A 922,746-nucleotide genomic window follows, 5' to 3' on the forward strand; every position below is an offset into this window, starting at 1 on the left:
CAGGGTCAGCTTGCTTATTATTTAGCGTATCTAATCATCATCACATCAACCCAGCGCTTCTTAAAAAGCGGCTAACAATGTCCATCTGATAGCGAATGCGAAGATTACGATCAAGACTCCAGCAGGTTTCCACAGTAAATGCCTTAGCTCCTAAGATACGGGAGACAGCTGCACGTGACGAGCCGGGGCGCTCTCGTAACCGGATATTAAAATGATAGGAGGTATTAGCTATCGTACGGTTCATATCTTTTATGATTCTTCTTGCTGTCGCAGTACCTCTGCTCTCCGGTTTAATGATAATAGACTGTCCGAGTCGCTTAGGATTTCTTTGAGATAGACCGTTCGCTTCATGGAGATCAAGGTACCAGGTGGGTCGATAACGTCGTACTAATTGAAGCAAGGCTACGGATAACGGATGTTTTGCAAATCCATTGCTAGTCCGTGGAAACGTTCGGTTCAAATCTGGCACGCCTCGAATTCGTTTGCGATAAGCTTTTTGATTCATGAGGGGTACAATAATAAGCGTACCTCGGTAAATATATAGTTCACCTTGTCTTATGCGATTCACGATGTTTTTAGCAGCACGTATGCTTGCCGTTTCATTCCCGTGTATGCCGGACACCACCATAAACACTGGACCAGGGAGCCCGCCTCTGATCACATAATAAGGGGTGGCATGGGATGTGGACGATGCTAAGGTATAATTCTCAATAATCATCATGCTTCACCTCCGCATTTAGGTGTCCATATATGTGTATTCCGTAGGACCCCAGTTGTCCTAGACAGATAAGCAAAAAAAGCCTGATTTCTCAGGCTTAAGGCTTTACGCGTTATGAATCTAATTTAACCACAATTGAAATAATCCTTCGCTAACTCCTAAGTTATACATATAATAAATCCCAAAAATGAAGCTAATAGATCCTGCTAGCTGAGTTAATGAACGGTTAATCACAACATTCTTCTTACTGTAAACAAAGGGAATTCCAAGAATTGTCGTAAAGATAAGCATGCCACTAATCGTACCTAATCCAAATATCAAAATATACACGGCGCATTCCCAAATCGAGGAAACCGTCGTAAGGGTGAGTAATACCATCGCCGCACTACCAGCAAGTCCATGTATGAATCCGATGATGAATATCTTAATTAATGGAGATCTCTCATGCGAGTGAGAGCTGCTGTTTGACTTTTTTATAGACGCCATACTTTTGAACCCTAGATACACAAGCATGATGCCGACGAGGAATTCTAGAGACATTGCCCATACTTCCGGTAATTCACCTTTTAACAGCACTAATATCATTCCAACAATAAAAAGAGTACTAGTATGACCTATGCCCCAAAATACACCAGTTAATGTTGAACGCCATAACTTTTTATTAGTACCTACCATTGTAGAAACAGCAATAATATGATCTGGTTCTATGGAATGCTTGATTCCTAGAATAAAACCGAAAAACAGCACAGACAATAAGCTAATTTCCAATTCAATTTCCTCCTACAATTCAAATGCTGCTAGACTTTTGTACATGATCATAGACCTTTTTTAAAGGAATGCCATGTAACTGGGCTATGCGCTTGCACTCCTCAAACTCAGGTGCCCACTGAACCACCTCACCGGCACATATCCCTTTTTTAACAGTCACGGTTCCCCATTCGGTTTCAACGGATTCAAACGTTCTTTCTAAGCGGTGTACCGTTAAGGGATAATAACGAATGCCTAGTGTCGTGGTTTCTTTAAACAGAATCCCCTTCATGATGCTTACATTATCGGATGAACAGAGGAGCTGCAGTAATGTTCCGGGTCTGTTTTTCTTCATATAAATAGGTGTATAAAATACATCATTTGCCCCGTTCTCGAAGAGCAAGTCCATGACATAACCAAGCCATTCTCCGGGAATATCGTCTAGGTTCACTTCCATTTTCACCATGTCTGTATCTATATGTTCATGATCAGGAGGTCGTTGAGATTTCATGAGCTTACTCCTCTCTAGCTAATCCCCAATAATAACTCTTAACGCATTGGGTTGATCCGGGAAGGTCTTGGTACCCGCTCCATATCCAATAGATTGAATGTTCATGGAAGGAAGGGAACAAAACTCCTGAACGAGCACTGCAATTAACCCAGCTCCAGTGGGTGTTGTAAGTTCTGCGCTGATATTCGATTGCTCCAAAGGAATGCCTTTAAGCATTTCAAGTGTTGCGGGCGCTGGAACCGGATAAATGCCATGATCAATGCGGATCTTTCCTTTGCCTACTGGGACAGGAGATGACTTTACAGTCTCAATCTCCAATTGATGAATCAGGATGGCCGCTCCAACAATATCAATAATAGAATCTACAGCACCCACTTCATGAAAATGCACCTGTTCAAGTGGGATTCCATGAATAAGCCCTTCAGCTTCCCCGATTTTCTTGAAAATTTTTAATGCTGTATTTTTCACCTGATCCGAAAAGCCAGCAGATTCAATTAACTTAACAATATCTTTATACGACCGGTGATCATGGTGGTGGTGCGTGTGGGTGTGACTATGTTCGTGACTGTGATCATGGTGTACGTGCATATGGCTATGGTCGTGATCGTGCGAGTGATGCTCGTGTGTGTGGGCATGATCGTGCTTATCTGTGTGGCTATGTTCATGTAAAAGTGCGTTTTTTTCACCATGAGAACTTATGTTCGCTTCATTCTGCAACAGCACATCAAACTTGGTACAAGTAATGCCATTTTTAACGGTCTTACCCCACTTTAGTTCGTATTCAGCTTCAATTTGTAGCTTGCTTAGCTCTTCTCTCAAATAGATGGGATCTGCCCCTGCATCAATAAGTGCTCCAATGAACATATCTCCGCTAATGCCGGAAAAGCAATCCAGGTATAGTGTTTTCATTATTTACAGCCCCTTTTGTATCAGCTTATGAATTAATGCAGCGTTATAACCACCGCCGAACCCGTTATCAATGTTTACAACGCTTATACCTGAGGCACAAGAATTCAGCATCGTTAACAGCGCAGATAGACCCTTAAAGCTGGCTCCGTAGCCAACACTCGTTGGGACAGCAATAACTGGATGAGCAACTAATCCACCGACTACACTTGGAAGTGCCCCTTCCATACCAGCGACCACAACGGAGACAACTGCATTCTGAATCTCTTCAGCATGATGTAACAAACGATGAATACCGGCGACCCCCACATCATAAATACGATGCACAGTACTACCAAGCACCTCTGCAGTAACAGCAGCCTCTTCAGCTACCCTAATATCCGAAGTTCCCGCAGCAATAACGGCGATGTAGCCATTAGGTCTATCCTCAGTGGTTTCATTAGCTTTCCAATATAGAATTCTGGCAATTTCGTTATATATCAAATCTGGTATTACCTTTAAAATATCTTCAGCCTTATCCGAAGAAATTCTAGTGACGAGTACCTGATTATTCCGCGTACGTAAGGACTGGACAATAGCAATGATTTGTTCGGAAGTTTTACCTTCGCCATAGACAATTTCGGGGAATCCTTGACGTTTTTTCCGATGATGATCCACTTTCGCGAACCCCAACTCTTCAAAAGCAGCCAATCGTTCTTTTGCCTCTGGAACACTAAGCTTTCCATCTTGAACTTGTTGTAAAATGTCCTCGAGCATTTCGTCCACCTCTTTACATCGAATCTAGTCATCAGAACAATTCAGCTACGGTTTTTGCTACTTTTTCATAGTTACGATAAATATTTTTGTACCGATTGCTGTTCTCCTGATTGGGGATAACTGGCATACCCATAGGAATATTATCTTTAATCTCTTCAAAAGACTTCACGCGACCCGTGGCCACTAATGCAGTCCAAGCAGCGCCCCATGCAGCACTGTGATGGTTCTCTGAAACATAGATCTCAGCTTCGAAAATATCGGCCATCATTTGCAGCCATAGTGGAGATCTGGCTAAGCCGCCGTTCACATATATTTTTGAGGAGGTCCCGGCAATGTTCTCCAGCGCCCTACCTATTTGATAGAGATTGAAAGTAATTCCTTCCAGCACCGCACGTATAAAATGCTCTTTCTTATGTGTAATCGCCACACCATAGAAATTCCCTTTTGCCTGTTGATTCCACAGCGGTGCTCTTTCCCCATTTAAATAAGGTAGGAACAGCAGTCCCTCCGCACCAGGTTCAACACGTTCAGCTTCGCTCAGAAATCCTTCAAAGCTCCCTTGATCTTGAATCAAATCCTTAAACCATTGAAGGACAATCCCACCATTGTTAGTAGGCCCTCCGATAATAAAAGTATCTTCGGTAAAAGAATAGCAGAACGTTTCTTGATTCTGACTAACCTTTGCGTGGTTTGTGAATTGTCTAATGGCTCCGCTAGTCCCGACTGAAACGGCAACTTCCCCTGGAAGTAGAGCACCAATCCCTAAGTTAGCCAGCTGTCCGTCTGCTGCCCCGATAATAAAAGGAAGCTCTGCCTGAATTCCCATCTGTACTGCTATTTCCGAATTCATCCTATTGAATTGAAAAGTTGGAGGAACGATCTTAGAAAGCTGTTTATCAGATATGCCAACCAGCGTTAATAGATCCTCAACCCATGTGCGAGTTGCCGGGTTAAACAATCCCGTTGCAGAGGCCATTGAATAATCGATCATTCTTTCCCCAAACCAGCTGTAAATTAAATACTCTTTAATGGACATGAAGTAAGCAGCTTTTAGGTAGGGTTCATAATTGGTTTCCTTCATCCATAACAGCTTAATCAAAGGTGTCATCGGATGGACGGGAGTCCCTGTTTGTGAGTAAATCTGTTGTTTCATCGTTTCTGATAGCTGATGCACCTGCTCGGTTCCTCTTCCATCCGCCCAAATGAGTGCAGGGGAGAGCGGGATGCCAGCCTCGGCTACTAGAACAAGAGAATGCATAGCTGCTGAGAAGCCAATGGTAATCAATTCATCTTTTCCGATCTCTGCTTTTCTCACAGCTTCTCTAATTGCCCTTATAGCAGAGCGTTCAATCTCGATTGCATCTTGTTCAGCCCAGCCTTGCTGCGGATAATGGAAGCTATTCATTTCTTCAGCCTCTGTGATTAGTTTTCCATGAATCGTAAACACACAGGCTTTAACACTTGTCGTACCGATATCAAGTCCAATTACAAACTCTCTAGACATGCCTAACCTTCCCTTCTTACTATATAGAAAGAGCTTTATTCATACTGCCGCTCCGATATCCTAACAGATCCAACGTAACGTATTTATAGCCGTAATTCTGAAGCTCTTGCACGATAAGATGGTGATGTACTAGAACAATCTCCATATCTAGCGGTTCCACTTCAATTCTTGCAATATCCTGATGGGTACGAACTCGTACTTGACGTATTTTCAGCGATTTTAAATAAGCCTCGGCTTTTTCTACCTTTTGCAGCTTCTCGTTCGTAATGCGCTCCCCATAGGCGATTCGTGAAGACAGGCAGGCGAACGATGGTTTCTCCCATGTAGGCAAATTAAATGATTTCGAAAGCTCTCTTATTTCTGTTTTGAACAGTTCAGCCTCAAGTAGAGGACCACGGATGCCTCTCTCTTTAGCGGCTTGCATCCCTGGGCGATGCTCGTTCATATCATCTGCAATAACACCATAAATGATATTCTTAAAGCCCTTTTCCTCGAGTACAGGGATTAAGTGATCGAATAAGCTGCTTTTGCAAAAATAACAGCGGTTTTTATTGTTCTCCGCATACCCAGGAATTGCCAGTTCAGAGGTTTCGATGACCTGATGCGTAACACCTATAAGTGCAGCGAGCTCTTTTGCTTCCTCCAGTTCACTTGAAGGATAGGTTTCTGAATCCGCGGTTACCGCGAGTACATGATCCGAACCTAAGGTATCGACAGCCACTTTTAATAAGAAGGTACTATCAACCCCACCAGAGAATGCGACCACTACTGATTTCATTTCACGAAGGATGGATTGTAATTTGTTATATTTATCTGTAAGCACTTATGATCCCTCCCATTGATAGATCCATTTACAGGATGCTCTTTAAATCGTCATACTTCCAAATCCGCCATCTACACGAATTAATGTACCGGTAACGAAACTGGAGGCTTTCTCAGAGGCTAGCCATACCGCAGCACCTTGAAGCTCTTCTGGTGTTCCAAAACGTTGCATCGGCGTATGTTTCATAATGGAGTCGATTCGCTCTGGACTTAAAATTTTGCGATTCTGTTCAGCTGGGAAGAACCCAGGGATGATAGCGTTTACACGGATGCCATTTAACGCAAACTCACGCGCTAAGAACTGAGTAACACTGTTAAGCGCCGCTTTGGAAACCGAATAGGTGAATACTTTGGATAACGGTGTTGTTGAGGATACGGAAGAGATGTTAATGATGCTGCCTTTCCGATTCTGCTCAATCATTTTCTTGGCAAAGATTTGACAGGTTTGCACGATCCCTTTTAAATTCACATCCATAATATCGTCCCATTCTTCCATTTCTAGATCAAAGAAAGGTGTGGAGCTATTTTTACCTGGAGCGTTCAGTAGGATGTCCCATCCTCCAGCCCATTCCTCAATTTCAGAAGCTACCTTAAGCAGAGAGTCACGTGAACTAACATTAGCTTGAAATGCTTTTGCAGTACCACCATTCTTAACAATGCTTTTTGCCACTTCTTCCGCTTTTTCTAGATTCCGTCCGACTATTGCAACCTGAGCGCCTTGTTCGGCCAATCCTGCCGCGATAGATGAGCCTAGTACGCTGTTCCCACCAATGGCAACTGCTGTTTTTCCTGTTAGATCAAATAGATTAGTCATGTCTTCTCTCCCCAGTGTTAGTATTAAAGTAAGTTTCCATTGCTATCGAAAGTTAGGTCATAGGCTTCAGAGATCAATTCCATTTGAGGATGCTGTTTCACAACATCAATTAATGCCTCGGACACTTCTAACTCATTTAGCACCAATGTGTTTTTGATCCGAACCATTTTGACCTGAGTAAAATCTAAAATATTGCTGGTTTTGATTGCCGCTTGAATGGTTTCCCGGTCGTTAGGTAATGTGGTTGCAATTTTTGTAGGTGCTACAACAGTAGAAGTTAATCCATTGGCATAGGTTACTTCCAGATCCATCTTGTCTACTAGCCTTTGCGTCGTAAAATCAGCGGTTCCAACACCGTTTGCATTACCTTCAGTCTGTGGCGTCAAATCAAGCACAACGATCTTATTAACCTCAGGACCTCCATAAGCATAAGGCGTAGGGTAACGACCTGTAATATTAGGATCCATACCGTCTCCGCTAATGTTTTTACCAATTTGGTCGATGATAAGAACCTCTAATTGATCAAAGAATAGTTTTGGCAGCATTTCCTTTGCCTTCACTTGTAAAGCGGCTTCCTGTTCAACAATCTCTTCAGGAGTTAACGTCTCAATGCAAACTACTTTATCAAAAGCGTTTTCAATCGTTGCCACTCCAAAAAGAATAGGTTTCTTCTCCATAATCATCTTCGCCATAGCGGGAACATTCTCGGCCATGTACTTGAAGCCCAACTGATGACAGGCCTCAGCACCTTTTTGCTTGCCTAAACCAATGCTAATCATCTTCATGATTCCACTTTCAACTGGACCTCTAAATGCGGTATGAGGTTTAATGCGATTTATCACTACGATCCCATCTGCACTTGCGGCATGTTTGTCTACATAAACGGGTAGTCCATTAGGCAGCTCACCAAGCAGAACCACTTCCATTGATGAACGAATCTCGCAATTCACGCTTTCTTCCGTAACGCCCAGATGGGCCAAAACATCTCGTTGCCCCTCAGCAGTAGCCCCGCCATGACTCCCCATGCTTGGAACGATAAAAGGCTTCGCCCCGGCATCTTGCAGAAACTTCACCGTAACGGCTGTAATTTCTACTAAACGGTCTAATCCTCTACTCCCAACAGCAATAGCGATTTCCATACCAGGTTGAATGGTGTTCCGAATCTCATCTCTTTGCAGCTTCTTATTCAATTCCTTCCCAAGGTCTTCAATATGCCCACTATCAAAATTCACTCTTACTTTGGCCATTTTCGGAACCGGAATATCTTTTAGAAGCTCTTGTAAAATCCCCATGATTTCCTCCACTCCAAGTACAAATTGTTATTCATTCATGCTTGCTAATCTGCTTAAAATAGCGTTTTGATAAACCGCTTTAAATTAATTTGTTTACCATACAAACTAATTAACTGTATAATAACATCATGCCTTAGGTTCGTCAATCATTCAAGGAGGTGCTTTATGGTTACCGGCGATTCTTCACATGTCAAACAAATTAATCGTGCTCTAATCTTAGGTGAAATTATAGAGCACGGCTCTATTTCAAGAACAGATTTAGCAAAGGTAACCGGGTTGAATAAGTCTACCCTTTCCGTTCAGGCAGCTGATTTATTAGCAGAGGAATTAATTATCGAAACCCATAAGGAGCATAACAATCCAGGCCGAAAACCGATCTTCCTCTCCCTTAATGAAACTGCTGGATATGCGCTAGGGATTGATTTGGACGGAAAAAAGATGACTTTTGTGCTTACCAATTTACAAGGTGTTCCAGTCTCTTCTCAAATGATTGAATTTGAAACTCATAACTATCACGAAATCTTTAGGTTACTAGTAGAACAGATCAGGCACTATAAGAAACGTTGTGAGCTTACTCCTCACGGTCTCATAGGCGTAGCCATAGGAGTTCATGGAATTGTGGATAATTCTGAATTGATTTGTTATCTTCCCTATCATCAATGGCACAATCGAGATTTAAAACAAGATCTCAAAGACGCAACGGGACTTAACATTTATGTGGAGAATAACGCGAATCTAAACGCCTACGCAGAGATCGTCTTTATGCATCATCAGAGTGAGCATTTATTCTCATTAAGCTTCAATTCAGGAATCGGGCTGGGGATGATAGTTCATGGAGAGGTCTTAAAAGGCTATAACGGCTTTGCTGGAGAGATAGGTCATATGATTATCATTCCTGACGGAAAAGTCTGCAGTTGCGGGAATTCGGGGTGCTGGGAGCTATATGCTTCAGAAGCAAGTTTATCGAGTGCTGTAGCGCATATGAAGAACAAAGAAAAGGTAAGGTTTCAGGAAATTGAACACTGGATCCAAGTGGCTGACCCTGTAGTAGTTACTGAGCTAGAGAAATATATGAATTACATTGCAACTGGGCTCAACAATATTATTAATCTGTTTAATCCAGAAATTTTGATTCTTAATAACCGACTGCTGGCTATCTATCCGAATGCCCTTCCTCTACTTCTATCAAAACTAGTTTCGTCGATAAGTCAGCCTTGCGAGTTACTCCTTTCAGAATTAGGGGAGAAGGCCTGTGTTATGGGTGCTTGTGCGTTAGTTATAAAAAACTTTCTTGGTGTCTCAAAGCTTAGCTTGAGTAATAACAGGAGCTAGGTCGATTTTATAACAAAAAACGAATAAAGCCTATTTCAATGGCTTTATTCGTTAGATTAGATAACTAAATTTTAGAACCAGTTCTCATAACCCAACTGTTTCAGATAGCTTCCTGAAGTCTTTAGGCAATCAAACGGATCTTTTCCATACGTTTCGTCTTGCTCAATTAAGAAATACTGCACACCGCTCTCATGACCGGCTTCAATAATGGCTTGAATATCTAAGCTCCCTTCACCAAGCTCTGCAAACTCAATAATATTGGAGAACTTATACATAAACTTTGACATATCTTTAAAGTCATCTGCACTTAAATCCATGTGGCCGATTCTATAATCCTTTAGATGCAGCAAGGATACACGTCCAGCAAAGCGTTTAATAACATTTACCGGATTCTCACCACCCCGCTGAATCCAGTGAACATCCAATTCGAAACCTAGCTTCGAAGTGTTGTTCTTCATCATATCCAGAAGCGTTTCCCCATCATATTTCTCAAATTCTACGTGGTGGTTGTGATAATAGAGCTCAATACCATGCTCCTCCAAACGTATAGCCATTTCTTCCGCTTGATGAATATACTCCATGATCTTCTCTTTATTTCCCATAAGCGTTATTGGCATCATACCAATACGGACATAATTACAATTCAATGTTTTGCAATCATTGACGATTTTATCGAAATCTGTGGTTAAGGATTCCCCTGGCATACCCGGCATTGTATTCAGAGGAGCAGAGACCGACACGATTTGGATACTAAAATCCTCGCTAGCTCTTTTAAGTTCGGACACATTCTCCTTACTCATATCAATTTGAGTGACCTCAACGGCACTAAACCCTAGCTCTTTTACCGTTCGTAGTGTCTCATAAACTCCATTTTCCACAATTTTATTTTTTAAGTTGAACATTTGCACACCAATTTTACCGTTACTCATCAAGATCACCCTCCAATTGAATTTCTTGTTTTTGTGCCGAAGATTTGTGAATCGTATCTATCATTCTTATGGACTGAACAGCATCTCGGATATGAACATAATCGTGTGAATCGTTACGTATACAATCATAGAAATGATCGATTAGTGAAGCGTGGCTAGCTCCATAATAAAACTTCGTCCCTGGAAGCTTGGCATCTTCAACTAATACCTCTTTCTCCCCATGATCATCTTCTTTAATTAATAGGCTGTCTTTTATTGTGAATTTCACCTTCTCATACATCACTTCAAGCTCAACGCTAGAATTACTTGCATTGGCAACGGTTGCAAAAAACAATCCCTTAGCTCCGTTCTTAAACCGAATATACGCAGACACCGTATCCTCGACCTCAATACCGTAATTCATCAGTTGATCAACGGATCCTCGGATCGCCTCGATCGGACCACCAAGCAATTGCATATGATCCAGCGTGTGGATCGATTGATTAATCATCACCCCGCCACCGGATTCGCTTATCCGTCCCCTCCACGGTTTGATATCATAATAGACCTGTGGTCTATACCAGGCTACCAACCCCTTAATCCCAATCATGGGGCCATAGTCATTATGACGAACGATATCCTGAAGCATCTCAAAAGTCTCGTTATAACGGTTCTGTAGACAAATGCAAACTTTAATCTGCTTATGTTCTGCCTCAAGCTTCTCCATGGCTAACGCTTCTTCTATGTTTAAGGCTAACGGTTTTTCTTGAAGCACATGAACCCCATTCTCCATGCAGGCTTTGGTTACTGGATAGTGCAGATGATGTGGCAAGCAAATATGCACGCAGTCAAGGGACTCTTTCTGAAGCATGAGCAGATAATCTGTATAAAAGCTTATACCAGGCAATGCATTACTTATTGAATCATCAATATCACATACAGCCACTAACTCAATCCCTGGATTCGCCTGAATGGCTTGAATATGAATGCTAGAAATATCACCTAGTCCAATAACCGCTGCCTTTAACATATGGAAATCTCCTTTTCAAAACTAACCCATGGCTCATACCACGAGTTAGTTTTAATCTATATAATTACTTGGTTATAGGTTGCTTTTTCTCTTCTTCGATCTTCCTCTTGAGCTCGTTCAGGTATAGCTCTTCATCAATCGGGAGCTCCACCTCTTTACCTAGCCAGCTAGATAAGTGAATGGCATTGGCAAGCGCCACGCCGTGAATACCATCGCTTCCTGGTGCCAACAGCGGCTCCCCATCTAAAATATGGGATGCAAAGTTCTTCATGACTGCAGTATGCTGAGCTCCCCAGACACTTTCAAAGGTAATAACTTCTTCATTATAAATTTCATCCGAATTGCCACCCATGAATATTTTCATTACATCAACCATACTCATGGTATCGCTCATTTCACGCTCAGGCTTGATCAGACGTTTAACGGTTATCTTGTTACTGTCATCAACTACGATCTTCCCTTTATCACCCAAAATCTCAAATCGGTCCGTGCCTACAACATCATGTGTGCAAGTTACGAATACGCCAGTAGCACCGTTCCCATAGTCTAGTAATACTGTCACTTCATCTTCTACTGCTATATTTCTTTGATAACCATATTTCACATTGGAGTAGACCTTTTTAGGCATTCCGCATATCCACTGTAATAAATCCAGCTGATGTGGAGCCTGATTGACCAGAACACCACCACCTTCGCCTTCCCAAGTAGCTCTCCAAGCGCTTTGATCATAATAACCTTGAGGTCTCCACCAGGTGGTTATCATCCAATTCGTGCGGCGAACCTCACCGATTTCTCCGTTATCAATGATTTCCTTCAACTTCTGATACAGGGGATTGGTCCGCTGATTAAACATGATTCCAAAAGCCAATTCTGGTTTAGTTGCCGCAAATTCATTTAATTCTCTAACCTGCTTCGTATATACTCCGGCTGGCTTTTCCACCAGGGCGTGGATGTTTCTCTTCAGCGCTTCAATTCCCATTTCAGGATGCAAATAATGAGGCACACAAGTGACTATTGCGTCTACTTCTCCGCTTTCAATCATTTCGATGTAGTTGTCATAGAAAGGAACATCCGGATACTTTTCTGTTGCCCACTGTTTCTTTGCAGGATCGATATCACAGATTGCCCCAAGCTGCATATTCTCCACTTTTTCTTCAGTCAAAAAATTAGCATATGCACTGCCTTGAGCACCAACACCGATAATTCCCATTCTTACTTTTGTCATATCACTTTCTCCTCGCTTTCTATATGTTCAAGTATTTGTAGAAGAGCTTCGTACTGTAGCTTGTAACCTTCCGCCCCGTTAAGCCCTTTGTTATCCTTTATAATTTCTTCTGCATTCTCCAGTTCCAAATCCTTTAAGGAGTCGAATTGTACTAGATGTGGTTCAAGCGTCAAGAAACCTGTATACCCACTGTGAATTACCTGAGACAATATCGATGGGATTTGACCCTCCCCAGTCCCACATACCACATTCTGATTATCCGACGTTACGGCATCCTTAATGTGTATATAAGCGATTTCATCTTTCAATAAATCGTAGCACGCTTGAGTATCCTCACCACATTGCACGAAGTTCGCAAAATCAAAAATGGCCTTAAAATACTTGGAATTTACCGCATTCAACATTTCACTACAGCGCCGAGCAATATCACCGTAGATATCTTTTTCGTTCTCATGCAATAGAATTACATCGTATTGTTCAGCGATCGTAGTAAATTCCTTGATCTTCTCAATCACTTCGTCCCGGTATTGATCGGGATCGTCACCCTTGGGGATATAGAAGCTGAATATACGAATATACTTGCACTGCAATAAATTGCTGATCTGACAGAGTCTGTGTAGCATTTCTTTTTGCTTTATAAAAGCGCCTTCATCTTTCACGAAAATTTTCCCGATTGGCGAACCGATGGAGGATACTCGAATACCAGATTGTTCAAGTCTGGGCAGAACATTCGATCGAATCTCTTCCAGTGTAAAGTCACCGATATTTCTACCGTCGATGCCGCGCAAGGATAAGTACTGCATCCCCAATTTCGAAACTACCTCAAGCTGCTGGTCAAACTCTGCAGAAATTTCATCAGAGAAGCCTGAGATGCTAATGTTTTTATTTACCACAACCTCTTTCCCTCCTCCTAGCGATTACCAGTTGAATGTATAAGAATAACGTTACTATAAATGAAACCGATTTATTATTCTCGTAAAATCTTGTGTATAATAGTAAAATATAGAGCAGCTTGAGAAGAATAATGTTTACAAGGGGTGAGAATTTAGTGTTATCTGAGGAATGGGAACAACTACAAAAACTACTTAAATTCACATATAACTATGCGAGCATTGAGACTATCTTTTTTCAATCAGGGGTACAGATCGTATGGGAGTCTGGGCATATACAAGTGCCAGAGCCATTAAAAGGTTACTTCGAAGATCTCAGAGCAATGCTTCAGCTTCAACATTCGAATGCCGCATCACATTTACTTATTCATTCCACATCCTATAAATTGAATTTCATCTCTTCCAACCTTTACAAAGGCACCAGTTACCTAGGGAGCATAATTGTAGGTCCTTATCTACTGGAAGAGCCTTCTACACTTCTCATGCACGATATTATATTTGACAATAATTTATCCATTTGGCTGCAGCCCATCTTAGAACAATATTATCTCTCTCTGCCTTTAATCAATGAACAAAAGGTCAATAACATCTCAGAATTTCTAGCGTATCTTTCAGAGAGTGCTCAACTTTCTAACCACTCGGTTTCAACTTTTGAGCATGTCAGCTATAACTTTCGAAGCCAGAATCTGTTACTTTCTGAAGCGGTCAAAAACAAAACAGATTTATCGCCAGCGATCATAGAAGAAAGATATCGGAAAGAAAATCAATTATTGTCTATTATAGAGCGAGGAAATCAACAACAGCTGGAACAATTCTTGAAGGATGGTGCATGGGGTAAGAACGATTTTCCTGACCGTTTCCCTACTGACCCTCTAAGATCACGTAAAAATTTGACCTTTGTAAGCAATACTCTGCTGCGCAAGGCAGCAGAGAAAGGTGGCGTTCATCCAGTCTACATAGACAGTATCTCAGAGAAATTCTCTATTCAAATCGAAAGGTCAGCTTCCGTACAACAGCTATCTGAGCTTCAAATGAAAATGTATTACGAATACTGTAAGCTTGTTAACGACTTGTCTTTGAAACCTTATGGTTCTACGATAAGAAAAGCGATCGAATATATCCGCCTAAACCTGGATAAAGAATTGAGTCTTGATATAATAGCTCGTGCAATCTCATCAAGTATGTACGAGCTCTCCAGACAGTTCAAACAAGAAACTAACCAATCCATTATCGATTTCATCAATTTGCTGAGAATTAAGTCTGCTGTTGAAATGCTGGAAAACAACTATCTAACGATTACGGATATTGCTCAGATGGTTGGATATAGTGATGTGAACTATTTTATAAAGGTCTTTAAAAAAACTAACGGTATCACTCCTAATCAGTTCCGAAAAAATAGAAGAAGTGCTCAGGAGAATTAACAACTGAAATCGCTACGTTTTACAAGCTTCTCTTCTCTGTTAAGTCAGTAGCAAGCTGGAGTGTACGTTTTTTGTTCAATGGATAAAGAAATACTAGGATTAGGAAAACTATGAATACCATAACGGCAGGTAATAAAGTTGCTAAAGTATGCACTCCCTGAAGGGTGTCCTGCGATTGCGATTTAAGCCCTGCATTATATCCGACTGCACTAATCGCAAAACCACTAAGTCCACCAGCGATTGCTTGACCCACCTTACGAGCAAAGGAATACACAGAGTACACAGTACCATCTTCCCGTAAACCCGTTAAGTATTCATGATAATCAATAACATCCGTAACAAATGCCCAGATCGTCATGTTAAAGAAAGCGGTACCAAATGAGGCTACAGTCATTACTCCGATGAATTGATTAACGCTCAAGTTCGGCATGAAATATAACAGAGCATATACTATAGCCGCTAGAAGCAGACCCGCTGAGGCAGTTTCTTTTTTACCAAATCTTGCAACCAACGGTTTTATTAATGGCATGGTAATGAATATTGTTGCCGTTTGAATCAGGCCCATCATGCTTAACGCTTTTGCACTTCCGAAATAGTCTTTGAACAAATAGACATTCACAGCACCAGTAAGCATAAAGCAAGTCATAATGGCAAGTGAAGCAATTAGGATCCAGATCAGAGGTTTGTTCTTTGTAAATCCTTTTAGCGTTGCTCGAAAATTTGTTTTTACCTTTGAATTATTCGACGAAGTAATGCGTTCAGTGGAGAGACTATAGCAGGCCATATAACAGGAGAGTGAAAGAATGGCGAAGATAACAGCTGTCAAAAAAAATCGATTAGCATCGGCTTTGTTATCTACGAAAATGATCAAAGGACCAACCACATTTATAATTAGCCCCGCTAATGAAGCACCTAAGCTCCGGAAGGTAGATAGTGAGGTACGCTCCACTGGATCACTTGTGATCACTGAAGCCATTGAACCGTAAGGAATATTAACCGTACTGTATAATGTTCCCCATAGAATATAAGTTACAAAAGCATATGCCAGATAGAATCCATCAGACATTCCTGGAATATGAACGAACATTAGGACACCAGTAACGACTAGTGGAAAAGACATTCTAAAAATCCATGGTTTGAATTTCCCTTTCGGCCCTGCTTTTCTAGTATCGATAAAACGCCCCCAGGTCACATCTGCGACTGCATCCCATAAGCGAGCAATGAGAAATAGTCCGCCTACGGCTGCCGCACTGATTCCATACACATCTGTATAGAATACCATCAAGAAAGAGCTGGCAAGAATGAAGAAAAAATCATTGCCGAAATCTCCGAACAAATAACCCATCTTATCTCTGAGGCCAAACCTTCTGTTGTTTACATTTGTTACTAAACCCTTTGAAGTTTCGAGACCGGCTTGTTGATTCATATTTATCCCCCCGTAACTTTTGAATCGCTACACTTAAGCGCATCCTTCAAAAGTAAGAATTGTAAGGATATTTAATTAGTTCATTAAACTAACAAAATATCTTTACCGTAGGATAACACCATCAACTTGTACTCGTCAACAGAATTTGTAAGCGCTTTAAAATATTTTTTATGTGTATATTTTCACATCGCTTTTAAAGCAAAAATCAACAAAAAACCCCTATCCATCCTGGGGTTTCTGTTGAAAAACGACAACCGAATATAACCTTAAGAGTGGCTTCTCTCGGCTAAGTCTGCGGTAAGCTGAATCGTACGTTTTTTATTCAAAGGATATAAGAATACAAGGATTAAAAATACTAGAACTAAGATAATGGCAGGCAATAAAGTTCCAAGGGTATGGATTCCATGAAGAGTAGCTGGTGTCTGTGATTTTAGGTTAGCATTATAACCCACTGCACTAATCGCAAACCCTCCAAGTCCTCCGGCAATGGCTTGCCCTACCTTGCGAGCAAAGGAATAAATAGAATATACTGTTCCATCTTCTCGAAGACCCGTTAAGTATTCATGATAATCAATCACGTCAGTTACAAATGCCCAGATTACCATATTAAAGAAAGCGTAACCAAAAGTTGCGATAGACAATATTCCAATAAATTGATTAGTACTCACATTAGGTATAAAGTACAATACAGCGTATATTGCTGCCGCTAACAACAGACCTGCAGAGGCTGTTTCTTTTTTGCCGAATCTGGCAACTAGAGGCTTTACTAGCGGCATGGCAATGAACATTGATAAAGTCTGGACAATACCCACCACACTTAAGGCAGTTGCACTACCGAAATAGTCTTTGAACAAGTAGATATTTACTGAACCAATAAGCATAAAACAAGTCATAAAAGCGAGGGATGCAATTAGGATCCAGATGAGAGGTTTATTTTTAGAGAATCCCTTTAAAGTTACGCCCAGATTAGAATTAACCTTTTTGTTCTCTGGGGCAGTAATACGTTCAGTGGATAGTTTATAGCAAGCCATATAACAAGAGAGTGAAAGAATTGCAAAGATAATGGCCGCAAGTAAAAATCGGTTCGGATCCGCTTTGTTATCAACGAATATAATTAGGGGTCCTATTACATTAATAATCAGTCCCGCCATTGCAGAACCTAAAGTTCGGAAGGTTGATAGTGAGGTGCGTTCCACGGGATCGCTAGTAATTACAGAAGCCATTGACCCGTAAGGAATATTCACAGTGCTGTAAAACGTTCCCCAGAGAATATAAGTTACATAAGCGTAAGCCAGATAGAATCCGTCAGACATCCCAGGAAGATGAATGAACATTAATACACCTGTAATCACTAGTGGAAACGACATTCTAAAGATCCACGGTTTGAATTTTCCGTTAGGACTTGCTTTTCTAGTATCTATAAAACGCCCCCATGTTACATCAGCGATTGCGTCCCAAAGTCGGGCAATAAGGAAAAGTCCACCAACGGCAGCCGCATTAATTCCGAACACATCCGTATAGAATACCATTAAGAAAGAGCTTACAAGAATAAAGAAAAAATCATTACCGAAATCACCGAATAAATATCCCAGCTTATCCCTTAGACCAAACTTTCTGTTTGTTGCATTAGACACAATACCCTTTGAAGTTTCCAGACCAGTTTGTGAATTCAAGTTAATTCCCCCGTGACTCTTGGATGGTGTACACTTCTACTTCCTCACCTATCAAAAGTAAGATATAAGGATAATTAATTTGTTTATTAAACTAATTAATTATCCTTGCCGTAGAATACCATTATCTGATGTACTCGTCAATAACTTTTGTAAGCGCTATAATAACTATTTTTTTAGTCTATTATAACCATTTAGTATGGAATACGCCTTCTTTATCTACTCTTTGATAGGTATGGGCACCAAAATAATCTCGCTGTGCCTGTAGCAGGTTAGCAGGAAGTGTCTCCGCGCGATAACTGTCGTAGTAAGCAATCGCACTTGAAAATGCAGGTACAGGGATCCCACGTTTAATTGCAAGTGACAGAACGTCACGCAGAGCCGTCTGGTACTCTTCTACTATATCTTTAAAGTATGGATCTAGCAAAAGGTTAGCAAGCTCAGCATCTTGATCATAGGCATCTTTGATTTTTTGTAGGAATTGCGCACGAATAATACAACCGCCACGGAAGATCATGGCTATATCTCCGTAACGTAAATTCCATCCGTACTCCTCAGACGCCACACGCATCTGTGCAAAACCTTGAGCATACGAGCAAATTTTACTCATATAGAGAGCTTTACGAACAGCTTCAATGAGTTGTGCATTATCGCCTTCATAGACCGCGTTCTTTGGCCCGTGAAGTAATTTACTAGCCTTGACCCGTTCCTCCTTCATCGCCGAAATAAAGCGTGCAAATACAGATTCCGTAATGATAGGCAGCGGTACGCCGAGATCCAGCGCATTTTGACTAGTCCACTTTCCTGTACCTTTTTGGCCAGCGGTATCTAGGATGACATCGACCATAGGCTTTCCGGTTTCTTCATCTATTTTCGCAAAAATATCGGCAGTAATCTCAATCAAATAACTATCCAGCTCACCTTTATTCCACTCACTAAATACATCATGCAGCTCTGCAGCACTAAGATTCAGGACCTGCTTCAGAATAAAATAAGCCTCCGAAATTAATTGCATATCGCCATACTCAATGCCATTGTGAACCATCTTCACATAATGCCCGGCACCGTCGGGTCCAATATAGGTACAACAAGGATCGCCATCGACTTTGGCCGATATAGCCTCAAGAATGGGCTTTACAAGCTCATAAGCTTCTCTCTTCCCTCCAGGCATGATGGAAGGGCCCTTAAGGGCTCCTTCCTCCCCACCAGAAACACCAGTGCCAATAAAATGAAAGCCGGCGGATTGTAGTTCCTTGTTTCTACGAATAGTATCTTGGAAGAAAGTATTTCCTCCATCTATCAAAATATCGCCTTCTTCAAGAAAAGGCTTTAACGATTCGATTGTCGCATCCGTAGCTGAACCCGCTTTAACCATCAGTAGTATTTTTCGTGGTTTCTCGAGCGCATTCACAAACTCTTCAATGGTTTCTGATCCTATAAAATTCTTGCCATGCGCTTCGTTAATTAGGAACTCTTCTGTTTTATCATAAGAACGATTAAAGACTGCGACAGAATAACCTCTGCTCTCTATATTCAAAGCCAGATTCTTCCCCATCACAGCTAGACCTACGACACCAATCTGCTGTTTAGACATGCCTCTGCTCTCTCCTTCTATTCTTTATCCTGTTTGTAATGGAAGTCTGGAATTGCTGTCCAACGTTTACGTAATTCATGCGCTGCATATTTCGGCTTCCGATCCCGCGTAAAGATTCCCTTCTTATTTCCTTGCACACGAATGATTCCCTGACTTGTAGCGAAATCTGCAAAATTCCAAACCTGCTCACCGATAAAATGAGGGAATTCATCAAATACTTCATGATTGGCTTTGTAAAACTCTGCTTGATACTCTTCCGTGAACATAACAGGTTCTACATCATGGAAACCAGCCACAGTATCTGCACCATATTCAGTCATCATGATCGGGGTGTTAGGGCAGCGTTTAAGCCAACCATTGAATTCTGCACGCAATTTCACTTTTGCAGATTCCAGGTCTCCTCCATCCACATACCAACCATAGTAACGATTCAAAGCTAGAACATCGATTAGCTCAGCAATTTTATCTCGATCTGGAGTAGATGCGAGATGGGTAACGAGTGTAACGGGACGTTTTTGCGGATCTAATTCTCTCATCAATTCTACAAGCGGCTTAAAGTATTCATAGGCCCCTTCTTCCTCGGACGCAGGTTCATTAGCCACATTCCACATCACAACAGACGGATGGTTTTTGTCTCGTGCAATTAATTCCCGAATGTCTTGCTCATGCTGCTCTTTGGTTTGGAGTTCCTCCCATGTATTTTTATGGGCTCTGCCTCCTGATAACATGACCATAAAGTTCACATGTAGTCCTACGGCTGGGATTTCATCAATCACAACAAAACCTTCACGGTCCGCAAGACGCATTAGCTCTTCAGAGTATGGATAATGGGAAGTACGGAAGGAGTTCGCTCCCATCCACTTCATCAGATTAAAGTCTATAATATTGGCCGCTTCATCAAAACCTCTACCATGAATAGGTGAATCTTCATGTTTGCCAAAGCCCTTAAAGTAAAATGGCTTATTGTTAATCAAGAATTTTCCATCTTTAACTTCCACGGTTCTTACACCAAACGGTTGCTCATACACATCAACGGTAGTTCCATCCTGAACAAGCTCAATTTGAAGTGTATACAGATAAGCGTTCAAAGGCTGCCAGAGCTTAACATTCTCAAGTGAGATGGTGCCAGCTTCTCCCGCTTGCTCAGCAACGATGTCCCCTGCTTCGTCCAGCACCGTTACTTTTACTTCTGCTTTGTTTACGATTTTTACAGCGTATTTAACCGTACCATTCAGACCTTCTAAATCCGTTACAATTTCAACATCTTGTACATAGGTATGAGGTGTTGTGTAGATTTTAACAGGACGCTGAAGGCCAGCATAATTGAAAAAATCGAAGTTCGGCTCATTTTTCACTTTTTTACCGATACCGGGTATTTCTTTCTCGGAATAAATTCCGACAGGCAACGTGGAATAATCCACAATGTTGTTCAGCGCAACCGTTAATCTGTTTTTACCTGATTTAAGGATTTGATTTAGCTCCGTTTCAAAAGGCAGAAAGCCACCTTTATGCTCGACAGCAAGCTCACCATTAACATACACCTTGGCTTGATGTGTCGCGGAACCAAATCTCAAGACAGTACGCTCAGCGGAGAACACATCCGGCACTGTAAATTCTCTTTCATACCATACCCAGCCTACATGATCACGGATTTCTGCTTTTACCCCAATGTCGTTAAAGGATGCCGGAACAGCCATCGCTATCGTATCTGTTAGTTTGGATTCAAACCATTTTTCTTGAAAGCCTACACCTGAATCTAACTTAAAGTTCCATAATCCGTTAAGATCAATAATACTGCGAGTTTCAGTAACGATTGGATATAACATAAATAAATCCTCCTCTTATTGTATTAACAATTTATCTTTGCAAAAAAAAGTTATCCGCATTATGATAGCCGATCTTTCGAATCATCTGTTCCAGAAAATCCATATCGTTAGGAATTAGACCTTGTTCCACCCAGTTTCCAACAATGTTGCATAGAATACGCCGGAAATATTCATGACGAGCATAGGACAGAAAGCTTCGAGAATCAGTAAGCATTCCAATAAAATGACTGATCAAACCAACGTTCGCTAAATCCTTCATTTGCTTTTCCATGCCATCAATATGGTCATTAAACCACCATCCGGAACCAAACTGCACTTTCCCAGGGATACCCTCTTCATAGTAATTCCCCATCATCCCCGCTAGCACTGCATTATCCTTAGGATTGAGGTTAAATAGAACCGTTCTTGGCAGGGAGTCTTCCTGATCAAGAGCATCCAAGAATCTGGACAATCCTTGTGCAAAATTAGTTTCACCCACAGAATCAAAACCTGTGTCTGAGCCAATAAGCTTTTTCATTTTCGTATTATTATTGCGGATAGCGCCCATATGCAGCTGCATCACCCACTGTTTCTCCGCGTACATTTTTCCTAATGCTTTGAGCAGATAAGAACGGTAGTCAGTGATCTCAGCTTCGCTAAGCGTCTCTTTATTCAATCTTTTGTTAAAAATAGCTGTAGCTGCTTCCTCGGAAATCTCCGAATAATCCAGCTTCTGAATATCATGATCCGATGCACGCCCGCCATGCTCATGGAAGTAATTCACTCTTTGCTTCAACGCGTTCAGAAAATCCTCCAAAGAATCAATCGAACTTCCAGTGACCGTCTTCAAATCATCTAACCAGGATAAAAAGGAAGCGGATTCAATATTAAGCGCGCCATCCGGTCTGAACGTCGGTGCAATACGCGTCTCAAAAGTTTCATCTTGGTTTAAAAGATCGTGGTACTCAAGTGTGGATAGTGGATCATCTGTCGTTCCAATAAATTTCACATTTGATTTTGCAATATAACCTCTCGGTCTATGCGTAGGCAGTAGCAGCTTCTCATTACATTCCGTCCAAATTTCATGTGCTGTTGATGGACTAAGAATTTTCTCTATCCCGAAGAACATCTTCAATTCCAGATGTGTCCAATGATACAGAGGATTTCCTATTAAATGCGGAACCGTCTCAGCCCAAGCCTGAAACTTCTCCCAATCATCTGCATCTCCAGTGATGAACTTCTCGCCAATACCGTGCATACGCATGGTACGCCATTTGTAATGATCCCCCCCAAGCCAGAGTTGAGTAATATTAGCATACGGCTTGTTTTCCCATATTTCTTGGGGATTCAGATGACAGTGAAAGTCAAAAATAGGCAATTGGTTCGCACCATTTCCAAACAGTCGTACAGCTGTATCTGAATTTAACAGAAAGTGATGATCCAGAAAACTTCTCATACATGATCTCCTTTCAAATTCATAATCAGGTAACTCTCTTACAAGTTTAAATTATCCTTATAGTTAATTTGTTTAATAAACAAATTAACTATAAGGATAATTTATCAATTCCCTTTCATTTTGTCAAATGTATGTTACAGCAGTATAATAACTCTTGATAGGAAGAAAAAGAGCATCAGAATCACTGCTCAAATTGGAGGATAATAATGATTACCGGTGATGCTTCATACATAAAGAAGATTAATCGTTCTCTGATCATCAGAGAAATTGTTAAGAAAGGAATGATCTCCCGGGCAGATCTATCCAAAGCTGTAGCACTAACAAGAGCAACTATCTCTGTTCAAGTAGCTGATCTGTTAGAAGATGAATTGGTCGTAGAAACACAACTTGAACATAATGCTGTAGGACGAAAGCCAATTATGCTCTCTTTAAATGCTGACGCGGGTTATGCCCTCGGTATTGATCTAGATTACGGGCAAATATCCTTTGCGCTTACAGATCTTCTAGGACGCCCAGTATTTTCTAACATCGTTAAGCTTGAAACCACTGACTATTCAGAGATTCTTGCTCTGCTAATTAAACATATCATCACATACAAAAAAAATTACACAAATAGTCGATATGGCATTATTGGTATAGTGATCGCCATTCACGGCCTCGTCTCAAATCAAGAGGTGATTCATTATGTTCCTCGTTTGGGATGGAATGACGTTAATCTGAAAGCAGATCTAGAAAAAGCGCTCGACCTCGAAATTCATCTAGAGAATAACTCGAATCTCAGTTCTTTTGCCGAAAGAGTCTATGTCCATCATGATACGGATAATCTTTTATCAGCTACATTTCATTCTGGTATAGGCTTGGGAATGATTATTAACAATAAATTCTTTCGTGGACATGACGGGTTTGCAGGAGAAATTGGGCATATGATTGTGGTGCCGGGCGGAAGACCTTGTAAATGCGGAAATAAAGGGTGCTGGGAGAAGTATGCCTCTGAATCTAATATTATGGAGGTTTTGTCTGATAAAAAGAAAACTCCTAATATTACCTATGAACAAATTCAGGAGTGGATTGACCAAGGTGATGCAGAAGTCACTGAGATTATGGATGAATTTATCTATTATCTCTCCATTGGCTTGAATAATATGATCAATATTTATAATCCAGACGTTATCGTGATAGATAGTGAATTGCTCCGGATCTATCCAGACTCTATTCATAAAATCAAACAAAATTTGAATTCACAAATTAGCCATTACCGTGAATTGTTAATCTCTACACTTGGAAAAAACTCATCCATTCTAGGAGCTTGCGCTTTGGCCATTCAGTATTTCCTAGATGTACCCGTGCTGAATCTGCCAAACGCAATGGAAGCTTCAGAGTAAATCGCAGTATACTAATTTCACTGAAGTCTATACATCATAACAAATCAAAAGACTATTCATCTAAGAGTCAGTTGTAGCTACGGAGAATATTTGGACTTCCGGCCGCTGTTGTCTCCAGATTTCTTGAATTATACCGCTGTGAGCGGATGAAATCCGGAGACAAAGGCGATTGCTATCGCTCCTACAGTTCCAAATCCCCCCTTCGCTACGCTCTCCTTTAGTGCTTTTTAAATTCAAATCATGCAAGCCTTTTCGTAGAAGACCACTTAAATTAAAGAGGCCTAAATCAGTTTTTATCTTCTTGCTAGAGCTAACTATTCCACTCGTTCCAAGGTTATGGCTACCCTATTTATTCGTCACCCGCTAGCTTCAACCCTCCGCTGATCCTTACGGACCCAAATAACACTATAAGTACAATTATCGTCATTTGAGCATGGCTTCGGACCCCATCGCCGCTATTTCCTAAAAATAGGGCCATACTTAGTGTTTTACATGCCAATAGTTGCTGTGGTGTCCGTTAGAATCTCAAATGTGAGAAAAACCCGAATATAAGGTTAACTGGGTCCGATTGCGAGTGCTTTCGTTCGCGGAGCGTCCATCGAAGCGCAAAGGTTGATCATGCTCACAAAAAGGAAAACTGTCCCAAGCAGCCATTTCGTGGCTTTTTGGGACAGTCCCTTATTTTTATCTCTACCATTTAGGATTAGACCGCATTATTTATACGCTGGCAACCAGTCTCCATGAGCTGTGATCAGCTCATCACACATATTCGTAATGTCATCCATCGACAGTTCTGCGGCAGTGTGAGGATCGAGCATAGCTGCATGATAAATATGCTCCCTCTTATGCGTAATCGCTGCTTCGATCGTTAACAATTGTGTATTAATGTTCGTACGATTTAGTGCGGCACACTGCGGAGGCAGATCTCCCACGAAGGTCGGAGTGACGCCACTTCTGTCTACAAGGCACGGAACTTCTACACAAGCTTCTTTCGGAAGATTGGTGATAAGACCTGTATTCATAACATTACCACCGATTTTGAAAGGCACATTCGTTTCGATAGCTTCCATAATATATGAAGCATATTCATGCGAACGTTCATGTACAAGCTCTTTATTATTTACTAATTCTTCACGCATTAGCTGCCAGCGTTCAATTTGATCTACACAACGGCGTGGGTACTCGTCGAGTGGAATTTGAAACCGTTCGATGAGTTCAGGATAATTACGTTTGATAAAATAAGGATGATACTCTGCATTATGTTCTGAAGACTCCGTAATATAGTAACCAAATTTAAGCATCATTTCATAACGAACCATATCCCCGTGATTCTCTTTCTGCTTCTCGGCAGCGCGACGTTTGATTTCCGGATATAAGTCCTCTCCGTCCTTCGTAACCTCGAGTAGCCAAGCCATATGGTTAATCCCGGCAATCTTAGCCTGTACACCCGTCTGATCCATTCCCAGATGCTCGAATAAGCCTGGAATACAATGCTGTACGCTATGACATAATCCAACAGTCTTCACACCACCATAAGTGTTCATCACATTGGTCAATACTGCCATTGGATTCGTATAATTCATGAACAGAGCATCTGGACAAACCTCTCTCACATCTGCCGCAAAATCAAGCATGACAGGAATCGTGCGTAAGTTGCGGAAAACACCACCGATACCAACCGTGTCCGCAATCGTTTGACGCAAGCCATATTTCTTCGGAATTTCAAAGTCTGTAATGGTACAAGGATCGTAACCCCCGACCTGAATCGCATTTATCACATATTTAGCTCCGCGCAAAGCTTCCTTGCGATCCGTATAGGATTTCACGACACAAGTACTACCACTACTTGCTTTTATATTACTCAGCATATTCTCGGAATCTTTTAGGCGCTGAAGATCAATATCATATAGGGCAAGCTCAAAGCCTTGAAGGGCTGGAGTTCTCATACAATCTCCTAAAACGTTCTTTGCAAACACAGTACTACCCGCTCCGATAAATGTAATTTTGGACATATGAAATATTCCTCCTTAAGTAGTGAGTTCTACGGTCTCGACATTGCTAACCACTCAGAAAACCTAGATGGATTTTCCTTATAAACACTAGAATGTCGGAGGGTATCCGTCTCTCTCTTCACTATTCACTATAAATGAGAGCGGTCTCAATGAGTATGGAGAAATACAATTCATATATGGATGTTTGTTGCATTTAAGTGCTATCTCCTATAATCTAATTGTAATTCAAATCATGTATAGGAGGTCAAAAGCTAATGGCTTCAGAGCATTATCATTTCTCAGCAGGGTTTAATCTTGCTCCAGATGAACCCGACCTGACTGTATTGTTCAGCGGTGAAGGCAAACCGGTTCCTGGCCATAAGATGGGGCCTTCAGTTCACGATTACTACCTTATACATACCGTAATGGATGGAAAGGGTGTGTTTCAGAGTGGAAGTAACTCTCAGGTATGTGGTACAGGAGATACCTTTGTCATTTTCCCAGGGGCATTATTTAGCTATCAGGCAGACATGGAACAGCCTTGGACCTATGTTTGGGTTGCCTTGCAAGGGGATGCCGTTCAGCAGCTATTTAAAGAAGTGGGGATTACACCGGAGAAGCCGATAATACACTTAGATAACCTTAAAGAGATACATAACTTGTATGAACATATTCGTTTTTCCTTTCAGCAGTCTGCTTATCCAAGGTTGGAAAGTTTGGAAGCTTCTGGGTGGCTGCGCCTTCTAGTGCACAAATTCGGCCTTGCGAACTTAGGTTCGCTCACCCCTAAATCCGCACAATTACCAGATGTTATCGACCGCCAGATCAATCAAGCGATCCGCTGGATCTCTCTCCAATTTCCACAACAGATCAGTATCGACCACATGGCATCCTCTCTGGGTTATCATAGGGCGCATCTCTCTAAGGCCTTTAAGCAAAAGATCGGAATGTCACCCAAGCAATATTTGTTAAAGGTGCGCATGGATAAAGCAAAGGAACTGCTTGGAGGAACGCTCACCATCGACCAGGTTTCCTCTTCGGTCGGTTTCAATGATGCGTTATATTTCTCCAAGCAGTTCCGTAAGTGGAGCGGCATGTCCCCCAGTGAATATCGAAGCCATCTTCGATCTGGCACATGATTGCTTTTCGGTTATTTCATTGCTTTAGATAAAATCGAGGTGACAAACGCTGTCTTTCCTTCACAGTAAGCATCAATATCATACCGGTATTGTACCGCCAGACGCTGTTTGACTTCTGCATATGCTTGACGCGCTACCGCATTTGAACGGAGATAGTCTCTAAAAGCGATATGCTCCAAATACCCTTTTCCATCCTTAGGGCATACATACAGATGATATTTCATGAATTCATCCGCTTGACGTCTTTTGAAGGCTTCCCTGCCCTCGATTCCCAAGTTCCCTTGATGTTCATAACCATGCTGTTGTAGACGTTCTATGATTTGTGGGAGTACATCGTAGCTATCCATTACAAGATCAATATCTATGATGGGTTTAGCAGCGAGCCCTTCGATGGAAGTACTCCCCACATGCTCTATCGTAAGAATGAGATCTCCAACATAAGATAACAGCTGATCTCTTATTCTATTGAATTCTACCTTCCACTCTGGATCATACGGGACAACCTCTACGACTTTCGTCTTCTGAGCGATGCTCATGCACCTCCTGCGTTGAATGCCTTCTTCTCAATTACTCTATAGACTATCCATATGCATATAGCGGCTACAATTAACATTCCACCCATTAAGCAAACACCACTCCAGCCCCAATGCTGCCATGCAAAGCTTCCTAATGTTGATCCAATTGCGCCACCTGTAAAAGTACTGACCATAAAAACAGTATTAATTCGGCTTCGTGCCGCCGGCTCAAGTGCATAGATCCGCGTTTGGTTACTAACCTGTGACCCTTGTACTCCTAGATCCAGAATAATAACTCCGGCAATCAGGCTCCAGATTGTAAATCCAGCTAAACCGAAGAATCCATAAGCAATCAATGTAAGCAACAGTAGTATACCTACTATCTTTTTCGGTGCGATCCTGTCGGCTAACCTCCCGATAAATGGAGCACCCGCAGCACCAGCTACACCAATTAACCCAAACAAGCCTGTGATAGAGCTACTGTAGTGGTATGGTTCTCCTTCTAGAAAGAAAGCCAGTGAAGTCCAGAACACGCTGAAGCCACCAAACATACACGCCCCAATTAGTGATGCTTCACGAAGCGTCGAATATCTACGAATCAAATTCCCCATTGATTTCAGTAGATCCGTGTAGGTTGAATTATTTTCTGGTTTCGTCTTGGGGATTAGTTGGTATAAGATAAGGGATAACAATAGCATTATAACTGCGGCAATCCAGTACATCGCTCTCCAGCCAAACATATCTCCTATAATACCGGATATCGTTCTGGCCAGTAAAATACCAAAAAACAACCCGCTCATTACGGTTCCAATTACCTTACCCCGTTCTTCTGGCAAAGCAAGCTCCGCCGAGAGAGGAATGATGACCTGCGGCACCACCGTAGTTATGCCAATAGCAAAACTGGCGATATACATCCAAATAAGGTTCTGAGCTGTGGCGAAACCAACCAGTGACAGTGATACAGCAATAAGAAGCCCTGATATTAGTGTTCTTCGTTCACGAATGTCGCCTAACGGAACAAAGAATAACATCCCAAGCGCATAACCGATCTGAGTAAGCATCGATACATATCCTACTGCGTTAGAGGATGCATGGAATGTTCGTCCTATATCGGCCAAAAGGGGCTGATTGTAATACATATTTGCGACGCTTAATCCTGATGCAATGGCTAAAATAAGTATGAATTGCTTAGTTAGGCCTCCTCCTACACGAACTGCAGCGGGTGTGATAGATTGTGTCATGAAATTCTGTGCCTCCGATTACGTATGCTGCATCAAACAGCAAGCTTTATTTTCCTAATACATTATAGCAGTCACTGTCAAGCTAACGTATTTCTGCGATATAATAATCATCCAAATATATATGATCTACAGAAGTACAATTTATATTTGAATATATTGAGCGAGGAGTAAATAACATGCACCAGAATGACCCAATTATAACCAGATTGCGCAAGGAACCATTGAAGAATGTCAGTTTATTAAAAATGCTAACCCAATTCCACGAAGTCATGGAGTCTCATCTTGTAGAGCAAGGAAATCAATGGGGTGTTTTATTGCTTCTTCCTGCCTCTGCCTACGCATATGATCATAGAGTATATCCTCAAGCGGATTACATCGTATTTATGGATTACAGCAGCCCAGATGTTTTTCCGGCTCTGTTTCAACTGCTGCCTCCGCAAGCAAAATTTGTTTTTAAACTGCAAGACGTGAACTACAAAGAGGCATTAGCATCACACTTTTCAATGGAGAAAGTCCGGGGTTTCTACTCATACAGTACAACTGAGGGACAAATCTTTCCGAAGGACGAAGAAGTTGTTATCAGTCATGTGGCTGATGACAGATTAATTCCGCTGTGGGCCGCTAATCATTACACGAAAGACGAAATAGAAGAATATTTTCAAAATGGTGCTTTTTCCGTGTCCATCTTCCTAGGCGACAATCCAGTCAGTACCTGCTTAGCGTTCCGTAATGAAGAAACCATCTGGGAAATCGGTGCTGTACATACTTTAGAATCCTTCCAAAGAAACGGGTACGCTAAAAAGATAGTGCGCACAGCCATACAAGAAACGTTAGAACGTGGGTTTATTCCACGCTATCACGTGCTTGAAACAAATCAAGCTTCCATCAGACTAGCTAAATCCATTGGTCTCGTTCCTTGTGTACAGCTTGAACACTGGATTAACTACAGCCAATAACACGCTTGATAGGAGGTGATTTGAATGAGTTATGGGCCGAACGAGAATCAGAACTATTATCCTCCCCCGCCCCCACCAACACCGATGAATGGCAAGTCAATCGCTGGTTTCGTCTTAGGAGTGCTTTCCATAATTGTTCCTTATATCGGATTTTTGTTAGGGATTGTAGCGGTTATTCTGTCTGCCCTATCCCTTAAAGAAATACGGGTTCGATATGAGCAAGGAAGAGGCTTAGCTATCGCGGGTCTGGTATGCGGAATTGTCGGCACTCTACTTTACGCCATATTAATTTTATTTTTCATTTTTTTTATATACGCAGCTTCTAGTTACCCATACTGATCTACACACAAAAAAAGGATCTCTATAGCCACCCTAATGGCTACAGAGATCCTTTTTCCTATCCTATGGACAAATCAGTAGGTTCCGTTGTTAAGCTGCTGACGATACTCCGTCGGAGTTAAGAGAAACCGCTTGCGGAACATCTGTGTAAAATGCCGCATGTCCTGATATCCAATACGTTCGGCAATTTCTGCCACCTTAAGCTTCGAGTTCACAAGTAGCAGCTTCGCTTGCTCCAAACGTAAGGATGTAACGTATTCTTTATAGCCTAGACCCGTCTTTTGTTTAAATAATTGACTGAAGTAGACCGGATTCAGAAATACAACGGAAGCAATCTTTTCCAAAGTAAGGTCTTCGAAATAGTGTTCTTTTACATATTGCAATGCGATGTCGATGGCTTTTTCGCCACTACCTTTCGCTGGCGTTAAATCCAATACTTGCGAATTCACTGCCTCTCTTAAGCTCGTTACGATCTGAGGGACAGTATTGATATCATAACTAAGTCCGGATTGTATCATTTGGAAGGGTGTTTTTAAATACTGCTTCAAATAGGTCCTTCCATCTTCCAGAAAAGATTCTAATCGCGCGTCTTCTCTCAAGGTGATTAAGCCCAGCAGACTCTGGCGGTCATAGCTGACCACAAACCCACGCCCATCTCGTTCTATCAGCTCAGTTAACACATTCTCTACAATAAAATGTTCTATACGAATGTTTTTATCACCCGCATCCATTTGCAGCAAAATCAAATAGAAACATTGATGATCTTCTATTAATTGACTAATGTCTAGATTACCAAGATTAAAACCAGATGCGAGTCTCTGAAATACACCTTCTATTAAGTATTTCAGACTTGACTTTAGCCGGTCTTCATCTTTAATGAACTTATGATCCTGCTCTATTTCTAGCACTAAGTCACTGATGATTTCAAGTAGCTTGCTTTTGCCGATCGGTTTAAGTAGATAATCTCTCGCTCCAAGACGAACTGCCTCCTGCGCGTAGGCAAACTCACTGTGTGCTGAGATGACCACCCATTTGACATAAGGATACCGCCGCTTAGAGATCCTCATGAACTCCAAGCCATTCATACCCGGCATAAGAATATCTGTTAAGACGATATGAATGGACTGTTCCTCCATAATCTTGACCGCCTCTTCTGTCGACGCAGCAACATGTACACAATAATCTGGATAGATACTTCTTATAGTGCGCTTGATGCCCTCGCGGATCACACGTTCATCATCAGCTATGAGAATGTTCACGACTATGCTCTCCTTCCTGCGGAATCGGCAGCATGATAGCAACCTCGGTTCCTTCTCCAGGTAAACTTCGAATCACAAGACCATAGGATTCTCCGAACATATGCTGGAGCCGTCGATGCAGATTTTGAAGACCGATCCCCATTTTTCCATTTTCTTTCGTTGTTGGTCGGTCCAAGGATTCCACCAGCGCATTCAGCTTCTCTGCATCCATACCTTTGCCATTATCTTGAACGACGATGTTCAGTACTCCAGCTTCTTCAAGTACACTCACCTTCAGAATACCTTGACGGTCGAGCGATTCCAAGCCATGTTTTACAGCATTTTCAATGACCGGTTGTACAGTCATCTTGGGAAGGCGAACCTCAAGCCATCGGTCATCTATATTTATCTCAATCCTTAGACGACCTTCCAGTCGAATGGAAATAATATTTAGATAGTGCCCGATTTGTTCTAGTTCTTCTCGTAGCGTGACTTCTACGTCAGCTTCCCAATGACTGCTGTAACGGAACATCGAAGATAGCGAGAGAACAAGTTCACCTAGTTGCTCATTTCCTTCCTCATCCAGCATCCAATAAATCATATCCAGAGTATTGTATAGAAAATGTGGGTTCACTTGAGATTGCAAGGCATGAAGCTCAGCATTTTTCTCACTGACGGAAGAAAGTTTTACCCGCTCGATCAGTTCTTCGATTCGGCGAACCATCCGATTAAACGAAGCAACAAGAATATTAATTTCTTGATATGAAGAAACATTCACCATTCCACGAAAATTACCGATTTCTACTTGCTTCATCTCTCGGATCACCTTTTTAAGCGGCAAAGAAATCGTTCGTGAAACAATAGAAGCTATCAAAGTAGAGACGAGAACAAGAATCGAAAATACAATAAACAGATAACGTTTCATCTCTACCAATTCTACATTTAGGTCACGATTAGGAGTAATACTAAGCACCCACCAACCGGAGAAGGACAGCTTAGAAGCGACAAGCAGACGATTGGCTGTCTGTTCGACTACTACATTCTGGGAGTTCTGCAAAGACGGAAGCTGAGCTAAATCAGGCTCCTGATCTTCGGCAGAGGATACGAATCGTCCATCCTGCGACATTAAATACACCTGGCTATGCTCACCCAGCTTCACATTATCCAGCGCATCCAGAACAGGCTTCGGATTCGTCTCGTACAGAACAATGCCAATCGGTTTGTGTTCATTGAGATCGTAAATCTGACGGCCGAAGGCAAACACAGGACTATCCTCCACTTGATCGATAAGAGAATGTTCATAGACGCCGAGCCAGACCATTTTACCGGAGGAAGCTTGCAGCTGATGGTACCAATCTTCCTTCATATATTCGGGATCAACCACATTCATATAATTTCCGTAATTATAGATCTTACCTTTATCTGTAATAACATGAATACCTACGAGATCATCCCGAGAATAAAATATAGCTCCTAGAATATTGGTAATTGTCTGTTCATTGATGTAAGCTACCGCGGGCTCAGTGCTTGTCTCATTAATCAAACGTATCAATTCAAAGTTATTGCTTAGTGATTTAGAGAGACTGTCATACCCCTTGTACAGCAAGCTGAATAAATCCGCCGTCTGAGCAACATTTTTCTGCGACAAATCACTTATTTTTTCATGAAACTGTACGGTTGTCCGGTTGTAATAGAGCAGACTCACAATTAATAGAATGCTAGACATGCAAAAAAGAAACAGCAAAAACAATCGATGGTGGATGGAATGAAAGCTGTTTCTCAAAAAGGCTTCCCTCCTCAAACTCATCTGTTCTGCTGCTTCTTCATTATAATTCCATTATTGTAATTTGCAATATAGATTTATCCTTTTACTGCTCCCGCCACCATTCCTTTTGTTATTTGATTGGATAAGAAGAAATAGATTAAGATGACAGGTAGCGCACCCATAACTAGAAAAGCGCCGATATTCCCATAGTTTACAGAATACTGACTAACGAATGTGTACACGCCAAAGGGCAAGGTCTTCAATTTCTCGGAGGAAATGAAGGTGGCCGCTAAGATATACTCATTCCAAATGTTGATGAACGTTAGAATACATACTGTCATTACCGGTGGTACGGAGACAGGAAGAATGATCGTGCGGAAGATCCGATATACGCTCGCCCCATCGATAAAGGCCGATTCTTCGATTTCATGCGGAATGCTCTTCATAAACCCACTTAATATGAACACTGCTATAGGGGTTGAAAAAGCAACATAAGGCAATATGAGTGACATATGCGTATTCAATATATGCATATTTTTGAAAATGATCATCAGTGGTAGCAAAGTGGCCTGCATGGGTATCATCATCCCCATTAAGAAAATCGTCATGACCAAGTTGCCGTAACGCCAGCGGAACCGAGAGATCGCATAAGCTACCATTGAGCTAAGCAGGATGACAAAGATCATCGTTACACCGGTAACCATTACACTGTTGGATAAATACTTTAGATAGCTACCAGACTCATAAGCCTCTCTATAGTTATGCCACTGAAATACTTTAGGAAATGAGAAAAAACTTCCTCCCAAAATCTCTTCATTGGTCTTCAAGGAATAGAGCATTAGCCATAGAAGAGGATATAGCTGGGTAACGACAGGAATCGCAAAGAGAAGATACACGAATCCTTTTTTAACTTTCCGCATGATCGCGCACTCCTTTGCTAACTGAATTTTTTCTCAAGCTTATTAAAGATCGTATTAATGCTAGCAGTAAACACAAGGCACAGTATGACCAAGAACGAAGCGATAGCACTACCATAGCCATATTTAAAGGATAAGAATGAACTGTTGTACATATGTGTGGAAATAACATCTGTAGCATGAGCAGGTCCACCGGCTGTCATGACCATAACGAGATCAAAAGCCTGCAAAGACCCTATAAAGGCGAGTACGATAGATATTTTAAAGATTGGAATTATCAGTGGAAAAGTAATATATCGATCGGCTTTGAATCCGTCAGCCCCATCAATCTTTGCTGCTTCATACAGCTCATCCGGAATATTCTGAACACCAGTATATTGAATCAGCAAATGGTAGCCGAAATATTGCCAAAGAGATACTGCATAGAGCGCGAACATCGCAATTTTAGGTTCTGTGATCCAATTGTGAGTCCAGCTATCTAACCCAAGTGAGATCAGAACGCCGTTCAACATCCCTCCCATGGAGACAGGATCATAAATTGTTTTCCAGAGCTGCCCTATGATAACTACCGACAAAATAACCGGCGTAAAGTAAATAGAAACTAAAGTGTTTCCTTTTCTCACGTACCGATTAAGAAGGATAGCCATCAACAAACAAAATGGAATTTCCACCATGGAGGCCACAGCATAGAGTAAGGTTCTCTTTACAGATGGCCAAAATACTGGATCATGAAAAAACATATCTTTGAAATTAGCAAGTCCAGCAAACTTCGCAGTCGTAATTCCGTCCCATTGCAGCAATCCTGTATAAAAGGATACTAGAATAGGAGCAAACACCAAGCACACATACAAAAGCAGGCAAGGTAACACGAAGACGGCGATTGTGCGCGCTGGAACCTTTAGTACCTTCATTATTTCCGCCCCCTAGAATGTAAACACGATGCGAAGAAGCGTTTAAGCACCCTCGCATCGCGTTTTGGAAACCTTTTTATTTATTTGCTTCAAATGCGGTTTGATGTTCTTTAGCCACTTGAGCGGAATCCATTTTTTGAACAAAAAGATTTTGGATACTGCTGAGATGGACTTGTGCCGTAGCTGGGTTCATAGTATTGTCAAAGGCCAAGTCGCCACCTTTAACTTGATTGAACAATCCTGAAACGTTGATCGCCAGATCAGAGTAACCTGCAGCTTTCAGGTCTCCATCCACTTTTTGACCAATCCCTACAGCATTTTTGAGTTCAAATTGCTTTTTAGGATAGTTCAGTGTAAAGAAGTTTAAGAAGTCTTTAGTTTCTTGTAAATGCTCACTGTTCGCAGAAATTGCAAAGGCACTACCTGGTGCGAGCATGAATTCATTTGGATCCCCTTTACCATTAACGCTTGGGAATTGGAAGGCTCCTGCTTTACCAGCGACTGAGGAAGCGTCAATTGCACCTGTTTCCCATGAACCGATAACCCACATAGCAGCTTTACCGGATTTGAAGATATTACCGCCTGCGTTAGCATCAATGGAAGTTGCTCCATCTGGGAATGCACCTGCTTGCACAAGATCTTGGAAACGATCTACAGCTTCTACGAAAGCAGGATCTTCAAATGTTTTTTTGCCATCCAACACATCTTGAAGGAAACCAGGCCCTCCATTGGTGCGAAGCAGAATATTCATGAACAAGAATGAACCCGTCCAGGAATCTTTTTCACCGATCGCGATTGGCGTAATGCCCTTTGCTTTCAATGTTTTTACATCTTGGAGTAATTCATCGAATGTTTTAGGAGTGTCTTTGATGCCCGCTTGCTCGAATAGTTCTTTATTATAGTAGACTACCTCGATGTTATTACCATCTGGCAGCGCATAAACATTGCCATCGAAGCTGTAGTAATCAAGCAGACCGGATTGATAAGTGTCCTTCAGTCCATTTTGATCCAGCATGTCATTCAGGGGAGCAAACAGCTTAGCATCAACGAAAGGTTTCATTTGTGCAGCCGGGTTAACAATCGTAATATCAGGAACTTCTTTGGAAGCGGCTTGTGTTTTCAGTTTGACCTTTTGTTGGTCTGTATTCAGAGTATCTAGTTCGATGTGAATGTTAGGGTTTTCTTTTTCATATTGGTCAACTAATTCATGGAGCATCTTATAAGCAGGTGTTGCTGGATCCGGGTAAATATTTTGAAAAGTAATCGTGACCTTCTTACCGCTTTCGGTTTTTGTAGTTCCGGCATCTGGAGCATTCGTAGCTGTATTCCCTTTCGACTCTGTAGCGCCTTTACTCTCGTTGTTGTTTGAATTTCCACATGCCGCCATACTTAAAACCAAAGCTGCTGATAACGCAATTGTTGAAGTTGCCTTCATTTTTTTGCTGACCATTGTTTGACGCCCCCTATTTTCGTTATAGGCTTATTATTGTACTGTTAAGCGCTTTCAACAAGGTGTCAAATTTAAGATAAATGGTTTGTTTTTTCTAGAAAAATACAATATATGTCCGAACATAACGAAACACCCGCTAATTCGGGCGTTTCGATTAACAATATTTTCGATAATCAGTCTGTTGCAAATTTAGTTCTATAGACATTGTTCACTGCTGCCTTGGAACTCGTTCAATCAGATGTTGAACCAAAATCGGTAATCTTAAGCTTTAGATCAAAGGTTAATGGAATCCGAGTAAATTCCTCGTCCCAATGATCCTTAATCTGTTTCCAGACATGTGGTTTTTCAATGCTGAAGCAATCACCAAATCCTGCTACATCCACTTTGTAGGTGGACTGCATTTTATGGATAAGACTATTGATATGCTGGGTTAATTTTTCTTCGAATATCTTCTCAAGTTCTTTGAAATAAACAACATCCGAGGAATGCGCATCAACATCCCAATTCTCAATTAGGCGGCCAGTGGACTCGATCGCAACATGAAAGGATATCTTCTTATCTTCGGTCTCATTCAGCGTAATCTTACTCTTAACGGATTTAATCTCATAAGTTATCGAGTCGTTCGACTGATCATATGCTTTGATGCTCCCGCCTTGTATATCCCCTTTAATCCAGGCAATACTCTCCACATCATGTTGGTCAAGATTGCCGATCCAATGTCCTGTATCTCCTTTGATAATACCGGCTCCGGAAAATTCGACCTCACCTTGTGCCTCCACAACGTTCTGCAACACAAAGCTTTGTTTGGAGTACATCAGCGCATCTAGATTCGACAACGTTATCCCCTTCATAACTTTACTGGTTCTGAAGTTGTTATGGACCATCTCTGCCAGTCGAAAGGAAGGAATCTCCTCCGAGGTCGTCATAAGCGTATCGGACGCACGCCCTTGGCTAAGAAATATGAGACAGCTGGGACGGATATCGTTATCTCGCAGTACAAAGTCCATCAACCGTCTGATCTTCTCCTGTTGCACTAAATCCTCTGAGATAACTATAACCTTGAGGTGGTGGCCTATAATTGGACGGTTCTGGCGAATGGAGAATTGACGGAATACTTCAAGCAAAGAATCTCCAGTCTCTGAAATATTGTTAAAATGGGTTTTGGGTGTTTCGCCATCTTTGCCGGAGTTTCCAATTGTTCTTTCAGGCACAATTTGTACGGTTGCCGTAACTTTATTATGCTTTTGATAGCTTCCTCCACGTTCCTCGAATTCCCGTTCGAGCGTATTAGGTTCTCCCTTGTCTAGCGCCAAACCCGTATAAACACTAAGGTCTTCAATCTCTTTACTACTCCAACAGCCAGGCTGCGTAAACAGAACCATGAGTACTAATAATATGCGTAAAACTCTCTGCCTAAACATTCTGCTTGAGTCCTTTCTTCCTGATGAGTAATACAATCGACAATAACAGTGGCAACAACATAAAAATCAGCACACCCATATAGCCAATCGAATCACCAAGACTGAAGACATCATTGATGCGTTGAGGGATCATCGTGCAGATGAAGATTACGGGCATTAAGGCGAAAATTACCGGATGGATCTTTAGATTGAACACTTGCGAGATTCCAAGCGCCGCATTAAAGAAAAAGCTGCAAAAATTACAGAACATCTGCATCAGCCAGATGACTAGCAGCGGAAATTCAAATCGTTCAAAAAAGAAACCTGAAATTTCAAAGCTCCGTACCAAATCTATCGTTGGCCAGGTACTGGTGATTACAGAATTGATGGACAGACCGCCAATAACCATCACAACAGTAACCAGATATAGTACCAGCGGGATGCAGAATCCGACCACCATCCCCTTGACTGCTTCCTGCGGTTGCTCCATAAAAGCTGTCATTGTCATTACAACTTCACAACCAGTAAAGATGAGGATACTCGACTTCATGCCATGGATGACCGGCATCAGACCTTCACTCATAAAAGGACGCAAATGCTGGATATCAAAAATCCTGGTGCTTAAGATAAAACAAATGATCAGGATAAAGATACTGATCGGAAACACAATCTGAAACACACGGGCAATGGAATTAATCCCACCATACACCAAATAAGTACCAACCCAGATGAACGGCATCACAATCGCCCAAATTGGTGTCCCTTCCAGAAGAAAGAACAATGTTACTTCCGCCAGTACACGGATTTCGAATCCCGCAATCACAATAAAGTACAGAATCAACAGTGAACTCAGTACACCACCTGGAAGATTCCCAACAATTTTTTTAGAATACTGAAAGACAGTTTTACCCGGAAATTGCTGGCTAAGTTTCACCATAACCAGTATCACTATGAGCACAGCGATCCCACCTAGCACCACAGAAACCCAGGCATCTGGAGTCTTCACACCTTGGACAATATCTCTGGGCAAGGTCAGAATTCCAGCTCCTAGCATTGAATTCGTCAGTACTATGGTAGCCTGCGAGGTTGTGATCTTGTCATCCGTACGTTTGAACACTGTGGTCTCCCCTCTGCTCCTGCTAAGAATACATTCTCTAGGACCTGCGCTTTTTCTTTTGGGTCTTTAGCATCTCCGGTCTTCGCTTCATGATGGATAACGGTGCACGGACGAATAAATCCTTCCAGTCACTTACCCGGAAAGGTGAGATAGGGGTGATGTAAGGAACACCGAAGCTTGAAAGCCGAGTCAGATGACTGCAAATCAGCAGAAAGAACAGGATGGTTCCGAACATACCCAGGACTGCCGCAAATAACATGCCTGTGAATCGTAAGATTCGGAGGGTGATGCCGGCACTGTACATCGGTATGGAAAACGAAGAGATCGCTGTCACGGCAACGACAATGACTAGAAAGGGACTTACAATACCAGCCTGTACCGCGGCATCTCCAATGATCAGACCTCCGACAATTCCCATTGCCGGACCTATGGGCTTCGGCAGACGAATTCCAGCTTCACGTAAGATTTCAATGGAAATCTCCAGAATCAACACTTCAATTAAAGCAGGAAAGGGTACGCCTTGGCGTGTTTCGATAATGGAAATCGCCAGCTGTGTAGGAATTAGCCCCGGATGAAAGGAAATAAAAGAAATATACAGCGCAGGGGCTAACAGAGCCAGAAATGATGCGCAAAACCGTAGCACCCGTAATAGTGTTCCTGGTAACCAGCGTTCATAGTAATCCTCTGGAGACTGCAAAAGCATACTGAACGTCACTGGAACAATAAGTGCAAACGGTGTGCCATCAAGTAAAATGGCAATTCTCCCCTCTAATAAGGAGGCAATCACACGATCGGGTCTTTCCGTGTTCTGTGTTTGCTGAAACGGACTTAAATAATCATCCTCGATTAACTGCTCCACATAGCCAGATTCCAGAATGAAATCCATATCAATTTTGGAGATCCGGTCCTTCACTTCCTGTAGCAGATCAGGATTTACAATGTTTTTCATATAAGCGATAACCAGATTCTTCTTGATTTCGCTGCCCACTTCAACCTTTTGCATTTCTAGATTCTTATTGAGTCCTTGGCGCCGTAGCATAGAGGTATTCTCGCTGAGCACTTCGGTAAAGCCAATCCGAGGTCCCCGCAGTAATGCTTCCGAGGTCGGCTCATTAATAGCGCGCACTGCTCCATGTGGAAAGCCAACCAGCAGCATCTCACGCATTCCTTCGACAATCAGTGCAGTGTAGCCAAACAGGACAGACTCCTGCAGATAGTCCAAATCTCTGGTTTCATTAAGCTGAACCAGCGGGAGCATATTCTGTTTCATATAGGTGTATATTCCTTCCGAAGCCTGCATTTCACCAGCAAACATCAGATTTTGCAGCACCTGTTGATTGATCAGCTCTTCATCCTGCATTCCCTCTACATAAACCAACACGGCACGTGCCTGAATACTTTTTACTGAGAATTCACGGAAATGCACATCACTGTTATCCCCCAATGCCATTCTTATCGCTGTTAGGTTGGCATCATAGTCTTGAGTAAACGCTGTACACACAGGAGGCTGCTGATTTGCTTCATCGTTGTCTGCCTTCTTTAGTTCCGAATCCTGAGATTTAGCCCCTGATTCCTTGGAACGTCCGCTTCCAACATAAAAATACAAATGCTTGTAAAGATAATAAATCCCTATGGGAAAGAGCAGCGTGATCGCCGCTTGCATGAAAATTGTCCAATCCGGAATATAAGAGACTATTTTAGACCACATCGTAATCATCCTCTAATAGGAATCTTCTAGATACTATTCTCCGCTCGCTCAAATTTTATACAACTTTTGGAATAGAAGGAAAGTATAGATCGGTGCAAGGTGATAAATGTTGTTGTGCATCCAAACATAAAGAGACGCCCGCATAAGCGGGCGTCTCGATAAAAAATATTTAAAATAGTTACTGTGGTTGCCGCCATTGTTTTAGCACTTCAAGTAGCCCCGGAACATCTAATCCATCCAAAGAAAAAGCTTTGCGTAGCAGCTCATGTGGGATGAATTCGTCGTATTTCCCGAGATAAGGAGCTTCATCTGGAGATAATAAGGATAACGGATCTGTGGCAGCCATACTCTCAGCGATGATCTCCGCCTCCAGCGTTTCTGCATCTGTTTTGCCTGCAACCACCATATAATAAGGTTCCATCGGCACGATAGAACGGAGTCCCTGTGAGCTCTTCAAATTGTTTTTAAGAAGGCGCTCCAGTGTGCGGAATTGCCGACTACCCGCCCAAGGCAGAATGAACATTGAATCTCCACCTGCTGGCATAACGGAGCGTTCAAGCATTCCACTCTCCTTCGCTAAACGGCGGGCTCTCTCAAGCCGCGCAGCGGCACTTGGAGCTAGATAGGGATACAGTGCAGTTGCGCCTAAGACTTCACGTATCTTGGTCATAATGCGTGTATGTACATCTCCACCCGCTCCAAGCCACAACGTATCCACTTTACCGCGTGAGGTTTTTACATAAACAGCTTTATGGCGATTATCGACCTCTTCTACCTTCCAGAGCTTCCCTGCCAGAGTAAAACAGTAACCCGGTGGTGGTACTGTTGTGATCGATCCAATTTCCTCTGTTCCATTATAGACAACATGCTCTTCATCGTCTTTAAAGACAGCGTAGAAGCGGAAGTTGTTCACAATTTTCTCCCCTGCCATCCCGATAATCAAGCTGCCTTCATCCATCTTCTCGATTTGTCCCATACCCAGCATATAAGTCATGAAGGTATCGTAGTCCGTAGGATCAATGCTATTGAAGGAAGGTAAACTTAATACTGCTTCCTTTAAATCCTCCGGCTCCGCCTCACCCATACTCTTCAATATGCTCATCGTCTGATGGTATAACAGCCCTACTGGCAGCTGGCGCACCACCAGTGGTTCAACCCACTTCTCGCGCACATATAGCTCTATAACCGCTATCGCTCGAAGCAGCGTCCAAGGCATCCGTGCCGGAAGCTGCGCTTCCTCATCCTCTTCCTCGGGCGTGACAAAGATCATCTCGGATGCGGCGTCACCGCGCCTGCCCGAGCGACCGAGTCGCTGCACAAAGCTTGCGCAGCTATAAGGTGCGCCGACCTGGAGCACTCGCTCCAACTCTCCTAGATCAATGCCCAGCTCCAGCGTCAATGTCGCTGCCGCAACTGCAGGTCCGGAGCCTTGCCGCAGCGCGGCTTCCGTCTCTTCGCGGAGCATCGCGGAGATGCTGCCATGGTGAACGTGAAAAACATCCCGTTCCCCACGCTTCGCGGCCGTTCTCCGCAGCTCAAGGGTCGCCGTCTCCGCATCCGAGCGGCTGTTCGTGAAGATCAACGCTTTCTTAAGATGCGTGTGATCGTAAATGAAATCGTAGTAAGACTGCTTCGCGCGTTCTAAATGCTCCGCCTGCACCTCATCCCGTGCATCCGGAAAGGAGAAATGCTCCACACTTAAACGGAGCTTACGCCCGCCTTGTGGAGCGGACACCTCGACACTCTCCCGCGTGCCTGCCGCCAGCCACTCCGTCACCGAAGCATAGTCGCTAAGCGTAGCCGATAGACCGATTCTACGCGGATGGCATCCCGCCATTCGTGAGATTCTCGCCAGCTGACTCAGGACTTGAATTCCCCTATCAGCTCCCATGAAGGCATGGACCTCATCAATGACAATGTAACGAAGATCATGGAACAGCGCCGGAATAGCATTCGGGCGGTTCATCAGTAATCCCTCAAGGGATTCAGGGGTGATCTGCAGCACGCCTGAAGGATTCTGCACAAGTTTGGTTTTATCCGCTTGCGGTACATCTCCATGCCAGTGCCACACTGGAATATTGCCCTCACGCAGCAAATCATTCAAACGTGTAAATTGATCGTTGATCAATGCTTTCAGAGGAGCGATATACAGAATACCAACCGAACCTGAAGGACGCTCATACAGCTCAGTGAGCGCTGGAAAAAAAGCCGCCTCTGTCTTACCAGAAGCTGTACCCGAAGCAATCAGTAAGTGATGCGGTGTATCAAACAGCACACGACAGGCATCCACCTGCGCCTCGCGCAAGGTCTCCCAACGGTTCTTATAGATAAACTCTTTAATGAAGGGAGCCAGCCTATAAAACGGATTATCACTCATAGTTCAAACTCCGCCAGAAACCCATCCAACTCGTTTTGTTCGGTCTCAGCAGGTTTGGTGGTTCGTTCACCCACAAGCTTCTCGAAAGAGATCTCCGGATGCTGGTGCAAGGTGTGCAGTAGATCCATGAAATCACGCACCACTTCCCGCGGAGTCAAAAGCTCGTCAGCCCCTAATCTGCCCACCGCTTCTTCCATAAAATGAACCAATTGTTCTTGTGTTAACTGTGCTTCGTAACCATAATGAAGCGCATGAATATCTCTAAGCTTTTGCAAAAGGATCAGAATTTCTTCGTGTGAGAGCATGTCCAGCGCAATAATAGGTCCAGTGTAATTATTCAGACCTGCTGCGCCGTATCTTCCAGCAACTAATCTAGAACGCAACGCTTCATAACTAAATAATCCACGCCGTCCATCCTCCACAAATTGCGGAGTCCCGCCTATAAAAATCCCTAGGCTTTCTGCCTTTCCCTGCATCGTATCATTGAACATCGTAAGCAGCTTCTCATAGTTACTCTGACGTGAGATGCTGTTCGTGATTTTGTAGAGATTGACGCCTTCGTCTATGAACAGCAGCAGTCCTTTATAACCAATAGCAGAAGTGAATTCCGCCCACAGCTTCATATAATCGTACCAATTATCATCATCAATAATCACGCCAACACCAAGCGCTTTTCGTGCTTCCGTTCGTGTGGCGAATTCTCCTCTTAGCCAGCGAAGAGAATCCTGCTTCAATTCATCATCAGCGAGCTTGTGTGCATTCCAGTAAGTCGCCAGCACTTTGGCAAAATCAAACCCATGCACCAAACCACGCATTTCGGAGGCAACAGCATAAATTCGTTTCTCTACCTCGTCACCAAGCTGAGGGTGATCAGGACCGTATTCATTCTCTTGCATCACAGACTGCTGAAGTGTAATGATCCATTTTTGTAAAATAATCTCCAGCGCGCCTCCATCTGGGCGCGTCCGGGTAGACAAATGACTCATCAGCTCTCGATATGTAGCAAGACCTTGTCCTTTTGTTCCCACTAATCTTCGTTCAGGGGATAGATCCGCATCTGCCACTACAAAATCCCGATCCATTGCATAATTACGGATCATCTGCAAAAGAAAGCTTTTGCCGCTACCGAATTTGCCTGTAATTAGTTTAAAAGCAGCTCCACCCTCCGCGATGTTGTCCATATCTCTCAATATCGCTTCAATCTCTGGCCGACGGCCAACGGCTATATGTTCTAGTCCAATACGCGGAACCACACCAGCTGTCAGTGAATTGACTAGCGCTGTCGTCATGCGTTTAGGAATTTTCAAAACATTCATGCAATGTTCACCCCATTAAATATTAAGCAGATGAATTTTATATTCTTCTGCAATTTCTTCACCAACTATGATCAAATCACCTAGAATGTCCATTGCGATATCATTGATCTCATCAATCAAAAGCTCTGACATCGTGCCGTTTGCAGCCGCTAGCTTCTGTATGGCTTGTGTTCCGTCTTCGTTCATTAACGAAAGCAGAGCTTCGTGTTGGAGTGGACTTAAAACTTCAGAGAACTGCTCCCACTCCGTCCCTACGTTAGCAGATCGAACTTCTTCAATAACTATCTCAGGCTCAAGAGACTCATGAGGCACAATGATTTCATCTTCAATATCTTCAAATTCTTCTTTTTCTGGATCGGGTTCCTCATTTATAACTTCGAAATCGCTATCCTCAAATTCTTGCAGCTCATTCATCTCCTCAACCGTAAGCATGGTTCGTACAATCTCGGAATCGCTCTGCAGCCTTTCAAGCTTCTCAAGATCAATGACTACTGCTGGCCCCTTGTCTTCCTGTTTCTCTTTCTCAAATTCCCGCTTCAGAAAACGAGTGATAAGGTCTTCCATATCAGCATCCACGTTAACCCCTTTGAGCCGACCTCGATATCCCAGCAGTTCCCGTAATTTATTCTCTGTTAAACGGAATAGCCTTGTAATCAAACTGCGAAGCGGTGGAGATTTACTGATACGCACAACCGGTATAATTACAGAATAGCCATATAACGAAATATCATATACGGCACTTCGGAATAAATAACGCTCCCGCATTACTGAGGGTCCAGGTGGGAACATTTCAACCAAATTTGAGCCATGTTTTCGAGTAACATAAGCGTTGATTAACGCCACTACCTGTGGAATGTATTGTTCGAGGGCTGCTTTACCTTCTCCCATGTAGAACTTAGATTTACTAATATCGTAGTCCGACATTGCTGTTAATACCGTAAAGGTTAACTGCTCAGGAGATATAGTAAGGCATCTCTCTAACTCTAGCTCTGCCAGATCTCCAGCAAGACCGCGTGAACGAGCAACAATTAAAGATAGAGGCACATCCAAATGATGAACAAACGAGAAGTCCGCGATCCAACCACCCAAATATTGATCCAGACGTTTATAATTTTCTCGATAAGCTTCCCAGATTTGACTGAGCTGCTTATAGCCATCATAAGGATCTTGCCAGCCTATACCATTAATAAGCTCATACACATGCAGAAAAATATATGAAAGATCCGTTTTCGGATATCTACCCTGTCTAACTTCATTGCGCCAATAAAAATACCATCTACTTTGCGTGCCTGTCATATGACCATACGTTGGCCAGTAACTCTTAAATGGAACCAATAGTGCTGAATCCTCGGTTCTATGTTCCAATTCCTTTGCTCTAGTTACAAACTGACCTTCGGTAGTTGTCACAGGCTCCGGGGTGTCAGTCTCCAGATCCCAAAGCTGTAGCTGTAAAGAAGGTTCAGAAGAGGTTTTTGGCTTCCCTTTATTTTCAGAAGATAATTTAGGCAGCGCTGGTACTGATGAATTTCGCGGGGGAATCGGAACATTTTGTTCTGTACTTTCCCAGACTAATTCCGTGAAATGAGGCTGCTTCCTATCCTTACTCATGTTCGATCGCTCCGTTCTTATAAAAGAAGGACTAATGCAAGCATAAACGCCCAAATATATAGTCTCTGATATGTTAAAAAAAACGGCCCTGTTCACAACTGTGAAGGAACCGTTTTGTTCTTATTAAATTTTAGCATTGTTGGTAGATTAACATCAAGTATGTAATGAAGAATTATCCTTTACAGAAGCTCCGTTCCCTTTGTCTCTTTTCCTAGGAAGAGCACCGCTAACGCACCGATAATAATCGTTACAAAAAATAACATGAAGATCGAGCCAATCGCTATAGATTTACCTACCAGCACCCCTACTAGTAAAGGAGCGATGATGCCACCAATCCGGCCAAAGGAAGTCGCTAAACCAGCACCTGTTGAACGAATGGTTGTTGGGTACAACTCTGGTGTATAAGCGTACATACCACCCCATGCTCCGAGATTAAAGAATGATAAGCAAATCCCAGCAGCCATCAACATGCCTTCTGTAGTTGCATTTCCGAACCATGCCGCACTAACGGCAGTGAACAGCATATAGATGACGAGGACAAACTTACGTCCGAACTTCTCGATAAAGTAAGCGGCAGTAAAGTACCCCGGCAGCTGAGCTAGCGTCATGATAAGTACATACTCGAAGCTTTTAACCAAGCTAAAACCTTTAAGTACCATAACTGTAGGTAGCCATAGAAACATCCCATAATACGAAAACACTACGGTAAACCATAAAATCCACAGCATAATCGTAGAACGACGATACTCTGGTGACCATACCGTTGTGATACGTTTTTTCAAGGACACCGGCGCCTTCTTAATCTCTGCAAACTTCGGTGAATCGTCTATAGCACGTCTTAAGTATAATGCGTATAGAGCGGGAACAGCACCAATACCGAATGCTACACGCCAGCCATAATCAGGAATAACAAAGAATGCAATTAAAGCAGAAGCGATCCAACCAACCGCCCAAAAGCTCTCTAGTAGCACAACCGCGCGGCCTCTCTCACGGGCAGGCATACTTTCAGACACTAGTGTTGAAGCGACGGGCAACTCTCCACCTAGTCCAAAGCCAGCGATAAACCTAAGTACACAGAGTATTCCGAAGCCTGTAGCAAAGGCCGATAATCCACTTGCAGCCGAGAAAATTAAGAGTGTCCACAGAAGTATCGGTTTACGTCCAAAACGATCTGCTAATATCCCTGCCGCCGCAGCACCCACAGCCATGCCTACGGAGTTAATACTTGTCAATATGCCGATCTGCTCCGGTCCCAGATTCCAATCCTTGGCTAAAGCCGCAACAACAAAAGAAATCATCCCGACATCCATTGCGTCGAACATCCAGCTTAAGCCTGCACTGAAGAGTAATTTCCTTTGCTTCGGATTCCGCAGCAGTGTCATTTGATTCACTTCCAAGCCCCCTTATATCCTACATCTATCTAATGAAACTTACTTTTGATTGTTTCACTTATACATTTTAAAATTGAAGCGCTCAAAAATCAAGAAATAAAGCAGCATTAAAGTATTGTCTGGCCAGCGATTGAAAATAACAGGTCTGAACAGCTATCGTGGCTATCAGCAGTATGTTGCGTACAGATTCTCTCTGAGATCTCGTGAGATGCGTTAGGCGATTGATCACACGATCTGTGGAACTTCTAAGCAGGGAATCTTCTTTCCAAGAGAACTCCTTGTGCAAAAGCTGATCTACTTTACATTGCGTTTGTATCGTAGGATTACTCTTAATCTCTTCAAACAGTCCAGCATATGCGTAATACAGCTTTGCCGGTTCTATGAGATCATCATCGTCTCGATCTGGCTTTAAGAACATTAATCGGAATAGCTGACGAATACTTTCGAAATTTAGGGCTGATTTGAGATCATCGATCATAAACAGAAGTGCTGCCTGATTAACTGAATACTTCTTTCCTTCTCTTGGAGAACCGAGATACTCCTTAAAATCACGCTTCACCCAATTTTGCATAGTAGTCACAGTCAAAGTGGAATACTCTATTAGATGGCCTAATGAAGCAATTTCACCGAGTGAAAAGCCTTTTACATCATGGCCCTTAATGATCTTTTGAAAAATGGGTGGAACATCTGTAGATAAAAAAGCGGGTAACGAAGTCCCCTTTTCTACTTCATCAAGATGAAATTTAGTCCATGCCTCTTGGAGGATATTCAGCGGTTTCCGGTCTGATAATCCGGTCAATGAGAGCAGAAGACTGGACATCTCCACGCGAGTCAATGCAAATGATTCCATATCTGTTTCCCTCCACCATTTGATATTTCTCTGAAAAGTTCGTAGAATAGTTCATAAGAACTCATAATATGAGTATAACCTATTTTAGGAACGAAAGGGATGGTAAAGATTATATGGGTATAGGACTTAGTTTGACGTTGGTGGCTATTTTGATTATTTTAACCGCTTTTTTTGTAGCAACGGAATTTGCATTGGTGAGACTTAGAGGTAGTCAGATCAGTCAAATGGTGATCGAGGGAAAGAAGAACGCGCTAGCTGTACAACGAGTGTCTGCTAATCTTGACGGATACTTATCTGCTTGTCAGCTCGGGATTACAATCACTGCACTGGGTATTGGTGCACTGGCAGAGCCAGCGTTTGAGCAGTTGCTCCTTCCGGTATTCGACTGGGCTAATATTAGTCCAAGTGTGAGTCACCCTCTTGCGTTCTTATTCGCATTCGTCATTGCAACATTCCTACACGTCGTTGTCGGGGAACTTGCTCCGAAGACGGTAGCTATAAACATTCCGGAAAGAATCGGTCAAATTACATCACCGCTGATTATTTGGTTCTACAGAATTTTGTACCCACTCATTTGGTTCATGAACGGTTCCGCAAATTTGCTTGTTCGCCTTTTCGGGATGAAGCCTGCCAGTGAGCATGGAGACGCTCATAGTGAAGATGAGATTCGTTTGATCTTGTCTGAAAGCTATGAAAGTGGAAAAATCAATAAAGCTGAATATGGCTATGTCAACCGTATCTTTACTTTTGATGAGATGTTGGCCAAAGAAATCATGGTTCCACGAACCGATATGGTATGTCTTTTCACCAATCATTCACTGAAAGAAAATTTCGAGATTATCCGTAAGGAACAATATACTCGCTTCCCGGTTGCAGAAGGTAGCAAGGATAATATCATCGGAATGATTAATACGAAACAGCTTTATTTGCAATATGACAATAACCCTGATTTTGATTTCAAAGGCTTGATTCAGCCAGTCTTAACCGTATCTGAGGTAACACCTGTTAAGAATCTTTTAACACGTATGCAATTGGAGCGGGTGCATATTGCCCTGCTGCTTGATGAATATGGTGGTACGTCTGGACTCATCACGATTGAAGATATTTTGGAAGAAATCGTTGGTGAAATTCGAGATGAATTTGACGGTGATGAACGCAGAGAAGTGGAGAAAATAAGCGATACAAATTATCTGTTCGATGGTAAGGTATCTCTAATTGAGGTCAAGGAACTCACTGGTCTTGATGTCGAACATGAGGAAGTGACAACGATTGGAGGCTGGTTATACAGTCATATCCCAGATCCGGCCGTTGGCAAAAGCATTGTACATGACAATGTAACCTTAATCATTCGTGAGATGAACAGATACCGTGTACGCAAGGTTGAGGTCATCATTGAGACTACAGGTGACACTGAATCGTCAGAGCTTGAGAATTCATAAGCTTTTAATTATAAAAAACAGGATAGAGATATCAGATTAAATCTGATTCTCTATCCTGTTTTCTTTTATCAAGATCTTGCTCATGTAATATTCATCTACCCACTGACCATCGATCAAAAGCGATTTTCTTTTCGTCCCTTCGATCTCAAACCCATTTTTGATATATAGGGACATAGCCAGCTCATTATGTGTCATAACTGTTAGCTCTAACCGAACAATTTCAGTATTCCTAGCCCATGCATCCAGCTCTTTGAATAGCCCCGTACCGATTCCCTGACTCTGATACTGTCTTAGAATGCCAATGACTATGTACGCACTATGGCGATTGCGTCTAACACTGCCACCTCTAACCGACATAAAGCCTATCAAATGGCTATCAACCTCTGCGCCAATAAGGATTGAAGTATCTGCTGAAGCGAAGCTTTCGATCATCTCTCTGACCTGATTTAGACTGGATTGTCGTTCATCCGGCTCCATTAACATAAATTTGGATTCCTGATCCAACTGATGCTGTAGACGAAGTAATTCTTCTGCATCCTCTGAAATCAGCACTTTAAATGTTACCATCATATCATCACTTCCAATCATAAATAGCTATAAGTACTTTTTGAACAGCTTACTGGAACTGCTATTATATCCAAGATGCTCGTAAAATTGATGTGCATCCTCCCTTCTGACCGCACTCGATAGCATGATCTTAAGGGCTCCCCTAGAGGTGGCTACGTGCTCAGCGTATCTCATTAATTTCGCTCCGTATCCTTTCCCTCTCACCTCTTGTGCAGTGATAACTCTTTCAATGACTGCAAAGGGTCGATCGTCACATAAAGCATCCATACACAAATGAAGATGAAGCGTCCCAACAATAGTCCCTTCTTCTTCGTACACATAAAGAAAACTATCCGTATTCTCAGCTATCTGCCTCAGTCGTTCCGGTGATACTTGTATATCTGTTTGATTAGGCAGCAACAATCGATATAGATCTTCAATATAGAATGCGTCTTCAGGAACAGCCTCTCTTATCATTTGTTTCTTCCTTTCTTAATCGTTCTTAACAACGACAGACCATAATAACATTACCGTCAGGATCTTTGAAATTAAACCAATGGTCATGCTCGATATCCGTAAGAATCTCTCCGCCATTCGCTTTTACATAATCATAAGCAGCATCAATATCTTCGGTATTTAGATGAAAAGAGGGGATATTAAGAACGGACTCAGAAGTGTAAATTTTGCTGTCTAATACGATTTCCGGTCCTTGCATGGGAATCACGTATAGATGCCCGAATAATACTTCACCATCCAAAGGCAAACCAAGCAATTGGCAATACCATTCTTTAGATTTCTCAATATCCTTTACCGGAATAAAAACTGCACCAATCTGATTCAGAATCGGACTTATCACCATTAAGAAAGCCTCCTCTTTAAAGTTACAGAATAGGGTGTTATTCTAGAATAATTCGATAAAATATGTCAATTACCTCCCTCCACTTAGGGAAGGTCTGGCAAGTTATGTTATAATTTTGTGAGCACTACTCTAATTTCACGTATGACAGGAGAATTGAATTGGCTAATCTGAACTTCGGTGGATTTAAATTAACACCACCTAAAGTCTTATCACTAGGATTTGTAATACTTATCACTGCCGGAACTTTTTTACTTAGTTTGCCGGTCTCCTCAGTAAAAGGGCACATTTCTTTTATTGATGCATTATTCATGGCAACATCGGCAACCTGTGTTACAGGTCTGGCAGTCATTGATACGGGCACACAGTTGACTACTTTTGGACAAGTTGTTCTACTCGTATTATTTCAGTTTGGGGGATTAGGTTTTATTACGATGGCCACTTTGATTACTTTGGTCCTTAATAAACGAATATCCTTTAAAGAACGAATTCTTATGCAAGAATCTATGAACCAGAATTCCATGCAGGGTATTGTCCAGTTAATCCGCAGAGTCCTGATATATTCACTAGTTATTCAGCTCACAGGTGCCATTGTGTTTGCCGGTAGGTTTATGATGGATATGCCTTTCGGGAAAGCTGTATATTATGGGATTTTTCACAGTATATCTATTTTTAATAATGCAGGCTTTGATCTATTTGGTGACATTCATGGGCCCTTTAGTGGACTTACTCGTTTTGTAAACGATCCTATTGTGAATTTCACCTCAATGATCCTCATCTTTCTTGGAGGGGTCGGTTTTATTGTCCTGTCTGATGTTTTTGACTTTCCAAAACGTAAAAAGCTTACTCTTCATTCGAAGGTTGTTCTTTCTACCTCTGTGATATTGATTGCCATTGGGGCTGCTCTATTTTTCTTACTAGAATTTAATTCTACGCTGAAGCCCTTGAGTGCAGGTGGTAAGATCATGGCTACATTTTTACAAGCGATAACACCACGTTCAGGTGGTGTCACTACGATTGAAATTCCACTTATGCGGGAATCAACACAATTTCTAATGATCCTGCTGATGTTCATAGGGGCTGCGCCTGGATCTACTGGTGGGGGAATTAAGATTACTACGTTCGCTGTTCTAGTGGCTGCAGTTTCTGCAAGATTAAGGGGTAAAGAGGATATTGTAATGTTTCGTTACCAGATCGCTAAAGAAAATGTCTATAGAGCCGTGACGATGACATTAATGTCTCTAATGTTAGTTGTCATCGCTACGATGTTGTTATCCGTGACAGAAAAAGCTGACTTTCTTGCTGTACTCTTTGAATCCGTATCCGCATTCGGGACTTCTGGTCTCTCCATGGGACTTACTCCAGAACTGACTACTGCAGGTAAAGTGCTCATTATTATTCTAATGTTTCTCGGTCGGACGGGTCCACTTACTCTAGCTTATGCACTCAAGCCTAAAGGTAGTAAGGAACTTTACCGCTATCCTGAAGGGAAGATTACCATCGGATAAGGCGTGATGTAACCAGCGGCTATAAATATGGCCGCTGGTAATCACATCAACACTTGTATGTTTTATTCTTCAACGATTTCTTGTTTATCTAGTGCAGCATCAAGCAATTGATTGTATACATCGTCATCATTCTCAAGCAGCGCGTCAGTTTCTAAGAACTGCTCTTCGCTTCCAGGCTCACCCGCGAAGCTTAGGCTGTAATCCCATTCCGTTCCTCTTGTACTAAAGAAAGTAATCTCATATGGAGCCTTATGGTTTTCGAGAGTAAATATCGTCCTCCCTACATAGCTTTTATCCTCTTTACGGCTCATTTCAGCACTTACGATCTCTAAATTCATCCGCTAATCTTCCTTCCATTCATCAAATCATTTCCCCTTTCAGTATAGCATTGAAATGAATGTAATTCCTCAATTTACACTGTAAATTCCATGTAATTGACTTTTTTCATCCGGCGGTTAATAATTTAGTACAATACTTGTAAAGTACCAAACTATTAGTAATTGGAGGAAATATCGATGACTGATTTCGAGGCAAAGCTTAGTAAATATGCAGATTTAGCTGTGCAAATTGGGGTTAACGTTCAACCAGGGCAAATTCTGGTGGTGAATGCGCCGATTCTTGCAGCTGACTTCGTACGTATTATCACCGCCAAAGCATATGCGATTGGAGCAAGCTTAGTGAAGGTGAACTGGAGTGATGCGAGCATTACGCGCCAGCAGTTTGAACATGCTGCACCAGAGGTATTCACTGAGCCTCCTACTTGGTACGCAGGTGAAATGACTGAACTCGCCGAAAAAGGTGCGGCTATTCTTAACGTGATCGCGGAAGATCCTGATGCACTTAAGGGTATTGATCCTGTTCGCATTTCCAATTATCAAAAAGTACGGGGAGCTGCACTCACCAAATATCGTGAAATGCAAATGTCCGACAAAGTTAGCTGGAGTATTGTTGCAGTACCTTGTCAGGCTTGGGCGGATAAAGTATTCCCGGATGTTCCAGCTGAAGAACGTGTAAATAAACTTTGGGAAGCTATTTTCCACACCGTACGTCTTGATCGTGAAGATCCGGTAGCTGCATGGCAAGAACATCTCGACACTTTAGATCAAAAAGCAAATGTACTCAACGCAAAAAAATATAAGAAGCTGCATTACATAGCACCTGGTACGGACCTAAGCATCGAGCTTCCAGAAGGCCATATTTGGGCACAGGGGGACAGCATTAATGCTAAGGGTCATTCTTTTGTAGCCAATATGCCTACCGAAGAAGTATTTACCGCCCCTCTAAAGACTGGCGTGAATGGCACCGTACGAAGCACAAAACCTCTTAGCCATGGCGGCAACATTATCGATGGATTCTCTATTACTTTTGAGAATGGACGAATTGTTAGTGTTAGTGCAGAGCAAGGACAAGAAGCACTAGAACACCTCATTAGTATGGATGAAGGCGCGAAATACCTCGGTGAAGTTGCATTAGTTCCTCATAAGTCCCCTATCTCTGAGTCCAATATTCTTTATTACAATACCTTGTTTGATGAGAATGCATCCAACCACCTAGCTATAGGTATGGCTTATGCTTTCTGCTTAGAAGGTGGTAAGGATATGACTCCTGATGAACTGATTGCACATGGATTGAATAATAGCGTTACCCATGTGGATTTCATGATCGGTTCAGCGGAAATGAACATTTATGGTATATCTGCTGATGGAACCGAAGAACCTGTATTCCTGAATGGAAACTGGGCGTTCTAATTATTGCAAATATGAAATAAAAGACTAGAGATATTGGGAGGAGTTGAAACTATGTTAGATTTCAAGCAAAAACTGGAGAACTATGCGTTGCTGGCAGTGAAGATTGGGGTTAATATCCAACCTGGGCAGACCCTTGTTGTAAATGCCGACATCGTTTCGGCAGAACTAGTACGTCTTGTCGTACGCAATGCCTATGAAGCGGGTGCGAAGCTCGTCAAGGTTAATTATAGCGACGAGGTTGTTACACGTACACGTTATGACCTCGCTCCATCCGATTCCTTCTTGGAACCGCCACAATGGCAAGCAGATGAATTAGAAGATCTGGCTAAAAAAGGTGCAGCATTTCTATCGATAACTTCAACGAATCCAGATCTGTTGAACGGTGTTGAATCAGGAAGAATTGCAGATAATCAGCGGATCTCTGGACAAACGTTAGCTCCATATCGTGAATTGTTAATGGGGAATCACGTAAGCTGGAGTATTGTAGCCTTCCCATCATCATCATGGGCGGCAAAAGTATTCCCTGAAGCATCACCTGATCAGCAGATTGATTTGCTATGGGAAGCTATCTTTAAAGCAACACGTGCGGATCAGGCTGATCCTATTCAAGCATGGAGTCAACATTTAGATGGTCTAAAAGCACGTTGTACTACCTTGAATGATAATAAGTTCCGCAAGCTGCACTATACAGCACCAGGGACCGATTTGACGATTGAACTACCAGAAGGCCATATCTGGTGTCAAGCCGGAGCTGTCAATGGCAAAGGTGTCCCTTTCCTAGCCAATATCCCTACAGAAGAAGTATTTACTGCCCCACTGAAGTCTGGTGTGAATGGTAAGGTAAGCAGCACTAAGCCGCTTAGCTATGGGGGTAATCTTATTGATAATTTCACTCTTACCTTTGAGAACGGCAAAGTAACGGATTTCGCCGCTGAAAAAGGTTCAGAAACGCTTGCTTCCCTTATCGCATTAGATGAAGGCTCTGCTTATCTTGGAGAAGTCGCTTTGGTGCCTTTCCACTCCCCGATCTCCGAGAGCGGAATTCTATATTACACCACATTGTTTGATGAGAATGCTTCCTGCCATTTGGCATTAGGTGCAGCATATGCCTTTACCCTTCAAGAGGGTACAACAATGACCAAAGAACAACTGCAGGAAAAAGGAATGAATCAAAGCCATACACATGTTGATTTTATGATGGGTGCACCTGAAATGAGCATTGATGGTATTAAGGATGATGGAACAATCGTACCTATCTTCCGTGCCGGAGATTGGGCTTAAATTGTTCGCTTAAATTTTTGAATAGATAAAATAAATACCAAACAACCTGCTTTGCTCCTCTTCAGAGGACAAAAGCAGGTTGTTTTTTCATTACATTCTCGATACTAAGAAAATAAAATGTCCAAATTTGAATAAAAGTTCAAAAATTGTTCACACTATTGTTGATTTCCGTTCACAAATATGTCACAATACAGTTAAGGATCGAATTTCCAAGGAGGGGATTATCATGTTGAGAGACCCAATATCCAATGAAATTGACAGCGTTGAAGAAGAACAGCTCGAAATTCAAGCACCGGTGGATTCAAGAATTGTTGCATCTAATGCAATCAAATATACCGCCTATGTTATGCTGTTTTTCGGATTCTTGTATTTCCTGATTGCTTACTTGGCACCTATGTTGGAACAATAATGTGATGGATATGATTTTATTAGAAAACGCTTACGGTTAATCACTCTCATGGGAGTAGTGATTAACCGTTTTTATTTCCATGAGAACGCTTTGTTCGTCCAGGCTATTGCTGTAGGTGACCAAACGCCATCCATTCTGGAGTGTAACCAACCTATAGCCTCTTCTCTGTCGCCTTCAAATGCGGAAAGAGCGTTATCTTCCATCCAGTGGCTTACGGTCTCAAACGAGGTACTACTCCAGCCATTTTTCTCCCCTTCTGCATTATGACGTTCTTTTACACCTGAAATAACGATGTCTAGTGATGCCTGAAGCTCCGTAACTGCGTTATCGAATGCTGTTTTCTTTTCTTTAGCCTTCATATCAGCTTCAACACGAAGTATACGCGTATCAATCCCTTGATGTTCACGGATAATTTGTAGTAAAGTCACTGCTTCTCTGCTGGCCAATCCGTCATTATAACGTTCTTCTATAGATTTAGTACTACCTACAGCTGCCACAAATGCTGGAAACCACTCCCTAGAGACCAAGATAGCTTTTTTCTTAACAAATTTACCGTATCCAGCCAGGCCTTCACCAGGAAACCTTACGCGCCATGACCATGGATCCAGCTCTGAACCCGTATGCCAATTCTCCGCTTTCGTTAATCCGTTTAAAGATGGGTGCTCAGGAATCAGGTTGGCAAGCGGCAAAATCCCAATCTTGGCAACGATTCCTGCTGTTTCCTCAAAAGTGATAACACTACCTTCTTCATATCCTTTATAGACCACTACATCATCTCCTATGTACTCCATTATTCAGACTTCATATTTCCGATCCCAGCAATAAAAGTATTGATGAGCCGAGATAGGCTTACATTAGTATCAAGCGCCATTCCAAAACCGCCTTTTTGTTCTAAAGAGGCAAAGCCATGCAGTATGCTTCGTAACCCGCGTACTGCATGAATTTCTCCTTCCTCATCCAACTGATAACCCTTCATCACATGAATGATAAGCTTCAATATATGATCACTTGCCGCTTCCAGCTCCGTATTTGCCTGTTCAGGTGCTCGCAGCGTTGTCTCGTATAATCCAGGCCGACTTCTAGCAAAGTCTACGTACGCTCGCCCCATCGCCTGTACCGCAGCGTCTCCACTAAAGCCTTTAGCTGCGTTGTTCATTGCATCGGATAGCTCGCCTAGTCCATAAATCGCAAGTTGTGTGCGCAAATCCCCTAGCCCGTTAATGTGATTGTATAAAGATGGAGAACGAACACCAAGTTTGTTAGCCAATGCGGCTAAGGTTACAGCTTCTATTCCTTCATGATCGGCGATTTCTGCTGCTACTATAACTAGCGTACGACGATCTAATCCTGCTCTAGGTGACATTTTAATTACTCCTATCTTGAATCATTTGTGCTTTGTGTATAGCTTTCTCCATCGTTTGCACTGGGTTTCTAAGTAAGTCTCCATGTCCAGTAGCTAGTATAGTCGGAGAAGCCTCTAAAAGCTTAATCGCACTTTTTAAGGCTTGATCTTTACTCCAGGTTGCCAGAGCCGGAAATGGAAACCAAGGAATTACGGTTCCTGACACTGCCGTTCCCCGGAAGGTTTGAAAAGCATCTCCGACGATAACAGCGCCGCTTCGCAAATCAATGAAAGACATAGAGCCAGGGGTATGACCTGGGGTTAGAATGGCTGTCAATGAGCCAATGGTATCTCCATCATAGAGTAATACATCTGGCCTTGTTGTTATCTTCTTGGGTACACCACCCTTAATAGGGGTCTGAGGTTCTCCCTCACGAAGTGAACGATCCCCACTAAGCAACGCTGCATCCCTTTCTGAAATGTACACCTGAGCCTCTGGAAGCTGCTTCTTTAGCTCATCCAGTGCACCTATATGATCGTCATGAGCATGCGTTATTATAATGCGAGTGATCTTCTTATCAAGCTTCGTTGCGGTATCGATAATTCCTTTTACGCTGAACGGCATTGCCGCATCTATCAAGGTCAATTCATTCTCTTCCTCAATCATGTAACAATTCACAGGAAATACTCTTGGCATCCAAGTTAGCTGTAGTAAATGACCTTCACGTGTTACTCTCATCATTACCCCTCCATAAAACTAATGGTATTAGCTTAAATATAAACTAATCACATTAGTTTTACAAGAGTGAATTTCCCACTCAACTAACCCTCTAGACTTTTGTCCGCATTTTTATTGGATCTTTTAATAATGAACCACTGCATCCATGTAATCCCAATGAAAAATATAACGGACCCCACTAAGGTGCTCATGATACTTTTAGCAATATCCAATTCCCCTGCTTCTCTAACATCAGAAAGGAACATTAATGCAGCCCATATGAATGTACTAACTACTCCCCCAATTAAATTGATTTTCTTATACCGTCTTACATCGCCTTCTTTACTCGGTAGCAGATATATTCCATCTTTAACGGAACGAACAGTAATATACAGACACCCTGCCATCACAATCACAAACGTATCCAACCAATACTTAATGTCCCATTGCAGAATAAATACTTTTACCAAAAGACTAACCATAAAGCCCACAAGCATAATCATAAATCCATGTGTACTAAACTTCTGAATTTCACTGATAATCCGCTCATCCTTAATCCTTGTCCTGCTCACCCTTATTCCTCCCAAAAAATATCGTTTAAAGATCGATCCAATGCCTTGCAGATAGCTATGCACAACTTAAGCGTTGGGTTATAGTTCCCGGCTTCAATCAGACCAATCGTCTGTCTTGTAACCCCTACAACTTCCGCTAACTGTTCTTGGGAAAGATCTTTTTGTATACGTGCCAGTTTCATCTTGATGTTCTTGTTCTCCCCCACGCTTTTCCCTCCTAATTTAGATTCATCTACTTCACCAAATTGTAATCAATATCATTCATTATGTACATTATATATTGCAATAGACATTTTAACACTACTTTTCTGTCCGACCATGCTGAGATATCTTGCTATTTTTCTGCTGAATCGGACTCAGGAGATCTTATTTTGCCAATTCGAACGGTTTCCACAAGCTATCGGACTTAGTTGCAGCTACTTCCTTCAAAACACCCTAATTCTATGTCATATGGAAGCAATAAGAGCTATGCAGTCCAATACATCTACAAAATGACTCAAAAAGCTTAAATAGCTGCAATACGGTCCGATGCGAAAGACACTTGGCGCACAAGTCAATAAAATCAGAGGAGCCGATGCCGGTACGCAACCCATTATTCCACCTTCCTTCGACAGCTTTTATACAACAAAAAAAGCACCCTTCGGATGCTTTGGATATATATTCCTTTGATATTCACTATTCAAATACCGTATGGTCTTCTGCTTATTCCACTACCTCGTTCTCTGGATAGCTATCAATGATCTTCAATAGTTCAGAAGCATCCGTGCGTGGACGGCTGTCTGGCACAGTCTCCGGGTATCCGGCATGGATCATGGCTATGATCTTCTCTCCTGGCTTCACACCAATTTTGTTACGGAATTCAGGATTATTGATATAAGGATCGGTCTTCCAAATCGTTCCCACGCCTTGCTCCCAAGCCGCTAGCTGGAAGTTCTGCACAAGTGCTGACGCTGCTGCAAAATCCTCATCCCACTCTCTCTGCCGAGGATCCTCAGGCATCACCACAATTAACGTTAATGGAATATTTGAGATATATTCTTTTCGCTTAGCAGCCACTTCAGGATCAGAAAAAGCACGTTTCACGAAAGCAAATGCCGCTTCAGCCAAGAACTTTGTACCATCACCTTGAAAAGCAATAAATCTCCACGGCTCACGCACCCCATGGTTCGGCGCCCATACAGCAACATTTAACAATTCCTCTAAGAGACCTTGTGGCAGTGGATCTTTTTTAAAAAGCTTAATAGAGCGTCTTTCTCTTATTACTTCAGCTACGCTATTCTTTTGAGTCGGTTGAGTTTGTGTCATGAGATCCACTCCCTATAGTAATAATGATAATCATTATCATTCATGATACAGTATCTATCTACCTTTTGCAAATAATATAAACAAAAAACACCGTTCCCTAAGGAACGATGTTGAAAGGCTTCAGCCGAAACGACCCATGATATATTCTTGTGTCATTTGATTCTCTGGATTAGTAAAGACCTTATCCGTCTTATCGTATTCTATAAGGGATCCCAGATAGAAGTAAGCCGTATAATCAGAAATCCGTGCAGCTTGCTGCATGTTGTGTGTCACGATTACTATGCGTAGCTCTTCTTTTAACTCCTTGATGAGCTCCTCTACTTTACCAGTGGAAACCGGATCTAGTGCGGATGCTGGTTCGTCCAAAAGTAGAATTTGTGGGTTAACTGACAACGCTCTTGCAATACAAAGGCGCTGCTGTTGTCCACCGGACAAAGCTAATGCTGAATCTTTTAACCGGTCCTTCACTTCATCCCACAACGCTGCTTTACGAAGGCTGCTCTCTACAATCTCATCGAGTGCTTTTTTTCCTTTTACCCCATGGTACTTCGGTCCAAAGGCGATGTTATCATAAATGGATTTATAGAACGGATTGGGCTTTTGCCAAACCATACCGATCTTCTGACGCAGTTTGATAACGTCTGTGCCAGGAGCATTAATATCAACTCCATCAATCCAGATGCTTCCTTTGGTTGTTGATCCGGAGATTTCGTCATTCATACGGTTCAGTGAACGAAGAAAGGTTGATTTACCACAGCCGGATGGGCCGATCAGTGCAGTAACCGTATTTTCAGCAAAAGGAAGACTAATCCCCTTTACTGCCTCATATGTTCCATAAAAAATACTCAGGTCCTCGGTTTGAAAAGATTCACGCACTGCTGTTGCCGACGTTCCCATCGATTACTCCTCCTACATCTCTACTTTAGTTTTTAGGAATTAGTTCATTCTTTTTGAAGCTGTAAGCTTACGATAAATAAATCTACCGAAATAACGTGCTGCCAAGTTGAAGATCAACACCATAATAACAAGTACTGCTGAAGCTCCCGCAGCAATTTGCGCTGCATCAGGAGCAAGGCCTTCACTATTTACCTTCCAGATATGAACAGCCAGTGTTTCAGCTGGACGGAAAGGATTCAGTGGTGAGTTCGGACTAAGTGGATTCCAGTTAGTGAAATCTAGTCTTGGGCTACTCATTCCTGCAGTGAACATCAACGCGGCTGCTTCCCCAAAGACACGGCCAGCAGACAAAATAGTACCCGTAATAATCGTTGGTAATGCTACTGGGAACAACACGGAGGTTACGATTTTCCACTTGGACAATCCTAGTGCAAAACCAGCCTCTTTTTGTTGCTTCGGAACACTACGGAAAGCTTGCTCCGTAATCCGAACCATCAGCGGTAGATTAAAGACCGTCAATGCCAGTGCTCCAGAGATTAAGGAAAAGCCAAGATTAAAATAGTTAACAATCAGCAATAGACCAAACAAGCCGACTACGATTGAAGGGAACGAAGATAATACCTCAACAATTAAGCGAATAAAGCCGGTGATTTTTCCCGGACGAGCATATTCAGCCATGTAAATACCGGCACCCAGTCCTAGAGGTACTGTAATTATTAGCGTGAGTACCAAAAGGAATAAGGAGTTGAATAGCTGAGGGCCAATTCCTCCACCTGCTCGAATTTTTTGCGGTGCAGAGAATAGAAAATCCCAACTAATGTGACTAAGACCCCGAAAGAGGATATATCCTAATAGACCAACCAGAATAGCTACGATGAGCAATGCGAAAAACACAATAAGGCTTGTGGCAATTTTATTTACGGTTCTCGGCTTCAAATTTTATTTCTCCTTTCAAGCAGTCTCACAAAGAAGACAAATACAAAGGTCATCAGCATAAGAACCAGTGCCATACTCCACAGAGCATTATTGTGCGCAGAGCCCATGGTTGTGTTCCCCATTCCAAGCGTGATTACACTCGTCAGGGTAGAAGCTGATTCAAAGAGTGATTTTGGTACGAATGGCGCATTCCCGATAACCATCTGTACAGCAAGGGCTTCACCGAATGCACGTGCCATCCCCAGTACAATACCAGTCATAATAGCAGGAAACGTTGTCGGAATAATCACTCGAGAGATCGTCTGCCACCGGGTGGCACCAAGCGCATAGGAGGATTCCTTTAAATTTTGCGGCAATGAAGCCAGCGCGTCTGCAGCCACGCTTGTAATCGTCGGAAGAATCATGACCGAGAGCACAAGCGCGCCTGCAGCTACCCCGATGCCTTGACCAGGCAGGTTGTTGCGTAGAAACGGTACAATAACACTTAATCCGATGAAACCATAAACAACTGAAGGGATACCTGCCAACAGCTCGATTACGGGCTGAAGCAATTTTTTACCCCATCCTGGGACAATCTCAGTCATGAACAGCGCAGCGCAAAGGCTAAGTGGACTAGCAATCAATGCTGCAAGTAGAGTAACTAAGAAGGATCCCGTGATAAACGGAAAAGCACCAAAGGATGGCGTATCTGCTTCAGGTGACCACTTTGTTCCGAATAGAAAATCAGTAACGCTAACATCACCACTTGTGAAAGTTGAAATACCTTTAGACGCCACAAAATATACCATCGATACAATGATTGTTATCAATAGCAGTACACAGAAGGACATATATGTACGTCCCACAAAATCTTCAATATGATGTTTCTCGATGCGTGAGTTCTTTAGTTTCACCCTCAATTGCTCCCTCTTTCTAAAGTGAAAAGAGAGGCAGATGTATCCGCCTCTAATCACTTGAGATTCTAATCCTTACAAATTACTTAGAAGTGAATTACTTGGCTGTAACATTTCCTGCAACGTCACGAGTAACTTGCATTTTTACTGCTGGAATGTATCCAAGCTCAACGACTTCACCTGTTTGTACTTCGTCTGTCAAGAAAAAGTCAAGGAATGCTTTTACTGTTTCATTTGGTTCGCCGTTTGTGTACATGTGCTCGTAAGCCCATACTGGATATTTACCAGAAATAACATTGTCTACAGATGCTTCTACACCATCAAGGCTAAGTGTTTTGATTGAATCATCAAGGTATGAAAGAGCCAGATAACCGATAGCCCCTGGAGTTTCTCCGATCATTTTCTTAACAGTACCGGAGGAATCTTCTTGAATCGATCCTGGGATATCTTCAGTTTTGGTTCCAAGTGCAAAGCTTTCAAAGGTTGCGCGAGTACCGGAGCTGCCTGGACGGTTGATGATTTGGATTTTTTGATCCGCTCCACCAACTTCTTTCCAGTTCGTAACCTTACCTGTGAAAATATCTAGAAGCTGTTGCTTAGTCAAGCTGTCTACACCAGCATCCGGATGAGTTACTGCTGCGATCGCTACTACTGCTACTTGATGATCTACAAGAGCTGCTGCTTTTTCTGCATCGGCATCTTTTAGTTTTTCTTCTGCGAATACGTCAGAGTTACCGATATCTACTTGTTTCTCAGCTACTTGAGTAAGACCAGTACCACTGCCGCCGCCTTGAACCTGAATGTCCACACCAGCATTTTTATCCATGAAATTCTCGGCTACCAGCTCAACCAATGGTTGTAGTGCTGTTGAACCTGAAGCTAGAATCGAACCACTTATTTTAGCGCCGCTACCTTCATTTGTAGCTGCAGCGTTTCCTCCCGTGTTGTTTGCCCCACCATTACCGCAAGCTGAAAGTGCTAGTACGCTTGTTAAAGCCAAAGTCATAACCCAAGATTTTTTGAATTGCATTGTTTTGTCTCCTCCTAAATGTTTTGTTAGCACGGCTTCCTCATACAGTTCATACGGAACTGGCTTCGCAAGCTTTAACATGGTGTTGTGGAGCTTTGGCCCCCATATGCTTGTTTACTGTAAAAGTGCATTGTACGCATATGTTATTGTTGTTGTCCGGAGCTTCTTAGCCCCTCTGACTCTTCTTATTCTAGAGCTCGTTCGTTAGAGAAACTTCTTAACTTTGTAAAGCCAACGATAAAAATACCAATAGAAACTATATATATGTATAGATTTAATCTATAATGGAGATATAATTTGTTATCCAACTTATCATTGTACGGAGGAAAGTCATGAATATTATGAAGCTAAAGATCGTTATCCTACTTGAAAAATATAAGAAAGTAACCGATGTAGCTGCTGAATTAGGCCTTAAACAACCCACAGTATCTTTTCATATGAAGAATCTAGAGAATGAATTTGGAACGCCTTTATTCCAATATCGAAGTGGAAGAGTACTGCTCACAGATGCGGGCCGGGCCCTTTATCAATATGCGCTCAAGATTGTCTCACTTACAGCCGAAGCTGAACGTACTGTTAAACAGTTTTCTTCACCAACACAAGGTACTTTAAAGCTGGAAGCAAGTTATATACCTGCAACTTATATTTTACCTAAAGCGCTAATCCAATTCATGAAACAATATCCTGGGATTAATAATTCAATGACGATCCAAAGTGATACTTTGTTAAAGGAACGACTCCGAAGCCGAGAAATTCAAATGGCTATTTTACACACTTCTGATTGGCATGATGAATCCTTTAACTTTCAGCTGGTTGTCCGCGACGAGCCTGTGCTCATTTTTGCCCCTAGTCACCCTTTTGCAACTATAGAGAAGTTAACACCAGAACAGATCGCGCTTGAGCCTTGGATTCAGTATGAGGGTGGTTCTTGTTTACGGGGATTTGCGGATCAATGGGCAGAAATAAATCATATTCGCTTGTGGAACCGATCCGAGTTGAATTCACCTGAAACTCTAAAGATGTTAATTAGCGAGGGAGATGGCGTAGGCATTTGTTCTAGAGTTAGCATTGAAGCAGAACTTGCGTTAGGTCGTCTTTGTTATGCTCCTCTACCGGGAGTTTTGCCTGAAAGCGGTGGTTTTGTACTGGCTTGGCGAAAAGATCATATATTAACGCCATTGCAGCAATCTTTTGCCGATATATTAAACAACAACTAATAGGTCCTCCTATTTTATAAAAGAGAGCGCCCAAAGCCAAAATGGTTTTGAGCGCTCTTATTTGCTTATTCTATAAAGGGAAACATTAACTTTTCATTCTCACTTGTATACATATTTTCCTTCGTAATGAATTCGGAGCCTGTATCCATAACAGGAGCTACTTTGTGACCTGAAACGACTTCAAGTGCAGTTTTCACAGCCAAGTACCCCATAGTAAAAGGTTTTTGAATCACCGTTCCCAGCATCGTTTCGTTCTCCAGCAACTGAACCTCACTACTTGAATTGTCGAACCCAACCAGCTTCACTTTTGATTTTAAGCCCATAGCCATAATCGCCAGTCCCGCACCTAATGTAGAGGGCTCATTTAGGCCAATGATTCCCTTTATTTGTGGCTGATTCTTTAGAAGATCAACAGTTAATTGATATGCCTTCTTCGAAGATCCGTTACTGTAAAGGGTATCCTGCACAAGATTAACTCCATTCTGAGATAAAGCATCCCGAACCCCTTTCTCCCTCTCGATAGCTGTAGCGGAGCCTGGTACAAAATTCATAATGGCGACTTGATCGTCGCTTTGAATATTTTCAATCAACTTCTGCGCTGCTTTACGGCCTGCTTCATAATTATCTGTGGCGATAAAACTCTCCGATACACCGCCGTTCAGTCCCGAATCCACCGTAATAAGAGTGATACCAGCCGCCTTAATCTGCTCAGCAACCGGAACAAGACGATAATAGTCGGTAGCAGCTAAAATAATGGCATCGGGCTTCTCCTCAATCGCCTGTTCCAGTAATTGAATCTGCTTATCTACATCTAGCTCGGTATCTGTTCCTACCGTATGGACATCTGCACCGAATTCCTTGGCAGCAGTCGCCACTCCTTGTTTCATTACCTCCCAGAATTCAATACTGGTATCGATTGTCTTAGGAACGTAGATAATGGTTCTGACCTTTGGATCAAGATCGTTCATAAACATACGATAACCTACCCACCCAAGCGCTACAATGAAGATTACCAGTAGAGCAGACAAGCCTATTTTCGACCATAGTGAGCTCATGGATTCTCCTCCTCATAGAGCGCAGGAATTCTTAAAATGACCGTCGTCCCTTCTTCCATTTCACTCGTAAAAGACAACCCGTAATGGTCCCCGAAATATAGCTGAATGCGATGGTTCACATTTGCGACGCCAACCCCACTGCCAATCCTGTAATCTGCCTTTTGAAGCAATAACTTGTTCATCTGCTCTGGATTCATACCAACACCATTATCTATAACCTGAATGGTAATATCGTTTTGCTCTTTTTTACCTCTAATCAGGATGTGCCCTTGCTCAGGATTATGCTTTATCCCATGATAAATCGCATTTTCAACTAAGGGTTGAAGGACCAATTTCAATATACTGCATTCAAGAATGTCTTCATCCACTTCTATCGAATATGTGAATTTATGGCGATAGCGCATATTCTGAATCGTTAGATAGTGTCGAATATGTTCTAATTCTCTTGCGATCGGAATCAATTCCTCGCCCTCACCAATCGTTGAACGCATCAGCTTCGATAATGATGAGGTCATTTCGACCACCTCCTCCATCTTACCGGTCTCTGCCATCCAGATGATCGAGTCTAGCGTATTGTACAAAAAGTGGGGCTTAATCTGTGCTTGTAATGCTTTCAACTCACTCACACGTTTCATCTCTTGCTCCATCACAATCTGGCTCATTAATTCTTTAATCTTCATGATCATCAGATTAAATGTTCGGGCAAGCTTGCCAATTTCGTTCGTGCTCTCAATTTCCACACGAATGTCGAACTCTCCGCGTTCAGCCTTCTTCATGTTTATTTCTAGATTCTTAAGTGGCTTAGTTAGTGCGTACGAAAGAAGCACAGATATAGCCATGGCAAAGATGAGACTTACAGCTCCCCACAAGGCAGCTGTACCTTGCATCTGCTGTTTGTTAGCAACCAGATCATCCGGATAGGTCACCCCTACAATCTTCCAGCCAAAGCTGGTTGTATCCACCGTGTACAGCTTCTGTTCGTTCCCAGTGTTCACTGTAACCGACCCGCTTTTAATCCCAAGAACGGTTTCCAATTGCTCAAACTTAAGCTGCGAGTAGATCAGCTGCTGTTGAGGATGATAGACTAGGCTCCCTGACGGATCTACGATGAATACATAACCGCGTTTTCCCAGTTCGATTTGTTTGCACAAATTGTTAATAACGCTGTAATTAAGATCTACAAGTAGCACACCTTGTCGATCTGCTTCCATTTCTGAAAAGGTATCTGATAGCTTTCTACTGATCGACACTACCCATCGGTATTCATCCTGAAATAAGTGCTGCACATGTGAAGAGGAGACAGCCACTCCAGTCTGGTTCAAAGCTTGCTGATACCACTCTTGAGCAATCAACTCAGGAAGCGGTTTCAAAACCGCGTCCAGTCGATCTGAAACCGTTATACCCTCCGAGCTTGCATACACTATAGAAGAAATGTCGGTGCGGGATTGGACGACAGATCGAAGATATTGGCTGGCTAACTGCTTATCTTTGACTTTCCCTTCTTGTCCCGAACTCGAACCTTTTACATATCTCTCAAGATCACTACTAGTTAATACCAAAGCAGCAATACTCTCCATGTTGCTAATATAATTCTCGATGTTCAGTTTTACTTGTTCTATTAATTGTGAAGTATAGGCTACGGAATTCCCCATGACGGCAGCTGAGGAGAGTCGGTATGAAGTATAGCTCAGAACTATGGTTGTGCAGAGAATAAGAAGGGAAAAAGAAATAGCGATATTATTATGAATACTTCGACTTCGGAAGAAACGATGAGGGTTCATAGAAGGAGATTCTCCTTCTGTCGCTGTCGATACTCCTTCGGTGTGATCCCAACATTACGTTTGAAAATCACACTAAAGTACTGAGGATCAGCATAGCCAACTCTAGCAGCGATGTCATAAGTCTTCAACTGTGTGACGGTAAGGAGCTCTTTAGCTTTTTCCAAACGGAGACGAGTCAAATACTCAATAAAAGTCTCTCCAGTATGCTGTTTAAAAGTCGCACTGAAATAACTGATGCTCATAAAAATATGGCTGCACAGCTCATTAAGTGAAAAGCTGTCATTACAATAATTCTCCCGAATATAAGCTTCTGCTGCTTTCATCTGAGAGGTTCTGACGGTTGTTCTTTGTTCCGATAGCTTGAGTATCAACTCATGGCAAGTTCTCTCCAAATAATTCCTAGCTTCATCTAAAGTCTTAAGGGCTGCAACCTCAGCAAACATATTATGCGAAACAAGCTCTGTATTTGGGAATCCGATATCGACCACATAGTTCATTAGAGAGACGAGCATTTGGTAGATGCTACTGCGGCAGTCTTCTATAGAAGAGCTATTGCTCTTTAGCTCCTGAAACCATTTTGAGAGGACATCTGAGATCGCTGATGCTTTCCCTGTCTTCAACGCGGATATGAATTGCTTTTCCCATGAAGAGAAATGTGCTTGATCCAATCCTTTGCCGAACTCAAGATCCTGTATGGAGATAACCTTATCTATGCCTAAAAGATATCGATATTCTATGGATGAAATCGCTTCCTGGTATGATTGTGGAATTTGCTGTAAATCAGCGTATTTTCTACCGATGCCGATGGTAGCCGTCAGCTTCAAGTACTTGTTCAGGCTGGTTTGTACTTGATCTGCAAGAAGTTGTGTTGTGACTTCGATCTCATCGGAATCCCCTGATAATATCGCAGCGAATTTCCCATCTCTCGTCTGAAATACGACACCGCCCTGCTCCTTCTCAAGTTGCTCCTGCACAATGTTAAAAGCAGCAAAGCGCAGTAGCTCAGCATCAGAAGCAATATCCAGGCTACGATTGTCCATTTCTATATCGATTACGATTGCAAGGTTAGCCTCACCCTGCAGCTGTATATGAAAATAATTCATTTTAATCTCGATCTCGTCGTTTTTCATACGAGTAGTAACAAGATTCTCCAGAAAACGTTCGCGAAGCAAAGGAAAGCTCTGATTTAATTGCATACGAAGCTTAGCGATATTGGCCTTTTGTAAATGCTCTTCATCCAAATCCTGCTTCATCTTGCTTAGATATTCGGCAAACTCACGAGCATTAATTGGTTTTAACAAATATTCCGTCACCTTCAAGGTTATAGCCTGTTTAGCGTATTCGAAGTCTTCATAACCAGTTACGATAATGACCTTCATGTCCCGGTATCGTTCCATTACAGCTTTAGCCAATCCTAGTCCATCCATAAAGGGCATGCAAATATCTGTAATAATCACATCCGGTCGATACTGCTCGACTGCATCAAGGGCATCTCTGCCGTTATCGAAATCTCCAACGAGCTCAAAACCATGATTATTCCATGCTATCTTCTGTTTAATCCCCTCACGAACCTCGTCTTCATCATCAACTAGAATAATCTTATACATCCAACACCTCCTCAGCTATTGACTCATCGAGTACATGTAATGTAAATGTTTACCTTTTGGGATAAGCATAATAGAGGTTGCCTTCTTGAGGCAACCTCTATTATTAATCTCTTCTATTCGTACAGCAGAGGTTTGATCTCATCGGAATCTATATTGTTCTTATCGTACCAGTGAAACCCGGTATCAATATTCTTTTCTACGGTTTCCCCTTTAATCGCCTGCACAGCTGCCTTCACCGCTTGATACCCAATACCAATGGGGTCCTGTGTAACAGCGCCAGCTACAACACCACTACGAATAGCATCCATTAACTGTTTACCGGAGTCAAAGCCGATAACCACAATCTTACCACCCATCTGTAATTCATTTACTGCATTAGCTACTCCTACTGCAGATCCTTCGTTTGAGCCATAGATTCCTTTAAGGTCCGGATTGGCTTGCATCATCGCTTTTGCAAGATCCGTGGACTTCAACTGATCTCCGCCGCCATATTGCGGCTCTAACACTTCAATATCTGGATATTTCGCTTTCATTTGTTCTAAGAAGCCATCACGACGCTGTTGACCTGTGCTGCTTGTTTGATCATGTACAACTAAACCTACTTTACCCTTTTTGCCGATCAACTCAGCCATTTTATCAGCTGCCAAAGCTGCTGCCGCTTTATTGTCAGTCGCTGCGGTTGCTACAGGAATATCGCTATCTACACCAGAGTCAAAGCCAATGATTGGAATATTGTTTTCCTTTGCCTTTTCCAGATATGGAATCGCTGCTTTGCTGTCGAGAGCTGCTAACGCGATTGCTGCTGGTTTCTTATCTAGCGCCGTCTGCAGCATCTCAATTTGTTTATCTACCTGACTCTCATTTTCAGGTCCTTCAAACGTAATCTCGACATTAAACTCCTTAGCTGCCTTCTCGGCTCCTTGCTTCACCGCTTGCCAGAATTGATGCTGGAAGCCTTTTGAAATGACTGGGATATATGGTTTGTCTGAACCGGATGCACTCTTTTTGCTATCACTGTTGTTACAAGCACCAAGTAAGGTAGTTGCCAGTAATAAACTGGCAAGCATGATAATCCCTCTTCGACGTTGTTTCATTTAAATCTTCCCCCTCGTCATTTGCTTTGTATATCACTCCGTATGGAGATAATACCTCGTTCATTGCTTCCGTCTGCGAAGAATATCAGCATACACTGCTATGATGATGACAACACCGACAATGACTGTCCGCCATTCCTGAGCAACGGACATAATCTGTAAGCCATTCGTCAGTACACTCATAATCAGTGCACCAATAATTGTACCTAGAATAGAACCTACGCCCCCGCTTAAAGATGTGCCTCCAATGACGACAGCCGCTATAGCTTCAAGTTCATAACCAGTGCCAAGTGATGGCTGGGCTGAATTTAGACGTGATGCCATCAGGATACCAGCGATTCCGCTGAAAATCCCTGTGATGGTATAGATCACAATCTTCCATTTGACCGTATTCACACCTGATAAGCGAGTTGCTTCTTCATTGCTGCCAAGTGCAAAGTTATAGCGTCCAATAATGGTCTTCGATAAGATGATGCTTGCGATAACACCGAGCAATAGGAAGATTACGATGGTGTTAGGAATGCCTGGGATCATCTTGCCCATTGCAATCTTGGCAAAAATCGGATCATCATTGAAATAAATCGGCTTGGCACCCGTTATGACAAGTGATAATCCTTTAGTGACCATCATGATCGCCAGAGTAGCAATGAAAGGTGGAATATTCATTTTCGCCACCATTAAACCACTTATAAAACCGCATAGTGCACCAGCTAGAATCCCGCCTACTATTCCGAGTGGAACAGGTAGGCCCCAGAATGTAATGATGACGCCAACCATCACCGAGGAGAAGGTCATCACAGTACCCAAAGCAAGGTCGATCCCGCCCGTAATAATTACAAAGGTTGCACCCAGCGCTAATACCCCAATTACAGCTGTCGAGACGAGGATTCCAACTAGGTTAGAAAACTGAAAAAAGTTACTTGATGCTACGGAAAATACGATAACCAGAATGATCAAACTTGCGAATGCTAGTAATTTTTGTTTAAACCCTGATTGCGCCCCGGTTTGCTTCGAGCTGATAGGCTGGCTAATCCCTTTATCTGCGATCTTCATGACCTTGACACCTCCGATAAACTCTTGAACGATTATGAACGCATCGTCGCATATTTCATTATCGCTTCTTGCGATGCTTCTTCTGCGAGTAGTTCACCAGTTATACGTCCTTCACACATGACAATAATGCGATGGCTCATTCTTAGAATCTCTGGGAGATCTGAAGAGACTATAATGATCGCTTTTCCCTCACCTGCTAGCTGATCAAGCAACTTATAGATCTCACTTTTCGCTCCTACATCAATACCACGTGTTGGCTCGTCGAAGATCAACACATCGCAATCTCTCGTTAACCATTTCCCGATAACTACTTTTTGCTGATTCCCACCGGATAAGAATTTGACTTTTTGACTTACACTTGGAGTCTTGGTTGCTAGTGCTTCCGCATGCTGCTCCGCGGACTTTCGCATCTCCCGATCCCTCATCCATCCGAATGCATTACGGAATTTATAGAAGGAAGCAATCGCATTATTCATGCTAATGTCCATATCTACAAGCAGCCCGTAGCGTTTGCGATCTTCGGACAAATAGCCAATTCCATGCTGCACCGCTTGGTGAGGCTGTTTTATACGAACCGTATTTCCATGCAGCATAATCTCACCCTTATCGATAGGATCAGCCCCAAATACGGCACGAACAACCTCAGTACGTCCAGCGCCCATTAATCCAGCGAAGCCCAGAATCTCACCTTTATTCAGATGAAAGCTGATATCCTTCAACATTTGCCCACTGGATAAGTTTCGAACCTCTAGTACGACTTGCTCTGTCTGTAACGAATGTGTTGGCTTCGACGTTTGATACAGTTCACGACCAACCATCATGCTAATAATCTGATCAATGGTTATTGAATCCGTCCGAACAGTATCCACGTAACAACCATCCCGCATGACTGTAATGCGGTCTGTGATCCGTTTCAACTCATCCATGCGGTGAGAGATGTATATAATACCTACACCTTTTTCTCGTAATTGCTCGATCATACGGAATAACTCGTTAATTTCCGTATCTGTCAACGCTGCAGTTGGTTCATCCATGATCAGTACCTCCGCATTGAAGGACAAAGCTTTTGCGATTTCAACCATTTGCTGATTAGCAACTGTCAGATCTGAGACCAAAGTCTTCGGATCAAGCTTTAGATTCATCTGATCAAACAGTTCCTGCACCTTACGATTTAGCTCCAGATCATCAACGAACCATTTCAGTGCCTTGCGCGGCTCACGACCAATAAATATATTTTGGGCCACTGTAAGATGCGGCATTAGATTCAGTTCCTGATGAATGATACTAATCCCGAGTTCCTGCGCAGCGCGAGTATTGGCAATTTCCACCTCAGATCCCTTGTACCACATCTGACCCGCATCCTTGGAATAGACTCCTGTGGCAATCTTCATTAAGGTAGACTTTCCTGCGCCATTTTCACCGACTAAGGCATGCACTTCCCCACGCTTCAGCTCAAATTGACATTGATTCAATGCATGAACACCAGGAAAAAATTTATCAATCCCCGCCATTCGTAGTAATACTTCGTCCATTTCATATCCACCTCAAATCCTTTATGAATGCCTTTTTTTAAAGTAATCGCTTTCAAATGTTGAATGTAAAATTATTGTATTACCTATAAGTTTCCAATGTAATGGAATAATCTCCGTAAAAAAGTTTAAAATTTTATGTTTTGAAGCAAGCAAAAAAGACCACACCGTCCTTTTACGGACGAAGTAGCCTTTAGATCAGCTCATTTGTGTATAACAGTTGGAATCCTTACATTCGAATAGCCTACAGGTTCTGACCCTTTCCTGCCACCAAGGTGAATGTCTTTGGTATTCCTTTATCATAAACATCCGAGGATAGATTGGGTTCTTCGATCAATTGGCGGATCACAAGCCCGGAACTGGCAGCAGCTGTTACAATTTCTCCAAGCGTCCAGCGGCGCCAATATACAATGCTATGTTCCTGTTCGTCTATTGGTTTGCCTGTGGAAGGCAAATACTTAGAGTACGAGACCTTTTTTTCTTCCAATGTCGTTTCGAAATAGTCCCCGCTAACTTTGTGCTTACGAACCTTCGCTGTAGAACCCTTAGAGGATATAAGCTTAGTTGTCACAGGATGGAAATCACGTAGAACAAAAATCCCACCAGGAGAAAGTAAATGGCGGACGGTTTCCATAAACGGTGCTAGGTCGGTAAAGTAGTGTACAATTCCTAATTCAGCAAATACGATATCATATGAACCATCGAGCACGTGATCTGGCAGCTTAAGAACATCCGATACGATATAGTTAAGCTGAACACCTGCTTCTTGTGCGAGATCAGCTGCATAACGCGCATTAGCTTCTGAGAAGTCAGCAACAGTAACGTCCGCTCCAAGTAATGACAGCGCGACTGCCTTCATTCCGTTTGATCCCATGAGATTCATCATCTTTTTACCCTGTACATCTCCAAAATAAGAAGAGAGCGGGTACAGCTTTGCACTTGGTTCCTTAATTAACTTGGCTGCAGCCTCAGACGGTGTACCAAATCGAGCAACCCAAGCTGTGTACGTGTCTTCGTTCCATAGTTCCTCACTCGTTGGCGCAGTGCCTTTTCCAGGATTCAGTTCTAAATTTTGATCTTGTTCTTCCATACCTTGCGACCCCTTTATGATTAAAATATCTATTATGAAGCATTCTGAATGGCATCTGCCACCTGAATCGTTTTCTTTCTTCCAGCGTACAAATATACGCCCAGTCCTAACATAACCAAAAGTCCACCTGCCCATTGTAGCGCAGTTAATTGTTCACCCAAGAGCAGATAAGCAAGGATACTAGCCCCCACTGGTTCTCCTAAGATGTTCATAGATACCGTAGTTGCGGATACATACTGAAGCAGCCAATTAAATAAAATATGACCAAACACCGTAGGAACCACTGCTAGCAATAGGAAAATCCCCCACTCTTTCGCAGGATAATTGAAAAAGGAAATCCCCATAATCAGATTGTATATGGCAAACACACCAGCCGCTGATAAGAAGACTATCAAGCTGTACAGGTATGAGGGCATGCGCACTACAAGCTTTTGACCGATAAGCATATGCACAGCTACCGCTACTGTTCCTCCAACCGATAACAAATCACCTTTAAGATTATCTGCAGAGATACCAATATCTCCCCAGCCGATAAACACTACTCCGCCTATAGCAATACTCAGCCCCAGAATAGCAGACACAGCCGTTTTTTCCTTATACAAAAAATAAACGCCCAGCATAATAAACACTGGCTCCAGCGCCATGATCATCGTTGAACTAGCTACCGAAGTATACTTCAAAGAGCCCATCCAAAGCAAAAAATGTAGAGCTAGCATAGTGCCTGAGAGCACTAGCATGATCCAGTCCTTTTTACGAAGAGCGAACGCTGCTCCGCTGTATGGTCTTGCAAAAGGCAACATCAGCAGCGAGGTGAACAACAGCCGATACATTCCTTGTATAGACGCTGGCGCTGCAGACCACTTAATAAAAATGGCGGAAAAAGAGATGGCCACAATCCCAATCAACATTAAAATCGGAATAGGAAGTGGCGGTTTTTTAAGCTTCACATGGTACGCGTCCTTTCAATATCTTAAGTCACTTATGTTAATTTAACGCAGACCGTGCAAAAATGCATCTATTTTCATTAGATTTCACTAAAAAAAGCATAAGCAATGTCATTTCTGACGAAAGCTCATGCTTTTTAAAGGCTAAGGCTTCAGAACAACCTTGATGCAGTCCTCTTTTTTCTCACTAAAAACGTCATAGCCATGCTCCGCTTTACTGATAGGCAGGCGATGCGTAATGATATCTGTCGGGTCAAATTTATTCTCTTTAATCATCTTATAAAGCAAAGGCATATAGTGAATTACTGGGGCTTGTCCCATCTTTAAGGTAATATTGCGTTCAAATAGATGACCCAGTGGGAACATATTGTAATTAAGCCCATACACCCCTACAAGCTGAATAGTTCCGAATTTACGTACGATATCCGAGGCCATTCTAAATGCACTGAGTGAGCCTCCCTGCAGCTTCAGCGTGGTTTCCACTTTCTCCAAAGCAGATATTTTGGCATCCAAACCTACACAGTCAATAACTACATCTGCGCCCCCATGTGTTATCTCCTTCAAATGAGCTTCAATATCCTTAATCTCTTCAAAGTTGTAAATTTCGACATTATTAGTCAGCTTCGCATGCTGCAGACGGTAGCCAATATGATCAACCGCAATGACTCTTGAGGCGCCTTTGATCCAAGCAAACTTCTGAGTAAGCAGTCCCACAGGCCCGCAGCCGAGAACAATGACTGTATCCCCTGGCTTCACTCCGCCGCTTTCTACTCCCCACCAAGCTGTAGGCACGATATCTGATAAGAAAAGGATTTTCTCATCTTCCATTTCTGCATCCTCAGGAACTACAAAAGGGCCGAAATTACCATAAGGTACCCGCAGCAATTCAGCTTGCCCGCCAGCAAAGCCGCCATAAGTATCGGAATAACCTAAATAACCGCCTGTATCCTTGGCCTCGTTAGAATTATCGCATTGACTCTCCATCTCATGCTGGCAGAAGTAGCACTGACCACAGGCTACATTAAAGGGAATAATGATCCGGTCGCCTTCCTTGACTTTAGTTACGTCTGGACCGATCTCCTCAACAATCCCCATGGGCTCATGACCAATAATATAATCATCATGCATACCTGGAATTTCACCATTAAAAATGTGCAGATCTGAGCCACAAATCGCTGTAGAAGTAATTCGAACGATAATGTCATCCTTTTTCTCAATCCTCGGATCAGCAACCTCTTTAACTTTCACTTTCTTCTTTCCTTGATAGGTTAATGCTTTCATGCTGTTAATCCGCTCCTTTGAAGTATGGCATAGGGTAGAACGATAACGTGTCTCTCTATGTTATAACCCTAAGCCCTATCCTCTTATCCATGAAGAAGCGGAGAATACATCATAAGTGCGTAATTATCAGTTACAGCTTCATCTCCAACTAGCTCTCCGGTCCGTGTATATACTTTTCGACTAATCTTGTTACTGCGTATATACCCTCCCCAAGGTTCTAAACTAATCATATGATCACTTTCGTACACTTCATATTTATAAAGGGACTGCTCATCGCATCTCCATTCCCCATGCAAATGGCTGTCATCCAGCCAGAGCTTTAATTGATACGTTTGCTCCGTGTTATTCTTTACTTGAAGATCCAAATAATTATAAGAACAGGTGGCTCCGCTTCCAAATGGCTGTGTACGCTGTTCATCTGGAAATACATCATAGCTGTGCCGATGTCGTTCCGTAACGGTAAGTGGTGTATGCAGTGTCATCCAGTAGATCAGATTGGACAACTGGCATAACCCACCGCCGACTCCAGAATGAAAACCGCCATAATGAAGCACCATACCCTCCAAATATCCTTTTCGCTTACTAGGCTTACCAATGCTTCTCCAATAGGAGAAAGTCTCCCCCGGGCGCACCATGAGCCCATCCAGTTTCGTGATCGCCAGCCGTAAATTAGTTATTTTATTGTACTGCAGCACCATATCTACATTCCGAAGACTTCTTAATAAAGGTGTAGCATGGGTCATGGCTTCATAAGATAAAATTTCAATAGTACGCTGCTTCGCTACCTTGCCTCGTCCAGTAAACCATTTCAAATACCTCTTCCAAATAAAATATCGTTTACCGACGAATAATCTAAGGCGAGAACGCTGAATAGGCTTCATGGCAGCCTGAGGTGTGCTCATCTAGAACTGGACCTCACTTGCAGGCTGTAAACGAGCAAACCTACCTCCAAGCACTGCATTATGATGCTTAACGATAGCTTCACTGCTCAGCAATGCGTTATCAAAAGTACTATGTGCATCTTGAACCAGAACACTCTTATACCCCATGCTGTATGCGCGTCTTATCGTCGTATCTAAGCAGAACTCACTTTGCATCCCACAAATCACCAGATTCGTAATCCCGAGCTTTTGGAGTTCATTTTGCAGTTCTGTTCGGTGAAAAGCATCCCAGGTAGGCTTCTCCACAATAACTTCGCCTTCCTGTGGTGTGATGCGGTGACTGATCTGCCAAGTGAGTGTACCTTTTGTATATTCCTCATCTTCTGTATGTTGAACATAGACAATAGGAGTACCTGCTAAGCGTGCTTTCTGCTGAAGGGAGATAATCTTTTCCATCACACCCTCTTCATCGTAAAGCTTTTGTGGATAGGAGAACATTGCTTCTTGGACATCGATAATTAATAGTGCAGTTGAATTTTCCAATTAAATAACCTCCCAGAACTTTTATGAAAATCATACCAGAAAATAGGACATTCTATCTACCAATTTAATGATTCAAATCATCAAAAAAAGGGCATCTGCTAAGCAGACACCCGTTACCTTTCAAGACTTTTTACTTGCCGCGCTTATTATGCCAGATCAATGCATGCAGCTGTGGAAGCACACGTACTCTATTCATTTCTTGATCCACGATTACTTTATTAAACAACCATTCCAACCTTCCCAACAGTCGAGCAGAAATATCGCCCTCTTCAGTGACATCATCGTTACCAGGTTGTAGGAATAGCTGCACATTTGGATATCGGTGGTGAACGTTTTTTGCATAATCAAAATCTGTCTCATCAAACACAACGACTTTAAGACTGTGCGTAGAACGGCCTAGATTCTCCATCTTACGCATGATGTTATCTAGCATTTCCCAATTCGTCGTCATCCCTGAGCTTGGTGGCTTCGGACTGATTGTCAGCACATCCACGTCATTGAACCATTCCTGCCATTTACTGCCCTGAGTTTCTATAGCCGCTTGTATCCCTCGTTCATGAAGCAGGTTAATAAAAGTGCCCATCCCTTCACCAATCAAAGCAGGATTTCCACCTGAAATCGTAACACAATCGAAATTATCTCCAGCTATAGCTAAAAGTTCATTCATAATTTCATCCGCTTCCAGCATTCGAACCTTATCCTTAGCAGTACCATCCCAAGTAAAAGCGGAGTCACACCAGCCACAGCGATAATCACAGCCATAGGTGCGGACAAACATCGTCTTCACACCAATTACCGCACCTTCACCTTGAATGGTCGGACCGAACATTTCAATTACAGGAATCTTACTCACAATCACAGCCTCCATACAAGCGGTAAGATGGCCCATCCTCAGGGATATCCTCTGCCAGCACCTCTGCCCAGGAGGTTGGTGTCTCCCACAGCTTTACAGCGTACAGCGGCAGCCCCGCTTGCTTAAGCTTGTAGGCAATATATGAAGACATATTCTCAACTGTGGTGCGGAAAGACAGCAAGGCTACTTTGGAACCCGTATTCGTTAACGTCTCTAACACTGGCTCATTTCCCATAGCGAGAAAAGCATGATCTAGACGGTCTACAAGGCTTTGTTGCACTGTCGTCTTGATATCGCTAAAGTCAATAACAAACCCTTCGTCTGAGTGGCCTTCCGTAGCCTCTGGTTTGCCCTTAAGCACTACTTCGAGCTTATAAGTATGTCCATGCAGGTTGCTACATTTCCCTTTGTGACCAATTAATTGATGGGCCGCATCGAACGTAAATATTTTGCAGACTGAAACCTCGTTAAGCATTAAGAACCGGCCTCCGTTCTCTCCGCCTCATATTGCTCAAGACCACGTTGACGTAATAGACAAGCTGGACAAGTTCCACAGCCACTACCAATCACGCCGTTATAACAGGTCAATGTGTGCTCGCGAACGTAATCAAAATAACCCAATTCATCAGCCATCTTCCACGTTTCTTTTTTATCCAGCCACATCAGTGGAGTGTGTACCGCAAACTCATAGTCCATAGACAAATTCAGCGTAACATTCAATGATTTCACAAAAACATCACGGCAGTCCGGATATCCACTAAAGTCCGTTTGGCAGACACCAGTGACGATATGGGAGTAACCCAACTGCTTAGCTAATATTGCGGCAAAAGATAAAAACAACAAATTCCGTCCATCCACAAATGTACTAGGAAGCTCATCACCTTCGCCAGCTACAATATCAATATCCTGTCGGGTTAATGCATTTGGTGCCAGCTGATTCAGCAGCCCCAGATCAAGGATATGCTGTTTCACATTAAACTTAGCTGCTATTTCTGTTGCAACTTCAATTTCTGCTGCATGACGCTGATTATAATTGAAGGTAACTACCTGTACTTCTTCAAATTGCTTCAAAGCCCATACCAGGCAAGTGGTGCTATCTTGTCCACCGCTGAATACGACGAGTGCTTTTTTATTCATCTTAATCTCTCCTTATCAACTTGTTGGGATTAGCGGTTGTCCACTTTTTCCGGATAGAGGTCGTGATTGATTAAGCGGTGTTCCGCCATCGCCTCATACTTCGTACCCGGTCTTCCATAGTTGCAATAAGGATCAATAGATATGCCTCCACGCGGAGTGAACTTGCCCCACACCTCAATGTAACGTGGGTCCATCAGTGAGATCAGATCATTCATTATAATGTTGACACAGTCCTCATGAAAGTCACCATGGTTACGGAAGCTAAACAGATACAGCTTTAATGATTTGGATTCCACCATTTTCTGCTCAGGTATATACGAAATATACAGTGTGGCGAAATCCGGCTGGCCTGTTACAGGACATAAGCTCGTGAACTCAGGACAGTTAAATTTAACAAAATAATCACGCCCTGGATGCTTGTTATCAAATACCTCTAAAATGTCTGGATCATAACCAAACTTGTACTGCGTTCCCTGATTACCTAGCAATGTAACTTCTTGCATTTCCTCTTTCAATCTTCCTTCTGACACGACAAAAAACCCCTCTCTTTTCCTTCGGCCTTGGCCGGTAATGGAAAGAAGAACGAGATTTCGAAAACTTGGCTCCACTAAGAAGAAACGGAAGCAGCGTCCAGGTTAGGACAGCATCCGCTTATACGAATTAATATACTCTTAGTTTTTTATAGAGGGAGTTCGCGAACCTCTCCTGCACAATCCGTGCAGACTTCTCCTTAAAGCATATTGCGTCTTGAACTATACCATGGGCGACCTGCTTCTGACAAGTTCTACTCTGTCCGTCTTCCAAATCCAGACCGATAGCACCGCAATCCATAAGAGTAAAAGAAGACTTTCTACGAGTAAAAAACCTTCTCCATTAAGAATGCTGTTCAAATTCTGGGCGATTTCAATACTTGGCAGAATAGCAAAGATCGGATAAGTCCACTCTGGAAGAGCGGCGTATAAAGTAGCTACTAAGAAAAAACAACCATAAAAGCGGAGCTGATGGCTGAACCATTTTTGGAGGAACTTACTTTTAAACCTCAGCTTTTTCCTTGTCTAACTCCGCATATACAGATTGGGAAGCTCGAAAACTACACCAATTTGGGCGTAGTTTCTTTTTATGACGTGAAATATTCATGCCATTAATTAAAATTTCTCCGCTTGTAGACTGAAGAAGACCCGTCATCATGCGCATCGTTGTTGTCTTCCCACCACCATTAGGACCTAGAAATCCAAAGACCTCACCTTCCTGTGTTCTTAAACGATGAGATGTGGAAAAAATATGGATTCAAATCCTAAGAAAAGGGTAACTTAAACATAATAATCTTCGAGGTAAGGGTGGGATCATCTTATGGAACAAAGCAGCATACAGAAACTTATGGACTGGATTAACAGTCATGTGAATGAAACTATTGTTATTGAAAAGAAAGAGCTTCGAGATCTGGATAAAATTCATTTTAATCTAGAGGCCGTTGAGTTTCGGAGTGCGGACGATGTTATCGATGACTATCTAGGGAGTGCCTTAATATTAAAAGGATTTGGCAGCACTTTAAACGCCGATGGTGAGTTAGTATCACTGCCACACTCTACCTATGACTTAGCTATTGACGGGCTACGAATTGAGGACATAGGTGATCGCAAAGCGGAAATCACTACAGATAGAGCTAAATACACCCTCTCAGTAGATTAAACAATAGGTGATGACAGTAAAAGAGCCCACAGTAGGCTGCGGGCTCTTTCTATTTATAGGTTACTCTTCCCCAATAATCTCCACTTCAGTTTCCAGCTCTACTCCGAATTTATCCTTTACAGTCGCTCTTACATGGTGAATTAGCCCAATGTAATCGCTGGCAGTTGCATTATCAGCATTCACAATAAATCCTGCATGCTTCTTGGATACCTCAGCACCACCGATTCTTGTTCCCTGTAAGCCACTCTCTTGAATTAACTGACCTGCAAACCGACCTGGAGGACGTTTAAAGACACTCCCACAGGAGGGATACTCAAGCGGTTGCTTGGATTCACGCAGGTAAGTAAGTTCATCCATTTTCGCCTTGATGTCTGATGCATCACCAGAAGTCATAGCAAATTTGGCCTCAAGCACGATGTATTCACCGCTTGCGAACACGCTTTTTCTATAACCCCATTGCAGCTCATCCCCTTGCAGAGTCACCAATTGCCCGCTCTTAGTTATAGCCAGCGCACTGTGCAATACATCTTTCACTTCTCCGCCATAAGCACCTGCGTTCATGTATAACGCTCCACCAACCGTTCCTGGAATGCCACAGGCGAACTCAAGACCCGTAAGTTCCATTTCCAGTGCATATCGGGATACATCTATAATCTTGGCGCCGCACTCCGCATATAAGAGATTGTCACGAATCCCCATTTCGGTTAGTCCTGCCGTTTGCAGAACGATCCCACGCACACCGCCATCACGGATAATCACGTTTGACCCGTTCCCAAGTACCGTAAGGGTGATCCCATTCTGTTCCGCATATGTAACGATCTTTTGAATTTCATCATAAGTAGCTGGGGCTGCCAAAATATCAGCTTTACCGCCCATTTTAGTGTACACGTGATCTTTTAAGTTCTCATGACTCTTCACTATACCTGCAGTCATTAATTGTTGCAGGTCATCTTGAATTTTGTCAATATTCATGTTTCATGCTCCTTTAACCATGTATAAATGATGGTCCTTGATCTATTTTTAGTAGTAGTATCATGGAATTGTAGGCAACCACAACTGTAACAACGAACAGGCTCCCTTGTCAATGACGGGAGCCTGTTCGTTGTATGATTTCAATTATAATTACACGGCTTTGTAGGCTGCAAGCTCGTAAGGAAGACACAGCGGCACACCTGTACGTGGATCTGGAACAATATCTGCCTCAATTCCAAACACTTCCCGCAGTACATCTGGTGTCATAACTTCTGTAGGTGAGCCTTCACTAACCACAGTACCAGACTTAATAGCTACCATATGCTGCGCATAACGAGTAGCATGATTCAAGTCATGCACTACCATGATAATGGTACGACCTTCTTCCTCATTCAGCTTTTGCAGAAGCTGTAGAACTTCAAGCTGGTGGGCCATATCTAGAAATGTTGTTGGTTCGTCCAGGAATAGAATATCTGTTTCTTGCGCCAATGCCATAGCGATCCAAGCGCGCTGACGTTGTCCTCCAGATAAACGGTCAATCGGACGGTCATGGAAAGGTTCCATACCTGTAACGGTGATAGCGTTGGAGATAATGTTGCGATCCTCCGCTGTCATTGTGCCGAATCCCTTTTGATGAGGAAAACGGCCATAGCTGACAAGTTCAGAGACCGTTAGACCATCTGGAGCCGTCGGGTTTTGCGGTAAAATCGCAAGCTGACGAGCTACCTCTTTTGTTGAAAAATTATGGATCGATTTGCCGTCCAGCATTACACTGCCGCTCTTAGGCTTCATGATCCGGGCCATTGTTTTAAGAATTGTAGATTTACCAGAACCGTTAGCGCCTACTAGTGCGGTTATTTTTCCCGTAGGGATAGTTAAGTTCAACCCTTTAACAATTGTAGCCTCTGCATACCCAATACTTAACTCTTCTGTGTTCAAACGTTCTGACATGTTAACAACTCCTTAAAAGTTTTATGGAGCTATGCTCCTAGAATGAACTGCATAGTAAAACTCGCTTCGTACGCATTATGCTTTCGATTTGGCGAGTAAATATAAAAAGTAAGGTGCACCAATGATCGCAACCACGATGCCTGTTGGAACTTCTGCAGGCTGTAACACCCATCTGCCGATAGTATCAGCAGTAATCATAAGAAGCGCCCCTGTCAACGCACTAGCGGGCAATAATACCTGATGACGGGGTCCCACAAGCTTACGGGCAAGATGTGGTGCAATTAGGCCGACAAAGCCAATTCCTCCACTTACAGCAACGCAGGAGCCGGCAAGCGCAACTGCTGTCACTAGAAGGAGAATGCGCTCCTTCTCCACTCGCATTCCAAGTCCTACTGAAGTATGGTCTCCTAGATTCAATACATTAAGAATACGGGCTTTATAGAAGGCGAACGGTAACAGAATCGCTATCCAAGGTAGCAGAGCAAGGACGAATCTCCAATCGCCACCCCATATTTTCCCGGCGATCCAAGTCGCTACAAATTGATAATTATTAGGATCAAGCCGAAGTGCCAACACAAGCTGGCAAGCGTTAATTCCGGCAGCGACCGCAATCCCGATAAGGATCAACCTTGTTGGAGATAGACCATCTGCTTTCCTATAAGCAAGAATATAGATTAAAGCGGCGGTTAAGCTAGCCCCCCCAAGCGCTAAGATCGGCAAGACAAATACCGGAGCTGCTGTTGTAGCCGGAAAAAATGAGATAAAAATGATTACCGCAAAACCAGCACCCGCACTTATGCCCAGCGTAGCCGGTTCAGCAAGTGCATTTCTTGCGAGACTTTGTAAAATACAGCCTGACACTGCAAAGCCCGCTCCAACCAGCAATGAAATTACGATGCGAGGTAATCTGAAATCAAATAAAATAAGCTTTTGCTGATGTGTTCCATCACCCAGCAGTGTATGTAATACCTCCCGTGGGGATAGACGCATAAATCCTGTATTCATACTGACAATAAATACAACGACGATCAGTATAGCAAGCAGTGATAACACCGTTATGGCACGTGTCCGTCGTTCTTTTTCATCTGGAGAAAGGGTTAATCTGTGCATTACAGCTCCCCCTTCCGCTTACTCGCCAAGTAGATAAAGAAAGGTACACCGATGATGGCAATTAAGGCGCCTAACGGCGTCTCATAAGGGGCATTTATCATTCTAGCGGCGATATCCGCAAAGATAATCAGTAAGCTCCCAAGAACTGCCGAGCAAGGAATAATCCAGCGATAATCTACGCCAACGAAATAACGTGCTACATGTGGAATAATTAGTCCTATAAAGGCAATCGGGCCAACCATTGAAACTGCACTTCCAGCAAGAACTACAATAACAATCATACATGCCAACTGTACTAATCTCGTCCGCTGCCCCAGACCAACTGCAACTTCTTTTCCTAAGCTGAGCAAGGTAACAGACCGCGATAACATCATCGCTGCGATTAATGCCACGAGCACCCAAGGGAAAATAATCTTGATCTGAGTCCAGCTTGCTCCACCCATTCCACCTGCTAACCAGAAGGCTATATCTTGGGACAAGTTAAAAAGTATAGCTATACCCTGACTAATCGCAACCAGTAGTGCACTAACCGCGGAACCTGCGAGCGTCAACCGTAAAGGTGTAAGGCCATTAAATGAAAGCGACCCGATTCCGAATACGATAAGTGAGGCTATAGCGGCACCAATAAAACAAAACAACATAAGTGAAGTGAATGATAGCGAAGGTGCAAAAGCAAATACAATAGCCAGCGCTACACCTGCTCCTGCATTCAAGCCGAGCAGACCTGCATCCGCTAGCGGGTTCCTTGTCATCCCCTGCATGATTGCCCCTGCTACTGCGAAGCAAGCCCCAACCAAAGCACCTGCTAACGCGCGTGGAAATCGTAGTTCCCTTATCACCTGATGCTGCTGTAAATCTGAATTGAAATGAAATATTGCTTCCCATACCGTAGCTAGCTTAATATTTGCCGCACCCACCGAGACCGAAAGCGCCAGTCCAAAGGCAATAGCAGCAAGTCCAAAAATTAGAATACCAATTGCAGCTGCCGGTCGGGTATGTAGAGCTTTTGGTGTATCATTTTTATTACGATGTGTGAAATCTGAGGGTGAAACCATTAGTCGTCTCCTTAATCGATAGTTACAAAGGTCTATATGATAACAACAATCATTCTCATTATCGCAAAAAAAATTAGGTTGTACAATTGTAGGAGCGATTTTCCCGTAATATGGGAGTGGTTTATAAAAAAATGGTGCAGATCTTAGTATCCTAAAATACTTGATCTGCACGCCCTTCCCCACCTAAATGATCAGTCTCATTCATGGTGAATTACGACTTTTATTTCACAAGACTTTTTAACACATCGTCAATAATTTTGCCGCCAGCGTTCGCACCACTGTATAGCCAGCTGCTTGTTGAGCTCATTTCATGCACATTACCAGCTTTTACAGCCGGGATGCCTTTCCAAATTGCACTGTCCAGAATCTCGGAACCCTCAGTCTTATCACTATTTACAAGGATAATATGATCTGCTGTCAGCTCAGAAAGCTTCTCTAGCGAGATTGGATTCCAAGTAGCTCTTGTACCAACAGGAATTTCTGTTACTAAGTTAGGCAGCGTTACACCAAGGTCTGTATATAATACAGCACCACTGCTGCGAGTTTCGTCTACAATATAGAAGTTCTTTTGTACCAACCATAAAATCGCCACGGACTCTTCTCCAATAGCTCCTTTAAGCTTTTCTTTTGCAGCAGCAGCTTTATCTTCATAATCTTTGATGGCTTTCTCCGCTTCAGGAGTCTTGTTCAGAATTTCACCAATCTTGAGTAGCGATTTACGCCAATCTTGATTTAGCTTATCCCCAATCACATAAGTCGGAGCAATCTTATTCAGTTGGTCATAGATACCGTTCTGTACAGAAGACTCCGATGGGATGAGAATTAGATCCGGAGCGAAGCTGGTTACTGCCTCGAGCGGAAGATCGTAGCTGATCGTAGGAACATCCTTCAATTCAGTGGACAGATAATCCTGAACACCATTAGGCACAGACCATTGTGCTACTGGAGTCACACCTAGAGTTACCAAAGCATCCTCCAAATAAGAACCCAGTACACGTTGTGGATTAGCTGGAATCGTTACTTCATGTCCCATTGCATCCGTTAACGTCTTAGGAGCTGCAGGAGCTTCTGTAGCTTCAGCAGTAGGTGCCGTCGTTGGCTCTGTTCCTGCGTTTGAAGCGTTACCGGAATTATTATTACCGCAAGCGGATAAAAATAGCACCATCACCATTAATCCGATCATCGTTAATTTCATGCTTCCAAATCTTTTTCTGTTAAACAAAAACATTAAATACCCTCCTAGTGTGTACATCCTATGTTATTCAAAGGTGTTGACTACCTCAGTCTCACTTTTAAATGATATTGATTCTCATTCTCTATGTCAACATATAAATTTTAAATTTTGTGGATTTGCAACAATTTCCTTCTTAAAAAATACAAAAAGGCTATATTCCGAACGTTCCGGATATAGCCTCTCCTTAATGATCCATTATTTATTCAAATGATATGGGACAGTCGCAACTACAACATCTTTAGAATTCATTAGATACGAACGAATTAAAAAGCTGGTCTGATTGTGAAGTACTGCTTGCCACCAATGCTTAGTTATAAACTGTGGAATCAGAATCGTGATATGATCCGTCGCTGCGGTCTTCCACTCCACTGTATCAATAAATTTCACTAACGGACGAATAATACTGCGATATCTGGAACGAAGAACAATCAGGCGTACACCTGGATTCCATTCCTCCCACCGTTGCTCCATCTTTTGGATATCCTCTTCATCAAAGCCAACATACACTGCTACAACATTATCTGTTAGAGACTTGGCATAGCTGATGGAATGCAGTACGGCTCGTGTAACACCGGCAACAGGGACAACAACCGTGCTGCCTTTAATCAAAGGTTTATCTGTACTCGGGCATATGCGAAGCTGATCTGCAGTGTTCAAATAGTGCTTGTGAATCCGGTGGAACACGAACATTACAGCAGGTAAGAAAATGAAAGCCATCCATACGCTTGAGAACTTTGTGATGATAAAAATAAGGGTAATCGTGAGTGTAGTCAGCATACCGATGGTATTTACAACAAATCTTTTTTTCCATCCCGCTGGCTTTGTTTTAAACCAATGAACCATCATTCCTAGCTGTGACAATGTAAAAGGAATAAAGACACCTACCGCATAAAGAGGAATCAAGCTTTCAGTATTTCCGTGAAATGCAGCTACAAGCAAAGCAGACAGAACACCTAGAAAAATAATACCATTGGAGAAACCTAAACGATCACCACGGACCATAAAAGCATGTGGCATATATTTATCTTTTGCAAACATAAATGCGAGCAGCGGGAACGCTGAGTAAGCCGTATTAGCTGCCAAGAACAAAATTACTGCTGTGATACCTTGAATGAAAAAATATAAGGTTCCGCGGCCAAAGGTCGATTCAGCGATCTGAGAAACAACCGTTGCCTTTTCGTCAGGCACTATACCGTACCAATACGCCAGTAGTGTAATACCTGTAAACATAAATCCAAGTATAACCCCCATGACCATTAAGGTCTTGGCTGCGTTCTTTTCAGCTGGTGCTTTAAAGTTTGGAATGGCATTAGATACAGCCTCTACACCGGTAAGTGCCGAACAACCAGAACTGAAGGCTTTTAATAGTAGAAACAAACTAACATTAGAAACAGCCGAACCAATTTCAGGGACATTCGCATGAACGCCACCTGCCGCATATTTAATAATACCGGAGATAATCAATACTACAATCGACACCACAAACAAGTAAACTGGGATAGCGATGAATGAAGCCGATTCTGTAACTCCGCGAAGATTAATTAAAGTAAGAAGAATAATAACGGATACTGCAATAAGAACGGTGTGATTATGAAGACTTGGAAAAGCCGAAGTGATCGCATCCGTCCCTGCCGACGCACTAACAGCTACGGTCAGAATGTAATCCACTAACAAAGACCCTCCTGCTAAGAGTCCTGTCGGAACACCAAGATTACTCTTGGCAACGATGTAAGCTCCGCCTCCCTGAGGATAAGCGTAGATCGTCTGCCGATAGGATAAAATCAGGATGGCCAGCAGGCCCAATACGGCTAAAGCAATTGGCAGGGAATACCAGATGGCAGTAAACCCCGCAGCCACCAGTACAATCAAAATTTGTTCCGTTCCGTAGGCTACAGACGAGAGCGCATCAGAAGACAGGACAGCCAGTGCTTTAACCTTGGATAACTTTTCATGATCGAGTTCGTTCGACTTCATCGGACGCCCGATCAATAGTCGTTTTACCTTGCTTACCATGGTGGATACAGTTCCTTTCTTTGGGAGCTGAAACGGAATTTCCGCGCGCTGTTTTCATTGGTGGATTTCATAAATGCAGACACTAAAAATAGCATACGGAAATGATCCGCATGCTATGCATGGTCATTATCCCACCTTGCTTACGAGGTTAGCTGGCGGATTCGGGCTGTGGTTTAGCCCTACGGTATAAGTCTAATCGACCCTTTCCGATTCACCCCATTGGCACATATGCCAAGTTTGGTTCCCCCGTTTTTCCTAAGAAAATTCAGCGCATATTCAACTTCTCACAAGGTCTAATATTAGTCTACAAAGTGTATACAGTAAAGCGTTGAAAAAAATGAAAAAAGAATGAAAAAACATCCAATAAGCGCAAATATAGCGTCTCATTGGATGCTCTCTTTCATTCTCTTCAATTATCCCGCTGGACCGTGTTTTTAATCACTTTTCACATCTTTTTCAGATCCCTAAAAAGTTAAAAAATCAAAATCCTAAACTTTCCTCGTTATCTAACTCCATCACTTCTTCTTCCTTGCGTCCGTACCAAAGTAAAATGCTAATTAAAGCAAAAGCAATTAACGCAAGGAAAGGAATCGTAATGAATCCAAAAAAGTTCAAATAATCCTTATTACACGGAACACCAATTGTACAAGGAAGAACTTTACTTAACGCAGGAATCTTCTGTTCCGCATAATGATAGATCGAGATACTGCCACCAATTAAGCTTAGTGGAAGTACATAAGGGATTATCCGTTTCTCCCCGCGAAAGGTCGCAATACCCAAGAGGAATAACTGAGGATACATGAAAATTCGCTGGAACCAGCAAAGCTTACAAGGTTCATATTTCAACACTTCGCTTAAATACAAGCTACCAGCAACAGCAACTAAAGAGACGAACCAGGCCAGATACAGGCAGTTACGCTTGCAAAAAGATAGGAACTTTGTCACTTTGCCTCCACAGCTTTTGCGGCGTCGTTAATTTCAGTTGAAATCGTTTCAATGTTAAATGGATCCGCAGTCATTACTCCATTGATGTAAAGGGATGGTGTAGTCGTCACACCAGCTTCACTAGCTAACTGCATACCCTTATTCAGCTCATCTGCATACGTACGATCCTTAATATCTTTACGCAGCAGTTCATAATCGATAGCTAACTTCTCTTTCTCCGCAAGGCTTACTAAGAAATCTTCAGTCGCCCATTCTTCACTCTCATCACCTTGCTGTGCGTATACAGCATCGTAGAACTTCCAGAATTCATCATTATTCTGATGATATACAGATAAAGCAGCAAGTGAGGCAGTCTCAGAGTCTGGACCAACAAAAGCCATATTTACAAAGTAGAAAGCGGCTTTTCCCTCATTGACAAAATCTTGAACAATTTTTGGTTTAACTGTGGTTGCAAATTGGGAACACGCTGGACATTTTAAATCTCCAAATTCAACAATTTTAACAGGTGCATCCTCTTTACCGATTCTAGGCAGCTCACTGTAATTGAATGCTACTGGTTCTCCTGAAGTGGCATTTTTTGCGGCATCTTTCGAAGCTAACATAAACAATCCAACAAAAATGATGACTACTAAAGCTATTGAGCTAATAATTAAAATTCTCGTCTTCTGCTTTTGCTGCTCCTGTTCTACCCGCCGTTTCTCTTGTTTGCTTAGCTGGGGAACGCTTGTACTTTTATTAGGTTTACTCAAGGAGAGTTCCTTTCTGTCCTCTGTGGACTAATGTAGTTTTAATCATATACATTTAAAATTATATAATTTTTAATCTCTTTTTGGCAAACAATACTGTAAAAACGCTGTAAAAAAGACACAATGCTATAGCACTGTGTCTTAATAAATATAAATAAGTTCTTTATGCACCAGCTTCTTCAGTCAATAGCTGTAACTTCAGTAGCTTAATTCGAGAAATCCGCTTATTATCCGTTTCTTCCACAATAAACAGATGATCATCAAATTCTACAGACTGTCCTTTTTGAGGTGGATTAACCTCCAGTTTAGAATACAGCCACCCGCCTATCGTATCATAATCCTCTGTTTCCATATGAAGACCCAAAAGATCATTAATCTCTTCAATAAGCATCAAGCCGTCGATGGAGTGTTCATCCTCCCCCAGCTTCTCAACACCAGGACGTTCTTCATCGAATTCATCCTGAATTTCTCCTACAATTTCCTCCATGATATCTTCCAGCGTAACCATTCCTGATGTTCCACCGTACTCATCAATTAGAATGGCGATTTGTGTCTTCGCACGCTGCATGACCTTCAGCAGAGCACTAATCTGAATAGATTCTGGTACGGTTAGAATAGGGCGAATTAATTTATGATAACTTTGTGCACGATCCCTAATTAAGTCCTTGATATGAATGAAGCCTAGGATATGATCTTTGTCTCCATCACAGACTGGATAACGCGTCCTCATTCCATCAAAAGCAATCTCCAGGTTCTCTTCCGTTGAAAGATTATTATTCAGGCAGATCATCTCTGTCCTGGGAATCATGATCTCCCGAGCCATTGTATCGACAAATTCGAAAATATTGTCAACCAGCGCCATTTCGGTATTATCGATAAAGCCGCTTTTATTACTTTCTTGCATGATAATACGGATCTCTTCTTCCGTATGCGCCGTTCCCAGCTCTGAAGCTGGGGCTAAACGGAAGATCCGTAACAAACCACGTGCCAGCCCATTTACGATCCAAATCACTGGATACATGATCTTGTAAAACACATTCATCGGTCCAGATGTTAGCAGAAGGACAGATTCAGCCTTGTTAACTGCAATAGTCTTAGGTGCAAGTTCACCAAGTACGATATGCAAGATAGTGATAAACATTAGAGCAATAATCAAAGATACAACATTAACAGAAGTTACTCCAAAACCTAAACTTCCTAACAATGGCCCGACTAGGTTAGCTATAGCTGGTTGACCCAGCCACCCTAGCGCAAGCGAAGCCAATGTAATACCAAGCTGACAGGCGGATAGATAACCTTCCAAGTTGCGAACGATGCTTCTCGCTTTTAAAGCTTTTTTACTACCTTCTTCAATAAGGGTATCAATTCTACCGCTTCGTACTTTCACCATTGCGTATTCGACTGAAACAAAAAATCCATTTAATAATACCAACAGAATAATAAGACCTACGTGTAATATACCGGGTAAAGGGTCGCTCAATTTATAATCCTATCCATCATTCTCCGTACGGATGGATAGGCCCACCTCCTTCGTTTTTTCAGAGTAGCGGCAAGAAGCTTGCCAGTTGTTCCTTTCAGTATCAATTTCCCAATGGTTTCATCTCCAGTCTGGAATCACGTTTTTGAATATATACTTTATTATATTAATATATTGGGGCAAACCGCAAGCATGCGTGTCCTTTCGAAAAAAAATGGGTCTTTATTCCCCTTATTATTCCAAAATATTAGTATGTATAAAGAAAACCCCCTCACCGTTAAGTGTTGGGGTTCATCCACAACTATAAGGACTTGATTAGCGACAGTTTCTTGTTGTAGGAGGATTACCGATCACTCCAGGGTACTGGTAAGTAAGGGGCTCATCAAATGTAGCATAATCAAAATAAATCATAAGTAATACAGTACGTTGACCAGTTACTGGGTCACTAATAATAATGTGGTCACGGCCCGCAGCTTCCAGCACACCCTTGTAAACTTTGGCATTCCACTCTTTGTTATTTTCGTAAGTAAAATAAAATGTACCTACTTTGCCTAAATTCAGTCTGAAAATATTTTCGATATACGATTGTTCAAACTGTTGAGGTGGGTTTTGAACTACAACCCCTCCTGGTGTCATCGGACTTCCGCTGCTAACTTGTGGCGGCATGCTACCCATGCCTTGCATCCCTTGCATCCCTTGCATTCCTGAAGACATTGGCATTTGCATACCTGAAGAAGAAACACTACCAATAGTATAAGTGACAGGACGGTATGGTTGAACGATCATTTAATGAAACCTCCTAAATGTTTATCGGAGCTGCTGCTCCCTTTGGACACAAAAGAACCTTTACACTAGCTTACTGAGAGAATTACTCATAATAATGAGTAATTCTCTTTTACACAGTTACCCTGTTAATTACCAATAAATACAGCCGGGCAATCTTCTCCAGTCGGAGTAAAGAAGCAATGAGCTTTGAAGCGGCCTGTGTTTTGTTGGTTATACCAGGTTGGAGGGCAATCTCCTACAGGACGGAAGAACCATAAAGCATTGGTCGCTGGCCATGTTCTTTCACCTGCAATTGCACGTTTAGCAAGACGGATGTCTGCTTCTCTTGCTCGTTGATAGAAGTAGCTTTTCTGCGGGGCTTCGAATCCTCCTGGACTTTGATAGACCATGTCATTCACATTACGAATGTTCAAAAAATCAAGGCAATTGCCAAGAATCCGGTTGACACCAACATTGCCGACCATAAGCATACCGAGATCTCCATCTTCCTCAGCTTCCGCTCTCATCAACCGCGCTAGCACCTTCACATCTTCCGAGTTCGTTTTGATGACGGCCACGCTGTCTCCTCCTTGGGGTTGCTTCGTAAACAACCTCGTTCTTAACTGCATGGTGTATTGTATGTGCATTAGCCCAAGAGGTGACAGTTCCAACCTAATTTTAAAGCCATTTGCATTCCGTTTAGTTGCTAAATAGTCCGCAAATAAAAAACCATCCCTCTGCTCCGTTGAATGGAACAGAAGAATGGTTTAAGAATGAATGTATAGCTAATGACTACTCCGCTGTGGAGTATTGTGGTTGTCGCTCAAATCCGTGATATCTGGTTCCTTGATAGGTAAGCATGCCTTTATCGCCTTCTGCACTCATTCCATATTCATGGCCATCTACTTTAAATTCAATTCGACTGCCCCCATTCAATTCGTACGTTAAGTAGTAGGTTGTACTCGTACGACTTGAACCATTATCTTCTTGAACCTGCTGCTGTCTTATTTCACTCCGCTTGCTGACGATACGGGCAGGGATGGTTAGCATGGGTGAGCTATTGTTCCGGCTCCATTGAAGCAAACCCCTGCCTGCTGATACTGCAAGAATACCAACCATTACAATGAGAAATATTGGCATCACTGTTCCAGAGAAATCAAACATCCATGAAAGATCCGGGCCCATTCCCATGACATTTCCCCCTTCATACCCATGTAATTCCGACCTTTGCTTAGCTTCGGGCACTTCTGTACATGTATATGCCTCTTCTAGTCCAGAAAGCATTAAATTAGTGAGACTTCATGCAAAAAGACCACTTCGTTTTCTTAGAAATCAAGAAATCGAGTGGTCTTTAATCGTAGTCTTGAATGATCAGATTAAGCATGAACGAGGTCTAGCAATTGCTTCGTTTCGTCAGTCTCAACATCTAACATACCATTTTCTGCCCAGCAAGCTCTGCATTGTTCTTCTGTTTCACACAGGTGAGCGTCATCACAGTTGTAGCAAAGTTGCAGCAGGTTTCTTGTCATATAATCTGTTTCAAATGTTTTCATTGTAATCTCTCCTATTCGAAAGTTAAGTTTGTGAAATTTTGAACTTGTTCTATGTGTTAAATATATCACAGGATCATTTAAATGTCATGTGATTTTTTTCACATCTTTAAAGAAAATTTTAATTAAGTTTTTTCCTTATATTCATTCAATCAACAACACATTGATTTAAGATTTCATGCCTGAAAATTCACACAAATAAAGAAGCTGCCCCATAAGTAGCATCCACTACTTTTGAAACAGCTCCTCTTTACTTTACATTACACGCCAACTATTCCCACCATTTGTAGTTTGTAAGAGGAGCGAGCGTTTTTGTTCTTTTTTCTCAAGCAAAAGCCACCCCACCTCTGTGGAAATAAACTGCATCTTAATCGTCTCAGGATATTCCACAAGCTTCGACTTCAGCACACTACTCTCCTTAAGAGAGACCCAAGTTTTCCCTTGGTTAACGGTGTGGTAAAGAGTGTCACCAATAATGGCCCAGCCGACTTGTGAATTCAGAAACGTAGGAGCGCTCTGATGATTCCCTTCGGTGGGACTCTGTAATTCAAAGGGAGCGAACTTCCAGTTGTCTCCACCATTAGCGGTAAAGTAACCGTGGTAAGTAATCGTTTTATCTTTATCGTTTTGGCAGCCCACAGACATCCAGCCATTAGTTTTACTAGCATCAAAGAACTCTGGTTTGCCAGTAACTACTCTGTCACAGCTCTCCAGTTGTTCATTTACCAGAAAAGACTGACCTGGATTCCAACTCTGACCACCATCCTTAGTCATAAAGATTTTAGGAAGTGCACCAGTCTGCAGCGTTACAAATCCATCTACACGGTTCTTGAATATCATTCCAGTGCTTACTCCTGCGAACGGTATCGAATGATTTGGAAGGTTCGGATTATATTGTTCATTCTGCATCACTTCTTCCCATGTGGCTCCACCGTCTGATGTCGAGTAAAGAGCCTTGCTCTCCTTATTAGGAGTAGCGTTCGAAGAGGTCATCAACCAGCCTTGAGTGGGTGAATTGAAATAAACAGAAGATACAGCATTATCATCACCTAGGGATGAGACTTTCCAGCTCTCCCCTCCATCTGTAGTTCGTAACACTATATTCTCTGTTGTGCCAAATGCACTTCTTATAATCCAACCATGATTCGGGTCCGTAAAAAAGATACCTTTTCCATAGGCAGGCGTTGAAAGGAACTGCACATTGGGTGCAGGTGAAATATTAGCCCATGTCGCCCCGTTATCCCGGGTAATATACAATCGAAGTTCATTTTTTGTTACGCCCCAGACCAGACCCTCTGTCTCATTAAGCAGATGAAAACCTGTAATTCGAGTTTGAACCTGATATTTCGGGGCACTTTCATTGTTAGTATTGTTATTAGGTGGTGTAATCAGAGTAATCGTCTGTCCTTCTTCCGGTGCTTCTGTAGGTTGTGGCTGTGGAGAAGGCTCCGGTGGTGGTGAAGAACATGCCGAGACTATCCACGCTAAAAAAATTAGCATCAGAAACATTCTTAGTGTTTTCAATCCAGCAATCCTAGATGTCAATGCCCTCTCTCCTCTCGTGTCGAATCTTATTTATGATTTAACTTACTATTACGGTAGCCGTATAAAAAATAGATCAGAAGACCAAGACCCGTCCAAATCAGAAATCCAATCCATGTCTCACTTCCTAGATTATACATCAAAAATCCGCATGTTGCCGCACTTAGCAATGGAATGAAAGGTACCCAGGGTACTCTGAACCCTCTTTTCATATTGGGATGAATCATCCGCAAGGCAATTACACCCAAAGAAACGACAAAGAAGGCAAACAGTGTTCCAATGCTTGTTAAGTTAGCCAATCGATCTAAAGGTATGAATCCCGTTAATACAGCTATAATGATGCCAACCATCCAAGTACTACGAATAGGTGTCTGAGTTTTAGCATTGATTTTAGATAATCCTCTTGGCAAAAGTCCATCCCGTGAGATGGCAAATATCAGTCGAGTTTGACCGAACAGCATTACTAGCAGTACGGTGGTCATTCCCGCAATAGCTCCAACCGAGATTAGACCCGCTATTATATCTTGATTCACGACACGAAGCGCATAAGAAACGGGATCGCTAACATTGAGATCCTTATAGGGTATAATACCCGTTAATACGAGTGAAACTAGTATATACAATACTGAGCATATAGCAAGGGATGAAATAATCCCTATAGGCAAGTCGCGTTGAGGTCGCTTTACTTCTTCTGCAGCAGTCGATAACGCATCAAAGCCTATGTAGGCAAAAAAGACAGTTGCCGCACCGTTCACAACACCTTGAAAGCCAAACGGTAGGAATGGAGTCCAGTTCTCTGGTTTAACATAGAAGAATCCCGTTACGATAAACAAAAGTACTACAGCTATTTTGATGACAACCATAATCGCATTAAAACGAGCAGTCTCTTTAGTTCCTCGTGTCAGTAAGTAGGAAATTAGTAAAATAATAATGACTGCTGGTAAATTAATAAGGGTACCCGCTTTCGCGTTATACGCCCCCGATAGCGCTGTAGGTATATGAATCCCAAAGCCCTCCAAAAGTCCTTGTAAATAGCCTGACCACCCACTGCTTACTGCGGCTGCTGCAACGCCGTATTCTAACACAAGGTCCCAGCCTAAAATCCAAGCGAGTAGTTCTCCAAAAGCTACATAACTATAAGCATAGGCACTTCCGGAGACCGGGATGGTCGATGCAAACTCTGAATAACAAAGGGCTGACAGCACACAGGCGAAAGCGGCTAACAGGAATGAAATGACAAGCCCCGGTCCAGCGTGTTCTGCTGCGGCTACTCCTGTCATTACAAAAATACCAGTACCGATAATCGCTCCTACACCCAGCATGGTTAGATCTAGCGCACCAAGTGTTTTGTTTAACTTGATTGCACCGGAGTTTGAAGGTGCGATTAGCGGTTTTTTACGAAATAAATCCATTCTAACATTCTCTCCTGTCTAGTCATGTTGTCAAATTAATTAGAGAATTTCTATTTAGTATGCCCAAAATGGGGTAATGCATTAAATAAGACCTGCTTGAAAACAATAACGTTAGCGATTATGATGGACAAGATTAAAAGCTAAAAATTTTAATTACTGAGGAGATGGAATCATGGCCCCCCCGAAACCCAATCGTGTCGTAGTCATTGGTACTGGAGCAGTTGGTACAACAACAGCCTATACATTGCTGCTACGGAGACGTATGCCTGAGCTCGTACTTATTGACGTTAATCAAAAGAAAGCCCTTGGAGAAGCATTGGATATGAATCACGGCATGCCCTTTGTTGGTGGTGTAAAGCTATGGGCTGGTACATATGAAGATTGCCGTGAAGCGGATATCATCATTGTAACTGCCGGTGCATCACAAAAGCCGGGTGAAACCCGGATAGATCTACTCCGCAAAAACATTTCAATTTTCAAAGATATCATTCAAAAAATCACCAAATATAATCAACATGCGATCCTACTTATTGCTACTAATCCTGTAGATATTTTGTCATATGCCACTTTGAAAATAAGTGGATTTGATCGCAGAAGAGTCATCGGTTCCGGAACGGTGCTGGATAGTGCACGGTTTCGCTACTTGATCGGACGCCACAAAGAAATTGATCCACGCAGTATTCACGGTCAGATTATCGGAGAACATGGAGACTCGGAACTTCCTGTTTGGAGTCTAGCAAATGTTGCCGGAATTGATCTCGGTTTTGACGAAGCAGAACAAGAAGAAATATTCCAAGATACTAAGAATGCCGCTTATGAAATTATCGATGCCAAAGGCTCAACCTCTTACGCAATAGCTCTAGCACTAGATCGTATTGTTGTCTCCATTCTGCATAATGAAGGCTCAGTCTTAAACGTATCTACTTTATTGAATAATTATAACGGAGTTTCGGATGTTTACCTTGGCGCTCCTTGCGTCGTAGACCGGTCCGGTGTACGAGAAGTACTAGATCTTCCATTGAATGAGACAGAACGAGCTCTATTCCAGAAATCGGCCGAGAAGCTTAAAGCTGAGATAGCAAAGCTAGAACTATAAGCAAATGAATACATGGGGCTCTCTCTAACGTCATAATATATGGCCGGGGATTGCCCCTTTTTCATGAAAAGAATTGCATTTTGAATTCTATCAAATCTGGATTTGCAATTTTGACATGGCTTCTTCCTTCTCCCGGCTCGTGATATGCGTGTAAACCGTTGTAGTCTGAATGGAAGAGTGTCCGAGCAGTTCCTGAACCGTTCGCAGATCCGCCCCTTTTCGTAACAGCATAGTAGCGAAGGAATGTCGAAGCTTATGGCTCGAATATGGACGACGTTGTGCAGCAGGCACATCCCTTTGGAAACGATCGAAGGTGTCCGCAGCGATTTGCTGAATGCCACGTATGGACAGCCTGCGTCCTTTTTGGGAAATGAACATAGCCTCCTCTTTACTGCGCCAAGGACTTAATCGTTTTTCTATTGCCATATCGAGAAAAGGTACCACATCCTCTGGAATCGGTACATTACGCCATTTACGTCCCTTACCGAACACTCGAAGTGAATGTCTTTCTACATTATAATCACTTAAATTCAGCGTGTGGACCTCCCCCACACGAAGCCCCATATAGGACATAAGTAAAAAGACTGCTAAATTACGGCCTTTATATTTCCCATCTATAGAAGACAAAAATCGTCCCAGATCACCTTCATCTAAGTAGACCGGTTCACGATTGATCTCAGTTTTAGATTTCTTAATCCCAGCTGCAGGATTGGTTAAAAGCATTTCCAGTTCAATTAATGCCTTAAAAAAGCAGTTAATAGAGGCATGCTTACGGTTACGGGTAGCATCACTTACGCCACGTTCACGGACTGATGTAAGAAAGGAAATAACATGTAGCTTCTTCACAGATTCTAGCTTTTTACCATTCAGACTTTCTAAAAACTGTCTTACATCTACTAAATAGGATTTCTGCGTATAGGGAGTGTATCCGGCATCCTTCATCCAGATTAAAAAAGCCTCAAGCCCCTCTTCGTAGTCTTCACTCCACTCATTCATGACCTCAAGCCTCCCTTGATTTCGACAATCTATTGTACCATAGAATAGCTATGAGCTTTATCTTAACTGCTCCAATTTTCAGCATGCTGTTGTACAGATTTTAAAAACTCTGTCAGTACAGGCGATTTCCATTTTTTATGATGATAGGCTATTTGAGTAGCCACACGCTGTGATTCATCATTCCAATTCAACCTAGCTAGCTTCCCTTCCGCTAATTCGTTGTTAACAGTAATCATTGGAATAAAAGCGATGCCTAGACCCGCCATAACACATTGCTTGATCGCCTCGATACTCCAAAACTCTAACGTAGGGTCAGGAAATACCCCATGTCTGTTTAAATGATGTTCAAATAAAGTACGGTAGCTACAACCAGTTTCCGTATGCAATATTGTTACTCCCTTAAGATGAACCGGCTCTACCTCTGAAAGACTCATTAAGGGGTGATCCGGCGGGGCGATCAGGGTCATTTGTTCATGCACCAGTGTTTCTATATTCAGATCTTTATCTTCCGTCTCTGGCTGCAGAAGGAAGGCCAAATCCAGTTCACCGGAACGAACTAAATCCGTTAGCTCCCAGCAAGCCCCAGGCTTCAGAAGAATTTGGACCTTTGGATATTTCACACGAAATTCCTTGATAATGCCCGGTAAGCGAAAAGCAGCCAAAGATTCAGGTGCACCTATCCGTAAAGACCCTGTTAGCTCACTCTCGGAGCGAAGAGCTTCTTGCGCTAGAGAGTGCATTCTGGAGATCTCTTGAGCGAATGGGAGTAGACGGCGTCCCGCATCGGTTAGAATGATCTTTTTACTGATCCGATCGAATAACGGCTGACCTATTTCAGTCTCTAGCGTTTGGATCTGTGCGGTGATACTGGATTGTGCATAATCGAGCTTCTGTGCAGCGCGTGTAAAACTACCCGTCTCCACTACGACTAAAAAGGTAAAAAGATGACGTGATTCCATGTGAACCCCCTAAATAATAGTCAACCATCGGAATTTCGAATGGATACTATTCAAAAATTCTGTTTTTCCAATGGATCTATTATCTGCTACTCTATAACAAAAGACAATGAAAGCAGGATTAAAAATCATGAAAGATTCAAGTTCAACCACTTTACGAAGAAACATCGGCATGCCGCAAGCCATAGCTCTTTATATCGGCGCTGTATTGGGATCAGGGGTCTTAATCGTTCCTGGGCTGGCTGCAGAAATGGCTGGTCCCGCTTCATTATTAGCGTGGGGATTTATGACACTGTTGATCCTGCCCATGGCCTTATCCATGGGTCTGCTCTCTGCCAAGTTCCCTAACGCTGGTGGCGTCTCTCACTTCGTTACCCTTGCGTTCGGACCTAAAGCTGGATCATTAGTAGGCTGGTTCTTCCTGATGTCCGTTCCGATAGGTGCGCCTGTCGCTGCACTAACCGGAGCTGGTTATATGACAGCCGCTATGGGCTGGGATGAACCTGCAAAAATTACTATCGCTGCGGTGATGTTGGCCATAGGCCTGATTACAAACTGGAATGGCATGCAGGTGGCGGGAAAGGTGCAAATAGCGGTAGTGATTGCCATTGTAGCTGTTCTCGTCTTCTCCTTCGCTACTGCGCTTCCACGTATGGAGGTTGAACATTTCACTCCCTTTGCCCCACATGGCTGGATGAGCATTGGTCAAGCCGCAGCAATCTTATTTTGGTGTTTTATTGGTTGGGAAGCTGTCTCACATCTCTCTGAGGAGTTCAAAGATCCACAACGCGCTGCAGTTAAAGGTGTGACCATCGCTGCTATTATTGTTGGTGTTTTATATTTCTTATCCGCTTTAGCGACGGTTGGCACACAAAGCTACCTTAAAGGTGGGTCGAGCACATCACTTGTCTGGATCATAAGTCAGCCCCTTGGACGCTGGGGAGGATTTATCGCAGGACTTACAGGTCTCTTCATCTGTACCGCCACTATTATCGCTTATGCCGGTGCCGCCTCACGCGTGGCTTATGCGTTATCGCGTCAGGGTTATGCACCGCAATGGATGGGGAGACTATCCAAACCATATCATACCCCTATCGGTGGGATAGCTTTCCTGCTCCTCTGTTTTGTAACGGTCATATCACTGTACAGCAGCGGATTGATATCTATCACTACTTTGATCCAGTTTCCGAATGCGACATTTATCCTGACTTATATAGGAGGCTGTGCTGCAGGGATACGCCTACTTAAGGGATGCAGATTAGGCGTGACGATTAGCTGGATCTCTTTTCTAGCTACAGCTGCCGTGTTTCCTTTTACTGGCTGGGCGATAGGCTATCCGTTACTCATTACCTTGATGTTTATATTGATCTTTCGTATCAAACATAAACAAGCGGTTGCCGGAATAAAGAATTCGAATCGTGAAAGGTATGAAGGCCAACGAAAAGTGTTATAAGGCTCATAATCATCTGTTTCAATCATTTTTGGCAGTGTGATGCGGCAACTTCAGTTTATTAGATCCTTTCTTTCAGGACGAGTTTGCCATCGGACACAGCGGATCTTAAACGCAGAATTATGGCATATATTGAGCGCTAACGGACCCAAGTGCCGCTATTGGCAAGAAAAACACCAAATACTACCCATTGTTCATGTAATAGTTGTACTGGAGTCCGAAAACCTGCTCAAAAAGTAATAAATGCGCAAATAGCTGCACTTGGGTCCGTAAGCAATTCACCATCATTAATTGAGAAGCAACAAATTACATGAATGAATTATATCGTTTCAGCATTCGTCTAGATGGTTATGGAATGAAGAGGGCAAACTATACTATGACCAGAAAAAGGAGACGATACATCATGCCAAATCAACCAAAGATTATTCTTGAGCCAGCAGCGCAGAAATTTGCCGATGATAATTCCAAACCTCCGTTCCTTCCTGATCTTGGACCAGAAAAAGGCCGTGAAACGGTAGATACTGTACAATCCAGTGAGATATATAAACCTGAAGTCGATATTGAAGATCTTATGGTGCCGGGAGGACCTAACGGTAATGTTTCCATTAGAATTGTTCGGCCCCCTAGCTCCTCTTCCGCGTCGTTGCCAGTGATTCTTTACATTCATGGTGCAGGCTGGGTGTTTGGTAATGCCCATACCCATGACCGCCTGATCCGTGAACTAGCTGTTGGAGCAGAGGCTGCGATTGTTTTTCCAAATTACAGCCTCTCTCCAGAAGCTAAATATCCTACAGCAATTGAAGAAATCTATGCTGTTCTGAAATGGATTGCTGAACAGGGAAGCAATCACGCCCTTGATGTGAGCAAGTTATCCATTGGCGGTGATAGTGTCGGTGGAAATATGGCAGCCGCCATTACTCTAATGGCTAAAGAACGCAGTGGCCCGAAGATAGGGAAACAACTATTGTTTTATCCTGTAACGGATGCCTCATTTGATACCGAATCCTATCATGAGTTCGCCGAAGGTTATTTCTTGCAGCGGGATGGTATGAAATGGTTTTGGGATCAATATACCACTGACCCTGAGGAACGGAATCAGATCACAGCCTCCCCGCTTCGAGCTAGTGTCGAGCAGTTACGCGATCTTCCCGAAGCACTAGTCATAACTGGTGAAGCAGATGTTCTACGTGATGAAGGTGAAGCTTATGCCGCTAAATTACGTGAAGCTGGTGTCACTGTCACGGCCGTTCGCTTTCAAGGGATCATACATGATTTTGTGATGCTAAATCCTTTGGCTGATACCAACGCCAAAAAAGCCGCCATTAAGCTGGCGACTACCTGGCTTCGTGAAGGCTTCTAAATAACTGAATACTCTAACCCATGGCGAATTGGTTTACTCAAGAATTCTTGTGTAAACCAATTCGCTTTTTATTTGTTAACATAATAATAATTATGTTAACAAGTGTATTTTTACAATTAAGAAACAAATATCCATTCACTGCGTCAATATATTTAAATGATCTACAAGGAGCTAAAAATGTGAACTATCTACCGAGCATTCTAAAGACTGTTTTATCTTCCTCTTTGCTCGTGTCTGGAGCTGGTCTATTTTTGCCTAGTGCTCCAGCGACAGCAGCAAATGCAGCGGCTTCACCCTCTATTACAGAAGTAGTTGACTCCGTACCCACAATTAAACCGCTATGGCACGACAAAGCAGATGGTCTAGGAATTTATAGTCAAAAGGTCCCTGTTTCAAATGGATTGTTCTATTATTCGTCAGGCGGCACACTGAAGGCAGCTGATCTTACCACAGGAAAAATAAAGTGGTCCTACAAAAAAGGATCAAGTCCTGAGATTATAACGAATAATTCGGTTTTCTTTATCACTTATGAGGGTTATCTTGTAAAAGTTAATGCCCAAACAGGGAAACTGCTTTGGAAGGTTAAGGCTGCCAAAAATCCGATTGAAATTGGTGCTTTTGCGGAGTTAGTTAACGGAGTGTTATACTTCCGGAACGAGCATGGCGGAATAGCTGCTTATCGTCCGGATACTGGTAAAAAGATCTGGGAAAATAAAGACATCCCTATGTACGTAGGTAGTATCGTAGGTCTTTATGACAACGTATTTGTAGTATCTAGTACCGTAGATAATAGACGCACACAGTTTTTCGGCCTCGATCCAGCCACAGGCAAGAGGTTATGGAGAATTCAAGGTTTTTTCAACTTTGTTGCTTATCGGGATGGTGATTTAATACTCCGTGAGTATGCAGCTGCCTTATATGAAGCCCCTAATAAACCTGTTCAAGGATATCAGATGACACTAACACATGTGGATATCAAAACTGGAAAAGTGAAAAACAAGGTGAACTATAACTCCATTGAAGATGTTAGTAGACTCGGTAATTATTTCACATCACTTCAGGGCTCGTATCTCTATACAGTAGATGGAAGTTTAGATAAATGGGATGGCGCTCCGCTATATCGCTTTATGCTTGGACAAGAAACATCTAGTGAGCCCAAAAGTTATGAAGAGTACGGAAATTGGCTTGCTGGTCCAGTAAATAATATGGCTTTTTTCCAAAAAGACACACAGATCACTGGTGTTCAAGTCAATAATGGACATATCATAAGTTACAACGGACCGGACAGTCCCGCGCTTAGCGCTCAATGGATTGGTAAAGGTGTCTACACTGGCTATGAGAATGGCTACTTTTATATCATGAACGCAGAAACAGGAAAAGCACTCGGCAAAATAAAGACTGGAGCACAACAATATGGCAAACTATTCACTGCGAATGGGATTCTTTACATCCAGACGGAGCACGATCTATTCGCTATTTCTCTGCCAAAAGAATTAAAATAGCGGTTGTTACGCCTCTTCTTCTGAAGCTATTTCTCGCTTGAACTCACTGGTTCGACTCTCCAGATGAACAGAGCCACCATTTCCAATCTGGAAGGTCGTCCCAGACCCAATCGATAGAATTTTAATATATTGCATATTAATGGTTGATTCCCCGGCATCATTCAAAATCTCGAATTCGTCTTCTTCATTCACTTGGTTCGACCAGGTCGCAAAAGGGATATCTAAGCATATTGCCTCTCTATTATTGCTATAAACCTCCTGTATGTTGTGTAAGTAATTTTCTCTACTTCCCAAAAATTTGGACCGAATCCGCTCTACAGATCCACATATAAAAATAGAGCTATCCGACAGATTATTAATATAAACGTCTTGTATACGTGAAGTATGCATCGTTAACTGCCTTTTTTGACTTGATCCGGAGCACTCGGAGTATATTCTATTACGCTGTCAAACGCCGAGGAGCAAGTAATCGTCTGGGTATCCCCTACCAAAAACACTGATGAACCCGAGATCGAAAACACTTTTACTGCGTTTACATTTATCTCTCTGTTAATCACGGTCACTTTCATGCGGCTCCCGCCTTCCAGTTATGTTTATTTCCAAATGCCGTTCTACGGCCATAACAATATCTCGTTTGATTTGCTCTACTATAGAAGCACTTTCCTCTTCAGTGTATCCACGCCCTTCCTCTGCGGCAGGGAGCTGGCTTACATACTCGTTAATCCGACCATCCATCTGATTCAGCAGATCCTGGGTTACCATTTGGATGTAATTCTCATCAATACTTAAATTCTGCTCTCTTTCTAAACGTGAAAATTGTGAGGGAACTTCCTCTTGCACATATTTCAAAATCTCTGGACGAATTTTATCCGATAACGCGGTTATCCCTCCTTCCTGCTCTCCGATAGGTTTACCGTTGATCATTGCTTCATCTAGATTATTTCCCTCATTTGGTGTTATGCCTATATTTAAAGTGCCTTCCAGCTTCTCGATTTTCAATTGTTCAAAATGATAATTTATAGGACCTATACTTGCAGTTTTATTATTCTTTATGCTGTCAATGTCACCTTGTAAATCTTGGAGCTGTTTCTCTAGCAGTTGAATCTTTTCAGCTTGCACTCTTAATGCATTAAAAACTTGCTGAACATAATACGGGTGCATACAACCCCCTCCTATGGTTTATTGTATGCGAAGTATAATAACCTAATTCTAGCGTGTATATAGTTCAGTTGGTGGAGGCAACAGCACAAGCGGTGATTCACTTATCCCTGATGATGGAGCAGAAGGAAAGTCTGGAACGTCACTAGACTGATAACTATGAGACAAGGCATTAATTCGGCCGGAAGTGCCGATCTGCAAAACCGATGAATTTGAGATCGTACCAATTTTCAGATGATTGACCGATATGCACTGATACACCGTAATATTCATGTAAACCCACCTTAAGGAGGCGATACTTGATCCACCACATCCGAATCCATTGTATTAGTGCTGCTAGCCTGGTTATTCGTAATGTTTGTACCTATGGAGTCACCTATGGAGAAGGAGTTGGCGCCGGCATAGATTTTGGAGTTACTACTCAAGATAACGGATGCCGTATTTCCTACTAAGACTGTGGAACTAGGGCCCACGCTGTTGATTTTAATGTTGCCGATGATTGAAACCACCAAACCACTCCTCCTTTCGGAATGATAACCTATTCTATGTAGATATTCGCCCAGATGTCACTGAATAAGTCATAAGCCCATACAATGGATAAAAAATGAAGGAGGTTCAGCGTTCATGAGTCCGAATAAATCGAACCCTTTAGATTGGATGAACGAAGATCCCTTTTTTAAGAAAAAGTTATCCTTAAAGTCGCTTGAAGAGCAATGGAAGCTGGATCCAAGCCAGATCGATGGCTATGTTGAAAAAATAATCAGAGAAGCTACCGCGTCCACCTCTTCCTCATTGACGGAAGAAACCTCAAGTCTTCATTTTGAGCATCTGGACACACATAATTATCTGATCACAAAAATTCGTATTCCAAGTGGAATTCACCCCGAAAGTATATGGGCACAAATCAATCGAACACAAATCAAATTAAACGGTCTTGGAAAAGATCATAGCGAGATCATCCCACTCCCCATTCCAGTCAATCCGGATCAGAGCAGAGGCACTTATAAACAAGGCTCTTTGCAATTCAGAATGCCGAAAATGTCAGCAGGTAAATTTAGAGATATCGACATCCGTTATTTATAAAAAAAACCTTAAAATCCCTCCTTTTCACTCGTCCAAGTGGCGATCTACCCTCAAAAAAACGTCTTAGAATCAAAACAGCGTATAATTTAAGTTATGCGCTGTTTTTTGAGGGCATTTTCAGCCTTTTTTATCCTTTATTTTGTCTGCAATCACAATAGATTTTCTAAGCTTCTTTATTCGAACTTTAAGGTTCCCTCTCTCATAAGATAGGATATCAATCGCAAAGGTGGGCTATTTATGTCCAAAAACAAGCGCGGAAAAGCACTCTGGCGTATGCCATCCCGAGGTAGAGGAACATGTCCGATCTGCAGCAGCACTCGTATTAAGCTTTTGTATATCGGAAAAGGACTTTCGGGTGAGAAGGTTAATGTGTGTAAGAAATGCGAGGGTAAACAAGTAACTCCTTCTTAACTAGGCCAGTGGATTACTAAAAAAAGTGCAATTCTGTCATCGAGTCTCGATGAAACTGAATCACACTTTGTTTGGTAATCCCCCACCTCAAAAACTATGGGAGTTCTATACGATACCGTCTTTCCTCACTTGATAAGCTGAATCCGACAGATTCATAAAGATGTAATGCAGAATCATTATCGGTTAACACCATTAAATTAGCTTCATCAAGTTCATGTGTTCTGAAATAATTTAAAGCTTGTGAAAGCATGTACTTAGCAATTCCTGATCTTCTCCACGGCTCAAGTACAAATACATTTTCAATATACCCACTTTTCTCTTCCTGCCATACCATCAAGCTACCAACAATCCTCTCCCCTTGCCGAACAACCATCGAGTTCCAAAGAGGATTTTGCTTAAACTGAGATAGTCGCTCTTTACCTAGTGGAGTATCTGGCCAAACCTCAGCTTCCAATTCTAAATAATGATCTTCTTCTTGAGACGTCTCCATCATCCAAGTAGCGAATTCAAACTCCTTACTCAAAGTGGGGCTAGGCAAAGTGTCATTAAGTTTATGATTCATTTTAAATAAGCTATTGTATTGACTGAAGCCCTTTTCTTTTTCAAAAAATTGCGTGTTCGCGATCTCCGACGAGTTATTCCCCACACATAGAGTCGTTTTGTACTCTGCTGATAAAGTTTCCTTTAGTTCAAGTGCTCTCAAGAGGAGCGTTTGATACAAACTCTCTAATAAATCATAGTCTTCTTCTCGTTCAGTAATTGTTTTCAAATTCAAATAGATTGAATGTCTGCTTTCCTCTGAGCGCCCAGGTGGCACAATATTTATGATCTCTACTTGACCTTTAGCAACCATTTTTCCATTTTCAAAGGCGCAGTACACATTCTCCCAGTTATCCTCATCACCAACCCACCAAAAAACAGCATTTTCCCGCGCTGTAACCGAGTTATATAACTCACCCAGTAATGGCATGTCCCCTTGTTCAAAATGACGGATCGTTATTCCTTCTGATGAAAGAATCGTAGATTTTGTCAAAACAAAACCCCTTTTCATATAAATTTTGGCATACATTAAGGGTAGCACATCTCTTCCAATTTCACTTGTTAATGAATAGTTATAATTAATTCTTATATACCGTAACATTTTTCGAATGAACCCTGTCTTACTTATATAGGGGGACTAAATGATGAAGAGACGATTTTTTATAGGCATTTCTATATTTTTAGTGGGTATTGTGATAGCTATAGGGATCGGTACGATATCAAATATCCTAACTCCATTTAAGAGTTTCTCGCTCACTGTAGATAATCAGTCGGATGATGATATTAGCTCTATTGAAATAGGTTTAATCGATATGGACTCCAAGGAATTGTTTACAAGTCCCATCAAGAAAGATCATATGAAAAAGTTCAAACCCACACTAAACTTAAGTGGTGAAGGTGCTATTTATCTTAAATATACTGATGCCAAAGGACAATCCACCCAAGAAACAGTATGTGGCTATACAGAGTATCTGTCTGGTTATTCAACAATCACGATTACTAATGAGGGCGTAACTGTTGTTCAGCAATGTAATTAAATGCGTCCCCCCCCCAAAAAAAGAGGACGTAAACCCTTTAGGTTCACCTCCTCTTTTCATTTATTTAGCTTACAAGTCTTCTCTAAGATAAAAAGCCGCCATGACAATTTCACCATTTCATCTATTCCGAATTCCAGCTACCAACTTAGATCATTCTCAGCACGCTTATAATCGTTTACGCCTTCACCAGAAGACTTAATTGCCAGGTCACGCCAAATCTGTCCGCTACCCAACCGAATTTAGGACTGAATGGGTAACTTCCTAGAGGCATAAGGATCTGTCCACCTTGCGCTAATGATTCGAAGACCCGATCAATTTCAGCTTCACTCTCACAATTTACATATAAGGATATCGCTGGTGTAAAGGTGAACCCATGCTGAACATGGCTATCTATACACATAAATACTTGTCCATGTATAGAAAAGGAAGCCTGAAAAACACTCCCTTCAGGTCCTGCTTCGTTCGGTCCATAGCGCTTAATACTAATAACTTCGGAATCATCAAATAAGGAAGTATAGAAATTCATAGCTTCTTCTGCCTTCCCTTCGAACATTAGAAAAGGCATTATCTTTTGATTCGTTTCCTTCATGATTGTCCAGCTCCCTATTGTGATTTAATATAGATCAGTTCATATCATTAACGCTTTCGTATACTTTCAAACGGGCATACACGGTTTCGAGAACCGGATATGCATCTTGACCCGGTAAAGCCATAGCTAGAAGAGCACCATGTAGATGATCTGCTTCTACAGGTAGTTGCTTATGCATGTCCCGATGCATGGATGAAGTAAATTCGGGTAGCACAGAAAGCATCTTTTGCATCGTGGACGCTGCCATTTCCGGTCCCACAGGCATTCCAGCATGTTGAGCCAGACTCACAATCTCTTGCAGAAGCTGCTCATAGATAGCACGTGCTTTAGGGGATGCCAAAATAGGTCCAACTGAGCTATCCATTAAGGTTGTAATCCCACTTAGACTAGCTACAAAAATATATTTCTGCCACACTTCGCGCTGAATATCAGAACTTAATGTCACTGCGAAACCAGCATTATCCAAATGACTCAGAAGCAACTGTGTTCGTTCTGACTCACCAACTGCCCATTCACCAAACACAATACTATGGAACGAACTGCTTTGAACAATAGTACCTGCTGAATCTAGAGTTGTTTCTATATAACAGAGACCACCTAGTACATGTTCTGGGCCAAAACGCTTCTGCAAAATGCTAAATTGATCATAACCATTGAGGAGCGGGAGTATTAGTGTATGTTCACCGACGTAGGGTTCAATGTCATTCATTACCTGAGGCAAATGGTATGCCTTGACCGCTATAATAATGCAGTCGAAAGGCTTTGCCCCTTCCCTATATGTAGTTGTTCGCACTGAAGTCTGAAAATCTCCATGAACACTTTTTACGATCAAGCCGTCCGCCTCTAACTGAAGCTGTTTAGCAGTACGTACGAGAAAAGTAACATCTTCTCCTTTTTGAACTAAACGCCCCCCGAAATATCCACCTATAGCTCCTGCACCCACGATAAGAAAACGCATGATAGTCTCCCCTTCTTTTTCCTAAATTTGAACAAACAAAAAGACCTTTTAGCTATTTGCTAAACAGGTCCGAAAGGCAAAAAAAGAGTCAAGTATCGACCGTTCTTTTGTCTCGGTCCTTACGGATCAGAGCAAAATCCAACGAGTTCACCTCCATGGCTACAAGTTAATTACTATTCATTTATCAAAACCTATTAGAGCACCATTCGATGATTTATCGATACAGTCTCTCTGGTTAGTATAGCAAAAGATAACATTCCTGTATAACAGTATTTGGGGAACTCTCCTTAAAGACTTGTAGTTTTGATCCACAGTTTAGAGATATCCAGAAATCCGAATGAGCTGGTGTGAAGTCCAAACAAGCTTTGATTTAGCTGCGCTTTTTTATTCATATGACAGCCATATAACACCCAATAGTTATCTCTAAGCAAGCCTTCTGCTTGATTCAGCAACCTAATTCTTTCTTCCTTAGGGGATTGCGTGAAATCGGTGAGTACATCTGAGAATAACAAGATCTGATCGTCACTGAGCAGAGAAAATAGATAATTACGTTTATTATTAAAGTAGTTAACCATTCCCCACTGCCAATCATCTTCAAGTACCTCTTCAGCAAGGAAGATCTCTGCGGTGTTCTTTAAATCTGCTGAGTTAAACTCATTCAATAAACACAGTTCAATTTGCAGACCTACTGAAGCTGCTCGTGCTTGAAGCCACAGGGCTTCTTCTCGCTCTTCTTTTTTATCCTTTGTAGCTAAAGTTAACGTTTCCCCCTGATAGCCACTTGCCACTAGAACCTCTCTCGCGTGTTCCAAGCTAGGCTCAATAATGCTTCTCTTACTGCTCTCCCAAGGTAAAAAACTATCCGCAGGGGTACTACGGTTCCCTCCTAACTCCGTAATTAAGGCAGCACGACTGTAGAGGATTCGTATGGCTTGCCGAAATCGTTGATGTTGATGAACACCTTCCTTATGGAAATTGAACAAGAGATATCGGCATCCCAAGGCAGGGTAATCAATACTATGGTTACAGATGATATTAGGTAATAAACCTTCCTTGGCGGAGTCTGGTAGTTCATACAATCGTTCACTTGAAGCTTGTTCTGGCAAATACCAGATTTCCACACGATCTAGCAGCGGGCGTATACCGTAATAATAATCAAATGCTGCGAGGACTAGCACATCTTCATTAAGATCTAGTAAACGATAGGGTCCTGTTCCACTCACTTCATTAGCGAGATCTACGTCATGAGGAAGAATCGACATATGAATACAGCTGAACATGTGGAGAAAAAAGAGATTCGGACGAGACAGCTCAAACCTGATTCTGTGATCTCCTTCTATCTCTACTCGTTCAATATCTTTGTACAGGCTTAATGCCGGACTGTTCAAATCTATAAGGCGCTGAAAGGTCTCTTTTACATCTCTCGAAGTCATAATCCTGCCGTGATGGAACCGCACACCTTTACGGAGATAGAAAATATAACTTGTACAATCTTCATTGGCTTCCCACATATGAGCTAACCCGGGGAGAAAGGTATCGCTTGCCGCATCATAAGTAACTAGTGTGCTATAAATTTGTCCGAGTAAGTAGGATTCAAACGCGGTGTATACATAAGCTGGATCTAGCACTTCCATATGCCGATTACGTGTGATTCGCAAGACGTCCAACCCTGATGTCGACTCAGTTTCACTACGGAAGCCCATCTGCTTGTTTAACACCAATAATAACCGTTCCTTTAATGGGTCGCTAACCTGACCACGACTTAATAACTCTATAGCTTCTTTAATCTTCCCCTTATTAATCAGTTCCTGAAAGCTGTCCTCCAGCACCTCTTCAATCGTTCGTAGAAAAGTTAGCTGCGAAATATTCCCACGCCCTCTTCCCGGCTGCCAGTGTATAAACCCCTGATCTTCAAGCTTTCGCAGAATAAACTTTACATTACGAGGAGTACAGCACAGAATCGAAGCCAGTCTATCTATCGTCACAGGAATAGCTGCCCCTATATCTATTGGGGATGGGATGGCTATTGCTAAACATAAAAAATGATTATTAATATGGTCCACGAACGTTCACTCCTTTAAAGGTGAAACAATGTAACTATTTCTTACACTTTTACTTCCCCCTTTTATCATTATAATTATACATATATCAGTAATGAATATGCAGTACTAATATTATAGCTATCAGATTAGGAGACCTTTTCAATTATGAATCAGCATCTAAGGCATATTCACCCATTAGCTTGGACTATCATTGTCGGTACAATGTTCGGACGTTTGGTAACTTCAATGAGCATTCCGTTCTTATCCATCTATTTAACTCAAGTCCTTGGAGCTACCCCCACCCAAACGGGGATTACGGTAGCCGTCAGCTCGTTGGCGGGCGTAATGGCCAGCTTCTACGGAGGATATATCTCGGATATTGTAGGCCGCAAAATCGTCATGTTAATCTCCGTATTCGGCTGGGCGGCGGTATTCTTCGGATTCTCTGTTGCACAACATCTGTGGGTGTTCTTCCTGGTGAACACCCTGAACGGATTATGCAGATCCGTTTTTGAGCCCACATCACGGGCACTTTTATCCGACATTACACCAGCTGAAAGTAAGCTGCTTGTATTCAATCTTAGATACGCTGCGATAAACCTTGGTGTTGTCTTTGGTCCGATTATTGGAGTGCAGCTCGGTTCTGCCGAATCTACGTTTCCCTTTATGATCGCTGGAATTGTATATGTTGCATACGGTCTTGTGTTATTCGTGCAATTCAAATTGCATCGTTCAACCATGGAGAGTCATACTCAAGCTGAACCACCACGTTTACTTGAAGCCTTGGCAACAACCGGTAGAGACCGTGTATTCTTGCCAGTTCTGCTCGGTACAATCTTTTGTGTACTAGGATACGGACATTTTGGCTCAACTATGGCGCAATATTTAGCAATGAACACCCATTTCACAAATGGTGGGCAATTATTTTCCTATATGTTGTCACTCAATGCCATCACAGTGCTCGTAGTACAGTATCCTATCGTACGTACTGCTAGTAAATTCTCACCGATTGTTCCATTGATTCTCGGGAATATCTGCGTTGCATTCAGTCTTCTCTTAGTAGGTTTGGCTGAAGGCGTAGCCCTTCTTATGTTCAGTGTGGTTCTGTTTACAATTGGGGAAGTTCTGCTCTTTACGATGATGGATATGTTAATTGATCGGATCGCAAAGCCAGAAATGAAAGGTACGTACTTCGGAACGATTGGCTTTAACAATTTGGGAAGTGTAATCGCGCCAATCTTCGGAGGTGTATTACTAGATCATTATGGAGCTCAGAACGGTCTTACGATCTTCCTGCCACTCGCTTTAACTACAGCTATAGGTCTTCCTTTTCTATTCGTAGCGCACAAGAGGCTTACTGCCAGAGAGAAGTTAACGCATGGTGTTGAGACTAACACGGTTAATGGATGATTTAGTTTTTCTGGTCTCTAAAGTTTTTTACGGACTCAATATTTTCAGGGTAAATACCTAAATTGTCCCATAGTGTCAACACTTTGTTCGTTATGTCATCGAATACTTTTACATCATTCCAGTTACCATAGGATTCATGTATCTTATGTAAGATCGGTGAAAGGTCCTCCCATATTCCATCTAAATACGGGTATTGCCCACATATAACGGACGATGGATTTAAATCTCTTCATTGCAAAAGAACGAGAAAAAATCTAATGTAATCTCACGTGAAAACAAGCCCACTACGCCTATACGGGCATTGTGGGCTTTGCTGCTTAATCTTACTTGTAAATTGAAGTATCTAGCGGAATAATGAACCCGCCGTCAACAGCTTGTGTCACATTTATTGTGATGTTCTTTACTCCAGAAATATCTACCTCAATCGTCTGGAGATCACTATTAGGCGAAATCTTCTCTACTTTTTTAAGGAGCACATTTTTGTCATTATCCCTAATTTCAAGAGACTCCACTTCCTTGCCGACTGCAGCGAATTGCAGAACAAGCTTCTGATATCTGCCGTTAGGGCTGAGCGCGGTATATTTAATATTGGAATTAGGTGCGCTGTAAAGAACTTCCTTATAATTCTTGCCGCCGTATTTGGTCAGTGCAGGGTCCTTGGTATGCAGACTGGTGTTAAACTCCTCCTGCTTCACGGGAACGCCTGCCTGCTGTTCGCCAATAATCACCTCTTTGGCTGTCCCGTCATAATTCACCGGAACATCCAGCAGCTCAGAAACAGATCGTACCGGAAGATACGTAGTTCCTTTATAAGTAATGGGAAGCACCGCTTTGCCATTGCCATCTTTGAGAGTGGTAATCTCCCCGTTCACTCTGATTTTTAAATCTCCGTTTAACAACGCTTTAATTTCTTGGAGATGCGAGCTCGCGAAAACACCTGTGCCCATGCCCACTAAAAGTATCATAGTACCGCATAAAGTCGTAACAACCTTCTTCTTCATTTCTGTTTTCCTCCTCTTGGGATTTCTTCAAATCCAGGAACTCCGGAAACAACGGTTATTTGAGAGATAATCTCTCTGAAAGATTACGCTACATGTGGGATAGTCTCTGCGTTTTTAGAGTTGAAGATTTCACCACATTATATCACGAAACCCAATGCTTCATTTCTATTTCTCCCTTCTTCCAAACTACTGATTAACCCAGCCCATTCTAAAAGCATATAACTATATTCTCCATGCGTACTTCATTCCCATAGCAGTGCCAACTACTCGCCAGATCCACGGGCTGTCTCTTTCAATTTTTTGAATTAACTGACTCACTCGTCTCTGGGATACACCGATTAGCTTGACCAACTTTTTTTTGTGATGTGGATGTTGAGATCCTCCACTTTACTAGGTATTAAAATAAACCTTTGATTTGCATCCCATCTCTTTTGGGTCACTACAATGATGTGACCGTGCATCCAAAAGAATCAGGAGCTCGAGCTGCAGGCTCGCTGCTCAGCCGTTTGCTAATCGCCATCCAGTCTACAACTTTATTTCTCAGTCTAATACTTTATTTTCTTCTGACATTAATTATTTAGTTATTTAACCGCTATTCGAGTGCCATTTATAATTATTGCTTTAACTTTGGTAATATCTAAAGGCGCTTTCGTATCCCAACTTGAATTGAAGGTATGTTTATCAGGGTTTTGGCTTCCTCCACCACCTTCCAATGGGATAATACCGTCTACTGTTTCAATTTCAAGTAGCATATCACTGACCATGAAATTCTCACCTTTATAGGTACCGATTACTTGTAATCCTAAAGGACTGAGGGTTATATATTCAAAAAGATGACCTTCAACTGAAATATCATTTTTCCAAGTACGTAAATTGGCAGTTGACTCACTTGAATTTGCCGCCACCTTCCAGTTGCCTTCAACCCCAGAATAAACGGAACCAGTATAATAAAGAGTGTATTTACTAAGATTCTCACTGCTTACAGGAAATATAAATTCTTCATATTTATATTTAGCGTCATCATAATCGTTATTTTCAAGATCAAGAAGGTTATTTTTCTTATCACTGAGAAAGACCAAACTATAATCATTGGAGATTAAATTACCGTCTGGATCCTTTAGAGAAAGCATGGCATCACTAGGACCAAACTCTTTATTAAAAATTTTCCCTATCTGCACATGCAATTTTCCATCTATAATACCGACATTTGAAACCCATTGATCTTTTTCACCATGGGGCATGGAAGCATAATCCCCTGGCATAAGTGCCTCTGTTAATGAACTGAGGTCACTTGGTAAATTACTGCCCCCCCAAATCTGTGCTTTTTCAATAGCAATCGTTTCTACATCTTCAATTCCTGTAAGGGATACGGAAATGGGTTCGTCTTTATAGGCTTTTTCGTTAAAATAAATAAGGAAACTGCCAAGCTCCAACGGATCTGTTAATGGTGTGTCTGGATCAGCCGTTATATTAAACTCATAATAAATGGTATTCGTATCTTTATTAAAATTAAGCATTTTTTGTTTCCATGACATGCTGGCTGATAAAACTTCGTCTCCACTTTTGGCTCCCTCTTTTGTTGGTGAATGCATTTTTACATTGAATCCGTCTCTAAAATCAGTTTGTTCCGTCAATCGGTTTTGACCTGTTCTATCCTGAAGAGATAGGTATATAATCGCCCTATTATCATATTTCTGTGCACCGATAACCTCCATGCGAATTCCTTCGTCCTCACTATAGACTCCTACTGGTTCAACAATATTACCAAAATCAGGATTAAACCTCTTTATAAACCAATCAAAACTCCCAAAAGAGGAAGCAGTTGCACTAGTAACTAATACGAACGATATCGCAATAGCTGCAATTGTTGACCTTGTCCACCGTTTGCGGTGTCTAGCAGGCATGTCAGCACTACCTTCATACAATCGGCTTTTAACCTGTTCTGCAAGTTTACTTGAATCAACCGTAATTTGGGAAAACATTTCATGTATATGTTTTTCGTCCATATTAAATTTGCCCATAGTTAGACTCCTTTCTACCATATGCAATATTAAGATATTTAACTATTTTATCTTTAGCCCGTTGATATTGTTTGCGTAATGCAGCTGGAGAACTTCCTGTAAGCTGAGATAGTTCCTCGTAACTCTGCCCATCCATAATCCGCCCATATAACAAGGCACGTTCCATAGGTTTAAGCTTCTGTAACGCACGAAGCATCTCATCACTCAAACCTTTATCTTTCTCTGGTAAAACTACTTCACTACGAATATCATGAAAATAATGGATCTTACGCTTTTTTAGTTGATTTAAACAGTGATTATATGTAATTTTGTACAACCATGCGGATAGGTTATTGCCATCAAAAATATTCCGATTTTGATAGGCTGAAAGAAAGACTTCTTGTACAATATTTTCTGCTTCATGATAATCACATAGAATCGCCGTTGCATAGCGAAGGAGTTTTTCACCATAGAGATTGATTATCTCTTCCAGTTCATCTTCTCCGCCATTAACAAACCTTTTTCCAATGTCTATTTCCTCCATAAGCTCACCTCCTTTTATTTTTCAGCCGACTGTACCCTTATAACAGTTCAAAGAGCTGTTTTGTGACATAATTTTTAATTTAATCGATATTTTATTAATTAAAAATGAAAGTGGATAATACAAGTCGATTTTCACCACCAAGGTATAGCCAGCCCATGTCGGGTACACTAAAAATAGCCAACCCTTTGATAGTAAGGGGGTTAGCTGTCAATTCCAACAAGTTAGATGGAGTTTCTCTTGAAAAAGGAAAGCTGTTGCTTGCACGCTTAGAAAAAGATGTTCCAGAAGAAGCAATGAATAAAGCCCAAGCCATATTAGTGAATTTTCATCACACATGCAGAGGCAAACCCACATTACGGAACTGGAAAAGGAGCTACTATCTATCGATTTAAGAGTGATCAATTCTCTTCTTACTACACAAAAATTATTCATACTAATTCAAGGGATGCAATTCATGTTTTGGATGGTTTATTGCACCGTGAGACGGATCTAAACATAGAAGAGCATTATACAGATACGGCAGGTTACACAGACCAAATCTTCGGATTGATTCATTTATTAGGATTTAAATTTGCTCAAAGAATAAGAGATTTATCGGATACAAAATTATTTACAATAGATAAAGCAAGTGAGTATCCAAAATTAGAAGCAATTTTACGTGGACAAATAAATACAAAGGTCATTGAAGAAAAAAGAGGCATTAGTTAACATATTTTTAATTATGTAAACTTAATGACTCAGTTATTTACATTTTTAAGGAGCGGGAACGTTTCATTGCAGAATCTGCGATAAAACGTTCCCTTTTCACACGAGATTATGCTAATTATAAATCCCCTGTAGCAAATTCGCCTGTACTTTCACATATTGTCTCAGTTTCAAAGGTTCCACAATCTCGGCTTGACCAAGTATCCCCCAAACATTCGTACATGCACTATCATAGCTAAACATATTTACAGTAAGGGTTATTTGATCTCCTTCCTCTACCCTATTCATGATCTCCAGCCCGTGTATAGAAGCCTCTCGGCTCTTATTCGTTCTAATTAATACCGGGTAGATCTCTTCCTCTTTACAAGTTTGCTTAAATCCCCTCTCCTGCTGCTTCCAGTGCCCATCTAAAGAGAAGTCCTGAGGGATAGCATACTCTTCGTCTATAAGCTGCGTAGAGGCGATTCGCTCACATTTAAACGTGCGAATTTGTTCGACTTCTTCACAGTAGGCTATAAGATACCACTCTTCTTTTTTCACAACAAGACCATAGGGCTGTACTTTCCTGATCGAAATGACTCCGTTAATCTTGTGGTACTCTATCCATAGTTTATGAGTTCTCCATACGGCAGTTCGAATCACTTCCAGACAATGGATTTCTACACGTTCTGACCACCAAGGCGTATCATCGAAATAAAATCGTCTTTGTGCCTTCTGGATATCCGCCTGATAGGAAGCGGGTAATGTTTTTTCTAATTTCAACAGGGTTGACTTTAGCTTTAATCCGGACTGAGTATGACCGCCAGTATGGATCCCCATTCCCGTTAGATATAGATTGATTACATCTTCTCCATGAAGCTGATTTAGGTTAACTGTATACCCGTCCATCAAGGAGATGCCACCATTCGGTCCCGGCGTAGATAACAGTGGTATTCCAGCTTCAGCAAGTACATCAATGTCTCTATAGATAGAACGTACGGAGGTTTCCAAGGCTTGAGCTAGGTCATTAGCCTTCATCTTCCCTCTCGATTCCACTAATAATAAAATTGCAATTAAACGGTGCAAGCGCATGGCGAGCCTCCAAGATTATCTTTTTTTTATAGTTTACATCATAATTCTTGCCAAGCTGTTGTCAACAATAGAAGCTTATAATTAGTTCATTACATTAAAGGAGCTGATGCACATGAATATAGGCGTATTGGGAACTGGGTTCGGAGCTTATCACGCGCAGTTATGGACGACAATGGATCGAGTAGACAAAGTAATTATCTTGGGTAGGAACGAAGCTAAGCTGCAGGAGCTAAAACAATCTTTAGGCGTTGAGATAACTACTCATATTGACGATATTATGCTTGATTCCACCATCGAAGTGATTGACATCTGTTTACCCTCTAATTTACATAGGCAATATGCTGTTGATGCGCTTAAGCATGGAAAACATGTATTCTGTGAGACACCCGTTTGCTTCAACTTAGAAGATGCCCTTGCGATGAAAGAAGCCGAACAACTGTATGATTCGCGAATTCTCGTCAACCAGTTTATTAAATTCGATCCTGCGTACAAATATCTTTATGAAGCGACTCATAATGAGAAATACGGAAAGCTTTTATCTCTCACCTTAAAAAGAGAAACGCCTCCCTTGTGGGGTGACCTCGGTCTACACGCTATCTTTACAAAGCTGATGATTCATGAATTGGATTTTGTGACCTGGATGCTGGGGACTATGGAGCTGCACTCGGTTTGGGGAACCGATGGTAGTAAAAGTGATCAAGCCTTAGTACGTGCGATTTTTCAACAAACTAATGTATCCGTAGAGATCGTTGTATCTTCACAAATGCCGACCTCCTATCCTTTTTCGGTAGGTTTTGAGGCTTATTTTGAACAGGGGAAACTTGTCTATCTAGAGAGTGACAACATGAATGGAACTGTTGAAAGCTCATTAATTGAGTATACCAATGTAGGTAAACAAGAACTTTTGTTAGATCCAGTTAATCCCTATGAAAAAAGTTTGGAGCATGCACTCCAGTCTCTAGAGGAGGATACTTTGTCGGTCATTGAGTTAGAGGCTGCCATGCAGCCAATAGAATTAGCCATTTGGATTGGAAAAAAGCTTGTATAATTGTATGAGGAAGTGTAATAACCTTTTTCAGGGGTTTTGTTAATAGGGTGATCATTTGTTGTAGCTTTGATGTATAGTGGATAAGGTGTGATAATAATTTTGATTTTCTATTGTGAATTTTTCATATGATGAAATCGCAGAATTTATTTTTATAAGTAAGCACTCTCTGAACTTATGATGATTGCAATCAGAAATAAGAAATAGTTAACATAATAATTATTATGTTAACTAGTTTCAGAGAGTCTATTTTCCACACTCGTTCACCGCTTCTTTATCGCAAGTGCAAAACGCTCTATCGTCTCTTTCGATAATCCATTTACACTCTTATTTTTCCCTTTTACCACTCGCAGAACCATTCGATCTAATACAGTCAACTTCTCTTCGTAAATCTCATCTCCGAACACTTATTTTGTAACTGATTGGTTATACACCCCCTCTGGAAATGAAGACTTGAATTCCTATGTGGCTTGCTCCCCCTTCGCTCCTACACAAATAAATAAGCCAACACGCTTCTTACCTAGTTCATTTTGATATTTTGATCTTAGATCTTCCTACTGTGTTAAAGGCGCACGGATATCCCTGGTTGCTATTGAAACCATTGAATTCAAATAACAAGAAATCAGTGCTTCGACCTGTTCTTCAGGCAAGTCCTTTTCCACAATCAAACGCATAATTAATCCGAACGCAGCGCTCCATATCACTTGAGAAGTAAGCTCTATCGAAGATTCTTTATGTAGTTCTTTCGATTCAAACCTAGAGAGACATTGGCAGAGCATACCAATCGCTTTACGCTCCTGAGCAGCTCCCTTAAATAGAACAGCTGTGTAACTAAGGACAGCCGGTGTATCGTTCAGCATTACATTACGGTATTCTACACTTGTGGACAGGGTCATCCTGATCCATTGCTCAAGTGATTGTCTCAAAAGCATCTCTGGTGGCAGTTCATGCTCTGCCTTTCGTTGTACGGACTGAAGCCCGTCAACCATATCTGTATATTTCTGTTGCAAATATCTCACTACAATTTCATCTTTCCCCTGAAAGTAATGATAAATAATTCCCGGAGAGTACTCGATTTTCTCAGCAATTTTGCGGATGGATAGTTTCTCAATACCCTCCTCTGATATCAACGAAGCCGTAGCCTCTAATATCCTTTTCTTCATTTCCTCACGTTCACGCATTTGCCGTTGTTCTTTAGTCATCTTGCCGTCTCCTTATAATTTGAACATCGTTTAATCATTGAACACTGTAAATATATTTTGTTATAAAGTTATTTTCTATATAGTAAGTCACATGCAAATCCTCCAACCTTTAATTTCATATCCAGGCATAAAAAAATCCGCCAGTCCATTTAGACTGGCGGAACCCTTATTCATGAAGTTAAAGGATTACAGACAAAGAGTTTTTGTGATGATAACCAACAGGATAAACAGAACCAAAATAGCTCCTGTGTTAGTAAATCCACCGTATCCTCCTGCGAATTCGCCCATTTTAACTCCTCCTTTGTAATTGAGTACATCATAAGATATGCTAAATCCCCATCTCTGCTTGGGTATAATGAACAAAAATAGCCCAACTATCCCGTTGAGGTTGTTGGGTTATTCATTATCAGTTTACATAATATTGATTATGTAAACTGATAAGTGTTAATCTCTTGAACGGTAAAATAAGCATTAATTTTTGATGACTACAATATCGCTATTTCCCATTCAAATATTAACCCTATTATTATTTAATGTATTGAAGTATTGGCTCGGATTGCCTTGTGGTGGATTAAACCGCTCTTGAAATTCTCCATTTGTGTACTCACCAATCACTTTATGCCAGAAATTACGAGCTGGCGTATTCGCGCGTACCTGTGATACCTTCCAGTCGCCTGGGTACATATCAAACAATTTATGCGCAGCCCAGGTCCCAACACCGCTCCGACGATATTTTTGCATTACAAAAAACTCAGTCATATAAAATTGCCCCTCAGGGTTACGCAACAAGCGTTCTACCAAAGCAAAACCAGCAATTTGTCCGCCTACTTTGAACAAATACGCAAACTTATTGTTGCCACTACTCCAAAAAGATTCTAGTCCCGGATAGGACGGATATATTCCATCTTGGTCTACATCAAGCTCCAGGTATCGTGTGAAATCATATAGATAGAACTGCATTAGTTTACTTATCGTCTGTTTCCGCTCTCTGGGAACCAGCTCCATTCCAAGTTCCATTAGGTGCACCTCTGTCAATTATGTTTACTTCACATCATATAACTTAGTTCTTTCAGGAGCAAGTTCATCGCTTATAAATAGCTTTAATCCAAGCCCATAGGGGGACAAAACATGATAAGATAGTAGGAAGAAATTATATGCAAACTATGGAAAAGGTGAATCACATGAGCGTTCAAAAGAACGATGACCGAAAAAAACTGGATCTAAAGCTACCTCTCATGCCTTGGTTCGTTCAGCAGTTTATTGACTATAAGCGACCTGATCTATCCCCATCCACCCTCCTGGAGTACATTCGGGACTATGAGTCCTTTTTCGGATGGCTGCGTGCAGAAGGTCTCTCACAGGCCAGCTCCAACACAGAGATCACGCTACTTGAATTAGAAACCCTGCATATGGATAGTATTGTTGGATACCGCCTGCATCTTACTACCCGAGCAGAGGGAACCAATACACGTGTAACCGTGTCCCGTAAGTTGTCCGCATTACGCTCTTTGTTTCATTATTTAAGTCAAATTGCTGAGGACGAGAACTTCTATCCGTTGCTTAAACGAAATATTATGGCCAAGGTTGAAGTTAAACGAACACATAAACCTAAGGATACTGCTGCTAAATTAAAGGGCAAGATTCTAGAAGATGAGGAACTGCTGGAATTCGTGGGGTACATTTTCGAAGGATATGGAAGAGATGTTGAAGGAAACAAGCAGGCTTATTATTCCTTTCAATTAAATCGCGAACGCGATGCCTGTATTGCCAGCTTAATTCTGAATTCTGGCCTTCGTGTATCCGAAGTAGTCAATCTTAACGTGGATGATCTGGATGTTAACAACAAGCTCATTTATGTCACCCGAAAAGGGAACAATGATGAAACCTTCAAAACCCCTGTTTATTTTCGAGAACAAGCTAAGGATGATTTAGCCCTTTATTTAAGCCTACGTCAATCCCGATATAAAACGCCAAAGAGGGAAAAAGCATTGTTTATCGCTTTGCCCAACGGACGACAAGAAGGCAAACGCATGACCAAAAGAGCCATTCAAGAAATGATTATTAAATACGCAAAGCGCTTTGGTAAGCCCTATCTAACGGTACATAAGCTTCGGCACTCTTTTGCAACAGACTATTATCTGCAAAATGATATTTATAAAACGAAAGAACAGCTCGGGCATGCTTCCACAGAAACAACCGAAATCTATGCTCATCTAACGGACAAAACGATGTCTGAGGCGATTGAACGCCGTTTGGATAGTTAATTTTATTGCAAAAAGCCGGCCATACCCCATCCGATTTTTATGGAAAAGGTGTGGCCGGCTCTCTTTTTAATGGTTTAGAAAGACTGATCAAATTAGTATTAAAGTTGAATGATTGGTTTTTCTGTTGTGAATTTTTCATATGATGAAATGTTGTAAATAAAGTCGTGGCCTATCAGATGACTAGCTTGTTCCATCGTAGGTTAATGTCAAAAAGTTCATTTCTCCTATATCCTATCCGCGTATTTCTCCCGGAAGCTTGATAATAGTCACTTTCGCTCCCGCAGATATTCCTTTTTCCTCTGGTGGAACAACAATCAAACAATCGCTATCCTTGATCGTAACCATCACGGAAGATTCATCAATACCTGCTGGAAAAGCATAAAGGCTGCCGTCACGGATCTCTAATCGCGCTCGAACAAATCGAGTAAAGTTGTTCACTCTGTTATAATCTGTACCCAGTGTGGCGCTCCATTCTGGTAAGAATGGCTGTGACGCGCTCTGCATTAATCTAATAACCGGACGTGCGAACAATTGAAACCCAACGAAACAAGCACCTGGATTACCTGATAAGGCTAATAGCAGCTTACCACCTCTAACAGCAGCAGTAGTTACGCTCCCAGGACGCATCGTTACTTTATTAAACAACATATCTCCACTCTCTTCACGTACCAAATCGCCCATGATATCATAATCTCCTACCGATACTCCACCCGTTGTGATTACAAAATCATAAGTTTCTAATGCCATCTGCACTTTACTTCGAGCCAGCTCCAGATCGTCCACAATAGATCCCAGCATCACCGGGTCCCCCCCTGCCTCTTTGACTAAGGCTTCAAGCATAGGTGAGTTGCTGTTGCGAATTTTGCCAGGCTGTAGCGGTTCATGCACCTCCAGCAGCTCTGTTCCTGTCGCAAAGATAGCTACCTTAGGCCGACGATAGACTTTCACTGTATGTACCCCAAACGCTGCCAGAACAGCTATATCCCCTGCAGAGATTAATCGCCCCGCTGTCAGCACTAGCTCACCAGGGCTTAATTCCAGCCCCATCGGTGTGATATTAGACTTTGCTTCCTGCTTCTTTCGAATACCAATGTACGTCTTTCCTTCCTCCTCACGTGTCTCCGTTACTTCTAGCATAACTACAGTGTCTGCGCCTGACGGCACCTCTGCTCCAGTCATTATCCTTGCTGCTGTTCCCGAAGTTATATCTACCGATGCCACAGCGCCACATGGAATATTGTCCACCATTTCTAACCATACGACTTGTCCATTTACACAGTGATTTGTATCTGCTGCAATAATTGCATATCCATCCATGCTAGAACGGTTAAACGCGGGAAAAGGATGTGGCGCAATCACTTCCTCAGCTAAATAACGACCACAACACTCATTCAAAAAGACCTCCTGTGGCTCTAGTGGTTTAGCAAATTTGATTATTTTGGCTTGTGCCTCTTTTACTTGAAGTGCTCTGCGCTGAAATTTTTGATCCGTCATACAATGCCTCCGCTCTAAATCGTCCATTTTTGCAGTACAATAGCTACTATTTTATCATGAGCCATCCTGATGTTAAAAACGAATAGCAGAAACGACAAAATTCCTTACCGATTTCAGCTAAGAAGTTGCACAAAAAAAGATGCGATCACAAGATCACATCTCCTACAAATCATTTCTAGGATGCTCTAATTACCTTCACATCTCCAGGAATTACTTTTTCCCCTTCATAAAGCATGAATCGTCCATGTTGCCACTCTACACGCAGAAGTCGAGAATCATCTGATTGATATTGCCATACATGCTGCTCTCCGCCATTCATAAAAGGGGTTTGGCCAGCAACAGCAACATATCCTTCATACTCTTCCTCCAGAAAAAATGTATAATCATCCAGCTCAAGTGTTGTTGGAACTTCAGCAGGATTATCTAAGCGCCCATCGATGGGTTTATACAATCCATATTGTAGCTGTTCCCGCTCCTCAATATGCAAATAGGCAATTTGACTACCATCTCTTAATGTCAGTACTACCGCATTTCGTCCACGATTATGGGTCCTACCGGTTACCTCGTAGGTAACGAGCGATACTTCACAGATGTCTCCGGGAGACAAATTAAGCATACTTTTCTGAACTTCCTGAGGCACTGGTTTGGAGAAAAGATTACCTATACGCTTCCATATACTCAACTTGATCGTTCCCCCTACATAAATGCAGAAATAATTAATGCTCCCGTAATTTGCAGCGAGCCTGATAATAAGCCGTACCCGATTTTGCCAAGCTGTGTACCATGATCCAGATCCAGATTCCCCCATTTAGCTAAGAGAAAACGGACCGTTCTTTCCAATATAAGCAAAAGAAAAAAAGATACAATCGAGACCAGCAAAGCATCTGGCAGGCTGTTAGAAGCAGCTATCGATGACGATAAAATGAAAGCCTGTGCCAATAGCTTCATCACAAAACGTGTAGTAACTGCCATATTTCCAGCCTTTAACTCTTCTAAATCATTGTATCGAGTGAAAAGTGAATCTACGAACATCAGCACAAACAGCAACACCGCGCCGCTCACTGTCCACACGACCATGGACACCAGGATATGGAAATCCATTCTATAGCCCCCGCTTATTCATTTTGCATGCCTGTCATAAGCATAGATAAAGCGAAGAGGAAACGATATTCCTGTCTCCCCTTCGCCTGTGAACATCAGCCGTGAAACGGCTAAGATCAAATGTTATTGCTTCTCGTATTGTTTCATCAGAGCAGCCAATTCATCTTCCACTGCTTGATCTTTGTTCAACTTCTCGAACTCATCATCAAGTGATTTGTTGCCCGAGCTCATCTCGTTGCTAGCTTCTGCTTGAGCTTCTGCTTGCATCATTTTTTCTTCCATACGTTTCAGGCCAGCAGATGCGGAATCAGAGCTGAAACCACTCATCGCTTTATTAATTTCGGTTTGAGCTTTGGCAGCATTATAACGAGCAACCAAGGTTTCACGTTTGTTCTTCATTTGAGTAAGTTGCTTACGCATTTCTTCAAGCTTCCCACGAAGATTATCCGCAGAAGCTTTGTTCTGATCGAAGCTAGCTTTGTATTCTACCAGTTTAGCTTCAGCAGCCTTCTTCTCTTCCAGTGCACGGCGAGCCAGATCAACATTACCAGCTTGAGCTGCAGCATGTGCCTGTTGTGTACGTTTGTTAACAAGCGCTTCCTGCTCTTCATACAGCTGCTTGAATTTCTTCTCAATAGCGATTTGAGCCGCTACCGCTTTTTCTGCATCTTCCAAATCTTCGGTCATATCACGAATGTACTGATCCGTCATTTTAATCGGGTCTTCTGCTTTGTCAATAATCGCATTCACGTTAGACATCGTTAAATCGCGCAATCTTTTAAATATAGACATGGTTTCATTCCTCCAAAAGATAATTTAAAAACTCACTTGATATCTTTTACGCAGAATTGCCAATTCCGTTTCAAATTTGTTGCGCTAAATATTGATTAACTTTATTATTTACTATCTCTACGACCTTCATAATGCCTTCTTTCGAGAGATCGTCGTAATGAATCCCCATCACCACTGTGACTGTCCTATTTAGAGCCTTAGCTACCCTGATCGCAATATCTTCGCTAATTGTATGCTCTTTATGATGAGGAACGGCAGAGGTCTGCACTTCCACCCGCTCTCCATTTAGATAAGCAGTACTTGCTGCTCCAATGTGACGAACGCCTCCACTAATTACAAGCAAGAGATCACGTCCGACATGCGTCACCGTCAGCTCGATATCGTCAGGGTTAATCTTGTTAGAAGCCAATAGTATCTCCTCACTACTCCACTTTATATAATGCCTCTTATTTCATCCAAGGATTGAATATTCTCTTGCACCATGAATTGCCCAAGCTCTTCAACTAGCTGACTACCTGCTCTTAAATTCATAAAATTGTAGGTTCCCACTTGGATTACCGAAGCACCTGCCATAATAAATTCAATAATATCCGTTGCTGTGGTGATGCCTCCCATTCCGATCACAGGAATAGATATGTTCTGTGCAACTTGATGCACCATGCGCAAAGCGACTGGCTTAATCGCAGGGCCGGACAGTCCGGCATACAAGTTATTAAATACACTACTTCTCCGTCGCACATCGATTTTCATACCAGAAATGGTGTTAATTAATGAGACAGCATCTGCTCCCTCTTCCTCACACATTTGCGCCATTTCAACGATATTCTCAGCACCTGGAGACAGCTTTACAGCAAGTGGAAGCTTGGTGGCACGTCTAACAGCCTGTACTACCTTTCGCGCTTCTGAAGTCTTGATTCCAAATGCAATCCCACCCTCTTTTACATTCGGACAAGAAATATTCAATTCAATCATATCTACAGCAGTTTTACCTAAGCTTGATCTGAGGTCTGCATCACGTTGGATCATTTCTGCTCCAAGTACGTAGTCCTCAAGGGTGCCGCCCCCAAGATTCACCAAACGAGCGGTATCGAGTGTTTCCCAATAAGGGCATTCTTTTTCCAAGAACGCGGCTACCCCTGGATTCTCCAATCCAACACTATTCAGCATGCCAGAGGCTGTCTCGTATACTCGAGTGCCAGGATTACCTGCTTTGGGATGGAGAGTGAGCCCCTTCCCTGAGATTCCACCTAACATAGACATATCATACAGCTTGCCATATTCACGACCAAAGCCGAATGTTCCTGAAGCCATTACAATCGGATTCTTAAAATGAACGCCTGCAATCGTTGTGCTCATCTTAGTCATGGAAAATCACCTCCTCAGAAAGGAACACAGGTCCGTCTGCACAGGCTTTTCGCTGACCATCACGACAAGAAACACTACATACAAGACAAGCACCAATGCCGCAAGCCATTCGATTCTCTAGAGAGAGGTAAACTTTTGTTTTGCTGCCTGCCTCTTCAGCCGCTATGCCTTTAAGCTGTGCAGCTTTAAGCATAGGATGCGGACCACAGACAAAAACATGATCATATTGACTAAAATCTACACGATCCAAAATAAATCCGCCTACATCTACTGTAAGCTCGGCAGCTAATGGGCGAAAAGCTTCTGTCCGGTAAGCTTCCCGACTAAAGCCTAGAAAGATATCACAACCAGGGAGCTGCTTCGCACAATAATATAGTGGCGCTATTCCGATCCCTCCACCAATAAGTGAAACCTTGCCTTCGACCTGCGGGAATCCCGTACCAAAAGGTCCTTCTAGCTCCACTGAATCACCAGGGGTCAACCGTGAAAATATCTCAGTGCCTTCCCCCACTACGTGATATAAAAATTCAACACTATCTTCGTTCACTTCATGTATACTTAACGGTCTGGAAAGGATGGGATAAGCTCCCCATGCCCGTAACATGTAGAATTGACCCATTTTACCGCCACTATTCGTTTCAACCTTAAGGTGGTACACTCCGTCTGTTAGCCTATCGTTACTTAAAACCATCCCCACGTTATCAAGCTCCTTCAAATTTTATCTTTATTAAGATTGCATTAGAAGGAGTATAAAATCTGTGACAAACTTCACATTCAAAGCGAGCTATCCTTTTTTCCAGATCCCACGTTCATAAGGTTTGGGCACGTTTCGCACGCCTCCCAGCGCTTCTTCCGCATGTAAAGCCCAATAAGGATCGCTTAACATCCCACGACCAACAGCTACCAGTTCAGCCCGTTCTTCCGCAACGATGGAGTGTGCCTCAGTAAAGGACTCAAGCCGCCCCACTGCAATTACAGGTACCTGTAACCCACTGCGAATAAACTCTGCCAGATCCACTTGATATGCAGGTCCTGCATTAGGGCCTCCATTTGAACCTATAGGACCTTCACCCCCAGAAGAAACATGGAACATATCCACTCCAGCATTTTTATACCGTCGGCAAATATCCAGGGCGTAATCAGCATCATATCCACCCTCAACATATTCCTTCGCAGATATTCTCATAATCAATGGCATGTCCACAGGAACAACTTCTCGGACTGCTTTAACTACCTGTACTCCAAACAATGCGAGATCTTGTCCATACTCATCATCTCTGGTATTCGTCAATGGTGAATGAAACTGGTGAATTAAATAACCGTGTGCACCATGAATTTCGACCGTATCAAATCCTGCCTCCACAGCTCTGCTCGCACCTTCACGGAAAGCCTCAATCAACGCTGATATCCCTTCCTTAGAAAGAGCTTGTGGCGTTTTAGAATTAGCATCAAAAGGAATTGCTGAAGGAGCCACTGGCGGCTCAGCATCCACAGCTTTCCGTCCAGCATGCCCTAATTGAATAGCGATTTTTGATCCATACGCATGTACACCATCCGTGATTTTACGATAAGCTTCAATTTGCGAATCACTCCAGATCCCTGTATCTCGATTAGTGATTCTACCGTCTGGATGTACGCCAGTCATTTCTACAATAATAAATCCTGTACCGCCAATAGCACGGCTTACATAATGAACATAATGCCAATCATTAGGGATGCCATCCTCTTTATCCACCGAGTACTGGCACATAGGTGGCATGACAATACGATTCTTCAGCGATAACCCCTTCAATTCATACGGTGCAAACAAATCAGACATTCATGTCTCCATCCTTCCGTAATCTATAATTGGCCCGGGAATTCCCCGTTCTATTAGTATACACGCATTGGTTCCTTCAAGAAATCTTAACTCAAACTGTATTATTAGTAGCATAAATCTACCCATCTATGGAGATAACAATTAAGAATATGGCGATGATCAGGTAGTAAAGGAGGCAGATGGGGATGTATTTTCAACGGAGAGGTCAGAAACTGCTCGTAATATTAGGAACAATTATAACTATGCTATTCCCAACCTATTCTTCAGAGGTTGCGTCAGCGCCTGTACAGAGTCAGAAGACTCCGCAAGATCAAACACAAATTGTACCCACTTCAGACGAAGATACGGCAATTTCAGCAGGTAGCGCTGCTACAAATAGTTCTACGCTTAACAGCAATAAGAACACTAAAGGTCTGACGTTAAGTCAGCTGTTACACAAATACCCAGAGACTTTTAAGACTAGTGGTCCTCGGAATAAAGTCATAGCACTTACTTTTGATGATGTACCTGACCCAAGATTTACCCCCCAGTTGCTTAACATCCTGAAAAAATATAACGTCAAAGCAACCTTCTTTGTAGTGGGAAGTAGAGCAAAAAAACATCCAGCCTTGGTGAAAAGAATGATTAGAGAAGGTCATGCGATTGGAAATCACTCGTATAACCACCCTCAGTTTGTGAAGCTGGAGATGAATGATTTCCGATCACAAATCATTAAGACCGAAAATATTATACAAACCTTGGCCGGATATAAACCCCGTCTTATTCGCCCTCCCTATGGGGATATCAGTGAACAGCAGCTAAAATGGGCAAAAAGCCATGGCTACACGCTTGTGAATTGGAATGTGGACTCTTTGGACTGGAAAGGACTTTCCAAAAACCAAGTTAGAAATAACATTCTAGCTCATATTGGAAGAGGAGCAATTATTCTTCAACACGGTGGAGGCGGTCCAGGTAGTCATCTAGAAGGAACGATTCAGGCTTTACCTGAAATAATCACTATCATGCGAAAACGGGGATATACATTCGTTACCGTCCCTCAACTACTGCAGGTGTCCAAAAGTAAATAAAATATCCCCAAATATATATTTTCTGATACGTAAAAAAAACGGAGGCAGCCCCTAAGGACTCCCTCCGTTTCCTGTTTAACCTTATTTAGAACTTTTCATATCTCTTAGTTATAATTCTCTCTATTTTTATCTATCTATTTAACAATGTATAATTGTACATATTGATATCCAAATGATGATACAAAGCTTTGGCTACCAGGGATAAAGATATCGATACGATTGCCCTTTATAGCACCACCTACATCCGTTGCCGTAGCTAAGAATGCATCTTTAGGTAATCCATCATGTGAATGACCTGTTACCAATACTTTGGTACCCAGTGGAATCACACTTGGATCAACAGCAATAGTACCAATCTTTAGAGGATTTCCGAAATAATCTACGGCTCCCCATCCGCCGTTCTCACTGCTTGCGGAAGAATACGCTGAAGCTTTGACTTGAATCGTTTTGTCATAATTAAAGGACTTACCCCAGGCTTCAACTGTTTTGGACTCTGAGTTTACATTCAGACTTGGTGTAATTACTGGTGATTTGTCAGTTGTAGTTACGGACTCAGCCTGCATTTTACTAGGAATTGTAATCTCAAGCCCTTCGTAAATGTTAAGTGCTGCAACGTTTGGGTTTGCTTTCATTAACTCATTCATACCTACATTGTATTGCTTGGAAAGAGTATAAAAAGTGTTGCCATCCTTAGCGATATGAACGCTGTCTGCATGAGCTGGAACGGCATGCAACAATGCACTGATTCCCATAATTGCAGCAAGGGCTTTAATTGTTCTAAATCTGTTCTTCATAATTGCCTCCTCATAGATGGGCGTGAACGGTATGACTTCCGTATACGCTCGTGTACATTTTAAGTACTTATGTACATCCAGTTTGTGTGATGTCTTGGTGTGTTGCAGTCTTTTGTAAAACTGACAGGACTTAATATATCACAATTTTGTAACCTGTGCTTATGTAATTGTTACCATTGTGAAAAATCAAGTTTCAATATTGTCATTTTTTGTGGATGTTGGTTAACATATTTTTTATTATGTAAACTTAAATAAAAGATACCTGCACTATTTTATAAAAATAATCATATAAAATTCCCGAATATTTTACACAGCGTTAACATTTCATGCTTTATCCAATAGTAGAATGATAGAATATGATAAATAGATTAGATATAGACAACGAATCATATTTGGAGGTCCCATGAATACTGAAGAGAATAAAAACAACCAAAGCAGTCCAGCCACCGCTTACCTCAATAGAGATTTGAGCTGGATCGAATTTAACCGTCGCGTGCTTAAAGAAGCGCAAGACCCTGATAATCCGCTAATGGAACGGGCTAGATTTCTGTCTATCGTATCAAGCAATCTTGATGAATTCATAAGTGTTCGAGTGGCGGGAATTCAAGATCAAATCCGGGCAGGCTATACTAAAAAAGATTTCACTGGCTACACCCCCTCCGGGCTATACAAACGCCTCATCAAGCGAGTTACCAAAATTGTTGCCGATCAATACCGGATTTTCCGTGATATTTCACGGAGTTTGCATAAGGAAGGTATCGTTTTTGTAGATTATGAGGATCTCACTCATGCACAGGAACAATCCATAGAACAATATTACCGGGATATTATCTATCCTGTACTTACGCCAATGGCAGTAGATCAGAGTCGACCGTTTCCACTCGTTCATAGCCAATTTATCTATTTAGCAGTAGTTCTTAATCGTAAGAATGGTCTTGAAGAAGAGCCTTTTTTTGCTATTTTGCAAATTCCATCTAATCTGCCAAGATGTATCCCGTTACCACACCGTTCTAACAGTAAGAAACGGCAGTTCGTATTTATAGAGGATGTTATCCGTCATCACATTCAAACTTTATTTAGTGGATACGAGCCCGTTGCCGTTAGTGAATTTCGTTTAACTCGCAACTCTGATCTCACAATTGACGAAGAAGGAGCCGAGGATCTTCTAGAAGAGATTGAAAAAGAACTGCGCAAGCGTCGTCGCGGGGTTCCAGCAAGACTTGAAGTTCAAAAAGGAATACATCCGTATGCCTTGGAACAACTGCAAGCTGAATTTGAACTGGAAGATTTCCTATTCGAAATTGAAGGTCCGCTTGATCTAAGTTTCCTTCGTAATTTCGCCGGCAATATTAAAGGCTTTGGTTACTTAAACTATCCAAGCATTGAGCCCGTCTACCCTGCTGAATTTGAAGAAAACGAGGATTTCTTTGAGGTATTACGTGAGCGAGATGTTCTGGTCTACCACCCTTATGAATCCTTTGATGCGATGACGGACTTTATCATTCAAGCGTCAGAGGACGAACAAGTGATGGCCATTAAGATGACTCTATATCGGGTAAGCGGAAACTCTCCTCTGATCACTGCACTCGCTAATGCTGCTGAATCAGGAAAACAGGTAACAGTAGTTGTAGAGTTAAAAGCCAGATTTGATGAGGAACGTAACATCGCTTGGGCTCGCCAACTTGAAAAATCCGGATGTCATGTCGTCTATGGTCTTGTTGGACTCAAAACGCATGCCAAAGTCACCTTGATTGTCCGTCAGGAAGGTCATGAATTACGTCGCTACGTGCATGTTGGCACAGGAAACTACAATGACAGTACAGCCAAAGTCTACACGGATCTCAGTCTATTTACCGCTCAAAGCGATATCGGTCTTGATGCTTCTGAGCTGTTTAATCAAATGACTGGTTATTCCGCTGATTTTGACTGGAATGCCTTCATTGTAGCCCCAACGGACATGAGCCTTTCCTTACAAAAGCTGATGAAGCGTGAAGCGGAGCATGCTGCAGCCGGCAGACCTGCACGTATTATTGCCAAAATGAACTCACTCTCTAATCAACAGGTCATCGATGATTTATATGGTGCCGCACAAGCTGGTGTTTCTATCGATTTAATCGTTCGGGGGGTTTGTTGTCTACGACCGGGGATTGAAGGCTTAAGCGAAAACATTACGGTTCGCAGTATTGTCGACCGCTTTTTGGAGCATTCAAGAATTTACTATTTTGAGAATGGTGGTAAGCCTGAGGTGTATTTATCCAGTGCAGACTGGATGACTAGAAACCTAACTCGACGGATCGAGCTGATGTGTCCTGTCAGAGATAGCAATATACGTAAACAAATCGTTAAGATTCTTGAACTATCCCTAAAAGATAATGTGAAGGCAAGCTTCTTACAGCCTAATGGATATTACGAGCAACCAGACGACAAAAAGGCCCCTTTCCGGAGCCAGTTCGCAGCAATGGATGTTACACGTTGGAAGGGAACCCGAGTTTTACCTTCACCGCCCAAGCATTCTTAAATGCTTTTAAGGCGTTCTCAATGTCCTCTAGACCAATCAGAAGCGCTGAAGTGCCCTCAAGGTCCAGATTAAGGGTATTGCCGTGCAGATTAGCTTTCAAGCCGCTTACAATCCCGATCTCGGTGCTGTCCAGTGCAATGCTTAGCTGTACAAGCGACCCGAGCTTATGAATCCACTCTTCGTCGGAAGGCAGCAAAATGTCCTTATACATCTGGGACAATTTCTGCTTCCGGCTTTTTGTGCTATACGAGGCAATCATCGCGCATAGGATAAGCTGGCGGTGTGTTAGTCCACGAATCGGTGAATTCATCAGCCAATAAAGGGTGTGTCGTTTAGATTGATAATAGTTTATGTTAGATCCCGTTCGATGTAGCATGATGGATACATAAATTAACATCTTATGTTCAGCTTTATTCTCCTCATCCTTGAACGCATCAAACAGACTTAGCGCAAGCTTATTGATATGATCTAAATACCGTTTAGAGGTACGAATATCAAACCGAATGATCGTATTTAAACTGTATTCAAGCGCACTGTCACGCACCGGTTGCTCCGGCTTCAATAGATCATGTAGCATACCTTCCCTGAGCCCTTCCCCGCTGATTACAGCCTGACTAGCCCCAATATACTGATATACCGTATGGAAAATAATCAACCCGGATACAATGATATCTGCTCGACTCTTAGACAAACCATCTAAATCTTTACGTTTATCATAAGGCATTGAAGGTAATGTGTTCATAAAATGCTCAATCGTCTCACTGGCCATGGTGTAACCATGAGAATTAGGTAATGAGTATGCTCTAGTCTTTTGATCCAGCTTACCTAAAGAACGAACTGTCCCTCCCAGACCAAACAATGGAAGACCTGCTGTTGCGTTAAGCCAATCATGCTCTACCAATCTCCCCAGAACATAGGTCTCCAGTTTCTGAATCTGCTCTCCATTCCAGTTCCCACCTTGACCAAACATAAGATTGGTATTTACCGCTCCGAACGGAAAGGAAATGCTATGTTGATAACGACGCCCGCAAAAAAGTGTGATTTCAGTACTCCCGCCACCAATATCGATGACATAACCATCCTCAACATTAAATGCATTTATAACGCCCAAGAAGCCAAAGTAAGCTTCCTGATGACCACTGATAACCTCAATAGGTATAGTAGAAGCTTCTGACAAAAAGGCAATAATTTCACTGGAGTTAGCAGCATTTCTGATAGCCGCTGTAGCACCCGCACGAATAGTCTCTACTTCAAAAGCATTGCAGATCTCCTTAAACTGTCGCAAGACTGGGATGATCGTCTCCATATCCTTCTGCTCCAGTCGACCTTCCTTCGTAATCTTCTCACTAAGACGTGCAGAGTACTTACACTCCTTGATGATCTTATAGCCTCCCTCCGGCGTTGTATCATAGATTACAAGACGTATGGAGTTAGAACCAATATCGATAATGCCTATGCGGCGCAGATCATCTCTCATTATGTATGTACTCCTTTTCAAGTTGATTGACCATCTATTATACATGGTTTACATAAATAAATGAACTCAGTCCATTATATCCTCAAATTACGCAACTGTTAAAAAAAATAAAGCGGCGCCCGGATAACTTGTCCGAGCGCCGCTATAACTTCACTTCTTATAACACTTTACTTAAAAAATCCTGTGTACGTACATGTTGAGGATTCCCGAAGACTTGTGCAGGTGTACCCTGCTCTACAATCACGCCGCCATCCATAAATAGAATACGGTCGCCTACTTCTCTTGCAAAGCCCATCTCATGCGTAACAATGACCATTGTCATCCCGTCTTCTGCAAGCTTCTTCATAACCTCCAGCACCTCGCCGACCATTTCTGGGTCAAGTGCTGAGGTTGGCTCGTCAAAGAGCATCACATGAGGCTGCATCGCAAGCGCACGGGCAATCGCGATCCGTTGCTTCTGTCCTCCGGACAGCTGAGCTGGATAAGCGTCCTTCTTATCTTCCAGGCCTACAGTCTTGAGTAGCTCCATTGCAAATTTATCAGCTTCAGCCTGCGGCTTCTTTTTCACCTTAATTGGTGCGAGGGTAATATTTTGCAGAACTGTTTTATGAGGAAAGAGGTTAAACTGCTGAAATACCATCCCCATCTTCTCACGTGTGACATTAATATCGTGCTTTTTGGAGGTAATAGATTCACCCTCAAAAGTGATTTCGCCACCTGTTGGCTGCTCTAGCAGATTCAAACAGCGCAGGAAGGTGCTTTTACCCGATCCACTCGGTCCGATAACGACGACGACTTCACCCTTATGAATCTCCAAGTCAATTCCCTTGAGAATTTCCAGCTTCCCGTAATTTTTTTGCAAGTTCTTAACGGCGATCATCGGTATTCAGCCTCCTTTCCAATCTACCAAGGATCTTGGATAGCGTAAATGTCAGCACAAAGTACATAAATGCGATAATTACCAGTGGTGTCATACCATCATAAGAAATCGTTGTAACCGTACGTGCTTGAAACATCAAATCCGTAACGCCGATAAAAGAAATAATCGATGATTCCTTGATAATGGTAATAAATTCATTGCCGATTGCCGGAAGAACACTCTTGAGTGCCTGAGGGAGTATGATATGACGCATAGTCATCCCTTGTTTCATTCCAAGTGAACGGGCTGCCTCCATTTGTCCACGATCTACACCTTGTATCCCGGCACGGAAAATCTCCGCAAGGTAAGCAGAACTGTTAATGGATAAAGTGATTGCCCCCGACTGAATCGGTGTAAACTCAATGCCGAATGTAGCCAATCCATAATGGATCAGGAACAGTTGTACAAGCATAGGCGTGCCACGTAGGAATTCTACCCAGGCTGTTGCTAAGAAGCGAAGCACACCCCATTTGGACATACGAAGCAAGGAAACGATAATCCCTAGAATAAAACCAAAGAAGACACCCAGAACGGCAAGTAGCAAGGTATACTGCAAACCAGTCAGGAAAAAATCACGATAATCATAAGCCATTTTAAATAATGTAATGTCCATAACCTATCCTCCCATCTCCAAAAAAATAGAAAATAGCTTGTTGCCGCTATTTTCTGTATACACATACAATTTACTTTAGCAGACTTTAAAAATATCCGTTATTTCTTTACTTTGTGCTATCTGCAAGCTCACTAGCAGCCGCAACATACTCATCAATTTTACCTTCTGAGTTTAAACGTGTCAGTGTACTGTTCACTTGATCCAGAAGCTCTTTGTTGCCTTTTTTAATACCAATAGCATAGCCGTCATCTTCAACTTCTGGCTTAGCATCTGTAATTACAAGACCAGGAACATTCTTAACGAAAGATTTGGCCACAGGTCCTTCAATAATGGCAGTATCTACACGATTGGATTGCAATTGTAGAACAATTTCGGAGATTTTACCGAGAGAAGTGATCTTTGCTCCCTCAATCCCTTTAGCGATTTCTTCTTGAATGGATCCAGTTTGCACACCAATTTTAGTTCCTTTTACAGCGTCCATCGTGGCGTATTTATCTTTATCCGCTTCGCGTACAACAATCGCTTGCTCAGCTTTGTAATAAATATCTGAAAGATCAACTGCTTTTTTACGTTCTTCCGTCGGGCTAAGTCCAGAAATTACAATATCTACTCTTCCACTGGACAATTCGTTCAATAGTGAATCGAATGGCAAGTCCTTAATTACAAGCTCAGCACCCATATCAGCAGCAATTTCCTTAGCAATGTCAATATCAAAGCCTACGATAGTATCTTTACCATCTACTACTTTATGGAATTCGTACGGAGGAAAATCAGCACTTGTTCCCATAGTAAGCTTCTTAGTAACCCCACCATTAGTTGCATTTCCACTTGCAGCGGTATCATTATCATTTTTATTTTGACCGCAGCCTGACAGCAGGCCTACCGCTAATATCATACCTAAACTAAGTTTACCCCATTTGTTCATTTCTATATCTCCCCTATTCTTATGAAAAAAATCTAAGTAGTCCCTTTGACCGACTTATTATAAATCAGAACGCATGAATATGCAAAGGCATAATTGTGACAATAACTTCCTTTTATTGGGTTTCATAGCAAACAGCTCACTCTTCTGAGAACTATCACTCTACATTTATTCAATTTTTATATAATTTTATACATTTTTACTATTCCCTAACTTAACCAAATCATGCGGGTAATTGCACCGGGTTTCATCAAAAAAAGGAGTGCACCAGAAGTATGATTCATACTTTAGCGCACTCCCTTATTAACCTATTACAGAATATAATGAATCCTTATTCCGTAATTTCATTATAAATATCAATGTACTGTTGCGCTGATACATTCCAGCTATAATCGCCAGCAAACGCGTTTTTCGTGATCTTTTTCCAGTGTTCAGGCTGCTTATATAATGAGATCGCCCGGCGAAGCGCAAACATCATATCGTGGGCGTTGTAGTTACTGAACGTAAAGCCGTTACCTTCACCGGATTCTTCATTATAAGCTTGAACAGTGTCATTCAGGCCACCCGTTTCGCGCACAACCGGTATGCTACCGTAGCGTAAAGCGAGAAGTTGACTGATCCCACAAGGTTCAAACTTGGAAGGCATAAGAAAGATATCGCTGGAAGCATAAATTTTGCGTGAGAGCGCATCATTAAAGAGGATTTGTGAAGATAGCTTTGTCGGATAACGCCAAGCCGCCTCCTTAAACCATCGCTCATAGGACTCGTCCCCCGTTCCAAGCAAAACAAATTGAATGTCATCATTATACAGTAGCTCATCCAACACACGAGTAAGTAGATCCAAGCCCTTAGAATCCACTAGACGAGTAACCATGGCCACCATCGGAATATTAGCATCCACAGGGAGTCCTAATTCCTCCTGCAAGGCTAGCTTATTCTCCGTTTTCTTTGCCAGATTAGAACGATACCGTGTAACAAGACTTGTATCCGTTGCAGGGTTATAACTTTTTGTGTCAATTCCATTCACAATACCACTTAAAACATCTGCTCGCGCATTCAACAATCCATCTAGCCCGTAACCATAATAAGGGGTCCGAATTTCTTCCGAGTAGGTTGGACTAACGGTGGTGACACGATCGCTGTATACAATGCCACCTTTTAAGAAATTCACATTCCCGTAATACTCCACGCCTCCAAAATAACTACTGTCCAGACCCAAAAGCTCCCCAAGCACCTCATAAGGAAATACACCCTGATACAACAGGTTATGTATGGTAAATACACTTCGCATTTCGCTGTAAAATGGATTGTGTCGATAATGACCCTGAAGCAGCATTGGGATTACAGCCGCATGCCAATCATGGCAATGCAAGACGTCCGGCTGAAAATCAATAGCTGGCAGACACTCCAGCACCGCACGATTATAGAACGCGAAGCGTTCCCCATCGTCCATGTATCCGTAAATTCCGTCGCGTCCGAAATAATACTCATTGTCGATAAAGTAAACAGGGATACCATCATAAACCATCTGTTCGATCCCGCAGTATTGATTACGCCAGCCAATTGGCACATACACTTCCGTTAAGTGCTCCATTTTCGAAGTGAACTTTTCTGGAATCCCACGATATTTAGGCAAAATCACTCGTACATCTACCCCTGCAGCTTTTAGCGCTTTAGGTAATGCTCCAATGACATCGGCCAGACCACCCGTTTTGATAAATGGATGAGCTTCAGCTGCGGCAAATAAAACTTTCATAATTATTTCCCCCTTTAAAGTGTACGGATTCTCTATTCGTACTTTGATCTATCACTCATTTGCCTCTTTACTCTTACCCACTCGTGCCGTTTTCTTAAACACCAGGAAGCTAAGAGGCGGTAATGTGAGTTCTATACTGTTCACCTGATTATGCCATTCCAGCTTTTTGCTCTTCTGAGGTGAGTTGTGTAGACCTGAGCCTCCAAACGCTACATCTTCCGAGCTAAAGATTTCTTCATAAGTCCCTGGACGTGGAACACCTATACGATAATGCTGACGCAGGGCAGGTTGAAAATTAATGATAAACAGCAAGGTATCTCCAGGCTTCTTACCTCTACGCAAATATGAAATTACACTTTGTTCATTGTCATCTGCATCAATCCATTGATAACCCTCTTGGGAATGATCAAGCTCCCACAGGGCTTTCTCCGAGCGATACAATTTATTAAGTGCAGCAGTGTAAGCTAGCATACCGCGATGGCTGTCATAGTCCAGCAGTAGCCAATCCAGCTGCTCCTGATCCTTCCACTCGATAAATTGACCAAATTCTCCACCCATAAACAGGAGTTTCTTTCCGGGGTGGGATATTTGATAACCAAGCAACTGTCTAAGTCCTGCGAACTTTTGTTCATAAGAACCCGGCATTTTGTCCAGTAACGACTTCTTGCCATGAACAACCTCGTCATGTGATAACGGTAATGCATAATTTTCGGCATAAGCATAACATATTGGAAATGTTAATAAATTATGATGATGAGGGCGCCCCCAAAAATCATGTTCTATGTAGCCCAATGTGTCATTCATCCATCCCATATTCCATTTGTAGTTAAAACCGAGGCCACCCTCATGAGCTGGCGCTGTAACTCCCGGCCAAGCACTAGATTCTTCTGCCATCATTAGTGCCTTAGGAAAATACTGAAATATCGCTTTATTCAGGTTCTGAATAAACTTAATGGCTTCTAAATTCTCCAGACCACCATTCACATTACGTCGATATTGATGAGCTTGTTTCTCAAAATCGAGACGTAGCATACTGGTAACCGCATCTACACGCATCCCGTCAATATGATAATACTCAAACCAAAAGAGTGCGTTAGAAATGAGGAACGAAGAAATCTCAGGCTTGCTGAAGTCGAACGACAGGGTTCCCCAGCCTGGTTTTTCCGCTAACATTGGATCTGCATATTCATAAAGTGGCGAGCCATCAAACATTCTTAAACCGTGTGCATCCTTTGCAAAATGGGCCGGAACCCAATCCAGAATGACACCAATTCCAGCTTGATGCAAATGATCGATTAAATACATCAACTCATGGGGTTCACCATATCGGCTCGTAGCCGCAAAATACCCCGTTCCTTGATAGCCCCATGACAAGTCGTATGGATGCTCAGCAAGCGGCATAAATTCAACATGGGTATAGCCCATTTCCACCAAATAAGGAATTAATAATTCACTCATTTCCTGATAGCTGTAAAATTCCCCGTCTTCTTTTTGACGCCAAGTTCCAAAATGCATCTCATAAATGTTCATCGGTTGATGATATGGAGCTTTACTCTTTCTTCTCCATGCAGCATCTCCCCAACGATAACCACTGAGATCCGTAACAACGGATGCAGTCGCCGGTCGAACCTCAGCTTTGAAGGCAAAAGGATCCGCTTTTAGGAAGCTGGAGCCATCACTGGCAACAATCCTGTATTTGTAAAAAGTTCCCGGCTGTATTCCCGGAAAAAAACGACTCCAAAATCCTGAATCGGGTATCTTATATAACGAGTCCATGTCCTGCGTTCCATCCCAGCCATTATGATCACCAGCTAGTCCTACATATGTCGCATGAGGAGCCCACACGGTAAAGCGCACGCCCGTAACGCCTTCTTCAGCGGCAGTGTGCGCACCCAGCATAGAATAGCTGCGATAATTGGTGCCCTCATGGAACAAATAAATATCAGCAGCTGACGGAAGGGTATCGATTGTTGCTTTTTCAGCCAATTCTACACCACCTTTTTTGAATGCTTGTACCTATTACATTACCCGAATATTACCATTTTGAAAATGATTTGATGTGAAAACAAAAGATTTTCTGATAAAGAAATATTAATTGTAATTTTTCTTTTTACACAGCAATATACTTCACCTATGTCGTTTCAAGTGCTTGTCGTGAGTTTATATATCAAGCATTGACAAAATAAATGGGAGGGATAACAAATGAATAACAAAAAAGATTGTATCGCCATGCTCTTGGCAGGAGGGGAAGGCCGTAGATTGGCTCCCTTGACTTCCAGTATGGCTAAGCCTGCAGTCCCTTTCGGTGGACAGTATAAAATTATTGATTTCCCACTAAGTAATTGTGTAAACTCTAAAATTGATACAGTAGGTGTCCTGACACAATATGAAGCTGAATCCTTACATGAACACATCGGTGAAGGTGAGCCTTGGGGCTTACATAGTCAAAAGGATAAAGGTGTAACCCTGCTTCCTTCCGGTGTTGAAGGCAGAGACAGCTATACAGGAACTGCTGATGCAATTTATAAAAACATTGAGTATATCGATAGCCGCAATCCAGAACATGTTCTCATTCTATCCGGTGATCATATTTACCATATGGATTACCGAAAAATGCTGGATTACCATGTAGAGAAGGCTGCAAAAGCCACCATCTCCGTCATGGAGGTGCCGTGGGATGAAGCTAGTCGTTTTGGAGTGATGAACGTAAATGATGAACTAAAAATCTCTGAGTTTGCGGAAAAACCAAAAGTACCTAAAAGTAATTTAGCTTCTATGGGTATATATCTGTTTGAGTGGGCTTATCTGAAGGAGCACTTGTTGCGGGATGCAGCTAATCCGAATTCCAGTCATGACTTTGGTAAAGACGTTATACCAACGATGCTTGATCAGAATGATGATTTATTCGCTTACCGCTTCAAAGGATACTGGAGAGATGTAGGTACTGTGGGTAGTCTCTGGGAAGCACATATGGATCTTCTGCAAAAAAACAATGGCATGAAGCTCGACAAAGCTCATTGGCCGATGTATAGCCGGAGTCGCCGGACTAAGCTTGCTGTTCATAAACCACGTGTTCAGATTCCATCAACGGACTCTCTCGTGAATGAATTCTGCACGCAAGAAGGCAGCTTGCAACGTTCTGTAATCTTCAATGGTGTGGAAATTGGAAAAATGAGCCAAATTAAACAAAGCGTTATTATGCCTGGCGTTCGCATCGGACGTGGAGTACAGATCGAAAATGCCATTATTGGCGAAGGCGCCATTATTAAGGATGGTGCTGTCGTCAAGGGAAGTATTAATAATATTGTAGTTGTTGGGCCTAATGAGACCGTAGCTCCTAAGCCAGCGGTTCGAAATCAACCCTCCCGTCTGTTTCAGGATGTTTATGAGAAGACAGGACGTCTACGGGAAGTTCTCCCTTCATAAGAACCATTATATATATAAATACTTTATCAAGCAAAAACGCCTTCGGCGTCCCAAATGGACGGTAAGCGTTTATGCGAGAAATATAAGGATAATGTATAGTGTGAAACCTATATATTCTTATATTTATAAAAAGGGGCTGTTGTCCTGGTCGATCATGACCAGAGCAACAGCCCCTTCAGTTGTTAGCAGTTAACCTTTATAAATCTTGGAGCGCTGACCATTCTCTATCCAGAATGCTCAACTCTACACAATCTACAAATTGCTCCCCAAACAGCGCCGCTTCGCGCTGAACACCTTCCCGCTTAAAGCCCACGGCTTCGTAGGTTTTCAGGGCAACGGTATTGAAAGCATAAGCCCCAAGGGATAGACGATGCATTCCTAAGCTCTTAAATCCGATCCGTAGGATTTCATTCATCATCCTTGTTCCAACGCCTCTACCCTGATAGTCAGGATCTACTACAACCCTTCCAATACGTGCAGATCGATTCAAACGATCTATTGTTGAAAAGCTGATATGACCGACGACCTGCTGAGTAGCTTCGTGCACCGCACAGAAGATAAGCCGATCGGAATTTGCTGGGTGATTCGTTCCACTTAAATACCTAGTAAGCTGGTCATCATCAAGCGGAAAGGTAAATGAAGGTCCTGCCCACTGCTTCAGATACTCAGGTGAGACACTCCATCGTTTCAAATGTTCAACGTCCGATTCAGATATAAATCTAAGAATCAGACGATCAGGATCTGGCTGCTTCTCAAAATGCTCATACAGGTTCACTAAACGACCATTTCCCATATCGTTTGTGCCCATATAATGAAAGCCCATACTTTGGTAATAACGATTGAGTTTAATGTTGTGTGCCACGGTATCAAATCTAAGCCCACTGCAGCCAAGTTCTTTAGCTCGCACCACTGCAAATTTAAGCATGTGCTGACCAAGTCCCTGACTGCGGTGTGAACCCGCTACAGCCAATCTATGCAAATAAGCATAAGACTCATCATTCTTACTTCCCCAGTATTGAGGATCACTGAACTGCAGCGTGAACATTCCGACTACAATCTCGTCGTCAAGCGCAAGATAAACATGCCTGTCGGTGAAATAACCTGCGATATCATTCTCATTAAATTGTCCCGGAGTCCATTGCTTAATCCCATTAAGCTCCATCCAATTTGCTGCTTCCTGCAGCAATCTCAAGACATCACCTGTCCGTTCGGGTCCTCCGCGCACGATCCTAATTGAGTTCCCCAAGACTTCCATTTCCATACCTCCTAGACATCTGATTCAGGTAAAGTAGCTTGATTCTGTGCTACTAGATCTGAATTGACCTCGGGCAGCTTGTCAGTAAGTGGCAAAATTACGGTAACTTCAGTTCCGCTTCCAAGCTCACTTTCCATTTCGAGCTTCCCGTGGTGAAGTTCCACGATTTGTTGTGAGATGGCTAGACCTAAGCCCGTTCCCCCATTCAACGCATCCACTTGAAAGAAACGGTCTTTAACTCTGGAGATATGTGCTTCACTAATCCCAATGCCACTATCACGAACCATGATAGCAGTCTCATTAGCGGACAGTCTCTTCGCAGATAATTCTATACTGGAGTCCTCATGAGAAAACTTAACGGCATTGTCTACCAGATTCAAAAAGACTTGCTTTAGACGATTAGCATCCCCTTTTACAAAGATTCCATCTTCACATTCTAGGAGCAAGTGGATTCGTTTCTTCTCTGCCTTAGCCCAAATATTCAGTATCGTCTCTTGAAGTAACACCTTTACATCAACAATCCCAATGGACAGCTTCATTTGGTTCTGCTGCAGCTTTGAAAAGTCGAGAATCTCTTCCACGAGACCAATCAAGCGTTCACTTTCTTTGGAAATGATGCTGACTCCAAGCTTCGTCTCCTCCGGATCATAACCACCAGAGACCAAGGTCTCACTCCAGCCCTTGATACTTGTAAGGGGGGTCCGCAGCTCATGTGAAATGGACGAGATGAAATCATCCTTAATCTGATTGCTGCGCACAATTTCCTGAGCCATATAATTCAGCGTTGAAGCTAGCTCACCAATCTCAAACTTGTAGTTTCCCTTAATTCGCACATTAAACTTGCCCTTAGCCATCTGGGCTGAAACCGCCGTAATGTTATTGAGCGGTTTAACGATTGAATTGGCAAGTCCGAAGCTGAACACGATAACAACAGCCATGACAGCTGCACCTATACCAATCGACAATAATGTAAGATTAAGCAAATCGTTGTTAATGCCTTCAAGTGAAGTAAGATACCTTAGGACATACGTATCACGTCCGTGAACCTGCAGCATCTTGGACACAGCCATAACACTCTCGTTAGTACCACTCTGGCGCCCTACCCAACGGCCAATGCTGCCCCCTACCGCTTCAGGGACGTCACTAGTTGTAATCGTACGGTCAGGCTGAAAACCGGTCGAACTGGTAATCATGTCACCATTCAGGGTCAATACTTCTAGTTCTGTATTGGGCAGCTCAAATCTATCCAGCAGCACTTGCAGTTGGTACGAGTTGTTATCGCCATCTATCTCGTATTTATGAAAAAACGACTCTGCCGTGGTAATGTGATTTTTCATCTTGCTATATACACTGTCATAATAATACGTTCTAATGGCAAGCAGGAAGATAACTTCTACGAGGAGAAGCGCCAAAAAAACTACAAGAATGTAGTGTAGAACAATTTGTCTGCGCATCCCCTTCTTAATCATTGTACTTGGCCTTTCCATCTATAGCCGTGTCCCCATACGGTTTGTAAAAATTCTGGCTCTGACGGATTATTCTCTATCTTTTGACGCAGACGACGAATATTCACATCCACAATCTTGGGATCACCCATATACTCCTTGCCCCATACATGATCCAGCAGAAGATCGCGGCTGAGCGGCGTATTTTCTTTTTCGAGAAAGAATTGGATCAAAGAAAACTCCGTTGGCGTCAGTTCAATCGCTTCATTATCACGTTTAAAATGTTTGGAAATAAGATCCAAGGTAAATGGCCCTGAAACGAAAGAAACTTTCGCTGACTGTTCACGATGAACGTTCACTCGGCGCAGCAGCGATTGAATTCGAGCAATCAGCTCTGTCGGGCTGAATGGCTTGCTAACATGGTCATCTGCGCCTACAGATAAGGCATACACTTTATCTTGCTCTTGAACTTTTGCTGTCAGAAAAATAATACCCAAACGTTCATTGGTTTCTCTGACACGTCTACATACTTCAAATCCATCAATACCCGGAACCATTACATCCAATAGCGCAATATCAATATCAGGGATCGTGGTTAACTTGTGAAGAGCTTCATGCCCATCCGCAGCCTCTATCACTTCGAACCCATTACGCTTCAAGTTAATGACAATAAAACTACGAATGGACTCCTCATCTTCCAGGATCAGTACTTTACTCATCTATTCCCTTCCTTTCTATAGGGGAAGCAATTTTATTACTTCCTTCCTTTGTTGTACTTTGTTCTAACTTACCGCGGTAGGCGATGACCTTGTCTGCATCACGTGCAAGCAAATCCCAACCATCATTCTTCACTCGGTCCCATTCTGAAGGAGAGAAGAAGGAAACCTCAGCAACCGTCTCACCAGTATCTGACATGATAAACTTAAGGTTCTTATCCAAAACCGATTTCGTATCAACTGTCACCTTCCCATGCCATTCCGGTGAAAAATTAATATTGAATCGATCCGATGGATCATGATATAGCTGGGTTGCAAAGGTCAGACCTTCTTTCCCATCCCATTTATAATAGGAGGTAAAGTATGGAATTTCAGCTGGATCGAAATACTCCCATCCTTTAGGCGTCTCAAGCAATCCAATTTCAATAATGCCATCATGATCAATATCTTCGCTTGCAATCCGACGATCTTTATATGTCCGCGCATCGCCTGGTAATACCACACGCAGCTTGTTATTCTCCATAACGACTATAGAGGTATAGGCAGATTGGGAATCCACTGCAGCATCCAATACGATTCCTTCTTTATCCTCAGAGATTTTTCCTGCAACAATATTGTAATAATTATTAAAATAAGGGTCGATATTATCAAGCTTATCGAGTACCTTAAAGCCATCATTGTACTGATAGATCGAAATGGTTGCAAATTCATTTCTTTTAAAGTAAACAACGGTTATATCTTCAATTCCATCTCCATTAAGATCATCAATCATATATTTTGTATAAGGATGTGAAAGCACTTCCTCTAATGATCCGCTGGAATAACTATAGACGACAAGACCCTTCTCTTCACCCTGTGAATAGCCGGTAACAATTTCAAGCTTCCCATCACCCGTCATATCCTTCAAATCAACCGACTCCAACACAGATCCATCGCCATCGAATACTAGCTTCTTGACCCAAGTGTCGCCCTGTTTCTCCAGGATCATCCCGTGAATCTGTACGGCTTCTCCTGGGGTCTTATAGAACACTAGTGTCTCCATAATTCCATCCTTATTGAGATCCTCAGTAAAGATGGTACTATCATCGTCATTGGTTGGACGAATCAACGTGGAACCTGCTGGCTTAAGTGAATTAATAGCAGCCATAAGTGTTGCTTTGTCAGCAGACAATTGTGGGGATTTCATCTTAGAAACAGGATCACTGATGAAAGTACAACCCGACAGTACGGATAACGTCAGCGTTGCGGCTACAAAGCACCTAAGACTTCTCATATTCAACTTCATCACTCTTTCCCTTATCCGTGTCCTATATTTAAAGATTTGCACGTTCTTGGAACGTTAATCTACGCCCCTTTATATCATGCTTAATTCTGCCATCTTCTAGTACCCACAGACGTGTAGCAAAACGTTCCGCTAATTCAATCGGTAATACCGTTACAACCGTAAGACCGGTTTCTTTACACAGCTTCCGCAATGTTTCCAGGACGCTCTCCGCGGATTTAGGATCTAATCCCGTAACCGGTTCATCCGCTAAGATCACTTTAGCGCCGTGAGTCAATGCTCTTGCAATCGCTACACGCTGCCGTTCTCCACCACTAAGTTGACTAGTTTTCATCTTCGCCTTATCTAAGAGGCCAAGTGCATCCAATTCATCCATTGCACCCATATAATCATCTGAACGTACCATCCCAGTGACCATTCGCCATAACGGCGTTTGTGCGGACTGGCCGATCAGTACATTTTTCAATGCAGTACGGTTAGGATTGAGCTCTGCATTCTGCTCCAGATATGCCCACTCACGGCGGATTTTTCTTTTACCCGTAAAGGCATTCGCCATAATATCTGTACCGTCCACTCTAAAATTCCCTCTATCCCACTTCTCACGCAGCGCTAAACAACGCAGCAAAGTGGTCTTACCGCTACCGCTAGCTCCAAGTATGGCAACGAACTCACCAGGTTCTAATTGAAACCCGATATCTTGCAGAACTGGATTTTTATCTTCCCCAACTGCCTTGGCTAAGTGTTCAACTGTGATCATAGTTCAGCCTCTCCCTGTCTTTATCTATAATCTATAGTGTACTCTGAAAGCCAGATGAATTTCCATGCGAGCACTCGTTCTTATCTTACCTCAAATTTTTTGCCGTGGCGAGAAAAATAACCCAAGCAATCCGAACATGATATATAAAGCACCCATCAAGCCGAAAATCCCCCCGCCCCAGCCGACTTGCATGAGCAAACCGCCGATACCTGGACCTATAATACTGCCTATACTAAAATGGAAGGAAGCAACCACATTTGCAGCAGGCAGTAAATGTCGTGGTAAAATATCTGCAGCCAGACTAAGACCTAATGAGAAAAAGGAGCCTACAAGTCCCCCAGCAATCATCAACAGCACCATAGTCACTTTGAAATGGTCACCTGCTAGTGGCAGCAATGCGAAGGCAATTCCGCCTCCAATCCCGGTAAGAATCAATACCTTCTTTCGACCAAATCGGTCGCTCCACACCCCTAGTGGGAATTGTAACAACAGTCCCCCTATGCCTGCAAAAGGCAATAAGGCTGCAATTTGATCCGTGCTGTATCCGATCCGGAGACCATACACTGGAAAATTACTGTTTAAGCTCGCTTCCATGAAACCGTACAGGAGTGCAGGAATTAAGGCGAACCATGCTAGACTATAGCACCGGCCAAACCGGCGCACCTGACTTTCGCCACTCTCAACTTTATCCGGCCTGGAATCGGGAAGCATAGTAACTGCAAGTATTAGGACCAGCAAAAAAAGAAAAGCTAGAACAATAAAAGGTGTTGCCTGGCCAAAACGAAGCAGACTGATTCCAAGTGGCCCCAAGCTAAAACCCAGACCATAGGACATTCCGTACAGGGAAAGATTTCGTCCCCGATGCTCAGCAGGCGTCATTAGCAGTACCCAAAGCTGGGCGGCATAATTGATAGCTGCATCACCAACACCAACAAGTAGACGCAATACAAACCATATTTTGATTCCAGGAAAAAAGGGGAATAGGAGCAAGCTTACCAAGACTAGGCTTATTCCACCAGCAATCAATTTTTTAAATCCAATTGCTCCCAGAACTCTTTCAGCAATCAAGGTCATTCCGAATGATCCTATGTATAGTGCAGCTGCATTTAGTCCATTAAGCGAAGAGGAAACTCCTTTCTGCTCCAATAAAATGGATAATACGGGAAGCAGCATCCCTTGGCTGAGTCCAGCCGCTATTGTAGCGGTAATAAGAATCATGAAATTCATTTTGCTGTTACTTCGAATAGATAATTTTGGCCGGTCTGACACAGATGATATCCCCCTATGATTAATAACGCTAATTTGTTCTAACGCAATTGGCAAACACCGAACATTATAGTGGACAACCCTCTTCAAAACAAGAGATAATATGAAGATGTTACGGATTTCCTGGGGGTGCATGAGGCATGGAGTACGAATTAAAGATCGACGTATCGCCGGTTTATGAACTGCTGGACAGTTTTATGTTATATGTAACTAGAAAATGGATCTCCAATTTGGACATTGGTCCCCACTGGATAAGTGATGTGGAAGATCGCATTTCTCCTCATAAGGTAACAGCATTAATGCAAGCCGCCGAGTGGCCTTTTACGGATTATGATGTGCTTTATGCCTGGGTCTACATTCGAGGACCTGTAACTTCAGTGCAGCATTTCTTTGATGATCTGGATTCAGCTTCCATAGAAGAATGTTATCAGCAGATCGCTCCGCTCATTCAGGAGTTTACGATTGAAGATGCTTTTCGGATCCGAAACAGCTATAGTCCACTCTTGCGTCTCTGGTATGAGCAGTACTTCCGCCATGTGGAGCACAAAATTTTACCGCTATTAATTGAAGATGCTTCCGAGAAAAAAATGCTTGAAAGCAAAATGGACCCCATTTCTTTAATCGAATATGCATCTGGCGGTGTAGTTTTCGAGGAGATCTCGGATCTAAAAACGATTGTATTACTGCCAACTGTTCATAATCGTCCAATTAACACCTACTGCTTCTACAAAACCATGGTGATTGTACAGTATCCTGTAGATGTACCTTTAGAAGATGAAAATGAGCCGCCTATGGTCCTTTTGCGCATGACCAAGGCACTTTCCGACCCCACCCGACTTCGATTGCTTCGTTATGTCGCACATGAACCAAAGTCGCTTTGGGAGATGCAATCTGATCTTAATCAATCCAGAGAAATGCTGATGCATCACCTTATGATCCTACGAGTAGCCGGCTTACTCCGCATCCATCTTAGAGGTGAACAAGACGAACGTTTCAGTATTCGTCCAGATGGCGCCTCAGAGCTTCAAATGTTCCTAGAATCTTATATTTACCTATAAAACACTATACAGATACAGATCCAAGGAGTGAGAGATATGAAATACATGACACAACAGGTGATTTTCGATCTAGATGATACACTGGTCCACTGCAACAAATATTTCGATCTGATTTTAGGGCAATATTTTGAGCTAATGACAGATTGGTTTAATGAATTTGGCCCGAGCACCAGTGAACTACGCGACAAACAAATAGAGATTGACGTGCACACGGTCAACACAAGTGGTCTTGCTAGCGATAATTTCCCTAAATCACTAATCGCTACCTATCGTTATTTCTGCGCCAAATATAATCGTCCAACGGACCGTTTTCAAGAGCAGCAATTACACAAGCTCGGACTAAGCGTCTACGACCAAGAAATCGAAGCTTACCCTGGCATGGTTGAAACGCTTGATACGCTAAAGCAGGATGGCCACCATTTATTCCTGTACACAGGTGGAGATGATACGATCCAACAACGTAAAATTGAGCAAATGAAGCTGGATACTTACTTTGATGACCGGATCTATATTCGTCAACATAAAAATGTTGAGGCGCTTGAAAATATTTTGACTACACAAGGCTTTGACCGCAAACGTACCTGGATGATTGGTAACTCGTTACGGACAGATGTACTTCCGGCAGTAACCGCAGGCATTAACAGTATCTATTTGAAGCAACAGAATGAATGGAGTTACAACCTTATAGAACTAGAGCAAGAAATGCAGCAAGCTGTGAAGACGATCTCCTCCATCCATGAGGTACCGCCCGTTATTCGTACAGCTACCCTGCAAAAACTCTAAGTTCAACTTAACCTCAGACATTGTTACAAATGACATATCTACTCTACCTCAGGGATGATTATACTATTTTTGTACAATTCCCAAATGAGGTAGGAGATGAGATATGAACAAGAAAGTGAAGTCCAACCATTCTCGAACTAACAAACAAATGCTTCCCATGCTCTTAGGTGTAGTTGTTGTAATCCTTGTCGCTGTTATTGTCTTCATCCTTAATGACAAGACGGACAGTACAGAGGGATTACCTAACTACACTGATGTGAAGGGGAGCATTGTTGTTGATGGGCTAAAATACGAAAAGCAACCTCATCTTGGTAGTCCTGATGCCAAAATCAAAGTTATCGAATTCGCAGATTTCAAATGTCCTGCCTGCAAAAATTGGACGGAGAAATATCTGGATACTTTTGTTAAGGACTACGTGGATGCCGGAAAAGTAGAGCTCTTCTTCATGAACTTTGCCTTCCTGGATCGAGATTCCTATCTTGCTGCAAGTGCAGGTGAAGCCATTTATAAGCAAAGCAACGAGAAGTTCTGGGAATATCTCCATAAGCTGTATGCCAATCAAGGCGATGAGAGCAAAATATGGGCTACACAGAAGTTCATTCTAAATTTCGTCAAAAATAATATTGAAGGCATTGATTATGCTCAATTCGAGACAGATCTCAAGAATCATACCTATATGTTTGATGTCAAAGAAGACTTTAAGGTCGCGGGATCGTACGGAGTTAACGGAACACCTAAATTTATGGTGAACGGTGTCCTGCTTCCAGACTCCTCTTACGAAGGGCTAACTGCAGCGATTGAGGCACAGCTGGCTAAAGCCACTGAATAATTATAGCGAGCTAGCATAAAAAAGGTGTCTCTGCCACGTATCCAACATGGCTAAAGACACCTTTTTGTCGTACACACAATCTTTCTAATCGACTATGATTCTACCGTTAATTGGCCCGTATCCATATTCTGTAGTACTAACTTGCCCTCAAGAGGCGTACCGTCTTCACTGGTAAGCTTTAGCTTGCCTGTCCGACCTTTCTCAATCAACGCCTTCACTTGCGTATCCGTGAGTGTACGTCCATGGTTCTCTTTCCAGATCACGAATTTGCAGCCTTCCTTGTAATGAGAGCAGCCATAGCCTTTTTTCCCCATAAAAATCATTCCACCGCAACCGGGACGCGGACAGCTTCCGATGACCTTAGGACCTGAATTGGCGGATTCCTCTTCACTACTTGCCTTGCGCTTTCTCGGCGCCGCAGGCTTGTCGCTGGTTTTACGGGATGTACTTCCAGTGCTTCGCCCTTTAGCACCTGTATTAACAGAAGGCGTCTCCCCTTCAAAAGAGGTTTTGGACGCCCGAGATTGTACTCGTACTTTATCCACGATCATACAGGCAAATCTTTTTACATTCTCCATAAACTGCCCGTCCGACGCCGTTCCTCTGGAAATTTCGTTCAAGCGACGTTCCCATTGTCCGGTCATTTCCGGTGAAGTCAACAGCTCAATACCCGCTCCACGTATCAGCTCAATAGCTGTGCGTCCTTTTTGTGTGATGGCGATTTTTTTACCCTGCATTTCAATGTATCCGACATTCTTCAGCCGTTCTATGGTTGCTGCACGGGTAGCCGGCGTTCCAAGCCCTGAATCCTTCATGGCGTCACGAAGCTCTTCATCCTCAATCTGCTTTCCAGCACTTTCCATCGCTCGAAGCAGCGTTCCCTCTGTGTAGTGCTTGGGTGGCTGTGTATCTTTCTCTTTAACAATAGCCTCACTACAAACCACTTCTTCTGCCGGAGCAATAGAGAATGGCTCATTCACTTCAATCTCTTCGTCCTCTTCCTCATCCTTATTCTTTCCCTTGGACGACTTTGCTTTATCCTTCTTTTGGTCCGCGTAAATGACCTTCCAACCTAAGCTTAACAATTCCTTGACCGTAGTTTTGAACTTTTCGTCCTCCACATCTGTCATAACTGTATGCACTTTATACTCCGCAGCCGGATAGAATTGAGACAAAAAGCGCCGCACAATCAAATCATACAGCTTTCCCTCATCTGCACTAAGTCCTGATGCTTTACGATATGTAGGCAAAATGGCGTGGTGATCCTCAACCTTCGAGGGGTTACAGATGAATTTATTCCCTTTATGAACCAGATTACGATTCGCACCCTTCACCCATTCATCATAAGCCGTCCCTTGCAGCGCAGATAACGTCTTATGCATCTCAGGAATATTCTGTTCAGTAACATAGTTGGAGTTCGTCCGCGGATAAGAAATCACCTTATGCTTTTCGTATAATGCTTGAGCGATATCGAGAGTTTTTTTTGCGGAAAAAGCGTACTTTCCATTCGCCTCCCGCTGCAGCAGCGTCAAATCGTACAGCTTATTCGGATACTCTTTTGTTTCCTTAACCTCGTAAGACTCAATCCGGCCCGGTTTTCCTTTGACCTTGGCAGCCAGCGCCTCCGCCTTATCCCCGTCAGTCAGCCGATCCCCCTGCCACATCCCTTTATAGGTCATTTCATTCTGAGTAAAATGTCCCTCCACCTCAAAAAACTTAAGGGAAGAGAACGCCTCAATCGTCTTCTGACGGTCGTAAATCAGCGCAAGCACGGGAGTTTGAACTCTACCCACTGACAGCAGCACATTATGTTTTGTAGTAAATGCACGTGATCCGTTCATCCCGATGAGCCAATCCGCTTCACTGCGAGCTTTTGCTGCTTTCGTTAGATTCTCGTACTCCGATCCATCCCTCAGCTCCTGAAATCCTTTGCGAATGGTCTCTGGCGTCAGATCCGAGATCCACAACCGCTTCACAGGATGCTCCAGCTTCAAATGTCTCTGAATGAGAGAAAAGATATGCTGCCCTTCTCGCCCGGCATCGCATGAATTCACTAGAAGATCACTTCGTTTCGCAAGATCTCCGATTACCTTCAGCTGATCAATTGTCCGCGCATTAGGAACCAGTTTGAACTGGTCTGGAATAATGGGCAGATCATTAATGTTCCACTTTTTGTATTTAACATCATAAGCATCCGGCTCGGCCAAACCGATTAGATGCCCTATTGCCCATGTAATAATGTACTGCTCCCCTTCAAGATAGGAACGGTAATTTTTGGCCTTCGGTTCTATTGCGGCGGCGATATTCCGCCCCATATCCGGTTTCTCCGCAATAATGAGTGTCTTCAAAAACAATCGCTCCTTACCTTTTCGTTCTTAAGTCCAAAATGCGTCCAGTATTCTATTATAACATTAACCTCGGTTTTTTTTAATGGATTGGTTAGTAGGCTTTGGTAAAATTCAGTCTTCCCTTTGTCTTTTCTATGAATTAGAATAGTTTGGTAAACGAGTTTTATATATCGGAGGAATCAAACCGTGTCTGAAAATCACAAATTTACAGAACCTTTTACGGACAAAAACGGCCACTATCTGAAAGCAGAATGTGAGAACTGCTTCGGTTTGTGTTGTTCCGCACTGCCTTTCTCAGCTTCAGTCGATTTTGCTATGGATAAAGCAGCTGGCCAGCCGTGCCATAACCTACAATCAGACTTTCGCTGTGGTGTACATACAGATTTAAGAGCGCTTGGATTTCGTGGTTGTACTGTATACGACTGTTTTGGGGCTGGGCAAAAGCTTTCTCAGGTTACTTATACTGGTGAGGACTGGCGGAAGAATCCAAAAACTGCGAAGCAAATGTTCGAGGTATTTCCGGCCATGTGGCATTTGCACGAATTGCTATGGTACTTAAATGAATCATTGAACTTAGATATAACCCATTCAATACATGTTGAGCTGCAAACAGCACTCGATGAGACGGAACAACTCACTCTACTTAAACCTGATTCTCTACTGAAAGTGAATGTTGACGCTCATCGAGCAAAGATTAATCTGTTGCTGCTGCAAGTCAGTGAACTTGTGCGTACTGAGGCTCGTCGTAAACTAAAAAAAGCATCGAGAACTTTCAGCCGAGGTGCTGACCTTGTCGGCGCAAATCTTAAAAGTGCAGATCTCAGGGGCGCAAATCTTAGAGGAGCCTATTTGATTGCCGCAGACCTTAGAGGTGCTGATCTTAGAGGTGCCGATCTCATTGGCGCAGATTTCCGTGACACTGACCTTAGAGGCGCTAATCTATCAGAAAGCATTTTTCTAACTCAGGGTCAGATTAATGCGGCGAAAGGCGATGATCTCACTAAATTACCGCCAGCACTCACCCGCCCTGAACAATGGGTTTCGATATGAGTTGTAGGATTTAAACCTGCTGCGAAAAGAATTCTTGGATACGAGAAACTGCTGCGAACATTTCTAAGACTTCTTTACCCGCTGAGGTTCTTTCTAGATACTCCACTCTACCTTGTCCTGCTTCCTTACCGACCACTAGCGTTATGGGTATACCAACCAAGCTTGAATCCTTAAATTTAACGCCAGCACGTTCATCCCTATCATCTAGCAGCGTTTCAATACCGAGCTTAGTAAGTTGATTATAAAGCTCCTCTGCAACTGCCAGTTGCTCCGAGTCCTTTATGGACATCATCAAAATATGAACCTGATAAGGCGCTAATGCAACTGGCCACATTATTCCTTGATCATCATGATTCTGTTCTACTATCGCAGACAATAGACGTGAGATCCCAATTCCATAACAACCCATGATCATAGGCTGACTCTTGCCAGAACGATCTAAAAAGGAAGCTCCAAGCTTCTCACTGTATCTGGTCCCTAGTTTAAAGACATGCCCAACTTCTATTCCTTGTTGGAAATGCAGAACACCATTCTCACAGTGTGGACAAGCTTCTCCTTCCGCAACATTACGAAAATCGCCCACATGTTGAAGTCCAAAATCTCTTCCAGGTACAACTTTTCGGAAATGATAATCTTTTTCTCCTGCTCCCGTCGTACCTTCCGTCATCTCAGCAACTGCGGTATCAACGAGTACAGTTAGTTGCAGACCCACAGGCCCCACAAACCCACTCTCTACACCCGTTAAGGATTTCACAGCATCATAGTCAGCAAGTGCAATCTCCGCCGCACCGATATATTTACTTACTTTTATCTCATTGACTTCATGATCTCCTCGAACCACTACAGCAAAGAATTGTCCGCTACCTTCATAGATCAATGTTTTCATAATCTGTTCTGGCTGGATCTCCAGCTCCTGCTCTAATTGAATTATAGTGCGGATATCTGGAGTGTGGAATTTCTCTATTTCGGGTAATTCAAAGTTCAATTCTTTCTTTGTAGGTTGTACGGCTTCTGCCTGTTCCAGATTGGCTGCATAATCGCAAGAGGAACATACTGCAATCGTATCCTCCCCGATATTAGCCAGTGCCATAAATTCATGGCTGCCCCCTTCTCCGCCAATCGCACCAGAATCTGCATGAACTGCTCTAAACTTCAGTCCACAGCGATTAAATATCCGGTGATACGCATCGAACATTTGGAGGTATGATTTATCAAGTCCTTCAGCGCTTATGTCAAAAGAGTATGCATCCTTCATCAAGAATTCTCTACCTCTCAACAATCCAGAACGTGGTCGCCGTTCATCTCGGAACTTCGTCTGAATCTGATAAACCTTAACAGGAAGCTTACGATAAGAGCTAATCTCATTCCGCACAAGAGCGGTTACTACTTCTTCATGCGTTGGACCAAGTATGAATTCCCGCTCATGGCGATCCTTAAAGGTCATCAATTCCTTCCCATAGACATCATAGCGTTCTGATTCCTTCCAAAGTTCTGCAGGCTGCATGGATGGCATTAAAATCTCCTGAGTTCCGGAATGATCCATCTCTTCCCTTACAATCGCTTCTATCTTCCGCAGAACCCGCCGACCAAGTGGTAAATAGGTATACACTCCAGCAGCTAATTGGCGGATATACCCCGCACGCAGCAGTAACTGATGACTAATTGTCTCCGCCTCCGAAGGCACCTCACGCAGTGTTGTTAATAATAAATTGCTTTGTCGCATATCTTAATCCCCTCCCCATAAATTATCTCTTTAAATGCAAAAAGACACATTCGTCAGGGACGAATGTGTCGTGATACCACCCTTATTTAATTGCCAGCTCAACGTACGATCTATTCTGATTTGGCAATCCTCAAATCGGATAACGGTCGATTCCGGTAGCGAGTTAGTAGATACTATCGCTACAGCTACCAAGGCAGGATACCACTCACACGTATTTGAGGAACCTTTCACCCGGTGGATTCCCTCTCTGTTCTAACGCTTCTTGAATCGTAGATCCTTGGTCAAAGCCTTTGTCATTTAAAAATATTGAATTAAATCTACATGAAATTGATTTTCATGTCAAGCATGGACATATACAAAAGCCGCTTCTCCAGCAGGCTATCTGCTTTTGAAACGGCTTCTTTTATAAAACCATCTTAGACTAAGACAGTTGAACCCATCAAGTATTTATCCACTTCACGTGCAGCTTCGCGTCCTTCGTTGATGGCCCAAACCACCAAGCTCTGACCACGGCGCATATCGCCAGCAGCAAATACTTTATCTACGTTCGTATTGAATTTACCATAACGTGCTTTCACATTTGTACGACGATCGGTCTCGAGCTTAAGCTCCTCAACAATATCTTGCTCCGGTCCATCAAAACCGATAGCTACAAGAGCTAATTGAGCAGGATATACAGCTTCGGTACCTGGAACCGGTTGGTAGATCTTACGACCTGTCTCATCCACGATCCGGCGGATCTGTACGGTGTGAAGCTCTTTCAAGTTACCCTCTTCATCACCTACAAATTTAGTGGTCATGATAGAGAACTCACGCGGGTCGTCCCCAAAAATGGCTTTAGCTTCTTCTTGCGCATAATCCAGGCTGTAGACATTCGGAAATTGTGGCCAAGGATTAGCAATCGGATCACGCTGAAGAGGTGCTTTTTCATGTGTACCAAATTGAGTGATACTGCTGCAGCCATGACGAAGTGCTGTAGCAACACAGTCAGAACCCGTATCACCGCCACCCAAGACGATCACGTCTTTACCTTCAGCAGATACATAGTTTCCATCCTCAAGATTGGAATTCAAATAGCTCTTAATCGTACCATTTAAATAGTCCATGGCGTACATAACACCCTTAAGCTCACTGCCTTCAACATTAAAGCGACGTGCCTTTGTAGCTCCACCACACAGAACAACCGCATCATACTCATCCACTAGCTGTTGAGCAGCGATATCTTTGCCAATCTCTGTATTCACCACAAAATTAATACCTTCTGCAGCTAATAAATCTACACGACGTTGTACAACTCTCTTATCGAGTTTCATGGTGGGAATGCCATATGTCAGCAGTCCGCCAATGCGGTCACTGCGTTCAAATACAGTTACAGTATGTCCAGCCTTATTAAGTTGCGCTGCTGCTGCGAGTCCAGCAGGTCCAGAGCCTACGATTGCAATCTTCTTGCCTGTACGTTTCTCTGGAGGATTTGGTACAACCCAGCCTTCTTCAAAGCCCTTATCAATAATAGCTAGCTCAATGGTCTTAATGGTCACCGGCTGTCCAATTAGACCCACTGTGCAAGAGCCTTCGCAAGGAGCAGGACAAATGCTACCAGTAAACTCAGGGAAATTATTCGTCTTATGCAGACGTTCCAGAGCTTCTTTCCAGAGTCCGCGGTACACCAAATTATTCCACTCCGGAATTAGATTATGAACTGGACAACCCGAGGTTCCTCCAGCCATATCAATTCCTGTATGACAATAAGGCGTTCCGCAATCCATGCAGCGCGCTCCTTGTGTCTGTAGCTCGTCCTCGGATAAATGATGGTGGAACTCCTCCCAGTCTTTTACCCGCTGCTCAGGATCCCGATCACCTGGGAGCTGCCGTTTATACTCCATAAAACCTGTAGGTGTAGACATGTTTACGTTTCCCCCATCCGTTCTCTTCGTGTTGAAGTATAGTACATTGTAGCATATTGCGGCTTCGTATGGTCGTGAGCAGCGCAATGAAGTACCTGCACATTCTATACCTGTAGATTATCATTTCTAATTTTAATTATAGTAGCACTCATTACTTTTGCACAGTAATGGATTAATCTACTGATTTTTTGTACTATTTCACATGTTATGTCAGAGAAAACGTTTTATTACTATTCCGTACGTTCATAAATAAGAAAACGGTAATCATACGGATTCTTTTCATCACGAATTCCTTTCTTATTGGAAACCTCTTTCCACACACTCCAGTCAATATCAGGAAACCGGGTATTTCCTTCAAAATCCTGTTCAATTTGCGTTAACATCAACTTGTCAGCATATGGCAACATCAGCTTATAAATTTCCGCTCCGCCGATCACCATCAGTTCATAGTCTTTTCTACCCTCGCTGAGAGCTTCCTCAAGCGTGTGTACAACCTCTGCACCTTCAGGAGCATAATCAGTATCTCTAGTCATAATTAAGCTTGTTCTGCCCTTTAGAGGCTTCCCTCCGAGCGAATCCCACGTTTTGCGGCCCATAAGCATTCTCTTCCCCAGTGTTTCCGCTTTGAAATAAGCAAAATCAAGTGGTAAATGCCAAGGCATATCATTATCTTTTCCAATGACATGATTGCTTCCCATCGCCCATATTAAGGTAATACTCATTAAACACGCTCCTTCCCACCAATAAAGAATAAAGAATCTTGATTTATAATAATTACGTTACACTGCGATCGGCGCTTTTATCGAAGGATGTGGATTGTACCCTTCAATGACTAGGTCTTCCAGCTCGATATCAAAAAGTGATTTCTGATCTGAATGAATAACCAATGTAGGCAATGGTCTTAAGTCTCTTGATAATTGCTCTTTCACTTGATCAACATGGTTTGAATAAATATGTGCATCACTAATGCTGTATACAAACTCGCCTACTTCTAGACCACACTCATGTGCTATTAAATGTGTAAGTAATGAGTAAGACGGGATATTGAAGTTAGCTCCAAGAAAAGAGTCCGCACTGCGTTGCAGCAAGTGACAGCTTAATTTACCATTTGCAACGTAGAACTGGAACATAACGTGGCAAGGTGGTAACGCTGCTTTACTACCTTTCGCCCCAGCATTTATAACATCTTCTGGGTTCCATGCGCTTACAATTAACCGACGAGAATCAGGGTTTGTTTTGATCTGATGAATAACATCTTGTAATTGGTCAATGGATTCACCCGTAGAAGATGTCCAATTTCGCCATTGCTTACCGTAAACATTCCCTAGGTCACCATGCTTTACTGCGAACTCATCATCTTCTAAAACACGGTCACAGAATGCTTTCATCTCTGCTTGATATACCTGATTGAAATCTGCATCAACTAAACAACGATTCCCGAAGTCTGTCATATCTGGACCCGTATATTCGTCTGATTCAACCCATCTTTTGAAGGCCCATTCATCCCAAATATGATTATTATGTTTCAATAAATATCGAATGTTTGTATCGCCTTTAATAAACCATAATAACTCACTAGCAATTAAGCGGAACGGTGTACGTTTTGTTGTAAATAGTGGGAAGCCTTTTGATAAATCAAATCTCATTTGATAACCAAATACACTAATTGTACCTGTTCCGGTACGATCTTCTTTTTTCACACCATGATCTAAAATATATTGTAAAAAGTTCAAATATGTTTGTTCTAGCTCATTCGTCAATTTACTGCACCTCCGTAATATTTCACCTCATATATTATATCTGAAAAATTCGATTTTTGTAGGAGGTAAGATATTTTTTAAATTTATTTAATAATCTGAGGAGTTCACTACTCCGATATTCTTAACTCTACTCTAACTCCATAAGCACGAAGGGAGGCTTGTCCACCCACTGGGAAAGTAATCATAGGCGCTGTATGTCCAAAGTCCACGTCCGCAATGACAGGAATGTCTGATAACTCTTCTTTCGAAGTTATGATTTTGGTCAGCAGATTCTTTGTCATGCGTGATCCTTGTTGGAACCTGCCAATAACCAATCCTTTGACATGCTGAAAATCTGGTTGATGAATCAGCGATTGTAAATCCCTATCAAAGGTTGCAGGCGATGACTCATAGTCATCCTCAAGAAATAATATGGAATTCTTTAGACTAGGCATATACTCCGTTCCCTGCAAAAGATTTAATGTACAAAGGTTCCCACCGATAATCGTCCCTTTCGCTTCTCCATCATTGATAATGAACGGGCCTTCATTTCTAATAAATACACGGTTCTCCTGATCCAAATACCATTCATCGTCACTCCAATGCTTCGATGGCTTCACCAGAATTTCTTTGTTGTCCATCATCAGCTTGCGGAAATATTCTATCGTATATTCATTGTCGTGGAGCATCGCGAAGGTAGAAAAATGCGGTCCGGAGTATGTAACTAGTCCTGTTTTAGCATATATTGCGTTACTTAAAGCAGTAATATCCGAATACCCGCATAACCGTTTAGGATGCTCTGCAATGATTGAATAATCGATATAACGTAGCAGTTGGTTACTATTAAAGCCACCAATCGTCGTAAGTATCCCTTTAACATTTGGATCTAAAAAAGCTTCATGCAAATCCTCTATTCTAGATTCAATCGAAGAGGAAACAAAATCATCCTTCTCAAAGGAATTTACGGAAAATGATATCCTAAAACCTAATTTTTGTAGCTGTTCCTTAGCAATTTTTCTTTGTTCAGCAGCGATTAATGACAGACTTCTGGCAGGTGAGATGATCCGCAACTCATCACCAGGCTTTAACTTATTGGGTTTCATCATTTGTCCTCCCTATTTAAGTTTTTAAAATACGGTTGAATGATTTTATAGTGTATTCGCTCAATTTGTTTCATCTCCTCCCATTATATCTATTTTCAGAAAAGTGGAAAACTCAAAAAGGCGGAACGCAAATGCGTTCCGCCTTCCTGTGCCTGCTAGAGCAATTTGGAAAAGAAATTATTTCATTACGTGAATAGGGTGACCTTCAACCAATTCAGCGGCTTCCATGACGATTTCGCCAAGGGTTGGATGCGCATGAATAGTCAAAGCGATATCTTCAAGCGTTGCGCCCATTTCGATAGCCAAACCAAGTTCAGCGATCAAGTTGGAAGCTTCGATACCAACGATTTGTGCACCAAGCACAAGGTTGTTTTCGGAGTTAGCAACAATTTTGATGAAGCCTTCTGGGCTGTTCAAAGATACTGCGCGACCATTCCCTGCAAATGGGAACTTACCAGCTTTCACTTTGTAGCCTTTGTCTTTTGCTTCTTTCTCGGTCAAACCTACGCTAGAGCACTCAGGATCTGTGAACACAACAGCTGGGATGACTTTGTAGTCAACAACTGATGTAAGTCCTGCGATCGCTTCTGCAGCAATCTTACCTTCGTAAGAAGCCTTGTGAGCCAACGCCAGACCTGGAACAACGTCGCCGATAGCGAAGATGTTAGGAATGCTTGTGCGACCTTGGTGATCAACTTTGATCAATCCACGCTCGTCGAGCTCAAGACCGATCAGGTCTAGTCCAAGTTCACCATCAGTGTTAGGACGACGGCCTACAGTAACAAGCAAGTAATCCGCAGTAACTTCTTTGGATTCGCCACCAACAGAATATTTCACGGTAACTTCCTTGTCGTTCTGTACAGCACTTTCTGCTTTAGCGTTAGTTACGATTTCGATGCCAGTTTTGGCCATGTTCTTCGCAACAAGACGAGTCATATCTTTATCGAAGCCTGGAAGTACAGTATCCAAACCTTCGATGATTGTTACTTTAGTACCGAATTTAGAGTACATTTGACCAAGCTCAGCGCCGATGTATCCACCACCGATTACGATCATGCTCTTCGGAATTTCTGGAAGCTCAAGAGCTTCAGTCGAAGACAGAATGCGTCCACCGAATGGGAAAGGCTTAAGCTCAATCGGACGGGAACCTGTAGCAATGATACAGTGCTTGAAGCGGTAACGTGGGGATTCATGATCATTGAACACACGTGCTTCTGTGTCGCTGATAAACATGCATTCGCCGTTAAATACTTCAATTTTGTTGCCCTTCATCAAGCTAGTCACGCCGCTAGTCATTTTCTTAACTACGCCGTTTTTGAACTCTTGAGTTTTGGCAAAATCCACTTTAACGTTCTCAGCAGTAACACCGAAAACTTCACCATGCTTAGCAGATTCGAACTGATGTGCAGCAGCAATCAGTGCTTTAGAAGGAATACATCCACGGTTCAAACATACACCGCCGAGTTCCGATTTATCCACGATGAGGACCTTTTGACCGAGCTGGGCGGCACGAATTGCCGCCACATACCCACCAGGACCTGCACCAATGACCAATGTGTCAATATCTAGAGAAGCGTCTCCTACTACCATAATTATACCTCCATAACCAGCAGCTCAGGATTATTGAGCAGCGATTTAATGTAGTTCATAAAGTTTTGAGCAGTCGCACCATCGATAATACGGTGGTCAAAGCTGAGTGACAACGCCATTACAGGAGCAACTACGATTTCACCATTCTTCACTACTGCTTTTTCACTGATACGGCCAGTTCCGAGGATAGCCACTTCAGGGAAGTTGATGATTGGAGTAAAGAACATACCGCCAGCAGAACCAATGTTACTGATGGAGATCGTGCTGCCCTTCATTTCGTTAGCAGACAATTTACCGTCACGACCACGAACTGCAAGGTCAGTGATGCTGCTAGCGATCATCCAGATGCTCTTACGGTCAGCGTCTTTGATAACTGGAACGATCAAGCCGTTTGGTGTATCAGTAGCGATACCGATATTGTAGTATTTCTTGTAAACAATTTCGCCTGCTTCTTCATCAATCATAGCGTTAAGCGCAGGGAATTGACGGGAAGCTGCTACCAATGCTTTAACGATAAACGGAAGGTAAGTAACCTTAACGCCTTTTTTCTCAGCGATTGGCTTCATACGTGTACGGAATGCTACCAGTTCAGTAACATCTACTTCGTCCATAATTGTAACATGTGGTGCAGTGTAAGCCGATTTAACCATTGCATTGGCGATCGCTTTACGAATGCCCTTGTATGGTACACGTTCTTCTTCAAGACTAACATTACCGCTCGCTGCTGCAGGTGCTGCTTTAGCTTCGGTCTTAGCAGTCTTAGGAGCTTCAGAAGCTGCCGCTGCAGGTGCTGCCGCAGGTGCTGAACCACCTTTCAAGAAGGCTTCAACGTCTTCACGAGTGATTTTGCCGCCTTTTCCAGTTCCGTTCACTTTAGAGATATCCACTTTTTGCTCACGAGCAAATTTGCGAACGCTTGGTGTAGCCAATACATCACGGTCAGGCGCTGGAGCTGCACTAACAGATCCGCCTTGTTTAGCATCAGAAGGGCTAGTTGCTGCAGGGGAAGAAGTGGTATTTGCACTTCCTTTTGCTGCATCAGCTTCTGCGGAAGCATGACCTTCTTGTTCAGGAACGTCACCTTCTGCAGCAATGATAGCTACAACATCGCCAACACGGCATACTTGACCATCTTTAGTCAGAACTTCCAACACTGTACCGTTCACTGGACAAGGAACTTCAACTACTGCCTTGTCATTTTGAACTTCCATGATGATATCATCATCGGTTACTTTGTCACCGGCTTTGATATGCATTTTGATGATTTCACCTTCATGCAGACCTTCACCCAATTCTGGGAACCGATATTCAAAGTTCGCTGATTTAGCATTCGAAGATGCTGGTGCAGCTGGAGTTGGAGCCGGAGCTTCTTCAGCAGCATGACCTTCTTGCTCAGGTACGTCGCCCTCTGCTTCGATAATAGCTACAACTTCGCCAACACGGCAAACTTGGCCATCTTTAGTCAAAACTTCCAACACTGTACCGTTCACTGGACAAGGCACCTCAACTACCGCCTTATCATTTTGAACTTCCATTACGATATCATCATCCGTTACCTTGTCACCGGCTTTGATATGCATTTTGATGATTTCACCTTCATGCAAACCTTCACCTAGTTCAGGGAATCGGTATTCAAACTTTGCCACTTTGAAAACCTCCTTGTGAAATTGGGACTGACCTTATGGTTAGAATTCAGAAGAAGAAACGACGTTGCCATCCATAAAGGATGACAACCGTTTCTCATAGAAAAAATATTTTAGAAATCCAAAACTTTCTTCACGCCTGCAATAATACGCGCAGGGTTTGGAAGCCATGTATCTTCAATTTGTGCGAAAGGATATATTGTGTCTGGACCTGCGATACGAAGCACAGGTGCTTCCAAGTGCAGCAATGCTTTTTCATTGATTTGTGCAATAACCTCAGCAGCAACACCGGAGCTCTTTTGAGCTTCTTGTACTACGATAGCACGATTAGTCTTCTTCACAGACGCTACAATAGTGTCGATGTCGATTGGACTTACTGTACGAAGGTCGATAATTTCAACGTTAACGCCTTCTTTTTCGAGTTGCTCGGCTGCTTTGGTAGCTGTATGTACCATCAGACCGTAAGTGATGATCGATACATCAGTACCTTCACGAACTACGTTAGCTTTGCCAAGTTCAACAGTGTATTCACCTTCTGGCACTTCAGCACGGAATGCATGGTAAAGGTTTAAATGCTCCATGAAGAATACAGGGTCATTGTCGCGGATAGACGCGATAAGAAGTCCCTTAGCATCATATGGGTTTGAAGGAATTACTACTTTAATACCCGGGCTTTGTGCAATCAAACCTTCGAGTGAATCTGTGTGAAGCTCAGCAGCCTTAACTCCGCCACCAAAAGGAGTACGGAATACGATTGGAGCGTTATATTTACCGCCAGAACGCCAGCGCAAACGTGCGGCTTGAACAACGATCTGATCAAGTGCTTCAAAGATAAAACCAACGAATTGAATTTCTGCAATTGGGCGGAAGCCTTGTACACCAAGACCAAATGCCAGACCACCGATAGCGGACTCAGCTAGTGGAGTATCAAAAATACGATCTTCGCCAAATTCCTTTTGCAGCCCTTCCGTTACACGGAATACGCCACCTACATTACCAACATCCTCTCCGAAGATAAGAACGTTAGGGTCACGATTCAGTTCAACGCGCATCGCGTCGCGGATCGCTTCTTTCATATTCATTTGTGCCATTGCCTGATATCCCCCTTATTCAAAATCGGCTTTTTGCTCTTCCAGATGTTTAGGTGTTACTTCGAACATGCTGTCGATCAAGCCAGGTATTGTCATTTTTTCGGTTTGTTCAGCTTTTTTAATCTGCTCGTTAACAGTAGCTTTCGCTTCGTCTTTCACGCGCAGCGTATCTTCTTCAGTCCAAAGACCTTTCTTCTCCAAATACTTGGCAAGACGGTTGATTGGATCCTTTTCACTCCATTGTCCTTCTTCTTCTTTCGAACGATATTTACTTGCATCATCAGAAAGGGAGTGTGGACGGAAACGATAAGTTACAGCTTCGATCAATGTAGCACCTTCGCCATTACGTGCACGCTCAGCAGCGTCACGAACAGCACTGATTACTGCAAAGATGTCCATGCCGTCAATCTTGATCCCTGGAATACCAGCTGCAACCGCTTTGTGAGCGATCGACTTGGAAGCTGTTTGTTTTGCGAATGGAGTCGTAATCGCATAACCGTTGTTTTGAACAAAGAAGATAACAGGCAGTTTAAAGCGACCAGCAAAGTTCAAGCCTTCATAGAAGTCGCCTTCAGAAGAACCGCCATCACCAGTGTAAGTAATTGCAACACTCTTTTGTTTCTTCAATTTAAAGCCCATTGCAATTCCTGTAGCGTGCAGGATTTGCGCGCCGATGATAATTTGTGGCATCAATACATTAACGCCATCAGGAATAGCTCCACCATGTTGGTGTCCACGGGAATATAAGAATGCTTGGTACAATGGAAGTCCGTGCCATACTAGCTGCGGAATATCACGGTAGCCTGGGCATAAGAAGTCTTCTTTCTCCAAAGCGTACTCACTACCAATCATAGTAGCTTCTTGACCGGATACCGGTGCGTAGAAACCAAGACGGCCTTGACGACCAAGATTTACTGCACGATCATCCCAAGTACGGGTAAATACCATACGATACATAATTTCTTTCAGTTGATCGTCAGTTAAATCAGGCATTTTATCCTTGTTGATAATTTCTCCATCCGGGGAAAGTACCGTTAGAGCCTCGACGTCCTCTGTATACACTTCATAAGGAACTTTACTCATTATCTTCACCTCAATAAAAAAATTTGAATATCAGCTGCCTCTGTTATAATATTATTATACACCTGTTTGATTACTTTCGTCAAAGAAATACTTATAAAATTTATATTCCTTTAAATTTTGTATGTATAACAGGTGATTTATTTTTATATAACAGTTTAAAGCTTTTGGAACAAGTAAATGATTAATCACACAGTTACTCAGCTATTCATTTTAGAGCAAACCGTTGTGTATTGCAAAATTCGACAAGAAAGGTGACGTGGCAACTATGAGCGATTCTGTTTTTCTGAAACGCACAATTGTAAAAGAAACGCTTTGGAGTGAACATCTGCAGGAGGAACGTAAATTACGCATCTATCTCCCTCCCGGCTACAACGAAGTGTTGAGCTACCCGGTGGTGTACTGCCAAGACGGTGAAGAGTTCTTTAACTTTGGCCGCATCGCTACACTTGCAGGACGTCTTATTATAGAAGAAGACGTGGAGCCCTTCATCATTGTTGGTGTCGAAGTAGACGTCGCTGTTCGCACTCAAGAATATGCTCCTTTCGGCAGCAGATTCAAGCAGTACTTATCTTGCTTTTCCGAAGAGATTATTCCCTTCATTGAACAAAAATATCCTGTACGTCGTACGCCAGACGAACGAATCCTAGCCGGTGATTCTCTTGGGGGCAGCGTATCGCTCCATCTTGCACTTGCTTATCCTGCGATCTTCACACGTATCATCAGCCTTTCCGGTGCATTCTATCCTGAATCCCGCGACATGCTGGCTAAAGAAGAGGATCTCTCCTGGCTCAACATTAATATGGTCGTTGGTCTTCAGGAAACAGACTACAAAACGGATACTGGCATTTATGATTTTGTTCAGATGAATCGAGAAACAAAAACATTGCTTGAATCACGTGGAGCAACCGTATCCTACCGAGAGAAAGACGGACGTCATCTCTGGGGCTTCTGGCAGAAAGAACTACCAGAGTCTCTACTCTATTTCTTAAACGCATAACGGCCTATTCATAGAAGCAAATAGTGAACATCTAAAGAACAGTATGTAGATTACTTGATTGCGCTTACAATTTAATCCAGCAACTTCCCTCGATTTACCATATGAATCATACTAGAAAGCTGTAATCCAAGTGGGTTACAGCTTTTCTCTTATCATTCTTTCCAGCAATATGTCACAGCCCGCGTTGATCAAGTCATACACCTGTTCAAAATTACCTGTAAAATACGGATCCGGCACTTCGCGCAGCTCCTCTTCAGGCAATAAATCCATGAAGAACATTAGCTCAGCGTCTTTCCCACCTGGAACCTTTCGTACGTTCTCTCCATTAGACTTGTCCATGCAGACGATATAATCAAACTTTTGAAAATCTTCACTGCTAACTATACGAGCCATCATATTCGCATAACTAACGCCGTTCTGATCTAGAATACGTCTTGTTCCTTCATGTGGCTCTTTTCCAATATGCCAATCACCAGTTCCCGCAGAATCTACAAGAATCTTGTCTGATAATTCTCGTTCATTAATCTTGTGCCGCAGGACAGCCTCCGCCATCGGTGATCTACAAATATTACCTAGACATACAAACAATACTCTTACGATTTCGTTCACCTCCCTGTTGTTAACCTAAATATATGTGAATTTATACTCAAAAGATCGCACACTCTCATTTTAGCGTTGTCGAGGTCAATTGTGCAACCTTTCGATCTGCATTATACTGGACAGGATACTCAACAAGAGGTTTAAGAGGAGGAATGGATGTTATGTCATCCAAACGAGTTGTTATTTTTGCAGGTGGAGAACTGTCTCCAGAATATTTCGATCTATTAGATGAAGATGATTTTATTATCGGTGCAGATCAGGGAGCTTTATTTCTCATTTCACACGGATATACACCAGATATAGCTGTAGGTGATTTTGATTCTGTTTCGCCTGAGGCACTTCAAGATATTGAATCCAAAAGTAAGAAGACCATCACCTGTGATGCTGTGAACAAGGATTTGACCGATAGCGAGATGGCGCTAGACATTGCTATGGATCAGCAACCCGACTCTATTCTACTATTAGGTGTTACTGGAACGCGAATTGACCACTCCTTAGCTAGCATTCAGATGATGACAAGAGCTCAGCAACGTCAAATCAACTGCTACGTCATGGACACTCATAACTATATAACCCTTACTGGATCTCAGGCTGTTATCAATGATTTAGGCTATACCTACGTTTCTTTGCTGCCTTTAACCCCAGAAGTATCGGGTATTACATTAGAGGGTTTTCAATATCCATTGACTGACGCTACGCTGAAGCTTGGACAATCGCTTGGTGTGAGCAACAAACTGATTTCATCCTCTGGAACGGTTACCATTCGTAGTGGATTGTTGCTAATCATTCAGAGTAAAGATTAGATACATATTGATCTTGTATAACGTAAAAATACTACTTTTTTATAGTTTAGAAACATGATTGTAACTTTTATCTCAACTTCAAAGAAGCCGCAAAAACTCTTTTGTACCAAGGGTTTTTCGGCTTTTTTTATATCTTAGTAGATTAAATTATTAATTTTTTGTAACTTTTAATGAACTTTTAATAAAACGTTTACAACCCATACCCAGCCTCACTTTATTGCACCTCTTCCAATTTTTATGTAATAAATAACCTGCTATACTACGAATCAGGCAAGCAAGACAGATAAACACAACAACAAAGACTAACACCTTGGAGGTAATACAACATGAATAAACAACAATGGATTAAAAAAGCGATTGTTATAGGAATGGTTACTACAATGGGCTTAGGAACTATGATGGCAACAGGCGTAGGAGCAACAAAAGTCGAAGCAGCTTCCGTGTCTAAAGGTCAAAGCGTAGTGAATCTCGGACAGAAATATATGGGAGTGCCTTACAAGTTCGGTGCAGCCACAACTACTACTAAAGTTTTTGACTGCTCTTCTTTTACAAAATACATCTTTAAACAATATAACGTAACACTGCCACGTACGGCTGCAGCTCAATCAAAAGAAGGAACAGCCGTATCTAAAGCGAATCTTCGTGTGGGTGATCTCGTATTCTTCTCCAGCGGTAGCAGAGCAACTGGTAAAAACGTAACTCACGTAGCAGTTTATGCCGGCAATGGTAAAATTCTGCACACTTACGGTAAACCAGGTGTTACGATTTCCGATCTTAACTCCGGTACTTGGAAAAAGACATATTTAAAGGCTCGCCGCGTACTGTAAACAACAGCTCTGTAGTAGAGTTATAGCTATAATAGAGAACTAGTCTCAGGATGTGGTGCCGCCTTCGGGCGCCCTCATTACATATCCTGTTCCGCGAACGGTGTGAATTAACTTGTTCCGGTGTCCTTTATCAACTTTCAAACGGATATGTCGAATGTAAACATCTACAACATTGGTATCTGCGTGAAATTGATATCCCCATACTTCCTTAAGTATCTCGATGCGGGAACAGATCATTCCTTGATTCGCAGCGAGATAATATAATAGATCAAATTCTTTGGGCGTCATCTTTACCTCGATCCCTTCGCGACTTACAAATCTGCGACTGGGATCGAGCATTAAGCCGTCGACTCTTAGTAATTGATTTAAATTTCGGCGCCGTCCAGTAAGTGTTAATAAATTTAGAATTCTGTACTTGAATTCACCGGTATGTAAAGGCTTTGTCATATACTCATTACCCCCGGCTGAGAACGCCGAAACGGCCCCGGCTCCAGATTCAGTTTGTTCACCGGAAATCACCATGACCGGTAGTATCATCCCCTCAGCTCTTACAGCGGAAATTATATTCCAGCCTTCCCAAGTTCCCACCTCGCATAACTCAGCAAGCAGCAGTACCGGTTCTACTTTTGATATGGATAAGCGGAGATCCTCGGGATCTTCGCTTTTTGTTGCTTCAAGTCCAATATCTTGTAGCACACTTTCTATAACGACTCGATCTTCTTCTCTACTACTGCTATCAGCCATATACCATATTATTTGCTCAATCACAAAGTTCCCCCTTCTCCATATGACTTGCACCAGCATCACTGCGGTACTTATAGAATTCCCGGAAAACAAAAAGACCATTCCTAAGAAATGGTCTGAACAAATTTACAGCTTCTTTATCCAAAATATCGATGATAAAAGCTTCTAGCAGCAGCAATATCCTTAGTTCCATGAATCAACGCTCTACCATCAGCAAAAATAACCAGCCGATAAGGCCCTTCTTCGAATGATACCAGGTAAGCATTACTGTCTACGCTTCCGCTTCCTAAACGAGACAAGCGATTCGCAGTTTCCTGCAAGTTAAGCTTTTGGGGTCTCGCCGGGCGAATTTGTACCGTATCCCTTCCGCAAAGAACATCGCTTCGTTCTGTATTTGCTGCCGTAAGATATGGATAGATCGGATGATTCCCACAAGAAGGACAATTGTCTTTTTTGGCTGCTTTTACTCCAATTTCTTGATGTTCATTACGCCACACATCAAACGTTAACAGTTTGTTTCTTAATTGAGCTTTACGCTTACCTAGTAGTTTCAGCGCCTCTGCCGTAGCATTTGCCGTAACTAGTTGTACTGCTTGCGGAAGTATACCAGCCGTATCACAGGTATCACCTCCTAGGGGTACCGCGCCTAAGAGACAATGGAGACATGGGGTTTCTCCTGGCAAAATCGTATATGTTATTCCATAACTACCTACACATGCGCCATAGATCCAAGGAATACCGTGCTTTTGTGCCATATCATTAATAATAAGCCGAGTATCAAAATTGTCCGTACCATCCATGATCAGATCAACCCCTGAAATAAGCCCTTCCAACTCTTCGACACGAACATCTATCACATGGGCTTCAACAACGACCTCAGAATTAATCTGTTGGAGTCTTCTCTGCGCAGCGACAGCCTTAGGCATATGTTCTTGTGCATCCGCCTCGGTATAGAGCTGTTGCCTCTGAAGGTTACTCCACTCTACATAATCACGATCAGCTAAAATGACTCTTCCAACGCCGCAGCGTACCAACGTCTCTGCAATCCCTGTGCCAAGCGCACCCGCTCCCACTACTAACACACTAGACTGATCAAGCCCTTGTTGTCCCTCTGCACCAAATGGCGTAAACCGCACCTGACGAGAATAACGATCTTCACGCCTATCCCTATGGTTCATCCGAATTCACTCCCCATATCCAAAAACCGGAGAATAGCATATAGATTGCTATTCCCCGGAAGTATGATGATTCTATACTTGTACAGCTGACCACTGCTCAACATCCCAAATTTTCGTAACCCAATCTTCATAGAAATCAGGTTCATGGGAGACGAGCAGTACAGTGCCCTTGTATTCTTGCAATGCTCGCTTCAGCTCAGCCTTGGCAATAACATCAAGGTGATTCGTAGGTTCATCGAACAGAACCCAGTTGCTCTCACGCATCAATAGCTTACAAAGACGTACCTTGGCTTGTTCACCACCACTTAGCATGCTAAGCGGACGAGTAATATGCTCGTTTTTCAGACCACAGCGAGCTAGATGTCCACGTACTTCATTCTGAGTTAGACTAGAGAATTCATTCCAGACATCCTCAATAGGCGTAAGATTAGCTGCTTTCACTTCTTGTTGGAAGTATGCTGAATTCAGATAATCTCCTAGATAAGTTTTCCCGCTATACGTTGGGATCACTCCAAGAATAGTCTTCAGCAGCGTGGATTTACCTACACCATTACAACCAACGATTGCAATCTTCTCGCCGCGTTCAATGGTCATGTTCAGCATAGGCAGCAATGGACGGTCATAACCAATCTCGAAATCAATGCCTTCGAAGACTGTTTTACCACTGGCACGGCTCTCTTTAAACTTAAAGGTCGGCTTTGCAGCTTCTTCTGGACGATCAATTCGATCCATCCGATCTAGCTGCTTCTCACGGCTCTTCGCCCGACCAGATGTGGAGGCACGAGCTTTGTTACGCTGGATGAAATCCTCTTGTTTCTTAATAAAATCCTGTTGTTTCTCATAAGCATCTATGTGTTGGATCTTATTCATCTCGGCCATATTCAGAAATTTCTCGTAGTTCGCAGTGTATCGAGTAAGTTTACCGAACTCCAGGTGATAGACCACATTTACGACTTTATTCATGAATTCCGTATCATGGGAGATCAATATAAAAGCATATGGATATTGCTTCAAATAGTTAGTTAACCAGTCAATGTGCTCAACATCCAAATAGTTGGTAGGCTCATCCAGCAATAGTACATTCGGTTTCTCAAGCAGCAGCTTTGCTAACAGAACTTTTGTGCGCTGGCCCCCACTTAGTGAAGCGACATCACGGTCAAGTCCAATGACAGATAGACCAAGGCCATTCGCCATTTCCTCTACTTTTACATCAATTAGATAAAAATCTCCGATATCCAGCTGTTCCTGAATGTCCCCCATTTGCTCGAGTAACAATTCTAACTCTTCAGGAGAAGCATCGCCCATCTTTTCAGTTATCGTTAGCATTTCCTGTTCCAGCTCTAAAAGTGGCAAGAAAGCGTCCTTCAATACATCGCGGATGGTTTTACCTGGCGTTAGGATGGTATGCTGATCCAAATAGCCGTAACGGACACGAGGCGTCCACTCCACTCTTCCACTATCCTTCAACAGTTTTCCAGTCAAAATATTCATAAGCGTCGATTTCCCTACGCCATTTGCTCCTACAATTCCTACATGTTCTCCCGGTAACAACCGGAAAGAAACATTCTTAAACAACGTCCGATCCCCAAAATTGTGGGAAACGTCTTCTACACTTAGTAAACTCATAAATTCTCCGTAAGCTCCTATCTATACTTAAATAATGCGTAACAAGCAGAAACGTCTTCGGCGTCACTATAGGACGGTAAGCGTTTATGCGAGAAATATAAAGATAAAGTATAGTGTGAAGCTTATACTTTCTTATATTTTTCAAAACACGTATAAATATATATTTTAACACACTTTAATGCAACACTGAACTAAAAGTTAGTTGAGTGAAAAGAGGAAGCATAGAGAACCGCTTTATTCAGCCTTTCTTTTGAAAAAACTACGGCTTTTCACCTTAGTTGGTACATCAAATACTTCCTCAAACATTTCATTGAACACTTCTACCAATTTCCCCCTAGGCTTGAATGGATCTTGCTGAAAAGGCAGTCCATACACCTTATCTGTACCTATAGCGGCCTGTAGCAGTTGTGCAGACGAGTGTTCAGCTAGCGGTAACCCCACCCTCCAATTCATTTCAGGAGGTATTCGCTTTCTCTTAATCCATAGAAGTATTTCTTCAAGACGCCAATCTGCACCTGAGGCAATTAAAAACGGTATATCGCTATATTTAAACTCATCCAAAGCCCCTTCATATTCACCAGTGCCGAGATCCAACACCACATATTGATAATCCCCTCTCAATAAATCAGCCATTTCCCCGTTGACTGGACGTTTCCAATAATGAACCCCTTTCCATGAAAAAACAGATTGTTCGTCCGTATATGGGATAGTTGTAATCTGTGAATATAGCATGCTGCGAATGCGGTTATATACCAATGAATTCGGAGAAAAATCAACCCATGCAGCTGCCCCCTTCTGTGCAAGTAGGCTGCTCATCGCTAATGAAGTATGCGTTGTTCCAAGACCTGAAGCTACTCCGAGTAAGGCAATGACCATCGCTTTTCGCTTTTCCAGAGAACGTGGGACTGAAATAGGAAAATCATTTACTCTGTCCATTTCGGATTCCACACGAACTAACGCCTGAAGAACGGCTCCTGCATTCTGATAACGCTCCTCTGGGTGATGTCGTAATAAGCGTCTTATAATTGGAATAATGCTAGCTGGCATATGATTATATAGCCGATCCTCCATCCCAGACTCCCAATGACTACATTGACCTCCAGTTGCCATATTTAGAATTAATGCTCCTAGTCCATATAAATCGGATACCGGCTGACTTTGACCACTTCCATATTGCTCAGGTGCCGCGAAGCCAACCGTACCCAGCTTAACCGTATCTTCGGATATACCGCGTTTGTAGCTTCGAGCGATTCCAAAGTCAATTAACATCAGTTCTTTTTGCAGCGTCAGCATGATGTTTGAAGGCTTTAGATCACGATAGATAATCGGAGGATGATGACCATGCAGATATTGAAGGACTTCTAAAAGCTGTTTAGCCGTCTGAATGATGAAGTCACTTGGCAAAGGTCCGGGATTATCCTTCATTAGCTGGCTCAAACTCATACCTTCAATGTAGTCCATAATTAAATAGGAATACCCTTCTCGATCTGGAAGATAGAAATCGACAATACGCGGCAGACGTGGGTGATCTAGTGTAATTAACATATCAGCTTCCGCCTGGATGTCTGAATGCAGCTCATCTAAGCATAAGCTTTCTTTTACAGCCCATCGTTTTCCCTTTAGCCGCAAATCATCCGCCAGATAAACAACACTCATCCCACCTTTACCAATCAGCCCCGAAATTCTGTATCTTTCATCAATAACCTGTCCCATCTTAAGCTTCGTCTCAAAATACAATTTAACTCCCCCTTTTGGCAAAAAAAAAGAGAAAGCTTCCGCCATTAATGTTCTTACCGCAAAATACGGTTAACATTAATAACGGGATGCTTTCCCTTAGAAATTTAAAATTTGTTGATTAGTATTTAATCATATAAAGTGTAATCTCGTCACGATTATGGAACAGCTGCTTTGCACGCTGAATCTGCATGCGCTCCCCTTCAAACATCGCAATAATCTCCTTGATCATCGCCAGAGGTTTCTTATGCATCAGCTTTACAGTCACAATGGCTGTCCCACCCGGCGACAGACTGTGTAGCAGCCCGGTTACAAGCTTCGCCATCAGCTTAGGACTCCAGCTCATATCGCAAACGAGCAGATCAAATTCATTGTCCCGGAATTTCACTTCTCCGGCGTTTTTACGAAGGATTTTCAAACCAGGATAATTACGAAGGGATTCATGCATTAATGCAGGGTCAACCGCCGTAACCTTCATTCCACGTTCCAGCAAGAAAGAAGTCCACCCACCTGGAGAAGCGCCAATATCTAACGCATTACGGAAGCTGTAAAAAGGAATATCAAACTCCTTCTCGGCCTCCATTAGTTTGAACTTGGCGCGTGAGATTTGTCCATCTTCCTTACGAAAACGGATCGCACCGCCATTCCATCCAGATAAATTCGCTTCTGGTCTGGATACACCTGCATATAAGGCATTCCCGTCTGCATAGACAGAAATGACCCAGGCTGGATCTTGCACTGTAAATTCTGCGCCTAAGCTCTGCAATTGCTCTTGCAGCCATTCACGAAGTTCTCCCGGACTTTCCTGCCAGAAGGAAGGATCTCCTTTACGAACGTTCAGAGAAACTTTTTCCCCTTCAAGCTCAGTGTGACGACTTAAATACACCGCCAAACGCTGTAGGGCCTCCATGGTTCCTTCATCCTGAAACTGAACAGGCTGTATATGACGCAGGAAAATGGGAAGATTCTGTGTGAGTAGCCGCGTTACTTCCTCTGGTTCACATTGCAAGGTAGCCAGAAAGATTTCTCCCGGTAGCAACAAGGTACTCTTCACAGCACCGAATAAACGGCGAAGCTCTTCTTGCGCATAAGGCGCAAAGCCGTGATTAGCTGTACAAATATATCGGGAATACACTACTTCTTCCGGAGCAATGTTCTGCTCTTCGGTATCTTGTCTTAAATCGTTCAAATCGTTTTGCCTCCAGGTCTAATTTTAATCCAGGGACGACCGCTATCCCATTCAACATCAACAGGAATATCATAAGTGGCCAAGATCATTTCTTTCGTTAATACTTCTTCTTTCGGTCCAGATCCAGCTAGCTTACCCTCACGAATTAATGCAACATGCGTAAAAAGTGGGACAATTTCTTCCACATGGTGAGTTACGTACACTACAGAAACATTACGCTGTCTCAGCTTGTCTATTTCAGCCAGCATTTTTTCCCTTTCATATAGATCAAGGCCGGCACAAGGCTCGTCCATAATCAATAACTTAGGGTCAGCCATAAGACATCTTGCCAGCATAGCTTTTTTACGTTCTCCCTGTGACAAGGTCCCAAAAGGATGAAATGCCATATTGCCTAGATTCATATCTTCCAGCATGCTGATTGCTTTCTCTTTTACTTCGGTAGGAATCGTCTCGTAAAAACGCAAATAAGCGTAAGCCCCTGTAGCTACGACCTCCCACACTGGATCATTTAAGCTCATCTTTTCCATCAAGGAAGGACCGATATATCCGATTTCTTTACGAACCTCACGTACATCACATTGCCCATATTTATAACCCAGCACTTCTACAGTCCCTTTGCTAGGAAATAAATAACCCGTCATCATCTCTAAAATTGTGGTTTTACCGGAGCCATTCCGTCCCAAAATGACCCAGTTCTCACCTTCTTTAACTTCTAGCGACACATCGTCCAAGATTAAGCTTTCTTCCCTGCGAAGAGATAAATGTTGTAATGAAATAATTATGATATAACACTCCTTATGTATTCCAGTACTCGCTCAACTGAAACCATGGAATAATAAATATTCGGATCATCTTCTCGTTCTGCAGAAGCTACAAGTAGTGCAGGAACGCTCGTTATACGATATTGTTGTACCAAATTCGGCAGCATGTTCACATTTCCTGCAACCATCTGGAGGTCAGCAGGCAATAAGTGGGCCGCCACCTCTAACATACGTTCAGCAGCCTTACAAGTACCACACAATGGAGTGTGAAAGAATACGACAAGCGGTTCTCCCGAACGATTAAGCGCCCCCAGCAATTCCACTTCATTCATTGTCTTCATTTCAAATCCGTCTCCCCAGCGATATCACGAAGCTTATCAGAACTCAGGGGACCATTTACCAAAAGCATCCCCTCAGGTTTGGCAGCATATAAGATTTCATACATTTCCCTTCGCCCCCATAGGCTAGAGGTGTGCAAATAGATTTCTCGGGGGTATATCCCTTCCAGTACAATTCGTCTGACAACCTCACCGCCAGAATAATCATCTGGCCCCATATCATAATCCAATGATAAAATACCGACCTCGCATTCACGCAGCATCAGAAGACATTCTTCAGTGGTACGAGCCAAAGTGAAACCTTTAGGTACCTTTCTAAGGTCGTCCATATAAATATGAATCACAATTACGCCTCCGCTTCAAACCAGCCACGCACTGTAGCAATCTCTTTTCGGTGACTGCCATCCGCACCCTTCTCCGTTTCCATGACAACAGCTGAGCTTCGTAAATGCTTGGAAGTCAATAAGCTTATCAGCCCCTGCTCTCCAATATGTCCTTGTCCGATTCCAGCATGTCTGTCACGTCTTGAGTCAAAAGGAAATTTAGAATCATTAAGATGAACAGCAACAAGATGTGGCCAAAATCCAAGCTTCTTTCCTCGTTCAATGAACTCTTCCGTTCGCTCAGGATTCCAGATACCAGCTGCGTAGGCATGACAGGTGTCCAAACAAAATCCTATTTTCTCCGGAAATTGGCTAAGCTCTCGAACTTTCACGAGTTCTTCAAGCGTAATCCCTTCAGTTCCATGGTTGCCCGCTTGATTCTCAATAAGCAGCTTAGTACGACCACCCCAGGACTGTAGCACCTCATTCATACATTGTATAATATTTTGATAGCCTTGTAACGGCTCCATTCCACCAAAATGTCCAAAATGAACAACGATGCCTGATGAACCACAAGCTTCTGCAATCTCCAGATCATTTAAAAGAGATGCCACATAAATCTTGCGCGGAGTGGCATCCTCTACACCAGCCGCCATGTTAATTCCATACGGAGTGTGAGCAATCGAAGCGATCCCTTTGTCTAGACAAAAGAGAGCACAATCCCTCGTATCTCGTACATCCACCTGTTTAAGTTTCAAACTACGTGGATTTTTAGGAAAATATTGAAAACATGTTGCACCGCTCTCCCAAGCGAATCGGGCAGCTCTCCCATAACCACCGCGAATGCTAACATGTGCCCCTATTTGGGGGCTATTCGTCATGCTGACAGTTTGGGCAATAAAACACTTTGCGTCCAGACTGCTCTGTTTTGATAATCGTTCCCCCATCACGAAGACAAGACTCGCCTTCACGATCATACACTTTACATTGATTATTATATGAACCTGTAACAGTATCCCCAGTCATAAACGGCATTTCCATGTACCCACCAATTTCAGTGGCCTCAGTCAGTACTTTTTGGATGCTCTCATAAAGACGAGCTATAGATTCAGATGTTAAATTCTGGACTTGTGCAGAAGGTAAAAGCCTAGCTTCAAAGGCAATCTCATCAGCATAGCAATTCCCGACTCCTGCCATCACATGCTGATTTACTAACAGGCTTTTGAGCGCACCTCTCCGTCCCTTTAATAATCCAGTGAACCTTTCCAGCGTCATCCGACGATCCAGCAGCTCAGGCCCAAGCTTACCCATTGTGGCTTCGCTTTCCTTCACCGACAGCAAATGTAGATAGCCTAAGCGAAGTCCAATGAAGTAAAGGATATGATCTCCAAATGCTATTTCGACTTGTGTGTTACGATCCGGCCGTTCTTCCTCCGTGCCATAAAAAAGTATTCCACCAAGCATCAAATGTAAAAGTAGTCTTCGTCCATCATGAAGATGAAACAAAATATACTTGGCACGCCGCTCAACAAAAACAACACGCGCACCGATCAATGCATTTCTAAATGCTTCTGTTTCCATATTAATTGATTTTTCTCTGTTCACGATTACATCAGATATTGGCACATTTATAATATGCTGACTAAGCAGCTTTCTATAATTCTCCATTTCCGGCAATTCCGGCATAGCTCATCGTCCCCTCTAGGTTGGTGAAGTAATAAGATCCTAGCTATTATACACCGAGAAACGTTTTAAGTTCAGTTAAATCGGCACAAATTTCATCCGGTGAGATTCCGGTGAGGTTTTTATAGTGGTCAAGATTTTCTGCATTGGTTAATCCGGTAAAAACAAGAACTGTACGACAGCCCGCATTTACTCCAGCTGCTATATCTGTACGCATATTATCACCAACAACCACTGCATGTTCAGGCTCGATACCAAGAAGATCTGTCGCAAATTTGATTAGATGAGATTCTGGCTTGCCAATCACTACTGGACTCACACCACTGGCAGCCTCAATGGCTGCACCAATCGTACCTGCGCCTGGCATAATGCCATCATCTGATGGCAGCATTAAGTCTGGGTTAGTGAGTACAAACTTTGCTCCTCCCAGAATCCAGCGTGAAGCTTGCGAGAGCGAAGTGTAATTGAAGGAGCGATCGATGCCTTGCAGTACATAATCAGGGGCGTCTGTGACGATGCGGAGCCCCGCTTCGGTACAAGCCACACGCAAACCCTCTTCTCCAAGTATCGCCACTGCAGCCCCAGGTGATTCCTCAGCTATGTAACGTGCGGCCGCCATTGATGAGGTACATACCTCTTCAGCTTTCGCATCGATTCCCATTCCACATAGATGTGCAGCCACATTAGCCGCTGTACGCGATGAATTGTTGGTAACAAATAAAAAAGGAATGCCAGCTTCGCGTAGTCCTTTAATCAGTAAATCAGCACCAGGAATCATTTTATGCCCATGGTATAACGTACCATCTAGATCAATCAATAATCCTTTAATCTGTTCCATCATAAATCCCTCTATTTCCATAAGAAATTTGATTAATGTGATAAATGAATAATGGTATTAATCAACACTTAACCTAAGCCCAGCATGGATTTAGAAAGGTTAATAATACTTTTTGTTTAGTGGTATTGCCCGCTGGTTTTCGGCAAGATTTCTAGCCATTCGTACCTCTTTTACGCTGTGATTACTTTAAATCTAACACACTTCGTCGAAAGAAATCGAACGAGAGACTCAGCCAGCATTTTTTAGCATAGCACTGTCATTTCCTGCGCTTTCCCGGAAAATAATCATTTCCCCAATTACCCATTTTATCTTCGATAAATCGGATACGCACTGAATTCCTCAGCTAACAATGTCTCTGGGAATATAAGCTCAGCTTCTTCCAGTAAAGGAATCAAATCCTCAGACGAGCTGTAACGAGAGCTGAAATGAGTCAGCAACAGTTGTCCTGCCTTGGCTTCCTTTGCTAGCTCTGCAGCTTGACGTGCTGTGCTGTGATGGTATTGATACGCCATTTCCGCCAGGTCATGAGCAAAGGTTGCTTCATGAACGACTAGGTCTGCATGAAGTGAGAGCGCTAAAGCTCCCGAACAAGGTCTCGTGTCACCTAAGATCGTAACAATACGACCTTTTTTAGGTTCTCTGACAACATCAGCCGCGCTGATACGAACACCATCATCCGTGATAACATCTTCACCTTTTTTTAATTTTCCATATAACGGTCCAGGCTTTAAGCCATAACTCTTAAGTAATTCCGTATTGAGGCTACCGGGACTATCCTTTTCCGTTACCCGGTAACCATAGCTGTCAATACGATGCTCTAATAATGCGGCCTCAACTTTAAATCCATCATCCTCGAAAACCGTTCCTCCTGTATGCTCGACAATTTCAATTTTGTATGGAATCCGGGATTGGCTCACAGCTAAAGATATATCTAAGTAGGCTTTCAATCCAGGGGGGCCATAAACCGATAAAGGTGAAGTCCCTCCCTGATAACCACGACTCGATAACAGACCTGGAAGGCCAAATAGATGATCTCCGTGTAAGTGAGTAATGAATAGCTTTTCCAGCTTTCCTAGGCGAATCGGTGAGCGAAGAACTTGATGCTGAGTCCCTTCCCCGCAATCGAACATCCAAATACTACGGCGTTCTTCCAGTAGTCTTAATGCAATAGACGTTACATTGCGTTGTATAGTTGGTACCCCTGCATTCGTACCTAAAAAATATAATTCCATCCCTCTTCCTCCCTTCTTCTTATTGGCTGAACTATCTCTTATCTATTCTAAACGTCCTTCTTCCAGCAAAAAACCCCCCAGTTACGGGAGGTTCCGCTGAAAGGGATACAATCCCCCTACAGACCGGGTGTATAAATGAAAGGTTTACAGCTTCTCTACATTAAAATACTGCGCTTCTGGATGGGCGAATACCATCGCTGAAACGGAAGCCTCGGGCTCCATCATAAAGCCTTCTGTGAGGTGAACACCGATATCCTCCGGGGATAATAGCTTAAATAGCGGTCCCTGATCTTCCAGATCTGGGCATGCAGGATAACCAAAGGATACACGAATCCCTTGATATCTTGCTCCATGTCTTTGTTTCATGGTCATATCTGCAGGATCTGGGAAGCCCCAAGTATCACGCATCATGTGGTGAACGCGCTCCGCTAAGCCTTCTGCTATTTCTAGCGCTACAGATTGTAAGGCATGTGAGCGTAAATAATCTCCATTATCCTTAAGGGCTGTAGATAGCTCACGCACACCGTGTCCCGCAGTTACTACAAGAAATCCTACATAGTCCATAATTCCACTGTCGACCGACTTCAAGAAGTCCGCCAGACAGAGATAAGGCTCTACACCTTGTCTTGGGAAAGTAAAGGTATGCAGAATCTCAGCTGTATTCTGTGGATTATACACGATAATATCGTTACCACTTGATTGTGCCGGGAAGAATTGATACATCGCATGAGGTGTAATCGTGCCTTCCAGCATCGCTTGATGTAGAATGTCATCTACAGTACCTTTTAACTCAACAGTTCTTTGGTCACCAGCAGCTAACTGCGCCTCTACAGAACCACGTAGCCCTAGATGATGACCGAGCAGCATTTGCATGTTCACATAAGGGATAATATGCCCCAATGGATAATTCCGAATGACATGGCGCTCTAAATCCGGTGGAACAAATACAGGCGCATCTGGAGAAATTTTGGAGCGTACGGCTCTAGTTAGCGTAGGAAGCTCTTGCTTAGGTGCAACTGCCACTGCCGATTCTGCTTCCACTCGAATTTCCTCGGCAATTTTTTCCCGTTCAACAGGGTTCATAAGCCGATTAGCAATATCTAGTCCATCCATAGCATCCTTAGCATACAGTACTAAACCATCATATTCTGGACGTATTCGTGTTTTGGTGAATTTACGAGTCAAGGCAGCGCCACCTACCATAATTGGCACATCAATCCCAGCCGTGCGTAAGTCTTGTGCAGTCAGCACCATCTGCTGTGCCGACTTTACGAGTAGGCCAGACAATCCGATCGCATCAGCTTTTTCACGACGAAATGCTTCGATAATGGTCTCCGGTGGTACTTTTATACCCAAATTAATGATCTGATAACCATTATTCGATAAGATGATCTCCACCAAGTTCTTACCTATATCATGTACGTCGCCTTTTACAGTTGCCAGCATGATCTTGCCTTTTACCGCTGTCTCATCCTTCTTCATAAACTGCTCCAAATGACCAACAGAAGCCTTCATCACTTCAGCGCTTTGCAGTACCTCAGCTACAATCAACTCATTGTTATTAAACAGCCGTCCAACCTCTGACATCCCGGCCATTAGCGGGCCATTGATAATCTCCAAAGGTCCTGATTTGGTAAGCGCCTCATTAAGGTCTGGAATAAGCCCTTCTTTGGTGCCTTCAACCACATATGAAGCCAGACGCTCTTCTAGCGACAGGTTAGAAATTTTCTCTTTTTTCTCAATCTTCTTCCCACGGAAGGCGGCTACAAAAGCAGCAAGCGTGTCGTCATTCGTATTATAAATCAATTCCTCAGCAAGACGACGGTCTTCAGCAGGAATAGAAGCATAACGTTCTACCTTCTCGGTATTTACGATCGCATAATCCAATCCAGCCTTAGTGCACTCATAGAGGAATACTGAGTTCAGTACTTCACGCCCCGCTTCCGGTAATCCAAAGGAGACGTTACTGATTCCCAAGATCGTATGAACACCTGGCAGAGCTTCTTTGATTAGACGAATTCCATCAATGGTTTCTTTGGCAGAGCCAATATATTGCTCATCCCCGGTTCCTACAGGGAATACCAACGTATCGAAAATAAGATCTTCTCCGGCTAATCCGTATTTATTCACGAGTAAGTCGTAGGAGCGTTTGGCAACTTCCAATTTGTCCGTAGCCTTGATTGCTTGTCCTGTCTCATCTATCGTACCTACAACGATAGCTGCGCCATACTTATGAATCAAAGGAGTGACCAGCTCGAATTTTTCTTCACCATCTTCAAGGTTAATGGAGTTAATTATCGCCTTACCTTGACAGTATTGTAACGCCAGATCAATAACCTTAGGATCGGTAGTATCGATCATCAGAGGAACTTTAACCTTTTTTACAACTAATTCTAGAAACAGCTTAATATCCTCAATCTCATCACGGTCTGGATCTTGCACGCAGACGTCGATAACTTGAGCACCGCTCTTCACCTGTGCACGGGCAATTTCTGAGGCTTCCTCATATTTGCCTTCGACGATAAGACGTTTAAACTTGCGCGACCCTAATACATTCGTACGTTCACCTACCATGTAAGGACGGTTGTCGTTCTCAATGTAGATAGGTTCAATCCCTGAAAGAGCCGGTGGATGATTCCCTGCAAGCGGACGTGGTGGAAATTGTGAAAGTGCCTCCGACATAGCACGGATATGTTCCGGTGTTGTTCCGCAGCAACCCCCTGCAATATTAAGCCAGCCCTTTTCCGCAAACGCAGCAATTTTACGTGCAAGAGAATCTGGAGATTCATGATAATGTCCATTCTCATCTGGCAGCCCAGCGTTCGGATAACAACTCACAGCTGCTGAAGAGATTGCAGAAAGCGAACGAATATGATCACGCATGAACTCAGGACCCGTTGCACAGTTTAGACCAATAGAGATTGGCTTCAGATGTTCTAATGAAATATAGAATGCTTCAATATTCTGACCGGCAAGTGTTGTACCCATCGGCTCTATCGTTCCCGAAATCATCACTGGCAATTTGATGCCTGTCTTCTCAAATGCATTTCGAATACCTATACTTCCAGCTTTCACGTTCAGAGTATCCTGAGAGGTCTCTAGCAATAACGCATCTACTTGACCATCAATCAATGCCACTGCCTGTTCCTCGTAGCTATCAACGAGCTCTTGGAAAGTGACGCCTCCTGTAACAGAGAGTGTCTTTGTTGTAGGACCCATTGCACCTACGACATAACGGGGACGATCTGGTGTATCATATTTATCAACGGCATTACGAGCTAGCTTTGCTGCAACCAGATTAATTTCACGAGCCCGCTGCGGAATATCATATTCAGCAAGTACAACAGACGTTGCACCAAATGTATTCGTTTCAATGAGATCAGCACCTGCTTCAAGATACTGCTCATGAATCGTCTGAATTACTTCTGGACGAGTTAATACTAGCATTTCATTACAGCCGTCTAATTCTTCCCCACCAAAATCCTCACCTGTCAGAGGCACCTGTTGGATCATTGTGCCCATTGCACCATCTAGAATTAATATTCTTTGTTGTAAGCTTTCCTCAAGTGTATATTTAGCCAACGTATAGTCCCCCCAGTAAAACATTAGAGTAAGTTTAGCAGAATAAAGGAATTTCGGAAAGCCTTCCTTTCCACTCTGCATTATCTGTAATTACAGGTTATAATTGCTATTCTTTTTAATTATGGTTTCACAGAGAGTTCTTTATTAGGCATAGAATGCTGAGTTCTAGCAGTTACATGCGATGTAACAATATATTGTCCTTCTTTCGCAAGTGCTCCTTCTGCTTGATAGATTCCATCACCGACTAGCTTCCCTTTAAGCTCAATTTTCTGTTCCTCATCATCTTTCCTCACAATTTCAAATAAAACCTCTTTCGCATCATCCACAGCTAAGTTTTCTTGCGTCACCACAGCCTCAAAGGTCACCTTCTGATTTACAACAACCTCTTCAGGACTCCAATGTAACTCGACCTTGATAGGCTCCATAGACATGTCCATGTTCATATTCATATTATGTATTCCAGATTGTTTGGTTTGGTCTGATGAACATCCTCCCAGTACTAAAAGTGTTGCACCTAATAATAAAGGAACTATTGTTCTTGAAATCTTCATTTAGAGTCCTCCCAGCCGATTTGAATACTATGAATCTACCAATTCATGTTATACATTCTCCATCTATTATACACATTATTATTGGTTTTTCAGTATTTCGCATCAATTCAGCCTAACTCTTGTGACTTAAATCATATACTCATAAATCTCAGCAATCTTTCTAAGCATTATGTAGATACAAAAAAAGACAGCAAGCCTCCTAGTTACCCAGGAACTCACTGTCTTCATAAGGCTTAAATGAATGTAAGCCTCTACTCAACTTTATAAAGATTGGACCAATGAAAGAAGCTCTCCAAGATGTTTGATTTCATAATCCGGCTGAATTTCCGGATCTGGCTGTTTGCCTTTTCTATTAATCCAAACCGTAGTCAAACCTGTTGCCAACCCACCACGAATATCCGTTGTAAGCTTATCTCCGACCATAACCCCTTGCTCAGGTGCAATATCTAGAAGCTCCAGAGCATGCAGAAAAATATCCTTATCCGGCTTTCCTTTGCCGAAGCTTCCAGAAATCACGATGTGATCAAAGAAAGGAACGATTTCAGGTACGCCATCTAGTTTCTCTTGTTGCAATGCAGGGCATCCATTAGTCAAAAGCAATAGCTTAACTTTTCCCTTCAGCTCTTCAAGCACTTGAATCGTTTCTTCATAGATGTAAGGTCGATTTCTACGCTCCGCTGCGAATTTAGCTGCTAACGTCTCAGCAAGACCTTCGTCCTCTACACCAAGTGCTGCAAGACCACGACGCCATGCCTCTTTACGGTATCCCGGTGCAAGCTGCTCCAATTGACGGAATTCCGGCTGTTCACCTGCAGTAAAGTTCCCCCAAAGTGCTTCAAACGGATTAATCCCAATCATTTTTGTAAATGGGTTCGTTTCGTAGGATTCATATAGTCCTATGGCTTCTTTACGCACCGCAAGTTCCAGTTCTTGTGGATCAATCGTGTCCCCGGCGGCTTCACATGCAGAACGAAATGCTTCATTGACGCTCCGATCATCCCAGAGCAGTGTATCATCAAGGTCAAATAGTACGGCGGAAATTGGCATTACAGGTCTCCCTCTCCCATGGCTGGTTAATTTCTAATCGTGAACTACTTCAATTTGGTGAGCTTTTGCGAATGCTTCCAGTCTAGTCCCCATTGCATTTGTATCATAACGATTCATAAGTCTGGTAAAAATCCATTTCGTGCGTTTGCCTTTATGCTTAATGACAACAGCTCCACGCGAAAGGATGATTTTCTCAATATCAGAAGCTGGCAGATAACGTTCGCGATTGAATTTTATAGTAGATAGTCTAGCATTCTCTACCTTCAAGTACGGACGTCGAAAGAACAGAAGCGCCGCCAGTAAGTAATACAAAACGACTCCTAGCCAGTTCATAAGCATACCATTGCCTTTGGCCTGATCCACTGAACCAATCATCCAAAACATAGTACCAAGCACCAATAACACTACTGGAAATGCAATATTACGGCCTTTAAAGGTTTCACTGTTCTTACCAGGAGACTTAGATCTAGATGCGTAAATCGTTTCCTTCCCCTGCTTCTTTCTTTGCTTGTTAATTTGCTGTGTGTTGCGTTGAACCATTCTTTCCCAAGAACGGGCCATATGCGTTCCCCCTAGTCATCCAGTAATATCTATGAAAAGGAACAGGGTGTTAATGCTTAAGCCCCTTGTTACCTTGTTCATGCTCATCATTATCGACCAATTCAATCGTATTCAACTGTGCTCGGAAGTTATTGCGAATATTCCCCAAATAAATTTCACGAAGCTTGGCGCGTTCCGCCGTTTCCTCTTGATTAAGGCCTACGCTCTTCTGTTTGCGTGCCAATTCGTTAATACGCGCGACCAACTCATCAATATTCAAAAACTTTCCCTCCCCTTATAAATTAATTCTAACTCTGCCATGAGAAAAAGAGCTTGTCAAGGTTTACTCCCTGCAAGCTCTTCATGTCCTCTTATTATGTTCTTAGAATATTAATAAATAGGTAAAGTGAGGATATCTCCAGCATTAATCTGACTGCCTTTAATACCGTTGGATTTTTTAATTCCTTCTATATATACAGCCGTCTTCATATCAGAAGGTTTATTCTCAAGTGCAATACTCCAAAGTGTATCTCCACGTTCAACCACTACGCGCTTCTCATCTTTCATTAAAGTAGTAGATCCTGCAAATACATTACCTACTACTGTAAGCCCTGATAGTACAAGCACAATAATCAATGTCAGCTTAATAACAAAATCTCTCCGGAATAAACGCATCAGTCCTTGAAGCAAATGCTCTGTAAACTCTTTAATCTGAGCAGAATTTCGGGAAATAGGATTATGTCCTAAAGATTCAACCACGGGGGCTTTATCGTAGATGCTACGGTATGTACTGTATTTTAACATGAATATCATCCTCCAAACACTTGTTCTTACTTTTGAGATTATAATAACACGAACATGTGTTTTGTTCAATACTATTTCAGAACAATTGTTCTCTTTTTTTCTGAAATTAATATTTACCATATTATTCATATAAAAAAATCACTCTTATCATTTAGATGAAGGAAACGTAATCAATACGAGACTACCATTTATTAACTCTTTCGAATTAATATTTATAATAGTTAGAACTTATGTTTGTGCGAACGGTAGTTCTATGTTATAATTTTCCCAAACATTACTATATGGGGTTGATTCCAATGTCAAAGATTTCAAGTCGCCAGCTGGCGATCCTGGAATTTATACGTAGCGAAGTCCGCAGCAAGGGTTATCCTCCTTCCGTCCGGGAGATTGGTGAAGCTGTTGGACTTGCTTCCAGCTCCACAGTTCACGGTCATTTGGATCGGCTAGAGAAGAAGGGACTTATCCGTCGAGATCCAACGAAGCCTCGTGCGATAGAATTGCTTGGCCAAGAGGATTCCGAGAATGTCCATCATTTCGCACAAACCGTCGCTCGCATTCCTGTCGTAGGTAAGGTTACCGCCGGGGTTCCTATCACTGCTACTGAGAATATTGAAGACTATTTCCCGCTTCCAACTCACTATGTTGGAGATAACAAAGTATTTATGTTATCGGTTCAAGGTGACAGTATGGTAGAAGCAGGAATTATGAATGGTGACTATGTAATTGTTCGCCAACAACAAACGGCTGACAACGGAGATATCGTTGTAGCTATGACCGAAGAAGATGAAGCAACCGTGAAGACCTTTTATAAAGAACGTGATCATATCCGTCTTCAGCCGGAGAATCCGGCGTACGAGCCTCTTCGCCTTAATCGCGTGACCATTCTCGGCAGAGTTATCGGATTATTTCGAGATATCCACTAAGCATGCACTCCTACCAATCGTAAACGGATACCGCCCTCTAAGGGATGGTATCCGTTTCTGCGAGAAGTATAAGGAAAATGTGTTGTATTAAATATATATTTTCTTAGATTTTAAAAGAGCTGTTCCGCAAATGTGGAACAGCTCTTTTTCTGCTATTTTGTTCAACTAATCCTCTTTAGAACATATGTTCTCATTGATTAAAATGGCCATTTTTAATGAATAACCGTTTAGGCGTCCTGCTCATATCCTATTTAGAAAGGAGTGTTGCGCAATGCCAAATTACCGAATTATAGTGGATCTGACGCAGCGTATGCTTTATCTTCTTGATAATGATACTGTGATCAGGGGATTCCCCGTCGGAATCGGTAAAATGTTAACTCAATCACCATTAGGTGATTTCACAATCATTAACAAACAACCCGATCCAGGTGGTCCATTTGGAGTCTTTTGGATGGGTCTATCTAAGCCTCACTATGGGATACATGGAAATAATGATCCCGCATCCATAGGGCACGAGGTTTCCCACGGTTGTATTCGTATGTACAATGAGGATGTATTAGCACTAGCTGCGATTGTTCCGATTGGAACACAAGTAACGATCAGGAATTAAATCTATCCATAGATAAACACGCCTCACTCCTAGTTCCATGGATGGGGTGTGTTTGTATTTAAGTATTTTTGATGACGAACTAGGAATTATGCGGTTATATGTCGAATATTGTTAACAGGATTTCAAATTGAAAGGAAGTGTTTAGTTTTGAACAACTCAAAAATTAGAACTCTCGTCGATTTCAAAGTCGATGCACTTGTTAAACTCTCTGGCTTATTATTAAATAACGATCAGGCTAGTGGAAAAAAAGTAAATCTGCTCACCTCATTCGGCAGCATTCAAGGGACGATCTCCCCTTCCGCCTCCAATAAAGAGGATGTATTTGACTTAAAATCTCTGATGGATGATGTCATTGTAGATGAATACATATCTTATTTAGGTGCAGAACATCCCGATAAAAATTTCAGCTATAACTTTGTAGTCCTAAACGAGGTTACTGTAAGAGTCTACGCTAATTATGAATCTCCGATCGAATACAAACAGCTAATTGTTTATACCGATCAAATCACAGCCTTCAATTTCTTATAATTTCGACGTAATTATATTAAAAAGCACTCAGGCATCTGCCCCAATTTTGCACTCAGATTGCAGAATCGGCAGATCTCTGGGTGTTTTCTTTTTTCTAAAAAGAAGCCGTTCCTAAATTTCCACGATTTTCGCTTTTAACAGATACTAGTAGAGAGAATTCAGGCATATCTTTCAATAAGCAATAAATCTTGCTCTACTGAGATAACAGGAGGTGTGATTACATGCTGATTTTCTTGATGTACATGTTTGCTATTATAGGAGTAGCCTTAATTCTAAGCGCCGTTATTCTAGAATTAAAAAAGCTATCTGCTTCTTCAGAACTTTCTAGGCTGTTAAACGCAATCTCATCTTTTAACATCATATTTACCAAAACATTTATCCCCCCCAATCAGTCTCACTTAATCGCGCTCAACGAATCTTATAAGAAAATAGCCATAGGTAGCAGTGATCCGAAGACAAGCAAAAAAGCTATAGCAAAGCTATACTCCTTCGATAATGTAATGGGATCAGAGATTGTTGTTAACGCACTTACCCTTTCAAAAGTATCTAAAAGACAACAAAACAGTAAAACAACTGCTTCAAGTGCGAATATTAATGTGCTTAATAACGCTGACGAAGAGGCAGGAGTTATCGAGGAACTTACACTTAAAATATATATAAACAGCAATGGGACTTCTGTGTATAGCATCTCCTTCTTGCCAGGTTTATTACCTATTCAACAATCCGATAATCAGTATAAAGAAGCCTTCTCCCAAGTACAACAATTGCATGCATTCTTCAGGTCGATCGTATCCGAATAGACGTCCCCTCCCACCTCTTATTACTTCTCTTTACTTTTCCCAATTAGAAATTTTGAAAACCTTAAGGAATGACAAAAAAACGGTCCTTTTGAGAGGGCCGTTTTCGCTGCATCCAACATTCATTTTAAAATTGCACACTAAATCCGTTAAATTGATGAATGCCCGTACCATGAGCGACTAGATCACGTTCACGTAATTCACGAACTGCCTTCATAACCTCTTGCAAAATAGCTGGATCTAGACCCAACGTATTATGAGAGCCGAATACTTGAGATACATTTGAAATTTGCGCAATCTTTTCTAAAGAAGCCACTAAATCTGCCGGACTAGTAGAGGGATAAAAAGCATAAATTGGCGTAACATCATACAACAAATCCCCTGTAAACAGATACCCGTTGGCATGATCAAAGATGCTAATATGACCTGGTGAATGACCCGGTGTGTGGTAAATTTCTAATCTACGCCCGCCTAAATCAAGCACATCTCCCTCTTGCAATAGAGCTGTTGGTCTCCCTTGATAAGGTGTATACGTATTAGGATCAAACGTCTCAGGAACAGGAAGAGTAATATCTCGGCTCATATCTTTTCTGATCTGGGCAAGTGACAAACCTCGTATTCCATTAATCAGCCAATCCTCATCCTCTTTATGAACATAGATCGTCTCAAATTGTCCATGACTGCCTATATGGTCTGCATGCACATGCGTAGTGATGACAGCGATAGGTAAATCCGTTAACTGATCCGTTATTCTTTTTATATTATCGATGCCTAATCCCGTATCAATCAACACCGCTTGTTCTTTCCCTAACAACAAAAAAGAGTGCACCTTTTCCCAATGTCCATATTCACTGATTGCATAAGTAATTGGATCAATTTTCGTGACTGTGAACCATCGATCTTGAATCAAGTGTGATCCTCCATTCCATTCCATTTCTCCCTTACCTGCTCTTCTCCTTTATAATAATCCGCTTGCTGATCCGCCTGATAGATTTCTTGATAAGGGAGAATGTTGATTTTGCCTGAGTCTGGATATTCACAAACATCTATACCCTGATTCGTTCGGAGATCAAGATACCGGCATGGTACTTCCGTATGATTATAAAGTTGATGAGCACCTTCGAGCCCCATTTCAAAAAATAACACATCCCCCTCAGAAACCTCGGTAAAACCTTCGGGAGTTCTTAACATCGCTTTTCCCGTCAAAATTACAAATATCTCTTCAGCGCTTCTATGAAAATGATAAGGAAAAGAATATTTATCTGGATCTAGTGATCTTATGTCGAAGACTAGATGTTTGGAATTAGCGATCTCAGCTAATCTCTCACTCGTATGCCAAGCAAACTCAGGGATCGGAGATAACTTCTGTTTAAATGAAACTGTATTCTCATTAAAAATCTTCGCCAAATATAACCCCCCTCATCGTTTATGCTGTTCTTTCAATATAATTCGTTTGGTACTTTATGTAAATAAAAATCACAATAAATAAATGATCCCAGCAACCACTAATGAAAAAACGCCTCCTAAAGCAGACCAATTCGCTACTTTGTTTTTAATCTTACGGTCTTCTTTGGATTCCGAATAAAAATTCCCTCTTTGCTGAGTACCTGTCGTAAATCCGCCCACACATATACCAGAAATCACGAAAAAAGCTAATCCTATATATATGAAAATGTGCATATTATTACGCCTCCCAGGAAAGTATTCGATATATATTAGATATTTTAACATTATTCTCCTTATCTAATTGGAAAAATTTAAATAATGGATTTTTAGGATTATTGCACTTCTATGATCTCCTTAGTTTATGACCCAAACAGCAAAGAGTCCTCTTCTGCGAATTTTGGACCCAGATGACGCTATTTGCCAAATAATCACCTACTGCGCAGGGTTTCGGACTCCAGTGACGTTATTGCTTCTTAAGAGCATAACATAGGGTACTTTTCAGTCCAATAACTGCATTGGGGTCCGATAGCAAACCAAATATAGGGGGAAAGCTGCGTATAATGTCCACTGAGTCCGATAGCGGCTTCGTATGCGAACCTATAGCCTATTCAGACGACTAATCTAACGAAGTTTTCCGTTTAGCTCATGTAAATCTTCAAAAAGAAGAAGCGCCCCAACAGCCATTGCTCACGAGGCGCTCCCTTCATTAGAATCTCAGTATTTAAACCGCAATGTTACCTTCCCAGCCCTCAATCCCGAATCCCGCTCACATAACTCTCACAATCCATCACACACTGGCAAACTTCATTCGCTTAACTTGAATCATATTTGCGACGTATCTTTCAAACCACCACTATTACAGACATTCACAACAATTTCCATATGTTAATTGTGGTGTGTGACCCATCTTCACCCGATGTTTGCGTTCCATACTTGCCACTCATAAGAGACCTGGCCAGTTTTTATACACTAATATTCAAAAAGTCTACGGTATCGCTAATCTTACGCTGCGCTCGTTGAATATATTCGCTAACGCTTCCGTAGGTAATGCCGAGCATTTTGGCTAATTCTGAATGTGAGATGCACTGACCATGTGCCAGAGTATAGCATTCTCGTTCTCGTTCGCTTAATTGATTAAGTGCATATTCTAATTGGAACCGTTGTTCATCTGAAAGATTGGCTGGGCTTCCCGCCTTTTAATCACAAGCGAAAGCCTTCATTCGTATTGGATCCAGTAGTATTTCCCGTTCATAGCCAGCTCGCCGTTCAATTCCACGCTTTTTCCCTGGTCTCCGTCCTGAATTCAGCCACTCAATGACAAACTCACAGTCAGATTCCATTCCAGAAGTCACCTTTTTATCATCAGCATCAGCCTTCCTATATGCTCGCTCCGCGCCTTTGAGGGAGAATTGATAGTTAAGAGCAGTTGCAGGACCTAAGTCAGTTACCTTCAATACAGGATCCTTACTATTTGCGATGTTCATCCTCAATCCCCTTTGTGGTATTATTTTGGTAGAGGATAGAAGCTGCTATTACCCTGACGCATCAGGGCTTTTTTCTGTATAAATACCTTCCACCATCATAGAGAACATCTTCATGTTTGTGCTGATTGGATACATGTTATATGCATCCTTAAATCTCACCTAGCTCGATCCCCACTTCAGCACTTTTACAGGTTTTCCTGTGCTTGCAGTAAAAATAAATTGTCTATGCCCGTCCGACAATGCTTTTTGAGTGTCCTTGTATCTCATTCTATTGACCCCTTTATCATAAAATGGCCGCTCGTCAGCCTTACCAATAGGTTTGGGATATTTCAAATCTAGGTTTGCTCTCTCTTCCTCTGTGAGTTGTGAGCTTTTAATCTTTCCTTGCCCACCACCTGTAGATTCAATCTCCTTGCTTTTGATTCCTGAGTACCAATCGCTCATTAGGTATGACCTCCAGTTATAAAATCAATTGATGGTAAGTATTTATTAATTTATAATCAAGTTGGATGATGAGGGCTGTGCCCAATCTTTCTTTCTTGGCCTCTCCCCTACACTAAAAATTGGGAGAGGTTTTTTAAACGAATTAAGAGGTGAATTTTATGAACGGTAAAAAAGTTATCATTATTCTTTTATCCATCTCTTTACTGGGTGTGATTGCTTACTTCGGAATAGCTTATGGATTACTATGGTATATCTTTAATGGTTAAGAACTAAGAGTACCGGCTCCTGTTTCACTGCGATTTTTCGTTCTGACTCGATGGCCTGACGGCCTATGAATTACATTCTCTTTAATAGCGCCATGTCGTAACCAGATTCTATGAACTGCTCAGTCAGCTTTCGATTGATGTCATTTCCTAAACGGTCATAGATTTCATACATTTCATCCTTGTTGAAGGTTGTGCCCAGCACCTCGTTAAAGCTTTCCAGAACCTTTGGTGCCCAGTATTTATTCAATCCTTTAGAGATCAGTCTCGTTACCCACGCGAACATCTTACATTTGAAGTCCAACTCTGTATTGACTCCCTCCAGCCGGAAGTACACATTATTTCTTGGTTCAAGGATAATTTCGTTGCTGTTATTTATGAAGGACTTCGGGAATGCTTGAAGAGATTGATTTATTTATGATGTTGCTTAAGCCTGCCTTATCGGATAATTGATAGCTTGCTGTGCTCATATCCTCTTCTCCCCCTTATACCTCTATTAGTTCTGGATTCTCGAAGATGTTGCCGATGATTTCGGTGTGTAACAGCTTTCCATCTGACTCCAAATGGTGGTATTTACTCGGATTTTTGGTGAACACCATGTACGCGCAATGCTCTTGAACCCATTCTATTTCTCCTATACCAGTCGGATCACGTGGGATGTCTCCTGCGTAAATCTCCCGATCGTACTTATCCTTTAATCCGATGTATTGACCTACTGTTTCAGGATCAACCTTCCACTTATACCAACTCTCATGGTCGATGATGTGAGTGTCACCCTCGCTGCTCATTACCAAACTGCCGTACATCCACTCGCCATTTTTACGTTTCCCTCGGACTTAATCTCTCTCATGAGTAGTCTCCTTTGATCGGGGTCTCAGCCCCCTTATAAGTTCAGTACAGCCAAACTATCTCTTATATCCTCCTTTTGGGAGAGGAGGGCTATTAACCCTCTCTGTCCATGTATCTTCGTAATGTGCATTAAATCTCGGTAAACTTGTAAATATTAACATTAAATTATAAAATCAAACAAAGGTGGTGTTAACAATGAACTTAGTACAATTCATGTTGGTTGGAGTAGGAGCCATTTTCTATCTCTCATTAGGAATCATCATTGTCAAGATATTACTTACAAGAAAATTACCAAGTAATAATTACACTCCATTTGACTACATCACGGCCTATTCTCATGTTGAGTTTCACGATGAGAAAAAAGAGGTAGAAGAAAATGCGGACCATGGTGATGATAAGGACAAAAACATCATTTCGTTATCAAAACGAACTTCTCTTCCCTAATTCGCAATATGTGGGATAGGAGTGCTGTAACCTCCACTATCCCTTAATGTCATGTATCTTCGTACTGCGCAACAATTACTATAACTCTCGATGAAAAAGACTTATTAAGCTAACGGACAGAATAGCGGAGTAACGAACCATATGAAGCAGGGTAATAGTGCTTTGATTGTCGTAATAACAATGTATTGACATTGTGATTACGGTTGAGTTACAATTAGCATATTCAAGCTAAGGGGGAATCAATTAAATGGATACTAATTTACAAATACGAATATCAAAAGACATGAAAGAGAGTTTCCAACAGGTTGCTAAAGATAATAATAAAGATACCTCGTCACTAGTGCGTGACTGGATTTCGACCTATATAGCTGAACATCAGCGAGTTGATGAAGAAATAGCTGCTGAACTATATATGGCAGGGTACCAATTACAAGAAGCGCTTGGCGGGAGAGAAAACGTAAGCAATGAGTTTGCAAAACAATTGCAGGAATCTTCCTTAACGAATCAAAAAGAATTCACACAGCGGATACTTACCACCTACATGGACCTTGATCTGACAATTCCTACATGTCTATCGAAAACGTATAAAGGGTTCGCTTTTTCTCAAATGTTTTTGTTTGGCTTAATTGGGGAAAAGCCGAAAGGAAGTTTTTAGAGTTTTTAGGTGAATAACCTAATTAATGGGTCAGCTTTTCGAACTAACGGGAAACGTTAGTTCAATAAACCAACAGTAGGACTTTTTTTAGTTTAATACCACTGTTGGTTTTTATATTGGAACCCTCTAAACGAGCTCTTATGGATTTTGCTAGTGAACAGTTTGCGTCTACTGTGCCTTTGGGAGATGAGGGATACTCCTACTCCCTTAATGATCTGGTACGGCCCCCGCATTGCTGGGTTTATGCTGTCGGACGATGGCCTAACGGCCGTATAATTATCATTTTTGTTGTAGATTTGCTAATGCTACTGAGATACGTAAATCCTCTTTGCGGATTGTTGATGCCGTAACCGTGTCCGTAGCAGCCTACATCCTCTGTCCGGTATTCTACAGGTCCGCTGCAGATAACGATGTGTCCGTTATATGTAGGGAGCCTTACCTTTACTTGGTCACCTACTTTGACAGGAGATTCATTACTATATAGTCGTTATAGAAAGAAACGGAATCCTTGGTTCTGGCACACTAATCTATGAATCGCAAGTCCGTCCGGGTCCTATAGAGAGTACAGCATCCACAATCTCCATAACCGCAGGTGATTTCCCCGATATTCCTACTGTTTCAAATGGTCAAATTCGCTATTCACTTTTTTATACTCAGACTTAGAAATTGGGAGAAACGGAATATGGATGGTAAATGCTGCGTTTAATGGAATAGCATTTGCAGGCTGAATGAAATATGTCAGAAAGAATTATTATCTGATCAATTAGAAATTTCGAACTGACAGAACCATGTCTTGTTATCCGTCATTGGGGCTTATGCCCCTTATTTTTGTTTCACAGCTCAGCCTTGGCATTTATCTCAGATGCTCCTGCCTTAATTACCTGATTCATTCCTTTTCTGGTGAGCACTATGGTTCTTGGTTATGCCTCCTCTAGGACAGGAGCTTTTTGTTCTCCAAGCGCTTAATAAAACCGTGAGTTGTCGATATTGACTGGTGCCCCATGGCTACTGCAATTTCGCGTATACTGGGCGGATATTGAAATTCAAATGAGAAATTATCAATAAAGTCGATGATTGCTTGCTGCTTTTTCGAAATGAATTCCATCTTCAACCCCCCACAAATAACGTTTATTCGATGTTATAAGAATTTTATAAACTTCAAATCGGTCATTTGGATGATAAGAACCCTGGGCAGCATAGCCATTAAGAGCTTCAGTAAACATTGCAGTGGAGGTTTTTAGATCCTTGGTTTCTAATGATTCCAGAAATCTAATTTCCTTTGCTCGGAGATCCCTGCCAGCAGCCGTTATGATTAAATAAGGTAAAGGTTCTATCTCCTGCAGGCGTTCTTCTTTTGCCTTTTCCAGCTCCAGCTGCTTATTTAGCTTGTGATTGTGTTCGTCCCAATCTTGTTCATCAAACCAGAAGTATTCGCCGTATTAAATACGATATTCTTCAATAATTGCACTTTTCAACTCATCATTTGCTTCAATATTGATGTGACAGTTTCCACATGCACTATATGCATTGCTAAGTACCCCGAGACCACCTCTACCACGCCCGAAGACATGATGAGTTGTTTCACAACGTACTCTCTTACAAAATTGACAAATACCTTTAGATCGTTCTATGGCTGCTTTTACTACTGAATCAGGAAATTCATTTCGCTGACTAGAATTCTTACCAGGCTTATGGTCAGCTAGCAGATTTTCTTCCATTCTGGCACTTCTTTCTTTACCTTCTTGTGATGACCTAAACTACTAGTTTTTTTCTCCTTAGTCTTTTTCTCAGGCTTCCAAAATGTCTGATGGCCAATTATACCCGCCTCCTTGTCTTCTTTCTGTTGTAGTACTCGTTCTTCTAAATGATTAGTTTTCTTACGGTCAATCTCATGGGCTTGTCTATGGTAAAAAGGTACATACCTATAATCATCTTTAGTTTGAACGCGATAAATAAAGACAACCGATATTCTCTATCTTTCACTGGTGCGCCAAGTTCAGCGCAACGACCGTGCCGTTTCCGCAAACCGGATTTTATCTACTGCAGCCAAATAATCAAGAGGGACACGGCCTGTCCTAACTTCAAATGCGTCAATTTCAAAGTTATCCAGCGTCATAGCTTTTCCGTCCACCCTTGGAAGCCTCAACCTTGTATGCAGATAATGCTGTGAAGGGTAAAAGGTATGTTTTACGTTGTTTTCTAAACTCTACTAAGACGAAGCATAGTGCGAACCGAACTTATGACACATATCCAAGTGTTCATATTGATGATCTGCAACGTTCTTTAAATCAAATCTATCTAACTCCTGAATAGACTTCGCTTCGAAAAATACGGCTCGTTCACGATAGATGCCGTCATAGTCAACTGTTGCTTGAGCCTCGAAGTATCCCGCATGTACTTTGGATCCTTTGCTCTTAGTTACCTTTACGGGCGTGGCTCGTTTATTGATAACAGCCAATTCTCTATTCTCATAGGATTCATTCGTGGAATTGATTAAGTTTTCAAATGCTGCTCCTCTATTTCCTTGAGCATAGAAAAACTAGAGAAAAATCCGTGTAAGTGAGTCACAATAAAAGGTTACGTAAAACCTAAAGATTTAAAATTTATAGAATCCGAAAATATACCTGCGTTTCTTAGAGTTGCCCACCAATATGATTATTTTTATTGGAAATTCTATCGTGTATTAATTGAAACAGGTATGATAACCATTAACAAAACACTGGATTTTTCCGCTGATAGTGATGAGGAACTTTTCGGGGATACAAAGATTTTAATTCAGAACGAACAATACAAATAAGCACATCTCTTATTCAAGATTTGAAACAACATTTTAAACATCAGAACCAGAACAAATTAGTTTGGTATGAGTTATACAAGCACAACTTGAATCTAGTACTTTGTAGAGATGATGGTAATTTCATGCCGAACCATTCTCTTCGTCACACTCATGCTGTCCTTTTACTTGAGGCTGGTAACGATATGAAGTACGTACAAGAACGTTTAGGTCACGGTAGTATGAGAATCACAGCGGACACATACACACATATTCCAAAGAAAATAAATGAAAGCAGTATGGAGAAATTTGAAGCTAATATGAGAAATATACTCGAATGATCACTACATTTTTAGGGGGCATTACGGGGGCGCTCAAAACCACTACAATATCTCATATCCTTGCACATACACAAAAAACCCTCAACGCCAAAGGCGCCAAGGGTTTGAAAGTTCTACTAGTAAAGAGTCATGTATTGCGCTCTTTCCCACTCGTGAACTTGTGTGCGATAGATATCCCATTCGATTTCTTTTAACTCGTAGAAGTGAGCCAGAGCATGTTCGCCGAGAGCTTCGGTAATAACATGGCTGCGGATCATTTCGCTAAGAGCTTCTTTCAAATCGGATGGCAAGCTTGGAATGCCTTCTTCAATACGCTCTTCCTCAGACATCACATAGATGTTACGGTCGATTGGAGCTGGAAGATCGAGCTTACGTTTAATTCCGTCAAGACCTGCTTTCAACATAACAGCAAGTGCGAGGTAAGGGTTAGCTGCTGGGTCCGGGTTACGAACTTCAACGCGAGTGCTAAGACCTCTAGAAGCCGGAATACGAATCATTGGGCTACGGTTACTTGCAGACCAAGCTACGTAGCAAGGTGCTTCATAACCAGGAACAAGGCGTTTGTATGAGTTCACTGTTGGGTTAGTAATCGCGGCAAAAGCACGAGCGTGCTTCAAAATACCAGCCATGTAGTAACGTGCAGTTTTGCTCAGACCCAGCTTGTCGCTTTCGTCGTAGAACATGTTTTCTTTGCCTTTAAACAAGGATTGGTGAGCGTGCATACCAGATCCGTTGATACCGAACAATGGTTTAGGCATAAAAGTTGCATGCAGGCCGTGTTGACGGGCTACCGTTTTCACGACGAGCTTAAAGGTTTGAATTTGGTCAGCAGCAGTAATCGCGTCAGCATATTTAAAGTCAATTTCATGCTGGCCCGAAGCTACTTCATGGTGGGAAGCTTCGATTTCAAAGCCCATTTCTTCAAGGGTCAGTACGATTTCGCGACGACAGTTTTCCCCTAAATCCGTTGGCGCTAAGTCAAAGTATCCACCTTGGTCGTTCAATTCCGTAGTAGGATTGCCTCTTTCGTCTGTCTTGAATAGGAAGAATTCAGGTTCTGGTCCAACGTTCATAGCTGTGAAACCCATTTCTTCTGCTTCCTTCAGACAACGTTTGAGGATACCACGCGGGTCTCCAGCAAAAGGTGTACCATCTGGCATGTAGACGTCACAAATCAGACGCGCTACACGACTATCTGTCACCCAAGGGAAGATTACCCATGTATCAAGGTCAGGGAAGAGATACATATCAGATTCCTCAATCCGTACGTAACCTTCGATGGAAGAACCATCAAACATCATTTTATTATCAAGCGCTTTTTCCAATTGGCTAACTGGAATCTCTACATTCTTAATAGTACCTAATAGATCCGTAAATTGCAGACGAATAAAACGAACATTCTCTTCCTTGGCAATGCGTAAAATATCCTCTTTAGAAAAGCTCATGTGATCCTCTCCCTTTCGAACTTCTATATATTATTATTTATTAAAAAACCGGGATAACTCACCTTGAATCAGAGACACTTGTCCCGGTCTTTTACCGGAAACTAGTTCTTGCTTCAGCATTCGGTGAAGCTGGGAATCGGATAACTCTCTACGTCTTACCTCTGTATCAGGGGTAATAACAGTAGCTTCCTCGGATTCCTTAGAGACAGGATTCATTACTTGCTTAATGCCAGCAATATTAACACCCTTCTCGATCAGAGCTTTAATTTCTAATAGGCGCTCAACATCATTAAAAGAGAACAAACGCTGATTCCCCGACGTACGTGCGGGTACGATCAGACTGTGCTGCTCATAATAACGAATTTGTCTCGCGGACAAATCAGTCAGCTTCATTACAATTCCAATAGGAAATAGTGCCATATTTCTGCGGATTTCATCACCCATGACTCATCCAACCTTCCAATGATCTTTTTCTGATCTCATTGTACATTTCCTAATGTAGCGTGTCAATGGTATGTGAGATATTCTTACAGCAATTTTCTTTCACGCATACTTTGAAGTGCCATCAAAACGCCATATTTAACATGTGAATAGGTTAACCCGCCTTGCATATAGCCAATATAAGGAGCTCGTATAGGCGCATCTGCAGATAGCTCCAAGCTTCCACCTTGTATAAACGTACCTGCCGCCATAATAACTGGATGTTCATAACCAGGCATATCCCAAGGCTCTGGTACTACATGGCTGTCTACAGCCGCAGCCCGTTGTATGCCCTGAACAAAGGCAATTAAGTGATCTGGACCGTCAAAGGAAACCGCCTGAATCAGATCTGTACGAGGCTCGTTCCATGCTGGCTTTGTTTCAAACCCGCAGCGCTGAAATACGGATGCAGCAAAAATACTCCCTTTTAAAGCTTGTCCGACCGTGTGAGGAGCCATAAACAACCCTTGGTAAAGCCCACGAGTTGTTCCTAACATAGCCCCAACTTCACCACCTATGCCAGGAGCGGTTAATCGATAAGCTGCCAATTCCACAAGCTCCTGTCGGCCACAAATATAACCGCCCGTCTCAGCAATACCCCCACCTGGATTCTTAATTAACGATCCTGCTACTAGATCCGCACCAACCTGTGGAGGCTCAAGCTCTTCGGTAAACTCACCATAACAATTGTCTACGAAGACAATCACTTCCGGTTTCAACACCTTTACCCTCGAAGTCATCTCACCAATTTCAGCTACTGTGAAAGAAGCACGCCAATCATATCCTCGTGACCTTTGGATTCCAATCACTTTAGTATTTTCGTTAATAGCGAGAGCTACCTCATCCCAATCGATCTTGCCATCTGCAGTAAGATCAACCTCTCGGTAAGTAATTCCGAAATCTGCGAGAGAACCTGTCCCATCCCCTGTGTGACCAATTACCTTATGTAAGGTATCGTACGGACGTCCTGTGATGTATAGCAGCTCATCTCCTGGACGCAGTACACCAAATAGGGCTGTTGATATAGTATGTGTTCCTGAAGCGAAATGCGGGCGTACCAGAGCAGATTCCGCACCAAAAACGTCAGCATAGACAAGATCCAACACTTCACGGCCACGGTCATTATACGCATACCCCGTTGAACCGGCAAAGTGAAAATCACTGACTTGATGACGCTGAAACGCTTCTATAACCTTCCACTGATTCTTATCTACAATACGATCAAGGGCTTTGACAGCGCCTTCTATTTCAACTTCTGCGGCCTCTGCCGCGCTCAAAATATCCTCTGCAAAAACTACCATTCGTTCTTATTCTCTCCTTACATTTACTTGCCATCATAATGACAGAAAGCGGCAGTAAACTGACGCTTTCTAGATTAGCTATTATTTTATACCTATAAACGAAGCATTTCCACTTTGGGAATGACTAACAAGATTACTGCTGGTCCACAAACTCAGCAAGCATGTAACCCCATTTGTCATAGTCCTCTTTATTAAGACGAACGTTATAGAGCACATCGTTCTCATCATAAGTCGTTTCCAGAACCTCTCCCACCCTGTAGAGCAAGGAAGAAATGTCGCCACGGTCTCCGGGAATGCGGAAGTTGAGTGTGTCTCCAGCCAGTTCATCGGCGATCATTTCGGTAATCCGAGTTAAATCCTCAGGGTTAAATGCACTGATCTTCAAGTACCCTGTACCTGTAGGCAGCATTTCCAGTTGCTCAGGCTGACATAGATCAATTTTATTAAAAAGTACGATTTGCGGTGTACCAGATGCACCAAGATCCTGCAAGATGGATTGGACAATCTCCATCTGCTCCTCACGCATTGGTGAAGAGGCATCCACCACATGTAGCACCAAATTGGCCTCATTGACTTCCTCTAGCGTTGCACGGAAAGATGCGACAAGATCATGCGGAAGATTCTGAATGAAGCCTACAGTATCCGTAAGCACAACCTCTTTACCACCTGCTAGCTCAAGTACACGTGAAGTAGGGTCCAGTGTGGCAAACAACTGGTTTTCAATATAGACATCCGCATCGGTTAGTTGCTTAAGCAGCGTTGATTTCCCTGCATTCGTATACCCAACAAGTGCAACTTGCACCGCTCCCGCCTTGCGGCGACGCTCCCGATGCAGCTCACGAGTCTTAACAACCTCATCCAGCTGGCGTTTCAGCTCCGTAATCCGATCACGAATATGCCGGCGATCGGTTTCCAGTTTACTTTCACCCGGACCTCTGGTACCAATGCCTCCACCTAATCTGGATAAGTTCTTCCCTTGGCCGGATAGCCGAGGTAACAGATAGGACAATTGTGCCAGCTCTACCTGAATAATCCCTTCTCGCGTCTTCGCACGCCCCGCAAAAATATCCAGAATAAGCTGCGTCCGGTCAATAATCTTAAGATCCAGAGCCTCCTCAAGGTTCCGTACTTGGGCTCCGGACAATTCTTGATCAAAGATAGCTGTGTTAGCCCCGAGAGCATCAGCAGCCATCCGTAGCTCTTCTACCTTACCTTTACCAATAAACCATCTAGAATCAGGCGTTTCCTTGTTTTGACGCAGCACATCCAGAACTTCAACACCAGCCGTTTCGGCTAATTGCACTAATTCCTGTAGTGAAAGCTCTGGATCAATTCCCGTTCCTTTAATTTTATCTGTGACGAGACTTACCAATATCGCTCGATCTTGTACATCTGTTTCCGTATCATGCGTAGTTATTGCCATGTATGTCATGCTCCTTATGACGGTGATAGTATCCTGTAATTCATAATTTGAAATCCTCAGTTCGAAGCGTCATTAATTCCTGCTTGCCTGGGCTGGTACTTTCATACTGGTTTAACAGTCTAACAGCCTGACCCCGAACAGCTTTCTCAATGGCGTTGCGAACATACCGCGCATTACTGAAAGCATGAAGACTCTCCGTCTTCTCTACTAACAAATGCTGCTTTAACTTGAGTATCGCCTGTGGCATCAAAATATAGTCGCGATCTTTTGCCATCAGTTCAGCGATTTGCAGCAGTTGATCGATCGTATAATCAGGAAATTCCACTTGTATCGGAAACCGTGAAGGCAATCCGGGATTGCTCATCAAAAAATACTCCATTTCTCCAGAGTACCCCGCTAAGATAAGTATAAATTGACTGCGATGATCCTCCATGGCCTTGACGAGCGTATCAATCGCTTCTTTTCCAAAATCCTTTTCTCCACCACGAGCAAGGCTATAAGCCTCATCGATAAACAAAATACCGCCCAAAGCCTTTTTTACCAGATCGCGAGTCTTCTGTGCAGTATGACCGATGTATTCTCCTACAAGGTCGGCTCTCTCCACCTCAATGAGATGTCCTTTGGTCAGTACACCCATACGCTGGAACAGCTTAGCTACGATTCTAGCCACGGTTGTCTTGCCAGTTCCGGGATTCCCTTTAAAAACCATGTGATAAGCTTGCCCACCGCTTGCAAGTCCTGCCTCAGTTCGCATTTGAGCAATCTGTAACAAGGCGTAGATTTCAAAGACTAGCTCTTTGATATTGTCCAGACCCACTAAACCTTCCAATTCTTGCGTTAACTCTTGGAACAGGCTAGTGTGGCCGTGATTTTTTGGAGGTACTGGCCGACTCTCTCCAGAAGGGTTAGTTATAGCCGGAGGCTCTTGACTCCGCAATACAATATTGATTTGTCGAGACGGTCTTTCTTCCTCCCGTCCACTGGCCGCTGCTACGCGTCCGCTCATCGGTATCACCTCATTATCCAGGGCTGACTTCTCTAATCAAGTCTATTCCAGTAAATGAAGTGTTATTAGAAGATTCGGGATTTTTTGGACAAATCACAGGAATAGCTGCTGAAGCTTCCATTTCGTATAGGCTAGAATCTCACGTGTTTTATGTCTTGTCATCGATAGAACGGTGGATTCTGTAAGTCCCAGCTCAGGATTCACATATCCAAGCTCGTCAGCAATTTCATGAGCCCGCCACCCATGATAAGTATGCGTAATGATTATTGCTGAAGACAATCCTTCACGTGCCATAATCTCTTTACTATACAAAAGATTCTCGTAAGTGCTGGTAGCTTCATTCTCTACGTAAATGGCGCTATCTGGCACTCCTTTAGCAACCAAATAATTACGCATTCCTTGAGCTTCGGTGTATTGTAAATCAGGTTTATCTAAACCACCAGATACAATAAGATGCGGGAACATTCCTTCTAGATAAAGCTTCAGTCCGTAATCCAGCCGTTCCTTAAGTCCTGGGCTAGGCTCATCCCCCCACATCGACATGCCAAGAATGATCCCAACATCCGCCTTTTGCATAGGATCTGTCGTGGCAGCTTTATTAATATTGTTCAACGCATAAGCACACCACAACAATCCAGCAATCACAATAATCGATAAAGCGATAAGCAACGTTCGTTGCGTCCAGAATCTGCGTTTTTTGGAAACAATCCGAATCGGGGAAGACCCTCTTCCGTAGACGTACCATTCCATTTCTTTATTTCCTCCTGAATTCTCCATGATGAAATAATTCGGCACGATGCTTCAAAGATAGTGAGAAATAAGGGAAAGCATGAGCATCGATGCCGCGTAAAATAGTATTGGCTGTCTCCCAGGCGAGTTTATAATCACTTTCGGAAATATCTTCCCTCTCCAGCGCTTCCTCTAATTCATCCTCATCAAGCAAAAAAACCTCGCCGTTCCAAAGCACAACCACATCCAGATACAAATCATCAAACCATGGAACGCCTTGGTCTGTGACGCCTTGCACCTTGCAGGTGTCTATGTACCATTGAATGATATTTTGCCGTTCGTCGAACATAGCCGTCACAATATAGTGACTGTCTTTGGGGAAATATTGCAGCCAGGAATAACCTTTATCCGCAATACGATATGTATGCCGTCCATAGCTCTTCCACAGTGGTTCTTTCAGCCCGTAGATGGTATACAGCGTGATATATCCGCTGAATTCCCGGCTCTCCACATAGCGGCAGGCAAAATGGCGACGCGTAATCCGGCGCCAGTTGGCCCGGTCTCCGAATTTACGTTTCATAGAAATTACCCTCTCCAGTATGGTGTCTTCAGCTTAACACATTTAGCGGATACACTCAAAACATCCCGCAAAATACAGCAAATTATTATCACAGATATAATTAGAAAAATAAGGAGTTATAAAAAAGAAGCTGTCTCCTAAGTAGCATTCACTACTTTTGAGACAGCCTCGGGAAAAGAAAAGCCTAACTTCATAAATTCGAAAAGTCACTATTGAACAGAAATATCACCATTCACATTGCTAGCCTCTTGATCAGGGAGTGGCGTTGCATTACCACTATCATTCCCTGAACTTCCGCCTCCAGAAGGTACATCTGGTGGAGCGGTAGGTATCGGTGTTGCTGACGGTGGAGGCGTGGTGAATTCAGGCAATGTTCCTGTTCCACCATTATTCCCGCCTCCATTGTTACCACCACCATTATTTCCACCATTGCCGTTATCCCAGCCATTGTCTCCACCATTCTCAGGGGTTGGTGTCGGAAGATTAGGATCAATGGTTGGCTCAGGTGTTGGCATCTCATCCTGTACAGAGACCGAAACCACATTTGATGGTTCACTTTCCACTTGGGTTGCAGGATCATAGGCAGTAACATAATATTCGTAAACCAGACCAGGCATTGCACTAAAGTCTCCTGCACTAGTCGTGACCGTATTTAACAGTAAACCGAAATCAGCTTCGGATGTCTCTCTACGATAAATACGATATTCTACACCTGCAACAGGAACTGCCTGCCATCCCAGATTTACTGTCATCGTAGATGGATCATAAGCTGCTGTAAGTCCACTAACATTCTTAGCTGGTTCAGGTGTTTCTGTAGGTGCAGGAGCTATTTCATTATCTAGCTTTGGAAAGGACTTCTTAGGAACATCCCTTAACGCTTCCTCCATCACCTTACCCCAGAATGCTGCGGCAAGCCCACTGCTATTCTTAAGCAGATGTTTCTTGCTTGGCTTGTCATAACCCATCCACACCGCTGCTGTCCATTCTGGTGTGTAACCTACAAACCATACGTCTCGGTTCGATTTGATTCCAGTATATCCACTTTGAGTTGTACCGGTCTTACCAGCAACAGGACGGTCAATCCTTGCTTTTCTACCCGTACCATCTTCAACAACCTTTTTCATCATCTCGGTCATTTGATAAGCCGTCTCCTGACTCATAACACGTTCAGGCGTTGTATTGGCTTTGAAGACGGTCTCTCCGCTGCTGTCAGTGATCGATTTAATGGAATAAGATTCTCGAAGTTCACCGCCATTTGCAAAAGCACTGTAGGCCTGTGCCATTTCCAGTGTATTCGTTCCTTTGCTCATACCACCGAGAGCCAGTGAGAGGTTCTTGTCCTCGTCTTCCAGTCCAATACCCAATTTCTTGGCGAACTTAAATCCGGTATTCACTCCAATTTCATTAAGCAACCAGACCGAAGGAATATTCTCTGATTTCTGTATAGCATCACTCATACTGATACTCTTGGAATACCCGTGAAGGTTGGTCGGACAATAATTAGAGAAACACTGCTTCTCATTGCTTAACGTAGAATACATGTCGTACTTTCCAGTTTCCAGTGCTGGAGCATAAGAAACGATTGGTTTAAAGGCTGAACCTGGAGAACGTCGGCTGCCATTTACACGGCTGTAGCCTTTTTTCTCATAATTCCGTCCACCAAGAAGTGCGACAATGCCGCCATTCTCTTGATTCACGATGGTCATTGAACCTTGTACCAGCTCATCGTCTACACTCTTCTCGAAGTTATCACTGTCTGCAAAAGCATCCTCTACGGTTTCTTGAGCGTGCTTATCCATCGTGGTGTAAATCTTGTAACCACCAATATTCAGATCATCTTCGGATAGTCCAAACTTCTCTTCTGCTTCTTCCACTGCGAAGTCAATAAAAGCTTGATAACGCTGTTTCTTTTCAGGTGGCTTATAATTATAATCCACAGCTTGTGCTTCGTCTCTCTCTTGCTCCGTAATATAACCTTGTTCATACATAAGCTGAAGTACTACTGCACGACGTTCTTTTGAAAGATCCGGGTTACGGAGAGGATTGTAGCGAGACGGTCCCTTAGGCATCGCAGCCAATGTCGCAATTTCCCAAACCTTCAGATCATTCAGATCACTCTTACCAAAATATCTTTCCGATGCTGCTTTAATTCCGTAGATCGTACCCCCAAAGTTTATTCGGTTCAGGTACATCGTAATGATCTCTTCTTTAGATTTCTGGTTCTCCAATGCTACAGCAATGGATACCTCAGTCGCTTTACGGAAAAATGTTTTATCCCGTGTCAAAAAGATGTTTTTGGCCAGCTGCTGAGTAATGGTACTACCACCTTCTACCATGCTGCGTGCAGCAATATCTTTTACCGCTGCCCGGCCGATTGACCATAAATCCACACCAGAATGCTCAAAGAAGCGTTTATCTTCTGTGGCCACAAAGGCATTGATCAATAACGGTGGAATCTTCTCATACTCTACAGGATCGCTTTTCTCAAGCGATAATTCGCCGATTAAATTAGCATTGCGGTCATATACTTTTGTAGTTTCATTAACGGTCAGCTTATCTTGGTTCTCTAGGAGAAGTTTTTGCCCATTCAGCATAATGAACAGATAACCGCCAAGCGCACAGAAAATGGCCAACGCTGTAGCAAAGAACAAGCTCCACAGCACACGCTTTTTAGTCAAAAACTTCTTTTTCTTCTTACTTTTCGGTTTTGGTTTTGAATTGGAACTGGACGATCCTCTATTTCTATTGTTGTTCGTCCTTGATGTATCATCTCTAGACATGATGCCTCCTGACTCCCTTCCTTGAATAAATCATGTATGGACTTCTCTGAATGAAAAGAACAACCTTCTCAGGTTGCTCTCTCACACTCTATTCAAACGATTTATTAACAAGAAAGGTTTCACTTCAATTTTGTTAATGTTATTCTTCGTTACTATTGTCCTGCATAAGTGACACACTGCGCTGCGGTGTAAAAGTGGAAATCGCGTGCTTATACACCATTTGCTGGCGCCCATCACTGTCAATAACGATTGTAAAATTGTCAAATGCTTTAATAATTCCCCGGATTTGAAAGCCGTTGGTCAAATATACTGTAGCAGGGATATTTTCTTTGCGTAGTTGGTTCAAGAATGTATCTTGGATGTTAATGGACTTGTTCATATGACGTACCCCCAATGGTTCAATTATATTGTTCAGAAGTATATTCAAGACCTGAGAGAAACTTTCCTGCTATTATAGCACGTATTTTCGAGAAATTCTCAGAAAAGTTTTGCTCACCTTCGACATCGATCCACTCGATTTCCTTCATGTGGCGAAACCATGACAACTGTCTTTTGGCGAATCGGCGAGTATCGCGTTTGAGCAGTATCACAGCTTCCTCAAGCGTCAGTTCCCCAGCGAGGTAAGCGGCGATTTCCTTGTAGCCCAACCCCTGCATGGACACAAGGCTTCTGCTGTAGCCATTATCCAGCAGTCCCTTTACCTCAGCAACAAGACCATCCGCAAGCATGCTATCAATTCGGTCCTCAATACGTTTATATAGTATTTTCCGGTCCATTGTCAAACCGATAAGGCATAAGTCATAGGGCGACTCCTTCTTTTGAGCTGCATGAGAAGCGGAAAGAGTGGTGTTTGTCTGGTGATGAATTTCCAGTGCTCGTATAATTCTACGACGGTCATTCGGATGCAATTTCGCCGCACTAACCGGATCAACCGCTTCAAGTCTGGCATGCAGTGCAAGCGCTCCATGTTCTTCTGCAAATTGATCCTGTTCTTTCCGGAAAGCTTCGTCAGCCACAGCTTCAGAGAATTGAAAACCGTAACATAAGGACTCAATATAGAGACCCGTTCCCCCAACAATAAATGGAAGTTTTCCACGGCTGCTTATCTCCTCGATAAGTCTGCTACCTTGTTCCTGAAATTCAGCAGCAGAATAAGGGTCCTGTGGATCATGGATATCGATTAGGTGATGAGGAATTCCCTTCATCTCTGCTGGAGTGATCTTAGCTGTACCAATATCCATACCACGATAAACCTGCATCGAATCGCCAGAAATGATCTCTGCGTTATATGCAGCCGCAAGCTCCAAACTTAACCTAGTTTTACCTACAGCTGTTGGTCCTAATAAGACTAGAACCTTATGTCTCTCTTTAGTTGTCAATGTGTATCACCCCGTACGATGTTTTAGAGTTGCTACGAAGCAGCTCAGTAAAGCCAAGACGTTCGAATTCCCCGCTTAAAGCCTTCTCTTTCAAAAGAACAGTTTTACGAGCAACTCTCACTGCCTCAGCTACACTCTCTGGTGATAACGCTGCACGGTTAGCAAACTGCCGCAACGGGGAAATCGAAGCAGAACCAGTCAGTGGCACACGGAACATCGGATCGAAGTACACAATATCTATACTTCGATCCGGTTGCGCACGTAAGTAGTCCAAATGTTCACTATGCACGACATTAATTCTACGCAAGGCCTCATTCACCTTTACTTGTCCAGAGGTATAATGCCGCATCCCTTCATAGAGCAGCGCGTACAGCGGTAATGAGCTCTCCAGAGCGGTTACCACCGAGGACTCACCCCCATGCACAGCAAACAGCAAGGAATCAGCGCCTAGACCCGCTGTACAATCTAGTACGCTATCTCCGGGAAGCATACGTGCTGCAACAAGCATCGGCTCTATATCACCCTTTAAAATTCGTTTCGCGCGAACGAAACCCATGCTCGGATGAAATTCCATAGGTTCCATCCCTAATCGGTGTAAACGAACGGCTTCTTGAGAAAGAATTAGTATATCCTCATCTCCGTAGTGTTCCACCATTTTGGGTATGGAGAATTTCTCGCGTGGAGCGTATTTACAGCCCGTTCTCTCTGTGAGATTCTGAGCTCGCTCTACAATTTCCATTATCGGGCTATAACCCGTAGTTATAATCATGTTGCCTCCAGTCATACTTACAACAAATTTCTATATAAGTTGATCTTAAAAACATTCTAAAAGGAAAAGTGACGGAGGGGAAGTTTGGAACTGTAGGAGCAATAGCGACCGCCTGAAAGCTTTCCGCAGGAAAGCTCACTTCGGAAGCACAGGCTGTCCCCGGATTTCAACCGTGAAACACGGTATATAATCAAGAAATCCGGGGACAACAGCGGCCGGAAGTCCAAGCATTCACCGCAGTCACGCAATTACCTTAATAGAAAAATTTCAAGTTCAACTAATATAGACTTACAATTACATCACCCGTTTGAACAATTTCTCTAAATCATAGGATGAAAAAGAAATCACAATTGGACGCCCATGTGGGCAGGTATACGGCTGTCTACATGCTGCCAGACGAGACAACAGCGCCTCGACTTCCTGTTCTGTTAGTTTCTGGTTGGCTTTAATGGAGGCTTTACACGAACATAGAATAGACGATTTCTCACGCAGCTTCGCAAGGTCAATCAATCGTTCACTCAAGACCCACTCCGCCATTTCTTCAACGATCGCTTTCTCCTCGCCTTCAGGAAACCAATAAGGCAAAGATCGAATCAGAAAAGTCTGTCCTCCAAAATGTTCAAGGTACACTCCAGCCTGCTGAAACCAATGTAGACGTTCACTAAGTTGACGACTTTCCGAAGTCGTGAACTCAAGCGTAATTGGCAAAAGCAGATCTTGAGAAGCGTCTTCAGGCCGACCGAACTTCTCATAAAAATATTCGTAATTTATGCGTTCATGCGCCGCATGTTGATCAATGAGATACAGCCCACCGTCATTCTGAGCGATAATATAAGTCCCATGATGCTGCCCGATATAATTTAGTTCTGGGAAGGCCGGAAGTCCAGGTTCTTCATCGACTGGCGGTGCCCATATCGCTTGAGCAGAAGGAATCTGCCTCTGAGAGGTTATAGTCTCTTGCGGGCGATAGCTATTAGTATAGTTGTTGCTCACATTATTTTGACGTCCTTGCGAAGAGGAAGACTGGTAACCTGACCCATAGGATGGAGCCGCTTCACGGGTCATGGGATGATCAGTGTGCCCCTCCTGCTTGAACTCACGAGCGTTGAGGTCAACGTTTGATGGCTGTTGTCTATTAAAGGAACTCCCAGATCCCTGAGGAACTGAATCCTGGCCCACATCAGATGATGGCTGCGGCGGAACTGTGCCTTTTGAGAATGCAAACTGCTCCTGTATAAAGGAACTGCTGCCCTTCGGCCCGATGGTTTCTTTACCAGGACGTGGAATCAGACTTTGGCCTAGCAGCACTTTACGGATTTCTTGTTCGACAAACGTGTAAAGCTCATTCTCCTTACTAAATCGCACCTCAAGCTTAGCCGGATGGACATTGACATCCACAAGAGATGGATGCATGTCCAGTTCGAGAACCAGCAGTGGATACCGGTTAATCGGAAGCAAAGTATGATAAGCACGCATGATCGCTGCGTTCAGACCATTACTGCGAATATAACGTCCTCCCACAATGGTAGTCACTGCGTTTCGATTTGAACGTGTCCATTCCGGACGGCTTATATAACCAGAAATACGGTAATCCAAGTCCTCAGCCGTAATCGGCAGCATAGCCTTGGCTGCGGAGGTTCCGTACACCGCAGCGATCACTTGCAGCAGATCACCATTACCAAGCGTGTGCAGCAGCTGATTGCCATTATGATGCAAGGTAAAAGAGATTCCTGGATGAGCAAGCGCCATTCGATACATGGCATCCGATATATGACCAAGCTCTGTCTGGATACTCTTCATATATTTCAGCCTTGCCGGCGTATTAAAAAATAATTCACGCACAGCAAGATCGCTCCCGCGGCCAGAAGGGGAATCCTCATTCCGGATTAAATTACCACCTTCAATATCAATCAGGCGTCCTTTACCGTCATCGGCAGTAGCCGTTAGAAGAGAGACTTTGGATACCGCTGCAATACTGGGGAGTGCCTCCCCACGGAACCCTAAGCTAGTAATCTGGAATAGATCACGCCCATTAGCGATTTTACTTGTAGCATGGCGATAAAAAGCAGTCTCGCAATCCTCAGGCTCGATCCCTGAGCCGTTATCTTTCACTCGGATGCTCTGTAAACCGCCTTCCTCTACCGAAACCTCAATTCTTGTGCTGCCTGCGTCAATAGCATTCTCAACCAGCTCCTTCACAACAGAAGCTGGTCGCTCTACAACTTCACCCGCAGCAATCTGGTTGGCAATATGCTCGTCCAATATATGAATTTTGGCCAATTTCATTCACCTCTTATTTAGGCAATCAATAATTAAAGATCCTTCGCTTTCATCTTTAGATCGTTCAGTAGACTCATTGCCTGCAGCGGAGTCATATTCATAAGATCTGCGTTACGCACAGAAGTGATGAATTCTTTTATCGCAGAATTCTCTTGTACTTCAGTTACTACTGCCGCCTGATTTGTACTACCTTTACGATTCTTACGTGGTTCTTCCTCGCCAAAGATAGACAGTTGAACGACTTCATTTGCTAAGGAAGAATCCGCAGCAGCTTCCAACGTCTCAGCGATGAGACTACCAGAATGTTGGATAGATGATGTTGTTGTTGCGATCTCTTTTGCAGCGGCACAACTTTCAAGTTCACCGCCATAATGTATTGAGGAACCTCCCGGATGCGCTGCCTGCTCAATACTCTGAAGCAGACCGTAAGCACGATCAATAATCCCTTCAGGAAGCCCGGCAAGGCGTGCACAATAAATACCATAACTGCTGTCAGCCGCTCCCGGAACAAGCTTGCGAAGGAAGTTTACCTTATCACCACTCTCTTGAACGGCCATAGAGTAATTCTTCAACCCTTTAAGACTTTCTTCTAAGTGAGCCAATTCATGAAAATGCGTCGAAACTAAAGCTTTGCAAGAAATAGTATCGTGCACATACTCAATCACTGCTTGTGCGATTGCCATCCCCTCACTCGTCGAGGTTCCTCTACCAAGCTCATCAATAATAATTAAACTCCGAGCTGTTGCTTTCTCTGTCATGACCTGAATGTCGGCCATTTCTACCATAAATGTACTCTGACCTCCGATCAAATCATCGGCTGCCCCAATACGTGTGAAGATTCGATCAATAAGCGGTACCTCTGCACTAGATGCCGGAACGAAACAACCAATCTGAGCCATAATGCAAATGAGTGCAACCTGCCGCATATAGGTACTTTTTCCAGCCATATTCGGGCCAGTAATCAAAAGAATATTTCCATCTTCCTTACTGAGCGTACTTCCGTTTGCTATAAATGCCGAGTCCTTTAACACAGCCTCTACGACAGGATGACGACCACCTTCTAGTCGAAGATCGTACCCATCCGATAGAACAGGTTTTACAAAGCGATGCTCTGCACTGACGGCCGCCAGACATTGATACACATCGATTTCCGCTACCTTTTCTGCAAGATTCTGTAAACGTGGAATTTGGCTACTGATTCGATCACGCAGTTCAGTAAAGAGGCTGTACTCCAAATCTGTCATCTTATCTTGCGCTTCAAGAATTAGTGCCTCTTTTTCCTTAAGCTCAGGTGTAACAAAACGTTCTGCATTTGCAAGCGTCTGCTTACGTTCATAACGCCCTTCCGGCAGCGAAGCCAGGTTGGATTTGGTGATCTCGATGAAATAACCGAAGATTTTGTTATAGCCGATTTTCAGTGATTTAATGCCTGTAGCTTGCCGTTCCTTCGCTTCCAGTTCTGCGATCCAGCGTTTACCATTACTGCTAGCTTCCCGTAGCTCGTCCAACCGAGCATGATAACCAGAACGGATAATTCCTCCGTCTCGCACGGACACCGGTGCATCCTCTACGATTGCTTGATCAATATCCTCCCGGATCTCAGCGCACTCATCCATGCTAGCACCGATCTCGCGTAAGGTTGCAGACCCCGAAGTCATACATAATTCCTTCAAAGCAGGAATTTGTGCCAGCGATAGCTTCAAGGCATTCATGTCACGACCATTCGCACTGCCGAAGGCAATACGACCTACCAGCCGCTCTAAATCATAAATTTCCTTCAGCGCTAAACGAAGATCCTCTCGAACAATAAACTGATTGTACAAATAATCAACCGCCTCCAGGCGACGTTCGATCGGAGCACGCTGCAACAACGGCTTATCTATTCTACGACGTAATAAGCGCGCACCCATGGATGTCTCGGTACGGTCTAGAAGCCAAAGAAGAGATCCTTTTTTGGATCGTTCTCGAACCGTCTCTGTAAGCTCCAGATTTCGGCGAGTGAACGGATCAAGTATCATATAATTACCAGGTTCATATGGGGAAATCTGACTAAGCTGTCCCATTGAACGCCGCTGTGTCTCATTTAGATAGGAGATTAGCAGTGCTAGACATTGCCCGCGTTCTTTCTCCAGACGTACCCAGGCAGCTTCACCAAACTGACGACGTGCCAGCTCCTCCTCGCGTTTTTCCCAAGGTGTATACACTACAGGCTTCGCTAATAGAGGTGTTTCACTACGTAAAAGTTCCAATAATGCAGGGTCTCCGATAATCTCGGCCGGTTCATAAATACCAATCTCATCGCGCAGCCACTCTGCACCAGATAAAACTGAAGTAACATACAATTCACCTGTCGTTAAATCACAAGCGGCTAATGCCATCATTCCATCACTTTCGGTTACACAAACGAGATAATTGTTGCTTTTGTCGGCAATGATTTTCCCATCCATAACTGTTCCAGGTGTCACGACACGAACGATATCCCGCTTCACCATTCCCTTTGTGACGGAAGCATCCTCTAACTGCTCACAAATGGCGACTTTATATCCTTTTTCAATCAGGCGCTGAATATAACCCTCGGCGGCGTGGTAGGGTACTCCACACATAGGGATCTTCTCTTCGCCCCCACCTTCGCGACCTGTCAACGTAATTTCAAGCTCCTTGGAAGCCAAAATGGCATCTTCAAAGAACATTTCGTAGAAATCGCCCAGTCTAAAAAATAGGAAGGCATCCTTTGCCCCTTCCTTAACTTTTAAATATTGCTCAATCATCGGCGTATATTGTGCCATGGTCAACCTCCATGCCTATTTATTGCTGTCCTCCATTATAACAGAAAGTCGCCGTACAAAGTCACCCTGAAACCGCATGGAAGTTAATCCTACTCGATCCACTGACACAAAATCACGAAATCCTACACTATTCCTAAAGCACAATGGGAAGTACCTTGTGTTTATATCTCAAGCATCCATCGTTCATTAGAAAGAAGTATATTCTTCTGCATTCTAATATTGTAAAATCTTAACACAGAGCGTCAGCTTATTAGAAAATCAAAGGAGAATTTCAAATGATACGAAGACTTACGGAGGATGATCGGGAACTTCTAATGGCGTTGCTACAGAAAGAGCCTGCTCTTAATTTGTTCATCATTGGAGATGTGGAGAATTTCGGGTTTGAACAGGATTTCATGACATTGTGGGGAGAGATAGATCCATCTGATGGTCGGATAAAAGCTGTTCTATTACGTTTCTATAGAAGCTATCTACCCTATGCGGATGGGCCGTTTGATGTGGAAGGTTTCGCTGCAATCATGCGAAAAGATAACGATATTCATATGATTTCCGGTGTAACCGAAGTGGTACAAGCGTTTGACGGAGTAATTAACTTTAAACAAGGAAAGCAATTGTACTTTGCTGAGCTAAAGGAAATGAATCCCGCCATTAAAGCTTCCTATTCATCCGCTGATCACATTAATAAAGCAACCGTTCAAGATGTGGAAGCGATTTGTTCGCTTACGGATACTATAGAAGAGTTTGAAAGTAGTCGGGACGGCTCGAGAACAAGCCTTCGTAAAACATTGGCGACTGGCACTGGCCGCACGTATTATATGAAACGTGAAGATCAGGTTATAGCAACGGCCTCAACATCGGCGGAAAATTCCATGTCAGCTATGATCGTAGGAGTTGCCACTCATCAAGCATTCAGAGAGCAAGGATTAGCTACAAGTGTAGTTGCACAACTATCTACAGACTTGCTCCAGGAAGGGAAATCTTTATGCCTCTTTTATGACAACCCTCATGCTGGGGTCATTTACAAACGACTTGGATTTCAGGATATTGGCTCTTGGAGCATCATGTATATGTAGACAAGCATAAACGCCTTCGGTGTCCTTATTCCGACGGTAAGCGTTTATGCGAGAAATATTAGATATAAGAAGATATGTGAAAAACTTATACTTTCTAATCTTTTGAAATAAAAGCTCAAGCTCTAACTTTGCTGCACCAGAGCTCACGGATATCGCGAGATTCATCCCACGTTCGTTCAGCGGCGATATACTGAAATAAAGGCTCTATGTATTGGGCGGCCTTCTCGTAGCCGCCTAGAGAGCGTAGCTGCGCCAGCAGAGGGGGTACTGCGTCGCGCAGCGGAGGTTTATCGCCGCCGTAGTAGGCGATATGCAGGTCTTCCCGGTCGAGTGGGCGCAGCGTCAGGTCCTCATAATGGCTCACGATTAGGTGAGCCAGATAGACCGCGCCTTTAGCGATGACCGGAGATACAAGGAAGCTCGGCAAGGTCCGGTACTCAAAGCCGCCATGCGGCTGAATCCGGAAATCGCCGAGCACGCCGTAACGAGGACGACGCGCTCCCGCGCGGACGTCCTCAAGCAAAAGCATCGGCAGCGCGAGATAGTTGTCGAGCGCGCGCAAGAGCGGCGCCGTCAGCGTCACGCCGCTGAAGTGCAAATGGCCGCCGAGGGCCCAGCCCGTCAGCGGCATGCCTCCCGCCCGCCAGCGCAGCGTGCGGTCGGCGATGAGCCGGTCCGCCGTGGCCGCGGCGGACATCAGCTGCGCCAGCAGCGCGCGTGGTTCCCCGCGCGGCTGGGGGCGCAGCCGGCGACCGGGAACGCGCCGCGCGTTCTCGGAGGTCCGGCGTCGCAGCCTGCGACGCCGTCCGTGGGCAGGTACCGCGACGCAGGCACGACGCGGCCCGTGGACTCCCGGAGGATGATAAACTCCGGGTCCATGCCCATGAGCAGGGCGCTGCGGCCTGGCTGCTCCAGAGCAAGGCTCCGTTCCAGCGCTAATGCTGCGGAACGATATGGCTCTGGCAATGATTTGCCGGAAGTCTGTAGAAGTGGAGTAACTTCCTCCACGACATACCTCCGGTTCCCCATTGCCCTCAGTAGTACCTCACCGCTATCCAGCCCCAAGCTGTACAAAGTCCGAACAGCAATACGCTGAAGTAACTTCATTACCCCTCGCCACTCACCTGATGCTGAACCCCTTGATTCACTGCTGTCCACGCTATCCTCACCTAATACCCCTGATAGCATATCTGAGGCAGCGCGCATGCCTAGGCCTGCTCCAAGTGGAGTGATGTGCAGAACGGTCAAATTATAAACTAATATTTTATAACACTGTTTATGGCCCTTATCAGAAGACTGCGTAACATATGTATCGGCGAAGCACGATATCAGCGTCGCTTCAATACCACTCCGGAGTAATCTGGACGCTCTCTGTGCTGCTGACAATCCCGAATACACCTTAAACCCTTCATTCATTCTCCCGCCCCTCCATCCATCGCAGCCCAAGCTTGAAAGCCCTGCAGTAGCACATCTTCCCCATTCATTCGAATCGAGTTGTTCCTAATCCACTCTGGTTCCAGCTTTTAATTCTAAAAATAAATAAAAAAAAGGAGGGCATTCGCCCTCTACGCCGCCGTCCTCCCTACATATAATGGACCATAACCCATCGATACTCAGTTAACGGCGGCGTATCCTTCCTTACAGCTCATCATCCAGATTGTCAGGGTCCAGATCATCGTAATCGAAGCTATCACCGTCAAAATCATAATCCTTGTCTTCTGGATCATCACTTTGTTCAGTGACATACACACGGACTTTGGTCTCAGCCACCAACTCCACTTCGAATTCGCGCTCTACGCGAAGTGTCACACTGCCTCCGCCTGGCGATACGCCCGCTTCTACACAGTTGGGTTCCTGCGTTGCCTCCGCAGAGACCTCAACGGTAGAAGTGCGGTGTCTCGTGTCCAGGTACGAAAGCGGAATGAGCTCCACATAGGAGACCGTTTCTTTAGCTACCTCGGTCTGCTTGTTCTTGTCGTACGAGTACCAGATGTTTACATCGTAAGTACCAATTACTTCGATTCCGTTCCCGGCGGCAACCGCTTCGTACTGGTGGTTGATAATCCAAGCCCCCAGAATACTAGTCGGGTGATGTGGCGGAGTCACGGTATGGGTTGCTGTAGAGAACTTACGACCTTTGCCGCAAATTGCCTTCGTAATGATCTCCCTTGTTTGACGTTTATGGCTTAATGACATCTTTAAACCTCCTCCATACAATCATTCACTATCAAGTGTATGCAGGTTCTAGGCATTTGTTGATTGTTAGTCTATAAATAAATTTGAGTAAGCCCTCCAGAGTGTCTTATCAGGAGACTTATAGTTCATTTTATTTCAAAATTTGAACAGATATGAGTAGATTATAAAAATGGTCCGGCCTATTACATACCCCTTCCGAACGTTAAAAAAACCTTATAAAGCCTGCTATTGCGGGATTACGCGAACAATACCAATGGATCTATGTTTGCTTAAGTCGATAAAATCGTCATCAATATTCACGAGTGGACGCAGTGGATCAGTAGCAAGAATCATAATGATTTTTCCTGTCCGTCCATCTGTCAATTCCACTTCATTCCCTATCATTGACTGCATTAACTTATTAATAAAGACTCTACAAATATAAGGGTCAAGCTTGCCGAACACACTTTCCTCCATCTGCAGCAACACTTCATAAAGAGGTGATGCTTTTCGATAAAATCGGTCGGATGTCATCGCGTGGAACACGTCTGCTACTGCAACAATTTTACTGAAATCAGTAATCCGATTCCCAAGCACGCCGAAGGGATAACCACTGCCGTCCATTCTTTCATGATGCTGCAGAGCGACGAGCGCTTGCAGATGATTGGTTCCAATAGTATCCCGAATCATCTCGTAACCATAGGTCGTATGCTTTTTCATAAGCTGATACTCCTCATCGGTCAACGGACCCGGCCTGGTTAATAATTCATCCGGAATCCTCATTTTACCGATATCGTGAAGGGTCGCTGCGATCGTAAGCATACTCAAATCCTCTGGCTTTAATTTTAGCCATTTACCTATCAATGTAGATATAATCCCAACCGCTACATTATGTCTGTATGTATAATCATCCTTGGACTGCAGGGCAGCCAATACGCCGTAGAAGTCATTCTTTTCACTTACCTGCTGAATAAACGGAATGACTTCATTTCTAACTTCAAGCATAGGAATTCGTTTGTTTTTGTTATGTCGAAGCTGTTCAAAAATATTCTCTATTGCAGCTGTGCAATCATCAATTGCAAGTTGGAAAAATTCCGCGCTATCCAGCTGTACGACGTCATGAGACTCTAGGGTGATCTTATGTTGATTGATTAATCGTATATGCTCAGCACTTAATAAAGTCAATGCAGGTAAAACAAATACACCTTTGTCATTAAAAAGGTTAGCTATAAGCTGTTTTCCGATATATGATTCCATAACTTTGTCCATATGCCTCACCTGCCAATGCGGAAAATTCGACTACCGAACTTCCTGCTATTATTTGAACTCACCATAAAATCGTTAATCATATCCTGTGATCAACTTTTAGTTCATACATATCTTATCGTGATTTTGACAGAGATAGTTAATACTTCACTTTATTAAAGCCTCAATTTAAGCCTTTTTTCGAATCTTCAGACGTTTCTCTGGCTTGTAACTGACCGGTATTTTATGTCGTTTAGCGATCTTTAAATAAAGTGCCAGTTCCCTACATAACTGAAGAATAGCTGAGCGCACTTCAAACTCCTCACGTGTCTCTGGCAGATCCATTTCTTCGAATTCTCGTGTCAGCTCGTCCAGTAAATGTTCAGTTCGTCCAGTATATTCTTCCGCAAGCACATCCCCGCTAAGCTGGTCGAACAATTCGGCAACCATCTCCCCGTGTGGTAAGTGGCGATACACTTGAGAAAGCAGCTGCATCATACTTTGAATCGATTCCAGTTGCTCCTTCCGCATATAGAAATAGACATTCCATGCTTCATCAGGATGAATAACATGATTCTCCATCTCACGGGTAGCTGCCGTTAGGCCCCGCTGCACTGTATTATCTGCGTCAATTAATTCTTTGCCGTCCCAAATATACGAAGGATCACGAAGCGTACGGGCCATCTGAGTAAAAATAACCGAAAAATAGCGATCCACTTCCTTCCGGATCCCATAAATGACTCCACCAGTCTGAGGCATGTAAACCAAGTTTACCAGACCTGCTGAACCCAGCCCTATGGCCAAAAGCTCTACTTGCTGCAGCAGGACATGGAGCGATAGTTCAGCTTGTCCAAACACGCGAAACACGATAACCGAGCTGGTGACAATTCCTTCTTTGTAGCCAGATTTGACGATCATCGGGAAGCCTACGAGTACATACAGCCCGAGCACCCAGTAATGGAACCCTAGAAGCCAGAATAGGATGCAGCCAAAAAAGAGTCCCACGAGCGAGGCTAAAAAACGAGCCGTTATCGTTCGGAAACTCCTTTTCAAAGTAACCTCTACACCCAAAATTGCCAGCAAGCCTGCACTCTGCGCATTAGGTATACCCACTGCAGACGCAACTAGTACGGATAGTAACGTAGCTGCTGCTGTTTTAATCACACGAAATCCCATAGCCTTATCTCTCCTTACAAGCACTAACCAATATATAGGTAAAGATATAGACATGTTACAAGATTTTGTGTACGGACACAATGTTACATAAGGTTCATCGCCTGGATAATAATCGCTTCTCTAGATACACCACTAGTTGATACATTGCCGTAGCGACGGCCGCGATAATCAAAAGACTCGACATCACTAGCGTGAAATTAAACACCTGGAAACCATAAATAATCAGATAGCCCAGACCCGATTTAGCCACTAGAAACTCTCCTACTATAACCCCTACCCATGACATTCCCACATTCACCTTAAGGGTGGAGACCACCGTTGGGAATGAAGCTGGAAGAATTACTTTAAAGAACACCTGAACTCTGGAAGCTCCGAAGGAGCGAACCACCTTGACCAGATTCGGATCCACACTGCAAAAACTGTTGTACACAACAAGCGTCGTAATAATCACCGTTATAGATAAAGTAGTAACAACGATAGCAGTGAATCCGGCCCCGAACATGACGATAAAAATCGGTCCCAGCGCCACCTTCGGCATACTGTTAAATACGACCATATACGGATCAAGCACTGCGGATAAGAAAGGAGACCACCAAATAATCACAGCCAGCAGTGTCCCTAGCAGCGTTCCCAGTACAAAGCCTACCGCAGTCTCACCTACCGTCATCCCCAGATGCGGCCACAAGCTCCCACTAACCATATCTCCCCAGATCTGGCGGAAGATTTTTGTGGGATAGCTGAACAATAGCTCATCAATCCAGCCCATTCTTGCTCCTGCTTCCCAGAGTACAAAAAACAACAGTAGCAGGCTGCTCCTTACGACAATGACCTGATTGCGCCAGCGGTGCTTCGTTTTTTTATATTCGCCATGCATTTGCTGTAGCCACTGTTCACGGGAAGCTAATAACCCCGATTGCTCCGTATGTCTCATTAGCCTTCCCTCCCTGCAATCTCCATCTCTTTCCATATTTCATGAAAAAGCTCCGAAAAGCCTGGCTGATCACGCGCAAACAGCGGAGGTGCTGTCCGGATTTGCTCTGGCACTGAAAATACTTTACGGATCTTCCCTGGATTTCTTTGTAGAAGAATCACACTGCTGCTCACCGCAATGGCCTCGGATAGATCATGAGTGACTAAGATTGCAGTCGTTCCCCTGCTGCGTAAGGTCTCAGAGACCAAATCCTCCAGCTGTAATTTGATCTGGTAATCCAGCGCCGAGAACGGCTCGTCTAATAGAAGCAGTCCAGGATTCGTAGCCAATGTACGCACCAGAGCCACTCTCTGCCGCATACCACCTGATAGCTGTGAAGGAAAGGCATGCTCTTTCCCCTCTAAACCCATCTCCCGAAGTAGCTCTAGCGTCCGCTTTCTGCTCTCCTCATTTAAGCTTCCTGTCAGCTCCAGACCCAGAACGGCATTGTCCAGAATACTCCGCCAAGGAAAAAGATAATCCTGCTGCAGCATATACCCGACCTCTGGTGAGGGACCCGTAATGGGTTGGCCATTTATGGATACTTCACCTTGAGATGGCTGCAGCAGTCCTGCAATAATCGATAGGAGCGTCGTCTTACCGCAACCACTTGGTCCAACTAAGCTGACGAACTCTCCTTGCTCGACATTAAGGTTCAGGTCCTCAACGGCCAGTGAAGCTTCACGGTCGCCAAGATAGGCATGCGTTACTCCCTTTAATTGCACTACTGGAAGCATTGTCAGCCCCTCCTTCAATTTTACATCATCTTATTTAGGATCTTTGGTTCTCTCTTATTTTGAAGTGCTACTCTTAATGCTCTTCTCAGCTTTTTCAGCAAAACTGTTATTCACTATTTTGTCAGCAGGAACGCGTTCTTTAAGCTCACCAGCATTATCAATCACATCAAGCAGATTGTTCCATTCTTTTTGATCTATGATTGGATTAACCGCATAGGTATCCTGTTCCTTATAACGTTTGACTGCAGAAACCACGATATCTCTATCCGTCTTATCAAAATAAGTCATAATCGCATCCGCGATTTCTTCAGGACTATGTTCCTTCACCCAAAGCTGAGCACGCTGGATCGCATTCGTGAACTTCTGTACCGTGTCTCCATTTTTACTAATATAGCTGTTCTTAGACATAAACACGGTGTACGGTAAATAGCCACTTTCCACACCAAACGAAGCCACTACTGCCCCCCGGCCCTCACGTTCAAAGATTGAAGCCTGTGGTTCAAACAGCTGCACATAATCGCCTGTACCTGAAGCAAAAGCACCCGCAATATTGGCAAAATCAATATTTTGGATCAAGGTAATGTCTTTGGTAGGATCTATTCCTTTTTTAGATAAAGTAAACGCACCTGCCATTTGTGGCATTCCACCTTTTCTTTGTCCAAGGAAGGTAGACCCCTTCACTTTATCCCAGTTAAACGCTCCGTCGGCCTTGCGGGCAAACAAGAACGTTCCATCTCTCTGAGTCAGCTGGGCAAAATTAATGACCGGATCATCCGAACCCTGCTGATACACATAAATAGAGGTTTCAGAACCTACCAACGCAACATCGATAGCACCCGAGAGGAGTGCAGTCATGGTTTTGTCTCCACCGGGAATCGTCTGTAGCTCTACGTCAAGCCCTTCATCTTTAAAGAAATTTTGAGATAAGGCAACATATTCGGGTGCATAAAAGACAGAACGGGTGACTTCACCAATCTTCACCTTTACCAACTCTGACTTTCCGCCGCAACCGGCAAGCACTGAAAAGCATAAAGTAATGATCATGAGCGACAATGACAGCTTTTTCCTAATCTTCATTCTTCATTCTCCTTTCTTACCGGGTCCTTCGCCCTTGCTTAAAGCATATGCAGATGCCTACTAAAAGGTTAAAACCTCCAATAACATAGGGAAATCCAAGAATAACCATGATACTAGCGGCTTTTATTGAATTAATGGATAAATATCGTTTAATTTGCTGTTTTTGTATCTGTGCAAACGTTTTACCAAAGGGGATGCATTCGAGTACTATAGGAAATAAAGCGCTTTCCATTTCTTGTATTTATAAAAAATTGCAACAGAAGGGGTTCTCTCATATGTATAAAGGTGCTACATTCATAACCAAAAGAATCACAAGGTGCTCTCTGGTGGGCATCAGCCTAACCGCATTCCTGCTGTCCGGTTGTTCTGGAAATCAAAGCAACAAACCAACTATTGCTACGCCCTCCCCTAAAGCAGACACCGTTCAAAGCACCGCTACTCCCCAAGATGCAAAAGTATTAACTAAGACGGACGAACAACCCTCCACGGTTTATTATGAATTATTTGTTCGCTCCTTCTATGATTCAGACGGCGATGGCATTGGAGATCTCAAAGGAATCACCCAAAAGCTTGATTACTTAAATGATGGGAATCCTGAGACCACGTCTGATTTGGGAATCGGGGGGATTTGGCTCATGCCCATCAATCCCTCACCAAGCTATCATGGATACGATGTAACCGATTATCGTGCGATTAATCCTGATTATGGGACGATTGAGGATATGCAGGAGCTAATTACAGAAGCGCATAAACGAGGAATAAAAATAATTATGGATCTGGTTGTGAATCATACCTCCAAAGAACACCCATGGTTCGTAGATTCGGCTAAAAACACTGAAAGTAAATATCGTGATTGGTACGTCTGGGCTGAAGATCAAGGTCGTCCAGCAAACGGAGCTAGCGCTGCTGGCGGCGGCAATGCATGGCATTCAGTACTTGGTAGTCATTATCTGGGCGGCTTTTGGGAAGGCATGCCTGATCTGAATTTCGATAATGCTGAAGTTCGTACTGAAATGAAGAACATCGGAAAGTTTTGGCTGGAGCAAGGTGTGGATGGATTCCGACTAGATGCCGCGAAGCATATCTACGAAGATCTTTTAAGTGACAAAACTGAGGCTACTACCGCTAAAAATGTATCCTGGTGGCAGGAATTCCGCAAGGCCATGAATGAAGTAAATCCAGAGGCATATATAGTTGGCGAGGTATGGGAGAACTCTGCTGTCACTGTAGGAGCGTATCTAGATCAAGCCTTTGACTCAAGCTTTAACTTTGGCTTAGCAGAAACACTAGTGAATTCTGTAAAAACTGAAAAAGACAGCGGGACTGCCTTTACACTGGAACGCACCTATAAATTATATTCCAAAATATCCGATAACCATTTTACAGATGCTATTTTCTTGACGAATCATGATCAAAACAGAGTCATGAGTCAATTAGACAATAACCCAAATCATGCTAGAATGGCAGCAGCCCTTCTGTTAACTCTGCCTGGTAATCCTTTTATCTATTATGGTGAAGAAATTGGAATGCTGGGTGTGAAGCCTGATGAAGGACTTCGAGAGCCTATGAGATGGATGGCAGCCGATCAAGGAGAGGGGCAGACTACTTGGGAGGCAGGAAGCAATAATGCGGGTGCGATCAACGTTGATGTCGTAAGCCAGTTAAATGACAGCGACTCATTGTTAGAAAGATATCGCGAACTCATTGCGTTAAGAAATGAGGTCCCTGCGCTCCGTGATGGTGGAATACGTGATTTTGCTTCCGGCAATACCGGGGTTATGGCTTACGAACGACTAACAACACAGAATCAGGTGCTCGTCGTTCATAACCTTACTGGGAAAGAACAAGCCATTGTACTACATCCCAATGTCGAGGGTTTCTCATACTCTAAGATCCTAAAGACGATTGCTGTCAAATCAACCTTGAATTCTGATCAACTCACCCTCCCGCCTTATTCAACCACTATTGTGGAGTGAGAAATGAGGAGGCATGCAACACCCACTTAGTTACTGATCCGCATAATTGAGCTTTTGTAATTGGGAGGGCGATAAGCCAGTCTTTGGATGGATCACTGCTCATTCGTAGCAACCAGCCACTGGAATGATCGCTCATGAAGCGAGCTTTTTGGAACCTCCATCCACTATCACTGGATGTGCAGAGTCGTAGTTCTCCTTCTACCATGAAACATTTCATCACTCTTGCTAGTTGGATGGAATGTACATCATCTCCTGTCTCTGCGGCTAAACAATCTGAGAGCATTTGCAGCGTGGATGAGCATGAGCTGCTTTTCAGCTCCTCAAACTTTCTTTTTGACATTAGTAATGCCGGAATCCCATGATTGTAGAGCTCCTTTGTATTCACACATTCGAACAGCTGAAGACAAAAGCTCTCTATTTCACATTCATCCTTTAATTCATAGGGGAGGGATTCTGGCTTATTATTGCAGATTACTAGTACTCGGTCTTTATGTATTTGCAGACACAGATCCTTCATCTTCTCCTTTTCTTTATATTTCAATCTACAGATCCGTTCTGCGGTAAAACCATTATGTAACTGATCCATTATTACTTGACCCTCAGTTCCATCTGGGAATAAAAAATGCGATAAATCCGTCAATCCATTGTCATTCACTTCATTGTATCCTTCCTGTATTACATATATATGTATTTTTATATAACAATCTTTATGTTATCATAAGCTAATTTTAAGGTAAAATTAAGAAACAAAGGGTATTATCATTAACATGAAATACTTTTAGCGAGGTGTCTTCAAAATGAGAATGCTCATCACATTTCAGAACAAACTTGTACCTGTGTATTTCACAACAGAAAATAAACAGCCCACTCAAAAAGTACTTAGATTACTTAACAGTACGTTGGAGCTCAAAATTCAAAAGGGCAAGAATGCCATCCAGAAATGCCTGAATTCATTAATTAGTATCGAAATTAAAGGCTCTGAGGCTATATTGCACAGTTATAGTGAGAATGATTCATTGGCGCTATCCCTCTATTAATAGAGGGGTAGTTTTTTTGTAAAGTTTCTTCTATCTTTTGGCAGACAAAACAGCAAGTCTCTGAAAGAGACTTGCTGTTTTTAAGTTTTGCAGCTTTAGTAATGAATGATTACGCGAATATGGGGCAATTTCAGCTAATCTTATAGTGCTTATTCTCTGCTTTTTCAGCTTTCTGTATCCGAAGTTTAAAGAGTCTCACTAAATTTTGGCGCGTATGCTCTTCTTGACAGCTATCCAACTTCTTAATGATAAACCGATCAATGGACATGTCCATCGCTCCTTTTAATTCATTCAGACCCTTATGGATGTAGGGAATATTTTCCTGTTTTCTTGTAAGTTTATTAACCGGGATTTCTATTTTTCAAACTCTTGTTTCTTTAAAAAAATGCTCCATTCCCCAAAAAACAATTACAAAATAATAATTTACAAACAAAAGAATACATGCTATATTATTTATAGTTAATATTAAATTCACACATCCAAGGGAGCAATCATAATGTCTAATGTTTTATTTATTAAAGCAAACAACCGTCCAGCAGAACAATCCGTAAGTGTTAAGCTTTACAACGAATTCTTGGAGAACTACAAACTTAACAATCCAGAAGATGAAATCACTGAACTTGATCTGTTCGCAGAGCAACTTCCTTACTATGACAATACCCTGATCACTGGTATGTACAAAGCTGCTCAAGGTTACGAACTAACAGCTGAAGAAGCAGCAGGTGCAGCTGTAGTTAATAAATACTTGGATCAGTTCATCGCTGCTGATAAAGTAGTATTCGGTTTCCCACTGTGGAACATGACTGTACCAGCTGTATTGCATACTTATGTCGATTACCTTTGCCAAGCTGGCAAAACATTCTCTTACACTGCTGAAGGTCCAGTGGGTCTTTTGACAGGTAAGAAAGCAATCGTTCTGAACGCTAGAGGTGGCATTTATTCCGAAGGTCCTGCAGCAAGTGCTGAAATGGCTGTAAACTTCATCGTTGGTAACCTTAACCTTTGGGGTATCAAAGATATTACACAAGTAATCATTGAAGGTCACAACCAACTTCCTGCACAATCCGCTGAAATCATTGAGAACGGATTACAATTGGCTAAGGAAACTGCTGCATCGTTCTAATACAAGCCTATAAAAGAATTCAATATAAAAAAGGTGACCCTGAGCTCAGGGTCACCTTTTTTTAATACTCATCCAATTCTTTACGCCAACCGTACCCTCTAGTCCTAGAAGAGCTAACTTTAGAAGAAGCTGCGGTTTTTCTCTTGAGCTTCACCTCTTTGGTGCTTTGGTACAGCAGCTCACGTTGTGTCTTTCGATAGTTCAGCAGTCTCTTCTCTTCCAGCTCACCGGTTCGAACCGCTTCAAGTACCGCACAGCCCTCTTCGCGTTCATGTCTGCAGTTACTAAAGCGACACGTAGCAGCTAAGCTGCTAATATCACTGAACGCCAGATCTAATCCACCCTCATCTTCCCACAACTGCAACTCACGCATCCCTGGTGTGTCCACTATGATTCCTCCGTCAGGCAAAACAAAAAGTTCACGGTGAGTAGTGGTGTGGCGTCCGCGGCTATCTCCTTCTCTGACATCCTGTGTAAGCTGAAGGTTCTTTCCGCATAACCAGTTGACCATCGTTGATTTGCCACAGCCTGATGAGCCCGTTAGAGCCACTGTCTGTCCACTCCCGATGTAAGGCAGCAGTTTCTCAAGGCCATGATCTTGCAGTGCACTAACCGCATGAACTGGCACACCTGGTGCGGCGCTTTCCATTTCGGCGATTTTACTCTCTGCATCTGGGCAAAGATCCGCTTTGGTCAGTAGAATCACAGGATTTGCCCCACTGTTCCAAGCCATGATTAAGTATCTCTCCATCCGCCGAACATTAAAGTCATCATTCAAAGCACTGACCAGAAATAAAGTGTCTACATTCGAGGCAACAATCTGCTCCTCTTGTGTGTTTCCGGCTACCTTGCGTGAGATGACACTATGCCGAGGCAGTATCCCATGTAAAATCGCGTGCTCGCCGCCATCCTGCATGGAAAGCACCACCCAGTCGCCGATCGCTGGAAAATCACCTGAAGCAACAAACGTATGTCTCAGCTTTCCTGATAGCTCACCCCAGGTCTCTCCCAAATCAGTCATCACCCTATACTTACTGCCAAAATCACCTACAATTCTTCCGGGAACAAGCCGTTTATCCTCCGTCTGCTCCCACCTTTCATCCCATTCTGAACTCCAATTTTCATTCCAACCATATTGCTGTATGTTAGTCATTTGAATCCTCCTAAAGATCTGTTTAAGTTTTTTTTATTTCCCATATACTGCTAGCCTTTTCCGAGAACACAAAAAGCCGCCGGAATTCAAGACTCCGGCGGCGGTCTACATTTCATGAGCTCTTCTAGGGCAAAGAGGACAAAAAATGTACACACAATCAGAAAAATGTCTCATCCTAAAGACTAGAATAAGTTCATTTTCCCGTGCGATATATAGAGAAATAGACATTTAACTACACATTCTATCTGTTCTATATACGCAAAAAAGCCGCCGGACCCAATACGGTTCCCGCGGCTCTAATAAGCGTAATAGAGCTTACCTGCTAACTGCACGAATAACTTATTCGGCAGCCGCTGTTCCCGGAAGACACGTATCCACAACAGTTGAGTTCATTACATTTAAAACTGTCATAAAACATCGTCTCCTTCCGAAATAAGATGCTGTTATCATAAACGGCGCTGCCGTATAATGTCAACTATAAATTTTGATAAGATTATAAAATAGACTTAAGCTCATTCAACTCGCAGATTATCTTCCAAGGTTGTATGTCCAATTGATCGTCCCAGGCATGTTTTCTTTGCAGCCAAATGCCTTGTAGCCCTGCTTTCCCAGCACCCCAGATATCATTCACTGGGTGATCTCCAATAAATAATGTCTGATCCGCAGTAACTCCTAATCTGTCTAATGCAAGTTGATAAATCTTAGGATCTGGCTTAGCGATTCCTACTTCTCCAGAAATGACAATAGCCTCAAAGTACTCTCGCAGGGCAAGGGTATCAATTTTAGTGTTCTGGATATCTACTTTGCCGTTGGTAACCAGACCAAGTATATAACCGCGCTCTTTGCAGTACTTCAGAACGTCCACAGCATCCTTCATCGTTGTACCATGATTGATATAGCTTGCATCATAATACGCACGAATATGTTCAGCCGTAACGGGCATTTCCCAAGGAAGCACCTCGCTTAGCTCTACGAAGAAACCGTCCTTATCACGGTATCCATCAGCATCTCTGTGAATCATATCTTCTATTACCTGCTGGGCTTCTTCGGCTTCCAAATGTCCTAGAAAATCCTGAACAAACTGAGCACTAAAACTGCGAAATGTATGATCACGATCCATTAAAGTATTATCCAAATCAAATAATATGGCTTGTACTTCTTTCATCAAGCGATTCCCCTTACATGCTGTTGATTATAAGAATTAAACTTACAGAAATCTATTGTACTATGCCTTTGGAGACAATGAAAAGACCATTCAGTAAAAAGGAACAGCTGCTTCCCCATCTACCGAACAGTCTCTATATGCTTTAAATTAGATTTATTCATTTACTCAAAATGCTCCGCTCGATGTGTCAGCATCATCTCCTCTTCTGTTATATACAGTGGGAAGGGAGGGGTTTCTTTGAGATAACTTTCTGTAGCTAGCAAGCGATAATGAACCTCAGGTAACCAAGAATCTTCAACGAGTGGCAGCTGACCGGTATCGCTGATGTAATTGTCCACAGCGGACTGAACCATATCAAGATAATATGGAACTAACTTATCTTCTTCCTCGAAAACTTCATATGTCTCACGTGACATATAGAAATTCTGGTCTGGAACCCCACCTAAATATCGTTTTAGTCGGCTCAAATCTATTCTTTTGTCATCCAGGATTAAAGCTGTTCTATTTATGAGCGCAGGCATATCTTCTTCAAACTGTCTGATCGCCTGCTTGACTTGGGTTAGGGTGACGGTAATATGATCGGATTGGGGTTGTTTTTTTGTGCGTTTGAAAAACATAAGACAAGTCTCCTTTCGAAAAACTATCTTTGTTAACGCTTACAATTCTATTATATTCGAATTCCTGCCTCTTAATCAGCATAATTCCAATCGACACAAATTGTTAACAATTTTATGATCATTATTTGACATCTTCCCAACGAGTCCATATTTCTTGGGGATTAAGCTCATATTTGTCATTCTCACGATACATAAACTGATGCATAATAAATTCACGCCGAATGGTAGCAAAATCTTCATGAAACTGCTTAATGAACTCATTGATTTCCTTTTCAGTATAAACTACCCCAGGCTCTAGCTTCTCAACCATATACTGAAGTGCGATCAGCTTCTTCTTATACTGTGCCGGGATTTGCCGAAGCCGCCCATCCTTCGCGAAAAAATTTCGAAGAACAGACTCCTTAAGGCTATTCTCAGGTGATTTTTCTTCCATATTCCTCGCTCCTTTCGAAAAAATAAACTGAAGTGAAGCCTCAGCTCCACTACTAATGAACTCAGGATTTAACTTAAAATAAACCGTATTTTTGTCGCGTCGTTCCTTGATTAGAGCCGCTTCACGCAATTTCGCTGCATGATGAGTTACTGTTGGTTGCGATAAATTCAGTTTCTCAGCCAGCGCTTGTCCGTGCATTTCTCCTTGCGACAGAAGCAACAAAAAACGTAGACGTGTTGGGTCAGCCAATGCTTTATGATAGTTCACTATTTTTTCCAACTGCATTGGAATCACACTCCTTAGATTTAATAAGCAAGATACATATTAGATATATATCTAATTATATAATAATCAACATTACTGTTGCAATGGTTATTATGTTTAATCTTAAGCTTATGGCAAAATGAATGAATTTAGGGTAGGATTTAAAGAAAAGATAGTAACAATCAGGAGGTAACCCGCTGTATGAAAGATGTAATTATTATCGGTGCAGGCCCTTGCGGCCTCTCGGCAGCTATCGAATGCCAGCGCCAAGGACTCTCCAGTCTCATTATTGAAAAAAGCTTTATCGTTCACTCCATTTATTTGTATCCAACAAATATGCAATTCTTCAGTACCGCTGAGTTATTAGAAATCGGAGACGTTCCTTTCACCTCAACCAATGATAAACCATACCGCCATGAAGCTCTTGTCTATTACCGCCGGGCTGCGAAGCAGTATGGTCTAGATATCGCCGCTTACGAAGAAGCGTTATCCATTGAGCCTCTGGAAGATGGAACCTTTGCTGTACATACGTCCAATATGCGGGGTGAGCATCACACTCGTATAACCGCAAATGTCGTTATTGCTACAGGTTATTTTGATCAGCCGAATATGATCGGTATTCCAGGGGAAGAACTTCCTAAAGTTACCCACTATTTCGGCGAAGCCCATCCATATACAGGGATGAAAGTTACAGTCATTGGTGGCAGTAATTCCGCGGTTGATGCAGCACTGGAGCTTATGCGTGTTGGAGCTACAGTGGATATGGTCTATCGTGGTGAGAGCATTTCCTCGAATATTAAGCCTTGGGTTCGGCCAATCTTTGAAGGGATGGTACAAAAGGGAAAGATCACCCTCCATCTGGAATCACGCGTTACTGAAATTACGGCTAGTTCGGTTATCATTACAAGTCACAATGGAGACAAGAAATCTATAGATAATGATTTCGTCCTTGCTTTGACCGGCTTCCGGCCTAGCCGAGTGCTTCTTACTTCAGCGGGTGTAGTTATGGATGATGATTTGGATAAGCCAGCTTTTAATCCTTCAACCATGGAAAGCAATGTTCCAGGTCTTTATGTTGCAGGAGTAATCGCCTCAGGTCGGAATGCGAATGAAGTGTTTATTGAGACAGGACGTGGGCATGGTAAACTTATCGCTGATCATATTCTTTCGAAGCGCAGTTCTCACAATAAGGAGTTGAACGTTTAAGATGGACATGACCTCTTTGCTTTTACTTGGACTTGCTGCACTCGGTATTATAAGCAGTAATTCCCCTGTAACCATAGCAATGGTCGTCCTACTACTGCTAAGAGTTCTTGGCCTGCAGCAGACCTTCCCTTGGCTTGAAAAATATGGTTTAACCATCGGGATTATCATTCTTACAATCGGGGTCATGACACCTTTGGCCAGCGGAAAAATATCGCTACAGATGGTCGGTCAATCCTTCCTCCACTGGAAGTCTCTTCTTGCGATTGCGATCGGCATTCTCGTCGCTTATCTTGGTGGGCGCGGAGCCATCCTTATGACCAACCAGCCCACAGTTGTTGCCGGTCTTTTGATCGGAACAGTGATTGGCGTGGCATTGTTCAAGGGTGTCCCTGTAGGACCACTTATCGCAGCCGGTATATTGTCGCTCTTGATTGGTAAAATGTAATAATGGGGCAACCATTGAACACAAAAGTAGAGCAGCAATCTCCACTATCGAGAGAATCGCTGCTCTACTTTATTTTTATTCAGCCTGAGAAATGGACTGTGGAATTTCCTGAGATGAACGTTTTTCTACAAATAGCAAATCACCAACACCATACTCTGCTTGAATTTTTTTCAACTGATCCAAAGCTTCTGCTTCTGTATTGAAATACCCAGCTTCCACTAGGAATAATCCCTTCTGATCCTTTAATACGCGCACGTTCTCTAACCCGAACAACATCTCTTCAGCCATGCCTTGACTCTCGCCGGAAGGCTCTGAGACCGTTCTAAGTGAATAGATAGAAGTTCCTTCCCCCACGTCACCCTTCTTATCCTTCAATGTGATTGCCACCTGAGCTGGTTCCTTGTATTCCTTCACCTCATAAGCGACTGGCTCTTTGAAGGTTACATTGAAACGTATCATCGAGTCATCCAATGTAATTAAAGGATAAGCATCTTGAACATACTTGCTTTCTTTTAATGTCTCAATATCTTTAACAGCTGAGAAGTTCCTTGCCCCACTCACGGTTACGGTCATTGTATAAGGATTGTCTGTAAATTTTACGTTATAAGAGCTTGCAAGGTCTTGTGTATTATCCGAATTTGCAAAGTTCAAAATCATTTGATCACTGTTCTTCTGATGTTTCAACGAAATAAAATTCACATCTACTCCATCCTGTATCGTACCGCCGCCTGCACTTCCATCCGTAAATTTCAATACACTTACCAGCTTACCGAGAACTGGCACTTGATTCATACTATCTGCAAAAGCGGGTACTGTATTAACACCCACTGTAAAAGAAATGATAACTGCTGCTGCAACTGATCCTGTCCATTTTAATCCGCTCATTTTTATTCCTCTTTTCTGTTGTTTATAACGTCTTCCTCTTTCAATACCTTTACGAGAAGCTTGTGATAGTTCTTCAGGGATTTCAATATCGTTGTATGCATTCTGTAAACGTTCATGTTGATTATCCAAAGTACTCACTCCCCTTCATATTAATTTTTAATTTTCCTAAACCCCGATAGATAACGGTCTTCACTGTACTCTCTGGCATGTCCAATACCCCGGCAATTTCCTTTATGGGCAAGTCTTCAAAATATCTCATCACAATGATCATTCTTGATCTTTTATCAAGGACTCTTAACGCCTCCTGTAGATCAATGACGTCCTCTATAGGTTCTGAAGCGTAACTACCTTCGGGATTTTTCTCCATATAGACGATTCTTTTAGATTTCCGGATAAAGTCCAAGGCACAATTGACGGCTATTTTTGTGAGCCAGGTTTTAAAATATTGAGGTTGCTGCAGTTTATGAATAGAGATGTACGCTTTGTAGACGGTCTCCTGCACAATCTCCAGCGCATCATCCTTATTCCTCACATAGGAGTATGCCATACGGTAAAGTCGCTCCTGCATCCCATCTATCAGTGCAGTAAAGCTGTCTTCATCACCCGCTATCGCCTTTTCCTCCAGCTCTGTTGTATTCAAGTTCTCACTACCTTTCATGTTGCTTATATTTTTTAGACGCACTTGATATTCAAAAAGACTCAAATGGGTTTAAAAAAAATGGCCCTCTCTCCCGAGAAGACCACCTAAGTAATTTATTGTAATGTTATATCTTATCATGTATCCAAATGCTGTACGTTAAACAATCTCGCATAACTTCCATCTAGCCCCATCAGTTCTTCATGTGTACCACGTTCTGTAATTTCACCATTCTCAAGCACAACGATCTGATCCGCATGTGTAATGGTAGACAGCCTATGCGCAACAATAAGTGTAGTACGTTCCGACGAGAGAGATTGCAGCGCTTGTTGAATTAAATGCTCTGATTCCAGATCCAGCGCTGACGTAGCTTCGTCTAAAATAAGAACCTTAGGGTCTTTAAGAAACACCCTTGCTATGGCAACCCGTTGCTTTTGCCCGCCGGACAGCTTCACTCCACGTTCTCCCACCTCTGTGTCATAGCCTAGCGGCAGCTGCTCAATAAAATCATGTGCGTTCGCAGCTTTCGCAGCAGATAGGACTTCCTCCTCTGTAGCATTAGGATTACCGAACAAAATATTATCTCGTACAGATCCACTAAATAAGAAGTTATCTTGAAGTACCATCCCAACAGCTCTTCGTAAACTCTCTTGCGTCAAACCTTGTATATCCTGACCATCCATCTGGAGGCTACCTTTGCTGATGTCATAGAATCGCGGGATCAAGCTGATGAGAGAGGACTTTCCACCACCACTCATTCCGACAAAAGCGACCGTCTGTCCAGGTTTAATACTTAAATTGATATCCTTCAGTACCCAATCATTCTCTTCGTTGTATTTGAACCATACATTATGAAAATCAATTTCACCTCTTGCATTCGTCAGAGGTCTCGCTCCCGGTTTATCCACGATATCATAAGGCTCTTCTAGCAGCTCAAGCACCCGTTCAAGGGAAGCCGAAGCTTGTGTAAGCACTGTCGAGGAATTAATTAATCGCCGCAACGGCGCATACATCCGGTCAAGATAGCCGAAGAAAGCAACAAAGGTTCCGACTGTCAAATTGCCATGAATCACTTGATAACCACCGTATCCGATGACTAGCAGTGGTGCAATATCCGTTAATGTGTTAATAATCGCGAAGGTAATCGCGTTCCAACGGGTTTGAGCCATCGCTTTTTTGAGAAAGTTACCGTTAATATCTTCAAACTGCTTCTGATCCACTTTTTCCATGGTGAAGCTGCGAATGATCGATATGCCTTGAATCCGTTCATGAAGATAGCCTTGAATGCCTGCCAGAGCTTGTGAACGGTCTTTGGTTAACACCTTAAGTCGTTTATATAGTTTACTTACCGCAAAGGCGTAAAATGGAAGGACAGCGATAGATACTAGCGCCAGTACCGGATTTAAATAAAACATAAACCCGAGCGCAAACACTAGCGTAAATAAATCCAGCCATACATTCATCATTCCGACTTCTACTAAATTTTTAGTCTGTTCTACATCATTTATAAATCTCGAAATCGCTTCGCCCACTTTTGTATTCTGATAATACCTTAGCGACAACCGCTGTAAGTGACTGTATAGCTTGTTCCGCATATCGAACAATATCTTGCTTGTAATCAACTGGGCAAAATACTGCCGGTAATATTCTACCGGTCCCCTTACAATGACGAATAAAACAAAAGCGCCCCCGAGGATGAGCATCAATTGGGATACCCGCTCCTCAACACTCATGGCAGGGTTCATCAGCAGGTCATCAACTACGTATTTCAGAATCATAGGCAGTGTCAACGGGATGCTGAACTTGATCATGCCTATACAGAGCGTAAATACAATCCATTTCATGTAAGGACGTACAAAAGTAAAATATGATTTCCATTGCTTCACAGGAATATTCTGTCCTTTCTCTTTACTGAGTTGCTAAGTACAGTTGACTTTTGCGCTCTACAGTGTTTTTATATTTTTAAGTCCATAAGTACGATAGCAGTACCCGAACTTCAGGAGGATAACGATGTCTAGACAATTTGTGACGGAAGCCGTCATGATGGCGATTTACGGCCAGCTTCTCATATCGAGCAGCCCTGTAGAATATATAGTGCCTTATACGACTGTGATGGAATTATACGAACTGCGGGATAGTGATGATCCGTTAATGAACCGTCCAGATGATGACAAGCATGTCAAACTCAAGATTGGTGAGCTCATTGCCTATTTCGAAGAGCCACTTAATGCTAAAAAAATCAACCGCTGTCTGGCCGTTCCTTGGGCAAAAAGCTCCGGTATTCTATTAGGCGGACAATCAAAGATTACCATCATTAACAGCATGGATACCGCCGTTTACGGCGAAACGTTCGATCCTATCGAAACGGAGCTCCTATTGTCCTCTCAACGTGAGAAGGTGCCTATTCTTACCGACCAATTCGAGCTGATTCAACGCATTATTGAAGGTGGAGTCCCTGTTCAAGTATACGACATCGACGATTTCGATTTTGCTATGGAGGAAGAAACGTTTCACAATTCGCACTGATTATATCAACGTAGAAAAAGCCCCTGCCTTTTGGCAAGGGCTTTTCATCATCAGTTAAAAAAGAATTAAGACTTTTATACCTCTACTTCACCAGGTACCAACTTGGCTTCATACTTATATTCAATGTCATCCTCTGCCTCAGAATACACAATAGTTAAGCCGTAGCCTTCCATATACCATAAGTCCTGCTCCTCCATGTAGAACAAAATACCGTCTTGTTCAACCTGTATTGCCGGTCGTGCAGGAGCCTCTGTTGCGATCCCTAGTGAGAAGCCAGGGTGAAGTCCACCTCCCGAGCTATAGCGGGGAAATAAACGAATATAGTCTCCATTGTTAAGATCCAGTTCTCTTTTAAACCAAGCTGCCGCTGCTTGACTAATTTCCATGTTCATTTCTCTCAGCTCCTTTGTATAGTCTAATCATACTGAAAATGAATCGATATTCAAATACCTTTATACAATTAATGTTTTCCCAAGCCCCTCAAAAATTAGTTTGACAACTTTGCGAAGCGAGTGATAAACTCTGAACATAACTAACGGTCTACTAGTTATTACCAAAAGTTATTATTAAATCAATGAAAGGGGTGAGCGCGGTGTTTACGAAGTTACAGCCATATCATATTACTATTGTTGGAATTTCAAATCAACTGAATACCGAAGCAGCCCAAGTGGTGAAACCATCCTGAAGTTCCCTGCGAGTGTAATTGATCGTATAACTTTAGTTCTTGAAGGTCTCTCACATGCCTGGTGCTGTATAGCACCGTGCGCATGATAGCTGTAAATTACAGGCATATCGTCCGTTTCCGGATGATATGCCTTTTTTGTTTAAATATAAGAATTTATATGTTCCACGATATAGATTTTCTTATATTTCTTCGAGAAATGGTTGTCATCTTTGATGGATGACAACGTCGTTTCTTGTTGGCTGTTGAGATAACCACTTGCGCTTTTTTCCAACATCAAAGCTATTACTTTAACTCGAAAGGAAGGGATTTACTTGTTCTCCGTTCTCCGTAATCTCGGCTGGTTCTTTCGCCGAGAAAAAAGGCGTTACCTGATTGGCCTGATCTTACTTATTGGTGTAGGTGTTCTTGAATTATTCCCCCCACGTCTGCTAGGCAATGCCATTGACGACATAGTACGCGGTTCTATTACTACAGCATCATTAGCCAAATATATTGGCATGATCCTCATTTTACTGCTAGTCATTTATTGGATTACCTACATATGGATGCACAAATTATTCGGAGGCTCCAACCTCGTAGAGCGCCTGCTGCGCTCGAGATTTATGAATCATTTGATGACCATGACCCCTTCGTTTTTCGAACGCAATCGAACGGGTGACCTGATGGCTCGGGCAACCAACGATATCAGAGCTGTCTCTGCTACCGTTGGATTCGGGATGCTCACCCTGGTGGATTCTACAATCTACCTTACAGTCGTACTGTTCGCTATGGGTTTTCTCGTCAGCTGGAAGCTGACTCTTGCAGCGGTATTACCATTACCACTAATTGCGATAGCTATGATTTTTTATGGTAAAGCGATCCATGATCGTTACAGCTTAGCACAAGATGCATTCGGAGATATGAATGATCAGGTTCTCGAATCTATCTCAGGTGTGCGGGTTATCCGTGCTTATGTACAAGAGAGACTTGATGAGAAGCGTTTCTCGGACATTACAGAAGATGTATACAACAAGAACATGGCCGTCGCCCGTGTCGATGCCTTCTTCGAACCGACGATTCGGTTCTGCGTAGGACTCAGCTACATTATCGGTCTTACCTATGGGATTTATCTTGTGTTCCGTAATCAGATCACGCTAGGTGATCTTGTCTCCTTCAATATGTACCTCGGAATGATCGTATGGCCGATGTTCGCCATTGGAGAGCTAATTAACATCATGCAACGTGGTGGTGCCTCTCTCGAACGTATTGATGAGACGCTAAACTCCAAAGCGGATGTTCAGAGTGCTGCTAACCCGGTTCACGTTGCAAATCCTACCCAAATTGAACTTAACAATGTGACCTTCCGTTATCCTTCATCGACGATTGACAATCTAACTAATGTCAGCCTGAACCTGAACCAAGGGCAAACACTAGGTGTAGTCGGTCGCACGGGTAGCGGTAAATCAACGCTTCTCAAACAGCTTCTTAGAGAATATCCGACAGGCAATGGTGAAATTCTCATCTCTGGTGTTCCTATTCAACAGATTTCATTGGATCAACTGCATAGCTGGATGGGTTATGTTCCTCAAGAACAGATTCTTTTCTCCAAATCAGTACGTCAGAATATTCAATTTGGTCTAGACAACGCGGATGACGATACGATCATGAAAGCCATCACAGCTGCCGCCTTCCAAAATGACTTAGGAACATTATCCGACGGTCTAGATACGTTGGTTGGTGAACGTGGAGTATCCTTATCCGGTGGACAAAAACAACGTGTATCCTTATCCAGAGCCTTTATCGCAAATCCAGATGTACTGATTCTGGACGATGCCTTATCCGCTGTTGACGCTCGAACTGAAGCTCAGATCATTGAGAATATTCGCCAAGAGCGTGCAGGTAAGACTACATTGATCTCTACGCACCGCCTCTCTGCTGTTCAACATGCCGACATGATCGTCGTACTTGATAACGGACATATCGTTGAACGTGGTACGCATCAGGAGCTATTGGATATGAATGGCTGGTACCGCGAGCAGTATGACCGGCAGCAAGTAGAGAATAATTTATCGAATGATTAAAAGACATACTAGCTATGATAATGCAAAACTTTTAGGAGGTGTCACCGTTGACAAAGAGTACAGGCAAACGCCTGCTTGAATACGCATTGACCGCAAAAAAAACCTTTATCGCAGCCCTTATACTCCTCTCCATCGGGGTAGCGGCAGAGCTGGCAGGTCCATTTATCGCCAAAAGCATGATTGACAATCATATGTTGGCCATCGAAAAGCCTTATTTTAGTACTACATCACCAGATGAGGCGGTTCAGTATAACAACGCTTATTACAAACGCGGAGACCGATTCGAGCCCGGGGAAGCTAAGGGGCAAGAAATTCGCATTCTTCAATCGGGACGAAGTTTCTACTTTATCAATGAAGCCGTAACACAATCCGATGGTGAAAGAAAGTTCAGTAATGGTGAAATGCATATCACGCGCGGCCAGGATGAAGTCATCTATCCTGCGGTTAAGCTTTCAGCGGATGAACTGTTTGATTTTTACAAACCTGAGCTCCCTGGTATTTATCAGCTGGTCGGTTTGTACGCTATCTTCCTAGTCATCTCGATCTTTGCCGAATTCGGTAAAACCTATTGGCTGCAATCTTCGGCGAATCAGGTAATCCGAAAACTACGTACAGATGTATATGCGCATATCCAGCGACTTCCGGTTTACTTTTTTGACAACTTGCCAGCAGGTAAGGTAGTGTCACGCGTAACTAATGATACCGAGGCGATTAAGGATCTATTCATTGCCGTTCTCTCCAATTTCAGTACCGGTATTATTAATATTACTGGTGTATACATCGCCTTGTTCTTGCTCGATGTTCGGCTAGGTCTGATCAGCTTGTTCATCATCCCAATTCTTATTCTTTGGATCGTGCTCTATCGGAAAATCGCTACCAAATACAATACGATCATCCGCTCACGTCTGAGTGAGATCAACGCTATCATTAATGAATCGATTCAAGGAATGTCCATTGTTCGTATATTCCGCCGCCAGAAGCAGCTTGGTGAAGAATTTGAGCATCTGAACGATGACTACTTGAAATATCAGAATAAAATGCTAAATCTGAATGCCTTCACCTCCCACAACCTAGTGAACTCTCTACGCAGTCTCTCTTTTGTGATGGTGCTTTGGTATTTCGGACATGGCAGTATTACGGGTTCTACATTTGTATCTTTAGGTGTTCTGTACGCCTTCGTCGATGTGCTTGGACGTTTGTTCCAACCGATTACAGGTATGGTGAATCAGCTCGCAAACCTCGACACATCTATGGTATCTGCGGGTCGTGTATTTACTCTTATGGATGAGCCTGGGGAGAATGTTACCGATGGTTCCATGCCGCGCTATAAAGGAAAAGTGGAGTTTAAGAACGTATCTTTTGCTTATAAAAAAGACTTCGTCCTTCGCGATATTTCTTTTGAGGCACGTCCAGGCGAAACTGTTGCACTAGTCGGTCACACCGGTTCCGGAAAAAGCTCGATTATCAACTTGTTATTCCGGTTCTATGATCCGCAAAAAGGAGAAATCACGATTGATGGCCAGAAGGTTACAGATATTCCGAAGCAGTGGCTACGCAATCACATGGGGATTGTTCTGCAAGATCCTTACCTCTTCACTGGCACTATTGCTTCCAATGTCAGCCTGGGGGATGAACGAATCTCACGCGAACGGGTAGAACGGGCTTTACGGGAAGTCGGAGCAGATAAATTGCTAGCCCACCTTCCTCAAGGTTTTGATGAACCCGTTATTGAAAAAGGAAGCACCTTATCTGCAGGTCAGCGGCAATTGATTTCTTTTGCCAGAGCGCTCTCCTTCGACCCAGCTATTCTAATTCTTGATGAAGCTACCTCCAATATCGATACGGAGACAGAAAGCATCATTCAAGATGCACTAGAAGTTCTTAAAAAAGGACGTACCACATTTATCATCGCACACCGTCTATCCACGATTCGCAGCGCTGATCAGATTCTTGTTCTGCATCACGGAGAGATTGTAGAGCGCGGAAGCCACGATGAGCTGATGGCACTCGGCGGCAGATACTTCCGGATGTACCAGCTACAAGTAGGTGCTGGTTCTAACAGTATAGACAATAATAATGGTGCACCCTCCCGACCTTCGTTAGGCAGCTTGCAACCATCGCTAGAGAAAATGTAATCGATGCCCTGAATCACAGATGTGATTCAGGGTTTTTCTATACTTGATATTAGAACGTTTGTTCTGTAAAATGAAAAATAATACATATAGGTGAAGGAGGCATTTGATGCGTACATACAATGTTACTAAGAAGCAAGCTCGACTTTTTCTCCTGGCTCACCAAAAGTTAACTAAAGGCGCTCTTCCTGCCGGTAAACTTAGCATTTATGATTATGTTCGTCATGTAGGCTGTATCCAATATGATCCACTTAACATCGCAGGCCATAACCATGAGCTTGTCCTCCAAGCACGAGTTCCCGGGTTCACACCTGAGCAAGCTCAAGAGCTATTGTATCAAGACAGACTCCTAGTAGATGGCTGGGACAAGAACATGTCCATTTATTGTACAGAGGACTGGCCTTATTTTAAACGGAGAAGAGATGCATCAGCCACATACCATCAGGCTAATGAGCCAGTAATGACAACAGTAGAACAAGTTCGTGAAGAGCTATTAAAGCGTGGTCCCCTCTCCTCTCTGGATTTAGAAGGTAAGGACAAGGTGGATTGGGCTTGGGCTCCGGCTAGATTAACACGGGCAGCTTTGGAAAGTATGTACTTTTGGGGAGAAGTCGTCGTTCATCATCGTGTTCATACCCGCCGGTATTATGATTTCGCTGAACGTCTGCTTCCTCATAAGCTTTTAAACGGTGAAGACCCTAACCCCACGGATGAACAATTTCATGATTGGTATGTGCTGCGTAGAATAGGTAGCATCGGACTATTATGGAATAAATCTGGCGATGGATGGCTTGGGATTTCTGGTCTAAAGAGCAAGGAACGTACTGCAGCGATTCAAAGGCTGTTACAAAGCGATAGCCTCAGGGAAGTTCTAGTGGAGGGTATTAAGCTCCCACTCTACATCCGTAGCATGGACGCTCTAACTTTAGAAGCTGTAATACAGCAGGAGTCAGAAGATGCTGAGAGTCCTTCAAGTTATTCGTTTGCAGCTGTAATAGCTCCCCTGGATAACTTAATATGGGATCGAGAGCTGATCCGACAATTATTTGGATTTCATTATCGCTGGGAAGTCTATAAACCAGCCTTGGAACGGGAGTACGGTTATTATGTACTGCCTTTATTATATAATGATCGTTTTATTGCGAGATTTGAACCGGTGATGGATAAGAAGAGCCAAACATTGAACATTATGAATTGGTGGTGGGAACCGGGTGAGCGCCTAACACCAGAGATGCTTCCGGCGTTAGGCGAAGCTCTATCTGCACTATCAAGCTGCGTTAGAGCTTCTAAGATTCATTTTAGACCGGAGGTTGTAGAGGACTGCGGATTAGAAGGGTTATTAGTGTAAAGTTTCCTCTTCTAACCCCAGTTTCGTGAACATTTCTGTACAATAGCCTTGTAATTTGATCTCTAGTCTTCTAGCTTTATTTTTGAATCGTTTTAACTCCTCGATCATCTTTGCCCTTCCAGTTGGGGTGAACGTTTCTTGTATCCGTTCTTTGAAATAATCGTGAACGATATGGTTACGCTGTTTCCACACTTCTTCTAGCTGAGCGGTTTCTTGCTCTGAGAAAGGAAAGTGATGCTGTATTTCTTTGATGAGTTGACCGAGTGAATTGCTGAGTTTTCGCTGATACAGATCAGTCAGATCTGCTTCAGTGGGCGTCTTGCCTTGTGATAATTTGGTGAGCAATAACAAATTGGTCAACTGCTGTTCTAGGGCTTGACCATAATAGACTGCTAGTCCAAAATACGCAAATAACTCCTTGGATTGTTCACTCTCTGGTACTTGTGTATGCTTCATCTTTCCCCTCCACTTCTGTATCCTTGTTACTTTTATCTATACAAGTTATGTTTTGTTGTAGTCTCTCTGTCTTGATCTGTACAAATAAAAACCGATAAGCAGTGTTATATATAAGAGCGCATGTGCAAATGAACCTAGCAACTCCGCTAATGGCATAGTATCAGCTTTCATCATAACCTCCATAACTGGGGCAACAGGAGGTAACAACCAGATCAGAAAATGTAACGAACTAGGCAAACTATCGCTGATCTGAGTCCCACCTAGAGACAATATAACAATCCCTAGCATGATACCGGCAGCATGGCTGCCTTTCTTAACCCACGAAGATTGCAGATATAAGGAAATTGACACACCAAGCATCCCTAATAACCCGTGTCCTACAAGAGCTAAGCTGAACCGATACACCCCTGGTGATTCTGCGAAGTGGCCCGTTAGCCAAGGATAAATAACAAGGATTAGATCAAGCAGCAACGTAAGAACTGCAAGCGCAACAATACCCCCTACACTATGTCTAACCGCGCTTCGCAGATGAACAACAGCGATCTGTCGATGTACAGGATGCTCATGATTTAGAAAGCTGAGGCCCATCCAAGCACAACTGATAAAAAGCATTACTGCAGTAGCTGCATAGCTATTCATTACCGGATTAGGTTTATAGGAATACAAAATCTGCACCGCAATCACAATCCCTGCTAATGGGCCGAAATATCGCTGAGATCGAGTATAGCTTCGCAGCATATAAGCGATAAGCGAATTCATAAATCGACCTCCTTAGCTCTGGTCGCTGGGTTCATCCACAGTTCTATACCATCACGTCCCCCTCGGGGATCTACCGATTGAATTGAGCCACCCGCTTCTAATACAAACCGCAGAAAGGTGTCAGAATGTGAAGCCTCTACAGTCAGCCCTATACCATCACTATAAGCACTATCCTTAACTTCATCTAAAGAAATAAACCCTGTCATACCCTTCAGATGCAGCTGATTCTGAATAGACAGATTGGATACTCGGATATAAGTAGTGGGGTTAGCTCTCAACTTCTCAGACCCCACAATGGACTTAACAATCCTTCCTCCTTGAAGTACATGGACATGGTCGGCTAGCATTTCTATCCACTGAGGCTCATGTACCGAGAATACTATGGCTGTGCCCTTGTTCTTCAAATCTATTAGAAGGTCAACAAGCTTATTCATGGAAGAGAGATCCAATCCCGACATAGGCTCATCAAGAAGCAGCAATGAGGGACTTCCCATTAAGCTTTGGATCAGATTTATTTTTTGCAGCATCCCTTTGGAGAAGTTTAACATAGATTGTGTACGAAAATTCTCCAACAGAAACAGTTCGAATAACATTGTTAATTCCTGCTCGATCTGAGCTGGGGCAAGTCCGCTAATCTGACCCATGCTTCGCAAATACTGCTCTGGGGAAAGCTTCGATCCTGGAAAAATTTCAGGTGCATATCCGGTCCTCATATTATGATGAATGCGACTCAACTTACCTGAGGAAACATGGATGAGTCCAGCTAGGATAGATAGCAGCGTGCTTTTACCAGAACCATTCCTTCCGATAAGTGCAGTGACAGTTCCCATTTCAACGACCATCGAAACGTCTTCCAACACTGTTCGTCGTGCAAATTGCTTACTGATTTGTTCTAATGCTATTAGGGGAGTAGCATCTATGCCAGTGTCTGTAAAGTTAAGTTCCTCTCTGTTTGTCACTAATCGCGCTCCCTTCATATCTACTGTTAATTCTCCGGTTCCCTACGAATTTCCTCTTATAGGGACTAAATTTTAATCAAAAAAAGAAAGAACTGCTAAAGCAGCCCTTTCTTAAATTCAAAATTTTTATTATAAAATTGTTTGCTTTCCGTTAACCTTTTCCCTCTTTTAGTCTATTTGTTATGAGACAAAATATCTTCCGCTCGATGCCGGAACTGTTCTGCAGCCTTCTCTGGTGTAATCTGACTGAACATAAGCAAATCATATAACTCACGTAATACACCAGTCACCTCTGAAGAGCCCACCGGATCAGGTGGGTCCATCGGGCTGCTATTTTGCTCCACCCATTCAATATATTCAAAGACCTGTGCAAGCTCTGGCTCTATAAATGGTTTCATCTGTTCTTTGATAGCCGAGGAGACAGGAACCCCTCGTTCACCTTTAAGCACTTTATTAGCTTCTAAATTATTTATGAAAAAATCAATAAACTTTGCTGCTTCCTCCTTTTGCTTCGAGCTTTTCGAAATAGAGAAGAACATACCCGGCTTCAGAAATAGGCCACGGTCTTGGTTGGGGCCGGGCATGGTGGCTATAGCCAGAGGTTTCCCATAACTCTTTACCGTACTGATAAATTGATTGGAATATCCCCATCCAAACAGTGCTTGCCCTTTATAAAAGGGATCTTGATCAGGCTTATTAATATCCAGCGTCCATATATCCGGTCCATAAACCAGCTTATCCTGCATTAGCCGCTGCATGCGTCCAAAATATTCGATAAATAACCGGTCATCGTTATATCCCAAAGCTTTGCCATCACTTGAGAACAAGCTCGCGGTATTTTGCCGCAAATAGTAAGCAAAAAACTGCTCCGGTGTGAGATAAGTCCCTAAGTAAATCCCTTCTCCTTGTTCCTTTAACGTAACCCCTATCTGCTCAAAATCTTCCCAATTCCAATCTGGCCCCGGAGGTTTTATTCCTTGTGCCTTCAAAACTTCTGGATCATACACACTGTATAAAGCATTAATGCCCAAGTTAAAACCATAGAGCTGCTCGCCCAGTTTACCCCCTGCGAGGTTGCTGCCACTGATGTTGCTCGTATCTATGAGTCCACTTTGGATATAAGGTCTCAAGTCTTGCAGCAAATCCAGCGATCCATATTGAGACAGATAAGAAATATCCATTTGAATAATATCGGGCAATACATTGCCGGCTGCACTAGGTGCAAGCTTTTTCCAATATTCATTAAAAGCACTGTAATCATATTCAATCTTCACATGCGGATGCTGTTGTTCGTACATATGGATAACCTGAATTGTAGCATTGTTACGAAAGTCACTCCCCCACCAGGCAATACGGAGGTTAATTTCCTCGGCAACTTGCTCTGGTGGGGGAGCACTTTGTTTCCCGCAGCTTCCAAGACTTGTGAGCATGCTTAGCAGTGCCAAACTGAGTATGAATCTACGCATCACCTACACCTCCTGCGGGAACGGCAAAAGAACACTAACTTTAGTTCCAAACCCCACCGTACTCTCAACCTGTACGCCATATTCGTCACCGAAGGCGAGTCTGACACGATCGCGGATATTAAGCAGGCCGATACCTGTGCCTCTAGTCTCCACTTCCCCATTCAGTAAACGTTTGAGGAAATCCTCTTCCATACCGGGACCACGATCTTCTACAACAATCGCTAGCTTGCCATCAAGCGGTTCAGCATACAATAGAATTTGGCAGGGCTCAATCATGGTCTCAACACCGTATTGAATCGCATTCTCCAATAACGGCTGTAAGGTTAGCTTGGGAATAGAAACTGCATTAAAGACTTCCGGAATCTCCATATGAAAATCCAAGCGACTCTGAAACCGATAATTCTGAATAGTGATATAATGCTTGACGATTTCCAGCTCCTGCGCGACTGTAATTACATTTTGCTTCAAGCTGATCGATGAACGTAGCAGAAAAGCCAGCGACACTACCATACTCGAAATCTGTGCATGTTCACTTTTTTTAGCCAGCCAGTGGATCGAATCCAGTGAGTTATATAGGAAATGAGGATTAATCTGAGCTTGCAAAGCCTTAAATTCCGTCTCTTTAATAATCAGTTGATTAGCATAGTTTTCTTTGATCAATGTGTTAATTTGTGTAATCATCTGACGAAATGTCCGTTGTAATAGCCCAACCTCATCCATCTGCTGAAGGGGAGGCGCTATTAGCTTAGTATCCATACTGTCCAGATCCCCGTATTGAACCTCCTTCATCTGACTGATCAGTGAACGAATCGGTTGAGTCAGATTACGAGCAAAGCTCATGCCTAGCGCAATTATTATCACTATCACTATTCCAAATACGACGATCATCGTATTTTTTAGCCAAATGGTTTTTTCAAAAATATCATTGTAAGAAACATAGTTGTAATAAGTCCACCCAGAGTACGAGGACTGCTTCTGTGATACAAACACAGCTTCCCCATTCATCTCTTTGATCTCATAACCAGTTCCTGAATTCAGAGGCTGTAAAACCTCGGTTACACCATCTGCAACTTTCCGATAAGGGTATACCAGATCTTGACCCGCTTTCAGAATAATATCGCTGTCTTCTGCGGCTACACCGGCGTAGTCCTGTGCTAATCTCTCAATATTGATGCGTAAATAGAGCGTTCCCAGCTTATCCAGCGTCATGGGATCATAGGCTCGCACTTCGCGAACCATGACCAGCATCGGATCTGTGTCGTCAGGATACAGCCAACGTACAGCGCCATTGCCTTCCTCCGCCTCACGAATCATTCGTGCAGATTTCTCCTCCGTGTACAGAATTGACTCCCCATAACCACTGACCTTCCCCTGCGAGTCAATTAGATGTACAGATTGAATATAACGTTCATCCATATTAATGTTTTTCCATAATCGCTCCGTAATCATTTGCCGGGTTAAGTAGCCCGTAAAGTCGATATCATCCTTACGCAAATCTTTTAGCCCTTGCTGAATTTGCTTATCAGCAATCATTGTCAGTGTCATCGATTCAAGCTTTTTAAGCTCCATATCAATCGTTGTTGATGATAAATTAAGAAGCCGATAAGATTTGTCGTACAGCTGCTTGTCATAAATAGAATACGCATAATATAAGGAACCGAACGCCGTAGTTATGATTAGAACCAAGATTAGGACAATCATCAGAAAAACCTTCATTTTAATACTCAAATTCCGATAAATTTTCATCCGGGCTCTCCTTTGCACCTGTAATATAACTTGTATACCACATTATGGATAACCCGGATAGTCTACTTAATCTGCTTACTTAGCCATGTAACGGTCATAGGCGGCTTGATGAATTTTTATAGCTTCCTCAATGCCCATTCCTTTGATCGTATCCACCATTTTATCGAATTCCGAGATAGCCTTCTGACCGTTAATGATCGCTGTCATCGTTTCATTCAGATACGTGTTGACCTGGCTCATAATTGATGTGCTTTTACTTGCTTCGTCAACACTCAGGCGGAACGGAGGCAGGGTCAAATCAGAGCTCGCCTTCATCCATGAAGCATTAGCTTCCCGTTGTCCCTCGTCGAACAATAAAGCATCCAAATAACGACTGTCCTGATTGATAGGTCCATCCATGATGGAGAGCGCATAAGAAGCAAGCGCCTGATCGTAAGTTAAGCCCTGAGGATTTTTGGTAATAACATCTGTGAATTTAATCGATTCCCCTTCCTTCACATAGCTCTCACCTTCGATTCCGAAGTTAAACAATTCATGACCTTGCGGGCTGTAATTGAAATCCATCCATTGAACAATTTCCTTCAGTTTATCCTTATCGGCTCCGGAAGTAATGGCTTCACCATAGGTCAGCACTTTATTGTTCATATTAAAAGTAGCATACGCTGTTCCGTTAGGAGAGGTAGGCCAAGGCACACCTGTAAGATTAAAATTCGGATCAGTATCACGCATCAGGTTGAAAAATTTGCCCATACCGCTAAAGACACCGCCGCCATAAGAACCAGCTAAATTGTTCGTCACTTTATAGTCAAAGGCTTTACCATCATTAGTCATAATTTCCGGATCAATCAGACCTTCTTTATACCATGTGGCCATTGTTTCCAAGAAGCTCTTATACCCTGGCTGAATCGGACCGTATTCCACCTTGTCTCCATTCATCTGGAACCCGCCAATGACCCCAAATCCGGGAGAGAAGTCGTGTAGCTTCGTCAGATCACCAGGGCCCCAGTTTCCTGTGAACGGCAGTTCATCTGCCTTCCGGTTGCCATTCGGATCTTTTTCTTTAAACGCTTTCAAAACAGTATGCCATTCCTCAATGGTGGTCGGTGGCTTCAGTCCCAGCTTATCTAGCCAATCCTTGCGCATAATCAAACCTGAAGTAGCATTCAGCTTAAGCGCATCAAGCTTCAGTAGCGGGAACATGTAGATCGTTCCATCATCCAGTGTGATTTGCTTTTTAACGTCCGGGTCGGATGCAATGATCTTGAGAAGATTCGGGGCGTACTGTTCAATCAGTTCATTTAAGCGAATAATTCGTCCATCCTCGATTAATTTTTCGGGTCCCCCCACCGCATCTGCCCAGTTATAATAGATGACATCTGGAAGCTCTTTTGTAGAAATCAACAAATTGAACTGGTCCTTCTGCTGACCAAGAGGTGGGTGTGTAAACTTCACTTTGATGCCTGTTAGCTCTTCTTTCTTTTTATAGCTGGCCATATCACCAAAACTCTCCAAAGAAGCTGTGAGCTTGCCATCATTGGCTCGCCAGTAATCAATCGTCATTGCATCCTTTGTAATTGGCAGCGGAATTTCTGTTAGCTGTTCGACCGGTGCATTAGTTGCTTCAGTTTTCCCCGAATTATCTCCCGCTTTATTTCCTGTACCACTTCCTTCATTGCTGCCTGAACATCCTGCTACTAAAGTAGAAAGAAGTACTGAGCTTAACATCATGGCCCCTATTTTTCTTTTCACCCAAAATCGCCTCCATAAATGAATGTTATTTATTGTTTCACGGCACCAATTAAAGCGCCTTGAACAAAATATTTCTGGATAAACGGATACACCAGCATGATTGGCAACGTCGAGATGATGATCGTGGCGTATTTGATGTTCTCGCCGATAGCAAACCCTGTATCAACCCCTGCTCCCATCGACTCCGTACTGCTGCTGATCAGAATATCGCGCATTACAATTTGAATCGGATAAAGATCCTGACTACGCAAATACAGCATCGGGGCCACATAATCATTCCAGTGGTCAACCGCATAATAGAGTGTCATAACCGCGAGAATCGATTTGGACAGCGGCAGCACAATTCGGAATAAAATCAAGATATCGTTAGCTCCGTCAAGCTTCGCCGACTCGATTAAACTGATCGGGATCCCCTCAAAGCTAGTCTTCATGATCAAAAAATAGAAAGTACTAATCGCCCCAGGGATAATCATCGCCCAGCGGGTATCCACCATTCCAAGATTCTGAATGAGCAGAAAAGTTGGGATCATCCCGCCGCCAAAAAACATCGTGAAGGTAATTAACTTCATCAGCGTTTTTCTACCGAAAAGATCCATTCTGGACAATGAATACGCCGCAATTGATGTCATCAGCAAGTTAACAATAGTTCCTACCGTCACATAAAAAAGCGTATTCAAATATCCGCTGTAGATTTTTGAATTATGGAATACCGCTTTGTAGGCCTCCAGTTGAAAGCCCTCAGGTAGCAGCATTAGTGACCTGGAACGCAGCAACTCATTCGGGTCACTTACAGAGGAATTCAGCACATACAGCAGCGGATAGATCGATACAGCCATGATGACTACTAGCAGCACTACATTAATACAGTCAAAGATACGTTCACCTGCCGAACGTCGCATGGGTCCTCCTCCTTTTCCTCACCAAAGACTGGTAGAATTCACTTTTTTACTAATAGAGTTGGCAAGCAAAAGCAGCGAGAAATTTATAATTCCGTTAATTAATCCAATGGCTGTGGAATACGTATAATTTCCTTCCAGCACTCCTGAACGGTAGACAAAGGTTGAAATGACATCCGAGGTTTCATAGGTTGGAGCGGTTTGCATCAATAATATTTTTTGAAAATCGGAATTCATTACCGCACCCAGACGCAGGATCAGCATTACGACTACAGTGGGCATAATTCCCGGCAGAGTGATGTTCAGCAGCTGTTTCCAGCGACCTGCACCGTCTATTTTTGCCGCCTCATATAGTTGGGGATCAATTCCGCTAAGCGCCGCCAAAAAGATAATGGACGCCCAGCCCGCACCTTGCCAGATGTTAGAGAGAATATAAAGCGGCCGGAACATATCCTTCTCTGCCAGAAACATCAAAGGCTGTAGATCAAAAAAGCCGCGTACTACGTTAAATAGCCCGCCGTCCAGTGCTGAGAATGTTTTCAACATCCCTACAACCACTACAACCGAAATGAAATGCGGCATATAGCTGACGGTTTGAACCGTGCTTTTGAACCACTTATTCCGCACCTCATTTAACAGCAAAGCCAATATAATCGGTGCAGGAAATCCGAAGATGATACTGTAAAAGCTAAGAATCAGTGTGTTCTTAATGATCCGCCAAAAGTAATAGCTCTCAAAAAACATTTTAAAATTATCAAACCCGATCCAATGCCCTGCCATAATGCCTTTTATAGGACTATAGGATTTTTGAAAAGCCATTAGCAGACCGTACATCGGACCATAGCTAAAAATCAGATAAAAGAGCGCCACGGGAATTAACATGATATACACGTACTTATTCCGCTGCAGTTCTTTTTTTACAAAAGATACTTTACCAGGTTTCACTCCGGACTTTTTGGTCAGCAGCTGCTGCTTAAGCTCCATTGGTTGGCCTCCCCGTATGTAATGTGACTAGCTTCTTGATACCCATAACTTTACAGGCAATGCTCCCTTTTCCCCATGTTCATATCCGGTAATTATTTGTTCAAAACCGTGGAACCCTACTTGTCCGCACACAAAAAATACCCCAGAGTACTTATCGAGCAAGTACGCAGGGTATATGATTTGTCTCTAAGTTTAAACGATCATTGAGCTGTTTTCTTATATTCTGAAGGGGAGAACCCGGTGAATTTTTTGAAGGCTTTGCTAAAGTAAGATACATTGTCTCCAAAGCCTACTTCTTCAGCTAAAGGCCCTATCGTAAAATGCTCACAGCCTTCAATAATTCCGAGCGCTTTCTGCATGCGGTATTTCATGACATAGTTCGTAAACTTCTCCCCTGTTTGTTTCTTGAACATCTTACTAACATAATCAGGATTCATATAAATCTCCTGTGCAACAGTCTGCAAGGTTAAAGTCTCCTCACGATAACGTTTATTTACAATAGCTTGTATCTCTGCCACCATTTGCGACTGCTTGCTGCAATTTCGGTCATAACGATCAAGTGTGATCTCCTCAGCAATATTCAATACAAACTGTTGAAAGGACTGAAGCGTGCTAGTCTCGATCATTTGGGGCAGCTTGTCTATATAGCTCTGCATCTTATTCTGACCGCTCAAACGAATAATCTCCATAAAGATCTGGATCAAATAAGACTTGGTCTTGGCTATGCCGTATCTCAGGTTCAGAAGCTGCTGTAAAATTGTCTGCAACTCGCATTCGGCATCTGACCAGTGTCCCGCTTTCATAAGCATGACCAATCGCTCGAGATCTAACTGTAGCTCTAGCCCCTCTTCATCCTCAGGGATGCTGATATCTTTTTCTGTAATTAAGCTCCCTTCCCCCAGATAAAATCTATGGCTAAGACATTCAATTGTCTGTGTAAATAAACGCCTAACTTGCGTCAGCTCTCCGGGTTCACTTAATGCGGCCGTCAGATCAATATGATAATATTTCATAAATGTGGCGCGGATGCTGTCTATTTTCTCAAACAATGCAGCCTCGGACAGCTTATCTTCCATTAGTAGAAGAACCCGTCGCCCGACGGTAGAGCTTAAAATATGATGCTGAAAAATATCTCCCGAAATATTACTAATCGCGAATAAATGCTCATATTCATGTTCTCCTTCGACTTCTACCAGCAGCAGCCTTACCCGTTGACTCTGAAAATTCAGTCCAAACAGCTCGCCAAAATATTTCCATTCTTCCACACCATAGGTCTTGTTCGTCACAAGCTCCTTCAGGAATTGTTCTTTGGCATGGGGAAGTACACGTTCCAGACCATATTTTATCGACAAAATAAAGTTCTCCTCATTCTGCCGTTCCTCTCGTTTCTGAACTACCTCGCTAAGTGCCTCATTCAGGCTCTCTTCACTGCATGGCTTCAGTAGATAATGCTTAACCCCGTACTGCATCGCCATCTTGGCATAATCGAATTCAGAGAAGCCCGTGAGCATAATAAAAGAGGTCTCAGGATAAAGTGCTGTAACCGTCGCCACCAGCTCCAGACCATCCATTCCTGGCATCCGAATATCGGTAATAATAATATCAGGTATAGCTTGCTTGATTATTTCTAATGCCTCCAAGCCATTTTGTGCGGTTCCGATAAGCTCTGTGCCCAGTGCCCCCCAGTTCATTACGGATGAAATACCGTCCAAAATAATAAACTCATCATCCACCAAAAGCACCTTTTGCATGATACTCCTCCATTCTTTATTGTAAGCGCTATCATAAATATGCATGAAGTTAAATCTGTATGTAATTAGCATTTTACAGGGTCATTTCCTTTTTTACTACCATTAGCAAGTAATGTGGATATAAAAAAACCAGACTATTGCTATATTTCTATAGCAACAATCTGGTTATCGGTTCATATATGAGAATTAGGATACACGTATTTACGCATAAACCTCAACAGCATCGCTAATCAAACGACATGCCTCTGCAGCTCTACGGCAGGCATCAATGCACTTCTGACAGTGATTATGTATATGCTTGCTGCTCTCGTCCGCGCAGGCTTCACAAATTTCTGCACATAATCTTAGGATTCCGCCTACAAACGGACTTTGACGAGTCATCGCTTGTATGGCATAAGAGCAAATATCCGCACATTCACGATCTAGCCGCATGCTTTCACGCAGAGAAGCAAGATCATATTCTTTTAGGCTTGAGACATAGCTATAATTACAGGCATTCATACTTTCTAAACAAGCGTCAATGCACTCCTGATATTGAATTCGGGTCATAGCCTTAAACCTCCTGTATTTTTATAGGGTATGCGATACTATTAACCTACAAGATTAGGAATGAACCATTACAACTTCTGACAAGGAGATCTGATTATAGACTTCTCTTAATAGAGTTAGGACGAACGAAGGTACGTCCCTCCATCTCCAGCAGCCTAGTGCGCAGTTCACTAGATGAGAAATGTTCACCGATAAATACGGCTACGTCTGGCACTTCGCCCTGTGGTGTGATTTTCATAAAATCAGCTTCACGATAGGCATATTGGAAAAGAAACCGACTGGAGGTATCATTAAAGGTCACAATCCCTTTAGCTCTGTATACATCACGCGGTAGTTCCTTAACAAACTGTTCGAATTCCTCACTGTTTACCGGGCGTTTAAAATAATGTGTATACGCCATAACATGATCGTGGGTAGCATGTGTACCACTAGTAGAGTGTTCATCTTCATCATGCAAGAAGCTTTCACTCGCGTCCTCAACCTCTTCCAGTTGTGCATCCGTAAGAACTCCACCTGCATCACGCAGCAGTTCCTCCGTTTCCACCTCACAACGTACAGTTGGCAGGATAGGTGCATAAGCGTTCCATTTCCGCAGTACAGAGGTAACCTCTTCCGCTTCTTCAGCGGTTATACGATCAATTTTATTCAATAGCAAGATAGAAGCGCAGCGAATCTGCTCCTGCATCAAACGATAAGTTGCCCCCTGCTGTGCACGATACAGCTCAAGAAGATGCGCGGCATCAACGACGGTGATCAAGCTTTTCAGTTCTACTTTTTGATACAACGAAATCTCGGTTACGCCATCCACAATTTCCAGCGGGTTCGCAGCGCCTGTTGCCTCAATCACGACGACATCCGGAGACTCCTTCTTGATCAGTGTAGCAAGTTCTGTACTAAGATCACTTCGGATAGAACAGCATATGCATCCACCAAGTAGTTCTGCCATAGGGACAGTTTGCTCAACTAGTAATCCATCCAAATTCACTTCACCCAGCTCATTCATCACTACTGCAGGGCGTAAACCCTGATTTTTCCAATGATCTAGTAGGCGCTGCAGCAATGTTGTTTTGCCGCTCCCCAGAAATCCTGACAATATATACACAGGTACGACCTGTTCCATGTTTCATCGCTCCCCAGCAAATTACAGTTATGTGTAGCGAGTGTACTACATGCGCGCGAAGCACGCAAGCGGCACCCAAAATTCCAGTTGAATTCAGTGAGTTTAGTTAGCTTGTCTTTATTTCAGTCATACCCTATCATGATAACATCTCTAGTTTAGGAGTTGAGCCATTTGTCATCTGTTGAAGAACATCGGAAAGAAGCGCCACAAACCGTTTCCTGCTATATCATTACCGTCTCGGACACCAGAACTACTGAAACAAATACCGGAGGAGCTTTGATTAGATCTATGCTCGAAGAAGCCGGATATGAAGTGACAGGCAGCACCATTATTAAAGACAATTATCAGGATATTCGTGAGCTTTTGTATAAATGCGTCGACCACGCTGGAATAGAAGCCGTACTCCTGACAGGTGGAACAGGAATTTCTCCACGGGATACGACCTATGAAGCTGTTGCCTCTTTACTTGATAAAACATTACCTGGTTTCGGTGAGATTTTTCGGATGCTAAGCTTCACAGAGGACATCGGTTCGGCCGCTATTCTTAGTCGAGCCATTGCTGGCACCATGGGAAAAACCGCAATCTTTTCTATGCCCGGCTCTACAGGAGCCGTAAAACTGGCTATGGAACGGTTAATTATCCCGGAACTTCGCCATGTGATGCGTGAAATTTACAAGCGTTAAGCTAATACCCATTTTTAAATACAATAGACAAACAACCAAGCAGGCTTTTGTTCTGTGCGTATAATACGGTAAGTCCACACACAAAAGGAGCTGAAGGAAATGTCTGAATGTCCAAAATGCCCGGCCCAAACGGTTACTGACCCACCAAAGGTGGTTTATCAAGATCACTTCCACCCACAAGTAGTAAATGTGATTCATCCTGTTGAAATCGTAAGACGTCATCACTGTGTACCCGTTCCTCGCCATTGCTACACCTATTCTGTGAAAGATGTTTTTTGCGATAATAACATGATGCCTAGAGGCGGAAGATAACTCTATTTCACAACACTATTAAAAGTCCCCTATAAGTGAGAGACAGACCCGTGCTAAATGCACAGGGCTTTCTCTCATTTTTTTCACGGGACTCGGGTCTGATGTATTACAACTTTCAAGCGCCCAAGGAGTTGTTCGGCGGGGTTCGTATACCTCCAGTGGTATTTCCTGTTTGGGCAACCGGATTATCACTTCTATTTCCGGTTCCCTATAGCTTAATACTCGTGCGGGGAGCTTTGTACGATAATATAGAGTTCATACTGGAGCTAGAATAAAAAGTGGACAGCAGTTAACAGACTGGCGATAATGAGTCCACGGAGGTGTGTTCACATGGGAGAACATCGACAACGGTATAACGAAGAATTTAAAAAACAGACAGTGCAGTTCATTCAAGAGCAAACAAAGACAGTAGGCGACTTGGCGGAAGAGCTCAACATCCCAAAAAGTACCCTGCATCAATGGATGAGCCAGTATCGAGAACTAAAGAATGAACCAGCAGCTAGCGTGGATCGAGTACGGGAACTCGAGGCACAGTTGAAAGAAATGAGCCGTCAACTTCAGGAAAAAGATAACAAGATTGCCGATGTGGAAGAGGAATTAGCAATCGTAAAAAAAGCAGTGCACATCTTCAGCAAACCAAGGAACTGAGATTCCAGTTTATTGAAAAGCATCGCTCCGAGTTTCTTTTGGAGAAGATGTGCAAGGCCCTACATGTGTCACGGAGCGGGTACTACAAGTGGCGGACAGAAAAAACCAGTACGCATATGCTTCGTAAGGCTGCGATAATGAAGCGAATTCAGTATCATTTTGTAGACCATCAAAAGCGATATGGGAGTCCGAAGATCACCCGCCTGTTACATCAAGAAGGCTATACCATTACCGAACGCACGGTGAGTGTGTATATGCGACATATGAAGCTTCGCTCCATTGTGTCCAAAACGTATCGCGTACAGACCACCGACTCCAATCATGACCATCCGATTGCCCCGAATACGCTGAACCAGCAATTTAAGATACTCAAACCCAATACAGTATGGGTTACCGACATTACATACATTCCATGCCGGGGAGGTCGCTTGTACCTGGCTAGTGTGATGGATCTTTGCACGCGTGAAATCGTGGGGTGGCGCTTAGAGAACCACATGGAAACTAGTCTGGTTTTGGGAGCCTTACAAGATGCTTACGCAGCAAAACAGCCGGAAAAAGGTCTATTACATCACTCCGATCGAGGTTCTCAATATACCTCTCATGAATACACGAAACAGTTGAAAGCGTACGGCATGGAGTCTAGCATGAGTCGCAGAGCTAACTGTTATGATAACGCCTGTATCGAGTCGTGGCACAGCATTTTGAAAAAGGAGCTCATTTATTGTAATCCACGATTCAAAACTAAGGAGCAAGCCTACCAAACACTTTTTCAATATATTGAGTTTTACTATAACCGCAAGCGAATGCATGGTGCACTGGGGTATCTTTCTCCAGTTCGTTTTGCTGAGCAATTGACTAGAATGTCTGTTGCGTGACTGTCCACTTTCTTGACAGAGGTCCACCAGAGTCCCTATTCATTAGAAAAGGGATCTTTTTTGATGCTTTTTTTGCTAATAGCTGCTCTGGAGTCCGTTAACATTTGTAATACGGTAAAAAAGCTGCGTTTAAGGTCAACTGAGTCCGATAGCTACTTTTTACGCACAAGTACCCCCTAATTAGACGTAGTTTGGTGTACGACTATTTTTATAAGATCAAGGGATTTGTGGATTAAATGTCTTCAACTGATCAAACTCATATATCGTTCGAAGATAGTAGGGTTCCTTCTCATTCTCTCTTTCAAACACACCCATGTATCCAACCTCATTAAAAAAAACGTATTCCAATGTAACCTGCTGATCTGGGCGGTTAGATTGCCAATAATAATGTAATTCTAACGGAGCCTCATACCATAACCAATCTAAATCCTTAATTGCTACATTTCTATGCTGGAGAACCCATATACTGAAGGCTACATGAGGATCCTCTACAGGTATTTCTGACTTTCGATTTTTATCTTTTAAATGATTTGCTGTCGTCTGGAGTACATCGTTAATATCTGACTCAACGGAAAATTGTGAAACGGCTTTAATCTGATTGAATTGCTCAGTATATTTATTAGCCTTCGTTAGCTCATGGATTTCATTCAAACTAATCTTAGGGCCATAGAAAATAACACAGACACTAATTAACCCAAAAATAAGTGCTTTTGAAAAAAGAAACTGCTTCTTTTTATACATATAAATTAATCCAAAAATAAAGCCCACAGGAATCAGTAAGCCGAACAAATTCACGCAGAACTCACCAAGTATAAAGGCTCCAATAATTAACGCCCAATCCTTTAATCTCAATGTTTTTCGCTGATCCCAATAGGACACCAGTAAAGAAACAATAAAACAAATCCAAAAGATCCAGCTCATTAAAATCAGTCCTCCTCTCTCCTACATTCTCCATATATTAACACATCCAAGGTGGCACGAAGAGGACTCCCAGCATGTCTTACAACTCCAAATGATTACTCAGCCCTAAAAAAAGAATCTGGATAATTGGCTACAAATCGAATCATGTCATCAGAGATCTCCCATCTAAAGATGGAAGTCAAAACCGGATCTCTAAAAAAGGATTGGACTACTTTATGATTGAAATCAGCGGAGTAATTCTCGAACTTGGCTCTTTCGTGGTTTGCATGCAGCTTTTGTAGGTTAGCAGCTTGAGCAGGCCCCTTTACAGAAAAATCAAACTCATCTAAACGAATCTTAATTCGTTCTTGGTTTCGCTGAGTCATAACCTCTATCTGTAGCTGATTCAGATCGTATATCAGGCTATATACAGTATCCTCGCGCTGTGCTGTGGCAAGTACTTTAAATGCAAAATCCATGTCAGGCGTTTGCTCCGCTAATGTGCTTAATGCCTCATAAGCAATCTTAAAGCGATCCAGTGAATTCTGTTCATAAGCATCCCGATCTTCCCAGCCCATGAAAGCCACCCTCTGAATCGCCTGTACAGCATCCGCATACGCAGTATTAGCGATAATAGGAACGGAAAGCTTGCCTTTATATACAACCAACCGTCCATCTAAAAACTCCAGAATCGCTTGATCCCCCCTCCGGTCAGCCAACAGATAATGTAAACTTGAAGTGCTTTGATCGATACGAACCGTCGTAGCTGCTGCCAATGCTTCCTGAACAGTAGCACAGGTATCAAGTAAATATTGAATAAAATGCAGTTCACCTAATCCAGGGCGTTCATCCATCGCAGGATATTTAGTCTGCCAAAGTGTCGTTTGCTCCACCACCAGCCCTGCTTCATTCATCCCCCCATTAGGATTTTCTTTTCCAATTTGTGAGATGGTTAGGCTTCCATACTGAGAAATCCAAGAAGCGGGTTGAGCTGGAGGCATCATTAATGCAGTCTTCTGTAAACCTCTTTGATTCGTAAAGAGATACACTCCATCGTAGATTACATCCTGATTTTTACAGACTCTATTGATTTCATTTTTAAGCATATGGAAGGCTGTACTCATGTTCATCACCCTTTTCTTATAGCAGCTTGTTTAGAACCTCTTTATTTTCATTTTCCATATGTTCCAAAAAAGCTAAACATAACTCTTCAACCTGCTTATTCTTTTGATCTAAGAGGGTTGAGAATCTTGTAATCAAGGTCTGCTTTCTTTTTTCCCATTGCAGCTGTTGCAATTTCTGTAGATACCCTTCCTTCTCCGGATTTTCCTCTTCATTCCTTAACATCCGGGTTAAAAAAAGAATTTGCACCTCGATTTTTGCTTCTGGTGTTAGATCAAGCAAGTAATTGTTCTCATCAATCAACAGATCAGCATCCACTTTGAAAAATTCTGCCAATGCTTGCAGTCTTTCTTTGGGTACAGGACGACGTTTCTTGACCCAATCACTAAATTGTTGCGGGGTCAGCCCTACTTCTCTGCATACATTGGTGTATGTCACTTGATGAATTAATGCAAGGTATTGCAAAATTGTTAGGGCAGATACAGTAGTATTACTTTCCATGATCACCATTCCTTCTAAAAGCACTGTTATCATTGACATAAAATATGTCTACTCCAATTAATGCCATCTTACATTTTGACGTATTTTATGTCAACCACAAATCTGTTCAATACAGTTAAATACAAAATAGCCCGACAGAGAAATCTGCCGGGTTATTCATCATTATCTTTTACAAATCAGGATGCTCATGTTTTGCTTTTAGACGATTCCAGCGACGCTCCACTTCTGCCTCGAAGCTGCGTAACGCTGGCTCATTCTCAGGCTTCAGTAAATGGCGAGTTTTGCCCATTGTCTTCAACCAAGCAGAGAGCTCAACGCGTTTGCCTTTGTCTTCTGGATTGTACGTGATATTCGTAGAACCATGCTCCACTTCATATAGAGGGAAGAAGCAAGATTCAACAGCCAGCGAGACGATGTTGGTGCCTTCTTTATCTTCAGACATCCAGTTCAATGGGCATGCGATCAGGATTTTACCGTACACTAGACCTTCGTTCTGAGCGTACCACTGTGCTTTTGCCGCTTTCTTCACGAGATCCTGCGGGTAAGCTTCGGAACCTGTGAAGACATATGGAATGTTAGTAGCTGCCATGATTTGCGCAGTATCCTTATGCTGTGTAACTTTACCTTGCTGATTCTTACCAATGCTGGATGTAGAAGTACGGTGACCCAGTGGTGTGGAATAAGACTGCTGAGCACCTGTGTTCATGTAACCTTCATTATCGTACTCTACGATAATCATTTTGTGACCGCGTAGTGCAGCCCCAATCGCAGGACCCATTCCGATATCCATCCCGCCATCCCCAGTTACCATAACGAATGTGAAGTCGTCTTGAAGCCCAAGTCCATCTAATTCACCACGGCGTTTGCGTTCCCAGAACATTTCTACGACACCGGATAAGGTAGCTGCACCATTTTGGAACAGGTTATGAATAAATGTAGATTTATGAGAGGAATATGGATAGCCCGTAGTTGTTACCATCGCACAACCCGTGTGATAAAGCGCTACAATATCCCCTTCGATACCTTTGAAGAACGTCTCCAGTCCTGAGAAAATCCCACAGCCTGGACATGCGCCGTGACCTGGTGCCAGTCGTTTAGGTTTCTTTGTCAAGCTGCGCAGTGGGGGTATCCGCACACTTAATTTCCCTGTTGCTTCATCCTGTTTAACCGTAATTAATCCTGTCTTCAGTGAATCAAAGTCCATCGGCTTCAATAGACGCTGTGGCGCTTTGTCCGGTGCACCTGGATTGTGACCATAGTAGTCAAAAGGTACTTCAACACGGTCTGCAGCAACGGCATCCAATGCTAATTGGAAGAATGCATGACCATCTTCTGCGTAGAAGTCCTTACCGCCCAACCCGTAAATACGGCTAATTACCTTTGTAGTAGTGTTACCATAGGTGAACAGTGCTGCCTTGATCTCATTTACCATATTACCGCCGTGACCACCAACCGAATCCGCACGGTCGCCTACGGTGATTGCCTTAACATTCTTCAGCGCTTCCGCAATTTGCTTCTGCGGGAAAGGACGAATCATATTCGGCGAAATTGCACCTGCTTTAATCCCTTGCAAACGAAGCTGATCTACAACATCTTTAATGATCTCTGAGGCAGAGTTCATCAAGAATACGGCTACTTCCGCATCATCCATCCGATACTCTTCGATCATTGGATAGTGGCGTCCAGTCAGTTCAGCGAATTCTTTAGCGATTTCTTCGAAGACTTCACCCGCATTATACATCGCTACCGACTGCTGATAGCGGTTATTGATATAGTCAGGTTCATTCATATACGGACCTACGGTAACCGGATGATTGCGATCTAGTGTATCCGTAAAGCCTACCGGAGGTTGTGGCCCAACGAATTTATGAACATCCTCACGGTGAGTAAATGCCTGTACGCGACGTTTCTGGTGCGAGGTAAAATACCCATCCGATGCTACCATTACTGGAAGTCGCACTTTGGCGTGCTCAGCAAGCTTAAGTGCCATCAGATTCATATCATAAACAGATTGTGGATCACGGCACATCAGAATCGGCCAGCCCGTATTTAGCGCAAAATACAAATCAGAATGGTCACCGTGAATATTAAGCGGACCAGATATTGAGCGACAGATTAAATTCATAACCATAGGCATCCGTGTACCAGCTTGTACCGGCAATTGCTCTAGCATGAACATATAACCTTGGGCACTGGTAGCATTAAATACACGTCCGCCAGCTGTCGAAGCTCCATAACAGATTCCTGCAGAGCTGTGTTCACCATCTGATGGAATAAGCATAATATCATGCTGACCGTTCGCTTTCATGGTATCAAGAAATTGAGCGACTTCTGTCGATGGGGAGATCGGAAAATAACCCATCACATGATAATTAATCTGATGTGCAGCATAAGCTGCCATTTCATTGCCGGATTCATATAGGAATTTCTGCTCTACCTTCGTAGAGCTTATTTCTTTTTCATAATCGATAGCCACTTGTGTTCCACCTTTCCTCCGTAATTTAGGCTTGGGTTACGAGATCAAAAATATGCCGGACCGTATGACTCTCTGCGTAGCCATCCTCCTCGCGCTCGCCAGACAATGCCGTTGTAGGGCAAGCTTCTACGCATTTTAAACAGCCTTTGCAGTATTGATAATCAATCCCTTGCAGGAACATTTGCGGACGTCCCTTCTTATCAGGCTGCTCCTCCCAAACAAAGCATAAATCAGGACATACCGTATCGCACTGCGCACAATGAATACAATCCTCTAATTTAAAATGAGGCAATAAACCGGATCTTGAAATGCTGAGATTCTTTAAAAAGCTGCTGCCAGGATTCGTAATGGTACCACCGATAGGCTGAGTTTCATAACCTAAGGCCGAAATATCAGACCGAACGAACTCAGGCATAATCGCACCTTCTGGTAATGGGAAATGCATGAAGGTAACTTCATTAAATCCACGTTCGAAAGTAGTTATTGCTGAATGAACAGCTTGCGGATATTTTTTGCCAAGTGATTTCTCGATAACACCCTTCATAATTTCAGGATCCAAGAAATCACACATCCGGAACAACGCACCTAACATTGCCATGTTTACGCGGTTCTTCTCATCTAATGCGATTGATGTAGCATCAACAACTGCTATAGTTCCTGCCATCATATTCAGGGAGGACTTCAATTCCTCCGGCGATTTGGCCGAATTCACCAGCACCGTGCTATGATCATAAATTCCGCTTGTCACGTTAACGGTCTTTGCCAACGCTTCATGGAAGATTCCTACGACATGGGGTCGTTCTACTGGTGAAGTGTCACGAATATGCGTGTTCAAATCACAAAAACGAATATGCGCTTTTACCGCTGATCCCTTTTTCTCAGAACCATAGGAAGAAAAGCTCACTCCATTCATTCCAGCACCGACAACGCCTGCTTCTGCAAGCATTTTACCAGCTAAGTTCGCGCCTAGCCCTCCAATTGATTCCAGACGAATCTCAAAAAATCCGAGTTCGTTCACTTTTGGTAACTGTACCACCGACATAGCCCCTTTCAGAATGTCATCCGTATAATATCCTTATGACTTTTTCAACGATTGTATCTTGATTTTGCAAGTCGCGAAGTGACAAATCTTGCATTTTCCATGTGTTACCTATACTTATTTAGCTACTTTTATTTAGCAATAAAATTAAAAATTAAGATGTTAAATTCATCACATTCTTCATGATAAATATCACACTCCAGTGAAAAGTCATGCCTCTTCATAAAAATGTGTGTTTTTTTTACTTTTCAACTAGTCCATTTCAGGATAAACTGATGCTTGGTGTAATTTTTCGAAGACAGCTTAGGAGGCATTAATTGTGAGTTCAAACGAAGCATCATTACAGAAGAAATTGCTTCCTCGGCATATCAGCTTTATGGCGATGGGCGGAGTAATCGGTACGGGAATTTTTAAAGGAAGTTCTGAGACCATAAGCATTGCCGGACCTGCGGTTATTCTTACTTATGTATTAGCAGGCTTGCTACTCTTAGTGGTCATGGGGGCAATAGCCGAAATGGCTACGGTGTACCCGAATAGGAACATGAAGGACTTCATTCGTGAGGCTTTTGGAGAACGTCTCTCCTTTATCGTGGGTTGGTTATATTGCTTCATGTGGTTGACCGTCTGTGTAATTGAAGTACTGGCAGCAGGCAGCTTCTTACAATACTGGTTACCGGATGTTCCATTATGGCTGCTTAGTCTTGCAAGTGGCGCTTTAATTATCGGCATCAACATGATGAGTGTAGGTGGTTATGGAGAAACGGAGTTTTGGTTAGCCGGTATCAAAATTGCTATGATCATCATCTTCATTATTTTAGGAAGCTCATTAATTTTTGGGCTGTTGCCAATGACTGAGGCTACGCCTTACTTACACAACTTTACAGATTATGGTGGATTTCTCCCGAGAGGCTGGACCCCCATTTTCTCTGCCCTACTTGTCGTCATGTTCTCTTACGGCGGATCAGAGCTGATCGGGCTAACCTTGACGGAGACACAGGATGCAGAGAAGGTCTTACCTAAGGTTGTCAAAAGCTTCATTCTGCGCGTTATTCTGTTCTATACCTTACCGATCTTAATCATCTGTGGATTAATTCCCTGGAATCAACTGAATGAGCATACCAGTCCGTTTGTTCAGGTGTTAGCCGCTACAGGACTTAAGGGTGCCGATCACGTTATGAACTTCATTCTAATTACAGCGGTACTCTCTGCTGCCAATTCTGGTATCTATGGCGCCACCCGCATGTTGCACTCTATGGCGTCACAGGGCGAAGCACCACGCAGCTTGGCAAAAACTTCTGCAAAAGGTGTACCCATCAACAGCCTGAAGCTCTGTGCCGTTGTTCTTGTTATTGGTTCCTTGTTAGCGTACTTCGCCCAGGATGGATTGTTCCGTTTGCTAATGGCTGTTCCAGGCTTTGTGGTTATTCTCGTATGGATCAGCATTTGTATGTCACAACTTAAACTGAGAAAATCTTATCCGAAAGAACCAACCTTTAAGGTATGGGGATTCCCTTATATAACCGTTGTTACACTTGTTTGTTTAACTGTTATCGCGGTTTCTTTTCTCTTCGATGTTCAGAACCGTATCAGTATAGGAACATGTCTAGCTGTTCTGTTGATGCTTACGATTTGGTCGTTCGTAAAATTCAAGAAAAAGAATTAAAGGTTCTAGCTTGGACCGATTTATCAACAAGAGGTGTATCCCCTGTTCTTCGCATTCGCGAAGAGAGGGATACGCCTCTTTTAATTATTGCCGTTCAAAACGTGTTCGCAGCCACCACCATGAGTGGCCAACTTCTTCGCCTTCTTTGGTTATAAATCCATCAGACTTTTCGTTTTGGCAAAAAATAAAAAAACGCGGCAACATCACTCTCCCGCGCTTTTTTTGTATATCTGTTTATCTAACACTAATCATGACTCCTTTACATACAATGTCTCGTGACAAATGACTATTGTAATTAATAATGGAGGGAACAGAATGTCTATGTATAATAATTCTACTATGATTTATCCCAATGGGATGAGGAATACAACTGTTGACGAAAGAGAAATGGTGATGCCTCATCCTGTCGTAGTGGAGGCAAGACAAATTGCTTTGAATCAAATTTTAGTTACTTACGATCAACCTGCGGATTTAGCATCAGCAACAAATATTTCGAATTATTGGATAAGAAGTAATATGCCAAATCCAAATGACATAGCTAGTGTAGGAATGGGAGAGGCCCTTACTAGAGGGAATACGATTCGTGCTGATAAGGGAATGATAGCTGCAATTGATAATTCAAAAATGAGATTTGTTATGACCTTCAATACGAATGCTACTATGGGTGTTCTATATATCTTGCTCCCTTGTTTTGTTAATTTAGAGGGGAGATCAGGGTATACTGGGGCAAACTGGGGGCCGTTTAGTAGAAATATGTTTATCGGACTGTAGTTATTAGAATGGAATATGTTTAAATAATGGAGATAAAAGATCTACCAGTGTGTATTAATAATACTTAATAAAAAGAGGTGTATCCCCTATTCTTCGCATTCGTGAAGAGAGGGATACGCCTCTTTTAATTGTTGCCGTTCAAAACCGAATTTCCTTTATCACGGAAGATTAATTACTAGAGCAGGGCGCACGCCGTCACGGGCTACACTAACATTCGCATAGCTGCGAATGCTGTAGCTCGGACCGACAAAAAACGCACGCGAAGGCTTGTTTCCTTGTGTTCTCAGCCACCACCAAGAGCAGCCAACTTCTACGCCGTCTTTGATTATATAGTTATCTTTATCCGTTTTATCATATATGTATAAGCTGCATCCATCGGGCTTTTTCATTTTGGCAAATCCCGTGCCAACCGCACGCCGTAGATCTTTGCCGTGAATCTCTGAGAATGCCTTTATCTCATCAACGCTAAGCAAAAAAACGTTGTCCTCTGTATCTGGCGTACCCTCTCCGTTATCTGAGCAACGGGTCGTCTTTATTAATTCCTTCTCGGCAGCGTTGAATGCGCTGTTATAGAATTCATCGTTCACCCACTCACGCAAATCACAGTCTTGCCACGTAATATCCACGCAATCACGCCATTTAATATCTACGCTCTTGCCGTGATACCTCTTGCATTCTAAAATATACTCGCTCAAAACAAACAATTCGCCACCTGAGTTTTGGAGAACACACCATTCAATCGGCAGTACTTTACCGTCCTTTGATTGTGAATACGTGCCGAATGTAATGATTTCGCCAAGCTTTATGTTCCGGTGCGGCGTAAAAGTAAGCTTGTCATTTTCCATTGAGTTCTCCTCCTTTTTTACTCCCGAAAAAAACAAAAAAACGCGGGTACATCACTCTCCCGCGTTAACACTGTTGACAGTTTTAATCCTCTAAAATCTACTCAATATCCGGTCGGATATGCTCAGCGATTAATTGCTGCTTGCTAGTCCAGACCTTTTCACTCAAATTCACACGATACACTTCTGGATTTAGCTTACGTTGATACTCTGGCCAGAATAGGTCCTTCTGCTCCCGATGGTAACGACGCACTTCATTCAAATCCGGTAAAGTATACACCTGGAATCCATTAACGTATATAGGTTCTAGCATAGGCAGTGCCGCGTAACGCTCAACATACTTATGCATGTATGGATGTAGCGGATTAAACAGCTTCAACCGTGCACCGTTACGTGGAGCTTCCTCTTCTGGGAAACAGATATAGTCAGCAAGCGCTTTGCCATTTTTACCGATGATCCGGAATACGTCCTTCTTACCAGGCGTGGAAACTTTCTCAGGATTCGAAGAAATCTTGATCGTCGGGATCATTTCTCCAGTAGCAGACTCAATTTCCACCAGCTTATAGACACCACCCAGAGAGGGTTGATCCGAGGCAGTGATCAATTGTGTACCCACACCCCAAGTATCGATTGCTGCGCCTTGCAGCTTCAGATCCATAATTGTGTTCTCATCCAAATCATTGGAAGCGACAATCTTCACATAATCCAAGCCAGCATCATCCAGCATCTTCCTCGCTTGACGGGATAGATAAGCCAAGTCACCGCTATCTAAACGGATACCGACCATCTTTTTACCTTGTGCCTCAAGCTTCTTGGCTGTATTGATTGCATTAGGCACTCCACTACGAAGTGTATCGAAGGTGTCGACCAATAGCGTAACTTCATCCGGCATCACTTTGGCATAGGCATCAAAAGCCTCCTGCTCGCTACCAAAGCTCTGAACCCAGGAATGTGCATGTGTTCCCTTGGTCGGGATACTAAACATTTTGCCCGCTAGCATGTTAGAAGTAGCATCAAAGCCGCCAATATAGGCCGCTCTAGCCCCCCATACTGCTGCATCGGCTTCTTGCGCACGACGGGTACCAAACTCCAGCAAGATATCATTCGGAGCCACCTGCTTAATACGTGAAGCCTTAGTAGCGATCAGCGTCTGGTAATTCATGAAGTTCAGAATTGCTGTCTCCACCAGCTGAGCCTCCATAATTGTCCCTTCCACACGGATTAATGGCTCATCTGGAAAAATCAATGCGCCTTCTTTCATCGAATGAACGGTTCCCTGAAAATGAAACTGCAACAGTTCCTCCAAAAAAGCGGGCGCATAGTTCTCTTCTTGCTCAGACAAATAACGGATATCATCTTCGGTAAACCGCAAGCCGCCGATATAACCAACAATACGCTCTAACCCTGCGAACACAGCATAGCCGTTACCGAAAGGTAGCTTACGGAAATAAGCCTCAAATACAGCCTTCCGTTTATGAGTTCCATTCACCCAGTGAGCGTACATCATATTGATCTGATATTTATCCGTATGTAGCGCAAGTTCTCTTCTCAAGTCCTCATCTCCTAATATCTACGCTGCTATATGTGTATGTTCTGTACTAGTATTATGCCTTAACAACGTCTGCTCCTAAACTTCCCCGGAAATGTTCTAATGCCCAAGTATGTCCATTTGGATTAAAGCTGGCAACTGCATCTTCGTGCACAGTAATAGTAAACCCTTTGTTATATGCATCCACTGCCGTATGCAGTACACAAATATCTGTGCAGACCCCAATTAAATGAAGATCAGTAATGCCACGCTCCCGCAGCTTGATCTCCAGATCAGTACCACTAAAAGCACTATAACGCGTTTTGTCCATCCAATAGATGGAATCGCGGTTGTCCTCATACACAGACTTCAAACTTCCGAACAACTCTCGTCCTTCACTCCCGCGTATATTATGAGGAGGGAAAAGTTTGCTCTCCGGGTGGTAAGGGTCCTTCTCTTCATGCAAATCCACGGCCATAACGACATAATCGCCACTTTGGACAAACTCCGATGTTAATTGGCTGATTCTAGGCTCGATATCCACGGCTGGCTGACCAACCGGCAGATTTCCGTTAACAAAATCATTCGTAAAGTCGATCACTATTAGTGCTCTCATGAGATTAATCCCCTCTCCTGATTTAAGCCACTACGTATAGATAGATAACAAAGGCTCATGATCTGTGAACATGTAGAGCTGAGCTGGACGCTGAGAGTATTGATTTGAACTAAGCGCATTTCCCTCTTCATCTCTTACTTCTTTTAATATACCCTGACGACTACGCGTTGAAGTAATTTTGCGAATAAAATTCGGTTCCTTAAATTCCGGCACTACCGTTTGAATCACCTGATAGAGCTCACTAAGGGTAAAATGTCTAGGTAAAAACTGTCTTGCGATCGTAGTCTGAAGCATTTGTTGTTGAATACGCAAGTATGCATCCTTGATGATATCATGGTGGTCAAAAGCGAGCTCTAGCTCTTCAAGCGCTTCCTGCAACGTAAATAAACCTACCTCGCCAGCATCATCCGAAGCTTGTCTTTGCTCCAACATCCATTCTTCTACTAGGGCAAAAAAGGCATGACTGATAATCCATCCGCGAGGATCGCGACCTGGTGTACTGTAAACGCCCAGATATTCCAAATGGCCGCCATCTACACCAGTCTCTTCTTTGAGTTCACGGGTAGCCGCAGCATAAATGGACTCATCCTCCTGACAAAATCCGCCTGGGAGAGCCCACATTCCAGCACATGGCCATTTCTTTCGTCTAATTAACATTACCTTAAGCTCGCGTAAGGGAAGCGTCTTCGTGACCGTCTTACGTTCGCGTTTGGTCAGTGTAAACATTACGATGTCGGCCGGAACTCCGTCCGGTGTTCGATATTTTTTGGCGTTATAGGTTTGTTCCCCATTTTCGCTCATATTTGCCCCATCCTTTTCCGAAGCTATAATTTTACTAATTCGTATCTTTAAATGTACCAAACCTTAACTTCTAAAATCAACAACTGGACATAGAAAGATTAGGATTATGTATAGTGTGAAACTTAAAGGGGCGGATCTGCATCCGCCCCCTAAACTGAGTGTGGGTTATCCGCATGTGGTCGGAGGCGCTTCGGTGCCGGCTTCCACATTTATTTTTTCAGAAACAGTATCTCTAATCACGGAAATCACAAGCTGGAGTAAATAATTGATGTCACTCTGGCTCTGCTGGAATTCGTTAACGACTGGAATGCCGTCAATTTCATCCTGCAGCACTTCAATTTCACGCTCGATCTTAGCTACCATGTCTTTATTTTTAAAGCTTTCGAAGGCAACAATCTCCTTCTGCTTTTTCTTAATCGTTGCAATCAGGCCTTGTACCCGCTCGTGGTTCAGGATTTTTTGCTCAGCCTGCTGAAAATGTTTTACTTCTTCACTTGTCGAGATCAATGTAGCTAGTTCTTTAGCTTTGCCCATGATATCCTCGCGTACGATCAAGTCACGGGTATTATAAGTCTTCATTCCATATTTATTCAAACGTTGTTCTTCTGTACTCACAAGCCATCTCCCCATTCGTATGTGATGATTAATGAACAGCTGCGGCTTCTGCCACAATATCCCCTTTGATGTACCATGTTTTGGTATCTGTAATTCTCACTTTTACAAATGTGCCAATAAGCTCTTTCGGACCTTCAAAATGGACCAGCTTGTTCGCACGGGAACGGCCAGAAAGGACTTCCGAGTTGTTTTTACTCTCCCCTTCTACCAGCACCTCAACGACTTCACCTAGCATACGGTCATTAATGATCCGACTGTTCTCTTTAATGAGATCATTGAGTCTTTGCAGACGCTCGCTCTTCACCGACATAGGTACATTATCCTCCATAGCAGCTGCAGGGGTACCTTCACGAGGTGAATAAATGAACGTATATGCCATATCATACCCAACCTCGCGCACTAGCGAAAGAGTATCTTCGAATTGGTCATCGGTTTCTCCAGGGAATCCGACGATAATATCGGTACTTAATACCGCATTAGGCACACTTATCTTGATCTTGCGAACTAACTCCAGATAAGCTTCACGAGTATATTTGCGACTCATTTTCTTAAGTACGGCAGTGCTTCCCGATTGAACCGGTAGATGGATATGCTCCACCAGGTTGCCGCCTTTGCCGAGTACTTCAATCAATTTATCGTCAAAATCACGTGGATGCGATGTCATAAAGCGAATGCGCGGAATATCAATTAAACGCATGTCATCCATCAAATCACCGAAGGTGTAATCAATGTCTGTAAAATCCTTACCGTATGCGTTTACGTTCTGCCCCAGCAAAGTCACTTCCTTGAACCCTTGACGCGCAAGCTCTCTTACTTCAGCAATGACGTCCTCCGGACGGCGACTACGTTCTTTCCCCCGTGTAAACGGTACGATACAGTACGTACAGAACTTATCACAGCCATACATAATGTTTACCCAAGCCCGCATACCTTCGCGTTTCTTCGGTAAATTCTCAATAATATCGCCTTCCTTGGACCATACCTCAACCACTAGCTCTTTACTGAATACAGCTTCTTTAATGAGGTGTGGCAGACGGTGAATATTATGCGTACCAAAGATCATATCCACGAATCCATGCTTTGACATAATTCGATTAACTACGCCTTCCTCCTGCGACATGCAACCACACACGCCCAGCAAAAGACCTGGCTTCTCAATCTTCAAGTTCTTAAGATGACCAAGCTCTCCAAACACTTTGTCCTCAGCGTTCTCACGAATCGCGCAAGTATTCAGCAAAATGATATCCGCATCATTCCGGTCAGCGACGCTGCTGTAGCCCATCTGTTCCAACAGGCCCTTCATCGTTTCCGTATCATGCTCATTCATTTGGCAGCCATATGTCGTTATATGATAATATTTACCCACTCCGAAATTCTGCATCTCTTCAGGAATCTCGAAATCATAATGCACTTCTATTTCTTCCTTGCCACGCTGTTTTCCTTCTTTATAATCAGGCTGGCTATTTATCTGCACATTTCTTCCTTTAATCCGGTAAGTAATCTTACCTTCTTCTTCACTAATTACCTTCGCATCGCTAAAATCAAAATATTTCGAATAATCTTTCGAACCCTTGCCGGATTTTAAGTCCGGTGAGTTATGGTTCCCCTTAGTCATGCTGTTTTCACGTCCTCTATCTAAAATGTAGCTTATCGATGTTTTAACCTAATATAAAATTATAGCACATTCTATAACATTACATCCATCTTAGATGTCAATCCCAATATGCGCTGATTTAGGTTTATCAAGCAAAAACTTAACTTTCATATATTTATGAAAAATCAGGTCTATTTTACCACAGCGTGAGAGCAGAACATACTCTAAAAGAAAATTTTAATAGGTCAGGATAATAGCTCTTCTATAGACTTCCATAAAAAAATACCCTGCCGCCGAGCGACAGGGCCAAATTATATTGTATAAAGGGGGGTATGATATTTATATACGCCACAAAAACTGTAATGAAACACAGTGCTTGTCTGAATAACACTTTTTATGAAACTTGTAACAGGACGACTCCTGTTATATCCCTTTTGTACCAAGCTTCTTTGCTAATTCAGTGAGATCGTGTCCTTTTAGTGCACCTTCTACTAACTGTGGCAGCAGTGCAGGTGTACACGCAAAACAGGGTGTTCCATCGCGAGTCAAAGATCTCGCCACATGCTCATCATAGAAAGGCTTGCCTTCATCCGATAAAGCCAGCAAGCACATCGTTCTAACTCCAGATTCCTTCAGATGACGCATACGACGGATTAAGCCTGCCTGGTTCCCACCTTCATAAAGATCCGAAATAACGATAAATAATGTCTTCTTCGGTTGATCAATAAACTGTTCGCAATAAGCAACAGACTTTTGTATATCTGTACCGCCGCCTAGCTGAATCCCGAATAACATGTCAACAGGATCGTTCGCACATTGCTCTGTCAGATCAACGACCTCTGTATCAAATACAACCACTCGGGTACTTAGCGATGGGATGCTTGCAAAGATAGAACCAACTACTGAAGCCCAAATAATCGATTCTGCCATAGAACCACTCTGATCGATGTCCACAATGACTGTCCATTCCTTACTGCGTCTTGCCCGATCATAAAAGTAGAATCTCTCAGGGATAATCTGTTGTCGCTCTGCATCATAATGCTTCAGATTGCGTTTTATCGTCCGTGTCCAGTCTATACCACTTAGTGACGGTAATGGAGAATGCTCTCTGCGATTCAGTGCACCCGTCACTGCCCGACGCAGATCTTCCTCCATACGCTTTACAAGATCATCCACAACCGCCTTCACTAACAGGCGAGCCGTATCTTTTGTCTTCTCAGGAATCTTCCCTTTTAGTGAGAGTAGTGTACCTACTAGCTGTATATCAGGCTTCACTGTTGCCAGAGCTTCCGGCTCAAACAATAATTGCTTCCAGCCCTTCCGCTCCATCGCATCATGTTGAATAACCGATACGATATCCTCTGGGAAGAAATTGCGAACATCTCCTAACCATTTTGCCAACCGGGGTGCAGATTTACCTGATCCCGCTCCTCTTTGTCCCGTGGCTGAAGAGTTAGCAGCACCACTATTTACGATATCACTCGTCTCATCATAGATAGCAGCCAGTGCTTGGTCCATGATGAGTTCATCTTCAGACAAGTGAATACTTGTGTTTCCGCTAGAAACCGTCAATTGCTCTTCTGCAGACTGACCAAGAATAAGGCGCCACCGAGCTACAACACTTGATTCCACTGATGTACTCATCGTCATATATCTCCAAAGTCAAATTCATTCAATTCCTCAATCATCTTCGCTTCGGCCTCCTTCAGCTCACCCGTCAGAATCTCAGCAGCCTGCTCGGTGTTCACACCCCACAATTCACCTAGAAGTTCGGCTATCATCGTCTTTTCTCTTGGTTCAAAGGTGCTGAAAGCACGCCGTAGGAACACTAACGCACGTACAAATTGTTCATCATCTAATGAATTAATATACTCATTCAATTGCTCCCACAGACTTAAACGAGACAACAGTACATATCGATTACGCATAGACATCCCTTCAAACCAGCCTGCTCCAAGATCTGCGGGTATACCTGGTGACAGGCGCCTCGATACTTCTTCTGAACATTGCTGTGCAGTCATCGCATTACGCTCTAACAAAATGGAACACGCCACTCCAGACAAGCGCGGGTTGCAGTCATCCCTCTCCGATAAATGCTTCAGCTCTTGTATCCACAACAGCTCATCTACTTCCTCACTATGCGCAATAGCTGCCTGATTCAGTGTGTTCATAGCTTTAAGCATCTCACCTGAAGCCTCATCGTTACATTGGCTCGCATCCAGCAAGAATAGACAGGCTCGTCTGAACAGTTGTTCCAGCAAAGGAATGAGCGGCTTGGTATCGATCCGGCGAACATCGCCAAACTGAATCAGAAGGGATAACTCATGAATGGAAGCAGCAATCTGCACCACATCTCGAGTATCAACAGCTAGACGCTGAAGCGTCTGCCGTCCTGCTTCCATCTGGTGTATCATTCCACACTCATAAGCCGTTCGAATAAGTGCTGATGCTTCCGCAATTGTACTGCTGCCATCTAATTTTTGTTGCAATACATAAGCTGAAGCAATCTCAATCGTTTCCCCAAGTAGCGTAGATTCAACGACCTGGATCTCAACTTCAGGAGACCACCTCATTACCCAATGCTCTGCCCACGTTGCGCTAGTCTGACCACTTGCTCTTATGTTCACTAGATCGATCCCAAGTAATCTGAGCCTATGAAAAAGAAAGGAACGATTTAAGTCTAAATAAGCCGCTTCCTCAGAAGACACTCTTCGATTCTCTCGGAGATCTAGTTCAAGATCATTTGCTACTGGGGTTTTATATTTCTCAAGCTTCAAGCGCTTTAATTGCCGATTTAGATCATCTTGAATCGGCGTCTGACTGATCCCTTCTGCCAGCTCACCAATAGCAGTACCGATATCTGTACGAGCAAGCGCTTCAGCGATCACACTAAGCTCTCCACGCCCTAGTAAGGTCAGCGCAGCATCTCTTAGATCTCTTAACGTCGGAGCACTTCCACCGTGAAGGGCAGCTAATGATTCGGCTAAGCGCACGGCTTCGATAATTTCTGCTGTAGAACGGTGTGTTCCGGTATTACGTAAATATCTGGCTACTGTAGACAGATAATGATTCGGCAAGTCTTCAAGTGAGCCATTCATCATACGTTCCCACATCATTTGATAATAATGAGGAGCGAGGTTACCTGCTCCATAGCCAGACAAAGAAGATAACTTATAGTACGTGTAGGGCATAAGTGTTAGCTTCGTATTTAGAGAAGGAAGAGCATCTATTTCCTCATCCGACATACCAGACGCCAGATCAGCAAGCCCCGCTGCATGGTATGCTCCACATACAACAACGATCTTATTTGGCTGATGGCCAGCAGCGATTGTATCCTGAATCTGACGACGCATATAAGCTTCACGTATCGTATTGTGTGCATATTCAATTACGTTGTTATGTCTCTCATTTTCTTCAGAAATCTGCCGCATTTGGGATGAGAAAGAAATAATCGCTTCCTGATATGCACCCTTGTTAGTGTTGTGTTCGAAATTGCGCTCCCAATACATATCATAATCAAGCTCACCAGCCAGCTCAGCTACTCTATCATATAGAGATGCTTCTTCAGGAGCCTTCTCTTCTGTATTGTTAACTTCAGATTCCTCGCTCTGTTCAGCAGAATCTCTATTTTTGGTTCGTATATCCTGTAACGCGATGACCACTGATGAAGGTAAATCTATAAACGCTGTATAAGCTCCTTGCTGCTCCGCCCATCTCATTGCTTGATATTCGGGGGAATATAGCGCAAGCGGCCATAGGGCTGTACGCACAGGAACGTCCTCCGTAAAAGCTAGAATGGCAATAGGAGGTTTGGTTGTCATGTTAATGACATGGCGAATCTCAGGTGTGGCATCCGATGGACCCTCAATTAACACAGCTGTGGGCTCTATTTCATGAAGGAAGCTCAATAGATGCTGCGCACCACCAGGAGACAAATGCCGCACCCCAAAAATATGCACGCCAGCTCCAGTAGTTTCGCTCTCCACTAGTTCATCTCCTTACAAGCCGTATATAACCCCCGCCAATCTGCGCCGCGTTTCTTCATAATATTGTCGAGATACTCTCTCCAGACAAGTTGATCCTTATCATCATCTTTCACAATGGCACCTTGCAGCCCTGCGGCCAGATCTTCGTCCGTCAGTTCTCCATTACCGAAGCTTGCGGCCAGCGCCATACTATTCGTTAAGAGCGAGATCGCTTCAGCTGTGGAAATCACACCTGCTGGAGACTTCACCTTCTCCTTCTTATCCAATGTCATCCCGCTACGCAACTCACGGAAGATGGTCACGACCTTATGTAAAGCTTCGTCTGCAGGGAGCGCCGCTTGCAAATCGTAGGAAGAGGCAATTTCACGAACTCGTTTCTTCACAATCTCAACTTCAGTATACAAATCCGCAGGGGCTGGAAGGACGATAATATTAAACCGTCTCTTCAAGGCAGTTGACATGTCATTTACACCACGGTCTCTCGTATTAGCTGTTGCAATGATCGAGAAGCCTTTACGTGCACTCATCTCCTTACCTAGCTCAGGAACGGATATCGTCTTCTCCGATAAGATGGAGATCAACGCATCCTGTACCTCAGATGCACAACGAGATATCTCCTCAAAACGTGCAATGCCCCCATCCTCCATCGCTCGCATGATAGGGCTCTTCACTAACGCTTCCGGCGTAGGGCCTTGTGCAAGCAGCATTGCATAGTTCCACGAATAGCGGACCTGCTCTTCACTCGTACCCGCAGTACCTTGTACGACAAGTCCTGATTGTCCATATATGGCAGCTGATAAATTCTCAGATAACCATGACTTTGCTGTACCCGGCTCACCGATTAATAGCAGTGCACGATCAGTTACTAGCGTGGCTATCGCCATCTCTATTAAACGTTTGTTACCAATGTACTTAGGTGTAATCTCGGTACTCCCTGCTTTACCGCCAACGATAAACTTCAGTACAGATTGGGGCGACATCTGCCACCCTGCTGGAATCTTACCAGTGCCTGCTTTTCGAAGCGCTTCCAGCTCGTGCTGATACAATCTTTCTGCTGGAAGTCTCATAATATCTTGTAATAGTTCTTGACTCATCGTTAGTTACACCTCTTCTATTGGGTTTGATGATCCTTGCATGAGGCGAATAACATACTCAAGTTGATCTTCTGCAACCTCACTGAATCGAGGGAGAACAGTTATTATTCGACTCGCAGAACTTGTTGGAAGCTGACTAAGTTGCTCAAACGTATACGGTTCAATTAAACGACATTCTTTATTTCTGTCATCTTCCAAAGTCACTAGGAGAGCTTCTTGCAGGCGTTGTTTACTTATCCCTGTACGTGCTAAGCCCATCAAGAGAATATTGGCAAACCTATGGCGAAATTCAGGATTATCGGTCAATTTACGAAGCAAATACTGCATTGCTGCGGCATGTCCCGGCCTTGCAAAGGCACTTACCAGTTCGTATTGATCCAGCTCTATAAAAGCATCAAGCCAGCGTGAATCCCATTGAATTGCCAGTACCTCAGGCGGCAGCATTTCTACCTTAAACATATATTGAATCTGGTCTACAGGTGAATTCCAAACTGCATCATAAGTTCCATGATATCGTTGAACTACAACTTCAGATATGGTGCGTAGCAGTTGCTGCGCCATTGAAGAAGCATGGCTAGTTGAAGATGGCGCATAATGTTTTAGAATTTCAATATATTGTTCATACACACGCTCTGGTGATAAGTAGAGATACGCGTCTTTAAAAACATCATTCACATATCTTCTATTGTTTCTATAGTAGACAAGATCCTGCTCAAGTGTTTGTTGTAATACGCGCTTGGCTTCCGGAGAATCTATCTGTCTAAAATAAGAGTTTGCTTCCTCGATCAATGAATTCCACTTTAGCTGATTCATATATAATGGATACTGCTCGAGAACATTTAAATATAGTTTTTCTAGTTCAGGACTGCGTTTGTAAGATAAAACCCGAAGATACTGGACTACCTTAATCCATAATCCGTCTATTTTCTTCGTATCGCCCATAATCTCCGAGACAGTTTGAAGCATATCTGAGAGCTCTTCAACAAGTCGTTGTGTGAGCTCATGGGCTTGACACTGTCTCATTGCAGGTACTACAAGCTCACTGTCTTTACCAGTAAATGCCTGATGCAGCCGATTCACCGCATTTGCTGAGTCGCTCTTAGCCAGCGCATTATAGGCAGCTTCGCGAATCTTTTTCTTCTTATCTGTACTCCAAGCCAGTAATTCAACTTCATATTGTCCCTGACCTGCGAGCAGAGAAATAGCCATAGCCCGAACATCTTCCGATCCTGAATCTGCAGCTTGATAGATCAGATCCTGAACGCTTTCACCACCTAATACCGCGATCACGTACAACTTTCTCGTTTCCACTATTCCTCCAGCAGGATCAAATTGATCGATGAGGATCGGAATAATCTGAGAGCCATAAGCTGGCAGTATCTGCTTCATCACAAGCTCGGCGATCTCAACATATGGATCTTGGAGGGCTGCTAAAGCGGGATGAATCATTCGAAGATCTTGGAACAATCCTGCCTCAAAAGCTTCCTTGATAATCTCATAACGTCCTCCCCCACGAGTCTTTAATGCCGTCTGTACCGCTGACAGCTTACGATATGAGAACTGAGTAGGCAATCTCACCGGATGTACTTTCACCTCACGCAGTTCGCCATCAGGCGAAGTTACTCCCTGTGTATATAGCACCGAGCTAAGCAGCATACTCAGCTCCTGTAGGCTCTGAGCAGATGAAGATCCCTCGGAATGATCCGGTTCAATGACCGCAACGATTCCTTCACCTAATCTTTTGAATATTGGAGCACGTTCACCTAACTGTTGAAACTGTGGCAATAGCCGCTTTAAGCGGAAATCCTCAGCAGCGAGCTCACTTCCAGCTATATACAGCCGGTTTACTTCTTGATGAAGCTCTTGTAGTAATGCTGTACTCATGGATATTCCTCCCAAAGTTTATATGAAACTTAAACTTTCTTATCAATTTAATATAAGAGACGGATCAAATCCATCCCTTTGATAAGGGTTAACGGTTGTGCTTTCAATCGTCCAGTATCTAGTTGATGTTCAAACATAAGCAGCATCGTCGTATCTGATAATTCTTCGAGTGCAAAGTATTGTAACAGCGGGAGTGTATCCTGCTCGAGTGCTACTATTTGGTCTAACACCAAATGCTGGCCCGAATCGTCTGTAATGACGAACTGATCTTGCTGAGACTTGCTAATCTTATTAACATGCAGCAACATCACAGGATTCTTGTCTGCTAGCGGATTCTTTAACTGATTTTTGATCTGCTTGAAGCTGTCGGAATAAGAATGAACTGCCTTAGAGACAATCCACTCTACATCCTGATTAGTCAGAGGTCGTGTTGACATATTCTCGAAACGAACCCTCCGGTTCCAATCACCTGGATAACGATATAAGGAAGGAATGAGTGCGACATCCGTGAAGCTATCTTCTTCATGAATATACTTAGCTGCTTTATAAGGGCGATATTGGAGCGTACGATGTATATCACCTGTAGATTTTTCTATCCAGTAGCCGAGGTCTACATATTCTTGTCTAGCTTCATCATCATAGCTGAGGAATGAAAGCTGGATCAGCTCTACATCTGAGCTCATCAGACCGCATTCCTTAAGCTCCGTTAGCTGCCAAGCATGACCAAGCCATTCTTCAATCGTAGATTCATGATTCAAAGACATATCCGGATCTTCCAGCTTCATTGTTAGATGAGCGCGCCCTTTCTTAATGAACGCATGAATTCGGGTTAGCTGCTCTACTGCTAATGAATAAGTTTTCTCACGATTGTCTGAAGAAGAGAGCAATAAAGCTAATCGTCTTAATTCAATTTGTGCACCAGTTAAATAATAATTGCCCATCATCTTCACGTGCACCTGAATATCCTTTACACCTTTGGCGTCTATTGTTCCAAGTCCTGCACGTATAAGCGATTGGGTCAATTTCTCCAGTACAGCCAAGCCCTCCAGTTGAGCTCCAATCTTTTTCTTAAGTGCGGACTTGTTCACTTTCTTAGGCTTAGCATTAGCCCCTTCCGCAGCAAGCTCAGACTTTCGTTCTTCACGCTTACTTATCTTCTCTCGTTTAACAGAAAGATCTTCAGGAATCGTTGCAGATACGAAAGTCTCCTTGCCTACATAGGCATATAGCAATCCGAGGACATGCTTGCAAGGAATCTGCCTACTCGGACAAGTACAACGCATCACCGGTTTGTCAGAAACAACAAAATCAGCAGAAGGATAATAGTTGCTGCTACCGCTACCACCGCATTCACCAAACAGAACCACGCCGTCTTCCGAATGATTCAATTGGACGAATCGTTTCTTCTTAACTAGTCCTTGCCCGTTCTTAATTGCTGCACTGTTCGGTGCTAGAGTATCTATGAAGACTTCTGTGATATCTATCAACCCATATCCTCCCTACCTATTATGCTTTTTAATATCTATGATAATATTAGCCCTTAATGAAAATTATTCTAAAAATAGAACTGTCCATAACCCACTTTTCTATTCCTTTAGTATAGAGTCTTTGTCGATTCAGCCGTGAATGGAATGATCTTGTCTATAGCTCCACTTTGAACTTTGGCAGGCCAAGCTGGATCGCTAATTAATGCTCTGCCAACAGCAACCAAATCAAATTCCTCACGGTCCATTCTTTCTAATAATTCATTAATGTTATCTTCTGTCTTCTGAGCTGAGTCTTCTGCAAAAAAGTCACTGTGAAGACCGATGGAACCCACCGTAATACATGGTTTCCCCGTGATTTCCTTGGTCCACCCTGCGAGATTAAGCTCAGATCCCTCAAATTCAGGTTGGCTAAAGCGACGAGTGGAGCAGTGGAAAATATCAACGCCAGCATCGCTAAGTGGAGTAAGGAATCTTTCGAGCTCATCTGCATTTTTTGCCAGCTTCTCATCATAGGCACCCAATTTCCATTGAGAGAAACGTAGCACGATCGGAAAATCTGGCCCAACCGCTTTACGGCACGCTTCAATAACCTCTACTGCAAATGTAGTTCTACCAACCAAATCGCCACCGTAACGATCGGTACGTTTGTTCGTTCCTTCCCAGAAAAACTGGTCAATCAGATAACCATGTGCACCATGAATCTCGATACCATCAAAACCCACTTTTTTCGCGTTCGCTGCCGCTTGAGCAAATGCAGAGACTAAGCTTTCAACTTCAGCTGTAGTCAGTGGCTCTGTCACAGGTTCTCCTGCTAAATTCAGACCAGAAGGACCAATAGGAAGGGCTTCAACATTAGGACCTTCCCCTATAGTTCGCGCCATTCCCACATGCCATAATTGAGGTATGATCTTACCTCCAGCTGCGTGAACTTCTTCTACTACCTGCTTCCAGCCCTCTAAAGCTGCTTCTTCATGTATATTGGGAATATTGGCGTGGCTGACTGCCGAAGGATGATTAATAGCTGTACCCTCGGTAACGATCAATCCTACTCCACCTTCTGCCCGTCTACGGTAATATGCGGCAACATTACTTCCTGGTACACCATCTGGTGAGTACACCCGAGTCATCGGCGCCATGACGATTCGGTTTGACAGTGAAAGATTCCCCACTTGAAAAGGTGAAAATAATAGCTCTGTATTCATACATATTACCTCCAATTGATTATTTGATTACTTTAAGTAAGGCTAATTATCTACCCAGAAGATGGAAAATGCAAATTTTTAAGATCTTTATTTTTGTATAATCTAATGACTTTGTTCTGATATAACAGCAACTTAGCTTCAAATTTATCTCGATGATTTTCAAAATCCTGTGTCCATTGATACATCCTTTTTAACATCATAATATCGGATTTATAATGACATTTTTCAATTCCCGTTTTCTGCTTAAGGAATCGAACGAAAATTCTGATTTTACGCTTCCACAATGGTGTATCAAGAAAAATTATTGTATCTGCCATTTCATATAGACATTGATAGGATTCCCGATCCGTTCCTTCAAAAATCCAAGTTCCATCCTGATCAATCTCCATAATCACCCCAATCTGTTCTTCTGGTGAGCGCTTTATTCTTCCTTCCGGTGTCTGATGATGAACGATAGAATCCAATTCATACCAAGGGATATTTAATTTATTTGATAATCGCTTTGCCAATGTGGTTTTACCACTAGCTACAATTCCAATGATAAAAACTTTTTTCATATGATCTCCTTAATAATCCACGCGAGAATTTAATTTGTACTATTAAAGTAAATCTACTAAATTGTGCTAATAAGTTCAATGAATGATTTTTAGGAAAAATCATAAAAACCGGACCTCGCAAAATCTGCGAAGGCCCGGTTTTTATCCACATTATGAACTTCTTAAACCTCAAGAATACCAGCTTTAGGCGTTACTCCGAATGCTATAGCTAAATCCCACAGCTGCTGATCCGTGATCTTTTGCTTCATTTCTCTTCCACCAATCAGATTGTAGATCGTAGCAGCCTTTTCAACAGTCTCTACTAGACCAAAGGTGGCATCCATAGTGGAGCCAGTGCCAAAAATCCCGTGCTGCGGCCAGATTACTAAGCGGTGATCCTTCATTTTCTTAGCCGTTTCACGGCCGATTTCACTGCTGCCAGGAACAATCCATGGAATGACACTAACGCCATCCGGGAAAACAACAAGGCACTCCGTGCACATTTCCCAAAGCGTCTTCGTAAACTTCAATTCATCTAAATCATGTGTGAAGGTCATCGCGATAACATTCGTAGCATGTGTATGCAGCACGATACGGTGCGTTGGGTCCACCTTCAGTCGTTCAATATGGCTCATGAAATGGGAAGCCAATTCACTAGTAGGCACAGCACCGTTCCGCAATCCCCATAGCACTTCTACGCTTTCACCATTGGCACTAACACGAAGCACGCCGAGATTAGCTTCTGGGTCTTTGATCACATTTCTGAAATACTTGCCAGAGCCTGTCACGATGAAGTATTTGCCGGCTAATTCTTTTACAGGAAAGGTAAGTTTAATAGTGCGTAGTGGCTCTAGAACGTTAATATATTTAGCAACCTCATTCTCATCCAACAGATAGCTGACATTACCGCCATTCAGCTCATCCCAGCCAAGCTCCCACATATGACGGGTAATCTCCGCCATTTCCTGAATAAATGGAGCTTCACTGCTGGCAATATACCCTTTGGATTCTAATACGGATGTACTCATTGTCAATCTCTCCTTTGTATATGTTGCTCTCCACATCCACTCTAGCGCTCTATCTCACAGACAGAACCTCCTGTTCATAACGCTTCACTTCAGCCAGCCATTGCTCCCGAACGGGTGTATCTTGTGATGCACAATAGTAATCCCACACGGCTCCAAACGGATACGATTTGAATTCTTCCACCAACGCTAGTCGTGAAGTGTAATCTCCAGACAGCTCGATTCGTTTCAGTTCTTCCACCGGCTCCAGCATTGCGCGTAGTAACGCCTTAATGGTATTGCGAGTACCAATCACCCAAGCAGCGATATGATTAATACTGCCATCAAAGAAATCGAGTCCGATATTCGTACGGGAGAGTAAATCTCCTCGCACCAACTCACGGGCGATTTCTAGCAACTCGTCATCCATAGTCACAACGTGGTCACTGTCCCAACGGACGGGTCTACTTACATGCAGCAGCAGCTGCTCACTAAACATAAGAATCGAAGATAACTTATTCGAGATCATCTCAGTAGGATGGAAATGTCCGGCATCCAAACAGATGGCTTTGCCGCGAGTTAAACCATAGCCCATATAGAACTCATGTGAACCAACCACATAACTCTCAGAGCCGATTCCGAACAATTTACTTTCTAAAGCATCAATATTATAAAGAGGATCTATTTCCACACTAAAAATCTCATCCAGCGACTCCTTTAACCACACTCTTGGAGCTAAACGATCGACTGGTGTATCTTTGTATCCGTCTGGCACCCAAAAGTTAGTTACGCAAGGCTGATCCAGCTCCTTACCAAAATGCTCGGCAATCGTGCGAGAAGCCTTACAGTGCTTAATCCAAAAGTTACGAATCTCCTCATTCGAGTGACTAAGTGTAAAACCGTCTGCTGCTTTCGGATGCGAGAAGCAAGTAGGATTAAAATCAAGACCCAGCCCCTGCTCCTTCGCCCAGTCCACCCAAGATTGGAAATGGCGTGGCTCCAATTCATCTAAATCAACTTTTTCATCTGTATCTGCATAGATCGCATGTAAATTTACTTTGTGCTTACCTGGAATAAGAGATAATGCCTTTTCTAAATCTTGACGCAGTTGATCTGGTGTGCCAGCTCGGCCGGGATAACTACCCGTTACCGCTATTCCCCCGCTTAGTTCTTTATCCTTAAAAAGAAACCCTTGTACATCATCGCCCTGCCAGCAATGGATAGAAATCTTAATTTGCGCGAGCCGCTTCAGCACGTTCTCCACATCAATACCATGGGCTGCATATAGTTTTTTGGCTTCGTTATAGCTAGCGATAATACTCTGATCCATGCTGTAGTTCCTCCTAAAATCATATAGCGTATGTTTGATTAGATATGTTGCTTTACTTTGGACGACTGAAGATCTTTCCACCGACTTAGAATGTCTTCAAAATGAGCTGTCGGGCGTGGTGTATACGACTTAATCTCAAAAGACTGACCGATAATTTCTCTTGCTTCATTAATATTAATAATGCTTCCCGTGCTAATCATCTGCACCACTATATTACCAAGTGCTGTGGATTCCGTTGGGCCAGCCGTAACTTCTCTGCCTATAACATCAGCAGTCAGTTGGCATAACAGGCTGTTGTTAGCGCCTCCCCCCACAATCTGCAGAACCTCGATTCGGAATTCTATCAGCTCTTCTAGTTCTTCCAAGTAAGTTAGGTAAGATAACGCTAAGCTATCAAAAATGCAGCGGGCCAACTTGCCCGGTGTCTCGGGAACAGGCTGCCCGCTCTCTGCGCAGGCACGACGAATTTCTTCTATCATATTTACAGGATTGAGAAATCTCGGGTCATTACAAGAGATCAGGCTTCGGAAACCTTCCTCTCCATCTGCAAGCTCGGCTAGCTCCGCAAAGCTATATCGTTCGTTCATCAACCTGCGAACCTCTTGGATGAGCCATAGGCCCATAATATTTTTGAGGAATCTGTAGGTTCCGTATGCGCCCCACTCATTGGTATAGTTGGCCTCCATGGCTTTCATAGAATTAAGAGGCTGAGTTCGTTCCACACCGAGTAAAGACCATGTTCCGCTGCTAATATACGCTGAGTTCTTTTGGAGAGGAGCACCCAGCACTGCAGAAGCTGTATCATGTGTGGCTACACAGATCAGTTGGCAATCCGGAAGATCATATTCCTGAATTAGTGCTTCATCGAGGGGGCCAATAATTACTCCCGGTTCAGTCAATGTAGCGAACTGCTCTCTTTTAATATCCAGAAAATCCAACAGGTCATGGTCGAAATCTCGACTCTCTAGATTCAATAGCTGAGTAGAAGATGCGTTAGTAACCTCATTGATTTTGCGACCCGTTAATCTGTAATACAGATAATCAGGCACGAGTAAGATTTGATCCGCTTTGGCTATTTCTTCTTCACTGTGAACATAAAGCTGATACAACGTATTAAAAGATAACTGTTGAATACCAGTCTTTTCATATATGGTTTGAGGTGAAATGTGCTTAGCTACCTCATCCATAGCCAGATCGGTTCTACGATCACGATAAGCGTAAACTTCCTGGATACGATGCCCTTCCGCATCCACGAGTACATAATCTACAGCCCATGTATCTATACCCAGCGTACAAGCTTTAATCCCTTGAGCCTTGGCTTTCTGAAGCCCTATAATGATCTGATCGAATAAATAATCTATGTCCCAAAAACAAGAATCCTCTTGTGCTATAAAACGATTGCTAAACCGATGAAGCTCCTCTAAAATGAGGACGCCCTCTCGCAATATTCCGCGTACTAACCGCCCACTAGAGGCTCCAATATCAACGGCGATATGATTATTCATAAAGAATCTCCTAAAGTAAGGGATGATTTATAGTATTTTTTTGAAAAGAGTAATGACTTCTTCCTTCGTTGGAATAAAAGGGTTACCCGGCGCACAAGCATCCTTCATGGAGTTCTCCGCTAAAAGATCAAGATCGACCTTATCTACTCCAAGCTCGGATAGTTTAGATGGAATGCCTACTTCTTTAGACAACGCCTTGATAGACTCGATTACGAAGTCTGCACACTGCTTATCGGTTTGATCCTCCACGTTTAACCCAATTGCTTTAGCTATAGCTCTGAATTTCTCGGGTACGTATTTGGCATTCTCTTCTTCCACATAAGGAAGCAGCATAGCGTTACAAACGCCATGTGGCAGATCATATACACCGCCAAGCTGATGCGCCATCGCATGTACATATCCAAGCCCTGCATTATTGAAAGCCAATCCGCCTAGGAAAATCGCATACACCATTTGCTCACGCGCCTCAATGTCATGGCCATTCTTCACGGTACGAGCCAAGTTTGCGAAAATAAGCTCCACAGCTGCAAGCGCGGTAGCATCAGTTACCGGATAAGCTCCAGGCGTCACCAGTGCCTCAATCGCATGGGTCAAAGCATCCATTCCTGTTGCTGCCGTAAGCGCAGATGGTTTATCTACCATAAGCTCTGGATCGTTAACCGAGATGGTAGCAATGCTGTTCTTATCCACCATCACCATCTTCACTTTACGTTCTTCGTCTGTGATTACATAGTTAATGGTGACTTCAGCTGAAGTGCCTGCGGTGGTATTCACAGCAACGATCGGCAGCGATTTATGCCTCGACTTGTGTACGCCCTCATATTCTTTGATATGTCCGCCATTCGTAGCAATGATACCCATGGCTTTAGCTGTATCCTGTGGCGAACCACCGCCGATGGAGATCAGATAGTCACAATTCTGTGATTTGAGATAATCCACGCCATCATGAACATTTTTACAGGTTGGATTGGGCTTCACTTCATCATAAATGGCATGTTCAATACCCGCTTCATCCAAGACTGTCAGCAATTTACCGGCTATGCCGCTCTTCATAAGGAACTTGTCTGTGACTACTAGAGCCTTCTTTAAATTCAGTACTTGAATATAAGGACCAATTTCCTGCAAGCATCCCTTGCCCATAATATTGATCGAAGGAACGTAAAACACATGTGTACTCATTTCTTGACCAGCCTCCTAATGAGTTCAATAATCGTTGTATTCCGTCTGCAGCGCCTCAGGCTGGCCTCTGAATAGCAGCTGAGCCGGCTTTGGCATCTCACTAACTCGACTAACTCTAAGGGATTTATTTCCTCCTTCATCGTATGCTCCGAAATCTTTGTTGTCAACATTTTAAATATTATTTATGTTGTTTTTGTTTGTTTTACATCTGTTTTGTGAATATTTTTGGCAAATACAGATGTATATACGTTGTTTTTATTGCAAAACACAGATATTTAGCGCTATGATTGTAAAATATAGCTTCGGAAAGGTGATTCCTATGCTTGCAGCCGAAAGACGCAAAAAAATAATAGATCTCGTCCATCAAGATAAACGAGTACTAGTCTCCGATTTGAGCCGGATGTTTGAGGTCACTGAAGAGACGATACGCAGAGATTTGGAAAAGCTTGAGAAGGATGGCATCCTTAGTCGTACCTATGGCGGTGCTATGTTGAATCGTCATACGAATGAGGATCTGCCTTTTGTTACACGTAATGCCTTGAATACAGATATTAAACGGGGAATCGCCTTGAAGGCGCTCGATTTAATCAATGATGGAGATACATTAATGGTAGATCCAAGCTCTACAGCCTTTGAGTTTCTAAAATTGCTCGGCAACAAAAACAATCTAACCATCATCACAAACTCCATTAATATTTTGCATGAGTTCTCGAATTCAGGGATGGAGATCATCTCTACTGGCGGTTCACTTCGTTACCGATCGTTGTCGCTGGTGGGACCGGTAGCCCATGACACCATTCAAAGATACAATGTGGACACTGCGGTAATCAGTTGTAAAGGAATGGATATGGAACGAGGTATCACAGATTCCAACGAACCTGAGTGTGAACTCAAGAAGTACATGCTACGGCAAGCCAATAAGGTCGTGCTTCTGGCGGATCACACCAAATTCGATAAGACTGCTTTTACAAAGCTGGTTGAGCTTGGCCATATTAATTTCTTGATCACGGACCGTAAACCTTCTGAAGCTTGGCTAAAACGTCTGAACGAGGAAAATATTGAAGTTCTTTATTAACAGAGGGTATGAACATACTATGCTGAATTTAAAAAATGCCGTTCCCCAGTGAGCTATGGGTGACGGCATTTGTTGTATTTTTCATCCTCATCTTTCCGTAGAAACCTGCGAAATTGATATTACATCTAAGGAAGAATGAATAGGATCTGCCTGCTTTACTTGTGTAGAAGCCTTCTTCCTACAAATATAAACAAGCGCTGGCGGGAAATTTAACAGCACCCATTTAGCACTCACCATATCAAAATGCTGCATTAATTCCTTCTTCATTTGAGGAAAATATTCAAAAGTGATGAACCACCCGCCCTCTTTTAAAGAAGATATGATTTGTTCAATGTAAAGCGTCCGATCTGAGGCTGAGAAATTCCTAAAAGACAAGCTGCTCACGATGCAGTCTAACTTCTCCAACCTTCTATTATGAAGCGCAAGCCGTAGCCGCAAACAATCGTTATAAAAAATACGGTGAGGGAAATTAAGTCTTAGTTGATGACGAAAATCAGGATCCTTCTCAAACAGAAGCACAGTCATCCTGGTCTCTTCCCCGCTTGGAATAAATCTTGTGATGGCTCCAGTACCCGCACCCAGTTCAGCTATATTATGCATTTGTGGCCACGGAATGATATCGAGCATCGTTTTTGCCAGCCAGCGCGAACTGGGAGTCACGCTTCCTAACTGTCGGGGCGCATGCAGAAATTTATACAGAAAATGAATTCTTTCTCGAATTCCACTTCGCATGTCAACTCCCCCTTATCGTAATTTCCCCATCTAACTCTAAAATATGTTAAAAAGATTAAAGTCGTACTCGATCTATTCTCTCCATTTATTAATTTTTGCAAAACAAAAGCCCAAATTTCACCGCAGAATGAATTGCGAGGAAATTCGGGCTAATGATTAACATTAATTACTTCGTTTCAACGGCATGTCCACCAAATTCATTACGAAGTGCAGCCACTACTTTACCAGTGAAGGTATCGGTCTCAAGCGAACGGTAGCGCATTAATAACGCCATCGCGATGACCGGTGTTGCAGCTTGCAGATCAAATGCAGTTTCGAGCGTCCATCTGCCTTCTCCGGAGGAGTGCATAATCCCTTTGATCTCATCCAATTTAGCATCTTTCGAGAACGCACGTTCAACCAGTTCCATCAGCCAAGAACGGATGACAGATCCATGATTCCACACCCGAGCGACTTCCTCAAAGTTGTAATCAAACTCACTCTTCTCCAGCACCTCAAAGCCTTCACCAATGGCAGCCATCATGCCGTATTCGATACCGTTATGAACCATTTTCAGAAAATGACCACTACCAGCTTTACCGGCATATAAAAAGCCGCTTTCCACAGCCGTATCACGGAAGATGGGCTCCACAACTTCCCAAGCTTCAGGATCTCCACCAACCATGTAACAAGCGCCGTTACGCGCTCCTTCCATCCCTCCGGATGTACCTGCGTCCATGAAGCTGATTCCATGTTCCTTCAATTGCTCATATCGGCGAATGGATTCCTTATAATGTGAATTGCCCGCTTCAATTACAATATCTCCTTTAGATAACAAAGGTGTGATCTCAGCAATGACAGAGTCCACAACCTGATGTGGAACCATGATCCAAAGGATTCTAGGCGTTTCCAATTGTTGTACCAACTCAGGGAGCGTTACTGCTCCACTGGCACCTTTGGCTTTCATTTCCTCCACAGCAGGTGCATTCAAATCAAATGCAACAACCTCATGTCCATGATCCAGCAAATTCTGGCCCAAATTGAAGCCCATTTTTCCTAATCCAACTAATCCTACTTTCATGTAATTCCCTCCGATATATAGATTCTTGTGATGTAAATTAGCTATTTTTTTCAAAAAAAACAGGCAGGGGCTTACGCCCCTGGCCGTATAGATTCCTGCGTTGCTGCAACTTCTGCCTGAGCAGAGAGAACTTCTGTCTCCCGATCTGCCTCATCGAACCACCAGCGATCTTCACCCAATAGCTCCATAGCCGCATCCGGACCATAAGAACCTGAAGCATAAGTGTGAAGTGGCATAAGCCCCTCTTCCATCGCTTCCTGAATAGGTGTAACCCACTGCCAAGACAGTTCTACTTCTCTCCAGTGAGCGAAGAAGGTAGCATCTCCACGAAGTGCATCGAAGATTAGGTTCTCGTAGGCTTCCGGAACATCTGAAGTACCCGCTTCATAAGTAGCGCGGACAGGCTCAAGCTTTCCTTTTTGCAGCTGATCTTTCGTGTTAAGTTGTAGCGTTATAGCTTCATTCGGTCCAATCTCGATAATCAGCAAATTCGGTACGTCATTTCCTTTATTCAAGTTATTACTATCATTAAACGGTTCTTTAAACTCAATAACAATACGTGTGGATTTCTCCTTCATTCTCTTACCTGTACGAACATAGAAAGGTACATCATTCCAGAGCGGATCATCTATAAATAAACGCGCTGCGATAAACGTCTCATTTTGCGAGGATTGGTTAATTCCTGGCTCATTCAAATAACCTATAACAGGGTTCCCTTTGATTTCACCTTCTGTATATTGTCCACGGACAACATGTTTATTAACCTCATCTTTGCTAATTGGAATGAGATGCTCCATGACGTATATTTTCTTCCCACGGATTTCTTCAGGTGTACTGCCTTTAGGAAGCTGCATCGCCATCATCATCATCAACTGCAGCATATGGTTCTGGAACATATCACGAAGTGCGCCAGCTTTATCGTAGTAGCCTGCCCGTTCTTCAACGCCAACAGTCTCACTCGCTGTAATTTGAACATTCGCGATATATCTATTTTTCCACAGCGCTCTTAGCACTGGATTAGAATACTTCAGAACTTCCAAATTCTGCACCATCGGTTTACCCAAGAAGTGGTCAATCCGGAAGATTTCTTCTTCAGTAAATACAGCATTCAAGCTGTCATTCAGCTCTCTTGCGGATTTCAAATCTGTGCCAAAAGGCTTCTCAATAATCAGACGCTTCCAGCCTTTCGTGGCACCCAGACCACTAGAGTGAATATTAGCTGCGATTTCCTTAAAGAACTCAGGACCTACCGACAAATAGAACATCCGATTCTCGGGAATATTGAAAAACTGCTCGCGACGTTTAACGTGATCCAGTAGCTTTAAGTAATCTTCTGTATTCCCTACGTCTAGAACGCTATATTCAAAAGCTTCCAAGAACACCTGCAATTGCGGTGAGTCAACGGCTGGTTGTCTAGAAAAAGTCTGTAAGGATTGCAGTACTTGCTTACGGAAGGCTTCGTTCGAAACTTCTCTTCTTCCTAATCCAATCACGGAAAGAGGACCTGAAATTTGACCATCTAAAAAGAGGTTATATAGTGCAGGATAGATTTTACGTTTTGCCAAATCTCCTGTAGCGCCGAATAGCACAAATGTTGATGATTCCACTTTCATTCCTCCTGTTGTTATACATTATTTATATACTTACTTTTAATTACTAACATACTCAGTAGAATCAATCATACGACTGATATTTTCATACGTCAACCTCATTTCGACATTTACGAAAAGTTATTATTTTCACAAAGCTAACAATTGGTAATTATGATTAATGTCACAAAGAAAATCTTATTGGATTATTCGTATTAAATTACTCGGGTATTCTCGTTAATTAAAGGATAATCTCAATCCCAGCAAGGATTTAACGAATCTGAATCCACTCACTCCGATTTAAGAATCATCACAACAGCCAATTTGTTACCAGAATAAAATTTCCAGTCGCCACCTTTACTCGTTCTCCCTCGTATCTCCAAACTAACTTAAAGGAATTGAGCATTTTAGAATGGACGACATCGATATAACATTACAATTTGATCTCTATATTTAATCTCAACTTGAATTTTTAAGCATAAAAAAGGTCATCTTCGAGGAAGATTATCAGAGAACGTTTCGGAGGGGTTAGTGCAGACAACTTTGATGGCATATCGCAGACTACCTTCATTGTGATAATACAGACTACTTCGATGGCATGATTGTAGACTACCTCCATTGTGATAATACAGACTACTTCGATGGCATGATCATAGACGACCTTGTTGGCGTTATCACTGAATTTTCTATGGGATATCGAAGATTACGTCGTTGGCGTATCACACTTTTGGGTATCTGTAACTTGCTAAGCATATGGAATGACCTTGGAGTCTGCTATGTGTGCCGATGTGGGTGTCTTCGAAGTTTGCTTGGAGTGTGCATGGAGAATTTCTTAAAAGTCCGCTTAGAGCGCATTAAGTATTACTTGGAGTAACATTATGTTTACCCGCACAGCCAAGCCGAGATTGGATGGGACTCAGGAGACCTTACTTCGAGTGATGCATCCTCTCCTGCCGAAGATCTATGGCCTACCTTGGCTGGATCGGACTCAGGAGACCTTATTTCGGTGATTTAGGCCATTTCGTCATGCTATCGGTCTCAGATGCAGCTATTTACTCAAAACCACTCCACTTTAGAGCAAAAACATGGCAATAAGAGCTATACAGTCCGATTTTACTCAAAAATACGCCAAATAGACCAAATAGCTGCTATACAGTCCGTTTCGTCACCGCCTGCTGATCGCCTTGGCTGGATCGGACTCAGGTACTCTTATTTCGGTGATGCATACTCTCTGCCGAAGATACATGTCCTGCCATGACTGAATCGGACTCAGGAGACCTTATTTCGGTGATTTAGGCCATTTCGCCATGCTATCGGACTCAGGTGCAGCTATTTACTCAAAAGCACTCCACTTTGGAGCAAAAACTTGGCAATAAGAGCTATACAGTCCGATTTTAATCAAAAATACGCCAAATAGAGCAAATAGCTGCTATACAGTCCGTTTCGTCACCGCCTGCTGATCTTCTTAGCAGGATCGGACTCAGATGCTCTTATTTCGGTGATGCACCCTCTCCTGCCGAAGATCTATGGCCTACCTTGGTTGGATCGGACTCAGGAGACCTTATTTCGGTGATTTAGGCCATTTCGCCATGCTATCGGACTGAGGTGCAGCTATTTACTCAAAAGCACTCCACTTTAGAGCAAAAACTTGGCAATAAGAGCTATACAGTCCGATTTTACTCAAAAATACGCCAAATAGAGCAAATAGCTGCTATACAGTCCGTTTCGTCACCGCCTGCTGATCTCCTTGGTTGGATCGGACTCAGGCGCAGCTATTTACTCAAAACCACTCCACTTTGGAGCAAAAACATGGCAATAAGAGCTATACAGTCCGATTTTACTCAAAAATACGCCAAATTGAGTAAATAGCTGCAATACAGTCCGTTTCGTCACCGCCTGCTGATCTCCTTGACTGGATCGGACTCAGCAGTCCTTATTCTATGATTGTGACCCACTCATATCGGACGATTACCGCACTAGCTCACCACGCCTATTGTTTAAAGCCGGTATTTTAAGTGTTATAATTAAAGACGCATGAATTTCCATTCAGTTTACGAAAGGAAGGAGATTTTTTCATGAATATGAAACAATGGGATCGAATTCGGACGGGACAGGGTTTTATAGCTGCCTTGGACCAAAGTGGTGGAAGTACACCAAAAGCGCTGCTACAATATGGCGTTACAGAGGACAGTTATTCCAATGAAGATCAAATGTATGAGTTGGTTCACGAGATGAGAACACGCATTATCAAGAGCCCTGCATTTGATTCGAAGTATATACTGGGTGCAATCTTATTCGAAAACACAATGGACCGTCTCATTGACGGGAAATATACTGCTGATTATCTGTGGGAGGAAAAAGGCATTGTGCCATTTCTGAAAATCGATAAAGGACTTGCTGATCCAGAAGACGGGGTACAGCTCATGAAGCCAATTCCCGGCTTAAGTGATCTTCTGCAGCGGGCCAACGAACGAAATATTTTCGGGACGAAAATGCGCTCGGTGATTAAAGAGGCCAATCCTTCCGGCATCAAAAAAGTGGTTGAACAGCAGTTTGAAGTCGGTAAGCAAATTTTAGAAGCGGGACTGGTTCCGATTATCGAACCTGAGGTCGATATCCACTCTGCGGATAAAACAGCATCGGAAAAGCTATTAAAAGAAGAACTTTCAGCTCAATTGTCTAAGCTGGGCAAAGACGTGAAGGTCATGCTGAAGCTCTCCATACCCACGGAGGATAACTTCTACCTAGAATTAATGGATGATCCTCACGTTTTACGAATTGTCGCTTTGTCCGGCGGTTACACACAAGCTGAAGCCAACGATAAGCTCGCCCATAATCAGGGCTTGATCGCCAGCTTCTCGCGTGCTTTATCGCAAGGACTAAGCGCCGGGCAATCAAACGAAGAGTTTAACGCGCTCCTCTCCAAATCTGTAGTAGCGATATATGCTGCCTCTATTCAATAAGCAGCTCTTCTCTTCGTGAAGATGCCAGACACATAAAAGGGCTGTTTCCCTAACAGGTAAATACCTGTCGGGAAACAGCCCTTTTTAATTTGGTTTTACTTTTTTAAAGCTAGTGCTCTAAGAATAATAGTTGCTGCTTCAGCACGAGTAGTACTGCCTTGTGGCTTCAATGTACCATCTGTATAACCCTTAAGAATTCCCTCAGCTATAGCTGCCCCCAGTGCAGAACGAGCCCAGGTGGAGACCTTGACGCTGTCCGAGAAGTTCATGCTCATATCTGCTTCTGCGAGCTGCGCTACGCGAACGACAATTGCAGCTACCTGTTCACGAGTAACCATTTCATCTGGTCCGAAGTTGCCATCGTTATAGCCATTAACAACTCCGAGTGCTGCCGCTGTTGCAATGGCTTCATTAGCCCAATGTGTCTTAGTGTCGCCAAACACTTTGCCGACTTCAGCCTGAAGCTGGAAGGCTTTGACGATTATCGTTACGAATTCGGCTCTTGTAATCTTGCTATCTGGTTTAAAAACATTATCTGGATAGCCATTAATCGCACCGAGTTTAACCAGATCTCTGATGCTCGCTTCAGCCCAATGTCCCTTGATATCAACAAAATCCACATCCGGTAAAGAAGTCGGAGCCACTGTTTTATCAGAGACCAGAACGGCAAATTTCGTGAAATGTGTAACTGTTCCCGACACTGTTCCACTTTCCTGATCCACTTGTAGATTATCCAGCTGTACCCACTTTTTCGTCTGCTCGTTCAACCAATACAAACCTACAATGGACTTGTTAAGGTCCACTTTTGTCTTGTCAAAAGGCAGTGTAATCGTGATCGCCTTAGCAAAATCACCTTCCTTATTTTTGATGATCTCATAAATATCACCCAGCAATTTCAATTCACCTTCGGTGAAAAGACTCGAAGTATTGCTTAGTTTAGTTACATTTATGGCAATCCCGCTATCCATTGCTCCTGCCGGAACATTAATTTTGACTCCGTTCAAAGACAATACGCCACCGTTTACAGTAACTGTTCCGCGATTGATCGGAGGACTAACCTGATTCGTCCCTCCTGTCGAGGTCGATGGATTAGAAGACTCCGTTGGTTGCGTTGTAGCAGCTTCAGCTCTCGTCACAGTCACAGTGTAGGTCTTGCCAATACCGTTTGATGATGTTACTACAATCGGAATGACATTGCTGCCAACATTCAAACTAATCGTCCCACTTGTTTGCCCGTTCACTGCCGGAGTACCGTTAACGGTGAAAGAAGCAGAACTGTCATATACACTTGCTGTTACAGTAATACCCGCTACTTCATTGTTCACTTTAGAAGTATAGTCAGTTAACTCAGGGTTAAAGGCTGGGGTCAGTGTGCCGTTAGATAGCGACAAAGCACTTAATTCCGTGTCATGATTGGCTGCTTCCTCAGCACCTCTGTTAACGTCTATCGTGTAAGTTTTACTGGAACCATCGACCGCAGTCACCACAACCGGAATTTTGTTGCTTCCAACCTTCAGATTGATCATGTCGCTTGGCTGGCTGCTGATGGACAGATTACCATTCACCGTAAGTGTAGCCGAGCTATCGTATACACTTGCTGTTACGATAATTCCTGCTACTTTATTGTCCACATTTGCCGAATACTCGGTGATTTCGGACGCAAATGCAGGGTTCAGCGAGCCGCTAGACAATGTCAGAGCACTCAAATCTGTACTGCCACTCACTTCTCCTGTGGCAGATCTTGTCACGATCACAGTATAGGTCTTGGTAGAGCCGTCTCGTGCCGTCACCGTGAACGGTATTTCATTTGCTCCAACAGACAGCTCAAATGATATTCCGGTTCCGTTGGCATAGGATTGTCCTTGGGCGGTCAACTCCGCTTTGGCATCAGTAGCCCTCGCTGTGAGTTCAATAGTGTCAACGGAGTGATCTACCTTAACTGCATACTGTGTGACCTTAGCATCGAATGACGGAGTTAAAGTGCCTGTCTGAACAGTCAAATCATCTAACGTCGAGACATCAATCAGCTTTCCAGCCAGCATATCACTTTGGACTAGTGCAAAATCTGCTACCACCTGATGTGAATAATCTTCGGCAGCATTCAGAATAAAGTTCTTAAGATCACTCCATACAGGAAGTACATCCGTTACAAAACGCTCTTCAAATTTGTAGTTCAATGTTTCAGATACTTTGTCCAGACGAGAATCCGTATAAGCATAAGCTTTTGCTGCATCTATTATATATTGCTCTAACTCATCTTTATTTTTGAATGGCTTATCCGTGTAATCCCCTTTAAAAGGTGACACTTCCCGAATCAGGTAAGAACGGTTCGAAGCTTCGACTACACCCAGATAAACATCAGGGTCTACCGCTGTCTTGATATACGCATCTTTGGATATGTATGCGCTGGTGTTCTGCTCCTTCACATCAAGCAGGATATCATCCGTGTGAGCCCCACTTCGGCCTTCGATCAGCACATTGTAGCGCTCAACACCGATGCTGCCAATCCCTTGGTGAATGCGGCGCACGATATCCTTGATAGTAAAATAAGCATCAAATTGCTCGTTGCTTAGGTTCGGAAAATCCCCTCTAACCTGAGCCTTGTAATTTTCCCAATCTGCGCGCAAAGATGTCTTTTCAGCTTCCGTCGCGAGTTCAAACTTATCCGAATTGGCGGCTATGTTGAGTTTTCCATTCAACGCGCGTTTACCCAGCAATTTTTGCAGCGCCTCAGCGTAAGACACCTTCGAGACACCGTCCATTACGTTTTTGGTATAGGCCGTGACATTGTTTTTGGTCAGCTTGGTGGTTTTCTTACTATTGTCGTTATTGATTTCAATTAATGTATCTTTATACGTTTCCAAAAATTTTGCCGAGACCTCACGGAAATCAGCATCCTGCAAATTGGAGATACCTGAGCTGTCTTTATCGTATTTCACGATATAAACACTCGTAACAAAACGTAGCAAATCGTTATAGAAGCTTCCAATTCCCGCAGAGTCCACATCATTCAGACTAAATACCATTGTTTCAGTGCTGTCATTAAAAGTTCCTACATTCTGAATATGGGCATCACCTTGCGTGTAGGTTAGAATATCCTTGTCTTTCCACCCTGCGATAATCGAGTCTGGAGATGGAATGAGATGCTTCGCCTGATCGGACTTAAACAATGAATTCGTACCACGTAAAAAGGTGTAAGCATTAGCTCCCATCGCATTACTTCCATATTTATATTCCTTGGTGACAGGATCATTAAACCCGGTATTGTCCGCTATAATTCTTTGCTCAACCACTTGCCTCCGAGCTTCGTCAGAACGAATAGGTTGACTATAACGCAGTAAAGAGATTCCGATAGCATCGGATTCTACCCACCCGCCATCCTGCACAGCTTGTGGCTTCAAGGTCACATTAAGCGGCACAGTATTCATAACAGCTGATGTTGCTGTACCGGAAATGGAAATAGTGATCGTATTACTGCTGCTTTGTCCTTCAGCCGTAATCTTCCAATCTCCTGCCGGAAGTCCAGCCACGCTATAAGCATTTGCATTTAGGGTGCCATCAACAGCAACCCCCGCGTTAAGTTTCAACCGTAGAAGTGCATTCATAGCCTTTGCGCTGCTCATTTGTATCGTGGAGGAATCCGGAACGCCTATGATTTTATTGGAAGGTGTATACTTGGCCAGCGTCACTATATTCGTCTTTTGATAAACAGTCACTGGTTCGGTTGGCTTATTGACTTGATTCCACGCTCCAAGAAGAATATTAAACGTAAGATTGGCATCAGACTCTATATTTCCAGAGCCATCTCCAGTAATCGTAATTGTGATTTGATCACCACTAGCTGCTGCCGTTGCAGATAAACCTGCTGGAAGACCAACTACGTTGAAATCAGCTGAAGCCCATGCTCCTTGTTTTAGAACAGCGTTGAAGGCTTTCAATATAATAGTATTATGATCTGAATCCACGGCTGAGCCGGACTTCATCAGTAGAGTCTGATTATTTTCCAAAAAGGCATAAGCCGCTGGGCTGCTGGAATTACGAGCCTTTGCACCTTTGACTTTTTCAAAGTCTTTTCCATTATTCTTCGTATCCCAATTGTTCCCGCTATTCGGGAAGGCTGCCGAAGTCAGGTTGGTCCCGGGCTCCAATGGATCGAACACCAAGCGCTGCATTGTATTTTGCTTGCCAGCCTGCGGTGCTGGACTTCCCCAAAAGGCATCCACTGCATCATACCCGACAAAATCCACAACATGATCCTTTAGCGAATCTTTCATCGGGTCATTGTCGGTCAATTTTTGGTTCGTATTCAGTAGGGCCAGTTTACCGCTGTTATTCCCTAGTTTAAAAGAACCCTCAGCCGCATCCGCTTGCGGCAATTCTGCTCCGACACTTCCGTTGCTGCCAAGCGCAATCAAATAATAACCGTATGCAGGAATTTGGGCTGTCGGTGCACCTAAATTCGCTATCTTCCAGTTGTTTTTCTGGTTATCAGCGAATTGTATGGACCAACCGTTTAGTGAAACAGGCTTCGACGTAGGATTAAATAATTCAACAAAGTCGCTAGAGTACACGTCGAGAACATCGTCTTTTTTCCCTCCATAAAAATGGCTAATTACTATGTTCTCCGCCAGATTATCGGTGTTCGCCGAAACTGCCGCTGCATAGCCTGTCCCTACCAGAACCCATAAGGATTGCACAAGCATTACTGTCACAAGGGCGACTGAGATCGAGCGCTGAACTATTTTTTTCAAATTGATAGACCCCTCTCCCATTTCAAAATTCAGATCATTATATCAACTGAATGTCATAGGAAAGTAAACTGAACTGCAGGATTAGATCATTTTATCTCACGCAAAACAGGAGCTTTATATTCAAAAAAGTCAAAATAAGCTGGCTTCGCTTGCTGATCCATATCTTGAGCGCATATTCCAACCTAGGAGCCTGTAAATCCAAGCTTGCCACCATACTCATCCGAAAGTGTCCCAAAGTCTAAAGGCGTACAGACCACCGTCCAATTCACTCCATCTGGTGAAGCGTAAAATACAAGCTCTCGTCCATGAATTTCAACCTTCAGATAATATCGCTCCCAATGCTTCACAGAAAGCTGCATGGAGGAAATCTCATCGTATTGTATCGCGGTTTCCCGACCTAGCGGATTCATATTTGCTGTTCCTTGAATCGGACGAGTACATAAATGCGCCATATACCATTCGCCATTTTGTGTCTCCACGAGCGATCCATGCCCGGCTTGCTGGAACGGATAAGTCAGATCATGCGCCGTTGTCATAATCGGGAAATCCGGATCGGTCTCATAGGGACCTATGAGGCTTCGACTTCTAGCCAAGGTGATCATATGATTAATTCCCGTGCCCCCTTCAGCGGTCAATAAATAATAGTATCCGTCCTTTCGGTATAACTGCGGGCCTTCGGTCACTCCGATAGGTGTGCCTTTATAAATTTCATGGATAGGACCAATTAATTTACCGGATTCCAGATCAAGCTGCTGCCATTAAGTCTAATCGGCTCACTCCAAGGACCTTTTATATCAGTTGCCGTAATTAAATAGTTATGCAGATCCTTATATACACTTTTGCGGGATTTCACATCTGTAAATAGCAGATAAAACACCCCTTGATCATAAGAAAGAGCCGGTGCCCAAATGGAACCAGAGCTTACATTACCACGCAAGTCTACTTGAGAGGCTTCTGTCAGAGCATATGAAATCGTATGCCAATGCACTAAATCCTTGGAATGATGTATTTCCACACCTGGCAACCATTCAAAGGTAGATGTAGCAATATAATAGTCATCTCCGACTCTAATAAAAGAAGGATCGGGATGAAAACCCCTTAACACCGGATTAACAATTTTACGCGTCATAATATAGCCCTCCACTACCGTATTTTTCACAGTTTAACGTTTTTATTGTATCGCTTTCATAACTCTTAAAGTTATAATGGGATATATGAAAATGTTTGTATTTTGTCATCTTGGAGGGCCTATGAAGCAGCTATTCGAGCCTGTTGTTTTTGAAGAACACAAGACTTTAATTTGGGATTACAAAATATATACCGATGACTATTACAAAGGTTATTATCACTGGCATCAATGCTGTGAAATTATGTTCGTGCATGGTGGTCAGGGAAACGTAGTCGTCAATCAGCAGATGTACGATATCCGCCGGGGGATGTTATTCTTTTTCCAGCCCTATCAGCTGCACCGGATCTATTCGGAGGTCTCTCCTGAATGTCCTTTTGAACGAAGCATCTTCTACATTGATCCACATGTTGCGGAGAACCTGCTAAAGGGCTTTACGAAAAGAAAGGCTTTATTCACGGCACTTTGGCGAGGTGAAAATAGATATTGCGCCTTTGATCTTGAAGATCGTGTTGAGACTGTGGAGTGGATTCTAGAGCACTATAATCACAATAAAAAAAGCAATCCAAGCGAAAATACCGAAGACATTTCGATGTTAATTCTTCAATTATTGAGCAGTATCGGGACTGAAGGTCAGCAGATATTTCAAGCAGGAGAACGTCGAGCCTTGCGCTATTCTGAGAAAATCATGAGCTTTATCGAAGAGCATTATCATGAGGAGGTTAATCTGGATCAGCTGGCTGAGGAGATTCATTTGTCCAAATCCTATATCTCTAGAATCTTTCATCAAGAGACCGGCGGACGGCTCGTGGATTATTTGACAGCCCGGCGAATCAAACAAGCCTGCCGCTTGTTAGGAACGACAGACCTGCCTGTGGAGCAAATCGGAATCATTGTTGGTTTCCCGAATGCTTCCTATTTCAATCAATTGTTCAAAAGAGTCCTCGGAACCACTCCATTAAAATATAGAAAAAATAATTAACGCCAAATAGAAAACTGTAGTTTTCTCTGTAACGAAGTTAATATTTTTAGCAAAATGATTAATATCCATCAGCTCAGGGCGGGGTGCATCCACCAGTTCACCGTTAACCCTCAAGTTGACGAAGGTCACATTTTCAACAGCTCTCTCTTCGTCATATCCATAAATTCTTGAAGGGTTGGTCTTCCCGGTATAACTGACATTACGAAAGGTGATATCCCGGATGGATGTCCCCGGCTCTGGATTATAATCCTTATTGTAAACAACACGCACATCGAACAACTGCCCCTGCTCTATCCGCTCCACACGTATATTCTCGTAGAGAACATTACATACTTGATTTCGATCCCCGGCATTAATCGCCAATGCTCCCCAATAATTCTCTTGCGGTTCATGATGATTCAAGATATCTATATTCGCAAAAACAATAGACTCGATTATATCACCATTCCGTTCGTGGTCACCATGTGTGCCTATCATCAGCGGATGAGCGACATCCGCCCACAGCATCGAATCGGTTACGCTGATATTGCGTGTATCCCCATAAAAGTCCCATCGTGAACCATAAATAGCAATACAATCATCAGAATTACGCATAAAAACATCATTAATCCTAACCTCTGAACTAGACATAATATCTATGCCATCAGACCAGCCGCGCGTGCTAAACGATTTGAAATTATCGATTTCGATTCCTTCAGATTGCCCTATGAAAATACTATAATGTGGTGGGTCAATAACAGTGATGCCTTCCAATTTAATGGATTGTGAGAAAATGATTCTTACCCCACGAAATGCTGAATATCGTTGAAAATCCGCAAGATAGATTACTCCGCGACCACGTATAGTTACATCATGAACACCCTCGCACACCAAGGAACCTACTAGCGCTGAACCTCCAGCAAGATATACCATGGTTTCCGAAGGGACTGGGATTACAGTTTCTTCTATATAATGTGTGCCCGGAGCAAAATAAAGCACTTTCCTGTTCTCATCAGGATTAGCAGTAATACCCCCAAGCAATCTTAAAAGATCAGGCTTTCGATGAATACCTGGTTGTACAACGAGAACATTAGCATCCTCTGGTTGCGGGGCATCCTTTTCCATAGGGTTAGCGAATAAGTGCAGATTCCGAAAAATATCACCATTGATTTCAATCGATAGCTTTTGGGCGTACCTCATGCATATCTACCTTAACTTCGTAAATAAACAAGCTATGCCATTCTCCTTCAGGCTTCCGTACCCTCACCTTATAATCTTCACGTCCCGGTATATCTTTAGGTGCTTTATATACTTGTAAATCATCCATTTTACCATCCTCCTGTTCATATAAAATGTATCGTTTCCTCCATCTCAAAAGTTTTAATGTGTTATGCAAAAATGTTCATATTTTGTCTGACATCTATTTAAACAACCCTTCATCATGACAATATTCAAACATTTCCTTGTATCAAAACAAAACTATTCAGCCGCAAGGAAAGCTATACTCTTAACATCCTAACCACACTGGAGGCAGTAACAATGACATCATCTTATTGGCAAGAGCTTATGGGCAGACTCGACACAAAAGTAGAACATATGGTAGAGCAGATTGGTGACAAGTGTCCACATTTTGCAGGGAAAGATGGAAAATTTGACGATATTGGTTCAGACTGGTGGACAACAGGCTTCTGGCCTGGGCTCCTCTGGATCATGCATGATATGACTGGAAAAGACTTATACAAGGAAGCCGCTTGGCACTGGGACGGAACCTTGGAGGAATGGTTTATCAAACCAACAGTTGAGATGCATCATGATGTAGGATTTCAATTTCTTCCGACGGCTGTAATCAAACATACGATTACGGGGGACGAAGACGCGCTGCGCAGGGGGATTGAAGCGGCGAACTTCCTCGCTGCCCGCTATAATCCTGTAGGCAAGTTCATCCGCGCTTGGAATGAAGATAAATACGGCTGGGTAATTATCGACTGTATGTTGAATATCTCTCTACTGTTCTGGGCCAGCAAAGTTACTGGTGATCCACGATATAAGCATATTGCTATTAGCCATGCGGAGACGACGATGCAATATGGCATTCGCGAGGATGGATCAACCAAACATATCCTATCTTTCGATGCAGATACCGGCGCATATATTGAGAATTTTGGCGGACAAGGTTATTCGGCTGAATCCTCTTGGAGCCGTGGAACGGCTTGGGGGCTGTACGGCTTCATCAATACCTATCGCCACACTGGAGATGAACGTTTCCTGAACACCGCTAAGCGGATTGCCCATTATTTCATCTCAGCTTTACCTGAGGATCAAGTTCCTTATTGGGATTTCCGTCTAGGGGATGATAATCGGATGTTCAGAGATAGCTCCGCTGCTTCTATTGCCGCTTCAGGTTTGTTAGAGCTTACAGAGAGCGTGCCTTTAGGCGAAAAAAGTCTCTACGCTAATGCAGCAGAGCGAATACTGCGCTCACTGACCGAAAATTACGCGACATGGGATCAGCCAGAGCATGAAGCGATTTTATTGCATGGAACAGGCAGTGGCACTTCCTTTATCGATGTATCTCTGATCTATGGAGACTACTATTATATCGAAGCTGTCGCTAAATTGAATGGCTGGAAGCACCGGATCTTCTAATCGGTAAACTGTTAATTTAAAATAAACAAAAAGAAGCCTCTCTTTATTAAATGGAAGATCAATTCACCATTTAAAAAGAGAAGCTTCTTTATAAAATTACGCTTTACTCCTTCATGAGTATCGCTGCTCCCTCCAGCAGCATTAAGCCGCTGAGTTGAATACTTAGTTGAACCGGAAGCTCTGGTTTCACTTCCCAAGATGGACTACACAGCCCCCGCTGTTTATCCAGACCTTTTTCCCACAACTGCAAGGCATTGGCCATGATTACCTCACGAATCCGGATAGTCTCAGGAAAATCTCTACAAAGCTGAGCCAGATAACGAACTAGAATACCTTTGAACAATCCAGTATCATCAATGCCTTCATCAGGCAACATCAGATTATTCGGGTCGCATAGACGATCAATACATGTATTAGCCGTCCGAATCGCATCTTCCAAGTAATGAACTTCACCGGTGTTCTTATACAGCTCTAACCCCGCACCTAGAAAAACACCCTGGCAATACGTAAATTCCCAATCGAAATCGATCTGGCCATCCCCAAGTCTGTTTATTCCATCCCACACAAAACCAGTCGCTGGATCAACTAAATACGTCTTGTTCCATTCATAGATACGGATTGCCCACGCCAGGTCTTCCTGTTTTTGAAAAAGCTCATATAACCTAGCTGCTAGAATGACGGCTGGTGCATTAGCAGGTGTGTTTTTATAATCGAGCTGATCCTTCTTCCAGGCCAAACCGCCTCCAAAATGCTCATTCCAAGCCGATTTGATATCCTCCCATAGATCTAGCACAGCGTCTAAGTAGGCTTCATATCCAGTGGCCCGATAAGCTCGTAGCAGCGCCAATGCCGTCCATTCCATATCATCATAGTAATTATGCCTGAAAGTCCCACCGTTATAAGCTTGAAGATTTTCAATTAATTCCTTGATTCTCAGAGAATATGCAGGATCTCCACTACGCTCGTAACCATCCACTAGAATATCAATGACATGGGCCTGCCACCAATAATAAAAATTCTCACCTGCAGCGTTATACTCCCTGGGATACCATTGATTCATGATCCCCGTCTCCGCATTATAATAATTACGTTCTAGACATTGTTGGAACCACTCCGATCTTTCCTTCCAGTTAAGCGCTTCTAGGGCTTCTTTTACTTGTGTCATTAATCGTTCACCTCAAATCTGATCCTTAGTTAATTCTGCCATTTTATCCAATAACTTTATTGCACTAAGTTGGGAGCTGAGCTGAATTACCCCGGTGGATGACAAAGTCCAATCTGTGCCAAACAAAGCTGCGTCCTCTGACTTTCCTTGCTCCCAAAGACATTCAGCATTCGTACGCAGAAAATCGACAGCTTCAACTGCTGCGGCATCAGCTTTGGCCCATTCCGCCGTATAACGAATCAGGATTCCTTTAAACAATCCAGCATCACCATTTCCTTCGTCTGGAAGCACACCACCCTTAGCCTCAGCAAGCTCATAAGCAGCAGCACTAAAAGTTAGACGAGCATCCTCTAAATAGGATGGGTCGTTAGTGATACGATAGAGTTCTACAGCTGCGCCAATATAGACACCTTGGTTATAGGAATATTTCCAATCCTTATCGATCTGGCCATCGCCCGTACGATTCATGCCATCCCATACAAAACCCGTCGTCGGGTCTACCAGATGTTCTTTTTGCCATCTATAAATTTTTAACGCCCATTCTAGATTCTCAGCTTCTCCGAAGGCTTGATACAAACGAGCTGCCAGAATAGCTGCTGGTGCATTGGCAGGAGTATTTTTATAATCCAATTGTGTCTTCTGCCAAGCAATCCCACCTCCCATATGCTCGTTCCAGCCCGTCTGAATATCTTTCCATAAAAGAAGTGCTGTAGCTTTGTACGCTGCTTGCCCAGTTGCTTGATAGGCGCGGAGCCACGCGAGAGCCATCCATTCCATATCATCATACAACTCGTTAGGCCACACTCCGCCATTTCTTTGCAAAAGACCTTCATGAAACGCGGAAAGGCGTTCAGCATACCAATGCTCACCCGTTCGCTGTAATCCATCTACCAATACATCCACAGCATGGGCCATCCACCAATAATGAAAAATGGTATTGCATTCACCATTTGGACAAGGTGTTTCTATATTGTACATTTTGATCGCTTCATTCCAGAATAATGAATCCAGTGCAGCTTGTGCTTGATTCGCTCGTTCCTCCCAAATCCCGATCTCCAATTGGTTCATATAGACTCTCTCCCTGATTCGATTTTATAGACCCGTCATTTTGTCGAGATTCAAATAGTTATTATTCCCCTTGGCTGTATCATAGCCGATCTCAATAGAATTATAGCCAGTGTTCAAAGGCACGTTCAGCGTAACCGTATTCCAGCTGCTCCAACTGCCTGTGCTTGTAAAAATCAAATTATTACTTAAGACCGTACCGTTTACTTTGACATACCGTCCGGCATTCCCAGCTCCTGCTGCATAGCGGAAGCTAATCGTCCGCGTACTCGTACTGTTCTGATTCACATTGAATACTATCCGTGTACTATTTGTGTTCCAACCACCCGTGTAGCCTCTTCCTGTAAATCCTGGCTGTGAAGATTCATTATTGATGCCATATAATCTTGCGTTCTCAGCTTCATAAGTGCCATTCCCTGCAATGGGTCCCGTATAATTATCCGCAGGGACAAGCTGTAGAATGGAAGCGCCCGCCGCCGCAGCGATACTCTGAATGTAGCCACTCCGAGCAGGGGCAGTCCAGTCACTGTCAATAATGCCATCTGAAGCCCGGCGATGATTAAAGGCTTGTGTAGCGTTTTGCTGCAAGAAGTTTAAGTAGGATGCGTTCCCTGTGGCTATTCGCAGCTGGTTCAAATTGCGGACGAATACCATTTTAAAGCCCGGAGAATCATTCTCGCCCTCGTACATCAAGGAATAAGAGAGCGTCATTTTATCGATCACATAAGCTGCGGCGGTATGCGCGTCGACCAAGTATGAACTAGTACCTGTCGCCTGATTCATCGCTAGTGCAGCCCCAAGGAAAGTTCCATAGTTATAGGTAAAATCCCAGTCCACGACCGTGCCAGAACCACTGCCTTCCACATGATCATTCACTTTACTTCCGCTAACGAGCCTGCTTTTGATCCAGGTATACATGGTCTGTGCTTTCGTTAAATAATCAGCGTTACCTGTTGCATTCTTGAGCTTGATAGCCGTCATAATCATCGGAGCGTTTGTAGCCATATTTTTCTGAGGTGAGGTTCCATCCCTCTTCCACCAGATGCCCCCTCCATACGTTGAATCCCAATCACTCCAGATCTGGTCGAACAGAAAGGAGGCTCGGTTGCGGTATTCAGCAGTGCCTGTAATCTCATAAGCACGCATACAAGCCAAGGCCCACCAGCCCAAGTCATCATTGAAATCATTGAGCATCATATCGGGATACTTCACATTAAATCCGTTATAGATATCATCGATCATAGTTCGGTACGTGCTGCTGCCCGTTCTCTGATACGCATCCATTACCGTCTCCCAGAGCTGAGCCTCCCACCAAAAATCGGTATACAATCCACCGTTTGGGCCACTCGCATGTTCAGAATGAATAAGATGATCGCTGTTTGTGTAGAAATATTTTGCAGATGCATCATAAAAAGTATTAACAAAGCTGCTCATAGCCGTATCGGCATTGGCCGCCGTAAACGCATCCGCTCGCTGATATCCACTAAATGGTGCAATAAGTAAAACCGCCGCCAACGCGCCACGAGCGAACAACGACGTTTTTTTCAAGGCATTAAACACAAACATCATCTCCTTTGTAGGCAATGAAACCCTTAACCCTTAATACCACTGAATGCAATCCCCTGCACAAAATAACGCTGAAGCGCCAGAAAGAGCACTAATATCGGCAGGATCGCAACAAGCGCACCAGCCATCATTGGGCCGTAATCCGTTTGAAAATTATAGGAGAAGGCTTGAAGTCCCATCTGGATCGTCGCTTTATCCGGGTCATTTAGTACAATCATGGGCCATAGGAAGCTGTTCCAGCCCGCTTGAAAAGTAAAGATGCTTAAAGTTGCCAGCGCTGGTTTGGTCAGCGGCAAATAAATACGCCAAAATATCTTAAACTCTCCACAGCCTTCGATCCGGGCCATTTCCATCATGTCACTAGGTAGGGTAAGAAAGAATTGCCGCATAAAGAACACAGCAAAAGTTCCTGATGCTCCCGGAAGAATAATCCCCCAGAAGGAGTTCATCAACCCGTTCCCCCCACTGCCAAAAATATCGTTACCTCCGAAAAATGGAATATGGCGCATGACATAAACTGTAGGAATCATAGTTACAATACCGGGTATCATCATCGCCGCCAGCAACACGCGGAAGATCGGTTTATTGAGCTTGAATTTTAACTTTGCAAATGCATACCCACTGATGGATCCAAAAAACAGATTCGCCAGCACACCTGCTACCGCAAGCACAAGCGAATTCCAGAAAAAGAGGGCAAATGGAACCGTTGTAAATGCCTTACGATAATGTTCTAGGGTCAAATGGGAAGGAAACCACCGAATCGGCATAGCGAATATTTCTTCGTCCGGCTTCAGGGATGTAAGTACACTCCAATAAAAGGGTAGAAACATTACGATTGCAATGGCAATGCACACTATATAATAAATTGATTTGCTTAAGCTTCTTTTTAGTAATGAACCTCCGCTAGTATCCATAGCTCTAACCTCCTTCTCCTTAGCAAGCCCGCCTTAAACAATGGGCTCCTCCGCCTTTGTGATCCGCATGTTGATTAGTGAGAAAATGAGAATCGCCACCGCAAGCACAAATGCTTGTGCAGACGCATACCCCATTTGCAATTGATTAAAGCCCTGCTGATAAATCAGATAGACCGGAGTCTTCGTCATATTCGCTGGACCACCCTGCGTTAGCACAAAAGCTTGATCGAACAACTGTAAAGCACCAATGATTGCCATCGTGCTGACTAGAAAGGTCGTTGGACGTAGTTGCGGCCAAGTAATATACCGGAAACAATCCAGCTTATTGGCACCGTCCAGCCTTGCGGATTCATACAAATAGTCAGGCACGCCTTGCAGACCTGCCAAATAAATAATCATATTTGAACCTACCGACTGCCACAGTGTAAGCATAATTATGGACAGCATGGCCGTTCGGGTCTCGGATAACCAGGCAGGACCTGTAATCCCTACATAGGACAACAATCCGTTAACCAAACCAAATTCAGGATGCAAAAGCCAGATCCAAACGGTAGCAGCAGCAACGGCGGATGTAAGGGTTGGCAGATAATTCAGAGTGCGGAACAGCTTCACCCCACGCCAGGTTCGACTAAGTAGAATCGCTAGGAGCAGCGAAATCAGGATATTTAGCGGAACGAAAATGATCGAATAAAAAAACACATTTCGGAATGTTTTCCACAGCAGACTGTCCTCTATCAAACGGCGATAATTATCAAAACCAATCCAATCGTTTCTACTGAGTACATCGTAGTTGGTAAAGCTTAGATATAACGCCATCACTACGGGGATGACCGTGAACACTGTAAACAGCAACACCGTGGGTGTGATAAACAAATAAGCCGTCCGCGCTTGATGTTTCTCTAGCTTTCTGATGGAAGCCATTTCAGCTACCCCCTCCTAAGCAAAAGGGAGGCAAGCCTCCCCTCGCTTCTAATGTCTTACTTGCTACTTCACTACCTCATTATCCTTAAGCATTTTGTCGCCTTCTTCTTGTGATTTCTTCAAGGTTTCATCAATACTCAGCTTGTTCTGCTGGTTTAGCTGCAAATTAGGTGCCAAAGCATCGGTTTCCATCACGGAATAACCAGGGTGGTTTGGACGAACCTTAGCGAACTCCAGCGTCTCTAGAAACGGCTGCCACTTAGGATCATCTTTGAAGAATGGATCTTCCATAGATGGCTTATAGCCAGGCAGATTAAGACTGGTCTTGGCCCAGAGCAATGCGTTATCCTTGTTCGCGGTCCACCATTTGATGAACTCCCACGCCTCTTCCTTATGTTTGGAGCCTTCTGGAATCACCAGACCAAATCCGCCCATAACACTGCCTTTATCCCCGTTTGGACCAGCTGGCGGGGGAACAATTCCATAATCTAGATCTTTACCGTATTTATTATAGGTACTAAGCATCCACGGGCCGGAATACAGCATAGCAACTTTACCTGTGACAAAAGCATCTTGCCCTTCCCCAAGACCAAGCTCGAACCCTACTTTATATACCTTATCCTTGTTCATCAGGCGATCCCAGAATTCTAGCACCTGCTTGCCTTTTTCATTATTAAAATTAGTCTTTCCATCCTCCGTGAGCATGGTGCCGCCAGCCTGTTGAAGATACATATTAAAAAGCCCTAAATCCCCCATTGAAAAACCTGCAATTTCCAATTTATTGCCGTTCCATTTGGTAAGCTTCGTAGCAGATGCCTCTAGCTCATCCCATGTTGTCGGGGGCTGAAGTCCTGCATCTGCGAGCAGCTTTTTATTATAGAAAAGAGCACGAGCATCTACGGTGAGCGGCAGCCCATATAATTTGTCATCGTATGAAAGCTCACGAAGGGACTCGCTGTAGAAATCATCTTGGGAAATACCGTCACGCGTTAAGTATTCGTTAACCGGATGCAGAACGTTTTTTGGAGCATACAATGAAGTTCTCCAGCGATCCCAAAACAGCACATCAGGAGTGCCGCCATTGGTTGCGGAAGTCAGGAACTTCGTGATCATATCTTGCTGCAGCACATACTTTACATGAATCTTATCCTGTGATTTATTAAAGGCATTGACCATGGTCTCAAATTGCTTTTGTCCCTCACCGCCCCAATCTCCCCAGAAGGTAAGCTCCGTCTTTTTTCCATCACCGGCTCCAGGGTTACTTGCAGTTCCAGACTCTTTACCGGTAGACCCATTATTGCCACCACAGCCCGTAGCCAGTGAAGCTGTCATAACCAAAGTAAGTGTGGTAATCAGCCATTTTTTCATGTTCTATATCCCCTTTAGAGTCGATTAAAAAACTTGTAGACATTAACCTCGCTTAACTTGCAGCCCGCAGCGCATAAGCACCAGCTCGCAGAACATCATATTTGCCCAAGAGAACCATGGACGTGTATATTCATCCGGATGATCTACATGGAACCCTTCATGCATAAATCCGGTGCCCGCATCCGTCTTCTCCAGCAGATCAAGCAAGGATTCCTGTTCCTCATTGCTGGTAGATGTCATTCCCTGCATAGCTAAAGCTATAGGCCAGATATAACGACTAGGCGTATGTGGACTTCCAATACCCGCAGCCACCTTTCCTGCGAAGAAATAAGGATTATTGCTACTTAAAATAAGCTCACGAGTATTTTTGTAGATAGGATCATCGGCACTCACATAACCCAAATAGGGGATAGAGAGCAGACTCGGCACATTTGCATCATCCATCAAATTCACCTGTCCACGGCCATCTACTTCATATGCATAGACTGACCCGAACTCTGGGTGGTCTACGATTCCATACTGGCTTATTCCCTCATTAATCTGTTTAGAAAGTGTTTTAGCTTTCAATTCCAGTTCCTGATTCCCTAGAATGTCTCGGGCAATCTCACATACATACTCTAAAACAACTACAGCGAACATATTGGCAGGAACCAAATACCCGTATTCACAAGCATCGTCGCTAGGACGAAATCCAGACCAAGTCATTCCGGTATAAGCTGTCAACGTCCCTTTGCCTTCGCGCGCTAATGTATCCGTAGGTGGACAGTTTATCCGTTGAAAAAGATAATTCGAATCGCTCTCATGTCTCTGTTCGGTAGTCCATAATGCAATGATTCTTTCTACACCCTTAACAAACGAATCATTAAACTGACTTGTTCGGCCCGAATTCTTCCAGAGCAGATAACCCAGTTGGATCGGGTAGCATAATGAATCAATTTCATATTTTCTTTCCCATACTCCTGGGCTCATCTCCGTAAGATCCTCCTGATGACCATTCCCATTTTCTTCTTCATTGAACGCGTTCGCATAAGGGTCAAGCTGGATGCAGGCGAATTGTCTTTGCACAAGTCCCTCAATCATGTCCGCAATTTCTTCATCCTCAGAGGCAAGGACCAGGAAGGGTCTAACCTGAGCGGCCGAGTCCCGCAGCCACATCGCTGGAATATCTCCGGTAATGACAAAAGTGGTGCCATTCGCCATTCGTTTTAAGGTTGTATTCCAGGTGTTAGTCATACATTTCTCGAACATTTCAGCTAATTTTGGACGATCGTTCAGCTGTGTCTTTATACTAAATGCCAGTTTCTTCATCGACTCAGGGATTTCTCTGGTTGCTTTCAGTTATAATACCCCCTTTTTCTTTTTCCTTTGAAGCGCTTTCACAAATTAGTATATTGTCATGTAGTTAGTATGTCAATATGTTTATTTATTAATAATAATATATCAATACTTCTATAACGATAAACATCTATCTAAAATAAACAAAAAACCTATCTCAAAAGATAGGTTTTTATAGCAACTAATTTATGGATAATCCTATAAAATTAATTAGAATTGGCTGGTTTAGCAGGACCTGTGGATTCACCAGAAATCAACTTAGCTTCCAGCATTATCTTGTTCGATACAGTCTGGCCATTCATTATTTTCAATACACTTTCAACTGCGAGTCGCCCCATTTCTTCTTCGTTCTGCCGTAAATGAGTGAACGCATAACCAGAACCCAGTGGAGTTGGTGGACTATCAAAGCAAATGATCGAAATATCCTCCGGAATCCGCAGCCCAAGTCGTTCAACCGCAGTTCTAGCCAGCAGGGCAATATTATATTCCACGGCAAAAAGCGCCGTTATTGTTGGATTCTCTTGCAAATGAGAAACTAGCCGTGAGATATCGTGCTCAATATTCTCATCGTTAAAGGAATTAGGTAATGTTGAGGTTAAATCACTAACCCACAACCCCTTATCCACAGCTATCCCCCGCTCCGCATGCGCTTGTATAAATCCCTCCACCCGCTCCTCAAGAGCCGTCGTATCCGCTGGAGGTGGAGAGAGAAAGGAGATATGAGTATGTCCGAGATCAAATAAGTACTCCGTCCCTTTCAACGCTGCCTGTATATTATCAGTGCCGATCGAAGCTGCCGCTACTCCTTTCAGATGGCGATCTACCAGAACTAAAGGGAAACGCCCGATCACCAATTTTAGAATTTCAGCATTAAAAAATTCACCTTGAGCCGGAAAAACAATCAGACCATCTACACCTAAGCTGAGCAGCTTTTGAATAGACTTTTCTTCGTTCTCCGGTATGCCAAATGTTCTTCGCAGAACGAGAAAACAATCATTATCACGGGAAGCCTGTTCCATTCCATAAATCAAGCCTGTGCCATAACTGTTGCCAAAATCGGTAATAATCAGACCAATCGTTTTCTCTTCGTGGTTAAAGGAATTAAAGGGAGTATCGTCGGAAATCGTCTCAGGAGACATAGCTGATTCTATGTAATCGATTGCTGGATCAGCTACAAACGAACCTCTTCCCGGTTTTCTCACAATTAAGCGCTCGGCGGCGAGCATTTCCAGCGCTTTTTTACTCGTAATCCGACTTACATTATAAGTTTCAGCCAGCTCTTTTTCTGAAGGCACCCGCTCTCCTTGCCCATAGGATTTATTAACAATAAGCTGCTTAACTTCATCAAATATTTTTTCATACATCGGTTTGGATGACGTCGTCTCATTCATAACTTTCGTTATCTCCTGACTCTAATTTTTTCATCTTTATACATAATAATATATCATGATATATTAAGTTTGTCGACATATGTACTGAAGCAGTTGAAAAAAGAGGGAGGAAGGGTGCATAGCGTAAAGTGGAAAAATTCTAGAATTCGTATAGAAACAGATATAGACCGTATTCTGAGAATACGGTCTAATAAAGGTTAAGTAGCAACGCTTCAACCAGACTCCTTTAATTCTCAAGCTCCCACTCTGGATTCCATGCGACTTCCCACAAATGCCCATCGGGGTCCATAAAGTGACCCGAAAACCCTCCCCAAAAGGTGTCATGTGCAGGGTCAACGATCTTCGCTCCAGCCTTTTGAGCCTGCTCCATAACCTGATCTGCTTCCTCTTTACTTCCTACATTGTGACCAATCGTTATTTCTGTTGAACTGGCTTCGGATAATGGAACCTTTGCTTCATAAGCCATATCTTTCCGATTCCAAAGCGCCAGTTTTAAGCCTGCTTGCAAATCAAAAAAGGCAACCGCTCCATGTTCAAATTCTTTGCCAATGATCCCTTCGGTCGGAAATCCTAAACCATCCCTGTAAAAAATCAAAGCCCTCTCCAGATCATCCACGCCTAGTGTTATTACTGTAATTCGGGGTTTCATCTATATCGAGCCTCCTATTTTCGCTTCGTTAGATTGTACGGGTCCGCTCATTAATTGTGTTCAGTACTTCTTCCCAATGCCTCTTCATCTGCTCTCGCGTATCTGGATGGACCATTTTCTCTTGATGGAAGCTGATTGTTGTCTTGCCAGATGGATTAGAAATCAAGCGAATTTGCAGCGTAGAGGGTTGCTCCCACTCCTTTTTCCTCCATCTAAGACGGACTTGATGATGAGGTTTGACAACTATGAATTGGCCTGTGACCCCTTCTCTAGAAAGAAACGATTCTCCTTCATTAATAATCAAGGACTCCACATCCCCGATCCATAATCGGATCCCTTCATCAGATGTGAGAAATCCCCAAGCTTGCTCTAGTGAAATCGGAAATGTTCTCCGCACACCCACCTGAATCCCTGCTGCTATTGTTTGCCCCACTTTTTTATCTAATTCAGAGTGATTTTTGTTCATAATGGCACCTCGTACATATTATTTTGAAGAACCGGTCTACTATATTCATAGATAATATCAAACCACATTCCACTTAACAAGTTTTTACACTTTTGTACATTTGTTCTTTTTTCGACCATAAAAAGCTTACACAGGTCTATCGTAAATGGCTGTTCAGATTATATAATAGAGACTATCTGGTATAGAAAGGAAGTTGATTTTTTTATGAAATTTGATGATTACCGCTATGAGCGACCGGATGTAGAGAAATTCAAGCAAGACTTTAACGCCCTGCTGAAAGATCTCAACGACACATCACCATTAGAGGTACAAAAAGCTTCCGTCACTGCCATTAACAAGCTTCGCAATGAGTTTGATACTATGCAGACATTGGTTAGCGTTCGCCATTCTATCAACACGACGGATGAATTTTACAAAACCGAACAAGAATTCATGGACGAAATCGGGCCTGTCGTTCAGGAATACATAACCGACTACTACAAAGCACTCGTACATTCCAAATATAGAGCCGAGTTTGAAAAGGAATGGGGTGCGCAGTTACTCCGGCTTGCTGAAGTTTCGCTGCGGACGTTTAGTCCGGAAATCATTGAAGATTTACAATTGGAGAACAAACTTTCAACAGAATACTCTCAGCTTATCGCCTCAGCCAAAATTCTTTTTGAAGGTGAAGAGCGTACACTGCCTCAACTCGCACCTTTCGAATTGTCTACAGACCGTGATATGCGTAAAAGTGCTTCTGAAGCTCGGTTTGGTTTTATGTCCGAACACGAGGCTGAATTTGACCGCATCTATGATGAGCTCGTAAAGGTCCGTGACCGCATAGCTAAAAAGCTTGGGTACAGCAACTTTGTTCAGCTAGGTTATGACCGTATGATGCGTACCGACTATAATGCTGAAATGGTTGCTAATTTCCGCAAACAAGTTCTGGAATATATCGTACCTGTCTCCCAGCAGCTAAAGAAACGTCAGACTGAACGCCTAGGTCTCGATGAATTGAAATATTACGACGAGAATTTTAGCTTTAAGACCGGGAACGCAACCCCTAAAGGAGATTCAGACTGGATTGTAGCTAACGGTAAGAAGATGTACAAAGAGCTCTCCTCTGAAACGGATGAATTCTTTACATTCATGCTGGACAATAATCTGGTGGATTTAGTAAGCAAAAAAGGAAAACAAGGCGGCGGATATTGCACCTATTTCAGCCAATACCAAGCCCCTTTTATTTTCTCGAATTTCAACGGAACCTCTGGGGATATTGATGTCTTAACTCACGAAGTGGGTCATGCGTTCCAGGTTTATGAAAGCCGCAATATTAATGTACCAGAGTATGCTTTTCCAACCTATGAAGCCTGTGAGATTCATTCCATGAGTATGGAATTTTTCGCTTGGCCTTGGATGAATTTGTTCTTTGAGGAAGATGCAGATAAGTACCGCTTCAATCACTTATCTGACAGCCTTCAGTTTATTCCTTACGGGGTATCTGTCGATGAATTCCAACATTTTGTTTATAGCAACCCTGAAGCAACCCCTGCTGAACGCAAGCAGGCTTGGAGAGACATCGAGAAGAAATACTTACCACATCGTAATTATGAAGGTAACACTTATCTGGAACAAGGGGGCTTCTGGCATAAACAAGGCCACATCTTTGCCTCGCCGTTCTACTACATTGACTACACACTAGCACAGCTATGTGCCTTCCAGTTCTGGAAACGTTCGAACGAAGATTTCAAATCTGCTTGGAGCGATTATTTGGAGCTATGCCAAGCTGGAGGAAGCAAATCTTTTATCAAACTGGTTGAGCTTGCGGGTCTGACTTCACCTTTTGAAGATGGCTGCATTAGCTCCGTTATTGGGGATATTGAAGGTTGGTTGAACAGCATTAATGATAAAGAGCTTTAATCCATTCTCTGGTAAGCTCAACACAAAAAAGCAATCCTTGCCTTATGGCTTGGATTGCTTTTTAAAATTGAATGATCCAACTTCACCCATGTATGCTATCGATAACGAATCCATAAATCTATGGGGTAACGACCCGCATTGCGACCGTACAAGGCTAAACCTCCGCCCTCTGCTTGAAGCTCCAAACGGAAAGTACGATTGCGATCTAGTTTAGCTGCTAACTGCCCCGGTACAAACACCTTGCATAGATAGCCGTAAGAGCCAGCCTCATCCAACTTATTTGCTATTGGCTGATAGTGCCAAGACAATACGCCTCTGCTATCGGCAGGATCATCTGGCAAATAGAAGGAGCCAATCTGTTGACTTTCTACCAGAACCTTCACACGTGAAGGATGACGTTCTTCATCGGTCATGTAGTAGGTGTTCGGATTATACTCTACCCTAGCATCTGCTCCGTGCATGAGATCAAGTCCCATTTCATTTTGCTTTGCGCCTTCAACATTTCGAGCCAACACTCGCTTTGCGCTGGCTTCGAACATAATTTCGATCTCGCCAATCATCTTTTTCTCCATACCATCTGGAAGTGCTACATCGTATACATAATGGCCTTGTCCAGCTCCATTGATTTTTGCGCATTGAATAGCTTCCCATTGTTGTTCAAAGTTGTGTTCTCTATACGCACCAACAGGGATACTAATACAATCTCCATCCCCTTCAAACCTTTCGCCTTGATTACCGCTTCTTACATCAAACGTAATGAAGTTGCGAGTGATTACCTCTCCCTTATTATTTTTCAAGGAAAGTGCCAGCACTGCAACTGCATCCTGATCGGGCATAATGACATATAGTGGTGGTAAATCCGCTACTCCATATCCGTCCCAATTCACTGACATACGCTCACTTTGTGCAACAACTCGTGTTCCCAAATTGTCGTACAAAAGTTCCCACTTCATTTGCAAATGCTGTCCATGATATTTATCTGAGAAGCTGGAACGAAGGAGCGGAACTTTAACTTCATCCTTTGCGTTTACGGTCTGACACGGCGGTGCATCGATCACGATGAAGTCCGGAGAATGTAGATCAGAAATCGTCATCCCGGGAACAAAGGCATCATAACCAAAATCTTTATCGCTGCCATCTAACCGATAATAACCATTGAACTCGTTCGTAACATCGCGAAATTCGGTAAACACAAAACCACATAGCTTATCATGCCGCCGGAATTCATTCATCATATAGCGGTAATGCCACGCTAAATCACTATCCCCTGCCCCACCTTCGATTCCCCACACGTTACCACATTCACTGTTCATAAGCGGAGCATCTGATTGCACATTACCTCCGATACAGTTAAAGTCTGAACCCGGAAAAGTTTTGTCTACAACCTCATTCAAATGAGCTCTAAGCTGATCATAACCATTAATGTAGAAATGCCATGTATTGATATCAGACTCCACATGATCATAGTTACAAGGAGAGTTATCTTCTACGATTCGAGTAGGATCAAGTCGTTTTGCCCAGCGATATTGTTCCCGAACCCATTCCTGTGTTTCTTTGAGATAACTGTTCTGCTGCTGTACATCACTCGTCAGACTAGTGTCCTGAGCGTTCGTCTTCAAGCCCCAAGTCTCGTTAAACATTACCCATGAGAAAATGGATGGATGATTATAGTCTCGTTCAATAACCTCGAGTGCTTCACGTTCATACGAGGCACGTGCTTTTTCATCGGGATTTCCCCAAAAGCAAGGCATGTCTTCCATCACCAAAATACCCAGTTTATCCGCCCAATATAGCTTACGTGGTTCCTCTGGCTTGATATGAATACGCACAAAGTTCAGTCCCAAACGTTTCATTAGATAGATTTCATCCCGCATGTCTTCATCAGACGGATAAGTGAAATAGCCCGTTTTGTGATAAGACTGGTCAAGGGTACCGTTTAAATAAATCGGCTTACCATTGAGGGTAAACCAGCGATAACCACGCTCATCAAAACGCACAGTTTGGATTTCTCGGACTCCGAAATAGGTTCTGACTGTGTCTGTGCCAAAAGATCCGCTAAGTTGTAGTTCGCCTTCGTACAAATAAGGTGTATCTGGACTCCATAATTTGGGATCTGTTATATGGAAAGAGAGCTTAAATTCATTTTCCCCTGCGATGAGATCTATTTTCTCAGTATGCAATATAGAATTCTCTGCGAATTGCAGCGTGAAATCTGCCGATCCATTTTCTTGTGCAAAGATTCTTGTAGTCACGTCCACTTGCCCATCAATAGTGGTCACAAACTTAGCATCTTTCATATAAGTCTGAGGCCGAGATTCTAGCCATACGGGCTGCCAGATTCCGCGAATTTCTCCATAACCTTGTTTGCCTCGTGCTTGGTAATCACGATCGAAGTCCTCTACTCTAACGACAATTGTATTGTCTGAATCTTCAACCCAGTACTCAGTAACTTCAAACTCGAACGAACCATAACCACCTTGGTGTGAACCAACATGTACTCCGTTAATCCAAACATCACATGAATAATCTACTGCCCCGAATCGCAAAAATAGTCGTGTCTGTGAGTCGATAGGCTGCCATTTCAAGGTCCGCCGATACCATCCTACCCCTTTATGATCACTGCCAATACCGGATAATGGACTTACCCAAGAAAAAGGAACAGTAATCCTCGAACTGTAAGCGATTTCGGAATTGGAATACCAATAATTGCTAATTCCTTCATTGTTCGGATCAAAGCTAAATGACCATTCCCCATTCAAATTCATCCAATCATTGCGCTGCCAATGTGGATGCGGATGTTCAGGACGAGGAATCGGAAGACTCTCAACATTCAGTACGGAAGTTGTCATGATATGAGCACAGCCTTTCTAAATAAGAAGTTGAGCTCATTTTAGCATCAGTATATAAAATTCGCAATGTATATTATAATTTTACAATATCAATTCTTCAGTGTACAATATCCTCAACCAATCCTAATGAAAAGGAATACAACCAATGAATGATATTTCGCAAGAAACGATACGGTACCCTGCATCACGTATCTTAGATGTTGCTAAAGCACTTTCTGGAGATGTCAGAGTCCGGATTCTTGAAGCCCTTGGTGACAAGCCCATGAGTGTCAGTCAATTGGCCGAGACACTTGGCGTAGCTCAGCCTACAATTTCAATCAATGTACAGACCCTTGAGCAAGTTAACTTAATCTCATCTACACAAGGTGCAAATCGTGAGAAAATATGCGCGGTCACCTGCCGATCCATCCATCTCGATCTCCCCTCGAAGCTGGGCGATGGGCTGCATCAAACAGAAGAAATACATATGCCGATCGGGATGTTCTCCCATTGTTCTATTCAACCCTCTTGTGGTATGGCTGGAAAAGACGGCGGAGTCATCGGTTCTCAGGATGATCCACGGGTATTCTACATGCCGGAACGAGTTGAAGCGTCTCTCTTATGGTTCGCTGACTCTGGCTATGTCGAATACTATTTTGCCAACCCATTGCCCCCTGGTGTAGAGCTGGATGAGATTCGGATTTCGGCTGAGGTTTGTTCTGAAGCACCTGCATTCCGTGAAGATTGGGCAAGCGACATCACTTTAACTATAAATGACCTACATGTCGGTACTTGGACTTGTCCATCAGATTTCGGTAACCGGAAAGGAAAGCTGACACCCGAACGTTGGAAGAGTGGTACAGAATATGGAATGCTGACAGAGTGGAGTATCTCAGAACAGGGTAGCAAAATTAACGGGATTACTTCTTCCCCTACTACAATTAGCTCACTAGAACTGGCATTTAATGAACCCATTCGTGTACGCTTTGAGATTCGCGAGGATGCCCTCAATAGACGAGGACTTAATTTATTCGGAAGTGGTTTCGGAGATTACTCACAGGATATTATCCTATCGTTTGTGCGTCGTTCATTATCAAGTACATGATATCACGGAAGAATTGCACACCTGAACCCAGAGAGGATCGAAAGCTTCAGGTATGCAAGAGGACTGGAAATACACTTTTTCCTTATACATTAATTACTTGCGCTTATCTTCTGCTTTTTTGATATTTTCAGCCACTCTATATTTCACAATTTTACTAATTAGTTCATAGGGCATCTGCTGATGAAGAGGAAATTGAATGGATCCTTTCGCTCCTTTATAGACTGATAATTCTTCTTTAAAAGCATCAATCCCATTCGGCGTTGGGTAAAATCCAATATGGTTTTTGAAAGCTGCAAAATGCACTAGATTTCCGTGCAGTGCAAAAGTAGGCATCTGATAACTAATCTTTTCTTTTGCATCAGGTGCCGCTTCCTTTATCACTTTTCTTATTGTACTAAGGATTTCTTGAATCTCCGGTGGAAACTTGGAAATATAGTCATCGATCGATTCATACGTAACTTTACCCTCCATGTTAAGTCCCCTCTCCGTTTCAAGTTCACTTTTAACTTTGATGAAGTGCTGCTAAAGCCTCGTCTTCTGTACTCTTGAACAATATTTTATTCCCCTGATTGCATTCGTAAATAAAATCATTCAGACTTTTACTATTATAACCAGTGAATTCTCCTACAATAGCAACTCGCATCTGATAGTTTGTATACTTCTGAAGAATCTCTCCGGCAATTCCTGTCTTTAACTCAAAAAAATCATCCGTGATTTGTTCTTTTCTTAGAATCATTTTATCGCATTCTTGATATCTCACGTTTGCCATTAGATCGAGTGCATCATTTACATTATTAATTACAATACCTTCGCTGGAAATCAAAGCTACTGTTGAATTGTCTTTACGGTTTAATGTGACTTGCATTCTAAATTGCTCCTTTTTTAATAAGAAATTCCTTAACGGTGTGGTTTCCTTGTTGGATGGCTATAGCTAATGCTGATTCACCACCTTCAATTTTAGCATGGATGTCAGCTCCATGTTCGATTAACAAGCGTATCAGCTCCACATTATCCGTATGGTAAGCCGCAGAATGCAAGGCAGTATGTCCATCGCTATCAAAAATATTAGTCTGAGCACCCTTGTTCAGTAGCAGCTGGATAACACTCATATCCCGCTCCCCAGCAATAGCAGCATGAAGTGCAGTATTGGAAGGAATGTAACTAATCTTGGAATGGGATACTGCATCAATCTCAGCACCATAGTCTATCAATACCTGCGCCGCTGCTTCTTTACCGAAATGTGCTGCATATCCCAAAGGTGTAAGACCCTCGTTATTTTCCGTATTTGCTAGAGCTGGATGGGATTCTAGAATTTCTTTTAGCCGTGCAGCATTACCTTGCTGAGCTGCCTGAAAAACTTCATTAATGCTTTGACGCAATTCCATTAGATTTCGCCTCTTTTCGATTGATCTTATAAACGATCTAACTTATTTTTTCTGGATAGTTACTTCTATTTCCTGCTATGAAAAGAAAAGAGTATTCCTTCGAAGGTTATCGAATGAATACTCTCTCTTTTCAATGTATATTGTGAGTCACTTTTTAAATTAAATCAGACTTTTGAAGAAGCCGCTTAACGATCGCTGCAACCTCAGCTCTAGTCATATCATCCTTCGGAGCAAGCACATTGCTGCTGCGTCCCATGATTACCCCTGCCTGCAAGCAGTCAGTAATTGCGCTAAGCGCCCAGTCAGATGCTTTGCCAGCATCGGTATATGGGGTCAAGAATCCTTCAGCGGATTGATTAGAAAGTTTAGCCTTTAGCGCTGTGATTTTCATCGCTTTGGCGATAATTAGCATCGCTTGTTCACGGGTAATATGGTCATCAGGCCGGAACATACCATCTTCAAAACCATTGATTAATTGATATGCATATGCAGTATTGATCGCACTGTTATACCAATCCGTAGTTTTAACATCCGAAAATGGTGTTGCCGCTTGACTCAAACCTAGTCCGAGACCGCGAACGACAATCGCCGCAAACTCTGCGCGGGTAATCGCTTGATCAGGAGTAAATTGACCATTGCCAGTCCCTTCGATAACTAATCGGGAACCCATATCATTTACTGAATCTTTTGCCCAGTGATTAGCAACATCACTGAATTCAAGTGGATGCCAGATAACAGAGTAAGTGCCACCAGTAAGGCTATTAATTGTAGCAAAATATTTGCCATCAATTACTACCACTTTAGTAGGTACATGATGCACTGAGCCATCAGCATCAATATACACACCTGTTGTAATCTTGTTCGGGTCCATGCCTTCTGGAATAGCAATGGTACGTTTCACGTACGTATTGAATTGGGAAAGTTCAATACTCTTATCTCCGTAAATGCCTCTAGCCGTAAAATTAACTGGCGCAGAGATCAATGAAAATGATCCTTTTTGAGCAGCAGCCTCTATAGCTTTAACTTCCGCGGCTGTCGGAGTGCTAATTTCAATCTGTATCTTAATATCTTGTAAAGCTACAGACTTACCAAACTGCGCGGATAAGGCGTCAACATTAAGCTGCCCAGCAGGCAGTGTAAATGTCGCATTTCCGGTTCTGATCTCAAGCACTGCTTGATTTCCCTGCATATTTTTAACCATTTGTCCGTTTAGTTCACCAACCGTAGCATCAGATTGTCTACTAGCAGAAATAGAAACTACTGCACCTTTACCTTCAGCGGCGAGCTTGTCCTCTAGCTTCTTCTGATCTAATGAAATGGTGGTTAGCGTTTGATCCTTCCGTTTACCATTCGTCACGGTTCCCACGGTTTCCGCTTTACCATTGATAAGAACAGAAGCGTCTTTAACAGCTGGTGCCGGCGTTGCTGATGGGGTTGATTGCGATGGAACACCAGCATCACCAGATGGCGCGCTCGGGATGACTGTATTGGATTCAGCAGATGATTCGCTGATGCCAGCCTTATTGATGGCCTGTACCGTGAAGGTGTAGCTTGTACCATTCGTCAAGCCACTGATTGTAAGGGGACTTCCATTCCCCGTAACCGTCAGCCCTCCCGGATGAGCCGTTACAATATATCCTGTGATTTCACTTCCACCATCGTTTACCGGCGGTGTAAAGGTGATGATCGCTTGACCATTCTCTGCTATTGCAGTTACGGATGTTGGAATACCCGGTGCTGTAACTGGCTTAACTGGAGCCTTCACAGTAACGGTTGTTGAAGCCGTATAACTGCCATCCTTGGTCGTAACCGTAATAATGGCTTTTCCCTCACCAACCGGAATTACTACTCCATCCACAACCTTAGCTACAGTCTCATCGCTGGAGCTCCAGATCAGGTCCTTATTGGTCGCATCGGCAGGTGTTACCGTCGCTTTTAGCGTTTCCCCATCTTCACCAACTGTTAAATCAAGTGTTGACTGGTCTAAGCTTACTCCTGTTACGATAACGGTAGGTGGTGTTGCTGCTGCCACATTCACAGTCGTTGATGCACTATAACCTCCATCTTTGGTCGTAACCGTAATGATGGCTGTGCCCTTACCAACTGGAGTCACCACTCCATTCACGACTGTTGCGATCGTTTCATCACTGGAGCTCCAGATCACGTCCTTATCGGTTGCATTGGCAGGTGTTACCGTCGCTTTTAGCGTCTCCCCATCTTCACCCACCGTTAAATTAAGTGTAGACTGGTCTAAGGTTACTCCAGTTACGATAACGATAGGAGGCGTTGCTGCTTTCACATTCACTGTTGTTGAAGCTGTATAACTTCCATCTTTGGTCGTAACCGTGATAATTGCTGTCCCTACACCAACCGGAGTTACTACTCCGTAAACAACCTTGGCTACAGTCTCATCGCTGGAGCTCCAGATAACACCCTTATTCGTTGCATCAGCAGGTGCCACTGTCGCTTGTAAGGTTTCCTCTTCTTCACCCACGGTTAAATTAAGTGTTGGCTGGTCTAAGGTTACTCCAGTTACAATAACGGTAGGTGGCGTAGCTGCTGTTACATTCACTGTCGTTGAAGCCGTAAAACTTCCATCTTTGGTCGTTACAGTAATAATTGCTGTGCCCTCACCAACTGGAGTCACCACTCCATTCACGACTGTTGCGATTGTTTCATCGCTGGAGCTCCAGATCACGTCTGTGTCCGTCGCATTTGCAGGTTCTATTGTCGCCTTTAGTAAGGCATCAGCTTCACCAGCAGTTAACTCGAGAGTCTTATGATCAAGCTTCACTCCAGTTACGTTCACTACTGGTGCACTAACAGTAATGGTGGATGTAGCAGTATAACTTCCATCCGCAGTTGTTGCTGTAATAATTGCTGTTCCAGCTTTAACTGGGGTGACCACTCCATTCACAACTGTCGCTACAGTTGCATCACTAGAGCTCCAGGTCACTGTTTTGTTCGTGGCATTAGCAGGTGCAATTACAGCACTCAGTGTATCTCCCGCTTCTCCCTCCGTTAAACTAAGTGAGTCTTTACTCAAAGTGACTCCAGTTACGAGGACATCCCCCACATCGTTTACCTGTACATTGAAGGTGTATATACTACTTAAAGAGCCGTCATTTACAGTAACAGTAATTACACTGTTTCCGATGGCATTCTTCGCTGGTGTTATTTCTAACGTCCGCACCTCACCACTTCCACTTACTTTTAATCCACTATTCGGAATTAGGGAAGTATTAGAAGAAGTAGCTGTAACTTGCAGATCATCTCCATCCACATCGATGACCTTAAAGGAGCGTGATACTGGTTTGTTTTTATCCGTTGTAGTATTTCCCATGAAGCCTGTGTCCTGCTTCCAGCTCGCTCCTGTAATGGTACCGTTCTTACCTGAAGCAGCCGGTGTATTGACAGCAATAGCACCATCATTGCTATTCGCTAATTTATAGTTTAAAGCTAGATTAGGCTCCGAACCCGTCAAATTGGCGTTCATTTCGCGAACAATATCACTTTGGGTTTTGGCTTTACTCCAGAACCTTACATCTCTCATTCCACCGTTATAATCTCCGTCCTGTCTCCATGTGCTTTTGCCAAGCCAGTTGTTCGGACGCGCTGCGCTTCCAACTGCACTTAAATCCATAGCCCCTTCTGCCTTTAGAACACCATCCCAATAAATGCGTCCCTTTTTCTGACTGTGATCATAAACAATTGCAACATGAACCCATTTAGAAATCGGGAAATCTTCAGTGACGTTAATCTCACCTTTATTGGTGTACGCGACGAAGCTCATTTTTTTTCCGTTAAAGCCTACAAAAATATTGTGATCTGCCTCACCGATTGAAGATTCGAAAAATCTCATCCATGTATTAAAACCATTCACCTTCAAAAATCCTTCAACTGTAAAAGAATTCCCATAAATATGTTGATCTGGGAACGACACATAATCCCCGCTGCCGTCAAAACTAAGATAGTCCCCACCATTTAGTTCTGTCAGATAAGGTGCATCGTTCACTGGATTTACAGTAATTGTGGCAGTGCCTGGATCTGGGCTGAACGCGGCAGATACTGAGGTATTCGCATTTTTTTGATAATTTGAATAACCACCTGCAGTTGTGTCCCATAGCTTAAAGCGAATGGAAGCTTGTCCGTTCCAGTCTTTCCCTGGTACAAAACGTATTTTCTCCGACTTCAGTAGCAGAAAAGCATTAGTGTTCGACACCGGCTCGATATTATACCAGATGTTTCCCAACGTGTTGTAATATTGCCAGGCCCCATTGGTATTATCTAAAGCCACCACAGCAATCCCTGTTGTTGCTGGATCAGTTACCTTTCCTGACAAAAGACTGGACACAAGAACGCCCATGTTAGAAGTATCATCTTCATTAATGGACGGTATCACTGCTGGGCTATTCTCGAGCCAATCGAAGCTCGATTTTGCACTAACAATTTGAGTCTGGATTGGACCTACACCCTGCACCACAACTCCTGTGGCTAACGAAATACTTATGCCTATTTTCATAAATGATGGCTTCAAACTCTTTTTCCCCCTCTAGCTTAAATCATGTCATCATTTCGACAATAATCGAGAGTATTATACAAAATTATGATAAACGAAAAATAAACAAAAAAAGAACCTTCGAAATCTAATCGATTCGTCGGTTCTCTTTTACTATATACTAGTTCATCATCTTCTTAATCAACGCTTTAAGCTTAGGATCAGGTGAAGTTCCAAGCTCCTGTTGAAGGGTCTCTTCCAATTGCCCATATCGCCGATAAGCTTCATTCATTCGCCCTAGTTCAATATACAAATAGATAATTTCCTGATGGATATCTTCTCGCAAGGGATCCAATTTCAATATTCTCTCAAAATAATGCAGCGATTGTTGACGCTCGTTCTGCTCCATATGCAATCTAGCAGCTAGTTCCAGCAGTCCAATAAAATCCTGCTCAAGTCGGCGTGTCTTCCCACTAGCCCAATCGTATGCTTTTCCTTTGAGAAAGGCCCCCGTATACAATGTTTCTACTTGATTGAACCATTCTGAATGTCTTTTCGAGACTTGTCTAATTTGCTTCAGCAGTCGCTCAAACTCATACAAATCACAATAAACACTGCGTTCCTCTATACTAATTTCAGTTCTGCTGGCTTTTATAAAGCTAGTACCGATTGCTTTTCGAATATAGTACAGGGTAGAGTTCAGATTCTTCAGCGCTTTTTCAGGCTCCAGCCCGCTCCATAAGGTGTCGATGATTTCTTCTCGGCTAACCGTTCCTTTACTAATCAAAAAGGCAAACAATTCTTCGGTTTTTGGACTTCTCAGCTTGATGGGCTCTCTGTCTTGCGTACGGCGGTATATCTTTAATCCATTAAATAAGAGAACTTCTATGACAGGCTGAACCGTCACACCTCTATTCATTTTTTTGATCTTATCCAAAGTTTTAGTTAAACGCTGTGCAGTTACAGGCTTTAGGAGATAATCCACAGCGCTCAGTTCGAAGGCTTGCAGTGCGTATTCGTCATATCCTGTAACAAAAACCACATTAATCGATTCATCTAGTTCATGCAAAAGGGTAGAAAGTTTCATTCCATTCGTGTCAGGCATAGAAATGTCCAAAAAAGCTACATCAATCGAATTCCCCTTCACAAATTCATAGGCTTCCGTCGGATCCAGAAAAGTATCGTATACTTCAATCTCTCCACTCTGAGATAATATCCTTTTTAAGCGTTTTACTGATAATTCTTCATCATCCACGATAATGGCCCGCAGCATATTTCAACCTCCTATCCGCGTCATGTGCTGTTTGGGGATGTCAAAAGAAACCCGTGTACCTTTTCCTTCAACACTTTGAATTCGAATGTTCATTCCATAAAGAAGTTTGATGCGCTGACTAATATTCCAAAGCCCTACGCCTCTTTTATCTACATCTGATTTCATGATCTCCTCCAGCTTGTGCTCACTCATTCCGCATCCATTATCTTCTACCACAAAGCTGACCACAGACGGATCCGGCTCTTTCACAGATATAGTTACCTTTCCTCCCCGTAAATTGGACATCAGCCCATGTCTTATAGCATTTTCCACCAAAGGCTGTAGAATAAGTGGGGGAATCCGGCTATCCGTATTTGCGGTTATATCATATTCCACTTGTAATCTAGCACCAAAGCGCACTTTTTCAATATTAATATATGCTTTAACCAGCTCTAGCTCACCCTCCAGGGTAGTTAACGAATCCAACTGCTTGAAATCAAAGCTACTTCTCAAATACTGCGACAGCTCCAGCGTTAATTCCTCTGCCTGCTCAGGTTCTTCCACACATAATGCAGCAATTGAATTCAAGGCATTGTACAAGAAATGAGGTTTGATCTGAGAACGTAAAAAAGCAATTTCGGCATCTTTAGCTTTCTTCACAGAAGCTCTCAATCGGGTCAGACTTTTCACACGCGCCATTAATTCCTCCGCTTCAAACGGCTTCCCCACATAATCATTTGCCCCATTATCCATGGACATTTTCATATCGCTAACTCTATTCTTCGCCGTCAGCATTAACACAGGGAGCTCAAAGGGAGTGAATCTCTCTCTGATCTTTTGCAAAACTTCATAGCCAGAAATATCAGGCATTGTAATGTCCAGAACAACGAGGAAGAAGTCTGAATTCTTCGATAACTCATCAAGCGCCAGCTTCCCGCGGTTCACAACAACAATGGAATATCCCTCTAGCTTGAACAAGTTGATCATAGATTGAAGGTTGGCAAAATCATCGTCCACGACCAAAATCGGCTCATTGATTTTACCTTTGATATATAATGGATACTCCTGGCGCGGGAAGAGAACCTCTCTATAAGGAAGAGTCTTTTCCACGATTGGTCCCGAAATTTGATTTGATATTCGATCCCATCGTAGAAGAGTAAATATAAAGACCGAACCTTTACCTGCAACAGAGTCCACTCTAATGCTCCCACCATGTAACTCAACCAATTTCTTAGTTATGCTTAGTCCGAGACCTGTTCCACCATGACTATGGATTTCAGCTTCGTCCACCTGCTCATAGGCCATAAAAATACGGTTCTGCATTTCCGGTGCAATTCCGATTCCCGTGTCTGTTACACGAACTTCAACCCATTCATGAATAACTTTGGCACTAATATGTATTTCACCTTGCTCCGTAAATTTAATCGCATTATCTACCAGGTTGTGCAAGATCTGAATCAAACGGTTGCCATCTGCATGTACTGAAGGGAAATCTGGAGCGACACTGTTTATGAGTAGGATCGACTTTTCTCCGAGCAGAAATGAATGAATACCGATAACAGAATCTACAACAACTTTCAGATCTAGGGTGCTTTTATATAAAGTGATATCTCCATGCTTCATTTTGGAATAATCGAGCAATTCATTTACCATATAAGTTAATCTTCTTCCACTTCCCATTACGATCGCTAGATTCTGCGCTTGCCTTTCGGTAACTGGACCTTCGACCCCATTCAGTAGTGTAGCGGTGATGTTCACTATGGCATTTAACGGTGTTTTCAGCTCATGAGAGGTATTGGAGAGAAACTCGTCTTTAATCTTGTCCAGACCGATCAGCTGGTTTTTCATTTCATCTATCGTATGATAAGCCTCGAAAAAACGAAGAACAATCAGAACGATCATTATGATATTAAATAATACAACGTAAAATTGTCCGAGCCACAGATTTTCTTTCATCGAAAGAGCAAATAGAATTACGTCTATGGAGTACAGATTGATAGCAAGAATCGCTAAGAACAGCAGTAACGTTTTGATCCGATTTACTTCTGCGCTTCTTACATACAGGATAGCCACTCTAAACAACATCCAAATTAACATCAATTCATACACAATGATCACATACGTAGAAAAGACCGTGTAAGTACGAATAGGCAGGATTGCTACCAATATTATAAAGCTGCTTAGTATAATCGTTACGACTTGCGTAAGTTTTAAAGAGATTATGCTTTTGTGCATTTGGTAGAAAAATATAGCCAGAACAATAAAACACGATATGGAGCTAATATCCTTCACTTTATATAACACAATGAACGAAAGATTTGGGAAAAACAGTAATAGCGAACGTTCTCCAATCAAGCCATGATATATCGCGAGTAGTAGGCAAATAGTAGCAAACACAAGTAAGGAGTAATCCTTCTTACGGTATAATGCAGCCGCCACAAAGCAGATGACAAAAATAAGTGATAGTGTTCCCAATATTGCAACTGTGCTAAATTCACGAGCCGTACTCTTCTGTTGGTTCTCTAGCATCGCGGCTTCCTCTCCAAAAGTAAGAGATACCGGAATACCTGCATTTACATATTCATAGTTAGAAACTTGGATGATGATCTCAACGTCACCTTTTTCAGACGAAAAAAGCCCAATCTGCGGAATATTCCCCGACTGGTAATCGGCTGTACTCATAGTGGGGTTTCCATCCTTAATGAGTAAATGTCCATTTACATAAATCGCACTCGAAAAGCGGATATTCGTTTTTTTCAAGGCGAATACACCGTTTACAGGTAAGTTTTTCAGCACCATCCGATAGGTTGCGGAACCGAATGCTGGTAAAGGTTGTCCATCAATCATTTTGCCATTCCATCGTGAGGGGACTTCCATCCATGCTGTAGGGGCTTGTTTACCTGCGCTTGAGTCTATAAAATGCTCAGGCGTTAGCAGCTGGTTCCAGTAGAATTCCCACTCTCCGTCTAGCTTGATGATCTTTTGTTGTTGGTAGTCCCATGTGGAAAGATCCATGCTCCCCTTCTGAACCTGTGGGCGATTCACATGTTGATCGTTGTCTATAAAAAGAGAGAGTGGGATTGTTGCTAACGAGATGAAAGCAATTAAATAGATAAGTAATGTCCTTTTGAGCATCGGAGGCCCCTTTTCTATGATGAAGTAAAGCTGCAGCAAACGCTTGAGGCATCGTGCAACACTTGGATTAAATCGGATAATGAAAGAAAGATAGATAGATGACGATATGTAATGGAATACGATTAATAATCTAGATCAACTGAGTATGAAAGATAACGATAAGATAATTCTATAAAATTTTCTATTTTCCTTCATGGTTCGACAAATCAATGAAATAGCGATTAGCGTTTTCCGGAAATTGCATTCCATGGCTCGTTACAAGTAGATCGTCAGACTCAGATGATCTTATTTTCTGAAATATTTGGATTTCATCTTGTGATCGGACTCAGATGCAGCTGTACGCACTAAAACACTCCACTAATGCGCTGTTTTGGATCAATAAGAGCTATGCTGTCCGAAACCTCAGCAAATCGAGGGAAAACGGGCAAATAGCTGCATTTACTGTCCGTAAACAAACTACCGCCTATGGGTCCGGACTGTAAAGCCCTTATTTGCATAAATACTGGGTTTTCGCCTCATTATCGGACTCAGATGCAGCTAATGGCTCTAAAACACCGTAATGATGCGCAGTTTTTGATCAATAAGAGCTATGCTGTACGAAACTCGGGGAAAACGAGCGAAAAAGCCACAATAGCTGCATTACGGTCCGCAAACAATCTACCGCCTATGGGCCCGGACCGTAATGCCCTTATTTGCATAAATACTGGGTTTTCGCCTCATTATCGGACTCAGATGCAGCTATTGGCTCTAAAACACCGTAATGATGCGCTGTTTTTGATCAATAAGAGCTATACGTTCCGAAACTCAGGGAAAACGAGCGAAATAGCCACAATAGCTGCATTACGGTCCGTAAACAAACTATCGCCTATGGGTCCGGACTGTAAAGCCCTTATTTGCATAAATACTGGGTTTTCGCCTCATTATCGGACTCAGATGCAGCTATTTGCCCTAAAACACACTATTAAGGCACGGTTTTCGATCAATAAGAACTATACGGTCCCAAACTCGGGGAAAACGAGCGAAAAAGCCACAATAGCTGCATTACGGTCCGTTACTTTCGAGACTTGATAGAAAAGTCTTTTTTCACCCTTCAAGTTAATTCTTTCATTGTTGAATTTTGGGAAATTCGCTATAATAACTTCAATAGGTCGTGAAGAACACGCCGCTTGCATACAATTTCCTGAATTTTTATTTCAGCGAAGTTTATGCAGGCGGTTTTTCTTTTTAGAAGCTGAATAATTAGGGTTATAAATCTATCTAATTTTTTACTTTAGGAGGGTAAATATTATGTCACGATTCGAACAACTGTTAGAGGAATGGTTACAGACAAATTTGGAATTGGAGAGTAATCCCCGTAGACAGGAGCTGCTCAGTAAAGGTCTCGGACATGGAACTGTAGAATTCCTGCGCGCAGTTTGGTTTCCCGCTGTAGGAAATTTCAATCATTTGTTTCCCGAATGGGAAGTTCGTGATTTCAATAATGGCTATCGTTATTTGGATCTTGCTTATATGCCGGGTGGAGCTAAAGGAGGAATAGAGATTCAAGGCTATGGGCCACATGCTAGAGACCTAGATATACGGAGGTTCAAAGATTTATGTAGACGACATTCTTTATTAACTCTAGATGGTTGGACTTTTCTGTCGATAGCCTACCCCTCCATTACAGACGAGCCTAATCAATGCCAACAATTATTACTCGCATTCATCGGGAAATTTATTGCGTCTGATGTACCCTCGGAATTAACATGGTTAGAAGCTGAAACCCTACGTTTCTCCAGACGTCTACTGAGACCTTTCACACCTCTTGAGCTCACCAATCATCTTAGAATTACTAATCGGCATGCCAGACGTATTTTGCACGAATTAGTTGAGCAGCAATTACTGGATATTGTTAGTGGTCAACAGCGTATTCGCACCTATCAAATTAGAGTTTGAGGCATCGAGACTTACATAATAATGATGTTTGATTGTAATTTGCTGAGACACCTGATCAGAATTCAGCAACCAATGCGACAATGACCTAATCAAAACAAATTCACCTTACTGTTCGGACCTAATAGCTCTTATTCGCTGAATTCTTTAAATTCGGCCGCATGATCGGACTCAGATGCAGCTATTCACTCTAAAATACCCTAATAATGCGCAGTTTTCGATCAATAAGAGCTACGCTGTCCGAAAACTCAGCAAATCGAGGGAAAACGGGCAAATAGCTGCATTACGGTCCGTAAAACAAACTACTGCTATCAATTCAGACCGCATTACTCTTATTTGTGCAAATATCAGCTTTTCGTCGTATGAACGGACTCAGTTGCAGCTATTCACTTTAAAACACCCTTATAATGCGCTGCTGTTGATCAATAAGAGCTACGCTGTCCGAAAACTCAGCAAATCGAGGAAAAGCAGGCAAATAGCTGTACTACGGTCCGTAAAACAAACTTCTTCAATGGGTTCGGACCGTATTACTCTTATTTGTGCAAAAATTAGCTTTTCGTCGTATGAACGGACTCAGTTGCAGCTATTTACTCCAGAACACCCCAATATTGCGCTGTTTTTGATCAATAAGAGCTATGCTGTCCGAAAACTCAGCAAATCGAGGGAAAACGGGCAAATAGCTGCATTACGGTCCGTAAAAAAACTACTGCTATCAATTCGGACCGTATTACTCTTATTTGTGCAAAAATTAGCTTTTCGTCGTATGAACGGACTCAGTTGCAGCTATTTACTCCAGAACACCCCAATATTGCGCTGTTTTTGATCAATAAGAGCTATGCTGTCCGAAAGTCGTTGAAAACGAGCGAAATAGCCACAATAGCTGCATTACGGTCCGGAACCGTTAAATGCCAAGTGTCAGATAGTTATTTAACGGACCTGGACCAAATTGGGGGTTAGCGTTCAGCGTTCAGCGTTCAGCGTTCAGCGTTCAGCGTTCAGCGTTCAGCGTTCAGCGTTCAGCGTTCAGCGTTCAGCGTTCGGCGTTCAGCGTTCAGCGTTCAGTGTTCGGCGTTCGGCGTTCGGATTTCAGCATTCAGCGTTCAGCGTTCGGCGTTCAGCGTTCAGCGTTCGGCGTTCGGCATTCAGCGTTCAGCGTTCGGCGTTCAGCGTTCGGCGTTCGGCGTTCGGCGTTCGGCGTTCGGCGTTCGGCGTTCGGCGTTCGGCGTTCGGCGTTCGGCGTTCGGCGTTCGGCGTTCGGCGTTCGGCGTTCGGCGTTCGGCGTTCGGCGTTCGGCGTTCGCAGTTCGCAGTTCGCAGTTCGCAGTTCGCAGTTCGCAGTTCGCAGTTCGCAGTTCTCGGGTCGAAGGTTCATTCCTATACCGAGATTCGTCATATATCGCAAATAATTCTTGTTAAATCTACAGCGATCAGTGGATGGAGTTATACATTTAAGAACGCGCCTTTCGTAGGCTTTTGTCCATCATGGAATGTTAATATTATTCGCAATGAAAGTGTATCGCCTCTACACTGAGCAATTAAAGCTCAACTCTTACTACTCTTAAGACACCCCCATAATAAAAAGACCATCCCTTCGGTCATCATCACTTACGAGATGACTTTTGGGATGGTCTTTTTCCGAACACTAAGCGGAGAAATTCGCCGCTATCTAGTTATAGAAATTCACTTCACGCACAGACCACCAGCTTGAAGCTGTTCCCGTCTGCACCACTTTGATGTACCTCGCGTTCTGAGGCGCAAATGTCGCTGTCACAACTGGACCAGTGCCGTTACCGCTTGCCACGGCGTTGCCCCAATTCGTTCCGTCATTTGAAACGTATACCTCATAGCCACGGGCATAATCCAGATCGCTACCTGTAGAATCCATCACGATCTGACTAATACTCTTCACTGCCTGCATGTCTACGGTGAACGATTGCCCTGGTACCATCGCCGCCCCGGTACTCCAGCGTGTAGTCATGCTGCCATCCAGTAAGTTGGCTGGCACGTCTCCGCTAGTCGGCGAAGAACTCGCCGTCCAGCCTGATCGATCCAGTGCACCCCCTGTTCCTCCACCTCCTGCCTGAGTTGTAGCGGTAGCCGTGTTGCTCGCCGTTGACACATTTCCGGCTGCATCTTTCGCTTTCACTGTGTAGCTGTAAGCAGTTGCTGGTGTCAAGCCAGTATCACTGAAAGATGTCGTTGCCGTGTTCCCCACCTGACTGCCTCCGCGATAAATCTCGTAGCCGGTGACGCCTACGTTGTCGGTCGAAGCCGTCCAGCTGAGGTTGATACCGTTGCTTGAAACTACTGTCGCTGTCAAATTCGCTGGAGCACTCGGCGCTTGGTTATCGCCAGTTCCAGTGCTACCGAATACATTAAACTCCCTAATAGACCACCAGCTTGAAGCTGTACCTGTCTGCACCACTTTGATGTATCTCGCGTTCTGAGGCGCAAATGTCGCTGTTACGACTGGACCAGTGCCGTTACCGCTTGCCACGGCGTTGCCCCAATTCGTTCCGTCATTTGAAACGTATACCTCATAGCTACGCGCATAATCCAGATCGCTACCTGTAGAATCCATCACGATCTTGTTAATGCTTTTCACTGCTTTCATGTCCACGGTGAATGACTGCCCCGGTACCATCGCTGCTCCAGTACTCCAGCGTGTAGCCATGCTGCCATCCAGTAGATTGGCTGGCACGTCTCCGCTAGTCGGCGAAGAAGTCGCCGTCCAGCCTGAACGATCCAGTGCAACCCCTGTGCCTCCACCTCCTGCTTGAGTTGTAGCTGTAGCCGTGTTGCTCGCCGCTGACACATTTCCGGCTGCATCCTTTGCTTTCACTGTATAGCTGTAAGCAGTCGCAGCCGTCAATCCAGTGTCGCTGAAAGATGTTGTTGCCGTGTTTCCCACCAGACTTCCCCCGCGATAAATCTCGTAGCCGGTGACGCCTACGTTGTCGGTTGAAGCAGTCCAGCTGAGGTTGATGCCGCTGCTTGAAACTACTGTCGCTGTCAAATTCGCTGGAATACTCGGTGCTTGAGTATCGACAGTGCCATTCCCTGAATATTCAGAAAGGGTCTGCCTCATCGCTTCCGCAGGGGAATTAGCGTATACTTTACCCCCGATATTATTGATGATATGCGTAATTTCACTGCCCGCCGTACCTGATAGCCATATTGATGTGGCATGGTGGATCTTCACACCTGGTACGTTAGGAACCTCTATCGCACTTTCGAGCTTAACTGGTGCGTCTCTGAAGAATGAATACACACCAAGCCCCCATGCTTCATGACTAGTTACACTGTCCGCCACTTTATAGGAGGCATATCCATTTACCGTGCCGTTTTTGCTCATCCAGCTCGATTGATTCGGAACATCATAAGGAATTTCAGATTGATAGAAATACACTCGACCACCATTACCATTCCATAAAGTCTGATATTCATTATGATGTTCGTTAAACAAACCATAGATCGTCACATTGTTACCATTTACAACAAGACCGTTCTTGGAGACATTAGACGTCCAGCTTGCACCCGCCCCATGATCTGCGCGCCATATCCAGAGCTGATCTGCAATGACATCATTACTGTTGATCTTTAAACTGATATCGTTTTTCCCTGAGGAAGCCCCACCTGTTCTAAAGGTCAGATCGTGAAGTGATGTTGGATTGGCAGCATGATTCAACACGCTACCGCTGGCTCCAACTTCCAGCAGAGAAGGTGAATTTACTGGGCCTGCATCAAAAGTAAGACCTGCGATCTTCACTCCGTCCACATCACTGACTGACATGACTGCTTTACCATTGTCTGGAATCAACGTAGGGATACCAACACCGAGCACGACGGTGTTAGCATTCGTTATCCGGATCGTATCACTTAAATGGTAGATTCCTGGTGTGAATAGAAGATGTTTGCCCTGGCTTAGAGCGGAATTAATATCCGCTGCGCTCGATGTATTCGGTTTAGCGATATAGAATTGATCAATAGAGATCGATTGACCCGGTGTTTGGCCGTTTGCCCAGCTGACGCCCTGCGTATTGTTTTGTAATGATGGAACAAATACTTGGTATTGACCTGCACCGTTAATATAAAGATATGGCTTCTCTCGTATAACAGGCGTTCTATCTACAACAGTGTAAGGCGGATCTGGAAATTGACCTGTTGGTGGATTAGTCACGCCTACAAATACCATGTTCCAAACACCATTCGACCAGCTTCCCCATTGGCTATTTCGTGAGAACCACTGCTGCTGTGAAGCGGGAACAACTGTACTGTCTACGATAGAATCGGCAAGAAATCCTCCGCTGGCCCATCCGGCATTCCAATTTGAGTCAAAATCAAAAAGATCTAGTTGACCTTTGATGTGTAATCTACGAAGAGGTGCCGCCTGAGAAACGGCGATTTGTGTGGTTCCACTGGAAGGGGTGATCGAAAGGTTCTCTATGGTTCGCCAGAAATTTCGGGTGGCATTTCCGTTATCCCAATCGGCATTAATATTCAATCCTCCAGTGATGTTAACATCATTAGGATTTTGGCCGAGACCAGACACTTGAGTATAGAAACCTACGTTAAAGTTGACGTTGTATGCACCCGGCTTAAAAAGAAATGCTTTTCTATCACTGCTGAATTCATTGGATTCCAAAGTGTTAAATACGGATGACGTAATATTCTGAATGTCTGTAGCGGACATCGTTGGATCAAATACGTAGACATTTGGACCAAAAATAGACGTATTCGCCTCACTAATTGGTGCTGCTTCGGTAATGGCAGGGTTAATCGTAGATATGCTTACTGCAATCGCAAGTGCGGAGACGGTAGAGACAACTTTTTTTAACATAAAGTTAATTCCTCCTCTTAATAAGCCATAATGGACTTCGTCTCAAACCCTGTGGCAGCCTGTTCCACTAGCAAGTCATCACATATTCTTCAATCCTCCTAAATGAAATTGATAGCGCTTACTTAGAGCTAACTTCTTTACTCTAAATCCGGTTACCAATCTAGTAAATACCCTAAAATTGTTTAATATGCCAAAATTTCAACTATTTTAAAGCCATTTTAAAGTCGCTCATTTGAAACAGTAATCCATCGATACCAATATTTAGTGGTACATACTAATATTCTTGGGTATATGTTTCTTTGCGTCTGGAGTTATTGCATCATTTTCCAAGCTCAAGTACAATCATTTTCGTAAATATGTATCCGTTTACATTTTTAAAGAGAGGAACGGTGGTGTAGGCAAAAGATTTGATAAGGGCTGTGTTTTCGTTTTATGAGGATTATGAGGACCAAGAGATTCTGAAGGAGGAATACGAGTGTATAAACGAAGTAAATTCAAACGGATTATAGCTATGATGCTTTGCTTGGTAATGCTTTTCAGCTTATCAGCCTATTTCAGTGCTACTCCTGCACATGCTGCTGTTCCCGAGCTTCTATCTCTAAGAAAACAAGTCCTTGCCTCATCAATCGAAGGCGATAACTCAACGGAACGGGCCGTAGACGGTAAAATTAGTTCACGTTGGGCGAGTGTTTGGCAAATGGACCCGCAGTGGATCTATGTCGACCTCGGTTCGGTTGCAAATATTAGCCGTGTCTATTTAAGCTGGGAAGGCGCTTTTGCCAAAGCTTACAAAATCCAAGTATCCAATGATGCCAACACGTGGAATGATATTTATTCTACTGCGTCAGGTAACGGCGGAATTAATGACTTGACCAATCTTTCAGGTACTGGAAGATATGTACGTGTGTATTGCACACAACGAGCCTTAATCGATTATGGATATTCGCTATACGAATTCCAAGTTTACGGGCAATTCACTACACCTCAGCCTCCAACCCCAGTTAATATTGCTGTAAACAAGCCGGTAACAGCTTCTACGTGGGAAGTTCCATCTTGGTCAACAGACCCCGGGATTGTATCTGCAGTAAAAGCGAACGACGGGGATTATACAACCCGCTGGGCGTCAGAGGCTTGGGATCCTCAATCCATAAGCATCGATCTAGGCAGCGTGCACACCCTCGGCACCGTTATCTTGAATTGGGAATCAGCGTACGGTAAGTCCTATGACATTCAGGTATCCAATGATGGAACCAACTGGAAGACAGTGTATCGACAGTTATATGGACGTGGCGGAGTGGAGACGATAAAATTTAAAGCTGATGGGCGATATATCAGAATGGATGGTTTTGCAAGAGGATCAGCCTTCGGGTACTCTCTGTATGAATTTGAAATCTATGACTATGTGAATGGCGATCCTGTCCCAGCGCCTCATATCCCAGATAAACCCGTTCCACAAATCGTAAATGTAGGTGCTGGAAGCTACAAAACAAATGACATCACTACCTACACCCCTACCTATCCGGAATACAAAACAGCCAACGTAACAGGACCAATACCTTCGGGCGGATGGTGGCAGTCTATTCTCATCAAACGCTTAAGTGACGGACTTGTAGCTCTACCTCTGCGTACGCAATATACGGACCAAGGTCTGAGCGTCATGAATCCCGGAGCTGGATTTGTGTCAGTGGATGGAAAAACCGTCAGTACTGCTGGCGCACCTGATTTCTATCTCATGGCGAACAATATTAATCCGCTGAACATGTCTTCAAAAGTAGACGGTTACGGGGATTATTCAGTTAGAGCTGTTTTGAGTGACGACAATACATTTAAGATGAAAACCACATTAGTCAAAGGTTCTCCCTATTTTTATAATGAATTTACGGATTCAAATGCTCCCTTCCTGGTATTGAATGGCACCTCCACTCGTTTCTTTGATAATAATAATGCAACAATATTGGCCGCCGATGGTTCTTCCATTACCGCTGATCATATTGGGGTCGAAGTCGCCAACGTAGACAGCGGAGGCAACAGCAAAACTAGATCCTATGGATTGTTCGCTCCAGCTGGCACCGTATTCAATAGAGAAGCTGGTAAACTAACAATTCATTTAGGCAACCAGGAAAAATACCTCTCCATCGGCACCCTACCAGCAAATGATAAGCTTAACTACTATCACCAGCATGCTTACGCTTTCGTTACGGATACTAAGGCCAGCTACAATGTTCAAGACGAAACCGGTTCAGTCGTGACAACCTATAATTCAGCGGTGCAGCTTAAACGCAGTGGCTTCTCGTCAGACACTTTAATGGCGCTTTTGCCGAACCAATGGAAATCTATTACTCCAGCCACCTCATTGACCGCGCATACTTATCCGTCCATCCGCGGAACAATGAAGGTTCATGAAGGAAATACATTCTCCACTGACAATAAATTCACCGGCATTATCCCTCAGTTTGGTGAACCAACAGCCTCCAGTTCTTACAACAGAGCGGATGCTATCAGTTATCTTAATACCATGAATGAAATGCTTGAGAATAACTACATGTGGGATGACCCGTATTGGGAAGGTAAGAACCTGCAACCACTCGCGCAAGGTATACTTATTGCAGACCAGCTAGGGGAAACTGCTATCCGGGATAAGTCCTTATCTATTTTGAAAAACATCTTAACCAACTGGTATACCTACAGTGGAGGATGGCCGGATGACTACCCTTATTACCTTTATTACACACCAGAATGGGGTGCTATGCAGGGAGATGGCGGAGACCACGGCATGGCCAAATGGATGTCCGACCATCATTATGTCTGGGGCTATTATATCTACGCTTCCGCAATTCTGGGCACATACGATAAAGACTTCGTGAACAACTATGGTGGAATCGTCGAACATCTGATTCGAGATGTAGGAAATCCTTCACGCACAGATTCTATGTATCCATACATGAGAGCATTTGATCCTTATGAGGGTGTATCGTGGGCTGGAGGTTATGGTGACAGCTACGACGGTAACAATCAGGAAGCTACATCTGAAGCTTTGTTCGCTTATGCGGGTGAATATCTATGGGGTGTAGTTACAAATAACAAAGCCTACCGAGATGCCGGAATGTGGGTTTACGCGTTAGAAACGAATTCCGTCATGCAATACTGGTTCAATTATGACCAAGATAACTGGCTTCCTAACTATAACCATGGAGTCGTTGGGCAAGTATTTGGTAGCAAGAACTACTATGGCACTTATTTCGCTGCCGCTGCGGATAACATTTATGGCATTCAATTTTTGCCAACTGCACCGTACATGTCTTATCTAGGTCTTCGACCCGATGCGGCAGGCAGAGTCTATAGTGCGTTTAAGGTAGATAAAGGTGGTCCTGAAACCGGCTGGTATCATATCATTTGGCCATTCGAGGCACTCAGTAATGCACAAGATGCACTCTCGAAATGGGATCCTATCAAAATTGCAAACGACGATAACAATGGTAAAAAAGAATGGGCGAACACATACTGGTTCCTCCATGCTATGAATGCTTTTGGTACACGTTCATCAGATATTTGGTCTTCTAACTGGTCCACTTATCAAGTATTCAAGAAGAACGGAACCTATACGGCCAACATCTGGAATCCTACAGACGAGACTATATATGCGCTCTTCCGGAACGCAAGCGGTACAATTGTAGGTACAGTAACCGTTCCTGCCAAGAAAACAGTGGTAGCTAACCCTGCCAATGGTATCCAGCCACCAACTTCCAATGACCAAGTTGCAGCGCCAAGCTTTAGTCCAGCAGGTGGAACTTACACGTCGGTTCAATCGGTGGTGATCTCCAGCTCTACAGCAGGGGCAACCCTCCGTTATACAACGGACGGCAGTGAACCTAATGCATCATCAACGAAATATATATCTCCTATTTCCGTGACAGAGAATATGACGCTGAAGGCCAAAGCATTCAAGGAACTAATGAAAGATTCTGCAACTACGAGCTCCACCTACGTAATTAATGTGGTAACACAAGTCACTACGCCTGTTATAACACCTGCGACCGGAACCTTTACTGAAGCACAAAATGTATCGATCACTGGCAGTACACAAGGTGCCAGCATCCGTTACACGACAGATGGCTCGGCGCCTTCAGCTAATAATGGCACTCTCTATACCGGTCCATTCAATGTGCCGGTGACAACTACTATTAAGGCTATTGCCTTTAAAACAGGAATGACAGATTCTATCGTTTCATCTTCTGTAATCACAATAAGCGCGAGTTCTTTGAACCTAGCTTTGAACAAATCGGCTAGTGCCTCAAGCTCAGAAGGTGGAAATACAGCATCCGCTGCTGTCGATGGCAACGGATCCACTCGCTGGGGATCTGATTTCAGTGATCCGCAGTGGATTCAAGTTGATCTGGGATCTAGCTACAGCATTACAGGTGTTAAGCTCAACTGGGAAACCGCAGCAGGTAAAGACTACAAAATTCAAGTTTCCACCGATGGAGCAAATTGGACAGATGCCTATTCTAAGACTGGAGGAACTGGTGGAATCGAGACCATCAACTTTACAACACCGGTAACCGGACAGTATGTTCGAATGTCCGGTACGGCAAGAACAACAGGATACGGGTACTCCCTCTGGGAATTCGAGGTCTATGGATCTGATGTTGTTAATCAAGTAGCGCAACCAGAATTCAGTCCAGCAAGTGGTGTATTTACTTCAGCCCAAAACGTTACTCTGACATCAGCAACTCCGGGGGCTACGATTAAGTACACCACAGATGGCAGCACGCCAAATTCAAGCTCTACGTCATACAGTAATCCTTTTTCAGTATCCAGTACTACTGTTATCAAAGCCATAGCGATCAAAGCCGGAATGCCAGACTCCAACGTTGCGACTGCTTCTTTTACAATCAATTTACCTGCTGGAAATGCTATACCTGGTAAGATCGAAGCCGAAAGCTTCGCTGCTATGAATGGCATACAAACGGAGGAAAGTTCCGAAGGGACATTGAATGTGAGCTACACCGATAACGGGGATTGGATGGATTATACGGTAACTGTTGCGACAGCTGGAACTTATACCGTTGATTTTCGATTAGCGAGTCCTTATAACAATACACAGCTTCAGTTAATGAAGGGTACGGATGTGTTAGCAATTGTAACCGCACCTAATACGGGCAGCTTCCAAACCTGGCAAACGGTATCTGCTACCGTCACATTAAGTGCCGGAACTCAAACCCTTCGTGTTTATGCTTTAACGAATGGATGGAATTTCAACTACATGAACTTCAGATAATTTGAAGCGGAGAACGACTATTGAGTTATGCTCATTAGACGTTCTCCGTTTTTTATTGAATTCGCATAAACCGAGTGTCATTAACTCACATCCTCCCTCACCTCCCTTGTATACAGCGTTATATGGAGTATTGATTATAGCTGTACTTTTCAGCGATAACGTATAATCTCGGATGATCAAGCTTGAGTTTTGATCAAAAATCGATCAAATAAGGAGAGGTTTTAATCATTGAGAAAACAACAACGTTTATTAGCCATGCTCGTAACCTTCCTACTCTTGGTTTCATCTTTTCCACCATTCATGTATGCAGAGGAGGTCACAGATCCTTACGATGGGATGATTAACATCCATAGTGAATGGCCTTGGGCATTTAGCGCCTTCGGGGGAAATACATCGCCCGTTAAGAACCCCGAGCCTGTTGCTCAGGATCAGACCTCGGTAACAATGACTACTTACGGCGGTAAAATCTCCAGCAGCGATGAAGGATTATCTTTTTACTACAAAGAGATTCCTGTTGACGCTAACTTCGAACTAACAGCAAAAGCTACAGTCACTTCATTTAATAGCAATAGCAGCGTTAGCACACCTAACCAGAAATCCTTCGGACTTATGCTAAGAGATACCATTGGCATAAACGGCGATTCTAGTACGATAACGTCTAATTACGTAGCGGTTGGTGCGTTAGATCAGGTGATGAAAGGTTTTTATAAAAAAATAACACAAGCAAAGCTCACTCCATTTAGCGGGTTCAACGTCCCTACTGCGGGTGAAGCCTATGATCTCAGCATAAAAAAATCGGGCAATACTTATCTTCTTAGTATTGATGACCAAACCGAAATTGTGACCCTGGACGATACGTTCACTGATTCGATCTTTGCAGGGCTTTACGTAGCTAGAGATGCAACCGTAACTTTTAGCGAGGTAAACATTAAGGTCGAGTCCAAAACGGTCTCCAGCTTAGTTGCTGATGCAAGTGCGATGACCAAAACCTCCTATCTGGTCGGTGAATCTCTTGATTTGACTGGACTGGTCGTTAAAGCTATTTTTTCTGATCATAGTGAAGCTGTTTTATCCTCTTCTGATTATATTGTTACTGGCTTTGATAGCAGTAAGGTTGGGGAAAATACAGTAACAATTAATTATAACGGTGCTTCCGCAAAAATAATTGTTCAAATCGTTCCGTTAACTATGACCTCATTAACCGTTAAGTATGATCCAGCAAAAACCATCTATTATCCAGGGGATACGTTTGATCCAGAGGGTCTTGTTCTTGCTGCCAATTATAATGATGGTTTCTTAACTAAAGAACTGACTAATGACCTCTACTCCCTCTCTATTAACGGACAACCGGTATCGGATAAAGCACCGTATCTGTTTGGACAGTCAGGCTCATATGAGGTAACCATTACTTCAACAGAGGCGCCTGCAGTCACCACTAATTTTAATGTGGAAGTGAAAGCTGCTACGTTATCCAGTATAGAAATTCAAAATGAGCCTAAACAAACGGTCTATTACATCGGTGATTCCATCAAACTAGAAGGGCTTGTCCTTTATGCTCATTATTCTGATGGAACTCAGATACGACTCATGAAAAATGAATATACCGTCTCTTCGCTCGACACCTTAACTCCGGGAGATAAAAAAATCACAGTAACTCATAAAGGATTAACCGCTTTTTTCCAAGTTGAGGTTAAAAATAAGAAGCTCGTTGGTATCGAAGTAACCCGCTATCCAGCAACGACTTTCTTTTTAAACGAAGATTTTGACAGCAACCATTTGATCGTCTCTAAAGTCTATGACAATTCGGATAGAGAAGTTCTAAGTAGCTACACCCTCGACACTTCTCAGTTCGATAACAAAAAGGCTGGAGTTTATGAAATCAGCATTATCCCTACGGATTCATCTCTTAAGCCGATTACGTATTCTGTCACAGTCAGGGAAAAGGTTGTGCCCGTATGGCACAGTATCCAATTCGGACAATCCACATCAACCGCTAATAACCAGACTATTCTAAAAGAAGATGGGTCAGTAGAGCTCATCGCGTTGGAAGGTGGCGGTAAGGTCACCGAAGACCATGATGGCATTACCTTCTACTACACCGAGCTTGATGCGTCAGAGGATAATTTCATTCTATCAGCTGATATCCAAGTGTTGGCTTTTGCAAAAACTCCATATGACGGTCAAGAATCATTCGGCATGATGGCACGTGACGCGATAGGTACACCCGGAAATTCTAGTGTATTCGCCTCAAATATTGCTGCCATTGGCGCCTACAGCGGAGGTACAAGAAGTGATCTCGGTACTCAGCTGTTTGTTCGATCCGGCGTTGAAAAGTCTGATGGCACCGGGAGTAAAGGAATTCAAACGATCATGCTCAAAAAAGAACGTCCCGCACCTAACAACACAGCCCCTGTAGTCCCTTACCGACTAACGCTTTCTAAGACGAATAGCGGTTTTAAGGGTCAGCTGAATAATGGTCAGGAATCTATAATCTTTACGCCAGATATCCTTAAGGTTCAAGATTCCAAGATGTATGTCGGCTTTTATGCAGCTCGTCTAGCTACGATCAATATCAGTAATATCCAGTTAACGGTGACTTCAGCGGCTACGGACTCACCCAAAGTGGAACCACCATCAGCGCCGGATACCCCTAGCATAAGTATATTATCCCTTAACAAGACATCAGATCCAGCGTATCCAATGATTGTGCGCCCAAATGTCAATGGAACAGTAACTTTGAAGCAAGGATCTGTGATCATCGCGCAGGATATCGAAGTTGAAGCCAACAAACTACTCACTATTCCAGCAACGCTTGCGAATTTAGGAGATACGAGCTTCAGTATTACTTTTTTACCAGACGATACTCAATATTTGACCTCATATGATAAGATCGTTCTTAACTTCACAGTCACAATGAATAGCTACCGTGAGGATGAAGATATTTATGTATCTCCAACCGGAACAAGTGCTGGTGATGGAACGATAGATCTCCCGCTTGATATCGACACCGCGATTGATTTCGTCAAGGCAGGTCAACACATTATCGTGCTTGATGGTCGTTATGTGCGGAAATCACCACTCCAAATTAAAAAGTACAATGACGGTAAAGCAACCGCAAAGAAATACTTGGAGGCTGCACCAGGTGCACGTCCGGTAATTGATTTTGACAAAAAAACAGAAGGTGTCCTTCTCAGCGGGAACTATTGGCATGTGAAGGGTCTAGATATCACCCGCTCGGCTGGGAATACCAAAGGTTTTACAGTTGGTGGTAACTATAACATCGTTGAAAATAGCCGTTTCTATGCGAATGGTGACACTGGCCTACAAATCAGCCGTACAGACGGAACGGCACAAGAAATAGCTGGATGGCCTTCTTACAACTTAATTCTGAACAGTACCTCCTTTGATAACCGCGATCCATCCGACAATAATGCCGATGGTTTCGCAGCGAAATTGACTGCTGGTGTTGGTAATATTTTTAGAGGCTGCCTAGCACATAACAATATCGACGATGGCTGGGACTTGTATACAAAGGCAGGTTCAGGTGCCATCGGCCCTGTATTGATTGAGAATAGTGCAGCCTTTAACAACGGATTCTTAACGGATGGAACCATAGGCGCTGGTGACAAGAACGGATTTAAGCTGGGTGGTGAAGGCATTCATGTCACTCATACCATCCGTAATTCTATCGCCTTCGGCAATGGTGCATATGGTTTTACAAGCAACAGTAATCCAGGCGTCATTGCCATCAACAACATCGGCTTCAACAATGCGCGCGGAAATATGAGCTTTACAACTTATGACCATATTACAGCAGACTTTAAGATCGACGGCTTCTTATCCTACCGGACGAACAACATCGGGAAAGACCAATATCCTTCCTCTTTGGCTACTGACAACAACTTTATGTATGACGGGACAATCTCAGCCAATAAGTCTGGTAAGCAGCTCTCGGATTCAAACTTTGTCAGCTTAATACCGGTAGGTACTTATATGCGGGATATGGAGGGTAATGTCATCTGGGGTGGCTTCCTGAAATTCATTCCTTTTGAGGAGCCGGAGCCAAGCCCAACACCAAGTTCCACTTCTTCACCTAGTCCTACCACTTCGCCGACTCCGACTTCTTCACCTAGTCCTACAGCTTCACCAGTTCCGACCACTTCACCAAGCCCGACTTCTCCATCGAGTTCAAGCAGTTCCAGCTCATCTGTTGAGGATTCAGCCACTACTGTACTCTTGTTAGACGGTAGTGTAAGGGTTGACATTCCTATTTCTATGGATGCAGGAACAGCAAGCGCAATATTGAATGAATCCTCCTTTCAGAGGATAATTACTCTAGCAAAGCCTATTTCAACTGGTAATACAACGATCCGAATTCAGCTCTCGGTTGATCCATCCACAGACGTAAAGGAATATCAAATAACACTCCCTGCTACTGCATTTCATACAGGAACTTCTACCTTACAGCTTGAGATCAATTCATCGATAGCTACCATCTTGTTGCCAGATAGTATTTTCCCGGCGAATATGATAGACAAAGTGAAGACCGTTACTTTGCTACTGAGAACGGTCGATACCGTAGGGAAAATAAAAGCGAAGCTAGGAGAAAGTTCTCTCATCGAATATGCGCTTCGCTTGGATGGAGTAAAGATTCCTTTGAACACTCTACAATCAGCTATACAGATTGGGCTTCCTCATCCAGCAGCAGTACCTGCAACGAACAATGCTTTTATTGTCGTGTGGAACATCGACGCTAACGGAAACATTCAACCAATATTAAATGGAGATTATGATGCAGCAAGGAAGCAAGCTATTTTCTCGACAACAGCTTCTTTCGGCCAGTATGCAGCTGTCTACAATCACAAAACATTTAGGGATATATCTGATTCACATTGGGCGAAATTCGTAGTAGAAGTGCTAACATCTAAAGGCGTCATTAACGGCGTAGCAGAAACAGAATTCAAACCTGATCAGGCGATTACTCGCGCAGATTTCGCACTTTTATTAGTTAGAATTTTGGGACTCACTGCAGTAGATGGGAACGGCTTCTCTGATGTGTCACCAAGTGATTACTTTTACGAGGGACTTATGACTGCTCAGAAATCAGGAATCATTAGGGGTCAAACCGATGGACGTTATCAACCGCATGAATCCATCTCTAGACAAGAGATGTTTGTTATGGTGGCTAGAGCACTGAAGGCAGCAGGAAAGTTGAGTTCTACTCCCTCATCATCTACACCACTAGTTGACTTTACTGACCATAACCAAATCGCTCAATATGCGGTAAATGATGTAGCGGTGCTGGTAGCAGCAGGTCTCATTAAAGGAGAGGCTCAGCAGCAGCTCATGCCAACTACCCATTCCACACGTGCCGAAGCAGCCATGCTGATTTACAGAATTCTTATACAAAAATAAATACAAAATAGAGCACCCCAAAAATCATATCCATGTGGTTTTTGGGGTTCTTTGTTGGGAGACGTAACCTTAGAATGGGTACAATAGTTTGCTATTGACTTTACCCTAAGGGGAAGGTGCATAGTGGAATTGAACAAACCAGTGAAATTCAAAGTTTATATATCATTAAATATCGAAGAAATGGAGATGAGATTGTTGCTATCCATAGGAGAATTCTCGAAGATATGCGAAGTGTCAACCAAAACACTGCGGTATTATGATGAAATTGGATTAATTCATCCCGATGAGATTAATCCTGAGAACGGTTATAGGTATTACTCTATCAAACAACTATCAAACATGCTCTTTATCAACCGTTTGAAATCTTATCATTTTTCGCTTGAAGAAATTAAGGACATTATGGAATGGGAACAGGATCAATCTGAAGAGAGACTTTATACAGCCCTAAATCTCAAAAAAAGAGAAATACAGGAAAAACTACGGACTTATGAATATACCCTAAAACAAATCAGTAGTGATGTATTGAATTTAGAGAAAGGAATATCTATGATGTCCTACCTAAATAAAATAGAAGTCCAACTTGTTGAAACCAAACCAATGCATATTCTTTTTACACGTCAAATGTTGAGCAGTGATGACTATGCGCTTGGATATGGAAAGTATTTTAGCAAACTATATGAAACAATTGCTTCTGAACAGCTGACCTTACTTGGCACGCCAATAACAATTTATCACAGCCAAGAATATAATCCTGCCGGGAATGATACAGAGTTTGCCCTACCTATTAAGGAGATCGTAAAGGGAACGAGAGAATTACGTGAAGGGCTATGTGCGAAGTCGATTTATAAAGGCCTTTATTCAGAATTAACATCAGTTTATGCGAAGCTCACAGAATGGATAGAAAATGAAAGCTATGAATTGGTGAACTCACCCTATGAAAAATATCTAACAGACCCCACACAAACTACTGATCCTGAGGATCTTGTTACTGAGGTGTATTTTCCTGTGAAGAAAAGATCGTAGCCACACTGATATTCACACAAAAATTTGGATATAAGGAGTTACCTTAATGAATAGAAACTACTGGCCCACGACAGACTGGCAAACGTCAAATCCGGCTACCTTAGGAATGGATGCTGAACAGCTTCCAGCACTAGAAGCGAAGATTAAATCCGACTATAGCAACGTAAACGGAATTGTAGTAGTGAGAAATGGATCGATTGCCTATGAACAATACTTCAATGGCTATGGCCCGAATGATCTGCATCATGTGGCTTCTGTAACGAAAAGCATCTTATCCGCCCTCATCGGTATTGCCATAGATGCAGGATTTATCAAGCATGTTGATCAGAAGGTGTTGGATTTTTTCCCCGACTATGTTCCCGACGATGCTGCTGCCAATCTGCAAAAACGAGAAATCACTATACGCCATTTGCTCACCATGACAGCTCCCTATGCTTTCGAGGACTGGCACGAACCACTAGACCAACTGTGTAAATCGTCTGACTGGGTCAAATACACACTTGACAGCCTTGGCCACCAAGGGAACGTTGGAGATTTTAAATATTCCACCGCAGGGGCGCACTTGCTGTCAGCTATCATCACCCGTTGCACAGGAAAAAGTGCCCGTGAGTTTGCTAACGAGCGATTATTCAAACCTATCGGCATGAAGGAAATCCCGGATTATGAAATGAAATCATTTGGGTTTGAAGATTTGTTTGGGGTACATGTAAAGGGATGGGTTGAAGACCCCAACCATATCTCCACTGGTGGCTGGGGTCTTACATTAAATCCACGAGATATGGCACGTTTTGGATACCTATATCTGAATCGTGGTCTATGGGATAATCATCAGATCATTTCAGAGATTTGGATCGATGCATCAACAACGATGAATTCCAATCATTACGGTTATCTTTGGTGGCTACGCAATGAAGATGGAGTTTTTGCCTACTCAGCATTAGGTGATGGTGGTAATATCATTTGTTGTATTCCAGAGAAAGACCTTGTCGTAGCCATAGCATCGGAATTCATTATGCATCCTAGTGATCGGTGGACACTGATTAAAGATTGTATTATTCCTGGCCTTATTTAAAGTGACCTCGCGGCTTTTTACCGCTCCATCTTTCGTCTACCTTTTCATTTACCGATTGGTATCTCGCATCTACGCTGATTCGATACTGGTTCGACGTATTCTCGAGCGAACAATGGAGCAAATACATGCCGAAAATAAGCACATCTCCCGCTTGAAATTCCGTTGTCGCCCACTTGCCTCCATATTTTTCAGTGATGACAAGCGGATCATCTGTATAATGTCCAATGCCGTCCCGGTCCGAATCCTTCGTTCCGTAGGATTGTTTTAAATCTTCAAATCGGTGCGATCCGAGGCAAACGGAAAGACCGCCCATCTCAAACGAAACATCTCCTAAAGGAGACCAAACTGTGTAAACATGTTGTGTTCCTCTTCCCATATACACAATGTCATAGTGAGCCCCTGTGAAATCTCCCTTACCAACAGCTCTAAGCCATTTATATTGGTAAGTGAGAGATTTCTCATGAAGGAATTCATCGAAAAAGCGCATCACATGCTCCCCGTTTAATACGTTAAGCAACTCTGGTAAGTCCTCATTTGTCCCCCCCATAAAAATACTTCTGCTGCCGTCGGCCATAACGCCTTCCTCAAGCAATGTATCTCGATCTATCTTCCCGTTTCGGTCCATTTTCTCCAAAATACTTATTCTTGCCCGCAGCACCTGCTCCCGGTCATGAAACCCACGAATCAGCAAATACCCGTCTTCCTCCATCCGCTGACGTAGCGCGCCCATATCCTGAATAATATCGTTGGAACTTCTCAATTCAGTTAAATGTGGACCATTCATCTCTAATTCACGACTTCCTACCTTGACCAACATTGAACCCCACCTCCCTACTGAGTTTATAGATTGATTGTAGGTTGAATGAATGTGTTCATCCATGGATGGCAGTATTTATTTCATGTATAATTGTACAATAAATGATTTAAATACTTGGAATAACTAGCTACTTCAATGTATTTCAGAACTTATTTGAGGTGATAGATTAGTGTCCTATATGAACATCCCATATGGTTTAGAAGAACAGCCAGCTATTCCACCCTGTAATTTCACCTCGATCTGGAAAGTGCAAGCAAACGACACCTATCAGGTCAGCAAAGGAGAGGGGTTCCAAGCACCCGGCTTGTTTATCACCTATAAAGGTACAGGAACCTTAACTCAATTAACAAACCAATATGAACTACATGCCCATTCATATTTTTTCGTTCAGGAAGCTATTCCGTCTCACTATAGCTGTCAAAATGATGAATGGAATTTCTACTTTATTGACTTTAGTAGCTTGGACATGGCTCACTTTCTCCAGCTTCCGGTCAGTGAAGTTGTTCCAACAGGGAAAATGACTGAAGCTATTCAACTTTGTGAGCGGATAATCGACAATCTGATCGTACAGCCGACTGGTTACGCTTATTCTGCAAATATAATGCTACAAGAAATACTGCTCCTTTTCGCCAGAGAACAATCTTTAACCGATACATTCCGTCATACGGAGTTAAACAAGATCCTTATCTACATGCATAAAAATATTGACAAGCCCTTCCGTGTCGATGAGCTGGTGAAACAAAGCGGTTTATCCCGCACGTCCTTCTTTACCCGCTTTCGTTCCGTCACTGGGCTGTCGCCAAGCCATTATATGTTAAGGCTTAAGCTTGAGTCCGCCAAAGCCTCTCTCGATACGACAACTTTGTCGGTGAAGGAAATCGCGTCTACCCTGCATTTTTATGATGAGTTCCACTTTTCAAAATGGTTTAAAAAGAGCTACGGTTTATCTCCAACATCATATCGCCGCCTTAACAATTCAAGACAAGAAGGCTAAATCATTGTGTTCGATTAGCTTTTACATATTTAAGCTGCGCCACGATGATGACGCTAATGATTACTAGCAGGAACCATGAGCTGATCTTACTGAAACTAACCAGCTGCCAGGTTTGCTCTTGATCTGGGTATTTCCAAGCTCCAAAGAAAGTCGCGATATTCTCCGCTAACCAGATGAAAAAACCTACAAGGAGAAAAGCAACCGATAGATGCATCCGATAAGTTGTAGTTCTTACCCGATATATAATTCGTGTTTTCCGGAAGACGATAAATACTAGCGCCGTCAGCCACCAACGAAAATCTGGAATAAAATGATGAGTGAAAAAGTTTAAATAGATAGCTCCTCCAAGCAACGCCGAAGGTATTAACCCAGGCCAATCTGTCATGTCCATTCGCAATCTCCGCCATACCTGACACATAAAGCTGGCTACACTCGCATACATAAAACCACTATACAGTGGGACACCGAACATCTTCGTAAATCCAGGCTCAGGATATGCCCATGAACCCATCCAAACTTTATATAATTCTAGGCACAGACCAATAACGTGAAATATACAGATAACTTTGATTTCATCAAGTGTTTCTAAACCACTGCGGTACATAAAGTATTGCACACCAAGCAGTATTAGTAGAATGGCATCATAACGACAAAATAAAGGGATATCGATTACGCTCGTGATTGCTAAAGTTCCAAAGATCGCCACAGGAAATATACAGCTCATCGCCTGATGATAGCCAAAGTGCAGTAGTTGAATGATTGATTTCAATGATGGTTATCTCCTCTTCTTGCCCAATTCATCTTACGATTCAAGAATAAAGGTGAAATTCCTATTTAAAAAGAGAAAGTTTCTCGTTAATCTTTCTTATTTTAGGTTATTTCAAGTTCTAGGTCGTTATGTGAGAAAAAAAGCACCGAGTTAACAGTAGCTATAGGCTCTGTTGATTCGGTGCTTCTAAAAGACAATTGCACAATCAATTCGTTAGTAAAATTCACTTGGAAGATTATAGGGTACATCCACAAAAGAAACAACTGGCTTCACTACGCCATGAAGTTCGAATAAGATTAGTTCGTTTTCACCTTGGCGTAGAAGCGGAGCTGGTAAGTACAGCGTTTTAGTTGGACCCTTCTCCCAGTAGCGACCTAAATTAAACCCGTTTATAAAAGCTTGACCTTTACTCCATCCGTCCAGTCGCAAAAAAGTATCCTCCAGCTCAATGACTTGAAAGCTCCCCCGGTAGAAAGTTGGTTGATGACGTTCTTCGCAATCTATCGGTGTGAATGATAATCCTTTAAGATCGGTTAACGGCAAAGAACGAATGGTCCAATCATGTAAAAATTGATAACCGAGTCTAACGCCGCATGTTATGCCTTTCGGATCTCTAAGCAGAGGGCCATAATTTACGCGCCCCATGTTCTCCACAAGGATGTCGATTTGCAGTCCCTCCATCGGGACTTCTAATGGAATTCCTCTTGGCTCCCAGCGTTCGACTGTACCGACAAAGGTACCATTCGCAAATACAAGCGCTCGGTCGCGTACTTCTTGCAAAATGAGCTCCATACCGCAGCGCGGTCCGGTGATATTCGTTGAATATAAGATAAACCCATAATCCTGACCTAATTTCTCCATTGGCTCGGGGCATGCTCTACGTTCAGGGTGAGCCAAAGCGTCTAACTGAGTGAACAAAGGCGCTACTTCAGTCATCTCCACTTTACCGTAAGCTCGTGACTGAATTACCGGCGGTAATTCCAATGGCGGCAACGACACGTATTTCTCAATTATTGTTCGAACTGCGAAGAATTTTGCAGTTGGCTTACCTGATTCGTCCAGGAGCGTATCATAATCGTAGCTGGTTACGATGGGCTCATATTTGTCAAAAAGATTTGCCCCATTCATAAATCCAAAATTCGTCCCCCCATGGAACATATAGAAATTTACAGATGCCCCTAAAGCCAACATCTCGTCCAAAGTCTCCGCTACTTCAGACTCGGGACGGGTATGATGCGGTTTCATCCAGTGATCAAACCATCCATTCCAGAATTCCATGCACATCAACGGTCCCGTAGGTTGATATTCACGTAGTTTAGCAAAGGCTTCCTTTGCTCTTGAACCGAAATTCACTGTGGCGAACACTCCGTCGATCATACCGCCTTGGAGCATATGATCTTCAGCTCCATCTGAGGTGAACAGCAGAACATCCATGCCACGAGCGATCATTCCTTCTTTTAGATAGTTCAGGTAAGTCTTGTCACTTCCAAAGCTCCCATATTCGTTCTCTACCTGAAGGGCGAGCACGGGACCACCGTTAGTGCTTAACAAAGGTCGTAAACGTGGAAGCAATTCGTCGAAGTAAGCATCTATCTTAGACAAATAGACCTTATCATTACAGCGCAGCTGCATGTTATCGTCTGCAAGTAACCAAGCTGGCAATCCACCAAATTCCCATTCCGCACAAATATAAGGGCTTGGTCGCAAGATCACGTGCAAACCGAGCTCTCCGGCAAGCTTAACGAAAGCCTCAATGTCAGCAAAGCCTGCGAAATTGAAGTAACCTTCCTCTGGTTCGTGTATATTCCAAGGAATATAGGTTTCAACAGTATTTAAACCGCAAGCCTTCAGCTTTAGCAACCGATCCTGCCAATATTCCGGAACAATCCGGAAATAATGAAGCGCACCTGAAAGCACCCGAATGGGTTGTTCGTCCAATATAAAATGATCCCCTGATATGGATAACTTTCGCATAAAATTTCTCCTCCAACATTGAGATAGACTATTCAATTATAGGTAATAAAAACATCAACCCATATGGACGATTCTAATGAATTATATGGAGAATTCATTGGTTGCTAGAGGCTTTTGTGATGCTATACACTATATTCATAGGGGGTTTTTACGGATGTCAAAGAGAACTCATATTTGGTTAATTACCACAGATCAAATGCGTGCGGACGCACTTGGAACCGAAAATGCTTCCGTACTAACACCTGAGCTTGACAAGCTTGCTTCGGAAGGCACGCTCTTCACCAGAGCTTACTGCGCTAGTCCCGTTTGCACGCCCTCACGCTCTTCCATTTTTACGGGAAGGTACCCGCATGTTCATGGTGCTTGGAACATAGGTACCTCACTAAAAGAAGATGAACTTACCTTATGCGACTATTTAAAGAAAGCGGATTATAAAACCATCGGTATAGGAAAAATGCATTTTCGACCTCAAATGAAGCCAGACTTTTCACAAGAATATGAAGAGCCAGCTTATCGCGATCGCGGAAGAGCTTCTGATGGAACATATTACGGATTCGATGAACATCATATTACTGAAGACAATTGCATTGGTGAATACATCGAGTGGCTTAGGGAGCGCAACCCGGAAGTAGCGGAACGATTCAGCAAGGACCGTTTCAGAGCCTCCGATGCTCAACACGATGTGTGGGAGAGCGAAATTCCTCCGGAGCTGCATCAGTCATACTGGATTGCTGAACGAAGCATCGAGGCTATCCTCTCCCACAAAACCGAGCAACCGTTATTCTTATGGTCCAGTTTCGTCGATCCACATCATCCCTTTGATCCTCCAAAAGCTTATGCAGATATGTACGCGGACAATGACATTCCATCATCAGCCAGGGAAGCAGACGACGTGCATCTTCGTCCTCAGCATCTGCTGCGTCAGGGTCAGGGAGGGTATTGGCCTGGCGGCGGTGAGGAGCATTCTCTTGATGAAGACCTTATGAAACGGCTCATTCGAAATTATTATGCGATGATTAGCTTCATTGATGAGCAGATCGGACGAATTATAGAAGCTTGGCGTCAAAAAGGAGTGTACGATGATGTAGTCATTCTGTTCACCAGCGACCACGGAGAGCTGCTCGGTGACCATGGACTGATTTACAAAGGGCCGTGGTTTTATGAAGGGTTAACACGGATCCCGATGATCGTACGCGGTCCAGGAATTGCTTCTGGCCAACGAGTTTCTGCTTTGATGGAACATGTTGATATTGTCCCCACACTGCTTGAAGCCGCAGGTCTCAAATGCCCCTACGGAATTCAAGGCGTGTCACAGATGGAAGTGCTAGCTGGCAGGGAGTCCCATGTACGTAATTCTGCCCTAACCGATTATATTGCTCATGATCGAGGCATAAACGCTAAGTGTTTGCGAACTACACGTTATAAGCTAGTTATCTTTGCAGGAGAGACCTACGGTGAATTATATGATCTAAAAGAGGATCCTCATGAAAACCACAATCGTTTTGAAGATCCCGATTATAGTGAAATTCGCCATTCGATGGTAGAATTGCTCGTCCATCGAATGATTCAAGATCAGGATCCTTTGCCAGAACGCCGGAGTAGCTGGTAAATCAAAACACATGCGAAGGGCACCCCGAATGTTCAGGTTGCCCTAAGTTATGATCATTTCCCCAATTCGGATGCCTTTAGAATATGAGAAATTGGACGTCCGGCAATCAATTCGCCGTTGTTTACAAACCCTTCCTCTCGTCCCCCCAGCTCGTGAATAAGACGCTCTCTCCATTCACGTATACGCTCTAAATTATCGGTACATCCGATTGCATTAACCTTCTCTAAGGGATCGGTCACTAGGTTAAAGTACTGCTCTTCGCCTGTCTGAGAATGCCATATGAATTTCTCTCTTCCATCCGTTAAAAAGTGGTGAGACTTTTCTCCATAGGCTTGCTCCCCATGAATATAAGACCGCCACACTATCTGATCTCCCTTACACAGCGGCAACACACTTTGCCCTTCTACTGTAACTGGTATTTGGACGCCAGCAGCTTCAAGAAACGTCGGCATAATATCGCGAAGCTCTACAATGGAATCAAGCCGGGAGCCTGCAAGAAGTCCAAGCGTTTCTCCCGGATCAAACACTATGAAAGGAATCTTAGCACTTCCTTCATAAGGAAGTGATTTGCGGAAGTAATGGTGATCCCCCATCATCTCACCATGGTCAGAAGTAAATAGAATCAAAGTTTCATTTAAAACCCCATATTCCTGCAGGCCATTGATCAACCTCCCAATTTGGTCGTCAAGATGCGTAATTAGCGCATAATATGCGGCACGGGAACGATCCAATCTGCGCTTTGGCAAATGAGTGAACGGAGATGTCGGATCCTTAGCTCTGTTGAATGCTGCTTTCTCGTCCACCCAATCTCCGACTGGGGGATCTGGAAATTCCATGTCCATGTACATATCTAGATAACATTGCGGCGGATCCAATGGGGAATGTGGACGAACGAAGGAGGACCATAGAAAAAATGGTTTTCCAGGGTCTCTTCTTCGTAAAAAGTCTAGCGACTCGATTACGCACCAATTCGTTGGATGCATTGCTTCCGGCAAGTGCCAGGGGCGAGCAACCGTTGAGGCGTTGCAATCAAGTCCTAAGTCAGTGATATCCGAATTGGCATTGGTTTGTCTTCGCAGCCATTGTAAATAATCATCCACTTGATCATAGTGTTCATCATATAAAGTTTGGCTCTTGTCCCGATTGTAGTGAAGATATCCATCATGAAGCACTACATTATGGAATCCACATAGATTACGTGCAGGATATACATGCATCTTGCCAACACACTGCGTATGATAACCAGCTTGAGCAAGCTCTCCGGCAATCGTATGGGCGTAATTCCATTCAACCTTATCCTGATAACCCACCCGCCCATGTGATCTTTGGCCCATTCCTGTCATGATAGCAGCCCTTGCGGGAATACAACTCGGGGTAGCTGAGTAAGCGTGTTCAAATAATATCCCTCTTGATGCAAGAGAATCCAGGTTGGGTGTCTCAACGACGGGATGTCCCATGATGCTCAGGCAATCAAAACGCATCTGATCCACTGTGATAAGCAATAGGTTAGGCCGCTTTGAGCCATTTTGATCGTCCAGATTAGTGTCAATCATAAATTCGCTCCCTTCTAAACCCCTGCGATGACGGACGGTGTTGCGATCGTGTGCCACAAATTTGCACTTATCGCCCTTGGGCCTTTATCGTCAACGAGACCGTCGAACGTCAGTAGCTCCTCTTCTAATTCAGCTATCTGTTCCACTTTCCCTTCGACATAACTATTAATTCGATGGATAGCTGTCCTAATCCTCTGAAGCATTCCACCCATACGAAGATCAAAAACATCAAGACCAAACACCTTATTTTCCAGCTCCCATTGCACACGATAGTCATCCATAAATCGCTCGGTCAAATCTGAAAGTTCTGGCAAAGTCACATTGGCAAAGTGAGCCAATGCCTCTACATTCCCACGATGATAAGCGTCACGTATAGAAATCCCGATTTCGCTCTTTATCTCGAGTAAGCGACACAAGCTGGCTTGTACAGAGAATAAAGATTGCCAAAGCGAATTGCGAGTAATCGCCTGTTCGAGCTTTTCCGCACTTTGCTGGTAATGCTTTGAATACGCGTTAGGAACGACATGTCGATCGAACAAACCGCACAAAATATCTTGATAAAGCAAATATTTAGCCGGATTGATGGAACATCCCCCTGGTGCCGAATTGCCTGGAACCAGATTGGCCGCATCGAGCGCCATAAAGTCATCATAATTGCCTTGCACGCAGCTACTGAATCTTTCTTTGACATGCTTCTCCACGAAATATCCCGTATAGCATAGCTCCGCCCAAAGTTGAAGGGTAGGAAGAACTGAGAAGACGGAGGCTTCAGCACCATTATCTCCCCATGCAGTAATCAGAATTTCTTGAATTCCATGCTTAACACAGCTATCATGAGCCAGCAGACTGACTTGACGACTGAATTCATTGTTCGGAGCGAACCCCATCCATTTCCAAGCCCCACCTGCAAATCCGATATGATCATTCAGCTGCTTATGTTTACGTAACATTCCGTCGTATTTCTCCTGCGTTTCCGAATAGTAATCCCAATAGATCAAAATAACATCTTCAGGGATCAGCTTTACAATGTCGGGGCTAATTGGACTTTCAGCATCGTAATATTCTCCGGAACTGGCCAGACGGAAAAACATGTCGCTCCACATCATCGTACGAAAACCATATTTCCTGGCGATTTCCATTACAGTGCTAAAGTGTTTTAACATCAAGGAGGATCGATCCTGGTACCCATGCTTATCTAGATATTTACCAAGTCCCATCATATGCGCTTCATCCATCCCAATATTTATGCGGCGACTACTTGCATGAGCCGACATGAAAGCAAACATTCGATCGATTAACTCATAAGTTCTAGGATCATCAATGAGGAGAATGTCTTGGAAATCCACTAGCGGTGCATGTGCTTGCCATTTCAATGCTTGGCCGAGATGGGCCAGCGTCTGGATACAAGGAACCAATTCTATACCGAATAGCGCGGCATACTGGTCCATCTCTCGTATTTGATCCCCTGTATATCGACCTCTTAAATAACCGAAATAAGGATACCCTTCAAGTTCGTAGGTATCTTCCGTATACAGTTGAACCGTTGAGTATCCCATAAGCGCTAAGCGTCGGATCAATTCCTTATATCCTTCATTGTGAAGAACAGCATTTCGTGAGCAGTCTACCATGAAGCCTAGCTGTTCATAGACCGGCAATTCATTAATTTCAACTCTTTCTCCACGGCGTATGTTCTCTAGGAATCGGCTGAGCGCCCGGATTAATTGATGCTCCTGTTCATATTCAATGGTGACCTGAACCTCCTCGAAAGATATACGAATCCCCTTTCCTTGGTTCTTACAATTTACTGTGATCCCTGACGGTTCCATTCGAATACTCAATATTCCGGCTACCTCTGAAACAGCTGATAACTGTTTCTCGGTTAAACCTGTCAAGTGAATGCTAAGAATCATAGACTTTCCGCTCCTAATCTTATAAGTATGCGATCAATAGCGCCGCACATTCTTGGTTCCACTCCAAATCATTAAACGGAAGATCCGGGCTACTTCAGCCCGGATCTTCTCTATCAATCGATTATTCAATACCTTGTTCCTTGGCCTTCGCATTTACTTCCTCTATCATTTTATCAAGGCCTTTAGCCTTATAATCGTTCACGATGCTATTCCAGTAACTCTCAACTGGTTCTTTGGAAAGCATGATCTTAAGCAGATCATCATGGTCGAGTACAGTAAATTTATCCTTAGTTGGTGTGGACATATACGTTAACCGAATGTCGTATTCTGGAACCTTCGTATTGTTCTGAATCCAGTCAATGTAATCGACAGCTTCTTTGCGGATCCCTTCGTTAGCGATCGTCGGGTTATCCATGTTATAGCTATCCGAAGTTTCATAAGCCGCCAAATTCTTTAGAAATCTACTCGCCGGATACTTTTCATTTAACGAACCCTTTTCGATGACAACCTTCTGCCCATTTTCGATCTTGTAATCCACACCCTCGATGCCATAAGTCAACAGGTCCTTGCCTTCCGGAGACAACACATAATCATAGAGCGCCATGATCCGATCCATTTTTTTATCGTCAACCTTATTGCTGAAATAGCTTTCCGACCAGTATGTTTTAAAAATGGCATGTGAGCGTTCACCATCTGGTCCAATCAGTGGCTTGAGTGCCTTCACGCTCTCCATGATATCCTTATCCGGATAAGCTGTTTTCCAGCGTTTTTCATACATATCGCTATTTAAATTTATAAAACCGCCACCGCTAAGAAGAGCTGCTGCTTTACCTGCTACGAAATTGTCATAAGACTCTGCAGGCTTTACAAGTGCGATGTCTGGATCGATCAAACCTTTTTCGTACATATTCTTCATGTTTTTTAGCGCTGGCAGCGCATTTTTAGAAAATACAGCCGGGATAAATTTACCGTCCTCTTTGATCCATTTAAAGTCACTGCCGCTTCCATCACTCGTGGCGACCGGGTTACCGTACAACCAGAAGAATCCGCCCAGCATTTTGGTAGTTGTCGTCGTAAGACCGGTAATATGCTTACCTTCCGGATCCGACTTTACGATTGCATCAAGCATAGCTTCGAACTCTTCCCATGTTTCTGGTTCTTTGGTGATCCCAGCCTTTTGAGCAAGATCCCATCGATAGAACACCATACGATCCAGTGCGCTCCAATCGACACTTGGGAACATCCGGCGAGGAACGGTATAATACTTTCCGTCTACTCCTAAACCTTTGATGTCCGGCGATTCGAAGTATTTGGCAAGGTTAGGATACTTAGAAAGATCCGGAAGCGCTTTGACAACACCTTGTTCAACCCATTTTCGCTGATATTGCGTACCGACGGCGTCGATCGCGAAAATGTCAGGCAATTGGCCGGATGCTGCCCACATTTGAATCTTCTGGGTATAGTCATCCCAGGTCATATTGACAGGTTTTAACGTAATGTTGAATTTTTCCAATACCTGTTTAGCAATCGGGTCTTTCTCGATGTTAGCAATTTCAGCATCCGCGTCCCAAAAACCAAGAGAAATGGTCATTGGATCCTTGTAAGGATTATCCGTGGAATTAGAAGAGTCTGGAGATGCTTCACCGTTTGATGCCGCCTGCCCTTTGTCGTTATTGCCTCCACCGCAAGCCGTGAGCACCGAAGCCAATAAAGTTATGCATAATGCCAGTGTCATCATTTTCTTTCTAAGCATGCTTGAAACCTCCCTTTATACTATTTTAGGATAGAATCATTCTATTTAAAATCTTTCTTATCCTTTTATTGAACCCACCATAATGCCTTTATTAAAATGCTTCTGAAGGAACGGATACACAACAATAATCGGAATACTCGAAACTACAATTGCTGCCATTTGAAGTGCAGGGGTGTAAACCTTTCCCGTCTGCTCCTGCTCGGCCATCGTCTGTGCCATTTGACTCAGCAAGGAATTTGAAGTAATTAGTGTCTCGCGTAAATAAATCTGAAGCGGTGCTTTAGCAGCGTCACTGATAAAAATTAATGCGTACCACCATTCATTCCATCTTTCCACGGCATAGAACAAAGCAAAGGTCGCCATGAATGGAGCAGAGATCGGAATAATGATTTTGTAAAGGATGTACAGATCATTCGCCCCATCCAGCTTAGCCGATTCTTCCAGACTTTCTGGAATCGTGTTGAAATAGTTTTTCATAATGATTAGGTAAAACGTATTGAGACCGGCGGGTATGATCATGACGAGTATATTGTTTACGAATCCTAGATCCTTAACGACTAGGTAAAAAGGGATCAAACCGCCGTTGAAAAACATAGTGAACAAGATCAAGCTAAGCATTATGTTTCTGCCAGGCATCCCCCGCTTGGATAATGCGTAGGCTCCTGCCACTGAGATCGTCATGCTAAACAACACGCCAACCACCGTTACGATGACAGAATTTAAAATCGAAGACCAAAACTTCATATCCTGAAGCAACAGCTTGTAAGCTGACAGGTCAAACGAAAGCGGAAAAATATAAAAGTCGCTTTTACTAATCGCTTCGAACTTTGCAACAGAGATAATGAGAACATTATAGAAGGGAAAAAATGTTACTAGTGCTAGAAGCCCCAGAGCCACGAATGCGACGATATCGAAGACACTCCATTTTTTTCTCTTTTTAACCGTTGTGTCGGTCACTTGCTTCTCCCCTTTTCATGCAAATTAATACAGTCCTTCCTCACCCATTTTCTTAGCGAACGAGTTCGCCGCCCATAAAAGAATTAGGCTGATAATGGACTTGACGACACCCACAGCAGTCATATATCCAAAGTCGCTTCCAATCGTGAATGAAGTCCGATAAATGTATGTATCGATCGTGTCGGCAACCGAATATACCGGTGAACTATACAGATTGAATATTTGCTCGAAGCTCGAACCTTGCGTTAGTAGTTGTCCAACTTGAAGAATTAGCAGGACTGCGACGGTACTCTTCAAGCCCGGCCATGCGATGTTTAGCAGACGGCGAAAACGGTTCGCACCGTCCACTTCTGCCGCTTCAAACAACTCAGGATTGATCCCAGCAAGCGCCGCTAAGTAAATGATTGAATCCCAACCGATCTCTCGCCACACATGCGTAATATACAGAACGGGTCTGAATGCACTTTCATCCACAAGAGGAGAATTTGGATCCCCACCAAACAACATGATGATCTGGTTATAAATCCCGTCCTTGCTTAAAATATTGATGATAATTCCTGACAGCACAACCCACGAAATAAAATGTGGGAACGTCAGGATCGTCTGAAAAAAACGCTTCATTTTTGTCCTGGAAAACTCATATAAAACAATCGCCAGGATAATGGGCATTGGGAAATGAGTGACCAACTTCATCAAGCTGATAATGACCGTATTCCAAAATGCCCTGCGAAAATCAGGGTCGGTCAACAGCGTTTGAAAATTCTCCAAGCCAATCCAGGGACTTCCCAGAATCCCCTTACTGTAATTAAATGATTTGAATGCTAACGTTACACCGTACATGGGAGCATAGCTGAAGAGGGCGTACCAGATTAACACCGGTAGAACCATGAGGTAAAAATACTTGTACTGTAAAATCGTTTTTCCTAAGCTTTGCTTCGGAGCACGCGTTCTTAAGCTTCGCTTAGGCGTACGAGCGGTTACAGAATCAGCCAATCTTCTCTCCACCTTTCTGTATGAGATTGTTTATACTTGTAAGCGATTTATATGGTAAATTATATCGGGAGTGTAAATTCTCTTGTATAGAGAATACAACTCCGGTCATGTGGATTTTTCACACCTTTGTAGGTGAACTTCCCATGACGCTTAATATCGGACATAGTGAGCGTAAGATAGTCCATACCCCCCTTGGTCCACAATCGCTAGGATAAATCTAAGAGCTCCATAGAGAAAGGGGGATTCACTTATGCGTTCAGTGATTATTGCAGATGATGAGAAGTGGATTGTAGAAGGAATTAAAGCAGGAGTGAATTGGAAGAAATACGGCTTTGAAGTGATCGACGATGCCGAAAACGGGCAAGAAGCCCTGCAATTAATTCAATCGCTTCGCCCCACCCTTGTGCTAACAGATATTAAAATGCCTGTAATGAATGGACTAGAGCTCATTCAACGTGGCAAGGCCATCGCACCTGATACAATTTTTATCGTACTCAGCGGACATGCAGAGTTCGCTTATGCACAAAAAGCGATGAATTATGGGACGTTCGGATACTGCCTGAAACCTTTTGAAATCGAAGAAATCGAAGGAATGCTTAACCGAATAGCCCAACAACATGAATTGAAAGTGGTTAAAGAAAGCCCTGTCCACGACTTCGAACTATATGAAGCGGTTTGTTCCGGAGATCTTGAACGAATCAGCTTATGGTTGAATGAGAAGAGAATACCCTTGTCGAAAGATACACCTCATATCCCCATTGTTATCCAAGGGTTAAGTTCACCCGCAGAGGTCGGGCAATTCTCTTCCTTGGTCTTCCCGATGAGCCGCAGACGTTATGGTTACTTATTAGAAGAGTGCCAATACGAATTCTTCCTTCGGGGTCTTGAAAATACAGAGGTTGTACAAGAGTGCGGGGTCGGGATCGGTCCTCCTATTTCGGATATACATCAACTGGATGCGGCTTTAGAATCCGCTTCTCATGCAGCTTTCAGTATGTTCGCAACGGGGATGCCTGGATGTTATCGGGTGAATTCGCAACAGGAAATACCGATCGACGAGAAGCTCAAAGAGATTTCCCGGATTCTTCATAATAAAGACCGGCTCGGTTTCATAGCAGCTATGGAATCGATAAAGAAATTATTCAAAGAGGGAACGTTCACCATTAAAGAAGCCTATTTGCTCTACACATCGATCCTGTACTTATTTCCTCGGGAAGGGACTCGGGTTAATGGTCGTTTTTTTGAAGGATATGAACAACTCTATTATCGATACGGCACGGCTGAAGCTATGATTGATGATCTGATTCTTATGACGCTAGATATTTTTATGAACAGAAACGAAACTGATATTTCACGAATTTCAAACCACAAAGTCAAAGAAATCATGTTGTATATCCGCAACCATTTCAATCAAGAAATTTCGATTCAACATTTAGCCAATCAGTTTTTCTTAAGTCCAAATTACTTATGTCAATTATTCAAAAAAGAGGTCGGCGAGACCATCATCGAACATATCAGTCGTTTAAGAATTGAATACGCTTGTAAAATGCTGGTCGAGACCGAGCTTTCCATTTACCAAATCGGTGAGAAATGCGGTTTTCAGGATTATTTCTACTTCACACGAATTTTTAAGCGGCATCTCAAAATGACACCTACGCAATATAGGGAACAAAACAATGAAGAGATTTAAGAGACTATCCATCCGTACTCAGGTTTTGCTATTCGGGTTATTTATTGTTGCCATTATCCCAATCATCGTTTCACGAGTCTACCAACTATCAAGCGAGACTATCATTAATCAAAATACGCAATACAATACGGAGCTGGTCTCCCTCCTCAAGCAACGAATTTCTAACAACTATGCCAACGTTTCTTCCATGATGATGAATGTGGGTTACGATTCGACCGTCCAAAAGTTCCTAGTCGAGAATGATAAGTTTGGAGTCTACGATCTATCCCAAAAAGTTGAGGGGCTATTGAGTATCGCCCGAAATATGAATACGGACATCTTAGATATTATTGTTATCGGTAGCTCAAACACACGTATTTCCTTAGCGGGAAGAACAAAATATGCTGTCGATCTTATGAAAACAGCCGAGGACGATGGAATCGTTCATTATCGTGGATACAGTCCTCCAGACAAGGTCATCGACAAGAGAAAATTATTGTTCGGGATGAATATCTTTGCTTCAGGTGACACCTCCCTATATGGAGAGAAAATCGGATATATCGCAGTTATTGTGGATATGAAGGCCATTCAAACTGAAATTTCTGAGTATCCCCGATTGGTTGGAACCAGTTTTTTTATGATGGATGATAAAGGGCTGATCTACTCTAATAGCGATGAGCCGGAAGATATGCTCCAGCAGTTTCAAACCCGGGCAAGTGGAAGTGATGGAGAGTCAATCGTCCAAACCGTCAACGGAAAAAAATATGCTATTCAATCCTTTCGCCTACCTGAGATCTCAGGGAAAATCATAACCGCTGTTCCAGTCCATAATTTGATGAAGGAACTGGAGAAATTGAAGAAGGTCAGCTATATATTTCTAGCATTAATTCTGTTAGTTGTTTCTATTCCCTACTCTGTGCTCGTGATGAATCTCTTAAGACCGTTGTCAAGGCTTATGCGCTATATGAATCAATTAAAGGGCGGAAGTCTAGGGATATTGAACAACAAGGTCGATTTAAAGGGCTACGCTGAGATTGAAATCATCTCTCGCCAGTTCAACGACATGACAACACGGATTCACGATTTGACGGATCAATTAATCGATGCAAACACCCAGCTTTATCAGACCGATCTGGAAAAGCAACGTGCGGAATACTCGTATTTGCAAAGTCAAATTAATCCCCATTTCTTAAGCAATACTTTAGATACAATCAAAGGCGTTGCGATCGTAAAAGGAAATCGGGATATCTACGAGATGACAACCGCCTTAAGCACAATGCTCAAGTACAGCATCAAAGGTAAAGAGGAGGTAACTCTTGGGGAGGAACTGAAAATCGCAGAATCTTGTGTACGGATTTACCAAGGCCGTTTCCCGGACAAATTCACTTACAAGCTGTTCTGTCCACAGGATTGGTTACACATTCCCGTACCTAAAATGATCCTTCAACCAATTGTAGAAAATGCGCTTGGTCATGGGCTTGAGGCCCAAGGTCGGGGAGTTTTACTGATCACAGTAGAGAAAAGTGCAGCGGGACTGCTAGAAATTGCTGTAGAAGATAATGGTGTAGGCATCGATGCTGCGAGACTGGAACAACTAACCGAGCTTCTGGATGGTAAGAATCTAGAATCCGGCGATCATATCGGGCTCTTAAACGTCAATAATCGTCTAAATCTTAAGTATGGAGATCCTTGTGGTGTTCTGCTGTACAGTAAGGAGGGTAGTGGGACGAAGACCATTTTGAGGCTTCCCGGATCTTTAATAGATCAACAAGAATCCAGACCATAAATATGGAGGTTGCCCATTCAAGGGCAACCTCCATTTCATATGTCTCTCTTTCCGCATTCAAAGAGACAACGCTAAGCATCCTGTGAGGATGAGCTCACATACTCTTTCGCATGATAGGGTCCACCTTCCATAAGTACCGTCCATAATGGATCGATGTCACAGTCCATAGAGCTCATCATGTTGTCATGCCATTCATTCAACAGATAGACGCCTTTCATACAAATGTCTTTACATATTTCGGCGAGATTATGTTGTTCATATGGATCGTGCTTCAAATCAAACAACATTTCTTTCGGAAATCCATGATGTCCGTCATGATAGGTTCGTATATATAACCAATCCTCAAATCGGACGCTGCGTTGACACACATGCGCGCATTGTGAGATTACGAGATACTCACGCCCTTCTGAATGTCCCTCCAGAATGGTATCTGCATAACTTTTACCATCCCAAGAAGGAGCTCCTTTCAAATTCAAAAGGCTTGCTAATGTCGGTCCTAAATCAAGGTGATAATGTAGCCCATCCTCCACTATTCCATTCTTGCCGCCTGGCCAGCGAATAATCATCGGAATGCGGCAAGTCGCCTCGTCTGCCGTACCGTGCTCGGAGTAAATCCCTAGCTCGCCCAGGCTCTCTCCGTGATCCGCTGAGATCAAGATAGCCGTATCTTCCATCACACCAAGTTCTCTCAGCTTGGAGAAGACTTGCCCGAGATGCTCGTCGAGATATTTAACTCCAGCATCATAGTTATCAAAGATAACACGCAGATCGTCATGATTCTCTATCTCCTGATTATGCCTGAAATGCTGTTGGTAATGTGATTTAGCGAGCACATTCATATCTTCAATGCTGTGCTGCCCCTTCTTCTTTCGGTGAAGCTCAAACACCTCTTCAGTGATCCAATCGGGTAAAGGATCCTTCTCGAAAGGATTACCGTAGCTCTCGGGTGTACGATAAGGTGTATGAGGATCCCAGAAATTCAGGTGCAGAAACCAATTTTCGGACTCCCCATTATCCTGAAGCCATTTAAGCGCCACTGGAAGCACCTGCTCTGCCGTCTCATGCCCCCTTCCACCAACATTGAACACTTCTTGAAAACCGGCATTAAAGGTCCAGGCCGAGTGTCGTTCGGCAAAGGTGCTGATCGACGCGGTTTTCATGGCCGCTTGTCTTAATATAGCGGGAAGACTCTCCATTCCCAGCCGGTCATTAAATTCGCGTTTCGCCCCTTCTCTACGCATATCAGCAGCGGTCCCGCCATGTCCTACAATCCCATTATGAATGCCAAATCGTCCTGACATTAAAGCAGAACGGGACGGTAGACACGGCGCATCTGAACAATAGTAGTTGGTAAAGGTGACCCCTTCTTTAGCGATTGAATCGATATTCGGGGAGGTATTCCGATGATAGCCATAACATCCCAGATGATCCGGGCGAAGCGAATCCAAATCCAAATACAAGATTCTCATGAGGTGTACCCTGCCTTTCCTTTTAATCGAAATGGTTACGCATCGATTCGGGCAGTTTAGAATGATCTGCTCATGCTTATACAGTAAATGAATATGTAAAGCTCCGCTATGGAGTAGCGATGTTTGTTTTTGTATATTCGATACTTTTTCGGTACTCCGCCGGACCCTTGCCGTATTCGCCACGAAATACCTTACTGAAATGCGAAGCATCATAATATCCACATCTCTGGGAGATGTGCTCGATGGTATAATCCGTATACTCCAACATTTGTTTAGCTTGCAGCAGCCGCAATTTTCGAAGCATTTGCATAGGAGTCAGTTTATATATTTTCTGAAACGCCCGGCTAAAATAAACAGGATTCATATGATAGAGCTTGGAAAGCTCCTCTCTACTAATCTCCTGATCAAGTCTCTCCTCCATATATTGCAACGCCTCGTTAAAGCGGTCCGTGACATAGGGATCTCGTGATGAGCGGCGCCCGCCAAGCTTGGTGCTCTCCATAATTTCATAAAGGAGAAAAAATGCCAATGAACCGACCTGAACATTTCTGAAATCATCCTCCTCCTGCAACCACAGGCTTCGCAGCTCGTCAAACCTTCGCTCATATTCGCTTTGATCCCGAATCCGAATCACCTTGCCTAGCGGGAATAACTTGAAGAAGTCATCTCCGTCTCGCACCTTTGCGTTAATATTAAATAGATAATGTACGCCTTCCATTTTGGAGATCACATTAAAAGGCTGGTTAGGACGGTGGATCATCACGTCTCCGGCAGAAGCAACATATTCACCCTCGGAGGAAGTCGTCAAGACCTCACCTTTTTGAATATAAGAGACGGTATAACAAGATTGGACGTAATCGAACAGGACCCGCTTCTGATATTGAATTTTTATGACGTCTAGCACGGTGATATCAAACTGACTATGAATGATAGAGGACAAAGAAGTTCCTCCTTCTAATGTAGTAGTCTTTATGTATTCTCAACCGGTATAATCAGCCGCACATCGAAAGCCAATATTTCCTGCAGAGCTGTCTGGTGTATTTTTGCTTCTGGCTGCCACTCGATAACGGTTGCAATAAGATTTATGGCACAAATACGACCCTCCACGCATCGACCTTGCTTCACCACTTACCGGGCCTCTAGGATTCACTGATTCGGAAGATAAATGATAGGCATTAGTAAACCAATCCTCGCACCATTCCCACGCGTTTCCTGACATATTATAAAGACCATATCCGTTAGGTAGATAGGACTTCACAGGTGCCGTACCTGCATAACCGTCGCTGGCATGATTTTTATCGGGGAACTTGCCTTGCCAAATATTGCAGCGATGCTCACCTCCCGGTTTTAATTCATCCCCCCAAGGGTATCGTTTCTGAACTAGACCCCCTCGTGCGGCATACTCCCACTCCGCTTCCGTAGGAAGACGTTTGCCGGCCCAGCTGCAATATGCATCAGCATCATGCCAAGATATATGGATAACAGGATGATCAAGACGTTCGTCTACATGAGAATCCGGACCTTCAGGATGACACCAATCTGCTCCCTCTACCACCCACCACCAAGGGGTTTGAGTCGCCACTCGGGTCACTTTTTTCCCTGTCACCATGGAAACAAAAGAATGAAATACATAAGACCATCCAAAACGTTCCGCATCTGTAACGTAGTTAGTTTCCTTGATAAAAGCAGCAAACTGCTTATTCGTAACCGCCGTTGCATCAATCAAAAAGGGAGATATGGTAACATTCCTAGCAGGGCCTTCTCCGTCTGCGGGGAACCCTTCTTTGTCATCCGTCCCCATAAGAAAAGTGCCTTCAGGAATAAGGATCATGTCCGAGAAATCTTTATCCCCTTCTAGTCTTTGGTTAGTTGTGTTCTCCTTACAAACATCGATGGAACCTTGTTTCTCGACTTGATTTCGACTAGCTGAACAGCAAGCCCGTATATTCTCTGACATGTGCTTACCTCCAATCTGGGATCGTTCCAGCTCTGTCTAAAAAAAAGCTACACCAAGAATGCCAGAAGCAACGATTATGGTGAGCGGATGCAGCTTATATTTCATTAAACCATAAAGTGCAGCGAATACAATGATTAACGTGCCTATGGTCTGCCAACTAATGAAAGCGTGTTCCATGCTATTTAATCCAAACCGAATCGCAGCATAGGCAATCAAGCCTGTAATCACTGGTCGCAAACCATAGAATAACGTTTTAATCCATTGACTGTCCCTCACCCGATAAAAAAAGATGGAAATAACTAGGATGATGATTAATGAAGGCAGAATCATGCCTAATGTTGACACAATCGCTCCTTCTATTCCGGCTACACGATATCCGATCAAGGTTGCACTGTTCGTTGCAACAGGACCAGGTGACATCCCTGCGATGGAAACTACCTCCTGAAATTCCTTTTCGGATAACCAACCACCAGCCATAGCTTCATGCTGAATCATCGGAATGATGGCGTACCCTCCCCCAAAGGAGAGCAGTCCAATTTTTATAAAGGTAAAAAATAAATTCCAAATCACGTCGCTTCCCCCTAGATGTAATACTCCGGATAATTCGACTCTTCATCAGAATCATTCAAGGACTCCTTCTCGGTCTGAACTTTAAGCCCTAAGAGCTGTTTGATTGGCATATATACAAATCCGATAAATAAACCAACTGCAATCACGTATATAGGATTAATCCCGGAAACCAGTAATACGACCGGTATAACAAACGCCGTAACAGCCGTAGTCTTGTCAAATATAGCGTTCTTGGCCATTCGATATGCAGCTACTAGGATCAAAGCGATAACAGCACCATGAATCCCCTTCATTGCGGCAATGACTTTTGGTTGGTCGGCCAGTTGTGAGTAAACGGCACTAAGTACACAAACAATGATAAAGGTTGGAATCGTAATTCCTGCGATTGCAGCAATCGCCCCCTTCACACCAGCAAGACGATAACCAATGAATGCCGCCGCATTTACACCTACACCACCTGGTGCAGCGCCAGCTAAAGATAGAATTTCATCCATCTCCTCTTCAGCCAACCATTTTCGTTTAACGGAAATTTCCCGTTCAATCATAGGGATCATTGCATAACCTCCCCCGAAAGTTACGGGACCGATTCGAACAAATACCCAAAACAACTGGAGCAGTAGACTTATCCTGAGTTCTGTATTCGTCACCACATTTGTTTTCATAGTTGTTCTCATGGAATCCACCCTTATATACTCTGTCGTAATTCCATTATATCACTTTTTCCCAAAATGGAATTAAGTTTTTTGAGCGGTAAAATACAATCTATGGTTTATGCGTTATACTATATTAATGTTAATAAATACAAACTTTATAAAAAATAATCTGACTAGTTCATCCTATATATAGCTTGGAGGTATATCGTGGAAAAGCACTCAACACACATTCCATCCCCAAAGAAACTCCTATATGACCGAATCGCCGAACAAGGCACTGTTTCCAAATTGGATCTTCTACAAACATTCTCACTTACCAAAAGCACAATGACCCGAATATTGGATGAAATGACGGAAGAAGGCTTGCTTACAGAATGCGGATTTGGGGAATCTAGCGGAGGCAGAAGACCTATTTTATACCAGATCAATCCTTCCTACGGTTACATCATCGGTTTAGAGATTTCCAGGTTGTATTCTTCCCTTGGTTTATTTGATATGCAAATGAACCCAAAATCAATTGTTCATTGGAGAATGGATCAGGCATTCACACCTGAAAGATTTATGGATCATGTAAGTAGTCAAATACGTGCTTTCCTCAGGGATCATCAGTTAGTGGACAGTCAAATCATAGGGATAGGAATAGGGGCTGTAGGACCACTTGACCGGGAGAATGGCTTGATCTTAGAGCCGCTACATTTCCCTGCTTCAGGCTGGAACAATCTCCCGATTTGCACACTGGTGGAGGAACGGACGGGCTTCAAAGCTTGGTTGGACAACGGAGCAAATTCCGCACTGCTTGGGGAACGCTGGTCCATCCGTCACGCTAACATTCAACATATGCTCTATGTACATGCTGGAGCAGGGATCCGCTATGCGATGATGTCGCATGGAAGTATTGTTCATGGGACGATGGATATGGAAGATGCCATTGGTCAAATGATCATCCATACAGACGGACCCCGATTAAATAATGATGGGAACTACGGTGCTCTGGAAGCATTCGTATCTGTGCAGGCGTTAGAACAAAGTGCACGCACAGAGGCGAAAAATGACAACGACCTGATCCTCCAAAGATATAAAGTCTCGCCTGAGAAGCTAACTTATGATGTACTTGTGCAAGCCTTTAGAGAGGGTAATCCCCACGCGCGTGAATTATTTACTCAAGCCGCCATTCACTTCGGGATTGGCCTCGCCAACGTTATCAACCTGTTACATCCTGAGACCATCATTCTAGGTGGTGCGCTCATCCACTCTCACGAGTTGTTCTTCCAAACGGCGGTTGAAGTGGCACAGCGAAACACTTACCGTTATCCTGAATACCAACCTCACTTCACTCTAGGTACTTTAAAAGAAGAAGCTGTGGTGACTGGAGCCGCTATAATGGTAAGAAATCAAATGGTTCTTTAGCATAACAAAAAGGTTGTCCCACAGTCATTTGCATGAGTGTTGGAACAACCTTATTTAATTTGACCTATAGTGGTTGACAGCAACTCTTAAATTTTTTCCCACTTCCGCATAGACATGGATCATTTCGACCTGGAAGTGGTTTTGCACTTTTCCTGAACTCCAGCATCTGCTCCGATCTAAGTCGGTTCGCAAGCAACATCATCCGTTCATAAGCATACGAGTAAAACATTTTGTAGCTGCGGCAAAAATAATCAACCTCAGTACGATCATTCACATCAAGCCAATTCCGGTTACGAGGGCATCCCCCATTGCAAAATTCAAGGTACTCACACTTATGACATGCCTCATTCATATCGGGCTTCATTAACAAGAAGTCATCATATACTGGGCTGCTAAGCAGCGACTCCAGGTCGGTTTGGCCGATATTTCCTAACCTGTGCTCTTCATCAATAAAGAAATCGCAAGGATAGGCATCCCCGTTCGTTTCAAGTACCATCATCTTTGGACAGCCTGAGTTGTGAACGCATAACTCCGCCTCACGATGCATGAACACAAGAAGCATATTCTCAAAAATGCGAATGGGAAGCTCCGGATACCCCTCCTCGTTGTACCACAGGTCAAATGTACGGCATAAAAACGCTCCGTATTGTTCAGGTGTAATTCGAAAGCGGCCAGGCATATCACTCTTCTGTGAAACAAAATCCATGCAAGGGATAAACTGAATATACGGAAATTGTTGTTCCTGGTAGAATGCCATCAATTCGTCTGGTTTCCTCACGTTATCTTCATGAATCACCGTCAGGATACTATACTCCACTCCTACATTCTGTAAATGACGAATCCCACGCATAACTAGATCATAACTACCTTTCCCTGAACCCGTTAAACGATGAGCATCATGAATAAGTGCAGGACCGTCCAGACTAATCCCAACCAAAAAGTTATACCGTTTAAAAAATTCCGCCCATTTCTCATTTATTAGCGTTCCATTGGTCTGTAGTGCATTACTTATCATCGTATGAGGTGGAGCGGATTTAGCTTGGAGTGAAATCACACGTTCAAAATACGGAAGTCCAGCCAATAGTGGCTCCCCACCCTGCCAAGAGAACGTCGCTATACCTGATGATCTATTCATGTACTGAGCGATAAACCGCTCCAGAAGATCCGTATCCATCACTCGGATCGGATGATGAGGATGTCCCCCTGCTGTACTGTAATAGCAATAATCACAGGCTAGATTACAATCCTCTGAGACGGTTTTCCACATGATATGAAGAGTCTCAGGCCTCGAGGTCTGTATGCATGTTGTCATACGATTCTGCCCCTCCTATGTAAGTACACCTATTTCCTATATCTTCAATTAAATCATAGACATGTAGTTCAACGATGAGTAAAACATCATAGCTTGTCGAATATCTAGAGATAAAAAAATACACTCCCCATTGTCTGTTGAGATAATGGGGAGTGTATTTTCTTTGAAGATGAATAGAGCATTACCAGAACACTGTTACTTTAATTACGAACGTATTCCTTATTTGCTGTTTCCAGCATGGATTTCCAATCCGCAAACTTCGTCTCTCTAACTACATGACGATCAAAAAGTTCATCAGGTATGTCAGCAACATCTTCTTCTGTCTTTACTTGAAAGTTCCCTTTGATTACAAACTCATCGAAACTTTTGAAATTGGAATACTTACTCATAAACTCTTCATTAAACAACTTCTCAAAAGATACTTCATTGGGATCTTCTTGATTCATTTTCTGCCCTTGTAACTCATTCATCAATTCTTCCATGGTCATTGGTTTTTGTCTTCTCAAATTACCACTCCTAATTTTCCAATATGGTTTCTGATTATCATGTTAATCCATAAATCACACGAAACCTAAGCTTAACATAATTTTCACTATTTTACCTTTCCATTTTCACTTTAATACGTCAAAAAAAAGACTCTAGCCTCAGAATGAAAATGTCGGTCATTACAAAAAGCCTCCCTTATACATATAAGGAAGGCTAAATAATATCATTTCTTCTAGGACAATTTCACCAAGCTGTAGTTTTTCTTGCCCTTACGGATAATGATAAACCGGCCGCCGATAGCTTCGCTAGCTGTAACTTCCAGCGCTACATCGCTAACTTTCTCACCATTCATGGAGATTGCTCCTTTGGTGATATCCTCACGCGCTTGACGTTTAGATGGCTCGATTCCTAGATCAACCAACCACTCTACGATATTTTTAGATTCCAGTGTAGTTTCGTAAGTAGGCATTTCCTTGAAGCCTTGCTCGATCTCATCCGCAGTTAGGGATTTGATATCTCCACTGAACAGTGCGGCAGTAATGCGTTTAGCCTGCTCCAGCAATTCTTCACCATGTACGAATCTGGTCATTTCTTCAGCAAGTGTTATTTGTGCTTCGCGTTTATGCGGTTCGCTCTGTACTTTTTCCTCAAGCGCATCAATTTGCTCTTTAGATAGGAACGTAAAGTACTTCAAGTATTTCACAACATCACGGTCATCGGTGTTCGCCCAGAACTGATAGAACTCAAACGCAGTCGTTTTGTTCGGATCCAGCCAGATTGCTCCTCCAGCTGATTTACCGAATTTTGTTCCATCAGCTTTCAGCATAAGCGGGATCGTTAAACCGAATGCTTTTGCTTCAGATCCTTCTTTTCTACGGATCAGATCCAGACCGCTTGTAATGTTGCCCCATTGATCGGAGCCACCAATTTGTAGCTGCACATCTTCATGCTGGTACAGATGCAGGTAATCTAGGGATTGCAGGATTTGGTAGGAGAATTCTGTAAAGGAAATTCCACTGTCCAATCTGCTCGCTACAACATCTTTGGCAAGCATCGAATTGATGCTGAAGTTCTTACCATAGTCACGCAAAAATTCGATCACATTGATTTTATGCGTCCAATCGTAGTTATTCACCATACGAATTTGATTGTCGCCATCAGTAACGAACAATTTTTTCATTTGTGCGGTAAGCGCATCTACGTTAGCTTGGATTTGCTCCAGCGTCTGCAATGAACGCTCGGATTGTCGTCCACTTGGATCACCGATCGTACCCGTAGCACCGCCAATTAGCATAACCGGACGATGTCCTGCAAGCTGGAATCTTTTGAGCACCATGAACGGAATCAAGTGACCAATATGCATACTGTCACCCGTTGGATCTACGCCGCAGTACACCGAAACGGATTTCTGGTTGGTCAATTCTCTAAGCCCTTCGGCATCGGTTTGTTGATTGATGGCATCGCGCCATTCTAGTTCGTCGATAATATTCATTGCCTAACACCCCTTAAATTAGTAGAAATCCTATTGATGAATTGAAACATATAAATCCTTATATTTAAAAAACAAAAAAATCGTCCCCCTGTCTATTGTAGACATAGGGACGATTGAATAACCGTGTTACCACCCAGATTGCACCAATGAAACGCTAATGCTAAAACACAGCATTGATGCCACTCGTGACGAGATATCGTTCGCCATTCCGCTCGGTGTTAGCCGAGATACTCCAAAGTGTAATTCGTACTCTTAGTGTGTACCGGGTTTCATCAACCCCCGGCTTTCTGAAACAGGGACTAAGCTACTACTGGGCTTCTTCAACGTATATCGTATATAAGATTACAGCCAGTATAGTGAAATAATTCTTCAATGTCAACATCTTAAGCTGAGAATGCTGAGACACACTCCTGCTGTGACGCACTACTAGGCATTGCCTATTTTTTTCTGTTACAATTACGAAAAAAGAGGTGAACCATTCCGTATGCTTGATCCTATCGATAATCATATCTTAGAACGCCTAACTCAAAACAGCAGAATTTCCTACACCGATCTAGCTAAAGAAGTTAATTTATCAAGCGTTGCGGTCAAGGATCGTATTGATCGGCTCGTCAATCAAGGAATTATTGAGCAATTCTCAATCGTTATTAATGCAGAAAAATTAGGAAAGAAAATTTCGGCGTATCTGGAGCTTGAAGTGGAGCCTGCCCATTTAAATCATATTGTCGGAGTCCTAAAAGAAAATGAACGCGTAGCCGTACTTTATGAAATGACAGGGCCTTGCATTCTTCACATTCACATTCTGGTTGAGAATCTTGAAGAGATGGAACGGTTTATGCATGAATCCATCTACTGTCTGGACGGACTAGTCCGTGTAGAAAACCAAATCTTATTAAAACGCCACAAAAATCAGGACGGTCTAAATATATAAAAAAAGAACCGACTTAATAAAGACGGTTCTTCTCTGGTTTGGATCTTATTATGATTGTGAAATGATTGCTAATTCAACCTACTCCGTTTTAGATAGCTTAGCTTTATAAAAATTCGCGAAATATTCGCTGACCTCAACCTTCTCTTTTACAACCTCTAATGGAGCAACGAGCTTTACGATCTCTCCATTGTACATTCCCGTTGTCGCTCCGACCTTCATCTCCAGAACATTGTTATTATAGCTAATAGTAACCGTCTGAGTAGCCGGCTTCCAGCTCACCTTCGCACCAAAACCTTCAAAGCTGCTACGTAATCCCACTGCCTTGCGCTCCGCTTCGCCGAATTGTGCTTTGTCTATCAAGGCATGAACGCCCCAATTTCCATCCACCACCTGTGTAATTCCGAAATCCGCGGACACAGAAATCAGTGAATATGCTTCATCCTCGCTCAAATCCATTCCAGCCATCAAAAAATCTTTTGTTTTATGAGCGGCATCCTTCATCGCTTTGTCGATGGATGAGTTTTTGAAGATATCCGTATGTGCACTTGCTCCGAGTGCCTCCAAATAATTCGCGTAGCTGAAGCCATGTACAACCCATTCGTTTTCATTTTCAAGTAATGGGAAGCTTAACCCATCCAGCTTTTTGTTAAGCGTTTCCTTTTTATGAAGAATGACTTGAATATCACCAGTGACTGATGTCTCGATGGCAGTTCCGTTAATCTCAGAATCCCCTTGACCGGCATGCGGATCACCAATTGACAGTAGCGCACCCGGTACGGATACAGGATAATACATCGTTGCACCTTCAGTAATCCGCCAATCATCAACATTGCCACCATTGTATGAAGGAGGTACTGAATCTACGATATCCGCTTCTTTAGGCGCCACACCCATCGTACCGAAGTGGAGACGTACTGGAATCTTTACACCTTTCAATACATCAAAATTCTTATCAATCGTATTATGGTCTACAATAACACCTGGGTAGTCGATTGTCGGGTGCACTTGACCATCCGGATCGGTTTGCACTGTCCATTTGTAGTTATAAACAGCTGTTGCATAATCGGTACCACCCTCAGTATCCATCTCATAGATGGTGACCACTTCACGTTGTTTCGGCTCCTCAACCATATCTCCGTATAGATAACCCCAGTTCGCCGCGGCATTCACACCATAGGTTTTTCCAGCATACTTGTCATTTCCATTAGGTCTCAGCTTCATGTCCAGAATCTTCACTTCCAGAATATCCCCAGGCTCAGCACCTTCTACTGCGATTGGTCCCGTCATAATATGTACACCTGGTCCACGAAGCGCTTCGTTCTTCTCCCCTTCTATCCAATGAAAAATATCTTCGACTCCCGCATCCCCCTTAATCATTCGATCGTAATCATCACCGGAATGATGCGTAATAGCCTCGACCGTTACAATATCTCCCGAACGTACCGTTAAAGCTGGATCACCCTTACCAATATTCCCCCAGCGGACGGTCTCCGAATTTGCCTTTAGAACATGCGTTTTCGGTTTATACCCACCTTCTGAAACGTCAGCATACATAACATTAATTGACGAATTCGCTAATAAAAAGACCGATAACGTGACACCTACATTGCGAAAAATTTGTTTTTTCATAGTTCAATCCTCCTCAGCTCAATTCAATGTTATGTTTTATAACATTTTGTGTTTTTGAGTATAACAGATGGATTCCCGATTAACAATATAAATATTTATACGTATTTTGGTTTAAATAATAAATCACAATAATCAGATACCTTTAATAATCCAAGTCCACTTCTTCTCTATATAAAAAAACGCCAACACTTATTAGCTAATTAGCCCATAGTGTTTGACGTTTTAAATTCCATTCTACAGTGAAGTTTCATTTTCAATACAGATCAGTAATACTCCTTGTAGCCCGGGTTACAATCCGCTTCGTTTCCTTGGAGTCCGATGAAATCAACCACTTTTCGCTAAGCTGTAGCACCCAGTCCGGATTGCTTTTACTCGCATCGTTCAACCAATTACTTACAGAATCCTGGACATATTTTGCGGGATCTGACTTAAGTGGTTCTAATAACGGTAGTGCAATTTCTGGGTTCTCTTTGAGTGCAGTAATATGCTTCGCCCACACCCCATGTGGCCGCGTCAATTCGATCGCAAACCGCCTTATATTCGGATCTTGATCATGAACCCAGCTCTCTAAGAACTTAATGGATTCGTGTAACTCTGCAATGACCGATTCCCTTAAAGCCATCCATGAAATCTCACGCACCCCAAAATGATCATCCGCTGCAAAAGGACGGATAGCCGTTAGCTTTTGTGAAAGACTTAAAGATTGATTTAGACCAATCATATAGGCAGCCCAACAGCGGACACTATCGGAACGATGCTGTGCTAAAGCTGTAAATACTCGGGATTGCTCCACCTCTGATTTGCAGTCCAATACCAGTTGCCACTCCCGCGCGATAGCCGGTATGAGCTTCATGATTTTCTTTTCCGATAAATCGTTCAGCCTTTGTAAAATAGGTTGGGATTCCTGTCCAAAACTTAGCTCGTCCAGCACATTTTCCAACAAAACCAAATGATCCACAGCAAGCCATTCCGTTAAATTTACAGTCTGTAATTTTCCTTTATGTAGGAGTTCTATCGTCTCAGCGGGAATATCGCTAACTTTTCGAGCTCCCTTCCTATGTTCCATAGAAATCGTCCCTTCACCTATGATTTTAAAGGCTTGGATAACCTTCTTCTTATCTAGGATACGGGTATTTCTATCCATAAAGATGTAATCTCATTTACAAGTCATGATCTTTATAAGTTTCTTTCCAAGACCTTATCACGGTGGATAAGTATAGTTTTGAACCCTGTCAGAAGCACCTCAGCTTTCACCAATTCTTGCAATGCCACCGTAACTGCCTCTCTACTTGCGCCAATCAAATTAGCGATTTCTTGATGTGACAGCGGAACATTGATTTTGAAATAATTGTCCTCGTTTTTAACACCTAACTGAGCAGATAGCTTTAAAAGAACGCACAATATTTTATCATGCAGATTTCCGATGGCTAGATTTTGCGATAACTGACTCATACTTTTTATACGATCGCTCAATACTTGCATTAATGACATCAAGAATCTAGGTCGAGTTGCTACGAACTCTTCAAATCTCGCAGGATCAATTGTACAGATATGACACTCTTCCATGGCCTCAATGTAATGATCTTTAGTTCCAAACGAAATCACGTTCATTTCACCAAAAATGTTACCCTCACTCAGAATATCCGACGTAAACTGCTTCCCTTCCACATTCAATCGGTATAAGCGAATCTTTCCTTTTTTCACAAAAAATAATCCTTCAGAGAAGGTTGTCGGTGTTTGGATATATGTATTTTTCGGGACTACTGTTATTCGAGTTAACTCTTCCATTTCCATTAAATCTTCCAGCGCTAACGATTGAAGCAAATTGAATTGAGATAAATAATGTATGCTCTCCATCCCCCCTCCTGTGTCGTACAACGTTATTCATTTCTTTAGTATACCGTACAAAAAAAAAAAGCCACGTCCTAAGGACGCAGCTTATTCGTTAACGATTACTTGCTTCCCAGCGCGCTACTTCTTCACGAACACGAGGGGCTACTTCCGTTCCCAGCAGTCTAATCGCCTGCATAACATCCTCATGAGGCATTGTACCGTGGGGCATATGTAAAAAGAATCGCGTAATTCCCACATGCTTGCGAAGATGAATAATTTTGTTAGCAACGGTTTCTGGATCACCAACATAAAGAGCGCCATCAAAGCTGCATGCGTCATCATAATCGGAACGATGGTATGGAGGTGTGCCTTTTTCCTTCGCCCGCACATTGGTCCGAGCATGCGTTGAAGGGAAAAACTTCTCCAGCGCTAACTCATTAGTCTCAGCGATAAACCCGTGTGAGTGTGAGGAAATAGGCAGGTTTGAAATATCGTATCCGGCTTCAGCCGCTGCTTTTTTATATAGCTGCACATGCTTCGCATAATCAAGCGGTAGAACATTGCCGATAATTGCCAAAACAAAAGGTAGACCTAATGCCCCTGTGCGGATCGCAGACTCTGGACTTCCAGCACTCCCAATCCAAATCGGTAACGGATCTTGAACCGGTCGCGGGTAGATACCCAAATTGTTTATGGCCGCTCGATGTTTGCCGCTCCAGGTTACTTTTTCTGACTTTTGAATAGCTAATAACAATTCCAGCTTCTCATCGAACAATTCTTCATAATCTTTCAGATCATAGCCGAATAAAGGAAAAGACTCTGTAAACGAGCCGCGGCCGATCATGATCTCAGCACGTCCATTCGAAATGCCGTCTAAAGTTGCAAAATCTTGAAATACACGTACGGGATCTGCTGAAGACAGGATCATTACGGCACTGGTCAACCGAATCTTCGAAGTCAAAGATGCTGCCGCAGCTAACACAACCGCAGGTGATGAAGCTGCATAATCATGACGATGATGCTCACCCACTCCGTATACATCTAGCCCCACTTCTTCGGCAAGTACAATTTCCTCCACTACTTCACGTAGTCGTTCTGCATGACTTATTGTTTCACCCGTTTGGACATCGGGCGTTGTCTCGACAAAAGTACTTATTCCAAGTTCCACTTTTCATTTCCTCCTAATGTTCTGCAAGCCTGCATTATTCTCTGGTTGTAATTGGTTAATTATTCATAATTACATTAATCAAGACACCTATTATAATAGGATTCCCCGATAATTCCAACTTTTTCAGATCCCCTCGATTATTGATCGGACTTAGGAGCCCTTATTTTAAGAGTTCAGGGCATTTTGCTAGATTATAGGACTCAGATGCAGCTATTCACTAAAAATAACTACCAAAACGTTTGATTTTATGGAAATAAGATCCATGCGGTCCGAAACTGTCGCGAAATTGAGCAAAAATTAAAAAATAGCTGCAATACGGTCCAAAGCGTGCAGTATGCCTCATATCTAACTTTCCCCAAAAAACCACATCTTGTGGATGTGGTTTATCGGAGCATGATGTTATATTGAGATGGATAATTAAAATTAAAATTAAGGAGGAAATAGATTTGGAGACCCAAAGATGTAGCTTATTTAGGTTAAATGATAATGACTTTGAAGATTTAAAGATGATCTATATCAATGAAAACGCAAGAAAATACTTAGGTGGAGCGATACCTGAGGAGCATACCTATAGTAAGTTTTTGGACACATTACAACGTTCAGACCAAGGGGCACATTATTGGACCGTTTGGCTGAAAGACCTTAATAGCTGTATTGGATTAGTTTCTTTAGATAGCCATACGGACGGAATAAACACAGAAGTTTCATATGAATTTCTGCCAGAATGGTGGGGACATGGGTATGCTAGAGAAGTTATTCAGCAAATTTTAAATTACGCTTTCAATGAATTAAATTTATCCAAAGTAATCGCTGAGACACAAACTGCTAATCTCTCCTCCTGCAGACTATTAGAGAAATTAGGTATGCAATTGGAACAAACCGTTCTAAGATATGGTGCTGAACAGGCAATATACAGTATTGAAAATAACTTAGCTACAAAATAAGCTAGCTGATGTTTCCTATCCTCGAGCTTATGGGCTTATCCAGCGGTTTCGGGGGTTTCCTCTGATTAATCCCGATCCCGATACGACCGAATACAAAGGCTCCGCCTGGTATACGATTCGCGAGGTTCATTATGATCGCCGAGCCCACTACACACCCGATAAATTGGAGCAGCACACTGAGTAGTCCAAGGTTTTGCAGCCCGAACGAAGCAGGAAGTTTAACAAACAAAGCCAATAACAACGGGTGAAGCAAGTATATGCCAAAGGAGTATCTGCTACTCCACTCCAGCACACGCGGCACTTTTTTCAATGAAGAAGCCACTGTGAAGAGTAGTAGAATCATGCTCATGGCGAAAAGTAACATATCAATTCTCTTAGAACTATGTGCTGTAATCCAGCCTTGCCCGTTCACGAACAGCACAAGCGCCCCAGTTACAATCGGAAGAATGTAGACTGCTAATCGGAACTGTTTTAATTTTTCCCGGAACCAACTCTCATTTCGTCCCAAGTAGTACGCTACAGTAAAGTAGAAAATCCACCCCGGAGAGAATACCCAATATAATTTATCCCAGATATAATGTGCGGCTACCGTATCCACGGGCTTGGTGAAATTGAAAAAACCTAAATATACAACGTTTATAACGAATGAGGAAATCAGGATAGAACGTGGATTGAATTTTTTGGCATGCTTTTGAAATAAGAGAAACAAAGCATAAAACTGAAAAATAATGAGGATAAAATAGCCGTGAAAATCTCCTAGTAATAAATGCCGCCAGAGGAAATACCAAAAAGCCTGAAGAAGCGGAATCCCTTCACTGCTTGCCATATCCAATCCTTTTAACCCTGCGTATAAAGCCCCGAAAAAAAAGTAGGGAAGTAATATATACTTGATCCGTTTCTCCCAAAATCTCGCGGGAATTCTATCCGGGTAAGCAAAAGACAATACGAATTGGGAGATAAATACGAATACGGGCGTGCCAAATGTAAGTAGTAGACCCACTGACTCTACCCAAGGCGTATTACCATCGTCATAGACGCGATATAAAGCATGCAGCAGCGCTATACTTAAGCAGGCTATACTACGCAGAACAAACATTTCTGAATTTAATTTTCGTTCCATAGGGATAACCCCTTTCGATATTTACGATTAATGGTCCACAGTACTGCCTACGGTCAATCGGGCCGCAATCGTCTTCTCCAACCCCTGGTGAAGGTCATGGTTAGGAGACCAGGACATCAACTCATGGGCTTTCCTATTGTTCAAGTAGCTGTGAAGAATATCGCCCGGCCGAGCCTGTTCATAAGTTTTCTGGGATTCTCGACCTGTAATACCGCCTATCATCTCCACAATCGTATTAATGGAGGTAGCCACCCCGCAGCTAATATTTATGATCTGATTATCCGCAGTGTCACCTGTACAAGCCGCATCTACAAACGCTTGTGCGACATCCTCAACATACACAAAATCTCTGGTCTGTTCTCCATCCCCATAGATCACAAGCTCCTTACCTTGCTTTAAGCGATCCAGAAAAATTGAAACGACACCCGCTTCGCCATGCGAGCTTTGCCGAGGTCCATATACGTTCGCAAGACGGAGAATGGTGTACTTCAGCCCATGCATGCTGGCAAACATCCGTATATAGGACTCAGGGACGCTTTTTGATACCCCATAACAAGATTCAGGATTTAAGGGATGTTTCTCGTCAATGCTCAAATATTCAGGATTACCGTATACAGCAGCCGATGAGGCGTACACGATCTTCTCAACCTGATGCGCCTCACACATCCGCAGGACGTTTAGTGTGCCAACAATATTCACATTCGCATCAAACAAAGGATTCCGCTGTGATTCTCTTACGTCGATCTGTGCAGCCAGATGAATGACCGCATCCGGCTTCTCACGGCTAAAAACTTCGCCCACTGTCTCATCCCGAATATCGTACGGATATAAAAGTGCGGAAGGATTTCTATAGAATGAGCCGGAAGCACCCGATAAATTATCTACAATTACAGTTTCGATCCCCTCTCTTATAAGCCGATCAACAACATGTGACCCAATAAAACCAAGCCCCCCAGTTACTAACACCTTCAAATAAAAAACTCCTTTCGCCCTTTAAGAGTGCTCTTTGTACCGTGCATCTGTAGAAAAGTTCACATAAAATACTTAAGAAGAAACGATGTTGCCATCCTTTTTGGACGACAACCGTTACTCGTAGAAATATAAGGATGTTATATAACGTGAAATTTAGCCTTATATTTCAAATCAAAAAATAAAGGAGTGAAGTATATGGCAACTGCACCTATTCCAGATAATTCTGTAACAACGTCCGTTATAGCGGACGGCGCGGTCACTTCTATTAAATTAGATCCTGAAACTAACGGTTACGTGAATGTTCGATCCTATGGAGCTACAGGGAATGGCACCAAAGATGACACCGTCGCGATTCAAAATGCAATCAATGCTGGAAACGCCAAACGCAAGGTTGTTATTTTCCCGCCTGGTGTATATAAAGTCTCTTCCGGCCACATGCGTAACCCTTCAGTCCTAGACTGGTGGTGTCTTCGTATTCCAACCGGAACTAACCTAAGCTTTGAAGTCGGCTCAAAATTGGTGCTTGCCCCTAACCCACCATCGGATACTCGAGTTCTGGTCATGTTAAACGCCTCAAACATCACGATATCCGGCAGCCTCGAAATAGACGGAAGTGCTTCGACTGTTAAAACAGCCGTCAACGATCAACTTCATGGCTTGTTCATTTCTTCTTCACAAAATATAACGATCGAATCGGTGTACTCTCATGATTGCTATGGGGATAATATTTTCATTGGAGGAACAGAAGATATCCCATCTGTTAATGTGCATATCGGTTATGCGTACTGTGAAACGGCTGGTCGAAAGAACTTCGTAGTCCATTTTGTAGACCAGCTTCATGTCAACAGAGCGGTATTAAATAACAGTCGCGGTGGTGCACCTGGGTTTAATGGCGCCAATTCACTCGATGTAGAACCCGACATATTCAAGGGAACGCGGAGCTTTTATCAGCGATTCGACTCCTTGACAACTATTGGTTTCGGCAATGATATGACAACTGGACTTTCAGATGAGATAACGAGACTATGGACTCTCGACATCGGTTCACTGGATATGCGTGTAAGTGGATCAGTAAGTCCAGCATTGCTGTCCTATGGACTGACACTAAAAATCAACCATTTGTCTATTCGCTCGACGGATCATAAGGCTAATTACGGTCTACAAACGATCTATTCGCAATTTATTGATATCGCAAGCGCAAAGTTCGATGGAATTGGCGGCCCTGCGATCTACGCTGCGTTTAATGCTGCTGGAGGAAAACCAAGATTGCATATCGGCTCGTTAGGGATGTACGGCTCGGGTTCCACCTTAGCAAGCGGAGTCCGAATCGACGGAGGAGATCTTTATGTGGGGACGATAGATGCACAGGACTTAACGGGCAGTACTTTGCAATTATTCACAACAGAGTCAGACGCAATGGTTACTGTCGACAATATGATTGTCCGTAACAGCGGAACCAATCAAGTCGTGCTAGCATCTTCTTATGGTGCAGCTAAGCCCTACCTGCACCTGAACAATGTAGCAGTGTTTGATACCCGATCTGTAAAGGTAAAACGCATTCTAGAATTTGAAACGTTGGTTGCCATGCAGGGTACTTCTCTTGGCACCTTGTATAATCCGTATGCTTTAACTGAATGGTTCTCTACCTATGGCAACTTCAAACGGGCAGTCCGACTTGTTGGAGGAACAGTGCTTCCGGCAGTATTCATCGTGGAAGGTTCGCCCGAGGGAACGATAACCGCTCCGGTTGGCAGTCTGGCTATGCGAACAGATGGTGTAGCTAAAGCCACTTTATATGTGAAAGAAAGCGGAACCGGTGCTAACGGATGGATCGCTAAGTAATATTTCAGCGGTTCTGAAGGCAAGACTCTATCGCACTCATTATGCGTACCAGATCATCGTCCGATAAAGAGCTACCGGAAGGTAGACATACACCTTTTGTGAACAATTGATCAGATATACTATGACCCTCCATGTAAGGATAATAGAAGGCGTTCTCGAACAGAGGTTGCAAATGTAGTGGTTTCCATACAGGTCTGGCTTCTATATTGTTAAATTCCAGGCACTTTAAGAGTTGATTAGAGGAGAAACCGGCGATCTCATCATCAATCGTTAGCGCACTTAACCAACGTGTACTGCGGCAATTAGGCGCTTCCGGCATAAAATGAAGACCCGGAACGGATCCCAATCGCTCTAAGTACACTTGACAAATATATCTACGTCGTTCAACTCTTTCCTCTAGTAGCTCCAATTGCCCCCGGCCTATAGCTGCCAACAGATTACTGAGCCGATAGTTGTAACCCATTTCGGAATGCTGATAGTGTGGTGCCGTGTCACGTGCTTGCGTAGACCAGAAACGGGCTTGTTCTAATGCCTCGGTATCATCCGACACAAGCATGCCTCCACCTGAGGTTGTAATAATTTTATTTCCGTTAAAAGAATAGATTCCGAACCGGCCCCAAGTACCACTAGCCTTTCCGTGATAAAAAGCACCTAGTGATTCAGCAGCATCTTCTATTAAAGTAATGCCATAACGATTCGCAATTTCTACAATTGGCTCCATGTCTGCACTCTGCCCATACAAATTGACAACAACAGCTGCTTTAGGCAATAGCCCTCTGTCATTCAAATCCTGGCAGGCCCGCTGAAAGGCTAGTGGACACATATTCCATGTCTCTGGCTCTGAGTCTACGAATACAGGTGTAGCGCCCAAATATAGAATAGGATTGGCACTAGCTACAAAAGTGAGCGTCGAACAAATCACGTAATCTCCTTGAGAGACACCAGCAAGTCGAAGTGCAAGATGAATTGCCGCTGTTCCAGAGCTTAACGCAAGTGCACCCTTTGAACCTGTATAGTCGGCCATCTCACGCTCGAAAGCATCGACTTGTGGTCCAATGGGAGCGATCCAGCCAGAATGAAGTGCATCCTCCAAATACGCCTGTTCACGTCCACTTACATGCGGTGGGGATAATAAGATTCGTGGTAGAATGCTTGGTTGACGAATACTCATGCCTTGCCCCTTTCTCCATTTGGATGCTTTAATCCAGATGGAATACATATCTTATTGACTTACTTCAGAGCGTGGTCCTTGATATTTTGATTTAAGAAAGACGGATGCCGGTAGAGTGGAAAGTAATTTCCAGTAATCGCAGTGTCACAGAGCGATATCATACGTTCATACACCTCAGGAAAAAATATTCGCTTACCTAAATAATAGTCCAGTGGCTCTAGCTGAGTAGCAAATCTTAGCTTGAAATGAAACAATTCATCGTTGCCTTTATATCCCCCACCGAGATGGAATTTTTCATACCCATTCTCCATCCCCCACACAGCTGCTGAGTGAATGAGATATTTGGTGGGTGACCACTGCAGATAAGCCCGATCCCAACCACATAAGTGATAATGCATCCATGGTTGATCAAGAAGCACAATACTTGCCGCTACTGCCTTTTCCCCATCCATCGCCTCGAACAGGGCTACCCGCCCTTCTTGCAAAAGGCTTGTATCTTCTATAAATTTTTGAGGGAAATAATAAAAGGGATCTGCTTGTAAATCATTTAACGTACCATAATATAACTCGATGAAAGGTTCGATCCGCTCCTTAAGATCCGACTTTCGAATGGTGAATGGAGCTGACTTTATTTTACGGATATTTCTTTTATGATTGCTGCCATAGTTCTGGATTAGCGCTGACTCTGAGCCAACTGTGAGATCCATATAAGCTGTATTCCGATTGAGCTCTGTAGTAAGCCCGTTTTGGAATTCGGTGGCATTGCCTATGAAAGGATGAAATCTTACAAACTCGGTCAGGATCCTTTTCGCTCTGCAGTAATCTGTGAACGTTTCACTGAATTGTCGGTACAGCTCCGTTCGTTCAGCTCCAATAGACACATTAGATATCGGTCCCCCGTATCCATAAGGTGTGCTGATGTCGTACCATTCCCCTTCAAGTCCCAGTTGGATGACTGCGGGAAGATGGCTAATGGAACGAAGTAAGTAAGGATAAATGATGAGCTTCTCACCTTGCTTAAAAACAAACAGCTCTGCTTGTTGATGATCATCATCCTCGAACAGCCGAAAAAAATCTGCTGCGAAATAAATATCCTTCCTATCCATCTGATTCAAATAAGCATCCCATTCTTCAGAATGCGAGCTATTAAGCACAATGAAATCACTCATACGTCGCCTCCAAAAAGTTATCTTAGCGTATGTTTCCTTGAGGTACTTCGAAAAACTTACTTCGGAAGCATTCGCTGCTAATCCAATATCTTGATCATACGTATACTTTCAGTGCTTAAGCTTAGCGCCGGGTCTCTCTCCCGTAAGAATGCATCGGATGAAAGCAATAACAGCTTTCTCTCCCGGTCTAGGTCGAGTAACACATCGGTTAATGGATATCCACCGGCCCAATCCCCACTTTGCAGTTGGATACGAAAATACTGCTCGCCGAGCCGACCCACAACTGAAGTCTTCTGCTTCGTTCTAATCCTAAAGGAAGAAAATCCGTACTTTAGATGATGTGCCTCTGCCATTGGGTAATCATCAATAATGTAAGCCACTTCTTCATCCTCCATTTCCGCTCCAGCAGCAATAACATCTGCACTAGCCGCAAATGAACGACCCAAATCCCTTACGTACCAGTAAGTACGTCCTTCTTCTTCAAAACCAAGACGAAGATACCAAGCATGAGCTTGTTCATTCCATGAGAACACATCCAGTACCAGCTTCTTAATGTCATCCCTCTCGGCTAATTTCTCTCCATACGCCATGAGCATTCCACCAATGCCATCCTTGCGATACGCTGCATCCACGTTTAAATTATTTAGCACCAACATTTGTTCCATTCTTCGCCATTCCGCAAATCCAATGAGCACTTCTCCACTATAGGCTCCAATCAACAATGTGGCTGAATGGCCTCCACACTTACAAGCCGCTTGTAGATATGCTGGATAACCATTACAAGCAAATATCGTTTGATTGTAAACATGCTCCGGTAAGTTACTCTTCAAGAGCCGGCATGCATGATGTATATCGTCCTCATGCAGCGGTCTAAACTGCACATTCATGCCTGGCCCTCCTTTTTATTCAGCCTATACTCATCCAGAGGTAAGCTATGCCGACCTGGATTGGCTACAACATCATCTTGGCGAATCACCTTCAAGACGGTTTTACATAATATCAGTGCATCAAGTCTGAAACTTAAATTCTCAACATAGGTGACATCATACGAAAGTCGATCTTTCCACGACGAAGTATTACGTCCTGACACCTGTGCTAATCCTGTAATTCCAGGTCTTACAGAGAAGCGAAGCTTCTCCTGTTCGGAGTAATAAGGGCTATACCGTATGAGCAAAGGTCTTGGCCCAATCAGGCTCATTTCGCCTTTTACAACATTGACCAATTGCGGCAGTTCATCCAGACTTAGCTTCCGGATCATTCCGCCAAACTTGATGTATCGTCGCTCATCTGGCAACGGCTGACCCTGCGAGTCATACAGTTCAGCCATGGTCCGAAATTTGTAGATGAAGAAGGGCTTCTCTCCCCGTCCCGGTCGTTGCTGCTTGAATAAGATTGGGCTTCCAAGCTTCATTCGAATCAACAACGCAACCACAGCCATGACTGGACTAAATATACATAACATAACGATCGCTCCCACAAGATCGAAGCCTCGTTTCATATGGCGATACATGTAAGTACTCCTCCCGCCTTTCTCTTAATCCGTAAAAAGACGTTCCTTCAGTGAGTTCACCTGTTTTAAATCAGCACTCCAGTAGTACACCTTAGTTCTGACTAGCGGATCAGAACCAAAACTGTTGTTGCCTGGAATCTGTTCGTATTTAAAATCCTCGGAAGTTATTCCCTTGAATAACCAAGCTAAGCTGAGCAAATCACTGTCACTGAAGCTTGTATCGATAATGTCTTTCTTTTCATGGAGTAATAATCCCGCCAGATCTGGAAGATGCTCAGGGCTCAATAGCTTATTGGCCACAGCTCTAACGATATTGAATTGCTCCTCTTGACGACTAAAGTCACCGTTCGGAGTAGAATACCGCGCCCTAGCAAGATAGAGAGCATGCACACCATCCAGATGTTGTTCGCCTTTTTTGATGGTAATCTCAGGAGTTATGGTCACATCCTGATTGATTACCATATCGATCCCACCGATCGAATCGATGAAATCACGAATACCGGAGAAGTTCGTCTTGATATAATGATGAATGGGGATATTCATAAAGTCGCTCACCGCTTGAATTAGCGTTAGCGTTCCTTGCTCATTCCCACCTTTGGACTCCCCCACAATATGAGCATGATTTATTTTGGTATATCCGACATTTTGTACGTAAACCCTTGTATCGCGCGGTACAGAGACGATGTTCACTTTGCGCTGTTCCGGCATCACATGCACAACCATGATCGTGTCTGCACGCGAAATTTCCCCACCCCAGGTGTCTGTTCCAATTAATACAACATTGAAGGATGAAGTTTTTTTATCGGATGCAGCTGGCGACGCTGTTGGTTCAGGTGTATTTAGTGACAGCGAAAGATCATCTGTATTTGCTGGGTTATTCAGAGCTCCATCCGCCTGCGTCTTCCCTACTGCTTCCACAGAAACTTTAGAGCCTGGTATCGTCAATGGATTAAGGACTGCCTTTTGAAAGCGCTGCTCAGGATTTAACACCCCTCTAACCCAGATCCCACCAACAACAATCACAATCAGAAAACCAATCAGGGCGAATCTTCCAATTCGCCTCATGACGATTTGCTTTCTTGTATATTCCTTGTCACTCTTCCCCCGAACACGCAATCTCTTTTTCCATCTATTCATCAACGGCTTCATCACTTAGATTCCCGCATGAACTTCGGATTTGATCCGTTCAAGCTCATGAGTAGCCACCTGTGGTTCTTCCTGAAAGCCCGAATAGCTTGGAATAAGCTGCTTTAATAATTTCTTAATCTGATAACTGCTTGGCACAAATTCGTACCGTTTGCACAAATTCTCCAGCACACCAAGGACCAAATTCAATTCGGATCTGGAAACACTTTGAGGCCGACTGATCATGATGCGATAGTTATTGGTGACCATCAATCCCTCCTCTTCTGTCAGGAGTTCCTCAAATAATTTCTCTCCGGGACGAATGCCCGTGACCACGATAGGGATATCTTTATCGGGTTCTAAGCCCGACAGACGTATTAAATCTCTTGCTAGATCGTATATCCGAACCGGCTTACCCATATCAAGCACGAACACCTCGCCACCTTGTGCCAGTACGCTCGCCTGGATAACCAATTGCACTGCTTCAGGGATCGTCATGAAATACCGCACCATATCCATATGGGTAACCGTAACCGGGCCACCACTCTCGATCTGTCTTTTGAATAACGGAATAACACTTCCCCGACTACCGAGAACATTACCGAAACGGACAGCAGCAAAAACCGTCTTGCTAGATGAATTCTGATCATTAATAATCATTTCTGCCGCTCGCTTTGTAGCTCCCATGACACTTGTTGGATTAACCGCTTTGTCCGAAGAGATCAGAATGAACCGCTTAGCACCATATTTGGCACTCGCTTCCGCTACATTCCTTGTTCCGATAACGTTGTTCTTTACCGCCTCCACTGGATTCATCTCCATAAGGGGCACATGTTTATGCGCAGCGGCGTGATACACAATCGTAGGTCGGAAATTCTGAAAAACACTATCGATCCGCGACACATCCTGAATATCAGCTATGATAGGTTGAATCTTCTGATCGGGATATAACTGGCGTAGCTCTTGTTCAATCAGGTAAATGCTGTTCTCACCATGACCAAGCAGCAACATTTCCTTCGGACGATACGCAGCTAGCTGACGGCACAGTTCTGAGCCAATGGAGCCTCCTGCACCCGTGATGAGAATACACTCACTCCCTAAATTCTCACGAATCTCTTCAGTATTAATCTCAACAGGAGTTCTACCCAGCAAATCATTTACGGACACTTCACGAATTCGATTGACTGCCATTTTCCCGTCCAAAATTTCTGTCATACTAGGCATTAGCTTAATCTGTGCTTTTGTTGATTTGCAGATCTCAATAATCTCCATTAAGTCGTTATGTGGCGCTGTCGGAAGGGCAATAATAATGAATGCAATGTCCAGCTGTTTCACGGCCTCGGGAATGAAATTTCGGTTACCCACAATCGGCAGCCCCATTACTTCCAGCTTTTGTTTAGATGCATCATCATCAATGAAGGCAACGGGATGCATAAATTTGAACCTTGAATGCTTGATATCTTTCGTAACGAGGATTCCAGCTTTACCAGCCCCAACGATTAGAAGATTACCTTCGAAGGCATCCTTCACACCCGTTGTCTCAAATCCATCATTTAGAAGACGTTTAACCATTCGTAACCCCACAATGCCCAGAAACACATAACCCGCTGCAAAATAGATAGAAATCGGTAGTCGATAGGAAGGAATTACTGCATGGGTGGATACGTTGACAGCAATCACTCCAACGAGGGTTAATACACTCACTTTTAGAAGCTGCAGTAACTCTCTCATTCCGGTGTATCGCCAGATATTGTTATACACTTTGAATCCAAATGAGAAGACCGCATACACCGCAATGTGAATCAATATTGCCCACGGAAGCATCCACACGTACATCTCAGGGATTTGAAAATCAAACCGAAGTAAAAACACAAGCCACACTGAAGCCGCAATAATCCCTGCATCCAACATGACCAAACGGACGATCCGCATTTTCATCACTTCTTTCTCCCTAATTAACTAAAAATTCATTTACTCGCCTTTTAAGTGAGAGTGAGTATTCAATCCCCCGATAGGCTGGCATGCATTTCAGACGGAACCCGCTTTCTTTCCTCCTTGTTTAGCGCTTCTATATAGATCGAGTCCATTTCACGGAGCACCGCAGGCAACCCGTAACGAATGATCCTCTCCTTGTTTGCTTCTCCCATTGCCGTAGTTAATGCTGGATCATCACGTAATTGAGTAAAAGCCTTAGCGGTAGCGGTAATATCACCAACAGGAACCAACATGCCTGTTGACTCATGTTCGATCAAATCATGAATCCCCCGAATATGAGTACCTATTACGGGTTTCCCTATTGCCATCGCCTCCATAATCGCCCGAGGTAGTCCCTCGCGATAAGACACAAGTGCAGCAACATCACATGCTCTGAGTAGATCCGGAATATCTCTACGGTACCCAAGCATATGCACCCGATCGCTGACAACCAGCCGATTAGCAAGTTCCAATAGAGTCTGCTCGAACGGTCCTGTACCCGCAAAAGCCAGATGGATGTTGCCTGCTTGAGACCCCAACTGACCCAGCGCTTCGATCAACTGCTTCTGGTTCTTGTTGGCGTTCAATTCAGCAACGCATAGGATGACGAAGGGAGGTTCATCCTGGTCACTCTTCGGCAGATCAAACAGTTGGCGTCGCCTATCTGCCTTCTCCGACGCAGTTTCAGGATGACCCTGTTCACTGCCGTAAACCTGGAGATCAAGTCCTACACCACTCACATAAGTCACCTTTTTCCGTATAGAAAATTTCTGGGCACGTTCATAATCTTCTCTATTTATGGTGATTAGCACATCTGTCCAGCGGGCCATTAACCTCTCGAGCGGATAATAAAGCATCCAGTTCAGAAAAGGAGCTCCCTTGAAAAAATGAAAACCATGCGCTGTATACAATGTGCAAGGTACACCTGCTTTATGGGCCGCAATCCGTCCGAGAATCGAAGCGACTGGCGTATGTACATGGATGAACTGGAACCCCTCCTCCTTGAAGCTTTCCGTTAGTATCCCTAGCGCTGCCCAGTTCTGCATCTGTAAAGGGCTACGCTGAATGGGCACATCATGGCACACGATCCCCTTCTCTTCTAATCGCAATCTCGCTTCCCCGGGCTGCGCATAAGCATGCACTTCACAACCTTTTTGCTGCAATAACGCCATGTAAGGTAGATGGAAACTCTCAAAATGCCCAAAAATGGAGGCTACAAAAGCAACTCTTACCGGCCCACAGTCTTCAGCAGGTATGCTCCCGAACCTCTTATTATTGCGCTTGTTGCGCTTGTTGCGCTTATTGCGCTTGTTCTGTTTGTTGTCGTAGGTTACGACCCGTTGACTTTTCAGTGCCCTTGGTTCGATATCGCTTCACTCCTTTCCATCCCGTATTCGTTAATCGGATGCAAGCTGCGTTCATAGCCATCATGAACCACCAATACCGCTGGAATAAGGCTTCAATACCCATCGAAAGTCCAATCATCGCTGCGTGAGACAGCAATAATGCCATAATGATCGGTCTGTTCACCCTATCTGCCGCGCGATAAGAACGGATCCCAACGATGAAGAACCAGATCATGAATCCGCCGTACACAATCAAGCCTAACAAGCCAAATTCTGTCATAAACCAGATCGGAGTATTATGGATAATAATCCGCAGTTCATAGTTATAGCTACCGAGTCCAATCCCTAATAATGGACTTTGAGCGATCCACTCCACAGCCTTCCCAATGATGTCTAGACGCGACTGAATCTGCGAGGGTCTGCTGGCCATATTCCCAAGCACATCCAGATAAGCTGTACCTTTATACAACAGCAATGCTCCAAACGCGACGCTAAACCCCATGCCGATCTTGAGAAGTCGAGAAGGATTAGTCAGCAGTAATGTAAGCAGAACAAGGAACAAACCTATCCATGACGAACGCGAAAAAGTCATTATTATGCCCCCGGCTAAGGTGATCGTCGCTAGCGTACTCACCCATCCCCTTAGCAGCTTCACCCCGTCTCCACTCGTCATGATATGAATGGCAAAAGCCGTAACTAGTAATCCGCCGTATGCATTCGGATCAATTAGCATCCCGGAGAGGCGACCGTCTTGCACCATAAACGGAACCTTCACTCCACTAAAAAAATCGAACAAAGCGACGCCATTGAAGATCAGCACACTGATCAAAAAAGCTCGTAGCATTTTATATAACCGATCCCAGCTGTCTACAGCCTGAACAAGCATGATGTAAGTGAGCAGTAGGAGTATAAACCCAAAATCTTTTTGCAATAGAGCGTATTGCGTAATGAATCCATTGCGCCAAATGGATACAAATGAAGCAAGGACGAAAATAAACAACATCCCCCAATGCCATGAACTGAACTGCCTCGGGTCCAATTTGAGGTGTAAACCTGCTGCAAACAAACCAAGCATTAAGAAAAGGTCAGAGGGTGCGATTCGAAATGCGCCACCAAAATCTATTTGAGCTGGAAGACAGATGATGTAACCCATAACCGCAAACAAAAATAAATTACGCATGGTGTAGGGTTTCCCTACAACGGATATAGATGTCATACAAGCCCCTACTTTCCTATGAGAAATTGCTTCTATGCGGCCAATTCCTGTTGTACCTGTTTTCTTGCCTGACGGATTACCAGGAAAAGTACGATTACACTGCCAATCATCTGAACGAATAAAGCCAAACTAGCCCCTATCGCAGCACCTATCACCCCAAAAACAGGTACGAATATTAGACAAGAAAGCCCATTAGTAATCACCGAACAAAGAAACAATGGAATCTGGGTTTTGTATTTTCCGGTAGCCGTTATGGCATACCACAGGTAAGACGAAACAAATACCAACAAGGTAGAAACGAGCAACCAATGAAATAAACCTATCTCTTTAGCCACATCCGGACTAAATAATAGGGTTAGTAGCTGAGACCCAAACATCCATCCGATCAAACTAGCAACTGCACTAATTCCAATACCCATTGCAATCATTCGACTGAGTAAAGAGACAAACTCCTTATGTCGTCCAGCAGCATGCCAACGGGCAAGACGTGGTGTTATAGCTTCACCGAGTGCAGTAACAACAACATTGCAGGCAACGATCATGTATGAGAGCGTAGCGTATACACCTAAGTCATGTTCCCCTCTAAAGTAAGAGATCGCATAAAGTGGAATATTAGTATTTAGCGACATCAACGCGAGCACAATGCCAAGGGGTGAACTAATGATAAGCAAGCCCCATAAGCGTCTCTTGTTAAAAAGCGGCTTAATCGATGTATACACTCTCGCTTTGCGAGCATCGTATCCAATCGTTATCGCTAACCACCCGATGATCATGACTAATAACGCTAGAATGAGACTCTGTGTAGGGATAAATACGAGGGCGAAGACAAGTATGGAGAACAATCCTTTAGCAGTTCTTGAGAAAGAGATTTGATCCAGCCTCTCCTGTTTCTGAACGATACCTAACAAAATATCGCTGACCGACTCAACAATTCTATACAATCCGATGAAAAATATGACTAAAGCTGTATTCCAATCAAAACTACTTATGATGCAACAACCTGCTGTAATCATGAACGCAGCAGCGGTTGTCACAAGACGGAGACCAAAAAAATCTCCAAAAAGATATTTTCCCGAGGTATCAACGATCAAGACCGAACGCAGATGCAGATGCGACAGCATGAAGATGGGAGCAGTCACCGCAAGCCCTAACGAATATTGCCCAACGATTTCGGTTGAGCCAAATTTATTAAGTAGAACTACAATCACGAACTGAGCACCAGCGTAAGTGATATTTCCGAATAAATAACGAAGAGAAGCAAATGTCATAAACGTTAAACCATTCCGGAAGAGGAAGCCCAATCGGCAAAATCTTCACCGCGAATCTTGTAGCGCTTGCTACTCTTTCGATAATTCAAAACCGCTCCCAATACATGTGCCCCTTGCTGCTCAAGCATCTGCTTCGCAGAGTTCGTATGCTTCAAGAGCACTTTTCCGGATTTAACAACTAACAATACCCCCTCGGTCATTTTTGCCAAGATAAGAGCATCCGAGAAGGGCATTAACACCGAAGATGAATCGATGACAATCGTATCAAATCGCTCGCTAAGCTCTGCGAATAACCTCGTCATTCCCGTTGATCCTAGTAAGTCAGCCGGATTGGGGGAGATTGGACCAGAGGTCAGTACAGAAAGCCCTTCTGAATCCTCAATAGAAAAAATACAATCCTCAATACGGGTTTGATCCACTAGAATGCTACTTAATCCGACCCAATTAGGTAGATCGAATGCCTTATGCACAGTTGGTGTGCGCAAATCTCCATCGATCAGCAGCACGGTTCTACCCGTTTCCGCCATGGCTATAGCCAAGTTCATCGCGACTGTCGACTTGCCCTCATCTGGAAGAGAGCTTGTGACTAATAAAGAACGGATTTCTCCACCTACTCGGGTATAGCGAATATTGGAGCGTATCGTTCGGAATTGATCTCCATTAGATGACTTCGGTTGTTCCAGGCAATACAATTTTGGCGTTTTCTTCTTCATGTCTGCTGGCTCCTTCTACTGAATTGGATTTCGACTTCGCCCGCCGTTTCCGTGGCTTCAATTTCCCCACCGTTCCCAGAAGAGGAAGCTGCAAATCCAACTGAATGTTTTTGGCGCTTCTCACAGGTTTCTCTGCCAATTCCCGTAGAATGGAAAAAGCGACCCCAGCAATCAATGAAAGTCCGAAAGCAACGACCATATTAAAGACAGGCTTGGGTGAGATCGCTTCAAAAGGAACCTTCGCTCGGTCGAGAAACACAACATTTTCAACCCCCATAATCGCTTGGATGTTCTCGTTGAAGGCCTCCCCAAAGCCATTAGCAATATTCGTTGCCCGCTGAGCACTAGAATCTGTCACAATTACCGTCGTCACGAGTGACTCACTACTTGTTCTTGTCTTAACTTTTTCTAATAGTTTTTCAGGGGTCATATTTAATTGCAGCCTTCTAACGACCTCTTCAGCGATTCTGCTGCTTCGAATAATTTCCCCGTAAGTGGTTACTAGTTTTTGCCCTGCCATAATGTCATTAATTGCTTTCTGCTGCCTGTCCCCTTGAATAAGAATAGAAGCTGTCGCCTCATATTTCGGCTTCAAAACATAATAGCTTACGAAGCTAGCGAGACCGACTGCAACGATACATAACACAATGATGAACAGCAGCCTACGTTTCACTAGTTTCAAAATGCTGCCCAGTTCAAATTCCATCGTTCATTTCTCCTAACAGTTGATGTATTTTCGTCTTCTTCAACAAGAAGTATTATTGTATATTCTTATTCTCGTCCGCCCAATATATGTCCAATATAAGCTGAAAATTTATAAGTCTTCATTTTAATAGAACCACTCGAGCTCTCTATTAAATTCCAACACAAATAGGCAGCCTTCCAGCAAAATCATACTGGTAGACTGCCTTATTTATTTACTGCTTTGCTCTTTAAATATATATTTTAACGATGATTTTTGAGAAACTCTTACGAGACATTTTTGCGTTTCAGGATGTGATAGACATTGCTGAACATCCCCGACAGAATACCGGCAATCGGGAACACGGCCCAATTGACATCCCAGCGCTGATAGACAAAACCTGTGAACAAGAAGATCACTGTCCACAACACTGCCCCTACAACTCCAATAAATCGTTCCACTTCCTTCTTCAGTACAGTGACTTTAGACTCCTCCAGCAGCTTCGTAAACGCGCCTTGAATGTTTCCATAATAGATAAATAGGAACACTGCCACTGCTGCGATCAGTAGGAAGGCCGAGACTCCATAAGGAGTGAAGTCATCATTGACAAATGAAGTTGCGAAGATAAAAGCTAACGACAACACGCATATGCAAACTCCAGTATTCCAACAAGTCCTAACATCGAGCCTTTATCAGCCACAATAGCATTTTTATTTTCAAACAGTGTATCAAGACCAATCAGAAGCGCCACCCCACACGCGCAGAGAAAAACGCCGATACCGGTCCATAGCCCTGAGCTACGTCTGGCAGCCATATAAGTATACGTCTCTTCTTCCGTCAGCACAGGCAAATTCACAACCTGCTCCGATTCGACAGGATGGATACCGAGCTCAGCGGTCAGCTCCTCAATATTACCGAATTCTGAAATAACGATGCCGATCGCTTCATTCTCCGACTTACCATCATGCTTCAACTCCTGATACTTCTCCTCCATCCCGGACAGCAGCTACTGCTTCAGATGTTCAAGTTCTGGGGTTTTTGGCAGACTAGCGAACATATTATCCAGATACACTACAATCGTCTCCATGCTCTATCACCACTCCCTGATAAATTGGTTAACAACTTCCTGTGTAACCTTCCATTCCTCACATTTCTCTTTGTAATAGGCGAGACCTAGCGGAGTAATCCGGTAATACGTGCGCCGCTTGCCGAGACTCTCATCTTGAAAAAAGGATTCAGTGTAACCGTTCTTCTCTAACCGTGTAAAGGCGGAATACAATGTTGTCTCCTTCATAATGTACTTCTCCTGTGTCAGCTGCCTGATGTTTTTGGAAATTTCATACCCATAGGATTCTCCATCCATAAGCATGTAAAGGATCAGCGTATCATTGTAGCCACGTATAACATCACTGCTGATCAAAAATGATATACCTCCTCGATTACTTCATCTGTCGTAGTAGTTGCGGTATATCACAATTGCTACGACAGATGAAGTAGTTTAGGGAGAAATATACCTGCGTTTGATTTTTCACAAAAAGAAAAAACGTCCGCTTAAGGACGTCCGATTGAACATTCTATTTTTGAGGTTGTTAAATCCAATCAGATTTATCTCTATAATTACACACTGGACGTTTTTATACATATATTTACCCAACCATTTTTATGATCTTCGAATACAGTATACAAAAGAAAAAAATGCATAAAACGACGAAGTTGTGTTTACAACTTGTGGTTTAGGTAGATTCCAACCAAATGATAGAGAGGATAACGATATAAGTTAAAAAAAAGAAAGGAAAATGTTGAAATGGTACTGCTCTCAACAGGCCCCATTGAAAATAATATTTCAGAGGTAAGCGGAATTAGACCGTCTCAAACCGTGACCGTGAAGATTGATAACCCCGATTCAGTTAGTATTTTTAGCGTGCTGATTTCAGGTTATTACTTAGATGGTGTTAGAACGTTATATGTAGAAGAGCTACTGAATGTTCTCCCTAATCAGGTGATTACTAAAGATTATTACGCAAATTTCGATGGTTTTGAATTTGTTTTTTTCATATTAGATTTGGCAGCACCTGAAGCACAAATTTCGGTTTGGGGTAAGAACCTTGAGGGCGTACTTATTGCGGCCCATCGGTTGGTTTCGAATGAATTAGTAGGAGAAGGTTTTGGGGGGCATGGAGTAACTGGGGCGACGGGCGTGACGGGCTCCACTGGCGGAACCGGAGCGACTGGGGCTAATGGGGCGACTGGTGTGACAGGTGCTACTGGGGGCACCGGTGTTACTGGGGCGACGGGTTTCACTGGTGCTACGGGTGTTACTGGTGACACCGGGACTACTGGGGCGACGGGTTCCACTGGGGACACCGGAGCGACTGGGGCGACGGGCGCTACTGGAATCACCGGTGTTACTGGGGCGACGGGCGCTACTGGAATCACCGGGACTACTGGGGCTACTGGTGACACCGGGACTACTGGGGCGACGGGCGCTACTGGAATCACCGGGACTACTGGGGCGACGGGCGCTACTGGAATCACCGGGACTACTGGGGCGACGGGCACTACTGGAATCACCGGTGTTACTGGGGCTTCGGGCGCTACTGGAATCACCGGTGTTACTGGTGACACCGGAGCGACAGGAGCGACTGGGGCAACGGGTGCTACTGGTGACACCGGGACTACTGGGGCGACGGGCGCTACTGGAATCACCGGTGTTACTGGGGCTTCGGGCGCTACTGGAATCACCGGTGCTACTGGTGACACCGGAGCGACAGGAGCGACTGGGGCAACGGGTGCTACTGGTGACACCGGAGCGACTGGGGCGACGGGTTCCACTGGGGACACCGGAGCGACTGGGGCGACGGGTGCTACTGGTGACACCGGAGCGACTGGGGCGACGGGTTCCACTGGGGACACCGGAGCGACTGGGGCGACGGGTTCCACTGGGGACACCGGAGCGACTGGGGCGACGGGTGCTACTGGGGGCACCGGAGCGACGGGGGTTTCGGGCGCTACTGGTATCACCGGTGTTACTGGGGCGACGGGCGCTACTGGTATCACCGGTGTTACTGGGGCCACGGGCGCTACTGGTATCACCGGGGCTACTGGGGTGACGGGTACTACTGGTGACACCGGAGCGACTGGGGCGACGGGTGCTACTGGAATCACCGGTGTTACTGGGGCGACGGGTTCCACTGGGGACACCGGGGCTACTGGGGTGACGGGTGCTACTGGGGGCACCGGAGCGACTGGGGCGACGGGTGCTACTGGTGACACCGGTGCTACTGGGGCGACGGGTTCCACTGGGGACACCGGAGCAACTGGGGCGACGGGTTCCACTGGGGACACCGGAGCGACTGGGGCGACTGGGGCGACGGGTGCTACTGGTGACACCGGAGCGACTGGGGCGACGGGTGCTACTGGGGGCACCGGAGCGACTGGGGCGACGGGTGCTACTGGGGGCACCGGAGCGACTGGGGCGACGGGTGCTACTGGTGACACCGGTGCGACTGGGGCGACGGGTTCCACTGGGGACACCGGAGCGACTGGGGCGACGGGCGCTACTGGTATCACCGGTGTTACTGGGGCGACGGGCGCAACTGGTATCACCGGTGTTACTGGTGCTACGGGTTCCACTGGTGATACAGGGGCTACAGGAGCTACTGGTCAGGGCCTATCAGCTTATGGTTATGTTTTCAATACAGCTAGTCAGACAGTTGCAGCAGAAACGGATATAACTTTCGATAGCAATGGAAATCTTGATAACATCACCCACACTCCAGATACATCAGAAATAATGATTTCTAACGCTGGCGACTATGCCGTATTTTATATAGTAACTGCAGTAGAAGCTAACCAATTTACTTTGTATCAGAATGGAGCCCCTGTTGGTGGTAGTATTTATGGCTCTGGTGCGGGCACTCAACCTAATCCAGGCATGATTATTATTACTGCGGCCGCTAATGATGTACTGACTTTAAGAAATCATTCCAGCGCCTCAAGCGTTACTTTGCAAACTAATGCAGGAGGATCCCAAATAAATTCAAATGCCTCAATTCTTATTCTAAAAATAAGCTCTTAAAATCACAAGAAATTCACTCTAAACAAGTTTTAGTTTAAAAAGTATAAGCCGCTATCATGGGATATCCCTTAGATAACGGCTTTTTTATCATTCCTATTATCGTTATTATGACAGCAAACGGATTAATTCAACTAAAGAATTCATACTGCATAATTTTTATACATTCCCTAAATATCCACATATTAAACTAACTAACAAAACACAAAAAAACGGCAACTCTGCCGTTTTTTCATTTCTAAAATTATGTCCGGCGCATATATGCACGCACGGTAATAGGTGCAAATATCGCTACAATGACAGCAGCTCCAATAAGAGAAATTGCAAAGTCCCAACCTACGGTTCCATAGTTAGTAAGCTGTCGTACAGCAGAAACGAGATGTGAGATTGGATTGACTTTAACAAACCATTGTAACCAGTTAGGTAGCGTATCGACAGGCACGAATGCGTTAGATAGAAACGTAAGTGGGAACAACACAATCATTGATATCCCCTGCACACTAGAAGCAGTTCGCGCAATCACACCGAAGAAAGCGAAGATCCAGCTAATCGACCAAGCACAGACAATAACTAGAAGCGCAGCAAATGCGACATGTTCCAGACCACCATCAGGACGGTAACCCATAATGTAGCCCATGGTAAATGTAAGCACAGTAGCAATCGTGTATCTAATCGTGTCTGCCAACAAGGCTCCCGCTAACGGAGCTATCCGAGCAATTGGCAGTGACTTGAATCGGTCGAACACGCCTTTATCCATGTCCTCACGTAATTGGACGCCAGTAACGATGGAGGTAGTGATGACGGTCTGCACAAGAATTCCGGGGATAATAACAGGCAAATAACTTACCACATCACCTGATATAGCCCCTCCAAAGATATAGGTAAACATCAGCGTGAAAATGATTGGCTGAAGCGTAACGTCGAACAATTGCTCAGGGGTACGTCGAATTTTCAGGATCCCACGATATGCCATTGTTAAAGAATTGCGTACGGATTGACGGAAACTCGTATGGTTTTTCAATTGGCGGTTAACACCTGGATTTATTGTAGTAGTTCTCATACTCTTGCTGCCTCCTTAACCTTTGACTCTTGGGATGCTGTTGACGCATCATCCGTAGCACCATGACCAGTAATCGTTAGGAATACTTCATCAAGGGTCGGTTTCTGCACACTCATCTCAGCCAAGAGAATACCTTCCTCACGAAGCGAAATAAGCAGGTCTGTAACTAAATCGGCGTTCGCCATCGGTGCAGTTATTTTCCCGGTTTCGTACGATACCACGGACTGAACTTGGAGCACATGTTCTACGCGCTGGCGAGCTAGTTCAATATCTTTTAGATTTTGAACTTTCAGGTGTAGTGATGTGGTACCCACTGACGCTTTCAAATCATCCGCGGTACCCTCTGCGACGACTTGCCCGCGATCGATAACTGCGATCCGATCAGCCAGTTGATCTGCTTCTTCAAGGTACTGTGTAGTCAGAAGAACCGTTGATCCCGTATTCACTAACCTACGAATGGTATCCCACATTTGTGAACGAGTTCGAGGATCAAGCCCTGTAGTTGGTTCATCCAGGAAAATTAAAGGGGGTTGTGCAATAAGGCTAGCTGCCAAATCCAGACGACGACGCATACCGCCAGAGAAATTTCGAAGGGGCCGTTTAGCCGCCTCAGTCAAACCAAACTCTTCCAGCAGCTCTGTTGCTTTTTGCCGCGACTCTGCGCGCCCAAGCCCTAATAGCCGAGAGAAGATAATCAGATTCTCTGTAGCACTTAATGATTCATCGACTGAGGCATATTGCCCTGTCACACCAATTAATTGCCTAACAATCTGCGATTCCTTCACGACATCGTGCCCGAAGATTCGCGCTGAACCTGCATCGGGGCGAAGTAAGGTAGCCAGCATCCGAATGACAGTAGTCTTTCCGGCCCCATTTGGACCAAGGACACCATAAATCGTACCTGTTTTCACGTTCAAATTCACGCCATCCACCGCGCGATTGTCACCGAATGTTTTGACCAGTCCACGCGCCTCGACGGCCCACTCGTCATGGTCTGGTGTTAGAATCTTGTTCTGTACATGCACCATTGTTATTCCTCCAACGTTTCAGATTATATTGTGATGATAAACGCCATTTATAAACTGAATTTAAACTAAGGTTAAAAGCTGAGTTTATAAATGAAATCTGCTTTCCGTTGAAAGCTATCCTGTAAATGCACAAATAACGGTGTAGCTCAATGCTACACCGTTTATTCTTTCAAAAATGCTTCTGCTTTGTCCATATGTTCATCTATTACCTGACCAGCAATACGTTCGGACACCAGAATCCTTATTACTAACATTTGCGCTGTTTTGGAATGCTAACGGACTCCATGATCTGATTGACATTCTTTATAGCCTTATCCCATAGCAAAAAGACGCTATCATCGGATAACCCATAAATAGCGTCTTTAATAATTTATGTACGGGACATATAAGTTTTATTATGCGTTCAAATCCGTCATTGCTGGAATTTGAATTTCTTTGACACAGGAAGCTCTAGAAAGATTAACGACACATTTCACAATGGAGACAATATCCTGAACAGGAATTCTTGTGCTATAAGGAATTTCTGCTGCCAGCTCACCCGGATTCACACAAGTTACTGCAATGCCATCCTTACGAACATGCTCACGCAATGCATGTGTAATGCCACGCAGACCGAACTTTGAAGCTACAAATGATACCTGGTCATTATTGGTATGGTCCAGTCCTGCTGTGGAGCCAATTAGTATAATTTTCCCTGCTTCCGATTGGCGAAGATTAGGCAGTACTGCCTGTATGCAGGTAATCGTCGAAGTTATATTCACATTTATAATGTTGGCAATGTCACTCGCCTTATCCTTGTCAAAGTTATAGTGAGCTTCAAAACCTTCTTTCTCCCAAATGCCTACGTTATAAACGAGAACATCAATCTTCTCCGATTGAATGCCCTTTGATAAGACTTGCGCGGCATCTGCCTGCGATAGATCTACTGCTATCCATTTTCGTTTTATGCCATCATTAAGATCCAGACTGCCTGGTCTGCTTCTGGAAACGATCCATACTTGATCGCCAGGATCAGGCAGCCCTTTCACAAATGCATCTCCCAGACCTTTACTTGCTCCCAAAATCAGATAGTTTCTCATACCGTCTTCCTTCCATGTTTATCATTCTATTTTCATATCATATTACCATCGATGAACATGAAGAAGAAGAGTTAGAAGTCGAAATTAGGCAATTAACTTTTAAAAAAGCCACTATCATGGAGTACCCATAGACAGTGGCTTTTGTTAAATTATGTCCGGCGCATATATGCACGTACGGTAATCGGTGCAAATATCGCTACAATGACAGCAGCTCCGATCAAAGAGATAGTGAAATCCCAACCTACGGTTCCATAGTTAGTAAGTTGTCATACAGCTGAAACGAGGTTTTATGTGAAGCTGTCTCATTTGGGTCCAGTGACAAACCGTGCGTTTACTTCATCGAAGCAAAATATTGACCTATTAATGTCGCGTACGGAGCATACGTCCTACAAAATAAAGCATTTGTTTACGTGTGAAGAAACGTGACATTTGAGCTGAAATATAGTTTGTAAATCCTGGGATAGCAAATACTTTTCTAGCTTGAAGCGACCGAAGAGCGACTTGAACCACATTTTCTGGAGTGTCTCGTTTCCCTACAGAAGCTTCTTCAGCTCCCACAACATTAAAAAATTCTGTTTCCGTAGACCCCGGACATAGCGCAAGAAATTGTACGCCCCGTTTTCTATTTTCCTCCCATAGAGCCTGTGTAAATGATAATACAAAAGCTTTTGTCGCTCCATATACAGCCATATTAGGGAGAGGTTGAAATGCTGCTGTTGATGCAACGTTTATAATCACTCCGCTTTTTCTTCTTAACATCTCTGGCAAAAATAAATGGGTCAGATCTACTACCGCCAAAACATTTAGCATCACCTCTTCATGTTGTCTTGGACCAGACAGTTGTTCAAAAAGCCCATACGTAGCAAAACCTGCATTATTAATAAGAATATCAACGTTCAGACCACGTTCCATACATTGTTGATAGAGCCTGCTAGGAGAACCTTCTTGCGATAAATCAGCAACGATAACCTCCGCTTGAATATGAAATTCTCTTTGTAATTTTTCCGCTAAAGCAATCAATTTATCTTCGGAACGGGCGACTAATATCAAATGACTTCCTTTGGCTGCAAGTTCTCGAGCAAACGCTTCACCTATTCCTGAAGAAGCACCTGTAATCAACGTCCATTTATTTTGAATTGTAATCATTGCTATCATCTCTCCCTTTAATGACCATCTAGAAACAGTGTTTCAATATGAATCATTGTATCCAAGTGAGGTTGCGTTGTCAAATAAAATTCTACATTTAATTATTGGCTATTTCTCTTCTACATCAGTAAAATAAGGTTTAGAAATAACGGCTATTTGAAAAAAGCTAAAGTAAAGTTCTAAGGAAGTGAAACTACATGCAAAAATCGTCCAAAGTATCTTCTATAGATGCTCAATCCGTTACAACCTACCCAAAAGCAAAACTACAGCATGCAGAAATATTAAGACTGAATATTATCGAAGCCGCTGCGGCCATTATGCATGAATCCGGACCTGAAGGTGTAACCATTCGCAAGGTTGCTGAAAAAATGGAATGTCCCACAAAAATCATTTATAACTTGTTTGGAAACAAGGAAGGTTTAGCGAAGGAGCTTTTTCTGCAAGGGTGTAAATTGTTGGCCGCTGCCTTTCAAGCGGTTCCAAAACAAGACAATCTAAATTTATTTCTTCGCGCTCTTGGACAAGCTTATTGGGATTTCTCACGGAATCATACCAGCTATTATATGGTTATGTTCGGAGGGGCTTTTAGCGAATTCAAACCGGAGGAGGAAAGTTTACATGCTATCTTTACGGCACTACAACAAGTGATAGCCCTTATTACAGAAGCCATCGAACAAGGGCTTATTAACGAGAAAGACCCCCTGCTTGTTGTGAACCTGGTGTGGGCGTCATTGCATGGCGTCATTCATCTGCATTTGGGGGGACATATTCAAATTGAAGAAACTGCTAAAACATTGTATGATAGATCAGTATCCAATTTAATTCATTCGTTCTTTAGAAGCGATAATTAAAGTAGTCTTTTCGGCCCCATTTGGACCAAGGACACCATAAATCGTACCTGTTTTCACGTTCAAATTCACGCCATCCACCGCGCGATTGTCACCGAATGTTTTGACCAGTCCACGCGCCTCGACGGCCCACTCGTCATGGTCTGGTGTTAGAATCTTGTTCTGTACATGCATCATTGTAATTCCTCCAACGTTTCAGATTATATTGTGATGATTGATAAACGCCATTTATAAACTGAATTTAAACTAAGGTTAAAAGCTGCTTTTATAAATGAGATCTGCTTTCCGTTGAAAGTTTTCCTGTAAATGCACAAATAACGGTGTAGCTTAATGCTACGCCGTTATTTTTTTAAAAAATGCTTCTGCTCTGTCCTTATGTTCATCTATTACCTGACCAGCAGTACGTTCGGACACTATAACCCTTATTACTAACAATTGCGCTGTTCAGGAATGCTGACGGACTCCATGGACTTTATTGCACTGAAAACACACAATATTGCCCCTGATTATGATAATTAACGTCTCTCGAGTCCGCAACTCGCCCCAAAAGCCTCAAAATGAGCAAATAGCTGCATCTGAGTCCGATACACATGAGCAAGTGGTTTATTTTTTTACGTTCATAATTGCTGACTGACTAAATAATAATACAGACCTTTAGCCTGCAAAAGCTCTTCATGGGTTCCGCTTTCCACAGTTACACCTTGATCGAGCACAACGATACGATCTGCATGCTTAACTGTACTTAAACGATGCGCGATGATTAGCGTGGTTCTATTTTTAACAATAAGCTCCATATTATTCTGAATTTTCCGTTCTGACTCCGTGTCTAATGCGCTCGTTGCTTCATCAAACACCAATAACGGTGGATTACCAAGCAGCGCTCGTGCGATCGCGATTCTTTGGGCTTGCCCACCAGAGAGTCTAATTCCACCTTCACCGATCATCGTATCATAACGAAGCGGAAGTTCATTAATGAAATCATGAGCACCCGCTAACATCGCAGAGGCTTCTACTTCGCCAAAAGCGACATCCTCCTGTCCAAAAGCGATATTCTCAAGAATCGTCCCCCGAAAAATAGCTGTATCTTGCTGCACAACCCCAATCTTTTGGCGTAAAGAAAGTGCATCTATCGTTCTCAGATCATGTCCATCCACACGTATCGTTCCACTTGAAGGGGAATACAAATTCATTAGTAAATTCGCAATCGTTGTTTTCCCTGATCCACTTCGTCCTACCAATGCAACAGTTTGACCCGCCATGATCTCTAAATTAACGTTCTGCAAAATATTCTTCCCATCCCCCTCATAACGGAAGGTCACATTCTCAAAAGAGACATGTCCCTTCATGTTCACAAGTGTTCTAAGCTGGGATTGTTCTGACTGCTCTAGGCGTGATTGAAATACATCATCTAATCTTTCCATAGAAATACGTGCTTCCATCAGATCATCAAGCATGTGGATAATATAAGAGATCGACTGCGTTACCGTTGATAACAATACAAAGTAAAAGCAACCAATTCCCCTGCGGACATATCACCTTGAAGTACATAGCGGGAACCAAAATACAAAACTGTAATCGTTCCTAGCGTACGTATCCACTCTCCACCTGTTTCAGCAATAACCCAAAGAAGCGTCCCTTTTAAACGTAGCTCCATCGCATTTTTAAATTTAGCTTTCAATTGATTAAAGACGGTTCGTTCAGCAGTAAGTGCCTTAACCGATGCGATATAGTTGGCAGTCTCCACCATTGTTGATTCTGATTTGGCCTCCGCTTGAAATTGTTTTCTACTACCGCAGCCATAAAAAATAACTTTGGATTGTAGTACAGCATTAACGAGCTATAAACTAAGATTGTAATAATATCTAAAATTAAATTAGTGGCCCCTGAGGTGAGGATTTGCCTTATCTTTTCATTTTCGTTCACCCTAGTTAAGATATCGCCCACAGTACGTTCATTAAAAAAGATAGAGGTAATCCAAGCAGATGCTTATAAAACGCTTCTACCATATTCGTGTCGATTTGCAGCGCGGTTTTTGATGATATCCATTGTCTAACGAACATAAATAGACCGTTAACTAAAGATATAGCTAGCATAGTAGACATTAATATCATTAGCAGTTGCTCGTTACGATGGACCAATACATTATCCATTACCAGCTGGGTAATCATCGGTAAAGACAGCGAAATTAGCTGAATCACAATGGACAGTAGCAAAATATACCCTAGCACACGTTTATGCGGCTTCAGATAAGCGGCATATCTTTGTAATGTGGAGCCGCGGGAAGTGGACTCTTTTAATGCCATAGTTGGGGTAAGTGTCAGAAGCATCCCTTTCCAATGTTCAGCAAATTGTTCATGCGTAAGCTTCTCCACACCAATTGCAGGATCTGCCACATATACATGCTTTTTCGTTACCCGATACACGACAATATAGTGATTCCCTTTCCAATGCGCAATGGCTGGAAGCTGGATATCGGTTAGATTTGCGAGAGTACCTCTTATCCCCTCTGCTTCAAACCCTAGAGATCGAGCGCTTTCCTGCAAGTCTTGGAGTGACGTTCCCGATCTAGAGAGTTGCATATTGGATTTAATATAATTAATTGGAACAGCAGCACCGTAATATTTGCATATCATACTTATGCAAGTGGGGCCACAGTCCATTTCGCTTTGTTGCAAAATAAAGGGGAGTCTTCGCCAAGGTTTTGCAGGCTTAGATTTAATTTGTCCCTTTATAGGTGATTTGACTATCGAAATAGATTCGCTTGGTTCTAATGGTGGCTCTAAAAATTCTTCAGATTTCTGATCGAGGAGATTACTGCCACTGTAATTCGAAGAAATCCGAAGAATCGCTTCCTTGATTTTCGGATATTCACTTATGAGATGATCAAAATCTTCTTTTGAAAGACGAAAAAGCGTAGCATTCTCTAACGTTCTAACCGTAGCTATACGAGTTTCTCCCTTTAGCAGCGCTAATTCTCCGAAAAAATCACCCGCTTGCAGCTTATTTAGCAGTACCCCTGGGCTTCATTTACCACTTCTGCTTGCCCTGATCTTAATATGTAAAATGCGTCCCCTGGTTCGCCCTCTGTTACAACTGACACTCCTGCTGTGTATTCACAAACTGTAATTTTATCGAGCAGTGAACGAAGCACTTGATATTCTATGTTAGAAAAAATAGTAGAGCCTTTCAAAAAAATACGCATCGCATCAGAAGCCATATATTGATTCATATATATACTTAGATCGGGGCGAGTCTCCAGCATTTGAATAAAATCTTCTTTAGACAGCTTCAATAGCTGAAGCTCTGTCGATGCTCTAATCGTAATGTCCGTCGTTTCGTTATTTAACAAAGCACTTTCTCCGAAATGTTCCCCCGTCTGGAGTAATCCGAGATTCATCTCATTGCCGTCAGCCAGCTCTTTAATTCGTCTAGCTTGACCGGATACAATAATATAAAAAGCATTCATCTGCTCCCCGGTATGAACAATGGTCTGCCCCATTTCAAAGTTAACCACTGTAAGTCGCTGCGACAAGAGAAGCTTCTCTTGTTCATTCATTACATCAAAAAGAGATACCTGGTTTATTATGTAAAGCAGAAATAGACTGATGATTTCTAGCATAACGTAAGACTTCATTTAGGCTAATAGACTTCCCGTCTACCGTAAGTGCGACGATCGTTTCTAGGGACATATTTATAACCTCATTTAAAATTAATGAAAAATCACCCCTTATACATCATCATGGGGTGATTATAAAGATTAGCTGAAATTCGGTTGAGATAAAACTAACCATTAAAGATTGTTCTTCCATTTTTGATAGCACTTGGTGACGTAGTTTTCAATTAACGTTTTCTGACATTCAATTCACCCCCAATAATTACCTTTTAGGATAAAGGGAATTCCGAGGTTTAACAAGCAACTATAGTTGTGTTGCGTCATAAATACAAATACAGCAAGCCCACCATTCGTATGAAATGTATTTTTGTACAATGCATCAAAAAAACCGAGAAGCGCGATCTCACGCCTCCCGGTTTATCATTCATTGTTATGATCTGCTTCAACATATTCTTTAAGCGCAGACAGTTTATTAGCCCAGTATTGTTCAAAAAAGGTAAGCCAATCTTGAAGCTCTAGCAAAGGCTCTGGCTGAAGCTTGTACCTAGTCTCCCGACCGACTTTCTGACTGCTAACAAGGTGTGCATCGGACAATACTTGTAAATGCTTATTAACAGCGGTTCGGCTGATCGGGTAGCAGTCCGAGATGGATGCTATGGACATTTCCTTATTAGCAAGCAGCTTTAGCAGACTGCGGCGGGTAGGATCTGCTATCGCTTGAAATACATCATGTCCAGATTCAGCGACAGGCATGTTAAGCCTCGATATATGCAGGAAGTTTTTCTTGGACGATTTTCTCCCAGCCGCCATTCATAAAGCCACGAACGATAGGATGCGGTTGACCAAATTCAGTAACCTTTTCAGGGTCCCATCCAGAATGAATCACGGTAAACTCCGTTTTCCCATTAATCTCTTTCAATTCAAAAGCAAGATGCCAATCCTTCCCCCAATTAAAACCGACACGATTCGGTTCATCAATCTCTGTAACTTTACATGGGGAATCCCCGAATTGTCCAGCATGTAGAATGAACTCATGACCTACCACTGGCTCGAATGTACTTGGCATCCACCAGGCAGCTATTCCTTCAGCAGTGGAAACAGCTTTCCATACTTTTTCAATGGGTGCATTGAGTGTAATTGTTTGACGAATATCTTGTAGTGGTCCTTGAGTTTGCATAAATGGCCTCCAAAATTCTTTTTAATGTAACACCTTTTGGTTTCGTTATTTATTATAACACCATTTGGTGTTATGTCAATTTACAGAAACGTTATGGGAATAGTGGAGGAAAGCCTTACATTTTAAATACAGTAGAACCTTAATATCATAGTCTATACATTTAAAGTTGATAGAGTACTAGTAACAAACACTAGATCCAAGTATCATTGGCTGCTGTTAATTCGGACTCAGTACCGCCAGTGTTTAATACGCTTCTAGGCTCCACCAACATGATATGGCATTCCTTTTCAGCGGAGGGCTTCATCTCGACTCCCTTTGGGAGAATAAACATCTCACCCTTGGAGATTTTAACCTGACCATCACGGAAATCAATAATCATCTCCCCTTCGAGCGTGAAAAATACCTTATCGGTATCTTGATGAACATGCCATTCAAAATCCCCAGTGATCTTAATAAGTTTAAATTGATAGTCATTCATTTCACCAATGACTTTCGGAGACCAAAGGTCGTTAAAATTAGATAACTTATCTTTCAGATTAATAGCTTGATAATGGATTGTAATCACTCCTTATTTTCCTCAACTTATTAGTGCTTAAGCAATGCGGATAATATATTTTGTAGAGCATATTCAACTGCTAATGGTCCACCAGTAATAGCGGAATTATCCATTAAATAGACATTGCCTTTCTTTACGGCATTCATAGCATTCCACACATTACTTTGTTTTAAGTTATTCATTAATTCCTCCTTTTTTGTAATGTCACCTATAAGGAAAATATGGTCTGCTTGAACAGTTGATAATCCTTCAAACGAAGTAAATTCATTATTATTACCTGTATATGTATCATCCGGTGTAAGCCCCAGTCCCTTTTCTTTATCAAACGCAAGTTTATAGACTGGATTTCCTTCACCCAGAACATTAAAAGTTTTTCCATCCCAAGACAATATAAGCGCTACTGTCTCTCTTTCCATCGACTTTAATGCTTCACGCCCAGTTGTAATATCTTTCATCATTTTATCAATTACTTTTTCCGCTTCGTCTTCTTTTCCAATAATCTTGGCTACTGTACGGAGTCCATATTGCCAATCTTCATAGATGTCCTTGTATTTTAACGTAATGACTGGTGCAATTTTATCTAGTGAATCATACACTGCTTCATGATGCTCTGTTGCTAAAATATAATCAGGATTAATAGATAGAATTTTCTCAATGCTAGGAGACACTTTATCTCCTAATTCTTCAGTTGAATCCAGCTTTCCCTTTAAATAAGATAAAGAAGATAGATACTCTTTTTCAGTAGATGCAGCAGGTGGCTCACCTAATGCAACTAATATTTCAGGATAAAAATACCATAGCGAAGCTATTTTTTCTGGTTTTTTCTCGATAACAATTTCTTTACCTAAGGCATCCTTAAAGGTTCTTGGCCAATCAGCTGCATCTACATTAACTGCTGTTGAAGATGCGCCTTCTTTAGTTGATTCTTTATTTTCAGCAGGTGTTTCAGTACAACCCGCTAGTATACCTGCTAATAATATTATTGCGACTAGCAGTCCTCTAATCTTTTTCATACGAAATTCCTCCAACATAATAGTTTCTTTGCTTAACCATTATTATAGTAAAGTAGTTTTTAGATAAGAATGGATGCAGGTTGAATTTACCATGGATTATTGATGAACTTCGCTCGATATTCGGTAGGAGAAATGCCACATTGTTTTTTGAACACTCTACTAAAATAAAAGGGGTCAGCCATTCCAACCGTTTGCGCAATTTGTTGTACAGGCGCATCACTTGTAAATAGCATTTCTTGCGCTATATTTATACGATATTTTAATAAATATTCTGCTGGTCCCATACCGGCATGTGTTCTGAATACGTAAGAAAGTCGATTTCGATTAACGTTATTTTGTTCTGCAAGCGAAGCTATTGTAAGACTTTGATCATAGTTTTGATGAATATAATTAGATACTCGCTCGAATAAAGTATGTGATTCACAGCTGTCTTCCCTATTAATAACACATAATAAGGTCTCATTTAGCACTTCGCGAAACAACATTTCAGTCTGAAACATCGAAATGCCTCCACGCTGATTATACACATGCCAAAGACGCATAATTAATTCAATAAGACGAGGAGATTGACCAGTTAATAATTCAAAATGCTGATGAGAAAAGCTTGACTCTTTTAGTTCTGAGTTACATATCCGATATTGAACAAGAATATATTCCCAATTGGTTCTACCTAACATTTTTTGGTCTAGTTTCATTTTCGCACCCCCATGCACAACTTTTCCTGGCGAAAAAATATAGGGCGTGCCATTAAATTTAAATTTAATCTTTCCTGTAAGTGGAAACACAAATCCAGGAAAAGAATCTGTATAGTCAGCGTAAGGCACACCTGGATTTTCAGCATAGCGATATACTCCTTCTACTTGGAATGGAGTGTGTGCAAAATGCTCTGCTAACTGATTAACATCTATCTTCACAATGCCTACCTCATTTCAATAGTAGTCTCTTCTATGTATAAGCACCAAAAAATTCAATCATAGTGCACCAACTCAAAGGTATTGGCGTCAATAAGGTGAGTATAAGGATTCACGCCTGTTTACACATTAATAATAATGATTATCATTGTCAATTAATATAAGCAATAAAAATGTCACAATCTAACTAATGCTCCATCCATCGGGTATCCATAAAAAAAACGCTCGGAATCCCAAGCGTGTCAGTTTGTAAGCCAATTTAAAAGTCTATCCAATGCTCTAAACCTCAAAAGGTTTGAATCGCAATTTGAATAACATACTTATCTGGATCCCCTACAGCTAAATAACTAAGCAATTCATACTCATAAGCATTTCCCGTTATGAGTAAATCATTTTCAGCAAAATAAGACTTTAGCTTCTCATAGGACGCAGGTAAGCTTTCGTAAGATCCCTTGTGATTCATGATCAAATATTTACCTTTTGGTTTGATATAGAGTAACTCTCCATTATGCTTCTCATTGATTTTATTACAATAATAATCCGGGTTATAGTCGCCTTCCTCCACACTGCTTTTACAAATAATCGAACCTATCGGAAAGTCATATTCAAGATGATGCTCATCACAATAATCGAAGATTCGATATACTTTTCGAACATGATCCTTCTCACCTTTCTCCTTCAAAAGTCTAACCGCAACAAAATACTCTTCATCACATTCCTCGACCCATGGTTCTCCACAATTAACATGAAGTGCACGATTCGTATTATCTATAGCCCCTTGTAAAAGCCTTTGCATTCGTTCTAGCTTTCTTTGTTCTTCAACCAACTGGAGCTGTTTTTGCTTAAGCATGGATAAAAAATGCAAGGTGTTTTGATCTTTTATATATTCTTTGATCTCATTTAAAGCTGTTCCTGTCCCTTTCAATACGGCAATAATATCAAAGGTATAAAACTGTTTATAGGAATAATAACGATATCCGTTTTCCTTCACGATCTCCGGTTTTAATATACCAATGTCATCATAATGGAATAACGTATGCTTCGTTACCCCACATACCTTTGCGAATTCGCTCGTCGTAAAGTATTGATCATAATCTATAGACATTCAAATCACTCCTCTTGACTATCGGGTTACCCTATACCTCAAAGTACAATAACGGGAACACCATTACCTTGTCAAGGTAACGCTATCAGCTACTATCAACTTAGGAGGATTACCCATGGTTTCATCAAATCTATCTAAACTTCAACGCTGGATCGTGCTGGCGATTGTGTCCAGCGCACTCTTTATGATCGTCATTGACATGACCGTACTTTATTCGGTTCTACCACGGCTAACGCATGATCTTGCTGCTTCTGCATCGGAAAAACTATGGATCGTAAATATTTATCCACTCGTAATGGCAGGATTATTACTCGGTCTAGGCACACTAGGCGATCGTCTTGGGCATAAAAAGCTCTTTGTTATGGGACTTACTATCTTTGGGTTAGCTTCATTAATCGCTGCCTACGCGCCGACACCTCTCGTGCTTATTGCTGCGCGTACCCTACTAGCTATTGGTGCAGCTATGATGATGCCCGCAACACTCTCCATTATTCGAACTACCTTTTCGGATGAGCGCGAGCGTTCATTAGCCGTTGGGGTTTGGGCATCCGTCTCCTCAGTCGGTGCAGGAATGGGACCACTCATTGGAGGCTTATTATTGGAGCATTTCTGGTGGGGATCGGTGTTCCTCATCAATATTCCTATAGTTATTTTTGCACTGATCTTAGCCATCTTACTAATCCCAAATCTTAAAGGGAATAAGAATAAAAAATGGGATTTCATTGGTTCCGTTCAAATTATGATTGGTCTGGTTGCCCTTGTTTATGCAGTTAAGGAGATCAGCAGACGTGAAGGTTCAATTGCTATCGCTTTGTTATCTGCCGTGATTGGTGTCGTAGCGATGATCATATTTATGCGGCATCAACGTAAGAGCCAGAATCCATTAATCGATTTTTCGTTATTTAGAGACTCCCACTTTACTACAGGAGTGGCTACAGCTCTATTATCTTGTTTCGCGCTTATTGGAATGGAACTGATCGTCACCCAGCGGCTCCAGCTTGTTCTTGGGTATTCACCCTTGGAAGCAGGTTTGTATGTTGTATTCACTTCGATAGCGTCCTTCATCTCAGGGATACTCATCGGACTAGTGTTGCATCGTGTGGACAAGGTAAAAGTACAGTGGGTCTGTCTGTTAGTGTCAGCTATAGGAATGGGTACTCTTCTACTCTGCCATGACGGGAATATATTGTTACAATTCGTAGCCTTAATGATTCTAGGTGCAGGACTTGGAGGAGCAATGACTGCCGCCTCAAATTCAATCATGCTAAATGTCCCTGTCGAAAAAGCTGGCATGGCTGCATCTATAGAGGAGGTATCGTTCGAACTTGGAAGCACACTAAGCATTACACTTTTGGGCAGTCTTGCGTCATTCATCTATACAACATCGTTAGTTCTCCCTGATGGGTTATCAGTCCCGCCGATCGTTCGTGACAGCCTTGACGAAGCTCTTCTAGCCGCAGAAAACATGCCTACTGCAGCTGGGTCTACACTCGTTAATGCCGCACAATCGGCTTTTGATAAATCGTTTATTGTTGTTCTTGCAATTGCAACAATTATTCTTTTAGCTTCTGCGTTTATAATCCGTGCTGTGTCAAAACGTAAATCCTCAATCCTAGAACACTAATATTAGAAAAGACGAAGCTACTGCTTCACCAAACAAGGGTGTCTCAACAGCTATGCGATAGCTGCTGGGACACCCTCGTTTATACCAAGCCTATATTATGTTCCTTTTCGTTTCCTTGATGAATACTTCCTCACCCACACTGCCAATTCTAACCTATGCTTATACACAAGGATCGCAAAGCTTCCAAGCCATACCCACATGATAGGAGCAGACCACAGCCAGATGCACAAATAAACGGAAAGAAGTAGCATTCCGCTAACCACTTGCATACCATCCGATACAGGTGAATTCCCTCTGCTTTTGTACCAACTGCCGAGCACCTTCAGCACTGCTAGAATGACAGCTAACACTAAAGAGGCTTTGAATCCTGTCAATGCACTCCATACCCCAAAGGTTACGGCAATTGCCTTCCCACCTTTTCCTTTAAGAAAGGGAGAGAAGGCATGACCCGCGATGGGAGCTAAAGCTAACGGAATAATGAAATACCCCCGACTATGTTGACTTTCCATTACCCATAGAAGTGGTAGATACCCTTTTAGAAAATCCAATATAATCCCCAAAATGCCGAATTTATAACCGGACGATTTCCAAAGATTCAAAGCTCCCGGATTACCGTCACCAATCTTTTTCAAATTCTTTTTACGCGCTAGACCAAGCCAATAGGAAAACATAAGAGATCCCGACAAAAATAAACCCGCGATCCACAATATTATCATTAGTCCCTATGGCCTCCCACCTGGATCTGCCTTCCTTTCCAGCTTACATGCCTCAGAAAAACGACCTGATATATCGAATAAAGCATGATCAAGATAAAGAAAAGAGTTGCCACCACGTGAAATACAGGAATAACAATGCCAAATACGCCAACATATTTAATAAAATAAAACAGCTGGAACATATAAAGTAGATAACCAACGAGTAACGGCAATCCCCATGAAGTATTCGCAAAAATAAATACGGTTTCTGAGACGATGAGGCCGACAACCCAAAGCGCGATTGGAATAATGGTCTTCGGGCTTATCGTTGAAGTGCTTAAGACAGCCCCTTTACTGAAGCCCTCAATTTCACTTTTGATTCCCTTCGGATACATGCGAAACGATACTAAGCCATACCCGATATAATTGGTGATCGGAACACCTGCCGCAATAAATTTTTCTCCTAAAGACAAATCATCCAGCACTTCAGATCTAATGCTTTGATGGCCATTAACTTTTTCATAATCCTGCCTTAAAGCCAAAATACACGAACCGTACAGCCCTTTTTTGGCGTTATTCCTTTCAAAAACCGAGGTGAACGTAAAGATCCCCAGCATATTCATGATTAAGGCGAGCTTCTCGAACAGCTTTTCTGTATGATGAAAAGGAACTACCGAAATGACACCTTTCGATAGCTCCCTTGCTTTTAATAATGAGGCCAAGGCGTTAGGCTTCAATCGGATATCCGCATCCAGAAAAGCAAAAATATCGCCCGAGGCCTGTAAATATCCATTCCAAACTGCCCAGCTCTTTCCTGTCCAGCCTTCTGGGAGACTGCTGTTCGCAATAACCTTAACCCCATAGCTCTCGGCAATTTCTTTCGTCCGATCCTCCGAGAAGTCATCCACCACAATAATTTCATAAGGTGTAATGGTCTGAGACTGAAGTGAATCGAGCAGAAAGCGCAAATTATATTCTTCATTTCTAGCGGGAATGATGATGGACAATTTCTCCGGTCCTTGAATAGGCTCGTGATAAGTGGCCAAAGTATTTTTTCTGAACAAAATAAAACCGGAGAGACATCCAGCTCCTATAACTATTAACAACCACATACGGTTCCCCCCCTTCTACATCTATATATATGAAGGGTTAGTCCGTAATATATTCATTTCAAATTTAACCTACATTTACTTTAGCTGAGTATTTATTAAGCTTTTCTGTACAAAACAGCATGACGATAGCGAAAAAAACGATCATCGCAGGGAAAATACCCAATGTAAAATTCGAGGCCAGTAAGCCGATAAACGGCGGTACCAGCGTGGTACCCGTATAAGCTGTTGCCATCTGAAAGCCCATAATTGACTGAGCATGCTTCTTCCCGAATCGTACAGGGGTTTCATGCAGCATACATGGGAAAATAGGGGCTAAACCCAGACCGATAATCATAAACCCTACCAGCGAAACTATCGTTGGAAGCGGTAATACTAAGAGCACTGTACCGATTAAAGCAATGAGCTGGCCATATCGAATTAGCTGCTTATTACTCATTCTAAACGTAATGAAACCCGTCACCATTCTACCGAAGGTTATCCCTAAATAAAACACCGACACCCATGTCGCTGCAGTAGATGCAGGGATGTCTTTGATATTTACAAGAAAGCTGCTCCCCCATAACCCCATACTCGTCTCGATGGCAGAATAAAATAAGAAGGTTAACATCGCAAGCTTAACTCCTCTTAGTTTCCATGGTTTTGTGTTCTCTCCAGCTTGCTCTAGCTCCGGATCATTGAACTCATGCTCACTTTCAGCATTCGGGCTGCTGTTGTTTCCAGCCACTCTATCCCATAAAGGCAGCGTAACGAAGAGAATAACAACTAAGCTCAATTGTATGTAAGCAACCGTAAGATAACCTTGCCGCCACAGACCTTCACCAGAAATAAAAGATCCCATAATAATAGGACCCAGCGTAGCGCCTACTCCCCAGAAACAATGTAACCAGCTCATATGATGGGCTTTATAGTGCGTAGCAACATAACTGTTTAATCCAGCATCTACAGATCCCGCACCTAAACCGAGTGGAATTGCAGCAACAATTAGCCACACTAACGAAGGTGACCATGCAAAACCAAGTAAAGCTACAGCCGTCATAATACAGCTTATAAGGGTCACTTTTCCCGTACCAAAACGTTTAAGGATTGTACCACTCATCAAACTGGAGACAATTGTGCCTACTGCAATAACCATCGAAAGAATTCCAGCAGTACCTAATGACGCATTTAAGTCTAATCTCATTACCGGCCATGCGGATCCAAGCAATGAATCAGGCAATCCTAAACTAATAAATGCTAAATAAATAATAATAAGAAAAAAAGTAGCCATTGTTATCTCCTTAATGGTTCTAATCTATTTGTTGTGAAACTAATAAACCTAATCCAAGGCTTTGTAATCCATTCAGATAATCATGCTTCAAGTCACTTACCGCTAACTCTGGAAGATGTTCCTTTGGAACGTATGTAGCAGTTCGCTCAGCGATTTGATTAAGCATAGCTGGAGCTAATTCATCCTCACAAAAAATAATATAATGCGGATTCAAAATTGAGGTGATCGTAGCCACTAGTCGACTAATCGCATCCACTTTATGGTCCGCCTGCATGCTTGATCCACCCTGATCTCCAGTTAATGCTTCTATGAAATTTTGATTGTCATACTGGGGCATAAATTGAACCTCCCCTGAAAAAAACGTCTTTCCTCGAACAATTTCACCATTAACCGCTATCCCAGCTCCCGGTCCGTTTTTCCCTAAATACAGATACATCAGAGAAATATTCTCTTTCAAATTTCTTTGGGTCATATAACCGATTACAGCGGCATTCATATCATTTTCCACGATTGTCGGGATAGAGAGCTGATCTTCAATACATCTTTTCAGATCTAGATTCTGATATTTCGGATAACCTGGGATCAGAAAAATCTTCCCATGTTTAACCGCGCCTGGAACACCAATCGCCACAGATTGAATCTTTGGATTGGCCTTTTTTTCACCTTCAATAAACGAGACCAGTGTACTAACATCTTCCTCAAGAATACTAGGCAAATTCCCTTCTTTTATTACCTCACCAATGCAATTATAGATGGTATAGTTTGTTTCGTTTTTTTCCAAAAAAATAGCCATCCCTAATCGATAATTCGGATTATAGGCGTATCTTATTGCCCTTCTTCCGCCACTTGACTCATCAAGGCCGATAATCGTTACTTCCCCTGCCTCTTCCATCTGCATCAGAAATTTACTGACCGTTGGAAAACTGTATTGTAATCTTTGACTTAACTCCGCCTTCGTAGCTCTTCCTAATTCTAATAATGCTGTTCGAATATTTCGAATAATTTCAGATTTGAGCTGCTGTGAAGGAAGTCTTTTATCACTTGTCATGGCTCTCCCACCTATAGTCATACTGACTTATTAAATGCGTTTAATAAGTCAGTATGACTATAGCAGTAATGCTTCCTAACGACAACATAAATTTTGGATGATGACCCTTCTGAAGCTCCCAAATAAATAAGGAGGCATGAGAAGCCCCCCCAATCATTAACAAATTCAAAGCCTTTGCAGGATTCGTTCCCATCTTCCAGGATGACTATCGTCTAAGTACACCGGTTGAAATCCTAATTTCAAATAAATGCGGATGGCGGGCAGTCTGAAATCATCGGTTTCTAAACATGCCACCGTTCCCCCTGATTCTCTTATTTTGTGCAAAACAGCAAGACTCACAGCATAACCGAGACCTTTACCAGAATATTCTGGAAGCACCCCAACCATATGCAAGTACCAGTTCTTATCGTCCTCACTCCCCGCCTCCCAGGCCGTAGCTGTCGCTACAGGCTGATCCCCGCGGCAAATGAACAACAAACGATCATAATAAAACGGTACATGATCACTGATTTTATGAGCAAATTTAACTTCCCTTGTAAAAGAATGGCGTATAAGCTCTTCCCAGTTCCGTTCATCATCCGGCTCGAAATGACGCATTCGATACCCGGTTGGACAGTGAAAAACAGGCAAGTCGGACAGTATTTCTTTTTTCATTACCAGTTTGGAAAGGGCCTGATCCACCGTTAATTCCTCACTCTCGCTCTAAAATCAGGAAAGGCTATTGCTTTCCCACCATTCTCTACAGATTCCATAGACAATGTAAACACAGAGCTCCAAGTAACGGCATCATAAACGTCCACCGAAGGGGTTCGATCCTCCTGAATGGCAGAAATGAATTCCTCAAGCACCATAAAATCACCTCCGCCATGTTTCGTCCCAGCGGCGAATTCGCCCCATTTCATCCATGTTGGATGATCATAGAGTGGCTGATAGCTGCTTAACGGCTCCCACATTTCCTCTCCATCCGCTATATTTTTGGGCGAGAGATTCTTGAACCAGATCAAATCTTCTTCTTGCTGATGGCGGCCAGTAATGTACGCTCCTTCAGTTCCTTGCAGCAAATAATGGGTTTTATTATGGGGTCGTACAGAGCTCCAATCTACACGCAGCTCAATTAACACACCCTTTTCCGTTTGGATGACCGCAACCGCACTATCGCCTTGCCGCCAGAAACCTTCCCGCGCTGCTGGGTGATCTTTTCCATAATGCTCTCCGAAATAATATTGTAAGGATCTAGATTTGGAAACAAAAGACGAGACGCTTTTTAAGCGATCACCCTCAGGCTTATTGAGGTTAATCCATTGCGCAACTGGACCTATCGAATGCGTCGGATAATTGATCCCGTTATATTGCTGATGTAATTGCCCCCGCCAAGTCAGAGAGCCATCCGGATGATGAGTCAAATGACGTAAATCATGGATATATCCGCCTTCCAGATAAGTAATCTCACCGAACATGCCTTGATCCGCCATATGTTTAATCGTTAGATTTGAGCGCGAGAAGCAGTAATTTTCAGACATCATATATTTAAGTCCGGTTTGTTCAACAGTTTCGATAAGCTCCCAAGCTTCCTCTAAAGATTGGATCGAAATCACTTCGCTTAGGACATGCTTACCCGCTTTTAAAGCATCAATGGATTGTCTGGCATGCAAATGCATGGGGCTTAATATAAAAACCGCATCTATCGCTGAATCTTTTAGCATTTCATGATAATCCCGATACGTTCGGATTTCCGGAAATTTCTCTTTCCATTGATTGAGCACCCACTCATTCAAGTCACAAGTGGCGGTCAAATGTATTCGATCTGATAGAGAGTACAGTGCATTCATAAAACTGGCTCCACGATTTCCACCTACGATCGCTAATCTTACTGGCTGACGATTCATTGCTAATCCACCTGCTTTCTGTCCATTAGAAGTCGATTGATGATTAGTTCCTGATCTCTCGTCTCCCCTTCGGCCTGCGGATATTTTTCATAATCAAAAATGCTGAAGGTAAATAATGAAGACCATTTACTCAATTGCTCGCTAGCCAGATTCACCATCTCTAGCCTGATTTCATCTTCAAGCACAGTAAGGATTCGAGCAGCAGGAATATCCAGAATAGAGGCCGTTTGAATGAAATTCCAGTTTTCTTTTCTAACGATAGAATGTACATGATTATGGCCGTTGAAATAAAAACCCACACCTTGCCATTGCTTCAATATCGGCCAAATATCTAAGCTGGGATCCAGTGACATCATTGGCTCGGTGGATCTAGCCGTCGTATTATACAGAGGGTGATGGCCGAAGACGAATAAAGGCTTTTCCGATTTTCGCTTCATTTGTGCTTCGAGCCAGGCTAGCTGTTCATCATCCAGCGTTCCGCTCCAATCGTCACGATTTTCCCGTGCGGTATCCAGCAGTATTATGATCGCATTTCTCTCTTCAATAACACTGTATCGCTGCTGCCGGGTGACGGAAAGGATCTCTTCCTTAGGATAAGTGTACGTATCATGATTGCCAAGAACATGTAGAAAACGCCTAGGTTGCTTGCTGTCCTTAATCTTACCCAGGATATAATTAAACTCGCTAAATTCTCCTGCATGCACCATATCTCCCACGGAAACATGATAATCGGCTGGGATGGACAAGAATAGATTCATAAATTGCTCGTAAAAAGCATCTCGTGCCTCTTTAATCAAAACCTTGTTGTTTAACAATTCGTCCGGATAATGTAAGTCCCCGATAATCGCCAGCCTCATAAATGCCTCCTCCTAACCTTTAATACCAGAGCTCATAAAGCTACCTATCACTTGCCGCTGGAACAATAAAAATCCAATCATTAAGGGTGCTGAAACAATTAGCGTAGCCGCGCAGACATCAGACCACTGTGCACCAGATTCCGTGGCCTTTGCAAACATCGCCAATCCTACAGTTAATAAGCGATTCTCCTCCGAATTGGTTACAATGAGCGGCCACAGGAAATCATTCCAATGAAAGCTGACCGACACAATGGCAAAGGACACATAAATCGGGCGTGACAGTGGAACATAGATTCTTGAAAGAATATGCAGGCGTGAGGCGCCTTCCACCCGGGCAGCTTCATCGAGCTCAAAGGGTAATTGCTTGAAGGACTGCCTTAACAGAAACACTCCAAAGGAGGTGGCAAAGTAAGGAAGCATAATCCCCAGCTTGGTATCCAGCAGACCCATTTCGTTCAATACCTGATAGTTGGAAAAGATAAGTACATCCGGCGGCACCATAATTTGCACCAAAAATAACATGAATAACAGATCTTTCAAGGCGAATCGTACCCGTGCGAAAGCATAAGCAGCCATCGTCATCGTAACCAGTTGCACAGCTAGAACAACACCGCACACAAGCAATGTATTCATTAAAAATCGTCCAAAAGGCGCTCCATTCCAGACATGAATCAGATTCTCAAACGTCCAGCCCCAAGACCATCCCGAATCAATAGCGACATCTTTGGGCAGAAAAGCCGTTCTAACCACCCATAGGAAGGGAATGATCCAGACCGCGGCAAAAGCAAATCCAACCGCATGCCACAGGATCTGCTGGATTCGGCGCTTCGTTTTTTCTGAGTTCAACGTGCGTTCCTCTTCTAAAGCTTTACGGGTATTCTGCCTCAATACTAAGGGCAGCTTTAGTGGATTATCCTCCATGGATTCCACCTCCTATTCATAATGGATTTTCCGATCCCAGCCAAAAAACTGCAGAGAGGAAATAAGGAGCAAAAGCACGATCATGACCACCGTCATCGATGCAGCCATCCCTTGATCGTAGAAATTAAAGGTGGACTCGTAGATATAATAAAGCAGCAGATTGCTCGCATTATTCGGACCACCCTTTGTCATAATCCAGAGATGGTCCACCAGCTTAAAAGAATTGGTTATCGCCACAACGGCCACGAACAACGTAGTTGGCATCGTGAGCGGAATTGTGATTCTACGAATGGAAGTGAACGTACCGACTCCGCTTACTGCAGCCGCTTCATATAAATCCTTGGGAATCTGCTGCATTCCTGCTAAGTAAAAAATCATAAAATACCCGGCTTCTTTCCAGATCATCATGATTACTAATGCACCCATCACCGTATCAGGTGTTCCGAGCAAATTCACAGGCTGATCTGCGATCCATGAAGCCAATCTGGCAAAGAGCCCAAAATGAGGGGTATACAGAAACAACCAGATGTTCGCCACAGCGATCATCGGGATCATATTCGGATAGAAAAATGAAAGACGTGCCAGTCCCCGCCCTTTTATCGCCTTGTCGGCAAACAGTGCCATCAAGAAAGCCAAAGCCAATGAAGTGGGTACTGTGCCAATGGCGAACCATATATTGTTACTGAACACCTTCATAAAGACATTGTCGTGCAATAGATTAGCGTAATTGTCAAAACCGACAAACAAAGGCTCAGGAGTCGCCAAATTTTTCTCATAAAAGCTAAGCCAAAACGATTTAAACATAGGGTAATAAGTAAACAAGCAAAGAAAGAGCAGCGAAGGCAACACAAGTCCCCAGCCGAATCCGTTTCGTCTAAGCCTCTCACTCCATCCGGCATTCATACCATTCAATCCTTCCGTGTTTAAGGTTTCTACGATTAATGAATAAAGTAATGACGCCAGAACAAGCTACCAAGCTGTCCTGGCGTATTCCATACCTCAAAGCTTACTTATTGAAGGGAGCCAGTGCCTGTTCTGCTTCTGCTTGAGCTTTTTTAAGTGCACCTGCTGCATCAATCTCTCCGGCCAATGCCGCTTGAATCTGGTTCGTAATTGCCGTCGATACTTTACCATGATTATGAGTGGACAATTCCCGGAACGCATATTCCAATTGATCTCTCGCTACCAATGCTTGCGGGAAATCCGCCGTATACTTCTTCATAGCATCTGTATCGTATGCGGATTTTCTTACACCAACATAACCGGATGAGCTGCTAAAGAGGGCCGCCTGTTCCGAAGCCGTCATGTATTTGGCAAATTCCCAAGCTGCAGCTTGTTTTTCTGGAGATGTGTCCTTGAAAATATACAGGTTCCCCCCACCAGTGGGTGATCCAAATTGCTTTTGTGCGGGTGGGAACGCTACCCCGAATTCGAACTTCGCATTATTTTTTACATTAGTTAAGTTGCCGCTTGTATGCATCATCATGGCTGTTTTGCCTTGAATGAAATCTGTCGGAACGGTTGCCCAATCAATAACACCTTCCGGCATCGCCTTATATTTATGGGACAGATCTAACCAGAATTGCAATGCCTCCACATTCTCCGGCGTATCGAACATCGCTTTTTTGCCATCGGAAGACATTATGTTTTGCTTCGGATCAGAAGCATTTTGCCGTGCTAGCATTTGAAACATCCAATACGAATCATCATTGCCCGGAATTTCTAGCCCCACGTGACCGTCTTTGTTCAGCTTCTTAGCATAAGTTACAAGCTCATTCCAAGTAGTGGGTGGTTTCTCTGGATCAAGTCCTGCGGCTTTAAACATTTCTTTGTTGTAATACATAACAATTGTGCTCCGCTGAAAAGGCAAGCTGTACGTTTTACCTTCAGACTGTGTATCCTCTACAAAGGCGGGATAAAAATCAGCCAGCTGAATATCCGTGTCTTTCGCAATAAAATCATCCAGCGGAATGATTGCATTCATATCGAGCATACTGTACAGCTCTGTTGACATCATGACCGCGACATCCGGTGGCTGTTTGGCCTGCACACCCGCTTGGATTTTTACGGTATTGTCTCCGTAATTACCTGTGTATACGGGATTAACTTTAATCTCCGGATGTTGCTCCATGAATGTACTAGCCATCCCATCGATTACTTTGGTAAGAGGACCACCGACATTAACCGGATAATAAAATGTAATCTCCACCGGCTTAGCGGCTGGAGTCTCTGTGGATTCTGGAGTTGCAGCAATTGCTGTGGGTTGAGCGGTATTTTCTTTGGCTCCAGCCGTACTGTTATTAGATTGTCCGCAGCCCGCAACTGCCAGCATAGAAACGGATAGTAGTGTTAGAATAGTTTTGGTTTGCTTTAGCATTTCTGTTAGCCCCTTTTTTCGCTTGAATTTGAATTAAAATGCATAATGGCGAAAGTTCACACTAATGCGATTCGAGCCTACATCAAGAATATGGAGCTGTGCACCATCAGCGGTAGGCAATATAGCAATTCCTTGGGCTTCAGTACCACTAGGCAGATTGCGATCAAAGGCAACAGATACGTTTCCAGTCTCCGGATCAATCTGATAAACCGTTTGGGTTGCGTTATCCGTAGAAGCATACAGAACACCGTTGTACACTTCGGCACCTTGAATTCGATCAATACTTTGGGAAAGTGAAACGGTTGTGATCACATGCATATCGTCAAGACTTAGTACATTCAAGACGCTTGCATTACTCCACTGAGCTGTGTAGACCTGACCGCGAGCAGCATCAACGGCTACCCAAGGCACACCGCCAATATGCAGATTCAACGGTAAAGCATAGGATGTACCCGTATATTTCAAAGTGTTCACATCATAGAGAGCGATGTAAGGATGCTGATAGTTTTTGCCGTCTTCAATAGGAGCGTATATTTTACCGTTATAGTAGGAAATATCACCGATATGGTCTCCACCTTGGGAGGCAATCTCCGGTGGAATAGCCAATTCATTCCGTGCTTTTACAGATTTGCCATCAAGTCCAGTCCGTAATAGCCCATACGAGGAATTAAAGATCCATGAATTCCCGTCTGTAGCCACCCCTTGTCCCCGTTCCAGGGCATCAAGTAACCAGAAGGTTTGCTTAGATACTTCATGCCAAGTTCCAGCAGTTGTAGCTGAAGTTGACTCTGCACTGATTTCTACCTCGGTGCTTACTAGGTTATCCTGTCCGACTGGTGTGGCAGATGCTACTAAAGATAAAGAACTGGTCGTAAGTACCCCTGCGCAAATCAGACTGAATAATCTCTTTAATCTCATGTTTTCTCTCCTCCTAATAAGGTTGTAGTTCGGCATTTGTGCGCCTTACTTCAACCTTATTATAGGAGCTGGCAACAGCTCTCTAATTGAACAAAACACTTCTTTCCTTGAACAAAACTCTCATTTGCAATAATAAAATTAATAAATCATATGATTAGGTTTGGAGGAGCTTTGATTAGCATACAGCTTTGGGGTTAGGCCGGTTTCTCGTTTGAACAATCTAGTAAAATGACCTTGATCGGCAAAACCAACCTGAGATGCAATTTCCTTCAAACCAATTTTTCCGGAACGAATAAGGAATTTAGAGCGTTCGATTCTCAGCCGAATTAAATAATTATGGGGTGTATAACCTGTCTGTTGTTTAAAAATCCGAATAAAATGTGATTGGCTCATATTAGCCATGGCAGCGAGATCAGTCAGTTGAATTTCATCTTCCAAGCGCTCACGCATAAATTGAATGACCTGAAATATCTCTTGATTGGCTGGCGTTTTACTGTTTGAATGCTGGGGAATCACAGAAGAATAGTGTTGTAACAAGTGAATAATCAACATATTGGATAAAGAGTCGCTATATATTTTTCCTTTGGCACCGCCATTCTGTAATTCCTCCAGCATCCAAAGCCCTAATTGCAGCAGCTTGGAATCCTTGACATGGAATTTGCGGTCTAACTGGATATGACCTTCCTTCAGATAACCAGATTCACGAGCAATCTCTTCGAGGACCGATGGCGTAATTTCAATTTTCAAAAAATAGAGCGAGGTTCTGCCCCAAGGACAAAGAAGGCTCTCATTACAAGGGGAAATATGAATGGTGTAGTAATTTTCGTAGTAGGCCGTGCAGTGAATTCCTATTAAATATTTAGACTCCGAGGATGTGGTGAAAGCTTGCTGCGGGCTATACCATTGCGAAACCTGAAGCTTATCCCAACCATACGTATCACTTGCAAGAACAGGCTGGGTAGCTGTAAAGGATGATTCTTCCATTTGTTTCATATTCATCCCCCTTTCCCCCTCAATATAGCAAGCCTGTATACGCTCCGCGTCAATGAACTGTAAAAGCTATATTAACTTCCTTATAGGATCAGGAGGTTGTGTACGTCAAAACAGCAAAAAAGAGGGGTTATCCCCCTCTCTAGTATTTTTGCATATTCCGTTTCTGTAACGCTATGTATGAAGATCTATTCCAATTTAAATTGATTTACTAAAGTACGCATCTCATTCGAGCCTTCTTGCAGCTTGCGAGCAGATGCGGCTATTTCCTCCATAGAGGCAAGCTGTTCCAGAGCGGCAGCAGATACAGTCTGTGCAGCCGAAGCTGAGTGCAATGAAACCTGCTCGACCTCCATCACTGAAGCAGATATTTGTTCGGAGCCAGTGTACATCAGCTGTGCAGCGGTCGAGGATTGCTCCACCTGATCCACAATGGACCGGGTGGCCTGCAAAATGCGTTCAAATGCTTTACCCGTATCATCAATCGCTTGAACCCCTGCTGCGACTTCATTTTGACCTTTACTCATCGAATGATGGGCATGACCTATACTCGTAATAATTTCTTCGACCATGACTGAAACCCGCTCAGCTGCTTCACTTGTTTGTCCTGCCAGCTTACGAACTTCACTGGCTACCACTGCAAATCCCCTGCCTTGTTCTCCTGATCGAGCAGCTTCAATTGCCGCATTAAGCGCTAGCAAGTTCGTTTGCTCAGATATTCCTTTGATGGTACTAACGATTGTGCCTATTTGTTGAGACTGCTCATTTAAACTAGTAACGGTGATCCCTAAATCATCAACTGTATTGCTTACTGCGTTCATTTGCTCGGAAGAGTTAATGATAAGGCTGTTTCCTTTATCAGCCTCTTCCAGTGTTTGCATGGACAGCTGATAGGCATGGGTAGAGGCTTCGGCTACTCGCTGAATCTCTTTTACCATCTCCTCCATCGATTGAGAAGTCTCTTGCGTTGAAGTAGCTTGTTTCTCACTGTTGTTCGCCACTTCAGTCATTGAGGATGAAGTCTGAACAAGTGCTGCTGTGGTTTCACCTAACGTTGAAGACAACTGTTTGGAGGAAGAAGCTAATAACTCTGAGCTTTCGGTTAAATTCCCAACTAATTGCCGAATATTACCTGATAATAGATTGAAGCTGATTCCCAGCTGTCCGATCTCATCCCGATTGCGCACAGTAAATCCTTTACCGCTAAGGTCCCCTTGAGCGATTCGTTCAGCTTCAATGGCTATGCGGACAATTGGCTTAGAAATATGTTGCGCAAATATGTATATTACACCGATTCCGATGACAACGCATACAATCAATGTAGTGATAATTCCCTTAAGAATGGTTTGTTGACCGGTATTATAATCTTGCATATAAGAGCCTGCTGCTACGACCCAGCCCCAAGAGGGCGATAGTTTGGCGTAAGATATTTTCAGCGCTTCTTCTCCTACTGCGTTTCCAGTACCCTCCGATTTAGGCAGTGGCCATTTATAGTAGGTAGCTCCACCACCGTTCTGTGCTGCTTTAATCAAATCCTGTATGTAAAAAGTACCGTTCGAGGTTTGTTTATCCCAAATATTGTCTCCTTCTAGTTTGGGATGAGCAAGCAATTCCCCTTTGTTATCTAATATAAAGAAGTAGCCGTTTGGACCCAAATCAATCGATTGATTAATGGGCCGAGTACCATCCTCATTTTTGTTTCCAAGTAGTAAGGTCCGTACTTGCTCCTGTGCTTCCACTTCAGTCAATTGCCCCGATTGAACGGAATTTTCCAAATTCTCAATTAAGGCTACAGCCAGGTTTACACTTGAACTCAGTTTACTCTCAATGAGCTGATTCGTTTCTTTGACTGAAATCTGATAAATAACTGCTCCTAATATTCCGATGGGAAGAATTAGTAGTGTGAGTGACATCATGAGCAGTTTCTTCCGAATCGTCAATCGCAACCTTGTACGTGTAACTTTTAGCATAAACACCACTCCACATCCTATTAAAATTAATTACAAATTAATACTATAGTACTAGTTTCGGGAATATAAATCAAAAAAAGATATTATTAATTTAATAAAAAAAGCAAACGATCCTCTCATTGGAGTCTCGTTTGCCATTCATTCATTTAAACTCTAGATTCCTATTTCTCATCTAACCACAAAATCGCTGTTACTCCGCGCGGATAATACTTACTGCCTGTAATCTCACCGGAAATAATTTGGTCACTCCAGCTGAAGATCGATAATTTGGGATGAGTAAGCCAAGCCACGTGAGCGCGATCTGCTGCCGCTCCGCGTTCATCCCATTCTAGTCCCAGAATATTACGGGCGATGAACTGTGAGAGATAGATTTTACTAAGCCAGCTGTTGTTGCTAGTGGAGGAGATTTTCCAACCCCCATCTTCAAATAAGCAAACGCCCGGCTTCAACACCGCATGAAGATGCTTGTCGAGTGCGCCGATATATGCGGCGAACCGTCCATTGCGATCAAGAGCTTCCTTACAACCAGTATAGTAAGGGAATACAAGACCTTCGATAGCTGGAATGATCTTGGAGTCGTTACCTTCTCCAATCACAGCCGGGATATATCCATCTGCTGTAACGCTTGCCACCATCGTTGCGGCGCATTTCTCTGCTTGAGTCCCTGCTGTTTTGGACAGCTCCGCACGCTCATACTCTGCAAATATTTTCTCCATAGCTAAATAAGCAGCCCAACATTTTCCCGCCAGATAAATATTGTTACGAGCCTGACCTAAGGAGACATCCAGACTGTCATACGTAGTAATCTCTGCTCCACCCATTGTGCGTGAGCTATCAAGCCCCATGACACCGTTTCTTTGCTCAGGATCTGGGTGATCCCGATTTAACATACTATCCAGGCACTTCTCCAAGACACTCAGATTACGTAGCATCCAGCTCCGGTCACCTGTATGCTCAAGATAGGTTGCCGCACTCAACACCCAGTTTACCAATTGTTCATGTGTCATATGTGAGAAGCATCCATCAATGCCGTATAACTCATAAGCGGAATAGCCGGGACGTGACACCACATTGGCCACACCCATATCATGGGTGAAGCTGATTCCACCCGGATACTCTGTATCTTCCCCAGGAAAACGCACCGTATCTTCATAGCTGAATCTATCCACGAACATATCCAGCTCATTTCGTACAGTCCAAGGATTCAGACGCAGCTCATAGAATAACTGATCGACGGTAAGATCAAAGGTATTCATCATCCGGTATTCGCCTTCATTGACAACCCAAAATGGCTTATTCTTATATTCCAGCAATTGCGTGGAACCATAATAACTACGAATCGCATGCGCTAACATAAAGGTTTGATCTTCCGATAGGTCTACTTGGACAAACATTTCATTAGCTTTTTCAGCTTCTTGTTTAAGAACATCGAATTTAGCTAGTGCGTACTCGGCCACCGACTCCAAATTACTGAAATAGTGATTATAGTAATAGGAAGCATCCATACCAGAAGTAACATAACCCGAACGATGAAAACAAATAGCAAAACGATACGTTTCTTTCACTCCGGCTGGAACATCCATGATCAAAGCGCCCACGCGCCCTAGTCCAAACGTCCAATTCTCCTGTAGCTCTTCAGTTAGAATATCCTCCATCGTGAAATGCAGTGCGGACTTCGCAATTCCTTTTTCAGCAGCAATCGCAATAAATCTCCCTTGACCAACGCCTGTAATCTCAGATGACACATCATCCAGCCTTCTCATTCCGCTATATACATCTCTTCCCTGAAAACCAAAGAACGCGCGACGTGAGGTTGCTGATGAGGAGTTGTCCACTTCGAGCTCAACCAGTACTGCAGGCAGCAGTACTTCCTTCATTTCTTCCAAGGAGGTAGTTTCAGGATCTGGTACAGAACGAACGGCTGACAGAATCCGGAAGGTCAGATCCCCCGCACTCCAGCTGTCTGTAGCTACTTGAAAATCTCTAGAAATCTCACGATCTTGAAAAGGGAACAGAATATTCTCCTTATCTGGATTGGGGTCTGGATTCTCGATTTCATAGCGTTTGCTCTCGTCATCTCCGCCAATCTCGTGAAATGGTAGTGTGTCATACCCTTTCCCATCAGTGCGTTCTAATCCTATGAATATATTCTGTCTAGGAGGTTTGGCCATCTCCAAATCGAAACCACCACTAGCTCCTTTAAATCCTAAGGTAAAACTCGCAAATGCACCGATCGGTGAATGATGAGCATTAAAAAATTTATTATGGAACATAAATAAATGCACTCCCTCCAACATGATCCCGGATACCTCCGGGCTATATATCCATGTTATCGATATTTCTGGAAGTGCAACAGGGCTAAAGCCTTCTATTATTTGGGCAAATCAAACATCGATAACAACCTATGATATAATTAAGCCAAATTTTATTGTAAAAGAGGATTGAAATGATCTCGAATGATCCCGCCTTCCATAATTCTATTGACGGTCAGATGTCACCAGACATTCAAGCAGCCTTTCATATCTTCGCCGCACATTGGAGAAAAGTAAATTTGGATTGGCAATATCCTGTACACACTCATCCGATGTTTGAGATTAATATTGTCCTTCAAGGTGAGCAACAAATGACGGTAGGCAATAAGTCTTTTATACAGAAAAGCGGCGATATTTTATTCATTCGTCCCGGTGTTGAGCATAGTAGTATGGGTTCAAATGCTGACTGTGACATGACTTATTACTGCCTGCATTTTGATATTGATGATCTGATTTTGCGGCGTGCCTTACATACAGCAGATGCTGTTAGTCTCAGCGGAAACACCCCTGAACTGCTGGCCATCCGTTCCGCGCTAGATGTAATCATTAACTCTTCCATCTTGTCAGAGTCTAAGGACACACATAGAAATCGCTTGATCACACTGCATGCTTCACTGCAGCTTCTGACCGCGCTCAGCGGTTGGGTGCTTTCGGAAATGCCTCTCCCAGCAGATACAGAAGCTACCGAAAATACAGTTGCCCTGGCTAACGCTATTGAAGGACTATTGCAGGAATCCGTCTCCACCGCTGCCAGCACAGGCGAAAGAGGTGGCGGTATTGAGGACATTGCTGCCAAGCTCGGATATAGCACTACTCACTGTAATCGTGCTTTTCATCAAATCTATGGGATGTCACCAAGGCAATATTTATCCCGCTTAATCATTCGACACGCCAAACTGCTGCTGATGGATAATAGTCTATCTGTCGAATCGGTTGCTCAACGACTGGGGTACCGTGATGTGTCCCATTTCAGCAAACAATTCAAACGCTGGACAGGTCTCCCGCCAATGGGGTATCGCCGCTTAACATCAAATCCAAGCAAGGTTTAACAATCATTCCGCGTACAAAAAAGGGATGTATCCCGCGGCCCACTAAATGGTACAGGATACATCCTTTAAACGAACCCCACTCCTACCTCCACACAGAATTACCCCTTCGTCGCTCCCGACGCAATCCCCTTTACAAAATACTTCTGCAAGGCGATAAACACAATCAGTACAGGCACAACCGACATCGCTGTTCCCGCGAAAATCATATCCCAACGTGAAGAGAATTCTCCGATATAACGGTAAATTTCCACGACCATAGTCTTAGCCTGTCCAGAAGGCAATACCAGCATCGGCATCAGGAAATCATTCCAGATTCCAAGTCCGTTTAAGACAACCATACTTGCCGTAACAGGCCCTAATAGCGGGAAAACAATTCTCCAAAATATCCCGTACCGAGAACAGCCGTCAATCTCTGCCGCTTCTTCAATTTCTCTAGGTATTCCTTTGACAAAACTGGTATACAGCAGGCATCCGAAACCTACCGCACCTGCTACATAAATAAGAATAGGTCCCGCAAGGCTACCGTACAATCCTAGCATTCTAAGCTCTTTGAACAAAGGAATCATATACGCCTGAAAAGGAATCATCATTCCAGCCAAAAAATATACGAATATAAATCGAGTCCATCTAGTATTTCTGCGTTCAATGGCATACCCTGCCATGGGAATGATCAAGACCTGTGCGGCGATAGACACCGCTGTCAGAATCAGACTGTTCAGAATCGCTCGTGGAAACTCTGTTTCTGTTAACAGGTATTTAAAACTGTCCAGATAAAGGGTTTTCGGAAAAGCAATGGCATCCTTCATGATCTCTGCATTGCTCTTGAAGGCTGACATCAAATTGAAGAAAATAGGGAAGAAAAATAGAATAGCCACTAATAAGGTAACCACAAAAAGTGCGATTTGCCCAACTCTTCTGCGTGTCTGCATCGTCATATTAGAGCTGCACCTCCCGCTTCTGGAGAACCTTCACTTGGAAGACTGTAATGATCAATATAATTAAGAACAAGACCATGGCCAGCGCCGTACCAAAACCTTGCCTTAATTCACCAAAGCCTACTTTATAAATAATATAAGTTAATGTCTCCGTCTCAAAGCCCGGACCACCATCGGTCATGACCGCAATTTGATCAAAGATCTTCAAAGCGCTGATCATCGATAGTACCATACATACTGTCATTGAACCTGCAAGTAGCGGGAAGGTGATATGCCGGAACTGCTGCCAACCCCCTGCTCCATCGATGCTGGCCGCTTCATTCAATTCCTGTGGAATCCCCTGCAACCCAGCGAGATAAATGATCATATAATAACCGGCACCTTTCCAAACGGTAGATAAAATAATCGACAGCATCGCATATTTAGGATTGCCCAGCCAGTCCACAATCCAGCTTCCGAGACCGACAGACTCCAAGATCTGATTGAATACACCAAAGTTGTAATTCAGAATCATCGCCCACACAAAACCCATTACAATCCCACTAAGCAGTGTAGGGAAGTAAAATACACTTTTGAAAAAATTCCGGAACCAACGTACCTTGTCGACCATCATAGCCATTGCAATGGCTGCAATATTCTCTAGAACAACAAGTGAAATGGTCATGATCATCGTATTTTTCAGCGCATTATGCACCCTTGGACTATTCCAAATTTCCACGAAGTTAGCAAAGCCGATATATCTAACGTCATCGCTGATGCCATCCCATGAGGTGAAACTTAAATAGACACTTCCTACCGTAGGGACAATAACGAACATAGTGTATAGAATAAATGAAGGTAATATGAACAGCAGAGCGTAAGACTGCCATTTCTTCTTTTTCTTTTTCTGGTTCACAGTGGTTATGAATGACTTGTCAGCATTTAATGCGGATGTAGCCATAGTTACTCTCCCTCCCCTAAGACAGGCTTGTAAAAAAGAGAACCTCTGCAGCAGCAGAGGTAGCTCTAACAGGCGCTGCGCTTACATCTGATTAGCTTTCACTTGGTTGTCGTACTCTGTATCCGCATCTTTCATGTATTTAATTACGTCTCCATCCTTCACAACAAGATCCTGAAGCAACTTATAGTACCAGTTACGGAACTGTGGAGGGATCAAATTATCTCCCCACCAGTTGTTGATCGCTAAAGACTTAACTACATTCGGATCTGCAATAAGATCCAAAGCCACTTGCATTTGTTCGCCTGTATCATATGTTACTTTCTCTTTAGTGGATGGAATCGCGTTTATCGTTGCTAAATAATTCGAATATTGTTCTGGTGCGAAGAAGAAGCGGATAAAGTCTTTGATCGCTGCCGTCTTATCAGCATCTTTAGAAGCTTCAGTGGATAAGGACCAGCCTGCTGGTGAGGGAAGACCAATCACATTGATTTTCCCTTCACGGTCAGGAAGACCATAAAATCCGAATTCAAAGTTTGGATCAGCTTCTGCAATTTGTGTAAACATCCATGTACCGGAGTACAATTGTGCGGCTTTTCCGGAAACAAGGATCGAAGCGGTTTGATTGTCGCCTGTGCTCAGCCAGCCTTTATCTACATAATTCTTGAACAGCTCTTTGAAATCAGTTATCCCTTGAACTACATTAGCATCCGTGAAGCTGACAGTTTTAGCTGTGCGTTTGGAGTTCCAATCTGAATCTTTCGAGTAGACATCATCGATCAGGAATTTGTTTACCCAGAAGCCCATGTGGAAAATGTCTTTTCCGCCTACTACAATCGGAGTAATGCCCGAAGTCTTTAATTTTTCTTGAATGGCTATGAATTCGTCATAGGTTTTGGGAAGCTCGGTGATCCCTGCATCTGCATATGCTTTTTTGCTGTAGATAATTCCTTGAGGTGCGTTGACTTGCAGCGGTGCATTCCACACCTTGCCATCCACTTGAGGTGGGGCTTCGAACAAATCTAGTAGATCGGAAGGAAGCTCTACAATTTTACCTGCATCGGCAAAGACTTCAGTATCACGCATTTCCACCAGGTCCGGGAATTCACCCACTGCATCTTTTGTTTTGAGCCAGTCAAGATAGGCAGCGGATGAAGTTTCGCTCAAATCTTTAATGGTGACATTCGGATTAGCTTCTGTAAACTTTTTGACCGTATCGGCGATAGCTTTTTTGGTCGCCGGATCTCCGGATGCATAGCCTATCGTAAAGCTAACGTCTTTTTTCGTCTCTTGTGGTGCATTTGCTGGTGCTTCGGATGCTGGTGTATTGCCTGCACTATTGCCGGCACTATTATTATTGCCACCGCAAGCAGTCAGAGCTGTCGTTGTGGCGAGCAGCAATACGGATAATTTCATCATTGTTTTTTTATACATACCTTAGTAGCCTCCCCTTTTGTATTCACTGTGGAAACTGAAGCAAGATGTGCGCATCATCTCTCGAAAGCGTTTCCGTTGCTAATAGAATAGCATTCATTATTAATGTGTTGAATGAACTTTTTTAAGCGGGATATGCGGTGAATTTAAGATGTGTTCAGGTAATATTTCAAAAAAAGAACGAAAGACCGCAGTCTTCCGCTCATCGCCTAATCCTTTATATTCCTTCTCCCTCTATGACTGTATACGGGTTCTCTACAATTGGAAACGACAAAAGAATCGATGTCCCAATATGCTCCCGACTGCTGATGGATAGCCCATACTCGTTACCATACACCGTGCGAATCCGCTCATGTACATTTTTTAAGCCGACATTTTTGCTAGGCGAACTAGGCTCTTCTAGGGTTTCAAATAGCTGCTGAACCTTGTTCTTACTCATTCCGATGCCATCATCATAAATCGTAACGAGCAACTTATCCTCTTGCTTCTCTATGGTTAGCCCTACTGTACCTCTCCCTTGACTGCGGAGTCCATGCTGAATAGCATTTTCCACAATCGGCTGAAGAGACAATTTCAGAATGTACCAGTTCAAATCCACTTCCGGCGAGACATCCACGACAAGCTCAAATTTATTCTCATACCGTACAGAAATGATATAGAAATAATCTCGCAGATGATCCAGTTCCTCTCGAATGCTTACTTTATCCTCCCCATAATCAATCACATATTTCAACTGGTTGGATAACGATAAAATCATATCGGCGACTTCGTCATTATCTTTATCCACGGCATTCATGCGAATAACTTCCAGGGTGTTGTATAAATAATGCGGGCGAATCTGGCTCTTCAAAGCATTGAGCTCAGTTTGCTTCTGCTTGATCTGGGCAACGTAAGCTTCATCGATATAGGCCTGTAAGCGCTCGACCATTCGGTTAAAGCCATGGCTAAGTCTCCCCATTTCATCATTGCTGTTCACTACCATCTGGGTATCTAGATTACCAGATTCTACGATAGCCATTTGCTTAATTAAGTTTCGTATCGGAGCAGCCAATCGTCTAGAGAACCAGACTCCCATGAGAATCATTACAATTGCACAAATAAACATTGCTATAAACACGGTCGTACGGGCTGAAAAAAGCTGATCGAATAAATTCGCTCGATGAATTCTGGCAGTCACCTTGCCGTTAAGAAAAGAAATATCCTCACTAAGGACGATCATTTTTTCATCTTTCCGTACCTCTAGAACCTCGCCGTTCTCGGCTACGTTCTTATTTGTAAAATATATATTTCCATCGCCATCTAACAGAAACAGGTCATCCTGTTCACCAAGATTTAGCTCCCTAAAAAACTGGTTGAATAGTGAGGCATCTACGTCCATAAATAAGGTTCCTACTACCTTAGGCTCCTTGGTAACACGCCCAGAAATATCAATCAATGTACGGCCAATCGTGAACACGCTGCGCTTTGAGCCTATGAAATATTCCTCGGAATGAGTAGGGAAAATAGCCACATGAGATGGATCCGGAGCCATTTCCGTCAACCACTCTTTATAGGGCAGCAGTTCGAAGTTAATCCCTTTGTTTTCTTTTTCCTGGTAATATAGCTTATCGTCTGACTTCCTATGAAAATAAACACTAGTGATATAAGAGTCGCTGTATAGAACTGTTTTTAGAAAAGATTCAACGGGAATCGTGTTGATTTGTTCTAGCTCATTTACATTATAGGTTTGATTCTGCGAATAACTCTCGATAAAGCCTTCATAACGCCCCGTGTACATCAGTTTGGAAATCTCATTGTACTGATTAAACGCAGAATTCAAGTTATAGCTCATATATAGCACCATTTGCTGCAAGTTGCTTGTTGTGTAACGCTCGACATATCCAGAGAAAGTCTGAACAGAGATATAGCTAAGCGCAAACAACGGAATCAGACCGACTAGTAAAAAAGAAGCGGAGAACTTAACAAATAGGCTTTTGGATCTTCGGCCCCAGATAAACATAAATGAAGGCATCCCCTTTGCTATCCATCTGACGATTGGCTTTTGAAGGATTGCTTATACTCTTGTGGCAGTTTGCCGTATTTCTTCTTAAACATGTCGCTAAAATGCCGAGCATTGTTGTATCCTACACTGTCAGCAATCTCATAAACCATCATATCGCTTTGCAGCAATAGGCGGAGTGCGTGATTCATTCTTACCTCTGTTACATAGTTCTTAAAGTTCTGACCGTTATGCTTTTTAAAAAAGCTGCTGAAATAATAGGAGTTCATAAACATCATCCCTGCTATAGACTCCAGCGTTATGTTTTCTGGATAATGCTCATCAATATAAGCCTTCACTTGTGACAGTAGCTTTAGCTCCTTGTTGCCCATTCGACTGCTGATTTGCTCAGACATCTTACCCAGAATCAATCGAAACTCTTCCTCAACTTCTTGAAACGTAGTAAGACTAGCCATTCGCTGAAGCATAGGACTAGTATCCTGAACGGAAGGACCTGCCTCCACACCAAATTGCATAAGCTCCTGTTCAAGTTGGAGGATCGCATTATAAACGGTAGACACCGCTTGATTTCTATTCCCATCAGCCATGATCCGAATCGTCTGAAGTAATCGCGAGCTCTCATATGTTATTTGCTCTTTGTTTTGAGATTTCAAGGCGATGCTTAGGGTGGATTGTATTTCATGCAAAGGAGTTATGATTAACGATTCATTTTCGAAAGGATTCTTTCTATAAGATAAGACACGATTTAGCCCTGCGAAATATTTACAGTGTAGCGCTTTCAAAGCGTTGCGGTAAGAATCATCAGCTTCGTCCATTCCGTCTACGGTGTTGCCCACGCCAATGGATACCTTCAATTTGAGAAAACTATTAATCTTCGCATGCAGATCCTCTGCCAGTCTCTCTGGTTCCTCTGCATGCTCATGTTGAAGTAGAATGCAAAAACGTTCACCTTTGCGGAACATATAACTATTCTCTCTTTGCTCTACAGTTTCCTTAATAATGTTAGAGAGCGCAAAATCAATCAGCTTACGTTCACGCTCCTCCCATCTGGATGGCTGACCTGAGGATTCATCCGCCTCCACTATACAAATACTAACGTACCGACTGAGTGCAATAATCCCCATATCTTGTAGGGTATCCGCCGTCCCCTTGTTACCGTCCGTCAGCTTATCGAGCAATTCTTCGATGGTTAATCTGTGGTTTCTCTGTTCATAATGGTTCAGCTTTTCTTTGTTGCGTTCTCCTTCAGTCTCTTGACGAATAAGCGAAACAGCTTTACTAACGACCTGCTCCAGCTGGTTCTTATTCACTGGCTTCACCAAGTAATCCAGCGCACCATATTGCAGTGCTTGACGGGCATATGTAAACTCCTGATAAGCGCTAATAAAAATAACCTTTACCGACCTGCCAGCTTCATGAAGCTCGCGGATGATATCTATTCCTGTATAGCCAGGCATGCTTATATCACTAATAATCAAGTCAGGACTATGTTCTTCGATCTGTTGTTTCAATTCAAGACCGTCACTGGCTTCTCCAACGATGCTGAGTCCGAGGTTTTCCCAAGAAATCAGTTTTTTTAAGCCACGTAATATCACCGGTTCATCATCGGCAAGTAATACTCGAATTGTCTTCATTCTGCAGTCCTCCTACCCTAGAAAAATCATCTCACAGTAGCCTAATAAACTTATTCTAATGATAACAGACAAACATTCTTTGGTGCATTGTGTGGGAATGAACTTTTTTAAGGAGAAACTGCAGTTATTTAAGAATGTTAAATTTCAATTATAAAAGTGCTCATAAAGGGGGCGGTCGTAACTGCAGGGAATGTTTGGACTTTCGGCCGCTGTTGTCCCCAGATTTCTATAATTTAACCGTGATTACGGTTGAAATCCGGAGACAGCTTATGCTTACGATGCGAGCTTTCCTACGGAAAGCTTTCGGGCGGTCGCTATCGCTCCTACAGTTCCAAACTTCCCCTCCGTTACTGCTCACCTGTTATTCTTTTTAATGTCTGAAGTTAAAAAAGTCTTGCACTGCCTCAAATATAAAACCAGCGGCAGTTTCGGATTGGAATATTAAGTCCTAGACTAGCGCTGGTTTATTGAGCTAACGTTTCCCTTGAGTTTAATCTTTAGGTGTGATTTTATAGTCGACCAAATAGTAATTAGCACCAGGAGTATCATTCTTGAAGTACAGTTCAACATAGTCCTCTTTTGATCCTACATTACATAGGCTTATGGTCAATTCAAAGTATGTTCCTCCATGCATTGCATCCGCACGTATGCTTTCTTTATCCTGATTTTCAAGTGTGACAAGTGTATTAATCGATGAGATTTGTTTGCATCCAAACATAACATATTCTGTTTTGTAAATACTCTTGAGTGCTGACACTATTGAAGAATGTAGCTGTTGTAATAAGGCTTCCTCAAGCTGTTTTTCTCTAATTCCTGTATTCGATGCTAAAGTTAAATTTGAGTTTGTTAAAACTATACCGATTAAGACTAAAACGTATAAGCTTTGTTTCATTTTCAAATGGATCACCTTTGGATTTTTCATTTATTGCGCTCATTATTTTACAATTTTATCCACATATGGTGCCACATCGATTTTATAACTATCCTGCCCTTTAGCTTAATGCCCTCGACAGTCTAATACTTTATTTCCTCAGTTTATCAAGACCTAAATTTAAGAAAGTCAGATATAATAAAGGGTTTCACATATTAGTCATGACTAATATGTGAAACCCTTTATGTTCAACTATCGTGTCCCGTTAGTTTAACAAGAATCGTTATAAAGCGAATCTATTTTTTATGATTTCAGCAACTTCACGAGCGTTGATTTTCGCATTGTTTATTCTCAAATAGTTTTCTTTTTTAATTTCTCCCTCTAACGAGTTCAATCGATGTTGCTCCATTGTCTGTTTTAGATCCTGTTCAGAGAATGTGATATCTCTCTTTGTCGGTTTATGTTCAAGTCTATGGGGAGTCTTGTTACGCTCTATTCTCTCCTCAAGATCGGCTTCAAGCTCAACAAAATAGACATCTGCACCTTGATCCTCAAATATTTTACAAATTTTATCGACATAATCCCAATCGCTCTGCAAATCGAATCCCCATACATATGTGAATATCATTCCATACATTTTACTGACGGCGGTTGCTTCAAATATATCTTGACGGAATTTATCCGATAATCCCCACATTTCACTACTGAAGCCAAAATATGGAGCCAGCAATTCTATCGTCATATGGTTGTGGAACAATTTTAAATCAGATATCATTTCCAGTTCATGCCCTACTGTCATTTTACCTACTGCCTGAGGACCAAATATCAAAACAAATTTCATGATATCACCACTTTTCGAAGTCATTTTAATAATAGTACCACAATTGGTAAAGTTTTATTGCACTAAACTGCCCGTTAGCCATCCATGCAGCGCAAGCGCTGCACCACAGATGATGAAAATGGGTCGACGAATCTGTCCATACTGCTACTATGGCTGGGAGAGGAAGGTCGATCAACTATGGTGCCTTAGAGCCCATCCGTTAGTCTGACTCCAACGACCACGGTGCATCACAGATTGTCGCTCCCTTTTGGGAAGCACTCATGGGAGATTAATCCTACTCTGGTTGCTGCACCAGCCTCATTTTTAATTTTTCAGCTATGAAAGGTCTTTGGTACTTTAATTTCATAACTCTTCTCAGGCTCAGCCTATTTTTTAAAAAAATTTGGCTAGGTCTAATTTATTATTGTCTTTTTGAGGTTTTTCGCAGATTTAATTTTCATGGGAGTTGAGAAAAGGCAGCCGATAAGAATCCGGCTGCCTTCACCTTTTTATAGAGCTATCGTGTCCCGTTAGCCATCCATGCATCCTCTGCAATGCACCACAGAGCATGAAAGTTGACCCGTTCTTTCATGGTAGTTGAACAAGAAAAAACTAGTCACATCAATTGAAGTTCAAGAAGATCCAAATTATCGCGAACGAGGATCATTTTGTCCTTATAGTCCCAATGGTCGATCAAGTTAGGCAGCTTCGTCAGATTGTAGTCTTTATTCCATGCCAACAAGTTGTGGATGCCTTCAAGCGTCTCTCGCTTCTTGTTTGGGAAGATGTCCGCAATACGCTCTTCATAACGCTTCCAGATCCGTTCCTCCTGAACGGACAACGGCGTCATCAGTACGACGATCTTATCTGCAGCAGCAAAACTTGGCCCTACCCACGACCTGTATACGCCTTCTGCGATCCAAGAATCGAGACCGATGATTTCTCTGAGCCGGCGGTCACGCTCATCCTCCGGTGCCTTTACGCCATACTCGTTCGATTGATGATCCCAGAAGATATCGTCTAGATCGTAATGCGGGATATGGAGTTTATCGCTCAATAACGCCGTGATGTAGGATTTACCGCTTCCTGAGCCGCCGATGATATGGATTCGGATTGCTAACACCTCTTTCTTCCTGATTGTATTCGTGGAAGCACCTATGCTGAGTGTATTTCGTCGTATTGTTTAAACTATCCTCCCGTTAGCGTAACGAAAAGCTGCCTAGCGACAGCCTCTCTCAGTGTTGAACTATAGTGTCCCGTTAGCGTAACTTCATTTCTCCATCTACAACGGATTTTCACAACTCCACTCGCATACCAGTCTTCCGAAATCATCCAGATACTTAGCCAGATATTTCTCAAGATTTTTGATTCCTATAATATTAATTTCATGAATCGATTCGACAAGTTCGTCGTCTGTAACATCCCATTCATTTTCTAGATACGTTGTGAGTACCTCATATTTCCTTAAGTAAAACCTAGCCGATTCAGGTTCTAACTTATTTAAGTATTTCTGTTCATTAATAACCTGTACTTTTACGAAAGCTCGATTCATTTCAGTGTTAGCTTCAAGTTCACAAGCAAGGCCAACCCCAGTCATTAAATTGTTAATTTGACGTGTATCGAAGACCTGCACCTTTCACTTCCTCCTTTTCCTAATTAACTCTTCAACGTGTGTCATGGGATATAATCCCAACTCATTTTAGATCATATTGGTAGTATTCTATCCGTTAACATAACAAGAAGCAGCTGGTCCTCAAGGCAGTCTACTTCTGCCTGTATTGAGCTATCGTTCTCCGTTAGTTGAACGAGCACGCTTTCTTTTATTACACAATATCTTCGTACTGCGCAGTAAATAACTTCAAATAAGTTCTTTTTTTTAGTTTTAGTTTGTTATAATAAAACAATAACCATTAATGAGGTGTTATCTTGCAATATATTTTTTTAATACCATTGGCATTTGTTTGGGCGATTCCCTTGGTTTTACTGTTAAAAAGAGATTATCTTACTAAAAACAAGGTTTCAGATAAAAATGCTAGCATAGAGAAAAAATTAGACAGAATAATAGAATTGCTTGAAAAAGATAAGGGTGCATAATCACTTTTATCTTTTTTTTATGTCGCAATATGCGTCAAATGTGACAGAAAACCTCCACTTATTTTGTTCAACTAAACTGCCCGTTAGCCATACATGCAGCGCAAGCGCCGCACCACAGATGATGAAAATGGTTAGAATCCGTCAATACTGCTACTATGGCTGGGAGAGGAAGGTCGATCAACTATGGTGCCTTAGAGCCCATCCGTTAGTCTGACTCCAACGACCACGGTGCATCACAGATTGTCGCTCCCTTTTGGGAAGCACTCATGGGAGATTAATCCTACTCTGGTTGCTGCACCAGCCTCATTTTTTATTTTCAGCTATGAAAGGGCTTTGGTTCTTTAATTTCATAACTCTTCTCAGGCTCAGCCTTTTTTTAAAATCATTCGGCTAGGTCTAATTTATTATTGTCTTTTTGAGGTTTTTCGCGGATTTAATTTTCATGGGAGTTGAACAAATAAAAAACGGCTGCCGAAGCAACCGCTATTCCACTAACTTGTCCCGTTAGTTCAATGAGTTCATGGAGGAAAAGTTATTTCAGACCTTCATTTTTCGTTTCGGAACCCATAACCTTCCCTGTCTTGTCCATGTACAGTTTTTTCATCATACCGTACTTGTTCTGCCCAATTACTCCAAAAAACAAGGCTTGATGGTCTTTTATAACGTTGAAATGATATCCTTTAGCCCATCCTTCCCCTGGTTTGACATCGTTTTCAATCGCAATCTGCACCATATTAGGTGAGTCAAGTATGAGATCACTTTGTGGAATAATTTCAAAGTCTTGAATATCTCCTTGTACAGTTCGCGTAATCGCAATCTTACCTTTTTTTATGTTAATGATTAAAATTTGATTTCTTTGACCATTTCCAAAGAGCAAATTCCAAACTTCTCTTTTGCCATCAATACCAAGAGTAGATGGTGGTGTTGAGCTTGTGTAACCAACACTCGTGATTGAGATTAGATTCGCCTGAGCATCCCATTTTCTTGATTCTGTAAGACCGATCTGGAAAGCGTCTACTAATGTGATCCCTGAACTGGTGGATGCTGTGGCTTTACTCATTACATTAATGCCGCTTAACAAGATCAAAAAAATCAAAACGCCTCTCCGTAACATTGAACAGAATCCCCCATAAATGTTTGGGTTATTTTCCGCATAAATGATTGAATTATTCTGCCCAAAGTTTAATCACTTTCCATTGTCATTTGCAGTACGTAGATACATCGCAGTAGACTCATACTGCTTACTAGCGAATTCCAAAAGAACTCGTTTTGAGGGTTCCAATATAAAAAACTAACAGTTGCCTTAAACTAAAAAATAAGTCCTAGACTACTGTTGGTTTATTGAACTAAAGTGTCCCGTTAGCTTAATAAGCACCTCATATCCAGCCTATTGTTATTACCTCATCATGACAAAATTCAATTACATATCTTAACGATGGACTATAAATCCATTGGTCTGGTCCCATATCCATAATATCCTCAATGCTTTCTAGTATTGTAAATAAGGAGGTCTTTACCAATGGGTATTTATATATCCCAACAATAAGGTAAACAGGAACTGAAGTGTCCAAAGATTGATTAGATAGGACGGTAGGGATATTCAATATGTCTTCTTTAGTAAGAATAATTTTTTTATTTACCTTTTCCCAATCAATTCTTCCCCAAAATCCAATCGGAAAACAATCTGTCATTTTACTTTCAATCTTATCACTTTCGCTCTCATCTAATATATCCACTTTGTCCTTTTCTGGGAACAGCTCTAACATCTCCGAAATTCGTTTCTCTTTTTCCAATTTTTCTTCATGTTTCTTTCTTGAACTAGATATTCTAAACGCTTTTTTCTTTCTTCCCTATTCACAGGATAATGCTCCTTTACTAACCGACTATTTATAAAATGTACCACATTCTTAAACTAAACTGCCCGTTAGCGTAACGAAAGGCTGTCTAGCGACAGCCCCTCTCAGTGTTGAACTATAGTTTTCCGTTAGCGTAATATGCAATTATTTTAACCGACACCTTTTGCTAAAAATACATTAACCCAACAAGATGTAACAAACCCAATAAGCCCATTGGATATATAATTAATCTTGAGTATAAGTTCTTAAAATTATTATTTGGATGCTTCTCAAAGAAAAAATGAGCGATCGAGTGAAAAATTAAAAATAGATCTATTATTACGAAAGATAAAAGATGTTGACTTATAAATGAAAACAGTAAAAAAGTATATAGCGGTAGATGCAAAATTGTAAATACTTTGAATGCACGTTTATCTTCCATATCTTTTAGGATTATAAACATTCTCCATTCTTTGGCTCTTATTGCATCCATTTCGTGCAAAAGTAGGAGAGCAAAATTAATTGAAAAAATCATTAGTAAAATTGATGACAAAGTTACACCTCACTTATTGAATATACTCAGTCTTAATCACATCATAAAATAATTACGTTTCGAAACATGGAGGGTTCCATTAAACTGCCCGTTAGCTTAATAAAAAGAGCAGGATACCGAAGCACCTGCTTATCAATGTGATGTATTATTCAACTATCGTGTCCGGTTAGCCTATTCTGAGGATCTGTTATTTTTTTAATAATATTGATGCTATCATCCATTTGCCATTAGAATTTAACAGCAAGTTAATATTGTTAGTTTCGATAATTTCATTAGCTGTAATGCGCTCTTTTTAAGATACAATCTGTGAAGCTCAGTTGTTCTGCCTTACTGTAGTTTTGTCACTCCGTTCGGAAGTTCGGAAGCCGGCGGCCAGACGATCGCTCCGCTGCGGTTCATGTACCCTCTGATTTCCTCGCGCGAATTCGGAACGAGCAAGCTGATCACCGCTAATTCGCCGTTAAAAGCGTCAGCCCAATAGAATTGCGACTTGATCACAAAGCGGCCGGATGTATTGATATAGCCGTAACTCTGCCCCTGGCTGGCCGGAGCCAGGCCGCCCTTGAACAAACCTCCGGCTGTAAAGCCCTGGATGACTTTGGTGCCCTTCTTGTTGATGTAGAAGGTAACTCCATTCCGCTCGACAAAAGCCAGTCCTTCCGAGAACGGCTGCGCCATGCTGAACTGCGGTTTTATCAGGTAATTGCCGTTTTTGTCGATGTACCCGTATTTTCCGTTCACGTAAACTACTGCCGCCCCGTTTGAAAACGGTGTGGCGTAATCATACCGGGGCGTAACGCGGAGCTTGCCGGTGGTGTCGATATAGCCGTATTTGCCGCCGAACGCAAGCACTACGGTCGCCATACCTTCAGAGAAATCGGACGTCGAGCTATACCGGTACGGAATGACCAGCTCGCCCTTCGTGTTGATGTACCCCGATGCTTTGCCCACATTGACCCGAGCCAGACCTTCGGAGAAATTAAACGCCCGGGCGTAGATGGGCTGTATGCTCACCTTGCCATGGCTGTCTATATATCCGTACCGTGTCGCCGTAGCTCCGTCATCGTTCTGAACCTTCGTCATATACGGCGCACGGTCATTATAAAGAATGCCGGCATCTCTCAGCTTGTATTCGAACAGCTCGCTGCCCGCCGAACTGAAATAATATTGCTTTTTAGCCGCATGGTCCTCTACATACACCGTCCCTCCGGATACTCCTGAATACCCGTATCCGTCGTACACCGCCTCGATGACCTCCTTGCCTTTGCCGTTGATGAAACCGTATTTTCCATTAACTTCAATCGGATACAGTTGATCGCCTGTCTGCGCCTGCATAGCGGTCGCACTGGCAGCCAGCGATTGCTCCGCCACGTTTGTACTGAATACCATCGTCGTAAATAGAAGGGTAAGAGCCATCTTTTTAAGCACCTGTTGTCCACGCTCCTCAGAGACTATTTTCCATTCTTTAGTATAGACGACGCTTGTACCGGTTTTGTTGTGCGTGATTGGTAATAAATCACAAAAACATTCACTTAATCCCACATTTCGCCCGCCCACATACTGCTGATCAGAAAAATGCTGTTTCGTTCCGCAGTCATACGGACACAGGAGCTGCTATTTGGTGAAATGTGATTTTTCCCTACTTATCGGACCCAGTTCTCTTAGCTGTAATTCATGTATTCATCGAATTGCCTATCTTTCATCGCCATAATCTATTCACCAAGCTTTCGGTTATGGTAAATCAGTTAAACTTATTATAGAAAGATGTTCGCCTAATACCCACTAACATTTTTATCAATCTTAGTTTTCTAAACTATCCTGCCCGTTAACTTAATAAAAACAAGGAACACTGCCGAGGCATACTGTTCCTTGATTCGTTTAACCATAGTCCCCCATTAGCTTAATTCCGAATTCCCTCGGACAGACCGAGAGGCGATAGCCCCAATGCTTGATATGGTGTTATCTGATGAATACGCCTTCTAAGAGACATTAACATTTCTTTTACTTAATTTCTTAAATACCGAGTATTCCTTATTGGACTTAATAAAACTTAATATCTTTTCGGCACATTCTTTTGGATTCATCTCTTCAGTATTTACTTCGAGGTCATATTCATCAAAGCAATATACTTTGCTGAACTGTGAAGCTGCTAATCCAATTTTTCTATCTCCTCTTGCTTGCTCTCTTCTTATGAGTTCTTCTTTCGAGCATATTACACCTATAAATAACGTAGGCTGATCGAAAAATTGATCAAGGAACTCATTAAACCTCTTGTCATTGTCGATTACGGTATCTACTATTACATTAAAACCCAATTCTGATAACAATTTAATTGTCGAATGGAACACTGAGAATATGGAATCATCAAGTATTTGTGAGACAACTTGATGATCTATTTCTCTTGGAGGTTCATCTGGAAATTTATTATTAATAAAATCATTGTAATTATTAAAAAAATCATCAATTGATAAATGATAAAAAGGAATCTCTTTCTGATTTATCAGTTCAGTCGATATGGAGGTCTTTCCAGAACTTGAAGTTCCATTTAGATAAACTAATATCCCTTGCTTCAATTTAATCGTCCCTTCAAAAACGTATTTTTCAGATAACGTTATAATCACAAAGTTTATAAAATTATCCAACTCATAAAATATTCGAGAAACGATTAAACTATCCTGCCCGTTAGTTGAACAAATAAAAAACGGCTGCCGAAGCAACCGCTATTCCACTAACGTGTCCCGTTAAGTTAATGCACCTTTAGAAGAAGTATTGCTTCATGCTTATAATTCTCGAGATCATTTTCTTCATTCAACCAGGCAACTTCCTCCGGTCTTAGCTGATAAAAACGAGCAACAGCTTCTTTACCATCAGGTTCACAAGTAACTACAATATTAAATTTTTCCCCTGCGAAGTTACGACGGAGTGTCTTTTCCCATACGTCAATTAATTCTAATGCTATAGAAAGGTTCTCCAAGTGCAAGTGGTTTATCGATGTCTCGCACTCTGTACGGTCTGAGTAAGTTGTTTTATCGAAACTACTCGGTAAATCTCTTGCAAAACAACTAATTAAAATACAGCCATCCCATTCAACAAAATGGGCGTATTCATCGTTATTACTAGCCCCTGAAGGTTTGGTTTTAAGCAATAGTGTAGACATCGCTTCATTAGTTATCATGGTAACCTCCAAGGTAATTGAATGAATAAATGTATTGAACAAACGTTTCCCGTTAGTTGAACAGGAACGTGTATGTTTACCACACAGATAGCCTTGTTCTAAAATCATTTTCGTCGGTAATATACTCAACGTTCTCATATCCTTTTCTGACTCCATTCAGATATAAATCATTAAGTATTTTGTCGTACTTACAATAAATTGTGACGTACAAGGAGTCACCCAACAACAGAACCAACTGGCACTGACTATTTAAGAATTCCTCATATGTGAGAACATCTTTAATGATTTCACCTTTTAAATATGCCTTGAAATTCGCGAAAGTCATATAATAAACTCTTGATTTCAAAGTTTCACTGAGGTCTTGCCACTTCATTCCATATATCTCTCCATGGAACATGGGTTCAATTTTACCCTCCCCAGTATCCTGATATGCTTCCTCTCCACCAATATACCAATCAAATTGACTGATATTGAAAGGCTCCAGTTCCTCGCCAAGATGGCTACCCCATTCATTCGGTATCTCAAATTGGACTCCTCTGTTCATTTGCTCGCTTCCTCCCATCAATTCAAACGGGCTGCGTTCTCAGCCGTTTAAATATCGTACCCGTTAGGGTAATGATAATCGGAATTTATTGGTATAGCATTTCCCGCCCGCAGTTGAAGCTTTAGATGGCATCACGGAAGGGGAATGGCTTTGAAGAAAGGGGAAAGCCTGAGGTTTAAATAAAGAGTCAGGTCCTACTCGGTTCATGCAAAATTGGGGTATAGATCGAAGAGAACAAATTGTATTTTTTATTCTCTTTGAATCCTAATTTTTGTGCCATTTGAAATGAAGGCACGTTCTGAGTATCGCAAGTCCAATTCGGTATTACACCTCGATTCAAACAATCCCCAATGAAATTTCTCGCAAGTTGAAAGCCAAAACCCTGACTTCGCGCTGATTTATTCACATGGATGGAGAGCTCTGCCAATCCGCCCCCAATAAATGCAGCATGACACAATCCTATCCCTTGTCCATCTGATGAGAAAGCGACCCATCCAACATCATGCTGTAGATATTTTTCTATACTTCCCCAAAGACCTTCTATCTCTCTACGTAGTGGTTCATACGACTGAAGCATCGCTGCATCCATTCTAAACATGCCTTCGTCATTTCCGATTAGTCCTAGACTTTCGAAAACATGACGGTCAAATTCAAATTGTGTCCTACTAATACAAAAAACCCTGTAACCGAATACGCGAAAAATGATTTCATCCCATGATTCGGAGACGGTTGACCAGAATAATCTAAAGTCATTGGCAGAACCATTTACGAAAAAATGATCTTTCATCGTAGAAATAAATCCTTCGTTAAACGCTTTATTAACAGCATGACCAATCAAACGTCCCCCGATAAAATCGCTGGACATTACAGCGGCACACTGAGGATGATCTTGGTTATCTACATAGACGATTCCATCAATCGTTTCTTCTAAAATTGAGAGTGGAAAGGGCGTAAATGCCGATTCCGCCCCAGATAATAATCCCTTAACAACATGATACTGATCTCTTTCAATGCGAATAAAAGACACTTAGGCACTCCTCCGCTATGGTTATAGTGACGCATACAAGAAGGTTTGTTTCGTTTCGAACAGGGGCCGTCTGCGGCAGCCCCAGCACTATAGTGTCCCGTTAGTTGAATAATGTATTGTTATTACCTGGAAAATTTCGTTAAACTGCCAGTTACTTCAACTAACGAGAAAGGTGTTACAAGCAAGCAGCTCCTTCACTGTCATATTTTCCAGCCCAAGTTCTACTTTAACTTACTCGTGCTTTCGGCATATTCTCGCAGAATCCAACCGCATTGGCCGCAAATGAAAAGAATCCGGTCGCTAAGGTGCTGATAATCCGTACGCTCCGGTCTTTTCATTGGTGTCCGCGAATAGATGCCACCCTCGTCAAAGCTATGCGCGATCTTGATCTCGCTTTCCAGGCAATCCGGGCATGTCAAGTTTTTTCTGATTTTTTCCAAATCCATTGAGTCCTCTCCTCTAACGTCTTTTAACAGAATGTCGCTAGACCAAAAAAAAAGAACCGTTGATGCATTCACCGGTTTGTATATTCTTTTGCCTTAATGTCTCGACTCCTCTAATCAACTTATATTTCAGCTATCGTTCTCCGTTAGGTTAACCGCTTTTTGCTTACTATTGGGAACAACCCTAGATTTTATTTGAACAAGATTGAGGTATCACGAGAATCAAAAAAGTACAAACGGACGTTGATGCTAACTAAATATTAGGACTCCAAATATAATAGTCAGTACCACAATAACTGTCAATGAGGCTACTTTTGCATAACGAATTGCCCCCTCAGATACTTCAGGCTCTTCTTTATACATCCATCGTTTCCCCCATAATAAACTATCCTCAGGACAAAAATAAGTTCATATTAATACTCCATACATAGGAATCATAAAAATAAAAAACAAAAAAATTCCAGCTATCTTTTCCACTACATCACGCTCCCTCTACCATACCCCAATAATGGATTGGACAATTCTTATGGCCTCCAATAAGTAGGATTTCGTCTTATAAATATACCATATATTGGAACCATCCTGCCCGTTCAATGAAAAAAGCAGGATACCGTATCTCCTGCTCATCAATGTGTATTATTGAACTATCGTTTCCCGTTAGTTCAATCATTTTATAGTAAGAAAATACATTCAAAACGTTCGACTCCTGGGTATTTTTCCCCGAGGCTCATTATCGTGAACCCAAGTTTGTTATAGAACCCAACAGCATCTTTATCAGTTTCAGCTTTCATTTTTACTATGTTTTTGGCTTGCACATATTCATGTATCATCCTTCTCCCAATACCTTTACCGCGATAATCTTGCTTTATAGAGATATGTTTTAGTTCAACTTCGCCTATTGACCCATGTATTACGCCAATTAAACCTACTAACTCATCGTTTAAAAACCTTCCATAAAGTCCCCTTGAATTATCTTCAAGGTATGTAGTTATCTCTGCATTAACTCTTTCTTCATCAGAACACATGCATTCAGATAATAGATTGTTAACTACGCTTAAGTCATTAAAATCCTTTAGATTAATCAAGGAAGCCACCGCCCTGTTTAGTTATTCCTTAAACCATTCTCGAAGTTAGTTCCATTAACCTGCCCGTTAGTTGAACAAATAAAAAACGACTGCCGAAGCAACCGCTATTCCACTATAGTGTCTCGTAAGTTTAGTTCCTACCTCTTCGGGCGAACCGAGGAGTCGTCAGGCTTCGAAGCGTGAATGAAGTTCGTAACTTTTCAAATAGCATTCAAATAAAGTCTATCATTTCATATTAATACCACAATTTTTTAAATGATTTATTATGTCTTCATATGAATGATCGTCCCAAATAATAAGATAATATTTTTCCCTATTTAATTTCTGTAATGCACCGAGTCGATGATTACCGTCATGTAATCTAAAACTCCCATTTCCATTTTCTGCAATCAACGGAGGCATGTCCCATCCAGATTCTAATCTACTGCAAATTTGATCAATGTTATAGTTCCACCATTTAATTTCCTCTACATATTCCAAATGTTCTTCTGGTCCAACTACTCTTTCCAGATATTTTATGTCAATTTCAATAGGTCCTAGCCAATATCGTTTTTTCTTTTTTAAGTTTTCTGACATGACTATATTGTCGCCTTCTCCATTTAAAAAAAGATGAACCCACGTTTCAATGTCATTGGCCAGAGCATATTCATTAGCAGCGCTTTATGTAAAAGCATTCATCTGTCTTTCCCCCACCTTCAGTTCAAACTTCTATTGTGCTAATGATTATGCAATAGAATCCTAATAAATGGAAGGTTGGTTTTAATTTAAACCGTTCTTTACTGCTCAATATTCATGCGGAGGCATCAGTCTACCACCACGCAATCCTGCCAGTTAGTTTAATAAAATGAGCAGGATACCGAAGCACCTGCTCATCAATGTGTATTATTGAACTACTGTTTCCCGGTAGCTTAAGCGATAGGCGTACCTTGATGGAAAATCATTTGCCACTTTGTATCTTTATATTTCCATATTGAGCTACGTAACGAGTACTGCATTTTTTCTTCGTTGAATATTTTATAAGTCGTTAAAACTGTATCTTCAGACAAAGGATAAATATCAAAATCACTTAGTCGCATTCTGACAACACCAATTCCTTTCGGACTAAGCCCTTCCTTTTTACTCCACACCTTGCCTGAGCTACTAAATTCAAAAAACTCATCCGCGAGTAATTTAGAAAGCTCTATTGCTGAAGTTCGAACCTCAGGTTCTAATAATTTTTCTTCAAGTTTGAGTAGATCTTTTTTTATCGAATCGACGTTAATTTTTTATCCCTTCTCTCTTGGCTATTGGTTGAAATGTTTGCCTTTGCAATGTTCTTCAAGAATGACCAAAGGTCTTTACTGAAACACCACTTGTTTTATGCTATACATTACATGCCTTTTACTTATACGGTTCCAGTAGTTGGAAGTTGTGATATCCTGCCCGTTAGCTTAATCACTAATCGGATTCATTTACTTTAAAAGAAGTGATTCAATAAATAACTCTATGTCAAATGGTTCAGTCGTTGTTTCGTATCTACCATATATATGGCCGTTTCGATCGATTAAAAACTTTGAGAAATTCCACTTGATCCCGTCACCGGCATATATGTCCGGATACTTTTCCAGCAGAAATTCCTGCATCCATTGACCACCTGATGTCTCAGTATCAAATCCTTGAAATGGTGCTTGCTGTGTTAAATATTGAAATAAAGGATGAGCAGACGGTCCCCTAACCTCAACTTTCTCGAATAAAGGAAACTTAACTCCAAAGTTGTTCTCACAATATTCATGTACTTCCGAGTTGCTCTCTGGCTCTTTCTCGTTGAATTGGTTACAAGGAAAACCTAGTATTTCAAACCCTTGTTCATGGTGAATTTCGTAAAGCCTTTGAAGATCAGGTAATTGGCGAGAATAGCTGCATCTACTGGCAGTGTTCAGAATAAGTAGAACTTTTCCACGATAAATTGACAATTCAACAGGCTCACCATTAATTGACTTCACTTGAAAATCATAAATAGACATCAGACCATTCCTCCGCGTTCCTATTATAAATAACATAATAGCGCTATAGGCATTTATTGGTCTAATATATAAAAGAAATAATCTTTATAGAATGAGCCTATAATGAGCAAAGCTCAATCATTAATTACAAAAAGTATCTCTCCAATATTACCTTAGTATATTGCCCGTTAATTTACTAGAAAAGAGGAGCTACCATATAGGAAGCTCCTCTACTTATTTCCCCCCAACAAAATCCGTTTCTAAATTAATCATGAAAATAGTACATCATCTCAGCTCTGCGGCTCATCATAACTTGCTGGAGAACTTTTTTTATTTCCTATAACCAATTGAACGATAATCTGAAGCACGATGATAACGGCCAAACCATAGAATGCTTGAACGAAGCTGCCCATTGCATCGTGGAGCCAGCCAATGGCTAACGGACCAAGCGCACCGAGAATATAGCCACCAGATTGGGTCATAGCGGACCAGCTACTGGCTTCCTGAGCATTGTTTGTTTCATCAATGGGCAACATCAGTGCAATTGGGAACAGTCCACCCGCTCCAATACCGAGCGGAATCGCCGCCAGCCAGGGGCTAACCGATATGTTCAGCATCAGGACACCCATCAACTCCAATGACGCACACCCGACAAGCCAGAATACACGTTTTTGGTATCGGTGTACAAGCATAGGAATGAACAACGTAGAAGGCAGCGATATCAATGTGAATAAGGTTTGAATGTTGCCGGCCGTCTCTTGACTATACCCCTGGCTTTGGATTGCTGGTGCAAGCCAAGCCGTCAACGAATAGAAGATCGCTGCCATCAGCCCGAAGAATAATGTCAGCACCCAGGCACGCTTGTTGTTCACCGGAAGTGGTGCATTAAGTACACTCGAAATTTTACCGGATTGTCGATCTATGCGCGCAGACCAGGCTAATCTCAACCAGATCGGCAATGCAATGGCTGCGAGTAATGCCCATAAAGCCAACGAGCCTCTCCACGAACCACCCAGCATATGCTGAAGTGGAACCGATAGTCCCACACTAATGCTAGCCCCCATCACCATCGCTGTAGAGTAGATACCGACCATGGCTGCCACTCGGTCAGGGAAGTACTGTTTAATGAAGCTGGACAACAGCGGCCCTGCCAATGCAATCCCTACACCGGACAGAAAAGAAGTGAACATCATCAAAGGAGTTGTACCAATAAACCATCGTAATCCCGTACCTAACCCAATAAGAATTAAAGCCAGAGCAATTGCGCCCTCATTTCCCCACTTTCTACTTAATCTTACGGAGAACGGAGCAAATATGCCCATGCATAATACCGGAAGTGTGGTTAACAGACTGGCGGTAATCCCGTTTATACCCAGATCATTCTGTATGGTGCTCATTAGAGGAGAAATGGATGTAATGGGTGGTCGCAAATTCAGTGAAGCTAGGATAAGCGCCAAGACGATATAAAAAAGTTTCATTATGGATCACCTCATGGTAGTAGTATCGTTGCATTCACTCATGATCCAATTTGTTAACGACAGATCGTTGGGTGGTGCACGATTAAGTATAGAATCTTTAGAATGATTGAACAATACTATAGTTTCTATTAAAATGATTACTAAAACCAATGATTAGAGGGTATTCATATGGAGATTCGTCAGATGGAAAACTTCATTGCTGTGTGTGAGGAGCTTCATTTTACACGAGCAGCTGAGAAACTTGGCATATCTCAACCTACGTTGAGTCAACAAATACGCGCGCTCGAGGATGAACTCGGTGTTCCCTTATTTGACCGAGTCGGCAAAAAGATTGTGATGACCCAGGCAGGAAATCTGTTTCTGGAGCACTGTGTACAGATGATGCGGCATTTACAGAATACCCAGGATGCGTTAGCTGAATTCCGCAATGATCAACGAGGAAGGTTAGTAATTGGTGTTCTCCCTTCCGATCTGGACTATCGGCTCACCCCATTGCTCGTGAATTTTCATGTGCGATTCCCCAAGGTGCAACTTAAGGTTATCTCTTCGATCTACGTCTTGAATCAAGTGCTGGATAATGAAGTAGACATCGGGATCGAGATCACGTCTGCTCCTGATGATCGGCTTGTACGCATTCCTTTGTGCAGTGAAGAATATGTACTCGTCGTTTCCGAGAATCATGATTGGGCTGAACGAAGCACGATTGGAATCCAAGAACTGCGTAATATCCAAACTGTGATGTTCCCCGAAGGATTTACAGGCAGAGAACTGGTTGATGGCTATTGCCGTAAATATGGATTCAGTTTAAATACGATCATGGAGACCAGTTCGGCTACTTCCATTATTAGCTTAGTTAAAGCCAACGTCGGAGGAACATTGCTGCCTTATCGTCTGATCCAAGCGATGAATGAACCAACACTACGCTGCATCCGAATTACAGACGATCCGCCATACCGTCATTTTGAGATCATTCATCGATCCGACCGTTTTCTAACAAAATCGGCCAAGGCATTTATTGAGAAAACTATCGAGTATTTCAATTAAGGGTGAGTTGAGATGGAGAGAAGTTACTAAGGAAACCGCATAATGCATGACAGAAATGTCATTGCGGATTCTATTGTAAGATTCGCTTCTGCTGCCAGAAGTAGAGTATAGTAGGAGTGGTTAAAAATATATCCCAGGAGGCTACAGTCATGTCACAGGAGATCTGGATTAACCTTCCAGTCAAAGATGTTGAGAGATCAACTGCCTTTTTCAATGAGATTGGATTCCATGCAGTGAGCGTTGGTAACGAGAGAGCCAAGCTTGACATAGGTCAAACAACGATTCTGCTGTTCCCGGATGCGGCGTTTGAGAAATTTACAGGTTCAAAAATCGCAGAAACTTCCCATAGCGCAGAAGTAATATTTTCCATTGGCGCTGAAAGCAGAGAAGAAGTAGATACCTTTATTCAAAAAGTTGAGTCTGCTGGTGGAAATATCTTTAGCAAGCCGAGTGAAAATGACGGCTGGATGTACGGCGCAGGATTTGCCGATCTGGACGGTCACCGCTGGAACCTGCTGTACATGGATGAGAGCAAAATGCCGAAACGCTAATATGAAAATGCAGGTCACCTACTTAAGGTTACCTGCGTTTTTTTACATCCCCTGTAATCTCATATCTGTAATTCAAATCAAAATCGTTGCTTAGAAGGAAAAATTCGTGGGTTAAACTTATACAAATCACTTGGACTAGCCTATCGTATCCCATTACTTCAATAAAGATGTGCTTTAAAAGTAATCGGGGATATCAAGTACTATGGAGTCGATATCATTTTCTTTTGAGTAATACATACAAACACTGTCTTTATATTTTTGAAACTCATTAGGTAGTACAATAAAACCCAATTCTTTGTAAAATTCTATCCCAATATCACTATAAAGGAAAAAGTTGTTACACTTTTCTTCCTGTTCAAGTTTATTTATCGTTTCTTTGACCAATAAAGAAGCATATCCTTTTTTTCTTAAATATAAAGGGGTAGCAATTGAACCAATCCCTTTTACATTTTGGTCATTAGAAAGATTTAGTTCATATACGATGAGGGAGCTTAATAGTTGCTTTGTATCTGTTGCTTCAAGAACGTACCACTTTCCCTTTTTATACTTTTTGGAAGCTCGGCACATAGTTATATATTCTTCATATGGCAGATTATCTCCCCAAACATCATAGCCCATCTTATAAATTTCGATCATTTCCTCTTTTGTTGCTTCCCTAATTTTTTTCAAAGTACCTCTCCTTTTGTTTTATGCGGTTATAGATTCTTTTCGACAATAAGCTTATCTAGATATATATTTTTCTGAAGCTAAACTGCCCGTTTACTTAAAATCTAAATCGAACTGAATGCAAACATTATTTCAGATTCACATACCAATTCATTGTTAACCGTAGCTACGCCCTTTCCTTTGACGATTTGTCCCTTGGTTCGAATTACATCAAATACAAGAAGGAGTTGGTCTCCTGGTTTTACTTGTCGTTTGAAACGACAACTATCAATCCCAGTCAGTAAGCCTATTTTATGATTGTTGCTCTCAACGTTCGACATAGCGATTCCACCGACCTGTGCCAGTGCTTCTACAATTAAGACTCCAGGCATTACGGGATAGTCAGGGAAATGACCTAGAAAATAAGGTTCATTAATGGTTACATTTTTAATTCCAACAGCTCTTTTCCCCTCATTAATCTCCAATATTCTATCGACCAAGAGAAATGGATTTCGATGAGGAATAATCTCTTTAATTCTTTCAATATCAAACATGGATTTGCCTCCCTAATGAGTTTATTGACATCTATGACTCCGCTACGAACTCCTTTACTTTAATCTAGTCTATCTTCTTCATGCTTTCTCCAATCTCTTCTGAAATATCGAACACTTCTAATCTATTCTATACCTGGTGCTAGAGAGAATGATTGCGTATTTAAATGTAAAGTTCAATTCTCACCTACCCATATTCTGAGCATTCTTTTGACTTGTAATTCGGTAATCAGTTCATACTATCCTTCCAGTTTGTTGAACAAATAAAATACGACTGCTGAAGCAACCGCTATTCCAATAACATTACCTGTTAGCTCAACGAGTCATTTTAGGATATATCTCGCTAGGTGGTCTGCTCAATCGAGTGTCCAGTTTGTAATATTTTGTTACCCAGTGGTTTAATGACTTTTCTTTGAAACCAAGACTCTTATACAGTTTTACTGCAGGATTGCCTTTCACAACCCCGAGTGTCACGATTTCCCCACCCCTTCGCCCAATTTCATTTACCAGAAATGAAATAAAAGCTCTGCCGTATCCTCGTGATTGAAGATCTGGACGAACGGATACATGACTAAGTTCAAACCCGTCAATAATTCCGACTGCCGCTATTTCACCCTCGATAAGCATCACGAATCTATTGTTTCTATCCTCGGTGAATCTCATCCGCTCCGTTTCGTTAGGAGGATAATAGTAAGACGGAAGAATCCCCGCGCGTTCATGCATTTCGTAAAAAGCTATTTCGCAAATGTTATGGCATATTACATAATCATCATCTTCGTATTGCCTTACAGTAATATTAATTTCAGGAAGAGGTACACCTTCACGCTCCATGATAAAGGATGAATAACTTATGTAATAACCATGCTTATATAAAAATTGCAGAGAACAACGGTCCCCATCTTTACAGAAACCTATCGAACGTTCAACAGCTACGTTTTGAGAAAGTATTTTATCCACCTTTGCCATAAGTGCGGCACCAATGCCCATTCTTCTGTATTCTTCGTTAACAAATATCGTCGTCAACACTCTTCTCTTAAAATCATCAAAAGAGAGAAAAGCTACCGTTAAGTCGTTGTAACGAGCAACAAATATACCTTCTGAGAGCATTTTGTTACTCTGTTGAAACACATTAAACTGTTCATTTTTACACAACATGGCTATGATTGAAGCTGCGTCCCTTTCGGGTTTATAGGGTTCAATTATTAGTTCCATCGGCATTCACCTTTCAAATATAATCGACGCTCTCAAGATTATGTAATGTCGATTAAACATGTTCTTGTAATCTGACATCGGGGGACATATATCGGTATGAATGCGAAAAGCATGCTAAAACTTAGGATCACTAAAAACCCCCTCGACCTGAGGGGATTTTCTCTATTGCAACGCATTACGTCTCTCCTAACATTTTCTACAAACGCTAATGATAGATGAAGATGACGGAGAGAACGGCGTTTTATCCCATTCAGCATATTGATGTTCGACGTGAAAGCCATGACGGTTTAATAAAGAATGCAGCGTAGCATTATCCGTGAACCGACAAGCAATTCGGGAAGTCGTTCGCTTATCCCCCCAATCACGCTTCGTGACCCAATGCATGATATGCTGGCTAGCATCGTAACATTGTGTGCCTGATACCTTGACGTTATTCCCATCCTTATCAATAAAGGATCCCCATTCCGTCTCCTCTTGGTCGGATAAATCCGTTCCCTCCGGATTACGGGTCTCGAATGCAAAGATTCCATCGGGTTGTAAATGCTTGTGAACGGTAGTAAGTAAATCGATTTGATCTTGATCACTTAAGAATGCCTGAAATGCATTACCAGTCAAATAAATCATCGAAAATCGCTTGTCCAATTCAAAGGTACGGGCATCGCCTTCCATAAAAGTAACAGTCAACCCTTTCGCCTTCAATCGCGCATATGCGAGCATCGCTGAAGAGATATCTACACCGGTCATCGTTATGCCGGCTTTCGACAGGGGTATCGTTGTTAAGCCTGTACCACAAGCAAGTTCTAACACTTCCCCAGGATTCGATCTAGCAAGCTCAAGATAGAACTGATATTTATCCATTTCACCGTCAAATTCAAGATCGTAATTTACAGGATCTTGATATTCTTCTAGATTGCTATGTTCAATCAACGCCATGCCCCCTTTCAATATGGAAAAATATGTGCTTATATAGACGCTGAAAAGATAATCCAATTGTAAGCCTATCGACGACGATTGAGCTTAACAGTAATATTTTACTATTTATTTGATAATTCATTTGGTAATACATAGTTATAATCAATTTTTATCGAACCTTACATAACTACTTTTTAAGTCGTCAAGCACTATGCACCCCGTTACTTCAACGAACAAAGGCAACCAATCCTGTGGCCGGTTGCCTTTGTGACTTATTGAACTAACGCCTCCGTGTGCTCAACAGCAATAATCTGTAACTCTTTATTTCTCCCAAAGTTCAATCAGTCGACCTTCAGGATCTTCAATCCAAACAAACTTTCCAAATTCACTAATCTCTTTTTTCTTTGCAAGTGGTACACCAATGTGTTCAAGATGCTTAATAGTCTCGTCTAGATCATGTACTTGGAAATTTAACATCACTTGTTGTTCAGTTGGAAAATAATTGTCATCCTCGGTAAAGAAAGAAAAGATAGTCTCGTTTCCTAATTGGGGTTTTATCACAGTCCCATTCCAGTTATCTATTTCAATCTTCAAGACCTCACTGTACCATTTTTTTATAACCTCAAGATTCTTAGTTCTCCAAAATATTCCTCCAAAACCTTTTATCATCGTATTTATCTCCTGTCTGTTATAAATTCTTTAGCTATCCGTTCACATTAGATATTCGAGATTTAAATTTAAGTTCCTTTTCAACTATCTTGCCCATTAATAGAACAAAAAAAATCTGCTGCCGTTGCAAACACTATTCCACTATTGTTCCGTTAGTGCAATGAGTCTGCGAGATAAAACAGATGATATATGGAAGATTTTAGGTAGATTGATTCATAGAAAAATGGTACATTATTTTGGGATAAATAACGCAAGTCGGGATAAATGTTTAAACTCATATTATTTATATTGGGGGATGGTACCGGCATGGACAAGAATTCTGTTTATAGAACAAATATTATAGGTGCTGGCGAGGTTGGTAGCGCTATCTCAGTCGATATGGACAAGAATGTTATTCATGAAACTAACAGCTTATTTTGGGATACAAAAGGAAATGATATTTTAGGAGCAACCTCACTTCCTTTATATGGAGCATTTCTCTCAGAAGAAAAATGCCAACTTTTTGGCGATGTTTCAGGAAAAAAGATGCTAGAGATAGGCTGTGGAAGCGGTCAATCTTTACAGTATCACGGGGAACGCAAAGCATCTGAACTCTGGGGTATGGATCTATCAGAAAACCAAATCGAGAAGACAGGGCAATATTTGAAGTCGTGTGGACTTTCAGCAAAATTAATCTGTTCTCCCATGGAAGAAAAATGTGGCATACCAGAGGATTATTTTGACTTTGTTTATTCGATTTATGCCATAGGCTGGACAACCGACCTTGAGGGTACTTTTAGCAGGATTGCTTCTTACCTAAAAAAAGACGGCGTATTTATTTTCAGTTGGTCTCACCCTATACACAAATGTGTTGTTGCAGAAAATGATATGCTTATTTTTAAAAAATGTTATTTCGATGAATCTTGGTATACAGTAACTCTTGACGAAAGTACGCTAACCTTATCTGACCGTAAACTATCAACCTATGTGAATGCGCTCTCAAAAGCGGGGTTTGTCATTGAAGAAATGATTGAGCAATCTGATGATGAACTTATGCAATCGCGGGGCGATAACGACGATTTTGCAAAAAAAGCAAAGATGCTTCCTGTAACTTTTGTAATCAAAGCAAGAAAACTATAGTAAGTAGTTGAAGATAACTGCCCTTTAGTTAAACAAAGGCAGCCGATCATGTTGACTGAACGGCTGCCTTATCGTATTTGAGCTAACTTGTCCCGTTAGCTTAATGACAAGCTATCGTTACTTAATCTTTCGCATTGCACCTAGAACAATATTGTATCCGTCAGGATCAAGGATATGGGCATTCTTAAATTCCCAATCGCCGTGTGCTCCCGTAAACGGTTCGATTCCGATATTGCCACCATTCACACGCACTTCTTCGACAAATTGGTCTAGTTCCTCCCAACCGATGCGCAGGAAAGTATCCCAGCCGTAGTCAGGACCTATCCATTCTGTAGGATAATTCAGGCGCTTTGCAGAGACGACATTTGGTTTTACATCCTCGCTTGAAATAGCTTGCTGAAGTATGAAACACATGTCATCGCGTTCCGTATGTCCCCAATCATCCACAGAACATCCGAGGCAATCACGGTAATAGGACTGCGATTTCTGCAGGTCGGAAACTAGACGAACCTGAATTGGTTTTCCCAGTGTTACTCTGGACTTTGCTTTCTTTTCGATTACTTCTTCACTCACACAAATCCCTCCCATTTTTTTGGTAGAATCATGTAAAATCTTTCGTCCCGATTACCTGTTTTTTAGACAAGTCACTCTTTAAATCATTTATTAATTTATCTTTTTGTTTGTTAAATCAGTTCTCCACTCATCTGTCGGTGTAAGATAGCTAATAATTCTTTCATCGATTAAATCCACAAGTTGATGCTCATATGTTTTTCTATAAGGTTTAGGAAGTTCTTCTTTTAACCAACTTTCCTTTGTTCCTTTCCAGATTTCAAAAAGTGTAACCTCATTTGAATTATCAATATCCTCTGAAAGAATGGCACTTACAAAAGCTGATTCATGTTCCAAGGCTCGCATATTAGCAGATAATAATTCTTTGAATTCTTCCTTTTTCCCATTTTTAACTTTAAATCTTATATAAAGTATTACGTTTTCTTTATTATTACTCATAAATATCCTCCAACTGAATAAGTTTAGCCTTAAAATCTATGTATCATATCATCTAGTAGACGTTAATCAAAGTACGATCACCAATGCCCTTTGCACTATACTCCCCGTTAGTTTAACAATCTAATTCTCTGCACGCCATGACCGCTTATTTAATCTCCATGAGCAAGTATGTTGATAAGTTTGCCAAATGGGTCACGGACATAGAATCTCCGAACTCCCCAAGCTTCATCAACAAGTCCATATTCTATCGTATATCCAGCACTCTTCATACGTTCAAACACCGCATCAATATCATCAACTTCAATCGAAAGATCAGGAGTAGGCGTATTAGAGCCGCCCTGTGAGGCGAAGCTTATTTGAATGTTCTCCTGCCCGAGTACGCCGTATGTTTCAATCCAACCATGATCCATCAATAAATCAAGCTCGAGCACGTCCTGGTAAAAGCTTTTTGCTGCCGAAACATTCTGTGTATGAATATTGGCGACAATTCGTTTTACGCTCATTCTCAGACCTCAATCCTAATGGTATATTTTTAAAATTTGTAATATCTTCCCGTTGGTTTAATCATCTATTGGATTCATTTACTTTAAAAGAAGTGATTTGATAGGTTAGTTCAAAAACCAAGTAGCCTATAAATAATAGGCACCTTAATGTCCTCCGCTTTGTAACAGTTTACGAACTTCTCTTTAAGCAATAGACTTCGTCAGGCTACTTGAATAAACCTTTTTCTTTTCACCAGTCTGAGTTTGTTCAACCTCGACAATATAAATTACCCCACCTGCTGTACCACCATAATTTAAGTAAAATGAGCTAGCTTTATTTTTACCATCTGGTGATTCTATGGGACCTAGAAGTAAAATAATAATATATTTTTTTCATACAAACCTCCGGTGCTCACTGCTCTAAAATATTCCTCTAACTTTTACTCATATGGAACTTAATTGTTATGCTAACCTGGCCGTTAATTCAACGAAGATGGTTCCATTTTATATTTTATATTTTATATTTTATAAAATATACTTTCACCATTGAGGAAGGGGCGACAATACTCTGTGCATAATTTGGGCATTCTTTCACGCATCCAGGCATGAACATGTTCATTCTCCATCTGGAAAACGTAATATCCAATAATAGCGACCAACATAAAACCTTCCAGCTGCAGTAGATCATTCGCTGTATTTTCGTGCGCTCTGTAATATCCCTTAAGGAAAGTGTCTCTTCGATCGGATGGCAGCATCATAGCCCCCATGGCTATATCAAGCAAGGCGTAACCTTTTCCGAAAAAGCCAAAATCAATGAAGCGCACCTCTCCTTCGTTTGTGATGATGATATTACCCATACACAGGTCCCCATGAATAAGGTCAGGGCCTGCCTCTCCGCCATGGTCATCTAACCGGGAGTTGATCAATTGCAGCGTTTGTTCAATGATAGTAGCATCAGAAGACGTAAATAAATTCTTTTTCACACCCGAATGGATCACACGGATCATCCGTTCATTATAGGCTCTGCCTTGACTCGGGCGAATCTCCATATCTGAATTTTCGTACTGCCGAAAAAAAGTATGCAGCTCTGCTATTTGTGATCCCAGTTTTTTAACCAGTTCAAGATTGTTAACATCATTCTTACTCATGTCTCTTCCAGCCAGCCAGGTGAGGACGGAGCAGTTTAGTAGTTCGCCTTCGTATTCAACGATCGTAATTAGTTGACCATCTTTGTTTCTTACGGGAGTCTGTATTTCGTGGGTGCTCCAGCTTCCCAGCTTCTCAAGCATTTGTAATTCTCCAAGAATGCCGGCGTATGTATGTTGTAAACCTTTCATGTCATCTATAAAAGGGTCATGAATGCGGAGTAAATATGATTTTCCGGTCCTGTCATTAATACGATATGTTCTGTTCTCGTTGTGCCTTAAGAAAATAATCTCAGGCTGTTGAATATCGTACCTGCTTAGTAAGTCCAAAAGTTTCTCATTCGTCATAAGGGACTCCTTTAATTTTGAAATTTACCAATACACTTCTACAACATTTTTGAACTATCCTGCCCGTTAGCGTAACAACCTTATCAGTCTATAACCTTTAACTTGACAACATCTTTTTGCTCCTTAAATTTAACTGTCAATTCATATTTATCTTCTTTGTGTGTTTCAAAATTAACAGTGCCAGTTAAAAACGAGATCTTGTTTTTATCAATTTTCGTTTCCATGTTCTCCAAGGTTCCCTGTAATGAAACTATCCCTACTTTTAAATTCTATATCAATTTCATTTAAGTCGAAATCTATCTCCCCCTCTTCTTTATAGGCTATCTCAACCCAGCTTACATGCTTTTCATCATATAATTTAGCGTTATATATGTATTTAACATTCCAGTACTTTCCTTCACCAACAAAAGCTACTTCATCAGTTACAATAGTTTGTGAACTACAAGCTGCTAAAAGGATAAAAATAAACAAAAAAAGTATATTTCTTTTTTTCAATTTTCTTACCCCCAATAATAAAACATTTAGGCAATTATTATTCAATAACTTACTTATACTATCCTCCCCTATAGCTTAACGAAGCTGCCGGAATTATTTCACGGCAGCTTCATGGTGAAAGGATATTCAGCTCTCGGTCTCATTAGTCCAACAAACACTTTTATTTCTTAGTGATAGGCACCCATATTTCGCTTTTAAAATTTGGCGATGTGATATCTTTGTGCTCATTCCAAAGTATTTCAGGCCCTTCAATTAGCTCATATCCCGATGACGGAAACCATTCCGAATATATTCGCCCCCAGATCTCTTGTAGCGCACTCGGAAAAGAGCCGACGACTGTGAATACAGCCCACGTAGAGGCCGCCACTTCCAGCTGATCTAAGCCATTCCATACGTCTTTCGTAGTGGCAACGCCAATGTAATGATCGAACTCTCCTTTTTCCTCCATACGCCCTTCAGAGAAATTTGTAGAGGCGCTTATAAACCCTGAAGGCTCAACATCAGAAAATCTCTTCATCTCATCAATCATTTCCGGCGTCAACCCCTCATACATCGATGCAATCTCCGGATTGACCCCTTGGAAAATGATTGGTACCCGTTTTTTTACCCCCACGATGCGAAAAGATTCTTTGTTTTCAATACGGTAATTCATTGCATTTCCTCCTTTGATAGTCAGCTGAAACACCATCCGAGGGAAAGCCTTAAGGGAATGTCCATGGACCCGAGCTTCCGAAGGGCTAACCCCATGCATGCTATGGAAAGCCCTAGAAAAGGAATCAGGTGAATTATAACCATATTTCAGAGCGACATCGATAATTTTGATATTACTTTGTGAAAGCTCGAGTGCTGCCAAAGTTAGACGTCGACGACGGATGTATTCCGACAGAGTAATGCCTGCTAGGAATGAGAACATGCGAGTAAAATGGTATTCCGAACAGCAGGCTATTTTCACAACCTCCTGATAATCAACAGGATTTGTCAGGTTCTCCTCAATAAAGTTTATAGCTTTGTTCAGTTGTACCAGCATATCCATGACGTTGCCTCCCCTCGTTAATCATAGGATAACAAAGAAGGTTTTTACCTTCCCGACTTTTCCTGCACGATTCTGTAGGGTTGAAGAAAAGAATATCATTCTGTATTCAGCTATTCTGACCGTTAGATCAACAATAATTCTACTCTTAAATCCACTCTTTCCCATATTCACGAATGAATTTAATATCATTTTGATAATGTTCAAGATGCCCTTCATCTATCATCTTTTGGAAAGCACTGTCACCTTCACTGGCTTTTCTTTTAATGGTTTTACATAATCCTTCTAATCGTAGCAATACCATCGCCAAATAATCTTCTTCTATTCCCTCACCGTAAGATTCAAAAAACAATTTGACTCTTTGGTTTACACGGTCGGCATGCTGTAATGAATTATAAAAAACTTCCTCACCTGTTTCAGAATGATAAATCCTACTTAAGGGAACGCAAGTATAAAGAGTATAAGCTATATCCCAAAGCCTTGGACCCGGACCAGCAACATCAAAATCAATAATACCTACTGGTCTTTCATGATTAAAAATAAGGTTGTATATTGCAAAATCATTATGGCAGATTACCTCGAATGGTTGTGGAGTGTTATCTATTGATTGCCAACTTTCTTCAATTGAAAAATCTATCATAGAATTATGATAAAGACGGAGCATCCTCGCTATTTCTTTTAATACATCATCAGACCACATATAACCTTTTAAAGGATAATTACCAGCTTCTCCTTCAATAAAGGATAATATTTCTCTACCTTTTTCATCAATACCTAAAAACTTTGGTGCATAACTGAAACCTTTGTTCTCCAAATGCTTTAATAGCTTATGAATTTGGGGACTATCTGGCTTTAATTCTCGTCGTACTGTATCTCCTGAACGATAAACGCTAGAGACATTTCCTCCGGTTAGCATCTCTTCGTTCTCATGGTTTGGCATCTAAATATTCCTCCCTAATATAACTTTCTATAAACGTAAAACAAATCCTGTTTGTTCAATTATCCTGCCCGCTAGTTGAAAAAAGGCAGCCAATCACGATGACTGACCGCCTGCCTTTTCATAATGTGGTTTCAACTCAGTTCTTTCTACCCTAATGCCATCAATAAATACATTTTTACCATATTCTTCAAAAAGGTCATTGGCAACAACATTTAAAAATACGATAAGATTCTACCTATTCCATTTTAATATTTAAACTATAAAACTGGAAAGAAAAAACAACTATAATTGAACTATACTACCCGTTAGCACAGCGAAGTGATGTTACTGCTCTAAACTGAACAATCTTTAATCATTGCGAAAAAAAACTAAACACCAAATTGTCTTAAATGATGGTCTAGATGTTTATAAATCCCTTTACCCCATTGCTCAGGAGTGAACTTTCCAAAGAAAGGATGTGGATGGGATGAGCATTTCTCCGGACCATTACTTTGGAAAGTTAAAATCTTTTGTTTCAGTTTTTCTTTTTCTGTCTCAAAATTTTTGTCATCTAAAATACGTATGGTCGGAATTGTTGACATATTATGTGGTGTCGGCTTGTCATTATAGAAAATAGAATTCACAAACCTTCCTATTATCCTTCCTAGCCAATATCTAGGGGGAAAAGCATTTCCCAATGCGATGTCTTGAAATGCTGAGCAGTGAGCCAACATTTGAGCAACATTCATTGTTCCCCATTCTGGTTTTGAATTTGGACTTAAATTCTCGATACGGTTCAGTATTTCCGCTGTATGTAATTCGTTGTATATATTTTTCATTAGCACACTCCATTAAATTTTGCTTTTGTATAAGTGAATTTGACTCGCTCAGTGAAAATCCGCTTTAGGGATCCTCTTGTTTGTCTATTGTATTTATTATTGCATCATTACAATTCGACAGCATGCTGTCAATCTAATATTTACCATTTTCCATCATTCTATCCTTTGCTCACTATCCTGCCCGTTGTTTACGTATAAAACAGACTCCCTTATGGACCTCGTCGAAAAAACGGAGCCCTTTACGTTGGAAGGTGTGGCCGATAAAATTAAGTGCCCCACACTGGTATGCGAGGCTGAAAATGATCACTTCTTCGCTGGCCAGCCCCAGCAGCTTTATGATGCACTTACTTGTTCGAAAACCTATATGAAATTCACTGCTTATGAGGGTACTGGGGAGCATTGTCATTATGGAGCGCTGCTGCTGTTCAATCATCACCTATTCAATTGGCTAGATCAAACGCTGAATTTAAAAGAAGGAAAACCCCTTAATCAGGTCTAAAGAGGAAGGTTATCCGATCTTGTAATTGGCATCAGGTAAACTAATAAAAATAACCCTTTCAGCGAATGGATCTCCGTTGGGTTATTTTCTATAAGAGAGCCTCGTACACAGAATTTGCAATTGGGAATGGCTGTATTCGGGCCCGCTATTAACTTATTTTGGAAATTTTCCCTTACTCATCCTTCAACCGCCGTTGATACAAAACAATAGAGACAATTGTTAATACAACTGTCCATGCCAAAGTAATGAGGAGGGGTTTCAATACATCGCCCGTCGTATAACCTGTATTGCTTAGACCCAGCAAATGCACAAGCTGACTGCTTGGCATGTAATCCAGCACTTTGAAGACCGGATAATCCTTCACTAGTACTGCCCCCCACGGTGCCCCCATAAATATGAACGCCACAGGGAGTATAGATAATGAGGCTTCAAGCAACGTCTTGGAGAATAAACCACAGATCGTCCCGGCTGCAGTATACAGAATAATCGAAAGAATGATTACTGCTACAAACGCCCATATATTAGCTGGCTCATAGCCAAATAATAATGTGGAAATAGCGAGAACAACAGCAGACATGACAAAGACTAAGCTGCTTTTACCGATTAGTACATCCATGGTCGTAGCCGGAGTCATCATTAATGACCGTAAAGTGTTACGCTCCTTCTCTTCAGCAATCAAGCAGGCTTGTGCGAAACATGTTAGTAATACAAACGAACTATTAAAAAGAAAACCGCTGGCTCCAGGCAAAGACGCACCTGCCCTCCTGAAAATCAGAGCGATAATAATAGGAAAAATCAGCATAATGGACAGCGCATAGTTACGTGAAAACTCTTTATAATCCTTCACAAATATCGCCCGGGCACGTTTTAATGAGATACTCATAGTAACTCACTTCCTGTCATTTTAATAAAAATATCACCTAGACTTGGCTCTTTCGTTTCTAATCGATCAATTAACCCTCGTCTCATCCAATCCGCGATTTGATCAGCCGTTCCCTCATCGATCGGGAGCTCGTAAGCTTCCCCATTGATTAATTCAACACAAACTACGTTTTCTCGGTGCTGTCGTTTAAGATCCTTAGGTGAACCGATGGTTTGGATTTGTCCCTGATACAGAATCGCTACACGGTTACATATTAATTCTGCCTCAGCCATATCATGCGTAGTTAAAAAAATCGTTGTCCCTTTGTCATTTAGGTAGCGTAAGCCTTTATAAATATGTGCTGAGTTTACCGGATCTAAAGCCGAAGTAGGTTCATCTAGAAATAATAATTCGGGCTCATGGATAATCGCGCAGGCCAACATGACACGCTGACGCATCCCTTTCGATAAGAGAATGACTTTCTTTTTGCGCTCTCCGCTTAAGTTTACAAACTGCAGCACCTTATCGACCGCAGATCTGGGAAGATCATATAACTTACGATACAGCTCCAGATTTTCCTCAATCGATAATCTCTCATATAGACCACTGTTATCCGTCAAAATGCCGAAGCGCATCTTTTGTGCAGACTGATGCATCATCTCCGCTGGTTGGTTAAATACACTTGCCTGTCCACTTGTTGGATTTAATTGCGCAGTTAAAATCTTGATTAATGTCGTTTTCCCTGAACCACTCGGACCGAGGAAGCCAAAAATTTCCCCTTTCGGAATTGAAAAAGACACATCTGCCAACGCATCCTTATTTCCAAATCTCTTACGGACACGTTCTACTTGGATAACATCCATTAACACCACTTCCTTAGCGTTGATGCCTTAAGCATATAAAGATTGCATGCTTCCAGCCATCAAAACCCGCCGAAATGTAGCTATTATCACCTGAATGGTACCATTTAAATGTTCAGAAGTGCTTTTAATTCCTGTAATTTGGAACGGGATAACGGAACCACGGCATCTTGACCTGTATTTAACCGCAAGCTGTAGCTATTCTTCGTCCAGGTAATAATCTCTCTTACTTTTTGCAGATTAACGATGTAGGAGCGGTGACACCTAAAAAAACCGAAATTCAACATTCTCTGCTCCAACTCGGTTAGCGTCAGAGCACAGTCGTAATTTTCCCCGCCCACATGAACAAGAATCGAACCATCTACACTTTCTATAAAATCGATTTCAGGCGGATTAAATAAAATCACTTTGTCATTTCGTTTGGTAGAGATCTTCTGCAAGGTGATATTGGGCTCGTCCTGTTTCTGTACTTCCTGCTTGTCCTCTTCGGAGTCCCGAATATCGAGTGAATGAAATCCGGACTCGTTCAACCGGTAAATGGCATCACAGGAAATTAGGGCATCCTCTAAATTCGAAGTTAGGATTAAAATCTGTTTTTCTTTCGAAAGGTCGTCCAGAATCCGTTTAAATTGACGGCGATCCTGCTCTTCCAGGTAAAAGTAGGGTTCCTCTAGTACTAGTACAGGCTGATGCGCGAAAAAGACACGCACCAAGGTCACATACATCCTTTTCGATGAGCTTAGATCTTTGATTTTCACCTTCCGCTCTTCTTTTAAAGAAAAATAATCCATCAACGAAGCGGCATATTCATTCCTCTCTGTTACTCTGATTAGAAAAGTGATTAGCTCTTCCACCGTTAAACGCATATACTCGTTTTGTTGAACCCGAAATAAATAATATCGGGAATGATCAACTAATTGATCCATTAAAAGCAGCTTTCGCTTCAAGTCCGTTATAATGCCAATCGATTGGTTCGATATCATATTTAATTCGATCTTTGGTAGAAGTAATTCCCCATTATAATAAATTGGTTGAAATTGCATGCCGTCCTCCAGGTCAATGCCTCTATAGGATATATATAACAATTATAATGTTGGGAGGCTTTTTTGTCAGTTTCTACTGAAAAATATAACAGTCTGTTATATTTAAAGGTTATCCAATATAACGAAAACTGCACACCAAGCTTTTTAGCTGAAACACTTAATGTAGCTCGTTCTGCAGTTACGAGTTTATCATCTAAAAATCAGCCCCGAATTCTCTGAAGAGTATCATCAAAAACAGTGCAATAATACAGTCTTTCCCACTAACCTTTCGCTAATTTGAAACAGTAGTTCCGGTGTTGAAGCATAAAGATCGTAGTATTTTGAATGGTGTTGATCATTTAGCAAAAATTCAGCTACATCGCTCATGAAGCATTCATTGTTGCCACTCTTAACTAATAGATACTGTCCATATGAATTGATAATAAGACTGCAGGTAGGGTTTTCGGCGTGATCAACAAACACTTTTCCAGATTGATTTTGCTCAATTACGGAATAAGCAAACACAGGTTCATATGCTAGGTTTTTCAATAAAGGCAGAACTTGAGCGTAATTTTCTTTAGATAATTCTATCATTTCATCTATCCCTTCTAAATCTACACTAACCTTACCCGTTAATTAAAAAGAATTGATTGCTCGAATGAATCAAATATCGTAAAATATCGTTTCACCGTCTAGGAAAGGCTTACAAACTTCAATTAAACCTGGCATTTGTTCACATAGCCACTTATGCGAATCTTTTTTACTTACTAGAAAAGCATAGTACCCAAATATCGCTAATAACATAAAACCCTCCAGCTGCTCAGTATCTAATCTTCTGGAAAAAATATTAGTGTAGCCAAATAATACAGCATCTCGCATTTCGCTTTTCATCATAAGGGCACCCATAGCCACGTCCATCGCGTAATATCCAAAACCCGATAAACCAAAATCAATGAATGAAATCCCTTTTGATGTGAGAATTAAGTTGCTATAGTTGATGTCGGCATGAATAAATCCCCAAGTCTCTTTCGTTTTGCTCAGTACTTTAATACGATCGTTTATCAACGAAAGTGTTTTTTCAAGAATATTAAAATCCATTGAAGTGATAATACCCATTTCTTTACCTGTTCTCAAATGGGTCAACATGGTATTTGTCCACTCTAACTCATATTTAGGTCTTATAAAACTTGAATCATGTTGATAGCTCATCGAAAACTGATGTAAATGTGCAATACGTGTCCCTAAGATACTGACTGTCTCCTCAGTGTTCAAATCTTGCTTGGACATGGTTTCCCCAAAAAGCCATTTTAAAACTGAACAATGTATTTCTTCTGTTTCAATGATGACGGTTGATACCAGTTCACCGTTTAGATTTGGAATAGGGATTTGAACAGGTAATTCAGAATGAGTCGACCAAGCTAACAGATATTCTAATTCCGATTGGATAGCCTCGCGTGTATTATGCACACCCTGCATGTTTTTTGTAATGGGTTTATGCATTCGCAACAAGTAAGTATTTTCAGATCCCTTTTCTGTTACTTTATATGTAATGTTTTCATTATGACGAATCAATTCTACGAAAGGATCAATAAAAGAATACTTCAGTAAAACTTTATTAAAGCACTTAGTATAATCCATAAAATATCACCTCATATTTTAGATAACAGAAAACCCTTATTCTTTCTTGAGTTATTCGATAACTGATTACTCTATCCTGCCCGTTAGTTGAACAAATAAAAAAAGACCGTACCGGTCTTTAATATAACTTCGAACACCCCATCTCATGTTACAATACAACCTGAACTCATATTTTACGAAGGCGGTTGATACTGTTGATTTACATCATCAAATTTGTATACAGCTTTGTGCTTCCTCCAGGACTTTTCATCCTACTTCTGCTCGGTCTTGTCATTTGGTTATGGAAAAAGAATCGTCGTCCAGCACTTGTTCTGCTTGGCGTTACACTGCTTATGTTTTTCTCCATGACTCCTTTAGTCAGCGATGCGTTAATCGGAGGTTTAGAACGAAAATATCCACAACCGGATACATTGCAAGGAGATGTCATTGTCGTGCTTGGTGGAGGCGCAAGCTCTGGGACACCGGATATTGATGGCGAGGGCAATTTATATGGATCAGCAGCGAATCGGCTAATTACAGCTGTACGACTACATAATACAAGTGGTTTACCCATCCTATTCTCTGGTGGACAAGTGTTCTCTGACAGCGGCAATGAAGCGGATATCGCCAAAAGACAACTCCTTGGTCTCGGTGTCCCCGAAGCGGATATCCTGACCGACAATCAATCCCTCAACACGGAGCAAAATGCAGTAAATACAGCCGCAATCCTACAAGAGAAAGGACTTAAGCATCCTGTTCTAGTCACTTCAGGCTTTCATATGCCCCGAGCGATGCAGCACTTCAAGAATGCAGGACTATCAGCGCAAGCTTATCCTACAGATTATATCGCCAGCGCTGAATTTTCGCTGCAGCCCTCAAAGTTCACTCCTTCGCCAGGAGCCATCTCCACTACAGGCTCAGCCTTGAAGGAGTATTTAGGTCTCCTTGCTGCTCATTTATTTAATTAGATCTATGAATTTTGCATTTATTACCCCAGCAAGAAGCTGCGGAGATACGTCCATTTGCTGACCAATCTTTCCAGCGCTGACGGCTATCGTTTCCAGCCCTTCTGCGCTGATGTCAATGAACGTTGGATACAGCTTTTTCATACCAACCGGTGAACATCCCCCACGGATATAACCTGTCCACTTCAGCAAATCCTTGACTGGCAGCATCTCAATCTTTTTCTCTCCGGCGGCCTTGGCCGCCTTTTTTAGATCCAGCTCCTCAGCAACTGGGATAACAAATACATAAAGATTTGCTCCGCTATGAGCGACCAAAGTTTTAAAAACCGTCTCTGCCGGCTTCCCAATCTTCTCCGCTACAGCCGTACCATGGATTAGTCCATCCTCATTGTCATAAAAAAACACTTCATATCCAATTTTCTTCGCATCTAGCATTCGCATCGCGTTGGTTTTGGTTACTGCCATATCTGACCTACCTCTCTATAATCTATTCGATAGTTTATGGTCAAAGAGGCCCCAAAGCCAACATGGCTCACAGGACCTCTTATTGCCGCGTTCCCATTAATCTCTGGGATAATTAACTTGCATAATATCCATAAACGGAACTTTTTCGATACCTTGGTTATTACTGATGTGTACTTTTCCAGTCCGCGAGTCCATTTCTACAATTGTTCCGCGCACCTGTTCTTCTTTTCCCCATACGGTCAATAAAATCTCAGAACTTTCTTGCTTAGCTTCAACTAACTGATTGCCTAGCTCCTCAAGTACAAACTCATCTCTTGTGGGCCGCTTGGCCACTTTTGCTTTTGCCACTCTACTCCTCCAATAAGCGATTACGGGTATTCAGTATACAAGCATAAACGCCTTCGGTGTCCTTATAAGGACACAATACGTATATGCAAGAAATATAAGACATAAATATTGCGTGAAACTTATACGTTCTTATATTTTAAAATACTAAGTATGAATGCTCTCGTTTATTATAACATGTTTCAGTTTAAGGCTCGAACCCCTTCTGGCTCAAGAACAGCTCATCCTCATTAAAAATATTCCGCAGTCCATCGTACACCTTATGATACGCAGATGGATCATACCAATCTTCAAGCTGAAGCTCTTCATAAAGGGAATAAATACCTAATCTCCGTGTCCGTTTGCCCCCACTGCCATCGCCCATAAAATAATCGTCGATACAGACTCTATCCACCAAACCCCTTAGGATCTCTGGAAAAGACGGACTGCTCGGCAATACCGGAGCGATGGTAGCTTGAACAGGAATACCCGCTTCACGCAGTAATTGCAGCGTCTTTAATCTTGCGGAAATGGGCGGAGCACTTGGTGTGAATTTTTTGCGAATATCTTCACGATCCGTCTCAACAGTCATACTCACACGAACCCTATCTTCTAAGCGTAACAGTAAATCTATATCTCTGCGTACGAGAGGACTGCGCGTCTGCACGAACAGAAAATCGGGCGGATTCTCTACCATAACCTCCAGCAAAGCTCTGGTTACCTGCTCCTTGTGCTCTATCGGTTGATATGGATCTGTACTAGAGGACATAAAGATGGAGACCGGTCCTTTGGACTTAGCTTTCTGGAGTTCTTTACGTAAAATAGCTGAAGCTTCTAGTTTGACGTCTACCCACGTTCCCCATTCCTCTTGGCGAAACAGTGAAACGGGCATTTGACGCACATAACAATAAGAACAGCCATAAGTACAGCCGGTATATGGATTTAAAGAATGACTATATCCGTTCAGATAACCCGTCCCTTTATTTAGTAAGGTCTTTGGAGTTTTGTACTGAATCTCATTATTCATAATTCTTGAGCAATCTTTCCACTTTCCAGATTAAGCAGCCTAGTCTTCATCTCTAATCCCCCGCGGTATCCAGTTAATGCTCCATTCTTGCCAATGACTCGGTGGCAGGGCACCGTAATTAGTATCGGATTAGCACCAATAGCCGTCCCTACCGCGCGTACTGCAGCAGGCTTTTGAATATGTGTAGCGATGTCCGAATAAGACCACGTTTGTCCATATGGAATTTCACATAACGCTTTCCACACTGCAAGTTGAAATAGAGTCCCGCGATAATCGAAAGGAATGCTGAATGCCTGCCGTTTCCCTTGCAAATATTCGATCAGTTCCTGTATATATGGCGCCATTTTCTCATCGTCCTGCACCAATTCACTTCCAGGAAATCGACGCGTAACCCACTCACTCATTTCTTCGAATGGCTTCTGCTGCGACCCCACATAACTTAATCCTTTCGCCGATGCTGCGATATAGAAGTTCCATTCCTTATAAGCTAGCAATGTCCAGTATATGATTGCATTTGGTCTACTCTCCATGTTTCTGTTCCTCCAAAATAAGTTCAGAATGTTTCGTTAATTCTACTTTGTTAAGCTGTCGATACTGCGTTGGGGTGTGCCCCGTTTTTTTCTTGAATAAGGTAATAAAATACGACGTATTTGGCAGACCCACATGTAATCCAATATCAGCTACTGCCCTCTCCGTGGAAACCAAGTATTCAGATGCCTGATCGATTCTCTTTTGCTGTATATAATCCACTGGAGTGATTCCTGTTACTTTCTTGAAGGTTCGATGCAGATGATAGGGACTTCCATGACAGACTTCAGCCAGCGTCTCAAGAGTAAGAGATTCCCTATAATGTATGTCGATATATTCAGTCATTACAGCCACCCATTCCTTATCCGGCAGCCGCTCACCCGTCGGTTTACATCTTTTACAGGGACGAAATCCAGATTCTAATGCTTGTTCTGCATTTTGAAAGATACGTGCATTCTCTCGATTAGGTGCTTTGGACTTACAGGAAGGTCGGCAAAAGATTCCCGTAGTCTTCACAGCATAAAAGAATTTATCGTTATAGGCTGCATCATTTTGCAAAATAGCCCGCCATTGCTCCTCAGTCATCTTTTCCACTTCTCCACTCCTATCCATACGCTTCACCTCTAAACCAAGTATACCCCGCTTCAGGGTCATCTGTACTCATTCTAGAATGTAAAAGCAAGATAGTGAAATGCAAGAATGGTGAGATTGCTCGTAATTACACTTTGTTTATCGAATCCGCACTTCCTTTGTCAACCGTGCAGGGAGCAGCAATTGGATCACGAATTACTCATAACAGGACTACCTGAACTGGAGGAATCAAAATGGAAATTCTGAAAACAAAGGATGCCGCAGAGCTGCTGTCAGTTAGCCAGACTACGATCAAACGTTGGGCTGCTATGTTCCCTGATTTTTTTCCAAAGGACCGGTTTGGCCACTATACATTCTCAGAGCAGCAAATCAGCTTGCTGAGTCATATTAAAGACTGCATTAATCACGGAGAACCACTAGAGAGTATTCAATTAATTGACTCGAATGAAAAGCAGATGTCTACGTCACCGCAAGCTCCACTTCATCCCACAGACGCTGAGCCTATGCAAGATATATTATCCCGGATTCATTATATTGAACGTACACTTGATCAAAAAGCCGACGAAGTAGTCATGATACAGTTGCTTCAGCAGCGTGAAGAGCTTGAGGATCTGCGGATAATGATCAAACAATTAGCAGCAACCCTCGAACCCATGCAAGCTTCAAAAGGCAACGTCTTCACATCTAACGAAGCTTCTCGTCCCGTTACTACTACAAGGTTGCCCTCTCCACCAAGGAAACGTGGTCTATTACGCTCATTCTTTTTCCTGTAAGCCTGAAACGCAAAAGAACCTACTTCTAACTAACGTTGAAGTAGGTTCTTTTTAAATATCGTAGGACACGCATGACAAAGTCAGCGATTAACGGTTAGGTAATCCCCTATTGCTTCTGCAATAAAGCGGAGCCTGCGATTCCTGGATGCGTCATTTCGTAAGGGTCCAGAATCAGATTGAGCTCTTCCTCGGATAGCACATTATACTTAAGGCACAATTCACGAACAGATTCTCCTGTCAAAATCGCCTCACGAGCAATACGAGAAACCACTTCGTAGCCCAAATGTGGGTTAACCGCGGTAATGATTCCGACACTCCGTTCCACATCCCGCTCGAGCTTCTCTTTATTGGCTTCAATACCCGCCAGACAGAAGTCTGTGAAGACTTGGAAGGAGTTGTTCATGATGCTGATGGACTGAATGAGATTGAACACTAGCACAGGCTCCATAACATTCAGCTCCAGTTGACCTGCTTGGGAAGCCAGACAGATCGTATGGTCATTTCCTATCACTTGAAAAGCCACCTGATTGATGACCTCCGCCATAACCGGATTAACTTTACCTGGCATAATGGAGGAACCAGGCTGGCGAGCAGGTAGTGAAATCTCATTAAACCCAGTCCGAGGACCCGAAGCCATGAGCCTAAGATCATTAGCAATCTTGGACATGTTCATCATGCAGACTTTTAGAGCAGCAGACACTTCTGTGTATGCATCGGTATTTTGCGTAGCATCCACAAGATGATCTGCGGTTACTAGCGGTAATCCACTTATTTCTGCCAAATGCTCTACAACCACTTCGATATAACGAGGGTCAGCATTTAATCCAGTTCCTACAGCGGTTGCCCCCATATTTACTTCATACAAATGATGACGTGTATGTTCAATACGTTTGATATCTCTCTCAAGCACTCTGCGATAAGCCTCGAACTCTTGGCCCAGACGAATCGGAACTGCATCTTGTAGATGTGTGCGTCCCATTTTAATAACCGGATCGAATTCCTTGGCTTTGTCTGCAAACACCCCATGCATTCTGCGCATAGTAATAAGTAGTTGTTCCAGAAGAGAAAGCGTCGCAATATGAATGGCCGTCGGGAATGCATCGTTAGTAGACTGCGCCATATTGACATGAGAGTTGGGACTTAAATGACGATAGTCTCCTTTGTCATGTCCAAGCAGCTCTAATGCTCGGTTAGCAATAACTTCATTGGCATTCATATTTAACGAGGTACCTGCACCACCCTGTATAGGGTCTACAATAAATTGTTCGTGCCATTGACCTTCGATGATCTCATCCGCTGCTTTAACAACAACTTCTCCAAGCCCACGATAGAGCCTGCCAATTTCCATATTTGCAAGCGCAGCGGCTTTTTTTACGATCCCCATCGCTTTGATTAATTCACTGTGCACTCTATAACCCGTAATTGGAAAATTCTCTACTGCACGTAATGTCTGAATCCCATAGTATGCGTTCTTATCTACTTGTTTGCTGCCTAGAAAATCATTTTCTACACGAAATTCAGTTCCTGTCACAGTAAATCCCTCGCATTCTTTGAGTTAGGTTTGATCGGATTTAAGAAAGCGTATTCATTCATTTGTCTCACTTAGATATTAACCTTTATTGTGATAAATGTCTCTCAGAAATTTAGGGATTAATGTAATTAATTACAAATAAGATTGTGAAAGCCTTGCCCTTAAAGGAAACCTGATTTTTATTAGGAGTGAATTTCCAATTGAAGCTGTAGCATAGTATGCGCATTTATAATATAAAAAAGCCGACCTTAAGGTCGACTCACTCCAAACTTTACTCACAATTATGTTGAGTTCTTATTAAACCGTATAGTTCTCCAAGGAGATCTTCGCACCATTCAGTAAAGCACGCGGTTGCTCTGACTCACTCTCCAACCTCAAATGCAATCTTTCCCCATTACTGGTGGTATAATGAGCCGAAAATCCGTCTCCCATCTCGAACTTTGGTTCATTATGGGCCATAGCTATTACGAATGCATCCAGTCCGATGATGCCACGCTCAGCAGACTCCTTTACTCCGATCGCCTCAACAACCACCCCGCCCGGCATCCCAGCTGATGATACCTCAATGTATCCTGGCCGTTCCTGCAGTTGATAGGGATGAGATAAATAAATTGCGAAATAGACGTCGTCAACCTGACCGAACAAGGCATTCGGGTCTTGCATCCAATCACCATGGGGGAGCACACCGATGACCGTATTCTTTTCACCCTGAGGAATAGGAAATAAAGAAACAATAACATTCTTGTGATAAAGGACCTCCATGTAACGACTCTGATGGCGCGGATCTCCCTCATCGTAGCCTTGACCCGGGTGGAAGAAATATAGCTGGTTGGACCCTCCCTCTCCATCCACAGGCAATGAAAAAGCCCAACGGAGCTGCTCATTATCGAATTCCTCTACTCGTTCCCACATCCCACCTGCGGCAAAATCCTCTGTAATATAAGCATAGGAATGAAGCAACGGTTGATCATTTGAATCCGTTGGGATTACTTTCTGTGTAATCTTGGTGACTTCCACTGGCGTCTGGCGATTCATTGCAGCTGTTAATACCTCATCTGGTGCTTCATAGAATAGGAGTCCAGCATATTCCGTGCGCGGCATTGCCTCTGGAAGCTTGAAGTCCCCGAATTGAACATAGTCATGAAGCACATTAGCGTCACCTGGTACATCATGTGGCCACCCCCTAGAATGCGCACCCACCCAAGCTCCACGCAAATAAAAATCTGCACGTACTTTCCAAAGATGGTCAAGCATTTCCTTAAGCGTAGTTATTAGATCCGTATCCTCTGCTGGGACAAGCTCCAAAGCGCAGGTAAACGCTTGCACCCAATGCCAGAACCACGGAAGACTACCATATTCAGGCATGCCTTTGGAGCGAATATACGCTAGCGTACGCTTCAGACTTTGCCGGCCATCTTCAACTAATATTTCATCTGCAAACATAGTACCAAAAATCAGCTTTGCTGCAGTATATTTCGCTTCATGATGTCCAAAGGTTACTACCGGCTTTCGGAAGAAATCACTCCGATAAATATGCCCAAATGCTGTATTCAGGACAATACGAAGCTGAGCGTTTAGTGCTCCACCATATCTTTTGCAAAAGTAAGCCATCAGACTGCCCATAATTTCCACAGGCAACTCATGCGGTGACGCTTCTCGCGGAATCGGATTCAATCCAAGCGGCCAGTGCCCGTAAAGCTCCGTACCGGCTTGTCGATTCTGAAGCAATAATGTCTCCAATAGCACATCCTGTGCCTTCTGCTTCGCTTGTTCACGATCAAAAGGCAATGCCAGAGAATCATCTACTGCAGCTGCAAAAAGATACGAGCCATAATAAAAGTTATTCCGCACATCATCGTGAAACCAGAGTCCACTCTCCAGCAGAGGTCGCCGCTCCGCTTCCAACGCTATTTTGATAATAATTTCTTGCTGACGCTCCTCTTTACTACTCTGAATACCCTTCGACTCCAGCATTAAAGTTCAACCTCCCACATCTCAATTTTCAATAGTATGATAACAATCCTATAAATGAGAACTAAGCATTTTAGCTCTATTGTGCACACTTTTCGTTCATTTGGCAATTATAAAAACCTATTAAACAAACTTAAGTGAACAGTGTTAATAAAAATTACACTTGTAAAATGAACATAAATGGAGTAAATTGTACCTATACGAACTAAAAATATGCTTGTTAAGGAGATTGAATATTCCATGGAAAGACGTTTCGCATCCCATCCTAATGAAGTTAAGCAGTTTGACACTGAGCGCCTCCGTAAGGAATTCCACATTCCTGTCATTTTTGCACCAGATGAGCTGAAGCTTGTACTTACCCATGAAGATCGCATGATCGTTGGCGGCGCTAATCCTGTTAAAGAAGAAGTTGTACTTACAACTGACCTTAAAGAGCTTGGGGTTACTTACTTCTTGGAACGCCGTGAGCTGGGGATCATCAATGTTGGCGGTAAAGGTTCGGTTGTTGTTGATGGTACAGAATATGAAGTAGATTTCAAAGAATGTCTATATGTTGGTCAAGGTTCTAAAGATGTTATTTTCAAAAGTGCAGACGCTTCCAAGCCCGCCAAATTTTATTTTAATTCTGCTCCTGCTCATCAATCTTACCCAACTACCAAAACTACACTGGCTGAATCGGAATCCGGTGCGATGGGCGGTTTGGAGAACTCCAACGAGCGTACAATCCACCGCTTCATTCATACTAATGGCGTACAAAGCGCTCAGCTAGTTATGGGTATGACTCAACTGAAGCCAGGTAGCATGTGGAATACGATGCCAGCACATACACATCCACGCCGGATGGAAGCTTATTTCTATTTCGATCTACCGGACGATTCCGTTGTGTTCCACTTGATGGGAGAGCCAAATGAAACTCGCCATATCGTAATGCAAAATGAGCAAGCGGTTATTTCTCCAAGCTGGTCCATCCACAGTGGTGTTGGTACTCATAACTATACTTTTATCTGGAGTATGGCAGGCGATAATAAAAGATATGATGATATGGACCCCGTATCCATGAAAGAACTACAATAGAGATAAATCAATTACGGAAAGCTGAGGCAAGCGGATGAACCCGATACGACGACATGAGATGATTATGGAAGTTATGCTGAACCAAAAAGATGTAACGGTGAATGAACTGAGCGATAAGCTACAGGTTACCGGAAAAACAATTCGTGAGGATTTAAGCAAGCTGGAGGAGCAAGGACTGATCGTACGTGTACATGGCGGAGCTGTGCTGGCACAAAGTGACCAGTTTGGTATATTGCCCTCTAAGGATCCACTGGATAAGTATTCAGACGAAAAAACGGAGATCGCCTTGCGCGCGCTTGCTCATATTGAACAGGACGATATTATAGCTCTTGACGGTGGGAGCACAACGCTTGAAATTGCTCGACGCCTGGACAATATGCCTCTAACGGTAGTCACCAATGATGTATACATCATCAGCGAACTGGTTCCCAAAGATCATATTCGTCTGGTCGTTCCCGGGGGTTACCGTGTCCGCAATATGTTAGCCGGCCCTGAAGCCGTCTCTTATGTACAACAGCTTAATATTCAAAAAGCATTTTTGTCCTCGACAGCTGTTCATATTGAACATGGACTTTCCATTTATACAGGAGATTTAATTGAATTCAAACAAGCACTTGTATCTACAGCCCGTAAGGTTTTCGCGGTTGTGGATCATCATAAATTCGGCCAAACGGCGCTGCGTACATTCGCTTCTCTGCAGGAGGTTGACGTTATCTTGACAGATAAAGGACTCTCCCCAGAAACGGTAGAACAGTTCCGCAGTGCAGGCATTGCCATTGAATGTGAGTAATAACGAAATAAAATCCATCTTAAAATAAGGGGCGTAATTTATATGTCATCATCATTATTCAGCTTGGCAGGTAAAACAGCACTCGTAACCGGTGCAGCTCAAGGTCTTGGACAAGGCATTGCCCTTGCCTTCGCAGAAGCAGGTGCGGATATTGCATCCGTATCGCTTAATACAAGTCAAGAAACCGTAAACGCTGCAAAAGCCTTTGGCGTAAAAGCGGTTAGCATCGAATCTGACTTAAGTGATCATAGCAACCTGCAAAACACATTTGACCAAGCACTTGAGCTGACTGGTCATGTTGACATTCTCGTGAACTGTGCAGGGATGATCCGCCGTACTCCAGCAAAAGACCATAGTGAAAAAGACTGGTTTGATGTTATTAACCTAAACTTGAACACAGTGTTCCTTCTGTCTCAGATCGCTGGCCGCCACTTCCTGGAAAGAGGATCCGGCAAAATTATTAACATTGCCTCCATGCTCTCCTATCAAGGCGGAATCAATGTCCCTGGCTACACCGCGAGCAAACACGGTGTTGCTGGTCTTACTAAAGCTTTCGCCAATGAATGGGCAGGCTCTGGTCTGAACATCAATGCGATTGCACCGGGCTACATGGCGACTGAAAATACAGCTCCAATCCGCGCCGACCAAAGTCGTTCGGACGCTATCTTAGATCGTATTCCAGCTGCACGTTGGGGAACACCTGATGATGTTAAAGGACCTGCTGTATTCTTGGCTTCCGCAGCTTCCGACTATTTGAATGGTCACATTCTTAATGTGGACGGCGGATGGATGGCTAGATAAATAACCTAAAATATTTAACCCGCTGCCTGTGGCAGCGGGTTATTTTTACTTAAACAAGCTTGGAATAAATTCCCTATCAAATTCACTAGTGATTTTAAAATTCCCCGAGCTGTACTTACTCTCACTAGCAAGATTGGTCATATACAAGAAATTGGTGTCCGTGATACTCATTCCAAACCTCATGCTTTTATTTACAATTATACTTATCCAATAGATTTCCGTAGATTTATCAGAAGCATTACTTCTTCTTAATTTCATATCAGAGAATTCATGTATTATCTGTTCAATTTCTTGAGGATCAATAATTTTCACATGTTCGTCATTAGACGATTTAAGAATATCGATGGATGTGATTTCTGTGGCATCGATTTGGTCCAGCACAAGATTGTTAAATGAATTATAACTATGATATAGCGTAACGCTCCAAAGGATAATAATAATTGCTAAAGGAATTAGGATGAGCACGTAACGTTTTTTCATGATTACAAGCCCTCTATCTCCACAAATTCTCCCGGATGTGACCGAATATACTCGCCAATTAACCGGTGGCTGTCTGCGGCAATGTTCTGAAATCGTTCAAACAAACCACTCATCTCACTCAACAACTCAGGATCACGCTCGAGATCCGTGATGGCAGCATCAACCCACTGTAATCCAAGTCTATTGTTTCTTTCTTCGAGAAATGCCTTTGTTTCCTGAAGCAAAAAGAACATTTCCTCATCGCCAAAAAATCGTATGCCTCCTATCACTCCTGTCCAATACCCCGGTAGGTCTTGCATGTAAGAAATCCAAGCATAATACTCCCCTTCGGAATTACGGCTGTGATCATGCATTACTCTGAACATACAAAGCGCTTTCTGTCCATCTGTGAGCTTTGAGATCACTTCGGATTTGATCGATGGTGATTTTGCGCGAATCTGCTGAAAGGTAGGCTCCATACAGGCCCAGCCTAGTCTTTCATCACTTAAAGTGTCCAATTCCTTCTGCTTCATGGTTACTAAATTCATTTAACTCCTCCTTTGATTAACATCCAAAAATATACATTTCATTCTAGCTGTTGTCAATAAGAACCTCCTAACATTTAGGGTAATTCAAACTTTTTTATGATAGGCTTTAGGAAGAAGAAATCATCACAAGGGAGCTTTTCTATGCATAATGAGATACTTACTATTTTTGATGAAGCAGGCAATCGGACGGGTACGGCTCCACGGGAAGAGGTACATCGGTTAGGACATTGGCACGAGACTTTCCACTGCTGGTTTATTAGCAAAGACCAGGAAATACCCTATATCTATTTACAGCTTCGCAGTGAACAGAAACAAGACTATGCGGGACTACTAGACATCACGGCTGCCGGACATTTGCTAGCAAATGAAACTGTTGAAGATGGAATACGCGAGGTTCAAGAAGAATTGGGACTGGAGCTAACTTTTAAAGACCTGATTCCGTTAGGAACAATTCCTTACAGTATGAAAAAAGAAAACCTTATCGATAATGAACGAGCTCATGTCTTTGTTTATAACAATCCTTATCGTCTAGAAGATTTCCAATTACAACAAGAAGAGGTCGCCGGCATTGTCAAAGCTACGTTCTCTGATTTCCGCAGATTTTGGCAGGGAGAAATACATAGTCTACAAGTCAACGGTTTTCAAATCGATACGCATGGACATAGAATTACCATTGAGCAGGATGTAGACAAGACCCATTTTGTACCCCATGAAGTGGGTTATTATACTCGTATTATCGAGGGTATCGAAGCTATATTTCTAAAATCACCAGTAGTAACGGAGGACAAATGATTATTGATCAACGAACATTTACCGTGAAAGGCATCCATTACACCATAAGATCTGCAATCACTACGGATGCTATGATATTGTCCAAATTAAGAGTACAAATTGATGGTGAGACCGAGAATTTAGACAGAGAACCAGGGGAGGCTTTTATAGACGAAATAGGGTTTCAGCAGCTTATTCAATCAGATTCTGAGGAACCAAGAAATTTGTTTCTAGTCGCAGTAGTTGAAGATCGAATCGTTGGGTTCTCTCGATGCGAAGGCAATCATTTAAAAAGATTCTCTCATAAAGTAGAATTTGGAGTATGTGTGCTACAGGATTATTGGGGATATGGAATCGGAAACAATTTTCTAACAGAATCGATAACATGGGCCGACGCTAACGGTATCCAAAAAATCACTTTAAATGTCCTAGAAACGAACGACAAAGCTATCACCCTTTATCAGAAGCTTGGCTTTGAGATCGAGGGAATATTAAAGAATGATAAGATCCTTTCGGACGGGAAATTCTATAACACGATTATAATGGGACGATTTATGGATTGATTTTAAAAAGGCAGAACCTGAATCCCTCAGGTTCTGCCTTCTTTTTATACTAACGATTTACGCTTCAACATTGCGAGATCATTCACCGCTAGATTCAATACAGCCGGAGCAGCAGTACCTGAGCTCAAATCTGTATAATCCGCTCCATCTAATTGTACCGTTTGCGGACTGCCGCTGTAGTTTTGCACAAAAATATAATCACTCTCTCCATCCGTACGAAGCTGCGCTGTCACACCAGCTGGAAGCTCACTATCAAGCGCACGGGTAATTCCCGCTTTTGCAGTGATTGCAGCATACAATTCAACGTAGAAAGAGGCGTCTTTTACACGAGTAGCGAGATGATAAGCATTTCCTTCACCGAAACGATTTACCGTAAGCGCTGGACGGCCAGCATAAAAATCGCTGCGATAAGTGCCTAATGCTTCCGCACCCTCCAAGTGGATCAGCTCAGCAATTTCATGCGCATCATAATCTCCACTAAGATTAAGCGCATTGCTCGCCTGCATTACAACACCATTCAAATCACGGCTATGCAGCCCTTCGGTCTCTTCTGCCCAAATGCCGAGCGTTCTACGTAGCGGTCCTGGGAATCCACCCAAATGACATAAATCCGTTTCGTTAACGACACCAGACCAGTAGGTTGCCAGGAAAGTTCCGCCCTGCTCAACAAACTTCTCGATACGCTTTCCATTCTCTTCGCTGATCAGATATAACATAGGTGCGATCACCAGCTTGTAAGCGGACAGATCATCTCCCGATCCGACCATATCAACCGGAATGCCTAGCTCCCAAAGAGCGCGATAATGCTGTAGTACAGTCTCCTCATAACGCAAACCGGAATTACGAATGCCTTGTGCATCCTTTATCGCCCAGCGGTTGTCCCAATCAAAAATAATCGCTGTTTTTGCTGGAGTTGATGTACCTACTACTTCTGTCATTCCGGCCAGTGTCTTACCTACCTCTGTTACATCTTTAAATACACGAGTCTCGGAGTGGCCGCTATGGTCAACAACTGCACCGTGGAACTTCTCACTAGAGCCCCGGCTTTTACGCCATTGGAAATATTGTACAGAATCAGAACCATGTGCTACCGCTTGAAGCGAAGACAGCTTGTGCATGCCAGGACGCTTCAGCTTACTAACCGATTGCCAGTTCGTAAGAGATGGCGTGCTTTCCATGAGCAGGAATGGTTTCTTTTTAAAAGAACGCATTAAATCGTAGTGCATCGCCGTCCATGCTGCCAGTCTAGCATCGTCACCATCTTCGGTATAATGCCATTCTGGATAAGCATCCCATGAGACAACATCCAGAATTTTGGCCAGTTCGCGGTAATCAATGCCATCGATCATATGCATATTCGTCGTAATTGGCAACGCTGGATTGTAAGGGCGAACAGTATTTATCTCATGCTGACAGAAGTTAATCGTCCGTTCGCTGACAAACCGCCGCCAGTCGAGGTTCAAGCCGTGTACTTGTGTCTCTCCATGTGGGGCCGGGGATTCAATCTGTGTCCATGAAGTGTAGGTATGACTCCAAAAAGTAGCCCACCAAGCATGATTCACCTCATCCAGACTGTTATTGTATTTGACCTTTAACCAATCTCTAAAAGCATTCTGACAAAGATCACAGTGACACTCGCCACTGAACTCATTCGAAATATGCCAACCGATAACCGCAGGATGCTGGCTATAACGTTCTGCCAGCTTCGCATTTAAAATTGCAGTCTTCTCCCAATACACAGGCGAGGTGAAGCAGTGATTATGACGGAAGCCATGTAAATTGTGAACACGATTACGCTCCACTCTTAGAACTTCTGGATACTTATCTGACATCCAAGCTGGTCTTGCTCCACTAGGGGTTGCCAGGAAAGCATAAATCCCATTCTCTGCAAAAGAATCCAGGACACCATCGAGCCAATCGAAAGTGAACACGCCCTCTTCAGGCTCTAGGGATACCCAAGAAAAAATTCCGACAGACATCACATTGCAATTCGCAAGCTTCATCAGACGAATATCCTCACGCAAAATTTCTGGGTACTTCAGCCATTGCTCAGGATTATAATCGGCACCGTGCAGCATCACTGGAGCTTTGCTGCTAATCGGGGAATGTTTTTTAATCATAGTGTAAGATCATCCTCTCAATTCTGCCCATTTCTTGAATGGGACTATTCTCTGATGAAACGCTAGATGCTTAAGCTATCAAATTCACGAATCATCATTTATACTATTTATAATATAAGAAAATTCATCTTGATCAGTAGGAATATACTCTCGAAGTGATAGTACAAAATGAATATGAGGTGAATCATCTGCTTCCTTTTTCTCTGATAGAACTTCCGCGTGACGCTGCTACGCTTCCCTTATATCCCTACTCTGTAGGTCGTCATATCCAATTTCATCATGTTCGCCCTACAGGTTTTCCTGTTCATCAAATTTTTCTGATTCGTACCGGAACTGGGTTGTTTCGTGATCTGGAGAGCGGTACTGAAATCATACTAGAGCCTGGAATGGCTTTCGCCTTCCCACCGGATCGAGGACATGAATATTATCCTACCTCACATGAACCATGGCATGTGGGTTTCATCGGAATCGAAGGGACACAGTCGCAAGGAATGCTGGAGGGGATTGGCCTTCTCCCATCTTCCCCTTATCACCCTGCTCGTTTCGAACAATGTTGGGAGGAAATCGGAAAGATCTGGCATACGGTGAACACTCAGACAACTAGTCGACAAGAAGAGCATGGGATGGAAGATCTATCTATAACCCTATATCGATTACTTCTGATGTTGCGTCGGTCTGAATCCACTTACACCTCAGGCAGTCGTTTAGAACTTGAGTCCGTGCGTAATGAAGCGTTGGCTAAAGCCGTTGGACTTATTAACGAGCATTATACCGAGCCGCTCCTTATCTCCAATCTAGCAGCTGCTGTGGGTTATTCCGTCCAGCATTTCCAGCGCCTATTCGTACATGAATACGGCATAACTCCGCATAAGTATCTTCAGAATTTGCGACTAGAACGTGCGGTACAGTTAATGACGGAGAATGATGAGATTCTCGTTCAGGATATTGCGCTTCAGCTTGGCATGGAAACGAATTATTTTATACGGATTTTTCGAAATACTTATGGCTGTACGCCTGGGGTGATGAAGGAGAAACTTTTAGAGGGTGAACAAAATAAACCAACCTAGTCTACTTCTATAACAGTACTTCCTTATATGTCTTTATCACAAAAACCACAGTGACCCTCCCCCTATCAATACTTAGCTAAAAAAAAGCCAAATAAAAAGACTGGATATCAACATAGCAAGGTAGCTATATACATCCAGTCTTTCTTTTTAAAACATATAATCGTAAAATTTCTCTGCATTATTTAAGCTAGACCATATATCTGCGCTTTCCCCACCTATATACCAATAAGCGATCCCGGCTAGATTGTTCTTAACGCTTAAATCGTATTTGGCAATTAATGAACGACCATCCTCAATCCAGATCGTGTGCTTTATGGACTGCTTCGAATAGTTGGCAACATATTGTCCTAAAGTCTCATTCCATACGGGCTTCATCCCATAGTTACTAATAATCTGATTTTGCTCAGAAAGCGTCATATATTTTGAAGATGAAACTGTACCATTCTGGTTTAACGTCCAGTCTCGATTATATAAAGGCAGTGCCAATATAACCTTTTGGCTAGGTACGACCTTTAGTACTGTATCCACTGCATGTTGATCAAAAGGAATTGAAGCATTGGGTCCTGGAAGCTTACTCCCATCATAATGTTCGTCATAACCCATCATCACCATATAGTTCACTTGCTTACCTAGTGCAGCGTAGTCAAAAGCATCTGTCCAATCTGTTCCAAGATCAGGAGATACGTCTATCGACAGCGTCGCGTTAAGAGCATGCATTTTCTCAGCTAATAATGTAATGAATGAGGTCAAATACGCACGATCGTCAGGCGCTACATTTTCAAAATCAATATTTAGTCCATCTAATCCATATTTGTTTACTACAGCTGTTAGTTGATTTACTGCCATATTCCTTGTAGTTGCACTCGACAACATTTGATGAGTCGCTTCTTGATCTGAACGATTGCCAACCATCGCCCATATTTTCTTGTTATTCTTCTTTGCCCATGTGATCAGCGAAGCATCTGTTGAATCCGTTACTGCACCTGATTTTCCAACATAGTACCAACGTGGGGATAACGTATTGACGTTCGACTTCAGAACCGTATTCTCGTATTGTGCCGTCGTCTGCCCATATTGCCAGCCTATAACGATGCGATCCTCTGGCTCGTCTTCAAGCTCAGCTTCCCAGCTGTCATTTTGCAGCACCCGGGCAATGAGGACGGCTGTTTCCTGTCTAGTTATAGGATCAGAGGGTCGGAAATTCTTGCGATTATCCCCCTTCATTAAACCTAGATCATTTGCAGTAGCAACGGCTGATCTTGCCCAGCTAGCAATTTCATTTCGATCATTGAACGAAGTTAGAGCAGAAGTATGGTTCGTTTGCTTTAAAGCTTTGACCATCCATACAGCCGCTTCTTGCCTAGTAACTGCTTTTGCTGGCGCAAAAGTAGTTGCCGACGTGCCGTTAGCCAGCTCAAGCTGAACAGCGGCCTGTATCCAGCCGTAATACCAAGCATTTTTGGCAACATCTGTATATGGAGATACTGGACTAACTGCCGGATCAAGCTTTAGCAGACGGTCAAGAACCGTAATGAATTCCGCTCTAGTTATCGATTGAGTAGGTGAAAAGCTTGTCGCTGTTGTACCAGTTAATATGTTACGATGGTATAAATCTATGATTTCTTTTTTAGCATAACTATTATTTATATCCTTAAAAGGTGCCCCATCATCAGCTGATATATGTTGAATAAATATTCCGGCTGCAAGCACTATAACGATTGTTATAACTGCAAATCTACCAAATCTATTGTTCACGAGATGATCCTCCTCGGATATAATCTTTGAATTATATCAAGGATAGATGCAATAAACATTGCTAAAATATTGGTAGAGTGCGTTACCCTACCACAAAATGCCAAAGAGAATCCCAGAAAAAAATAGGAATACCCCAGTTGCCATTTTCTGACTGCGTAGGATACCCCTATGATTTAAAGAGCCCGAAATAAATGCTCCCCTTTGGATTGAATGTATTGATACATCGCACCACACACCACTAATATCAACATTCCAATCCCTAGCAATACGAGATTTCCATTCAGATCAGATAGCAGCAGACTCAACCCGAATGGGATCAGTAAGCTTATAAAGCCTATCAACATCGCTACTAAAACAGCTGCACTTTGTTTGACCACCGATACTTCATTTGTCCACTCCAGTTTAGGCAGCTTCAAGTTCACGAGCACACCTATCATTGCTGTAAGACAAGCATATAAGACGGGAATAACCAGTAATAGCAAGCTTTCCATCCATCCAGTACCTAGGGATATCATGAGGAGCACACTACTGATAACTACAATCGGCACGGTAATCGTAAGATTCACTGCGATTTTACTTAGCAAAATCGTGATTGTCGGCACAGGTGCGCTTTTTAAAATCCAAATATTATTTCCTTCGAGCGAAATAGAACTGGATGTCGTACAGCTTAAAGTTACAAAAACAGAAACAAACAGTGGAGCCAGTCGATTGAGATAATTTGAAAGCTGTGGTATCTCAACAATCTGTCCTATTTGCTCTGCACTAACGAACAGCAAGGCGACCGCCATCACAAGTAACATAACCATACCTATACTCGTGTTAAGTACATATATAGAAGAACTAAAATAGCGGCGCAGCTCTTTTTTGTACAATGTATAAAGCGGTGAGGATACTTCAAGTGATTTCATTTGATATTTATTTTTTGAAAAAGAAGTCGTAAGGCCTGTGTGGATCGCTTTATATTTACTGCCAAGCACCATGGTAAAGAGCATAAAAGATATCAGCGAAAGCCCAATAAACAATACTAAGGCATCCAATTGAAACGAACAAACCGCATTTACATACATAAGCGTCAAAGGATACAAGTTGTATATATGATCAGCGATTTGAGCGCTCATATCCGCAAGTAATTGTGGATTGTTACCATTTATTTGACCTGAACCAACAATTAGAGCGATAATCACAACAAAGGTTAGGATGAGGGTTATTATACGGCTTCCTTTAAATCTTGAGGAAACCCAGCTGATTAGGGCACCTATAATCGTTGCAGCTATGATCGGCACTAATGGAATAAATAACAGTGTAATCAAAAAATACAAATAATATAATACGCCGGGAGTCACCTTTATAGCATATACAATGCCTGCAGGTACCATCACCATCAAAGAGAAGAAGAGGTTTAACACATAGAGCTGAGCCACCCGACTTGCTACAATATGACTCGTTTTGATTGGTAAGGACATTACGAGATCATAGTCTTTGGAGCCAAATAATACACCACTTGCCTTATAGATCGTTGTAAAAAATCCGATTAAGCAAGTAACCGCCATCATTATCGCAAGCAGCAGCTCTGGCCGCCCCATCTGTTCAAGGGTCTCTGCTATCATAAAGCTATAACCAAATGAAACCACTGCCATCATGACAATTCCAATTAGGATACCGATGCTCAGCCAAAGCATTTTGCGTCTTTCTTTCACATCACGTGTGTGCAAAGCTTTATTTAACCCAAAGGAAGAGATCAGCTGAATCTTCGTCAATCTCCAGATATTAATCATGCTTAATCAACTCCAAAAATACATCTTCAAGGCTACTGTCACCTTTCACCTCTTCTGTTTTCCCATGAGTAATCAATTCTCCCGCTTTGATAATAGCAATCTTATTGCAGAGCTTTTCGGCCACATCCAGTACATGCGTTGAAAAAAAGATCGCACTGCCCTGACTGCATATCTCTGTCATGATTTTTTTAAGCGTATGAGCCGCTTTTGGATCTAGTCCCACAAAGGGCTCATCCAGAACTAGCAGTTTCGGTTTATGTATCAGTGCTGAGATGATCGCGAGCTTCTGCTTCATACCATGAGAATACGAGGAGATTAAATCCCCAAAATGAGAGGTAATCTCAAATTCATCGCCATACTTTTTAATCAATAACTCCCGATCCGCTTTCGATACGCTAAAAAGATCACCAATAAAATTCAAGTACTGAATGCCAGTCAGATGATCGTATAGATCTGGATTATCCGGAATATACGCAGTGATCGCTTTGCAGGCTAATGGATCTTTTTTGATGGAATGTCCACCAATCTCGATGTCCCCCTCCTCAAAATCAAGAACACCTACTACTGCCCGAATTGTCGTTGTTTTCCCCGCGCCATTATGACCGATAAAGCCATAAATATCCCCTTTCTCGACCACTAAGTTCAAGTCATTCACTGCCTTCTTACCGTCCTTATAGCTCTTGGTAAAATGCTTTATTGTCAACATCTTTGGCACTCCTTCTCCGTTCGTATTCGCATTAGTAACTTTCATCATGCAATCAATGCCTACCGTTTCATACGTTGTTAGGATAGTTTTACTATAGTACGTTTATCCTGTCCATTTAGTTCATTCCCTCATTTAAATAAATTTCTCTATATAAAAAAAACGTAAAAAAGAGGGGTTCCCCCCTCTCTTATACATTCCTCTTACTACATTTGTTTATACGTACTCTTGGATCGTTGCGAGCAATTGATCAGCTACATAGTCAACTCCATAAGTAAGTTGATTGTGATCGAAGCGTATTTTCACAAAACTCTCATCTGTATCAAGCGCATCGGCGAACAAACCAGCTAAACCACGTGCCTTGCGATCAATCTGCAGAAGCAATTCAATGCCATCCTCATTTGGAAAGAAAATGATTTCTAATTCATCTAGTTTATTTCGGAACTGTGAGGGAGGAACGAATTCAAATTCTTGAACGAAATCTAAGCCATTGATCCTGCCATAACGCGGTGCATATTCACAAGTCACTTCACGAATATGGAACTCGAGCTGATTCATCGCATCCAGAATAATAGCAGCATATGGATGAGGGCCTACTTGAAGATAATCCTGATCCTTTGGATCAATCGCCTCTTTAATATCAAGTCCAGTTTGAATCCAAACCGGAGATCTACCTAACGTCACTGGCGTTATCGCCGGAAGCTGGAATGAGACGGGAAATTCATAGACCTGCTCCGCCTCTACTTTAAATTTACTGGCTAACAGGAATTTGGATACCGTCGCTTCCACTTCCATCTTCTTATCGTTCAGCTCTTTCAAGTAACGTGTCTTAACGAATGCGTAGACGTCATCGACCTCCTGATCCACTCGGCCGCCTTGAATTTGGACGGTACCACTGATCGTATCACCTGCGTTCACGAAATCTTGATGGAGTATGAGATCTACCTTAGCCGCTCCAATTCCGGCACTCGCGAGCATTCGTTTAAACATTGACATTGTAATGAATTCCCTCCCTGATATTTGCATATTTAAGGATACGAAGGGAACCACCTGAGGTTTCATTCTTGGGACAGTATGGTGTGAAACTTATACTTTCATATATTTCAGAAAGAAGCATCCGCACCCAAAATCGAGGTCGAATGCTTCTTTTTATCCACAAAATTCACAAAGTCTACGCTGTCGCGAACTGACTATTATATAATCGTGCGTAATATCCGTCGCTGGCTAGAAGTTCATCATGGGTGCCACTCTCGACAATGTCGCCATCCTTCATAAAAAGAATGAGATCCGACTCTCGAATTGTCGACAAACGGTGGGCAATCACAAAGCTGGTCCGACCCGCGATCATTTTTAGAAAAGCCTTCTGAATCCGAACTTCAGTCAGCGTATCAATACTGCTGGTGGCTTCATCCAAAATGAGCATAGGCGGATCTACGAGCATCACTCGTGCTATGGTAAGCAGCTGCTTTTGTCCTTGAGACAGATTATCTCCTGAGCCGCTGATCTTCGTATCGTATCCTTCAGGCAGTCGTTTAATGAAGCTGTGAGCATTAGCAGCCTTAGCAGCAGCGATGATCTCTTCCTCAGTAGCGTCAGGCTTGCCGTAAGCAATATTTTCTCTAATTGTGCCGCCAAAAAGCCAAGTGTCCTGCAGCACCATTCCAAAATTACGTCGCAGACTGTCACGAGTAATCGTCTTAATATCCACGCCATCAATCTTAATGGAGCCACCATCCACATCATAAAAACGCATGAGCAGATTTACCAGTGTCGTCTTCCCCGCTCCGGTCTGCCCTACAATCGCAACTCGGGTACCAGGCTTCACTTCTAGACTGAAGTCGTTAATCAAAGGACGCTCTGGATTGTAAGCAAAGGATACTTTTTCGAAGGTAATGGTTCCTTGGCTTGTATTCATGATTTTAGCGTCCTTAGCATCTGCGGGTTCTGGCGATAGGTCGAGAATAGCGAAGATCCGCTGCGCTGATGCTGTTGCCGATTGAAGCTGCGTAATTACACCTGTAATCTCATTAAATGGTTTTGCGAACAAGTTGGAGAAAATCAAAAAGCTGGACAGATCCCCTACCGTCACATTCCCTCGAATCACCATGATACTTCCGATCATCGCGATGACCGAGAACGTAATATTATTTACCAGCCGCGTGGTCGGATTGGACAAGGAACCATAGAATTGGGATTTCACCCCAGTCTGATACAAGGTCTCATTTTGTTCTTCAAATTGTGTCATTGCACGTTCTTCATAATGATAAGCGGTGACTACTTTTTGCCCGCCAATCATTTCCTCCACATAGCCATTGAGCCCCCCCAGAATCTTGGCCTGTTCTTTAAACATCTTCTGAGAGCGCATGGTAATAAATCTGGCCACGAAAAATGTAGCGGGTGCCGACAGAAGAACTACTAGGGTCATCAGAGGACTAATGTACAGCATTAACACAATCGCCCCAATGATGGTGATGATTCCCGTAAGCAGTGTAGAGAAGCCTTGCAGCAGTCCATCAGAGACCGCGTCCATATCGTTAACAAACCGGCTAATGCTATCCCCTTGCGGGTGATTGTCGTGGAATTTTAACGGCAATACATTTAATTTGTCAAAAAGCTCCCGCCGTAAGTCATATACAGTCCGGTATGCGATACGATTAGTCAGATAGGTAAGGAGCCATCCGAAAAAGCTGCCGACAATATATACCGCTGCCAGTATTAAAAGCAGCCTAAGTACGGCGTTAAAATCAACCTCGCCCGGCCCGATCATAAAATCAATAGCGCTACCGATGAGCAGCGGCCCGATTAAGCTGGCAATTACGCTGAGTAATGCGCATATTACCGCGCCTATAGCTAATTTTTTATAATGCCCTGTGTATACAATTAGTCTTTTCCAAATGTTGTTTTTGTTCATTGGCCCGACTCCTCACTCGATAGCTGGGACAGGCAGATTTCTTTGTACACTTCACAACCACGCATCAGCTCCTCATGGGTACCGACACCGGCGATCCGCCCTTCCTCAAACACCATAATTTTATCCGCTTGCCTTACAGTACTTACCCTCTGCGAGACAACGAGTACGGTCATTTCCTGGCTGCTCATTTTAAGCGCCTTGCGTAGAGCTGCATCGGTGGCGAAATCCAGTGCACTGGAGGAGTCATCCAGAATAAGAATCGACGGCTTACCTACTACTGCACGAGCTATGGTCAAGCGCTGCTTTTGTCCACCGGATAAGTTAAGTCCACCACGGGATACCTGCGTATTTAAACCCTCGGGTAATTTACTTATAAACTCTTCCGCCTGAGCAACTGAGGCGGCCTGCATGATTTCTTCTTCGGTTGCATCCGCCTTGCCCCAACGAATATTCTCAGCGATGGTTCCTGTAAACAGCGTTGCTTTTTGTGGAACAATCCCTATTTTCTCACGAAGCTGATGCAGCTTATAATCTCTGACATTCACACCATCTACCTTAACTTCACCTTGAATCGCATCATAAAAACGTGGGATCAGGTTCACAAAAGTTGATTTACCAGAACCCGTGCTGCCTATCAATCCCACGGTCTCTCCGCGGTTAATGACCACCGATATATCCTCTAATGCCGATTCACCTGTTGTATTATAACCAAACGATACATGATCGAATGATATGGCACGAGCAGTATGATGAGGTTCAGCTATCACAACATTTCCTTCCTCGGATACGGATGCTCTAACACTCAACACTTCATTCACACGGTTAGCAGAGGATGAGGCTTTTGTAAAAATAATGACCAAGTTAGAGACTACTATAAGCGCCAGCAAGATTTGAGTGACGTAATTGATGAAGGCGATGATCTCGCCCTGAGACAATCTTCCCCCATCGATATGAATTCCGCCTACCCACAAAATAGCTATGATCGCCGCGTTTACTACAAGTGTAGCTATCGGCCCAAGCAAAGCGGAAATCCGTGAAACCCTGATCGCTGTAAACGTCAAATCCTCGGATGAGGCATCAAAACGTTCTTTTTCCGTACGTCTTTTGGCAAATGCACGAATGACTCGAATCCCTGACAAATTCTCACTAAGAACGAGCGCAAGTGCATCCAGCTTCTGTTGATACAATCGATACAAAGGAGCACTGCGGGTGATAATAAAATATAAAATAATGCCAAAAATCGGTGTTGCTGCTATTAGAATCAGCGATAACCTAAAATCCAAAATCATGGACATTATGATAGCCCCGATACAAATAAAAGGCGCACGAATAACCAGACGAATCAGCATAGCTACTGCAATTTGCAGCTGGTTCACGTCATTGGTAATTCTGTTAATCAGCGTAGGCGTACCGAACGTATCTAGCTCGGCGTAGGAAAAGGATGTAATATGTTTAAATATTTTATTACGAAGCGTCGTACCGAACCCCTGTGATGCTCGTGCCGCATAGTATTGGCATACCATGGAGCAGCCGAAGCCCAGCAGAGACATCAATACCATCAGAGCACCCATGCGGTATACATAGGCGCTGTCATGATTTCCAACCCCATTATTGATGATCAACGCAACAATGGTTGGCAGAATCAGCTCCAGAATCGCTTCCATCAGTTTAAAGATTGGACCGATAATGGCTTCTTTTTTGTACGGTTTTAAATATACTGCAATTTTGAACAACGTCATCCACACCCAACATAAGAAGTATTTAACCACTTGAAATATGTATAAGAACAGTTATGATTATGGCATATCTACTCTCATATTAATAATATTGGATTCGTATCGCTCCCATACGATTAACATATCTCAAGTTCGGAGGATTGTATTATGGATATTAGACAGCTTAAATATTTTATGGCTATCGCTGAGGAAGGACAGATTACGTCCGCAGCCAGAAAGCTGCAAATGGCCCAGCCTCCGCTGAGTCAGCAGCTCAAGCTGCTTGAGGAAGAGCTCGGTGTAAAGCTAGTGGATAGAGGTCCGCGCAGCGTTCAACTCACCGAGGCAGGAGCCATTTTGCGTGACCGTGCCCAACAAATTCTGGAGCTGGCTGATTCCACCGCCCGAGAGCTCAATGATTTTGTCAAAGGGTTAAAAGGGACCCTTGCCATCGGTACTGTATCTTCTTCCGGAGCTACCCTACTTCAAGATCGACTATGTGAGTTCCATAAAACATATCAAGGCGTTAAATTTGAAATTCATGAAGGAAATACCTTCAGAATTATCGACCTTTTGAACAAGGGAATTATTGAAATCGGGATTGTCCGAACTCCCTTTAATGCAACAAATTTAGAATGTCTTTACACACAAGCTGAGCCTATGATTGCCGTAATGACTCCAGAGTATGACTGGAAAACAGATGAAAACTTCGTTGAGATCGGTGAGTTAAAAGATAAGCCGCTCATTATCTACCGCCGTTTCGAGCAGCTTATCCGGGAAACCTGTCTTGAGAATGGCTTTGATCCGCTAATCTTCTGCATGAATGATGATGCGAGAACAACACTGCTCTGGGCGAATGCTGGTCTCGGCATCGGAATCATCCCCAAATCCGCTTTCGAATTAACGAGTAACCGTAATTTGATCTATAAAGAAATCAGTAGTGAATCGCTTCGCACGCGTGTCGCCGCTGTCTGGATCAAGGATAAATACTTGTCATCATTAGCTTCCAAGTTTATTGAGAGCTTCAAGAATGGTTAATAAACATCATTATTTACTCACTTGTTGTTGAATAAGCCTTTCTTCTTCTTCTTTAATACGACTAATATCAATTCGTTCAAACAACAATTGTAAATCAGTTACCTGTTGATAAGGGGGAACTGAGCGGGGCTGCCAATTCGGTAGCTCAAGCGATAGGAACCCCCTGATCTTCTCACAAGAAAACGGCAGAAACGGATGCAGCAAATTCGCCAAATTAGCGATAATTTGCACGCATGTATATATCGTAGAATCACAGGCATCGCGATCCTCTTTTACTTGAAGCCAAGGTTTTTCCCGATCAAAATACTGGTTTGCCTTTCGCACATAAGAGAAAATATACTCCAGCGCATCCTTCAAATCTCCAGCCTCAATGAGGCGTCCTGACTCCAGATACAGGAGCTCAATGTTATCTCTCCACACTTTATCTAACTTCCCACTCGGTACTTTTCCTTCATAAAACTTATCAACAAAAGCCAACGAGCGATTCACAAAGTTACCAAATGCTCCAAGTAACTCGCCATTATGGCTATAAATAAACTCTCTCCAAGAAAAATCAGTATCCCGCTTCTCGGGTCCGTTAGCAATCAAGAAATAACGAATAGAGTCAGGATGATAACGTTCTAGAATATCAGGTACCCAAACCGCCCAATTACGGCTAGTTGAGAACTTCTGCCCCTCAAGAGTTAAATATTCGCTGGATATAATGCGATCCGGTAAATGCAGACCTCGAGCTCCTAATAAGACGGCTGGCCATATCAAGGTGTGAAATGGAATATTGTCTTTACCATGGACATAATAAGCGATTATATCCCCTTTTTCCTCTGCCCAAAAATCCTCCCAGCTACCCCCAGATTGTGTGGCCCACTGCTTACTGGCTGATAAATAACCACTTACTGCCTCAATCCAAACGTAAATCTTTTTATCTTCAAATCCAGCTACAGGAACATCTACACCCCAAGATAAGTCTCTGGTAACCGCGCGATCCTGAAGCCCTTCCTTCAAATACCGTTTGGTCAGTTTTATTGCATTTTCTCTCCAGCTTACTGCTTCATCTACATATTCCGTTAATTCAGATTGAAATTCAGACAAGCTAAGATAATAATGCTCTGTTGGCCGTTCTGTCGGCGTATTCCCACACAGCTTGCATGTTCTATTTAATAAATCAGATGGATCTAGAATCGTAGAACAATAATCGCATTGATCTCCCCGCGCCTGCTGGCCACATACCGGACAAGTCCCTTCCACATATCTGTCTGGCAAAAAGCGCTGATCCACCTCGCAGTAACATTGCGCTATGGTTTTTTTATATAAATGCCCATTCTTTAGTAACTCTAAAAATAACTCTTGCACGACCTTGTGATGCTGCTGTCGATCCGTTCGAGTATATAGATCATAACTAAATCCCAACTGTTCAAAACACTGTAGAAACTCCTCATGATATCTGCTGGCAAAAGCTCCGGGAGTGATTCCTTCTTTGGAAGCCTGAACCGCCACTGGTGTGCCATGACAGTCACTGCCAGACACATATAAAACGTTATCTCCCTTAGAGCGAAAATAGCGTGCCAGCACATCCCCAGGCAACACACTTGATAATCTTCCAAGATGCAAAGATCCATTCGCATACGGCCAAGCACCACCTATAAACACATTACTCATTAACCTTCTCCTCCTTTTTTTAGACAACAAAAAAACTCCCATCCACAAAGGACGAGAGTTCTACTCACGTGTTACCACCTAATTTTATAAATGCCTCATGACATTTACCTCTTCAGGTACGACGTTAATTAACGTTTATACCCTAGCACTGTAACGGATGCAGGTTCCGGCGCAGCCTACACCCCAAAAGGGTTCGATGCGCAGCTCTGAGACCATATTCCCAAGGGTTTTCTTTACTCCTTTTCAGCGACCGGAGCTCTCTGTTGAAAGAATTGCCGTGGTACTCTTTCTCTTCTTAGCCTTTGAATATTCAAGTTACTGGAAATAATACTGAATTTATCGAGTAAAGTCAATACATAGGCTCAAGCACAATGAATTCGCCATAGTTTTTATAAAAAAGACCACCCAATCGTACAATTGGATGGTCCCTATACTTTAAATTATTTCATGATTTTGCAAATATCATTAGTGAATTGAACAGGATCACTAACCTGCAATCCTTCGATCAACAGGGCTTGGTTGTACAACAGGTTCGTGTATAAACCGAGCTTCTCTTTATCGTTCTCAGCTGCCGCTTTTAAGGACTGGAATACTTCGTGATGGATGTTGATTTCGAGTACCTTGTCCGCTTGAACCTCTTGGCCATTCGGCATCGATTTAAGGATTTTTTCCATCTCGATCGTCAGCTCGCCTTCAGCAGAGAGACATACCGGATGTGTTTTCAAACGTTTGGAAGCTTTAACAGTTTTCACTTTGCCGGACAGGATGTCCTTCATCGCTTCAAAAAGCTCCTTGTTTTCGTTCTCTTCCGCTTCCGTTGGCTTGTCCGCTTCGTCTGCTTCGATTCCCAAATCTCCGCTGGATACGGACTTAAATTCTTTTTCCTTATAAGACAGGATCATCTTGATCGCAAATTCATCAATATCATCCGTGAAGTAAAGAATTTCATACCCTTTATCCGATACAAGCTCGGTTTGTGGGAGTTTTTCGATTCTGTCGATCGACTCTCCGGAAGCATAGTAGATATACTTTTGATCTTCTGGCATTCTTGACACGTATTCGTCCAGCGTGACCAGCTTCTTCTCCTTGGAGGAGTAGAACATCAGCAAATCTTGAAGTGTATCTTTGTGCATTCCATAATCGTTATATACACCAAACTTAAGCTGTCTGCCAAAAGCATTATAGAACTGCTCGTATTTCTCTCTTTCATCCTTCAACAAGCTTTGCAATTGGCTCTTCACTTTATTCTTAATGTTCTTCGCGATTAGAGTCAATTGACGGTCATGCTGGAGCATCTCTCTGGAGATGTTCAATGAAAGATCCTCTGAATCTACCATACCTTTTACAAAACTAAAATAGTCAGGCAGCAGATCCGCACATTTGTTCATGATCAATACACCGTTGGAATAGAGCTCAAGACCTTTTTCATATTCCTTTGTGTAATAATCAAATGGCGTGTTTTCTGGGATAAACAGGATTGCATTGTATACGACAGCACCATCAGCACTGATATGAATATGTTTAAGCGGCTTGTCGAAGCCGTAACGTTTCTCTACATAGAAGTTGTCGTAATCTTCTGTAGTTAGCTCGCTTTTGTTCTTGCGCCAGATGGGCACCATGCTGTTCACGGTTTGTTCTTGAACCACTTCTTCGAACTCGTTCTCTGTGCCTTCTTTTGGCTTTTGCTCCTTCACGTCCATTTTAATTGGGAAACGGATGAAGTCGGAGTATTTTTTAATGATGGATTTCAGGCGATATTCTTCCAAATATTCATCGTATTGATCTTCTTCGGTATTCTCTTTAATTTTCAAAATCACATCAGTACCAACCGAATCTTTCTCGACAGACTCGATAGTATAGCCGTCAGCGCCCTTAGACTCCCATTTAAAGGCCTCGTCGCTGCCTAGTGCCTTACTGATCACCGTAACGTCATCTGCCACCATAAACGCAGCGTAGAAGCCAACCCCGAACTGCCCGATGATGTTGTGACCATCTTTAGCTTCATTCTCTTTCTTAAAAGCAAGGGATCCGCTCTTCGCGATCGTTCCTAGGTTATTCTCCAGCTCCTCTTGCGTCATCCCGATACCTGTATCGGAGATGGTCAAGGTTCTGTTCGCCTTATCGGCAGTCACTTTAATATAATAATCTTCTTTATTGAAGACCAAGCTTTCATCAGCTAACGCTCTGTAATAGATCTTATCAATTGCATCACTTGCATTGGAAATCAGCTCGCGCAGGAAAATTTCCCGTTGTGTATAAATGGAGTTAATCATCATTTCCAGCAATCTTTTCGATTCGGCTTTAAACTCTTTTTTGGCCATGAATAAGTAGATCTCCTTTCAAAATAACCTTTTTGTCCAACACTCTGTGATTAGCACTCAAATGTGTTGAGTGCTAATTCTTCTTTTTATATAACATAAACTGATTTTGAATGTCAATATTTACAGCGTTTTTCATTAAATATTGCTAACTTTTTCTAATGATTTGCAAGTAACATTTGGGTTAGAAATTGTAACGGCTGGGACTTCCACTTCTTAGGGTGCATCAGAAGCTGCAGATCAAAGTGAATTTCTGAATGTGCAAAGGGCAGCTCGGCCAAGTTCCCCCGTTCAATTTCTTCCTCTGCAACAATTTTCGGTAATAATGCAATCCCAAGACCATTCATAACACAACGTTTAATCGCCTCTAGATTCGAAAGCTCAAAACCTATGCGGAATACGATCCCATGCTCTTTTAACAAATTCTCAAATAGACTCCTGTAAATACAGCTCTCTTCAGAAACAATTAATTCGCAGTTATTTAGATCCTGTAGCGTTACTGTATCCATCTGGGCAAGGGGATGATTAATGGGGGCTATCAACACGAGCGGTTCATCTCTAATGATCGTACGATCAAGTAAAGAATCCGTAGTGGTACGATCGAGCATCAAGCCGATGTCTACTTCCCCATCTTTTATTTTGGCCAAGAGGTTAGCTTCCTGCATCGTTTGCAGATGGATATCAAGTTTCGGAAATTTCGTCCTCAACTGCTGTAAGTAGGGTGGCAAGTAGAAAGCAGCTAATGAATCAATCGTCCCAATCGTTAGCGTACCTCCTATCTGCTGGGCAATGGTTTCTTTAGAACGATCATACAGATCCAAAATCTCCACGAATAGCTTCAACAGCTCTTCTCCAGGTGGGGTAAGACGCAGCTGCCTACCATGCCTTTCTATTAATGGAACTCCGTATTCCTTCTCTATTTTCTGTATTTGCATCGTAACACTCGACTGCGCGTAACCTAGCTCTTCAGCAGCCCGTGTAAAGCTCTGACGTTTAGCCACCTCGCGGAATGTTCGTAAATAGGTTAAATCCATAACCTCACCCTAACATCAATATTTTTGATGATACACATCATTTATTATAGCTAACGACGATGCAACATTCCATGGTAAAGTGTATGTAGAGGAATTAAAATATTTTGGAGGCCGATAATTTATGCTTACAGAACAACAGATTTATGGAATTTATGTCCCCGTGGTCACCCCGTTCAATGCTGCTGGTGAAGTCGATTTGGATTCGTATCAGCGTTACGTAAAGAACATTATTAACAACAGCATACAAGGTCTGGTCGTTAATGGAACCACCGGTGAATCGCCAACTGTAACCGTAAATGAAATGCAGCTTCTAGTAAACACTTCTCGTGAGCTTTTACAATCTACATCTATCCCCTTAGTAGTCGGTACAGGAACCAATGACACAGCTTCCACGGTAGCACGCACAGAGATCGCAGCTAACCTTGGTGCTGATTGCGCACTAGTAGTCGTCCCTTATTATAGTCGTCCTTCGCAAGAGGGCATCATTGCCCATTTCCGCAAAGCAGCAGAAGTAGGCATTCCAATCATGGCATATGACATTCCAAGTCGTACTGGTACTGCTATGACCCTAGATACTGCACGCACAATCCTAGAAATGAATAATGTTGTCGGATTAAAAGACTGCTCAGGTAGCACCAAAATGGTTAGTGAGCTAGTTCGTACAGGGTCCAAACCTGTGCTTGGCGGCGACGATTCACTCTTTTATGAAATGCTTAGCTCTGGAGCAGCTGGTGGCATGCTTGCTACTGCGAACGTTTATCCAGCAGAATGTATCCGTATATACGAGGCCTTCAAATCGGGTCAATTAGACTTGGCAAAAGAAAACTTTGAACAACTACTGCCGATCATCCGTCTCTTGTTCAAGGAATCGAATCCCGCTCCAATCAAATGGATGCTTAGCCAGAATGGCCTAATCGATTCAGATACGCTTCGCCTCCCTATGACTTCCATCAGCACAGCGCTTGAGCAAGAGCTTAGTTCTTATGTTCAGGACAACGCAATTGAAGCGACTGCATAAAGAGAAAATATAACGGCCGTTATACAGTGAGGAACTGTTTAGCGGCTGTTTTTTGTTGTAACTTCAGAAAATAACAAAAAAACCATCAGATTTCTCTGACGGTTTTGAGATCTTACTATAAAAAACGTCCAGCGTTCAAACTAACTTATCTGCTGCTCGTTTGTCTTCCTTTAGTGAACCACTCGGACTTTGGCTTTAGTGGAGGGTTAGACTTAGGCTTTGCTTTGGCAGGTTTAGATGCCGCTGGTTTTGCGCCCGCTGGTTTTGCGCCCGCTGGTTTAGCTGTTGAAGGTCTGGAGGTCGATGGTTTTGAAGAGGCAGATCTCGAACCTGACGGTTTAGAAGATCTTTCTGTCTTCATCTGCGTTTTACGAGACATCGGATACGGATGATCCTTCACTTCTGGAATCGATTTTCCGATCAATTTCTCAATATCCTTAAGGAACGGAAGCTCTTCAGATTCACAAAAAGATATTGCAGTCCCGCTTAATCCAGCTCTACCCGTACGACCGATCCGGTGCACATAGGTTTCTGGAATATTTGGCAAGTTGAAGTTGATTACATGAGACAGTTCATCTATATCAATTCCTCGCGCGGCGATATCCGTAGCTACAAGAACGCGGGTTGCACCACTTTTAAAATTCCGCAATGCATTCTGACGATCATTCTGCGATTTATTGCCATGAATGGCTTGTGCAGAAATGTTCACTTTCGCTAGATCACGGGTAACACGGTCCGCACCACGTTTGGTACGAGTAAATACCAGAGCAGAAATGATCGATTTATCCTGTAACAGAAGATTCAATTGATTCTGCTTATTTCCGTTCTCTAATAAATAGATCGATTGATCAATTCTATCCGCAGTAGATGACACGGGTGTAATTTCTACTTTTACTGGATTCACAAGCAAGGTTTTGATCAATTTGGAAATCTCAGTAGGCATCGTAGCCGAGAAAAATAGTGTTTGTTTCTTCGTAGGCATTTTGGCGATAATACGCTTTACATCATGGATAAAGCCCATATCTAGCATGCGGTCTGCTTCATCCAAAACAAGAATTTGGACATATTGTAAGTCCACACGTTTTTGATTGATCAGGTCGATAAGTCTACCTGGTGTAGCAATTAGAATATCAGCACCTTGATTCAGGGCTCGCTCTTGCACTTTCTGTGATACACCACCAACGATGGCAGCGGAGCGGATATCTGTGAATTGGCTATACGCTTTTATGTTATCAGCAATTTGAATCGCTAGTTCTCTTGTCGGTGTTAAGATCAGCGAGCGAATGCGTCGCACATTATTTGTTTTGTTGGGACTTGTTTGTTCGCTTAATAATTGAATGATAGGTACCGAAAAAGCAGCTGTCTTTCCTGTTCCCGTTTGAGCACATCCAAGTAAATCTCTACCAGCTAATACAGCTGGGATCGATTGCTCCTGTATAGGTGTAGGTGCTGTATAGTTTTCTTTGGTTAAAGCCTTTAAAATGGCAGGCATAATATTCAGTTCGTTAAATGTCATTGGGTCTCCTTAATTTCTAATACATATATTCTTATCATTAAATCCTTTTGTCACGTCACAAACAATAATCATAACACAATTAGTCACATAATAATAGATATTCTTTATCATTACACCAATTTTCATTAAAAATCCATTTCACGATACGATCCACTTTACTGTTGCAACAGCAATATACTTCCCATAATTATCTACGATGTGCTTTTCGTTAAGCGCTCGGACTCAGCCGCACTTATTTTGCAGATTCGTGGCTTTTTGCCGCGCTATCGGACTCAGTTGCAGCTATTCATGAAAATGAAGCCCAAATCAGTACAATTATAAGTTAATAAGAGCTATCCAGTCCGATACGTTAGCAAAACACATCAAAATACTGAAATAGCTGCAATATAGTCCAAAAAATGTTCAAGCCTACGTATCAACCCAATAATGTTTCCCAATACACAACAAATAAAGCGGAGGATTTCTCCCCCGCTTCTTATCATTCGAATAACTATGAAGACTATTCTACGATTTCAGCAGTGTCGCCATTGTTGGCACCAGCAGCATTAGCTTCGTCGGTATCAATATGCATATCAAGTTTGAAGCTGTCGGATACACGAGCAATTACGTTCTCCAATACGAGACCGCGATCGCCACCGAGACGAACTTTAAGCAATTGCTTATCAGCAATGCCCCAAGCTTGCGCTTCGGAAGTGTGGAAGTGAATGTGACGAGCTGCGATGATAACACCTTGTTCTAATTCAACTTCACCAGCAGGTCCTTTAAGCGTAATGCCAGGTGTTCCTTCAATATTTCCAGATTCGCGAACTGGAGCTTTCACGCCAAGTGCGAAGGAGTCAGTACGGGAAATTTCTAATTGGGAAGCCGGACGAGCAGGTCCCAAAATTCTTACCTTGTCAAATTTACCTTTGCTACCGATAACTGCTACTTGTTCATTTGCTGCAAATTGTCCTGGTTGGGAGAGTGGTTTGAACTCAGTTAATTGATATCCTGGGCCAAACAGAGCCTCCACGTGCTCTTGCGTAAGGTGAATATGTCTAGCCGACACACCTACGGGTACAGTCTTACTCATAGTAAAGTCACTCCTTGTATTTTCTCTAGTATCTGTACAAGCCATTAATCATTATACATCTTCTTACCCAAAAATAAAAAGGGCTGCATCATAACGAAGCCCCTTTTTTCGACAATTTATGTTTTTTGCACAAGATTGTCATGGTTTAGACACCTGAGCGGGTAAGTATGTGCTTAAAAAAGATGTTGCATTGTCATACATCCAGCCTTTTACAGTATCCTCAGGATAATAACGAAGTAACTGCCCTATAAGATCAGGGTATTTTCCCGGATGCTCCAACTTCTCTACCCAAATATCAATGCCGTCAAAATCCGAGCCAAACATTATGTGCTTCTCTCCACCCAGACTACATACATGTTCAATGTGCTTTAACAAATCATCCATACGAGCCTTCCCATCATCACATACAAACCACGGGTAAAAGGTCAGCCCCATTCTCCCGTCCATAGCGATTAAAGCTTTAATCTGCTCATCATCTAAATTTCTAACATGACCACAAATGGCTGCGGCATTTGAATGAGAAGCTATAAATGGACGAGCGCTTAAATCAGCCAACTCCCAGAACCCCGCTTGCGACAAATGAGAGACATCCAGCAGCATTCCACTGTGGTTGCACCAATCTACCAGCTTTTTTCCTTTTTCGGTAAATCCACCATTACGCTTCTCTAGCACACCATCTGCTGCCCAATTTGCATTATTCCAAGTTACACCAAGAAACCGTACTCCAAGTTCGAAACAGAGCTGAGCATAAAATAAGTTCCCTTCTAAGCCGTCTACGCCCTCCAGAGAGAGCATTGCCTGTGGAGGCGCTCCAACCATTCGATTCCCGACTTCCTCCTTCCACCGCAACCACTGAAGCCCATCTGTGCACACTATCTTTTGCCTAAAGAGATCAATTTGTCTTAGAACTTGTTCAAAGCTAGGTTTACCTCTGGTAGCTGAAAGATATATCGCAAAACATTGCAGCTCCACCCCACCAGATGCCAGCCGGTCTGCTGTTACATCTAATCGAGGATCATTGTCAAAATTAATATCCGGGTATGCTTGCATTTTGCTTAGCACATCACAATGAAAATCCGCCACCTTAAGCTTATCAGCGCGCATTGTACACCCCCACTTTCTCGCAGTTCCAGCCGTACATTCCATTTCCAAGCGCCTACTTCAAATACTATGCAAAAAAACGCCAGACTATAAACCAAAAGCAAAAAACCTGTTTACATAAGTAAACAGGTTCATTCATTCTATAGGTCTATTATCTGGGTTCAACAATCAGTTTAATCGCGGTTCGATCTTCTCCATCAATCACTATATCAGTGAAAGCAGGAATGCAGATCAAATCAACTCCGCTTGGTGCAACAAATCCCCGGGCAATGGCAACTGCTTTGACTGCTTGATTCAGTGCTCCAGCTCCAATAGCTTGTAATTCGGCCGATCCACGTTCACGAAGAACACCCGCTAATGCGCCGGCGACGGAATTTGGATTGGATTTAGCTGATACTTTTAATACATCCATAGTAAGTACCTCCCCTGGGAAAATAATGGTGTTCTTCCACTACTTTAGATGTTATTCGCGAGAGAAGAAATAATTCCTTCTTTTTACGGACCACGTCTTCCAAAAACGGTGTACAAGATACTCTTTTACGATATAAAAAATATCACACTACCCTAGCACGGCGAAATTACCGAATTAAACTATACTCTGTTCTACACTTAGCTCATAACCCATTCACCTTCACGCAGCCGTATCTTCTCCAGACGAGTTGCCGCACCAGTATTTTCATCTAATTCTGCAAATAAACCATGAAGCTGCCACTTGCCTTCATCGACAACAAATCGTGCTGGAAGCTGAGTTGTGAACTTATAAAGTACTGCATCTCTTTCCATACCCAGAATTCCCTCGCTTGAACCAACCATTCCCGCATCGGTCAAATACGCAGTGCCTCCTGGTAAAATCACATCATCATTCGTTTGAACATGAGTATGTGTACCTACTACGATCGATGCCCGACCATCCATGAAATACCCCATGGCGATTTTCTCAGAGGTTACCTCTGCATGGAAATCGACGAGAATACATTTATGATCTCTACGAAGCTCTTCCACAATTTCATCTCCAACACGGAAAGGACAATCAATAGCAGGTAAGAATGTCCGGCCTTGTAAATTTACTATGGCCAGTTCTTTACCGTTCCCTTTAACAACTGTATAACCTCTTCCCGGTGTTCCTGGCGGAAAATTAGCGGGACGAATAATCCGAGCTTCATCATCGATGAATTCAAAAATATCTTTGTTGTCCCATGTGTGATTCCCCATAGTTATACCGTGAACGCCCCAGTTAAAAAATTCATTCGCAATCGCCTTGGTGATCCCTCTACCTGCAGCAGAGTTTTCACCATTCACAATAATGATATGTGGCTGATATTTACTTTTTAGAGAGGGTAGCATCTCGCGAAGAGCCTTTCTACCAACATTTCCAACGATATCTCCAATAAATAGTACTTTAATGATTCTCTCCTCCTAATCTTAACCGCTATATCTAATGAATAAGACCTCATATTCAAAAGAAAAAAGGCCCCGCTTAGGGGCCAATTCTCAACAAATATAAGAAAGTATAAGTTACATCTTATCCCTTAACCTTATATTCCACCTATTTAGCGTATTCAACAGCCCGTGTCTCACGAATAACGGTAACTTTGATATGTCCTGGATAATCCAGTTCACTTTCAATCATCTTCGTAATATCGCGAGCAAGACGGAATGCCTCTGCATCGTCAATCTTCTCTGGCTGTACCATCACGCGTACCTCACGGCCTGCCTGAATAGCAAATGATTTCTCAACGCCTTCGAATGACTCTGAGATTTCTTCTAGTTTTTCTAGACGTTTAATATACGTTTCCAGTGTTTCACGGCGAGCACCAGGTCTTGCTGCTGACAATGCATCAGCTGCACCAACCAACATAGCTATAACCGAGGTAGCTTCGCAATCTCCATGATGAGACGCGATACTGTTAATAACAACCGGATGTTCCTTATATTTCTTCGCTAGTTCAACGCCGATCTCGACATGCGATCCTTCTACTTCATGATCCAGCGCTTTGCCGATATCATGGAGCAATCCTGCACGTTTTGCAAGCACGATGTCTTCCCCAAGCTCACCGGCCATCAGTCCAGTTAAATAAGCAACCTCCATGGAGTGCTTCAATACATTTTGACCATAGCTTGTACGGAATTTCAGACGACCCAGAATCTTGATCAAATCTGGATGCAATCCGTGAACACCCACTTCGAAAGTAGCTTGTTCACCGTATTCGCGAATTCGTTCGTCCACTTCTTTGCGGGATTTCTCCACCATCTCTTCAATTCGAGCGGGATGGATGCGTCCATCTGCCACAAGCTTCTCAAGTGCCGTACGAGCCACTTCACGGCGGATTGGATCAAATCCCGACAAAATAACTGCTTCCGGCGTATCATCAATAATGAGGTCGATACCTGTAAGAGTTTCGAGTGCACGAATGTTACGGCCTTCACGACCGATAATCCGACCCTTCATCTCTTCATTCGGCAGGGTAACAACTGAAACTGTTGTCTCCGCTACGTGATCAGCTGCACAGCGTTGGATAGCGAGTGTGATGATTTCGCGGGATTTCTTATCCGCTTCCTCTTTCGCCTGCTGTTCAATTTCTTTGATCATTTGAGCCGTTTCATGGCGAACTTCTTGCTCAACATTGCTAAGAATAATACTTCTTGCATCTTCGATGCTTAAATTGGAAATACGCTCCAATTCAGTGACTTGGTTTTTGTAAATAACATCAATTTGCTGTTGGGTTTCATCAATTCGTTTCTCTTTGTTAGCTACTTGTTCTTCTTTTCTTTCAAGCGATTCCATTTTTTTATCCAGAGATTCTTCCTTTTGCAGCAAACGTCTCTCTTGCCGTTGGATTTCATTCCGACGTTCACGAGTTTCTTTCTCAGCTTCAGTACGGATTCTATGGACTTCGTCCTTAGCTTCCAATACCGTTTCTTTCTTCAGCGCCTCAGCGTCTTTCTTCGCGTTCTCCACGATGACTACGGCTTCTCTTTCTGCGCTTTGAATTTTAGCTTCTGCAAGGGATTTACGAATAAAATAACCGAACCCAAAGAATAATGCAGCTACAACGAGAACGATAATGACCCAGATCCATGCTTGCATCTGTTCACCTCCTCGTTGGTTCCTCTCCAAGGTATATCCCTGGGAATTGTGCAGTTGTTAAACTATCCGTTCATCACCATACAAAAAACCGGTAAACAACCGATTGCCATACTGCACATGCTGCACATGCACACTGCCCGCCTTATCCGGCGATTACATTTCATATGAGTTGTACGCGAATCGTTTTTAAAAAGTCCCCTTTTTGGGAAGGAAAAAGGTTTCTTACTTTATGCCGATTCATGTTATATTTTATTATTTATAAAAAGACATTGTCAAGAGAGTCGATATGAGCATTAATGTCAAGAGAATCAGTGAGTCTAGTAAAATTCCTCATCTTCACCCTCATAATTGTCTTCCTCAAGTAAAGTATTGATCACTTGTCGCACCATATCGCCCGAGAATCCACGCCGCATTAAGAAGGCTCCAGTCTTTCTGCGCTTATCTGTGGCTTCACCACGAATGAGATTCCATTTCTTACGTCCAATCTGAAGTGCACTCTCTAGTTCTTGTTCAGGACTGACATTCTCCAGTGCTTCCGAGATCAAGGTTTTGTCGATTCCTTTCTCACGTAGCTCTTGGCGAATCCACATTTTCCCCTTTCGCTGGTTCGTAATGCGTTGCTCCGCCCATTGCTTTGCATACAAAGGGTCATCAAGAAATCTTTCCTGCTGTAGCCGTTGCACCACTTCCGCAATAATAGTCTCCCCTATTTCCTTCTGCCGTAAACGGCGAATCATTTCCATAGCGGTTCGCGGCTTTCGTTCTAGATAACGAAGCCCTTCTACATAAGCTCGTTGACGCTCATCGGCAACAACAATTTCCTCCAAATCGGCTTTCATAAAAGAATTTCCAGTAATCATCCGATATTTAATCATGACGTCTTCGTGCACAGTCATGTTATAGGCTCCGAAATGTATGATATAGCGGTGGTCCGATTTCTTCTGACGTTCTACCTTAGTAATTTCTAAAAGTTCTCCTTCAGGAAAATCAGATAGGACCTGTACGTCCTGCTCATCCGATTCAAAATCCATGTCCAGCTGTATTACCATAGTTGCTTGTCACCTCATAGCAAGAAAATATCCCCACAAAGTGTGGCTTAACTTCGATACGTACTCAGGTACTTTGCGGGGACCCCAAATATACATTTTCTGATGTGTTAAGAAAAGACACCCTGCAACAATCAATCACAGGGCGTCCTATTCCTTAATAAATTCTATTGTTCGATTTCGAGAAGTAGTTTTTCTTCTTCCTCTTGCTCTGCAATGATTTCCGCTTCATTTGGTGCAGCAACAATAGTGGACAGGTTACTTGCTTCACGAATCTTGTTCTCAATGATGAGTGCAATATCTTGATGTTCCTTCAAGAACTGTTTGGCATTCTCACGTCCTTGGCCGAGACGCTCACCCTCATAGGAATACCATGCACCACTCTTATTCACGATGTCCATTTCAGTACCGATGTCTACAAGACTTCCTTCTCTGGAAATCCCTTCACCATACATGATATCAACATCAGCTTGTTTAAATGGAGGTGCTACCTTATTCTTCACAATCTTGATCTTGGTACGGTTACCTACAACGTCGTTACCCATCTTAATACTTTCAACACGACGAACATCCAAGCGCACGGAAGAGTAGAATTTCAGCGCCCGACCACCCGGAGTTGTCTCAGGGTTACCGAACATAACACCAATTTTCTCACGAAGCTGGTTAATAAAGATAGCAATTGTATTCGATTTACTAATGGCACCAGATAGCTTCCGAAGCGCTTGAGACATCAAACGAGCCTGTAGGCCGACGTGAGAATCACCCATGTCGCCTTCAATTTCCGCTTTAGGAACCAAAGCAGCTACAGAGTCAACGACAATAATATCTACTGCGCCACTACGAACAAGTGCTTCAGCAATCTCAAGTGCCTGTTCACCCGTATCTGGCTGAGATAGCAACAATTCATCAATGTTTACGCCCAAGTTACGCGCATACTTCGGATCGAGCGCATGCTCAGCATCGATAAATGCAGCTTGTCCACCTTGTTTTTGAACTTCTGCAATAGCATGAAGAGCAACAGTTGTTTTACCGGAGGATTCAGGTCCGTACACTTCAATAATACGTCCCTTTGGAAGTCCGCCTATACCTAACGCAATATCAAGTGCCAAAGATCCGCTAGGTACAACTTCCACTTGCATATGAGTGGATTCTCCCAGTTTCATGATCGAACCTTTACCAAATTGTTTTTCTATTTGACGAAGCGCCATATCAAGCGCTGCACGACGATCTGACAATCAGACCACTTCCTTCACTGTTTATAATAATATAATAACGTGTTTGTGAGGTCTTGCCAAGCTTTTTTTCGAACATACATTCGTTTTTTTTGTCTTAAGCGTTAATTATCCCTTTTATTGTAAGCCTCCCTCCGGATATAGAAGTTAACTATTTTCTTCACTTCACCGGACATCAACGACTTATGATCCTAACTAAAAATAGTGATCAAAATCTCTGCAGATATACAAAAAACCGCAGCAAAGAAATCTCAGTGCCACGGTTCTTCCGTATGTTTCAATTATAACTGGGCTAAACTCCCATTACAAGTCTGAACCCTCAAGTGGTGTCTCCACCTTGCGTTCCTCAAGTCTGCGCCATAGTCGATACAGCAGAGCTTTAACAGTACGCAGGCGGATATTTTCACGAGTACCTTTAAGATTAAGCTCATATACCTCTGTCTTACGCCCACGTTCAGCCAGACCAATAAATACAAGCCCAACTGGCTTACGTTCAGAATAGCCCGGTCCTGCTACACCTGTTACAGATAAACCGAAATCACTGTCCGCGATCATTCTCACCTGATCAGCTAACACCTCGGCAACTTCACGACTCACTGCCCCAGGAGCATTTGGCCCCTCCAAATAAGCACTTGGCACATTCAGAAGCTTTTTCTTTAGGTCGTTAGAATAACAGACAATTCCTCCCGCAAACATCGAAGCACTACCTGGAATGTTGGTTATACTCTCCATCAGCAAGCCTCCAGTGCAACTCTCCGCCGCGCTTAAAGTCAGACCTGCATCCGCCATCCAATCCACAATTAGCTGCTCCAGTGGCACATCAATATTTGCATATAAATGTTCTGGTAAAATCTCTTTGATCTGATTCTCCAGAATCTCCAGCTTCTTGAAAGCTTCATGCTCGGAAGGCGCCTTTGTCGAAATACGGACGGTTACCTCTCCCTCTTTAGCGTAAGGAGCGATGGTCGGATCAGTCTGGCTGTGAATAAGATCAATGAGTTTATCCTCAAGCAGGGATTCCCCGATACCAGCGAATTTAAGCATTTTAGAATAAATTGGCATTTCTGTCGTCAGTGCATGCTGCTGGAGCCACGGTACAGCCTTATCTACGAACATCGGTTTCATCTCACGAGGTGGACCAGGAAGCACAATATAATATTTCTTTTCATGCTCAAAAGCAATACCAACAGCAAGACCGATCTCATTCGGCAAAGGTGTTGTTCCTTCAATTATAAGTGCCTGTTTACGGTTATTCTCCGTCATAACGATCTTTCGATCATCAAAGAAACGTTGCACATGATCCATTGCCATGCGATCTATATGGAGTGTTCGACCTAGAGCAGCAGCCAGTGCATCTTTCGTAAGATCATCCTCTGTCGGACCAATACCACCGGTAAAAATGATAACATCAGCTCTACTTTGAGCGATTTCAATCGCTTGCTGCAAGCGACTGCTGTTATCGCCAACCACGGTTTGAAAATATACATCAATGCCAATAGCAGCTAGTTCTATAGACAAAAACTGGGCATTACTATTTACGATTTGACCGAGCAAAAGCTCCGTGCCTACTGCTATAATCTCCGCTTTCATACCTGGCTTTCGCCTCCTCGTTATAATGTAGATACACTGCTTTTAGGGTTTAAAAAAGGTAATAGGTGCTTTACCTATTACCTCTCCTATATATAGCTACCTAAAATGCTTAAGCATTATGCAGCTGTAGCAGATCCTTATTCTTCACAAAATAATCAATTCCAGAGTAAATAGTGATCAAGGCTGCAGCCCAAATGGCAATATCGTCTACAGGAATGCTGACGAATTGAAATGGGAAATTGTTCAACAACAGCAGTGAGATCGCTACAATTTGTACAACCGTCTTTATTTTACCCCATTTGCTGGCGGCAACCACTTTTCCCTCTAACAATGCTATCTGGCGAAGCCCGGTTACTGCGAACTCACGACTTATGATAACAATTGCGATCCATGAGTCACATCTGCCCAATTCCACAAGTGAAATCAGAACTGCAGAAACTAACAGCTTGTCCGCTAACGGATCAAGAAGTTTACCGAGATTGGTGACCATATTATATTTCCTTGCTATGTAGCCGTCTATTCCATCTGTGCTCGCAGCAAGCAAAAAGATTACAGCTGCTACCAAATGATTAACAGATAGCTGAAAAGAGCCCCAATGTATCGGTTCTGGATAAAAGCTGAAATCCACCAGTAAGAAAAACATCATAATCGGGATCAGGCAAATACGTGCTAGCGTGATGCGGTTGGGCAAATTCACTGAAGTTCCTCCCCTAAATCGTTCATACAAATCGCCTGAGTCAGGCTCATCTATTTCTACTTAAGCAAGTATATTATAGCTATAAATAGGTGTCAAAAAAAATACAAAGCACCCCGCATCATGGTGCTAATAAGCACTGCGGGGTACAAAATTCTATTTTAAGTTGTTGAACTGCAGGTCCAGCGGCAAATCAGCTTTACGCAAAATCTGGATAATTTGTTGCAAATCATCGCGACTCTTACCAGTTACGCGGATCTGATCTCCTTGAATCTGGCTCTTCACCTTCAATTTCGAATCACGAATCAGGATATTAATCTTTTTCGCGTTCTCCTGATCGATTCCTTGCTTAAGCCCTAAGCGCTGACGAACACTTCCCAGAGAAGCTGGCTCCACTTTACCGAAATCCAAGTTTTTCAGCGTGATGCCTCTCTTTACCATCTTTGATTGTAAAATATCAATAACAGCATTTAACTTATATTCATCCTCAGAGGCGATAATAAGAGCGTCTTTCTCAAGCTTCAGACTGCTTTTACTGTTCTTAAAGTCAAATCGGTTATCAATTTCTTTCTCCGTTTGGTGAATCGCATTCGTTAATTCCTGCATATCCATTTTAGATACGATATCAAATGAACTTTCTGAACTCATAACTCCACGTCCTTTGTTCTTTTTAGTCTGCTACTATTATAAAAGAATGATACCCTTAAGTCTAATTTTGGATAATATGTACCTCACCCGACACAGAAAACAGCCCCACAAAGTGGAGCTTTTCCTTCGAAATGAGTTCTGTTCAATGGGTAGAAACACGTCTCCAGCGGAAGTATACCATTGGAGACGCTCATTTCTAAGTTTTCTATCTGCTTCGGACTGGGTTTCGAAACATATCCAGAATCCCAAGCACAATATGCGCAAGACCGAAACCGAGAATTCCATAACCCCAAGCACTTGGTGTCATATAATATCCGATGAGACTGACAACAACCCCAAGTCCAGCAACAATCCAGCTAACAATCATAAAAATGTACACCTCACTTTGGCTAAGAACTGGAAACATTCTTATGTTCCCCGTAAAGCCAAAGTCTATGCATCGTATTTCTTATTGGCCTGTTTCATTAGTCTGGTCAGTAGTATCTGTGGTTCCTTCATTCTGGATCGCTTCGCTTCCAGTACCATCATCCAGATTAAGCAGCAGTCGGGATGAAGTCTTTTCATCTGTAATTACTTGTCCATTAACAGTAATCTCAGTAGCTGGTGAATAACCAGATTTAATATAGATTCCTTCACTTCCAAGAACAAAACTCATACGATCTCCTGCAGCTGTATTACCAAATGAGAGTTTCTCACCTTTAGAGTTCTCACCTTTATACACCTCAAGCCAACTTACCCCAGTAGCAGAAATCTCAACCTTCACTTCACTTCCAGCCGGAGCTGAAACCTTGAATTTTGTTGTTTTGCCTGACTTCCCATCCGGTGTAACTGTAATGGATTGCGGAGAAGGCGTAGGTGTTGGAGTCGGCGTAGGCTCTGTAGTAGGTTCAGTTGTTGCTTCTGCACCTGCCGAAGAAGTTGGCGCCACAACTCCACCTCCTGAAGCCGGTGGTGATGTTTGTGCTGTCGTAGGATCCTGCTGTTCATTCGTCAGATTCGTCTGATCAATCTGATCAGGGTCCGGTTTGTTCAAACTAGAGGCATAAATGTAAATCACAACAATAATTAATATTGGAAATGTCCACATTAGCACTGTTGGCAGCCATTTTGCATTCCGTTCGGTTTCAGGTCTACGGCTGCGTTTTTGAATCACCGTTTCCATGGCTGTGTCTTCGGGAGGGGCAGGTACATTCCCATGCTCCTCTAGCAGTTCGTCAGGACTCATCCCTACTGCCTCTGCGTACGTTTTGATAAACGCCCTAACATAAAAACTTCCTGGAAGCACCTTATAGTCTCCAGACTCGATGGCTTCCAAATACTTTTTGCGAATTTTCGTTACTTCCTGGACATCGTCAAGACTCATCCCTTTTTGCAGACGCGCCTCTTTCAATTGCCGGCCCAGTTCCGACATACCATCACCTCCTGTAAATTTCAATGAATATCATTGTTCATTGTTGTTCTATAAATCATCACTGTAGCTAGTCGTGAACGACTCGTACAATATTTCTTCATTTGGATTATTGCGAAGCTCGATAATAATATCAAAATCATCAAAGGTGTACTCAGATTCCCGCACAAAAATATCTGGATGCTCGATCACTTTCGTACTTGGCATACTCATAACATTTTGTAATAAATTATAATGCTTCTCATTGGAGCGGATCGTACTAACAATACCATCAATAATAAATACATTATGTGGGTTCATCTCATCTTCTGCTAATTGACTTCGAACCGTCTGACGTAAAAGTGTCGAGGAGACAAATGTCCAACGCTTCATAGCGCAGACACTGCCAGCAATGATTGATTCCGTTTTTCCTACACGGGGCATACCTCGAAGTCCTATTACCTGATTTCCATCTTTTTTAAACAGTTCCCCGAGAAAATCGACCAATAGACCAAGCTCATCCCGAGTAAAACGAAACGTCTTCCGATCATCTGAATCCCGTTCAATATATCGCCCATGGCGCACAGCCAGCTTGTCTACGAGTCTTGGAGACCGCAGAGCTGAAACTGTAATATTATCAACTTTCTTGAGCATTTCGCCCATCAGCATTATTTTGTCATCGTCATTGGTCTCCAGCAACATTCCGCGAGTCTTTCCTTCAACGCCATTAATCGTCAGAATGTTGACTTCTAGCATCCCTAACATTGAAGCGATATCACCAAGCAGACCGGGTCTGTTCTTGTGAATCTTGTATTCCATATACCATTGTTTATATTCCACTTGTACACCTCATAGATTCCTTTTCCCGCACTTTGATATACATCAAAAAAATGCCGTTCAGACAAAGGGGTCTGAAACACGGGTCATGTTAATGATATATAAAATAAAAATGAAAGGCAAGGTCAGTCCTGTAATAATTGCAGAAAAGCTCCCACAAGGGGAGCTTTTCCGCAAGCTTAGGCGTGATTTTTCGCCAACTTGACCATGAGTTTTGCGATCGTTTGCTTTTCTTCATCGTTGCCGACGTCCCATAGCTCTTTGATCGCACGGTTTTGAGTGTTTGCTGGATCCACTTTTTCATCGAGAAATTCCCCGATTTCAAAAGCCAGCTTTGAGATTGTGTCTTCACTCATCCCAAGTTTCTCCGCCTGTACAACTCGTTTTCCTAGAAATTTCTTCCAGGTGTCAAAATTTTTGATTACGCTATCTTCTTGTGTCATCTTAAATCCTCCTTCATGTTTACGGTCAAACACCTGCATACAGGCTGTAAGCCGCCTTACGTGAGATTTAAAAACAACACTTATAATATGTCTCAGACACTAAGTTCTTATGCTGGAGCTTTTCTCCAACTAAGAATTAGGTAATCCACCCACCGTTCGGACTAATAATCTGGCCAGTGATATACCCGGACTCAGGCAAAGCCAAAAAATAAATTAGTGAAGATATTTCATTAGGAGTAGCTAAGCGTCCTGCCGGAATTTCATCCTCCAGCATACGGACTTCATCCTCCTGTAAATTGGACAGCATGTTCGTATTAACCGCTCCTGGAGCTACCGCGTTAACAGTTACACCAGATGGAGCCAACTCTTTAGCTAAAGCCTTTGTAAAGGCATTCACTCCACCCTTACTAGCCGAATAAGCTACTTCGCAAGAAGCTCCCGTGATCCCCCATACAGAAGAAACGTTAATGATACGACCATAACGCTGAGACACCATGTACGGCATAAAGATCTGACTGCACATAAAGGTTCCCTTCAAGTTAATGGACATAATATCATCCCATTCCTCTTCGGTCACATCAGCAAGCATTCCGTAATGCGATTTACCGGCATTATTGACGAGGATATCCGGCTGCATCCCATTACTCTCAAGCTTTTCCGCCATACGTACAATCTGACTACGATCCTTCATATCCGCGTTTACTGTCATTACCTTTGCGCCAAGGGCCATACAACGGCGAGCGACATCATTCGCAGCTTCATGCGAGTGCTTGTAATGAATAACAATGTTCATCCCCACAGAAGCAAATCGTTCTGCAATGGCGCCACCGATCCCTCCGCTGCCCCCTGTAACAAGCACTGTCATTTCCCCTAGTGGTTTGCTGCTCTCTCCCAAAACGCTCACCTAAGGACTCACCACCAATGAAATGGCTAGCTGTTCCCAGTTTACATGGGCTTGCAGACGCTCATTAACTTCTGCCAAAGTAATCGATTCGTACATAGGCAGAACTTCAAACAGGTCACCACCGCGGAACTGGTAGCGTGTAAATTCATGTGCGATACTTTCAGGGGAATTCAGCATGCGCAAATAACCGCCAATTTTCTTTTTCCGAGCCCGCTCGAAATCCTTCTCCGCAAAGCCGGACTTTAAGATTAGATCTATTTCTTCTTTAATTCGTTTTAAAAGCAAATCAGGATCCTTCGTATCCCCACCCATTGCAGAAAAAGCATATTGTGGAGAACTATTAAATTCATGTCCAAAGCTGTCCGAGATCAATTCCTCATCATATAGCTTTTGATACAATGCTGTGCTACTACCTACCAACAAATCGAGCATTAGCTTCGTTATCAGGTCGCGTTTCAGAGAAGCTTCACCCGTTAGACCATCTACCTTTTCCTTGAAACCAAACATGATTTTTGGCATCGAGACGGCAAGCTTACTTTCTAGACGTTTTGTAGCAACTTGTTCGGGTTCATCTTCAAAAATACGCTTGATTTCACCCTGCTTGCCGTAGGTTTTACCCTTTTGGTTACTGCGAACCAAGGAGAATACTTTCTCCGGATCCACACCCCCAACCACGAACAACAGCATATTGCTAGGATGATAAAAAGCGTTATAACAGGTGTACAGCGTTTCTTTTGTGATCGTACTAATCGATTCTACCGTACCGGCAATGTCAATCCGAACCGGATGCTTCGAATACATCGCTTCAATAAGGCCAAAATAGACGCGCCAGTCCGGATTATCAGCATACATATTGATTTCTTGACCAATAATTCCCTTTTCCTTTTCTACATTCTCATCTGTAAAATAAGGTCGCTGAACAAAATCAACGAGCGTACTAAGGTTGGTTTCTATATTCTCAGTTGCCGAGAAAAGATAAACCGTCTGGTCAAAGCTTGTAAAGGCATTAGCGGAGGCTCCATTTGAAGCAAAGGTAGCAAAAATATCGCCTTCTGGCTCTTCGAACATTTTGTGCTCTAAAAAGTGAGCTATACCATCAGGAACAGTGGTCTCTTCTCCACCTGCAACATGAAAATGATTGTCAACGGAACCGTATTTAGTAGCAAATGTAGCATAGGTCTTGTTGAAGGTTGGTTTCGGCAACACATATACCTGAAGCCCGTTATCCATGACCTCATGATAAATGGTCTCTTGAAGTCTGTCGTAATGAATTTGTTCCATCGTTATTCCTCCTTCCCTGTCAAGAAATAAATCGTATCTAGCTGAAAGGTTTCGGCGGCGGCTTTTACATCTTCAGCACCGATTTGTTCCACCTGCCCCAATAGCTGATCCGTTGTCCGTTCTTTTCCTGACAACTGGCGGTTGAAGTCGTAAGAGATCATTTCAAAAGCGGAATCCGGAATCTCGGAAAGCTGATTGCGAATCATGGCTTTAGTCTGACTCAATTCCAGATCACTGATATTGCCAGCTTTCATCTCTTCCAATTGCTTCTCTATAATGTCCACGGCTTTGCCGTAATTTTGTGTTTCGATGCCTGATTGAATCGTTCCAATGCCCTTGTGCCCGTCATAACGAGACGAAGCATAATATGCAAGACTTGCCTTCTCACGTACGTTAACGAAAAGTTTAGAGTGTGGATACCCTCCTAATATTCCGTTGTACATAAGTGCGGACGCGTAATTATCATCCTTATAAGTAATAGAGGTGCGTAGACCCAGGTTCAGCTTGCCCTGACTGACATCCAGCTTCTCTTCTACAGTCCTCACCTCATTAACTGATACAGGTACGAACTTAGAGCTGTATAAGCCCACCTCGGACTGAACCCGACCGAAATGACTCTGTACAAGCTTTTCTACTTCCTCAGCTGTTGTGTCACCCACTACATAGAGATCAAGGATGGCATCATCCAGCCAGGAATTATACGATTCATACAAACTTTTCGGAGTGATTTGATCCAGATCCGCTCTTTGCCCCAGAGGGTGAAGACGATATGGCTCGTTACGGCACATTTCCTCAATACAGCGCTCAGCAGCGTAACGTATCTTGTCATTTACGATGGACTCCAGCTTCTTGCGAACGGTTTCACGCTCCGTTGCAACATACGAAGGTCGGAAGCTGCCGTCTTCAACTAATGGACGAGTCAGTACTTCACCTAAGAAAGCGAAGGATTGTTCAAGTAAGCTCTCCTGGCTTTGCACAAAAGAGTCATTAATAGTATCCATGCGGAACTGAACGATTTGATAATCGCCTCTTTTATAAATATCAAACCCGAACCCAGCGCCATACAGTTCCTCCAAACGCTCACGGAATTGCGTGGTCTCTGGATAAGTCGCGGTACCTCTGCGAAGCACGAATGGAGCTAGTGCAGTTGAGGTCACAGTATTCTCGTCAAGAGGGATACCCGCATAAAGTGAGATCGCGTAGGTCTTGAACGCCTTGGTTGGCATAACGTGAATACGCAAGCCTCCAACGGTACCATGCTGAAATACATTATTAGTCAAGTCCAAAACTCCTTTACGGCGTGGATAGTTGCTCTATATCATGTTTATGAATTAATAACCATTCTAAACCATTCCAAAGTAAGGAAGCAACCGGAAGCCTCTTCCCGGTTGCTCTCTGAATTCCCTATCCTTCTTTTCTACATACAGAAAATATGCTGTCCTATCGTCTTCACCTGAGGACGGGTCCAAATCCATTTAGAGGTCGCCGTTTTAGGGTTAAAGTAATACAAACATCCTCCAGTGGGGTCCCAACCACTGAGTGCTTGCTGTACTGCTTTACGTGCTTGCTCGTTCGGCTCCAGATAGATCTGACCATCGGCTACAGCTGTAAATGCTCTCGGTTGAAAAATAACGCCAGACGGTGTATTCGGGAAGCTAGGTGATTTAACTCGGTTTAAAATGACTGCCGCAACAGCAACCTGACCTTCGAAAGGCTCACCTCTGGCTTCTCCATAAACGGCATTGGCCATGATCTTCAGATCATTCTCCGATATGCCCATCGAATTACCTGAAGACAATCCTGGAGAATTCGTTTTATCGGACGTATTTGTTTTATTACCAGTGTTATTCTGTGCTGTCTTATTTCCCGTTCCCGTAGAAGGCTCGGTTGGCTTCCAGTTCTTCGTTGCGTTATACAACTTCAGCTTTGTTTTGGCACCTACAATGCCATCAGACTTCATTCCGAATTTCCATTGAAACCAGGTTACCGCATTCTTCGTTTTAGGACCAAAATGACTGTCTATTTTTCCTGCATAATAACCTAAATACTTTAAACGTCCCTGCAATTCATAGACATCCTGACCCGTGGACCCAAGTTTGATGGGTGTCGTACTGAAAGCCGGCAAGGCTTCCACTTCAGGATTATTTAACTCGTGGACAAATGACGCAGCAGCACTTTGCTTGGACTGAACAATGCCATTCCCCTTGAAAAACGTTCCTGCAAACGGCGCGGCAGCAAGTGCAAGAGTTAAAGCAGCAAATATCCACATCTTTTGTTTCTTCATAGGGTTCGCTCTACCTTTCTTTTGTAAGTTCTGCATGGATGGCTAAAGTTATTATGACGACTGTCAGTGCATCCTATGCATTACTAAAAAAGAAGAAGTAGCTTTTCATTGTAATTGAGAATTATTATCAACTATAATCGACATAAGAAAAAAATGGAGTTGATATTAATCATGAATTTAAAGGACCACATTTTACTGTGGAACCACGCATTAATAGAAATTATAGATACGCCATACTTCTCAACAATTTAGTGATAAAAATTCACAATATAAACTACCCTCAAGCGCATTTTTATTGATCATACACGGCAAAGCCCAAATTAAGATTGATGATCGGAGTAGCTTCTTTTTTATAGAAAGTCCAAGTAGCATTTTCGCGCTTTTAGTTATGATGAACGAAAGGCAGCCCCTGTTCGCACACCGTAGGTTAAAATGGAAGTTGAAGGACAACCATTTCAGAGCTAAATGCGAAAGGAGCTGTTACTATGAAGAATACCATAAAATACGTAGGTTTGGATGTGTCAAAAGAAAAAATTGCGGTGGCAATTGCAGACGAAGGTCGAGAATCAGCACGATATTATGGAGCTATTCCCCATACCCCGGATGCAGTGGCTCGAATGATTCGGAAACTCAAAGGTTTAGGAATTACACTAGAAGTCTGCTATGAAGCCGGGCCTACGGGGTACGACTTATATCGCTGGCTGACAAAGATGGGGATTTCCTGTGTGGTGATCGCACCTTCGCGTATGCCACAGCGCCCCGGCGATGCCATAAAAACCGACCGACGGGATGCAGAAAAACTGGCTCAGCTGCATCGAGCTGGAGAATTGACCGCGATCTATGTGCCGACTCCAGAACTCGAAGCCTTACGAGATCTCATTCGTGCGCGAGAAGATGCTAGGCAAGACCTACATCGGGCTCGGCAACGACTCATTCATTTTCTGTTGCGCCACCAAATTCACAAGCCAGAGGGCATGAAAAAACGCTGGACCAAAAGGTACAGGGAATGGCTCTCTATGTTGAAGTTTAATAATGTAGCTCAAGAACGGGTATTCACCGAATCCCTGCAACAGCTCCGGGAAGTGGAGGAGCGAATCAAGCGACTTGAAGCCGCAATGCGAGAAGAAGCACAGATCTGTCCGTACGCACCTGTCATTCAAGCGTTACAAGGTCTGAGGGGAATCGCCCTGCTGACGGCTATGACTTTAGTTGTCGAGATTGGGAATTTTGAACGTTTTCGTTCACCGGCTCAGCTCATGAGTTATCTGGGACTCGTGCCACGGGAGTATTCATCGGGAGCAAGTACCAAAAGAGGTAGTCTTACAAAAGTCGGAAATTCCGGAGTACGGCGCGCACTGGTGGAGTCCGCATGGAGTTACCGTCACCGCCCTGCTGTTAAAGGAGACTTAGCAGTGCGCCTAGAGGGGCAAAGTGCTCATGTCCATGAAACGTCGTGGAAAGCCCAAGAACGGTTACACAGCAAGTATTTAAAATTAGTCAGACGTGGGAAACACCGAAATTTAACCATGGCAGCGGTGGGTCGTGAGTTAATTGGATTCATCTGGTCGATTGCGGTAGACGCAGAACGAAAAATGGCGTAGATAAAACGGAAAAAACATAAAAAAACACCCAAAAGATTTGAATCCTTGGGGCATGGAGACAAAGAGAAAGGTTCGAAGAGAATCCGTGAATTCCCTGTGCACAGGATCTATGATCTGACGTGCGAAATTAGTTTGCGGAAGCTCTTTCGACGTAGGCATAATATGTGGTAACCAACCCACGGATAGCAGATTGCCAGCCGACGACTCGCATTTTGTCTCTGTGCCCAAGGGATTGAAAACCCTTTGGTTTAAAGGGGAAAACAGGGGAATTGACTAATTCGTTCATAGCAGGGAAAATCTCCCTGAAAATAGTCGATATTCTCTGATAATGAATCGAATCAGGGAATTCCTCCCTAAAAATCAGGCTATATCCTTTATTTCTTACCAAAATAGATGAATTATAGGGAGCTTTTCCCTAATTGTAAGTCTGAGAACCAATAATCTCAGAATTTCAAGGAGAAATTCCCTAAATATTTTAATGAAGCTTCACTAAAGCCATTATTTGAAGGGTCATTTACACTTCTTCAGCATGAGTAAGGGGCCGTCCCCAAGTAGTTTGTACTACTTGGGGACGCCCCCTTTTTACTGTCTATCGAAGGCTTAAACTGGCTTGTCCGGCTTAAGAACTGATCTTGTTATGCTGATACTGCTCTAGTGATACAAGCACCTCACGCGGCTTGCTACCCTCGTAAGGCCCTATTACCCCACGAGCCTCCATAGAGTCAATCAAACGGGCTGCACGGGTGTAGCCAACCCTCATCCGGCGCTGTAGTAGCGAGACTGAAGCCTGCTTCGCTTCAAGCACGATCGTTACGGCTTGCTCATATAACTCATCCTGCGGTTCCTGATCCTCAGAAATTGTGTCATCGACCTCTGGAACAATGGACTCGTCATATTCGGCTTCCCCTTGACTGCTGACATATTGAACGATCGTCTCAACCTCCTGATCGCTCATAAAGGCACCCTGTACACGAATCGGTTTAGAAGCCCCCATCGGTAAGAACAGCATGTCTCCTCGACCTAATAGCTTCTCCGCACCTGGCATATCCAGAATGGTGCGTGAATCTACGTTGGACGATACACCAAAAGCGATCCGAGATGGAATATTAGCCTTAATCAAGCCTGTAATGACATCCACGGAAGGGCGCTGAGTAGCAATAATTAGATGGATACCAGCTGCACGCGCCATCTGTGCAAGTCGACAGATAGCATCCTCTACATCGTTAGCGGCAACCATCATCAAATCCGCAAGCTCGTCCACAATAACAACAATATACGGAAGTATAGCAGCTGGGTTCTCTGCCATCAGCTTATTATAGCCTTCCATGTTGCGCGTTCCTGATTTGGAGAAGAGTTCATACCTTTTCTCCATTTCCACAACGATCTTCTTCAAAGCTAAGCTCGCCCGTTTCGGATCGGTAACCACAGGAGCCAAAAGATGAGGAATCCCATTATAGACATTCAGCTCTACCATCTTAGGGTCTACCATCAGGAATTTGACTTCATCGGGTTTAGCTTTGTATAAAATACTCGTAATAATCCCGTTAATACAAACCGATTTACCAGAACCCGTCGCACCCGCCACCAATAAATGGGGCATCTTCGCTAAATTACCTATAATCGTCTGACCCGAAATATCACGTCCAAAAGCAATCGATAATCTGGATTCAGCTTCCTGAAAGATCTGTGTTTCCATAACTTCACGCATCGTAACAATAGACACTTCGGAATTTGGTACCTCTATCCCAATGGCTGATTTACCCGGAATTGGTGCTTCCATACGTATATCTTTAGCTGCAAGAGCAAGTGCAATATCGTCCGTCAAATTAACAATCCGGCTGACCTTAACACCGATATCCGGCTGAATCTCGTACCGTGTAACTGCTGGTCCTCTAACTACTTCAAGAACCTTTGCTCTTACACCGAAACTCTCTAGTGTAGCTTCTAGCTTCCGGGCGGTCTGCATATAATCATTCTGATCCCCCGCTTTGCCACTGTTATTAGGTTTGGCTAGAAGTCGGAAAGATGGCAGCTTATAAGGTTTTGGTGGAGGTGGTGCCGGTGGAGCGGGAATGATCTCTCCATCAGGAGTGGCACTTAGCAATCCATCCAAGTCTATGGTCACATTCTCCTCAGGCTCATCTGAAGGCTGTTGATTTACTGAATTAGCCCCAGTAGCAGGAGCTTTGACGGCAACGCCACGAGCGGCAGGAGAGAATTCACTCCATTCCTCCCGATCTTCCTCATTCAGCCCTTCTGAGCGGATATGCTCGAAGAAGTCGCGAATAATTGGAGTCACTGGTTCCATATCCAAATCAGCATCATCAAAATCATGATGGTCTTCAAGTGGAGTCACACGACTCTCTGCTGAGAGCCCCGAAATAATCGGACCGTGAGAAGCACTTGTTATAATTGGACCCTGATCCTCATCCTCTGGATTAGCTTCCGCCTCTGAACGTGTGGAGCCTGAGAACCAACCCGCTATTTTTTTCAATAGGACCGGTTGCTTGCGATTAGGCAAATAACGCTCATCCTCTTCCTCTTCGTCATCCTCGTCATAAACAGGCTGTTTCACCTGCCGAGTCTTAGCAGATGCTGCTGCTTTGGAAGGCCTAGCCGCTACTGGGACTGCCTTCGGACGGTTTGCCGCATGAAGACGAATTCCCTCCACAAACTTAACCGTACGAACTCGCAGTAGAGTAAGTATCTCCACATAGGAGAGGTTTGTAATTAACATAAAACTGATGGCAAGCATGACGATCATCAGCAGCTTAGCTCCCAGACTACCAAAGAGCCACAGCAGCGCAGCATACTCCAATCCGCCGATATACCCACCGCTTATGTCCTTACCCAGCATATAGACATTACTATTGTTAACACCGGGCGAAAGAGATCCCGAAAGATCGTTATGTATTTGGGTCATCACGTTGCCAGGATGGAGCAAGGACAACGGGCCAAGCTTCTGCTCCATTGCAGAAATAGTGCTCATAAGGCACATGGATAGGAGAAGCAGAAGCACGCCTGTATGTCGACTGTTCCAAGAAGAGGGCCATCTGCGATGGATCATAACCATAAGCCCATAAAAAATACCAATAAGCGGCAACACAAAATAAAATCTCCCTAATAAATAACCCGCCATACTTGAAAGTGACCGCCCTACCGCCGCTTCACCGGACAGAGCAATAACGGATATCGTTATTAGTAAAATTCCGTAAATTTCATATTTTAAAACGCTGCCGAGCAGCGCTTTTTTCTTTTTCTTTTTTCGTTTAGCCACGCCAGCCACCCCCGGAACAACATTATACCATATAATGGCGTGGCGTACCTATGTTCTCTTTTGTCAGAAAATGAATCTTTATGTTAACGTAATTATCGCTCCAGGAGAGTACGACGGATCCAAATAACGATCTAGTGGACAATCCAGTAATCTTACTATACGTGCGCGCCCTTCCTCCATCGGTTCAACCTGCATAAGCATCCCTTGAACACTTACTTCTCGCGTTGTTGCGTAATTATTAAACGCCCCTTCCCATACCTGTTCCATCGACATTATCGTATACAGTGTCATTGAGTAAGCCCTCCCGAAATTGCTGCTGTAGGCGCTGCAGAGAAATCTCCACCGATCATGCGGTTAAGATGCGCTAAGGCCGCTCCGATCCCGCCCACCTCATCCATCAGACCATATTTAACGGCATCGAGTCCCCCAACGGCTGTTCCAATGTCACGATTGAGCTCCCCCGTCTTAAACATGAGGTCACGGAACTGTTCTTCAGAAATCCGAGAATGAGAAGTAACGAATTTAACTACACGCTCCTGCATTTTCTCCATATATTCGAACGTCTGTGGCACACCAATTACTAAACCATTCATACGAATCGGATGTATCGTCATCGTTGCACTTTCCGCAATAATCGAATATGTCGAGGATACAGCGATCGGAACGCCAATACTATGTCCCCCTCCAATAACTACAGTTACTGTTGGTTTAGAAAGCGATGAAATCATTTCGGCAATCGCTAGACCAGCTTCTACATCTCCACCAACAGTATTTAAAATAATAAGCAGACCTTTAATATTCTTATTCTGTTCAGCTGCCACCAGCTGCGGAATGATATGCTCGTATTTTGTCGTTTTGTTCTGAGGAGGCATTACAATATGGCCTTCAATCTGACCGATGATCGTTATGCAAAAGATATCCGGTTCTCCGCTTGGAACCGCTGTTTGTCCAAGCTCCTTTATTGCACCCATTGTAGTGGGCGGCATATTCTGATTTGTATTCGGATTTTCCTCTTGAGGTATAACCTCCTCATTTTTTGCTCCATTCGATCCATTCATGTAGTTCATCTTCGCAGCTCTCCCTTTTCTTATGCAGCTCTGGTCTGCTATAGCCTTACTAACTTTCATTAGTATGACATTTCAGGGCCCTGCATTATGCAAACCTCTCCTCATGATGTGAATATAAACAACACAAAAACCCCTTTTCCCGTAGAAACCGTCCAATATTTCCGGGGAAAAGGGGCCAATGCCCAAGCTATATAATTATTTAAGGAGAATTCTCCTACACTTCCATGATAATCGGCAAAATCATCGGTCTACGACGCGTTTGCTCATATAAGAAACGACCGAGCGAATCTTTTACGCTTGTTTTAAGCGAAGCCCACTCATTTACTTTCTCACTCATCAGGCGTTGCAGTGTACTGGAAACAATACGGTTCGCTTCGTCGAGCAGTCCTTCGGACTCACGAACGTAAACGAAACCACGGGAAATGATGTCCGGTCCGGAGACAATCGCACCATTCTGTTTGCTTAGTGTAACCACGACAACCAAAATACCATCTTGAGACAGCAATTTACGGTCACGCAATACAATATTACCTACATCACCTACACCCAGACCGTCAATCAATACGTTACCAGCCGTTACTTTACCAGCTTTACGAGCGGCACCGCCTTGAATTTCCACAATCTCACCGATTTCAGTAATGAAAATGTTCTGCGAATCTACGCCAACGGATTCTGCCAAAAGCGCATGTTTGCGTTGCATACGGTATTCACCGTGAATTGGAATGAAATATTTCGGTTTCATCAGGTTGAGCATCAGCTTAAGCTCTTCCTGGCTACCGTGACCAGATACGTGAACGCCGGAATTGGAACCACTATAAATTACGTTAGCGCCGAGACGGAACAATTCATCAATGGTACGACCTACATATTTCTCGTTACCTGGTACCGGTGTTGCCGCGATAATAACAGTATCACCTGGCAAGATATCTACTTTACGATGACTGGAGCGTGCCATGCGGGTCAATGCGGACATTGGCTCGCCTTGGCTGCCTGTGCAAAGAACAACGACACGATTAGCTGCCATTCTGTTCATTTCTTCAGGCTCGATCAGCATACCGTCTGGTACGTTCAGATATCCAAGCTCAGAAGCGATGGATACAACGTTTACCATACTACGGCCAATTACTGTAATCTTACGACCCGTGGATTCTGCTGCATTAACCACTTGTTGAATACGGTGCACATTGGAAGCAAAAGTAGCTACAACGACACGTTGCTCAGCCTTGCGGAAAATGTCTTCCAGGACGATACCGACATTCTTCTCAGATGGGGTAAAGCCTGGTTTCTCAGCATTCGTACTATCCGACAAAAGAGCAAGCACGCCCTTTTGACCAATTTCAGCCATCCGATGCAGATTTGCAAATTGACCGTTGACTGGAGTGTGGTCAAATTTGAAATCGCCCGTATGAACCACGTTACCTTCCGGTGTTTCTATGCACACACCGACGGAATCCGGAATACTGTGGTTTGTTCTGAAGAAAGTAACTTTGAGCGAGCTTCCCAGTTGAATTTCTGAATCTTCATTGATCAGAATTCGTTTGGTGTCACCCAGCAAGTTTGCTTCCTTCAATTTGTTTTCTACAAGGCCTAATGTAAGTCTTGTTCCGTAAACCGGAACATTCAAGTTCTTCAGGACATATGGGAGACCACCGATGTGATCCTCGTGTCCGTGGGTAAGTACAATCCCTCTTACCTTGTCGCGGTTCTCTGTCAAATAAGAGATATCAGGAATTACAATATCAATACCGAGCATGTCTTCTTCTGGGAACTTCAGTCCCGAATCCACGACTACAATGTCAGCTCCATATTGAATGACATACATGTTTTTCCCGATTTCTCCGACTCCGCCCAATGCGAAAATCATCAATTTATCGTTGTTGTTTTTTTTGGACAAATGAATCTAACCCTCCTATGATGTTGGACGTCATACTTTTATTGGTAAATATTGAACTTCGATTATTTCAGCGGCGCTGAACACATTCTTCAAACAGCTGATAGCTTCCTTAATTAACAAGGATATTCCTGATATCTGTAAAATGCGCAATGCGAAAGCTCCCGATTCCGGGCAGTAAAGTTCATATTGAAGCGGACAAATGCCGTCAAAATTCACCGTCGCGCCCCTCGCGCGAAGACATGTCAAACATTTACACAGACTCATCTTGGGACCTATCCTGTCTCACAATGTATACCATTGACGGAAGATTACCGCATATTTAATTTTAACCGCACCCAGTCACTTAAGATCATTATACATGATTTTTTTGGCAAAAGACAAGTCACCCTATCTCGTATCCAAATTCTTTCCTTAAATGTGATTCATTATTTCAGCAAAATATTATAAATATAAAAACCGGCTCTCCATAGGAGAAGCCGGTTTAAACACTGGAATATCACTGATCAGCACTTAGTGAAATAGCGCCTCAATAAAGGCCGCCTCAGCTTCCGTAGGTGAAATAAGCGGCAATCTGACGCCTCCAACAGGCAGACCCTTCAGACTTAAAGCATATTTGACAGCTGAGGGATTCGGTAGAGGTTGTGGACATTCGAACAAGCCCTTGAAAATCGGGAACAATTGCCGATGGATCTCTCCCGCTCTCTGGACGTTACCTGAGGTGTGTGCATAGATCATTTCTGACATCTGTGCACCAACCACATGACTAGCTACACTGATAATTCCGTATCCTCCTACGGCCAGACTAGCTAAGCCTGCAGAATCATCACCAGTATATACACGGAAGTCATCAGAACACGCAGAAGCGATAAGTGTTACTTGATCGACAGATGCACATTCTTTTGTCGCAACAATATTCGATATTTCAGCAAGTCGAAGAGTTGTGTCCACGCTCATACTTACACCCGTGCGACCGGGAACATTATACAGCATGACTGGCAATGAAGTCTCCGAAGCAATTGTGGAAAAATGCTGATAGAGCCCTTCCTGATTAGGCTTATTGTAATACGGAACGACCAAAAGTACGCCATCCACACCTATTTTCTCCGCTTCCTTCGTGAGGTGAATAGAGTGTTTCGTATTATTACTGCCTGTTCCAGCGATAATTTTACAGCGACCATTCGCCTTCTCTAGTACAAAAGAAAACAGCTGCAGTTTCTCCTCGTCACTTAACGTTGGGGATTCCCCAGTTGTGCCACAGACAACCAATGCCTCTGATTTCTGTTCCTCAATTAAATAATCGACAAGCTGTGAAGTTACATCCCAGTTGATTTCTCCATCCCCGTCAAAAGGGGTTACCATGGCTGTTATTAATCTTCCGAAATCCACTTTGAATTCCTCCTTGTCAGCGGTGCAATTCAAACATAGCATGCAACGAACGCAGGGACTGCACCATATCCTCTTTCTTCACCAGCACCCAAATCGTTGTATTCGAATCTGCGGATTGGAGAATTTGAATATTTTGTGAGCTAAGTGCCTCAACGATACGAGCCATAATACCAGGTACACCATTGATACCGCCCCCGATGACGGAAACTTTTGCGCAGCCTGATAAACTCTTAGGACGCAAGCCTAATTGCTGGAGAACAGAGATAGCTTTTTCTGATTTGTCATCGAACACAGTATAAAGAGCTTCAGTAGGTGTTACATTAATAAAATCAACGCTTATTCCGTTGTCAGCCATACTTTTAAAAATTTGCAGTTGAACGCCCGTGCCATTTCCGTCTGGACACTCCACAGAAATCTGTGTAACGTTGCTGACATAAGCAATCCCTGTCACAAACCGATCTACAATGCCGCCAGACTGGATGTCGTTGAATCCTTCAGGGTTCGTAACCAGCGTACCTTCATTCTCAGAAAATGTTGACCGAACGCGTACTGGAATTTGTGCCTGCATAGCAATCTCAACCGCACGTGGATGGATTACCTTTGCTCCTTGATGAGCCATATTACAAATTTCTGTATAGCTAACATACGTTAAAGGTTTAGCATCTTCAACGATCCGTGGATCTGCTGTAAGAATCCCGTTAACGTCTGTATAGATATCAACCATATCTGCATGAAGAGCAGCACCCAGTGCAGTCGCAGAGGTGTCACTTCCTCCACGGCCCAAAGTCGTCAAATCTCCAGCTTCAGTTTGTCCTTGGAACCCTGTCACTATAACTACTTTATCTTCACGCAGTTCGCGGAGAATACGTTCAGGACGAACATCCAGAATTCTTGCATTGCCATAGTTGCTATCAGTCATAAAACCAGCCTGAGCTCCCGTTAATACCGTAGAAGCAATCCCTTCATTCTCCAGCAGCCCACAAAGTGTAGTAGCAGAGATAATCTCACCACAGCACATCAAGAGATCCTTCTCACGCTCAGGGAGTGAATCTCCATTCTGCACAGCCCAATCCAGCAGAGTATCTGTTGCATAAGGCTCTCCACGTCTGCCCATTGCCGAAACGACAATGACCAAACTATAGCCGCTAGCGAGCTCCCGTTTGACATTACGAATGACGTGCTCTCTAGCTTGTGGTGTTGAAAGTGATGTTCCTCCGAATTTTTGTACCAGAATACCCATGTATAATTCCTCCATTATTGTCAAAGCAAACACACTAATCGTTCGTAAACAGAACTCATTTCGTTTCTAAATGAGAAATTCCTTTACAGTACGTAAGCTTATTTCTTAAGTAATTTTCTTTTATTTTGAAAAATGGTTGTACCGCCCTCGAAATGAGGACGGTAGCAGCAGTGCTTATATTTTTTTGGTAGCAATGATCTCAGAAATGAGTATGGCAGATCTTGGCTTTAACTTCTCATTGCTCATTTCGTACATCTCCCCTTTTATTGTCCACAACTAAATCCGCCGATTCGGTCTACTCTAAACAGAATGAAACTTTTCGATAATCATCGGCTGTAGCTGTTTACCTTGCAAAGCGGAATAGCAAGCTTCTGGAATAAGATCCATACGCGCTACTAAAGAGTTAGGTTTGCCCTCAGGGTTATCCTGTCCGAATGGCACAAAATAAATATTTTTGGCCACTAGAAGCTTTGCAATATTTGCTGCGTTTAGACCTAAGCCATCATTGGTAGATATCGCCAGAACAAGTGGACGTCCATTACGCATCTGCGATTTTGCAGCCATGAGCACTGGACTATCGGTCATAGCATTTGCCAATTTACTCGTTGTATTTCCAGTGCAGGGTGCTATAGTAAGCACATCCAGCAGCTTGGAAGGACCCAGCGGCTCCGCTTCAACAATTGTAGAAATGATATCATTACCTGTTATATCTTTCAACTGTTTTAGCCAATTTTGCGATGTTCCAAAGCGGGTGTCGGTGCCTAGTACGGATGCTGAAACGATGGGCACTACGTTTGCTCCTCCATCCACGAAGCGTTGGATTTGCGGCATTACCTCCGCAAATGTGCAGTGAGATCCGGTAATCGCATACCCTACTGTTTTTCCGTGCCAATCCATTTTATTCGTCCCCCTTGATTAAAGCCTCGTCCGATATCGACTGAACCAGCGCATTTGCCATAATAATCCCAGCGCTTTTAGGAGCTACAATGCCAGGGAGTCCAGGTGCTAGCATCGCTTTAATTCCTCTTTTCTCAGCATAACGAAAATCACATCCACCTGGAGCAGAAGCCAGATCGACTATTAAGCAATGCGGTGAGATTCGTGAGAGTACTTGTGCGGTGATGATCATACTTGGAATCGTATTAAATATCAGATCAACATCCGGCACATGAAGCAACAGATCACTGGTCATAAAAGGCTTCCAGCCCATTTCCTCAGCACGTGCATAATGTTCCTGTTTTCTAACTCCGGCTTTAACACTAGCACCCAGTCCTTGCAGACTTCTTGCCATTGTAAAACCCGTTCTGCCCAAACCCAGTACCATCGATTTGGAACTGTGAATGGTAAAATCCGTGTTCTGTATGGCCATAACCAGTGCCCCTTCCGCTGTTGGGATGGAGTTGTAGATGGCTACATCGTCACGATTAAGCAATTCAATTAACTTCAACGAATGCTTGGCGCACATGCCGCGTAAGTAGCTTTTGGCCATACCGCTATACACCAAACAATGGGGTGGCAGAGCAGCAAAATGTGCTTCCAAGAGCATCAAGCGTTCAGAAGAAAATAGAGCACTGATATTCCCTTCATCATCACAACCAACCGTAGGCAACACTAATACATCTGCATTACTAAGCAGCTCTACCGACATCTGTTCCAGGTTCACCCCTGGGCAAGGGGTCTCCCACTTATCGAACCCGGCAGCGCTTACCGTCGCATCCAATTCCACACATTTCCGAATCACTTCAAGCTGTCTCGCGTCCCCGCCCAGGAACACGATCCTGACGCCAGTAAGCATAGGGATGACGCTCCTTTCAACATACACTATCGACTATAGAGCATCTTATGCTGGGCATTCTTAATGGGTGAAAAGCGGAGAAGAATTACCATCAGGCTTAAATGTGAAACTTATAATTTGTCATATTTGAAACAAAAAAAGCTTGCGAATCACGCCGAATTGGCATTAATTCGCAAGCTTTTTAATAAGTCATATTATTTGCCAGTGTGACCGAAGCCTCCGGCTCCACGTTCTGTTTCGGATAAAGCATCTACTTCAACCAAAGTGACCACTGGAACCGCTTGAAATACCATTTGGGCAATGCGCTCATTACGAGCGATAGCAAATGGCTCTTGCCCTAGATTGATCAACAACACTTTGATCTCTCCACGATAATCAGCATCAATCGTTCCAGGTGTGTTCAAACACGTAATTCCATGCTTCAAGGCCAGTCCACTTCGTGGACGAATTTGAGCTTCTAGTCCGTCTGGCATAGCTAGTGATATGCCTGTTGGAATTAATGCACGTTCTCCAGGCGCAAGCACAACTTCGCTTTCAACAGCGGCATAAAGATCATACCCGGAAGCCTGTTCTGACATTTTACAAGGCAGATTAACATCCTCGTTTCCAGCTAGTTTATTGATTTGTACGTAATAAGACAAGATCATCTCTCCTAACATTTGCAATAGCTTTATCTGTTGAACCTACCATCGCTAAAGAAAGCGGCTCAGCAAACATATTATCAAGCACATTATTGATATTGTCCATCGTTACTAACTGAATCTTGGCGATCATATCGTCTAATGTGTTATGTTTTCCGAGCATAAGTTCATTTTTTCCGATTCGATTCATCCGGCTACTGGTACTCTCTAGGCTAAGAATGAGGCTACCTTTAAGCTGCTCCTTGCCTTTTCTCAGTTCATCTTCACTAAGACCCTTAGTAGCAAGATCGTACATCATTTCCTTGATTAGCTCCATTACATCCTTGGTTTGCTTAGGTGCTGTTCCAGCATAGACCGTGAACAAACCTGAATCTGCTTGAGAACTGTGGTAAGAATATACAGAATAAGCCAAGCCACGTTTTTCGCGAATCTCTTGGAACATCCGCGAGCTCATCCCACCACCAATGGCATTATTAATAAGTACCATAGCATATTGCAATGGATCGCCAGAACGAACCCCTGGTAAGGAAAGACAGATATGATTCTGTTCTGTTTTCTTGCGGTGAAACAACAAATCCCCATAATAATCCGGTGGAGTCAGCGGCGCAGATGTGCCATGATTAGCGAAGGAACCAAAATGCTGCTCCAATAGCTCAATCAGTCCATCGCTGATGTTGCCCGCTACACTAATTACCGTATTCTCAATCGTATATTGCTCCTTCATGTAGGCACGAAGATCATCTGGCTTCATCTCCATCAGCCGTTCCTTTAAGCCAAGGATAGAATACGCAAGCGGATGATCCTTGTAGGCAGCAGCACACATCAAATCATGCACAAGATCATCTGGTGTGTCCTCGCACATAGAAATTTCCTCAAGGATGACGTTCTTTTCTTTCTCCAGCTCTTCAGCATCCATACGTGAACGGAAGAACATGTCAGCTAACACATCTACTGCGATAGGCAGATGCTCATCCAGTACTTTTGCATAATAGCAAGTATATTCCTTAGAGGTAAATGCATTTACATTGCCACCAATAGCATCGAACTGCTCGGCAATATCTTTAGCACTATATCGATCCGTACCTTTAAAAAGCATATGCTCTACAAAATGGGATATCCCGTTGTTTCCAGGGTGTTCATTCCGCGAACCTGTCTTCACCCAGATTCCGAATGAAACGGACCGGCCTGTCGGAATTTTTTCCATCACTACTCGCAATCCATTGGATAATACTATTTTTTCCACTTCAAGTCCTCCTGGCCATAGCCATGGCTATCTAAATTAATACACGTGCCTATAATCCTACCAGAAATAGATCACTCACTCAACATCAGAGGGAATTAGGCGCTCCGCTGACAGCGTTTGGCTAACTGTACCTAGCTGTAACCCTTTTGCCTTAATCCCGCGTATCATGGCCTTTAGCGCCTGGGAGGATGAGGCAGTAGGATGCATTAGAACAAGTGTGCCGGGTTCAGCTTTGCTTGTGATTTTGGCAACTATAGATTCAGGAGAAGGATTGCGCCAATCTACCGTATCCACAGTCCAGAGTACAGTCTTTAACCCCAAACTGCTTGCGATCTCTACTGTCTCTTGATCAAAATCACCTGATGGAGGTGCGAACCATTTATTAGTAACTCCAAGCGATTCCTTTAACAGCTTTTGCGTCTTCTCAATTTCAACGGTAGCCCGAGCTCGACTTAAAGTACTCATATTGGGGTGGGTATAGGCGTGATTCTCCATCTCATGACCACGCTTTAACATTTCTGTAGCAAGCTCCGGATTCTTACTCAGCCAGCTTCCATCCAGAAAAAACGTAACTTTCACGTGCTCTTCATCCAAAATATCCAGCATTGGCACGATGTACTGATTGCCCCAAGCCACATTAATCATCAGTGATACCATCGGTTTCGCCGGATTTCCGCGATATATAGGTTCTGCTCCCAGTTCATTTAGCGATACTTTTGGTTCGATCTGCCGATACACAAACTTTATGGGTTCTTTTGGCGCCAAAAGAGCATTCCGATAGGTACTCTCTACATCAATTTCAAGTCCGTTATAACCCGGAATAGCCTTCCATACCCGATCAACCACTGCATCGACTGGAGGGGCATTAAGCTTTGCCGCAGCGGTCTCAATCCGCAGACGAAGATCATTGTTCGCCGCCTTAGGAATATCCATCCATACCGCAAGATCATCCTGCGGCTTCAATTGCGCAAGCATGTCCTTAACCGGCCCCTGTGTGCTACCAATTCCTATCACGATCGCTACACAAGCAACCACTAATGCCACTTTTTCCGTCTTCATGACGACTTCCTCCCCGGTAGAAACGAATTTCAGGTTCGTTCCACACAATTACAAAGACACTTTGTCCCAATCTATGAGACAAGGGAGGAATTTATGTCATGAACAGATACAAGACTAATAGATAGAAATGTTTGTGCCAGCTTTCCACTTTCGTCCATATAAAAAAAGAGCCAGAACGCAAATCGCTTCTGTCTCTTTTAATAATGAAATTAGATCCCTTTAGTAAAGGTTATTACTAAGATCAAACTTACGCTTTAGCTCCAGTTTCCGAAGTCAACACCGCTTTACGAGACAGGTTAACCCGGCCTTGTGGATCGATCTCGGTAACTTTAACGGTAATGGTGTCACCAATAGCAACAACATCTTCTACCTTAGCTACACGCTCAGTAGACAATTGGGAAATGTGTACCAATCCGTCTTTGCCCGGAATCAGTTCAACAAATGCACCAAATTTCTCAATACGTCTAACTGTACCCACATAGATTTCTCCGACTTGTACTTCACGCACAAGACCTTCGATAATCGAACGAGCCTTTTGGATCATTTCTTCATCTGAAGAACCGATAAAGACGCGGCCATCTTGTTCGATGTCGATTTTTACGCCGGTTTCTTCAATAATTTTATTGATAATCTTACCACCAGCACCGATAACATCACGGATTTTGTCCGGATTGATGTTGATAATAATGATTTTTGGAGCATATTTGGACAGATTAGGTCTTGGCGCAGAGATCGCTTCATTCATTTTGTCCAAGATGAACAGACGGCCTTCTTTAGCCTGCTGAAGTGCATCCTGAAGAATGTTGCGGTCGATACCGGCAATCTTAATGTCCATTTGAATAGCTGTAACACCTTCTGCTGTACCAGCTACTTTGAAGTCCATATCTCCGAGATGATCTTCCATACCTTGAATATCCGTCAGGATGGAGACATGCTCTCCGTCTTTGATCAGACCCATTGCTACTCCGGCTACAGGTGCTTTGATTGGCACACCAGCGTCCATCATAGCCAGAATGCTGGCACAGATACTAGCCTGGGAAGTAGAACCGTTAGATTCAATCGCTTCTGATACTAGACGAATCGTGTACGGGAATTCAGTTTCACTAGGAATAACCTTAGATAATGCACGTTCTCCTAGTGCTCCGTGACCGATTTCACGGCGTCCTGGTGCTCTAAGCGGACGAGCTTCCCCTACGCTGAACGGTGGGAAGTTGTAATGGTGCATGAAACGTTTCGTTTCAGTAGGATCGATTCCGTCGAGAATTTGCACATCACCTAGTGCTCCAAGGGTACAAACGCTAAGGATTTGTGTTTGTCCACGTGTGAACAGACCGGAACCGTGCGTACGTGGTAACAGGCTTGTATCACATTCAATCGGACGGATTTCATCAAGCTTACGTCCATCTGGACGAACCTTATCATGCGTGATTAGACGTCTTACTTCATCCTTCACGATATCATGTAGGACTTCTTTAACATCTTTCAGAAGCTCCGGTGCTTCTATGTACTTCTCTACGAAATACGCAACTGCTTCATCATTAACGATATCAATCGCTTCCTGACGCGCATGTTTTTCAGCAATTTTAACGGCTTCCACCAGACGAGCCTCTGCAAATGCACGGACCTCAGTATTAACGTCAGCATTCACTGTATGCAGCTTCACAGCCATTTTTTCTTTACCAGCCACTTTGACCAGTTCTTCAATGGTTGCAACGATCTTGCGGATTTCATCATGACCGAACATAATCGCTTCGAGCATCACATCTTCCGTCACTTCGTTCGCTTCTGCTTCAACCATCATGATTGCTTCCTTCGTTCCAGCAACCACTACATAAATATCACTGATTGCTTGCTGAGCCATATCCGGATTGATCACAAACTCTCCATTAATCCGACCTACAGCAACGCCGCCGATTGGTCCATCAAAAGGCACATCAGAAATACTAAGTGCAGCTGAAGTACCGATCATAGCAGCAATATCTGGTGCGCAGTCCTGATCCACACTCATTACCATGTTCAATACCTGAACATCGTTACGGAATCCTTCAGGGAACAGTGGTCTGATTGGACGGTCAGTCAAACGGCTGGACAGAATCGCTTTCTCACTCGGTCTGCCTTCACGTTTAATAAATCCGCCAGGAATTTTACCTACTGCATATAATCTTTCCTCATAGTTAACCGTAAGCGGGAAAAAATCCAGATCCTTAGGCTCTTTCGAAGCCGTAACGGTACATAATACCGAAGTATCTCCATAACGCACCATAACGGCTGCGTTTGCTTGTTTAGCTAGGCGGCCCGTTTCCAGCACAAGGCGTCTTCCGCCTAGCTGCATTTCTACACGTTTTTCCATAAATACCTCCTTGAATAGTAGTAGACCCGCAGTCAAATATAGCAGGTTCACATATCGATCTAATGAATCGGAAAGGCTTGTCCCTAAGGTATGTAGCCTGTTCTGTATGCATATAAGAAGAAACGGCTAAGTCTTACAGATGATGTAAAGTGGCCGTTTTTACGAATAATCTCATCAGTCTTGCTATAAAGTTTTCCCTAAATTTTCAAAAAGCAACCCAGCTGTCCCGCTGTCGCTCCGAGAAGGACATACGGTATACAACCAGGCTGCTTTAAGGGTTATCTTATGGAAAATTAACGACGCAATCCCAGTCTTTCGATCAGGGCGCTGTAACGTCTGATGTCTTTGTTTTTCAAATACGCCAGAAGTTTACGACGTTGTCCAACCATTTTCAACAATCCGCGACGGGAGTGATGATCTTTCTTGTGCGTACGCAAGTGGTCAGTCAAATTAACGATGTTCTCCGTTAGGATAGCAACTTGCACCTCAGGGGATCCAGTATCGGATTCGTGAGTTTTGTGCTCGTCGATCAATTGATGTTTACGTTCTTGAGTTAATGCCATCCTGTTCACCTCCTTCAATATAATCGCCACTAGCCTCGTCACCGTCGGTGAGAACGTGCAACCAAGCTAAGGTTATGATGCTGTAAGCCAGCAACGTTTATTAGTATAGCATCTCCATTAACAAAAGTAAACGGCTTGTCCGGGATGACTATAGTTTATACCCCAAAATCTTCTTCGCGGTTTCTGCATCCTCACCGATTTGAGTGATCAATGCACCTATAGATTCGAATTTTCGTTCAGGACGAATGTAAGATACTAACTCTAACTTAAGCTCTTGATCATACAAATCACCTTCGAAGTCAAACAGATGGACCTCAAAGCTTGGAGTCAATACACCCTCATGAAAGGTAGGTTTAACGCCCACATTCATGACCCCGTACAAAACTTTATCCTTATAAAAGACTCGGACCGCATATACACCTTTAGTCGGAATGACAAAATGAGCACTGAGTTTCAAATTCGCCGTTGGAAAACCAATGGTGCGACCTCTCTTCTCACCGTGACCCACTTCACCACGCAGATAATAGCAACGTCCGAACCAGGAGTTTGCCAGCTCTAAATCCCCATTTTGGAGACTTTTGCGAATGCCGGAGCTGCTAACCTTCTCTCCATCCAGCAGAAAAGGTGGAGCAACCTCCACATTCATAACACCTTCACCCAATTTGCGAAGCATCTCAACATCGCCTTCACCTTGATAACCAAAACGAAAGTCAAAGCCGACAACTGCAGTTACAATATGTAGCGGCAAAAGCATAACAGAGACAAAATTCTGTGGGCTTACACGGGAAAGCTGCTCGTTAAATTCAATAACATATAAGATATCGACACCCAAACTAGCAAGTATCTCCTGCTTTTCTACGGGTGGCGTCAAATACCCTTCATAATCACCCTTACCCATAACATCTTTAGGATGGGGATGAAATGTAAGGACTGCGGCCGGCACACCTTGTTTACGGGCTAGGGCCACAGCGGATGTAATGACGCTAGCATGTCCACGATGCAATCCGTCAAACTGCCCTAGAGCAGCCACTTGAGGCTGAGCCCACTCTGCAGCAGTCTCCGGAGACATCGGATAGGTTAACGTTACGGTTCTCACGCTGTTTCTCACCTACAATTCACTTGGTAAAATTGATTTAAGCTTGTGCAAATACCTTAACTGGAGCAATTGCACCTGTATCTTCCAATTCATAAATGCCAAGAAATCCACCTTGAAGATCGTATAGCCGAAATTGACCGTTTGCCTGCACCTCTGGAGCGATAAATCGTGAGGACAAACGCTGGCCCTGCAAAGCTGCCTTCTTCTTCTCATCCATTACAGTGTGCTTTGGCATATGAGAAATGGCTTCGTCTGCAGCGATTAAATGATCTTCCAATGTTCCGGCTTCCTTGTGAGTGGCAATATCCTCTAGCGTAAGACAATGACTAGCAGAAATTCCTGCTGACATCGTTCTCTCTAGCTTCACCATCACACCCGGCAGTCCAAGTGCACGACCGATATCGACACAAAGTGTGCGAATATATGTGCCTTTGGAGCATAATACCCGGAATGTGATATCGGGATGATTGCCTTCCCAAGTCATATCCGTCATTTCAATTTCATAAATCTCTACTTCACGGCTTTTACGTTCAACGGTTTTACCTTCTCTTGCCAACTCATAAAGACGTTTGCCGTCAACTTTAACCGCAGAATACATTGGTGGAACCTGAGAAATAACCCCTTTAAATGAAGCAAGCACTGATAGAATTTCTTCTTCAGTTACATGCACCTCATCTACAGTTTCTGTAATAGTCCCCGTTAAGTCCTCGGTATCACTCGACATTCCCAGTCTCAGTGTTGCCACATATTCTTTAGGCAACTCCTGAATATACTCCACAACACGTGTAGCACGCCCCAGACAAAGTGGTAGCACACCTGTTACTTGAGGATCAAGCGTTCCCGTATGTCCAATACGTTTCATGCCGAGAATACGACGCGCCTTGGCCACAACATCATGTGAAGTGAAGCCGGCCGGCTTATATACCGCCAGTACACCTTCTAATTCACTCATAAATGACGTCTTACCTCCTCAAGCACCTGGGCTATTGCCGTTTCGAGTGTAGCTTCTATACGCGCACCTGCAGCACGGGTATGACCGCCACCTCCAAACGTTTGCGCTAGATCAGCCACGTCCACCTTACCAGCAGAACGCAAACTAACTTTAACCGCATTTTCATGAATGACTTTGAACAGAATCCCTACTTCCACACCTCGAATATTGCGAGGGTAGTTCACGAGACCTTCTAAATCTTCATTGGCAGCAGCACATTCGATCATATCCTCCGGTGTAACATAGAGCCAGGCAATATCCCCTTCGGGTGATAATTGAAGAGTATTTAAAGCTTTATTTAAAATTTTAATCTGCGGCAATGTCATTTCTTCAAGTAATGTCTCAGCCAGTTCAGGACCGTTAACGCCATAAGAAAGCAGTTCAGATACGGCTGCCATTACTTTTGGTGATGTGTTGGTATATCGAAATCCACCAGTATCTGTCAAAAGACCTGTGTATAAAGCTGTGGCGATATCGATGTCCCATTCAATCTCGAACGTCTTCAGCAGATCGAACAAAATTTCCGCAGTCGCAGCAGCATCCGGTTTGATTAAATTCACAAATCCATAACCGTTGTTGGTGGGATGATGGTCAATGTTCAGGATTAGAGCATCATTCGCAAAATAGCGATGAGTCAGTCCTACTCGCTGAAAATCAGCACAATCCACACAGATCACATTGCTGTATTGACGGGGCGGCTCACTAGAGGCCATATTGATGATTTCATCCGAATGCCATAAGTATTCCATCCGCTTCGGTATCGGTCCTTCATTTAGCATAGTGTATTTTTTGCCCAGACATGAGAGAAGCCAGCCCACCGCTAGGGTGGAGCTGACTGCATCTCCGTCCGGCTGAACATGCGACACTACAAGGTAATCGTCGTGTTCCAGCAGAAACTCACGGGTCTGCTGGAGACTTTGTTCATAGCTCTGCATTCGCCGTCTCCTTTATAAAGGTTGTTCAAAATAGCCTTAAGCTATTTTGAACTCCTTTTAGTACCTATTTCTAATCGTTCTTATGAAGCTCTCCGAGAAGTTTCTCAATGTGACTGCCATAAGCGACAGATTCATCGATCTTGAAGATCAGTTCCGGTGTATGCCGCAGGCGAATCGCCTTGCCAAGCTCGGAGCGAAGAAAACCATTAGCTTTTTCAATCGCTTTAAGGGAGCCTGACTTCTGCTCTTCATCCCCGAATACGCTTAGGTATACTTTCGCTTGCGACAGATCGTTAGTCACGTCTACGCCAGTTACAGTTACAAAACCGATTCGAGGGTCTTTCAGTCCGCTTTGGATAAGTTGACTAAGCTCTTTCTTGATCTGCTCGCCCACTCGACCTGCTCTAATTTTAGACATCTATATTCACCTCTTCGCTTAGCGCTCTACAGTTTCCATAAGAAACGCTTCGATAATGTCGCCCTCTTGGACGTCATTATAGCGTTCCAAAGTTATGCCGCATTCATAACCTTGCGCCACTTCTTTGGCATCATCTTTAAAGCGTTTCAAGGTATCAACTTTACCTGTGAACACAACGATTCCGCTACGGATCAAGCGCATTTCAGCATTACGGGTAATCTTACCATCAATAACCATACAACCTGCAATGGTACCCACTTTACTGATCTTGAAGACGCTACGTACTTCAGCGTGACCGATAACGTTCTCTTTATAGATAGGATCAAGCATACCCTTCATTGCACTTTCGATTTCCTCGATTACATTGTAGATGATGTTATGGAGACGTACATCTACTTTTTCTTGTTCAGCAGCTGCCTTGGTTTGAGCGTCCGGACGAACGTTAAAGCCAATAACAATAGCATTAGATGCTGCTGCAAGTGTAATATCGGATTCCGTAATGGCACCGGCACCGCTGTGAATGATCTTCACGCGTACGCCTTCCACTTCGATCTTACCCAGGGAACCTTTAAGCGCCTCGACTGAACCTTGTACGTCAGCTTTAATGATAACGTTAAGGTCTTTGATCTCTCCGTCTTTAATGTGCTGGAACAAATCATCCAATGTTACACGGGTGTTCGTATTCAGCTCAGATTGACGTTGGGAGGTAGAACGTCTATCAGCAATCGCACGGGCTTTACGCTCGTCTTCGAAGGCCATAAACGGATCTCCAGCTTGCGGCACCTCAGTCAAACCAGTAATTTCTACTGGAGTAGATGGGCCAGCTTCCTTGATCTTACGTCCTTTATCATTGACCATCGCACGCACACGTCCGAAGCAGTTACCTGCTACAAAAGCATCGCCGACTTTCAATGTACCGTTCTGTACCAGAATACGTGCAACTGGTCCACGGTTCTTATCAAGCTCAGCTTCTATAACCGTACCGCGTGCCCGTTTGTCAGGGTTCGCTTTGTACTCATTTACTTCAGCAACGAGCAGAATCATTTCCAGCAGTTCTTCCAAGTTAATACGTTGTTTCGCAGAAAGGTTAACGAAGATGGTATCTCCGCCCCACTCTTCAGGAACGAGTTCATAGCTTGTAAGCTCTTGCTTCACTTTGTCAGGATCTGCGCCCGGCTTGTCGATTTTATTAACAGCGACAATAATCGGAAGTCCAGCAGCCTTAGCGTGTGCAATAGCTTCAACGGTCTGAGGCATAACACCGTCATCAGCAGCAACTACGATAATAGTCATATCCGTTACCTGTGCACCACGAGCACGCATAGCAGTAAATGCTTCGTGACCAGGTGTATCTAGGAACGTGATTTTCTTCTGGTTGATTTCAACTTGATAAGCACCGATATGCTGTGTGATTCCGCCTGCTTCGCCTAGAGATACACTCGTCGAACGAATGGCATCCAGCAAAGTAGTTTTACCGTGGTCAACGTGACCCATGATCGTAACTACTGGAGGACGTGACTGAAGTTCTTCTTCAGCATCATTCTCTTCCACAGTTTCAAAACTATCCTCATCAACAGGAATCTTCACTTCTACTTCTACGCCGAATTCAGCAGCGAGTAGCAGGATGGTGTCGATATCCAACTCTTGGTTGATGGTTGCCATAACACCCATAGAAATCAGCTTCTTAATTACTTCAGAAGCGTCTTTGTGAAGCAATTTTGCTGTTTCACCAACAGTCATGCTGCCACGAACGATAATCTTCTTAGGTGTGTTATCGATCTTCTCACGGTGAACCATTGGCTGATTTTTGCCGCGGCCATTCTTACCACCACGACCGCGGTAGTTACCGCCTTTACCGTCATCAAAACGTCTATTGTTCGTATTTGGTCTACCACCAGTTGTGTTCTTCTTAGGACCTCTGTCGTCACCGCGTGTGAAACCACCGCCAGTGCCAGATTGACCTTGTGGGCGGCTGTCAGTGCGAGGTGCACTGCTTTGTCCTTGCGGACGGCTGCCAGTATTACTTCCTTGTGGACGGCTACCACCGGTATTGCTACCTTGCGGACGGCTGCCACCAGTGTTGCTACCTTGCGGACGGCTACCACCGGTACTGCTACCTTGTGGACGGCTGCCAGTATTACTTCCTTGCGGACGGCTGCCACCGGTGTTGCTACCTTGTGGACGATTGCCGCCTGTGCTACTTCCTTGCGGACGGCTTCCGCTAGTACTGTTAGTGCTGTTAGTACGTGGAGCTCCGCTTTGTTGCGGACGTGCATTCTGCGTTGAACCTGTTGTTGCTCTGCGGGAATCTTGTCCGCTTTGGGGCCTTGGGGACGTCGTCGATTGGTTGTTGTTTTGGTTACTGTTCATACCTACCTGCTTTTCCTGTTGATTTTTGTTGGCATTCTGAGCACTTTGGGGTTCGGCAGTTACGGCACCGGTTGTCACCGGACGGCTGCTGGAGCTGGTATCCCGCTTGGCTGCAGCGTTCGACTTGATATCCTTGAAGAATTGCTCTACTTTGTTCACGGAACCGTTCTCCATGACACTCATATGATTATTCACAGGGACATTCAAACGCTTCAGAATTGTAATAATTTCTTTACTGCTCATGTTTAGTGACTTGGCGTATTCGTACACGCGCAATTTATCTTTGTTCTCTTCTTTAGTCAATAAATCCACCTCCGACAGTATCTCCGAGTTGCTTGGAGATCATTTCCGCGAATCTTTTATCCGTAATGGCCAGTACTACACGCTGGTCTTTACCAATACTTGCACCGAGGCTGTCTCGGTGAAATGCGATTACTAGTGGAATATCGTAGGTTCCGCATTTATCACGGAACTTTTTTTGGGTATTATCTGAAGCGTCACCTGCCAGAACGACCAGCTTCGCCTCTGAAGACCGTACAGCTTTGAGTACAGCCTCATCGCCGGTGACTAACTTGCCTGCTCTCATGGCAAGCCCTAAATAAGAAAGCGCCTTACTCATTATCCTCACTATCCTTTGCTGCTAGAAACTGCTCTTCCACGGAAGTAAACTCCCGGGCAAGCTGGTCATAGATTTCAGGACTCACTTGACATTTCAAAGCGCGATCAAGTGCTTTATTCTTCTGTGCCAGCTTAAAGCATTCAAGCTTGCCGCATATGTAAGCACCACGGCCTGACTTCTTACCTGTCAGATCAATCAGCACTTCGCCCTCGGGCGTTCTAACCACTCGAATCAGCTCTTTTTTCGGCATCATCTCTTGGGTAGCAACGCATTTGCGCAGCGGCACCTTTCTTTGTTTCATAACATACGCCTCCCGTCAAGCAGGTTAATTAATCAATGGAGACGGAATCCTGATGCATTTCATCAATAGAAGTTCTCGGTCTACCGTATTCCTGCTCCGCTTGACTTTCACTCTTGATATCAATTTTCCAGCCGGTAAGCTTAGCAGCAAGACGTGCATTTTGCCCTTTAATACCGATAGCCAGTGATAATTGATAATCAGGAACGATCACCCGTGCCATTTTCTCTGCTTCAAAGACTTGAACTTCAAGGACCTTGGAAGGGCTGAGTGCATTAGCCACATACTCCTGCACCAGATCAGAATAACGGACGATATCGATCTTCTCACCACGAAGCTCAGTAACGATGGTCTGAACGCGTGTTCCTCTTGGGCCTACGCAAGAACCAACTGGATCCACTTCAGGATTGCGAGAATACACTGCAATCTTCGAACGGAAGCCAGCTTCACGAGCTACGGAACGAATTTCGACTACACCATCAAAAATTTCCGGAACTTCTAGTTCGAACAGACGCTTCAGCAATCCGGGATGACTGCGGGACAGCATAATTTGCGGTCCTTTAGTGGTGTTCTCAACTTTAGTGATATAAGCCTTGATACGCTCACTTTGTTTAAACTTCTCACCTGGCATCAATTCACTAAGCGGCAAGACCGCTTCGATTTTACCAAGATCAATGTAAATGTTCCGCATATCTTGACGTTGTACAAGTCCTGTTACGATATCATCTTCTTTGTCAATAAAGGCATTATAGATGAGTCCACGCTCTGCTTCGCGAATCCGTTGTGTTACAACCTGCTTTGCAGTCTGTGCAGCAATGCGCCCGAAATCACGTGGTGTTACTTCAAGCTCAGCAATATCTTCAAGCTGGAAATGCGGGTTAATTTCTCTGGCTGCCGGCAATGAGATTTCAGTCCTTGTATCCAGGACCTCCTCAACAATTAGCTTGCGGGCAAACACTTTAATAACGCCTGTGTTGCGGTTCATATCAACACGCACGTTCTGTGCCGCATTGAAATTACGTTTATAACTAGAGATCAGCGCCGCTTCGATAGCTTCGAACAGCACATCTTTACTGATGCCTCTCTCCCTTTCCAGCTCATTCATTGCTTCAATAAACTCCATACTCATGAATTTCCGGCCCCCCTTTCAAGACGTTAAAAAATAATGGCCAATCTCGCGCTTGCGACTTTGGCGTACGGTACTACATGTTCTTTTTTGCCCGCGGAGATGAGCAGTTCCTCGTTCTCGAACGAGAGCAAACGACCTTCAAATTCTTTGAGTCCTTGAATCGGCTCATAAACAGTCACATACACGTCCTTACCTACCGCTTTAGCTACATCTGCAGCTTTTTTGAGAGGACGCTCTGCTCCCGGTGAGGAAACCTCAAGGAAATATGCCTCAGGGATAGGATCATTCTCATCCAACTGCTGACTGAAATATTCGCTAATGCTTCCGCAGTCATCAATATCAATGCCGCCTTCTTTATCTACGAATATACGCAGAAACCAATTGGAGCCTTCCTTCACGTATTCAACGTCCACCAGTTCGAAACCATTGTCGTCGAGATAGGGCCCCAGCATCTGCTCTACCGTTTGTTTAATTTTAGATTTGGGTGTGCTCAAAAGAAAATTACCTCCACGAACTTGTCTTTTGCTATATACCAAAGATAAAGAGTGGGTTTCCCCACTCTTTACACAACGGACTTATCTCATTATTACCAAAGAAATTATACCATAGTGAGTCAGGACTGACAAGTGCTAGCCCTTGACTCCCCCTCTGGAGCTCTCTTTTCTAGCCATGAAATAAGTGTTGTTAAAGCCTTTAAAATAGGGAAAGTTGATTGCTCTCCGGTAAGCCGCGGAAGCAGCCCATATTGGTTAGCAACTCAATTACTGTCTTACTCGCCTTGGATTTCTGCTGGAAATCCTCAATAGAAAGGAACTCCCCAGCATCTTTCGCAGCCGCTATGTTGATAGCAGCATTCTCACCAATTCCCGCTAATGCGGAAAACGGGGGAATCAAACTCTTGTCATCAACAATAAACTTATTCGCTTCCGAACGGTAAAGATCAATGTTTTTGAATGTAAACCCACGTGCAGTCATCTCCAAAGCCATCTCAAGGACAGGCAACATAGCCTTTTCCTTAGGCAAAGCTTGAAATCCTTTTTGCTCAATTTCTACGATCTGACGGTTGATCGCTTCATATCCCTTACAGCATAATTCAATATCAAAATCCGCTGCACGAACAGAGAAATAGGTCGCATAATATTCAATAGGATGATACAGCTTGAAGTAGGCGGTACGTACTGCAGAAATTACGTATGCAGCAGCATGCGCCTTCGGGAACATGTATTGAATTTTCAGACAAGAATCAATATACCATTGTGGAACCTTGCACTTTTTCATTTCCTCGATCCATTCGTCAGACAAACCTTTACCTTTACGAACACTCTCGGTAATTTTAAAGGCCAAGCTCGCATCCATTCCCGCTTTATAAATTAAGAAGAGCATGATGTCATCACGACAACCGATAACGGTCTTAATGTTACAAGTGTTATTCTTTATAAGCTCTTGCGCGTTACCAAGCCAAACTCCAGTACCATGAGACAAACCTGATATTTGCAGTAAGTCAGCAAAGCTGGACGGTTTCGACTCAATAAGCATTTGACGTACGAACTTGGTACCCATTTCGGGCACACCATATGTCGCAACCGGTGATCTGATTTCGTCAGGTCTCACTCCAAGTGCATCTGTAGAGTTAAACATGCTCATTACTTTCGGATCATTCATCGGGATAGAGGTTGGATCAACACCTGTCAAATCCTGCAGCATCCGCATCATCGTCGGATCATCATGACCCAGAATATCAAGCTTCAGCAGATTCGCGTCAAATGCGTGATAATCAAAGTGTGTGGTCTTCCACTCAGCATTGACATCATCCGCTGGGAATTGCACTGGCGTAATATCTTCTACCTCCATATAGTCTGGAACAACGACTATACCGCCGGGATGCTGTCCCGTACTGCGTTTAACGCCTGTACAGCCAGCTGCCAGACGGCCAACTTCAGCTCCACGCCAACGTTTCTGGTGCAGTTCTTCATATTTTTTCGCAAAACCGAAGGCTGTCTTTTCAGCTACCGTACCAATGGTTCCGGCTCGGAATACATTTTTCTCACCAAACATTTCTTTGGTAAAGTTATGTGCATTCGGCTGATATTCCCCTGAGAAGTTCAAGTCAATATCGGGCACTTTATCCCCTTTAAATCCAAGGAAGGTCTCGAACGGAATATCCTGGCCTTCACCTTTGAGCTTCTCGCCGCAATCCGGACAGACTTTGTCTGGTAAATCGAATCCGCTTCGCACACTACCATCCAGGAACCATTCACTATGCCGGCACTCTGGGTTGAGGCAAATATAATGTGCAGGCAAAGGATTAACTTCTGAAATTCCAAGAAATGTAGCTACTACAGAAGAGCCTACGGAACCCCGCGAACCTACGAGATACCCATCCTTATTTGATTTTTTAACGAGACGTTCAGAAATCAAATAGTTGGCAGAGAACCCGAATTTAATAATCGGTGCAAGCTCTTTCTCCAAACGGGCAATAACTACCTCAGGTAGTTCTTCGCCATAAATGGATTTGGCAGTATTATAACAGGTCTCGCGAATTTCTTCGTCCGCCCCTTCAAGAATTGGTGTAAATAGCTTATCTGGAAATAACTCCAGCTCTTCAAAACGTTCAGCCAGCTCAACTGTATTCGTAATCACGACTTCCATCGCTTTTTCAGCACCGAGAAATTCGAATTCAGACAGCATTTCATCCGTTGTGCGGAAGTGTGCATCCGGTTTGCGTTGGTCTTTAAGCGGACTAAAGCCTGTGATCCCATTAATCGTAATATCACGATACAGCTTGTCCCGGGGTTCAAGATAATGCACATTCCCCGTTGCAATAACTGGTTTATTCAGCTGTTCACCTATTTCGCAAACCTTGCGGACTACATCGCGAAGCTCATCAGGCCCTGCTACAAAGCCCTTGTCCACCAAATGCATGTACATGGTCAATGGCTGAATCTCCAGCACATCATAAAAATGAGCAACCTCCATAGCTTCCTCAGTCGTTTTGTTGAGTACTGCTTCAAAAAACTCTCCACGTTCACAACCGGAAATCACGAGCAGTCCATCTCTATGCTCTTCCAGCTTGGATTTCGGAATACAAGGTACACGTTTGAAATATTCCGTATGTGACATGGAAATGAGCTTGTAGAGATTTTTTTTGCCCACCTGATTAAGTGCATAAATATTACAGTGAAACGGTCTTGTGTTTGAAAGATCATTACCCACATAATCGTTTAGTCGATCAAGGCGGGTCATCCCCTTCATCTTTTCAGCATCTGCGAGCAATCCTGTTAATATTCCGCCGAGTGCTATGGTATCGTCAATCGCACGGTGATGGCTTTCCAGAAGAACTTTATATTTATCGGCTAATGTATTCAGCCTGTGATTCTTCATTTTTGGATATAGTAACCGTGCGAGCTCAAGCGTATCAAGAGACGGATTCGTAAGCACAGGTTCACCTATTTTACGTAACGAGGCCTGAATAAAACCCATATCAAATCTGGCGTTATGAGCAACAAGGATACTGTCACCCACAAATTCAACAAACTTACGCAGCACTGGCTCAAGATCAGGAGCATCCTTAACCATTTCATCCGTAATATTGGTCAATTGCTGAATATGATAAGGGATCTTCTCATGCGGATTAACAAAAGTAGAATAACGATCTACTTCTTTACCTTCGCACATTTTAATGGCCGCGAGCTCCGTAATATTATTGCGGGTAATTGATAACCCCGTGGTCTCTATATCAAACACTACATAGGTAGCTGTCTTCAAGTCCAAAGGCTGAGCATTCTCGACAATATTCACAGAGTCATTCACAACATTGGCTTCTACACCATAAATCATTTTTATCTTATGCTTGTGAGCTGCATGGTTCGCATCAGGAAAAGCTTGAACTCCGCCATGATCAGAAATAGCAATCGCTGGATGACCCCACTGGGCAGCTGTTTTGACATAGGTAGTGATCGGAGTGACCGCATCCATCGTACTCATCGTAGTGTGAAGGTGGAATTCCACCCGTTTCTTAGGAGCCGTATCTTTACGCGCAGGCGGTGCCTTAACTTCTGTTAAATCCGAAGGGATCATCACTAGCTCAGGAATTTGCATAAAACGGTCATATTCTACTTTTCCGCGTGCTCTTACCCATTTACCGTTAGCAAGCTGACTCATAACCTTCAGATCATCTTTAGTCTTAGCGAACATCTTCATTTGTAAAGAATCCGTGAAATCAGTCAGACTGAAGGTGAACAAAGTACTGCCATTGCGAAGTTCCTTACGATCCAGGCCAAAAATGGTACCCTGAATGGTAATTTTCTTCTCTTCATCTTGAATTTCAAGAATCGGCACGGCTTGTTCTTTAATTTCATATCCCACCTGAAGCTTAATTACTTCATTTGGATCGCTATCATCAGCAGGAGCTTCTGTTTCTACAGCAGTCATCATCTGCTCAACGATCTCCCGTTGTTCCTGCTGAAGCTTTTGCTGAAATTCTTCGTACGCTTCAACATTATTATTTTCGTTCTCCGCCATTAACACCTTAACTTTTAAGGAGAGTCCGAAATACTTATTATAAAATTTAATAATTGCCCCATCGATGCCCTTTTTACGAGCTAGTTCCATAGAAGTGGAGTCACTCATCGTCAGCATTAATGTGTCATCTTTAAGCTCTTGGGTAGAGCGTGTCAGCCAGCCGTTAACCGAAGGGATCTCGCGGGTCACCCACTCCAGAAACAATCCCCAATATTCTTGGACTAGCTCTGCCCTACTAACTTTTTCATCATATACGAACAAAAAGCTTACTTTGGCTATATGCTGCAGCTTCTCACGCATTCTGAGACAAAATGTCCGGTAGACCTGTGCTGGAACCAGACTTTCTTTCGCAATCACAATTTGCCAGTCTCGATTTTCGCGGCTGATCTCTACTCGTTCTATATATCCATCTAAAAAGTAGGGATCCATGATTGCAGGTGGAATTTCACCTTGCTTCATCAAGAGCTCGAATCTTTTTCTTCTCTCCTGGTTTTGTTCCATGCTTTCCTCCCACCTTTGATAACTCCGTAAAACACAATCAATGATATTCAGTGAAAGTACAATATGATAAGCATTAATGCCTTCAGCGTCCTATAAGGACGATACGCGTTTATGCGAGAAATCGAAGGATAATTTATAGCGTAAGCCTATAAATTCTTATATTTTAAAAAGCTTCTGGATTCAAAAAGCATTGGGTTCTTTCGGCCCGCTGACTCCTCTCTCCAGAAGCTAGATTAAAATACTACAAGACTGTTGATCGGTGCCAAAAGATTAATATGCCTTTGCAAAAACCACAGTATGCTCAGCTGGTTTGCCACAGCAAATGCAGACTTGCTTCTTCTCCGCCGGATCGAAAGGAATGTTGCGGCTACCCGCACCTGTCTCTTCCTTAACTTTGGACTCGCATTCTTCGGAACCACACCAGCCAGCTAGTGCAAAGCCGCGTTTCTCTTCCATTGAAGCTTTCATCTCTTCCAAGGAATCTACAGAATAGAAATGGTCCTCGCGGAATTTCAGGGCACGTTCGAACATTTCATTATGAACCTGCTCGAGCATTGCTTGTACCTCTTCAACAAGGTTCTCCTGCTGAATAACCTTCTTCTCACCTGTGACACGTGATACGATAACGCAAACGCCATTCTCCATATCGCGTGGTCCAAGCTCCAAGCGCACAGGTATACCGCGCATTTCATATTCATTGAACTTCCACCCTGGCGTTACATCCGAACGATCATCCACACGTACACGAACACCTGCGTTCTTCAGCTCCTTGAACAGCTCGTCCGTCCGTCCAATCACGGCTTCGCGAGTTTTAGGAGGTCCGATTGGAATCATAATTACTTGAGTTGGCGCTACCTTAGGTGGCAGAACAAGACCACGGTCATCGCCATGCACCATAATCAGCGAACCAATCAAACGTGTAGTGGATCCCCATGAGGTCGTATGCACATATTCTAAATTATTGTCGCGGCTCAAATACTGGATCTCAAATGCTGTTGCAAACTTGGTACCCAAGTAATGTGAGGTAGCAGCCTGAACAGCACGTCCATCTTTCATCATCGCTTCAATAGAATACGTATCTACTGCACCAGCAAAACGCTCGGAAGGCGTCTTCTGTCCAGTAATTACCGGAATAGCAAGGAAAGTCTCGGCAAAATCACGATAGTTATCCAGCATCTTCATGGTTTCTTCACGAGCTTCGGCTTCATTCTCATGCGCAGTATGTCCTTCTTGCCAAAGAAACTCTGTGGTGCGGATAAATGGTAAAGTACGCTTCTCCCAACGAACCACGTTCGCCCATTGATTGATAAGAACAGGAAGGTCACGATAGGACTGAATCCATTTGGAGTACATATGCCCGAACATGGTCTCAGAGGTAGGACGGACTGCCAGACGTTCTTCAAGCACGTCACCACCTGCCTCAGTTACCCATGGCAGCTCGGGATTAAAGCCTTCAATATGATCCTTTTCCTTTTGAAAGAAACTCTCTGGAATGAACACTGGAAAATAAGCATTACGATGCCCAGTTTCCTTGAGGCGACGGTTCATTTCCTCCTGAATATGCTCCCATATTTCATAGCCCTCTGGCTTAAATACGATACAGCCACGAACAGGAGAATAGTCCATCAAGTCTCCTTTTTTAATAACATCAATATACCAGCGTGAGAAATCCTCGCTTTGCGGCGTGATTTCCGTAACGAATTGCTTATCTTTTGCCATGTAATGGAATGCCTCCCGAAGAAAATTAGCCGCTGATCAAACGTAAAATATCATTATACGTAACAGCAATCATTAATAAAAATAACAGTGCAAATCCAACAAAGTGAACCATACCTTCGCGACTCGGATCTACAGGTTTACCGCGTAATGCTTCCACGCCTAGGAACGCCAGACGGCTTCCATCGAGTGCTGGAATCGGTAATAGGTTGAAAATCCCCAGATACAAGCTTAGGATAGCAGCCCAATAGGTAAGATACTGAATCCCTTGTTGGGCAATTTGACCGGTTACTTCAAAGGTACGAACCGGACCTCCAATATCATCCATATTGAATTTATTGATCAATTGCTTAAAGCCCAGAAAGATAGCTTCTGTCGTATCGACCATAGCTTTACCTGAACCTGTCAACGTCTCTCCAACCCCTGCTTTGCGGGTAGGAAGCTCAGGTGTAATCCCAATTTTACCGCCTTCTTGTCCCTCCATGCTACGAGGAACGAGAGTCACGTTAAGGGTCTCATCCCCACGTTGCAGCATCCATTTCATTTCTTTCCCTTTGGACTCCGAGGTTAAGTCAATCATTTTTTGGTAATCGGCACCAATCTTCTCACCGTTGATGGAGACAATAATGTCACCCTTCTGCAATCCCGCCTCTTGTGCCGGCATTCCTTCAGAGACGTCTCCGATCTTAACATAAGTAGGGTTCTCAACTGGAATACCAACCATTTGCAAATGGATGGCAAACAGAACAAAGGCTAACAGGAAGTTCATCACAGGACCCGCAACAATAGCCAGTGCACGCTGACCCACAGTCTTGCTGCCGAATTGACGATCTTTAGGCGCAATTTGAGTCTGCTGCGTTCCTTTAATCATCATCGCTTGAGGATGAACGTCATAAGTAGTAACTTCGCCATCCACATCCAAGCGGATCTGCAGATCATTCTCGAGATCAGTATGCAAAGCCTCACCACGGATAACATTTTTACGTGTATCCAGTGCGTCCAGATAAATATTTTTTACTTTGTTATCCTGACCGAGTCTTACTGCAATTGTCTGTCCTGAGCCAATTTCAATAATCTCTGGATCTTCACCAGCCATCCGAGCATAACCGCCAAAAGGCAGTAAACGCAAAGTGAACTGTGTCTCATTCCGTTTATAAGAAAACAGTTTCGGACCGAAACCGATAGCAAATTCCCTCACGAGAATACCGGCGCGTTTGGCAAAATAATAGTGACCCCATTCATGTACAGTCACCAGGACAAAAAACATGAGCACCGTTAATAAAACGACTTGAACCATTTCCAAACGTATCATCCCCCTTTAGGTGTAAGACCGAAGTATGTCCTCTTAATTTATCATTATTCTCCGATCAGGCACAAGAGAATCAACTGTCCCAACCTATTTTTAGGGCAAAGTAAGTATTTCCAGTCAAGCAATAACGCCATCGGCGGCGTCCCTTAAGGAGACGGTACGCGTTTACGCGAGAAATATAAGGATAATGTATAAAGTGAACCGTATACTTTCTTATATTTTTAAAAAGAGATCTTTCTACGTTCTACAGCGTTGCCGCCAACTCACGAACACGTTTATCACAGGATTCAATTTGTTCCAGATTCGGATTGTCCTCGTTAACATGACGATGAAGCACTTCCCCGATAATCTCCTCTATGCGCAGGAATGGGATCTCATGACTCAAGAAACGAGCAACAGCGATTTCATTTGCAGCATTAAAAGCAGTAGTAGCTGTCCCTCCAGCTTTCCCACAATCCATCGCTAGCTTAAGCGCAGGGAACCGTTCATAATCCATTTCTCGGAAAGTCAAACGGCCAATTTCAGCTAACGATAAACGCTGTGCCGGTGACTCCCAGCGTTCCGGATACGTAAGCGCATATTGAATAGGGACACGCATATCGGGATTTCCAAGCTGAGCAATGATACTGCTATCGCGGAACTCCACATAAGAGTGAATGATACTCTCTGGATGCAAAAGTACATTTACTTGTTCATAAGGTAGACCGAATAACCAATGCGCTTCAATGACCTCAAGCCCTTTATTCACCATTGTAGCAGAATCAATCGTGATTTTCGCGCCCATGCTCCAATTTGGATGACGAAGTGCATCTTCTACCGTTACATTTTTGAGTTGATCACGAGTGAAATCTCGGAAAGATCCACCAGAAGCTGTTAAAGTGATACAAGCAATATCCGCAAGATTCTCACCATTTAAGCACTGAAAAATAGCGGAATGCTCGCTATCAATAGGCAGCAATTTAACACCTTTACGATTAGCTAGTTCAGTAACAAGATGTCCTGCCGTTACCAATGTCTCTTTATTGGCTAGTCCAATATGTTTGCCTGCTTCGATGGCAGCTAACGTGGATTGGAGGCCTACACTACCCATAACAGCCGTTACGACCATTTCGGCATCCCCACCAGCAGCCACCTCAACAAGACCTTCACTCCCGCTGTATAGCTGTATACCCGAAGGTAGACTGGATCTAATCTCATCAGCCAGTTCCTTTGTTGCAACAGAAACACGACGCGGGTGAAACCGGCGAATTTGTTCCAGCAATAACGCTGTATTCGTTCCAGCCGCCAAGCCATCTACTTGAAAAGAGTCTGGGTGCATAGCGATGACATCTAGAGTCTGAGTGCCGATTGAACCCGTGGAACCAAGAACACTTATTTTTTTCATAGTTATACCCTCTCCTTCCGTTAATAGTAAGGCATAAGCATTACGATATGTACGAATGGAAATACGATAATCCAGCTGTCACAACGATCAAGAATACCACCGTGACCAGGCAGAAGTGTACCTGAATCTTTGATACCATAAGCACGTTTATAGGCAGATTGCACAAGATCACCAAGCTGACCCAAAACCGCACAAGAAAGCCCTATAAGGAGCGCTCGTCCAATCGCTAGATGTTCAGGAGCAAATATTGCAAAAACGATCGCTATCAGCATCGAGATCAGAACTCCGCCTACCGCACCTTCCACCGTTTTGTTAGGACTAATTGCTGGCCAAAGCTTGTTCTTTCCCATGCTTCTCCCAACAAAGTAAGCCCCGGCATCACTACCCCATATACAGAAAAGGAGCAAAAAAGTCCAGAACAAACCATGTCCGTCATCCGATGCACGAGCCATGGCCATATAAGAAAAACCCATTCCAATGTATACTATACCAGTAAACAGCAATGCTGTTACTCGAATATCCAATTTATTTTTAGTAAAAACTGTAACTAAAAGGAACAACAGCAGCAGAATCCAAATTCCTTGTTCCCACGATAAGGGTGCAGAGATCCCAAGCAAATTCCAAGGGATCATGAAACTTAGAATGGCTGCATAACCAAGAACGGTAGAACCGGAAAGTGCAGGTATCCCTATCATTTTCACAAATTCATAAAATCCGATAAAAGCCATGGCAGTAAGTAACAACTGATATGGCCAGTTCCCCAACACACATAAGCCTAAAAATAGTGCTCCGGCAACAATTCCGGTAATCAATCGCTGCTTCAAAGGTTTCCATCTCCTATCAAGCTACTTCAGTCCACCATAACGGCGTGTACGGCGTTGATATTCAGCGACTGCCTGATGTAAATGCTCTTTATTAAACTCGGGCCAATACACATCAGTAAACCACAGCTCACTATAAGCAAGCTGCCATAGCATGAAATTGCTAAGTCGCATTTCTCCACTTGTACGTATAAGCAAATCCGGATCTGGTAACCCACCCGATAACATTCGGCTATCGATTAACTCAGTCGTAATATCATCCGGTGACAAAGCCCCTGATTGGATGTCCTTACCAATGCTGCGCATGCAGTCCTCAATTTCTTTACGTCCCCCATAATTAAGAGCAAAATTCAATATAAGTCCAGTATTGCCCTGTGTCCGGGAAACCGCTTCTTCCATAGCCTTGCGTGTATATGAAGGTAATGCATCCGTATCCCCCATCATACGTACTTGGACATTCTTCTCAATCAGTTCATCAAGCTCAATGGCTAGAAACTCCACTGGCAAGCGCATCAGATAATCGACTTCTTCCTTTGGTCGTTTCCAATTTTCTGTCGAGAACGCATACATCGTCAAAAACTCAACACCTAGTTCGTCTGCAGCGATTGTAGCACGTTTAACAGCCTTCATGCCATTCTGATGACCCACAACGCGCGGCAACCCGCGACGCTTAGCCCAACGCCCATTGCCGTCCATAATAACAGCCACATGCCGGGGAATGTTATCCGGTGAAATCTCGACTGGCTGTTGCCTGTCTTTACGGCTCAGCCACGCTTGAACCCGTTTGATCATTTCCGTTTCCTCCAAGCTCTTATCAGAAAGAGACAAACCCCACCATTAACGGAGGGGCCTTAAGTCTCTAGAATATCTTTATACTTCCATAATCTCTTTTTCTTTAGATACAAGCACTTTGTCGACCTCGGCTATGAACTTATCCGTTGTCTTTTGAATGTCTTCCTGATGGCCACGGGACTCATCTTCCGAGATACCGTTTTTCTCCATCTTCTTAATATCATCGTTGGCATCACGGCGAATGTTGCGGATCGCTACTTTCGCTTCTTCACCAAATTTCTTCGTCAATTTCACCAAATCCGTCCGACGCTCTTCAGTCAGCGGAGGAATAGAAAGACGAATGATTGTGCCGTCATTAGCAGGCGTTAAACCGATATCCGATTTCATGATCGCCCGTTCAATGTCAGACATCGATGTTTTGTCCCACGGCTGGATCAACAGTGTCCGGGAATCCGGAGTACTGATATTCGCCAGCTGATTGATTGGAGTAGGGGAACCATAATACTCAACTTGAATGCGATCTAGCAGTGATGTTGTTGCACGTCCTGCCCGCAATGTTGCCAAGTCACGTTTCAGCGATAAAATCGCTTTGTCCATACGCTCTTCGGCATTTTTTTTGACCGATTGTGGCATTAATCTACACTCCCTTTAACAATCGTCCCGATCTTCTCACCGAGAACGACACGTTTGATATTGCCTTGTTCAGTAATGGCAAATACAATGAGCGGTATATTATTATCCATGCATAGAGATGAAGCTGTTGAATCCATAACACCAAGGTTTTTGTTCAGAACATCCATGTAAGTGAGCTGTTCAAATTTCTCGGCTGTGCTGTCTTTAAACGGATCTGCTGAATATACACCATCAACCTTGTTCTTCGCCATCAGAATAACTTCTGCTTCGATCTCTGCCGCTCTAAGTGCTGCAGTAGTATCTGTTGAGAAGAATGGATTACCTGTGCCTGCTGCAAAAATAACAACGCGGCCCTTCTCCAAGTGGCGAATCGCACGACGACGAATGTACGGTTCAGCAATTTGCTGCATCGAGATTGAAGTCTGCACTCTTGTTGGCACATCGATTTGCTCTAATGCATCCTGCAGAGCAAGTGAATTCATTACCGTTGCCAGCATGCCCATATAATCTGCAGTAGCACGATCTATGCCACTTGCGCTACCAGCGATCCCGCGCCAAATATTACCTCCGCCACAAACAATCGCAACCTGAACGCCAAGCTCTACAACTTCCTTGATCTGTTCAGCGATGGAAATAATCATGTCGGCATCAATACCATATCCGTTTTGTCCTGCCAAAGACTCTCCACTTACCTTAAGGACTACTCTCTTAAATACCGGCTGTTCCAAATGTATACCCTCACTTTCTGCAAAAGACGGAACACTACGTGTACGTGTTCCGCTCTTCTGATGCTTGCCCTTATTCAATTCTTCACATTTATAATGAAACTGTTATTAGTTATTTACTTGTGCCATAACTTCTTCAACAAAGTTATCCACTTTCTTTTCCAAACCTTCGCCTAGTTCAAAACGAGCAAAACGACGGATCGAGATGTTCTCTCCGATTGTGCTGATTTTTTCGTTCAGCAATTGGGAGATCGTTTTGTCAGGGTCTTTAACGAAGGTTTGCTCAAGCAAGCAATATTCTTCGTAATATTTACTAATACGTCCTTCAACCATTTTTTCAATGATTTTCTCAGGCTTACCTTCGTTCAAAGCTTGAGCTTTCAGGATTTCTTTTTCTTTTTCTACATCTGCTTGTGGAACTTCTTCACGACGAACATAACGTGGGTTTGCTGCAGCGATTTGCATAGCGATATCGCGAGCAAATTCCTTGAAGGAATCTGTTTTACCTACAAAGTCAGTTTCGCAGTTGATTTCTACAAGTACACCAATACGGCCGCCAGCGTGGATGTAAGATTCTACAACGCCTTCAGTAGCAATACGTCCTGCTTTGTTTGCTGCTGCGGACAGACCTTTTTCACGAAGCAATTCTGCTGCTTTAGTGATATCGTTATTTGCTTCTTCAAGCGCTTTTTTACAATCAAGCATACCAGCGCCTGTTCTTTCACGAAGTTCTTTTACTGCTTTTGCATCAACTGCCATTGTTTATTCCCTCCAGGTAATTGTCGTTTTCTTACATTATTCAAGGCCTTTATCCTAAAAAAAGGGCAGTGAGAGGTTATCCACCTGCCAACCACCCTTTTCATTTAAGTTCTTGTATGTGTTAGTCGCTACTTAAGCAGTAGTTGTGTCTTCGCCTTGGTGAGCTTCAACAACAGCGTCTGCCATTTTACCAGTCAACAATTTCACGGCGCGGATAGCGTCGTCGTTACCTGGAATTACGTAGTCGATTTCGTCTGGATCACAGTTAGTATCAACGATAGCTACGATTGGAATACCCAATTTGCGAGCTTCTGCAACTGCAATACGCTCTTTACGCGGGTCAATGATGAACAACGCGCTTGGTAGACCTTTCATGTTCTTGATACCGCCCAAGAATTTTTCAAGACGATCTTTTTCTTTGCGAAGAAGAATAACTTCTTTCTTAGGTAGAACTTCGAAAGTGCCGTCCTCTTCCCAAGATTCCAATTTCTTCAAACGATCAATACGTTTTTGGATAGTTTGGAAGTTAGTAAGAGTTCCGCCCAACCAACGTTGGTTAATGAAGAACATACCGGAACGTTCTGCTTCTTCTTTTACGGAGTCTTGTGCTTGTTTCTTTGTTCCTACGAATAGGATTGTGCCGTTGTCACCAGCGACGCTTTTTACAAAGTTGTAAGCTTCTTCTACCTTCTTGACTGTTTTTTGCAAGTCAATAATGTAAATTCCGTTTCTTTCAGTGAAGATATAACGATCCATCTTTGGGTTCCAACGACGAGTCTGGTGACCGAAGTGTACCCCAGCTTCTAGAAGCTGTTTCATGGAGATTACTGCCATCTTCACACACCTCCTAAGTTTGGTTTATTGTGTGTCTCCTCCGCCGTGCGTCATCTTTCAGCAAGACTTTCTTCAGAAGAAAGCACCCCTTGTCGAAATCAACCGGCGTGTGTTTTAACACCGTCAATTACTATACCATATTTTATTAGTGTATGCAACGATTATTGAAAACTTATTAATTTTTCTAGTATAGAATCTAGACTCTCGTCTTTATTAAAGTTGTAAGAACCCGATTGAATTTTCGTATTGATCTTACGTTTATTGGCGGATTCAAGAAAACTAGCCTTATCTTTAATGACTTCAGCCTTCTCCAAAATATTTGCTGTTTCTGTCAGTGTGCTTCCTGAAGGTATACGAACAACAACCCCTGCATTCGCAGTGACTTTAGGCTTATCAGGCGAAACAGCAGAAGGTGCAGTAGTGACCTTTGGCTTCTCAACAGTCCCTTCCTTAGGCGTTGATGGCTCTTTAGGAGGGATAACCTTATTGGGGTTGTCCGATACTGTAGGAGACACTACAGGAGCGGGAGAAGCCGCTACTGCAGGTTCAGAAGGTGCCACGTTCTCCGTACTTCCATCATTAAGAGCGTCTGTCTTCTGATCTTGATCAGCATCTTCCAAAGCAGACTCTTCCGTAGGAGATTCAGTAGATTCGTCGATAACCTTCAAGTTCAATTTCTCAGCACCTTGTATTACCTGTTCCTTGGTGAGTGGAGCCACTCCACCGGATATCATTAATTGAAGCAATAGTGCGCCTGCAATTAGCCCTGTGCCAAGTCCAAACAAAAAAGAACGGTTCTTCATCATACCGATTCCTCCTGTTTGGCGAGTTGCAGAATCAGTTGCACTTCTCCCCGCTGAAGTCCAGCCGTCTTGGCAATGGAGTCTATCGATTTCCCCTGCTCATGTAGTTCAAATAATCGTGGATATCGCAATTTAATAGAACTAATAGGTTTTGCTTTCACTTCTGGTTGTATTGAACTATTTTCAGCTCCGGTAGACGGATCTCCGTTCACCGCAACCTTAGCATAAGAGCCCTTCTCAACCGAAACTTCCAACTCTCTTAACCGCTTTTCTTCGTTAGTTACTCGGCCCTCTAGTAATGAAGAGCTTTGCTGTAATTCTGTCAATTGATGCTGCAAATCGCTAATCTGCCCTTGCATTGCTACATGATTAGTTTGTGATTGCTGTTTAATACTGCTGACTAACTGTACTAGTTCTTCATTCTCGCGCTCTATATCAGCCATATATAGCTCAAGCGCAGCCTCCGTTTCTTTGAGGCTTTGCTGCTCTGCTTTTCCTTCCTTCATACGTGCTGGAAGTAGAAGGGCATAAAGAATAGCGGCGACACCTACTAGCACAATATACACCCATGGTTGCAAGTGCCTTATCTCCTTTAACATCTCAAATATAATTGCTTATTATAGACTCAGATCAATGCGCTGTCCTTTGTAAGGGTGTTCCGCATCACGAGTGCCAGACTTCGAACGTTTCTCAGAGGAAGGATTCCCTCCCGAATGATGATTGCCTTTATCTCCGCCATCGCGCAAAGCGGACTCAGAAGATTCATCCACTTCAGCGCTTCGCATGGTCATTTCCTGGCTTTGTTTCACATTTTGTCCGGCCAGTTGATGCTGATCAATAGCGGGGCGCTGCTGAGATTCATTCTGAATCTTCCCCGCCTCCGTAGTCCGAGGTAGTGCAATTTGCAGTTCCACTGGTTTTAGGCTCATCATAACCCTCTTCTCATAAGAAGAAACGATGTTGTCGTCTTTTGAAGACGATAACCGTTTCTCGTAAAAATATAAGGATAATGTATAACGTGAAACTTATACTTTCTTATATTTCAAGAATGGCCGGCCGCTATTGGCCCGCCTGATTAATTGTATGGCGTTAAGGATATATCACCTTCACTATAAACAAACACAACTCGTTCTGTGGGGTCCTTTACAAATCGAGTATATCTACCGATCATAATTTTGGATCCGCCATAGATCGTTTTGATCACTTCAACTCTAGCTCTGCCTGTATCTTCTAGCATTCTTTCAATCTCTAGCACACGTTCTTTAATTCTTTTTTCCTCACGTTGATGAGATTGTTTGGTTGCATTCAATTTAACGCGAAGCGCCACTTTATCTGCAGGCAGTTGACCGTTAGTTGCCAATTGATTTAATAGATACAACGCTTTAGAGGTTTTGTCCTCATTTTCAAGTAACTGACGCAGTGATTGACGCAGCTCGTTAATCTCATTTCTGAGCTCAGGTACAACACCTACCTCAATTGCAGTCGCTGTGGACATGGTATTGCCTATCGTACGTGCTACGACTCTTTCTCCAGACTGAACAGTTCCGCCAACAATCAATCCCTTAGCTCCGTTACAAAGAACATCTCTGCCCGCACGTATATTGGAATGCATAATGCTCTGGGATACGATGACATCTTCACCGGCTGTTACATTACCATCTTGAATAAAAGAGACCTTAACATTTTTCCCAGCGGTTACATGTCCTTTGTTATAGCCGATAATTCCACCCGTAATTTCAATGGATCCACCAGAGATTAATTCTGCCCCTTCTACTCCACCAACTACACGAATATCACCAGCAGACTTTACAGAAAATCCTGAAAGTACGTTTCCTCGAATAACAACAGTACCTACAAAATCAATATTCCCAGTACTGTAGTCTACATCACCATTCACTTCATATACAGGAAACACATTGATTTTACCGCTATCGGTTAAAGTAACAAGACCGTCAATTGCGGCATACATCGAAGTTCCATTGTTATCAACGAGTACGTTCTTTCCGACTTTAAAATGAGCTTCCCTTCCAGCTCTGAAAGCAAGCTCATCACCAGTTACAGTCTTTCCATGCTTACCAGGCTGAGCAGGAATAATTCTAGCTATCAACTTTCCCTTGAGCACGTTACGAAGTCGAACTAAATCCTTATAATCAACCTTACCATCTGCTTTTTCAAGCGGCTTGCGATCCTCTTCTAAATCAACAGTGAGCATAATACGCCCGTCGATTCCATGTACAGCAGGTTCGCCCATAGCAATAGCGACTTTACTCCAAAAAAACTCCTCCGGATGACTACAAATCCGTTCAACAACATCACGCTGGACCCCGTAGCGAATATTGTGACTATGCAGGAAGCTTTCCAATTCTATAGGTGAGCAGGAAAAATTCTCATCTTTTTTGGAGAACTGCAAATACGCGATCCCTTTGTCATCCGAAAAAGTAATACTTAAGTACTGATCCAAAGCATGTTGACCGATCAATTTTGCTCCCCCTTGTCACCGCTAACGGTTAATCGTTCTGCATAAGTAGATCGCGATTCTTCTCAAGCGTACCCCTCAGCCGTAAAATAGCCTTGGAGTGAAGCTGCGAAATCCGTGAAGGAGATAATGACATGACCTCTGCGATTTCGCTCAATGATAAATCTTCATAATATAAAAGGGACACAACGGTCCGTTCTTTCACCGTTAATTTCTCAATTCCTTTGGTGAGGGCTTCTCGTAAGTAAAACTCATTCACCTTACTATCCGGATTCTTAGCTTTATCGTCCACCAGTATGGACATTCGGGTCTCTGATTCCTCTTCACGAATCGGGTCTTCCAGTGAACATAGTGACATTACAGCCACATCCTGCAACATATTTTGAAATTCTGTTACACTAATATCCAGGTATAGACTCATTTCCTCATCACTAACGGATCTTAGGTACTTCTGTTCCAACTGCTGATAAGCGTCCTCGATTTTTTTAGCTTTTTCCCGCACAGATCTAGGTACCCAGTCACTCTGGCGTAATGAATCTAAAATCGCACCACGTACACGCCAGGAAGCATAGGTCTGAAATTGCAATCCTCGTTTGTAGTCGAATTTTTCAATTGCATCAATTAATCCCATTACTCCATTGCTAGCTAGATCATCTTTAGATACATTTTTGGGTAACCCTACAGCCAAACGGCTGGATACATAATCAACAATATGGAGATAACTCTCTATCAGCTTCTTTTTGGCTTCAGGGTCACCGTGTTCTTTCCACTGTTCCCATAGCTCGTCAGTTTCCAATTGAGAAGCTTTACGCTCGTTCAATAGCTTTCACCCTTCCCAAAGTTTAGTCAGAGAGCTTGTCGCGGCGAAACCTGCCTTGTCACAAGCATAAACGCCTTCGGCGTCCTTATCAGGACGGTAGCGTTTAAGCGAGAAATATAAGGATAATGTATAACGTGAACCTTATACATTCTTATATTTTAAGATAACCGATTCCGCCACAGCGCTCGCTTATTCTTCTTTCAGGTGACGAACGGCCTTGGCCAATTCTTCAGGATCTTTCATAGAGACTAGTTTTGGAGGTGTAAGAGGCTTGAACCCCTCGCTGTTCCCACTACCTTGTCCTGGCTTCGGTTTGAGTAGGTTAATTAACTCTTCATCCTCATTGGGGGTACTGATGTCTAGCTTCGCACCAAGTTCTTCTCCATCAACATCCTGTTCATCCGGAGGTGATGATTGATACATAATAAAACCCAATACCCATCTTAGTAGAAAAGCAAGCACAAACCAGATGATAAATCCTAATAGGCTTCGTAATAAACTAGTACCTAGCACATTATTACTGTAGGTTACAAAAAATGTGAATACAAAACCTATCAAACCAAACAGCAAGTTTATAAAAATGTTTCCTATCATCTTCATATTTATATTTCCTTAGTGCCTTTTTGCACACTGCGGATGAACAATACACCAGTGTTGCAGGCAATTTCTATCGTACGGCCATAATTGCCGCCCGTGTCTTCCGCAATTAACGGAATTTTCAAATGCTCAAGAGCAAGTTTACAAGATTCAACATTACGAGGCCCGATCCTCATGGTGTCGCTCCCCCCGGCAAAGGCAAACATTTGTGATCCTCCTGCCATCTTGGCTACGATCCGACTCCGAACCGCACCAAGCTCCAGCAAACGGGATAAGAGCTCCGGCACTGCAGTATCTGCAAATTTAGCGATGTTTAATTGTCCTTCCCTAGCAATCTCAGAAGTAGGGAGCATTACATGCGCCATTCCTGCGAGTTTTTTTCCAGGGTCAAACAATGTCAATCCCACGCAGGAGCCAAGACCCGTTGTACGAATCAAACTATCCTGGCTTCCAACGTTAAGATCTGCCATCCCTACTTTAATGATGCTTTGTTCTTCAATCATTTTCAAACGGAACTCCTAGCGATTTGAAGATTTTCGGGAATGATTCCGGATCGGGAATAAGGAAAAATTGCCCTTCAATTTCGTTTTTCCCCTCAAAGAAGGTAGTATCGATCAACAATGCATCGTCACCCATTTGCCCAAATTGCAGCAAACCGTAGCTTAGGATGGCTCCAGCCATATCCATGGCAAGTGCAGGTACTGTTGGATACATAGAAAGTGAGGTGAAGTCTGCAAGAGAAGATAGGTACGACCCGGCTAAAATATTACCAATTTCACTCAGCGCGGAAAGCTCCATTTCTCCAAGTTCTTGGTCACTAAAAATCTCGATACCTGCAATACGACTAAGTAAGTTCAAAGCAGCTTCCGGTGAAAGAATGAAAAACAGGTTACCCGGAGCTTCACCCTCTACACGTAAGAAAACCGCATATACTAATTCTTCAGCTCCACCAACTTTGTCCGTAATCTCTTCAAAGTTGAGAAGCTGTACCTTGGGAACAGCCATATCGATTGGCTTATTCAAGAGCTGTGATAATGCGGTGGCTGCATTTCCAGCTCCAATATTCCCGACTTCCTTAAGCACATCCATTTTAAAATCCTTATAGTGCTTAAATAATTCCACAGGTTAGCCCTCTAGGCTTTCTAATTGAACGATTTCACCTTTGTTAAGCACTTCTGACAAATTGAGCATGATCAGCAAGCGCTCTTCACCTATCTTGGCCACCCCATCTAAATATTTCGCTTTGATGCCGCCAACAACATCTGGAGGTGTATCGATAGAATCTCTGTTCAAATCTATTACATCATTTGCTGAATCTACAATGAAACCTACTTCCATTTCATTAACAGATACGATAATTACACGAGTCTGATCCGTGTGCTCCGCCTCTTCGATCCCAAAGCGGCCCCGAAGGTCAATCACAGGAATTACAACACCACGTAAATTAATTACACCTTTGATAAAAGAATACGTTTTAGGTACGCGGGTAATTGGCATCATGCGCTCAATTGTTTGTACCTTCTCCACTTCGATACCGTATTCCTCTGAGCCTAATTTGAACACTATCACTTTAATATCTTCAGCCATGGAATGAACCTCCCTGTTCTATCCTAGTTATTTAATAAAAGCGTTCGGATCGATAATAAGTGCTACTTGACCATCTCCAAGTATCGTTGCGCCAGATATCCCTGGTGTTTCAGGTAAATATTTACCCAGATTCTTGATGACGATCTCGTTCTGACCAATAAAATCCTGTACAGCTAAGGCCACAAGACGTTCTCCCTTACGCACAACTACGATCTCAGTCTCTTCTTCAGTACTCTCATCATAATCAGGTACCGAAAATAGGCGACTAAGAGAAACTAGTGGAATATGAGAATTCCGGAATTCTAACATTTTGTTGCCATGAATCGTACGAATTTGAGTGTTCTTCACGATTCCAGTTTCCACAATAGAGGATAATGGAATGGCATACTTCTCAGAGCCCAATCGAATAAGCATGGCCGCAATAATAGATAGAGTAAGTGGCAACTGAACTGAGAAATTCGTACCTTTGCCTGGTGAAGAATAGATCGTTACATTACCACCCAGAGAAGAGATCTTAGCTTTTACAACATCCAGTCCTACACCACGACCTGAGACATCAGAAATAACTTCTGCCGTGCTGAAACCTGGTGCAAATAGTAATTGATAAGCTTCCTCATCCGTCATATTCGCTGCTTGCTCTTGCGTGATCACGCCTTTTTTCACAGCAGACTTTAGAACCTTATCTGGATAAATGCCTGTTCCATCTTCTTCGATTTCAATGAAGACATGATTTCCACTGTGGAAAGCTCGTAGATGGACTGTTCCAGTCTCTGGTTTACCAGCGGCAATCCGGTCAGCAATGGATTCAATACCGTGATCAACCGCATTACGCAATAAATGCACTAGCGGATCACCAATTTCATCAATTACCGTCCGGTCAAGCTCCGTTTCAGCACCTGTTACGATTAGATCTACTTTCTTGTCCAGCGACTTAGCTAGATCACGAACCATACGTGGGAACCGATTAAATACGGTATCTACTGGAACCATTCGAAGCTTCATCACAATATTCTGGAGATCTCCGCTTACTCTGCCCATATGCTCGACGGTTTCCGTAAGATCACCATTCTGAACCTCTGATGCCAGCTGCTCCAAACGAACTCGGTCAATCAGAAGTTCACTAAATAGATTCATGAGCACGTCTAAACGTTCAATATCTACGCGAATCGTACGTGAAGGTGCCCCTCCTGCTTTGGCTGCTCCTGGCTTATTGCCTTCATCTTTGGTTGGCAATGGTTTAGCCGATGCTACTGGAGCAGGAGCTGTTTCCACTTCAGTCGCTGTTGCAGCAACCTCTGACACGGCAGCTGCCGATTCTTGACCAAGCATTTTCAAGGATTCTTGATCTAGTGCTACTGCTGTTACTTTATCAATTTCAGACAAATTCATAATCATGGCCTGAATCTGATCAGCGGTTTTTTGGGTTATGTAATAGAGTGAGAAGCTTTGGTCAAATTTCTCTTGTTCTATATCTTGAACGGAAGGGAAGGATTTAACCACTTCACCCGAACGTTCGAGTAGATCAAACACCATGTATGCACGTACAGCTTTAAGTTGACAATCCTTACGGATCGTTACGTCCACATACAATGCATGGTGCCCTTCCTGAATCGATTGTTCTAGAACTGAAAATTGGAACTCGTCCAAATGAATCGGAGTTTCAGCCGCTTGTGCAGCAGGTGAAGCTCCAACAGATGCTGCGCCGCCTTCAACAGGAATCTCACCCCGAACAATAGCCTGTAAGGATGAGACAATGGCTGATACATCTGCTTTACCTTCGCCACCTCTAGTAATATCCTCAACCATAGACTCTAAGGCATCCAAACTTTTGAATAACGTATCAAAAATGAAATCCTGCATGCGCAGCTTGTTATTACGTACAAGATCCAACACATTTTCCATTTGATGTGTAAGTGAAGCTAAATCTTCAAAGCCCATTGTCGCTGCCATACCTTTTAAGGTGTGCGCAGAGCGGAATATGACTTGTACGATACTAAGATCCTCAGGATTCGCTTCCAGCCCCATCATGCTCTCGTTCAATGACTGCAGATGATCATTCGACTCATCAATAAACATGGATAAATATTGGTTCATGTCCATAGTAGAGCACCTCCCCTTCGAGTTCGCTTGTCCGTTATTTAACGGCTTGCACTAGCCTTGGAGCAATTTCTTGCAAAGGCAGTACATATTTGACGCACTGCAATTCCACCGCGGATCGCGGCATCCCATAAACGACACAGGTCTCTTCACTTTCAGCAAAAGTTGAGGTAACCCCTGAGTCATAGAGAGATTTCATCATCCTCGCACCATCACTCCCCATCCCTGTCATCAGCAACACGTGCCTATCTAGCGATGTGAGTGGAAGTAAGGATTCGAATAAAACATCCACTGAAGGCCGATGGCCATTTCGTGCCTCCTCCTTCGTGAGTACAACTGCATATTGCCCTTTAGATGATGGGGTAACTTGTAAATGATAGCCTCCAGGCGCAATGTAAGCAGCTCCTTTTCGTAATATCATCCCCTGCTCTGCTTCTAACACTTCTAGCGGACTGAATGTATTCAGTCGCTGGGCCAGTGATTTCGTGAAGTTCGGCGGCATATGCTGCACTATAACTATAGGAGCCGGGAAATCCGCTGGGATTTTCTCCAAGAGCACCTTAAGTGCACGGGGGCCGCCTGTAGAACAACCGACAGCAACTAATTTTTGCAAATTCTTGCTACCAACCATTCGATCCCTAGAAAGTCCCGGAGGATCAGAGGATACCTCCACTTTAGTTTCTAGCACCGGTTTGGGTGGAATTGGTTTACTCTCTACTTTTGACTTTGGTTTGCTCTTTTCGGATACCGGTGTTTTAGTAGAGATGATTGGTTTAGTTGTTTTTTTAGGGATTGTACTATCTATTGGCTGTTTTCCCCGAGGTTTTCTTATTCCTTCATCTTTGAGAGAAGATTTAAACGCAGCCTTAGGTTTGTCTGGTATCAACCTCGCTGCAGTCGGCAGTAATGGCTCTAAAGGCGTAATGTCAGGCAGCTTAAATGCAGATGCTCGCGCTTCACGCTGCTCTCGAGCCAACATAGCTTCTTTCATTTGCTCTCTTAGGGATTCCCCTACCCCCGTTATATCCTGAGAGTTAGTTATTGAAGGTTTACGAATGAAATCAAAAGCGCCCCATTCCAGTGCAAGAATGGTTTCCTTCATGCCTTCTTCATTGATGCCTGACAGCATAATCACTGGCAGCGGATCTGACGCCATTATTATTTTCAGCGCTTCCAGGCCGTTCATCTCCGGCATTTCCACATCCATAGTAACTAAATCCGGTCGAAGCTTGTTTATTTTCTCGATAGCCTCACGACCATTTGTAGCTGTTGCCGTCACCTGAAAGTCAGCGTCATTTTCAATTAAATCGGAAATGATCTTGCGCATAAATGCAGAATCATCAACAACCAAAACTTTATATGGCTTCATATCATTTCCACCTCTGTTCCAGATTCAGAACAATTATTTACTTCGCTTTAACCATTTATGGATAAAGCCTTTAATGCCTTGAACTTTTGTATCTTTTTTACCATCTATGGTCAAATAACTTAGGGCTAGCCGATGTATATCTTTTGCAGCAGCACTGTTTGGAAAAGCCAATGAGAATGGCGTTTGCCTTTTGACAGCCTGTACCACATGGGCATCTGAGCTTATATGACCAAGATAGGAAACATCTAATTGTAAAAAACGACTGGCGGCCATACGAATCTTATCACTTGTCACTGAAGCTTCTCTCTCATCACCCGCTTGATTCACGATCAATTTAAAAGAAATCTCCGGATGCGTTCGATTCACAACCTTCATTAAAGCATAGGCGTCCGTTATAGCAGTTGGCTCTGGCGTTGTAACTACTAAGCAATCGTCCGCAGAGGTTATAAATTTCATCGTTTCCTTAGATAAGCCAGCACCTGTATCGAACAAAATATAATCCATGCTGTCCGCAATAAGGGCGATCTGAGCTGTGAAATAATTAAGATCGGATTCTGAAAGAGAGAACAACTCATCCATGCCTGACCCACCAGCTATAAAAGGGAGCGCGTTCGGCCCTAACTGAATAATCTGCGCAATATCCGCTTCTCTTTTTAACAGATGATATAGGTTATACTTCGCCGACACACCCATCAACACGTCTATGTTAGCCATGCCAATATCTGCATCGAACAGCAATACTCGCTTTCCCATTGCTTTTAAAGTTAAAGCGAAATTAAGTGTAAAATTCGATTTCCCTACGCCGCCTTTCCCACTACACACGGTAATGATACGAGCGGATGTTTCCCCTTTTGCAGCTAGTTTTGAATCCTGACTGGATACAAGCTGTCTTAAGGATTGTGCCTGATCCATCATGATTCACCTGTTCCAAGAAGCATCTCGCTAAGTTGTTCTTTAGAAGCCATCAATAAATCGTCGGGAACATTTTGACCATTGGTCATATAAGATAATGTGAGAGGGAAATCATTCAGGACGTTAAAGAGTGGTCCATAACTTCCCGTCTCATCTAGCTTGGTAAAAATAACTTTATCCAGCTTGTACCTGCCGAAATGCTCAGCAATCAATTTCATATCACGGCTTTTCGAGGTCAAACTGAGCACAAGATAGGTCTCACTTCTTAATTCTTTTGCAAGCAAGCTTTGTAGTTCTGCTACAAGCATATCATTACGATAATTCCGCCCAGCTGTATCCATAATTACAAGATCACAACTCTCTAATCGAAAAAGTGCTCTTTGTAAATCGCCTGGTGATTGAACGACCTCTAGCGGAACATTTAGGATAGATGCATATGTACGCAACTGCTCCACAGCTGAAATTCGATACGTATCGGAGGTGATAAAACCAACCTTGCGACCGTATTTAAAAAGCTGTTCAGCCGCAAGCTTGGCTATTGTAGTGGTTTTCCCAACTCCTGTGGGCCCTGCAATATATACAATTTGAGTATCCTGTGCAATTCCATCAGCGATTCGACCTGCCAGGAACCCATCGAGTTGTTCTTTCAAGGACTCCTGAAATTTCTCTGGTCCCCAAGTACGCCCTTCATCCGCCCAGCGTTCTGAGATATTATTAATCCACTCTTCAACAAGTACAGTATCCATCTCCTGCTCAATCAAAAGATCTCTAAGCTGCTGAAGACTGTCCGGTAACTCTCTGGACCCCGAAGAATGTCTAGCGATTCGCTCCATCCAAAGCTTCATATCTCTTATCTCACGAAGAACATCATTCTCAGTGGCTGAAGCAGCTGCGGGTGCCTGTTCTAGACCAAGCGACTCATAAAGTGCTGTTACAGATGTCACTTCATCCGAACTTGTTTCAATCGCTTTTAGATGATCCTTACTAGCATTCTTAGTTTCTTCCAAGGGCTCTGGATGCTTTATAGTCGATTCCTTTACATCAATTGCTTCGGATAAGGCTGCAGCGATTTCCGCAAAGGACCTGGGCTCTTCAGCCTTTTCAAGTGTGACGGTGGATGTAGATGTTGCAGATGAAGCTTTTTGATAAGCTTGCGGGACAGCGCTGCGCGGAATGTTCATCGCAGGCTTCGAAGGCTTTTCAGGAGCATCCCCCTTTTGACCTTTTTCAACAGCCGCCACAACCTCTATTTTTTTCTTTTTAAACAATCCTAAAAATCCGCCAATTTTGATTTCTTTTGTACTTAAAATGACGGCCTCGCTTCCAAGCTCACTGCGAATGGAATGCATGGCGTCAGGCATCGTATCGACCACATAACGCTTCACTCTCATAAATTCACCACTCCGACGCTTTGTATTTCAATGTTAGGCTCTAATTCGCTATAAGACAGTACAGGAATATCCTGCATGGTCCGTTCAATCACCTGCCGCAAATACATACGAATGGTTGGTGACGTGAGTACAATGGGCTGTTGTCCTGACTGCAGCAGTCGATTGATCTGTTCACTTAATCGTTGATAGATCGTTTGAGTCGATACTGGATCCAGTGCTAGATAACTGCCCTGTTCTGATTGTTGCACACTCTCAGAAATTTTCTTCTCCAGATTAGGTCCCACCGTAATAACTTTCAGAGTCTCTCCTACTTGCGAGAATTGCTGAGTAATCTGTCTGGACAAGGACTGACGAACGTATTCGGTAAGAATATCAGGATCCTTGGTGTACGTCCCATAATCCGCCAGTGTCTCAAAGATAGTAACCAAATCCCTGATCGATATTTTCTCACGCAGCAACTTAGCAAGTACCTTTTGCACATCCCCAATTGCCAATACAGAAGGAATAAGATCGTCGACAAGCACTGGATAATTATCTCTAAGGTTATCCACCAACATCTTAGTTTCTTGTCGTCCTAACAATTCATGGCCATGCCGCTTAATGAGTTCTGTCAAATGTGTTGCAACAACTGACGGTGGATCAACTACGGTATAACCAGACAATTCAGCCCGCTCTTTAACCGATTCGTCAATCCATAACGCAGGAAGTCCAAAGGATGGTTCAATGGTCTCAATACCGTTAATAGATTCATCATCATAACCAGGACTCATGGCCAGGTAGTGATTAAGTAATAATTCACCGCCGCCGACAGTATTTCCTTTAATTTTTATGACATATTCATTCGGTTTTAGTTGAATATTGTCGCGAATGCGAATAACAGGCACTACAAGACCCATTTCAAGGGCACATTGCCGTCGAATCATGATGATACGATCTAGCAAATCTCCACCCTGACCTGTATCCGCCAAAGGTATAAGCCCGTAGCCGAACTCGAATTCAATAGGATCTACAGAGAGTAAATTGATTACACTTTCTGGACTTCGTACCTCTTCAATCTGTTTCTCTTCAACAAGCTGCTCTTCTGCGATCTGTTTTCGATTTAAATTTTGTCCCATACTATAGGCTGCAAAAGCCAGCAGACCAGCTAGCGGGAGCGTAGTAATCATATGTATAGGTGTGAAGAGACCTAGAAAAGCAACAGTAACTGCAACAATGTATAACAATTTTGGATAGGACAGTAATTGACCTGTTAATTCTTCTGCCAGATTACCTTCCGATGATGCTCTAGTAACGATAAGACCCGCTGCAGTCGAAATGAGCAAAGCAGGAATTTGGCTGACTAGACCGTCTCCGATCGTCAATACCGAATAAGTGGATAACGCAGTAGCAAAATCCATTCCGTGCACAACCATCCCGATAATAAATCCGCCAATAAGATTGATCAAAAGGATAATGATACTCGCAATCGCGTCTCCTTTAACGAATTTACTCGCACCATCCATAGCTCCGAAAAAATCCGCTTCCCGCTCAACATTGCGGCGCCGCTCACGTGCTTGCGTTTCGTTAATCATGCCTGCATTAAGATCGGCATCAATACTCATCTGCTTGCCAGGCATCGCATCCAAGGTAAATCTCGCTCCTACCTCAGCTACACGCTCTGACCCTTTGGTAATAACAATAAACTGCACCACGACCAAAATCAGAAACACGATAAACCCAACGGCAATTTGTCCACCTGCGATCCAGCTACCGAAAGTGGCAACTACTGAACCAGCTTCTCCGTAAGTCAAGATCAGTTTTGTTGTTGAAATGTTAAGTGCCAGACGAAACAATGTCGTAATCAGCAACAATGAAGGGAAAATCGAAAATTCGAGTGCATTCTTCGTATTCATAGCAACTAATATGATAATTAATGCTATAGAGATATTTATGACTAACAAAACGTCCAAAAGCCAGGACGGGATAGGCAGAATCATCATAAGCACGATACCGATGATGCCTAACAAAACTGATAAATCTTTAGCTTTCAATGTCCTAACCCCCCGCCTTATTTCCTCTTACCTTTAAGCTTATATACATATGCCAGCACTTCAGCCACAGCCTGAAACAGATCATTTGGAACGACATCACCAATTTCTGCTCTTTGGAATAAGGCCCGTGCCAGCGGTTTGTTTTCCATAGTCACGACGCCATGTTCTTTAGCCAGCTCCCGTATACGAAGTGCTACATAATCCTGCCCTTTTGCAATAATCTGCGGCGCTTCCATTTTGGAACCATCGTATTTTAGCGCAACAGCAAAGTGAGTTGGATTTGTAATAATTACATCCGCGTTAGGAACTTCCTGCATCATACGCTGCATGGCCATTCTACGTTGGCGTTCCCTGATCTTACCTTTAATTAGAGGGTCACCCTCCATTTTTTTGTATTCGTCCTTGATATCCTGCTTAGACATTTTCAGACTTTTTTCGTGCTCATACTTTTGATACATAAAGTCTAGAAAAGCCATTATTAGCAAGGCAATTCCGATTTTCAACCCAAGACTCATCGTCAGCTTGGCCGCAAACTTAAAAATCCCCTCCGCACTGATATGCGACAGGGATGCAAAGTTCTTCTTTTCTCCCCATAATGTGCTATATACCAGATAAGAAATAATTAGAAGCTTGAATATTGATTTCAGGAATTCTACAAACGAACGCATGGAGAAAATATTTTTGAATCCTTTTATCGGATTAATCTTACTGAACTTAGGAGTAATCCCCTCTCCTGTAGCCATAAAGCCCACCTGCGCCAAGTTGGATACAAGTGCCATAACAAAAGTAATTCCAAGTAATGGAGCTAGTAAAATCAAGATCTGTAATCCATACTGATTAAATAGCAGCGTTATATTCTCAGGCGTAACGTCCAGCATCATTCGATTCTGAAATACATCCATGTATAGTTTCATGAAGCGTTCTTTCATAAAGCCACCAAACATCATCAAGCTGACTACCGCAGCCAGCAACACAACTGCACCAGAAAGCTCAGCACTTTTGGCTACTTGACCCTTTTTACGAGCATCCTGCCGTTTCTTCGGGGTTGCTTTTTCCGTCTTTTCACCGGCGAAGAGTTGAAGATCTAGTCTATAACGCTTCGTCTTAGGCATAATACTCTCCCCTTACGGTCACCTACGGCTTCTTCCCCATGAGACCCAGTAAATTCTCCATGGATTCGAACATGATTTCAAAGAGATTCTGAAACAGCACAGCCAGACCTGGCATCAGCACTAGAAGAAGTGCAATACCTATAATGATTTTTAGTGGAACCCCTATAACGAATACATTATATTGCGGAGCCGTTCTCGCCAAAAAAGCAAGACCAACATCGGTCAAAAACAGGGCAGTTACTAATGGAGCCGACATTTGAAAAGCTAATACAAACGACTGCGCAAATGTTCGGACCAGAAACTCTGACAAGCTACCATCAACCATGCGTAGAAATAAATCATTATTCATAGGAATCCATTTATAGCTGTACACAATGGCATCAAGCAAATGGTGATGTCCATTCATACTCAGAAACATTAGCAGGGCTATCATATATTTGAAATTACCGAGAATAGGTGCTGACGTTCCAGTCATAGGATCAATGACGTTGGCAATACCGAAGCCAATCTGAATATCAATGAAAGAACCTGCTGTCTGAATTGCCATAAACATCAAATATCCAATGAAACCTAGTAATAAACCTATTAATACCTCTCTCATAATCAACAATATATAACTAAAATCCTGCGGAATCATAATCCCTGTTCCATTAGCACTAAAGACTACCAATGCTACAAAAAAAGAAATGCCTATCTTAAAAGTTGTCGGTACCCCTTGAGAAGAAAATACAGGAACGACAACAAAAAAGGCTGTAATTCGACAAAAAATAAGCAAAAAGACGGGTAAACTTTGCAATAGGGTATCCATGTTCATTGCTTAACCAATATACATATAAAGATTTCCTAAAATTTGGCTAGTAAAGTCAATTAGCTTCGTGATGATCCACGGACCAAATAGCAATAAAGCCAGCAGTACTGCGACGATTTTTGGAACAAACGCTAGCGTCTGTTCCTGAATCTGTGTCGTAGCTTGGAAAATACTGATTATTAGCCCTACCACCAGACCAAGAATCAGCATGGGAGCGCTGACTTCCAGCACTAAATATACGGCTTGGCTTGCTAGACCGATTATAAACTCCGTACTCAATCCTCATGCCTCCTCTTAAGGTCAGGTGTTAAAACTAAGAAGTAGTGATTTAATGACTAAGTACCAGCCGTCTACCAGTACAAAGAGCATTATTTTAAAAGGTAATGAAATCATGACTGGGGGAAGCATCATCATCCCCATGGCCATCAGCGTACTCGCCACAACAATATCAATAATCAGAAATGGAATGAAAATTAAAAAACCCATTGTAAAAGCTTTTTTCAATTCTCCAATTGCGAAAGCAGGCACCATCACCGTCAGTGGAATATCACTGTATGTAGCCGGTTTAGCCGATCCCGTATAACCGGTATATTTCATAAATAACAAAAGGTCTTTAGAATTGGTCTGTTTAAACATAAACTCTTTCATCGGATCAGCAGCTTTATCAAAAGCCTCAGTCTGTGTAATTGTCCCCTTCAAATACGGCTGTAATGCCGTTTCATTCACTTGCGCCAAAGTAGGCGACATAACGAACAGGGTCAAAAATAGAGCAAGCCCTACCAGCACCTGATTCGGAGGCATGGACTGAGTACCAAGTGAGGTTCTAACAAAACCGAGCACGATTACAATTCTAGTAAAACTGGTCATAAGAACTAGAAACGCCGGAGCAATACTCAGAACCGTAACGAGAAGAAGAATTGATATGGAACTGGTACCACCACTTGAACCATCATTACCGACCTGAATATTAACATTAGGTATAGGATCAGCATGTATCGGCCGCATCATAACTATACTAATGAACCCGAACAGCAGAATAGCAAGAATTAGCTTTTTTTTCATAAATTCCTCGACTCATCCTTAGTAGCATCATCCCGGAACAACTCTTCCATTTTCTCTTTACGCTCTGGTGCAGAACGAAGTTTGGATTGCAGTGTCTCGTAAAAAGATGATGTTTCACTAAGCTCGATTTCCTCTGATGGAACCTCCCCACGCAGCTTAACCTTAACCTTGGCAATAAGCGGTGCGAGAAAATTATTCTGGTTAGAGGATTGATCCTCAAATGCTGCAATGATCAAAGCCACCTCATCTGGATCAGTGACTTTATCCAAGATGGATATGTTCTCACCAATCCCGATTAAGTAAAGGCTGCTTCCCAGTTCAATAACCTGCATCGACTTGTTAGGTCCTAACCCTACAGCACCAAGCGTCCGAATGGAGCGCCCGCTCATAAAGGTCTGATTACGACGTCCAAGAAAACGGATCAGCAGCACAATAAGTACAATGATTACCGCAAGGACAATAATAACGTTAAGCAAATTCAGCAGGGTGTTATTGCTACCGAGCGGTTCTGAATTGACGGACATGTCTCTTTCCTACACACCCAACGTTTTGTTGATAGCTTCGATAACACGGTCTGCTTGGAAAGGCTTCACAATAAAGTCTTTCGCTCCCGCTTGAATAGCATCGATAACCATAGCCTGCTGGCCCATGGCTGAACACATGATAACCTTAGCAGCCGGATCTACTTTCTTGATTTCTTTCAGGGCGGCGATTCCGTCCATCTCAGGCATAGTTATATCCATCGTGATGAGGTCCGGACGCAGTTCTTTAAATTTCTCTATAGCTTGAGAACCGTCCTGAGCTTCGCCCACTACTTCAAATCCGTTTTTCGACAAAATGTCACGGATCATCATTCTCATAAATGCTGCATCGTCCACGATTAGAATTCGGTTAGCCATTTTTACAAAATCCTCCCTAAGTATGCTTATTGTAATTTCTGAATTCGGTCCCACTGGCTGACGATATCCGTAACGCGTACGCCGAAGTTTTCGTCGATAACTACGACTTCACCTTTGGCAATAAGCTTGTTGTTAACCAAAATATCTACAGGCTCACCGGCGAGCTTGTCCAGCTCAATGATCGAGCCTTGAGACATTTCTAAAATATCTTTAATCTGCTTCTGGGTCCTTCCTAATTCTACGGTTACTCTAAGCGGTATGTCCATCAATAAATTTAAATTATTTTCATCAATATGACCAAACGCTCCACCGTTAAGGTTAGCAAATTGTACAGGCTGTACATTTACATTACGATTCGCTTCAGGACTAAGCGGTGGTGTCTGTCCATAAGGCATGCCTTGAGGCGGCATTCCGTAGGGTGGCATCCCTGGCATGCCATACGCCGGCATTCCTGCTGGAGGATAATAATATCCGCCTTCTGGCATCCCTGGATAACCAGGCATCCCCTGTGGTGGGTATGGCGGAGGTGTTTCTCCTGCGGGCTGTGAAGGCGTCTGTTGCACTGGAGGAGCTGCAGGAGGCGTCTCTTGAGCTGGCTTAGCAGGAGTCTCTGTCGACGTAACTGCGGCCTCCTGCGCTGCAGGGCTTACATCACCCAGCAGCATTGTTACCATATCCTTAGCGAACTGGACAGGCAAGAGCTGCATAATAGTAGAGTCTATTAAATCTCCTATCTTAAGTCGGAACGAAATACGAATTAAGGTTTCATCATTTGGTAAGCTGCCTACGCCTTCACCGCTGGACATATTCAGAATGTCGATACCCGGAGGCGAAATATTAACAAATCGATTGAATATAGTAGACATTGATGTGGCAGAAGAACCCATCATTTGGTTCATAGCTTCCTGCACAGCACTAATGTGAATTTCATTCAATTCTTCATCCTTAGGTTCGCCTTCCCCACCAAGCATTAAATCTGCGATGACCTGTGCATCCCTAATCTTAATAACAAGTGAATTAATACCTTGGAATCCATCAACATATTCCACGTGTACAGCTACATGTGGTTTAGGAAAAGCGACTTCAAACTCCCCGCGTGTAATTATTGAAACTTGAGGGGTTGTAATATCGACCTTTTTCCCCAGTAAGGTGGAAAGAGCTGTCGCTGCACTACCGAACGTTATATTACCGATCTCACCCAAAGCATCCTGTTCAAACGGTGTTAAATAGTCATTTACCGTTTTCTCTGAAGGCGCTAATGAGCCTTCCGCAGATTGTCTCAGAAGGGCGTCGATTTCTTCTTGGGATAAATAATCTTTACTCGTCAAATTCTTCAACTCCTTCACTGACAATCTCGTCTATTTGCACGGCTACCCGGTCTTTCACCATTCCAGGACTTCCGATGAACTTAAGTTTCTCCCCTACCTTAATCGAGAGTCCGGAATCTACATTCCTGTTAAGAGAGATCACGTCACCGACGCTAAGCCCAAGAAACTCAGATATAGATAAGCGCGATTCTCCAAGTTCAGCAACAATCGGTAGTTTCGCTTTATGAACTCTTGCTTTAATAGCTTCAAGTTCATCTGCATCCCGTGTCTTCTTCTCTGTTACAAACCATTGGTGAACAGATAGTCTAGACATTATTGGTTCCAGGACGACGTGCGGTATGCAAAGATTGATCATACCTGTTGTATCTCCAATTTTGGTGCTTAACGAGATTAATGCAATGGTCTCATTGGGCGATACAATTTGCATGAACTGCGGATTCGTTTCGAGCGCTTCCATGCGCGGATGGATATCCAGCACGGTCTTCCAAGCTTCCTGCAAGCTCTCAAAACATCTGCTGAAGATACGCTCCATGATCGTTGTTTCGATCTCAGTTAAGGCATTAATTTTAGAAGGTGCTGTCCCAAAGCCTCCCAGCAATCTGTCCAGCATAGCGAAAGCGATGTTTGGATGAACTTCCATTACCATTCGACCTTCTAAAGGTTCAGCTTCAAAAATGTTCAGTATTGTCATTTTTGGAATGGAACGTATAAATTCATCATAAGGGAGCTGCTCTACTTGAACGACATTAATCTGCACGAAGGTGCGTAATTGGGCTGAAAAGTACGTTGTAAGATAGCGGGCGAAATTGTCATGTATCCTTGTAAGACTACGGATATGATCTTTAGAAAAGCGAACGGCCCGTTTAAAGTCATAAGATCGGATCTTCTTCTGAGTTTCTTCCTTTTTAAGTTCATCGGCATCCATCTCACCTGAAGAAAGTGCAGCAAGTAGAGCATCTATTTCGTTTTGTGATAGTACATCAACCAATTCAATCACCCCCCCATCAAAGAATTATCAGGCCTGAAGCTACATAGAAGCCAAAAGGTATTTGGTGACTTCGATCTGAGTGATTTTGCCTTCGGTCAATGTCTTATTGATCAGATTAACAAGTTTGCTGCTTAGCTGATCTTTGCCATTTGCTCCGTTAAGCTCCTCAGGTTTGGTATCTGCAAGCGTTTTGATAATTATCGGTTTGATTTTGATCTCTTTTATTTTTTCGAATGCTTCCTTTGATTTCGCAGAATTCAGTTGGAAGGCGAAATCTATTTGAACGATATAATCGGGATCAGCAAGATTTGTTTTGATATCTTTGATCTCTGCCGTTAATTCGACGATTTCATCTGCAGTTAAATGCTTGGTTTCCACACTTTGAACCGCAGCATTTACATCATTCGTATCTTTCGGAAAGATCTTGTCCATTAATAAAAATGCGGCTATCACGATAAGTGTAATCGCAAGTAAAATCGTAAGTAACCACGGCAGCATCTTCTTCATGTTAGCTCCTCCATTGACTGGACTTTAATGGTGGCAGCATATGTGCCTATGTCCCTGTTATAATCCCGGATCTTCGTAATAACTTCATCAGCTTTTTCAAGCACGATCAGTCTTTTTCCGGTTACTAGCGTAATATATGTATCCGGGCTTTCTTCTACCATTTCTACCAGTAGGGCATTGATCCACATCGGTGTTCCATTTAATCTCGTTACCGATATCATAACAGGCCTCCTAACAAAAATAGGGGGAGGGGTACCTCCCCCACGACTCCGCGTTAATCTTTAAAAAAGATATTAAATTATTGATAAAATTAACGCTTCAGGTTAACAACTTCCTGCAGCACTTCATCAGAAGTCGTAATGATACGGGAGTTCGCTTGGAATCCACGTTGCGATACGATCATTTCTGTAAATTCATTCGTAAGATCCACATTGGACATTTCAAGTTGACCACTTATGATCGACCCTGTACCATCTTCTGTATTATTCGCTGTAGTCGGAACAAGTTCGCCTTCTGCATTCGCATTAAGAGTCATACGGTACAGATTACCACCGATTTTCTCTAGACCAGAAGGATTAGTAACCTTGGCTACTCCGATCTGTACTCCTGCTTCAGTCGTTCCATCTGCCATGGTCTGAACTATCGTTCCATCATTGGAAATGGAGAATGCTGTTACATCACCACCTAGTTGAATCAGTCCACCTCCGGAATCTAGCACATGTAGTCCATCAGAAGTAACAAGATTACGCGCAGCATCTATGTGGAAATCTCCTGCACGAGTCAAGAAAGGTGTTTCTTGGTCTCCTGAAAGCTTCACCAGGAAAAAGCCATCTCCGTCAATACGCAAATCTGTCGGATTGTTAGTAGTTTGAGCACTTCCAGCTAAATGGAGTGTATCAATTGAAGCAATGCTTACACCCAGTCCGACTTGCTTAGCATTCACACCACCTGCGCCGTCGTCACTTTGAGCAGTTACACCAGAAACAGTTTGACTCATAATGTCCTTGAACATAACCCGTCCTGATTTAAAACCAATTGTATTGACATTGGCAATGTTATTACCGATTACATCAAGCTTAGTCTGAAAGCCTCTCATCCCCGAAACCCCTGAATACATAGATCTTAACATTTGTGTTGTCCTCCCAGATTATAGAGTCCTAATAACTTACTAAGTGAATGGGACCGCGTCAGTCGGTCAGCGGCCGCCTCGGCTTTCCGTTAGGACCAGCCGGTTATGAAATCACAATTGCACTATCAATTTGCGTAAACACGTTATCTTTAATCGAATTCCCATCCATAGCGGTTACAACCGTACGATTCGGGACACTTACGATAAATGCCAAGTCCTTCATTAATATCAAGGATTCTTTACTGCCTTTGGCAGCAGCTTTATCCACAGCAGAAGAAATCTGATCCAGTTGTCTGCTTCCAAGTTCAATTCCTCTTTGTTCAAGACGCTTAGCAGCATGATTGCTGAATTTTAGTAGCTTCTGTTGCAGTACGCTCTCAAAGGTGGCTTCTCCAGTCACAGTCTGCTTCGGTATCGAAGATCGCTGTAACGTTGAGGAATGTAGGGACGACGCAGGATACAGTTGGCCTATGGTCAGCCTGTCACTCATATTGTCGCCTCGCTTCCTCCGTTATTCTCCGGAGTATTACTATCTTCTGTACCAGAACCATTCTCTGTTGTTGCGGGATTCTGAATTTGTGTAATATCGGTTAAAGCAATTCTGTCTTTCCCCACAACCGCATATTGAATCCCCTTGCTGACAACGATTGATTCAACATTCCCTGTCTTAGGTAGATTTGTGGCGGTATCCGTCCATGTGATATCTTTACCAATCAAGCCGGATACTGAGCCAAGAGACTGATTCATTGATGTAAGCTGTGTAGAGATATTCATCAGCTGCTCAACAGATGTAAACTGTGCCATTTGAGCAATAAATTCTTTATCTTGCATCGGCTGCATCGGATCTTGATTCTGCAGCTGGGTGATCAAAATCTTCAAAAACTGATCCTTACCCAATACGGAATTCCCTGTTGTTTTAGTAGATTCAGGAGTTGTATAATTCCACTGGTCTTTGGTAGAAACAGGAGGAGTTGTTGTCGTCATAACCGTTCACCTCTCTTTCATTTGTGATAAGTTTAAGCTTTAGCAGAGAAGGAGTTCCCTTGATTCTCATCTTCTTGACCTGCGTTTGAAACCCAATCTTTCCATTCACCATTTAGCTCTGCGGCAAGAATGGCATCATTAGCTTCCTCACGTCTTTCTTTGGAGCGTCTTCCCTGCTGACCACTTCCAGAACCAGGTTGGCGTCCTTCTTGACCCCATTGTGAATTGAGGGGGGTATTATTTTGTGTGACTTCCAATTTTTCTACTTGGAGGCCTTGAGACTGCAATGCCGCTCGAAGCTGGTTCATCTGCTGTTCCAACATATCCTTAGCTCCGGAATGTTCAGTCATAAACTGTGCAACCAGATGGCCGTTTTGCATAGTAATCTTAACATCTACTTGTCCGAGATTTTCTGGAAAGAGTGATATCGTAGCCTCAGCTACTCCGCCTTTTTGCACAATCTCCAATTTACCTGTAATAAAACCGGTCATTTCCTGTGCAAACTGATGAACGGGTACAGGAGCTACTGGAACTTCAGCTTTCAACGGAGCAGTAATCCCTCCCCTAAGAGCTAGTTGACCAGCAGTTACAACCTCATGATCTCCTTCTATGATAGTAGTTCCTGATGTGGAATCTTGAGCTGATTCTGACTGTTTCGTTTCTCCAGTTGCACTAGCTTTAATCAACGGAGCGTTCGTAAGCTCTGCTTCTGAGTCTTGAACAGCCCCTGAGGTCAAAGGTGAAGTTAGGACTACCTCATTTTTACTTACAGCAGCTTCTCCAGCACGGTTATTACTTAGATTTTGAATAGTCTTGTCCGTCGTATTTCCGTTGCTTTCAGCCACAACAGGTTGTTGTACAGATACACCAGAACTATCATTTAAACTGGAGATCTTTCCCTTCCCCTTATTAGCGTTAGCGGAGGTCTGTTCAAGTATTGCCGTAAAATTATTTAACAGGCTTATCCCTTTACTAGCAGCTTCCTCGTTCCCACTGACTGCAGCTTCTTGAACCATAGTAACTAAACTTTGCAAATCATCTTGAACAGCAAATCGCAGCGTATCCGCATTCTGTGCTAACGGCGATAAGCTTCCTGCCGATTCGGCATCAGATGCAGCATCACCTTCAGTCGCTTGACCTCCTGATAGAAGAGCAGATACCTGAAGAAGCCAAGCTTGCAAAGCTACCAGCATAGCAGGATCGCTATTGATGCTTTCATCCAGATTTTCGACATCAGCAGTTAGCTTCTCGATGAGATCAGAATTCTGCGTGTCCTGTCCCCCTTGATCTTCACCAGTCGTCTGCACTTCTTTTAAAAGTCCTTGCAATAAAGATGCTAGATTTCCTAGTAACGGATCAGTAGGTACCGATGTGGGGTTAGCTGTGTTTCCACCCATAGTTTGCACTAATGTCTGAGCGAAAGGTACAGCAGCTGTTGTGCCAGTAGAAGTCGATGAGCTACCACTTGCAGCTGTTGTATTTGCGCTCACAAGCGATTGAACAACTAAACTCATATTATTTTCACCTCCTTTCAATATTTATTTAGCACCCATCAAACGATTAACAATCTTCGCAGTTTGTGCACTATCATTTTTAGTCATTTCTCCCAAAATCGAAGAACGAACACTATCACTTACGGTATTCATAATCGTTACTACTTTATCAGGGCTAATCTTGTACATTTCTCCTAGTAGAGAAGCTGCATTGGCAGGCGTCATTGAACTAAAGGTTTGGTTCAACTTTTCCTTATCCAGATTCGTACTAGTTTTAGTAGTTTGAGTAGTGCCTGCTTCTTTTTTCAATCTAGATTGAAGAGCAGCAATAGCCATATCACTCGAAGAAGTAGTTTCTTTCAACTTAATCGTGACATCTGCCGCTTTTTGAGGATCCATTTTTTCCAGAATCGCAGTTTTACTCGCTTTATTCATTACGCTGAATATCTGCACCATTTCTTCTGTAGTCAAATTCTCCATAATCGGTGCAGCTTTGGAAGCTTTCATGCCCGCGTACAGCTTCGCCAGATCAGAAACTTGCTTCTGATAAGGGTCTTCTGTTTCCTCCGTGCTTGCCTCAGCAGCTGCAGCAGCTTCCGTCTTCATTCCCTCAATTTGGGATTCCAGCGCCTGAACCTTGGTATCCTGAGCTGTTTTTTCGTCAGTTACCTTTTTCAAGTTCTCTTCCTGTTGAGCAAGCTGAGCTTTGAGCTCCTTAATCGTTGAGTTTGAGCTCACTTCCTGCTTTTTGCTTTCTTCCTTCGGTTTAGAAGGATCTGTTGGCGGATCAGGAACCCATTTTTCCAGAATCGGAATTTTATTCGCAACTTCAAGCACGTTATTACGAATGTCCATATTAAAAAGCGTCAACAGTACTCCAAGCAGTACTAGCGTGAAGATAATCGGTATCATTAGAAATAAGAACCGCTCAAATTTCCCCGCTGACCCTTCATTTTCAAGTTCCATGTCATTATCAATATTAGCCACTAGCGGAAACCTCCCGGGTTAGAGGGATTTCATCGCGAAGCGGACGGTTGCCATCTCATCCAGTTCGTTTTGTTCCCGTAAAATCATACTTTGCTGAAACTGAGTCTCAGCCTTATCCTTTGCCTTTAACCATACTTTTTCGTCTAATACCTTAGTACTTAACTGATCTTGCTTCTTCAGGACTTCCTGATGTGCACTTCTAATGTCCGTATGTTTACGGGCAATGCATTTATCCAGGTATTCTACATATTCTTGCATTTCACGAATCTTCGCCATAGGTGCCTTTTGTTCTGCGGCATTTTGTAGGGATAACATGATAGCGCTCCGCTGAAAGGTGAGTTCATCCAGGCTTCTTTCCTGAGCCTGCAATTCTCCAAGTGCGCTTGAGAGCATCCATTCTGCTTGTGTCTTCTCATTGCCCTTCAAGTCAACGACTTTTTGAAAAGTATAATGAAATCTCATGATACTGAATCAACTCCTCGAGAAGTGTGAAATTAAAGACTGTTGAACTTCAGCCAGCGTAACTTTTTCATTCACCTTTTGTTTGGTGAATTCCCAAATACTGTCTATATATTCCATCGACTCATCAATTTGAGCATTCGAGCCCCTCTGATAAGCACCAATATTAATTAAATCTTCTGAATCCTTATACACGGCCATTAGTCGCTTCACATTCTCTGCTGCGGCGATCTGTTCTTCTGGCGCAATATCCTTCATTACACGACTAATGCTGGAAAGCACATCTATTGCTGGAAAATGCCCTTTATTCGCAATACTTCGATTAAGAACGATATGTCCATCGAGTATTCCTCTCACTGCATCAGCGATCGGCTCATTCATGTCATCACCATCAACCAGCACAGTGTAAAAAGCTGTGATAGAGCCTGTAGGACCAGTTCCGGCGCGTTCTAGTAGTTTAGGTAAGCTTGCAAACACCGATGGTGTGTAACCTCTCATAGCTGGAGGCTCCCCGACTGCAAGTCCAACTTCACGTTGAGCCATAGCATAACGAGTGACCGAATCCATCATGAGCATCACATTAAGTCCACGATCCCGAAAATACTCAGCAATCGTTGTAGCAATAAGTGCTCCTTTAATTCGAATTAATGCGGGCTGATCAGAAGTAGCAACTATAACGACTGACCTCTGCAAACCCTCAGGTCCCAAATCGCGTTCGATAAAATCCAGCACTTCCCTGCCACGTTCCCCAATCAGAGCGATAACATTAACATCGGCCGATGTATTACGTGCAATCATTCCCATAAGCGTACTTTTGCCGACCCCCGAACCAGCGAAAATCCCCACCCGCTGTCCTTTACCAATGGTTAGCAAGCCATCAATCGCTCTTACTCCGATGCTAATGGGTTCTTGCACTCGTGGTCTATTGAGTGGATTGGACGGAATGTTAAAGGTCGAACTATGTGGCATACGAGCTGGGATAAGAGAACCATCAAGTGGTTGTCCTAGACCATCCAGCACCTTACCCAGTAATTCTGATCCCACCTGTACACTAAGCGGCTTACCTGTACCCACTACATCACAACCAGGTCCAATAGCCTGCAGTTCTCCCAGTGGCATTAATAGCACCTTGTTGTCACGGAAACCAACGACCTCAGCTTGCAGCGGCTTATTTCCTTTAGAAGGATAGATATAGCACACATCTCCAATGCTAGCATCAGGTCCCTCCGATTCGACCATAAGACCGATAACCTGCGTCACTTTCCCATTGATCCTTACCGGATCGAGATTACGAAGTTGCTCCTTATAACGGTTACTATCAAGCATCTTCTTCCCCATTTCTCTGCTCATCGGTGTCCAGCGCGATTCTAACCAGCTCTTTCTTGATTTCTGCGAGCTGAGTATCAATTCGGGCATCTATGCTGCCAAAGGAGGAGCGGATTACACAACCTTGATCTTTCACCGTCGAGTCAGGCAAGATCTGTAGTTCAGCCTGCGAGTCAACCGCTAATGACAATTCTTCCCTTGCTGCGTTTACGAAAGCGAACTGCGCAGGTGATACGCACAGCGAGATCAGCCCTTGCTCACGTTTGCGAGCTAGATTCTTCCGAATCAAATCCATTGCAAACTGTGGTTCTACAGTTAGCTGTTTGTCCACAATTTTCTCCGCAATATCACAGCTTAGCTCTACCAAGAAAGGCTCAGCTTCCTGAATAATGACATCTCTCGCCTTATAGGCCTCAGTTAAAACAGCACGTGCTTCATCCATCATTGCTGCAACTTTAAGCTTCATCTCTTGTTCAGCTTGAGTAACACCTTCCTGATACCCTTGCTGATAAGCCTCGGCTTTGACGGCCTCAACCAGATGTTCATCCTGCTCACGCCGCTCTTTCCACCACTCTTCAGCCTCCGCTTTTGAGGATTCAACAATCTGTTCCGCTTCTAGAGAGGCATTTCGAACCTGCTCTTCAGCAAATTCTTGGGCGTCTTTAAGCATTTGCTTACGTGCCACTTCTGCCTCTTCACGTGCAGGATCATGATAGTGAGTCTCGTTTACAGTCTCCTCTGGAACGGGCTCCTCAGTTAGGCCCGCATAGTGACGGGCCTGCTCCAATCTTTTCAGTACATCAACTGGAACATACTGAGAGTGCTTAATCAGCTTAGACAATGATGTCATCTCCTCCGCCACGAGCGATGATAATTTCTCCAGACTCTTCGAGTCTGCGAATCGTACCTACAATACGTGTTTGTGCTTCTTCTACATCACGCAACCGCACTGGGCCCATATATTCCATTTCTTCTCGGAAAGTCTCTGCCATACGTTTGGACATATTCCGGAAGATAACATCTCGTACTTCTTCGCTTGCAACCTTGAGAGCAAGTTGCAGATCCGCATTATCAATATCACGAATAATACGCTGAATCGAACGATTGTCCACATTGACAATATCCTCGAATACGAACATCCGCTTCTTGATTTCCTCGGCGAGTTCCGGATCTTGAATTTCGAGAGAATCCAGAATCGTGCGCTCTGTCCCCCGGTCTACTCCATTCAAGATTTGTACGATCGATTCAATACCGCCAGCATTTGTATAATCCTGAGTTACTGTAGCAGAAAGCTTCTGCTCCAGCACTCGTTCAATTTGTGTAATGACCTCTGGAGAGGTGCTGTCCATTACAGCAATTCTTCTAGCCACCTCCGCCTGTTTCTCTTGAGGTAATGAGGAGAGAATAGCAGCAGCTTGTTCGAATTGCAGATAAGACAATACTAGTGCGATAGTCTGGACATTCTCATTCTGGATAAAGTTCAAAATCTGATTTGGATCAGCCTTACGCGCAAAATCGAAGGGTCTAACCTGCAAAGTCGCGGTCAGACGATTAATGACCTCCATAGCTTTTGCTGAACCAAGCGCTTTCTCCAGAATTTCTTTGGCGTAGTTAATACCGCCTTGTGATATATATTCCTGGGCGAGGCATATCTGATGGAACTCAGACATGATCGACTCTTTTTCACTGCTGTCCACTTTACGGACATTGGCAATTTCAAGAGTTAGTTGCTCAATCTCCTCGTCTCTTAAATGTTTAAATATTTGCGCCGATACCTCGGGCCCTAGTGTGATAAGCAGGATCGCGGCCTTTTGACGGCCACTAAGCCCCTGCTGACTAGCCTTTGCCATTAGTTCACCTCTGTTCGTCTGCAAGCCATGTACGCAGCAGATTTACGAATTCGTCTGGCTTCTTCTTGGCCAAACTTTCCAATTGCTTACGAACTTGACTGTCATTCGTCACACTTTCCAAATTAATAGATGGAAATTCGGTAGGAACCTGCAATGGAATGTCTTCATCTTCTTCTTCCACAGTCTTCTTACGACTACGATAGATTAGATATCCTCCACCTGCTCCAACCAGCAATGCAGCTGCTCCGATAGCCCATAACATCCATGTGGCAAGACCACCTGGTGTTGTATTAGCAGCGGTGCCGCCAAATTGTTGTGAATACACCGAAACCTTTTTGGTTAAATCAGCGTCTGTATATGTAGTACCTGAATCTGCGAGTGAAGCACGAACAATATTCACCAAAATATTTTGAATTGCTGCTGATGTAGCAGCGTCCAAAGAATTTTGTCCTGTAGGTGGTTCAACTGCAACATTTATGGTTAAATCTTTAACAGTAAAGGGACTAGCGATAACATCCTTTGTAATTCGGTTTACTTCATAGTTCCTCGTTTCAGAAGATTCTTCCGAAGTAGAAGTATCCGTGCCAGCTTGAGAAGGATAGCCCGCTACATCCTGTGAACCAGTACCTGCCACTCCGCCAGTTGTATTTCCTTGACCTGAATACGAATTACTAATGATTTGTGAACTGATCTCAATCCCCTTCATGTTCTCTGTATCCACAGGGGTTACTAGATCTTCCTTCCGGTTTTCCTTGTCAAAGTTCAGCTTCGAAAATACTAGAACGTCAACTTTATCTGGACCCGTAAGCGTGCTAAGGAATTGTTTCACATCTTTCTTTACTTCTTCTTCGAATTTCTTCTGAAGAGCGAAGTTCTCTTCGACTTGGCTGGAAACTCCTGCTTGTCCACCTTTAGCCGTAGGCATTAACTCGACTTCATTATTAGCAATCGTAATGTTATCGATTGGTAGATTTGGAACCGCAGTCTTTACAAGGTTGAAGTACCCATCAATATTATCTTGACTGGGTCTAAATCCCGGATTAAATGAAAGCACAACGGATGCAGATGCTTGCTCTTGGTCTGCCTGGGAAGCAAAAACTGTTTCTTTAGGCAAATTAATCAGCACTTTAGCATCTTTAATTCCTTGCATACGTCTCATTAACTGCTCTACTTCACCGTTTAATGCATTATTATACTTCACATTAAACTCACTATCTGTTGTTCCTATCATTGACGAATTTTCATTAAAGACTTTATAACCGATAGAGCCCCCCTGAACAATCCCCTGAGAACCGATATCCACCTTTATTCGAGCCGCTTCGGTGCTTGGCACTGAAATGCTCTTTCCATCTTGGCTTAATCGATATGAAACACCTGCTGAATCCAAGTAGTTCATTACTCCTGCTGAATCTGTGCTGTCCAAATCTTGAAACGCTACTTCATATTCTGTCTTTGAAAGCTGCACGGTTAATACTACGATTATTATTAGAATGATAAACAATGTTGAAAAGAATAAAATCTTCTGTTTACCACTAAATCTGTTCCAATACAGGGTAACCTTCTCCCGATATTGGGCAAATCTTTCATTCACAGTGTCACCCCATCCGGAACTAAGCTAGGATTTATTTAAATCTGAGTTCTCATAATTTCTTGATAGGCTTCAATCACTTTGTTCCGGACTTGTGTAGTCAACTGCAAACTCAGTAAAGCCTGTTGGGAAGAAATCATCACTTCGTCTATATTCACTTCTCCCAATACAAATTTATTACTCATATCCTTTGCTTGTTGTTCCTGATCTGCTACTTTATTGAGTGCATTCTCAAGATAAGAACCAAAGCTCTCCATGGAATTAGCAGGAGTGGATGAAGCTTCGGTAGATGTTGGTTTCATGGCAAGCTGCTGTACAGCTTGAACTCCATTAGTGATATTCTGTATCAACTGTTTCCCTCCTAAAAGTTTTGTAAGCATATGCTTCCTAGATTTACTTCGTACAAAACTCACTTTGGAAGCGTTCCTAGTGTTAATTACGTTTACCGCCCAATTTCGAGTGCTTTACTTACCATAGCTTTAGATGCATTCAGCATCGTTACATTGGCTTCATAAGAACGTGATGCAGATAACATATCTACCATTTCTTTGGTAATATCTACGTTTGGCATATAGACATAACCTTCGGCATCCGCATCAGGATGGCTTGGATTGTATACTGGCTTTAACGGTGAAGTATCTTCTATGATGGACTGCACCTTCACGCCTTCATTACTACTACCGTTCAATTTCGAATTTAGTATATTCGAGAACTTATTACTTTCGGTAGCTTCCATAACAACAAGCTTTCGACGGTATGGAACGGCTTTGCCATCAACCACCGATGCTCTTGTAGTTTCTGCATTAGCCACGTTGGAGGAAATCACGTCCATCCGCAATCGTTGAGCTGTTAATGCTGATGCACTTATCCCAAAACTACTCCCAAAGTTCATGCCATCTTATCCTCCTTGAATTACAGCTCGCATCATCGAAATCTGACTGTTGATCTGCTCGACATAAGAACTATACCTGAGTTGGTTCTCAGCGCTTAACGCCATTTCTCGTTCTACATCCACATTGTTGTCGTTATTATTCATAGAGGTAGTTTCATCTGTACTAACGACAGCAGCTGGTACAATACTATTGGTACCAAATTGAAAATGTCGGGAGTCCGTTACCTTCGCGTTAAGTGTAGGTTTTATTCCACTTTCCTGTTGCTGAAGGAAACTTTCAAATGACACATCAGAACGTTTGAAATTTGGCGTATCTTCGTTAGCCACGTTATTTGCTAGAACATTTTGTCGTTTATAGGCAGCATCAATGCCTCCCTGTAATCGTTGAAAACTGACACTATTCAGCAATCCCAAGATAATTCCTCCTTTCAAAGCTATCATAATGAAAAGAATTCCACAACTTTCCTTAAAAAACCTGCTCGATTTCGACAAATAAAGTATAAAAGTCCTCTATTTATCAACTTTCACGTCGAACCTTGTCGCAAAGTATAACTTATTAGTATTTTCACATACATTGATTTTCATTTAATTTGTATATTATTACAATAAGAAATAAGCCCTATCTTTTAAAAAAAGACAGGGCTTTTAGCACTTTATTGCTATTTTATTCCATATATAACTTAAAACTATCTTTTTTATTGCATCTTTTTACATTTTTTTACCTTTTAATGACACTGAATTGTAATTTTCTAATCCCTTATGCCCAAATCCATATGAATATAATTTGTCGCTTTAAAGAATATACTGACTTAGATCACGATCCTGTGCAATACTTGCCAATTTCTCACGCACATATTCCGGTGTAATAACCATAGTGTCCAGAGTCAGCTCAGGCGCTTCAAAGGACAGATCCTCCAATAGCTTCTCCAAAATGGTATGAAGTCTCCGAGCACCTATGTTCTCCATATTTTGATTCACTGAAGCAGCTATTTTAGCAATTTCATAAATAGCATCCTTCTGGAACTCTACTTCAATATCCTCGGTCTTCAACAAATTGGCATATTGTTTCGTCAAAGCGTTCTCTGGCTCCGTTAAAATGGATACAAAATCCTCCAGTGTCAGACTGCTCAGCTCTACGCGAATCGGAAAACGTCCCTGAAGCTCAGGAATCAGATCCGAAGGTTTAGCAACATGAAAAGCCCCTGCAGCCATGAAGAGTACATAGTCCGTCTTCACAGGACCGTATTTTGTCATGATTGTAGAACCCTCTACAATTGGAAGAATATCTCTTTGCACACCTTCACGTGATACATCAGGACCAGAACCTTTACCTTGACTCGCAACCTTATCAATCTCATCGATAAAAATAATTCCCGATTGCTCAGCGCGTGTCACAGATTCCTGAATGACATCGTCCATATCTATCAGTTTGGTGGCTTCATCCTGAATCAGTACTTTACGAGCCTCACGGATAGGAAGCTTGCGCTTCTTCGTCCGCTTCGGAAGTAAACTACCAAACATTTCTTGCATATTCATCCCCATTTGGTCGTTCCCTTGCCCTGCAAACATATCCAGCATAGATGGCGCTGTATCCTCAACATCTATTTCAATGATATCATCTTCCAATTGGCCAGCTAGCAGCTTAAATTTAACCCCACGACGGCGTTCGCTTAAGCTTCCATCTGGTTCGGAATCATCTTTAGACTCCTCTTGTGAAGAGTTCCCACCAAAAATCATCTCAAAAGGATTCTTCTGTGATTTATTTTTTGAAGACGAAGGCACTAAAATAGAGACAATCCGCTCGTTAGCCAGTTCTTCTGCACGGTCCTTCACCTTTTCCGTACGCTCTAGCTTCACCATACGAATAGAAGTCTCAACGAGATCACGCACCATAGACTCTACATCTCGCCCTACATAACCCACCTCAGTGAATTTGGTTGCCTCCACTTTGATGAACGGAGCATTAACAAGCTTGGCTAAACGCCGAGCAATCTCTGTTTTCCCTACACCAGTAGGTCCGATCATCAAGATGTTCTTAGGAACAACTTCATCACGCAGTTCCTCTGCCAGCAGACTACGCCGATAACGATTACGAAGCGCAACAGCTACCGATTTCTTAGCTTGTTTCTGACCTACAATATATTTATCCAATTCAGCTACGATTTGACGGGGTGTTAGCGATTGATTCACCATCGTGAATTCCTCCTTGTCTCTATGGCACTAAGCTTATAATTGCTCAACAATAATATTGGAGTTAGTATACACACATATTTCTGATGCAATCTGAAGAGCCTCGCGAGCGATATCTGCAGCAGCAAGATTTGGAGCATGACGTTTGAGTGCGCGACCGGAAGCAAGTGCAAAGTTACCACCGGAACCAATTGCGAGCACATCATCATCTGGTTCGATAATTTCACCATTTCCGGAGATTAAGAGCATGCCTTCCTTGTCCATAACAATCATCAATGCCTCAAGTTTACGAAGAATACGATCTTGACGCCAATCTTTCGCTAATTCTACGGCTGCCCGTTGCAGGTTCCCATGATGCTCCTCCAGCTTGCCTTCGAATTTTTCGAACAAAGTGATAGCATCTGCCACAGATCCTGCAAACCCTGCTATTACTTGTCCTCTGTATAAACGACGAACTTTTCTAGCCGTCGTCTTCATAATTACACTCTCTCCGAATGTAACCTGACCATCACCTGCTATAGCTGCCTGTCCGTTATGTCTTACAGCACAAATTGTAGTCGCATGAAAGCTGGGTACCATGATTGTAGTTACCTCCTTAAGATGGGCTTTGTTCAAATATAAGAAGTATTAGTTTCACGTTATACACTATCCTTATATTTCTCACTTAAACGCTTATCGTCCCTATAAGGACGTCGAAGACGTTTATGCTTGGTTATCGATAGCCTCCGGCTCTGTATATGCGAGGCCCGTACGATTGGCGTACTCGGCAAGACTGTCTAGTGCACGATGTGCTAGCATCTCATTCTTTTCTTTCTTATTACGGATTTTCTTCTCTACCTTCGGTAAAAGGCCAAAATTGGCATTCATAGGTTGAAAATGCTCCGGATCAGCGGAAGTGATATAAGCAGGCATGCTGCCAAGCACCGTGTCTTGTGGGAAGATCAGTCCTTCTTGACCGAGTGCGGCTCTAGCAGCATTAATGCCGGCAATCAAACCTGATGCCGCTGATTCCACATAACCTTCCACGCCAGTCATCTGTCCAGCAAAGTACAGCCTTTCTTTGCCCTTCATTTGATAAGTAGGATGCAAGAGTTTAGGAGAATTAATAAAGGTATTTCTATGCATTACACCATACCGAACGTATTCAGCGTTCTCAAGACCTGGAATCAGCGAGAATACACGCTTCTGTTCGCCCCATTTCAAGTGCGTTTGAAAGCCCACCAGATTGTACAGCGTTCCAGCAGCGTTATCCTGACGAAGCTGTACTACCGCATATGGTAGCTTGCCTGTGTGCGGATTAATAAGCCCTACAGGCTTCATCGGACCAAACAGTGCGGTTTGCTTACCACGCTTCATCATGATTTCGATAGGCATGCAGCCCTCAAAGTATATCTCTTTCTCAAAATCCTTGAGCGCCGCCGTCTCTGCAGTAATCAACGCATCATAAAACACGTCAAACTCCTCTTCAGTCATAGGACAGTTCAGATATGCTGCTTCTCCTTTGTCATAACGGGAAGCCAGATACACTTTATTCATATCAATACTGTCCTTCTCAACAATCGGTGCAGCAGCATCATAAAAATAGAAATACTCTTCACCTAACAGACCCTTAATTTGAGCAGATAATGCAGGGGAAGTAAGTGGACCCGTTGCAATAACAACAATCCCTTCCTCCGGTATATGCGTAAGTTCTTCATTTATGACTTCCACGAGCGGATGATTATGCAATGTACTCGTAATTTCTCCCGAGAAACCGTCCCGATCCACGGCAAGTGCGCCGCCAGCAGGTACAGCGTGGCGATCAGCTGCACCTAATACAAGGGAGTTTAAACGTCTCATTTCTTCCTTTAATACACCCACCGCATTGCCTAAACCATTTGCACGCAAGGAGTTGCTACATACTAGCTCTGCGAATTGATTCGTGTGGTGCGCCGGTGTCTTCACCACTGGTCTCATTTCATACAATCTTACCGGTACGCCTTGAGAGGCTATTTGCCAGGCCGCTTCACTTCCTGCGAGACCTGCTCCAATTACTGTTACCTTCGCTATATCTGTCACTGTCTTCTTTCCCCCTGTAGAGACTATTATTCTGCTAACTCTTCTTCGTTGTCTAAAACTGCCTCTGTATGGTCACAAGACGTACATTGCAGCTTGGTGCCTTGCTTATTGCGTTTCTCAATCATCCAAGCCCCGCAAGATGGACATGGTTTTGTGGATGGTCTATCCCAAGAGACGAAATCACAACCAGGATATTGATCGCAGCCATAGAAGACACGCCCTTTTTTGCTACGACGCTCTACAACTTTACCTTCATGACACTTAGGGCAAGTTACACCAATATCTTTGATGATCGGCTTCGTATTTCGGCAATCTGGAAACCCGGAGCATGCTAGAAACTTTCCAAAACGCCCTAATTTATAAACAAGTGGTTTACCACATTTCTCGCAGATCTCATCAGAAACTTCATCTTCAATCTCAATTTCTTTCATTTCTTCTTCGGCAAACACTAAGCGTTTCTCGAAAGACTCGTAAAATTCGGCAAGAACCTTCACCCAATCTTCTGAGCCTTCTTCCACATGGTCAAGATCCCCTTCCATATTAGCCGTAAACTCTACGTTCAATATTTCAGGAAAAAATTGTTCCATCTGTTCGATGACTAGTTCTCCAAGCTCTGTAGGCATAAATTTTTTCTCTTCAATAGCTACATAACCACGCTTCTGAATCGTTTCAAGTGTTGGTGCATACGTACTTGGGCGACCTATCCCTAATTCCTCAAGTGTCTTTACAAGCCTTGCTTCTGTATAACGCGGTGGTGGCTGTGTAAAATGCTGCTTAGGCTCGATCTCTTGCTTATTTAAAGCATCCCCCGCTTGAAGAGGCGGTAAATACTTATCTTCATCTGTAGTACCATCATCGTTGCCTTCTACATAAACCTTCATGAACCCTGGGAATGAAACCTTCGAACCCACAGCTCTGAATGTGGCCGTTCCTGCTTCTATATCAACCGAGAGCGTATCCAGAAGAGCCGAAGCCATTTGACTGGATACGAACCGATCCCATACCAGCTTGTAAAGACGGAATTGATCCCGGCTCAAGAACTCTTTGACCATTTCCGGTTCGCGGAGTGCTGAAGTTGGTCGAATCGCTTCATGCGCTTCTTGCGCTCCAGCCGCCTTCTTCGAATACTGGCGAGGGGCTTCGGGTAAGAACTTTTCACCATACTTTGCAGTAATCAGCTCTTTAGCTTCATCCTGTGCAGTGACAGATAAACGTGTCGAGTCCGTACGCATATAGGTGATCAAACCTACGGTTCCCTCTTTGCCTAGTTCCACACCTTCGTATAGTTGCTGGGCAACAGACATTGTTTTAGCTGCACGGAAACCAAGCTTACGTGCGGCTTCCTGTTGCAGGGAACTTGTTGTAAAAGGAGCCGAAGGATGCCGTTGTCTTTCCTTCTCCTTCACATTACTCACCTTGAAAGCTGCGTTCTTGATTGCCTCAAGCACCTCTTGAACATCACTCTCTTGATTAAGTTCTTTTTTCACACCATTCAGCTTATGAAACTTAGCTTCAAAGATGGAATCTCGAATCCCTAACTTGGCTGTAATGCTCCAATATTCAGTAGGTACAAAAGCAGAGATTTCATTCTCGCGATCCATGATGATCTTTACAGCTACGGATTGAACCCGTCCAGCGGATAACCCTTTTTTGACTTTCTTCCATAATAGGGGGCTAATCTTGTAACCTACTAGCCGATCCAGGATACGTCTTGCCTGCTGCGCATTCACAAGATCCATGTTAATCTTGCGTGGTGTCTTAAAAGCATCCTTTACCGCTTGTTTGGTGATCTCATTAAATACAACCCGGCATTCCTGTGTATTATCTAAATCCAGTGCATGTGCCAAGTGCCAAGCAATCGCTTCTCCCTCGCGATCGGGGTCAGCTGCGAGATAGACTTTTTTTACTTTTTTACTAGCGTCTTTCAATTCCTTCAATATAGAACCTTTACCGCGAATCGTAATATATTTGGGATTGAAATCATTTTCCACCTCAACACCAATTTGACTCTTCGGTAGATCTCTAATGTGTCCCATAGATGCCTTTACAATATACTTACTACCTAGATATTTGCCAATTGTCTTCGCTTTTGCGGGCGATTCGACAATAACCAATGCATCTGCCATAGACTCTTCCTCCTCGTTAACACTCGTACCTCTATATTAAATTACCTTATAAATAGCTCCTGGTAATTGTGCTACCGCTTTTTTTATGATTAAAGATAACAGAACTGAATGCAAATGTCCAAAATCCCATCCTGTCCTCACAAGCAGATCGTCCAAAATAAAGGGTCCTTGATGCAATATATGGTATAGGTGTGACTCCTCATTTGTCAATTTCTTTTCAATTAACAAGTCGTCAGCCACCTGCTCAGGGGGACCACTTTCACCCGTTTTTGCAAGCTTTGTCGGGAGATAAGAAGTATATTCTTCTATAATATCTAATGCACTGGTTACCAGCTTTGCCCCCTGTTTAATCAGATCAAGAGCACCTCTACTTTTAGGAGAAGTAATAGGTCCAGGGACAGCAAAAACATCGCGTCCTGCTTCCAAGGCAGCATCAGCAGTAATGAGTGATCCACTTCGACTGTCCGCCTCTACAACCACTGTCCCGTATGTAAGACCTGCAATAATACGATTGCGCTGCGGAAATAACCCTGGATGACTTTTGGTTCCAAGGGGATACTCTGTGAGCACTAGCCCATCACGAGAAATCAATCGCTCAAGCTCCTTATTCTCGGGAGGGTAGACCCGATCAAGCCCTGTAGCTACTACCGCTATAGTGCCTCCACCGCTTCTTAGCGCAGCTTCATGACACGCACTATCAATCCCCCTAGCTAATCCGCTAACCACTGTTAGACCTGCTGCACTAAGCTCTTTCGTGAGGATCTCCCCTACCTTCCGTCCATAAGCTGTTGGCACACGAGTGCCTACCATCGCCACACTGGGTGAAGAAGTCAGTTCCAAACGTCCACGATAATAAAGAATCCATGGTGGCTGATCCGTCTCTTTCAATAAATCGGGATAGTCTGGATCAAAAATCGTAACCATGTTCACAGCACTTTCTTCCATTAGTAAGCGGCGTTTTGCTATCCACTCCAACGTATATATGGAAGCAAGATGAATCGACATTTTCTCGGTCAAACCAATCTTCTCCCAGTCTTCTGTGCTACAAGAAAATGCTTTTTCTGACAAAAGCCCTGCTCTGCGAATCTTGTCGATAGTTTTCCAGCCTATACCTTCCACTTCATTAAAGCCGAATAGTAGTTCTCGTTCTTCCATATCATTTTTCTCTCCTTAACATGGAAGGCCTAGCCTTCCCTATTTTGTGTCACTCATCTTGAAAACGCAAGTATTTCTTTAAATTCAATAAATTTCTATTTAAAATAAAAAAAGCAACCTTTCATCCCTGGATAGGAACAAAAGGTTGCTTACCTCTTAAATTAATTATACACGAAATAACATCACTACGTGGAGTGATTTCCCTGCCTTACCTTCAATAATTAATGCGATGTAAAAGCACTTAGAATACCGCGTTCTTCAAGCACACTTACAAGTGTTGAGCCCATTTCAGCAGGTGTAGGAGCTACCTTAATTCCGCAAGCTTCCAGTACGGCAATTTTTTCACTAGCTGTACCTTTACCTCCAGAAATAATAGCACCAGCATGCCCCATGCGTTTGCCTGGAGGGGCAGTTGCTCCTCCAATGAAGCCTACAACTGGCTTGGTCATGTGTTCACGAATCCACTCTGCTGCTTCTTCCTCTGCAGTTCCACCGATCTCTCCGATCATGATAACTGCCTTCGTGCCCGGATCCTCATTAAACAGCTTCAAAATATCAATAAACTCAGAGCCTTTAACCGGGTCTCCGCCAATACCTACAGCGGAAGATTGCCCAATTCCACGCGTGGTTAGCTGATGAACAGCCTCATAGGTTAGCGTTCCGCTACGCGATACCACGCCAACATAACCTGGCATATGAATATAACCTGGCATAATTCCAATCTTACACTCTCCAGGAGTGATAACACCCGGACAGTTTGGACCGATCAAAACAGTAGAACGACCTTCCATATAACGCGAGACTTTTACCATATCAAGTACAGGAATACCTTCGGTAATACAGATAACCAAATCCAGCTCTGCATCTACAGCCTCCATGATGGAGTCTGCTGCGAATGCTGGTGGTACATAAATCACACTTGCAGTTGCACCTGTAGCTGCCTTAGCAGCTGCAACAGTATCAAATACTGGAAGACTAACTTCACTGCCATTTTCAAGGGTGATATTAACTGTCGTTCCACCTTTACCCGGCGTTACTCCTCCAACCATCTGTGTCCCATAATCCAGCGCACCTTTAGTATGGAACAAGCCTGTTGCTCCCGTAATACCTTGCGTGATAACTTTCGTATTTTTATCTACAAGAATGCTCATGCCTTAGTTCACATCCCTACTTATATTGTCAAATACGATAACTGGCTCCTACTTCCAAGCCATTATTGCACAAGAGATACAATCTTACGGGCACCGTCCGCCATAGAATCAGCAGCTACAATGTTAAGTCCCGATCCAGCCAAGATTTGCTTGCCCAATCCAACATTTGTTCCTTCAAGACGTACAACAAGCGGTTTGGTCAATCCCAATTGACTGGCCGCTTCTACAACACCGTTAGCAATAACATCACAACGCATAATACCGCCGAATATGTTAACGAAAATTCCATTTACCTTTTCATCCGATAGAATGATTTTAAAGGCTTCTGTTACCTTCTCGGTCGTTGCACCGCCCCCTACATCCAGGAAGTTGGCGGGTTCGCCTCCATAATACTTAATAATATCCATAGTCGCCATCGCGAGACCTGCACCGTTAACCATGCACCCAATATTGCCATCAAGCGCAATGTAGCTAAGGTCATACTTTGAGGCTTCGATTTCTTTTAAATCTTCTTCATCTAGATCCCGAAGCTCTTGAATATCCTTGTGGCGGAACAAAGCATTCGGGTCAAAATTCAACTTAGCATCTAGAGCCATTACATTACCATCCGCTGTAACTACCAATGGGTTAATTTCGGCAATAGAGCAATCTTTATCCACAAAAGCTAGATATAGCGCTTGCATGAACTTCACAGTCTTGCCTACCAGTTCATTAGGAATAGAGATGCTGTAAGCTAGCTTACGAGCTTGGAAAGTCTGCAAACCTACTGCCGGATCAATGATTTCTTTAAAAATCTTCTCCGGATGTGTAGCTGCAACCTCTTCAATCTCTGTGCCACCTTCTTCAGAAGCCATCATGACGACTCGACCAGTTCCTCTATCAACAACGATACCGATGTAATACTCTTTAACAATTTGACAGCCTTCTTCAATAAGAAGCCGTTTTACTACCTTACCCTCCGGACCAGTCTGGTGAGTAACTAAAGTCTTGCCTAGAATCTCGGTTGCGTAGGTACGCACTTCATCAATATTCTTAGCAACCTTTACGCCCCCAGCTTTACCACGTCCACCTGCGTGAATCTGAGCTTTAACAACAACAACCGGTGTACTCAGTGACTCTGCGGCTTCTACCGCTTCCTCCACTGTATAAGCTACTTTTCCATTCGGTACGGCCACACCGTACTTCTTAAGCACTTCTTTTCCCTGATACTCGTGGATATTCATAGCGGTAGCCTCCTAAAGTAGCGTGGTGACTCAGGCAGGCAGCCTGTTGTCATCTCGCCTTCCGTTTTGATTGCCGCGGGGTTAGGAGATAGGCTGATGCTAAACATGCAGCACTATTCCAGAACCAGCAGAAACTGTTCTACCACTCGTATAAGAATGGTCTTGTTTCTGTGAGAGACATTGAGTAAATCTATAAGACTCAGCTTATACTTACCTATATGCCATATAAAGGAACCCAGAATAGTGTAACATGTTTTTAAAACGCTTTCCTTAAATATATTCATGATTCGTACACATTTTTTCGCTTGGTTTCATGCCGGAATGCGAACGATCGCATTGACTCCTAATCATACTTACTTTTTACTATCTTGAGTGTTAGCCTCATGAACACGGTTCAGCAAGCTTTTGAACTGCTCAAGCAACTCTACTGACTCATCGCTGGACATAGTCGTTTCTTCCATCATTTTTCCAGGAATACAAGCCGCATTGCTTTGAAGCCCCCAGCCCTGTTCCGTTAGTGAGATCAGAACTTTTCGCTCATCTTGTGTCGAACGCTCACGCACGATCAACCCTGCAGTTTGTAAGCGTTTCAGAAGAGGCGTCAACGTACCCGAATCCAAAAATAGCGCCTCACCGATTTCTTTAACCGTACATTGCTGCCGTTCCCATAACACAAGCATTACTAGATATTGCGAGTATGTTAAACCGATCTTATCCAAATAAGGTTGATACAGCTTTGTGATCTCACGAGAGCAAGCATAAATCGTAAAACAGAGTTGATTCTCAATCAGTAGCTCAGGTGTAGTCGTTATCTTTTGCATATCTTCTTCATTCATTTTCATATCTTATTCACCTGCCTTATACCCTTATTTTATCATAATTCACTCATAACATCATAATAATAGCAAAAAATTAATTTGACTTTATGATTAATTGTGATAAATTAGATTGTACACAAACTAATATTGAAAAGGAGAGATTTACAATGATGACTATCCAGCAAAAAATGTATGAAACTACTGTTAAAGCCGTTGGAGGAAGAAACGGTTTTATCGAATCAGAAAGCCCTAAGCTCAATCTTACGATCAGTACACCACGTGAAATGGGAGGCGCCGGTGGCGAAGGCACAAATCCAGAGCAATTATTTGCAGCTGGATATTCCGCTTGTTTCGATAGTGCCCTAAACATGGTTGCTCGACTCGGAAAAGTGAAAATTGAAGGTAGCGAAGTAACGGCTACAGTCAGCTTCGGTAAAGTTGAAGATGGAGGTTTTGGCATAGCGGTTAAGCTTGATGTGCTGGTTAAAGGTGTTGACAGAGAAACCGCAACCTCTTTAGTAGAAGCGGCTCATGGCGCTTGCCCTTACTCCCGCGCAACCCGTGGCAATATCGCTGTAGAATTGAATGTACTGTAAGACAATTGCAGAGAATTATTTTCGCTTACAATGTCCTATCGGACACAGAAGATCTTAAACGCAACATTAGTTCACTTTTTGATTGCTAACGGACCCCATAGTAGCTAATGATATAAAAAGCATGTCATTGGGGCAGTTTCCTAAGGAATAGTGTCTCTGGAGTCCGAATTCACGCTCCAAATGCTAAAAACCCCCATATAACGCTTTTCAGGTCCATAAGTTTCCAGAGAGGTTAACAATTTTAGCGGAGTGAGATCAATGACCCAAAATACAAAGCAGCAATTCGCCAATAACGGGAATCGCTGCTTTATTTTATTTATTCTTCGGTCATCGCTTGCCGGTCTAAATTACGGTACTGCACAGCCTCTGCAAGATGAGAGGAAGTAATATCCTGTGCGCCTTCCAGATCAGCTATTGTACGGGATAGCTTAATAATTCGATCATGTGCTCGCATACTTAGACCCAAATTCTCCAGAATGTCATACAGCAATTGAGCCCCTTCACGGCTAAGACTTGCATATCTCCGAAGAGAAGCGCCGGAAAGTTCACTATTCCAAGAAATAGGCAAACGTTTAAACCGTTTAGCCTGTATCGCCTGTGCCGCCATCACCTCTGCATACATCTCAGCCGAAGATAGAACATGGCCCTGCCGATCCCATTCCTTTGGGCGAGGAACATCCACCTGTAAATCAATACGATCCAATAAAGGCCCTGATATCTTAGCACGATATTGAGCAATCCTAGCAGGACTGCATGTACAGTGTTGTTGAGAAAGCCCACTTCCAAAATAACCACAGCTGCATGGATTCATCGATGCGGCGAGCATGAATTTCGCAGGATAGGTAAAGGATGCTCGAGCACGACTTATAGTAACAACCCCGTCTTCGAGCGGCTGGCGCAACACTTCAAGTACATTCCTAGAGAACTCGGGCAACTCATCTAGAAAGAGAATCCCTCGATGTGCAAGACTAACTTCTCCCGGCTTTGGAATGCCTCCACCCCCAATAAGGCCTGCGGGAGATATCGTATGATGGGGGGAGCGAAAAGGACGACTACGCAGTAAGCCGTTGTCGGCATCTTTCAAAGTTCCTGCTGCACTAAAAATTTTGGTTACCTCAAGTGCCTCACTCTCAGACAATTTCGGAAGGATGCTTGGAAGGCGTTTAATCAGCATCGTCTTCCCTGTACCGGGTGGACCGATTAGCAATATATTATGCATGCCCGCTGCCGCAATGGTTAGGGCTCTTTTTACATGTTGTTGTCCTAGCACATCACTGTAATCATCCATCATATCGTTCATTGCACATGAGGAGGCCGCAGAAGTACCGTTAACTGGGGTATATTTTAGATGTTCCAAAGAAAGGACAAGAACCGGAGGTCGTTCATTAGCATCCTTCCCCTTGGTTACAGATACGGGAAAAGGAAGAAATAATAAAGACGTTTTTTCTTCGGAGACTCCCCCATCCAGTTGATTCTGTTCGTTCTCCCCTCTTATACCCATAGCTGAATTGGACGGTGATTCTTCCGGGTTCGGTAATGCACACAAATGGTCGATTGCGTATATATTTATGCCACTGATCAAAGCTGCCTCAGCAGCATTCCCTTCAGGAAGCAGTACAGCCTTAAATCCATTTTTACGCGCAGCTTCCACCATTGGTAGAACACCCGATACTGGCCGGAGACTACCGTCAAGCGCAAGCTCTCCAATGAAGAGCACCTCATTGGCTGAGGGCAATATCAGTTGACCACTAGTTATCAGTATCCCCAGAGCAATCGCAAGGTCAAAGGCAGAGCCTTCTTTTCGTAAGTCGGCTGGTGCTAGATTTATTGTAATACGCTGCTGGGGATAGCGATAACCGCAGTTCTTAACGGCAGCTCTCACTCGTTCTACTGCTTCACGAATCGCTGAATCTGGCAAACCAATGATATTCGTCTGCGGCAATCCATTCGCAAGATCAATTTCAACCCCAATCATTACCCCTTCAATTCCATACAGACATGCACTATGCATTTTTCCATACATAAAAACACCTCATCTCCTGAAATACACCCCTGTTTGGGTGTCACATCTTCAAGAAAAAAGGTGCTTCCTTATTTTCCGGTAATACATTAGCTATTATATCTCATTATATATAGGGAATCTTAGCGTAATCAAGAATTATAAATAAATATCAGATTGCATAAATGCGCATAAATAATCCTATAGATCTATATTAACCTTCTTCACTAACTATGACAGAGTCCCTAATCTGTTCAAAAGTCAACGGTTTATAGTTCCAATGCTCTACACAAATGTTAAAATAATTCTTTCCTTCATATTTTTGTCCGTGAATATGACCGTGCACATTTACGTAAGGCATATGTTTATTCATATACATAGGCTCATGAGAGAGAAAAAAGAAATCCTTATAAATTAGCGGATATTCGCTAACCTCGTCAAAGCCTGCTTCAAGCCACCAATCCCGACCACGTCCCCGATCATGATTGCCGAGAATTAGAATCTTATAGCCATGTAACCTCTCCACAATAGCACGTGTCGCTTCCTTATTAAGAAACGAAAAGTCTCCCAAATGAAACACTTTATCCTCCAGACTCACTACCGAATTCCAGTTTTCAATCATGGCTTCATTCATTTGCTCCACATCGGTAAAGGGTCTGGATTCAAAATCAATAATCAACTTATGTCCAAAATGATGGTCAGATGTGAAAAAAACGTTAGCCATGTTCACCCTTCTTTCTTTTTTGATCATAGTTTGTATGATTATCTTCAGTCACGTCGCTTATGTGAAAGTTTTTTATTATCGCTCTGGATCAGCTCAGCTAAAGGTGGAGTCTCTTCATTCTCAATGAGCCAGCCACGCATCTCTTTAATTGCTTCCACCTGACCATTCCCTTTATCTCGCCAGGTAAGAAGCTCTATGACTTTAATAACAAGCGCTAAGAGACTGCTATTGCTGTTTTGTGATTTATCTGCACGGATTTTTTGAAATAGCGCCTCATTTTTCCAATCGATTAATATTTCCTCAGCTATAGTGGGCCGCATAACCGTGAAGTTCTTATTGCAATTTGCGCAACAGACAACGGATACTGGCTCTGCGGTAAATTTCACTTCAATCTTCTGCTGGCAATATTGGCAAGCAAAACTAACCTGCATTTCAAAAGGTTTATTCTTCACTTAAACAGCCCTCCTCATGATGACATTAAAAAGTTACTCTAATGTTTACCCATTTCTTTTGAGAAATGACCCACTGTGCGAAGGCTATGTAAAGACTTTTTTCACAAGAATGCTAGTGCCCATAATGAATGGCGCGAGAATATGGGGTGCAGCTTAAAAAGCCTCACGTATATGCCCCAAAGAAGCAATGCTTAAATCCTCATTCAGTAATATGCTAATGACGTCAAAAGTTACTCTTCGATCATCATAACCTTTCATATGCAAATAAACCTGTGCTGTATTTCGCACTTGATGTATTTTTCGTGCATTCACTGATTCCTCTGGAGTCCCCTGATACAGCTTTCCACTTCGACTGCGAACTTCAACAAAAATAATACAGCCTTCGTTCTCTGTAATAATATCAATTTCTCCGGTTCGACAACGCCAATTTCGCTCTAAGATCCTGTACCCACAAGTAGATAAGTACTGCACAGCTCCATCTTCAGCAGCAGAGCCCTTCTGTTTGCGGTTGTAGCGCACCCTTGGGTATGGCTCTTTCATTCTGGTCTCCGTTCACCGGCAGAACGGTCGCTTTGATACACAAAGCTGAGGATTTCAGCCACTAGCTGATAAAGCTCAGAAGGAATCTGTTGATCTAAATCGAGCTTGGAAAGAACCTCTACGAGTGCCGCGTCCTCCTGGACCGCAACTCCGCTCTCTTTGGCCTTTTGCAGAATCAGATCCGCTATCGCCCCTTGTCCTTTGGCGACAACAACAGGTGCCTCGCTTTGTCCTGGGCTATATTTGAGAGCGACCGCTTTTTTGAGCCCTTGTGAAATTGGAGGTACAGGCTCATTCTCATTCATATACGGTAATCCACTCCTTTATAGGCATCAGGAACATAATCAACAAGCTTACTATGGGTAGTGGCAAGCTCTGTAGAAAGCTTTATTTCTGGTAAAGGTTCAGTTCTTAAGCCTGACAGCTGATAACCAATCGATTCAACTGCCGTTTTAATGTCTTCACGCCGCTGTTCAAGCAGCTCAAGCACCCAAGGATGATCATTATGTAGCTTAAGACTAACGATTCGATCAACAACCTGCACATCGACCAACGTCTGTCCGATCTGCTTCATATCCAAATCAAACCAGAGCCTGCAATTGGCAGCATCCAATTCACCCTTGCGTCCCCGGCGCGACTGAATATGAACGGAAGCGGTCTCCTGCCCATCCGGACCTTGCAAAGGCAAGAACAAAGTCACTTGCGCAAAAGGAGCTGTTCGATCTGTATTGAGCAGCAGCTGTTGTCCTGTCAGCTGCTGCACTAGTCCGCTCGCGGCTTCTTTTACCGCGGGCGGCACCTCGCTGCTGCTCAGGATCTGCAGCAGCACGCCCTTCAGGGTGTCGGTGGCTTGTTCGCCGCCGACACCCGCACTGCCAAGCGCGGCCGTACCTGCCGCCGCGCGGGCCGTCTCAGCGGCGGCTACTGCGCCGCCGCGCACCGCCTGCTGCTCGTGCTCCGCACCGAGCAGCTTCAGTACCCGCCCCACCCACGACTCCGCATCCGCGGGTGGGGTGAGTGTCCGGCTGCATCGGCGGAGCCGTCGCAGCCGGGGTTCCCCACGCGGCGCGGCAGCCGCGGGGGCAGGGCTTTGTCCCGCCGCGTCAGCGGGCGGGACTATTGCGAGCTGCGGCAGGCTACCGCGCAGCTCTGTGAGCACGCCCTGCAGCTTCGCGAGCAGGGCAGCCCCACTTGCTGCTTGGGGCGCAGCACCAGCAGCAGTTCCTTCGGCGCTCACGCTCGCGCCACCTGGCATAGCCCCGCTCTTATCTAGAGTGGCAGCCCGACTTTTATCTGCATGTATAGCACTATCCAATGCCCCATCCTTATTCAAATTCAAGGCATTACCCTGAATCTCAACTTCACTGGAACGGATAAGATTATTCACTGCACTATCAGCTTGAACGCTTAAAGCACTATTTAGAGCGCCGGATGTCATGGCAGGTGTTGATTTACCAGCCGTAGACTCTGTAACAATAACACCCTTCGAGGCCTGCACTCCTTCGCCCGCCTCATCTACTAAACCTGGCTTGCCAGTTCCAATCCCCGTTTCATTATCAGAAGCTATGTTAAGAGTCACCTTGACTGGCGCACCTTGTTCAACCGGTTTCAGACCACCTTCAACGGGTCCTCCTGAAAGAGAATTACTTCCGCCTGCGATACTAGCATCAGTAGTTTTACTTGTAGCTTGTCCATTTCCTTTTGCTGCCAATTGTGCAGAGTCCGCTTCTGTAGCGTCACCCTCTACAACACCTATGTTATTACCACTTCCAGCACCTGCAGTTAACGAAGGTTCGAGCTTTCCAGTAATGGTACCCATTCCAGCTTTAGGTTCCGCGGTTATTGTTTCCTCATTAGCAATTTGACCTGCCCATATTGTAATCTGCTCTTCTAGTGCTGATAAAAGCTGATGCAGCTGCGGGCCAAATACTGCCTGCTGCAATCCTTTCACACTCTCAGCTGTAACGGGGAGTCCCCGCTTTACAGAAATGACAGCTGCGTCAAGCCACTCTGATGTAGGCACACCAGCTGGTTTTGCACTCATTACCGCATCCAGCAAAGCCGCTGTCTCTTTAGTAAGCGGAACACCTCCTGCTTGCATCGCTAGTACGATTTCTCGACCTGCTTTGGAATCAGCTAATCCTAGCGACTCCAAGGCCTCACCCATGCTTTGGGGGGTGACTAACGCCGTTTCACCGAGGGAGACCGGCTTCAATACGGGTAATCCGCCTTCTCCGGGTGGTCCAACCTGTAAGTTCATGGTTTCTCCAGGCAGTAGTGGTGTTTCTAATTCTGCACGAACAGGTGTACCTTGGATTTGCACAACCGCTTCTTTGCCTGAATCCGATACAGAGAGAACAACACCACGAACAACTTGCCCTTCTTTTAACTCTAAAGACTTCGCCGCACCAGGTTTTTGATCTCCAAGCAATCCACGGATCAATGTTCCGATATTCATACCGTTTCTCCTCCCTCCATTTTCTCTCTTCTTACTATATCGGTATTCATTTCACTTTTTTAAGCGACATTTTAAGAAGAAACGACTTTGTCTTCCTTTATGGATGACAATCATTTCTCGTATAACATATACATTCTTATTTTTCTAGAATAACGTTTGCTGCTCCGCGAGAATCCTTCCTATAAAACTGCGTCGATGCATAGGTGTTGGTCCTAGTGCCGTAATTTGTTCCCGATGAAGCTTGGTCGCGTAACCTTTATGTATCGCAATCCCATAATCAGGGTATGATTCCTCCCACAGACCTTCACACAGCCTGTCTCGTGTCACTTTAGCAATAATCGAAGCTGCTGCAATGGACTGACTATTAGCATCTCCTTTAATAATTGCCCGTTGTGGCAAAGGGAGATCTACCTTTTCAGCATCGATCAGCATATAGTCAGGAGTATGTCCCAGACTCTCTACCGCTTTTTTCATGGCTAGGCGTGAAGCTTGCTTGATATTAATCTCATCAATGACAGTAGAGTCTACATACCCCACTCCCACTGCCAGTGCTTGCTCCATTATAATCTCGTATAAAGCATCTCTCTTTTTAGCTGTAAGTTTTTTGGAATCATTTACTCCATCAATAATAAGCCCTTCTGGCAAAATCACCGCTGCTGCGACGACGTCCCCAAACAAGCAGCCTCTACCCACTTCATCTACCCCTGCTATTCGGCGATAAGACTGTTCCCAGCCTTCTTTTTCATATGCCAACATATCTAACGAACTCACTAATTTGTCACCGCCAATTATGAAATATTCTATGATCTATATAAGTCAGCTTATCATAGTAAAGCTTACATGGTCATCTAAAAATAGACGTTCCAATTTGATCCATTCCCCATAAAATGGGGCTTTGCTTCGATGTGTACTCTAGTACTTTGTGGGGCCAAAAATACATAAAAAAAGAGCCTCCGAATTTTCGGATGGCTCTTCCATACCTAGTCCATTAAACGCAGAATTCACGCCACTTAAGGCGTTTCCAGCGTAAAGCGTCCAAGCTTACCTGCCCGTAGCTCATGCAACAAGGCCCGCGAAGCTTTTTCCAGATCTACACGTCCACCACTAAGCAGACAACCGCGTTTACGACCCACGGCTTCCATAACAGCTACGATCTCATCTGGATTCTCCAGATCCTCAGGAAGCTTCTCAATGCCAAAGCGTTCTTGAAATCTAGATCCGTAGTCCTTCACCAAATATTTCACTGCATAAAAGGCGATGTCCTCAATATTCAGGATTTCTTCCTTTATTGCACCCGTTACCGCTAGGCGATAACCTACTTCTTGGTCCTCAAACTTCGGCCATAGAATACCTGGGGTATCCAGAAGCTCCAAGTTACCACCTGTCTTAATCCACTGTTGACCCTTGGTTACCCCTGGGCGGTCACCAGTAGCAGCGATACTCTTACCAGCCATCCGGTTAATGAGTGTTGATTTACCGACGTTAGGAATACCAACGATCAATGCACGCATAGCTCGCGGATTCATTCCCCTTGCGATCTGTCGGTCAATCTTTTCTTTTAACAGCAGTTTGACCTGCTCTGGAATATCCTTAACACCCGTTCCAGTAGATGCATCAACAGGATAAGCAACATGCCCTTGTCCCTTGAAGTACGCCAGCCACTTCCGTGTAATTTCCGGATCTGCCAGATCCGCCTTGTTCAAAATAATCAATCTTGGCTTGTCCCGCAAAATATCATCAATCATCGGATTGCGGCTGGAAAGCGGCAGACGGGAATCGAGCAATTCTATTACAACATCAATCAGCTTCAGCTTATCCTCGATTTGCCGCCTAGCCTTCGTCATATGACCAGGAAACCAATGAATGGCCATTGCCGTCACCTCCTTTGACTTCTGTCAACTTAATGGTTAATCAGTGTAATATCCTTTATCGGCCAGAAGATTAAATCTGCACGGCCCACAATATCACCCAGAGGTACATAACCGATCATTCGGCTATCGGTACTATCCGAGCGATTATCCCCCATAACGAACACATGTCCTTCAGGTACAGTACCATCCGTGAATTGTTCATTCGGGAAGTCTTTATTATTATACAGAGCGTTGTTACTATGCGCAGCATCAATAGCGCCTTGGATATATGTCTCGTTAACAACCTCTCCGTTAACTGTAACTACATCCCCTTCTACTTTCACGGTATCTCCAGCCACACCAATTACACGTTTAATAAAATCTCTACCCTCAGACGGCACGTGGAATACTATAACCTCGCCCCGCTGCGGAGATCTAATATCGTACAAAATCTCATTTACGATAACACGTTCACCCGTATGGAAATTAGGCTGCATGGAAGGTCCATCTACAATAAAAGGCTTGAACAAAAGCCAGCGAATCAGAAAAACCAACACTAAAGCAATCGCAATGGCCTTGATCCATTCCAAGACTTCGTTTTTGGGTTTACGTGGGTTCTGCGCGCTTGATTCCAAAGTTTCACTTTGTTCCTGCTGCATAGTTCACCGTCCTCTCTAAAATACTACTCTTACTATACAACACAAAAAAACTCCTGCCAAAAACCCCTCCACAGATACTCCTTCAGGAGGCCTTTTCGGAGAAGCTGATCCCCAAGCGTATATGTCGCACGCATTGTATACCAAGCTAAAACGCCCTCAGCGTCCTTTAAGGACAGTAAGCGTTCATGCGAGAAATATAAGAATAATGTATAACGTGAAACTTATGCTTTCTTATATTTTCAAAAAATAATAAAACGAAAGGGGCTTGAACTCAAGCCCCTTTCCTTTGTCACTATTCTAGCGACGAATTTCTTTAATTCTCGCTGCTTTACCACGTAGTTCACGAAGGTAATAAAGTTTAGCACGACGCACTTTACCACGACGAGCCACTTCGATTTTCTCGATTTTAGGCGAGTTGATTGGGAATGTTCTTTCCACACCAACACCGTAAGAAATTTTACGAACCGTAAAAGTCTCACTGATTCCACCGCCACGACGTTTGATTACAACGCCTTCGAACAACTGGATACGCTCACGAGTTCCCTCGATAACTTTTACATGCACCTTCAAAGTGTCACCCGGGCGAAAACTCGGGATATCTTTACGAAGTTGCTCTTGCGCAATAGCTTGTAGGATATTCATTAAGGACTTCCTCCTTCCGTACAGGTGTTCTTGCCTCTTCCGGAGAGAACTTTGCTCTCCCTCATTATCCGCAGCGGACCACCGTATTCCACACAACAGAGATAATAATACCATAAAGGACGGGCTAATACAACTTATTTTTTCTATTTAAAGTGGCAGCATATCTCTTTTTTTCGCCTTCGACTGGCAATCCTTACACAGGCCAACTACAGTTCCATTATCTTGTGCATAGAAGATGAGCTTTCCATTCTTCTTCTTACAAGAAGAGCAAGGCTGCTCACCTGGGCTCTGTTTGGCTTTACGATGACTATCCATTGAGATCACATTACTCCGTGTAGTGCGCGGATAATTTTTTGTGGTATTTATTTTCCGTTTCCAGACTAAAAAATATACGGCTGCCAAAACTACTAAGGCAAGCAAAATGGCAACATATTTCATTTGGCTCCCTCCACCCTTCAGGATTTATTAATGAAAGAAAATAAAAAGACCGCCCTGTTCTGCAAATGAGGTAACGGTCTATATCTGTATACAAAGTAGCCTTAGCACACCTCTTCGCTTCTATACGAAAAAAGCGACTTCCAGTAGCTACTGAAGGTTCTATATAAGCGCTTCCGCGCCTTTTTTTAATATGTACCCATACTGTATTTATTCAGCGAGTGATCCTTCATTTATTTTAGCACAATTGAAAATCGAAGTGTAGTGAACACTTTTGAGACCTAGTCTTTGGTCCAGTATAACAACCCGCCTCCAGCCGTTTTTACAGAAAAATTCCATAAGCTATACTTATAGAAGTACATAAAGGAGTCACAGAGGTAAGATCACATACACCCATATTTTAGGAGGAGTTCATTCAATGAGGAAAAGAAATAATAATAGTGTATTGGCAGCAGTAGCCGTATTGTCTATCGTACTGTTGGCAGGCTGTACTGAATTACCAGGCAGGCAATCCGCAAAAAACGAGGTTGAACAAAGTATTTCTGAGGATGCGCAGCAGAATATTGGTGAAGTTGTCAAGCAAGAGCTAGGTAAAGCAGCAGCAACTGTGCAGCAAGCCGTTGAGGAAACAGCTACTAAGGTAGTTGACGAAGTTAAAGCAGATAGTATTAGTAAAGATCTTTCTGTATCGCAAGCGATCGGCTCAGCATCCGTGCTCAGCATGGACAATGCCGTTGGAGAAATAGAAGTTACAGCGGTTGCTGGAGATCAGATCCATGTAATTGCAACTATCTCATCCCACAACAGTTCTCTTCATAAATCCGACCGTCAAAAGATTATGGATGATGCTGAAGTTTCCGTAGAGGTTAGTGGAGACACTTTGAAGGTATCCACGCATTCTAAGTCAAGTCCTAAAAAGGATTTATGGACATGGGCACAAGACAAATATGGTTATTCCGATTTTACCATAAGCTATAACATAGAGCTTCCCGCCAGTATGAATGAATATAAAATTACAAATAATGTAGGACAAATTCGTCTTCGTAATCTAGAAGGGAAATATCATATCGTCAGCAACGTTGGAGCGATCAATATTGAAGGGGCTAAATTCACTGGTAAGTCCACCGTAGAGTCCGATACGGGTAGTATACGTATGGATATAGCAGCGATGAAGGATAACAGTAGTCTAAAAGCCAAAACGCAGGTCGGTAGTCTCAGCGCTGTTCTAGCCGATGGTATGAAATGCAGCTTGGAAGCCAAAAGTGAACTCGGGCAAATCAAAGGTGTAGAAGGTGGCAAGACCGATATCAATGGAGGTGGACCCTTGTTGTCACTAAGCTCTGAGATAGGTGCGATTACAGTACAGTAAGCGGCAATAAAACAGACCGTCCGGGCTAACCGTGCGGTCTGTTTTTAATTCCTAATGATTAGATTAATGCGATGGCCAATAGGGTGAACAGACTCAAAGTTAAGATCTGATTTGAAGCATAAGGATTTCCATAAAATGCAGAAGTATGCACAGAACCATTTCCAGTTCTTAAGTAAACATTGTATCTGTCTACATCTGTAATTACGCCTTCGTGCTGTCTACCATCTCTAGTCAGAATCCGCACTCTTCTATCTTTACAACGTAAACAGTTATAATAAGCTTCCACTAGTGTACTCCTCCTCATTCGTAATGATATACTCTATGTGTAGGAGTACAGGTCGGTAACGGCGAAGTTACATAGGTCGGACGTTGAGTCAATATTTACTTTTTTCGATCCTTGTATCTTTCGTATTCCTCAAAGGTGATATAATTTAAGACCATCCATTCGAGGAGGCCAATCTCATGAATGTAGAAAGAAAACAGTTTATTAAAGAAGGCGTACTGCGTATCACCATTTTCGTTATTTTAGCTTCACTTACTTACACCGTTCGCAACTATGCATGGGCTGTTACTGTTCTCGTATGTGTTGCGCTGTACTCACTCCTTACAGGAGTACACAAAATCTTACGCAAAGAATAACATGTGCCTCCACGAACTTTTATAGCAAGCTAAAACGCCTACGGCGTCCTTTTAAGGACGGTAAGCGTTTGTGCGAGAATTATAAGAATAAAGTATATCGTGAAACTTATACTTTCTTATAATTTCAAAAATAACCACTTATCGCTGAGATCCTAGATCTCATACGAAAGTGGTTATTTACAGTTTAATCGGAGTAACAGGATTTGAACCATTTCTCATTAAAAAAATAAAACCATTAGCGACAGCGAACACAAAATTCACTGTATCTAATGGTTTTATTCAGCCTACTGATCAATCCTTAATGTTCGACCTTATGTGTTCACTCTTTAAATGGCGAATGGGAATTGCGATTTGTATAAAAATCGATAATATCATTCACGGTGCGGAGCGGCTCCGCTTCCTTGTGGATTGTGTCCACGTTAGGCTTGAATTCTTCATGCGTCTTCGTAGTCACTTCAGTTCATTCCCTTCAATAGTTAAGCTTGCTGCGTTATCAGCTGCATATATTAGTGCGGCACCTCTATTCATTACCCCATAAAGAAGCTTTTAACGCACCAATACTCATATTAATTAGAAAACTATTATTTTATTTGTTCTCAGGTACACATAACAAAAAACGCCTCCTTAACGTAAGATACGTTAAAAAGACGTCAAATATACCTGTTCCATTAAATTATCACTCCGGTTTGTCCACATTTCTTAGACGTTCCAGTGTCTTCTTGTCTTTCATCGTAAGTTCTGCAGTCTCAAGCAGGTCCGGTCTGCGTTCCAAAGTGCGCTGCAGCGCCTGCTCTCTCCGCCATATGTCGATGTTAGCATGATGACCACTCAGCAAAATATCCGGTACCTTCCAGCCGCGAAACTCAGCTGGACGTGTGTAGTGTGGATATTCTAGCAGTCCAGTGCTGAACGAGTCAGATATCGCAGAGGTTTCATTTCCAAGTGCTCCTGGCTGAAGCCGGACTATGGAATCTATAACCGTCAACGCAGGCAGCTCTCCACCTGTTAGCACGTAATCACCCATTGAAAGTTCGTCAGTTACCAGATGCTCACGAATCCGCTCATCATATCCCTCATAATGCCCACAAATAAAGATTAGATGCTGCTCTTGCGCCAGCTCTTCTGCAATCTTCTGGTTGTAGGTTTTACCTTGTGGACACATAAGGATGATACGTGGTTTCACTGAAACCTCTTCATCAGATCGACGGTTATCTATCTCATCTGGAGAAATACCAAGCACATGCTCGACTGCATTAAAAATCGGATCTGGCTTGAGCACCATGCCTCCACCGCCGCCATACGGTGTATCATCCACACTATTGTGCTTATTTCCCGAGAAATCACGGAAGTTCACAGCATTTAAGGAAACGATTCCTTTTTCACGGGCTTTACCAAGAATACTTGTGCTGAATACGCCTTCGCACATTTCCGGAAACAGCGTAAGCACATCAATTCTCATCATGGCAATAGCCCTTCCATCAAATGAACAGTAATTTTTTTAGCTTCTATGTCCACATTCAGGACTACATCGTTGATTACAGGAATAAGGATGTCTTGTCCTTTTTCAGGCTTAACAACCCATACATCATTCGCACCAGGCTGTAAGATTTCTGTAATTGTACCGAGTGGTTTGTTCTCATCTTCATCCGTGTATACCTCACAACCGACGATTTGGTGGAAGTAGTATTCGTTCTCAGGGAGATCAACCAGATCATTACTCGGAACCTTCAGGAGGCTTCCTTTATATTTTTCCACTTCATTAATGTTCGTATACCCTTTGAGCTTAACGATGAACATACCCTTGTGCTCACGAGCGGATTCTACAGTTACTTCGAATTTAGAACTGCCATCTGCAGGGATCACCTGCAGCTTTTTACCTGCAGCAAAACGAACATCAGGGAAATCGGTATGGGATAGTACTTTAATCTCCCCGCGAATACCATGCGTATTCACAAGTCTGCCTACGGTTAACTCTTCTGTCATACAACCCTCTCCTTTACAAGCTTCATCTAATCTATATTTGAACAAAAAGGAGCCGGGATATACTATCCCTAGCCCCTCATTGTACGCATCATTTAAGATAAAATATCTACAGTTACGCGTTTATCGCTCTTGACTGCTGCAGATGTGACTACTGTACGGAGCGCCTTCGCGATCCTTCCTTGTTTGCCAATGACCTTTCCTACATCATCAGGATGTACGGACAGTTCATAGACAATTAGGTGATCCTTCTCCACCGCTCGTACCGTCACATCTTCTGGATGATCCACTAAAGCCTTAGCAATTACTCCAACTAATTCTTCCATAGAGGACCCTCGCAATCAGTCATTATTTCTGTTGCTTAAGCTCATGAAACTTCTTCATTACGCCTGCTTTGGAAAGCAAGTTGCGTACTGTATCAGATGCTTGCGCACCTGTTTGAAGCCATTTAAGAGCTTTTTCCTCATCGATCTTAACTACTGCCGGTTGTTCAATCGGATTATAATAACCGATTTCCTCGATAAAACGACCGTCACGAGGGGACCGGGAATCGGAAACCACTACACGATAGAAAGGCGCTTTATGCGCTCCCATTCTTTTCAGACGAATACGTACTGCCACGAAAAATCACCTCCTTATAATAGTTTCGAGATATTAGAACAGCAAGATCATTTAAAAGGGAACTTCATCCCTTTTCCGCCTAGCCCTTTAAGCTGCTTCATGGCATTCTTCTTGGAGGCTTTGCCGCCTCCGCCCATCATGCCGGAGAATTGCTTCATCATCTTTCGCATCTCATCAAATTGCTTGATGAGGCGGTTAACCTCAGCGACCGAGGTTCCGCTACCGGCAGCAATACGCTTGCGGCGGTTATGGTTAATGATCTCAGGCTGACGTTTCTCCGTCTTAGTCATAGAATGAACTATGGCTTCAACGCGACCCATTTGCTTATCATCAACTTTTAAATCTTTAATGCCCTTGGCTTTGTTCATGCCAGGCAACATATCAAGGATTTGATCGATCGGACCAAGCTTCTTCACCTGATCCATTTGCTCAAGGAAATCATCGAACGTAAATTCCGCATTACGCATCTTACGTTCCATTTCCTTAGCTTTGTCAGTGTCGATATTCGCTTGAGCTTTTTCAATCAGCGACAGCATGTCGCCCATACCCAAAATCCGCGATGCCATACGTTCCGGATGGAACGGCTCCAATGCGTCGATCTTCTCACCTAACGCAGCGAATTTGATCGGGCAGCCAGTAACGGCTTTGACGGATAGTGCAGCACCACCACGGCTATCGCCGTCGAGCTTCGTCAACACAACCCCTGTAAGCTCAAGCTGCTTATTAAAGCTCTCGGCTACGTTCACGGCGTCTTGACCGGTCATTGCATCTACTACTAACAGAACTTCATCCGGATTTACAACATTGTGAATCTGCTTCAGTTCTTCCATCAATTCTTCATCAATGTGCAGGCGGCCTGCAGTATCAATAATTACATAATCAAGTCCGTTATCCTTCGCATGTTGTACAGCTTGTCTGGCAATCTCTACCGGACTAGTCTGATCACCTAGCGAGAACACTGGAACTTTAATCTGTTCTCCCAGCACCTGAAGCTGTTTGATCGCAGCAGGACGGTAAATATCTCCTGCAACGAGCAACGGACGATGATTGCCCTTCTGTAACAGCTTGGCCAGCTTACCTGAAGTGGTTGTCTTACCTGCCCCTTGTAGACCCACCATCATAATGACGGTTGGTGGCTTGTTCGACTTGGCCAGCTTCGCTTGGCTTCCACCCATCAGCTCGGTTAGTTCCTTGTTAACGATGTCTATAATGACCATGCCTGGTGTAAAGCTGTCCATGACTTCTTTGCCAATAGACTTCTCTTTCACCTTGGCCACGAATTCTTTAACTACCTTGAAGTTAACATCGGCTTCCAGAAGGGCCAGCCGTACTTCGCGCATAGCTTCGTTTACGTCATCTTCGGATACTTTACCTTTACCGCGCAGCTTGCTGAACACATTCTGCAATCTTCCGGTTAAACCTTCAAACGCCATATGCAGATTTCTCCCTTCATGCTACTCTAACCTCTGCAAGCGATCCACGATCTCCGCGAACCGAAGTTTATATTGCTCAGGCAGCATCCCATTCTCCGGCAGTCTGCGCAGTTCATCTAAATATTTGGTACGACTCTCATGTTTCACTAATAAACCAAGTTTTTCTTCATAATTCTCTAAGACTTGCTCCGCCCGTTTAATATGTTCATAAACGGCTTGGCGACTGATTTCAAATTCAGCGGCGATTTCTCCCAAGGAAAAATCATCGTGAAAATAATATTTAAGAAACGTTTGCTGCTTATCTGTAAGCAGTCGTTCATAGAAGGCAAAAAGCAGATTGATACGATTCGTTTTCTCGAGTCTATTCTCCTGACTCATTAAGGGCACTCCCTTCGTCAAGGAAAAACACTTTACACCTTCACAACGTCCCTTATGATACCTAAAAGAAAGAGAGATGTCAAGCACTTTTGCTTGTCATCTCTTTCTTTATTAAAAATCCCTTATTCCCGTAGATATCCCACTTGAAATTATTGGATCGGCAGCACATAAATCAATACGGCGAAGAAGTGTGTGACACTACCTGCAAGCACAAATACATGCCATATCGCATGATGGTAAGGAAACCCTCTCCATACATAAAACACAGTACCTAATGTATAGAGCACCCCACCAGCCATCAGCAGCATCATACCCCCATCTGCAATTACAGCCGAAAGTGGGTTCCAGGCGATTACAATTAGCCACCCCATGGCGATGTAGAATATGGTGGACATGAATAGAAACTTTTTAACAAAAAATGCTTTGAAGAAAACGCCAAACACTGCGATCCCCCAAATAACGCCGAATAAGCTCCAGCCAAGCGTACCCCGAATGGCGACTAACAAAAAGGGCGTATACGTGCCTGCAATAAACAGATAAATAGCGGAATGATCGAAAAATTCGAACAAATCCTTCGCCTTACCCTCCTTGAGACTATGCACTAGTGTTGAATTTAGATACAGAAGCAGCATTGTCGTTCCATAAATGGAGAAGCTGACCACATGCCATGTTGTTCCTTTCAGACTTGCAAAAACAACAAGCAGGACAAGTGCAGCCACACTTAATACCGTTCCAATCCCGTGCGTAATCGCATTCGCGACTTCTTCTCTCCGGCTGTAGGTGTGAGTATTTGCCATATCCATATCCTTCCGTCTAAGCTTTCTTCCCATTATACCACGCGTGCCCTACTTGATTACAGTTTGTAAATCTCCGTATACTTCGCTTCTAAATAATCAGCCAAATAATCTGGGCTCAGCGGTTCGCCTGTTACTTGTTCAATGATTTGGGAAGGCGTTAAGCTATTTCCGAAACGATAGATCTTATCCGTTAACCACTCTTTAATAGGAAGTAGGTTCCCTGCAGCAATTAATTCATCTAACTCCGGCAATTCCTTGCGAAGTGTATTCAGAATTTGCGCAGCGTACATATTACCTAAGGAGTAAGAAGCAAAATATCCGAAATCCCCGCCAGACCAATGGACATCCTGCAGTACGCCCAGAGCGTTATTAGGTGGAGTAATCCCCAAATACTCTTGATACTTAGCATTCCATACCTCTGGCAGGTCTTTTACAGAAAGCCCCTCATTAAAAATAAGCTTCTCGATCTCATAACGCACAATAATGTGCAGATTGTATGTAAGCTCATCTGCTTCGATCCGAATAAAAGAGTTCTCCACACTGTTGATCGCCCGGTAGAAATCTTCCAACTCCACATTTGCAAGCTGCTCAGGGAATTGCTGTTGAAGATCACCGTAATATCGTTCCCAGAAAGCCCGGCTGCGTCCGATCATGTTCTCCCATAGTCTCGACTGAGATTCATGAATCCCCATCGATGCTCCTTGTGCCAGAGGGGTTCCAACAAAATCCTTGCTGATATTTTGTTCATAAAGCGCATGTCCACCTTCATGCAATGAACTGAATATAGCACTCGTCACATTATCAAGCAGGTAAGCGGTCGTAATACGAACGTCGCCTGGATTCAATCCCGTAGCAAAAGGATGTACACTCTCATCTAGACGGCCTGCATCAAAATCGTAGCCCATTTGCTCCAGAATAAAGTTACCGAACTTTTCCTGCTGCTCTTTAGGGAAGATCTGTTGTAAGAAGCTTGTGTCCGGTTTATTGGGTGAAGCAGCGATAGCTTCTACCAATGGTACCAAACGGCTGCGCAGGCGGCTGAATACTTCATCCACTTTTTCTACCGTAAGATCAGGCTCATACATATCAAGAAGTGTATCGTACCGCGTTCCTTTTACACCCCAATAATCGATAAATTCTTGCTTTAGAGCAACGATCTTGCTTAAATAAGGTTCAAAAGTAGCAAAATCATTGTTCTCCTTGGCTTCTTCCCAAATCGTTTGGGAATGTGCGGACAGGACAGCGTACTCCTCAAATCTTTTGGAAGGGATGCTCTTGCTTCGCTCATATTCTTTACGGCAATCGGTAACAATCTTCTTCTGATCATGTGAAAGCTGGGTAATCACTTCAGGACGGGTAAAAAATTCTGTAAAATCTCCCATCTCCTCTGAAATTCCGAGTCTGAATAGTTCTCCACTCAGCATCCCTATCGTACCCGAACGAACCTCTACTCCCTTACGTGGTGCACCGGTGCGTAAATCCCAGTGAAGTAATTCTATGGCCTCTGAATATCCACTTATTTTTGATAATAACTCGCTAAATTTCTCCCACTGTTCCTTCACTTGCTGTTCCATTTTATTACACCTGCTTTCTCTGTTTTGCCGACTCCTCTTGATGATACTTTTTTGAATGAGTATAATCAACTTCAGAGATTACATCTCTAATTTTAAATATTCAATGGGTTACATAAGAAGCAGGACTTGCTTCGCACAAAATTCGAAGGAGCGTGAACAGGCTATGATGATTCAAGTTACACCTCTCGCAGAAAGGAAGTTGAAGGAAAGGCTTGAAGATCGGCCAGGATTTTTCAAGCTCTTTTATGATACGGAAGGCTGCGGGTGTGACGGAATTAATGTGTTACTGATTGTTTCAGAAGTGGAGGACGGCGATTCCAGGATTGAAAGTGATTCCCTTCCCTTTATCGTAAGCCGCCAGCAGGAAATCTTTTATGAAGACAAGATGCGACTCGATGCCGAGGAACGTTTCTCTTCCTTTAAGCTAGACAGTGATTCACAGATTTACGGAAAAAATATCCTGGTAAGAGATATGCGTAGTGTAAGTACATTTTAGTAATTTTAGGGAGGAAGAATAACCATGAGCCATGTATCCGATATTATTAACTTTAATAAGAGTTTTGTAGAGAATAAAGAGTATGAAGCATATTTAACAAGCCGCTATCCCGATAAAAAAATGTTGATTATCACTTGTATGGATACCCGTCTGGTTGAACTATTACCAAAAGCTATGAACTTTAAGAACGGTGATGTCAAAATCATCAAAAATGCCGGTGCGGTTATTTCTCAGCCCTTTGGTAGTGTTATGCGTAGTGTCATGGTTGCGTTATATGAACTTGACGCGGAGGAAGTTATCGTTGTTGGGCACTATGAATGCGGTATGGCTTCCCTCAATGCAGATCATATGATCAATTCCATAAAAGAACGCGGAGTATCCGAAGAGGTGCTAAACACGCTGGAGAATTCCGGGATCAAGCTTACCAAGTGGTTACGCGGGTTTGACAATATCCAAGAAGGGGTATCCCAAACTGTGAATCTGATCAATAAGCATCCATTACTACCCCCAAATGTACCAGTGCATGGCATGATCATCGATCCGGCTACCGGAGCGCTTGAGCTTGTCGTTGATGGGTATAAATAACTTAAGTAACAACTCTCTAACTTCTGTTTGCGTGGATCCTGAATCCACGCTTTTTTTGTGAATAAAAAAGTGTAAATTATGACAAGCATAAATTTTCTTATTTTTTAAATAAAAATTGAAACCTAGTGGGACTAGCTGCGTATTACTGAACATGCACACTAATTCATACTCACAGGAGGGTTTTCGTACTAAATGAAACCAATGAAACGCGTAATGATGATTGTAATGGCCTTCACTCTATTTTTCGCCGTAGCTACCCCGAACTTTGTGGATGCGAAGCGAGGCGGGGGCGGATTTAAATCCGGCACTCGTAGCTATTCAACAACTCCAAAAAAATCAACAACCGATAATGTAAGAAAAAGCGATAGCACTAAAAGCTCCACAGCAGGGTCTACTGCGAATACAAAACGTGGATTCTTCAGCGGTGGCGGCTTAATGAAAGGTATGATGATCGGTGGTTTGGCTGGCTTAATGTTCGGCGGAATGTTCGCCGGTATGGGTGCTTTCGGTAACATTCTAGGCCTCGCCATTAACTTGCTTGCTATCTATGTACTCGTAATGCTCGTGATGTCCTTCTTCCGTCGTAGAAAAGAACGTCGTCGCTTAGAAGAACAGGGTGGGCGTTACTAATGTCAACAATGGTTCTAAGCATGGATGAGATCATTAACGCCCTATGTCTACACATGGCAGAACGAAAAATGGTTCGCCCAGAAGATGTTCAGGTAGAACTGAGCTGGGAAGAAGATACCGGTTACTCTGCAGAGGTTTGGGTTCAGGGACGTAGTCAATATTTAGTTGAGTCCAACATGATCGAAGCGATCCTACGTTACATGCTTAGCGAATATGGCATTCGTTCCTATCGCGAAGATGTAAGGCTAGACCTCGATGAGGAAATTACCGCGATTGTAACTACAGGGAACTAATAGTAAAAGGGACAACCCAAATGGTTGTCCCTTTTTTTGTATGCATTTATTCATAGAAAAATTGCTTTACCGTTCCTACTCCGTCAGTCACATCAACTTCAGCGTACGCACCGTTAATAAGCGTAATTTGCGGTGGAATATGACCACAATCTATATCATACACAATAGGTACCTGGAGTTCCTCAGAAAGCTCTGCGTAGATGTCTTCGGCCGTGTAGTTCTCTACTGGTCGATTAGCAGGACTTCTGCCAAACATAATGCCAGAACAATTCTCAAACCATCCTGCCAGCTTCATCTGAACTAATGACCTACGTACATCAACCGTATTCAGTTCGCAATTCTCCAAGTACCATAGAATCGGTTCATTGTTAATCATTTGTTCTTGGAAATGCTGCAGATTACCAAATGGTGTGCCAATCAGATGCCTAATGACATCTATGCAGCCCCCTAGTAGACGTCCTTTCATAGTTACAGGACCAGAGGATACAGTCTTCCAACGGGTATCTTCTGTCAAATGGAATACATAAGGCGTAGGAGCATCATGCTGCCATTCCCCCTGATATTTAAGTGATGAATGCTGGACGATAGAACCCCCTGCTTTCGTCTCTAGAACCGCTTCCCACATGGCCGTGGTGTCATCTGAATACTCTCCTCTTAAATCAACAAGGTTAGTCCCGTGGGCCGTGGCAATCCCTGTTCTTAACGTAACTGCAAGCAACAGCACGCTAATGTCTGAATACCCTAAGATCCACTTGTCCTTCATAGTATCAAAATCAATAAATTCAAGAACCTCAATTAACAACTCCCCACCCCAAGGCGGAATAAGGATGTCAATATGCTCACTGCCCATCATCTCGTTAAACTCCTGAGCACGAACTTTGGCTGATGCGGATTTGGCTTTCTCTTGCGTCCATACCGTATCCCCACAAATCATTTTAAATCCTTTAGACTCCAAACGGCTTGAAGTAAGCTTAATTAACTCTGCATTTTGAGCGCCTACTCCAGATGAAGGTGCTGTTACCCCTACTGTCGCATTCTTGTTCAAAATAGGATATCTAATCATATGACACCTCCCAGTTTACAGCAATTATATCAAGAGTAACCTTCATGTACACACAAAAAAAGAACATGGCTAGTCGCATCAACTTATGATTGCGAAATCAGCGCATGTTCTTATTCAATAGAATACAAGCTTTAGATTAATGAAATGGCAAGTAGCTCGAACAACACAAGCGGCAAGATCACATTATTATTAGGAGGACCTGGGTAAGGACCTGGGCCTGGGTGTGGACCGGGATATGGACCAGGACCAGGACCAGGACCCGGGCCCGGATGAGGATGATAAGGTTGGTATGGATTATAATATCCGCGTGGCATTTGCCCATTTACCGCAACGTTCAAATACAAATGTTTATTATCTACTCCGGCAATAGTGCCCTCATGCACTAAGCCATCTAAAGTCTGTACATTCACCCTATGGTTAAGGTAGGGCTTGCAGGAATGATGTAAGGAATCGCGGACACCGTGCAGGTGCCGGATCACAGCAGGATCGGCCTGATAAATCACATTCCGCTCTTGCCCAGTGTTATATGTCGACATGGATGTTCTGACCTCCGTAAATGGATTTGCTCCATTCTATGCAGAAGCCTATTTCACGGTGCCTATTTAAGAGATATCCTTATACTGGAAGGGCTACCTTTTCAACTTTTACATTTACCGAAACAAGGGACAAGCCCATCATATTCTCTACAGCATTACGTACATTTTTCTGCAGCATATAGCAGACCTCTTGAATCACACATCCATAATTAACAATAACCCGCAGGTCGATGGCAACGTCTACTTCCTTCACTTCTACAGACAATCCTTTTTTCACATTTTTACCGCCCAAACGTTTGGCCCAGTTGTCCGAAATATTACTTCCTGACATCCCAGCAATACCTGGTGTTTCTAGAACCACCTGTCCAACGATCGATGTGACTACATCATCTGAGATATGAATTAATCCTTGCTCGGTTCCTTCATTCATATAAACAACCTCCATCATATTTGATAATTTAAGAGATATTAAAGCCTCTCCTCTACCTCTACCTCTACCTCTACCTCTACCCTTTGGTTCTTAACAAACAAATTGTACACTTTGGTCAAGACGATTTTCACAATCATATACAGTGGAATAATTAGCAATATCGCAATAATCCCGCCTATATCTCCACCAACCAACACTAAGATGATCGTAGTCAATGGATGAATATCAAGCTTTTTCCCAAAAATGTAGGGAGCAATCAGATTATCCTGGATTTGCTGAGCTACGAGAACGATGATGATGGACCAAACTGCAATGGACGGTGATTGGATGAATCCGATAATAAAAATAGGGATACTGGAGAGAATCGCACCAATAAAAGGTACAAAATTCATCACAACGGCGATCACTGTCAACAACAATGCATACTGCAGACCAATAATAAGGAAACCAATATACATCAGAACACCAAGCGCCAGATTGACTAACACCCGACCAACGATAAATCCACTTAATGCACTGTCAATTTCACTCATCATTGTAGTCCCTTCTCCACGATACTTCTTTGGAAAGAAACTTACAATCTTACGTCCAAATTTCCCACCTTCCTTAAGCATGTAAAATAACATAATAGGAAAGGTAAATAAAATAATCGCGAAATTTGAAACAAAGGAGAATAGACCCGTTACGTAATTCGAAATCAGATTAAATCCTTTATTCAAGTATTCAGTCAGTTGGGAAGCTAGATCCATATCTGCTGGGATAATAGAAGCCAGAAATCCACTGTCCTCGAGCCTCAATAGCTGCTGATTTACGGCTGCGATCAGATTTGGCATATTATCGACAAAATTAATTAGCTGTGTTCGAAGTGAAGGCCATACTCCAATACTAAAACCAAACAAGAGCAATGCAATGACCACATATACGATGATGATCGCAACAGAGCGATTTAGTTTATATTTCTCCAAAGTATTGATTAGAGGTCGGAGTAAATAATAGAAAAATCCTGCCAACATTAAGGGCACGATAATAACATTGAACAAAGACAAGATTGGACTGAAAATAAAATTAACTTGTGAGCCTAGAAATACGATACCTAACACCAAAAGGATCGCTATACAAACTCGAATGAATGTGTTCAGTTTAGCCATAGTTCTCTCCCATCTTCTATTTTCAAGTGTCTTTCATCTCGCTATTTGGAAATACGTATGGTGAATATCGTTAGTTCCTTGTTTCCGCGACTGAGATGAAGCGTGCCACCCATTTTCTCTGTATTTTTCATAGCAATGGATAAACCAAGACCCGTTCCACCTGTAGTTAACCGCGCTTTGTCTCCACGAACAAACGGATCAAACAATGTTGACCAAAGCTCTTCAGGAATGCCTACTCCGGTATCTGCAATTTCAATAGCAACCTGACTCTCCGAGGGTATAACCTCCACACGCAAATGTGTGCCTGGTGGATTGTAGGTCAAAGCATTGGAGATCAAATTATGAACTACACTCGAGAGAAGCTCCGCATCAAAGCTTGCGAATACTTCCTGTTCAGGAACATTCAGCTGCAGGATGAAGTTCTTTTGTTCTATCTCACCATAGGAGTCTGCAACGATCTCACGAATAAATTCGCCCAGTTCTTGACGCTCCATTCGCAGTAAAAAATCTGGGGAATCTATTTTAAGTAGCTCCACCATATTTTGAATCAGCTTGGTCACTTGTGAGGATTTATTATAAATATAGGTTAAATAACGCTTTTGGCGTTCTTCATCCTCACCACGTCCTTCAACCAACGCCTGTGCAAAACCCTGTATGCTCGTAATAGGTGTCTTCAGATCATGAGAAAGATCAACCATCATCCGTTTCTTACTTTCCTCTGCTTGGCGTTTTTCTTTGGTCGTCTTCTCAATTACATCCGCCATATAATTAAAAGTCTCCCCAATTTGCGAAAATTCTTTCTCAGCATATAGCGAGATACGAGTATCATAATTCCCTTCAATCATCTGCTTCAAACCAAGCGTAATGATACGTAGCGGCTTCCTAATTCTTCGTGCCACCCAGTAGCTGTACACGATAATAAGCAAGAGAACCATTCCAACTCCTAAAAAAACATAGTATGAAAGCGAGTGGTTAAAATACGCAACTAATGGATCACTATTAATGGATATGTCGACGACTTCTCTAGGGATTTTCAGAAGCAGCCACTCTGATTCATTCTGATTATTACTTGTGGTCAATGAGTAGTAGTACTCCTGATCTTCACCATTTTGCAGATTACTTAAGAGCTGGTTATCGTTATATTGTGTTACATCATCTTTCTTCTCCCCAACAACCTCGATGACCTTTTTGTCTTGACCCAAGACCTCAATCCATCCCCCGCTACGCAGAAGCCGTTTGGTTTCTATCCCATGCTCCAGATTATCTCGATAGGCACTTGCTTCAACCTTCAAATCAGGATCAGCGATTTTATTTTTTTCGAACATATGGGTCACATCAAGATTAATGAACAAATAATAAACAATCACGAGAAAAAACAAAATGCAGATGAATAGCAAAAAATCCAGCGTCAGCGATGATTGTAAAGGTCGTTGATCTCTATTGCTCCATAGGCGCTTCAATTTTGTATCCCAGCCCTCTAATAGTCTTTAAATAAACCGGCTTTTTGGAATCTTGCTCGATCTTCTCCCGAATATTACTGATATGTACCATGATACTATTATCTTCGTACACATAGAAATCTTCCCACACAGCCTCATATATTTTTTTTCGGGTAAAGACTCGGCCTGGTTGCTTCATCATTAATTCCAGAATTTTGTACTCGGTAGACGTAAGAACGATGGGTTCTCCTGAACGATAGAGCTGACACTGACTTTGATCCAGCCTCAATTCTCCCAACACAATCTGTTCAGTCGTCTTTTCTTCAATAATCTGTGCGTCAAAATGATGTACCCGCCGCAGTAATGCTCCTGCACGAGCTACAATTTCTAATGGATTAAACGGTTTGGAAATATAATCGTCGGCACCGAGCTCCAGACCCAGAATTTTGTCGTAATGTTCGCTTTTGGCAGATAAAAACAACACCGGAAAATGATGAGCTTCACGAATCTTCTTCAATAATTGCAGTCCATCTAGTCCAGGCATCATAATATCAAGAATCGCCAAATCAATTTTATGGTTCTGTACTTGCTTTAACGCTTCAGTCCCACTGTTCGCTTCCACAATGTTGTACTCTTTCTCTAAATATAATCTCAACAATTCCACAATTTCTGCTTCGTCATCTGCGATTAGAATTGTATACACAGTAATCACCCCATCTAACTATAATCTTCGATTATTAAACCCACCTAAATCCAATCTAAAGAATAGCTAAATTATTACATCAATCAACTTCTTATATCTAAATAAAAATCGCACACAGGAACTCGTCCCATGTACGATCGTAAAATTCCAGAAATCTAAACATCAGCTGGCAAGTATAGAGACCCTCTGTGTCTTTTAAAAAGCTACCCCAATTCCACCTTCACCAGCATAGGTTCCCATTACAGGCCCCATACTTGAGAGTAAAACCTCTTTGAATGGGTGCTTTTGTAAAATGCGTTCTTTAATCTCAAGCGCAAGCTTCTCACAGTTACTGTGTACTATAGCGATAACAGCCTTCTCGTAGTCATGCTGCTTCTCATCCAAATGCGCAAGCAGCCGGTTTAATGCCTTTGGAAGACCCCGGGTCTTCTCCACTACCTCAACAGTACCCTCTTCGCTGATTTTAAGCAGTAGTTTAATATTTAGCACGGAAGCAACCGCTCCTGATATCCGGCTTAGACGTCCGCCCTTCATTACATTCTCAAGTGTATCCAGTGTAAAATATGCGCGAACTTCATCCATTTGCTGAAGCACCTTGTCCTTCAGTTCCTGCAGACTTGAACAAGTCTGTGACCATTTCGCCGCAAGGCCCACGATCAGCGACAACCCGCCAGAAAAGGTCTTGGAATCTATAACCTCTATCGCATTGGTGTGTCCTTCTTCTTGGTACATTTCCATAGCGATCATAGCCGTCTGATAAGTGCTACTAATATTAGAGGACATACAAATGACCATAATGTCAGTACCTTCCTCTACTTGCCTGAATGTCTCAAGGAATTGGTTTGGACTTGGACTTGCCGTAGTAGGTAGCTCCTTGGATTCGCTCATTTTAGCATAAAAGGTTTTCGTATCCGTATCCGCAGGCATTAACTCATGCCCAAAATGAACCGGTAGATGGACCACGGAAACATTATACTTCTCCATGTAGTCAAGGGGTAGGTCAGAACCGCTATCTGTTATGATCTTGATTGCCATAATATAAGTACTCTCCTTTCAATATCAGTACTATTATAGCTATCGCCAAATGAAATCTCCAGTAACCAATATAACTTGAAAAATCCTTCAATTTGTGCTTATGTCTTTCTTCCTTAACTTGTCCTAATATGATATGGTTTATGAATAAGCGTATAGAAATGGAGTGTATGTATGAGTAAGGGAAGAGTATGGAACCGAGGCAAGCATGATGGAACAGGACTATCAAGAAAAAAAAGCATGGATCAAGAAGTTACAACATCTACTGAAACAGAAGCGACTGAAGCTTCAAATGAACCGTCAAATGCCAGAATTGATACAGTTAAACCGATGAATCGTACGAACTGGGTAACTCGTCCTGCACGGGTTATCAATAAAGATTCCAAAAACAAACAATAACTATGACAAATAGGGTTTCAGAACTTGTCCCTGAGTTCCGAAACCCTATTTTTATATGTTCTTAAACGTAGGTAGTTTACATAATTACATCCGTACGCTTATACAAAACGAGTATGGCCGCTGCTATAAGAATCATCCCCATAAAAGCAGGTGCGGCATGGCCAAGTAATACATAAATCTGACCTCCAATAATAGGCCCAATCATTCTTGCTAAAGCCTGAATAGATTGGCTACCTCCTTGAATCCTACCTTGTTCACTAGAATCTACAGACTTGGAAAGCATCCCATTAAATGAAGGCCCAAAGATCGAATCCCCAAAACCAAATATAAACATTCCAGCAATAAAAAGAGGATAGAATGCGAACAAAGCAGATAGCGCAATAAAACTGTAGCCTATAATTTCCGAAGCCATTCCAAGAATGGCTATACGTTTATCACTGAGTTTCTTCAAAAGCTTTGGCATGATCAAACCTTGTGAAATGATGTCCTGGAGACCCATTATTGAAAACATAAGTCCGATTAGTGCAGGCTTCCAGCTGAAAGTATCCATCGTAAATTGAGAAAATACTGCCTGTAAAGATCCGTTAGGTATCCATAGTAAAAATGCTGAGACTAGCAGCCTATTTAAGTTTTTCATGGAAAGTAAGTTTGCAAGCTGTGAAAATGGATTCAGTCTTACAAAGGTAATCTCCTTCAGTCTATTCTTCTTGGCAAGGCTCTCAGGCATAAAAAAGAATCCATAAACAACATTCAATAAAGTTATGATTGCTCCAAAATACAAGGGTACACAATAACCAAACTTAGCAAGTAATCCGCCTATAGTTGGGCCGATGACGGTGCCTACACCTACAACTGCACTCACCCATCCGAAGTATTTGGTTCTCTGTTCTGCAGGAATGATGTCTGCAAAATATGCGAAGATCGTGCTTATGCTCCCGCCTGTTATACCTTCGATTATGCGTCCAGCAAATAGTACCCATAGAGCCCCTCCTATACCAAAAACCAAGTATCCGATGGCGGAACCCAAAAGGCATACTAAGAGTAATGGACGCCGGCCAAATTTGTCGCTCAAAGCTCCAAGTGCAGGGGCCGCAAAAAATACGCAGACTGCATAAACAGAGGTCAGAAGCGTAACTACTATAGCTTGTTCTCCCGGACTGCTTGTATAGGGCTGCACTAAAAATGGGACGACAGGCATTATGATACTAAAGCCTATTCCGCAAAGAAACACAGAGATAAGACCGAATATTAATGCGTGTTTATCTACGGATTGCCCTGTGTTCTGATCATTGTGTGATTTAAATATGGACATTTATGTTCACTCCTAAAGTTACTGTTTTGATTCCTAGGAAACATGTTTATCGTATCGTCTTTTTGTTTCCTTGTCAACAAAATAATAACAATAAAAATGCAGCTCGTTCTCCAAAGAGCCCGGCTGCCTGTGGTTCATTTTCATGATTTAGATTTTATTCCGATTTAATATCTTTGCCCTGTTTCTTTATTTCCGCATCCAAATGACTACTATACTTTTCCACGAAACTAAGCATACTATCAAATTGTTCCTCGGTTATCTGCTCAAAGACGACTTTATCCCGCTCTTGAAACTCTTTGTGCAGGTCCTCATGGATTTTATAAATTACTTTTCCTTGTTCAGTAAGCCTAAAATAAATTTCTTTCTTGTTATCCGACTTCTGATAGCTTTCGATCAGGCCTTTTTCTATGAGCTTCTTAGTTAATTTACTTATGGCACCTCGGGTCATAAAAAAGGACTCCGCAAGTTTTGTTACGTTGGAATCTACATTTTTTTCAATGTATTCGATACAATGTACTTCAGAAGAAGTATACCCCTTAAGACTATCTTCCATCTTATCTTTGTTAAGCCAAACCATCTTATTATATAGGTCCCTGACACCCATTAGAATCTGTTCTTCTTTGTTCATGACCTGTCCTCCCACCCACTCTTGCATTAACAATATTATATCACATTAATTTTTTGTTTCCATTTCAACAATAATCAAAATAATTAATTCAGGAATTGTGCTAACAGCAAAAAGGGTTCCGAAACGGAAATCCTTCCGTATCAAAACCCTTTTTGTCTATAGTCTGATGCTGCCCACAAAGGCAGCCTTTGCTAATCCTTACAATTATGCACGAGTGGAGAGAATGAATCTCTCTAGTGCTGCTGTATCCGTAATCCTATGATTACATTCTTGGCTCTCTGTGCATATATATTGGCCAATGGAGGAGTAATCATCCGGTGAAGATTTCGCAAGCCTGGTCTTGACCGTAAAGAAGGCAAGCTGCTGCTGCCGATTACAGAACAGGCAATACCCCTTCTTGTTCATCGGCGTCATTCTACCTTCGATACCTATAAACTGCCCTTCGAACGGATATACAATAAATAATTTATTGGTAGCAATATCTATCCAGCTCAAATATGTCATATATCGAAAGTCGATTGCTGATAAATCAGGTACTCTCAGCTTCTTATTCTTAGGGAATAACTTCTGAATCTGTTTCGGTGTAATCTGTGGAAAAGGTTCTAAATAAGGCTCTAATCCACTAAGATACTTCTGAAAATCGTATGCAGTCTCAAAGGTAGAAATTTGTTGCAGCATCTGCTGATGATTGTCAGTAAGCGTTGGAAAAGCTTCAACAACGTTCAAGGCTGAACGATATCTTACCGTCTCCAAGACTCTTCGATCCGCTACAGTTCGCAGTGTTTTTAGAAGGAAGTCTGTTTGTTTTTTAATAAAATTATATTGATGGTTTCTAATAAATGGTGTATTCATTGCTCTTCAGCCCCTTATATTTTGAAATTTCATAAGGTGCAAAGCCCATTATTAGAAACGATAATATTTAGTTTGGGCGATCATCCATCCTATCGCACCTCACGCAAAGTATCGCCCTAATTTAGGCTTTGCGTGAGGAACCTCTAGCTAATGGGCAAACCAGCATTAGCACAGTACCACCTCCGATTACATTCACGAAAAAAGTATAACAGGAATGTTTGAAATCGGCTAGACCAGGTTACCAACCTCTGCATCATCTCTGGAAGGTGCTTCACCAATGAGCTGCTTCAAAAGTTTCTTCATCATGACTGAAGCTTTCACTTTGGTGTGAAGACAAGGCGAAAGCTCAATTTCGTAGTTGCCTTGCTTAATGGTTTCTTTCAATTTCTCAACCGTCGAGCAGGTAATATTCAACCGATTCAGAACACTCCCATATTGCAGGCATTGATGACTGTCGCTACCGGCAATTACAGGTACACCAAGCTTCTCTGCAAATGGAGTAATTAGGTTCTTGTAAGTCTCCGCCCCTTGCATGTAAATATCCTTTGCATTGAAATCAAAAGCATCTAATCTCCGAAGCAGCTCCGGGTCCAGTTGATGTAATGGCGTAGAAGTTCGGAATGGGTGGGCTCCGATTTTCCAAAGGTTATGTTCGTCAGCCATGTCCAGTAGATCCTTGAAAGGAATAAAATTCCCCTCCACTGTATGCTCATCCAGTAAAGCGCGAACGGCTAGAACATTCTCCTTAAGTCCGATCAGCAGGATATGACCTGTCTCCGCAATATCCACTTCCATACCTGGAAACAATTTTAGCCCGTTCACATCATAATAATGCCCATTATAAGGATAAGTCTGGTCCAGTGCCTCATACATCGCATAGAAATTAGAAGTGTTAAAGTGCTCGGTCAAAGCCACAGCCTGTAATCCATTCGCTTTCGCCTCAAACATCATTTCAGCAAAATATTCAGGGGAAAAGGTCGATTTCTTAGATAATTTACCGTGGGTATGCAGATCAATATTCATGTCTAATTCGTCTCCTTTGAGCTTATGAGTGATGTTAATATACCAGTTTAGGGTAGAGGTATCCGATCCAGAAAAGCAAAATAACATAAACGGTGGATCCAGATAAAAAGTACCAGTTGGAGCGCTTCATTTTCAAATAAGATAACTTGATCTTCTTCACTTTCTTATTATTCAGACCGTAGCTAAATCCCCTAGTCTCAAGCGCCTCGATCGTGGTCCGGGAACGTTTAGCGGTGTTTAGCATGAGTGGATAAAAAGCCAGGATCACAATGCGCAAATAATACGTTGCTGTTCTCCAATACAACAAACCATGTTGCAGCGGTCGTTGCCCTCTCAGTCTGAAGGATAACAAAATCTGATGGAATTCCTCCAATAACGTAGGCAAAATTCGATAACCATAAGATAAGCTGAAAGCAAATGTATCAGGAATCCCTAAGGATAGCAGGCCGTCGCTAAGTCTTTCCGGATCGAGACTGGAGAACACCGTAATACTCGCTAGTGATATCACTGAAAGCTTAAGTGTCAGCGTCAACATAGGCAGCAACGATTCAATTCCTCCGCCGAAAAAGAGAGACAGGATGAACATCCACCCAATTTGGCTGATTAATCCCAGACACAGTATAAAAATAATGTATGGGCTGACTCGGGAGAGGACAGTCGTTAAGACCATAAGCACGAACATCCCTAAGAGAACTGTACGGTTATGTACAAACCAAGGCACAATGGCAAAGAACAAATACCAAAGTAGCAGCGTTCGCGGGTCGAGCCTCCCCAGAAAAGTACTGCTGCTGTTATAAGCAGTCCCTAAGAGTTCCAGTTTAATTTGTTCTACAGATATACGGTCAAGTGCCCGTTTAACGGCTTCCATGGATTGCAGCTACCTCCTTTTTCACTTCCACTAGACTTACGAATTCCTCTAAGCTGCTGCAAATTTCGGGCAAACCGAGCATACGACTCAGCTCCATCAATTGTGTCTGAGCCAGACCTGCCCTCCGTAATAGAAGTCCGTCAGCGAAGATTTCATCTTTCGTTCCGTCAGCAATAATCCTGCCTTGATGCATAACGATAATCCTAGTCGCCCATTCAGACACAAGCTGCATATCATGTGTCGCGATCACCACTGTCTCAACATGACTGCGAAGTGTATCCAGCACATGAACCATTTCCTGTTTGGTCGAAATATCCAGATTCGCCGTTGGTTCATCGAGCAGCATGACGGCAGGACGAACAGCGGCACCAATGGCTAGCGATACTCGGCGCTGCTGCCCCCCACTCAGAAGTCGAGCGTCACGTTCTGCTAATTCATTGAGCCGGAAAGCTTTTAGCATTTCTGCTACTCTCTCTTCTGTGTCTGGTAGCTTCCGTGCCTTCAAATAATAAGCAATTTCTTTGCGTACAGAATCCTCAATAAACATTTCCTCTGGGTTCTGAAATACGTATGCTACGGTACTGGAGAGACGCTCGGGTGGCAGACCGTTCACGGTCATCCCTTTCACATTTACGGTTCCAGCTGTAGGTCTGACAATTCCAGCAATCAGCTTCATTAAAGAAGATTTGCCCGCTCCGTTGTTGCCAATAAGAGCGATAGACTCACCCTGCCGCAGATCTAGCTGAACACCATTCAAGACTGGATGCATCGTCTTATGAATCGTACGGTATGAGAGGTGTACATTCTCCATCTGAACGACACTCTTCTCTTCCCGAATTACAGTAAGGGACTGCTCCTTCATATAGTCAGATGGATCATTTCTCTGGATCGCATGCTGCCGTAATATCATGTGGGCGTTCCCTTCTTCAGCACTCAAGGGAAGGAATTGGGTTAGCCGCGCATCAGATTGCAACAGCCAAGCTGCCCGAGTCACATCGGGGGGATAAATGCCCAGCTCCAGCAGTTCTTTTACAGATGAGAGAGCTTCACGCACCGGCTTCTGCCAGCGCATTCTCCCCTTATCCATCAGGACAACATGCTTACAATAGTCTGCAATAAATTCCGCATGATGTTCGATCACTACAATGGTCTTCCCATGCTCCTCATTCAAACGGCGCAAAATATCATAGATATGGCGAGCATGCTGCGGATCCAGCTGAGCTACTGGTTCATCAATGACCAGAATTTCTGGATCCATCGCTAATGCTCCGGCTAGAGCTAGCAAGTGTTTTTGCCCGCCACTCAATTGCCAGATGAATTCATTTCTTAAATCGCTAAGTCCGGTCAGCGCCAGTGCTCGCTCTCCCCGTTCCTTGTAATCGGCAAATCCATAATTGAGTGGCGTAAACGACACATCATCAAGAACCGTCGGACGCACCAATTGATTCTCAAAATCCTGATAAACATATCCTATATGCTTGGAAAGCTCAGCTACACTTTTCCCATCCGCCGGTTGTCCACAGATCGTCGCCTCTCCAGTGAAGTCCCCTGTGTAATAATGAGGAATCAGGCCATTAAAGCATTTACACAGCGTGGATTTTCCCGAACCATTACTTCCTATAATGGCAATGAAATCTCCTTCTTCTAGCCGCAAGGATACTTCTTGCAGTACAGGTTGTTCGGCTCCTGGATAAGTAAAGGTAACTCCGTTCAGTTCGAGTATTGAATTACGCATCTACTTGACCCGCTTCCTGTCTTTTACGTGCTGAACGCCGAATCAGGGATATAATCGCTGTTGCTGCAACAATTGCCGCTACCAGCATACTCAGCCAGATTAAGCTCTCTTCATTGGACTCTGCCCATGCAAACTCAAAGTCACCAAAGTTCCATCCGGATTCCGAGAGCAATTCCGATCCAAGCGCAACCATGACCATAATCGTTCCAAAAATAACGAGCTTAGGAGATAACCAAGCCCCTGTTGCATATTTCATGTTCCGTTCACGCGGCTTCATACCAAGCAAAGGTTCGATTTTTCCATATAAACGTGGAACCAGATACATAGTAGGAATTAAAGCGAACAAGATACCGGAGAAGAGTACATCGTTCAAAAAGCCAACTCCCTCGATTACAATGATACTCTCTGCCAGACCTTTAACAGCTTCAAGCTCTTCTACACCCACCCATACTTTCACAATATCCACAACAGAGCTGAAGAACTGGTGAATGGCCACGCCAGTAATCGCTGCCACTCCAACCTGTCTACGATTCTTCGGATCAGATACCATACGGCCAGCGGTATACATCGCTAATGAGAAGGTGATGAATTTCTCCAGTTCTCCTAACCCACCAAATTGACCTAACATCAATTCCCCGAAGATCACTTCACCTACAGCTGCCCCAATGGCCGCATACAACGGATGAAACAGCATACATAAGGTCAAAGGAATGAAAGCGAAATATTCAATCGATAATTCAATGGGGCCTAGTTTGATCCCAGGCACTAGTTCCGTAAACATATTGGACAAACCGTAAAGCGACATCGATAGTACAAAAATCATCATTTTTTGTGACTGGGTCAATGTGTAGCGCGTTGTTATCGTACTCATGAATATTTGGCCTCCCTACAGGAATTTATCTTTATTATAAGAAGGTCATGTCAGCACAACTTTTACCAATTGTTAAATGGGAGTAATATTTTTTTCAGTATTTTTAACGTTGTAAAAATATTTACAACATCTTCGCACGTTATATTCTTTGTATCGCTTCTTTTTAGGAGGAATGAGAGGTTGTATAAAGATTGGAATCGTCGCGCTTTCTCACCAAATCAACGAATTATTGCTGACTTCATTCAGAAAAATGAGCAACGCGTAGTCTATATGACCGAACAGGAAATGGCAGATGAGCTTCAATTAAGTATCGCCTCCGTCTCACGGTTCTGGAAAGCGGCTGGATACAAGCATGCCAAGGATTTCAAGAACCGACTCCGTTTCCGCTTCGAGTCTACACCTTCTATAAAAATGCGTGATGCCATGCAAAGATCGGATGATAGTTCACTCCCTCAAGCGCTGCTGGACAATTGCTTACATCATCTGCAAGAAACACGCCGCTATTTAAGCGACGAAGCGCTGCAACATGCGGTAGAAGCACTATCTGCAGCTCGCATTGTATATGTATATAGCCCTGGTCCATGTGCTGGTTTAGCGGAGCTGATGATCTATCGTATGGCGCGTTTTGGAATACAGATGAAAAAAATGGCCCCCAGCGGTCACGAACTGCTAGAGACCTTAATGCATGCTGATCAACAAGATGTATTACTTGTCTTTGGATTCGTTCAACTGTTACCTGAAATCGAAGTGATTCTGGACCATGCACGTGAAGCTAATTATCAGGTCATCCTGATCACCGACAGACTCGTGTATCCTCGATCTCAAGATGCAGATATCGTACTGTATTCCGGGAGAGGTGAGGTTTGGGAGTTTCACTCCATGGTCGGTCCCACGTATATTATCGAGAATCTGATTCTTGGGGTAGGTTTAGCAAATAGGGAGAGTAGTCTGAGCAAGCTGGACAAATTGCAGCAGCTAAGGGCGCAATATGGAGGGAAGCTTCCGAGGAGCTAGGTTAAGCTATGAAGAGACGGAGTGATTTCTACAATAGGACCTTGGAAATCATGAATAATTTACCTCCTTTTACAAACACTACGAAACAAAAGGAGGCTGATGTTTCATGTGTCAACGTTTTTCTCTGGCGGCCGAACTACAAGACATTAGGGATCATTTTGAAATCAAACGGGTGATGTACTACTATAAAGACCGCTATAATATTAGTCCCACACAGGATATGCCTGTCGTATTACAGCAGGATGGTGAGCGAATTCTCGATGAGTTCCGCTGGGGATTCGTTCCTTATTGGGGAAAAGATGCGATCAATGCAGATCTCCGAAATGTGCATCAGAATCCAACCTATCGCAAGATGGTGGACAAGCAGCGCTGTATTATCCCTTGCAATGGATTTTACTACTGGAAAAAAGAAGGTAAGAAGACTTATCCCGTTCGGGTAGTCATGAATAATCGCAGTATGTTCGGAGTGGCTGGTCTATACGAAATCTGGCGTGATACACGCGGGGAGCCTCTTCGCACCTGCTCTCTGGTCATGACAGATGCTAACCCACTAATTAGCGAATTTGAGAGCCGGATGCCGGCGATTTTGTCCCCACAGGATATCACTCGATGGCTTGACGAGGAGACAAATGATCTGGAAGCACTGCATCCAATTCTGCGGCCTTATTCAGCAGATGAAATGCAGGTGTACCCGGTCACACCACTGATTAGCAACAACAGAAATGACTCAGCTGATTGTATTCGGGAAATGGATCTGAACGAGTCCTGGGTAAAGCCCTGAAATATTAGCACTCTAAAAATAAAGCAGCGGTGCTAGGGCTGGAAACTAAAGCCTTAGCACATCGCTGCTTATATTGTTATCATTGAATACCGAAAGCAAGTTGCCACTTGGATCTCTATTCTTCTACTGTCTACTTGACGGAGAGTTCTGTTTCATATTGTTCAAGCTTTTCAAAAACATCATCAACCCATTCTTGATCATCCCAAATTTGTGGATTGTCAATCTTCCTTTCCGCAGGGTGACCCGTTGTGAAAGTATCTACACCATCTTTGTATCCAAAGTAAAAATCAACAATTTCTAATGACTTATTTGAAGATTGAACTAGCAGTTTGCAAGTCATTCCAGACCCTTCGTTTGAAAAAGGTAAGCTTAAATAGTAAAGATTCTCATCAAGTTCCTTAAGCTCTTCTTCCTTAAACTCATTATCGAGGCCGAAATTCACACTATTGGCACCATTCAATTCCTGCTTTTGTGTTAATTCCAACATTTTATCTGTGAATTTAAGAAGATTTGCATTTGAGATGTAGCTCTCAAACGATACAGTTTCTTGTTCTGCAACAGCTCCGGTATATAGATTAACGAAGGATTTTCCAAAGGTCACCAGGGAATCATTAGCCAATTCACTTAAGCTTACTGTTGCTGATTTCTCTAACGGTTCAACAGAGGCTTCTTTATTTGATATAGATGTATTTGGATTATCATTTATTATAGTAGGGTTTAAAACAAATAACATCAATACTACAATACCTATCGTGAATATTCTCATAAAACCACCTTTTTAACTCATTCTTTGTTTCTTTTTGATGTCTCATTGCTGTTCTTATTGTTGTCTATTAACGGCCCTCCTTTATTTAGTATTTGTTAGAGTTCTTTTACGGTTATCTAATTCCATAATATACTAAAAGCCCATTAGCGCAATATGCGGTAATGGGCCAGGCTGCTTTTGTATTATCCAAGCATAGCGGCTTGTCGTTTGTACTGATCCTCCAGCACTAAACAAGCCATAGCCTCTACTACAGGTACGATTCTCGGGCAAATACATGGATCATGTCTGCCTTCGGTGCGTATCTCTTGCTCTTCCCCTCTGATATTAGTCGTTTGCTGTGGCACAGAGATGGACGAAGTAGGCTTTACACTAATCCTAAATACGATTTCTTGTCCAGTGCTGATCCCTCCGATGATTCCTCCGGAATGATTAGTAAGAAACCCCTCACTATTCCTCGCATCATTATGCTCACTTCCCAGCATCATTGCCGCTTCGAAGCCAGCTCCAAATTCTATCCCTTTAACAGCACCAATGGACAACATAGCTTTCGCCAGCTCTGCATCCAATTTATCAAAGACCGGCTCTCCAAGACCCGGAACCACGCCGCGAATGCGGCATTCCACAATGCCACCACAGCTATCTCCAATCTCGGCTAACCCCTCAATTTTTTTAATCATTTTGTCAGCTGCAATTGGATCACAAGCGCGGACTGCATTTTGTTCGATCACACCCTCATCGAAGGATTCACATCTTATGCCTCCGATTTCTTGTGTGTACGCCACTACCTGTACGCCTCTTCTCTCTAACAACTTACGAGCTATCGCACCTCCGGCCACTCTTGCCGCAGTTTCTCTACCTGAAGCACGTCCGCTACCGCGATGATCTCGAATGCCGTATTTCTCTAAATAAGTAAAATCGGCATGGCCCGGACGAAAAGCATCCTGGATCTCGCTGTACGCTTCTGGTCTCATATCGTGGTTTTGAAGAACTACAAAGAGCGGCGTACCTGTTGTTTTTCCCTCAAATACTCCAGATTGTATATGAACAACATCATATTCCTTACGAGGTGTAGTCACCGAAGATTGTCCCGGCTTTCTCCGATCCATCTGCTTCTGAATATAAGCTTCGTTAATCTCGACGCCAGGTGTTACCCCATCCACTATGACCCCTACCGACACACCATGTGACTCCCCAAAGGTTGTAATTTTGAACACTTCACCGAATGTATTTCCTGCCATTATATATGCACTCCTTATTTAGTATTGGATCTGTACGCCTAACGCTGACAAACGATCAAAATAATCCGGACAAGTCTTGGAGACGCAGCCAGGGTCCATAATCTGAATATTCTCAATCTTCAATCCGATTAAAGAAAGCGCCATTGCCATGCGATGATCGTCATGAGAATTTAGTAAAGCTGGAATTGGCTGACCCGGATATACCGTTAGACCATCCTCAAACTCTTCCACACGTATTCCGAGCTTACTTATTTCCTCACATATCGCAGATATCCGATCACATTCATGATGTCTAATATGTGCAGCATCCTTTAGAGTGATGGGGCCATCGGCAAAAATAGCCATAGCAGCCATTGTTAGTGTTTGATCCGACCACTTCTTCATACTTACTGTGAATCCACCCTTAAGCCGTGGGACACCTTGCACTTCAACAAAGTTCTCCCCACGAACAACGGTACAGCCCATTAACTCCAGAACGTCTAAGAATTCGATATCAGGTTGACCTGTATTGCTAGCATTAATCCCTTCAATTCGTACACGTCCTGCCGTAAGCGCAGCTACCGCCCAGAAGTAACAGCATGTGGATACATCAGGCTCTAAAGTGATCGCTTGTCCCTGATACTTTCCTGTAGGAACCGTTATCGATTGACCGTCCTGAGACGCTTCTGGTGTTACACCAAAGGAGGCCATCATGGTAAGGGTCATCTCGACATAATCTCTTTGCACAACTTCTCCATCAATATACACGTTTACCGATTCATTAGCATACGGTGCGGCTAGCAGTAATCCACTAATAAATTGACTTGAAGTGGAGCCGGGCAGCGTTGCCTTTCCTCCTTGCAGCCCTTTTGCCTCTAATGTAAAAGGTAAACAACGCTCGGCCTGTTTATACTCAAATTGTGCACCCAGGGTCGTTAATGCGTCGAGTAATGGCGCGAGTGGTCGCTCACAGAGTCGTTTACTTCCATTCATTGTCCAAGTGCCAATCCCTGCCGCGAGTGCAGCGGGTAAGAATCTCGCAACCGTACCTGCCGCTCCTACATATAGCTCCCCAGTCGGATTCGGCCAGTTACCGCCACACCCATCCACAACAGCTGTCTCTTTTTCTATCACAACGGGAATCCCCAGTTTCTTCAATGATTCAATACACCAGTAAGAGTCATCGCTTCTTAATATTCCCTTTATTTCTGAACGTCCTTCCGCTAAAGCAGCGATCACCAAGGCCCGATTCGTCAGACTTTTGCTTCCTGATATGGTTATCGTCCCATTGATTACCGCTTTCGCTGGGCTAACCTTTACTATGTGTTTATCGCTATTCGTTGACCATAGAGAACGTGCTTCTAAGTCCGGTTGATTGGATTCCATTTCATCCACCCCTTTGAATTATTCCTCTAGCCTGATTATAATGAATGAAATGAAATAAATGAAATTTGATTTTTACCACAATGATATAGAGGTGATCTATACCACATGTTCAACTTGGAATGGTATCGTATTTTCTGGCAAACGGCACGTCATCGAAATTTAACAAAAGCTGCCGTGGAACTACATATTACACAGCCCTCTGTAAGTTATGCCATTAAACAAATGGAAGAAGCTTTAGGACTTAAGCTGTTTCACAGGCTGTCCAAAGGTGTAGAGCTTACAGAAGAAGGACAAGCGTTATTTGAGTATGTGGAGCAATCCTTTTCCATGCTGGATTCTGCACAGAAGCATCTGGAGAACTTGAAGCAGTTAAATGAGGGAGAAATACGAATCGGAGCCAGTGATTATCTGATCAAGCATCTTTTGTTGCCGCAGTTGAACACCTTCCATAGCACATATCCAGGTATAAGAATTCGGCTTTCTCATGGGAAGACACCAGATATCACTAAGCGTTTAAAAGATGGTGAGATTGACTGTGCCTTTGTCCATATGCCTCTTCACGATCCGCTGCTAAATATACAGACGCTGGCTGTGTTGGAGGATTGTTTTGTAGTAGGTGAAGCCTATCAAGATTTAGCGAGTCGTTCACTAACCATGAAAGAAGTGTCAGAGCTACCTTTAATCCTATTTTCTCAAGGAAGCAGCACTAGAGTATTTGTTGAGCAATGGTTTGCGACTAAGGGATTATCGGTAATCCCTGATATTGAATTGGGGAGCATAGAACTACTAGCAGAGTTCGCTAGATTAGGGTATGGTGCAGCTTTTATTAGCCGTTCTTTCGTGCAAGAGGATCTTCATAGTGGAAAACTTTATGAGCTGAAGCTAGACGATCCGCTTTTACCTCGCAGTATAGGCTTTGCAGTACGACAGGATAGAAAGCTGTCTGTTGCGGCTGAGCATTTCGTTCGGATGATTGGTGCGCAGTTATCAGAGGATGTTAAAATCTTTGATTAAAAAAGCAAAAAACACCGGGAACCCCGATGTTTAATTCATTCCTAAAGCTTCTTTAATTTGTGGGATAGATAAACCGTTTTCTTTCATTTCTTTGATCCAAAGAATGCGTGCGGCGGTTTCCTCTCTTTTATATCTGCGTGTTAAATTCTCCTCTGCCTGTTCAAAGGGCAGCATGCCTTCTTCTGTATAATGTTTGAGTGTACTATATCGAGAATTTGTGATTCTTACTAATTCCCCTATAGATACATACTCTGACGCCAAAATATTCTCCATGGATCGTTGTCTAGACATTGATTACCAACTCCTTTACAGCGGGCGCTTCGGAACAATACGCACACCTTGAATTGGCACTTTCATCATTACAAAATGCGGAATCGCATCGTATAACAAATTATCAATTTTAAGGGTCGCAATCGATCCTCTCTCCATCACCTTAACTTCATGTCCATAGGATATTAATCTTGTAATAACTGCGTCTAGTCTTTGATTAGAATTATCAAACCAAGACTCTGTTTCTATAAAGACAGCTTGTGATCGCTCTAGGGCAGGGAAAATAAGATTGATACTACTACCGATAAAGGTCTTCGCAAACTTTGTTTTCAATTCTAAAAAACGTTTAAAGCCTAACTCAATTCCATGGCGAATTTGTATAGGAAATAGAGCCTTTGCCCATATGTTACTTTGGTATAGATCATGTAATTTGATATTAACCTTTTCTAATTCGTTCAGCGATAAGAAAACATGCATGCATCCACATTCACGAAGTAGCCAAAGCATACAAATGACCTCATCCGTTACTGGACCCTCTTCCAAAATTTCTGCCCGAATGTTCTCTGTAATGCTTGTGTAGGCCTCCATATTACTGCGATATGCCCTTATTTCAACTTCAGCAGAGTCAAAGTACATGTCGCTCCCTAACAGACTAGGGATATCTTCAAGCAAATTCATTGCCTTAAGATAATCTGTAATCGCAGTTTCAAACTTTTTTAATTGTTTGTTAGACAGCATGGAAGCCTTTTTTAACCACCAATTTAGGTCACCCTTCACCTCAGCACTATTATGAAGTAAGGGTAGTAGAACAGTTTCTCTATAAAGTGTTGAATGAGCTTGATCAAAGCCTTCTTTAGGCACAGTTAAATTGTTCTCAGATTGTGTAAAATATCCCTCTAAGTAAAGCTCCAATATAACCGCTGCCGCCATGCAGCGTAAAGACACTTTCTTAACAGTAGTCATATGAAGACTTCTCTGTGCATTAAGTGCGATCAATGAAAAACTTGGTGCTAATTTTAAATCCATCATAACCATCCACCCCTATCCTAAATTCGTATTTACTGGATGATATTTATTCCGTGTGGTGAGCGTTTTGATTTCACTTACTACTTACTACTTATCACTTACTACTTACAATACTCTACATTTACATTATTTACAAGTCGCCATGAATAACAAGCAAAAAAGCCAGATCGCCAAGCAATTTCGTACATTGCTTTACCAATCTGGCTTTTGAATTAAGAATAACCTAAATTTTCTTTTTATGTATGGCCTAAGTCAGTAATATTCAGCACTGCGGTACAAAGTTATTTTTTTTTCATATTATAAAATAAGACCCGCAGTGAAAGGAATTTAAACTTATGGAATATTTGAATATGCTTGCTAAATTAGGTGTTGGAAATGCTCATCCTGGAGGGTTTACTGCAACATTAAAGCAATTTGAACAATATCCTCTACCAACAGCCTCCCGAATCCTTGAAGTTGGTTGTGGCACTGGCAGAACATCTTGTTATTTAGCTGCGCAAGGTCATGATGTAATAGGTATAGATATTCACCCAGATATGATCTCAAAAGCAAAAATACGGGCTGAAAAAGAGAATTCTTCAATTCAATTCTTAATAGGAAACGCAAGTTCGCTTCCTTTTCCTAACGAATCATTCGATGTCATTCTTGTTGAGTCTGTATCCATTTTCACTGATACAGAAAAGGCATTTTCGGAATATTATAGGGTATTGCGAACTGGAGGCAAGCTCTTTGACAGAGAAATGATCCAATATAAACCTATGTCTACAGAAATCAATCAAGAAATTACTACATTTTATCATGTTGAGAATCTATGGGGCTTTAATGATTGGTCAGCATTAGTAAACGCTATGGATTTTTATCATTCACAGATAGATGGTCCCTTCTTGTTTCCTAAATCAAGTGAGGATCTTACAGAGCATCCAGACCATTATCAACAAATGGATGCTGATTCCTTTCTTGACCACACGATTTGGGAAGTGATCAGCAAGTACAACAGTATAATGGAACGTTATCATGAATACATCGGGTTTATTCTCGTTATTGGAACGAAATAAAGGATTGGCTTACCCATCAACATTTGCGAAAAAAGAACAATAGCCTTGGAACAGTGGCTATTGTTCTTTCTGATAGCCTGCTATTATACAAAGAAACAAGCAGATAATATAATTACTAATAAGATATAAAGAACCAAAATTTCCCCAGTAGAAGTAAATCTGCCTCCAACTCCATAACCCATTGATTATCCCCTCCTTTTACTTCCTAAAATATAATATGCGCCACTATTCTAAAAGTATGGACTATCACCTAAATTACAGGTTCAGGATAGTCATTGGGCAAAAAAAGACTTGCTCGAAGTAGCGATGACTTCAAACAAGTCTTTTATCTTAAACTATAAATAAACTAATCCCTTAAGCAAAAACATACTCCCCGTCGCCGATCTGAATCGTCTTCCCTTTCAGCGCTAACGAATCCGTTTCAAAAAACACCTGTTTGAACTGGTTCTCATCCCCTTGCACGAAAGCAAAAGACTTATCTTCAATCATAAGGATCAAGGCACCATCCTCTGACTCTGTAACAGGCAGTCCGAATATCGAGCCCCAATGTTTAGCGGTAGCTGCAGGATCGGAGACATGGAATACAGCACGCACGATTTCAACATGACCAGCAGGATGAGGCTGGATGACTCCGGATGATGTTAATCTTTCCAATCTCTCTACATCTGTTCCGCTCCATTGAATGATGAACGGATAGACCAATCCTTCAAAGTCGCCCCCGATAGTCATCATGCGCCACTCTATCCATCTGCCCTCGTTATCCAGACGCTTCCCATCGATAATTGGAGATAGTGATAAACCTGCTGCACGTAGGGAATCCGCTATTTCTTCAATATCATCCGTCCGGATGACTACTCTGCTCAATACTTCATGCTCAGGTAGAAGCTTCACCGCGTCTTTCACCACTAGATTATGTTCGGTCGCCTTTGCTAGCTCAAGATTCTCAATGCCCAGAAATTCGAGATAGGTTAGCCCGAAATAACTTAATGCGTTATAGGTCCCCCAATCTTTATGAGAGCCTCCCTTAAAAGCAACCAAACCATGATCTCCAAAGATTTCAACCGGTTTGGACAGATCATTGACATAGTGTACTAAGTGATCCCATTTCACCGTTGCCATGATTACTTCACTCCCAGCTCAGTAGTACGCTTTACAGCTGCCAAAACACTTCTTTGCAGACCTGCTGCGAAATCACTGTTATTTAATTCGTACAAGCCATGCATCCCAACACCACCAGGTGAATTATTAATATCAAGCAGTTGTCTTGGATGCAGCCCTGTCTGCTGCAGCATAGCTACAGATCCCATCATATTCTCTAATGCAACACTCCAGGCTTGCTCACGCGGCAATCCGGCAAGCACACCTGCATCTACAAAAGACTCAATGAAATAATAAATATAGTTAGGACCAGCCACACCAAATCCAGTGAAAACATCCATTAATGCCTCATCCAGATATTGTACTTTACCAAATCCGAGTAAGAAATGCTCCACTTGATCACGGCTAGCGTAAGCATTTAAAGCTACACCGCTATATCCGTAGCCTGTATCAGTCAAAGTATTTGGAATGACACGGATAATCGACCGCTCAGCTCCAAAATAACCAGTTAATTGTTCATTCGTCACACCCGCCACAATCGAAACGATCACGGCAGTGGATGTAGCGAATTGTTGTACGATTTGTCCAAGTGTAGCCAAATTATCCTGTGGTCGCACCGCAACTACAATCAGATCTGCAGTAGATAGGCTATGCTCCTGAGAACTCTTCGTATCTACTCCGTATTTGGTATCCAAAAACTGAAGACGAGTTTCATTAATGTCTGATACACTAATTTGATCTGCAGACAGGGTGTTGTTGGATATACATGCGCGAATAATCGCTTCCGCCATCTGTCCTCCACCAATAAAATGAATCTTTTCTTGTGTCACTTGCGTTCACTTCCTTACTTAATTGTTGTCCCAGGCTTCAGGCAGAATGAAACCATCGTATTTTTCTATTCCACGGATATATTCTTCAAACTCTTTAGATTCATAAGCGGCTTTCAAGTCTTTCGCCCACTGCGTATTCTCATCCTTTTTATTAACCGATACGATAATTCTATGTTCCATAGGCGTATTTTCGATTTTTAAGGCATCCGTAATCTTTCTGTCTGAATTAGCAATATAATTCCCGTTTACAACGCCATAATCAACATCTTGCAGTGAAACTAGGATTTGAGCGGGGTCTAATATTTTAATATCAATGTTATATTTATCCGGCTCCATGCTGTTGATGTTAAAATCAGCTACGCCTGCGCCTTCTTTAATTTTGATCCAACCCAATTCTTCCAGGATACGCAGTGCACGCTCTTGGTTCACCGGATCATTCGGAACAGCTACGGTTGTACCATCTTTAACATCGTCAAGTGTAGTATGATTCACGGAATAAAGACCTTGTGGAGCACCAGGAGCATAAGCAATTCCTACCATGTCTGCTTTTATTTCTTTGTTGATTGCTTCCATATATGCTGTGCTTTGGAAGATACTTGCGTCAATGGAGCCTTCCTTCATCGCAGGGTTAACCTGCATGTTTTGCGAAAAGGACTTAATTTCAACACTATAGCCTTGTTTCTCTAGGATCGGTAGAATCGATTGGCGGAATTGCTCCTCATAGGTGCCCACACCGAATCCAATGGTAAGCTTCTTCTTATCTCCAGAATTATCGGATTGACTATTCCCGCAAGCGGTCAACACCGCTAGAACCCCTATCATCAACACTACTATCAACTTTTTCATCACTTCATCTCCTATTCAAATATAGATTGTTTTAGTTGTGCTAACGCAGCATCCGTCACATTTAGTGGGATGGCGCAATTTGGAGAAAGAATAAACGGCTGATCCTTCATTAATGTCAGTGCTTCTTTAGCCTGCTGCTTAATTTGTGCAATATCATTTACAGCGAACAACCCATGATCCACGCCACCTACTTTAGTAGCTTTGAGATTTGCTTCTAAACCGGGGTTTCCCTCGGCAACAGTATCCCAACTGATCCCATCAATTCGATAATCATTGAATTTCTCAGGCTGAGCATAGGCCCCACAAGTATGAAGAACGTTTTTGCCGTAGCTTGCAGCTTCTAACACAATAGAGTCATAAGGTCTGGAGAACTCATCAAACATGGCTTCATCAAATAATCCTGGGTGAGCGGTGCCCGTCACTGCGTAGAACAAGCCGTCAGAACCTGCTTGCTGTAGCTCTTGAACATAATCAGCTAAGGTTAATGAAATCGTATGTAATGCATGATGCGCTGCCGCTCGATGTTCCTTAAACAATGACTCCAAAGTTACCGGGTGCTCAATGCCAAACACTGTTTTTGTAACATAAGCAGAACGGCCAACAATAAATAGCAATACAGTTAATGGTGAGAATACCGTTTGAATCAGAGGGGTGTCCGGTAGACCTTTACGAATTTGCTTAACCGCTTCTAAATGCTCTACCAAGGATGCTGTCTGTACTGCCTTTTTAACTTCGAGATCCCATAGATTAGCCGCTGATGGAATAGCAGTCGTTTGCTGCCTAGGAAATACGGTCTGATAATCCGTAAAATCATATTGATTCCCCCAAGCTTCCGCCAAATAAGTCGCTCTTGGATTAATCTTGACCCAATCCCAATCATATTGTTTCGTAAAAGAAATCGTAGTTTGTGCTAAATCATATGCAGTTTGCTCTTTGTCGATAAAGTGGCGCCAGCCACTTACAATTGGGCGATCTGCCTTTTCTCCGGATAATATCGCTTTAAATCGATCTTGCTTGCTCCATTCACTCATCTGTCGATTCCCTCCTGGATTATGTAATATCTAGTAACGGCGAATTTTTCTTGCTAGCGTGTTGCCTAAAGATTGAATGCCTTGCACTAAAATAATGAGAATAATAACAGTAGCTACCACGACAACCGTGTCAAAACGTTGATATCCATATACAATCGCCAAGTCTCCGACACCGCCGCCCCCTACCGTTCCAGCCATTGCAGTTGCACCGATCAATCCGATCGTCGCCGTTGTCAAAGACAGAATTAATGATCCAACCGCCTCTGGCAACAAAAAGTACCATATCACTTGAAATGGCGTTGCCCCCATCGCTTCAGCAGCTTCAAGAATTCCCGGATTCACTTCAAGCAAGGAGTTCTCTACCAAACGTCCAATATAAGGTGCAATATAGATTATTAAAGGTACGATCGCTGCGCTTGTCCCAATCGAAGTATGCACAATCAAACGAGTGAACGGTACAATCGCCACGAGTAAAATAATAAAAGGCAGAGAGCGTATAATGTTGATGATCGGATTTAATATGGCGTAAAACGCTTTGTTCTCCAAAACCCCACCTGGACGAGTGATTACAAGCAATATCCCAAAAGGAATCCCAATCAAAGAACCAACAAACAAGGAGACGCCAACCATCTGAATCGTTTCGATAATCGCCTGCAGAAATTGATCACCTGTTAATGTGGTCGAAAACATTAGATTCTACCTCCTCTACACCGACTCCATGACGTTTTAAAAAAGATAACGCATTGTTAATCTCAGCTGTATCTCCACTGCATTGAATAATTACTGTACCCAGTGTCGTTTCCTGAATCTCCGTCGTATTCGCAAATAAAATATTGACCTTCATATCGAAGGATCGAATCATCTCGAACAGGATAGGCTCAGAGGCGCTTTCTCCAACAAAATTAAGTTTATAAAGAATACTTCCCGCTTCTGTTTTGATGGATTTTTGGACGCTCGGTGTAATACTATTTTGAATAACCGTCTTCACAAAATTTTGTGTCGTCTTATGCTTGGGGCTACCGAATACATCCAGAACGCTTCCTTGCTCAATAATTCGGCCCTCTTCCATCACCGCCACCTTGTTGCAAATCTCTTGAATGACAGACATTTCATGTGTAATGATCATCACAGTAATGTTGTACTCCGCATTGATTTTTTTTAATAGCTGTAAAATAGAATGTGTTGTCTGTGGATCTAAGGCAGAAGTTGCTTCATCACATAGAAGGATGGATGGATTCGAGGCAAGCGCTCTGGCAATTCCGACACGTTGCTTCTGTCCACCTGATAATTCACTAGGATAGCTCCCCGCTTTGTCACTTAATCCAACAAACTCTAGCAACTCTTGTACACGCTGGCGGATTTCATTCTTATTCTTTTTCAAGAGAACTAGAGGAATCGCAACATTATCAAATACTTTTTTAGATTCTAATAGATTAAAATGTTGAAAAATCATGCCGATATTCTTCTTAGCCGTTCGTAACTCTTTATCGTTATAGGTCCCTAAATCACGCCCAGCAACGAAAACCTGTCCTTCTGTGGGTCTCTCCAAATAATTGACTAAACGAATTAATGTACTTTTCCCTGCACCACTATAGCCGATAACCCCAAAGATATCGCCTTTATCGACCTTTAAATCGATCCCTTTAAGTGCATCAATAGTGATCCCTTTCCGAGTGAACGTTTTGTAAACCTGTTTTAATTCAATCATGTACATTCCTCTCAATCATTTTCAGGATTTAGGATTAGGAGCTTAATTAAGCTTTGTCTTGTAGCTTCACCAGCGCTTGTTCTGCCAATAAGGCGAAATATTTCGCAGCGGGTAAAATCGCAGCCTCATCCACGTCGAACCGAGGGTGATGTAACGCATACGCTGGACCTGATCCTATATTTACAAAGGCACCCGGGATCTGTTGTAAATAGAATGAGAAATCTTCTCCTCCCATTTGCGGAGGGATATCATGTACTTCATATCCGGAATTTAAGGCGATCTCTTTGGTAAAGTCCGCCCATTCGCCATGATTAATCGTTGCTGGTGGTCCTGGATACCAATGTAGCTTAGCCTCTGCTCCAGTAGCTGCAGCAATCCCTTCAATAATTCGAGTCATTTGGACTGGAATTTGGCGACGGATCTCTTCATTGTAAGTTCGCACCGTACCTTCTAATTCCACTTTTTCCGGCAGGACATTCCATGTGAAGCCCCCATTAATTCTGGTGACACTTAGCACCACCGGTTCTGTAGTACTGTTTTGGCGGCTTACGATGGTTTGTAGCGAGGTAATAATCTGAGCCGCAGTGACAATGGAATCCACACCTTTTTCAGGATAAGCAGCATGAGCGCCGACACCTTTTATCGTAATTTCAAACCGATCAACACCTGCTGTTAAAGCTCCTGTTCTTGTTCCAAAAGCTCCTGTAGGCAGGTCTGGTGAATTATGTAAACCGAATATAGCGTCAACATCCTTGAGTCCACCTGATGCTAAGACGCTCTCCGCCCCATGCCCTGTTTCTTCCGCTGGCTGGAACAATACTCGCACCTTTCCAGGCAATTCGCTTTCACGAGCCTTCAGCAATAAGGCAGCTCCTAGTATAGTAGCCGAGTGAAAATCGTGCCCACAGGCATGCATTTTTCCAGGGATCTCTGAGGCAAAAGGCAAGCCGGTCTGTTCCTCTATCGGAAGTGCATCAATATCACAGCGTATGGCTACCACAGGACCGTTGCCTTGCCCGATCTCTGCAATGAGTCCGGTTTGTAAAGGAAGGTCAAGCATATGAATATTGGCATGGGTCAGCCATTCCCGTAATTTCTCTGTGGTCTTAAATTCTTCATAAGCTAATTCAGGCTCTCTGTGCAGGTTTCTTCGAACCTCAATTAATTGATTCGCTAAAGCTTGATCCACCTCATTTAGTATTTTCATAATGTAAGTTCTCCCCTTTCTTTATGCTTCCGACGTATCTTCAATACCTTTAATCCGGTCGAGCGCAGTTGCTAGACTGCTTAAAATATGATCTCGCATTGCTTTTTCTGCGCCATCTTCATTGTGGTCAGCAATCATTTGCAAGATAAGATCATGTTCTTCATCTGCCTGTGTATTCCAATCTCCATGCATCGAGACGAATCGACAATAACGAAGGGAATGATCTCTTAATTGATTCAGAACTTTCTCGAATGTTTTAAGTTCACTAATTTCTGATAAATAATCATGGAACTCAAATCCATAGGTTACAAAATTCTGATTGTCGCCAAGCTGGAAGGAGTGTTTCATTTTTGTGATCATCGTCGTTAAATTAACAATATCGTTCTCTTTAGCATGTTTAGCTGCATTTCTTGCAATATAGCCTTCAAGCATGCTGCGAATTTGGAATATTTCTTCTACCTCTTTGAGGGTCACAGAAGCTACCCGCAGTCTTCCATTTGGCTGTCGAATGAGAAAATCCTCGTTCTCCAATCTCTGAATAGCCTCTCTTAGTGGAGTACGACTAACCCCTAATAACGCCGCCAAATTTTCTTCATGTACCGGTTGATTCGGCTCTAATTCACTATCTATAATTTTTTGTTTTAATGCATCATAGGTATTATCCTTTGATAATCTTCGTGATCGTATCGCCATATTTATACTGCTCCTCATCGATAATCTGTTGGGCAAGAGCCCAATATTATATTTGTATAATTGTATACAATTATTAGTTGTGAATGGATTCGTTCAAGCTTTTTTTATACTATATTCCAATTAATCCACCTAGTCAAGTAGGATTTAGAGGAATAATGTAATTATCTTCAACATAAAAAAAGCTCTACAACCGCAAAGGGTCGTAGAGCTTAATTAGATATTTGATAGAACTTGAAGTGTATTAAAATTTAATAATCCCTGAAGTATGAAGCAATACCAAAAATACAAGAATTGGCGCAACATACCGGAGCATAAACAACCAAACGCGGAACCAACCTGCCTTAAGTCCAGCCGCTTCTGCTGCACCTTTCCAGAAATAACCGGCAAAGATGGTAACCAACAGACCGCCTAGTGGCAACATAATGTTAGAGGTTACAAAATCAACCCAATCGAACAGTGCTTTGCCGCCAAACGACAGCTCAGGGAACATTCCCAAAGACATCGCCGAAGGAACACTGAGTAGGAAACATACTAGAGACAAAATCCAAACTGAACGTTTCCGGCTCCAATTCCAGCGCTCCATGGCGAAAGATACTGGCACCTCAAGCAGGGAAACGGCAGAAGTTAAAGCGGCAATCGCCAGCAAAATAAAGAATAAACCACCAAAGAATGCACCTAGCGGCATAGCTGAGAAAGCTGCTGGCAAAGCAATGAAAATTAGCGAAGGGCCCTGATCAGGAGCAATGCCAAATGAGAATGTCGTCGGAAAAATAATCAATCCTGCGATAAACGCATATAACAAATCTCCCGCTCCGACTGCGAGTGCAGCTGTACCTAGCGATTGTTTTTTATCCACATAAGAGCCGTAAGTCAGGAGGATCCCCATCCCGAGCGACAATGAAAAGAAAGCATGTCCCAATGCGACTAGCGCAGATTCCGCCGTCAGCACCGAAAAGTCCGGCTTGAGGAAAAAGGCTACCCCTTCGTTAGCACCCGGTAAGGTCACTGCTCGAATCATCAATACAAAAAGGAGAACGACCAGACCAGGGATTAATACTTTATTAAATTTCTCAATCCCACCTGAGACTCCAAGAATCACCACACACGCCGTAATAAGGATTGCGATCCCCTGCCAAACAATCGGCATAGATCCTGAGATAAAGGAGTTGAATTCACCTGCATAATCAGTAGTACTGAACAGTTGTCCATTAAAGGCAATCATTGCGTAGTTCAACGTCCATCCTGCAACAATGATATAAAAGGAGAGAATTAAAAAGGGTGCAAGGACTTGCAAAAATCCGACTGCCATCCAGCTCTTCCCGCCTCCGGCTCGTACAAATGCGGTAGCCGCGCTTCCTCGTCCACTGCGACCGATGGCCAGTTCTGCCAACAGTACGGGTAAACCGATCAACACTAAACATACAATGAAGAGAAGGAAGAAAGCTGCTCCCCCATTTTCCCCAGTAATATACGGAAATTTCCACATGTTCCCCAATCCTACTGAGCTTCCGATAGCTGCGAAAATAAAGCCAGCGGAAGAGAAACGCTCTTTCTTCTCCGAGAGAAGATTTTTTTCACCTTTAAATTGATTCATTCTTATGCCCCGTTTTCTTTTTTTTCTTTTTTAGACCTCATTATAGCCTATGTTAGCATGATCGTCATATGAAAATTTTCTGAATATTTTTAGTATTTTCAATAATTATCCAATTCAGTCACAGAATTCATCGTAACGAAAAAAAGAGCTACATGTTCTAGTCTTGGACTAGAACCGTAGCTCCTTCTTCAATCTCTTTTACTATAAAGAGATTATTCTTTTACAGCACCAACCACAATCCCAGTTACAAAGAAACGTTGCAGGAAAGGATAAACCAATAGAATTGGTAAAGCACTTATGAAAATCTGCGAGGCTCGAATGGTTCGTTGAGATAAATTAGCAACGGCTGCCGGATCAAGCTTCGACATATCTGCCTGAACAATAATCGTTTGCATAAACGTCGCTAGCGGAAGCTTGTCTGCATCTCTAATATAAATGATACCATCAAAGTATGCGTTCCAGTGTCCTACCATAAGGAATAGGGAAATGGTTGCGATAACAGGTAAGGAGACCGGTAAATATATTTTTAAAAAGGTCTGAAAATGCCCCGCCCCATCAATAAAAGCTGCTTCCTCAAGATCCTTAGGTACGGTACGGAAGAAATTCAGAAGCAAAATGATGTTAAATACAGCAACTAATCCAGGAAGAATAAGCGCCATCAATGAATTCATAAGACCAAGCTTCAGAATTAGAATGTAACCCGGAATCAGACCACCGCTGAACAGCATGGTAACAACAAAATACCAAAGATAGACGTTTCTTGCACGAAACACTCTTGTTTCCTTAGACAGCGCATAAGCTGCAACCGTATTTACCACCAGCGCAAGTCCTGTTCCTAGTACTGTCCGTTCCACAGACACCCATAAAGAGTTAAGAAAATTGACATTATTAAATGTCTTTGCATAGGCTTCAAAGGTAAAGCCAATCGGCCAGAATGTGACTAATCCAGCATTAGCAGGTGCGGATGCGCTAAGAGATACCATGAGTAAGTGGTACAAAGGTAGCAGGCAGAGCACGGAAAGGATAGTCAGGCACACATTATTGATTATACTGAATATTCGATATGGAATTGTTTTATGGTACATCAGTTGTCATCCTTTCTAGAAAATTCTGTACCCTGCAAATCTATAAGCAAGTCGGTAAGAGACTACGATTAAGACTAAGCTGATTACCGATTTGAATAGATTAACTGCGGTTGCGAAGCTGAACTGTCCGCTTAGTAGACCTTCTCTGTACACAAAGGTATCAATGATATCTCCCTGCTGATAGATCAATGGACTGTACAAGTTAAAGATCTGGTCAAAGTTTGCGTTGAGCACATTACCCAGTGCCAAGGTTGCGATAACGATAGCGATTGGGATTAACGCAGGAATTGTAATATACATCGTTTGTTTCCAGCGCCCCGCCCCATCCACTTCAGCAGCTTCATAGAGTGACGGATTTATACCCGAAAGTGCCGCTAAAAAGATAATCGTATTGAAACCAAACTCTTTCCAGACATCACTAGCAATGATAGTGAACCTGAACCAGTTACCGTCCCCTAGAAAGAAAATCGGCTTGATGCCGAATACGGATGTGAGGAATTGATTGACAATACCTGTCTGAGCAAGGATATCGATAAGAATCCCTGAAAGTGTAACCCATGACAGAAAGTGCGGAAGATAAACGAGTGTTTGAATAGTTCTTTTTAGACCCATTCTCCGTACCTCATTTAACAATAACGCGAAAATGAACGGAATAATCAAGTTCAAAACAATCTTGGAGCACGCAAAAAACAACGTATTCCACGTGATGGATAAGAAATAATCATTCTCCCACATGTACCTAAAATGCTTAAGTCCGACCCACTCGGAATCAAAAAAACCTAGCGCAGGTTTATAGTCTTGAAATGCCATAAGAATTCCGGACATCGGAATATAAGAAAAAATAAAAACCATGAGTGCCGCTGGCAACACCATTAAATGGAGAATCCATGGTTGATTAAAGCCTTTTTTTCTTTTTTTACTCGGCTGACTTTCTAGGCTCGCCTGCTGTATCGAGTTAACCTCTAACTTAGCCTCCATAGCTCTCTCCTGTTCCCAAAAAAAATATTTTGTGTGTGATGGGGATCTCTGCTATAAATAGTATCAGGCGTTTCTCAGGTTTGACTATATAACATTGTTAGGCTTGATAGGGTTTTATTAGGACAACATCTGGAGGGGCATTTATGAATTTATGGAAGCGCTTTACAAAACTTAGAGGGAACTTACAATCTCGATTTAGTCTGTTTGCCAAAATAAACAGCTTGATCATAATCCTATTCATTCCCATCATTATCATGTATACCTTTTCAAATAACGTCACCTTCGAGGTTGTAGGCAAAGAGTTGCAGTCGTCCAATACGAAACAGCTCACTTTTTTATCTAATCAGATTGATTCGCGAATTAATCAGATGATGGACTTCACCCTTATTCTTTCAAGAGATCCCAATGTCAGGGCATTCAATGGATTAAATGTTTGGGAAGATCGATATGATCAGATGCAGACAAGATATATTATCCAGGAAAAGATGGTGCTTCAAGCTGGGGTTACAGATATTTGGCCTACCAGATACGCCGTTCATTCACAGCAGAATAAAGATGTCATCGCTAATTACGACAGACCCGCTGGTTATGATGAGAATTATTTAAAAGCAAATATGAGTGGAAGATGGACGTATGGTGATCATGGCGTGGAATCACAAGGCGATCTAAAATCCTTTTACTGGTTCTTAACGGATTCCTTAGCTCAGCCGGGGACGTTAACGGGAAGTAGCCTAGTCATTGAAGCCAGCTTCAGTTATACGAACATTCAGAACATGCTTGATTCGTATAAAGCAGGTGGGCAAGGCGATCCGTTCTTTTATCACAAAGGAGAGAAACCGATCCTTAACCGTAGCGCGGACAAGCAGCTATCCGACGAACTAGTTCGTTACCTGGATAATCACTCTCCGGAGAATACAACTCAGGATGTAGTGAAACTAAATGGGAAGAATTATTTGGTCAGTTCTGTGAAATCTGCCTCTTTGGATTGGCATTTAGTAGATGTTGTTCCCCTGTATCAAATTCTCAAGCCGATTTCTCTTAGTCGAGATTTATTCTATATCACAATGATTCTGCTATTTGTGGTGGGAGTATCCTCTTCCATTCTGCTATATAGAAACGTTCAATATCCGATTAAAAAGCTAGTCAGCGGTTTACAACGCGTACAACAAGGAGACTATTCCGTACGGCTTCATAGCAATGAGCAAAATGAATTTTCGTTTCTGTTCCGTCGTTTTAATGATATGTCCCATCAAATTCAAGACCTGATAGAAAATGTATTTAATGAAAAGATTCGTGCTCGAGAAGCTACTCTGAAGCAGCTTCAAGCTCAAATTAATCCGCATTTTCTCTATAACTGTCTTGGGTATATTATCAATATGGCCCAAATGAAGGATGAGGACGCTGTCGTCTCAATGGCTTATAATCTAAGTGCTTACTATCGTTATACCACCCGGATGGAACGGGAGACCGCTTCTTTGGAGGAAGAAATCAAGCTCCTGGTCAACTATTTAGATATCCAGAAACTGCGCAATGGCAGAATTGATTATCATATTGATATTCCTGAGGATATGCTTAGCCAGTCTGTGCCACGCCTAATGCTCCAACCTATGGTGGAGAATTCTGTGATTCACGGAGTAGGTAAGTCCTATTCATCAGGTGAGATTAAAATTAGTGGTGAGAAATCGAATGGTTTCTGCAAAATCCATATCGATGACGATGGTCCTGGCTTGGATCCGGATCAGCTAGAAGCATTAAACCGTAAAATGCAGGAGCCTTTGCAGGAGGAAATGGGCTGTGGTCTTTGGAATACGAATCAACGGATCATTCACCTGTTCGGCAATCGTTCAAGTCTTACATTCAAGCCATCCCCTCTCGGTGGATTCCGAACAGAAATTATCTGGGAAATCCCCACTGAGGATGATAGTTATAAATTAAAGGAACATCAAGGAGACTAACAACATGCAGATGATCATAGTAGACGACGAAGCACACTGGGTAGATAATCTTTCCATGACTAAACCCTGGCATACGCTTGGAATTGAACAGGTGCATAAAGCTTATTCAGCACGTGAAGCGCTACAAATTATCGATACGCATCCCATTGATATAGTAATCTCAGATATTCAAATGCCAGAAATGACGGGAATCGAATTGATTGAGCGGATAAGAAAACACAACAAAAAAATTAAATGTATTATATTATCCGGCCATTCAGAATTCGATTATGCCAAAAAAGCACTCCAGAACAAGACCGTAGATTACTTGCTTAAACCGCCGACTGATGATGAATTGCTCGGAGCAGTCAAAAATGCGATCAATCAATTGAATGCAGAATGGGAGCTCATAAGCTCTCTTAAGCGAACCCAGTTTACCCTCCGGGAGAATCTCCCTGTTCTACGGGGGCGATTGTTACTGGATGCCTTACAAGGTCATCGATTCCAAGCCGGTGAATGGGAACGGAAGCTCGTGAGCTACGATCTGCCCTTCCAATCCGGAGAATCCGCTTTGATGCTAGTACGAATGGAAGAAGAATTCGGAGAATTTGATAATACCGATCAAACCTTGATTGAATATGCGATCATTAATATGGCTGAAGAGATTATGGGTGAATTTATGGAGGTCTGGGGCGTTAAGGAGGAACACGGATACCTTGTGTTTCTGCTCCAGCTTAAAGAACAAGAAACTGACCTTGGAAAAGAATCCATATTAGAGAAGCTGTCTTTACAACTTCAATATAAGGTTAAACAATTTCTGAAAGGCTCACTATCCATTGTAATCACCGAGTGGTTCAAGTTTCCTGAGCAGCTGTCGAATCGTTTCCATCAGGCCTCCTCCTCTTTCCGTCAAATTGTCGGAGATGAGCGAGAATTCATTATGCGGGTCAGTGACTTGGAACATCCCGCAACGCAAGGGCCTTTAGACGCCCTTTATACCCCCCCCTCTTTGATTCATCTACTGGAGAGTGGACATTGGGAGGCGGCCGAAGAGAAATTGCTTGCCGTCTGTGCCGAACTGGATGAGAAATGGTCTGAATCCTGGGAGCATTGCATGGAGGCTGGCTTTTTAATTACTGCCTCTTTCACGAATCTTGCACACCGCAATGGTCATACGCTGGCAAACATAATGGGGACCGATATGGAAGCGTTGCAGAGTGGGGATGCTTTTACCAGCATTAGTAAACTAAGAAAATGGTCGCTAAGTGTTCTAGCCAATCTCAAAGAAGGAACATCCAACGAAATCAAAGACATACGTTCAGAGTATGTAAAGAAAATTCAAGATTATACGGATAAGAACTTGCATGATGATGTATCATTACGTGTTCTAGCTGACCATGTAAATCTCCATCCGACCCATTTATCAAAAATCTATAAGATCGAAACAGGTGAAGGGATTAGCGATTATATCTCGCGCTTGCGGATGGATCGTGCCTGTCATAAGCTGAAGACCACCACTAAAAAAGTCTATGAAATCAGCATGGAGATTGGGTATATGGACCCTGCTTATTTTATCAAAGTATTCAAACGGCAGTTTGGGGTAACACCGCAGGAATATAGAGACACAAAATAAATAGCATGATAGAGTCCTATCGAAACTAAAAATCTCATATAGATGACATCCCCGACAAGTTGTTAAAGTTACACTTGTAAAGATCATACACAGTAGGGGGAATTGAAGAATGATCAAGTTCAAGAAAATGTGGTCGCTTCTCACGGTCACAGCACTTATCACTCTCACAGCATGTGGCAGTAGCGGCACATCTAATGAGAACGCCAAAAATGGTAACGCTACCAAAAATACCCAATCCGAAGCAGATGCTGCTTTCGCAAAAGGCAAATACGATCCACCGATCGAGTTCAGTGCCGTATTGATGCCTAAGAAGTATGTTCAAGGTGATACCAAAGAAAATAACGTTCACGATCGCTGGATGCTTGAAACACTCGGCATGAAGCATAAAGATACTTGGTATCCTGCAAATGACGATCAATACAGACAAAAGCTTCAACTTGCCATTGCTTCCGGCGAAAAGCTTCCTGATTTCGTTTTTGCACCAACTAACGCAGTATTGACCAATCAGCTTATTGATTCCGGTCAGTTCATTGCTATCGATGAGTTATTTGATAAGTATGCAAACAAAATTCTGAAAGATCACGTTGCCGCACAACCAGAGCTTTGGTACCCATTCACTAAAGACGGTAAGAAATATAATCTACCGATCCTTGAATATACAGACAACGATGATACGCTTCTGTGGTTGCGTGAAGATTGGATGGAAAAGCTTAATCTGGAGGCGCCTAAGACCATCGCCGATCTTGAGAACATCATGGATAAATTCAAGAACGAAAACCCTGATGGCTTAGCTCCTAAAGACGTGTACCCGCTTGCAATTTCTTTGAAAAACAATACAAATACCTGGATGGGCCAACTCGACTGGTTATTCGGGGCATACGGTACGATTGAGGAACAATGGAATAAGGACAAAGACGGCAATCTTGAATATGGTTCCATTAACCCAGGTGCAAAGCAAGCACTCGCAAAGCTTAGCGAATGGATGGATAAAGGCTATATTCACACGGACTCCGCCCTTTGGGATGAAGGTAAATCTGCTGAAAGCTTCACCAAAGGTGCAGCTGGTATTCTACCAGGCGCCAACTGGGTTCCAGACTGGCCGGCTCCCGATCTTATGAAGAACGTACCTGGAGCGAAGATTAAAGGTTATGCGGTTCCGGCAGGACCAGATGGTTTGATTGGAACCAAATGGCAAAATTCTGGTGTAAACGCTAGTATCATGATTAACAAGGATGCTAAGCATCCAGAAGCGATTTTCTTGTACTATAACTACTTGCTTGATAACTTAGCTAACCCGGCTGCAGGCAGTCAATATGAATATGGCTTTGCTAAAGGTTACGACTGGGATATGATTGATGGACAACCTACAAGTGATAAAGACAAGATTAAAGACTTCTCCAATGAATTCCCATTCTTAACAGGTCCGGCTCGTATTCCTGATCTGTTTATGAAGACTTTGGTTAAACTTGCTGATGGCGAGACACCTGTAACACCTTATGAAAAACAAATGGCAGAGTTCCGTAAACCAGAAAACTGGGCGGCAGGAAAAGTTGTTATGTCACAAATAGATATCCGTAAACAAAACTACTTCACTGGTGCTGCGACACCAACAATGGTTTCCAAATGGAACCTGCTTCGTCAGTCCGAAATGGAAACTTTCAACAAGATTATTTACGGCAAACTGCCAGTAGATTCCTTTGACCAATTCGTTGCCAATTGGAAATCCAATGGCGGTGACCAAATCACTAAAGAAGTTAACGAATGGTTCAAGTCTGTTTCCGCGCAATAAGCTTTAACAAATATAGAAACAAGCCGGAGCGTTCATTTGCTCCGGCTTGTTTTTATGTCCAGTGATCTCCTCTTTTGGAATTTGAACAATAGAGAACTGCTTGTCCCCTACACGGTCATTAATGCGTTGTGCTTACTAATAAATCTTCTAGATATTTCACCTACAGCAATCGGAAGTTGCATCCAGACATAAGCATGGATGGAATTTGCAACATGCTCTATTTCGTATACATCTACTAGACTAGAGAACGAATGTAGACTGCTTCTAATTTTGTCATCCGTCCACTCTTCTTCGCTAGGAAGAAATAAGATTGGACATCTCACCTTTTGGTAATAATGCTCAAACTTCACATCCCAATATTTTTGAATATATTCTGTTCTCACACGATTTAAATAACAATATGTATAATTACCATTTGGTATCTGTTGTAGATTGTGATAGAAGAAAGATTCGAAATATTCATTCCATAATCCATGCTTAGTAAATTCCGCTCGCTCTTCCTCGACGTACTCTTCTTTATTTTTAAATACACGTTCTTTTCGTTCAGCTAATTGAGCTCGGATTTCTTGTTTTTTATGTTCCAATTCTTCCCCTGTGCCATTAAATAACCCGTATTCCCCAAACTCATTATATAAAGCGCCCTCACAAACAAGGGATAGAACGAGCTCTGGATGTGACGCAGCTAAACTGAGTCCGACTTCAGCCCCCATTGAGCTGCCTATTACATGGCATTTAGTTACTTGGAGTCGCTGTAGCAATAAATAAACATCATTTGCCATATCATCGATATGATATCCTGTATCTGGCTTATCAGATTTGCCATGTCCTCTGAGATCAGGAGCAATGATACTATATTCCTGTTCAAATTGGGGAATGATTCCTTTCCACATGTTCAAATTCCCACCACTAAAGTGTAGAAATAAAACAATCACCTTATGATTCAAGGTATATCTTACATTAATACATATATCATCTAACCTGATCATTTCCTCTATCAATTTCTATACCTCCAAAACTATCAAAATCATCTTAACATACAAGATGAGGTACCGTATCCAGCAGAAAATTATCAAAGTCAAGTATAACTGCCTTCATGGCACCCCATTTCATTTATTGCTTTAGAAGCGGCTTTCCCCCTTTGATTCCGACAAACTCAAATAGTCGAATTTCACTAAGCAGCCTTCACCCTGCGGAGATTGTCCGACAACACCCGCTACGCATTCAGCACCTTCCTTCATTCCAAAATATCGGATCAGTGCCCAGTTCGCTCCGTCCTCTGAATAGGAGAAAGTAACGCAATGATTTTGCTTGGTGATACGCAAATATGGATTATCTACAGCAACTTGTACGGAGTTACAATCATCTGACATCCCTTCCCTTGTCACCACAGACACGATTATGGGATACTGTCCGTCAAACTCAAAGCAAATCTTGGCCCAGTTATAATGGTCCATCATAAGCATGAGGCAGCCTGAATCATATTTATGCCGCATATTGACACTAATTCTGGTCGTCATTTCAAAGGAAGTACCCACAGGGGTGGATAAGAATGGCGCTGAGCTTGCGAAATGTTTACCTGCCGGGTCTTGGAAAAAGTCTGATTTGGGAGGTGCTATTAATGTCAGTTCATCTAAATCTGTAAATTCCCAGGTTTCGGGATGATTCATCCAGCTCAGTTGTTTTCTTGTTTCGTTTACAAATAAGTTTACAGTCATTCTTCTTCTCCTATCATCAATGGTTTTTTCAACATAACGCCTAGCCTTTAAGCCCACAAGAAGTACTTCTGTTTCTTCCCTAATGATAAATTCTAATCTTAGTAGCCCCATTCAAAGTCTCAGTTACGGGTACGATAATGATTACAAATTTTGCCTTCTTTGTAATAATGGCAGATAGTTTTTATTTTTACAATCTCCGATAGAATAATAGCAAAATATTTCATAATTCATTAAAAGAATTACACAAAAAAAGAGATAACTCCCAAGGAGTTATCCCATAATCATAATCAATCTACTTAGCTTGCTTTACACAATCAATCCTTATCAGGAATGATAAATGACACCGTAGTTCCCAAGCCAGGAATACTTTGAATGTGCAAGCCCTGTCCATATAATTGTGTCAGTCTTCTATCCGTATTAAGCAGCCCAATTCCTTGATTCTTATAGCCATTCGGATTTAACAGCTTGCTGACTTGTGCTTCGTCCATTCCAATCCCTGTATCTACAATGTTAAAATGAACAGCATCCGCACGTGTCTCAATGTGAATACGCAGTGTTCCACCTTTAGCGCGACTTAAAACGCCATGTCGAACAGCATTCTCAACTAGTGGTTGAATCGTAAGCGGAGGCATCAACATTTCAAGATTCGCATCTACTTCCCATTCCACATGGAGTCTCTCTTCAAAACGTTGCTGCTGGATATATATATAATTCTCTACCAGTTTAAGCTCCTGTGACAGCGTAACGAGCTTGCCTGCATTTAAGAAGTCAAAACTTATGCGCAAATAAGTTGTGAATGCATCTGATAACTCTCTCATTTTGGCAGTGTCAAAGTCACTTAAGGACATGATCGAATTCAGTGTATTGAAGAGAAAGTGTGGATGGATCTGCGCTTGTAAATAAGCACCCTCCATCCTTAACCGATCATTGACCGCTCGCTTCATAGATGAAAGGGACAAGGCGCGATACTTCAATTCCATCGCATCTACCGGTTTGGTGACATAATCATTTGCTCCAGCCAAGAAGCCCGCATAGACATCCTCCCGCTCACTACGAGCAGTCAGTAGTATAATAGGTAATTCATACATCGTGAACCGCTCACGAATCAATCTTGTCAATTCATAACCAGACATGCCCGGCATCATCACATCAGTGATGATCAGATCAAATCGATCATGGTTTAACTTATCCAGCGCTTCCCGTGCAGAAGTCGCAGTAACCATCTGATAGGTTCCATCTGACAAAATATTTTGTAAAACTTTTAGATTGACCGAATCATCGTCAACTGCCAGAACACGTATAATATCAGAGTCTGAATCAACCTTAGAGAGTGGCTCTACTTCCTTCGTGGAATATGTGGCAGCTACCATAGTAGATGTCTCAGCTGTTATCCATGCGCTGAATGGTGATAATGTTATCGTATCCTTTTCTAGTTGAACTTCCGAAATTGATGATTGAACACGCTCATCTACTACGGGTAATTTGAAGCTGAACTTACTCCCCTGACCCGGCTGCGATTGCAGCAATAATTCACTCCCGTGCAGCTCGACCAGTTCCTTGCAGATGCTAAGTCCCAGTCCAATACCACCTTCCCCGTAAGCCCCTTGTTCATAGCGCATAAAGACACGTTTCTTCAATGCCTCATCCATACCTATTCCTGTATCCGTAACATGTATCCATACATCCCTACCCACTTGTTCAGCGACCAGTTCAACCTTACCCTGTTCGGTATACTTAAGTGCATTATGAACAAGATTTATCAGAATCTGTACCAATCGCTCCTCATCAGCATGTACACGCGGCAAATCCTCATTAATATGCATGCTAAGCTCCACCTTTGTTCCACCGGTAAGGAAGCGTAACATATCCAGCACGCCCTCAGCCAAGGAGCTTACATGCACTGCTTTTATATTCATCACAATCCGTTTATCCTGCAATCTCACCACATCAAGCAAATCATTCAGCATGAGCGACATCCGCCGACTAACCATAATTAGCAGTTCCATATCACGTTGACTCTCTTCATCCAGCACATGTTTTTTCCTCGTTAACACGCTCTGGGCAATATTCATAATTCCATGTAGGGGAGTCCGTAGTTCATGTGACGTATTCGCCAGAAAACGGTCTTTTAATTTATTCGTCTCTGCCAATTGAGCGTTTAATAACACATTCTGATGGGACTGATTAAAGTATCTTCTAAACCAATAGGCAGAAAAAGTGGCTAGTGCAGCAATTAAATCTACCGGATAAAACATAAATTGCGAGGTTCCTGCGTAATAAACAGACGCCCATAGTATATTGTTAATCACAGCAAGCACTGAACATAATAAAAATAGTGCACCCTCAGCTCGAATGGATACCATCTTTATAAAATAATAAGCCGTCCAACATACTGGAACGTAATACAGGATCATATAGACCTCTTTTTCGATTGAATATAGTACTGTCTCTTCTGGACCAAAGATTATAAATAGTGTAAAAACGAGGAGTGAGAAGATGTAACTATAAAAGGCCTTGCCTTTCCGCAGATTCCCATAAAGCTCTCTACCCATCAGGAACAGGAACAAGCAGAACCCTATATACGAAAGAACCTTTAGCTTCAACGTCCAGGCAAAATCAACCTGAAGAAACCGGAACAATAGTCCATTATGTTCAACCCCAATGGATACAGCCGCTGCAACCATCATCGAGAAGAAAATAATCAACTCTGTTTTTCGCACATCCATCAAATAGATGATCAACAAATACAGCCCATGTAGTAGAAGCAGTACCCCTACGATTAGCTGCAAGCCGATGGAATTCCAGTAGACTGTATCTATCTCATGTTGAATGCCAAACTCTACAGACCTAACAATGCCTCCTTTTAACGGAGACTCATAATTTGACGCCCGAACAAACAGATCCATTTGGTTCTGATCTATCGGTGTATAACTGATCAGGAATGACTTGGTGACAGAAACATGGCCTTCTTTCTCATCAGATAACACACCAAACCGTGAGAGAACTGTTCCATTAATCTCCACTTCAGAAGCAGTATAGATAGATTGGAACCAAAAGCTAAGTGGCTCAGATAAGGGTTGATCCAGCAGAATTCGCAAATGATAAGTTCCGTATCCATATGCCTTTTTTTGCTCTTCAGGCTTAAATATAGCATTCCAGTTACCCGGTACCTGAAGCCTCTGCCCCTTCGTAGCGTTGTCGATATTGGTAGCATTCACCCATTGTTCGGGATAAAACTCCCATTCACCATCCAGCGGAAAGGTGCTTAGTGATTCAATGTCCACCCCACGTAAATCTAACACGCCTTGCTTCAAAGCAGGAGGATTGGATAACGAAAAATGATTATACCAGCCCCAACGTACAATAATTAAAAGACCGATAAATACTACTATGTATAACATATGACTTAACTTAATTTTATTCTCCGGAGTTCTCATGTACGCCTCATTCTTCGATAAATTTAATAGTGCTATATTCCCATCTTCCACTATTGAATATTATAGTCTGATTATACTATATTATGAGGTTTATAGAGGTGGGTAATCCTAGTTTCAAAGGACAAAAAAAGAAACTCCATTTTGAGCGGAGTTCCCTTTTTTTAAATTATATCGAATCACTACTCTTGTTCATTAGCATTTCTACCATTTTTTGATAACCCCTATTTTGCGCATGCTGTAAGGGACTAACACCGTTAGAATCTGCTATATGAATATCAGCACCATGATGTATTAACAATTGCACTATAGCCTGATGTTCTTTGCCCCCATCGCCTAGTATGATAGCTTCTAGTAATGCAGTCCAACCCAGATTATTGACATGATCAATATTGACGTCAGAACTTGTAAGAAGTTCTTCCACAATATCCACATGACCACGGTCTGCAGCAGGGATGAGTGCGGTCCCCCCAAACCTATTCACAATTGAGGTATCAGCACCTGCAGCAATAGATACCTTCACAAAATCAAGCATTCCTTCAGCGCCTGCATAAAGAAGTGGATTATCCGAGCGATTGTCGCGGATATTGATGTTGGCACCTTTTTCAAGCAATAATTTAAATATATCCAGTTGATTCGTGTGTACAGCGATTAAAGCGGGCGTTCTACCCTCATTATCTGTAACATCAATATCTGCACCGTCTGTTAATAGTTTTGTTATAAGCTCCTTATCCCCTTCACGAGTCGCTGCTAACAGCGCTTGGTTCAGCTTATCCATTTCATTGTTCACCTCCTGAGTTGATTGCTGCTCTTGGCTGTTTAACACCTTGAAATCATCTGTCTGACATCCTGAAATAAAGAGGAAGAGTGTTAAGACGAGAAAGCGCATGACATTCAACACCTTTCATGTAGACTCGCCTTATTTCGAAGTGAATGTGGCTTGAGAGGTTGCCCATGCGCCTAGTGGTGTCACAGTATACACTGTCCCAGCAGCCAATTTACCGCTATCCGTAATATCGAATACACCTACGGCACCTTTACGACTGGAGAATTTATAGGTTGCAACCCATTTCTCTCCGTTTGGAGCGGTTAGTTGTACACTACGACCCGAAAACAATTCATCTTCAGGGTCTTGAACCAAGGATACATTGATGGATGTATCGCTGACAGCTTCAGCGCCAGAGAGTTGTAGTGGCGCTATTTCTTTTGCTTCGAATGAAGGATTTGATATATTGGCCCAGTCGGATGTTACGGTATATTTCACACCTGGTTTCAAGACTTGTCCTTCAGGAAGTCGGAATTTCGGCTCAATCTTACCATCTGTTGATTGTGTAAATGGAACATACTTGGCAACGATGGATGCCCCGCCTTCTGGTGTAATCGTTACTTGTCTACCTTGCATGGAAGGAATGATTTGATACGTAATACCATTTGCTCTGTTGTTCTCATCCAAAACAAATGCGTTAGCACCACGACCACCACTGTATGCAGAGATGACATATCCATAGTCAATGACGCCATTTGTTTTCAGTGCTTCAATCTCAAAGGTGTCGTTGGTTACCTGAGTGGTTGCTGTCATATCCACCTTGGCTGCGTTTCCTACAAATGATCCTGCATTCTTACCTTTGTACGTTAAATTATAGGTTGTTCCAGCTTTTTGCACCGATGTAGGAACAATGTACGTTGCAACGGAACCCGATTTCAGCCGCGGCATATTCGTTAAGGTTAGACCGTCATTGAATACAAAATCTTCTTTTGCTTTAGCAAACACCTCATTCTCAGCTGTCAAAGGAGCATCTAAGGTTACGATTAATGTAATTTCATTAATCGATCTCACACTTGTAATTTGAGCTTTTTCGGAAGGCATTGCTTTACGTGCTGTATTTAGTAAGGCCGCTACTTCTCCACGTGTTGCGGGTTCCGTATTAGAATTCAATTGATTAATCCAGTAGTTAACCGATAAGACGTCACGCTTCAACGCCTTCGATACAATTTGCACGATTTCTTCATCCGTTACCGTTTTATTAGGGCTAAATTTACCATCATCCGTTTCCATTATCCCTAAACCAACAAGTACTGACGCATATTTGTAATACCATACGTTAGAGTTCACATCGGTGAATGGGGCAGTGTTCTCTTCAGCGCTTTGTAATTTAAAAGTCAATACTACCATTTTCGCTAATTCTGCACGATTGATTGGATTGTTCACACCCATCGAATGATCTGCATAACCCTGTAACACACCTAGTCCCGAAAGTACTTCAACGGCTTCTTGAATTTCTTTATCTGATAACTTAGATGCTGCTGTAGATATCCCTATGTTGCTTGAAGCAGGTGCTGCTTGTACATTTAACACGGCAAAGGGTAAAGAGGTTGCACCTAGTGTTGCTGCGACCATTAATGCTGCTGCTTTTTTAGAAACGATTCTCACTGTATTTCCCCCTCAAAAATCATTAAGTTATTTGTTGCTCATGTCTATAACTAAATGATAATGGAAAGAAATAAACTCCCAAGAAACGATTTATTAATAAAATATTAACTAGAGCTTAAAATTATCGAAAATCGTCAAGAAAAACGCCATTACACCGTAAATCGGTATCCCGCACCCCACACTGTTTCAATATACTGTGGATTCGAAGGGTCCGCTTCCAGCTTCTCCCGTATTTTGCGAATATGAACTGTAACCGTTGCGATATCCCCGCTGGAGTCCATCCCCCAGATCCGTTCGAATAGATCATCTTTGCTAAACACCCGATTCGGATGACTCGCTAAAAAGACCAGAACATCGAACTCCCGCGCGGTAAACAAAACCTCCTGATTACGTACAAACACCCTTCGGGAATTTTTATCGATATGAACTCCACGGATTTGAATCTCATGCTTCTCCATTGGCTCTAGCTTACTGAGCATGCGTTCATATCTTGTTAGGTGCGCCTTAGCTCTTGCCACTAATTCACTTGGACTAAAGGGCTTCGTAATATAATCATCCGCTCCGAGATTAAACGCCCGAAGCTTATCGATCTCCTCTTTTTTCGCAGATACGATAAAGATCGGCACTTCCTTAGCCTCCCTAATACGGCGGCATAATTCAAAGCCATCGATGCCAGGTAACTGCAAATCTACGATAATAAGATTGTAATCCCCTTCAAGAGCCTGCCCAAGCCCCTCAGAACCTGTATGACATATATCCACGGCAAAACCATTCAGCTCAAAATAATCTTTTTCCAATTGTGCTATCGTTGCCTCATCTTCAATAATCAGAATCCGTGTCATGCGAATGAAATCCTCCTTCGTCGGTCGTTCGCTTTAAAGTAAAGAACAGGCTTGATCCCACACCTGGTTCACTTTCCATCCATATCGATCCACCATGCCCTTCAATAATCTGACGAGCGATCGCAAGACCAAGTCCACTACCGCCTGTCGATAGGTTCCGAGAAGGTTCTGCACGATAAAACCGTTCAAAGATATGTGGAAGAGCTTCAGTATCAATACCCATTCCATTATCCTTCACTTCTACAGTCACCCACTCACTATCCACTTGTAGAGAAAAACGGATTAAAGGACTCGACTTGTCCATATATTTCAGCGCATTTCCAATTACGTTCAGTAATACCCGTTTTAATTTATCCAAATCTGCTATAACCTCAATACGTTCGGAATTATTGTCGTCTAGCTGAAAAGAAACTCCTTTATTTTCGTTATGGTAGCGCATCTCTTCGATACAATCCTCAAGGAATGCAATAATATCCACTGCTTCGAACGAAAATGGGACCTGATTCAAATCCAGCTTGGAATATAGGAACAATTCATCAACCAATTTATCCATTCCAATGGTTTTGTTATAAATAATGTCGACGTACATGTCCATCTTCTCGGGTGTATTGGCGACACCATCTCGTATGCCTTCAATAAACCCTTTAATATTCGTAATCGGAGTACGTAAATCATGTGAAATATTTGAGATTAATTCTTTCCGATTCTCCTCATATTGCAGACGAAGGTTCACTGACTCTTGTAACCTCTGTCTCATCGTCTCAAACGCTTTATTTAACTCCCCAATCTCATCTTTGGATTGCAGGTTAAGTTCAAATTGAAGGTCACCCTCTTGAATTCGTTCTGCGGAATCCCTTAACTTGTTCAGTGGCTTAATAACACTTCGTGTAATCCAGCGATATAATAGCACATTCGCAACCACAAGAACGCCAATTAATATCAATGAAAAGATCGGTAGCAGCCTCCGTGTGAGTTCCGCAAAAGGACTATGCTCTTTGATGACGAAAACACTGCCTTTCGCCCCATCCGAATATTTAAAGTCAAATTTGGCATAGCCATAAAATCTTTCTTTAATATTAAACGTGTTACGAATCTGATAGTTATTGAGATCGTAAGGAGGTAAAGCATCCTTTAATTCAGGTTGATTGAAGGTGCGTGATTCAAACACAGGGTCATTCACTCGCCTTACAAATAGTCCCGCTTTCTCTGTCTTTAGCTTAAAATCATATTCCAGTAACAAATCCTTGTTCTGCAATTCATCCGGGTCATGCTTGGCTAAATACTTTAATTCTAAAAAAATCGACTCTTCTTGCTCCGACAACGGATTTAATTGATAGTGCACTTTATAAAAATCCCGAAGACTATGAATATCTCCAGTTGATGCAATTGTAAATAAAGCTGCCGTCATTACGATGATAAGTAAACTAACGACTAGCATTCCCGTATAAGATAACAGTAATTTTATCCGAATCGACACGACAGTTCCCCTCTCACTAGCATTGGATCCGCTAAATAGTCATCTCCGTATTTTAGTGAAATACTATCACATGGGGAGAGCGTTTGCTAACAGAAAAAAACTTCTACCAACACTTCGGCAGAAGTTTTTATAGAACTTAATTTACGCGAGATCATCAAATGCTATATAGATTGATCTGATGATTTTCCTATTTCGGGTTGGCCGTGACTCCAGAGAATGTTTAGACTACCAGCACTTTTCCCTTTTTTGAATATTTTCAAGTTCAATCTATATGGGTACGTTTTCCAGTGATGAGAATACTTTATCGAAGCCTGCTTTAGAACGAGAAAATAATTCAGATGAACTTTGCGCGGAAGCTGGCGCCAGAACTTCTTGGGCGATCACACCGGTATACCCGATCTTTTTCAGGCTTCCCAAGAATCCTGTGAGATCAATAGAACCTTCTCCTGGATACAATCGATCGAAATCTAACAATTCCTCTATCGGTAGAGGCTTAGCATCATTGATATGGACATACGCAATTTGATGCGGTTGTAATTTCAGCAGATCCTCACTCGTTAATCCATTCGTATACCAATGGTAAGAATCCAATAACAATCCGATATTTCTTACTTGAATCGTCTCCATCCAGCTCAACGTATCTTGCATCGTCCAGATCAGTGGATTTGCCCATTGTGTACGTAAGTGATGAGGGCCTACGAACTCTAATGCTAATGTAATTCCATAAGCGCCTAATATTTCCGCGCATAGTCTTAAACGTCTTGTGGCTGCAATCATAAAAGGTGCGACCGGAAGATCTGTCGAAGGTAAAATATATGTACAACATGTCGTACAATTTAATGCAGCAGCGGCCTCAGCCATTTGAGTAAGCGATTTCAACCCTTCCCTAAAGCTTTCCTCTGTTGTGCGCCAATCTACCACTAAACCAAATGATCCTAACCTGATGCCATGGCTTTCTAGCAATTGAACAGCCCCATCCTTACCATACTGCTGCACTAACTCCAATGGATTTGCGTCTATCGACTGAAAGCCGAATTGGCTCGCAAGTCTGATATATTCTTCATTAGAACCCATCTCACCCAGACCTGCTGTTGTTAATCCTCTTATCATCGTCGTTCTCCCCCTTATGACCAATCTAACAGTTCGTCATTTCTAGTCTAGCGCATCGTGCACTCGAATAAAACCATCTCTAGTCCCCTTTAACAAATTCTACGATCTAATTGCAATAATGTTTTTTGTCAAAAATTAAGATGGGGTAGGAGGCTTATGGGGGGACGACAAGCCCTTCCTTTCATTTTCGTTCAAAGATCCTTATACTTGCTTGGAGAAGCATTTCAAGGGAGATTGAACAGTATGGACATAAAAAAATTGCAATACTTTATCGCAGTAGCAGAGGAACTGCATTTTAACCGTGCAGCAGAGAAGCTAAATATGACGCAGCCTCCCTTAAGCCAGCAAATTCAAGCTCTGGAGAATGAGATTGGTGTGAAACTATTAGAACGGAACAAAAGACAAGTTCGTCTAACGCCAGCGGGGGCGGTATTTCTAGAGGAGGCTAAATCCATTCTATCTCAACTGGAACGCTCTATTAAAACAACACAATTAGTCGATAAAGGAATTATCGGACATTTGAACATTGGATTTATAGATTCTGCTGCTGGTGGAGTATTGGTTGATATGTTAAAAATGTTTCGGGAACGTTATCCACAAGTACAACTCACATTACATGAGATGACGTCTGCTCAGCAGTGGCAGGCTTTACATGAAGGAACGATTCACATTGGATTTGTACGTTATACAGAGCCCAGCAAACATATCGAGCATCGTCCCATAGTCAATGAATCGCTTATTGCCGTTTTTCCAGAGCAGCATCACCTAGCTCATTTACCGGTGTTATCCATTCGCTCTTTAGCTTTAGAGCCATTTATATCGTTCCCACGTCATTTAGGAGCTCCTTTTCATGACCTCATTATGAGCTTCTGCGCCCAACACGACATGTATCCGAATGTTGTACAGGAAGCCATTCAGATGTACACCATTGTAAACTTGGTAGCTGCTAATCTTGGAGTTTCCATTGTGCCCTCATCAGTTGCTATTTTTCAGCGCGAAGGTGTCGTATTTCGTCCCTTTGAAGAAAGCACACCATCGATTCCCCTTTATGCCGCTTGGAGAACCGATTCCGATCGTGCCTCCTTATCCGCGTTACTAGAGATCATAGGACAAATGAGTTCAGAAGTTATTAATGGTGAATGATTTAATATTCAGCCCGTTTTTCTAGGATCACGTTCAACGAGTCCTTCTAGCACCCTATCGATTTGCATCATAACTTCCCTATCCAGACGAACTCCCGCAGCTTTGGCATTTTCTATTACTTGCTCAGGCTTGGATGCCCCAATAATTGCAGATGAGACTTGTGGATTTTGCAACACCCATGCTATAGCCAATTGCGGAAGCGTCAACCCAACTTCGCTGGCGATGGTAGAGAGATTCGAGATCGCCTCAAGCACCTCAGTCCGAAGCCATTGACCCGCCAATTTATTCATAAAAGGTGAGCCCGCAGCTGTTGAAGCACGAGAACCCTCTGGCAATGGTTGCCCTGGCATATATTTGCCTGAAAGAATCCCTTGAGCAAGCGGTGACCAGACCACCTGTCCAATCCCTTCCCGCTCACAAGCTTGAACTACCTCCGTCTCCATTACGCGCCATAACATCGAATATTGAGGTTGACTAGCCACCAATGGCACCTTCAATTCCCTCGCCAAAACAGCACCTTCTGCTATCTGATCCACCGTCCACTCACTTATCCCGACATAGAGAACCTTACCTTGACGCACCAGATCCGAAAAAGCCAAGAAGGTCTCTTCAAGGGATACTGTTGCGTCAAAGCGATGCGCATAATAGATATCAATATAATCGGTCTGTAATCTGTTCAGTGAAGCATGGCACGCCTCCATAATATGCTTGCGAGACAGACCTCTTGCGTTACGTCCCGTCCCTGTGGGATGGCACACCTTGGTACACAATTCGATATCAGCTCTGTGCACTCCTTTTAATGCTTGGCCCAGCACCATCTCAGCTTTCGTATCGGAATATACATCTGCAGTATCAAATGTTGTGATCCCTACATCCAATGCAGCGTGAACACAAGCATGGGCAGTATCATTGTCCACTTGAGAACCATGTGTAATCCAATTACCATAAGCAATCTCACTTAGATGTAAGCCACTCGTTCCTAATTTGCGATAGTTCATTTTATACCCTCCTTTAGATAACATTCTGATTGTAACAAAGAGATATTAATACGAGAAATACTCTTTAATATGTACTTTAATTCAAAAAAGATATTACTGAGATACTTAAAGATAATAAAAAACGCCCTTTAGGCGTTTTTTTCGGTAAATATTCTGTTTCGAAACTCTAACTTCGCCAATACTACGGTGAGTATTAACCTCCAAGCCTTGTTACCGCACCACAACTAACAGTACAATAATTCCGAGCCAAAACAGCCAGCTTACTGGGTGACCGAAATTTAATCCCCAGCCGACTCCGAGCCTTTTCTTGACGATTAGGTTTGGATCTTTACGATTGAAATAAATCATACCTAATCGCCATTTATCATCATCATGGACAGGTCTGACATTGGAGCCATCGGCAGATCGCTCCAAGCGGCTTTCGCCCTGACCAGCCCAGAACGTTAAGGCCAAGGCGTATAGGATAATAAGGGCTATTATGATTAGGATAATAGGGATAGCGAAATTCATGTTAAGCAGAGATATCATGTTTAGTTGCACGACAGAAAACAGGATAACCATTAAGAAGCTTGCTGTAAGCATAAAATATGACCAAGTACGGCGGTAAGTTGCGTCTTGTCTGATGGAACGGTTAGGATCATTGGGTTGAACCTGCTGCTTTACTCTGCGAATACTCCAATTCTCAAATATGAACAAAAGTGTTAAGAACACTTGCATTATCGTAGGCATAAACACAGAACTAAAAGATTTAGCTGCATAGCGGTCTACGTTCCAACTGCTGTTGTAATGGATCGGAATCTGATCAGGAATCAGATCGTAGTTGCGTAGCACAGTTACAATACTAACAACAGTAATTAAAACATGAATGAGGAACCAATTATTAGACAAGCCAATGTTTCTTTTCCGAAATCCAGTGTCCACTGCCATGATCGATGGTTCCAGAGCAATAGGCAGCATAGGTAGTAAACTTTTCATTTTGAAATGATAGCTAATGTTTATGACTAGGGAGATTCCGACCATGGCGAGTGAATAAGTGACAATGATCCAACTTTGTTGCTTGGAATGTTCATCACCGTATAGTAGACAGATGATACAAACAATGAATAAGATGGTATGCAAGGTAGCACTAATCCTAGCATATGACTTCCGTATCTGGCGCAGAGGCTCACTATGGAATTGTACAGGGCTGACGGTGACCCCAAAACTAATCGTCTCTCTTGTTAAATAAGGCATGCTTACCATGAGTACAATGGCAGGTACAAATACAAAGATCATTACTATAACAGGCATTATCGTCATATCATTCGCCTCCTCTTATACATAAGTGTGTATTTGAAAATTCTATACCCTTATAGCATAGGCGATTCATCACTATGCCTTTTTGCGTATGATTATCCTATTAACTTAGGATAGGTAATCGACTTGAACATAAATTTTATTATAATCGATTTTAGTGACTATAGGGGTGAAATTAACAATTTATCCAGTTTTTCCGCTACACAGAGCTACTCATCTGACAACTGAATTATGGCAAGTACATCTGTTTGAAATTCTATGTAGGTAAAGGACAGGTTTTCATTATCCCAATTTTTTTCGATGCATAGCCACGAAACGATAGACAGGATTTCGGATTAATGCTCCTATTTTATAACCTTGGATAAAAGATAATCTTCGGATAACCTCTCTTTGAGCATCTCAAAAAAATAATGATTTTCTGATTGATCTTCTGCAATTCCGGATCACTTGGCTTAATTAACTCATTCAAATTCTCCCGCTACGAGAATGGAAATCTGGATGTTCCGAGCGCTGTTTTAATTACGCTAGCTAATTTCCATAAAGTAAGCATCGACTATATTTTAGGTCAGACCGATAACCATAAACGCTATCCCAGCAAAAAATAATAATCCGCAGCATAAACAAGCTCCTGTGATAATCACAGGAGCTTGTTTACGTTTAGGTTAAAGCTTAAATAATTATTTCAATGCTACAAACAAATCAATCTCATTGTCTAGACTTTTTGGTTTATATCTTTCATCCCAGATTTCAAAATCATAATCCTTTGGTTCATTTCCAGTTTCTCTAATCCATTGGCCATATAAATAGTCATATGATTGACTAAGTTCCGATTCAAGTCCCTGATGTGTGTAAGTAACATACTTACTCTCACCGACAGCATGACCTATCATATCTAACGGAACATCACCTTGTTTACTTACTTCATAACAAAGAATATGTGTAAACCTATCCAGCTGAGGATTAAAATCGGAATTCATAGGATAAATCTGCATTAAAATCACATTCTCATTTTTCTTGTTTTGAATTTCGTCTTTTCTTTAATATCTACTTCAATTTTGTAGCCTACAACATGAAAAGGGGCTAATGATATTATTTTAGCTTCCAGAAAATCTCCTCCATTCAATGAGTAGGCTTATCACAACATTAATCATACAAGATTTCAATCATTTTTCTTGTCTTCGCTAGCTGCTCCACAGTAAAATCATGCTGAGCAGAAGCATATGCGCTAAAGACAATATCGAGCACAAATAATTGAGCAAATCTAGAGCTTGTTGCCGCACTACGAAGCTGTGCTTCCGGCGCACGTGATGTAAATAAAGAAACATCAGCAAGCTGAGAAAGCTTGTTATTTCCAGGACGAGTGAGGCTAATTGTTTTTATTCCCTGTTCCTTAGCTCGTTTTATTAATTGAATAACCTCTCTCGTTTCACCGCTATACGAAATACCCCAGAAGACGGCGTTTTCTGATTTCGTAGCCATCGCCGCGGCTAATAAATGACGATCTGAAATCGCATATACATTTTTGCCTAGCCGAAGCCATTTTTGTGCTGCATCTTCTGCAATAATGAAAGAGGCTCCTATCCCATAAACATAAATAACTTCTGCCTGTTGTAACAGGCTTACTGCCTGCTCAATAGATTGTGCGTCCAGTTGACTGGCCGTATTCTGAAAAGTCAGTATTGTGTTCGACAACATTTTATCGATGATAGAATGCACCGTTTCATTCGATTCAACATCAAAATAGCCAACATGCGGCGTGTTTTCTACTTCCGCAGATAAACGGATTTTCAGTGCAGGGAAACCATCTATTCCTAGCGACCTGCAAAAACGAACAACCGCCGCACTGCTTGCCTCCGCTTTCGTTGCTAAATCATGTATGGTCATATGCATCACTTCTTTAGCATTTGCAAGAATGTATTCGGCTACTTTTTTTTCCGATTCTGGCAGTTCATTTAGTACTAGTTCAATTTGAGAAATCATACTTCCTACTACCAAGTCCTTATCTCCTCTACTTAATCTATTTTCCTTATTGTAACAAAATAGAGGGGAGTATTCATTAAGTAGCAGTTGCAAAGGAAAAACGGCTTCCCCCTTTTCTAACGTAGTCCAATAAAGGAATGTCTTCTTCTATTACATGACCAATCACATTAACGCCTTCATGTGCCGGCAGATCCGTTAATGTGATCTGTAACTCATGTTCATAGCGGCCATACAAATAATTATCGACCGTAATCGTTCCTTTAGGTCGCTTGGTCGTATGCATAGGAGAGATATTTTTTGTCATTACAAAACGTGCTTCATCTGTTCGTGCAGTTTCAGAGCGAACCACATCACGAGCAGCGTCAAGGCGGTTTTGATGAACAATATCCCATAAGGCATAAGGCAGTTCTTTGGTTACCCGCAAAGGAATAATGCCTTCTTCATAGCTTTGAAATTGATGCCGAGACCATGCTGAAATTGTTAAATCTCCAACGAAAATTTTGTCCACGGCACAATCCTTCTCTAATTCCAAGTATGCCAGAAAAGAAGATTGATTCCGATGCTTCTCTAATGTAGGCAAGCTTTCAAATAATGGTTTTCTCTTCAGCCCATCTCCAGGAATAAAGGCCATTGTAGTAATCCCTTCAGACTTCAGCCATTTGTTCTTCTCTATAAATGCTTCTTTATCAAGGCCTGTTTCCGGGCGGGGATAATAATTATGCCAAGCTTCAATGTTCTCCAGACAGATATGATGTTCTTTTAATGTTGCTAAGAACTTTGGCGTTAAAGTGCTAGCGTTTAAGGCAATTTTCATTTTATGTGAAAAGGCAGCAATTTCAGAGGCACTAAATCCAAAATCCATCCGCAAACCTGTAACTCCAGATTCTAATAAAAAGGGGGAAGAAAATTTTTCCAATGTTTTCCCCGAAATATCTGCTATCAATTCCATTTTTAATTGTTTGGCAGCGTTTGCGATTTCCAGCAATTTCTCCTTCAGTAGTTCTATATCATCTTCTGGCATATGAAGAGATGTGAATATTTCTGTACAACCTGCTTCCTTCATTTCTTTCATATAATTCAGGTTTTCTTCTAACGTCCGATCCGCTACAAAAATTGAAATCCCCAGCATTCGAATCACCTCAGTATTTCTGATCAGTTATTCCTGTTCTGCCATAGCCTCTTTTGGTGTACCGAATAAATAAGTAGCTATAAATCCACCAGCGTAAGCTGCAAGTAACCCTATTACATATTTCAACCATAATCCATTCGCAATCAATGGAATTAACGCGACGCCAGACGGCCCAATAGCGATCGCTCCAACGTTACCAAATAATCCAATGACCGCACCACCAATACCTCCACCAATACAAGCTGTAATGAAAGGACGACCTAACGGTAAAGTAACCCCATAAATCAATGGCTCGCCAATTCCCAGAATACCAACCGGAAGCGCACCTTTAATCATGTTTGTTAATGATTTATTCTTCTTGCAACGAATCCATAAGGCAATGGATGCCCCTACTTGACCCGCACCAGCCATAGCAAGCATCGGAAGTAATAGCGTCATCCCTGAACTATTGATCATCTCAATATGAATCGGCGTCAATACCTGATGCAGCCCTAACATAACAAGTGGTAAAAATGCTGTCCCTAATACAAAACCAGAGAATGCACCACCAACTTCTATCGTCCAGTTAATCGCTCCGATTAAGTTATTAGAAATAAATCCAGCGAATGGCATGATGAAAAATATCGTAATCAGCCCCACGACTAGTAAGGCTATTGTAGGTGTAACGATAATATCAACGGCATCCGGAATCACTTTACGCAAATATCTTTCAACGATAGATAGAATCCATACTGCGATTAGGACACCAATAACCCCACCTTGCCCTGGTGTTAAAGGTGCGCCCGTAAATATATTATGAATGGGCAGTTCAGCTGTAACCCCTGTTAAAAGCGTTATCCCACCGATCACTCCACCAAGTGCAGGAGTAGCTCCAAATTCTTTAGCTGCATTAATGCCGACATAAATCACTAAGTAACTAAAAATCGCATTTTTAATTACATTTAATATCGTTACATATTGCTGCCAAGTTGTGGCGTCTAAGTTACCTGCTGTAATATTGTTCGCTAGAATCGAGCCGATACCCGCAATTAAACCAGCTCCAACGAATGCAGGAATTAGGGGTATGAAAATATTTCCTATTTTTCGCAAAAAGTTTTTGAACGGTGTATCATTTTTCTTTTTTAATTGCGCTTTCATTTCAGCGCCTTTTGCTTGTAATTGTTCAGCCGAAGCAGAACTTTTGCCCTCTGAGGTACTTCCTTCTAACACTTTTCCAAATTCTTCAGCTACTTTGGTCACGACCCCTGGTCCGAGAATGATTTGATACGTTTCATCATCCACTACACCTAGAACCCCATCGATCTTCTTCAATTCCGCTTCAGCGATTCGACTGCGATCAACAACAGTTACACGAAGACGAGTCATGCAATGGGTATATTCGGATACATTTGAACTGCCACCAATAGCCCCTAATATTTTGACCGCTAAATCATGATATTTACTCATATTTATGCCCCCTTCTTACTTTCGCATTATTTTATCGCTTGACGTACAAACCCTTGTGATTCCTCCAAACGTTGTACAGCTTCTTCTTTAGAAAGCCCGGCAAGAAGCATCACAATTGCAATTTTCGGTTTATGATCTGCCTTTTTCAAATAATCTTCTGCTGTTTCAGCATCACAATCTGTCGCATCCATAACAATACGTTTAGCACGTTCTACAAGCTTTTCATTAGTTAACTGTACATCTACCATTAAATTTCCATATACTTTACCCGTGCCAATCATCGAAGCTGTGGAAAGCATATTGCAAATTAATTTTTGAGAGCTCCCAGCTTTTAAACGTGTTGAGCCAGTTAACACTTCCGGTCCGTTCACGACTTCAATCGCAATCTTGGCAACTTTACCAATCGCTGAATCTTTGTTGCAGCTCACGGCTACAGTAGGCGTTCCAATAGAATTGGCATATTCTAATCCACCGATAACATAAGGTGTGCGTCCACTAGCGGCAATTCCTACAACAACATCTTTGGCTGTTAGCTTTATATCTTGTAAATCTTGCACTCCTAATTGTTCATTGTCCTCTGCACCTTCGACCGCTTTAATAAACGCTCTCTCTCCTCCAGCAATTAGTCCAACTACCTCTTCAGGTGCTGTCCCAAAGGTTGGTGGACATTCAACAGCATCTAGCAAGCCGATACGTCCACTCGTTCCAGCTCCCATGTAAATTAAGCGTCCGCCTTGTTTGATCGCCGTTGTAATTACTTCTACGGCTTTGGCAATTTGCGGAATTTCTTGTTTAACAGCATGTGCAACCTTCTGATCTTCTTCATTCATCACTTCCAGAAGTTCAAGAGGTGTTAATTCATCCAGGTTCATTGTCTTCTTATTGCGAGTCTCGGTTGTCAAATGTTCTAACATGATTTTCATCATCATCCTTTTCCGTTAATGAAATCGCTTTCTAAATGAAGAATATCATCTTTGAAATATTATTTCAATATAATTTTTATTCCATTAAAATAAAATGTCGAAATATTAGAACTATCTCTACACAAAAAAACGTCCTCATCTCAATTACCAGAGAGGCATTTTTTTTTGCGAAAGAATTAAAGTACTTTATAATGTAGATAATGTTGTGTTATGGAGGGAAACAAATGGCAAGTCATAAATGGGTATTAATCATAGACGATGAAGATGATTTAGCTCGTCTGATGAAGGCAGTTTTACATAAAGAAGGTATTGCAGACGTTGTCACTGCAGGGACAGTTGCAGAGGGCTGGGACAAGTTTCAGGAGTATAATCCTGAACTTATCTTGCTAGATATTATGCTACCAGATGGAGAAGGATATGACTTATGCAGAAAAATTCGGGAAACCTCAAATGCACCGATCTTGTTTATGTCTGCAAAGGATGAGGAAATTAATAAGCTGTTAGGACTGGCGATAGGTGGCGATGATTATATTACTAAACCATTCAGTCCAAAAGAAGTCGCTTATCGGGTAAAGGCACAATTGAGAAGGGCTGGCTTTACAGAGGAAAAAAAGGCTCCGAAAAGTTTGCAAGCTGGCCCCTTTGAGCTTAGTGCCAATGAGACAGAATTAAAAAAGAATGGCGAACCCCTTGTGCTTACCGCCAAAGAAGTCGGTTTAATGAGCTGTTTCATGCATCATCCGAATCAGATCATAAGCAAAGAAACCTTGTTTGAACAGGTATGGGGTGAAGATTTTTTTGGTTCCGATAATACAGTGATGGTACATATTCGGCGCTTACGCGAAAAAATTGAGGCAGACCCTTCAAAGCCCGCCTATATATTAACGGTTAAAGGGTTAGGTTATAAATTACATACCAAGGGGTGAGACAAGTTGAAATGGAAATTGACACTCCGTTTTTTAAGATCGGTTATGACTATTGTTGTGATCGTTGGTATTGTAAATGCGATTTTATTTCTTTTTCTTTTCTTTTTACAGCTAAAAAACAATAATTTTGGCACTGAAGAAGCGTCTGCAGAAACCTTTAGCCGGACCTTTTCACAATATGTAGAACTACAATCCGGCAGACCTGTTGTCAACGAGGATGGCCTCAAAAAACTACAAGAAATGAGCGCCTGGGTACAATTCTTGAATGACCAAGGGGAGCAAGTAGCAGCCTTTTATACCCCTGAAGAATTGCAAACAAAGTATTCTCCTATTGAAATAATACAAATGTATAAATATAAAGAATTAGATGCAAGCACGACTGTTTTTGTCAGCACAGCACAAAATTTCAGCTACTTTTTAGGGATTCAAAATCCGAAAATAGGCCGCTATGTAATGACCTATGACTACGCTAAAATTTTTAAAGATGTTAATGTTTTTCTCTCCATTTTTATAGTCGTAGATGTGCTTATTGTAATCATCATCGGATTTTTATTTGGGAAAAAATTAACCGCGCCACTTCATACATTAATAGAGGGTATTCAACAGCTTAGGGAGCGACGTTTTAAGAAAATGCCTACTCCCAAAGGTGTTTATGAAGAAGTTTTCCGTAATATGAATGAACTATCTGAAAAGCTCGATCGACATGAAGAGGAACGTAAGCATCTTGACCAAATGCGTGAGGAATGGATTAGCAATGTTTCACATGACATGAAAACACCACTTGCTTCTATTCAAGGTTATGCAGAATTTATAAACGACAGTGCCACAGATTTAACAGCCCAAGAATTACAGGAATACACAGCAATTATCAAGAGTAAATCGATGTATATGAAAGATTTGTTAGATGACCTCAATTTAACAATGCGTTTGCGTAATCACCAGCTATCCCTGCAATTTGAAGAAGTAAATATCGTTCAGTTTCTACGAGAAATGACGATTGAACTTTTAAATGACCCGACCTTTGGTGAACGGCAGATAGAGTTTGAGGCAAATGAGCTTAAAGCAGTACATAAAGTAGATAAAAAATTACTAAAACGAGCGATCCTTAACTTTATCTACAACGCGCTGGTGCATAACGATGAAAATGTCGTGGTGAAGATTCGAGTGGAAACCATTAATCCGCATACTCAAATTACAATTTCTGATAATGGCCAGGGTATTCCGGCTAAAGATCTGGAACAGGTTTTCGAACGCTACTATCGGGGTACAAACACAACGAGCAAGCATGGAACTGGGTTAGGAATGGCCATCGCCAGAGATATTATTTGGGCTCATGAGGGGAAACTCGATTTGACGAGCGTTGAAAATACCGGTACCACCATTACTATACTTTTATAATACTAATGCCTTACTTACTCATTAGGCATAGAAAAGGGCTGTTCTCCACTTACTTTATTGGAGACAGCCCTTCTTCAATCTATTAGTTTTTTAGTGCCTTTAGCGGAATATCCTCTAATTTCACTTCATCGTATGAGGAGACTTGATCACCCTTTTTTACATACATTTTCAAGTAGGCGCCTTTACGAAGATTTTTTTGTGCATTAAATTCCAGTGGAATTGTAGTACCTTTGGCATTTGTAGCCTCTAGTGTATAAGAATAAGAGGTCATGACCGAACCATCGCTCAGTTTATATTCATGGGGTTCCCCATCCTCTGTGATTTGTAAGTAGTAATTTTCGGCATTGAAGCGATTGAAATCAATCTTGACTATAGCAAAGACCCCTACAACTCCAATAACAAACAAAATACCCATAGTAATTAGAATTTTTTTCATCTCAATCATCCTTCTGTTCTATTATTTAGTGTGATAATACGATTGTAAGAAGCTACGGTTAAGAAATAATACAACCCGTAAATTACGGTATAAGCAATCATCCAGAGCAACACAGGTTTTGCTAAATCTATCATCAGTAGACTAGAGAATGCTTTTAAAGCAACTACACTATGCAATAACCCTACTACAAGCGGTACAACAAAGATAACGAATACCTGTGACGCAATTGATTTTCGCATTTCTTTTGCACTGACACCCATTTTATGCAGCATATTGTACTGTGATTTATCCTCTTCTGCCTCTGTTAAAACCTTAAAATAAATGATACTGCCTGTAGCAGCCAGAAATACTAGACCAAGGAAACTTCCGATAAACAGTAGAGAACCCACACCTTCCAAACTTGTTTGGTAATCTTGTGGACCACTTGAAAATAGCGCTTCTTCAGGTAATTGGTTTGCAATTTTTTTAGATAAATCCACAGAAGCATCAGCTACCCCAAGAACACGATAGTGAAGCACTTCCCCATCATTTTGCAACACTTTATACTGGTCATCTGAAACTACCACGCTTATACCTGCTGTACCTACATTCAAAACGGTTTGCGTTTTAAAGCTTTGGAATGTGAGAGGATGGCCGTTGCCTGTTGTTATAGTTTTTCCTGTATATATTGGTGAGAACCTTTTGTCATATCCGATATCTAAAATAACCGCGTAGCCGTCCTTTACATCTAATTTTTCTTTATGTTGTAGACTTGCTAATTGGTTGTATGTTTTTTCATCGATAACTGTATATCCTCTTTTATCAGAGCTATCGAATGCTGATGACGAGTTTAATTCTTTCGTATGAAACGTAATGGAGAGCGCTTCGATGTTTTCATCGTATTTTGTAGCTGACAGTACAGCACTTACTTGTTTATCCATTTCTGCATCTGTTGATTGATACATAAAGGTATTCGGATTAATCGTTTTCGCCGAGTCATTCGTATTGTAATAAAGGCCATAGACCGCTCCACCGGCAGTTACTGTCGTAGCACTCAACACGGCAATCACAGTTAATGTACGTGCGTTCCCACGAATACGATAGAGCAGCTGCGAAATAGTAATAACATGAAGGCCTTTCCAAAGCCACCTTTCATTTTTCTTAATCATTGCTAACACAAAGCCAGTCACACTGTGGAACAATAAAAATGTACCCAAAATAACCGTTGTTAAAATAATTAATACAGTCAAGGGGAATCCAATTTTTTCCCATACCTTAGAAGTGAAAAGGTCCTGCATTGCAAGCCAATAGCCCAAGACAATGAGTAACACTCCAAGAACAGCTACTATCATAGATGGTTTAGGCGCCACTTCTCCCTTTTTGGAAGCATGAAATAAATCAATCAGCTTAAATTGATAGATCAAGCGATAGCCTTGAAACGATGTTACTAAGAATATAACTAGAAATACGATAGCTGTGTTCATCGCTGCCGCCGCTGAAAATGTAAAGGGTGCTACAACGTCATAACCCATTAAATGAATTAAAATCGTCATAAATCCTTTTGAACATAGGAACCCAAGTACAATCCCTACTATTAAAGAGAATAATCCTAACAATAAATTTTCGAAAAAGAGCATAAAGCCTATTTGACGATTACGTACCCCTAGCAACGCATACAATGCGACTTCTTTTTTACGTTTTTTCATAAAAAATGAATTGGAATAAGCAATAAATATGAACACGAAAAAGATGAGAATAACTGCCGCCCCACTCATTAGTGAACCAAGTTTTTGGGATGAAGCCGTCTGTTCTGCTATCGTATCGCTATATTTTAAGGTCACAAATGTAAAGTAAATGACGATACTAAACACCATCGATGCAATGTATAAAAAATATTGCGAAAAGTTTCGGGCTATATTTTTTCTTGCTAGACTAAATAACGTCATCTACCTCACCCCCAATGGCCGCATGAACATCTAAGATCTCTTGGAAGAAGGCTTTGCGTGTCTGATCACGACGAAATATTTCTGTTGAAAATGAACCATCCTTGATGAAAATGATCCGGCGGCAGAAGCTTGCGGCAAAGGCATCATGAGTCACCATCATAATGGTCGAGTTGTTATTTTCATTTAAAGTACTTAAGCTTTCCAATAAATCTGTTGCTGATTTAGAGTCAAGCGCACCTGTTGGTTCATCAGCCAAAATCAGTGCAGGCTCTGTCACGAGCGCTCTAGCCGCAGCGGTTCTTTGCTTTTGACCACCAGAGATTTGGTAAGGATATTTTGCCAGTAAATCTTCAATCCCAAATACTTTAGAAATCTGAGTCACGAGGTGATTGATTTTCTTCGCTGGAATTTTAGCAATCGCCAGAGGAAGCAATATGTTCTCCTTTACAGTCAAGGAATCGAGTAAATTGTAATCTTGGAAGATGAAGCCGAGATGTTCACGTCTGAAGTCTGACAAGGCTGCCTCCTTCATATCATGAATACTCTTGTTCTTCATATAAATCTTTCCTTCAGTTGGAGAATCAATGGTTGCTAACAAATTTAGCAAGGTTGATTTTCCAGCCCCCGAAGGTCCCATAATCCCTACAAACTCACCTTCATGAATGTCAAAAGACACGTTTTCTAAGGCTGTGTAAGCAGCACTTGACTTCCCGTACACTTTTTTTATGTTTTCTACTTTTAATAATGGTTCCATTCATTTCACCTCATAATTTGCTGATACTTATACTATAGGCGGTGAACCTTACAGCAAATTCATGCCAACCTTACAATAAGCTTAAATACACAAAAAGGGGTACCCAGTAGCCATTTAAGACTACGAGTACCCCTTTACGATTGAAAAGAAATCATTTTTTTCTGGTTGTATATAAATCAGAAGCTTCATCAAAGTAAAAGCGGCGTTTTTGTTTGCCAAACACGACTAATATAACATGAATGAACAACACGATCGTTAAAATGATAGAGGTCAATGCAGCACCTAACATTAAGAATATAGATGCCTTATAAAATGGAGAATCCATTGATAGTTCCACGTTATTCAAAGTATTTGCAATGACTGTTATGAAGTACATCGCGTAAATGGCACCAAAGCGTTTAAATAATCGCTTGTTCGTTTCCACTCGACTTATTTTACTGTCATAGCGATAACGCATTATTCTCGTACCGATTGTCGATCCATTCCAAATCCATGGAATAATAAACAAGGTTACAGAAAGTGTAATTGTGCTCGCAATAAATTCACTCACCATATTAACGTTGGTCATACTCAACACAACTTTAACTACTATGTTGCTGATAAATAGATCAATCATAACAGCCAGCAGCACAGACATCCCTCTTACCTCATCAAGAGCTAATAAACTTTCTGCTTTCTCATTAATATTCTTTTTTGATGGGAATAACGCCAACACGGCTGGAGCAATAAAGAAGCCCAGTACCCCGCCAGTAGTATTCAACAATAAATCATCCACATCAAAAATACGATAAGGGCAATTATAAATCCCGTAAATACCTGTTACCTGTGTTATCTCATAAAATAATGTTAATAAGAACGTGATTGCTAGCGCTTTTTTCCAGTGTTTCTTGTCTTGAAAAAAGTATCGCAAATAAACACCAAAAGGTAATAATAGCAAGAAATTAAAAAAAGCTTGATAGAATGAGGGTTGGCTAAATAACAGTCTATAAGTTGCAGGCTGTGATAAAACGATACCACTATTCCCTAAAGTGCTCACTATAAATTGAAATGGCATAAGTGAATAATGTTGTGTGCCCGGTTTTTGTAGTGAGCAAGTATCGCGTATCTCTGGCAACGGCAACAAGACTAAAAATAACGCTGCTAGAAAGTAAAAAATAAACGAAAATGAAATTAACGTGGTGGAAAACGGCAGATAGTTATACTTTCTATATGTATAAATGAGCCATGGGATAAATAAGGCAAATGCTAAAACAATAAAAAAGATCGCTGCCACAAAGATTGGTTGAGTATATGCTGACATTTCTAATTCACACCCCAAATTTATTTAGTACTCATATTAACCATAAAACTGATTCTAATTCAACTGGAGCTGGAACATTTTCTTATATTTAAGGATCCTGTAATGTTGGCATCAATTTAATGTAAGGTTCACAACTTATACTGACTCCTAGATAAATCAAATTATTTTTAAAGGAGAACTATTAATGAATCCCTCCATCTCACAAAAAGAAAGAATCATTTCACTCGACATCATTCGCGGACTTGCTCTTTTTGGCATTCTGCTTATAAATGTTGGAGCCTTTAAAGTTATTATGGAAGGAGATCCCTTACCAGACTATAGTGGCATTAACGGCATCATCAGTACTTTAATAACCATCTTCGTGCAAAAAAAGTTCTTTTCTATTTTTTCATTTCTATTTGGAGTAGGTCTATACATTTTTGCCTCAAGAGCCGAAAGTCGGGGAGATAAACCTAGATGGCGTATGGCTAGACGTTTACTGATCCTCTTGCTGCTGGGAATCATTCATGTGTTTATCTTTTGGGGAACCATTCTCCCCGTATACGCCATTATCGGATTGTTACTGATCCCTTTTTATCACACAACGATTTCTACACTTAAAAAGTGGCTTATGGGTATGACATCCATTTACATCATTTCCTTGGTGGTAAAAATATTTTTACCTTCTCTAGGGGCAATCTCATCTATCCTTGATATTTTTTCTAATGACGCTATGCAAATCTTTATTATGTTTTTAGCTGGTTTTTTAACTGCAAAGTCAGGTTGGCTGACACATATACAAGAATTATCAAAATCAATTAGAAGGATTCAAATGGCATCATTTCTTATGTTTGTTGGTTTCTCATTATGGATTTGGAACGCTTCTCAAAGCGGGAGCAGCAATGTAGATTCAGTTACGGGCTTAGGATCACTTCCAACCACTTTGTTTTACTTAACAACATTATTTCTACTATTAGAAAATAAACGCATTGTGAAATTCCTGACACCCATATCTCGGGTGGGTCAAATGGCATTTACAAATTATGTAGCTCAAAGCATTATAGGGACGGCAATCATTTCAATGATAGGTCTCGAAGTCATTTCACCAAAAGATATTCTCTACATCGCAGTTCTGATTTATATGATTCAAATCATTTTTAGCACCATCTGGTTCAAGTTCTTTTCCATGGGGCCTTTAGAAAAGCTTTGGCGCTTGATGACCTATGGAACAAAGCCTGCAACAAAACGATAAAAGCTCCGCTTTCCTCTACACAATTCAAGTCGAAATTTTTTCCCAACCCAAAAACCCCTTTTTTATAAGGGGTTTTTGGGTTTAAGCGCTTTAACTTTTAGTCGAAGAATCATACCATGAACTTAAATAATCAGAGAATCAAGTCCAATGCATCCTGTGAAACCCACACTTTATCTTTAATCATTACTGTCAGTACATTGAGTTTCGCTGTTACGCCATTCAGAATGGCGATGTTTTTATCTATAGGCAGCTTGAGAACTTGGTCTGCTTTTTTTACTACAACCACCGGATTTGTCTTATCGGTCTTGTCTAGGGTGATCGTAGCTCCTTTGGCCTTGAATTTATCACTGGATACGTACAATGTATCCTGAAGTTGAGCCAGATTAAGTCCGGTCACTTCTTGAATATACTTATTCACATCCGTATTCTGGATTACACCGCTGTTTACGAAATCGGTCGGATTATAATTAGCCGGATGGTAGGCAAACAATCCAACTTCTTCCGAGGTGTGATCATCCGTAGAGAAGGTTACGCCTATCTTATTCCCCAAGATTTTACCGATGACCGGCGAAAGGTTATCTTTCATTCCTAATCTGACTTGATCCGCTTCTTCTTTGGTTAAATCACTAAGTCCATAATTATCCGCAAGGACCTTTTTGAAATTGTGCTCATTAATACTGCCTTCAATGTAATAACTGGTATGCTTCGCTTTCTTTATCACGGAGACTAGGTCTTTGGTGGAATTATAATTCGTCATATTGAGCCCGCCAGTAGCATGATCCGAAACGGACAAAACTGCTGTATTTTTGTCTTTTTCTGCAAAGTCAACAGCGGCTTTGAAAGCTTTATCAAACGCTAATGTCTCACTCATAATTCCCACAGGATCGTTATCATGACCATACCAGTCAATCTGACTTGCTTCGACCATCAGAATAAAACCTTTCTCGTTCTGTGACAACTTCTCTACAGCAACTTTGGTCATTTCAGCAAGGCTCGGTTGCTTTTGCGGGTTTAGATCAAAATCAGCATCCAGTGCTTCGGAGTTGAACAGACCCCAGATTTTATTCGTTTTAGAATTCATTAAACCTGCTTTATCCGTTACATATTCATACCCATTTGATTTCAGGATTTTGGTTAAATCTTCTCCGTCCTTACGGTTAATGTCTTCTTTACCGGGTACCAAATACCCGGACCCACCCCCGAGAAGAACATCTACGCCACTGTAGACCATCTGTTCTGCAATAGACTGCGCATTGTCACGCGTGTATGCATGACTTAAAAATGTAGCCGGCGTAGCATCCGTTAATTCACAAGTAAATACCGTTCCTGTACTTTTCCCTGCCATTCTCGCTGCATCCATAATCGTAAGCAGAGGTTTGTTCACGTCCTCTGGCTTAACTGCGTCCACGAACGGCATCGTGATTCGGTCGGGCAGTATGGATACCGTCTCACTCTTAACCTTATGGCCAGTGGCATAAGCCGTAGCTCCCGCAGCGGAATCTGTGGTAAGTGAATCCGTAGAATAGGTTCTGACCAGCCCGCTGAAATACTTATCCATTGCAAGCGCCTGTCCTCCTTGATACCATCTGGCCAAGTTCACATCGGATAAGCTCATCCCATCCGTAATAAACAGGATTACGTTCTTGACCGATTTGTTGGTAGGAGCATCAGAGTTATTGGCGCCACTGGCGTAGGTCGTTCCGTTGCCTGCTGCAAGCAGACTGCAAACCATAACTGTACTGCAAATTCCCCCGATAACCTTTTTGCGCATTTGAATCCTCCTCTAGCAGATTTTGTTAAGTACGTTTCTAGTTTAAAGGAGGATTGTTTACGGGAGCAGCACCTATTCTCTTATTTTATATTAAATTCTGTACATATTTTGTCTTGACCTCTGCTACAGATATTTATAAAAAAAGGGCGCCCTAGGGCACCCTTAAACCGTGTCGAACCATGGATATGTAAGCAGTTTTTTTCTCATTTACTCCTAATTTTGGTAGACAAATACCATTTATTTGCATATAATCACTATGGTGTTATAACAATTGTTATCATTCAATGAATTTAGCCCTACGCACCTTTTTCTCTTACCTTTCATGTCGATATATGAGCTCTTTGTGAGTTTATATAAATACGTTCAACAAAGAAAGGAGTTGTAATTGAGACAAGACGTTCGGGTCTGAATGTAACATTCGTTCGTAGTGCATATTTCAAAAAAGGAGGAATAAAATGTCATTTATTCGCATTTCTCATTCACCTTCGGCAAAGTTTCTAGCTTATGGGAGTATCATGTTGATTTTTTCATTGGTTGTAATGTTATTCCCGGAAAGGTCCTTTTCTCACGGCTATGTTGAAGGACCTGCTAGCCGGGCAGCACTCTGTAAATCCGGACAAAATACAGATTGTGGCCCGATTGTTTATGAGCCCCAAAGTCTAGAGGCCCCTAAGGGGTTCCCTGCTGCAGGGCCAGCAGACGGGAAGATTGCAAGTGCTAACGGAGCTTTTCCTAAGCTTGATGAACAATCGGCAACACGCTGGTCTAAAGTCAACATATCTGCTGGACAAAATACATTCACTTGGAAACTGACGGCCGCTCATTCGACGTCAAGCTGGAAATACTATATTACAAAGCCCAACTGGAATCCTAACTCGGCTCTTACTCGGGATTCATTCGACCTTACTCCTTTCTGTTCGGTGAACTATGGAGGTGTTCAGCCACCCTTCTCTTACTCAGACACTTGTAACGTTCCAGAACGTAGTGGATATCACGTCATCTTGGCTGTGTGGGAAGTCGCAGATACTCCGAACGCCTTCTATAATGTCATTGATGTCAACTTTAGCGGCAGCAACCCTGTAGATACCCAAGCGCCTTCCGCGCCAGCAGCTTTGACGTCAACTGCAAAAACATCCAGCAGCGTTTCCTTAGCCTGGACCGCATCCACGGACAATACCGGTGTGACAGAGTACCAAGTATTTAACGGATCTACTTTGGTCGCTGCCGTATCCGGCACAACATTAAATTACACCGTTTCGGGATTAACCGCGAATACTGCCTATACCTTTAGTGTCAAGGCAAGAGACGCTGCTGGCAATGTCTCAAATGGAAGCAATTCTGTCAGTGTTACTACCAATGCACCCGTCGGTAATGACACGCAAGCACCGACAGCCCCCGGCGGCTTACATGTTATGGGGACCCCAACATCATCCAGCATTCAGTTAATGTGGACTCCGTCAACGGATAATGTTGGTGTTACAGGCTACCGTATTTATAGAGGAACGACATTAATCACAACTGTACCTGGCTCCACAACGGATTATACAGTAACAGGTCTTAGTGCAGGCACAACATATACGTTCAGTGTATATGCCTTCGACGCCGCAGACAATCAATCCGTGGCCAGCACCATCAATGGAACAACCGCAACAGCGTCTACAACCCCAGCTTGGGCACCTAATACCTCTTACACAGTCGGTGCGTTGGTAACCTATAATGGTTCTGTGTATGAATGTCGTCAAGCACATACATCACTAACCAGTTGGGAGCCTGCCAATTCCCCGGCGCTATGGTTGTTGAAGTAATGATGTAATAAAAACATCAAATCCCTAAATCGGGTAAAACCACGAGATACAATGAATCTGTACTTCGTGGTTTTTTTTTCTTTTTATTACAATTGAGGATTCATTGCATTCCTACCTCTGCTGGAAGCGAATTATTTCTTGTCCCCACTGCTTTAATCACGAAATTGTAGGCTTTAGCAGAATCTATGCCGTTTAATGTATAGCTGTAACTCGTCTGACCGCTTACCGTCGGCACATACACGCTCCAATTTGTGCTGACTTTATCATTTTTCTCATAAATCCGGTAACCCCGCACCGGGTCAGGGCTATTTGTTGGTGCTTTCCACGAAAGAACTGCACGGTTCCCTGACTGTCTTACTGCGCTTGGATTTTCGACAATGCCGGGTTTGACGTCAGTCCGCTTAATACTGTAAGCATCATAGACGGCAAGGGGTTTATCTTTAACTGCTGTGTAGGATGTAAATTTCAGCACATCGTTTGTAATGGAAACATCCACGAACATTTTCTTGTTGGGCTGATCGTTTTTTGCTGCAAAAAAAGTGTCTGCGTCTGGATTAATAGCATAGAATTTCGAAGCGGCCGAGTTGCCCATTAGATACACAGTCCCTTTGGGATTCAGCACATTTCCTTGCTCATCGGTAATGACATTCTTAATCGGAACGTTGTTCAGCATTTGAAAAGACCTCATATACATATGGTCATGTCCCTCAAACACCATATCCACACCCAGCTCATCAAATACAGGAATCAGATATTTCCGGTAAAATTCTACCCGGTCGCTTTCTGCCGAAGCATTATCCCCTGAGGAATAAGCTCCCTTATGCATAGAGACGAATTTCCACTTCTTATCGGTCTTTGCCACCTGATTCCGCATCCATTCCAATTGCTTCGTGAACTGAATATCTGCTTTGTACGGCTTGACCTCCCCTTCGTACTGGGAATTGATTTGCATAAACAGAGCATCGCCGTATTCGAAAGCATATACAGACCCGTCATGAGCACCCGTCCCGACATCTTTTGGAAGATTAAAATGGTTATAGAAGTTATTATTCGGATAATCCTCTATCTCATGGTTGCCGATAATCGGTGCAAATGGCACATTGGCAAATTCTTTTTTCGGCACACCCAAGAACCACTGCCACAGCTGCTCCAGATCACCATCATCCGTTAGATCCCCTGTAAGAAGAACAAACTTGGGATCTACCGTTTTCTCAATAGCTCTCTTAAAAGTATCCTGCCACAGATCGAAATTCGATTTACTTGAGCCTTGGGTGTCGGTCACGTAGAGGAAATGGAAATCCTGATTATCCGCCTTGTCCGTGGTAAAAGAACCCGCATCGCTCCAGCCGTCCGCATCACCGTTACCGGCCCGGTATATATACTTAGTTCCAGGATTGAGACCGCTTGTAATAACCTTGTGACTAGCGAACTTTTTATACTTTTTGGAACTTCTGTCTCCTGATGTCATTAAGGTTTCAATAACTGTTGAGCTGCCCTCATAAGAGGTTGCCAGTTGTTCCGGGAACTCGCTTCCTCCCGCATTGGAGGACTCCACCACTTGCACTACTGTACCTCTGACAGTTTCGGCTGTATACCAGTCAAAGGCGATACTTGTCTTTGGGTCCCCATTAAAAGTCATGTTCAGCAGTGTTGGTGTTTTGTTGCCGGTATCCGGTGACTTCGTCTTAAAGCTCCAGGTAATATCGTTCTCCGGTGTCCGGCCATCCGTAGTCCCCTTAACAAGCTCTTTTGGGATGGTCACCTTATAAGTTTTGCCGGCAGTAAAATTAGGGTGGCTGACTTTAACCGAGTCTTGACCGAGGAGCGAAGCAGAAATGTTGTTAAGAGGAGCATTGTTTTCTGTGATTCCAACTTGATAACTACTGTCGAGACTGATGGCTTTATTAAACTTCACAGAGATCTCTGCATTAAGGGAAACATCTGCAGCCCCTGAAGCGGGAGTTTTGCTTACCTCAAGTGTGGGAGTGTCCCCAGGTTCGCCACTGCTACGTGTTCCTTTAATTACTACATCTTTGATTCTACTTGAGCCTGAGCTGGACACTGTTCCCCCGCTTACGCTTTTCGTAGAATTAACTACCCAGCGGATATAGAGTACATCTTGATTGTTAGTTCCCGCAGGCAAAACGAGGTTCGTTAATTTGCAGGAATTATTGGAGCAATTAAAATTGTTCTGGGCTAGAACAAGGCTGCCGCCCGCAACATCTGTCCATTCCTGCTGATCTATACTATATTGCACCTTAAAATCCCTAGGTCCTGTACTTGAAGAAGTTTGTTGTGAAGAGAGAAAGATACCTTCGAAGCCTTGGGTAGAAAGCGTGGCAAGCCAGTATTTAGTACCCGTTCCTTCATGCCAGCCCTGATTGCGTACGCTGTTCTCACTGGGCTCATAGGTGTATGCATCCGTGTTTGTTCCTACATCACGAATGGATGAAGCCGTTTGATATACCCCGCCTGTAGCCGGAAATACTCCGTTCTCGCCTTTGTCTTTAAAAATCCACTGGGCAATCGTTTCCTGAGCTGCAGCTGCTTCGCTTGCAAGATCTTCCTCATTTCCCTCTCTTCCTGCTGAGACAAAACCGGTCAACTCCATAGCAAGCAGCAAACCTATAACCATTAGACTGATTACCTTGGGAAATCTTTTTTTGAGATAAGATTGGTGGTTATCCATTCGACCCATCTCCCTCTACATTAATCTCACTTATCATCGAACCGCCGTCTCCAAGAAGAACGGCGGTTCTACTACCCTTACATTCCTGTTATTGGAGTTCCCAGTCGGTGACTTGAAGGACTGCCGAATCTGCACCCTTCAGGTTTGTCTCTCCCATGTTGAGCAAATTGCTCCACTGCTTCACACGGTTCTTGCCGTTAGGCGGAGAGTTGTACTCATTAGTATCCACAATCTTGGTCCGTTCTTTATAGAATTTGGTCATGAAAGTCTTCTCATCTGTGCTGCTTCCTGATTTACCCAAAAGCCCTTGAAGAGTCTCGGAGCCGCCGGTAGCTCCATGGTTCAGCGCTGCGTCCACGAAGGAACCAATAGTTAATGCCGAGTTAAAGCCGCGATTGCGGGCCTGCTCCACACTGTATTTAATATAGATATTGTAGAACGTTTTCCACATAGCCTCTCTCCACTCGGGATCATTTTGCAAATTGCCGATTTTTCTGCAGAAGCTTTCTTCGCTTTCATTGATTTCGAGGATCTTCCCTTTCATCGAACCCTTGACACCGATCCGAGCCAATGCGCCTTTAACCGAAGGATTACTCGCGCCTTTGGCAGCATCATATGCCTTGAACAGCTCCGGACCGTCGGGACCGGTATCATTTGATCCGCCTGTAGTCGCCCCGAATATTCCAATCGTATACCCGCGGTCATCACCAATATCTTCACAATATCCGTAAAAATTGATCCAGTTCAGATCGTCCTGCTCCGGTTTGTTGACAAGCATCATAATATTATTCCACTGCTCACCATCCAGACCTGTGTTGTCGCGCAAGAATTGAAGTGTTGCCGGTGAGAAATTAGAATCAGGGTTCCCTGCCGCATAACTTTTCTGTTGAGATGCATTGGACAGATAGCCATAAGAAAAAATCATTGAAAAACTGAGCAGTATCAACAATGAAAATTTCATTTTCTTGGAAACCTTACTATTCGTTGAATTAAACACCGCAATCTCTCCCTTAATTGAATAGTTTAAGCGCTTTAACTTTTAGTAGCAGTGTACCTTATCCCTAACCAATCAGAGCATGACAACCCTCCTTTTACCAACACTTGGTAATTCAATTCAAGCTTATCTCAAAAAGCTTTTCCAAACAGCACGTATTTTCTTGTAATTATTAAATTTTATACATATGTTGCTACAAACCATAGATTGAGTCTACAATCCACTTAGGAGGTGCAGAATGAAACCGGTATTTTATGAGTCTACTCTTTTTGACATCAGCCGCAAGAAACAGGTATACACCAGCATGCCTTCAAGACACTATCATGATGCATATGAGATTCTGTATTTAATATCCGGGGATTTTTATTATTTTATAGGGGACAGAACCTACCAGGTTGCGGGCGGAACGTTGCTATTTACGGATATTCACGAAATGCACAAACTGGTTAATTCCGGCTGCAATATGTATGAACGGGTTACACTGCTGTTTAAAAAAGAATTCCTGCAGCATTTCTGCACCGGCGGTCAATGTGAGGAACTACTCGAATTGTTCAAAAGTGATTACCGCGCTTTGAAGATGACCGGGAAGGATCAGTATTTCATCGAACAGCTTTTTCAGAAGATGATCCAGGAGGGGAAGAAGCAAGCCCGCGGATATGAACAGTACCAACAACTATTATTGGTGGAGTTGCTCCTCTATCTTAATCGTAAATTATTTGACAGCCGTGTAGCTCCATTGGTGGAATCCAATCGTACACACAAGAAAGTCCTGGACATCGTTAATTATGTAAATCAACATTATATGGAACCGCTTAAGCTCTGTGAGATTTCACGGAAATTCGACATAAGCTCTTCCTACTTATGCCGAACTTTTAAAGAATCCACCGGGTTCAGGTTCATTGAATATATCAATAACATCCGTATTAAAGAAGCGCGTGATTTGCTGGTTGGCTCTTCTTTTAATGTTACTGAAATTGCAGGCATGGTTGGGTTTGATAACACCTCCCATTTTGGACGAACCTTCAAATTAATGATGGGCATCTCGCCGCTCTGCTTCCGCAAACAATTTAAGTCTTAACAGCAAAATCACTGGAATACGTCACGACATTTCGTCAAGCCGAACAAATTGCAGGTTTCTTGCCTGCAGTTGGTTTAGCACTTCTTCTAAAGCTTGCAGCATAAAATAAGGAGCATGCCGGTCCGCGCCCACAGTCTCACCACTGTCGTGAAGTAAGACAACGGTGCCATCGGTGATTCCACCTAACAGAGTGGCCTGCATCCGGGTTTGACAAACCCGGGTGTTCCAGTCGTCTGCCTTCAGCGACCATAGAACAATTCGATACTGCTTGTATCGAAAGAAATCAAATAGATTGATTAATCCCCAGGGTGGACGGTAATGAGTGGGTCTGGTTCCAACGATAGACTCTATAATATCAGCGGAGCGGTCCAGATGTTCTCGCCTAATAGTACTGGGCAGCATCAGCCAGTTAGAGGTATGACAATAATTATGGATGCCAATCTGATGGCCTTCCCGATCCATTCTTCTGATCAGGTCTGGATACTGCTCCGCTCGCGATCCAAGCACGAAAAAAGTAGCCTTCACTTGATGTAACTTCAATAAATCCAGCAATTCCGGCGTATATTTCGGATGTGGCCCATCATCAAAAGTGAAAGCCACCTGTTTTTTTACCGTTCCTTTGCGAAAAACACCAAAGCCGCTCACTCGCGTTATCAAACTCGGAATAAACATGTAAAGAGTGGCGGTACATAGTATTGCTCCTATCAGATATGTAAGAATGATTACACCTCCATATAACAAGCTTAAGACCTATCCAGAGTAGTTCTGTCCGGGTGAGAACCGATTTTTCAGTGAGGCCCGTGAATGAATCAGTAGCATCGGGACCAGTTGTTCGGTTCGCCGACTGATTCTTTGTCTCCCTTCCGGATGCATGGCAGACAGCAGCAATCGAAGATAGATGGTGGTGATGCGTTCAAAAACGCCGGACTTTATATTTTGTTGTTCAAAACCAAGACCGTGTGTTAATCCCCGGTGGAGCAGTGTAATCCCCAATAAAGCCTTGACCTGTCTGAACTCGGACTGCGATTCGAAGGCTTCATTAATTTGCTGCATGGATTTGCGCAGCATGCGAGCCGTTTGCAGTGCGGCACGATCTGATCCTTCAGACCGGATCAACTTCAAAATTCTTTCGTTGTCGAGGTGGAGTTCTCCCACCCACTCACCCTGATTGATGACCGTGGCGTCTTGGCATACAATAGGCTGTCCCCGGTGCTTTTTTAGCATCACGGTACATATACCAAAGCGCGACTTATGCGATCCGCGAAAATGTGAAAGCAACGCAAAAGCTTTTTCCCACATCATCCAGACGGACTGCACCGTTGTTTTACGTATTTTGAAACCCAACTCATCCACCATCCTTAAAACGGTTATAGTCTCTCATTTCATACATTGTACATAACGGAACTTTCTTTTTTCTTATCCGATTCTTACAAAAAGCTTAAGAACTGTTCGACTGCAACAAGGAACATAATGAACCACATCAAATCTTTCTTAACGTCTACTTCTATTTGACGCTATTCACCGGAATTTCTCTGCGCGTATATCAAATTTTTATACAATTATTTTCATTTGGATCTACATTTTGGGTATCTAGTTAAAAAAATCTCTTGCTGACCTCATTGGTAAAATAGCAAAAAGCGGCTTTCCCCTTTGCAGAAATCTCTGCTTAAGAGGAAAGCCGCTTCGTTATGTTGTCAATTTTCTAAATTTTGTCTCACGTGTTCAAGGATGCTTGCTTAGGTCAGCTTTTCCAGCCAGATATCCTTAAAATCGATCCACCCGAGTGTATTCAAATGAACGCCGCGGATTGTAGGATGCAGGTATGTCCGAAACTCTTTATGATGGAGAAAAATGACCGAAGCTTCGTCGCTCAAATGCTCCTCAATCCCCTTCAAGTACTGGCGTCTGCCAGCTTCGGTATCGGCTCTTAAGGCATCGTCAATTCTTCCGTTGATCCAACCCAGAAGCTCGTCGTCCAAATACGCCTGGAAAGGACTGTCCCCGTGCTCATAAACTTCAATTTCACACACCTCGTCTTCAGCGAGGGTGAATCCTACGATCATCAAATCTTCGTCGTAAAGCGGACTGCCACAGCCAGGTCTATCTTCCCACGTAACAATCTTTAGATCTACCTTAATATTCCACTGCTCAAGTCTGTCCACAATCCATCGGGCATCTTCCTCAAACTTCTCGTGGGCAGTGAAGCGGATCACTGAACCGTCATAGTTCGATTCACGCAGAACAGTTTTTACACGATCTAGGCGGAACGGCTCAACAGAACGGGATTGGCTCGCTTCCGGGCGGAAACCGAAAGCAGAAAGTACGCGATCCCCCCCCAGTTCTGAGACCAGGTCGCCAGTATTCAGAATCATGCGCACCGCCCGGCGGAACGCCTCCGACTGCTGTGGACCCGGCCGTCGAAGGTTCCAAGTTAGCATCGTGCAGCCATTGCTTAATTGCTTTAGCGTCTGCCAGTTTTCGTTGTTCTTTCCCAGCGGATGATTCTCGACGAACTCGTGATGCAGCACCTCAGGCATATTTATTGCTGACTGAAGACATTCCTCCGGCATGGTAATCATATCCACACCATCCAAGTAGGGTCTTCCTTCATGATAGGCAGCGTGGGCAGCCAACTCGATGCAGTGCGATGATTGCGAGACGATCCGAAAAGGGCCGGTGCCGATCGGCTGCCGCCAAAAGTCCGTCTCTTCCATACCACCCAAGTTGGCAGGCAAGATGGATGCTGCGCTGGAGCACATGTACCTGTCGAAGATTCGGTTCGGCTGCTTCAAATGCAATCTTATTACACGTGGGCTTAGCGCTTCAATCCGTTCTACACCTCGCAGCAGCCAGCGGTTATTGGTGTCTCCGCGCAAACGCTCCAGCGTAAATGCTACGTCTCTTGAGGTCAGTTCGTGCCCGTCATGGAAGTGCACCCCTTTACGTAGATAGAAGGTCCACTCACTCGCTTCTGCATTGGACGTCCAATGATGAGCGATACTCGGTACAATTTTGCCCGCAGCTTCATCAAACCGGAGGAGGCGATCGTAAATTTGCCGCAACAGATGCGCGTCGGCGCAAAAGCTTACTTCAGCAGGATCAAAGGTCGTGATCGGACTGTAAATGGGGAAGCGCAGTGTGTCACTCGCAGAGATGCCATCACGAGCTTCCTCTTTTCGGTAGCCGAATTGACCGTTTAGCCATTCAAGGAATTTGGGCTTGGCAAGCGTGCCCTCACCGAACAATTGCAGCCATTCAAAAGCTTGCTTATAATCCCCTTTTTCTACCCAGTTCTGGATCAAGTTTAGCAGGAAGCTTTCCTTGTCCGCCTTGAAAGCAATCCGCGAGCGGTTCCCACGTCCGCGCCCCGGCAGCCACTCAATCAGACCTTCTTCCTCCAGCCTGCGCAGGATAAGTTTCGCATTCCGAGTTGTGCAGTATAACGCTTCCGACAGCTCCTCCAAGGTAGCTACTACGGGCAGTCCCTTACTCCCCCCTCCGCCGAAGCGATCATATAGCGTAAAATACCGTTCAGTCATGATCACCTTTTTTCTACCTCCTTTCGGTTATTCTCTTTAAAAGAGGAAATCACGTGTGGATATTATACGCTTTTTATCCCCTTTTGAACAGCGCATAATAAGTCTTACAGAAATAAGGAAGCGGGGGAGAACACATGTTGGAACATCCATATATGTTCGAAAAACTGAGTGAATATCGAGAGGCAGAAATGAGTTGGCGGCTTTTGAGGCGAATTCAGGATTGCATATGGAAAATTAAAAGAAGTGACACAAAAAGCTCGGCTAGTCATTCGTAAACTGGTATTCACCTTCTATAACCATCATGACAAATTCCTCAGGATATACGAAAAAAGACGACATGAACGTCGTCTTTTGGAATGTTTTCATCTGGGCTACAGGAAGCGCATGAGCTATAAACTCATTTCGTCTATATACTATCCAACTCCACCACATCTCCGCTAGTGGCCTTCACAGCATAATTACAATCTAGCTTCCCGCACAGCACATACTTCTTCTGCCCAGGATCATTCACATAGACAGGTTTTAATTCGAGCCATTTCTTGAGCTTTTCATACGCTTCGTCATGACTTACAGCAATTTCCCCTTCGATCTGAAACTCATCAAACGTATCGAGCATTGGCTTGTTATCCATATAATTTATAACCTTGTAATTCTGCACATCGATGAACAGGAGGATCTTACGCTGGAATATACGATTACTTGGCGCTTTCATCCTCAGTGTTGCTTGAATATGTCCTCTTTCCCGATGCAACGTCTTCAGTATCCATTGTCCGGATTCATCCGGATAGAGCTGGCTTAAACCAGCTTCGACTGCCGTTATACATTTAGCTTGTTCTGCGTCTGTGATAGGAAATGAGTCTGGATGCGGTTCACGAGCTATTGCCTGCTCAATGGTAACAACTTCTTGCAGACGAATCTCCGTCCTTTCGAACGCCTCTGTGTTCGCTTGTTCCCAAGCCATCACTTGTTCAATATTCAGTCGTCCTCTCGTACCTGATATAACCTCAAATGGGATTGTGGTGGTTCCATCATTTGTAATGTAGATTTCCTCTATCCCATAGATCGGCAAGAGTTGCTTCATCTCGTACACCGGATATTCTATAAGCTGTAGTTGTTCCCTCGCCAGTGGCTCTATCTCTTGAAGAGTGAGTGAATAATCCCTTTTTTGCTCAAGAGAGCTGGAAAGAAATTGGCCATATACACTGTAAAAAGTGAGCCTACCTTCCGGATCGAATCGAAGCTCCGACTGCCAGCCAGGGGAGACAGGTATGCCGTCTAAACATTCAGCAAAATAATATTCTCCTATCCGTTCCTTCACTATTTGGAATTGTTCACCATAAACAATCCCTACTTCGGTCTCTATCCACTGGATAACGCCGTTTAATTCAATGTTCTGGAACGGTGTCCCATTCGCATAAGATTTCCCACCAACAAAAATTACACTTTTATAATTACGAGATTGCAGGTCAATCGTAATGACGGCAGTTCCTTCCGGATTGTAATCTTCCTTCCATTCCTTAATATGTGCAGGAAACCATTCCATACTAAGAAAATAGTTGGTCTCTCCCAGCATCGTAACGTCACGATAAATTTCATGAGAGTGTAAGTAGTAGTTGTCCAATCCATAGGTTTGTTGTGTAGCATTAACTAGTTCTTTAATTCGGATATCCATATTAATACACCTCGTAAAATTGATGCTTACATCATACCATTACATAGCGTTGATTATGAAGCGCAGCGGATCATGAAATCCTTTGTTACCTATTCATTAGTAAATCTGCTACATATTCTACAAGCTCATGCAATGGAATTTGCTACTGTTCAGAAAATGATCAGTAGCTTGGGGTTAAATAATGTTCATGGGCTTTAGACCCGTTAATGGAGGAATTGCATGACTCTCAAAATAGACTTCATCCTTAATCGTGTTATAGTGACCATAAATTTTATTGGAGGTAAATCAACATGAATGACATCATCGATGGAAATGCGGCATTAATACAATTTTTCCCACTTCCAGCACATCTTTATAATAAGGATATTGCTTGTATTGTAGCTGTGGCTTATGTAGAAGAACAGGGACCAAATTTAACAGGCCTCATAAATGCTCTATACTCCAAGGGATATACAGACCTTGACCAACTATTAAATGCCACATGGAAAGAGCTTTACCAGGTTCGGGGGGTGGGATACAAAAGACTGATGCTTCTACTTCGTTTACTAGAACGAATTTCTGCAGATCCCAAGACCATTGAAAACCATACCATTGTCCCTCGTATTACAATGCAGAGTAAAAAGGAAATAAAAGAATTAACTTTAAAGAGGATTATAAAGAAGTATAACGAAACATCTGTAGTGGTATTAAGTGAAGCTACCGAAAAAGAAGCTCGTATAAAGAAAATTAAAGATAGACTCCGTGAAATGGGGATGATCATATAACAAAACCCCGCCAGTAATCACTGATGCTAATCTTTTTTATGATCGTTTTGGCTTGTGTGCCTGGATTACCTACTAACGAAATGCCATATGCATGAATAAAAAAACTCAAGCGGCATTACGCTTGAGTTTTTAAGATGTATTACAAATTGTTAATAATTTTTTTTAGCTCTTTTGCCGGTACTCCTGCAACGACAGTATTCGCTGGAACATCTTTAGTGACAACTGCTCCTGCCGCAACAACAGAGTTATCTCCAATCTTCACCCCGGGCAGTATGGTTGCGTTTGATCCAATCCATACATTGTCTCCAATGACAACCGGAGAAGGATAGGTTACATTTCTCGTTTCTAAAGAAAACCCATGATTAAGAGTAGCAATCGTGACATTCATACCCATCATTGTACCGTCCCCTATACTAATTCCACCTCTATCTTGGAAGGAACAGCCTGTGTTGAAAAACACATTCTTCCCTACAGTGATATTTTTCCCAAAGTCTGTATAAAACGGTGGAAAACACATAAACGACGAATCAACTTTATTGCCTGTAAGTTCACTAAAAATCTCCACTATTTCTTCTTTTGAATGATAGGATGTATTCAATTCCATTGTGATCTTTTGAGCTTGATAACTGCATTGAGTTAATAATCCATGCAATTCTTTATCCTCACCCGAAATTGAATTTCCCTTCTTACAAAAATTAATAAATTCTTTCATCTCCATTTTTAAAAATCACCAGCCCAATTTAATTATACTTCTGATAATGAGGTTCTTAGTTTAGAGTTCAACCTTTTCATTCACATCATAAGTTGATATGATTCGAATAACTAATACTTATACTAAATACTCTCTTATGCTTTTTAAGCATAGATATAATAAGGAGACTGTTATGGAAATTCGTGTACTACGCTATTTCATAGCTGTAGCAAATGAAGAGAATATATCGGCTGCCTCAAAAAAGCTGCATTTGTCTCAACCAACATTATCAAGACAATTAAAAGACCTTGAAATGGAATTAGGAGCAACTTTATTTGAAAGAGGAAATCGGAAAATTACTTTAACAGATAAAGGGAAGTACTTATTTAAAAAAGCGAAGGAAATCGTTGAGCTAGTAGATAAAACCGAGTCCAGTTTTAAAGAATCAAAAGAACTGATTAGCGGAGAAATTCACATTGGTGGTGGTGAAACAGAAGCTATGAATTTCATTGCCAGAGCATCAAAAGAATTACTTGAACATTATCCAAGTATTCGATTTGATTTATACAGTGGTAATGCTGACGATATTACTAGTAGGTTAGACAGTGGATTATTAGACTTTGGCATTGTCATAGAACCCACAGATAAACAACAATACGATTATATAAAATTACCAGCTACTGATGTCTGGGGCGTTTTAATGCGCAAAGATAGTCCTCTAGCCAACAAGCAGTTCATTCAGCCATTAGATTTAATAGATCAACCATTGTTGATCTCTCGTCAAACTGCTGTCAGTAACGAATTCACAGGATGGTTTGGAACGAATATTGAGGATCTCAATATTGTCGCAACTTATAATCTACTTTACAATGCTGCACAAATGGTAGAAGAAAATATTGGATATGCACTATGCTTGGATAAGCTTATTAATACATCAGGAGAAAGCAAGCTTTGCTTTAAGCCTTTAAACCCCAAATTAGAAGCTAATTTAAATATTATCTGGAAAAAACATCAAGTGTTTTCTAATGCAGCAAATAAATTTTTAGATCAGCTTCGAAACAATATAAAAATATACAATTCATAACTGTAGACAGTAACCATGGAAAAGCGATCCCCCAGTCGTAACATGTCTTCAAAACGCAAGAAAAGCCCAAGTTTTTTTCTCAGCTTGAGCTTAGTCTTGCAATATTAAATGTTGTGCCCTAACCTATAACACACAGAACTCCATATGTCTCAAGTGTTAAGCACCCATATTAACCTACGACAACGCCAACATCGCATTCATATCTTCCTCGGCAGTGGTAATCAACTTTAACCCAAAAAGCTCTACCAACACATCCAACACCCCATCCGAGATAAACTCAGGCGGTTTCGGTCCGATACGAATATCCTGAATGCCAAGACTGAACAAACCAAGCAGAATGGCTACCGCTTTTTGCTCAAACCAGGACAGCACGATGCTGACAGGTAGCTCGTTCACCGTACAATCAAATGCCTCAGCCAGAGCTAAAGCAATCTTCACCGTAGAACCAGAATTATTACATTGCCCAAGGTCAATATAACGCGGAATGCCTGTGTCTCCAACAGTTCCATAATCTACGTCATTAAAGCGGAATTTTCCGCAAGAAGTGGTTAAAATGACGGTATCGTTCGGTAAGGACGTCGCCAACTCGCGGTAGTAATTCCCACCTTTGCCTGGTGCGTCACAGCCTGCAATCACGAAAAACCGGCGGATATGCCCGTCTTTGACAGCCTGAATGATCTCTGGTGCCAGCCCGATTACTGTTTCATGATGGTATCCTGTCGTAAGTACCAGATCTGACTCTACATCAGCCGCAGGTAATGATAGCGCACGGTTAATCAGTGGGGAGAAATCATCATTCGTGATTTTCGCGACACCTTCTAGTCCTGCTACTTCATATGAGAAAAAGCGGTCTGCGTACGTGCCTTTAATCGGCATCACACAGTTTGTGGTTGCAAGGATCGCACCGGGAAACTGCTCGAACAACCTACGCTGATCGTACCAAGCTTTGCCGATGTTGCCTTTCAGATGCTTATACTTCTTAAGCGCTGGATAGCCATGGGCAGGCAACATTTCCGAGTGGGTATAGATGTTGATGCCCTTTCCTTCCGTCTGCCGCAGCAATTCCTCGAGTGCATACAAATTATGCCCTGTCACCACAATACATTGACCTTCTATTTTATTCTGACTGACTGTGATTGGTTGCGGAATCCCAAACCGATCCGTATGCGCACGATCCAGCAGATCCATGACGCGAACCGCCGCTTCTCCGACTTTCATCGCCATTTCCAAATGCTCCTGCGTATTAAAGTTGGAATTGGTCAAGGTCATGTACAAAGCTTCATGGGTGATACGATCCACCTCAGGATCACTATATCCTAGCTGCCGAGCATGTGTCGCATAGGCTGCGATTCCTTTTAAGGCAAAAATCATCGTGTCCTGCAAACTCGCAATGGTTTCATTTTTTCCACATACTCCCACAACGGTGCAACCGCCAGTCGGTGTCTGTTCACACTGGTAACAAAACATATCGTTATCCTCCATATCTAGATAATCTTTCGTTACTCCCAACGTAACAGAACACCAAACCTTGAGTTGTGATTACACACACATTTTTTTGATCAAGCAGATTTATATGTCCGTTTATTGATAACAACCATCAAGATAATAACGCCTATACAAATAATAATATTAATTCCAAAAACCATTTTAAATGCCTGAAACGGATTCTCCTGCCCTATCTCTCCACTCATCATTCCAAGCCCGAGCGCTGAGCCAAAAACCATTCCAGCATTTCGTGTTAAGGCAATGATTCCTCCAATCGAACCCACGTGTCCCCTAGGTGTCTGCTGCATAATATAGCTATTATTCGGAGAAGCAATGAGCCCCATCCCAAGTCCAATAAGACATAGAATCGCAACGATTCCATAGACCGGGATATTCTCTAAAAATACAAGCAACAAGACGAACCCGCCTCCCATGCAGCTCAGCCCCATTAGCATTAGCCGACGAGAGCCATGACGATCCGACCAGTAACCTGCAAGAGGACCTGCAAAGGCTAATGCAATCGGGTAAGCCGCCATAATGTAACCAGTCATCGAGGACGAATACTGAACCGTTGTTCCCATCAAATAGAATGGAATAAGGACAAGCACGGTATTAGAAAGAACAAAAGAGGCACAGCTAACGATTAAGCCACCCGCCACAGCAGGTATTCTCAGCGCCCGAAGCGGTAGAAAAGGCGTCTTTTGCCTCCGTTCCCATAATAGAAATGTGACCAACAGCAGGATAACCCCCATCAAACTCACCATCGTCTGCGTAGACACCCAGCCCCATTTTCTCCCATTTGTTATCACGAGAAGAAGCAACGTGATCCATACCATGAACAAGCTAGCCCCCACGATGCCGACAGTTCCCGACTTACGATCTTGCACACGGCTCGGAATGTACCGGTAAGCCATAACTGTAGCCACAATCGCCACAGGAACATGGATCAAAAATAGCCACTGCCAGCTAAGGCACTCCGCAATCAACCCTCCCGCAATAGGGCCTGTCATCCCGCCCAGTGCGACAGCCGTACTCAGAATTCCGAGTGCATGTCCTCTTTTCTCTTTCGGCATATGGATGGTGATGAGCGCAATATTCGTTGCTTGGAACATCGCAGCGCCTATGCCCTGCACAACTCTAAGCGTAAACAATATTGGCAGATTAGGTGAAAAAGCGACCAAGATCGAACCAACTGTAAAAATCACATATCCGAGATTATGAATTCGGCGAAACCCATAACGATCACCCAGCTTTCCCATCAGAGGGAGAAGCGCAGTAATCACTAGTAGGTACCCTGTTGTGATCCATAAACCCTTTGCAAGCTCCGTCTGAAAATGATCTATAAAAAAAGGAAGCGATACATTCATAATTCCGGCTGTAAAATGGGAAATAAAAGCTCCCATACAAATAGCCGCCATCATACCCAATCTCCGCCTACGGGTGCCCGCTAGCTCTGTACTTTTTGCAACATTCATACTGATCCCGTCCCCACTCATATTTGTCTAAGAATTATTAACAATTATAAGTAGATCCATTGCCAGGACCAATCCCATAAAGATGGGATAAAGAGAGGGCTGTCTTTTAAGTCCTAAAAAGACAACGAAGCAGCTTATTCCCCGTAATCGGAGAACAAGCTGCTTCGTATTTTGTGTCGTGCAGACTACTTCATCTATACAGAAGTTATTTAATCGATAAGAGTCATGCATTGAACGAAAAAAGTCTATTTTATAATCCAAGGATTTGCTTTTTCTTGGCTTCAAATTCTTCTGGAGTTATGATACCAGAATCCTTAAGTTCTGCTAGCTGTCTCAAATCATCGATAGACCCAACAGGAGCTGGAGGATTAGGGCGATTGTGTTTTTCTGATTTATATACTGCTATGTAATCACGAATTTTTTCGGCGATTTTCATTTTTCCCGGTTGAATAAGAACAACGTTAGCACTCGCTCCTTTCAAATTATCCTTTTTCGATGTTTGAAGGCTGGCTGTAATTACTTGTAAATAAGGGACTTTTAAAAAGGGCTTAACTATACTGATCGTAATGACGGAATCCAAGGGAATTGTTTGAGTTTGTCCTCCCAATTTCTGAACATTACTAGGCTTAATTACTAGGTAATCCTCGTATAGTTCAAGAGATGATGTACCGCCGCTGATCTCGTGTATCATATTATCCACCTCATTCATAAGATACCCCTATCTTATCATATATTTACAGATTTCTTCTATATTTATCCTCTACTTCATAATAAAATCAAAAGAATAAAAATACCGAAAAATAAATTTCATGGATTTCAGTTCACGAATCCCCCACCGAATAAATTCCTTAATAAGGGAGAAGATAAAAAGCACCTAACATCTTACTCATTTAAGGAGAATAGCATGCGGAAATTATTCAGCGCCAAGAAGCCTAAGTCTGAACCCAAGTCGCAGCCTCAGGCCGAAGCCGAAATTGAGCTTTCAACAAAGGATCTCTCTTCCCATGCCATATCTGAATCTCTCGAGGACAATTTACAGATGATTAGCGATTGTTTTGCCAATTGTTCAGATCTAAAGATTATCCCTTGGAACTATGGTCCTGATCTTAGGTATCAAGCCTTGGCAATCTACTTCAATACACTTACCAAGTCTGACCCTACAAATTATTTTAAAGATACTTTGCAAAATCTAGTTCCGCATGAGCTAGGTCCTACCTCAGATGTAAATGTTAAAGATGTCATCTCTTTCTTTGAACAAAATGGGGTTACCTCCCCACTCCTTGAATTGATGGACAATATCAATCAGGTCGTTAAGGGAATTCTTGACGGAAAGGTTGTAATTCTCTTTGATGGCTGGCAGAAAGCAGTCGCATATTATGCACTTGATATTGAGCAGCGTCAAACCTCTGAGCCTATTACTGAGCCAACCGTACAGGGCCCACACATCAGCTTTATAGAAAGCTTGGAGCGTAATATTGGTGTTATTCGTAGCTTATTAAAGACTACTAATCTTAAGTTTGAGTTCTTCACTTCCGGTAAGCAGGTTCAAAGAACGTTGTCCTTTGGTTACCTGGATGGAGTAGTGAAGCCAGAAACATTACAACAGTTCAAGCAACGCATAGCAGATATCGAAAAGGAAGAGATTATTGACGTATCCTATCTCGAAGCGTGGATCGGGGATTCTCTCTACTCTCCCTTCCCACAAGTCCGCTACACAGAACGACCTGATACAGCTATAACCGCTCTACTCGACGGGAAGATTATTGCTATGGTAAACGGAAGTCCTTCCATATTGATCTGTCCTGGAAATTTCTTGGAATTTTTTACGAATAGCGAGGATTATTATTACCGAACCATTTTTTCATCTTTAATACGGTTGATTAGAGTGGCGGCCTTCATCATCGCGCTGTTGTTGCCTAGCACATATATTGCGTTATCCAACTTCCATTCCGAACTAATTCCCACTGTTTTGCTACTTGCCATTCTTAACTCGCGCGAAGGCATCCCCTTTCCTGCCTTGATCGAGGCATTGATCATGGAATTTTTCTTTGAGCTATTAAGAGAGGCGGGCATACGCTTACCTAGACCGATCGGGTCAGCCGTCAGCATTGTTGGTGCATTGGTCATAGGACAAGCAGCTATACAATCGCAAATCGCCTCTCCGGTTATGGTCATTGTCGTCGCCTTAACGGGTATTGCCTCTTTTGCGCTCCCTCAATACAATATGGCCATTGCACTGCGAATCTTGCGGTTTCCATTAATGATTCTTGCGGCAACGTTCGGAGGGCTTGGAATCATGGTTGGTTTTATACTGATTTATCTTCATCTGACTACCTTACGCTCTTTAGGCGAGCCGTATTTAGAGTCGTTGGCTCCCCTTGACCTTAAAAAAGTACGTTTTTCAATTTTTGTACTGCCGAGAAAGCTACTGCTTCATTCACCTCGTAGTCGTCATTTATATAAAAAGACTTCAGGAAGGAAGTAGATATAGTGAAACGACTTACTACCATGCTAATCTGCCTTCTTGTTCTCAGCCTAACTAGCGGATGCTGGGATAATAAAGAACTTGACGAGTATGGGTATGTACAAGCAGTAGCCATTGACCAAGGTGAAGATGATCGCTTTGTGATAACGACTCATTTCTATAATCCTTCGACCAAAATTGAAATGGGGCAGTCAGGGAATCCAGCGTCCAAGGGGATTAATATTTCAACGAGTGGAGAGACTTTTTTTGAAGCCATACGAGAAATCCCTGCAAAATTCGGCCGCAAAGCCAAATGGGATCATATGCGTGTCATTTTAATCGGTGAACAATTAGCTAGAAACGTGAACATAAGGGAAGTGCTTGATTTTTTCTCTAGGGATCAAGAGCCACGTGGTACCGTTCTTCCCCTCATTGCTGAACAAGCCGCGGCGCCTTTTCTAGATGTAAGTCCGTTTATTGAACAAACCATTGGTCAACAGTATAAGAGAATGGAAACGAGTGGTGCTCTTTATGCCGCAAAAACTTCCAAAATCCCTCTCTATGAGCTGGCTATTCAAATGTGCAGTCCCTCCAACACTTCTGTTCTACCTTACCTGCATAAGACCAGTGTAGATAATAAAGCAATAATATCAGGACTAGCGCTAATACATGACGGGAAAATGGTAGAACTTCTGAAGGAGAAAGATACAGAAGCGTTCATGATGCTGATGGACAGATATATCTATGGAGCCTTAGAATTCCCTTGCACCAATGAGAACGAAAATGCGCTACGAAAAAAGGAATCTCTTGAAGTGCTCACCTTCAACAGTAAACTTACTCCAACCGTGAACAATGGTTCTGTTTCCGTCGGTGTAAAAATTGCAATTGAAGGTACAATCGGAGAGTTACGCTGTTCACATTTAAAAACATCTAAAGACATGAAACAATTTGAACAACGGATTGTAGCTCAGGTTGAACAGCAGGTGAAACATACTACCGATTTTTTTAAAACAAAAAAAGTAGATGCACTTGGAATTGGTAATCAGATCTATCGAAGAAATCCGCAACAGTGGAAACAATTAGAGCCGGTATGGAAGGAAAAGATTGCTCAGACTGAATTCGATATCAATGTTGAAGTCAAAGTGTTAAGCACTGGTATGAACTCAGGTACAATATTCGGGACAAAGGAGTAGTAGCTATGCTGGGACAAATTATCTGTGTACTGCTACTAGCTTTCGCTATGTTAGCCCATGACATCCCAAAGTTTAGACAAGCCTCCGTTCGTGATCGAGTGGTCTATGGAGTCCTTCTACTGCCGGTGCTTTATCTCGGGTTTATCTTCATAGCAGCAAAGCCATGGCCTAATTTGGACTCGCTCTTCAATCTACTTACAGGTCCAGCTGAACACATCGTCCATTGGATCAACCCGGCTATTTCATAAGCGTATAGAAAGAGGAGGAACGTATGAATAAGAAAGAACGTGTTAGCTCTATCCAAATGTCCATGCTGTTTCTCTTCTTTATGACAGGTTCTTCAATCGTCATCGTCCCTGCTTCACTAACTAACTTTGCTGGCAATGGAGCTTGGATTTCTCTCATCATTGCTTCGGCCACAGGAATGCTTCTGCTATCCGGCATTCTATATTTAAATAGACGAGCTCCAGAGCTATCACTTGTGGAACAAAGCCGCGCTGTGCTTGGAAACGGACTGACTCTCGTTCTATTACTTCCTTTCACATGTGTTTTGTTTTGGAATGTCGCAGGAATTGTCATTGAGATCGGTACCTTTTTCAAAAGTACGATGTTAAAAGAAACGCCTACTTATGCGGTAAATACGATGTTTTTTATAATGATTGCCATGACGGCGCTCGCTGGCATCGAAGTAATTGCCCGTATGGCCGCAGTCTTAATGTCTCTAATGTTTGGATTTATTATCTTGGTCTGGATTCTCGTAGCAGGTTTGTATCATCCCGAATACCTGCTGCCCATCATGCCTGATGGAGTTAGACCTATCCTGAGTGCTGCATATGTAGTCTATGGCTTTCCCTATTCCGAGCTAATCGTTTTTTCCATAATTTTACCTTTTGTGCATAAAGAAGATAAATCAAAGCTAGGAAAACAAATGTATCTGGCTCTCATTATAAATGCCCTGACGTTAATTGCTTCTGTCATTAGCAGTATTATGGTACTGGGACCCCTGTCCGGCAGCTTAAAATATTCATTGTACCAGTTGGCGAGGTTAATTTATTTTCAGGAAACTATAGAACGGGTCGAGTCCGTGATCGGTTTTTCATTGATTATTGGCTTCTATTTCAAGGCTTCAATCCTGCTGCTTATTCTTATTAAAGTCATGAAGGAGCTTCTTAGATTGGAAAATGAAAGACTGATTGTCTTCCCGCTTGCTTTTATTTGCCTTCTGCTGTCAGTGACGACTTACACACAAGAATCTGAGCTTACAGAGATCGTGAACACTACTTGGCCGTTGATCACTAATTTGGCTTACATCCTGCCGTTTCTTCTGATTCTGTTGGTCACTTTTATTAGATTCCACATGAAAAAGCATAAGAATCAACCGTTCTAATCCAATTTTAATCACAGATATATTATATCTTCTTCAGCTTGCCTTCTTCGCAATTCGAAAAGTAGCTATAAAGCTTAAAATTACGAAAAGAAGCTGGATCGATAAGGCCAAGAGGATTCCTGTCATTACGCCCCATCCAAAGGTTTCACTAATGGTAATTAGGGCCCCGCCTAATCCGATGCTAAGTGCAGGACTAAAGGCATCAATAAATTGAATATTCGCTGAAATTGAACCTGCATCACCATCTTCAGCATGCTGTAGCGCAATGGCTCCCGTGGTTGGATGTGCCAGCCCTATTCCAAAACCGGTAAGTATTTGTGAGAACACCGCGAGGACGATTCCATTACCTGAAATTCCTATCACGGTTATGACCAGCGCAACCCCGACTATCATAAAAGCAACACCAATCATCACCCGTTGTTTACGGCCCTTTCCATGGTCTTGTTCATCAAGCTTAGATTGCAACCACGCTGCTATTGACCAACTTATAGCCCCAGCAGCAACGATTAAGCCCGCTACATCTGCCGATAACCCTTTAACATTTGTTAGAGCTAGAACAACATAGCTTTCAACAGCATAGTAGCACGCAACAAACAGCCCTCTAGTAACAATGGTTGCCGGCAAACCTTTTCTAACAACTAAAGCACCCTCTGGCAGCAGTTTCCGTAAAGGTTGGATCATAATCAAAACCCCTGCAACAGAAATCACAATCCCCTTCCAATAAGGTAAAAATCCTAATCCAGCTAATAGCAGCCCCGTTCCTAATGTTAATAAAATTGCGTATATTTCTTTATACTTCCCTCTTTTAGTCGATGAAGCATTAGTATTTTCAGTTTGTAACTTACGAAATAATGGGAGCGTTAAGCATACAGATAGAACAATAAATGGCAGAACAAGCCAGAACACGAACCTCCAAGAAAGATTTTCAGCCAAAAGCCCTGCGATATAAGGACCAATTAATGCTGGAAGAATATACGCACTAGAGAATGCCGCAAGTATTTTTGTTCTTAGACTGTCAGGGTAACTTATAGTAATGCTGGAGTATACACAAGTTAAAAGCGCACCTGCTCCGAAACCTTGAAAAGCTCTTCCGCCGATCAACATGTAAATATTGAAGGAAGCTGCTGCAATGACGATACCCGTAACAAAGATTAGAATAGCAACTATAAATGATTTATATACACCATTCTTATCTATCTGCTGTCCAATGACCATTGTGCCAATGATTTGGGATAAAAGAAATGCACTAAAAATCCAACCATAATAATGGATCGCGTTCAAGCTTTGCGCCACTTTTGGTGCAATCGTCGTAACTCCCAATCCCTCAAATGCTACTGTTGTAACTGCCAGAATAATACCGATAGTCAACGCTCTGTACTGGGCATCAAAAATCCCGATTTTATTATTGCTTGTTCTCATCTTTGTATCCTCCTTATAATTGTCGAAGCATTAGTTGCCATAGCAAGTATTAGATAAAAATTAAAGAAATAGTCTTGACGATAATCGTCATAGCAACTAATTAGGTTTATCGATCCATTCTTTTTACAAACAATATCTACTATAAATCCTTTACATTATTATGGATTACAGAAAGTAGCCTTCTAAAGGTTTCAACCTCTTCCTCAGATAACCCTTCAATGGTCTTTCTATACGCTTCAATAGAGGGAGCAAGAATCTCATCTTTTATTTCACGACCTTTTGAAGTTAAATATACACGTAAAGATCTTCTATCCGACTCATGGGTAACACGATGAACAAAACCTTTCTTTTCAAGCTTGAAGAGCATACGCGCAATGTTCGTCTGATCTTTATATAGTCTTTCAGCAATATCCTTTTGAGTAATCCCTTCACTTTCCCAAAGAATAACGAGGATCTCCCATTGGTCCACCGTAATATCAAAGGGATTAACCACTTTTTGATAATAGTTATTAAGCTTCAAATCTGCCCGGTGTACAATTACTCCTATGTATTTTTCTAATTCCAATGGTATGGCCCCCAGATAATAGACATGATTATAGTTGCTATGACCAGTATAATTGTAAGGACTTATAAATGCAACTCTAGAATGCAAGCTTTTCAATGTGCAGAATTCAGCTTTTTCTTCTCTTGGATCCAGCCCACTAACAGTAAAATAAGCGGAATAATGAACAACATCGGAATCTGGACATAAAACCGAACGACACGTAATCCTGTATAGATAAATTCGACATAATTACTTGCAATCGCAATTGAACAGATGAACATAACCATACTCAAGGGAATAATCAATTTACGATAGGATGGAATTCCAAACAATGTTGCCGTACCAATTATCGTCGCATATAAGTAAATGCTGATCCGAAAAAAACCGCCGACAATAGCCGTGACCAGAAACAATGCATCTAAACGTTCCAGAAAAGCCCTGCCCTCAATCAATTGCGAGGTTGTCAACAATGGATATTGCGTTCGTGTAAATAAATCCACACCAAGGACAGAAACATTTACCATCATAATAAACCCGATAAAACATCCACTGATCAATAACCCTGTAATCACTGTTTTCTTCATTTTTCGCTTCTCATTCACATAGGGAAACAACATCAAGAACACAATGACCTCACCAAAGGGAAATACTACAGTGCCTGGAATCGATTGCTTCAGCACGGTTAACCATCCCTCTTCCAGCACGGGTCTTAAATTTTGAAGATCTACATTTCCAGACGTAAGGATCAGCGTTAGACCAGTAGTAGTAACAAGAAATAACACAGCAAAAAAAAGCTCCGCAGTCCTTGACAACACTTCGATCCCTTTTCCAATGACATACATAACCGCAACTAGCATCAAAGCAATGATAACGAGAAAGGGGGTTTGTATAAAAACGAAGGATACAGCCATAGAGGCAAATTCACGGATTACTAAACTCCCATTAAACAAGAAGTAGACAACATATAACAAAGCAATAAAACGGCCCACAACGGGCCCTAATATTTTCTTTGCATATTCTGTAATCGGAAGATCCGGATAAAATAAAGACAATCGATGATAGATTAGAAATAAGCATATTCCCCCGAGCATCCCTATGATTGCGGTAATCCATGCATCTTGTTTTGCTTCCGCTCCAAATCCGGAAATAATCGCGCTCACGGTTTCAAATATTAATACAAGGATAAGCAATTGACGGGTGCTGATCTTTGCTTTTTCCAAACCCACCTCTCCTCTCTTGCGAAGAACTCATTCGCTTTTATCGATACTTTCCAGTATGGTTCTATTACGCAATCCAGTATTACGCACATAAGCCTCCACTTTCACTTTTACTTCAATCGCGGGAAAGGTCACATCATTCCAATTCCTCTTCAACATTCTCCATTGCTTTGGATGATCACGATGTACTACTTCTCCGAATCCGAAAATGTCCGACTTTTGCTGTTGCATTAATTTAATCGTAGCTAGCGCTTCATCGTGAATGGCTTGTGTGTAGAGGCGTTCAATTTGCAAGAAAACCTTCGGGTTAGTTACATCAATGGGGACATCAACCTCTCCAATATTCGCATCCGCGCCAATCTTCACTTCAATAATTGGTCTACCAGTTTTATCAAAGCTTGAATGAATTGATGATTTCGCCCGTATATTCTCGATCCCGATTGTATGTGGCTGACCATTCCAATCCATGGTTAACAATGTCGAACGAATTCTACCTAGAACCCATAAGAAACCACGGCCTTCGTTCCCGTCTAACCATTTCATTAATTTCCCATCTTTAAAAGTAGCGATCCCACTAGCCATAATTTTATCTTCTTTATTTGTAGGATCGAGTTGAACGCCAGTAATCGTCGGCTCTTTACCAGAAGAGACAATAGCTTGAATCACTTGGTATATTTTTTCATCAATATTTTCACCGAATGCTTTTTCCGTATCGGATACCATTTTCTTAATTTTAATGGCGGGTGAATTATCGATACTTGTTGGTTGTTTAATAAGTTCTTCTCCTGTCGTCCCCCTCGCGATAACCATTGTAGCGGAAGGGCGAAATTCACTATCCCGCTCAACGCCGTCAAAAAGCTTATTAATCCCTTGTGTTGCGGCTAATTCTTCACCTACTAAGAGAACAACCGCATGGCCATAATGCAACTGCCGAGAAAGTTTTTTAGAAAGAACGCGAGTGGCTTCAAATACATTATTACCTTCTGCTGAATATGTTGTTGGAGGTACCGGAGTAGGACTACTCCCCCCTTGTGTACTTGAAGCATTTGTGGGATTAACAATTTGAACAGTGACCCGAATGTTCTTCTTCTCTCCTTTATCAATGGCCAACGCAACCACAAAACCAATATCCGTTAGTTCTCGACTATCCCAACAACCCGTAAGCAAAAAGATCATAACGATCGATAACCAGAGTCCTGCCATTCTACGCATTATCTTGATCACCCACTTGCTCTGTTGTAGGTCGCTTCATCAATTTGGGAACCAAATGCCTCATCCAGATCGGCAAAGCTTGAAACGGATTATTCTTTACATGCATCACAGGAGTGTATGGAGCCATGTAAGGTACACCAAATGAACGTAAACTGCACATATGAGCAATGATCATGATCAAGGTAAGAATCATTCCAAAGAAACCGAACGTTGCTGCACTAATCATAAGGACAAATCGTAACAATCTCGCCGAAACTGCGATCGAGAAAACAGGAGTCGCCAGACTTGAAATAGCCGTTAGTGAAACGACAATAACCATGGCTGCTGACACTAACCCTGCTTGTACAGCTGCTTGTCCTATGACAAGCGCTCCAACGATAGATACAGCAGATCCTATCGATTTGGGCATACGAACACCTGCTTCACGCAGAATTTCAAAAATAACCTCCATTAGTAATGCCTCAACAAACGCTGTAAATGGCGTAGCTTCTAATTGTGAAACAAGTGAGATCACTAGCTGCGTTGGTATCATTTCTTGGTGGAAGGTGGTTGCTGCGATATAAACGGAAGGTCCAATCATCGAAATGATAAACATTACGATTCTTAGAAACCGCAATGCGATACTAATGTCATACCTATGATATGAATCTTCTGTAATTTGAAAGAATTGATTAAACACGGCAGGGATGATTAATATAAATGGAGTCCCATCCACCAAAATTGCGATTTTACCTTCCAAGAGATTAGCAGCGACGGTATCTGGACGTTCTGTAGCTAGAATCGTTGGAAAAGGAGTGAAATTCTGATCTTCAATCATTTTCTCAATATATCCCGATTCAAGAATGCCATCCAACTTGATCTTTTGCAGGCGTCGCTTCGCCTCATCAACAATAGCTTCATCCGCGATCCCATTTATGTACATGATCCCTATTCTGGTATGTGTAACTTGTCCTAGTGTCATCGATTCCAGCCATAAATTAGGATTTCGTATGCGACGCCGAACCATCGATATATTCGTCGCTAAGCTTTCAACAAAGCCTTCACGAGGTCCCCTGATTGAATTATCCGTGCCAGGCTCATCTATAGAGCGAACTTCACCGCCTGATGTTGCAATCGATAGGGCTTCATTTGAGCCATCAATCAACAGGATAGTCTGGCCCAGCAGCAGTGCATCATAAAGTTCATCCCACTTTAATAGAGACTTCAGGCCGCCTATAGGAACTACCTTTTCTGTGATTACTTGGATCAGATCATTTAATGTTCTTTGTGTACTACTTAGCATTACGTTCATCAAGACTTCCATAACAAATTGATTAATGGTTGTATTATTAACGATACCATCCACATAAATAATTGCGGCTTGAAGCCCCTCATCTGATCCTATCGTAAATTCACGAATGATTATATCTCCACTATTCCCTGTCTTTTGGCGAATTTGCTCTAAATTGACTCCTAATTTTGTTGAATCAATCGGAACTGAAGGGACGGTCCAATGTGGACTGCTTACTGTACTCTTACTTCGTTCATTGCCATCCTTTTCCATATCCCTTCACCTTTCTCGCCATTATTTGCTACTCATTGCGTGATTATTCTACCCATTAACAGCAAATATTATTGGAAGGTTAACAATGAAAGTAGGGGAATGGTATGAAAATATTTGTCGTTTCTGTACTATTATTAATTTTAGTATTAGCACTCATCTTTCTTCTCGACATCATTTCGCTCTTTAGCTTTCAACAATCATATCGAAATTTAATTGCATCGTTCCGCGTAATGAGCACTTCCGAAATTATCATCTTTAATTCCTTGATCGTAGGCACCATAACTTATTTAATGTGGCCAGTGATACAAAAATGGCTACCTCAGCAGTCTCCATCATCGCAAGATCAACCTTCTCAACAAGCTGACAATAACCCGACCCAATAGCGATCTCTATAATATCGATTTCGTTCTTCCATTCACGCTAAAAGCAAATGCCTTCAATTCAATACATCACCGGGTACTTGTTCAGTCTTAAGCCTAATTCAAAAATAAAAAGTAAAAAAATCCACTCGCAACATTGTTGCTGTGGACTTTTTGTAGGCTTATTATGTAGGTTGTATTAGCTAAAGACCGAGATCGGTATTGTTGTTCACATAGAGCTCACTAGGTAGAACTCGATGTTGACCGGTTTGCAGCAGCTCCGGTAAACGCCCCATCCGCTCCGCTAATGCAGAAAGCTTTTGCTCATGAAAATTAGATAGCCCCGTATGAATCCGATCTTGAAAAGGCTTAAGCCATCTTGATTCCAAACGATCTGGACCGAAATAAACCCCAAGCAGAGAGCCAGCCGTTGCCCCAAAGCTATCCGTATCATTGCCTTGCATTACCTGCTTGCATATCCCATCGCCAACATTGTCTGCAAACCGCAGAGTATTAATTAAGGTTCCTACTTCTTGATAAACCTCACAGTGGCAATAATTCGCATACTTTTGGTTAATACTCTGATATGCTTCCAGCCAGTCATCTGCATTCGCTACCATCTCAAGACAATCACTAGTAATCTCATAGAATCGACTTCTTTTAGGGACGAATTGCAGAGCAGTATTGATTATTTCAATGGGATCGCGCAGCACCTGAGCGACAGCAATCGCAGCAGCAATGAACATCGTGGCGTAGATGCCGGTTCGGCGATGTGTAAAGCTTGCATCCCTCCAAGCTAGCTCAGCAGCCAGAGCAGGTTGACCAGGACAGGCATAGCCGTAGGCATCTGCACGAATCGCCGCACCGCATAGTTCCGTACCCTGTACCATAAAATCAGGCCAAGCCTCTATTTCAGAATGATTGAATAATTCCTTATCATGTTCCAAATAGCTAATCCCTGATCGCAGCAAAATAGCCCTTTCCGGACCCCAAGTTGTACTTATCGGAAGGTGATTGATCCATAAATCCCTTAAATTTCTTTTCGTAAAACCATCACCGAATTGTTCTAGCACCATCATTCCCATTAATGAATAATTGATATCATCATCAGGTGCCACATAACGAATTCGTCCCCGCGTCGTCTCAAACCAGGACCAATGGCGACGATCCAGCGCATGGAGAATCTCATCAGAAATGTAATCATTCAGTGGCCATTCCCCTACAGAAGTTAACGCTTGACGTAATTCCGACAAGCTGGGGTTTACCTCTATTGGTTTGCCCAGCATGGAACCACAGACTGAAGCGAGGAAACCAGCCTCCACACGCTTGTAGCTATCCTTCAGATTCAAAATTCCGATCTGACCGAGAGGTCGAGCCGGATGGCATTCCCGCCATATCTCATCTAAATCGTTCGGCTCATAGTAAGGCCAATTGTCCCTCATTGGAATGACAGCCAAACTATGGGCGAATTCCAGATAGGCATCATAGCTTGCGGGAAGCTGTTCCAACTTGGCTAAATAACCAGAGGTTTGATGTCCCTGCTCAAATTTATTACGCAGAATTCCGTCCAATTGAAGTTTAAGAAATGTGAGTGATGGTAGCATACTGCATCTCCTTTATCCGATTATTAATCTACATGAAATGCATACTCAAATTAGGAAATTAACCATATCTATCCACAATCCACAATACATCAATATCACAAGCTTTAGTAGTAAAAGATGACTGGATATAAGCATGTAAGCTGACTTTATTGGATCAATCATAATAAAACCCATGTCAGATGACATGGGTTTGACGTGAGTTGTTTATTATCTTGGATGCTTTTACTGATTTTCTCACAAACCAATAAATTCTTGAACCCATTCAGAGTTATATGAAGCGATTCCGATTTCGCTGAAGCTACTATTCAGGATGTTGGCGCGATGACCAGGACTGTTCATCCATTGATTCATTACTTCCTCCGCGCTCTTCTGGCCTTTGGCAATGTTTTCACCAGCGGAGCTATAGCTAATCCCGAATGCCTTCATCATATCAAACGGAGAACCATAAGTCGGTGACTGATGATCAAAATAATTGTTGTCATACATATCCTTCGCTTTTGCCATAGCCATTTTTGAAAGCTCACTATTTAAGCTCAGGGCTTTCAAGCCAGCATTTGTACGTTCTTTATTCACCAAATTCAACACTTGCTGAACGGAATCAGATGTATTGGCTGGCTGCTGCGGATTGACGGACGGTTGTGGTTTGACAGACGACTGCGGGTTAGCAGACATTTGCGGGTTGGCAGACATTTGCGGATAAGCGGACGGTTGCGCAACTCCAGTCTGACCACCTGAGCCTCCTATCGAATCGGTATTTTTTTTGAGCCAATCTAACCAATTCGTATCACCATCAGGTGCTACTTGTTTAGCCGTAATCGATGATTTTCCAGCATCCATTGTGGAAATAGAAGATGCTTGAGTTAAGTTCGACGTTGTAGTAACATTACGCGAATGCATTTCATGATTCGTTTGTTTAGCATGCATTTCATGATTCGTTTGTTTAGCAGTTATTTGCTTGTTTGCCGATTCATTACTCGAACAAGCTGTAACAAGTAAAAATGCTGCTATTACGATAAATGGTTTAATAACGACCCCTCCTGATTTGGTAAAGTAGTGACGAATCGAATAAAGTTTTTGTAATGCAGCATTGAATTATTCATCTCAAATTAAAAATCTAGAAAGTACGCCATACATGTATTCATCGAGCGCTCTACTACCTCATTTGAGGAAAGAAAAAAGCCGCCTCTCCACTGCATCAGTGGATGGACGACTTTGAATTAGCGGTGTCCAACTTACCCAAAGAAAGAATTACAAGCGATCAAAATAATTATAAATCCACTTAAGACCGTACTGAACTGACCTACTGTGAAAGAGCCGATGCGAATCGCCGACATTTTTTGTCCCAAGAACACACCAAGCCATACTGTGAAATAACTGCCGATTGCTGCAGTCAGAGAGATCGCGAGTGGTGACAGTCCCATCAGACCCGCACCGATCCCATTGGTTATAGCATTAGCGGCAAGTGCAACTCCCAACACCGCAGCCTCAACGTATCCAATAGAGCCTGATTTGTCTTTATCTACAGTTTCAGGATTTTTTAGAATTTCTCCAAGTGCTCCGCCTGAAATTGCCTCTTTGGCTTCTTCCCTGTCCTGGCTTGAATCCTGATGTTTACGCGGTACGGCTAGCAGAATGATGCGGGTACCGACAATGAACAGTAATAACGCTCCAATCAGGACGGGTAATACGCCCGGAAGAACCTTCGCCAGCCACTGACCGGATATGATCCCTGTCATACTAAGGATGAAACAGATGACCGCAATAATTAAATTTGATAAATAGTTAATACGGATTCCCCAAATCCCATATGATATTCCAACACCCAAATTATCCAGACTTGATGATACGGCAAAACCAAAAATTAATAACCAAGCAACCATGTATCTTTCACTCCTTGTTGTCTGTTTACAGTCATACTATTGAGCATGTTGCAAAAAAGTGCTCCTCTCTCTAAAAATGTTGAGATCCCCTCAACATTTATTCAACACCAACACAAAGTGAGGTGAACTGCAGATGTCCGATGAGAAGCGAAACGCTACACTGGGTGACACACTGATCTCCTTGCTAAAAGAACGTTCTTTGTCTATGCGTAAGCTAAGCGCCGCAACCGGCATCGATACGGCCACGATATCGCGGATCATTAACGGGAAGCAAAGAGCCAAGCCTGAACATCTGAAAGCTTTTGCTCTTCATCTTGATATTCCCTCCGCTCCACTCTTCCAAGCTGCTGGTTATGGTGCGCCTGCTCCCACCGTTCATCAGAACCAGAAGAACGACATCTACTCCTCTATCAACAGTATTAAAGAAATCCTTCAGTCCTCCAATCTCATTGACCACCAGTTTACTATCGAGCAGGTTCAGAGAGAACTCAGCAAATACGAACCCTATGTCCTAACCGAAGAAGGAGCACGGATTATTCACAATGACTTTTCCGGTAAAGTAAAAAGTATCAATGGCGCCGGACCATTCATTGAAGAACTCAAAAAAATGTATCAGAGCTACAGTAGCGATAACATCAGTCTGGAGGAACGCTCAATTCTTGGGAGTGGCTTGCTGTACTTCATCTCTGCTACAGATATCATCCCCGATTATGTATTTCCACTAGGTTATCTGGACGATGCGATTGCTGTACAAATCGTACTGGATCGCCTCCAGGTTATGAGGAATAACAATTCCCAGCGTGAAGCTGATTGTTAGAGCATAATTGATAAAACGGCCCCAGTCCTGAATTTCATTGGACTGGGGCCGTTTTATCTCCTGATATCATCTATATCATCGCTATATCTCCACTGTCTAAGTGTGTTGCAGCAAATCTGGTGATTTCCCTGGTTGATCTATTAGATAATTTTAGAGTTGTCTAGGGCATCGCAACCGCCGCGATAGCCTCCACCTGCTTACTTTTTTCATGATTGATGCTGATAAAGCTTCATCCTAACACCATCGAAACCGCACAATACACTAACAACAATCCCATCAGTATATTAAATTGACTTCTATATTTAGATATAATTTTTTTGAAAAGAGAACCACATAAACACCAACTAAAAGTGCCCATATATCCAATGAAAGCGAGAATTAAAGAGTAACTCAATAAACTAAAATACGAAGAATTTGATGTAAGGATAAATGTAGATGTAGCTGTGATTCCATATAATATTCCTTTTGGATTGATAAATTGTAAAAGCATACCCGCAATAAAACTGTTATGTCTATCTCCAGCTGCATCACTGTCTTGTTGCTTACTTGAAATAATTTTTACTGCTAAATAAAGCATATAGACTGCGCCTATCACAGCCATAACCGATTCAATCTTTGGGATAAGATTTTTCAGAAGTATATTAAAATAACAACATAACAAAATGATTATTAAAAAACCTGTACCCACTCCTAAACAAAACTTCATTGTTTTTTTCAAGCCAACCTGGTTTGCAAAAGTCATTGCCATAATGTTATTGGGTCCCGGAGTAAAACTTGCAACAAATGTATATAAAAACAAAGAAACAAACACTGAAATACACCCCTATTGTATGTTATAATGTATTTATTAGACGTTATAACGCCCTTACATGCGTTTTATTGTATATCGCAGTCGTTATAAAGTAAATAGGGATAGGAGTAATTACCATGGAAGAAATTAATTTAATTATCGCTGAAAATATAAAAAAGATAAGAAAAAGTAAAGATTTAAGCCTGGAAAAGGTGGCAGAATTAACTGGAGTAAGCAAAACAATGATTGGTCAAATCGAAAGAGGCGAATCAACACCAACCATTACAACCCTTTGGAAGATCGCCAATGGATTAAAAATTTCATTTTCTGCGCTGATAGATTACCCAAAGCCTGACACCAGCGTGATTTTGAGAAGTGAGATTCAACCACTGCTTGAAGACAACGGAAAATATCGAGTGTACCCATCATTCCCATTTGATGAAAGTAAACGATTTGAAGGTTATACAGTGGAGATAGACAAAGGTGGGTACCTTGATGCCAATTCCCATATGGAAGGAACCGAAGAATTAATCACTGTATTCGATGGTGAATTGTCTTTACGTGTCAATGACAACGAATACCTCTTAAAATCTGGTGATTCTATTACCTTCAAGGCAGACAAACCGCATGTGTATTTTAATCCAGGACATACCTTAACCCGTTTAAGCATGATTTTATACTACCCTTCTTAGCAAAAAAATCCCAAGGCACTTAAGCCTTGGGATCACGTCTTTCTATGATAACCTGCGGATATTTGAAGTTCCGTTTGCTCATATCTTTCTCCTATATCGGGATAAGAGCAAATCTGCCACCAAACCAATCAAGATTGCCGTCCCAAAATGAATGCCATAGAGAATTAATTGCCATATGCGCTCATTTTCCATAGCATAGTGCAGATCTGTAAGCCAAGGATTTAACCACATTAATGTCGGTGACGTAAAAAAAAGCAGCAAATTTTTATCATCTTCACCGGATAGATTAACTAGACAAATCAATATGGATAGTAGAGGCAGCCAAAAGCTAAGTCTTTTGAAAATTTTCATAACATCCTCCTGCAAAGAATTATGAGCCGCCCAACATAAATTTGTAAACCTTACCGTCCTGTACATAATCATTAGTAAAAAGCAGGGTATCACCTTCTCTTTTCAGGAACTTCAGGTTATCTCCATAAAAAGGGAGGTCGTTTGTTTCAGCATATTTTTGCTGTTCTACGTCAAGGAGTTCCCTGTACAACAATGTTTTGGTCCCTTTTTCACGGTCAATCATCATGAGGAAACCTTGTTGATTGGATCGAATCAGCAGAAAATCCTCGTCCATTCCCTCCACTAAATAATTATCCGAATTACCACCTAGTTTGGTCAAATCAATCGTCTCCGTTACGTTCCCCGTTCCATCTTCAATTAATCGTAATAGTTTTCCATCGGTAAGCAGAAGCTGATTGCCAGCAAATTTAACATTGTCACCGTAACGAATATAATATCCTACACTCGCTTGGCGAATAACCATTCCATCCTTAATAATCATCGTATACCATTTATTATTAATATGTGGTTCTCCGTAAACATCTGTTAGGGTTAGATAGAGTAGACCTTTTGGCGTCTTCTGAAAATCGAACTGAACTTCATCGAACAGCTGCGATCCGAGGTTCGCTAGCAAACGAGTATGTCCTACGGAATCTGTTAGATATAAACTCCCAGTTTTTTTATCTACTGTATATGTAGATCCACCGAATTGTGCGCTGGCACTAGCAAAGCTTAATAGTCCGGTTGCTGTATATATCTTCTTCGTCGCATCCCAGCTAACGGTTGTTCCTCCTAATGAATTAACTAGAAAGCGAGCAGGCACATAGAGTTGACCATTCATTTCAAAAGGAACACCCTCCACATTTACTAACTTACCATCGAGGACTCCCTGTTTACTTCCAATACGAACGGCTATCTTTTTTCCCCATCCAGTAAACTCCGCTCTTTGATGTGATTTATCCCATACTCCCTTCAGTCCTGCCGTTTCCCAGTGATTAGCTGAAACATAAGTAATTCCATCCTTTACTAGCGCTGAACTTGTTCCTTTCCCACCTCTATCCATAATGAAAGTGAAATAAGCGGGCAATGCAGCATTCGCTACTGGAGCAGTAAGCAATGATGCAACAAATATTGGAGCTAGCAACCATCTTTTATCCATAAATTGACCAACCTCCCATGTTGGAGAACCATAAACTCTTCATATTGTACAGACGCAGACGATTTCCAAAAGTTCCTAGAAGTTTAAAGGATTAGAATCATTTAGCGACAGCTTCTCTCCCAACTAATTGAACCTCTCCTTCTGCCTTTTTCCTCTCATTTCGTTGTTCCCCCAAGAATCTGTGAAAGTTTTTTCATATATTGTTGAAGAGGTTGGCGCCAAACCTTGAACAAAAAATAGAAAGAAGGCAGATAAAATGGCTCTAGGTTGTGATACTGCTACTAATGTAACTGCGGCAAGATTAACTACACTTAAAAATAATAGCTTCACATTTGTTGGCCGATATTTGAATCGTGTAGAAGGTTATCAGGATGGTCTCACATCAGCCGAGGTGACACGAATATCAGACGGAGGATTATATATCGTATCCCTTTACCAAATCAGTAAATCGCTCGATCACTTTACGAATGCCAATGGTGTTGCAGATGCTGAAACTGCTGTAGGATTAGCAAGCGATCTGGGACAAACCAGCAGCACCCCTATTTATTTTGCCATAGACCGTGACATGACCTCATCTGAAATCACAAACAATGTTGTGCCTTATTTTCAAGGCATAAAATCCGTGTTAGACAGCAGTACCAAAAATCCCAAGGGCTATAAAATGGGTGTATATGGATCAAGAGCGGTCTGTTCTTATATCCGTGGCACTTATTCTGCCACAACACGCTACACCTTCATAGTAGATAATAGCTGGTTGGGAACCTTCGATGATTGGAATCTCAGACAATATAATTTCAACACTGAGCTCGGATCTAGCACTGGCAAAATCAACGTAGATTATGTAGAGTCCTCATCAAATGGCGGTGGAGGCTGGAAAAAGTAAGCTCATTCATAGTTGAAATAATAATGAGGTTGTCTCAGAGTAAGCAGTACCTGTAAAGACAATAAGGCAGTGGTTCTCTTTTTGGAGGATCGCTGCCTTTTGTTTTGGGTTTGCGGTAGATTGCATGCGTAGAGGAGGAAGTCGACCGACGTTCTATATCCATTGGCGTGTTGTTTTGAGGGAATATAGTTGCAAGAACTACAATTAAAAGCCTTTTATTACTATTTAGCATCCCCAAGCTGATCATATGCTGAATCGTATGTCCACTCTAATCCGTAGCCCTTACTCGACAGGTAGATGGTCCCGACTGTATTTCCCTCTTTACTGAGCAGAATAGGAAATAACCCTTCTTTTCCATTGAAGATAGGTGAAAGCGGCGTTTTTTGATATTCATTGAAAATATCCGGAAGTGTTACCGCGAGCTTTTCCCATGACTGCCCCTTATCCTTGGTCCAATAAATAACTGGCCCATTATCTTCATAGTATCTGAACCCTAAGAATCCGATATCCTTGTTAGAGAAGCCTGCTCCTGTTAAGCTTTCCGCGTACAAATCGTTAGGATTGCCAATCTCCGTCCATGTCTTCCCACCATCAAAGGTCAGGTATACATAATTCAACGAACGTCCCACGCCCGCAGAACCTCCCGAGACAATCCAACCATTTTGTTTGTCTGTAAACCCGATAAACTTCGCGTCATAACCTTTTGCACCTTCAATGTTGTAGTTATTCCACGTTTCTCCCATGTCATCACTGATCAATACCTGAAGTGGAGATTTTTTGCCATCGGCAAATCCATAGACAATAGCGGTTTTATCCTCGGAAATAAAGAAGCCGGTATCTGCTCTTCCCATCCCTAGTTCTGATCCAGTCGTATCAAGTTTTAAAGGGGCTTGCGCTTGGATCTCCCCATTCCGATAGGAAAAAGATACATTTCCACTCTCATCCACGGAATACTTATTGCCAGCATCATGTACAACAACCTGTTCACCGCTAGAGCTATACGAATAAATCGTACCTGGTTTGAGCGTCTTATCTGTAGATTGACCGTTTACGTTCGTACAAGCAGCTAATATGGCCGTAACTCCAACCACCATTAAGACTGCAAAAAATGCCCCTGCACCATTTCGTTTTTCTTTCATATTTAATATACTGCCGAATCGCTGCTTCATCGAGTGTTTCCCCCTCGCAAAATTTGTTGACAAGGCAACATGCCGAGTTTCATTGCTTTGCATGACCGATAAAATCGCTTCACAGTATTTCTTCCGATAGCCCGCTCCTCGCTCAAATACAACGGTGTCATCACAGTATATTTCAATTTCGTGGGCGGCTTCACGCGCCATGACCCAAACAAACGGATTAAACCAATGCAGTGCCTGCGCGATCAGAAGCAACAGCTTAAATACGATGTCATGCCTTTTGTAATGAACCAACTCATGTTTAAGGATAAACTCCAGCTCTTCATCACTATATTGTTCATGTGGCAAAAACAAAGTTGGCTTGTAAAAGCCCATTAACATCGGATTCGAAACTTTATTGCTTATCAAAACTGGAATGGAGGCTGTTACGTTCATTTCTTTAGAGACTTGTTTGAGCTTGGAGACTACATCCTCCCTTAGAAAAGAACTGCTCCAACGCAGCGCTTGTTTTCTGAAGAAGAAATAGCTCAGCAAATGATACACTAAAAAAAGTACAGCTCCAGCAAGCCAGATGGAAGCTACAATATCCACAATTGATGGCATATGGCTTAAGTTCACTACCTCAACTGGTTGAGAGATTGCAGATGGATCTACCTGTAAATTCTGAGACGATGTATCTTGAAAGACAGCTGTTATCCCCTGACCTTCAGGTAATTGAATGTCTACAGGAGGATTAGTAAAGGAGAAGTTAAATGGCAGCAATAATCGCATAGTTAAAATCAACCATATACAATAACTCCACTTCGCAGAATAATGCTTCCTTAACATAGGAGTTAGCAAGATCAAGCCGAGAATAACTAGACTTGTGGTTAATGAAATCACCAGAAGATCTAAAAAAAGACTTGTTATCATCAGGATTCCTCCTTCTCTACTCTATCCAGCATTTCCCTCAGCTCTGCAAGATCACCTTTATCGATTGCCTTCCCGTTGTATAAGGACATCACCATATCTTGTACAGAGTTGCCGAACAGCTTCTCAAGCGTGGACTTCCCTTCGCTCTCTTTATAGTGAGTTTCCGAAATTGCGGCGATATAACGATTGCTCCGTCCCTCTTTTTCACAATACAGAAAGCCCTTTTCAACCAACCGAGACAACACAGTCAATAAAGTTGCAAGTGCCCATTTACGCTTATCCCCCAGCTGATTCAAAATGTAGGAAGAGTTGACCCAGCCTTCCGCTCGCCAAATCACCAGCATAATTTCCAATTCAGCATCGGGCAGCCGTTTGATTTTGTTATTCATCACTTTTTCTCCTCGTTATACAATTGTGTAATAATACCATTATACAATTGTATAATAAAAAATCAAGCCCATCATTTCGTAGTAAATATATACATAATAGACGCTTATTCACTTCAAAGAGTTGCTAATTGAGTTAATAACCTTTTACAAAAAAACAAGCCATCCCTTAGATGAACTAAGAGATGGCTTGTTTGTAATACTTAGAGCGCCGCAATCCGCTGCTGGATGCGTGGGAATAAGGCGAAGGCATTCTCGTAAAATACTTTTTCGTGGTGCTGCTCAGGGACAAGTCGGCGGACAAATTCCGCATACAGGTCAATAGGCGCAAGTGGCCAATCCGTGCCGAACAACATTTTCTCATAATGATCAGAATACACCAGCGCCCGGCGAAAATGATCCATGAACAGTGGTTCATTCATGAACCGTTCAAAATGAGGCCGATCACCGACCACAAGGCCGGATAAATCGGCATAGACGTTCGGATTTTTGGCCACCACTTCGGCAGCATCCATCACCCAGGGATCTCCAAGATGACAGATCATAAAATTCACATCACGTCGTTGGAATGCTAATTCGTCCACGGTAAGAGGATGTGCATACTTAAGCAATCCATTCATCGAGTACGTATCACCGGTATGAATGACGACAGGCGTGCCGTACTTGGCTGCCAGCTCATAGATCGGTGAATAGATTTTGTCATAAACGTAATGATGATAGTACCCGGCATAGAGCTTAATACCAGCTACCTCTGGAGCTTGCAGCCGTGCCTCAATTCGATCCAGCTCCTCCTGAGCATCCTTTCCTCCGAGCATATTCGGATTGATACCCACGCATTCCATTAAGAAAGGCGGCACAGTGTCTTCCAAGTCAAGGCCCATTGGATTAGGGGAAGTAGAGTCAGGGAAAGCTCCCTTCGTCTGCTCCGATACCCCCATTCCAATGCCCAGAATAACGTCGTTCTTATCAAACTCCGCTTTGAGCCCGGCAGCAGTGTAATCGACTTTGGAGAGATCCAGTGCTGTTTGATGAAAGCTGTCGATGTCCGACAGGTGAATGTGAATATCAATGATCGGCATTTGAGATCTCCTTTTCGTCAGTAGGTCTAGCAAAGGTCAGCTTCAAAAGACTGCGGACATCCTCTGAATTCAGAGCGAGTTCTCCCATGATCAGGAAGGACGGCTGTGTCCAAACGGTTTCTCCATTTAAAAGCTTAAGATGATGATGCACCCCGTGATTAAATACCTTATTGTTCACATACGCCGAGGCACTCTGATTCGGATGATTGCTAACCATATGCAGCATATCCTTACGCGAAGATGCACCAATTCGCAATAGTCCCTTGGCCTCAAGATAGGTTTCAACCGTTCCTAATAAGAACTTGCCCTCCTTGGAGAATTCCATCCATCCTTCGGCATAGACTGGCGAAGGTTTGATATAATTCTCCTCCGCCAAAGAGTAATTCGGTAGAGCCATTCCACTGCCATTGGTCACCGAATGCAACACACAGAGCACAGGGACGCCGGGGAGCATAAGGTAATGCTGATTAACAACAATCCCTCGGTTCTTTTCCTGCTTCTCGATCGAAGTAGTGATACGTAATCCTTTCCATACATTGCCCTGAACATCCATTTGCTCGGTCCAAGCTGCGCTTCTTGGCTCCTCCAAACGACTAAATCCACCTATGCCTGAAATACCTACACCGAGTCCACCATGCCAAGGATTCCACCAGGAACGTGGTGCTGCTTCCGGATAGGAGCTATCCAGCCATTCTTCTCCATGGTGCTTCAGTGAATGCACAACACTGCCGAAATCAGGAGCAGCTGCAATAGAAAGAACTCCGTTGCTCACAGTGTAAATAGGACCCGCGAGTCCCTCTTCTGTGTCACACACAACGGCTGCTGTTTCCGTTTGAGGGAACCAGAGACCTGTTCGCTCTTGAATACGATCCTCTCCACGATAGACGACTCGAACCTTCTGTCCTGATTGGCTGAGTTCTGAAGAAGTTTCCGCTTCCTCAGGTGAGAGCTCAAAGCCCGCGGAGTGCAGATTCTGCTCTCTTTGCAGCTCCATCTCAGAGACTTTCTGCTCCTCTCCTCTATCCATTTGTACATAGAGCTCGAGGCTTCCATTAAGCGGAGTCATCTTTCGTTCGATTAACTCCGCATGAAGTGCCTCCGCCGCAAACGGGTTTCCACTGCCGAGCGTTAATTCAAGATGATCATCCAACACCGGTGTGATCGGATCGTGCTTTTTCCGTGCAAAGGTGCGGAAATCGGACCACTTCAGGAAGGTGTTTAAAGCGAACACCAGCGTCTTTGTTCGTACGACATCTCCAGCGGAGATTTGACCAAGATTATGCTCCAATCCAAGTGGATATTCCGGACGAAGCAGCTTCAGCGAAGGGTCCCAGCAAACACCACATGTGACGTTTTCTTCCTTGCTGAACAACCAGTTTTCCGTGATTTGAGCGCTGTCCCAATAACTCGGATCACCCGAATAAGCATCGCCCATATCTACGTAATGACCTTGATAGGGGAGGATGAGCCGTTTGCCAAAAAATCCGAAATTCGTTAGCAGATACATATCCTCTTCCAACGTTTGGTTACTAGTATTGCAGACCTCGCTATAAAACTCAGCGATTCCGTTTGCAAATAGCTTAGCCACTCTTTTTATCTCCAGACCCGGGAATTCATCCGATTCATAAAGGGTCTCTAGTACCTGGCCCTCTCCTTCGGAATAGATCTTTATTTCTTTTGCCTGTTTCTTCGAAAATTCCTCGGCGAATGGTTTACCTAACTTCGGATGAGTCAACCAGAAATTATGGCTCGAGCCGGGATATTCAATCCATATCCCATTGTCATTATTATTAAGATGAACGGAGTAGGCGCCGTTTACAGCCACCCACTGATCCCCGTTCTCCCCGCCAAAACGGCCATGCGTTCCTTTCATTAGCACAGATAATTTGCTTATGAAGGAGACTGCCTTCTCTCCAGCAGGAACAGCCGTCACCTCAATATCCCGTGAATAAAGGCCATATGAATTGAGGGTAAAAGGTACTTGGATAGAAGCCTTACTCTTAGCCGGAACCGCGAAGCTTACCGCCCGATCCTCCCACGTCAAAAACTCTTCGTCTGGCAAATCAAAAGAAAATTCCGCTTCCGTTGCAAAATTATTCTCAACATTCAAATATAGCTCAGCGGGAAGACCCGGATACAGCTCACGCGTTGGCAACTCCATCATCATTTTTAGTGGAAATTTAGGAGCAACACCTATACGAAACTCAGCACGCTTGCCACCGATGAGCCATTTGCTCAGAACAACGGGATGAGTTTTCTTGTCGTTTTGCTCTTCACGAATCGGATCAAGCTCGAACTCACCTTCTACAATAACCGTTTCTCCTGGCGCGAGCGTTGGTGCAGCGGACAAGGCAAAACGAATATTTTTGTGGTTTTGACCTTGGATCTCAATAGCCAGATCTGACGCCGAACGATTCTTGATGTGATAGCGAATCTTATAGGTGGAACCGAATACAAGATCGTGATCTTCAATCTCTGTGAAGATTTCATAGTCAGGTGTGTCAAGAGCCGTCAGGCCGCGACCGGTCTTCTCGAATTCAGCCCGTAAGGAGAGTTCTCCCTTTTGCCAAGTGTAATCGAAGAAATCAAATCCACGCTCCCGGCGACCATCCGGCTGAATGGGCAGTTCACGGGTACTATCTGCATACCAATCCAGCTGCTCAAAATAGGGAGCGAGTGCTTCCGTTTGCAGAACCGTCGGAATGAAGTTCATCAGATGGACGTAATCCTCATTTTTTTCCCAAAAGAATCCACATTTCTTATACATCGGTACGGCCTTCGTATTACCTGCCCAAGTAAACAGATCAAGCCGCGGCCAGCCCGCTTCAATTGTTTTGCGAACAGCGTTCAAAATCAGGTTACGACCTACCTTGTATCCGTGATAATCAGGTCGCACATTCAACAGCGGAACATACAGAGCCCCTTCGTCTTGACGGTAATGAGCAAAACTGCAGAAGCCGACCACTTCCTCACCATCAACGGCGAGAAACACATTCAGATTGGAAGAGATCTCCATCTCCCGGCGTACTGTATCCTCAGTTCTCTGATTGGTGCCTCCACCCCAGCTTTCGTTGCTACGGTTCCACATTTCTGCGACCGCCTTTGCATAAGAAGGATCATATTCTATAATGCGGATTTGTTCCGCTGTAGTCTTTACAGTCATGCTCTCATCTCCCTTTATTCCTCAAATATGAGTATGTATTCGTACAAAGTTATTCTGGATAAAACCTCTACAACTTTATTCAAATAACTCCTACGAGTTCTTATTATACTATTAATTGGAAGGCAGTTACGAGGTAAAAAACACTTTCTCCTTATTTTCTACATAAAGCCACTGCCAGCAGAAAGCTGCAGAATAAAAAAGCTGTCGAGACTCCCTCGACAGCCTTTGAATCTGCTCTAGGAGCAGCTTTTCTTTTTAACAGCTCTCCACACGATCCGTTGAACTTTTTCTCACATTCGCGATACCTACAATACCAATCAACAGTACGCAGAAAGAATAAGGAAGTGCCGTATTAGCGGTGTATAAAGCTGTACCTATAACCGGACCTATGAATGATCCCCCACCTTGCAGGGCCGCAATAAAGGAAGCAACACTTCTTTGCTCATGGTCTTGAACCGCCATTGAAGCACCCGCACTGTAGCCGAGTAATGTAAAGCCAATGCCAATTCCCAAGAATATAAAGTCCACATACGCAAGTCTGATAAACATTAACAAGCCCAGCAAACCTAAAGCGACAAATAAAAGGCCCACAAGCAGTACCTTCTTAGGATGCCATTTGAGATATTTGCTGATCACAATTTGTGAGAGAACCACCATGATTCCCGAGATAGCCAGGCCCGTTCCAATTAACTGAGTGGCTTGCCGGGTACTGTAACCAAGGCTATCCTGCACGAAAAATCCGATAGTAACCTGCACGATATTCAGAGCAAACGATAGCAATAGTCCAATCCATAAATAGAGGCGTATCCGTTTGTCGTTGGGTGAAAGTGAAATCGCCTGCCGCTCGATCTCGACATTCTTTTCTTTAGGAATAAATACTAGAAACAAAATGGCCAAGGTGAATAATAATATCGCTGCGGCGTACATTGGTGAGGTGAGTCCCAGCGAAGCCATTCCTCCGCTCATTGCCGGTCCTACTACAAAGCCAAGTCCATTCGCTGCACCGAATAATGCCATTCCTTGTGTGCGTGTTTCTTTTGTACTCCAGCCCATAACATAAGCTTGTGCTAATGCCGGAATACCTCCAAAGAAAAAGCCGGCGATTGCACGAAGTATAAAGAAACTCCAAAATAGGCTAGTTTTGCTCTCCGCATTTACTGCATAATCAGCAAGTAGTGCAAAAATGATGAGCGTTGCCATATAGACGAACATGATCGAAGCAAGCAGCCATTTTCGGCTCATGAACGTTTGTTTTTCCCAGAAATATCCTCCGAGCAGCCAGCAAAGTCCCGCTACCGATACCAAACATCCTGATTGAAAATCACTAAGTCCCAAATTTCGAGCAAGCGGTCCAATAATCGGATTAAATGCAGCTATCGATATCATCCCTGTCAGTACAATTAGAAACATAATACCCAATCTGTATTTCATGAAATTCCCTTCTCCTCTCAAGTAAACCAAAACAGTATACGATTCATAATCGCTGTGTTCATGGTACTATGCTTGGAAGTCAGGCCTCTACCCGTTGACGGATAACTTTACTGGTTATCGGGATTATTAGTAGAACACAAAAAAACTGCTCCTAAGAGCAGTTTAAGGGATAACCTTTTAATCTACCGTCCCAATATTCTCCAAGTGTAATGAACTTTCGGTGCTAACGCCCGCTTCAGTACTCAAAGTAGTAAGTGCTTGTTTAAGATCCTCTTTATTCACATACACATATGGACTCTTCCAAAGAGATTCCACATGTAAGGAATTGATATGGTCTGGTTTGAGTTTAGGGAAGTTCAACAACCATTGCTGGAGATCTGCTTGAGGAATATCTGTCTTTACATTTTCACCGATGATATCTAATACATTTCCCCATTGGGACACGCCTTGGAAATTCCCCAGCTTATCCAGAATCTGCTTGATTACTTGCTGCTGGCGATCATTACGCTGAAAATCGGAGGATTCAGCCGTTCCTTGATTCGATTTGCGGTACCGCACAAAATCAAGCACTTGTTTGCCATCCAGCTTCTGCAAGCCTTTCTTTAAGTCGATCTTCGTTCCATCTGCCGAATCGGTATATTTCATATCCATATCGACATCAATGGTTAGCCCGCCAAGCAAGTCCACCGTCTCTTTTAAGACATCAAAATTCACCACAACCATGTGATCAATCGGCAGACCGAGTAAATTGCTGAAAAACTCTTTTGTATTAGGGATAGCTTCAGTTTTATCTTTTATGTAATGGTAAGCATAATAATAATTAGCTTTTCGAGATGGCAACGATTTAGGTTTGAGCAACAAATCCCGCGGTATAGATAAGAAACTCGTCGACTTGGTGTCCGGATTGAAGCTGACAAGCATCAGTACATCGGTATTCATCACTCCACCACCGCCGTCCCGACTATCTACGCCGGCAAGCAGAAAAATCATAGGTTCAACCGATACCGTCTCCTTTTTTTCCTCTGGGGGAGCAGTTGGCTGAACGATGACTGGAGCTGCCATACGCTGTATCGCATCGTCCGTCTTTTTGTATAAATACCCTGCATATACTCCAATTCCTATAATCGTTGCACCTAAGACAAGACCAGTACTCGTCAGAATTTTACGAGTTGTTGTCCACTTGCGTTTGTTAGACATAATTTCCTCCACTCAGTTCCAGTAGCTTTTTCAATCAATGCTGTCATCCTTATGGACTTTAACACTTAGCACGATGCCAATTGCAATCATATTAGTAAGCAGTGAGCTGCCTCCATAACTAATGAAAGGCAAGGATATCCCCGTCAGGGGCAGCAATCCAAGATGCATGCCAAGGTTAACAGAAACTTGAAAGATGATCATGGCGATAAACCCGGTGACAACATATGCCCCTGCACGATCCCTGCTTTCCAGTGCGATAAAGATCATTCGATACACGAGCAGTAAATAAAGCATCAGCAGCACGGATGAACCTATGAAACCGTATTTTGCACCGATGACTACATAGATCGAATCAGAATACGCATAAGGAATATATCCTTTTCGCAAAAAAATACCTTCACTACCCGATAATCCACCGGAGCCAATAGCTATCATTGCGTTTTTGACATGCCAAGATTTATCAGGATCACTCTGCGGATCCAAAAAAGCTTGAATTCGTGACAGTTGATGGGGCTCGACAATCTTTGATAACAAGTCGAAGTTGGCATAATACAGCCATAGTATCGTGCCGATCGAAATAATCACCACACCGAGGATCAAAATCATATATAGCGCACGAATGTTACCAATCCAAAGCATACTAAGCAATATGCCAGCAAAAACGAGCGCTGTACCCAAATCGGGTTGATCCATGATCAAAATGAAAGGAATTATAAAAACGAAACAAACCGGCACTAAATCTTGAAAAAAGCGAAGCTGCTGTCCTTCTCGTTTACCCAATAGATGAGCAATGAGCAGCACCGTACATATTTTAGCCAGCTCGGAGGGCTGAAGCTGAAAGCTCCCAATACTTAACCAGCGTACGGCACCATTGAGGTTTTCTCCAACCAGCTTGACTAGCATAAGTAGACCAATACCCACGCCATAAAAGAGATATGCTAACCTGCCTAATAGAATCTTATAATCTACCAACGCAATGAATAACATGGGGATGCAAAATAAAGCAAATAAATACAACGAACTGATGTAAAGACCGTCTAACCGTGTATCCGTAGTCGCTCCATAAATAGCAACAGTACCAATACCAACTAGGCATGTTACGAGAAAAAGTACGGATCTGTCCAGCTTGGCAATTTTGGTGGAGAGAAACATGATACAACCTCTATTTAATTTCTGTATTTTTCTTGTTGTGTACGGGATACATGCATGAAAATGAGCAGCATAAATAATCCGCTGAGCACGGATTATTAGGTTGAATGATTATCTCAGATCAAATTTGTCTTGATACGCCTTCTTCGATAACAGTTTTAGTTTATCTTCACTCAGCGTATAAATATCCAGACCGTTCCCTGCCTCGCCCAATGACCAGCCCAGCGCGAGCTCGTTATGGCCATCATCATCGACATCATAGAATCCGGCATAGTCCAGGCCATACCCAAACCCCTCAACCTCTGAAATCTTATGCCACGCTTCATTTTCCTGCCTAAGCAGCATTGCTTTTATAGAAGAACCTTTGTTTTTGCTGTACTCATATACAACTACAGCTTCGTCGATACCGTCTCCATCCATATCTCCAAACGAGATAGCATTATCCTCTTGTCCATCCAACGGAGTTATCAATTGAGCTTTGTCGGGAAGCCATTTGATAAATTCCTGGCTCGTTTTGTCTCGCTGCAGGCTTGCTTCTGATGATGGAGGTTTAATCAGCTCTCCTGGTGTTGCCGGCACACCGCATCCTCCGAGCAAAAGTAACGTTGTTAACATAGCACCTATTTTTATGAATTTGCTCGGCATTTGGATCATCGACTCCTCGCTTGTCCGCATATATAGTATTTTATCTGTGAAGGAGATGAAAGTGGTTATGAAATAGTTAAATTTGAGTTCTTATTTTATCGGCAAGTCAAATTGTACAATCGTTCCTTTACCCAAAACGCTGCTTATTCGCAGCTCTCCATGATGTAATGCGATAATTTGTTCCGAGATGGACAGTCCCAAACCGCTGCCTGACGCCTGATGATCCCCTTTGTAGAATTTTTGCCTCACATTCTCTAAATCCGCTTCTGCGATGCCTGATCCATTATCTTCAACCGTAATTACAACTTTCCCTGGAACCGTATGTGCGGTAATAAGAATTCGACCTGAGGAACTAGTAAATTTGAGTGAGTTATCGATGAGATTAATCATGACTTGCTTCACACGATTCTCATCAGCTTGAATGACCGGTAGATTCTCTTCTATTTTCACTTCGAGTGAGATGCCTTGTCGGGTTGCTCTAGGGGTGAGTTGTCTGCCAATATGCTGCAGCAGCTCTGTTAGATCCACAGACGCGAGGTGAATAGCGATTCTTCCGTTATCCAATTTAGAGAAATCGAGCAGTTCATCTACCATATGAGTTAACCTGTCACTTTCAGATTCAATGATATCTAGCCCATCATGAAACAGCGTTTGGTTACTCTCCCCACCCGCCTTCAAGGTGATTACCCAGCCTTTGATCGAGGTCAATGGCGTACGCAGTTCATGGGATACGGATGCGATAAAATCATTCTTAAGCTGTTCACTTTTCGATATTCGACTGGCCATCATATTCAATGTATCTGCCAAGGAACCAAGCTCGTCTTGGTAGCGCTTTTGTACTCTTATGCTGAAATCTCCTTCGGACATTTGATCTGCTGCCTGTTTCAGATCTTTTATGGATCTGGTTATGGTCCAAGACAGTAATAATCCAAGTAAGGTGACAATACCAATCACTAGCAAACCTACCCCGATCAGCAAAACTGCAATTTGATTAACTGTATGTATAGTTTCCGTTAAGGACGTAATAAATCTGACTTCCCCCACGATGTTACCTTTGGCTTGTAAAGGATAGGATACCGCAAAAATAGCTTCCTCGGTTAGAGGGTCCTCTCCCTTCCAACTGCCAGGCTGCCCCTTTATCGCTGCTTGCACATCCATGTAATCTGTCACGGTAAAATCACCTTGGATTCCATTCGAATCCTGCAACAGCCGACCTTCAGCATTAATAATCTGTACCTGTGCATCGGAATGGCTGGCAAAACCCTTTAATAACCTATCCGATTGTTCCTCTAAATCCTCTTCGCCAAAGTATTGCTGATAAAAAGAAGCTGACAGCTCTGCTTGATTCATCAGGGTTTGTTCTATGTTATGAAAATAATAATAACGCACAGATATATTAAGAATAATCTCAAGAATGAGCACAGTAAGGCAGATCACTACAAAATAGCTTCCTACTAATCTTTTCTGAATACCCATTCTTCAACCATCCTTTCTAAAGCGGTATCCAAGCCCCCATACAGTCTCAATCCAATGTGGATTTGAGGCGTCCACTTCAATCTTCTCTCTAAGCTTACGTACGTGAACATCTACCGTCTTAGGATCACCAATATAATCCTCACCCCAGACCAGATTCATTAATTCATTCCTAGAGAGTGCTGTATCCGGGTGCTCCAGAAAGGTCTTCATCAACTGAAATTCCTTCGGGGTTAATTCAATAATGTCATCATGCTTAAACATCTTGTTAGAGTTCAAATCCAGACGTATCGGTCCAGATTGGAACACAGTTTTTTGCGGTTTTAGAGCTGTTTCTGTACGGCGCAATATCGCTTTGATCCGTGCTACCAGTTCTAATGGATTAAAAGGCTTCACAATGTAATCGTCGGCACCCATTTCAAGGCCATTGATTTTATCTAAATCCTGTCCACGCGCTGTTAAAAAAATGATAATGACCCCGGGATCCTGCTCTCTTAGCTTACGGCAGATCTCAAACCCATTCGAATCCGGCAGCATAATGTCCAGAACAATAACGTCTGGCCGGCTCGCCTCAAAGCTCTGCAATGCTTTTTCACCACAAGCAGCCTCAGTAACCTCAAACCCATTATTCGTTAAATTTATAGATATAAAACGTCTAATATTATCGTCATCTTCTACAATAAGCACATGATTGCGATCTACAGTATCCACAATTCCCACCCCTATTACCCAGTATTCAAAACAAAAAAACAAAAAAACTCTCCCAGTAATGAGAGAGTCTTGTCTCAGATCCCTATAATTAAATCACAAGTGGATATTACTCTATATCGCTGTGCTTGTCAAAATCTAATCCAAATACACAGCCTTACCCGTTTGTGCAGATTCATAAATCGCTTCTAATATTTGCGAGACAACATAAGCCTGTTCAGGAGTTACAACGGGATCTTTATCCTGTTCAATAGCTTCGATCCACTTTCTTAATTCGATATCAGGTGCACTTTCTGCTTTACCTTCATAGTAGGCTACGCCGCCTGCTCCGAGCTCAATTTTATTGGTGTACAGCTTGCTGAATTTCTCTCCGTTTATTCTAAGTCCGTCTTTCATATCCGCGCCAGCTTCCGTCCCGCTTAAGCTGCACTTCGCTTCATGCACGTCCAGTGAATTGAGAGCCCAGCTCGCTTCGAGCATAATCGTAGCGCCATTCTCCATCACGACCATTCCAAAGGCTGAATCTTCAACAGTGAATTTCTTCGGATCCCATGGTCCCCAAGCGTTTGCAGCCTCTTCTTTTTGAGACAGCTCATGATATTTGGTGCCCAGCACGACTTTTGGTTTATAGTTATCCATCATCCACAGCGTTAGATCCAGCGCATGGGTTCCGATATCAATCAGCGGTCCGCCACCTTGCTTTTCTTCATCGAGGAATACTCCCCATGTCGGTACAGCTCTCCGTCTAATGGCATGTGCTTTTGCAAAATAGATATGACCAAGCTCCCCGGACTCACAGGCTTTTTTCAAATACAAACTGTCTTCTCTGTAGCGATTGTCATATCCAATAGTTAGCTTCTTGCCTGTACGTTTCGCTGCTTCCACCATTCGTTTGGCATCTGCTGCCGTCTTGGCCATTGGTTTTTCGCACATGACGTGTTTTCCTGCTTCAAGGGCTGCAATTGAGATCTCAGCATGAGCGTCATTCGGCGTTAGCACGTGAATAATATCAATGGAATGATCTTTCAATAATTCAGTATAATCCGTATAGACTATAGCTTCAGAACTTCCGTATTTCTCTGCCGCTTCTTCAGCACGTTCTTTAATAATGTCACAGAAAGCAACGATCTCAACCTTACTTTGTCTGCTCAAACTTGGAAGATGCTTCCCGTTCGCAATTCCACCACATCCAATAATTCCTACGCGAAAAACTTTACTCATTTCATTCACCCTCACTCTAATTAGTTTGTTTTGCATTTCGATAAGTTGCTGGAGTCATCCCTAACCGCTTGCGGAAGACAATATGCAAATATGTAGCATTCGTAAATCCTTCCGTTTGAGCGATTTGTTCGATCGGACAATTGCTTTCTTCAAGCTTACGGCAGACCGCTTTCAACCTTATATCCTCAAGCGCCCTGCTGAAAGATTGTTCGGCGTTAACTTGTTTAAACACTCGCTGCAGCTGCCTTGAACTAATATTCAGCTTTTCAGCAACATTCTCCAAGGTAACGGCTCCTGAATAATTAGCTTCCATATATTGAATTGCGTATTGGTAGCGATAAGTTGACATATCTCTTACAGGCGCTTCTGTTCGAATTCCACCTGCATCATACGCTCTTACTGCCTTTAATAAAATGCTGATTACGAGATGTTTAATGGAAGTATAATATCCCGTTAGTTTACCTTCACAAGCTTCATAGGCTTCAAGAAAACATTTCATAGCGCTGTGATAATCTTGTGCTGGAACTAGTGGTAGCTGCTTTAGCTTCTGAACACAGGTCTCAGCCTCCGCAACCTCCCAAGGATCTACGTCCTCTCTGATCTTCTCTTTGATGTCCACATGTAGACATAGCTCTTCCATGGATTCTTCTGGATTCGCCTCTTGGCGGTGCATGACACCCGGTCCGGTTAAATAGAGCATTCCCTCTGACAAGAGGTATTTTAGATCGCCAAGAATAACTTCTCCCTTTCCTCGTGGAATAAAATGAAATTCGAATTCAGAATGATTATGGAAATCTATTACTCTTCCCGGCGGAAAAGAGATCAAATGAAATCTAAGAACTGTTATCTCGTAATGTCCCCATTGAATAGAAATATCCAATCTCTCGAGCATATCATGCTTCTCAAACATCATCTCATAGGGAAAGTTACTCAATGTTAAATCCTCCTAACAGGTGAAGCCAATTACGCGTCTAGATCTGCTAAGCGAACCATACGAGCTTCTTTAGCAGAACGATTCGCCGCTTCCATCAATCTCGTAAGCTCCACAGCAATTTGAACATTCTGAGTGGCGAAGGTATCCTTTTGGATATGATTAACCCATTGATGGAATGCGCTTTCACGATTAGCTTGTAACGCTACTTCTTTCCATCCTTCCTCTTTGTCAGAGGATTTGTTACTTCTAAGCAGAAGCTTATCCTCTGGTGTTCCGTAAAGCAGTGTTCCCTCGGTTCCATGCACCTCGATGGTAAACGGCGAATGACTATTCACAAACCCAGCCTCCACCACACCAATTGCTCCTGAATTCGTAAATAGCGTCACCACTGCATTATCTTCTACTTCCTTGCCCGTTACATAACCAAAATTAGCACTTACACCGGTCACATCTTGACCTAAGAAAAGCTTCGTCAAATACATAGGATGACAGCCCAGATCAATCAAAGCTCCGCCACCACATTGTTCCAAACTGAAGAAATGATCAGGAAGCCAATTTTCTGTAGCCCCATTATGGGATAAGCGTACTCTGACGTAGGTGATCTCTCCGAGCAATTCTTGACTTAGAACTTCTTGAATCGATAAGGTGTATCCATCATTTAGACGCGGCAAGGAGACGGTCAGCTTCACCTCGTTATCTTCCACTGCACTAATAATTTCTTCAACTTCTTTATGTGTAGGGGCAATTACTTTTTCCGTAAAAATATGTTTACCTGCTTTGGCGGCAGCCACTATAACATCTTTATGCACATTAGTTGGTGCATCCACTATGACGGCATCTATATCCTCTTGCGCAAGCAGGTCATCCAGTGATTCGAAAAAAGGAACATGTAAGCTTTCGGCAGCTTTTTTTCCACGCTCTGCATCTTCATCCCAAACGGCAGCCAATACAGTATCCTCATGTTCTTGTGCCTGCTTCGTATAGTCCCAAGCATGTACATGCCAATAGCTAATCTTACCAATTCTTATCGTCATTTGCTTGTGCCTCCCGTATATATGTTATTCTGACATCTACTAATAAAATATCACATAACAAAACCCTTTATTAGTAGGAAAATGCGACATTAGATATATAATATTACGACATAAATAATTTGGAAACAAAATCAAATCAAAAAAAGAAACCCTCACTAGGTTAAACTGTACCCTATGTAAAGGACATTTAAAAAAAGTCTAGGCAGATTGAAGAAGATGATCTCTGTATTGAACAGGGGTCATCTTTTTTAAATCCCATTGATACCTGTAGTGGTTATAGTAGGTCATGTAATCCTTAATCTCCTGTTTTAACTCAATCAAAGTCAAACAAGGCTTAATGGAAGCTTGATCTTTAAAATGACCAAAAAAAGATTCTTGTGGGGCGTTATCCCAGCAGTTTCCCCGCCTAGACATAGATTGTTTCAATTTCATTTTCTTAACCATTTTTTGAAAATAAGGATGTGTATAATGAGATCCCTGATCAGAGTGAATGAAGGCACCATCAGCTCTTTTAAACCTTTGGTTTTTCTTAAGCTTTAGGAGAGTATCTGTCGCAAGATCCATTGTGATTCGATCTGACACGTGATATGCCAAGATCTCATTGGTTGAACTATCTTTGATTGTGGATAAATAGGCTTTTTTACCCGATCCGTAAAATAAATAAGTGATATCCGTCAGTAACACCTTACCTGGAATGTTCTGCTTAAACTCCCGGTTCAGCAGGTTAGGAACGACCCTATGCTCCTGAGTAGCCTTCATCATCCGTTTATAGGGATTGGCCCTCCTAAAGGGGCATACAATGCTGTATTTCTTCATAATCCTCCTAATCCTTTTCAAATTGTAGATCACCTTAAACTGGCCCTCCAATGTCATCTTGATGGATCGGGCACCTTTCTTTCGTCTTTTGAAATGAAAAGCTTTTAGAATGACTTCTCTTAGTTGCTCATCTTGCTGTTTCTTCTGGATTCTCTTTTGCTTTGCTTCGGAAGACCAATACCTGTAATATCCACTCCTGGAAACCCCGGATACTTTACATAAATAGTTGACCAAACGGGAGAGTTGATATTTCTCGATGATGGTATGAATAAGGACAAATTTCTGGCTAGATGAAAGTACTATCCTTTGTTTTGCCTCCTTTCCATGAAACGAATCTTTTTTAACAGTTCATTCTCCCCTCGCAGCAAAGCATTCTGAGCTTCTAGCTTGGCATACTTCTCTTCGAGCGTTAGCTCCCGTTTAAGGGGTCTTCCTGAGGCGTGGCTTCTTGTATCCTGCAAACCTAAGATTCCGTTCTCTTGGTAACTCGCACGCCATCTCTTTGCTGAGGATTCGACTCTTTGGAGCCCAATGACAGTTACGTCAAAACCACATACTTCAAATATTTCTCTCGGCGGCTTCCCCTTATTATTCTCTGAGATAAACAATTGCTTAAACGCATCCGTATATGTAATTGCCTTTGAAGATACGGACCTCACATTCGGATTGTTAGATAACTGCTTGATCTCTTTATCTGTAAATATTTTCTTGCTCATACCATTCCTCTTCCCTATCTTCTTCGTTATAAACAAAAATACCCTACCGAGAGACTTTTTAAAAGTGTCTACTCGATAGGGTACAGTTTAGGTTAGCTAACGGTTTCTTTATTAATGACTTCAGTCATCTCCATTTATTACACGACAAAAACTCATCTGTCTATACAAAAAAAAACCTCTGCACGTAGCATAGGGACTGTTGTTTTTCGCAAAAATTATACTTATAAATGAGCAAAAAGGACCACCCCATTCGGGCAGCCCTGTCTGCATGCAAATGCATCAGCTATTTTATTCCTCTTCCTCCACAACGCCTAGTGCGCGGTTCTTCTCTTTGAAACGGTCGTTATGGGACGAGACGTAGGCCATGTAAGGGGCATCCGGCTCCATGTACTTCTTCGCACTATTTAACGCTAAAATACCGCTGGTGAAGGTACCCGCAATCAGCTCAACCTTGCTCGGATAAGTAACGAAATCACCCGCTGCGTAGATACCCGGAATGTTGGTAATCATTTGGTCGTCTACCTGCATGTTCCATTCATTCATATTAAGCCCCCAATGGCGGATCGAACCGTAATCGCATCTCATCCCGTGACTGACGACCACAGCGTCGACCTCAAGCTTTTGCTGCTCGCCTGTAACAGTATGAGCTACGGTGACAGTGTCTATAATTTTGCCATCCTGGCTATGAAGCGCTTCTACCGTAAAGGGGGTAAGGATCGTCACGGAAGACTGTCTCATTTGGCTTACTGTCCGTTCATGTCCTCCGAATTCGCCGCGTCGATGGACTATCGTCACGCTGGCCGCAATCGGTTCCAGCTCAACGGCCCAATCCACAGCGGCATCACCGCCGCCAGAGATCAATACCCGCTTGCCGCGAAAGCCGTCCAGCTGCTGCACCGTATAATGCAGATTGGTCACTTCGAAACGATCTGCTCCCTCGATCTCCAGCTTTGCCGGCTTGCGAGCGCCGTAACCGATGGCCAGAATAACCGTCCGAGTGAGATGCTGCTCACCAGTATCTGTCGTCAATAGGAAATTCCCATCCTCCTGCCGCTCACAATGCTGGATACGCTGGCCGAGCACAATCATCGGCTCAAAGGTTTGTGCTTGCTGAACCAACTGGTCGATCAGCTTTTCCCCGCGGACAGGGGTGATTCCTCCAACATCCCAAATCATTTTCTCCGGGTAGGTCAGTATGCGTCCGCCCAATTCGTCCTGAGCTTCTATGAGCTTGGTTTTCAGTTCTCTCATACCACTGTAAAAGGCCGTGTACAATCCCGTAGGGCCGCCGCCAATAATCGTAACATCGAATAATTCTAGAGAATGGCTCATGACTGCTCTCCCAACATAACTGGAAGCTGTTTAATTAATGCTTCTCTCGCGAGCGGATCTGTCGTAATGCCCAGCCCCCCGTTTACAAAATAAACTTTCCCCGCCTTCACGGCAGGCAAATCTCTCCAGATCGGCTCGTTGATCATTTGCTTAACCGCATCAAGCTCAGGACCGTCAAAATAAACAATAAAGATCCGGTCTCCTGCCATATTCGGAAGCACTTCAGCCGATATGTCCGAGTATCCGTAGTTCTCAGGATCATCAATCAGCTCTTGGATACCTGCCGTCGGCTTGAATCCTTTCTCATGATAGACAAACGTTGGCAAATAGCTTGTTGTATACACGCTAAGTCTATTTTGACCTAGCATATATTGAAAGACGGAAGCCGTCTCACCACTCTGGATGGTGCCCTTCTGCAGCAGAGAATCCCACATTTCATTAATGTCAGCCTCATGCTTCGCTAGAAATTCATCCGCTTCTTTCTCAAAGCCTAGCCAATCGCCAATTCTCTGCACGCGTACAGGCATTGGATCCCACTCATTCGTCTGAATAACTGGCGCAACTTTTCTCATAACATCAAGCTGCTGCGCATCTGTCATCGAGGTAATAATTAGATCAGGCTCCAGCTCAATCAACTTCTCCGGGCTCGGCGGCCAGCCCACATCAGCAACGTCTTTCACTTCATCCCTGTACACGGCATATTGAAGCCCATCCTGAATCAGTCCAATAGGTTGAACGCCAAATAGCAAAATATCCCCGACCGTGTTATCTGTATAAATAATCCGCTTGGGTGAACTTGGAATCTCCACCTGTTTATCGTAAGCATCCGTCACAAGCTTGGTTGCTGATACCCCTTCTTGTCCGCTTCCTTGGTTTGTTGCAGCCGTTGCTGTATTTGTCGATTTAGCTTGGCTGCCTCCGCCGTTGCTGCCACACGCACTTAATGTTATTGCGATACAAAGCATAGCTAGACCTTTCCATATATTTTTGCTTTGAATTACCATCATTGTCTCCGCCCATCTCTCTGTTTTATTGATAATCATTATCAACTATAGCCAGTATAGTTTCTGCTCTTAACACCGACAAGGATAGGATGGGACGTTATTTTATACTATTGGGCTGCTTAATAACTAGAAGGAATCAATTGATATCTTGGTAGCTTTAATGTATGATTTCTTTAATTGATAATAATTCTCAATTGGACTTGGAGGTTTTCACTTGGAAAGGAACGGTTTGGAGGTCAGAAGGCCGGTACATACCCTTTATTTCGAATTGCACCATTTACAACATGTTGTTACTTCCCCATCAAGTGGAATCCCCCCGCAACCGCTGACCTCCTATACCTTGTTGGTCATGGAGGACGGTGAGGTCTCGCAAAGTTGGGACGATGAAGAATATACGCTAAAGGCTGGAAGCTGCTGGATATTTAGTCCTGGATCGATTATCGACATGAGCAAATTTCATGGTCAGGGCGGCTCGTTTTGGCTGCTCAACTTTTCCATCCTAGGCAACACAGCCAGACCCGTCACGACCTATTTGCAAGTCGGTGAATGCCGTATTTCCTCTACAAAAGTTCCGCTGCGCATCGTCAGGGAAATCAGCAAATACCAGAATGATAAGTCTGCTGCACGGCAAATGGACAATCACGCGAGATTTCAAAAGCTGATGCGAATCATGATAGAGAGCACGAAAGATCAGCCTGCTTCCGAAACTACACGTCAATCAGTACTAGCCATTATTGAACAGCTCAAGGAGCATTTTGCCGAAGAGATATCCGTAGAGGAGCTTGCTGCGCAAGCCCAAATCAGCAAACGCAGATTCACCCACTGGTTTAAGCACATTACTGGAAAGCATGTTTTGGAGTACATTACGGACTTGCGGATGGAATCAGCAAAACAACTCTTATTAAAAGGCGAGCGCCTGCAAGAGATCGCCGTCAAGGTCGGTTACCGGGATGAATTTTATTTCAACCGTCGCTTTAAGCAGACGGAGGGCTTAACGCCCGGACAATTTGTCCGCAACTACGAGAACAAACCAGCTCATATTTGTGCACTAACCTGCCTCGGTCATTTACTCGCACTTGGCATCCGGCCCATCGCAGCCGCAAAGAATTTAACCAACAGACCCTACTTGCGAAACCTTAGTCTGGATATTCACCGGGTGAACAATATTCCTTATCAACTGGAAGAGATTGCTGAGTTACAGCCGGAATATATACTGGTATCGAACGAACAGGAATGTGAAGAGCTATCAGCCGTTGCCTCTACGATGATCTTCTCCCAAAACGACCATAAACCAATGACTTTACTGGCGATGCTCGGCGAAGCTTTTAATAAACAGAGGATAGCACAGCAGCTAATTTTGCAATATGAACAGAAAGCTGAGCGTCACAGAACCGAATTACGGGGATTCATATCCAAGGAAGAAACGGTTTCTGTTATCGAAATACGCACTGATTCCATTTATGTGTTTGGCAACTTCTGGTGCCGTGGAGCTTATAATTTATATGATGGACTAGGCATGACAGCCCCTCCCATTATTGAGCAAGAGATGCTTAACCGTGAGGCTTATCGCCTGATTACAGAGGAGCAACTTTCGCTATACGCAGGTGACCGATTATTTGTGAGCATTCTTGATCCGGTTCGATTCAGAGCGCTGGAGAAGACTTTCATCTGGAAGCAGCTAAAGGCTGTACAAAATAATCATATCTATTCCATAGACCCGGAACATTTCGCTGTCAGCGACCCCATCTCCATGCACAGCCAAATGGACGTGCAGATGAAGCTTCTGCTTGCTCGCTAGTTTGAAAGCAACCTGGCTAAAGATTCTCTCTACTCTATAATACAAAACCAAGATCATGCTAAAAAAGCCAGCTATCATAGCTGGCCAAATCATAAAAGAAGCATTTGCTGGCATCATAACTACCATTATCTTGCCGGTTAAACATTTCTTACAAACCTTATTCTAAATGATCGCTTACATTACACAACCAAACCATATGATCGGAATCGGGTCCCCAATAATCTTTTACTACCTTATAAGGCTCCCCAAATTTACGCTGCCACTTGATTTGTGCACGTTTATAGCCACTGTCCAAACAAAATTGCTCGATCCCTTGTTCGTTTAGAAATATCATCATTTTCTTAATTAATGCCGAACCAATCCCTTGCCCCTGATAGCTTGGCAACACGTATAAACTCCCCAATTCCCCCAAATGATCCAACTGATGTTCTGCACAGGTTTGAATAGTCTCGCCACAGGGACCATAGGAAATCGTGCCCACAACCGTCTCATCAAATTTAGCGATAAATAAATAATTGCCCGAGTTTGCCTGTTCCAGTGAAGATAACGCCTTTTGCTTTTTATGATCGGTTTCACTTTGTATATCCTCTAGTAAGTGACCTAATCCTTCTTTGTTAAAGGCATCCGATATTGATTCTTCAAATACCCGGCACGCAGATACATAATCGCCCTCAGTGAGTGTACTAATCGTAAAATGCTTTGTCTCATTCATTATGTTGATCTCCTCTGCAATAATGTACTATTAACAATCAAGTTATGAGGTTTATATTCATAAGACAACTTTTACTGGAGGTCATCATGAATATAATTTCCTTTCTTCTTTATTGCATTGTAGTTACATGTTCACCTGGTCCTGCCAATATTGTTATTCTTTCTTCCGTGCAACATTCAGGGGCTAAGAAAACCATGCGGTATGTATGCGGGGCTACGATGGCTTTTGGACTATTGCTTATCCTTTCTACCTTGATGAATCGTGTTCTGGTAGAGATTATCCCAAATATTCTTATCATTATGCAAGTCATTGGGAGTTTATATATGCTCTACCTAGCTTACAAAATCTATAAAATGGGATCAATGGAAAACCAGCCTAATCCAAATGCCAATTTTCGCTCGGGTTTACTTATGCAGCTTGTGAATCCTAAAGTGCTCTTATTTACTTTAACAGTCATTCCCAGCTATGTAATGCCATTCTACACTTCTTCTCTCACCTTGTTTATGTTTGTTATAATTATAACTGTGATCGGATTTTTTGCTTTTACGACATGGGTTGTATTTGGGGCAATCTTCAGAGCATTTCTGCAAAATCATCAAAAAGTTCTAAATACTCTGATGGCACTATTTTTAGTATACTCGGCCATTATGATATCGGGAATCCTATAAGTCGTGGAGGCTAAGAGCGTGGAGAGATTCAACTATAAAAAGTCGGCAGATATCCTAACATTGTCAGCTAGCATGAGTGATTTCACTTATAAAAAACATTGCCATGAGGAATACGCAATCGGTGTCACCCTACGTGGCATTCAGCAATATAACCTTGACGGCAGCTTGCAATCCTCTCATAAAAATGGCGTAATGCTATTTAATCCAGAGCAAACGCATGACGGCAGTTCATATGATAGAGCAGGTATTGACTATGTCATGCTATATATCAAGCCAACCTTGATACAAGAGATCCTAGGAAAAAAAGAACTCCGCTTCGCCTCTCCCATCCTATACGATGACAAGTTGGCACAGTGCATATTAGCGCTAAGTCAAGCCATCCAGAATGGCAAAGAGGAGTCCTTGTGCAGTGAGCTGTTGGTAACTCTGGTTCACCTAGTATCTAATACTGAACTAGTTACAGAGCACAGGATAAATAATAAATTTGTTAGAACAGCAAAGGAAATGATGTACTGCAGTTTAGAACATGTACTAAAACTAGATGATCTCTGTAAAGAGTTTGGACTTTCCAAATATCAATTTATCCGAGAGTTTAAGACACATACAGGAATATCACCTTATCAATTTTTCTTGAATTGCAAGGTAGAGCATGCCAAGCAGTCCATTGAGAAAACTAAGGATATCTATGCCGCTGTAGTAGATTGTGGATTTGTGGATTTAACTCATTTGAACCGGCATTTTAAAAGCGTGTTTGGCATAACCGCACATGAATACAGGTTACAACTGCATTGAGCAGAAGTAACCTGTATTCATCATGATTTATAAAATTTGACCATCCACCATTGTCCAGCACACTTTAAATTCATCATCCAAGAGGACCAGATCAGCATCAAAGCCGGATGTTATTGTCCCCTTTTGTTGAAGTCCAAGAATATTGGCCGGCGTAGTTGAAGCCATCTTTACGGCGTCTACCAATGGAATTCCAGTTTCGACAGTATAACGTAAGGCTTCATTCATAGTCACTGTGCTTGAAGCTAGCGTTCCATCCTTCAGTCTCGCTACCCCCTCGGATACCGTAACATGATGGCCTCCAAACATATAATCCCCATCACCTAATCCCATGGCTTGCAGTGCATCTGTAATCAAGACCATTCCTTCTGGTCCTTTCAAGGTATGCATTAATCGAATAATCGCAGGATGCAGATGGACGTTGTCCACAATCGCTTGAAGGCTTACATGCTTCTCTTCAAAAGCAGCCACAATTACCCCTGGATCTCGATGATGGATAGGCCGCATGCCATTAAAACAATGCGTAACATGACTTGCCCCCGACGCAAAGGCTTGTTTAGCTTCCTCATAAGTAGCATCCGAATGAGCGATGGCTATAACTACACCCTTTTCCTTCAGATAGGAGATGAGCTCCATCCCTCCCGGCAGCTCAGGAGCAATTGTTACCATTTTAATGAGTGAACCCGCTTCTTCAAAAATCAGGTTCATTTCCTCTAAGTTGGGATGGCGCAGATACTTTTCGTTCTGCATTCCTTTTCGCTTCGGGTTCAGGTAAGGTCCCTCTAAGTGAATACCTGCGATCTTAGCGCCCACTTCATGTCCGATCACACGCTTGACACTTCGAATCATTTCTAAAAGATCTTCTAGCGTAGAACTCACAGATGTAGCCAGAAATGAGGTACAGCCAGATGAAGCACAAGCACTAGAGACTTCTTGAATACTCTTGTCCGTGCCGTCCATCATATCGAAACCATTGGCGCCATGAATATGAACATCTATCATCCCGGGTACTAATAAATGGCCGCCACCATCGATCCGTTCATATTTTCCCTCTGGAATCGATAGATCCTCTGTATCTATCTTCATGATTTTCCCTTCAGAAATCCACACATTAGCCGCTGGGACAATACGATTCTGAAGCGCCACTTGTATATTTTGCAGAATATAAGACATAAATATCCTCCTCTGTTTCGTTATCAGTCTTGCTCTCGAGCCTCTTCAGTTTCTTCTGGACATTCAATCACTGTAATGTTCTTCTGATCTAGAATTTCTCTGATCTCACTTGGGAGTTCCCGATCGGTCATTAGAATGTCAACGAAATCAAAGTCTAGACGGAAAAATGATTTGCCAATAAATTTGGTGTGATCAGCCACTAAGATGACTTGATCAGATCTTCGGGCCATTTCTCTCTTCACCCGCACATCTTCTTCATATGGATAGTAGAGTCCATCAGCACGGATCGCGGATGCTCCAATAAAGGCTTTATCAGCACGGATTTCACTAAGTTTATCGATAATAGAAGGGCCATATAACAAGCGGTTTTTCACATTCAAGTAACCACCAAGAACATAAATTTGCAGATCCTCCCGCTTTGACAAGATCCCTACGTTATCAATCGAGTGCGTGACAACCGTGATATCCTTCGCGCTGATCTGTTCTGCTACAAACTGTACAGTGGTGGATACATCTAAAATCACAGTCTCATGATCTTGGATAAGCTGCGCCGCAGCCTTCCCTATTCTCTGCTTACTCTCAGATTCATCGATCAATCGATCCTGATAAGATAATAATTCTTTTTGTAACTCAGGTAACGATACCCCTCCATGTGTTCGGATCACAACACCTTCTTGTACTAATCTAACAATATCCCTTCGTGCGGTATCTCTGGATACTTCAAATTCCGTACAGATCTCTTGAACACTCATCGATTGGTGTTGTTTCAAATATTCGAGTATTTTTAACAATCTCTCCTCTTGAAACATCATGTATGCACCTCCTATAGTCATCATAAGTTATATCATAAGTATTTACAAGTATTAAATATATAATATTAAGTATTTGTAAGTAATATTGTATACCTTCTCCTCATTGTTATTCGCAAAAAAAAAAGACGTTAGCCAGATGAATGTACATCCGTTAACGTCTTTCTTTTCACTTTCCAGTGCGATTCCAGCTTTTTTGTATCTTTCGAATAAAAACAATTTGCCCCACATGATAAGCATTATGTGTTGTCACATTGCCCATTACTTCCCACCACTGACTGTCTGGAAATTCTTGAACATCAGCTTCCAATTGTTCCTTCGTAATCAGTTCCTGCCAACGTAGTAGAACTTCTAAAAGCTGTTGTTGAAGTTCTTGGAACGTTACTCCTTCTGCAACAACAAAGGTATTATTGTTTTCCACTGAAGGAACCGCATGAACACTCTCTTCTTTATATCTTGTTTGCCAAGTTTCATTCCAGTAGAGCAGATGCTGTACAATCTCAGCAATACTATTACTTTCTTCTGTTACTTTCCAAAAAGCTTCTTCTTCGCTTAAGTCTTTTACAGCTACCTCAAAGGGTACATACCAACTTGGATCATTCGCATTAGCTAGCAACTGGTTAGCCAGAACATCATATGCATGAAACATCTTGATCCACCTCATTTTTCAGATCAATATCAACAAATCAGGTACCGCAGAAGGTTCGATATGGACGTGTCGATTCCTCAGGTAGTGACGAATATTCATCCTGTTCAAGGGAATAAGCATAAGGATTGGAAAGAGCTTCAAGCAATCGCTCCATCACACTATAATCTTCCTGTTGCACTGCCGCTTGGAGTACTTCTTCTACCCTGTGGTTTCGCGGAATAATCGCAGGATTACTATTGCGCATTAACTGCTGTGAAGCCTCTTTCGATTGCTGCTGTCTGCTAAGTCTAGCCTGCCATAACTCCTGCCACTTCGTAAATTCTGCTGCACCAAACAGAGCGGTTTCTTCCAGCTTCTCTAAAGTTAGGGCACGGAAGGTATTGGTATAGTCCGCCCGATATTTCTGCATCAAATCTAGCAGGTCTTCAATTAGCGCTACATCCTCTACTTCTTCATTGAAGATTCCGAGCTTCGCTCTCATTCCTGTAAGCCAGTGATGATAAGACCGCTCTTTAAAATCTGCAAGCTCTTCTTCAGCGAGCTTGATCGCCTGTTCTTGATCATCAGCCAGCAGCGGTAAAAGAGTTTCCGCGAATCTCGCGAGATTCCAAGAGGCAATACCCGGCTGATTGCCATAGGCATAACGGCCCTGCTGGTCAATGGAGCTGAATACCGTCTCCGGATCATACACATCCATGAAGGCGCAAGGACCATAATCAATCGTTTCTCCGCTAAGCGCCATGTTGTCGGTGTTCATTACTCCGTGAATAAATCCTACCAACTGCCATTTGGCAATCAGCTCAGCCTGACGTCCAATCACTTCCTGCAGCAGGAAAAGATAACGATTCTCTTGAGAAACAGCTTCCGGATAATGTCTTTGTAATGTATAATCTGCCAGAGTACGGATATCCTCAACAGTACCCCACGCTGCAACATATTGAAAGGTGCCCACCCGTAGATGACTTGCAGCAACTCGGGTCAGAATAGCACCAGGCTGCTCCGTTTCTCGAACAATCGTTTCTCCTGTCGTTACTACTGCCAAGCTGCGAGTGGTGGGAATACCCAAGCCATGCATGGCTTCGCTAATGATATATTCACGCAACATCGGTCCAAGTCCGGCTCGACCATCGCCACCACGAGAATATGGTGTTCTTCCTGCACCCTTAAGCTGAATGTCTACACGTTCACCTTGGGGAGTGATCTGTTCACCAAGCAGCACAGCTCGGCCGTCACCTAACATGGTGAAATGTCCGAATTGATGTCCGGCATATGCTTGAGCAAGCGACTCTGTACCTTTAGGAACTTCATTGCCCGCAAGAATCTGAACGCCATCCTTACTATGTAGCACTGTACTATTCAGCCCTAAATTCATAGCCAATGATTCATTAAAAATAATCAATTCCGGCTTACTCACAGGGGTTGGTTTGATCCGTGTATACATGGATTCCGGCAGATGAGCATAACTGTTCTCAAAATTCCACCCTATATCAATCTTCTCCGTCATAATGTCTCCTTTGTTATACCATCAGTCTAAGCCTCAATAATCTCAGGATAAGTTATGTTAAAATTTAATGCAAATTTTCGCAATGAAATATGGGCTTACCGAATAGATAAAAAGACCGCCCAGTCTCCTGCCATTGATGTAGGGAAACGGACGGTCTTAAATTATGATGTTCTAACCTATCATTACCTTATAGGAAGCTAATTCGCTCCGCCTTTGGAGAGCATGATATTTAGAATGGTCTTGTCGGTATCAGCAAGACCTTCCTGAACCAGTCGCTCCATGTTACGGATAGTGTCTTCCACCTCTTCGAAAATAACGCCATCCTTGGTCGTAGGAGCAATATTGTTCATAGCCAGTGTGGCTGCCTGTATTGCCGTATTGGTGGAGGTGGATATCTTCAGCGCACAGGTTGAATTTGCACCATCGCAAATCATCCCTGATAAAGAGGCTATCGTATTCTGTATCCCATGCTTGATCTGCTCAAGTGTACCGTCCATGAGGTAAATGATGCCGCTATTCGCTCCAACTCCGCCTGCAATTCCTGAACCACATAAAGGCGACAACCGACCGATATAGTGTTTGATATGCACAGTGACCAGATTACTTAGTGCAAGCGCCCGAGCTAACGTCTCTTCATCCTTGCCAAGCAATTCCGCCAAAGAGATAACGGGAAGCGTACAGGCGATGCCTTGATTACCGCTGCCCGCTGTTGTCATCACAGGCATTGCGCTGCCATCCATACGAGCATCTGAAGCCGCAGCAGTGGCCGCTATAATTTTGTTTGCTACATCATTGCCGAACAAATTCACAGCAGATTGCTGATTCATCTTCTTCCCTACTTGCAAGCCATAATCACCTCGGAGTCCCTCATCAGAAATCGCTTTGTTCATCCGAGCGCCTTCTAAGAGGAAGCTAAGGTCTGAAAATGGAGCCGTGCTTATAAACTCGAATATCCGATCTACCGAGCCTTCATAGGCTTCAGTCTCAGAAAGACCAGGCTTACCACAGTCCGCTTTAGACTTTTTGGGCGTCACTTTTTTCCCGTCGAGTGCCAAGTATTCTATATTAGTGTGTTCCTTAGCAAGAATGGCAGTCGCTGTATGATTCTCTGTCTTCACCTGTGCTTCAATATATAACTTCTCAGGAGTGTCCATTATCTCCACTTTTAGCAGCTTTCGATCAAGCAGATCATTTGCCATCTTCAGCTCAGCTTGAGTCAAGCCTGATAGGATTTCCAGCTCCTTGTGAGAACGTCCAACCACCGCTCCAAGCGCTGCTGCGATAGGCAGACCCGTCTGGCCTGTGCCAGGGATGCCCACTCCCATTGCATTTTTGATAATATTACCGCTGAGATGCAGCTGAATCCCCGTTATTTCTTCCTCGAGAAGCTCTGCCGCCAAGGAGACGGCATACGCAACTGCGATCGGCTCTGTGCAGCCTTCTGCCGGTACGACTTCCTTGTGCAAAATTTCCAATAAGTTGCCCATGTATGCTTTTCCCCCTTCTCTCTCCCACTTGGAGTCATTTCTATATAGTAACTCAGAGTGAAGTTTCAGGGAATCCTTTTTCCTTTTTCTTCTCTAGAAGCTTCTGCTAGATCAACATCTTACATGCTTTCGTTTAAAGCCAAGCTGAGCTTTGTCGACAGCTTTTTGAATATTTGCGTACGCATGAATAAATTTACTCTTTGCTTTATTTTTATCAACTTCAATTGGACCCACAGTTCTCGCAGTCTCAAATGCCTTATCATGCAACGGCGTATAAGATACGGCCACTGTATACATGAAGTTGTTCATAGAGTATTGGGTACGTTCTGGAGAATCATGAATCGTATTCTTCAACATCTCAAGCATACCGGCAAGCTTGCTTTCGGAAAATTCAACGTCCGGCCGACTGCCAAGCAGCCAGCAGTAACAGCTCCAGCCCGCTGACATTCTCAGCTCTTCTCCGCTCGCGATCCATTTATCGGCAACTTGTTGTGCAATATCCGCTTCTGCCAAGGTTACTGCCACTACAAAGTCGGACAGCATATAAAAATAAGCCGCATCCATCCATCGGTCATAATCTGCTTCCGTCATTCCTTTAGGATCGGCAATGATGCCGGCAAAATACATAGCATCGTAATTCCCTGTCGCATAAAGCTGCTCAGCCAATGGCTGATTTATTTTGGTTTTCTTGAAGATTGGCTTCATTGCTCCGGTAGCCACGCCAAATAGCGGTTCCTTTGCTCCATTGGACATATATATTTTCTTGGTTCGTTCCTTGCCAAGCGCTTCCAGCTCCTGCATGACCATCTCTAGATCCACTATTTAACACTTCCTTTTTTCAAAGTTCATTCCCCAATTTAGCTAAGGCTTGTACTAGATAAAGAAAGTGTACTTTATGAGTTTCCTTCTCGCAAGTTAAGTTTATTTCCGGAACGGATGAAGCTGACTTATCGATTTGTTAAGCTTGCCTTTCATATAAAACGCATATGTGATTCCTCCAAAAAATAATCCAACGGTTAGCCCATTAGTGGAAGAATAAATGAGGTGAAACAAGGTATCATTATAAAAAACCAACATTACATTCAGTACATATTTAACAATAAAATTGAGGAGGACAATTATTAATGGAAGATAGCCTTTCTTTTTAAAAACAACGGAGCCCTTTCGAAAAAAGGATTGATATCTCTTATTCAATAAATATCCAATTAGAAAGCCTGGAATTATAAAAACAATATAACTCGTCAAGGTCAATCCTAATTGAGGAAATGTAGTTATTATCGTTCGTAAACCCCATGTTATAAAAATAAGAGGGGCAATAAACATTCTTAAGAAATTAACAGCTCGTTCCTGAGAATTTCTGATTCCCATGAGAACCAAAAGAACGAATAACAGCCACACCCATGAGGGTGTGTGTAAAATGATTTGCGTGATTGTAATATGCATTATTTTTCCTCCTAGTATAGAGCGCTGTGATTTTATTTCCATTGATGATTACAATATCTATAATAAAAAAACTTAGAGAATCACACATCTACACAGCGGTTGATCTTTAGGCAACATTAACTCTATCTAGAGATATACAATATTCGAGCCTCCTCTTATAAAAACAAAAAAAGACCGGTGGTAGCCGGCCTTTCGAATTATTCTACTATTCCTGTCCGTATCGCCAAAACTACAGCTTGTGTACGATCTTCTACCTCAAGCTTTTGGAGAATTCGATGGATATGAGTCTTAACTGTGCCCTGTGAGATATTCAGAATTTCCGAAATTTCAGAATTCCGGCGCCCGTAAGCCATTTGCTGAAGTACATCAAGTTCACGCTCTGTCAGAAACTCGGATAAATGATCTGATGCTTGCTCTGTTTTAGTTGACTTTGTATCACTGGAAATGGCTTCAATAAGCGCCTTGCTTGCAGTAGGGGTTCTGTAAATTGCATTACCATGATTCGCCCATCGTATTCCAGCCAGAATTTCTTGCATATCCGTGTCCTTCAACAAGTAACCTACTGCGCCTGCTCGTATCCCTTCAATCACATAAGCTTGAACGTCAAAAGTGGTTAGGAGGACAATCTTGATTTCTGAATTTTCACGTAGGATTCTATGCGTTGCATCGAGCCCCGAGGAATTAGGCATTTGAATATCCATTAGGACAATATCCGGTTTCGTATCCAGTGAAATGAGATAAGCCTCCTCTCCATCACTTGCTTCCCCCACACATTCCATATCAGGCTGAGAATCTATAATATACCTTAATCCTTGCCGAACAAAAGGCTCGTCATCCGCAAGTACAACTCTAATTATTTTTTCCATGTGTATCCTTACTCCTTCTCTTCCACAATAGGTCTACATTCAACTGGAACGACTGCCTCCAAGCAAAAACCATGGGGTTCAATAGATGAAAAATGACAATCTCCCCCCGCTGCTTTACACCGTTCTACTATTCCATTTAGGCCAAATCCTAAATTTGCAGGTTTTTCTTTAGTGGTGATTCCATTGTCAGTGACCGTGAGATAAATCGTACCGTTTGCTTCTTCAAGATCAATACTGCAAATCGTCGCATTTGAATGACGAAGCACATTGGTCAAAGACTCCTGTAGCACTCTATATAAAACAATACTTGCTTCAATCGGCCACTCGGATACATCGGAATGTTGATTAAAGTTGAACTGTATAGAAGACCTGCCTTGCGTTTGGGAAACGAGGCCTTTTAAAGCAACCAGACCTAGACCCATTTCGTCATTTGACCATTCCTTCACCGCAACTCTAACTTCCGCCATAGCTTGACGAGCAATAGAAATCAACTGACTGATGGACTCAGCTGCTCTTTTAGGGTCCGTTTCTTGCATAATTTGAAGGGCTTGTAATTGAACAATCAGTGAAGTCAGTTGATGACCCAGTCCGTCATGAATTTCGCTGGCAAGTCTAGTCCTTTCTTCTAACGCTGCATAGCGCACCGAATGAACAGTGGCTTCTTGAAGTTCATTATGCATAGTCTTCAGCTCTTTATGAGCCTTATGTAACTCTTCGAGGTGAAGCTTTGTTAAGTGGTGAGCATCCCTTCTAATTTTTATACTCCGAGCAACGAGAATTACACCTAGCAGACCCAAAAGAGTGCTAAAGGATAAAGAATAGATCAAAAAAATAGCAGTAAGCGTAGTGATCCCTATGATGAAAGAAGCACGGGGATACACTCGATTCATAAATAGGATAATAAAATAAAGCGGCCAAAGTAGGGTTGTGTTCGGTGCGTTAAAAACAAAATGAAGCACTAATATTAGTGAAACGATCAAAAAAGAAACTGCATAAAATTTCACAGCAGTCCACCAAGAGTTTTTCACCCAAACCAACACCATGTATAGCAACAACACGATCGAGCCACCTAGAAGATTGATGAACCCTTGACCGTTATAATCTTGATAAAAGGTTAATGCCAAAAGCACAGTCCCAATAACACGAAACAGATGTACATATATTTTTTCTTCCTTGAATACAAACTTCACGATAACCCTCCAAGTTTCTAATTCATCCAATACTCTACTCCTTTATGGTTAGACAATAGTAACTATACGTCAAGCGCAAGGCTCAGTCCAATATCAAGCTCAGACCGGATGAGATGCTCATGAAAACGCAAATAACCACCTGCATAATGAGGTGGTTATTTCTTTTTGTTGTTCTCCCTATTCATCAACCTTTTACAGAACCTATTGTGATCCCAGCAACGATCTTTCTGGACACAAGAAGATAAAGAATAAACGTTGGCAAAAACACTAGAATAGATGCTGCAAAAATACCTGAATAATTACCAGTATTCGTATACCCTACTACAATGGATTGGAGCGCTAATGCTACTGGATGTCGATCTGGATTATTAGCAAAGATTAGAGCATAGAAATATTCATTCCAAATCCCCATCACATTAAAAATAGTTAACGTCAGAATTCCGGCCTGCGCAATGGGTAAAATAATTTTGATAAATGCCTTAATCGGCCCACATCCATCGATTGCCGCTGATTCTTCCAGTTCTTTCGGAATGGATGCAAAGAAACCAGTAAGCAAGAATACAGCAAAAGGAACATTCGTAAAAATGTATACAAAGATTAATGTAAAAGTAGAGCCTGTTAAATTCAATGAATAAAATAACGAAAACAATGGAATCGAGATCAGCAGTCCCGGAACAGATAAGGCCGAGATAAACATTAAATCAACTATTCGCTTTCCTCTAAATTGAATTCGACCCAATATATAAGCAGCCGGTGCCGCTATAACAATAATACCTATACAGGCGGTTACCGTGTAAATTAGACTGTTCATAAAGTACAAGCCCATCTTAGTTTCTTCAAATAAGAGGGTATAGTTCGAGAAATGGAATCCGCTCGCAAGTAGTTTGTTAGTGAATATCTCCCTTGTCGTGCTTAGTGAAGCAAGGATTGCGTATCCAAAAATAACAATTGTAAAGATGAGCCAGGCTACTAATGGAATATATCGAAAGATTCGCGTGATCGAGTGAAGACGCATATTGTCTCCCCCTTCCTAGTATTCTAAGCGGTCCTTCCTAAATAACAGACCAATCAAGAAGGAAAATACAATAATTGCAACCGTAATTAATACACCGATCGAAGCCCCTGCTCCAACATTGAAAGCTTGCGTATCAGAAATTCTCTCCCCACCAAACACCTTCAAGTACATATAATAACCAGGAGTCATCGTATGCGGATCATTTCTCCCGAAGATTGACGACCATACAAAGAAGTTAATGGCTGTAACCGTCCACAACACTAATGTAGTCTTAAAAACATCTCGTAGTAATGGAAGAGTAATATGGAAGAATTGATATACTGTGTTCGCTCCTTCTAATAAGGCTGCTTCGTAGTAATCATTAGGAATTCGATCCATAGCTGCACCAAGAATCAATAAAAAATAACCAATCGAGCCAAAACAGAAAGCGATCAGCATGGATAAAAATAAATGCTGGTCATCCGTCCATTGAATATTGGCTAATTGTTCAAGCCCAAGAAAACGAAATACTTGTGTCAGAAATCCAAAGGTTGGATTATACACATACTGAAGCCATATCACTGACATGACAACAACAGATACGGTATTAGGCAGATAAATCAATGCTCTCCAGAAGGCTTTGAAACGAACGCCGGAAGAAATAAGCACGGAGAAGAAAAATGCCATAGCAAAAACTATGAGTCCACCTATAACCCAAATCTTGAGAACATTTAATGAAGAATCCAAGAAATAGGAATTATGAAATAATCCCCAATAATTGTCCAAACCAATGAATTTCCATTCACTTAAACTACTGTTTATATTAGATATCTCGTAAAAGCTCATGAACACTGCTCTCAAGGTTGGATAAAAAAAGATCGTCATATAAACCAGGATAGCAGGCAGAAGGAATAGCATCATAATCGGTTTACTAATTCTCATCTTTGTATCCCCCGCATACTTCTTATATTTTAAAAAAATCTATATGCAGCCGCCGCTATTGACTGCCACATATAGATTTACTTAAATTTAAAAAATTAATTATTTACCAGCGTAGAATTTCTTAGCTTCCGCACTTAGCTTCGGACCGAATTCTTCTGGCTTAAGCTTGCCTGTGATGAGTTCCATGAAGGTAGGAACGATAGTAGCAAGCGTAAAGTCGCCTCCATCACCAATGCCTCCACCCCAAGGCATATTTACTTTTGCATTTAGAAAAGCAGTCTCCGCTTCAGCAAGCATAGCAGGCCATTCAGAATCAATAGTTGCTGGGATCGCAAGTGCTTCCTTCGCCATTTTTTCTTGTGTCTGCTTACTAACGATATGTTTGATAAGCTCAAAGGCAGCTTTAGCATTTTTACTCGATTTATTGATGAACATCCCTTGAGAACCAAAGATCAACCCTTGTTTTCCACCTTTACCGTTTCCATTTGGAACATCTGGGAATTGAAACGTACCCCATTTGAAATCAGGTCCTGAGGTGGCAAGCACTTCATTCGGAAGCCATGTTCCATTTAGATAAGCGGCAGAACCACCCAATACGAGATCTTGCTGAGCCGCAGGATATTTACTTCCGGCAATTTTATTTGAGAAAAAGCCTTTAGCATTTAAATTAGCCATATCTTTAGCGAATTGAAGAATGATTGGGTCATTCCACATCTCACCAGTCTTATCCTGTACAAGCTGGCTTACCCAATCTGCGCCCATCGCATTTGCCAGATAAGATCCAATAAATAAGTCCCGATATGCGTCATCAAAGGTAAGCGGTGCTGAACCTGCTGCTTTGATTTTTTCAGCATCTGCAAGGAATTCATCCCAAGTTGCAGGTGCTTTTGTTATACCAGCTTTCTCATACACTTCCTTGTTATAGAAAAAGAGTACTGCATACGGTTGCTGCGGAATCGAATAAATACCATCTTCTAAACCGTACTTTGTGGATAGCGTTTGTATCCAGCTTAACAAGCTTGGAATAATGGAATCCTTTACAGATTTGCCTTCCATTCCAATGGATGGCTCCGCAAGCAATTCATCAAGCTTCATAACGTAATCTTTCATGCCTTGAATACCAGCAGGGCTACCTGGATCGGCTTCCCAGATATCAATTTGCTCGCCTCCGTCCAAAGCAGGTTTGATCAATTTTAAGATATCACGACCTGTAAACTTCAAATCTACTTCAACTTCAGGATTAGCTGCTTTGAATTCAGCAACTGCCGATTCAATAACCTTCGCTTGCGGTTCTGTGCTACTCCACATCGACCAGAATACTACCTTCCCTTCTAGTCCAGAGGATTTTACTTCAGGCGTAACTTCAGTTGTAGCGGTAGGTTTGTTTTCTTTTGCTGGTTCAGACGGGGCAGCATTGTTCGTAGTATTGCTTGATCCACATCCAGCCAATAACGTTAGAACCATCGACATAGCGAGCAATAAACCTGTGAGCTTCTTTTGTCTTTTTTTCACGTGTGTAGCATCCCCCTCAAATATGAAAGTGCTTTCACAAGTAAGTATATAACGAAGCAAGACAGGTCTAACATCGACGATATTGAACAAAGCATGCACAATTTTATCTAAATTTTAATTGAGAAGAAACGACGTTGACGTCCTAAAAAAAGAGAGCTTCGATTAAAATCCTCGAAACTCTCTCTTGGTTTAAGCTCCCACTATTCTAAAATCAATGTTATTAGGCGGTGGATATAGGGTTATAGCTTCCTTCATTAATTCTTCAGATAGTACGATATTTAGGCTCTCAGCTAGCTTTTTAGCTTGAAATTTATACCATAGCTCCACAATCGTAACTTCGCCTTCACGAATCACTGCAAATTCTTTCTGGAATAAGTTTAATAGGAATTCATTATGATCCAACTCCTGAGCCGCAGCTCCAATAATAATTTGGAGACGATCACTTTGCCTGAATTCTTCAGGAAGTGATTCGTACACACTCCAAGCCTTAGCAAATTGTTTATTTCTAATCAACATGCTAATATACTCATCTGCAAATGCTCTGTCTGGAAAGCCATTGTATAAAGAATACGCCAGTTCATAATAAACCAGAGCCTGATCTGCCTCTCCTCTCTGTTCAGAGGTAATCGCCAGATTACGATAAACCCAAGCAGACGGCTTCAATTCAAGCGATTGATGCCATGCAGTTATAGCTTGATCTTCCATTCCATACTCATAGAGCATAATGCCGTATTGCAAGTAGGAATTCCATGTTTGATTATCTGCATGCTCTAGACTTGTACGAAGCAATTCCATCCATTCTTCTTGGACCATCCAAGAAGCCGGAATATCTTGCACATCTCCCTCTGGCAAACCTCCTTCTTGTAACAGGGCTAACCATGGAAGTTGCGGTGCTGCAATACTGGATTCCAAGAAAAGAAATCCATCCGGAATAGACCTTTCAGCATGAGCTTTTCTTCGAATGTCCTCGAGTGCTCCCCAGCCTGAGCCTGAATGCAATAGTTCTGATGGTGTTAAATTAGCATAAGCTTGCAACTTCTCATGAAGAATATACACCGCATCTTCATGTAATTGTTCGTTGACTTGTACTTCAATAAAATCCCGAGCCTCAGACCAACCGCTTTGATTTGCCTTATGTGCATCCACCTGTGTAACACCGAATATTTGTGTGAAATCCCATATTGAATTCGCAGGCATGTCTAGTCCATGCATCTGTGTTGGAGCAAACCCTGCTTGTATCTCAACATAATTACCTTCACCTGGCTTCGCTAAGAAATCGCACCATCTTCTACCACCTGCATGGTTGCCCCAGCAAAATAACTTTCGATATCTTAAGAGGCTAGTCGAACGTTCGTAGAATAAACTACCATCCTCATAGGCAATCGCTTCCCACGGGGATTTATAATCTGCTTCTGTCTGAAAAAAATACTCATTAGAGAAGGGAATTCTCATTGGATAAGAGGAGTCTTCATTTGGAACTGAAGGAAGCTCTGGCAAATCTCCCAATCCAAACCCCTTCACTTGATGATCAATATAGATAACCTTACTTGTGGAAGAGAACACTCTAGAATTTAAAGTTTCCGGAGCTGCAATATTGGTCCAATAATACATAGGAACCGATGCTTCGCTATCATTAATGATTCGTACATAGACCGACAGTTCCTTTGCCCCTTGAGGAAGATGAAAATCAATATGCCAAAAAATGTTTTTGCAACGTTCATATTCGTATATTCTTAGAAATTCGTTGCCCTTATCATCCATCAATTTGGCAGCATGTACGGGAGATGCGGTCGTAAAGGTGTGACCTACCTGTCCCACATTCCATTCAATCCCTCCAGAGAACCAAGCGTTTAGTATAGCTAAATTAGCCGGTTGAAAGACTGGGTTAGTATACAGAATATCTTTGTTCGTACGTTTATCTTTAAGCGAGTAGAGTCTACCCCCATACTCAGGTAAAAAGACTGCTTTCAGCATGTCATTTTCCAATACAATCGATTTCATGACGATCGGCTTTCTTTCACGTGTATATCGATCCTGCATGCGATAAGGTAAATATCTCCCACCTGTATGTTCACCCAACTGCTGTCTCAATTCTGGCGTAAGTGTACCATTATCCCCTACCTTTGTATGATGGTCTCTGTTTCTGAACATTGGAAGAGGATTCTCTCCTTCTAATAATGCACCTTCAAGAGTTAATGTTGAAATGACTACACTCATTTAAGTCACATCCAATCCCATATAGTTAATCCAATTTTACACTGCTAAATGCTAAAGCTACCATTAACAGAATTGAACAAAACCTGTACGATTTAGGACACTGAATAAACATATTTATTCTTTAGAAGAACTTAATTCCCGTACGTTCTTGGTTATTTTTTCAACCTCATCTTGCCACTGTTTAACAGTCAGCGTATTGCTCATTAGGCCAGTGATTGGGTTCCATATTTCTTCCACATCTCTGATGACTAGCTGCGATGCTTGTTTCCATTGAAAGACAATCGGTGCTACATCTTTTTGAGATATTTGAACGGAATCATAGAATCTTGGAGAAGTGTACGGCTTTACAATTTCCAGACCATTTTTAACCGTGACTATACCTTTGGATTTCTCAGCATTTAATTGAACGATATCATCATTGTATTGATAACGTAGGAACTCCTTGGCAAGTTCAATATTTTTCGCCTTGGCGGGAATAAACAGGCTGTCCAAATAGGACATAACATACCTCTGATCCGCCTTATTAAACACAGGTGGTGCGAGAAAACCAAATTCAAATCCTTCTTCGCGTGGAGTGCCTTCCATTTCATTCTCTATCCATATTCCGCAAGGAATGAACAAGGCCTTACCTTGTAGAAAAGCAGCCTGTGCTTGTGTATGGCTTAATTTAACGGTTCCTGGCATGACATAACCTTTTTGCGCTATAGCACTTAACACCTCAGCTATTTGTCTGACGGAATCGGACCTAAATGCATCCTTCTCATAATTTTCCGCCTTCCAGACGTCTTCCATCCCCCCTACAGATGCCACCGACGGCCAGAAAATAGACTCTAAATAACCCGGAAACAAACCTTGGTAGGTAAATAGTGATCTTCCATCCTTCTTAGCGAGCTCACCTAACTTCAGGAATTCAGCCCATGTCTCTGGGAGCTTCCAGCCTTTTTTCTCAAAAAGGTTCTTGTTATAGATTAATCCCATTGGAGAGGTATAGAACGGTGCAGCATAAATTTTCCCATCCCCTAATGGATTAGCATAATCTAAAATACCATCAAGCATTTTATTCTTAAGAGGTTCTTGATTATCGAGAGCATTCCCTTCAAATACATCCGTCAAATCGAGTAATAATTTATCTCTCAACATTTCTTCAATCATACCTGTCGTTTCACTCTGTGAAATATAAATGATATCGGGTGGATTTCCAACTGCGATTTGCGGTTTAAGTATTTCCATGATCTTGGGGCTTGAAGTCAAATTAACAGTTACCCCTGGATAATCTGATTCAAATCTTTGTTTCACCGCGAGCCAATAATCCTTTCCTTGCCCTCCCTCAAATACAGCTAAGTTCAGAATTTTGTTTGCAAACTCATGCTTCACTTGGGAGGATTGTATTTTGCTCAGGCTCGAATCTGAAGGAGTACATCCTGCGCTAGCCCATAATAATAGGACCACACCTGCGAATATTAAGCTATTTTTAATAGATTCCACATATTTCATAACAGGTGTTTCCTCCTTGGACTTATTTAGTTGCGAGTAATTTCTTACGGAAATCTGAAGGACTAAGCCCCACGATCTTCTTAAATACTCGATTAAAATAAAACGGATCATCAATCCCCACTTGTGAAGCTACCTCTTTAATCCTCGTATCTGGTAACTTTAACAGTTCAATCGCTTTATTTATTTTTAGTTCATTCATATACTGGACAATACTTCTGCCTGTGTCCTGTTTAAATACACGACATAAATAATTGACATTCATATTAACTTCTTGAGCGAGACGGTCCAGGGTTATTTTATTCTCAACATTCTCTTGCAGAATTTCTGTGATTCGAAGTACTTCTTTACGATAAATATTGCTTTTGACTTGATACAATAGAATAATGGCTTCCTGCATCGCTTGTTCAATAGATAGATTAAGCCCTTCCATAGACTCAGCTTGTGAAATATCACTCTCAAAACACTCTAAGAGCGTTGTCACCCCTACCCTATTTTGTTCAGTCGATGATAGTACATGGGTATTCCATTTTAAGATCATGATATCTAGATCAGATAATAATCCCAAAAGGTGAAATTTCAAGACTGAAGGGTCCCATTTGATTTGTTTTGCCTCATTAAATAATATGCTTATGTTCTCCAATACTAGCTTTGTATTCCCCACTTCAACTGCTGCTTTGACTTGCTCCAACCATTCCACATAGTTAATGGCGTGTAGTGTCTGGGTTAACTTTGAATGCCCAGCGACCAAAACAGATGCTGGACCCGTATAAAAGTTGTAAGTTGATGCTCGCAGACACAACGTGTATTGTTCTCTTAGCTGCTTCAAACCTAAAAATGCATCACTTAAGGTCACGCTGACACTTAAATTCAAATATAGCTTAAGCATCTGCACTAAATTATTCATTAACAGCAACCAACTGGGTTCGTCAGAATAACCAGTCTGTTCATAAACTATAACAATATACTGATTACTCTCCATCTCTATGAAATCAAATGCATAGTGATCAGACATGGTTTCTTTCACAATATTCGCTATAGAAAAGCTAAGGAGTCTCTTATTATTAATTTTGCCGTTACTTAGCGCTTCCACATAATGATCGATTCTTATCATAATAAGATTGCCAGCAAGTCTATCGAAGGGTATTCCGTACTTCTGTGTTTCTTGTAACAAATAAACCATGTCCTGTTCCTGATCTAAAAGAAGCTCTCTCCATATACTGTTCCGTTGCTGTAGTTGCGTTTCATTAAGCTTTATTTTCATATGAATGTCCTGTTCTTTAAGCTCTCGTTCCGTTAATAACTGCTCCGAGATCTTATTCAGCAAGAGAATCAGCTCATCTGGCTTAAGGGTCAGCTTCAACATATAATCTTCTGCTCCAAGTTTCATGGCTTCCCGCACGTAAGCATAATCATCATAATTACTAAGCACTACAAATTTCCCAGTGAATTTGCGTTCGTTGAGCGTTCGGATTAATTCAAGTCCATCCATATTAGGCATCACAAGATCCATAATCACGATATCGATCGGTTCTGTCTCTATGACCTCAAGAGCTTTGTATCCATCTGCAACAGCACCAACCAATTTAAATCCATATTCATCCCATTTAATTAGTGTACTAAGTGCAATCCTCACTATTTTCTCATCATCCACAATTAGTATCCGCATCAGTTGAGTCCTCCTGAAGTGTAGAAATATAAGGTATCGTGATGATAACATCCGTGCCTTGATCAGGCTTACTCCAAATCTCTAATCCATAGGGATCTCCATAATGTAATTTGATTCTTTCCCGTACATTACCAATGCCGATATTTGCTAATCGATTCTCTGAATGATTATCTCTTAGCTGCAATATCTCCTGTAACTTTTCAGCGCTCATACCTTTCCCGTTGTCGCTTAACTTGATCTTTAACACCTCTCCGATCAATTCAGCAGTCATTGTAATTCTAGGTTCCATATTTTCACCGCTTAATCCATGAATTATCGAATTCTCTACAATGGGCTGAAGCAAAAATTTCAACACCTGAGTATCTAACAACTGTTCAGGAATTTGTACATCAACCTGTAATGACATCCCGTATCTAATTTGTTGAATAACGACATAGTTCTTGATGTTACGAAGCTCTTCCCCGAGCGTTATCCGCTCATTCTTCTGAACAATTGTACTTCGAAGTAATTCAGCCAATGCACCCAAACCATTGCTTACACTATCCGCTTGACTAAGCATCGCCGTCCACTTTAACGAACTCAGTGTATTAAAAAGAAAATGCGGATTAATTTGTGCCTGCAACATTTGTAGCTCAATCCCCCTCTTCTGTGCCTGCTCTTGTTCCACACTCTCTATTAATAGTTTGATTTCCTCGATCATGTCTTCAAATTTCCCTGAAAGATATCCGATTTCATCTGGATTATTGTCGTTTATTTCTACCTTTAAATTACCTCGCATAACCTGGTTCATTCCACTCACTAACTTCTTAAGAGGTGTGGAGATACTAATAGAGATGATGGTTGCAAATAATGAAGAAACAACTACACATATGACGGCAATGAAGAACATTTCATTTCTAATCTCTACAGATCCCATGTTCAAATAGGCTTGCGGAATTAAACTAATTACATTCCAATGAAGCACCTCATTATGTGTATTTATGAAAAAGTAGGGCTCCGCTCGCAGCGTGACTATCCCCGTCTCCTTACGCGAGTTTATCAAGTCATTTAAAGTACGATTAGCTTCCAAATCCTGATCAGATTGAAACAAGTGATTGTTGCTCGTCAATATTTCTCCTGCATCATTCATAATGACTTGTTCACTACCTTGTCCCATATTAATGCTTCCAAACAAAATCTGTGAAAATAATTCCTCATCAATCCCAATAATGACGAACCCCACAGTTTCACCCGAACCATATGAAAGTGGAATTCTCCTAGCCAATGAGAGGATATTATCACCAGCTGTCGTATGGGCTGTGGTCCAGATATCCGCACTTTTATTCTGTTTTGCCTGAGCAAATATTCGCTGCTTATCCTCTGTAGTAAATTCTTCGTATCCATAATCGTACAGAACTTGTCCATTATTAGTTAGAATCTGTAAGGTTTTGATTGTAGCAAACAACCAAAATTTATCGCTTAACACAGTGTCTTCAAACTTCTTATGTAAGTTACTAATATCAAGATCACTCAATCTATTGTAGCGGAGCAATGCTTGCTGGATATCTCCATTCAACATGATTTGATCGGCGAAAGTCTCATATTTGGCCACTTCTGTTCCAATCTTGCTTCCTAAGAGGCGTAATATATCATTTACAAAGGTAGTCGTCTTAGAGGTGATCGCTTCATTCGATTTATGGTAAGCTAGAAATCCGAAGGTACACAGTGGAATAATAGCAAGCAGCAGAAATGAAATCATTAAGCGTCGCTGAACTTTTGACTTTCGAAGTAATTTAATCATTAGCGTACACTGAAGTTAGATTCATATCGTTGAACCTCCTGATAACAGATCATTTGAAGTAACTATTCAGCAATGTAGAATCTAAAGGAGTGAAAGGATTTATACGAGGTACTAAATGCCCATTTCTAAATACCATGATATAGGAATCTCTCCCTCGTCCCCCTAATATAGTTTAGGAAGAAGGGCGGGATGCACATGGGTACCAAAAATGATCAAGAGCAAAGGGCTATCTTTCTAGCTGCCATCTGCGGACAGACCTATGCGCAGTTTACAAATAAAGACGGTTCGTTCGTCGTTCCATTAGATTATCAGATCGTGCATAGCATTAATGCAAGATCCATCAGCGAGGTGTGGGAACGCTTCGGATTTATTCTGGAATCTCCACAAGAGATTATTATTGCCTTCCGGGGAACCAGCTCGACGACCGATTGGATGTCCAATGTCATGGCCTCACAGGAGAGATTCAATTACATTAAAGAGGATACCCTTACCCATCGTGGCTTCACGAATATCTATTCATCAGCACGCGATGGGATTATCTCTACACTCGCTAAGCTATCTCCCGATAAGACCTTATACATTACTGGTCACAGCCTAGGTGGAGCACTTGCCACTTTATGTGCTATTGATCTTGCGGCCAACACCTCTCACACCTCACCTAACCTGTTCACTTATGGTTCCCCACGTGTTGGCGATCCGGACTTCGTAAATGCTTTTAAACAATATGTCCGAAAGAGTTACCGTTATGCCAATCTCTTTGACGTTGTTACCTACGCGCCTCCACATGTTTATAGGCTACCAAAGCGGGAAACAAAGTACTATTACAGTCATGTCCATACTTTTTTATCACTGTCTTTCCAGAATGGATCTGCAAGTAGTAATCATATGATCAGCTACTATTTCACAGAGCTCTCCAAGCTTCAACCACAATACTCCGAGCAGCTATGTTCAACAAACCCTGGATTCTGTCCAGTTATAAGTAACCCCATCATAAGCGCATCAATTCCATTAACTGCACCTCATGAGGAGACAACTTACTAACTAACGAATAGGTGCCCGTTATTTCGATTTGTTCAAAGGCCAATTGCGGGCAGCTTGCTTGCTTCAAATAATCCAGGGTGTCAGCATCTATAGGGTGAGGCGCCCCCATTTGTACCCACAAGTCGAAAGCGCTTCCATATTGTCTGTTGATCGTATGTCTTTTGAGCGTATACACGCCTGGGTGAAGATCTGTTAGTTCCAATGTCAACTCTATGGCTCCATCTTCTTCAAACACATCGTATCTATTCGTGCGACTAATGAGCGAGGCATCACCTTTTTGGTACAATGAATCGATATGCGCGTAAGCATACATCAACACCTGCAGCCCCATATCACTACTAGTAATGTAATATCCTTTTCCTTGATGAATGAATTGGCGGCCTAATTTTGCAAGCAGTTTAAACGCGTAGAAGGCTGGCTTTGGTATCCCGTTATACGTCATCAGCCCCAGACCTCCATGAAACATCTCTGACGACATTTTGAACTCCTCGAGCAAATCCGTAGCCGTCCAATAACCAAAACTATGGAGACCATCCATATTCTCCAATACATTTTTCACGATATAAGCTGCCTTAAAGCATGTATCATTCACTAAATCACGATGAGAGCCTGTAGCATTCCATTCTGTCATATGCAGTTCAGGAGCATCCTTCCCCATAACCTCAGTTACGGCTTCCTTCAATTTAATAATGACTCGCGATAAATATTCTATATCCGCTGAAAGCTCTATTTTTTGAAACAACACATCCGGATTCTCTTCATAATCCATTTGAGTCACATTAGATGGTCTTAGCGATTCATCATACGGGTAACTGTGAATGGATATAAAATCAGGCTTTACGTCCCGTCTGCACACATCATGCAGAAACCGTGTCAACCAATCTGACTGAAGCATCGTAAGGGATAAGATGCCTGGCCCTCCTACACGTAGCTCAGGATCTATGGATTTAATGGTTTGGAATGTGGAAATGAACAACTCACAGTAAGCTTCATTACTATCTGGCCAAAAAATATGGATATCCGGTTCGTTCCATACCTCGAAATACCACTGCCGTACTTCATGAATGCCATATCTTAGAATGTAATGTTTAATAAACTGATGAATCATCTGGTTCCACTTGCCGAGGTCCTTTGGACTACCCACCAAACTCTTTTTATAGAAAACGGAAGTAGCTCCATCTCCCGCAAGCTGGCGTGGTAAAAAGGAAAGCTCTAAAAACGGTTTCAATCCTGCGCTAAGCAAAAAATCAAATAATGAATCGCTATAAGCAAAGTTCAGGCTTACTTCTCCCCGCTCATCCTCACCATAAATCATCATCTCATCATCAAAAATACCGTGAAAGCGAATATACTGAAAGCCAATTTCTCGTTGCAATTGCTTAATATGTCTTTGTACCTCTGCAAACAACACCTCTTTGGCCTTTCCCACCGTCATGAGCTTTTTCCAAGTATGAGCAAGCTTCTTGCCTTGGTTAGACTCTATCGATATCTTATGGGACTGCTTATGTAAAGTAAGGGGAACCGGTAGATTGGATGTGGCTGATACCAAATTATTAGGAAGATATTTGAATAGCGACTCAAACGCATGGGAGGGATTCATATCAAAATAGTTAAACTGGGCCACACTATTTTTCTGAAATGAGCTACGTCCTTCCAAGACAGTCTTTCGGTATTCTCCAGGCGTCTGTCGATAGAACTCTTTGAACACCGCATTAAAGGATTTTAGATTGGGAAACCCATGATCATGAGCAATCTGTGTGATGGAAAGATTGGTAAGCGTCAAATCTTTTACAGCTTTATCCAAACGCACCGCGTTCACATATTTTGTAAAAGAAGTCCCCATATACTCTTTAAAAAAGCGCGACAAATACGGAACAGTCAAATACTCTTGAAGGGCTAACTGCTGAATATTAATTGCCCGATTGTAGTTCTCTTTGACATAAGAAGTAATCCGCAGTAGACGCTCACGATGCTTATCTTCCTGCTTCTCAGGACCTTGGTCTTGTGCACAAAAACCTTGCATGAGTAAATAAGTTAAATTAAGCAGACAAGACTGTATGCGTAAGTGATACCCTTGTGGGCGCTTATTGTGGAGCAGCATCATCTCAGCTAGCAAGGTACGGAGTTCATCGAACTTGGATTGTTCTTCATCGCTAGAAGCAGTCGCAGAGTTACATTCGAATGATATTTTTTCGATCTGAGGTTCAATCTGAAGCAGATAAGAAACTGGAACTTGCAAAGCTAGAACCAAGTTATTCTCTTCCGCTTTAATGGCATGAATCTCGTTGGCATTAATCAGAAACAAATCTTCTTCATTTAACTCTGTATATCTATCTTTTGTGAAAATCTCAAGTTTCCCTTTGAGTACGAATAATATTTCTATGCTATCATGCCAATGATTCGGAACCTGATGGGTACTATGCAAAAACAAGTGGACCGGAAGATGATCGTCCATCTCAATATTTTCGTAGGTGTAGCTTTGCAACTAGCACCCTCCTTTCACTCTCTCAAAATATGTCTTATGTCCTATTATATTATAAAAAAAGCGATTGAATAGAACTATCCTATTCAATCGCTTGATACTATCACAGATCTCTATAAACTCTGATTATAGTCGTGTATCCCAATAACCGCAAAACGGGTCAACAGGATTAACTCCTTTAAAGGAGGAACGCCCTACAAGCTTCTCGATAAGTGCATCTATCACATAATTACTTGGTGAATAAGCATTAATGAACGTCGGTATACGCGGTACATCGAGCAAATGATATGGATTCGCTACAGAAATAAACATCGTTGGCAGTTCTTGAATAAACCATGGCATGTCTGCCCCAAATGGAGGCGCCCAATTAATCCGCACAACCGTTTGATTACTATGGGTCTCCAGATTTGAGATATAGACTGCAGCATCATAGTGATCCGTTAACGCCTTCACACCTCCGAACATAGCACTGAAATCAACTTCACTCTTATTGAATAGCGTTACTTCGAAACCTTCCTCTTTTAGCTTGGAAATGAAGTACGGTGCAATATCTGCCCCTCCGAATAAACCTTCCTCGCCTCCTAATGTGAATACCAGTAGACGTTTATGACTCTCAGGACTGATTGGGAGCATTTCCTGTGTATCCTTCACTAAGGTAACTGACTCATCTGCACATTCCTGAGCCCAACGCACATGCTCTTCGCAGCCTAAGACTGCTAGTGCTTCTTGTTCTGGAACGAGCGTGCCTTGTTGTTTCTTTTTATGAAGTCCCAGTGCAGCTTTTACCCCAAGGATACGAGTAACCGCTTCGTTCACTCGCGCCTCAGTCAGAATGCCATTCTCAATGCCTTTCATCATATAGGCAAAGTCTTCTTCTAAACTCTTGTTAAAGAGAAACATATCACAACCCGCAGCTATGGATGTTGGAACCGCAAGTTCCCGTTTCATTGCCATTGTGTACCCTGCCATTGGTGTAGCATCCGTAGTGATCAATCCATTGAATCCAAGCTTATTACGCAACAAATCATTTAAAAGCTCTGGTGCTAACGTTGCAGGCATAATCTCCAAATCTGTAATCCCCGGACGTAATTCTCTGGAATAGGCGGGCTGAGCGATGTGCCCTACCATAACCGTATGTGTGCCAGCTTCTATACAATCCGCATATACCTTGCCAAAGGTTGCATCCCACTCTTCCACCGAAAGCGAGTTAATGGAGGTTAATAAATGCTGATCCCTTTCGTCAACGCCATCTCCAGGGAAGTGTTTAATAGATACGGCCATGCCATGATCTTGAATCGCTTCGGTATACGCCTTGCTCATGCGAGCTACTCTCTGCGGATCAGAACCGAAGGTTCTAGCGTTGGTTATTGGATTACGGAAATTATAATCGATATCGAGAATGGGTGCGAAAGCCCAGTTACAACCTACAGCTCCACCCTCCCGTGCGGCAATGATGCCAAGTTTACGGGCCATTTCAGTATTATCCGTTGCCGCCACCTGCAGCTGCTTGCCGAAGAATGTACCCTCTGCCGCAGAGCCATTACCTCCTGCTTCAAGATTAGCTGCAATGAGAAGAGGAATCTCCGATGTATCCTGTAAGTAGCGATGTGTTTCTTGCACCATCTCTCCGGGTCCGGGACGGAACATAATCCCGCCAATCTTAATCCCTTGAGTCAAAAGAGCAAGCTGCGCCTTATCATCAGTGAAACCGATCGGACAAAACAGCTGCCCAACCTTTCCAGCCAAATCAAGAGAGGCTAAGGTTTGTTCTACCCACTTCATCCCCTCATCATCTAGATGAAAAGGCTTAGCTTTTAAATCTACCATGTCTCAAACCTCACTCTCTCAGATTTACTTATTGGAATTCAAGTGTACAATCAGCTCATCCAACCCTTGCTCCGACATGGCACCTTGACTGAACGCAACCAGTGCACGAAGAGGCATGTAGCGCATCATTGCCATCATCATGTCCGATCCGTCCTGCATCATGGACATCATCCCACCAGCTTGCGACAACATGGATTGAATAATAGCAGCACCCTGTGGATCTCCCATAAGATCACCTATTGTTGAATTACGGGTATAGGATTTAGGTAAAATTACTGTCGATTCAACAACCACACGCTCAGCAAATACGAGCGCTTGAGAGGAAGGTCCCACCAAAATCTCAAATTCACCGGTTTCCACATGCCAGTCTCTCAACTCCACGTTGTAATAAGCGAATGCTCTGCTATCAAGCGTAAAGCTCAACAGCTTCGTTTCCCCAGGAAGTAGATCTACCTTCGCGAAGCCCTTTAATTCCTTGTCTGGCCGCACCACATTACTGAGTACGTCTTTGACATAAAGCTGCACGATTTCTTTACCCTGCATAGCTCCTGTGTTCGTGACCTTCACACTTACTTGTAGCGTGTCGGTATCTTTCAAACTGTGAGTACTCACTGAAAGATCGGAGTATGCAAATGTCGTATAACTGAGACCATATCCAAACGGGAATAAAGGTGTAATCCGCTTAGCATCGTAGTAGCGATATCCTACAAACAGTCCTTCCTTATATTCAACGGTATCTCCTTCGCCAGGGAAGTTTAAGTAGGAAGGATTATGCTCCAGCTGCATAGGAAATGTCTCAGCTAGCTTACCTGATGGACTAACCTTCCCGAATAACAGATCGGAGATGGCCCCCCCAAGCGCTTGCCCACCTAAATAGCCCTCTAGCACGGCCTTGACGTTGCTGATCCAAGGCATTTCAATGGGCGATCCGTTACTTAGCACTACTACAACATTAGACTGAACTTTCGCCACTGCCTCGATAAGGCAGATCTGACTCTCCGGAATACGAAGATGCGTCCGGTCGTAGCCTTCAGATTCATAGCGCTCCGGCAATCCGACGAACACAATCGCCGTATCCACTTGTGAAGCGGCTTCTATGGCTTGTTCAATAAGCTCCAGACTCGGCTCATCGCTATCAGAAGTGTACCCTTGAGCATAAGTCAAGTTCGCAGATGAACCCGCTTCTTCTTGGAGACTGTTAAATATATCATCCAGCCTAGTTGGCTTGATATGTGAGCTTCCACCGCCTTGATACCGTGGATTACGGGCAAAATCACCGATCACCGCATAGGAGCCTTCACGTTTTAGAGGTAGTAGTCCACCCTCGTTTTTTAGGAGTACCATGCTTTCTCTAGCAGCAACTCTAGCTAATTGGTGATGTGCTTCTAGATCATAGGAAGCATTTTCTTTGCGATTCTCCACAGCTTTGGAAATAATAGAGAGCAAGCGACCAACGGCACGATCCAGTGCTGCTTCTGACAATGTTCCGCTACGTACGGCATCAATAATCTTCTGATCCCCAGCGCCATTACTTGACGGCATTTCCAGCTCCAAACCTGCTGCTAAACCTTTAGCACGCTCATTAACCGCACCCCAGTCAGAAACAACAAACCCTTCATGGCCCCACTCTTCTTTTAATATATCTGTGAGTAAATACGGATTCTCTGAAGCATACTCACCGTTTACCTGATTGTAAGAGCACATAACGGTCCAGGGCTGCGCCTTTTTCACCACACTCTCGAAGCTCGCCAAGTAGATTTCTCTTAGTGTACGCTCATCTACAATCGCATCTACTGACATCCGCCGATGTTCTTGATTATTTGCAGCAAAGTGTTTTAACGAAGTCCCTACGCCTTGGCTTTGAACGCCTTCAATATGGCCTACTGCCATCTCGGAGGATAAATACGGATCTTCAGAGAAATATTCAAAATTGCGGCCGCATAAGGGTGAACGTTTAATATTAGCTCCAGGCCCCAGTAAAATAGAGACATCTTCTGCCTGACACTCTTCCCCAATGGCTGCGCCTACCTGCTTAATTAGCTCCCGATCCCAAGAGCAAGCCATTCCAGCTCCCGCCGGAAAACAAGTTGAAGGAACACTATCGAATATACCCAAATGATCATTCCCGGCTTTTTGCTTTCGCAGACCATGTGGGCCATCTGTCATCATGATGGATGGAATACCTAATCGTTCAACGGCTTTGGTCTGCCAGAAATCTAGTCCTGAGCAAAGGCCTGCTTTTTCCTCTAAAGTCATTTGTGCAATAAGTTCTTGAATGTTAGGTACCATGTTCATTTCACTCCTTATGATTGACTAGCTTCTCTACATAGCGATAGAAGAATTGCGACGTTCCTCGAGCTCACGCATCATAACGGGTTGATCCTTGTCAAGACGATAGAACAACAGCAGAGTAATCATTATGATTTGGCCAATAATTGGTGCCCATAAATAGTTAAATGATATCGCGGCTAATGCGGATTCTGACTGCGCCGTTGAATTAGCTACATAACCACCCATCGACAATATCACCCCACCAAGTGCTCCGCCGAGTCCCATTCCCACCTTAACCCCAAAGCTAGCAGCTGAATAAAGTAGTCCTTGTGCCCGAACGCCTGATTTCCATTCCCCATAATCAACCGTGTCGGCCATCATAGCAAAAATCAAACCTGCTCCTACTCCCATACCAAGCCCGCTTACAAGTAACCCTGCCAACAGCACCGGAACAGAAAGGGCATTCCCCCCAGTAATGGCGATAAGGTAGCCAATGATAGATACCACTGATCCTATAATAATTGTGTTCCTTTTCCCGATTTTTTTCACAATAAAAGGAGCGATTACCATCGATAATATCATCAACAATTGCATCGAATTCACTATTGGAATGAGCTCCGGCTTTTTCATATAATAGGTCATGTAATAAATGCTGGTCTGCCCTTGTATCGAGGTTGTGATCCACAGGAACAAGCTCAGTAGAAGCATGATCAACCAAGGTACATTTCCTTTGAGCGCTTTAACACCTTCTCGCATCGGAAGCGGCTTTTCATCAATGGCTTTTACGCGTTCTTTAGTGTTCGCAAACATGTTAAGAAACAGCAGCAGTGCAATGCTTGAGAACAGGATCATGGTGACCAGAAAACCCTTAGCTTGATCGCCACCACCAAAAGCCTTCACAAGCGGCATGGTTCCAGCACTAACTGTAACGACCCCAATCACGGCGAACATCATACGAACGGTATTGATTACTGTACGTTCATTAGAATTACTAGTCAGACTTGGCAGGATCGCAGACAGGGGGAGATTAATACCGGAATACATAATACCGAGCACGGTGTATGAAATGTATGCGTATACGAGTTTACCTGTATCACCAAAATCCGGCGTTAAAAACATAAGTACAGCAGTCAAACTGAAAGGAACAGCAAGCCAAAGGAAGTACGGTCTACATTTCCCCCATTTCGTTTGTGTGCGGTCAATCATCACACCAATAAACGGCTCGACGATCGCATCAATTACGCGGGCAACAAGAAATACCACAGCTACCGCACCAGGGTTCAGACCAAACACATCCGTGTAGAAGTACATGAGATAAAGTGTTGTCATCTGGAAAATCAAATTTGACGCGGTATCCCCTAGACCATAACTAATTCGCTCTCTCCACGGCATTTGATTTTCATTCATACTACCATCTCCCCCGCGTCTAATTGTTAGCGCTTTCTTAATTGCATTGTACTGAAGCTAATTCTTTTAAACTGTCCGTATTTTAACGAAAATAGGGGGCATTTTTATCTTTTAACTGAGCGGATGCATTATGGTTACTGTCAGGATACAGATCAACCTTAAAGAGCTTGCAGAAAATTAGCATACATGTGATTGTGATAAACGCTCCAAATAATACATCCGTTGCAAAATGGTCACCCATAATTATGCGGCTAGTCGAAGTGCAAATCCCCCACGCCACTGCACAGGCAAGCATGAAATTGCGCCATTTACTGACGAAAGGCATAAACATCATCCACAGCATCATGGTCCAGCCATTAGCCGAATGACCCGAAGGAAAGGACTTGTATGCTTCCGAAGTGACACCGTTCTCTTGAATACCTTGGGGGTGGAACCAGCCAGTAAACAGTGAATAGTCACCCTCCATATTGCGAAAACGCATCCTTCCCCAAAAGATTTTGATGATATTTACAAGTAGAATCTCCGCAAATACGATCACGATTGCTGCCCAAGCAGCACGGTTGTATTGGCTTAGCGTTTGAACCGATACACGCTTCAATAGCCATTGTACCAGCGTTGCAATTACTATTGTGATAGCTAAACTGATGAGCATAACACGATTTCCATCCAGCTCATATCCGCGTGAGAGAGTAATGGTTAGAATACCAAATCCACTAAGTAGGATGAATAAAGTGGATACTAAACGGACCACAACCTTCTTCATCAATCGTTCATTTCTAACCGTACTAAATAGAATATTGCCAGCTGCGAATAACACTAGGAAAGCTGGATGTTCTCCATACACCTCAAAAAACCAACCAAACCGAGATTCATGTTCGTTGTACAGCGCTTTGGATAGATTCAGATCATTAAACGTAAAGATCGTCATTAATACCACCCATACCATAAGAAATCCCCATATAAAACGTTTTGTCCCTTTAGTCGTCATCTCCTTGACCCCTTTATAATCGTTTGGAAAACGCTTACAATCGAGATTATAAAGCTCCCCATGTGGTTTCGGATAGGCGAATAATAACTAAAACTAGGGTAAATTTTAACTCTCCTCCTAAGTGAACAAGTGATCCATAAAATAAACGGGCCAGCAGTCCATCACCTAAACGGTGAGGGTGCCGACCCGCTCTACTATTACTATTTATAAGAATATTCGCTTAATATCCTTAGCTATTTCGTGAAGACAATCTTCTGCCTGAGGATATAATCCGGTTTTATCTAAAAAAGCATGATCTACTCCGTTATACTGAATCAGCTTGGTTGCAACGCCAGAACGAGTTAATTTACGAGCGTACGCTTCACATTCGAGCCTGAGATAATCAAACTCCGCCACCACAATCAATGTTTCAGGCATCCCCTTTAAATCTTCTGCCAATAAAGGGGAGAAATAAGGGTCCGTTGGTTCTGCATTATTTTGCAAATACATCTTCAGTATCAATTCACTCATTTGACCCAAGCCTTGAACAGACGGGACAATTAGTTCCTGATGATTTCTAATATCGTACTGATCCAAGCTCCACTCGAAATCGTCGATTTTGACGTCTGCCATATTTACCGTTGGATAAATAAGCGCCTGATATTTAATCATGCTTGTTCCTTTATCGCGATCCATAAGTGCACACACCGTAGCTAAATTGCCACCGGCACTATCCCCAGATACTGCGATTTTTTGCGGATCTGCGTTGATCTCATCAGCATGCTCATAAACCCATTGAACCGTTTCGAAGCAATCTGTAAGTCCAGCAGGAAACGCATGCTCCGGTGCTAATCGGTAATCCACTGAGACTACGACTGCACCTGCTATCTCAGCCAAAGCTTTACATGGATTCTCCACAACATCAACTGTGCCTCCAATAAAACCACCGCCATGAAAAAATACTACTACCGGCAAAGGCCCCTCTTGTACAGGTGTATAAATCCGTAGGGATATTGGACCATTAGATCCTTCTATTGTTTTGTAAGCGGTGTCAACTTTGGTCTGCGTAATGTCATCATTTACCCAACCGAACATGGCTCTTATGGTTTGCACAAATTTCATCATATCGGAAGGATCAGGAATGGTTCTCTCCATCGATGCCATAGCTTGTGCTTGTTGTTGTTGAACCTGATATACACGTGGGTCTAATTGTCCTTGCTCATCCGAATCTGGAATCGGTTTGACTACGAATGGATAATCGTCCCGTTTTCCAATCACTGCCTTGTCTTCGAGGGAACTAATTAATTGTTTATATTGCTCTTTGGTATCCATGATTCACATCTCCTTACGTTCTGTTTGTTTATGATCACAGGATTGATAAAAGCCCTTACATCTGTATAATAATAGGCAATTGTCGATCCAAACAATGCATAAGTTCCTGTATACGGAACAATAATTCTAAATTTTTTTTAATAGTGAGGGAGTTCGACTTATGCCAAATACAAATCCACAAATCCTTCTGTCTGTTCAAAATGCCTTACGCCTGTTAAAGTTGTTCACCCTATCTACACCTGAAAAACGGTTAACCGAATTATCTAATGAGTTAGGTCTCGGTAAAAGCACAACCAGTCGTCTACTATCCACACTGCTGAGTGAGGGTTTTGTTTACCAAGATCCGATCTCTAATAAATATAGACTCGGTCAACGAATTGTATCACTATACAACGTTATCGTCTCTTCATATGTAGACCTAGCAGAAGCAGCAAAACCGCTGACCGCTCGACTTGCGCGTGAAACTTCCGAGGCGATATTAGTGGCTGTATTAGAAGAGGATGAGATCGTGTACATTTTCAAAGAAGACGGTTCTACTAAAGAAGACTTAGCCGCTTCTGTAGGTGCAAGAAATCCTGCCCATTGTACAAGCTCCGGGAAATTGCTCTTAGCTTATCAAGATCCAGTCACACTCAGCAGGATATTAGAGCGCCCTCTTAACCGATATACATCAAATACCATTACCGATCCGTCCGAATTAAAGGAGCAGATTTCACGTATTCGAGATCAGGATTATTGCGTCTCTATAGGGGAATATATCGAAAATATTGTTTCAATCTCCGCGCCCCTATGGGACTCAACAGGCCAAGTGATATCCACCATTACTTTAATGGGCCCGACTCAACGCTTGAATGAAGAACGAATTACTTCTTACACCAACAAGGTCGTAAAGACGGCAAAAGAAATATCTCGTCAGTTCGGTTATCTGTGAGGATGTTAAAAAGCCTAATCCCTTGTGTACACTGACAGGAGATTAGGCTTTATGGTTCAACCTATTAAAAAAGAAAATACACTAAAGCCACACCTTCGACTAACAAAATCAGTGAAAGGATATGTTGTTTCGTATGCTTTAAAAATTTCCAATCAATAAATGACTGGAATCCTAGGGCAATAATTATGAATACAATCCAAAACCATTTCATTCCAATCCCCTGTACGCCATCAGCTATCATTATGATAATTACCGAAATTAATCCAATAAGTCCGAGTATTAATTTACCTTTTATATTTAGCTCATTACCGTCGTCAGAAAGTTTCTCTTTATCCGGGCCAACAATCCATACCCTTAGAAAAAAACTAGAAAAAGCAAGAATTAATAATAAGAATGGAATGATCACTCCTGTTGACCTCCTTCTAAGAAGTTATTCGTATTTGTTTCTACTCATTTGTTCTTTGATTTCTCTTAACTCATTTAATATTTCTTTTGATATTTGCGTACTTCTAGAGTTATCGATGCCTAATTTAATCACAAATACTCCAAGCAAAAAATAAATGACTAGCATTACGATGATACTCAACTCATCTCCACTCCCCTTTTTATCGTTTATTTCTTTAAAGATATAGTTATCCAAAGAGTAATTATTCCTATGATACCATAATAAGGATGACTAAATAATGCATGAGAACTTGCTGCTAACTTGACAACGGATCTGTATTTTCGATAAAATATATTATATCTTGATAATCGAGATAATCGAATTGCAAGAGTCTTTTCAAAGTGAAACTAATAATGCTTCTATTATTTATAGCGGGAATCTGAATAATCTAAACTGAAAAGAGGAACCACAATGGCAGTATTAATTCTATATGCTACAAAATCAGGAGCAACAGAGCAATGTGCAAAAGTATTATCAGAAGAGCTTCCTCATAGTAGGATTTGTAATATTGAAATAGAGAAGCCAAGTCTTGAGGATTTTGATAGCATTATTGTAGGTGCTGGAGTAAGAGATGAGAAAATTTATAAAGCGATTCGTGATTTTATCAAAAAAAATAAAGATGAGTTACTAAATAAGAAGATGGGCTACTATATTTGTAACGAGAAACCAAAGACAACCGAGGAATTAATAGAGAAGAATTTCCCGGATGACCTAAAAAAAGCTGCGATTTGCATCGAATCCTTTGGCGGTTATAAAGCCTATAAAGCGCCCAAGGAAGGTACGGATCAGCTCAAAGGGATTTTTGTTGATAAAATAAGAGAATTTTCAAAGAAATTCAAATAAGAATATAGAATCACAATTAAAAATCCGGTTACCAAGACAAATGATCTTGATAACCGGATTCTTTTTTTTGGAAAATATAATTGAATCGTTTATTACTCCTTGATTGTCAATTCAAACTTCGCACCCACATCACCAACAAATACGACTTTTCCGTTGCTTGGAAGTTTGACTTGTTTAAGACCACTAACCGTAGAGAAATTCACACAAACACCATTCGCATCATAAACAGCAAAGGAACTTTTAGGTGGTAACCCTACTGTCATCAACTTACCTGATGCTGTCTCAGGTACTTCATACCATCTCGCATATCCATCTGCTTGGATAGTTACCAATGATTGCGGGCCAGCATAGATAGGTTTAACGGCATCCTGTGATATAAATAATTGATTACCAAGCTTGAGATACTCCACACCTTCTTTATTTTCAAAAACAATATCCGCAAGATCGCGCCCACCTAAAGTTGGAATTTGCACGGTCATTTCAGCTTTATTCGGCCCAGTTATTTTATTCGACCCCATATAACCTGGTGCATCAGGGAACATAGCAATTCCAGCTACTGGCATACTCATGTAAAATTGTGAGCTATACTTCTCGCTGACATCAAAATACAATTTCCCTTGACGCTGCTGCCAAGCTGACAAGACCTCATTGGTTAAAGCATTCGCCTCTAGTTTTTCAGCTGCATATTGCGAAAGGGCAGTCTCACCAAGCCCTGGAATAACCGCGTATCCTTGAATCCAAAGATAGATACGACCATTGCTCTCCTTCACAAAGCTAACTTTAGTAGTCCCCGCTGCGTCTAAGAATTCACCATTCGTACTATACGAGAATTTCTGAGCTGGAAATGTTGGTGCCATAATCGAAGATATACTCAATTCTCCAGCTTTACTAATCTCTATCTTCAGCAGTTGTGTAGAATCAGCATAGACACCAGTATAATCCAGCAAATCCTGCGGCATAGCCTCTTTATTCGAAGTTTTAAATGTAGGTGTAGGTTTTAGTTCCTTGATAATTCCCTTTTCTTGTAGTGCACTGAGCAAAATTTCGTTAGCAAGCATCTGATCTGTTGAGCTATCCCCGCCAGAAGACACCACAGCTACTGACATCCGCTGTTCTGGTAACACGACAAGTGAAGTATGATACAGACTTGTATCCCCGCCCTTTGTCAGAGCTTTGATCTCGTACTGATTGAATGGATATAAATTCACACTGTCCCAGCCCAATCCATACGCAAACGAATTATCTTTTCCTTTCGGCCACATTCCACGCTTGTATTCCTCTTGCTCCATCGCTTTTACTGATTTTTCTGACAGAATCCCTTTCGACCCTCCAGTGAAAATAGTTGCAAAGCGCACCAAATCTTCAGCCGTGGAATAAATGCCTCCTGTTCCAATCACGTTAATCGTCTCTTTGGGTAAAGCGGCTGGGTAGGTAGCATTGTATACACTTGCCAGCTGGCTAGAATCCACAGAATCTACTGGCGTTTTCGTATGCTCAAGCCCTAAAGGATCTGTGAAATTTTGATGAATGAATGTAGTGAAGTCCATTCCACTGACTTTCTCAACTATCAACTCCGCGAGCGTAAATCCATCATTACAATATACTGAGTAAGCTCCTGGATCTGCCTTTAGGCGTTGAGTTGCCAAAGTCGCTAGTAAATTATCTTTGGCGATAGCATCAGAATCATTGAATAAGAAAGAGTTTGATAAGTTCGAACCCCCAAGGCCTGATGAATGATTCAGCAGCATTCGTACGGTGATTTGCTTATAACGTGAATCTTCCATCGTAAAATGATTCAGATAAGATACGACAGGTGCATCCAAATCTACCTTTCCTTGATCAACGAGCTTCATAATGGAAGCGGTCGTATACATTTTACTCGTCGAGCCAATTCCATACATCGTTGTAGTGCTTGGTGCTGTCTTGCTCTCCACATGGCTGTATCCAGCTTGGCCGCTCATAACGATATTGTCGCCATCCATGAGGGCATATTGGAGACTTGTCGTTCCTATCTTTTCCGTTAAGAATGCTGCCTTCTCTGCCGCGACCTTCTGGGTGTTCACATATGTTTGCGTTTTGCTACTATCCGCTGCAAATGCATTCGTAGGAAGATACACCACTAAAAGTAGAGATACCATCAACAGGGATATTATTTTCTTCTTCATACATTCCCTCCCGCTATGAATTTTCTATTCCTTTAAAGGGTAAATTATCCATATGGGAATGTAAAGGAAGTTTATGCCAATTATCTAATCCATTAATTCTACTTTGTCTCCGATTCTGATTTCCCCCGTCTTAACTACAGAAGCATACACTCCGAAGTGTAGTTCAAACTCTTGGTTAAGTTTTTTCAATAATTTAGGGTCTCTTTCCAGGCTATCCGGGTCCATCGTAATAACCATACATCGCTCACAAAAACTATCTACTTGTAGCTGCACATCTCCTATGGAGAGCTGCCGTCCGATCCAATCCCCTTCGAAAAGCGATTCATCGTTTAGAGCTATCACAAAGTTCCCACGGAACCGTCGTTGATCTAAGGAATGCCCCCACGCCGCCTCAAGCTTCTTCAAACTTGCATCCGTAATGAGTAAAATACTGGCGCCATCTACCGATAACAGTTGCGGGTGCTCTGGCTGTGGATGTGAAGCTTTTAGTTTAGACATGGAGATTGCCGTTTTGGTTTGGCTTTGGATTTCTTCCAATAAGCGCTCATCCCACCCAAAAGCTCGTCCATCTGGTGCAGTGACTAGGATTTCTCCATGGATGAATTGCGCTTGATAGGTTAGCATTTTAGGATTATTTCTAGCCGTAAAATAACGCCACCAGCCCTCTTTTGACTCATCATAAAAGGCACAGTAACGGTCCCCAAGCATTCCATACGGTTCTATCATACAGGTTTCCAATCGTTCACCAGCAAATGACTTGATTGGATAGCGATTAATTTCTCGGATTTCACCAACGATTGATTGCACGGTACAACGCCTCCACTTTCTAAAATGCAATGTATCTTCCTATTTTACCTGATTTGGTTTTACTTTATATTGTTATTTTCACAGTAGCTCATAGCATTTTCAGCTGGTTCTCAATAACATTAAAAATTTTATGTTTTACTAGAATTTATGTTTTATACTATGACTATTACATATGGCGGAAAGAATATGAGAGGTGAATAGTAGTGCGGCCCAATGAATTTCAAAGTTTTGACTTTTCTTTTACACATGCTGTAATTGGAATGGCTCTTATTTCGTTTGAGGGAACGCTCCTGAAATGGAATTCAGCCTTAAGTACCCTCTTGGGGTATGATCATAACGAGTTAATAACAACTTCTCCATCCGTCTGTACTCTTATAGATCAGATTCGTGAGATCGCTGAGCTGGATAAGTCTCTTTCCTCGTTGAACATCCATCCGCATCCATTCCAACAGAATTACTATCAACCGACCGGACACCTGTTATCACTAGAGATCTCCATATCTATCATTTCGGATGCCAATGGTGCACCCCTATATTATTTTACTCAATTCGAAAATAAGACGATAATCAAGCATATGGAAAATCAGCTACAGGAAGCAGAAAAGAATCTGCAAGAGAAAGAGAAATCATTCCTGCAGCTGCTAGAGGGATTACCTCTGACCGTTGTTATAACAGCGAAGGGGATTATACAATATGTGAATTCAGCAGGTTTACAATTAATCCATGCAGAGAGTCTGGATCAAATACTGGGTACATCTACCAATAATATTGTAGACCTTTCCAGTTATCCAATCCTTCAAGAGCGAAGAGAAAGGTATTACAGTGGGAACACGATAGGCTCTGTTTGCTACTTAATTAATTGCTTAAATGGTCAGCAGAAATATGTGGAAGGGTTCACATTACCGATTATCTTCAACGGAAACATGGCGTTTATTGGAATATTCAAAGATATCTCTCAACAAATGCTGGAAGAAGAACGGCTAATCCAATCCGAGAAATTATCCACCGCAGGGCAATTAGCAGCTGGAATCGCTCATGAAATCAGGAATCCACTTACGGCCATTAACGGCTTTATGAAGCTGCTTCGATCTTCCGAGCGCATGAATGATAAATATTTTCTCATTATTGAGTCAGAATTGAAGCGCATCGAATTTATCGTCAACGAGCTGCTAGTCTTATCCAAGCCACAAACGACACATATCAGTAAACCTGTGGATTTATTATCTTTGCTGGAGCAAGTCACCACACTGATGAATGGACAAGCTGCACTGAAAAACCTAAAGATCCTCCCTATCTGTACAGATCAAACCATTTGGATCCATGGAGAGGCTTATCAGCTTAAACAAGTGTTTATTAATTTACTTAAAAATGCGATGGAAGCAATGAATCATGGCGGAAACATATATATTCATGTGCTTACAAATGAAAGCGATGCCCAAATCAGCGTGCAGGATGAAGGTTGCGGGATGACCGAGGAACAGATCAAAGCACTGGGCAAACCATTTTATACGACAAAAGAAACAGGAACAGGCCTTGGATTTATGATCACGCAGAATATTGTACATAATCATGGCGGAGCGATCACTATAGAAAGTGTCCTTGAACAAGGAACTACTTTTACCGTAAGCATCCCAAAGATACTAGAACCAGAGGAAGCCTGCCATGTAACATAAGAAGTGCCGCAATCGCAACATCGTACAAGAACGCTCCTGATTTTCACATTATAATGGTTATACATAACTGGAAAAGAAGGTGCAGCAGTGACTCGTGAAGTTCGAACCATCGTCTTCGATAGCGACTTGAATTTTGAGGCATATCGCTTTGAAGGAATCATGCAGAAATTCCCCAATCATTTTCATGACTATTACGTTATAGGTTTTATTGAACAAGGCAAAAGACTTATGATCTGTAACAATGAAGAGCATATCCTTAACAGCGGAGATGTGGTCATCTTTAATCCACAGGATCCCCATACCTGTGAACCGATGGACGGGAATTCCTTTGACTATCGCGCCTTCAATATTCAACCAGAAATTATGCGTAAATACGTGCTTGAAATTATCGGCATGGACTACTTGCCTAGGTTCACACATAATGCGCTTTACCAAAGTGAACTGGCAATCTCATTACACGATCTACATCAAATGATATTAGAGGATCAAACGGATTTTCAAAAAGAAGAATTGTTTCTGTTTCTCCTCGAGCAGCTTCTGAGAGAATATTCTGATGCAGAGCCCTTCTATTCTTCACAGGACCTTACCTCTGAAATCAAAATCATTTGCGAATACATAGAGACACATTATGCGCAGAATATTACCCTCAATCAATTAAGTGAATTGACAAGCTTAAGCAAATATCATTTACTCCGCTTATTTACCAGACAAAAAGGGATATCACCTTATCGATACTTGGAAACCATTCGGATTAACCAGGCCAAACGACTTTTAGAACAAGGAATACTCCCCATAGAAGTGGCCTCTCTCACCGGATTCAGTGATCAGAGCCATTTCACAAATTTTTTCAAGAAATTGATTGGCTTAACCCCTAAGCAATATATGCGTATCTTTATTCAGCAGCTAGGACAAAAGCAATCAACGGAATACACGATATGATGGATCAACGTAAGACCAATACAGGACATCTACTGGCTCTGATTACGATTTTAATCTGGGGAACAACCTTTATTTCCTCAAAAATACTACTAACAGACTTTACTCCCGTTGAAATTCTGTTCTTCCGCTTTCTATTAGGTTACTTTGTATTGTTACTGATCTATTCACGTCCAGTGCGAACGAAATCATTTAAGGAAGAATTACTGTTTATTTCAGCCGGATTATGTGGAATTACTTTATATTTTCTTCTAGAAAATATTGCCCTAGTCTACACCCTTGCTTCCAATGTAGGCGTAATTGTCTCAATCGCTCCTTTCTTCACGGCGGTTATAGCTCACTTCTTTTTAGAGGAGGAGAAATTTCATCGCCAGTTTATAATAGGATTTGTAATTGCATTGTCAGGAATTATTCTAATCGGGCTAAATGGGAGTTTTCTTCTAAAGCTGAACCCGATCGGAGACCTTTTGGCTTTCATAGCCCCTATGGTTTGGGCCATTTACTCTGTATTAATGCGAAAAATAAGCGGCTTACAGGTGCATACCATTGGGGCTACTCGCAAAGTATTTTTTTATGGAATCCTATTTATGCTGCCAGCTTTGTTTTTCTTTGATTTTCATCTGGATCTAAGTAGATTTAAAGACACCCAAAATATTACCAACATCCTCTTCTTGGGACTGGGAGCCTCAGCATTATGTTTTGTCACCTGGAATCGGGCTGTAGGCATTTTAGGAGCTGTAAAAACAAGTGTGTACATTTATATTGTGCCTGTAGTTACAGTGGCAGCCTCTGCCCTTATCCTGAATGAAAAGATTACCTGGGCCACTTTGCTGGGAACCTTTTTGACGCTTACCGGTTCATATATTTCTGAACGCAAGCCGAAATAATCATTTATTTCCTTGGATTAAAGTAAGCAGCTATTCCAATATATGGAGTGGATCAAAAACTAATTAGGGAAAACCTCCCTAATTATGTGAGATTTATCGTGCTTCAAGCGACAATTAAGGAAAATCTCCCTAATAATCAGGGTGATTCCTTCGTAAAACGGGTATTCTCGTATTAATTAGGGAGGATTTCCCTAAAAGTCACACATTAAGCCGGTAATTGGCTAATTTTAGGGACAATTTCCCTAATTCATCCTCAACGCGAAAAAAGGGGCGTACCGGAGTAATGCTACTTCGGTACGCCCCTTTCACTATGGACGCTGGTAAACGCTGCTGATTAAAAAAGCGAAACAGGAATAAGCTTTCTTCCTCCCTTGTCGAGGGTCGATTCTAGCATGTCCCCTTTGACACCTCCGAAATAGAGCTGCCAGTACACACCAAAGCGAACGCTAACGTCGTTCTTCACAAGCTCCGGTGGCGTAACAATCAGCCACTGAAATTTGAGCGCCTTAGAAATTTCAAATACGGGATCAAGCACGTTATTAGAAACCATTTCTCCAAAAGGATTGTCATATAAAAAGACCGTCCATCCTTTGTTCTCACGATTCACACGTTTATGCGTCATGATCATCATGGCTACCAGCAGCTGTACAGATTGGCGTTGTCCACCACTGCCAACAGCTTCATCCAGCGCACCGCGATTGATAATCTCCCAGTCCGAATAATGATAATCTTCCGGAGCGGCGTAGAGGAAGTAATTTTCCGTTACTGGTTTATATACCTGAAGAATCGGGAAGCGATTCTGAAGCGCTGCATAGACGATTCGTCCATCATTAATAACCTCTTTGATTATAAGTGTTGGTACTTGTTCAATCTTTGGATATTTTGAGAGCAATTCCTGGATACAGCGATTGAAATAATCGCTCACCATCGGCTCTACCTCATCGCTTGATCTCGGTATATTGATATTCTTATAATTCAGGCGTACCAGCGGGAAGGCATAATTATTCTCATTATGAATAATCATTCGACGTTCCATTCGCTTCATAATATCAATGATTTGTACTACACGATAAGAAGCCCGAGCTACCCACATCTTGCGGGACAGATCCATATCCTCCTTATCGCTTTGAATGCTCTCAATCTGATCGCGTGAACTACGTAACATCGAATCTAGGACTTGCTGCGCAATAGCAAAGTTATCCCAATGAACCGTATTTAAACGATCTAGAATCTTGGTCTCCAGTTCAGAGTTCCGCTCGTTCTTGGCAAGCTTTCCAGTTAATGAATTTTTCTCTTCCTTCACTTTTCTTGCGACCTCGTCCCGTCTAACCCGGCTATCCTTAATCCCAAGAAGCCAGTCTGCAACCAGAGATTCACAGCTTTCTCTTACGCTCAGCATTAATTCTTCTGGCACAGTCCGTAAATTGACCCGATCCTCAATATGGGCATTCATGATCTTGATTTGATTGGATAATGTCTGAATGAGCGCATCCATCCGTTCCAAAGATCGCTTACACTGGTTAAGCATGAGCTCGTTTTCTTGGAAACGTGCCTGAATGTCTGCCTCTTTTTGCTCCAGCCCTTCATTCCAAATCTCCACGGCACGCTCGTGTTTCTCTTTGATGCCTTTTTCTATCTTGCGCAGTTCCTTCTGCAAATTCTCCAATTCGGTCTGGCAGCGGATGAAAGAGTCGTGAACCATCTGATAGTCCTCTTCCAGCAAAGCGGTTTCTGACTTTTGACGGTTTCTTGCAGCCATAATGGATTCGGTAGATTCAGCAGGTTCTGTTACCTTCCGCCAATTCTCATCCACTTGAATCAGGCTTGCTTCAAGCTCCGTCAGATTCTCACTTGCCGCTTTAATCTGGGCGGCTCTTGTTCGAATTTCAAGCTCATTCTCCGTCAGCGATTGCTGCAGACTTTCAACGGTACTGAGCTGCTGCAACAGAAGATTCTGCTCTACGGGATCTATGGGTGTGACTTCCAAATCATCCGACAGCTGGTGAGATGTCGGAAATACAATCTCAGGAAACCAATGCTGCAGTCTAGGAAACAGAGCATACTTGGCATCTCCCATCCATTTCTCACGCTCTCCGCCAAGGCTTACCATTTGCGCTTCAAGATGCTCGAGCTGCTGGTCTTTACTCGCTAGCTCCTTGCTCACTAGACTCTTACGATCTGTATATTTTTTCTTCTCCTTTTGATCCTGCTCATGCTTCTTAGAACGTTCAATCCAAGCTTGTAACGCTGCTGCTCTCTGCTCATGCTCTGCACTAAGCACTTTATTCTCGATAAGTTCCCGACCGATCCGAGCAAGCGTGCCCTCGTTCTCATCCATCTCGTTGCTCAGACTGATAATGCTCTGCTGAAGTTCACTCTGCAGTTTCATAAGGGTATTGCGTTTGGCTGTAATCGTCACAGTGTTCTCTGTTTGGTATAACCGCTCATATTCCTGCCGCACAGATTTCAACTTCGATAAATAAGCCTCTGCGTCCTGAAGCACTTGTTCTTGCTCCTTGAGCTTCGCCTGAATACCGCTCTTAAAGTTTAAGAAACGATCTGGCTCCAGTACCATTTGTGGGCCTTGGTTAGCTAAAAGCTTAAAAGATACTGGATCTGAAGCTGCCATCTCTTCACGGATAAAGATAGGCACCGCTGATTTCAGCAGTGTGTCCTTCAGCAAATCCGGTTTTATTTTATCAGCTTCGCGCCGGGTTACAATCAGACTATAAGGAAGGAGTGGATGGCGTTCTAGTTCTTCCTCACATTCTAGGTATGGACGATCATTTAAATAGGAACTGCCCGGTGTGGAATGAATCTTGAGCGAATCAAGTGTATCCTTGACCGCGAGAATATCTGAATTCGGCAGCCAGTAGGATTGGTTCTGAAGTTCCACGTCCATAAGCTGATTGTAGTAATCTCGTCTGGAACGTTTTGTCTGCTGCTCCACTTCATCCATTTTGCGGATAAATCGTAGTTGAATCGTATCTTGTTCTTCAAAAAGGCCAGTAGCTCCCAAACGATTATGTTCATCAAACATCTCCAATAGCACAACAATCTGTGACCATAACTGTGATTCTTTATAGGTCTGCGAATCAAGCAGTGCCCCGAGCTCGTCTATCTCTCGTTCATAAGAGCGATGTTTCTCACTCCGCTCGGCATGATTCTTATGTAGTGCCAGCTTTCGATTCTCTGCCTCTTTATGCTGTTTCTCTAGCGCTTCCATATCCAGAAGTATCGTTTTGGCCGCTGAAATCGTGCGTTGAAGCGCCGGCACCGGAGCATGGGTAGCTTCCTGGCCATACTGGGCTGCGAATGTGCCGAGTTCTTCTGTATATTGTCTAATAGATAATGTCAATTCATTAATCTGGATATCCAAGCCTGCTAACTCCAGCAGGAAGCTCTCCCGCTCCTTGCGCAGACCTTTTTCTTCAGTTATCAGAGCTCGCTCCGCTGTTCCAAATCCTCTGATCGTTTGTTGCCAGAGGCTAGACACCACATCCCACTGTTCCCGAAGCTTTTCTTTAGCAGCCTGAATGACCTCTTGACGTTCTTTCATCTCCAGAGAACCTTCGATCGCTTGAATTTCTTTCTGCCATTGCTCAATTTGTCGTATGTGGAGCATACGTTTAGCTAAGAAATGAGCCACTTCAAGCTTTTTCTCCTGCGCCTTGGAATCGTCCAACCGTCCACGTGCACGTCTCTGATCATCACTAAGCTTTTTGAACTCTTCCTGTTTCAGTTCCGTTTCTTCTTTGCTGCGCAAATACTTTAGATTGTCCGTCTCAAATCGCAATTGCTTCGCATTCTGATAACGCCCAGCCAGTTCATTACCAACCTTACTTCGCTCTTCTTCCGCATTTCTCTGTTCTTCATGAATAACCGTATAGATCTGACGTCCACGAAGTTCAGTTTCTTGAACAACACTCTCTGCCTCTACTCCTAGCTTCACCAGCTCGTATAAAGGTGCAGCCATTCCAAGAAACTCTGTGTAGACTTGTTCCCGCTGTTCAAGCATTGGCAGGCGTTGAGCTACTGTCGCCGTGTCAATAAACATCCGCTGCAGCGTATTGTCTTCTTCTTTGGGTCCCTCATTCAGACTGGAGCCGATCTCAGGGATAATTAACTTTTCGAATAAGTTATGGTTGGTAAAGGCATCATTCTTTTTAAAATAACCTTTAATACCGCCCTCTTCCCCATTGATCCGCCGCATATTGCGCCACTCGGCGATATGGATATCCCGAGTAGCCAGGAAATCATAATATCTTTTTAAATCCGAGCTATGGCTACCGAAAGGTACAATTTCTCCCCTCCGATCTCGTATAAATTGCTGGATCGTTTCAAAACTCGTAGGTTCAGCAGACGCTTCATCAAAGAGTGGCAACGTAGAAAGGGTAAGTTCAGACGCTTCACCGTAATCTGTAAGTGCATACAGTAGGTAATCCACTTTAATATCCTGCTGATCTAGCGAGTTATGTACCGTCATAGCAATACCAGTCGTCATATACTCATTACGCTCATTGTTGTCCAGATGCCATTCGATAGCTACATGAAAGGTATAAGGTTTAAGTTGTTTTTTATGATTATGAAAAAATGCTTCAACCTGGTTCTCACTGTCTTTTCCCCATGGTGTTTTGGGCATTAATAACTGAAATATGGATTGCAGCAGTACGCCTTTTCCGCCACCATTCATAAGCGTAATAAGCGTATTGGCTGGTCCCTCTTCGTTACAGAGGTCCAGAATCATATCATCATATTTCTTGAGCATTTTCTCGTATTTAAGTCCTGTAATCCGTATGCGTTCAATCCGCGGCATTAATAGCACCGTCTTTCTCAGCTAAAGTTCGTCCAATAAGTTTTTTTAATTCCTGATACCGGTCAACATCATGATATAAATACCGCATTCTCTCATAAAGCTCTTCCCGTGGGAATATCCGCTTCTCTGACTCCGAGATGAACACGAGCTTCTCCTCTTCCAGGAGCTTCATGCCTTCATGAATCAGCCCGATTCGTGAGCCTGCGCCTCTTGTCAGAAGATCGCTCTCTTCCTGACTCTTAGTTTGCATATAGAGATTGGTCCACACTTTAGACATCGCTTGGATATCCAACCGCCACTGCTGGCTAAACCGACCATCTTCATCCATTTGCATCCATGCTTGAAAAAGTGAAGACACCTGATCGGATATCTGTATATAGGACATACTGTCCTGCCCAGATTTAAAGTGAGTCTCATCCTGATCCATCTCGGCCAGAAATACAAGGATGATGATATTAATGATATGTAAATGAGTTTTACGCTCAATTCGAGAGTATTTATTCTTCAACTGCGTGAAATTGGTGGCGAACACAGACCCGAGTGGATTGACCAACAAATGGAGACGGTGTCCGGAATTCATCACTCGGCAGCCTGCCTCCTTGGCAACATATTGAAGCGCATCATATGTTCCTGCATCCTGAAGGCATTCAGCAGCCGCAGGATCATCGAGAGGGATTACCTTTTTACGTAGTAATTCAAAAAATAGCCGTGAAGCTAGCTGTACCTGTTCTAATGTATAACTCATGCTAGTAACTTCTCACCTCTCCACGATCGTAATAGTATATGGACTCATATCCAGACCAGACCAGCGTACCCTTGGGGCTGGCTCTGGAGCAATGCTCGTCCGCAGTAGCTTGCCGCGCAGGCTCTCCAATTGAGGATCATCCGTAAGTACATACCGAATTAGCAACTGGCATTCATCGGATCCGTTGCTGTTCTCAGGAGCCTGTTCTTGCACTGTAATCTCTGAATGAAAAAACTGTACCCATAGATCAATAGCATCCGGTGTGCGTGCCCAACGGGTTAATTCCTCAGCGGTAAAAGCCTCCGCAGTAAATGTAAAGCTTCCCCGCTCGGCAAGCGCATGGAACACAGGCTTCCACAGTTCAACGACTTCCGCCCAAAGGATACCTTTAGGAATATATGGAACGGTCTCAGCATAGAGCTCATCTTCAAGTTCATCCAACACCACATCCGGGATAAAGCCAACCTCTTGCTCCTCCCAAGCCCAGGGAAGTGGATAAACAAAATCCTGATTCGGAGCGAACAATCCGCCGAGCAGCAGTTCAAAGCTGTCGCCGTTTGGTAGACCCTCTTCTTTAATCCACTCCTCCCAGACATGCGTACGGAAGTTAAAGCCGGCGGCTCCCCAGAATAATTCAGGGAAGTTCAATCTTAAATTGGTCTCCACCTCAAAAATGTTCAAGACTATCTCGGCCAGCTCATCGTGTACACGCCGAGAGAGCTCAACTCGTTCAGAAAGAATACGGATCTCATTGAAGTCGATTACATCTTTCTCGTCATTAGCTAGCCGGGCCAGAGAACGATGAATATTATCAAAATGTTTGCGTTCTTCATTGAACTGCTGATGGATTTCTTCGAGTCGCTGATGCCGGGCCATTCCGAATTCACTAAAAATATGCTTCGGATTACGGCGCAATGCATTCCGATATTCCTGCTGCTCATGGGTCATCTTTCGAACCCGGGAGATAAGCTCATTCACATCCTGAAGCGCCCGAGTTACACGTCCATGCTTAATATGCATCTGAATCTCGAGCAGCTTGATACTGATCTGGAACTCTTCAATAATCTCATGACTCATAAAAATAAGCTCCATAGCATATTCGGAGAGACGATAGATTGTTCTGCCACTCTCTTCCCAGCTACTGCGGGTCGCATCTTCATCCACCATGAAATACTTATATTTCTGCACAGACATTTGCCGAGCCGCATCATCATAATAATAGGATTCGAAATCCCCACCATTTCCGCTCCAAAGTAGGCCGTCCACTAAACGTTCTACGGATTCGGTAGTCCCGAGATTCGCGATATTGAAGCGTTCGAGCGCAGTCCATGCCAGCGCTATAATATCTTCCTTGGATCTTCTTTCATTGGATTCCAGCTCCAAATAATAGACTTGCAACAAGATGCTTAAAGACACCATTTCTTTGTAAGGTTGGATTTCGCCAAGGTTCATCCCAGCCCCCAGATTCCACAGGGGATTCAATCGTTTATTTCGTTCGCCAAAATCCGACCAATTCATCTTTCTGCCATCCTCACCATCACTTCATAATTTAAAATTTCCTGCGGAACCCTTAGGTCCTCCTCCAGTAATCGTTCAGTAAATGCAATCAGTTCCAAGTTACTAGAGAGCTCTTGGAGTACGTTGTGCAGATGATCCGGGTTACATATCTGTGGAAGCTTATATGTATACGGCTCCTCTGTCAGCTTCATCATCTGTTCATAAATTGGAAGCGCCAGTTGGAGATTTAAATCCGGATAACTGACTTTCAATTTACCGTAAATATCCCAACCTGCCTTGTCCATATCTCCGACATATAATAGGGTGGTTTGAAGTGGATCAATATTCAATTCCTCTAGAAAGAGCAAGCTACTATCGATCTTCCAGCCTTCACCATAAATCAGCATGTCCGGAGATAAACCACAAATCATCATATCACTAAGCATTAATCGTTTGGCTGAGTGGAAGAATGATTTATTCTCAACAATAAGAATATTTCGTACGGTTACTGCTGGCTTGACGTAATAAATAAACGGTTCCCTTGCATTTACACATTTTAGGCTTTCCAGTGTTAGTTTCACTCTAGTAAGAAATTGTTTTCCTTCAGGATCAGAGAGCCATTTCTCTTGACCAAACAATTCCAGTGACCTTTCATCTATAGTAATCATCTCGCGATCCTTCACCGTACGCAAAAAATTAGAAACCCGTTCTATCCGGCTCCAAAGCTCTTGCGTCTGAGTTTCAGGACGAATCAAGTAATAATGAAGATCTAGCAAATCTTGCACCCTTAACACAGCTGAAGGATCCCACCTCGATTGAGCCGAGGTACTCTTAGATAACCAATAAGAAGTAGGTATAGAGGGTTGTTTATAGCTCATCGGACTAGATTTTATTGGTTCGAGGTAACCCTCAGCCACAAGCTCGGTTATAGCGACCGCTAGAGCACGAAACCCTCCGCCTAACAATTCATATTCTGCCGGTGTTTCATAAACAGTTCTAATGATTGCTTTTTCCAGCTTATCAAGTTCTACTTTACTTCTCCCTGTACGGACAGCGCCAAACTTTTTCTCTAACGCATTCATAAGAATCGATCTCAAACGATCACCCTCACCAAATAAAAATAAAACCCATATACATCCGTATAGGGTTCTGAAGTACGCGAATATATGTTTCTATTATATCAATCCTTCGAAGGTTATGCTATTTTTTGTTAAACAAAATCATAAATTCTATTCATGTATTTCTACTCTACAGCATCTGGATTATACGCCATACAATACTGCTCTAGTGTACTGTTTGGTAAAGGGATAACTTGGACTGTACGAAACTGAAAATGCTCATAGATAGGTAGATTGCTTGGCGTCTGTGTCTCTAACGTACATAATGCATTCTTCTCACGGCATTCGGCAAGCAGCGGCTTCATGATCTTCGATACATACCCTTGTCCACGGTAACGTTCTTGCACCACAAGCATATCTAAATGCAAATACTTCTGATCACCAAACATCGATAACCATAAGGAACTCATACTGCGCAGAGTAGTTAGTCCTCGAATAAATCCTCGCACACCAATGATTCGGCAAATCGGTAAACACTTGAGAATCGCCAGCCCAATTTGTTTCATATAGTTGACGTTCGAAATCAATGTCCCGCTCTGACGCTCCGAATGGAACACCAAGGCGACAGCTTCATAATTAGTTGACGTCGTTAGTAAATCCGAATAAGGATACAACATCTCGATATAACGATGAAAAAAAATGTTTAATACGCGGAGTCTGGTTGTTTCATCAGGCAAAATATGCTGATACAGTGGATCATCCTTTGCGAAGGCTTCTGCCAGAACGCTGGCGGCTTTTGTAATGTCCTGCCGATGAATTTTAATTAATGTACTACAAATAGTTCCACCTCATTTAATTTACTTTCGCGATAGGCTCGGTAGTGAACAAGCCATTCAAGAAGATTATAACTTGTGTAGTCAAGTCCTCATTTAAGAGGATGATCTTAGATATAGCACGATGGTTCTATTGTCATTTCTTCATTGAATGCGATATGATTAAAAAGATTACAAAAAATACTGGGAGGAAAAATGGAAGATATTATACTGTGGCTTAAATACTTGTTTCTAGGTTTTGTTCAAGGGGCAACTGAACCAATCCCCGTTTCCTCGAGCGGCCATTTGATCATCGCGCAGAAATTGCTAGGCTTAAAACAGAATGGGCTATCCTTTGAAATCTTAACAAATACGGCTTCTCTAATTGCGATTTGCTTTATTTTCCGCAAAGATATCGGAAGATTGATCACTGGATTCGTTCAATTTATTCTGACTCGCAAAGAGGAATATAAGTCAGATTTTATGTTCTCTTTGTACATTATCATTGGCACCATGCCTGCGGTTATCGTAGCCTTGTTCTTTAAGGATCAAATTGAGGAGATCTTCTCGTCAGTACACACCGTGTCCATCGCCTTGCTGGTAACCGGGGTTGCTTTGTGGTTAATTCGTAATCTTCGCGGTCGTAAACAAGATGGGGACTTAAAAGCGAAGGATGCAGTCATAGTCGGACTTGCCCAAGCTGTAGCTCTTATTCCTGGGATAAGTCGCTCAGGCGCAACGGTCATCTCTTCCATCGCTGTGGGAATGAAGCAAGAAACTGCTTTACGCTTTTCTTTTATGCTGTATATTCCGATCAGTCTGGGCGGACTTGTTATGGGTGCATCTGATATTGCCCATGACCCGAACCGAGCGCAACTAGCAATTCCATACTTAATTGCATTTATCACTACACTAATCGTCACGTATTTTTCTATGCGCTGGTTTATGGGGATTATGGCTAAAGGTAATTTGAAGTACTTCTCTTATTACTGCTTCTTGGCTGGGATACTACTCCTTATCTTCATGTAAGCACATGATTTCAAACAAAAGCCCTCATGACAATCTCTGGGATTACAGAGAGCATGAGGGTTTTCCATCCTATTTTAAGAGGGATATTACTTCACCACTCGACCGGATCTTGCCGATTCTAGGGAAAATCGTTTTACACACATAGTCATGCTCTTCTTTTGTAGAAGCAGTCATTGCATCCTCCACAAAAACTTGGTTGTAACCAAGCTGATAAGCTTCTCTAGCTGTCGTATCCACACCGATGGATGTAGAAATACCACACAATACAATCGTATCTATACCGCGGCGACGTAACTGCAAATCAAGATCCGTTCCGAAGAACGCCCCCCACTGACGTTTTGATATCACATGTGCGTTTTTGAAACTAGCTAATTCAGGCACCAAGGTATCCCAGCCTTCAGGAAAGGCTCCTGCACTCATCTTCAAGTCTGTTTGAGGTCTTAACATATCATGTCCATCTAACGAGGATACTCTTACAAGTACAACAAATGCACCCTTTTCAGTGAAGGCTTGAACTAAACTGCTGCCTTTCTGAACCACCTGCTCACCTGTATGTGGTCCCTTATTAGGCATGTTAACAATTCCATTTTGCAAGTCGATAACAACCAGTGCCGTTTTCTTTGCATCAATACTTTCAGTTTCAGATCTCTTTAAGTCTTCCATTGTCTTCTCTCCCATTTAAGCTTAGTTTTTTATACACTTTAAAATAAACCCAGCCTGCATTTATCAATAGCAAAACACTCGTAATAAAGAATACATCCCGGATCCCAAACCAGGCTGCCACCTGCCCACCTAGAACCGAACCCGCAAATGTGCCAAGATAACCTGCCGACATGTTAAAGCCAAAGACTCTGCCAGTCAGCGCGTCCGGTGTGATTTTCTTAACGAGGATATTCACAGAAGGTATTAACCCACCTGCCGCTAATCCTAGTAGAAAACGCAATCCCATTAACTGCCAAGGATTCTGAACAAACGCTTGTGGGATGAATAGAAGTCCTGCGGCTATAAGCGCAACTAGTATAACTCTCTGAGCTCCTATTCGGTCAGATAGCTTCCCAAGCCTTGGAGCAGCAATGATGTTAGCCAGCCCTGAAGCTGAGAAGGTCATCCCTGCAAGTAGAGCCACATGACTGGCACTCTTGGAGAGCTGAGTAACATAAACCGTAATGATCGGCTCTACAGAGTATAAAGCAACGGTTAGAATAAAGAAGGTTACAAACAAGGTGAGCGTTAGGCTTTTCTCTGGAATACTACTCCAGACCTCTTTGATGCTAAGCGTCTTTTTATCTTCACGATGAAAAGATTCCTTCACGAACAAAGCCGTTGTGATGAAAGCAACAAGCATCAGTCCACCCGTAACAAAAAATGAACTTTGCAAACCCAAGCTCTCTGCAATGAAACCACCAATCGTTGGACCAAGCAAAGCTCCAGCAATACTAGCTGTTGAAAGGGTGCCTAATGCATAGCCTGCATGTTCTTTATCCGTCTGAGTTGCGATTAATGTAGTACAGGCTGTACTATAACCCGTAATTGTGCCCTGTAATAATCGAAGCGCAATTAGTACATACACATTAGGTGCAAAGCCCATACAGCTTATCACGATCGCCATCCCAAGACTTGCCCGCAAAAGCATTGGTTTCCGTCCGAACCTGTCCGCCGCCAGTCCCCAAATGGGTGAGAATATGGCTGAAACAATAAAGGTAATTCCAAAAGCAATGCCAGAAAACTGAGCAATGGAATCGGCATTGTCGACGCCAAGATGCTTAATGTACAGTGGTAATACTGGCGCAATCTGGCTCATACCCACACCTGTTACAAACATACCAAACCAGCAGACGATTAGATTCCTTTTCCACATGGACATAAAAAAGCCTTCTTTCTGCTAACAATAACAACCTCATATTAACAGTCAGATTGGCTCTATACCATGCATTATTCTAAACTCCATGGACATTTTTGCTCTGAAATTCTGAAGGGCTGATGCCTGTCATTCTTTTGAAAATCCTACTGAAATAAAATTCATCCGTAAATCCAAGGGTTTGCGCAACTTCTTTAATTTTTATATCCCCTTCGAGGATCAGCTCTTTCGCTTTATCAATTTTCATTTTATTAAAGAACTCAATAATCGAATAACCTGTGATGTCTTTGAACGCTCTCGACAAATAAGCAGGTGAAAGCTGTACCAAATCTGACAATTCGCTCAAGCTGACTTTTTTATTGATCTTTTGATGCATATAATTAATGATTTTTTCCACCTTTAATGAAGTGGAGTAATTTTGACTTTGTTTTTGTGTATTTTGAGCAATCGCGATGATTAGCTGCTGTAATAACGTCTTTGCTACAAATTCATAGCCTGGGAGTTTTGTATTCCAGCTCTGAATCATTCTTCCGAAAATATCTTCCACCTGATAATAATCCTTTAATTCGGTTACAGCTTGTAGATGGAGTGTTTCTACATTGCCATTAATACCCCATTCTCCTTCATTCATACTCACCTTCGCATAATTGAAATGAACGGAGAGAAAGCATAAGGGATCTTCTGCATCTATTTCTATAGAATGCTTAACATCTGGACAAATGTAGAATAACATCCCTGCTTTAAAAGAATGTCGTTTTCGATCAATCATAAAACTTCCCTTCCCACCCGTCACTAAGATGAGTTCATGATGCTGCAGGGTTCTGACTATTTTTTTGGAAATTCGCTTGGCGTCATTCGAGTTATGCCTGTAATTACAATATAGAATGTGGAAAAAAAGATTATTTATATTCATAAAATCCTCCAGCAAGCTCAGTTCTGCAACATAACCCATTATTCAACGGATAAAAAAAACACTAACAAGAGTTAGTGTCCTTTATTCGTTATTGTATTCTTTAATTCTGAAAATCGCAAAAATAGTTCAATCCGGATTAGGGTCTCTGAATGAATAGCTGTGTCCAATAATGTTGATATCGACTAGTAGATGTTCCTCCTACATAACCAACCCCAATATCCGTAAAGCGAGGATCCAAAATATTAGCTCTATGGCCAGGGCTATTCATCCACGATCTCATTACTGCTTCAGGTGTGGCTTGGCCTTCCGCAATATTTTCTCCATAAGCACGCCATGCCACTCCAAATCGATCTAACATTTGAGAGGGGGTACCATAGGTTGGGGAGGTATGGCTAAAATAATTATTATCCCTCATATCTCTTGATTTCAAAACAGCAAGATCAGTAAGCCGAGAATTAAGAGTTAAAGCAGCAATTCCTCTACTTGTCCGTTCCTCGTTGACTAATCGAAAGACTTGTAACTCAAATGCGTTAGCTTGTCTAATATGAATCCTTGGCTGCCCTACTCTTTTCGTCACGGGACTACGTTTCGCTTTTACTCCTTTACTCAAAGAACTCTTAACTCTTCTGATTGAAGATATTCTTTGCTTCATGCTTTTCCCTCCTACAATGTATTTATAACAATATATTGTGGAAGAGGTCTTTACGCTTGTACCAAAGTCTATAAATATATTTAATTGATATTTATTTGTGAGCTAGCGCCAAGGAATTATTAACTTGATTTTTCTTTACCTTGACATGCGTTAGTTACTTTATGTTAATATAAATAAACGATAACGTTGATATATCATCTATATTTAAATTAGGAGAGATCAGATGGATTCAAAAGACCCGCTAGGCTTAGTTATTCGCGATTTGCATTTAGAAATAGCCAATTATTTAACAAAATTGCTTGCACCAGTTCGACTTGCGCCTGAACAACATTTACTTATGGCTTTGTTGCTTGAGAAAGAAGGTCTATCTCAGAACGAGATTGCTACTAAACTTGGAAAGGACAAAGCTAGTATTGCCCGAATGATCGCTAGCTTAGAGAATAAGGGTTACATTCATAAAGTAACAAGTAAGCAAGATCGTCGTTCGGTAAATGTTTTTGTCACAGAAGAGGGCAGGACATTAGAGACTACAATCAATGAGGTAACGATCAGATTGAACGAAATTATTGCGACAGGATTATCTCCTGCGGAGTACTCAACGTTAAAGACTTTGTTAACTCGTGTGCAGAATAATGTAAGAGATGCATAAAGCATTTTCGCCCTATAGTTGACATATCATCTATTCTACAAAATAATTCGAATCCATTTCTGAAAAGAGGTTTATCCCTATCATGGAATCAACAGCAACTGTTCAAGTTAAACGTCCCGCGCTAATGGCTTTCTCACTTATGCTAGGTGCATTCGTCGGGCTATTCAGTGAAACTGCCTTAAATATGGCATTTACCAACTTAATGGATGAATTTTCAATTAACGCCTCAACGGTTCAATGGCTAACCACAGGATATTTACTTGTACTAGGAATCCTTGTTCCGATATCCGCCCTATTAATGCAATGGTTTACTACTAGACAATTATTCACAGCTTCCTTGCTATTATCTATCGTCGGTACTTTAATTGCTGCCCTCTCCCCTAATTTCAGCTCATTATTAATTGCGCGTTTAGTGCAAGCCTTGGGAACAGGTTTATTGCTTCCCCTAATGACGAACATTATTCTAATAATTTTCCCTGCACATAAGCGCGGAACCGTCATGGGGATGATGGGATTGGTTATTATGTGTGCACCGGCTATCGGGCCAACTTTATCGGGTTTAATCGTCGATCATTTTGGCTGGGAGTTTATCTTTTGGATCAGCTTACCTTTATTATTATTTACATTTGGATTTGGATTAACCTTCATCAAAAATGTAGCCAAAATCTCTAAGCCTAAAATAGATATTTTATCCATCCTACTTTCTACTTTCGGATTTGGTGGCATCGTATTTGGATTTAGCAACCTCGCTGATCATTCTTTAAGTGAAATCATTGTCTATCTGCCTCTTATCGTTGGTGTGATCAGCTTAATCCTGTTTGTATTACGACAATTTAAATTGGAATCGCCAATGCTGAATTTACGCGTGTTTAAATATCCCATGTTTACAATAGGTTTGATTATGGTCTTTTTAGGAATGATGATCATTTTATCCTCTGCCATTTTATTGCCCTTATATTTAAAAGGAGGGTTATTATTATCAGCTACAGCTGCAGGAGTTCTACTCCTTCCAGGCAGTGTGATTAACGGAGCTATGGCTCCAGTTACTGGGAGAATATTCGATAAATTTGGCCCAAAACTATTGCTGCCGCTTGGATTCTCAATGGCAACCCTTGCAGGTTTTCTATTTACAAGCAACTCAACTGAAACCAGTAGCCTGACCTTTATTTTAATACACTGCGCAATGTTTATCGGATTAGCCATGGTCATTATGCCCGCTCAAACCAATGGCTTAAATCAATTACCCGTGAAATATTATCCGGATGGGGCTGCTGTCATGAATACACTTCAACAAATAGCAGGTGCTCTTGGTACAACATTCGCTGTTACGCTAATGTCTAGCGGACAAACACGATTCGCTAATACACATCCAACTGCTGCACAGCCTGAAATTTTAACCGCAGGAATTACACATGCATACTTATTTATCGCAGCAATTGCAGGGATCGGATTGATTTTATCCTTATTTGTGAAGCGTATTAGAGTTTATTAATTTTAATCAAAAAAGACAGTGGACATAAGCTGTCCGCTGTCTAAATTTTAATCCATATATTTTTCATAAAATACTAAGGTTAACTTATCGTTTATTTGCTTTGTTTCTTCTGTTCGTTTATATCCTACCTTTTCATATAAATAGCAGTTCCTCTGCTCTTGCTCAATACTATCCAGCTCCCATTTTTTCGCGTCATTATATCTCTGTTCAATGATTGCAAAAACCTGCTGGGCGATCCCCATCCCCTGGTATTCTGGCATAATAAATACGGGGCTGACACGGTAAGTATTATTTTCCTTTTTAACAATTCGGACACCGCCCACAGCAATATCAGAATTCTTAATCATATAATAATCTGTAAAAGACTGATTAATTCGATTTATCATTTTTTCTACGGATTCATTGGCAGGGCTGGTTTCATAATCCTTATATTTCTCCAGTAATGGCATAAAGGCTTTGACTTGCATCTGATGAATAAATTCTGCATCACTTACGTCTGCTTTACATAAAGAAATCCCCATAAAGATGTACCCTCCATTAAAATATATTACTATCAATAAGGTTTATAGTTTGTTTTTAGGTATGATATAGAGTGATCCGTCTTCCTTGTATTCAGCATAAGCAATGTCCTCAACGCATTGATAGCCATGCTCCCTGATCCATTCCTGGATCTGTAACTTATTCATCGGTCTGCCACGCATCGAATCTTCCAGCAGCCTACCTTTATCAATAACTGTAATGGAAAAAGAGGAAGTCTGCTCCGATTGCTCCTCTTCAGACTTGCGCATAACCGACAGTGAGCCATTCGTTTCGAGCAGAGCATACTTTACTTCACTTAGAGAAAAAATATTTTGCTGCCGCAGCATGAACAGTAGTTGGGTAAACTCAATATCGTATTTCTCCATCAAATCCTGATTCACTTTGCCATCGTCAATTAGCAGCACTGTCCGGCCTTCCGCCATGTTCCCGAACTTCACAAAATGGGTAGTTGCCTTTTCAAACAAATAAGACAAAGCGGTCCAGATGAAAAGCGCAAACAGCAGATGCCAGATCTTCACCTCATCATCATATATCGTATTCCCTACAATTTCACTTAAAATCAATGATGACAGGAAATCGAGTGGCGTCAATTGACTAAGCGTCTTGCGACCAGTGATAAAGGTAATGATCCACAAACCAAAGAAACTGATGATCAGTTTGACACCTATAGTTATAAATATCTCCATTGCTGCACCTCCAGATGGATTCACACAGGCTTGAAGCCTTTTTACACAAAATCCATTCATGAGAGGTATTACACTTTCCTAATAGAGTATAAACAGTTCGCTTAAGTAGGGATAGTTATAAGGAATGTAGTTCCTTTGCCCTTTTCGCTATCGACTTCAATGCTTCCTTTCACTTTATCAATGGTACTGTAGACCATAAGCATTCCCAGTCCTGTCCCTTCGGCTTTGGTCGAATAATACGGCTTTCCAAGACGCGATATTTCATCCTTAGTCATGCCAACTCCGTTATCCTTAATACTGATCATTATATTTTGCTTTTTTTCAAATATATCGATAAATAGGGTGCCGCCTTCTGTGTCCTTCATTGCTTCAATACCGTTTTTATACAAATTAATTAGACATTGCTGAATCTGGTTTCGATCATAACTCTTATTTAACGAATTATTAAAACTGAATTGGACCTCTACTTTGTGCATGGTGGCAAAAGGCATGATGATATTTTTAGTATATTCTGATTCTGCCTCCATGTTGGAGTAAACCATATTGTCGGATTGTGGCTTGGCAAATGAAAGATAGTCACTCACAATTTTTTCAGCTCTCTGGAGCTCCTGTAAAGATAACTCTATAAATCCCTTCTCCTCTTGAGTCATCGTTTTCGATTTATTCAACAGCTGCAAAAAGCCGCTGGTCACCGTAAGTGGATTTCTTATTTCATGTGATACGCTAGCCGCTAACTCGCTGACGACATTTAATCTTTCCGACTGCATAATTCGATCACGATTCTTAATATTAGTGATAATCTTTTCTATTAAAATCATATTGATAATCATCACTCCGACATGCGTCGTAAAGGCATTTAAGGTGAGAATCCAGAATTCTCTATTTGACGTTCCCTGTGCAAAACTTAATATAGACAGATAAAATCCCATCGTTAAAAAAGAAATTACAGTTGCCGCGATGACGCGACCTTTCGAATCTAATTTTAAGAATTTTTTACTATATAGGGGTACTAAAATCAGGATTATCGTTGCAAAAATAAAAGATTGTAATGTGCCCTCACCACCCACATAGAATCGATAGATATTTAAAATGATATATAGGGGCAGAACATTCTTATATCCACCAAAAAGTGCCACAATAATAAACGGGACATATCTCAAATCAAATATAAAGCCAATATCGAGTTTAAAAGGTTTGGCTATACAGAGACACATGGTCACTGCCGACAGTAAAACAAGAATCTTACTATTATAGGCATACGCTCGATTTTCAAAGAAAATTAGAAAAATTAAGATTGGAAACAATATGAACATAAAATTTAAAAGCAAAGTCTCAAACAAGGGATAACTTCCTTTCAGGCTAGTGTTGCTTAAATAAAGATTTTGATAACGTACTGGAAAAATACGCTAAAGTAATATTATAAGGAAAGTCCATCCTATTAACTATGTATTTCTCAACCATTTCTAAAATAATATTAAAAAAAGCACCCTATGGATGCTTTCATGAAGCGCTCATATTCATACGGTTGATGATCGATGCAAATACTATGCCTAAGCACGTCCCTGTTATAGGTGAAACCACAAGAATACCGATTATATTCCTGCTCGAACTAAAAAGTAACTTCATACTGGTTAAAGCAACCGCTATAACAACTACTGATGTCCAGAACATAATTTTTTGTTTCGTAGATACCGCTGGTATTGTCGTTACTGTTTCATGGTGTCGATACAAAGAACTAATTATCATCCAGGTTAGCATGAGTAACCCAAATATCGAAAAAGAATGCTGCAGTATTTTATAAAGAGGAAAATTATAAATCATTAAATCTCTTAGCGGGGGATATCGCTCTACAAAATAACCATTAAAATGTGTAAATCCATCGATGAACACATGTGTTAAGAAACCAATAATTACAGATAGGATAAACACTATCCAGCCCTTAGGATTCAATTTCCACTTGCTTAAGGTATTGTATGCTCGTTGATCAATATTATAGTTTGAAGGAAGATGTAATACTAAACTCTCCTTAACGATACTATGGAAAATCACCGCGAGGATCGCACATAGGGGAATTGCCTGGAAAAATAGTCCTGTTAAAGAATGCCCTATACTTTGATAGGGCTCAAGCATAATAAAATATTCAAAATCAGGTGACATACTTCCTAGTATTAAGCCTGTAGCACTAAAATATTTTGGTTTCACATATTTAAACGGAAGTGCAAAAATAGGATGAGCAAAGGTAAAAGGCATAACAATCTCCTAATGTTTAGTATAACTTCTTAGCAACAAAGGTAATACAATCTGTTGTCAGTTTTACAGCTTGTCCTTTTCTATCAATTTCATATTCTAATTGTTTTACAAGTCGTTGTTGAACTTCGCATCCAGTGTACTGATCAACTAATAATTCCATCATTTTTTCTGTAGATAAATTCACTTCAAACATTGGATCTAATTCCTGTCCAGTTTCAAGGTTCACCTCATGTATGTTCGATCCGATTATAATGCAATTGGTCCCATTTGCTTTTGTTCCACAAATCATTTCATTAAGCTTTCTTTCCAATGCCTTTTCCGAGCTTACATGTTCCAAGGAAGACACTGCTAAAATAATGTCATACTCCTCTTGAGCGATAATGAAATGCTCAATGTCTGATAATCTTGTCACTATAAAGGGTTCGACCCCAAACTTTTTGCTATTACTCTGCAATTTTTCTATGGCCGACTCCAATAAATCTACGCAAACAACCTTGCCATTCCTATTTTTCATGGATTCCGCTATGGGTATACTATTCCTACCAATCCCAGATCCTAAATCTAATACACTTAAGTATTCTTGATCGGTATACTCTTCTAAGAGATCGATTACCGTTTGTACGGGTCTATGTAGCCAGGAACCTGGCTCGAACAAATTATAACTATCGTAACACATGTCATGATATTTCTTCTCTTCCGTTCTAATATTCGCTACTCTGTCCATATCACACCTCGAGCTTTCTACATCAAGCATGTTTATTTTTCTCTAGCCGTTCAATTAATTCAATTACCTGACTTCTTGTTTTTAAAATAATGACCTGTTGATTTTCTTCTATCTGTTCAAGTTTTTTTATTGTGTTCATTCGAGTTCTTCTTTTATAATTCCACACCCATTTAATAAAGCCCCAATCCAATTTTTCTTTGCACTCTACATTCATATCAGGTCTAGTTTTCTTATGATACATAATTCGCCGTTTGAAAATTCGATATATACACAGGAGTCTTTGCATGTCTAAAAAAATAATTAAATCCACTTTTTTAATCCTCATATCCATAGTCCTTGAATAGTTACCATCAATGATCCAATGATCTTCATTCGTAAACTGTTCAACGATTTTATCCCACTCGTCATTGGGTTTAGGAACCCAATTGGGATTCCAGTAATAAGTATCCAAATGTTTGACTGGAAGATCGAGTATGTTACTGAGCTTTTGAGCTAGGGTTGATTTCCCCGATCCACCTGATCCAATAATCATTATTCGGTTCATATGTTCTCCTTGGATTATAAATTAAGAGATTTCTTCCATGATCATATATATCTCAACCAAAGAGCGATTGCTTTCTATGCATTGCCGAACAATTCTTGTATGTATTCTTCTGACATATACTCTCTAAATTCTTTATCTAACAAATATATTCCTCTTCTTTAATCCATTGGTATTTAAAAACAGTTCCACAGTCTTCACCTTCTCCAGTGTATTCCCACTTCTCAGGTAATTTTGTTTCTGTAATTAGAAGGTACTCCGTAGTAGCTCCACACCTTCATTATAGAGTTTGGATATTATATCATCATTTTCCATGTTTTGTTGCAATAATCTGCCCACTAACTGAAATAGACTACCGATCAGTCGGTAGCCTTGAATAGGGTACACTTTTCTTATAGAACTATTTCCCTAGAAATCCACCTTCGGATTTTATCACTTGTCCCGTAATCCACTGCGAATCATCACTCGCTAAGAAACTAATACCTCTAGCTGCATCTTCTGGCAACCCGATTCTTCCCATTGGAAACATAGGCAAAAAATGAGTTTTCATCTCATCCGTTATCCAACCGGAATCTGTAGGGCCCGGATCAAAACCATTGACTGTGATATGTAACGGAGCTAAACCAACAGAAAGAGGTTCGATCAATCCAATTAATGCACCCTTTGTCAATATATAAGCCAGGTTATCAGGATCAGGTCCTTTTGAAACCATAAAGATAATTCTACCTGGAGTCCCCTTTGGATGAAACTTCTCGAATCTCTTGGCAAACTCAGTACTGAGTAAAATTGTGCCGCGATTGTTCACTACATAGTGTTGATCTAACGAAGTGATACTCAGGTTCTGATAATTCGTGGGCACGCAATAAGCCGCATTGTTAATCAAAATCGAGGCATTTCCTAAGGTTTTTTCTACCTGATCCATAATCTTTATCGAGATTTCAGAATTGGCAAAATCCGCTTCCATATGACTTACCCTGACTCCCAAGCTTTTCAGTTCTGCACAAAGCTGTTCCGGCCATTCCTTTTCTCCACCATTCCCTTCCGTGTCATCAAAAGGATGCCAATGCGTAAAGAAAATATCCGCACCTTGGCTTGCAAGTGAACGGCATATGGCTGTACCGATTCCTGTGGATCTGCTTGCTCCAGTAACGATTGCTATTTTATTTTTTAATGAGTTCATCTATACCGCCTCCGATCGTTTCAGCTTTGTTCCTCTTCAAGTTCAAACGCTCTGTTCTTTTCATCAAACTTGCTGTTATGTGAGGAAACCTGCACTCTTGTTGGCGAATCCGGCTCGATATACATCTTAGCACTATTCACGGCTAAAGCCGCGTCCGTGAAAGCTCCAGCAATAAGATACAGCTTACTGCCGTAATTTGCAATATCACCAGCCACGAATACACCCGGAATATTAGTTGCCAGCTTCTCATCCGCATTAAAATTCCAATCTGTTCTCCCTAGCCCCCAATTTAACATAGGACCGAGATCGCCTCGTAGCCCATGATTAATCAAGACGGCGTCCACCTGGAAACGTTACTGCTCCGTTTCATCCGTCCATTCCCCGTCCGCATTTAATTGCGCGATTGAAACAGCGTCAAGGAGCTTACCCTTCCCGTATAAATTCGTAATGGCATATGGTGTAAGAACTTGAACGTTCGATGCTTTCATCCGCCTCACATTCCGCTCCATACCGCTGAAGCTATCCCGCCGGTGCACGAGCGTAACCGATGAAGCGATTCCCACTAGTTCATTAGCCCAATCGACAGCTGAATCACCGCCTCCAGAGATTAGCACTCTTTTATCGCGAAAGCTTGCCAATTCCGTAATAGTATAATGGAGATTTTCCTTTTCATAATTCTCCGCTCCGGGCAGGTTAAGCTTAGCAAGCTTTAGCGCGCCATGGCCTACCGCCAAGATCAGCGTCCGACTCCAATGCTGTTCTCCGGTTGCAGACGTTATGCGTATCGTGCCATCAGCCAATCTCTCCAGCCCGATAATTTGTTGATCCAGCACAATAGTCGGATCAAAGGTTTGAGCTTGCTGGATCATGAGCTTTGTCAGCTGCGCTGCGCGAACAGGAGCCGTACCCCCGACATCCCAGACGATCTTCTCTGGATATGTCAACGTCCTTCCCCCTAGCTCCGCTCTCGCCTCAATCAGCTTTGTCTTCATATCGCGCATTCCACTGTAAAAGGCAGCATACAAGCCCGCCGGCCCTCCACCAATTATGGTTACGTCAAAAAGCTCCAATTCCTGAGTCATTCTTTGCCTCCCTCTGTTCTCAATCCCCTTGAATGGAGATCTAAATCTTCTTGCGCTTAAACAGCAGGTACATGAAAAAAGGAGCTCCAATGCCTGCTGTGAATACGCCTGCCGGAACATCTAGCGGCTGAAAAAGCATTCTTCCTGCCAAATCCGCCAACAGTAGAATGATTGCACCTATTAACGCGGATACCGGGATGATCAGCTTGTAATAATTTCCAACAAGCATTCTGGCGATATGCGGTGCCATCAATCCGATGAACGATATCGTCCCGGCTACGCCAACTGCAGCACCGGCGAGTGCAACGCTATAAAACAAGAGAATTATCCGGCTTAGCTGAAGCCTGCTTCCAAGCCCGCGAGCGACATCCTCACCTAAGGATTGCACATTTAATTCCTTCGCCATCAGCAACGACAAAGGAATGAATAACGCTACCCACGGCCACAGCACTTCGATATAACTCCAATTGGTACCGTAGATGCTTCCCGTCATCCAATTGAGCACTTGTGCGGCCAAATAAGCCGGTCCGCTAATTAGCAGGAACGTAGTGAGCGCGCCCATTGCGGTAGAAATGCCAATGCCGATCAGCACCAGCCGAAACGGCGACACACCTTTTTTCCAAGCAAATACATAATTAATGGCCGTCGCAACCAATGCGCCGCCGATGGCAATGAACGGTACCCAATGGATACTGTAGCCCGTCACGAAAGTCATGAAGGCAACCACAGCTACCGATGCTCCCCCGGTTACACCCAGTAGATCGGGCGAAGCGAGAGGATTGCGAATGACGCCCTGTAATAGCGCACCGGCTACGGCCAATGCTGCGCCAATGAGTATAGCGGCTGCTATTCGTGGCAGACGGAACTGCATAATGATCAGGTTACTGGCTTCCATGTTTCGCCCGGTAAGAGAAGCAAGTACCTCTTTTAACGGCACGCTAACTCCCCCAACGGATAAACTAAGAAGCGACAAGGCGGTAACGATACAAGTTAAACCTAAAAACAACAAGAACGAATGCTTCGCTGTACGCGGTTTAAACATGCTGTTTCCTCCTAGCCACATGGATCAGAAAGGGAACTCCGATAATCGCTGTTGCGACACCCACCGGAACTTCTCTAGATTCCAGAATAAAGCGGGATACTAAATCCGCAGTCACCAGAAGTATCGCTCCGACTAAAGCTGTATAAGGAAGCAGCCATCTAAAATCATGCCCAACGATGTATCTGCATAAGTGAGGGACAATAAGTCCGATGAAAGCAATCGGACCAGCTGCTGCTACCGAGCTTCCCGCCAATAGTACAATTGACGTAGCCGACAGCACGCGGACCAGCGTTAGACGCTGTCCCAAGCTCTTCGCGCTATCGTCCCCAATCGCCATAATATTTAACGAGCCCGAGAGTAGTAGTGAGATCGTCATTCCTATTGCCATATAAGGGAGCACCATCAGCAAATGCTCCAGATTTCTTCCTTCCACAGAGCCGATCATCCAGAATAGGGCAGATTCCAACGACTGCTTATTAATTAGAATAATGCCGGATGTAATAGAGGAAGCGAAAGCTGCCATACAAGCGCCGGCCAAGGTCAGCTTTACCGGCTCGAATCCGCCTCCTTGCAAACCAAGCGTATAGACGACCACCGATGTTGCAACCGCACCTGCGAAAGCAAGCCAGACCATGCCGCTCATCGTTAACGAGGAACCGAATACGAGTAGCCCGATGACAATAAATAGCACAGCGCCCGCATTTACACCGAAGACAGAGGGCGAAGCCAGCGGATTTCTTGTCAGAACCTGCATAATCGCCCCGGCTACAGCTAAACTTGCCCCCACCAGTGCCGCAATTAGGGTTCGGGGAACACGCACCCTCGTCAGAATAAGATGTTCGTTTGAACCATTGAATTGACTGTAAGCCAGCCATAGATCTTTCAAGCCGAATTGATGAAGACCATACAATATACTGCATAACATACTAATTAGAAGCAGAATCGCACCGACAACTAGGCCGGCGAGCTTTCGCTTGCTTAGGAAAACACCATTCACGTCTGCACCGAGCCTCCTATTCATTGGCAGCCTAACAACTAAACTGCTAGAATCGTCAACAAGCTGACGCGAATACAGCGTCAGCTTGTTGATTCGATACGCCTTTATTATTTCACATCAAAGTATTTAACGAGTTCGTCCAGCAACAGATTGGCTGCTTCATATCCGCCTGCCGAGTTCCAGATCGCTTCATCGACTTGAATCACCTTGTTGTTCTTTGAAACGCTCAAATTTTGGAACAACGGATCTTTTTTCCATTCCTCCACGACCTTCGATGCATCGTCCTTGCCCGGAGTCTCCGACACGAAATAGAAGAGCACATCGCCGTCCATGCTAGGGATCGTCTCTTTGGTCATCACTTCGATAAAGGAGTCTTTATCCTGCGACTCAGGCCGTGCAATTCCTAATTGGCTCAAGAGCACGCCGGAGAACGTTTGCTTCTGATAGATACGCACTTGTTTCGCGGAGAAGCGCACCACCGACACTTTCGTGTCTGCTTTGCTGCCGAGCTTCGCCTTGACTTCTGCAACTCGTTTATCGAAGTCCGCCATCGCTTGCTCTCCTTCTTCCTGCTTGTTTAAAGCTTCGGAGTAGAGCTTGAAATTAATCTTCCAATCTCCTGCCAGGTCATCGGAGAATATCGTCGGTGCTATCTGCTTTAATTGGTCGTAGATTTTCTCTTGTCTGACCTTATTACCGATAATCAGATCCGGCTTGAGGCTTGCGATCAATTCAATATTCGGCTGAAGCTCGTCTCCCACAACCGTAACGCCTTCCATGTCTTTCTTGATATGGTCGTACCAAGGGTCACCAATCCAAGACTGAACGGCTCCGACCGGTTTGATACCCAGTGCCAAAAGTGCCTCTGTTCCTTCATTGGTCAATATGACAACACGTTCAGGGGCGCCGGTGAGCGTTTCTTCCCCCATCGCATGCTTAATCACTCTTGTGTCATTGCTTACATCCGTCGACGGACTTGCAGCTGGACTTGCGGAAGTTGCCACATTATTAGTAGACGTGCTGTTACTTGTCGGTGTGACATTCGTTCCCCCTGTTGAGCATGCACTCAAAAAGAGAACGAAACAAAATAATAAGGTTGCTGCCATTGTTGTTCTTGACTTACGATACATCGGTATTTCCCCTTCTCTTTTATATTGATAATGATTCTCAAACTCATTACCAATATAACGTTGCTGCCTTCTAGCAACAATGGGAGATCTGAACACGAAGGATGGATTATTTCGACGCTGCTCCTGTTGCAACGCTGCTTCTTTAAAGCTGGTGGGAGAAACACCCTCGTATTTCTTGAAGATACGGCTGAAATAATAGCTGTCGGTATAGCCTACACTCTCGGCAATTTCCTTCAGTGTGAAATCTGTGGAAAGAAGCAACTGCTTCGCTTTGCTCATCCGCAATTGAATCAAATAATCGATCGGGCTTGTTCTCACTTGCTTCTTAAAGGCACGCAGTAGCTGTCTGGAGCTGCAACTAAGGTGTTCAAGCAGCGTCTCAAGCGTTATCGGCTCCCGATAGTGTTCATGAATATAACGAACCGCTTGGGCCACCAAGTCAGGCTTGACGGCTATGATATTCTGGCGTTCCATCTGCTCTAGAATTTCATAAACCATTTGATAAAATATCGCTTTAACTTGAAGCTTATTGAGTAGATCTGAACGATGCCACTCCTTGCTCATGGAGGTAACATGATGGAATACGGAGATCGGATAATGGGGCTTAAATACATATTGCATTTGAAACGGATTGTGCTGCTCCATCAGCTTGATCGTTTCTTGACGAGATGGTAGTGCTAGTACCGCTTTATACAAAATAATATAGTATTCCAGCAGCTCATCTGCCGTAATATCTAGGTAGAAACCCTTGCCCCCATGGAGCAAGGAAAATCGGCTGACGCGGTGTGTGTTGCCGTCCAGTTGGAGATGTGCGCTACCTCTAGTCACATATAAGAAGACGCTTGAGGGCATTCTGTACGCATGCAGCTCCTCGCCTTGTTCCATTCTTGTATGTCGTATATCTATGATCTTGATGAATGCCTGATTCCATAGCAAAGCTTGATCATTCAATGTCACCGTCTTGCTCTCCCCCTTCTCTTTCCTCCATGTTGAGAGATTTATACCCCCATCATATATGATAATGATTATCATTTACAATGATATTCGCAGAACTATTTTCCAGTGGTGTTACTAGTAACGGAACGTAAAAAAGACGAGCAACAATTGATTCGTTTGCTCGTCTTTTCTATCAAATTTAATAAATGCTTTATTTCCTCCGCATAGCTGATATGTGTTGAAGGATTTTCGACACGCATTCATCTAAGGAAAACTTGTCTGTCTCTACGATCACATCCGGGTGTTGAGGCTCTTCATAAGGAGAATCAATACCCGTAAAATGCTTGATTTGTCCGGCTCTTGCTTGTTTATATAGACCTTTCGGATCTCTCTCCTCACAGACTTCCAAAGGGCACTGAACATATACTTCCAAGTACGAATCTCCAATCAGAGAACGGACCTTATCGCGTGTAGAGCGGTATGGAGAGATGGAGGCAACGATCACATTCAGGTTCGCATCAAGCAGAATCTTACCAATCTCACCAATCCTTCTCCCTACTTCCAATCGATCCGCTTCGCTGAACTGAAGATCCTGATTAATTCCTTTCCTCAATGTATCACCGTCCAGAATGTAACAATTATCAATATGATTTTTCAGTTCCTCAGCAAGCGTTGATTTACCTGAACCCGATAGCCCAGTTAGCCATATCATTTGATTCATAAATACGTACCTCTTCCTGCTAGATTCAATTGTTAAAATATTTTGAATAGTTACTCTAGCTTAAACACAATTTCAGTACCTGTCCCATCGTTCTTAAAAGGTAAACTAAATTCCTTGAACTCTAATTTAATACCGGAGATATCATCGGGGAGTGGCGGAGATACTACGTAGTTATAAGCTGCATACCCTGATGAACTTCCACCATTCGTCATTCGACTGTCATACGCTTCTCCTATATATAGCTCATAATGGTTAGGTTTATTAGCATATAATTCAGAGGTAATATCCCAATCCATACTAAGCGTGATAACACTTGCATTACTATATTGTCGTATAGAGGTAAGTGTATAGAAGAACTCATCTGCCTCAATAGATTGTAAAACAGCAATATGTTTTCTAAAACCTGTTGGCTCGACCATCGGCTTAAAATGTTCTTCATTAAATAAAGTCCCAAATACAGCTTTCAAGAAATCCTCGTAGAGTTCAAACCTCGCCGCCCAATCAGAAATATACTCAAAAGATGGGAATCCTGGATTATTATCCGAGCGTTCCTTACGTTGTTTTATCAATGTACAAATCTGCTCATCGATATCCGTAATTCTTTGATCGTATTGCTCGGTTGGGCGTATAAATGGCATCCGTTTCATCTTAGTCCTCCTCATTGCAATTCTTTGCATTCATATGCTTATTAGACTAGCGTTACTTCGATAATTTATTTTATACATTTAAATACGAGAAAAAGTGGGATTCTCATCCTTCTCTCATACTCTCCTTCACTATTAAAAAACTGAGGATTTGGCTTACATTCTCTAATATCCTCTATTTTAAATCCAACATGTTTCAGTGTCTGAAAATACTCTTCAAAAGTTCTGTGGTACTTAACTACACTTTCTCCAATCCAAGGCTCCATTCTCTTACCCATTTCAAAATAGTTATCGACGATCCAGTCCGACTTTCTTTCTGAAGTTGTCGCGCTTTTCATGGATGATGTTAGAACCGGATGCTGTACACTAAAAATAAACTGACCATTAGGAATAAGCGCACTACGGATACTATCAAAGATTGGTTCTAGGTCTTGTAAATAATGAATAGCCAACCGAGAGATTACCAAATCATATTTCTCTTTTGGGTAATTCCAACTCTCCATAGTAGCATGGTTAATCTTACTTTTAGATGTATTTAACAGTTCTTTTGCCGCTTTGACCATATTACTTGAACCTTCCACACCTTCGTAAAAGTTACATCCCTGCTCAAGCAACTCATATCCGAACTTAGCATCCCCGCATCCTAAATCGAGCAACTTTTTCCCAAGTACATCGCCCATAAGATCATATATAACCGGCTTTTCAATAATGTTATTTGGGCTATCCTCTCTGTTTCTTCTCAATAAATAGTGATAGAAAAAATCTTCATTGTCATACACCGATGACCCTTTATAATCCAACAGAATACCTCCTTGCTGTAAGAAAATACTTTTGGGTAATTTTAGCATTTAAAACAACCTTATACTACCGATAATTTCATTTAGCTCATAAACCTATCATTAAAAAACACCCCAAAGAGTCTCTCTGAGGTGTCGAATTCGAATTCCTTAGTGTTTGATTGGCAAACTATAGTATCCAAAAGCAAGATCAAGTAATGCACTCGCTTCTTGGCGAAGCAAAGGTTTTTTAGAACGAAAATCGACAGATCCATCATCATTCACTTTTGCATCTGGGTCTACAATGCCTTGAGAGACTATTGCTGTGATCGCGTCAGCGGCCCACGAGTCTGTATCACCTTTAAGCGTAATTTCTGAAGCTTGCTTAGCTTGTTTTAGATTTTGGATCATAACGGCTGCAACTTGTCTTGTAATAACAGCATTACGATCAAAACCAGGAATTCCTTGTTTCGTTAATTCTTTATTTCCCTCAATTAAATGAGGAAAGCCGTACCATCCATGGGCAAGAATTAAAGCATCCATAAACTCACCTTGCGTCATGGTTCCCTGTGGTTCGAAATTGTTGCCAGATTTAGCACTTATCACATCCAGCGAATACAGATTGTCGATGTAAGATTTATAAGCGTTCTCCTTAGGTACATCTGCAAATGCTGGCTTCGTGTGAACCTTTCGAGCATCTGAAACAAAATCTGGGCTATTAGGATTCGTATAATAAAAGTATTCGATCTGATCTTTATGATCTTTTTTAAAGGCTAATTTGTTGCCGGATTCATCTTCGAACAATAGCGGATTAATCATTCGTAACGTATGTGTACCGCTTGTTCCAGTTTCCATAATTAGATTGCCATCTGCATAGGTGAAGTTCGATTTCAAGAAATAGAATCTGGTGTTCAAATAAGTTCCGGTATATTTACTAGCTTCTGATGCAGGCAATGGGAGGTACGTTGGCGTCTCTGGCGCTTTCTTTTCAGGGAAATAGTGATCCATTAAGGCTTCATAAATATCTAAGCTCATCATTGTGTCATTGTTATAGGACATGTAGAATGCCGTATTCTCCTCAGGCAATAATACGATCAGTGATTGATGACCAGGCATATTTCCACCTTTGAGAACCACATGATAGCCATTCATCAAATCATTACGATACCCTTCAAATCCTCCAACCGTCGTCATCGGAAGCGATTCATTCGCAAATACAGAGTAGGTTTGCATCATCTTCGTGGTTTCTTTACTAATGATTTGCTTCCCCTTCACGCTACCTTGTTGTTGAAAAAGAGTTAGATATTTAGCCATATCTTCTCCTGTGGAAAGAATACTGCCCTGTGGTCCATCGGTAGGAGCATGCCCAAAGGTTGGATGAGGATTACCATCTGGACCATAATGCGTGGCCATTCTAGCTAAAAGCTCTGGGGTAAATCGAGCACTAGTAGAGTTCATTCCTAACGGTTTGAACACATGGTTCTCCATATACTTATAAAACGGGGTACCACTTACGTTCTCAATCGCATAACCCGCAAGTAAAAAGGCAAAGTTATCGTACGTATAAGCTTCACCAGGTGTCCGAACGACGGTCGGCATATGCTCTGTCATAAACTTTTTCATGGGGATGTCTTGATCTACATATTCCGGTGCAACAAAGTTAGCTTTGTCCGGGTAATCAAAGCCCGTTGTGTAAGACAACATATTTCTTAAGGTTAATGGAGTTTCCGTTTCATTAGGTACTTTCATCCCGCCAAGATACGCATTGATATCGTGATCAAGCTCCATCTTTCCTTGTTCCACTAGCTGCAGAGCCGCTAAAGCGGTAAATGTCTTCGATACGGATGCAATCTGAAAGACAGTATTCTTATCGACAAGGGTTTTCTTTTCTTTGTCTGCATATCCGTACCCTTTATTCACGAGCACCTTTCCGTCTTTAACCACTACAAAGTTGGATCCGTTCACATTGTATTCCTTCATTTTCTGCGCAAATATAGGATCCGCAAAAGCCTCGATTTCTTTTCCCTTAAAAGATCCTTTCGAACTGGTTGCGTTAGTGGAGACTGGTGATGAACATGCTGTAAATACAGCTGTTGATAATAATAGTGCGATGACGCTAAGCTTGCGTGTCTTTTTCTTCATAATCCATTCTCCTCTTTAGGGTTAGTTGTGAATAGTGAACCTGTTCTGAGTATCACAAACGGATTGTCATTCTAGCTAGAAACGTTCTGTCACCCATTAGCTTTGTTACATGTCATATGACATAACGGGTTAATCAAAAAAAAGACACCAACAAGGAGTTAGTGTCTTTCATTTCACATATTAGTTTAGAGGAGCTTAGAGCCATCTCGAAAAACTTTTATGAGATACATTGATTTGATTTCGTTCAGCCCAAGCCTTTAACTGTTTCATCACTTCATCTTCATCTTTTTGTGCAAGAAAGTTAAAACATAATTTATAAGGAACAAATTTATTCACTTTAGGTCTTATTCCAACTACAGGACTAAAATATCCTTTTATATAAATATCATTAATCCGCTCTGCCTCTATTTTTTGATCTTCTATGAAGATAGCATTCGGATGAATCTGAATTTCAATAACTCTTCTGATCGTAAATATTCTGTAGATTAAAACACTTGCGACAATCAGACAAATAATAGCTTCGCCATAAAGCAAACAAGAAAGCACTAAATCGTCGCTAGCTGTATAGCGATGGTTCAGGTTATAAATTTGAAATAATTGAATACCCAATAGCACACTTATACTTACCAGCAGCGGTATTAACGACGGACGCCTCACTCTATAAACCCCTGTATTATCCATGTGCCCCTCCTTTTCTCACGTCCATATAGATTACCATATGTTATAAAAAATGGATATTGCATTTCTATTCACTTCACTGGAATCTCAATCACTTTATTGTATGCCTTCAAATAGTGCATTCCTTCTATAAGTAGTGACTCAGGTTCCGTTTGTGTATCAAATAATAAGGTGCGTTCCTTCATTAGTTTACCGTCCACTTGCTTTGTCTCTTTTTGATTGATCGTTGTTTTTAAAGATGTACTCTCGTTGTTCGTTTCTATAAAAACACCATCCAGCATTACATCATCATCCGTAGCAATCGTTATTTCGATGCCTTGAGAGGTTTTGGCTACATCCTTTAACCATAATTCTTTGTCGCCCAGCATAAATGGCTCATCACTAATGGAAGTCAGGGGATACTTTCCCTCCAGTTTCTGATATCCAGCGAACTCTTTAACGACTAATTGCATGGAATGTAGCTCGATCGGCAATGTGTCAAAGCGAATATCAAATGTGCTCCCACTTAGTGAGGTTTGATTACCACTACCCAAGATCTCTACAGGCGTTCCATCGACAATTAATTGTATCCCATGTAATCCAAGCTTCACTCGATCAAAATCATCGACATCCAGCTTCCCTTTTATTACAGTCATTGTTGGTGTAGCTGTGATCGATTTAAAGGTAATCGTACCTTTGTCGACTTTAACCTTTTTGTTGATCGATTGTTTAATCTGAGTTTGCATAGCCTCATTAGGGTTATAAGGGAACGTAACTGTTCCTTCGCTCATCTGACCATTCTCTTCTAGCTGCTGCCAAAAGTGTAATGTTAGTTTTTTTGAAAATGGATTTACGCTGTCAAACGACATCTGTCCTTTAATCTCCGTATGCTCTTCATTGATTAATGCTGTCCCACTTACTACATTAGAATCCGTTAAAAAACCGCTTATTTTAGAGGGTCTAAAAGCATCTGCAGACATATCCTCTAATCCATTTGGGTTAGTTAAGGTGTAATACATAATGAATTGATTGGCGTCCGCCATAAGTCCGTTAATGGTAAGTGTTGTTCCGTCTAGTAACGAAGTATTCTTGTTGATGCTTTGTCCCATACCTTTTTCATTTAGCTGTTGTAAAGTTGTGCCATTAAGCAATTCATCAAAGCCAAAAAGCTGTTTGCCATAATAAGCAAAAGCATTGTAGTTTTGTCCAGAGATCACTGTCACCAATAAAACAACCACCGCAACCTTCCATATCGGTGCTATTCTTTTCGTTCTTTTTGCGGGAGCCGAATTCAAAGCCTTTCTTAATCTCATTTCTAATTCTTCAGGTGCGGTAATGGACGCTATGCGTGTCTTCTCCTCAGCTAACCGTTGCTCGACGTTATTGTTCATCAACATCACCTCTGTACTGATTTTTTAGCGTTTGTAATCCATGGTAAATTCTTGATTTAACTGTTCCTATCGAAACCTTCGTAATGTCAGCTATCGTTTGATAATCGAGATCATGAAAATACTTTAATTGAATCGCTTCTCTCTGATGCTCATTTACTTGTAACAGCAAGGTCTCGATATCCATTTGTTGCTCACTTCTGCGAAAAGGATCACTACTACTCACTACTTGACCTATTTCCCTATCGTCAACTTTACTCCAATCCTCTAACAGCACCAGCTTGCCGCGCTTATGAAGTAGTTGTTTACAACCATTCACCAAAATCGTCTTACTCCAGCTATAAAAAGCTTCCTCTTTCTTTAGCTGACCGATCTTTTCATAAAGCGTGACGATCATTTCTTCCATGGCATCCATTGCATCATGCGCATTCCCCATATAGCTGAACGCTAGCCTATAATAAACGTCTTTTTCAGACATGATTAAGTGGAGCAATGCTTCTTTATTCCCCTTTTTGGCTTTTTTCACCCAACGAGCAACATCCATGCCTTCACCTCTCTCCCCTATAAGAGTTAGGAGTAACTTAAAAAGTTCATTTCCCATAAAAATAATTTTTTATATACTCTGTATGATTTCATTCACCTAAATGTAATATTAAGGAAAACAAGTCTCTTCTATACCCCAATCTAGTTGATTTTAAACACTTCAAGTAATAGAATGAACTAATCTAAAAGAAAAGGATGGGCATAAGAGATGCCGTTTAAAGAACCTCGTACCCTCAGTAAAAGATCCCTATTATTTTTCTCTCTCATTATGCTAGTAAAAAGTTATTTTGCTTGGTATTTTCTATTTGAAGATGGGCCTACATGGACCACATGGCTTAAAGAAATTCCTTTTATACTTCTAGTCTTTTGCTTGATTGAATGGTTCGCAACGAAACGAAAAATTGCCATCTACATGCTGGTCAATGTGTTGATTACTACACTATTTTTCTCACTCATTGTATATCATAATCATTTTGGCATCATTGCTACTTCGCAAGTATTAGATCAGGTCAAACAAGTAGGAGCCGTTAAGAAAAGTATTTTTTCGGTCCTTCGTCCGCAATATATGCTTATTTTCGTGGATATCATTGTCATTGGTTTGATCATGTTTAGAAAACAAAAGGCACTTAACTGGAAAAAAGCCATGTCGCGTAAAAGTAACCGGAAAGCGGTTGCGATCTTGTTCTGTATTTCCATCGTCATTTGCGCAATGAATATTTTTCCAAACCGAGCCAGTATGAACGAAACTGTAAAAGCCGAGCAAATGGGCATTCTCAATTATGAAGCTTACTCTCTGCTAGCCAATCAAGAGGAAGAACAAATTGATGTCTCTGAGATTACACAAGCAGCGATTAACAAGACCAAAGGAATTCAAGTAACCTCAAATCCTGTTCAATTTGGAGCGGCCAAAGGAAAGAACCTGATCATTCTTCAGATGGAGTCTTTCCAGAACTTCTTAATCAACCTTAAGATTGATGGAATAGAAATCACACCGAATATGAACAAGCTTGCGGCTAGCAGTTACTACTTTCCGCGTTTCTACCAGCAGGTTGGACAAGGAAATACTTCTGACGCCGAATTCATTGTAAATACTTCTTTCTATGTTCCACCTGATGGTCCAGCCACTCAAATGTATGCGCCTAAAGAACTTCCAAGCCTACCTAAGCTACTTCAAGCGCAAGGTTATGATACGGCAACATTCCATACGAATGAAGTCGACTTTTGGAACCGTGGCGAGCTTTATACTGCCTTAGGATTTAATCGATATTACGATAAGGAATATTATGGTGAAGAGGACACGGTATTTTACGGAGCTTCTGATGAAGTATTGTATGAGAAAACAGCTGCAGAGCTAGCAAGGATGGATCAGAAGGATCAGCCTTTCTACTCCCACGTAATTTCGATGTCAGCGCATAATCCATTCTCGATCCCTGAGGATAAATACAAAATGAACCTTCCAGAACGATTTGAAGGAACGTTAGTCGGAGATTATATTCGTGCTCAGAATTATGCTGACTACGCACTTGGACTTTTTATTGATGAGCTCAAACAAAATGGGGTATGGGATAACAGCCTGATTGCATTGTACGGAGATCACCGTGGACTTCCGATCTTCTCTCTGAAAGAGGATGATCACGTCTTATTACAGGAGATCCTTGGTCATGAATATACGGAACGTGAATTGATTAATATTCCATTGATCCTATCAGCGACGGGAATTACAACGCCAAGTGTAAAAGAACAGCTAGGCGGACAAGTGGATATTTTACCGACTGTATCTAATTTATTGGGTGTATCTCTTGCAGATCATATTCATTTCGGACAAGATTTATTGAATCAATCAACTTATAACCTACTTCCTCAGCGCTATTATTTGCCAACAGGATCGTTCGTAAATAATGAAGAGCTCTTCCTATCTGGCAGTGGCTTCGAGGATGGTCAGCATTATACCTTATCTGGCGATGGCAACCACACGCAACAAACGACCGAGGATGAGTTCGATCGTGCTTTAGAGCTTCTCCATCTATCAGATAGTTATGTAACACAGTTACCAGATAGAGTAATTGAGGAAAAATAAGCTTATATACCAAAAACACTGCACTCACCAAATTGATGAATGCAGTGTTTTTCTGTAGCCATTTACTTATTCTTATACGACCAGCTTAAGAGGGACGTCAATCAGTTTCGAAGTTGCTGCCAACGCCCAGCTATTTTTGCTAATAAACTAGTTCACAATCATGGTGTTCCCAAACATCAAATAAATTACCATCTAGATCCTCAAAAACAAAAAACTTTCCATACTCACCTTCATCACTAACATTCCCGACTTTTACATCTTCTGATTTCAATTGACCGTGAAGAGATAACACATCATTTGTAAAAAAAGTGATCACCCATCTTTTCTTACCTTTCACCTCAAACACAGCTCTCGAATCATCATCACTTTGTGTTAAACATAATATCGGTCTATTATTCCTGAATAAGCTTAAATTCCCTTCTCTTCGATCCCTAACATTAAAACCAAAATGCTTCACAAACCAAGCAGCAGATTTCTCTAAATCTTTAACTGGAATTATATTGTAAGCAATACCTAAGATTCTTCCGACCTCCATCAGTTACCTCCTTGGCTTTAGACTTTCGGCTTTTAAAGATCTCTAAAGACTTTTATCTGCAAATCGATTTAATAGTTTTATTGTATTGAAGTGCATCCCTTCATGGTAAAGCGTGAAATTTATGAATTCCCCGATTGTATTTAAGGTTAATCCACTACCGGTTGTAAGAGGAGTTACTTGTTCACTTAAGCGATTGTGCATAGCCTCCTGAATACGTTTTGGTTGCTTCATAAGCATCTCAATTAACACTTCAAGTGTTGGTGGCTTCTCGCTCCACTCTGCAGGTTTAGTACCCTTCGCAAATAATCGTTCAAAGCTTTCCGGCAAATGCATAAGCTCCCTAGCGGAATGAAAAGCAAACTTCTCTTGCACCAAATAAATATGTCCCAAGTTCCATCTGATGTTGTTATTGAAACCTTCTGGAATGATATCTAGAGCTTCCTCGGTCAGTCCCGCAACTGTACGAACAGTAACACTACGCACAAATTCAATTTGTTTGAACACGATTTGATCCATCATGATCCCTCCTCATTTTTATCCATAGTTTACCATGCATGAAAACCGAATCCCAGCAGTTAGTACGAATTGTAAAATATCCCTTTACAAAAGAAAACGAATGGTTTATTTTAACATTAAGTAATTATTAAATATTAGTCGTATTATCCCAACATTTAAATATTACATCAAGAAATAACGGAGGTTATGATGGAAGATAACATGAAGGATACCTTACTATCGAACATTAAATTTGCATACAACGAAGCTTTGGAATTCATTGTTTCTATGGGAATGATTGCTTGTGAAGAGCAGATGCTTAAGGCGGCAGAGGATTACAAGCTTGAAATGGACCCACAAGCGTTGTCTTATCATAAAGATGCACGAGCACGGTTGTCACCTCACTCCTACCGAGAACTTCAGTTTTTTTTCCAGTACAACTTTTTTCATAAAGCACTCGATTTTGCTTTCTATGAATCCATTTGCACCTGTCCAGAACCACAAACAGCTGAAGCATGGATTAAACGACTGGAAAAAAGTCCTGCAGACAAGGTAGTCGCTGAAATGGTTTATGGTGTGTATTACGATAAATTAGATGAGCTGCTGGAAGGAAACGATTGGGAAATCGTCAAGAAGGATACCCACTTAATGGCTGAGCTTGTGGCAAGAACAAAACCGCAGCTGGATGTGATTGAAGCGCAGGGGCCATTGCTAGAGTGTCTTGCTTATCCCGAAGAAACCAAGCTACGTTATATGCAGCTCTTAAACCAGTTCTACAAGGATGTCTTTTCACTTTGGAAAGAGGAGTTAAGAAGGGAGTCTGAACAAGCCTCTCAGCGTTATGAAGGTCTGTTCCTAGCTAATCCTGAAAGATTCATTCGTGATATTAACAAAAATGAACCTGCAATTTATGATGTTCCCACAACTTTTCATGTCAGCTTCTTCTCGCAAGTTGGGAATCATGTTCTCTCCTTATACGCAGGAGGTTCTCGTATCGCTTGGGTTATATTCGGTATTTTTAATGATCATGTATTCGGGCCTGCTGCTGATCGAGAGAAAACTGAACTTTTTTTAAAAGCATTCTCAGATAAACGACGATTAGACTTCTTACTGCTCTTAAGGAATCGCCCTCACTATGGACAAGAAATTGCATCAGCACTTGGCATAACGCCCGCGGCAGTAACTTATCATGCCAACTTCCTGTTCTTTTTAGACCTTATCGAATTAAAACGAACGGATCATCGATTATATTACCATCTTCAGATGGATAAATTGAGAGAATTACTTGCCGTCACCACAAAAGTCATGCTCGATGAGGAACCTCCCATCTTTTAAGTGAACCGCAGAAAATTCAAAAAATTGTGGGGAGGGTCTACATTGAATGAATCTACAAACATAGAAGCAGACTCGATTAAAAAATCCAGCGTAGTTTCTAACACTTTTATGCGTTTACTGAAACTTGGAAAACCCTATCTAGGCTGGTACCTCATATTGTGTCTCTTAGCAGCCGTCGTTTCCCTTGCAACAGTTGGGATAGCCGAATCTTTACGACGTATAATCAACGCTGCTACGAATCAGAACATGTCCTTTTTGATGTCTGGTGCTATCTTTGCTCTAGTAATCGTTATTGTAGATGCTTTAGCCAGCTTCTTATTGACTTACTTATCAGGTGTGCTTGAATTCAAGTCGACCTCCAAGCTTCAGGTATCACTGCTAGCTAGATTATTAAACGTACAGATGAAAGATTTGGATCGTTATCATTCTGCTGATCTCATTAGTCGTATCAATGATTCTGCCCCAGCTGCTCAGCAAGGTATCAATCAGAAGACCATCGAGCTATTCAGTAATCTGATGCAAATTACATTTCTCCTAACTTATCTGCTCTCACTCCAATATGTCTTAACGCTCGGAACTATATTGATTTGCTCGCTTGTTCCACTTGTGATGATTCCCTTCACTTCCCGCCTACGTTCCATGCACGAGCAAAGACAGCAAATCGAAACCGCTCAACAAATGTTTATTCAAGATACGGTACAGGGTGGTGAGGTTGTGCGTGCCTTCTCCCTTGCACCTAAGCTGCATAATCAATTCACACAACGTGTTAGGCAATATTTCAACATTCATTTACCTGTCACACGCTTAGAAGCTGTGGGCTATAATATGCCCTTTGCCGTTATTCTTAGTGGATTACTATATGTTCTCTCCTACGGCGGATATCTAGTTATCCAAGAGAGATTAGATGTGGGAGCAGTGGCGGCATTTCTGATTTGTTTCGAGCAAATTACAAACCCTGTATCAAAGCTGGCTAATCTATGGACAGAATTACAAGCCTCGCTGGCGCAAGGTAAACGATTGTTTGAAGTCATTGATTTACCAGAAGAAGACGCAAGCCGTGAATGTAATCAGGAAGATTCTCATAAAGAAACGCCGATGAATAACAACCAATCAATTAGTGGCTTGTACCCTATCACCTTTGAAAATGTAGGTTTTCATTATGGTAATCATCAAGTATTAACTAACGTTAATCTAACCATAGAACCAGGTAAAGTAACTGCGTTTGCCGGTCCTAGTGGCAGTGGAAAAAGCACCCTCCTTCAATTAATACTCGCAACCTATGAACCTAATGAAGGGGTCATCCAATCTGGTAAGCTGCCATTAAGCAGCATTCCCCCTCGGTCTTGGCGTAATCATTTGGCATATGTTTCTCAAGAGCCTTATCTGTTCACTGGAACCCTATATGAAAATATTGCATGGGGAAGACCTGACGCAACCTATGAAGAAATTATTAAAGCAGCAAAAAGTGCGGGGATACATGAATTTATTATGAGAACCCCACTTCAATATCAGACTTCTATTGGGGAACGGGGCCATACCTTATCTGGCGGTGAAAGGCAGCGGCTATCTATTGCCAGAGCGTTTGTCCGAGCGCCTAAGCTTCTCCTTCTTGATGAACCCACAGCTGCACTTGATAGCCATAATCAGGAGATTGTCGGCCAAGCCCTGCAAGAACTCATGCATGATCGTACAACGGTTGTTATCGCTCATAGACTATCTACCATCAGAGATGCAGATCACATTTATTATATGGAGGCGGGTTCTATTGTTGAAGCTGGGACTCATCTGGAGTTAATGACTTTACAAGGACAGTATTACAATATGGTTGAGACCTCAATGAAGAAGGCTGATATTTCTACTCTGGTCAGGGAGGTAGAGATATGAATGAGATGGAATCCAAGAATCTAAAATTGGGGTATGCTCTGCGTAGATTAATCTCTTACGCTAGCCCTTATCGAATTGGATTTATTGTGGCAGTACTCCTGCTCTCTGCTAAGCTTGTAATGGACATAGGATTTGCAGCCATTCAGCAAGTATTTATTGATACGATCAACAACGCTAATATGGATGCATTAACACGTATTACTGTAATCTGTGCCATTGCTTGTGTCATCATTATCTGCTGTCTTATGGTGCAGCATTACTTCCGCTTTGTTATGCAAAGTCGGATGGCTTGGGATATTCGTACGAAACTGTTTGACAAGAGTCACCAAATTCCATTCCGTTACCTTCAGTCCATGCATTCAGGTGATTTGATTTCACGTAACACTAAAGATGCAGGGATGGCCATGGGGATGATAAACAGCATCGTATACGATCTAGGCTATAATCTACTTCTCTGTTTCATTTCCTTTCTATATTTGGCCAAAATGGATGTCTGGATCGCCTTGTTAGCTCTTGGATCGGGTCCCCTTGTTTTTCTTTCCGGACGTTTCTTTGATCGCAGATTACGTAAATTATCTACTCAAATATATGCAAAAGAGGCGGAATTACGGGGAATCTTACAAGAAACGCTTCAAGGAATGAAGGTCGTCAGAGCTTTTTCGCTTGAAGAAACTCTCTTAAAAAAATATGCGTTAGAACGTGAGAAGTTAAGAAAGATGCAGCTGCGAAAATCGCTTCTAAATGGACTCTTATGGCAATCTTCCGCCTTTATCAACAATCTCGTAATGGTAACATGCGCCGCATTAATTGCGTTATCCGCTTTGAGTGGCGGAACATCAGCGGGTGAAGTACTCGCTTTTATTATTCTGATGGGTAGAGTCCAATGGCCCTTTGTTCATATGTCTCAAACATGGGGAGGTGTGCAGGAGGCTTTAGGTGCAGCTGATCGCGTATTCGCTATACTTGATGCACCTGATGAAGGAGCTACTCATCCTTTGACAGAATCCAGCTCATCAACATTTGCTTCCGTAGAGGTAGCCGCATTACAAATAGAGGATGTCCACTACAACTATTCGGGTAAAACGGATAATGAAACATCTCTATTTACAGGGCTTAATATTCATATACAACATGGAGAAACTATCGCGGTTGTCGGGCCAAGCGGGTCAGGGAAGACGACGCTAGTTCGATTATGTAATGGACTTTATGAGCCTACTGCAGGAAGCATTTCGGTGTATGGAAAGTCTGTACATGATCAGCTTGAAGAAGCACGTGCAATGATTACTTATGTTCCCCAAACCCCTTATTTGTTCTCAGGAACTATACGAGACAATATCGCCTTCAGCTCTAGTTCAGCTAGCGAAGAGGATATTCGAGAAGCCGCTCGGCTGGCAGGTGCAGAAGAGTTTATTACGAAGATGCAGGATGGTTATGACACTATCCTAGGTGAACATGGATCGACTTTATCTGGTGGACAAAGACAACGCATAGCCATTGCCAGAGCTTTTCTTCGTGATGCTCCACTCCTTCTTCTAGATGAAGCAACTTCCGCACTCGATAACGAATCTGAGCGAATGATTCAGCAATCTCTTGATTTGTTAATGAAGAATCGAACCACATTGGTTATTGCACACAGACTATCCACCATACGTGAAGCATCTAGAATTATCGTGTTAAATCAGGGTTCAATTGTTGAGGAAGGAACACATGAGTCTTTATTAGAAATGAATGGGCTATACTCACAATTATATAACATTCAATTTAAATCTTCTAAAGCAGAAGACATTAGTGCACCTGAGTTGCTTCAATTACATTCCAATCTTTGATCTCAGTTCAATGCATACATCGTAATTCATAAGTTATTTTAATTAAGGTGTATGCGTTGGAATCGAGTATAAATTATCCTCTTCTTTTAATCGTTTCGTGACGAGCTTAATAAATGACTGGATATAGATTTCTTGAAGCTCTTTCTTTCTGTGGCTCATCCATATCGAATGCTTTGAGACTACATTTTCCACTTCGACCTTGGCTAACATACCCTGATCAAGATAAGGCTTTGCTAACAACGCAGATACAAAACTAATCCCATAACCGGCAATCACGGCTTGAATAACCTCATTTACTCCATTAAATTGCAGCTCGATTTTCGGTTGTTGTACCTTTCTTTCTTCACATAATTGTACAATTCTCTCTCTGGCTGCACTACCTTCCTCCCTCATAATAAATGCCTCAGCCATTACTTCCTCAAAGCTAACCTCCTGCTTGGCTAAAGAGTGATTTGAAGAAACTACGAACACATACTCGTCCTTGTACAACTCCCGATGTTCGAACACCCCTGTATGATGAGAAGGAAACGCCATATCACTATAAATCGCCACGTCTGCTTCAAAGTTATTTAACTTTTCCATGACTTCATGAGAATTTGCAGTAGAGATCTGAATTTTAACCTCCGGAAAAGATTGTTTGTATAATGACGCCCATCGAGGTATGAGTAAGCTTGTAGCAAGGTAATTACCTGCGATCCGAATATGACCCGCAGGAAATTTATGATAATCCTCAATCATCTGCTGTACCTGTTCACCCATAGCAAATAACTTTTCAAGTGGTTCGATCAGTTTTTTCCCAATCGGTGTTAGCACCATTCTCTTTCCTATGACCTCTAGTAATACGATATTATTCTCCCGTTCAAACTTACGGATCTGCGCGGAGATAGCCGGTTGACTGATGTGCAAACGTTCGGAGGCTTTGGTCACACTCCCTGTTATCGCAACGTAATAAAACAATTTTAATACATGATAGTTCATCCTGATTTCTTCCTAACTATATAAAATAAAATCATATTTAACGGACCTTCGGCTTTCTTATTATAACTATACATTATGAATATTAACTATTATATATTGTTTATTTATAATTTTTTCTCTTATACTTACAACTATTCAAAAGGGAGGTTTCGTTAATGAAAGAGACAGTATTATTTCTAACCCGTCACGGGCAGACCGAATGGAATTTGCAGAAAAGAATGCAAGGACATCAAAATTCAGCGTTAACAACCTTGGGCGAACAGCAAGCGGAATGGTTGAGAGAACGTTTGGAAGGTGAGAATTTAGGAGCCATTTATTCTAGTACTAGTCCAAGAGCATTGCATACTGCGCAGATTTTACGAGGAAATCGGAGTTTACCGATTCAACAGCAAGCTTCATTAATGGAAATTAACATGGGCATTTGGGAAGGAATGAACACAGATCAGATTGAACAAGAATATCCTTTACAGTTCACCCATTTTTTCACCAGACCTGATCTTTTTATTCCTCTAGCCCCAGGTGAGACCTATAGTCAGCTTGAACAAAGAGTAACGCCGATTATTGAGCGTATCATTAACGATAATGAAGGACATGAGGTACTTATTGTCACGCATCGGATGACCCTGAAAGTCATTATGGCTCATTTTCTCAATAAATCATTGCAGGAATTAGGGGAACTACCGGATATTCTCTCTACAGCATTGTGTAAAGTAACCCTAACTGACAACAATACAACTATCGATCTGTACGGCGATACTTCACATTATCAATGAATCCTTCTCAAAAATAAAAAAGGAAACTCCGATTTAAATGGGGTTCCCTTTTTAGACTTCAATTTTAAATTTCCACACTTTTGATTGTAAAGCTGCGGACCTTCATCCATTTTCCTGAAATAAATTCGTCAATTGTTTTCGTCTTCGGTCTAACACAAAAACGATGCTTGCTCCCTTTATCAAAACCAACCGCTTCAAAAATCAGGCCGTCACCTATTTGCTCCTTAAAGAACACTTGCTTAAGTCCCAATCTATTTAACATTTCTAGCTTTACACTTTCGATATATGTGCGTGAATACTCCTTAGACATATGTGTTCCTCCTAGTAGTGGTAGTAATATTATAAGTTCAATATTAAGAAAATCAACTGAAGATCACATAATCACAAAAAGAAAAAAGTCAACCCATAGTCTATGGATTGACTTCTACTGTATAAGTTGATTACGAAATTATTTAACTTCTGTTGTTCCAGTCACTTTTCCATCAATAACAGCAGATGCTTTCAGATCTTCGCTCGCAAAGTAGAGGTTACCATCAATAGTGGCGGTTTCAGGCAAAGTAAAACCTTTCGCTTCTACATAAACATCGCCTTTAATCGTTCCACCTTCAACTTTCAAATTCTCACTTTGTACTGTAAACTTTGGTACGGTTAGTGTATAAGTAGCAGTGATCTTGTGATCAGCGTCTTGCGAGTAAAGGGCAATCTTACGGTAAATGTCGCCATCTGCGGCTCCTTTATTACGGAATTCTCCAGCTACAACAACCTCATCAGGAATCGTTACATCATTTAGAATCGCAACAATCCAGTTTCCATCTTTGCTAACAGCCTTAGTAAATGCATCTGCTTGATTCACGATCGAGGCTGTAGTTACAGCATCTGTCTGCTCAGCAGCCGGAGCTGAAGTTGCCGCCGAATTGGTTGCTTTATCCTCATTTGCTCCACAACCTGCCAATACTGCTACCGAAACCCCAGCCACTAAAATCATTTTGAATAGTTTCATTTCGATTCCCCCTAATTTTGATTATAAATTAATTATATATTAAAATTCTTAATAATTAAGTGAAACATTTCACAAATTTGTGTCAGTATCTAAAGCGGTTTCACTATGCTCAGTATCTTCTTGTTATAAAGTCAATCGTTGACTCTTCTCAAGAGTTAATGATAATATTTGGAAATAAATATCTCAGTAAGGGAGAAGTTTACTGGTGAAAAAGACTACAATGAAGGACATCGCCCTACGAGCTAATGTCTCCGTTGCAACTGTAAGCTATGTTCTGAACCGCGTAGATAACCAAACCATTCCTGAAAAGACCCGCAATCAAATTTTACTCCTTGCGGAAGAGCTTCATTACATTCCTAATCTGGCAGCCCGTTCGCTTGCCAATAAAAAAACGGGATTAGTAGGCATACTTGTCCATAATTCTGCTTATATGCCACCTTGGAAGCTTTATGCCCAATTCACATTTATTCGTGCTTTGGAACAGCGTTTAACAGATGCCGGATATCATACGTTATTATACTCTCTTGGTACTGACCATCCTTCTCTGGATATCATCATCGAAAGAAAACTCGAAGCCGTCTTTCTGATCGATGTCCGCGAAGAATCCTTCTATTCGATTTCCAAGCATTTTGTAGAAGGTGTTCCCTTAATTTTGATTGACAGCTTGATTGAAGATAAGCTTTTTAAGCAAGTGCTGTACAACTATCGTTCAGCTCTACAAACAGTAATGCCGGAGGATCTTTCACAGGTATGTTTAATTATGGAGAGTTTCAATAACTCCCTCCTCACTAACTTTATCCAAGACAGTCTTCCTTTATCTGAGAATGCGATATTCAATGTTCACAATCTGGAAGAATTGAATACAATCTTATCGGAGGGGATCTACAAAGAAGCCATAGTTATTAATGAGTTTATCGGAAGTCATGTTGAAAAATCCGGGGTATTCTCACATCTTTCTGTTCTTTGTACCTGTAATTGCCCAGAAATGCTTGGTGAAGATATTCAGAAATTCGTATTCACAGGGAATAAAGCAGACACGGCTTTTGAACTGATGCAGGAGTTATTACATCGCCCTGACTACTCCGAGCAAGAGAATAATCGTTATTTTATTGATTAATTTTTTTTGGTATTCACTTAAGCGTTTAAGTTGAGAGGAGAGTTACCAATGACAATGCCAGATCCTGTTTTAGATAAACATGCATCCACTGCCGTTCAATCCTATCCAACCCTTTGGGGAAACCGGAGATTTATGCTACTACTCGGCTCCTATTCCATTTCTTTGTTTGGAAATACCTTTCACAGCATTGCTTTAAGTTTATGGGTACTTCAAACAACCGGAAGCGCTAAAATGATTGCCATTATTACGATCATCAATTTACTGCTCAGTTCTTTACTCGGATCGATAGGAGGCACACTCGCAGACAGAATCAACCGCAGAACCATTATGTTAATCACAGATTTGATAAGCTGCGGTCTAGCAGTTACGCTTGCTTTGGCCATTTCCATGTCTTCTACATCATTCATTATCGTGGCTATATTAACGGGACTTACGACAGTCTCAGCATTATTCCAATCTCCTGCGTATCAAGCTTCTATTACTACTGTTGTTGGCAAAGAACATGTGCAAAAAGCGGTCGGGATTCTGAACTTGTCGGAGAACATCTGTCGGACGATTGGGTATTCGGCTGGAGGTATTTTTGTAGCGAGTTTTGGAGCGACGGATGCCATATTATTTGATGGAGCTACATTTTTTGTTTCCTTTCTATTGGTTCTTGCTGTCCGCTCCCTTCCACTCCCAAACCGAGTGAAGACCGGACCTAAAGAAGAAAGAAAATTTACGCAGGATCTTGCGGATGGCGTTCGTTATATTTGGAGATACCCCTTCGCCCGAGCAATAATCATAATGCTCCCCACGCTCACTTTGTTCTTTATGCCTTCACTAATGCTAACGCAAGTTATGGCCGTCAACGTATGGAATTCTAGTCCCTTTCAGTTTGGACTCATGGAAGCTTGTATTCCACTAGGTTATATGATGGGTTCCAGCATGATCTTGTTTCTCGGCTCCCAATTAAAGAATCGCGGCTTCTTTATCATGACTGGACTGCTATGTCTGGGTCCCTTGTACCTCCTGTTATCGTTCGTCACTACCGCTGCGTTAGCCATTCCCATCATTCTTCTAATTGGCTTTATGTTCTCATTCTGTACATTGCTGATAAATACCATCCTCAGACTGGAAGTTTCGGAGGATATACAAGGTAGAGTCTTCGGTGTACTAGGCTCCATTATGAGTGTGGCACCCTCTGTTGGTCTTACAGCCGTTTCATTCCTATCCGATCACTTCAGTCCAGCCCCTGTCATGGGTTCCATCGGAGTCCTGCTATTATTGTTTGCTATATCAACCTTGACCAAGTTAAAGGTGATTCGTAATTATAAGTAATTTCAGATCATATCTTATGTGCGCTATCGCCCGATCTTACTAATTACGCGCCTATGATGAAGTTCAATCAGTAATTGAACAACTATAATGATCAATAAGAAGATTCCCACGACACCCGTCAAAAACGGATAAATTAGAGGGAAAAATAAACTTGGATAACTTTTAGTAATATCCGAATAGAAGCCCATACCCATAAGTGATGTACCAGAGAACTCGATAAGCTTCACACCTAGATGGTTATCACTTCTTTGAGCATAACTCAGCACCTTTTCTTGTATACTGCCATCATTTGCGATCGTGATTATTTTCCATTTTCTCTTTTCCATCGGTTGACTATCATCTGTAAGTCTTTGGATTATACTTATTTCTTTCTCACCGGTCTTTCGATCCTTAACAGTGAGAATATCTATCCATGAGAAATATCTGCTTCCTCTTTCCCGATTAGACAGCCATATTTCATCAGCGGTTGAGATTTTTTGACCATTTAATAAAAACTGAACTTTCACAATATCTCCAGGCGGGACATTCTCCTCTTCATCCCAAAGTGTTAATTCTGCAGTCCTGCCTGTATTTTCTTCCTCAATTTTAATATGCTTATCGTCAACCGTTAGTTCTTGAACGTTTAACGTGTTATATCCTTTTTCAGCATGGTTTATCTCATAACGCTGATTGATCTGATCTGAAATGATGTACTCGCGGATATAATTGAACAATGGGCTAAAAGAAATCGCTAACAAGAACAATGAAATCGTCGATAAAACAATTATTTTTTTCATATCGAATCCTTATGAGCAATCGTCAGCTTGAAATTTTGTCTTGAGCCACCTTCAGGCCCCTCCGGTACCCTATCCTCCAGAGGAACAAAACTAAACTTCTGGTAAAATCCTCTAGCAGGTTGACCCTCTGGATAATCCTCACCAAATGTAGTAACGAATATCTCTGCTGGAGTTTCGACACTTTGGAGAATATGGTTAAGTAGGGCAGTAGCGACTCCTTTATTTCTCTCTATGGCTGAAACAGATAACCATCCAATCTTGTAGTTAGGGGCATTGGATGAAGAGAATAACACAGCTCCAAGTAATCGTGAACCTGGCGAACCATTATTCTCTCGTACACAAAAAGCACTTTGTCGGCGGATATTTTTCTCTAAGGCAAGTGTGAAATTCGGATCATCTACCATCGGTCCAAAAAGGGACTCCACCTCTGCCGCCAGCTCTAGCCACCCTCTTATATCCTCCATAGTAGCGCTTACTACATTCATATATAAGTTCTCCTTTAATAGACTTGGTTACACCATTCGATACAATTAGGAATAAAATCAGCATAGTCATTTAATCCTCTAATGCTTTTGATTACTTCAAGGGTTCCAAGGTCTCGCTCCGCATCATCCGTACTCTCTAATCCAAGTGATCGTCTAATATTATAATCTAACCATTCTAGCTTCCCATGAAAACCATAGTTGAGCACATTGGACCAGTTTGCATAAATCTCGCCACCATGATCGCGGTATGCATTAATAAGCGTGCAGAAAGCATCTTTGCTCAGACTTCCCGATTCAAAACCTGACCAATAAAGGGCTACGTCAATCAGCTCTTGTGTTGGATGGATAGGTCCTGCTGCTTCCCAGTCAATAATAATGGGTATGTGATCCTCATCCCATAATACATTTTTTTGATCTAAGTCCCTATGGCTGATCACCATATGATTCAATAATTGTTCCGCTGAAGATGCTACAAGTTGTTCCCAATGATTTATTTGGTTCAGGTTATCGAATAGCAAGCTAGACCATCCCAAACCATCCTGTTTTGCTTTTAGAGCATACTCATTCCAACGAATAGTGGATGCTGTTACTGCTTCAAGATTTTCATTAGGATGATGATTAAGAAGTGTAGAGAAATCGATCTTATGAATTTTCGCAAGGATTTCCCCAATCCTTTTACAACACTCTAAATTAATTTCTCCTGGTGGCAAAGCCTTACCTTCGACCCAGGGAAACAATAAATAGAATTGACCCTCAACTTCATGCATAAAAAGATCATTGGATACGATGGCCGGTATTGCATTTATTCCATTTTGATAAGCCATATTCGCAACTTTTTCAGAAAGAGTATAGTTGTACATGGCTGTTTCCCGCTGCATGATTTGAGGATTTAGAGCTTTCACTGCATATAGCGCTTTGTCCGTTTGTAGACGGTATATTCTGTGCAGAAGACCTCCTGTTACCTGTTCAGGTTCATTTTTCAAATGACCTAACCCGTATTTCGCACATAGCGTTTCAAAATTTAAGTTATACTTCAGATTTCCCATGTTATGTATCCCTTTCCTATACAATCAGAATCCCAATTTTAATAACCAGGCCGATAACTTCTCTTCCCGCTCTTTTAAGTCACCATTGATACGATTAAATTTTCCAAGCCATTGCTCAGAGGCTATGCTGCCATCCAGCATATACAGGACACGTTCTGCCTGAGCAGCGACTTTCGCATCGTGCGTAGCTAGTAGAATCGTTGTACCCGCTTGATTAATATCTATTAATATCTCCATAATTTCAGTAGCAGCTTTAGAGTTTAGTGCACCTGTAGGCTCATCTCCAAAAAGAATATCAGGCTCATTGATGATTGACCTGCAGATCGCTGCTCTTTGCAATTGTCCACCCGACACTTGTGTAATATCACGTTCAGCGAGTGCGGAGATCCCCGTTTTTTTCATTAACTCAGTGGCTCTGTTATTGATGGTTCTACGACTAACGATTTTAGCCCGATAAGCGGATAAGATGATATTGTCCCGAATAGTCAGGTTTTTTAAAAGATGCATCTGCTGAAAAATAAATCCCATTTGATGTAGACGCAGTTCAGCTAATTGGCTATCAGAAAGACCACTGATCTGCTGCCCTTTAAAAACAACACTTCCTGCAGTCATCCGATCCATACCGCTGATCGTATAGAGCAATGTTGATTTCCCTGAGCCAGAAGGTCCCATTATAGCTACGAATTCTCCCTTTGTTACCTGTAGATGAACATCTTTTAATACCGTCTGCGGGGTTCCTTGCCCAGTTTCAAAAGTTTTAGTTAACCCCTTCGTCTCTAATATGAACATTCTACCACCTCCCCATCATTCTACAATCAGTTTAGATATATTGGATTTCTTCATCGATATCGTGCTTACTACAGTTGTGAGTGCCACAATCAGCATGAAAAAAAGAGGAAGAATTAGATAAGCTACCAACGGATTGACTACAAATTGTATTTTGGATGCCCCCATAAAAGATCCGAGTAAATGAACGAATTTTTGTCCGATAGTGTTAGCTGCTAAGGTACCGAGAATGATTCCGAGACCTGAAACCAGAAGTAGCCTTATCTGATATTGCTTTCGAATATCTTCTAACGTAAAACCAATGCTCCTCAAAATTGCGATTTGCGAGACGTCCTTCGCTAGCAGCATTTTTAGAAATAAAGCTGTAATCAATACTGAAATCGATATCGAAATGGCAATAGATAATCCAGTGACCAGCTTCAGTTGCCGAATCGTATTCCCGAGCGTCTGTGATAAATAGCTTTCTAGATGAGTAACTTTGGCTGGATAAAATAACTTTGCGTATTGATCCATTTTCTCCTGAACGGAAACATTCGGATTCACATCTAAAGCTACGATATACCAGAGAACGGACTTCGGATCATAAGGTAATCGGGCTTTTGCAGTTCGGCCTCCATTCGTTATATCTTGGTAGATCCCGCTAACCGTCAATTTTTTCGAAGCACCATCTACCTCCAAAAGAACGTTATCCCCTACCCTTTTGTTCCATTCCTTGGCATTCAGATCAGATAGGGCAATCTCATCCCCACTTTCAGGGGTTCCTCCGTTAACATAGGTGAGCGGAAAAATAGAGAAATCTCCTGTTTCAACATTGATGTTCTCCCATACGCCATCACTGCCTAGCACTTTAAATCGCGAAGTAATTAATGGCGAGAATTTAGCTATGTCGGCATCCTTATTTAGCTGTGTTATCAGTTCATTAAATCGCTCCTCTATTTGATCAGATGGCTGCAAATCTATTCTCATGTCACTCTGACCTACACCCATATAAGAAATAAAACGAGGGGACTGAAGGGTATTCAATAGATTCACTGGCACAAGAATGATAAATAAACAGATCACAAATACGAGGAATAATAATCCGAACATGGTGAAGCGCCCATAAACATCCTTTAAGCCAAGAAAAACATTCACATTTATATGCTTGCGCTTACTCAACGCGATTCTACTTGTATTGCCTTTTAACTCTCCCACAGTCCCTGACCGTAAGGCTTCTACTACTGTTACACGATTAAACCTTCTAAGAATAACTCTGCAAAAGAACACAATCATCCCGAAGATCACACCGACCGCTAAGACTGGAACAATAGGCTGAAGCATCGTTTTCGGAGCAGTCCCCAAATACAATGTGATATTCGCTGTAAACAACCGCACCACACCCAAAGATAATAAATATCCTAGCAGTGAAGCGCATGCTGCCATAACCATATATTTTGCCAAATAGATATTTCTAATATCTCGCTGCGAGATCCCAATTGCTTTCATGACGCCAATCTCTCTATAATCCTCCTCTAAGGTGGCGATCATCGTGAATCTTAAACATAAGGTAGCAATAAGCATTAGAAGGATGCTAACCAAAATAATGACAATAGCAATAATCCCATCTGTCAGCGCATTCAGCGTTTTAAACAAAGGATAGTCTATCATTGGCCCTTTACCGGGCATATCTGCGGATTGATAGGAATTCCGGAACTCGCTAAGTCTACTTAAATCGGTGATTTGAAATTCAATTAAATATTCAACTTCTCCATGGTTCTTCTTAAGTGCAGTATAATCCGCGTCATTTACGACAAAGCGCTTAGAGCTAACAATAGCTGGGTTCATTTGGACATCACGAACAAATTCTGTAACAATAAATTTTTGATCTAACTGTCCATTGGAAAGGGTGACCTGATCACCAATGTTCAGATTATTCTGCTTTTTATAATAAATAGGAACTGCGATTTCTCCTTCAGATACCCTAATCACTTGATTCTCTAAATTCAGCAGCAAATCAAACGATGGGTTCTGCTTTACAAAACCGATATCCATTACGCTGTACTCTTCCGACTTATTGCTGTTGCCCAAGATAATCCTCGAGCCATCTATCCTTAGCATTTCTACTGTCTGTTGATTCTTAACAAGTGGATTTGTAGAGGAAAATTTCTGAATACCTGCGTTATCTATTGGACCAGAATGCATTTGAACAAAATGGGGAGCTTTTGATTGATCCAGCAAATTACTTAAAGAACCGGACAATTCCATAATGACTTGAGAAGCACAAGCAGCAAGCAACGCCGATAACATCATAAAAATAAATAAGACAATCGTTATGATTTTATTTCTTTGAAATTCTTTTTTCACAATTTGTAGCAGCATTGATGATCTCTCCCCTGCGTCTCTTTCATCATCCCTGTTCGGACCTTACTCAAACATTTGCGTTACGTAGGAAAAGCTTCCTTTTTCAGCTCCCAACGTAGTTTCCATAATATAAATAAAGCTCTGAATTTTGAGAATGATCTCTTCCGGCTGCCACTTAAAAATCCCTTCATCAAACAAAAATTGTGAGGCAATCAGCAGAAATTCCATCGTTTCTTTAGGATATGGACAATGGAACAAGCTCTCCTCAATTCCCTGCTCAATCACCTCAGTCAACACAGGGGTCAGCTTCAAAATAGTTTCAGCCAAGCTTTTCTGATGAATTAGCGCATTCTCTGCTTGATGAAACTGTTCGATCATCTGACCTTTTCTCTCCGAATCAGGCTTCTGCGCCATTATGATTTGTAGTAGCTTTTCATGCACGGAGAGCTTTGAATCAGCGGCAATGATCTTGGCAGCATCCACTCCAGCATCGATGAATCGCATGACCACCGCATCCATAACCTCCTCCTTCGACTTGAAATAATAGTAGAAAGTGCCTTTGGCAATCCCGATCTCCTGCAAGATGTCATTCACTGTAGTTCTCGCATAACCTTTTGTGAAAAAGAGCATTTCTGCTGTATCTAATATCTCATTTCTGCGTTCTTCCGCTTCTTTGGAAATTCTCATTTATTTTGAGTCCTCCTTTTTGTAGACCGACCGTCGGTCTATTCCAATTATATACAATCAACCCATCTTGTCAATGTTGCTTTTCTTAAAAAAAGCATAAAAAAAGAGAATTGCTCTATGTGAGCAACTCTCCTCAAATCAGCTAGTCTCTTGAATTTCAAAAATCTGATCAATCTTCTCTTTCGCACCTTCCCAGGAGATCAATAATGGAAATCCATATTGTTCACGGGCTCTCAAATTCCATGGATGCGGAATGCAGAGCACTTTCCTTCCATCCTGTAATGCAGGAACCAAGTTGTGAACCCCGTCATCGATCAGAAGATCATAATTAATTAGATTCTTTCGCTTGCAAGGGAAGAAATTTTCAATGGGAATAAACGGCATATGCTTTTGAAGCCAGTTCCATTTTTCAACAACTGCATTGGGCTGGGCTGCCGTAACGATAATAACATCATACGCGTTGTGGAGCTTCTCCATTTCTCCTACAACATGCTCGTCAAACAGTTCAAGCTCCTCATATAGTCCAGGCCGCCCATAGAATACATCTTGTGTACAATCTGGATGACGTAAATGGTCCGTATTCCAATCAAGCATCTCCTCGTACTTCAGTACATGAGTGGGGAAATCATTGTTGTTATGGTATATAGCTCTTTTGACTAGATGGCATATCGTGTCATCCATATCAACTGCAATTATTGGCTTTCTCATCTGTGTCCCCCCTATGTTTTTTATAATACTATTTAAGTATACACAATGTAATTACTGTTTTTGTTTTAAGTTAGTTAAATTTCTGATTAATGTTTTTTAAACGCCTCAACGCATCTTTGACAGATACAGGCTTTACCTTTTAGTTCAATAGGTACCCGGTCTAGTAGTTCTGTAGGAATTTCCGTATGAAAACACCAACAATCACCACTGTCAGCACCACAATGATTTAATTCTTTACATAAAGGACAATACCGTTGTTCATCTTGTTTATTTTTTATTTCCAAAACATCTACTCCCCCATAGATTAAAACATTTCACTTCTATTTTCCCCACGGATAGATTCCTCCTGTAGATCTTTGCAATACCTCTATACTTTCCTGAAGAAATGCCTGATTCTTTTTAATCCCTCTGGTTTTACACCAAACTACCGCACTAAAAGCATCATAAAAATTATAAAACGGGATTATATTTTCGAGATCGAGTAAAGGACGAACCGTTTCGTAACCTTGCACATACGGGAGCCGTGTTAGCGGGTTCACTTCCCAGACGTATCGATTCATTTTTGTAAAATCAATTTCTGAAGAACCACCACGAGCGCTTTCGTAATCAATTATACCAACGACCCGATTATCTTTTATTAAAATATTGCCTGGTCGAAAATCCATATGAACAACACAAGGCCCATCAGGTTCAGGTAACGCCGAATATACGCTATCAAAGTGAGTAAGACATTTCTCAAATAAATCAGGCTGAAGGAGCTCCTTACAAGGTTCTTTCCACTTTTCAAAATTATTTTTCAGGTACAATCTCCAGCTATTGTTCTCTACCGTCTGAAAACCATCGAATCCATAACATCCATACGCTGGCATGGTAACTTCATGAAGCATCGCATGATACTCACCGATTTGATAGGCCAGACTCTGATCAATGTTACTCGTACAAGGCCCCCCATCTATAGCAGATAGAAGCAATGCGCCGACACTCATCTCATCTCCGTCCCAGAAATCCAGTACTTTTGGAACAGGTATAACACCCTTTAATCTTTCAAGCATATGAAATTCACGAACCAGTTTATCCCTGTTGTATGGAATTTTCACATATACGTTGTCTAGGTTCATAAGAGTAAGTTTATATACTTCAGAACTAAACGACTCAGGAACTGCCTCTATATTCAAAACACTCAGCTTAAAAATTTCAGCTAATTTATGTATGGATTTCATACAACTACCTCCAATCTTAAGGAAAAAGTACTCTGTCTGCGGTTGTGAACTCGCTATTCTTGCATTAAGATAGTGAACATTAGGAGTTTCTAGGGAACTCAACCGGGAGATTTGAACAGATGAAAGTTAAGAATCAAAGCTTTTCAGATATCATTCATAGTGATCTACTTGCTACCCAAGAGCTTGTATATAACCCGTGCAATCTTGATTGCTCTGACCTCATTCGTGAACCACACAATGCTGATTATGGAGCATATATATTTAACTTAAACGCGCTATCCATTAGATTCCGTGTTGCAAAAATTACACCTACAAAGATCGGGCAGTTTGTAACGTTATGGGAGAGAATTGAGGATGGACCGATTCAGCCTTATAACTTTTCCGATCCTGCCGACCTCTTCGTTATAAGTACACGGACAGAGAATCACTTTGGTCAATTTGTATTTCCAAAAGCTGTCCTAGGGAAACAAGATATATTATCCAATAATGGTGAAGGTGGAAAAAGAGCAATACGTGTATACCCGCCATGGGATAATCCCACAAGTCGTCAGGCTCAAAAGACGCAAAAATGGCAGTTGGAATATTTCTTAGAGATACCAGCAGATAAGACTTTAGACTTCCTTCGTGCCCAAATGCTTTATAATTTCCCGGTAAATAATACGGTCTGACCAATCTCCTCTATATGCTCTATATCCGCCCACAAAATAAAATAATAGTACAAGGAATCTCCTATTTTCACCGCTTCTGGATATTTCATAATAATAGCTGCCTGATCATTCCATTCCTCTTCTTGATCAGCAGAAGGCACAATCAATCGTGCTTTCTCTTCCACTTTCAGCCCCTCTAGTGTCAGTTCAATAATTTGTGGATTGGAGCCATAAGGCTTCAGTTGATGAAATGCATCAATGTTTGCTACTTCATCAATGGAAAGCCCCTCTCCAGAAATAGCGGATAATTGAAAAAATCCGTCGTTCCCCTGAACCTTTTCTTCATATTCTGGATTTACTACCCAATCGGAAGGATACTTCAAAGTAACCTTATACTCTTTTGAAGTATATTTTGACAACCCTGATGGCTTGACCAGCATTCCGATTCCAGTACTTACTAATGCAATAACCGCTATAATCAGGACCCATAACCACCATTTCTTATACACTGTTGTTTTCACGTTATCCTCCTGAAGCAATAATTGGTTGACACCCTCAGCAAGAACAAATAAGATATAATCAAACATATGAGCAATCATTCATATGTATTAGTGAGGAGGAAATTACAATGAGTAATCTAAAAAATATTCTATCCCTAATTCTTTTCTTCATATTTCTTATTTCTTACCTTTTGAAACTCTTTATACTTTACAAGAAGAACCATATTAAAGGAAACGTATTAGCTAAAGGAAAAAAGCTAGCTAAGATTCATTATACCGAGTTATTGGTAAAAACCTCTACTTTTTTATGGGGTGCAACATGGTTTGTTTTTTCCTTAGCAGAGTCTTTTATGCTTACAATTGTAGGTAAACAGTTTGATATTCCTGTAATCCACTTTATTGGCGTTGGTGTAGCTGCGCTCGGTTGTTCAATTTTTATCCTAGCAATGATCTCTATGCGCACTTCATGGAGAGTTGGGATTGATAAGACTACTGTAACAAAACTCATCACACAGGGTATTTATAAATATAGTAGAAACGCTGCATTTGTTGGTTTTGATCTCATGTTTTTAGGTTTGTATTTTATGTACCCAAATCTATTAACACTTATTATATTTATGCTTAACATTGTCGCTATACATTTACTTATTCTTCAAGAAGAGCAGCATTTAAAGCACGTATTTGGAGATGAATACATCCAGTATTCGAAGAATACGCCAAGATATATTTTATTTTGAAGGCTTTTGAAGGCTATATCATTTTACATTTATTACAAGATGCGAAAACATTCTCTTAATGTAATTACTATAGTATGAGGTTGTAAACATACATTAGGAGGGAAATTATGAAATCACCGAAAAAGTACGGCGTTAAGACGGCAATTGTAGCAACCGCAGCAACTGCTCTCTTCGTTTCCAACGTAGTCACTACGCAAGCACCAAATCAAGCTAATGCAGCTTCATCAAACACTCGAAATGTGATTCTGTTTGTCGGAGATGGGATGGGCACCGCTCAACGCAATGCCATCCGCCTGGCTACAGTCGGTGAAAAAGGTAATCTAGCAATGGATTCTATGCCTTATAGTGGGTTAATTCATACAAGCTCCACTGTCCCTGTTACAGATTCAGCAGCTTCCGCTACAGCTTATGCCAGCGGAATCAAGACTTATAACGGAGCCATCGGGATGGATGCAGATAAGAAGTCCGTCCAAACCATTATGGAATATGCAAAATCAGCAGGGAAATCTACAGGTGTAGTAACTACCAGTCAAATCACGGATGCAACAGGCGCCGCATTCGGTGCTCACGTTGAAGATCGCTCCAAACAAAGTGACATCGCTCTGCAGCTCCTCACCAAGAGCAAAGTTGATGTTCTGCTCGGTGGTGGTGAAGACTTCTGGTATCCAGCAGGAAATCCAGGTAAGTTCGCTGATGAGCCTGCTGAAGATCCTTCAGAGAAAAGTAAAGGAACGCAAGGCAACCTTGTAGACAAAGCGAAACAACTAGGATACTCCTATGTAACGAATAAAACAGATATGCAAAAGGCGAAAAACGGAAAGCTTCTCGGTTTATTTGCAAACGAGGAAATGTTCCAGCAAAAGCCAGAGGGTGAAGGAGATATCTACAATCCGGTTGTATCCCTGCCTGAAATGACGAAAAAAGCGATAGACACGCTTGCAGCAAATAAAAATGGATTTTTCCTGATGGTTGAAGAAGAAGGCACTGACGAATTTGCTCACCAAAACAATGCCAAAATGACGATTAAAGCGGGTCAAGAACTGGATAAGTCCGTTCAGGTAGCCAAAGATTTCGCTAAAAAGAATCCCGATACACTCGTTCTAGTTCTTGCTGACCATGAAACAGGTGGGTTCTCTATTGAAGCTGTTGACGCTGAAGATGAATCAGGCGACGGCATCTCCAAAGAAGATGGTCCGTTTGCCATCGCGAATTCCAAACAGAATTTTGTAGTGGACTGGACGACTTCTGGCCATACAGCGGTTGACATTCCAATCACGGCTATGGGCAAAAACGCTCAGTTGTTTACTGGAATCTACGAAAACACCGAAGTATTTACTAAGGTTGCGCAAGCCATGGGCATTAAAGTGAAATAAAAAAATCGAACAGAATAAAAGACTAGCCAGACTTTTAAACTGTACCCTATCGAGTAGACACTTTTAAAAAGTCTCTCGGTAGGGTATTTTGTTTATAACGAAGAAGATAGGGAAGAGGAATGGTATGAGCAAGAAAATATTTACAGATAAAGAGATCAAGCAGTTATCTAACAATCCGAATGTGAGGTCCGTATCTTCAAAGGCAATTACATATACGGATGCGTTTAAGCAATTGTTTATCTCAGAGAATAATAAGGGGAAGCCGCCGAGAGAAATATTTGAAGTATGTGGTTTTGACGTAACTGTCATTGGGCTCCAAAGAGTCGAATCCTCAGCAAAGAGATGGCGTGCGAGTTACCAAGAGAACGGAATCTTAGGTTTGCAGGATACAAGAAGCCACGCCTCAGGAAGACCCCTTAAACGGGAGCTAACGCTCGAAGAGAAGTATGCCAAGCTAGAAGCTCAGAATGCTTTGCTGCGAGGGGAGAATGAACTGTTAAAAAAGATTCGTTTCATGGAAAGGAGGCAAAACAAAGGATAGTACTTTCATCTAGCCAGAAATTTGTCCTTATTCATACCATCATCGAGAAATATCAACTCTCCCGTTTGGTCAACTATTTATGTAAAGTATCCGGGGTTTCCAGGAGTGGATATTACAGGTATTGGTCTTCCGAAGCAAAGCAAAAGAGAATCCAGAAGAAACAGCAAGATGAGCAACTAAGAGAAGTCATTCTAAAAGCTTTTCATTTCAAAAGACGAAAGAAAGGTGCCCGATCCATCAAGATGACATTGGAGGGCCAGTTTAAGGTGATCTACAATTTGAAAAGGATTAGGAGGATTATGAAGAAATACAGCATTGTATGCCCCTTTAGGAGGGCCAATCCCTATAAACGGATGATGAAGGCTACTCAGGAGCATAGGGTCGTTCCTAACCTGCTGAACCGGGAGTTTAAGCAGAACATTCCAGGTAAGGTGTTACTGACGGATATCACTTATTTATTTTACGGATCGGGTAAAAAAGCCTATTTATCCACAATCAAAGATAGTTCAACCAATGAGATCTTGGCATATCACGTGTCAGATCGAATCACAATGGATCTTGCGACAGATACTCTCCTAAAGCTTAAGAAAAACCAAAGGTTTAAAAGAGCTGATGGTGCCTTCATTCACTCTGATCAGGGATCTCATTATACACATCCTTATTTTCAAAAAATGGTTAAGAAAATGAAATTGAAACAATCTATGTCTAGGCGGGGAAACTGCTGGGATAACGCCCCACAAGAATCTTTTTTTGGTCATTTTAAAGATCAAGCTTCCATTAAGCCTTGTTTGACTTTGATTGAGTTAAAACAGGAGATTAAGGATTACATGACCTACTATAACCACTACAGGTATCAATGGGATTTAAAAAAGATGACCCCTGTTCAATACAGAGATCATCTTCTTCAATCTGCCTAGACTTTTTTTAAATGTCCTTTACATAGGGTCAGTTTACTTTTTGGTTAGTCTTTTTTATGTTCAAAAATGTTTACTTGGCATTTGTTCGTACAACCATATTAGACCCAAGTGTGAACATGCCTTTTCGATCCACGAATTCAATATTTATAGGCTGTGCCATTTTCTCACTATATTTGAGCATTTCATCTTCAACCAGAATAGAAGCCGCAGAATCCTTCATCAGTGCTTGAAAAAGTGTACTCTCATCATCCAATTCTGTGCCAACCTCTCTTGAGGTGATCTGAGATAGAATCACTTTTCCATCCGAATGTACGGTTACCTCCGGTATCGCCGTGCTGCTAACTTCTTCGCGATCACAAACGGTCAATACAAGCAAAAATACAAAACTTAGAGCTGCGATGTAGATTTTTTTCGAAAAAACACCTCTTTTATCCTATTATTAAACGAATCTGATGTAATATATTCGATCCCTAATACGACCAAAGCCCGTCTTTTTCATTCGTTCACTACCAATCCTCTTAATAAATGTACCATTAATTAACAATGATGGCGAGGTGTGTGTAATAAATGAGGTTTAGTTCTCATTTCAATAGAGAAGATATGCTTATTTTGAGTATCGGCAGCCCGATAAAAGCAGCATATCGTTCAGCAGCTTTAAACACAGCTTCTTCAGCATTTCCAAGCTCTCCAAAAGGATGAATGACAATCTCAATCCCTTTTTTCTTAATCGTACGTTTCCATGTACCTACAACCTGGCCACCTACAACAATCATCGGCAGAAAAATACCGTTGTTCCCAGGAACAATCAAAGGCGCTGTCTCAGGGTCAAGCACAGCACTCCGGTCTTTATATCCAAGGATATACTCATCAAAACCCGGAAGTAAATAAACACCCGAGTCTTCATCCCAAGGAGTTAGTCGATGGGTAGGCATCCAATACTCGCTACCCTCTATATCCTCCGAATGAAGTTCATTTTTCACAAATTCTAGCCCTCGTCTAGCATCTGTAAGGGTTATGCCTGCCCACCAAGCAAAGTCCTGAACGGTCGCCCATCCACGAGCTGTGAAATACCGCAATGCGAGTTCTTGCAACGATTTTTCGTAAGATAGCTCTCGGCAATCCGGAACCCATTCCTCTAACAATACAATCGTTTGCTGTTTACCATTCATCGGACCAAAACAAATCAGTCCTTGATAGGCACTATTCCAGAGCATATGATAACCGCGCTGATTCCCAGTGTGGATACCTTCCTCTTCTATTAACTGAAGCAGAGCAGAACGATCCAATTGCTTTCCGCCTTTTAAAGCTGCCACTATAATTTCTCTACAGCGCTCCAGTGTTTGATCATCTAATCCAAGCTCCGCCATTCGCCGCTTCGTTTGTGATACTAAACGCGGTGCAGATAATTGAAGCATCCACTTCACATCTTCTGCTGGGATGAAATGAAGCGTACCTCGTAGCGTCCAGGTTAGAATGATTTTACGGTCAACAATAGCACGCTCTATAACAGCTAATTTCGTGCCTGGAGAACGTAGTCCTATAGCCCATACCGCCTGCATATAGTCTTGCGCTTGTATAGCGCCTAATTTTTTTACGACCTGCTCTGGTGTGTGATATACAGAGCCCGCAATCATTTGATTATACAACCTGCCATTAGCAATAATGTTATTCGTCACAACTCTCCTCCTTTAAAAAAAAATGAATCCTTACACTACACACTTCCCAACATTGAATACGATGTTCAATTCATGCTCATACCTATGTCGATACTACTATTCATTCTATTGAACTACGAGATTAACGCTCTAATCAATACATATTTCGTACTGCCTTAAATAATCTAATATACTTCTATGCATTCGCATATGGCATCCAAATGCATAGAATATGAACTCCGAACTCCATTCCATTGCATAATGTGCAATAGAAAGTCTTATACAGACCTCAAAAAAAGAGTTCTGTTGCACTTCGTGCATTAGATTTTAGTAAAAATCTTAGAAAAAGAGTTTAAACCTACTTTTAATTGTAAAAAATGCAACAGAATTCAGATCCCCTTTCTTTTGGATCCATTCTGTTGCATGAAATACAACATAAGGGTTGAATTCCCCTTCTATATTCAGGCTGAAGGTATTTTTTTTAACAGAGCCCTTCTTTTTAAAAGAAGAACGCTGCTTCTTCCTCTTTCTTTACGAACTGCATTGCTTTAGTAGTATTCACCAATTCGTTAGCTAGTCGATTCAGTCTAAAAACAATATCATCATCCACAATTACTTTCCGGTCATATTGTTTCTCTTCAATAAAAACATACTTAGGAACCACCACCGCTCTCATATAAGAGAGAATCGGTTTCAGTTGTTGTTCTGCCACTAAATAATGTTTTGATGAACCGGCAGTTACCACAATTCCGATAACTTTATCCTTAAACCCATTAACCGGGAGTAAATCAAATAGGTTCTTTAGTGTTCCCGGAATCGAAGCTTGAAAAACAGGTGTTCCGATAATATACGCATCGGCCTCCATAATTTTCTCCAGAACGACTTTGGTATCGCCGGTATAATCCATGAAGCTACGTCCATCACTAAACTCTAGCTTATAATCACCTAGATCGATGAGTTCTACTTCGAAATCCGGATGCTTTTCTATAATACTATTAAGTGCTTGCTGTACGGCTATTCTAGTCTTCGATCCAACAATCGATCCTGATATCCCAATGATCTTCATAATAACCCCTCCTTCTTATTTCTTAGCTGTTGCGCGTCTTACGGCTGGTGCTACTTCAGATGCGAACAGGTCAATCATTTGTTCCACTTGAGCATAAGGTAACCCACCAACATCAATCTGAGCTAGAAAACGATTATGACCGTACATCTCATGTTGATAGAGGATCTTCTCTACAATTTGTTGCGGGCTGCCCACGAGCAGCGCATTTCTCACACTCATCGCTTCCGCAAATTGTTCTTTCGGATAGTAAGACCCACGAAGCTCTTTCATCAAGTGATTGATATATGGATAATAGTCGCGGAATGCTTTTTGTGAGTCCGGATCAATATACATTAGAGAAGTTGTGCTGATGGGAAGGGCATCTGGATTAAATCCTGACTCTGCAGCAACCATACGATACGCGTCTACAGAACCTTTAAAGGCAGATGACGGTCCACCAAGGGTGGTCAGCATCATCGGGATCCCCATTCTTCCCGCCTTAATTGCACTTGCTGGAGGTCCCCCAACCGCTCGCCAAATTGGCAACTTTCCATTTAAGGGCTTAGGGAAGATTTCCATATCATTTAATGCAGGACGGAATTTCCCTTCCCACGTAATACGATCGGACTCATTTATTTTCATGAGCAATTCAATTTTCTCTTCGAACAATTCTTCATAATCTCTTACGTCGTAACCAAAAAGTTCGTAAGCACCGAGACGCGATCCACGCCCAGCAACAATCTCTGCTCTACCGCCTGATAACAAATCCAATGTTGCGAAGTCCTCATATACACGTACAGGATCTGCTGTACTTAGCACAGTTGCTGAACTGACAAGCTTTATACGTTCGGTTGCATTTGCAATGGCTCCAAGGACAACCGAGGCTGCTGAGGTAATGAATTTCGGTTGATGACTCTCGCCTACTCCAAATACATCTAATCCAGCATCCTCAGCTAATTTGGCAGCAGCTACGATCTCTTGAATCCGTTGTTGTTCACTAATTGCTTTTCCTGTTAAGGCGTCTGTGGTGTGATCACCTAACGTGTATAAACCTAGCTCCAACCCTTTTTTCTCATCGATTCTATATTGTTCCATCATGATTATGTCCTCTTTTCATAGTTGTATTAGGTTTAGCGGATAGGATGAAGCTTCGATTCAATCTCTTCACGACGTTCTTCCAGAAATGAAGGTAAGGTCAAATTCTCTCCTAGCGCGTCAAAAGTTTCATCAATCTCAAATCCTGGTCCATCTGTAGCAAGCTCAAAAAGAATATGGTTCGGATCCCGGAAATACAAGGAATGGAAGTAATAACGATCAATGACCCCTGTATTCTTAAAGCCTGCAGCAGTGATTTTGGCGGCCCATTCGGTTAGTTCTTCAACATCCTTCACTCTTATAGCCACATGATGGATGCTCCCTCTACCTGGTCTCTCCCGATCTTTGTCATTTACTTCTTTGAGCTGGAGCTCGGTGTATAAACCACCCTTACCCGTTTCATATATATCTACCATAACCTTCGGATCACCCATCGATGGTACTGTCCGAACTTGTGTATAGCCTAAGATATCTTCCAAAACCGCCTTTGTGCCGCTTGCCTCACGAACAGTCAATTCGACGGGTCCTAACCCAACGATGGCATACTTTGGCGGGATGTCTTCTGTAATCCATGGCTCAACTAGCTCTATTCCGTTATCTTTTTCAGCCGATACTAAATGGACCGTCAATTCATCTCTATCATAAAAAGTAAGCGACTTACGTTCCCCGATACTTACAATGGCTTCATGAGGAACTTCAAAAGAATCTAATCGACTAGCCCAATATGACAAGGCTTCATCGCTAGGAACAAGAAGGGAGAAAGAACTAATACTATTTGTCCCTTTGCGAGTCTGACCTGCATTTGGCATTTCAAAAAAAGATACCTCGGTGCCAGGGGCGCCATTACGATTTCCATAGAATAGATGGTACATGGATGGATCATCTTGATTGACCGTTTTCTTTACAAGTCTCAGTCCCAGGACCTCTGTATAAAACCATAAGTTTTGTTTAGCGTCCTTAGTAAGCATAGACACATGATGTTGCCCGGTTATTAGTTGTTGTTTCATTTTAAAAACCTCCTAAATGAGTTTTGTTAGTTTTAAGTTTACTAGTATACTGATAAGAAAAAAAGTAAGCTTTATTATCAATAAAGCTCTGGCGTACTACTGAACACCTCGCGGGAGTCGATTCTCATCTTTACTATGCCGATGAATCTTCTTAAGCATGCTGTAAAACACTTTCTTTTCCTCGTCAGTCAATGGGTCGAATAACGAAGCCTGGAAATCGGACTGCAAAGGCAACACCTTCTCAATAAGAGTCTGGCCTTTTTCCGTTAAAGTAATGTACTTCACTTTCCAATCCTGTTTGCGTTCAATTAATTCTTCTTTTTCTAATCGACCTAACATATGCGATACTCCGCCTTTGGTAATGGTTAGGTGTTCTGCAATTTCCATCTGTGATACAGGCTGATGTATTAATATTTGTACCAAGGTATCGAATTGATTAACTGTTAAGTCAAATTGCTTCAAGAACTCATTGGAAAGATCGTTACTATTCTCATATATCCTTACTAGTCGCAACCAGATCAATAAGCTTAATTGGTTATCTTCGGTGAATCCATTGTTTCTCATTTGGTCACGTCCATCGTTTGTTTATTTTGTTTGTATTTGATTTGTTAACATGAGTATACTAGTAAACTGATATGAAGTCAAGCTCAGTAGGAATCCTACCTGCTTGCCAAATACCAGTTCGGAATACAGGTTTAGTTTGACAGCACAAATAGAAATTTTTTTCTTGTTTTTCTTAGAAGATCATTTTATTTCAATTGCTGTCGTAACAACAATAGTGTATGATACATAGTATAGATCGAATACTGTATGACACACAGCAAGTATAAACGCCTTCGTCGTTCATTCTAGAACGGCAAGCATTTAAACGAGAAATATAATGAGGTGGGTGAATGAGTACTTTATTAAACTCCTTAATTACAGAGCTTAGAAGAGGTACGTTAACGCTAGCTGTTTTAAGTCAATTACGAACACCCCAGTATGGATATTCGCTCGTTCAATTGTTGGAAGATTCCAGCATTACCATTGATCAAAGCACCCTATATCCATTACTTCGCCGATTAGAGAAACAGGAATTAGTGACGAGCAGCTGGGATACATCCGAGAGCAGACCCCGTAAGTATTATGTTCTAAGTGACTATGGCGTAGAAATTTTTTTGCAGCTAAAGGAAGAATGGCTTAAGAATTCGAAAGAACTCTACGGCCTATTACAAGGGGAGGATGACCATGAAGCTGATTGAGATTTACATTCATGAAGTTACTCGGAGGTTACCGGAACAAAATCGGGAAGACATCGCATTAGAATTACGATCAACCATCGAGGATATGTTACCGGACGATTATGACGAAAAAGAGGTTAAGGCCGTCCTTGCAAAATTGGGCAATCCCGCTATTTTAGCTAGTGAGTATCGCGATCAGCCCATGTATCTCATCGGCCCACGCTATTTCGATTTATATGTTACGTTATTAAAAATGATTATACCGATCGCTGTAGTTGTTTCTTTAATCGCTCTGGTTGCTGATTACTTGATTGGCTATAGCGGCGATAAAACAGTTGCGGATATTGTTACTACTGTTATAAGTACAGGAATTGGAACCATCCTTGAAGTAGGAATCCAAGTCTTTTTTTGGCTAACTGTTGTTTTCGCTATTATTGAACGAGCAGATAAAGGAAAGGATGGTCATCCACTTACTACAAAGTTAAGTAAATGGTCACCCGATGATTTGAAGGATATCGCGCTTGTCCATAAGAAAAAAGCAATTACAAGCTTCGAAGTGTTCGGAAGTTTACTGTGGATTGCCATTTGGGCTACTGTTTATTTTAATGCTGAACACCTGATCAGAGTCTATAGAGGGGGTGAAGGGGCGCTTGACTTCGTAGCCCCAGCTTTTAATCAGCATGTGTTACTTGATTATTGGCCTATTATTCTTATTGTGATCGGATTAGAAGTAGCATTAACTATATATAAATTAATCAAAAGACAGTGGACTAGAGGATTAGCATTATGTAATACGGCCCTCGAGCTCATTGTGCTCATTGTGTTCGCTGTTATCCTAATGAATCCGAATGTACTTAACCAAGAATTCATCAACTACATGTCTAATTTATTAACCACTACAGCTAATCAATTTGAAACGGGGCTAGTAGGTGGGGGAATTGCTTGCTTGATTTTAGTTGCGGTTCTCAATATATACGAAGGCTACCGCAAGTCTCGCCTTTAGTATGCACAGAACGGCGATTCTCTTGTTATTTGGAGAATCGCCGCTTTGTATTCTGATTCGTTGGCTGCCTGCTTCAACAGCTTTCACAGTGTCAGTCAGCACCCTCTAAGTGTTACGGACCCAGAGGACGTTATTTGCGAATTCCCAGCCTTTTAAACAGAGTTTTGGACTCCAGCGCAGCTATTCTCTTGAAAGAGGTTCATAAATGTGTTTTTCATACCAATAGTGTCTATACGATCCGTTAACATCCCAACAATGCAATAATACTGCGATTAGGGTCATCTGTGTCCGATTGGTGCTTTGTATATATCGTAATCGTTATCGAATCAAATAAAAAAAATAGAGTGCCCCAGCAGCCATTCATGACTTATGGGACACTCTATCTGGTTTAATTAAAGAAGCTCAAGCTCAATAACCGTATCCATCTCGTCGGGAAGCTTAGCCCCCTTTAATGTAATAAACGCTCCACCGTTGACATCCGAATATTCCTCAGCCATCCATGGTGCTTCTACCTTCAATTCCGTGCCATCTCGTAGTAATCTAGCCTTCTTAATCTTCCCCTTCAAGCCTTGGAAATAGATCGGACCAATACCACGATCATAGACGTGTGCATACAACTTGTTCCCCTTTTGCGTATAACGGCCCCACTCTGGCTTAGCAAGCAATGAGCTGCCGCAGCCATAAATACTGTCACCATTCAGACGCATCCATTCGCCTACTTCATCAAGGATGACAAGTGATTCTCGGGTCATTTCACCTTTGGCATCTGGACCAACGTTAAGGAGCAGGTTACCGTTCTTGCTGATACATTCGACCATTGAGCGAATGACCTGCTGGGTTGATTTATAATTTTTATCTTCGGAATGGTAACCCCAGTTATCGTTAAGCGTAATGCATGCTTCCCATGGAATGGACTGACCATTCACGTCAACAATGCCACCGGGAGGAATGATCTGTTCTGGGGAGAAGAAATCCCCAGCATATTCTTCTGGCTCGGCCGCGCGGATATTCCCCCCTAAACGATTGTCGATAATAATATCCGGCTGGATAGAGCGAATCATACGGATTAGCTCCGTTGCTTTCCATTTTTCGCCGGTCATATTGTCGTAGGAGAAGTCAAACCACATGATGTCGATTTTTCCGTAATTCGTCAATAGCTCCTTCACTTGTCCATGCATATACTCCAAGTATCGATCAAAATCAATCGGCTTGTCTTTCGCCGCTTCATTGTCCCGATCCGGATGCGCTTTATCACCATATCCAGGGTAATCATCATGATCCCAATCAATAATAGAGTAGTACAGACCTACAGCAATGCCTTCAGCCCGGAAAGCGTCTACATATTCTCGAACGAGATCACGTCCAGCAGGCGTGTTGGTCGCCTTGAAGTCTGTTAGCTTACTATCGAACAAACAGAATCCGTCGTGGTGTTTAGTCGTAAGAACCGCATACTTCTGCCCTGCTGCTTTTGCTGCGCTGGCCCACTTCTTCGGGTCATATCGAGATGCGTCAAATTCATCGAAATACGTCATATAATGCTCTCTACTCATTCGCTCGTTCCCACGTATCCACTCACCTCGTGCTGGAATGGAATATAATCCCCAATGAATGAACATACCGAATCTATCCTGCAAGAACCATCTCGTTCTTTCTTCTCTTGTACTCATCTCTTCAGCCCCTCTGTTTTCGATAGCTTTGATAAATAGATAACCTAGCCTAGGGCGGTATGAAATAGTGCCGCAGCGCCTATAAGACCTACATCATCCCTCAGACCTGCTGATTCAATAGTATAAGTTCCTTTATACGGCTTCATGACAAGTTCCTCTGTTTTCTCTCTCAGCGCCGGGAACAGTAGTTCACCAGCTTTGCTTACGCCTCCACCAATTACAATGCGATCAGGATTAAACGTATGTACCGCGTTAGCTAATCCAATCGCCATATAATGAATCGTTCGCTCAATCACCTCGACAGCCACCGGATCTTTTAATGCCATCGCTTCGAAAACGTGTCGAGAATTAATCTTTTCACCACTTCTACTAGCCAGCTCCGTAATCATCGACGTTCTGCTCTCCATACTCCGCAGTGCCATGTCCCGAATCGCTGTACCCGAAGCAAACACTTCCCAGCATCCATATCTGCCACAGCTACATTCCGTACCGTTCGGGTCAATAATATTATGACCTAGCTCTCCTGCAAATGAGTTCGTGCCGAGCAGTAGCTCACCATCCATGACAATTCCAGCTCCAATTCCAGTGCTGAAGGTAACATACACCATGTTGTTCGAGCCTTTGCCAGCACCCCTTACATACTCGCCCCAGGCCGCAGCGTTCGCATCGTTTACCACTTTCACTTCTATGCCAAGTTCTGACTCCATCCAATGCTTCAGTGGTACATTATCCCATTCAGGAAGATTAGTACCGTGAATTACGATTCCATCCTGGCTATTCACAGCTCCAGGAGAAGCAAGTCCAACCCCAATCAGCGGTCGTCCTTCGGATACTGAGCGGATCATTCCGATCATACGCTGCACCACCTCTTCAGCGGTGCTCGCGCCGGCTGTCTCCATTAATTCCCGATTCAACACGGTACCCTTTGAATCGAATAATGCTGCGGCAATTTTTGTACCGCCTAAATCAATTCCTACTACGTAACTTTCTACCTTATGCATAACCATTCACCTTTTCACCATCAAATATTAGCTATTAGAATGAACATCATCAGCTAACGCCCGTAGGGCTACTGGATCGATTGGCGACAAAGCGTCTTTGCCATAACGAACAGCCGATCCAAAATGTACTTCTGTGACTCCAGTCTGTTGAATAAAGGATGTAATACCTTCTGGCTTCAGGCCGCTTCCAGCCAATATACTTATCGAACTGCCTCTTGATTCCTCTACTAGCTTTCGCATAGCGGGAATAGCTTCAGGTGCTGGACCTGGTCCAGCAGAAGTAAGAATACGTGTAATTTGCGGATAATTACAAAGCGTTCGATAACCTGAAATTTGATCCTCCAGCTCATCAAAAGCACGATGGAAGGTTACTTGAAGGCCATCTGTCAACGGCAATAATGTTTCAAGCGCACGCTCATCGATCTTTTTTTCCGGTGTTAACGCGCCAAGAACCACTCCCGAAGCACCGCTGGCTGCAATCTGCCTGATCTCTGCAGCCATGGTCAAAATATCATACTTGGAATAGTTAAATGATCGACTGTGCGGACGGACCATTACGAAGACAGGAATACTAACCGATTTGGCCACCTGCTCCACCAACCCTATGCCTGGTGTTAATCCGCCTTCGGTAATGGCAGTAATGAGCTCCAGGCGATCTGCACCATTCGCCTCAGCCGTCATAGCATCATCCATACATGTAGCGATGACTTCCAATCTCATGACTTTCCCCCACTCCTCCAGTTGTTATTGATGTACTTGCTTCATTGCATAATCAGCTAGCAGGCGTGCACCATATCCCGTCGCTCCAGCTTCTGAGTACCCCACATCCTGCTTGTACTGTACCGTACCAGCCATATCAATATGAACCCAGCTCATCGATTCTGCTACAAAACGCCGAATAAATAGGGCTGCTGTAATCGCACCTGCAAAGGGGGAAGTACTCACATTTCGCAGATCCGCGTAATTACTTCGTAGATCTGCTTCGTATTCATCCATTAGCGGCATGGGCCACAATCGTTCTCCATTGCGCTCACCGATCTCAACCAGACTCTGCGTTATATCTGCATCGCCCCATATGCCTGCGATGCCTAATCCCAGCGCCGCACCAACATTTCCAGTTAAGGTAGCGATATCGATAGCTTGGTTTGCTCCAATATTCGCGGCATGAATAAGCGCATCCGCTATGATAAGTCGACCCTCGCCATCCGTATTCGCAACCTGAACGGTTAGCCCGTTAGGGTAGCGGATAACAGACGAAGGCAACATCGCCTCAGCATCTGGTACATTATCAACGACCGGAATGAGTGCGGTCACATTTACATTGGCACGCTTCCGTACCAAAATATCCATAGCCCCAATCACAGCAGCCGCACCGCCCATATCCATGCGTGCATCGCTAATATCACTGGCCGTCTTCACATTCATGCCACCTAAGTCAAAGGTTACACCTTTACCTACCAATGCTAGCATCGGTAATTCCGGGTTGCTCTCGTAACGGATTTCAACTAAGGCTGGAGCATGCTTACTTCCTGCTCCAACTGCGAGCAATCCATTCATCTGAAGATCCACAAGCTCCTGTCCTCGATAGATATGAACTTTCAGTGCCGGATCATCTCGGTCGAAAAATTCAGCCATCCATTCCGCGAAACGATCTGGGTTCAATGTTCCGGGCACCTCATTTACAAGATCCCGTGCGACTACTGCTCCTTCCGCGCGTATCTGTGCAGAAACCCGCACAGCTTCCAAATCAATCGAAGACAGCTCAGGCCAATCTATCGACTGAAGCTGTAAATCAACAGAGCCCTCGACCTTGGTAGTTCCGCGATAAGTTTGGAAACGGTACAAACCGAGAATCCAGCCTTCCATCCAAGCTTGTAATTCACCAGCAGCAGAAATTTCAATCTTCCTATCTACAGCCTCGGATGTTAGGCGAACAAATGAAGCACTGCTACGACCTTCCTTCAAAATTGCACGCGCAGCAGCTCCACCTGCTCGGCGAATCTTCTCAAGCGTAATATCCTTGCGCTTTCCCATTCCTACCGCTAACACATCGGACTCTTCCTCAGAGCGAGCATGTAGCCAAGTTACACTACTGCTCTGTTTGTGGGCCGCTCCCAGCTTAAAAGGAAAAGACTCCTCGTCATAAGCTAAATAGATAATAGTATCCGCTACATTAGCGGAATCGAATAAGATATTCATCGCTGTCCCTTCTTTTCCGTAAAGTTATCTCACAATTTCCATTATCGCTCTAATTTCAGCATTTCTTCATCAAATAAATGACACGCAACCTCATGACCTGGTTCGACTTCTCGGAAGATCGGTACATGCTGCTTACAGATTTCCATACAGGAAGGACATCTTGTATGAAAACGGCAACCCGTCGGTGGATCAACCGGACTTGGAAGATCCCCCTTCAGAATAATGCGCTCCTTCTTTAAGGTAGGATCGGGTACAGGTACTGAAGATAGCAACGCTTGTGTGTATGGATGCATTGGACGATCATACAAAGTATCTTTATCCGCCGCCTCTACGAGGGAACCAAGATACATAACTCCGATTCGATCGCTAATATGCTCAACCACACTTAGATCATGTGAAATGAATAAATACGTCAGGCCATATTCTTCCTGCAGATCCTGCAACAGATTCAGCACTTGAGACTGAATCGATACATCCAGTGCTGATACAGGCTCATCCGCCACGATTAAGCTGGGACGAACAGACAATGCTCGGGCGATTCCAATCCGTTGTCGCTGTCCACCACTGAACTCAAAAGCGTAGCGCTCGGCATGGAAACTATTCAATCCCACTGTCTCTAGTAACTCGCATGCTAGTTTATCCCGCTCTTTGGACGATAGCTTTGTATGAATGAGCAGAGGTTCAGCCACAAGATCCTTTACCTTCATCCGTGGATTAAGCGAAGCATAGGGGTCTTGGAACACCATCTGCATATCTTTACGAATAGGCCGCATTTGATTATCTGAGATATGGCTAATATTTTGGCCCTTAAACCACACTTCACCGTCATTTGGTTCCAGCAAGCGAGTCACTAATCTCCCCGTAGTAGATTTACCACAGCCACTCTCACCCACAAGGCTGAACGTTTCTCCCTTACGTATAGCGAATGAGATCCCATCAACTGCGTGCAAATATCTAGTAGTTCCGAAAAAGCCCTTCTTCACCGAAAAAAACTTTTTCAGACTTTTAACTTCAATGAGTGGAGTCTCCATCACAAACGTTCCCCTCCTTCCGTGTTCTCCTGCTGTGTAAGCCAACAACGACTCTTTCGCTCCAACCCCTCAACCGGAAGTAACTCTGGCTCCTGCGAGAGACAACGCTCCGTGACTAAAGCACAGCGTGGCGCAAACTTACAACCTGCTGGCATTTGTGAAAGGTCAGGTACATTCCCTTTAATGGAATCCAAGCGACGTACGTTTTGACGCAGCTTAGGAACGGATTGAATTAATCCCTTCGTATATGGATGCTGCGGTCTAGCAAATAGTTCATGAACGGAAGCTTCCTCCACTACACGACCAGCATACATAACGACTACACGGTCGCATAGTTCAGCTACTACACCGAGGTCGTGGGTAATGAGCAGCATTCCCATGTCCTGTTCTTCTTTCAGGTGCTTCATTAGATCAAGGATTTGAGCTTGAATCGTTACATCAAGCGCCGTTGTCGGTTCATCTGCAATCAGCAGTTTCGGGTGGCAAGACATCGCCATCGCAATCATGACACGCTGCCTCATACCACCAGAGAGCTGATGCGGATATTCATCCACCAATTCTTCCGCACGTGGTATACCCACTAACCGCAGCATATGAATGGCATGTTCACGAGCCTTCTTCCGGCCATAACCCAAATGCAACATGATCGGCTCCATCAATTGTAAACCAATCTTCAGCACAGGATTTAGCGAAGTCATCGGCTCCTGGAAAATCATCGCCATTTCATTTCCCCGTATCTGGCGCATCTCTTTGTCCGTAACCTTCGTCAGATCTGTTCCCTCGAAGCGAACAGAACCTCCTGAAATTCTGCCTGGCGTATCCTTAAGGAGACGCATTATCGACAGTGAGGTAACACTTTTGCCACAGCCGGATTCTCCAACTAGACCCAGCACTTCACCTTTCTTAATCACAAAGTCAACACCTGCAACTGCCGTTATACTTCCATCGCCGCGTTTGAACTCCGTTTTCAGCCCTTGTACTTCCAGCAAATTTTGAGTCATGTCTTGTCCCTCCTTAGTTTTTCATTTTGGGATCAAGAGCATCGCGCAGTCCGTCCCCGACCAGGTTAAATGCAAGTACTGTCAAAAATATAGCTAAACCCGGAAAATAAACAATATGCGGAGCAATACTTAAATAATCGCGTCCCATACTTAACATAGCCCCCCAATCGGGCTCCGTTGGCTTCGCACCCATTCCAAGAAAGCTCAGTGATGCAGCGGCTAAGATTGCCCCGCCAATTTTCATGGATAGATTAACGATAATACTAGGGACTGTTTCAGGAAAAATATGTCGCCAAATGATTCGGCGATTCTTTGCACCCATTGAACGGGCAGCTTCAACAAACAATGTTTCCTTCGCAGACAATGTTACGCTTCGAATAATGCGGGCGAACGATGGCGTACCGAAGACTGCAACGGCAATCACAACGTTGGATAAACCAGGTCCGAGTATAGCGACGATCCCAATGGCAAGTAGTAAATCAGGGAATGAGAACAATACGTCACTGCCACGCATAATAATCCGATCCAGCCAACCGCCATAATATCCACTGACAAGACCAAGGATGGTTCCAAGAACACCTGCAATTAATACAGAACTGAGACTGACCGCCAAAGTCAAGCGTGTACCATCAATTAAGCGACTTAGAATATCACGGCCATATTCATCCGTTCCTGCCCAATGGGCGGCAGATGGACCCTGCATTAGCGCATCATAGTTCGGTTCATCAGGATTATAAGGGGTCAGAAATGGCCCGAAAATGGCAATTAAAAAAAGCAATATGATAAAAAATGCAGCCACAAGGGGCATCTTTTGTTTGCTGAACTTGCGAAAAAAAACGCCCGCGCGGCCTTTTGTTTTCTCCGGGGCTATTACCTCTCCGGGTATAGAAGAATTAGTTCCCATTACCGCCGAATTGTCGCTCATGATATCCCTCCTAATCCTATATTCACCCTATAAAACTATCGTAATTCTGCCTCTCAGTTACTTAAGCTTACTGAGAAAACCTGATTTTCGGATTGAGCACGCCATACAATAAATCTACTATTAAATTGATAAGGATAAATTGTGTTGAAAACAGCAGCAGCAAGGCTTGAATAACTGTATAATCCCGGAACAAAATGGAATCCACCAGCAGTCTACCAAGGCCAGGAATACTGAACACTGTCTCAACCATTACCGAGCCACCAAGCAAGAACCCAAATTGAAGTCCAGCTACAGTAACGACCTGTATAAGAGAATTGCGCAGCGCATGCCTGCTAATAACAACATACTCGCGTAAGCCTTTCGCACGTCCAGTACGGATATAATCCTCCCGTAACGTTTCTAGCATCGATGACCGTGAGTAACGAGCCAGCATCGACATAATTCCCATTCCAAGTGTAATGGAAGGAAGAATATAGGACTTCCAGGAATCTACGCCGCCGGTTGGAAACCAGCCAAGCTCAACCGAGAAAATCTGAATCAGTACCAAACCTAACCAGAACCCAGGAATTGACATCCCCGAAATAGCTGTCAAGGTACCTAAGTGATCAGGCCATTTATTGCGATAAACCGCTGAAATAACACCGATTAGAAGACCAATAACAAGCGCCCAAGCCATACTTAGAAATGTTAGCCATAAAGTAGGCATGATTCTGCTTTCAAGCATATCGGTAACCGGAATCCCTGAACGGATCGAATTACCTAGATTACCAGTTAGCAGATCACCCATGTAGTTTATGTATTGTTTCCACAAGGGTAGATTGAGACCAAGTTGCTCTTGAATGCCATGAATCTCTTCAAGTGTGGCGTCCTTACCCGCAATAAGTCGGGCCGGATCGCCCGGAATTAAGTGAATAAACAAAAAGACTAGCACCGATACAATGAACAACAGCGGAATAACCCCGAGGAGTCTTTGTAAAGCATATCTACCCAACTCATAAGCCCCCTTCAGTATCGACAAATGATTTTAGTGAGGCCGCTTCCTACCATTCTTAAGAAGCGGCCTCGTTCAATTCTTGGGAAATAAATCTTACATTTGTTTAGCGTTATTTTACTTCTGCATTGAGAACATTAATGGAACCATCCGGGAAGACTTTCACACCTTCCAGATTCGATCTTTTGCCAGAGATGATTTGGTCAACGCCCATGAATGCCCACGGAGCATCTTCCCATACTGTTTTTTGAATGTTAGCATAAATGGATTTAGCCGCTTCAGGATCAACAGCTTTGTTCGCCTCAGCGATCCATTTGTCTACATTTTCATTTTTGTAATATGCTGTATTCGAGCCAGCAGGAGGGAACATTTCACTACTGAACAAACCTCTAGTAGCACCATCTGCATCACCGGAGGATGGAGACCAGCTGACATACCACATTTGAATTTTTGCTTCTTCAGGTGTTTTAGCAGCGTTAATTTGGTCGGACAACGTACCGCCTTCCATAGACTTCACTTCTACCTTGATGCCTACAAGCGCTAGCTGTTGTTGAATAAATTGCATACCCTTCATGGTTTCAGATTCGTTTTCTCCCCAAATTTCGGTTTCGAATCCGTCAGGATATCCCGCTTCAGCAAGCAATTGTTTAGCTTTTTCAATGTCATAGTCATAACCTGTTTGTGGGGAATAATATTGTGTTTTGGAAGACATCGTGGAATCTAGCTTAGCGCCAAGACCCGATTTCACAACCTTGATATACGCTTCTTTGTTGATCGCATAGTTAATGGCTTGACGTACCTTTACATCATCGAAAGGCTTTTTCATCGTATTCAAAGTTACATAACGAACAATGGTTGAATCGATCGTATCCACAGTAATTCCTTCAAGACCTTCAACCTCGGATACTTGCTCGGTTGGCATTGGATAAATGAAATCCGCCTCACCAGTTTTTAGCATCGCAATCCGTGAGCCATTCTCTGGTACAGGTCTAAAGGTTATACTATCCACTTTCGGCAAGTCCTTTTGCCAGTAATCCGGATTCTTCTCAACAACAAGACGATCGCCTTGTACCCACTCTTTGAACTTAAATGGGCCAGTACCTACAGGCATTTTTGAAATATCGGCACCGTTTTCTGTCAGAGCTTTCGGGCTAATGATCGGCGCCATTGCAACCTTATTTAAAAATGCGTTGTATGGCTCGCTGAGTGTAATAACAACGGTTTTTGCATCAGGAGTCTCCACTTTGGCTACCTTTGCGAAGCTTTTGCGCAGTCTCAGATTGTTCTTCTCATCTTGAATACGGGCGATGTTTACTTTAACCGCTTCAGCATTAAAGTCAGTACCGTCTTGGAATTTAACATTCTCTTGCAAGTTGAACGTGTAGACCAAACCGTCTTCACTTATGGAATGGCTTGCGGCAAGAACAGGAACTACGTTCATATTCTCATCAAAACCCATTAGACCTTCGTACATCGTTCTAGCAGCGCTGATTGAATGTGTATCGCTTGCGTTATGAGGGTCCAGCGTAATAAAGTTAGAATTGATGGCAATTACAATGTCTTTATCATTTTTTGTAGTTGGGGTGCTAGTTTCCGTTCCACCAGCTGTATTGCCGCCTTGTCCCTCGTTGTTCGCTTTGTTGCCGCACCCTGCAGTCACTACTACTGTAATAAGCAGCAGCATGAACATTGACCATACTTTTCCTTTTACTTTCATGTTATACACTCCCCTTTAGAAACGATGTATTAGAAAAGCTCCCAGTCCGATTTTTCATGAGACTTGAAGATTATTCTCGATCCTGATAATCAGACTTCCCATTGGAATACAGCACGGCGTTCGCCTACAACAGTACCGCCATCATTAACAATAGTGTTCGGCACAAGTGCATATAAACGATCAATTGTATCTTGATTGCTATAGCCTAAACGTTCCAGAATCGATGCGATGATACAAGGCCAGACTTGCTCAGAGCCATCGGATACTTTTAGCGAGATACCGATTCGTTCCTTTCGGAGCCCGATACCGTATACACCTTTAGCGCCACCCTTTGCCGTCAGATTATCATCCTTTAGAAGCTCTGAGCAGACGAATTTTGTATCTGCAATCATCACCGGATTATCATTCATAAGCTTTGCAGTCGCTGCAGCTGCGTTGCGTATTTCAATATCCTCAATCAAATCAGGACAGGCCAGCTTTAAATATGAATAAGCGATTTTATGAAGAGGGAGTGCGAAGATAGGAAGACCACATCCATCAATCCCTTGAGGAATGGATTCCTTCGGTACCTCAGCAATATAGGCCATGATCTCAAGGATCTCCTGTTGTACAGGATGGTTAGGATCATAATAAGTATCTATATCCCAACCCATATATTTGCTAAGGCCCATTAACCCTGCATGCTTACCTGAGCAATTATGAAAGATTTTGCGAGTAGGCTCATTCGCCCGATGACGCTCCGCTTTGGCTTCCTCATTCAGTGGGTATGTAGAACAACAATGAAGTCCCTCTTCTTTTAATCCCATTTTTTGAAAAAGAGATTCAAGTGCTTCAATGTGGAAGGCCTCTCCGCGATGCGAAGCAGTAAAGAGTGAGGCTTCCTTACTTGTCAAACCATACACTTCGTCGATCCGTCGCTTCATAACCGGTAAAGCTTGGAACGGCTTAGCGGCTGACCGAAGATAGGTCATATGCTCCGGATTACCTACTTTGTACAAAATGTTACCTTTCTCATCGACTACGCTAACTGCACCGTAATGCACATTCTCCAGTAAGCCACCGCGATATTCTTCTACTAATGTTGTAAATCCCATCTGTACAACCTCCCTCGATGTAATTCTATTAATCCAATGCGAAAAAACGATTCTGCGATAGTAGGCCCGATCCGATAATTACACCGTTCTCATTCAACATCGAACGATGAATGGAGAAAGACCCGCGAAGGGGTTCCCAAGTGAAGCGTGAGAGATAGAGCTTCTCGACTTCTTCATAAACGTCTGGGAATTTGTCCACGAGTTCTCCACTCAAGATCACACTATCCGGGTTATACATGCATACGACATTGTTGATCGTAATCGCCATATACATGAGTGCACGTTCGATCAAATGAACCGCCCAATGCTCTCCTGCATCCTTTGCTTCAAATAACTCCTCGATCGTGCGAATCGGACGAATCCGATTGGCTTCTGACAACAATGAGCTAATATTTATATAGGTCTGTAAGCAACCCGCTTTCCCGCACTCGCACATCATTCCGTTAGGATCCACTGTCGTATGCCCAATTTCACCAGCACTGTTCATCACCCCGCGATAAATCTCTCCCTCGAGGATCATCGCCGATCCAACACCTTGACCGAAGCCCAACAGTGCGGTACGGATGGAACCAACTGCAGCACCTTTAAGGTGTTCTGCAAGAGCTCTTACTTTTAGCTCATTATCTACAGCAATTTCAAAACCGGTTAGTTCCTTTAGGCGTTTAGCTAAGGGTACATTCTTCCATCCAAGCTGAACCGAGAAGACGACGATACCTTCTTCGTTATTTACAATGCCAGGAAGTCCAACGCCAATCCCGACGATACGTGTTCTGTCAATCACATGCTGCTGCGTCAGATGTTCAATCGCTTCATTAATTCGTTCCAGCGTCTTGTTAGGACTCTCATCCGGTGTACGCGGGTATTGCCTGCTGCAGAGAAGCTTGCCTTGCAAATCTACGATCCCTACAATCATAAGACTACGATCCAATTCAACCCCAACTGACAACACAGAAGCGTCAACCATAGCTAGCAACGTTGATTTTCGACCTAATCCTGACGATACCTGATCCGAGTCGAGTAGAAATCCTTGTTCAGTTAATTCCCCAACAATTCGACTTACTGTCGTAGGACTCATACCCGTTTGTTTGGCGATGGAAGCCCGAGAAATCGGTTGTTGATTTTTAATGATTTCGAAGACCGTTAATCGGTTTTGTCGCTTCATAAAATCCTGATCGTGCTTTTTCACAGACATTCTCCTAATTATTTTCTCCAGTGCACTAATCAAGCTAATAAGACTATAAAAATAAGAACAAAATTGCCAATTAAGCTACGATAATGTATTATTTGATTTAATTTTAGTTTAGTTTCTCCAGTGATGGGATTAATAATAAAGGCTCATTGAATGTATGTCAATATAAATGACATATTTTTTTATTCGAAATAAATGAAAGCGGTTAATATGTGAAATATTTAACAATATCACTCAATACATAACATAAACATAACATACAAAATCAAAACTTATCTCATAATAGGCCGATTGAAAACTATAAATAGGAAGAACCTGATTTCAAGGGGAAAATATCTTAGAATAACAAGAGGTTTGAGATAAACAATCGAAGCAGATGGTTTCTAAATCTGAGTATTGAAAAAAGGGTAGAATCATGCGCGGATTGATAGTGAAATGAAGATTGCACCCGCATCAAAAGTAAGTTCTTTTTATAGAAGCCAACCTTTGATACGGAGTGTCTTGAACCGTTATTGAAACTCCACTGCCTTAACAGATGCGTCTTCTTGTATTAGAGATAACAAATTCACAGAATTAAATGCTTCAGGAAATCGTACGATAATTTCTAAATTCAATTCGGAGGTAACGCTATTATTTTCAGCATGAAAACTTAGAATGGTAATGTTTTTTTCTTCTAGTAGCCCTTGAATTCTACTCACGGCTCCTTCTGTGTTAGACAGACAGATCACAATCTGTTGGGTTTTCGGTGAGGCCAACCAACTATATCGGCCATGCAAAATCTTTTGCCCAAGTAAGATAATAATCGTTGCTCCTCCTCCAAGAATATAAAGTCCTGATCCAATCGCTAGCCCTAGCCCCGCCGTTGCCCAAATCCCCGCTGCAGTTGTCAGGCCCTTCACGGTGTGTCTCTGCATGAAAATCATTCCTGCGCCAAGAAATCCTACTCCACTTACTACCTGAGCAGCTATACGTGCGGGATCAAGTTTAACATAGGACCAATCAGCTTGATCCTGAAATCCATATTTTGAGATGATCATCATAAGTGCAGCACCTAAAGCTACAATAAAATGCGTCCTAACTCCCGCTTCTTTCATCCGACTTTTTCGTTCAAATCCAACTAACGCACCACAAATTCCAGCGCCAACTACACGAAGCAAATATTCTAACTCCATACACTGTCCTTCTCTCCTTATGATATTGCTATATATTGTATCATAAACGGATTTCTATATTTCCCCCTTCAATAAGATGGACATGATATTTAACATAGTTTGAGCATGCGCACAGTCACATCTGCGAAGATTTAACTGTGATACCTTTATAGCTGTTACTCCAGTAGAGATTGTATAACGATCTCGAACTCATGAAAGAGGTGCGTATATGAAACTGCCAACAATCCAATTTGGGCATATTAAATCCAAGGTTCCTGTAATTCAAGGAGGTATGGGTGTAGGCATATCCTTAAGTAGATTAGCCGCTGCTGTAGCCAACGCAGGCGGGATTGGCACCATTTCCGGTACTGGAATCACCACTGATGAACTGAGAATGCACATTCGCAAAACAAGAGAGCTCTCTAAAGGGATTGGATATATCGGTGTGAATGTACTATTCGCAATGAAGGATTTTGCCGAGAAAATGAAGGTTGCTTTGGAAGAAAAAGCGGACTTTATTATCTCTGGAGCCGGAATTTCCAGAGATATTTATGCTTGGGGTAAAGAGTACGGCACCCCTGTGGTGTCTATTGTTTCCTCCGCCAAATTAGCCAGAATATCTGAAAGACTTGGTGCCTCTGCAGTCGTTGTGGAAGGATTTGAAGCTGGGGGCCATTTGGGTACAGAGAGATCTATGTTTGATATCCTTCCTGAAGTGGTAGAAGCCGTTTCAATTCCAGTTATTGCTGCTGGTGGGATTTTAACAGGAAATGATATTGCAAAAGCCCTTCGGATTGGCGCTTCTGGTGTTCAGATGGGTACCCGTTTCGTGGCGAGTCATGAATGTGATGCTCCTTTGTCCTTTAAGCAAAAGTATGTAGATGCTCAGCAAGGTGATACGATTCTGATTAAATCTACAGTGGGGCTAGATGGCAGAGCGATTCGCAATGAATTCACAGATCGTATTAGTGATGATGCCAAATTAAAAATAGCCAAATGCTCTAATTGTCTAAAGGTTTGTTCGCATCGCTTCTGTACCATGGAATCCCTGCTAACTTCCCTTAGAGGAGATGTTAAGAACGGGTTGGTTTTTGCAGGGTCCAGAGTTCATGAGATTAAAGAGATATTGTCCGTACAGCAGATTATCGATAATTTAATGTATGAGTATCAAGGGGCATTGAGCCCGGTAACTTAAGATTAGAAGATAAAAAAAGAACCCTTTGTCGAATGCAACAAAGGGTTCTTTTTATAAGGCGTTGATGATAACTCAACTTCGCCTTTACATCATTCCACGAGTATTAGAAATGCCCTCTTGTTGATGACAGCTCTTATACATTTGTTCTAGCTCGGAATCACCCAAGTTAGGATGTCTTTCTTTCATAAAGGGCAACATCTCTTTAAAAGTGCTAGGACCCATCCCGGCAGCATAGACTGCTGTTCCAATTCCAAATGATAGAATAACTACACAGATTACTGCAAATACTCCTCTTTTCAAAAAAATCATCTCCTACTTTATATTACGGAAAAAATCAATACGAAAAAAAATTGCTGAAACCAACATGCACATCAGACCCATTCCCATAACCAGAATGGCTATGATCCAATCCGCTTTTTTCATATTCATCCTCCCGTGCCATCAAACACCCTGATTCCTTTGAACAGTGGGTTCAATAATGTTAATTAGTATAGATGGATATTGTGTAGAAACTATGTGGAAACTGTGTAAGACAAACGCAATGGATTAATTTTGTCGAATTTGTGAAATTAATCACTATGTAATTTTTTGTTCATATTGCGTTCTTAATTGCATGATAAGATTTTGATATAACAATAAACACAAAGGAGTCATGATCATGAAAAAACTGTATTACACGTCTTTTTTCTATGCCATTCTTGGTTTGATAGCAGGTGTCGCTTATCGGGAAATTACCAAAATGAATGATTTCGAAGGAAACACCATCTTAGTAGCACTTCATACTCATATTCTTGTACTGGGCTTCTTCTTCTTTATTATCGCATTGATCTTAGCCAAGTTATTTAATATCCACGAGGCTAAATCCTTTGGCGCATGGTACATTGTATATAACATTGGTCTCTTGATCACGATCGGTACTATGGCCACTCGTGGGATGCTGCAAATTAACGGGACTGACATCAGCTTCTTACCACATATTGCGGGTCTTGGTCATGCCATAGTAGGTGCTGGTATCATATGGCTACTAATTTTACTAGGTAAACGAATTAAATCATAGGGAAAGAGCCACTGGATAATACTCCAGTGGCTTTTTTTGACTACTACCTATTCCTGTTTACGGAGCAATCCCCCAAACAAGGGCATCATTTTGATAAAGGGTTACCTTATCCCAGTTCGTAAATGCAGTTTTAGTCGCATCAAAGGAATAGTCATTGATTTCATTAAAATTAGTCCAGTCCGATTTAAAAATCCTAAGTTGTATATCCCCGGACTGTCCTCCAGCTGCAATGGAACCGGCTGAAGAGGTAAACGTAAGTTCAACATACGTATCAGCATTTGTACCTGCGTAATTAACAAATGAGATTTGAACATTACTATTCCCTACTTGCGCCCAATCGATAACACCATTTAATGTCTGATTACTATCCTTAGTAAAGTAGTAGCGGATTTTCAGGTCGCTCAAGTTTACAGCAGTGGTACCATTGTTCTTAATATTAAAATATGGCTTAATCTGATTATCTGTAGCAATGGTGTCTCCAGCACGGTACTGCAACACAAGACTGGTAGGTGCCGCGATTTGTGGCGTTGCGCTCACTTGCGCAGAGTTCGCACTCTCGCCAGTCGTGTTCGTCCCACTTACAACATAATAATAGGTTGTTCCGTTCGTTAAGCCTGTGTTGGTATAACTCATCGCCGTTAATCCCATCTCTACTGGAGTGTACGGCCCACCACTCGTGGTTGCACGTTTCACTGTGTAGCTTGTCGCGCCGCTCGATACTATCCAGCTCAGGCTTACTTTTGCGTCTCCTGCTGTCGCTACTAAGCTAGTTGGTGCCGCTGGAACAGTCGCCACCGCTGCCGGTGTTGCACTCGCTTGTGTAGAATTCGCGCTCTCTCCCACAGCATTGGTTGCGCTCACAACATAGTGATAGGTTGTTCCGTTTGTTAGACCCGTGTTGGTATAACTCGTCGCCGTTAATCCTGTCACTAATGTGGTATAAGGCCCTCCGTTTGTGGTCGCTCGTTTCACAGTGTAGCTAGTCGCTCCACTTGATGCTGTCCAGCTCAAACTTACTTTCGCGTCTCCCGCTGTAGCCACCAAGCTAGTTGGTACGGCTGGAACTTCAGTCCCCCCTCCACTACTCAGAGGAATCACAGGGTAAGCATTCTGTACCAGCTGAACGAACTGATCATGGAACCAATGACCTGATACAGGCGCGTTAGGCAATGCACCAGTCAGTGTTCCACTTGAGCTGGTGTAAGTCGGATCACACATTCTGTCAAAGCCTTTACCTTCATTATTAGGAATTGCGCTGCTGGAGCCGTCAGACTCTCCCGGAGGCTTCACCCATACAAAAGCATCCAGATGTGAGGCTGAATAACCTGTCGGTGCTGCTTGTGGAGCTTCCCCAATTCCAGCTCCGCTAGCATTACACCAATTCCCGCGATGGTAACGCTTATCAATCCGACCAGAATCCGCATAAGCGTTAACTGTTGTTCCGCTTGCACTAGTCGGACGATTAACACCGCCCCACCCATTTCGTGAGGTATCTATCAGAAAGCCAATCGTGGATGGCCAACCTTTTGCTACAAATCCGGAATATAGAGCAGCTGTGAAATCGGCTTCATCAAAATACGGATTCCATTCATAATAACTTGCGGAACGCAGCTGCTGACTGCTTATCGTTAGATTCGGATCTGGAAGATTAGGTTCTTCCAGTGGTGTTGTATTGGCTGTATTCGTTATGAATCCATCGACACTTGCTAGTCCAGCTGTAGTCCCTGAAACAACCGTCGTAAAGAGATCAATAGCGGGACCACGATTGGTTTCCCAGCCGAGCCAGCCTGAATGACCAATATCCATGTAAGTATATACATTTGGGATGGCATGGAGTGCATTCAAGGTGTAACGTGTTGCATCTCGGTAAATATTTGTGGAGTTGGCCTGAGCACATTGAGGTGTGCTGAGATTCGTAACCAGGTTTGGAAGCGAGTCTGGCTCAACGATGGTAACTATACGAATATCACTATATTTGGGTTTAGCAAAAATGCTTGCTATTACATCAATGTAATCTGACTTATAGGTCACTAAACCCTCAGCAGTCAGTGGCAGTTCTCCATTCGATGCCAAAGCATGGCAGTCCCGACCAGGCATATCATAGATAACGAATGTTGCTGTGATTGGCATGTTAGCTTGTTTTTGAGCGAGCACGGCATCCAAAGTTTCTTCAAGACTTTTTCTGCCTCCATTGTTCACCCCGCCATAAATAGCAGCAATCCGGTCAAGCCATATTGCCGTTGGATACTTTTTAACAGTCTCCATCTTAGATATTAGAGTGTTGTCGGTGACCTGAGCTATTGAGGTGTCTATCAGTGCGGCATAATCAGGATTCACATATGAAGTAGCCCCTACAAACGGATTATCAACATGTGCTTCACTGGCATACGTGGGAGAAGGAGCATATCCGGTGATAACTAAAGCCATGATCGTAAGCAATAAGAACATTTGCTTCGTTAGTGCCTTTGTCATTTATTATTCTCCTTTCGACAATTAAATAAATTCGTAAAAATTTATTAATAGTCACACGTTGCTACAACTGCGGTTTACACGCTTCGAAAGAAATGTTCACCTCCTTTATTCCTTTCCAGCTCTCTGTGTCACCTCCTCTCACAATTTCATTATCTATTATGATACAACCAAAATATTTAATTAATTTACATAATTATAATTTTATTATATTTATAGAAAATAATCCCTTTTTTTAAATACTACCATATCCCATTTTTAATTAAAAGATAGTATTTAAAATAAAAACAAGCTTCTCAAAGAGAGGCCTGTTTAATAGAAATATATCGTGTTTGATATAAAAGTTCATACCAAATGAGACTATAAGTATATTTGTTTATGAACTGGTAAATGATACAATATGGAAGTTGTGAGATATTTTAAATTTTAACTTCAAACCAAGCTTTCGATGCCAACAAAACTTTTAAGGAGTGAAGTAAATGTCTATCGATGTTTATCTGAATTTCAATGGGAATTGTCGTCAAGCCGCAGAATTTTACGCAGAGGTGTTTGGAACTGAACCTCCGCAAATCATGACGTTTGGAGAAACACCACCCGATCCCAATTTCACTCTTCCTGAAGAAGCCAAAGATTTAGTTATGCACACTCGCTTGAATATCGAAGGCAGTAATGTAATGTTCTCTGATGTTTTTCCGGGCATGCCTTTTGTGGAAGGAAACAACATTAGTCTTTCGGTAGTTAGTAAGGATTTGGATGGCATAAAAAAATATTTCCGTAAGCTTAAAGAAGGCGGCAAAGTAGGTATGGAATTACAAGAAACCTTCTGGAGCTCGTGTTATGGTAGTCTAAAAGATAAATTCGGCATCGATTGGCAATTCAATTATGATGACGGACGAATGAATATGTAATAAAAAACAACGAGTATGGGTCAATCCCCAACTCGTTATTTTTTGTTTTTTCCGCTTAATCCATAATCAAATCGTATACACTGACTTTTCGAATCCGCCGAGCAACAAGCATAGAAACCACATAGGCTACTACTAAGATCGCTAAACACAATAGCAGCACTTGAGGCAGACTAACCGCCAACTGGACGTTATAAATGCCTAGACTTGACAGCAATAATACAAACGCCGAATCCGAGAAACAATAACCGGCTAAACTCCCCAGCACTACTCCAACTACAATCACCGGAAAGAGACTGAACGTAATCTGTGTCATTAGATTAAACGTAGTATAACCCATACCTTTAAGAATGCCGAATTCTCGCTTTCGTTTCATAATCAAAGTCTTAATCACTAAATACAAAATTAGACTGACTACAAAAATCGTAACCACAGTAATCACTGCTGTCATAGAAGACACTGCTGAAGTGAAGGTATTAAGTGTACTATCCATTGCTTCTCGAACGTTAGTAATGTTCCATTGTCCGGGGAATCGCGCTTCGAGATCCTTCGCAAAAGCTTGGGAATCCCCCGCCTCTTTTAGATATACATTGATGGACTGAGGGATATACTCCGGTTGCAGTCTTCTCATTCCATCTCCCGTTATACTCGCTACCATCCCAAGTTGATTAATCTGCTGGCTTAAGCCAGTGACCAAATAATTCTCCGTCACACCATTAAAAGTGACCGGAACTTCGTCCCCTACTTCTTTATTCTCCATTTTTGCAATAACACCGGAAATCGAAATTTCGTTATCATAAATGGGTTGCCTGCCTTTATATGTTGTTTGTGTCTCCAGCTGACTAAAATCGTCTGATACTCGCAGCATAAAGTTGGTATCTTTAATCGAAGCGGCCAGGCTATCCAATACAGTCAACTTTTTAACTACTGGCATAGCTTCTAATTCTGTAAACATTCCTTCTTGCAGATCTCCGTTCTTTGGCAACAACATAAAATCGCTTCGTTCTATGCCTACCAACTTTATTACGGCGGAAGTGTCTCCATTAAAGTTGAAATTCAGTATAGAGCAAAAAATACTAGAAAAGGTTAACCCGGCAACAATTAGTATGATCATCATGTTCTGTTTCATCTGCCTTAATAAAGCTTTAAGGCTTAAGCTGAATTGCAGATTCATTCGGGATGTTTCAAGTGGAATGTGATTCCGTTTAAAATTATGCGTATGGATCCCACTCTGCAGAGCAGCTATCGGAGTAATGTTTCGGATTCGCCGACTCGACAAATAGGTAACAATAGCAACCAGTCCAGAGACGATAACCAAACTAAGCGCTGCACTGCCTCCTTCAAAGGATACAGGCCACAGAAGTCCGATCGAAGAAGAAATCATATTCCCTACCAAGGGCATAACTAACCCCGCTAACCCTCCTCCCGGTATGGCAGCGATGATGGAAACTGAGGTGAACTGAAGCAGAAGCGCGTTTTTTATCTGCCGTGAGGTATAACCATTCGCCTTTAAAACACCGATATTAGTCAGATTGTCTTCAATATGTCCTAATATTTGAAACCGGATTACAATAAGCGAAATCAGAACCATAATGAGTGCAAATACGATCAAAATAGCTGCTAAGAGATTAACAAAAACACGGTTCCCTTCGAGTCCGACTTCCGCCCGCATTACTTGAAATGGACTCTTAATTCCTGAGGCAAAAATCCGCTCACTTAACATTTGTTCCAGCTTCACATCCTTTGAAGGATCGGTCAAATCCGCTGAAAGAAAACTATACTGAGCTTCTGTTCCAAGACGTTTCTCCAATTGCTTATAGCCTTCATCATTTAGAAATACTTTTAAAGCTCCGTTCGTTAATGTCCCTAGAAGCGGCTCCTCAATAAATCCACCGATGGTATAAGAGAATTGGTTACTATTGTATTCAAAAGAAAAGATATCACCTAGCTCATACCCCGATCCTACATGGAATAAATAAGGCAGATAGATCATATTCGGATCCCTAGATTCGAGCGGGGTAGTAGTCTTGAATAGTCCCATTGTCCGCGGTGTATCCGCGTTTAGCATTATAAAAGCAACAGTAGTGTCCGTTTCTCCAAACTTCATTTTTGCGTCTGCGAATAGAATCGCTGCTTCAGTCTCCAAAGTTTCGGTATATGGATAGCTATCCACTAGCTCCTCATACTCTTTTAGATGATCATCTTTTGCAAAATATGCACTTATTTCTGGAGTCTTTAATTCAGTCATTTTTTCTTGCTGAAAAGAATTAAGCTTCAAGCTGACCGTGAGGCCAATGTTCAGCAGCAGCGCGGCAATCATAATCAATACGAAGAGCGTAATCGTTGCACTTTTTCTTTTACGAATATTAGACCAGGCAAGCTTTCCTATTAAGCTTCTCATCCCTACCACCCCAATTCGGTCAGAAAGGACTGTAATTGCTGCTGCCGTTCAGGTCCACTATCTTCGCTATAGGAGGAAAGGCGCAAATCTCCAACGATAACTCCATCCCGCAGATACAAAATCCGATTACCACGCAACGCCGTTTTGAGATCATGGGTAACCATAATAATGCTTTGTCCCTGTTTATTCACATCAGTCAGGACACGCAGTACCCCTATTCCTGCTGAGCTATTTAGCGCTCCCGTCGGTTCATCCGCGAATACCGCCTTTGGGCTGTTGATCAGGGCCCGGATAATTCCGGCACGCTGTGCTTCACCACCTGAGATTTGCGCCGGAAACTTCCCCCAGACGGAGTCATCTAAACCTACATCAGCGAGAAGCTTTTTAGCTTTTTCCACGGCTGCAGCTCTATCCTTCTGTACGAGAAAAGCGCTTGATAACACATTGTCGAGGACACTCATCGAATCGAGTAGATGGATCTGTTGAAAAACAAACCCACAATTCTTCCGCCGGAATATCGCCAGCTGATCATTACTCATCGCCGTTATACCTTGACCTTCAAACAAAACCTCTCCAAGCGTTGGCTTATCCATTCCCGAAATGGCATACAGCAGCGTTGATTTACCAGATCCAGAGCTGCCCATGATAATCGTGAAATCACCTTGATATAAGGTCAGATCTAAATTTTTTAATACATGCTGCTGAGTTCCCCCATGGGAAAAGGTTTTTCCAAGCTTATGGGTCTGCATCAATACTTTATTATTCACTTCGCTCATGTTGAACACTCCATTTACATTCATGCTCATTAATTGCGCTATTTGTAAACCTAACTCTTCGCGAAATATAATGGCTGCAATCACAGGCTGATTCGTAATTGCAACCTTATCGTACGTTAAATGTTCTTAACATGTCTTTGTGCAATCCTTAGCGAATTCTTAATTCTATCATGCTAAAGGAATCAGCAGCTTTACAGTAAATCCATCCTGTCGATTGGAACACACAATGTCGCCCTGCATTTTTTGCATCATATAACGAGAAATGTACAGACCTAGACCCGCTCCGTTCTGGCTCACGGCCAGACTGCCTCGAAAGAATTTATTGAATATTAAGGGCAATTCCTCTTCAGGAACACCAGGACCGTAATCCAGAATATCAACCTCCAGATAATGATCTCTAACCTCGAATTTAATATCGATGGGTGTGCCGGAGTAGGCGTATTTGTAGGAATTGTTCACCACATTATCGATGACCTGCTGAAGCCGCAAGGGGTCCACCGTAATGATACAGTCTGGCACAGAGGCTGCTGAAATCCGTTCGTAAAAGTTCACATTATTTATAATTTGAGTCAGCAGGTGACTATGCTCTTCCGTTAGGCTGACTTTAAGTTCATTTAGTTCCTCTAAAGTCGAATGGAACATGTCTGTGACCAGACGATCAATCTGATCCGCTTTGGAATACAAGGTGTTCAGCTGTCTGCTTGTCTTCTCATCTCTTGCGCTTAATAACATCAGCTCCGTGATCGCCTTCAGCGAAGAGACCGGTGTCTTAATATCATGACTGAGACTAGCAACCAGCTCCTTCTTACTCTTGTTCGCCAAATATTCACTGTGCCTAGCCGCGGCAAGCTCTTCACGCATCATATCGAAGCTTTCGGTAAAAGCACCAAACAGATGATTACGATCCATCTCCAGAGGCACTTCAAGGTCACCTCTTGCGATATGCTTTGCGAATAGCTGCATTTTGCGAAACGGACGAAGAATGGATCTATTCAGGAACCAAATATATAGGATGCCTATAATTGTAAGCAAAAGCAGCATCACAACAGATACTTGTATAAATTGTTGTTTCATATGTATAAAAATCGTACGGTGATCATTATTAATAATTACTTTACCCACCAGCTGATCCTGAACAACAACGTCGACTAAGGTATCCCGATTATTGATAGCTTCATTAACGCTAACGGAAATCGCATTTTCAGTCTGATATTTTAATTTACCAGAGGTATCAATAATGGCGAAATCATAGGGACTTTCCTTGTACAGTTTCGGCTCAAGCTTATCCCAATGCTGCTCTGTAAGCTTAACAATGGTATTGATCGCCACTCGGTCTGTTGAGGTCTCCACCTTCAAATTAAATATCAGGAATAAGAGAGTTATACTTGCAGCGAGTATAGTGAGCATTAGCGCCAGTAGCAATTTTTTAGTCATCACTATTTATCCTCAAAAGCATAACCGATGCCCCATACGGTACGGATGTACTGCGGATCGTTAGGATTCTGCTCAATCTTCTCACGGAGATGACGGATATGTACATTTAAGGTGCCATCTCCCGCAAAAACATCCCCCCATACCCCTGTAAATAGCTCCTCTTTAGGGATTACCCGATTTTTATGCTGGATCAAAAACTTTAGCAATTTATATTCCATTGTTTTCAGCTTGAGGGGTACGCCGTTAAGACTTGCCCTTCTGAGTTCGGGATCAATCTGTATGGGGCCGGATTCAAGAAGGGATGACTCGGCTACAACTTCGTTGTTGTAACGTTTAAGCACCGCCTTTACTTTTGCCAGCAATACTCTCAGGGTATACGGCTTATGAATATAATCATCTCCCCCGATATCTAGCGCAATTAATACATCATCCTCACTGGAGCGGGCACTAATAAACAGGATGGGAATCCCAGTCGTCTGACGCAGTTCTTTGCATAACTGGAAGCCGGATTCACCGCCTAAATTAATATCAAGGAGTAACATCGACACCTGATGCTCACTCAAAAAGCTCCGACAGGCATCGGCGTTCGTAACAAACGCGGTCTGAACATCAAACAAATTAAAATATTCGCAGGTGGTCTCCGCAAGCTCAATTTCATCATCAATAATCAAACAATCATATCTCATCGATTTCTCTCCGCTTCAACTGAATTTATTATTATGTTAGAATATGCCTTTAAGGAGGGGTTACCTGTGGATACACAATTCCAGCGACTGGAGCACTATTTAGATAAATACGAACAAAGCTGGCCATTAAGTGGCACAGTCTTAATAGCTCAGCGTGGAGAAATCAAGTTACATAAAGCGTACGGATATGCGAATCTTGAACATCAGGTCCCGAACACTTTAGATACCAAATTCCGGATCTGGTCACTTACCAAATCATTCACTGGCATGGCTATCCTGATGCTAAAAGAACAAAAACGTCTTAGACTGGAAGATCCAATCCTAAAATATCTCCCTCAGCAGCATGCCCTAGAGGGGATTACCATCCTTCACCTGCTGGGACATACTTCAGGTATAGCCAACTACTCTTCCATACCCGAATATAATCAAAAATTAAATAAACTGAAGCTGACTCCACAGGAGATGTTACAGCTATTTGTGAGCCACCCGCCTGCATTTATGCCTGGTACTTCATTCGCCTATAACAACTCAGGTTATTATTTGCTGGGGATGATCATTGAGAAGATTACAGGGATGACATTTGAAGATTATATCACTACTTTTATATTACAGCCTCTGGGTATGGTAAATACAGGAGTTTATAACAATCAGCAAATTATTCCAAAATTAGCCTCACCTTATCATTCCTCTTGGGGAGAATACACTCAGGGAGAATACATAGATATGAGTTCTATCCTGTCCGCTGGCGCGATGTATTCGACGGCTGCCGATCTTTTTCTGTGGGATCAAGCCTTGTACTCTGATCAATTAGTATCTCATAACACCCTGGAGATGGCCTTTCATTCCAGTAATCTCAAATATCGATTCGGTTGGTTCTTGGACGAACGTTTAGATCGAAAAAGAATGTATCACGGCGGTGCCTATCGCGGTTTCCGAAGTGAACTGCATAGATACCCTGAAGATCAAACAAGCGTCATCATGTTGACTAATTATGATTGCGTACCCGTCACTAAGTTAACAGAATCGCTAGCTGGATTAATATTTGGTGAACCTGAAAGGGTGCCTGTCTCTCCACATGCCTTCCCGCTTGATGACAGCATTTATGCTTCATATATGGGAACCTATGAGGGATATGGCTGCAAAGCGAGCGTGGAGCGTAGTGGGCAGGATTACTATTTTGTCTGGAATGATGTAGAAGTCACTCCGTTTTATCCAATCTCGGAAACAAGATTCCATCATACGAAGCATGATTCGGAATATGAATTTAAGCGGAATGCTCAGGGTGTGCTTTCATTTCTGGGGATGCACAAAAAACAAGACAAGTCTTAAATAGACCTGTCTTGTTTTTTTGTTCGTATTTACGCTAGGCCTTAGCTATAATGATGAACTCAGCCAGAAGCACAAGTAAGGCAGTAGCTACGCCAAGCGAATTAATTACCGTTAAAGCATCTGGGTAGCTTTCTTTCTTAAATTGCGAGAATAAAGATACCATCCATAATACACTGAAGAATAATGCGACCAATCCGGAAATAGCCTCACTATCCACTTTTCTACTTCGCATAAATAATCCAACAAGGCCAACAACTGTAAAAATCATGTATATAACAAGCTCTATGGATGTGATGACAATCGCCTCGCCTGCAGAGAACAAATGCATTAACATGTATTGAATCCCTAAACAAATAAACACAAGCTGGTTAAAAGAAACTTTGCTCACTCTCATAGTTTATCTCCTTTTAATTTAAGTAAACTGCCACAAAAAAGATAACGCTTACATTATATCGAGGATTAAAATATTCCACTGTGACTTTCAATACTCTTCCAAAAGCAGTTCAATCAAAAACAAGCCTTAAACAAAAAAATCTCCTGGCAATATTGTTGCCGGAGATTTTATATTAAAGTTTTAATAATAATAATAATAATAATACTGACATAAAGGATGTATTCAAAACAGCCAATTACTATCTAGTAAAACTTCGTCAAAAATAGGATCTCAATTCATGATGTATAAATCCACTAATTTTTAACAGCATTCAGCGCATCTAATTGGTCACTATGTCTTTTTTCTGTAAAAATAAGGCATAGGCACATACACCAGCAAGTTGCAAATGTTGAGACCATAGGAGCTACTTGTTGAGAAGCATTTTTATTAAGTTCCATTATTTATTCCCCTCCTTTCAATTTGTCATAGGGTCTGTTTTGAATACATCTCTTATGCCAGCATTGAAAATATAGAGCGAGATTTCTATAACACTACTTTAGATATTTTGGTATAACTTCAATAAGGTTTTCTACAGTTAAGTTTTTGATTTCACGGACAAAAGAATCATTGATTTGGAATCCAAGTTCGTTCTCAAGATCTGTTAAAATATAAATGATATTTCTAACAGACGTTACACCTAATAGATTGGTCGTACTATCGAATTCTTTGACATAATTTTTGACTGTTTCTTCTATAACCTGTTCGCTTAGAGCCAACAACTCCTTCCCCTCCTTTAAATCATTGGAATATTATTTTGCAACTCACTTATAATTCTTCTGAAAGCATCTTCTTGACTTGTAGAATTAGAAACATTAAAAGTGTACATCCCCTCTTGAGAATAGGAATTATTTTCTACTAAGTCTGGATAATCTACAGAATAGTATTCTAGTTGTCTTGCTTCTGGATTATATAGGCAAACATTCTCAGAAATATGATAGTAATCAACATTGACACCATATTTGTACAAACAAGTAGACTTCATTTCTTTCAAATGAGATTCCTCGTAATTTCCGTAATACAAACTTAAGATTGTGATATCTGGTATAACTGCATTACCGATTAGGAAAGGTATATACCCATAGCCATTGGGAACTGCTGAGCTATACTTAAGAATGCTTCCCGGAACTCCAATAATGATGACATCAGGTTTCTCAGCTTGTTCTATATATTTAATATAGGCATTAATACTCTCGACCTGTTCTGAAAACGTTAGACCATTACCGTCTATAATGTCTGGGATTGTATGGTATCCCCATAATCTAGATAGTGCATTGCTGGAAATCAAACTCATCTTATATCCCAAATTGCGAAAGTTTTCACTTAGTTTAAGCTGCAAATTCCATTTCCCACAGTTTTCCCCCATCCCCATAATTAAAATGACCGGGACATCGATACTCGCTAGTGCATTCTGTTTCGATATAGAAATATGCTCTAGATTCAGACACTCCCAACCCTCTATGGTTGATTGGTTTAATACAGTTTTCAATTCAGCCTCGTACATAATATGTTTTCCCTTTTCTTCTGCAAGAGAAGATAACCGGCAGTAACCTGATTCATCAACTTGAAAATGAGGCTTACATAATAACAGTACATCCACTGAATTAATCAGATCATTTAAATAAAAGCTCTCTTCATCACATATTAGAGCCCTTTTAGTGTCGTCCACTTCGTCGAATGACTCCCAACCTTTTGGAACTACGGCATACGTCAGCTCAAATTTCTGAAGCTCACTTTCTGCTAGCAATAAAGGCATCAGACCTTTATGAAAAGGGTAAACCGCCAGTTTGTTCTTCACAGTGAAATATCCTCTCTTGTAAACTGATATTTAAATTCCCTCGTCATCGTATAGTTCTTTAAATTCTCTAAAGCCGACGCTTTAACTCTGTTGCATTTGCTAAGCTTATAGCTTTCTGAATAATGTTCATCCTTTCCATTATCCGCTGCAGCGGGGCATATGGAGCAGCAATGAAAAGCCCAGCATTCTTTACAGTTTTGTTCCGTAACTGCTCCGACATTCAGAATCTCTCGTACTTTTTTTATATCAAAACCATCCTGAAGGTTTCCCATTTTCATAAGTGAAGAATTTTCATCTATACGCTCACAAGGAAATAAATTGCCGTTTACATCTACAAATAGTTTTTTCAATCCTGGTACACAAGTCCCACTAGGATGAGCTACTTTCGGAGTCTCCTTGATTGGCGAAAGAAACTCTTTGTAGCTATAAATGGTCTCAATATCACGTTTATGAAAAGCCACAGGCTCTTCTTTTATTTTGCCTAGTAGCAATAGATATGCCTTCAAAGCTTCGTAATTTCGTTCTTCAAAATAAGCCTCACCATAAACGAATTCCGTCTCTGTATAGTTCATGGATAGTGTATTAAAGTTAACTTTAGAGAGGTCACTCACTCCTTCTCCAGCTCTAAAGTAATCAAAGATCTCTTCGAACTTACCATCTGGACTAATAACTGTATTGAACTTCAGTTTCTTATACAGATCAGGATAGTTGTCTCTAATATGTACAACATTACGGTATACAATCTCGTAGGAACCACGTCCATTAACAAACGTCCTATTTTCATTATGAACATCCTTCGGTCCATCCAAGCTAATCATAATGGATATGTTAAAATCACGAACTTCCCTTGCGAAACTATCATCCAGTAGTGTGCCATTCGTAGTCATTCCAAAGGAGATCTCTTTGCCGCTTACTTTCTCCTGAGTATATTTCATAGTATCTATTATGAGTTTTTTTTCAATCAAAGGCTCCCCACCATAAAAAGCCACATGCAAATGGTCCACGTCTTTAGAATGGTCTACTAGGAAATCAATCCCTTGCTGCAAAGTATCCCAGGTTATATTCAGAGCAGAATGTGAACGATTATTATAAATTTCATTGCTAGAGTATGGACAGTAACCACAACGCAAGTTGCAATTTTGAGACATCTGAAAAGTGATTGAATTAACACAACGCTCTAACTGGTACTCCAACATTTGACTTGCCGGATGCTCTATTTGTAGAATCGGAGATTCAGCTAGAAGCCCCCTTTGTTGAAAATCTTTAAGCACATTTACATCTGCTTCCTCATAACTGCCCTCAGAAATATGACTTAACGCTTCATACTGATTCTGTTTGATTTTATAAATACTGTTTCTATTCATATCATAGACGTAATGCAGATTCGCTCTCGTTTGAAAAGGAATAAAAGGCATCCGGGGTTTCCTCCCTTTGAGTACTAGTAATCATATCTCTAAAACTCTCCTGAGATGTGTACAGCTCATCAAAAGTACCTATCCCAAGAACCTTGCCACCATTTAAATAAATGATCTTATCTAATCTCTTCAATACTTCCGGTCGATGCGTGATCATGATAGTCATCATATAACGATCTGAAGATAACAATTCCTCGTTAAAAACCTGCTCTGAATAATAGTCATAGCTTGAGGTTGCTTCATCCAATAGCAGAATTTTTGTGTTCTTACGTGCTAATGTTCGGGCAAGTGTTATTTTTTGTTTTTGTCCGCCTGATAGTTTAGCGCCATTGTAGCCAATTCGAGTGTCCATTTTTTCCGGTAGATCTTGGATAAATGAATATGCTCCTGACTGTTTGCAGCTTTCCAATATTTCAGTATTTGTAAGCTCTTCAGAAATGTTGATATTGTTCGCCACAGTATCATTGAAAAGATAATTGTTTTGAGCCATCAAACTCCATATCGAGCGATAGGATTCAAAAGTATACTCTTTAACATCTTTATCGTTTATTTTAATGCTGCCTTCAGTAGGCTCGTAGAATCTTAGCAGCAGATTTACAACGGATGATTTGCCACTTCCGTTCAAACCAATAATCGCTACTTTCTCACCTTTTTGAATAGTGAAACTAACCTGATCCAGAGCTTTTTCATTCTCATAAACTAATGATACATTTTCGAATTTAAGCTCATTGATAGATATTGATTCTAATAATTCCTTCGCTTCTGGTTTATCAATTTCAGCATCCGTATTCAGAAATCTTAAAAAACGCTCAAAAGCTGGTTTCACGCTGGATAATTGAGTAATCAAATACGATATGATAGTAATTGGTTCAAATACCAGTGAGGAGTAAGAAATGAAAGATACCAGTCCGCCAATAGTGATTTCATTTTTTTGGATTAACCAAGCACCGTATAAGTAAAGACCACAAGTAAACAATGTAGACATAAATGATCCAGAAATACTGTCAATAAACCCATACCGCATTAGCTTGGATTTAGCATTTTTACTTTCATCCAGATTCACTTTCAGTTTCGCTAGTCGGTTGCCAGTAATCCCCCATACTTTTATCGCTTCAATACCACTAATTGCATCCCCTAACCATTCTGAGAAATTTGATTGCAAATGCATAATGCTTTCATAAACCTTTACCTGCTTTTTATATAAATAACTGCTAATTAGCATTTTGACTGGAATTGTAGCAAGCATAACTAAGGTCAATTTCCAGTTAATATAAAACAAGGCTGTTAAGCCCGCGAAAACTTTAAATAGATTAACGAAAGATGTTAAAAATTGCGTGTCTGTCAAAGATGATATGTTGGCGATATCTTGAAAAAGCTCTGACATCACTACTGAGAAATTTCTGTCTTTAAAAAATTTCGTACGTACGGATAATACATGTTTACAAGCTTTCTTATTTAAGTCATAGGGTATTCTCACACTTATTTCCTTGTAGTAATAGAATTGAAATATGCCAAGTAATTGTTGGATAAGGAATACTAAAAAAATCAGTCCTACGTATTGTATAACTCGATAAAAATCCAAATCTAGAATACCAATGTCAATAAGCTGCTTGGTAAACCAAGGAGTCAAAAAGCTCCCTATAGAAGTCACCAACATTACAATACTGATTATCCAAATGTTTTTACGGTAAGGATGAAATAACTCTTTAATGCTGATCCATACTACATTGTATTTCATTTCACATAACTCCCCGCGACATATACTGGGACTAGCCTCATCCCATCTCAATACCAACAAAAAGAACCATAAAAACTACAATAGCTATCAACGCACCTACAATAACGATCGTTTTAGGTGATCTTTTGCCCCTGTCCATTTCAATACCTCCTTTTTATCTACGCATGTATATCTCTTTTTCCAAATGAAATATAGGTGACAGACAAACTGATAGCTATGATAATCACAGGGATCAGCACCACTTCCATAAAGCTCTTTGCTCCGGTTAGGACTATATGCTGTGAATTGACGACGTAGATTCCGGAAAACTTCATAACCTGGGTCGTTAAAGCATGGTCTGAAATCCCCCTTAACCATGCAGAGGAAGCATCACGGAAATAACCGGATATCATGAAGTCACCGAATATAATTAGAAAAGTTACAACCACCGCTGAGGCCGTTCTTTTAATAAGAATGCCTACCATAATGATTAGAGCCGCATAAGCTGATAAATAAAGAACATTTAATCCCAATACACGGGAAACCTGAATCAAGTCAGCATTTAAATTACGATTACCGATGTCAGTCCCGATTATCAAAGCAGCTATCATATAAGCGAGATAAAACACTACTGTAAATTGTAAAATCCACCATATAATAATTTTTAAGACAGAAAGGTATTTTCCCGTGATGTAGATAAACCTACTTTGTCCAGAAGCAAGGATCACTTTGATAGATCCATATTCAAATCCTTCGGTTGCAAAAAAGCATACATAGACTGGAATAATAAAATAAAAAAATAAAGATAAAGGCGTCACAATCGTTAAGGGTTCCGCAAGATTACCGATTTCAAAACCTGCTTTACTGCCAGTCCAGAATGCTAATACTAGGCTAGCTGTAAGGAACAGCAGAGAAATCCCCTTAAACATGATATCCCTTCTCATAAAGTAAGACTCAGCTCTCAGAAAATCCCTCATTGCTCATTCTCCTATCAGATCCATGTAATAATGCTCAAGATTTGTTGTGGACAGGTTGATTCCTTCAAGTGGAATCCCTTGTTTAATTAACGTTGACATTAACTGTTCAAGATCTGTCAAATCCTTGGGAACCAATATTTCTCCGGATTCTGACAATGTGATCGAATGAATATTAAGATCGTTCTTGAGCACGTTTATGGCTGCTTCTATTTCAACGGTCTTAATGCAAATTTGCGTTTCGGCTGATTGCAAGAGTTCTTCCACAGAGACTTCCTTAATGAACTGCCCTTTATGAATAAACCCGAATTTGGTAGCTAACAATTGGAGTTCACTCAAAATGTGGCTGGAAATCAAGATGGTAACCCCTTTTTCATGTGCCAGCTTAGCCAATAATTTTCTCATTTCTACAATTCCTGCAGGATCAAGTCCATTAATCGGTTCATCCAAAACTAAAAATTCCGGTTCGTTGAGAAGGGAGATAGCCAGCCCTAAGCGTTGACGCATACCCAGAGAATATTCTGATGTATTTTTGTTTTCAACGTCCGTTAGTCCCACCAGATTCAGTACATCTTTAATTCTGTTGAGATCCGAAATACCATGAATCTTGCAATAAAAGCTTAAATTCTCTTCGGCGTTCATATGGGGATAGAGGGCAGGAAGCTCTATTAAAACCCCCATTTTTTTTCTGACCCGTGCGATGTCCTTCTCACTACTTTTACCCATCAATTGGATAGTCCCTTTTGTAGGATAAACTAATCCACTAATTATTTTCATGAGTGTGGTTTTACCTGCTCCGTTCTCACCTACAAAGCCATAGATATCACCCTGTTTAATCTGCATATTTATATTTTGAAGCGCATTTGCACTGCCATACTGTTTAGTTAATCCCTCAGCTTCAAAGATTGTTGTATTCATTTTTCAACTCCTCCATAGCCTCTGCTACTACTAATTGATATTAAATTAGCATGTTTACTAGACTTACTAATCGCCATGGTAAAAAACACGGGAATAAATGTAACTTTCGCCACTTCCAAGTGATCCCTAAAAGGATAAAGGTTGATTATACTCCCATATAATGTATTATTATTTATAGCACAGGAGGGGAATTTCAGATGATAAATATTGCTATTTGTGATGATGATTTCAAGACAACAGAATGTATTGAGAGATTGATCATTAACCATCCCATTCAGCAGACCGTAAAGATAGAGGTATCCATATTCTATTCTGGTGAAAGTTTCACGAAAGCCATTCAACATGGTTGTCCATTTGATATTATTTTTATGGATATAGAAATGAAAGGAATAAGCGGAATAACCGCGGGTCATATATTACGGAGAGATTGTGATAATGATAGGGTTCGATTGATTTACGTATCGAGCCACGAAGAGTATCATGTTCAACTATTTGACGTTCAACCTTCTGGTTTTATAAAGAAGCCTATACATAACGAGTCTTTTGAAAAAAAACTAATCTCTATGATTCAGCAAATAAAGGTCAAACGTCAGCAAAGCCAACCAAAATTACTGCCTGTACACCAAAGTGGAACTAAACTACTTATTCCAATCCGTAATATTATGTACTTGGCAAGTGACCGCCGAAAAATCATTTTGCAAACAACGGAAGATCAAACGGAATATTACAGTACTTTATCTATAGAAGAAGAAAAGCTACCATCGAAGCAGTTTGTGCGGATTCATCAATCGTATCTTGTGAATTTCGATTACATCAAACAAATTCAGGGCAAAAAAATTGTATTGACGAGTGGGGAAGAACTTCCGATCAGCGATAAGCAAAGCACCGTAGTGAAAAAGAGCTATTTGCAATTCAGGGGGAGTCTGCTTGAATAATATTCTTCTGGATGAGCTGTTCTATGCCCTCACGCTGGCAGCCCTCCCATTTATCATTCATTATTTCTATGACCATTGTTTCCCACGGCTTTGGGAATCCAAAGTAATCCTTTATTCCGTATATTCTGCCTATTATATATTTGTACTCCTCCTTCATTACAGTCCACTTCCCGGCTTATGGATGCTAGGGCTTAATATAGTGGGGATCGTTCTCTTGTCCTTTTTCTATAAAGGAAAAATACAATGGCGTATTGGTGCTGCTTTATTTATAGTCGCACTGATTATTCTTTCAGATGCAGCTACTGCACCTGTGTATACGACAAGCGGATACATCTTTACCTTGTTTTTGTCGAAGATTCTGATGTTTATACTGGTACAGATCACACTTCGTTTTACCAAATCTTTTGGCGAAGGGAATCTAAGCAGTTGGTATTGGATCGGGCTGTTCTGTTTTCCGTTTATCAGCATTCTCAGTATTGCAAAATTATCGAGCGAGCTGTCATTGCGAGAATATCCCGCCTTGTATCCGACTTTATCCGGAGGAATGCTGTTAATCAACTTCTTGATCATTCTTTTGTGTGATCGCGTATTAACCATACAATCGGCTCAGAATAAAAACTACTTATTGGAACAGCAAAACACCTACTATATGAACCAGTATCTGCTCACGAAAGAAAAGCAGGAAGAAGTCTTTACGTTTCAACATGATTTCAGGAATATCTTGCTCGGCCTGAGGTCACAATTACAAGCCGGGGAGAAAGAAGCCGGACTGAATGATGTGGATAAGCTTCTTGGAGTGATCGAACTCTCTTCAGGGAGTTGTAATACCGGCTCCATCCTAATCGACTCCATCATTAATTACAAGTCGCAATTTGCCAAAAAGCTGGGTATCTCCTTTCAAACAGACATTAAGATTCCACCTCAGCTTGACCTAGATGCGTATGCATTTAGCATTATTCTAGGGAACACCATTGATAATGCCATCGAAGCATGCAAGCATCCGGGTGTGACTCAGCCCTATATTAAATTCCAACTTCATTATCATAAGGGTACTTTATTTATCAGAATACAGAATCCATATCAGCATTCAATACGAACTAATCATTTCGGAGAATTAGCCACAACAAAACGAGACAAGCATTTTCATGGTATCGGTCTAAAAAGCGTAAAGAAGGCGGTAGAGGAAACCGGCGGAATATGGGATATTACCTATGAAAACCAAATTTTCCAAGTGGAAATTTGTCTTTTTAACATTGAGATCTTATCTGTTGCAGAAGCTGAGCAAAAATACACCTCTTAGAATGACATCGGACGCAAAGGGTTTACCAATGTTTATTCTAAGAGGTGTATTTCAGCCACAAGTATACTTCTATTCTTTTATTTACGGTTCGATTGTAGATTTAGACGAAAACGGAATAGTGCATCTTCACCGTACCACATTGGGAAATTTGTACCCCAGATATTGTTGTGCAAATTAAAATGCCATCCTTTATCTAGAGAAACAAAAGAATTATCGAATTGTAGCAGTCTTTTTTGACCCGGTGCAGCCAAAGCAGCATCCATGGTTTCGATAGAGCGCTCCCATCTGTTCCCTGATAACTAACTCAACGATCTAGTGCATGAAGATTTCGATTCCCATCCTTCACTACGCGTAAAGGTGAGACAGGCTATCAATTTTAATCGTTAACGCCCCTTCACGTGAATTATCCATCCGCTTAATAACTCGATATACGGCAGCTTGTCCGAGTTTCTCTGTCGCTTGTCTTGCGGTAGTTAATGGAACCGGCAGCAAGCTCGCCAATTGAATGTCGGTAAACCCTATAATAGACAATTGATCCGAAACCAAAATTTGCATCGAGATTGCCGTGTACAAGCACGATGTAGCGATATAGTCGTCTGCGCATACAACTGCCGTTAACGCCGAAGTATGGTCTAAAAAAGACTCCAGCTGCATATTCGGAGCATTCAACTGATGCATATAATCTTCAGAGCAGCTCAAGTAAATATTACGGTTGTTTACCGGCAGATCATGATCCAACATAGCTTGAAGATAACCTCTATACCGATCTTCCCTGCTCGTCACACCGTCAAAGGCCATTGAGATATATCCGATTTCCTGGTGACCATTTTCAATCAAATACTGGGTGGTCTTATAAGCCCCATGGTAATGATCATGATAAACGCAGTCAATCTCCGATGTAATCATCCATATTAGGAATCACCAATGCAATCCTTCGTACCGGTTCTTTCTTCTCGATCGCCTTCTCCAGCATCTGTTCCCCGGAATGCACATGGTAATCAGCAGATACGAATGTCCCACGGCGGGCATGGCGATAAACGATCCCTTTTTTCTCCAAGATCTGCAGTGCAAGCTTCGCCGTCATGCGGCTGACACCGTACAACTTGGTAATCTCCCCTTCAGAGGGGACGAGATCATGTGGCTGAAGCTTCCTCTTCCGTATTTCTTCCATCACATGATTTGCTGTCTGTATATACAATAGCGGTATCCGCTCTTTTTCATGCTCCTGATTATCCATTCGAGTCTTTACCCTCTATTCTTGTATGCCGTTAGTCTAAATTTTTCGAATGGGACATCTTATGCTCAAAATAGAATGAACAGTGGATTTATATGCTGCATTATCAATTAGGAGGTCAACCACTTGAAAAATAAAGAATCATTTGTATTCGTCACAATCCCACTATCCGAGATCAAGAAATTCATTCTTATTGATTTTGTAGCTGGAACGGTCATTTACTTTGCCATAAAGTTTCCCTTACATTCCTTTATAGCCGCCTCAGCTGGCAGCATGTTCGGTCCAATGCTCATTCGCCAATCCATGAAATTGGTTCAGAATCGCGCTAAAGCTTAAACCATAAAAGACAAGCTTTCAGCCTTGCTGTATGTATTTTAGGAATTGTTCAATCTGTTTTTTATGATGCTTATCATGTGGGATAAAACTTCTCAAATACTTACGAACACTGAAATTCTTGCGGTCTCCATCTTTATATTCCAAATCGAATTCTTCATCTGTTAATCCAGTGACTGCATCTAAAATTCTAGATCTGTAGAGCACAAATTGTTCAATCAAGGTTTGCTTAGCTAATAATTTGGCATACTCAATCGCGTTAGCATTAAACTCGTTAAAATCCAATTGTTTCGTTGTTAATGGTTCTTTCAAAATAATCTTCTTTATAGCACCTTCATAGAAATATTTATCCCAGAGCATGAGGTGACAGAGAATATCCTTCACGGTCCATTTACCAGTGGCTATGGGCTTATCCCAATGTTTATCTGGCACCTCTTCTAATGATTTCACGAATGGAATGAGGGACTTAAATTCGAGTATCATTTGCTCCTTTGATTTTGCTGCCATAGAAGCTAACCTCCGTGTGAATATAAAATAGTCTAGCAAAAAAATATTATGCAGCATCATCCTTAGAAGCAGTTATAAGATCAGCCTCAGTAGATGCTGGATTCAGCCAAATCTCGATCATATCATGAGTACGCTTTACATCATTTTCATCGAGTATATAATACCATTGATCCGTATGTTTTCCTTCCCCTTGGAGCATATGACTCGTTATTTCAGGGGTTCCACCTTCAAGAATTACCTTTTTAGCCAAATCTAAAATAAAATCTGACTTCATATTGGTTTTAAAGTTACTGCCCGCAATCTCGATAATGTTCTGTATATTAAGAATATTATCTATTCTTTTCATCCGATCAAGCGCCGCTTTTAGGAAAATCCGTTGTCTCTCTGTTCTCTTAAAATCCGAATCTTCCCGATATCTTACATACATTAAAGCTTCCTTGCCGGAATAGATCGGTTTGTTCGGCTCAATTCTTAGTTTCTCATGATCGGGACTCTTATTCTCTATCACCTTGGTGATTGGAAGCACCACTCCTCCAAGAGCATCTGTAACACCCACAAGCCCATTAAAATTAATAGTAGCATAATAATCAATAGGGGCGTTCAGTAGATTCTTAACGGTATCCACACTCATCTGAGGACCACCGTAGGAATGCGCCGCATTAATCTTGGTTTCTTTTCGTGCGCCTTTGATATTTTCCGCTCCAATAATTTCAGTAAATGAATCACGGGGAATAGAGACAAGTAATGCTTTATGGTCTTCAGGTCGAATGACTGTATAAATAATAGAGTCAGAAAGTCCATTCTCTTTGCCACGCTGATCGGTGCCTAGTAGAAGGATAGAGAAAGGACGGTCTTTATTTTCCGTCGTTGCTTGTAATCCAGATTCTCCAGTGTTTTCTAACGGCACGTAGGACTCTTTAAGGGTGTGTTCAATAGTTGGTGCTACAACATTATCAAACCCAAAAATCATTAGTTCCTTACGGAAAATAAAAGATCCCAGCCCAACAAGAAGTAAGGTAGCGATCGAAATGTACCAAATCTTCATTTTCTTGCTGATTTTATTCTTTTTCACTTTCTTTTTCTCGATTCTACTTAAAGCAAAGGAAGCAGGTGGATGAGTACTCTGTTTATTTTTCATTTGGATGAATTACCCTTTCTATTGATGCGACTTCTGATGGAACAAAAAATACAAATAATTCATTCTACAAGAAGAAATCGGAATGTATGCCTCCCCCCATTTCCTGAATATCCCATTATTATAGACGATGATCGGATTGATAAGTTTCTATTTATAAGAAATTTTCGAACAAAAAAAAGACCACATCCTTTCAAGGATGGGTCGAATATGTTAATTGAGATTATATTAGTTTTTTTTCAGAATCGTATCGATTTCACTTTTCAATATAAGATATCTGACAACACTTCTCATGATTGGAACCTTAGTTAACTTATGTTGGTCTACATAGCTTTTCATTTGATCTTTAGACAGACCAAGCAAGCTACCAGCTTCAGACACAGTCAATACTTCCTTGTTGCTTGTAGCGTTAAAGGTTTTTTTCACTTTTAAATTCCAGTCTTCAAACACCTGCACTTACATCCGCCACCTTTCTACTAAGCGAGAAATATAAGACAAAAAGTATGGTGTGAAACTTATATTTCTTATATTTTAAAAAAATCCCCAAACTATAAGTTTGGGGATTTTTTTCACAACTTTAGAGTTTTACAACGTTCTCAGCTTGTTGACCACGATTGCCTTGAACTACGTTAAATTCTACACGTTGTCCTTCGTCCAAAGACTTGAATCCGTCACCAGTGATTGCGCTGAAATGTACGAATACGTCTTCTCCACCTTCAACCTCGATAAAACCAAAGCCTTTGTCCGCGTTAAACCATTTCACTGTTCCTGTTTGCATAATATAATTACCACCTTTTTTTAATTTACATGTTATTCTTATCCCAAAAAAATCTCTTACAAAATCTCTAAAAAAATAAAAATTCACATATGGTACAAGGTTATTGTCATCTTAAGAATAACCCTCTACGCTATGTGAATTAGCAGGTAACTACTTTCGATATATTGATTATAGCACATCTGAAGTCATGTAGATACCCTTTGGCATGATATAAAAAATGGAAAACCCTGATCCTTCAGAAAAGGACAGGGTTACCCACCTGTAATAACGACATCAGATTTATTTTAAATTTTAAAATAAGACAATTTGTCCAGCAAATCTTGCACCATCGAGCTGAGGGATTCCGTTGAGGCAGAGATCTCTTCCATAGAAGCAAGTTGCTCCTCTGAGGCTGCTGCTACACTTTGTGAATCCGCGGACGCTTCCGATGCAAGTTCGGCTAATAATTTGACGCTAGCTGAAATTTGCTCTGTACCAGCGGTCATCTCCTGTGCGGCTGCAGACACTTCCTGAATTTGATCTGTAACCTGTGTCATTTCAGCAAGAATTGATGTAAACAAAAGATCACTATCAGATACACTTTGCACACCAATACGTACTTGCTCATTACCAACGGCCATAGCCTGCGAGGCTTGATTAGTATCTTGGACCACATGTTCGACTAATTCAGTAACTTGTTCGGCAGCTTGTTTCGTTTGATCCGCCAACATCCGTATTTCCGATGCTACTACAGCAAATCCCCGACCATGTTCGCCCACTCTGGATGCTTCTATGGCTGCGTTTAATGCCAATAGATTGGTCTGTTTACTAATGTTCGAGATCAGACCAATAATCCCGCTGATCTGCACAGATCTTTCACCTAATCGTTCTATAGCCAGACTGGTCTCGTCCACAGATTGCTTAAGCTCTGTCATCTGGCTCACCGCCGTTTGCAGTTGCGCACTGCCCCGCTTCGTTTGATCGGTTACTTCATCTGCTGATGTGGACACCGCTGATGAAGAGTCAGCGATACGCTGCACTCCAACGCTAAGATCACTCATGGCCAGAGAAGATTCTCCTGCATAATCATTTTGCAGTTGCGCTCCCTCGGCTACTCGTCCAATAGACACAGCAATCTGTTCAGCAGCTTTCCCTGTCTGTTCAGCGTTAGCTGTCAACTCTTCAGATGTAGCTCCCACTGACATCGATAAATCAGCCACAAGTCCAAACATTTCTCGCAGCTTATATGTCATCTGATTAAAATGTGAAGACATCTTACCGAATTCATCATCATTCCGAACCTGCAATGTTTGTGTTAAGTCCCCTTGAGCCATAAGCTGCAATTTCTCAGATAATACTCGAAGCGGTTTGATCACCATTAACCATAATTGTAAGACTATAACTATTCCTAGAATCAGCATCCCAACAAGCATGATAATAAATGATTCTGTTTTCGTTTGTTCGTAGTCAGCCATGATTGTAGCTTTAGGAATCGCAGTCTGCGTATACCATACCTGATCGCTTTCTGGCAGTGGAATCGGAACAAAAATACGAAGTACATTTTCTCCTTTGGAATTATTGGTGTACCCCTGAACCGACTTCCCATTCTTCACTTGTCTCCACAGTGCAGCTTTCTCTTCCGTATCACCGAAATCTTTAAGTACACTTTCTGGATCATTAGGATTAGCTGCATATTTACCATTACCCGTGACTAGAGAAACGTATCCACCCATAGGTTTATATTTATCAGCATCCTCCTGGAGCTTTGATAACGAAACATCAAATCCTACCGTCCCAAGAAAAGTGCCCGATTTGTCCAAAATGGGCAGCATAACCGAAATCATCTCTATAGCCCCAGCAGTCGTCTCATAGGAATAGGGTTCAATGTAGATCGGTTTTTTCTCTTTTTTAGGTAAAAGGTAATAATCACCCGCACCTTCTACATCGTAATCCTTTAAGGGTTCAACCGTTATTGAACCTTGATTCCTAAGAACATAAGGAATAAAACGCCCCGTACCATCATCATATGGCGTCTTATTGATATTAGCCTGATCGTTTTGATCGAAGGCATTGGGTTCCCACAATGTACTAATTGCAAAAAGCTCGGGTCTATTCTCAAGCATCGATTTCATTGTAGAAATAACTTCTTCACGACTCAAAGTTTGATGTTCTCTTGATTCAACCAGTACTTCTGTGAATACCTTTGCTGCCGACTCTATGTCTACCATACTATTCTGAATAGTTTCCGCATAACTTCGCCCAGCAACTTCCGCCTCTAATTCACCGTTCGATATGCTCACACTTCGAAGATTAAGCAGATTCGCGATTAGACTAAAGAAAAAGATAACAATGATAACTAAACTTACTACCAGAACAAATTTAACTGTTAAAGAAAGCCTACGATACAACGCCATCTGAACAACTCCACTCTAGGATAATATACCTTATCTTTAATCGACAAAATACGACTATCATTAAATAGGTCTTATTGCCTATAATTAAACCAATAAAATTTAAAACACCTATCCCTTCAAAAAATATGTTTAAATAAAAGTAACCTAATTAAAAAATCTCAATACAAAGGAGTTCATGCCGATGGAAATATCCTCTTTTTTGTTGCCTAAAGATCAAGTTGCCTATATCACTAACTCACTATCCATGCTGGAAGCCTTAGAACAATTAGAGCAGCACCATTATACGGCTATCCCTATTATTGATAATGAAGGAAAATATGTAGGAACACTTTCGGAAGGTGATCTATTGTGGAAGCTGAAAAACACAGCCGGTCTAACCTTTGAAAATATAGGGGAAGTTGCAGTAAGCGAAATCCAGAAGCATGTTCATAACGAAAGTGTACTCATAAATGCCGAAATGGAGGATATGCTGACACTCGCCGCAGATCAGAATTTCGTTCCTGTTATTGATAAAGAAGGCGTATTTGTAGGGATTATTCGTCGAAAAGACATCATTGAATATTATACTCGCAGCATAACTGATTAATTGAATAACAAAAGACCTGATCAGCAACATCTGGAGAAGATGAAGCTAATCAGGTCTTTTGTTCAACGCTAAATTATAGTTCAGTCAGAATAATGGTCCCTTGAGGGGTGATAGCTAGCGTATGTTCATATTGTGCAGACAGACCGCCATCAATGGTACGTGCAGTCCAACCATCCGCATCAATCTTAGTTCTGTAGCTGCCTGTGTTCAGCATCGGCTCAATCGTAAATACCATTCCCTCTTTAAGGCGAGGCCCTTTTCCTGCCGGCCCATAATGAGGCACTTCAGGCGCTTCATGCATTTCCGAACCGATTCCGTGACCAATAAAATCACGAACAACAGAAAATCCATTAGATTCCGCATACACCTGTATTGCGTGAGCGACGTCACCGATCCGATTGCCTGCAACAGCCTGCTCAATGCCACGGAATAGGGATTCCTTAGTCGTGTCGAGAAGTTTGCTCGCTTGTTCACTAATATCCCCAATCCCGTAAGACCAAGCAGAGTCTGCCAACCAACCGTTTAAATTAACTACCATGTCTATCGTTACTATATCTCCATCTTTCAGCGGTTCCTTCTTCGGAAACCCGTGGCATATCACATCATTTACAGATGCACAGGTTGCGTATGGATACCCATGATATCCTTTTTGCTCAGGAGTCGCACCTTGAGACAATATAAATTTTTCTGCAAATTCATCAATTTCCCAAGTCGTAATTCCGGGCTTCAAAATTTGCGCAATTTGACGATGACATTCAGCAAGGATTTTCCCCGCCGCACGCATTTTTTCGATCTCTTCCATCGTTTTCATGATAATCATAATATCGCCTCTTCTGTACAGAACACATCACTCACGGGCAATGGCTCTTCGTTTGTATTTAGTTTCCCCTTTATATTATGAAAGAAAAACACAAGAAATCCAAATCATTAAGCAAAAAAAATATTTATTCCTGTCTGAAACTAAATAACTCTCCTCTTTCTTATAAAAATGCTAGAGATTATCGAGCTCACTTAAACGCTCGCGCTGATTCTATACCTGCTGGTTTTATCCGGGTTACTGTAGGAATTTTTCGAATCCGTTGTGGCTTGCGGACTCAGATGACCCTATTTGTGCGATTTATGCTTTTTTGAGCCACTTTCGGACCTGAGAGACGTTATTCCCCTTATAATGGTAAGTTTTCGCCTCCTTTCAGACTAATAACTGCACCGTGGTCCAAACGCCTTCCAAATTGGAGCGATTTCAGCATATAAGATCTTCTGAGTCCGATACGATAGTATCTCATCCGCTAAATTCGCTAACTTAGCCCGATCAGCTCGACAGCGAGTGATGGTTTAGGTTTGAGATCAACTAACAAAAAGATGTCCCAGTTGCCATAATGCAGGCTCCGGGACATCCCTTTCAATCATACAGAATTAATCATGAAAATTAAGACCTGAAGTAACCGCTTTGACATAGCCTGCACGGATCACGAAATCTCCGAAATGCTCGCCATGCTGCCGTTCTTTTGCATAACGATGAAGGATAGGCTCCAGCGTCTCCAGAATTTCTTTTTCATCAATATTTTCTTTATACATTTTGTTCAAGCGATCTCCCGTAAAACCTGCTCCCAAGTACATATTATATCTACCTGGCCCCTTACCAATAAACGAGATTTCGCCCAGTGCCGGTCTTGCACATCCATTAGGACAGCCCGTCATCCGAATCACGATTTCCTCATCGCGTAGACCAGCTTCATCAAGGACAAGCTCTAACTTATCAATCAACGAAGGCAAGTAACGTTCTGCCTCAGCCATTGCAAGCCCGCAGGTTGGTAGTGCCACACAAGACATGGAACTACGTCGTAGTGCAGACATATGAGCTCCGTCCGTAAGTCCATGCTGTTTAGCCAGCTCAGCTACTTTTCGTTTTTTGGCAGTGGTTACGTTAGCAATCGTTAAATTTTGATTCGGCGTAAGTCGGAAATCTCCGGTATGAATCTTGGCAATTTCCCGCAATCCGGTCATCAAGGTGTACCCTTCTTGGTCATGAATCCGTCCGCTTTGGATATAAAGCGTCAAATTCCATTTTCCATTGGTACCCTTCACCCAGCCGTAGCGGTCTCCATTGTGATCGAAATGGTACTCACGTGCCGTCTCAAGCTGCCACCCGAGTCTTTCATGCAGCTCATCAACGAACCATTCCAGACCATGGCGGTCAATCGTATACTTAAACCGTGCATTTTTGCGGACAGAACGATTTCCATAATCCCGCTGAATCGTTACTGTCTTCTCCGCTACATCGATCAATTGATCAGGACGGCAAAAGCCAATGATACGGCCAAGCTGAGGATACGTGCTGGTATCGCCATGCGTCATGCCCATACCGCCGCCTACCGAAACGTTGAACCCCACCAGCTTATCATTCTCAAGAATAGCGATGAAGCCTAGATCCTGCGAGAAAACATCTACGTCATTTGAAGGGGGAACCGCAAGACCAATCTTGAATTTACGAGGTAAATACACCGGACCATAGATCGGCTCAACTTCTGCCCGATCTCCTAAGCTATCCACAACCTTTTCACCGTCTAGCCAAATTTCATGGTAAGCAGGAGTACGTGGGGATAGATGATCACTAACTTTGCGCGCCCATTCGTAGACTTCTGCGTGCACCTCAGATTGATAAGGATTCGGATTACTCATTACGTTACGATTGACATCCCCACAAGCTGCAAGGGTCGTCATTAGCGTATCATTGATGCTTCGAATGGTCTTCTTTAAGTTCCATTTGAGAACGCCATGCATTTGAAATGCCTGTCTAGTAGTCAAACGTAAGGTTCCGTTACCATACTTTTGTGCTAGATCATCCATCACCAGCCATTGTTCCGGTGTAGCTACACCACCTGGGGCAACTACGCGAAGCATAAACTGGAATGCTGGCTCCAGCTTCTGACGTTCCCGTTCATTGCGCAAATCTCTGTCATCCTGCATATAGCTACCGTGAAATTTCAGCAGCCGATTATCATCTTCAGGTAGACCACCCGTAATCGGATTGCTTAGTGTCTCCACTAACGCACCCCGCAGATAGTTACTCTCCGACTTAATATGCTCAACATCACTTGGAGGTCCGCCGATCGGCTGAACCTTCTCATTGTTTGCCATTGTTGTTATCTCCCCCCGAAGTCATTCGATAACTTCCATCTATCCACTAATAGACATCACGCTGGTAACGCTGTGTCTGTTGCATATCTTCCAGATAAGCTGCTGCCGCTTCAGGGCTCAGTCCGCCCTCACTCTGAATCACAGTAAGCAAAGCAGTATGAACATCATGTGCCATATACTTCTCGTCGCCGCAAACGTAGATATGAGCACCTTCTTGCAGCCATTCATAAACCTCACGACTCTTTTGCAAAATGCGATGCTGTACATATACTTTCTCTTCGGTATCCCGTGAGAAGGCTACATCCAGCTTGCTTAGAACGCCATCCTTTAGCATTCTCTGCCAATCAGTCTGATACAGGAAATCCGTCACGAAATGCCGATCCCCATAGAACAACCATGATTTCCCTTCCGCTCCAAGCTCTCCACGTTCTTCAAGGAAGGAGCGAAATGGTGCAACTCCAGTGCCCGGTCCGATCATGATGATCGGCGCATCCGGATTAGTCGGCAGCTTAAAGTTAGGATTATGCTGAATGTAAATAGGCAATGTATCCCCCGGCTCTACTCTTTCTGCGCAATGCACTGAGCAGACACCGTAACGTTCCCTACCGTGAGCCTCATAACGTACAGCTCTGACGGTTAGATGAACCTCATCCGGATTAGCCTTATAACTGCTAGCGATAGAATATAGACGAGCAGGAAGCTTCCGCAAAATTGTCACAAAACTGCTGGCTGAGCCTTCCCACGGTGAGAAGTCCTGAAGCAAATCGAGTAGATCACGTCCTTGAATATACTCTTTAAGCTCCGAAGCACGGTCTGGAGCTAATAACTCACTCAGCTTGTTTGAAGCAGACAGCTTTGCTGCTTGCTCCAGCAAAGGTTTGGTCAATACAGTGATTTCATAATGATGCAGAAGTGCCTCACGTAAGGCCCCTTCATCACCTTTCTTATTAAACGGGACCTTATCGTTAGGATTCCAGCCCATAGTATGAATAATAGCGTCCACCAGTTCAGGATGATTCTCTGGGTATACTCCCAGTGCATCTCCTGGTTCAAACTGTATATTAGAGCCTTCAAGCGATAGCTCCAGATGGCGAGTCTCACGATCCGAGCCGCGTCCGTTCAAATTCAGATTCTCCAATACCTCTGCCTTAAAAGGATTATTCCGAGTGTAAAGAGGTTCTTGTGACGCTGCGTCCTCTGCGGCTTGAACCGCTTTTGCCGCAATGGCTGGAGCATTTAAATTTGCATTTAATGCACCAATTACACCTTCAAACCATTCAGCAACGGAATCGTCATAATCGAGATCACAATCTACTCGTGGACTTAGACGCTTTCCACCAAGTTCCTCTAACCTCTGATCGAACTCTTTACCCGTCTGACAGAAAAATTCATAAGAGGTGTCTCCCAGAGCTAGAACTGAAAACCGCAGGTTCTCTAATAGAGGAGCTCTTTTACTGTAAAGAAATTCATGAAAAATCCTTGCATTATCTGGTGGTTCACCTTCTCCATGAGTACTCACCAGTAGAAGTAGATTCTCAACCTTTTTAAGCGCTGTAGGTTTGAAACTGTTCATCGCGGAGAGTGTGACCTGAAAGCCTTGCTCTTCCAGCTTGCGCGATAAGCTCCCCGCTAGTCGCTGGCAATTCCCCGTTTGCGAACCAAATAATATGGTCACTTCCCGTGATGCTGCTGGTTGGCTAGTTACAACAGCGCCAACCTCAGCAATCGTATTCGATTGCACTTGAAGTTCAGCACCCGATGGCGCTGCTGCCGCAGTACGGCCAATCGCGGACAAATATCCACTGAGCCATATTTGCTGCGTCTCCGTTAAGGTTGGTAGAAGACGATTGAGAAGCTCGACTTGGTTCTCGTTAAACGGACTGTTCGTTACCTGTAGTTGCAACAATATCCACCTCTCCTAAACATGAAATCTGGTTATGATCCGTGCCTCAATTGAATCTATCTGAGCCTTTTTTAGAACCTCATAAAATCAGGCTATCACAATAATTGTAAACGATCAATGAAGTCATTTTTACCTAAAAAATGTTAATTATTGAAAAAGTATCAATAAATCATAGAAAAACCGATCAAAACAGTATGATTTACCCTGATTTGATCGGTTACATTATAAAAAGTGATACTATTTATAAGATATTGTGATAAATAAAAACTATAAATCCTTCTTACTTTCGGGAAATAATACCTCGCCTACCCCCGTCCTTATCTTCACAATCTCTTCAAGCGTATTCGATAACTCGCCCGGCGGATAAGGTTTCGTTAAATACTTCTGAATCACATCGTTCAGTTGATTCTTATCCGATTGATCAAGAGCAGAAGAAATAACTATCGGAATATTCTCTGTTCTCGAATCATCTTTCAGCATTCGGATCAGATCCCAACCATCCAGATCTTCCCCAAGCATCAAATCCACTACGATCGCAACAAATGGTGTTTTTAAAGCTTGATCAAAGGCTTGCTGTGGATGATAGTGATGGGTGACACGGAAGCCCTTCCCTTTAAGCTCTTCTGATAAGAGCAACGAAAGACTATAATCATCTTCAACGATCATTACATTCGGCTTGAGCTCTTTATCTGCATTCCACTTATTTAGCTCATCTTGCTGTAGGCCTGCTTCCGCATGTAGGATGGGGAGACTAAACCAGACGGTAGTTCCCTCTCCTTCCACCGATTCAATACCGATGGTTCCCTTTTGTTTCTCAATAATTTCTTTGCAGATGGCAAGACCAAGACCTGTTCCACCAATTCTTTTGGAGGCACTGTTATCCACTCTTCTGAATTTTTGGAATAGCTGCCCTATTTGATCCTTTGGAATGCCAAGACCATGATCCTGGATACGCACAATAATGTGACCCGGCTCATTATGCAGCAGTACCTTTACTTCATTATTAGACGGTGAGAACTTGATCGCATTACTTAACAAATTCGTTAGAACTTGGACAATTTTATCCTTGTCCACATCTACTTCCGCATTTAGAGCCTCATCCACCAGCAGCACATGATGGGTGCTGCTAAGTTTATATTGATCGATAACCCCAAGTACAATTTCGCTGAGATTCAGATGTTCCGTGATATACTGCTGCTTACCTGATTCCATTCTTTGCAGATCGAGAAAATCATTAATAAGCTCCGTCAACCGCTTCGCTTCCTTATGAATCGTCTCCAAATACTTCAGCTGCTTCTCAGGCTTCATAGTTTTGGACAATAGCAGTTCCGTGAATCCTAGTACACTCGACAATGGCGTTCTCAGCTCATGACTTACCGTACTGACTAGATCCGATTTCATAAGATCTAGCTCGTACTCCCTAGTGATATCTCTGTATACAAACAATGTACCAATTCTGAGCTCACGACGGAAAACAGGAATCGCATAAACATCAATATGCTTCATAGATTCTGTTCCAATGGAGTATTGCATACTGCTGGATTCTAGAGCTTCCTCAGCAATCGCCTGTTCAAAGAACAACCGAAGTTCATGATTCTCATTGGAACGTGCGATGAAATAATCCATCCATTCTTTTCTAGCAATCAGCGTCCCTTCGATCCATTCATAGTTAACAATATTGCACAGCGCCTTATTCATCTGAAGCATCATGCCTTCTGTATTTACGAACTGAATGCCTTCGTTAACGTTATTCACGATATCGCGGTTCAGCTTTCGACCATGTTCAATCTCTTCATACATGAATAAACGTTCAATCGCCAGAGCTACGCGGTTCATCATTCCTTGAACTTCATTAATCTCTTCTTTGCTGAAAGAATGTCCAATCCGGGTTCCGCAAAACACAGCTAAAATCTCATCTTCTGCATTCACAACAGTAGTATAGAAATCATAACAATAGACCTCATTCGCAGAAATCCCCTGTTCCGATTGTGTTGCAAGACGCTTAATCAGATAGGTTTTTTCTGTCTTCAAGCGATATAACATTTCATTGTTCTCATTATCAAGATAACGCTCTACATTTTCCTGAGGAATGCCTTTAACAGCCGCGATCTTATCTTTCACCAGCAGGAAGAAACTCGAATCAAATGAATACAGGTGATGCATGAACTGAATAAACTTATCTGCAAATTCATGTTTATCCAAGGTGTAAGTAATGTCATGATTCAGCTGATTATTAAGCTCAAGCATCTTTTTGGTCTGTTGCGTATTCTTTAGTGTTTCTGCTAGCTCCAGCTGTACACTTTTCATAGAGGTGATATCGTACGCGATAAAAATGTACTGATAAATCACACCGTCATTGTTCAGATACGGCACGACAGTCAAATGCATCCAGATTGGTAATCCGTCTTTGGTCAGAATCTGGAGTTCATTGCTCCATACTCCACCCGTATTTAATTTGTTGAAGATCTTCTGCATTTGTTCTCTAGATATATTATAGAGTTCAAATAACTTATAGGTAAAACCGATAATTTCTGAATTTTTATAGCCGGTATATTTGCTTAAATTATCATTCGCGTAGGTAAATACTCCTTTATCTGTAAGGATCCCCACCGCTGAGGATTGATCAAGTGCCTTCATCATACTCTCTATTTCACTAAGCGAACGTTGCAATCTGTATTGCTGATCCTGAAGTTCATCCTGCTGCGCGTGTAGCTCTTCATTCTGCATCATCAATTCTTCTTCTTTGTCCTGAATACTTCTGGCCATATTTAGAAATGCAGTATACAGTCGTCCGATTTCATCCTGATTCTTAAGATTGCCCAGAAGAATTTCCTCACCGGCAGCCAATGAATGAGTGGCCCCTTCCAGCTTTAAAATAGGATTAATCAAGTTCTTAAGAATCCGCCAGATCATAAAGGTAAAGAACAGTAGAATGATCGTGCTAAAAAAGAATGCGATAAAGGTGAATTCGTTAGCTCGTTTGATATAATCCATAGCCATGGTATTTAATGCTGCATCGGATCGCTGTCTGTACTCTTTCGTATACGTTAGAAAATCATTCACAGATTTAGTAATACCATCTCCAGATAAAACTCTCAAAGCTGCATAATCGTCAGCCTCGACAAGCCGAATTGCTTCTGGTAAGGTTTTATTTTTATACTGGACATAAAATGATTTTAAACCATCTCTAAATAAGGCTTCTTCGGCCGATAAATTAAGATTAGAATACGTATCCAGAATCTGATCGAAGTTAACGAGGGCTTCATTTAAGAGCTTTAATTCATTCTCGTCCTTAAGCAAAGTAAATCCCCTAGCTCGAAAAAACACCTCATTTAAAGTGCTCGCCATCTCGCTGATCGTGTCTGCTTTATACTGCAAACTTTCACGGTCTCTACTTAATTCATCTTGCTCATAGTTTATGAAAATAAAAAATACAGTCCCCATAATAATGA

At 42.5% G+C, this 922,746-nt stretch carries 840 protein-coding genes, 12 pseudogenes, 2 riboswitches and 2 other annotated features (1 of these 856 cut by a window edge); of the genes and pseudogenes, 162 read left to right on the plus strand and 690 right to left on the minus strand.

What is annotated here, in order from left to right:
- Positions 1-40: 40 nt before the first annotated feature.
- The 8 genes and pseudogenes from QNH28_RS15515 to QNH28_RS15550 form a co-directional block, all read right to left on the minus strand.
- Positions 41-718: a M14 family metallopeptidase gene (locus tag QNH28_RS15515; RefSeq protein WP_283912163.1), complete on the minus strand. Its 678-nt coding sequence runs from the start codon at positions 716-718 to the stop codon at positions 41-43.
- Between the two features lie 120 nt (positions 719-838).
- A complete protein-coding gene (locus QNH28_RS15520; protein WP_283907495.1) occupies positions 839-1,486 on the minus strand; it encodes a HupE/UreJ family protein in 648 nt (215 codons plus the stop codon).
- A gap of 19 nt (positions 1,487-1,505) precedes the next feature.
- Positions 1,506-2,885 (minus strand): annotated as a pseudogene (gene larC, locus QNH28_RS15525) (nickel pincer cofactor biosynthesis protein LarC).
- Positions 2,886-2,888: 3 nt separating this feature from the next.
- Complete coding sequence (larB, locus tag QNH28_RS15530) at positions 2,889-3,638, minus strand: nickel pincer cofactor biosynthesis protein LarB (RefSeq protein WP_283907496.1); 750 nt, start codon at positions 3,636-3,638, stop codon at positions 2,889-2,891.
- A gap of 31 nt (positions 3,639-3,669) precedes the next feature.
- Entirely contained in the window at positions 3,670-5,142 is a 1,473-nt protein-coding gene (locus tag QNH28_RS15535) for a gluconokinase (protein ID WP_283907497.1), read from the minus strand.
- A gap of 19 nt (positions 5,143-5,161) precedes the next feature.
- Complete coding sequence (gene larE / locus QNH28_RS15540) at positions 5,162-5,965, minus strand: ATP-dependent sacrificial sulfur transferase LarE (protein WP_283907498.1); 804 nt, start codon at positions 5,963-5,965, stop codon at positions 5,162-5,164.
- A gap of 42 nt (positions 5,966-6,007) precedes the next feature.
- On the minus strand, positions 6,008-6,778 hold the full coding sequence (locus QNH28_RS15545) for an SDR family oxidoreductase (protein WP_283907499.1): 771 nt from the start codon (positions 6,776-6,778) through the stop codon (positions 6,008-6,010).
- A 23-nt stretch (positions 6,779-6,801) separates the two neighbouring features.
- Positions 6,802-8,070, minus strand: a complete 1,269-nt coding sequence (locus tag QNH28_RS15550) for a nickel pincer cofactor-dependent isomerase, group 22 (protein WP_283907500.1) — start codon at positions 8,068-8,070, stop codon at positions 6,802-6,804.
- 165 nt (positions 8,071-8,235) lie between these two features.
- Between QNH28_RS15550 and QNH28_RS15555 the strand changes: the two genes are divergently transcribed.
- Positions 8,236-9,402 (plus strand): ROK family transcriptional regulator, encoded by a 1,167-nt coding sequence (locus QNH28_RS15555; protein ID WP_283907501.1) that lies wholly within the window; start codon positions 8,236-8,238, stop codon positions 9,400-9,402.
- 71 nt (positions 9,403-9,473) lie between these two features.
- Here QNH28_RS15555 and QNH28_RS15560 read toward each other — a convergent pair whose 3' ends face one another.
- The 4 genes from QNH28_RS15560 to QNH28_RS15575 all read right to left on the minus strand — a co-directional run bounded on the left by QNH28_RS15560 (position 9,474) and on the right by QNH28_RS15575 (position 13,458).
- The gene (locus tag QNH28_RS15560; protein ID WP_283907502.1) at positions 9,474-10,331 is read right to left on the minus strand and encodes a sugar phosphate isomerase/epimerase family protein; all 858 of its coding nucleotides are present in this window, start codon (positions 10,329-10,331) and stop codon (positions 9,474-9,476) included.
- The gene (locus QNH28_RS15565; RefSeq protein WP_283907503.1) at positions 10,324-11,340 is read right to left on the minus strand and encodes a Gfo/Idh/MocA family protein; all 1,017 of its coding nucleotides are present in this window, start codon (positions 11,338-11,340) and stop codon (positions 10,324-10,326) included. The genes QNH28_RS15560 and QNH28_RS15565 overlap by 8 nt, the downstream gene beginning before the upstream one ends.
- A gap of 64 nt (positions 11,341-11,404) precedes the next feature.
- Entirely contained in the window at positions 11,405-12,565 is a 1,161-nt protein-coding gene (locus QNH28_RS15570; protein ID WP_283907504.1) for a Gfo/Idh/MocA family protein, read from the minus strand.
- The gene (locus tag QNH28_RS15575; RefSeq protein WP_283907505.1) at positions 12,562-13,458 is read right to left on the minus strand and encodes a sugar phosphate isomerase/epimerase family protein; all 897 of its coding nucleotides are present in this window, start codon (positions 13,456-13,458) and stop codon (positions 12,562-12,564) included. Before QNH28_RS15575 ends, QNH28_RS15570 begins: the two co-directional genes overlap by 4 nt.
- A 131-nt stretch (positions 13,459-13,589) precedes the next feature.
- Here QNH28_RS15575 and QNH28_RS15580 point away from each other — a divergent pair, with 131 nt between their 5' ends.
- The gene (locus tag QNH28_RS15580) at positions 13,590-14,876 is read left to right on the plus strand and encodes a helix-turn-helix domain-containing protein (RefSeq protein WP_283907506.1); all 1,287 of its coding nucleotides are present in this window, start codon (positions 13,590-13,592) and stop codon (positions 14,874-14,876) included.
- Between the two features lie 19 nt (positions 14,877-14,895).
- Here QNH28_RS15580 and QNH28_RS15585 read toward each other — a convergent pair whose 3' ends face one another.
- The 5 genes from QNH28_RS15585 to uxaC all read right to left on the minus strand — a co-directional run bounded on the left by QNH28_RS15585 (position 14,896) and on the right by uxaC (position 22,827).
- Positions 14,896-16,302, minus strand: a complete 1,407-nt coding sequence (locus QNH28_RS15585; protein ID WP_283907507.1) for an MFS transporter — start codon at positions 16,300-16,302, stop codon at positions 14,896-14,898.
- Between the two features lie 266 nt (positions 16,303-16,568).
- Positions 16,569-17,975, minus strand: coding sequence for an MFS transporter (locus tag QNH28_RS15590; RefSeq protein WP_283907508.1), 1,407 nt, complete (start codon positions 17,973-17,975; stop codon positions 16,569-16,571).
- A gap of 181 nt (positions 17,976-18,156) precedes the next feature.
- Positions 18,157-19,566 carry an NADP-dependent phosphogluconate dehydrogenase gene (gene gndA, locus QNH28_RS15595; protein WP_283907509.1) on the minus strand — a complete coding sequence of 470 codons (1,410 nt, stop codon included), beginning with the start codon at positions 19,564-19,566 and terminating at the stop codon, positions 18,157-18,159.
- A gap of 17 nt (positions 19,567-19,583) precedes the next feature.
- Positions 19,584-21,392: a beta-glucuronidase gene (uidA, locus tag QNH28_RS15600; RefSeq protein ID WP_283907510.1), complete on the minus strand. Its 1,809-nt coding sequence runs from the start codon at positions 21,390-21,392 to the stop codon at positions 19,584-19,586.
- A 31-nt stretch (positions 21,393-21,423) separates the two neighbouring features.
- A complete protein-coding gene (uxaC, locus tag QNH28_RS15605; protein WP_283907511.1) occupies positions 21,424-22,827 on the minus strand; it encodes a glucuronate isomerase in 1,404 nt (467 codons plus the stop codon).
- A gap of 206 nt (positions 22,828-23,033) precedes the next feature.
- On the opposite strand from uxaC, the gene QNH28_RS15610 reads away from it, so the two are divergent.
- The gene (locus tag QNH28_RS15610; protein ID WP_283907512.1) at positions 23,034-24,209 is read left to right on the plus strand and encodes an ROK family transcriptional regulator; all 1,176 of its coding nucleotides are present in this window, start codon (positions 23,034-23,036) and stop codon (positions 24,207-24,209) included.
- 713 nt (positions 24,210-24,922) lie between these two features.
- On the opposite strand, the gene melA is transcribed toward QNH28_RS15610, so the two are convergent.
- Positions 24,923-26,221, minus strand: coding sequence for an alpha-glucosidase/alpha-galactosidase (melA, locus tag QNH28_RS15615; protein WP_283907513.1), 1,299 nt, complete (start codon positions 26,219-26,221; stop codon positions 24,923-24,925).
- A gap of 254 nt (positions 26,222-26,475) precedes the next feature.
- Here melA and QNH28_RS15620 point away from each other — a divergent pair, with 254 nt between their 5' ends.
- A complete protein-coding gene (locus QNH28_RS15620; protein WP_283907514.1) occupies positions 26,476-27,339 on the plus strand; it encodes an AraC family transcriptional regulator in 864 nt (287 codons plus the stop codon).
- A gap of 11 nt (positions 27,340-27,350) precedes the next feature.
- Here the strand turns inward: QNH28_RS15620 and QNH28_RS15625 are convergent, their stop codons facing one another.
- Both QNH28_RS15625 and QNH28_RS15630 read right to left on the minus strand, forming a co-directional pair.
- Positions 27,351-27,875, minus strand: a complete 525-nt coding sequence (locus QNH28_RS15625; protein WP_481858319.1) for a GrpB family protein — start codon at positions 27,873-27,875, stop codon at positions 27,351-27,353.
- A complete protein-coding gene (locus QNH28_RS15630; RefSeq protein WP_283907515.1) occupies positions 27,872-29,095 on the minus strand; it encodes an MFS transporter in 1,224 nt (407 codons plus the stop codon). Before QNH28_RS15630 ends, QNH28_RS15625 begins: the two co-directional genes overlap by 4 nt.
- A 176-nt stretch (positions 29,096-29,271) precedes the next feature.
- On the opposite strand from QNH28_RS15630, the gene QNH28_RS15635 reads away from it, so the two are divergent.
- Together QNH28_RS15635 and QNH28_RS15640 are read left to right on the plus strand one after the other, a co-directional pair.
- Positions 29,272-30,051 carry a GNAT family N-acetyltransferase gene (locus tag QNH28_RS15635; RefSeq protein WP_283907516.1) on the plus strand — a complete coding sequence of 260 codons (780 nt, stop codon included), beginning with the start codon at positions 29,272-29,274 and terminating at the stop codon, positions 30,049-30,051.
- A 24-nt stretch (positions 30,052-30,075) separates the two neighbouring features.
- Complete coding sequence (locus tag QNH28_RS15640) at positions 30,076-30,390, plus strand: DUF4190 domain-containing protein (RefSeq protein WP_283907517.1); 315 nt, start codon at positions 30,076-30,078, stop codon at positions 30,388-30,390.
- Between the two features lie 74 nt (positions 30,391-30,464).
- Here the strand turns inward: QNH28_RS15640 and QNH28_RS15645 are convergent, their stop codons facing one another.
- The 13 genes from QNH28_RS15645 to QNH28_RS15705 form a co-directional block, all read right to left on the minus strand.
- The gene (locus tag QNH28_RS15645) at positions 30,465-31,649 is read right to left on the minus strand and encodes a response regulator (RefSeq protein WP_283907518.1); all 1,185 of its coding nucleotides are present in this window, start codon (positions 31,647-31,649) and stop codon (positions 30,465-30,467) included.
- Positions 31,630-33,411, minus strand: coding sequence for a cache domain-containing sensor histidine kinase (locus QNH28_RS15650; RefSeq protein WP_283907519.1), 1,782 nt, complete (start codon positions 33,409-33,411; stop codon positions 31,630-31,632). Before QNH28_RS15650 ends, QNH28_RS15645 begins: the two co-directional genes overlap by 20 nt.
- Positions 33,412-33,488: 77 nt before the next feature.
- Positions 33,489-34,313 (minus strand): carbohydrate ABC transporter permease, encoded by an 825-nt coding sequence (locus tag QNH28_RS15655; protein ID WP_283907520.1) that lies wholly within the window; start codon positions 34,311-34,313, stop codon positions 33,489-33,491.
- Between the two features lie 17 nt (positions 34,314-34,330).
- On the minus strand, positions 34,331-35,221 hold the full coding sequence (locus tag QNH28_RS15660; RefSeq protein ID WP_283907521.1) for a carbohydrate ABC transporter permease: 891 nt from the start codon (positions 35,219-35,221) through the stop codon (positions 34,331-34,333).
- 76 nt (positions 35,222-35,297) lie between these two features.
- On the minus strand, positions 35,298-36,671 hold the full coding sequence (locus QNH28_RS15665) for a sugar ABC transporter substrate-binding protein (protein WP_283907522.1): 1,374 nt from the start codon (positions 36,669-36,671) through the stop codon (positions 35,298-35,300).
- Positions 36,672-36,901: 230 nt separating this feature from the next.
- Complete coding sequence (locus QNH28_RS15670; protein ID WP_283907523.1) at positions 36,902-38,092, minus strand: Ger(x)C family spore germination protein; 1,191 nt, start codon at positions 38,090-38,092, stop codon at positions 36,902-36,904.
- Entirely contained in the window at positions 38,085-39,188 is a 1,104-nt protein-coding gene (locus QNH28_RS15675) for a GerAB/ArcD/ProY family transporter (protein WP_042188572.1), read from the minus strand. The genes QNH28_RS15670 and QNH28_RS15675 overlap by 8 nt, the downstream gene beginning before the upstream one ends.
- A gap of 37 nt (positions 39,189-39,225) precedes the next feature.
- A complete protein-coding gene (locus tag QNH28_RS15680) occupies positions 39,226-40,896 on the minus strand; it encodes a spore germination protein (protein ID WP_283907524.1) in 1,671 nt (556 codons plus the stop codon).
- Between the two features lie 178 nt (positions 40,897-41,074).
- Positions 41,075-43,273 carry a DEAD/DEAH box helicase gene (locus QNH28_RS15685; RefSeq protein ID WP_283907525.1) on the minus strand — a complete coding sequence of 733 codons (2,199 nt, stop codon included), beginning with the start codon at positions 43,271-43,273 and terminating at the stop codon, positions 41,075-41,077.
- The gene (locus QNH28_RS15690; RefSeq protein ID WP_283907526.1) at positions 43,270-44,589 is read right to left on the minus strand and encodes an ATP-binding protein; all 1,320 of its coding nucleotides are present in this window, start codon (positions 44,587-44,589) and stop codon (positions 43,270-43,272) included. The genes QNH28_RS15685 and QNH28_RS15690 overlap by 4 nt, the downstream gene beginning before the upstream one ends.
- A 15-nt stretch (positions 44,590-44,604) precedes the next feature.
- Complete coding sequence (locus tag QNH28_RS15695) at positions 44,605-46,197, minus strand: TerB N-terminal domain-containing protein (protein ID WP_283907527.1); 1,593 nt, start codon at positions 46,195-46,197, stop codon at positions 44,605-44,607.
- A gap of 179 nt (positions 46,198-46,376) precedes the next feature.
- Entirely contained in the window at positions 46,377-47,579 is a 1,203-nt protein-coding gene (locus QNH28_RS15700) for an MFS transporter (protein WP_042193977.1), read from the minus strand.
- Positions 47,580-47,670: 91 nt separating this feature from the next.
- Complete coding sequence (locus QNH28_RS15705) at positions 47,671-48,438, minus strand: DUF1836 domain-containing protein (protein ID WP_283907528.1); 768 nt, start codon at positions 48,436-48,438, stop codon at positions 47,671-47,673.
- Between the two features lie 113 nt (positions 48,439-48,551).
- On the opposite strand from QNH28_RS15705, the gene QNH28_RS15710 reads away from it, so the two are divergent.
- Complete coding sequence (locus QNH28_RS15710; RefSeq protein ID WP_283912165.1) at positions 48,552-49,877, plus strand: hemolysin family protein; 1,326 nt, start codon at positions 48,552-48,554, stop codon at positions 49,875-49,877.
- A 36-nt stretch (positions 49,878-49,913) separates the two neighbouring features.
- Here QNH28_RS15710 and QNH28_RS15715 read toward each other — a convergent pair whose 3' ends face one another.
- From QNH28_RS15715 to QNH28_RS15725, 3 genes are read right to left on the minus strand one after another with little or no spacing between them, the layout of a single operon-like run.
- Entirely contained in the window at positions 49,914-50,447 is a 534-nt protein-coding gene (locus QNH28_RS15715) for a GNAT family N-acetyltransferase (protein ID WP_283907529.1), read from the minus strand.
- Positions 50,448-50,471: 24 nt separating this feature from the next.
- Entirely contained in the window at positions 50,472-50,900 is a 429-nt protein-coding gene (locus QNH28_RS15720; RefSeq protein ID WP_283907530.1) for a GNAT family N-acetyltransferase, read from the minus strand.
- 25 nt (positions 50,901-50,925) lie between these two features.
- Entirely contained in the window at positions 50,926-51,282 is a 357-nt protein-coding gene (locus QNH28_RS15725; protein WP_375103045.1) for a VOC family protein, read from the minus strand.
- A gap of 158 nt (positions 51,283-51,440) precedes the next feature.
- Here QNH28_RS15725 and QNH28_RS15730 point away from each other — a divergent pair, with 158 nt between their 5' ends.
- Positions 51,441-52,787, plus strand: a complete 1,347-nt coding sequence (locus QNH28_RS15730) for a TrkH family potassium uptake protein (protein WP_283907531.1) — start codon at positions 51,441-51,443, stop codon at positions 52,785-52,787.
- A 62-nt stretch (positions 52,788-52,849) separates the two neighbouring features.
- Here the strand turns inward: QNH28_RS15730 and QNH28_RS15735 are convergent, their stop codons facing one another.
- Positions 52,850-53,125 (minus strand): hypothetical protein, encoded by a 276-nt coding sequence (locus tag QNH28_RS15735; protein ID WP_042188584.1) that lies wholly within the window; start codon positions 53,123-53,125, stop codon positions 52,850-52,852.
- A gap of 177 nt (positions 53,126-53,302) precedes the next feature.
- On the opposite strand from QNH28_RS15735, the gene QNH28_RS15740 reads away from it, so the two are divergent.
- The 3 genes from QNH28_RS15740 (at position 53,303) to QNH28_RS15750 (ending at position 56,225) form a co-directional block, all read left to right on the plus strand.
- Positions 53,303-54,535: an aminopeptidase gene (locus QNH28_RS15740; RefSeq protein ID WP_283907532.1), complete on the plus strand. Its 1,233-nt coding sequence runs from the start codon at positions 53,303-53,305 to the stop codon at positions 54,533-54,535.
- A 51-nt stretch (positions 54,536-54,586) separates the two neighbouring features.
- Positions 54,587-55,816, plus strand: a complete 1,230-nt coding sequence (locus tag QNH28_RS15745) for an aminopeptidase (protein ID WP_283907533.1) — start codon at positions 54,587-54,589, stop codon at positions 55,814-55,816.
- 226 nt (positions 55,817-56,042) lie between these two features.
- The gene (locus QNH28_RS15750; RefSeq protein ID WP_042128123.1) at positions 56,043-56,225 is read left to right on the plus strand and encodes a hypothetical protein; all 183 of its coding nucleotides are present in this window, start codon (positions 56,043-56,045) and stop codon (positions 56,223-56,225) included.
- Positions 56,226-56,296: 71 nt separating this feature from the next.
- On the opposite strand, the gene QNH28_RS15755 is transcribed toward QNH28_RS15750, so the two are convergent.
- The 10 genes from QNH28_RS15755 to QNH28_RS15800 all read right to left on the minus strand — a co-directional run bounded on the left by QNH28_RS15755 (position 56,297) and on the right by QNH28_RS15800 (position 63,918).
- Entirely contained in the window at positions 56,297-57,016 is a 720-nt protein-coding gene (locus QNH28_RS15755) for an AlkZ-related protein (RefSeq protein WP_283907534.1), read from the minus strand.
- Complete coding sequence (locus QNH28_RS15760; protein ID WP_283907535.1) at positions 57,016-57,588, minus strand: TetR/AcrR family transcriptional regulator; 573 nt, start codon at positions 57,586-57,588, stop codon at positions 57,016-57,018. The genes QNH28_RS15755 and QNH28_RS15760 overlap by 1 nt, the downstream gene beginning before the upstream one ends.
- 1 nt (position 57,589) lies before the next feature.
- Positions 57,590-58,306 (minus strand): MBL fold metallo-hydrolase, encoded by a 717-nt coding sequence (locus tag QNH28_RS15765; protein WP_283912166.1) that lies wholly within the window; start codon positions 58,304-58,306, stop codon positions 57,590-57,592.
- An 83-nt stretch (positions 58,307-58,389) separates the two neighbouring features.
- Positions 58,390-58,857 (minus strand): DUF6773 family protein, encoded by a 468-nt coding sequence (locus QNH28_RS15770; RefSeq protein WP_283907536.1) that lies wholly within the window; start codon positions 58,855-58,857, stop codon positions 58,390-58,392.
- A 2-nt stretch (positions 58,858-58,859) separates the two neighbouring features.
- Positions 58,860-59,039 (minus strand): helix-turn-helix transcriptional regulator, encoded by a 180-nt coding sequence (locus tag QNH28_RS15775; protein ID WP_042132222.1) that lies wholly within the window; start codon positions 59,037-59,039, stop codon positions 58,860-58,862.
- Between the two features lie 520 nt (positions 59,040-59,559).
- On the minus strand, positions 59,560-60,162 hold the full coding sequence (locus QNH28_RS15780) for a nitroreductase family protein (protein ID WP_283907537.1): 603 nt from the start codon (positions 60,160-60,162) through the stop codon (positions 59,560-59,562).
- 120 nt (positions 60,163-60,282) lie between these two features.
- On the minus strand, positions 60,283-61,059 hold the full coding sequence (gene pstB, locus QNH28_RS15785) for a phosphate ABC transporter ATP-binding protein PstB (RefSeq protein WP_042188599.1): 777 nt from the start codon (positions 61,057-61,059) through the stop codon (positions 60,283-60,285).
- A 39-nt stretch (positions 61,060-61,098) separates the two neighbouring features.
- Positions 61,099-61,995: a phosphate ABC transporter permease PstA gene (pstA, locus tag QNH28_RS15790; RefSeq protein WP_042128135.1), complete on the minus strand. Its 897-nt coding sequence runs from the start codon at positions 61,993-61,995 to the stop codon at positions 61,099-61,101.
- Positions 61,992-62,894 (minus strand): phosphate ABC transporter permease subunit PstC, encoded by a 903-nt coding sequence (gene pstC, locus QNH28_RS15795; RefSeq protein ID WP_042128137.1) that lies wholly within the window; start codon positions 62,892-62,894, stop codon positions 61,992-61,994. Before pstC ends, pstA begins: the two co-directional genes overlap by 4 nt.
- 91 nt (positions 62,895-62,985) lie before the next feature.
- A complete protein-coding gene (locus QNH28_RS15800) occupies positions 62,986-63,918 on the minus strand; it encodes a phosphate ABC transporter substrate-binding protein PstS family protein (protein WP_283907538.1) in 933 nt (310 codons plus the stop codon).
- A gap of 332 nt (positions 63,919-64,250) precedes the next feature.
- On the opposite strand from QNH28_RS15800, the gene QNH28_RS15805 reads away from it, so the two are divergent.
- Positions 64,251-65,135 (plus strand): LysR family transcriptional regulator, encoded by an 885-nt coding sequence (locus QNH28_RS15805; RefSeq protein ID WP_283907539.1) that lies wholly within the window; start codon positions 64,251-64,253, stop codon positions 65,133-65,135.
- 65 nt (positions 65,136-65,200) lie between these two features.
- On the opposite strand, the gene QNH28_RS15810 is transcribed toward QNH28_RS15805, so the two are convergent.
- The 16 genes from QNH28_RS15810 to QNH28_RS15885 all read right to left on the minus strand — a co-directional run bounded on the left by QNH28_RS15810 (position 65,201) and on the right by QNH28_RS15885 (position 81,270).
- A complete protein-coding gene (locus tag QNH28_RS15810) occupies positions 65,201-66,190 on the minus strand; it encodes a substrate-binding domain-containing protein (RefSeq protein ID WP_283907540.1) in 990 nt (329 codons plus the stop codon).
- The gene (locus tag QNH28_RS15815) at positions 66,187-67,971 is read right to left on the minus strand and encodes a cache domain-containing sensor histidine kinase (protein ID WP_283907541.1); all 1,785 of its coding nucleotides are present in this window, start codon (positions 67,969-67,971) and stop codon (positions 66,187-66,189) included. The genes QNH28_RS15810 and QNH28_RS15815 overlap by 4 nt, the downstream gene beginning before the upstream one ends.
- Positions 67,968-69,578: a response regulator gene (locus QNH28_RS15820; protein WP_283907542.1), complete on the minus strand. Its 1,611-nt coding sequence runs from the start codon at positions 69,576-69,578 to the stop codon at positions 67,968-67,970. Before QNH28_RS15820 ends, QNH28_RS15815 begins: the two co-directional genes overlap by 4 nt.
- Positions 69,579-69,691: 113 nt before the next feature.
- A complete protein-coding gene (locus tag QNH28_RS15825) occupies positions 69,692-70,672 on the minus strand; it encodes an ABC transporter substrate-binding protein (RefSeq protein ID WP_060623448.1) in 981 nt (326 codons plus the stop codon).
- Positions 70,673-70,732: 60 nt separating this feature from the next.
- Positions 70,733-71,725 (minus strand): ABC transporter permease, encoded by a 993-nt coding sequence (locus tag QNH28_RS15830; RefSeq protein WP_076283610.1) that lies wholly within the window; start codon positions 71,723-71,725, stop codon positions 70,733-70,735.
- Positions 71,726-71,757: 32 nt separating this feature from the next.
- Positions 71,758-73,257, minus strand: a complete 1,500-nt coding sequence (locus QNH28_RS15835) for a sugar ABC transporter ATP-binding protein (RefSeq protein WP_283907543.1) — start codon at positions 73,255-73,257, stop codon at positions 71,758-71,760.
- A gap of 241 nt (positions 73,258-73,498) precedes the next feature.
- Positions 73,499-74,344, minus strand: coding sequence for a class I SAM-dependent methyltransferase (locus tag QNH28_RS15840; RefSeq protein WP_283907544.1), 846 nt, complete (start codon positions 74,342-74,344; stop codon positions 73,499-73,501).
- A 32-nt stretch (positions 74,345-74,376) separates the two neighbouring features.
- Positions 74,377-75,291, minus strand: a complete 915-nt coding sequence (locus QNH28_RS15845; RefSeq protein ID WP_283907545.1) for a DMT family transporter — start codon at positions 75,289-75,291, stop codon at positions 74,377-74,379.
- Between the two features lie 141 nt (positions 75,292-75,432).
- Complete coding sequence (locus tag QNH28_RS15850; RefSeq protein ID WP_283907546.1) at positions 75,433-76,569, minus strand: zinc-dependent alcohol dehydrogenase; 1,137 nt, start codon at positions 76,567-76,569, stop codon at positions 75,433-75,435.
- Positions 76,570-76,652: 83 nt separating this feature from the next.
- Positions 76,653-77,471 carry a VanW family protein gene (locus tag QNH28_RS15855; RefSeq protein ID WP_283907547.1) on the minus strand — a complete coding sequence of 273 codons (819 nt, stop codon included), beginning with the start codon at positions 77,469-77,471 and terminating at the stop codon, positions 76,653-76,655.
- Positions 77,472-77,993, minus strand: a complete 522-nt coding sequence (locus QNH28_RS15860; protein WP_349654991.1) for a cysteine hydrolase family protein — start codon at positions 77,991-77,993, stop codon at positions 77,472-77,474.
- Positions 77,994-78,123: 130 nt separating this feature from the next.
- Positions 78,124-78,882, minus strand: coding sequence for a 7-carboxy-7-deazaguanine synthase QueE (gene queE / locus QNH28_RS15865; protein WP_283907548.1), 759 nt, complete (start codon positions 78,880-78,882; stop codon positions 78,124-78,126).
- Entirely contained in the window at positions 78,839-79,321 is a 483-nt protein-coding gene (locus QNH28_RS15870) for a 6-pyruvoyl trahydropterin synthase family protein (RefSeq protein ID WP_283907549.1), read from the minus strand. The genes queE and QNH28_RS15870 overlap by 44 nt, the downstream gene beginning before the upstream one ends.
- The gene (gene queC, locus QNH28_RS15875) at positions 79,321-79,983 is read right to left on the minus strand and encodes a 7-cyano-7-deazaguanine synthase QueC (protein ID WP_283907550.1); all 663 of its coding nucleotides are present in this window, start codon (positions 79,981-79,983) and stop codon (positions 79,321-79,323) included. Before queC ends, QNH28_RS15870 begins: the two co-directional genes overlap by 1 nt.
- Before the next feature lie 29 nt (positions 79,984-80,012).
- Positions 80,013-80,486: a preQ(1) synthase gene (queF, locus tag QNH28_RS15880; RefSeq protein ID WP_036687775.1), complete on the minus strand. Its 474-nt coding sequence runs from the start codon at positions 80,484-80,486 to the stop codon at positions 80,013-80,015.
- Positions 80,487-80,648: 162 nt separating this feature from the next.
- A riboswitch (PreQ1 riboswitch) is annotated at positions 80,649-80,692 on the minus strand.
- Positions 80,693-81,015: 323 nt separating this feature from the next.
- Complete coding sequence (locus tag QNH28_RS15885) at positions 81,016-81,270, minus strand: ATP-binding cassette domain-containing protein (RefSeq protein WP_349655067.1); 255 nt, start codon at positions 81,268-81,270, stop codon at positions 81,016-81,018.
- A gap of 63 nt (positions 81,271-81,333) precedes the next feature.
- On the opposite strand from QNH28_RS15885, the gene ymzB reads away from it, so the two are divergent.
- Positions 81,334-81,672 (plus strand): protein YmzB, encoded by a 339-nt coding sequence (ymzB, locus tag QNH28_RS15890; RefSeq protein WP_283907551.1) that lies wholly within the window; start codon positions 81,334-81,336, stop codon positions 81,670-81,672.
- A 60-nt stretch (positions 81,673-81,732) separates the two neighbouring features.
- On the opposite strand, the gene murB is transcribed toward ymzB, so the two are convergent.
- The 15 genes from murB to bcaP all read right to left on the minus strand — a co-directional run bounded on the left by murB (position 81,733) and on the right by bcaP (position 97,444).
- Complete coding sequence (gene murB, locus QNH28_RS15895; RefSeq protein WP_283907552.1) at positions 81,733-82,644, minus strand: UDP-N-acetylmuramate dehydrogenase; 912 nt, start codon at positions 82,642-82,644, stop codon at positions 81,733-81,735.
- A 150-nt stretch (positions 82,645-82,794) separates the two neighbouring features.
- Positions 82,795-83,595: an ABC transporter ATP-binding protein gene (locus tag QNH28_RS15900; RefSeq protein ID WP_283907553.1), complete on the minus strand. Its 801-nt coding sequence runs from the start codon at positions 83,593-83,595 to the stop codon at positions 82,795-82,797.
- Positions 83,596-83,670: 75 nt separating this feature from the next.
- Positions 83,671-84,705, minus strand: a complete 1,035-nt coding sequence (locus QNH28_RS15905; RefSeq protein ID WP_283907554.1) for a FecCD family ABC transporter permease — start codon at positions 84,703-84,705, stop codon at positions 83,671-83,673.
- Positions 84,705-85,760, minus strand: coding sequence for a FecCD family ABC transporter permease (locus QNH28_RS15910; protein WP_283907555.1), 1,056 nt, complete (start codon positions 85,758-85,760; stop codon positions 84,705-84,707). The genes QNH28_RS15905 and QNH28_RS15910 overlap by 1 nt, the downstream gene beginning before the upstream one ends.
- Before the next feature lie 220 nt (positions 85,761-85,980).
- Complete coding sequence (locus QNH28_RS15915; protein WP_283907556.1) at positions 85,981-86,988, minus strand: ABC transporter substrate-binding protein; 1,008 nt, start codon at positions 86,986-86,988, stop codon at positions 85,981-85,983.
- Between the two features lie 201 nt (positions 86,989-87,189).
- On the minus strand, positions 87,190-89,007 hold the full coding sequence (locus QNH28_RS15920; RefSeq protein WP_283907557.1) for an APC family permease: 1,818 nt from the start codon (positions 89,005-89,007) through the stop codon (positions 87,190-87,192).
- Positions 89,008-89,130: 123 nt separating this feature from the next.
- Positions 89,131-89,288, minus strand: a riboswitch (cyclic di-AMP (ydaO/yuaA leader).
- Between the two features lie 199 nt (positions 89,289-89,487).
- A complete protein-coding gene (locus QNH28_RS15925; protein WP_283907558.1) occupies positions 89,488-89,952 on the minus strand; it encodes a disulfide oxidoreductase in 465 nt (154 codons plus the stop codon).
- Entirely contained in the window at positions 89,949-90,701 is a 753-nt protein-coding gene (locus QNH28_RS15930; RefSeq protein WP_283907559.1) for a DsbA family protein, read from the minus strand. Before QNH28_RS15930 ends, QNH28_RS15925 begins: the two co-directional genes overlap by 4 nt.
- Positions 90,702-90,861: 160 nt before the next feature.
- Positions 90,862-92,178: a hemolysin family protein gene (locus QNH28_RS15935; RefSeq protein WP_283907560.1), complete on the minus strand. Its 1,317-nt coding sequence runs from the start codon at positions 92,176-92,178 to the stop codon at positions 90,862-90,864.
- A gap of 312 nt (positions 92,179-92,490) precedes the next feature.
- On the minus strand, positions 92,491-92,901 hold the full coding sequence (gerQ, locus tag QNH28_RS15940; protein ID WP_481858391.1) for a spore coat protein GerQ: 411 nt from the start codon (positions 92,899-92,901) through the stop codon (positions 92,491-92,493).
- 185 nt (positions 92,902-93,086) lie between these two features.
- The gene (locus QNH28_RS15945) at positions 93,087-93,518 is read right to left on the minus strand and encodes a cell wall hydrolase (RefSeq protein WP_076283592.1); all 432 of its coding nucleotides are present in this window, start codon (positions 93,516-93,518) and stop codon (positions 93,087-93,089) included.
- 214 nt (positions 93,519-93,732) lie between these two features.
- Entirely contained in the window at positions 93,733-94,125 is a 393-nt protein-coding gene (locus QNH28_RS15950; protein WP_042194012.1) for a DUF2500 domain-containing protein, read from the minus strand.
- Between the two features lie 191 nt (positions 94,126-94,316).
- Positions 94,317-94,493 carry a hypothetical protein gene (locus tag QNH28_RS15955; protein WP_283907562.1) on the minus strand — a complete coding sequence of 59 codons (177 nt, stop codon included), beginning with the start codon at positions 94,491-94,493 and terminating at the stop codon, positions 94,317-94,319.
- Between the two features lie 252 nt (positions 94,494-94,745).
- The gene (locus tag QNH28_RS15960; RefSeq protein WP_283907563.1) at positions 94,746-96,035 is read right to left on the minus strand and encodes a WD40/YVTN/BNR-like repeat-containing protein; all 1,290 of its coding nucleotides are present in this window, start codon (positions 96,033-96,035) and stop codon (positions 94,746-94,748) included.
- A 26-nt stretch (positions 96,036-96,061) separates the two neighbouring features.
- On the minus strand, positions 96,062-97,444 hold the full coding sequence (gene bcaP, locus QNH28_RS15965; RefSeq protein WP_283907564.1) for a branched-chain amino acid transporter BcaP: 1,383 nt from the start codon (positions 97,442-97,444) through the stop codon (positions 96,062-96,064).
- Between the two features lie 172 nt (positions 97,445-97,616).
- On the opposite strand from bcaP, the gene QNH28_RS15970 reads away from it, so the two are divergent.
- The gene (locus QNH28_RS15970) at positions 97,617-98,540 is read left to right on the plus strand and encodes an L-lactate dehydrogenase (RefSeq protein WP_283907565.1); all 924 of its coding nucleotides are present in this window, start codon (positions 97,617-97,619) and stop codon (positions 98,538-98,540) included.
- 90 nt (positions 98,541-98,630) lie between these two features.
- Here the strand turns inward: QNH28_RS15970 and QNH28_RS15975 are convergent, their stop codons facing one another.
- A complete protein-coding gene (locus QNH28_RS15975; protein WP_283907566.1) occupies positions 98,631-99,536 on the minus strand; it encodes a tyrosine-type recombinase/integrase in 906 nt (301 codons plus the stop codon).
- 62 nt (positions 99,537-99,598) lie between these two features.
- Positions 99,599-100,495: a LysR family transcriptional regulator gene (locus QNH28_RS15980; RefSeq protein WP_283907567.1), complete on the minus strand. Its 897-nt coding sequence runs from the start codon at positions 100,493-100,495 to the stop codon at positions 99,599-99,601.
- A gap of 127 nt (positions 100,496-100,622) precedes the next feature.
- Here QNH28_RS15980 and QNH28_RS15985 point away from each other — a divergent pair, with 127 nt between their 5' ends.
- The 3 genes from QNH28_RS15985 to QNH28_RS15995 all read left to right on the plus strand — a co-directional run bounded on the left by QNH28_RS15985 (position 100,623) and on the right by QNH28_RS15995 (position 104,804).
- A complete protein-coding gene (locus QNH28_RS15985) occupies positions 100,623-101,945 on the plus strand; it encodes an APC family permease (protein WP_283907568.1) in 1,323 nt (440 codons plus the stop codon).
- Between the two features lie 400 nt (positions 101,946-102,345).
- Complete coding sequence (locus QNH28_RS15990) at positions 102,346-103,302, plus strand: alpha/beta hydrolase (RefSeq protein WP_283907569.1); 957 nt, start codon at positions 102,346-102,348, stop codon at positions 103,300-103,302.
- Positions 103,303-103,481: 179 nt separating this feature from the next.
- Entirely contained in the window at positions 103,482-104,804 is a 1,323-nt protein-coding gene (locus QNH28_RS15995; RefSeq protein WP_283907570.1) for an outer membrane protein assembly factor BamB family protein, read from the plus strand.
- Positions 104,805-104,810: 6 nt separating this feature from the next.
- On the opposite strand, the gene QNH28_RS16000 is transcribed toward QNH28_RS15995, so the two are convergent.
- From QNH28_RS16000 to QNH28_RS16020, 5 genes are all read right to left on the minus strand, one after another.
- Positions 104,811-104,996 carry a hypothetical protein gene (locus QNH28_RS16000; protein ID WP_283907571.1) on the minus strand — a complete coding sequence of 62 codons (186 nt, stop codon included), beginning with the start codon at positions 104,994-104,996 and terminating at the stop codon, positions 104,811-104,813.
- Between the two features lie 200 nt (positions 104,997-105,196).
- Positions 105,197-105,373: a spore gernimation protein GerPD gene (locus QNH28_RS16005; RefSeq protein WP_283907572.1), complete on the minus strand. Its 177-nt coding sequence runs from the start codon at positions 105,371-105,373 to the stop codon at positions 105,197-105,199.
- A complete protein-coding gene (gene gerPC, locus QNH28_RS16010; protein WP_283907573.1) occupies positions 105,354-105,965 on the minus strand; it encodes a spore germination protein GerPC in 612 nt (203 codons plus the stop codon). Before gerPC ends, QNH28_RS16005 begins: the two co-directional genes overlap by 20 nt.
- Positions 105,966-106,013: 48 nt before the next feature.
- Positions 106,014-106,235: a spore germination protein GerPB gene (locus QNH28_RS16015; RefSeq protein WP_283907574.1), complete on the minus strand. Its 222-nt coding sequence runs from the start codon at positions 106,233-106,235 to the stop codon at positions 106,014-106,016.
- Between the two features lie 11 nt (positions 106,236-106,246).
- Complete coding sequence (locus tag QNH28_RS16020; RefSeq protein ID WP_283912169.1) at positions 106,247-106,471, minus strand: spore germination protein; 225 nt, start codon at positions 106,469-106,471, stop codon at positions 106,247-106,249.
- A 115-nt stretch (positions 106,472-106,586) separates the two neighbouring features.
- Between QNH28_RS16020 and QNH28_RS16025 the strand changes: the two genes are divergently transcribed.
- Together QNH28_RS16025 and QNH28_RS16030 are read left to right on the plus strand one after the other, a co-directional pair.
- Positions 106,587-107,045, plus strand: a complete 459-nt coding sequence (locus QNH28_RS16025; RefSeq protein ID WP_283907575.1) for an Hsp20/alpha crystallin family protein — start codon at positions 106,587-106,589, stop codon at positions 107,043-107,045.
- 237 nt (positions 107,046-107,282) lie between these two features.
- Entirely contained in the window at positions 107,283-107,456 is a 174-nt protein-coding gene (locus QNH28_RS16030; protein WP_283907576.1) for a hypothetical protein, read from the plus strand.
- Between the two features lie 94 nt (positions 107,457-107,550).
- On the opposite strand, the gene QNH28_RS16035 is transcribed toward QNH28_RS16030, so the two are convergent.
- Positions 107,551-108,525, minus strand: coding sequence for a GNAT family N-acetyltransferase (locus QNH28_RS16035; protein ID WP_481858320.1), 975 nt, complete (start codon positions 108,523-108,525; stop codon positions 107,551-107,553).
- 112 nt (positions 108,526-108,637) lie between these two features.
- On the opposite strand from QNH28_RS16035, the gene QNH28_RS16040 reads away from it, so the two are divergent.
- The gene (locus tag QNH28_RS16040; protein WP_283907577.1) at positions 108,638-109,033 is read left to right on the plus strand and encodes a hypothetical protein; all 396 of its coding nucleotides are present in this window, start codon (positions 108,638-108,640) and stop codon (positions 109,031-109,033) included.
- A gap of 175 nt (positions 109,034-109,208) precedes the next feature.
- Here QNH28_RS16040 and QNH28_RS16045 read toward each other — a convergent pair whose 3' ends face one another.
- The 3 genes from QNH28_RS16045 to QNH28_RS16055 all read right to left on the minus strand — a co-directional run bounded on the left by QNH28_RS16045 (position 109,209) and on the right by QNH28_RS16055 (position 112,643).
- Entirely contained in the window at positions 109,209-109,622 is a 414-nt protein-coding gene (locus QNH28_RS16045) for a VOC family protein (protein ID WP_283907578.1), read from the minus strand.
- A gap of 34 nt (positions 109,623-109,656) precedes the next feature.
- Positions 109,657-110,580 carry a ketopantoate reductase family protein gene (locus QNH28_RS16050; RefSeq protein WP_283907579.1) on the minus strand — a complete coding sequence of 308 codons (924 nt, stop codon included), beginning with the start codon at positions 110,578-110,580 and terminating at the stop codon, positions 109,657-109,659.
- 287 nt (positions 110,581-110,867) lie between these two features.
- Positions 110,868-112,643 (minus strand): ABC transporter substrate-binding protein, encoded by a 1,776-nt coding sequence (locus tag QNH28_RS16055; protein ID WP_283907580.1) that lies wholly within the window; start codon positions 112,641-112,643, stop codon positions 110,868-110,870.
- 144 nt (positions 112,644-112,787) lie between these two features.
- On the opposite strand from QNH28_RS16055, the gene QNH28_RS16060 reads away from it, so the two are divergent.
- Positions 112,788-114,032, plus strand: coding sequence for an MDR family MFS transporter (locus QNH28_RS16060; protein WP_283907581.1), 1,245 nt, complete (start codon positions 112,788-112,790; stop codon positions 114,030-114,032).
- Positions 114,033-114,355: 323 nt separating this feature from the next.
- On the opposite strand, the gene QNH28_RS16065 is transcribed toward QNH28_RS16060, so the two are convergent.
- The 3 genes from QNH28_RS16065 to QNH28_RS16075 all read right to left on the minus strand — a co-directional run bounded on the left by QNH28_RS16065 (position 114,356) and on the right by QNH28_RS16075 (position 117,577).
- Positions 114,356-115,033: a stalk domain-containing protein gene (locus QNH28_RS16065; protein ID WP_283907582.1), complete on the minus strand. Its 678-nt coding sequence runs from the start codon at positions 115,031-115,033 to the stop codon at positions 114,356-114,358.
- 581 nt (positions 115,034-115,614) lie between these two features.
- On the minus strand, positions 115,615-117,054 hold the full coding sequence (locus QNH28_RS16070) for a hypothetical protein (RefSeq protein ID WP_283907583.1): 1,440 nt from the start codon (positions 117,052-117,054) through the stop codon (positions 115,615-115,617).
- Entirely contained in the window at positions 117,041-117,577 is a 537-nt protein-coding gene (locus tag QNH28_RS16075; protein WP_283907584.1) for an RNA polymerase sigma factor, read from the minus strand. Before QNH28_RS16075 ends, QNH28_RS16070 begins: the two co-directional genes overlap by 14 nt.
- Before the next feature lie 336 nt (positions 117,578-117,913).
- On the opposite strand from QNH28_RS16075, the pseudogene QNH28_RS16080 reads away from it, so the two are divergent.
- Positions 117,914-118,261: pseudogene (locus QNH28_RS16080) on the plus strand (Tn3 family transposase); the annotation flags it as partial.
- Between the two features lie 135 nt (positions 118,262-118,396).
- Here QNH28_RS16080 and QNH28_RS16085 read toward each other — a convergent pair.
- On the minus strand, positions 118,397-119,353 hold the full coding sequence (locus QNH28_RS16085) for a helix-turn-helix transcriptional regulator (protein ID WP_283907585.1): 957 nt from the start codon (positions 119,351-119,353) through the stop codon (positions 118,397-118,399).
- Between the two features lie 112 nt (positions 119,354-119,465).
- On the opposite strand from QNH28_RS16085, the gene QNH28_RS16090 reads away from it, so the two are divergent.
- Positions 119,466-120,401 (plus strand): Gfo/Idh/MocA family protein, encoded by a 936-nt coding sequence (locus QNH28_RS16090; protein ID WP_283907586.1) that lies wholly within the window; start codon positions 119,466-119,468, stop codon positions 120,399-120,401.
- 260 nt (positions 120,402-120,661) lie between these two features.
- On the opposite strand, the gene QNH28_RS16095 is transcribed toward QNH28_RS16090, so the two are convergent.
- The 4 genes from QNH28_RS16095 to QNH28_RS16110 form a co-directional block, all read right to left on the minus strand.
- On the minus strand, positions 120,662-120,805 hold the full coding sequence (locus tag QNH28_RS16095; RefSeq protein WP_283907587.1) for a hypothetical protein: 144 nt from the start codon (positions 120,803-120,805) through the stop codon (positions 120,662-120,664).
- A gap of 147 nt (positions 120,806-120,952) precedes the next feature.
- On the minus strand, positions 120,953-121,600 hold the full coding sequence (locus tag QNH28_RS16100) for a TetR/AcrR family transcriptional regulator (RefSeq protein ID WP_283907588.1): 648 nt from the start codon (positions 121,598-121,600) through the stop codon (positions 120,953-120,955).
- A 186-nt stretch (positions 121,601-121,786) separates the two neighbouring features.
- Positions 121,787-121,888 (minus strand): YjcZ family sporulation protein, encoded by a 102-nt coding sequence (locus QNH28_RS16105; RefSeq protein ID WP_218832623.1) that lies wholly within the window; start codon positions 121,886-121,888, stop codon positions 121,787-121,789.
- Positions 121,889-122,107: 219 nt separating this feature from the next.
- Complete coding sequence (locus QNH28_RS16110) at positions 122,108-122,617, minus strand: GNAT family N-acetyltransferase (protein ID WP_283907589.1); 510 nt, start codon at positions 122,615-122,617, stop codon at positions 122,108-122,110.
- A gap of 164 nt (positions 122,618-122,781) precedes the next feature.
- Here QNH28_RS16110 and xerS point away from each other — a divergent pair, with 164 nt between their 5' ends.
- On the plus strand, positions 122,782-123,864 hold the full coding sequence (gene xerS / locus QNH28_RS16115; RefSeq protein ID WP_283912171.1) for a tyrosine recombinase XerS: 1,083 nt from the start codon (positions 122,782-122,784) through the stop codon (positions 123,862-123,864).
- A 231-nt stretch (positions 123,865-124,095) separates the two neighbouring features.
- On the opposite strand, the gene QNH28_RS16120 is transcribed toward xerS, so the two are convergent.
- The 8 genes from QNH28_RS16120 to QNH28_RS16155 form a co-directional block, all read right to left on the minus strand.
- The gene (locus QNH28_RS16120; protein WP_283907590.1) at positions 124,096-125,358 is read right to left on the minus strand and encodes a molybdopterin molybdotransferase MoeA; all 1,263 of its coding nucleotides are present in this window, start codon (positions 125,356-125,358) and stop codon (positions 124,096-124,098) included.
- A gap of 175 nt (positions 125,359-125,533) precedes the next feature.
- Positions 125,534-126,040 (minus strand): DUF4178 domain-containing protein, encoded by a 507-nt coding sequence (locus QNH28_RS16125; RefSeq protein WP_283907591.1) that lies wholly within the window; start codon positions 126,038-126,040, stop codon positions 125,534-125,536.
- 14 nt (positions 126,041-126,054) lie between these two features.
- A complete protein-coding gene (locus QNH28_RS16130; RefSeq protein WP_283907592.1) occupies positions 126,055-126,459 on the minus strand; it encodes a DUF350 domain-containing protein in 405 nt (134 codons plus the stop codon).
- A 123-nt stretch (positions 126,460-126,582) separates the two neighbouring features.
- On the minus strand, positions 126,583-127,251 hold the full coding sequence (locus QNH28_RS16135; RefSeq protein WP_283907593.1) for a PspA/IM30 family protein: 669 nt from the start codon (positions 127,249-127,251) through the stop codon (positions 126,583-126,585).
- A gap of 70 nt (positions 127,252-127,321) precedes the next feature.
- Positions 127,322-127,660 carry a prenylated flavin chaperone LpdD gene (gene lpdD, locus QNH28_RS16140; RefSeq protein WP_283907594.1) on the minus strand — a complete coding sequence of 113 codons (339 nt, stop codon included), beginning with the start codon at positions 127,658-127,660 and terminating at the stop codon, positions 127,322-127,324.
- A 23-nt stretch (positions 127,661-127,683) separates the two neighbouring features.
- The gene (locus QNH28_RS16145; protein ID WP_283907595.1) at positions 127,684-128,616 is read right to left on the minus strand and encodes a dihydroorotate dehydrogenase; all 933 of its coding nucleotides are present in this window, start codon (positions 128,614-128,616) and stop codon (positions 127,684-127,686) included.
- The gene (locus tag QNH28_RS16150) at positions 128,609-129,313 is read right to left on the minus strand and encodes a dihydroorotate dehydrogenase electron transfer subunit (RefSeq protein WP_283907596.1); all 705 of its coding nucleotides are present in this window, start codon (positions 129,311-129,313) and stop codon (positions 128,609-128,611) included. The genes QNH28_RS16145 and QNH28_RS16150 overlap by 8 nt, the downstream gene beginning before the upstream one ends.
- Before the next feature lie 87 nt (positions 129,314-129,400).
- The gene (locus QNH28_RS16155) at positions 129,401-130,435 is read right to left on the minus strand and encodes an NADH:flavin oxidoreductase/NADH oxidase (RefSeq protein WP_283907597.1); all 1,035 of its coding nucleotides are present in this window, start codon (positions 130,433-130,435) and stop codon (positions 129,401-129,403) included.
- 185 nt (positions 130,436-130,620) lie between these two features.
- On the opposite strand from QNH28_RS16155, the gene QNH28_RS16160 reads away from it, so the two are divergent.
- Entirely contained in the window at positions 130,621-131,502 is an 882-nt protein-coding gene (locus QNH28_RS16160) for a polysaccharide deacetylase family protein (protein WP_283907598.1), read from the plus strand.
- A gap of 134 nt (positions 131,503-131,636) precedes the next feature.
- Here the strand turns inward: QNH28_RS16160 and QNH28_RS16165 are convergent, their stop codons facing one another.
- Positions 131,637-132,296 (minus strand): 3D domain-containing protein, encoded by a 660-nt coding sequence (locus QNH28_RS16165; RefSeq protein ID WP_283907599.1) that lies wholly within the window; start codon positions 132,294-132,296, stop codon positions 131,637-131,639.
- 403 nt (positions 132,297-132,699) lie between these two features.
- Here QNH28_RS16165 and ppk1 point away from each other — a divergent pair, with 403 nt between their 5' ends.
- Positions 132,700-134,814, plus strand: coding sequence for a polyphosphate kinase 1 (ppk1, locus tag QNH28_RS16170; protein ID WP_283907600.1), 2,115 nt, complete (start codon positions 132,700-132,702; stop codon positions 134,812-134,814).
- Here the strand turns inward: ppk1 and QNH28_RS16175 are convergent.
- The 6 genes from QNH28_RS16175 to glgB all read right to left on the minus strand — a co-directional run bounded on the left by QNH28_RS16175 (position 134,762) and on the right by glgB (position 142,487).
- Complete coding sequence (locus QNH28_RS16175; RefSeq protein WP_283907601.1) at positions 134,762-136,291, minus strand: Ppx/GppA phosphatase family protein; 1,530 nt, start codon at positions 136,289-136,291, stop codon at positions 134,762-134,764. The genes ppk1 and QNH28_RS16175 overlap by 53 nt on opposite strands.
- Before the next feature lie 157 nt (positions 136,292-136,448).
- Positions 136,449-137,171 (minus strand): amino acid ABC transporter ATP-binding protein, encoded by a 723-nt coding sequence (locus QNH28_RS16180; RefSeq protein WP_283907602.1) that lies wholly within the window; start codon positions 137,169-137,171, stop codon positions 136,449-136,451.
- Positions 137,158-137,823, minus strand: coding sequence for an amino acid ABC transporter permease (locus tag QNH28_RS16185; protein ID WP_042128253.1), 666 nt, complete (start codon positions 137,821-137,823; stop codon positions 137,158-137,160). The genes QNH28_RS16180 and QNH28_RS16185 overlap by 14 nt, the downstream gene beginning before the upstream one ends.
- Positions 137,824-137,929: 106 nt before the next feature.
- Positions 137,930-138,748, minus strand: coding sequence for a transporter substrate-binding domain-containing protein (locus tag QNH28_RS16190; protein WP_283907603.1), 819 nt, complete (start codon positions 138,746-138,748; stop codon positions 137,930-137,932).
- A 328-nt stretch (positions 138,749-139,076) separates the two neighbouring features.
- The gene (gene glgA / locus QNH28_RS16195; RefSeq protein WP_283907604.1) at positions 139,077-140,501 is read right to left on the minus strand and encodes a glycogen synthase GlgA; all 1,425 of its coding nucleotides are present in this window, start codon (positions 140,499-140,501) and stop codon (positions 139,077-139,079) included.
- 51 nt (positions 140,502-140,552) lie between these two features.
- Positions 140,553-142,487 carry a 1,4-alpha-glucan branching protein GlgB gene (gene glgB, locus QNH28_RS16200; RefSeq protein ID WP_349654992.1) on the minus strand — a complete coding sequence of 645 codons (1,935 nt, stop codon included), beginning with the start codon at positions 142,485-142,487 and terminating at the stop codon, positions 140,553-140,555.
- A 216-nt stretch (positions 142,488-142,703) separates the two neighbouring features.
- Between glgB and QNH28_RS16205 the strand changes: the two genes are divergently transcribed.
- Positions 142,704-143,927, plus strand: a complete 1,224-nt coding sequence (locus tag QNH28_RS16205) for a glucose-1-phosphate adenylyltransferase (protein ID WP_076283564.1) — start codon at positions 142,704-142,706, stop codon at positions 143,925-143,927.
- Positions 143,928-144,123: 196 nt separating this feature from the next.
- Here the strand turns inward: QNH28_RS16205 and QNH28_RS16210 are convergent, their stop codons facing one another.
- The 6 genes from QNH28_RS16210 to QNH28_RS16235 all read right to left on the minus strand — a co-directional run bounded on the left by QNH28_RS16210 (position 144,124) and on the right by QNH28_RS16235 (position 150,627).
- A complete protein-coding gene (locus QNH28_RS16210) occupies positions 144,124-145,182 on the minus strand; it encodes a GNAT family N-acetyltransferase (protein ID WP_283907605.1) in 1,059 nt (352 codons plus the stop codon).
- 11 nt (positions 145,183-145,193) lie between these two features.
- Positions 145,194-146,651: a sensor histidine kinase gene (locus QNH28_RS16215; RefSeq protein WP_283907606.1), complete on the minus strand. Its 1,458-nt coding sequence runs from the start codon at positions 146,649-146,651 to the stop codon at positions 145,194-145,196.
- Positions 146,648-147,346: a response regulator transcription factor gene (locus tag QNH28_RS16220; RefSeq protein ID WP_042128265.1), complete on the minus strand. Its 699-nt coding sequence runs from the start codon at positions 147,344-147,346 to the stop codon at positions 146,648-146,650. The genes QNH28_RS16215 and QNH28_RS16220 overlap by 4 nt, the downstream gene beginning before the upstream one ends.
- Positions 147,339-148,616 carry a hypothetical protein gene (locus QNH28_RS16225; protein WP_283907607.1) on the minus strand — a complete coding sequence of 426 codons (1,278 nt, stop codon included), beginning with the start codon at positions 148,614-148,616 and terminating at the stop codon, positions 147,339-147,341. Before QNH28_RS16225 ends, QNH28_RS16220 begins: the two co-directional genes overlap by 8 nt.
- A gap of 40 nt (positions 148,617-148,656) precedes the next feature.
- Positions 148,657-149,382, minus strand: coding sequence for a phosphonate ABC transporter ATP-binding protein (locus tag QNH28_RS16230; RefSeq protein WP_283907608.1), 726 nt, complete (start codon positions 149,380-149,382; stop codon positions 148,657-148,659).
- Between the two features lie 90 nt (positions 149,383-149,472).
- Positions 149,473-150,627 (minus strand): MFS transporter, encoded by a 1,155-nt coding sequence (locus QNH28_RS16235; protein ID WP_283912173.1) that lies wholly within the window; start codon positions 150,625-150,627, stop codon positions 149,473-149,475.
- A 161-nt stretch (positions 150,628-150,788) separates the two neighbouring features.
- Between QNH28_RS16235 and QNH28_RS16240 the strand changes: the two genes are divergently transcribed.
- From QNH28_RS16240 to QNH28_RS16250, 3 genes are all read left to right on the plus strand, one after another.
- Positions 150,789-151,706, plus strand: a complete 918-nt coding sequence (locus QNH28_RS16240; protein WP_283907609.1) for an ArsR/SmtB family transcription factor — start codon at positions 150,789-150,791, stop codon at positions 151,704-151,706.
- 36 nt (positions 151,707-151,742) lie between these two features.
- Positions 151,743-152,489, plus strand: coding sequence for an HAD family hydrolase (locus tag QNH28_RS16245; RefSeq protein ID WP_283907610.1), 747 nt, complete (start codon positions 151,743-151,745; stop codon positions 152,487-152,489).
- 103 nt (positions 152,490-152,592) lie between these two features.
- The gene (locus tag QNH28_RS16250) at positions 152,593-153,318 is read left to right on the plus strand and encodes a thioredoxin domain-containing protein (RefSeq protein WP_283907611.1); all 726 of its coding nucleotides are present in this window, start codon (positions 152,593-152,595) and stop codon (positions 153,316-153,318) included.
- Between the two features lie 92 nt (positions 153,319-153,410).
- Here the strand turns inward: QNH28_RS16250 and QNH28_RS16255 are convergent, their stop codons facing one another.
- On the minus strand, positions 153,411-155,666 hold the full coding sequence (locus QNH28_RS16255; protein ID WP_283907612.1) for a type IA DNA topoisomerase: 2,256 nt from the start codon (positions 155,664-155,666) through the stop codon (positions 153,411-153,413).
- A 186-nt stretch (positions 155,667-155,852) separates the two neighbouring features.
- Here QNH28_RS16255 and QNH28_RS16260 point away from each other — a divergent pair, with 186 nt between their 5' ends.
- Positions 155,853-156,716: a pentapeptide repeat-containing protein gene (locus tag QNH28_RS16260; protein ID WP_283907613.1), complete on the plus strand. Its 864-nt coding sequence runs from the start codon at positions 155,853-155,855 to the stop codon at positions 156,714-156,716.
- 10 nt (positions 156,717-156,726) lie between these two features.
- Here the strand turns inward: QNH28_RS16260 and QNH28_RS16265 are convergent, their stop codons facing one another.
- The 9 genes from QNH28_RS16265 to pdhA form a co-directional block, all read right to left on the minus strand.
- Positions 156,727-158,439: a proline--tRNA ligase gene (locus tag QNH28_RS16265; protein ID WP_283907614.1), complete on the minus strand. Its 1,713-nt coding sequence runs from the start codon at positions 158,437-158,439 to the stop codon at positions 156,727-156,729.
- Between the two features lie 416 nt (positions 158,440-158,855).
- Positions 158,856-160,343: a glutamate synthase subunit beta gene (locus QNH28_RS16270; protein ID WP_283907615.1), complete on the minus strand. Its 1,488-nt coding sequence runs from the start codon at positions 160,341-160,343 to the stop codon at positions 158,856-158,858.
- Between the two features lie 230 nt (positions 160,344-160,573).
- Complete coding sequence (locus QNH28_RS16275; protein ID WP_283907616.1) at positions 160,574-161,065, minus strand: dihydrofolate reductase; 492 nt, start codon at positions 161,063-161,065, stop codon at positions 160,574-160,576.
- A gap of 57 nt (positions 161,066-161,122) precedes the next feature.
- The gene (locus QNH28_RS16280; RefSeq protein WP_283907617.1) at positions 161,123-162,103 is read right to left on the minus strand and encodes a thymidylate synthase; all 981 of its coding nucleotides are present in this window, start codon (positions 162,101-162,103) and stop codon (positions 161,123-161,125) included.
- A 107-nt stretch (positions 162,104-162,210) separates the two neighbouring features.
- Positions 162,211-163,185: a S66 family peptidase gene (locus tag QNH28_RS16285; RefSeq protein ID WP_283912174.1), complete on the minus strand. Its 975-nt coding sequence runs from the start codon at positions 163,183-163,185 to the stop codon at positions 162,211-162,213.
- A 177-nt stretch (positions 163,186-163,362) separates the two neighbouring features.
- Entirely contained in the window at positions 163,363-164,775 is a 1,413-nt protein-coding gene (gene lpdA, locus QNH28_RS16290; protein ID WP_042188806.1) for a dihydrolipoyl dehydrogenase, read from the minus strand.
- Between the two features lie 2 nt (positions 164,776-164,777).
- Positions 164,778-166,421 carry a 2-oxo acid dehydrogenase subunit E2 gene (locus QNH28_RS16295; RefSeq protein WP_283907618.1) on the minus strand — a complete coding sequence of 548 codons (1,644 nt, stop codon included), beginning with the start codon at positions 166,419-166,421 and terminating at the stop codon, positions 164,778-164,780.
- 110 nt (positions 166,422-166,531) lie between these two features.
- On the minus strand, positions 166,532-167,509 hold the full coding sequence (locus QNH28_RS16300) for an alpha-ketoacid dehydrogenase subunit beta (RefSeq protein ID WP_283907619.1): 978 nt from the start codon (positions 167,507-167,509) through the stop codon (positions 166,532-166,534).
- Between the two features lie 15 nt (positions 167,510-167,524).
- Positions 167,525-168,592 (minus strand): pyruvate dehydrogenase (acetyl-transferring) E1 component subunit alpha, encoded by a 1,068-nt coding sequence (pdhA, locus tag QNH28_RS16305; protein ID WP_283912175.1) that lies wholly within the window; start codon positions 168,590-168,592, stop codon positions 167,525-167,527.
- Between the two features lie 265 nt (positions 168,593-168,857).
- On the opposite strand from pdhA, the gene QNH28_RS16310 reads away from it, so the two are divergent.
- A complete protein-coding gene (locus tag QNH28_RS16310; protein WP_283907620.1) occupies positions 168,858-169,589 on the plus strand; it encodes an alpha/beta hydrolase in 732 nt (243 codons plus the stop codon).
- Positions 169,590-169,724: 135 nt separating this feature from the next.
- Here QNH28_RS16310 and QNH28_RS16315 read toward each other — a convergent pair whose 3' ends face one another.
- Positions 169,725-170,189, minus strand: a complete 465-nt coding sequence (locus tag QNH28_RS16315; RefSeq protein WP_283912176.1) for a low molecular weight protein-tyrosine-phosphatase — start codon at positions 170,187-170,189, stop codon at positions 169,725-169,727.
- Positions 170,190-170,350: 161 nt separating this feature from the next.
- Between QNH28_RS16315 and QNH28_RS16320 the strand changes: the two genes are divergently transcribed.
- Together QNH28_RS16320 and QNH28_RS16325 are read left to right on the plus strand one after the other, a co-directional pair.
- A complete protein-coding gene (locus QNH28_RS16320; protein ID WP_283907621.1) occupies positions 170,351-170,992 on the plus strand; it encodes a thiamine diphosphokinase in 642 nt (213 codons plus the stop codon).
- A gap of 326 nt (positions 170,993-171,318) precedes the next feature.
- On the plus strand, positions 171,319-171,819 hold the full coding sequence (locus tag QNH28_RS16325; RefSeq protein WP_283907622.1) for a C40 family peptidase: 501 nt from the start codon (positions 171,319-171,321) through the stop codon (positions 171,817-171,819).
- A 45-nt stretch (positions 171,820-171,864) separates the two neighbouring features.
- Here the strand turns inward: QNH28_RS16325 and QNH28_RS16330 are convergent, their stop codons facing one another.
- From QNH28_RS16330 to QNH28_RS16415, 18 genes are all read right to left on the minus strand, one after another.
- Positions 171,865-172,587 carry a winged helix-turn-helix domain-containing protein gene (locus tag QNH28_RS16330; RefSeq protein ID WP_283907623.1) on the minus strand — a complete coding sequence of 241 codons (723 nt, stop codon included), beginning with the start codon at positions 172,585-172,587 and terminating at the stop codon, positions 171,865-171,867.
- A 113-nt stretch (positions 172,588-172,700) separates the two neighbouring features.
- Entirely contained in the window at positions 172,701-173,741 is a 1,041-nt protein-coding gene (locus tag QNH28_RS16335; protein ID WP_283907624.1) for a ThiF family adenylyltransferase, read from the minus strand.
- Between the two features lie 72 nt (positions 173,742-173,813).
- Positions 173,814-175,367, minus strand: coding sequence for an ABC-F family ATP-binding cassette domain-containing protein (locus QNH28_RS16340; RefSeq protein WP_283907625.1), 1,554 nt, complete (start codon positions 175,365-175,367; stop codon positions 173,814-173,816).
- Between the two features lie 234 nt (positions 175,368-175,601).
- Positions 175,602-177,104, minus strand: coding sequence for a serine/threonine protein kinase (locus tag QNH28_RS16345; protein ID WP_283907626.1), 1,503 nt, complete (start codon positions 177,102-177,104; stop codon positions 175,602-175,604).
- 118 nt (positions 177,105-177,222) lie between these two features.
- The gene (locus QNH28_RS16350) at positions 177,223-178,290 is read right to left on the minus strand and encodes an SAM-dependent methyltransferase (RefSeq protein ID WP_283907627.1); all 1,068 of its coding nucleotides are present in this window, start codon (positions 178,288-178,290) and stop codon (positions 177,223-177,225) included.
- Positions 178,287-179,069 (minus strand): ABC transporter ATP-binding protein, encoded by a 783-nt coding sequence (locus QNH28_RS16355; protein WP_283912177.1) that lies wholly within the window; start codon positions 179,067-179,069, stop codon positions 178,287-178,289. Before QNH28_RS16355 ends, QNH28_RS16350 begins: the two co-directional genes overlap by 4 nt.
- Positions 179,069-179,392, minus strand: a complete 324-nt coding sequence (locus QNH28_RS16360) for a thioredoxin family protein (protein ID WP_283907628.1) — start codon at positions 179,390-179,392, stop codon at positions 179,069-179,071. The genes QNH28_RS16355 and QNH28_RS16360 overlap by 1 nt, the downstream gene beginning before the upstream one ends.
- Positions 179,389-179,733, minus strand: a complete 345-nt coding sequence (locus QNH28_RS16365) for a cyclic-phosphate processing receiver domain-containing protein (RefSeq protein ID WP_283907629.1) — start codon at positions 179,731-179,733, stop codon at positions 179,389-179,391. The genes QNH28_RS16360 and QNH28_RS16365 overlap by 4 nt, the downstream gene beginning before the upstream one ends.
- Before the next feature lie 2 nt (positions 179,734-179,735).
- The gene (locus QNH28_RS16370; RefSeq protein WP_481858321.1) at positions 179,736-180,689 is read right to left on the minus strand and encodes a deoxyribonuclease IV; all 954 of its coding nucleotides are present in this window, start codon (positions 180,687-180,689) and stop codon (positions 179,736-179,738) included.
- On the minus strand, positions 180,583-181,398 hold the full coding sequence (locus QNH28_RS16375) for an Fpg/Nei family DNA glycosylase (RefSeq protein ID WP_283907630.1): 816 nt from the start codon (positions 181,396-181,398) through the stop codon (positions 180,583-180,585). The genes QNH28_RS16370 and QNH28_RS16375 overlap by 107 nt, the downstream gene beginning before the upstream one ends.
- 46 nt (positions 181,399-181,444) lie before the next feature.
- Positions 181,445-182,233, minus strand: a complete 789-nt coding sequence (locus QNH28_RS16380) for an HAD-IIA family hydrolase (RefSeq protein ID WP_283912179.1) — start codon at positions 182,231-182,233, stop codon at positions 181,445-181,447.
- A gap of 305 nt (positions 182,234-182,538) precedes the next feature.
- Positions 182,539-183,465 (minus strand): ribonuclease Z, encoded by a 927-nt coding sequence (gene rnz, locus QNH28_RS16385; RefSeq protein ID WP_283907631.1) that lies wholly within the window; start codon positions 183,463-183,465, stop codon positions 182,539-182,541.
- Between the two features lie 144 nt (positions 183,466-183,609).
- Positions 183,610-186,987, minus strand: a complete 3,378-nt coding sequence (gene metH, locus QNH28_RS16390) for a methionine synthase (RefSeq protein ID WP_481858392.1) — start codon at positions 186,985-186,987, stop codon at positions 183,610-183,612.
- Positions 186,988-187,166: 179 nt separating this feature from the next.
- Complete coding sequence (locus QNH28_RS16395; protein ID WP_283907633.1) at positions 187,167-187,598, minus strand: FixH family protein; 432 nt, start codon at positions 187,596-187,598, stop codon at positions 187,167-187,169.
- Positions 187,599-187,859: 261 nt separating this feature from the next.
- The gene (locus tag QNH28_RS16400; protein WP_283907634.1) at positions 187,860-188,645 is read right to left on the minus strand and encodes an HAD family hydrolase; all 786 of its coding nucleotides are present in this window, start codon (positions 188,643-188,645) and stop codon (positions 187,860-187,862) included.
- 33 nt (positions 188,646-188,678) lie between these two features.
- Complete coding sequence (locus QNH28_RS16405; RefSeq protein ID WP_283907635.1) at positions 188,679-189,206, minus strand: hypothetical protein; 528 nt, start codon at positions 189,204-189,206, stop codon at positions 188,679-188,681.
- A 49-nt stretch (positions 189,207-189,255) separates the two neighbouring features.
- Positions 189,256-189,465 (minus strand): DUF896 domain-containing protein, encoded by a 210-nt coding sequence (locus tag QNH28_RS16410; protein ID WP_042128334.1) that lies wholly within the window; start codon positions 189,463-189,465, stop codon positions 189,256-189,258.
- Positions 189,466-189,575: 110 nt separating this feature from the next.
- Complete coding sequence (locus QNH28_RS16415) at positions 189,576-189,989, minus strand: LysM peptidoglycan-binding domain-containing protein (protein WP_283907636.1); 414 nt, start codon at positions 189,987-189,989, stop codon at positions 189,576-189,578.
- Positions 189,990-190,285: 296 nt separating this feature from the next.
- Here QNH28_RS16415 and lexA point away from each other — a divergent pair, with 296 nt between their 5' ends.
- The 4 genes from lexA (at position 190,286) to QNH28_RS16435 (ending at position 192,850) form a co-directional block, all read left to right on the plus strand.
- Entirely contained in the window at positions 190,286-190,912 is a 627-nt protein-coding gene (lexA, locus tag QNH28_RS16420; RefSeq protein ID WP_042188849.1) for a transcriptional repressor LexA, read from the plus strand.
- A gap of 271 nt (positions 190,913-191,183) precedes the next feature.
- Complete coding sequence (locus tag QNH28_RS16425) at positions 191,184-191,522, plus strand: L,D-transpeptidase (RefSeq protein WP_283907637.1); 339 nt, start codon at positions 191,184-191,186, stop codon at positions 191,520-191,522.
- A 147-nt stretch (positions 191,523-191,669) separates the two neighbouring features.
- On the plus strand, positions 191,670-192,050 hold the full coding sequence (locus QNH28_RS16430; RefSeq protein WP_283907638.1) for a hypothetical protein: 381 nt from the start codon (positions 191,670-191,672) through the stop codon (positions 192,048-192,050).
- A 221-nt stretch (positions 192,051-192,271) separates the two neighbouring features.
- On the plus strand, positions 192,272-192,850 hold the full coding sequence (locus QNH28_RS16435) for a hypothetical protein (RefSeq protein ID WP_283907639.1): 579 nt from the start codon (positions 192,272-192,274) through the stop codon (positions 192,848-192,850).
- 124 nt (positions 192,851-192,974) lie between these two features.
- On the opposite strand, the gene QNH28_RS16440 is transcribed toward QNH28_RS16435, so the two are convergent.
- The 8 genes and pseudogenes from QNH28_RS16440 to QNH28_RS16475 all read right to left on the minus strand — a co-directional run bounded on the left by QNH28_RS16440 (position 192,975) and on the right by QNH28_RS16475 (position 197,272).
- Entirely contained in the window at positions 192,975-193,757 is a 783-nt protein-coding gene (locus QNH28_RS16440; protein ID WP_481858322.1) for an MBL fold metallo-hydrolase, read from the minus strand.
- Positions 193,754-194,254 (minus strand): cupin domain-containing protein, encoded by a 501-nt coding sequence (locus QNH28_RS16445; protein ID WP_283907641.1) that lies wholly within the window; start codon positions 194,252-194,254, stop codon positions 193,754-193,756. The genes QNH28_RS16440 and QNH28_RS16445 overlap by 4 nt, the downstream gene beginning before the upstream one ends.
- Before the next feature lie 69 nt (positions 194,255-194,323).
- Positions 194,324-194,527: a DUF5316 domain-containing protein gene (locus QNH28_RS16450; protein WP_283907642.1), complete on the minus strand. Its 204-nt coding sequence runs from the start codon at positions 194,525-194,527 to the stop codon at positions 194,324-194,326.
- A gap of 728 nt (positions 194,528-195,255) precedes the next feature.
- Positions 195,256-195,456 (minus strand): annotated as a pseudogene (locus QNH28_RS16455) (sigma factor-like helix-turn-helix DNA-binding protein); the annotation flags it as partial.
- 33 nt (positions 195,457-195,489) lie between these two features.
- Complete coding sequence (locus tag QNH28_RS16460) at positions 195,490-195,777, minus strand: hypothetical protein (RefSeq protein ID WP_283907643.1); 288 nt, start codon at positions 195,775-195,777, stop codon at positions 195,490-195,492.
- Positions 195,778-195,936: 159 nt separating this feature from the next.
- On the minus strand, positions 195,937-196,221 hold the full coding sequence (locus QNH28_RS16465; RefSeq protein ID WP_283907644.1) for a hypothetical protein: 285 nt from the start codon (positions 196,219-196,221) through the stop codon (positions 195,937-195,939).
- Positions 196,222-196,557: 336 nt separating this feature from the next.
- Positions 196,558-196,788 carry a hypothetical protein gene (locus tag QNH28_RS16470; RefSeq protein WP_283907645.1) on the minus strand — a complete coding sequence of 77 codons (231 nt, stop codon included), beginning with the start codon at positions 196,786-196,788 and terminating at the stop codon, positions 196,558-196,560.
- Between the two features lie 181 nt (positions 196,789-196,969).
- Positions 196,970-197,272, minus strand: a complete 303-nt coding sequence (locus QNH28_RS16475; RefSeq protein WP_283907646.1) for a YopX family protein — start codon at positions 197,270-197,272, stop codon at positions 196,970-196,972.
- 256 nt (positions 197,273-197,528) lie between these two features.
- On the opposite strand from QNH28_RS16475, the gene QNH28_RS16480 reads away from it, so the two are divergent.
- Together QNH28_RS16480 and QNH28_RS16485 are read left to right on the plus strand one after the other, a co-directional pair.
- A complete protein-coding gene (locus tag QNH28_RS16480; protein ID WP_283907647.1) occupies positions 197,529-197,777 on the plus strand; it encodes a DUF3951 domain-containing protein in 249 nt (82 codons plus the stop codon).
- Between the two features lie 247 nt (positions 197,778-198,024).
- Positions 198,025-198,432, plus strand: coding sequence for a hypothetical protein (locus QNH28_RS16485; RefSeq protein ID WP_283907648.1), 408 nt, complete (start codon positions 198,025-198,027; stop codon positions 198,430-198,432).
- Between the two features lie 931 nt (positions 198,433-199,363).
- Here QNH28_RS16485 and QNH28_RS16490 read toward each other — a convergent pair.
- The 3 genes and pseudogenes from QNH28_RS16490 to QNH28_RS16500 all read right to left on the minus strand — a co-directional run.
- On the minus strand, positions 199,364-199,537 hold the full coding sequence (locus QNH28_RS16490; protein ID WP_283907649.1) for a LexA family protein: 174 nt from the start codon (positions 199,535-199,537) through the stop codon (positions 199,364-199,366).
- A gap of 334 nt (positions 199,538-199,871) precedes the next feature.
- Positions 199,872-200,150 (minus strand): hypothetical protein, encoded by a 279-nt coding sequence (locus QNH28_RS16495; protein ID WP_283907650.1) that lies wholly within the window; start codon positions 200,148-200,150, stop codon positions 199,872-199,874.
- Positions 200,151-200,641: 491 nt separating this feature from the next.
- Positions 200,642-200,938 (minus strand): annotated as a pseudogene (locus tag QNH28_RS16500) (Holliday junction resolvase RecU); the annotation flags it as partial.
- Positions 200,939-201,315: 377 nt separating this feature from the next.
- Here QNH28_RS16500 and QNH28_RS16505 point away from each other — a divergent pair.
- Positions 201,316-201,546, plus strand: coding sequence for a tyrosine-type recombinase/integrase (locus QNH28_RS16505; RefSeq protein WP_481858393.1), 231 nt, complete (start codon positions 201,316-201,318; stop codon positions 201,544-201,546).
- A 116-nt stretch (positions 201,547-201,662) separates the two neighbouring features.
- Here QNH28_RS16505 and glnA read toward each other — a convergent pair whose 3' ends face one another.
- From glnA to mutS, 13 genes are all read right to left on the minus strand, one after another.
- Positions 201,663-202,991 (minus strand): type I glutamate--ammonia ligase, encoded by a 1,329-nt coding sequence (gene glnA / locus QNH28_RS16510; RefSeq protein WP_042128352.1) that lies wholly within the window; start codon positions 202,989-202,991, stop codon positions 201,663-201,665.
- A 33-nt stretch (positions 202,992-203,024) separates the two neighbouring features.
- Positions 203,025-203,435 carry a MerR family transcriptional regulator gene (locus QNH28_RS16515; protein WP_042128355.1) on the minus strand — a complete coding sequence of 137 codons (411 nt, stop codon included), beginning with the start codon at positions 203,433-203,435 and terminating at the stop codon, positions 203,025-203,027.
- 83 nt (positions 203,436-203,518) lie between these two features.
- Entirely contained in the window at positions 203,519-204,772 is a 1,254-nt protein-coding gene (locus QNH28_RS16520) for a methionine gamma-lyase family protein (RefSeq protein WP_283907653.1), read from the minus strand.
- A gap of 133 nt (positions 204,773-204,905) precedes the next feature.
- Entirely contained in the window at positions 204,906-206,195 is a 1,290-nt protein-coding gene (hflX, locus tag QNH28_RS16525; protein WP_283907654.1) for a GTPase HflX, read from the minus strand.
- A gap of 40 nt (positions 206,196-206,235) precedes the next feature.
- Positions 206,236-207,201: an AAA family ATPase gene (locus QNH28_RS16530; RefSeq protein ID WP_042188887.1), complete on the minus strand. Its 966-nt coding sequence runs from the start codon at positions 207,199-207,201 to the stop codon at positions 206,236-206,238.
- Between the two features lie 93 nt (positions 207,202-207,294).
- The gene (locus QNH28_RS16535) at positions 207,295-207,951 is read right to left on the minus strand and encodes a YdcF family protein (protein ID WP_283907655.1); all 657 of its coding nucleotides are present in this window, start codon (positions 207,949-207,951) and stop codon (positions 207,295-207,297) included.
- A gap of 4 nt (positions 207,952-207,955) precedes the next feature.
- Entirely contained in the window at positions 207,956-208,510 is a 555-nt protein-coding gene (locus QNH28_RS16540; protein ID WP_042128364.1) for a ribonuclease FAU-1 family protein, read from the minus strand.
- A 209-nt stretch (positions 208,511-208,719) separates the two neighbouring features.
- A complete protein-coding gene (locus QNH28_RS16545) occupies positions 208,720-211,290 on the minus strand; it encodes a transglycosylase domain-containing protein (protein ID WP_283907656.1) in 2,571 nt (856 codons plus the stop codon).
- A 139-nt stretch (positions 211,291-211,429) separates the two neighbouring features.
- Positions 211,430-211,669, minus strand: coding sequence for an RNA chaperone Hfq (gene hfq, locus QNH28_RS16550; RefSeq protein WP_042128368.1), 240 nt, complete (start codon positions 211,667-211,669; stop codon positions 211,430-211,432).
- Positions 211,670-211,688: 19 nt separating this feature from the next.
- Entirely contained in the window at positions 211,689-212,669 is a 981-nt protein-coding gene (gene miaA / locus QNH28_RS16555; RefSeq protein ID WP_283907657.1) for a tRNA (adenosine(37)-N6)-dimethylallyltransferase MiaA, read from the minus strand.
- Positions 212,659-213,438 (minus strand): class I SAM-dependent methyltransferase, encoded by a 780-nt coding sequence (locus QNH28_RS16560; protein WP_283907658.1) that lies wholly within the window; start codon positions 213,436-213,438, stop codon positions 212,659-212,661. Before QNH28_RS16560 ends, miaA begins: the two co-directional genes overlap by 11 nt.
- Before the next feature lie 294 nt (positions 213,439-213,732).
- Entirely contained in the window at positions 213,733-215,718 is a 1,986-nt protein-coding gene (gene mutL / locus QNH28_RS16565; protein WP_283907659.1) for a DNA mismatch repair endonuclease MutL, read from the minus strand.
- Between the two features lie 32 nt (positions 215,719-215,750).
- Positions 215,751-218,504: a DNA mismatch repair protein MutS gene (gene mutS / locus QNH28_RS16570; RefSeq protein ID WP_283907660.1), complete on the minus strand. Its 2,754-nt coding sequence runs from the start codon at positions 218,502-218,504 to the stop codon at positions 215,751-215,753.
- Positions 218,505-218,779: 275 nt separating this feature from the next.
- Between mutS and QNH28_RS16575 the strand changes: the two genes are divergently transcribed.
- Entirely contained in the window at positions 218,780-219,577 is a 798-nt protein-coding gene (locus QNH28_RS16575; protein ID WP_283907661.1) for a GNAT family N-acetyltransferase, read from the plus strand.
- Positions 219,578-219,692: 115 nt separating this feature from the next.
- Here the strand turns inward: QNH28_RS16575 and QNH28_RS16580 are convergent.
- From QNH28_RS16580 to QNH28_RS16610, 7 genes and pseudogenes are all read right to left on the minus strand, one after another.
- A pseudogene (locus tag QNH28_RS16580) lies at positions 219,693-220,993 on the minus strand (putative amidoligase domain-containing protein).
- Between the two features lie 222 nt (positions 220,994-221,215).
- The gene (locus QNH28_RS16585; protein WP_042128379.1) at positions 221,216-221,773 is read right to left on the minus strand and encodes an outer spore coat protein CotE; all 558 of its coding nucleotides are present in this window, start codon (positions 221,771-221,773) and stop codon (positions 221,216-221,218) included.
- 225 nt (positions 221,774-221,998) lie between these two features.
- Positions 221,999-223,021 (minus strand): HD-GYP domain-containing protein, encoded by a 1,023-nt coding sequence (locus tag QNH28_RS16590; RefSeq protein WP_283907662.1) that lies wholly within the window; start codon positions 223,019-223,021, stop codon positions 221,999-222,001.
- A 165-nt stretch (positions 223,022-223,186) separates the two neighbouring features.
- Positions 223,187-224,173 (minus strand): aromatic acid exporter family protein, encoded by a 987-nt coding sequence (locus QNH28_RS16595; protein ID WP_283907663.1) that lies wholly within the window; start codon positions 224,171-224,173, stop codon positions 223,187-223,189.
- Between the two features lie 94 nt (positions 224,174-224,267).
- A complete protein-coding gene (locus QNH28_RS16600; RefSeq protein WP_283907664.1) occupies positions 224,268-225,104 on the minus strand; it encodes an ABC transporter permease in 837 nt (278 codons plus the stop codon).
- Positions 225,104-225,880, minus strand: coding sequence for an ABC transporter ATP-binding protein (locus QNH28_RS16605; protein WP_283907665.1), 777 nt, complete (start codon positions 225,878-225,880; stop codon positions 225,104-225,106). The genes QNH28_RS16600 and QNH28_RS16605 overlap by 1 nt, the downstream gene beginning before the upstream one ends.
- A gap of 54 nt (positions 225,881-225,934) precedes the next feature.
- Positions 225,935-226,957 (minus strand): ABC transporter substrate-binding protein, encoded by a 1,023-nt coding sequence (locus QNH28_RS16610; protein ID WP_283907666.1) that lies wholly within the window; start codon positions 226,955-226,957, stop codon positions 225,935-225,937.
- A 275-nt stretch (positions 226,958-227,232) separates the two neighbouring features.
- Between QNH28_RS16610 and QNH28_RS16615 the strand changes: the two genes are divergently transcribed.
- Positions 227,233-228,933: an alpha-amylase family glycosyl hydrolase gene (locus QNH28_RS16615; protein WP_283907667.1), complete on the plus strand. Its 1,701-nt coding sequence runs from the start codon at positions 227,233-227,235 to the stop codon at positions 228,931-228,933.
- On the opposite strand, the gene QNH28_RS16620 is transcribed toward QNH28_RS16615, so the two are convergent.
- Complete coding sequence (locus QNH28_RS16620; protein ID WP_283907668.1) at positions 228,920-229,588, minus strand: hypothetical protein; 669 nt, start codon at positions 229,586-229,588, stop codon at positions 228,920-228,922. The two genes, QNH28_RS16615 and QNH28_RS16620, sit on opposite strands and share 14 nt — an antisense overlap.
- A 142-nt stretch (positions 229,589-229,730) precedes the next feature.
- Between QNH28_RS16620 and QNH28_RS16625 the strand changes: the two genes are divergently transcribed.
- Together QNH28_RS16625 and QNH28_RS16630 are read left to right on the plus strand one after the other, a co-directional pair.
- A complete protein-coding gene (locus QNH28_RS16625) occupies positions 229,731-229,970 on the plus strand; it encodes a hypothetical protein (RefSeq protein ID WP_042128392.1) in 240 nt (79 codons plus the stop codon).
- A gap of 496 nt (positions 229,971-230,466) precedes the next feature.
- Positions 230,467-231,093 carry an FMN-dependent NADH-azoreductase gene (locus tag QNH28_RS16630; protein ID WP_283907669.1) on the plus strand — a complete coding sequence of 209 codons (627 nt, stop codon included), beginning with the start codon at positions 230,467-230,469 and terminating at the stop codon, positions 231,091-231,093.
- Between the two features lie 61 nt (positions 231,094-231,154).
- Here QNH28_RS16630 and rsgA read toward each other — a convergent pair whose 3' ends face one another.
- The 4 genes from rsgA to QNH28_RS16650 form a co-directional block, all read right to left on the minus strand.
- Complete coding sequence (rsgA, locus tag QNH28_RS16635) at positions 231,155-232,246, minus strand: ribosome small subunit-dependent GTPase A (protein ID WP_283907670.1); 1,092 nt, start codon at positions 232,244-232,246, stop codon at positions 231,155-231,157.
- Between the two features lie 493 nt (positions 232,247-232,739).
- On the minus strand, positions 232,740-233,411 hold the full coding sequence (locus QNH28_RS16640) for an HAD family hydrolase (RefSeq protein WP_283907671.1): 672 nt from the start codon (positions 233,409-233,411) through the stop codon (positions 232,740-232,742).
- A 161-nt stretch (positions 233,412-233,572) separates the two neighbouring features.
- Positions 233,573-234,028, minus strand: a complete 456-nt coding sequence (locus tag QNH28_RS16645; protein WP_283907672.1) for a DUF3939 domain-containing protein — start codon at positions 234,026-234,028, stop codon at positions 233,573-233,575.
- Positions 234,029-234,149: 121 nt separating this feature from the next.
- Positions 234,150-234,746, minus strand: a complete 597-nt coding sequence (locus QNH28_RS16650) for a DUF2087 domain-containing protein (RefSeq protein ID WP_283907673.1) — start codon at positions 234,744-234,746, stop codon at positions 234,150-234,152.
- 180 nt (positions 234,747-234,926) lie between these two features.
- On the opposite strand from QNH28_RS16650, the gene QNH28_RS16655 reads away from it, so the two are divergent.
- On the plus strand, positions 234,927-235,931 hold the full coding sequence (locus tag QNH28_RS16655) for a YpdA family putative bacillithiol disulfide reductase (protein WP_283907674.1): 1,005 nt from the start codon (positions 234,927-234,929) through the stop codon (positions 235,929-235,931).
- A 1-nt stretch (position 235,932) separates the two neighbouring features.
- Positions 235,933-236,376, plus strand: a complete 444-nt coding sequence (locus tag QNH28_RS16660) for a DUF441 domain-containing protein (RefSeq protein WP_042188929.1) — start codon at positions 235,933-235,935, stop codon at positions 236,374-236,376.
- Positions 236,377-236,451: 75 nt separating this feature from the next.
- Here the strand turns inward: QNH28_RS16660 and QNH28_RS16665 are convergent, their stop codons facing one another.
- From QNH28_RS16665 to QNH28_RS16675, 3 genes are all read right to left on the minus strand, one after another.
- Positions 236,452-237,390, minus strand: coding sequence for a DUF4179 domain-containing protein (locus QNH28_RS16665; RefSeq protein ID WP_283907675.1), 939 nt, complete (start codon positions 237,388-237,390; stop codon positions 236,452-236,454).
- Positions 237,383-237,901, minus strand: a complete 519-nt coding sequence (locus QNH28_RS16670; RefSeq protein WP_283907676.1) for a sigma-70 family RNA polymerase sigma factor — start codon at positions 237,899-237,901, stop codon at positions 237,383-237,385. Before QNH28_RS16670 ends, QNH28_RS16665 begins: the two co-directional genes overlap by 8 nt.
- Before the next feature lie 134 nt (positions 237,902-238,035).
- Complete coding sequence (locus QNH28_RS16675; protein WP_283907677.1) at positions 238,036-239,784, minus strand: ABC transporter ATP-binding protein; 1,749 nt, start codon at positions 239,782-239,784, stop codon at positions 238,036-238,038.
- Between the two features lie 124 nt (positions 239,785-239,908).
- Here QNH28_RS16675 and QNH28_RS16680 point away from each other — a divergent pair, with 124 nt between their 5' ends.
- Complete coding sequence (locus QNH28_RS16680) at positions 239,909-240,424, plus strand: ADP-heptose synthase (protein WP_094868892.1); 516 nt, start codon at positions 239,909-239,911, stop codon at positions 240,422-240,424.
- 74 nt (positions 240,425-240,498) lie between these two features.
- On the opposite strand, the gene QNH28_RS16685 is transcribed toward QNH28_RS16680, so the two are convergent.
- Positions 240,499-240,816 (minus strand): HesB/YadR/YfhF family protein, encoded by a 318-nt coding sequence (locus QNH28_RS16685; RefSeq protein ID WP_283907678.1) that lies wholly within the window; start codon positions 240,814-240,816, stop codon positions 240,499-240,501.
- Between the two features lie 604 nt (positions 240,817-241,420).
- Here QNH28_RS16685 and QNH28_RS16690 point away from each other — a divergent pair.
- The 3 genes from QNH28_RS16690 (at position 241,421) to QNH28_RS16700 (ending at position 246,649) form a co-directional block, all read left to right on the plus strand.
- The gene (locus QNH28_RS16690; RefSeq protein ID WP_283907679.1) at positions 241,421-243,169 is read left to right on the plus strand and encodes an ABC transporter ATP-binding protein; all 1,749 of its coding nucleotides are present in this window, start codon (positions 241,421-241,423) and stop codon (positions 243,167-243,169) included.
- 47 nt (positions 243,170-243,216) lie between these two features.
- On the plus strand, positions 243,217-245,304 hold the full coding sequence (locus QNH28_RS16695) for an ABC transporter ATP-binding protein (RefSeq protein WP_283907680.1): 2,088 nt from the start codon (positions 243,217-243,219) through the stop codon (positions 245,302-245,304).
- A 106-nt stretch (positions 245,305-245,410) separates the two neighbouring features.
- Entirely contained in the window at positions 245,411-246,649 is a 1,239-nt protein-coding gene (locus QNH28_RS16700; RefSeq protein WP_283907681.1) for a winged helix-turn-helix domain-containing protein, read from the plus strand.
- On the opposite strand, the gene QNH28_RS16705 is transcribed toward QNH28_RS16700, so the two are convergent.
- The 11 genes from QNH28_RS16705 to QNH28_RS16755 all read right to left on the minus strand — a co-directional run bounded on the left by QNH28_RS16705 (position 246,641) and on the right by QNH28_RS16755 (position 259,084).
- On the minus strand, positions 246,641-247,105 hold the full coding sequence (locus QNH28_RS16705; RefSeq protein WP_283907682.1) for a hypothetical protein: 465 nt from the start codon (positions 247,103-247,105) through the stop codon (positions 246,641-246,643). The two genes, QNH28_RS16700 and QNH28_RS16705, sit on opposite strands and share 9 nt — an antisense overlap.
- A 45-nt stretch (positions 247,106-247,150) precedes the next feature.
- Positions 247,151-247,864 (minus strand): hypothetical protein, encoded by a 714-nt coding sequence (locus QNH28_RS16710; protein ID WP_283907683.1) that lies wholly within the window; start codon positions 247,862-247,864, stop codon positions 247,151-247,153.
- Positions 247,861-248,823, minus strand: coding sequence for an ATP-binding cassette domain-containing protein (locus QNH28_RS16715; protein ID WP_283907684.1), 963 nt, complete (start codon positions 248,821-248,823; stop codon positions 247,861-247,863). The genes QNH28_RS16710 and QNH28_RS16715 overlap by 4 nt, the downstream gene beginning before the upstream one ends.
- A gap of 173 nt (positions 248,824-248,996) precedes the next feature.
- Positions 248,997-250,289 carry an ABC transporter substrate-binding protein gene (locus QNH28_RS16720; RefSeq protein WP_283907685.1) on the minus strand — a complete coding sequence of 431 codons (1,293 nt, stop codon included), beginning with the start codon at positions 250,287-250,289 and terminating at the stop codon, positions 248,997-248,999.
- 3 nt (positions 250,290-250,292) lie between these two features.
- Complete coding sequence (locus QNH28_RS16725) at positions 250,293-252,035, minus strand: sensor histidine kinase (RefSeq protein WP_283907686.1); 1,743 nt, start codon at positions 252,033-252,035, stop codon at positions 250,293-250,295.
- A 75-nt stretch (positions 252,036-252,110) separates the two neighbouring features.
- Positions 252,111-253,784, minus strand: coding sequence for an extracellular solute-binding protein (locus tag QNH28_RS16730; protein WP_283907687.1), 1,674 nt, complete (start codon positions 253,782-253,784; stop codon positions 252,111-252,113).
- Between the two features lie 29 nt (positions 253,785-253,813).
- Positions 253,814-254,683, minus strand: coding sequence for a carbohydrate ABC transporter permease (locus QNH28_RS16735; RefSeq protein WP_283907688.1), 870 nt, complete (start codon positions 254,681-254,683; stop codon positions 253,814-253,816).
- A gap of 18 nt (positions 254,684-254,701) precedes the next feature.
- Positions 254,702-255,664: an ABC transporter permease gene (locus tag QNH28_RS16740; protein WP_283907689.1), complete on the minus strand. Its 963-nt coding sequence runs from the start codon at positions 255,662-255,664 to the stop codon at positions 254,702-254,704.
- Positions 255,665-255,864: 200 nt separating this feature from the next.
- On the minus strand, positions 255,865-257,415 hold the full coding sequence (locus QNH28_RS16745) for a response regulator transcription factor (RefSeq protein WP_283907690.1): 1,551 nt from the start codon (positions 257,413-257,415) through the stop codon (positions 255,865-255,867).
- 201 nt (positions 257,416-257,616) lie between these two features.
- A complete protein-coding gene (locus tag QNH28_RS16750) occupies positions 257,617-257,964 on the minus strand; it encodes a four-helix bundle copper-binding protein (protein ID WP_283907691.1) in 348 nt (115 codons plus the stop codon).
- A 94-nt stretch (positions 257,965-258,058) separates the two neighbouring features.
- Complete coding sequence (locus QNH28_RS16755; RefSeq protein WP_283907692.1) at positions 258,059-259,084, minus strand: CobW family GTP-binding protein; 1,026 nt, start codon at positions 259,082-259,084, stop codon at positions 258,059-258,061.
- Positions 259,085-259,255: 171 nt separating this feature from the next.
- On the opposite strand from QNH28_RS16755, the gene QNH28_RS16760 reads away from it, so the two are divergent.
- From QNH28_RS16760 to QNH28_RS16775, 4 genes are all read left to right on the plus strand, one after another.
- On the plus strand, positions 259,256-259,768 hold the full coding sequence (locus QNH28_RS16760) for a MogA/MoaB family molybdenum cofactor biosynthesis protein (RefSeq protein ID WP_283907693.1): 513 nt from the start codon (positions 259,256-259,258) through the stop codon (positions 259,766-259,768).
- A gap of 99 nt (positions 259,769-259,867) precedes the next feature.
- Entirely contained in the window at positions 259,868-260,080 is a 213-nt protein-coding gene (locus QNH28_RS16765; protein WP_094868883.1) for a hypothetical protein, read from the plus strand.
- Between the two features lie 330 nt (positions 260,081-260,410).
- The gene (locus tag QNH28_RS16770; RefSeq protein ID WP_036683594.1) at positions 260,411-260,728 is read left to right on the plus strand and encodes a transposase; all 318 of its coding nucleotides are present in this window, start codon (positions 260,411-260,413) and stop codon (positions 260,726-260,728) included.
- Positions 260,729-260,739: 11 nt separating this feature from the next.
- Positions 260,740-261,603 (plus strand): IS3 family transposase, encoded by an 864-nt coding sequence (locus QNH28_RS16775; RefSeq protein ID WP_283912181.1) that lies wholly within the window; start codon positions 260,740-260,742, stop codon positions 261,601-261,603.
- A gap of 216 nt (positions 261,604-261,819) precedes the next feature.
- Here QNH28_RS16775 and QNH28_RS16780 read toward each other — a convergent pair whose 3' ends face one another.
- The 5 genes from QNH28_RS16780 to QNH28_RS16800 form a co-directional block, all read right to left on the minus strand.
- Entirely contained in the window at positions 261,820-262,524 is a 705-nt protein-coding gene (locus QNH28_RS16780) for a hypothetical protein (protein ID WP_283907694.1), read from the minus strand.
- 95 nt (positions 262,525-262,619) lie between these two features.
- The gene (locus tag QNH28_RS16785) at positions 262,620-263,609 is read right to left on the minus strand and encodes a carcinine hydrolase/isopenicillin-N N-acyltransferase family protein (RefSeq protein WP_283907695.1); all 990 of its coding nucleotides are present in this window, start codon (positions 263,607-263,609) and stop codon (positions 262,620-262,622) included.
- Between the two features lie 34 nt (positions 263,610-263,643).
- Positions 263,644-264,165, minus strand: a complete 522-nt coding sequence (locus tag QNH28_RS16790) for a Clp protease/crotonase-like domain-containing protein (RefSeq protein WP_283907696.1) — start codon at positions 264,163-264,165, stop codon at positions 263,644-263,646.
- A 130-nt stretch (positions 264,166-264,295) separates the two neighbouring features.
- A complete protein-coding gene (locus tag QNH28_RS16795; RefSeq protein ID WP_283907697.1) occupies positions 264,296-266,602 on the minus strand; it encodes a thiamine pyrophosphate-dependent enzyme in 2,307 nt (768 codons plus the stop codon).
- Positions 266,603-266,627: 25 nt separating this feature from the next.
- Positions 266,628-267,638, minus strand: coding sequence for a 2-oxoacid:acceptor oxidoreductase family protein (locus tag QNH28_RS16800; protein WP_283907698.1), 1,011 nt, complete (start codon positions 267,636-267,638; stop codon positions 266,628-266,630).
- Positions 267,639-267,960: 322 nt separating this feature from the next.
- On the opposite strand from QNH28_RS16800, the gene QNH28_RS16805 reads away from it, so the two are divergent.
- Together QNH28_RS16805 and QNH28_RS16810 are read left to right on the plus strand one after the other, a co-directional pair.
- Positions 267,961-269,304, plus strand: a complete 1,344-nt coding sequence (locus QNH28_RS16805) for an amino acid permease (protein ID WP_283907699.1) — start codon at positions 267,961-267,963, stop codon at positions 269,302-269,304.
- A gap of 315 nt (positions 269,305-269,619) precedes the next feature.
- Positions 269,620-270,075, plus strand: a complete 456-nt coding sequence (locus QNH28_RS16810; protein WP_349654993.1) for a hypothetical protein — start codon at positions 269,620-269,622, stop codon at positions 270,073-270,075.
- A 158-nt stretch (positions 270,076-270,233) separates the two neighbouring features.
- On the opposite strand, the gene QNH28_RS16815 is transcribed toward QNH28_RS16810, so the two are convergent.
- From QNH28_RS16815 to QNH28_RS16895, 17 genes are all read right to left on the minus strand, one after another.
- A complete protein-coding gene (locus tag QNH28_RS16815) occupies positions 270,234-270,920 on the minus strand; it encodes a DUF6273 domain-containing protein (protein ID WP_283907700.1) in 687 nt (228 codons plus the stop codon).
- A gap of 97 nt (positions 270,921-271,017) precedes the next feature.
- The gene (locus QNH28_RS16820) at positions 271,018-272,469 is read right to left on the minus strand and encodes a nicotinate phosphoribosyltransferase (protein ID WP_349654994.1); all 1,452 of its coding nucleotides are present in this window, start codon (positions 272,467-272,469) and stop codon (positions 271,018-271,020) included.
- A gap of 52 nt (positions 272,470-272,521) precedes the next feature.
- Positions 272,522-273,061: a cysteine hydrolase family protein gene (locus QNH28_RS16825; RefSeq protein ID WP_283907701.1), complete on the minus strand. Its 540-nt coding sequence runs from the start codon at positions 273,059-273,061 to the stop codon at positions 272,522-272,524.
- Positions 273,062-273,091: 30 nt separating this feature from the next.
- Entirely contained in the window at positions 273,092-273,862 is a 771-nt protein-coding gene (locus QNH28_RS16830; protein ID WP_042128449.1) for an NUDIX domain-containing protein, read from the minus strand.
- 165 nt (positions 273,863-274,027) lie between these two features.
- The gene (locus QNH28_RS16835; RefSeq protein WP_445667671.1) at positions 274,028-274,492 is read right to left on the minus strand and encodes a YlbF/YmcA family competence regulator; all 465 of its coding nucleotides are present in this window, start codon (positions 274,490-274,492) and stop codon (positions 274,028-274,030) included.
- 13 nt (positions 274,493-274,505) lie between these two features.
- On the minus strand, positions 274,506-276,092 hold the full coding sequence (gene miaB / locus QNH28_RS16840) for a tRNA (N6-isopentenyl adenosine(37)-C2)-methylthiotransferase MiaB (RefSeq protein WP_283907702.1): 1,587 nt from the start codon (positions 276,090-276,092) through the stop codon (positions 274,506-274,508).
- A gap of 402 nt (positions 276,093-276,494) precedes the next feature.
- The gene (locus QNH28_RS16845) at positions 276,495-277,715 is read right to left on the minus strand and encodes a VWA domain-containing protein (RefSeq protein WP_283907703.1); all 1,221 of its coding nucleotides are present in this window, start codon (positions 277,713-277,715) and stop codon (positions 276,495-276,497) included.
- A 2-nt stretch (positions 277,716-277,717) separates the two neighbouring features.
- Positions 277,718-280,057: a DUF5682 family protein gene (locus QNH28_RS16850; protein ID WP_283907704.1), complete on the minus strand. Its 2,340-nt coding sequence runs from the start codon at positions 280,055-280,057 to the stop codon at positions 277,718-277,720.
- Positions 280,057-281,151 carry an ATP-binding protein gene (locus QNH28_RS16855; protein ID WP_283907705.1) on the minus strand — a complete coding sequence of 365 codons (1,095 nt, stop codon included), beginning with the start codon at positions 281,149-281,151 and terminating at the stop codon, positions 280,057-280,059. The genes QNH28_RS16850 and QNH28_RS16855 overlap by 1 nt, the downstream gene beginning before the upstream one ends.
- Positions 281,152-281,157: 6 nt before the next feature.
- The gene (locus tag QNH28_RS16860) at positions 281,158-283,035 is read right to left on the minus strand and encodes a HEAT repeat domain-containing protein (RefSeq protein WP_283907706.1); all 1,878 of its coding nucleotides are present in this window, start codon (positions 283,033-283,035) and stop codon (positions 281,158-281,160) included.
- Positions 283,036-283,082: 47 nt separating this feature from the next.
- Entirely contained in the window at positions 283,083-284,522 is a 1,440-nt protein-coding gene (locus QNH28_RS16865; RefSeq protein ID WP_283907707.1) for an SWIM zinc finger family protein, read from the minus strand.
- 107 nt (positions 284,523-284,629) lie between these two features.
- Entirely contained in the window at positions 284,630-285,724 is a 1,095-nt protein-coding gene (locus tag QNH28_RS16870) for an NADH:flavin oxidoreductase (protein WP_283907708.1), read from the minus strand.
- Between the two features lie 50 nt (positions 285,725-285,774).
- Entirely contained in the window at positions 285,775-286,281 is a 507-nt protein-coding gene (locus tag QNH28_RS16875; protein ID WP_283907709.1) for a P-loop NTPase family protein, read from the minus strand.
- A gap of 161 nt (positions 286,282-286,442) precedes the next feature.
- Complete coding sequence (rhaD, locus tag QNH28_RS16880; RefSeq protein ID WP_283907710.1) at positions 286,443-287,288, minus strand: rhamnulose-1-phosphate aldolase; 846 nt, start codon at positions 287,286-287,288, stop codon at positions 286,443-286,445.
- Between the two features lie 49 nt (positions 287,289-287,337).
- On the minus strand, positions 287,338-288,594 hold the full coding sequence (gene rhaA / locus QNH28_RS16885) for an L-rhamnose isomerase (RefSeq protein WP_283907711.1): 1,257 nt from the start codon (positions 288,592-288,594) through the stop codon (positions 287,338-287,340).
- A 38-nt stretch (positions 288,595-288,632) separates the two neighbouring features.
- A complete protein-coding gene (gene rhaB, locus QNH28_RS16890) occupies positions 288,633-290,099 on the minus strand; it encodes a rhamnulokinase (RefSeq protein ID WP_283907712.1) in 1,467 nt (488 codons plus the stop codon).
- Positions 290,100-290,126: 27 nt separating this feature from the next.
- Complete coding sequence (locus QNH28_RS16895) at positions 290,127-291,278, minus strand: iron-containing alcohol dehydrogenase (protein ID WP_283907713.1); 1,152 nt, start codon at positions 291,276-291,278, stop codon at positions 290,127-290,129.
- 319 nt (positions 291,279-291,597) lie between these two features.
- On the opposite strand from QNH28_RS16895, the gene QNH28_RS16900 reads away from it, so the two are divergent.
- A complete protein-coding gene (locus tag QNH28_RS16900; protein ID WP_283912184.1) occupies positions 291,598-292,353 on the plus strand; it encodes a DeoR/GlpR family DNA-binding transcription regulator in 756 nt (251 codons plus the stop codon).
- Positions 292,354-292,440: 87 nt separating this feature from the next.
- On the opposite strand, the gene QNH28_RS16905 is transcribed toward QNH28_RS16900, so the two are convergent.
- The 3 genes from QNH28_RS16905 to zwf all read right to left on the minus strand — a co-directional run bounded on the left by QNH28_RS16905 (position 292,441) and on the right by zwf (position 295,752).
- The gene (locus QNH28_RS16905; RefSeq protein ID WP_283907714.1) at positions 292,441-293,085 is read right to left on the minus strand and encodes a class I SAM-dependent methyltransferase; all 645 of its coding nucleotides are present in this window, start codon (positions 293,083-293,085) and stop codon (positions 292,441-292,443) included.
- Positions 293,086-293,251: 166 nt separating this feature from the next.
- Positions 293,252-294,145 (minus strand): phosphogluconate dehydrogenase (NAD(+)-dependent, decarboxylating), encoded by an 894-nt coding sequence (gnd, locus tag QNH28_RS16910; RefSeq protein ID WP_283907715.1) that lies wholly within the window; start codon positions 294,143-294,145, stop codon positions 293,252-293,254.
- A gap of 71 nt (positions 294,146-294,216) precedes the next feature.
- A complete protein-coding gene (gene zwf, locus QNH28_RS16915) occupies positions 294,217-295,752 on the minus strand; it encodes a glucose-6-phosphate dehydrogenase (RefSeq protein WP_283907716.1) in 1,536 nt (511 codons plus the stop codon).
- 860 nt (positions 295,753-296,612) lie between these two features.
- Here zwf and QNH28_RS16920 point away from each other — a divergent pair.
- Together QNH28_RS16920 and QNH28_RS16925 are read left to right on the plus strand one after the other, a co-directional pair.
- Positions 296,613-296,744, plus strand: coding sequence for a hypothetical protein (locus QNH28_RS16920; RefSeq protein ID WP_283907717.1), 132 nt, complete (start codon positions 296,613-296,615; stop codon positions 296,742-296,744).
- A 1,065-nt stretch (positions 296,745-297,809) separates the two neighbouring features.
- Entirely contained in the window at positions 297,810-298,697 is an 888-nt protein-coding gene (locus QNH28_RS16925) for a fructose bisphosphate aldolase (protein ID WP_283907718.1), read from the plus strand.
- A 95-nt stretch (positions 298,698-298,792) separates the two neighbouring features.
- Here the strand turns inward: QNH28_RS16925 and QNH28_RS16930 are convergent, their stop codons facing one another.
- The 3 genes and pseudogenes from QNH28_RS16930 to QNH28_RS16935 form a co-directional block, all read right to left on the minus strand.
- On the minus strand, positions 298,793-303,448 hold the full coding sequence (locus QNH28_RS16930; RefSeq protein ID WP_283907719.1) for a cadherin-like beta sandwich domain-containing protein: 4,656 nt from the start codon (positions 303,446-303,448) through the stop codon (positions 298,793-298,795).
- A 182-nt stretch (positions 303,449-303,630) separates the two neighbouring features.
- Positions 303,631-303,807 (minus strand): beta-xylosidase family glycoside hydrolase, encoded by a 177-nt coding sequence (locus QNH28_RS29645; RefSeq protein WP_481858394.1) that lies wholly within the window; start codon positions 303,805-303,807, stop codon positions 303,631-303,633.
- A gap of 18 nt (positions 303,808-303,825) precedes the next feature.
- Positions 303,826-304,577, minus strand: a pseudogene (locus QNH28_RS16935) (family 43 glycosylhydrolase); the annotation flags it as partial.
- A gap of 121 nt (positions 304,578-304,698) precedes the next feature.
- Between QNH28_RS16935 and QNH28_RS16940 the strand changes: the two are divergent.
- Positions 304,699-305,556, plus strand: coding sequence for an AraC family transcriptional regulator (locus tag QNH28_RS16940; RefSeq protein ID WP_283907720.1), 858 nt, complete (start codon positions 304,699-304,701; stop codon positions 305,554-305,556).
- Here QNH28_RS16940 and QNH28_RS16945 read toward each other — a convergent pair.
- Both QNH28_RS16945 and QNH28_RS16950 read right to left on the minus strand, forming a co-directional pair.
- Positions 305,533-306,735, minus strand: coding sequence for a glycosyl hydrolase family 28 protein (locus QNH28_RS16945; protein ID WP_283907721.1), 1,203 nt, complete (start codon positions 306,733-306,735; stop codon positions 305,533-305,535). The two genes, QNH28_RS16940 and QNH28_RS16945, sit on opposite strands and share 24 nt — an antisense overlap.
- A complete protein-coding gene (locus QNH28_RS16950) occupies positions 306,707-306,862 on the minus strand; it encodes a hypothetical protein (RefSeq protein WP_283907722.1) in 156 nt (51 codons plus the stop codon). Before QNH28_RS16950 ends, QNH28_RS16945 begins: the two co-directional genes overlap by 29 nt.
- A 212-nt stretch (positions 306,863-307,074) precedes the next feature.
- Here QNH28_RS16950 and QNH28_RS16955 point away from each other — a divergent pair, with 212 nt between their 5' ends.
- Positions 307,075-308,181: a glycoside hydrolase family 88 protein gene (locus QNH28_RS16955; protein ID WP_283907723.1), complete on the plus strand. Its 1,107-nt coding sequence runs from the start codon at positions 307,075-307,077 to the stop codon at positions 308,179-308,181.
- A gap of 103 nt (positions 308,182-308,284) precedes the next feature.
- Here the strand turns inward: QNH28_RS16955 and QNH28_RS16960 are convergent, their stop codons facing one another.
- The 10 genes from QNH28_RS16960 to QNH28_RS17005 all read right to left on the minus strand — a co-directional run bounded on the left by QNH28_RS16960 (position 308,285) and on the right by QNH28_RS17005 (position 319,021).
- Positions 308,285-309,346, minus strand: a complete 1,062-nt coding sequence (locus QNH28_RS16960) for a glycoside hydrolase family 76 protein (protein WP_283907724.1) — start codon at positions 309,344-309,346, stop codon at positions 308,285-308,287.
- Positions 309,347-309,358: 12 nt separating this feature from the next.
- Positions 309,359-310,414 carry a glycoside hydrolase family 76 protein gene (locus QNH28_RS16965; RefSeq protein WP_283907725.1) on the minus strand — a complete coding sequence of 352 codons (1,056 nt, stop codon included), beginning with the start codon at positions 310,412-310,414 and terminating at the stop codon, positions 309,359-309,361.
- A 24-nt stretch (positions 310,415-310,438) separates the two neighbouring features.
- On the minus strand, positions 310,439-311,971 hold the full coding sequence (locus QNH28_RS16970) for a glycoside hydrolase family 76 protein (protein WP_283907726.1): 1,533 nt from the start codon (positions 311,969-311,971) through the stop codon (positions 310,439-310,441).
- A 32-nt stretch (positions 311,972-312,003) separates the two neighbouring features.
- Positions 312,004-312,891, minus strand: coding sequence for a carbohydrate ABC transporter permease (locus tag QNH28_RS16975; protein ID WP_283907727.1), 888 nt, complete (start codon positions 312,889-312,891; stop codon positions 312,004-312,006).
- Positions 312,892-312,924: 33 nt separating this feature from the next.
- Complete coding sequence (locus QNH28_RS16980; protein WP_283907728.1) at positions 312,925-313,812, minus strand: carbohydrate ABC transporter permease; 888 nt, start codon at positions 313,810-313,812, stop codon at positions 312,925-312,927.
- A 63-nt stretch (positions 313,813-313,875) separates the two neighbouring features.
- Positions 313,876-315,180 carry an ABC transporter substrate-binding protein gene (locus QNH28_RS16985; RefSeq protein ID WP_283907729.1) on the minus strand — a complete coding sequence of 435 codons (1,305 nt, stop codon included), beginning with the start codon at positions 315,178-315,180 and terminating at the stop codon, positions 313,876-313,878.
- A 42-nt stretch (positions 315,181-315,222) separates the two neighbouring features.
- Positions 315,223-316,488 (minus strand): glycoside hydrolase family 125 protein, encoded by a 1,266-nt coding sequence (locus tag QNH28_RS16990; protein WP_283907730.1) that lies wholly within the window; start codon positions 316,486-316,488, stop codon positions 315,223-315,225.
- Between the two features lie 233 nt (positions 316,489-316,721).
- The gene (locus QNH28_RS16995; protein WP_283907731.1) at positions 316,722-317,906 is read right to left on the minus strand and encodes a GntR family transcriptional regulator; all 1,185 of its coding nucleotides are present in this window, start codon (positions 317,904-317,906) and stop codon (positions 316,722-316,724) included.
- Between the two features lie 226 nt (positions 317,907-318,132).
- Positions 318,133-318,555: a VOC family protein gene (locus QNH28_RS17000; protein WP_283907732.1), complete on the minus strand. Its 423-nt coding sequence runs from the start codon at positions 318,553-318,555 to the stop codon at positions 318,133-318,135.
- Positions 318,556-318,583: 28 nt separating this feature from the next.
- The gene (locus QNH28_RS17005) at positions 318,584-319,021 is read right to left on the minus strand and encodes an SRPBCC domain-containing protein (protein ID WP_283907733.1); all 438 of its coding nucleotides are present in this window, start codon (positions 319,019-319,021) and stop codon (positions 318,584-318,586) included.
- Positions 319,022-319,225: 204 nt separating this feature from the next.
- Here QNH28_RS17005 and QNH28_RS17010 point away from each other — a divergent pair, with 204 nt between their 5' ends.
- Positions 319,226-320,920, plus strand: coding sequence for a M3 family oligoendopeptidase (locus tag QNH28_RS17010; RefSeq protein ID WP_283907734.1), 1,695 nt, complete (start codon positions 319,226-319,228; stop codon positions 320,918-320,920).
- A gap of 95 nt (positions 320,921-321,015) precedes the next feature.
- Here QNH28_RS17010 and QNH28_RS17015 read toward each other — a convergent pair whose 3' ends face one another.
- Complete coding sequence (locus tag QNH28_RS17015; RefSeq protein WP_283907735.1) at positions 321,016-323,769, minus strand: glycoside hydrolase family 2 protein; 2,754 nt, start codon at positions 323,767-323,769, stop codon at positions 321,016-321,018.
- 145 nt (positions 323,770-323,914) lie between these two features.
- On the opposite strand from QNH28_RS17015, the gene QNH28_RS17020 reads away from it, so the two are divergent.
- Positions 323,915-324,853 (plus strand): ArsR/SmtB family transcription factor, encoded by a 939-nt coding sequence (locus QNH28_RS17020; protein WP_283907736.1) that lies wholly within the window; start codon positions 323,915-323,917, stop codon positions 324,851-324,853.
- A 93-nt stretch (positions 324,854-324,946) separates the two neighbouring features.
- Here QNH28_RS17020 and QNH28_RS17025 read toward each other — a convergent pair whose 3' ends face one another.
- From QNH28_RS17025 to QNH28_RS17050, 6 genes are all read right to left on the minus strand, one after another.
- Positions 324,947-325,324 carry an iron chaperone gene (locus tag QNH28_RS17025; RefSeq protein ID WP_283907737.1) on the minus strand — a complete coding sequence of 126 codons (378 nt, stop codon included), beginning with the start codon at positions 325,322-325,324 and terminating at the stop codon, positions 324,947-324,949.
- 31 nt (positions 325,325-325,355) lie between these two features.
- Entirely contained in the window at positions 325,356-325,718 is a 363-nt protein-coding gene (locus tag QNH28_RS17030; protein WP_283907738.1) for a DUF4180 domain-containing protein, read from the minus strand.
- 1 nt (position 325,719) lies between these two features.
- Positions 325,720-326,238: an ankyrin repeat domain-containing protein gene (locus QNH28_RS17035; RefSeq protein ID WP_283907739.1), complete on the minus strand. Its 519-nt coding sequence runs from the start codon at positions 326,236-326,238 to the stop codon at positions 325,720-325,722.
- A 154-nt stretch (positions 326,239-326,392) separates the two neighbouring features.
- Positions 326,393-330,760, minus strand: a complete 4,368-nt coding sequence (locus QNH28_RS17040) for an S-layer homology domain-containing protein (RefSeq protein ID WP_283907740.1) — start codon at positions 330,758-330,760, stop codon at positions 326,393-326,395.
- Between the two features lie 157 nt (positions 330,761-330,917).
- On the minus strand, positions 330,918-332,009 hold the full coding sequence (locus QNH28_RS17045) for a response regulator (protein ID WP_283907741.1): 1,092 nt from the start codon (positions 332,007-332,009) through the stop codon (positions 330,918-330,920).
- A 3-nt stretch (positions 332,010-332,012) separates the two neighbouring features.
- Complete coding sequence (locus tag QNH28_RS17050) at positions 332,013-335,123, minus strand: ATP-binding protein (RefSeq protein WP_283907742.1); 3,111 nt, start codon at positions 335,121-335,123, stop codon at positions 332,013-332,015.
- 1,287 nt (positions 335,124-336,410) lie between these two features.
- Here QNH28_RS17050 and QNH28_RS17055 point away from each other — a divergent pair.
- Positions 336,411-337,058: a transcriptional regulator gene (locus tag QNH28_RS17055; RefSeq protein WP_283907743.1), complete on the plus strand. Its 648-nt coding sequence runs from the start codon at positions 336,411-336,413 to the stop codon at positions 337,056-337,058.
- Positions 337,059-338,720: 1,662 nt separating this feature from the next.
- Here the strand turns inward: QNH28_RS17055 and QNH28_RS17060 are convergent.
- Positions 338,721-341,894: a pectate lyase-like domain-containing protein gene (locus QNH28_RS17060; protein WP_283907744.1), complete on the minus strand. Its 3,174-nt coding sequence runs from the start codon at positions 341,892-341,894 to the stop codon at positions 338,721-338,723.
- Positions 341,895-342,369: 475 nt separating this feature from the next.
- Here QNH28_RS17060 and QNH28_RS17065 point away from each other — a divergent pair, with 475 nt between their 5' ends.
- The 4 genes from QNH28_RS17065 to QNH28_RS17080 all read left to right on the plus strand — a co-directional run bounded on the left by QNH28_RS17065 (position 342,370) and on the right by QNH28_RS17080 (position 354,682).
- Positions 342,370-347,172, plus strand: a complete 4,803-nt coding sequence (locus QNH28_RS17065) for a galactose-binding domain-containing protein (protein ID WP_283907745.1) — start codon at positions 342,370-342,372, stop codon at positions 347,170-347,172.
- 228 nt (positions 347,173-347,400) lie between these two features.
- Positions 347,401-352,587, plus strand: a complete 5,187-nt coding sequence (locus tag QNH28_RS17070) for a right-handed parallel beta-helix repeat-containing protein (protein WP_283907746.1) — start codon at positions 347,401-347,403, stop codon at positions 352,585-352,587.
- A 195-nt stretch (positions 352,588-352,782) separates the two neighbouring features.
- Complete coding sequence (locus QNH28_RS17075; protein ID WP_283912185.1) at positions 352,783-353,610, plus strand: MerR family transcriptional regulator; 828 nt, start codon at positions 352,783-352,785, stop codon at positions 353,608-353,610.
- 46 nt (positions 353,611-353,656) lie between these two features.
- A complete protein-coding gene (locus tag QNH28_RS17080) occupies positions 353,657-354,682 on the plus strand; it encodes a serine hydrolase domain-containing protein (protein WP_283907747.1) in 1,026 nt (341 codons plus the stop codon).
- Here QNH28_RS17080 and QNH28_RS17085 read toward each other — a convergent pair.
- Positions 354,675-355,499 carry a phytanoyl-CoA dioxygenase family protein gene (locus QNH28_RS17085; RefSeq protein ID WP_283907748.1) on the minus strand — a complete coding sequence of 275 codons (825 nt, stop codon included), beginning with the start codon at positions 355,497-355,499 and terminating at the stop codon, positions 354,675-354,677. The genes QNH28_RS17080 and QNH28_RS17085 overlap by 8 nt on opposite strands.
- Positions 355,500-355,677: 178 nt before the next feature.
- On the opposite strand from QNH28_RS17085, the gene QNH28_RS17090 reads away from it, so the two are divergent.
- Positions 355,678-356,493, plus strand: coding sequence for a helix-turn-helix domain-containing protein (locus QNH28_RS17090; RefSeq protein WP_283907749.1), 816 nt, complete (start codon positions 355,678-355,680; stop codon positions 356,491-356,493).
- Between the two features lies 1 nt (position 356,494).
- Here QNH28_RS17090 and QNH28_RS17095 read toward each other — a convergent pair whose 3' ends face one another.
- Together QNH28_RS17095 and QNH28_RS17100 are read right to left on the minus strand one after the other, a co-directional pair.
- A complete protein-coding gene (locus QNH28_RS17095) occupies positions 356,495-357,262 on the minus strand; it encodes a DUF817 domain-containing protein (protein ID WP_283907750.1) in 768 nt (255 codons plus the stop codon).
- Positions 357,263-357,475: 213 nt separating this feature from the next.
- A complete protein-coding gene (locus QNH28_RS17100) occupies positions 357,476-359,236 on the minus strand; it encodes a glycoside hydrolase family 35 protein (RefSeq protein WP_283907751.1) in 1,761 nt (586 codons plus the stop codon).
- 154 nt (positions 359,237-359,390) lie between these two features.
- On the opposite strand from QNH28_RS17100, the gene QNH28_RS17105 reads away from it, so the two are divergent.
- Positions 359,391-360,845 carry a sulfatase family protein gene (locus QNH28_RS17105; protein ID WP_283907752.1) on the plus strand — a complete coding sequence of 485 codons (1,455 nt, stop codon included), beginning with the start codon at positions 359,391-359,393 and terminating at the stop codon, positions 360,843-360,845.
- A gap of 53 nt (positions 360,846-360,898) precedes the next feature.
- On the opposite strand, the gene QNH28_RS17110 is transcribed toward QNH28_RS17105, so the two are convergent.
- The 5 genes from QNH28_RS17110 to QNH28_RS17130 form a co-directional block, all read right to left on the minus strand.
- Complete coding sequence (locus tag QNH28_RS17110) at positions 360,899-362,398, minus strand: arylsulfatase (RefSeq protein ID WP_283907753.1); 1,500 nt, start codon at positions 362,396-362,398, stop codon at positions 360,899-360,901.
- A 14-nt stretch (positions 362,399-362,412) separates the two neighbouring features.
- Complete coding sequence (locus QNH28_RS17115) at positions 362,413-364,308, minus strand: beta-N-acetylhexosaminidase (protein WP_283907754.1); 1,896 nt, start codon at positions 364,306-364,308, stop codon at positions 362,413-362,415.
- Positions 364,309-364,429: 121 nt separating this feature from the next.
- Positions 364,430-366,061 (minus strand): extracellular solute-binding protein, encoded by a 1,632-nt coding sequence (locus tag QNH28_RS17120; RefSeq protein ID WP_283907755.1) that lies wholly within the window; start codon positions 366,059-366,061, stop codon positions 364,430-364,432.
- A 57-nt stretch (positions 366,062-366,118) separates the two neighbouring features.
- Complete coding sequence (locus QNH28_RS17125; protein ID WP_283907756.1) at positions 366,119-367,018, minus strand: carbohydrate ABC transporter permease; 900 nt, start codon at positions 367,016-367,018, stop codon at positions 366,119-366,121.
- A 24-nt stretch (positions 367,019-367,042) separates the two neighbouring features.
- Positions 367,043-368,011, minus strand: coding sequence for an ABC transporter permease (locus tag QNH28_RS17130; RefSeq protein ID WP_283907757.1), 969 nt, complete (start codon positions 368,009-368,011; stop codon positions 367,043-367,045).
- A gap of 250 nt (positions 368,012-368,261) precedes the next feature.
- Here QNH28_RS17130 and QNH28_RS17135 point away from each other — a divergent pair, with 250 nt between their 5' ends.
- Positions 368,262-369,701: a response regulator gene (locus QNH28_RS17135; RefSeq protein WP_283907758.1), complete on the plus strand. Its 1,440-nt coding sequence runs from the start codon at positions 368,262-368,264 to the stop codon at positions 369,699-369,701.
- The gene (locus QNH28_RS17140; protein WP_283907759.1) at positions 369,688-371,466 is read left to right on the plus strand and encodes a sensor histidine kinase; all 1,779 of its coding nucleotides are present in this window, start codon (positions 369,688-369,690) and stop codon (positions 371,464-371,466) included. The genes QNH28_RS17135 and QNH28_RS17140 overlap by 14 nt, the downstream gene beginning before the upstream one ends.
- Positions 371,467-371,537: 71 nt before the next feature.
- On the opposite strand, the gene QNH28_RS17145 is transcribed toward QNH28_RS17140, so the two are convergent.
- The 5 genes from QNH28_RS17145 to QNH28_RS17165 form a co-directional block, all read right to left on the minus strand.
- A complete protein-coding gene (locus QNH28_RS17145) occupies positions 371,538-372,935 on the minus strand; it encodes a sulfatase family protein (protein ID WP_283907760.1) in 1,398 nt (465 codons plus the stop codon).
- Between the two features lie 106 nt (positions 372,936-373,041).
- A complete protein-coding gene (locus QNH28_RS17150) occupies positions 373,042-373,875 on the minus strand; it encodes a helix-turn-helix domain-containing protein (protein WP_283907761.1) in 834 nt (277 codons plus the stop codon).
- A gap of 39 nt (positions 373,876-373,914) precedes the next feature.
- Positions 373,915-374,892 (minus strand): formylglycine-generating enzyme family protein, encoded by a 978-nt coding sequence (locus QNH28_RS17155; protein WP_283907762.1) that lies wholly within the window; start codon positions 374,890-374,892, stop codon positions 373,915-373,917.
- Between the two features lie 36 nt (positions 374,893-374,928).
- Complete coding sequence (locus QNH28_RS17160) at positions 374,929-375,462, minus strand: chromate transporter (protein ID WP_283907763.1); 534 nt, start codon at positions 375,460-375,462, stop codon at positions 374,929-374,931.
- An 11-nt stretch (positions 375,463-375,473) separates the two neighbouring features.
- Positions 375,474-376,136, minus strand: coding sequence for a chromate transporter (locus QNH28_RS17165; RefSeq protein ID WP_283907764.1), 663 nt, complete (start codon positions 376,134-376,136; stop codon positions 375,474-375,476).
- Between the two features lie 186 nt (positions 376,137-376,322).
- Here QNH28_RS17165 and QNH28_RS17170 point away from each other — a divergent pair, with 186 nt between their 5' ends.
- Positions 376,323-377,522, plus strand: coding sequence for an ROK family protein (locus QNH28_RS17170; protein WP_283907765.1), 1,200 nt, complete (start codon positions 376,323-376,325; stop codon positions 377,520-377,522).
- A gap of 64 nt (positions 377,523-377,586) precedes the next feature.
- Here QNH28_RS17170 and QNH28_RS17175 read toward each other — a convergent pair whose 3' ends face one another.
- The 3 genes from QNH28_RS17175 to tyrS form a co-directional block, all read right to left on the minus strand.
- Positions 377,587-378,834 (minus strand): anaerobic sulfatase maturase, encoded by a 1,248-nt coding sequence (locus QNH28_RS17175; RefSeq protein WP_283907766.1) that lies wholly within the window; start codon positions 378,832-378,834, stop codon positions 377,587-377,589.
- Between the two features lie 200 nt (positions 378,835-379,034).
- Complete coding sequence (locus tag QNH28_RS17180; RefSeq protein ID WP_283912186.1) at positions 379,035-379,322, minus strand: hypothetical protein; 288 nt, start codon at positions 379,320-379,322, stop codon at positions 379,035-379,037.
- A gap of 230 nt (positions 379,323-379,552) precedes the next feature.
- Entirely contained in the window at positions 379,553-380,812 is a 1,260-nt protein-coding gene (gene tyrS, locus QNH28_RS17185; protein ID WP_283907767.1) for a tyrosine--tRNA ligase, read from the minus strand.
- A 102-nt stretch (positions 380,813-380,914) separates the two neighbouring features.
- Positions 380,915-381,145, minus strand: a binding site (T-box leader).
- 151 nt (positions 381,146-381,296) lie between these two features.
- Between tyrS and QNH28_RS17190 the strand changes: the two genes are divergently transcribed.
- Complete coding sequence (locus tag QNH28_RS17190) at positions 381,297-381,743, plus strand: Lrp/AsnC family transcriptional regulator (protein ID WP_283907768.1); 447 nt, start codon at positions 381,297-381,299, stop codon at positions 381,741-381,743.
- A gap of 78 nt (positions 381,744-381,821) precedes the next feature.
- Here the strand turns inward: QNH28_RS17190 and QNH28_RS17195 are convergent, their stop codons facing one another.
- The 4 genes from QNH28_RS17195 to QNH28_RS17210 all read right to left on the minus strand — a co-directional run bounded on the left by QNH28_RS17195 (position 381,822) and on the right by QNH28_RS17210 (position 386,373).
- A complete protein-coding gene (locus QNH28_RS17195; RefSeq protein ID WP_283907769.1) occupies positions 381,822-383,372 on the minus strand; it encodes an acetamidase/formamidase family protein in 1,551 nt (516 codons plus the stop codon).
- Between the two features lie 253 nt (positions 383,373-383,625).
- Positions 383,626-384,438, minus strand: coding sequence for a DNA alkylation repair protein (locus QNH28_RS17200; protein ID WP_283912187.1), 813 nt, complete (start codon positions 384,436-384,438; stop codon positions 383,626-383,628).
- Positions 384,439-384,548: 110 nt separating this feature from the next.
- Positions 384,549-385,229, minus strand: coding sequence for a Crp/Fnr family transcriptional regulator (locus tag QNH28_RS17205; RefSeq protein ID WP_283907770.1), 681 nt, complete (start codon positions 385,227-385,229; stop codon positions 384,549-384,551).
- 88 nt (positions 385,230-385,317) lie between these two features.
- Complete coding sequence (locus QNH28_RS17210; protein ID WP_283907771.1) at positions 385,318-386,373, minus strand: LLM class flavin-dependent oxidoreductase; 1,056 nt, start codon at positions 386,371-386,373, stop codon at positions 385,318-385,320.
- Positions 386,374-386,819: 446 nt separating this feature from the next.
- Between QNH28_RS17210 and QNH28_RS17215 the strand changes: the two genes are divergently transcribed.
- Positions 386,820-387,317 carry a GNAT family N-acetyltransferase gene (locus QNH28_RS17215; protein ID WP_283907772.1) on the plus strand — a complete coding sequence of 166 codons (498 nt, stop codon included), beginning with the start codon at positions 386,820-386,822 and terminating at the stop codon, positions 387,315-387,317.
- A gap of 1 nt (position 387,318) precedes the next feature.
- On the opposite strand, the gene QNH28_RS17220 is transcribed toward QNH28_RS17215, so the two are convergent.
- Together QNH28_RS17220 and QNH28_RS17225 are read right to left on the minus strand one after the other, a co-directional pair.
- Complete coding sequence (locus tag QNH28_RS17220) at positions 387,319-388,437, minus strand: acyltransferase family protein (RefSeq protein ID WP_283907773.1); 1,119 nt, start codon at positions 388,435-388,437, stop codon at positions 387,319-387,321.
- 27 nt (positions 388,438-388,464) lie between these two features.
- Complete coding sequence (locus QNH28_RS17225) at positions 388,465-389,403, minus strand: NAD-dependent epimerase/dehydratase family protein (RefSeq protein ID WP_283912188.1); 939 nt, start codon at positions 389,401-389,403, stop codon at positions 388,465-388,467.
- Positions 389,404-389,604: 201 nt separating this feature from the next.
- On the opposite strand from QNH28_RS17225, the gene QNH28_RS17230 reads away from it, so the two are divergent.
- Positions 389,605-391,251, plus strand: a complete 1,647-nt coding sequence (locus QNH28_RS17230) for a glycosyl hydrolase family 28-related protein (RefSeq protein ID WP_283907774.1) — start codon at positions 389,605-389,607, stop codon at positions 391,249-391,251.
- Positions 391,252-391,255: 4 nt separating this feature from the next.
- On the opposite strand, the gene QNH28_RS17235 is transcribed toward QNH28_RS17230, so the two are convergent.
- From QNH28_RS17235 to QNH28_RS17300, 14 genes are all read right to left on the minus strand, one after another.
- Entirely contained in the window at positions 391,256-392,422 is a 1,167-nt protein-coding gene (locus QNH28_RS17235; protein WP_283907775.1) for a DegT/DnrJ/EryC1/StrS family aminotransferase, read from the minus strand.
- A gap of 59 nt (positions 392,423-392,481) precedes the next feature.
- Positions 392,482-393,591: a GNAT family N-acetyltransferase gene (locus tag QNH28_RS17240; RefSeq protein WP_283907776.1), complete on the minus strand. Its 1,110-nt coding sequence runs from the start codon at positions 393,589-393,591 to the stop codon at positions 392,482-392,484.
- Between the two features lie 77 nt (positions 393,592-393,668).
- On the minus strand, positions 393,669-394,478 hold the full coding sequence (locus QNH28_RS17245; RefSeq protein WP_283907777.1) for a GNAT family N-acetyltransferase: 810 nt from the start codon (positions 394,476-394,478) through the stop codon (positions 393,669-393,671).
- Positions 394,475-395,101 (minus strand): sugar transferase, encoded by a 627-nt coding sequence (locus QNH28_RS17250; RefSeq protein ID WP_283907778.1) that lies wholly within the window; start codon positions 395,099-395,101, stop codon positions 394,475-394,477. The genes QNH28_RS17245 and QNH28_RS17250 overlap by 4 nt, the downstream gene beginning before the upstream one ends.
- A 24-nt stretch (positions 395,102-395,125) precedes the next feature.
- Positions 395,126-396,166, minus strand: a complete 1,041-nt coding sequence (locus QNH28_RS17255; RefSeq protein WP_283907779.1) for an LCP family protein — start codon at positions 396,164-396,166, stop codon at positions 395,126-395,128.
- 87 nt (positions 396,167-396,253) lie between these two features.
- A complete protein-coding gene (locus QNH28_RS17260; protein ID WP_283907780.1) occupies positions 396,254-398,164 on the minus strand; it encodes a polysaccharide biosynthesis protein in 1,911 nt (636 codons plus the stop codon).
- A gap of 62 nt (positions 398,165-398,226) precedes the next feature.
- Positions 398,227-399,567, minus strand: a complete 1,341-nt coding sequence (locus tag QNH28_RS17265; protein ID WP_349655069.1) for a glycosyltransferase family 4 protein — start codon at positions 399,565-399,567, stop codon at positions 398,227-398,229.
- Positions 399,500-400,726, minus strand: a complete 1,227-nt coding sequence (locus QNH28_RS17270) for an O-antigen ligase family protein (RefSeq protein ID WP_283907782.1) — start codon at positions 400,724-400,726, stop codon at positions 399,500-399,502. Before QNH28_RS17270 ends, QNH28_RS17265 begins: the two co-directional genes overlap by 68 nt.
- Before the next feature lie 68 nt (positions 400,727-400,794).
- The gene (locus QNH28_RS17275) at positions 400,795-402,030 is read right to left on the minus strand and encodes an oligosaccharide flippase family protein (protein WP_283907783.1); all 1,236 of its coding nucleotides are present in this window, start codon (positions 402,028-402,030) and stop codon (positions 400,795-400,797) included.
- Between the two features lie 5 nt (positions 402,031-402,035).
- Entirely contained in the window at positions 402,036-402,743 is a 708-nt protein-coding gene (locus QNH28_RS17280; protein ID WP_283907784.1) for a CpsD/CapB family tyrosine-protein kinase, read from the minus strand.
- Complete coding sequence (locus tag QNH28_RS17285) at positions 402,691-403,449, minus strand: YveK family protein (RefSeq protein WP_283907785.1); 759 nt, start codon at positions 403,447-403,449, stop codon at positions 402,691-402,693. The genes QNH28_RS17280 and QNH28_RS17285 overlap by 53 nt, the downstream gene beginning before the upstream one ends.
- Before the next feature lie 263 nt (positions 403,450-403,712).
- Positions 403,713-404,069, minus strand: a complete 357-nt coding sequence (locus tag QNH28_RS17290) for a hypothetical protein (protein ID WP_283907786.1) — start codon at positions 404,067-404,069, stop codon at positions 403,713-403,715.
- Positions 404,057-404,419, minus strand: a complete 363-nt coding sequence (locus QNH28_RS17295; protein ID WP_283907787.1) for a permease prefix domain 1-containing protein — start codon at positions 404,417-404,419, stop codon at positions 404,057-404,059. Before QNH28_RS17295 ends, QNH28_RS17290 begins: the two co-directional genes overlap by 13 nt.
- A 99-nt stretch (positions 404,420-404,518) precedes the next feature.
- Entirely contained in the window at positions 404,519-404,845 is a 327-nt protein-coding gene (locus tag QNH28_RS17300) for a PadR family transcriptional regulator (RefSeq protein ID WP_283907788.1), read from the minus strand.
- 384 nt (positions 404,846-405,229) lie between these two features.
- Here QNH28_RS17300 and QNH28_RS17305 point away from each other — a divergent pair, with 384 nt between their 5' ends.
- A complete protein-coding gene (locus tag QNH28_RS17305; protein WP_283907789.1) occupies positions 405,230-407,503 on the plus strand; it encodes a collagen-like protein in 2,274 nt (757 codons plus the stop codon).
- 241 nt (positions 407,504-407,744) lie between these two features.
- On the opposite strand, the gene QNH28_RS17310 is transcribed toward QNH28_RS17305, so the two are convergent.
- The 5 genes and pseudogenes from QNH28_RS17310 to QNH28_RS17330 form a co-directional block, all read right to left on the minus strand.
- Entirely contained in the window at positions 407,745-408,560 is an 816-nt protein-coding gene (locus QNH28_RS17310; protein ID WP_283907790.1) for an ABC transporter permease, read from the minus strand.
- Positions 408,557-409,588, minus strand: a complete 1,032-nt coding sequence (locus QNH28_RS17315; RefSeq protein ID WP_283907791.1) for an ATP-binding cassette domain-containing protein — start codon at positions 409,586-409,588, stop codon at positions 408,557-408,559. The genes QNH28_RS17310 and QNH28_RS17315 overlap by 4 nt, the downstream gene beginning before the upstream one ends.
- 395 nt (positions 409,589-409,983) lie before the next feature.
- On the minus strand, positions 409,984-410,667 hold the full coding sequence (locus tag QNH28_RS17320) for an SDR family NAD(P)-dependent oxidoreductase (protein WP_283907792.1): 684 nt from the start codon (positions 410,665-410,667) through the stop codon (positions 409,984-409,986).
- Between the two features lie 149 nt (positions 410,668-410,816).
- Positions 410,817-410,930, minus strand: a pseudogene (locus QNH28_RS17325) (ABC transporter permease); the annotation flags it as partial.
- A 97-nt stretch (positions 410,931-411,027) separates the two neighbouring features.
- On the minus strand, positions 411,028-411,813 hold the full coding sequence (locus QNH28_RS17330) for an SDR family NAD(P)-dependent oxidoreductase (protein WP_283907793.1): 786 nt from the start codon (positions 411,811-411,813) through the stop codon (positions 411,028-411,030).
- A 197-nt stretch (positions 411,814-412,010) separates the two neighbouring features.
- Between QNH28_RS17330 and QNH28_RS17335 the strand changes: the two genes are divergently transcribed.
- Positions 412,011-412,664, plus strand: coding sequence for a TetR/AcrR family transcriptional regulator (locus QNH28_RS17335; RefSeq protein ID WP_283907794.1), 654 nt, complete (start codon positions 412,011-412,013; stop codon positions 412,662-412,664).
- Here QNH28_RS17335 and QNH28_RS17340 read toward each other — a convergent pair.
- From QNH28_RS17340 to QNH28_RS17395, 12 genes and pseudogenes are all read right to left on the minus strand, one after another.
- A pseudogene (locus QNH28_RS17340) lies at positions 412,659-412,835 on the minus strand (daunorubicin/doxorubicin resistance ABC transporter ATP-binding protein DrrA); the annotation flags it as partial. The gene QNH28_RS17335 and the pseudogene QNH28_RS17340 overlap by 6 nt on opposite strands.
- A 443-nt stretch (positions 412,836-413,278) precedes the next feature.
- Complete coding sequence (locus QNH28_RS17345; protein WP_283907795.1) at positions 413,279-414,157, minus strand: peptidase domain-containing ABC transporter; 879 nt, start codon at positions 414,155-414,157, stop codon at positions 413,279-413,281.
- Complete coding sequence (locus QNH28_RS17350) at positions 414,142-414,408, minus strand: ABC transporter transmembrane domain-containing protein (RefSeq protein WP_283907796.1); 267 nt, start codon at positions 414,406-414,408, stop codon at positions 414,142-414,144. Before QNH28_RS17350 ends, QNH28_RS17345 begins: the two co-directional genes overlap by 16 nt.
- A pseudogene (locus tag QNH28_RS17355) lies at positions 414,336-415,672 on the minus strand (cysteine peptidase family C39 domain-containing protein). Before QNH28_RS17355 ends, QNH28_RS17350 begins: the two are co-directional and overlap by 73 nt.
- Complete coding sequence (locus QNH28_RS17360; RefSeq protein WP_283907797.1) at positions 415,666-416,217, minus strand: cyclic nucleotide-binding domain-containing protein; 552 nt, start codon at positions 416,215-416,217, stop codon at positions 415,666-415,668. Before QNH28_RS17360 ends, QNH28_RS17355 begins: the two are co-directional and overlap by 7 nt.
- Positions 416,218-416,221: 4 nt before the next feature.
- Positions 416,222-416,350: a hypothetical protein gene (locus tag QNH28_RS17365; RefSeq protein ID WP_283907798.1), complete on the minus strand. Its 129-nt coding sequence runs from the start codon at positions 416,348-416,350 to the stop codon at positions 416,222-416,224.
- A 344-nt stretch (positions 416,351-416,694) separates the two neighbouring features.
- Positions 416,695-417,027 (minus strand): ArsR/SmtB family transcription factor, encoded by a 333-nt coding sequence (locus tag QNH28_RS17370; RefSeq protein WP_283907799.1) that lies wholly within the window; start codon positions 417,025-417,027, stop codon positions 416,695-416,697.
- Position 417,028: 1 nt separating this feature from the next.
- Positions 417,029-417,451: an SRPBCC family protein gene (locus QNH28_RS17375; RefSeq protein WP_042189115.1), complete on the minus strand. Its 423-nt coding sequence runs from the start codon at positions 417,449-417,451 to the stop codon at positions 417,029-417,031.
- 190 nt (positions 417,452-417,641) lie between these two features.
- Positions 417,642-418,007, minus strand: coding sequence for a cupin domain-containing protein (locus tag QNH28_RS17380; protein ID WP_283912190.1), 366 nt, complete (start codon positions 418,005-418,007; stop codon positions 417,642-417,644).
- 29 nt (positions 418,008-418,036) lie between these two features.
- Positions 418,037-419,020 (minus strand): iron-siderophore ABC transporter substrate-binding protein, encoded by a 984-nt coding sequence (locus tag QNH28_RS17385; protein ID WP_283907800.1) that lies wholly within the window; start codon positions 419,018-419,020, stop codon positions 418,037-418,039.
- 86 nt (positions 419,021-419,106) lie between these two features.
- Entirely contained in the window at positions 419,107-419,934 is an 828-nt protein-coding gene (locus QNH28_RS17390) for an AraC family transcriptional regulator (RefSeq protein ID WP_283907801.1), read from the minus strand.
- Between the two features lie 283 nt (positions 419,935-420,217).
- Positions 420,218-421,036, minus strand: a complete 819-nt coding sequence (locus QNH28_RS17395; protein ID WP_283907802.1) for a MerR family transcriptional regulator — start codon at positions 421,034-421,036, stop codon at positions 420,218-420,220.
- 115 nt (positions 421,037-421,151) lie between these two features.
- On the opposite strand from QNH28_RS17395, the gene QNH28_RS17400 reads away from it, so the two are divergent.
- On the plus strand, positions 421,152-422,660 hold the full coding sequence (locus QNH28_RS17400; protein WP_283907803.1) for an MFS transporter: 1,509 nt from the start codon (positions 421,152-421,154) through the stop codon (positions 422,658-422,660).
- A 95-nt stretch (positions 422,661-422,755) separates the two neighbouring features.
- On the opposite strand, the gene QNH28_RS17405 is transcribed toward QNH28_RS17400, so the two are convergent.
- The 14 genes from QNH28_RS17405 to QNH28_RS17470 all read right to left on the minus strand — a co-directional run bounded on the left by QNH28_RS17405 (position 422,756) and on the right by QNH28_RS17470 (position 438,998).
- Entirely contained in the window at positions 422,756-423,376 is a 621-nt protein-coding gene (locus QNH28_RS17405) for a glycerol-3-phosphate acyltransferase (protein WP_283907804.1), read from the minus strand.
- Positions 423,376-424,467 (minus strand): glycosyltransferase family 2 protein, encoded by a 1,092-nt coding sequence (locus QNH28_RS17410; RefSeq protein WP_283907805.1) that lies wholly within the window; start codon positions 424,465-424,467, stop codon positions 423,376-423,378. Before QNH28_RS17410 ends, QNH28_RS17405 begins: the two co-directional genes overlap by 1 nt.
- A 64-nt stretch (positions 424,468-424,531) precedes the next feature.
- Positions 424,532-425,734: an MFS transporter gene (locus tag QNH28_RS17415; RefSeq protein WP_283907806.1), complete on the minus strand. Its 1,203-nt coding sequence runs from the start codon at positions 425,732-425,734 to the stop codon at positions 424,532-424,534.
- 19 nt (positions 425,735-425,753) lie between these two features.
- Positions 425,754-426,782: an ROK family transcriptional regulator gene (locus QNH28_RS17420; protein WP_283907807.1), complete on the minus strand. Its 1,029-nt coding sequence runs from the start codon at positions 426,780-426,782 to the stop codon at positions 425,754-425,756.
- A gap of 165 nt (positions 426,783-426,947) precedes the next feature.
- Positions 426,948-427,436 carry a GNAT family N-acetyltransferase gene (locus tag QNH28_RS17425; RefSeq protein WP_283907808.1) on the minus strand — a complete coding sequence of 163 codons (489 nt, stop codon included), beginning with the start codon at positions 427,434-427,436 and terminating at the stop codon, positions 426,948-426,950.
- A gap of 29 nt (positions 427,437-427,465) precedes the next feature.
- A complete protein-coding gene (locus QNH28_RS17430; protein WP_283907809.1) occupies positions 427,466-428,668 on the minus strand; it encodes a Gfo/Idh/MocA family protein in 1,203 nt (400 codons plus the stop codon).
- 2 nt (positions 428,669-428,670) lie between these two features.
- Positions 428,671-429,525: a metallophosphoesterase family protein gene (locus QNH28_RS17435; protein ID WP_283907810.1), complete on the minus strand. Its 855-nt coding sequence runs from the start codon at positions 429,523-429,525 to the stop codon at positions 428,671-428,673.
- A 12-nt stretch (positions 429,526-429,537) separates the two neighbouring features.
- Positions 429,538-430,446: a carbohydrate ABC transporter permease gene (locus tag QNH28_RS17440; RefSeq protein ID WP_283907811.1), complete on the minus strand. Its 909-nt coding sequence runs from the start codon at positions 430,444-430,446 to the stop codon at positions 429,538-429,540.
- A gap of 12 nt (positions 430,447-430,458) precedes the next feature.
- A complete protein-coding gene (locus QNH28_RS17445) occupies positions 430,459-431,349 on the minus strand; it encodes a carbohydrate ABC transporter permease (protein ID WP_042189146.1) in 891 nt (296 codons plus the stop codon).
- A 103-nt stretch (positions 431,350-431,452) separates the two neighbouring features.
- The gene (locus tag QNH28_RS17450; RefSeq protein WP_283907812.1) at positions 431,453-432,823 is read right to left on the minus strand and encodes an ABC transporter substrate-binding protein; all 1,371 of its coding nucleotides are present in this window, start codon (positions 432,821-432,823) and stop codon (positions 431,453-431,455) included.
- Between the two features lie 33 nt (positions 432,824-432,856).
- Positions 432,857-433,741: a DUF6923 family protein gene (locus QNH28_RS17455; RefSeq protein WP_283907813.1), complete on the minus strand. Its 885-nt coding sequence runs from the start codon at positions 433,739-433,741 to the stop codon at positions 432,857-432,859.
- A gap of 138 nt (positions 433,742-433,879) precedes the next feature.
- Positions 433,880-434,740, minus strand: a complete 861-nt coding sequence (locus QNH28_RS17460; protein ID WP_283907814.1) for an AraC family transcriptional regulator — start codon at positions 434,738-434,740, stop codon at positions 433,880-433,882.
- A gap of 179 nt (positions 434,741-434,919) precedes the next feature.
- Positions 434,920-436,701, minus strand: coding sequence for a methyl-accepting chemotaxis protein (locus tag QNH28_RS17465; protein WP_283907815.1), 1,782 nt, complete (start codon positions 436,699-436,701; stop codon positions 434,920-434,922).
- A 161-nt stretch (positions 436,702-436,862) separates the two neighbouring features.
- Positions 436,863-438,998 (minus strand): glycoside hydrolase family 52 protein, encoded by a 2,136-nt coding sequence (locus QNH28_RS17470; RefSeq protein WP_481858323.1) that lies wholly within the window; start codon positions 438,996-438,998, stop codon positions 436,863-436,865.
- 149 nt (positions 438,999-439,147) lie between these two features.
- On the opposite strand from QNH28_RS17470, the gene QNH28_RS17475 reads away from it, so the two are divergent.
- A complete protein-coding gene (locus QNH28_RS17475) occupies positions 439,148-440,062 on the plus strand; it encodes an AraC family transcriptional regulator (RefSeq protein WP_283907816.1) in 915 nt (304 codons plus the stop codon).
- 98 nt (positions 440,063-440,160) lie between these two features.
- Here the strand turns inward: QNH28_RS17475 and QNH28_RS17480 are convergent, their stop codons facing one another.
- From QNH28_RS17480 to QNH28_RS17520, 9 genes are all read right to left on the minus strand, one after another.
- Positions 440,161-440,991, minus strand: a complete 831-nt coding sequence (locus tag QNH28_RS17480; RefSeq protein WP_481858395.1) for a carbohydrate ABC transporter permease — start codon at positions 440,989-440,991, stop codon at positions 440,161-440,163.
- A gap of 7 nt (positions 440,992-440,998) precedes the next feature.
- The gene (locus QNH28_RS17485) at positions 440,999-441,937 is read right to left on the minus strand and encodes a carbohydrate ABC transporter permease (RefSeq protein WP_283907818.1); all 939 of its coding nucleotides are present in this window, start codon (positions 441,935-441,937) and stop codon (positions 440,999-441,001) included.
- Between the two features lie 81 nt (positions 441,938-442,018).
- Positions 442,019-443,368, minus strand: a complete 1,350-nt coding sequence (locus tag QNH28_RS17490) for an ABC transporter substrate-binding protein (protein WP_283907819.1) — start codon at positions 443,366-443,368, stop codon at positions 442,019-442,021.
- Between the two features lie 217 nt (positions 443,369-443,585).
- Positions 443,586-445,367, minus strand: coding sequence for a cache domain-containing sensor histidine kinase (locus QNH28_RS17495; RefSeq protein WP_283907820.1), 1,782 nt, complete (start codon positions 445,365-445,367; stop codon positions 443,586-443,588).
- Between the two features lie 20 nt (positions 445,368-445,387).
- Positions 445,388-447,001, minus strand: coding sequence for a response regulator (locus QNH28_RS17500; protein ID WP_283907821.1), 1,614 nt, complete (start codon positions 446,999-447,001; stop codon positions 445,388-445,390).
- 490 nt (positions 447,002-447,491) lie between these two features.
- Complete coding sequence (locus QNH28_RS17505) at positions 447,492-447,923, minus strand: hypothetical protein (protein WP_283907822.1); 432 nt, start codon at positions 447,921-447,923, stop codon at positions 447,492-447,494.
- A gap of 232 nt (positions 447,924-448,155) precedes the next feature.
- The gene (locus tag QNH28_RS17510; protein WP_283907823.1) at positions 448,156-448,713 is read right to left on the minus strand and encodes a DEAD/DEAH box helicase family protein; all 558 of its coding nucleotides are present in this window, start codon (positions 448,711-448,713) and stop codon (positions 448,156-448,158) included.
- Between the two features lie 595 nt (positions 448,714-449,308).
- A complete protein-coding gene (locus QNH28_RS17515) occupies positions 449,309-449,815 on the minus strand; it encodes a P-loop NTPase family protein (RefSeq protein ID WP_283907824.1) in 507 nt (168 codons plus the stop codon).
- A gap of 159 nt (positions 449,816-449,974) precedes the next feature.
- A complete protein-coding gene (locus QNH28_RS17520; RefSeq protein ID WP_283907825.1) occupies positions 449,975-450,325 on the minus strand; it encodes a hypothetical protein in 351 nt (116 codons plus the stop codon).
- Positions 450,326-450,618: 293 nt separating this feature from the next.
- Between QNH28_RS17520 and QNH28_RS17525 the strand changes: the two genes are divergently transcribed.
- On the plus strand, positions 450,619-450,786 hold the full coding sequence (locus tag QNH28_RS17525; protein WP_231573285.1) for a DUF4083 family protein: 168 nt from the start codon (positions 450,619-450,621) through the stop codon (positions 450,784-450,786).
- A gap of 532 nt (positions 450,787-451,318) precedes the next feature.
- Here the strand turns inward: QNH28_RS17525 and QNH28_RS17530 are convergent.
- From QNH28_RS17530 to QNH28_RS17590, 14 genes are all read right to left on the minus strand, one after another.
- Positions 451,319-451,900, minus strand: coding sequence for a hypothetical protein (locus QNH28_RS17530; protein ID WP_283907826.1), 582 nt, complete (start codon positions 451,898-451,900; stop codon positions 451,319-451,321).
- 262 nt (positions 451,901-452,162) lie between these two features.
- Positions 452,163-452,579 (minus strand): CDI toxin immunity protein, encoded by a 417-nt coding sequence (locus tag QNH28_RS17535; protein ID WP_283907827.1) that lies wholly within the window; start codon positions 452,577-452,579, stop codon positions 452,163-452,165.
- A 229-nt stretch (positions 452,580-452,808) separates the two neighbouring features.
- Positions 452,809-453,156 (minus strand): DUF6713 family protein, encoded by a 348-nt coding sequence (locus QNH28_RS29650; RefSeq protein ID WP_074087491.1) that lies wholly within the window; start codon positions 453,154-453,156, stop codon positions 452,809-452,811.
- 345 nt (positions 453,157-453,501) lie between these two features.
- On the minus strand, positions 453,502-454,716 hold the full coding sequence (locus QNH28_RS17540) for a WG repeat-containing protein (protein ID WP_283907828.1): 1,215 nt from the start codon (positions 454,714-454,716) through the stop codon (positions 453,502-453,504).
- Positions 454,717-455,153: 437 nt separating this feature from the next.
- Positions 455,154-455,747, minus strand: a complete 594-nt coding sequence (locus QNH28_RS17545) for a chloramphenicol phosphotransferase CPT family protein (protein WP_283912192.1) — start codon at positions 455,745-455,747, stop codon at positions 455,154-455,156.
- Positions 455,748-455,920: 173 nt separating this feature from the next.
- On the minus strand, positions 455,921-456,457 hold the full coding sequence (locus QNH28_RS17550) for a PM0498 family protein (protein WP_283907829.1): 537 nt from the start codon (positions 456,455-456,457) through the stop codon (positions 455,921-455,923).
- Positions 456,426-456,893: a DUF2691 family protein gene (locus QNH28_RS17555; RefSeq protein WP_283907830.1), complete on the minus strand. Its 468-nt coding sequence runs from the start codon at positions 456,891-456,893 to the stop codon at positions 456,426-456,428. The genes QNH28_RS17550 and QNH28_RS17555 overlap by 32 nt, the downstream gene beginning before the upstream one ends.
- 187 nt (positions 456,894-457,080) lie before the next feature.
- Positions 457,081-457,920 carry a GNAT family N-acetyltransferase gene (locus QNH28_RS17560; protein ID WP_283907831.1) on the minus strand — a complete coding sequence of 280 codons (840 nt, stop codon included), beginning with the start codon at positions 457,918-457,920 and terminating at the stop codon, positions 457,081-457,083.
- Positions 457,921-458,141: 221 nt separating this feature from the next.
- The gene (locus QNH28_RS17565) at positions 458,142-458,438 is read right to left on the minus strand and encodes a hypothetical protein (protein ID WP_283907832.1); all 297 of its coding nucleotides are present in this window, start codon (positions 458,436-458,438) and stop codon (positions 458,142-458,144) included.
- A 596-nt stretch (positions 458,439-459,034) separates the two neighbouring features.
- On the minus strand, positions 459,035-459,457 hold the full coding sequence (locus QNH28_RS17570; RefSeq protein ID WP_283907833.1) for a GNAT family N-acetyltransferase: 423 nt from the start codon (positions 459,455-459,457) through the stop codon (positions 459,035-459,037).
- A gap of 216 nt (positions 459,458-459,673) precedes the next feature.
- Positions 459,674-460,024 carry a hypothetical protein gene (locus QNH28_RS17575; protein WP_283907834.1) on the minus strand — a complete coding sequence of 117 codons (351 nt, stop codon included), beginning with the start codon at positions 460,022-460,024 and terminating at the stop codon, positions 459,674-459,676.
- Positions 460,025-460,356: 332 nt separating this feature from the next.
- The gene (locus tag QNH28_RS17580; RefSeq protein ID WP_283912193.1) at positions 460,357-460,710 is read right to left on the minus strand and encodes a nuclear transport factor 2 family protein; all 354 of its coding nucleotides are present in this window, start codon (positions 460,708-460,710) and stop codon (positions 460,357-460,359) included.
- A gap of 189 nt (positions 460,711-460,899) precedes the next feature.
- Positions 460,900-461,451: a glutathione peroxidase gene (locus tag QNH28_RS17585; RefSeq protein ID WP_283907835.1), complete on the minus strand. Its 552-nt coding sequence runs from the start codon at positions 461,449-461,451 to the stop codon at positions 460,900-460,902.
- 269 nt (positions 461,452-461,720) lie between these two features.
- Complete coding sequence (locus QNH28_RS17590; protein ID WP_283907836.1) at positions 461,721-462,908, minus strand: MFS transporter; 1,188 nt, start codon at positions 462,906-462,908, stop codon at positions 461,721-461,723.
- Between the two features lie 183 nt (positions 462,909-463,091).
- Here QNH28_RS17590 and QNH28_RS17595 point away from each other — a divergent pair, with 183 nt between their 5' ends.
- Together QNH28_RS17595 and QNH28_RS17600 are read left to right on the plus strand one after the other, a co-directional pair.
- Positions 463,092-463,952 carry a LysR family transcriptional regulator gene (locus QNH28_RS17595; RefSeq protein WP_283907837.1) on the plus strand — a complete coding sequence of 287 codons (861 nt, stop codon included), beginning with the start codon at positions 463,092-463,094 and terminating at the stop codon, positions 463,950-463,952.
- 149 nt (positions 463,953-464,101) lie between these two features.
- Positions 464,102-464,503 (plus strand): VOC family protein, encoded by a 402-nt coding sequence (locus QNH28_RS17600; RefSeq protein WP_283907838.1) that lies wholly within the window; start codon positions 464,102-464,104, stop codon positions 464,501-464,503.
- Positions 464,504-464,677: 174 nt separating this feature from the next.
- Here QNH28_RS17600 and QNH28_RS17605 read toward each other — a convergent pair whose 3' ends face one another.
- The 5 genes from QNH28_RS17605 to QNH28_RS17625 all read right to left on the minus strand — a co-directional run bounded on the left by QNH28_RS17605 (position 464,678) and on the right by QNH28_RS17625 (position 468,492).
- Positions 464,678-465,172, minus strand: a complete 495-nt coding sequence (locus QNH28_RS17605) for a GNAT family N-acetyltransferase (RefSeq protein WP_283907839.1) — start codon at positions 465,170-465,172, stop codon at positions 464,678-464,680.
- A 101-nt stretch (positions 465,173-465,273) separates the two neighbouring features.
- Positions 465,274-465,702: a 3-hydroxyacyl-ACP dehydratase FabZ gene (gene fabZ, locus QNH28_RS17610; RefSeq protein WP_283907840.1), complete on the minus strand. Its 429-nt coding sequence runs from the start codon at positions 465,700-465,702 to the stop codon at positions 465,274-465,276.
- 312 nt (positions 465,703-466,014) lie between these two features.
- Positions 466,015-466,911 carry a GNAT family N-acetyltransferase gene (locus QNH28_RS17615; protein WP_283907841.1) on the minus strand — a complete coding sequence of 299 codons (897 nt, stop codon included), beginning with the start codon at positions 466,909-466,911 and terminating at the stop codon, positions 466,015-466,017.
- A 186-nt stretch (positions 466,912-467,097) separates the two neighbouring features.
- Positions 467,098-467,838, minus strand: a complete 741-nt coding sequence (locus QNH28_RS17620) for a class I SAM-dependent DNA methyltransferase (RefSeq protein ID WP_283907842.1) — start codon at positions 467,836-467,838, stop codon at positions 467,098-467,100.
- 306 nt (positions 467,839-468,144) lie between these two features.
- Positions 468,145-468,492, minus strand: coding sequence for a VOC family protein (locus tag QNH28_RS17625; protein ID WP_283907843.1), 348 nt, complete (start codon positions 468,490-468,492; stop codon positions 468,145-468,147).
- A 306-nt stretch (positions 468,493-468,798) separates the two neighbouring features.
- On the opposite strand from QNH28_RS17625, the gene QNH28_RS17630 reads away from it, so the two are divergent.
- Entirely contained in the window at positions 468,799-469,611 is an 813-nt protein-coding gene (locus tag QNH28_RS17630) for a class I SAM-dependent methyltransferase (protein WP_283907844.1), read from the plus strand.
- 117 nt (positions 469,612-469,728) lie between these two features.
- Here QNH28_RS17630 and QNH28_RS17635 read toward each other — a convergent pair whose 3' ends face one another.
- From QNH28_RS17635 to QNH28_RS17670, 8 genes are all read right to left on the minus strand, one after another.
- Entirely contained in the window at positions 469,729-470,184 is a 456-nt protein-coding gene (locus tag QNH28_RS17635) for a VOC family protein (RefSeq protein ID WP_283907845.1), read from the minus strand.
- A 90-nt stretch (positions 470,185-470,274) separates the two neighbouring features.
- Entirely contained in the window at positions 470,275-470,619 is a 345-nt protein-coding gene (locus tag QNH28_RS17640; protein WP_283907846.1) for a putative quinol monooxygenase, read from the minus strand.
- A gap of 149 nt (positions 470,620-470,768) precedes the next feature.
- Positions 470,769-471,122, minus strand: a complete 354-nt coding sequence (locus QNH28_RS17645) for a VOC family protein (protein ID WP_283907847.1) — start codon at positions 471,120-471,122, stop codon at positions 470,769-470,771.
- Between the two features lie 497 nt (positions 471,123-471,619).
- A complete protein-coding gene (locus tag QNH28_RS17650; RefSeq protein WP_283907848.1) occupies positions 471,620-472,594 on the minus strand; it encodes a phosphotransferase enzyme family protein in 975 nt (324 codons plus the stop codon).
- A gap of 207 nt (positions 472,595-472,801) precedes the next feature.
- Complete coding sequence (locus QNH28_RS17655; protein WP_283907849.1) at positions 472,802-473,089, minus strand: hypothetical protein; 288 nt, start codon at positions 473,087-473,089, stop codon at positions 472,802-472,804.
- A gap of 160 nt (positions 473,090-473,249) precedes the next feature.
- Positions 473,250-474,122, minus strand: a complete 873-nt coding sequence (locus QNH28_RS17660; RefSeq protein ID WP_283907850.1) for an AraC family transcriptional regulator — start codon at positions 474,120-474,122, stop codon at positions 473,250-473,252.
- 145 nt (positions 474,123-474,267) lie between these two features.
- Complete coding sequence (locus QNH28_RS17665; RefSeq protein ID WP_283907851.1) at positions 474,268-475,059, minus strand: phosphotransferase; 792 nt, start codon at positions 475,057-475,059, stop codon at positions 474,268-474,270.
- A gap of 368 nt (positions 475,060-475,427) precedes the next feature.
- Positions 475,428-475,877: a DUF1569 domain-containing protein gene (locus tag QNH28_RS17670; RefSeq protein ID WP_283907852.1), complete on the minus strand. Its 450-nt coding sequence runs from the start codon at positions 475,875-475,877 to the stop codon at positions 475,428-475,430.
- A gap of 211 nt (positions 475,878-476,088) precedes the next feature.
- On the opposite strand from QNH28_RS17670, the gene QNH28_RS17675 reads away from it, so the two are divergent.
- A complete protein-coding gene (locus tag QNH28_RS17675; protein ID WP_283907853.1) occupies positions 476,089-476,376 on the plus strand; it encodes an alpha/beta hydrolase in 288 nt (95 codons plus the stop codon).
- Between the two features lie 172 nt (positions 476,377-476,548).
- On the opposite strand, the gene QNH28_RS17680 is transcribed toward QNH28_RS17675, so the two are convergent.
- The 5 genes from QNH28_RS17680 to QNH28_RS17700 all read right to left on the minus strand — a co-directional run bounded on the left by QNH28_RS17680 (position 476,549) and on the right by QNH28_RS17700 (position 480,758).
- The gene (locus tag QNH28_RS17680; protein WP_283907854.1) at positions 476,549-477,259 is read right to left on the minus strand and encodes an ABC transporter permease; all 711 of its coding nucleotides are present in this window, start codon (positions 477,257-477,259) and stop codon (positions 476,549-476,551) included.
- The gene (locus tag QNH28_RS17685; protein ID WP_283907855.1) at positions 477,256-478,101 is read right to left on the minus strand and encodes an ABC transporter ATP-binding protein; all 846 of its coding nucleotides are present in this window, start codon (positions 478,099-478,101) and stop codon (positions 477,256-477,258) included. Before QNH28_RS17685 ends, QNH28_RS17680 begins: the two co-directional genes overlap by 4 nt.
- Positions 478,102-478,205: 104 nt before the next feature.
- Entirely contained in the window at positions 478,206-479,141 is a 936-nt protein-coding gene (locus QNH28_RS17690) for a LytTR family transcriptional regulator DNA-binding domain-containing protein (RefSeq protein ID WP_283907856.1), read from the minus strand.
- 228 nt (positions 479,142-479,369) lie between these two features.
- Positions 479,370-479,714, minus strand: a complete 345-nt coding sequence (locus QNH28_RS17695) for a hypothetical protein (RefSeq protein WP_283907857.1) — start codon at positions 479,712-479,714, stop codon at positions 479,370-479,372.
- Between the two features lie 69 nt (positions 479,715-479,783).
- The gene (locus tag QNH28_RS17700; RefSeq protein ID WP_283907858.1) at positions 479,784-480,758 is read right to left on the minus strand and encodes a phosphotransferase enzyme family protein; all 975 of its coding nucleotides are present in this window, start codon (positions 480,756-480,758) and stop codon (positions 479,784-479,786) included.
- Between the two features lie 194 nt (positions 480,759-480,952).
- Here QNH28_RS17700 and QNH28_RS17705 point away from each other — a divergent pair, with 194 nt between their 5' ends.
- Positions 480,953-481,705, plus strand: coding sequence for a YdcF family protein (locus tag QNH28_RS17705; RefSeq protein ID WP_283907859.1), 753 nt, complete (start codon positions 480,953-480,955; stop codon positions 481,703-481,705).
- On the opposite strand, the gene ybaK is transcribed toward QNH28_RS17705, so the two are convergent.
- The 5 genes from ybaK to QNH28_RS17730 all read right to left on the minus strand — a co-directional run bounded on the left by ybaK (position 481,694) and on the right by QNH28_RS17730 (position 484,658).
- Positions 481,694-482,167 carry a Cys-tRNA(Pro) deacylase gene (gene ybaK / locus QNH28_RS17710; protein ID WP_283907860.1) on the minus strand — a complete coding sequence of 158 codons (474 nt, stop codon included), beginning with the start codon at positions 482,165-482,167 and terminating at the stop codon, positions 481,694-481,696. The genes QNH28_RS17705 and ybaK overlap by 12 nt on opposite strands.
- Positions 482,168-482,263: 96 nt before the next feature.
- Positions 482,264-482,515: a YolD-like family protein gene (locus tag QNH28_RS17715; RefSeq protein ID WP_283907861.1), complete on the minus strand. Its 252-nt coding sequence runs from the start codon at positions 482,513-482,515 to the stop codon at positions 482,264-482,266.
- A 184-nt stretch (positions 482,516-482,699) separates the two neighbouring features.
- Positions 482,700-483,518: an SPL family radical SAM protein gene (locus QNH28_RS17720; RefSeq protein ID WP_283907862.1), complete on the minus strand. Its 819-nt coding sequence runs from the start codon at positions 483,516-483,518 to the stop codon at positions 482,700-482,702.
- A complete protein-coding gene (locus tag QNH28_RS17725; RefSeq protein WP_283907863.1) occupies positions 483,515-484,048 on the minus strand; it encodes a methylated-DNA--[protein]-cysteine S-methyltransferase in 534 nt (177 codons plus the stop codon). The genes QNH28_RS17720 and QNH28_RS17725 overlap by 4 nt, the downstream gene beginning before the upstream one ends.
- On the minus strand, positions 484,038-484,658 hold the full coding sequence (locus QNH28_RS17730) for a bifunctional transcriptional activator/DNA repair enzyme AdaA (protein ID WP_481858324.1): 621 nt from the start codon (positions 484,656-484,658) through the stop codon (positions 484,038-484,040). Before QNH28_RS17730 ends, QNH28_RS17725 begins: the two co-directional genes overlap by 11 nt.
- A 212-nt stretch (positions 484,659-484,870) precedes the next feature.
- Between QNH28_RS17730 and QNH28_RS17735 the strand changes: the two genes are divergently transcribed.
- Positions 484,871-485,410 (plus strand): MerR family transcriptional regulator, encoded by a 540-nt coding sequence (locus QNH28_RS17735; RefSeq protein ID WP_283907864.1) that lies wholly within the window; start codon positions 484,871-484,873, stop codon positions 485,408-485,410.
- A 106-nt stretch (positions 485,411-485,516) separates the two neighbouring features.
- Here the strand turns inward: QNH28_RS17735 and aspA are convergent, their stop codons facing one another.
- On the minus strand, positions 485,517-486,941 hold the full coding sequence (gene aspA / locus QNH28_RS17740) for an aspartate ammonia-lyase (RefSeq protein WP_283907865.1): 1,425 nt from the start codon (positions 486,939-486,941) through the stop codon (positions 485,517-485,519).
- 297 nt (positions 486,942-487,238) lie between these two features.
- On the minus strand, positions 487,239-488,915 hold the full coding sequence (locus QNH28_RS17745) for a hypothetical protein (protein ID WP_283907866.1): 1,677 nt from the start codon (positions 488,913-488,915) through the stop codon (positions 487,239-487,241).
- Positions 488,916-489,152: 237 nt separating this feature from the next.
- Between QNH28_RS17745 and kduI the strand changes: the two genes are divergently transcribed.
- From kduI to kduD, 3 genes are read left to right on the plus strand one after another with little or no spacing between them, the layout of a single operon-like run.
- A complete protein-coding gene (kduI, locus tag QNH28_RS17750) occupies positions 489,153-489,986 on the plus strand; it encodes a 5-dehydro-4-deoxy-D-glucuronate isomerase (protein ID WP_283907867.1) in 834 nt (277 codons plus the stop codon).
- Positions 489,987-490,020: 34 nt separating this feature from the next.
- On the plus strand, positions 490,021-490,776 hold the full coding sequence (locus QNH28_RS17755) for a DeoR/GlpR family DNA-binding transcription regulator (protein WP_283907868.1): 756 nt from the start codon (positions 490,021-490,023) through the stop codon (positions 490,774-490,776).
- A gap of 42 nt (positions 490,777-490,818) precedes the next feature.
- On the plus strand, positions 490,819-491,577 hold the full coding sequence (gene kduD / locus QNH28_RS17760) for a 2-dehydro-3-deoxy-D-gluconate 5-dehydrogenase KduD (protein ID WP_283907869.1): 759 nt from the start codon (positions 490,819-490,821) through the stop codon (positions 491,575-491,577).
- Positions 491,578-491,622: 45 nt separating this feature from the next.
- Here the strand turns inward: kduD and QNH28_RS17765 are convergent, their stop codons facing one another.
- Together QNH28_RS17765 and QNH28_RS17770 are read right to left on the minus strand one after the other, a co-directional pair.
- Positions 491,623-492,057: a DUF5301 domain-containing protein gene (locus QNH28_RS17765; RefSeq protein ID WP_283907870.1), complete on the minus strand. Its 435-nt coding sequence runs from the start codon at positions 492,055-492,057 to the stop codon at positions 491,623-491,625.
- Between the two features lie 2 nt (positions 492,058-492,059).
- Positions 492,060-492,584, minus strand: a complete 525-nt coding sequence (locus tag QNH28_RS17770; protein ID WP_283907871.1) for a hypothetical protein — start codon at positions 492,582-492,584, stop codon at positions 492,060-492,062.
- A gap of 141 nt (positions 492,585-492,725) precedes the next feature.
- Between QNH28_RS17770 and QNH28_RS17775 the strand changes: the two genes are divergently transcribed.
- Together QNH28_RS17775 and QNH28_RS17780 are read left to right on the plus strand one after the other, a co-directional pair.
- The gene (locus QNH28_RS17775; protein ID WP_283907872.1) at positions 492,726-493,376 is read left to right on the plus strand and encodes an NUDIX hydrolase; all 651 of its coding nucleotides are present in this window, start codon (positions 492,726-492,728) and stop codon (positions 493,374-493,376) included.
- Entirely contained in the window at positions 493,373-493,918 is a 546-nt protein-coding gene (locus QNH28_RS17780) for a GNAT family N-acetyltransferase (protein WP_283907873.1), read from the plus strand. Before QNH28_RS17775 ends, QNH28_RS17780 begins: the two co-directional genes overlap by 4 nt.
- 44 nt (positions 493,919-493,962) lie before the next feature.
- Here the strand turns inward: QNH28_RS17780 and QNH28_RS17785 are convergent, their stop codons facing one another.
- Positions 493,963-496,038, minus strand: a complete 2,076-nt coding sequence (locus QNH28_RS17785) for a beta-galactosidase (protein WP_283907874.1) — start codon at positions 496,036-496,038, stop codon at positions 493,963-493,965.
- A 155-nt stretch (positions 496,039-496,193) separates the two neighbouring features.
- Here QNH28_RS17785 and QNH28_RS17790 point away from each other — a divergent pair, with 155 nt between their 5' ends.
- A complete protein-coding gene (locus QNH28_RS17790; protein ID WP_283907875.1) occupies positions 496,194-497,105 on the plus strand; it encodes an AraC family transcriptional regulator in 912 nt (303 codons plus the stop codon).
- Positions 497,106-497,252: 147 nt separating this feature from the next.
- Here the strand turns inward: QNH28_RS17790 and QNH28_RS17795 are convergent, their stop codons facing one another.
- The 6 genes from QNH28_RS17795 to QNH28_RS17820 form a co-directional block, all read right to left on the minus strand.
- On the minus strand, positions 497,253-498,860 hold the full coding sequence (locus QNH28_RS17795) for an S-layer homology domain-containing protein (RefSeq protein ID WP_283907876.1): 1,608 nt from the start codon (positions 498,858-498,860) through the stop codon (positions 497,253-497,255).
- Between the two features lie 173 nt (positions 498,861-499,033).
- Positions 499,034-500,635 carry a hypothetical protein gene (locus tag QNH28_RS17800; RefSeq protein WP_283907877.1) on the minus strand — a complete coding sequence of 534 codons (1,602 nt, stop codon included), beginning with the start codon at positions 500,633-500,635 and terminating at the stop codon, positions 499,034-499,036.
- Positions 500,628-501,341 carry an ABC transporter ATP-binding protein gene (locus QNH28_RS17805; protein ID WP_283907878.1) on the minus strand — a complete coding sequence of 238 codons (714 nt, stop codon included), beginning with the start codon at positions 501,339-501,341 and terminating at the stop codon, positions 500,628-500,630. The genes QNH28_RS17800 and QNH28_RS17805 overlap by 8 nt, the downstream gene beginning before the upstream one ends.
- Before the next feature lie 213 nt (positions 501,342-501,554).
- Positions 501,555-502,334 (minus strand): sporulation protein, encoded by a 780-nt coding sequence (locus tag QNH28_RS17810; protein ID WP_283907879.1) that lies wholly within the window; start codon positions 502,332-502,334, stop codon positions 501,555-501,557.
- 175 nt (positions 502,335-502,509) lie between these two features.
- Entirely contained in the window at positions 502,510-504,249 is a 1,740-nt protein-coding gene (locus QNH28_RS17815) for an ABC transporter ATP-binding protein (RefSeq protein WP_283907880.1), read from the minus strand.
- Positions 504,246-505,982 (minus strand): ABC transporter ATP-binding protein, encoded by a 1,737-nt coding sequence (locus QNH28_RS17820; protein WP_283907881.1) that lies wholly within the window; start codon positions 505,980-505,982, stop codon positions 504,246-504,248. Before QNH28_RS17820 ends, QNH28_RS17815 begins: the two co-directional genes overlap by 4 nt.
- Before the next feature lie 150 nt (positions 505,983-506,132).
- Between QNH28_RS17820 and QNH28_RS17825 the strand changes: the two genes are divergently transcribed.
- Complete coding sequence (locus QNH28_RS17825) at positions 506,133-507,002, plus strand: LysR family transcriptional regulator (RefSeq protein WP_283907882.1); 870 nt, start codon at positions 506,133-506,135, stop codon at positions 507,000-507,002.
- 9 nt (positions 507,003-507,011) lie between these two features.
- Here the strand turns inward: QNH28_RS17825 and metG are convergent, their stop codons facing one another.
- The 3 genes from metG to QNH28_RS17840 form a co-directional block, all read right to left on the minus strand.
- Positions 507,012-508,658 carry a methionine--tRNA ligase gene (gene metG / locus QNH28_RS17830; protein ID WP_283907883.1) on the minus strand — a complete coding sequence of 549 codons (1,647 nt, stop codon included), beginning with the start codon at positions 508,656-508,658 and terminating at the stop codon, positions 507,012-507,014.
- Positions 508,659-508,702: 44 nt separating this feature from the next.
- Positions 508,703-508,964: a binding site (T-box leader), on the minus strand.
- A 134-nt stretch (positions 508,965-509,098) separates the two neighbouring features.
- On the minus strand, positions 509,099-510,979 hold the full coding sequence (htpG, locus tag QNH28_RS17835; protein ID WP_283907884.1) for a molecular chaperone HtpG: 1,881 nt from the start codon (positions 510,977-510,979) through the stop codon (positions 509,099-509,101).
- Positions 510,980-511,134: 155 nt separating this feature from the next.
- Complete coding sequence (locus QNH28_RS17840; RefSeq protein ID WP_283907885.1) at positions 511,135-512,010, minus strand: LysR family transcriptional regulator; 876 nt, start codon at positions 512,008-512,010, stop codon at positions 511,135-511,137.
- A gap of 121 nt (positions 512,011-512,131) precedes the next feature.
- Here QNH28_RS17840 and dapA (QNH28_RS17845) point away from each other — a divergent pair, with 121 nt between their 5' ends.
- Entirely contained in the window at positions 512,132-513,028 is an 897-nt protein-coding gene (gene dapA, locus QNH28_RS17845; RefSeq protein ID WP_283907886.1) for a 4-hydroxy-tetrahydrodipicolinate synthase, read from the plus strand.
- Positions 513,029-513,173: 145 nt separating this feature from the next.
- On the opposite strand, the gene QNH28_RS17850 is transcribed toward dapA (QNH28_RS17845), so the two are convergent.
- From QNH28_RS17850 to sleB, 19 genes are all read right to left on the minus strand, one after another.
- Positions 513,174-514,544, minus strand: coding sequence for a DEAD/DEAH box helicase (locus QNH28_RS17850; RefSeq protein WP_283907887.1), 1,371 nt, complete (start codon positions 514,542-514,544; stop codon positions 513,174-513,176).
- 499 nt (positions 514,545-515,043) lie between these two features.
- On the minus strand, positions 515,044-515,616 hold the full coding sequence (pduL, locus tag QNH28_RS17855; RefSeq protein ID WP_283907888.1) for a phosphate propanoyltransferase: 573 nt from the start codon (positions 515,614-515,616) through the stop codon (positions 515,044-515,046).
- A 138-nt stretch (positions 515,617-515,754) separates the two neighbouring features.
- Entirely contained in the window at positions 515,755-516,720 is a 966-nt protein-coding gene (locus QNH28_RS17860) for a dipeptidase (RefSeq protein ID WP_283907889.1), read from the minus strand.
- Between the two features lie 148 nt (positions 516,721-516,868).
- On the minus strand, positions 516,869-517,129 hold the full coding sequence (locus tag QNH28_RS17865) for a stage V sporulation protein S (RefSeq protein ID WP_019910496.1): 261 nt from the start codon (positions 517,127-517,129) through the stop codon (positions 516,869-516,871).
- Between the two features lie 197 nt (positions 517,130-517,326).
- Positions 517,327-518,121 carry a TIGR00282 family metallophosphoesterase gene (locus QNH28_RS17870; protein ID WP_283912195.1) on the minus strand — a complete coding sequence of 265 codons (795 nt, stop codon included), beginning with the start codon at positions 518,119-518,121 and terminating at the stop codon, positions 517,327-517,329.
- 142 nt (positions 518,122-518,263) lie between these two features.
- Positions 518,264-519,805 carry a ribonuclease Y gene (rny, locus tag QNH28_RS17875; protein WP_042128807.1) on the minus strand — a complete coding sequence of 514 codons (1,542 nt, stop codon included), beginning with the start codon at positions 519,803-519,805 and terminating at the stop codon, positions 518,264-518,266.
- A 317-nt stretch (positions 519,806-520,122) separates the two neighbouring features.
- Positions 520,123-520,854, minus strand: a complete 732-nt coding sequence (locus QNH28_RS17880; protein WP_283907890.1) for a regulatory protein RecX — start codon at positions 520,852-520,854, stop codon at positions 520,123-520,125.
- Positions 520,855-521,018: 164 nt separating this feature from the next.
- Positions 521,019-522,086 carry a recombinase RecA gene (recA, locus tag QNH28_RS17885; protein WP_042128809.1) on the minus strand — a complete coding sequence of 356 codons (1,068 nt, stop codon included), beginning with the start codon at positions 522,084-522,086 and terminating at the stop codon, positions 521,019-521,021.
- Positions 522,087-522,386: 300 nt separating this feature from the next.
- Positions 522,387-523,673: a competence/damage-inducible protein A gene (locus tag QNH28_RS17890; protein ID WP_283907891.1), complete on the minus strand. Its 1,287-nt coding sequence runs from the start codon at positions 523,671-523,673 to the stop codon at positions 522,387-522,389.
- A gap of 109 nt (positions 523,674-523,782) precedes the next feature.
- Complete coding sequence (pgsA, locus tag QNH28_RS17895; RefSeq protein ID WP_036688397.1) at positions 523,783-524,370, minus strand: CDP-diacylglycerol--glycerol-3-phosphate 3-phosphatidyltransferase; 588 nt, start codon at positions 524,368-524,370, stop codon at positions 523,783-523,785.
- Between the two features lie 153 nt (positions 524,371-524,523).
- Positions 524,524-525,015 carry a YajQ family cyclic di-GMP-binding protein gene (locus QNH28_RS17900; protein WP_042128814.1) on the minus strand — a complete coding sequence of 164 codons (492 nt, stop codon included), beginning with the start codon at positions 525,013-525,015 and terminating at the stop codon, positions 524,524-524,526.
- Positions 525,016-525,220: 205 nt separating this feature from the next.
- On the minus strand, positions 525,221-525,382 hold the full coding sequence (locus tag QNH28_RS17905) for a hypothetical protein (RefSeq protein ID WP_283907892.1): 162 nt from the start codon (positions 525,380-525,382) through the stop codon (positions 525,221-525,223).
- Positions 525,383-525,463: 81 nt separating this feature from the next.
- Complete coding sequence (locus QNH28_RS17910; protein ID WP_283907893.1) at positions 525,464-526,426, minus strand: helix-turn-helix domain-containing protein; 963 nt, start codon at positions 526,424-526,426, stop codon at positions 525,464-525,466.
- Between the two features lie 48 nt (positions 526,427-526,474).
- A complete protein-coding gene (locus QNH28_RS17915) occupies positions 526,475-527,242 on the minus strand; it encodes a DUF3388 domain-containing protein (RefSeq protein ID WP_042128818.1) in 768 nt (255 codons plus the stop codon).
- 176 nt (positions 527,243-527,418) lie between these two features.
- Positions 527,419-527,682: a DUF3243 domain-containing protein gene (locus tag QNH28_RS17920; RefSeq protein ID WP_042189396.1), complete on the minus strand. Its 264-nt coding sequence runs from the start codon at positions 527,680-527,682 to the stop codon at positions 527,419-527,421.
- Positions 527,683-527,818: 136 nt separating this feature from the next.
- Complete coding sequence (gene ymfI / locus QNH28_RS17925) at positions 527,819-528,547, minus strand: elongation factor P 5-aminopentanone reductase (protein WP_042132274.1); 729 nt, start codon at positions 528,545-528,547, stop codon at positions 527,819-527,821.
- A 39-nt stretch (positions 528,548-528,586) separates the two neighbouring features.
- Positions 528,587-529,867 carry an EF-P 5-aminopentanol modification-associated protein YfmH gene (gene yfmH, locus QNH28_RS17930; RefSeq protein WP_283907894.1) on the minus strand — a complete coding sequence of 427 codons (1,281 nt, stop codon included), beginning with the start codon at positions 529,865-529,867 and terminating at the stop codon, positions 528,587-528,589.
- Between the two features lie 2 nt (positions 529,868-529,869).
- Positions 529,870-531,093, minus strand: a complete 1,224-nt coding sequence (gene yfmF, locus QNH28_RS17935; protein WP_481858396.1) for an EF-P 5-aminopentanol modification-associated protein YfmF — start codon at positions 531,091-531,093, stop codon at positions 529,870-529,872.
- 191 nt (positions 531,094-531,284) lie between these two features.
- Positions 531,285-532,151, minus strand: coding sequence for a spore cortex-lytic enzyme (sleB, locus tag QNH28_RS17940; protein WP_283907896.1), 867 nt, complete (start codon positions 532,149-532,151; stop codon positions 531,285-531,287).
- A gap of 485 nt (positions 532,152-532,636) precedes the next feature.
- On the opposite strand from sleB, the gene QNH28_RS17945 reads away from it, so the two are divergent.
- Complete coding sequence (locus QNH28_RS17945; protein WP_283907897.1) at positions 532,637-533,752, plus strand: IS110 family RNA-guided transposase; 1,116 nt, start codon at positions 532,637-532,639, stop codon at positions 533,750-533,752.
- Positions 533,753-534,371: 619 nt separating this feature from the next.
- Here the strand turns inward: QNH28_RS17945 and QNH28_RS17950 are convergent.
- The 77 genes and pseudogenes from QNH28_RS17950 to QNH28_RS18330 form a co-directional block, all read right to left on the minus strand.
- Positions 534,372-537,029 carry an FtsK/SpoIIIE family DNA translocase gene (locus tag QNH28_RS17950; RefSeq protein ID WP_283907898.1) on the minus strand — a complete coding sequence of 886 codons (2,658 nt, stop codon included), beginning with the start codon at positions 537,027-537,029 and terminating at the stop codon, positions 534,372-534,374.
- Between the two features lie 78 nt (positions 537,030-537,107).
- The gene (locus tag QNH28_RS17955) at positions 537,108-537,320 is read right to left on the minus strand and encodes a YlzJ-like family protein (protein ID WP_283907899.1); all 213 of its coding nucleotides are present in this window, start codon (positions 537,318-537,320) and stop codon (positions 537,108-537,110) included.
- Positions 537,317-538,096 carry a ClpP family protease gene (locus QNH28_RS17960; RefSeq protein ID WP_283907900.1) on the minus strand — a complete coding sequence of 260 codons (780 nt, stop codon included), beginning with the start codon at positions 538,094-538,096 and terminating at the stop codon, positions 537,317-537,319. The genes QNH28_RS17955 and QNH28_RS17960 overlap by 4 nt, the downstream gene beginning before the upstream one ends.
- 214 nt (positions 538,097-538,310) lie before the next feature.
- Positions 538,311-539,990: a ribonuclease J gene (locus QNH28_RS17965; protein WP_042128831.1), complete on the minus strand. Its 1,680-nt coding sequence runs from the start codon at positions 539,988-539,990 to the stop codon at positions 538,311-538,313.
- A 510-nt stretch (positions 539,991-540,500) separates the two neighbouring features.
- A complete protein-coding gene (gene dapA, locus QNH28_RS17970; protein ID WP_283907901.1) occupies positions 540,501-541,376 on the minus strand; it encodes a 4-hydroxy-tetrahydrodipicolinate synthase in 876 nt (291 codons plus the stop codon).
- Positions 541,377-541,392: 16 nt separating this feature from the next.
- Positions 541,393-542,616, minus strand: coding sequence for an aspartate kinase (dapG, locus tag QNH28_RS17975; protein WP_042189405.1), 1,224 nt, complete (start codon positions 542,614-542,616; stop codon positions 541,393-541,395).
- A 300-nt stretch (positions 542,617-542,916) separates the two neighbouring features.
- The gene (locus tag QNH28_RS17980; protein WP_283907902.1) at positions 542,917-543,513 is read right to left on the minus strand and encodes a dipicolinate synthase subunit B; all 597 of its coding nucleotides are present in this window, start codon (positions 543,511-543,513) and stop codon (positions 542,917-542,919) included.
- 1 nt (position 543,514) lies between these two features.
- Complete coding sequence (dpsA, locus tag QNH28_RS17985; protein WP_283907903.1) at positions 543,515-544,411, minus strand: dipicolinate synthase subunit DpsA; 897 nt, start codon at positions 544,409-544,411, stop codon at positions 543,515-543,517.
- 194 nt (positions 544,412-544,605) lie between these two features.
- Entirely contained in the window at positions 544,606-545,052 is a 447-nt protein-coding gene (gene dut / locus QNH28_RS17990) for a dUTP diphosphatase (protein WP_283907904.1), read from the minus strand.
- Positions 545,027-546,295: a M16 family metallopeptidase gene (locus QNH28_RS17995; protein ID WP_283907905.1), complete on the minus strand. Its 1,269-nt coding sequence runs from the start codon at positions 546,293-546,295 to the stop codon at positions 545,027-545,029. Before QNH28_RS17995 ends, dut begins: the two co-directional genes overlap by 26 nt.
- Before the next feature lie 75 nt (positions 546,296-546,370).
- Positions 546,371-547,354, minus strand: a complete 984-nt coding sequence (locus QNH28_RS18000) for a polysaccharide deacetylase family protein (protein WP_283907906.1) — start codon at positions 547,352-547,354, stop codon at positions 546,371-546,373.
- Positions 547,355-547,601: 247 nt separating this feature from the next.
- Positions 547,602-549,704 carry a polyribonucleotide nucleotidyltransferase gene (gene pnp / locus QNH28_RS18005; protein WP_283907907.1) on the minus strand — a complete coding sequence of 701 codons (2,103 nt, stop codon included), beginning with the start codon at positions 549,702-549,704 and terminating at the stop codon, positions 547,602-547,604.
- 293 nt (positions 549,705-549,997) lie between these two features.
- Positions 549,998-550,267, minus strand: a complete 270-nt coding sequence (gene rpsO / locus QNH28_RS18010; protein WP_036656390.1) for a 30S ribosomal protein S15 — start codon at positions 550,265-550,267, stop codon at positions 549,998-550,000.
- 148 nt (positions 550,268-550,415) lie between these two features.
- Entirely contained in the window at positions 550,416-551,363 is a 948-nt protein-coding gene (locus tag QNH28_RS18015) for a bifunctional riboflavin kinase/FAD synthetase (RefSeq protein ID WP_283907908.1), read from the minus strand.
- 37 nt (positions 551,364-551,400) lie between these two features.
- Entirely contained in the window at positions 551,401-552,315 is a 915-nt protein-coding gene (gene truB / locus QNH28_RS18020; protein WP_283907909.1) for a tRNA pseudouridine(55) synthase TruB, read from the minus strand.
- On the minus strand, positions 552,312-553,289 hold the full coding sequence (locus tag QNH28_RS18025; protein ID WP_283907910.1) for a DHH family phosphoesterase: 978 nt from the start codon (positions 553,287-553,289) through the stop codon (positions 552,312-552,314). The genes truB and QNH28_RS18025 overlap by 4 nt, the downstream gene beginning before the upstream one ends.
- 70 nt (positions 553,290-553,359) lie before the next feature.
- Positions 553,360-553,707 carry a 30S ribosome-binding factor RbfA gene (gene rbfA / locus QNH28_RS18030; RefSeq protein ID WP_042128856.1) on the minus strand — a complete coding sequence of 116 codons (348 nt, stop codon included), beginning with the start codon at positions 553,705-553,707 and terminating at the stop codon, positions 553,360-553,362.
- Between the two features lie 18 nt (positions 553,708-553,725).
- Positions 553,726-556,380 carry a translation initiation factor IF-2 gene (gene infB / locus QNH28_RS18035; protein WP_283907911.1) on the minus strand — a complete coding sequence of 885 codons (2,655 nt, stop codon included), beginning with the start codon at positions 556,378-556,380 and terminating at the stop codon, positions 553,726-553,728.
- A pseudogene (locus QNH28_RS18040) lies at positions 556,375-556,696 on the minus strand (L7Ae/L30e/S12e/Gadd45 family ribosomal protein); the annotation flags it as partial. The gene infB and the pseudogene QNH28_RS18040, both read right to left, overlap by 6 nt.
- On the minus strand, positions 556,689-556,997 hold the full coding sequence (gene rnpM, locus QNH28_RS18045) for an RNase P modulator RnpM (protein ID WP_042189416.1): 309 nt from the start codon (positions 556,995-556,997) through the stop codon (positions 556,689-556,691). The pseudogene QNH28_RS18040 and the gene rnpM, both read right to left, overlap by 8 nt.
- A gap of 28 nt (positions 556,998-557,025) precedes the next feature.
- Entirely contained in the window at positions 557,026-558,123 is a 1,098-nt protein-coding gene (gene nusA / locus QNH28_RS18050; protein ID WP_042189417.1) for a transcription termination factor NusA, read from the minus strand.
- A 26-nt stretch (positions 558,124-558,149) separates the two neighbouring features.
- A complete protein-coding gene (rimP, locus tag QNH28_RS18055) occupies positions 558,150-558,617 on the minus strand; it encodes a ribosome maturation factor RimP (RefSeq protein WP_042128863.1) in 468 nt (155 codons plus the stop codon).
- Positions 558,618-558,816: 199 nt separating this feature from the next.
- Complete coding sequence (locus tag QNH28_RS18060; RefSeq protein ID WP_283907913.1) at positions 558,817-563,145, minus strand: PolC-type DNA polymerase III; 4,329 nt, start codon at positions 563,143-563,145, stop codon at positions 558,817-558,819.
- Between the two features lie 270 nt (positions 563,146-563,415).
- Positions 563,416-564,864 (minus strand): proline--tRNA ligase, encoded by a 1,449-nt coding sequence (gene proS, locus QNH28_RS18065; protein WP_042189419.1) that lies wholly within the window; start codon positions 564,862-564,864, stop codon positions 563,416-563,418.
- A gap of 25 nt (positions 564,865-564,889) precedes the next feature.
- The gene (gene rseP, locus QNH28_RS18070; protein WP_042189420.1) at positions 564,890-566,164 is read right to left on the minus strand and encodes an RIP metalloprotease RseP; all 1,275 of its coding nucleotides are present in this window, start codon (positions 566,162-566,164) and stop codon (positions 564,890-564,892) included.
- A 250-nt stretch (positions 566,165-566,414) separates the two neighbouring features.
- On the minus strand, positions 566,415-567,554 hold the full coding sequence (locus QNH28_RS18075; RefSeq protein ID WP_283907914.1) for a 1-deoxy-D-xylulose-5-phosphate reductoisomerase: 1,140 nt from the start codon (positions 567,552-567,554) through the stop codon (positions 566,415-566,417).
- Between the two features lie 20 nt (positions 567,555-567,574).
- On the minus strand, positions 567,575-568,378 hold the full coding sequence (locus QNH28_RS18080) for a phosphatidate cytidylyltransferase (protein WP_283907915.1): 804 nt from the start codon (positions 568,376-568,378) through the stop codon (positions 567,575-567,577).
- A 21-nt stretch (positions 568,379-568,399) separates the two neighbouring features.
- Entirely contained in the window at positions 568,400-569,167 is a 768-nt protein-coding gene (locus QNH28_RS18085; RefSeq protein WP_283907916.1) for an undecaprenyl pyrophosphate synthase, read from the minus strand.
- A 78-nt stretch (positions 569,168-569,245) separates the two neighbouring features.
- Positions 569,246-569,800, minus strand: a complete 555-nt coding sequence (frr, locus tag QNH28_RS18090; protein WP_283907917.1) for a ribosome recycling factor — start codon at positions 569,798-569,800, stop codon at positions 569,246-569,248.
- The gene (pyrH, locus tag QNH28_RS18095) at positions 569,800-570,528 is read right to left on the minus strand and encodes a UMP kinase (protein WP_036688491.1); all 729 of its coding nucleotides are present in this window, start codon (positions 570,526-570,528) and stop codon (positions 569,800-569,802) included. The genes frr and pyrH overlap by 1 nt, the downstream gene beginning before the upstream one ends.
- 105 nt (positions 570,529-570,633) lie before the next feature.
- Complete coding sequence (tsf, locus tag QNH28_RS18100) at positions 570,634-571,284, minus strand: translation elongation factor Ts (protein WP_283907918.1); 651 nt, start codon at positions 571,282-571,284, stop codon at positions 570,634-570,636.
- A 132-nt stretch (positions 571,285-571,416) separates the two neighbouring features.
- On the minus strand, positions 571,417-572,118 hold the full coding sequence (gene rpsB / locus QNH28_RS18105; protein WP_036688493.1) for a 30S ribosomal protein S2: 702 nt from the start codon (positions 572,116-572,118) through the stop codon (positions 571,417-571,419).
- Positions 572,119-572,279: 161 nt separating this feature from the next.
- Entirely contained in the window at positions 572,280-572,924 is a 645-nt protein-coding gene (locus QNH28_RS18110) for an endolytic transglycosylase MltG (protein WP_283907919.1), read from the minus strand.
- Complete coding sequence (locus QNH28_RS18115; RefSeq protein WP_283907920.1) at positions 572,921-573,499, minus strand: hypothetical protein; 579 nt, start codon at positions 573,497-573,499, stop codon at positions 572,921-572,923. Before QNH28_RS18115 ends, QNH28_RS18110 begins: the two co-directional genes overlap by 4 nt.
- 39 nt (positions 573,500-573,538) lie before the next feature.
- Complete coding sequence (locus tag QNH28_RS18120; protein ID WP_094870301.1) at positions 573,539-573,850, minus strand: hypothetical protein; 312 nt, start codon at positions 573,848-573,850, stop codon at positions 573,539-573,541.
- A 146-nt stretch (positions 573,851-573,996) separates the two neighbouring features.
- A complete protein-coding gene (locus QNH28_RS18125; protein WP_283907921.1) occupies positions 573,997-575,400 on the minus strand; it encodes a flagellar assembly protein A in 1,404 nt (467 codons plus the stop codon).
- A 28-nt stretch (positions 575,401-575,428) separates the two neighbouring features.
- Positions 575,429-576,217 (minus strand): FliA/WhiG family RNA polymerase sigma factor, encoded by a 789-nt coding sequence (locus QNH28_RS18130; protein ID WP_283907922.1) that lies wholly within the window; start codon positions 576,215-576,217, stop codon positions 575,429-575,431.
- A 189-nt stretch (positions 576,218-576,406) separates the two neighbouring features.
- Positions 576,407-576,817 carry a hypothetical protein gene (locus QNH28_RS18135; protein WP_349654996.1) on the minus strand — a complete coding sequence of 137 codons (411 nt, stop codon included), beginning with the start codon at positions 576,815-576,817 and terminating at the stop codon, positions 576,407-576,409.
- A gap of 2 nt (positions 576,818-576,819) precedes the next feature.
- Positions 576,820-577,317, minus strand: coding sequence for a chemotaxis protein CheD (locus QNH28_RS18140; RefSeq protein WP_283907923.1), 498 nt, complete (start codon positions 577,315-577,317; stop codon positions 576,820-576,822).
- A complete protein-coding gene (locus QNH28_RS18145) occupies positions 577,310-577,903 on the minus strand; it encodes a chemotaxis protein CheC (RefSeq protein WP_481858397.1) in 594 nt (197 codons plus the stop codon). The genes QNH28_RS18140 and QNH28_RS18145 overlap by 8 nt, the downstream gene beginning before the upstream one ends.
- A 36-nt stretch (positions 577,904-577,939) precedes the next feature.
- Complete coding sequence (locus QNH28_RS18150) at positions 577,940-578,401, minus strand: chemotaxis protein CheW (protein WP_042128895.1); 462 nt, start codon at positions 578,399-578,401, stop codon at positions 577,940-577,942.
- Positions 578,402-578,428: 27 nt separating this feature from the next.
- Positions 578,429-580,501: a chemotaxis protein CheA gene (locus QNH28_RS18155; RefSeq protein ID WP_283907925.1), complete on the minus strand. Its 2,073-nt coding sequence runs from the start codon at positions 580,499-580,501 to the stop codon at positions 578,429-578,431.
- Between the two features lie 34 nt (positions 580,502-580,535).
- Positions 580,536-581,867 (minus strand): protein-glutamate methylesterase/protein-glutamine glutaminase, encoded by a 1,332-nt coding sequence (locus QNH28_RS18160; RefSeq protein WP_283907926.1) that lies wholly within the window; start codon positions 581,865-581,867, stop codon positions 580,536-580,538.
- 33 nt (positions 581,868-581,900) lie between these two features.
- Positions 581,901-582,782, minus strand: a complete 882-nt coding sequence (locus tag QNH28_RS18165) for a MinD/ParA family protein (RefSeq protein WP_283907927.1) — start codon at positions 582,780-582,782, stop codon at positions 581,901-581,903.
- Entirely contained in the window at positions 582,779-584,170 is a 1,392-nt protein-coding gene (gene flhF / locus QNH28_RS18170) for a flagellar biosynthesis GTPase FlhF (RefSeq protein ID WP_283907928.1), read from the minus strand. Before flhF ends, QNH28_RS18165 begins: the two co-directional genes overlap by 4 nt.
- Positions 584,167-586,200, minus strand: coding sequence for a flagellar biosynthesis protein FlhA (gene flhA / locus QNH28_RS18175; protein WP_283907929.1), 2,034 nt, complete (start codon positions 586,198-586,200; stop codon positions 584,167-584,169). The genes flhF and flhA overlap by 4 nt, the downstream gene beginning before the upstream one ends.
- 17 nt (positions 586,201-586,217) lie before the next feature.
- The gene (gene flhB, locus QNH28_RS18180; RefSeq protein ID WP_283907930.1) at positions 586,218-587,312 is read right to left on the minus strand and encodes a flagellar biosynthesis protein FlhB; all 1,095 of its coding nucleotides are present in this window, start codon (positions 587,310-587,312) and stop codon (positions 586,218-586,220) included.
- Positions 587,313-587,334: 22 nt separating this feature from the next.
- Positions 587,335-588,120, minus strand: coding sequence for a flagellar biosynthetic protein FliR (gene fliR / locus QNH28_RS18185; RefSeq protein ID WP_283912197.1), 786 nt, complete (start codon positions 588,118-588,120; stop codon positions 587,335-587,337).
- A gap of 9 nt (positions 588,121-588,129) precedes the next feature.
- Entirely contained in the window at positions 588,130-588,399 is a 270-nt protein-coding gene (gene fliQ, locus QNH28_RS18190) for a flagellar biosynthesis protein FliQ (RefSeq protein WP_036688516.1), read from the minus strand.
- 21 nt (positions 588,400-588,420) lie between these two features.
- The gene (fliP, locus tag QNH28_RS18195; RefSeq protein ID WP_042128910.1) at positions 588,421-589,182 is read right to left on the minus strand and encodes a flagellar type III secretion system pore protein FliP; all 762 of its coding nucleotides are present in this window, start codon (positions 589,180-589,182) and stop codon (positions 588,421-588,423) included.
- The gene (locus tag QNH28_RS18200) at positions 589,179-589,706 is read right to left on the minus strand and encodes a flagellar biosynthetic protein FliO (protein WP_283907931.1); all 528 of its coding nucleotides are present in this window, start codon (positions 589,704-589,706) and stop codon (positions 589,179-589,181) included. The genes fliP and QNH28_RS18200 overlap by 4 nt, the downstream gene beginning before the upstream one ends.
- Before the next feature lie 9 nt (positions 589,707-589,715).
- Positions 589,716-590,081 (minus strand): response regulator, encoded by a 366-nt coding sequence (locus QNH28_RS18205; RefSeq protein WP_036688523.1) that lies wholly within the window; start codon positions 590,079-590,081, stop codon positions 589,716-589,718.
- A gap of 26 nt (positions 590,082-590,107) precedes the next feature.
- Positions 590,108-591,409 (minus strand): flagellar motor switch phosphatase FliY, encoded by a 1,302-nt coding sequence (gene fliY, locus QNH28_RS18210; RefSeq protein WP_283907932.1) that lies wholly within the window; start codon positions 591,407-591,409, stop codon positions 590,108-590,110.
- Positions 591,399-592,397: a flagellar motor switch protein FliM gene (gene fliM / locus QNH28_RS18215; RefSeq protein WP_042128918.1), complete on the minus strand. Its 999-nt coding sequence runs from the start codon at positions 592,395-592,397 to the stop codon at positions 591,399-591,401. The genes fliY and fliM overlap by 11 nt, the downstream gene beginning before the upstream one ends.
- A gap of 39 nt (positions 592,398-592,436) precedes the next feature.
- Entirely contained in the window at positions 592,437-592,904 is a 468-nt protein-coding gene (locus tag QNH28_RS18220) for a flagellar basal body-associated FliL family protein (protein WP_042128920.1), read from the minus strand.
- Positions 592,901-593,125 (minus strand): flagellar FlbD family protein, encoded by a 225-nt coding sequence (locus QNH28_RS18225; RefSeq protein ID WP_042128923.1) that lies wholly within the window; start codon positions 593,123-593,125, stop codon positions 592,901-592,903. Before QNH28_RS18225 ends, QNH28_RS18220 begins: the two co-directional genes overlap by 4 nt.
- Positions 593,126-593,214: 89 nt before the next feature.
- Positions 593,215-594,033 carry a flagellar basal body rod protein FlgG gene (gene flgG / locus QNH28_RS18230; RefSeq protein WP_283907933.1) on the minus strand — a complete coding sequence of 273 codons (819 nt, stop codon included), beginning with the start codon at positions 594,031-594,033 and terminating at the stop codon, positions 593,215-593,217.
- Between the two features lie 103 nt (positions 594,034-594,136).
- Positions 594,137-594,523, minus strand: coding sequence for a TIGR02530 family flagellar biosynthesis protein (locus QNH28_RS18235; RefSeq protein ID WP_076119556.1), 387 nt, complete (start codon positions 594,521-594,523; stop codon positions 594,137-594,139).
- Positions 594,520-595,017: a flagellar hook capping FlgD N-terminal domain-containing protein gene (locus tag QNH28_RS18240; RefSeq protein ID WP_283907934.1), complete on the minus strand. Its 498-nt coding sequence runs from the start codon at positions 595,015-595,017 to the stop codon at positions 594,520-594,522. The genes QNH28_RS18235 and QNH28_RS18240 overlap by 4 nt, the downstream gene beginning before the upstream one ends.
- 32 nt (positions 595,018-595,049) lie before the next feature.
- Entirely contained in the window at positions 595,050-596,531 is a 1,482-nt protein-coding gene (locus tag QNH28_RS18245; protein WP_283907935.1) for a flagellar hook-length control protein FliK, read from the minus strand.
- Positions 596,532-596,555: 24 nt separating this feature from the next.
- Entirely contained in the window at positions 596,556-597,476 is a 921-nt protein-coding gene (locus QNH28_RS18250) for a MotE family protein (protein ID WP_283912198.1), read from the minus strand.
- Positions 597,477-597,515: 39 nt separating this feature from the next.
- Entirely contained in the window at positions 597,516-597,959 is a 444-nt protein-coding gene (gene fliJ, locus QNH28_RS18255; RefSeq protein ID WP_283907936.1) for a flagellar export protein FliJ, read from the minus strand.
- Positions 597,960-597,968: 9 nt separating this feature from the next.
- Positions 597,969-599,306, minus strand: coding sequence for a flagellar protein export ATPase FliI (fliI, locus tag QNH28_RS18260; protein WP_280818170.1), 1,338 nt, complete (start codon positions 599,304-599,306; stop codon positions 597,969-597,971).
- Positions 599,275-600,123: a FliH/SctL family protein gene (locus QNH28_RS18265; protein ID WP_283907937.1), complete on the minus strand. Its 849-nt coding sequence runs from the start codon at positions 600,121-600,123 to the stop codon at positions 599,275-599,277. The genes fliI and QNH28_RS18265 overlap by 32 nt, the downstream gene beginning before the upstream one ends.
- Positions 600,116-601,132: a flagellar motor switch protein FliG gene (gene fliG, locus QNH28_RS18270; protein ID WP_042128934.1), complete on the minus strand. Its 1,017-nt coding sequence runs from the start codon at positions 601,130-601,132 to the stop codon at positions 600,116-600,118. Before fliG ends, QNH28_RS18265 begins: the two co-directional genes overlap by 8 nt.
- A 4-nt stretch (positions 601,133-601,136) precedes the next feature.
- The gene (gene fliF / locus QNH28_RS18275) at positions 601,137-602,723 is read right to left on the minus strand and encodes a flagellar basal-body MS-ring/collar protein FliF (RefSeq protein ID WP_283907938.1); all 1,587 of its coding nucleotides are present in this window, start codon (positions 602,721-602,723) and stop codon (positions 601,137-601,139) included.
- A 35-nt stretch (positions 602,724-602,758) separates the two neighbouring features.
- Positions 602,759-603,070 carry a flagellar hook-basal body complex protein FliE gene (gene fliE, locus QNH28_RS18280; protein WP_076119551.1) on the minus strand — a complete coding sequence of 104 codons (312 nt, stop codon included), beginning with the start codon at positions 603,068-603,070 and terminating at the stop codon, positions 602,759-602,761.
- A 92-nt stretch (positions 603,071-603,162) separates the two neighbouring features.
- Positions 603,163-603,612 (minus strand): flagellar basal body rod protein FlgC, encoded by a 450-nt coding sequence (flgC, locus tag QNH28_RS18285; protein ID WP_094869605.1) that lies wholly within the window; start codon positions 603,610-603,612, stop codon positions 603,163-603,165.
- A 6-nt stretch (positions 603,613-603,618) separates the two neighbouring features.
- Positions 603,619-604,026, minus strand: coding sequence for a flagellar basal body rod protein FlgB (gene flgB / locus QNH28_RS18290; protein WP_283907939.1), 408 nt, complete (start codon positions 604,024-604,026; stop codon positions 603,619-603,621).
- Between the two features lie 378 nt (positions 604,027-604,404).
- On the minus strand, positions 604,405-605,805 hold the full coding sequence (gene hslU / locus QNH28_RS18295; protein WP_283907940.1) for an ATP-dependent protease ATPase subunit HslU: 1,401 nt from the start codon (positions 605,803-605,805) through the stop codon (positions 604,405-604,407).
- A gap of 33 nt (positions 605,806-605,838) precedes the next feature.
- A complete protein-coding gene (gene hslV, locus QNH28_RS18300; protein WP_042189455.1) occupies positions 605,839-606,381 on the minus strand; it encodes an ATP-dependent protease subunit HslV in 543 nt (180 codons plus the stop codon).
- Positions 606,382-606,504: 123 nt separating this feature from the next.
- Complete coding sequence (gene trmFO / locus QNH28_RS18305; RefSeq protein WP_283907941.1) at positions 606,505-607,860, minus strand: FADH(2)-oxidizing methylenetetrahydrofolate--tRNA-(uracil(54)-C(5))-methyltransferase TrmFO; 1,356 nt, start codon at positions 607,858-607,860, stop codon at positions 606,505-606,507.
- A 26-nt stretch (positions 607,861-607,886) separates the two neighbouring features.
- Positions 607,887-609,986 carry a type I DNA topoisomerase gene (gene topA, locus QNH28_RS18310; RefSeq protein WP_283907942.1) on the minus strand — a complete coding sequence of 700 codons (2,100 nt, stop codon included), beginning with the start codon at positions 609,984-609,986 and terminating at the stop codon, positions 607,887-607,889.
- A 36-nt stretch (positions 609,987-610,022) separates the two neighbouring features.
- On the minus strand, positions 610,023-611,141 hold the full coding sequence (gene dprA, locus QNH28_RS18315) for a DNA-processing protein DprA (RefSeq protein WP_283907943.1): 1,119 nt from the start codon (positions 611,139-611,141) through the stop codon (positions 610,023-610,025).
- A gap of 221 nt (positions 611,142-611,362) precedes the next feature.
- On the minus strand, positions 611,363-612,292 hold the full coding sequence (sucD, locus tag QNH28_RS18320) for a succinate--CoA ligase subunit alpha (RefSeq protein ID WP_283907944.1): 930 nt from the start codon (positions 612,290-612,292) through the stop codon (positions 611,363-611,365).
- A gap of 62 nt (positions 612,293-612,354) precedes the next feature.
- On the minus strand, positions 612,355-613,515 hold the full coding sequence (gene sucC / locus QNH28_RS18325; protein WP_042128955.1) for an ADP-forming succinate--CoA ligase subunit beta: 1,161 nt from the start codon (positions 613,513-613,515) through the stop codon (positions 612,355-612,357).
- A gap of 353 nt (positions 613,516-613,868) precedes the next feature.
- The gene (locus QNH28_RS18330; protein ID WP_283907945.1) at positions 613,869-614,357 is read right to left on the minus strand and encodes a MarR family winged helix-turn-helix transcriptional regulator; all 489 of its coding nucleotides are present in this window, start codon (positions 614,355-614,357) and stop codon (positions 613,869-613,871) included.
- Between the two features lie 143 nt (positions 614,358-614,500).
- Between QNH28_RS18330 and QNH28_RS18335 the strand changes: the two genes are divergently transcribed.
- Positions 614,501-614,929 (plus strand): organic hydroperoxide resistance protein, encoded by a 429-nt coding sequence (locus tag QNH28_RS18335; RefSeq protein WP_042189459.1) that lies wholly within the window; start codon positions 614,501-614,503, stop codon positions 614,927-614,929.
- Between the two features lie 316 nt (positions 614,930-615,245).
- On the opposite strand, the gene QNH28_RS18340 is transcribed toward QNH28_RS18335, so the two are convergent.
- From QNH28_RS18340 to QNH28_RS18390, 11 genes are all read right to left on the minus strand, one after another.
- Positions 615,246-616,952 carry a YifB family Mg chelatase-like AAA ATPase gene (locus QNH28_RS18340; protein WP_283907946.1) on the minus strand — a complete coding sequence of 569 codons (1,707 nt, stop codon included), beginning with the start codon at positions 616,950-616,952 and terminating at the stop codon, positions 615,246-615,248.
- A 190-nt stretch (positions 616,953-617,142) separates the two neighbouring features.
- On the minus strand, positions 617,143-617,652 hold the full coding sequence (locus tag QNH28_RS18345; RefSeq protein WP_283907947.1) for a phosphoesterase: 510 nt from the start codon (positions 617,650-617,652) through the stop codon (positions 617,143-617,145).
- A 44-nt stretch (positions 617,653-617,696) separates the two neighbouring features.
- Positions 617,697-618,104, minus strand: a complete 408-nt coding sequence (locus QNH28_RS18350) for a hypothetical protein (protein WP_283907948.1) — start codon at positions 618,102-618,104, stop codon at positions 617,697-617,699.
- 153 nt (positions 618,105-618,257) lie between these two features.
- Complete coding sequence (locus QNH28_RS18355) at positions 618,258-618,644, minus strand: YraN family protein (RefSeq protein WP_283907949.1); 387 nt, start codon at positions 618,642-618,644, stop codon at positions 618,258-618,260.
- On the minus strand, positions 618,641-618,949 hold the full coding sequence (locus tag QNH28_RS18360) for an EscU/YscU/HrcU family type III secretion system export apparatus switch protein (protein ID WP_042128964.1): 309 nt from the start codon (positions 618,947-618,949) through the stop codon (positions 618,641-618,643). The genes QNH28_RS18355 and QNH28_RS18360 overlap by 4 nt, the downstream gene beginning before the upstream one ends.
- Complete coding sequence (locus tag QNH28_RS18365) at positions 618,946-621,102, minus strand: DNA ligase (RefSeq protein ID WP_283907950.1); 2,157 nt, start codon at positions 621,100-621,102, stop codon at positions 618,946-618,948. Before QNH28_RS18365 ends, QNH28_RS18360 begins: the two co-directional genes overlap by 4 nt.
- A gap of 144 nt (positions 621,103-621,246) precedes the next feature.
- The gene (locus QNH28_RS18370) at positions 621,247-621,858 is read right to left on the minus strand and encodes a ribonuclease HII (protein ID WP_283912199.1); all 612 of its coding nucleotides are present in this window, start codon (positions 621,856-621,858) and stop codon (positions 621,247-621,249) included.
- Positions 621,859-622,112: 254 nt separating this feature from the next.
- On the minus strand, positions 622,113-622,973 hold the full coding sequence (gene ylqF, locus QNH28_RS18375; protein WP_283907951.1) for a ribosome biogenesis GTPase YlqF: 861 nt from the start codon (positions 622,971-622,973) through the stop codon (positions 622,113-622,115).
- Between the two features lie 29 nt (positions 622,974-623,002).
- Entirely contained in the window at positions 623,003-623,611 is a 609-nt protein-coding gene (gene lepB / locus QNH28_RS18380; RefSeq protein WP_283907952.1) for a signal peptidase I, read from the minus strand.
- A gap of 297 nt (positions 623,612-623,908) precedes the next feature.
- A complete protein-coding gene (gene rplS, locus QNH28_RS18385) occupies positions 623,909-624,253 on the minus strand; it encodes a 50S ribosomal protein L19 (RefSeq protein WP_283907953.1) in 345 nt (114 codons plus the stop codon).
- 147 nt (positions 624,254-624,400) lie between these two features.
- Positions 624,401-624,691, minus strand: coding sequence for a hypothetical protein (locus tag QNH28_RS18390; RefSeq protein ID WP_283907954.1), 291 nt, complete (start codon positions 624,689-624,691; stop codon positions 624,401-624,403).
- A gap of 415 nt (positions 624,692-625,106) precedes the next feature.
- Here QNH28_RS18390 and QNH28_RS18395 point away from each other — a divergent pair, with 415 nt between their 5' ends.
- The gene (locus tag QNH28_RS18395) at positions 625,107-626,057 is read left to right on the plus strand and encodes a hypothetical protein (RefSeq protein ID WP_283907955.1); all 951 of its coding nucleotides are present in this window, start codon (positions 625,107-625,109) and stop codon (positions 626,055-626,057) included.
- A gap of 58 nt (positions 626,058-626,115) precedes the next feature.
- Here the strand turns inward: QNH28_RS18395 and QNH28_RS18400 are convergent, their stop codons facing one another.
- On the minus strand, positions 626,116-626,343 hold the full coding sequence (locus tag QNH28_RS18400; protein WP_283907956.1) for a hypothetical protein: 228 nt from the start codon (positions 626,341-626,343) through the stop codon (positions 626,116-626,118).
- Positions 626,344-626,519: 176 nt separating this feature from the next.
- On the opposite strand from QNH28_RS18400, the gene QNH28_RS18405 reads away from it, so the two are divergent.
- Positions 626,520-626,696 carry a hypothetical protein gene (locus QNH28_RS18405; protein WP_156113147.1) on the plus strand — a complete coding sequence of 59 codons (177 nt, stop codon included), beginning with the start codon at positions 626,520-626,522 and terminating at the stop codon, positions 626,694-626,696.
- A 676-nt stretch (positions 626,697-627,372) separates the two neighbouring features.
- On the opposite strand, the gene trmD is transcribed toward QNH28_RS18405, so the two are convergent.
- The 8 genes from trmD to QNH28_RS18445 form a co-directional block, all read right to left on the minus strand.
- Positions 627,373-628,155 (minus strand): tRNA (guanosine(37)-N1)-methyltransferase TrmD, encoded by a 783-nt coding sequence (gene trmD, locus QNH28_RS18410; protein ID WP_283912200.1) that lies wholly within the window; start codon positions 628,153-628,155, stop codon positions 627,373-627,375.
- Complete coding sequence (gene rimM / locus QNH28_RS18415) at positions 628,155-628,679, minus strand: ribosome maturation factor RimM (protein WP_283907957.1); 525 nt, start codon at positions 628,677-628,679, stop codon at positions 628,155-628,157. The genes trmD and rimM overlap by 1 nt, the downstream gene beginning before the upstream one ends.
- A 92-nt stretch (positions 628,680-628,771) precedes the next feature.
- Positions 628,772-629,002, minus strand: coding sequence for a KH domain-containing protein (locus tag QNH28_RS18420; RefSeq protein ID WP_042128982.1), 231 nt, complete (start codon positions 629,000-629,002; stop codon positions 628,772-628,774).
- 22 nt (positions 629,003-629,024) lie between these two features.
- Positions 629,025-629,297 (minus strand): 30S ribosomal protein S16, encoded by a 273-nt coding sequence (rpsP, locus tag QNH28_RS18425; protein ID WP_036688604.1) that lies wholly within the window; start codon positions 629,295-629,297, stop codon positions 629,025-629,027.
- A 47-nt stretch (positions 629,298-629,344) separates the two neighbouring features.
- Complete coding sequence (ffh, locus tag QNH28_RS18430) at positions 629,345-630,730, minus strand: signal recognition particle protein (protein ID WP_283907958.1); 1,386 nt, start codon at positions 630,728-630,730, stop codon at positions 629,345-629,347.
- Between the two features lie 21 nt (positions 630,731-630,751).
- Positions 630,752-631,108, minus strand: a complete 357-nt coding sequence (gene ylxM / locus QNH28_RS18435) for a YlxM family DNA-binding protein (protein ID WP_283907959.1) — start codon at positions 631,106-631,108, stop codon at positions 630,752-630,754.
- A gap of 149 nt (positions 631,109-631,257) precedes the next feature.
- On the minus strand, positions 631,258-631,905 hold the full coding sequence (gene trhA / locus QNH28_RS18440) for a PAQR family membrane homeostasis protein TrhA (RefSeq protein WP_283907960.1): 648 nt from the start codon (positions 631,903-631,905) through the stop codon (positions 631,258-631,260).
- 56 nt (positions 631,906-631,961) lie between these two features.
- Positions 631,962-633,479 (minus strand): carboxypeptidase M32, encoded by a 1,518-nt coding sequence (locus tag QNH28_RS18445; protein ID WP_283907961.1) that lies wholly within the window; start codon positions 633,477-633,479, stop codon positions 631,962-631,964.
- Positions 633,480-633,642: 163 nt separating this feature from the next.
- Here QNH28_RS18445 and QNH28_RS18450 point away from each other — a divergent pair, with 163 nt between their 5' ends.
- From QNH28_RS18450 to QNH28_RS18465, 4 genes are all read left to right on the plus strand, one after another.
- Entirely contained in the window at positions 633,643-633,975 is a 333-nt protein-coding gene (locus QNH28_RS18450; RefSeq protein WP_283907962.1) for an iron-sulfur cluster biosynthesis family protein, read from the plus strand.
- 24 nt (positions 633,976-633,999) lie between these two features.
- A complete protein-coding gene (locus QNH28_RS18455; protein ID WP_042189481.1) occupies positions 634,000-634,560 on the plus strand; it encodes a beta-class carbonic anhydrase in 561 nt (186 codons plus the stop codon).
- A 201-nt stretch (positions 634,561-634,761) separates the two neighbouring features.
- On the plus strand, positions 634,762-635,190 hold the full coding sequence (locus QNH28_RS18460) for a hypothetical protein (RefSeq protein ID WP_283912201.1): 429 nt from the start codon (positions 634,762-634,764) through the stop codon (positions 635,188-635,190).
- Positions 635,191-635,198: 8 nt separating this feature from the next.
- Positions 635,199-635,483 (plus strand): YxcD family protein, encoded by a 285-nt coding sequence (locus tag QNH28_RS18465; protein WP_283912202.1) that lies wholly within the window; start codon positions 635,199-635,201, stop codon positions 635,481-635,483.
- Positions 635,484-635,529: 46 nt separating this feature from the next.
- On the opposite strand, the gene QNH28_RS18470 is transcribed toward QNH28_RS18465, so the two are convergent.
- The 7 genes from QNH28_RS18470 to QNH28_RS18500 form a co-directional block, all read right to left on the minus strand.
- The gene (locus tag QNH28_RS18470; RefSeq protein ID WP_283907963.1) at positions 635,530-636,546 is read right to left on the minus strand and encodes a S66 family peptidase; all 1,017 of its coding nucleotides are present in this window, start codon (positions 636,544-636,546) and stop codon (positions 635,530-635,532) included.
- 131 nt (positions 636,547-636,677) lie between these two features.
- On the minus strand, positions 636,678-637,082 hold the full coding sequence (locus QNH28_RS18475; RefSeq protein ID WP_283907964.1) for a hypothetical protein: 405 nt from the start codon (positions 637,080-637,082) through the stop codon (positions 636,678-636,680).
- Positions 637,083-637,161: 79 nt separating this feature from the next.
- A complete protein-coding gene (locus QNH28_RS18480) occupies positions 637,162-637,512 on the minus strand; it encodes an Asp23/Gls24 family envelope stress response protein (protein WP_042129003.1) in 351 nt (116 codons plus the stop codon).
- Between the two features lie 38 nt (positions 637,513-637,550).
- Positions 637,551-638,660: an AI-2E family transporter gene (locus QNH28_RS18485; protein WP_283907965.1), complete on the minus strand. Its 1,110-nt coding sequence runs from the start codon at positions 638,658-638,660 to the stop codon at positions 637,551-637,553.
- Between the two features lie 41 nt (positions 638,661-638,701).
- A complete protein-coding gene (locus QNH28_RS18490; protein WP_283907966.1) occupies positions 638,702-640,120 on the minus strand; it encodes a sensor histidine kinase in 1,419 nt (472 codons plus the stop codon).
- Positions 640,098-640,802 (minus strand): response regulator transcription factor, encoded by a 705-nt coding sequence (locus tag QNH28_RS18495; protein WP_283907967.1) that lies wholly within the window; start codon positions 640,800-640,802, stop codon positions 640,098-640,100. The genes QNH28_RS18490 and QNH28_RS18495 overlap by 23 nt, the downstream gene beginning before the upstream one ends.
- A gap of 195 nt (positions 640,803-640,997) precedes the next feature.
- Positions 640,998-641,837: a DegV family protein gene (locus QNH28_RS18500; protein WP_042189493.1), complete on the minus strand. Its 840-nt coding sequence runs from the start codon at positions 641,835-641,837 to the stop codon at positions 640,998-641,000.
- 171 nt (positions 641,838-642,008) lie between these two features.
- Between QNH28_RS18500 and QNH28_RS18505 the strand changes: the two genes are divergently transcribed.
- A complete protein-coding gene (locus QNH28_RS18505; protein ID WP_283907968.1) occupies positions 642,009-642,233 on the plus strand; it encodes a hypothetical protein in 225 nt (74 codons plus the stop codon).
- Between the two features lie 76 nt (positions 642,234-642,309).
- On the opposite strand, the gene QNH28_RS18510 is transcribed toward QNH28_RS18505, so the two are convergent.
- The 7 genes from QNH28_RS18510 to QNH28_RS18540 form a co-directional block, all read right to left on the minus strand.
- Positions 642,310-643,545, minus strand: coding sequence for an MFS transporter (locus QNH28_RS18510; RefSeq protein WP_283907969.1), 1,236 nt, complete (start codon positions 643,543-643,545; stop codon positions 642,310-642,312).
- A gap of 154 nt (positions 643,546-643,699) precedes the next feature.
- Positions 643,700-644,173 carry a MarR family transcriptional regulator gene (locus QNH28_RS18515; RefSeq protein WP_283907970.1) on the minus strand — a complete coding sequence of 158 codons (474 nt, stop codon included), beginning with the start codon at positions 644,171-644,173 and terminating at the stop codon, positions 643,700-643,702.
- Between the two features lie 204 nt (positions 644,174-644,377).
- Positions 644,378-645,025 (minus strand): FusB/FusC family EF-G-binding protein, encoded by a 648-nt coding sequence (locus QNH28_RS18520; protein ID WP_283907971.1) that lies wholly within the window; start codon positions 645,023-645,025, stop codon positions 644,378-644,380.
- A gap of 228 nt (positions 645,026-645,253) precedes the next feature.
- Entirely contained in the window at positions 645,254-646,048 is a 795-nt protein-coding gene (locus QNH28_RS18525) for a PHP domain-containing protein (RefSeq protein ID WP_283907972.1), read from the minus strand.
- A 34-nt stretch (positions 646,049-646,082) separates the two neighbouring features.
- Positions 646,083-646,916: an energy-coupling factor transporter transmembrane component T family protein gene (locus tag QNH28_RS18530; protein WP_283907973.1), complete on the minus strand. Its 834-nt coding sequence runs from the start codon at positions 646,914-646,916 to the stop codon at positions 646,083-646,085.
- Complete coding sequence (locus tag QNH28_RS18535; RefSeq protein ID WP_283907974.1) at positions 646,903-648,651, minus strand: ABC transporter ATP-binding protein; 1,749 nt, start codon at positions 648,649-648,651, stop codon at positions 646,903-646,905. The genes QNH28_RS18530 and QNH28_RS18535 overlap by 14 nt, the downstream gene beginning before the upstream one ends.
- Positions 648,644-649,522 carry a DUF8171 family membrane protein gene (locus tag QNH28_RS18540; RefSeq protein ID WP_283907975.1) on the minus strand — a complete coding sequence of 293 codons (879 nt, stop codon included), beginning with the start codon at positions 649,520-649,522 and terminating at the stop codon, positions 648,644-648,646. Before QNH28_RS18540 ends, QNH28_RS18535 begins: the two co-directional genes overlap by 8 nt.
- Before the next feature lie 180 nt (positions 649,523-649,702).
- Between QNH28_RS18540 and QNH28_RS18545 the strand changes: the two genes are divergently transcribed.
- Both QNH28_RS18545 and QNH28_RS18550 read left to right on the plus strand, forming a co-directional pair.
- A complete protein-coding gene (locus QNH28_RS18545) occupies positions 649,703-650,536 on the plus strand; it encodes a MurR/RpiR family transcriptional regulator (protein ID WP_283907976.1) in 834 nt (277 codons plus the stop codon).
- Positions 650,537-650,642: 106 nt separating this feature from the next.
- Entirely contained in the window at positions 650,643-651,317 is a 675-nt protein-coding gene (locus QNH28_RS18550) for an SOS response-associated peptidase (protein WP_283907977.1), read from the plus strand.
- Positions 651,318-651,447: 130 nt separating this feature from the next.
- Here the strand turns inward: QNH28_RS18550 and QNH28_RS18555 are convergent, their stop codons facing one another.
- From QNH28_RS18555 to aroA, 3 genes are all read right to left on the minus strand, one after another.
- Positions 651,448-652,083, minus strand: coding sequence for a hypothetical protein (locus QNH28_RS18555; RefSeq protein WP_283907978.1), 636 nt, complete (start codon positions 652,081-652,083; stop codon positions 651,448-651,450).
- A 182-nt stretch (positions 652,084-652,265) separates the two neighbouring features.
- Positions 652,266-653,321 (minus strand): chorismate synthase, encoded by a 1,056-nt coding sequence (gene aroC, locus QNH28_RS18560; protein WP_283907979.1) that lies wholly within the window; start codon positions 653,319-653,321, stop codon positions 652,266-652,268.
- Between the two features lie 18 nt (positions 653,322-653,339).
- A complete protein-coding gene (gene aroA / locus QNH28_RS18565; protein ID WP_283907980.1) occupies positions 653,340-654,686 on the minus strand; it encodes a 3-phosphoshikimate 1-carboxyvinyltransferase in 1,347 nt (448 codons plus the stop codon).
- A gap of 105 nt (positions 654,687-654,791) precedes the next feature.
- Here aroA and QNH28_RS18570 point away from each other — a divergent pair, with 105 nt between their 5' ends.
- A complete protein-coding gene (locus QNH28_RS18570; protein ID WP_283907981.1) occupies positions 654,792-655,700 on the plus strand; it encodes a LysR family transcriptional regulator in 909 nt (302 codons plus the stop codon).
- 30 nt (positions 655,701-655,730) lie between these two features.
- Here QNH28_RS18570 and QNH28_RS18575 read toward each other — a convergent pair whose 3' ends face one another.
- Both QNH28_RS18575 and QNH28_RS18580 read right to left on the minus strand, forming a co-directional pair.
- Positions 655,731-655,973 carry a helix-turn-helix domain-containing protein gene (locus QNH28_RS18575; protein WP_283907982.1) on the minus strand — a complete coding sequence of 81 codons (243 nt, stop codon included), beginning with the start codon at positions 655,971-655,973 and terminating at the stop codon, positions 655,731-655,733.
- A gap of 33 nt (positions 655,974-656,006) precedes the next feature.
- Entirely contained in the window at positions 656,007-656,999 is a 993-nt protein-coding gene (locus tag QNH28_RS18580; protein WP_283907983.1) for a hypothetical protein, read from the minus strand.
- 332 nt (positions 657,000-657,331) lie between these two features.
- Here QNH28_RS18580 and QNH28_RS18585 point away from each other — a divergent pair, with 332 nt between their 5' ends.
- Positions 657,332-658,051 carry a class I SAM-dependent methyltransferase gene (locus QNH28_RS18585; RefSeq protein WP_283907984.1) on the plus strand — a complete coding sequence of 240 codons (720 nt, stop codon included), beginning with the start codon at positions 657,332-657,334 and terminating at the stop codon, positions 658,049-658,051.
- An 83-nt stretch (positions 658,052-658,134) separates the two neighbouring features.
- On the opposite strand, the gene QNH28_RS18590 is transcribed toward QNH28_RS18585, so the two are convergent.
- From QNH28_RS18590 to QNH28_RS18645, 12 genes are all read right to left on the minus strand, one after another.
- The gene (locus tag QNH28_RS18590) at positions 658,135-658,233 is read right to left on the minus strand and encodes a YjcZ family sporulation protein (RefSeq protein WP_283907985.1); all 99 of its coding nucleotides are present in this window, start codon (positions 658,231-658,233) and stop codon (positions 658,135-658,137) included.
- Between the two features lie 172 nt (positions 658,234-658,405).
- Positions 658,406-659,170, minus strand: a complete 765-nt coding sequence (locus tag QNH28_RS18595) for a VOC family protein (RefSeq protein WP_283907986.1) — start codon at positions 659,168-659,170, stop codon at positions 658,406-658,408.
- A gap of 2 nt (positions 659,171-659,172) precedes the next feature.
- A complete protein-coding gene (gene proC / locus QNH28_RS18600) occupies positions 659,173-659,979 on the minus strand; it encodes a pyrroline-5-carboxylate reductase (RefSeq protein WP_283907987.1) in 807 nt (268 codons plus the stop codon).
- A gap of 18 nt (positions 659,980-659,997) precedes the next feature.
- Positions 659,998-660,825 (minus strand): MetQ/NlpA family ABC transporter substrate-binding protein, encoded by an 828-nt coding sequence (locus QNH28_RS18605; RefSeq protein WP_283907988.1) that lies wholly within the window; start codon positions 660,823-660,825, stop codon positions 659,998-660,000.
- 11 nt (positions 660,826-660,836) lie between these two features.
- A complete protein-coding gene (locus QNH28_RS18610; RefSeq protein WP_283907989.1) occupies positions 660,837-661,856 on the minus strand; it encodes a uroporphyrinogen decarboxylase family protein in 1,020 nt (339 codons plus the stop codon).
- A gap of 30 nt (positions 661,857-661,886) precedes the next feature.
- The gene (locus QNH28_RS18615) at positions 661,887-662,546 is read right to left on the minus strand and encodes a methionine ABC transporter permease (protein WP_283907990.1); all 660 of its coding nucleotides are present in this window, start codon (positions 662,544-662,546) and stop codon (positions 661,887-661,889) included.
- Positions 662,521-663,564, minus strand: a complete 1,044-nt coding sequence (locus tag QNH28_RS18620; protein ID WP_283907991.1) for a methionine ABC transporter ATP-binding protein — start codon at positions 663,562-663,564, stop codon at positions 662,521-662,523. The genes QNH28_RS18615 and QNH28_RS18620 overlap by 26 nt, the downstream gene beginning before the upstream one ends.
- A gap of 46 nt (positions 663,565-663,610) precedes the next feature.
- A complete protein-coding gene (locus QNH28_RS18625) occupies positions 663,611-664,771 on the minus strand; it encodes an amidohydrolase (RefSeq protein WP_283907992.1) in 1,161 nt (386 codons plus the stop codon).
- 21 nt (positions 664,772-664,792) lie between these two features.
- Entirely contained in the window at positions 664,793-665,464 is a 672-nt protein-coding gene (locus QNH28_RS18630; protein WP_283907993.1) for a GntR family transcriptional regulator, read from the minus strand.
- 241 nt (positions 665,465-665,705) lie between these two features.
- Positions 665,706-667,058, minus strand: coding sequence for a sodium-dependent transporter (locus QNH28_RS18635; protein WP_283907994.1), 1,353 nt, complete (start codon positions 667,056-667,058; stop codon positions 665,706-665,708).
- A gap of 212 nt (positions 667,059-667,270) precedes the next feature.
- A complete protein-coding gene (locus QNH28_RS18640) occupies positions 667,271-668,143 on the minus strand; it encodes a carbohydrate ABC transporter permease (RefSeq protein WP_283907995.1) in 873 nt (290 codons plus the stop codon).
- Between the two features lie 15 nt (positions 668,144-668,158).
- Positions 668,159-669,121 (minus strand): ABC transporter permease, encoded by a 963-nt coding sequence (locus QNH28_RS18645; RefSeq protein ID WP_283907996.1) that lies wholly within the window; start codon positions 669,119-669,121, stop codon positions 668,159-668,161.
- Between the two features lie 143 nt (positions 669,122-669,264).
- Between QNH28_RS18645 and QNH28_RS18650 the strand changes: the two genes are divergently transcribed.
- From QNH28_RS18650 to QNH28_RS18660, 3 genes are all read left to right on the plus strand, one after another.
- Entirely contained in the window at positions 669,265-671,076 is a 1,812-nt protein-coding gene (locus QNH28_RS18650; RefSeq protein WP_283907997.1) for a sensor histidine kinase, read from the plus strand.
- Positions 671,077-671,080: 4 nt separating this feature from the next.
- On the plus strand, positions 671,081-672,688 hold the full coding sequence (locus QNH28_RS18655) for a response regulator transcription factor (protein ID WP_283907998.1): 1,608 nt from the start codon (positions 671,081-671,083) through the stop codon (positions 672,686-672,688).
- Between the two features lie 109 nt (positions 672,689-672,797).
- The gene (locus QNH28_RS18660) at positions 672,798-674,477 is read left to right on the plus strand and encodes a type 2 periplasmic-binding domain-containing protein (RefSeq protein WP_283907999.1); all 1,680 of its coding nucleotides are present in this window, start codon (positions 672,798-672,800) and stop codon (positions 674,475-674,477) included.
- A gap of 107 nt (positions 674,478-674,584) precedes the next feature.
- Here QNH28_RS18660 and QNH28_RS18665 read toward each other — a convergent pair whose 3' ends face one another.
- The 8 genes from QNH28_RS18665 to QNH28_RS18700 form a co-directional block, all read right to left on the minus strand.
- Positions 674,585-675,475, minus strand: a complete 891-nt coding sequence (locus QNH28_RS18665) for an alpha/beta fold hydrolase (RefSeq protein WP_283908000.1) — start codon at positions 675,473-675,475, stop codon at positions 674,585-674,587.
- Positions 675,476-675,595: 120 nt separating this feature from the next.
- Positions 675,596-676,192, minus strand: coding sequence for a DUF1349 domain-containing protein (locus QNH28_RS18670; protein ID WP_283908001.1), 597 nt, complete (start codon positions 676,190-676,192; stop codon positions 675,596-675,598).
- 314 nt (positions 676,193-676,506) lie between these two features.
- Positions 676,507-679,593, minus strand: a complete 3,087-nt coding sequence (locus QNH28_RS18675; RefSeq protein ID WP_283908002.1) for an ATP-binding protein — start codon at positions 679,591-679,593, stop codon at positions 676,507-676,509.
- Positions 679,594-679,795: 202 nt separating this feature from the next.
- Positions 679,796-680,404, minus strand: a complete 609-nt coding sequence (locus QNH28_RS18680; RefSeq protein ID WP_283908003.1) for an ankyrin repeat domain-containing protein — start codon at positions 680,402-680,404, stop codon at positions 679,796-679,798.
- Positions 680,405-680,545: 141 nt separating this feature from the next.
- Positions 680,546-682,057, minus strand: a complete 1,512-nt coding sequence (locus tag QNH28_RS18685; protein WP_283908004.1) for an S-layer homology domain-containing protein — start codon at positions 682,055-682,057, stop codon at positions 680,546-680,548.
- Positions 682,058-682,206: 149 nt separating this feature from the next.
- Positions 682,207-682,899: a response regulator transcription factor gene (locus tag QNH28_RS18690; protein WP_283908005.1), complete on the minus strand. Its 693-nt coding sequence runs from the start codon at positions 682,897-682,899 to the stop codon at positions 682,207-682,209.
- Positions 682,877-684,376 carry a sensor histidine kinase gene (locus QNH28_RS18695; RefSeq protein WP_283908006.1) on the minus strand — a complete coding sequence of 500 codons (1,500 nt, stop codon included), beginning with the start codon at positions 684,374-684,376 and terminating at the stop codon, positions 682,877-682,879. Before QNH28_RS18695 ends, QNH28_RS18690 begins: the two co-directional genes overlap by 23 nt.
- Positions 684,377-684,643: 267 nt before the next feature.
- Positions 684,644-685,486: a sugar phosphate isomerase/epimerase family protein gene (locus QNH28_RS18700; RefSeq protein WP_283908007.1), complete on the minus strand. Its 843-nt coding sequence runs from the start codon at positions 685,484-685,486 to the stop codon at positions 684,644-684,646.
- Between the two features lie 243 nt (positions 685,487-685,729).
- Between QNH28_RS18700 and QNH28_RS18705 the strand changes: the two genes are divergently transcribed.
- Complete coding sequence (locus QNH28_RS18705) at positions 685,730-686,629, plus strand: LysR family transcriptional regulator (protein WP_283908008.1); 900 nt, start codon at positions 685,730-685,732, stop codon at positions 686,627-686,629.
- Positions 686,630-686,637: 8 nt separating this feature from the next.
- Here the strand turns inward: QNH28_RS18705 and QNH28_RS18710 are convergent, their stop codons facing one another.
- Together QNH28_RS18710 and QNH28_RS18715 are read right to left on the minus strand one after the other, a co-directional pair.
- Positions 686,638-687,627: an aldo/keto reductase family protein gene (locus tag QNH28_RS18710; RefSeq protein ID WP_283908009.1), complete on the minus strand. Its 990-nt coding sequence runs from the start codon at positions 687,625-687,627 to the stop codon at positions 686,638-686,640.
- Positions 687,628-687,837: 210 nt separating this feature from the next.
- Positions 687,838-688,926, minus strand: a complete 1,089-nt coding sequence (locus QNH28_RS18715) for a DUF1648 domain-containing protein (RefSeq protein WP_283908010.1) — start codon at positions 688,924-688,926, stop codon at positions 687,838-687,840.
- 467 nt (positions 688,927-689,393) lie between these two features.
- On the opposite strand from QNH28_RS18715, the pseudogene QNH28_RS18720 reads away from it, so the two are divergent.
- A pseudogene (locus tag QNH28_RS18720) lies at positions 689,394-689,528 on the plus strand (helix-turn-helix domain-containing protein); the annotation flags it as partial.
- A gap of 72 nt (positions 689,529-689,600) precedes the next feature.
- On the opposite strand, the gene QNH28_RS18725 reads toward QNH28_RS18720, so the two are convergent.
- The 5 genes from QNH28_RS18725 to murQ all read right to left on the minus strand — a co-directional run bounded on the left by QNH28_RS18725 (position 689,601) and on the right by murQ (position 694,392).
- Positions 689,601-689,900 carry a GyrI-like domain-containing protein gene (locus QNH28_RS18725; protein WP_283908011.1) on the minus strand — a complete coding sequence of 100 codons (300 nt, stop codon included), beginning with the start codon at positions 689,898-689,900 and terminating at the stop codon, positions 689,601-689,603.
- Between the two features lie 166 nt (positions 689,901-690,066).
- Positions 690,067-690,903, minus strand: coding sequence for a MurR/RpiR family transcriptional regulator (locus tag QNH28_RS18730; RefSeq protein ID WP_481858398.1), 837 nt, complete (start codon positions 690,901-690,903; stop codon positions 690,067-690,069).
- Positions 690,904-690,979: 76 nt separating this feature from the next.
- Positions 690,980-692,032, minus strand: a complete 1,053-nt coding sequence (locus QNH28_RS18735; protein WP_283908013.1) for a DUF871 domain-containing protein — start codon at positions 692,030-692,032, stop codon at positions 690,980-690,982.
- A gap of 27 nt (positions 692,033-692,059) precedes the next feature.
- A complete protein-coding gene (locus QNH28_RS18740; protein ID WP_283908014.1) occupies positions 692,060-693,478 on the minus strand; it encodes a PTS transporter subunit EIIC in 1,419 nt (472 codons plus the stop codon).
- A 26-nt stretch (positions 693,479-693,504) separates the two neighbouring features.
- The gene (murQ, locus tag QNH28_RS18745; protein ID WP_283908015.1) at positions 693,505-694,392 is read right to left on the minus strand and encodes an N-acetylmuramic acid 6-phosphate etherase; all 888 of its coding nucleotides are present in this window, start codon (positions 694,390-694,392) and stop codon (positions 693,505-693,507) included.
- Positions 694,393-694,625: 233 nt separating this feature from the next.
- On the opposite strand from murQ, the gene QNH28_RS18750 reads away from it, so the two are divergent.
- A complete protein-coding gene (locus QNH28_RS18750; protein WP_283908016.1) occupies positions 694,626-695,327 on the plus strand; it encodes a response regulator transcription factor in 702 nt (233 codons plus the stop codon).
- 6 nt (positions 695,328-695,333) lie between these two features.
- Positions 695,334-696,725 carry a sensor histidine kinase gene (locus tag QNH28_RS18755; RefSeq protein ID WP_283908017.1) on the plus strand — a complete coding sequence of 464 codons (1,392 nt, stop codon included), beginning with the start codon at positions 695,334-695,336 and terminating at the stop codon, positions 696,723-696,725.
- Positions 696,726-696,807: 82 nt separating this feature from the next.
- Here QNH28_RS18755 and QNH28_RS18760 read toward each other — a convergent pair whose 3' ends face one another.
- From QNH28_RS18760 to QNH28_RS18775, 4 genes are all read right to left on the minus strand, one after another.
- The gene (locus QNH28_RS18760; protein ID WP_283908018.1) at positions 696,808-697,161 is read right to left on the minus strand and encodes a YxeA family protein; all 354 of its coding nucleotides are present in this window, start codon (positions 697,159-697,161) and stop codon (positions 696,808-696,810) included.
- Positions 697,162-697,166: 5 nt separating this feature from the next.
- Positions 697,167-699,086 carry an ABC transporter permease gene (locus tag QNH28_RS18765; protein WP_283908019.1) on the minus strand — a complete coding sequence of 640 codons (1,920 nt, stop codon included), beginning with the start codon at positions 699,084-699,086 and terminating at the stop codon, positions 697,167-697,169.
- Positions 699,073-699,840 (minus strand): ABC transporter ATP-binding protein, encoded by a 768-nt coding sequence (locus QNH28_RS18770; RefSeq protein ID WP_283908020.1) that lies wholly within the window; start codon positions 699,838-699,840, stop codon positions 699,073-699,075. The genes QNH28_RS18765 and QNH28_RS18770 overlap by 14 nt, the downstream gene beginning before the upstream one ends.
- A gap of 151 nt (positions 699,841-699,991) precedes the next feature.
- Complete coding sequence (locus QNH28_RS18775) at positions 699,992-701,140, minus strand: VanZ family protein (RefSeq protein ID WP_283908021.1); 1,149 nt, start codon at positions 701,138-701,140, stop codon at positions 699,992-699,994.
- A 184-nt stretch (positions 701,141-701,324) separates the two neighbouring features.
- Here QNH28_RS18775 and QNH28_RS18780 point away from each other — a divergent pair, with 184 nt between their 5' ends.
- On the plus strand, positions 701,325-702,371 hold the full coding sequence (locus QNH28_RS18780) for a DUF418 domain-containing protein (protein WP_283908022.1): 1,047 nt from the start codon (positions 701,325-701,327) through the stop codon (positions 702,369-702,371).
- A 130-nt stretch (positions 702,372-702,501) separates the two neighbouring features.
- Here the strand turns inward: QNH28_RS18780 and QNH28_RS18785 are convergent, their stop codons facing one another.
- The gene (locus QNH28_RS18785) at positions 702,502-704,142 is read right to left on the minus strand and encodes an alkaline phosphatase (RefSeq protein ID WP_283908023.1); all 1,641 of its coding nucleotides are present in this window, start codon (positions 704,140-704,142) and stop codon (positions 702,502-702,504) included.
- 515 nt (positions 704,143-704,657) lie between these two features.
- Between QNH28_RS18785 and QNH28_RS18790 the strand changes: the two genes are divergently transcribed.
- Entirely contained in the window at positions 704,658-705,947 is a 1,290-nt protein-coding gene (locus QNH28_RS18790) for a lytic polysaccharide monooxygenase (RefSeq protein ID WP_481858399.1), read from the plus strand.
- A 100-nt stretch (positions 705,948-706,047) separates the two neighbouring features.
- Here QNH28_RS18790 and QNH28_RS18795 read toward each other — a convergent pair whose 3' ends face one another.
- Together QNH28_RS18795 and QNH28_RS18800 are read right to left on the minus strand one after the other, a co-directional pair.
- The gene (locus tag QNH28_RS18795) at positions 706,048-708,636 is read right to left on the minus strand and encodes a metallophosphoesterase (protein ID WP_283908025.1); all 2,589 of its coding nucleotides are present in this window, start codon (positions 708,634-708,636) and stop codon (positions 706,048-706,050) included.
- An 88-nt stretch (positions 708,637-708,724) separates the two neighbouring features.
- Positions 708,725-709,561 (minus strand): chitosanase, encoded by an 837-nt coding sequence (locus QNH28_RS18800; protein ID WP_283908026.1) that lies wholly within the window; start codon positions 709,559-709,561, stop codon positions 708,725-708,727.
- 307 nt (positions 709,562-709,868) lie between these two features.
- Between QNH28_RS18800 and QNH28_RS18805 the strand changes: the two genes are divergently transcribed.
- Positions 709,869-710,708, plus strand: coding sequence for an AraC family transcriptional regulator (locus QNH28_RS18805; RefSeq protein ID WP_283908027.1), 840 nt, complete (start codon positions 709,869-709,871; stop codon positions 710,706-710,708).
- 21 nt (positions 710,709-710,729) lie between these two features.
- Here the strand turns inward: QNH28_RS18805 and QNH28_RS18810 are convergent, their stop codons facing one another.
- The 4 genes from QNH28_RS18810 to QNH28_RS18825 all read right to left on the minus strand — a co-directional run bounded on the left by QNH28_RS18810 (position 710,730) and on the right by QNH28_RS18825 (position 715,919).
- Complete coding sequence (locus tag QNH28_RS18810; protein WP_481858325.1) at positions 710,730-711,380, minus strand: polysaccharide deacetylase family protein; 651 nt, start codon at positions 711,378-711,380, stop codon at positions 710,730-710,732.
- 78 nt (positions 711,381-711,458) lie between these two features.
- Positions 711,459-712,064 (minus strand): YkoP family protein, encoded by a 606-nt coding sequence (locus QNH28_RS18815; RefSeq protein WP_283908028.1) that lies wholly within the window; start codon positions 712,062-712,064, stop codon positions 711,459-711,461.
- A gap of 380 nt (positions 712,065-712,444) precedes the next feature.
- Positions 712,445-714,247, minus strand: coding sequence for an SgrR family transcriptional regulator (locus tag QNH28_RS18820; RefSeq protein ID WP_283912204.1), 1,803 nt, complete (start codon positions 714,245-714,247; stop codon positions 712,445-712,447).
- A gap of 406 nt (positions 714,248-714,653) precedes the next feature.
- Positions 714,654-715,919 (minus strand): hypothetical protein, encoded by a 1,266-nt coding sequence (locus QNH28_RS18825; protein ID WP_283908029.1) that lies wholly within the window; start codon positions 715,917-715,919, stop codon positions 714,654-714,656.
- Between the two features lie 290 nt (positions 715,920-716,209).
- Between QNH28_RS18825 and QNH28_RS18830 the strand changes: the two genes are divergently transcribed.
- On the plus strand, positions 716,210-716,683 hold the full coding sequence (locus QNH28_RS18830) for a hypothetical protein (protein ID WP_283908030.1): 474 nt from the start codon (positions 716,210-716,212) through the stop codon (positions 716,681-716,683).
- A 139-nt stretch (positions 716,684-716,822) separates the two neighbouring features.
- Here the strand turns inward: QNH28_RS18830 and QNH28_RS18835 are convergent, their stop codons facing one another.
- A complete protein-coding gene (locus tag QNH28_RS18835) occupies positions 716,823-717,401 on the minus strand; it encodes a sugar O-acetyltransferase (protein ID WP_283908031.1) in 579 nt (192 codons plus the stop codon).
- A 166-nt stretch (positions 717,402-717,567) separates the two neighbouring features.
- Here QNH28_RS18835 and QNH28_RS18840 point away from each other — a divergent pair, with 166 nt between their 5' ends.
- A complete protein-coding gene (locus tag QNH28_RS18840) occupies positions 717,568-718,458 on the plus strand; it encodes a LysR family transcriptional regulator (protein WP_283908032.1) in 891 nt (296 codons plus the stop codon).
- Positions 718,459-718,632: 174 nt separating this feature from the next.
- Here QNH28_RS18840 and hcp read toward each other — a convergent pair whose 3' ends face one another.
- From hcp to QNH28_RS18855, 3 genes are all read right to left on the minus strand, one after another.
- Complete coding sequence (gene hcp, locus QNH28_RS18845) at positions 718,633-719,925, minus strand: hydroxylamine reductase (protein WP_283908033.1); 1,293 nt, start codon at positions 719,923-719,925, stop codon at positions 718,633-718,635.
- Positions 719,926-720,017: 92 nt separating this feature from the next.
- Positions 720,018-721,418: an MFS transporter gene (locus QNH28_RS18850; protein WP_283908034.1), complete on the minus strand. Its 1,401-nt coding sequence runs from the start codon at positions 721,416-721,418 to the stop codon at positions 720,018-720,020.
- A gap of 250 nt (positions 721,419-721,668) precedes the next feature.
- Positions 721,669-722,127, minus strand: a complete 459-nt coding sequence (locus QNH28_RS18855; RefSeq protein ID WP_283908035.1) for an SHOCT domain-containing protein — start codon at positions 722,125-722,127, stop codon at positions 721,669-721,671.
- Between the two features lie 195 nt (positions 722,128-722,322).
- Here QNH28_RS18855 and QNH28_RS18860 point away from each other — a divergent pair, with 195 nt between their 5' ends.
- The 4 genes from QNH28_RS18860 to QNH28_RS18875 are packed head-to-tail and all read left to right on the plus strand — an operon-like array spanning position 722,323 to position 726,462.
- Positions 722,323-723,903: a spore germination protein gene (locus QNH28_RS18860; protein WP_283908036.1), complete on the plus strand. Its 1,581-nt coding sequence runs from the start codon at positions 722,323-722,325 to the stop codon at positions 723,901-723,903.
- Between the two features lie 5 nt (positions 723,904-723,908).
- Complete coding sequence (locus tag QNH28_RS18865) at positions 723,909-725,075, plus strand: Ger(x)C family spore germination protein (RefSeq protein WP_283908037.1); 1,167 nt, start codon at positions 723,909-723,911, stop codon at positions 725,073-725,075.
- Between the two features lie 5 nt (positions 725,076-725,080).
- A complete protein-coding gene (locus tag QNH28_RS18870) occupies positions 725,081-725,323 on the plus strand; it encodes a hypothetical protein (RefSeq protein ID WP_283908038.1) in 243 nt (80 codons plus the stop codon).
- Between the two features lie 23 nt (positions 725,324-725,346).
- A complete protein-coding gene (locus QNH28_RS18875) occupies positions 725,347-726,462 on the plus strand; it encodes a GerAB/ArcD/ProY family transporter (protein WP_283908039.1) in 1,116 nt (371 codons plus the stop codon).
- 33 nt (positions 726,463-726,495) lie between these two features.
- On the opposite strand, the gene QNH28_RS18880 is transcribed toward QNH28_RS18875, so the two are convergent.
- The 5 genes from QNH28_RS18880 to QNH28_RS18900 form a co-directional block, all read right to left on the minus strand.
- On the minus strand, positions 726,496-727,881 hold the full coding sequence (locus QNH28_RS18880; protein ID WP_283908040.1) for an MFS transporter: 1,386 nt from the start codon (positions 727,879-727,881) through the stop codon (positions 726,496-726,498).
- A gap of 139 nt (positions 727,882-728,020) precedes the next feature.
- A complete protein-coding gene (locus QNH28_RS18885; protein ID WP_283908041.1) occupies positions 728,021-728,446 on the minus strand; it encodes a MarR family winged helix-turn-helix transcriptional regulator in 426 nt (141 codons plus the stop codon).
- 92 nt (positions 728,447-728,538) lie between these two features.
- Complete coding sequence (locus tag QNH28_RS18890) at positions 728,539-729,645, minus strand: GerAB/ArcD/ProY family transporter (RefSeq protein WP_283908042.1); 1,107 nt, start codon at positions 729,643-729,645, stop codon at positions 728,539-728,541.
- Between the two features lie 27 nt (positions 729,646-729,672).
- Positions 729,673-730,854, minus strand: coding sequence for a Ger(x)C family spore germination protein (locus QNH28_RS18895; RefSeq protein WP_283908043.1), 1,182 nt, complete (start codon positions 730,852-730,854; stop codon positions 729,673-729,675).
- Positions 730,847-732,397 (minus strand): spore germination protein, encoded by a 1,551-nt coding sequence (locus QNH28_RS18900; RefSeq protein ID WP_283908044.1) that lies wholly within the window; start codon positions 732,395-732,397, stop codon positions 730,847-730,849. Before QNH28_RS18900 ends, QNH28_RS18895 begins: the two co-directional genes overlap by 8 nt.
- A gap of 104 nt (positions 732,398-732,501) precedes the next feature.
- On the opposite strand from QNH28_RS18900, the gene QNH28_RS29745 reads away from it, so the two are divergent.
- Positions 732,502-732,780, plus strand: a complete 279-nt coding sequence (locus QNH28_RS29745) for a YczF family membrane protein (protein ID WP_481858326.1) — start codon at positions 732,502-732,504, stop codon at positions 732,778-732,780.
- Positions 732,781-732,959: 179 nt separating this feature from the next.
- Here QNH28_RS29745 and QNH28_RS18905 read toward each other — a convergent pair whose 3' ends face one another.
- The 3 genes from QNH28_RS18905 to ytaF form a co-directional block, all read right to left on the minus strand.
- Positions 732,960-734,360 carry an ADP-ribosylglycohydrolase family protein gene (locus QNH28_RS18905; RefSeq protein ID WP_283908045.1) on the minus strand — a complete coding sequence of 467 codons (1,401 nt, stop codon included), beginning with the start codon at positions 734,358-734,360 and terminating at the stop codon, positions 732,960-732,962.
- Between the two features lie 234 nt (positions 734,361-734,594).
- Positions 734,595-735,284: a CAP domain-containing protein gene (locus tag QNH28_RS18910; RefSeq protein ID WP_283908046.1), complete on the minus strand. Its 690-nt coding sequence runs from the start codon at positions 735,282-735,284 to the stop codon at positions 734,595-734,597.
- Between the two features lie 308 nt (positions 735,285-735,592).
- The gene (gene ytaF / locus QNH28_RS18915) at positions 735,593-736,240 is read right to left on the minus strand and encodes a sporulation membrane protein YtaF (RefSeq protein ID WP_283908047.1); all 648 of its coding nucleotides are present in this window, start codon (positions 736,238-736,240) and stop codon (positions 735,593-735,595) included.
- Positions 736,241-736,373: 133 nt separating this feature from the next.
- Between ytaF and QNH28_RS18920 the strand changes: the two genes are divergently transcribed.
- A complete protein-coding gene (locus QNH28_RS18920; RefSeq protein ID WP_283908048.1) occupies positions 736,374-737,057 on the plus strand; it encodes a DUF1232 domain-containing protein in 684 nt (227 codons plus the stop codon).
- A gap of 229 nt (positions 737,058-737,286) precedes the next feature.
- On the opposite strand, the gene QNH28_RS18925 is transcribed toward QNH28_RS18920, so the two are convergent.
- Positions 737,287-737,868 carry a LysE family transporter gene (locus tag QNH28_RS18925; protein ID WP_283908049.1) on the minus strand — a complete coding sequence of 194 codons (582 nt, stop codon included), beginning with the start codon at positions 737,866-737,868 and terminating at the stop codon, positions 737,287-737,289.
- Positions 737,869-737,984: 116 nt separating this feature from the next.
- Here QNH28_RS18925 and QNH28_RS18930 point away from each other — a divergent pair, with 116 nt between their 5' ends.
- Positions 737,985-738,539 carry a helix-turn-helix domain-containing protein gene (locus QNH28_RS18930; protein WP_283908050.1) on the plus strand — a complete coding sequence of 185 codons (555 nt, stop codon included), beginning with the start codon at positions 737,985-737,987 and terminating at the stop codon, positions 738,537-738,539.
- Between the two features lie 78 nt (positions 738,540-738,617).
- On the opposite strand, the gene QNH28_RS18935 is transcribed toward QNH28_RS18930, so the two are convergent.
- Together QNH28_RS18935 and QNH28_RS18940 are read right to left on the minus strand one after the other, a co-directional pair.
- Positions 738,618-738,890 carry a hypothetical protein gene (locus QNH28_RS18935; protein ID WP_283908051.1) on the minus strand — a complete coding sequence of 91 codons (273 nt, stop codon included), beginning with the start codon at positions 738,888-738,890 and terminating at the stop codon, positions 738,618-738,620.
- A 19-nt stretch (positions 738,891-738,909) separates the two neighbouring features.
- The gene (locus tag QNH28_RS18940) at positions 738,910-740,028 is read right to left on the minus strand and encodes a copper amine oxidase N-terminal domain-containing protein (RefSeq protein ID WP_283908052.1); all 1,119 of its coding nucleotides are present in this window, start codon (positions 740,026-740,028) and stop codon (positions 738,910-738,912) included.
- A 256-nt stretch (positions 740,029-740,284) separates the two neighbouring features.
- Here QNH28_RS18940 and QNH28_RS18945 point away from each other — a divergent pair, with 256 nt between their 5' ends.
- A complete protein-coding gene (locus QNH28_RS18945) occupies positions 740,285-740,911 on the plus strand; it encodes a glycoside hydrolase domain-containing protein (RefSeq protein ID WP_283908053.1) in 627 nt (208 codons plus the stop codon).
- Between the two features lie 221 nt (positions 740,912-741,132).
- On the opposite strand, the gene QNH28_RS18950 is transcribed toward QNH28_RS18945, so the two are convergent.
- The 16 genes from QNH28_RS18950 to QNH28_RS19025 form a co-directional block, all read right to left on the minus strand.
- Positions 741,133-742,959: a M56 family metallopeptidase gene (locus QNH28_RS18950; protein WP_283908054.1), complete on the minus strand. Its 1,827-nt coding sequence runs from the start codon at positions 742,957-742,959 to the stop codon at positions 741,133-741,135.
- The gene (locus QNH28_RS18955; protein WP_283908055.1) at positions 742,959-743,348 is read right to left on the minus strand and encodes a BlaI/MecI/CopY family transcriptional regulator; all 390 of its coding nucleotides are present in this window, start codon (positions 743,346-743,348) and stop codon (positions 742,959-742,961) included. Before QNH28_RS18955 ends, QNH28_RS18950 begins: the two co-directional genes overlap by 1 nt.
- A gap of 200 nt (positions 743,349-743,548) precedes the next feature.
- On the minus strand, positions 743,549-744,424 hold the full coding sequence (locus QNH28_RS18960; RefSeq protein ID WP_042189698.1) for an amidohydrolase family protein: 876 nt from the start codon (positions 744,422-744,424) through the stop codon (positions 743,549-743,551).
- The gene (locus QNH28_RS18965; RefSeq protein ID WP_283908056.1) at positions 744,411-747,587 is read right to left on the minus strand and encodes a GNAT family N-acetyltransferase; all 3,177 of its coding nucleotides are present in this window, start codon (positions 747,585-747,587) and stop codon (positions 744,411-744,413) included. Before QNH28_RS18965 ends, QNH28_RS18960 begins: the two co-directional genes overlap by 14 nt.
- Before the next feature lie 255 nt (positions 747,588-747,842).
- Entirely contained in the window at positions 747,843-749,018 is a 1,176-nt protein-coding gene (locus QNH28_RS18970; protein WP_283908057.1) for an MFS transporter, read from the minus strand.
- A 177-nt stretch (positions 749,019-749,195) separates the two neighbouring features.
- On the minus strand, positions 749,196-750,215 hold the full coding sequence (locus tag QNH28_RS18975) for an LCP family protein (RefSeq protein WP_283908058.1): 1,020 nt from the start codon (positions 750,213-750,215) through the stop codon (positions 749,196-749,198).
- A gap of 30 nt (positions 750,216-750,245) precedes the next feature.
- Complete coding sequence (locus tag QNH28_RS18980; RefSeq protein WP_283908059.1) at positions 750,246-751,367, minus strand: FtsW/RodA/SpoVE family cell cycle protein; 1,122 nt, start codon at positions 751,365-751,367, stop codon at positions 750,246-750,248.
- Between the two features lie 108 nt (positions 751,368-751,475).
- The gene (locus QNH28_RS18985; RefSeq protein WP_283908060.1) at positions 751,476-752,009 is read right to left on the minus strand and encodes a hypothetical protein; all 534 of its coding nucleotides are present in this window, start codon (positions 752,007-752,009) and stop codon (positions 751,476-751,478) included.
- Between the two features lie 90 nt (positions 752,010-752,099).
- Positions 752,100-753,485 carry a sensor histidine kinase gene (locus QNH28_RS18990; RefSeq protein ID WP_283908061.1) on the minus strand — a complete coding sequence of 462 codons (1,386 nt, stop codon included), beginning with the start codon at positions 753,483-753,485 and terminating at the stop codon, positions 752,100-752,102.
- Positions 753,486-753,488: 3 nt separating this feature from the next.
- Positions 753,489-754,193, minus strand: coding sequence for a response regulator transcription factor (locus QNH28_RS18995; RefSeq protein ID WP_283908062.1), 705 nt, complete (start codon positions 754,191-754,193; stop codon positions 753,489-753,491).
- A 135-nt stretch (positions 754,194-754,328) separates the two neighbouring features.
- Positions 754,329-755,411: a Gfo/Idh/MocA family protein gene (locus QNH28_RS19000; protein WP_283908063.1), complete on the minus strand. Its 1,083-nt coding sequence runs from the start codon at positions 755,409-755,411 to the stop codon at positions 754,329-754,331.
- Positions 755,412-755,427: 16 nt separating this feature from the next.
- Positions 755,428-756,345, minus strand: coding sequence for a helix-turn-helix domain-containing protein (locus QNH28_RS19005; RefSeq protein ID WP_283908064.1), 918 nt, complete (start codon positions 756,343-756,345; stop codon positions 755,428-755,430).
- A 29-nt stretch (positions 756,346-756,374) separates the two neighbouring features.
- Complete coding sequence (locus QNH28_RS19010) at positions 756,375-757,379, minus strand: Gfo/Idh/MocA family protein (RefSeq protein ID WP_283908065.1); 1,005 nt, start codon at positions 757,377-757,379, stop codon at positions 756,375-756,377.
- 198 nt (positions 757,380-757,577) lie between these two features.
- Positions 757,578-758,911, minus strand: a protein-coding gene (locus QNH28_RS19015) for an IS3 family transposase (RefSeq protein ID WP_481858327.1) whose coding sequence is annotated in 2 segments (ribosomal slippage) — positions 757,578-758,522 and positions 758,525-758,911 — 1,332 coding nt in all. Because the reading frame shifts where the segments join, the coding sequence is not laid out codon by codon here.
- Between the two features lie 288 nt (positions 758,912-759,199).
- Positions 759,200-760,243 carry an NAD(P)/FAD-dependent oxidoreductase gene (locus QNH28_RS19020; protein ID WP_283908067.1) on the minus strand — a complete coding sequence of 348 codons (1,044 nt, stop codon included), beginning with the start codon at positions 760,241-760,243 and terminating at the stop codon, positions 759,200-759,202.
- The gene (locus tag QNH28_RS19025; RefSeq protein WP_283908068.1) at positions 760,240-761,286 is read right to left on the minus strand and encodes an ABC transporter substrate-binding protein; all 1,047 of its coding nucleotides are present in this window, start codon (positions 761,284-761,286) and stop codon (positions 760,240-760,242) included. The genes QNH28_RS19020 and QNH28_RS19025 overlap by 4 nt, the downstream gene beginning before the upstream one ends.
- 175 nt (positions 761,287-761,461) lie before the next feature.
- Here QNH28_RS19025 and QNH28_RS19030 point away from each other — a divergent pair, with 175 nt between their 5' ends.
- A complete protein-coding gene (locus QNH28_RS19030) occupies positions 761,462-763,045 on the plus strand; it encodes an AraC family transcriptional regulator (RefSeq protein ID WP_283908069.1) in 1,584 nt (527 codons plus the stop codon).
- Positions 763,046-763,202: 157 nt separating this feature from the next.
- On the opposite strand, the gene QNH28_RS19035 is transcribed toward QNH28_RS19030, so the two are convergent.
- Complete coding sequence (locus QNH28_RS19035; RefSeq protein WP_283908070.1) at positions 763,203-763,757, minus strand: GNAT family N-acetyltransferase; 555 nt, start codon at positions 763,755-763,757, stop codon at positions 763,203-763,205.
- 86 nt (positions 763,758-763,843) lie between these two features.
- Between QNH28_RS19035 and QNH28_RS19040 the strand changes: the two genes are divergently transcribed.
- Positions 763,844-764,425: a LysE family translocator gene (locus QNH28_RS19040; protein WP_283908071.1), complete on the plus strand. Its 582-nt coding sequence runs from the start codon at positions 763,844-763,846 to the stop codon at positions 764,423-764,425.
- 18 nt (positions 764,426-764,443) lie between these two features.
- Positions 764,444-765,217, plus strand: a complete 774-nt coding sequence (locus QNH28_RS19045) for an AraC family transcriptional regulator (RefSeq protein WP_283908072.1) — start codon at positions 764,444-764,446, stop codon at positions 765,215-765,217.
- 27 nt (positions 765,218-765,244) lie between these two features.
- On the opposite strand, the gene nagA is transcribed toward QNH28_RS19045, so the two are convergent.
- The 16 genes from nagA to QNH28_RS19120 form a co-directional block, all read right to left on the minus strand.
- A complete protein-coding gene (gene nagA / locus QNH28_RS19050; RefSeq protein WP_283908073.1) occupies positions 765,245-766,387 on the minus strand; it encodes an N-acetylglucosamine-6-phosphate deacetylase in 1,143 nt (380 codons plus the stop codon).
- Between the two features lie 23 nt (positions 766,388-766,410).
- Entirely contained in the window at positions 766,411-767,196 is a 786-nt protein-coding gene (locus QNH28_RS19055) for a DeoR/GlpR family DNA-binding transcription regulator (protein ID WP_349655071.1), read from the minus strand.
- A gap of 169 nt (positions 767,197-767,365) precedes the next feature.
- Positions 767,366-767,845, minus strand: coding sequence for a DinB family protein (locus tag QNH28_RS19060; protein ID WP_283908075.1), 480 nt, complete (start codon positions 767,843-767,845; stop codon positions 767,366-767,368).
- Positions 767,846-767,882: 37 nt separating this feature from the next.
- Positions 767,883-769,349, minus strand: a complete 1,467-nt coding sequence (locus QNH28_RS19065) for a protein adenylyltransferase SelO (RefSeq protein ID WP_283908076.1) — start codon at positions 769,347-769,349, stop codon at positions 767,883-767,885.
- A gap of 197 nt (positions 769,350-769,546) precedes the next feature.
- On the minus strand, positions 769,547-770,836 hold the full coding sequence (locus tag QNH28_RS19070; RefSeq protein ID WP_283908077.1) for an L-cysteine desulfidase family protein: 1,290 nt from the start codon (positions 770,834-770,836) through the stop codon (positions 769,547-769,549).
- 111 nt (positions 770,837-770,947) lie between these two features.
- Entirely contained in the window at positions 770,948-771,655 is a 708-nt protein-coding gene (locus QNH28_RS19075) for a DNA alkylation repair protein (RefSeq protein WP_283908078.1), read from the minus strand.
- Between the two features lie 102 nt (positions 771,656-771,757).
- Positions 771,758-772,321, minus strand: coding sequence for a DUF6622 family protein (locus QNH28_RS29655; protein ID WP_349654997.1), 564 nt, complete (start codon positions 772,319-772,321; stop codon positions 771,758-771,760).
- 155 nt (positions 772,322-772,476) lie between these two features.
- Positions 772,477-773,145, minus strand: coding sequence for a response regulator transcription factor (locus tag QNH28_RS19080; RefSeq protein WP_283908079.1), 669 nt, complete (start codon positions 773,143-773,145; stop codon positions 772,477-772,479).
- A gap of 8 nt (positions 773,146-773,153) precedes the next feature.
- Entirely contained in the window at positions 773,154-774,365 is a 1,212-nt protein-coding gene (locus QNH28_RS19085; RefSeq protein WP_283908080.1) for a sensor histidine kinase, read from the minus strand.
- A gap of 154 nt (positions 774,366-774,519) precedes the next feature.
- On the minus strand, positions 774,520-775,350 hold the full coding sequence (locus QNH28_RS19090; RefSeq protein WP_283908081.1) for a carbohydrate ABC transporter permease: 831 nt from the start codon (positions 775,348-775,350) through the stop codon (positions 774,520-774,522).
- A gap of 15 nt (positions 775,351-775,365) precedes the next feature.
- On the minus strand, positions 775,366-776,271 hold the full coding sequence (locus QNH28_RS19095; RefSeq protein ID WP_283908082.1) for a carbohydrate ABC transporter permease: 906 nt from the start codon (positions 776,269-776,271) through the stop codon (positions 775,366-775,368).
- Between the two features lie 99 nt (positions 776,272-776,370).
- Positions 776,371-777,783, minus strand: coding sequence for an ABC transporter substrate-binding protein (locus QNH28_RS19100; protein ID WP_283908083.1), 1,413 nt, complete (start codon positions 777,781-777,783; stop codon positions 776,371-776,373).
- Between the two features lie 189 nt (positions 777,784-777,972).
- On the minus strand, positions 777,973-780,000 hold the full coding sequence (locus tag QNH28_RS19105; protein WP_283908084.1) for a DUF5107 domain-containing protein: 2,028 nt from the start codon (positions 779,998-780,000) through the stop codon (positions 777,973-777,975).
- Between the two features lie 114 nt (positions 780,001-780,114).
- Complete coding sequence (locus QNH28_RS19110; protein ID WP_283908085.1) at positions 780,115-781,494, minus strand: carbohydrate ABC transporter substrate-binding protein; 1,380 nt, start codon at positions 781,492-781,494, stop codon at positions 780,115-780,117.
- Between the two features lie 22 nt (positions 781,495-781,516).
- Positions 781,517-783,160: a response regulator transcription factor gene (locus tag QNH28_RS19115; RefSeq protein WP_283908086.1), complete on the minus strand. Its 1,644-nt coding sequence runs from the start codon at positions 783,158-783,160 to the stop codon at positions 781,517-781,519.
- Positions 783,138-784,940: a cache domain-containing sensor histidine kinase gene (locus QNH28_RS19120; RefSeq protein ID WP_283908087.1), complete on the minus strand. Its 1,803-nt coding sequence runs from the start codon at positions 784,938-784,940 to the stop codon at positions 783,138-783,140. Before QNH28_RS19120 ends, QNH28_RS19115 begins: the two co-directional genes overlap by 23 nt.
- 195 nt (positions 784,941-785,135) lie before the next feature.
- Between QNH28_RS19120 and QNH28_RS19125 the strand changes: the two genes are divergently transcribed.
- Entirely contained in the window at positions 785,136-785,981 is an 846-nt protein-coding gene (locus tag QNH28_RS19125) for a lipase family protein (RefSeq protein WP_283908088.1), read from the plus strand.
- Here QNH28_RS19125 and QNH28_RS19130 read toward each other — a convergent pair.
- The 6 genes from QNH28_RS19130 to QNH28_RS19155 form a co-directional block, all read right to left on the minus strand.
- Positions 785,929-788,466: a GH39 family glycosyl hydrolase gene (locus QNH28_RS19130; RefSeq protein WP_283908089.1), complete on the minus strand. Its 2,538-nt coding sequence runs from the start codon at positions 788,464-788,466 to the stop codon at positions 785,929-785,931. The genes QNH28_RS19125 and QNH28_RS19130 overlap by 53 nt on opposite strands.
- A 123-nt stretch (positions 788,467-788,589) precedes the next feature.
- Complete coding sequence (locus QNH28_RS19135; RefSeq protein WP_283908090.1) at positions 788,590-790,290, minus strand: glycoside hydrolase family 3 protein; 1,701 nt, start codon at positions 790,288-790,290, stop codon at positions 788,590-788,592.
- A 24-nt stretch (positions 790,291-790,314) separates the two neighbouring features.
- Entirely contained in the window at positions 790,315-792,579 is a 2,265-nt protein-coding gene (locus QNH28_RS19140) for a beta-glucosidase family protein (RefSeq protein ID WP_283908091.1), read from the minus strand.
- 33 nt (positions 792,580-792,612) lie between these two features.
- The gene (locus QNH28_RS19145; protein WP_283908092.1) at positions 792,613-793,968 is read right to left on the minus strand and encodes an MFS transporter; all 1,356 of its coding nucleotides are present in this window, start codon (positions 793,966-793,968) and stop codon (positions 792,613-792,615) included.
- Positions 793,969-794,050: 82 nt separating this feature from the next.
- Positions 794,051-794,956 carry a phosphatase PAP2 family protein gene (locus QNH28_RS19150; protein WP_283908093.1) on the minus strand — a complete coding sequence of 302 codons (906 nt, stop codon included), beginning with the start codon at positions 794,954-794,956 and terminating at the stop codon, positions 794,051-794,053.
- Between the two features lie 204 nt (positions 794,957-795,160).
- On the minus strand, positions 795,161-796,267 hold the full coding sequence (locus QNH28_RS19155; protein WP_283908094.1) for an alpha/beta hydrolase: 1,107 nt from the start codon (positions 796,265-796,267) through the stop codon (positions 795,161-795,163).
- A 160-nt stretch (positions 796,268-796,427) separates the two neighbouring features.
- Between QNH28_RS19155 and QNH28_RS19160 the strand changes: the two genes are divergently transcribed.
- The gene (locus tag QNH28_RS19160; RefSeq protein WP_283908095.1) at positions 796,428-797,198 is read left to right on the plus strand and encodes an IclR family transcriptional regulator; all 771 of its coding nucleotides are present in this window, start codon (positions 796,428-796,430) and stop codon (positions 797,196-797,198) included.
- A gap of 64 nt (positions 797,199-797,262) precedes the next feature.
- On the opposite strand, the gene QNH28_RS19165 is transcribed toward QNH28_RS19160, so the two are convergent.
- Positions 797,263-797,604 carry a DUF4181 domain-containing protein gene (locus tag QNH28_RS19165; protein WP_283908096.1) on the minus strand — a complete coding sequence of 114 codons (342 nt, stop codon included), beginning with the start codon at positions 797,602-797,604 and terminating at the stop codon, positions 797,263-797,265.
- 24 nt (positions 797,605-797,628) lie between these two features.
- Positions 797,629-797,838: a hypothetical protein gene (locus QNH28_RS19170; RefSeq protein ID WP_283908097.1), complete on the minus strand. Its 210-nt coding sequence runs from the start codon at positions 797,836-797,838 to the stop codon at positions 797,629-797,631.
- A gap of 216 nt (positions 797,839-798,054) precedes the next feature.
- Between QNH28_RS19170 and QNH28_RS19175 the strand changes: the two genes are divergently transcribed.
- On the plus strand, positions 798,055-798,486 hold the full coding sequence (locus tag QNH28_RS19175; RefSeq protein WP_283908098.1) for a flavodoxin domain-containing protein: 432 nt from the start codon (positions 798,055-798,057) through the stop codon (positions 798,484-798,486).
- A gap of 92 nt (positions 798,487-798,578) precedes the next feature.
- On the opposite strand, the gene QNH28_RS19180 is transcribed toward QNH28_RS19175, so the two are convergent.
- Together QNH28_RS19180 and QNH28_RS19185 are read right to left on the minus strand one after the other, a co-directional pair.
- Positions 798,579-800,651 (minus strand): serine hydrolase domain-containing protein, encoded by a 2,073-nt coding sequence (locus QNH28_RS19180; protein WP_283908099.1) that lies wholly within the window; start codon positions 800,649-800,651, stop codon positions 798,579-798,581.
- Positions 800,652-800,735: 84 nt separating this feature from the next.
- Complete coding sequence (locus QNH28_RS19185) at positions 800,736-801,458, minus strand: MOSC domain-containing protein (RefSeq protein ID WP_283908100.1); 723 nt, start codon at positions 801,456-801,458, stop codon at positions 800,736-800,738.
- A gap of 203 nt (positions 801,459-801,661) precedes the next feature.
- Here QNH28_RS19185 and QNH28_RS19190 point away from each other — a divergent pair, with 203 nt between their 5' ends.
- The 3 genes from QNH28_RS19190 (at position 801,662) to QNH28_RS19200 (ending at position 804,954) form a co-directional block, all read left to right on the plus strand.
- Positions 801,662-803,131 (plus strand): ATP-binding protein, encoded by a 1,470-nt coding sequence (locus QNH28_RS19190; protein WP_283908101.1) that lies wholly within the window; start codon positions 801,662-801,664, stop codon positions 803,129-803,131.
- 87 nt (positions 803,132-803,218) lie between these two features.
- On the plus strand, positions 803,219-804,070 hold the full coding sequence (locus QNH28_RS19195; protein WP_283908102.1) for an AraC family transcriptional regulator: 852 nt from the start codon (positions 803,219-803,221) through the stop codon (positions 804,068-804,070).
- Positions 804,070-804,954 (plus strand): DMT family transporter, encoded by an 885-nt coding sequence (locus tag QNH28_RS19200; RefSeq protein ID WP_283912205.1) that lies wholly within the window; start codon positions 804,070-804,072, stop codon positions 804,952-804,954. Before QNH28_RS19195 ends, QNH28_RS19200 begins: the two co-directional genes overlap by 1 nt.
- 334 nt (positions 804,955-805,288) lie before the next feature.
- On the opposite strand, the gene QNH28_RS19205 is transcribed toward QNH28_RS19200, so the two are convergent.
- From QNH28_RS19205 to QNH28_RS19225, 5 genes are all read right to left on the minus strand, one after another.
- Positions 805,289-809,770 carry a coiled-coil domain-containing protein gene (locus QNH28_RS19205; protein ID WP_283908103.1) on the minus strand — a complete coding sequence of 1,494 codons (4,482 nt, stop codon included), beginning with the start codon at positions 809,768-809,770 and terminating at the stop codon, positions 805,289-805,291.
- Positions 809,757-810,515 carry a DUF6063 family protein gene (locus QNH28_RS19210; RefSeq protein WP_283908104.1) on the minus strand — a complete coding sequence of 253 codons (759 nt, stop codon included), beginning with the start codon at positions 810,513-810,515 and terminating at the stop codon, positions 809,757-809,759. The genes QNH28_RS19205 and QNH28_RS19210 overlap by 14 nt, the downstream gene beginning before the upstream one ends.
- A gap of 12 nt (positions 810,516-810,527) precedes the next feature.
- Complete coding sequence (locus tag QNH28_RS19215) at positions 810,528-812,033, minus strand: hypothetical protein (protein WP_283908105.1); 1,506 nt, start codon at positions 812,031-812,033, stop codon at positions 810,528-810,530.
- A complete protein-coding gene (locus tag QNH28_RS19220; protein ID WP_283908106.1) occupies positions 812,030-813,109 on the minus strand; it encodes a Wadjet anti-phage system protein JetD domain-containing protein in 1,080 nt (359 codons plus the stop codon). The genes QNH28_RS19215 and QNH28_RS19220 overlap by 4 nt, the downstream gene beginning before the upstream one ends.
- A gap of 146 nt (positions 813,110-813,255) precedes the next feature.
- Positions 813,256-813,636, minus strand: coding sequence for a GNAT family N-acetyltransferase (locus QNH28_RS19225; protein WP_283908107.1), 381 nt, complete (start codon positions 813,634-813,636; stop codon positions 813,256-813,258).
- Positions 813,637-814,098: 462 nt separating this feature from the next.
- Between QNH28_RS19225 and QNH28_RS19230 the strand changes: the two genes are divergently transcribed.
- A complete protein-coding gene (locus QNH28_RS19230; RefSeq protein WP_283908108.1) occupies positions 814,099-814,911 on the plus strand; it encodes an undecaprenyl-diphosphate phosphatase in 813 nt (270 codons plus the stop codon).
- 69 nt (positions 814,912-814,980) lie between these two features.
- Here the strand turns inward: QNH28_RS19230 and QNH28_RS19235 are convergent, their stop codons facing one another.
- From QNH28_RS19235 to QNH28_RS19250, 4 genes are all read right to left on the minus strand, one after another.
- Complete coding sequence (locus tag QNH28_RS19235) at positions 814,981-815,574, minus strand: hydrolase (protein ID WP_283908109.1); 594 nt, start codon at positions 815,572-815,574, stop codon at positions 814,981-814,983.
- On the minus strand, positions 815,552-816,775 hold the full coding sequence (locus tag QNH28_RS19240; protein ID WP_283908110.1) for a multidrug efflux MFS transporter: 1,224 nt from the start codon (positions 816,773-816,775) through the stop codon (positions 815,552-815,554). Before QNH28_RS19240 ends, QNH28_RS19235 begins: the two co-directional genes overlap by 23 nt.
- 73 nt (positions 816,776-816,848) lie before the next feature.
- Entirely contained in the window at positions 816,849-817,721 is an 873-nt protein-coding gene (locus QNH28_RS19245) for an AraC family transcriptional regulator (protein ID WP_349654998.1), read from the minus strand.
- 97 nt (positions 817,722-817,818) lie between these two features.
- A complete protein-coding gene (locus tag QNH28_RS19250) occupies positions 817,819-818,334 on the minus strand; it encodes a CAP domain-containing protein (RefSeq protein ID WP_283908112.1) in 516 nt (171 codons plus the stop codon).
- Positions 818,335-818,557: 223 nt separating this feature from the next.
- Between QNH28_RS19250 and QNH28_RS19255 the strand changes: the two genes are divergently transcribed.
- Both QNH28_RS19255 and QNH28_RS19260 read left to right on the plus strand, forming a co-directional pair.
- Positions 818,558-818,983 (plus strand): MarR family winged helix-turn-helix transcriptional regulator, encoded by a 426-nt coding sequence (locus tag QNH28_RS19255; RefSeq protein WP_283908113.1) that lies wholly within the window; start codon positions 818,558-818,560, stop codon positions 818,981-818,983.
- A gap of 82 nt (positions 818,984-819,065) precedes the next feature.
- Positions 819,066-820,475 (plus strand): MDR family MFS transporter, encoded by a 1,410-nt coding sequence (locus tag QNH28_RS19260; RefSeq protein ID WP_283908114.1) that lies wholly within the window; start codon positions 819,066-819,068, stop codon positions 820,473-820,475.
- Positions 820,476-820,522: 47 nt separating this feature from the next.
- On the opposite strand, the gene QNH28_RS19265 is transcribed toward QNH28_RS19260, so the two are convergent.
- From QNH28_RS19265 to QNH28_RS19350, 18 genes and pseudogenes are all read right to left on the minus strand, one after another.
- A complete protein-coding gene (locus QNH28_RS19265; RefSeq protein ID WP_283908115.1) occupies positions 820,523-820,996 on the minus strand; it encodes a GNAT family N-acetyltransferase in 474 nt (157 codons plus the stop codon).
- Positions 820,997-821,038: 42 nt separating this feature from the next.
- On the minus strand, positions 821,039-821,701 hold the full coding sequence (locus tag QNH28_RS19270) for a DUF421 domain-containing protein (RefSeq protein WP_283908116.1): 663 nt from the start codon (positions 821,699-821,701) through the stop codon (positions 821,039-821,041).
- Between the two features lie 101 nt (positions 821,702-821,802).
- The gene (locus QNH28_RS19275) at positions 821,803-823,041 is read right to left on the minus strand and encodes an ATP-binding protein (protein ID WP_283908117.1); all 1,239 of its coding nucleotides are present in this window, start codon (positions 823,039-823,041) and stop codon (positions 821,803-821,805) included.
- 160 nt (positions 823,042-823,201) lie between these two features.
- Positions 823,202-823,951, minus strand: coding sequence for a DUF4184 family protein (locus QNH28_RS19280; protein WP_283908118.1), 750 nt, complete (start codon positions 823,949-823,951; stop codon positions 823,202-823,204).
- 16 nt (positions 823,952-823,967) lie between these two features.
- A complete protein-coding gene (locus QNH28_RS19285) occupies positions 823,968-824,675 on the minus strand; it encodes a class I SAM-dependent methyltransferase (RefSeq protein WP_283908119.1) in 708 nt (235 codons plus the stop codon).
- Positions 824,676-824,697: 22 nt separating this feature from the next.
- The gene (locus QNH28_RS19290; protein WP_283908120.1) at positions 824,698-825,219 is read right to left on the minus strand and encodes a DNA topology modulation protein; all 522 of its coding nucleotides are present in this window, start codon (positions 825,217-825,219) and stop codon (positions 824,698-824,700) included.
- Positions 825,220-825,616: 397 nt separating this feature from the next.
- Complete coding sequence (locus tag QNH28_RS19295) at positions 825,617-826,396, minus strand: SDR family oxidoreductase (protein ID WP_283908121.1); 780 nt, start codon at positions 826,394-826,396, stop codon at positions 825,617-825,619.
- Between the two features lie 20 nt (positions 826,397-826,416).
- Positions 826,417-827,478 (minus strand): annotated as a pseudogene (locus tag QNH28_RS19300) (NAD(P)/FAD-dependent oxidoreductase).
- 40 nt (positions 827,479-827,518) lie between these two features.
- Entirely contained in the window at positions 827,519-828,520 is a 1,002-nt protein-coding gene (locus QNH28_RS19305) for a FecCD family ABC transporter permease (RefSeq protein ID WP_283908122.1), read from the minus strand.
- Positions 828,513-829,541 (minus strand): FecCD family ABC transporter permease, encoded by a 1,029-nt coding sequence (locus QNH28_RS19310; RefSeq protein WP_481858328.1) that lies wholly within the window; start codon positions 829,539-829,541, stop codon positions 828,513-828,515. Before QNH28_RS19310 ends, QNH28_RS19305 begins: the two co-directional genes overlap by 8 nt.
- Before the next feature lie 83 nt (positions 829,542-829,624).
- Positions 829,625-831,604 carry an AraC family transcriptional regulator gene (locus QNH28_RS19315; RefSeq protein ID WP_283908124.1) on the minus strand — a complete coding sequence of 660 codons (1,980 nt, stop codon included), beginning with the start codon at positions 831,602-831,604 and terminating at the stop codon, positions 829,625-829,627.
- 190 nt (positions 831,605-831,794) lie between these two features.
- Positions 831,795-832,352 (minus strand): adenylyl-sulfate kinase, encoded by a 558-nt coding sequence (cysC, locus tag QNH28_RS19320; RefSeq protein ID WP_349655072.1) that lies wholly within the window; start codon positions 832,350-832,352, stop codon positions 831,795-831,797.
- 2 nt (positions 832,353-832,354) lie between these two features.
- Positions 832,355-832,951, minus strand: a complete 597-nt coding sequence (locus QNH28_RS19325; protein ID WP_283908126.1) for a hypothetical protein — start codon at positions 832,949-832,951, stop codon at positions 832,355-832,357.
- Positions 832,952-833,016: 65 nt separating this feature from the next.
- Positions 833,017-833,748: a class I SAM-dependent methyltransferase gene (locus tag QNH28_RS19330; protein WP_283908127.1), complete on the minus strand. Its 732-nt coding sequence runs from the start codon at positions 833,746-833,748 to the stop codon at positions 833,017-833,019.
- A 147-nt stretch (positions 833,749-833,895) separates the two neighbouring features.
- Positions 833,896-835,866: a serine hydrolase domain-containing protein gene (locus QNH28_RS19335; protein ID WP_283908128.1), complete on the minus strand. Its 1,971-nt coding sequence runs from the start codon at positions 835,864-835,866 to the stop codon at positions 833,896-833,898.
- 195 nt (positions 835,867-836,061) lie between these two features.
- Complete coding sequence (locus tag QNH28_RS19340; RefSeq protein ID WP_283908129.1) at positions 836,062-836,547, minus strand: hypothetical protein; 486 nt, start codon at positions 836,545-836,547, stop codon at positions 836,062-836,064.
- A 68-nt stretch (positions 836,548-836,615) separates the two neighbouring features.
- On the minus strand, positions 836,616-837,914 hold the full coding sequence (locus QNH28_RS19345; protein WP_283908130.1) for a DUF4179 domain-containing protein: 1,299 nt from the start codon (positions 837,912-837,914) through the stop codon (positions 836,616-836,618).
- Complete coding sequence (locus QNH28_RS19350; RefSeq protein WP_283908131.1) at positions 837,904-838,455, minus strand: sigma-70 family RNA polymerase sigma factor; 552 nt, start codon at positions 838,453-838,455, stop codon at positions 837,904-837,906. The genes QNH28_RS19345 and QNH28_RS19350 overlap by 11 nt, the downstream gene beginning before the upstream one ends.
- Positions 838,456-838,722: 267 nt before the next feature.
- On the opposite strand from QNH28_RS19350, the gene QNH28_RS19355 reads away from it, so the two are divergent.
- Complete coding sequence (locus QNH28_RS19355; RefSeq protein ID WP_283908132.1) at positions 838,723-840,531, plus strand: LTA synthase family protein; 1,809 nt, start codon at positions 838,723-838,725, stop codon at positions 840,529-840,531.
- 139 nt (positions 840,532-840,670) lie between these two features.
- Here QNH28_RS19355 and QNH28_RS19360 read toward each other — a convergent pair whose 3' ends face one another.
- Complete coding sequence (locus tag QNH28_RS19360; RefSeq protein ID WP_283908133.1) at positions 840,671-841,066, minus strand: VOC family protein; 396 nt, start codon at positions 841,064-841,066, stop codon at positions 840,671-840,673.
- A gap of 42 nt (positions 841,067-841,108) precedes the next feature.
- On the minus strand, positions 841,109-841,585 hold the full coding sequence (locus QNH28_RS19365) for a DinB family protein (RefSeq protein WP_349654999.1): 477 nt from the start codon (positions 841,583-841,585) through the stop codon (positions 841,109-841,111).
- Positions 841,586-841,768: 183 nt separating this feature from the next.
- Here QNH28_RS19365 and QNH28_RS19370 point away from each other — a divergent pair, with 183 nt between their 5' ends.
- Genes QNH28_RS19370 through QNH28_RS19380 form a run of 3 tightly spaced genes read left to right on the plus strand, consistent with a single transcriptional unit; the run spans position 841,769 to position 846,606 of the window.
- Positions 841,769-842,896 carry a helix-turn-helix domain-containing protein gene (locus QNH28_RS19370; RefSeq protein WP_283908134.1) on the plus strand — a complete coding sequence of 376 codons (1,128 nt, stop codon included), beginning with the start codon at positions 841,769-841,771 and terminating at the stop codon, positions 842,894-842,896.
- A gap of 42 nt (positions 842,897-842,938) precedes the next feature.
- The gene (locus tag QNH28_RS19375) at positions 842,939-844,780 is read left to right on the plus strand and encodes an ABC transporter ATP-binding protein (RefSeq protein ID WP_283908135.1); all 1,842 of its coding nucleotides are present in this window, start codon (positions 842,939-842,941) and stop codon (positions 844,778-844,780) included.
- The gene (locus tag QNH28_RS19380) at positions 844,777-846,606 is read left to right on the plus strand and encodes an ABC transporter ATP-binding protein (protein ID WP_283908136.1); all 1,830 of its coding nucleotides are present in this window, start codon (positions 844,777-844,779) and stop codon (positions 846,604-846,606) included. Before QNH28_RS19375 ends, QNH28_RS19380 begins: the two co-directional genes overlap by 4 nt.
- A 42-nt stretch (positions 846,607-846,648) precedes the next feature.
- Here QNH28_RS19380 and QNH28_RS19385 read toward each other — a convergent pair whose 3' ends face one another.
- On the minus strand, positions 846,649-847,584 hold the full coding sequence (locus tag QNH28_RS19385; protein ID WP_283908137.1) for a LysR family transcriptional regulator: 936 nt from the start codon (positions 847,582-847,584) through the stop codon (positions 846,649-846,651).
- Between the two features lie 155 nt (positions 847,585-847,739).
- Between QNH28_RS19385 and QNH28_RS19390 the strand changes: the two genes are divergently transcribed.
- Positions 847,740-848,357 (plus strand): histidine phosphatase family protein, encoded by a 618-nt coding sequence (locus QNH28_RS19390; RefSeq protein WP_283908138.1) that lies wholly within the window; start codon positions 847,740-847,742, stop codon positions 848,355-848,357.
- A gap of 64 nt (positions 848,358-848,421) precedes the next feature.
- Here the strand turns inward: QNH28_RS19390 and QNH28_RS19395 are convergent, their stop codons facing one another.
- Positions 848,422-848,667, minus strand: coding sequence for a hypothetical protein (locus QNH28_RS19395; protein WP_042189863.1), 246 nt, complete (start codon positions 848,665-848,667; stop codon positions 848,422-848,424).
- A 138-nt stretch (positions 848,668-848,805) separates the two neighbouring features.
- Entirely contained in the window at positions 848,806-849,357 is a 552-nt protein-coding gene (locus QNH28_RS19400) for a polymer-forming cytoskeletal protein (protein WP_283908139.1), read from the minus strand.
- A gap of 205 nt (positions 849,358-849,562) precedes the next feature.
- Between QNH28_RS19400 and QNH28_RS19405 the strand changes: the two genes are divergently transcribed.
- Both QNH28_RS19405 and QNH28_RS19410 read left to right on the plus strand, forming a co-directional pair.
- Complete coding sequence (locus tag QNH28_RS19405) at positions 849,563-850,474, plus strand: LacI family DNA-binding transcriptional regulator (RefSeq protein WP_283908140.1); 912 nt, start codon at positions 849,563-849,565, stop codon at positions 850,472-850,474.
- Positions 850,475-850,522: 48 nt separating this feature from the next.
- Positions 850,523-851,794 (plus strand): MFS transporter, encoded by a 1,272-nt coding sequence (locus tag QNH28_RS19410; RefSeq protein ID WP_283908141.1) that lies wholly within the window; start codon positions 850,523-850,525, stop codon positions 851,792-851,794.
- A 23-nt stretch (positions 851,795-851,817) separates the two neighbouring features.
- On the opposite strand, the gene QNH28_RS19415 is transcribed toward QNH28_RS19410, so the two are convergent.
- From QNH28_RS19415 to QNH28_RS19455, 9 genes are all read right to left on the minus strand, one after another.
- Positions 851,818-852,570 (minus strand): hypothetical protein, encoded by a 753-nt coding sequence (locus QNH28_RS19415; protein WP_283908142.1) that lies wholly within the window; start codon positions 852,568-852,570, stop codon positions 851,818-851,820.
- Positions 852,567-853,055, minus strand: coding sequence for a GNAT family N-acetyltransferase (locus tag QNH28_RS19420; protein ID WP_283908143.1), 489 nt, complete (start codon positions 853,053-853,055; stop codon positions 852,567-852,569). Before QNH28_RS19420 ends, QNH28_RS19415 begins: the two co-directional genes overlap by 4 nt.
- 14 nt (positions 853,056-853,069) lie before the next feature.
- A complete protein-coding gene (locus tag QNH28_RS19425) occupies positions 853,070-854,101 on the minus strand; it encodes a phosphotransferase enzyme family protein (RefSeq protein WP_283908144.1) in 1,032 nt (343 codons plus the stop codon).
- 24 nt (positions 854,102-854,125) lie between these two features.
- The gene (locus QNH28_RS19430) at positions 854,126-854,890 is read right to left on the minus strand and encodes an ABC transporter ATP-binding protein (protein WP_283908145.1); all 765 of its coding nucleotides are present in this window, start codon (positions 854,888-854,890) and stop codon (positions 854,126-854,128) included.
- Positions 854,891-854,905: 15 nt separating this feature from the next.
- Positions 854,906-857,245: an ABC transporter permease gene (locus QNH28_RS19435; protein WP_283908146.1), complete on the minus strand. Its 2,340-nt coding sequence runs from the start codon at positions 857,243-857,245 to the stop codon at positions 854,906-854,908.
- 45 nt (positions 857,246-857,290) lie between these two features.
- Positions 857,291-857,914, minus strand: coding sequence for a TetR/AcrR family transcriptional regulator (locus QNH28_RS19440; protein WP_283908147.1), 624 nt, complete (start codon positions 857,912-857,914; stop codon positions 857,291-857,293).
- A 138-nt stretch (positions 857,915-858,052) separates the two neighbouring features.
- Positions 858,053-858,622 carry a 5' nucleotidase, NT5C type gene (locus QNH28_RS19445; RefSeq protein WP_283908148.1) on the minus strand — a complete coding sequence of 190 codons (570 nt, stop codon included), beginning with the start codon at positions 858,620-858,622 and terminating at the stop codon, positions 858,053-858,055.
- An 86-nt stretch (positions 858,623-858,708) separates the two neighbouring features.
- Positions 858,709-858,906, minus strand: a complete 198-nt coding sequence (locus QNH28_RS19450; protein WP_283908149.1) for a cysteine-rich CWC family protein — start codon at positions 858,904-858,906, stop codon at positions 858,709-858,711.
- A gap of 36 nt (positions 858,907-858,942) precedes the next feature.
- Positions 858,943-859,842 carry a phosphotransferase family protein gene (locus tag QNH28_RS19455; RefSeq protein WP_283908150.1) on the minus strand — a complete coding sequence of 300 codons (900 nt, stop codon included), beginning with the start codon at positions 859,840-859,842 and terminating at the stop codon, positions 858,943-858,945.
- A gap of 119 nt (positions 859,843-859,961) precedes the next feature.
- Between QNH28_RS19455 and QNH28_RS19460 the strand changes: the two genes are divergently transcribed.
- Complete coding sequence (locus tag QNH28_RS19460; RefSeq protein WP_283908151.1) at positions 859,962-860,510, plus strand: MepB family protein; 549 nt, start codon at positions 859,962-859,964, stop codon at positions 860,508-860,510.
- On the opposite strand, the gene QNH28_RS19465 is transcribed toward QNH28_RS19460, so the two are convergent.
- The gene (locus tag QNH28_RS19465; RefSeq protein WP_283908152.1) at positions 860,480-861,010 is read right to left on the minus strand and encodes a peptidase M56; all 531 of its coding nucleotides are present in this window, start codon (positions 861,008-861,010) and stop codon (positions 860,480-860,482) included. The genes QNH28_RS19460 and QNH28_RS19465 overlap by 31 nt on opposite strands.
- A 107-nt stretch (positions 861,011-861,117) precedes the next feature.
- Here QNH28_RS19465 and QNH28_RS19470 point away from each other — a divergent pair, with 107 nt between their 5' ends.
- The 3 genes from QNH28_RS19470 (at position 861,118) to QNH28_RS19480 (ending at position 864,557) form a co-directional block, all read left to right on the plus strand.
- A complete protein-coding gene (locus tag QNH28_RS19470; protein WP_283908153.1) occupies positions 861,118-861,726 on the plus strand; it encodes a methyltransferase family protein in 609 nt (202 codons plus the stop codon).
- 107 nt (positions 861,727-861,833) lie between these two features.
- Complete coding sequence (locus QNH28_RS19475) at positions 861,834-863,099, plus strand: alkaline phosphatase (protein WP_283908154.1); 1,266 nt, start codon at positions 861,834-861,836, stop codon at positions 863,097-863,099.
- A 124-nt stretch (positions 863,100-863,223) separates the two neighbouring features.
- Positions 863,224-864,557 (plus strand): IS3 family transposase gene (locus QNH28_RS19480; protein ID WP_481858327.1). Its coding sequence is split into 2 segments (ribosomal slippage): positions 863,224-863,610 and positions 863,613-864,557, totalling 1,332 coding nucleotides; the frame shifts between segments, so codons are not numbered across the junction.
- Positions 864,558-864,627: 70 nt separating this feature from the next.
- Here QNH28_RS19480 and QNH28_RS19485 read toward each other — a convergent pair.
- From QNH28_RS19485 to QNH28_RS19510, 6 genes are all read right to left on the minus strand, one after another.
- The gene (locus QNH28_RS19485; RefSeq protein ID WP_283908155.1) at positions 864,628-864,933 is read right to left on the minus strand and encodes a hypothetical protein; all 306 of its coding nucleotides are present in this window, start codon (positions 864,931-864,933) and stop codon (positions 864,628-864,630) included.
- 205 nt (positions 864,934-865,138) lie between these two features.
- Positions 865,139-866,233 (minus strand): winged helix DNA-binding domain-containing protein, encoded by a 1,095-nt coding sequence (locus QNH28_RS19490; RefSeq protein WP_283908156.1) that lies wholly within the window; start codon positions 866,231-866,233, stop codon positions 865,139-865,141.
- 478 nt (positions 866,234-866,711) lie between these two features.
- A complete protein-coding gene (locus tag QNH28_RS19495; RefSeq protein ID WP_283908157.1) occupies positions 866,712-867,278 on the minus strand; it encodes an NADPH-dependent FMN reductase in 567 nt (188 codons plus the stop codon).
- A 15-nt stretch (positions 867,279-867,293) separates the two neighbouring features.
- Positions 867,294-868,355 (minus strand): LLM class flavin-dependent oxidoreductase, encoded by a 1,062-nt coding sequence (locus tag QNH28_RS19500; RefSeq protein ID WP_283908158.1) that lies wholly within the window; start codon positions 868,353-868,355, stop codon positions 867,294-867,296.
- 32 nt (positions 868,356-868,387) lie between these two features.
- Positions 868,388-869,359, minus strand: coding sequence for a ring-cleaving dioxygenase (locus QNH28_RS19505; protein WP_283908159.1), 972 nt, complete (start codon positions 869,357-869,359; stop codon positions 868,388-868,390).
- Between the two features lie 96 nt (positions 869,360-869,455).
- Positions 869,456-869,923, minus strand: coding sequence for a MarR family winged helix-turn-helix transcriptional regulator (locus tag QNH28_RS19510; protein WP_283908160.1), 468 nt, complete (start codon positions 869,921-869,923; stop codon positions 869,456-869,458).
- Between the two features lie 329 nt (positions 869,924-870,252).
- Here QNH28_RS19510 and QNH28_RS19515 point away from each other — a divergent pair, with 329 nt between their 5' ends.
- Together QNH28_RS19515 and QNH28_RS19520 are read left to right on the plus strand one after the other, a co-directional pair.
- Positions 870,253-870,600: a PadR family transcriptional regulator gene (locus tag QNH28_RS19515; protein ID WP_060622832.1), complete on the plus strand. Its 348-nt coding sequence runs from the start codon at positions 870,253-870,255 to the stop codon at positions 870,598-870,600.
- The gene (locus QNH28_RS19520) at positions 870,587-871,582 is read left to right on the plus strand and encodes an HAAS signaling domain-containing protein (RefSeq protein WP_283908161.1); all 996 of its coding nucleotides are present in this window, start codon (positions 870,587-870,589) and stop codon (positions 871,580-871,582) included. The genes QNH28_RS19515 and QNH28_RS19520 overlap by 14 nt, the downstream gene beginning before the upstream one ends.
- Positions 871,583-871,974: 392 nt before the next feature.
- On the opposite strand, the gene QNH28_RS19525 is transcribed toward QNH28_RS19520, so the two are convergent.
- The 12 genes from QNH28_RS19525 to QNH28_RS19580 all read right to left on the minus strand — a co-directional run bounded on the left by QNH28_RS19525 (position 871,975) and on the right by QNH28_RS19580 (position 885,569).
- On the minus strand, positions 871,975-873,249 hold the full coding sequence (locus tag QNH28_RS19525; protein ID WP_283908162.1) for an alpha-L-fucosidase: 1,275 nt from the start codon (positions 873,247-873,249) through the stop codon (positions 871,975-871,977).
- A gap of 44 nt (positions 873,250-873,293) precedes the next feature.
- Positions 873,294-874,250, minus strand: a complete 957-nt coding sequence (locus tag QNH28_RS19530) for an ROK family protein (RefSeq protein WP_283908163.1) — start codon at positions 874,248-874,250, stop codon at positions 873,294-873,296.
- Positions 874,251-874,277: 27 nt separating this feature from the next.
- Positions 874,278-874,970 (minus strand): copper homeostasis protein CutC, encoded by a 693-nt coding sequence (locus QNH28_RS19535; RefSeq protein WP_283908164.1) that lies wholly within the window; start codon positions 874,968-874,970, stop codon positions 874,278-874,280.
- Between the two features lie 24 nt (positions 874,971-874,994).
- Complete coding sequence (locus QNH28_RS19540; protein ID WP_283908165.1) at positions 874,995-876,449, minus strand: leucyl aminopeptidase family protein; 1,455 nt, start codon at positions 876,447-876,449, stop codon at positions 874,995-874,997.
- A gap of 41 nt (positions 876,450-876,490) precedes the next feature.
- Positions 876,491-877,480, minus strand: a complete 990-nt coding sequence (locus QNH28_RS19545; protein ID WP_283912207.1) for an ABC transporter ATP-binding protein — start codon at positions 877,478-877,480, stop codon at positions 876,491-876,493.
- Positions 877,480-878,481, minus strand: coding sequence for an ABC transporter ATP-binding protein (locus QNH28_RS19550; protein WP_283908166.1), 1,002 nt, complete (start codon positions 878,479-878,481; stop codon positions 877,480-877,482). The genes QNH28_RS19545 and QNH28_RS19550 overlap by 1 nt, the downstream gene beginning before the upstream one ends.
- 13 nt (positions 878,482-878,494) lie before the next feature.
- Entirely contained in the window at positions 878,495-879,406 is a 912-nt protein-coding gene (locus QNH28_RS19555) for an ABC transporter permease (protein WP_283908167.1), read from the minus strand.
- Between the two features lie 67 nt (positions 879,407-879,473).
- A complete protein-coding gene (locus QNH28_RS19560; protein WP_283908168.1) occupies positions 879,474-880,397 on the minus strand; it encodes an ABC transporter permease subunit in 924 nt (307 codons plus the stop codon).
- 112 nt (positions 880,398-880,509) lie between these two features.
- On the minus strand, positions 880,510-882,114 hold the full coding sequence (locus tag QNH28_RS19565) for a glutathione ABC transporter substrate-binding protein (RefSeq protein WP_283908169.1): 1,605 nt from the start codon (positions 882,112-882,114) through the stop codon (positions 880,510-880,512).
- Between the two features lie 89 nt (positions 882,115-882,203).
- A complete protein-coding gene (locus QNH28_RS19570) occupies positions 882,204-883,208 on the minus strand; it encodes an asparaginase (RefSeq protein WP_283908170.1) in 1,005 nt (334 codons plus the stop codon).
- A gap of 28 nt (positions 883,209-883,236) precedes the next feature.
- Positions 883,237-884,394: an ROK family transcriptional regulator gene (locus tag QNH28_RS19575; RefSeq protein ID WP_283908171.1), complete on the minus strand. Its 1,158-nt coding sequence runs from the start codon at positions 884,392-884,394 to the stop codon at positions 883,237-883,239.
- A gap of 512 nt (positions 884,395-884,906) precedes the next feature.
- Positions 884,907-885,569 carry an MgtC/SapB family protein gene (locus QNH28_RS19580; protein ID WP_283908172.1) on the minus strand — a complete coding sequence of 221 codons (663 nt, stop codon included), beginning with the start codon at positions 885,567-885,569 and terminating at the stop codon, positions 884,907-884,909.
- A gap of 208 nt (positions 885,570-885,777) precedes the next feature.
- On the opposite strand from QNH28_RS19580, the gene QNH28_RS19585 reads away from it, so the two are divergent.
- Positions 885,778-886,743, plus strand: a complete 966-nt coding sequence (locus QNH28_RS19585; protein ID WP_283908173.1) for an NAD(P)H-dependent flavin oxidoreductase — start codon at positions 885,778-885,780, stop codon at positions 886,741-886,743.
- A gap of 84 nt (positions 886,744-886,827) precedes the next feature.
- Here the strand turns inward: QNH28_RS19585 and QNH28_RS19590 are convergent, their stop codons facing one another.
- Positions 886,828-887,043, minus strand: a complete 216-nt coding sequence (locus QNH28_RS19590) for a hypothetical protein (protein ID WP_283908174.1) — start codon at positions 887,041-887,043, stop codon at positions 886,828-886,830.
- Between the two features lie 358 nt (positions 887,044-887,401).
- Here QNH28_RS19590 and QNH28_RS19595 point away from each other — a divergent pair, with 358 nt between their 5' ends.
- Positions 887,402-887,800, plus strand: coding sequence for a DUF2871 domain-containing protein (locus QNH28_RS19595; protein ID WP_094870196.1), 399 nt, complete (start codon positions 887,402-887,404; stop codon positions 887,798-887,800).
- Positions 887,801-887,857: 57 nt separating this feature from the next.
- Here QNH28_RS19595 and QNH28_RS19600 read toward each other — a convergent pair whose 3' ends face one another.
- A complete protein-coding gene (locus tag QNH28_RS19600; RefSeq protein ID WP_481858329.1) occupies positions 887,858-890,272 on the minus strand; it encodes a glycoside hydrolase family 6 protein in 2,415 nt (804 codons plus the stop codon).
- Positions 890,273-890,748: 476 nt separating this feature from the next.
- Here QNH28_RS19600 and QNH28_RS19605 point away from each other — a divergent pair, with 476 nt between their 5' ends.
- A complete protein-coding gene (locus tag QNH28_RS19605) occupies positions 890,749-891,177 on the plus strand; it encodes a VOC family protein (RefSeq protein ID WP_283908175.1) in 429 nt (142 codons plus the stop codon).
- A 55-nt stretch (positions 891,178-891,232) separates the two neighbouring features.
- On the opposite strand, the gene QNH28_RS19610 is transcribed toward QNH28_RS19605, so the two are convergent.
- From QNH28_RS19610 to QNH28_RS19625, 4 genes are all read right to left on the minus strand, one after another.
- Positions 891,233-893,575 (minus strand): ABC transporter permease, encoded by a 2,343-nt coding sequence (locus QNH28_RS19610; RefSeq protein WP_283908176.1) that lies wholly within the window; start codon positions 893,573-893,575, stop codon positions 891,233-891,235.
- Between the two features lie 2 nt (positions 893,576-893,577).
- The gene (locus tag QNH28_RS19615) at positions 893,578-894,351 is read right to left on the minus strand and encodes an ABC transporter ATP-binding protein (RefSeq protein ID WP_283908177.1); all 774 of its coding nucleotides are present in this window, start codon (positions 894,349-894,351) and stop codon (positions 893,578-893,580) included.
- Between the two features lie 168 nt (positions 894,352-894,519).
- Entirely contained in the window at positions 894,520-895,785 is a 1,266-nt protein-coding gene (locus QNH28_RS19620; protein ID WP_283908178.1) for a HAMP domain-containing sensor histidine kinase, read from the minus strand.
- 2 nt (positions 895,786-895,787) lie between these two features.
- Positions 895,788-896,471 (minus strand): response regulator transcription factor, encoded by a 684-nt coding sequence (locus QNH28_RS19625; protein ID WP_283908179.1) that lies wholly within the window; start codon positions 896,469-896,471, stop codon positions 895,788-895,790.
- Between the two features lie 66 nt (positions 896,472-896,537).
- On the opposite strand from QNH28_RS19625, the gene QNH28_RS19630 reads away from it, so the two are divergent.
- The gene (locus tag QNH28_RS19630) at positions 896,538-897,800 is read left to right on the plus strand and encodes a serine hydrolase domain-containing protein (protein WP_283908180.1); all 1,263 of its coding nucleotides are present in this window, start codon (positions 896,538-896,540) and stop codon (positions 897,798-897,800) included.
- Between the two features lie 34 nt (positions 897,801-897,834).
- On the opposite strand, the gene QNH28_RS19635 is transcribed toward QNH28_RS19630, so the two are convergent.
- The 8 genes from QNH28_RS19635 to QNH28_RS19670 form a co-directional block, all read right to left on the minus strand.
- Positions 897,835-898,194, minus strand: a complete 360-nt coding sequence (locus QNH28_RS19635; RefSeq protein WP_283908181.1) for a hypothetical protein — start codon at positions 898,192-898,194, stop codon at positions 897,835-897,837.
- Between the two features lie 293 nt (positions 898,195-898,487).
- Positions 898,488-898,631: a hypothetical protein gene (locus QNH28_RS19640; protein ID WP_280786537.1), complete on the minus strand. Its 144-nt coding sequence runs from the start codon at positions 898,629-898,631 to the stop codon at positions 898,488-898,490.
- 93 nt (positions 898,632-898,724) lie between these two features.
- Positions 898,725-898,952 (minus strand): hypothetical protein, encoded by a 228-nt coding sequence (locus QNH28_RS19645; RefSeq protein WP_283908182.1) that lies wholly within the window; start codon positions 898,950-898,952, stop codon positions 898,725-898,727.
- Positions 898,953-898,966: 14 nt separating this feature from the next.
- Complete coding sequence (locus QNH28_RS19650; protein WP_283908183.1) at positions 898,967-900,028, minus strand: TIGR04066 family peptide maturation system protein; 1,062 nt, start codon at positions 900,026-900,028, stop codon at positions 898,967-898,969.
- The gene (locus tag QNH28_RS19655; RefSeq protein WP_283908184.1) at positions 900,025-901,443 is read right to left on the minus strand and encodes a radical SAM/SPASM domain-containing protein; all 1,419 of its coding nucleotides are present in this window, start codon (positions 901,441-901,443) and stop codon (positions 900,025-900,027) included. Before QNH28_RS19655 ends, QNH28_RS19650 begins: the two co-directional genes overlap by 4 nt.
- On the minus strand, positions 901,394-903,181 hold the full coding sequence (locus QNH28_RS19660) for an ABC transporter ATP-binding protein (protein ID WP_283908185.1): 1,788 nt from the start codon (positions 903,179-903,181) through the stop codon (positions 901,394-901,396). Before QNH28_RS19660 ends, QNH28_RS19655 begins: the two co-directional genes overlap by 50 nt.
- 158 nt (positions 903,182-903,339) lie before the next feature.
- Positions 903,340-904,137, minus strand: coding sequence for an ABC transporter permease (locus QNH28_RS19665; protein WP_283908186.1), 798 nt, complete (start codon positions 904,135-904,137; stop codon positions 903,340-903,342).
- 3 nt (positions 904,138-904,140) lie between these two features.
- Complete coding sequence (locus QNH28_RS19670) at positions 904,141-905,052, minus strand: ABC transporter ATP-binding protein (RefSeq protein WP_283908187.1); 912 nt, start codon at positions 905,050-905,052, stop codon at positions 904,141-904,143.
- Positions 905,053-905,249: 197 nt separating this feature from the next.
- Between QNH28_RS19670 and QNH28_RS19675 the strand changes: the two genes are divergently transcribed.
- Together QNH28_RS19675 and QNH28_RS19680 are read left to right on the plus strand one after the other, a co-directional pair.
- Complete coding sequence (locus QNH28_RS19675) at positions 905,250-905,987, plus strand: LytR/AlgR family response regulator transcription factor (protein ID WP_283908188.1); 738 nt, start codon at positions 905,250-905,252, stop codon at positions 905,985-905,987.
- Positions 905,980-907,287: an ATP-binding protein gene (locus QNH28_RS19680; protein ID WP_283908189.1), complete on the plus strand. Its 1,308-nt coding sequence runs from the start codon at positions 905,980-905,982 to the stop codon at positions 907,285-907,287. Before QNH28_RS19675 ends, QNH28_RS19680 begins: the two co-directional genes overlap by 8 nt.
- A gap of 77 nt (positions 907,288-907,364) precedes the next feature.
- Here QNH28_RS19680 and QNH28_RS19685 read toward each other — a convergent pair whose 3' ends face one another.
- The 3 genes from QNH28_RS19685 to QNH28_RS19695 all read right to left on the minus strand — a co-directional run bounded on the left by QNH28_RS19685 (position 907,365) and on the right by QNH28_RS19695 (position 908,524).
- Positions 907,365-907,550, minus strand: coding sequence for a hypothetical protein (locus QNH28_RS19685; protein WP_283908190.1), 186 nt, complete (start codon positions 907,548-907,550; stop codon positions 907,365-907,367).
- Positions 907,551-907,632: 82 nt separating this feature from the next.
- Positions 907,633-908,193 (minus strand): substrate-binding domain-containing protein, encoded by a 561-nt coding sequence (locus tag QNH28_RS19690; protein WP_283908191.1) that lies wholly within the window; start codon positions 908,191-908,193, stop codon positions 907,633-907,635.
- Complete coding sequence (locus QNH28_RS19695) at positions 908,174-908,524, minus strand: winged helix-turn-helix domain-containing protein (protein WP_283908192.1); 351 nt, start codon at positions 908,522-908,524, stop codon at positions 908,174-908,176. Before QNH28_RS19695 ends, QNH28_RS19690 begins: the two co-directional genes overlap by 20 nt.
- A gap of 123 nt (positions 908,525-908,647) precedes the next feature.
- Here QNH28_RS19695 and QNH28_RS19700 point away from each other — a divergent pair, with 123 nt between their 5' ends.
- Entirely contained in the window at positions 908,648-908,857 is a 210-nt protein-coding gene (locus tag QNH28_RS19700; RefSeq protein ID WP_283908193.1) for a hypothetical protein, read from the plus strand.
- A gap of 18 nt (positions 908,858-908,875) precedes the next feature.
- Here QNH28_RS19700 and QNH28_RS19705 read toward each other — a convergent pair whose 3' ends face one another.
- The 5 genes from QNH28_RS19705 to QNH28_RS19725 form a co-directional block, all read right to left on the minus strand.
- Entirely contained in the window at positions 908,876-909,361 is a 486-nt protein-coding gene (locus tag QNH28_RS19705) for a DinB family protein (protein ID WP_283908194.1), read from the minus strand.
- Positions 909,362-909,407: 46 nt separating this feature from the next.
- Positions 909,408-910,499, minus strand: a complete 1,092-nt coding sequence (locus tag QNH28_RS19710) for an LCP family protein (RefSeq protein WP_283908195.1) — start codon at positions 910,497-910,499, stop codon at positions 909,408-909,410.
- 225 nt (positions 910,500-910,724) lie between these two features.
- Positions 910,725-910,952, minus strand: a complete 228-nt coding sequence (locus QNH28_RS19715) for a helix-turn-helix domain-containing protein (protein ID WP_283908196.1) — start codon at positions 910,950-910,952, stop codon at positions 910,725-910,727.
- A gap of 121 nt (positions 910,953-911,073) precedes the next feature.
- Positions 911,074-911,274 (minus strand): cold-shock protein, encoded by a 201-nt coding sequence (locus QNH28_RS19720; protein ID WP_036685790.1) that lies wholly within the window; start codon positions 911,272-911,274, stop codon positions 911,074-911,076.
- 284 nt (positions 911,275-911,558) lie between these two features.
- Positions 911,559-913,667, minus strand: coding sequence for a methyl-accepting chemotaxis protein (locus QNH28_RS19725; protein ID WP_283908197.1), 2,109 nt, complete (start codon positions 913,665-913,667; stop codon positions 911,559-911,561).
- A 181-nt stretch (positions 913,668-913,848) separates the two neighbouring features.
- Between QNH28_RS19725 and QNH28_RS19730 the strand changes: the two genes are divergently transcribed.
- Entirely contained in the window at positions 913,849-914,253 is a 405-nt protein-coding gene (locus QNH28_RS19730) for a CBS domain-containing protein (RefSeq protein ID WP_283908198.1), read from the plus strand.
- Positions 914,254-914,326: 73 nt separating this feature from the next.
- On the opposite strand, the gene map is transcribed toward QNH28_RS19730, so the two are convergent.
- The 4 genes from map to QNH28_RS19750 form a co-directional block, all read right to left on the minus strand.
- A complete protein-coding gene (gene map / locus QNH28_RS19735) occupies positions 914,327-915,073 on the minus strand; it encodes a type I methionyl aminopeptidase (protein WP_283908199.1) in 747 nt (248 codons plus the stop codon).
- 593 nt (positions 915,074-915,666) lie between these two features.
- The gene (cysI, locus tag QNH28_RS19740) at positions 915,667-917,391 is read right to left on the minus strand and encodes an assimilatory sulfite reductase (NADPH) hemoprotein subunit (RefSeq protein WP_283908200.1); all 1,725 of its coding nucleotides are present in this window, start codon (positions 917,389-917,391) and stop codon (positions 915,667-915,669) included.
- A 46-nt stretch (positions 917,392-917,437) separates the two neighbouring features.
- Positions 917,438-919,294, minus strand: a complete 1,857-nt coding sequence (locus QNH28_RS19745; RefSeq protein WP_283912209.1) for an assimilatory sulfite reductase (NADPH) flavoprotein subunit — start codon at positions 919,292-919,294, stop codon at positions 917,438-917,440.
- A 267-nt stretch (positions 919,295-919,561) separates the two neighbouring features.
- On the minus strand, positions 919,562-922,746 hold the 3' portion of the coding sequence (locus QNH28_RS19750; protein WP_283908201.1) for an ATP-binding protein. The gene runs 73 nt beyond the window's last position; the window shows 3,185 of its 3,258 coding nt (coding positions 74-3,258); the start codon falls outside the window, past its right edge — the gene reads right to left on this strand; it ends in the stop codon at positions 919,562-919,564.

The organism is Paenibacillus sp. G2S3, from assembly GCF_030123105.1.
Lineage (GTDB): Bacteria > Bacillota > Bacilli > Paenibacillales > Paenibacillaceae > Paenibacillus_AQ.

Excerpts from the sequence above, each read along its gene's own strand:
- QNH28_RS15515 (WP_283912163.1), bottom strand. The coding sequence starts at position 718 with ATGATTATTGAGAATTATACCTTAGCATCGTCCACATCCCATGCCACC.
- larB (WP_283907496.1), bottom strand. The coding sequence starts at position 3,638 with ATGCTCGAGGACATTTTACAACAAGTTCAAGATGGAAAGCTTAGTGTT.
- QNH28_RS15535 (WP_283907497.1), bottom strand. The coding sequence starts at position 5,142 with ATGTCTAGAGAGTTTGTAATTGGACTTGATATCGGTACGACAAGTGTT.
- QNH28_RS15545 (WP_283907499.1), bottom strand. The coding sequence starts at position 6,778 with ATGACTAATCTATTTGATCTAACAGGAAAAACAGCAGTTGCCATTGGT.
- QNH28_RS15550 (WP_283907500.1), bottom strand. The coding sequence starts at position 8,070 with ATGGGGATTTTACAAGAGCTTCTAAAAGATATTCCGGTTCCGAAAATG.
- QNH28_RS15555 (WP_283907501.1), top strand. The coding sequence starts at position 8,236 with ATGGTTACCGGCGATTCTTCACATGTCAAACAAATTAATCGTGCTCTA.
- QNH28_RS15560 (WP_283907502.1), bottom strand. The coding sequence starts at position 10,331 with ATGAGTAACGGTAAAATTGGTGTGCAAATGTTCAACTTAAAAAATAAA.
- QNH28_RS15565 (WP_283907503.1), bottom strand. The coding sequence starts at position 11,340 with ATGTTAAAGGCAGCGGTTATTGGACTAGGTGATATTTCTAGCATTCAT.
- QNH28_RS15570 (WP_283907504.1), bottom strand. The coding sequence starts at position 12,565 with ATGACAAAAGTAAGAATGGGAATTATCGGTGTTGGTGCTCAAGGCAGT.
- QNH28_RS15580 (WP_283907506.1), top strand. The coding sequence starts at position 13,590 with ATGTTTACAAGGGGTGAGAATTTAGTGTTATCTGAGGAATGGGAACAA.
- QNH28_RS15585 (WP_283907507.1), bottom strand. The coding sequence starts at position 16,302 with ATGAATCAACAAGCCGGTCTCGAAACTTCAAAGGGTTTAGTAACAAAT.
- gndA (WP_283907509.1), bottom strand. The coding sequence starts at position 19,566 with ATGTCTAAACAGCAGATTGGTGTCGTAGGTCTAGCTGTGATGGGGAAG.
- uidA (WP_283907510.1), bottom strand. The coding sequence starts at position 21,392 with ATGTTATATCCAATCGTTACTGAAACTCGCAGTATTATTGATCTTAAC.
- uxaC (WP_283907511.1), bottom strand. The coding sequence starts at position 22,827 with ATGAGAAGTTTTCTGGATCATCACTTTCTGTTAAATTCAGATACAGCT.
- QNH28_RS15610 (WP_283907512.1), top strand. The coding sequence starts at position 23,034 with ATGATTACCGGTGATGCTTCATACATAAAGAAGATTAATCGTTCTCTG.
- melA (WP_283907513.1), bottom strand. The coding sequence starts at position 26,221 with ATGTCCAAAATTACATTTATCGGAGCGGGTAGTACTGTGTTTGCAAAG.
- QNH28_RS15620 (WP_283907514.1), top strand. The coding sequence starts at position 26,476 with ATGGCTTCAGAGCATTATCATTTCTCAGCAGGGTTTAATCTTGCTCCA.
- QNH28_RS15625 (WP_481858319.1), bottom strand. The coding sequence starts at position 27,875 with ATGAGCATCGCTCAGAAGACGAAAGTCGTAGAGGTTGTCCCGTATGAT.
- QNH28_RS15630 (WP_283907515.1), bottom strand. The coding sequence starts at position 29,095 with ATGACACAATCTATCACACCCGCTGCAGTTCGTGTAGGAGGAGGCCTA.
- QNH28_RS15635 (WP_283907516.1), top strand. The coding sequence starts at position 29,272 with ATGCACCAGAATGACCCAATTATAACCAGATTGCGCAAGGAACCATTG.
- QNH28_RS15640 (WP_283907517.1), top strand. The coding sequence starts at position 30,076 with ATGAGTTATGGGCCGAACGAGAATCAGAACTATTATCCTCCCCCGCCC.
- QNH28_RS15655 (WP_283907520.1), bottom strand. The coding sequence starts at position 34,313 with ATGCGGAAAGTTAAAAAAGGATTCGTGTATCTTCTCTTTGCGATTCCT.
- QNH28_RS15660 (WP_283907521.1), bottom strand. The coding sequence starts at position 35,221 with ATGAAGGTACTAAAGGTTCCAGCGCGCACAATCGCCGTCTTCGTGTTA.
- QNH28_RS15665 (WP_283907522.1), bottom strand. The coding sequence starts at position 36,671 with ATGGTCAGCAAAAAAATGAAGGCAACTTCAACAATTGCGTTATCAGCA.
- QNH28_RS15670 (WP_283907523.1), bottom strand. The coding sequence starts at position 38,092 with ATGTTTAGGCAGAGAGTTTTACGCATATTATTAGTACTCATGGTTCTG.
- QNH28_RS15680 (WP_283907524.1), bottom strand. The coding sequence starts at position 40,896 with ATGTGGTCTAAAATAGTCTCTTATATTCCGGATTGGACAATTTTCATG.
- QNH28_RS15685 (WP_283907525.1), bottom strand. The coding sequence starts at position 43,273 with ATGAGTGATAATCCGTTTTATAGGCTGGCTCCCTTCATTAAAGAGTTT.
- QNH28_RS15690 (WP_283907526.1), bottom strand. The coding sequence starts at position 44,589 with ATGAATGTTTTGAAAATTCCTAAACGCATGACGACAGCGCTAGTCAAT.
- QNH28_RS15695 (WP_283907527.1), bottom strand. The coding sequence starts at position 46,197 with ATGAGTAAGGATAGGAAGCAGCCTCATTTCACGGAATTAGTCTGGGAA.
- QNH28_RS15700 (WP_042193977.1), bottom strand. The coding sequence starts at position 47,579 with ATGACACTGCTGCGGAATCCGAAGCAAAGGAAATTACTCTTCAGTGCA.
- QNH28_RS15705 (WP_283907528.1), bottom strand. The coding sequence starts at position 48,438 with ATGGAATCATTTGCATTGACTCGCGTGGAGATGTCCAGTCTTCTGCTC.
- QNH28_RS15710 (WP_283912165.1), top strand. The coding sequence starts at position 48,552 with ATGGGTATAGGACTTAGTTTGACGTTGGTGGCTATTTTGATTATTTTA.
- QNH28_RS15715 (WP_283907529.1), bottom strand. The coding sequence starts at position 50,447 with ATGATGGTAACATTTAAAGTGCTGATTTCAGAGGATGCAGAAGAATTA.
- QNH28_RS15720 (WP_283907530.1), bottom strand. The coding sequence starts at position 50,900 with ATGATAAGAGAGGCTGTTCCTGAAGACGCATTCTATATTGAAGATCTA.
- QNH28_RS15725 (WP_375103045.1), bottom strand. The coding sequence starts at position 51,282 with ATGGTGATAAGTCCGATTCTGAATCAGATTGGTGCAGTTTTTATTCCG.
- QNH28_RS15735 (WP_042188584.1), bottom strand. The coding sequence starts at position 53,125 with ATGAATTTAGAGATCGTAAGTGCTGAAATGAGCCGTAAAGAGGATAAA.
- QNH28_RS15740 (WP_283907532.1), top strand. The coding sequence starts at position 53,303 with ATGACTGATTTCGAGGCAAAGCTTAGTAAATATGCAGATTTAGCTGTG.
- QNH28_RS15745 (WP_283907533.1), top strand. The coding sequence starts at position 54,587 with ATGTTAGATTTCAAGCAAAAACTGGAGAACTATGCGTTGCTGGCAGTG.
- QNH28_RS15750 (WP_042128123.1), top strand. The coding sequence starts at position 56,043 with ATGTTGAGAGACCCAATATCCAATGAAATTGACAGCGTTGAAGAAGAA.
- QNH28_RS15755 (WP_283907534.1), bottom strand. The coding sequence starts at position 57,016 with ATGGAGTACATAGGAGATGATGTAGTGGTCTATAAAGGATATGAAGAA.
- QNH28_RS15760 (WP_283907535.1), bottom strand. The coding sequence starts at position 57,588 with ATGTCACCTAGAGCAGGATTAGATCGTCGTACGCTAGTTATAGTAGCA.
- QNH28_RS15765 (WP_283912166.1), bottom strand. The coding sequence starts at position 58,306 with ATGAGAGTAACACGTGAAGGTCATTTACTACAGCTAACTTGGATGCCA.
- QNH28_RS15775 (WP_042132222.1), bottom strand. The coding sequence starts at position 59,039 with ATGAAACTGGCACGTATACAAAAAGATCTTTCCCAAGAACAGTTAGCG.
- QNH28_RS15780 (WP_283907537.1), bottom strand. The coding sequence starts at position 60,162 with ATGACACAAACTCAACCGACTCAAAAGAATAGCGTAGCTGAAGTAATA.
- pstB (WP_042188599.1), bottom strand. The coding sequence starts at position 61,059 with ATGGGAACGTCGGCAACAGCAGTGCGTGAATCTTTTCAAACCGAGGAC.
- QNH28_RS15800 (WP_283907538.1), bottom strand. The coding sequence starts at position 63,918 with ATGCAATTCAAAAAATCTTGGGTTATGACTTTGGCTTTAACAAGCGTA.
- QNH28_RS15805 (WP_283907539.1), top strand. The coding sequence starts at position 64,251 with ATGAATATTATGAAGCTAAAGATCGTTATCCTACTTGAAAAATATAAG.
- QNH28_RS15810 (WP_283907540.1), bottom strand. The coding sequence starts at position 66,190 with ATGAGCTCACTATGGTCGAAAATAGGCTTGTCTGCTCTACTGGTAATC.
- QNH28_RS15815 (WP_283907541.1), bottom strand. The coding sequence starts at position 67,971 with ATGAACCCTCATCGTTTCTTCCGAAGTCGAAGTATTCATAATAATATC.
- QNH28_RS15820 (WP_283907542.1), bottom strand. The coding sequence starts at position 69,578 with ATGTATAAGATTATTCTAGTTGATGATGAAGACGAGGTTCGTGAGGGG.
- QNH28_RS15825 (WP_060623448.1), bottom strand. The coding sequence starts at position 70,672 with ATGAAACAACGTCGAAGAGGGATTATCATGCTTGCCAGTTTATTACTG.
- QNH28_RS15830 (WP_076283610.1), bottom strand. The coding sequence starts at position 71,725 with ATGAAGATCGCAGATAAAGGGATTAGCCAGCCTATCAGCTCGAAGCAA.
- QNH28_RS15835 (WP_283907543.1), bottom strand. The coding sequence starts at position 73,257 with ATGGACGAAGTATTACTACGAATGGCGGGGATTGATAAATTTTTTCCT.
- QNH28_RS15840 (WP_283907544.1), bottom strand. The coding sequence starts at position 74,344 with ATGGAAGAACAAGATCAAAATTTAGAACTGAATCCTGGAAAAGGCACT.
- QNH28_RS15850 (WP_283907546.1), bottom strand. The coding sequence starts at position 76,569 with ATGAAAGCATTAACCTATCAAGGAAAGAAGAAAGTGAAAGTTAAAGAG.
- QNH28_RS15855 (WP_283907547.1), bottom strand. The coding sequence starts at position 77,471 with ATGAGCACACCTCAGGCTGCCATGAAGCCTATTCAGCGTTCTCGCCTT.
- queE (WP_283907548.1), bottom strand. The coding sequence starts at position 78,882 with ATGGGCCATCTTACCGCTTGTATGGAGGCTGTGATTGTGAGTAAGATT.
- QNH28_RS15870 (WP_283907549.1), bottom strand. The coding sequence starts at position 79,321 with ATGCTTAACGAGGTTTCAGTCTGCAAAATATTTACGTTCGATGCGGCC.
- queC (WP_283907550.1), bottom strand. The coding sequence starts at position 79,983 with ATGAATAAAAAAGCACTCGTCGTATTCAGCGGTGGACAAGATAGCACC.
- queF (WP_036687775.1), bottom strand. The coding sequence starts at position 80,486 with ATGCAAGAAGTTACATTGCTAGGTAATCAGGGAACGCAGTACAAGTTT.
- ymzB (WP_283907551.1), top strand. The coding sequence starts at position 81,334 with ATGGAACAAAGCAGCATACAGAAACTTATGGACTGGATTAACAGTCAT.
- murB (WP_283907552.1), bottom strand. The coding sequence starts at position 82,644 with ATGAATATTGACAAAATTCAAGATGACCTGCAACAATTAATGACTGCA.
- QNH28_RS15900 (WP_283907553.1), bottom strand. The coding sequence starts at position 83,595 with ATGTCAGAACGTTTGAACACAGAAGAGTTAAGTATTGGGTATGCAGAG.
- QNH28_RS15905 (WP_283907554.1), bottom strand. The coding sequence starts at position 84,705 with ATGCACAGATTAACCCTTTCTCCAGATGAAAAAGAACGACGGACACGT.
- QNH28_RS15910 (WP_283907555.1), bottom strand. The coding sequence starts at position 85,760 with ATGGTTTCACCCTCAGATTTCACACATCGTAATAAAAATGATACACCA.
- QNH28_RS15915 (WP_283907556.1), bottom strand. The coding sequence starts at position 86,988 with ATGTTTTTGTTTAACAGAAAAAGATTTGGAAGCATGAAATTAACGATG.
- QNH28_RS15920 (WP_283907557.1), bottom strand. The coding sequence starts at position 89,007 with ATGGTAAGCAAGGTAAAACGACTATTGATCGGGCGTCCGATGAAGTCG.
- gerQ (WP_481858391.1), bottom strand. The coding sequence starts at position 92,901 with ATGCAAATGCCAATGTCTTCAGGAATGCAAGGGATGCAAGGGATGCAA.
- QNH28_RS15950 (WP_042194012.1), bottom strand. The coding sequence starts at position 94,125 with ATGGGCCCGGATCTTTCATGGATGTTTGATTTCTCTGGAACAGTGATG.
- QNH28_RS15955 (WP_283907562.1), bottom strand. The coding sequence starts at position 94,493 with ATGAAAACATTTGAAACAGATTATATGACAAGAAACCTGCTGCAACTT.
- bcaP (WP_283907564.1), bottom strand. The coding sequence starts at position 97,444 with ATGGATTTATTTCGTAAAAAACCGCTAATCGCACCTTCAAACTCCGGT.
- QNH28_RS15970 (WP_283907565.1), top strand. The coding sequence starts at position 97,617 with ATGGCCCCCCCGAAACCCAATCGTGTCGTAGTCATTGGTACTGGAGCA.
- QNH28_RS15975 (WP_283907566.1), bottom strand. The coding sequence starts at position 99,536 with ATGAATGAGTGGAGTGAAGACTACGAAGAGGGGCTTGAGGCTTTTTTA.
- QNH28_RS15980 (WP_283907567.1), bottom strand. The coding sequence starts at position 100,495 with ATGGAATCACGTCATCTTTTTACCTTTTTAGTCGTAGTGGAGACGGGT.
- QNH28_RS15985 (WP_283907568.1), top strand. The coding sequence starts at position 100,623 with ATGAAAGATTCAAGTTCAACCACTTTACGAAGAAACATCGGCATGCCG.
- QNH28_RS15990 (WP_283907569.1), top strand. The coding sequence starts at position 102,346 with ATGCCAAATCAACCAAAGATTATTCTTGAGCCAGCAGCGCAGAAATTT.
- QNH28_RS16005 (WP_283907572.1), bottom strand. The coding sequence starts at position 105,373 with ATGAAAGTGACCGTGATTAACAGAGAGATAAATGTAAACGCAGTAAAA.
- gerPC (WP_283907573.1), bottom strand. The coding sequence starts at position 105,965 with ATGCACCCGTATTATGTTCAGCAAGTTTTTAATGCATTAAGAGTGCAA.
- QNH28_RS16015 (WP_283907574.1), bottom strand. The coding sequence starts at position 106,235 with ATGAATATTACGGTGTATCAGTGCATATCGGTCAATCATCTGAAAATT.
- QNH28_RS16025 (WP_283907575.1), top strand. The coding sequence starts at position 106,587 with ATGAGTCCGAATAAATCGAACCCTTTAGATTGGATGAACGAAGATCCC.
- QNH28_RS16030 (WP_283907576.1), top strand. The coding sequence starts at position 107,283 with ATGTCCAAAAACAAGCGCGGAAAAGCACTCTGGCGTATGCCATCCCGA.
- QNH28_RS16035 (WP_481858320.1), bottom strand. The coding sequence starts at position 108,525 with ATGTATGCCAAAATTTATATGAAAAGGGGTTTTGTTTTGACAAAATCT.
- QNH28_RS16040 (WP_283907577.1), top strand. The coding sequence starts at position 108,638 with ATGATGAAGAGACGATTTTTTATAGGCATTTCTATATTTTTAGTGGGT.
- QNH28_RS16045 (WP_283907578.1), bottom strand. The coding sequence starts at position 109,622 with ATGAAGGAAACGAATCAAAAGATAATGCCTTTTCTAATGTTCGAAGGG.
- QNH28_RS16050 (WP_283907579.1), bottom strand. The coding sequence starts at position 110,580 with ATGCGTTTTCTTATCGTGGGTGCAGGAGCTATAGGTGGATATTTCGGG.
- QNH28_RS16060 (WP_283907581.1), top strand. The coding sequence starts at position 112,788 with ATGAATCAGCATCTAAGGCATATTCACCCATTAGCTTGGACTATCATT.
- QNH28_RS16065 (WP_283907582.1), bottom strand. The coding sequence starts at position 115,033 with ATGAAGAAGAAGGTTGTTACGACTTTATGCGGTACTATGATACTTTTA.
- QNH28_RS16070 (WP_283907583.1), bottom strand. The coding sequence starts at position 117,054 with ATGGGCAAATTTAATATGGACGAAAAACATATACATGAAATGTTTTCC.
- QNH28_RS16075 (WP_283907584.1), bottom strand. The coding sequence starts at position 117,577 with ATGGAGGAAATAGACATTGGAAAAAGGTTTGTTAATGGCGGAGAAGAT.
- QNH28_RS16085 (WP_283907585.1), bottom strand. The coding sequence starts at position 119,353 with ATGCGCTTGCACCGTTTAATTGCAATTTTATTATTAGTGGAATCGAGA.
- QNH28_RS16090 (WP_283907586.1), top strand. The coding sequence starts at position 119,466 with ATGAATATAGGCGTATTGGGAACTGGGTTCGGAGCTTATCACGCGCAG.
- QNH28_RS16100 (WP_283907588.1), bottom strand. The coding sequence starts at position 121,600 with ATGACTAAAGAACAACGGCAAATGCGTGAACGTGAGGAAATGAAGAAA.
- QNH28_RS16105 (WP_218832623.1), bottom strand. The coding sequence starts at position 121,888 with ATGGGCGAATTCGCAGGAGGATACGGTGGATTTACTAACACAGGAGCT.
- QNH28_RS16110 (WP_283907589.1), bottom strand. The coding sequence starts at position 122,617 with ATGGAACTTGGAATGGAGCTGGTTCCCAGAGAGCGGAAACAGACGATA.
- xerS (WP_283912171.1), top strand. The coding sequence starts at position 122,782 with ATGAGCGTTCAAAAGAACGATGACCGAAAAAAACTGGATCTAAAGCTA.
- QNH28_RS16120 (WP_283907590.1), bottom strand. The coding sequence starts at position 125,358 with ATGACGGATCAAAAATTTCAGCGCAGAGCACTTCAAGTAAAAGAGGCA.
- QNH28_RS16130 (WP_283907592.1), bottom strand. The coding sequence starts at position 126,459 with ATGGATTTCCATATCCTGGTGTCCATGGTCGTGTGGACAGTGAGCGGC.
- QNH28_RS16135 (WP_283907593.1), bottom strand. The coding sequence starts at position 127,251 with ATGTCTATATTTAAAAGATTGCGCGATTTAACGATGTCTAACGTGAAT.
- QNH28_RS16145 (WP_283907595.1), bottom strand. The coding sequence starts at position 128,616 with ATGACTAAGATGAGCACAACGATTGCAGGCGTTCATTTTAAGAATCCG.
- QNH28_RS16155 (WP_283907597.1), bottom strand. The coding sequence starts at position 130,435 with ATGTCTGATTTGTTTGCACCGTATGAATTGAAGGGGTTATCGCTGAAG.
- QNH28_RS16160 (WP_283907598.1), top strand. The coding sequence starts at position 130,621 with ATGTATTTTCAACGGAGAGGTCAGAAACTGCTCGTAATATTAGGAACA.
- QNH28_RS16165 (WP_283907599.1), bottom strand. The coding sequence starts at position 132,296 with ATGAAGAACAGATTTAGAACAATTAAAGCCCTTGCTGCAATTATGGGA.
- ppk1 (WP_283907600.1), top strand. The coding sequence starts at position 132,700 with ATGAATACTGAAGAGAATAAAAACAACCAAAGCAGTCCAGCCACCGCT.
- QNH28_RS16175 (WP_283907601.1), bottom strand. The coding sequence starts at position 136,291 with ATGAGAGATGATCTGCGCCGCATAGGCATTATCGATATTGGTTCTAAC.
- QNH28_RS16180 (WP_283907602.1), bottom strand. The coding sequence starts at position 137,171 with ATGATCGCCGTTAAGAACTTGCAAAAAAATTACGGGAAGCTGGAAATT.
- QNH28_RS16185 (WP_042128253.1), bottom strand. The coding sequence starts at position 137,823 with ATGGACATTACATTATTTAAAATGGCTTATGATTATCGTGATTTTTTC.
- QNH28_RS16190 (WP_283907603.1), bottom strand. The coding sequence starts at position 138,748 with ATGAACAAATGGGGTAAACTTAGTTTAGGTATGATATTAGCGGTAGGC.
- glgA (WP_283907604.1), bottom strand. The coding sequence starts at position 140,501 with ATGAAAGTTTTATTTGCCGCAGCTGAAGCTCATCCATTTATCAAAACG.
- QNH28_RS16205 (WP_076283564.1), top strand. The coding sequence starts at position 142,704 with ATGAATAACAAAAAAGATTGTATCGCCATGCTCTTGGCAGGAGGGGAA.
- QNH28_RS16210 (WP_283907605.1), bottom strand. The coding sequence starts at position 145,182 with ATGGAAGTCTTGGGGAACTCAATTAGGATCGTGCGCGGAGGACCCGAA.
- QNH28_RS16215 (WP_283907606.1), bottom strand. The coding sequence starts at position 146,651 with ATGATTAAGAAGGGGATGCGCAGACAAATTGTTCTACACTACATTCTT.
- QNH28_RS16220 (WP_042128265.1), bottom strand. The coding sequence starts at position 147,346 with ATGAGTAAAGTACTGATCCTGGAAGATGAGGAGTCCATTCGTAGTTTT.
- QNH28_RS16225 (WP_283907607.1), bottom strand. The coding sequence starts at position 148,616 with ATGAGAAGTCTTAGGTGCTTTGTAGCCGCAACGCTGACGTTATCCGTA.
- QNH28_RS16230 (WP_283907608.1), bottom strand. The coding sequence starts at position 149,382 with ATGATCACAGTTGAACACTTAGCCAAGGCAGTTGGGGAAGATAAAAAT.
- QNH28_RS16240 (WP_283907609.1), top strand. The coding sequence starts at position 150,789 with ATGGAGTACGAATTAAAGATCGACGTATCGCCGGTTTATGAACTGCTG.
- QNH28_RS16245 (WP_283907610.1), top strand. The coding sequence starts at position 151,743 with ATGAAATACATGACACAACAGGTGATTTTCGATCTAGATGATACACTG.
- QNH28_RS16250 (WP_283907611.1), top strand. The coding sequence starts at position 152,593 with ATGAACAAGAAAGTGAAGTCCAACCATTCTCGAACTAACAAACAAATG.
- QNH28_RS16265 (WP_283907614.1), bottom strand. The coding sequence starts at position 158,439 with ATGCGACAAAGCAATTTATTATTAACAACACTGCGTGAGGTGCCTTCG.
- QNH28_RS16270 (WP_283907615.1), bottom strand. The coding sequence starts at position 160,343 with ATGTCTACACCTACAGGTTTTATGGAGTATAAACGGCAGCTCCCAGGT.
- QNH28_RS16275 (WP_283907616.1), bottom strand. The coding sequence starts at position 161,065 with ATGAGTATTACCTTAATATGGGCGATGGGAAGCAATCATGTCATTGGA.
- QNH28_RS16285 (WP_283912174.1), bottom strand. The coding sequence starts at position 163,185 with ATGAAACCCAATAAGTTAAAGCCTGGTGATGAGTTGCGGATCATCTCA.
- lpdA (WP_042188806.1), bottom strand. The coding sequence starts at position 164,775 with ATGGTAGTAGGAGACGCTTCTCTAGATATTGACACATTGGTCATTGGT.
- QNH28_RS16300 (WP_283907619.1), bottom strand. The coding sequence starts at position 167,509 with ATGGCACAAATGAATATGAAAGAAGCGATCCGCGACGCGATGCGCGTT.
- pdhA (WP_283912175.1), bottom strand. The coding sequence starts at position 168,592 with ATGAGTAAAGTTCCTTATGAAGTGTATACAGAGGACGTCGAGGCTCTA.
- QNH28_RS16310 (WP_283907620.1), top strand. The coding sequence starts at position 168,858 with ATGAGCGATTCTGTTTTTCTGAAACGCACAATTGTAAAAGAAACGCTT.
- QNH28_RS16320 (WP_283907621.1), top strand. The coding sequence starts at position 170,351 with ATGTCATCCAAACGAGTTGTTATTTTTGCAGGTGGAGAACTGTCTCCA.
- QNH28_RS16325 (WP_283907622.1), top strand. The coding sequence starts at position 171,319 with ATGAATAAACAACAATGGATTAAAAAAGCGATTGTTATAGGAATGGTT.
- QNH28_RS16335 (WP_283907624.1), bottom strand. The coding sequence starts at position 173,741 with ATGAACCATAGGGATAGGCGTGAAGATCGTTATTCTCGTCAGGTGCGG.
- QNH28_RS16340 (WP_283907625.1), bottom strand. The coding sequence starts at position 175,367 with ATGAGTTTACTAAGTGTAGAAGACGTTTCCCACAATTTTGGGGATCGG.
- QNH28_RS16360 (WP_283907628.1), bottom strand. The coding sequence starts at position 179,392 with ATGAAGACAATGAATGAAGTGGAATTGCTGGGGGCGCTTAATCGTTCG.
- QNH28_RS16370 (WP_481858321.1), bottom strand. The coding sequence starts at position 180,689 with ATGATCGTGAAGGCGAGTCTTGTCTTCGTGATGGGGGAACGATTATCA.
- QNH28_RS16375 (WP_283907630.1), bottom strand. The coding sequence starts at position 181,398 with ATGCCGGAATTGCCGGAAATGGAGAATTATAGAAAGCTGCTTAGTCAG.
- QNH28_RS16380 (WP_283912179.1), bottom strand. The coding sequence starts at position 182,233 with ATGGAACAGATTAAAGGATTATTGATTGATCTAGATGGTACGTTATAC.
- rnz (WP_283907631.1), bottom strand. The coding sequence starts at position 183,465 with ATGGAATTATATTTTTTAGGTACGAATGCAGGGGTACCAACTATACAA.
- metH (WP_481858392.1), bottom strand. The coding sequence starts at position 186,987 with ATGGGCACAATGATCCAACAGGTGCCTCTGACAGGTGAGGATTTTGGT.
- QNH28_RS16395 (WP_283907633.1), bottom strand. The coding sequence starts at position 187,598 with ATGAAGATTTCAAGAACAATAGTTCCTTTATTATTAGGTGCAACACTT.
- QNH28_RS16400 (WP_283907634.1), bottom strand. The coding sequence starts at position 188,645 with ATGCCAATTTCCGCCGTACTATTTGACCTTGATGATACACTGCTCTGG.
- QNH28_RS16405 (WP_283907635.1), bottom strand. The coding sequence starts at position 189,206 with ATGGCCCGTTCTTGGGAAAGAATGGTTCAACGCAACACACAGCAAATT.
- QNH28_RS16415 (WP_283907636.1), bottom strand. The coding sequence starts at position 189,989 with ATGTTAAAATACAGTACATACCGTAGCATCTACGATAAAGCCCCCGTG.
- lexA (WP_042188849.1), top strand. The coding sequence starts at position 190,286 with ATGTCAAAGATTTCAAGTCGCCAGCTGGCGATCCTGGAATTTATACGT.
- QNH28_RS16425 (WP_283907637.1), top strand. The coding sequence starts at position 191,184 with ATGCCAAATTACCGAATTATAGTGGATCTGACGCAGCGTATGCTTTAT.
- QNH28_RS16435 (WP_283907639.1), top strand. The coding sequence starts at position 192,272 with ATGCTGATTTTCTTGATGTACATGTTTGCTATTATAGGAGTAGCCTTA.
- QNH28_RS16450 (WP_283907642.1), bottom strand. The coding sequence starts at position 194,527 with ATGCACATTTTCATATATATAGGATTAGCTTTTTTCGTGATTTCTGGT.
- QNH28_RS16460 (WP_283907643.1), bottom strand. The coding sequence starts at position 195,777 with ATGAACATCGCAAATAGTAAGGATCCTGTATTGAAGGTAACTGACTTA.
- QNH28_RS16465 (WP_283907644.1), bottom strand. The coding sequence starts at position 196,221 with ATGAGCGATTGGTACTCAGGAATCAAAAGCAAGGAGATTGAATCTACA.
- QNH28_RS16475 (WP_283907646.1), bottom strand. The coding sequence starts at position 197,272 with ATGAGCAGCGAGGGTGACACTCACATCATCGACCATGAGAGTTGGTAT.
- QNH28_RS16480 (WP_283907647.1), top strand. The coding sequence starts at position 197,529 with ATGAACTTAGTACAATTCATGTTGGTTGGAGTAGGAGCCATTTTCTAT.
- QNH28_RS16485 (WP_283907648.1), top strand. The coding sequence starts at position 198,025 with ATGGATACTAATTTACAAATACGAATATCAAAAGACATGAAAGAGAGT.
- QNH28_RS16490 (WP_283907649.1), bottom strand. The coding sequence starts at position 199,537 with ATGGAATTCATTTCGAAAAAGCAGCAAGCAATCATCGACTTTATTGAT.
- QNH28_RS16495 (WP_283907650.1), bottom strand. The coding sequence starts at position 200,150 with ATGGAAGAAAATCTGCTAGCTGACCATAAGCCTGGTAAGAATTCTAGT.
- glnA (WP_042128352.1), bottom strand. The coding sequence starts at position 202,991 with ATGAGCTTTTCTAAAGAGGATATTTTACGCATTGCCAAGGAAGAGAAT.
- QNH28_RS16515 (WP_042128355.1), bottom strand. The coding sequence starts at position 203,435 with ATGGGTGATGAAATCCGCAGAAATATGGCACTATTTCCTATTGGAATT.
- QNH28_RS16520 (WP_283907653.1), bottom strand. The coding sequence starts at position 204,772 with ATGGTAGTTTTTGCAGAGGATATTTTGAGCGCGGCAGAGGCCGCAGAA.
- hflX (WP_283907654.1), bottom strand. The coding sequence starts at position 206,195 with ATGGCAATAACTACGCATGATACGGAAACAGATGTACAAGATCGAGCG.
- QNH28_RS16530 (WP_042188887.1), bottom strand. The coding sequence starts at position 207,201 with ATGAGCGGACGCGTAGCAGCGGCCAGTGGACGGGAGGAAGAAAGACCG.
- QNH28_RS16535 (WP_283907655.1), bottom strand. The coding sequence starts at position 207,951 with ATGGAATGGTACGTCTACGGAAGAGGGTCTTCCCCGATTCGGATTGTT.
- QNH28_RS16540 (WP_042128364.1), bottom strand. The coding sequence starts at position 208,510 with ATGAAACGTAAATTCGGAGACCGGGCCAACTGGCGCCGGATTACGCGT.
- QNH28_RS16545 (WP_283907656.1), bottom strand. The coding sequence starts at position 211,290 with ATGTCTAGAGATGATACATCAAGGACGAACAACAATAGAAATAGAGGA.
- hfq (WP_042128368.1), bottom strand. The coding sequence starts at position 211,669 with ATGAACAAGTCCATTAACATCCAAGATACATTCTTGAACCAACTACGC.
- QNH28_RS16560 (WP_283907658.1), bottom strand. The coding sequence starts at position 213,438 with ATGATTATAACTACGGGTTATAGCCCGATAATGGAAATTGTAGAGCGA.
- mutS (WP_283907660.1), bottom strand. The coding sequence starts at position 218,504 with ATGGCACAATATACGCCGATGATTGAGCAATATTTAAAAGTTAAGGAA.
- QNH28_RS16575 (WP_283907661.1), top strand. The coding sequence starts at position 218,780 with ATGATACGAAGACTTACGGAGGATGATCGGGAACTTCTAATGGCGTTG.
- QNH28_RS16585 (WP_042128379.1), bottom strand. The coding sequence starts at position 221,773 with ATGTCATTAAGCCATAAACGTCAAACAAGGGAGATCATTACGAAGGCA.
- QNH28_RS16590 (WP_283907662.1), bottom strand. The coding sequence starts at position 223,021 with ATGGACAAAGTTATGGAATCATATATCGGAAAACAGCTTATAGCTAAC.
- QNH28_RS16595 (WP_283907663.1), bottom strand. The coding sequence starts at position 224,173 with ATGGGATTTCGTGTGATTAAAACAGCAGCAGCTACGTTACTATCCGTA.
- QNH28_RS16600 (WP_283907664.1), bottom strand. The coding sequence starts at position 225,104 with ATGAGACATACGGAGCAATCGGGGTTATTAGCTTCCCGTGAACAGTGG.
- QNH28_RS16605 (WP_283907665.1), bottom strand. The coding sequence starts at position 225,880 with ATGCTTCCAGTAGTGCAATTAAAGGGAGTAACGCATGCCTATCTTGGC.
- QNH28_RS16610 (WP_283907666.1), bottom strand. The coding sequence starts at position 226,957 with ATGAAGATTAGGAAAAAGCTGTCATTGTCGCTCATGATCATTACTTTA.
- QNH28_RS16615 (WP_283907667.1), top strand. The coding sequence starts at position 227,233 with ATGTATAAAGGTGCTACATTCATAACCAAAAGAATCACAAGGTGCTCT.
- QNH28_RS16625 (WP_042128392.1), top strand. The coding sequence starts at position 229,731 with ATGAGAATGCTCATCACATTTCAGAACAAACTTGTACCTGTGTATTTC.
- QNH28_RS16630 (WP_283907669.1), top strand. The coding sequence starts at position 230,467 with ATGTCTAATGTTTTATTTATTAAAGCAAACAACCGTCCAGCAGAACAA.
- rsgA (WP_283907670.1), bottom strand. The coding sequence starts at position 232,246 with ATGACTAACATACAGCAATATGGTTGGAATGAAAATTGGAGTTCAGAA.
- QNH28_RS16640 (WP_283907671.1), bottom strand. The coding sequence starts at position 233,411 with ATGAAAGAAGTACAAGCCATATTATTTGATTTGGATAATACTTTAATG.
- QNH28_RS16645 (WP_283907672.1), bottom strand. The coding sequence starts at position 234,028 with ATGTTTTTCAAACGCACAAAAAAACAACCCCAATCCGATCATATTACC.
- QNH28_RS16650 (WP_283907673.1), bottom strand. The coding sequence starts at position 234,746 with ATGCAGTTGGAAAAAATAGTGAACTATCATAAAGCATTGGCTGACCCA.
- QNH28_RS16655 (WP_283907674.1), top strand. The coding sequence starts at position 234,927 with ATGAAAGATGTAATTATTATCGGTGCAGGCCCTTGCGGCCTCTCGGCA.
- QNH28_RS16660 (WP_042188929.1), top strand. The coding sequence starts at position 235,933 with ATGGACATGACCTCTTTGCTTTTACTTGGACTTGCTGCACTCGGTATT.
- QNH28_RS16680 (WP_094868892.1), top strand. The coding sequence starts at position 239,909 with ATGTCTAGACAATTTGTGACGGAAGCCGTCATGATGGCGATTTACGGC.
- QNH28_RS16685 (WP_283907678.1), bottom strand. The coding sequence starts at position 240,816 with ATGAACATGGAAATTAGTCAAGCAGCGGCAGCTTGGTTTAAAAGAGAA.
- QNH28_RS16700 (WP_283907681.1), top strand. The coding sequence starts at position 245,411 with ATGCGTACATACAATGTTACTAAGAAGCAAGCTCGACTTTTTCTCCTG.
- QNH28_RS16705 (WP_283907682.1), bottom strand. The coding sequence starts at position 247,105 with ATGAAGCATACACAAGTACCAGAGAGTGAACAATCCAAGGAGTTATTT.
- QNH28_RS16710 (WP_283907683.1), bottom strand. The coding sequence starts at position 247,864 with ATGAATTCGCTTATCGCTTATATGCTGCGAAGCTATACTCGATCTCAG.
- QNH28_RS16720 (WP_283907685.1), bottom strand. The coding sequence starts at position 250,289 with ATGCGTAGATTCATACTCAGTTTGGCACTGCTAAGCATGCTCACAAGT.
- QNH28_RS16725 (WP_283907686.1), bottom strand. The coding sequence starts at position 252,035 with ATGAAAATTTATCGGAATTTGAGTATTAAAATGAAGGTTTTTCTGATG.
- QNH28_RS16735 (WP_283907688.1), bottom strand. The coding sequence starts at position 254,683 with ATGCGACGTTCGGCAGGTGAACGTATCTTTGACTGTATTAATGTAGTG.
- QNH28_RS16740 (WP_283907689.1), bottom strand. The coding sequence starts at position 255,664 with ATGGAGCTTAAGCAGCAGCTGCTGACCAAAAAGTCCGGAGTGAAACCT.
- QNH28_RS16745 (WP_283907690.1), bottom strand. The coding sequence starts at position 257,415 with ATGCAAAAGGTGCTTTTGGTGGATGATGAGTTTATTATTTTGGACGGT.
- QNH28_RS16750 (WP_283907691.1), bottom strand. The coding sequence starts at position 257,964 with ATGACCCGAATTCAATATCAGGAGTGCATTGACGCTTGTTTAGAAAGT.
- QNH28_RS16755 (WP_283907692.1), bottom strand. The coding sequence starts at position 259,084 with ATGGAACAGGTCGTACCTGTGTATATATTGTCAGGATTTCTGGGGAGC.
- QNH28_RS16765 (WP_094868883.1), top strand. The coding sequence starts at position 259,868 with ATGTCTGAATGTCCAAAATGCCCGGCCCAAACGGTTACTGACCCACCA.
- QNH28_RS16770 (WP_036683594.1), top strand. The coding sequence starts at position 260,411 with ATGGGAGAACATCGACAACGGTATAACGAAGAATTTAAAAAACAGACA.
- QNH28_RS16780 (WP_283907694.1), bottom strand. The coding sequence starts at position 262,524 with ATGAGCTGGATCTTTTGGATTTGTTTTATTGTTTCTTTACTGGTGTCC.
- QNH28_RS16785 (WP_283907695.1), bottom strand. The coding sequence starts at position 263,609 with ATGCTTAAAAATGAAATCAATAGAGTCTGTAAAAATCAGGATGTAATC.
- QNH28_RS16790 (WP_283907696.1), bottom strand. The coding sequence starts at position 264,165 with ATGTCAATGATAACAGTGCTTTTAGAAGGAATGGTGATCATGGAAAGT.
- QNH28_RS16810 (WP_349654993.1), top strand. The coding sequence starts at position 269,620 with ATGTCTATGTATAATAATTCTACTATGATTTATCCCAATGGGATGAGG.
- QNH28_RS16815 (WP_283907700.1), bottom strand. The coding sequence starts at position 270,920 with ATGGAAAATGACAAGCTTACTTTTACGCCGCACCGGAACATAAAGCTT.
- QNH28_RS16825 (WP_283907701.1), bottom strand. The coding sequence starts at position 273,061 with ATGAGAGCACTAATAGTGATCGACTTTACGAATGATTTTGTTAACGGA.
- QNH28_RS16830 (WP_042128449.1), bottom strand. The coding sequence starts at position 273,862 with ATGAGCGAAAATGGGGAACAAACCTATAACGCCAAAAAATATCGAACA.
- QNH28_RS16835 (WP_445667671.1), bottom strand. The coding sequence starts at position 274,492 with ATGGGGAGATGGCTTGTGAGTACAGAAGAACAACGTTTGAATAAATAT.
- miaB (WP_283907702.1), bottom strand. The coding sequence starts at position 276,092 with ATGACTAAGGGGAACCATAACTCACCGGACTTAAAATCCGGCAAGGGT.
- QNH28_RS16845 (WP_283907703.1), bottom strand. The coding sequence starts at position 277,715 with ATGAGTACATCAGTGGAATCAAGTGTTGTAGCTCGGTGGCGCCTTATT.
- QNH28_RS16855 (WP_283907705.1), bottom strand. The coding sequence starts at position 281,151 with ATGAGTCAAGAACTATTACAAGATATTATGAGACTTCCAGCAGAAAGA.
- QNH28_RS16860 (WP_283907706.1), bottom strand. The coding sequence starts at position 283,035 with ATGAGTACAGCATTACTACAAGAGCTTCATCAAGAAGTAAACCGGCTG.
- QNH28_RS16870 (WP_283907708.1), bottom strand. The coding sequence starts at position 285,724 with ATGAATACAGAGCTATTATTTTCACCTTTTCAAGTGGGGAATCTTTCA.
- QNH28_RS16875 (WP_283907709.1), bottom strand. The coding sequence starts at position 286,281 with ATGAAAAAAGTTTTTATCATTGGAATTGTAGCTAGTGGTAAAACCACA.
- rhaD (WP_283907710.1), bottom strand. The coding sequence starts at position 287,288 with ATGAGTACATCCGTATTAGAATCCAAAGGGTATATTGCCAGCAGTGAA.
- rhaA (WP_283907711.1), bottom strand. The coding sequence starts at position 288,594 with ATGGATCAGAGTATTATCGCTAGCTATAACGAAGCCAAAAAACTATAT.
- rhaB (WP_283907712.1), bottom strand. The coding sequence starts at position 290,099 with ATGAATAATCATATCGCCGTTGATATTGGAGCCTCTAGTGGGCGGTTA.
- QNH28_RS16895 (WP_283907713.1), bottom strand. The coding sequence starts at position 291,278 with ATGAGTACACATGTGTTTTACGTTCCTTCGATCAATATTATGGGCAAG.
- QNH28_RS16900 (WP_283912184.1), top strand. The coding sequence starts at position 291,598 with ATGCTTGCAGCCGAAAGACGCAAAAAAATAATAGATCTCGTCCATCAA.
- QNH28_RS16905 (WP_283907714.1), bottom strand. The coding sequence starts at position 293,085 with ATGCGAAGTGGAATTCGAGAAAGAATTCATTTTCTGTATAAATTTCTG.
- gnd (WP_283907715.1), bottom strand. The coding sequence starts at position 294,145 with ATGAAAGTAGGATTAGTTGGATTAGGAAAAATGGGCTTCAATTTGGGC.
- QNH28_RS16920 (WP_283907717.1), top strand. The coding sequence starts at position 296,613 with ATGTTTACCCGCACAGCCAAGCCGAGATTGGATGGGACTCAGGAGACC.
- QNH28_RS16925 (WP_283907718.1), top strand. The coding sequence starts at position 297,810 with ATGAATATGAAACAATGGGATCGAATTCGGACGGGACAGGGTTTTATA.
- QNH28_RS29645 (WP_481858394.1), bottom strand. The coding sequence starts at position 303,807 with ATGCAGCTTTCTGTGAAGCATTGGGAGCGATATTATCTGAAGGTTGAA.
- QNH28_RS16940 (WP_283907720.1), top strand. The coding sequence starts at position 304,699 with ATGAAGCAGCTATTCGAGCCTGTTGTTTTTGAAGAACACAAGACTTTA.
- QNH28_RS16945 (WP_283907721.1), bottom strand. The coding sequence starts at position 306,735 with ATGAGGTACGCCCAAAAGCTATCGATTGAAATCAATGGTGATATTTTT.
- QNH28_RS16950 (WP_283907722.1), bottom strand. The coding sequence starts at position 306,862 with ATGGATGATTTACAAGTATATAAAGCACCTAAAGATATACCGGGACGT.
- QNH28_RS16955 (WP_283907723.1), top strand. The coding sequence starts at position 307,075 with ATGACATCATCTTATTGGCAAGAGCTTATGGGCAGACTCGACACAAAA.
- QNH28_RS16960 (WP_283907724.1), bottom strand. The coding sequence starts at position 309,346 with ATGACACAAGTAAAAGAAGCCCTAGAAGCGCTTAACTGGAAGGAAAGA.
- QNH28_RS16965 (WP_283907725.1), bottom strand. The coding sequence starts at position 310,414 with ATGAACCAATTGGAGATCGGGATTTGGGAGGAACGAGCGAATCAAGCA.
- QNH28_RS16975 (WP_283907727.1), bottom strand. The coding sequence starts at position 312,891 with ATGGATACTAGCGGAGGTTCATTACTAAAAAGAAGCTTAAGCAAATCA.
- QNH28_RS16980 (WP_283907728.1), bottom strand. The coding sequence starts at position 313,812 with ATGGCTTCCATCAGAAAGCTAGAGAAACATCAAGCGCGGACGGCTTAT.
- QNH28_RS16985 (WP_283907729.1), bottom strand. The coding sequence starts at position 315,180 with ATGAAAAAATGGCTGATTACCACACTTACTTTGGTTATGACAGCTTCA.
- QNH28_RS16990 (WP_283907730.1), bottom strand. The coding sequence starts at position 316,488 with ATGAAGAAACTGGCATTTAGTATAAAGACACAGCTGAACGATCGTCCA.
- QNH28_RS16995 (WP_283907731.1), bottom strand. The coding sequence starts at position 317,906 with ATGAATGAGACGACGTCATCCAAACCGATGTATGAAAAAATATTTGAT.
- QNH28_RS17000 (WP_283907732.1), bottom strand. The coding sequence starts at position 318,555 with ATGAAACCCCGAATTACAGTAATAACACTAGGCGTGGATGATCTGGAG.
- QNH28_RS17005 (WP_283907733.1), bottom strand. The coding sequence starts at position 319,021 with ATGAACAAAAATCACTCTGAATTAGATAAAAAAGTGGGGCAAACAATA.
- QNH28_RS17010 (WP_283907734.1), top strand. The coding sequence starts at position 319,226 with ATGAAATTTGATGATTACCGCTATGAGCGACCGGATGTAGAGAAATTC.
- QNH28_RS17015 (WP_283907735.1), bottom strand. The coding sequence starts at position 323,769 with ATGACAACTTCCGTACTGAATGTTGAGAGTCTTCCGATTCCTCGTCCT.
- QNH28_RS17020 (WP_283907736.1), top strand. The coding sequence starts at position 323,915 with ATGAATGATATTTCGCAAGAAACGATACGGTACCCTGCATCACGTATC.
- QNH28_RS17025 (WP_283907737.1), bottom strand. The coding sequence starts at position 325,324 with ATGGAGGGTAAAGTTACGTATGAATCGATCGATGACTATATTTCCAAG.
- QNH28_RS17030 (WP_283907738.1), bottom strand. The coding sequence starts at position 325,718 with ATGCAAGTCACATTAAACCGTAAAGACAATTCAACAGTAGCTTTGATT.
- QNH28_RS17035 (WP_283907739.1), bottom strand. The coding sequence starts at position 326,238 with ATGGAATTGCGTCAAAGCATTAATGAAGTTTTTCAGGCAGCTCAGCAA.
- QNH28_RS17040 (WP_283907740.1), bottom strand. The coding sequence starts at position 330,760 with ATGAAAATAGGCATAAGTATTTCGTTAGCCACAGGAGTTGTGGTGCAG.
- QNH28_RS17045 (WP_283907741.1), bottom strand. The coding sequence starts at position 332,009 with ATGCTGCGGGCCATTATCGTGGATGATGAAGAATTATCAGTAAAACGC.
- QNH28_RS17050 (WP_283907742.1), bottom strand. The coding sequence starts at position 335,123 with ATGCTCAAAAGGACATTACTTATCTATTTAATTGCTTTCATCTCGTTA.
- QNH28_RS17055 (WP_283907743.1), top strand. The coding sequence starts at position 336,411 with ATGTCACGATTCGAACAACTGTTAGAGGAATGGTTACAGACAAATTTG.
- QNH28_RS17060 (WP_283907744.1), bottom strand. The coding sequence starts at position 341,894 with ATGTTAAAAAAAGTTGTCTCTACCGTCTCCGCACTTGCGATTGCAGTA.
- QNH28_RS17080 (WP_283907747.1), top strand. The coding sequence starts at position 353,657 with ATGAATAGAAACTACTGGCCCACGACAGACTGGCAAACGTCAAATCCG.
- QNH28_RS17085 (WP_283907748.1), bottom strand. The coding sequence starts at position 355,499 with ATGTTGGTCAAGGTAGGAAGTCGTGAATTAGAGATGAATGGTCCACAT.
- QNH28_RS17090 (WP_283907749.1), top strand. The coding sequence starts at position 355,678 with ATGAACATCCCATATGGTTTAGAAGAACAGCCAGCTATTCCACCCTGT.
- QNH28_RS17100 (WP_283907751.1), bottom strand. The coding sequence starts at position 359,236 with ATGCGAAAGTTATCCATATCAGGGGATCATTTTATATTGGACGAACAA.
- QNH28_RS17105 (WP_283907752.1), top strand. The coding sequence starts at position 359,391 with ATGTCAAAGAGAACTCATATTTGGTTAATTACCACAGATCAAATGCGT.
- QNH28_RS17110 (WP_283907753.1), bottom strand. The coding sequence starts at position 362,398 with ATGATTGACACTAATCTGGACGATCAAAATGGCTCAAAGCGGCCTAAC.
- QNH28_RS17115 (WP_283907754.1), bottom strand. The coding sequence starts at position 364,308 with ATGATTCTTAGCATTCACTTGACAGGTTTAACCGAGAAACAGTTATCA.
- QNH28_RS17120 (WP_283907755.1), bottom strand. The coding sequence starts at position 366,061 with ATGCTTAGAAAGAAAATGATGACACTGGCATTATGCATAACTTTATTG.
- QNH28_RS17135 (WP_283907758.1), top strand. The coding sequence starts at position 368,262 with ATGCGTTCAGTGATTATTGCAGATGATGAGAAGTGGATTGTAGAAGGA.
- QNH28_RS17140 (WP_283907759.1), top strand. The coding sequence starts at position 369,688 with ATGAAGAGATTTAAGAGACTATCCATCCGTACTCAGGTTTTGCTATTC.
- QNH28_RS17145 (WP_283907760.1), bottom strand. The coding sequence starts at position 372,935 with ATGAGAATCTTGTATTTGGATTTGGATTCGCTTCGCCCGGATCATCTG.
- QNH28_RS17155 (WP_283907762.1), bottom strand. The coding sequence starts at position 374,892 with ATGTCAGAGAATATACGGGCTTGCTGTTCAGCTAGTCGAAATCAAGTC.
- QNH28_RS17165 (WP_283907764.1), bottom strand. The coding sequence starts at position 376,136 with ATGAGAACAACTATGAAAACAAATGTGGTGACGAATACAGAACTCAGG.
- QNH28_RS17175 (WP_283907766.1), bottom strand. The coding sequence starts at position 378,834 with ATGACAACATGCATACAGACCTCGAGGCCTGAGACTCTTCATATCATG.
- QNH28_RS17180 (WP_283912186.1), bottom strand. The coding sequence starts at position 379,322 with ATGACCATGGAAGAATTGATGAATGAGTTACAAGGGCAGAAAATGAAT.
- tyrS (WP_283907767.1), bottom strand. The coding sequence starts at position 380,812 with ATGAATATTATCGACGAACTAGAATGGCGCGATGCCATCAATCAACAA.
- QNH28_RS17190 (WP_283907768.1), top strand. The coding sequence starts at position 381,297 with ATGCTTGATCCTATCGATAATCATATCTTAGAACGCCTAACTCAAAAC.
- QNH28_RS17195 (WP_283907769.1), bottom strand. The coding sequence starts at position 383,372 with ATGAAAAAACAAATTTTTCGCAATGTAGGTGTCACGTTATCGGTCTTT.
- QNH28_RS17200 (WP_283912187.1), bottom strand. The coding sequence starts at position 384,438 with ATGGAACATAGGAAGGGAGCTCGAAAAGTTAGCGATATTCCCGCTGAG.
- QNH28_RS17205 (WP_283907770.1), bottom strand. The coding sequence starts at position 385,229 with ATGGAGAGCATACATTATTTATCTCAATTCAATTTGCTTCAATCGTTA.
- QNH28_RS17220 (WP_283907773.1), bottom strand. The coding sequence starts at position 388,437 with ATGGAACGAAAATTAAATTCAGAAATGTTTGTTCTGCGTAGTATAGCC.
- QNH28_RS17230 (WP_283907774.1), top strand. The coding sequence starts at position 389,605 with ATGGCAACTGCACCTATTCCAGATAATTCTGTAACAACGTCCGTTATA.
- QNH28_RS17235 (WP_283907775.1), bottom strand. The coding sequence starts at position 392,422 with ATGAGTATTCGTCAACCAAGCATTCTACCACGAATCTTATTATCCCCA.
- QNH28_RS17240 (WP_283907776.1), bottom strand. The coding sequence starts at position 393,591 with ATGAGTGATTTCATTGTGCTTAATAGCTCGCATTCTGAAGAATGGGAT.
- QNH28_RS17245 (WP_283907777.1), bottom strand. The coding sequence starts at position 394,478 with ATGAATGTGCAGTTTAGACCGCTGCATGAGGACGATATACATCATGCA.
- QNH28_RS17250 (WP_283907778.1), bottom strand. The coding sequence starts at position 395,101 with ATGTATCGCCATATGAAACGAGGCTTCGATCTTGTGGGAGCGATCGTT.
- QNH28_RS17255 (WP_283907779.1), bottom strand. The coding sequence starts at position 396,166 with ATGAGGCGAATTGGAAGATTCGCCCTGATTGGTTTTCTGATTGTGATT.
- QNH28_RS17260 (WP_283907780.1), bottom strand. The coding sequence starts at position 398,164 with ATGAAAATGCGGATCGTCCGTTTGGTCATGTTGGATGCAGGGATTATT.
- QNH28_RS17270 (WP_283907782.1), bottom strand. The coding sequence starts at position 400,726 with ATGCGTAATTTATTTTTGTTTGCGGTTATGGGTTACATCATCTGTCTT.
- QNH28_RS17275 (WP_283907783.1), bottom strand. The coding sequence starts at position 402,030 with ATGACATTTGCTTCTCTTCGTTATTTATTCGGAAATATCACTTACGCT.
- QNH28_RS17280 (WP_283907784.1), bottom strand. The coding sequence starts at position 402,743 with ATGAAGAAGAAAACGCCAAAATTGTATTGCCTGGAACAACCGAAGTCA.
- QNH28_RS17285 (WP_283907785.1), bottom strand. The coding sequence starts at position 403,449 with ATGGAATTTGAACTGGGCAGCATTTTGAAACTAGTGAAACGTAGGCTG.
- QNH28_RS17295 (WP_283907787.1), bottom strand. The coding sequence starts at position 404,419 with ATGGAGGAGAAGTATCAGGAGTTGAAGCATGATGGTAAGTCGGAGAAT.
- QNH28_RS17305 (WP_283907789.1), top strand. The coding sequence starts at position 405,230 with ATGGTACTGCTCTCAACAGGCCCCATTGAAAATAATATTTCAGAGGTA.
- QNH28_RS17310 (WP_283907790.1), bottom strand. The coding sequence starts at position 408,560 with ATGAGAACTACTACAATAAATCCAGGTGTTAACCGCCAATTGAAAAAC.
- QNH28_RS17315 (WP_283907791.1), bottom strand. The coding sequence starts at position 409,588 with ATGGTGCATGTACAGAACAAGATTCTAACACCAGACCATGACGAGTGG.
- QNH28_RS17320 (WP_283907792.1), bottom strand. The coding sequence starts at position 410,667 with ATGAGAAACTATCTGATTTTGGGAGCAAGTAAAGGTCTGGGAGATGCA.
- QNH28_RS17330 (WP_283907793.1), bottom strand. The coding sequence starts at position 411,813 with ATGATTACAATTCAAAATAAATGGACGTTGATTACAGGTGCTTCTTCA.
- QNH28_RS17335 (WP_283907794.1), top strand. The coding sequence starts at position 412,011 with ATGCAAAAATCGTCCAAAGTATCTTCTATAGATGCTCAATCCGTTACA.
- QNH28_RS17350 (WP_283907796.1), bottom strand. The coding sequence starts at position 414,408 with ATGGTGGAGACTGCCAACTATATCGCATCGGTTAAGGCACTTACTGCT.
- QNH28_RS17360 (WP_283907797.1), bottom strand. The coding sequence starts at position 416,217 with ATGAATGAACAAGAGAAGCTTCTCTTGTCGCAGCGACTTACAGTGGTT.
- QNH28_RS17365 (WP_283907798.1), bottom strand. The coding sequence starts at position 416,350 with ATGTCCCTAGAAACGATCGTCGCACTTACGGTAGACGGGAAGTCTATT.
- QNH28_RS17370 (WP_283907799.1), bottom strand. The coding sequence starts at position 417,027 with ATGCCTGTCGCTGAATCTGGACATGATGTATTTCAAGCGATAGCAGAT.
- QNH28_RS17375 (WP_042189115.1), bottom strand. The coding sequence starts at position 417,451 with ATGCAAACTCAAGGACCACTACAAGATATTCGTCAAACAATTACACTC.
- QNH28_RS17385 (WP_283907800.1), bottom strand. The coding sequence starts at position 419,020 with ATGAAAAAGATTAGAGGACTGCTAGTCGCAATAATATTATTAGCAGGT.
- QNH28_RS17395 (WP_283907802.1), bottom strand. The coding sequence starts at position 421,036 with ATGTCTATAGATTATGATCAATACTTTACGACGAGCGAATTCGCAAAG.
- QNH28_RS17400 (WP_283907803.1), top strand. The coding sequence starts at position 421,152 with ATGGTTTCATCAAATCTATCTAAACTTCAACGCTGGATCGTGCTGGCG.
- QNH28_RS17405 (WP_283907804.1), bottom strand. The coding sequence starts at position 423,376 with ATGATAATATTGTGGATCGCGGGTTTATTTTTGTCGGGATCTCTTATG.
- QNH28_RS17410 (WP_283907805.1), bottom strand. The coding sequence starts at position 424,467 with ATGTGGTTGTTAATAGTTATAGGAGCTGGATGTCTCTCCGGTTTTATT.
- QNH28_RS17415 (WP_283907806.1), bottom strand. The coding sequence starts at position 425,734 with ATGGCTACTTTTTTTCTTATTATTATTTATTTAGCATTTATTAGTTTA.
- QNH28_RS17420 (WP_283907807.1), bottom strand. The coding sequence starts at position 426,782 with ATGACAAGTGATAAAAGACTTCCTTCACAGCAGCTCAAATCTGAAATT.
- QNH28_RS17425 (WP_283907808.1), bottom strand. The coding sequence starts at position 427,436 with ATGAAAAAAGAAATACTGTCCGACTTGCCTGTTTTTCACTGTCCAACC.
- QNH28_RS17430 (WP_283907809.1), bottom strand. The coding sequence starts at position 428,668 with ATGAATCGTCAGCCAGTAAGATTAGCGATCGTAGGTGGAAATCGTGGA.
- QNH28_RS17435 (WP_283907810.1), bottom strand. The coding sequence starts at position 429,525 with ATGAGGCTGGCGATTATCGGGGACTTACATTATCCGGACGAATTGTTA.
- QNH28_RS17440 (WP_283907811.1), bottom strand. The coding sequence starts at position 430,446 with ATGGAGGATAATCCACTAAAGCTGCCCTTAGTATTGAGGCAGAATACC.
- QNH28_RS17445 (WP_042189146.1), bottom strand. The coding sequence starts at position 431,349 with ATGAATGCCGGATGGAGTGAGAGGCTTAGACGAAACGGATTCGGCTGG.
- QNH28_RS17450 (WP_283907812.1), bottom strand. The coding sequence starts at position 432,823 with ATGCTAAAGCAAACCAAAACTATTCTAACACTACTATCCGTTTCTATG.
- QNH28_RS17455 (WP_283907813.1), bottom strand. The coding sequence starts at position 433,741 with ATGAGATTAAAGAGATTATTCAGTCTGATTTGCGCAGGGGTACTTACG.
- QNH28_RS17460 (WP_283907814.1), bottom strand. The coding sequence starts at position 434,740 with ATGAATATGAAACAAATGGAAGAATCATCCTTTACAGCTACCCAGCCT.
- QNH28_RS17465 (WP_283907815.1), bottom strand. The coding sequence starts at position 436,701 with ATGCTAAAAGTTACACGTACAAGGTTGCGATTGACGATTCGGAAGAAA.
- QNH28_RS17470 (WP_481858323.1), bottom strand. The coding sequence starts at position 438,998 with ATGTTGGAGGGAGTGCATTTATTTATGTTCCATAATAAATTTTTTAAT.
- QNH28_RS17475 (WP_283907816.1), top strand. The coding sequence starts at position 439,148 with ATGATCTCGAATGATCCCGCCTTCCATAATTCTATTGACGGTCAGATG.
- QNH28_RS17480 (WP_481858395.1), bottom strand. The coding sequence starts at position 440,991 with ATGCAGACACGCAGAAGAGTTGGGCAAATCGCACTTTTTGTGGTTACC.
- QNH28_RS17485 (WP_283907818.1), bottom strand. The coding sequence starts at position 441,937 with ATGGCTACATCCGCATTAAATGCTGACAAGTCATTCATAACCACTGTG.
- QNH28_RS17490 (WP_283907819.1), bottom strand. The coding sequence starts at position 443,368 with ATGTATAAAAAAACAATGATGAAATTATCCGTATTGCTGCTCGCCACA.
- QNH28_RS17495 (WP_283907820.1), bottom strand. The coding sequence starts at position 445,367 with ATGTTTATCTGGGGCCGAAGATCCAAAAGCCTATTTGTTAAGTTCTCC.
- QNH28_RS17500 (WP_283907821.1), bottom strand. The coding sequence starts at position 447,001 with ATGAAGACAATTCGAGTATTACTTGCCGATGATGAACCGGTGATATTA.
- QNH28_RS17505 (WP_283907822.1), bottom strand. The coding sequence starts at position 447,923 with ATGAAAAATCCAAAGGTGATCCATTTGAAAATGAAACAAAGCTTATAC.
- QNH28_RS17510 (WP_283907823.1), bottom strand. The coding sequence starts at position 448,713 with ATGAAATTTGTTTTGATATTTGGTCCTCAGGCAGTAGGTAAAATGACA.
- QNH28_RS17530 (WP_283907826.1), bottom strand. The coding sequence starts at position 451,900 with ATGTTACGGAGAGGCGTTTTGATTTTTTTGATCTTGTTAAGCGGCATT.
- QNH28_RS29650 (WP_074087491.1), bottom strand. The coding sequence starts at position 453,156 with ATGATTTTTTCAATTAATTTTGCTCTCCTACTTTTGCACGAAATGGAT.
- QNH28_RS17550 (WP_283907829.1), bottom strand. The coding sequence starts at position 456,457 with ATGATTTTAGAACAAGGCTATCTGTGTGGTAAACATACACGTTCCTGT.
- QNH28_RS17555 (WP_283907830.1), bottom strand. The coding sequence starts at position 456,893 with ATGAACAGAGGAGTCCAATTTGAGATACCGAATGAATGGGGTAGCCAT.
- QNH28_RS17575 (WP_283907834.1), bottom strand. The coding sequence starts at position 460,024 with ATGTCAGAAAACTTAAAAAAGAAAAAACGATATTGGCTAGGACCTATT.
- QNH28_RS17585 (WP_283907835.1), bottom strand. The coding sequence starts at position 461,451 with ATGTCTATTTATGATTTTCAAGTGAAGTCAATTAATGGTGAGCCTGTT.
- QNH28_RS17590 (WP_283907836.1), bottom strand. The coding sequence starts at position 462,908 with ATGAAACTTTTTTATATCGTCTTGGCGCTTATCCTAGCTTCACTGAAT.
- QNH28_RS17595 (WP_283907837.1), top strand. The coding sequence starts at position 463,092 with ATGGAAAACTTCATTGCTGTGTGTGAGGAGCTTCATTTTACACGAGCA.
- QNH28_RS17600 (WP_283907838.1), top strand. The coding sequence starts at position 464,102 with ATGTCACAGGAGATCTGGATTAACCTTCCAGTCAAAGATGTTGAGAGA.
- fabZ (WP_283907840.1), bottom strand. The coding sequence starts at position 465,702 with ATGTTTGATATTGAAAGAATTAAAGAGATTATTCCTCATCGAAATCCA.
- QNH28_RS17615 (WP_283907841.1), bottom strand. The coding sequence starts at position 466,911 with ATGGAACTAATAATTGAACCCTATAAACCCGAAAGGGACGCAGCTTCA.
- QNH28_RS17625 (WP_283907843.1), bottom strand. The coding sequence starts at position 468,492 with ATGATAAAAGGTTTTGGAGGAATATTTTGGAGAACTAAGAATCTTGAG.
- QNH28_RS17630 (WP_283907844.1), top strand. The coding sequence starts at position 468,799 with ATGGACAAGAATTCTGTTTATAGAACAAATATTATAGGTGCTGGCGAG.
- QNH28_RS17640 (WP_283907846.1), bottom strand. The coding sequence starts at position 470,619 with ATGAGTAATAATAAAGAAAACGTAATACTTTATATAAGATTTAAAGTT.
- QNH28_RS17645 (WP_283907847.1), bottom strand. The coding sequence starts at position 471,122 with ATGAGCGTAAAACGAATTGTCGCCAATATTCATACACAGAATGTTTCG.
- QNH28_RS17650 (WP_283907848.1), bottom strand. The coding sequence starts at position 472,594 with ATGACGAATGAGAAACTTTTGGACTTACTAAGCAGGTACGATATTCAA.
- QNH28_RS17660 (WP_283907850.1), bottom strand. The coding sequence starts at position 474,122 with ATGGATATGCTGGTACAACTGAACAAAGCTATAAACTTTATTGAGGAG.
- QNH28_RS17665 (WP_283907851.1), bottom strand. The coding sequence starts at position 475,059 with ATGCCAAACCATGAGAACGAAGAGATGCTAACCGGAGGAAATGTCTCT.
- QNH28_RS17670 (WP_283907852.1), bottom strand. The coding sequence starts at position 475,877 with ATGAAAAATATATACAACGAATTACATACAGCGGAAATACTGAACCGT.
- QNH28_RS17675 (WP_283907853.1), top strand. The coding sequence starts at position 476,089 with ATGGACCTCGTCGAAAAAACGGAGCCCTTTACGTTGGAAGGTGTGGCC.
- QNH28_RS17680 (WP_283907854.1), bottom strand. The coding sequence starts at position 477,259 with ATGAGTATCTCATTAAAACGTGCCCGGGCGATATTTGTGAAGGATTAT.
- QNH28_RS17685 (WP_283907855.1), bottom strand. The coding sequence starts at position 478,101 with ATGGATGTTATCCAAGTAGAACGTGTCCGTAAGAGATTTGGAAATAAG.
- QNH28_RS17690 (WP_283907856.1), bottom strand. The coding sequence starts at position 479,141 with ATGCAATTTCAACCAATTTATTATAATGGGGAATTACTTCTACCAAAG.
- QNH28_RS17695 (WP_283907857.1), bottom strand. The coding sequence starts at position 479,714 with ATGATAGAATTATCTAAAGAAAATTACGCTCAAGTTCTGCCTTTATTG.
- QNH28_RS17700 (WP_283907858.1), bottom strand. The coding sequence starts at position 480,758 with ATGGATTATACTAAGTGCTTTAATAAAGTTTTACTGAAGTATTCTTTT.
- ybaK (WP_283907860.1), bottom strand. The coding sequence starts at position 482,167 with ATGGCAGTAACCAAAACCAACGCGATGCGAATGCTAGATGCGAAGAAA.
- QNH28_RS17720 (WP_283907862.1), bottom strand. The coding sequence starts at position 483,518 with ATGAATAATGAGATTCAGTACAAAACTCCAAAGACCTTACTAAATAAA.
- QNH28_RS17725 (WP_283907863.1), bottom strand. The coding sequence starts at position 484,048 with ATGGAGAGTAGACCAAATGCAATCATATACTGGACATTGCTAGCTTAT.
- QNH28_RS17730 (WP_481858324.1), bottom strand. The coding sequence starts at position 484,658 with ATGGATAGGAGTGGAGAAGTGGAAAAGATGACTGAGGAGCAATGGCGG.
- QNH28_RS17735 (WP_283907864.1), top strand. The coding sequence starts at position 484,871 with ATGGAAATTCTGAAAACAAAGGATGCCGCAGAGCTGCTGTCAGTTAGC.
- QNH28_RS17745 (WP_283907866.1), bottom strand. The coding sequence starts at position 488,915 with ATGCTGGAGTCGAAGGGTATTCAGAGTAGTAAAGAGGAGCGTCAGCAA.
- kduI (WP_283907867.1), top strand. The coding sequence starts at position 489,153 with ATGGAAAGACGTTTCGCATCCCATCCTAATGAAGTTAAGCAGTTTGAC.
- QNH28_RS17755 (WP_283907868.1), top strand. The coding sequence starts at position 490,021 with ATGAACCCGATACGACGACATGAGATGATTATGGAAGTTATGCTGAAC.
- kduD (WP_283907869.1), top strand. The coding sequence starts at position 490,819 with ATGTCATCATCATTATTCAGCTTGGCAGGTAAAACAGCACTCGTAACC.
- QNH28_RS17765 (WP_283907870.1), bottom strand. The coding sequence starts at position 492,057 with ATGAAAAAACGTTACGTGCTCATCCTAATTCCTTTAGCAATTATTATT.
- QNH28_RS17770 (WP_283907871.1), bottom strand. The coding sequence starts at position 492,584 with ATGAATTTAGTAACCATGAAGCAGAAGGAATTGGACACTTTAAGTGAT.
- QNH28_RS17775 (WP_283907872.1), top strand. The coding sequence starts at position 492,726 with ATGCATAATGAGATACTTACTATTTTTGATGAAGCAGGCAATCGGACG.
- QNH28_RS17780 (WP_283907873.1), top strand. The coding sequence starts at position 493,373 with ATGATTATTGATCAACGAACATTTACCGTGAAAGGCATCCATTACACC.
- QNH28_RS17785 (WP_283907874.1), bottom strand. The coding sequence starts at position 496,038 with ATGATTAAAAAACATTCCCCGATTAGCAGCAAAGCTCCAGTGATGCTG.
- QNH28_RS17800 (WP_283907877.1), bottom strand. The coding sequence starts at position 500,635 with ATGATTAATATCTGGAGATTGACGAAGATTCAGCTGATCTCTTCCTTT.
- QNH28_RS17805 (WP_283907878.1), bottom strand. The coding sequence starts at position 501,341 with ATGTTGACAATAAAGCATTTTACCAAGAGCTATAAGGACGGTAAGAAG.
- QNH28_RS17810 (WP_283907879.1), bottom strand. The coding sequence starts at position 502,334 with ATGTCAATGTTTAAACGAATGCTCGCGAGTGCCGGAATTGGAGCGGCT.
- QNH28_RS17815 (WP_283907880.1), bottom strand. The coding sequence starts at position 504,249 with ATGAACAAAAACAACATTTGGAAAAGACTAATTGTATACACAGGGCAT.
- QNH28_RS17825 (WP_283907882.1), top strand. The coding sequence starts at position 506,133 with ATGGATATTAGACAGCTTAAATATTTTATGGCTATCGCTGAGGAAGGA.
- metG (WP_283907883.1), bottom strand. The coding sequence starts at position 508,658 with ATGAGTAATGTGTTTATAGGTGGTGCTTGGCCGTATGCGAATGGATCT.
- htpG (WP_283907884.1), bottom strand. The coding sequence starts at position 510,979 with ATGGCCAAAAAAGAGTTTAAAGCCGAATCGAAAAGATTGCTGGAAATG.
- QNH28_RS17840 (WP_283907885.1), bottom strand. The coding sequence starts at position 512,010 with ATGGATTTAACCTATTTACGAACATTCCGCGAGGTGGCTAAACGTCAG.
- dapA (WP_283907886.1), top strand. The coding sequence starts at position 512,132 with ATGCTTACAGAACAACAGATTTATGGAATTTATGTCCCCGTGGTCACC.
- QNH28_RS17850 (WP_283907887.1), bottom strand. The coding sequence starts at position 514,544 with ATGACATTTAACGAACTGAATATTATGCCTGCCATTTTAAAGGCTTTA.
- pduL (WP_283907888.1), bottom strand. The coding sequence starts at position 515,616 with ATGAGTAAGACTGTACCCGTAGGTGTGTCGGCTAGACATATTCACCTT.
- QNH28_RS17860 (WP_283907889.1), bottom strand. The coding sequence starts at position 516,720 with ATGCGCGCTGATAAGCTTAAGGTGGCGGATTTTCATTGTGATGTGCTA.
- QNH28_RS17865 (WP_019910496.1), bottom strand. The coding sequence starts at position 517,129 with ATGGATGTATTAAAAGTATCAGCTAAATCCAATCCAAATTCCGTCGCC.
- rny (WP_042128807.1), bottom strand. The coding sequence starts at position 519,805 with ATGCAAGCATGGATCTGGGTCATTATCGTTCTCGTTGTAGCTGCATTA.
- QNH28_RS17880 (WP_283907890.1), bottom strand. The coding sequence starts at position 520,854 with ATGGTAATACAGCTGGACATGGATTTTGAATCGGATGAGCAGGACGTA.
- QNH28_RS17890 (WP_283907891.1), bottom strand. The coding sequence starts at position 523,673 with ATGAAAGCGGAGATTATAGCAGTAGGCACGGAGCTTTTGCTCGGTCAA.
- QNH28_RS17900 (WP_042128814.1), bottom strand. The coding sequence starts at position 525,015 with ATGAGTTCAGAAAGTTCATTTGATATCGTATCTAAAATGGATATGCAG.
- QNH28_RS17905 (WP_283907892.1), bottom strand. The coding sequence starts at position 525,382 with ATGATTGTTAGCTGGATTGTTGCTGGACTTGGGGTTGTTGTCAGTCTC.
- QNH28_RS17910 (WP_283907893.1), bottom strand. The coding sequence starts at position 526,426 with ATGTCGGAACTGGGCCGGCAATTGAAAGAGGCGCGTCTGCAAAAAGGG.
- QNH28_RS17920 (WP_042189396.1), bottom strand. The coding sequence starts at position 527,682 with ATGACACAAGAAGATAGCGTAATCAAAAATTTTGACACCTGGAAGAAA.
- ymfI (WP_042132274.1), bottom strand. The coding sequence starts at position 528,547 with ATGACAGTGCTTGTTACAGGGGGCAGCGGAGGGATCGGTGGCGCCATT.
- yfmH (WP_283907894.1), bottom strand. The coding sequence starts at position 529,867 with ATGGAACAAATTCATTACGACAGACTTCAAGAGACCATTTATCATGAG.
- yfmF (WP_481858396.1), bottom strand. The coding sequence starts at position 531,093 with ATGCCAACCAAGGCGTTCAAGACCTACGCGATCTCACTTTATGCGGGT.
- sleB (WP_283907896.1), bottom strand. The coding sequence starts at position 532,151 with ATGAAGAAACAAAAGATGTGGATATTTGCTGCTTTAACTCTTGCACTT.
- QNH28_RS17945 (WP_283907897.1), top strand. The coding sequence starts at position 532,637 with ATGAAGAATACCATAAAATACGTAGGTTTGGATGTGTCAAAAGAAAAA.
- QNH28_RS17955 (WP_283907899.1), bottom strand. The coding sequence starts at position 537,320 with ATGACACTGTATACGATAATGTCGATGGAACAGGTATGGGAAGGGGCG.
- QNH28_RS17960 (WP_283907900.1), bottom strand. The coding sequence starts at position 538,096 with ATGAACTACATGAATGGATCGAATGGAGCAAAAAATGAGGAGGTTATA.
- dapG (WP_042189405.1), bottom strand. The coding sequence starts at position 542,616 with ATGGGTATTCTGGTACAAAAATTCGGAGGAACATCACTTTCAACACCA.
- QNH28_RS17980 (WP_283907902.1), bottom strand. The coding sequence starts at position 543,513 with ATGGATTGGCACGGAAAAACAGTAGGGTATGCGATTACCGGATCTCAC.
- dpsA (WP_283907903.1), bottom strand. The coding sequence starts at position 544,411 with ATGCTTACTGGCGTCAGGATCGTGTTCCTGGGCGGGGACGCGAGACAG.
- QNH28_RS18000 (WP_283907906.1), bottom strand. The coding sequence starts at position 547,354 with ATGAAGACGGAAAAAGTGGCATTAGTGGTTGCTTGTGTAGCGATCGTG.
- pnp (WP_283907907.1), bottom strand. The coding sequence starts at position 549,704 with ATGGAAAAACGTGTAGAAATGCAGCTAGGCGGAAGACGCCTTGTGCTG.
- rpsO (WP_036656390.1), bottom strand. The coding sequence starts at position 550,267 with ATGGCATTAACTCAAGAACGTAAACATCAATTGATCGACGAGCACAAA.
- truB (WP_283907909.1), bottom strand. The coding sequence starts at position 552,315 with ATGAGTGAATTAGAAGGTGTACTGGCGGTATATAAGCCGGCCGGCTTC.
- QNH28_RS18025 (WP_283907910.1), bottom strand. The coding sequence starts at position 553,289 with ATGCAGAGCTATGAACAAAGTCTCCAGCAGACCCGTGAGTTTCTGCTG.
- rbfA (WP_042128856.1), bottom strand. The coding sequence starts at position 553,707 with ATGTCTAAAATTAGAGCAGGTCGAGTGGGCGAGCAGATCAAGAAAGAG.
- rnpM (WP_042189416.1), bottom strand. The coding sequence starts at position 556,997 with ATGAAACAAAGAAAGGTGCCGCTGCGCAAATGCGTTGCTACCCAAGAG.
- nusA (WP_042189417.1), bottom strand. The coding sequence starts at position 558,123 with ATGAGTATGGAGTTTATTGAAGCAATGAATGAGCTGGAAAGGGAGAGA.
- QNH28_RS18060 (WP_283907913.1), bottom strand. The coding sequence starts at position 563,145 with ATGGAACAAAACCAGGAGAGAAGAAAAAGATTCGAGCTCTTGATGAAG.
- proS (WP_042189419.1), bottom strand. The coding sequence starts at position 564,864 with ATGGCAAAAGATAAGCAATTCGTTACGGAAATCACGCCGCAAAGCGAG.
- QNH28_RS18075 (WP_283907914.1), bottom strand. The coding sequence starts at position 567,554 with ATGAAAAAAATAAGTGTTCTTGGTTCCACGGGTTCAATCGGCACTCAG.
- QNH28_RS18085 (WP_283907916.1), bottom strand. The coding sequence starts at position 569,167 with ATGATCAAACGGGTTCAAGCGTGGCTGAGCCGTAAAGACAGGCAACAG.
- frr (WP_283907917.1), bottom strand. The coding sequence starts at position 569,800 with ATGCCACAATCGGTCAAAAAAAATGCCGAAGAGCGTATGGACAAAGCG.
- tsf (WP_283907918.1), bottom strand. The coding sequence starts at position 571,284 with ATGGCAGTTGATGCAAAAGCAGTAAAAGAACTTCGTGAAAGAACAGGC.
- rpsB (WP_036688493.1), bottom strand. The coding sequence starts at position 572,118 with ATGGCAGTAATCTCCATGAAACAGCTTCTAGAAGCTGGGGTACACTTC.
- QNH28_RS18110 (WP_283907919.1), bottom strand. The coding sequence starts at position 572,924 with ATGATGAAGAACCGTTCTTTTTTGTTTGGACTTGGCACAGGGCTAATT.
- QNH28_RS18120 (WP_094870301.1), bottom strand. The coding sequence starts at position 573,850 with ATGAGCCTAAAACCAGTGGAACTGCAAATTGCACTACCTCGGACTACG.
- QNH28_RS18135 (WP_349654996.1), bottom strand. The coding sequence starts at position 576,817 with ATGAAGATGATAGGAAACATTTTTATAAACTTGCTGTTTGGTTTGATA.
- QNH28_RS18140 (WP_283907923.1), bottom strand. The coding sequence starts at position 577,317 with ATGATTGAAGAACAAAGCATCATTAAAGTAGGGATGGCAGATCTTAAC.
- QNH28_RS18145 (WP_481858397.1), bottom strand. The coding sequence starts at position 577,903 with ATGGATGTGCTTAAGGAAGTCGGGAATATTGGAGCTGGAAATGCAGCC.
- QNH28_RS18150 (WP_042128895.1), bottom strand. The coding sequence starts at position 578,401 with ATGGCTGAAGATATTAAAGTGATAGTGTTCAAATTAGGCTCAGAGGAA.
- QNH28_RS18155 (WP_283907925.1), bottom strand. The coding sequence starts at position 580,501 with ATGGACATGAACCAATATTTATCCATGTTTATTGATGAGTCGAATGAT.
- QNH28_RS18160 (WP_283907926.1), bottom strand. The coding sequence starts at position 581,867 with ATGAAGCCATATAAAGTTTTGGTTGTTGATGATTCTGCATTTATGCGC.
- QNH28_RS18165 (WP_283907927.1), bottom strand. The coding sequence starts at position 582,782 with ATGATGGATCAGGCACAATCCTTAAGACAGCTTGTATCCAGTCAGGAT.
- flhF (WP_283907928.1), bottom strand. The coding sequence starts at position 584,170 with ATGAGAGTGAAGCGTTATGTGGTCGATACGATGCCTGACGCCATGCAT.
- flhB (WP_283907930.1), bottom strand. The coding sequence starts at position 587,312 with ATGCCTAAGACGAAGCGTTATAGACTAGATCTTCAACTCTTCGCCGGT.
- fliR (WP_283912197.1), bottom strand. The coding sequence starts at position 588,120 with ATGGATACCCTATTGCAAAGTTTACCCGTCTTTTTGCTTATTTTTTGT.
- fliP (WP_042128910.1), bottom strand. The coding sequence starts at position 589,182 with ATGAAAAAAAAGCTAATTCTTGCTATTCTGCTGTTCGGGTTCATTAGT.
- QNH28_RS18200 (WP_283907931.1), bottom strand. The coding sequence starts at position 589,706 with ATGTCCGTCAATTCAGAACCGCTCGGTAGCAATAACACCCTGCTGAAT.
- QNH28_RS18205 (WP_036688523.1), bottom strand. The coding sequence starts at position 590,081 with ATGGCTAACCGAATTCTAATCGTGGACGATGCAGCATTTATGAGAATG.
- QNH28_RS18220 (WP_042128920.1), bottom strand. The coding sequence starts at position 592,904 with ATGAAGAAGATGCTGCCGTGGTTACTTACGATTTTACTTGCGATTACA.
- QNH28_RS18225 (WP_042128923.1), bottom strand. The coding sequence starts at position 593,125 with ATGATATCGGTAACGAGATTAAATGGAACACCGATGTGGATCAATGCC.
- flgG (WP_283907933.1), bottom strand. The coding sequence starts at position 594,033 with ATGTTAAGATCTATGTATTCAGGGGTTTCGGGGATGAGAGGCTTTCAG.
- QNH28_RS18235 (WP_076119556.1), bottom strand. The coding sequence starts at position 594,523 with ATGAGTGACAGGCTGACCATAGGCCAACTGTATCCTGCGTCGTCCCTA.
- QNH28_RS18240 (WP_283907934.1), bottom strand. The coding sequence starts at position 595,017 with ATGACGACAACAACTCCTCCTGTTTCTACCAAAGACCAGTGGAATTAT.
- QNH28_RS18245 (WP_283907935.1), bottom strand. The coding sequence starts at position 596,531 with ATGAGTTTAGTTGTTCAATCGCTTGTGAGCGCAAATACAACAGCTGCA.
- QNH28_RS18250 (WP_283912198.1), bottom strand. The coding sequence starts at position 597,476 with ATGGAACTTGAAAATGAAGGGTCAGCGGGGAAATTTGAGCGGTTCTTA.
- fliJ (WP_283907936.1), bottom strand. The coding sequence starts at position 597,959 with ATGAGATTTCATTATACTTTTCAAAAAGTCGTTGACTTGAAGGGCAAT.
- fliI (WP_280818170.1), bottom strand. The coding sequence starts at position 599,306 with ATGAGCAGAGAAATGGGGAAGAAGATGCTTGATAGTAACCGTTATAAG.
- fliG (WP_042128934.1), bottom strand. The coding sequence starts at position 601,132 with ATGGCAAAGGCTAGTCAGCAGGGGCTTAGTGGCCGTCAAAAGGCCGCG.
- flgC (WP_094869605.1), bottom strand. The coding sequence starts at position 603,612 with ATGAACTTTGGGAGTAGTTTTGGGATAAGTGCATCAGCATTAACAGCT.
- hslU (WP_283907940.1), bottom strand. The coding sequence starts at position 605,805 with ATGGTGAATCAATCGCTAACACCCCGTCAAATCGTAGCTGAATTGGAT.
- hslV (WP_042189455.1), bottom strand. The coding sequence starts at position 606,381 with ATGGTACCCAGCTTTCATGCGACTACAATTTGTGCTGTAAGACATAAC.
- topA (WP_283907942.1), bottom strand. The coding sequence starts at position 609,986 with ATGGCAGATGCATTGGTTATTGTCGAATCGCCCGCAAAAGCGAAGACA.
- dprA (WP_283907943.1), bottom strand. The coding sequence starts at position 611,141 with ATGGAAGAACGAGAACTACTATTCGGCTTTAATGAAGTGGAAGGTATA.
- sucD (WP_283907944.1), bottom strand. The coding sequence starts at position 612,292 with ATGAGCATTCTTGTAGATAAAAATACGAAAGTTATCACGCAAGGTATT.
- sucC (WP_042128955.1), bottom strand. The coding sequence starts at position 613,515 with ATGAATATCCACGAGTATCAGGGAAAAGAAGTGCTTAAGAAGTACGGT.
- QNH28_RS18330 (WP_283907945.1), bottom strand. The coding sequence starts at position 614,357 with ATGAAAATGAATGAAGAAGATATGCAAAAGATAACGACTACACCTGAG.
- QNH28_RS18335 (WP_042189459.1), top strand. The coding sequence starts at position 614,501 with ATGATGACTATCCAGCAAAAAATGTATGAAACTACTGTTAAAGCCGTT.
- QNH28_RS18340 (WP_283907946.1), bottom strand. The coding sequence starts at position 616,952 with ATGTATGGAAAAATGCATAGTGCATGTCTGTATGGAATTGAAGGGGTA.
- QNH28_RS18345 (WP_283907947.1), bottom strand. The coding sequence starts at position 617,652 with ATGGCTAACGTTTTTTTCACATCTGACCATCATTTTGGACATAAGTTG.
- QNH28_RS18355 (WP_283907949.1), bottom strand. The coding sequence starts at position 618,644 with ATGAAAGAGCCATACCCAAGGGTGCGCTACAACCGCAAACAGAAGGGC.
- QNH28_RS18360 (WP_042128964.1), bottom strand. The coding sequence starts at position 618,949 with ATGAATGAGAATGAGCCTGTACCTCCAATTTCACAAGGGCTCAAAAAA.
- QNH28_RS18365 (WP_283907950.1), bottom strand. The coding sequence starts at position 621,102 with ATGAATATCGGAACATTGATCCGTGGATTGCTTGGAGATCAAAAACCT.
- QNH28_RS18370 (WP_283912199.1), bottom strand. The coding sequence starts at position 621,858 with ATGTTGGCATATGAAAAAGAAGGCTGGGAACAGTCTTATCGCCGAATA.
- ylqF (WP_283907951.1), bottom strand. The coding sequence starts at position 622,973 with ATGGCCATTCATTGGTTTCCTGGTCATATGACGAAGGCTAGGCGGCAA.
- lepB (WP_283907952.1), bottom strand. The coding sequence starts at position 623,611 with ATGCAGCAGGAACAAAGTGAAACTTTGGAATCAAGCGCGCAGAACCCA.
- rplS (WP_283907953.1), bottom strand. The coding sequence starts at position 624,253 with ATGAATATCCTACAAGCTATTGCGCAAGAGCAACTTCGTAAAGATATC.
- QNH28_RS18390 (WP_283907954.1), bottom strand. The coding sequence starts at position 624,691 with ATGAAATATGTTGCCATTTTGCTTGCCTTAGTAGTTTTGGCAGCCGTA.
- QNH28_RS18395 (WP_283907955.1), top strand. The coding sequence starts at position 625,107 with ATGAGGAAAAGAAATAATAATAGTGTATTGGCAGCAGTAGCCGTATTG.
- QNH28_RS18405 (WP_156113147.1), top strand. The coding sequence starts at position 626,520 with ATGAATGTAGAAAGAAAACAGTTTATTAAAGAAGGCGTACTGCGTATC.
- trmD (WP_283912200.1), bottom strand. The coding sequence starts at position 628,155 with ATGAGAATTGATGTGCTTACGCTGTTTCCGGAAATGTGCGAAGGCGTA.
- rimM (WP_283907957.1), bottom strand. The coding sequence starts at position 628,679 with ATGACAGAAGAGTTAACCGTAGGCAGACTTGTGAATACGCATGGTATT.
- QNH28_RS18420 (WP_042128982.1), bottom strand. The coding sequence starts at position 629,002 with ATGGAAGAATTAGTTGGAGTAATTGCTAAGGCTTTAGTGGATCATCCA.
- ffh (WP_283907958.1), bottom strand. The coding sequence starts at position 630,730 with ATGGCGTTTGAAGGTTTAACCGGAAGATTGCAGAATGTGTTCAGCAAG.
- ylxM (WP_283907959.1), bottom strand. The coding sequence starts at position 631,108 with ATGAGTCAGGAGAATAGACTCGAGAAAACGAATCGTATCAATCTGCTT.
- trhA (WP_283907960.1), bottom strand. The coding sequence starts at position 631,905 with ATGGCAAATACTCACACCTACAGCCGGAGAGAAGAAGTCGCGAATGCG.
- QNH28_RS18445 (WP_283907961.1), bottom strand. The coding sequence starts at position 633,479 with ATGGAACAGCAAGTGAAGGAACAGTGGGAGAAATTTAGCGAGTTATTA.
- QNH28_RS18450 (WP_283907962.1), top strand. The coding sequence starts at position 633,643 with ATGATGATTCAAGTTACACCTCTCGCAGAAAGGAAGTTGAAGGAAAGG.
- QNH28_RS18455 (WP_042189481.1), top strand. The coding sequence starts at position 634,000 with ATGAGCCATGTATCCGATATTATTAACTTTAATAAGAGTTTTGTAGAG.
- QNH28_RS18460 (WP_283912201.1), top strand. The coding sequence starts at position 634,762 with ATGAAACGCGTAATGATGATTGTAATGGCCTTCACTCTATTTTTCGCC.
- QNH28_RS18465 (WP_283912202.1), top strand. The coding sequence starts at position 635,199 with ATGGTTCTAAGCATGGATGAGATCATTAACGCCCTATGTCTACACATG.
- QNH28_RS18470 (WP_283907963.1), bottom strand. The coding sequence starts at position 636,546 with ATGATTAGATATCCTATTTTGAACAAGAATGCGACAGTAGGGGTAACA.
- QNH28_RS18475 (WP_283907964.1), bottom strand. The coding sequence starts at position 637,082 with ATGTCGACATATAACACTGGGCAAGAGCGGAATGTGATTTATCAGGCC.
- QNH28_RS18480 (WP_042129003.1), bottom strand. The coding sequence starts at position 637,512 with ATGAATGAAGGAACCGAGCAAGGATTAATTCATATCTCAGATGATGTA.
- QNH28_RS18485 (WP_283907965.1), bottom strand. The coding sequence starts at position 638,660 with ATGGCTAAACTGAACACATTCATTCGAGTTTGTATAGCGATCCTTTTG.
- QNH28_RS18500 (WP_042189493.1), bottom strand. The coding sequence starts at position 641,837 with ATGGCAATCAAGATCATAACAGATAGCGGTTCTGACCTACCCCTTGAC.
- QNH28_RS18505 (WP_283907968.1), top strand. The coding sequence starts at position 642,009 with ATGAGTAAGGGAAGAGTATGGAACCGAGGCAAGCATGATGGAACAGGA.
- QNH28_RS18510 (WP_283907969.1), bottom strand. The coding sequence starts at position 643,545 with ATGTCCATATTTAAATCACACAATGATCAGAACACAGGGCAATCCGTA.
- QNH28_RS18515 (WP_283907970.1), bottom strand. The coding sequence starts at position 644,173 with ATGAACAAAGAAGAACAGATTCTAATGGGTGTCAGGGACCTATATAAT.
- QNH28_RS18520 (WP_283907971.1), bottom strand. The coding sequence starts at position 645,025 with ATGAATACACCATTTATTAGAAACCATCAATATAATTTTATTAAAAAA.
- QNH28_RS18525 (WP_283907972.1), bottom strand. The coding sequence starts at position 646,048 with ATGAATATTGATCTGCATACCCACGGTAAATTATCTAAGAAATCGACC.
- QNH28_RS18530 (WP_283907973.1), bottom strand. The coding sequence starts at position 646,916 with ATGGAAGCCGTTAAACGGGCACTTGACCGTATATCTGTAGAACAAATT.
- QNH28_RS18535 (WP_283907974.1), bottom strand. The coding sequence starts at position 648,651 with ATGCGTAATTCAATACTCGAACTGAACGGAGTTACCTTTACTTATCCA.
- QNH28_RS18540 (WP_283907975.1), bottom strand. The coding sequence starts at position 649,522 with ATGAGTACGATAACAACGCGCTACACATTGACCCAGTCACAAAAAATG.
- QNH28_RS18550 (WP_283907977.1), top strand. The coding sequence starts at position 650,643 with ATGTGTCAACGTTTTTCTCTGGCGGCCGAACTACAAGACATTAGGGAT.
- QNH28_RS18555 (WP_283907978.1), bottom strand. The coding sequence starts at position 652,083 with ATGAGAATATTCACGATAGGTATTGTAGTATTGATGTTATTTGTTTTA.
- aroC (WP_283907979.1), bottom strand. The coding sequence starts at position 653,321 with ATGGCAGGAAATACATTCGGTGAAGTGTTCAAAATTACAACCTTTGGG.
- aroA (WP_283907980.1), bottom strand. The coding sequence starts at position 654,686 with ATGGAATCCAATCAACCGGACTTAGAAGCACGTTCTCTATGGTCAACG.
- QNH28_RS18570 (WP_283907981.1), top strand. The coding sequence starts at position 654,792 with ATGTTCAACTTGGAATGGTATCGTATTTTCTGGCAAACGGCACGTCAT.
- QNH28_RS18575 (WP_283907982.1), bottom strand. The coding sequence starts at position 655,973 with ATGGAGAATATTTTGGCGTCAGAGTATGTATCTATAGGGGAATTAGTA.
- QNH28_RS18580 (WP_283907983.1), bottom strand. The coding sequence starts at position 656,999 with ATGATGGATTTAAAATTAGCACCAAGTTTTTCATTGATCGCACTTAAT.
- QNH28_RS18585 (WP_283907984.1), top strand. The coding sequence starts at position 657,332 with ATGGAATATTTGAATATGCTTGCTAAATTAGGTGTTGGAAATGCTCAT.
- QNH28_RS18590 (WP_283907985.1), bottom strand. The coding sequence starts at position 658,233 with ATGGGTTATGGAGTTGGAGGCAGATTTACTTCTACTGGGGAAATTTTG.
- QNH28_RS18595 (WP_283907986.1), bottom strand. The coding sequence starts at position 659,170 with ATGGCAACGGTGAAATGGGATCACTTAGTACACTATGTCAATGATCTG.
- QNH28_RS18605 (WP_283907988.1), bottom strand. The coding sequence starts at position 660,825 with ATGAAAAAGTTGATAGTAGTGTTGATGATAGGGGTTCTAGCGGTGTTG.
- QNH28_RS18610 (WP_283907989.1), bottom strand. The coding sequence starts at position 661,856 with ATGAGTGAATGGAGCAAGCAAGATCGATTTAAAGCGATATTATCCGGA.
- QNH28_RS18615 (WP_283907990.1), bottom strand. The coding sequence starts at position 662,546 with ATGTTTTCGACCACATTAACAGGTGATCAATTTCTGCAGGCGATTATC.
- QNH28_RS18620 (WP_283907991.1), bottom strand. The coding sequence starts at position 663,564 with ATGATTGAATTAAAACAGGTTTACAAAACGTTCACTCGGAAAGGGATC.
- QNH28_RS18625 (WP_283907992.1), bottom strand. The coding sequence starts at position 664,771 with ATGAAAATACTAAATGAGGTGGATCAAGCTTTAGCGAATCAATTAATT.
- QNH28_RS18630 (WP_283907993.1), bottom strand. The coding sequence starts at position 665,464 with ATGGCGATACGATCACGAAGATTATCAAAGGATAATACCTATGATGCA.
- QNH28_RS18635 (WP_283907994.1), bottom strand. The coding sequence starts at position 667,058 with ATGAATCAATTTAAAGGTGAAAAAAATCTTCTCTCGGAGAAGAAAGAG.
- QNH28_RS18640 (WP_283907995.1), bottom strand. The coding sequence starts at position 668,143 with ATGTACCATAAAACAATTCCATATCGAATATTCAGTATAATCAATAAT.
- QNH28_RS18645 (WP_283907996.1), bottom strand. The coding sequence starts at position 669,121 with ATGGAGGCTAAGTTAGAGGTTAACTCGATACAGCAGGCGAGCCTAGAA.
- QNH28_RS18650 (WP_283907997.1), top strand. The coding sequence starts at position 669,265 with ATGAATTTATGGAAGCGCTTTACAAAACTTAGAGGGAACTTACAATCT.
- QNH28_RS18655 (WP_283907998.1), top strand. The coding sequence starts at position 671,081 with ATGCAGATGATCATAGTAGACGACGAAGCACACTGGGTAGATAATCTT.
- QNH28_RS18660 (WP_283907999.1), top strand. The coding sequence starts at position 672,798 with ATGATCAAGTTCAAGAAAATGTGGTCGCTTCTCACGGTCACAGCACTT.
- QNH28_RS18670 (WP_283908001.1), bottom strand. The coding sequence starts at position 676,192 with ATGACTGTAAACTTATTTGTAAACGAAACAAGAAAACAACTGAGCTGG.
- QNH28_RS18675 (WP_283908002.1), bottom strand. The coding sequence starts at position 679,593 with ATGTTATACATAGTAGTATTTATCGGTCTTTTAATTATTGTACGTTGG.
- QNH28_RS18680 (WP_283908003.1), bottom strand. The coding sequence starts at position 680,404 with ATGGATAAGCTGAACCAAGCGCTGTTAGCAGCGACTCGTGAAGGGGAT.
- QNH28_RS18690 (WP_283908005.1), bottom strand. The coding sequence starts at position 682,899 with ATGACACGGATTCTGATTATTGAAGATGAGGCAACGATAGCACAATTG.
- QNH28_RS18700 (WP_283908007.1), bottom strand. The coding sequence starts at position 685,486 with ATGATAAGAGGATTAACAACAGCAGGTCTGGGTGAGATGGGTTCTAAT.
- QNH28_RS18705 (WP_283908008.1), top strand. The coding sequence starts at position 685,730 with ATGGACATAAAAAAATTGCAATACTTTATCGCAGTAGCAGAGGAACTG.
- QNH28_RS18710 (WP_283908009.1), bottom strand. The coding sequence starts at position 687,627 with ATGAACTATCGCAAATTAGGAACGAGTGGCTTACATCTAAGTGAGATT.
- QNH28_RS18715 (WP_283908010.1), bottom strand. The coding sequence starts at position 688,926 with ATGACGATAATGCCTGTTATAGTAATGATCTTTGTATTTGTACCTGCC.
- QNH28_RS18725 (WP_283908011.1), bottom strand. The coding sequence starts at position 689,900 with ATGAATTCCGATTTTAATCCTCAGCTGGATAGGTTTACACATATTCTT.
- QNH28_RS18730 (WP_481858398.1), bottom strand. The coding sequence starts at position 690,903 with ATGATTTCTCAAATTGAACTAGTACTAAATGAACTGCCAGAATCGGAA.
- QNH28_RS18735 (WP_283908013.1), bottom strand. The coding sequence starts at position 692,032 with ATGCTGGGGATTTCAATTTTTGTAGCGGATCGGACGTTAGAAGAAAAC.
- QNH28_RS18740 (WP_283908014.1), bottom strand. The coding sequence starts at position 693,478 with ATGAGTAAATATCATGATTTAGCGGTCAAAATATTAGGGGCTATTGGT.
- murQ (WP_283908015.1), bottom strand. The coding sequence starts at position 694,392 with ATGTTAGAACATTTGACAACCGAGACTCGCAATAAGAAGACAATGAAC.
- QNH28_RS18750 (WP_283908016.1), top strand. The coding sequence starts at position 694,626 with ATGGCAAGTCATAAATGGGTATTAATCATAGACGATGAAGATGATTTA.
- QNH28_RS18760 (WP_283908018.1), bottom strand. The coding sequence starts at position 697,161 with ATGAAAAAAATTCTAATTACTATGGGTATTTTGTTTGTTATTGGAGTT.
- QNH28_RS18765 (WP_283908019.1), bottom strand. The coding sequence starts at position 699,086 with ATGACGTTATTTAGTCTAGCAAGAAAAAATATAGCCCGAAACTTTTCG.
- QNH28_RS18770 (WP_283908020.1), bottom strand. The coding sequence starts at position 699,840 with ATGGAACCATTATTAAAAGTAGAAAACATAAAAAAAGTGTACGGGAAG.
- QNH28_RS18775 (WP_283908021.1), bottom strand. The coding sequence starts at position 701,140 with ATGTCAGCATATACTCAACCAATCTTTGTGGCAGCGATCTTTTTTATT.
- QNH28_RS18780 (WP_283908022.1), top strand. The coding sequence starts at position 701,325 with ATGAATCCCTCCATCTCACAAAAAGAAAGAATCATTTCACTCGACATC.
- QNH28_RS18785 (WP_283908023.1), bottom strand. The coding sequence starts at position 704,142 with ATGCGCAAAAAGGTTATCGGGGGAATTTGCAGTACAGTTATGGTTTGC.
- QNH28_RS18790 (WP_481858399.1), top strand. The coding sequence starts at position 704,658 with ATGTTGATTTTTTCATTGGTTGTAATGTTATTCCCGGAAAGGTCCTTT.
- QNH28_RS18795 (WP_283908025.1), bottom strand. The coding sequence starts at position 708,636 with ATGGATAACCACCAATCTTATCTCAAAAAAAGATTTCCCAAGGTAATC.
- QNH28_RS18800 (WP_283908026.1), bottom strand. The coding sequence starts at position 709,561 with ATGATTTTTTCTTATGGCTATCTGTCCAATGCATCTCAACAGAAAAGT.
- QNH28_RS18805 (WP_283908027.1), top strand. The coding sequence starts at position 709,869 with ATGAAACCGGTATTTTATGAGTCTACTCTTTTTGACATCAGCCGCAAG.
- QNH28_RS18810 (WP_481858325.1), bottom strand. The coding sequence starts at position 711,380 with ATGTTTATTCCGAGTTTGATAACGCGAGTGAGCGGCTTTGGTGTTTTT.
- QNH28_RS18815 (WP_283908028.1), bottom strand. The coding sequence starts at position 712,064 with ATGGTGGATGAGTTGGGTTTCAAAATACGTAAAACAACGGTGCAGTCC.
- QNH28_RS18820 (WP_283912204.1), bottom strand. The coding sequence starts at position 714,247 with ATGACTGAACGGTATTTTACGCTATATGATCGCTTCGGCGGAGGGGGG.
- QNH28_RS18825 (WP_283908029.1), bottom strand. The coding sequence starts at position 715,919 with ATGGATATCCGAATTAAAGAACTAGTTAATGCTACACAACAAACCTAT.
- QNH28_RS18830 (WP_283908030.1), top strand. The coding sequence starts at position 716,210 with ATGAATGACATCATCGATGGAAATGCGGCATTAATACAATTTTTCCCA.
- QNH28_RS18835 (WP_283908031.1), bottom strand. The coding sequence starts at position 717,401 with ATGGAGATGAAAGAATTTATTAATTTTTGTAAGAAGGGAAATTCAATT.
- QNH28_RS18840 (WP_283908032.1), top strand. The coding sequence starts at position 717,568 with ATGGAAATTCGTGTACTACGCTATTTCATAGCTGTAGCAAATGAAGAG.
- hcp (WP_283908033.1), bottom strand. The coding sequence starts at position 719,925 with ATGTTTTGTTACCAGTGTGAACAGACACCGACTGGCGGTTGCACCGTT.
- QNH28_RS18850 (WP_283908034.1), bottom strand. The coding sequence starts at position 721,418 with ATGAATGTTGCAAAAAGTACAGAGCTAGCGGGCACCCGTAGGCGGAGA.
- QNH28_RS18855 (WP_283908035.1), bottom strand. The coding sequence starts at position 722,127 with ATGAATGAGGTGGATAATATGATACACGAGATCAGCGGCGGTACATCA.
- QNH28_RS18860 (WP_283908036.1), top strand. The coding sequence starts at position 722,323 with ATGCGGAAATTATTCAGCGCCAAGAAGCCTAAGTCTGAACCCAAGTCG.
- QNH28_RS18870 (WP_283908038.1), top strand. The coding sequence starts at position 725,081 with ATGCTGGGACAAATTATCTGTGTACTGCTACTAGCTTTCGCTATGTTA.
- QNH28_RS18875 (WP_283908039.1), top strand. The coding sequence starts at position 725,347 with ATGAATAAGAAAGAACGTGTTAGCTCTATCCAAATGTCCATGCTGTTT.
- QNH28_RS18880 (WP_283908040.1), bottom strand. The coding sequence starts at position 727,881 with ATGAGAACAAGCAATAATAAAATCGGGATTTTTGATGCCCAGTACAGA.
- QNH28_RS18895 (WP_283908043.1), bottom strand. The coding sequence starts at position 730,854 with ATGCGTAGAATGGCAGGACTCTGGTTATCGATCGTTATGATCTTTTTG.
- QNH28_RS18900 (WP_283908044.1), bottom strand. The coding sequence starts at position 732,397 with ATGGAAAAGGATGGCAATGAACGAAGTAAGAGTACAGTAAGCAGTCCA.
- QNH28_RS29745 (WP_481858326.1), top strand. The coding sequence starts at position 732,502 with ATGAAAATATTTGTCGTTTCTGTACTATTATTAATTTTAGTATTAGCA.
- QNH28_RS18905 (WP_283908045.1), bottom strand. The coding sequence starts at position 734,360 with ATGCTACCATCACTCACATTTCTTAAACTTCAATTGGACGGAATTCTG.
- QNH28_RS18910 (WP_283908046.1), bottom strand. The coding sequence starts at position 735,284 with ATGCATGCTAAACAAACGAATCATGAAATGCATTCGCGTAATGTTACT.
- ytaF (WP_283908047.1), bottom strand. The coding sequence starts at position 736,240 with ATGGTTGCTTGGTTATTAATTTTTGGTTTTGCCGTATCATCAAGTCTG.
- QNH28_RS18920 (WP_283908048.1), top strand. The coding sequence starts at position 736,374 with ATGTCCGATGAGAAGCGAAACGCTACACTGGGTGACACACTGATCTCC.
- QNH28_RS18930 (WP_283908050.1), top strand. The coding sequence starts at position 737,985 with ATGGAAGAAATTAATTTAATTATCGCTGAAAATATAAAAAAGATAAGA.
- QNH28_RS18935 (WP_283908051.1), bottom strand. The coding sequence starts at position 738,890 with ATGAAAATTTTCAAAAGACTTAGCTTTTGGCTGCCTCTACTATCCATA.
- QNH28_RS18940 (WP_283908052.1), bottom strand. The coding sequence starts at position 740,028 with ATGGATAAAAGATGGTTGCTAGCTCCAATATTTGTTGCATCATTGCTT.
- QNH28_RS18945 (WP_283908053.1), top strand. The coding sequence starts at position 740,285 with ATGGCTCTAGGTTGTGATACTGCTACTAATGTAACTGCGGCAAGATTA.
- QNH28_RS18950 (WP_283908054.1), bottom strand. The coding sequence starts at position 742,959 with ATGATAACAAGTCTTTTTTTAGATCTTCTGGTGATTTCATTAACCACA.
- QNH28_RS18955 (WP_283908055.1), bottom strand. The coding sequence starts at position 743,348 with ATGAATAACAAAATCAAACGGCTGCCCGATGCTGAATTGGAAATTATG.
- QNH28_RS18960 (WP_042189698.1), bottom strand. The coding sequence starts at position 744,424 with ATGCCGATCATTGATATTCACATTCACCTGTCGGACATCGACAGCTTT.
- QNH28_RS18965 (WP_283908056.1), bottom strand. The coding sequence starts at position 747,587 with ATGACTGTAAAGACTACAGCGGAACAAATCCGCATTATAGAATATGAT.
- QNH28_RS18970 (WP_283908057.1), bottom strand. The coding sequence starts at position 749,018 with ATGAAATACAGATTGGGTATTATGTTTCTAATTGTACTGACAGGGATG.
- QNH28_RS18975 (WP_283908058.1), bottom strand. The coding sequence starts at position 750,215 with ATGTCTAACAAACGCAAGTGGACAACAACTCGTAAAATTCTGACGAGT.
- QNH28_RS18980 (WP_283908059.1), bottom strand. The coding sequence starts at position 751,367 with ATGTTTCTCTCCACCAAAATTGCCAAGCTGGACAGATCCGTACTTTTT.
- QNH28_RS18985 (WP_283908060.1), bottom strand. The coding sequence starts at position 752,009 with ATGCCGAGCAAATTCATAAAAATAGGTGCTATGTTAACAACGTTACTT.
- QNH28_RS18990 (WP_283908061.1), bottom strand. The coding sequence starts at position 753,485 with ATGGGTATTCAGAAAAGATTAGTAGGAAGCTATTTTGTAGTGATCTGC.
- QNH28_RS19000 (WP_283908063.1), bottom strand. The coding sequence starts at position 755,411 with ATGAGTAAAGTTTTTCGCGTAGGAATTATTGGATGTGGTGGAATTGCG.
- QNH28_RS19010 (WP_283908065.1), bottom strand. The coding sequence starts at position 757,379 with ATGACGATAAGAATTGGTAAGATTAGCTATTGGCATGTACATGCTTGG.
- QNH28_RS19020 (WP_283908067.1), bottom strand. The coding sequence starts at position 760,243 with ATGAGCCATTCTCTAGAATTATTCGATGTTACGATTATTGGCGGCGGC.
- QNH28_RS19025 (WP_283908068.1), bottom strand. The coding sequence starts at position 761,286 with ATGATTATCAATAAAACAGAGAGATGGGCGGAGACAATGATGGTAATT.
- QNH28_RS19035 (WP_283908070.1), bottom strand. The coding sequence starts at position 763,757 with ATGAATGAGACAAAGCATTTTACGATTAGTACACTCACTGAGGGCGAT.
- QNH28_RS19040 (WP_283908071.1), top strand. The coding sequence starts at position 763,844 with ATGAATATAATTTCCTTTCTTCTTTATTGCATTGTAGTTACATGTTCA.
- nagA (WP_283908073.1), bottom strand. The coding sequence starts at position 766,387 with ATGTCTTATATTCTGCAAAATATACAAGTGGCGCTTCAGAATCGTATT.
- QNH28_RS19055 (WP_349655071.1), bottom strand. The coding sequence starts at position 767,196 with ATGTTTCAAGAGGAGAGATTGTTAAAAATACTCGAATATTTGAAACAA.
- QNH28_RS19060 (WP_283908075.1), bottom strand. The coding sequence starts at position 767,845 with ATGTTTCATGCATATGATGTTCTGGCTAACCAGTTGCTAGCTAATGCG.
- QNH28_RS19065 (WP_283908076.1), bottom strand. The coding sequence starts at position 769,349 with ATGACGGAGAAGATTGATATAGGGTGGAATTTTGAGAACAGTTATGCT.
- QNH28_RS19070 (WP_283908077.1), bottom strand. The coding sequence starts at position 770,836 with ATGGGCAACTTATTGGAAATTTTGCACAAGGAAGTCGTACCGGCAGAA.
- QNH28_RS29655 (WP_349654997.1), bottom strand. The coding sequence starts at position 772,321 with ATGGAAATAAAATCACAGCGCTCTATACTAGGAGGAAAAATAATGCAT.
- QNH28_RS19080 (WP_283908079.1), bottom strand. The coding sequence starts at position 773,145 with ATGGAAAAAATAATTAGAGTTGTACTTGCGGATGACGAGCCTTTTGTT.
- QNH28_RS19090 (WP_283908081.1), bottom strand. The coding sequence starts at position 775,350 with ATGCGTCTTCACTCGATCACGCGAATCTTTCGATATATTCCATTAGTA.
- QNH28_RS19095 (WP_283908082.1), bottom strand. The coding sequence starts at position 776,271 with ATGAGAATTAGTAAACCGATTATGATGCTATTCCTTCTGCCTGCTATC.
- QNH28_RS19105 (WP_283908084.1), bottom strand. The coding sequence starts at position 780,000 with ATGAGTGTAGTCATTTCAACATTAACTCTTGAAGGTGCATTATTAGAA.
- QNH28_RS19110 (WP_283908085.1), bottom strand. The coding sequence starts at position 781,494 with ATGAAATATGTGGAATCTATTAAAAATAGCTTAATATTCGCAGGTGTG.
- QNH28_RS19115 (WP_283908086.1), bottom strand. The coding sequence starts at position 783,160 with ATGCGGATACTAATTGTGGATGATGAGAAAATAGTGAGGATTGCACTT.
- QNH28_RS19120 (WP_283908087.1), bottom strand. The coding sequence starts at position 784,940 with ATGATTAAATTACTTCGAAAGTCAAAAGTTCAGCGACGCTTAATGATT.
- QNH28_RS19125 (WP_283908088.1), top strand. The coding sequence starts at position 785,136 with ATGGGTACCAAAAATGATCAAGAGCAAAGGGCTATCTTTCTAGCTGCC.
- QNH28_RS19135 (WP_283908090.1), bottom strand. The coding sequence starts at position 790,290 with ATGGTAGATTTAAAAGCTAAGCCTTTTCATCTAGATGATGAGGGGATG.
- QNH28_RS19140 (WP_283908091.1), bottom strand. The coding sequence starts at position 792,579 with ATGGTACCTAACATTCAAGAACTTATTGCACAAATGACTTTAGAGGAA.
- QNH28_RS19145 (WP_283908092.1), bottom strand. The coding sequence starts at position 793,968 with ATGAATGAAAATCAAATGCCGTGGAGAGAGCGAATTAGTTATGGTCTA.
- QNH28_RS19150 (WP_283908093.1), bottom strand. The coding sequence starts at position 794,956 with ATGACGACTAAAGGGACAAAACGTTTTATATGGGGATTTCTTATGGTA.
- QNH28_RS19155 (WP_283908094.1), bottom strand. The coding sequence starts at position 796,267 with ATGGATACCAAAGAGCAATATAAACAATTAATTAGTTCCCTCGAAGAC.
- QNH28_RS19160 (WP_283908095.1), top strand. The coding sequence starts at position 796,428 with ATGCCAAATACAAATCCACAAATCCTTCTGTCTGTTCAAAATGCCTTA.
- QNH28_RS19175 (WP_283908098.1), top strand. The coding sequence starts at position 798,055 with ATGGCAGTATTAATTCTATATGCTACAAAATCAGGAGCAACAGAGCAA.
- QNH28_RS19180 (WP_283908099.1), bottom strand. The coding sequence starts at position 800,651 with ATGAAGAAGAAAATAATATCCCTGTTGATGGTATCTCTACTTTTAGTG.
- QNH28_RS19200 (WP_283912205.1), top strand. The coding sequence starts at position 804,070 with ATGGATCAACGTAAGACCAATACAGGACATCTACTGGCTCTGATTACG.
- QNH28_RS19205 (WP_283908103.1), bottom strand. The coding sequence starts at position 809,770 with ATGCCGCGGATTGAACGCATACGGATTACAGGACTTAAATACGAGAAA.
- QNH28_RS19210 (WP_283908104.1), bottom strand. The coding sequence starts at position 810,515 with ATGAGTTATACATTAGAACAGGTACAGCTAGCTTCACGGCTATTTTTT.
- QNH28_RS19215 (WP_283908105.1), bottom strand. The coding sequence starts at position 812,033 with ATGAATTGGTCGGATTTTGGCGAACGAAATAAACGATTGAATCCCCTG.
- QNH28_RS19225 (WP_283908107.1), bottom strand. The coding sequence starts at position 813,636 with ATGAAACAAATTGGGCTGGCGATTCTCAAGTGTTTACCGATTTGCCGA.
- QNH28_RS19230 (WP_283908108.1), top strand. The coding sequence starts at position 814,099 with ATGGAAGATATTATACTGTGGCTTAAATACTTGTTTCTAGGTTTTGTT.
- QNH28_RS19235 (WP_283908109.1), bottom strand. The coding sequence starts at position 815,574 with ATGGAAGACTTAAAGAGATCTGAAACTGAAAGTATTGATGCAAAGAAA.
- QNH28_RS19240 (WP_283908110.1), bottom strand. The coding sequence starts at position 816,775 with ATGTCCATGTGGAAAAGGAATCTAATCGTCTGCTGGTTTGGTATGTTT.
- QNH28_RS19245 (WP_349654998.1), bottom strand. The coding sequence starts at position 817,721 with ATGGGTTATGTTGCAGAACTGAGCTTGCTGGAGGATTTTATGAATATA.
- QNH28_RS19250 (WP_283908112.1), bottom strand. The coding sequence starts at position 818,334 with ATGAAGCAAAGAATATCTTCAATCAGAAGAGTTAAGAGTTCTTTGAGT.
- QNH28_RS19255 (WP_283908113.1), top strand. The coding sequence starts at position 818,558 with ATGGATTCAAAAGACCCGCTAGGCTTAGTTATTCGCGATTTGCATTTA.
- QNH28_RS19260 (WP_283908114.1), top strand. The coding sequence starts at position 819,066 with ATGGAATCAACAGCAACTGTTCAAGTTAAACGTCCCGCGCTAATGGCT.
- QNH28_RS19265 (WP_283908115.1), bottom strand. The coding sequence starts at position 820,996 with ATGGGGATTTCTTTATGTAAAGCAGACGTAAGTGATGCAGAATTTATT.
- QNH28_RS19270 (WP_283908116.1), bottom strand. The coding sequence starts at position 821,701 with ATGGAGATATTTATAACTATAGGTGTCAAACTGATCATCAGTTTCTTT.
- QNH28_RS19280 (WP_283908118.1), bottom strand. The coding sequence starts at position 823,951 with ATGCCTTTTACCTTTGCTCATCCTATTTTTGCACTTCCGTTTAAATAT.
- QNH28_RS19285 (WP_283908119.1), bottom strand. The coding sequence starts at position 824,675 with ATGGACAGAGTAGCGAATATTAGAACGGAAGAGAAGAAATATCATGAC.
- QNH28_RS19290 (WP_283908120.1), bottom strand. The coding sequence starts at position 825,219 with ATGAACCGAATAATGATTATTGGATCAGGTGGATCGGGGAAATCAACC.
- QNH28_RS19295 (WP_283908121.1), bottom strand. The coding sequence starts at position 826,396 with ATGAACTCATTAAAAAATAAAATAGCAATCGTTACTGGAGCAAGCAGA.
- QNH28_RS19305 (WP_283908122.1), bottom strand. The coding sequence starts at position 828,520 with ATGTTTAAACCGCGTACAGCGAAGCATTCGTTCTTGTTGTTTTTAGGT.
- QNH28_RS19310 (WP_481858328.1), bottom strand. The coding sequence starts at position 829,541 with ATGAATAGGAGGCTCGGTGCAGACGTGAATGGTGTTTTCCTAAGCAAG.
- QNH28_RS19325 (WP_283908126.1), bottom strand. The coding sequence starts at position 832,951 with ATGAAACGGATGCCATTTATACGCCCAACCGAGCAATACGATCAAAGA.
- QNH28_RS19335 (WP_283908128.1), bottom strand. The coding sequence starts at position 835,866 with ATGAAGAAAAAGACACGCAAGCTTAGCGTCATCGCACTATTATTATCA.
- QNH28_RS19340 (WP_283908129.1), bottom strand. The coding sequence starts at position 836,547 with ATGGATAATACAGGGGTTTATAGAGTGAGGCGTCCGTCGTTAATACCG.
- QNH28_RS19345 (WP_283908130.1), bottom strand. The coding sequence starts at position 837,914 with ATGAACAATAACGTCGAGCAACGGTTAGCTGAGGAGAAGACACGCATA.
- QNH28_RS19350 (WP_283908131.1), bottom strand. The coding sequence starts at position 838,455 with ATGGATGTTGCTCGTTGGGTGAAAAAAGCCAAAAAGGGGAATAAAGAA.
- QNH28_RS19355 (WP_283908132.1), top strand. The coding sequence starts at position 838,723 with ATGCTAGTAAAAAGTTATTTTGCTTGGTATTTTCTATTTGAAGATGGG.
- QNH28_RS19360 (WP_283908133.1), bottom strand. The coding sequence starts at position 841,066 with ATGGAGGTCGGAAGAATCTTAGGTATTGCTTACAATATAATTCCAGTT.
- QNH28_RS19365 (WP_349654999.1), bottom strand. The coding sequence starts at position 841,585 with ATGATGGATCAAATCGTGTTCAAACAAATTGAATTTGTGCGTAGTGTT.
- QNH28_RS19370 (WP_283908134.1), top strand. The coding sequence starts at position 841,769 with ATGATGGAAGATAACATGAAGGATACCTTACTATCGAACATTAAATTT.
- QNH28_RS19380 (WP_283908136.1), top strand. The coding sequence starts at position 844,777 with ATGAATGAGATGGAATCCAAGAATCTAAAATTGGGGTATGCTCTGCGT.
- QNH28_RS19385 (WP_283908137.1), bottom strand. The coding sequence starts at position 847,584 with ATGAACTATCATGTATTAAAATTGTTTTATTACGTTGCGATAACAGGG.
- QNH28_RS19390 (WP_283908138.1), top strand. The coding sequence starts at position 847,740 with ATGAAAGAGACAGTATTATTTCTAACCCGTCACGGGCAGACCGAATGG.
- QNH28_RS19395 (WP_042189863.1), bottom strand. The coding sequence starts at position 848,667 with ATGTCTAAGGAGTATTCACGCACATATATCGAAAGTGTAAAGCTAGAA.
- QNH28_RS19400 (WP_283908139.1), bottom strand. The coding sequence starts at position 849,357 with ATGAAACTATTCAAAATGATTTTAGTGGCTGGGGTTTCGGTAGCAGTA.
- QNH28_RS19410 (WP_283908141.1), top strand. The coding sequence starts at position 850,523 with ATGACAATGCCAGATCCTGTTTTAGATAAACATGCATCCACTGCCGTT.
- QNH28_RS19415 (WP_283908142.1), bottom strand. The coding sequence starts at position 852,570 with ATGAAAAAAATAATTGTTTTATCGACGATTTCATTGTTCTTGTTAGCG.
- QNH28_RS19420 (WP_283908143.1), bottom strand. The coding sequence starts at position 853,055 with ATGAATGTAGTAAGCGCTACTATGGAGGATATAAGAGGGTGGCTAGAG.
- QNH28_RS19425 (WP_283908144.1), bottom strand. The coding sequence starts at position 854,101 with ATGGGAAATCTGAAGTATAACTTAAATTTTGAAACGCTATGTGCGAAA.
- QNH28_RS19430 (WP_283908145.1), bottom strand. The coding sequence starts at position 854,890 with ATGTTCATATTAGAGACGAAGGGGTTAACTAAAACTTTTGAAACTGGG.
- QNH28_RS19435 (WP_283908146.1), bottom strand. The coding sequence starts at position 857,245 with ATGCTGCTACAAATTGTGAAAAAAGAATTTCAAAGAAATAAAATCATA.
- QNH28_RS19440 (WP_283908147.1), bottom strand. The coding sequence starts at position 857,914 with ATGAGAATTTCCAAAGAAGCGGAAGAACGCAGAAATGAGATATTAGAT.
- QNH28_RS19445 (WP_283908148.1), bottom strand. The coding sequence starts at position 858,622 with ATGAGAAAGCCAATAATTGCAGTTGATATGGATGACACGATATGCCAT.
- QNH28_RS19455 (WP_283908150.1), bottom strand. The coding sequence starts at position 859,842 with ATGAAATCCATACATAAATTAGCTGAAATTTTTAAGCTGAGTGTTTTG.
- QNH28_RS19460 (WP_283908151.1), top strand. The coding sequence starts at position 859,962 with ATGAAAGTTAAGAATCAAAGCTTTTCAGATATCATTCATAGTGATCTA.
- QNH28_RS19470 (WP_283908153.1), top strand. The coding sequence starts at position 861,118 with ATGAGTAATCTAAAAAATATTCTATCCCTAATTCTTTTCTTCATATTT.
- QNH28_RS19475 (WP_283908154.1), top strand. The coding sequence starts at position 861,834 with ATGAAATCACCGAAAAAGTACGGCGTTAAGACGGCAATTGTAGCAACC.
- QNH28_RS19495 (WP_283908157.1), bottom strand. The coding sequence starts at position 867,278 with ATGAAGATCATTGGGATATCAGGATCGATTGTTGGATCGAAGACTAGA.
- QNH28_RS19500 (WP_283908158.1), bottom strand. The coding sequence starts at position 868,355 with ATGATGGAACAATATAGAATCGATGAGAAAAAAGGGTTGGAGCTAGGT.
- QNH28_RS19505 (WP_283908159.1), bottom strand. The coding sequence starts at position 869,359 with ATGAAACAACAACTAATAACCGGGCAACATCATGTGTCTATGCTTACT.
- QNH28_RS19510 (WP_283908160.1), bottom strand. The coding sequence starts at position 869,923 with ATGAGAAACAATGGATTCACCGAAGATAACCAATTAAGCTTATTGATC.
- QNH28_RS19515 (WP_060622832.1), top strand. The coding sequence starts at position 870,253 with ATGAGTACTTTATTAAACTCCTTAATTACAGAGCTTAGAAGAGGTACG.
- QNH28_RS19520 (WP_283908161.1), top strand. The coding sequence starts at position 870,587 with ATGAAGCTGATTGAGATTTACATTCATGAAGTTACTCGGAGGTTACCG.
- QNH28_RS19525 (WP_283908162.1), bottom strand. The coding sequence starts at position 873,249 with ATGAGTACAAGAGAAGAAAGAACGAGATGGTTCTTGCAGGATAGATTC.
- QNH28_RS19530 (WP_283908163.1), bottom strand. The coding sequence starts at position 874,250 with ATGCATAAGGTAGAAAGTTACGTAGTAGGAATTGATTTAGGCGGTACA.
- QNH28_RS19535 (WP_283908164.1), bottom strand. The coding sequence starts at position 874,970 with ATGAGATTGGAAGTCATCGCTACATGTATGGATGATGCTATGACGGCT.
- QNH28_RS19540 (WP_283908165.1), bottom strand. The coding sequence starts at position 876,449 with ATGAATATCTTATTCGATTCCGCTAATGTAGCGGATACTATTATCTAT.
- QNH28_RS19545 (WP_283912207.1), bottom strand. The coding sequence starts at position 877,480 with ATGGAGACTCCACTCATTGAAGTTAAAAGTCTGAAAAAGTTTTTTTCG.
- QNH28_RS19550 (WP_283908166.1), bottom strand. The coding sequence starts at position 878,481 with ATGACTCAAAATTTGCTGGAAGTACAAGGGCTGAAAACGGAGTTCAAA.
- QNH28_RS19555 (WP_283908167.1), bottom strand. The coding sequence starts at position 879,406 with ATGAGCGACAATTCGGCGGTAATGGGAACTAATTCTTCTATACCCGGA.
- QNH28_RS19565 (WP_283908169.1), bottom strand. The coding sequence starts at position 882,114 with ATGAAAGTAAAAGGAAAAGTATGGTCAATGTTCATGCTGCTGCTTATT.
- QNH28_RS19570 (WP_283908170.1), bottom strand. The coding sequence starts at position 883,208 with ATGGGATTTACAACATTAGTAGAAGAATATCGCGGTGGCTTACTGGAG.
- QNH28_RS19580 (WP_283908172.1), bottom strand. The coding sequence starts at position 885,569 with ATGGAGTTAGAATATTTGCTTCGTGTAGTTGGCGCTGGAATTTGTGGT.
- QNH28_RS19585 (WP_283908173.1), top strand. The coding sequence starts at position 885,778 with ATGAAACTGCCAACAATCCAATTTGGGCATATTAAATCCAAGGTTCCT.
- QNH28_RS19595 (WP_094870196.1), top strand. The coding sequence starts at position 887,402 with ATGAAAAAACTGTATTACACGTCTTTTTTCTATGCCATTCTTGGTTTG.
- QNH28_RS19600 (WP_481858329.1), bottom strand. The coding sequence starts at position 890,272 with ATGACAAAGGCACTAACGAAGCAAATGTTCTTATTGCTTACGATCATG.
- QNH28_RS19605 (WP_283908175.1), top strand. The coding sequence starts at position 890,749 with ATGTCTATCGATGTTTATCTGAATTTCAATGGGAATTGTCGTCAAGCC.
- QNH28_RS19610 (WP_283908176.1), bottom strand. The coding sequence starts at position 893,575 with ATGAGAAGCTTAATAGGAAAGCTTGCCTGGTCTAATATTCGTAAAAGA.
- QNH28_RS19615 (WP_283908177.1), bottom strand. The coding sequence starts at position 894,351 with ATGAGCGAAGTGAATAATAAAGTATTGATGCAGACCCATAAGCTTGGA.
- QNH28_RS19620 (WP_283908178.1), bottom strand. The coding sequence starts at position 895,785 with ATGACTAAAAAATTGCTACTGGCGCTAATGCTCACTATACTCGCTGCA.
- QNH28_RS19625 (WP_283908179.1), bottom strand. The coding sequence starts at position 896,471 with ATGAGATATGATTGTTTGATTATTGATGATGAAATTGAGCTTGCGGAG.
- QNH28_RS19635 (WP_283908181.1), bottom strand. The coding sequence starts at position 898,194 with ATGAGAGTGAGCAAAGTTTCTTTTAACCAGCTTGTGTTTATTTGTTTA.
- QNH28_RS19640 (WP_280786537.1), bottom strand. The coding sequence starts at position 898,631 with ATGGAACTTAATAAAAATGCTTCTCAACAAGTAGCTCCTATGGTCTCA.
- QNH28_RS19655 (WP_283908184.1), bottom strand. The coding sequence starts at position 901,443 with ATGCCTTTTATTCCTTTTCAAACGAGAGCGAATCTGCATTACGTCTAT.
- QNH28_RS19660 (WP_283908185.1), bottom strand. The coding sequence starts at position 903,181 with ATGAAATACAATGTAGTATGGATCAGCATTAAAGAGTTATTTCATCCT.
- QNH28_RS19665 (WP_283908186.1), bottom strand. The coding sequence starts at position 904,137 with ATGAGGGATTTTCTGAGAGCTGAGTCTTACTTTATGAGAAGGGATATC.
- QNH28_RS19670 (WP_283908187.1), bottom strand. The coding sequence starts at position 905,052 with ATGAATACAACAATCTTTGAAGCTGAGGGATTAACTAAACAGTATGGC.
- QNH28_RS19675 (WP_283908188.1), top strand. The coding sequence starts at position 905,250 with ATGATAAATATTGCTATTTGTGATGATGATTTCAAGACAACAGAATGT.
- QNH28_RS19685 (WP_283908190.1), bottom strand. The coding sequence starts at position 907,550 with ATGGATGCTGCTTTGGCTGCACCGGGTCAAAAAAGACTGCTACAATTC.
- QNH28_RS19690 (WP_283908191.1), bottom strand. The coding sequence starts at position 908,193 with ATGATTACATCGGAGATTGACTGCGTTTATCATGATCATTACCATGGG.
- QNH28_RS19695 (WP_283908192.1), bottom strand. The coding sequence starts at position 908,524 with ATGGATAATCAGGAGCATGAAAAAGAGCGGATACCGCTATTGTATATA.
- QNH28_RS19705 (WP_283908194.1), bottom strand. The coding sequence starts at position 909,361 with ATGGCAGCAAAATCAAAGGAGCAAATGATACTCGAATTTAAGTCCCTC.
- QNH28_RS19710 (WP_283908195.1), bottom strand. The coding sequence starts at position 910,499 with ATGAAAAATAAACAGAGTACTCATCCACCTGCTTCCTTTGCTTTAAGT.
- QNH28_RS19720 (WP_036685790.1), bottom strand. The coding sequence starts at position 911,274 with ATGCAAACAGGAACAGTGAAATGGTTTAACGCGGACAAAGGCTTTGGT.
- QNH28_RS19725 (WP_283908197.1), bottom strand. The coding sequence starts at position 913,667 with ATGGCGTTGTATCGTAGGCTTTCTTTAACAGTTAAATTTGTTCTGGTA.
- QNH28_RS19730 (WP_283908198.1), top strand. The coding sequence starts at position 913,849 with ATGGAAATATCCTCTTTTTTGTTGCCTAAAGATCAAGTTGCCTATATC.
- map (WP_283908199.1), bottom strand. The coding sequence starts at position 915,073 with ATGATTATCATGAAAACGATGGAAGAGATCGAAAAAATGCGTGCGGCG.
- cysI (WP_283908200.1), bottom strand. The coding sequence starts at position 917,391 with ATGGCAAACAATGAGAAGGTTCAGCCGATCGGCGGACCTCCAAGTGAT.